General features: G+C 67.3%; 830 protein-coding genes, 16 tRNA genes, 3 rRNA genes, 1 other RNA gene, 14 pseudogenes and 2 riboswitches (2 of these 866 only partly in view). Of the genes and pseudogenes, 520 read left to right on the top strand and 344 right to left on the bottom strand.

What is annotated here, in order from left to right; translation table 11 throughout:
• On the bottom strand, positions 1-461 hold the beginning of the coding sequence (galT, locus tag ACT9TC_RS07030; RefSeq protein ID WP_458042889.1) for a galactose-1-phosphate uridylyltransferase. 691 nt of this gene lie to the left of the window's left edge; only the first 461 of its 1,152 coding nucleotides appear in the window; its start codon is at positions 459-461; its stop codon lies off the left edge, out of view.
• A 79-nt stretch (positions 462-540) separates the two neighbouring features.
• Here galT and ACT9TC_RS07025 point away from each other — a divergent pair, with 79 nt between their 5' ends.
• Positions 541-1,509 (top strand): LacI family DNA-binding transcriptional regulator, encoded by a 969-nt coding sequence (locus ACT9TC_RS07025; RefSeq protein ID WP_458042650.1) that lies wholly within the window; start codon positions 541-543, stop codon positions 1,507-1,509.
• Here the strand turns inward: ACT9TC_RS07025 and ACT9TC_RS07020 are convergent.
• The 5 genes from ACT9TC_RS07020 to ACT9TC_RS07000 all read right to left on the bottom strand — a co-directional run bounded on the left by ACT9TC_RS07020 (position 1,493) and on the right by ACT9TC_RS07000 (position 8,959).
• Positions 1,493-3,643: an alpha-galactosidase gene (locus ACT9TC_RS07020; protein ID WP_458042649.1), complete on the bottom strand. Its 2,151-nt coding sequence runs from the start codon at positions 3,641-3,643 to the stop codon at positions 1,493-1,495. The genes ACT9TC_RS07025 and ACT9TC_RS07020 overlap by 17 nt on opposite strands.
• 98 nt (positions 3,644-3,741) lie before the next feature.
• Complete coding sequence (locus ACT9TC_RS07015) at positions 3,742-5,067, bottom strand: ABC transporter substrate-binding protein (protein ID WP_458042648.1); 1,326 nt, start codon at positions 5,065-5,067, stop codon at positions 3,742-3,744.
• Positions 5,068-5,121: 54 nt separating this feature from the next.
• Positions 5,122-5,928, bottom strand: a complete 807-nt coding sequence (locus tag ACT9TC_RS07010) for a carbohydrate ABC transporter permease (protein WP_458042888.1) — start codon at positions 5,926-5,928, stop codon at positions 5,122-5,124.
• Between the two features lie 101 nt (positions 5,929-6,029).
• Positions 6,030-6,956 (bottom strand): carbohydrate ABC transporter permease, encoded by a 927-nt coding sequence (locus tag ACT9TC_RS07005; protein WP_458042647.1) that lies wholly within the window; start codon positions 6,954-6,956, stop codon positions 6,030-6,032.
• Positions 6,953-8,959: a beta-galactosidase gene (locus ACT9TC_RS07000; protein ID WP_458042646.1), complete on the bottom strand. Its 2,007-nt coding sequence runs from the start codon at positions 8,957-8,959 to the stop codon at positions 6,953-6,955. Before ACT9TC_RS07000 ends, ACT9TC_RS07005 begins: the two co-directional genes overlap by 4 nt.
• A gap of 141 nt (positions 8,960-9,100) precedes the next feature.
• Between ACT9TC_RS07000 and ACT9TC_RS06995 the strand changes: the two genes are divergently transcribed.
• Positions 9,101-10,117 carry a LacI family DNA-binding transcriptional regulator gene (locus ACT9TC_RS06995; protein WP_458042645.1) on the top strand — a complete coding sequence of 339 codons (1,017 nt, stop codon included), beginning with the start codon at positions 9,101-9,103 and terminating at the stop codon, positions 10,115-10,117.
• A gap of 354 nt (positions 10,118-10,471) precedes the next feature.
• Here ACT9TC_RS06995 and ACT9TC_RS06990 read toward each other — a convergent pair whose 3' ends face one another.
• Positions 10,472-11,761, bottom strand: a complete 1,290-nt coding sequence (locus ACT9TC_RS06990; protein WP_458042644.1) for a DUF222 domain-containing protein — start codon at positions 11,759-11,761, stop codon at positions 10,472-10,474.
• Between the two features lie 237 nt (positions 11,762-11,998).
• Here ACT9TC_RS06990 and ACT9TC_RS06985 point away from each other — a divergent pair, with 237 nt between their 5' ends.
• Entirely contained in the window at positions 11,999-13,135 is a 1,137-nt protein-coding gene (locus ACT9TC_RS06985) for a glycerate kinase (protein WP_458042643.1), read from the top strand.
• Here the strand turns inward: ACT9TC_RS06985 and pgm are convergent.
• Entirely contained in the window at positions 13,132-14,775 is a 1,644-nt protein-coding gene (pgm, locus tag ACT9TC_RS06980) for a phosphoglucomutase (alpha-D-glucose-1,6-bisphosphate-dependent) (RefSeq protein ID WP_458042642.1), read from the bottom strand. The genes ACT9TC_RS06985 and pgm overlap by 4 nt on opposite strands.
• Positions 14,776-14,904: 129 nt before the next feature.
• On the opposite strand from pgm, the gene pheA reads away from it, so the two are divergent.
• On the top strand, positions 14,905-15,861 hold the full coding sequence (gene pheA, locus ACT9TC_RS06975; RefSeq protein WP_458042641.1) for a prephenate dehydratase: 957 nt from the start codon (positions 14,905-14,907) through the stop codon (positions 15,859-15,861).
• Between the two features lie 85 nt (positions 15,862-15,946).
• On the opposite strand, the gene ACT9TC_RS06970 is transcribed toward pheA, so the two are convergent.
• From ACT9TC_RS06970 to ACT9TC_RS06960, 3 genes are all read right to left on the bottom strand, one after another.
• Positions 15,947-17,032, bottom strand: a complete 1,086-nt coding sequence (locus ACT9TC_RS06970; protein ID WP_458042640.1) for an LLM class flavin-dependent oxidoreductase — start codon at positions 17,030-17,032, stop codon at positions 15,947-15,949.
• 158 nt (positions 17,033-17,190) lie between these two features.
• Positions 17,191-18,561 carry a cryptochrome/photolyase family protein gene (locus ACT9TC_RS06965; RefSeq protein WP_458042639.1) on the bottom strand — a complete coding sequence of 457 codons (1,371 nt, stop codon included), beginning with the start codon at positions 18,559-18,561 and terminating at the stop codon, positions 17,191-17,193.
• 2 nt (positions 18,562-18,563) lie between these two features.
• Entirely contained in the window at positions 18,564-19,856 is a 1,293-nt protein-coding gene (locus ACT9TC_RS06960; RefSeq protein WP_458042638.1) for a diacylglycerol kinase family protein, read from the bottom strand.
• Positions 19,857-19,926: 70 nt separating this feature from the next.
• Between ACT9TC_RS06960 and serS the strand changes: the two genes are divergently transcribed.
• The 10 genes from serS to ACT9TC_RS06910 all read left to right on the top strand — a co-directional run bounded on the left by serS (position 19,927) and on the right by ACT9TC_RS06910 (position 28,859).
• Positions 19,927-21,192 carry a serine--tRNA ligase gene (gene serS, locus ACT9TC_RS06955; protein ID WP_458042637.1) on the top strand — a complete coding sequence of 422 codons (1,266 nt, stop codon included), beginning with the start codon at positions 19,927-19,929 and terminating at the stop codon, positions 21,190-21,192.
• Entirely contained in the window at positions 21,189-22,127 is a 939-nt protein-coding gene (locus ACT9TC_RS06950) for an HAD family hydrolase (protein ID WP_458042636.1), read from the top strand. Before serS ends, ACT9TC_RS06950 begins: the two co-directional genes overlap by 4 nt.
• A gap of 155 nt (positions 22,128-22,282) precedes the next feature.
• Positions 22,283-22,367, top strand: a tRNA-Ser gene (locus ACT9TC_RS06945).
• Positions 22,326-23,687, top strand: a complete 1,362-nt coding sequence (locus ACT9TC_RS06940) for an LCP family protein (protein ID WP_458042635.1) — start codon at positions 22,326-22,328, stop codon at positions 23,685-23,687. The genes ACT9TC_RS06945 and ACT9TC_RS06940 overlap by 42 nt, the downstream gene beginning before the upstream one ends.
• Positions 23,688-23,773: 86 nt before the next feature.
• Positions 23,774-23,862, top strand: a tRNA-Ser gene (locus ACT9TC_RS06935).
• A gap of 332 nt (positions 23,863-24,194) precedes the next feature.
• Positions 24,195-25,436, top strand: coding sequence for an IS1096 element passenger TnpR family protein (locus tag ACT9TC_RS06930; RefSeq protein ID WP_458042634.1), 1,242 nt, complete (start codon positions 24,195-24,197; stop codon positions 25,434-25,436).
• A gap of 270 nt (positions 25,437-25,706) precedes the next feature.
• Complete coding sequence (locus ACT9TC_RS06925) at positions 25,707-26,957, top strand: ATP-binding protein (protein WP_458042633.1); 1,251 nt, start codon at positions 25,707-25,709, stop codon at positions 26,955-26,957.
• Between the two features lie 100 nt (positions 26,958-27,057).
• Complete coding sequence (locus tag ACT9TC_RS06920; protein WP_458042887.1) at positions 27,058-27,627, top strand: Wadjet anti-phage system protein JetD domain-containing protein; 570 nt, start codon at positions 27,058-27,060, stop codon at positions 27,625-27,627.
• Positions 27,628-27,789: 162 nt separating this feature from the next.
• Positions 27,790-28,248, top strand: a complete 459-nt coding sequence (locus tag ACT9TC_RS06915; RefSeq protein WP_458042632.1) for an excisionase family DNA-binding protein — start codon at positions 27,790-27,792, stop codon at positions 28,246-28,248.
• Between the two features lie 26 nt (positions 28,249-28,274).
• Positions 28,275-28,859, top strand: coding sequence for a PIN domain-containing protein (locus ACT9TC_RS06910; protein ID WP_458042631.1), 585 nt, complete (start codon positions 28,275-28,277; stop codon positions 28,857-28,859).
• A gap of 395 nt (positions 28,860-29,254) precedes the next feature.
• Here ACT9TC_RS06910 and ACT9TC_RS06905 read toward each other — a convergent pair.
• The 3 genes and pseudogenes from ACT9TC_RS06905 to ACT9TC_RS06895 form a co-directional block, all read right to left on the bottom strand.
• Positions 29,255-29,477, bottom strand: a pseudogene (locus ACT9TC_RS06905) (IS1380 family transposase); the annotation flags it as partial.
• 543 nt (positions 29,478-30,020) lie between these two features.
• A pseudogene (locus ACT9TC_RS06900) lies at positions 30,021-30,256 on the bottom strand (transposase); the annotation flags it as partial.
• Between the two features lie 95 nt (positions 30,257-30,351).
• Positions 30,352-32,106, bottom strand: coding sequence for a sensor histidine kinase (locus ACT9TC_RS06895; RefSeq protein WP_458042630.1), 1,755 nt, complete (start codon positions 32,104-32,106; stop codon positions 30,352-30,354).
• 266 nt (positions 32,107-32,372) lie between these two features.
• On the opposite strand from ACT9TC_RS06895, the gene ACT9TC_RS06890 reads away from it, so the two are divergent.
• The 10 genes from ACT9TC_RS06890 to ACT9TC_RS06845 all read left to right on the top strand — a co-directional run bounded on the left by ACT9TC_RS06890 (position 32,373) and on the right by ACT9TC_RS06845 (position 42,407).
• Positions 32,373-32,636: a pyridoxamine 5'-phosphate oxidase family protein gene (locus ACT9TC_RS06890; protein ID WP_458042629.1), complete on the top strand. Its 264-nt coding sequence runs from the start codon at positions 32,373-32,375 to the stop codon at positions 32,634-32,636.
• A gap of 168 nt (positions 32,637-32,804) precedes the next feature.
• Positions 32,805-33,668, top strand: a complete 864-nt coding sequence (locus ACT9TC_RS06885) for an ABC transporter ATP-binding protein (protein WP_458042628.1) — start codon at positions 32,805-32,807, stop codon at positions 33,666-33,668.
• A complete protein-coding gene (locus ACT9TC_RS06880; RefSeq protein ID WP_458042627.1) occupies positions 33,665-34,420 on the top strand; it encodes an ABC transporter permease in 756 nt (251 codons plus the stop codon). Before ACT9TC_RS06885 ends, ACT9TC_RS06880 begins: the two co-directional genes overlap by 4 nt.
• Positions 34,417-35,172 (top strand): ABC transporter permease, encoded by a 756-nt coding sequence (locus tag ACT9TC_RS06875; protein WP_458042626.1) that lies wholly within the window; start codon positions 34,417-34,419, stop codon positions 35,170-35,172. Before ACT9TC_RS06880 ends, ACT9TC_RS06875 begins: the two co-directional genes overlap by 4 nt.
• Positions 35,173-35,302: 130 nt before the next feature.
• Positions 35,303-36,376, top strand: coding sequence for an ABC transporter substrate-binding protein (locus ACT9TC_RS06870; RefSeq protein WP_458042625.1), 1,074 nt, complete (start codon positions 35,303-35,305; stop codon positions 36,374-36,376).
• 78 nt (positions 36,377-36,454) lie between these two features.
• Positions 36,455-37,471: an adenosine deaminase gene (gene add / locus ACT9TC_RS06865; protein WP_458042624.1), complete on the top strand. Its 1,017-nt coding sequence runs from the start codon at positions 36,455-36,457 to the stop codon at positions 37,469-37,471.
• Positions 37,468-38,871 carry an NtaA/DmoA family FMN-dependent monooxygenase gene (locus ACT9TC_RS06860; protein WP_458042623.1) on the top strand — a complete coding sequence of 468 codons (1,404 nt, stop codon included), beginning with the start codon at positions 37,468-37,470 and terminating at the stop codon, positions 38,869-38,871. The genes add (ACT9TC_RS06865) and ACT9TC_RS06860 overlap by 4 nt, the downstream gene beginning before the upstream one ends.
• A gap of 46 nt (positions 38,872-38,917) precedes the next feature.
• Positions 38,918-39,514, top strand: coding sequence for a TetR/AcrR family transcriptional regulator (locus tag ACT9TC_RS06855; RefSeq protein WP_051513751.1), 597 nt, complete (start codon positions 38,918-38,920; stop codon positions 39,512-39,514).
• A 111-nt stretch (positions 39,515-39,625) separates the two neighbouring features.
• Positions 39,626-41,020 carry an NtaA/DmoA family FMN-dependent monooxygenase gene (locus ACT9TC_RS06850; RefSeq protein ID WP_458042622.1) on the top strand — a complete coding sequence of 465 codons (1,395 nt, stop codon included), beginning with the start codon at positions 39,626-39,628 and terminating at the stop codon, positions 41,018-41,020.
• 10 nt (positions 41,021-41,030) lie between these two features.
• Positions 41,031-42,407 carry an NtaA/DmoA family FMN-dependent monooxygenase gene (locus ACT9TC_RS06845; protein WP_458042621.1) on the top strand — a complete coding sequence of 459 codons (1,377 nt, stop codon included), beginning with the start codon at positions 41,031-41,033 and terminating at the stop codon, positions 42,405-42,407.
• Positions 42,408-42,593: 186 nt separating this feature from the next.
• Here the strand turns inward: ACT9TC_RS06845 and ACT9TC_RS06840 are convergent, their stop codons facing one another.
• The 3 genes from ACT9TC_RS06840 to ACT9TC_RS06830 form a co-directional block, all read right to left on the bottom strand.
• A complete protein-coding gene (locus ACT9TC_RS06840) occupies positions 42,594-44,183 on the bottom strand; it encodes an IS1182 family transposase (protein WP_458040599.1) in 1,590 nt (529 codons plus the stop codon).
• Between the two features lie 176 nt (positions 44,184-44,359).
• Positions 44,360-45,607, bottom strand: a complete 1,248-nt coding sequence (locus ACT9TC_RS06835; protein ID WP_458042620.1) for an IS701 family transposase — start codon at positions 45,605-45,607, stop codon at positions 44,360-44,362.
• 53 nt (positions 45,608-45,660) lie between these two features.
• A complete protein-coding gene (locus tag ACT9TC_RS06830; protein WP_458042619.1) occupies positions 45,661-45,843 on the bottom strand; it encodes a hypothetical protein in 183 nt (60 codons plus the stop codon).
• A gap of 200 nt (positions 45,844-46,043) precedes the next feature.
• Here ACT9TC_RS06830 and ACT9TC_RS06825 point away from each other — a divergent pair, with 200 nt between their 5' ends.
• The 5 genes from ACT9TC_RS06825 (at position 46,044) to ACT9TC_RS06805 (ending at position 50,878) form a co-directional block, all read left to right on the top strand.
• The gene (locus tag ACT9TC_RS06825; protein WP_458042618.1) at positions 46,044-47,510 is read left to right on the top strand and encodes a glyceraldehyde-3-phosphate dehydrogenase; all 1,467 of its coding nucleotides are present in this window, start codon (positions 46,044-46,046) and stop codon (positions 47,508-47,510) included.
• A 95-nt stretch (positions 47,511-47,605) separates the two neighbouring features.
• Positions 47,606-48,334 carry a histidine phosphatase family protein gene (locus ACT9TC_RS06820; RefSeq protein WP_036300162.1) on the top strand — a complete coding sequence of 243 codons (729 nt, stop codon included), beginning with the start codon at positions 47,606-47,608 and terminating at the stop codon, positions 48,332-48,334.
• Complete coding sequence (locus ACT9TC_RS06815) at positions 48,318-49,199, top strand: ADP-dependent NAD(P)H-hydrate dehydratase (protein ID WP_458042617.1); 882 nt, start codon at positions 48,318-48,320, stop codon at positions 49,197-49,199. Before ACT9TC_RS06820 ends, ACT9TC_RS06815 begins: the two co-directional genes overlap by 17 nt.
• Positions 49,200-49,310: 111 nt before the next feature.
• A complete protein-coding gene (locus ACT9TC_RS06810; protein ID WP_458042616.1) occupies positions 49,311-50,621 on the top strand; it encodes an ISL3 family transposase in 1,311 nt (436 codons plus the stop codon).
• A 32-nt stretch (positions 50,622-50,653) separates the two neighbouring features.
• Positions 50,654-50,878, top strand: coding sequence for a hypothetical protein (locus ACT9TC_RS06805; protein WP_458042615.1), 225 nt, complete (start codon positions 50,654-50,656; stop codon positions 50,876-50,878).
• 27 nt (positions 50,879-50,905) lie between these two features.
• Here ACT9TC_RS06805 and ACT9TC_RS06800 read toward each other — a convergent pair whose 3' ends face one another.
• The 6 genes from ACT9TC_RS06800 to ACT9TC_RS06775 all read right to left on the bottom strand — a co-directional run bounded on the left by ACT9TC_RS06800 (position 50,906) and on the right by ACT9TC_RS06775 (position 57,038).
• Positions 50,906-51,571 carry a TetR/AcrR family transcriptional regulator gene (locus tag ACT9TC_RS06800; protein ID WP_458042614.1) on the bottom strand — a complete coding sequence of 222 codons (666 nt, stop codon included), beginning with the start codon at positions 51,569-51,571 and terminating at the stop codon, positions 50,906-50,908.
• 32 nt (positions 51,572-51,603) lie between these two features.
• Entirely contained in the window at positions 51,604-52,539 is a 936-nt protein-coding gene (locus ACT9TC_RS06795; RefSeq protein WP_458042613.1) for a cyclase family protein, read from the bottom strand.
• Positions 52,539-53,543 (bottom strand): ABC transporter permease, encoded by a 1,005-nt coding sequence (locus ACT9TC_RS06790; RefSeq protein ID WP_458042612.1) that lies wholly within the window; start codon positions 53,541-53,543, stop codon positions 52,539-52,541. The genes ACT9TC_RS06795 and ACT9TC_RS06790 overlap by 1 nt, the downstream gene beginning before the upstream one ends.
• The gene (locus tag ACT9TC_RS06785) at positions 53,540-55,060 is read right to left on the bottom strand and encodes a sugar ABC transporter ATP-binding protein (RefSeq protein WP_458042611.1); all 1,521 of its coding nucleotides are present in this window, start codon (positions 55,058-55,060) and stop codon (positions 53,540-53,542) included. The genes ACT9TC_RS06790 and ACT9TC_RS06785 overlap by 4 nt, the downstream gene beginning before the upstream one ends.
• The gene (locus ACT9TC_RS06780) at positions 55,047-56,081 is read right to left on the bottom strand and encodes a sugar ABC transporter substrate-binding protein (protein WP_458042610.1); all 1,035 of its coding nucleotides are present in this window, start codon (positions 56,079-56,081) and stop codon (positions 55,047-55,049) included. The genes ACT9TC_RS06785 and ACT9TC_RS06780 overlap by 14 nt, the downstream gene beginning before the upstream one ends.
• 81 nt (positions 56,082-56,162) lie before the next feature.
• Entirely contained in the window at positions 56,163-57,038 is an 876-nt protein-coding gene (locus ACT9TC_RS06775) for a shikimate dehydrogenase (RefSeq protein WP_458042609.1), read from the bottom strand.
• Between the two features lie 138 nt (positions 57,039-57,176).
• Between ACT9TC_RS06775 and ACT9TC_RS06770 the strand changes: the two genes are divergently transcribed.
• A complete protein-coding gene (locus ACT9TC_RS06770; RefSeq protein WP_458042608.1) occupies positions 57,177-58,949 on the top strand; it encodes a bifunctional sugar phosphate isomerase/epimerase/4-hydroxyphenylpyruvate dioxygenase family protein in 1,773 nt (590 codons plus the stop codon).
• Positions 58,950-58,962: 13 nt separating this feature from the next.
• Here the strand turns inward: ACT9TC_RS06770 and ACT9TC_RS06765 are convergent, their stop codons facing one another.
• Positions 58,963-59,889, bottom strand: coding sequence for a LysR family transcriptional regulator (locus ACT9TC_RS06765; RefSeq protein ID WP_458042607.1), 927 nt, complete (start codon positions 59,887-59,889; stop codon positions 58,963-58,965).
• Between the two features lie 143 nt (positions 59,890-60,032).
• On the opposite strand from ACT9TC_RS06765, the gene ACT9TC_RS06760 reads away from it, so the two are divergent.
• Positions 60,033-61,385 (top strand): aminomethyl transferase family protein, encoded by a 1,353-nt coding sequence (locus tag ACT9TC_RS06760; protein WP_458042606.1) that lies wholly within the window; start codon positions 60,033-60,035, stop codon positions 61,383-61,385.
• Positions 61,386-61,469: 84 nt separating this feature from the next.
• Here ACT9TC_RS06760 and ACT9TC_RS06755 read toward each other — a convergent pair whose 3' ends face one another.
• Positions 61,470-61,700, bottom strand: coding sequence for a hypothetical protein (locus tag ACT9TC_RS06755; protein ID WP_036300148.1), 231 nt, complete (start codon positions 61,698-61,700; stop codon positions 61,470-61,472).
• Positions 61,701-61,831: 131 nt separating this feature from the next.
• Here ACT9TC_RS06755 and ACT9TC_RS06750 point away from each other — a divergent pair, with 131 nt between their 5' ends.
• Positions 61,832-62,275, top strand: coding sequence for a YdeI/OmpD-associated family protein (locus ACT9TC_RS06750; protein WP_458042605.1), 444 nt, complete (start codon positions 61,832-61,834; stop codon positions 62,273-62,275).
• Between the two features lie 10 nt (positions 62,276-62,285).
• Here the strand turns inward: ACT9TC_RS06750 and ACT9TC_RS06745 are convergent, their stop codons facing one another.
• Complete coding sequence (locus ACT9TC_RS06745; protein WP_458042604.1) at positions 62,286-63,548, bottom strand: APC family permease; 1,263 nt, start codon at positions 63,546-63,548, stop codon at positions 62,286-62,288.
• 50 nt (positions 63,549-63,598) lie between these two features.
• Here ACT9TC_RS06745 and ACT9TC_RS06740 point away from each other — a divergent pair, with 50 nt between their 5' ends.
• Positions 63,599-64,003: a DUF5684 domain-containing protein gene (locus ACT9TC_RS06740; RefSeq protein ID WP_458042603.1), complete on the top strand. Its 405-nt coding sequence runs from the start codon at positions 63,599-63,601 to the stop codon at positions 64,001-64,003.
• A gap of 61 nt (positions 64,004-64,064) precedes the next feature.
• On the opposite strand, the gene ACT9TC_RS06735 is transcribed toward ACT9TC_RS06740, so the two are convergent.
• Positions 64,065-65,468 (bottom strand): DEAD/DEAH box helicase, encoded by a 1,404-nt coding sequence (locus tag ACT9TC_RS06735; RefSeq protein ID WP_458042602.1) that lies wholly within the window; start codon positions 65,466-65,468, stop codon positions 64,065-64,067.
• Positions 65,469-65,811: 343 nt separating this feature from the next.
• On the opposite strand from ACT9TC_RS06735, the gene ACT9TC_RS06730 reads away from it, so the two are divergent.
• From ACT9TC_RS06730 to ACT9TC_RS06715, 4 genes are all read left to right on the top strand, one after another.
• The gene (locus ACT9TC_RS06730; protein ID WP_100813404.1) at positions 65,812-66,921 is read left to right on the top strand and encodes a fatty acid desaturase family protein; all 1,110 of its coding nucleotides are present in this window, start codon (positions 65,812-65,814) and stop codon (positions 66,919-66,921) included.
• 87 nt (positions 66,922-67,008) lie between these two features.
• Positions 67,009-67,677 carry an asparagine synthase gene (locus ACT9TC_RS06725; protein WP_232711535.1) on the top strand — a complete coding sequence of 223 codons (669 nt, stop codon included), beginning with the start codon at positions 67,009-67,011 and terminating at the stop codon, positions 67,675-67,677.
• Positions 67,678-67,774: 97 nt separating this feature from the next.
• Positions 67,775-67,847 (top strand) — tRNA-Arg (locus tag ACT9TC_RS06720).
• A gap of 109 nt (positions 67,848-67,956) precedes the next feature.
• Entirely contained in the window at positions 67,957-68,622 is a 666-nt protein-coding gene (locus ACT9TC_RS06715) for an SDR family NAD(P)-dependent oxidoreductase (protein WP_458042601.1), read from the top strand.
• Between the two features lie 53 nt (positions 68,623-68,675).
• On the opposite strand, the gene ACT9TC_RS06710 is transcribed toward ACT9TC_RS06715, so the two are convergent.
• The gene (locus ACT9TC_RS06710) at positions 68,676-69,818 is read right to left on the bottom strand and encodes an ROK family protein (protein WP_458042600.1); all 1,143 of its coding nucleotides are present in this window, start codon (positions 69,816-69,818) and stop codon (positions 68,676-68,678) included.
• 150 nt (positions 69,819-69,968) lie between these two features.
• Between ACT9TC_RS06710 and ACT9TC_RS06705 the strand changes: the two genes are divergently transcribed.
• The 7 genes from ACT9TC_RS06705 to ACT9TC_RS06675 all read left to right on the top strand — a co-directional run bounded on the left by ACT9TC_RS06705 (position 69,969) and on the right by ACT9TC_RS06675 (position 77,888).
• On the top strand, positions 69,969-70,790 hold the full coding sequence (locus tag ACT9TC_RS06705; RefSeq protein WP_458042599.1) for a sugar phosphate isomerase/epimerase family protein: 822 nt from the start codon (positions 69,969-69,971) through the stop codon (positions 70,788-70,790).
• A 61-nt stretch (positions 70,791-70,851) separates the two neighbouring features.
• Entirely contained in the window at positions 70,852-72,012 is a 1,161-nt protein-coding gene (locus ACT9TC_RS06700) for a substrate-binding domain-containing protein (protein WP_458042598.1), read from the top strand.
• Between the two features lie 64 nt (positions 72,013-72,076).
• Positions 72,077-73,285, top strand: coding sequence for a levoglucosan dehydrogenase (locus tag ACT9TC_RS06695; protein ID WP_458042597.1), 1,209 nt, complete (start codon positions 72,077-72,079; stop codon positions 73,283-73,285).
• Positions 73,278-74,798: a sugar ABC transporter ATP-binding protein gene (locus ACT9TC_RS06690; protein WP_458042596.1), complete on the top strand. Its 1,521-nt coding sequence runs from the start codon at positions 73,278-73,280 to the stop codon at positions 74,796-74,798. The genes ACT9TC_RS06695 and ACT9TC_RS06690 overlap by 8 nt, the downstream gene beginning before the upstream one ends.
• The gene (locus ACT9TC_RS06685; protein ID WP_396640885.1) at positions 74,795-75,766 is read left to right on the top strand and encodes an ABC transporter permease; all 972 of its coding nucleotides are present in this window, start codon (positions 74,795-74,797) and stop codon (positions 75,764-75,766) included. The genes ACT9TC_RS06690 and ACT9TC_RS06685 overlap by 4 nt, the downstream gene beginning before the upstream one ends.
• Complete coding sequence (locus ACT9TC_RS06680) at positions 75,766-76,878, top strand: Gfo/Idh/MocA family protein (RefSeq protein WP_458042595.1); 1,113 nt, start codon at positions 75,766-75,768, stop codon at positions 76,876-76,878. Before ACT9TC_RS06685 ends, ACT9TC_RS06680 begins: the two co-directional genes overlap by 1 nt.
• On the top strand, positions 76,875-77,888 hold the full coding sequence (locus tag ACT9TC_RS06675) for a sugar phosphate isomerase/epimerase family protein (RefSeq protein ID WP_458042594.1): 1,014 nt from the start codon (positions 76,875-76,877) through the stop codon (positions 77,886-77,888). Before ACT9TC_RS06680 ends, ACT9TC_RS06675 begins: the two co-directional genes overlap by 4 nt.
• A 78-nt stretch (positions 77,889-77,966) precedes the next feature.
• Here the strand turns inward: ACT9TC_RS06675 and ACT9TC_RS06670 are convergent, their stop codons facing one another.
• The 4 genes from ACT9TC_RS06670 to ACT9TC_RS06655 form a co-directional block, all read right to left on the bottom strand.
• A complete protein-coding gene (locus tag ACT9TC_RS06670) occupies positions 77,967-79,721 on the bottom strand; it encodes a DEAD/DEAH box helicase (RefSeq protein WP_100813402.1) in 1,755 nt (584 codons plus the stop codon).
• 74 nt (positions 79,722-79,795) lie between these two features.
• A complete protein-coding gene (locus ACT9TC_RS06665) occupies positions 79,796-80,083 on the bottom strand; it encodes a hypothetical protein (protein WP_036298068.1) in 288 nt (95 codons plus the stop codon).
• Positions 80,084-80,091: 8 nt separating this feature from the next.
• Positions 80,092-80,313, bottom strand: a complete 222-nt coding sequence (locus ACT9TC_RS06660) for a hypothetical protein (protein WP_144238012.1) — start codon at positions 80,311-80,313, stop codon at positions 80,092-80,094.
• Between the two features lie 21 nt (positions 80,314-80,334).
• Complete coding sequence (locus ACT9TC_RS06655) at positions 80,335-80,676, bottom strand: hypothetical protein (RefSeq protein ID WP_304687017.1); 342 nt, start codon at positions 80,674-80,676, stop codon at positions 80,335-80,337.
• Between the two features lie 115 nt (positions 80,677-80,791).
• On the opposite strand from ACT9TC_RS06655, the gene glsA reads away from it, so the two are divergent.
• Positions 80,792-81,730, top strand: coding sequence for a glutaminase A (glsA, locus tag ACT9TC_RS06650; RefSeq protein WP_458042593.1), 939 nt, complete (start codon positions 80,792-80,794; stop codon positions 81,728-81,730).
• Here the strand turns inward: glsA and ACT9TC_RS06645 are convergent, their stop codons facing one another.
• Together ACT9TC_RS06645 and ACT9TC_RS06640 are read right to left on the bottom strand one after the other, a co-directional pair.
• The gene (locus tag ACT9TC_RS06645) at positions 81,731-83,224 is read right to left on the bottom strand and encodes a CoA-acylating methylmalonate-semialdehyde dehydrogenase (RefSeq protein ID WP_458042592.1); all 1,494 of its coding nucleotides are present in this window, start codon (positions 83,222-83,224) and stop codon (positions 81,731-81,733) included.
• A 26-nt stretch (positions 83,225-83,250) separates the two neighbouring features.
• On the bottom strand, positions 83,251-84,396 hold the full coding sequence (locus tag ACT9TC_RS06640; RefSeq protein WP_458042591.1) for a zinc-binding dehydrogenase: 1,146 nt from the start codon (positions 84,394-84,396) through the stop codon (positions 83,251-83,253).
• A gap of 250 nt (positions 84,397-84,646) precedes the next feature.
• On the opposite strand from ACT9TC_RS06640, the gene ACT9TC_RS06635 reads away from it, so the two are divergent.
• Positions 84,647-85,111 (top strand): Hsp20/alpha crystallin family protein, encoded by a 465-nt coding sequence (locus tag ACT9TC_RS06635; RefSeq protein WP_036297696.1) that lies wholly within the window; start codon positions 84,647-84,649, stop codon positions 85,109-85,111.
• Between the two features lie 65 nt (positions 85,112-85,176).
• Here ACT9TC_RS06635 and ACT9TC_RS06630 read toward each other — a convergent pair whose 3' ends face one another.
• Complete coding sequence (locus ACT9TC_RS06630) at positions 85,177-85,611, bottom strand: MarR family winged helix-turn-helix transcriptional regulator (protein ID WP_100813394.1); 435 nt, start codon at positions 85,609-85,611, stop codon at positions 85,177-85,179.
• Between the two features lie 69 nt (positions 85,612-85,680).
• Here ACT9TC_RS06630 and ACT9TC_RS06625 point away from each other — a divergent pair, with 69 nt between their 5' ends.
• Together ACT9TC_RS06625 and ACT9TC_RS06620 are read left to right on the top strand one after the other, a co-directional pair.
• On the top strand, positions 85,681-86,139 hold the full coding sequence (locus ACT9TC_RS06625; RefSeq protein ID WP_458042590.1) for a hypothetical protein: 459 nt from the start codon (positions 85,681-85,683) through the stop codon (positions 86,137-86,139).
• 96 nt (positions 86,140-86,235) lie between these two features.
• On the top strand, positions 86,236-87,507 hold the full coding sequence (locus tag ACT9TC_RS06620; RefSeq protein WP_458042589.1) for a DUF2207 family protein: 1,272 nt from the start codon (positions 86,236-86,238) through the stop codon (positions 87,505-87,507).
• A 241-nt stretch (positions 87,508-87,748) separates the two neighbouring features.
• Here ACT9TC_RS06620 and ACT9TC_RS06615 read toward each other — a convergent pair whose 3' ends face one another.
• On the bottom strand, positions 87,749-88,168 hold the full coding sequence (locus ACT9TC_RS06615; protein ID WP_458042588.1) for a hypothetical protein: 420 nt from the start codon (positions 88,166-88,168) through the stop codon (positions 87,749-87,751).
• Positions 88,169-88,335: 167 nt separating this feature from the next.
• On the opposite strand from ACT9TC_RS06615, the gene ACT9TC_RS06610 reads away from it, so the two are divergent.
• The 5 genes and pseudogenes from ACT9TC_RS06610 to ACT9TC_RS06590 all read left to right on the top strand — a co-directional run.
• Entirely contained in the window at positions 88,336-88,812 is a 477-nt protein-coding gene (locus ACT9TC_RS06610) for a MarR family winged helix-turn-helix transcriptional regulator (protein ID WP_458042587.1), read from the top strand.
• Positions 88,813-88,871: 59 nt separating this feature from the next.
• The gene (locus tag ACT9TC_RS06605; RefSeq protein WP_458042586.1) at positions 88,872-89,294 is read left to right on the top strand and encodes an organic hydroperoxide resistance protein; all 423 of its coding nucleotides are present in this window, start codon (positions 88,872-88,874) and stop codon (positions 89,292-89,294) included.
• Positions 89,295-89,633: 339 nt separating this feature from the next.
• Positions 89,634-89,918 (top strand): hypothetical protein, encoded by a 285-nt coding sequence (locus tag ACT9TC_RS06600; protein WP_458042585.1) that lies wholly within the window; start codon positions 89,634-89,636, stop codon positions 89,916-89,918.
• A gap of 7 nt (positions 89,919-89,925) precedes the next feature.
• Positions 89,926-90,378: a GNAT family N-acetyltransferase gene (locus ACT9TC_RS06595; protein WP_458042584.1), complete on the top strand. Its 453-nt coding sequence runs from the start codon at positions 89,926-89,928 to the stop codon at positions 90,376-90,378.
• 161 nt (positions 90,379-90,539) lie between these two features.
• Positions 90,540-90,701 (top strand): annotated as a pseudogene (locus ACT9TC_RS06590) (IS982 family transposase); the annotation flags it as partial.
• Here the strand turns inward: ACT9TC_RS06590 and ACT9TC_RS06585 are convergent.
• Both ACT9TC_RS06585 and ACT9TC_RS06580 read right to left on the bottom strand, forming a co-directional pair.
• Positions 90,673-91,782 (bottom strand): annotated as a pseudogene (locus ACT9TC_RS06585) (ISL3 family transposase); the annotation flags it as partial. The pseudogenes ACT9TC_RS06590 and ACT9TC_RS06585 sit on opposite strands and share 29 nt — an antisense overlap.
• Before the next feature lie 47 nt (positions 91,783-91,829).
• Positions 91,830-92,258 carry a DUF488 domain-containing protein gene (locus ACT9TC_RS06580; protein WP_458042583.1) on the bottom strand — a complete coding sequence of 143 codons (429 nt, stop codon included), beginning with the start codon at positions 92,256-92,258 and terminating at the stop codon, positions 91,830-91,832.
• A 90-nt stretch (positions 92,259-92,348) separates the two neighbouring features.
• Between ACT9TC_RS06580 and ACT9TC_RS06575 the strand changes: the two genes are divergently transcribed.
• Positions 92,349-93,634 (top strand): IS3 family transposase gene (locus tag ACT9TC_RS06575; protein WP_103663393.1). Its coding sequence is split into 2 segments (ribosomal slippage): positions 92,349-92,622 and positions 92,622-93,634, totalling 1,287 coding nucleotides; the frame shifts between segments, so codons are not numbered across the junction.
• 605 nt (positions 93,635-94,239) lie between these two features.
• Here ACT9TC_RS06575 and ACT9TC_RS06570 read toward each other — a convergent pair.
• Positions 94,240-96,348: an MMPL family transporter gene (locus ACT9TC_RS06570; RefSeq protein ID WP_458042582.1), complete on the bottom strand. Its 2,109-nt coding sequence runs from the start codon at positions 96,346-96,348 to the stop codon at positions 94,240-94,242.
• An 81-nt stretch (positions 96,349-96,429) separates the two neighbouring features.
• Here ACT9TC_RS06570 and ACT9TC_RS06565 point away from each other — a divergent pair, with 81 nt between their 5' ends.
• The gene (locus tag ACT9TC_RS06565) at positions 96,430-96,930 is read left to right on the top strand and encodes a MarR family winged helix-turn-helix transcriptional regulator (protein ID WP_458042581.1); all 501 of its coding nucleotides are present in this window, start codon (positions 96,430-96,432) and stop codon (positions 96,928-96,930) included.
• A gap of 16 nt (positions 96,931-96,946) precedes the next feature.
• Here ACT9TC_RS06565 and ACT9TC_RS06560 read toward each other — a convergent pair whose 3' ends face one another.
• Positions 96,947-98,272, bottom strand: a complete 1,326-nt coding sequence (locus ACT9TC_RS06560) for a flavin monoamine oxidase family protein (RefSeq protein ID WP_458042580.1) — start codon at positions 98,270-98,272, stop codon at positions 96,947-96,949.
• Positions 98,273-98,422: 150 nt separating this feature from the next.
• On the opposite strand from ACT9TC_RS06560, the gene ACT9TC_RS06555 reads away from it, so the two are divergent.
• Complete coding sequence (locus ACT9TC_RS06555; protein WP_458042579.1) at positions 98,423-100,111, top strand: FAD-dependent oxidoreductase; 1,689 nt, start codon at positions 98,423-98,425, stop codon at positions 100,109-100,111.
• A gap of 218 nt (positions 100,112-100,329) precedes the next feature.
• Here the strand turns inward: ACT9TC_RS06555 and ACT9TC_RS06550 are convergent, their stop codons facing one another.
• Positions 100,330-100,581, bottom strand: coding sequence for a metal-sensitive transcriptional regulator (locus tag ACT9TC_RS06550; protein WP_458042886.1), 252 nt, complete (start codon positions 100,579-100,581; stop codon positions 100,330-100,332).
• A gap of 164 nt (positions 100,582-100,745) precedes the next feature.
• On the opposite strand from ACT9TC_RS06550, the gene lgt reads away from it, so the two are divergent.
• Genes lgt through ACT9TC_RS06535 form a run of 3 tightly spaced genes read left to right on the top strand, consistent with a single transcriptional unit; the run spans position 100,746 to position 103,201 of the window.
• Positions 100,746-101,639, top strand: a complete 894-nt coding sequence (gene lgt, locus ACT9TC_RS06545) for a prolipoprotein diacylglyceryl transferase (RefSeq protein ID WP_458042578.1) — start codon at positions 100,746-100,748, stop codon at positions 101,637-101,639.
• Complete coding sequence (locus tag ACT9TC_RS06540; RefSeq protein ID WP_458042577.1) at positions 101,636-102,346, top strand: spermidine synthase; 711 nt, start codon at positions 101,636-101,638, stop codon at positions 102,344-102,346. The genes lgt and ACT9TC_RS06540 overlap by 4 nt, the downstream gene beginning before the upstream one ends.
• Positions 102,347-102,379: 33 nt before the next feature.
• Positions 102,380-103,201 (top strand): hypothetical protein, encoded by an 822-nt coding sequence (locus ACT9TC_RS06535; protein WP_458042576.1) that lies wholly within the window; start codon positions 102,380-102,382, stop codon positions 103,199-103,201.
• Between the two features lie 4 nt (positions 103,202-103,205).
• Here ACT9TC_RS06535 and ACT9TC_RS06530 read toward each other — a convergent pair whose 3' ends face one another.
• A complete protein-coding gene (locus ACT9TC_RS06530; protein WP_458042575.1) occupies positions 103,206-103,757 on the bottom strand; it encodes a pyridoxamine 5'-phosphate oxidase family protein in 552 nt (183 codons plus the stop codon).
• Between the two features lie 106 nt (positions 103,758-103,863).
• Here ACT9TC_RS06530 and ACT9TC_RS06525 point away from each other — a divergent pair, with 106 nt between their 5' ends.
• Positions 103,864-104,481: a cyclodeaminase/cyclohydrolase family protein gene (locus tag ACT9TC_RS06525; RefSeq protein WP_458042574.1), complete on the top strand. Its 618-nt coding sequence runs from the start codon at positions 103,864-103,866 to the stop codon at positions 104,479-104,481.
• Between the two features lie 4 nt (positions 104,482-104,485).
• On the opposite strand, the gene ACT9TC_RS06520 is transcribed toward ACT9TC_RS06525, so the two are convergent.
• Together ACT9TC_RS06520 and ACT9TC_RS06515 are read right to left on the bottom strand one after the other, a co-directional pair.
• The gene (locus ACT9TC_RS06520) at positions 104,486-105,121 is read right to left on the bottom strand and encodes an NADPH-dependent F420 reductase (RefSeq protein ID WP_458042573.1); all 636 of its coding nucleotides are present in this window, start codon (positions 105,119-105,121) and stop codon (positions 104,486-104,488) included.
• Positions 105,122-105,269: 148 nt separating this feature from the next.
• Complete coding sequence (locus ACT9TC_RS06515) at positions 105,270-106,493, bottom strand: integrase catalytic domain-containing protein (RefSeq protein WP_458040749.1); 1,224 nt, start codon at positions 106,491-106,493, stop codon at positions 105,270-105,272.
• Between the two features lie 150 nt (positions 106,494-106,643).
• Between ACT9TC_RS06515 and ACT9TC_RS06510 the strand changes: the two genes are divergently transcribed.
• Genes ACT9TC_RS06510 through ACT9TC_RS06500 form a run of 3 tightly spaced genes read left to right on the top strand, consistent with a single transcriptional unit; the run spans position 106,644 to position 108,999 of the window.
• Positions 106,644-106,847 carry a hypothetical protein gene (locus ACT9TC_RS06510; RefSeq protein ID WP_458042572.1) on the top strand — a complete coding sequence of 68 codons (204 nt, stop codon included), beginning with the start codon at positions 106,644-106,646 and terminating at the stop codon, positions 106,845-106,847.
• 47 nt (positions 106,848-106,894) lie between these two features.
• A complete protein-coding gene (locus tag ACT9TC_RS06505) occupies positions 106,895-107,728 on the top strand; it encodes an aldo/keto reductase (RefSeq protein WP_458042571.1) in 834 nt (277 codons plus the stop codon).
• 11 nt (positions 107,729-107,739) lie between these two features.
• Positions 107,740-108,999 carry an FAD-binding protein gene (locus ACT9TC_RS06500; protein ID WP_458042570.1) on the top strand — a complete coding sequence of 420 codons (1,260 nt, stop codon included), beginning with the start codon at positions 107,740-107,742 and terminating at the stop codon, positions 108,997-108,999.
• A 25-nt stretch (positions 109,000-109,024) separates the two neighbouring features.
• Here the strand turns inward: ACT9TC_RS06500 and ACT9TC_RS06495 are convergent, their stop codons facing one another.
• The 4 genes from ACT9TC_RS06495 to ACT9TC_RS06480 all read right to left on the bottom strand — a co-directional run bounded on the left by ACT9TC_RS06495 (position 109,025) and on the right by ACT9TC_RS06480 (position 112,376).
• Complete coding sequence (locus ACT9TC_RS06495) at positions 109,025-109,243, bottom strand: hypothetical protein (RefSeq protein ID WP_458042569.1); 219 nt, start codon at positions 109,241-109,243, stop codon at positions 109,025-109,027.
• A 26-nt stretch (positions 109,244-109,269) separates the two neighbouring features.
• Positions 109,270-110,223 (bottom strand): DNA-3-methyladenine glycosylase family protein, encoded by a 954-nt coding sequence (locus ACT9TC_RS06490; RefSeq protein ID WP_458042885.1) that lies wholly within the window; start codon positions 110,221-110,223, stop codon positions 109,270-109,272.
• 100 nt (positions 110,224-110,323) lie between these two features.
• The gene (locus tag ACT9TC_RS06485) at positions 110,324-111,040 is read right to left on the bottom strand and encodes a winged helix-turn-helix domain-containing protein (RefSeq protein WP_458042568.1); all 717 of its coding nucleotides are present in this window, start codon (positions 111,038-111,040) and stop codon (positions 110,324-110,326) included.
• Positions 111,041-111,395: 355 nt separating this feature from the next.
• Positions 111,396-112,376 carry an acetylxylan esterase gene (locus tag ACT9TC_RS06480; RefSeq protein ID WP_458042567.1) on the bottom strand — a complete coding sequence of 327 codons (981 nt, stop codon included), beginning with the start codon at positions 112,374-112,376 and terminating at the stop codon, positions 111,396-111,398.
• A 203-nt stretch (positions 112,377-112,579) separates the two neighbouring features.
• On the opposite strand from ACT9TC_RS06480, the gene ACT9TC_RS06475 reads away from it, so the two are divergent.
• From ACT9TC_RS06475 to ACT9TC_RS06420, 12 genes are all read left to right on the top strand, one after another.
• Entirely contained in the window at positions 112,580-113,608 is a 1,029-nt protein-coding gene (locus ACT9TC_RS06475; RefSeq protein ID WP_458042566.1) for a LacI family DNA-binding transcriptional regulator, read from the top strand.
• Between the two features lie 122 nt (positions 113,609-113,730).
• Positions 113,731-115,044, top strand: coding sequence for an ABC transporter substrate-binding protein (locus ACT9TC_RS06470; protein ID WP_458042565.1), 1,314 nt, complete (start codon positions 113,731-113,733; stop codon positions 115,042-115,044).
• 96 nt (positions 115,045-115,140) lie between these two features.
• Positions 115,141-116,118, top strand: a complete 978-nt coding sequence (locus ACT9TC_RS06465) for a carbohydrate ABC transporter permease (protein ID WP_458042564.1) — start codon at positions 115,141-115,143, stop codon at positions 116,116-116,118.
• Positions 116,118-117,026 carry a carbohydrate ABC transporter permease gene (locus ACT9TC_RS06460; protein ID WP_458042563.1) on the top strand — a complete coding sequence of 303 codons (909 nt, stop codon included), beginning with the start codon at positions 116,118-116,120 and terminating at the stop codon, positions 117,024-117,026. Before ACT9TC_RS06465 ends, ACT9TC_RS06460 begins: the two co-directional genes overlap by 1 nt.
• On the top strand, positions 117,026-119,263 hold the full coding sequence (gene yicI / locus ACT9TC_RS06455) for an alpha-xylosidase (protein ID WP_458042562.1): 2,238 nt from the start codon (positions 117,026-117,028) through the stop codon (positions 119,261-119,263). Before ACT9TC_RS06460 ends, yicI begins: the two co-directional genes overlap by 1 nt.
• Positions 119,260-120,705, top strand: coding sequence for a GH1 family beta-glucosidase (locus ACT9TC_RS06450; RefSeq protein ID WP_458042561.1), 1,446 nt, complete (start codon positions 119,260-119,262; stop codon positions 120,703-120,705). The genes yicI and ACT9TC_RS06450 overlap by 4 nt, the downstream gene beginning before the upstream one ends.
• Positions 120,706-120,768: 63 nt before the next feature.
• Positions 120,769-121,068 (top strand): GNAT family N-acetyltransferase, encoded by a 300-nt coding sequence (locus tag ACT9TC_RS06445; protein WP_458042560.1) that lies wholly within the window; start codon positions 120,769-120,771, stop codon positions 121,066-121,068.
• 143 nt (positions 121,069-121,211) lie between these two features.
• Entirely contained in the window at positions 121,212-121,625 is a 414-nt protein-coding gene (locus ACT9TC_RS06440) for a DUF1622 domain-containing protein (RefSeq protein WP_458042559.1), read from the top strand.
• A 92-nt stretch (positions 121,626-121,717) separates the two neighbouring features.
• Positions 121,718-121,951, top strand: a complete 234-nt coding sequence (locus ACT9TC_RS06435; protein ID WP_458042558.1) for a hypothetical protein — start codon at positions 121,718-121,720, stop codon at positions 121,949-121,951.
• Positions 121,948-122,241, top strand: a complete 294-nt coding sequence (locus ACT9TC_RS06430) for a hypothetical protein (RefSeq protein WP_458042557.1) — start codon at positions 121,948-121,950, stop codon at positions 122,239-122,241. Before ACT9TC_RS06435 ends, ACT9TC_RS06430 begins: the two co-directional genes overlap by 4 nt.
• Before the next feature lie 62 nt (positions 122,242-122,303).
• Entirely contained in the window at positions 122,304-123,524 is a 1,221-nt protein-coding gene (locus tag ACT9TC_RS06425) for an exonuclease SbcCD subunit D (protein ID WP_458042556.1), read from the top strand.
• A 2-nt stretch (positions 123,525-123,526) separates the two neighbouring features.
• On the top strand, positions 123,527-126,553 hold the full coding sequence (locus ACT9TC_RS06420) for an AAA family ATPase (RefSeq protein WP_458042884.1): 3,027 nt from the start codon (positions 123,527-123,529) through the stop codon (positions 126,551-126,553).
• Positions 126,554-126,574: 21 nt separating this feature from the next.
• Here the strand turns inward: ACT9TC_RS06420 and ACT9TC_RS06415 are convergent, their stop codons facing one another.
• Entirely contained in the window at positions 126,575-127,528 is a 954-nt protein-coding gene (locus ACT9TC_RS06415) for an aldo/keto reductase (RefSeq protein WP_458042555.1), read from the bottom strand.
• 64 nt (positions 127,529-127,592) lie between these two features.
• Here ACT9TC_RS06415 and ACT9TC_RS06410 point away from each other — a divergent pair, with 64 nt between their 5' ends.
• A complete protein-coding gene (locus ACT9TC_RS06410; protein ID WP_036299335.1) occupies positions 127,593-127,775 on the top strand; it encodes a hypothetical protein in 183 nt (60 codons plus the stop codon).
• Positions 127,776-127,779: 4 nt separating this feature from the next.
• Here ACT9TC_RS06410 and ACT9TC_RS06405 read toward each other — a convergent pair whose 3' ends face one another.
• Entirely contained in the window at positions 127,780-128,337 is a 558-nt protein-coding gene (locus tag ACT9TC_RS06405) for a nucleosidase (RefSeq protein WP_458042554.1), read from the bottom strand.
• A 90-nt stretch (positions 128,338-128,427) separates the two neighbouring features.
• On the opposite strand from ACT9TC_RS06405, the gene add (ACT9TC_RS06400) reads away from it, so the two are divergent.
• From add (ACT9TC_RS06400) to ACT9TC_RS06390, 3 genes are all read left to right on the top strand, one after another.
• Positions 128,428-129,486: an adenosine deaminase gene (gene add, locus ACT9TC_RS06400; protein WP_458042553.1), complete on the top strand. Its 1,059-nt coding sequence runs from the start codon at positions 128,428-128,430 to the stop codon at positions 129,484-129,486.
• Positions 129,487-129,489: 3 nt separating this feature from the next.
• Positions 129,490-130,101: a nucleoside deaminase gene (locus ACT9TC_RS06395; protein WP_458042552.1), complete on the top strand. Its 612-nt coding sequence runs from the start codon at positions 129,490-129,492 to the stop codon at positions 130,099-130,101.
• A 76-nt stretch (positions 130,102-130,177) separates the two neighbouring features.
• The gene (locus tag ACT9TC_RS06390) at positions 130,178-130,771 is read left to right on the top strand and encodes a hypothetical protein (RefSeq protein ID WP_458042551.1); all 594 of its coding nucleotides are present in this window, start codon (positions 130,178-130,180) and stop codon (positions 130,769-130,771) included.
• A 6-nt stretch (positions 130,772-130,777) separates the two neighbouring features.
• On the opposite strand, the gene ACT9TC_RS06385 is transcribed toward ACT9TC_RS06390, so the two are convergent.
• The gene (locus ACT9TC_RS06385; RefSeq protein ID WP_458042550.1) at positions 130,778-132,856 is read right to left on the bottom strand and encodes an NAD(+) synthase; all 2,079 of its coding nucleotides are present in this window, start codon (positions 132,854-132,856) and stop codon (positions 130,778-130,780) included.
• Between the two features lie 53 nt (positions 132,857-132,909).
• Positions 132,910-134,373 carry an AAA family ATPase gene (locus ACT9TC_RS06380; protein WP_458042549.1) on the bottom strand — a complete coding sequence of 488 codons (1,464 nt, stop codon included), beginning with the start codon at positions 134,371-134,373 and terminating at the stop codon, positions 132,910-132,912.
• Between the two features lie 181 nt (positions 134,374-134,554).
• Here ACT9TC_RS06380 and ACT9TC_RS06375 point away from each other — a divergent pair, with 181 nt between their 5' ends.
• Together ACT9TC_RS06375 and ACT9TC_RS06370 are read left to right on the top strand one after the other, a co-directional pair.
• Positions 134,555-135,901: an MFS transporter gene (locus ACT9TC_RS06375; RefSeq protein ID WP_458042548.1), complete on the top strand. Its 1,347-nt coding sequence runs from the start codon at positions 134,555-134,557 to the stop codon at positions 135,899-135,901.
• 89 nt (positions 135,902-135,990) lie between these two features.
• A complete protein-coding gene (locus tag ACT9TC_RS06370; RefSeq protein ID WP_458042883.1) occupies positions 135,991-139,557 on the top strand; it encodes a TM0106 family RecB-like putative nuclease in 3,567 nt (1,188 codons plus the stop codon).
• Here ACT9TC_RS06370 and ACT9TC_RS06365 read toward each other — a convergent pair.
• Together ACT9TC_RS06365 and ACT9TC_RS06360 are read right to left on the bottom strand one after the other, a co-directional pair.
• Positions 139,493-140,053, bottom strand: coding sequence for a gluconokinase (locus ACT9TC_RS06365; protein WP_458042547.1), 561 nt, complete (start codon positions 140,051-140,053; stop codon positions 139,493-139,495). The two genes, ACT9TC_RS06370 and ACT9TC_RS06365, sit on opposite strands and share 65 nt — an antisense overlap.
• Positions 140,054-140,218: 165 nt before the next feature.
• On the bottom strand, positions 140,219-141,442 hold the full coding sequence (locus tag ACT9TC_RS06360; RefSeq protein WP_458040749.1) for an integrase catalytic domain-containing protein: 1,224 nt from the start codon (positions 141,440-141,442) through the stop codon (positions 140,219-140,221).
• A 151-nt stretch (positions 141,443-141,593) separates the two neighbouring features.
• On the opposite strand from ACT9TC_RS06360, the gene ACT9TC_RS06355 reads away from it, so the two are divergent.
• The gene (locus ACT9TC_RS06355; protein WP_458042546.1) at positions 141,594-141,974 is read left to right on the top strand and encodes a hypothetical protein; all 381 of its coding nucleotides are present in this window, start codon (positions 141,594-141,596) and stop codon (positions 141,972-141,974) included.
• Between the two features lie 2 nt (positions 141,975-141,976).
• On the opposite strand, the gene upp is transcribed toward ACT9TC_RS06355, so the two are convergent.
• Positions 141,977-142,609, bottom strand: a complete 633-nt coding sequence (gene upp / locus ACT9TC_RS06350) for a uracil phosphoribosyltransferase (protein ID WP_036297404.1) — start codon at positions 142,607-142,609, stop codon at positions 141,977-141,979.
• A gap of 65 nt (positions 142,610-142,674) precedes the next feature.
• Between upp and ACT9TC_RS06345 the strand changes: the two genes are divergently transcribed.
• Entirely contained in the window at positions 142,675-143,121 is a 447-nt protein-coding gene (locus tag ACT9TC_RS06345) for a nucleoside deaminase (protein ID WP_458042882.1), read from the top strand.
• Here the strand turns inward: ACT9TC_RS06345 and ACT9TC_RS06340 are convergent.
• Positions 143,025-144,005, bottom strand: a complete 981-nt coding sequence (locus ACT9TC_RS06340; protein ID WP_458042545.1) for a cation diffusion facilitator family transporter — start codon at positions 144,003-144,005, stop codon at positions 143,025-143,027. The two genes, ACT9TC_RS06345 and ACT9TC_RS06340, sit on opposite strands and share 97 nt — an antisense overlap.
• A gap of 15 nt (positions 144,006-144,020) precedes the next feature.
• Complete coding sequence (locus ACT9TC_RS06335) at positions 144,021-145,133, bottom strand: alpha/beta hydrolase (RefSeq protein WP_458042544.1); 1,113 nt, start codon at positions 145,131-145,133, stop codon at positions 144,021-144,023.
• Between the two features lie 91 nt (positions 145,134-145,224).
• Between ACT9TC_RS06335 and proC the strand changes: the two genes are divergently transcribed.
• Positions 145,225-146,082: a pyrroline-5-carboxylate reductase gene (proC, locus tag ACT9TC_RS06330; RefSeq protein WP_458042543.1), complete on the top strand. Its 858-nt coding sequence runs from the start codon at positions 145,225-145,227 to the stop codon at positions 146,080-146,082.
• 24 nt (positions 146,083-146,106) lie between these two features.
• On the opposite strand, the gene ACT9TC_RS06325 is transcribed toward proC, so the two are convergent.
• Positions 146,107-146,592 carry a MarR family winged helix-turn-helix transcriptional regulator gene (locus tag ACT9TC_RS06325; RefSeq protein ID WP_458042542.1) on the bottom strand — a complete coding sequence of 162 codons (486 nt, stop codon included), beginning with the start codon at positions 146,590-146,592 and terminating at the stop codon, positions 146,107-146,109.
• Positions 146,593-146,729: 137 nt separating this feature from the next.
• Here ACT9TC_RS06325 and ACT9TC_RS06320 point away from each other — a divergent pair, with 137 nt between their 5' ends.
• A complete protein-coding gene (locus ACT9TC_RS06320; RefSeq protein WP_458042541.1) occupies positions 146,730-147,560 on the top strand; it encodes a bacteriorhodopsin-like in 831 nt (276 codons plus the stop codon).
• A 44-nt stretch (positions 147,561-147,604) separates the two neighbouring features.
• Here ACT9TC_RS06320 and ACT9TC_RS06315 read toward each other — a convergent pair whose 3' ends face one another.
• Both ACT9TC_RS06315 and ACT9TC_RS06310 read right to left on the bottom strand, forming a co-directional pair.
• Positions 147,605-148,276: a potassium channel family protein gene (locus ACT9TC_RS06315; protein WP_458042540.1), complete on the bottom strand. Its 672-nt coding sequence runs from the start codon at positions 148,274-148,276 to the stop codon at positions 147,605-147,607.
• Entirely contained in the window at positions 148,269-149,684 is a 1,416-nt protein-coding gene (locus tag ACT9TC_RS06310) for a TrkH family potassium uptake protein (RefSeq protein ID WP_458042539.1), read from the bottom strand. The genes ACT9TC_RS06315 and ACT9TC_RS06310 overlap by 8 nt, the downstream gene beginning before the upstream one ends.
• A 151-nt stretch (positions 149,685-149,835) precedes the next feature.
• Here ACT9TC_RS06310 and ACT9TC_RS06305 point away from each other — a divergent pair, with 151 nt between their 5' ends.
• The 5 genes from ACT9TC_RS06305 to ACT9TC_RS06285 all read left to right on the top strand — a co-directional run bounded on the left by ACT9TC_RS06305 (position 149,836) and on the right by ACT9TC_RS06285 (position 151,593).
• Positions 149,836-150,246 (top strand): ArsR/SmtB family transcription factor, encoded by a 411-nt coding sequence (locus ACT9TC_RS06305; protein WP_458042538.1) that lies wholly within the window; start codon positions 149,836-149,838, stop codon positions 150,244-150,246.
• Between the two features lie 123 nt (positions 150,247-150,369).
• Positions 150,370-150,579, top strand: a complete 210-nt coding sequence (locus ACT9TC_RS06300) for a helix-turn-helix domain-containing protein (protein ID WP_036297391.1) — start codon at positions 150,370-150,372, stop codon at positions 150,577-150,579.
• A 100-nt stretch (positions 150,580-150,679) separates the two neighbouring features.
• Positions 150,680-150,778, top strand: coding sequence for a 30S ribosomal protein bS22 (locus tag ACT9TC_RS06295; RefSeq protein ID WP_003792170.1), 99 nt, complete (start codon positions 150,680-150,682; stop codon positions 150,776-150,778).
• A 112-nt stretch (positions 150,779-150,890) separates the two neighbouring features.
• A complete protein-coding gene (locus ACT9TC_RS06290) occupies positions 150,891-151,184 on the top strand; it encodes a rhodanese-like domain-containing protein (protein ID WP_458042537.1) in 294 nt (97 codons plus the stop codon).
• Positions 151,185-151,284: 100 nt separating this feature from the next.
• The gene (locus ACT9TC_RS06285) at positions 151,285-151,593 is read left to right on the top strand and encodes a glutaredoxin family protein (protein ID WP_458042536.1); all 309 of its coding nucleotides are present in this window, start codon (positions 151,285-151,287) and stop codon (positions 151,591-151,593) included.
• A gap of 28 nt (positions 151,594-151,621) precedes the next feature.
• On the opposite strand, the gene ACT9TC_RS06280 is transcribed toward ACT9TC_RS06285, so the two are convergent.
• The 6 genes from ACT9TC_RS06280 to ACT9TC_RS06255 all read right to left on the bottom strand — a co-directional run bounded on the left by ACT9TC_RS06280 (position 151,622) and on the right by ACT9TC_RS06255 (position 158,703).
• A complete protein-coding gene (locus tag ACT9TC_RS06280) occupies positions 151,622-152,728 on the bottom strand; it encodes an ABC transporter ATP-binding protein (RefSeq protein ID WP_458042881.1) in 1,107 nt (368 codons plus the stop codon).
• On the bottom strand, positions 152,722-153,522 hold the full coding sequence (locus tag ACT9TC_RS06275) for an ABC transporter permease (RefSeq protein WP_458042880.1): 801 nt from the start codon (positions 153,520-153,522) through the stop codon (positions 152,722-152,724). Before ACT9TC_RS06275 ends, ACT9TC_RS06280 begins: the two co-directional genes overlap by 7 nt.
• 8 nt (positions 153,523-153,530) lie before the next feature.
• Positions 153,531-154,469 (bottom strand): ABC transporter permease, encoded by a 939-nt coding sequence (locus ACT9TC_RS06270; protein ID WP_458042535.1) that lies wholly within the window; start codon positions 154,467-154,469, stop codon positions 153,531-153,533.
• Complete coding sequence (locus ACT9TC_RS06265; protein WP_458042534.1) at positions 154,466-155,611, bottom strand: ABC transporter substrate-binding protein; 1,146 nt, start codon at positions 155,609-155,611, stop codon at positions 154,466-154,468. Before ACT9TC_RS06265 ends, ACT9TC_RS06270 begins: the two co-directional genes overlap by 4 nt.
• Positions 155,612-155,923: 312 nt before the next feature.
• Positions 155,924-157,264, bottom strand: a complete 1,341-nt coding sequence (gene aspS / locus ACT9TC_RS06260; RefSeq protein ID WP_458042533.1) for an aspartate--tRNA(Asn) ligase — start codon at positions 157,262-157,264, stop codon at positions 155,924-155,926.
• 26 nt (positions 157,265-157,290) lie between these two features.
• Positions 157,291-158,703 carry a DUF222 domain-containing protein gene (locus ACT9TC_RS06255; RefSeq protein WP_458042532.1) on the bottom strand — a complete coding sequence of 471 codons (1,413 nt, stop codon included), beginning with the start codon at positions 158,701-158,703 and terminating at the stop codon, positions 157,291-157,293.
• Positions 158,704-158,874: 171 nt separating this feature from the next.
• Between ACT9TC_RS06255 and ACT9TC_RS06250 the strand changes: the two genes are divergently transcribed.
• From ACT9TC_RS06250 to ACT9TC_RS06240, 3 genes are all read left to right on the top strand, one after another.
• On the top strand, positions 158,875-159,906 hold the full coding sequence (locus ACT9TC_RS06250) for a DUF368 domain-containing protein (RefSeq protein ID WP_458042531.1): 1,032 nt from the start codon (positions 158,875-158,877) through the stop codon (positions 159,904-159,906).
• A gap of 9 nt (positions 159,907-159,915) precedes the next feature.
• Positions 159,916-160,545: a histidine phosphatase family protein gene (locus ACT9TC_RS06245; RefSeq protein ID WP_458042530.1), complete on the top strand. Its 630-nt coding sequence runs from the start codon at positions 159,916-159,918 to the stop codon at positions 160,543-160,545.
• A 102-nt stretch (positions 160,546-160,647) separates the two neighbouring features.
• Positions 160,648-160,845, top strand: coding sequence for an RNA polymerase sigma factor (locus ACT9TC_RS06240; protein WP_458042529.1), 198 nt, complete (start codon positions 160,648-160,650; stop codon positions 160,843-160,845).
• A 53-nt stretch (positions 160,846-160,898) separates the two neighbouring features.
• Here the strand turns inward: ACT9TC_RS06240 and ACT9TC_RS06235 are convergent, their stop codons facing one another.
• Together ACT9TC_RS06235 and ACT9TC_RS06230 are read right to left on the bottom strand one after the other, a co-directional pair.
• A complete protein-coding gene (locus ACT9TC_RS06235; protein WP_458042528.1) occupies positions 160,899-162,866 on the bottom strand; it encodes a YhgE/Pip domain-containing protein in 1,968 nt (655 codons plus the stop codon).
• Positions 162,863-165,640, bottom strand: coding sequence for an efflux RND transporter permease subunit (locus ACT9TC_RS06230; RefSeq protein WP_458042527.1), 2,778 nt, complete (start codon positions 165,638-165,640; stop codon positions 162,863-162,865). Before ACT9TC_RS06230 ends, ACT9TC_RS06235 begins: the two co-directional genes overlap by 4 nt.
• Before the next feature lie 126 nt (positions 165,641-165,766).
• On the opposite strand from ACT9TC_RS06230, the gene ACT9TC_RS06225 reads away from it, so the two are divergent.
• Positions 165,767-166,405 carry a TetR/AcrR family transcriptional regulator gene (locus ACT9TC_RS06225; RefSeq protein ID WP_458042526.1) on the top strand — a complete coding sequence of 213 codons (639 nt, stop codon included), beginning with the start codon at positions 165,767-165,769 and terminating at the stop codon, positions 166,403-166,405.
• On the opposite strand, the gene ACT9TC_RS06220 is transcribed toward ACT9TC_RS06225, so the two are convergent.
• A complete protein-coding gene (locus tag ACT9TC_RS06220) occupies positions 166,383-167,384 on the bottom strand; it encodes an o-succinylbenzoate synthase (protein ID WP_458042525.1) in 1,002 nt (333 codons plus the stop codon). The genes ACT9TC_RS06225 and ACT9TC_RS06220 overlap by 23 nt on opposite strands.
• A 39-nt stretch (positions 167,385-167,423) precedes the next feature.
• Here ACT9TC_RS06220 and ACT9TC_RS06215 point away from each other — a divergent pair, with 39 nt between their 5' ends.
• From ACT9TC_RS06215 to ACT9TC_RS06200, 4 genes are read left to right on the top strand one after another with little or no spacing between them, the layout of a single operon-like run.
• The gene (locus ACT9TC_RS06215) at positions 167,424-168,323 is read left to right on the top strand and encodes a 1,4-dihydroxy-2-naphthoyl-CoA synthase (protein WP_458042524.1); all 900 of its coding nucleotides are present in this window, start codon (positions 167,424-167,426) and stop codon (positions 168,321-168,323) included.
• Positions 168,324-168,331: 8 nt separating this feature from the next.
• Entirely contained in the window at positions 168,332-169,414 is a 1,083-nt protein-coding gene (locus ACT9TC_RS06210; protein WP_458042523.1) for an AMP-binding protein, read from the top strand.
• Between the two features lie 9 nt (positions 169,415-169,423).
• The gene (locus ACT9TC_RS06205) at positions 169,424-170,062 is read left to right on the top strand and encodes a LysE family translocator (protein WP_458042522.1); all 639 of its coding nucleotides are present in this window, start codon (positions 169,424-169,426) and stop codon (positions 170,060-170,062) included.
• Positions 170,063-170,089: 27 nt separating this feature from the next.
• Positions 170,090-171,055, top strand: coding sequence for a 1,4-dihydroxy-2-naphthoate polyprenyltransferase (locus ACT9TC_RS06200; protein ID WP_458042521.1), 966 nt, complete (start codon positions 170,090-170,092; stop codon positions 171,053-171,055).
• On the opposite strand, the gene ACT9TC_RS06195 is transcribed toward ACT9TC_RS06200, so the two are convergent.
• Entirely contained in the window at positions 171,052-171,315 is a 264-nt protein-coding gene (locus tag ACT9TC_RS06195; protein WP_458042520.1) for a DUF4229 domain-containing protein, read from the bottom strand. The genes ACT9TC_RS06200 and ACT9TC_RS06195 overlap by 4 nt on opposite strands.
• Positions 171,316-171,422: 107 nt before the next feature.
• Between ACT9TC_RS06195 and ACT9TC_RS06190 the strand changes: the two genes are divergently transcribed.
• Together ACT9TC_RS06190 and menD are read left to right on the top strand one after the other, a co-directional pair.
• On the top strand, positions 171,423-171,848 hold the full coding sequence (locus ACT9TC_RS06190) for a PLD nuclease N-terminal domain-containing protein (RefSeq protein WP_458042519.1): 426 nt from the start codon (positions 171,423-171,425) through the stop codon (positions 171,846-171,848).
• A gap of 50 nt (positions 171,849-171,898) precedes the next feature.
• Positions 171,899-173,641, top strand: a complete 1,743-nt coding sequence (menD, locus tag ACT9TC_RS06185) for a 2-succinyl-5-enolpyruvyl-6-hydroxy-3-cyclohexene-1-carboxylic-acid synthase (protein WP_458042518.1) — start codon at positions 171,899-171,901, stop codon at positions 173,639-173,641.
• Here the strand turns inward: menD and ACT9TC_RS06180 are convergent, their stop codons facing one another.
• Positions 173,642-174,949 carry an isochorismate synthase gene (locus ACT9TC_RS06180; protein ID WP_458042517.1) on the bottom strand — a complete coding sequence of 436 codons (1,308 nt, stop codon included), beginning with the start codon at positions 174,947-174,949 and terminating at the stop codon, positions 173,642-173,644.
• Positions 174,950-174,971: 22 nt separating this feature from the next.
• Between ACT9TC_RS06180 and ACT9TC_RS06175 the strand changes: the two genes are divergently transcribed.
• From ACT9TC_RS06175 to ACT9TC_RS06155, 5 genes are all read left to right on the top strand, one after another.
• Complete coding sequence (locus ACT9TC_RS06175; RefSeq protein ID WP_458042516.1) at positions 174,972-175,550, top strand: DUF402 domain-containing protein; 579 nt, start codon at positions 174,972-174,974, stop codon at positions 175,548-175,550.
• An 85-nt stretch (positions 175,551-175,635) separates the two neighbouring features.
• Positions 175,636-176,298 (top strand): class I SAM-dependent methyltransferase, encoded by a 663-nt coding sequence (locus ACT9TC_RS06170; RefSeq protein WP_458042879.1) that lies wholly within the window; start codon positions 175,636-175,638, stop codon positions 176,296-176,298.
• Between the two features lie 9 nt (positions 176,299-176,307).
• Entirely contained in the window at positions 176,308-177,369 is a 1,062-nt protein-coding gene (locus tag ACT9TC_RS06165; protein WP_458042515.1) for a polyprenyl synthetase family protein, read from the top strand.
• A 50-nt stretch (positions 177,370-177,419) separates the two neighbouring features.
• Positions 177,420-178,793, top strand: a complete 1,374-nt coding sequence (locus ACT9TC_RS06160; protein ID WP_458042514.1) for an FAD-dependent oxidoreductase — start codon at positions 177,420-177,422, stop codon at positions 178,791-178,793.
• Between the two features lie 22 nt (positions 178,794-178,815).
• Positions 178,816-179,841: an alpha/beta hydrolase gene (locus ACT9TC_RS06155; RefSeq protein WP_458042513.1), complete on the top strand. Its 1,026-nt coding sequence runs from the start codon at positions 178,816-178,818 to the stop codon at positions 179,839-179,841.
• Here ACT9TC_RS06155 and ACT9TC_RS06150 read toward each other — a convergent pair.
• Positions 179,838-180,740 carry a LysR family transcriptional regulator gene (locus ACT9TC_RS06150; RefSeq protein WP_458042512.1) on the bottom strand — a complete coding sequence of 301 codons (903 nt, stop codon included), beginning with the start codon at positions 180,738-180,740 and terminating at the stop codon, positions 179,838-179,840. The two genes, ACT9TC_RS06155 and ACT9TC_RS06150, sit on opposite strands and share 4 nt — an antisense overlap.
• Positions 180,741-180,865: 125 nt before the next feature.
• Between ACT9TC_RS06150 and ACT9TC_RS06145 the strand changes: the two genes are divergently transcribed.
• From ACT9TC_RS06145 to ACT9TC_RS06125, 5 genes are read left to right on the top strand one after another with little or no spacing between them, the layout of a single operon-like run.
• Positions 180,866-182,509 carry a thiamine pyrophosphate-binding protein gene (locus tag ACT9TC_RS06145; protein WP_458042511.1) on the top strand — a complete coding sequence of 548 codons (1,644 nt, stop codon included), beginning with the start codon at positions 180,866-180,868 and terminating at the stop codon, positions 182,507-182,509.
• Between the two features lie 47 nt (positions 182,510-182,556).
• Complete coding sequence (locus tag ACT9TC_RS06140) at positions 182,557-183,621, top strand: ABC transporter substrate-binding protein (protein WP_458042510.1); 1,065 nt, start codon at positions 182,557-182,559, stop codon at positions 183,619-183,621.
• A gap of 24 nt (positions 183,622-183,645) precedes the next feature.
• Positions 183,646-184,425: an ABC transporter ATP-binding protein gene (locus tag ACT9TC_RS06135; RefSeq protein WP_458042509.1), complete on the top strand. Its 780-nt coding sequence runs from the start codon at positions 183,646-183,648 to the stop codon at positions 184,423-184,425.
• Positions 184,422-185,204 carry an ABC transporter permease gene (locus ACT9TC_RS06130; RefSeq protein ID WP_458042508.1) on the top strand — a complete coding sequence of 261 codons (783 nt, stop codon included), beginning with the start codon at positions 184,422-184,424 and terminating at the stop codon, positions 185,202-185,204. The genes ACT9TC_RS06135 and ACT9TC_RS06130 overlap by 4 nt, the downstream gene beginning before the upstream one ends.
• Complete coding sequence (locus ACT9TC_RS06125; RefSeq protein WP_458042507.1) at positions 185,201-185,989, top strand: ABC transporter permease; 789 nt, start codon at positions 185,201-185,203, stop codon at positions 185,987-185,989. The genes ACT9TC_RS06130 and ACT9TC_RS06125 overlap by 4 nt, the downstream gene beginning before the upstream one ends.
• A 9-nt stretch (positions 185,990-185,998) precedes the next feature.
• Here the strand turns inward: ACT9TC_RS06125 and ACT9TC_RS06120 are convergent, their stop codons facing one another.
• Complete coding sequence (locus ACT9TC_RS06120; protein WP_458042506.1) at positions 185,999-186,487, bottom strand: YajQ family cyclic di-GMP-binding protein; 489 nt, start codon at positions 186,485-186,487, stop codon at positions 185,999-186,001.
• Between the two features lie 58 nt (positions 186,488-186,545).
• Between ACT9TC_RS06120 and ACT9TC_RS06115 the strand changes: the two genes are divergently transcribed.
• The 3 genes from ACT9TC_RS06115 (at position 186,546) to ACT9TC_RS06105 (ending at position 188,139) form a co-directional block, all read left to right on the top strand.
• Complete coding sequence (locus tag ACT9TC_RS06115; RefSeq protein ID WP_458042505.1) at positions 186,546-187,028, top strand: FBP domain-containing protein; 483 nt, start codon at positions 186,546-186,548, stop codon at positions 187,026-187,028.
• A 9-nt stretch (positions 187,029-187,037) separates the two neighbouring features.
• A complete protein-coding gene (locus tag ACT9TC_RS06110) occupies positions 187,038-187,970 on the top strand; it encodes a carbohydrate kinase family protein (protein ID WP_458042504.1) in 933 nt (310 codons plus the stop codon).
• An 84-nt stretch (positions 187,971-188,054) separates the two neighbouring features.
• Positions 188,055-188,139 (top strand) — tRNA-Tyr (locus ACT9TC_RS06105).
• Positions 188,140-188,416: 277 nt separating this feature from the next.
• On the opposite strand, the gene ACT9TC_RS06100 is transcribed toward ACT9TC_RS06105, so the two are convergent.
• Genes ACT9TC_RS06100 through ACT9TC_RS06090 form a run of 3 tightly spaced genes read right to left on the bottom strand, consistent with a single transcriptional unit; the run spans position 188,417 to position 190,798 of the window.
• Entirely contained in the window at positions 188,417-188,572 is a 156-nt protein-coding gene (locus ACT9TC_RS06100; RefSeq protein ID WP_458042503.1) for a hypothetical protein, read from the bottom strand.
• A 38-nt stretch (positions 188,573-188,610) separates the two neighbouring features.
• On the bottom strand, positions 188,611-189,447 hold the full coding sequence (locus ACT9TC_RS06095) for an NAD-dependent epimerase/dehydratase family protein (protein WP_458042502.1): 837 nt from the start codon (positions 189,445-189,447) through the stop codon (positions 188,611-188,613).
• Positions 189,448-189,490: 43 nt separating this feature from the next.
• Positions 189,491-190,798 (bottom strand): HNH endonuclease, encoded by a 1,308-nt coding sequence (locus ACT9TC_RS06090; protein WP_458042501.1) that lies wholly within the window; start codon positions 190,796-190,798, stop codon positions 189,491-189,493.
• 103 nt (positions 190,799-190,901) lie between these two features.
• Here ACT9TC_RS06090 and ACT9TC_RS06085 point away from each other — a divergent pair, with 103 nt between their 5' ends.
• The 4 genes from ACT9TC_RS06085 (at position 190,902) to araA (ending at position 195,850) form a co-directional block, all read left to right on the top strand.
• Positions 190,902-191,897: a LacI family DNA-binding transcriptional regulator gene (locus tag ACT9TC_RS06085; RefSeq protein ID WP_458042500.1), complete on the top strand. Its 996-nt coding sequence runs from the start codon at positions 190,902-190,904 to the stop codon at positions 191,895-191,897.
• Between the two features lie 109 nt (positions 191,898-192,006).
• The gene (locus tag ACT9TC_RS06080) at positions 192,007-192,720 is read left to right on the top strand and encodes an L-ribulose-5-phosphate 4-epimerase (RefSeq protein WP_458042499.1); all 714 of its coding nucleotides are present in this window, start codon (positions 192,007-192,009) and stop codon (positions 192,718-192,720) included.
• The gene (locus tag ACT9TC_RS06075) at positions 192,717-194,312 is read left to right on the top strand and encodes a xylulokinase (RefSeq protein WP_458042498.1); all 1,596 of its coding nucleotides are present in this window, start codon (positions 192,717-192,719) and stop codon (positions 194,310-194,312) included. The genes ACT9TC_RS06080 and ACT9TC_RS06075 overlap by 4 nt, the downstream gene beginning before the upstream one ends.
• Before the next feature lie 23 nt (positions 194,313-194,335).
• Positions 194,336-195,850: an L-arabinose isomerase gene (gene araA / locus ACT9TC_RS06070; protein ID WP_458042497.1), complete on the top strand. Its 1,515-nt coding sequence runs from the start codon at positions 194,336-194,338 to the stop codon at positions 195,848-195,850.
• A gap of 14 nt (positions 195,851-195,864) precedes the next feature.
• Here the strand turns inward: araA and ACT9TC_RS06065 are convergent, their stop codons facing one another.
• Complete coding sequence (locus tag ACT9TC_RS06065; RefSeq protein WP_458042496.1) at positions 195,865-197,043, bottom strand: ROK family protein; 1,179 nt, start codon at positions 197,041-197,043, stop codon at positions 195,865-195,867.
• 89 nt (positions 197,044-197,132) lie between these two features.
• Between ACT9TC_RS06065 and xylA the strand changes: the two genes are divergently transcribed.
• From xylA to ACT9TC_RS06045, 4 genes are all read left to right on the top strand, one after another.
• The gene (gene xylA, locus ACT9TC_RS06060) at positions 197,133-198,329 is read left to right on the top strand and encodes a xylose isomerase (protein ID WP_458042495.1); all 1,197 of its coding nucleotides are present in this window, start codon (positions 197,133-197,135) and stop codon (positions 198,327-198,329) included.
• Between the two features lie 30 nt (positions 198,330-198,359).
• The gene (gene xylB, locus ACT9TC_RS06055) at positions 198,360-199,760 is read left to right on the top strand and encodes a xylulokinase (protein ID WP_458042494.1); all 1,401 of its coding nucleotides are present in this window, start codon (positions 198,360-198,362) and stop codon (positions 199,758-199,760) included.
• Positions 199,760-200,701 carry an aldose 1-epimerase family protein gene (locus ACT9TC_RS06050; RefSeq protein ID WP_458042878.1) on the top strand — a complete coding sequence of 314 codons (942 nt, stop codon included), beginning with the start codon at positions 199,760-199,762 and terminating at the stop codon, positions 200,699-200,701. Before xylB ends, ACT9TC_RS06050 begins: the two co-directional genes overlap by 1 nt.
• Before the next feature lie 419 nt (positions 200,702-201,120).
• On the top strand, positions 201,121-202,014 hold the full coding sequence (locus ACT9TC_RS06045) for a hypothetical protein (RefSeq protein WP_458042493.1): 894 nt from the start codon (positions 201,121-201,123) through the stop codon (positions 202,012-202,014).
• A 3-nt stretch (positions 202,015-202,017) separates the two neighbouring features.
• On the opposite strand, the pseudogene ACT9TC_RS06040 reads toward ACT9TC_RS06045, so the two are convergent.
• Positions 202,018-203,327: pseudogene (locus ACT9TC_RS06040) on the bottom strand (phytoene desaturase family protein).
• Positions 203,328-203,378: 51 nt separating this feature from the next.
• Here ACT9TC_RS06040 and ACT9TC_RS06035 point away from each other — a divergent pair.
• The 4 genes from ACT9TC_RS06035 (at position 203,379) to ACT9TC_RS06020 (ending at position 205,737) form a co-directional block, all read left to right on the top strand.
• Positions 203,379-204,173 carry an inositol monophosphatase family protein gene (locus ACT9TC_RS06035; RefSeq protein ID WP_458042492.1) on the top strand — a complete coding sequence of 265 codons (795 nt, stop codon included), beginning with the start codon at positions 203,379-203,381 and terminating at the stop codon, positions 204,171-204,173.
• Positions 204,174-204,324: 151 nt separating this feature from the next.
• Entirely contained in the window at positions 204,325-205,488 is a 1,164-nt protein-coding gene (locus tag ACT9TC_RS06030; RefSeq protein WP_458042491.1) for a M23 family metallopeptidase, read from the top strand.
• 75 nt (positions 205,489-205,563) lie between these two features.
• Positions 205,564-205,635: transfer RNA gene (locus tag ACT9TC_RS06025), tRNA-Thr, on the top strand.
• 28 nt (positions 205,636-205,663) lie between these two features.
• Positions 205,664-205,737, top strand: a tRNA-Met gene (locus ACT9TC_RS06020).
• Positions 205,738-205,957: 220 nt separating this feature from the next.
• Here ACT9TC_RS06020 and ACT9TC_RS06015 read toward each other — a convergent pair.
• Positions 205,958-207,325, bottom strand: a complete 1,368-nt coding sequence (locus tag ACT9TC_RS06015; RefSeq protein ID WP_458042490.1) for a D-alanyl-D-alanine carboxypeptidase family protein — start codon at positions 207,323-207,325, stop codon at positions 205,958-205,960.
• Between the two features lie 96 nt (positions 207,326-207,421).
• Here ACT9TC_RS06015 and ACT9TC_RS06010 point away from each other — a divergent pair, with 96 nt between their 5' ends.
• The 8 genes and pseudogenes from ACT9TC_RS06010 to ACT9TC_RS05975 all read left to right on the top strand — a co-directional run bounded on the left by ACT9TC_RS06010 (position 207,422) and on the right by ACT9TC_RS05975 (position 212,972).
• Positions 207,422-207,721, top strand: a complete 300-nt coding sequence (locus tag ACT9TC_RS06010) for a hypothetical protein (protein WP_458042489.1) — start codon at positions 207,422-207,424, stop codon at positions 207,719-207,721.
• A 349-nt stretch (positions 207,722-208,070) separates the two neighbouring features.
• Positions 208,071-208,799 (top strand): potassium channel family protein, encoded by a 729-nt coding sequence (locus ACT9TC_RS06005; RefSeq protein WP_458042488.1) that lies wholly within the window; start codon positions 208,071-208,073, stop codon positions 208,797-208,799.
• A gap of 71 nt (positions 208,800-208,870) precedes the next feature.
• Positions 208,871-209,695: a sulfite exporter TauE/SafE family protein gene (locus tag ACT9TC_RS06000; RefSeq protein ID WP_458042487.1), complete on the top strand. Its 825-nt coding sequence runs from the start codon at positions 208,871-208,873 to the stop codon at positions 209,693-209,695.
• A gap of 28 nt (positions 209,696-209,723) precedes the next feature.
• Positions 209,724-210,170, top strand: a complete 447-nt coding sequence (locus ACT9TC_RS05995; protein ID WP_458042486.1) for an FAS1-like dehydratase domain-containing protein — start codon at positions 209,724-209,726, stop codon at positions 210,168-210,170.
• Positions 210,167-210,583, top strand: coding sequence for a MaoC/PaaZ C-terminal domain-containing protein (locus ACT9TC_RS05990; RefSeq protein ID WP_458042485.1), 417 nt, complete (start codon positions 210,167-210,169; stop codon positions 210,581-210,583). The genes ACT9TC_RS05995 and ACT9TC_RS05990 overlap by 4 nt, the downstream gene beginning before the upstream one ends.
• 7 nt (positions 210,584-210,590) lie before the next feature.
• Entirely contained in the window at positions 210,591-211,727 is a 1,137-nt protein-coding gene (locus ACT9TC_RS05985) for a UDP-N-acetylmuramate dehydrogenase (protein ID WP_458042484.1), read from the top strand.
• A 28-nt stretch (positions 211,728-211,755) separates the two neighbouring features.
• Positions 211,756-212,043 (top strand): annotated as a pseudogene (locus ACT9TC_RS05980) (aldehyde dehydrogenase family protein); the annotation flags it as partial.
• Positions 212,004-212,972: a zinc-binding dehydrogenase gene (locus ACT9TC_RS05975; protein WP_458042877.1), complete on the top strand. Its 969-nt coding sequence runs from the start codon at positions 212,004-212,006 to the stop codon at positions 212,970-212,972. The pseudogene ACT9TC_RS05980 and the gene ACT9TC_RS05975, both read left to right, overlap by 40 nt.
• Positions 212,973-212,994: 22 nt before the next feature.
• On the opposite strand, the gene ACT9TC_RS05970 is transcribed toward ACT9TC_RS05975, so the two are convergent.
• The 10 genes from ACT9TC_RS05970 to aceB form a co-directional block, all read right to left on the bottom strand.
• Entirely contained in the window at positions 212,995-214,212 is a 1,218-nt protein-coding gene (locus ACT9TC_RS05970; protein ID WP_458042483.1) for a pyridoxal phosphate-dependent aminotransferase, read from the bottom strand.
• 47 nt (positions 214,213-214,259) lie between these two features.
• Entirely contained in the window at positions 214,260-215,528 is a 1,269-nt protein-coding gene (locus ACT9TC_RS05965) for a sugar ABC transporter permease (RefSeq protein ID WP_458042482.1), read from the bottom strand.
• The gene (locus tag ACT9TC_RS05960; RefSeq protein ID WP_458042481.1) at positions 215,525-216,313 is read right to left on the bottom strand and encodes an ATP-binding cassette domain-containing protein; all 789 of its coding nucleotides are present in this window, start codon (positions 216,311-216,313) and stop codon (positions 215,525-215,527) included. Before ACT9TC_RS05960 ends, ACT9TC_RS05965 begins: the two co-directional genes overlap by 4 nt.
• Before the next feature lie 83 nt (positions 216,314-216,396).
• Positions 216,397-217,473, bottom strand: a complete 1,077-nt coding sequence (locus ACT9TC_RS05955; RefSeq protein WP_458042480.1) for a sugar ABC transporter substrate-binding protein — start codon at positions 217,471-217,473, stop codon at positions 216,397-216,399.
• A gap of 282 nt (positions 217,474-217,755) precedes the next feature.
• Positions 217,756-218,985 carry a sugar ABC transporter permease gene (locus tag ACT9TC_RS05950; RefSeq protein WP_458042479.1) on the bottom strand — a complete coding sequence of 410 codons (1,230 nt, stop codon included), beginning with the start codon at positions 218,983-218,985 and terminating at the stop codon, positions 217,756-217,758.
• Positions 218,982-219,866: an ATP-binding cassette domain-containing protein gene (locus ACT9TC_RS05945; RefSeq protein ID WP_458042478.1), complete on the bottom strand. Its 885-nt coding sequence runs from the start codon at positions 219,864-219,866 to the stop codon at positions 218,982-218,984. The genes ACT9TC_RS05950 and ACT9TC_RS05945 overlap by 4 nt, the downstream gene beginning before the upstream one ends.
• Positions 219,863-220,957 (bottom strand): sugar ABC transporter substrate-binding protein, encoded by a 1,095-nt coding sequence (locus ACT9TC_RS05940; RefSeq protein ID WP_458042876.1) that lies wholly within the window; start codon positions 220,955-220,957, stop codon positions 219,863-219,865. The genes ACT9TC_RS05945 and ACT9TC_RS05940 overlap by 4 nt, the downstream gene beginning before the upstream one ends.
• 27 nt (positions 220,958-220,984) lie before the next feature.
• Positions 220,985-222,172 (bottom strand): ROK family transcriptional regulator, encoded by a 1,188-nt coding sequence (locus tag ACT9TC_RS05935; protein WP_458042477.1) that lies wholly within the window; start codon positions 222,170-222,172, stop codon positions 220,985-220,987.
• 58 nt (positions 222,173-222,230) lie between these two features.
• Positions 222,231-223,826 (bottom strand): isocitrate lyase, encoded by a 1,596-nt coding sequence (locus ACT9TC_RS05930; RefSeq protein WP_458042476.1) that lies wholly within the window; start codon positions 223,824-223,826, stop codon positions 222,231-222,233.
• A 38-nt stretch (positions 223,827-223,864) separates the two neighbouring features.
• Positions 223,865-225,508, bottom strand: coding sequence for a malate synthase A (aceB, locus tag ACT9TC_RS05925; RefSeq protein ID WP_458042475.1), 1,644 nt, complete (start codon positions 225,506-225,508; stop codon positions 223,865-223,867).
• 131 nt (positions 225,509-225,639) lie between these two features.
• Here aceB and ACT9TC_RS05920 point away from each other — a divergent pair, with 131 nt between their 5' ends.
• On the top strand, positions 225,640-227,118 hold the full coding sequence (locus ACT9TC_RS05920) for a helix-turn-helix domain-containing protein (protein ID WP_458042474.1): 1,479 nt from the start codon (positions 225,640-225,642) through the stop codon (positions 227,116-227,118).
• Positions 227,119-227,127: 9 nt separating this feature from the next.
• Here the strand turns inward: ACT9TC_RS05920 and ACT9TC_RS05915 are convergent, their stop codons facing one another.
• The gene (locus ACT9TC_RS05915; protein ID WP_458042473.1) at positions 227,128-228,729 is read right to left on the bottom strand and encodes a PucR family transcriptional regulator; all 1,602 of its coding nucleotides are present in this window, start codon (positions 228,727-228,729) and stop codon (positions 227,128-227,130) included.
• A gap of 93 nt (positions 228,730-228,822) precedes the next feature.
• Between ACT9TC_RS05915 and gabT the strand changes: the two genes are divergently transcribed.
• The 12 genes from gabT (at position 228,823) to rplA (ending at position 240,402) form a co-directional block, all read left to right on the top strand.
• Positions 228,823-230,181: a 4-aminobutyrate--2-oxoglutarate transaminase gene (gabT, locus tag ACT9TC_RS05910; RefSeq protein WP_458042472.1), complete on the top strand. Its 1,359-nt coding sequence runs from the start codon at positions 228,823-228,825 to the stop codon at positions 230,179-230,181.
• Positions 230,182-230,194: 13 nt separating this feature from the next.
• Positions 230,195-231,553, top strand: a complete 1,359-nt coding sequence (locus ACT9TC_RS05905; RefSeq protein WP_458042471.1) for a flavin monoamine oxidase family protein — start codon at positions 230,195-230,197, stop codon at positions 231,551-231,553.
• Positions 231,550-232,458 (top strand): universal stress protein, encoded by a 909-nt coding sequence (locus ACT9TC_RS05900; protein ID WP_458042470.1) that lies wholly within the window; start codon positions 231,550-231,552, stop codon positions 232,456-232,458. The genes ACT9TC_RS05905 and ACT9TC_RS05900 overlap by 4 nt, the downstream gene beginning before the upstream one ends.
• Positions 232,455-234,023, top strand: coding sequence for an APC family permease (locus ACT9TC_RS05895; RefSeq protein WP_458042469.1), 1,569 nt, complete (start codon positions 232,455-232,457; stop codon positions 234,021-234,023). Before ACT9TC_RS05900 ends, ACT9TC_RS05895 begins: the two co-directional genes overlap by 4 nt.
• The gene (locus tag ACT9TC_RS05890) at positions 234,020-235,492 is read left to right on the top strand and encodes an NAD-dependent succinate-semialdehyde dehydrogenase (protein ID WP_458042468.1); all 1,473 of its coding nucleotides are present in this window, start codon (positions 234,020-234,022) and stop codon (positions 235,490-235,492) included. The genes ACT9TC_RS05895 and ACT9TC_RS05890 overlap by 4 nt, the downstream gene beginning before the upstream one ends.
• A gap of 19 nt (positions 235,493-235,511) precedes the next feature.
• Complete coding sequence (locus ACT9TC_RS05885) at positions 235,512-236,876, top strand: NAD-dependent succinate-semialdehyde dehydrogenase (protein ID WP_458042467.1); 1,365 nt, start codon at positions 235,512-235,514, stop codon at positions 236,874-236,876.
• Between the two features lie 84 nt (positions 236,877-236,960).
• On the top strand, positions 236,961-237,398 hold the full coding sequence (locus ACT9TC_RS05880) for a pyridoxamine 5'-phosphate oxidase family protein (protein WP_458042466.1): 438 nt from the start codon (positions 236,961-236,963) through the stop codon (positions 237,396-237,398).
• Positions 237,399-237,573: 175 nt separating this feature from the next.
• Positions 237,574-237,646, top strand: a tRNA-Trp gene (locus tag ACT9TC_RS05875).
• A gap of 48 nt (positions 237,647-237,694) precedes the next feature.
• On the top strand, positions 237,695-237,973 hold the full coding sequence (gene secE / locus ACT9TC_RS05870) for a preprotein translocase subunit SecE (protein ID WP_458042875.1): 279 nt from the start codon (positions 237,695-237,697) through the stop codon (positions 237,971-237,973).
• Between the two features lie 64 nt (positions 237,974-238,037).
• Positions 238,038-239,153: a transcription termination/antitermination protein NusG gene (nusG, locus tag ACT9TC_RS05865; protein WP_458042465.1), complete on the top strand. Its 1,116-nt coding sequence runs from the start codon at positions 238,038-238,040 to the stop codon at positions 239,151-239,153.
• A gap of 113 nt (positions 239,154-239,266) precedes the next feature.
• Complete coding sequence (gene rplK, locus ACT9TC_RS05860) at positions 239,267-239,698, top strand: 50S ribosomal protein L11 (RefSeq protein WP_036302113.1); 432 nt, start codon at positions 239,267-239,269, stop codon at positions 239,696-239,698.
• Between the two features lie 14 nt (positions 239,699-239,712).
• Positions 239,713-240,402, top strand: coding sequence for a 50S ribosomal protein L1 (gene rplA, locus ACT9TC_RS05855; protein WP_458042464.1), 690 nt, complete (start codon positions 239,713-239,715; stop codon positions 240,400-240,402).
• A 65-nt stretch (positions 240,403-240,467) separates the two neighbouring features.
• On the opposite strand, the gene ACT9TC_RS05850 is transcribed toward rplA, so the two are convergent.
• The gene (locus ACT9TC_RS05850) at positions 240,468-241,124 is read right to left on the bottom strand and encodes a LysE/ArgO family amino acid transporter (RefSeq protein WP_458042463.1); all 657 of its coding nucleotides are present in this window, start codon (positions 241,122-241,124) and stop codon (positions 240,468-240,470) included.
• 69 nt (positions 241,125-241,193) lie between these two features.
• Between ACT9TC_RS05850 and ACT9TC_RS05845 the strand changes: the two genes are divergently transcribed.
• Positions 241,194-242,081, top strand: coding sequence for a LysR family transcriptional regulator ArgP (locus tag ACT9TC_RS05845; protein ID WP_458042462.1), 888 nt, complete (start codon positions 241,194-241,196; stop codon positions 242,079-242,081).
• Positions 242,082-242,092: 11 nt separating this feature from the next.
• Here ACT9TC_RS05845 and ACT9TC_RS05840 read toward each other — a convergent pair whose 3' ends face one another.
• The 4 genes from ACT9TC_RS05840 to ACT9TC_RS05825 form a co-directional block, all read right to left on the bottom strand.
• Entirely contained in the window at positions 242,093-243,112 is a 1,020-nt protein-coding gene (locus ACT9TC_RS05840) for an NADP-dependent oxidoreductase (RefSeq protein WP_458042461.1), read from the bottom strand.
• Positions 243,113-243,288: 176 nt separating this feature from the next.
• Positions 243,289-243,768, bottom strand: a complete 480-nt coding sequence (locus ACT9TC_RS05835; protein WP_458042460.1) for a MarR family winged helix-turn-helix transcriptional regulator — start codon at positions 243,766-243,768, stop codon at positions 243,289-243,291.
• Positions 243,765-245,384, bottom strand: a complete 1,620-nt coding sequence (locus tag ACT9TC_RS05830; RefSeq protein ID WP_458042459.1) for an MDR family MFS transporter — start codon at positions 245,382-245,384, stop codon at positions 243,765-243,767. Before ACT9TC_RS05830 ends, ACT9TC_RS05835 begins: the two co-directional genes overlap by 4 nt.
• A gap of 196 nt (positions 245,385-245,580) precedes the next feature.
• Positions 245,581-246,264, bottom strand: coding sequence for a YqaJ viral recombinase family protein (locus ACT9TC_RS05825; RefSeq protein WP_458042458.1), 684 nt, complete (start codon positions 246,262-246,264; stop codon positions 245,581-245,583).
• 251 nt (positions 246,265-246,515) lie between these two features.
• Here ACT9TC_RS05825 and ACT9TC_RS05820 point away from each other — a divergent pair, with 251 nt between their 5' ends.
• From ACT9TC_RS05820 to rplL, 3 genes are all read left to right on the top strand, one after another.
• Complete coding sequence (locus ACT9TC_RS05820; protein ID WP_458042457.1) at positions 246,516-247,541, top strand: hypothetical protein; 1,026 nt, start codon at positions 246,516-246,518, stop codon at positions 247,539-247,541.
• Positions 247,542-247,870: 329 nt separating this feature from the next.
• Complete coding sequence (gene rplJ / locus ACT9TC_RS05815; RefSeq protein ID WP_458042456.1) at positions 247,871-248,386, top strand: 50S ribosomal protein L10; 516 nt, start codon at positions 247,871-247,873, stop codon at positions 248,384-248,386.
• 51 nt (positions 248,387-248,437) lie between these two features.
• Positions 248,438-248,827: a 50S ribosomal protein L7/L12 gene (gene rplL, locus ACT9TC_RS05810; protein WP_458042455.1), complete on the top strand. Its 390-nt coding sequence runs from the start codon at positions 248,438-248,440 to the stop codon at positions 248,825-248,827.
• Positions 248,828-248,918: 91 nt separating this feature from the next.
• On the opposite strand, the gene ACT9TC_RS05805 is transcribed toward rplL, so the two are convergent.
• Entirely contained in the window at positions 248,919-249,920 is a 1,002-nt protein-coding gene (locus tag ACT9TC_RS05805) for a LacI family DNA-binding transcriptional regulator (RefSeq protein ID WP_458042454.1), read from the bottom strand.
• Between the two features lie 277 nt (positions 249,921-250,197).
• Here ACT9TC_RS05805 and ACT9TC_RS05800 point away from each other — a divergent pair, with 277 nt between their 5' ends.
• From ACT9TC_RS05800 to ACT9TC_RS05785, 4 genes are all read left to right on the top strand, one after another.
• Positions 250,198-251,526: an ABC transporter substrate-binding protein gene (locus ACT9TC_RS05800; protein ID WP_458042453.1), complete on the top strand. Its 1,329-nt coding sequence runs from the start codon at positions 250,198-250,200 to the stop codon at positions 251,524-251,526.
• A 115-nt stretch (positions 251,527-251,641) separates the two neighbouring features.
• Positions 251,642-252,775: a carbohydrate ABC transporter permease gene (locus tag ACT9TC_RS05795; RefSeq protein WP_458042452.1), complete on the top strand. Its 1,134-nt coding sequence runs from the start codon at positions 251,642-251,644 to the stop codon at positions 252,773-252,775.
• Positions 252,775-253,746 (top strand): carbohydrate ABC transporter permease, encoded by a 972-nt coding sequence (locus tag ACT9TC_RS05790; protein ID WP_458042451.1) that lies wholly within the window; start codon positions 252,775-252,777, stop codon positions 253,744-253,746. Before ACT9TC_RS05795 ends, ACT9TC_RS05790 begins: the two co-directional genes overlap by 1 nt.
• 90 nt (positions 253,747-253,836) lie before the next feature.
• A complete protein-coding gene (locus ACT9TC_RS05785; RefSeq protein ID WP_458042450.1) occupies positions 253,837-256,353 on the top strand; it encodes an HAD-IC family P-type ATPase in 2,517 nt (838 codons plus the stop codon).
• On the opposite strand, the gene ACT9TC_RS05780 is transcribed toward ACT9TC_RS05785, so the two are convergent.
• Both ACT9TC_RS05780 and ACT9TC_RS05775 read right to left on the bottom strand, forming a co-directional pair.
• Complete coding sequence (locus tag ACT9TC_RS05780; RefSeq protein WP_458042449.1) at positions 256,316-256,978, bottom strand: DUF305 domain-containing protein; 663 nt, start codon at positions 256,976-256,978, stop codon at positions 256,316-256,318. The genes ACT9TC_RS05785 and ACT9TC_RS05780 overlap by 38 nt on opposite strands.
• Before the next feature lie 3 nt (positions 256,979-256,981).
• The gene (locus tag ACT9TC_RS05775) at positions 256,982-257,677 is read right to left on the bottom strand and encodes a DUF3105 domain-containing protein (RefSeq protein WP_458042448.1); all 696 of its coding nucleotides are present in this window, start codon (positions 257,675-257,677) and stop codon (positions 256,982-256,984) included.
• A 258-nt stretch (positions 257,678-257,935) separates the two neighbouring features.
• Between ACT9TC_RS05775 and ACT9TC_RS05770 the strand changes: the two genes are divergently transcribed.
• From ACT9TC_RS05770 to ACT9TC_RS05745, 6 genes are read left to right on the top strand one after another with little or no spacing between them, the layout of a single operon-like run.
• Positions 257,936-259,165: a multidrug effflux MFS transporter gene (locus ACT9TC_RS05770; protein ID WP_458042874.1), complete on the top strand. Its 1,230-nt coding sequence runs from the start codon at positions 257,936-257,938 to the stop codon at positions 259,163-259,165.
• 12 nt (positions 259,166-259,177) lie between these two features.
• Entirely contained in the window at positions 259,178-259,861 is a 684-nt protein-coding gene (locus ACT9TC_RS05765; RefSeq protein ID WP_458042447.1) for a phosphatase PAP2 family protein, read from the top strand.
• Between the two features lie 4 nt (positions 259,862-259,865).
• A complete protein-coding gene (locus tag ACT9TC_RS05760) occupies positions 259,866-262,313 on the top strand; it encodes an FdhF/YdeP family oxidoreductase (RefSeq protein ID WP_458042446.1) in 2,448 nt (815 codons plus the stop codon).
• The gene (locus ACT9TC_RS05755) at positions 262,310-263,902 is read left to right on the top strand and encodes an SDR family oxidoreductase (protein ID WP_458042445.1); all 1,593 of its coding nucleotides are present in this window, start codon (positions 262,310-262,312) and stop codon (positions 263,900-263,902) included. The genes ACT9TC_RS05760 and ACT9TC_RS05755 overlap by 4 nt, the downstream gene beginning before the upstream one ends.
• Positions 263,903-263,906: 4 nt before the next feature.
• The gene (locus ACT9TC_RS05750; RefSeq protein ID WP_458042444.1) at positions 263,907-264,407 is read left to right on the top strand and encodes a MogA/MoaB family molybdenum cofactor biosynthesis protein; all 501 of its coding nucleotides are present in this window, start codon (positions 263,907-263,909) and stop codon (positions 264,405-264,407) included.
• Positions 264,404-264,847, top strand: coding sequence for a molybdenum cofactor biosynthesis protein MoaE (locus tag ACT9TC_RS05745; protein ID WP_458042443.1), 444 nt, complete (start codon positions 264,404-264,406; stop codon positions 264,845-264,847). Before ACT9TC_RS05750 ends, ACT9TC_RS05745 begins: the two co-directional genes overlap by 4 nt.
• A 126-nt stretch (positions 264,848-264,973) precedes the next feature.
• Here the strand turns inward: ACT9TC_RS05745 and ACT9TC_RS05740 are convergent, their stop codons facing one another.
• The 6 genes from ACT9TC_RS05740 to ACT9TC_RS05715 all read right to left on the bottom strand — a co-directional run bounded on the left by ACT9TC_RS05740 (position 264,974) and on the right by ACT9TC_RS05715 (position 270,381).
• A complete protein-coding gene (locus tag ACT9TC_RS05740) occupies positions 264,974-266,263 on the bottom strand; it encodes a DUF222 domain-containing protein (protein WP_458042442.1) in 1,290 nt (429 codons plus the stop codon).
• Between the two features lie 120 nt (positions 266,264-266,383).
• Complete coding sequence (locus ACT9TC_RS05735; protein ID WP_458042441.1) at positions 266,384-266,617, bottom strand: MoaD/ThiS family protein; 234 nt, start codon at positions 266,615-266,617, stop codon at positions 266,384-266,386.
• Positions 266,617-267,564 (bottom strand): NTP transferase domain-containing protein, encoded by a 948-nt coding sequence (locus ACT9TC_RS05730; protein WP_458042440.1) that lies wholly within the window; start codon positions 267,562-267,564, stop codon positions 266,617-266,619. Before ACT9TC_RS05730 ends, ACT9TC_RS05735 begins: the two co-directional genes overlap by 1 nt.
• Positions 267,540-268,016 carry a cyclic pyranopterin monophosphate synthase MoaC gene (gene moaC / locus ACT9TC_RS05725; RefSeq protein WP_458042439.1) on the bottom strand — a complete coding sequence of 159 codons (477 nt, stop codon included), beginning with the start codon at positions 268,014-268,016 and terminating at the stop codon, positions 267,540-267,542. The genes ACT9TC_RS05730 and moaC overlap by 25 nt, the downstream gene beginning before the upstream one ends.
• Entirely contained in the window at positions 268,013-269,248 is a 1,236-nt protein-coding gene (locus ACT9TC_RS05720; protein ID WP_458042438.1) for a molybdopterin molybdotransferase MoeA, read from the bottom strand. The genes moaC and ACT9TC_RS05720 overlap by 4 nt, the downstream gene beginning before the upstream one ends.
• On the bottom strand, positions 269,245-270,381 hold the full coding sequence (locus ACT9TC_RS05715; RefSeq protein WP_458042437.1) for a ThiF family adenylyltransferase: 1,137 nt from the start codon (positions 270,379-270,381) through the stop codon (positions 269,245-269,247). The genes ACT9TC_RS05720 and ACT9TC_RS05715 overlap by 4 nt, the downstream gene beginning before the upstream one ends.
• Positions 270,382-270,501: 120 nt before the next feature.
• Between ACT9TC_RS05715 and ACT9TC_RS05710 the strand changes: the two genes are divergently transcribed.
• The 5 genes from ACT9TC_RS05710 to ACT9TC_RS05690 are packed head-to-tail and all read left to right on the top strand — an operon-like array spanning position 270,502 to position 274,295.
• Entirely contained in the window at positions 270,502-270,894 is a 393-nt protein-coding gene (locus ACT9TC_RS05710) for a TOBE domain-containing protein (protein ID WP_458042436.1), read from the top strand.
• Entirely contained in the window at positions 270,891-271,718 is an 828-nt protein-coding gene (modA, locus tag ACT9TC_RS05705; RefSeq protein ID WP_458042435.1) for a molybdate ABC transporter substrate-binding protein, read from the top strand. The genes ACT9TC_RS05710 and modA overlap by 4 nt, the downstream gene beginning before the upstream one ends.
• Positions 271,715-272,539 carry an ABC transporter permease gene (locus ACT9TC_RS05700; RefSeq protein WP_458042434.1) on the top strand — a complete coding sequence of 275 codons (825 nt, stop codon included), beginning with the start codon at positions 271,715-271,717 and terminating at the stop codon, positions 272,537-272,539. The genes modA and ACT9TC_RS05700 overlap by 4 nt, the downstream gene beginning before the upstream one ends.
• Positions 272,536-273,690: a sulfate/molybdate ABC transporter ATP-binding protein gene (locus tag ACT9TC_RS05695; protein ID WP_458042433.1), complete on the top strand. Its 1,155-nt coding sequence runs from the start codon at positions 272,536-272,538 to the stop codon at positions 273,688-273,690. The genes ACT9TC_RS05700 and ACT9TC_RS05695 overlap by 4 nt, the downstream gene beginning before the upstream one ends.
• On the top strand, positions 273,687-274,295 hold the full coding sequence (locus tag ACT9TC_RS05690; protein WP_458042432.1) for a GNAT family N-acetyltransferase: 609 nt from the start codon (positions 273,687-273,689) through the stop codon (positions 274,293-274,295). The genes ACT9TC_RS05695 and ACT9TC_RS05690 overlap by 4 nt, the downstream gene beginning before the upstream one ends.
• 19 nt (positions 274,296-274,314) lie before the next feature.
• Here the strand turns inward: ACT9TC_RS05690 and cydC are convergent, their stop codons facing one another.
• Genes cydC through ACT9TC_RS05670 form a run of 4 tightly spaced genes read right to left on the bottom strand, consistent with a single transcriptional unit; the run spans position 274,315 to position 280,181 of the window.
• The gene (cydC, locus tag ACT9TC_RS05685; protein ID WP_458042431.1) at positions 274,315-276,012 is read right to left on the bottom strand and encodes a thiol reductant ABC exporter subunit CydC; all 1,698 of its coding nucleotides are present in this window, start codon (positions 276,010-276,012) and stop codon (positions 274,315-274,317) included.
• Positions 276,009-277,703 (bottom strand): thiol reductant ABC exporter subunit CydD, encoded by a 1,695-nt coding sequence (gene cydD, locus ACT9TC_RS05680; RefSeq protein WP_458042430.1) that lies wholly within the window; start codon positions 277,701-277,703, stop codon positions 276,009-276,011. The genes cydC and cydD overlap by 4 nt, the downstream gene beginning before the upstream one ends.
• 29 nt (positions 277,704-277,732) lie before the next feature.
• Positions 277,733-278,743 (bottom strand): cytochrome d ubiquinol oxidase subunit II, encoded by a 1,011-nt coding sequence (gene cydB / locus ACT9TC_RS05675; protein WP_458042429.1) that lies wholly within the window; start codon positions 278,741-278,743, stop codon positions 277,733-277,735.
• Positions 278,744-278,753: 10 nt separating this feature from the next.
• Positions 278,754-280,181, bottom strand: a complete 1,428-nt coding sequence (locus ACT9TC_RS05670; protein ID WP_458042428.1) for a cytochrome ubiquinol oxidase subunit I — start codon at positions 280,179-280,181, stop codon at positions 278,754-278,756.
• A gap of 212 nt (positions 280,182-280,393) precedes the next feature.
• Between ACT9TC_RS05670 and moaA the strand changes: the two genes are divergently transcribed.
• The gene (moaA, locus tag ACT9TC_RS05665; RefSeq protein ID WP_458042427.1) at positions 280,394-281,476 is read left to right on the top strand and encodes a GTP 3',8-cyclase MoaA; all 1,083 of its coding nucleotides are present in this window, start codon (positions 280,394-280,396) and stop codon (positions 281,474-281,476) included.
• 4 nt (positions 281,477-281,480) lie between these two features.
• Positions 281,481-282,356: a formate dehydrogenase accessory sulfurtransferase FdhD gene (gene fdhD, locus ACT9TC_RS05660; protein WP_458042426.1), complete on the top strand. Its 876-nt coding sequence runs from the start codon at positions 281,481-281,483 to the stop codon at positions 282,354-282,356.
• 6 nt (positions 282,357-282,362) lie between these two features.
• Here the strand turns inward: fdhD and ACT9TC_RS05655 are convergent, their stop codons facing one another.
• The 4 genes from ACT9TC_RS05655 to ACT9TC_RS05640 form a co-directional block, all read right to left on the bottom strand.
• The gene (locus tag ACT9TC_RS05655; RefSeq protein ID WP_458042425.1) at positions 282,363-282,995 is read right to left on the bottom strand and encodes a helix-turn-helix transcriptional regulator; all 633 of its coding nucleotides are present in this window, start codon (positions 282,993-282,995) and stop codon (positions 282,363-282,365) included.
• Positions 282,996-283,038: 43 nt separating this feature from the next.
• On the bottom strand, positions 283,039-283,446 hold the full coding sequence (locus ACT9TC_RS05650) for an arsenate reductase ArsC (RefSeq protein ID WP_458042424.1): 408 nt from the start codon (positions 283,444-283,446) through the stop codon (positions 283,039-283,041).
• 68 nt (positions 283,447-283,514) lie between these two features.
• Positions 283,515-284,024 (bottom strand): N-acetyltransferase family protein, encoded by a 510-nt coding sequence (locus ACT9TC_RS05645; protein ID WP_458042423.1) that lies wholly within the window; start codon positions 284,022-284,024, stop codon positions 283,515-283,517.
• Entirely contained in the window at positions 284,021-285,358 is a 1,338-nt protein-coding gene (locus ACT9TC_RS05640) for an FAD-dependent oxidoreductase (protein ID WP_458042422.1), read from the bottom strand. Before ACT9TC_RS05640 ends, ACT9TC_RS05645 begins: the two co-directional genes overlap by 4 nt.
• A 109-nt stretch (positions 285,359-285,467) precedes the next feature.
• Here ACT9TC_RS05640 and ACT9TC_RS05635 point away from each other — a divergent pair, with 109 nt between their 5' ends.
• Complete coding sequence (locus tag ACT9TC_RS05635) at positions 285,468-285,824, top strand: metalloregulator ArsR/SmtB family transcription factor (RefSeq protein ID WP_458042873.1); 357 nt, start codon at positions 285,468-285,470, stop codon at positions 285,822-285,824.
• Positions 285,821-286,543 carry an aquaporin gene (locus ACT9TC_RS05630; RefSeq protein ID WP_458042421.1) on the top strand — a complete coding sequence of 241 codons (723 nt, stop codon included), beginning with the start codon at positions 285,821-285,823 and terminating at the stop codon, positions 286,541-286,543. The genes ACT9TC_RS05635 and ACT9TC_RS05630 overlap by 4 nt, the downstream gene beginning before the upstream one ends.
• Here the strand turns inward: ACT9TC_RS05630 and ACT9TC_RS05625 are convergent.
• Genes ACT9TC_RS05625 through ACT9TC_RS05615 form a run of 3 tightly spaced genes read right to left on the bottom strand, consistent with a single transcriptional unit; the run spans position 286,540 to position 289,923 of the window.
• Positions 286,540-287,514 (bottom strand): arsenic resistance protein, encoded by a 975-nt coding sequence (locus ACT9TC_RS05625; RefSeq protein ID WP_458042420.1) that lies wholly within the window; start codon positions 287,512-287,514, stop codon positions 286,540-286,542. The genes ACT9TC_RS05630 and ACT9TC_RS05625 overlap by 4 nt on opposite strands.
• Before the next feature lie 12 nt (positions 287,515-287,526).
• Entirely contained in the window at positions 287,527-288,360 is an 834-nt protein-coding gene (locus ACT9TC_RS05620) for a hypothetical protein (protein ID WP_458042419.1), read from the bottom strand.
• A gap of 39 nt (positions 288,361-288,399) precedes the next feature.
• On the bottom strand, positions 288,400-289,923 hold the full coding sequence (locus tag ACT9TC_RS05615; RefSeq protein WP_458042418.1) for a SulP family inorganic anion transporter: 1,524 nt from the start codon (positions 289,921-289,923) through the stop codon (positions 288,400-288,402).
• Between the two features lie 179 nt (positions 289,924-290,102).
• Between ACT9TC_RS05615 and ACT9TC_RS05610 the strand changes: the two genes are divergently transcribed.
• From ACT9TC_RS05610 to ACT9TC_RS05575, 8 genes are all read left to right on the top strand, one after another.
• Positions 290,103-290,468, top strand: a complete 366-nt coding sequence (locus tag ACT9TC_RS05610; RefSeq protein ID WP_458042872.1) for a MerR family transcriptional regulator — start codon at positions 290,103-290,105, stop codon at positions 290,466-290,468.
• 45 nt (positions 290,469-290,513) lie between these two features.
• Positions 290,514-291,401, top strand: coding sequence for a metalloregulator ArsR/SmtB family transcription factor (locus ACT9TC_RS05605; RefSeq protein ID WP_458042417.1), 888 nt, complete (start codon positions 290,514-290,516; stop codon positions 291,399-291,401).
• A 68-nt stretch (positions 291,402-291,469) separates the two neighbouring features.
• On the top strand, positions 291,470-292,441 hold the full coding sequence (locus ACT9TC_RS05600) for a PstS family phosphate ABC transporter substrate-binding protein (protein ID WP_458042416.1): 972 nt from the start codon (positions 291,470-291,472) through the stop codon (positions 292,439-292,441).
• Between the two features lie 31 nt (positions 292,442-292,472).
• Positions 292,473-293,855 carry an FAD-dependent oxidoreductase gene (locus ACT9TC_RS05595; RefSeq protein WP_458042415.1) on the top strand — a complete coding sequence of 461 codons (1,383 nt, stop codon included), beginning with the start codon at positions 292,473-292,475 and terminating at the stop codon, positions 293,853-293,855.
• Positions 293,852-294,274: an arsenate-mycothiol transferase ArsC gene (locus tag ACT9TC_RS05590; RefSeq protein WP_458042414.1), complete on the top strand. Its 423-nt coding sequence runs from the start codon at positions 293,852-293,854 to the stop codon at positions 294,272-294,274. Before ACT9TC_RS05595 ends, ACT9TC_RS05590 begins: the two co-directional genes overlap by 4 nt.
• Positions 294,275-294,358: 84 nt before the next feature.
• Positions 294,359-294,976: a hypothetical protein gene (locus ACT9TC_RS05585; RefSeq protein ID WP_458042413.1), complete on the top strand. Its 618-nt coding sequence runs from the start codon at positions 294,359-294,361 to the stop codon at positions 294,974-294,976.
• Positions 294,963-295,112 (top strand): hypothetical protein, encoded by a 150-nt coding sequence (locus ACT9TC_RS05580; RefSeq protein ID WP_458042412.1) that lies wholly within the window; start codon positions 294,963-294,965, stop codon positions 295,110-295,112. Before ACT9TC_RS05585 ends, ACT9TC_RS05580 begins: the two co-directional genes overlap by 14 nt.
• 80 nt (positions 295,113-295,192) lie before the next feature.
• The gene (locus ACT9TC_RS05575; protein ID WP_458042411.1) at positions 295,193-295,735 is read left to right on the top strand and encodes a hypothetical protein; all 543 of its coding nucleotides are present in this window, start codon (positions 295,193-295,195) and stop codon (positions 295,733-295,735) included.
• Here the strand turns inward: ACT9TC_RS05575 and ACT9TC_RS05570 are convergent.
• The 4 genes from ACT9TC_RS05570 to ACT9TC_RS05555 form a co-directional block, all read right to left on the bottom strand.
• Positions 295,709-295,793, bottom strand: a tRNA-Ser gene (locus ACT9TC_RS05570). The two genes, ACT9TC_RS05575 and ACT9TC_RS05570, sit on opposite strands and share 27 nt — an antisense overlap.
• A gap of 27 nt (positions 295,794-295,820) precedes the next feature.
• Entirely contained in the window at positions 295,821-298,091 is a 2,271-nt protein-coding gene (locus ACT9TC_RS05565) for a transglutaminase family protein (protein ID WP_458042410.1), read from the bottom strand.
• Positions 298,078-299,310 carry a DUF58 domain-containing protein gene (locus tag ACT9TC_RS05560; RefSeq protein ID WP_458042409.1) on the bottom strand — a complete coding sequence of 411 codons (1,233 nt, stop codon included), beginning with the start codon at positions 299,308-299,310 and terminating at the stop codon, positions 298,078-298,080. The genes ACT9TC_RS05565 and ACT9TC_RS05560 overlap by 14 nt, the downstream gene beginning before the upstream one ends.
• A 14-nt stretch (positions 299,311-299,324) precedes the next feature.
• Complete coding sequence (locus ACT9TC_RS05555) at positions 299,325-300,317, bottom strand: AAA family ATPase (RefSeq protein WP_458042871.1); 993 nt, start codon at positions 300,315-300,317, stop codon at positions 299,325-299,327.
• A 225-nt stretch (positions 300,318-300,542) separates the two neighbouring features.
• On the opposite strand from ACT9TC_RS05555, the gene ffs reads away from it, so the two are divergent.
• The 7 genes from ffs (at position 300,543) to recR (ending at position 310,262) form a co-directional block, all read left to right on the top strand.
• An RNA gene (gene ffs / locus ACT9TC_RS05550) (signal recognition particle sRNA small type) lies at positions 300,543-300,639 on the top strand.
• A 25-nt stretch (positions 300,640-300,664) separates the two neighbouring features.
• Positions 300,665-302,794, top strand: a complete 2,130-nt coding sequence (gene pta, locus ACT9TC_RS05545; RefSeq protein ID WP_458042408.1) for a phosphate acetyltransferase — start codon at positions 300,665-300,667, stop codon at positions 302,792-302,794.
• Complete coding sequence (locus ACT9TC_RS05540; protein ID WP_458042407.1) at positions 302,791-304,032, top strand: acetate/propionate family kinase; 1,242 nt, start codon at positions 302,791-302,793, stop codon at positions 304,030-304,032. The genes pta and ACT9TC_RS05540 overlap by 4 nt, the downstream gene beginning before the upstream one ends.
• A gap of 94 nt (positions 304,033-304,126) precedes the next feature.
• Positions 304,127-304,888 carry an HAD family hydrolase gene (locus tag ACT9TC_RS05535; RefSeq protein ID WP_458042406.1) on the top strand — a complete coding sequence of 254 codons (762 nt, stop codon included), beginning with the start codon at positions 304,127-304,129 and terminating at the stop codon, positions 304,886-304,888.
• A 56-nt stretch (positions 304,889-304,944) separates the two neighbouring features.
• A complete protein-coding gene (locus ACT9TC_RS05530) occupies positions 304,945-307,473 on the top strand; it encodes a glycoside hydrolase family 65 protein (protein WP_458042405.1) in 2,529 nt (842 codons plus the stop codon).
• A gap of 9 nt (positions 307,474-307,482) precedes the next feature.
• Positions 307,483-309,669 (top strand): DNA polymerase III subunit gamma and tau, encoded by a 2,187-nt coding sequence (locus tag ACT9TC_RS05525; protein WP_458042404.1) that lies wholly within the window; start codon positions 307,483-307,485, stop codon positions 309,667-309,669.
• Positions 309,669-310,262: a recombination mediator RecR gene (recR, locus tag ACT9TC_RS05520; protein WP_036297771.1), complete on the top strand. Its 594-nt coding sequence runs from the start codon at positions 309,669-309,671 to the stop codon at positions 310,260-310,262. The genes ACT9TC_RS05525 and recR overlap by 1 nt, the downstream gene beginning before the upstream one ends.
• 37 nt (positions 310,263-310,299) lie before the next feature.
• Here the strand turns inward: recR and ACT9TC_RS05515 are convergent, their stop codons facing one another.
• Both ACT9TC_RS05515 and ACT9TC_RS05510 read right to left on the bottom strand, forming a co-directional pair.
• A complete protein-coding gene (locus ACT9TC_RS05515) occupies positions 310,300-310,791 on the bottom strand; it encodes a hypothetical protein (RefSeq protein WP_458042403.1) in 492 nt (163 codons plus the stop codon).
• Between the two features lie 22 nt (positions 310,792-310,813).
• The gene (locus ACT9TC_RS05510; protein WP_458042402.1) at positions 310,814-312,211 is read right to left on the bottom strand and encodes a threonine/serine ThrE exporter family protein; all 1,398 of its coding nucleotides are present in this window, start codon (positions 312,209-312,211) and stop codon (positions 310,814-310,816) included.
• A 90-nt stretch (positions 312,212-312,301) separates the two neighbouring features.
• Between ACT9TC_RS05510 and ACT9TC_RS05505 the strand changes: the two genes are divergently transcribed.
• From ACT9TC_RS05505 to galE, 5 genes are all read left to right on the top strand, one after another.
• Positions 312,302-313,588 (top strand): aspartate kinase, encoded by a 1,287-nt coding sequence (locus ACT9TC_RS05505; protein ID WP_458042401.1) that lies wholly within the window; start codon positions 312,302-312,304, stop codon positions 313,586-313,588.
• Between the two features lie 228 nt (positions 313,589-313,816).
• Positions 313,817-314,887 carry an aspartate-semialdehyde dehydrogenase gene (locus ACT9TC_RS05500; protein ID WP_458042400.1) on the top strand — a complete coding sequence of 357 codons (1,071 nt, stop codon included), beginning with the start codon at positions 313,817-313,819 and terminating at the stop codon, positions 314,885-314,887.
• 90 nt (positions 314,888-314,977) lie between these two features.
• Positions 314,978-316,456, top strand: a complete 1,479-nt coding sequence (locus tag ACT9TC_RS05495) for a malate:quinone oxidoreductase (protein WP_458042399.1) — start codon at positions 314,978-314,980, stop codon at positions 316,454-316,456.
• 34 nt (positions 316,457-316,490) lie between these two features.
• Entirely contained in the window at positions 316,491-317,117 is a 627-nt protein-coding gene (locus ACT9TC_RS05490; protein ID WP_458042398.1) for a thymidine kinase, read from the top strand.
• Between the two features lie 39 nt (positions 317,118-317,156).
• On the top strand, positions 317,157-318,173 hold the full coding sequence (gene galE, locus ACT9TC_RS05485) for a UDP-glucose 4-epimerase GalE (protein ID WP_458042397.1): 1,017 nt from the start codon (positions 317,157-317,159) through the stop codon (positions 318,171-318,173).
• Between the two features lie 21 nt (positions 318,174-318,194).
• On the opposite strand, the gene ACT9TC_RS05480 is transcribed toward galE, so the two are convergent.
• The 5 genes from ACT9TC_RS05480 to ACT9TC_RS05460 all read right to left on the bottom strand — a co-directional run bounded on the left by ACT9TC_RS05480 (position 318,195) and on the right by ACT9TC_RS05460 (position 323,535).
• Positions 318,195-319,040, bottom strand: a complete 846-nt coding sequence (locus tag ACT9TC_RS05480; RefSeq protein ID WP_458042396.1) for a DUF1295 domain-containing protein — start codon at positions 319,038-319,040, stop codon at positions 318,195-318,197.
• Positions 319,041-319,059: 19 nt separating this feature from the next.
• Positions 319,060-319,839: an HAD-IIB family hydrolase gene (locus ACT9TC_RS05475; RefSeq protein ID WP_458042395.1), complete on the bottom strand. Its 780-nt coding sequence runs from the start codon at positions 319,837-319,839 to the stop codon at positions 319,060-319,062.
• Between the two features lie 68 nt (positions 319,840-319,907).
• Positions 319,908-319,981: transfer RNA gene (locus ACT9TC_RS05470), tRNA-Pro, on the bottom strand.
• Between the two features lie 48 nt (positions 319,982-320,029).
• Positions 320,030-320,965, bottom strand: coding sequence for a metallophosphoesterase (locus ACT9TC_RS05465; RefSeq protein WP_458042394.1), 936 nt, complete (start codon positions 320,963-320,965; stop codon positions 320,030-320,032).
• Positions 320,962-323,535: a transglycosylase domain-containing protein gene (locus tag ACT9TC_RS05460; protein ID WP_458042393.1), complete on the bottom strand. Its 2,574-nt coding sequence runs from the start codon at positions 323,533-323,535 to the stop codon at positions 320,962-320,964. Before ACT9TC_RS05460 ends, ACT9TC_RS05465 begins: the two co-directional genes overlap by 4 nt.
• A 98-nt stretch (positions 323,536-323,633) precedes the next feature.
• Between ACT9TC_RS05460 and ACT9TC_RS05455 the strand changes: the two genes are divergently transcribed.
• Together ACT9TC_RS05455 and ACT9TC_RS05450 are read left to right on the top strand one after the other, a co-directional pair.
• Positions 323,634-323,855, top strand: a complete 222-nt coding sequence (locus ACT9TC_RS05455; RefSeq protein WP_458042392.1) for a hypothetical protein — start codon at positions 323,634-323,636, stop codon at positions 323,853-323,855.
• Positions 323,856-323,859: 4 nt separating this feature from the next.
• Positions 323,860-324,327 carry a RidA family protein gene (locus tag ACT9TC_RS05450; RefSeq protein WP_458042391.1) on the top strand — a complete coding sequence of 156 codons (468 nt, stop codon included), beginning with the start codon at positions 323,860-323,862 and terminating at the stop codon, positions 324,325-324,327.
• 16 nt (positions 324,328-324,343) lie between these two features.
• On the opposite strand, the gene ACT9TC_RS05445 is transcribed toward ACT9TC_RS05450, so the two are convergent.
• From ACT9TC_RS05445 to ACT9TC_RS05435, 3 genes are read right to left on the bottom strand one after another with little or no spacing between them, the layout of a single operon-like run.
• Entirely contained in the window at positions 324,344-325,090 is a 747-nt protein-coding gene (locus ACT9TC_RS05445) for an amino acid ABC transporter ATP-binding protein (protein WP_458042390.1), read from the bottom strand.
• Positions 325,087-325,932, bottom strand: a complete 846-nt coding sequence (locus ACT9TC_RS05440; protein WP_458042389.1) for an amino acid ABC transporter permease — start codon at positions 325,930-325,932, stop codon at positions 325,087-325,089. Before ACT9TC_RS05440 ends, ACT9TC_RS05445 begins: the two co-directional genes overlap by 4 nt.
• A gap of 43 nt (positions 325,933-325,975) precedes the next feature.
• A complete protein-coding gene (locus ACT9TC_RS05435; RefSeq protein WP_458042388.1) occupies positions 325,976-326,818 on the bottom strand; it encodes an ABC transporter substrate-binding protein in 843 nt (280 codons plus the stop codon).
• A gap of 173 nt (positions 326,819-326,991) precedes the next feature.
• On the opposite strand from ACT9TC_RS05435, the gene ACT9TC_RS05430 reads away from it, so the two are divergent.
• Positions 326,992-327,255, top strand: a complete 264-nt coding sequence (locus ACT9TC_RS05430) for a ribbon-helix-helix domain-containing protein (protein ID WP_458042387.1) — start codon at positions 326,992-326,994, stop codon at positions 327,253-327,255.
• A 567-nt stretch (positions 327,256-327,822) separates the two neighbouring features.
• Here the strand turns inward: ACT9TC_RS05430 and ACT9TC_RS05425 are convergent.
• From ACT9TC_RS05425 to ACT9TC_RS05405, 5 genes are all read right to left on the bottom strand, one after another.
• Complete coding sequence (locus ACT9TC_RS05425; protein ID WP_458042386.1) at positions 327,823-329,178, bottom strand: DUF222 domain-containing protein; 1,356 nt, start codon at positions 329,176-329,178, stop codon at positions 327,823-327,825.
• A gap of 435 nt (positions 329,179-329,613) precedes the next feature.
• Positions 329,614-329,874, bottom strand: a complete 261-nt coding sequence (locus ACT9TC_RS05420) for a Txe/YoeB family addiction module toxin (RefSeq protein ID WP_458042385.1) — start codon at positions 329,872-329,874, stop codon at positions 329,614-329,616.
• Positions 329,871-330,122, bottom strand: coding sequence for a type II toxin-antitoxin system Phd/YefM family antitoxin (locus tag ACT9TC_RS05415; RefSeq protein ID WP_458042384.1), 252 nt, complete (start codon positions 330,120-330,122; stop codon positions 329,871-329,873). Before ACT9TC_RS05415 ends, ACT9TC_RS05420 begins: the two co-directional genes overlap by 4 nt.
• A gap of 96 nt (positions 330,123-330,218) precedes the next feature.
• Positions 330,219-330,785, bottom strand: coding sequence for a DUF6578 domain-containing protein (locus ACT9TC_RS05410; protein WP_458042383.1), 567 nt, complete (start codon positions 330,783-330,785; stop codon positions 330,219-330,221).
• A gap of 338 nt (positions 330,786-331,123) precedes the next feature.
• Complete coding sequence (locus ACT9TC_RS05405) at positions 331,124-332,515, bottom strand: IS1380 family transposase (RefSeq protein ID WP_458041077.1); 1,392 nt, start codon at positions 332,513-332,515, stop codon at positions 331,124-331,126.
• Between the two features lie 309 nt (positions 332,516-332,824).
• Here ACT9TC_RS05405 and ACT9TC_RS05400 point away from each other — a divergent pair, with 309 nt between their 5' ends.
• The 4 genes and pseudogenes from ACT9TC_RS05400 (at position 332,825) to ACT9TC_RS05385 (ending at position 335,432) form a co-directional block, all read left to right on the top strand.
• A complete protein-coding gene (locus ACT9TC_RS05400) occupies positions 332,825-333,265 on the top strand; it encodes a rhodanese-like domain-containing protein (protein WP_458042382.1) in 441 nt (146 codons plus the stop codon).
• Positions 333,266-333,346: 81 nt separating this feature from the next.
• Positions 333,347-333,982, top strand: a pseudogene (locus ACT9TC_RS05395) (IS982 family transposase); the annotation flags it as partial.
• A 131-nt stretch (positions 333,983-334,113) separates the two neighbouring features.
• Positions 334,114-334,461: a PadR family transcriptional regulator gene (locus ACT9TC_RS05390; protein WP_458042381.1), complete on the top strand. Its 348-nt coding sequence runs from the start codon at positions 334,114-334,116 to the stop codon at positions 334,459-334,461.
• A complete protein-coding gene (locus ACT9TC_RS05385) occupies positions 334,458-335,432 on the top strand; it encodes a hypothetical protein (protein ID WP_458042380.1) in 975 nt (324 codons plus the stop codon). Before ACT9TC_RS05390 ends, ACT9TC_RS05385 begins: the two co-directional genes overlap by 4 nt.
• 149 nt (positions 335,433-335,581) lie before the next feature.
• Here ACT9TC_RS05385 and ACT9TC_RS05380 read toward each other — a convergent pair whose 3' ends face one another.
• From ACT9TC_RS05380 to ACT9TC_RS05370, 3 genes are all read right to left on the bottom strand, one after another.
• A complete protein-coding gene (locus ACT9TC_RS05380) occupies positions 335,582-335,890 on the bottom strand; it encodes a Dabb family protein (RefSeq protein ID WP_458042379.1) in 309 nt (102 codons plus the stop codon).
• 462 nt (positions 335,891-336,352) lie between these two features.
• Positions 336,353-336,425 (bottom strand) — tRNA-Lys (locus ACT9TC_RS05375).
• A 144-nt stretch (positions 336,426-336,569) separates the two neighbouring features.
• On the bottom strand, positions 336,570-337,229 hold the full coding sequence (locus tag ACT9TC_RS05370; protein ID WP_458042378.1) for a fasciclin domain-containing protein: 660 nt from the start codon (positions 337,227-337,229) through the stop codon (positions 336,570-336,572).
• A gap of 189 nt (positions 337,230-337,418) precedes the next feature.
• Here ACT9TC_RS05370 and sigK point away from each other — a divergent pair, with 189 nt between their 5' ends.
• The 4 genes from sigK to ACT9TC_RS05350 all read left to right on the top strand — a co-directional run bounded on the left by sigK (position 337,419) and on the right by ACT9TC_RS05350 (position 340,562).
• Positions 337,419-338,021 (top strand): ECF RNA polymerase sigma factor SigK, encoded by a 603-nt coding sequence (gene sigK / locus ACT9TC_RS05365; protein WP_458042377.1) that lies wholly within the window; start codon positions 337,419-337,421, stop codon positions 338,019-338,021.
• Positions 338,018-338,785, top strand: coding sequence for an anti-sigma factor (locus ACT9TC_RS05360; RefSeq protein ID WP_458042376.1), 768 nt, complete (start codon positions 338,018-338,020; stop codon positions 338,783-338,785). The genes sigK and ACT9TC_RS05360 overlap by 4 nt, the downstream gene beginning before the upstream one ends.
• Before the next feature lie 83 nt (positions 338,786-338,868).
• Complete coding sequence (locus ACT9TC_RS05355; RefSeq protein ID WP_458042375.1) at positions 338,869-339,510, top strand: DNA-directed RNA polymerase subunit beta; 642 nt, start codon at positions 338,869-338,871, stop codon at positions 339,508-339,510.
• A 167-nt stretch (positions 339,511-339,677) separates the two neighbouring features.
• Positions 339,678-340,562 carry an aminotransferase class IV gene (locus ACT9TC_RS05350; protein ID WP_458042374.1) on the top strand — a complete coding sequence of 295 codons (885 nt, stop codon included), beginning with the start codon at positions 339,678-339,680 and terminating at the stop codon, positions 340,560-340,562.
• Positions 340,563-340,564: 2 nt separating this feature from the next.
• On the opposite strand, the gene pstB is transcribed toward ACT9TC_RS05350, so the two are convergent.
• From pstB to ACT9TC_RS05330, 4 genes are all read right to left on the bottom strand, one after another.
• Positions 340,565-341,344 (bottom strand): phosphate ABC transporter ATP-binding protein PstB, encoded by a 780-nt coding sequence (gene pstB / locus ACT9TC_RS05345; RefSeq protein WP_458042373.1) that lies wholly within the window; start codon positions 341,342-341,344, stop codon positions 340,565-340,567.
• Between the two features lie 37 nt (positions 341,345-341,381).
• Positions 341,382-342,476, bottom strand: coding sequence for a phosphate ABC transporter permease PstA (pstA, locus tag ACT9TC_RS05340; protein ID WP_458042372.1), 1,095 nt, complete (start codon positions 342,474-342,476; stop codon positions 341,382-341,384).
• 1 nt (position 342,477) lies between these two features.
• Positions 342,478-343,419, bottom strand: a complete 942-nt coding sequence (pstC, locus tag ACT9TC_RS05335; RefSeq protein ID WP_458042371.1) for a phosphate ABC transporter permease subunit PstC — start codon at positions 343,417-343,419, stop codon at positions 342,478-342,480.
• Positions 343,420-343,497: 78 nt separating this feature from the next.
• Entirely contained in the window at positions 343,498-344,604 is a 1,107-nt protein-coding gene (locus tag ACT9TC_RS05330; RefSeq protein WP_458042370.1) for a phosphate ABC transporter substrate-binding protein PstS, read from the bottom strand.
• Between the two features lie 159 nt (positions 344,605-344,763).
• Here ACT9TC_RS05330 and ACT9TC_RS05325 point away from each other — a divergent pair, with 159 nt between their 5' ends.
• Genes ACT9TC_RS05325 through ACT9TC_RS05315 form a run of 3 tightly spaced genes read left to right on the top strand, consistent with a single transcriptional unit; the run spans position 344,764 to position 350,693 of the window.
• The gene (locus ACT9TC_RS05325; protein ID WP_458042369.1) at positions 344,764-345,405 is read left to right on the top strand and encodes a hypothetical protein; all 642 of its coding nucleotides are present in this window, start codon (positions 344,764-344,766) and stop codon (positions 345,403-345,405) included.
• A gap of 1 nt (position 345,406) precedes the next feature.
• A complete protein-coding gene (locus ACT9TC_RS05320) occupies positions 345,407-349,366 on the top strand; it encodes a Pls/PosA family non-ribosomal peptide synthetase (protein WP_458042368.1) in 3,960 nt (1,319 codons plus the stop codon).
• A gap of 10 nt (positions 349,367-349,376) precedes the next feature.
• Positions 349,377-350,693, top strand: a complete 1,317-nt coding sequence (locus tag ACT9TC_RS05315; RefSeq protein WP_458042367.1) for a M1 family metallopeptidase — start codon at positions 349,377-349,379, stop codon at positions 350,691-350,693.
• Here the strand turns inward: ACT9TC_RS05315 and ACT9TC_RS05310 are convergent.
• From ACT9TC_RS05310 to ACT9TC_RS05295, 4 genes are read right to left on the bottom strand one after another with little or no spacing between them, the layout of a single operon-like run.
• Positions 350,685-351,278, bottom strand: coding sequence for a 4'-phosphopantetheinyl transferase family protein (locus ACT9TC_RS05310; protein ID WP_458042366.1), 594 nt, complete (start codon positions 351,276-351,278; stop codon positions 350,685-350,687). The genes ACT9TC_RS05315 and ACT9TC_RS05310 overlap by 9 nt on opposite strands.
• Positions 351,275-352,213 carry an NUDIX hydrolase gene (locus ACT9TC_RS05305; protein ID WP_458042365.1) on the bottom strand — a complete coding sequence of 313 codons (939 nt, stop codon included), beginning with the start codon at positions 352,211-352,213 and terminating at the stop codon, positions 351,275-351,277. Before ACT9TC_RS05305 ends, ACT9TC_RS05310 begins: the two co-directional genes overlap by 4 nt.
• Complete coding sequence (locus tag ACT9TC_RS05300; RefSeq protein ID WP_458042364.1) at positions 352,210-354,384, bottom strand: RNA degradosome polyphosphate kinase; 2,175 nt, start codon at positions 354,382-354,384, stop codon at positions 352,210-352,212. The genes ACT9TC_RS05305 and ACT9TC_RS05300 overlap by 4 nt, the downstream gene beginning before the upstream one ends.
• A 56-nt stretch (positions 354,385-354,440) precedes the next feature.
• Positions 354,441-355,136 carry a winged helix-turn-helix domain-containing protein gene (locus ACT9TC_RS05295; protein WP_036297825.1) on the bottom strand — a complete coding sequence of 232 codons (696 nt, stop codon included), beginning with the start codon at positions 355,134-355,136 and terminating at the stop codon, positions 354,441-354,443.
• 127 nt (positions 355,137-355,263) lie between these two features.
• Here ACT9TC_RS05295 and ACT9TC_RS05290 point away from each other — a divergent pair, with 127 nt between their 5' ends.
• The 4 genes from ACT9TC_RS05290 to ACT9TC_RS05275 all read left to right on the top strand — a co-directional run bounded on the left by ACT9TC_RS05290 (position 355,264) and on the right by ACT9TC_RS05275 (position 358,617).
• Positions 355,264-355,554: a hypothetical protein gene (locus ACT9TC_RS05290; protein WP_458042363.1), complete on the top strand. Its 291-nt coding sequence runs from the start codon at positions 355,264-355,266 to the stop codon at positions 355,552-355,554.
• Between the two features lie 176 nt (positions 355,555-355,730).
• Complete coding sequence (locus ACT9TC_RS05285) at positions 355,731-356,333, top strand: FABP family protein (protein ID WP_458042362.1); 603 nt, start codon at positions 355,731-355,733, stop codon at positions 356,331-356,333.
• A complete protein-coding gene (gene ygfZ, locus ACT9TC_RS05280; RefSeq protein WP_458042361.1) occupies positions 356,333-357,469 on the top strand; it encodes a CAF17-like 4Fe-4S cluster assembly/insertion protein YgfZ in 1,137 nt (378 codons plus the stop codon). Before ACT9TC_RS05285 ends, ygfZ begins: the two co-directional genes overlap by 1 nt.
• Before the next feature lie 134 nt (positions 357,470-357,603).
• On the top strand, positions 357,604-358,617 hold the full coding sequence (locus tag ACT9TC_RS05275; protein ID WP_458042360.1) for an FUSC family protein: 1,014 nt from the start codon (positions 357,604-357,606) through the stop codon (positions 358,615-358,617).
• Between the two features lie 9 nt (positions 358,618-358,626).
• Here the strand turns inward: ACT9TC_RS05275 and ACT9TC_RS05270 are convergent, their stop codons facing one another.
• Positions 358,627-359,481 carry a class I SAM-dependent methyltransferase gene (locus ACT9TC_RS05270; RefSeq protein ID WP_458042359.1) on the bottom strand — a complete coding sequence of 285 codons (855 nt, stop codon included), beginning with the start codon at positions 359,479-359,481 and terminating at the stop codon, positions 358,627-358,629.
• Positions 359,482-359,532: 51 nt separating this feature from the next.
• On the opposite strand from ACT9TC_RS05270, the gene ACT9TC_RS05265 reads away from it, so the two are divergent.
• Positions 359,533-360,282: a phosphoglyceromutase gene (locus tag ACT9TC_RS05265; protein ID WP_458042358.1), complete on the top strand. Its 750-nt coding sequence runs from the start codon at positions 359,533-359,535 to the stop codon at positions 360,280-360,282.
• 64 nt (positions 360,283-360,346) lie between these two features.
• Here ACT9TC_RS05265 and phoU read toward each other — a convergent pair whose 3' ends face one another.
• Positions 360,347-361,012 carry a phosphate signaling complex protein PhoU gene (phoU, locus tag ACT9TC_RS05260; RefSeq protein WP_458042357.1) on the bottom strand — a complete coding sequence of 222 codons (666 nt, stop codon included), beginning with the start codon at positions 361,010-361,012 and terminating at the stop codon, positions 360,347-360,349.
• Between the two features lie 168 nt (positions 361,013-361,180).
• Between phoU and ACT9TC_RS05255 the strand changes: the two genes are divergently transcribed.
• Positions 361,181-362,455, top strand: coding sequence for a sensor histidine kinase (locus tag ACT9TC_RS05255; protein ID WP_458042356.1), 1,275 nt, complete (start codon positions 361,181-361,183; stop codon positions 362,453-362,455).
• Positions 362,452-363,138 (top strand): response regulator, encoded by a 687-nt coding sequence (locus tag ACT9TC_RS05250; RefSeq protein WP_458042355.1) that lies wholly within the window; start codon positions 362,452-362,454, stop codon positions 363,136-363,138. The genes ACT9TC_RS05255 and ACT9TC_RS05250 overlap by 4 nt, the downstream gene beginning before the upstream one ends.
• 7 nt (positions 363,139-363,145) lie before the next feature.
• Here the strand turns inward: ACT9TC_RS05250 and ACT9TC_RS05245 are convergent, their stop codons facing one another.
• Entirely contained in the window at positions 363,146-363,616 is a 471-nt protein-coding gene (locus tag ACT9TC_RS05245) for a DNA modification methylase (RefSeq protein WP_458042354.1), read from the bottom strand.
• 136 nt (positions 363,617-363,752) lie between these two features.
• On the opposite strand from ACT9TC_RS05245, the gene ACT9TC_RS05240 reads away from it, so the two are divergent.
• Positions 363,753-364,235 (top strand): CarD family transcriptional regulator, encoded by a 483-nt coding sequence (locus tag ACT9TC_RS05240; RefSeq protein ID WP_458042353.1) that lies wholly within the window; start codon positions 363,753-363,755, stop codon positions 364,233-364,235.
• Positions 364,236-364,244: 9 nt separating this feature from the next.
• A complete protein-coding gene (gene ispD / locus ACT9TC_RS05235; RefSeq protein ID WP_458042352.1) occupies positions 364,245-365,486 on the top strand; it encodes a 2-C-methyl-D-erythritol 4-phosphate cytidylyltransferase in 1,242 nt (413 codons plus the stop codon).
• Positions 365,487-365,534: 48 nt separating this feature from the next.
• Here ispD and ACT9TC_RS05230 read toward each other — a convergent pair whose 3' ends face one another.
• Entirely contained in the window at positions 365,535-366,470 is a 936-nt protein-coding gene (locus ACT9TC_RS05230; protein ID WP_458042351.1) for a DMT family transporter, read from the bottom strand.
• A 121-nt stretch (positions 366,471-366,591) separates the two neighbouring features.
• Here ACT9TC_RS05230 and cysS point away from each other — a divergent pair, with 121 nt between their 5' ends.
• Genes cysS through ACT9TC_RS05215 form a run of 3 tightly spaced genes read left to right on the top strand, consistent with a single transcriptional unit; the run spans position 366,592 to position 369,653 of the window.
• Entirely contained in the window at positions 366,592-367,992 is a 1,401-nt protein-coding gene (gene cysS / locus ACT9TC_RS05225; RefSeq protein ID WP_458042350.1) for a cysteine--tRNA ligase, read from the top strand.
• Entirely contained in the window at positions 367,985-368,977 is a 993-nt protein-coding gene (gene rlmB, locus ACT9TC_RS05220) for a 23S rRNA (guanosine(2251)-2'-O)-methyltransferase RlmB (protein WP_458042349.1), read from the top strand. Before cysS ends, rlmB begins: the two co-directional genes overlap by 8 nt.
• Positions 368,978-369,011: 34 nt before the next feature.
• The gene (locus ACT9TC_RS05215) at positions 369,012-369,653 is read left to right on the top strand and encodes an NAD(P)-dependent oxidoreductase (protein ID WP_458042348.1); all 642 of its coding nucleotides are present in this window, start codon (positions 369,012-369,014) and stop codon (positions 369,651-369,653) included.
• Positions 369,654-369,756: 103 nt separating this feature from the next.
• Here ACT9TC_RS05215 and ACT9TC_RS05210 read toward each other — a convergent pair whose 3' ends face one another.
• Positions 369,757-371,067, bottom strand: coding sequence for a DUF4032 domain-containing protein (locus ACT9TC_RS05210; protein ID WP_458042347.1), 1,311 nt, complete (start codon positions 371,065-371,067; stop codon positions 369,757-369,759).
• Between the two features lie 90 nt (positions 371,068-371,157).
• Complete coding sequence (locus ACT9TC_RS05205) at positions 371,158-372,261, bottom strand: ABC transporter ATP-binding protein (protein ID WP_458042346.1); 1,104 nt, start codon at positions 372,259-372,261, stop codon at positions 371,158-371,160.
• A 234-nt stretch (positions 372,262-372,495) separates the two neighbouring features.
• Between ACT9TC_RS05205 and ACT9TC_RS05200 the strand changes: the two genes are divergently transcribed.
• The 4 genes from ACT9TC_RS05200 to ACT9TC_RS05185 all read left to right on the top strand — a co-directional run bounded on the left by ACT9TC_RS05200 (position 372,496) and on the right by ACT9TC_RS05185 (position 376,442).
• Positions 372,496-373,464: a DsbA family protein gene (locus ACT9TC_RS05200; protein WP_458042345.1), complete on the top strand. Its 969-nt coding sequence runs from the start codon at positions 372,496-372,498 to the stop codon at positions 373,462-373,464.
• A 67-nt stretch (positions 373,465-373,531) separates the two neighbouring features.
• Positions 373,532-373,604: transfer RNA gene (locus tag ACT9TC_RS05195), tRNA-Thr, on the top strand.
• A 120-nt stretch (positions 373,605-373,724) separates the two neighbouring features.
• Complete coding sequence (locus tag ACT9TC_RS05190) at positions 373,725-375,281, top strand: Fic family protein (RefSeq protein ID WP_458042344.1); 1,557 nt, start codon at positions 373,725-373,727, stop codon at positions 375,279-375,281.
• Positions 375,282-375,509: 228 nt separating this feature from the next.
• Positions 375,510-376,442, top strand: coding sequence for a DMT family transporter (locus ACT9TC_RS05185; RefSeq protein ID WP_458042343.1), 933 nt, complete (start codon positions 375,510-375,512; stop codon positions 376,440-376,442).
• Here the strand turns inward: ACT9TC_RS05185 and ACT9TC_RS05180 are convergent.
• Both ACT9TC_RS05180 and msrB read right to left on the bottom strand, forming a co-directional pair.
• Complete coding sequence (locus ACT9TC_RS05180) at positions 376,439-376,978, bottom strand: nitroreductase family protein (RefSeq protein WP_458042342.1); 540 nt, start codon at positions 376,976-376,978, stop codon at positions 376,439-376,441. The two genes, ACT9TC_RS05185 and ACT9TC_RS05180, sit on opposite strands and share 4 nt — an antisense overlap.
• Positions 376,975-377,376, bottom strand: coding sequence for a peptide-methionine (R)-S-oxide reductase MsrB (gene msrB / locus ACT9TC_RS05175; protein WP_458042341.1), 402 nt, complete (start codon positions 377,374-377,376; stop codon positions 376,975-376,977). Before msrB ends, ACT9TC_RS05180 begins: the two co-directional genes overlap by 4 nt.
• A gap of 118 nt (positions 377,377-377,494) precedes the next feature.
• On the opposite strand from msrB, the gene ACT9TC_RS05170 reads away from it, so the two are divergent.
• The 6 genes from ACT9TC_RS05170 (at position 377,495) to groL (ending at position 382,789) form a co-directional block, all read left to right on the top strand.
• Positions 377,495-378,514 (top strand): DUF2332 family protein, encoded by a 1,020-nt coding sequence (locus ACT9TC_RS05170; RefSeq protein WP_458042340.1) that lies wholly within the window; start codon positions 377,495-377,497, stop codon positions 378,512-378,514.
• Positions 378,515-378,541: 27 nt separating this feature from the next.
• A complete protein-coding gene (locus ACT9TC_RS05165) occupies positions 378,542-378,811 on the top strand; it encodes a DUF3263 domain-containing protein (protein WP_458042339.1) in 270 nt (89 codons plus the stop codon).
• A gap of 58 nt (positions 378,812-378,869) precedes the next feature.
• Positions 378,870-379,436 (top strand): LytR C-terminal domain-containing protein, encoded by a 567-nt coding sequence (locus ACT9TC_RS05160; protein ID WP_458042338.1) that lies wholly within the window; start codon positions 378,870-378,872, stop codon positions 379,434-379,436.
• Positions 379,437-379,595: 159 nt separating this feature from the next.
• A complete protein-coding gene (locus ACT9TC_RS05155) occupies positions 379,596-379,802 on the top strand; it encodes a cold-shock protein (protein ID WP_100811699.1) in 207 nt (68 codons plus the stop codon).
• 112 nt (positions 379,803-379,914) lie between these two features.
• On the top strand, positions 379,915-381,003 hold the full coding sequence (locus ACT9TC_RS05150; protein WP_458042337.1) for a DUF3048 domain-containing protein: 1,089 nt from the start codon (positions 379,915-379,917) through the stop codon (positions 381,001-381,003).
• Positions 381,004-381,169: 166 nt separating this feature from the next.
• Positions 381,170-382,789, top strand: coding sequence for a chaperonin GroEL (gene groL / locus ACT9TC_RS05145; protein ID WP_458042336.1), 1,620 nt, complete (start codon positions 381,170-381,172; stop codon positions 382,787-382,789).
• Between the two features lie 83 nt (positions 382,790-382,872).
• Here groL and ACT9TC_RS05140 read toward each other — a convergent pair whose 3' ends face one another.
• The 6 genes from ACT9TC_RS05140 to ACT9TC_RS05115 form a co-directional block, all read right to left on the bottom strand.
• Positions 382,873-383,160 (bottom strand): WXG100 family type VII secretion target, encoded by a 288-nt coding sequence (locus ACT9TC_RS05140; protein WP_458042335.1) that lies wholly within the window; start codon positions 383,158-383,160, stop codon positions 382,873-382,875.
• Positions 383,161-383,445: 285 nt separating this feature from the next.
• Positions 383,446-385,182 (bottom strand): sensor histidine kinase, encoded by a 1,737-nt coding sequence (locus tag ACT9TC_RS05135; protein WP_458042334.1) that lies wholly within the window; start codon positions 385,180-385,182, stop codon positions 383,446-383,448.
• Between the two features lie 90 nt (positions 385,183-385,272).
• The gene (locus ACT9TC_RS05130; RefSeq protein ID WP_100813479.1) at positions 385,273-385,965 is read right to left on the bottom strand and encodes a response regulator transcription factor; all 693 of its coding nucleotides are present in this window, start codon (positions 385,963-385,965) and stop codon (positions 385,273-385,275) included.
• A 65-nt stretch (positions 385,966-386,030) separates the two neighbouring features.
• Positions 386,031-387,671, bottom strand: coding sequence for a DNA repair helicase XPB (locus ACT9TC_RS05125; protein WP_458042333.1), 1,641 nt, complete (start codon positions 387,669-387,671; stop codon positions 386,031-386,033).
• 42 nt (positions 387,672-387,713) lie between these two features.
• The gene (locus tag ACT9TC_RS05120; protein WP_458042332.1) at positions 387,714-389,444 is read right to left on the bottom strand and encodes a helicase-associated domain-containing protein; all 1,731 of its coding nucleotides are present in this window, start codon (positions 389,442-389,444) and stop codon (positions 387,714-387,716) included.
• A 7-nt stretch (positions 389,445-389,451) separates the two neighbouring features.
• The gene (locus ACT9TC_RS05115; protein ID WP_458042331.1) at positions 389,452-389,730 is read right to left on the bottom strand and encodes a multidrug ABC transporter ATPase; all 279 of its coding nucleotides are present in this window, start codon (positions 389,728-389,730) and stop codon (positions 389,452-389,454) included.
• A gap of 134 nt (positions 389,731-389,864) precedes the next feature.
• Between ACT9TC_RS05115 and ACT9TC_RS05110 the strand changes: the two genes are divergently transcribed.
• Positions 389,865-390,248 carry a cold-shock protein gene (locus tag ACT9TC_RS05110; protein WP_458042330.1) on the top strand — a complete coding sequence of 128 codons (384 nt, stop codon included), beginning with the start codon at positions 389,865-389,867 and terminating at the stop codon, positions 390,246-390,248.
• Complete coding sequence (locus ACT9TC_RS05105; protein WP_458042329.1) at positions 390,232-390,957, top strand: DUF3027 domain-containing protein; 726 nt, start codon at positions 390,232-390,234, stop codon at positions 390,955-390,957. Before ACT9TC_RS05110 ends, ACT9TC_RS05105 begins: the two co-directional genes overlap by 17 nt.
• On the opposite strand, the gene serC is transcribed toward ACT9TC_RS05105, so the two are convergent.
• Positions 390,954-392,075: a phosphoserine transaminase gene (gene serC, locus ACT9TC_RS05100; RefSeq protein WP_458042328.1), complete on the bottom strand. Its 1,122-nt coding sequence runs from the start codon at positions 392,073-392,075 to the stop codon at positions 390,954-390,956. The two genes, ACT9TC_RS05105 and serC, sit on opposite strands and share 4 nt — an antisense overlap.
• A gap of 99 nt (positions 392,076-392,174) precedes the next feature.
• Between serC and ACT9TC_RS05095 the strand changes: the two genes are divergently transcribed.
• The 7 genes from ACT9TC_RS05095 to ACT9TC_RS05065 all read left to right on the top strand — a co-directional run bounded on the left by ACT9TC_RS05095 (position 392,175) and on the right by ACT9TC_RS05065 (position 397,811).
• The gene (locus ACT9TC_RS05095) at positions 392,175-392,876 is read left to right on the top strand and encodes a metal-dependent transcriptional regulator (protein WP_458042327.1); all 702 of its coding nucleotides are present in this window, start codon (positions 392,175-392,177) and stop codon (positions 392,874-392,876) included.
• 396 nt (positions 392,877-393,272) lie between these two features.
• A complete protein-coding gene (locus ACT9TC_RS05090; protein ID WP_458042326.1) occupies positions 393,273-394,016 on the top strand; it encodes a M23 family metallopeptidase in 744 nt (247 codons plus the stop codon).
• A 540-nt stretch (positions 394,017-394,556) separates the two neighbouring features.
• Positions 394,557-395,054 (top strand): HNH endonuclease, encoded by a 498-nt coding sequence (locus ACT9TC_RS05085; RefSeq protein WP_458042325.1) that lies wholly within the window; start codon positions 394,557-394,559, stop codon positions 395,052-395,054.
• Between the two features lie 278 nt (positions 395,055-395,332).
• Positions 395,333-396,544, top strand: coding sequence for an IS4 family transposase (locus tag ACT9TC_RS05080; protein ID WP_168914865.1), 1,212 nt, complete (start codon positions 395,333-395,335; stop codon positions 396,542-396,544).
• Positions 396,545-396,877: 333 nt separating this feature from the next.
• The gene (locus tag ACT9TC_RS05075; RefSeq protein WP_458042324.1) at positions 396,878-397,204 is read left to right on the top strand and encodes a hypothetical protein; all 327 of its coding nucleotides are present in this window, start codon (positions 396,878-396,880) and stop codon (positions 397,202-397,204) included.
• A 5-nt stretch (positions 397,205-397,209) separates the two neighbouring features.
• Positions 397,210-397,659, top strand: coding sequence for a hypothetical protein (locus ACT9TC_RS05070; RefSeq protein WP_458042323.1), 450 nt, complete (start codon positions 397,210-397,212; stop codon positions 397,657-397,659).
• A gap of 80 nt (positions 397,660-397,739) precedes the next feature.
• A tRNA-Arg gene (locus ACT9TC_RS05065) sits at positions 397,740-397,811 on the top strand.
• Between the two features lie 211 nt (positions 397,812-398,022).
• Here the strand turns inward: ACT9TC_RS05065 and ACT9TC_RS05060 are convergent.
• Entirely contained in the window at positions 398,023-399,114 is a 1,092-nt protein-coding gene (locus ACT9TC_RS05060) for a tyrosine-type recombinase/integrase (protein ID WP_458042322.1), read from the bottom strand.
• Between ACT9TC_RS05060 and ACT9TC_RS05055 the strand changes: the two genes are divergently transcribed.
• A protein-coding gene (locus ACT9TC_RS05055) for an IS3 family transposase (protein WP_458042321.1) occupies positions 399,080-400,278 on the top strand; the annotation gives its coding sequence in 2 pieces (ribosomal slippage) (positions 399,080-399,353 and positions 399,353-400,278; 1,200 coding nt in all). The two genes, ACT9TC_RS05060 and ACT9TC_RS05055, sit on opposite strands and share 35 nt — an antisense overlap.
• Positions 400,279-400,298: 20 nt before the next feature.
• Here ACT9TC_RS05055 and ACT9TC_RS05050 read toward each other — a convergent pair.
• From ACT9TC_RS05050 to ACT9TC_RS05040, 3 genes are all read right to left on the bottom strand, one after another.
• The gene (locus tag ACT9TC_RS05050) at positions 400,299-400,430 is read right to left on the bottom strand and encodes a hypothetical protein (RefSeq protein ID WP_458042320.1); all 132 of its coding nucleotides are present in this window, start codon (positions 400,428-400,430) and stop codon (positions 400,299-400,301) included.
• Between the two features lie 434 nt (positions 400,431-400,864).
• Entirely contained in the window at positions 400,865-401,845 is a 981-nt protein-coding gene (locus ACT9TC_RS05045; RefSeq protein WP_458042319.1) for a DNA cytosine methyltransferase, read from the bottom strand.
• Positions 401,846-402,190: 345 nt separating this feature from the next.
• Positions 402,191-402,403, bottom strand: coding sequence for a hypothetical protein (locus tag ACT9TC_RS05040; protein WP_458042870.1), 213 nt, complete (start codon positions 402,401-402,403; stop codon positions 402,191-402,193).
• Between the two features lie 164 nt (positions 402,404-402,567).
• Here ACT9TC_RS05040 and ACT9TC_RS05035 point away from each other — a divergent pair, with 164 nt between their 5' ends.
• The 5 genes and pseudogenes from ACT9TC_RS05035 (at position 402,568) to ACT9TC_RS05015 (ending at position 411,954) form a co-directional block, all read left to right on the top strand.
• The gene (locus ACT9TC_RS05035) at positions 402,568-404,607 is read left to right on the top strand and encodes a hypothetical protein (protein ID WP_458042318.1); all 2,040 of its coding nucleotides are present in this window, start codon (positions 402,568-402,570) and stop codon (positions 404,605-404,607) included.
• Positions 404,600-405,535 (top strand): hypothetical protein, encoded by a 936-nt coding sequence (locus tag ACT9TC_RS05030; protein ID WP_458042317.1) that lies wholly within the window; start codon positions 404,600-404,602, stop codon positions 405,533-405,535. The genes ACT9TC_RS05035 and ACT9TC_RS05030 overlap by 8 nt, the downstream gene beginning before the upstream one ends.
• 15 nt (positions 405,536-405,550) lie before the next feature.
• Positions 405,551-406,141 (top strand): annotated as a pseudogene (locus ACT9TC_RS05025) (DEAD/DEAH box helicase); the annotation flags it as partial.
• A gap of 207 nt (positions 406,142-406,348) precedes the next feature.
• Positions 406,349-410,974 (top strand): helicase-related protein, encoded by a 4,626-nt coding sequence (locus ACT9TC_RS05020; protein WP_458042869.1) that lies wholly within the window; start codon positions 406,349-406,351, stop codon positions 410,972-410,974.
• Complete coding sequence (locus ACT9TC_RS05015; protein WP_458042316.1) at positions 410,971-411,954, top strand: PD-(D/E)XK nuclease family protein; 984 nt, start codon at positions 410,971-410,973, stop codon at positions 411,952-411,954. Before ACT9TC_RS05020 ends, ACT9TC_RS05015 begins: the two co-directional genes overlap by 4 nt.
• Before the next feature lie 98 nt (positions 411,955-412,052).
• Here the strand turns inward: ACT9TC_RS05015 and ACT9TC_RS05010 are convergent, their stop codons facing one another.
• A complete protein-coding gene (locus ACT9TC_RS05010; protein ID WP_458042315.1) occupies positions 412,053-413,015 on the bottom strand; it encodes a NaeI family type II restriction endonuclease in 963 nt (320 codons plus the stop codon).
• A 468-nt stretch (positions 413,016-413,483) separates the two neighbouring features.
• Between ACT9TC_RS05010 and ACT9TC_RS05005 the strand changes: the two genes are divergently transcribed.
• The 3 genes from ACT9TC_RS05005 to ACT9TC_RS04995 all read left to right on the top strand — a co-directional run bounded on the left by ACT9TC_RS05005 (position 413,484) and on the right by ACT9TC_RS04995 (position 419,638).
• Positions 413,484-416,129, top strand: a complete 2,646-nt coding sequence (locus ACT9TC_RS05005) for an AAA family ATPase (RefSeq protein WP_458042314.1) — start codon at positions 413,484-413,486, stop codon at positions 416,127-416,129.
• Positions 416,130-416,536: 407 nt separating this feature from the next.
• Positions 416,537-418,435, top strand: a complete 1,899-nt coding sequence (locus ACT9TC_RS05000; protein WP_458042313.1) for an McrB family protein — start codon at positions 416,537-416,539, stop codon at positions 418,433-418,435.
• Between the two features lie 9 nt (positions 418,436-418,444).
• A complete protein-coding gene (locus tag ACT9TC_RS04995) occupies positions 418,445-419,638 on the top strand; it encodes an McrC family protein (RefSeq protein WP_458042312.1) in 1,194 nt (397 codons plus the stop codon).
• A gap of 193 nt (positions 419,639-419,831) precedes the next feature.
• Here ACT9TC_RS04995 and ACT9TC_RS04990 read toward each other — a convergent pair whose 3' ends face one another.
• The gene (locus ACT9TC_RS04990) at positions 419,832-421,079 is read right to left on the bottom strand and encodes an EcsC family protein (RefSeq protein WP_458042311.1); all 1,248 of its coding nucleotides are present in this window, start codon (positions 421,077-421,079) and stop codon (positions 419,832-419,834) included.
• A 381-nt stretch (positions 421,080-421,460) separates the two neighbouring features.
• Here ACT9TC_RS04990 and ACT9TC_RS04985 point away from each other — a divergent pair, with 381 nt between their 5' ends.
• On the top strand, positions 421,461-423,089 hold the full coding sequence (locus ACT9TC_RS04985) for a DUF6119 family protein (protein WP_458042310.1): 1,629 nt from the start codon (positions 421,461-421,463) through the stop codon (positions 423,087-423,089).
• Between the two features lie 256 nt (positions 423,090-423,345).
• Here the strand turns inward: ACT9TC_RS04985 and ACT9TC_RS04980 are convergent, their stop codons facing one another.
• Positions 423,346-423,525, bottom strand: coding sequence for a DNA-binding protein (locus tag ACT9TC_RS04980; protein ID WP_458042309.1), 180 nt, complete (start codon positions 423,523-423,525; stop codon positions 423,346-423,348).
• 119 nt (positions 423,526-423,644) lie between these two features.
• Here ACT9TC_RS04980 and ACT9TC_RS04975 point away from each other — a divergent pair, with 119 nt between their 5' ends.
• Positions 423,645-424,289, top strand: coding sequence for a hypothetical protein (locus ACT9TC_RS04975; protein ID WP_458042308.1), 645 nt, complete (start codon positions 423,645-423,647; stop codon positions 424,287-424,289).
• Positions 424,290-424,371: 82 nt separating this feature from the next.
• Here ACT9TC_RS04975 and ACT9TC_RS04970 read toward each other — a convergent pair whose 3' ends face one another.
• Together ACT9TC_RS04970 and ACT9TC_RS04965 are read right to left on the bottom strand one after the other, a co-directional pair.
• Positions 424,372-424,761: a hypothetical protein gene (locus ACT9TC_RS04970; RefSeq protein ID WP_458042307.1), complete on the bottom strand. Its 390-nt coding sequence runs from the start codon at positions 424,759-424,761 to the stop codon at positions 424,372-424,374.
• A gap of 290 nt (positions 424,762-425,051) precedes the next feature.
• Positions 425,052-425,906 carry a hypothetical protein gene (locus ACT9TC_RS04965; RefSeq protein WP_458042306.1) on the bottom strand — a complete coding sequence of 285 codons (855 nt, stop codon included), beginning with the start codon at positions 425,904-425,906 and terminating at the stop codon, positions 425,052-425,054.
• 81 nt (positions 425,907-425,987) lie between these two features.
• On the opposite strand from ACT9TC_RS04965, the gene ACT9TC_RS04960 reads away from it, so the two are divergent.
• A complete protein-coding gene (locus tag ACT9TC_RS04960) occupies positions 425,988-426,794 on the top strand; it encodes a nuclease-related domain-containing protein (protein ID WP_458042305.1) in 807 nt (268 codons plus the stop codon).
• Positions 426,795-426,945: 151 nt separating this feature from the next.
• Here ACT9TC_RS04960 and ACT9TC_RS04955 read toward each other — a convergent pair whose 3' ends face one another.
• Positions 426,946-427,521: a helix-turn-helix domain-containing protein gene (locus tag ACT9TC_RS04955; protein WP_458042304.1), complete on the bottom strand. Its 576-nt coding sequence runs from the start codon at positions 427,519-427,521 to the stop codon at positions 426,946-426,948.
• A gap of 249 nt (positions 427,522-427,770) precedes the next feature.
• On the opposite strand from ACT9TC_RS04955, the gene ACT9TC_RS04950 reads away from it, so the two are divergent.
• The gene (locus ACT9TC_RS04950; protein WP_458042303.1) at positions 427,771-429,009 is read left to right on the top strand and encodes a Fic family protein; all 1,239 of its coding nucleotides are present in this window, start codon (positions 427,771-427,773) and stop codon (positions 429,007-429,009) included.
• 35 nt (positions 429,010-429,044) lie between these two features.
• Here the strand turns inward: ACT9TC_RS04950 and ACT9TC_RS04945 are convergent, their stop codons facing one another.
• Complete coding sequence (locus tag ACT9TC_RS04945) at positions 429,045-430,472, bottom strand: pyridoxal phosphate-dependent decarboxylase family protein (RefSeq protein WP_458042302.1); 1,428 nt, start codon at positions 430,470-430,472, stop codon at positions 429,045-429,047.
• 88 nt (positions 430,473-430,560) lie between these two features.
• Between ACT9TC_RS04945 and ACT9TC_RS04940 the strand changes: the two genes are divergently transcribed.
• Both ACT9TC_RS04940 and ACT9TC_RS04935 read left to right on the top strand, forming a co-directional pair.
• Entirely contained in the window at positions 430,561-432,174 is a 1,614-nt protein-coding gene (locus ACT9TC_RS04940; RefSeq protein WP_458042301.1) for a LuxR C-terminal-related transcriptional regulator, read from the top strand.
• 157 nt (positions 432,175-432,331) lie between these two features.
• Positions 432,332-433,726 carry a ferric reductase-like transmembrane domain-containing protein gene (locus tag ACT9TC_RS04935; protein WP_458042300.1) on the top strand — a complete coding sequence of 465 codons (1,395 nt, stop codon included), beginning with the start codon at positions 432,332-432,334 and terminating at the stop codon, positions 433,724-433,726.
• Here ACT9TC_RS04935 and ACT9TC_RS04930 read toward each other — a convergent pair.
• Positions 433,714-434,655: a LysR family transcriptional regulator gene (locus ACT9TC_RS04930; RefSeq protein ID WP_458042299.1), complete on the bottom strand. Its 942-nt coding sequence runs from the start codon at positions 434,653-434,655 to the stop codon at positions 433,714-433,716. The two genes, ACT9TC_RS04935 and ACT9TC_RS04930, sit on opposite strands and share 13 nt — an antisense overlap.
• 70 nt (positions 434,656-434,725) lie before the next feature.
• Here ACT9TC_RS04930 and ACT9TC_RS04925 point away from each other — a divergent pair, with 70 nt between their 5' ends.
• The gene (locus ACT9TC_RS04925) at positions 434,726-436,459 is read left to right on the top strand and encodes an L-aspartate oxidase (RefSeq protein WP_458042298.1); all 1,734 of its coding nucleotides are present in this window, start codon (positions 434,726-434,728) and stop codon (positions 436,457-436,459) included.
• Between the two features lie 105 nt (positions 436,460-436,564).
• Here ACT9TC_RS04925 and ACT9TC_RS04920 read toward each other — a convergent pair whose 3' ends face one another.
• Entirely contained in the window at positions 436,565-437,545 is a 981-nt protein-coding gene (locus ACT9TC_RS04920) for a hypothetical protein (RefSeq protein ID WP_458042297.1), read from the bottom strand.
• Positions 437,546-437,720: 175 nt separating this feature from the next.
• On the opposite strand from ACT9TC_RS04920, the gene ACT9TC_RS04915 reads away from it, so the two are divergent.
• Positions 437,721-439,400, top strand: coding sequence for a serine hydrolase (locus ACT9TC_RS04915; protein ID WP_458042296.1), 1,680 nt, complete (start codon positions 437,721-437,723; stop codon positions 439,398-439,400).
• A gap of 27 nt (positions 439,401-439,427) precedes the next feature.
• Here the strand turns inward: ACT9TC_RS04915 and ACT9TC_RS04910 are convergent, their stop codons facing one another.
• Positions 439,428-439,697: a hypothetical protein gene (locus ACT9TC_RS04910; protein WP_458042295.1), complete on the bottom strand. Its 270-nt coding sequence runs from the start codon at positions 439,695-439,697 to the stop codon at positions 439,428-439,430.
• A 139-nt stretch (positions 439,698-439,836) separates the two neighbouring features.
• A complete protein-coding gene (locus ACT9TC_RS04905; protein WP_458042294.1) occupies positions 439,837-440,139 on the bottom strand; it encodes a putative quinol monooxygenase in 303 nt (100 codons plus the stop codon).
• Positions 440,140-440,290: 151 nt separating this feature from the next.
• On the opposite strand from ACT9TC_RS04905, the gene ACT9TC_RS04900 reads away from it, so the two are divergent.
• The gene (locus tag ACT9TC_RS04900) at positions 440,291-440,449 is read left to right on the top strand and encodes a hypothetical protein (protein ID WP_458042293.1); all 159 of its coding nucleotides are present in this window, start codon (positions 440,291-440,293) and stop codon (positions 440,447-440,449) included.
• A 98-nt stretch (positions 440,450-440,547) separates the two neighbouring features.
• Positions 440,548-441,066 (top strand): annotated as a pseudogene (locus ACT9TC_RS04895) (helix-turn-helix domain-containing protein); the annotation flags it as partial.
• Positions 441,067-441,211: 145 nt separating this feature from the next.
• Here the strand turns inward: ACT9TC_RS04895 and ACT9TC_RS04890 are convergent.
• The 5 genes from ACT9TC_RS04890 to ACT9TC_RS04870 form a co-directional block, all read right to left on the bottom strand.
• Entirely contained in the window at positions 441,212-443,182 is a 1,971-nt protein-coding gene (locus ACT9TC_RS04890) for an ABC1 kinase family protein (RefSeq protein ID WP_458042292.1), read from the bottom strand.
• A 20-nt stretch (positions 443,183-443,202) separates the two neighbouring features.
• Positions 443,203-443,622, bottom strand: a complete 420-nt coding sequence (locus ACT9TC_RS04885; RefSeq protein ID WP_458042291.1) for a DoxX family protein — start codon at positions 443,620-443,622, stop codon at positions 443,203-443,205.
• Between the two features lie 121 nt (positions 443,623-443,743).
• On the bottom strand, positions 443,744-444,199 hold the full coding sequence (locus tag ACT9TC_RS04880) for an SRPBCC family protein (protein WP_458042290.1): 456 nt from the start codon (positions 444,197-444,199) through the stop codon (positions 443,744-443,746).
• Positions 444,200-444,265: 66 nt separating this feature from the next.
• Positions 444,266-444,568: a hypothetical protein gene (locus ACT9TC_RS04875; RefSeq protein ID WP_458042289.1), complete on the bottom strand. Its 303-nt coding sequence runs from the start codon at positions 444,566-444,568 to the stop codon at positions 444,266-444,268.
• 3 nt (positions 444,569-444,571) lie between these two features.
• Entirely contained in the window at positions 444,572-444,733 is a 162-nt protein-coding gene (locus tag ACT9TC_RS04870) for a hypothetical protein (RefSeq protein ID WP_458042288.1), read from the bottom strand.
• Positions 444,734-444,970: 237 nt separating this feature from the next.
• On the opposite strand from ACT9TC_RS04870, the gene ACT9TC_RS04865 reads away from it, so the two are divergent.
• Positions 444,971-446,020: an iron-containing redox enzyme family protein gene (locus ACT9TC_RS04865; RefSeq protein WP_458042287.1), complete on the top strand. Its 1,050-nt coding sequence runs from the start codon at positions 444,971-444,973 to the stop codon at positions 446,018-446,020.
• Positions 446,013-446,381, top strand: coding sequence for a CDGSH iron-sulfur domain-containing protein (locus ACT9TC_RS04860; protein WP_458042286.1), 369 nt, complete (start codon positions 446,013-446,015; stop codon positions 446,379-446,381). Before ACT9TC_RS04865 ends, ACT9TC_RS04860 begins: the two co-directional genes overlap by 8 nt.
• Here the strand turns inward: ACT9TC_RS04860 and ACT9TC_RS04855 are convergent.
• The 3 genes from ACT9TC_RS04855 to ACT9TC_RS04845 all read right to left on the bottom strand — a co-directional run bounded on the left by ACT9TC_RS04855 (position 446,330) and on the right by ACT9TC_RS04845 (position 448,080).
• The gene (locus ACT9TC_RS04855) at positions 446,330-446,614 is read right to left on the bottom strand and encodes a Fe-S cluster assembly protein HesB (protein ID WP_458042285.1); all 285 of its coding nucleotides are present in this window, start codon (positions 446,612-446,614) and stop codon (positions 446,330-446,332) included. The genes ACT9TC_RS04860 and ACT9TC_RS04855 overlap by 52 nt on opposite strands.
• Positions 446,615-446,721: 107 nt before the next feature.
• Positions 446,722-447,078: a histone-like nucleoid-structuring protein Lsr2 gene (locus tag ACT9TC_RS04850; RefSeq protein WP_458042284.1), complete on the bottom strand. Its 357-nt coding sequence runs from the start codon at positions 447,076-447,078 to the stop codon at positions 446,722-446,724.
• 75 nt (positions 447,079-447,153) lie between these two features.
• A complete protein-coding gene (locus tag ACT9TC_RS04845) occupies positions 447,154-448,080 on the bottom strand; it encodes a response regulator transcription factor (RefSeq protein WP_458042283.1) in 927 nt (308 codons plus the stop codon).
• A 176-nt stretch (positions 448,081-448,256) separates the two neighbouring features.
• Between ACT9TC_RS04845 and ACT9TC_RS04840 the strand changes: the two genes are divergently transcribed.
• Together ACT9TC_RS04840 and ACT9TC_RS04835 are read left to right on the top strand one after the other, a co-directional pair.
• Positions 448,257-448,601, top strand: a complete 345-nt coding sequence (locus ACT9TC_RS04840; protein ID WP_458042282.1) for a DUF485 domain-containing protein — start codon at positions 448,257-448,259, stop codon at positions 448,599-448,601.
• Positions 448,598-450,217 (top strand): solute symporter family protein, encoded by a 1,620-nt coding sequence (locus ACT9TC_RS04835; RefSeq protein WP_458042281.1) that lies wholly within the window; start codon positions 448,598-448,600, stop codon positions 450,215-450,217. Before ACT9TC_RS04840 ends, ACT9TC_RS04835 begins: the two co-directional genes overlap by 4 nt.
• Before the next feature lie 143 nt (positions 450,218-450,360).
• Here ACT9TC_RS04835 and ACT9TC_RS04830 read toward each other — a convergent pair whose 3' ends face one another.
• Together ACT9TC_RS04830 and ACT9TC_RS04825 are read right to left on the bottom strand one after the other, a co-directional pair.
• On the bottom strand, positions 450,361-450,984 hold the full coding sequence (locus tag ACT9TC_RS04830; protein WP_458042280.1) for a DNA-3-methyladenine glycosylase I: 624 nt from the start codon (positions 450,982-450,984) through the stop codon (positions 450,361-450,363).
• On the bottom strand, positions 450,981-451,526 hold the full coding sequence (locus ACT9TC_RS04825; protein WP_458042279.1) for a methylated-DNA--[protein]-cysteine S-methyltransferase: 546 nt from the start codon (positions 451,524-451,526) through the stop codon (positions 450,981-450,983). Before ACT9TC_RS04825 ends, ACT9TC_RS04830 begins: the two co-directional genes overlap by 4 nt.
• Before the next feature lie 140 nt (positions 451,527-451,666).
• Between ACT9TC_RS04825 and ACT9TC_RS04820 the strand changes: the two genes are divergently transcribed.
• Together ACT9TC_RS04820 and ACT9TC_RS04815 are read left to right on the top strand one after the other, a co-directional pair.
• The gene (locus ACT9TC_RS04820) at positions 451,667-455,428 is read left to right on the top strand and encodes a DEAD/DEAH box helicase (protein WP_458042278.1); all 3,762 of its coding nucleotides are present in this window, start codon (positions 451,667-451,669) and stop codon (positions 455,426-455,428) included.
• Positions 455,415-455,639: a hypothetical protein gene (locus ACT9TC_RS04815; RefSeq protein ID WP_458042277.1), complete on the top strand. Its 225-nt coding sequence runs from the start codon at positions 455,415-455,417 to the stop codon at positions 455,637-455,639. The genes ACT9TC_RS04820 and ACT9TC_RS04815 overlap by 14 nt, the downstream gene beginning before the upstream one ends.
• 140 nt (positions 455,640-455,779) lie before the next feature.
• Here ACT9TC_RS04815 and mscL read toward each other — a convergent pair whose 3' ends face one another.
• Entirely contained in the window at positions 455,780-456,208 is a 429-nt protein-coding gene (gene mscL / locus ACT9TC_RS04810) for a large conductance mechanosensitive channel protein MscL (RefSeq protein ID WP_458042276.1), read from the bottom strand.
• A gap of 17 nt (positions 456,209-456,225) precedes the next feature.
• On the opposite strand from mscL, the gene ACT9TC_RS04805 reads away from it, so the two are divergent.
• Entirely contained in the window at positions 456,226-456,489 is a 264-nt protein-coding gene (locus ACT9TC_RS04805) for a hypothetical protein (RefSeq protein ID WP_458042987.1), read from the top strand.
• Positions 456,490-456,503: 14 nt separating this feature from the next.
• Here ACT9TC_RS04805 and ACT9TC_RS04800 read toward each other — a convergent pair.
• Both ACT9TC_RS04800 and ACT9TC_RS04795 read right to left on the bottom strand, forming a co-directional pair.
• Positions 456,504-456,644: pseudogene (locus tag ACT9TC_RS04800) on the bottom strand (FmdB family zinc ribbon protein); the annotation flags it as partial.
• Between the two features lie 34 nt (positions 456,645-456,678).
• The gene (locus ACT9TC_RS04795) at positions 456,679-457,275 is read right to left on the bottom strand and encodes a 5-formyltetrahydrofolate cyclo-ligase (RefSeq protein WP_458042275.1); all 597 of its coding nucleotides are present in this window, start codon (positions 457,273-457,275) and stop codon (positions 456,679-456,681) included.
• Positions 457,276-457,378: 103 nt separating this feature from the next.
• On the opposite strand from ACT9TC_RS04795, the gene galU reads away from it, so the two are divergent.
• From galU to ACT9TC_RS04780, 3 genes are all read left to right on the top strand, one after another.
• Positions 457,379-458,266 carry a UTP--glucose-1-phosphate uridylyltransferase GalU gene (gene galU, locus ACT9TC_RS04790; protein WP_458042274.1) on the top strand — a complete coding sequence of 296 codons (888 nt, stop codon included), beginning with the start codon at positions 457,379-457,381 and terminating at the stop codon, positions 458,264-458,266.
• Between the two features lie 44 nt (positions 458,267-458,310).
• Entirely contained in the window at positions 458,311-458,952 is a 642-nt protein-coding gene (locus ACT9TC_RS04785) for a GNAT family N-acetyltransferase (RefSeq protein WP_458042273.1), read from the top strand.
• Between the two features lie 89 nt (positions 458,953-459,041).
• Positions 459,042-459,944, top strand: a complete 903-nt coding sequence (locus ACT9TC_RS04780) for a hypothetical protein (RefSeq protein WP_458042272.1) — start codon at positions 459,042-459,044, stop codon at positions 459,942-459,944.
• 81 nt (positions 459,945-460,025) lie between these two features.
• On the opposite strand, the gene ACT9TC_RS04775 is transcribed toward ACT9TC_RS04780, so the two are convergent.
• Complete coding sequence (locus ACT9TC_RS04775; RefSeq protein WP_458042271.1) at positions 460,026-460,199, bottom strand: CsbD family protein; 174 nt, start codon at positions 460,197-460,199, stop codon at positions 460,026-460,028.
• 178 nt (positions 460,200-460,377) lie between these two features.
• On the opposite strand from ACT9TC_RS04775, the gene ACT9TC_RS04770 reads away from it, so the two are divergent.
• The 3 genes from ACT9TC_RS04770 (at position 460,378) to ACT9TC_RS04760 (ending at position 462,725) form a co-directional block, all read left to right on the top strand.
• Positions 460,378-460,453: transfer RNA gene (locus ACT9TC_RS04770), tRNA-Ala, on the top strand.
• Between the two features lie 463 nt (positions 460,454-460,916).
• The gene (locus ACT9TC_RS04765; RefSeq protein WP_458042270.1) at positions 460,917-461,774 is read left to right on the top strand and encodes an aldo/keto reductase; all 858 of its coding nucleotides are present in this window, start codon (positions 460,917-460,919) and stop codon (positions 461,772-461,774) included.
• Positions 461,775-461,795: 21 nt separating this feature from the next.
• Positions 461,796-462,725, top strand: a complete 930-nt coding sequence (locus ACT9TC_RS04760) for an aldo/keto reductase (protein WP_458042269.1) — start codon at positions 461,796-461,798, stop codon at positions 462,723-462,725.
• On the opposite strand, the gene ACT9TC_RS04755 is transcribed toward ACT9TC_RS04760, so the two are convergent.
• Positions 462,710-463,765, bottom strand: coding sequence for an LLM class flavin-dependent oxidoreductase (locus ACT9TC_RS04755; protein ID WP_458042268.1), 1,056 nt, complete (start codon positions 463,763-463,765; stop codon positions 462,710-462,712). The two genes, ACT9TC_RS04760 and ACT9TC_RS04755, sit on opposite strands and share 16 nt — an antisense overlap.
• Before the next feature lie 288 nt (positions 463,766-464,053).
• On the opposite strand from ACT9TC_RS04755, the gene ACT9TC_RS04750 reads away from it, so the two are divergent.
• Together ACT9TC_RS04750 and ACT9TC_RS04745 are read left to right on the top strand one after the other, a co-directional pair.
• Positions 464,054-464,905: a hypothetical protein gene (locus tag ACT9TC_RS04750; protein WP_458042868.1), complete on the top strand. Its 852-nt coding sequence runs from the start codon at positions 464,054-464,056 to the stop codon at positions 464,903-464,905.
• 115 nt (positions 464,906-465,020) lie between these two features.
• Positions 465,021-465,497, top strand: coding sequence for a YbaK/EbsC family protein (locus tag ACT9TC_RS04745; RefSeq protein WP_458042267.1), 477 nt, complete (start codon positions 465,021-465,023; stop codon positions 465,495-465,497).
• Between the two features lie 28 nt (positions 465,498-465,525).
• On the opposite strand, the gene ACT9TC_RS04740 is transcribed toward ACT9TC_RS04745, so the two are convergent.
• From ACT9TC_RS04740 to ACT9TC_RS04730, 3 genes are all read right to left on the bottom strand, one after another.
• Entirely contained in the window at positions 465,526-466,023 is a 498-nt protein-coding gene (locus ACT9TC_RS04740) for a SixA phosphatase family protein (RefSeq protein WP_458042266.1), read from the bottom strand.
• Positions 466,024-466,345: 322 nt separating this feature from the next.
• On the bottom strand, positions 466,346-466,720 hold the full coding sequence (locus tag ACT9TC_RS04735; protein WP_458042265.1) for a gamma-glutamylcyclotransferase family protein: 375 nt from the start codon (positions 466,718-466,720) through the stop codon (positions 466,346-466,348).
• A gap of 75 nt (positions 466,721-466,795) precedes the next feature.
• Positions 466,796-468,070, bottom strand: coding sequence for a DUF445 domain-containing protein (locus tag ACT9TC_RS04730; RefSeq protein ID WP_458042264.1), 1,275 nt, complete (start codon positions 468,068-468,070; stop codon positions 466,796-466,798).
• 83 nt (positions 468,071-468,153) lie between these two features.
• Here ACT9TC_RS04730 and ACT9TC_RS04725 point away from each other — a divergent pair, with 83 nt between their 5' ends.
• Positions 468,154-468,426: a metal-sensitive transcriptional regulator gene (locus ACT9TC_RS04725; protein ID WP_036296416.1), complete on the top strand. Its 273-nt coding sequence runs from the start codon at positions 468,154-468,156 to the stop codon at positions 468,424-468,426.
• A 76-nt stretch (positions 468,427-468,502) separates the two neighbouring features.
• On the opposite strand, the gene ACT9TC_RS04720 is transcribed toward ACT9TC_RS04725, so the two are convergent.
• Genes ACT9TC_RS04720 through ACT9TC_RS04710 form a run of 3 tightly spaced genes read right to left on the bottom strand, consistent with a single transcriptional unit; the run spans position 468,503 to position 471,526 of the window.
• Complete coding sequence (locus ACT9TC_RS04720) at positions 468,503-469,525, bottom strand: aldo/keto reductase (protein ID WP_458042263.1); 1,023 nt, start codon at positions 469,523-469,525, stop codon at positions 468,503-468,505.
• Between the two features lie 29 nt (positions 469,526-469,554).
• The gene (locus ACT9TC_RS04715) at positions 469,555-470,727 is read right to left on the bottom strand and encodes an acyl-CoA dehydrogenase family protein (protein WP_458042262.1); all 1,173 of its coding nucleotides are present in this window, start codon (positions 470,725-470,727) and stop codon (positions 469,555-469,557) included.
• A gap of 37 nt (positions 470,728-470,764) precedes the next feature.
• Positions 470,765-471,526 carry an alpha/beta fold hydrolase gene (locus ACT9TC_RS04710; protein ID WP_458042261.1) on the bottom strand — a complete coding sequence of 254 codons (762 nt, stop codon included), beginning with the start codon at positions 471,524-471,526 and terminating at the stop codon, positions 470,765-470,767.
• Positions 471,527-471,665: 139 nt separating this feature from the next.
• On the opposite strand from ACT9TC_RS04710, the gene ACT9TC_RS04705 reads away from it, so the two are divergent.
• The gene (locus ACT9TC_RS04705; RefSeq protein WP_458042260.1) at positions 471,666-472,070 is read left to right on the top strand and encodes a pilus assembly protein CpaE; all 405 of its coding nucleotides are present in this window, start codon (positions 471,666-471,668) and stop codon (positions 472,068-472,070) included.
• A gap of 119 nt (positions 472,071-472,189) precedes the next feature.
• Here ACT9TC_RS04705 and ACT9TC_RS04700 read toward each other — a convergent pair whose 3' ends face one another.
• On the bottom strand, positions 472,190-473,395 hold the full coding sequence (locus tag ACT9TC_RS04700) for an MFS transporter (RefSeq protein WP_458042259.1): 1,206 nt from the start codon (positions 473,393-473,395) through the stop codon (positions 472,190-472,192).
• A gap of 371 nt (positions 473,396-473,766) precedes the next feature.
• Here ACT9TC_RS04700 and nrdH point away from each other — a divergent pair, with 371 nt between their 5' ends.
• From nrdH to ACT9TC_RS04665, 7 genes are all read left to right on the top strand, one after another.
• Positions 473,767-474,000, top strand: a complete 234-nt coding sequence (gene nrdH, locus ACT9TC_RS04695) for a glutaredoxin-like protein NrdH (protein ID WP_036294795.1) — start codon at positions 473,767-473,769, stop codon at positions 473,998-474,000.
• A 24-nt stretch (positions 474,001-474,024) separates the two neighbouring features.
• Entirely contained in the window at positions 474,025-474,456 is a 432-nt protein-coding gene (gene nrdI / locus ACT9TC_RS04690) for a class Ib ribonucleoside-diphosphate reductase assembly flavoprotein NrdI (protein WP_458042258.1), read from the top strand.
• Positions 474,457-474,509: 53 nt separating this feature from the next.
• Positions 474,510-476,609, top strand: coding sequence for a class 1b ribonucleoside-diphosphate reductase subunit alpha (nrdE, locus tag ACT9TC_RS04685; RefSeq protein ID WP_458042867.1), 2,100 nt, complete (start codon positions 474,510-474,512; stop codon positions 476,607-476,609).
• Between the two features lie 448 nt (positions 476,610-477,057).
• A complete protein-coding gene (gene nrdF, locus ACT9TC_RS04680) occupies positions 477,058-478,032 on the top strand; it encodes a class 1b ribonucleoside-diphosphate reductase subunit beta (RefSeq protein WP_458042257.1) in 975 nt (324 codons plus the stop codon).
• 24 nt (positions 478,033-478,056) lie between these two features.
• On the top strand, positions 478,057-478,422 hold the full coding sequence (locus ACT9TC_RS04675; protein WP_458042256.1) for a hypothetical protein: 366 nt from the start codon (positions 478,057-478,059) through the stop codon (positions 478,420-478,422).
• 3 nt (positions 478,423-478,425) lie between these two features.
• Positions 478,426-481,143, top strand: a complete 2,718-nt coding sequence (locus tag ACT9TC_RS04670) for a DNA methyltransferase (RefSeq protein WP_458042255.1) — start codon at positions 478,426-478,428, stop codon at positions 481,141-481,143.
• A 118-nt stretch (positions 481,144-481,261) separates the two neighbouring features.
• Positions 481,262-482,572: an ISL3 family transposase gene (locus ACT9TC_RS04665; protein WP_458042254.1), complete on the top strand. Its 1,311-nt coding sequence runs from the start codon at positions 481,262-481,264 to the stop codon at positions 482,570-482,572.
• A gap of 5 nt (positions 482,573-482,577) precedes the next feature.
• On the opposite strand, the gene ACT9TC_RS04660 is transcribed toward ACT9TC_RS04665, so the two are convergent.
• The 4 genes from ACT9TC_RS04660 to ACT9TC_RS04645 all read right to left on the bottom strand — a co-directional run bounded on the left by ACT9TC_RS04660 (position 482,578) and on the right by ACT9TC_RS04645 (position 486,792).
• Complete coding sequence (locus tag ACT9TC_RS04660) at positions 482,578-483,471, bottom strand: exonuclease domain-containing protein (RefSeq protein WP_458042253.1); 894 nt, start codon at positions 483,469-483,471, stop codon at positions 482,578-482,580.
• Positions 483,472-483,578: 107 nt separating this feature from the next.
• Positions 483,579-484,913, bottom strand: a complete 1,335-nt coding sequence (locus ACT9TC_RS04655) for a HipA domain-containing protein (protein ID WP_458042252.1) — start codon at positions 484,911-484,913, stop codon at positions 483,579-483,581.
• Positions 484,906-485,511, bottom strand: a complete 606-nt coding sequence (locus tag ACT9TC_RS04650; RefSeq protein WP_458042251.1) for a helix-turn-helix transcriptional regulator — start codon at positions 485,509-485,511, stop codon at positions 484,906-484,908. Before ACT9TC_RS04650 ends, ACT9TC_RS04655 begins: the two co-directional genes overlap by 8 nt.
• Positions 485,512-485,667: 156 nt before the next feature.
• Positions 485,668-486,792 carry a class I SAM-dependent methyltransferase gene (locus ACT9TC_RS04645; RefSeq protein WP_458042250.1) on the bottom strand — a complete coding sequence of 375 codons (1,125 nt, stop codon included), beginning with the start codon at positions 486,790-486,792 and terminating at the stop codon, positions 485,668-485,670.
• Positions 486,793-486,896: 104 nt separating this feature from the next.
• Between ACT9TC_RS04645 and ACT9TC_RS04640 the strand changes: the two genes are divergently transcribed.
• Together ACT9TC_RS04640 and ACT9TC_RS04635 are read left to right on the top strand one after the other, a co-directional pair.
• Positions 486,897-488,420: an ATP-dependent DNA ligase gene (locus tag ACT9TC_RS04640; RefSeq protein ID WP_458042249.1), complete on the top strand. Its 1,524-nt coding sequence runs from the start codon at positions 486,897-486,899 to the stop codon at positions 488,418-488,420.
• A 60-nt stretch (positions 488,421-488,480) separates the two neighbouring features.
• Positions 488,481-488,945, top strand: a complete 465-nt coding sequence (locus ACT9TC_RS04635; protein WP_458042248.1) for a DUF3817 domain-containing protein — start codon at positions 488,481-488,483, stop codon at positions 488,943-488,945.
• Here the strand turns inward: ACT9TC_RS04635 and ACT9TC_RS04630 are convergent.
• Positions 488,942-489,733 (bottom strand): EI24 domain-containing protein, encoded by a 792-nt coding sequence (locus tag ACT9TC_RS04630; RefSeq protein WP_458042247.1) that lies wholly within the window; start codon positions 489,731-489,733, stop codon positions 488,942-488,944. The two genes, ACT9TC_RS04635 and ACT9TC_RS04630, sit on opposite strands and share 4 nt — an antisense overlap.
• 51 nt (positions 489,734-489,784) lie before the next feature.
• Here ACT9TC_RS04630 and nhaA (ACT9TC_RS04625) point away from each other — a divergent pair, with 51 nt between their 5' ends.
• From nhaA (ACT9TC_RS04625) to ACT9TC_RS04600, 6 genes are all read left to right on the top strand, one after another.
• Positions 489,785-491,674: a Na+/H+ antiporter NhaA gene (nhaA, locus tag ACT9TC_RS04625; protein WP_458042246.1), complete on the top strand. Its 1,890-nt coding sequence runs from the start codon at positions 489,785-489,787 to the stop codon at positions 491,672-491,674.
• Positions 491,675-491,734: 60 nt separating this feature from the next.
• The gene (locus tag ACT9TC_RS04620) at positions 491,735-494,299 is read left to right on the top strand and encodes an ATP-dependent Clp protease ATP-binding subunit (protein WP_458042245.1); all 2,565 of its coding nucleotides are present in this window, start codon (positions 491,735-491,737) and stop codon (positions 494,297-494,299) included.
• A 170-nt stretch (positions 494,300-494,469) separates the two neighbouring features.
• Entirely contained in the window at positions 494,470-495,882 is a 1,413-nt protein-coding gene (locus ACT9TC_RS04615; protein ID WP_458042244.1) for a DUF222 domain-containing protein, read from the top strand.
• Positions 495,883-496,114: 232 nt separating this feature from the next.
• Complete coding sequence (locus tag ACT9TC_RS04610) at positions 496,115-496,732, top strand: GyrI-like domain-containing protein (protein ID WP_458042243.1); 618 nt, start codon at positions 496,115-496,117, stop codon at positions 496,730-496,732.
• A gap of 502 nt (positions 496,733-497,234) precedes the next feature.
• Positions 497,235-498,281 carry a cupin domain-containing protein gene (locus ACT9TC_RS04605; RefSeq protein WP_458042242.1) on the top strand — a complete coding sequence of 349 codons (1,047 nt, stop codon included), beginning with the start codon at positions 497,235-497,237 and terminating at the stop codon, positions 498,279-498,281.
• Between the two features lie 71 nt (positions 498,282-498,352).
• The gene (locus tag ACT9TC_RS04600) at positions 498,353-499,375 is read left to right on the top strand and encodes a 1-aminocyclopropane-1-carboxylate deaminase (RefSeq protein WP_458042241.1); all 1,023 of its coding nucleotides are present in this window, start codon (positions 498,353-498,355) and stop codon (positions 499,373-499,375) included.
• A 44-nt stretch (positions 499,376-499,419) separates the two neighbouring features.
• Here ACT9TC_RS04600 and ACT9TC_RS04595 read toward each other — a convergent pair whose 3' ends face one another.
• Together ACT9TC_RS04595 and ACT9TC_RS04590 are read right to left on the bottom strand one after the other, a co-directional pair.
• Positions 499,420-500,079: a response regulator gene (locus tag ACT9TC_RS04595; protein ID WP_458042240.1), complete on the bottom strand. Its 660-nt coding sequence runs from the start codon at positions 500,077-500,079 to the stop codon at positions 499,420-499,422.
• Complete coding sequence (locus ACT9TC_RS04590; RefSeq protein ID WP_458042239.1) at positions 500,076-501,728, bottom strand: ATP-binding protein; 1,653 nt, start codon at positions 501,726-501,728, stop codon at positions 500,076-500,078. Before ACT9TC_RS04590 ends, ACT9TC_RS04595 begins: the two co-directional genes overlap by 4 nt.
• A gap of 306 nt (positions 501,729-502,034) precedes the next feature.
• On the opposite strand from ACT9TC_RS04590, the gene ACT9TC_RS04585 reads away from it, so the two are divergent.
• Positions 502,035-503,471, top strand: a complete 1,437-nt coding sequence (locus ACT9TC_RS04585; protein ID WP_458042866.1) for a CitMHS family transporter — start codon at positions 502,035-502,037, stop codon at positions 503,469-503,471.
• A 55-nt stretch (positions 503,472-503,526) separates the two neighbouring features.
• Entirely contained in the window at positions 503,527-503,940 is a 414-nt protein-coding gene (locus ACT9TC_RS04580; protein WP_458042238.1) for a DoxX family protein, read from the top strand.
• Between the two features lie 75 nt (positions 503,941-504,015).
• Here ACT9TC_RS04580 and ACT9TC_RS04575 read toward each other — a convergent pair whose 3' ends face one another.
• The 3 genes from ACT9TC_RS04575 to ACT9TC_RS04565 are packed head-to-tail and all read right to left on the bottom strand — an operon-like array spanning position 504,016 to position 506,432.
• Entirely contained in the window at positions 504,016-504,903 is an 888-nt protein-coding gene (locus ACT9TC_RS04575) for an NYN domain-containing protein (protein ID WP_458042237.1), read from the bottom strand.
• A 2-nt stretch (positions 504,904-504,905) separates the two neighbouring features.
• A complete protein-coding gene (locus ACT9TC_RS04570) occupies positions 504,906-505,889 on the bottom strand; it encodes a Gfo/Idh/MocA family protein (RefSeq protein ID WP_458042236.1) in 984 nt (327 codons plus the stop codon).
• A gap of 9 nt (positions 505,890-505,898) precedes the next feature.
• Entirely contained in the window at positions 505,899-506,432 is a 534-nt protein-coding gene (locus tag ACT9TC_RS04565) for a hypothetical protein (RefSeq protein WP_458042235.1), read from the bottom strand.
• A 151-nt stretch (positions 506,433-506,583) separates the two neighbouring features.
• Here ACT9TC_RS04565 and ACT9TC_RS04560 point away from each other — a divergent pair, with 151 nt between their 5' ends.
• The 6 genes from ACT9TC_RS04560 (at position 506,584) to ACT9TC_RS04535 (ending at position 513,523) form a co-directional block, all read left to right on the top strand.
• Positions 506,584-507,600, top strand: coding sequence for a LacI family DNA-binding transcriptional regulator (locus ACT9TC_RS04560; protein WP_458042234.1), 1,017 nt, complete (start codon positions 506,584-506,586; stop codon positions 507,598-507,600).
• 174 nt (positions 507,601-507,774) lie between these two features.
• Positions 507,775-508,488: an L-ribulose-5-phosphate 4-epimerase gene (locus ACT9TC_RS04555; RefSeq protein WP_458042233.1), complete on the top strand. Its 714-nt coding sequence runs from the start codon at positions 507,775-507,777 to the stop codon at positions 508,486-508,488.
• Between the two features lie 89 nt (positions 508,489-508,577).
• Positions 508,578-509,699: a multiple monosaccharide ABC transporter substrate-binding protein gene (gene chvE, locus ACT9TC_RS04550; RefSeq protein ID WP_458042232.1), complete on the top strand. Its 1,122-nt coding sequence runs from the start codon at positions 508,578-508,580 to the stop codon at positions 509,697-509,699.
• A 70-nt stretch (positions 509,700-509,769) separates the two neighbouring features.
• Complete coding sequence (gene mmsA, locus ACT9TC_RS04545) at positions 509,770-511,299, top strand: multiple monosaccharide ABC transporter ATP-binding protein (RefSeq protein WP_458042231.1); 1,530 nt, start codon at positions 509,770-509,772, stop codon at positions 511,297-511,299.
• A gap of 25 nt (positions 511,300-511,324) precedes the next feature.
• Positions 511,325-512,563, top strand: a complete 1,239-nt coding sequence (gene mmsB, locus ACT9TC_RS04540; protein ID WP_458042230.1) for a multiple monosaccharide ABC transporter permease — start codon at positions 511,325-511,327, stop codon at positions 512,561-512,563.
• Between the two features lie 117 nt (positions 512,564-512,680).
• Positions 512,681-513,523, top strand: a complete 843-nt coding sequence (locus ACT9TC_RS04535; RefSeq protein WP_458042229.1) for a sulfurtransferase — start codon at positions 512,681-512,683, stop codon at positions 513,521-513,523.
• An 8-nt stretch (positions 513,524-513,531) separates the two neighbouring features.
• On the opposite strand, the gene ACT9TC_RS04530 is transcribed toward ACT9TC_RS04535, so the two are convergent.
• Positions 513,532-514,473: an NADP-dependent oxidoreductase gene (locus tag ACT9TC_RS04530; protein ID WP_458042228.1), complete on the bottom strand. Its 942-nt coding sequence runs from the start codon at positions 514,471-514,473 to the stop codon at positions 513,532-513,534.
• Positions 514,474-514,545: 72 nt separating this feature from the next.
• The gene (hrpA, locus tag ACT9TC_RS04525) at positions 514,546-518,628 is read right to left on the bottom strand and encodes an ATP-dependent RNA helicase HrpA (protein WP_458042227.1); all 4,083 of its coding nucleotides are present in this window, start codon (positions 518,626-518,628) and stop codon (positions 514,546-514,548) included.
• A gap of 82 nt (positions 518,629-518,710) precedes the next feature.
• Here hrpA and ACT9TC_RS04520 point away from each other — a divergent pair, with 82 nt between their 5' ends.
• From ACT9TC_RS04520 to ACT9TC_RS04510, 3 genes are all read left to right on the top strand, one after another.
• The gene (locus ACT9TC_RS04520; RefSeq protein ID WP_458042226.1) at positions 518,711-520,039 is read left to right on the top strand and encodes a hypothetical protein; all 1,329 of its coding nucleotides are present in this window, start codon (positions 518,711-518,713) and stop codon (positions 520,037-520,039) included.
• A gap of 61 nt (positions 520,040-520,100) precedes the next feature.
• Positions 520,101-520,937, top strand: coding sequence for an aldo/keto reductase (locus ACT9TC_RS04515; RefSeq protein ID WP_458042225.1), 837 nt, complete (start codon positions 520,101-520,103; stop codon positions 520,935-520,937).
• Positions 520,938-521,087: 150 nt separating this feature from the next.
• Positions 521,088-522,929: a thioredoxin domain-containing protein gene (locus tag ACT9TC_RS04510; RefSeq protein ID WP_458042224.1), complete on the top strand. Its 1,842-nt coding sequence runs from the start codon at positions 521,088-521,090 to the stop codon at positions 522,927-522,929.
• Positions 522,930-522,935: 6 nt separating this feature from the next.
• Here the strand turns inward: ACT9TC_RS04510 and ACT9TC_RS04505 are convergent, their stop codons facing one another.
• The 3 genes from ACT9TC_RS04505 to ACT9TC_RS04495 form a co-directional block, all read right to left on the bottom strand.
• Positions 522,936-523,382 carry a MarR family winged helix-turn-helix transcriptional regulator gene (locus tag ACT9TC_RS04505; RefSeq protein ID WP_458042223.1) on the bottom strand — a complete coding sequence of 149 codons (447 nt, stop codon included), beginning with the start codon at positions 523,380-523,382 and terminating at the stop codon, positions 522,936-522,938.
• A 97-nt stretch (positions 523,383-523,479) separates the two neighbouring features.
• Positions 523,480-523,815, bottom strand: coding sequence for a hypothetical protein (locus ACT9TC_RS04500; RefSeq protein WP_458042222.1), 336 nt, complete (start codon positions 523,813-523,815; stop codon positions 523,480-523,482).
• 109 nt (positions 523,816-523,924) lie between these two features.
• A complete protein-coding gene (locus tag ACT9TC_RS04495) occupies positions 523,925-525,535 on the bottom strand; it encodes a dolichyl-phosphate-mannose--protein mannosyltransferase (protein WP_458042221.1) in 1,611 nt (536 codons plus the stop codon).
• A gap of 169 nt (positions 525,536-525,704) precedes the next feature.
• Between ACT9TC_RS04495 and rsmI the strand changes: the two genes are divergently transcribed.
• The 4 genes from rsmI to ACT9TC_RS04475 all read left to right on the top strand — a co-directional run bounded on the left by rsmI (position 525,705) and on the right by ACT9TC_RS04475 (position 529,690).
• Positions 525,705-526,556: a 16S rRNA (cytidine(1402)-2'-O)-methyltransferase gene (gene rsmI / locus ACT9TC_RS04490; protein ID WP_458042220.1), complete on the top strand. Its 852-nt coding sequence runs from the start codon at positions 525,705-525,707 to the stop codon at positions 526,554-526,556.
• Between the two features lie 10 nt (positions 526,557-526,566).
• On the top strand, positions 526,567-527,163 hold the full coding sequence (locus ACT9TC_RS04485; RefSeq protein WP_458042219.1) for a hypothetical protein: 597 nt from the start codon (positions 526,567-526,569) through the stop codon (positions 527,161-527,163).
• 77 nt (positions 527,164-527,240) lie between these two features.
• Positions 527,241-528,818 carry a methionine--tRNA ligase gene (gene metG / locus ACT9TC_RS04480; protein ID WP_458042218.1) on the top strand — a complete coding sequence of 526 codons (1,578 nt, stop codon included), beginning with the start codon at positions 527,241-527,243 and terminating at the stop codon, positions 528,816-528,818.
• Positions 528,815-529,690, top strand: coding sequence for a TatD family hydrolase (locus ACT9TC_RS04475; RefSeq protein ID WP_458042217.1), 876 nt, complete (start codon positions 528,815-528,817; stop codon positions 529,688-529,690). Before metG ends, ACT9TC_RS04475 begins: the two co-directional genes overlap by 4 nt.
• 125 nt (positions 529,691-529,815) lie before the next feature.
• Here ACT9TC_RS04475 and ACT9TC_RS04470 read toward each other — a convergent pair whose 3' ends face one another.
• The 4 genes from ACT9TC_RS04470 to ACT9TC_RS04455 form a co-directional block, all read right to left on the bottom strand.
• The gene (locus ACT9TC_RS04470) at positions 529,816-531,255 is read right to left on the bottom strand and encodes a sugar porter family MFS transporter (RefSeq protein WP_458042865.1); all 1,440 of its coding nucleotides are present in this window, start codon (positions 531,253-531,255) and stop codon (positions 529,816-529,818) included.
• A gap of 98 nt (positions 531,256-531,353) precedes the next feature.
• Positions 531,354-533,378: a glycosyl hydrolase gene (locus ACT9TC_RS04465; protein WP_458042216.1), complete on the bottom strand. Its 2,025-nt coding sequence runs from the start codon at positions 533,376-533,378 to the stop codon at positions 531,354-531,356.
• Positions 533,375-534,112: an HlyD family efflux transporter periplasmic adaptor subunit gene (locus ACT9TC_RS04460; RefSeq protein ID WP_458042215.1), complete on the bottom strand. Its 738-nt coding sequence runs from the start codon at positions 534,110-534,112 to the stop codon at positions 533,375-533,377. Before ACT9TC_RS04460 ends, ACT9TC_RS04465 begins: the two co-directional genes overlap by 4 nt.
• Positions 534,109-536,280, bottom strand: a complete 2,172-nt coding sequence (locus ACT9TC_RS04455; protein ID WP_458042214.1) for a glycosyltransferase — start codon at positions 536,278-536,280, stop codon at positions 534,109-534,111. Before ACT9TC_RS04455 ends, ACT9TC_RS04460 begins: the two co-directional genes overlap by 4 nt.
• A 193-nt stretch (positions 536,281-536,473) precedes the next feature.
• Between ACT9TC_RS04455 and rsmA the strand changes: the two genes are divergently transcribed.
• The 9 genes from rsmA to ACT9TC_RS04410 all read left to right on the top strand — a co-directional run bounded on the left by rsmA (position 536,474) and on the right by ACT9TC_RS04410 (position 545,128).
• Positions 536,474-537,361, top strand: coding sequence for a 16S rRNA (adenine(1518)-N(6)/adenine(1519)-N(6))-dimethyltransferase RsmA (gene rsmA, locus ACT9TC_RS04450; protein WP_458042213.1), 888 nt, complete (start codon positions 536,474-536,476; stop codon positions 537,359-537,361).
• Positions 537,358-538,422, top strand: coding sequence for an aldo/keto reductase (locus tag ACT9TC_RS04445; RefSeq protein WP_458042212.1), 1,065 nt, complete (start codon positions 537,358-537,360; stop codon positions 538,420-538,422). The genes rsmA and ACT9TC_RS04445 overlap by 4 nt, the downstream gene beginning before the upstream one ends.
• On the top strand, positions 538,419-539,363 hold the full coding sequence (locus ACT9TC_RS04440; protein WP_458042211.1) for a 4-(cytidine 5'-diphospho)-2-C-methyl-D-erythritol kinase: 945 nt from the start codon (positions 538,419-538,421) through the stop codon (positions 539,361-539,363). Before ACT9TC_RS04445 ends, ACT9TC_RS04440 begins: the two co-directional genes overlap by 4 nt.
• Positions 539,364-539,485: 122 nt before the next feature.
• On the top strand, positions 539,486-539,788 hold the full coding sequence (locus ACT9TC_RS04435; protein ID WP_458042210.1) for a DUF427 domain-containing protein: 303 nt from the start codon (positions 539,486-539,488) through the stop codon (positions 539,786-539,788).
• 16 nt (positions 539,789-539,804) lie between these two features.
• Entirely contained in the window at positions 539,805-540,629 is an 825-nt protein-coding gene (locus tag ACT9TC_RS04430) for an ABC transporter ATP-binding protein (protein ID WP_458042209.1), read from the top strand.
• Positions 540,626-541,318: an ABC transporter permease gene (locus tag ACT9TC_RS04425; protein ID WP_458042208.1), complete on the top strand. Its 693-nt coding sequence runs from the start codon at positions 540,626-540,628 to the stop codon at positions 541,316-541,318. The genes ACT9TC_RS04430 and ACT9TC_RS04425 overlap by 4 nt, the downstream gene beginning before the upstream one ends.
• Positions 541,315-542,067 (top strand): ABC transporter permease, encoded by a 753-nt coding sequence (locus ACT9TC_RS04420; protein ID WP_458042207.1) that lies wholly within the window; start codon positions 541,315-541,317, stop codon positions 542,065-542,067. The genes ACT9TC_RS04425 and ACT9TC_RS04420 overlap by 4 nt, the downstream gene beginning before the upstream one ends.
• 100 nt (positions 542,068-542,167) lie before the next feature.
• Positions 542,168-543,079, top strand: a complete 912-nt coding sequence (locus ACT9TC_RS04415; protein ID WP_458042206.1) for an ABC transporter substrate-binding protein — start codon at positions 542,168-542,170, stop codon at positions 543,077-543,079.
• A 249-nt stretch (positions 543,080-543,328) separates the two neighbouring features.
• Entirely contained in the window at positions 543,329-545,128 is a 1,800-nt protein-coding gene (locus tag ACT9TC_RS04410; RefSeq protein ID WP_458042205.1) for an ABC-F family ATP-binding cassette domain-containing protein, read from the top strand.
• Between the two features lie 44 nt (positions 545,129-545,172).
• Here the strand turns inward: ACT9TC_RS04410 and ACT9TC_RS04405 are convergent, their stop codons facing one another.
• Positions 545,173-545,706, bottom strand: a complete 534-nt coding sequence (locus ACT9TC_RS04405) for a hypothetical protein (protein WP_458042204.1) — start codon at positions 545,704-545,706, stop codon at positions 545,173-545,175.
• 25 nt (positions 545,707-545,731) lie between these two features.
• Complete coding sequence (locus tag ACT9TC_RS04400) at positions 545,732-546,232, bottom strand: MarR family winged helix-turn-helix transcriptional regulator (RefSeq protein WP_458042203.1); 501 nt, start codon at positions 546,230-546,232, stop codon at positions 545,732-545,734.
• Positions 546,233-546,407: 175 nt separating this feature from the next.
• On the opposite strand from ACT9TC_RS04400, the gene ACT9TC_RS04395 reads away from it, so the two are divergent.
• The 6 genes from ACT9TC_RS04395 to ACT9TC_RS04370 all read left to right on the top strand — a co-directional run bounded on the left by ACT9TC_RS04395 (position 546,408) and on the right by ACT9TC_RS04370 (position 552,130).
• A tRNA-Gln gene (locus ACT9TC_RS04395) sits at positions 546,408-546,479 on the top strand.
• Between the two features lies 1 nt (position 546,480).
• The gene (gene glmU / locus ACT9TC_RS04390; protein ID WP_458042202.1) at positions 546,481-547,923 is read left to right on the top strand and encodes a bifunctional UDP-N-acetylglucosamine diphosphorylase/glucosamine-1-phosphate N-acetyltransferase GlmU; all 1,443 of its coding nucleotides are present in this window, start codon (positions 546,481-546,483) and stop codon (positions 547,921-547,923) included.
• A complete protein-coding gene (locus ACT9TC_RS04385; RefSeq protein WP_458042201.1) occupies positions 547,898-548,932 on the top strand; it encodes a ribose-phosphate diphosphokinase in 1,035 nt (344 codons plus the stop codon). The genes glmU and ACT9TC_RS04385 overlap by 26 nt, the downstream gene beginning before the upstream one ends.
• A 120-nt stretch (positions 548,933-549,052) precedes the next feature.
• Complete coding sequence (locus tag ACT9TC_RS04380) at positions 549,053-549,553, top strand: FMN-binding protein (RefSeq protein ID WP_458042200.1); 501 nt, start codon at positions 549,053-549,055, stop codon at positions 549,551-549,553.
• Entirely contained in the window at positions 549,550-550,461 is a 912-nt protein-coding gene (locus ACT9TC_RS04375; protein WP_458042864.1) for an FAD:protein FMN transferase, read from the top strand. The genes ACT9TC_RS04380 and ACT9TC_RS04375 overlap by 4 nt, the downstream gene beginning before the upstream one ends.
• Positions 550,462-550,543: 82 nt before the next feature.
• Positions 550,544-552,130, top strand: coding sequence for an FAD-dependent oxidoreductase (locus ACT9TC_RS04370; protein WP_458042863.1), 1,587 nt, complete (start codon positions 550,544-550,546; stop codon positions 552,128-552,130).
• 75 nt (positions 552,131-552,205) lie between these two features.
• Here ACT9TC_RS04370 and ACT9TC_RS04365 read toward each other — a convergent pair whose 3' ends face one another.
• The 6 genes from ACT9TC_RS04365 to eda form a co-directional block, all read right to left on the bottom strand.
• Positions 552,206-553,678 (bottom strand): DUF222 domain-containing protein, encoded by a 1,473-nt coding sequence (locus tag ACT9TC_RS04365; RefSeq protein ID WP_458042199.1) that lies wholly within the window; start codon positions 553,676-553,678, stop codon positions 552,206-552,208.
• A gap of 122 nt (positions 553,679-553,800) precedes the next feature.
• On the bottom strand, positions 553,801-555,222 hold the full coding sequence (locus tag ACT9TC_RS04360; RefSeq protein ID WP_458042862.1) for a sensor histidine kinase: 1,422 nt from the start codon (positions 555,220-555,222) through the stop codon (positions 553,801-553,803).
• Positions 555,223-555,359: 137 nt separating this feature from the next.
• Positions 555,360-556,088 carry a response regulator transcription factor gene (locus ACT9TC_RS04355; RefSeq protein ID WP_458042198.1) on the bottom strand — a complete coding sequence of 243 codons (729 nt, stop codon included), beginning with the start codon at positions 556,086-556,088 and terminating at the stop codon, positions 555,360-555,362.
• 202 nt (positions 556,089-556,290) lie between these two features.
• Positions 556,291-557,280, bottom strand: coding sequence for an SDR family oxidoreductase (locus tag ACT9TC_RS04350; protein WP_458042197.1), 990 nt, complete (start codon positions 557,278-557,280; stop codon positions 556,291-556,293).
• A gap of 121 nt (positions 557,281-557,401) precedes the next feature.
• On the bottom strand, positions 557,402-558,829 hold the full coding sequence (gene gndA / locus ACT9TC_RS04345; RefSeq protein WP_458042861.1) for an NADP-dependent phosphogluconate dehydrogenase: 1,428 nt from the start codon (positions 558,827-558,829) through the stop codon (positions 557,402-557,404).
• Positions 558,830-559,080: 251 nt separating this feature from the next.
• On the bottom strand, positions 559,081-559,800 hold the full coding sequence (gene eda, locus ACT9TC_RS04340) for a bifunctional 4-hydroxy-2-oxoglutarate aldolase/2-dehydro-3-deoxy-phosphogluconate aldolase (protein ID WP_458042196.1): 720 nt from the start codon (positions 559,798-559,800) through the stop codon (positions 559,081-559,083).
• Positions 559,801-559,891: 91 nt separating this feature from the next.
• On the opposite strand from eda, the gene ACT9TC_RS04335 reads away from it, so the two are divergent.
• Together ACT9TC_RS04335 and ACT9TC_RS04330 are read left to right on the top strand one after the other, a co-directional pair.
• Entirely contained in the window at positions 559,892-561,334 is a 1,443-nt protein-coding gene (locus ACT9TC_RS04335) for a gluconokinase (RefSeq protein WP_458042195.1), read from the top strand.
• Positions 561,331-562,284, top strand: coding sequence for a phosphoglycerate dehydrogenase (locus ACT9TC_RS04330; RefSeq protein ID WP_458042194.1), 954 nt, complete (start codon positions 561,331-561,333; stop codon positions 562,282-562,284). The genes ACT9TC_RS04335 and ACT9TC_RS04330 overlap by 4 nt, the downstream gene beginning before the upstream one ends.
• Here ACT9TC_RS04330 and ACT9TC_RS04325 read toward each other — a convergent pair.
• The gene (locus ACT9TC_RS04325) at positions 562,274-562,969 is read right to left on the bottom strand and encodes a FadR/GntR family transcriptional regulator (protein WP_458042193.1); all 696 of its coding nucleotides are present in this window, start codon (positions 562,967-562,969) and stop codon (positions 562,274-562,276) included. The two genes, ACT9TC_RS04330 and ACT9TC_RS04325, sit on opposite strands and share 11 nt — an antisense overlap.
• 169 nt (positions 562,970-563,138) lie before the next feature.
• Here ACT9TC_RS04325 and ACT9TC_RS04320 point away from each other — a divergent pair, with 169 nt between their 5' ends.
• From ACT9TC_RS04320 to ACT9TC_RS04310, 3 genes are read left to right on the top strand one after another with little or no spacing between them, the layout of a single operon-like run.
• Positions 563,139-564,527, top strand: a complete 1,389-nt coding sequence (locus ACT9TC_RS04320; RefSeq protein WP_458042192.1) for a GntP family permease — start codon at positions 563,139-563,141, stop codon at positions 564,525-564,527.
• Between the two features lie 49 nt (positions 564,528-564,576).
• The gene (locus tag ACT9TC_RS04315) at positions 564,577-565,344 is read left to right on the top strand and encodes an SDR family oxidoreductase (protein WP_458042191.1); all 768 of its coding nucleotides are present in this window, start codon (positions 564,577-564,579) and stop codon (positions 565,342-565,344) included.
• A gap of 26 nt (positions 565,345-565,370) precedes the next feature.
• A complete protein-coding gene (locus tag ACT9TC_RS04310; RefSeq protein ID WP_458042190.1) occupies positions 565,371-566,390 on the top strand; it encodes a zinc-binding dehydrogenase in 1,020 nt (339 codons plus the stop codon).
• Between the two features lie 28 nt (positions 566,391-566,418).
• On the opposite strand, the gene ACT9TC_RS04305 is transcribed toward ACT9TC_RS04310, so the two are convergent.
• Positions 566,419-566,751, bottom strand: a complete 333-nt coding sequence (locus ACT9TC_RS04305) for a hypothetical protein (protein WP_458040811.1) — start codon at positions 566,749-566,751, stop codon at positions 566,419-566,421.
• Positions 566,752-566,821: 70 nt separating this feature from the next.
• Here ACT9TC_RS04305 and ACT9TC_RS04300 point away from each other — a divergent pair, with 70 nt between their 5' ends.
• The 3 genes from ACT9TC_RS04300 (at position 566,822) to pth (ending at position 569,687) form a co-directional block, all read left to right on the top strand.
• Positions 566,822-567,961, top strand: coding sequence for an IS630 family transposase (locus tag ACT9TC_RS04300; RefSeq protein WP_458040812.1), 1,140 nt, complete (start codon positions 566,822-566,824; stop codon positions 567,959-567,961).
• Positions 567,962-568,348: 387 nt separating this feature from the next.
• A complete protein-coding gene (locus ACT9TC_RS04295; RefSeq protein WP_458042189.1) occupies positions 568,349-569,011 on the top strand; it encodes a 50S ribosomal protein L25/general stress protein Ctc in 663 nt (220 codons plus the stop codon).
• Positions 569,012-569,102: 91 nt separating this feature from the next.
• Positions 569,103-569,687, top strand: coding sequence for an aminoacyl-tRNA hydrolase (gene pth, locus ACT9TC_RS04290; protein ID WP_458042188.1), 585 nt, complete (start codon positions 569,103-569,105; stop codon positions 569,685-569,687).
• 257 nt (positions 569,688-569,944) lie between these two features.
• Here pth and ACT9TC_RS04285 read toward each other — a convergent pair whose 3' ends face one another.
• Positions 569,945-570,631, bottom strand: coding sequence for a hypothetical protein (locus ACT9TC_RS04285; protein WP_458042187.1), 687 nt, complete (start codon positions 570,629-570,631; stop codon positions 569,945-569,947).
• Between the two features lie 58 nt (positions 570,632-570,689).
• Here ACT9TC_RS04285 and mfd point away from each other — a divergent pair, with 58 nt between their 5' ends.
• Both mfd and ACT9TC_RS04275 read left to right on the top strand, forming a co-directional pair.
• Positions 570,690-574,283 carry a transcription-repair coupling factor gene (gene mfd / locus ACT9TC_RS04280; protein WP_458042186.1) on the top strand — a complete coding sequence of 1,198 codons (3,594 nt, stop codon included), beginning with the start codon at positions 570,690-570,692 and terminating at the stop codon, positions 574,281-574,283.
• Positions 574,284-574,567: 284 nt separating this feature from the next.
• Entirely contained in the window at positions 574,568-575,167 is a 600-nt protein-coding gene (locus ACT9TC_RS04275) for a gamma carbonic anhydrase family protein (protein ID WP_458042185.1), read from the top strand.
• A 17-nt stretch (positions 575,168-575,184) separates the two neighbouring features.
• On the opposite strand, the gene ACT9TC_RS04270 is transcribed toward ACT9TC_RS04275, so the two are convergent.
• Together ACT9TC_RS04270 and ACT9TC_RS04265 are read right to left on the bottom strand one after the other, a co-directional pair.
• Positions 575,185-575,415, bottom strand: a complete 231-nt coding sequence (locus ACT9TC_RS04270) for a hypothetical protein (RefSeq protein WP_458042184.1) — start codon at positions 575,413-575,415, stop codon at positions 575,185-575,187.
• A gap of 57 nt (positions 575,416-575,472) precedes the next feature.
• On the bottom strand, positions 575,473-578,148 hold the full coding sequence (locus ACT9TC_RS04265; RefSeq protein ID WP_458042183.1) for a phosphoenolpyruvate carboxylase: 2,676 nt from the start codon (positions 578,146-578,148) through the stop codon (positions 575,473-575,475).
• Between the two features lie 197 nt (positions 578,149-578,345).
• Here ACT9TC_RS04265 and nhaA (ACT9TC_RS04260) point away from each other — a divergent pair, with 197 nt between their 5' ends.
• The 15 genes from nhaA (ACT9TC_RS04260) to ACT9TC_RS04190 all read left to right on the top strand — a co-directional run bounded on the left by nhaA (ACT9TC_RS04260) (position 578,346) and on the right by ACT9TC_RS04190 (position 593,557).
• On the top strand, positions 578,346-579,548 hold the full coding sequence (gene nhaA / locus ACT9TC_RS04260; RefSeq protein WP_458042182.1) for a Na+/H+ antiporter NhaA: 1,203 nt from the start codon (positions 578,346-578,348) through the stop codon (positions 579,546-579,548).
• Positions 579,549-579,598: 50 nt separating this feature from the next.
• Positions 579,599-580,273, top strand: a complete 675-nt coding sequence (locus tag ACT9TC_RS04255; RefSeq protein ID WP_458042181.1) for a MazG family protein — start codon at positions 579,599-579,601, stop codon at positions 580,271-580,273.
• 193 nt (positions 580,274-580,466) lie between these two features.
• Positions 580,467-581,753 carry a histidine--tRNA ligase gene (gene hisS / locus ACT9TC_RS04250; RefSeq protein WP_458042860.1) on the top strand — a complete coding sequence of 429 codons (1,287 nt, stop codon included), beginning with the start codon at positions 580,467-580,469 and terminating at the stop codon, positions 581,751-581,753.
• Between the two features lie 167 nt (positions 581,754-581,920).
• The gene (locus ACT9TC_RS04245; protein ID WP_458042180.1) at positions 581,921-582,739 is read left to right on the top strand and encodes an SGNH/GDSL hydrolase family protein; all 819 of its coding nucleotides are present in this window, start codon (positions 581,921-581,923) and stop codon (positions 582,737-582,739) included.
• A gap of 85 nt (positions 582,740-582,824) precedes the next feature.
• Positions 582,825-584,462: a sodium-dependent transporter gene (locus ACT9TC_RS04240; RefSeq protein ID WP_458042179.1), complete on the top strand. Its 1,638-nt coding sequence runs from the start codon at positions 582,825-582,827 to the stop codon at positions 584,460-584,462.
• The gene (locus ACT9TC_RS04235) at positions 584,459-584,626 is read left to right on the top strand and encodes a MetS family NSS transporter small subunit (protein WP_458042178.1); all 168 of its coding nucleotides are present in this window, start codon (positions 584,459-584,461) and stop codon (positions 584,624-584,626) included. The genes ACT9TC_RS04240 and ACT9TC_RS04235 overlap by 4 nt, the downstream gene beginning before the upstream one ends.
• A complete protein-coding gene (locus ACT9TC_RS04230; protein ID WP_458042177.1) occupies positions 584,626-585,324 on the top strand; it encodes an O-methyltransferase in 699 nt (232 codons plus the stop codon). The genes ACT9TC_RS04235 and ACT9TC_RS04230 overlap by 1 nt, the downstream gene beginning before the upstream one ends.
• 115 nt (positions 585,325-585,439) lie before the next feature.
• On the top strand, positions 585,440-586,720 hold the full coding sequence (gene eno, locus ACT9TC_RS04225; RefSeq protein WP_458042176.1) for a phosphopyruvate hydratase: 1,281 nt from the start codon (positions 585,440-585,442) through the stop codon (positions 586,718-586,720).
• Between the two features lie 189 nt (positions 586,721-586,909).
• Positions 586,910-587,356 (top strand): FtsB family cell division protein, encoded by a 447-nt coding sequence (locus ACT9TC_RS04220; protein ID WP_458042175.1) that lies wholly within the window; start codon positions 586,910-586,912, stop codon positions 587,354-587,356.
• Positions 587,357-587,399: 43 nt separating this feature from the next.
• Positions 587,400-587,915 carry a DUF501 domain-containing protein gene (locus ACT9TC_RS04215; RefSeq protein WP_458042174.1) on the top strand — a complete coding sequence of 172 codons (516 nt, stop codon included), beginning with the start codon at positions 587,400-587,402 and terminating at the stop codon, positions 587,913-587,915.
• Positions 587,912-589,195, top strand: coding sequence for a S8 family peptidase (locus ACT9TC_RS04210; protein ID WP_458042173.1), 1,284 nt, complete (start codon positions 587,912-587,914; stop codon positions 589,193-589,195). Before ACT9TC_RS04215 ends, ACT9TC_RS04210 begins: the two co-directional genes overlap by 4 nt.
• Before the next feature lie 127 nt (positions 589,196-589,322).
• Positions 589,323-590,738 carry an NAD(P)/FAD-dependent oxidoreductase gene (locus ACT9TC_RS04205; RefSeq protein ID WP_458042859.1) on the top strand — a complete coding sequence of 472 codons (1,416 nt, stop codon included), beginning with the start codon at positions 589,323-589,325 and terminating at the stop codon, positions 590,736-590,738.
• Between the two features lie 40 nt (positions 590,739-590,778).
• The gene (gene wecB / locus ACT9TC_RS04200; protein WP_458042172.1) at positions 590,779-592,083 is read left to right on the top strand and encodes a non-hydrolyzing UDP-N-acetylglucosamine 2-epimerase; all 1,305 of its coding nucleotides are present in this window, start codon (positions 590,779-590,781) and stop codon (positions 592,081-592,083) included.
• 15 nt (positions 592,084-592,098) lie between these two features.
• A complete protein-coding gene (locus ACT9TC_RS04195; protein ID WP_458042171.1) occupies positions 592,099-593,493 on the top strand; it encodes a glycosyltransferase family 2 protein in 1,395 nt (464 codons plus the stop codon).
• Positions 593,484-593,557, top strand: a tRNA-Leu gene (locus ACT9TC_RS04190). The genes ACT9TC_RS04195 and ACT9TC_RS04190 overlap by 10 nt, the downstream gene beginning before the upstream one ends.
• An 89-nt stretch (positions 593,558-593,646) precedes the next feature.
• Here ACT9TC_RS04190 and ACT9TC_RS04185 read toward each other — a convergent pair.
• Positions 593,647-594,918: a DUF222 domain-containing protein gene (locus tag ACT9TC_RS04185; protein WP_458042170.1), complete on the bottom strand. Its 1,272-nt coding sequence runs from the start codon at positions 594,916-594,918 to the stop codon at positions 593,647-593,649.
• 227 nt (positions 594,919-595,145) lie between these two features.
• On the opposite strand from ACT9TC_RS04185, the pseudogene ACT9TC_RS04180 reads away from it, so the two are divergent.
• The 4 genes and pseudogenes from ACT9TC_RS04180 (at position 595,146) to ACT9TC_RS04165 (ending at position 599,223) form a co-directional block, all read left to right on the top strand.
• A pseudogene (locus tag ACT9TC_RS04180) lies at positions 595,146-596,329 on the top strand (alanine racemase).
• A complete protein-coding gene (locus ACT9TC_RS04175; protein ID WP_458042169.1) occupies positions 596,326-597,639 on the top strand; it encodes a D-arabinono-1,4-lactone oxidase in 1,314 nt (437 codons plus the stop codon). The pseudogene ACT9TC_RS04180 and the gene ACT9TC_RS04175 overlap by 4 nt, the downstream one beginning before the upstream one ends.
• A gap of 86 nt (positions 597,640-597,725) precedes the next feature.
• Positions 597,726-598,295, top strand: coding sequence for a LemA family protein (locus ACT9TC_RS04170; protein WP_458042168.1), 570 nt, complete (start codon positions 597,726-597,728; stop codon positions 598,293-598,295).
• A 37-nt stretch (positions 598,296-598,332) separates the two neighbouring features.
• Positions 598,333-599,223, top strand: coding sequence for a M48 family metalloprotease (locus tag ACT9TC_RS04165; RefSeq protein ID WP_458042167.1), 891 nt, complete (start codon positions 598,333-598,335; stop codon positions 599,221-599,223).
• Positions 599,224-599,290: 67 nt separating this feature from the next.
• On the opposite strand, the gene ACT9TC_RS04160 is transcribed toward ACT9TC_RS04165, so the two are convergent.
• A complete protein-coding gene (locus tag ACT9TC_RS04160; protein ID WP_458042166.1) occupies positions 599,291-600,238 on the bottom strand; it encodes an Rv0361 family membrane protein in 948 nt (315 codons plus the stop codon).
• Positions 600,235-601,551, bottom strand: a complete 1,317-nt coding sequence (locus ACT9TC_RS04155; RefSeq protein ID WP_458042165.1) for a winged helix-turn-helix domain-containing protein — start codon at positions 601,549-601,551, stop codon at positions 600,235-600,237. The genes ACT9TC_RS04160 and ACT9TC_RS04155 overlap by 4 nt, the downstream gene beginning before the upstream one ends.
• 92 nt (positions 601,552-601,643) lie before the next feature.
• Between ACT9TC_RS04155 and ACT9TC_RS04150 the strand changes: the two genes are divergently transcribed.
• Together ACT9TC_RS04150 and ilvA are read left to right on the top strand one after the other, a co-directional pair.
• Positions 601,644-602,870: an AI-2E family transporter gene (locus ACT9TC_RS04150; RefSeq protein WP_458042164.1), complete on the top strand. Its 1,227-nt coding sequence runs from the start codon at positions 601,644-601,646 to the stop codon at positions 602,868-602,870.
• On the top strand, positions 602,867-604,117 hold the full coding sequence (gene ilvA, locus ACT9TC_RS04145; RefSeq protein ID WP_458042163.1) for a threonine ammonia-lyase: 1,251 nt from the start codon (positions 602,867-602,869) through the stop codon (positions 604,115-604,117). The genes ACT9TC_RS04150 and ilvA overlap by 4 nt, the downstream gene beginning before the upstream one ends.
• A 92-nt stretch (positions 604,118-604,209) precedes the next feature.
• On the opposite strand, the gene greA is transcribed toward ilvA, so the two are convergent.
• Both greA and ACT9TC_RS04135 read right to left on the bottom strand, forming a co-directional pair.
• A complete protein-coding gene (gene greA / locus ACT9TC_RS04140) occupies positions 604,210-604,701 on the bottom strand; it encodes a transcription elongation factor GreA (RefSeq protein ID WP_458042162.1) in 492 nt (163 codons plus the stop codon).
• A 118-nt stretch (positions 604,702-604,819) separates the two neighbouring features.
• Complete coding sequence (locus ACT9TC_RS04135; protein ID WP_458042161.1) at positions 604,820-605,215, bottom strand: DUF4307 domain-containing protein; 396 nt, start codon at positions 605,213-605,215, stop codon at positions 604,820-604,822.
• A 71-nt stretch (positions 605,216-605,286) separates the two neighbouring features.
• On the opposite strand from ACT9TC_RS04135, the gene ACT9TC_RS04130 reads away from it, so the two are divergent.
• Positions 605,287-605,658, top strand: a complete 372-nt coding sequence (locus ACT9TC_RS04130) for a hypothetical protein (RefSeq protein ID WP_458042160.1) — start codon at positions 605,287-605,289, stop codon at positions 605,656-605,658.
• Between the two features lie 21 nt (positions 605,659-605,679).
• Here the strand turns inward: ACT9TC_RS04130 and trhA are convergent, their stop codons facing one another.
• Positions 605,680-606,348, bottom strand: a complete 669-nt coding sequence (gene trhA, locus ACT9TC_RS04125) for a PAQR family membrane homeostasis protein TrhA (RefSeq protein ID WP_458042858.1) — start codon at positions 606,346-606,348, stop codon at positions 605,680-605,682.
• An 80-nt stretch (positions 606,349-606,428) separates the two neighbouring features.
• On the opposite strand from trhA, the gene ACT9TC_RS04120 reads away from it, so the two are divergent.
• From ACT9TC_RS04120 to ACT9TC_RS04110, 3 genes are all read left to right on the top strand, one after another.
• Positions 606,429-607,214, top strand: coding sequence for an isoprenyl transferase (locus ACT9TC_RS04120; RefSeq protein ID WP_458042159.1), 786 nt, complete (start codon positions 606,429-606,431; stop codon positions 607,212-607,214).
• Positions 607,215-607,247: 33 nt separating this feature from the next.
• Positions 607,248-608,369, top strand: a complete 1,122-nt coding sequence (locus tag ACT9TC_RS04115) for an aminotransferase class V-fold PLP-dependent enzyme (protein ID WP_458042158.1) — start codon at positions 607,248-607,250, stop codon at positions 608,367-608,369.
• A 237-nt stretch (positions 608,370-608,606) separates the two neighbouring features.
• Entirely contained in the window at positions 608,607-609,947 is a 1,341-nt protein-coding gene (locus ACT9TC_RS04110) for a PhoH family protein (RefSeq protein WP_458042857.1), read from the top strand.
• Between the two features lie 434 nt (positions 609,948-610,381).
• On the opposite strand, the gene ACT9TC_RS04105 is transcribed toward ACT9TC_RS04110, so the two are convergent.
• From ACT9TC_RS04105 to xseA, 8 genes are all read right to left on the bottom strand, one after another.
• Complete coding sequence (locus tag ACT9TC_RS04105; RefSeq protein WP_458042157.1) at positions 610,382-611,644, bottom strand: DUF222 domain-containing protein; 1,263 nt, start codon at positions 611,642-611,644, stop codon at positions 610,382-610,384.
• A gap of 242 nt (positions 611,645-611,886) precedes the next feature.
• Positions 611,887-612,543, bottom strand: a complete 657-nt coding sequence (locus ACT9TC_RS04100; RefSeq protein WP_458042156.1) for a response regulator transcription factor — start codon at positions 612,541-612,543, stop codon at positions 611,887-611,889.
• Complete coding sequence (locus tag ACT9TC_RS04095) at positions 612,540-614,048, bottom strand: sensor histidine kinase (RefSeq protein ID WP_458042155.1); 1,509 nt, start codon at positions 614,046-614,048, stop codon at positions 612,540-612,542. The genes ACT9TC_RS04100 and ACT9TC_RS04095 overlap by 4 nt, the downstream gene beginning before the upstream one ends.
• Positions 614,049-614,100: 52 nt before the next feature.
• On the bottom strand, positions 614,101-615,519 hold the full coding sequence (locus tag ACT9TC_RS04090; protein ID WP_458042154.1) for a class II fumarate hydratase: 1,419 nt from the start codon (positions 615,517-615,519) through the stop codon (positions 614,101-614,103).
• Between the two features lie 20 nt (positions 615,520-615,539).
• Positions 615,540-616,196, bottom strand: a complete 657-nt coding sequence (locus tag ACT9TC_RS04085; RefSeq protein ID WP_458042153.1) for a carbonic anhydrase — start codon at positions 616,194-616,196, stop codon at positions 615,540-615,542.
• Positions 616,193-616,843 carry a DUF4245 family protein gene (locus tag ACT9TC_RS04080; RefSeq protein ID WP_458042152.1) on the bottom strand — a complete coding sequence of 217 codons (651 nt, stop codon included), beginning with the start codon at positions 616,841-616,843 and terminating at the stop codon, positions 616,193-616,195. The genes ACT9TC_RS04085 and ACT9TC_RS04080 overlap by 4 nt, the downstream gene beginning before the upstream one ends.
• Positions 616,840-617,079, bottom strand: coding sequence for an exodeoxyribonuclease VII small subunit (locus ACT9TC_RS04075; RefSeq protein ID WP_036294707.1), 240 nt, complete (start codon positions 617,077-617,079; stop codon positions 616,840-616,842). Before ACT9TC_RS04075 ends, ACT9TC_RS04080 begins: the two co-directional genes overlap by 4 nt.
• Before the next feature lie 22 nt (positions 617,080-617,101).
• On the bottom strand, positions 617,102-618,418 hold the full coding sequence (gene xseA / locus ACT9TC_RS04070) for an exodeoxyribonuclease VII large subunit (RefSeq protein WP_458042151.1): 1,317 nt from the start codon (positions 618,416-618,418) through the stop codon (positions 617,102-617,104).
• Between the two features lie 69 nt (positions 618,419-618,487).
• Here xseA and ACT9TC_RS04065 point away from each other — a divergent pair, with 69 nt between their 5' ends.
• The 3 genes from ACT9TC_RS04065 to ACT9TC_RS04055 all read left to right on the top strand — a co-directional run bounded on the left by ACT9TC_RS04065 (position 618,488) and on the right by ACT9TC_RS04055 (position 620,899).
• Positions 618,488-619,531 carry a 4-hydroxy-3-methylbut-2-enyl diphosphate reductase gene (locus ACT9TC_RS04065; RefSeq protein ID WP_458042856.1) on the top strand — a complete coding sequence of 348 codons (1,044 nt, stop codon included), beginning with the start codon at positions 618,488-618,490 and terminating at the stop codon, positions 619,529-619,531.
• Positions 619,528-620,151, top strand: a complete 624-nt coding sequence (locus ACT9TC_RS04060; protein WP_458042150.1) for a DUF6264 family protein — start codon at positions 619,528-619,530, stop codon at positions 620,149-620,151. Before ACT9TC_RS04065 ends, ACT9TC_RS04060 begins: the two co-directional genes overlap by 4 nt.
• Positions 620,152-620,347: 196 nt before the next feature.
• Complete coding sequence (locus tag ACT9TC_RS04055) at positions 620,348-620,899, top strand: MOSC domain-containing protein (protein WP_458042149.1); 552 nt, start codon at positions 620,348-620,350, stop codon at positions 620,897-620,899.
• A gap of 73 nt (positions 620,900-620,972) precedes the next feature.
• On the opposite strand, the gene fbaA is transcribed toward ACT9TC_RS04055, so the two are convergent.
• Positions 620,973-622,001 (bottom strand): class II fructose-bisphosphate aldolase, encoded by a 1,029-nt coding sequence (fbaA, locus tag ACT9TC_RS04050; RefSeq protein WP_458042148.1) that lies wholly within the window; start codon positions 621,999-622,001, stop codon positions 620,973-620,975.
• Between the two features lie 248 nt (positions 622,002-622,249).
• On the opposite strand from fbaA, the gene glpX reads away from it, so the two are divergent.
• Entirely contained in the window at positions 622,250-623,239 is a 990-nt protein-coding gene (gene glpX / locus ACT9TC_RS04045) for a class II fructose-bisphosphatase (RefSeq protein WP_458042147.1), read from the top strand.
• A 121-nt stretch (positions 623,240-623,360) separates the two neighbouring features.
• Positions 623,361-623,651 carry a hypothetical protein gene (locus ACT9TC_RS04040; protein ID WP_458042146.1) on the top strand — a complete coding sequence of 97 codons (291 nt, stop codon included), beginning with the start codon at positions 623,361-623,363 and terminating at the stop codon, positions 623,649-623,651.
• Here the strand turns inward: ACT9TC_RS04040 and ACT9TC_RS04035 are convergent.
• Positions 623,629-624,936 (bottom strand): DNA recombination protein RmuC, encoded by a 1,308-nt coding sequence (locus ACT9TC_RS04035; protein WP_458042145.1) that lies wholly within the window; start codon positions 624,934-624,936, stop codon positions 623,629-623,631. The genes ACT9TC_RS04040 and ACT9TC_RS04035 overlap by 23 nt on opposite strands.
• A gap of 143 nt (positions 624,937-625,079) precedes the next feature.
• Entirely contained in the window at positions 625,080-625,715 is a 636-nt protein-coding gene (locus tag ACT9TC_RS04030) for a 3'-5' exonuclease (protein WP_458042144.1), read from the bottom strand.
• Positions 625,716-626,091: 376 nt separating this feature from the next.
• Here ACT9TC_RS04030 and ACT9TC_RS04025 point away from each other — a divergent pair, with 376 nt between their 5' ends.
• The 4 genes from ACT9TC_RS04025 to ACT9TC_RS04010 all read left to right on the top strand — a co-directional run bounded on the left by ACT9TC_RS04025 (position 626,092) and on the right by ACT9TC_RS04010 (position 628,916).
• Complete coding sequence (locus ACT9TC_RS04025) at positions 626,092-626,844, top strand: class I SAM-dependent methyltransferase (RefSeq protein WP_458042143.1); 753 nt, start codon at positions 626,092-626,094, stop codon at positions 626,842-626,844.
• A 51-nt stretch (positions 626,845-626,895) separates the two neighbouring features.
• On the top strand, positions 626,896-627,969 hold the full coding sequence (gene ychF / locus ACT9TC_RS04020; RefSeq protein ID WP_458042142.1) for a redox-regulated ATPase YchF: 1,074 nt from the start codon (positions 626,896-626,898) through the stop codon (positions 627,967-627,969).
• Between the two features lie 379 nt (positions 627,970-628,348).
• Positions 628,349-628,579, top strand: a complete 231-nt coding sequence (locus ACT9TC_RS04015) for a hypothetical protein (protein ID WP_458042141.1) — start codon at positions 628,349-628,351, stop codon at positions 628,577-628,579.
• Complete coding sequence (locus ACT9TC_RS04010) at positions 628,569-628,916, top strand: type II toxin-antitoxin system PemK/MazF family toxin (protein ID WP_458042140.1); 348 nt, start codon at positions 628,569-628,571, stop codon at positions 628,914-628,916. Before ACT9TC_RS04015 ends, ACT9TC_RS04010 begins: the two co-directional genes overlap by 11 nt.
• A 38-nt stretch (positions 628,917-628,954) precedes the next feature.
• On the opposite strand, the gene ACT9TC_RS04005 is transcribed toward ACT9TC_RS04010, so the two are convergent.
• Positions 628,955-629,371, bottom strand: a complete 417-nt coding sequence (locus ACT9TC_RS04005) for a tetratricopeptide repeat protein (RefSeq protein WP_458042139.1) — start codon at positions 629,369-629,371, stop codon at positions 628,955-628,957.
• A gap of 125 nt (positions 629,372-629,496) precedes the next feature.
• Here ACT9TC_RS04005 and ACT9TC_RS04000 point away from each other — a divergent pair, with 125 nt between their 5' ends.
• Together ACT9TC_RS04000 and ACT9TC_RS03995 are read left to right on the top strand one after the other, a co-directional pair.
• Positions 629,497-629,769 carry a PLD nuclease N-terminal domain-containing protein gene (locus ACT9TC_RS04000; RefSeq protein ID WP_458042138.1) on the top strand — a complete coding sequence of 91 codons (273 nt, stop codon included), beginning with the start codon at positions 629,497-629,499 and terminating at the stop codon, positions 629,767-629,769.
• A gap of 75 nt (positions 629,770-629,844) precedes the next feature.
• Positions 629,845-630,429: an alpha/beta fold hydrolase gene (locus tag ACT9TC_RS03995; RefSeq protein WP_458042137.1), complete on the top strand. Its 585-nt coding sequence runs from the start codon at positions 629,845-629,847 to the stop codon at positions 630,427-630,429.
• Between the two features lie 33 nt (positions 630,430-630,462).
• On the opposite strand, the gene uvrA is transcribed toward ACT9TC_RS03995, so the two are convergent.
• Positions 630,463-632,910 (bottom strand): excinuclease ABC subunit UvrA, encoded by a 2,448-nt coding sequence (gene uvrA / locus ACT9TC_RS03990; RefSeq protein ID WP_458042136.1) that lies wholly within the window; start codon positions 632,908-632,910, stop codon positions 630,463-630,465.
• Between the two features lie 156 nt (positions 632,911-633,066).
• Between uvrA and ACT9TC_RS03985 the strand changes: the two genes are divergently transcribed.
• Positions 633,067-634,140: an alkene reductase gene (locus ACT9TC_RS03985; protein ID WP_458042135.1), complete on the top strand. Its 1,074-nt coding sequence runs from the start codon at positions 633,067-633,069 to the stop codon at positions 634,138-634,140.
• Between the two features lie 58 nt (positions 634,141-634,198).
• Complete coding sequence (locus tag ACT9TC_RS03980; protein ID WP_458042134.1) at positions 634,199-635,878, top strand: ABC-F family ATP-binding cassette domain-containing protein; 1,680 nt, start codon at positions 634,199-634,201, stop codon at positions 635,876-635,878.
• A gap of 47 nt (positions 635,879-635,925) precedes the next feature.
• Here ACT9TC_RS03980 and ACT9TC_RS03975 read toward each other — a convergent pair whose 3' ends face one another.
• Both ACT9TC_RS03975 and ACT9TC_RS03970 read right to left on the bottom strand, forming a co-directional pair.
• On the bottom strand, positions 635,926-636,276 hold the full coding sequence (locus ACT9TC_RS03975; protein WP_458042133.1) for a LysR family transcriptional regulator: 351 nt from the start codon (positions 636,274-636,276) through the stop codon (positions 635,926-635,928).
• A gap of 514 nt (positions 636,277-636,790) precedes the next feature.
• Complete coding sequence (locus ACT9TC_RS03970; RefSeq protein WP_458042132.1) at positions 636,791-636,985, bottom strand: hypothetical protein; 195 nt, start codon at positions 636,983-636,985, stop codon at positions 636,791-636,793.
• Between the two features lie 268 nt (positions 636,986-637,253).
• On the opposite strand from ACT9TC_RS03970, the gene ACT9TC_RS03965 reads away from it, so the two are divergent.
• Both ACT9TC_RS03965 and ACT9TC_RS03960 read left to right on the top strand, forming a co-directional pair.
• The gene (locus ACT9TC_RS03965) at positions 637,254-637,424 is read left to right on the top strand and encodes a hypothetical protein (RefSeq protein ID WP_458042131.1); all 171 of its coding nucleotides are present in this window, start codon (positions 637,254-637,256) and stop codon (positions 637,422-637,424) included.
• Between the two features lie 37 nt (positions 637,425-637,461).
• Positions 637,462-637,788 (top strand): sugar ABC transporter ATPase, encoded by a 327-nt coding sequence (locus ACT9TC_RS03960; RefSeq protein ID WP_458042130.1) that lies wholly within the window; start codon positions 637,462-637,464, stop codon positions 637,786-637,788.
• A 136-nt stretch (positions 637,789-637,924) separates the two neighbouring features.
• On the opposite strand, the gene ACT9TC_RS03955 is transcribed toward ACT9TC_RS03960, so the two are convergent.
• Both ACT9TC_RS03955 and ACT9TC_RS03950 read right to left on the bottom strand, forming a co-directional pair.
• The gene (locus tag ACT9TC_RS03955; protein WP_458042129.1) at positions 637,925-638,683 is read right to left on the bottom strand and encodes a YidC/Oxa1 family membrane protein insertase; all 759 of its coding nucleotides are present in this window, start codon (positions 638,681-638,683) and stop codon (positions 637,925-637,927) included.
• 92 nt (positions 638,684-638,775) lie between these two features.
• Positions 638,776-639,060 carry a DUF6412 domain-containing protein gene (locus tag ACT9TC_RS03950; RefSeq protein ID WP_458042128.1) on the bottom strand — a complete coding sequence of 95 codons (285 nt, stop codon included), beginning with the start codon at positions 639,058-639,060 and terminating at the stop codon, positions 638,776-638,778.
• A 190-nt stretch (positions 639,061-639,250) separates the two neighbouring features.
• Here ACT9TC_RS03950 and ACT9TC_RS03945 point away from each other — a divergent pair, with 190 nt between their 5' ends.
• The 4 genes from ACT9TC_RS03945 to ACT9TC_RS03930 all read left to right on the top strand — a co-directional run bounded on the left by ACT9TC_RS03945 (position 639,251) and on the right by ACT9TC_RS03930 (position 644,841).
• Positions 639,251-642,844 (top strand): lamin tail domain-containing protein, encoded by a 3,594-nt coding sequence (locus tag ACT9TC_RS03945; RefSeq protein ID WP_458042127.1) that lies wholly within the window; start codon positions 639,251-639,253, stop codon positions 642,842-642,844.
• Between the two features lie 217 nt (positions 642,845-643,061).
• A complete protein-coding gene (locus ACT9TC_RS03940; protein WP_458042126.1) occupies positions 643,062-643,694 on the top strand; it encodes a hypothetical protein in 633 nt (210 codons plus the stop codon).
• Between the two features lie 97 nt (positions 643,695-643,791).
• Positions 643,792-644,325, top strand: coding sequence for a DUF421 domain-containing protein (locus tag ACT9TC_RS03935; RefSeq protein WP_458042125.1), 534 nt, complete (start codon positions 643,792-643,794; stop codon positions 644,323-644,325).
• A gap of 9 nt (positions 644,326-644,334) precedes the next feature.
• Complete coding sequence (locus tag ACT9TC_RS03930; RefSeq protein ID WP_458042124.1) at positions 644,335-644,841, top strand: metallophosphoesterase family protein; 507 nt, start codon at positions 644,335-644,337, stop codon at positions 644,839-644,841.
• Positions 644,842-644,860: 19 nt separating this feature from the next.
• Here the strand turns inward: ACT9TC_RS03930 and ACT9TC_RS03925 are convergent, their stop codons facing one another.
• From ACT9TC_RS03925 to ACT9TC_RS03915, 3 genes are read right to left on the bottom strand one after another with little or no spacing between them, the layout of a single operon-like run.
• On the bottom strand, positions 644,861-645,163 hold the full coding sequence (locus ACT9TC_RS03925; protein WP_458042123.1) for a hypothetical protein: 303 nt from the start codon (positions 645,161-645,163) through the stop codon (positions 644,861-644,863).
• Positions 645,164-645,200: 37 nt separating this feature from the next.
• Positions 645,201-646,682 (bottom strand): phytoene desaturase family protein, encoded by a 1,482-nt coding sequence (locus tag ACT9TC_RS03920; RefSeq protein ID WP_458042122.1) that lies wholly within the window; start codon positions 646,680-646,682, stop codon positions 645,201-645,203.
• Entirely contained in the window at positions 646,679-647,197 is a 519-nt protein-coding gene (locus tag ACT9TC_RS03915) for an SRPBCC family protein (protein ID WP_458042121.1), read from the bottom strand. Before ACT9TC_RS03915 ends, ACT9TC_RS03920 begins: the two co-directional genes overlap by 4 nt.
• Positions 647,198-647,463: 266 nt before the next feature.
• On the opposite strand from ACT9TC_RS03915, the gene ACT9TC_RS03910 reads away from it, so the two are divergent.
• Entirely contained in the window at positions 647,464-648,639 is a 1,176-nt protein-coding gene (locus ACT9TC_RS03910) for an alcohol dehydrogenase catalytic domain-containing protein (protein ID WP_458042120.1), read from the top strand.
• Between the two features lie 36 nt (positions 648,640-648,675).
• Here ACT9TC_RS03910 and ACT9TC_RS03905 read toward each other — a convergent pair whose 3' ends face one another.
• Entirely contained in the window at positions 648,676-648,891 is a 216-nt protein-coding gene (locus ACT9TC_RS03905) for a multidrug transporter (protein ID WP_458042119.1), read from the bottom strand.
• Positions 648,892-649,004: 113 nt separating this feature from the next.
• On the opposite strand from ACT9TC_RS03905, the gene ACT9TC_RS03900 reads away from it, so the two are divergent.
• Positions 649,005-649,139: a hypothetical protein gene (locus ACT9TC_RS03900; protein ID WP_396641691.1), complete on the top strand. Its 135-nt coding sequence runs from the start codon at positions 649,005-649,007 to the stop codon at positions 649,137-649,139.
• Positions 649,140-649,198: 59 nt separating this feature from the next.
• Here the strand turns inward: ACT9TC_RS03900 and ACT9TC_RS03895 are convergent, their stop codons facing one another.
• The 3 genes from ACT9TC_RS03895 to ACT9TC_RS03885 form a co-directional block, all read right to left on the bottom strand.
• The gene (locus ACT9TC_RS03895) at positions 649,199-649,747 is read right to left on the bottom strand and encodes a type 1 glutamine amidotransferase domain-containing protein (RefSeq protein WP_458042118.1); all 549 of its coding nucleotides are present in this window, start codon (positions 649,745-649,747) and stop codon (positions 649,199-649,201) included.
• Positions 649,748-649,820: 73 nt separating this feature from the next.
• On the bottom strand, positions 649,821-651,350 hold the full coding sequence (locus ACT9TC_RS03890; RefSeq protein ID WP_458042117.1) for an MDR family MFS transporter: 1,530 nt from the start codon (positions 651,348-651,350) through the stop codon (positions 649,821-649,823).
• 140 nt (positions 651,351-651,490) lie between these two features.
• The gene (locus ACT9TC_RS03885; RefSeq protein ID WP_458042116.1) at positions 651,491-651,670 is read right to left on the bottom strand and encodes a hypothetical protein; all 180 of its coding nucleotides are present in this window, start codon (positions 651,668-651,670) and stop codon (positions 651,491-651,493) included.
• 56 nt (positions 651,671-651,726) lie between these two features.
• On the opposite strand from ACT9TC_RS03885, the gene ACT9TC_RS03880 reads away from it, so the two are divergent.
• Positions 651,727-653,604, top strand: coding sequence for an ABC transporter ATP-binding protein (locus ACT9TC_RS03880; protein WP_458042115.1), 1,878 nt, complete (start codon positions 651,727-651,729; stop codon positions 653,602-653,604).
• 10 nt (positions 653,605-653,614) lie between these two features.
• Here the strand turns inward: ACT9TC_RS03880 and ACT9TC_RS03875 are convergent, their stop codons facing one another.
• Entirely contained in the window at positions 653,615-654,250 is a 636-nt protein-coding gene (locus ACT9TC_RS03875; protein ID WP_458042114.1) for a TetR/AcrR family transcriptional regulator, read from the bottom strand.
• 123 nt (positions 654,251-654,373) lie between these two features.
• Here ACT9TC_RS03875 and ACT9TC_RS03870 point away from each other — a divergent pair, with 123 nt between their 5' ends.
• On the top strand, positions 654,374-655,891 hold the full coding sequence (locus tag ACT9TC_RS03870) for an MFS transporter (RefSeq protein ID WP_458042113.1): 1,518 nt from the start codon (positions 654,374-654,376) through the stop codon (positions 655,889-655,891).
• A gap of 65 nt (positions 655,892-655,956) precedes the next feature.
• On the opposite strand, the gene ACT9TC_RS03865 is transcribed toward ACT9TC_RS03870, so the two are convergent.
• The 6 genes from ACT9TC_RS03865 to ACT9TC_RS03840 are packed head-to-tail and all read right to left on the bottom strand — an operon-like array spanning position 655,957 to position 662,930.
• Positions 655,957-656,994, bottom strand: a complete 1,038-nt coding sequence (locus ACT9TC_RS03865; RefSeq protein ID WP_458042112.1) for a glycosyltransferase family 2 protein — start codon at positions 656,992-656,994, stop codon at positions 655,957-655,959.
• 26 nt (positions 656,995-657,020) lie between these two features.
• Positions 657,021-658,208 carry a cysteine desulfurase family protein gene (locus ACT9TC_RS03860; protein WP_458042111.1) on the bottom strand — a complete coding sequence of 396 codons (1,188 nt, stop codon included), beginning with the start codon at positions 658,206-658,208 and terminating at the stop codon, positions 657,021-657,023.
• A 6-nt stretch (positions 658,209-658,214) separates the two neighbouring features.
• Positions 658,215-659,087: a carboxylating nicotinate-nucleotide diphosphorylase gene (gene nadC, locus ACT9TC_RS03855; protein ID WP_458042110.1), complete on the bottom strand. Its 873-nt coding sequence runs from the start codon at positions 659,085-659,087 to the stop codon at positions 658,215-658,217.
• Entirely contained in the window at positions 659,081-660,733 is a 1,653-nt protein-coding gene (locus ACT9TC_RS03850; RefSeq protein ID WP_458042109.1) for an L-aspartate oxidase, read from the bottom strand. Before ACT9TC_RS03850 ends, nadC begins: the two co-directional genes overlap by 7 nt.
• Positions 660,730-662,082 carry a quinolinate synthase NadA gene (gene nadA / locus ACT9TC_RS03845; RefSeq protein ID WP_458042108.1) on the bottom strand — a complete coding sequence of 451 codons (1,353 nt, stop codon included), beginning with the start codon at positions 662,080-662,082 and terminating at the stop codon, positions 660,730-660,732. The genes ACT9TC_RS03850 and nadA overlap by 4 nt, the downstream gene beginning before the upstream one ends.
• The gene (locus tag ACT9TC_RS03840; RefSeq protein ID WP_458042107.1) at positions 662,079-662,930 is read right to left on the bottom strand and encodes an NUDIX hydrolase; all 852 of its coding nucleotides are present in this window, start codon (positions 662,928-662,930) and stop codon (positions 662,079-662,081) included. The genes nadA and ACT9TC_RS03840 overlap by 4 nt, the downstream gene beginning before the upstream one ends.
• 353 nt (positions 662,931-663,283) lie before the next feature.
• On the opposite strand from ACT9TC_RS03840, the gene ACT9TC_RS03835 reads away from it, so the two are divergent.
• From ACT9TC_RS03835 to gcvP, 4 genes are all read left to right on the top strand, one after another.
• Positions 663,284-664,456 (top strand): MarP family serine protease, encoded by a 1,173-nt coding sequence (locus ACT9TC_RS03835; RefSeq protein WP_458042106.1) that lies wholly within the window; start codon positions 663,284-663,286, stop codon positions 664,454-664,456.
• A gap of 203 nt (positions 664,457-664,659) precedes the next feature.
• A riboswitch (glycine riboswitch) is annotated at positions 664,660-664,758 on the top strand.
• Positions 664,759-664,866: riboswitch (glycine riboswitch) on the top strand. It abuts the riboswitch before it with no gap.
• 46 nt (positions 664,867-664,912) lie between these two features.
• On the top strand, positions 664,913-666,157 hold the full coding sequence (locus tag ACT9TC_RS03830; protein ID WP_458042855.1) for a glycine cleavage system aminomethyltransferase GcvT: 1,245 nt from the start codon (positions 664,913-664,915) through the stop codon (positions 666,155-666,157).
• Entirely contained in the window at positions 666,154-666,537 is a 384-nt protein-coding gene (gene gcvH / locus ACT9TC_RS03825; protein WP_458042105.1) for a glycine cleavage system protein GcvH, read from the top strand. Before ACT9TC_RS03830 ends, gcvH begins: the two co-directional genes overlap by 4 nt.
• Complete coding sequence (gene gcvP / locus ACT9TC_RS03820) at positions 666,534-669,482, top strand: aminomethyl-transferring glycine dehydrogenase (RefSeq protein WP_458042104.1); 2,949 nt, start codon at positions 666,534-666,536, stop codon at positions 669,480-669,482. The genes gcvH and gcvP overlap by 4 nt, the downstream gene beginning before the upstream one ends.
• A 114-nt stretch (positions 669,483-669,596) precedes the next feature.
• Here gcvP and ACT9TC_RS03815 read toward each other — a convergent pair whose 3' ends face one another.
• Both ACT9TC_RS03815 and ACT9TC_RS03810 read right to left on the bottom strand, forming a co-directional pair.
• Positions 669,597-670,562, bottom strand: a complete 966-nt coding sequence (locus ACT9TC_RS03815; protein ID WP_458042103.1) for a hypothetical protein — start codon at positions 670,560-670,562, stop codon at positions 669,597-669,599.
• Between the two features lie 227 nt (positions 670,563-670,789).
• The gene (locus tag ACT9TC_RS03810) at positions 670,790-671,629 is read right to left on the bottom strand and encodes a CPBP family intramembrane glutamic endopeptidase (protein ID WP_458042102.1); all 840 of its coding nucleotides are present in this window, start codon (positions 671,627-671,629) and stop codon (positions 670,790-670,792) included.
• A 159-nt stretch (positions 671,630-671,788) separates the two neighbouring features.
• On the opposite strand from ACT9TC_RS03810, the gene ACT9TC_RS03805 reads away from it, so the two are divergent.
• The 13 genes from ACT9TC_RS03805 to ACT9TC_RS03745 all read left to right on the top strand — a co-directional run bounded on the left by ACT9TC_RS03805 (position 671,789) and on the right by ACT9TC_RS03745 (position 686,384).
• A complete protein-coding gene (locus ACT9TC_RS03805) occupies positions 671,789-673,417 on the top strand; it encodes a peptide ABC transporter substrate-binding protein (RefSeq protein ID WP_458042101.1) in 1,629 nt (542 codons plus the stop codon).
• Between the two features lie 155 nt (positions 673,418-673,572).
• Positions 673,573-674,502, top strand: coding sequence for an ABC transporter permease (locus ACT9TC_RS03800; RefSeq protein ID WP_458042100.1), 930 nt, complete (start codon positions 673,573-673,575; stop codon positions 674,500-674,502).
• Positions 674,492-675,439, top strand: coding sequence for an ABC transporter permease (locus ACT9TC_RS03795; RefSeq protein ID WP_458042099.1), 948 nt, complete (start codon positions 674,492-674,494; stop codon positions 675,437-675,439). Before ACT9TC_RS03800 ends, ACT9TC_RS03795 begins: the two co-directional genes overlap by 11 nt.
• Positions 675,436-677,082: a dipeptide ABC transporter ATP-binding protein gene (locus tag ACT9TC_RS03790; protein ID WP_458042098.1), complete on the top strand. Its 1,647-nt coding sequence runs from the start codon at positions 675,436-675,438 to the stop codon at positions 677,080-677,082. The genes ACT9TC_RS03795 and ACT9TC_RS03790 overlap by 4 nt, the downstream gene beginning before the upstream one ends.
• A gap of 5 nt (positions 677,083-677,087) precedes the next feature.
• Positions 677,088-677,714 (top strand): hypothetical protein, encoded by a 627-nt coding sequence (locus tag ACT9TC_RS03785; protein WP_458042854.1) that lies wholly within the window; start codon positions 677,088-677,090, stop codon positions 677,712-677,714.
• A gap of 87 nt (positions 677,715-677,801) precedes the next feature.
• Complete coding sequence (locus tag ACT9TC_RS03780) at positions 677,802-679,484, top strand: ABC transporter family substrate-binding protein (RefSeq protein WP_458042097.1); 1,683 nt, start codon at positions 677,802-677,804, stop codon at positions 679,482-679,484.
• Between the two features lie 349 nt (positions 679,485-679,833).
• Entirely contained in the window at positions 679,834-681,738 is a 1,905-nt protein-coding gene (gene typA / locus ACT9TC_RS03775) for a translational GTPase TypA (protein ID WP_458042096.1), read from the top strand.
• A gap of 147 nt (positions 681,739-681,885) precedes the next feature.
• Positions 681,886-682,626, top strand: coding sequence for an AzlC family ABC transporter permease (locus ACT9TC_RS03770; protein ID WP_458042095.1), 741 nt, complete (start codon positions 681,886-681,888; stop codon positions 682,624-682,626).
• The gene (locus tag ACT9TC_RS03765; RefSeq protein ID WP_458042094.1) at positions 682,623-682,937 is read left to right on the top strand and encodes an AzlD domain-containing protein; all 315 of its coding nucleotides are present in this window, start codon (positions 682,623-682,625) and stop codon (positions 682,935-682,937) included. Before ACT9TC_RS03770 ends, ACT9TC_RS03765 begins: the two co-directional genes overlap by 4 nt.
• A 31-nt stretch (positions 682,938-682,968) precedes the next feature.
• Entirely contained in the window at positions 682,969-683,382 is a 414-nt protein-coding gene (locus ACT9TC_RS03760) for a histidinol dehydrogenase (RefSeq protein WP_458042093.1), read from the top strand.
• A gap of 29 nt (positions 683,383-683,411) precedes the next feature.
• Positions 683,412-683,732: a ferredoxin gene (gene fdxA, locus ACT9TC_RS03755; protein ID WP_036298533.1), complete on the top strand. Its 321-nt coding sequence runs from the start codon at positions 683,412-683,414 to the stop codon at positions 683,730-683,732.
• A gap of 2 nt (positions 683,733-683,734) precedes the next feature.
• Entirely contained in the window at positions 683,735-684,847 is a 1,113-nt protein-coding gene (dapC, locus tag ACT9TC_RS03750) for a succinyldiaminopimelate transaminase (protein WP_458042092.1), read from the top strand.
• Between the two features lie 199 nt (positions 684,848-685,046).
• Entirely contained in the window at positions 685,047-686,384 is a 1,338-nt protein-coding gene (locus tag ACT9TC_RS03745; protein ID WP_458042091.1) for a citrate synthase, read from the top strand.
• Here ACT9TC_RS03745 and ppk2 read toward each other — a convergent pair whose 3' ends face one another.
• The 3 genes from ppk2 to dapD form a co-directional block, all read right to left on the bottom strand.
• Positions 686,385-687,191, bottom strand: coding sequence for a polyphosphate kinase 2 (ppk2, locus tag ACT9TC_RS03740; protein ID WP_458042090.1), 807 nt, complete (start codon positions 687,189-687,191; stop codon positions 686,385-686,387).
• 134 nt (positions 687,192-687,325) lie between these two features.
• On the bottom strand, positions 687,326-688,672 hold the full coding sequence (locus ACT9TC_RS03735) for a M15 family metallopeptidase (protein ID WP_458042089.1): 1,347 nt from the start codon (positions 688,670-688,672) through the stop codon (positions 687,326-687,328).
• A 222-nt stretch (positions 688,673-688,894) separates the two neighbouring features.
• Positions 688,895-689,851: a 2,3,4,5-tetrahydropyridine-2,6-dicarboxylate N-succinyltransferase gene (dapD, locus tag ACT9TC_RS03730; RefSeq protein ID WP_458042088.1), complete on the bottom strand. Its 957-nt coding sequence runs from the start codon at positions 689,849-689,851 to the stop codon at positions 688,895-688,897.
• 64 nt (positions 689,852-689,915) lie between these two features.
• Between dapD and dapE the strand changes: the two genes are divergently transcribed.
• The 3 genes from dapE (at position 689,916) to ACT9TC_RS03715 (ending at position 692,468) form a co-directional block, all read left to right on the top strand.
• Entirely contained in the window at positions 689,916-690,989 is a 1,074-nt protein-coding gene (dapE, locus tag ACT9TC_RS03725) for a succinyl-diaminopimelate desuccinylase (RefSeq protein WP_458042087.1), read from the top strand.
• Positions 690,986-692,221, top strand: a complete 1,236-nt coding sequence (locus ACT9TC_RS03720) for a hypothetical protein (protein ID WP_458042086.1) — start codon at positions 690,986-690,988, stop codon at positions 692,219-692,221. The genes dapE and ACT9TC_RS03720 overlap by 4 nt, the downstream gene beginning before the upstream one ends.
• A gap of 76 nt (positions 692,222-692,297) precedes the next feature.
• Positions 692,298-692,468: a DUF3117 domain-containing protein gene (locus ACT9TC_RS03715; RefSeq protein WP_081766366.1), complete on the top strand. Its 171-nt coding sequence runs from the start codon at positions 692,298-692,300 to the stop codon at positions 692,466-692,468.
• Between the two features lie 175 nt (positions 692,469-692,643).
• On the opposite strand, the gene ACT9TC_RS03710 is transcribed toward ACT9TC_RS03715, so the two are convergent.
• Positions 692,644-693,288, bottom strand: a complete 645-nt coding sequence (locus tag ACT9TC_RS03710; protein WP_458042085.1) for an O-methyltransferase — start codon at positions 693,286-693,288, stop codon at positions 692,644-692,646.
• Between the two features lie 62 nt (positions 693,289-693,350).
• On the opposite strand from ACT9TC_RS03710, the gene ACT9TC_RS03705 reads away from it, so the two are divergent.
• Entirely contained in the window at positions 693,351-693,752 is a 402-nt protein-coding gene (locus ACT9TC_RS03705) for a Sec-independent protein translocase TatB (protein ID WP_458042084.1), read from the top strand.
• 48 nt (positions 693,753-693,800) lie between these two features.
• On the opposite strand, the gene ACT9TC_RS03700 is transcribed toward ACT9TC_RS03705, so the two are convergent.
• From ACT9TC_RS03700 to ACT9TC_RS03685, 4 genes are read right to left on the bottom strand one after another with little or no spacing between them, the layout of a single operon-like run.
• Positions 693,801-695,360 carry a carboxylesterase/lipase family protein gene (locus ACT9TC_RS03700; protein ID WP_458042083.1) on the bottom strand — a complete coding sequence of 520 codons (1,560 nt, stop codon included), beginning with the start codon at positions 695,358-695,360 and terminating at the stop codon, positions 693,801-693,803.
• Positions 695,361-695,415: 55 nt separating this feature from the next.
• Positions 695,416-696,630: an Mrp/NBP35 family ATP-binding protein gene (locus ACT9TC_RS03695; RefSeq protein WP_458042082.1), complete on the bottom strand. Its 1,215-nt coding sequence runs from the start codon at positions 696,628-696,630 to the stop codon at positions 695,416-695,418.
• Positions 696,620-697,168, bottom strand: a complete 549-nt coding sequence (locus tag ACT9TC_RS03690; RefSeq protein ID WP_458042081.1) for a DUF1003 domain-containing protein — start codon at positions 697,166-697,168, stop codon at positions 696,620-696,622. Before ACT9TC_RS03690 ends, ACT9TC_RS03695 begins: the two co-directional genes overlap by 11 nt.
• The gene (locus tag ACT9TC_RS03685) at positions 697,168-698,454 is read right to left on the bottom strand and encodes a magnesium transporter MgtE N-terminal domain-containing protein (RefSeq protein WP_458042080.1); all 1,287 of its coding nucleotides are present in this window, start codon (positions 698,452-698,454) and stop codon (positions 697,168-697,170) included. The genes ACT9TC_RS03690 and ACT9TC_RS03685 overlap by 1 nt, the downstream gene beginning before the upstream one ends.
• A 58-nt stretch (positions 698,455-698,512) precedes the next feature.
• On the opposite strand from ACT9TC_RS03685, the gene ACT9TC_RS03680 reads away from it, so the two are divergent.
• Both ACT9TC_RS03680 and ACT9TC_RS03675 read left to right on the top strand, forming a co-directional pair.
• On the top strand, positions 698,513-699,310 hold the full coding sequence (locus ACT9TC_RS03680) for a general stress protein (RefSeq protein WP_458042079.1): 798 nt from the start codon (positions 698,513-698,515) through the stop codon (positions 699,308-699,310).
• 35 nt (positions 699,311-699,345) lie between these two features.
• A complete protein-coding gene (locus ACT9TC_RS03675) occupies positions 699,346-700,059 on the top strand; it encodes an alpha/beta hydrolase family protein (protein ID WP_458042078.1) in 714 nt (237 codons plus the stop codon).
• 113 nt (positions 700,060-700,172) lie between these two features.
• Here the strand turns inward: ACT9TC_RS03675 and ACT9TC_RS03670 are convergent, their stop codons facing one another.
• Together ACT9TC_RS03670 and ACT9TC_RS03665 are read right to left on the bottom strand one after the other, a co-directional pair.
• The gene (locus ACT9TC_RS03670) at positions 700,173-701,633 is read right to left on the bottom strand and encodes an aminopeptidase P family protein (protein WP_458042077.1); all 1,461 of its coding nucleotides are present in this window, start codon (positions 701,631-701,633) and stop codon (positions 700,173-700,175) included.
• Between the two features lie 49 nt (positions 701,634-701,682).
• Positions 701,683-702,708 (bottom strand): endonuclease/exonuclease/phosphatase family protein, encoded by a 1,026-nt coding sequence (locus tag ACT9TC_RS03665; protein WP_458042076.1) that lies wholly within the window; start codon positions 702,706-702,708, stop codon positions 701,683-701,685.
• A gap of 99 nt (positions 702,709-702,807) precedes the next feature.
• Between ACT9TC_RS03665 and ACT9TC_RS03660 the strand changes: the two genes are divergently transcribed.
• The gene (locus ACT9TC_RS03660; protein ID WP_458042075.1) at positions 702,808-703,689 is read left to right on the top strand and encodes a PHP domain-containing protein; all 882 of its coding nucleotides are present in this window, start codon (positions 702,808-702,810) and stop codon (positions 703,687-703,689) included.
• A gap of 166 nt (positions 703,690-703,855) precedes the next feature.
• Here ACT9TC_RS03660 and ACT9TC_RS03655 read toward each other — a convergent pair whose 3' ends face one another.
• Entirely contained in the window at positions 703,856-704,287 is a 432-nt protein-coding gene (locus ACT9TC_RS03655; protein WP_458042074.1) for an SHOCT domain-containing protein, read from the bottom strand.
• A gap of 104 nt (positions 704,288-704,391) precedes the next feature.
• A complete protein-coding gene (locus tag ACT9TC_RS03650; protein WP_458042073.1) occupies positions 704,392-705,891 on the bottom strand; it encodes a DEAD/DEAH box helicase in 1,500 nt (499 codons plus the stop codon).
• A 210-nt stretch (positions 705,892-706,101) separates the two neighbouring features.
• On the opposite strand from ACT9TC_RS03650, the gene ACT9TC_RS03645 reads away from it, so the two are divergent.
• Complete coding sequence (locus ACT9TC_RS03645) at positions 706,102-706,818, top strand: ferritin-like fold-containing protein (protein ID WP_458042072.1); 717 nt, start codon at positions 706,102-706,104, stop codon at positions 706,816-706,818.
• Between the two features lie 17 nt (positions 706,819-706,835).
• On the opposite strand, the gene ACT9TC_RS03640 is transcribed toward ACT9TC_RS03645, so the two are convergent.
• The gene (locus ACT9TC_RS03640; RefSeq protein WP_458042071.1) at positions 706,836-707,126 is read right to left on the bottom strand and encodes a hypothetical protein; all 291 of its coding nucleotides are present in this window, start codon (positions 707,124-707,126) and stop codon (positions 706,836-706,838) included.
• Position 707,127: 1 nt separating this feature from the next.
• Positions 707,128-707,352 (bottom strand): DUF3107 domain-containing protein, encoded by a 225-nt coding sequence (locus ACT9TC_RS03635; RefSeq protein ID WP_036299639.1) that lies wholly within the window; start codon positions 707,350-707,352, stop codon positions 707,128-707,130.
• Between the two features lie 169 nt (positions 707,353-707,521).
• Between ACT9TC_RS03635 and ACT9TC_RS03630 the strand changes: the two genes are divergently transcribed.
• Positions 707,522-710,857, top strand: coding sequence for a PD-(D/E)XK nuclease family protein (locus ACT9TC_RS03630; RefSeq protein ID WP_458042070.1), 3,336 nt, complete (start codon positions 707,522-707,524; stop codon positions 710,855-710,857).
• A gap of 62 nt (positions 710,858-710,919) precedes the next feature.
• Entirely contained in the window at positions 710,920-714,438 is a 3,519-nt protein-coding gene (locus ACT9TC_RS03625; protein ID WP_458042853.1) for a UvrD-helicase domain-containing protein, read from the top strand.
• Between the two features lie 458 nt (positions 714,439-714,896).
• Here the strand turns inward: ACT9TC_RS03625 and ACT9TC_RS03620 are convergent.
• Positions 714,897-715,664: pseudogene (locus ACT9TC_RS03620) on the bottom strand (phosphotransferase); the annotation flags it as partial.
• Between the two features lie 63 nt (positions 715,665-715,727).
• Here ACT9TC_RS03620 and nudC point away from each other — a divergent pair.
• Positions 715,728-716,636 (top strand): NAD(+) diphosphatase, encoded by a 909-nt coding sequence (gene nudC / locus ACT9TC_RS03615; RefSeq protein ID WP_458042069.1) that lies wholly within the window; start codon positions 715,728-715,730, stop codon positions 716,634-716,636.
• Entirely contained in the window at positions 716,633-718,492 is a 1,860-nt protein-coding gene (locus ACT9TC_RS03610) for an ATP-dependent helicase (RefSeq protein ID WP_458042068.1), read from the top strand. Before nudC ends, ACT9TC_RS03610 begins: the two co-directional genes overlap by 4 nt.
• A gap of 796 nt (positions 718,493-719,288) precedes the next feature.
• Here the strand turns inward: ACT9TC_RS03610 and ACT9TC_RS03605 are convergent.
• Positions 719,289-720,665 (bottom strand): zinc-dependent metalloprotease, encoded by a 1,377-nt coding sequence (locus ACT9TC_RS03605; RefSeq protein WP_458042852.1) that lies wholly within the window; start codon positions 720,663-720,665, stop codon positions 719,289-719,291.
• 203 nt (positions 720,666-720,868) lie between these two features.
• Here ACT9TC_RS03605 and ACT9TC_RS03600 point away from each other — a divergent pair, with 203 nt between their 5' ends.
• Together ACT9TC_RS03600 and ACT9TC_RS03595 are read left to right on the top strand one after the other, a co-directional pair.
• The gene (locus ACT9TC_RS03600) at positions 720,869-721,987 is read left to right on the top strand and encodes a YlbL family protein (protein WP_458042067.1); all 1,119 of its coding nucleotides are present in this window, start codon (positions 720,869-720,871) and stop codon (positions 721,985-721,987) included.
• 123 nt (positions 721,988-722,110) lie between these two features.
• Positions 722,111-725,041: a UPF0182 family membrane protein gene (locus tag ACT9TC_RS03595; RefSeq protein WP_458042066.1), complete on the top strand. Its 2,931-nt coding sequence runs from the start codon at positions 722,111-722,113 to the stop codon at positions 725,039-725,041.
• A 254-nt stretch (positions 725,042-725,295) separates the two neighbouring features.
• Here ACT9TC_RS03595 and ACT9TC_RS03590 read toward each other — a convergent pair whose 3' ends face one another.
• Genes ACT9TC_RS03590 through idi form a run of 7 tightly spaced genes read right to left on the bottom strand, consistent with a single transcriptional unit; the run spans position 725,296 to position 731,062 of the window.
• Positions 725,296-726,189 carry a prenyltransferase gene (locus ACT9TC_RS03590; protein WP_458042065.1) on the bottom strand — a complete coding sequence of 298 codons (894 nt, stop codon included), beginning with the start codon at positions 726,187-726,189 and terminating at the stop codon, positions 725,296-725,298.
• Positions 726,186-726,491 (bottom strand): lycopene cyclase domain-containing protein, encoded by a 306-nt coding sequence (locus ACT9TC_RS03585; RefSeq protein ID WP_458042064.1) that lies wholly within the window; start codon positions 726,489-726,491, stop codon positions 726,186-726,188. Before ACT9TC_RS03585 ends, ACT9TC_RS03590 begins: the two co-directional genes overlap by 4 nt.
• A complete protein-coding gene (locus tag ACT9TC_RS03580; RefSeq protein ID WP_458042063.1) occupies positions 726,488-726,850 on the bottom strand; it encodes a lycopene cyclase domain-containing protein in 363 nt (120 codons plus the stop codon). Before ACT9TC_RS03580 ends, ACT9TC_RS03585 begins: the two co-directional genes overlap by 4 nt.
• A gap of 5 nt (positions 726,851-726,855) precedes the next feature.
• The gene (gene crtI / locus ACT9TC_RS03575) at positions 726,856-728,430 is read right to left on the bottom strand and encodes a phytoene desaturase family protein (protein WP_458042062.1); all 1,575 of its coding nucleotides are present in this window, start codon (positions 728,428-728,430) and stop codon (positions 726,856-726,858) included.
• Positions 728,427-729,404, bottom strand: coding sequence for a phytoene/squalene synthase family protein (locus tag ACT9TC_RS03570; RefSeq protein WP_458042061.1), 978 nt, complete (start codon positions 729,402-729,404; stop codon positions 728,427-728,429). Before ACT9TC_RS03570 ends, crtI begins: the two co-directional genes overlap by 4 nt.
• The gene (locus ACT9TC_RS03565) at positions 729,401-730,477 is read right to left on the bottom strand and encodes a polyprenyl synthetase family protein (protein WP_458042060.1); all 1,077 of its coding nucleotides are present in this window, start codon (positions 730,475-730,477) and stop codon (positions 729,401-729,403) included. The genes ACT9TC_RS03570 and ACT9TC_RS03565 overlap by 4 nt, the downstream gene beginning before the upstream one ends.
• Positions 730,478-730,501: 24 nt before the next feature.
• Positions 730,502-731,062 carry an isopentenyl-diphosphate Delta-isomerase gene (idi, locus tag ACT9TC_RS03560; RefSeq protein ID WP_458042059.1) on the bottom strand — a complete coding sequence of 187 codons (561 nt, stop codon included), beginning with the start codon at positions 731,060-731,062 and terminating at the stop codon, positions 730,502-730,504.
• A 108-nt stretch (positions 731,063-731,170) separates the two neighbouring features.
• On the opposite strand from idi, the gene ACT9TC_RS03555 reads away from it, so the two are divergent.
• The 6 genes from ACT9TC_RS03555 to dapF all read left to right on the top strand — a co-directional run bounded on the left by ACT9TC_RS03555 (position 731,171) and on the right by dapF (position 737,141).
• A complete protein-coding gene (locus ACT9TC_RS03555) occupies positions 731,171-731,602 on the top strand; it encodes a MarR family winged helix-turn-helix transcriptional regulator (protein ID WP_458042058.1) in 432 nt (143 codons plus the stop codon).
• A gap of 268 nt (positions 731,603-731,870) precedes the next feature.
• Positions 731,871-732,923 (top strand): recombinase RecA, encoded by a 1,053-nt coding sequence (gene recA, locus ACT9TC_RS03550; RefSeq protein WP_458042057.1) that lies wholly within the window; start codon positions 731,871-731,873, stop codon positions 732,921-732,923.
• A gap of 2 nt (positions 732,924-732,925) precedes the next feature.
• Positions 732,926-733,684: a regulatory protein RecX gene (locus ACT9TC_RS03545; protein WP_458042056.1), complete on the top strand. Its 759-nt coding sequence runs from the start codon at positions 732,926-732,928 to the stop codon at positions 733,682-733,684.
• Positions 733,685-733,750: 66 nt separating this feature from the next.
• Positions 733,751-735,304, top strand: a complete 1,554-nt coding sequence (gene miaB / locus ACT9TC_RS03540; RefSeq protein ID WP_458042055.1) for a tRNA (N6-isopentenyl adenosine(37)-C2)-methylthiotransferase MiaB — start codon at positions 733,751-733,753, stop codon at positions 735,302-735,304.
• Positions 735,301-736,239, top strand: a complete 939-nt coding sequence (miaA, locus tag ACT9TC_RS03535) for a tRNA (adenosine(37)-N6)-dimethylallyltransferase MiaA (RefSeq protein ID WP_458042054.1) — start codon at positions 735,301-735,303, stop codon at positions 736,237-736,239. Before miaB ends, miaA begins: the two co-directional genes overlap by 4 nt.
• 29 nt (positions 736,240-736,268) lie before the next feature.
• Positions 736,269-737,141: a diaminopimelate epimerase gene (gene dapF / locus ACT9TC_RS03530; protein ID WP_458042053.1), complete on the top strand. Its 873-nt coding sequence runs from the start codon at positions 736,269-736,271 to the stop codon at positions 737,139-737,141.
• A gap of 26 nt (positions 737,142-737,167) precedes the next feature.
• Here dapF and ACT9TC_RS03525 read toward each other — a convergent pair whose 3' ends face one another.
• Positions 737,168-737,812 (bottom strand): class I SAM-dependent methyltransferase, encoded by a 645-nt coding sequence (locus ACT9TC_RS03525; protein ID WP_458042052.1) that lies wholly within the window; start codon positions 737,810-737,812, stop codon positions 737,168-737,170.
• Between the two features lie 131 nt (positions 737,813-737,943).
• Here ACT9TC_RS03525 and hflX point away from each other — a divergent pair, with 131 nt between their 5' ends.
• Positions 737,944-739,461, top strand: coding sequence for a GTPase HflX (gene hflX, locus ACT9TC_RS03520; RefSeq protein ID WP_458042051.1), 1,518 nt, complete (start codon positions 737,944-737,946; stop codon positions 739,459-739,461).
• A gap of 99 nt (positions 739,462-739,560) precedes the next feature.
• Here the strand turns inward: hflX and ACT9TC_RS03515 are convergent, their stop codons facing one another.
• The 3 genes from ACT9TC_RS03515 to lexA all read right to left on the bottom strand — a co-directional run bounded on the left by ACT9TC_RS03515 (position 739,561) and on the right by lexA (position 743,788).
• The gene (locus ACT9TC_RS03515; protein WP_458042050.1) at positions 739,561-741,495 is read right to left on the bottom strand and encodes an alpha/beta hydrolase family protein; all 1,935 of its coding nucleotides are present in this window, start codon (positions 741,493-741,495) and stop codon (positions 739,561-739,563) included.
• Positions 741,496-741,546: 51 nt separating this feature from the next.
• Entirely contained in the window at positions 741,547-742,956 is a 1,410-nt protein-coding gene (locus ACT9TC_RS03510) for a hypothetical protein (RefSeq protein ID WP_458042049.1), read from the bottom strand.
• 70 nt (positions 742,957-743,026) lie between these two features.
• Positions 743,027-743,788 (bottom strand): transcriptional repressor LexA, encoded by a 762-nt coding sequence (lexA, locus tag ACT9TC_RS03505; protein WP_458042048.1) that lies wholly within the window; start codon positions 743,786-743,788, stop codon positions 743,027-743,029.
• Positions 743,789-744,092: 304 nt separating this feature from the next.
• Between lexA and ACT9TC_RS03500 the strand changes: the two genes are divergently transcribed.
• From ACT9TC_RS03500 to ACT9TC_RS03475, 6 genes are all read left to right on the top strand, one after another.
• Positions 744,093-744,473, top strand: coding sequence for a LysM peptidoglycan-binding domain-containing protein (locus ACT9TC_RS03500; RefSeq protein ID WP_458042047.1), 381 nt, complete (start codon positions 744,093-744,095; stop codon positions 744,471-744,473).
• A 38-nt stretch (positions 744,474-744,511) separates the two neighbouring features.
• Entirely contained in the window at positions 744,512-745,597 is a 1,086-nt protein-coding gene (locus ACT9TC_RS03495) for a histidinol-phosphate transaminase (RefSeq protein ID WP_458042046.1), read from the top strand.
• Positions 745,594-746,196, top strand: coding sequence for an imidazoleglycerol-phosphate dehydratase HisB (gene hisB, locus ACT9TC_RS03490; protein ID WP_458042045.1), 603 nt, complete (start codon positions 745,594-745,596; stop codon positions 746,194-746,196). Before ACT9TC_RS03495 ends, hisB begins: the two co-directional genes overlap by 4 nt.
• Positions 746,193-746,852: an imidazole glycerol phosphate synthase subunit HisH gene (hisH, locus tag ACT9TC_RS03485; RefSeq protein WP_458042044.1), complete on the top strand. Its 660-nt coding sequence runs from the start codon at positions 746,193-746,195 to the stop codon at positions 746,850-746,852. The genes hisB and hisH overlap by 4 nt, the downstream gene beginning before the upstream one ends.
• An 87-nt stretch (positions 746,853-746,939) precedes the next feature.
• Entirely contained in the window at positions 746,940-747,686 is a 747-nt protein-coding gene (gene priA / locus ACT9TC_RS03480; protein WP_100813756.1) for a bifunctional 1-(5-phosphoribosyl)-5-((5-phosphoribosylamino)methylideneamino)imidazole-4-carboxamide isomerase/phosphoribosylanthranilate isomerase PriA, read from the top strand.
• Positions 747,670-748,473, top strand: a complete 804-nt coding sequence (locus tag ACT9TC_RS03475) for an SseB family protein (protein WP_458042043.1) — start codon at positions 747,670-747,672, stop codon at positions 748,471-748,473. The genes priA and ACT9TC_RS03475 overlap by 17 nt, the downstream gene beginning before the upstream one ends.
• Before the next feature lie 12 nt (positions 748,474-748,485).
• Here ACT9TC_RS03475 and ACT9TC_RS03470 read toward each other — a convergent pair whose 3' ends face one another.
• Positions 748,486-748,911, bottom strand: a complete 426-nt coding sequence (locus ACT9TC_RS03470) for a DUF1844 domain-containing protein (protein WP_458042042.1) — start codon at positions 748,909-748,911, stop codon at positions 748,486-748,488.
• 228 nt (positions 748,912-749,139) lie between these two features.
• Between ACT9TC_RS03470 and infC the strand changes: the two genes are divergently transcribed.
• The 10 genes from infC to pheT all read left to right on the top strand — a co-directional run bounded on the left by infC (position 749,140) and on the right by pheT (position 758,703).
• Positions 749,140-749,817: a translation initiation factor IF-3 gene (infC, locus tag ACT9TC_RS03465; RefSeq protein WP_458042041.1), complete on the top strand. Its 678-nt coding sequence runs from the start codon at positions 749,140-749,142 to the stop codon at positions 749,815-749,817.
• 75 nt (positions 749,818-749,892) lie between these two features.
• Complete coding sequence (rpmI, locus tag ACT9TC_RS03460; protein ID WP_036301881.1) at positions 749,893-750,087, top strand: 50S ribosomal protein L35; 195 nt, start codon at positions 749,893-749,895, stop codon at positions 750,085-750,087.
• A 31-nt stretch (positions 750,088-750,118) separates the two neighbouring features.
• Positions 750,119-750,505: a 50S ribosomal protein L20 gene (gene rplT / locus ACT9TC_RS03455; RefSeq protein WP_036301883.1), complete on the top strand. Its 387-nt coding sequence runs from the start codon at positions 750,119-750,121 to the stop codon at positions 750,503-750,505.
• 270 nt (positions 750,506-750,775) lie between these two features.
• The gene (locus ACT9TC_RS03450; RefSeq protein ID WP_458042040.1) at positions 750,776-751,588 is read left to right on the top strand and encodes a TrmH family RNA methyltransferase; all 813 of its coding nucleotides are present in this window, start codon (positions 750,776-750,778) and stop codon (positions 751,586-751,588) included.
• 83 nt (positions 751,589-751,671) lie between these two features.
• Positions 751,672-752,463 (top strand): amino acid ABC transporter ATP-binding protein, encoded by a 792-nt coding sequence (locus ACT9TC_RS03445; RefSeq protein ID WP_458042039.1) that lies wholly within the window; start codon positions 751,672-751,674, stop codon positions 752,461-752,463.
• A 92-nt stretch (positions 752,464-752,555) separates the two neighbouring features.
• Positions 752,556-753,419 (top strand): transporter substrate-binding domain-containing protein, encoded by an 864-nt coding sequence (locus ACT9TC_RS03440; protein ID WP_458042038.1) that lies wholly within the window; start codon positions 752,556-752,558, stop codon positions 753,417-753,419.
• Positions 753,420-753,491: 72 nt separating this feature from the next.
• Complete coding sequence (locus ACT9TC_RS03435) at positions 753,492-754,139, top strand: amino acid ABC transporter permease (RefSeq protein ID WP_458042037.1); 648 nt, start codon at positions 753,492-753,494, stop codon at positions 754,137-754,139.
• The gene (locus ACT9TC_RS03430; protein ID WP_458042036.1) at positions 754,136-755,071 is read left to right on the top strand and encodes an amino acid ABC transporter permease; all 936 of its coding nucleotides are present in this window, start codon (positions 754,136-754,138) and stop codon (positions 755,069-755,071) included. The genes ACT9TC_RS03435 and ACT9TC_RS03430 overlap by 4 nt, the downstream gene beginning before the upstream one ends.
• Before the next feature lie 51 nt (positions 755,072-755,122).
• Positions 755,123-756,163, top strand: a complete 1,041-nt coding sequence (gene pheS, locus ACT9TC_RS03425) for a phenylalanine--tRNA ligase subunit alpha (protein ID WP_458042035.1) — start codon at positions 755,123-755,125, stop codon at positions 756,161-756,163.
• Positions 756,163-758,703, top strand: coding sequence for a phenylalanine--tRNA ligase subunit beta (gene pheT / locus ACT9TC_RS03420; protein ID WP_458042034.1), 2,541 nt, complete (start codon positions 756,163-756,165; stop codon positions 758,701-758,703). The genes pheS and pheT overlap by 1 nt, the downstream gene beginning before the upstream one ends.
• A gap of 55 nt (positions 758,704-758,758) precedes the next feature.
• Here pheT and ACT9TC_RS03415 read toward each other — a convergent pair whose 3' ends face one another.
• Positions 758,759-759,898, bottom strand: a complete 1,140-nt coding sequence (locus ACT9TC_RS03415; RefSeq protein ID WP_458042033.1) for an AAA family ATPase — start codon at positions 759,896-759,898, stop codon at positions 758,759-758,761.
• Between the two features lie 137 nt (positions 759,899-760,035).
• Between ACT9TC_RS03415 and ACT9TC_RS03410 the strand changes: the two genes are divergently transcribed.
• The 3 genes from ACT9TC_RS03410 to ACT9TC_RS03400 all read left to right on the top strand — a co-directional run bounded on the left by ACT9TC_RS03410 (position 760,036) and on the right by ACT9TC_RS03400 (position 765,895).
• A complete protein-coding gene (locus tag ACT9TC_RS03410) occupies positions 760,036-762,900 on the top strand; it encodes an MMPL family transporter (protein ID WP_458042032.1) in 2,865 nt (954 codons plus the stop codon).
• Positions 762,897-764,759 carry a YhgE/Pip domain-containing protein gene (locus tag ACT9TC_RS03405; protein ID WP_458042031.1) on the top strand — a complete coding sequence of 621 codons (1,863 nt, stop codon included), beginning with the start codon at positions 762,897-762,899 and terminating at the stop codon, positions 764,757-764,759. Before ACT9TC_RS03410 ends, ACT9TC_RS03405 begins: the two co-directional genes overlap by 4 nt.
• Before the next feature lie 182 nt (positions 764,760-764,941).
• Positions 764,942-765,895, top strand: coding sequence for an NAD-dependent epimerase/dehydratase family protein (locus ACT9TC_RS03400; protein ID WP_458042030.1), 954 nt, complete (start codon positions 764,942-764,944; stop codon positions 765,893-765,895).
• Positions 765,896-766,135: 240 nt separating this feature from the next.
• Here ACT9TC_RS03400 and ACT9TC_RS03395 read toward each other — a convergent pair whose 3' ends face one another.
• Complete coding sequence (locus ACT9TC_RS03395) at positions 766,136-767,359, bottom strand: integrase catalytic domain-containing protein (protein ID WP_458040749.1); 1,224 nt, start codon at positions 767,357-767,359, stop codon at positions 766,136-766,138.
• Positions 767,360-767,705: 346 nt separating this feature from the next.
• On the opposite strand from ACT9TC_RS03395, the gene argC reads away from it, so the two are divergent.
• The 8 genes from argC to ACT9TC_RS03355 all read left to right on the top strand — a co-directional run bounded on the left by argC (position 767,706) and on the right by ACT9TC_RS03355 (position 776,367).
• On the top strand, positions 767,706-768,788 hold the full coding sequence (argC, locus tag ACT9TC_RS03390; RefSeq protein WP_458042029.1) for an N-acetyl-gamma-glutamyl-phosphate reductase: 1,083 nt from the start codon (positions 767,706-767,708) through the stop codon (positions 768,786-768,788).
• Positions 768,785-769,942: a bifunctional glutamate N-acetyltransferase/amino-acid acetyltransferase ArgJ gene (argJ, locus tag ACT9TC_RS03385; protein WP_458042028.1), complete on the top strand. Its 1,158-nt coding sequence runs from the start codon at positions 768,785-768,787 to the stop codon at positions 769,940-769,942. The genes argC and argJ overlap by 4 nt, the downstream gene beginning before the upstream one ends.
• Positions 769,939-770,868: an acetylglutamate kinase gene (gene argB, locus ACT9TC_RS03380; protein WP_458042027.1), complete on the top strand. Its 930-nt coding sequence runs from the start codon at positions 769,939-769,941 to the stop codon at positions 770,866-770,868. Before argJ ends, argB begins: the two co-directional genes overlap by 4 nt.
• The gene (locus ACT9TC_RS03375; protein ID WP_458042026.1) at positions 770,865-772,109 is read left to right on the top strand and encodes an acetylornithine transaminase; all 1,245 of its coding nucleotides are present in this window, start codon (positions 770,865-770,867) and stop codon (positions 772,107-772,109) included. The genes argB and ACT9TC_RS03375 overlap by 4 nt, the downstream gene beginning before the upstream one ends.
• Entirely contained in the window at positions 772,106-773,029 is a 924-nt protein-coding gene (gene argF, locus ACT9TC_RS03370) for an ornithine carbamoyltransferase (RefSeq protein ID WP_458042025.1), read from the top strand. Before ACT9TC_RS03375 ends, argF begins: the two co-directional genes overlap by 4 nt.
• Positions 773,030-773,042: 13 nt before the next feature.
• A complete protein-coding gene (locus ACT9TC_RS03365) occupies positions 773,043-774,221 on the top strand; it encodes a heparan-alpha-glucosaminide N-acetyltransferase domain-containing protein (protein WP_458042024.1) in 1,179 nt (392 codons plus the stop codon).
• Complete coding sequence (gene argH / locus ACT9TC_RS03360; RefSeq protein ID WP_458042023.1) at positions 774,218-775,645, top strand: argininosuccinate lyase; 1,428 nt, start codon at positions 774,218-774,220, stop codon at positions 775,643-775,645. Before ACT9TC_RS03365 ends, argH begins: the two co-directional genes overlap by 4 nt.
• Positions 775,646-775,722: 77 nt before the next feature.
• Entirely contained in the window at positions 775,723-776,367 is a 645-nt protein-coding gene (locus tag ACT9TC_RS03355; protein ID WP_458042022.1) for a SatD family protein, read from the top strand.
• Between the two features lie 3 nt (positions 776,368-776,370).
• On the opposite strand, the gene ACT9TC_RS03350 is transcribed toward ACT9TC_RS03355, so the two are convergent.
• Positions 776,371-776,958, bottom strand: a complete 588-nt coding sequence (locus tag ACT9TC_RS03350) for a hypothetical protein (protein ID WP_458042021.1) — start codon at positions 776,956-776,958, stop codon at positions 776,371-776,373.
• Between the two features lie 84 nt (positions 776,959-777,042).
• On the opposite strand from ACT9TC_RS03350, the gene tyrS reads away from it, so the two are divergent.
• Both tyrS and ACT9TC_RS03340 read left to right on the top strand, forming a co-directional pair.
• Positions 777,043-778,344 (top strand): tyrosine--tRNA ligase, encoded by a 1,302-nt coding sequence (gene tyrS, locus ACT9TC_RS03345; RefSeq protein ID WP_458042020.1) that lies wholly within the window; start codon positions 777,043-777,045, stop codon positions 778,342-778,344.
• 21 nt (positions 778,345-778,365) lie between these two features.
• Positions 778,366-779,181, top strand: coding sequence for a DUF4184 family protein (locus ACT9TC_RS03340; RefSeq protein ID WP_458042019.1), 816 nt, complete (start codon positions 778,366-778,368; stop codon positions 779,179-779,181).
• Here ACT9TC_RS03340 and ACT9TC_RS03335 read toward each other — a convergent pair.
• Complete coding sequence (locus ACT9TC_RS03335) at positions 779,178-780,485, bottom strand: CoA transferase (protein ID WP_458042018.1); 1,308 nt, start codon at positions 780,483-780,485, stop codon at positions 779,178-779,180. The two genes, ACT9TC_RS03340 and ACT9TC_RS03335, sit on opposite strands and share 4 nt — an antisense overlap.
• A gap of 553 nt (positions 780,486-781,038) precedes the next feature.
• Between ACT9TC_RS03335 and ACT9TC_RS03330 the strand changes: the two genes are divergently transcribed.
• The 8 genes and pseudogenes from ACT9TC_RS03330 (at position 781,039) to ACT9TC_RS03295 (ending at position 791,827) form a co-directional block, all read left to right on the top strand.
• Positions 781,039-782,560, top strand: a 16S ribosomal RNA gene (locus ACT9TC_RS03330).
• A gap of 422 nt (positions 782,561-782,982) precedes the next feature.
• Positions 782,983-786,096, top strand: a 23S ribosomal RNA gene (locus ACT9TC_RS03325).
• A 104-nt stretch (positions 786,097-786,200) separates the two neighbouring features.
• Positions 786,201-786,317, top strand: a 5S ribosomal RNA gene (gene rrf / locus ACT9TC_RS03320).
• Together the 16S, 23S and 5S rRNA genes form the textbook arrangement of a ribosomal RNA operon.
• Positions 786,318-786,426: 109 nt before the next feature.
• On the top strand, positions 786,427-788,055 hold the full coding sequence (locus ACT9TC_RS03315) for a primosomal protein (RefSeq protein ID WP_458042017.1): 1,629 nt from the start codon (positions 786,427-786,429) through the stop codon (positions 788,053-788,055).
• The gene (locus ACT9TC_RS03310; RefSeq protein WP_458042016.1) at positions 788,055-789,095 is read left to right on the top strand and encodes an HAD-IIA family hydrolase; all 1,041 of its coding nucleotides are present in this window, start codon (positions 788,055-788,057) and stop codon (positions 789,093-789,095) included. Before ACT9TC_RS03315 ends, ACT9TC_RS03310 begins: the two co-directional genes overlap by 1 nt.
• 70 nt (positions 789,096-789,165) lie before the next feature.
• Entirely contained in the window at positions 789,166-789,348 is a 183-nt protein-coding gene (locus ACT9TC_RS03305) for a hypothetical protein (protein WP_458042015.1), read from the top strand.
• Entirely contained in the window at positions 789,345-790,169 is an 825-nt protein-coding gene (locus tag ACT9TC_RS03300) for a TlyA family RNA methyltransferase (RefSeq protein WP_458042014.1), read from the top strand. The genes ACT9TC_RS03305 and ACT9TC_RS03300 overlap by 4 nt, the downstream gene beginning before the upstream one ends.
• A gap of 150 nt (positions 790,170-790,319) precedes the next feature.
• A pseudogene (locus ACT9TC_RS03295) lies at positions 790,320-791,827 on the top strand (IS1634 family transposase).
• Here the strand turns inward: ACT9TC_RS03295 and ACT9TC_RS03290 are convergent.
• Positions 791,754-793,292 (bottom strand): cryptochrome/photolyase family protein, encoded by a 1,539-nt coding sequence (locus ACT9TC_RS03290; RefSeq protein ID WP_458042013.1) that lies wholly within the window; start codon positions 793,290-793,292, stop codon positions 791,754-791,756. The pseudogene ACT9TC_RS03295 and the gene ACT9TC_RS03290 overlap by 74 nt on opposite strands.
• A 103-nt stretch (positions 793,293-793,395) precedes the next feature.
• On the opposite strand from ACT9TC_RS03290, the gene ACT9TC_RS03285 reads away from it, so the two are divergent.
• The 13 genes from ACT9TC_RS03285 to ACT9TC_RS03225 all read left to right on the top strand — a co-directional run bounded on the left by ACT9TC_RS03285 (position 793,396) and on the right by ACT9TC_RS03225 (position 806,870).
• Positions 793,396-794,397 carry an NAD kinase gene (locus ACT9TC_RS03285; RefSeq protein ID WP_458042012.1) on the top strand — a complete coding sequence of 334 codons (1,002 nt, stop codon included), beginning with the start codon at positions 793,396-793,398 and terminating at the stop codon, positions 794,395-794,397.
• Entirely contained in the window at positions 794,394-796,106 is a 1,713-nt protein-coding gene (recN, locus tag ACT9TC_RS03280; RefSeq protein ID WP_458042011.1) for a DNA repair protein RecN, read from the top strand. Before ACT9TC_RS03285 ends, recN begins: the two co-directional genes overlap by 4 nt.
• Positions 796,107-796,120: 14 nt before the next feature.
• On the top strand, positions 796,121-797,830 hold the full coding sequence (locus ACT9TC_RS03275) for a CTP synthase (RefSeq protein ID WP_458042010.1): 1,710 nt from the start codon (positions 796,121-796,123) through the stop codon (positions 797,828-797,830).
• Positions 797,823-798,404 (top strand): NUDIX domain-containing protein, encoded by a 582-nt coding sequence (locus ACT9TC_RS03270; RefSeq protein WP_458042009.1) that lies wholly within the window; start codon positions 797,823-797,825, stop codon positions 798,402-798,404. The genes ACT9TC_RS03275 and ACT9TC_RS03270 overlap by 8 nt, the downstream gene beginning before the upstream one ends.
• 11 nt (positions 798,405-798,415) lie before the next feature.
• Positions 798,416-799,339: a site-specific tyrosine recombinase XerD gene (gene xerD / locus ACT9TC_RS03265; protein WP_458042008.1), complete on the top strand. Its 924-nt coding sequence runs from the start codon at positions 798,416-798,418 to the stop codon at positions 799,337-799,339.
• A gap of 97 nt (positions 799,340-799,436) precedes the next feature.
• Positions 799,437-800,345: a ParA family protein gene (locus ACT9TC_RS03260; RefSeq protein ID WP_458042007.1), complete on the top strand. Its 909-nt coding sequence runs from the start codon at positions 799,437-799,439 to the stop codon at positions 800,343-800,345.
• Positions 800,329-801,171, top strand: a complete 843-nt coding sequence (locus ACT9TC_RS03255) for a segregation and condensation protein A (RefSeq protein WP_458042006.1) — start codon at positions 800,329-800,331, stop codon at positions 801,169-801,171. Before ACT9TC_RS03260 ends, ACT9TC_RS03255 begins: the two co-directional genes overlap by 17 nt.
• Positions 801,161-801,754 carry an SMC-Scp complex subunit ScpB gene (scpB, locus tag ACT9TC_RS03250; RefSeq protein ID WP_458042005.1) on the top strand — a complete coding sequence of 198 codons (594 nt, stop codon included), beginning with the start codon at positions 801,161-801,163 and terminating at the stop codon, positions 801,752-801,754. The genes ACT9TC_RS03255 and scpB overlap by 11 nt, the downstream gene beginning before the upstream one ends.
• A gap of 5 nt (positions 801,755-801,759) precedes the next feature.
• Positions 801,760-802,566: a pseudouridine synthase gene (locus tag ACT9TC_RS03245; protein ID WP_458042004.1), complete on the top strand. Its 807-nt coding sequence runs from the start codon at positions 801,760-801,762 to the stop codon at positions 802,564-802,566.
• Positions 802,567-802,575: 9 nt separating this feature from the next.
• A complete protein-coding gene (locus ACT9TC_RS03240) occupies positions 802,576-803,691 on the top strand; it encodes a prephenate dehydrogenase (RefSeq protein ID WP_458042003.1) in 1,116 nt (371 codons plus the stop codon).
• Positions 803,684-804,394 carry a (d)CMP kinase gene (gene cmk, locus ACT9TC_RS03235; RefSeq protein WP_458042002.1) on the top strand — a complete coding sequence of 237 codons (711 nt, stop codon included), beginning with the start codon at positions 803,684-803,686 and terminating at the stop codon, positions 804,392-804,394. The genes ACT9TC_RS03240 and cmk overlap by 8 nt, the downstream gene beginning before the upstream one ends.
• Positions 804,395-804,398: 4 nt before the next feature.
• Complete coding sequence (der, locus tag ACT9TC_RS03230) at positions 804,399-805,922, top strand: ribosome biogenesis GTPase Der (protein ID WP_458042001.1); 1,524 nt, start codon at positions 804,399-804,401, stop codon at positions 805,920-805,922.
• A gap of 48 nt (positions 805,923-805,970) precedes the next feature.
• Positions 805,971-806,870, top strand: coding sequence for an NUDIX domain-containing protein (locus ACT9TC_RS03225; RefSeq protein WP_458042000.1), 900 nt, complete (start codon positions 805,971-805,973; stop codon positions 806,868-806,870).
• A 69-nt stretch (positions 806,871-806,939) separates the two neighbouring features.
• Here the strand turns inward: ACT9TC_RS03225 and ACT9TC_RS03220 are convergent, their stop codons facing one another.
• The 4 genes from ACT9TC_RS03220 to ACT9TC_RS03205 form a co-directional block, all read right to left on the bottom strand.
• Positions 806,940-808,256 carry a DUF222 domain-containing protein gene (locus ACT9TC_RS03220; protein WP_458041999.1) on the bottom strand — a complete coding sequence of 439 codons (1,317 nt, stop codon included), beginning with the start codon at positions 808,254-808,256 and terminating at the stop codon, positions 806,940-806,942.
• Between the two features lie 246 nt (positions 808,257-808,502).
• Positions 808,503-808,886, bottom strand: a complete 384-nt coding sequence (locus ACT9TC_RS03215; protein ID WP_458041998.1) for an RNA-binding S4 domain-containing protein — start codon at positions 808,884-808,886, stop codon at positions 808,503-808,505.
• Positions 808,883-809,605 (bottom strand): lysoplasmalogenase, encoded by a 723-nt coding sequence (locus ACT9TC_RS03210; RefSeq protein WP_458041997.1) that lies wholly within the window; start codon positions 809,603-809,605, stop codon positions 808,883-808,885. The genes ACT9TC_RS03215 and ACT9TC_RS03210 overlap by 4 nt, the downstream gene beginning before the upstream one ends.
• A 152-nt stretch (positions 809,606-809,757) precedes the next feature.
• Positions 809,758-810,183 (bottom strand): N-acetyltransferase family protein, encoded by a 426-nt coding sequence (locus tag ACT9TC_RS03205; RefSeq protein WP_458041996.1) that lies wholly within the window; start codon positions 810,181-810,183, stop codon positions 809,758-809,760.
• A 266-nt stretch (positions 810,184-810,449) separates the two neighbouring features.
• Here ACT9TC_RS03205 and ACT9TC_RS03200 point away from each other — a divergent pair.
• Positions 810,450-810,523 (top strand) — tRNA-Pro (locus ACT9TC_RS03200).
• A gap of 197 nt (positions 810,524-810,720) precedes the next feature.
• Positions 810,721-811,671, top strand: a complete 951-nt coding sequence (locus tag ACT9TC_RS03195; protein ID WP_458041995.1) for a DNA cytosine methyltransferase — start codon at positions 810,721-810,723, stop codon at positions 811,669-811,671.
• 124 nt (positions 811,672-811,795) lie between these two features.
• Here the strand turns inward: ACT9TC_RS03195 and ACT9TC_RS03190 are convergent, their stop codons facing one another.
• Entirely contained in the window at positions 811,796-812,542 is a 747-nt protein-coding gene (locus ACT9TC_RS03190) for an ATP-binding protein (RefSeq protein WP_458041311.1), read from the bottom strand.
• A 169-nt stretch (positions 812,543-812,711) separates the two neighbouring features.
• Here ACT9TC_RS03190 and ACT9TC_RS03185 point away from each other — a divergent pair, with 169 nt between their 5' ends.
• A complete protein-coding gene (locus ACT9TC_RS03185; RefSeq protein ID WP_168914865.1) occupies positions 812,712-813,923 on the top strand; it encodes an IS4 family transposase in 1,212 nt (403 codons plus the stop codon).
• Between the two features lie 194 nt (positions 813,924-814,117).
• Here ACT9TC_RS03185 and istA read toward each other — a convergent pair.
• Positions 814,118-815,563, bottom strand: a pseudogene (istA, locus tag ACT9TC_RS03180) (IS21 family transposase); the annotation flags it as partial.
• Positions 815,564-815,642: 79 nt separating this feature from the next.
• On the opposite strand from istA, the gene ACT9TC_RS03175 reads away from it, so the two are divergent.
• A complete protein-coding gene (locus ACT9TC_RS03175; protein WP_458041994.1) occupies positions 815,643-815,894 on the top strand; it encodes a DNA cytosine methyltransferase in 252 nt (83 codons plus the stop codon).
• Here the strand turns inward: ACT9TC_RS03175 and ACT9TC_RS03170 are convergent.
• On the bottom strand, positions 815,848-816,189 hold the full coding sequence (locus ACT9TC_RS03170; protein WP_458042986.1) for a hypothetical protein: 342 nt from the start codon (positions 816,187-816,189) through the stop codon (positions 815,848-815,850). The genes ACT9TC_RS03175 and ACT9TC_RS03170 overlap by 47 nt on opposite strands.
• A gap of 78 nt (positions 816,190-816,267) precedes the next feature.
• Here ACT9TC_RS03170 and ACT9TC_RS03165 point away from each other — a divergent pair, with 78 nt between their 5' ends.
• Together ACT9TC_RS03165 and ACT9TC_RS03160 are read left to right on the top strand one after the other, a co-directional pair.
• Positions 816,268-816,513: a hypothetical protein gene (locus tag ACT9TC_RS03165; RefSeq protein ID WP_458041993.1), complete on the top strand. Its 246-nt coding sequence runs from the start codon at positions 816,268-816,270 to the stop codon at positions 816,511-816,513.
• Positions 816,510-816,944 (top strand): type II toxin-antitoxin system VapC family toxin, encoded by a 435-nt coding sequence (locus ACT9TC_RS03160; protein WP_458041992.1) that lies wholly within the window; start codon positions 816,510-816,512, stop codon positions 816,942-816,944. The genes ACT9TC_RS03165 and ACT9TC_RS03160 overlap by 4 nt, the downstream gene beginning before the upstream one ends.
• Before the next feature lie 93 nt (positions 816,945-817,037).
• Here ACT9TC_RS03160 and ACT9TC_RS03155 read toward each other — a convergent pair whose 3' ends face one another.
• From ACT9TC_RS03155 to ACT9TC_RS03140, 4 genes are read right to left on the bottom strand one after another with little or no spacing between them, the layout of a single operon-like run.
• Positions 817,038-818,189 carry a Wadjet anti-phage system protein JetD domain-containing protein gene (locus ACT9TC_RS03155; RefSeq protein WP_458041991.1) on the bottom strand — a complete coding sequence of 384 codons (1,152 nt, stop codon included), beginning with the start codon at positions 818,187-818,189 and terminating at the stop codon, positions 817,038-817,040.
• Positions 818,186-821,557 carry an ATP-binding protein gene (locus tag ACT9TC_RS03150; protein WP_458041990.1) on the bottom strand — a complete coding sequence of 1,124 codons (3,372 nt, stop codon included), beginning with the start codon at positions 821,555-821,557 and terminating at the stop codon, positions 818,186-818,188. The genes ACT9TC_RS03155 and ACT9TC_RS03150 overlap by 4 nt, the downstream gene beginning before the upstream one ends.
• Complete coding sequence (locus tag ACT9TC_RS03145) at positions 821,554-822,147, bottom strand: DUF4194 domain-containing protein (protein WP_458041989.1); 594 nt, start codon at positions 822,145-822,147, stop codon at positions 821,554-821,556. The genes ACT9TC_RS03150 and ACT9TC_RS03145 overlap by 4 nt, the downstream gene beginning before the upstream one ends.
• Positions 822,144-823,568, bottom strand: a complete 1,425-nt coding sequence (locus ACT9TC_RS03140) for a DUF3375 domain-containing protein (protein WP_458041988.1) — start codon at positions 823,566-823,568, stop codon at positions 822,144-822,146. The genes ACT9TC_RS03145 and ACT9TC_RS03140 overlap by 4 nt, the downstream gene beginning before the upstream one ends.
• 225 nt (positions 823,569-823,793) lie before the next feature.
• Between ACT9TC_RS03140 and ACT9TC_RS03135 the strand changes: the two genes are divergently transcribed.
• Positions 823,794-824,324, top strand: coding sequence for a hypothetical protein (locus ACT9TC_RS03135; RefSeq protein ID WP_458041987.1), 531 nt, complete (start codon positions 823,794-823,796; stop codon positions 824,322-824,324).
• Positions 824,325-824,376: 52 nt separating this feature from the next.
• Here the strand turns inward: ACT9TC_RS03135 and ACT9TC_RS03130 are convergent, their stop codons facing one another.
• Positions 824,377-825,495 carry a DNA alkylation repair protein gene (locus ACT9TC_RS03130; protein ID WP_458041986.1) on the bottom strand — a complete coding sequence of 373 codons (1,119 nt, stop codon included), beginning with the start codon at positions 825,493-825,495 and terminating at the stop codon, positions 824,377-824,379.
• A 624-nt stretch (positions 825,496-826,119) separates the two neighbouring features.
• Between ACT9TC_RS03130 and ACT9TC_RS03125 the strand changes: the two genes are divergently transcribed.
• Entirely contained in the window at positions 826,120-826,458 is a 339-nt protein-coding gene (locus tag ACT9TC_RS03125) for a Rieske (2Fe-2S) protein (protein WP_458041985.1), read from the top strand.
• Positions 826,455-827,573, top strand: coding sequence for an NAD(P)/FAD-dependent oxidoreductase (locus ACT9TC_RS03120; protein WP_458041984.1), 1,119 nt, complete (start codon positions 826,455-826,457; stop codon positions 827,571-827,573). Before ACT9TC_RS03125 ends, ACT9TC_RS03120 begins: the two co-directional genes overlap by 4 nt.
• Before the next feature lie 40 nt (positions 827,574-827,613).
• On the opposite strand, the gene ACT9TC_RS03115 is transcribed toward ACT9TC_RS03120, so the two are convergent.
• Positions 827,614-828,474, bottom strand: a complete 861-nt coding sequence (locus ACT9TC_RS03115; protein ID WP_458041983.1) for an oxygenase MpaB family protein — start codon at positions 828,472-828,474, stop codon at positions 827,614-827,616.
• A gap of 190 nt (positions 828,475-828,664) precedes the next feature.
• Between ACT9TC_RS03115 and ACT9TC_RS03110 the strand changes: the two genes are divergently transcribed.
• Together ACT9TC_RS03110 and ACT9TC_RS03105 are read left to right on the top strand one after the other, a co-directional pair.
• Complete coding sequence (locus ACT9TC_RS03110; RefSeq protein ID WP_458041982.1) at positions 828,665-829,987, top strand: wax ester/triacylglycerol synthase domain-containing protein; 1,323 nt, start codon at positions 828,665-828,667, stop codon at positions 829,985-829,987.
• A 129-nt stretch (positions 829,988-830,116) separates the two neighbouring features.
• Positions 830,117-831,109, top strand: a complete 993-nt coding sequence (locus tag ACT9TC_RS03105; RefSeq protein ID WP_458041981.1) for an aldo/keto reductase — start codon at positions 830,117-830,119, stop codon at positions 831,107-831,109.
• Between the two features lie 81 nt (positions 831,110-831,190).
• On the opposite strand, the gene ACT9TC_RS03100 is transcribed toward ACT9TC_RS03105, so the two are convergent.
• Complete coding sequence (locus tag ACT9TC_RS03100; RefSeq protein WP_458041980.1) at positions 831,191-831,496, bottom strand: DUF1905 domain-containing protein; 306 nt, start codon at positions 831,494-831,496, stop codon at positions 831,191-831,193.
• A gap of 113 nt (positions 831,497-831,609) precedes the next feature.
• Between ACT9TC_RS03100 and ACT9TC_RS03095 the strand changes: the two genes are divergently transcribed.
• From ACT9TC_RS03095 to ACT9TC_RS03080, 4 genes are read left to right on the top strand one after another with little or no spacing between them, the layout of a single operon-like run.
• The gene (locus ACT9TC_RS03095; protein WP_458041979.1) at positions 831,610-832,854 is read left to right on the top strand and encodes an AMP-binding protein; all 1,245 of its coding nucleotides are present in this window, start codon (positions 831,610-831,612) and stop codon (positions 832,852-832,854) included.
• On the top strand, positions 832,767-833,312 hold the full coding sequence (locus tag ACT9TC_RS03090) for an AMP-binding enzyme (RefSeq protein ID WP_458041978.1): 546 nt from the start codon (positions 832,767-832,769) through the stop codon (positions 833,310-833,312). Before ACT9TC_RS03095 ends, ACT9TC_RS03090 begins: the two co-directional genes overlap by 88 nt.
• Positions 833,313-833,314: 2 nt before the next feature.
• The gene (locus tag ACT9TC_RS03085) at positions 833,315-835,048 is read left to right on the top strand and encodes an ABC transporter ATP-binding protein (RefSeq protein WP_458041977.1); all 1,734 of its coding nucleotides are present in this window, start codon (positions 833,315-833,317) and stop codon (positions 835,046-835,048) included.
• Positions 835,045-837,111 carry an ABC transporter ATP-binding protein gene (locus tag ACT9TC_RS03080; RefSeq protein ID WP_458041976.1) on the top strand — a complete coding sequence of 689 codons (2,067 nt, stop codon included), beginning with the start codon at positions 835,045-835,047 and terminating at the stop codon, positions 837,109-837,111. The genes ACT9TC_RS03085 and ACT9TC_RS03080 overlap by 4 nt, the downstream gene beginning before the upstream one ends.
• Before the next feature lie 20 nt (positions 837,112-837,131).
• On the opposite strand, the gene crcB is transcribed toward ACT9TC_RS03080, so the two are convergent.
• Genes crcB through ACT9TC_RS03055 form a run of 5 tightly spaced genes read right to left on the bottom strand, consistent with a single transcriptional unit; the run spans position 837,132 to position 840,461 of the window.
• Positions 837,132-837,512 (bottom strand): fluoride efflux transporter CrcB, encoded by a 381-nt coding sequence (gene crcB / locus ACT9TC_RS03075; RefSeq protein ID WP_458041975.1) that lies wholly within the window; start codon positions 837,510-837,512, stop codon positions 837,132-837,134.
• Positions 837,509-838,015 carry a fluoride efflux transporter FluC gene (locus ACT9TC_RS03070; RefSeq protein ID WP_458041974.1) on the bottom strand — a complete coding sequence of 169 codons (507 nt, stop codon included), beginning with the start codon at positions 838,013-838,015 and terminating at the stop codon, positions 837,509-837,511. The genes crcB and ACT9TC_RS03070 overlap by 4 nt, the downstream gene beginning before the upstream one ends.
• Complete coding sequence (locus ACT9TC_RS03065) at positions 838,012-838,800, bottom strand: hypothetical protein (RefSeq protein WP_458041973.1); 789 nt, start codon at positions 838,798-838,800, stop codon at positions 838,012-838,014. The genes ACT9TC_RS03070 and ACT9TC_RS03065 overlap by 4 nt, the downstream gene beginning before the upstream one ends.
• A 9-nt stretch (positions 838,801-838,809) precedes the next feature.
• Complete coding sequence (locus ACT9TC_RS03060; protein WP_458041972.1) at positions 838,810-839,484, bottom strand: class I SAM-dependent methyltransferase; 675 nt, start codon at positions 839,482-839,484, stop codon at positions 838,810-838,812.
• Positions 839,481-840,461, bottom strand: coding sequence for an NAD(P)/FAD-dependent oxidoreductase (locus ACT9TC_RS03055; protein ID WP_458041971.1), 981 nt, complete (start codon positions 840,459-840,461; stop codon positions 839,481-839,483). Before ACT9TC_RS03055 ends, ACT9TC_RS03060 begins: the two co-directional genes overlap by 4 nt.
• An 83-nt stretch (positions 840,462-840,544) precedes the next feature.
• On the opposite strand from ACT9TC_RS03055, the gene ACT9TC_RS03050 reads away from it, so the two are divergent.
• Positions 840,545-841,123, top strand: a complete 579-nt coding sequence (locus ACT9TC_RS03050; protein ID WP_458041970.1) for a helix-turn-helix domain-containing protein — start codon at positions 840,545-840,547, stop codon at positions 841,121-841,123.
• Between the two features lie 181 nt (positions 841,124-841,304).
• On the opposite strand, the gene ACT9TC_RS03045 is transcribed toward ACT9TC_RS03050, so the two are convergent.
• From ACT9TC_RS03045 to ACT9TC_RS03025, 5 genes are all read right to left on the bottom strand, one after another.
• Entirely contained in the window at positions 841,305-842,594 is a 1,290-nt protein-coding gene (locus ACT9TC_RS03045; protein ID WP_458041969.1) for a DUF222 domain-containing protein, read from the bottom strand.
• A 99-nt stretch (positions 842,595-842,693) separates the two neighbouring features.
• The gene (gene add, locus ACT9TC_RS03040) at positions 842,694-843,692 is read right to left on the bottom strand and encodes an adenosine deaminase (protein WP_458041968.1); all 999 of its coding nucleotides are present in this window, start codon (positions 843,690-843,692) and stop codon (positions 842,694-842,696) included.
• Positions 843,689-844,726 (bottom strand): isopenicillin N synthase family dioxygenase, encoded by a 1,038-nt coding sequence (locus ACT9TC_RS03035; protein ID WP_458041967.1) that lies wholly within the window; start codon positions 844,724-844,726, stop codon positions 843,689-843,691. The genes add (ACT9TC_RS03040) and ACT9TC_RS03035 overlap by 4 nt, the downstream gene beginning before the upstream one ends.
• Positions 844,727-844,810: 84 nt before the next feature.
• Positions 844,811-845,503: a helix-turn-helix domain-containing protein gene (locus ACT9TC_RS03030; protein ID WP_458041966.1), complete on the bottom strand. Its 693-nt coding sequence runs from the start codon at positions 845,501-845,503 to the stop codon at positions 844,811-844,813.
• Between the two features lie 181 nt (positions 845,504-845,684).
• Positions 845,685-846,467, bottom strand: coding sequence for an SDR family oxidoreductase (locus ACT9TC_RS03025; protein ID WP_458041965.1), 783 nt, complete (start codon positions 846,465-846,467; stop codon positions 845,685-845,687).
• Between the two features lie 142 nt (positions 846,468-846,609).
• On the opposite strand from ACT9TC_RS03025, the gene ACT9TC_RS03020 reads away from it, so the two are divergent.
• The gene (locus ACT9TC_RS03020) at positions 846,610-847,032 is read left to right on the top strand and encodes a ribosomal maturation YjgA family protein (RefSeq protein WP_458041964.1); all 423 of its coding nucleotides are present in this window, start codon (positions 846,610-846,612) and stop codon (positions 847,030-847,032) included.
• Positions 847,033-847,035: 3 nt separating this feature from the next.
• Here the strand turns inward: ACT9TC_RS03020 and poxB are convergent, their stop codons facing one another.
• Complete coding sequence (gene poxB, locus ACT9TC_RS03015; RefSeq protein WP_458041963.1) at positions 847,036-848,769, bottom strand: ubiquinone-dependent pyruvate dehydrogenase; 1,734 nt, start codon at positions 848,767-848,769, stop codon at positions 847,036-847,038.
• 91 nt (positions 848,770-848,860) lie between these two features.
• Entirely contained in the window at positions 848,861-849,334 is a 474-nt protein-coding gene (locus ACT9TC_RS03010) for a hypothetical protein (RefSeq protein WP_458041962.1), read from the bottom strand.
• A 229-nt stretch (positions 849,335-849,563) separates the two neighbouring features.
• On the opposite strand from ACT9TC_RS03010, the gene ACT9TC_RS03005 reads away from it, so the two are divergent.
• Positions 849,564-849,695, top strand: a complete 132-nt coding sequence (locus ACT9TC_RS03005) for a hypothetical protein (protein WP_458041961.1) — start codon at positions 849,564-849,566, stop codon at positions 849,693-849,695.
• Between the two features lie 8 nt (positions 849,696-849,703).
• Here the strand turns inward: ACT9TC_RS03005 and ACT9TC_RS03000 are convergent, their stop codons facing one another.
• The 7 genes from ACT9TC_RS03000 to ACT9TC_RS02970 form a co-directional block, all read right to left on the bottom strand.
• Positions 849,704-850,459: a dienelactone hydrolase family protein gene (locus ACT9TC_RS03000; protein WP_458041960.1), complete on the bottom strand. Its 756-nt coding sequence runs from the start codon at positions 850,457-850,459 to the stop codon at positions 849,704-849,706.
• 49 nt (positions 850,460-850,508) lie between these two features.
• Complete coding sequence (locus ACT9TC_RS02995; protein ID WP_458041959.1) at positions 850,509-853,997, bottom strand: error-prone DNA polymerase; 3,489 nt, start codon at positions 853,995-853,997, stop codon at positions 850,509-850,511.
• Complete coding sequence (locus tag ACT9TC_RS02990; RefSeq protein ID WP_458041958.1) at positions 853,997-855,571, bottom strand: DNA polymerase Y family protein; 1,575 nt, start codon at positions 855,569-855,571, stop codon at positions 853,997-853,999. Before ACT9TC_RS02990 ends, ACT9TC_RS02995 begins: the two co-directional genes overlap by 1 nt.
• 2 nt (positions 855,572-855,573) lie before the next feature.
• Positions 855,574-856,299 (bottom strand): hypothetical protein, encoded by a 726-nt coding sequence (locus ACT9TC_RS02985; protein WP_458041957.1) that lies wholly within the window; start codon positions 856,297-856,299, stop codon positions 855,574-855,576.
• Between the two features lie 63 nt (positions 856,300-856,362).
• Positions 856,363-856,749 carry a DUF1304 domain-containing protein gene (locus ACT9TC_RS02980; protein WP_458042851.1) on the bottom strand — a complete coding sequence of 129 codons (387 nt, stop codon included), beginning with the start codon at positions 856,747-856,749 and terminating at the stop codon, positions 856,363-856,365.
• Positions 856,750-856,919: 170 nt separating this feature from the next.
• On the bottom strand, positions 856,920-857,429 hold the full coding sequence (locus ACT9TC_RS02975; protein ID WP_051513119.1) for a hypothetical protein: 510 nt from the start codon (positions 857,427-857,429) through the stop codon (positions 856,920-856,922).
• A 2-nt stretch (positions 857,430-857,431) separates the two neighbouring features.
• Positions 857,432-857,845 (bottom strand): DUF4383 domain-containing protein, encoded by a 414-nt coding sequence (locus ACT9TC_RS02970; protein WP_036296508.1) that lies wholly within the window; start codon positions 857,843-857,845, stop codon positions 857,432-857,434.
• Positions 857,846-858,001: 156 nt separating this feature from the next.
• Between ACT9TC_RS02970 and ACT9TC_RS02965 the strand changes: the two genes are divergently transcribed.
• From ACT9TC_RS02965 to ACT9TC_RS02895, 15 genes are all read left to right on the top strand, one after another.
• Positions 858,002-858,814, top strand: coding sequence for a glycosyltransferase (locus tag ACT9TC_RS02965; RefSeq protein WP_458041956.1), 813 nt, complete (start codon positions 858,002-858,004; stop codon positions 858,812-858,814).
• Positions 858,815-859,324: 510 nt separating this feature from the next.
• The gene (locus tag ACT9TC_RS02960; protein WP_100812899.1) at positions 859,325-859,756 is read left to right on the top strand and encodes a type IV pilus modification PilV family protein; all 432 of its coding nucleotides are present in this window, start codon (positions 859,325-859,327) and stop codon (positions 859,754-859,756) included.
• Positions 859,757-859,824: 68 nt separating this feature from the next.
• A complete protein-coding gene (locus tag ACT9TC_RS02955) occupies positions 859,825-860,325 on the top strand; it encodes a hypothetical protein (protein WP_458041955.1) in 501 nt (166 codons plus the stop codon).
• Positions 860,322-861,824, top strand: a complete 1,503-nt coding sequence (locus ACT9TC_RS02950) for a hypothetical protein (RefSeq protein WP_458041954.1) — start codon at positions 860,322-860,324, stop codon at positions 861,822-861,824. The genes ACT9TC_RS02955 and ACT9TC_RS02950 overlap by 4 nt, the downstream gene beginning before the upstream one ends.
• Positions 861,825-861,901: 77 nt before the next feature.
• Positions 861,902-862,954, top strand: coding sequence for a type IV pilus biogenesis protein PilM (pilM, locus tag ACT9TC_RS02945; RefSeq protein WP_458041953.1), 1,053 nt, complete (start codon positions 861,902-861,904; stop codon positions 862,952-862,954).
• Positions 862,955-863,609: 655 nt separating this feature from the next.
• Positions 863,610-863,987 carry a type IV pilin protein gene (locus ACT9TC_RS02940; protein WP_458041952.1) on the top strand — a complete coding sequence of 126 codons (378 nt, stop codon included), beginning with the start codon at positions 863,610-863,612 and terminating at the stop codon, positions 863,985-863,987.
• Positions 863,988-864,065: 78 nt separating this feature from the next.
• Entirely contained in the window at positions 864,066-864,479 is a 414-nt protein-coding gene (locus tag ACT9TC_RS02935) for a PulJ/GspJ family protein (protein WP_458041951.1), read from the top strand.
• Positions 864,476-865,009 carry a hypothetical protein gene (locus ACT9TC_RS02930; RefSeq protein WP_458041950.1) on the top strand — a complete coding sequence of 178 codons (534 nt, stop codon included), beginning with the start codon at positions 864,476-864,478 and terminating at the stop codon, positions 865,007-865,009. Before ACT9TC_RS02935 ends, ACT9TC_RS02930 begins: the two co-directional genes overlap by 4 nt.
• Positions 865,000-866,652, top strand: a complete 1,653-nt coding sequence (locus ACT9TC_RS02925; protein ID WP_458041949.1) for a pilus assembly PilX family protein — start codon at positions 865,000-865,002, stop codon at positions 866,650-866,652. Before ACT9TC_RS02930 ends, ACT9TC_RS02925 begins: the two co-directional genes overlap by 10 nt.
• Entirely contained in the window at positions 866,649-867,491 is an 843-nt protein-coding gene (locus ACT9TC_RS02920; protein WP_458041948.1) for a prepilin peptidase, read from the top strand. The genes ACT9TC_RS02925 and ACT9TC_RS02920 overlap by 4 nt, the downstream gene beginning before the upstream one ends.
• 52 nt (positions 867,492-867,543) lie before the next feature.
• Positions 867,544-868,593, top strand: a complete 1,050-nt coding sequence (gene pilM, locus ACT9TC_RS02915; RefSeq protein ID WP_458041947.1) for a type IV pilus biogenesis protein PilM — start codon at positions 867,544-867,546, stop codon at positions 868,591-868,593.
• The gene (locus ACT9TC_RS02910; RefSeq protein ID WP_458041946.1) at positions 868,590-869,306 is read left to right on the top strand and encodes a hypothetical protein; all 717 of its coding nucleotides are present in this window, start codon (positions 868,590-868,592) and stop codon (positions 869,304-869,306) included. Before pilM (ACT9TC_RS02915) ends, ACT9TC_RS02910 begins: the two co-directional genes overlap by 4 nt.
• Entirely contained in the window at positions 869,303-869,986 is a 684-nt protein-coding gene (locus tag ACT9TC_RS02905) for a hypothetical protein (RefSeq protein WP_458041945.1), read from the top strand. Before ACT9TC_RS02910 ends, ACT9TC_RS02905 begins: the two co-directional genes overlap by 4 nt.
• 9 nt (positions 869,987-869,995) lie before the next feature.
• Positions 869,996-871,138, top strand: coding sequence for a type IV pilus twitching motility protein PilT (locus ACT9TC_RS02900; RefSeq protein ID WP_458041944.1), 1,143 nt, complete (start codon positions 869,996-869,998; stop codon positions 871,136-871,138).
• A gap of 1 nt (position 871,139) precedes the next feature.
• Positions 871,140-872,378, top strand: coding sequence for a type II secretion system F family protein (locus ACT9TC_RS02895; RefSeq protein WP_458041943.1), 1,239 nt, complete (start codon positions 871,140-871,142; stop codon positions 872,376-872,378).
• A gap of 114 nt (positions 872,379-872,492) precedes the next feature.
• On the opposite strand, the gene ACT9TC_RS02890 is transcribed toward ACT9TC_RS02895, so the two are convergent.
• The gene (locus ACT9TC_RS02890) at positions 872,493-874,160 is read right to left on the bottom strand and encodes a GspE/PulE family protein (RefSeq protein ID WP_458041942.1); all 1,668 of its coding nucleotides are present in this window, start codon (positions 874,158-874,160) and stop codon (positions 872,493-872,495) included.
• A gap of 105 nt (positions 874,161-874,265) precedes the next feature.
• On the opposite strand from ACT9TC_RS02890, the gene ACT9TC_RS02885 reads away from it, so the two are divergent.
• The 3 genes from ACT9TC_RS02885 (at position 874,266) to ACT9TC_RS02875 (ending at position 877,102) form a co-directional block, all read left to right on the top strand.
• Positions 874,266-875,168: an IS982 family transposase gene (locus ACT9TC_RS02885; RefSeq protein ID WP_458041326.1), complete on the top strand. Its 903-nt coding sequence runs from the start codon at positions 874,266-874,268 to the stop codon at positions 875,166-875,168.
• 162 nt (positions 875,169-875,330) lie between these two features.
• Positions 875,331-876,386 (top strand): YihY/virulence factor BrkB family protein, encoded by a 1,056-nt coding sequence (locus ACT9TC_RS02880; protein ID WP_458041941.1) that lies wholly within the window; start codon positions 875,331-875,333, stop codon positions 876,384-876,386.
• Positions 876,383-877,102 (top strand): NAD(P)H-hydrate epimerase, encoded by a 720-nt coding sequence (locus ACT9TC_RS02875; RefSeq protein ID WP_458041940.1) that lies wholly within the window; start codon positions 876,383-876,385, stop codon positions 877,100-877,102. Before ACT9TC_RS02880 ends, ACT9TC_RS02875 begins: the two co-directional genes overlap by 4 nt.
• A gap of 53 nt (positions 877,103-877,155) precedes the next feature.
• On the opposite strand, the gene ACT9TC_RS02870 is transcribed toward ACT9TC_RS02875, so the two are convergent.
• Together ACT9TC_RS02870 and glgP are read right to left on the bottom strand one after the other, a co-directional pair.
• Entirely contained in the window at positions 877,156-877,890 is a 735-nt protein-coding gene (locus ACT9TC_RS02870) for a glutamine amidotransferase (protein ID WP_100812889.1), read from the bottom strand.
• Positions 877,891-877,893: 3 nt separating this feature from the next.
• On the bottom strand, positions 877,894-880,413 hold the full coding sequence (glgP, locus tag ACT9TC_RS02865) for an alpha-glucan family phosphorylase (RefSeq protein WP_100812907.1): 2,520 nt from the start codon (positions 880,411-880,413) through the stop codon (positions 877,894-877,896).
• Positions 880,414-880,506: 93 nt separating this feature from the next.
• Here glgP and ACT9TC_RS02860 point away from each other — a divergent pair, with 93 nt between their 5' ends.
• Positions 880,507-880,722: a hypothetical protein gene (locus ACT9TC_RS02860; protein WP_036296464.1), complete on the top strand. Its 216-nt coding sequence runs from the start codon at positions 880,507-880,509 to the stop codon at positions 880,720-880,722.
• On the top strand, positions 880,655-881,362 hold the full coding sequence (locus tag ACT9TC_RS02855; protein ID WP_458041939.1) for a CYTH domain-containing protein: 708 nt from the start codon (positions 880,655-880,657) through the stop codon (positions 881,360-881,362). The genes ACT9TC_RS02860 and ACT9TC_RS02855 overlap by 68 nt, the downstream gene beginning before the upstream one ends.
• Before the next feature lie 127 nt (positions 881,363-881,489).
• Here the strand turns inward: ACT9TC_RS02855 and lpdA are convergent, their stop codons facing one another.
• Positions 881,490-882,890 carry a dihydrolipoyl dehydrogenase gene (gene lpdA, locus ACT9TC_RS02850; RefSeq protein WP_458041938.1) on the bottom strand — a complete coding sequence of 467 codons (1,401 nt, stop codon included), beginning with the start codon at positions 882,888-882,890 and terminating at the stop codon, positions 881,490-881,492.
• A gap of 63 nt (positions 882,891-882,953) precedes the next feature.
• A complete protein-coding gene (locus tag ACT9TC_RS02845) occupies positions 882,954-883,550 on the bottom strand; it encodes a copper resistance CopC family protein (RefSeq protein WP_458041937.1) in 597 nt (198 codons plus the stop codon).
• 155 nt (positions 883,551-883,705) lie between these two features.
• On the opposite strand from ACT9TC_RS02845, the gene ACT9TC_RS02840 reads away from it, so the two are divergent.
• The 3 genes from ACT9TC_RS02840 (at position 883,706) to ACT9TC_RS02830 (ending at position 885,529) form a co-directional block, all read left to right on the top strand.
• A complete protein-coding gene (locus ACT9TC_RS02840; RefSeq protein ID WP_458042850.1) occupies positions 883,706-884,164 on the top strand; it encodes an FHA domain-containing protein in 459 nt (152 codons plus the stop codon).
• A complete protein-coding gene (gene ftsR, locus ACT9TC_RS02835; RefSeq protein WP_458041936.1) occupies positions 884,164-884,856 on the top strand; it encodes a transcriptional regulator FtsR in 693 nt (230 codons plus the stop codon). Before ACT9TC_RS02840 ends, ftsR begins: the two co-directional genes overlap by 1 nt.
• A 127-nt stretch (positions 884,857-884,983) precedes the next feature.
• Positions 884,984-885,529, top strand: coding sequence for a MerR family transcriptional regulator (locus ACT9TC_RS02830; protein ID WP_036296483.1), 546 nt, complete (start codon positions 884,984-884,986; stop codon positions 885,527-885,529).
• A gap of 318 nt (positions 885,530-885,847) precedes the next feature.
• Here ACT9TC_RS02830 and ACT9TC_RS02825 read toward each other — a convergent pair whose 3' ends face one another.
• A complete protein-coding gene (locus ACT9TC_RS02825; RefSeq protein WP_036296460.1) occupies positions 885,848-886,657 on the bottom strand; it encodes a ParA family protein in 810 nt (269 codons plus the stop codon).
• A 70-nt stretch (positions 886,658-886,727) separates the two neighbouring features.
• Here ACT9TC_RS02825 and ACT9TC_RS02820 point away from each other — a divergent pair, with 70 nt between their 5' ends.
• From ACT9TC_RS02820 to ACT9TC_RS02810, 3 genes are read left to right on the top strand one after another with little or no spacing between them, the layout of a single operon-like run.
• On the top strand, positions 886,728-890,135 hold the full coding sequence (locus tag ACT9TC_RS02820; protein WP_458041935.1) for a pyruvate carboxylase: 3,408 nt from the start codon (positions 886,728-886,730) through the stop codon (positions 890,133-890,135).
• Between the two features lie 44 nt (positions 890,136-890,179).
• Positions 890,180-891,814, top strand: a complete 1,635-nt coding sequence (locus ACT9TC_RS02815) for a nucleotide-binding protein (protein WP_458041934.1) — start codon at positions 890,180-890,182, stop codon at positions 891,812-891,814.
• A 6-nt stretch (positions 891,815-891,820) separates the two neighbouring features.
• The gene (locus ACT9TC_RS02810) at positions 891,821-892,312 is read left to right on the top strand and encodes a peptide deformylase (protein WP_458041933.1); all 492 of its coding nucleotides are present in this window, start codon (positions 891,821-891,823) and stop codon (positions 892,310-892,312) included.
• A gap of 86 nt (positions 892,313-892,398) precedes the next feature.
• Here ACT9TC_RS02810 and ACT9TC_RS02805 read toward each other — a convergent pair whose 3' ends face one another.
• A complete protein-coding gene (locus ACT9TC_RS02805) occupies positions 892,399-894,231 on the bottom strand; it encodes an AMP-dependent synthetase/ligase (protein ID WP_458041932.1) in 1,833 nt (610 codons plus the stop codon).
• A gap of 162 nt (positions 894,232-894,393) precedes the next feature.
• Between ACT9TC_RS02805 and ACT9TC_RS02800 the strand changes: the two genes are divergently transcribed.
• The 4 genes from ACT9TC_RS02800 (at position 894,394) to ACT9TC_RS02785 (ending at position 898,559) form a co-directional block, all read left to right on the top strand.
• Positions 894,394-895,350 (top strand): ROK family glucokinase, encoded by a 957-nt coding sequence (locus ACT9TC_RS02800; RefSeq protein WP_458041931.1) that lies wholly within the window; start codon positions 894,394-894,396, stop codon positions 895,348-895,350.
• Positions 895,351-895,353: 3 nt separating this feature from the next.
• Complete coding sequence (locus ACT9TC_RS02795) at positions 895,354-896,040, top strand: lysophospholipid acyltransferase family protein (RefSeq protein ID WP_458041930.1); 687 nt, start codon at positions 895,354-895,356, stop codon at positions 896,038-896,040.
• Between the two features lie 95 nt (positions 896,041-896,135).
• Positions 896,136-897,473, top strand: a complete 1,338-nt coding sequence (locus tag ACT9TC_RS02790) for a class II 3-deoxy-7-phosphoheptulonate synthase (RefSeq protein WP_458041929.1) — start codon at positions 896,136-896,138, stop codon at positions 897,471-897,473.
• A 144-nt stretch (positions 897,474-897,617) separates the two neighbouring features.
• Complete coding sequence (locus ACT9TC_RS02785) at positions 897,618-898,559, top strand: hypothetical protein (protein WP_458041928.1); 942 nt, start codon at positions 897,618-897,620, stop codon at positions 898,557-898,559.
• Positions 898,560-898,627: 68 nt separating this feature from the next.
• On the opposite strand, the gene pknB is transcribed toward ACT9TC_RS02785, so the two are convergent.
• The gene (gene pknB, locus ACT9TC_RS02780) at positions 898,628-900,574 is read right to left on the bottom strand and encodes a Stk1 family PASTA domain-containing Ser/Thr kinase (protein ID WP_458041927.1); all 1,947 of its coding nucleotides are present in this window, start codon (positions 900,572-900,574) and stop codon (positions 898,628-898,630) included.
• A 70-nt stretch (positions 900,575-900,644) separates the two neighbouring features.
• Positions 900,645-901,763 (bottom strand): LysM peptidoglycan-binding domain-containing protein, encoded by a 1,119-nt coding sequence (locus ACT9TC_RS02775; protein WP_458042849.1) that lies wholly within the window; start codon positions 901,761-901,763, stop codon positions 900,645-900,647.
• Between the two features lie 246 nt (positions 901,764-902,009).
• On the opposite strand from ACT9TC_RS02775, the gene ACT9TC_RS02770 reads away from it, so the two are divergent.
• Positions 902,010-902,360 carry an Rv2175c family DNA-binding protein gene (locus tag ACT9TC_RS02770; protein WP_458041926.1) on the top strand — a complete coding sequence of 117 codons (351 nt, stop codon included), beginning with the start codon at positions 902,010-902,012 and terminating at the stop codon, positions 902,358-902,360.
• Positions 902,361-902,536: 176 nt separating this feature from the next.
• On the opposite strand, the gene ACT9TC_RS02765 is transcribed toward ACT9TC_RS02770, so the two are convergent.
• Positions 902,537-903,610 (bottom strand): polyprenyl synthetase family protein, encoded by a 1,074-nt coding sequence (locus ACT9TC_RS02765; RefSeq protein ID WP_458041925.1) that lies wholly within the window; start codon positions 903,608-903,610, stop codon positions 902,537-902,539.
• A gap of 67 nt (positions 903,611-903,677) precedes the next feature.
• On the opposite strand from ACT9TC_RS02765, the gene ACT9TC_RS02760 reads away from it, so the two are divergent.
• From ACT9TC_RS02760 to murG, 10 genes are all read left to right on the top strand, one after another.
• The gene (locus tag ACT9TC_RS02760; protein ID WP_458041924.1) at positions 903,678-904,049 is read left to right on the top strand and encodes a DUF3040 domain-containing protein; all 372 of its coding nucleotides are present in this window, start codon (positions 903,678-903,680) and stop codon (positions 904,047-904,049) included.
• Positions 904,050-904,346: 297 nt separating this feature from the next.
• The gene (gene mraZ / locus ACT9TC_RS02755) at positions 904,347-904,778 is read left to right on the top strand and encodes a division/cell wall cluster transcriptional repressor MraZ (RefSeq protein ID WP_458041923.1); all 432 of its coding nucleotides are present in this window, start codon (positions 904,347-904,349) and stop codon (positions 904,776-904,778) included.
• A 102-nt stretch (positions 904,779-904,880) separates the two neighbouring features.
• Entirely contained in the window at positions 904,881-905,831 is a 951-nt protein-coding gene (gene rsmH, locus ACT9TC_RS02750) for a 16S rRNA (cytosine(1402)-N(4))-methyltransferase RsmH (protein ID WP_458041922.1), read from the top strand.
• Positions 905,828-906,412 (top strand): hypothetical protein, encoded by a 585-nt coding sequence (locus ACT9TC_RS02745; protein WP_458041921.1) that lies wholly within the window; start codon positions 905,828-905,830, stop codon positions 906,410-906,412. The genes rsmH and ACT9TC_RS02745 overlap by 4 nt, the downstream gene beginning before the upstream one ends.
• Before the next feature lie 94 nt (positions 906,413-906,506).
• The gene (locus tag ACT9TC_RS02740) at positions 906,507-908,291 is read left to right on the top strand and encodes a peptidoglycan D,D-transpeptidase FtsI family protein (protein WP_458041920.1); all 1,785 of its coding nucleotides are present in this window, start codon (positions 906,507-906,509) and stop codon (positions 908,289-908,291) included.
• A gap of 65 nt (positions 908,292-908,356) precedes the next feature.
• Positions 908,357-909,769, top strand: a complete 1,413-nt coding sequence (locus ACT9TC_RS02735; protein WP_458041919.1) for a UDP-N-acetylmuramoyl-tripeptide--D-alanyl-D-alanine ligase — start codon at positions 908,357-908,359, stop codon at positions 909,767-909,769.
• A complete protein-coding gene (mraY, locus tag ACT9TC_RS02730) occupies positions 909,766-910,875 on the top strand; it encodes a phospho-N-acetylmuramoyl-pentapeptide-transferase (protein WP_458041918.1) in 1,110 nt (369 codons plus the stop codon). Before ACT9TC_RS02735 ends, mraY begins: the two co-directional genes overlap by 4 nt.
• Complete coding sequence (gene murD / locus ACT9TC_RS02725) at positions 910,857-912,491, top strand: UDP-N-acetylmuramoyl-L-alanine--D-glutamate ligase (RefSeq protein ID WP_458041917.1); 1,635 nt, start codon at positions 910,857-910,859, stop codon at positions 912,489-912,491. The genes mraY and murD overlap by 19 nt, the downstream gene beginning before the upstream one ends.
• The gene (gene ftsW / locus ACT9TC_RS02720; RefSeq protein ID WP_458041916.1) at positions 912,442-913,710 is read left to right on the top strand and encodes a putative lipid II flippase FtsW; all 1,269 of its coding nucleotides are present in this window, start codon (positions 912,442-912,444) and stop codon (positions 913,708-913,710) included. The genes murD and ftsW overlap by 50 nt, the downstream gene beginning before the upstream one ends.
• Positions 913,707-914,665 carry the 5' portion of an undecaprenyldiphospho-muramoylpentapeptide beta-N-acetylglucosaminyltransferase gene (murG, locus tag ACT9TC_RS02715; protein ID WP_458041915.1) on the top strand. 115 nt of this gene lie beyond the right edge of the window, so only the first 959 of its 1,074 coding nucleotides appear in the window; it begins with the start codon at positions 913,707-913,709; its stop codon lies beyond the right edge, outside the window. The genes ftsW and murG overlap by 4 nt, the downstream gene beginning before the upstream one ends.

Below are 914,665 nucleotides of genomic sequence, written 5' to 3'. Positions count from 1 at the left end.
ACCTCGCAGCGACCGACAGATGATCGGGTGCGGCCGAGCCCGGGTGCGACGAGATCGGTAAGACCCTGGGGCGGGTCGACGGCGCGGGGGGCCGTATCGGTGGGCTCGGCGAGTCCGGGTCCGAACGACGGCGACTTGTTCTCGAAGACCGCGACGTCGTACCGGGAGGGGATTTCGGACGGGTTGGTGGGGGTTTGCGGCGAGAGGGGATCGAGGTGCGCGGGGGGCAGGAAGGCCCGGTTCTGTCGCGCGGCGGCGACCGAGATCCAGTCGCCGGTCAACGCATCGCGGCGCATGGTCGCGGTGGCGGGACGCTCGCCGAGGGCGCGGGAATCGATGGCACGCTCGGAGCCGAGCGTGGTACCCGGGTCGTCGTAGTAGAAGAGTTCGCGGCCGTCCGCGAGGAGGGTGGCGCGGCGGACGATCCCGCCCGAGAGGGGCAGGGCATCGTCAGGAAGCATGTTCACGATAACACGCTATATTCCGCGGCTGATATCGTCAACATCGGAGGCACAGATGGCTAATTTGCAGCGACCGTCGATGGCCGATGTAGCGGCTCTCGCCGGTGTCTCGGCTCAAACGGTGTCGCGGGTCGTCAACGCGAGCCCACGCGTCGACCCCGAAACGCGGCACCGCGTCGAGGCCGCGCTGGCCCGATCCGGGTATCGCGTCCACCGCGCCGCGCGCGCCTTACGAACGGGTCGGACCGGCATCATCGGGGCCGTGGTTTCCACCCTTGCCACGGTCGGCAACTCGCTCATGCTGCAGTCTGTCGTCGACGAGGCATCCGTCCGCGGATACTCCGTCGTCATCGCCCGTATCGGCGCGGACGGACCAGCGGAGGCCTTCGAGAGATTGCGCGAACAGGGCGTGGATGGCGCGATCGTCGTGAACGAGGCATCCGCTCTCCTCCGCGACGTGACGCTGCCCGACGAGCTGCGCCTCGTCGTCGTCGATTCGCCCCCCGACTCGCGCTACGCCGGAATCGAGACGGCGCACGCCGACGGTTCCGCCGCGGCGACGCGACACCTTCTCGAACTCGGCCACCGCGCGATCGCTCACATCGCCGGGCCCGACTCTTCGTATGCCGCCGCCGAGCGCGAGCGAGGTTGGCGCGAAACGCTCACAGCCGCGGGGTGCCTTCCCGGCCCGTTGGTGCGAGGGCAGTGGACCTCGGCGTCGGGGTTCGTGGCGGGTGGATGGCTGATGGATGCCGGTGCGCCGACCGCCTTCGTCGTCGCCAACGATCAGATGGCGCTGGGTGTGCTGCGCGCGGCGATGGAGCGCGGAATCCGGATCCCCGAGCAGCTCAGCGTGGTCGGGTTCGATGACGTCGACGATGCGCAGAACTACAGTCCCGCGCTCACGACCGTGCGCCAGCCGTTCGACGAACTCGGGCGCCGGGCGGTCGCGGCGGTGCTGGATGACGCCGAGGCGGGCTCGCGAGAGGTCGTGCCAGCGCCGCTCATCGTCCGGGCGAGCACGGCGGAGTTCACTCCACGCGGGTGAACTCGAGCAGCGTCGCGCTGCCCGGGTTGAGAACCGGCATCGGCAGCCCGACTTCGCCGAGGAGCCGTCCCGAAGCGGTCAGGGGTGCGGGCATCCAGGCGGGCGCCTGCACCTGGTGCAGGTCGCTGTTCCCGAGTTCAGTCCGCGCCCGCACGACATAGGTCGCCGCCGGGTCGAGTCCGGGAACGCGCACGCGCATCGCGCCCCCGCTCGTTGAGGGGGCCAATCGCACCCAGGCGAACACGGCGTGGTCGCCGCTCGGCGAGACGATGCCGTGCAGCAGCGCGCCCTCGTCCACACCATCGGCCCGCACGGTGACCCCGGCGTGCAGGAGCGGCCGCAGTTCGCGGTACAGCTCGCTCCACGCCCGCAGCGCCTGCCGTTCGTCGTCGGTGCACCCGGTGATGTCCCACTCGATTCCGGCATGGTCGAACAGGGCCGTGACCATTCGGAACGACAGCGACGCCGTGCGGTGGGTCGTGTGGGCGCGCGCCGGCCCGACGTGCGAGCCCACGATCTCGGGCGGCAACAGCACGCCGGTGAACCGCTGGATCAGCTGGCGCTCAATCGGGTCGTTCGTGTCCGAGGCCCACACGCGCTGCGCGTGCGAGAGCACGCCCAGGTCGACGCGCGCGCCGCCACTCGCGCACGATTCGATCTCGAGTCGCGGATGCCGCCGGCGCAGTTCGTCCATCAGTGCATACGCTGCGAGCACCTGGTCGTGCACCGCGGGTCGACCGTTCGCGCGAGACACAGCGGCGTGCAGATCGCGGTTGTGATCCCACTTGACGACGTCGATCGCGTTCGTGCCGATGACCTCGTCCATGCGCTCGAGGATGTGGTTCCATGCGTCCGGTTGGGTCAGATCGATCGCGAGCTGGTGACGCCACAGCGGCTGCGACCGAGCGGTGCCGAGGATCCACTCGGGGTGGGTGCGGGCGAGGTCCGAGTCCGGGTTGATCATCTCGGGCTCGAACCAGATGCCGAACTGCATGCCGAGGCCATGGACGAGATCCGAGAGGCCCCGGAGGCCGTCCGGCCAGGCATCCGTGTCGATCGTCCAGTCACCGAGTCCCGACCGGTCATCGGGGCGTCCGGTGAACCATCCGTCGTCGAGGACGAACCGCTCGACGCCGACGGATGCCGCGGTGCGGGCGAGTTCGCCGAGCCGCTCGGGATCGTGGTCGAAGTAGACCGCCTCCCAGGTGTTCAGCACGAGGGGTCGGGGCGAAGTGGGGTAGGCCGGCAACGACCGTACGGCCTCGTGCAGACGGGCGCTCAGCCCGTCGATGCCGTCGGCGCTGAAAATCAGGAGCGTCTCGGGGGATTCGTACGACTGCCCGGGTCCCAGACGCACCTCACCTGCGAGCAGCAATTCACCCGCGGACATCGCGGTGGCATGTACTCCCGCACCCTCGGGCAAGCGCTCGACGGCGGTGTCGAGGTTGCCGCTCCAGGCAGTGTGGCAGGCCCACACGCGGCCGCTGCGGAAGCCGAAGCCCTCGGTTCCGGTGATCGTCACGAACGCGGCATCGTGGCCGGTCCGTCCGCGCCGGTTTTCACGCACGTGTGCCCCGAACGTGATAGGCGTGCGCTGGGCGCGACGCTCGCCCGTCCAACGACCCGTGAAGTCGAGGATTTCGTCGACCTCCGTCGGCAGGGGCGCGAGAGCGCGCACCGCGACGAGATCGAGGGGATCGCCGGCAGTCGCGGTCGAGGTGACGCGCACGCGGTGGCGCAGGATCCCGAAGCGATCGAGGTGCAGCGTGAGGTCGACGGATGCTTCGGCCGCCGCATCCTCGAACGAGAACACCACCGTCTCGGCGTCGGGGCGGGCCGTCGAGATCAGCGCGGGGGCCGGGTCGGCGTGCTGCCCGCCCCGGTGCCATTCGAGTGCGGGGCGGCCGGACCATCCGCTGCGCTCGGTCGCGAGCAGCGGGAACAGCCGGGGGGAGTCGAAGCTCGAGTACGAGACGCCGCCCGTGCTCGTGACCGTGAGGGCGGCGGTGTCGGATTCGTCGAGCGCAGTACCCCAGTGCAGGATCCGCGGCTCGGGGTCGATCGCGATGACGACGCTCACCCCCGCGGCGCGCAGGTGCACGGCTTCCGGGAACGTCTCGACGATCTCTGACATGCTTGCTCCTCGCAGAACATCGTCCGTGAGCGCCCGGTGAGGCGCCCACGGACGATGTGGGTGTCGTGCTGACTACTCAGAAATTACTCTGCGACTGTCTACTCGGCTACCGGGATCGACTGCGCCTCGAGCGTCTTGATCGTCGCGGCCTGTCCAGCTTCGAGCGCCTCGAGCAGGGTACCGCTGCCGCTCACGGCGGCTTTGAAGCCATCCGAGATGTCGGCGTAGGTCTGCGTCATGGTCGGGCCCCACACGAAGTCGGGCGAGACCTCGGTTGCGGCCTGCGCGAACACATCGTAGATCGCCTGGTCGCCGTAGAACTCCACGCCCTCGGCGAGGGTGGGAAGCTCGAGTCCGCTCAGCGCGGCCGGGTAGATGTTCGCCGAGGCGTTCAGAGCCGCGAGTGCTTCGTCCGATGTGTTGAGCCACAGGGCGAACTTGGCCGCCTCGTAGACGTAGTCGCTGCCCTTGAGTACCGCGACGGACGAGCCGCCCCAGTTTCCGCCTTCGGCGTCTCCGGCGCTCCACTGGGGGAGTGCCGCAACGCGCCAGTCACCGGCGGTGTCGGGCGCTCCGCTGGCGATGGAGTTCGCACCCCACACGGCCGAGGGCCACGTCCACGCGGCGCCCGAGTTGTAGGCGTTGTTCCACTCGTCGGTCCACGCGGGGACGGTCGAGACCAGGTCTTCGGCGATCATCTGTTGCCAGTAGTCGGCGACCGTCGTGGATGCCTCATCCGTGAAGTCGACCGTCCACGCCGAGCCGTCGTTGGCAAACCACTCGCCGCCGCCCTGCCAGACGAATCCGGCGAACTGGTTGATGTCGCCCTGCGAGAAGTTGGTGATGTAGCCACCGAGTTCGCGGATCTGGCGAGCCGCGTCCATGTACTCCTCCCACGTCGTGGGGATCGCGATGCCGTTCGCCTCGAACAGGTCGGCCCGGTAGAACAGGCCCATGGGTCCGATGTCCTGCGGGATTCCGTAGACGCTGTCTTCGGTGCCGAGGCTGACCTGGCCCCATGCCCAGTCGACGAAGTCGCCCTCAGCTGCGACGACCTCTTCGCAGGCGCCGAGGTCTTCGATGCCGTCCTGCACGCGGAAGTTCGGCAGTGCGTCGTACTCGATCTGACCGAGGTCGGGCGCGTTGCCGGCTGCGATCTGGTTGAAGAAGTTCTGGTACGTCCCGCTGTTGCCGTTGGGGCCGGTCTGAACCTTGACCTGGATGTCGGGGTTCTCCTCGTTCCAGATCTCGACGACCTCTTCGATGCCGGGGATCCACGAGGTGAACTCGAGCGTGACGTCCTCGCCGGCGGGGGCGCAGGCCTCGGCCGAGCCGCCGTTGTCACTGGAACCGGCGGCACAGCCGGACAGCGCCAGGGCGCCGACCGTCAGGACCGCCGCTGCTGCTTTGTAGCGAAGGTGCATGTGATTTCCTTTCGGGGTGGATCGCCGGGCGGGTCGTTCCGCTCGACGGGGGACTTACTTCAGGGCTCCAGCGCCCAATCCGTTTCGCCAGAAACGCTGAAGCAAGAGGAAGGTGATGATCAGGGGGATGACGGATACCAGGGCCCCGACGAGTACGAAGGATCGCAGCTCGGGGATCTGGTTCAGCTGCGTGTTCCAGCTGTAGAGACCGAGGATGACGGGGAACAGTTCTTCGCTGCGCAGCATGATGAGCGGCAGGAAGAAGTTGTTCCAGATCGCGACGAACTGGAAGAGGAAGATCGTCACGAGCGCGGGGGTCATCAGGCGGACACCGACGGTGAAGAAGGTGCGCACCTCGCCGGAGCCGTCCAGGCGGCTCGCCTCGAGCAGTTCGTCCGGCACGGACTGAGCCGCGAAGATGCGCGCGAGGTAGACGCCGAACGGGCTGACGATCGAGGGGAGGAAGACGGCCCAGAACGTGTTGGTCAGCTGCACCTGGCTGAAGAGCAGGAACAGCGGCAGCGCGAGCGCCGTGGTGGGAACGAGCACGCCGCCGAGCACGACGTTGAACAGCAGGTCGCGGCCGGGGAAGCGGTACTTCGCCAGGGCATACCCGGCCATCGCCGCGAGGATCGTGGCGACCGCTCCGCCGAGCCCGGCGTAGAGCACCGAGTTGCCGAGCCAGCGCAGGTACACCCCGTCGCGGTAGGCGAAGACCTCACCGATGTTGGTGAAGAGCTGGAAGTCGGCGAACCAGAGGGGGTTCGTCGTGAGGATCTGGCTGGTGTCTTTGCTCGAGGCGACGAGCAGCCACCAGAGGGGCAGCAGGAAGTAGATCGTGAAGACGCTCATCACGATCATCGCCGAGAGGCGTGGCACGCGCGGTTCGCGGATGCGTGTGGTGCCGTTCTCCTGGGTGCCGTTCTTCTTGAGGGGGGCGGAGGTGACTCCTGCGGTAGCGCTCATTCCTGTGCATCCTTCCGCTGGGTGTACTTCAAGAATCCGAACGAGAGCACGAAGGTGGTCAGCGCGAGGACGACCGAGAACGCGGCCGCGAGGTTGGTGTTCGGGATCGCCGCTGTTGCGATGACGGTCATGTTCGGGGTGAACGTGCTGGTGACGGCCGAGCTGAACGAGCGGAAGACCTGCGGCTCGGCGAGCAGCTGGAGTGTTCCGATGATCGAGAAGACGGCGGTCAGCACGATGGCGGGGCGGACGAGCGGGATCTTGATCGACCAGGCGATGCGGAACTGCCCCGCGCCATCCAGTCGCGCCGCCTCGTAGATCTCGGTGGGGATCGACAGCAGTGACGAATAGATGATGAGCATGTTGTAGCCGGCATAGACCCAGGTCACGACATTCGCGATCGACCACAGCACGAGGTCGGCGCCGAGGAAGTCGATGTTCTGCGTGATGGCGGTGAACGGCGACAGGTTCGGCGAAAGCAGCGACCCCCACATGATCGCCGCGATGACGCCGGGTACGGCGTAGGGAACGAAGTAGGCGAGGCGGAAGAAGCGGCGGCCGCGGACGAGCGACGAATCCAGCAGCAGGGCGAACACGAGAGCGAGCCCGAGCATGATCGGCACCTGCACGACGCCGAACACGAGCATCCGTCCGACCGATGTCCAGAATGCGTCGCTCTGGAAGACCTGCACGTATTGGGTCAGGCCGCCGAAGACGAGGGTGGCTTCGCCGAACGTGCCCTCGCGCTGCACGACGAGCAGCGATTGCCAGAAGGCGTACCCGATCGGAACGAGATAGAACAGGGCGAACAGGATGCCGAAGGGCAGGAAGAGCGCGAGGATCGCACCCTTGTGGGGGACGCGGATGCGTCGTGCCCGAGCGGTCGGCTCGGCGGTGGGCCCCGCGGATGTCGCGACGGTCATGCGGACTCCTCGATGATGCGGACGCCGCCGGCCGGGACGACGACCCTGCCCGTGACGGATTCCTGGTGGACCAGATCGTGTCCATGCGCCGTGACGGTGGCGTCTTCGGCGGTGTGGTTGATGGCGAAGAGGATGCTGCGTCCCTGGCCCGTGCGACGGATCAGATCGAGTCTTCCGTGATCCGGGAGAAGCTGCGGTACTCCCGCCTCGACGACGAGACGTTGGATCAGCGTGAGGTAGCTCGCGTCGTCCGGGGTCGTCGCGAGGTACCAGGCGGCTCCGGCACCGTGGGCGCGGCGGGTGATCGCGGCGGAGCCCTGCGCGGGTCCGTCGACGAAGGTGCTGAGAACGTCGGCGTCGACCACGTCGATGCGCTCGCTCCAGATCGACCCGATCGTTCCGTCCGACAGGCGGACGGTGGTGTCGGGATGCAGCGGCGCGAACTCTTCGACACGGAGTCCGAGCAGGTCGCGGAACGCGGCGGGGTAACCGCCGAGGCCGACCCGGTCGTTTTCGTTGACCGTGCCGCTCGCAAACGTGATCAGCACGCTCGCGCCGCGCTCGGCCGCGGCGGCGATGTCGTCCGCTTCGCTATCGCGCACGAGGTGCAGGGCCGGTGCGATCACGAGGTCGTAGCCCGAGAGATCGGAGCCCGGGCGGACGACGTCGACGGTGACTCCCGCGGCGTCTAGTGCGCGGTGCGCCGCATGTACCTGGTCGAGATACTGCACCGCCTCGCTGGGGCGACCCTCGCCCTCGAGCGCCCACCAGCTCTCCCAGCTGAAAAGGAGTGCGGTCGATGCGCTCACGCGGGTGCCGGTGACGGGGGCCAGGCGCTCGAGCAATCCGCCGAGCTCGACGCTCTGCCGCCACAGTGCGCTGTCGGTTCCGGCGTGGGGGAGGAGGGCCGAGTGGTACTTCTCCGCGCCCTGCGCGGATGCGCGCCACTGGAAGAAGCAGATGCCGTCGGCGCCGCGCGCGAGGTGGGTCGAGATGGTACGGACGAGCTCGCCCGGAGCCATGGCGATGTTGTACGGCTGCCAGTTCACGGCGCTCGTGGAGGTCTCCATGAGCAGCCAGGGGTCGCCACCGGCCAGGCCGCGGGTCAGGTCGGCGGCGAAGGCCACCTCGCCGGTCGGGTCAGGAAGGCGGCGGTCGATGTAGTGATCGTTGGCCACGACATCCATCTCGCCGGCCCACGTCCAGTAGTCCTGCGTGCGGATGTGCGCGGTGGCCATGAAGTTCGTCGTGACCGGCGCGTCGCTGTGGCGGCGGATGATCTCGGCCTCGGCGCGGTAGAGGGCGAGCCCTGCGTCGGAACTGAAGCGCGCGAAGTCGAGCATCTGACCCGGGTTTCGCAGCGACAGTGCTGCACGCGGGGTGAGGATCTGGTCCCAGGCGCTGTAGCGCTGGCTCCAGAAGCTCGTACCCCAGGCGGCGTTGAGCGCGTCGATCGTTGTGTAGCGGGCTTCGAGCCAGGTGCGGAAAGCGTCCACGCTGGCGTCGCAGTGGCAGAGCGCGTTGTGGCAGCCGATCTCGTTCGAGACGTGCCAGAGGGCGAGCGCGGGGTGCGAGCCGTAGCGTTCGGCAACGGCCTCGACGACGGCGGCGGCGTGCGCGCGGTAGATGGGCGAGCTCGGGCAGAATGCCTGGCGACCGCCCGGGTAGCGGCGCGTGCCGTCCTCGACCATGGGCAGCATCTCGGGGTACGCGGTGCTCAGCCACGGCGGGGGCGAAGCGGTGCCGGTGCCGAGGTTCACGCGGATGCCGTTCTCGTGCAGCAGGTCCATCATCGCGTCGAGGTCGTCGAAGTTCCAGACGCCGGGGGCGGGGTTGATCGAGGACCAGCCGAAGATGTTGATCGCGACGAGCCCGATGCCGGCTTCGCGCATGAGCGCCATGTCTTCGAGCCAGGTCGCGCGGTCCCACTGCTCGGGGTTGTAGTCGCATCCGTAGAGGACGCCCGGGTTCTGGGCGAGATCAGCGACGACAGCGGCGGGCATCCGGTGCGCTCCTTTGCGTAGGTTCTGTGCACGTGCACACATTCGAGCGAAAAACTCGCCCACAGGAAATGTGTGAACGTGCACATGTTGCCACGGGTACGGCGCGATCGTCAAGCGGATGTGCTCGCTAGGCTGTCGAACATGCCCCCGGTTTCCGCTCAACCCCGACGCAGTACGGTGCACGATGTTGCCCACGCGGCCGGCGTCTCGCGAGGAACGGTCAGTCGGGTCTTGAACGGCGGGTACGTCTCGGAGGTGGCCCGCGAAGCGGTCGAGCGGGCCATCCGAGCCGTCGGATACGTGCCCAACAACGCCGCACGTACGCTCGTTCGTCAGCGCACGCAGGCCGTTGGCTTTATCGTGCACGAGCCGCACTCGCTGTTCCTGGAAGACCCCAATATCGGTGGCATCATGCTCGGCACGAACGCGACGCTGTCGGAGGCGGACTATCAGATGGTGTGTCTGGTGGTGGATTCGCGACGCGACACCGACCGCGTGGCGCGTTACCTGTCCGGCGGGTTCGTTGACGGTGTCGTGATCGTCTCGGCGCGACGTGAAGATCCGATCACGGATGTCGTCGAGCGCCTGGCTCTGCCCGCGGCATTCGTGGGTCACCCACCGGGAATCAGTGCCGCCTGGGTGGGCGTCGACAATCGGGGCGCGGCGCGCGAGCTGACGAATCGCTTCCGGGCATCTGGTCGTCGGCGGATCGGGATGATCGCCGCGGCTCTCGATCGTGATTCGGGTTCCGACCGCCTGGCCGGGTTCCGCGAAGCGATGGGCGAGGACTTCGACCCGACGCTTGTCGAAGAGATCGCGCTCTACTCGTACGCGGACGGCGTCGTCGGCATGACTCGTCTGCTCGAGCGGGTGCCCGACATCGAGGGCGTTTTTGCGGCTTCGGATGCCGTGGCCGCGGGTGCCATCGAGGCGATCAAGGCATCGGGGCGACAGGTGCCGGTCGACATCGGTGTCGTCGGTTTCGACGACAGTACGTGGGCGCGGCGCACGGTTCCGGCGCTCTCGACCGTGCACCAGCCCGCCGAGGGCCTGGGGCGTGCTGCCGCCACCGCCGTGCTCGCTCAGCTCGCGGGCGAGAGCTTCTCGGACTCGGGGCAGCTGCTTCCCACCCCGATCGTCTGGCGCGAGTCGGCGTAGGAGGTTCCCACGCTCCCTGAGCTTGTCGAAGGGAGCAGCCAGGCGTTGCGTGCGACGGCGCGGGCCCGGTCGTTGAGCGCCCTTCGGCAAGCTCAGTGGCCGCGGAGCGAGTCGAAATGCTTGCCGCGACGGATGCTGGGGCGGATGGTGTGGTGGGGTCTCGTCATTTCGTCTCGGCCGTTCGGGCCTCGCTCAATGACGGGGACCGGGTTCGCGCAGCGGGTCACTTCGACAGGCTCAATGACGGGGACCGGGTTCGCGCAGTGGGTCACTTCGACAGGCTCAGTGACCGGGTTCGCGCAGCGGGTCACTTCGACAGGCTCAGTGACCGTGTGGCTCAGTGACCGGGGTGTTTCAGAACGGTGGTGGGTCCGTGTTCGGCGTGAAGAGGACCAGCGCGGGTGGGGGTTTGTCGATGTAAACGTGACCGCCGGGTGAGGTCCATTCCAGGACTCCGCCGCCGAGTTGCCGGACGGTCCACGCGGTTTCGCCTTTGAGGGTGTGGTGGCGTTTGCAGAGGCAGGCGAGGTTGCAGACGTCGGTGTCGCCGCCCAACGCATAGTCGAGACTGTGGTCTCGATCGCACCGGTGGGCGGGTTGTCGGCATCCAGGGAATCGGCAGTGCTGATCACGGGCGCGGAGGAACCGTTTCATATCCGCCGACGGCGTATACCGGTCGACGGCGAGGACACATCCCGTGATCGGGTCGGCGAGGACCCGGTCCCATCCGGTCGCGTGTCCCGCGAGTTGCCGGGCCGTGGCGGGGTCGATCGGGCACCGTCCGACCAGTTCGGCGGGCTCGTCCGTGACGCCGGCCAACGCGAGGGCGGGGATGGTGACGTTCACGATCGCTTGGATCGACCCGAGCCCACCAAATCCGTCGGACATTCCCGCGCCGGTCTGGGCGTCGGGTGTGGTGGTGAGGAGCATGTCCGCGACAAGGTCCGCACGGATCTGATCTATCGTCCGCACATCAGACGGGTCGGCGTTCTTGATCGCCTTGGCCTGCTGCGTGATGCGGTCGTGTATCGCGTGGGCGAGTACCGCGGGTTGGATGGTGCTGAACTCTGCCATCCCATCCCCGATGTCCCGCACACCGACACCCCGCGAAGCACGGGCTTCCTGGTGGCTTTCCGTCAGCGTTCGGGGCTGCAGCGTCTCTGCCAGTCGGGCGAGCGCGGACCCGAGCCGTCCGGGTGTCGTCCCCTCAGCCCGGACCACAGCTTCGTGCTCGAACACGGCACGCGCGTCCGCGTCGGTGAGCGGCATCCCGTGCTCCATGATCACCGCGACATGCCGCGCGCTGACCCGGCCCTCATCCCACGCGTCAAACGTTGCGGGGAACGCTTCGGCTAACACGGCGGCGTCGTTCATCCGGCCCTGCACGGTGCGATCGGACATGCACGCCGCGACCGCCAACTCCGCAGCCAAAGCACGAAGAGGCAGTTCTGCCTCACGCGAGGACGTCGACCCCAACTCAGCGACTCGACGCATCCCGAGATCCGCCGCATCCGCCAGCACCCGCGCCTGCGCAGCCTGCGCACGAGCGACCGCCCGCGACGCGTCCGCGAACCGGATCGCGAGGTCACGCGCCTCGGTATCGACGTCGCAGATGTCAGCGACGCGATCGTTGTTCGAATGCATGTTCTAAACTCTACGGATCACCACCGACACCCGAACCCCGAAAAGCTCCCACATCACGCCAGAATCGCGCCGAAAAGATGAGAGTTCTCACATCTCACCGCGCTCGTGTCGATAGGAGAAACGCATTCACTTCGACAGGCTCAGTGACCGGGTCGGCGTAGCAGGTCACTCCGCGGTGGGCTCAGTGACCGGGGCGCTCCCCGAGCCCACCGCGGAGTCCGCGAGATGATGGGCACCATGCCGCGAATCGTGATGGCTCCCGACAGCTTCAAGGGCACCGTGGCGGCGGCGGATGTCGCGGCCGCACTTGCCGATGGCTGGCGTTCGGTGCGCCCCGCCGACGAGATCATCGTGGCCCCCATGGCCGATGGCGGTGAGGGGACGCTCGACGCCATCGCGGTGGGCGCCGCGAGCGTCGCCGGCGCGGTGCGTGTGCACGTCACGGTTCCGGGTCCGGCGGGGGAGCCCGTCGAGGCCGCGTGGCTCCGTCTGCCCGCAACTAACGCAGCGCCCGAGGGTGTCGGCGTGGTCGAACTCGCGCAGACGTCGGGCATCGAGCTGCTCGAGGGACGCCCCCGTCCCTGGACCGCTTCCACGCGCGGGTTCGGCGTCGCAATAGCGGACGCGCTCGCGGCCGGTGTCTCGCGCCTCGTGCTCGCGATCGGATCGAGCGCTTCGACGGACGGCGGAGTCGGGATGCTGCGGGCGCTGGGCGCACGCTTCGTGGACGCCGCGGGTGACCCGATCGGCGACGGCGCGGCGGGCCTCGAACAGCTCGTCGCCGTTGACCTGGGCGACCTCGCCAAACGACCGGCTGGCGGCGTGCGTGTTCTCACAGACGTGACGAACCCGCTGCTCGGCCCTCTCGGTGCCGCGGCGGTCTTCGGGCCGCAGAAGGGGCTCGATGCTGCCGGAGTCGTTCGCGCCGATTCGGCCCTCGAACGTCTCGTCGGGCTGGTGCGCGGGTTCGATCCCGAGACGCCCGGCGCGGGCGCGGCGGGCGGAACGGGATGGGCACTGGGTGTCTGGGGAGCCGAGCTCGTGACCGGCGCGGCCGAGGTCGCCGATCTGACCGGACTACGCGGTGCCGCGGCATCCGCTCAGTTCGTCGTCACGGGTGAGGGTGCGTTCGACTCGCAGTCCGCGGCGGGCAAGGTCCCGGCCTACGTGGCCGGGCTAGCGCCGGGGCGTGCCGTTCTGGTCGCGGGGCGGATAGACCCCACGGCCAATACCTCGGTGTTCGAGGCATCCGTCTCTCTGACCGAACTGGCCGGATCGAGCGAGCGTGCCCTGGCGGAACCGACGGACTGGCTGCGAGCCGCCGGTGCTCACCTTGCACGCGAACTCGGGCCCCGGCTCGACCCGTGCGGTTAGGAGTCCCCGAGCGCGGCCGCGACGACCGCGCGGGCCTCTTCTTGCACCTCGGCGAGGTGTTCGGGCCCGCGGAGGGATTCGGCGTAGAGCTTGTAGACGTCCTCGGTGCCCGACGGGCGGGCGGCGAACCACGCGTGCTCGGTCTGCACCTTCAGCCCACCGATCGCCGCGCCGTTGCCGGGAGCGTGCGACAGCTTGGCCGTGATCGGCTCGCCCGCCAGTTCGGTCGCCGTGACGGCATCCGGTGACAGCTTCGACAGCGTCGCCTTCTGCGCGGGCGTCGCGGGTGCATCAACACGTTGGTAGGCGGATGCGCCGAACTCCGCCTCGAGCTCGGCGTAGCGCTGCGATGGGGTCTTGCCCGTGACGGCGAGGATCTCGGCGGCGAGTAGAGCGAGCAGGATGCCGTCCTTGTCGGTGGTCCAGACCGAGCCATCCGTCCGCAAGAACGAGGCGCCGGCGGACTCTTCGCCACCGAAGGCAACCGAGCCGTCCAGCAGCCCGGGCACGAACCACTTGAAACCGACGGGCACCTCGAGCAGGCGACGACCGAGCGATTCGGTGACCCGGTCGATGATCATCGAGGACACCAGCGTCTTGCCCACAGCCGCGTCGGCCGACCAGCCCGGCCGGTGCGCGAACAGGTAGTCGATGGCGACGGCGAGATAGTGGTTGGGATTCATCAGCCCGGCGTCGGGCGTGACGATTCCGTGACGGTCGGCATCCGCGTCGTTGCCGGTCAGGATGTCATACTCGTGGCGCCGTGCGACGAGGGATGCCATCGCGTTGGGCGACGACGGATCCATGCGGATCTTCTCGTCCCAGTCGAGCGTCATGAATTTCCACGTCGGGTCGACATCGGGGTTCACGACGGTCAGGTCGATCCCGTACACCTCTGCGATCAGGGCCCAGTACTCCACCGAGGCGCCGCCCAGCGGGTCGGCTCCGATGCGGACGCCCGCCTTTTTGATCGCCTCGATGTCGATGATGTTGGCCAAGTCGCGCACGTAGGCGTCACGGAAGTCGTAGCGCCCGAGGCCGTCGATGTCGATGTCGGCGTGACGAACCCGCGCGACCCCCTCGAGACCGGCGGTGATCAGCGCGTTGGCGCGGTCCGCGATCCACGACGTCGCGTCGGTGTCGGCCGGGCCTCCGTGCGGCGGGTTGTATTTGAAGCCGCCGTCGCGCGGCGGGTTGTGGCTCGGCGTGACGACGATGCCGTCGGCCCGGCCCGCATCATCCGCGGGTCGTCCGTTGTTGTAGGCCAGGATCGCGTGGCTGAGCGCCGGCGTCGGCACCCACGCGTCACGCGCATCGACCCGTACATCCACGCCGTTCGCGACCAGCACCTCGATGGCCGTCCGCTCGGCCGGCAGCGACAGCCCGTGTGTGTCACGACCAAGGAAGAGCGGGCCGGAAATGCCCTGGGCGGTGCGATAGTCGACGATCGCCTGGGTCGTCGCCAGGATGTGGTCTTCGTTGAAGCTCGTCGACAGCGACGAACCGCGATGACCGCTCGTGCCGAACGCGACGCGTTGCTCGGGGATCGACACATCCGGCTTGCGGTCGTAGTAGGCGGCGATCAACGCGTCGACGTCGATCAGATCGGATGCTTCGGCTAACTGTCCTGCGCGGCTCATCGTCCTAGTCTGCCTCGCCGGGGCGGCTGGGTCACCTTCTCGGGCGTTACCGGTGCGCCGACGCATCTTCAATGTGTCGCGAGGCCCGCAAAAATAGGCTTCGCACGCGCGGGACTAGGCTGAGTGCTCGTGACAGCCGCCTCCGAACCCGCCCGCCGCACCTACAGCTTCCTCGGGCCCGCCGGCACGTTCACTGAGGCGGCGCTCGCGCAGGTACCCGAGGCCCGCGGTCACCAGTGGGTTCCGGTGCACAACGTCGGTGAGGCGCTCGCGGATGTCGTCGAAGGCCGGTCGGATGCCGCGATGATCGCCATCGAGAACTCGATCGATGGCGGCGTCTCGACAACGCAGGATGCTCTAGCCACCGTCCCCGGTCTGCGCATCATCGGCGAGTACCTCGTCCCGGTGAACTTCGTCCTCGTCGCTCGCCCCGGAACGACGCTCGCCGACGTGTCGCTCGTGGCGGGGCATCCGGTCGCCTACGCGCAGTGCCTGCAGTGGCTGACGCGCGAGCTGCCGGCCCACGCGCACATCCCCGCCGCGAGCAATGTGGCCAGTGCCATCGGGCTTCTCGATGGCACGAGCGATGCCGATGCCGCGATCGCGCCCCCGACCATCACCGAGCACCACGACCTCGAGGTGCTGGCCGAGAATATCGGCGACAATCCGAATGCCGTGACCCGCTTCGTCCTCGTCGGGCGGACGGTCGCGCCCACCCCACCGACCGGGGCCGACAAGACCTCGCTGATCGTCGAGCTTCCGAAGGACTACCCCGGTGCGCTGCTCGAGTTGCTGGAGCAGTTCGCGACCCGCGGCATCAACCTGAGCCTGCTCGCGTCGCGCCCGATCGGCGATGCCCTCGGTCGCTACCGCTTTGTCATCGACGCCGACGGACACATCCAGGATGAGCGGATGGCCGACGCACTACTGGGGCTTCGCCGCTTCAGCCCCAAGGTGATCTTCCTCGGCTCGTATCCGCGCGCCGACCGCGTCGTCGTGCGCTACCCCGACCGGTACTCCGACGACATCTTCGTCGAGGCCCGCGACTGGTTGCGCGGCCTGCTCAGCGGCGAACCCGGCGCCTGAGCCCCGGCATCCGGTTCACCCGTCGCATATGGCGGGTGTTGGGCGCTGAACCCGCCATTCGTGACGGGTGAATCAGGCTGGCGCGTCAGACGACCGGCGCCGACACCTGCTCTGCGATCAGCTCGAGGGTTTGGATGCGACCTTCGGATGTCTCAAGCGGCTCCGCGTCGTAGGCTCCGCCGACGGGTGACAGCATGACCTCGTCGACGCCGTGCTGCGCGGCAAACGCCGCGAGTCCGGATGCCACATCCTCGCCGGTACCGATGAGCCAGCGTGACCGGGCGGCTTCCATGAACGACACAGCCAAGCCGTCGGACAGACCACCGGTGCCGTCGCGCTGCGCCGCCTCTGCCTGCTCAACGGTCTCGAGCGGCGTGAGGGGCTTGTTGGTGCGCAGTCGCGCCATCATCCGCAGTTGCGGGAGGGCTCGAGCATCCGCTTCTTCCGCCGTCGGAGCGGCGACCGCGTTGATCGTGAGCAGTGTCCGCGGCTCGGGGTGCGCTTCGTTCGGCACGTACTGGTCGCGGTACAGCGACAGAGCGCGCTCGAGGCCCTCACCCGAAAAGTGGTTGGCGAAGACGTACGGCAGGCCGAGCGAGGCTGCGAGCTGCGCCGAGTAGTCGCTCGAACCGAGCAGCCACACCTCGGGCGAGGCGGAAGCCGCGGGCGTCGCGTGCACCGTGTATTCGCCTCCGCTGGTGAAGCGGAGCGTCGCGCCGCCGGGCGAACTCATCGCCAGGATGTCGCGAATGTGGTCGGGAAAGCGGTCGACGTCGCTCGTCGCCCCGGACTGGCGGAGCAGCTGCGTGATGACGGGGTCGCTGCCCGGCGCGCGGCCGATGCCGAGATCGATGCGACCGGGCGCGATGGCCTCGAGCGCCGCGAACTGCTCCGCGACGATGAGTGGCGCGTGATTCGGCAGCATGACACCGCCTGAGCCGACCCGGATGCGTTCGGTGCGCGACGCGGCGGCCGCGATCAGCACGGGCGGGGTGGTCGACGCGACGGCGGGCATGTTGTGGTGCTCGGCGAACCAGTAGCGCCGATATCCCAACCGGTCGGCATGAACGGCGAGGTCGAGGGATGCCGCGACCGCTTGCGCGCTGTTCTGGCCCGCGCGAACGGGCACGAGGTCGAGAACCGACAGGGTGGGGGCTGCGTGAGAAGTCATCACGGTGTTTAACCGCGAGGGGCGGGCTCCGCATTCCCGTGAGATCGGGCGGGTCGCTTCGACAGGCTCGGCGATCGAGATCGGGCGGGTCGCTTCGACAGGCTCAGTTGACCGGGAGGCGACGGCCCCTGAGCTTGTCGAAGGGTCCGCCGCACGACCTAGCTCCGCCGCATCCGTTCGTATGCGTCGAGCGCGGCCTTGCGGGTTTCGCCGAGGTCGACGATCGGTTCGGGCGCTCGCCCACGCCCGTACTCCGGCGCCCATCGCCCGATGTACTCGCCGTGGGGGTCGAACTTCTTCGCCTGTAGCTCGGGGTTGAAGACCCGGAAGTAGGGCGCTGCGTCCGCACCGGATCCGGCCACCCACTGCCAGTTGAAGGGGTTGCTCGCGCCATCCGCGTCGACCAGGGTGTCCCAGAACCATTCTTCGCCGTGGCGCCAGTCGATCAGCAGGTTCTTGATCAAGAACGACGCGGTCACCATGCGCACCCGGTTGTGCATGATGCCGGTGTGCCAGAGCTCTTTCATGCCGGCGTCCACCAGAGCGATTCCGGTGCGCCCCTGCTGCCACGTCTTCAGCGCGGAAGGCTTCAGTCGGGGCCAGGGGAACTCGTCGAACTCGCGGCGCAGGTTCACGGTCGCCAGGTCGGGGTTGTGGAACAGCACGTGCGCGGCGAACTCGCGCCATCCGATCTCGGACAGGAATCGCTGAGCCGCGGCGGCCTGCGGCCCGCTCGCACCCTCTGTGCGGGTGACCGTCGCATGCCACACCTCGTAGGGGCTGATCTCGCCCCAGCGCAGACGCGGCGACAGTCCGGACGTCACGCCCGCGGCGGGTTCGTCCCGCGCCCGGTCGTAGTCGTCGAGGTCATCGCGCAAGAACTCGGTCAGCCGAGCGCGTGCGGCGGGCTCGCCCGGTTCCCACGTATCGCGCAGGCCCTCGGCCCAGTCGGGATCGGTCGGAAGCAGGGCCCAATCGTCCAGCGCATCGCTGTCGATATCGGCGGTCCCGGTGAGCTCGCGCGGAGCGGGCAACGATGCGCGCGGTGCCGGAAGGTTACGGCATGCCCGCCAGAACGGTGTGAAGACGGAGTACGGCTGACCGGCGCCGGTGCGGACGGTCCATGGTTCGAACAGCAGCGAGGCCCCGAACGACTCCACGGTCACGTCGTCGTCGCGCAGACTCGACTTGAGCGAGGCGTCGATCTCGCGCTCGGCGCCCCCGTAGCGGCGGTTCCAGAAGACGGCGCCTGCCGAGGCATCCGTCACCGCGTGACGCACCTCGCGCCCCGCCGGTCCGCGCCGCAGAACCAGCTGAACGCCGAGCTCGCGCAGACTCTCGCCGAGTGACGTGAGGCTGCCGTGCAACCACCAGCGCGCGGCGCCACCGAGGGGACGGATGCCGTCCGAGACCTCATCGAGCACGTAGAGAGCGATAATCGGCCCGCCCCGATCCATCGCCGCGCGCAGGGCGGGGTTATCGGCGATGCGGAGGTCGTCGCGGAACCAGACGAGCGATGCGGATGTCATCGTCAGAAGTCGGACGTGTCGTGGCCCTGGGGCACGACGATGCTCAGGCCGCCCTGTTCGATGGTGCAGCGGATGCGTACGGCTTCGCCGAGTTCGTCTCCATCGAGCTCGATCGGCTGGGCGGGCGATGTCGCCAGCTCGATGCCCTCGCCCTGCAGGAAGCGCACCGAGCTGTTGCGACCTCGGCGCTCGAGCACGCGACGACCGGCGCGGAATCGGCGGAGCACGCTGTTGTCCCACCAGACCTTGCGCCAGACGCCCAGCCATCCGAACCATCCGGAAGGCTGGATGACAGCGACGTCCAGCAATCCGTCGACGATGGACGCCTCCGGAATCAGCGCGATGCCAGCGGGAAGGGCGCCGCAATTCGCGAACAGTACGCTCTGCACCTTGGCGGCGTGCAGGCGGCCGCTCTCCATCTGGTACATCACGCGGAAGGGCTTGGCGGTGGCGAGCGAGCGCGCCGCACCGTCGACATACGCGACCCAGCCGACGGTCTTCTTCAGCTGCGAGTTGGTGTTGGCGATCATCGCGGCATCCAGCCCGATCCCAGCCATCACGACGAACGCATGGCGTTCGCGGCTGCCGTCGACCCGGCGGATGTCGGCGAATCCGATGTCGACCGGATGCGTCGTGCCGGTGAAGGTCGCCGCCACCATGGGCTCGGAGTCCCCGAGGGGCAGGCCGAGGTTGCGCGCAAGAAGGTTGCCCGTGCCGCTCGGCACGATGGTGAGGGCGACTCCGGTACCCGACATGGCCTCGGACACTGCACGCACCGTGCCGTCGCCGCCCGCGACCATCACGGCGTCGACGCCCTCGGCGAGGGCCTGCCGGGTGACGTCATCGCCGAGGTCGTCGACGGTCGTCTCGAAGAACAGGGGCTCGGCCCAATCGGCTTCCGCGGAAAGCCGCGTCACCTGGTCACGGAGCCGGTCCTTGTCGACCTTGATGGGGTTGTAGACGAGCGCGGCGCGCTTCTTCGGACGCGGGTCCTCGGCATCCATCGTGGTCGTCTCACCCTCGGGCGTGACCTGGCGAGCTTCTCCGGTCTCGCCGTCCGTCGTGTCGGGCTCGACGTCCTCGGGTTCGCGGATGACGCCGTCGGGTTTTGCCGCTTCTTCGGGGTCGGGCTCGTTCTCCGGGCCGTCCACCGGCTCCGAGTCGTCGTCGAAGCCCTCCGGCAGTCCATCGACGTCATCGAGGCTCTTCGCGTCGTCCGGCACCTCGGTATTCACGGGCGCGTCGTCCGGCGTCTCCGCGGCGTCGTCGGGGGGAGGGGATGAGGCCGCAGTCATGTTCCCCACCCTAGGCTCCGCGGGCGCCACGCCGGGGATCGCGTGGTATTCGCGCAACTAGACTTGACGGATGATCGACCCCGTGCTTCTTCGCGACGCCCCCGACCTCGTCACTCGCTCCCAGGTCGCCCGCGGGCACTCGCCCGAAACCGTGGACGTCGCGCTCGTCGCGGATCGCGAGCGTCGCGCCGCGATCACCGCGTTCGAAGAGCTGCGTGCCGCACAGAACGCGTTCGGCAAGGACGTCGCCAAGGCGCCGAAGGACGAGAAGGCTGCGCTCGTCGCGGAGGCCAAAGGCCTGGCCGACCGTGTCAAGCAGGCGCAGGCCGCCGTCGCCGTTGCGGAAGAGGCCGCGGATGCCGCCTTTGCCAAGATCGAGAACATCATCATCGACGGGGTGCCCGCGGGTGGCGAGGCCGACTTCGTCGAGATTCGCCGTGTCGGCGAGATCCCGACCTTCGACTTCACGCCTCGCGATCACCTCGAGCTCGGCGAGATGCTCGGTGCCATCGACATGGAGCGCGGGGCCAAGGTCTCGGGTGCACGCTTCTACTTTTTGACGGGCATCGGCGCGCGCCTCGAGATCGCGCTCATGAATCTGGCCCTGAACTCGGCCCTCGAGGCCGGGTTCGTGCCACTCATCACCCCGACGCTCGTCCGCCCCGAGATCATGCGCGGCACGGGGTTCCTCGGCGAACACTCGGACGAGGTCTACCACCTGCCCGACGACGACCTGTATCTGACGGGCACGAGCGAGGTCGCGCTCGCCGGGTACCACAAGGACGAGATCCTCGACCTGACGGATGGTCCTCTGCGGTACGCCGGATGGTCGACCTGCTATCGGCGCGAGGCCGGGTCACACGGCAAGGACACCCGCGGCATCATCCGTGTGCACCAGTTCAACAAGCTGGAGATGTTCGTCTACACGACGCCCGAAGAGGCCGAGGCCGAACACGAGCGTCTGCTGGGCTGGCAGGAAGAGATGCTCGGCAAGCTCGGGCTGACGTACCGCGTCATCGATGTAGCGGCCGGCGACCTCGGCTCTTCCGCGGCGCGCAAGTTCGACATCGAGGCGTGGATTCCGACGCAGGATGCCTATCGCGAACTGACCTCGACGAGTAACTGCACGACGTACCAGTCACGTCGCCTCGACATCCGTCACCGCCCCGACGGCGGACGCACGCAGCCGGTTGCGACGCTGAACGGGACGCTCGCGACCACCCGCTGGATCGTGGCGTTACTCGAGACGCACCAGCGTGCCGACGGTGCGGTATGGGTGCCCGAGCCGCTCCGCCCGTACCTGGGTGGGCTCGAGGTCCTGGAGCCGATCGCGTGATCGAAGCTCACGACGCGAGCAGCGACGACGTGGACGCCCGCATCCCCGACACCGGGGAGGTCGAGGTCGTCGAGCGCGACGAAGCCGCCGAGATCATCGAGCACGTCGCCCACGACTCCGCCGACCCCGAGGTCACGACCCTTCCGTTGCTGATCGTGCTCGATATCGACGGCACGATCCTGCTCGAAGACGAAACCCTCAGCCCCGGGATCGTCGAGGCCGTCGCCGACGCCCGTGCGGCGGGCAACGAGGTCATGCTCGCGACGGGGCGCAGCTGGGAAGGCACCCGAGGCATCCTGCGCGTGCTCGAACTCGATCCCGAGTACGTCGTGTGCTCGAACGGCGCCGTTGTGCTGCAGCGCCGTGACACCGGACAGGTGCACTACGAGCGTGTACACACCGAGACGTTCGATGCGACCGAGGTGCTGACGCTGCTGCGGCAACACCTGCCCGATGCGAAGTACCTGGTGGAGCTTCCCGGTGGTGAGCGGTACTACACCGACTATCTCGAGGACTGGAACCTGCTCGCGGCGCACCGCGTGCCGTTCGAGGAGCTCGGCAAGCACCCCGTTTCGCGTGTCGTCGTCGTGTCGCCCGAGCACGCCGAGGGTGACTTCCTGCGCCTCGTCGACGAGATCGGTCTCACCCAGGTGTCGTACGCGATCGGCTGGACCGCCTGGCTCGACATCGCACCGCAGGGAGTCGATAAGGGCACCGCGCTCGAGCTCGTGCGCCGGTGGCTCGACATTCCCCCCGACCGGGTGCTTGTGATGGGCGACGGTCGCAACGACGTCGGCATGTTCCGCTGGGCGCTCGAAAAGGGCGGTCGTGCGATCGCGATGGCTCAGGGCCCCCAAGAGGTTCTGGATGCCGCGGGCGAGATCACGCTCTCGGTGCAAGAAGGCGGCGTCTCGGACATCCTCCGCCGCCTGTAGCCCCGGTGATGGTGCCGCGGACCCGGGTCAATCCCGTTCCGCCGCGCCGAGGCATCCGCTTTCAGGGCCTTGCCAGCACTTCCTGCGAAAATAAGCCGCAACTGTCTGTCGAGTACACTCGGTGCCTGTCGACGAAGTGCTGAGGCTCTTCGCCGGGAGGGTTGTCCGAGCGGCCGATGGACCTGGTCTTGAAAACCAGTGGGCAGCAATGTCCCGTGGGTTCGAATCCCACACCCTCCGCATAATTACCCGGCGGACCCGACCGCCGAAAGGACGCGAGTGAGCGAGACGACCGAGGCCTCGAAAAGGCAGGACGCGAAGCGACGCAAGACCGTCGCGCGTCACGGCAACCTCTCGTCCCCGAGCGTCGGTGGGCAGATCGCGCGATTTGTCGCGGTCGCGCTCGCGGTCGTCCTCGTAAGCGGGGTCGGGGTCATCGGTTACACGACCTACACGGCTGTCGCGGACTTCTCGGCGAGCGCCGTCGAACTCGAAGGGCAGGAGTCCGTTCCGCCCGACATCGGCGAGATCGAAGGTGGCGTCAATCTGTTTGTCGCGGGCACGGATGCGTGTGAGCCCGACTACGCCGCGTACTTCGGCGACCGTTGCACGGGGGCGGATGCCGGCGGCGAACTCAACGATGTGAACATGCTCATACACATTTCCGACGAGCCCCGTCGCGTCACGGTGATCAGCTTTCCGCGCGACCTGATGATCCCGATCCCGGAGTGCACGGACCCCGATACAGGTCGCACGACTTCCGCGATGACGAAGCAGCCGCTGAACTCGACGTTCTCCTATGGCGGCTTGTCCTGTGCCGTCAAGACGATCTCGGAGCTGACGGGTCAGAACATCCCCTTTGCGGCCGCTGTCACGTGGGGCGGTGTGATCGAGATCACCAACGCTGTCGGCGGCGTCGAGGTGTGTATCGCCAACGGCATCAAGGACCCCTACACCGGCATCGACTGGCCCGAGGGCAACAAGTCCCTCGTCGGACTTGAGGCGCTGCAGTTCCTGCGCACCCGGCACGGCGTCGGCAACGGCGGAGATCTCGGGCGCATCTCGAACCAACAGCAGTACATGTCGCGGCTGGCCCGCAAGCTCGTCAGTGAAGAAGTGCTGTCGAACCCGACGACGCTGTTCGGGCTCGCGACGACAGCCCTCTCCAACGTCACCCCGAGTCAGACGCTCCGCAACCCGTTGACCCTCACGCAGATCGCGCTCGCGGTCAAGAATGTTCCGTTCGACGAGATTGTCTTCATCTCTTATCCGGTGAACGGCGACGCCGCCGATCCCGACAAGGTCGTCCCGAACTACACTGCCGCGGACTCCCTGTGGGCGGCGCTCGAAACCAACCGACCTCTGCAGCTCACGGGCAAATCGGGTCAGGGCGACGGCGTGATCGTCGAGACGCCCGCGCCCACCGACCCGGCCGAGCCAACGGAAGCCGCGACTCCGGGCACGCCGGTTGATCCTTCCGAGGAAGCGATCGCTCTGCCGCCCGCAGTCACTGGCCAGACGGCGGCGCAGGAGACCTGCTCGAACGGCAACGTCCGCTGACCGAGGTGCGCCTCGCTTCGTGATGAGGCGCACGTTCGGGTTAGTATTGCCGAGTGCATTCGCGGACGTCCGCGTCGGAATGCCTGGGAGACGTCGCATAGTCCGGCCTAGTGCACCACCCTGCTAAGGTGGAGACCCCTCACGGGGTCCGAGGGTTCAAATCCCTCCGTCTCCGCTCAGGTGGGCTCGTTTCGATCAGGTGAGCCCGTTTCGGCCCGGTTCGCTTCATGGCAAATCGTGGCAGAAATGAATCCCTGATCAGCCTAAGTTCTCACGCGCACCCTCATGTCGTACACATTGTGGGGGCTGTCAGCCTGGTGGCGAGCAGATCGCTCAGTCGTGTGCGTTGTGCCACGAATCTGCCACGAAGGAGACGGAGGGTACGCGCGCCTCGGTCTCGAGACCGGTAGGCGGAATCCCTCCGTCTCCGGGTGCGGCGCAACGCCGCGAGCGACGAGACGCGGAAGAGCCGCTGCCGCTGATTGCGTGCCGTGTCATGCTCGATTCATGGCGCGTACGTGGCTGTCGGTGACGGTGGAGCTTCTGGGTGGGCGGGGTGAGGAGTTGTGGCCGTGGCCGGGTCGGGTGTTCGCAGTGGCACCCTCGCACACGTTCAGCGATCTGGCGGATGCGATCGATGACGCGTTCGCGCGGTGGGATCGCGCGCACCTCCAGGTGTTCACGCTTGCCGATGGTCGCGTGCTCACCGATGGCGAGACCGGGCAGGAGATGGCATCCAGTTCCTTCGGGCCAGTCGTGGCCGCGCTGGATATCGCGTCGGTGAAGGTGGGACGGTTCCTGTCACTCGGTGCCGAGTTCCAGTACACGTTCGATCTCGGCGACAACTGGGTGCACCGATGCGTGGTCGGTGAGCGCAAAATCGACCCGCTCGACGAGCTCGGGATCGTGCCGGACAAGCCGTTGCCCTACTGGGGATGGGGGAGTATCCCTGACCAGTACGGCAGAAACTGGGCAAGTGACGACGGCGAAACGCCTACGCCAGAGCAGCCAAGCGTTCTCCATCCCATGGGGACGAATCAGTGGCCCGCTGGGGGCGCTGTCCCGGAACTCGATGTGCGGGCCGTGCGTGCGGCCGTCGCTGCAGGTGATTCAGCCGGTTTCCTCGACGCGCTCACCGGGAGGGAGATCGATGACGCGCTCCAGCAACTCGGCTCCGGAATGGCGATGGCGCTACGCAGTCGACGACTGCAGGCGGAGGCGGTGGCGCTCTCGGTGATCAACCGGCTCACGTGGCGGAGCGGCCCTGGCGACGGGGTGTTGGCGGAAGACCTGTTGGCGCTGCTGCGGCGCGAGCCACCGACGGCCCGAACTGCCCCGGTCGATCTCGACGCGCTCAGCATGCTCCTGGAAGGGGATCTGGGTGAGTCGAGCACGGTCTACATCGACATCCTGACCGGTGAGGTCTACAGCGGTGACCTCACCGACCCGGCGCTGGTGGGGGAGGATGCCGCCATCGACGTCGACGCAGAACCCGACCAGTGGGTCTGGCTCGAGCGCACCGGATCGCCGGATGCGTGGGAGGACATGCAGGAGTTTGCGCTCCGTCAACGCGATCGTGCGCTCCGCGACCGACTCACCCACGCGATCGAGGGCAGCGGCGCGTTCCGGCGATTCCGTGACCTCGTCCACGAGGAGGGCCTCGTTGCCCCGTGGCAGCTCTTCTCGGATGACCGCCGCTGGGGCCGTGCCCGCGACGCGCTCGCGGATGCCGGCATCCGCGTCCCCTGACCTCGGACGAAGGTGTTTGTTCTCTCGATCCCGAGTGGGCTGTCGGATGCGCGTGCCAATGCAAGCTGTTGACGGCGTGTATTGGCCTCGTGATCGTCATGGCGGCCGCTGATGAACGCTGAACTCGACTCCGTTCTGGGGCACATCTTCGAACGCGATGACATCCACTCGCACACGGCCTCGGGCTGTTCGGCTGAATGCCACGATAACATGCGGCCATATGTCAGTTATCGATTCGGCTGAACGCCAGTCTCGGTGTACGCTTCGTGAGTGAGCAAGTTCATCGCGCGACGACTGAGTCCGGTCGTTCGGCAACGCGTCGACGAGACGCCGGTGCTCCTTCTGGAAGGTCCCCGCAGCGTCGGGAAGTCGACTCTGCTCGCTGAACTCGCGACCCAGACGGGCGCGCCGATCTTCGATCTCGACGAACGGGAGTACCTGCGTTTGGTGCAGGTCTCGCCGACTGCGGTGACGGGCGAGGCGTTGCCGGTGCTGATCGATGAGTACCAGAAGGCGCCCGAGCTCCTCGATGCCATCAAGGCTCGGCTGAACAGAGAGACGCACCCGGGCATGTTCGTGCTTGCCGGATCGGCGAGCTACGACTCCTTGCCGGCGGGTACCCAGGCACTCACTGGCCGGCTCCAGCGTCTCGCGGTGATGCCATTCACCCAGACTGAGATCGATGCCACGGATAACCATTTCGTCGAACGGGCTTTCGCGGGCGAGATTCGGCACAGCCCTCGGGCAGGCGCGGCGGGCCGGCTCGACTACGTCCGGCGGGTGATGCAGGGTGGAATGCCGCTGGCGCTTGCCGCTCCGTCGATCCCCGCGCGTGACAGATGGGTGCAAGGGCACATCCGACAATCTCTCGAGAAGGATGCCGGAGAGCTGCGCCGCATCTCCCGTAAGGCCGACTTGCCGCAGGTGCTTACGCGCGTTGCATCCCAGACCGCTGGTTTGCTCAACCTAAGCAAGATCGCTCAAGGGCTGGACGCGTCCCGGACCACCATCAGCTCCTACGTCGCGCTTCTCGAGTCCCTCTTCTTGATCAGCACACTTCCCGCGTGGGGGATGACTGTCTCTTCGCGCAGCGTCGCGGCGCCGAAGATTCACGTCGTCGATTCCGGGATTGGTGCCGTGCTGCTGCGCCTCAGTGAGAGCAAACTCGAACGCCGAGACCCGTCCGCGCTGACTGAGTTCGGGCACCTGCTGGAGTCGTTCGTTGTGCAGGAGGTGCTCCGCCAGGTGACATGGCTCGATGATGTGGTGACGGCGGGTCACTGGCGTACCCGCGACAACGACGAGGTCGACCTCGTGCTCGAACGCAGTGATGGCGCCGTTATCGCAATCGAGGTGAAGGCCGGTGACCACGTCGATGGCAAGCAGGTCGCTCCAATGCGCAAACTTAGGGAGCGACTCGGCTCTGCCTTCATTGCTGGGATCGCCTTCCACCTAGGAACCATCGGATACGAACTTGACGATCGCATCCACTCCGTGCCGGTCGAGCGACTATGGATCTGACCGGTTACTGGCAGCTTTGTGGCCGCCACGTTTCCGCCACGAATCGAACCCCATCGACCTGACCGAACCGGCAGAACTCGACATCAGCAGCCGCGGATTCATGCGGTTTCGATCAGCACGTTTGCCATCCGCGCGATTTCAAATCCCTCCGTCTCCGCCACAAAACCCTGATCGAGCGGTGTTTCCGGGCTCTTCTGCCACGGAACTGCCACTCTTGCCGAGATCGCGGTACTCGGTGGCTTGGGCAGATCGTCCGGCTGAGCTGGTCGGCGCTGCGCTGTCTGATCATGCTGGCCTTTGCAAGGACGCGCTTGCGGGGCGCCGGACGTGGGATCGAGAGCGCGAACCCCTCGGTCCCCTGACCTCCGAGCCGCTCCCTTGGGCGCGGACGGTCACGTACTGGGGTGACCTGGATTCGCCTGGCTTCGCCATCCTCAACCGACTTCGTGCCAGGGGAGTGGAGGCAAAGTCGGCGTTGATGGATGCCGTGACCCTGTTTGCGCACCGTGATCTCTGGGGGCTCGACCCGGACCCGAATGTCGGCGTATTCGAGCGACTCACGCCCGCCGAACGCGCAACGCTCCAGGCGCTGAGCGCCGAGGGCAACATTCGCCTCGAGCAGGAGCAGATTGCGTGGAGCTACGCGCTCACCAGACTTGGAGTCTTGTGAGCCGGCTCAGCCATGCGTCGTACCTGTCAGCGCTGCGTGATAACGTAATCGCAGAAAACGCAAACTCTTGCGTTCACGTGTATTGAGGTGATTCTGGTGTCTCGCGCTACAGCCGTTGAGGAGACGTATCTCCCGAGCGGGGCCAATGAACTGGCTCCCATCATGGACTTTCTCGCGGCTCATGAGGCTGCGGGTCGAGTCGCTCCAGAGCCGCGCTACTTCCTCGCGGGTACTCGGCCGGGGGATCAGGTGGAGCTTCCGGAAGAGGTCTACTTGGCGCTCCGGAAAGTGGTGGATGCGATGCGGAGCGGGCTCGCAGTCTCGGTGGTGCCGCACACGACCCGTCTGACGACGCAGCAGGCGGCCGACCTGCTCAACGTCAGTCGCCCGACTGTTGTGAAGCTCCTCGACGAGGATGAGATCCCGTTCGAGAGGGTCGGAACGCATCGTCGAGTGCTTCTCGCAGATTTGCTCGACTATCGCGAGCGCCGTCGGGAGCGTCAGTATGACGTCTTAGCGGCGACCCGCGACGGCGTTGATGAAGACAACGTCGAGCGGGCGCTGGAGGACCTGAGGGAGGCGAGGAAGGCGGTAGCAGTGACGCGAGCTGCCCGGAAGTGATCACACCCGGCTGACAAGATGGGGTTGTGTTCACGGCGACCCTCGACACCAGCGTGCTGTGGCCGAGTTTGCAACGCGACTTTCTGCTTTCCCTCGCAATCGAGGGCGCCTACCGTCCAACCTGGAGTTCCGTGATCCTCGAGGAGCTCGAGTTCCACGAGGAGGCCAAGCTCTTCAGGCGGGGAGCGTCGGCGGGAGAGGCGGCCCGGCGTGCGGTGACGCTCGTCGCCGCGATGCGTCGCGAGTTCGCCGATGCCGCGGTCGAAGGCTGGGAGCCACTGGAAGGGACGTACGGTCTTCCGGATCCAGACGACGAGCATGTCGTCGCCGCGGCCGTCATCGCGGGAGCCGGCGCGATCGTCACCGAGAACACGAAGCACTTTCCGCAGGACAAGCTTCCGATGGGCATCCAAGTGCTGACCGCGCGGGAGTTCGCGAAGAACACCGTTGCGCTCAACCCGACCAACGCCCTGGGCGCCATCCAAGAGATTGCGCGACGTTCCGGGCGCCACGGTCCTGCGATGACCGCAGAGGACATCCTCGACATCCTGCGCGATCGGTACCGCATGATCGAAGCCGTCGACATGATGATCGAGGCGACTGAGGATTAGTGGGATCGGCCCTTTGGGCGCGATCGAGCCCGCAACCGTGTCGTCGAACGTGCCACGTTTCTGCCACGAATCGAATCCGACTCAACTGATCCGAACGGCCCACGGGTAGGTCAGGGTCTCCGCCAGTTTCAAGTACTTTTTCGGCCCGGTTCGGCTCGTTTCAACCGTGTTGACGCCGGTCCGGACGTGCCGAGTTGTTCTCATGTCTGACTTGGGTTTGTGCTCTGCATCGGCGTCCTCGAATCGACCGTGCCGCAACACCGCCCTAATCTGCGTGATCTAGGCCCTGAACGCGGCAGAAGTCTGACGTGAGAACACTCTGAGAACCGGTGAGACCGAGGGGCATCACCCCTGCATCTGCATGAGACCGTGGATCTCGGTCTCGATACGGCGCCGTCGATCGAATCCGCCCCGGCGAGCATCCCAGCGACCAGCGCCATCGCCTTCGAGCCCGCGTTCGCGCCCTTTGCCCGTCGGTACGCACAGCCGGCCGTGCGCGAGCTCGTCGAGCCCCGCCGACCTGGCCAGCCGAAGCATCGGGACCAGCCCCGCAGAAGACACGAGATTCGGATCATCGAAGACCGCGGACACCGCGGCAGGAGCATGCTTGAATTGCATCTACGAGATGCCTCTCGGATCGTTTGAACAGTGGCCTAGATAATCACTATTCTCCCTGATCTGAGGGGCATTTCTACGTCACGACGCTCGCCCAGAACCCAGCCGCATGGGTGGATCGAGGCTTAGGGGGGATCGGAATTAGAAGGAGGAGGCCCACACCGAAGAGTGCGAAGAATCCGATGGCACCCAGAGTCAAGGAGGGGTCCGGAGGAACAGCAATAGTTCCGCCGGTCGCTGCCGGGAACGTGCACTCCAGTCCTAGCGGAATCCAGCTGAGTCGACCGGATGGTTGTGCCGCCTCGGAGACGAGAGCGCCTTCCGGCGCCTGCGCGTAGAGGCAATTATTCGCGGGGTTGCGGTAGATGAGCGACACCACCGTGAGCAATACCAATAGAGCGGCCGCCCCGCTGACACTCAGCGTCCAACCCAATGCCCGTCTCAGTTTCAACTGAGCCTCCTGCTCCATCGACAATCAAGTGTCCCGAAAGCCACCTAAGAAATCTGTCGGCTATCTGGGGGACACGAAAAAGAGGCACGAGTCAGGTCCGCCAACCGCCGGTTCTCCGCCTCCAGCAACACGATCCGCGCCGCTTCCACCGGCGCCGGCGCGGACGCCGGGTCAGGGTGCTGCTCGCGGTACGTCTTGACCCAGTACCCAGCGAGCTCTCGTTGATCTCGAGCTCGCGAGCGACCTGCGCGATCGGCCGATTCCCGACCACTACGAGCTGGACCGCGTCAGCCTTGAAGTCCGCGGTGAACTTCCTTCGATTCGTAGACATCTCGTCCTGTCGTTCCTTCCTCATAACGACTGTCTACGAAAAGTGTCACACCCCATTCTCCGCCACGAAAGCTCAATGCTCGTTGGACGCGGGCGTCAGCCTTTTACTTTCGCGCTTGCCCGCGTGGGGAGTTCGATGCGGAGAGCCGTTCCCTCGCCGAGAGCCGACGACAGGGAGATGTCGCCTCCATGTGCGCGGACGATCTCGCGGGCGATGGCGAGTCCCAGGCCCGTTCCCTGCACCGCTTCGTTCTGAGCATTCGTCGCTCGGAAGAAGCGGTCGAAAACGAGCGGGATCTCGTCCGCCGGGATGCCCATCCCCGTGTCGGTGACGTCGATCGTGACGCTCCGAGTGCCGTTCGGCGCTCTGGCCGGCATCACCTCGACGTCGACGCGCCCCGATGTCGGCGTGAACTTCACCGCATTTTCGATCACGTTCGTGAACGCCTGTTCGAGCTGGTCCTCATCACCCTCGACGAATGTCGTGACAGCGCCGCCTATCCGCAGGCTCACGTTTCGAGAGTCGGAGAGGGGTCGCAGCGATTCCTCGACTCGGTGCAGCATCGGCCCGATCTCGAAGCACAAGATATTCGGGGCAACACCGACGGAATCGAACCGTTCGAGAACCAGCATGTCGCCCGCGAGGTCCTGAAGACGGCGTGCGCTGCGCTCGATCACCGACAGCCTGTTCTTCGTGACCGGGGGCAGCTGCGCTTCGTCGTCATCGAGCACCAGGTCGAGATAGCCCAGTATCGAGGTCAATGGCGTCCGCATCTCATGGCTGACGGTATGGATCACGTCGTTCTTCGACTTGTCCAGCTTCTTCAGCTGGCGTACCAGGTGCTCTTGGCTCTCCAACAGGCGGGCGAGTGTCGCGTGGCGCGACATCACCGTGAATGCGGCCAGAGCGACCGTGGCAGCGGCCAGCACCAACGCGATCGCGGGCGCACGGTTCTGGGTGGCGAAGAGCAGCACGCCCAGGCCGGCCAGGACGGCCAGGGCCGGGACGGGAAGAATTCGCACGCGCGAGGTGGTGGGGCGGGGGTCGGGTGCGAGCCGAGTAACCCCGTCCACCCAGATCGCCGCACAGGCGATCGCGGCGGTCCACGCGGCGTCGAGCGGGGTGCCGGTGGTGTATCCGCCCGTGTGTGTCAGGAGGGCATAGGCGATGTCCGCTCCCGCGAACAGAAGGAACCCGAGGACGAGGAACTGCCATCGAGGTCCGATTCTTAGGGCCGGTGACGCGGAGATGGCCACGACAACGGTGATCAGGAGGAGGTCGAAGAGGGGGTACAGGGCGGCGATGGCGCCGTTGAGCGGGGCAGCGACCGTCGTTGCGTCTGTGAAGACCGGGCCGAGGACGACGGCGAGCACGGCGGCCGCACCCAGCGACGCTACCGCTCCGTCGAAGAGCGCGGATTTCATCGAGCCGTGCGACTGGCGCACGACCAACACCAGCAGGGCAGCCATCGTCAGGGGGTAGTAGAGGAGGTAGCCGAGGTCGGCAAGCGATGGCGAGGCGAGTTCACCGGAGGAGTCCATCGCGAGGGCGTAAAACGTGTCACCGGCGGCGTTGAACGTCACTCCGGCCGCGGCGAGGATCACCTCCGGTCGCGAGAAATCCGTTCGCACCGCAACGAGCCAGAAAACACTGACCGGGACCCATTGGGCAGTAATCGACAGCCCTATATTGACCAGCGCGGAGGCAGGGTCGCCAGGACGCAGGAGCGCGCCGAAGTAGACCAGGTTGACGAGCACAGTGAGAGTGAGAAGCGCGCGGATGGTGCCGTTCAGACGTCCCCCGCCGACGCGTGACTGGTAGGTGAGGGTGGACTCGCTTGCAAACGACAAGGTCGCACCTCCAATCGCCTCACCAGCATCGCGGACCGGCTGATGTGCCGTGCCGGCTCTGTTCGCGCCTCTGCGAATGTCATCGGCTGGTGAGTGGGTGTTTCGACTTCAGCGTAGTACGTGATCTCGTTCTCGCTGGGGGATGGGTGAAGTAATGACGTCGCTCCACGACCTCGAGGCCCTCAACCACGCGATCGCCGCGCCGGCTCAACACGATCGCCGGATCTGTCAACGCCCCACCCGCGGCGTGGTGAGTGCGTTTGACTGTGCCGAACAAACCCCAGACGTGGGATCCTCGCGCAGGAAAACGCCACCATGACCGCTTCATCCTCTGGTTCATCATCGGCAAGGACGCATCGGCGGTCGAGGACATCGCGCGCAACCCGAACGTAGCGCTGCTCAAGATCGATGCGCTGAGCGGCGAGTACTGGGACAGCCCGGGCGGCAAGGTCGCGACCCTCGTCTCGCTCGTGAAGAGCAAGCTCACCGGCGAGGAGTTCGAGGCAGAGAACGAGAAGTTCGAGCTCTGAGGCAAGCGCCGGGTCTTCGGCGGCGTCCAGAACGTAACAAGGTCCGCACGATCGCGTCACCTGGCCGAAACAGGACGTTCCTACGGTTGAACTAACCAATTCACTCGGGCGGAGCAGCAAGCGTACGAGTGGCTCGATCTGGAAGTTCCTGACCGGACGGATCCCTCCATGGCCTCTGCTGCACTCGTCACCGCACCCACCGCGACCGCCACTCGGGCGCCGTCAACGACGACGGGGGTCGGAGTTGCGCCGGGGCCGAAGACGGCGGTCTCAATCCGTGCGGCAGACAAGATCTTCTCGCTCGGCCGGGGCAAGCAGTTGCAGGCCCTCTCGCAGGTGGACATCGAGATCGAGGAGGGCGAGTTCGTCGCCATCATCGGTCCGTCCGGGTGCGGTAAGTCGACGGTCCTGCGCCTCGCCGCGGGGCTCGATGAGCCGACGAACGGAACCGTTGAGATCTTCGGTGCCGAGCCGCGTCAGCTGGCGAAGCAGCACCGGCTCGGCGTCGCCTTTCAGGAGCACGCCCTGCTGCCGTGGGCCTCGGTGCGTTCGAACATCACGCTCCCCTACAAGGTCGCCGGTCGGAAGGTCGACGATGCCCGGGTCGACGGACTCATCGAGCTCGTCGGGCTCAGCGGTTTCGAAAAGGCGCGGCCCAAGCAGCTCTCGGGCGGCATGCGTCAGCGTGTGTCCATCGCACGCGCCCTCGTCCTGAGCCCGGATCTGCTCCTCCTCGACGAACCATTCGGCGCACTCGATGCCGTTACCCGACGCCGGATGAACGCCGAGCTCGCGCGGATCTGGGGCGAAGAGAAGATCACCTCGATCCTCGTCACCCACGATGTCGACGAGGCGCTCATCCTCGCCGATCGGATCATCGTGATGACCGGTCGCCCCGGGCAGGTCCGCGAGGTGAAGAAGGTCGACTTCCCTCGTCCCCGGGATGCCGAGACCACCCGCTCTCCCGAGTTCCATGCTCTCGTCGACGAGCTCACCTCGCTCCTCGATGCCAGCGAGAGTGCTGCGGCGTGAAGCCCACCCGCAGATCCACGAAGGTCATCTACGGGGTCGTCGGCAGTATGCTGCTGATCCTGGGCGCCGAACTCATCGGACAGTTCCAGCTCGCCGGCCGGGCGTGGCCCCCATTGACGGATGTCGTGGCCTACGTCTCGACGCCGGCCGGCGCGAGCCTCGTCTGGCGGAACGCACTCGTCACGCTCTCGGCCGCCGCCCAAGGCTTTGTCCTCGGTGTCGCCGTTGCCGTGATCGGGGCAGCGCTCGCGCTCGTGGTACCGCTGCTGCGTCCGGGATTCGATCGTTTCGCGGCCATCCTGCACGCGGTACCGACCATCGCCTTGGCGCCGCTGCTGATCACGACCGTCGGGCGTGAGGATACGCCGATGGTGATCGCGGCACTCAGTGTCGGCTTCGTCATGTTCGTCACGATGACCTCGGGCTTCGCTCACACGAGTGCCGCGCACGAAGACGTGTTCACCGTGCTCGGCTCGCAGCGCATCCAGCGCCTCGCCCGGCTCGAAGTGCCACAGGCGATTCCCGCATTCTTCGACGGCCTGACGCTCGCAGCTCCCGCCGCGGTGCTCGGCGCGACGATCGGCGAATGGTTCGGTGCCCCGATGGGCTTGGGACTGGTTCTCGTCAGCGCCATGCAGAACTACCAGATGGCCCTGCTCTGGTCGGCGGCGCTGGCGGCGACCATCATGTCGCTCGCGGCATACCTGCTCTTCGTTCAGCTGCAGCGTGTCGCCGTGCGGAGATTCGCATGAGCCGCCTGCGTGCGTTCGGGGTGGGACTGCTGCACCTCTGGCCGATCGCCATGATCCTGATCGCCTGGGACCTCTGGATCGTCTTGAACGACTACACGTCGACCGTCGCCCCTCGCCCGTGGAACGTCATCGCCGACCTCACGGCGGGATTCGGCGACTACCTGCCCTCCGTGCTCTACACCCTCGGTGTTTCGCTGGGCGGGTTGATCGGCGGCACCCTCATCGGTTTCGTCGCCGGTATCGCGGTGTGGTGGTCGGCCGCGCTGTCAGGCGTCGTGACACCGACCGCCCTCGTCATCCGCTCGGTTCCGATCACCGCGATGATCCCGATCATCGCCCGGATCGTCGGCTACGGCGACGCGGCCGTGATCACCTCGACCGCGCTGATCTGCTTCTTCCCGGCCTTCGTCTTCACTCTGTCGGGACTGGCTTCGATTCCCGAAGCCGGTGCGGATCTGTTCCGAGTCATGGGCGCAAACAAGCTGCAGGTCCTCGGACGCCTCGGCATCCTGCATGCACTGCCGAACCTCATGATCTCGGTGCGCATCACCGCCCCGACCGCCGTGCTGGCAGCCATGCTCGCAGAGTTCCTCATGGGCACCAACGGGCTCGGCGCCCTGTTCTCCGAGTCGCGCAGCTACATGAACATGGAGCGGGCCTGGGGGACGGCCCTCATCGCGACCATTGCGTCCGTGCTGGTGTTCCTGGGTGCGCGCGTGCTCGAGCGTCGCGTGGACGCGCGCGTCACCTGATCCATTTCGATCCCTGATCCGTCCCGATCCAGGTAGCGCAGGGGCGCGACCGTAGCGGGAGCCTTGCCGAAAACAGCCCACTCGACCCGAAATCGCCCGACCAGATGCCCCAACCCACACAAGGAGCCACATGTCGCACCGTCTGTCAGCCGCCGCACCACAGCGCCGCAAGCGCATCTTGACCGCATCCTCGTTCGCGCTCGTCGCCTCGCTGGCACTCGCCGGCTGCGCGGGGGCGGCGGGTGACGCCGAAAGTGCGGAGGTCGGGGAGGAACTCACCACCATCCGGGTCTCGCTCGGCTGGATCAAGAACGTCGAGTGGGGCGGATTCTGGATCGCCGATGCCGAGGGCTACTACGCCGAAGAAGGTATCGAGGTCGAGTGGATCGGCGGTGGGCCGAACGCTCCCACCACCATGGCGACCGTCGCCGCGGGAGATGCCGACCTCGGCATCGTGCCCGGAACGCAATCCTGGCTGCAGACCTTCGCCGACGGAAACGATTGGACAGCGATCGGCGCACTCTTCCAGGAGAGTCCTGGCGCGCTTGTATCGCTCGCGGACGATCCCGTCACCTCCGCCGAGGACATGGTCGGAAAGACGGTGCTCGGCCAGGAGGGCACCCAGATCAACTACGACGCCGTCTTCGCGCTCGCGGGTCTCGAGCCCGATTACGAATTCATCCCGGTCGGCTACGACATCGCCCCGCTCGTGGATGGCCAGGGCGTGGCATACACGGCCTACGCGACCAACCAGCCGATCATGCTCGAGGAGCAGTACGGGCTCTCTCCCGACGACTACGTCGTGACCCTCTATGCCGAACTCGGCATGCCCCTCTACGGCAACGTCGTCTACGGCGACTCTGCGTACATCGAAGAGAACGGCGATCTGATGGAGGGCTTCTTGCGGGCATCCATCCGGGGCTGGGAAGAGAACGGTGAGGACTTCGCCGTCGGAGCCCAGCTGTCGGTCGACGAGTACGGCGCCGATCTCGGCCTCGACATCGTCCAGCAGACCCGTGAGAACGAACTGCAGCAGCCGTTGGTCGTGGGGGAGTACGGCGACCCGCTGTTCTGGATGGACCCCGAGCTGATGCTGGAGCTGATGTATCCGGGCCTCGAAGCGGCCGGCTACGCGGATCTTCCGGACCCGAACGACTACATCGACATGAGCTACCTCGAGGCGGCCCACGCGAGCCTCGAATAAACCCGTGAGGTGGGGCTCGGGTGTTCATCCCGGGCCCCACCGCCCACCCCGATCACTTCGATAGCGAGAGAGAAACGCATGACCCTCACCGAGTCCCTCACCTCCGATGCCGCCACCGTCAGAGACCTACAGGCCCTACCCAAAGGGCACCTGCATCTCCACATGGAGGCGGCCATGCGGCCGGGCACACTCGTCGACCTGTCGGGTGCGCTCGGGATCGAGCCCGTCGTGACGAGCGGATTCTCCGGGTTCACCGCGTTCAGCGAGACCTACCGCGGTCTGCTCGCGGCCATGGATCACCCCGACCACCTCGGCATCCTGATGGACCAGATCTTCGAAGATCAGGCGGCGGAGGGTGTTGCCTATCTCGAGCTCGGAGTGAGCCCTCGCTTCTACGCCGGGCGGTACGGATCGCTCGAGGCATCGCTCGCCGAGATGCTCGACCTCGCGCGGTCCGCTTCGGCGACCCACGGCGTTGCGTTCGGTTTCATGCCGACGATCGATCGCACCGCCGGGCTCGAGAACGCGATCGAGGTCGCTCGTGCCGCGGCGCGGTTCGCCGGCGATGGCGTCGTGTCGCTCGGACTCGCCGCGGACGAACGCGGCTTCCCCTGCGCCGACTTCGCCGATGCCTTCGCGATCGGCCGCGCGGCGGGACTGCAGTCGACACCCCATGCGGGTGAGCTGGTGGGACCGGAGTCCGTCTGGGAGGCGATCGACGTCCTCCGGGCGGATCGGATCCTGCACGGCGTGCGGGCGATCGAGGACCCGGAGTTGGTGGCACTCCTGGCTGAGCGCGGCATCCCGCTCGACGTGTGCCCGACGTCGAACGTGCTGCTCGACGTCGTGGCCGAGATCGGCGAGCACCCGCTGACGGTCCTGCTGGATGCCGGCGTGCGGTGCTCGATCAACGCCGATGACCCGATCCTGTTCGGCCCCGACATCCTGGCCGAGTACGAACTGTGTCGCACCAGCCTGGGCATGACCGACGAGCAGCTCGCCGCGTGCGCGTGGACGTCGATCGAGACGACTCTTGCCCCCGCAGACGTCAAGGCCGCGGCGAAGACCGCGATCGACGGATGGCTTGCGGCATGAGCAAGACACTGCACTTCGGCGTCTTCGAGGTCATGGGCCCCCAGGTGGGTGGCACCTACAGTTGGGCGCACCCGCGCAGCGAGGGCCTGTCATACCTCGACCCGCAGCATTGGATCCGGATGGTGCGGATCCTCGAAGACACCGGGTTCGACTTCCTCTTTTTCGCGGGGGGCTACGGCTATCCGCTGATCGACGGCGACTTGCCCCATGTGGCGACCGAGAAGGCCATCAACTTCCCGAGCCTGGACCCGGACTACCTGATTCCGATCCTCGCCCAGCACACCGACCGGCTCGGCTTCGTCGTGACGCAGTCGACGGGCCTGGATCATCCCGTTCAGCTCGCCCGTCGGCTCTCGACCCTCGATCATCTGACGGGTGGACGCATCGGCTGGAACATCGTCACGGGGGCGTCGCAGAACGCGATCGCCGACGTGTTCGGTCACGACAGCATGGTGCCGCACGACACCCGCTACGAAATGGCGGCGGAGTATGTGGAACTCGCCGCTCGCTTCTGGGAAACCGCGTGGGATGACGACGCCTTCGTCGGCGACGCCGCGTCGGGCGTCTTCGCGAGGCGCGACGGGGTGCACCGCGTGACCTACGACGGCGCGCACTATCGATCGCGAGGATACTTTGGCGCACCGCCCTCGCCCCAGCGCACGCCCGTGCTCTTCCAAGCCGGCACATCACCGGCTGGCCGAGCTTTCGCCGCCTCGAACGCCGAGTGCGTGTTCGTGCAGGCGACGACCCCCGCGCGGACGGCCGCGGCCGTCGCCGATATCCGCCGCCTCGCCAGCGAGGCCGGTCGCGACCCCGAGGCCATCACCCTGATGTGCGGCCTGACCGTCTTTGTCGGCGAAACCGAAGCCGATGCGCTGCGGTACGAAGCCGAATTCGATGCGATGCAGACCGACGAGATCGTGGCGTCGCTGTACGCCGGCAATACCGGCATCGATCTGCTGGCGCTCGACCCCGACAAAACACTGCACCAGGTACTGGATGCCGGCGGGCCCATCGGGCAGATGGGTACGAGCAACATCGAGCGCTTCCTCGGTGACGCCGAGGGCACGGGTGCGCCGACCGTGCGAGAGATCCTCGACCAGTTGCGCGGCCGGGGGACGCGCGGCTTCCGTATCGTCGGAAGCCCGATCCAGGTGGCGGATCAGATCGAGTCGCTGATCGCCGCGACCGACCTCGATGGTTTTCTGATCGAGCCGGTCTTTGCGCCCCACGACCTCGAAGACTTCGGGCGGCTCGTGATGCCGATCCTGCGCGAACGCGGCCGGCTTCGCGACGGCGAGGCCGGCAACACGCTCCGCGCGCGGCTGTCGGAGACCCCGGGCAATGACCGGCTCGGCGCGGCGCACCCCGTCATCGCATCCCCCGTGACCGCGGGTTGATCGGCACCCGACAGGGCTCCGATCCGCCGCCCGTAAGATGAGCCGGGTGGAGAACACGCCGGAGCGTCAGCGCCTGCTGGGCTTGGTTGTCGACCTCATCCTGCGCGATGGGGTCATCGATCTCAGCCTGAGTGCGATCTCACGTGCGATCGGCTCGAACAATCGCATGCTGCTCTACTACTTCGGCTCGAAGCAGGAACTGATCGGCGAGGCGGCGCTCGTCGCGTTCGACAGCTTCCCGCGGTTGCGTGACATGTTCGCCCGACTGAGCCAGCCGGGGGATCTCGAGCAGCGCTTGCTCACAGCGTGGGACGATCTCGCCGACCCCGACAGCCGGCCGTACGTCCGACTGTTCTTCCAGCGGTTCGGCATCGCCATGCGCGATCCGGACGACTGGGGCGATTTCATCGAGCGTGTCGGGCGGGAGTGGATCGAAGACGTTCGCGACACGCTCCTGGCGGACGGTTTCTCGCCCGAGGACGCCCTGTCCGGCGCGACGCGGGTCATCGCGCTGTTCCGTGGCTTGCAGTTTCTGCTGTTGTCGGGCGTTGACCCCGCTCAGCTGCGCGCGGCGTATCGCGACGCCATCCGGGATCTTTCGGGGACTGCTGCCCTCGCGCGCGCCTCCGTACCCTCGGCCTGACAGGCCGACCCGGCCGACCCGTGGTCGTCCAGGTTTTTCGGGACGGTGACACGGGCGAAACAATCGCACCCTAGCTTTGAACTGTTCAGTTCAGTGGCGAGAGGTGAAGACATGGGTTCCGAAGGCATGAAGCAGCCGTGGAAGATCGGAATGTTCCAGTGCGCGGGGCTGATGGGGGCATGGAAGCTACCCGAAAACACCGCGACCGACTTCCTCGACCTGAACCACTGGTTGACGATGGCCCGCCGATGCGAGGATGCCGGCGTCGACTTCCTGTTCTTCGCCGACGACTACGGGTACCCGGTCGTCGGCGACGGTATCCCGGCGACGGCCCTGCGCGGCGGAGTCCAGTTTCCGAAAGCCGATCCCACGATGATCCTGCCCGCGCTCGCCGCGGTGACGGAACGGCTCGGCCTCGTCACCACGCTGTCGACCACGGTTGAGAAACCCCCGATGGTCGCACGGAAGATGGCAACCCTCGACCACATCACCAACGGACGCATCGGCTGGAACATCGTGACCGGTGCGGGCCAGAACGCCTCCGCGCGCCTGTTCGGGTTGCCGATGACCGAGCACGACCTGCGCTATGAGATCGCCGCGGACCACGTCGACCTCTCGCTCAAACTGTGGGAGGGATGCTGGGACGAAGGCGGGCTCGTGATCGACCGAGAGGCCGGGATCTTCGCCGACCCCGACAAGGTTCGCGAGATCGAGCACCACGGTCCGCACTTCGACGCGAACGGCTTGCTGACGGTTCCGCCCGGACCCCAGCGGACACCCATGTTGTTCCAGGCCGGCGCATCCATTCCCGGTCGTGACCTGGCCGCAAAGTACGCCGAAGCCGTCTTCCTCGCCGCGGAGGTACCGGCGCTCACGGCCCAGATTGCCGACATCCGCCGGCGTGCCGAGGAGTACGGCCGCGATCCGCGCTCGATCAAGTGCCTCATCGCCGGCACGTTCGTCGTCGCCGAGACGGAGGCCGCCGCCCACGCCCTTCGTGCCCGCCAGACGGGGACGCGGTCGCTCGAAGACGCTGCCGCTTCGTACGCCTTCTTCACCGGACTCGACCTGTCGGTCATGGATCCCGACAAACCACTCGACGTCGAAGCGGCCCTCACGCAGACGGGCCGCACGAACGTCGAGCGCTTCCTCGGTCCCGACGCACCGACCGTCCGCGAGATCCTCGAGGAGTTCCAGCGCAACAGCGTCATGGGGGCGCCCTTCATCGGTGACGCCGGGCAGGTCGTCGACCAGGCGCAGGCCGTTATCGAGGCGACGGACGCCGACGGATTCCTCGTCCAGCCGGATCACACGGGCACCTTCGACAGTTTCATCGATCTCGTGATGCCCGAGTTGCGTGCGCGCGGTCTCGTGGCCACCGACCTTCCCGCGATGACGCTGCGCGAGCGGTTGCTCGGCACGGGCACGCCGCATCTCGCCCCGGAGCATCCTGGGGCGGCCTACCGACGCGACGTCGCAAGCGCTAAATCACCGGCCACCGCGTAAGGAGCGAATCATGACGCGAATCACGACCAAGAAGCTGGCGATCGGCATGTTCCAGAACGGTCGTGCGCGACAGACCTGGGCGATGCCGGGCCGCGAGGATGAGCCGAACTACACCGACCTCGAGTACTGGACGGAGCTCGCCCGCAAGTGCGAGGCGGCGGGTGCGGACTTCCTGTTCCTCGCCGACTCGTACGGCTACCCGACGCTGAACGACACCGTCATCCCGACGGCGATCGAGCGGAACGTGCAGTTCTCGACCGTCGACTCGCAGATGCTGATGTCGGCGTTGGCGGCAGCGACGAAAAGCCTGGGGCTCGTCACGACGGTCTCCACGATGGTCGAGAAGCCGCCCATGGTGGCGCGCCAGTATCGCAGCCTCGATCACTTCTCGAAGGGCCGCATCGGGTGGAACATCGTGACGGGCTCGGCGCAGGCGGGATCCGCACTGCTGTTCGGCGAGCCGTTGATGCCGCACGATGACCGGTATGCGCTGGCCGACGATCACGTGCGGCTCTCGCTGAAGCTGTGGGAAGGATGCTGGGACGACGACGCCCTCGTCCGTGACAGCGCGACGGGGATCTGGGCAGATCCCGCCAAGGTGCACGAGATCATCCACGACGGCCCCTTCTTTTCCTCGAAGGGCGTGCTCGTCACGCCGCCGAGCCCGCAGGTCACCCCGACACTGTTCCAGGCCGGCGCCTCCAGCGCGGGGCGAGAACTCGCGGCGACGTACGCCGAGGCGGTATTCCTCGCCGCCGAGTCGAAAGCCCTCGCCGAACAGATCGCCGACATTCGCGGTCGCGCCGAGGCGAAGGGCCGCGGCCGCGACGCGATCAAGTGCCTGATCGCCGGGACGTTCCGCATCGCCGAGTCGGAAGATCAGGCACGCGCCGCGCACGAGGCCCAGATTGCGGGTATTTCTCTCGAGTATGCCGCCGCCACGTACGCCTACTTCACGGGCGTCGACCTGCTGTCGTTCGATCTCGACCGCCCGATGCCCGCAAGCACGGGGAAGACCGACAACGGACGCACGAACGTCGAGCGATTCCTCGGCCCGGATGCCCCGACCGTGCGGGAGATCCTCGAGGAGTTCCGCGCGAACGGCGTCATGGGCAAGCCCTTCCTCGGGACGGTCGAGCAGGCAGTCGACCAGGCCCTGGCGCTCATCGAAGAGACCGATGCCGACGGATTTCTCGTCCAGCCCGACCCCGACGGCAGCCACGACATGTTCTTCGAGAAGGTCATGCCCGAGCTGCGCCGTCGCGGTGTCATCAAGGACGAGTTGCCGGGCGCCACCCTCCGCGAGCATCTGTTCGGGGAGGGTTGCGTCCGGTTGCCCGATTCGCACCCGGGTGCCGCCTTCCGGCGGACGGGAGTGCTGGTCTAGGAGACTGCTGAACAAGGGGGTTTGGCGCGGACGGAGCGCGGCCGAGTAGCCGTCTCGCGGCGTGTGTAGGTCAGCACTCGGGGTGCGTCAACGGGGTCGCTCCGCCCGCTGGTGCCTATTCTGCGACGGGGTCGCGGGCGTGTCCAGGGGGTGTGCGCGTCCGTGGGGCGGGGTCCCGCGCTCGGGTCAGGTCAGCGCCCAGCCTTGGTTGTTCCGGGTGAGGCCGAGGGCAAGCAAGCGGCGCAGATTCAGTGCGGCGACACGGTGATGCAACCATGCGTTGTTCTTGACGACACCCCGGAACGGGACGCGCCGGTTCCCTCGGGTGACCCACGCGATCGTGCGTTCGACCATCGGCCGGAGCGTCCGGTAAGTGGCCTGGAAATCGGGATCGGTCGCGCGTTCGCGATGTGCGCGTTGCAGCAGGTCGTGCTCGTGCAACACGACGGTGCGTCCCTCGGCCGATGTTGTGCACTGGGTCTTCAGCGGGCAGGAGCGGCACGCGGCTTTGAACGTCGCGCGGCCATACGCGGTGACCTTCCGCACGTTCCCGGCGGGGCAGGTCACGGTTCCGGCGACCGGATCGTGGGCGAAGTCAGCGATCGTGAACCCGCCGGGAACTGCTGGCCGCAGCGGCCACGGCTTGATCACCGGCACGTGCCCCGCCTCGTCGAGGGCAGCGAGCATCGCCCCGGTCCCATACGCGGAATCACCGAGCACCTGAACGCTCTCACCCGCAGCGATCGTCGCATCGGCGGTCACCAGTTCTGCTCCGACCGCGGCGTCGGAGTTATCCGGCCCGGCGGCCTTGGTGAGGGCAACAGCGGTCGCCAGCCCAGTCTCCGGCTCGATCACGACGTGTGCTTTGAACCCGTCCTGACGGCGTTCCACGGTCTTGTGCGCGTGTCGCGCCTCGGGATCGACGGTAGAGATCACCCGGTCCGGTGCGACCTTCCGTGCGATCTTCCACCGCCCGTCAGTGCCATCTGACCCGGCGGCGGGTTCAACGTCTTGCCCAGCGACCAGGGCGAGCAGCGCGACCGCGTCTGCCGACTTCCCACCCGCCTGCTCGATGCTTTCGAGGTCCAGGGCGTCCAGCAGTGCGAGCGCGTCGCCGACCAGGGCAGAGACGAGTTCGTCGCGGGCGTCCTGGTCGTCCCACGCGATTCGCGGCTTCCCGGTCTGCTCGTAACCGTGCCCGGTGAGCGCGGCCAGCCGGGTGCAGACCACGGTGATCTGCTCGGCCGCGCCGGGCACGTCCCGACCGACCCGGCGGATCTGCGCGATCAGCTGGGTGACGGTGTCCTGCCGGGCGACCGCGTCATCGAGGATCGTGGAATCCACCGCCCGCCGCGTCTTGCCCGCGACCGCACCCGACTCGGCGATCACCTCACGGACAGCGTCGAAGACCCGATGCGGCCGAGCGGACGCGGCCAGCCGACGCCGCCAGTACGTCAACGTCGACGGGTGAAACCCCACGGCATCGATCGCGAACCCGCACGCGGCCTTCCACCGCAAATCGAACGTGACCCCGTCGGCCGTCTCCCGATCCGACAGGCCATGCAACGCCTGCAGCACCAACACGGACGCGGCGACATCCCCCGGCAGCGACGGGCGGCCACGCCCCGAGGGGAACAAGTCCTCGAACATGTCATCGGGGAACAGTCGGTGCCGGTGCTCGGCGAGGAACGCGAACACACCCCCCACCGGCAACAGATGCCCCGCGAACGAGGACACATCCAGAAGATCACGCGCACCGTCATCACGACCCTGCATGAACCAAGTCTTAACGACCAAACTCGACCACCACGCAGGCGCGCCTTAACCCGCCAGATTGTTCAGCAGTCTCCTAGTAGTACTTGGTTAGGTGGGTCCGGCGCGTTGGCAGTAGGGGCAGCAGCTGAGGAGGCGGGTGACCGCGGTTTGGAGTTCGCGGAGGATGCCGTAGAAGCTCAGGCTGCCCCTGGGGCTTTTGGGTCGGTGGCCAGTCGTTGGAGGGTGATGAACAGGTGCGCGGCGGTGACGAGGGTGACGTGGTGGTGCCATCCCAGCCAGGTGCGGCCTTCGAAGTGGTCCAGGCCGAGGCCGTGTTTGAGTTCGCGGTAGTCGTGTTCGATGCGCCACCGGATCTTCCCGAGCCGGACCAGCTCTGAGGTCGGCGTGTCGGGCGGGAGGGTGGAGAGCCAGTAGTCGGTGGGTTCTGCGGCGTCCTCGGCCCATTCGATGAGGAGCCAGCACTCGGGCAATGATCCGTCCGGCTCACGGGGCAGGTTCCGGTTCGCGGGGCGGACCCGGCGGGCGGCGAATCGGCTGGTCATGGTGCCTTTGGAGCCCTGCCGCCACGACACCTGCTCGAACGCGTCGGCGGGGAGGTCCTCGGCGTATGTCTTCGCTTGCACCGGCGCGGTCTGGTAGCTGGCCGTCGTGAACGGGTGTCCTCGCTTTCCGGTCCGCTCGGGCATCTCGAAACGGGCGGCAGCGTCGTGCACGCTCGTGGAGGACTTCACCTGCACCACATACGGGATGCCCCTGTCGGTGAGTGCGGTGCGGAAGTATCCGATCTCTCCGTAGCCGGCGTCACCGACCATCACGGGCGGCACCAGACCCCAGGTCGCGGCCTCGTCGATCATCTCCAGTGCGAGTTCCCACTTCGGTCGGTGCCGGACGGTATCGGGGATCTGCGCCTTGACCCGGCGGGCAGTGACCAGCTCGGCGTGCTCGTTCGTTTCCGAGCAGGTGTCGTCCCACGCCTCGGGGAGGAAAAGCCGCCACCCCAGCGGACAGGACGCCTGATCAGTGACCGCGTGGATCGAGACGCCGATCTGCACGTTCCCGACCTTCCCCAGCGTCCCCGAATACTGCCTGGCGACCCCGGGTGAAGCCGGGCCGTCCTTGACGAACCCGGTGTCATCGACCACCCACGCCTCCGGCTCAATGACCGCGACCGCCTTGCGGGCGAGCTGCCGGCGGACCGGCTCGACAGGCCACGGCGACGAGGACACGAACTGCTGCAACTGCTGGTAATCGATCCCGAGACGGTCTCCCATCGGCTGCATCGACTTCCGGCGGCCCTCAAGCATCAGCCCCTGCAGATACAGGCCACCCTTCGCCCGCTGATCCTTCCGCTGAAGCGACGCGAATACCTCGCCGACGAACTCGTCCAACCCCGCCCGCACCCGCGCTATCTCATCTGCCCGCACGCCGCGAGGTTAACAGCCATCCCGACCATTAACAAGCACCTAACCAAGTACTACTAGGCGTCGTCAGCCTTTTCGTCCTCTTCGGGCTCGAAAGTCGATCGGGTGCCCGTGTGGCCCGCCCCGACGCCGCGGGGGGCATCGGGGATCGTGCCGTCCTTGCCGAGTCCGCCCGGCTTCTGCGTTGCCTCGTCGTTCTCGGCATCGGACGCATTCTCGAGATCGCGGTCTTCCGTCATGGTCTTTCCCTTCGTCGCGGTGAAGCCTAGGCATCCATGAGGCATCCCGCTCCTGGGTTGACAGGGCCGTCACGGGAGCTCGATTAGGGGCCCGGAAGGAGCGGATAGAGTCGAGGGATCTGTGCTCGCCCGGGATTCGCTCGACTATTCGTATCGAGGATGCCGCGCTGAGAAGCACCTGCAACGTTGGAGGTACCGCCGTGTCCACGATCGATTACGACTCCCATCGCGACGACTGGGTGGCTCGCGAGGAGCTCGCCGAGCGCCTGATCCCGCAGATCGGCCGTCTGTACCGTGACCACGGAATCGTCACCTCAGTGCACGGTCACCGCATCATCAACCTTTCGGCGATCGGCGTGATCGAGGCGCACGAACGGGCCCGCCAGCTCGGTCACGAAGAACTCACCCTCGAGCAGACGGATGCCGTGCTGAGGGCGCTTCTCGCGATAGGTCCGGGTCCGGCTTCGGTCGATGTCGCGCGGCTCGCCCTCTCGCTGCGTGACGCCGGGCCTGAGGTCGATGTCGAGGCGCACGTTCGTGCCGCGTTCGAGGGTATGGACGTCGAGACAGCCGAACGGAGCACGGATGTCGTGCTCTACGGCTTCGGCCGCATCGGACGACTGCTCGCTCGCATCCTGATCAGTCACGCGGGCAACGGTCACGGCTTGCGCCTGCGCGCGATCGTCGTTCGGCGGGGTTCCGAGAACGACCTCATCAAGCGCGCGAGCCTCTTGAGCCGCGATTCGGTGCACGGGTCGTTCCCCGGCACGGTCGAGGTCGACGAAGAGAATGAGGTGATCGTCGCGAACGGCACCCGCATCCAGGTGATCTACTCTAGCGATCCGGCTGCGACGGACTACACGGCCTATGGAATCCGCGAGGCGGTCATCGTCGACAACACGGGTCGGTGGCGCGACGAGGAGGGCCTGTCGCAGCATCTGCGGAGCCCCGGCGTCGCGCGCGTCCTGCTGACCGCCCCGGGCAAGACGCCGCTGAAGAACATCGTCCACGGCATCAACGATTCGGACATCACGCCCGAGGACCGCATCCTCTCCGCCGCATCCTGCACGACCAATGCGATCACCCCCGTGCTGAAAGCCATCGACGAGGCCTACGGTGTCGTCCGGGGGCATGTCGAGACGGTGCACTCGTTCACGAATGACCAGAACCTCACGGACAACTTCCACAAGGGCGATCGCCGCGGGCGCTCGGCCGTGCTCAACATGGTCATCACCGAGACCGGCGCGGCCAAGGCCGTGGCAAAGGCGCTGCCAGAACTGGCCGGGAAGCTCACGGGCAGCAGCATCCGCGTGCCCACGCCGGACGTGTCGCTCGCCATCCTGAATCTCACCCTCGAGCGCCCCGCGACCAAGGAAGAGGTTAACGACTACCTGCGCCGGGTCTCGTTGCACTCGAAGCTGCGGCAGCAAATCGACTACGTCGAGTCTCCCGAGGTCGTCTCAACGGACTTCGTGGGATCGCACCGCGCCGGCATCGTCGACGGGCTCGCAACGATCGCGGACGGCACGAACATGGTGCTCTACGTCTGGTACGACAACGAGTACGGATACTCCTGCCAGGTCGTTCGCGTGCTGGAGAAGATCGCGGGAACGCACCCCGTGGTGGTTCCCACGCGTGTGGACGTTCGATTGGCGCCAGCCGGCTAGGTCGCTCGCCTGCAGACGAGTGCGCGGGTCGACAGAGACACAACCGACTTGTCAACGGGGTGCCCGCGAATGTTGCGCGCGCCTACGCTCGCGGGATGTCGGTGACGGAATTGTGGTTGGTCAGGCACGGTGAGAGTGTGGGCAACGTGGCGGCGACGCGCGCCCAACGCGAAGGGCTCGACGTCATTCCCCTCGATCTGCGCGACGCGGATGTCCCGCTCTCGCCTGTCGGGAGGACCCAGGCTCGGGCGCTCGGGGAGTGGATGGCGGCTCACCCGGAGCAGATCGATGCGTTCTGGGTGTCACCGTATGCCCGTGCCCGCGAGACCCTGACGATCGCGCTGAAGGATGAGGAATCCATCTCCGCCCCTCGGGTCGTGGACGAGCGTCTTCGTGACCGGGAGCTCGGCATTCTGGATCTCTTGACGCGCGTGGGTGTCGAGCGCCTGCACCCGGGGGAAGCGGAGCGCCGCCGCCATCTCGGCAAGTTCTACCATCGACCGCCAGGCGGGGAATCGTGGGCCGATGTCGCGCTGCGACTGCGATCTTTCCTCCGCGATGCTCTCCCGGGTCCCGCCGAGAGCGCCATGATCGTGGCGCACGATGCCGTGGTGATGCTGCTGCTCTCGGTGTTGCTCCCGCTCGACGAAGCGGAGCTTCTGGAATTCGCCGCCGCCAACACGGTCGACAACGCCTCGATCACCCACCTCCGCCTCACCGAGGAGGGCTGGGAAGTCGTCGATTTCTCGAGCGTCGCGCACCTCGAGCGCGCGGGTGCGCCGGTCACCGAGCATGCGGGGAGCCCCGATGTCCAGCCAGAGTGAGAGCGTCACGCCGGACCTCCTGCGGGAGTGGGGGCTGCCTGATCCCGGCAACTCGAAGAAGACACGCGGCCGGGTCATGGTCGTGGGAGGCTCCCGCCGCTCACCCGGCGCGATCCTTCTCGCGGGCGAGGCCGCACTGCGAGTGGGAGCGGGCCGCTTGGGACTCGTGGTGCCCGGCTCGATCGAGGCCCAGATCGGCGTCGTGATCCGCGAGGCCGCGATCTTCTCCCTGCCCGAACGAGCCACCGATCCGATCGAGGGTCACCTGCGAGACGAACTCGCCGCGGCGGGTGCCGTGCTCGTCGGCCCGGGTTTCGACGAGCCCGATGAGACACGCGCGACAGTGGAAGCCGTCGCGGACACGGATGTCTCGTGTCTCGTCCTGGACGCGTTCGGGCTCGGCGTGCTTCCCGATATCGATCGTTCGCGGCTTCCGCAGACGCTGCTCCTCAACCCGAACGAAGAAGAGGCCTCGCGGCTCTTGGGGCGCGAGCTCGGCGAGAACGGCAGCGATGAGCGCATCGCAGATCTGCGCGAGATCGCGGAAAGATACCAGGCCATCGTCAACTGCTACGGCGACATCGTCGACCCGGCCGGCGCATCCTGGCGCGTTGAGGCCGGTGGTGCCGGGCTCGGGACATCGGGCAGCGGCGACGTGCTCGCCGGCGCCATCGCCGGGATGGCTGCGCGCGGCTTGCCGCCCGAACGTGCCGTCGCGTGGGCGAGCTGGGCGCACGCGAGCGCAGGCGACCGGTTGACGAAGCATCCGGGTCTCGGATTCTTGGCGGGGGATCTCGCTCGAGAACTGACGCCGGTGCTGAACTCCGTGCTGAAGCCGGTGCTGGACGAGTTCACCCCCGCGTAACCGGCTCTTCGCAATTGAGGGTGTAGTCGGCGTGCGTGCGGCGTTGGCTGGATAGGGGTCGAGGTCTTCCAGGATGGAAGTTCCTACACTCACCGTCCGGAAGACCTCGACGTGCTCCACGCTACCTTTGCGAACCCTGACCTGACCACGTTCTGCCGCCTCGACGAGCTCGGCCTCGAAGCCGCCGGCCAACGACTCGAGCCAGATCGTGCGGTGATCGAGTGCCGCGTCGCCGAGCCGGATCCGTGGTGCCGGAACTGCGGTGTTGAAGGTGTCCCGCGAGACACGGTGACCCGCCGCCTCGCGCACGAGCCGTTCGGGCACCGTCCGACCACGCTGCTGGTTCGGGTGCGTCGGTATCGGTGTTCGGAGTGCGGGCGGACCTGGCGGGAAGACACGAACCGGGCTGCGGCGCCGCGGGCGAAGATCTCGCGAAGCGGAGTGAGCTGGGCGCTTGAGGGCGTCGTCCTTGACCACCTCACCGTGACCCGTGTTGCGGCGGGGCTCGGGGTGTCCTGGCATACGGCGAACAACGCGATCATCGCCGAAGGCAAGCGTCGGCTGATCGATGACCCTCACCGGTTCGATGGGGTCACGACGATCGGGGTCGATGAGCATGTCTGGCGACACACGCGGTTCGGGGACAAATACGTGACCGTGATCATCGACCTCACCCCGACGCGGAACAAGACGGGCGCGGCGCGGTTGTTGGACGTGGTCGAGGGCCGCTCGAAGGCCGTGTTCAAGCAGTGGCTCGCCGACCGGCCGCAGGCATGGCGGGACGGCGTCGATGTTGTCGCGATGGACGGGTTCACCGGGTTCAAGACCGCTGCCGCGGAAGAGCTCCCCGACGCGGTCCCGGTGATGGATCCGTTCCACGTCGTCCGTCTCGCCGGTGACGCGTTGGACCGGTGTCGGCAACGCGTCCAGCAAGACACCCTCGGGCATCGAGGCCGCGCCAGTGACCCCCTCTACAAGGTCCGCCGCACCCTGCACACCGGCGCGGGGTTCCTCACCGAGAAACAGCAAGCCCGGCTTGAGGCCGTGTTCGCGAGCGATGAGCATGTCGAGGTCGAAGCGACGTGGGGTATCTACCAGCGCATCGTCGCCGCCTACCGAGAACCCGACAAGGTGAAGGGGAAGCAGGCGATGCGAGCCGTGATCGACGCGATCACCACCGGCGTTCCCGCCGCCCTCGCCGAGATCCGGCGCCTGGGTCACACCCTCAAGCAGCGCGCCGCGGACGTCCTCGCGTTCTTCGACCGGCCCGGCACCAGCAACGGCCCGACGGAGGCGATCAACGGGCGCCTCGAGCACCTCCGCGGTTCCGCCCTCGGGTTCCGCAACCTCACGAACTACATCGCCCGCAGCATGCTCGAAAGCGGAGGGTTCAGACCACTGCTACACCCTCGATTGCGATGAGCCGCGTAACCTCGGAGCAGGAAGATACGCCCATGTCGATGTCCGAGCCCTTCATGCCCGCCGACGAGCCTCGTCCAGAGGGCCCGCCCACCGATCGCGATATCGACACCGATGCGGACATGATCTGGGGCTCCGGCGATGGAGATTCCGAGGCGAGCGCGCCGGTGGAGTTCCCCGCGAATCCCACCTTCCGCACCCCGACGCCGGGGGATCACCTGTCCGAGGACGCGCTCGAGAAAGACCTCGACGAGGAGTAGCCCGCCTTCTGAAGCGGCGCGTCGGCGCTACCCGTCGCCTGCGGCTGACCGCGGCGGCGAGGTTAGCCACGCGACGACAATGTCGCCGATCATGCCGCGCAGGTGATCTCGTCGGTCCGCGGCGAGCAGGTCCCGGTCGAAGAGGAATCCGAACGTGTATTGGTTGGCGACCTGGAAGAAGCAGTAGGAGCTGATCACCAAGTGGACATCCAGGGCGTCGACGTCGTCCCGCACCACGCCCTCCTCGCGCCCACGACGTAGGACGGTGTCGAGCACCCCCAGGGCGGGCTGGTTGAGCTCCCGCAACGCCCCGAGCCTGCGGATGAATGCCCCGCGATGGATGTTCTCGATAGAGACCAGCCGGATGAACTCGCTGTGGTTCAGATGGTGGTCGTATGTCAGCTCCGCAATTCGACGAAGCGCCTCTATGGGGGCCAGATCGCCCACCTCGAGGGACTGCTCGGCTTCGCGGATCCCCCGGTATGCCTTCTCGAGGACGGCGAGATAAAGCTCCTCCTTGCCGCCGAAGTAGTAGTAGATCATCCGCTTCGTCGTGCGCGTGCGCTCGGCGATGTCATCGACGCGTGTGCCGGAGAACCCGGATTCGGCGAAGGACTCGGTTGCTACTTGCAGCAGGTCCGCCCGCGTGCGTTCGCGGTCACGAGTGCGCACGGGCGGAGCGGTATCGGTCACGGGGTCCACGATAGTCATCACGATGTCCAGTGTCAGAAGGTGACAACGGGTGTGGCGGGCGAGCCGACCGCTCCGGGAATGTTCATCGCCGGGGTGGAGAGATGAAACTCGTAGCGTCCCGTTTCGGCAGCATGGGCCGCGATGGTCTCGAGATCGAACATCTCACCGAGCGGCATCCCCATGTCTCGAACCAGCACGCAGTGCAGCGGCATGTCGATTCCCTCGAGGGTTGGCGAAACCTCCACGCCCCAGTTGTCGGCGGCGACGAACGCGACATCGCGATCCTTGAGCCATCGCGCCGTGCCGAGACCGAGACCGGGTTCCGAGGCGAAGAAGGTGGCGCGGTCGGCTTCTTGCGTGAATACCGAGAGCCATCCGGTGCGGATCAGGAGCATGTCGCCCGATCCGACACGAACCCCCGCGGCTTCCTCGGCGGCATCGAGATCGTCGCACGTGATCTCCTCGGTGGGGCTCAGGCGCGGACGCCCACGAAGCCGGGCGATGTCGAGCAGCACCCCGCGCCCCGTGAGCGATACGCCGATGTTGGTCGCACCGAGTCGCTGAGCTCCCTCGGCTGTGATGTCGCCGATCGGCAACCCGTTGTACAGCAGACCGTCGTAGGCGACGTGGGCCAGGGTGTCGATCTGCGTGGCGCCCTGTAGATGAAGAAAGAGAGCATCGTCGAAATAGTGGAAGCCACTGGGGGAGGGGTCGCTGTTCGGCAGCTTCGTCATGGTGTGGATGGGGTTCGAACGCTGTCCGTCGGTTGGCTGGGGCCCGGCCTCGTGGAGCGGTAGGGACGCGTCGAAGACGTGTCCTGTCCGGATGAGTCGCCCGGCTTGCGCCCTCCGCTCCGGTGTCAGCAGGTTGAGGGTGCCGCGCTCGTCATCGTCCCCCCAACGCCCCCAGTTGGAGAGAGAGCGCCCGAGGGAGCGGTAGTCGGGTGTGCCGTGAACGGGGACCTCCATCAAGATCGCGCGCGCCTGTTTCGTCGGCGGGTGTTGAAGGCATCCAGCAGCACCGCGAGAAAGATCAGCGCTCCCTGCACGAACTGCACCCAGAACGACGAGACGTTCAAGAGGGTCAGTCCGTTGTTGATGACACCGATCAGCAGAACGCCGATCAGGGTGCCGATCATGCTGCCCTTTCCACCGAAAAGGCTCGTCCCGCCGATGACGACGGCAGCGATCACCTGCAGCTCCGTTCCCATCGCGGCGTTGGGGGTCGCGGAATCCAGCCGACCGATCAAGATGATCGACGCGATACCCGCCGTGATCCCGGCCAGCACATACGCGGCGAAGACAACGCCCCGCACGTTGATTCCGGCGAGCCGCGCTGCTTCGGCGTTCCCGCCGACCGCATAGATGTTGTGACCGAAGGAGGTTTGAGACAGAACGAAATGGGCGACCACGAACAACAACACCGTGACCAGGGCGGATGTCTTGACGTCGAAGATCGCGGATGAGCCCAACCAGTTCAGCGACTCGGGAAGACCGTAGACCGACTGTCCCTGACTGATCTGCAGCGTCAACCCGCGGGCCATACCCATGACGGCCAGCGTGACGATGAAAGGGGCCAGGCCCAGCCACACCACAGACGCCCCGTTGAAGGCGCCCACGGCTGAGGCAACGATCAGAATCGCGACGATGCCCAGCAGGCCGCTGCCGGTCGTGGTGGCGACGATCGCCCCCACCATCCCCGACAGCGCCATGTTGGATCCAACCGAGAGGTCGATCCCGCTCGTGATGATGACGAACGTAGCCCCGATCGCCGCGATGCCGACGACGGCACTCTGCGTAACGATGTTGGTCAGGTTGCTCGCCGTCAAGAAGGCCGGAGTGGCGAAAGAAAGCACAACGGAGACGATGACGAGCGCCGCGATGATGGGCGCGAGGTTGCTGTCGGTTGCGGAGCGGATGAGTCCGCTCCAGAGTCGACCGGTGGGCCGTTGGTCGGTAGTCACATCCGTCATGTCGTCGGAGTTCCGTTCTGCTTTACAACCGGTCCCCCAGAGGACAGGTGGAGGATGGTTTCTCTGTCGAAGTTTTCGCGCGCGATCTCGCTGACGATCCGGCCACCGGCCATCACGTACGCGCGGTCGGATACCGCAAGCACTTCATCGGTGTCCGAACTGCACAGGAGTATCGTCGCCCCGCTCTCGGCAAGACTGAAGATCTCTTCGTAGATGCCGGCTTTGGCCCCCACGTCGACGCCTCGAGTGGGATCGTCGAAGAGGGCGACGCGGGGTGCTCGTTCGGAGATCCGCGCGACGACGACCTTCTGCTGGTTGCCGCCGGATAGTTCACCGACCGCTTGCCTGACCGCACCGAGTCGAACGCGATAACGCCGGGTGATGTCTGTCGCGAGGCGCGTCATCAGGCGTTTGCGCAGGACCCCCGCGCGGGACACCGGCTTCAGATTGCCGAGGAAGATGTTCGACTCGACCGAGGCCGTCAGAACCAGCCCGTCGCGTTTGCGATCCTCGGGTGCGAGCAGCACGCGGGCGCGCTGGGCACGCAGCACGGATCCCGCGCGCATCCGCCGGCCATCGATCCGAACCTCGCCACTCGCGGGCGAGGCTCCGGCGATGGCCTTCATCAACTCCGTCCGTCCGGCGCCAGCCAGCCCGACCAAGCCAACGATCTCGCCCGATCGTCCGTTCACCGACACATCAGTGATGCCGGACGCCGTGAGGTTGGTCACGTCCAGGACAGTCGATCGGATCTCGCGCGCCCGCCATGGGTAGGCCTCATCGAGATCCTTCGCGAGCATCGCGCGAACGAGCCCCGGCTCCGTCCATTCTGTCGTCGGCTTTTCGGCAACCTTTGCGCCGTCTCTGAGGACGACGAGCTTGTCGGCGACGCGAAACAGTTCGTCCAGGTGATGCGAAACGTAGAGGATCGCTATGCCCTCATCGCGCAGTGTTTCAACCACCTGGAGCAGCGTGGCGACATCCTGCTCGGGCAACGACGAAGTGGGCTCGTCGAGAATGAGCACCCGGGCGTCGCGGACGAGGCACCGAGCGATCTCGGCAAGCTGTCGCTGTGCAATCGACAGCGTGCGAATCGGCGCGGCCAAATCGAGGTGCCCCATGCCGACCCGTGCCAGACCGGCGCGGGCCCGTGCACGGTTCGCCGAGGCGTGCTTCACACCGACACGTGTTGACAGGTCGCCCAGGAGCAGATTCTCCAGCAGGGACATGTCGGGGATGTCGGTCAGCTCTTGGTAGATGACGCTGATGCCACGATCGATCACTTCGCGAGGGGAGCCCGGGAGAGCCTCGCCATCAAAAAAGACGGAGCCCGACGACGGTGCGATGGCGCCGGCGAGAATCTTGATCAACGTCGACTTTCCGGCACCGTTTTCGCCGACCAGGCCGGTGACCGTGCCCCCCTCGAGGGCGAAATCGATACCGCGCAGGACCTGTGTGGCCCCGTAGGTTTTCGATACGCCCTTGAGGACGACTCGAGTGGTCTTATCCGACCTCATCAGCCCAGATTCCGTACTCCAGCACCTCTGCGGAGTCGATGTTCGCCGGTGTGATGGTCATTCCGGGCCATTCGACGAAGCCCGTTACCGCTTCGCCAGCTTCGAGCTCGGCGATGCTGTCCATGACCAGCCGGGCGAGGTTGATCGGGTTCGATGCGACCGTCATGTCCTGCCGCGCGGCGCGAATGTCCGCGATTGCCGGCGCGGGCGCGTCGTTGCCGGTGACGAAGATGTGATTCGGCGAGCCGACCGGCTCGAAGAGTCCGGCCGCTTCGATCGCCTTCGTGCTGCCCTGGGCTTCGCTGTCGTTGGCGTTCATGACGGCATCCACATCGGGGTGCGCCTGGAGGATGGTCGACATGGCCTGGAAGGTCTTGTCGGTGTCGAATCCACCGTCCGCGCGGGCGACGACCTCGATGTCCGGGTACTGGCTGATGATGTTGTCAAACCCCTTCGTGCGGTCGGCTCCGGCCGCGCTGCCCGCGATTCCCTGCATCTCCACGACCTTTCCTCGCGGTTCACCATACTTTTCCGTCAGGAAGTCGACGATGCCCTGCGCGCTCTGTTCGCCGATATTCACGTGATCCATGGCCACGGTGAACTGGATGGCTTCCGAGTCGATGGTGTCGGAGATTGCCACCATGGTGACCCCGGCCTCGGCTGCCGATTCCACTGCGGGGACGATCGCCGACGAATCGGCGGGGCTGACGATGATGTAGTCGGCGCCCTGGCTCACGAGGTTCTGGATGTCGCTCGCCTGGGCGTCGTTGTCGCCGTTCGAGTTCGTCTGGATCAGTTTGTAGTCGTATTCGTCGGCGCCCGCTTCGAGCCCGGCGATGAGTCCGGCGAAGTACGGATTGGTCAGGGTGTAACCCGAGTAGCCGACGATGATCTCTCCGTCGTCTGTTCCTGCGCCGCCGCTTTCAGCGGAAGCGCAGCCCGCCAGGGCGAGGGTCGCACTGGCAACGACCGCTGCTGCTGCGAGCAGTCGTGCGGATCGACGAGGTGAACGAGGGTTCATCTTTGATTCCCATCTCTTTGTGCAGGTGTTGTGGACGATGCCGGATGGCGGCGTCCGGGACGGATGTCCAGGGGTATTGAGTTATCGGTCGCTGTGTTCTCGGGCGTGCATCAGGGTGAGGAAGTGCTCGCGCATTCGCTGAGGGTCCGGCTCACGCCCCGTGATGATACGGATGCTGTCTGCCGCTTGGCCAACCGCCATCCGTCCGCCATCGAGCACTCGAAGTCCCCGAGCCCGCGCCGCACGGACCAGTTCGGTCGCCAGCGGGAGGTACACGACCTCGGCCACCCAGGCCGATGCGCTCAGGAGGTGGACATCGAAGGAGACACCCGGGCTCAGGTCCATGCCGGTGGGGGTGGCGTGCACGACGCCCGACGCCGCGGCGAGGGCGGCGTCTCGGTCGTCGGACGGGAGGTAGGTGACGCTCGCGCCCGGAAAGAAGTCGGCCAGCCGTGCCGCGAGCACCTGGCCCCGCTGCGCATCGCGCTCGGCTATGCGCAGCTCCGTGACTCCGAGATCGAGGATCGCGTACGCGGTCGCGGCGCCCGCGCCACCCGCGCCGAGTTGCACGACGGACTCGCCGACAAGGGACCCGAGCTCAGCAACGGCAGCCGAGCGAAATCCCGTCCAGTCAGTGTTGTATCCGACGGCTCGCTGCCCCTGGAAGACCACGAGGTTCACGGCGCCGAGCCGGTCCGCGTCGGGACTCAGCTCGTCCAGCTTCGTGATGATGCTCTGCTTGTAGGGGTGCGTGACGTTGATCGCGTCGTAGCCCTCGTCGAGGATCTCGCCCCAGAGAAGATCGATGTGAGCGTCCGCGCTTGAACGGTGGGCCGTGTCGATGACGCGGTACTCGTAGTCGATACCGAGCTCACGTGCTTCTTCGCGGTGCATCGGCGGCGTGAGCGAGCGGGTGATCCCCTCGCCGAGCAGCCCTACGACGTGCGTGCGTTCCATGTCTCCGTTGACCTTCAAGTGAGTAACTAGTTCGTACATTAATGGCGTTCCGACCTTCCGTCAATCTGCGGATGCCGACTTCTCTGCGCCGAAGGCGAGCCCTGTCTCTTTAATGTACAAACTGGTACGTTACCTGCCATGCGCACCTCAATCGCGACGGTCTGCCTCTCGGGCGGACTCGTCGAGAAACTCCACGCCTGCGCTGCTGCAGGCTTCGACGGTGTCGAGATCATGGACGCCGATCTCACTGCCGCGCCCGAGTCGCCGGAAGAGATCCGCGCTCTGTGCGACCGTCTCGGGCTCACAATCGAGATGTTCCAACCCCTGCGCGACATCGAGGGGGTCGACGACGAGACCTTCGCCGACAACCTTCGTCGCGCCGAGGCCAAGTTCGAGGTCATGAATCGGCTCGGCACGACCCTCGTGCTCGTCTGCAGCAACGCGGGTACCGCGACGATCGACGACGACGAACTCGCGGCACGCCAGCTCGCGGAGCTCGCGGACAGGGCAGCTGTGCACGGCATCCACATCGCCTACGAAGCGCTCGCCTGGGGGCGGTTCGTCGATGACTACCGGCGCGCGTGGAAGATCGTGGAGCGGGCCGACCGACCGAATCTCGGGGTGTGCCTGGACAGCTTCCACATCCTGTCGCGCGGGCATGACCCGGCGGGCATAGAAGAGATCGACGGCGAGAAGATCCTTTTCCTGCAGCTAGCGGACGCGCCCGCCCTCGATATGGACGTCCTGTCCTGGAGTCGGCACCACCGCGTCTTCCCGGGCGAGGGGGACTTCGCGCTCGCGGGATTCCTGGGGCATGTTCTTCGGGCCAACTACCGGGGTCCCCTCTCGCTCGAGGTCTTCAACGACACCTTCCGGCAGACCGACGCGCACCGCACCGCCGCACACGCTCGCCGGTCGCTGACTTGGCTCGCGGATCGCACGGCGGCCGAAAACGGTTGGGACACCCTGCGCCTCGCGGACCCGCAGCCCGCGCGCGGGATCGACTTCGTCGAGGTTGCCGGAGCGGGACTAGACGAGTTCGACGAGATGCTCGGCCAACTGGGGTTCCGGTTCCGCGGCCGCCACCAGAGCAAGCCCGTGCGTCTCTGGAGCTATGGCGAGGCGCGCATCATCCTCAACGAGCAGCAGCGCGACACGGGGTCGCGACTGGCCGCGATCGGACTCCAGGTCGACGACGCCGATGTCGCGATGTCGCGTGCGCTCGCGCTCGGCGCCCCGAGCGTATTCCGTCGCACGTATGCCGGTGAGCACGAGCTTCGCGCCGTGGCCGCACCCGACGGCACGGAGGTGTACTGGAACGACCGGAGGGACGACAAGTCCTGGATCACTGAGTTCGAAGGCGGGACGGATGCGGGCGATTCCGACGGTGTGATCGACCACATCAACCTGGGCTACCGGTGGCAAGATTTCGACGAAGCGGTGCTCTTCGCCGCCAGCGTGATGTCGTTGGAGACGGAGTCGGCGGCCGAGGTGCCCAGCCCCATGGGTCTCATGCGCAGCCAGGTGATGCGGACGCAGGACGGCGTCGTGCGCGTACCGATCAACCTCGCCCCACCGACAGCGCCTCTTCCGGATCGGCACATCGCCATCCGGTGCGACGACGTCGTCGCGGTCGTTCGACGGGCGCGCGCCGCCGGTCTACAGCTGCTGCAGATCCCGAACAACTACTACGACGATCTCGCCGCGAGATTCGACCTGGACGAGGGCTTCCTCGCCGAGCTGCGGGAGTTGGGGCTGCTGTACGACCGCGATGGAGCGGGCGAGTTCGTCCACTTCTACACGCGAACGGTAGGGACGGTCTTCATCGAGTTCCTCGAGCGGCGCGGACTGTACGAGGGCTACGGGGCGGCGAACGCCGCCGTGCGCCTCGCCACCCAGACCACGCGCTGAACTTCGTCCCCGATCACCGGCCCGGGTAACCGTGGATGGCGAAGAACTCGCCGTGCGTACCCGAGATGGCATGCCGCACGGTGTCGAAGACCCAGTCGAGCGCGGCCGAGTGCTGGGCGGTTGTCCGTGCGAAGAGCGACACGTCGACGCTCGCCATGTCGAACGGGAGCTGCCGAACGACGAGCGGCCAGGATGTGGCCCATCCCGCGCCGATCGTGTCGGGAACGGTCGCGATCATGTCGGGGCGTGCCGCGAGCAGCGGGGGGACGGATGCGAAGTGGTTGACGCTGACCGGTTCGTCCAGCCGTGCGCCGAGACGGCTGAGTGCGGTGCGCAGGTTCGGGCGCCCCGAGTCGCTCGCCACCACCACGTGGCTCGCGGCGAGGTAGTCCTCGAGGGTGACGTCGCCGTCGGCGAGCGGATGATGCTGCGACATCAGAATTGCGTAGCCCTGAGACTTCAGAACCACGTGCGGGAAGTCGCCCATCACGGGCGACGAGGTCACAGCCAGATCGACGCTGCCGCGTGCCAACCAACCGGGCAAGCGGTCGACGTCCAGCGGCACCACCTCGAGGCGCGCGTGTGGTGCGGCGGTGCGGACCGCGTCGAGAATGACCGGAAAATAGCCGATCTCGCCTAGCTCCGAAAGCGCGATCCGAAAAATACGATCGAACGTCGTCTGCTCGAACCCGTGCACCGCGTCGAGCGTCCGGTCGATCCGTCCCAGGGCCTCCCGAAAGTCCGGGTAGAGCGAGCGGGCAAGTTCACTCGGGTCCATCGTCCGACCGACCCGTTGGAAGAGCGGGTCATCCAGTTCACGCCGCAGCCGTCCGAGGGCCTGACTGACGGCGGGTTGAGTGACGTACAGCCGCTCGGCCGCGGCGGTCAAACTCCGCGTCTCATAGATGGCGACGAAACTGCGCAACAGATTCAGGTCCACGGTGCTCCTTCTGGAGGACGGATGCGTCGACTAAGACATCCTTCCCTCAGGATAAGCATTGCTTATGCTTCGCCCCGTTCTCAATACGTAAGCTGGCGATGAGCCACCGCCGGCGGATGACCGCCGCGAACGAAGGAGTTCCCGTGTCTGAATCTCTCGCCGCCGCAATCGCCCGTGTCGGAAGCCCCGTCGACGTTCTGCGGAACGCCCCGGCTCGCCCCACCGTGTTCCCCGTGACTCCCGAGTTCAGCAACTGGCGTTCCGAGCAGCTTTCGTGGCGGACCTCCGTCGCTCTTCTCGACCAGTCGCACCACATGACCGACCTCTTCCTCACCGGGCCCGATGCGCTGAGACTCCTGAGCGATATCGGCGTGAACAGCTTCGCCAACTTCCGCGTGGACAATGCCAAACAGTTCATCGCCGTGAACAGCGACGGCTACCTGATCGGCGACGCGATCCTGTTCTATCTCGCCGAGGAGTCCTTCGATCTGGTCGGGCACCCGATGGTCATCGACTGGGTGCAGTACCACCTCGAGACGGGCGACTACGATGCCACCTTCGAGCGCGACGGCAACTCGATCGTCCGTGCCGGCGACCCCAAGCTCTTCCGCTTCGAGCTGCAAGGTCCCAACGCCCTCGCCCTGATGGAAAAGGTCACCGGCGCGCCCGTGCCGCCGACGAAGTTCTTCCACATGGCCAGCTTCACGATCGACGGACTCACGGTCCGCTCGCTCCGGCACGGCATGGCCGGGCAGCCGGGGTTCGAGCTGTTCGGCCCGTGGGCCGACGGAGAGCGCGTGCGCTCGGCGCTGATCGAGGCGGGTGAGGAGTTCGACCTCGTGGCGGTCGGGTCGAAGGCCTACTCCTCGGCCAACCTCGAGTCGGCATGGGTGCCTTCCCCCCTCCCGGCGATCTTCACGGGCGAGGGCACCGCGGCGTACCGCGAGTGGCTTCCCGTTGCCGGGGCCGGCTCGCTCGCGGGCAGCCTCGCGTCCGACGACATCACCGACTACTACGTCACGCCCTACGACATCGGCTATGGCCGGAGCGTCGCATTCGATCACGACTTCATCGGCCGTGCGGCGCTCGAGCGTCACGCTGCTGAAGCGCCGCGGACGAAGGTCACGCTCGTCTGGAACGAAGAAGATGTCGCGGCCGCCGTGCAGTCCCTGCTCGAGCCGGGCGTTCCCGCCAAGTACATCGACTTCCCCAAGGCGCGCTACGGGCTGTACCAGGTCGACCGGGTGCTGATCGACGGTGAGGATGTCGGAATCTCGCACGACGTCGGCTACGTCACGAACGAGCACGCGTTCGTCTCGCTCGCCAGCATCGCTACGGAGCACTCGGCGCCGGGCACAGAGGTGCACGTCCTGTGGGGCGAAGAGCCGAATTCGCAGAAGCCCGCCGTTGAAGCCCACCGCCAGATCGCGGTCCGTGCGACGGTCGAGCCCACGCCGTATTCGGCATTCGCTCGCGACAACTACCGGGCGAGCTGAGCGGGCCGTCTGCCCACAGGGCGGGGTTAACGAGCAAGAGACCCCGGAGTACTCTCCGAGGTCCCCCGTTCTTGTGCAGACGGGTCAGGCGTCGCGGATGTTTTCCTTGACCTCGTTGCGGGTCTTGACCGAGTCGCGCTCGGCTTCGGCCTTCTTCACCTCGGCGTCGGCTTCGGCTTTGGTCTTCTTCACCTCGGCGTCGGCCTTCATCTCGTCGACCTTGTCGCCGATGCGGTCCGTGGTGTCCTCGAACGCGTCCTTCGCCTTGCGGCCAGCGGTCTCGGCGGTCTCTTTCGCGTCGTCGATGAATCCCATGTCTGGCTCCTTTCGAGTGGGTGTATATCGAAGCTAGGCCAGTTCGCGCGCGCGAGCAGAGGGGTTGCGTCGTGCCGCGCCGGTTGATACGACACTGGCGGCCGACGGGCGCGCGCCCATATCCTCGCGACATGGCCAACGAGGCGACGTTCTCCACAATCCTGTTCCAGCAAGGCAACAACACGGGTATCGAGGTTCCCGCTGGCGTGGTCGAATCCCTGGCAGCAGGCAAGCGGCCAGCCGTGATCGTGAACGTCAACGGCTTCGAATACCGGAGCACCGTTGCTGTGATGGGCGGTCGCTACCTGATCCCCTTCAGTTCGGATAAACGCGCGGCGACGGGCCTGGCAGGCGGCGACGCGATCGACGTGACACTCGTTATCGATGCGGTGCCTCGCACTGTCGAGGTGCCCGCGGACCTCGCCACCGCATTGGAGGCGGCCGGATTGCGGTCCGTGTTCGATGCTCTTGCGCCCAGCGCTCGCAAGGCGCACGTGACGTCGGTCGAATCGGCGAAGGCGCCCCAGACGCGGGCACGCAGGATCGAGTCGATTCGGCTCAAGCTCGGCTCGTGAAGCGCGGGACCTACAGCGAACGGCGACGCCTGAGCTCGAGCACCACCAGTCGCCCGACGATGCCGACAAGGATGACAGCGCCGCCGCCGATGACCGCCGGCAGCGGAAGTGTCAGGGCAAGGATGCCGCATCCGACACCGCCGAGAACCTGCAGGATGCGGGGGAATCGGCGCTTCTCGCCGCGCTGACGGAACGCCGCGGCATTCGCGATGAAGTAATAGATGAGAACCCCGAACGATGAGAAGCCGATCGCGCCGCGCAGGTCGACGGTCGCGACGGCGACGATGACGACGATCGCAATCACAATCTCGGCGCGGTGCGGCACGCGGTAGCGGGGGTGGATAGCGGCGAGGTAGCGGGGCAGATCGTCCTCTCGTGCCATCGCCAGGGTTGTTCGACCGATGCCGGCTATCAGCGCGAGCAGCGCGCCGAGCGATGCGGCCGCCGCCCCGAAACGGACGATCGGTTGCGCCCATGCCCACCCGGAAGCGGCCGCGGTCTCGGCGAGGGGTGCCTCGGCCGACGCCGTTGTATCGGGGCCGAGCGTCGCGAGAACAGTGACAGCGACGACGGCGTAGACGACGAGCGCCAGCCCGAGGGCGAGCATGATGGCTCGCGGAATGTTCTTGGCGGGATCGCGCACCTCTTCGCCCATCGTCGCGATGCGCGCGTATCCGGCGAACGCGAAGAAGAGCAGACCGGCGGATTGCAGGATGCCGTAGCCGCCACCCGTCCAGAGGTCCAGGCCGGCGAGGCCTTCGGTGCCGGCGGTGCTCGACCATCCTGCGGCCACAACAACGGCCAGAGCGAGCAGAACAATGACGACCAGCACGCGCGTGAGCTGTGCTGTGCGGGTCACGCCGAGCAGATTCACGATTGCCAGGGCCGCCACGGCGGCGATGGCGACAGGCCGTTCCCACCCCGGGGGAGCGGCGTATGCGGCGAACGTGATCGCCATTGCCGCACAGCTCGCCAGCTTGCCGATGATGAATGCCCACCCCGCAACGAAGCCCCACCACGGACCGATCTCGGCCCGGCCGTAGGCGTACGTTCCTCCCGAGGTGGGGTGGGCGGCGGCGAGCTGAGCGGATGCGGCGGCGTTGCAGTAGGCGACGAACCCGGCGATCGCGAGCCCGACCAGCAGGCCTGCACCCGCCGCCTCGGCCGCGGGTGCGAAGGCGGCGAAGACCCCGGCACCGATCATCGACCCGAGACCGATGAACACCGCGTCGCCGAGGCCAAGACGACGCGCGAGCGTGGGCGGGGAAGTCACGGCGCAGACTCTAGCGGGTAGAGGTGTCGCGGAACCCCTAGCATGTGGCGATGACCTCACAAAGCGTGACCTCGCAGATCGTGACCTCGCAGATCACCGACCAGGCCGACCTCACCGCGCTCTATACGATTTCCGGTGTTTGGGGGCTGATCTGGTACATCATCCTGGCCATCGCGCTCTGGCGCACGTTCAGCAAGGCGGGCTGGCCCGGCATCCTCGCGATCATCCCGATCGTGAACATTTTCATTCTCGTGAAGATCGGCGGGATGTCCGCGTGGCTTGGCCTTCTCTACATCATCCCGATCGTCAATTTCATCTTCGCGATCGTCGTGGCCGTCAGAGTCGGCAAGAACTTCGGACACGGCGGTGTCTTCTCGTTCTTCCTGCTGTTCCTCCTGCAGCCGATCGGCTACCTGATCCTCGGCTTCGGCAAGTCGGAGTACCGCCAGGTCTGACGCACGGAACGCGAAACGGCGGGGCGCCCGAGGGTGCCCCGCCGTTTCGTTTGATCTGAGCTCAGCCGCGCGAGCCGGTCGAGTAGGAGCGTCCGCGCGAGCCGCCGCGGCGTCCGCCGCCGGCTGCGGGACGGGCCGAATCGCCGTGGGCACCGTCCCCGCGCGGCGCGCGGTTGCCATCACCGCGGGGTGCCGCGGGGCGGCCGCCACCGTTGCCGCGACCCGACGCGCCACGGGGGCGCTGCGGGGCGTGGGTGCTCGCGACGATCGGCGCGGGCTTGACGTAGGCGGCGGTATCGCCGACCAGGGTCACGACCCGGGCGTCGTCGGCGCGGACCTTCTCGAGCGGTGCGTTGATGTGTGCCTTGCGCAGCAGGTCGGTGACGTCGCGGCGCTGCGCCTCGAGCGTCACCGTCACGACGGTGCCCTCGGCGCCGGCGCGAGCGGTACGGCCCGACCGGTGCAGGTACGCCTTGTGCTCGACGGGCGGGTCGACGTGCACGACGAGCTCGACGTCATCCACGTGAACGCCGCGCGCGGCGACATCCGTGGCGACGAGCACGCGCACGCCGCCCTTGGCGACATCGGCGCCGAATGCGGCGAGGTTGCGCTCGCGCGCGCCCTGCGCCAGGTTGCCGTGGAGGTCGACGGCGGGGATGCCGGCCGCGGTCAGCTGCTTGGCGAGCTTCTTTGCCTGGTGCTTGGTGCGGGTGAAGAGGATGCGACGGCCGGTGCCGGACGCGAGACGCTGCACGAGCGCCGTCTTCTCATCGGTGCCGTCGATCACGAAGACGCGGTGGATCATCTCGCCCTGGGGCACGCTCTCGTCGTCGACTTCGTGACGGACCTCGTCGCGCAGGAACCGACGGACGAGGCTGTCGACACCGCGGTCGAGCGTGGCGCTGAACAGCATCCGCTGTCCGCCCTGCGGGGTCGCCGCGAGGATGCGCGTGACACCGGGCAGGAAGCCGAGGTCAGCCATGTGGTCGGCCTCGTCCAGGACGGTGATCTCGACACGGTCGAGACGCACGACGCCCTGCTTCATGAGGTCTTCGAGGCGGCCCGGGCAGGCGACGACGATATCGACACCGTTGCGGAAAGCCTGCTCCTGCGGCCGCTGGCTGACGCCACCGAAGACGGTGGTGACGCGCAGGCCGACGGCCTCGGCGAGGGGGATGAGGGTTGCGGCGATCTGCGTCGCGAGCTCGCGCGTCGGGGCGAGGACCAGGCCGCGAGGCTGGCCCGGGTTACGGCGAGCGGCCGATGCGCCGCTCAGGCGGGCGATGAGTGGCAGAGCGAACGCGATGGTCTTGCCGCTGCCGGTGCGGCCGCGGCCGAGCACGTCGCGACCCGCGAGGGAGTCGGGAAGCGTGTCGCGCTGGATGGCGAAGGCCTCGGTCTTGCCCGAGGCTTCGAGGACGGATGCGAGCTGCGCGGGTACGCCGAGCTCAAGGAAAGTAGACATGGTTGTGCTTTCGGGTGAAGTGCGCACCGAAACATGAGGCCGGTGAAGGCCCGAGAGAGGCGCGAAGTGGGCGACGGCGCAGGATTGCGCATCGGTTCGCCGTTCGTGTAGAGCCACGGCCGAGAGGGCCGGGAAGCGTCACGACGACGCAGGCGGAATAAACCGCCTCCGCAACACTAACACGCGCCCGCAATGTCTATCGCGTGACAGTCACCTGGACATCCCCCCAGCATTCTCGGATCGGCATGAATGGGTGCGTAGTGTGGGCGACAGCGTTCGGCACCTGCCGTTGGCACAGGCCCAGGCCCACAACCTTGTGGGCTGCCGATCGATGAGGTGAAGCATCTCTACTATTGCTCCCCCCGCAGCCCAGCTTGGGCCCGTACGTCAGACGTACGCGAAGTCAGACACGTATCCGAACCTCACCCGTGCGTACACCGAGGTGTCACAGGTGGTTCGCGAGACCGGGTTGCTGGCTCGGGCGCCCAAGTTCTACCTGCTCGTCGGGTCGGCGCTGTTCGTCGCTCTCGCCGCGTGCGGCGTCGCCTTCGTGCTCCTCGGTGACAGCTGGTTCCAACTGATCGTCGCAGCGGCGCTCGGCATCATCCTGACGCAGATCGCCTTCCTCTCTCACGAGGCCGCCCACAAGGCGATCTTCACCTCCGGCAAGGCGAACGACCGCCTCGCCAAGATCCTCGGCAACGGGATCGTCGGCATGAGCTACTCCTGGTGGGGTTCGAAGCACACGCGCCACCACGCCAACCCGAACCGGATCAGCCGCGACCCCGACATCGAGATCGACACGATCTCGTTCGTCGAAGAGGATGCGGCCAAGGCATCCGGTCTTCTCGGCTTCATCACGCGTCGCCAGGGCTACCTGTTCTTCCCCCTCCTCGCGTTCGAGGGAATCAACCTCCACTACCTGAGCATCAGGCACCTGGTCACGACGCCGGGCGTCAAGGGCCGCTGGTACGAGCTCACTCTTCTGGCGATTCGCTTCACCGTCCTCTTCACGATCGTGTTCTGGTTCCTGCCGCTCGGCATGGCCTTCGCGTTCCTCGGTGTTCAGCTTGCGGTCTTCGGCATCTACATGGGTGCGGCGTTCGCGCCGAACCACAAGGGCATGCCGATCATCGACAAGGACGCCAAGCTCGACTTCTTCACCAAGCAGGTCCGCACGTCGCGCAACGTGTCGGGCGGCTGGTGGGCCACCTGGCTCATGGGCGGTCTGAACTACCAGGTCGAGCACCACCTGTTCCCGAGCATGGCTCGCCCGCACCTCGCCAAGACGCGTGAGATCGTGCGCGACCACTGCAAGACGCTGGACGTGCCCTACACCGAGACAACGCTGCTGCGCTCGTACGGCATCGTCATCGCCTACCTGAACCGGGTCGGTCTGTCGGCTCGCGACCCGTTCGATTGCTACATCGTGGAACGATTCCGCAAGGTCTGATCGTTTCGACCGATGGCGCCGGGGATTCGTCCTCGGCGCCATCGTCATGTGTCGGGCGATCCGGCTAACCTCGAACCGGGAGGGGACGTGGGCCCGAAAGCCTCACCGGCGAAAAAGTCCGACGACTCGGTAGTCGTCGCGGCTCCGCCTGCGCGCCCGAAACTCGCCGAGATCGTCTCGGAGGGCCTCTACATCGCCTCCGCCGCGATCAGGTTGTCGCTGAAGAACCGCATCCTGATGGACACGATCGGCGGCGGCGCCGGGTACGACGTCGACAAGTTCATTCCCGATGCCCGTGCCGCACTTCTCGCGCTCGCCGACGAAGCGGATGCCGCCGCCGAGCGCATCAGGAAAGAACGCAAGGACGCGTGGCGTCGATTCAGCGACCCGGACAGCACGCACGACTACGGCAGCCGCGATGTGCGCAACCTCCGTCGACGCCGACGTCAGTCGCAGCGCGTCGCAAAAGAGTTGCGTGCACGCGCCGAGGACGATCAGGGGTTGCGCCGGCTGGTCGAGGCTGCGCGTGATGCGGCCTGGGGCGAGTTGGCCGAGAACATCGACCGCAGCTTGCGGGTCGAGGCCGCGCGACCCGACCTCGAGCCCGACTATGCGACCATGCGCGAGGCGCGCATGCAGGCGCTCCGGCTCGTCGATCTGAGCAAGCTCTCGTCGGTGCAGCGGCAGCGTCGCGCGACCGAGGCGGAGCGTGCCGACAGCGTCGACGACGACCGACGGGACCAGGACACCGCGTAGACCCCGCGCAGACGGGGCACGATTCGCGGGCGCCTCGCGCGTGGGGTATCCTGGACGCTGGTCTGCGCGGGTCTTCGGATGCCGCGGGATCAGGATCGCGCTCGTAGCTCAATGGATAGAGCATCTGACTACGGATCAGAAGGTTGGGGGTTCGAGTCCCTTCGAGCGCACACTGTGTTGAGACAGTGAAATACCGAAAGCCCGCGGATTCCGCGGGCTTTCGTGTTTGCTGCCGCGCTCTCGCTGCCCCACCCTCGAGCCGTTCAGTACCCTCGGATGATGCCTCTCGCTCTCGTTACCGGCGCCGCGCGCGCGAACAGCATCGCCGCAGGCGTCGTGCCCCGACTGGTCGCCGACGGCTGGCACGTCGTGACGAGCGACCTCGACGCGGGAGACCACCCCTGCGATCTCTCGACGGCGACGGGACCCGACGACCTCATCGCCCGCGTCGCCGCCGAGCACGGACCCATCACCGCGCTCGTCCTCAGCCACGCGCACGATGTCGAATCCGGCATCCTCGACACGACGGCCGAAAGCTTCGACCGCCACATCGCCGTCAATGCCCGTGCTGCACTGCTGTTAATCGCCGCGTTCGCGCGACAGGTACCCGAGGGCGGCGGCGTGATCGTGGCCTTCACCAGCGATCACACCACCGGCAACCTGCCCTACGGCGCCTCGAAGGCGGCGCTCGATCGCATCGTCATCTCGACGGCACGCGAGCTCGGTCCCCTCGGAATCTCCGCGAACGTCGTCAATCCCGGACCGATCGATACGGGATGGATGGATCAGGAAGGCCGTGAATCGCTCTCGCCGTACCAGCCTCTCGGGCGACTCGGCACCCCCGGGGATATCGCACCCATCGTGTCTTTCCTGCTGTCCGATCAGGGTCGCTGGGTGTCAGGTCAGTTGCTGCACACCGACGGCGGCTTCACGGCGCGGTACTGAGCTCGCGCCGAGACTTTCGCTAGGACGAACAGGCGGCGGCATCATCGCTGAACTCAGTCGAGACTGGCGATCTGCTCGTCGATGGCCACCGCACTCAGACGCTCATTGAGGACCATGAGCCCGGCGCCATGGATGCCAGCGCTCGACCCGCCTTCCGCAGGCACGATGCTGAGGTGCTGCGTCGCCAGCGGGATCGATCGTTGATACACGACCTCACGCACCCCGGCGATGATCTCCTGCACGTTCACGCCTAGCTGTCCCCCGATCACGACGACCGAGGGATTGAGGATGCTGACGCATGCCGCGGTCACCTTGCCGATCACCCTGCCTGCCTCTCGTGCCGCGGCGATCGCGGATGGGTCGCCGGTACGGACCCGATCGATCACGTCGGACGCCCCCACCGTCATGCCGTCCTGACTGAGCTCGGCCGCGATCGCGGGTGCGCTCGCCATGGCCTCGAGGTCGCGATCGTCCGCGACACCCGGAATCTGGACGTGCCCGATATCACCGGCTGACCCCCGGGCGCCCCTTTGCAACTCGCCGCCCAGGATGATCCCGGCGCCGATGCCCGTGGCTACCTTGATGAAGAGCAGATCGTCTACCCCCGGCCAGCGGGTGGCGCGCTCGCCGAGCGCGAGAAGGTTCACATCGTTGTCGACGAGCACCGGAGCATTGAGCCGCCGCTGAACGAAAGCGGGGATGTCGAAGCCGTCCCACCCGGGCATGATAGGCGGTCGGATCGGCCTGCCCGTCGAGTGCTCCACGGGTCCCGGCACTCCGACTCCGATGCCGAGGAGGTGGCCCGGCTCTCGACCCGTCGCCGCCAGGAGCCGCTCGGCGGTATCGAGCGCCCACGTCAGGATTGCTGACGGGCCGTCCGAGATGTCGAGCACCCGACTCTCTTCGGTCAGAACTTCGCCGGCCAGATCGAGGATGCCAACGGATCCGTGCGTTGCGCCGAGGTCGATGCCGATGCACACCCGCGACGTTCGATCGAACAGAAGGCGCGCAGCAGGGCGTCCACCGGAGGACGCTGGGGTCCCTGTGGGAGTCACTAGCCCGAGCGCGGTCAAGGCGGCCAGACGATTCACGACGCTTGTACGCGCCAGCCCGGTCTCTTCGACCAGTTCGGCGCGGGTCCGCGGCCGCCCGTCGCGCATCAACTGGAAGAGCTCTCCGGCACCCGCAGCAATCATGTCCCTCGCACCTTCCAACAGTTAGACCAGATTAGTAGTCATATCGACACCGGAAAAACTAAACATCAGTCCCTGCGGCGAATATTTGACCGATCAATGTCATAAGAGGTACATTTATCGCGTCATCATTGTCTACGAGGGGGTAGAAGCGTGAAATTCGCTTACGAAGCAAACGCATGGGGCGGAGTCGTCGGCACGCCCGGTGCGGTGACGAATTTGGGATCAGGCTTCTACGTGACGCCAGGGGACGTAAACCGTACGCTGGAATCCATCGCCGCTGCCGGGTACTCCGGTCTCGAGCTCTTCGACGGAAACCTGCTCCCGTTCGAGGGGTCCATCGACGTATTTTCCGAGGCCGTGGCTACACAGGGTCTCGCAGTTGCTGGCGTCTACAGCGGTGGCCACTTCATCTACCCTGATGCGCACGAGGATGAACTCGATCGTTTCGATCGCTCGATTGCTCTCGCTGCTGCGGTCGGGGCTCGTCACTACGTCATCGGGGGCGGTGCGATCCGCTCCAGCGGGCGACGCGATGAGGATTACCGCGTCGCGGGGGAGTTCCTCGACCGCATCGCGGAACGCGCCACATCCGCCGGCCTCGTCGCCAGCTACCATCCTCACCTTGGCAGCCTCGCGCAGGCGCCCGATCAGATCGATGCGCTCTTCGCCGAGACGTCCATCGGCCTCTGCGCCGACGTGGCTCACATCGCCGCGGGCGGCGGTAACCCGGCGAGCGTCATCGCCCGCTATGCGGACCGTCTTGCCTACGTCCACTTGAAGGATGTCGAGGCGACGACCAACGCGTTTCTGCCGCTCGGCGAGGGCGTACTGGATCTTGATGCCGTCATTGACGCGGTCGTCGAGGCGGGCTACGACGACTGGATCACGGTCGAACTCGACGGGTACCCAGGCGACCAGGACGCCGCCGCCTCACGAAGTCTTCGATTCCTTCAGGCCAGCAAACTCGCCTGATCGCAATTCGTTCCACCCTCGCTTGTCAATCACGCAGTCCCACAGCAAAGGAGCAATAAGGATGAAACTCAAGACAACGATGGTTGCGCTCGCCGCGGCCGTGAGCATCGTCGCGTTGGCGGGTTGCACGCCCGCCGGCGGTGGAACATCGAACGAGGTGGACCCGGAGATCTCTGCCGAGATCGACGCCGCGCTCGCCGAGATCACGGGCCAGGTGCTGAGCACCGGACCGAACGGAGAGGAGCCTTCTTCCGTCGACGCCACCGTCGTGACGGATGCACAGGCCGAAGAGGTCGCAGCGATGGGTCTGACGGCGGCGATCGTCATGCACTACGGAGGCAACGACTGGGCCAACGCTCAGATCGCCGGGCTCAACGCCGAGTTCGATCGACTGGGAATCGACGTTATCGCGACGACCGACGCCGATTTCGACCCGGCGACCCAGGTCTCGCAGATCGAAACCGTGCTGACCCAGAACCCCGACATCATCGTCTCCATCCCCACCGATACGGTCGCGACGGCGAGCGCTTACCGGAAGGCCGCAGCACAGGGCGTGAAGCTCGTCTTCATGGATAACGTGCCCGAGGGCTTCGTTGCCGGACAGGACTACGTGTCGATGGTTTCGGCCGACAACTACGGCAATGGCGTGACTTCCGCATACCTCCTCGCGCGATCGCTCGGCGGCGAGGGCACGATCGGCATCATCTACCACGAGGCCGACTTCTTCGTGACGCAGCAGCGCTACGACGGCTTCAAGAAGACGATCGAAGACGAGTTCCCCAACATCGAGATCGTGCAGGAGCAGGGCATCGCGGGACCGGATTTCGCCGGTGACGCACAGGGCGTGGCGAACGCGATGCTCACGCGCAACGCCGACCTCGACGGCATCTGGGCCGTCTGGGACGTTCCGGCCGAGGGTGTCCTCGCCGCAGCCCGCGAGACGGGTCGCACCGACATCAAGATCGCGACGCAGGACCTCGGTACGAACGTTGCGATCGCCCTCGCGAAGGGGGAGATGATCGTCGGTCTCGGCGCCCAGCTGCCGTACGACCAGGGAGTCGCTGAGGCGGACCTCGCCGCGCTCAGCTTCCTCGGCATCGACGTGCCCGCGTACGTGGCGCTCAGCTCGCTGCCCGTAGACCACGAGAACGTTCTCGAGGCCTGGGAGCTCGTCTACGACTCCGAAGCGCCCGCATCCGTGCGTGACGCATACGTCGACTAACCCGACCTCACCCGTCCGTTCTGTGGGGACGGCTCGAGCGGCCGTCCCCACAGAACATCCGAACGTGAACGAAAGGCAGAACATGCAGGACATCAACATCGCCATGATCGGTGGCGGATTCATGGGCAAGGCTCACTCGCTCGCGTACGCCGCGATGCCGATGTTCTTCTGGCCGGCGCCGGCGCGTCCGGTGAAGAAGATCCTCGTCGACGTCACCGACGAACTCGCCCGCTCCGCTGCGGACCGCTACGCGTGGGAGGGATCGTCGTCGTCCTGGCGCGATGTTGTCAACGATCCGTCGATCGACGTGATCGACATCGCGACTCCGAACAACCTGCATGCCGAGATCGCGATCGCCGCGGCTGAGGCAGGCAAGCACATCATCTGCGAAAAGCCCCTCGCACCCACCGCCGAAGAGGCGGGGCGGATGTATGAGGCCGCCAAGAAGGCCGGCATCGTGACTGCCGTCGCCTTCAACTACCGCCGCACACCCGCTGTGGTGCTGGCGAAGAAATACATCGATGAGGGTGCCATCGGCGAGATCCTCAACTTCCGGGGAACCTACCTGCAGGACTGGAGCGCCGACCCGAACTCGCCGCTCAGCTGGAGGTTCCAGAAGAATGTCGCCGGATCCGGCGCTGTCGGTGATATTGGCTCGCACGTCGTGGATCTCGCTCGGTATCTCGTCGGCGAGATCGCCGAGGTCACGTCGGTCGTGTCGACCTTCATCCCGGACCGCCCGCTGCAGTCCGGTGGTCTAGATGCTCTGGGCGGTTCGTCGAAGAGCGACGGTCCGCGGGGTCCCGTCGACGTCGACGACGAAGCGATGTCCCTGGTTCGCTTCCGTGGGGGCGCCGTTGGCTCGATCGAGGCGACGCGCAATGCATGGGGCCGGAACAACTACATAACCTTCGAGATCCACGGCACCGAGGGATCGATCTTCTTCAACTACGAGAACCGCGACGAGCTGCAGGTCGCGTTCAAAGGCGATGCCGCCGACCGTCGTGGGTTCCGCACCGTCTACACGGGCCCGAACACCCCGTACGGCGAATCTCTGTGGCCGATTCCCGCACTCGGTATCGGCTATGGAGAGACCAAGATCATCGAGGCCCACGACTTCCTGAAGGCCGTGGTCGAGGGCGGAACGGTGTCACCGAACTTCGCCGACGGTTACCAGGCCGCGCTCGTCGACGACGCGATCTTGGAATCGGGCCGCACGGGCCAGTGGGTCGCTGTTCCGGATGCCACAGAAGCGCTCGCTTCGGATGGCTGACGTGCCCGCCGGTGCCCCCGCGGTTCGTATGCGGGCGATCGTGAAGAGCTTCGGACCCGTCGAGGTTCTGAAGTCCGTCGACATGGACATCGTCGCCGGCGAGGTGCACGCCCTGGCGGGTGAGAACGGGGCGGGCAAGTCCACACTGATGAAGGTGCTCCAGGGGGTGCATCCGATCACGTCGGGAACGATCGAAGTCACGGGCGAGCCCGTCGACATCCGCAGCACAGCGGATGCGGAGCACGCTGGCATCGGGATGGTCTTTCAGGAGTTCAGCCTCATTCCTTCGATGACGGTGGCGCAGAATATCTTCCTCAACCGCGAGCTGAAGGACGGCATCGGGCTGGTCGACGATCGCGCCGCCGAGCGGGCCGCGAAGGAGATCTTCGACGGCCTGGGCGTCTCGATCGATCCCCGGTCGCGGGTGGAAGATCTGGGGACGGCGTACTGGCAGCTCGTGGAGATCGCCAAGGCTCTCGCCAAGGACGCGAGCGTCCTGGTTATGGACGAGCCCACCGCCAGCCTCGCCAAGCACGAGGTCGAGAACCTGTTCGCCCTGATCGAGACTCTGAAGAGTCGTGGCATCGCGATCGTCTACATCTCGCACAGGATGGATGAGATCCGTCGGATCGCTGATCGCATCACGGTGTTGCGTGATGGCCGGGTCGTGCTCGCCTCGGTCGTGGCCGAGCTGAGTGCCGCCCAGATCATCGAGGCCATCATCGGTCGGCGACTCGCGAGCGACCTGGTCTATCAAGACCGCGCGCTCGAGGCGGACGCTCCGGTGCTTCTGAGCGCGGAAGACATCGCCAGCAGCACCGTGCTGCAGTCGGTGTCGCTCACCATCCGCGCCGGTGAGATCGTGGGTCTCGCCGGACTGATGGGGAGCGGTCGTACCGAATTCGCCCGCGTCGTTGCCGGGATGGATCGACCTACCCGCGGTGCCCTGAACATCGACGGCGCCCGCGTGCGTTTCTCTTCGCCGATCGCCGCCCAGCAGGCGGGTGTGGCGCTCATCCCAGAGGACAGGCGTGAACAGGGCCTCGTGCTCGAGCACTCCGTCGCCGACAACCTGACTCTTCCGGTGCTCGATCGCGTCAAGGCTGGGGGCTTCCTGTCCCCCCGCAAGCTGCGGGCGCTCACGGAACAACTCGTCGGACGATTTGCGGTGAAGGTCGCCGACCCGTATGCCCCCGTTAGTCAGCTGTCGGGTGGCAACCAGCAGAAGGTCGTGGTGGCGAAGTGGATCAACACAGAGCCGCGCATTCTCGTGATGGACGAACCCACCTCGGGCGTGGACATCGGTACCAAAACGGAGATTCTCGACATCGTTCGCACGTTCGCCTCTCAGGGCAATGCCGTGCTGTTCATCTCTTCCGAACTACCCGAGCTCTTGGCGGTCGCCGACCGCATCGTCGTCATGCGTGAGGGGCGCTCTGTTCAGGAGCTCGCCCGCACCGATGTCGAGAGCGAAGAACAGCTTCAACTCATCATTCAAGGAGCAGCAGCATGAGTAGCGCCGCACCGGCCACCCGGCCCTCCCTCTTGTCCCGCGCCATCACCCGTCTGGACTGGCGCAGCAACATCATCTACATCGCGTTCGTAGTGGTGTTCGTCCTTTTCGCGATATTCCTCGGCGGTGACGGCTTCCTCTCCACCAATAACATGCTGAATATCGTCCGGCAGACCGCGACGATCTCGATTATGGCCGTGGCGATGACCTTCGTGATCGCGGCTGCCGAGATCGACTTGAGCGTCGGCTCGATCGCGGGCCTCGCGTCCGTCGTGACGGCGATGACGACGGCGCAGTTCGGCCTTGTGCCGGGAATCCTCGCCGGTCTGCTCGCCGGCGCGGTGATCGGCGCCATCAACGGTGGCCTCGTCGCGCTGTTGAAGATCCCGTCGTTCCTCGTGACGCTGGGGATGTTGGGACTCGCGGCCGGGCTCGCTCAGTGGATCACCTCGTCCGCCCCGCAGCCCATCACGGACCGCCTCTACGTCACGATCTTCGGCGGCAGTGACTTCGGGCCCGTACCGGGGCTGCTCGTCTGGACCGTCGTTGCGGTGGCTGTCGGGTGGCTCGTGATGAACCGGACCGGATTCGGACGCAAAGTGCTCGCCACAGGTGGAAATCCGACGGCCGCGGCCTACACGGGCATCAATACCGCGCGCATCAAGTTCACGGTCCTGTTGATGTCGGGCGTCGCGGCGGCGGTGGCGGGCATGCTCTACGCGGGACGCCTCGAGTCGGGCCGTTTTCAATGGGGCCAGGGGGATGAACTCACCGTCATCGCGGCGGTGATCCTCGGCGGCACGAGCTTGTTCGGTGGTCGCGGTGCCATCATCGGCACCCTGTTCGGTTCCCTCTTCATGGGGTTGATCAACAACGGCCTCATCCTCGCCGGACTGGACGTCGCACAGCAGCAGGTCGTGCGCGGCGCGATCATCATCGCCGCTGTCGCCCTCTCGAGGAAGAAGTGATGAACCGTCCACCCCTCCGGAGCGGAATCATCGGCACGGGATTCATGGGCCGCGTCCACACGCGCGCCGTCCGGTCGATCGGCGGCACGGTGTCGGCCTATGCCGGCCGCGACCTTGGGCGCACCCGGGCCGCGGCGGACGAAGCGAATGTGCCGCTCGCTCTGACTCCGGAAGAGCTCGTCGCTCATCCCGACGTAGACCTGGTCCACATCTGCACCCCCAACGCGCAGCACCTGCCGCTCGCTCTCGCGGCGATCGACGCCGGCAAGCACGTCATCTGCGAGAAGCCGCTCGCGCTCACCGCGGCGGACGCCTCGCGGCTGCAGATCGCCGCGAACACCGCCCGGGTCGTGACCGCGGTGCCGTTCGTCTACCGGTTCTACCCGACGGTGCGCGAGATGCGCGCCCGAATCGCAAAGTCGGGCGAGCGGATCTGGTTGGCTCACGGGCACTACCTGCAGGATTGGCTTTCGGACCAGTCGAGCTACAACTGGCGTCTGACCGACGGGGCATCCCGGGCCTTCGCTGATATCGGCGTGCACTGGTGCGACCTCTTCGAGTTCACGACGGGGCACCGCATCCAGAGACTGCACGCGTTGCAGTCGCGGTTGCACGACACACGCCATTCAGACGACGGCGAAGTCCCCGTCTTGACGGAGGATGGCGTGACCATGATGTTTCAGACCGACCGCGGCGCGACCGGATCGGTCGTGATCTCGCAGGCGACCCCGGGACGCAAGAACCGTCTCTGGCTCTCCCTGGACGGCGAGACCCGATCGTACGCCTTTGACCAGGAGAAGCCCGACGACCTCTGGGTTGGGGCGATCGAGGGTGTCTCCGTTCTGCCCAAGGGTTACGAGACGTTCTCTGACGAGGCGGTCGATCCGTATGTCACCGTCCCGTCGGGTCACCCGCAGGGCTACCAGGACAGCTTCTCGTTGTTCATGCGGGATGTGCACGCAACCATCGAGGGCAGGGCAGTCGACGGACTGCCGACCTTCGCGGATGGCGTGCGCGCTGCCCGGCTGACGGAAGCGGTGATCGCGTCGTCGATGTCTGGTCAGTGGGTCGACGTCTTCGCCGTGAACGAACGGGAGGTGAATGCCGCATGAGCGGATCTACGCATCCGGTTACGCTTTTCACCGGGCAGTGGGCGGATCTCCCGTTCGAGGAGGTCGCACGATTGGCGGCGTCGTGGGGCTACGACGGCCTCGAGATAGCGGCCTCCGGCGATCATCTCGATCTGCAGCGCGCCGAAGACGATCCCGGTTATCTTGCGTCGCGCCTCGAGATCCTCGATCGTTATGGCTTGCAGGTGTACGCGATCTCCAATCACCTCGCGGGCCAGGCGGTGTGTGACTCGCCGATCGACTTCCGGCACAAGGCCATCCTCCGCCCGCAGGTGTGGGGTGACGGGGACGCGGAGGGTGTGCGGCAGCGGGCCGCGGAGGACATGAAGCGGGCCGCTCGTGTGGCGCGTCGGCTGGGGGTCGACACCGTTGTGGGGTTCACCGGGTCATCGGTGTGGCCTTACGTGGCGATGTTCCCGCCCGTGCCGGCATCTGTCATCGACGCCGGCTACGAGGATTTCGCGGCACGGTGGAACCCGATCCTCGACGTGTTCGACGCCGAGGGTGTGCGGTTCGCGCACGAGGTCCACCCGGGCGAGATCGCATACGACTACTGGACCAGCGTTCTCACGCTGGAGGCGATCGGGCACCGCAAGGCGTTCGGGTTCAATTGGGACCCCTCGCATATGATGTGGCAGAACATCGATCCGGTCGGCTTCATCTGGGACTTCCGCGAGCGGATCTATCACGTCGACTGCAAGGACACGCGGTTGCGTCCGCTGAACGGCCGTGCCGGTGTTCTCGGATCGCACCTGCCCTGGGGCGACCCCCGTCGCGGCTGGGATTTCGTGTCGACAGGGCACGGTGACGTTCCGTGGGAGGATGCCTTCCGCGCGCTGGAGTCAATCGGTTACCGCGGCCCCATCTCCATCGAGTGGGAGGACGCCGGAATGGACCGATTGCACGGAGCCGCCGAGGCCGTCGCCTTCGTTCGGTCGAAGCTCTGGAAGACGCCGACCGATTCGTTCGATGCAGCATTCTCGAATCAGTGACGGGGCATTAACAGAAAGCCGTAGGCCCACTGCACAGCGTCGCGTGGCGGCATCCGCCCGTGACAGAGAGACGCGCGGTCACTGACGCGGCGGGCGGTCCTCGCGCTTTGCGGATCCGGCGAAGCGGTCCGGCTTCAGCTCGATGAGCTTGCCGCTGATACGGGTGTTCTCGAGGCGCTTGAGGGTGTCTCGCGGGAGGTCGGCCGGCAGCTCGACGAGCGAGAAGTCCGGGCGGATCTGGATGGCGCCGAAGTCCTCTCGGCGAAGTCCGCCCTCGTTCGCGAGCGCACCGACGATCTGGCGCGGCTCGACCTTGTGCCGGCGCCCCACGGCGATCCGGTAGGTCGTTCGCGCACCACCGCCCGTTCGAGCGCCGCTACGGGGGCCACGATCGGAACGTTCGTTGCGGTCACGCCCACCACGCTCGGGACGGTCCTGCGAATCCCGCGCGAAACGAGGCTCGGGTGCGGCATCCGGGTCGAGCAGCAGAGGCGTGTCGCCCTGTGCCACGACGGCGAGGGCCGCCGCAACGTCCGCCTCGGGGACGTCGTGGTGCTCGACGTAGTGCGCGACGATGTCGCGGAACAGCCCGATCTGTGCCGGATCCGCGAGGGCGGTCGTGATCGCGTCGTCGAACCGGGTCAAGCGCGTCGCATTGACGTCGTCGACGCTCGGGAGCTTCATCTCGGTCAGCGGCTGGCGCGTGGCTCGCTCGATCGAGGTCAGCATGCGGCGCTCGCGCGGGGTGACGAAGCTGATCGCCGCGCCCGTGCGTCCCGCGCGGCCCGTGCGGCCGACGCGGTGGACATACGACTCGGTGTCGATCGGCAGGTCGTAGTTGACCACATGGCTGATGCGGTCGACGTCGAGACCTCGGGCCGCGACATCCGTTGCGACCAGGATGTCGAGCTTGCCGCTCTTGAGCTGGTTGACCGTCCGCTCGCGCTGCGCCTGGGCGACGTCCCCGCTGATCGCGGCGGCGGTGTATCCGCGGGCCCGCAACTTCTCGGCGAGCGTCTCGGTCTCGTTCTTGGTGCGGGTGAAGACGATCATGCCCTCGAAGTTCTCGACCTCGAGGATGCGGGTGAGCGCATCGACCTTCTGCGGGTACGACACGATCAGATACCGCTGGGTGATGTTCGCCGAGGTCGTGGTCTTGGTCTTGACCGTGATCTCTTCGGGGTCGTTGAGGTACTGGGCCGAGATGCGACGGATCTGCGCCGGCATCGTCGCCGAGAACAGGGCGACCTGCTTGGTCTTGGGGGTGTCAGCCAGGATCGTCTCGACATCCTCGGCGAAGCCCATCTTGAGCATCTCGTCAGCCTCATCGAGCACAAGGTACTTCAGCTCCGACAGGTCGAGGGTGCGCTTCTCGAGGTGGTCCATGATGCGGCCGGGGGTACCGACGACGATGTGCACGCCGCGGCGGAGCGCGGAGAGCTGCTGGCCGTAGCCCTGTCCGCCGTAGACCGGGAGAACGTGCACGCCGCGCAGGTGCGACGCGTACTTCTCGAACGCCTCGCACACCTGCAGGGCGAGCTCGCGGGTGGGGGCGAGCACGAGGGCCTGCGGAGTCTTCTGCGAGAGATCCAGTCGAGACAGGATCGGCAGGGCGAACGCAGCGGTCTTTCCGGTTCCGGTCTGAGCGAGGCCGACGACGTCGCGGCCCGCGAGGAGCGGGGGGATCGTGGCGGCCTGGATGGCGGAGGGCGTCTCGTACCCGACATCCTTCAACGCCTTCATGACCGCGTCGTCGAGACCGAGGTCGGCAAATGTGGGCTCCGGACGGGCAGGCTCTGCCTCGACGGTGTCGTTCTCGTTCAGGTCGACCATGGTTTCGACGGTAGTCCCCCAACGGTTCCGCCGCGACTTGGCGCATCGCACGCGTGCGCCCGGGGACCGCCACGCTAGCGGGCAGCGAACACGGCCAAACCGATGAAGACCAGCCCCCCGGCCCCGAGCAGCGCGGCCGACGCCCACCGATAGTCGCCGTGCGTGAGGCGTGCGTACAGCTCGGTGACACGACCCGAGAGGGTCGGAAACCGGGACCAGGTCCAGGTGAGGACGAGGAACGGGCCGACCAGCGCGATCAGGAACACGACGTAAGCGGCGATGCGCAAACCGATGTGCTCGGTCAGCCCTGCGGTCACGCGCCCCGTCATGTACATGATGGGCAACGTCGTGAACCCGATCACCGCACAGCTCAGACCGAGCGGAAAGTAGCTGATCGCCGCATGATGACGTCGAGGCCGCCGCGGGCCGCCCGTCGCCGCAGGGCTCGATACGGCTGGATCGACGCCAGCCCCGGGCCCCCCGGAATGACGACGAGCGGAGTATCCGTTCGTGGCCCCGACCTCGTGTACGCGAGACGGAACGCGGGCGCATCGTGCGTTGCCGGGCGCAGTATCCGCTGGATGCGTGTCACGTCCCGAGCGTAAGGGGTGGGCTAGATCTCGTCGATGCCGGGGACGCCGTGGGGGATCTCTTCGGGCTCGGCCGGCTGTGCCCTGGGCCCGACTCGAAGCAGATTGATCTTCTCGCGCATGTACGAGATCGCTTCGGGGTTCGCCGGCGGTTGCAGGGCGGAATGCGTCGACTCGGCTATGAGGTTGGATGCGGCGTTGAGGACGAAGTCCGCCTCGACATCATCGCCGTCCTGACCGATTCCGCAGATACGAACGGTGTCGGCCGACTGCTCGGCACCCAGTAGCGCCGCGTACTCGATCAGGCAGTCGGACGTCTCGTCGTCGATGAGGATCGTACGGTCGGCAAATGAGATGCGTTTCACACGTTCCATTCTGCAAGGACCGGTGATTCGTGTCGCGGGACTTGACACAGGCAGCGGGGAACACACGCAGGCGGTAGCGGCCATGGCCGGAGCGACGCGTGACAGTCTGGGAGCTATGCCTTCACGTCGCGACGCCCGCACCTACGACCTCAAGGACCTGCGCGACCGTGTCATACGTGAGAGTGGTGGTGCGTTGGATGACAGCATCCCTCAGCTCGCCGAGGCCGACCCGGAGCTGCTGGGCATCGCGATCGTGCTGCCGGACGGATCCGTCCGTACGACCGAGCAGGCGGACGTCGCGTTCAGCGTGCAGTCCGCCGTCAAGCCGTTTCTCTTCGCCCTCGCCCTGCTCGACACCGACGGTGACGTGCTCGACCGGATCGGGATCGAGCCGACGGGCGAGGCGTTCGATGCGATCAAGCTCGAGAGCGGTACGGGGCGTCCCCCGAACCCCATGGTCAACGCGGGTGCCCTGCTGACCGCTGCGGTCGTCGATGGTGACGGTGTCGAGGGGCGGAACGAACGCATCCTGCGCGGTCTGTCGGCATTCGCCGGGCGCGAGCTCACCGTCGACGAGGATGTCGCCCGAAACGAGCACCTGCTCGGGGACCGAAACCATGCACTCGCGCACTTGATGCGTTCGGAGGGCACCCTACGGATCACCGCCGACGACGCCGTCGCGGTCTACGCGCGGGCATGCGCCGTGCTCGTCGACGCCGAAGCGCTCGCCGTGATGGGTGCGACGCTCGCGTTCGGCGGAGTGAACCCGGTCACCGGCAAGCGCGTCGTCCCCGCCGCAGTCGCGCGCGATGTCGTGTCGGTCATGGCCACGTGCGGTGTGTACGACGGATCGGGACGATGGATGCGCCGGGTCGGTATCCCCGCGAAGTCGAGCGTCTCGGGCGCGATCGTGCTTTCGGTGCCCGAGACCCTCGGCGCCGCGGTCATCAGCCCGCCCCTCGACGAGCAGGGGACGAGCGTCCGCGGCAGCAAGGCCTGCGACCTGCTGAGCGCCGAGCTCGACCTGCACGTGTTCGGGTCGCTCGGCGACTGATCAGGTGTTCTGCGGGAACCCCAGGTTGATGCCGCCGTGGCTCGGGTCCAGCCAGCGTGCCGTAACCGCCTTCTCTCGCGTGAAGAAGTGGAATCCCTGTCGGCCGTAGGCCTTCGAATCCCCGAACGCGGAGGCCTTCCAGCCGCCGAACGAGTGGTACGCGACCGGTACCGGAATTGGCACGTTGACCCCGATCATCCCGACCTGGATCTCGTACTGGAAGCGCCGGGCGGCACCACCGTCGTTCGTGAAGATCGCCGTACCGTTGCCGAACGCGCCCGAGTTGATCAGCTCGACGCCCTCTTCGTAGGTCGCGACGCGCACGATCGACAGCACCGGCCCGAAGATCTCCTCGATGTAGGCAGCCGATGTGGTCGGAACCCGATCCAGCAGGGTGGGGCCGAGCCAGAAACCGCCGGGCGCTCCGTCGGGAACGACACCCCGACCGTCCACCACGATCTCGGCGCCGTCGCTCGCCGCCACGTCGATGTACCCGGCCACCTTGTCGCGGTGCTCGCGGGTGACAAGGGGGCCCATGTCGCAGCCGCGGCGCCCGTCGCCGATGCGGAGCCCGGCCATCCGCTCGCTGATCTTCGCGATGAGCTCATCGGCAACCGGCTCGACTGCGACGACGACCGAGATGGCCATGCAGCGCTCGCCGGCTGAACCGAAGCCCGCGTTGACCGCCGCATCGGCGACGAGGTCGAGGTCGGCGTCGGGCAGCACGAGCATGTGGTTCTTCGCGCCGCCGAGCGACTGCACGCGCTTGCCGTGGCGCGCGGCCGTTTCGTAGATGTAGCGCGCGATCGGGGTGGACCCGACGAACGAGATGGACGCGACATCCGGATGCTCCAGCAGTGCATCGACCGCGACCTTGTCGCCGTGCACCACGTTGAACACCCCGTCGGGTAGCCCGGCCTCGGTCAGAAGCTCCGCCATCCACATCGCGGCGGACGGGTCCTTCTCGCTCGGCTTGAGGACGACGGTGTTCCCCGATGCCAGGGCGATGGGGAAGAACCACATCGGCACCATGGCCGGGAAGTTGAAGGGGCTGATGATCGCCGCGACACCGATGGGCTGGCGGAAGGAGTAGACGTCGACGCCCGTCGAGGCGTTCACCGAGTAGTCGCCCTTCAGGATGTCGGCGAAGCCGAGGGCGAACTCGAGCACCTCCTGGCCGCGGGCGATCTCGCCCAGGGCGTCCGAGACGACCTTGCCGTGCTCGGCCGTGATGAGCTCTGCCAGTTCGGGCTTGCGCTGCTCCAGCAGTTCGCGGAACCGGAACAGGATGGCCTGGCGGCGCGCGATCGATGTGTCTCGCCAGGCGGGGAATGCGGTCGTTGCGGCCGCCACGGCAGCGTCCACGTCGGCGGGCTCGGCCAGCACGACGGCGCCGCTCTGCTCGCCCGTGGCGGGGTCGTAAACCGTGCCGAGTCGGCGGTCATCGGAGTCGTGGCGCTCGCCATTGATCCAGTGCGGGATGCGCGTGGTCATTGTTCTCGTTTCGTTCGTAGATCGGGTCAGTCCATGACGACGACGGCGCGTCCGGTGATCTCGCCCCGGGCGAGTGCCTGATACGCGGCATCTGCATTGTCGAGGGTGTAGCGGCGCGTGACAAGGCGTGCGGTGTCGAACCCGCCGGCCTCGGCAATGTCGACGACCGCGGGCAGGTCCTCGCGCGTGCGCGCACCGAACGATCCGGTGATCGTGTAGCCGCGGCGAACGAGGGGGGTGATCTCGACCTCGGCGGCCGCGTCGCCGGCCGCGATGCCGATCGCGACCATCCGGCCCCCGTCGGCGAGCAAGCCGATCGCCTGTCGGAAAGTGGCGGGGTGACCGAGCGCCTCGAAGGCGACGTCGACACCCAGACCATGACCCAGACCGCCGGTGATCTCGCGGACGGCGGTGGCGGCATCGGTCTCGCGCGAGTTGACCGTGTGCGTCGCGCCGAGGGCCATGGCGGCCTCGAGTTTGTCGTCGGCGACGTCGATCGCGATGATCGGGTCGGCGCCCGCGGCGCGGGCCATCTGAACGACTCCGCTGCCCACGCCGCCGACCGCGACGATCGCGACCGCTTCGCCCGGTCGGACATCGCCCGCGCGGTGCACGGCACCGTACGCGGTGAAGGCGGCGCATCCGAGGACGGCGGATGTGACGGGGTCGAGGTCGTCCGGCAATCGCGTCAGCGCGGTGATCGGCACGACGGCGTATTCGGCAAGCCCGCCCATCGAGTACATGGCGAGGAAGGAGCCATCCGGCATCGAGAGGCGGCTCTCGCCGTCGTACAGCGTGCCGTTCAGGCGGTTCTGCCCGAAGAACTCCGCGCACAGGTCGTCACGCCCGCGGGAGCAGGCGGGGCAGTCGCCGCAGGGCATGATGAAGGCCCCGATGACCGTGTCGCCGATCGCGAGTCCCGTGGTCGGGGGAGTGTCGTCACCGAACGCGACGAGCGTGCCGCTGATCTCGTGGCCCATCACCGCCGGCCGGGGAAAGCGCACCTCGCCCCTCATGACGTGCAGGTCGGTGTGGCACACGCCGCACGCGATGACCTTGACGAGCGCCTCTCCCGCCCGCGGCACGGGGCGGGGAACCTCGAGGATCTCGAGCCCCGGTCCATCCGCGCGCAGCACGGCGGCATTCATCGTTCGGGGCGCTGTGGCAGTCATGGTGATCCTCGACGTCATCGTTCAGGGCTCGTGTTCGCAAGCATGGCAAGTTCACCACGGGCCCGGCAAGGGACGTCGGTGCGGTTGTCGCTGGATGAAAACGTCCGCGGTGCGGGATCGAATTATTGGCACTCTCATACGTCGAGTGCTAATCTGTGATTGTTGAGTCGAGTCGGCTCAACTCATCAACTCCATATCGAACCCGTTCATTGCCGGACGCGAATCCGGCGCAACAAGGAAGGACACCACCATGGCGACATACGACCCGTTCCGCGACCTCGACCGCCTCGCGACGAGCCTTCTGGATGCGCGGCGAGGCCCCCGCCGCATGCCGATGGACCTCTACCGCGATGGCGACCACTACGTGCTGACCGCCGATCTGCCCGGGATCGACCCGGGGTCGGTGGACATCGACGTCGACGGCCAACTGTTGACGATCCGCGCCGAGCGCACCCTTGCGGCCGGCGACGGCGTCAAGTGGATCACCCGCGAGCGTGAAGCGGCGAGCTTTTTGCGGCAGCTCAACCTCGGTCAGGGAGTCGACACCGACCGCATCTCTGCGAGCTACAACAACGGCGTGCTGTCGGTGACGATCCCCGTCAGCGAGCGCGCCAAGCCACGCAAGATCGAGGTGGCGACGGATGCCGATGCTTCCGTCATCGCAGCGCGCGAGTCGGGAGCTGACTCCTCGGGGCCGCAGCTCATCGAGCAGTAGTCAGAACCGCGTGTACAACGGATGCCGCGCCCTCCGGGGTGCGGCATCCGTCGTTTGCGGCGTGCTCAGTCGGTCGTTTCGCGCAGTTTCGCCGTCAGGCCGCGGAGCGCTTCGAGTTCGTCGTCGCTGAGCCGGGACATCCGCTCGGCGATCGTGCGTGCGTGCTGCGTCGCGACGGCGCGAAAAGCGGCCGCACCCGCCTCGGTCGCGCGGACGAGCGCACCGCGACCGTCATCGGGGTCGGCGCATTTGGTGACCAGGCCGCGGACCACCATGCGGTCGACGAGGCGAGAGACGGACGGCTGGCTGACGAGCATCCGTGCGGTCACATCGCGCAGTCGCGCGGTCATCTCGGGTCCGCGTGTCACGGTCAGCAGCACGTCGTACTCGCCCTGTTCGAGGCCGGTGCCGCGGAAGTCGCTGCTGATCTCGGTGAACACCTCGTGCTGCGCGCGGAACAGACTCTCCCACGCTTCAACGGCGAGGCGGCGGTTCGTCATGCCGTACAGGCTACTTGCCTACGGCCGGTGGCGGGCGGGTCGCGGAGTGCCCGTGTCTAGGCTGGGCCCATGCGTGCATTGCTTCGAACGGGACTGATCGTCGCGATATCGATCGCGGTGTCGTTGGTCGTCGCTCTGGGCGTAGGTGGCGGTGTCGCATCCGCATCCGCGGCCGAACGGGGCGTGGGACCGGGTCATGCCGCAGCCGTTCCGGGCGACGTCGACGACTTCTCGTTTGCGAGCCTCGACGTCGAATACACGCTGACGCGGGTCGAAGACGGCACCAGCCGGATGCGGGTGGTCGAAACCTTCGTCGCCGTCTTCCCCGAGTCCGACCAGAACCGAGGCATGCGGCGGCTGATCCCCAACAGCTATCTGAACACGCCCCTCTTCCCCTCTCTCGTTTCGGTGACGGACGAGGCAGGTGCCGAGAGGCCCGTCGAGACCGACGACGAAGACGACTTCCTCATCGTGACCTCGCGAGCGGACGACTACATGCACGGCGCGCAGACCTATGTCTTCACGTAGGACCTGCAGAACGTCACGCGGGGCCTCGACGACACCGCTACCGATGAGCTGTACTGGGATGTCAACGGCGAGGAATGGGCACAATCGTTCGACCGAGTGGCTGCGCGCCTGATGCTCGACGGTGACCTGGCCCCAGCGGCTACCGGCGACGTCGCGTGTTATCAGGGCTCGACCGGCTCGACGGGTCGCTGCGAGATCCTGATGGCGACCGACTCGGCCGGAGCCGTGGTTACGGCTCGCGCGGCACCGTTGGCGCCGCGGCAGACGATGACGATCGCGGTGGCCTTCGAACCGGGCACCTTCGTCCCGTTCGATTCGTCTCCCTTTGCTTCGCCGGTCGGATGGTTGCAGGGCGGGGCGACGCTCGTCGCTGTGCTGGCCGTGGTCTGGGCCGCGGTCATCCGGCGGCGTCGGCTGCGTGATGAGCCGGGCCGCCCGACGGTGATCGCCGAGTACGACCCGCCGCCGGGGCTCGACGCGCTCGAGTCGGCGGTGCTGTGGGGTGCGCCGACGAAGGGCATTCCGGCGGAGGTGCTGGAGCAGGCGATCGCGGGCTCGATTCGAATCGTCGAGGGCGAGCGCAAGTGGGGCAGTCAGACGTTCGAACTCGAACTGGTGGACCGTTCGCGGGCCGACGAGAACGGCCGGGAGCTGCTCGACGGGATGTTCCCCGACGGGCAGACGACGTTCACGCTCGGCAAGAGTGACGCTCGGGTTTCGCGAACGGCGCAGAAGATCCTGAAGGAGGCGGATGCGACGCTCGCGGCGATGGGTGTGCGCCGTGAGGTGCCGGGAATTGTGCGAGCTCGGCCAATCCTCGTCGGAGTGCTCGCGGCGGTCGCGTCCGTGATTCTGGGCGTTGTGGGTCTCGAGGGCGGGATCACACCCGCATGGTCTGTTCCGCTGCTCATCGCGGCGCCCATTCTCGCGATCACGGCGGGCGTGCTGGTCTCGCGCCGTCCGCTGACATCGCGCGGGGCTGAGCTGCGCGACCACCTCGCCGGAGTGAAGTTGTTCATCGAGTGGGCGGAGGCGGACCGCATCCGGATGCTGCAGTCTCCGCGCGGCGCCGAGCGCTCGTCGATCGCCGTCGACGATCCGCGCCAGATGATCAGGCTGTACGAGCGCCTGTTGCCCTACGCGGTGGTGTTCGGTCAGGAGAAGAAGTGGGCCGAACACATCGTCGTCTACTACGGCGACTCGACGCCCGGTTGGTACTACGGCACGAGTGCGTTCAGCGCGGCTGCCTTCTCATCGAGCATCTCTTCCCTGTCGACGAGCTCGTCAACGGCGTCGACCTCGGGTGGGTCATCCGGCGGCGGTTCCGCGGGCGGTGGCGGTGGCGGAGGTGGCGGCGGCGGGGTGTAGTCGCCTCCGGTGTGAGCTCCGCGCAAGAGTAAGGGCCGGTCAGAGAAGCTTCTGACCGGCCCTTGTCCCTTGCACCAAGAGTGTCCTGCAATCACATGTCGGGAGCTGCCACAGCAAACAACTTCCGTGCTTGCACTCTATAACGGCGAGGTAACGATGGGCAAGGATTGTCGTTATGTTTCTGTGATTTCCTGACACGTCCTCAGGCGCTGCCCGTCGTGATGGTCCCCATGGGGCGTCGTCACTCAGCTTCGGTCGCGGGCGTCCAGGCAAGCCACTGATTGCCCTCGTGAGCGATGGCCCAGTCATCGCACAGCAGTACCGAATCGATCGAATACACATCGATGTCGCTCTCGACGTCCATGGTCGGCGAGGACGTGCGCGGGACCGCTTCGCAGCCCTCCGGCTCGGTCGCGGAGTCGTAGCGGACCGTCATGGTGTTCTCCGCCCGGGTGGAATCCACCGCCGTGATCGCTTGTGCGTCGGCGGGAAGCCAGCTCGCGATGCCGGAGTGCTCCCGTGCAAACTCCGTCGCGTTCGTGAAGTTGGTCTCGACGCTGCCGTGTGCCGCTGCGTCGTATGCCGTGCAGCCGCCGAGGATCAGGACGATGGAGACCAAGCCGAGGGCCGCGAGGCCCGGGGCAGGGGAAGTTGTGTTCATGCTTCCACGCTACGAATCCCGTGCACGGGGGTCGTCCGGCGAAGGGATGACCCGGCCTCAGTCGTGAGGATGACTCGGCTGGGATCGGTCTGCGGATGGGCGCACGTGGTCGTCCCCTGACGGCACGATCAATGAGTTATAAGTTGTGCACAACTAAATTGCGTGCAATGCTTCTGCATATGACCGCATCGCAGAACGCCGATCGCCGGATCATCGATGACATGCTGTGCTTCTCGCTCTATGCGGCCAGCCGTGCGACGACCCAGGCCTACCGACGCATCCTGAAGCCGTGGGGGCTGACGTATCCGCAGTACCTCGTTCTGGTCGAGCTGTGGGAGCACGAGCCGCGCACAGTCGGCGAGCTCGGGGGCGACCTGGCGCTCGATTCGGGAACTCTTTCGCCCCTGCTCTCGCGGCTCGAGAAGCTCGGTCACGTCGCTCGCACACGCTCGAGCGATGACGCGCGCGTCGTGTCGATCCATCTGACCGCTCAGGGGCATGCGCTCCGCGACGAGCTTGCTCACGTGAGCGACGAGATCCGCCGTTGCCTCGCCGTTTCACCCGCCGCCGCGCGCGCGTTGCTCGCCGATCTGCATGCGTACACGGATGCCGTGGATGCATCTATCGCCGCTGCATCCGCGTAGAGCCGCTGCCAAACCAAACGTCCACCCGATCGTCACACAACGAAGAAGGAAGCTCCGCCATGGAAACGCTCTACACCGCAGAAGCCCTCGCAACCGGCGATGGCCGCAACGGCCATGTCGCAACGGTCGGCGGGCTGCTCGACGTCGACGTCCGCGTGCCGAAAGAGATGGGCGGCTCCGGCGACGCGCTCAACCCCGAACTGCTCTTCGCCGCGGGCTACGCGGCGTGCTTCCACAGCGCTCTGCTGAGCGTCGCGCGCAGCCAGAAGGTTGCGCTGCACGACACGAGTGTCGGCGCGCGCGTAGGAATCGGATCGAACGGCCAGGGCGGGTTCGGCCTGTCGGTCGAACTCGAGGTCGTTATTCCCGACGTTCCCGCCGAACAGGCACAGTCTCTGGCCGATGCCGCGCACCTGGTCTGCCCGTATTCGAACGTGACGCGGGGCAACATCGAGGTCGTCGTCCGGGTCGTTGAGGACTGATCCCCGCGGCTTGCCGCACACACGGTGAAGGGCCGGTCAGAGAGGCTTCTGACCGGCCCTTGTCCCTTGCACCAAGAGTGTCCTGCAATCACATGTCGGGAGCTGCCACAGCAAACAACTTCCGTGCGTGAACTCTATAACGGCGAGGTAACGGCGAGCAAGGGTTCGTCGTTATCTTTTTGTGATTTTTTCTGCGGCTGTCGGTGGTCATGCGCACTGTCAGCGCTGCCACGCAGCTTGTCAGTGGCTGCACGGATGTTTGGTGCGGCCAGGAATCTTGTCAGCGGATCCGTCCCGCGGTGGAGTTGCAGCAAGGATGCTGCTTCTACCCTGGGGCGTATGAGCGAATTCCTCGGGTGGGGTGCAATCGGGATCGTGCTCGCCATCCCGATCGTCTTTGGGGTGGTGGGAATCGCAACACGCCGGCGCCATCATGCTGGCGATGCCACGGCACCCTCATCTGCGGGTTTGCTCGGATTCGACGAACTCTTTCACCCGTCTGCTCATAACGCGCGGATCGAGTGGGAGGCCGAGCAGGAGATTCCCGCCCCGGCGCCGACGCCCGACAAGGGGCCGGGTGTCATCGAGGCTGGCAGCAGGATCGTGATTGAGGTCTCTGAATGAGGACGTCATGCTGAGCCTCCGGCAGCGCGCGGATGTCGACATTTCGACGGTGATCGGTTGGATTCCCGAGGCGAGGGCGCTGTACCTCTTCACGGGATCCCGGTTGGTGTGGCCGCTGACAGTGGATCAGCTGGCAGCCATGACCGTGACTGGTGACGTAATCGCGTTTGTGATGGTCGACGATGGGTCGCTTCTGATCGGACACTTCGACCTGTCGCTGGCTGACGAGACGGCGCGGATCGGCAGAGTGATTGTCGATCCCGCCAAGCGCGGTCGCGGCTACGGCGGCGCGTTGGTGGGCTTGGCTGTAGAGAGTGCTCGGTCGTTCGGCGCGAGGCGGATCGCGCTGAACGTGATCGCCGACAACGCGCCGGCCGTTGTAATTTATGAGCGAGCCGGGTTCCAGCACCTGCCCATGGGCGACAGGCCCGACGTTCGGTCCATGGCCCTCACCCTCTGACTCTCCGGTGTTGCTTCGGCATCTCGGTGTTAGGGCGAGGTGGCCGGTCGCGCCCTAGCAGTGTGGGCGTGTTGACGGCCGCAGACCTAAATGAGTGAGTCCGTTTGGCTGGGTCGGCGTGGATGCTGTTAATCGCAGGCGGAGGGTGTTAACCCCGGTGTGTGAAAACTGAACTCAACACCCTCCTGATCACACTCTACGTCCACCTCGATGACCGGATCCTGCCCGCGATCGGCTTCACCCGCGATCACCACCCGGGCCGCAAACCCGCCCTCAACGACGCGGAATTGCGGCTCATCGCAATCGAGGGTGTAGTTGGGGTCTGAATCCTCCGGACTCGAGGAGCGATCTCGCGATGTAGTTGGTGAGGTTGCGGAAGCCGAGGGCGGAGCCGCGGAGGTGTTCGAGGCGGCCGTTGATGGCCTCAGTGGGTCCGTTCGAAGTGCCGGGTCGGTCGAAGAACGCGAGCACGTCGACCGCTCGTTGTTTCAGGGTCCGGCCGAGGCGACGGATCTCGACGAGGGCTGGGGGGACGCTGCTGGTGACGGAGTCGATGACTGCTTGCATCATGGTCTTCCCCTTGGTCTTGTCGGGTTCTCGGTAGGCGGCGATCATGCGTTGGTAGATGCCCCAGGTCGCTTCGACCTCGACGTGCTCATCGCCAGCGAACAACGCCTCCAAGCGCGCGCGTTGCTTCTCGGTGAGCAGGTTCGCGCCGGTGTGCAGGGTGCGTCGGGCCGTGTAGAGCGGGTCGCCGGCGCGGCCGCGGTGGCCGAGGGTGGCCTGTTGGACGCGTTGCCGGCACCGGTCGAGGGCGTCGCCGGCGAGGCGGACGACGTGGAACGGGTCCATCACCGGGACCGCGTCGGGGAGTTCTTCCGCTGCGGCGGTCTTGAACCCGGTGAACCCGTCCATCGCGACCACATCGACGCCGTCGCGCCAGGCCTTCGGGCGGCCGGCGAGCCACTGCTTGAACACGGCCTTCGAGCGTCCCTCGACCATGTCCAACAGCCTGGCGGGACCGGTCCTGTTCCGTGTCGGGGTGAGGTCGATGATCACGGTCACGTACTTGTCGCCGAGCCGGGTGTGTCGCCAGACGTGCTCGTCGACACCGATGGTGGTAACCCCGTCGAACCGGTGAGGGTCATCGATGAGACGACGCTTGCCCTCGGCGATGATCGCGGAGTTCGCCGTATGCCACGACACCCCCAGCCCTGCCGCAGCACGGGAGACGGTCAGGTGATCGATCACGATCCCGGTCAGCGCCCACGTGAGCCCGCCTCGAGAGATCTTCGCCCGCCGGGGCGCAGCCTTCGTCGTGTCCTCCCGCCACGTTCGACAGCAGTGCTCACAGCGATACCGGCGCACCCGCACCAGAAGTGTCGTGGGACGGTGCCCGAACGGTGTATTACCCGCCGGAAGGCATCGCTACGCGCGTCGGTCTGTTCGACCTAGACGAGCACTGATGACTGGACGTCCGACACTGCGGTGATGACCTGCTGGCGGTGGCAGTGCGATTCGTCCGCTTCGTAGCACAGCACGGCAACGGTGTGACGCTCGGCTAGAGCTGCCAGCTCGAGCACCGCCGCGGCGCCGTCACCGCTGCTGATCATTTCGCAGTAGCTCACGCGCGCCGCGATGCCCTCGTCTGACGCGGCGTCGGCGTAGGCGGGACGATTCTCCTTCGGATTGCCGAGCCGACGGTCGTGGATGTAACGGATGCCTGCGGCCGACATCGCCTCCGACAGTGCGCGCTTGGACAGCCCAGGCTTACGAGACAGGGGGGTCAATCGAATGTCGACCAGCACCTCGACATTGTCCGAGTTGAGTTGCTCAACCAACTGGTCGACGCTGATTCCTTCGTATCCGACACCGATCACGCGGTGCTCCTTTCCGGTTGATCGGGAACGCGCGCGTTGAAGCGCCCCAGGTTTGATGCCGCATCCTTTTGAGTTGGAAGGATGTATGTCATGCCGAAGAAGATCGATCCTGCCCTGCGTGAGCGCGCTGTCCGGCTGGTGCGTGAGCATCGTTCGGAGTATCCCTCGTTGACGGCCGCGTCAGCGGCCGTTGCCCGCCAGGTCGGCGTGGGCCACGAGTCGGTGCGCCGGTGGGTGCTGCAAGCCGATATCGACGACGGCACCCGCGACGGGATCACCAGCGTCGAGCATGCCGAGATCAAGCGGCTCAAGGCCGAGAACAGTCGTCTGCGGGAGGATGTCGCGATCCTGAGAGCTGCGACGACTTTCTTCGCGGGGGAACTCGACCCCCGCAACCGTTGATGCTGGGCTTCATTGACACGATGAGAGCCGAAGGTCACGCGGTCGAGTCGATCATCCGGGTCCTGCAAGCGCAGGGCGTGAAGATCGCCGCGCGCACCTACCGAGCCCACCGGCAAGGCATCGTCGCAGTGCGGACGATCACGGACGCGCAGGTCCAGGACGCTGTCCGCGCCGCGGCATGGACCATTGTCGAACGCAACGGGACGATGCGTCGCGTGCTGACTCCCGAGGGCCTCTACGGGCGGCGGAAGATGACCGCGCTGATCCGCCGCACGTCGATCCCCGGCGCGTCGCGAGGCGCGGTCGACCGGGCCATGCGCTCGCTCGGGCTGTCGGGAATCCGTCGCGACAAGGGCACCCGCACTACGATCCCCGCCAAGGACGGGGTCCGTGCCGGCGACCTGCTGAACCGCGACTTCACCGCGCCCCGGCCGGATCACACCTGGGTGATGGACTTCACCTATTGCCGCACCTGGGCGGGCTGGGTCTACGTCGCCTTCATCGTCGATGTCTACTCGCAACGCATCGTGGCCTGGCACGCACAGACCACCAAGCACGTCGAGCTGGTGATGATCCCGCTGCGCATGGCCCTCTGGGAACGAGCGCGTGATGGGCACCCGGTCCAGCCCGAGCAGCTGCGGGCACATTCGGACGCCGGGTCTCAATACGTCTCGCTGGCCTACACCGAGAAGCTGGCGCTCGATGGCATCGCACCCTCGATCGGGTCCGTCGGCGACGCGTTCGATAACGCGCTGATGGAGACGATCAACGGGCTCTACAAGGCCGAGTGCATCCGCACGACCGTGTTCCACGACGGGCCGTATCGGACCATCGCAGACGTCGAATTCGCGACCGCCGGCTGGGTCAACTGGTACAACACTCGTAGGCTTCACTCGAGCCTCGGCTACGTCCCACCCGCCGAGTTCGAGCAAGCCCACTACGCGACCCTCAACCGAGAGCCGCAACCCGCATAGGAGCGGCACAAAACCTGGAGCGCTTCACGTTGCGCACGGACTCGACAGGCTGTCGAGCAAGTTTTCGCACCACTCCGGGCGACGAACTCATTCCCGCAGGCGACACACGTATGTGTGCTGCCGCGTCTGCGGAGCTGTTCGTGTCGAACCTGGCGAGCCATCGTCATGAGTGAGTCATCACTCCTGTTGGCAAGCTGCACGTAACAAATGTAACTGTTACACCTGTTACATCTGCCTCCTTTGGGTTCCGGAGTGGCAGTACACGAGCGCAACTGTTGGTGTGGCTAGATCTGCCTATCTGGACCACGACCTTCCGGCGCGTCGTGCGTCGATGCATCCGTCGCGAAGAGTTTTTGGAACGGGAACATCGAACAGCCGTTTCGGCGCAGCCTGACAAACCCCGAACACATCGTCCGGTGGGCGGTGTCGAGGCACCACAAGTACCGCGATCGCGTTACTCGGCTGGACGCCGAGACGCCCGGGTTGTCGGTCGTGCGTTTGCCCTCGCGGGGTGACATCGAGTTGTGGGTCCGTGGATCGCTTGCGCTATCGGTCGGATGGCCTCCGGATGCCAATCAGAACGAGTGACCTGCCGGGTTGCTGGCTCACCTAACGGGCGCCACCGGCGCCACAGCCAATGCATCCGCGCCGCGCGCCGCGGCATCCGCATCGCGGAGCTTCGGCTTACGCGGCCACCAGAAGGCATCCTTCGTGATGAACGCGAGCGCGGGAACGACCACCGTGCGGACGAGCAGCGTGTCGATGAGCACGCCGATGCAGACGATGATGCCGATCTGGGTCAGCGTGATGAGCGGCAGCACACCGAGCACGGCGAACACCGCGGCCAACAGGATTCCGGCGCTCGTGATCACGGCGCCCGTCGCGGCAAGCGCGCGAATCATGCCCTGTGTGATGCCCAGGTGGTCGGACTCCTCCTTCGCCCGCGTCACGAGGAAGATGCTGTAGTCCACACCGAGCGCAACGAGGAACAAAAAGCTGAAGAGCAGAACGTTTGTGTCGATGGCGGGGAAGCCGAAGAGCGGGGTCTGGAAGAGCCACCAACTCAGGCCGATCGCCGAGAAGAAGCTCGCCACGACCGCAAGGAGGAGCAGCAGCGGAGCGACGAGCGCTCGCAGCAGCACGACGAGGACGATGAGCACGAGCACCAGGATCAGCGGGATGATCAAAGCCTGATCGCGGGCCTGCGCGTTCGTCACGTCGAGGGCTTGGGCGTCGAGCCCACCCACGAGCCCCTCGCCGGTGCCGACGCTGTCGAGGGCCGCGCGCATCCGCTCGACCGTGGCGAATGCCTCCTCGGTCTCGGCGTTCGCGCCGAGCGTGACGTCGATCCGGGCGAGGTCGTCTGTCGTCTCGCCGGTCGCCGCGGAGTCGACGCCGTCGAGGGCGGCCAGCGCACCCTCGGCCTCTTCGGCTTCGTCCAGGGGAACAATGACGAGGGAAGGCGAGGTCGTTCCGGCCGAGAAAGCCTCGGCGAGGACCTCCTGCCCCTGAACGGCCTCGGGCTTCTGCAGGAATCTGTCGTTCTGCGAGAGCCCGGTCTGGACGAAGAACAGCCCGCTGGCCATCACGCCGAGCACGATGAAGCCACCCGTAGCCACGATGACCGGACGCTTCGAAACCGCACGCCCGAGCTTGCCCCAGACGCTCCGGGCAACGGCATCGGGTGAGCCGAAGCGCGGGATGTAGGGCCAGAAGAGCCCACGCCCGAACAGCACGAGTGCCGCGGGAAGGACGAACAACGCGAAGATCATCGCGACGACGATGCCGACGGCGCACGCCAGCCCGAGTGCCCGGTTGCCGGCGAGCTCGGCGAGAAGCAGGGTCAGCAGCGCGAGCGCGACGGTAGAGCCGCTCGCGATGATCGCGGGGCCCGCGCCGCGCAGGGCGCGCTGCATCGCGACCCGGCGATCCTCGTGCAGGCGCAACTCGTCGCGATATCGCGCGATGAGCAGCAGCGCGTAGTTCGTTCCCGCGCCGAAGACGAGCACCGACAGGATTCCGGTGACGGATGCATCGAGTTGCACGCCGACCGCGCTCGCCACCTGTCGCGCGACGATGCCGGCGAGCCCATCCGCGACCCCGATAACGACGAGCGGGACGAGCCACAGCCAGGGGCTGCGGTAGGTGATGAGCAGCAGCACGGCCACGACGATCACGGTTGTCAGAAGAAGGGTGAAGTCGGCCCCCGCGAAGACGGCAGCGATATCGACCTCGAACCCCTCGGCACCCGTCAGATAGACCCGCACCCCGTCGAGATCCGCGGATGCCGCGTCCCGGAGTTCCTGGGCGCGCTCGCTCTGCGCGGCGACGTCCGACTCGGGTTCGAGTGGCATGACGACCAGGGCGACCGTCCCGTCGTCCGAGACCTGCGCGGGAGGAACGAATCCCTCGCGGGAGAGGTCCGCGAGCTCGCCCATGGCGTTCTCGTTGATCAGCGCGAGCGTGCCGGCGTCCAGTTCGCCCTCTTCGGACGCGAAGACCAGCAGGGCCGAGGTGTCGTCGGCGCTCGGGAACTGTTCCCGCAACTGATCGACCTGGACGGACTCGGCGCTGTCGGGCAGGCCGACCGAGGGTGCTGTTTCGGACTCTTCGCCCCCCGCGATGCTGAAGAGCGCGGCCGCTGCGAGAGCCGCGAGAACGAGCACGATCCAAGACGTCTTGGCGGATGTGATGAAGCGCAGCAAGCCGTTCATGAGGATTCTCCACGTCTGTGAAAGTAATTTGAAGTTCAAACTATATGACTATCGAATGAATGTAGCGATATCGTGGAACTCATGCAACCGAGGCACGGCGAGGGTCCAGGCGCGGACGCGTCCGGGTTCTCTCCGACCCGTCCGGCCACGGCGTTGTTGCGCGAGTTCATCGAGCTCACCGACCAGTTCGAGCGCGCGATAGCAACCGAGCTCGAGGTGAATCCGACGGATCTGGCGGCGATGGAGCATCTGCTCATGGGCGGTCCGCTGGGCCCGACCGAGCTGGCGCGGCGCGTGGGCATCTCTGCCGGCGCCGCGACCACGTCGATCGACCGCCTCGTCGCGCTCGGTCACGTGACGCGCGAGCCCCACCCCACCGATCGCCGCGGCACTCTGGTCGTACCGCAGCCGGCGTCGCGCGACCGGGCGCTGGGACGGCTCATGCCGATGATCATGGGTATTGATGCCGAACTCGACTCGTTCACCGAGGCCGAGCAGGAGCTCATCACCCGGTATCTGCGTCAGGTGGTCGAGCGGTTGCGGACGCACGCTCGTCCCCGGGCATCCGAAGCCGAAGGATGAGAAGGCGCTCCGCCGGTCAATCCATCCAGAGCCGCTCGATCGGGATGTCCTGATCCAGGATGCGTGTAGCCGCCCGATGTCCGGAGTACATCGCCGCGGTCACGGTGGCCGGGTCATCCGTCCACGTCGCCTCGCCCGCCAGGTGCAGGACCCCGCCGATCGGGGTGGCCAGGGCGTCGTGATCGTCGGTCGTCGACCCGAGCGTCATGTATGCGTACGAGCCGCGGGCGAACGGGTCATCCTGCCAGCTGGTGATGTGCACCTGAGTCGGTTGTTCGACGCGATCGCCGTACAGCCGACGCAGCTGGACGAGCACGGACTCGACGATCCGTTCGGTTGCCCAGTTTCGTGTCTCGATGCCCGCGGGTCCCGCCGCGAAAGTCAGCAATGTGGGCTCGCCGTGCAGGGCGGTCAGGTCGTACCAGGAATGCCACCAGCGACCTTCGGGGCCTTGCTGGCGGATCGCGTAAACGTCCTCGTCCCAGAACTTCGTCGGGAAGCGTAGGAACACCTTCTCGAAGGCGTTCATGGTCAGGCGTCCGAGGGCACCCGCCACGGGTTCCGGCAGGGTGGGCTCGATCGTGAAGTCCTCGGACTGAAGCACACCGACCGGCACCGTGACCACCGCGTCACGCGCAGCGAACACTCCGCGATCGGTCGTCACGACGACTCCGTCGGCGCTCCACTCGACGCAAGACACCACGTGCTCGAGTCGCACGTCGAGCCCCTCCGCCAAGCCCGTGGCCAGGGTGTCGTACCCCTGCGGGAACACCACTTCGTCGCCGTCGATCGAGTCGTCGTCGAGCCCGTGGGCTGCGAGGTCCTCGATCCACGCGCCGTACTGCTCTTCGGCGCGGTGCTCGAGATACTCGCGCACGCGCTGGGTGCGCTCCGCGTTCCAGCCATGCTGCGCGAGAGCCGCCTCGGTCACGTCGCGGTACGAAGCATCCGGAGCCGAACCGGCGATCACGTCGACGAGAGTCGCGTCGACGGCATGGATGTCTGATACATAATCCCGTGCGGCGGCGTCCGAGAGGCGACGCCCGTCGGGCCCGTAGTGGGCGATCGGGCGACTGTCGGGCTGGTACCCGCCGACCGTGAACTCGACCATCGGCATTCCGAACGCTTGCGCGGCGGCCGCGACGGGGGAGTCGGTGATTCCGTGGATCCAGGATGCGCCCAGGTCGGTGATGAGCCCGTCGCTGCGGTCGGTGTGCACGCGGCCACCCACGCGGTCGCGCGCCTCGAGGATCACGACGCGGCGGCCGGCTCTCGTCACGAGGCGCGCCGCGGTCAGCCCCGCGATTCCCGCGCCGACGACGATCGTGTCGAAACCGTCCACGGCTAACCCTCTCTCGCCGCGCCCTCGTGGCGCGGTCCCGACGCTATCGCTCCGGCGCTGTCGAGCGCGAGGATTTGTCGGTCCAGCGTCGCCGAGTTATACCCCCAGGGGTATGCTAGTCTGAGCCGGAAGGCCGAGAGGGGGTCAGTCATGCCGAAGATCGTGATCGTCGGCGGTGTCGCCGGGGGAATGAGCGCCGCCGCTCGCGCGCGGCGCCTCGACGAATCAGCCGACATCATCGTGCTCGAGCGCGGCCCCCACGTGTCGTTTGCGAACTGCGGACTGCCCTACTTCGTCGGCGGTGAGATCGTCGATTCCGCCGAGCTCCTCGTGCAGACCCCAGAGTCACTCCATGCGGCGCTCGCGCTGGATGTTCGTCCCGGGCACGACGTCATCGCCGTCGACACCGCCGCGAAGAACGTGACCGTGCAGACCGCGAACGGTCTCGAGGTCATCGACTACGACGCCCTCGTGCTCGCTCCGGGTGCGGCCGCGGTCATCCCCGAGATCCCCGGAATCACCTCGCCCCGGGTGCGGACGCTCCGCACCGTCGACGATGCCCTCGCGCTGCGGCAGACCATCACGGGGGGCGCTCGCCGTGCCGTCGTGCTGGGTGCCGGGTTCATTGGTGTCGAGGCCGCCGAAGCACTGGCCGCGAGCGCGCTCGAGGTGTCGATCGTGCAGAGCTCGGCGCATCCGCTCAGCCCTTTCGAGCCCGAACTGGCATGGCTGGTCTCGCAAGAACTGCGGGCGATCGGGATCGACCTGCGCGTCGGCACCGCTGCGACGGCGATCAAGCCGGGCGCCGAGCACGACATCGTCACGCTGGCGGATGGCTCACGCCTGCCCGCCGACATGATCGTGCTTTCCGTCGGAGTGCGCCCCGACACGGCCGTCTTCGAGCGGGCCGGAATCGCCTGTGAGCGCGGTGCGATCGTGGTGGACGACCACGGACGCACGAGCGTGCCCGGCGTGTGGGCCGTGGGAGACGCGACGCTGAGCGTCGACCCGATCACGGGCGCCCGCCATCCGGTCGCCCTCGCGGGGCCCGCCAACCGTGCCGGCCGGCTCGTGGCCGACGACATTCTGCGCCCGGCGACGGCGCGCGCGATTCCGCCCGCGCTCGGCACCGCGATCGTCCGCGCGGGGTCGCTGACCGCGGCGCTGACCGGAGCGAATCGCGCCGCTCTTCGGGCGAGTGGTACACCGCACACCACCCTGCACCTGCACGCCAATCAGCACGCCGGGTACTTCCCGGGCGCCAGTCAGATCCACCTGGTCGTGCACATCCATCCCGACAGTGGGCGGCTGCTCGGTGCGCAGGCGGTGGGTCTCGAGGGCGTCGACAAGAGAATCGATGTGCTGGCCACCGCGATCCGCGCGGGCATACGGGTCGACGAACTCATCGATCTCGACCTGGCTTACTCGCCGCCCTACGGACAGGCGAAGGATGCGGTCAACCTGACCGGCATGGTGGGCGAGAACGTGCTGAACGGAATGCTGTCGCTCTGGTACGCGGAAGATCTCGACGACGTCATGGCGACCTCGCTCGTGCTCGACGTGCGCCGCGACGACGAATGGGTTATGGGACACCTGCCCGGGGCGCTGCACATTCCCCACACCGAGCTGCGCGAACGCATCGATGAGGTGCGCGAGCGCGCGGCCGGGCGACCGGTGCGCGTCATGTGCGCCTCGGGCGTACGATCGGCGATCGCCCACCGCGTCGTGGCTCAGGCCGACATGGATTCCGCATCGCTCTCGGGTGGCATCCTGACCCTTCAGGCCTCGCTCGGCGCTCGCTCGCGCGACGTCCTCGCGGTCGACAACGTCGCCCGTTGATCTGACTTTTTCACGCCCCCGACTTTCGGAGATATGCCATGTGCTACGCGGTGACCTGTAAGAAGTGCGGCAAGACGACGTGGTCCGGCTGCGGCCAGCATGTCGACCAAGTGATGCGCTCGGTACCGCGGTCGAATCGGTGCGAGGGGCACGCGAACGAGCCGTCCTCCGGGTTGTTCGCGCGACTCTTCGGCCGCTGAGGTCGTCGCTGGGTCGAATCAGGCCAGGGTGAGAAAGAGCTTCTCGAGTTCGTCCGGCGTCATCGACTCGTCCTGCGGGTCGGCGATGCACGTGCGCATGGCCGACGCGACGATGGCGTAGCCGGCCCGGTCGAGGGCCTTCGACACCGCGGCCAGCTGGATCACGATGTCGCGGCAGTCGGCACCCGACTCGACCGCGTTCACGACGGCGGTCAGCTGACCCTGGGCGCGGTGAAGGCGGTTGACGATCTTGCGCTGCTGCGCGATCAGTTCGGTCTCACGGTCGTCCGTCGATTCGGATGTCGCGGGTGCGTTCACGGCGGGCCTCCCGGTGTCGCGCGCCGACGGCGTCGCGTGTTTCACGCCATTATCCCACGAAAACTGGATACCCCGCTGGGTATTCTTGACCGGAACCGAGACTAGAGTTGCGCCTTGTGCATCCGATCAGCATCCCGAGCCCTGACCCGGTCTTCTCCCAGTTCTCCCTCGGGCCGCTGACGATCCACACTTACGCGTTGTGCATCATCGCGGGAATCATCGCCGCGGTGCTCATCACGCAGCGCAGGCTCGGCAAACGCGGCGCCGAGCCGGGCACCGTCCTCGATGTCATCATCTGGGCCGTGCCGCTCGGTATTGTCGGGGCGCGTTTTTATCACGTGTTCACGCACGTCGGCGACTACTTCTACCCGGGCTCGAATTTCTGGGCGATCTTCGCGATCTGGGATGGCGGCAACGCCCTCTACGGGTCGCTGCTCGGCGGGGCGGTCGGTGCGTGGATCGGATGTCGCATCGCCGGCATCCGGCTGTGGTCGTTCGCTGACGCGCTCGCCCCCGCGATGTTGGTGGCGCAGGCGATCGGGCGCCTCGGCAACTGGTTCAACCATGAGCTGTTCGGCTTGCCGACCACCCTGCCGTGGGGCCTCGAGATCGAATCGTCGAACCCGAAGTTTCCCGAGGGGCTCGCCGAGGGCACGCTCTTTCACCCGCTGTTCCTCTACGAGATGATCTGGAACCTCGTCGGCGTCGCGATCATCTTGCTGCTCGAGCGACGCATCGCGCTGCGTTGGGGCAAGGCTTTCGCGGTTTACCTCATCTGGTACGGCCTCGGTCGCAGCTGGCTCGAAGCCATTCGCATTGATCCGACGAGCGATGGGCTCCTCGGCGTACCCGCCAACGTGTGGGCGTCGTTCGTGGCGATCGGCCTAGGCATCGCGCTGTTCATGATCCAGAGCATCCGTCATCCGGAGCCCGAGACGAGCATCTTCCGCGACGGTGCACAGCCACCGCGAGATGCCGCGGTCGAACCGGCAGTGGAGGATCGTGCATGATCGCGCGATTCGAAGAGCTCGACTGGCAAGAGACGCGGATGGGGGAGCTGACCCTCCGTCGCCGCACCGACAGCGAAACCGGCGAACTCATCTACGAGGTCAAGCTCGGCGATGAATATCTCATGTCGAGTCTGTTCACGGTCGCAGAGGAAGAGCTGGCGCGCCTCGGACTCGCGGCCACCGACGGCGACTCGCTCGCGATCCTGGTCGGCGGGCTCGGTCTGGGGTACACCGCCGTGACCGCGCTCGCGGACACTCGCGTCGCCCGCCTCGACGTGATCGATGCCCTCCCTGCGGTGATCGGATGGCACGAGCGACACCTTCTTCCGGTGTCGAATGCCCTCGTGGACGATCCCCGGACGACGCTCGTCCACGACGACTTCTTCGCGGTGATGCGGCGTCCCGCCGAGCCGGACGAGGCGCCGTACGATGCCATTCTGCTCGACGTCGACCACTCGCCCCGGCACACCCTCGACCAGAGTCATGCCGATTTGTACACCGCGGCGGGGCTCGGGCGTCTCGCCGATCGTCTGACCGAGCGGGGGATCTTCGCTCTGTGGTCGGACGATCCGCCCGACGCCGAATTTCAGGCGGTGCTCGCCTCGGTATTCGACGAAGCGCTGGCCCACGAGGTGACGTTCGACAACCGCCTGACGGGCGGTACCTCGTCGAACACCGTGTACGTCGCGCGGCGCCGGTCAATCTGACGCGTCGGACGCGGCACGGCAGAATGGGTCAGGATGGACGACCAGCCGATCGACGAGCTCCGGATGCTGCGGGCCCGGGCGTACGGCCCGGATCCCGACATCCACCACGACCCGTCGGCCCTGGCCCGTTTGCAGGACCTCGAACGTCTCGCTCGCGGACCCGAGATTGAGCAGCTGCCGCCGAAGCCTCCGCTGCCCGTGCCTACCGAGCCTGTTGTCGATGTCGAGCCGCTCATCTCGGCGGAGCCGTCCTCTGACGAGGTCGCGGATGACTTGGTTGCGGACTCGGTTGCGGATGACTCGGCTGCGTCAGAGCCGCTGGCCGGGCGAGTCGGGAAGTGGTCGAAGAAGCGCATCGCGATCACCTGGCTCGCGTCGCTGGCGGCGGCGATCCTCGTCACTGCCACCGTCACGGGCTTCGTTTCGCGGCGCATCCAGGCTGACCCGCGCGAGATCGCCGTGCTGGGTGTCGACGCCTTCGCCGAGTGGCCGGAATTCTTCGGGAACTTCACGGAGGACGGCGAGCGCGAGCCAGGCCTGCCTGAGGGTGCGATGGCGTTCCAGAGCTTCCACGGCCTGGCCCCCTTCCGTATGCCCAACGGGGGGTTCGCCGATGGAAGAGATCAGACCTGTCTGGCGGTCGTCGATCTGGCCGCGGTCGACAACGATTCCAGCTCCTTCAGCGGGGCGTACTTCGGTGGATGCGCCGCAGGCGCATTTGCCGCAACGGCCGAGATCGTTATCGCTTCCGGACAGAGCCTCCCCGACGAACTACTCGAGGCCTTCCCAGAAGGAACGGCCCTTCAGTTTGTGCTCGAGGGCGACGAGGTCGTCGTCCTGAGCGACGAGGACTGAGTACCTAGGCCTTCGGTGGCGGGTGGTGCGGAATCGGCCGTGGCGGTCGCGCACGCTCGGAGTTGATGATGGGCCCCGTTCGGGGCGACCTATCCGGCGAAGCCCCGCCGCGAATCGCGATCCGGCGGCCACTGATTGTGACCGGACGTAGACGAATCACGTAAGGTTTGCCGCCCGAGTTCACCGACGCGAGCCGCAGGACACCGGATGCCTCGATCTCGGCATCCGTTGCCGCATCCACGTCCGTTTCCAAGCGCGCAGCGCTACCACGAGCGACAACACTCCAGCGGTATTCGTCGTCCTCACCGTCGACCTCGATCGCGGCCTCGGGGTGCTCGGCGATGACGCTGAGCTTCGATCCCTCGGCCGAGCGGGCGTACAGCGCGCCGTCGTGCGCGAGGACATTGAGGGGAAAGACATCCGGCATCCCGTCCGCGCCCGTGACGGCGAGACGCCCGATAGCGGGATCGGCGAGCAGACGCCAGCATTCCGCCGGGCTCAGTCGTTGGAAGGCGTGTGCTCCCGACGCCCCGGGTCCACCATTCGATCGAGTCATCGCACGCGCCTCCGTTCGATCACTTCGATTCAACTCCGTTGACCCGCGCACCGCTAGGGGTCAACCCCCCGAATGAAGAAGTCGAGCGCGGCTAGGGTCATGGCCCATGACGGACGAATCGCGAGTGCCCGTGTCTCTCTCACTCGATGCCTGGTTGGATCGCCTCTCGCAGCGTGGCGGCGAGCCGGGCGGTGGGGCGGCCTCGGGCGTGATGATGGCGATCGGAGCCGCGCTGCTGCACATGGTCGCGGCATACACCCCCGACGACGAACGCGCGCAGCAGAGCGGCCAGCGCTCGATCGAACTGCGCGTGCAAGCACTTCAGACGGCGGAGGATGACGGGGTGCGCTCGGCCGCCCTGGGCGCGGCGCTCGCGGCCGAGTCTTCCCCAGAGCGGGACGAGCGGATCGTGGCGACGGGCACGGCCGGTGCCGAGTCATCCGCGACTCTGGTCGGGATCGGTGCCGCGCTCGTCGCCGAACTGCGCGTGCTCGCCGACCGCGGCAACTCGCACCTGATCGCGGATGTCGCGGTCGCGGCGGAGGCGATCGGCGCGGGCCTCGGTGGTGCGCTGACGAACCTGCACGCGTGTCTCACGTTGGCGAGGCGGCATTTGCCCGAGGGGCAGGCCGAGGTGCCGGGCGACTTCGACAGGATCGTGGCAGACGGTGCCGCCGCCCGCGCCGACGTCGCGCTTCTCGCCCGCGCGGTCGAGGAGCGCTAGCCGCTCAGCGCTCCGCGGCTGCCAAGTTGACCCGAAGTTCGTCCGCGTCCTGGCGCACGCCGTAAGCCGGGGTGTCTCGCTCGACACGCCAGCTGTCGGCGAGGGGGCCGATGTTGACCGTGTCGTATCCGAAAGCGTCATAGAGGTCGGTCACGAACTGCGCCGCCTCGGTCGAGTCGCTCGACGTGGCGAGAGCACGACGATTGGGCGTGCCACTCGGTGTGCCGGCGGTGAGGATCTCCGCCGCCCCGATGTGGTTGAACGCCTTGACGACCTTCGATTCCGGCAGATGCCGCTGCAGCATCTGCGATGTCGTGATCTGCTTCTCGTCGAGCTCGGCGATGTGGCCGTCCCGCTCCCAGTAGTAGTTGTTCGTGTCGAGCACGATCTTGCCCGCGAGCGGCGCTACCGGAATGGTTTCGAGCGCCTTCAGCGGCACGGTCACGATGATCCACTCGCCGGCCTCTGCGGCCTGCTCCGGCGTTCCGGCGCTCGCGCCGGAGCCGAGCGTGGCGACGAGATCGGTGAGGGTCTCGGGCCCGCGAGAGTTGCTGATCACGACCTCGTAGCCGCGATCGACCAGACCCTGTGCGAGTGCCGATCCGATGTTTCCTGCTCCGATGATTCCTACGCGTGTCATGTTGGTCAGAACGCTCGCGGACCTCTCGCGCATTCCCCGGCGCGACTCTCGGAATTACAGATGGCCGCCACATCCGAGGTGCCTCATCTAGAAGTGAGCGCGAAGGGTGATGCGGTGCCTCACGTATGGTGAGCGCGAGGCTTGCGGTTCATTTGGTTGTTTGGAGTCGACGGATCGACGTTTCTAAGGATGTCATGTCGAGGTGTCGGCTGGTGGTCATGGCTTCGGTTTTGGCTTGTGATAGCTCGATGAGTTGGAGCTGGATCTGGTTGATCCGGCGGGTCAGATCGGCGGGGTTGATCCCGGTGATCCGGGCCTGAACGACGTCGGCTTGCTCGGCGGTGAGGACCCCAGAATCGCGCACTCGCTGCCAGGGTGTCTTCGGTGCGTCGTAGAGGCGTGTGCGGCGCCCGCTGGCCGCGGTGGCGTATGCGGTGGGCTTCTTCGTCGGGGTGAAGAAATTCAACCGTAGTGAGACGAGCCGCCAGAGCTCGTTCAGCAGCGCGAGCTCGTCCGGGGTGTCGTAGCGCCAATGGAACGCGTGTTTGCGGACGACGTGGTTGTTCTTCGACTCGACGGTCGCTTGGTCGTTTTTCTTGTAAGGGCGGGACCGGGTCTGGGCGATGTCACGGGCTTGGAGCCAGTCCGCGACATCATGGTTGATGAACTCCGATCCGTTGTCCGAGTCGAACACGCGCAGCTCGAATGGGAACATGTTCTGCAGATCGCCGACAGCGCCGACGATCCACTTGGCCGCGTTGTTGCGGATCGAGGCGTTCTCGGTCCACCCGGTGGCGATGTCGGTCATCGTCAACGTGCGTGCGAACTCGCCGACGAACGTGGGTCCGCAATGCGCGACGGTGTCCGCCTCGATCACCCCGGGTGCCGTGACCGGGGCATCCCCGACCTTCGACAACCCGATCGAGTTGCGCAGCAGCGGTGACGGGATCGTCGTAGAGATCCCCCGCAACTGCATCGCCCGACGTGCCGGGCTCAGATACCGGTCGATCGTTGCCGGACTCATTGTCTGAAGCTCGACGATCGTCTGCGGTGTCACGAATGGCTTGTCGAGGTCGCCGGCAGCGTGCAGCAGCGGCATCCACAGCTCCAGCATCACCACGAGGTACTTCCCGCACGGCATGCCCATCAGCGCCCACACATGCTCCAGCAGCCGCCTCGAATCATCGCTATACGTCTTGGCCCGCAACTGGCGTCTATCGACCTGCTTCGCCGGATCCGGCAGCACCGGCCCCGTCAGCATCCGCCGCGCCGTTGATCGGCCCATCCCCGTCGTGCTCATCACCTCGTCAAGGATCCGGGCCTTGTCGTGCTTCGATGCTTTCCGGTACGCGTCACGGAGTTTGTTCGTCACCTGTCGCCTCGCGGCCATCTCAATCTTGCCTTCCACACAGGCAAGCTTCGCGCTCAAAGTATGTGAGGCACCAACACACCCCACGCGCTCAAAGAAACTGAGGCACGTCGACATCTGGCGCTCGATGCACCAGGCGCCTAGCCTGGGCGCATGGATTACGTCATCATTCTGGCGGTCACCCTCCTGGTCCTTGCGGCATTCGCCGTGTGGGCGGCGGCGCATTGGTATCGCACGAGGCGAACTGGCCACGACGACCTGCTGCGGGTTGGCGATGAGCCAGACGTGACACCCGCAGAAGCGTCACGTCGCGCCGAAGGCGAGGCCGCCTGGACGCGCATCAGCGGCGGACTCTGACTGTCAAGAGTCACCGGCAGGGCACTCTTGTGGGCCAGGATGTCAGCATGCTCTCCATTCCCGAAGTAACCCTCAACGACGGTCACCGCTTCGCCGAGCTCGGCCTCGGCACATACGGGCTGCGTGCCGAAGAAGGCATCCAGTCCGTCGCCGCGGCGATCGATTCCGGGTACCGGTTGCTCGACACCGCCCTCAATTACGAAAACGAGTCCGAGGTCGGCGAGGGGATCCGCCGCAGCGGAGTCGACCGCGATGAGCTGATTGTGACGACCAAGCTTCCCGGGCGCGACCACGGCTACCACGAGACGATCGCGAGCGCCCAGGCCTCGCTGGCGGCCCTGGGACTCGACCGCATCGACGTGTATCTGATCCACTGGCCCAACCCGCGCGTCAATAAGTATGTCGATACGTGGAAGGCCATGATCCACCTCCGCGACGAGGGTGTGCTGCGCTCGATCGGCGTCTCGAATTTCACGATCGGGATGCTTGATCGTCTCGCCGACGAGACGGGTGTCGTGCCGGCGGTCAACCAGGTCGAGCTGCATCCGTACTTCCCGCAGGCGGAGTTGCGCGCCTATCACGCCGCCCACGGCATCCGCACCGAGAGCTGGAGCCCGCTCGCCAAGCGCAGCGAACTGCTGAACGAGTCGATCGTGCAGGAACTCGCGGAGGTGCACCGCGTCACGCCGTCGCAGATCGTGTTGCGTTGGCACGTCGAGCTCGCGAGCACCCCGATCCCGAAGTCGGCGGACCCCGACCGTCAGCGTGAGAATGCCGACGTGTTCGGCTTCTCGCTTGACGCCGAGGACGTCGCCGCGATCTCGGCTCTCGAGCGAGGTCGGCTCTGGGGTGGAGACCCCGAGATGCACGAGGAGTTCTAGGGAGGCTCGGGATGTCTCAGCAGAACTGGTCGGGAAACATCCGCTTTCGCGCGCGTGCCATCGAGTCGCCGACGGATCTCGAGCAGCTCCGGCGGATCGTGACGGGCAACGCCCGCGTGCGAGCTCTCGGCTCCCGGCACTCCTTCAACGACATCGCCGACACCGAGGGGGTTCTCATCGATCTGACCCGCCTGGAAGCGCCGTTCGAGATCGACGTGGACTCCCGCTCCGCGTGGGTGCCCGCCGCGGCCCGCTATGCCGAGATCGCCTCGGCGGTCGAGGATCAGGGGTTGGCGCTGCGCAACATGGGATCGCTGCCGCACATCTCGATCGGCGGGGCGATCGCGACCGGGACGCACGGATCGGGCGATGGCAACCGGATCCTCGGCGCATCCGTCACCGGTTTGGAGATCGTTCGCGCAGACGGGCGCTTCGACGTCCTCGAGCGCGAGGATCCGCGCTTCGCCGGATCGGTCGTGGGTCTGGGTGCGCTCGGCATCACCACGCGCGTGCGCCTGGAGCTCGTGCCCTCCTTCGACGTGCGGCAGGACATCTTCCTGAACGCGCCGTGGGACGAGGCGCTCGCCGGGTTCGACGCCCTGATGGCGTCCGGATACAGCGTGAGCCTCTTCGTCGCGGACTGGGGGACCGACGTCGTCGATCAGGTCTGGATCAAGTCGGCGGTCGATGCGACAAGCGCCGAGCCGGCGCTTCCCGCCGGGGTCACCGCCGAGCGGGCGACCCGACAGATCGGCCCCATCGCATCTGGTCCCACCGACTCCGTGACACCTCAGCTGGGTGAACCCGGGCGCTGGCTCGACCGCCTACCGCATTTTCGCCGCGACGCCCCGCCGAGCAACGCGGGCGACGAGCTGCAATCCGAGTTCTTCGTGGCGCGAGAGGATGCCCCAGCGGCGCTCTCGGTGCTGCGAACGCTGGCAGCGAGCATCTCGCCGGTGCTGCTCGTCTCCGAGGTTCGGAGCATCGCCGCGGACGATCTGTGGTTGAGCGGAGCCTACGGTCGCGACACGATCGCGTTGCACTTCACCTGGCGGAACGATCCGGATGGCGTCGCGGCGCTGCTGCCGACCATCGAGACCGCGCTCGCCCCCTTCGACGCGCGCCCGCACTGGGGAAAGCTCTCGGCCACGGGCGGCGGCGCATCCGTCGATCGCTATCCGCGCGGTGGGGACTTCCGTGCGCTCGTCGCAGCAGAAGACCCCGAGGGTCGGTTCTCGAACGAGTACCTGCAGCGCGCGCTCGATTCCTGAGCGGGGCCGCGTTCGGAGACTCGCGTCAGAGCTGGATGCCGTGGTTTTCGTCGTTCACGCCGGCGTTCCGCCCGCGCCACGACTCGTACGCGATGAGCCAGCCGAGAGACACGGCGACGCCGATGATGAGCCCCAGCCAGACGTTCGAGAGGCCGAATCCCACGAGAGCTCCCGCGATGAGCAGACCGATGGTTCCGAGCAGCCACTGCACCCGGCCGCGCGGCCAACGCTTCTGTCCTGACATGCCCCCAGCCTAGGGGGAGGCGCTCCTCAGCGCGCCCGGTGGTCTTCGGGGTGCAAGCGTGGACCTCGGCGCTCTTCCCGCGCCCCGCTCATGCGGATGAGTCGGATGGCCCGCTGGCGCTGCCCGGCCCACGGCTCGAGCAGTTCGAGCATTCCGTCATCGTCCACGCGGTGCCCCGTGAGCGCGTAACCGACCTCGTGGGCCAAGTGATAGTCGCCGACGCTCACGGCATCGGGATCCCCGAACGCCCGGATGCGTGTCTCGGCCGCCGTCCACAGGCCCACGCCGCGCATGTTCGTGAGCACACGGTCGCGATCAGGGCCGTCGCTGGCGCGCTCCGCCGCCGCCACGAGCGAGCGGCCGACACGAGCCGCGCCGACGATCGTGCGCGCCTGCGGCGGCTCGAGACCCGCTCGATGCCACGACCACGAGGGGATGCTCCGCCATCCTTCGATCGTCGGCGGGGCATGCAGGGGCACCGGCGTGGGTCCCGGTGCAAGCTCGCCGTGCCAACGCACGAGGCGACGCCACGCGGCGAACGCCTGCATCCCGGTCACCTTCTGCTCGATGATCGCGCCCGCGAGCGCATCGAAGACGAGATCCGTGCGCCCGAGTCGGAGCCCGACGCTGCGGCGATGGATATCGCGGAGCAGAGAATGTCCGCGGGGGTCGAAGGCGTCCGGATCGTCGGAAGCGCCGCACAGGTCGGGAACCTGCGCGAGCGCCCAGCCCGCTCCGGCCCCCCACGCGGCGGCGCGAACAGCACCCGAGGCATCCTGTCGCAGCGCTACCGTCGCGGTGCCCTCGGGGGTGCGGCTCGCACGCCAGATCACCGGACCGTCTTGCAGAATCGTGGGATCGCCGCTACCGCGCCGCTGGAACATGACGACCTGGGTCAGGTTGAGCGGGTGCGAAGGGCGATAGACGGTCTCGATCGGTCGATCGAAGACGCGTCCCGGTGCGCTCACCGACGTGCCCATCGTCGTGGCCACCGTCGTCCTGGCCCCCGTTGTCGTGGCCGCCGTTGTCATCGCCCCACCATACGGCGCCCGTCCGACACCGGCGCCAGGGTGGATCGAATCAGAAGCGGTCGGGCGAGGGCGTGCCGTGGCCGTAGCGGATCGAGACATCCGCGTGCCGGTCGAACCGGTAGCCGACGCCGCGCACCGTGCGCACGATGTCTTCGTAGCGCCCGAGCTTGGCGCGCAGTCGCCGCACGTGCACGTCGATGGTGCGCTCGCCGGGGGAGTCGTCATCGGTGGCTGACCACAGCGACGACACCAGCTCGGTGCGCTCGATCGTGCGCCCCTCGCGGAGCACGAGATACTGCAGCAGTTCGAACTCCTTGTAGGTGAACGCCGCGGACTCGCCGTCGAGCAGTACCTTCTTGCGCGAGATGTCGACGACGACGCCGACGGATGCCGCCTCGGTTTCGTCCGAGTCGCGTCGGCTGCGTGCGACCGCGGACGGCTCGTGCAGGGCCAGGCGCACCAGATCGACATCACGTCCCCCCGCGTCGGTGGGCGCGAGCGCGACGGTTGCGTAGGTCTCGGCGTCGGGGGCCAGATCGGCGAGGGTGCGGCGGAGGGCTTCGACGAGGGTTCCGAGGCTCACGCCCGCCGCGGCGGCCTTCTGCTCATCGAGACCGACGTACAGGGCGAAGCCGCGCGGTGCGCTTCGCGGAGCGGCGGCGCGGGCCGGCGGCGCGGCGGGGGTGCTCGGCGTCGGAAGGGATTCGACTGGCCGCAGGTGGGCGGGTCGGGAAAGCGGAGCTTCGAGAAGGGCGGTGTTCGACATGATGAGGTCTTCTTCCGGGAGGGAACCCTGCGGGTTCTCCGAGGTACGGCGGTGTGTCGGCCGGTGGCCGGGTGAGGGGTGTCCGAAAGTCCCGACTTCTGCGGGGGCGGCACCCGGGGCCGACGCGGCCGCATCGGCGGCGACGTGATGGCCCGGCTGGGTCACGAGATCAGCGACACATTCGACAACACAGGGCAACGCGACCGGCGCTCATCATGCCGGCACTCCGGTTCGCCTCCCAGGCGGACACAGGGCGTGCGTTGTCACTCATGCCGCCGATTATCTCCGAGATCCTGGGGATGTGTCAAACTGCGCGCACATCGCAGGTTTACCGGTGCTCACCTTCTCATTCTGCTCAGTCGGCACCGAAGCGCTCGGCGAGCCAGGCGACCTGCCGCAGCCACTGGTGGTGGCCACCGCCTTCGTGGCCGTTGTACTCGTACACCTCAATGCTCTTGTCGGTGGACGACAGGGCGTTGTAGGCGGCGAAGACGCTCGCCGGGAGGACGATCTCGTCCATGAGCGCCACCGAGAACAGTGCCGGCGCGGTGATCCGCCGCGCGAGGATCGCGCCGTCGAAGTGGGAGAGCGTGTGCAGGGCCGCCGCAGCCGCGTCACGGTTCACAGAGAGGTACCTGGTGATCTCGGTGAAGGGGGCGCTGGGTGTGCGGGTGATCGAGCGGGGAAAGTCGCAGAGAAACGGCACGTCGGGCATGGCCGCGGCCACCAGAGGAGAGAGCGCTGCGGCCGCGATAGCGGTGCCCCCGCCCTGGCTACCTCCGGTCACGGCGATGCGGTCGCGGTCGACGCCGTCGAACTCCGCGACCGTCTCGACGAGACGCACCGCGTCGGTGAACATGCGTCGGTAGTAGTACTGCGATGGGTCGTGGATGCCTCGGGTCATCACTCCCTGGGCCGCAGGCCCGGATCCGTGCGGGTCGGGGGTGTCGCCGCCCGAGCCCCAGTTGCCGCCCTGGCCGCGGGTGTCCATCAGAACGTGGATATAACCACAGGCTGCCCACTTCAGATGCTCGCCCGGCAGCCCCCGCCCGCCGCCGTAGCCGAGGTACTCGATGACCGCCGGACGGGGCTCGTTCGATCGCGGGCGCGAGATCCACGCGCGGATGGGGTCGCCGGCGAAACCAGAGAACTCCATGTCCTCGATCACGATCTCGGAGATGGGGGTGTGCGCCGGTGTGATGACGGGAGCGGATGCCGCGGCCCGCGCGTGATCGAGCGTCTCGGTCCAGAAGGCATCGAGGCCTTCGGGCACGGCGAGTTCCGGGCTGTAGGTCCGTAGCTCGTTCAGGGGTAGGTCGGTGAACGTGAGCGCCATCGATTCCTCGTTCGGTGCAGGCAGATGTGTCCCCAACCTTAAGGGGCGTCGGCGCGAACACCGCCCGATAAGTTGTGCCAAACGCCAAAAGGTCTTGCTTTTGTTCGAGGGTGCGGCATAGAGTGCCTGTCGAAGCGCTTCCGCGAAGCGCTTCGACATCGCACCCCGCTCGACAATCCCTCAGCTTTGACAATGGAGTCCGCATGGCGAAGATCAACGAGGTGGCGAAGGCTGCCGGCGTCTCGATCAGCACCGTGTCGTACGCGCTGAGCGGCAAGCGGCCCGTTTCACCCGAAACGCGTCGACGCATCGAGGACGTGGCACGTGAACTCGGCTACGAACCGAACGCGGGTGCTCGGATGCTCGCTGGCAGCCGCACACACATCTTCGCCCTCACCGAGCCGCTGCGCGTCGACACACACGCGCCGACCCACATGGCGTTCGTGCTCGCGACCGCCGTCGCGGCGCGCCGACAGGGCTACGACATCCTGCTCCTGACCGACGAGCAGGCCTCCGCCGGCATGCGAAGGGTCGCCGCAAGCGACCTGGCGGACGCCGTGTTGGTGCTCGATGTTGCTCCCGATGATGAGCGAGTCTCGATAGCGCGCTCGATTGCGATCCCCACGATCTTCATCGGCATTCCGAACGACCATGAGGGCCTGGTGTGCGTCGACCTGGACTTCGAGGCCGCGGCACGGATGGCCGTGGACCGCCTGGCCGATGCCGGTCACCGGCGCGTGGCGATGATCGGCCAGCCGGCGGTCGCGTACCGGCGCTCCAACTTCCCTCCTCGCGTTCGCGCCGCGTACGAAGAGCACGCGCTCGCGCGGGGCTTGGCGCACTCCTTCGGTGTGAGCGGCGAAACCCAGATGGAGGCCGGTGCCGTCCGGGCCGAGCTTGCGGCAGCCCTCGACGCGGGGGCGACCGCGCTCTTGCTGCACGGTGCGGACGACATGCACGTCGTCGTCCTGACCGAGCTCGCGGCACGCGGAATCGACGTGGGGCGCGACATCTCCCTTCTCTCCGTCGCCGCATCATTCGACATGGCCCTGCTGCCGACGCCGCTCGACACGATCCCGCTCGTACCGCAGGCGTCCTGCGAACGTGCCGTCGAACTGGCCGTGCAGGCCCTCGGCCAGGAGCGTCTGCCACCGGCGGTCCATCTCATCGATCCGATCTACATCTCCGCCGGTACCGTCACGGCGCCCGCCCCGATCGCCGAGCCGGCGTAATGCGAAGGCGACAGCGGGCGACCATGACCTCAATCGAAGCGCTTCGACGATTCTCCGTGGCCCACCCGGGCGCGGCCCACCGATCCCGACCAATGCGGGTCACCAAGAAAGGAGTGCCGACGATGGCACAGCACCACACCAGGAAGAAGAACACGCGGCTCGTCGCCGCCGTCGGCGCGATCGCCGTCGGCGCTCTCGCCCTCAGCTCCTGCTCCGGCGGATCGGGCGGAGGCGAGGACGACAACACCCTGACCCTCTGGCACTACGAGGGCGCCAACAGCGCGATGGGCATCGCGTGGGACGAGGCGATCAAGGTCTTCGAAGAGGAGACCGGCGCGACGGTCGAGTTCGAGGAGCGCAGCTTCGAGCAGATCCGCTCGACCGCGAGCCAGGTGCTCAACTCCGACGAAGCCCCTGATCTCATGGAGTTCAACAAGGGCAACGCCACGGCCGGTTTCCTCGCCAGTCAGGGTCTCATCAGCGACATCAGCGAGGCCGTCGAGGAGTACGGCTGGGACGACATGCTCGCTCCCTCCCTCCAGACCACGGCGCGCTATACCGAAGACGGCGTCATGGGTTCCGGCGACTGGTACGGCATCCCGAACTACGGCGAGTTCGTCACCGTGTACTACAACAAGGACGCCTTCGCCGCCGCGGGACTTTCGGTGCCGACCACGTACGACGAGTTCATCGAGGTGCTCGACGCGTTCCAGGCGCAGGGCATCACGCCGCTCGCCGAGGCGGGCCTCGAGTACCCCCTGGGTCAGCTGTGGTACCAGCTCGCGCTGAGCCAGGCCGACCGCCAGTGGGTCAACGACTACCAGCTGTACGAGAACCCCGTCGACTGGACCGGCGACGAGATCACGTACGCCACCGAGACTGTCAAGGAGTACGCCGACAAGGGATACTTCTCGCCCGACGTCACGGGAATCAAGGCCGAAGATGCGGGTGTGTCTTTCATCAACGGCACGGCGCCCATCTTCGTCTCCGGCAGCTGGTGGTATGGCCGCTTCGTCGATGAGATCTCGACCTTCGACTTCGGCGTGTTCCCCTTCCCCGACAGCCAACTGAGCCTCGGCTCGTCGGGCAACCTGTGGGTCGTGCCCGAGCGCGCGGCGAACAAGGAACTCGCGTACGAGTTCATCGACATCACCATGCGTCCCGAAATCCAGGCGCTCATCGGTAACAACGGCGGGCTTCCCGTCGCCGCCGATGTGGCCGACATCACCGACGAGAAGAGCCTCGAACTGATCGAAGCCTTCAACGCCGTGAACGAGAAGGACGGTCTGTCGTTCTACCCGGACTGGCCCACCCCGACGTTCTACGACACGCTCGTCGCCGAACTGCAGGAGCTCGTCAACGGCACGAAGACGGCGGCCGAAGTCCAGGAGGCCCTCGGCGCCGAGTACGACTCGTACGTCGACGACTTCCGTTGATGCACCGGTGGTGGCTCGCCCACGTGCGAGCCACCACCGCCCACGCTGCTCCGGCAGCATCCTTCTGCTCGCACCACTTTCCCGAGGAGCCCGGCGATGACCGCTGTCCCGTTCGTCCGCACACCGCGGACGAAGACGAAACTCCCGCCCGAGGAGCCGCTGATCCCGCAGCGGCGCGGCGGCACGGCCGGGTACTGGCTGTACCTCATTCCGGGCCTCGTGCTGGTGACGGTCATCATCATCGTCCCGCTCGTCTGGAACGTGTACCTGAGTTTCACCGACTGGCGGGGCATCCGTCCGCCGGAATTCATCGGGCTTGCGAACTGGATCGAGCTGGCGGGTGATGCGAAGTTCTGGACATCGTTCGGCAACAGCATCTGGATGATCATCGCGATGGTGATCTTCCCGACCATCATCGGCCTCGTGTTGGCGGCGCTGCTGTTCGACGTCATCGGCCGGAAGTTCGGCGGCCGCTTCGCGAGCTTCCTGCGCGCCACCTACTACCTGCCGCAGATCCTGCCCGCCGCGATCGCGGGCATCGTGATCGGCTGGATCCTTCGCCCGCAAGACGGAGCCCTCAACACGATCCTCGAAGACATCGGGCTCGGATTCCTCGCGCACAACTGGCTCGGTTCGCCCGACACGGCGCTCGCCAGCATCATGGTTGTGCTGGTCTGGATTCAGATCGGTTACCCGGTCGTCGTGTTCATGGCGGCGCTGCAGCGCGTGGATCCGGAACTCTACGAGGCGGCCGAGCTCGACGGGGCCAACTGGTTCCAGCGCTTTCGCGCCATCACCGTGACGATCATCCGTCCCGAGATCTACGTCGTCACCCTCACGTGCACGATTGCCGCGCTCAAGGTGTTCGGCCCGGTGTTCGTGCTCACGCGCGGCGGTCCCGGTGATTCCACCATCGTGCCGGCGTACTACGCCTACAGCGAGTTCTTCCAGTCGCAGCAGGTGGGGTACGGCTCGACCATCGCTACGGCGTTGACGATCGTCATCGCGATCGTCTCGATTCTCTTCATCCGCGCGCAGAACGCCGCGGAGCGCAAAGAAAGGGCGGGACTGTAATGGCCGCCACGATGGCAGTGACGACGACAGCGACCGCGGGACGGGGAAGCAAGAAGAGTCCGGCGAAGGCCCGCGGCGGGATGACCAAACGGCGGGGCATCGACTGGCTCCTGGTCGCGTTCGCCGTCGTCGCGGCGATCCTGATCATCGCGCCGTTCTACCTGATCCTGATCAACTCGTTCAAATCGCCCACCGACTACTCCAACGGCGGACCTCTCGCGTTGCCGACGGGCCTCTACTTCGACGGCATCATCGCCTTCTGGGAACGCGTGAACTTCCCCGAGAAGGTGTGGAACTCGTTCTTCATCTCGGGCACAGTCGCGGTGCTCGCCGTGCTCATCTCCGTCCTGAACGCCTTCGCCATCGGAATCGGGCGCGTGCGCGGACGTTCGTGGATCGTGCTGCTGTTCCTGCTCGCCAATCTGCTCCCGCAGGAGGCGCTCCTCTACCCGCTGTACTACATGTTCCGCGAGGTCGGTCTGTACAACAACGTGTGGAGCGTGATCATCGTCTTCACCGTGATCCAGGCGGCGTTCGGCACCTACCTGCTCTCGGCGGTCTACGGCACGTTCCCGAAGGAGGTGCTCGAGGCGGCATCCATCGACGGCGCCACCCGGTGGCAGATCCTCTGGCGTGTGATCTTCCCGATCAGTCGCCCGACCCTGTCGGTGCTGCTCATCTTCTTCTTCATCTGGACGTGGAACGAGTTCCTCATCCCGCTGACGTTCCTCGTCTCGAACGAGAACCAGACGGTGCCGGTTGCCATCAGCGTGCTGCAGGGCGATCGCCTGATGGATGTCACGACCACCAGCGCCTCGGCGCTGTTGGGCCTGATTCCGACTCTTCTCTTCTTCCTCATCTTCCAACGCACGCTCACACGCGGCATCACAGCAGGAGCAGTCAAGTAATGAAGTTCACCGATGGGTTCTGGCAGTTGCGACCCGGGGTCACGGCCCTCTACGCGCAAGAGGCCTACGACATCTGGCAGGTCACCGACACCGCGGATGGCCCCGGTTTGCAGATCACGGCGCCTACGGCGGTCATCGCCAAGCGCGGCGACGTGCTCAACCGGGCCGTTCTCACGGTGACGCTCTCATCGCCCCTCGAGGGCGTCGTGCGTGTGCGCATCGCGCACCACGAGGGCGGCCGGCGCGAGCCGGGCTTCGAGCTGCCGGGTGCCGTCGCGGGCGGTGTGGGCAGAGCATCGGTCACCGAATCCGGCGGCTCGTTGACCTCGGGCCCGCTCACCGCGCGGATCACGCGGGGTGCGCCCTGGTCGCTCTCGTTCGAAGAGGGTGGTCGCCGCCTCACCAGCAGCGGGCACAAGGCGCAGGGCTACATGCAGCTCGCCCCGGATGCGCAAGTCGATTCGGGGATCGCCGGAAACGCCCGTGCCGCGCAGGCACGACCTGCGGCGAGCACGTTCGTGCACGAGCAGCTCGACCTGGGCGTGGGTGAACTGATCTACGGGCTCGGCGAGCGGTTCGGTCCCCTGGTCAAGAACGGCCAGAGCGTTGAGATCTGGAACGCCGACGGTGGCACGTCGAGCGAGCAGGCGTACAAGAGCGTGCCGTTCTTCCTCTCGAGTCGCGGCTATGGGGTGCTGGTCAATGACTCGGGGCATGTGTCGTTCGAGATCGGGTCCGAGGCGGTCGAGCGCACGCAGTTCTCGGTTTCGGGCGAGACGCTCGAGTACTTCGTGATCGCGGGGCCGACGCTCAAGGAAGTGCTCGAGCGGTACACCGGCCTCACCGGCCGCCCGCCGGTCGTGCCGGCGTGGTCGTACGGTCTCTGGCTCTCGACGAGCTTCACGACCGACTACGACGAAGAAACCGTGACCTCGTTCATCGACGAGATGGCGCGGCGCGAGCTGCCGATCTCGGTCTTCCACTTCGACTGCTTCTGGATGCGCGAGTTCAACTGGTGCGACTTCGAGTGGGACCCCCGGGTGTTCCCGGATCCCGACGGGATGCTCGACCGGTTGCACGAGCGTGACCTGCGGGTGTGCGTCTGGATCAACCCGTACATCGCGCAGCGATCGCCGCTGTTCGCCGAAGCCGAGGCCGCGGGCTACCTCGTTCGCCGCGCCGACGGATCGGTCTGGCAGTGGGACCTCTGGCAGGCGGGGATGGGCCTGGTCGACTTCACCAACCCCGACGCGACGGCCTGGTTCCAGGGCAAGTTGCGCGCATTGGTCGATCAGGGTGTCGACTGTTTCAAGACCGACTTCGGCGAGCGGATCCCGGTCGACGTGGTCTGGCACGACGGCGCCGACCCCGCGCGCATGCACAACCTCTACACGCACCTCTACAACAAAGCCGTTCACGACGTTCTGGTCGACGCCCGCGGCGCCGGCAATGCCGTGCTGTTCGCGCGCTCGGCGACGGCCGGTGGGCAGACGATGCCCGTGCACTGGGGAGGGGATTCGACCTCGACGTTTCCGTCGATGGCCGAGACGCTGCGCGGTGGTCTGTCGCTGTCCCTCAGCGGGTTCGCGCACTGGAGTCACGACATCGGCGGCTTCGAGGGAACTCCGGACGCCTCGGTGTTCAAGCGCTGGACAGCCTTCGGCCTGCTCGGCAGCCACAGCCGCTTCCACGGCTCGCAGTCCTACCGGGTGCCGTGGATGTTCGACGACGAGGCCGTCGAGGTCACGCGCGTCTTCACCCGCCTGAAGATGCGTCTCATGCCGTACCTGTTCCAGGTCGGGATCGATGCGACGCGCACGGGTGCGCCCATCATGCGTCCTATGGTGCTGGAGTTTCCGGATGATCCGGGTGCCGCGTACCTCGACCGCCAGTACATGCTGGGCCGCGACATCCTGGTCGCCCCGGTATTCACCGAGTCGGGTGAGGTCGACTTCTATCTGCCCCCGGGCACGTGGACGCATCTGCTGACCGGTGAGAAGGTCGAGGGGGGCGGCTGGCGACGCGAGCAGCACGGTTTCCTGAGCCTGCCGATCTACGTTCGCCCCGGTGCCGTGCTGCCCTGGGGTGCCCGCGAAGATCGGCCCGACTACGACTATCTGGAGGGTTTGACGTTGCGTGTCTTCCCGGGTGGGAGCGGTACCATCGACATCTCGGTCACAACGCCAGACGGGCGCATGGAGACGTTCTCCGCGGACCGCGCGGAGGTGACCGAATGAGCAAACAGGGCAACGCCGATTTCCGCGATTCGGGGCTTGTCTTCCCCGACGGATTCACGTTCGGGTCGGCAACGGCGTCGTATCAGGTGGAGGGCGCGTTCGACGAGGATGGCCGCGGCCCCTCGATCTGGGACACCTTCAGCAAGACCCCCGGCGCGGTCTGGAATGGCGACACGGGCGACGTCGCCTGCGATCATTACCACCGGGTGGAGTCCGACCTCGATCTGATGCAGGACCTGGGTCTCGGGGCGTACCGGTTCTCGATCGCCTGGCCTCGCATCCAGCCCACCGGCACGGGTGCGCCGAACCAGGCGGGCATCGATTTCTATTCGCGCCTGGTGGACGGGTTGCTCGAGCGAGGCATCCGTCCCGTCGCGACGCTGTACCACTGGGATCTGCCGCAGCCGCTCGAGGATGCGGGCGGGTGGCCCGTGCGCGCGACCGCCGACGCCTTCGAGCGCTACGCGGAGATCATGGGCGCAGTCCTCGGCGACCGCGTGCACACCTGGACAACGCTCAACGAGCCGTGGTGCTCGGCCTACCTCGGGTACGGCCAGGGGGGTCATGCACCGGGTCGCCACGAACCTGCCGCGGCACTCGCCGCGGTGCACCACCTGAACCTGGCCCACGGGCGTGCCGTGCAGGCTCTCCGCGCGACGTCGACGGGCGATCCGGAGTACTCGGTCACGCTCAACTTCCACGTACTTCGTGGCGTGGAGAACAGCCGCGGGGAGGACGCCGCCGACGCGATGCGACGTATCGATGCCTTGGCCAATCGTGCATTCACAGGTCCCATGCTCCGCGGGGAATATCCCGCCGATCTGCTCGAGGACACGGCATCCGTCACGGACTGGGCTTATGTGCAGGATGGCGATCTCGCCCAGATCCACCAGCCGATCGATGTACTCGGGGTGAACTACTACTCCACCGCCACCGTGCGCCTCTGGGACGGCGAGTCACCCCAGCAGCAGAACGATGGTCACAAGGGCGCGGAGGGCGGCACGGCCTGGCCGGGCAGCAACGGCATCGTCGAGTTCGTCGAGCAGCCGGGGCCCTACACGGCCATGGGCTGGAACATCGCGCCCGAAGGTCTGGAAGAGCTGCTCCTGTCGCTGCGCCAGCAGTTCCCCGACCAGGCGCTCATGGTCACCGAGAACGGGGCTGCCTTCGATGACGTCGTCGCCGAGGACGGCTCGGTGCCGGACCCCGAGCGCTTGGACTATCTGCGCCGTCATTTCACCGCCGCACACAGGGCGATGCAGGCGGGGGTCGATCTGCGGGGGTACTTCGTGTGGTCGCTGATGGACAACTTCGAGTGGGGCTATGGCTACGCCAAGCGGTTCGGGATCGTCCGCGTGGACTTCGACTCCCTCGAGCGCACCGTCAAGGACAGCGGCCTCTGGTACCGCGAGCTCGCGCGCGCGGGCGTTCTTCCTGAGTAACCGGATCCCGGTATTCAGCGTGCGCCCAGCCTCGACCGCTCGGGGCGGGCGTACGCTGTGCCGGTGACTTCGCTGATTTTCACCCACGAACCGGATGCCTCGCGGTACACGTTGCACAACGGGTCGAACCTCGTGAGCGCCCTCGACTACCGCGATGACGGACGCACCATTGCGCTGACCCGCGCATACACGGTCCCCACCTTCCGTGGCCACGGCTACGCCGGCGAGATCGTGAACCGAGCCGTGACAGAACTCGAGCAGGCCGGGGACCGCAAGGTCCTCCCGGTGTGCTGGTACGTGGCGGAGTGGTTCGAGGCGCACCCCGATCGCGCCGGGATCCTCGCCGAGCGCACCCGCGCGTAACGGTTCGAGCGCGCCGTGCGCACGAAGACAGGCATTCGCACCAATACAGGCTGATTCCGCGCAAATCTGCCTGTATTCGTGTGATCGCCTGCACCGGTGCGCGCCGATCCACAGCACGCTCGGCCCACCCCTATGCTGGCCGGGTGGATACGGAGCAGGCCTTCATCACCGTCGCCGTCGTGTTCGAGGCCGCCGGCGCTCTCGCGATGATCATCGGCGCGGCCATCGCGATCGTGCTCGGCATCCGTGCGCTCGCCCGCGGAGACGGTGGTAGCGCGGCTTTCACGACGCTCCGCACGACCTTCGGCGGCGCGATCCTGCTCGGGCTCGAGGTTCTCGTCGCCGCGGACTTGCTGCGCACGATCACGTCGAAGCCGTCGCTCGAGGATGCCGTGATCCTCGGCATCATCGTGCTGATCCGAACCATCCTGTCGATCTCGATTCAGATCGAGATCGAGGGTGTCCTACCGTGGCGGCGCGCGCTGCTCACGAGTGGTGCCAGTGTCGTCGCGAACGAGGTGACGCGGGATCGGCGGGCCAGCGCCGACCGGACCTAGTCGCGCCCCTGAGGTGCGTCAAGCCCCTTGGTTCGAGCTCGGATCCGGGTGATGGTTGACTCGCCCACCCGACCCGAGCACGAGGAGATCCGATGAACTCGTCACGCGACGAACTACCCGAAGGTGTCATCGACGCCGATCCGACCGGAGGGTGGCAGAGCGGCGACACCGCGAATCGAACCTCGGATGAACCGGTCTCTCCCGATGCGCCGATCGAGGGTTCCGAGCCGGGCCAGACCGCCGACCCGGACCTGAGTGATGACGTGACCGACGAATCCGTTGAGAACGACGGCCGCACTGATGGCGATGACAGGAGCGACTCATGACCTCGGGAGAATCCGCGCACGATAACACCCCCACGGAGAAGGCCACGGCGGAGCGGGATTCCGCCCACGACTCGCCGATCGTCCGAACCGGGGATGTCGTGCAGACCGAGCCCGCGATGGACATGAACGATACGTCCACCTCCGAGAAGATCGACGGCATCGTCGTCCAGACGCATGCCGATCATGCCGCCGATGGGCAGGACCGCATCATCGAGATCCTGAAGCAGCGCCTCGATCAGGTGGGCATCGACATGTCGGACGACGAGATCGCCCAGCTCGCGAAGGACTGACTCTCGACGAACCGCGCACGGGGATCCGGGCCGATGTCGGCGCTCCCGCATAGCGTGGGAGCATGCGCATCCTGCACACCTCCGACTGGCATATCGGGCGCTCGTTCCACGGGCACTCGACGATCGCCGCGCTCGCGGTGGTGCTGGACGAACTCGTGTTGCAGGTCGCCGAGCGCGAGGTCGATCTCGTCGTGTTGGCCGGTGATGTCTTCGATTCCGCGACGCCCGCCGCGGGCTGCTATCCGCTGCTGACCGACACCCTCGCCGCGATCCGTGCTGCGGGGGCAGAGGTCGTTGTCACGAGCGGCAACCACGACAGCGCCGCCCGGCTCGGCTTCCAGGCGCCATTCGCCGCGGCAGCAGGCATCCACATCCTCACTCGTCCCGATCGCGTCGGCGTCCCGGTGACGCTCCACGACGAGCACGGCCCGGTGCATGTCTATGGCATCCCGTTTCTCGAGCCCTCGCTCGTGCGACATGTCTGGCCGGACGTGACGCTGCGGACACAGGAGCAGACGATGGGCCAGGCGATGCGGCTCGTGAATGACGATCGGGCCGAGCGTGGCGGGCGCTCGATCGCGATCGCGCACTGCTTCGCCGCAAGCGTCGAGGCGACGCCGGGCGTCGAGCGTGAGATTCGGCAGGGCACGCTCGATGTCGTTCCGCTGTCGACCTTCGACGGCCCCGACTACGTCGCGCTCGGCCACATCCACGGACGCAACGAGATCTCCGCGCGGGTGCGGTACGCGGGTGCTCCGCTGCACTACTCGTTCGGTGAGCAGCACAAGCCACGCGGTTCGTGGCTGATCGACCTGGATGCGGCGGGCCTGGCGGCGGTCGAATGGGTGCCCCTCGCGGTGCCACGACGCCTCGTCACGATCACCGGAACGCTCGACGAGCTGCTGACCGATGCCCGCTTCGATGCCGAGGCAGACGCCTGGGTGTGCGCGCAGTACACCGACACGACGCCGCAGCGCGACCCGATGCGGAAGCTGCTCGCGCGTTTTCCGCACTGCGCGACCGTGCAGCACATCCCGGCGTCCGTGCCAGAGGCAACCGAGCGCTCGTACTCGGCGCGGGTGCGCGAAGCGCGGGACGACAGCGAGTTGATCTCGGCCTTCCTGGCGCACGTGAGGCAGGGTCAGGCCGCGGATGAGGCCGAGGCCGAGATCCTGGCTGACGTGATCGTGGAGGGCACCGACCAGCGGATTGTCGCCGAGCGTCAGAGCGATGAAGGTACGAAAGTTGCCCACGAACGTTCGAGGAACGGCGTGCTCGCGTGAGGATGCATCGGCTCGAGATCGAGGGTTTCGGGCCGTTCCGGCGCCCCCAGACCGTCGACTTCGACGCCTTCGCCGAGGACGGCATCTTCGTCATCTCGGGCCGGACGGGTGCGGGCAAGTCCAGCATCCTCGACGCGATCTGTTTTGCGTTGTACGGGTCGGTCCCGCGCTACGACACGGGTGAGAAGCGTCTGCGCAGCGACCACAGCGGTCCGGACGATCCGACACTCGTCGCGCTGGAATTCAGCGCCGGTGGCGAGCGCTGGCGGGTGGAGCGGTCACCGGAGTACGACCGTGCAAAGCGCAACGGATCGGGAACGACGACGGCCCCACCGCAGGCGCGATTGTTCGTCGAGACGAAGGGCGGCTGGGAGGGCCGCGCGGCACGTCCTCGCGATGTCGGCGAGGCGCTCCACGAGATCCTTCCGCTCACGCAGGAGCAGTTCCTTCAGGTGGTCCTCCTGGCCCAGAACCGCTTCGCGCGGTTTCTGCTCGCCACGCACGGCGAGCGGCAGGCTCTGCTGCGCACTCTCTTCGGTACGCGCCGCTTCGAGGAGTACGAGCACGCGCTCGAGCAGCGCCGCAAGGAGTCCGAAGCGCGCGTCGCCGGCGATGGTGACACCCTGGCGCACCGCCTCGATGACGCGGAGCGGCTGATCGCGGATCACGACCTCGGGGGAGAGGATGCCGGGGGTGGGGCGCCCACGAACGCCACGCCGCAAAGGGATAACCCCTCATGGCGGATCGACGCGGTGCGGCAGGCGGCGGAGCGTGCGGCGTATCGCGCTGAGACCGCAGCCCTCGCACAAGACGCCGCTCGCGTCGCGCGGGATGCCGCGGAGGTCGCCCTCGCGGAGGTACTCGCCCGTCGCGACCTGCAGGTGCGCCGCGACCGTGCGCGTCACAGCGTTGCGGCTCTCGAGGCGGATGCGGCTCGAATCCAGACCGTCCGTGACGAGCGCGACACCGCGACTCGCGCCGACCTGGCACGTGAGGGAATTCGAGCACTCGAGCTGGCACGCGCCGACACCGAGCGGGCGAACGATGCTCGCCGAATCGCGCTCACGCAGTGGCGGGCACTGGCTGCCCCGGGCGATGCCGACGGCACGTGGCCGAGCACCACCGGACTCGCCACGCGGATCGATGAGGTCAAGCACGCCGTCGGCGGATGGCGGCTCCTGCTCGCGCGCGAAGAGAGCATCGCCGAGCGCCGTGCCGAGCTCGCGCAGAGCCGAGCCGATCTCGCAGCCCTGCGGGTAGCCGTGGATGCCAGCCGTGCCGAGCGTGACGCCGTCGTGGCGCGTCGCGATCACCTCGACGCGCGACTCATCGAACTCGCGCCCAGCGTCGGGGGGCGGGCTGCCGCCGAATCCCGCCTCGCCGAGCTCGATGCCCGTTCGGCCGCCGCCGCGGAGGCCGAACGCCTCGCGGACGAAGCTGCAAGGGCCGAACGGGCGGCCCTGACGGCGGATCGAGCGCTTGCCGACGCATCCGTCGCCCTGGCAGATCTTCGCGAGCGCCGCCTGCGTGGACACGCGGGCGAACTCGCCGCACAACTCGTGCCGGGTGAGCCGTGTGCCGTGTGCGGGGGCCTGGACCACCCCGCGCCCGCTCCGCGCGGGGACGATCCCGTCAGCGCCGACGACATCGAGTCGGCCGAGGCGCGGGTCGTCGTCGCCGTGTCTCTGCAGCGTGAAGCGTCCGAAGCGCTGGCGGCCGTCCGGCAAGCGGCCGCGGGAGCGCGGGGGCGCGCGGGAGATCGATCGGCCGAACAGCTTGCCGACGAGCGCGCCGAGGCCGCGCGGGCGCTCGCGATCACCACGCAGGCCGAGCTCGAGGTGGCCCAGCTGCGCACGGAACGCGACGATTGCGTGACGTCCCTCGATGCGCTCGACGCAGCGCTTGCGGAAGCGGCGCCGCGCATCGAGACCCTCGATCGGTCTCTCGTCGTCCTCGGAGCGAGCATCGCATCGGACGACGAAGCGCTGGCCGAAGCACGTGGCGGGTTCCCGTCCGTCGCCGAGCGAATCGCGGACGCGGAGAGTATCGCCGAAGTGGCAGAGCGACTTCGCGATGCGATCACGACGGCCGAGCGCTGCACGAGCGCCGAGTCGGCCGCGCGGGCGCGGCTGGAAGACGATCTCGTCGCCGCCGGGTTCGAGTCCGCGGATGCCGCCGTCTCAGCACTCCGTGACAGCGCGGCGCGAGTCAGCCTCGACGAGACCATCCGTGAACACGAGACGGCGCTCTCAGCGGCCAAGTCGGTGCTGCTCGACCTCGAGTTGCAGCTGTTGCCCGAGGAACCGATTGACACCCGCAGCGCCGAAGCCGCGCGCCAGGACACTCGGGAGGCCTGGACCGGCGCGGTACAGAAGACCCTCGCGGCCGACCAGACCCGCGACCGCCTCTGGGAACTCGTCACGCAGGCCGAGGCGGCTCAGTCGGGAATCGCCGCGGCCCTCGCCGAACACGAAACGATTGAACGCCTCGCCCACACGGTGGCGGGCAAGGCGCCCAACACGCACCGGATGAAGCTCGAGACCTTCGTGCTGGCGGCCGAACTCGAAGAGATCGTGCAGGCGGCGAACCTGCGTCTTCATGACATGTCGGATGGCCGCTACCGCCTCCTGCACTCGGACTCGCTCGCCGCGCGCGGCGCCGCCTCCGGCCTCGGCCTCGACGTGCTGGACGCCTATACGGGGCGCCCGCGCCCCCCGCACTCGCTCTCCGGCGGAGAGACCTTCCTCGCCTCCCTCGCGCTGGCGCTCGGCCTCGCGGAGGTCGTCACGGGGCGCGCCGGGGGAATCGAACTCGACACGCTGTTCATCGACGAAGGCTTCGGCTCACTCGATGCCGAAACTCTCGACACGGCCATGCGTACCCTCGACGAACTGCGCCAGGGCGGCCGGACCGTCGGGGTCATCAGCCACGTCGAGGCGATGAAGGACCAGATCCCCGCGCAGCTGGTCGTCGCCGTCGCGGAAGACGGCTCGAGCGAGGTCGCGGCCCACGCCATCCTGCCCGTCTGATTCAGGCGGGCGACCACTGATTCAGGCGGGCGACCACGTCGAAACGCGGTCCAGCTCCTCGAGCTCAGCCGCGGACAGCTCCAGGGTGCCGGCGGCGAGCAGATCGGCCACCTGGTCCACGCGTGACGCGCTCGCGATCGGCGCCGCAACCGTCGGCTGGGCGCGCAACCACGCCAGCGCGGTCGTGGCGATCGATGCGCCGTGCGCGGCACCGATCGACTCGAGCGCATCCACGATTGCCAGGCCCTCCGGCGTGGCGTACTTCGCGGCACCCTTCGCCCGCGGCGAGGTGCCCGCGGCATCCGGGACATCCGCCGAGCGATACTTGCCCGTCAAGAACCCGGCCGCCAGGGCGTAGTAGGGCACGAGTCCCAGGTCGAACTCTTCGGCGACGGGGACGATGGTCTCTTCCACGGTGTTGCGGTGCACGAGGTTGTAGTGCGGCTGCACCGCAAAGGGCAGCGCGCTTCCCGCCGCGGTCGCGTAGCCGACCCACTCGCGGATGCGGTCGGCGGAGTAGTTCGACACGGCGGTGTGACGCACGAGCCCGTCTGTCACGAGGTCACCGAACGCGGCTACGGTCTCTTCGAGGGGCACCGTTTCGTCGTCGTAGTGTGCGTAATACAGGTCGATCGTGTCCACACCGAGGCGCTTCAGGGATGCCTCCGCGGCCGCGCGGATGTTCTTCGGCGCGAGGCCGCGGAAGTCCGGGTGCTGGCTGACCTTCGTGGCGATGATGACGTTCTCGGGGCGCCTGGAAGCGAGCCACTCACCGATGATGCGCTCGCTGTCGCCACCAGAATTGCCCGGAACCCAGGCGCTGTACGAATCGGCGGTGTCGATGAAGTTGCCGCCTCCACCGTGGAACGCGTCGAGGATGCGGAAGGACTCGTCGCGATCCGCTGTCCACCCGAAGACGTTGGCGCCGAGGCAGAGGGGAAAGACATCGAGATCGCTGCGACCGATACGGGTCATGCTGCTCCTTGCTCAGAGAGGTATGCCGCCCCATGGGCACCGATGATCAGCCTAGGCTGGAGGAATGAAGACCGGCACCTTGTGGACAGTCATCGGCGTCATCGTCGCCATCATCATCGCGTGGGTACTCGTGAACGTTCTGTTCTCGGTGCTCGCGTTCGTCTTCAAGCTGCTGGCGGTCGCGGTCGTGGCACTCATCGTGTTCGTCATCCTGCGGATGGTGTTCGCACGATCGTCGGACGACTGACGCCCTACAGCCCGTAGTCGGCGCGGAAGCTCTCCCAGAGAGCCGCGCTGCACGTCGCGACGACCTCGTCCCACAGTTGCGTCGCGCCGTCCTGTGCACGGTCCGAGACGGCCTTGATGATGCGCAGCGGCACACCGAACTCGCCGGCGACATACGCGTAGGCATAGGCCTCCATGTCGACCAGCACAGCGTCGAGGTCGCGGATCCGGACGACGGCATCCGCATCGTCGACGAAGATGTCGCCCGTGGCGATCGCGTGGCCGTCGTTCGGTAGGTCGATGCGGGCGGGCAGCGAGACGTGTTGCCCGACGATGCCATCCAGGTCGCTGACATCGTGCTGCAGCACGGTACCGACCTCATGCACGGCCGCCTCGAGTTCGGGGTCGAGGGCACCGGCAGTGCCGACCACCACGATCTCCGTATACTCGCGAGCCGACAGGGCGCGCGTGAGGGCGACGGCCGCCTTCAACTTGCCCGGTCCGGTGACGAGGCGGTCGAAACCGTCGATCTGAGCGGGAAAGGCCACGAGTTCGGCGTCCAGCGCCGCGACGAGAAGTCTCACGGTCACCCATTCTGTCCCGTTACGGCCGCGAAACACGCATCGGGCAAGCTGAGCGGGTGCCGTCGCCCGACCGGCACCCCGAGGAGTCACGTGCTGAGCTACGCCGACTATCTGCAGCTGTTGCCGAAGACCGAGCTGCACTGTCACTTCACGTCCACCATGACCGCCGAGCTGTTCGTCGCACTCGCCAGCAAGCACGGCGTCGAGTTGCCCACGAGCGATCCGGCCCGTTTGTTCGCGTATGCAGACCTGCGTGAGTTCTTGGTGGGTTTCGAACTCGCCCACGACGTGCTGCGCGACCCCGAAGACATCGAGGCGGTCGCGCTCGAGGGTGTTCGGGTCGGCACCCTGGCGGGGCTCCGGTATCGCGAGTACTACGTCAATCCGCAGTACTTCATTGCGCGAGGAATGTCCTACGCCGATGTGCTGGACCCCCTCATATCGGGGCTTTCGGCCGCGGAGGCGCAGTACGGGGTTGGATTCCGTATCGTCGTCGCGGTCAATCGTGCGGAGAGCGGTACCGAAGCCATCCGTCTTGTCGAACTCATGGCCGAGAACCCGCGACCGAGTGTCGTCGGACTCGGGATGGATGATCTGACGCCCGAGGGGCTCGAAGCGCCCGAACGGTTCGCCGAGGCGTTTGCGCTTGCCCGGAGCGCAGGCCTCCGCCTCACCGCTCACGTCGGCGAGACCGATCGGTCCGAGGCGCACTCGGTGCGTTTCGCGATGCACGACCTCGGCGTCGACCGCATCGACCACGGCTACCGTGTGCTCGATGATCCCGACCTCGTCGCGGAGGCGCGCGATCGTCGCCTGCCGTTCTGCGCGACCCCCGTGTCGACGACGATCTGCTCCGACTGGCGGCTCACGCCCGATCACCGCATCGCCCGCATGATCGAGGCCGGGCTCGCCGTCAACATCTCTACGGACGACGCCATGTTCTTCCGCACCGACATCGGTCGCGAGTTTCGCGAAGCCCTGCCGGCTCTCGGTGTCGACGCGGCGACCGCGCGTTGGATCGCGTTCAACGGGATCGATGCCGCGTTCTGCGACGATGATCAGAAGGCGCGTTTGCGCGCACGGTTCACGGCCGAGTTCACGGCCCTCGACGCTCTCTTTCAGCTCGACGCTCTGCCCCAGGAGGATTGACGCATGGACATGGCCTATTTCTCGACCGGATACTCGGTGAACCTGCCGGATTGGATCGCCGAAGAACTGCACGGGGTGCCTGACATCATTCCCGACCGCGAAGACCGGATGGCTCTCGTGCACCGCCTCGCCGACCGTAACTGGCGCGAGGGGAACGGCGGACCGTTCGCTGCACTCGTGGCCGAGTCCGACACCGGGCGCATCGTGTCGGTCGGGGTCAACGTCGTCCTCGGCAGTGGGATCTCGTCGGCCCACGCCGAGGTCACCGCGCTCGGCACGGCGCAAGCCCGGGTCGGATCGTGGGATCTCGGGGCCGAAGGGCTCTCGCCCCACGAGCTCGTCGTCAACTGGCGCCCCTGCGTGCAGTGCTACGGGGCCACGATGTGGTCCGGCGTGCGCACGCTCATCGTCGCGGGCTCGGGTCCCGAGCTCGAAGAGATCAGCACCTTCGACGAGGGGCCGATGGTCGCCGACTGGGCCGAGCAGTTCGAGGCGCGCGGCATCGAGGTCGTGCAGGACGTGCTGCGCGACGAGGCGCTCGCGGTGTTCCGCGCCTATCGTGCTGCGATCGACAGCGGCGGCGTCGTGGTCTACAACGCCCGCTCGGGGGAGTAGGACCGGGCTGCCGGGCTTTACGTGATCGGTCAGCGGGGGACATCCGCCGGCAACACGAACCGACTTAGGCTGAGTCATGGCGCACTCAGACACCTCCCCCTTCGCGGGAGCCTCCGGCACGGTCGTCGCAATCGTCGGCACCGAATCGGCCGGGGCGCTCGCAACTCTCGAGGGCATCCCGGGGGTAGAAACCTTGACGCTGCGAGACGCGGATCCGGCGACGGCCGTTCGCCGCATTTCGGCCTGCAGCACCCCATGGATCGTGCACGATGCCGATCCCCTCGAACACGTCGCGGCCGCGTGGGTCGAGCTCTACGAAGAACGCGCGACCCTCGGCACGCTCGAGGTCGAGATCGAGACCGCTCTCGCTCACTTCGAGGAGGGCACCGCGCTGATGCCCGACTACTACATCGTCCTCGACCCGGATGCGGCGGACGGCACCTGGCGGCACTGGTGGTGCGGGGCACTGGGTTTTCGTGCTCCCCGGCGGGTGTTGCCCGCGGCATCCCCATCCGCTCCCGGTGACACGGCGATGCGGCGGATGCTCACGGCGCTTCCGACCTCACGCCCGTGGCCGTCGCCCGTCTCATGGTTGCCCGGCCTCGCGTTCGAGATCCCGGATCGCGTCGGTCTGCGCGACCTCGCTCCGGACGCGGACGCGGCGGCCTGATTCGTCTCAGTCCGAGGTGAGGTCGGGAAGGGCCTGTCGCAGCTCGTCGAGCCACACCTGCGCGTTGCCGTCCGAGGGGGCACGCCAGTCGCCCCGCGGCGAGAGCGACCCCGCGGCGGAGACCTTCGGACCGTTCGGCAACGCCGAGCGCTTGAACTGGGCGAACCCGAAGTAGCGCTTCAGGAACACCTCGAGCCACCGCACGATCGTCGGCAGGTCGTAGGCGACCCGGGCGTCGTCGGGGAATCCCGGCGGCCAGCCCGAGGCATCCGCGTCCGCCCAGGCCGCGTGAGCGAGGAAGGCGATCTTGGAGGGGCGGAATCCGTACCGCAGCATGTGGAACAGCGTGAAGTCGTGCAGGGCGTACGGGCCGACGAGCGACTCGGTCGACTGTGTGACACCGGAAGCGTCTGCGGGCACGAGCTCGGGGCTGATCTCGGTGTCGAGCACCGACTGCAGCACGGCGGCTTCTGCCGCATCCACACCCTCGCCCGCGGCTATGACCCACCGGATGATGTGCTGGATGAGCGTCTTGGGCACGCCGGTGTTAACGGCGTAGTGGCTCATCTGGTCTCCGACGCCGTACGTCGCCCATCCGAGCGCCAGCTCGGAGAGATCGGACGTGCCGATGACGATGCCGCCGTTCTGGTTGGCGAGTCGGAAGAGGTAGTCGGTGCGCAGGCCCGCCTGGACGTTCTCGAACGTCACGTCGTAGACCGGTTCGCCGCCGCTGAAGGGGTGCCCGATCTTCTCGAGCATTTCGTTGGCTGCGTCGCGGATGTCGATGGTCTCGATCGATGCGCCGACGGCCTCCGCGAGGGCGATCGCGTTCGATTTCGTGTGGTCGCTCGTCGCGAAACCCGGCATTGTGTACGCGAGGATGTCGGAGCGCGGCCGTCCCATCCGATCCATCGCGCGCGCGACGACGAGCAACGCGTGGGTCGAGTCGATCCCGCCGCTGACACCGATGACGGGCTTCGGCCCGCCGATCGCACTCAGACGCTGCACGAGACCCGTGACCTGGATGTTGAACGCCTCGTAGCAGTCCTGGGCGAGGCGCGCCGGGTCGTCGGGCACGAACGGGAAGCGGTCGAGGGGGCGCCGAAGCCCCGTCTCGCGTGCGGGAACGCCGAGCGTAAAGGGCACGGTCACGAACGAGCCGGTGCGTGCGGCGTGGGTTCGGCGGTTGTCGTCGAACGTGCCCTGGCGGGCGCGATCCTGGCGGATTCGGTCGAGGTCGACATCCGCGACCGATCGGCGCGGACCATCGGGAAAGCGCTCCGTCTCGGCGAGGAGGCCGCCGAGCTCGTAGATCATCGTCTGGCCGTCCCAGGACAGGTCGTTGGTCGACTCGCCCTGGCCCGCGGCGGCGTAGACGTAGGCCGACAGGCAGCGGAACGACTGGGCACGGCAGAGGATCGCGCGCTCGTCGGCGCGGCCGATCGTGATGGGGCTGCCCGACAGGTTCAGAAGCACCGTCGCACCCGCGAGGGCGGCCTCGGACGAGGGCGGAATCGGAACCCACACGTCCTCACACACCTCGGCGTGCAGCACGAGGCCGGGCACGTCCTCCGCCGCGAACAGCAGGTGCGGGCCGAAGGGTGCCTCCACTCCGCCGACCGAGATCCAGCGTGCCTCATCCCCACCGAGTTCGTCGCCCGCGGCGTACCACCGGCGCTCGTAGAACTCGCGATAGGTGGGCAGATAGGACTTGGGTACGACGCCGAGCAGTTCCCCGTCGTGGATCACCATGGCGCAGTTGTACACACGGTTGCGATGCCGCAGCGGCGCGCCGACGACGAGCACGCTCATCAGATCGCGGGATGCGTCGACCAGGTGCGAGATCGCGGCCTCGGTCGCATCCAGCAGGGCGTCTTGCAGAACCAGATCGTCGATCGCGTAGCCGGTCAGGCAGAGTTCGGGAAAGACGGCGACCGCGACGGCATCGTCGTGGCACTCGCGGGCCGTCTTGAGGATGGCCTCGGCGTTCGTGGCGGGATCAGCAATGCGCACCGGGATCGTGCAGGCCGCCACGCGCGCAAAGCCGTGGCGGTAGGCGTTGCGGAACGGAAGGCCGTCGGTCATCACCCCAGTCTGGCACCAAGTGGACGCGGGGTGCCGGTTGCTCAGGGCCGGGTTCAGGAGTGCGGGTGGTGGGCGAACCAACCGCCGGTGACGTGAACCGACGGCGAGAAGGACTCGCCACCCCCGGCGTCCGGCCCACCCTCGCCCTCCGCCTCGGCCCCCAGCATCCGCCGTGTGAGATGCGATCGCCCACTCATCAGGTCGGCGAGCGCGGCCTCGAGGTGCTCATCGCCGACCTCTTCGCTCCGGCTTGCAGCGATCAGAACGCTCCGGCGCATGAGCTCCTTCGCGAACGAACCCGTGACGCCCTCGGTCTGCGCGGCCGCCGCCGTCAACGCTGCTTCGCTGTAGGGCAGGCCGTGCGCGTAGCGGCGGAAGAGGCGATCCCGTTCGGGGAGCGCCGGCAGCGGAATCTCGACCGCCAGGTCGACGCGGCCGGGACGCTCGGCGAGCGCACGCTCGAGCACCTCGATGCGGTTGGTCGTCATGAGAAATGCCACGTCCGCGTCGCCGTCGAGCCCATCCAGGGCCTCGAGGACTTCGAACAGCAGCGGCTGTGGCGAGGAATGCCGTTCCATCGCGACGAGGTCGATGTCTTCGAGGACGACGATCGACGGGGTGAACGCCCGCGCGATCTCGGCCGCGGCACCGATGAAGCGGATGCTCGAACCGGTCAGCAGCACGATCGTGGTGTCGACCGATCGGGTCAGCAGGTGACGGATCGTGAGGGTCTTACCGGTGCCCGGCGGGCCGTACATGAGCACCCCGCGCTTGAGGTGCTGACCCGCGGCGAGCAGCAGGTCGCGGTGCTCGCCGATGCCGATGACGTGCTGCACGATCTCGTCGAGCACCCCCTCGGCGAGGATGACGTCGTCGCTATCGACCCGGGGCCGGGAGAGGAAGGTCGCTCCCGCATCGCCGCGCCCGAACTCCGTCGGCGTGAACGAGAGCACCTGGCCGCGCAGAACACTGTGCTCGATCATGAGGCCGCGGAGCCGGGCGAGGAACGACGAGACCGCGTCGGGGTCGGCACCCATGACCTCGAGGGTCGCGGCAGGGCGTCCGTACTGCGGTGACGCCGCCCGTTGCGCGAGGGCGATCGGTTGCCCCGCGTGCGAGATGAGTCGCACCCCCATGGCGACGACGCGGCGGCTCGATGATGGTCCTGTCGCGCGCTCGGCGAAGTCCACCGGCCCGACGTCGAATCGCACGTGCGGATTGTTGACCAGCTCGGCCAGGCCGTTGTGTAGACGCTGTTCGCCGCCGCTCACCCCGATCAGCCTGCCCCCCGTCTCGGCCGAGATCAGATCGAGTGCGATATCCGCATCGACGAGTCGATGATCGGCGATCACTTCGAGCACAACGGGGACCTGCGCGGCATCCGAACCCAGATGCTCGCTGATCAGATCGCCGAGCGGCGTCCGGGCCCCGCGCGCCTCGTCCTGTTGCGCGGCATTCACGTGTTCGAGGTATCGCGCTACCTGACGCATCAGGGCGCGGTCGTCTTCGTTCAGCATGCATCCTCCCGAGGGGAGCCTATGCCGGAGCGCCCACATAGGCTTATGCGAATGAGCACGGCACCGCCCGAAGAGCCCCCGCGCACGCAGGAGATCAAACTCACCGACCGCCATCGCTGGCGCCTATTGGGTCTGTGTCGGTGTCGCCGCCCTTACGATCCTCGATCTGAGCAAGGTCAATGTGGCCCTGCCCTCGATCGAAAAGGCGTTCGGTACCGGATCGACCGAGCTGCAGCTCGTCGTCTCGGGCTACGTGCTGGCATTCGGCCTGGCTCTCGTCCCCATGGGGCGCCTCGGCGATCAGCGCTCCCGTCGCGTCCTGTTCATCGTCGGCCTGTCGCTCTTCACGGTGACGAGCCTCGCCTGCGCCCTGGCGCAGGACGTCACCTTCCTGCTCGTCGCGCGCCTGATCCAGGGTGTTGCCGCGGGCATCCAGATGCCGCAGGTGCTGGGACTGATCCAGCAGCTGTTCCGGGGCGCTGAGCGCGGCAAGGCCTTCGGTCTGTTCGGGGCGAGCATCGGCATCGCGACGGCGTTCGGGCCCACGCTCGGCGGGCTTGCGATTGCGATCGGCGGGCCGACCGACGGATGGCGCGGCATCTTCTGGATGAACGTTCCGCTCGCACTCATCGCGATCGCGGCGGCGATCTGGCTGTTGCCCGCCACGCGGACGAAGTCCCGGCGCAAGCTCTCCCTCGACCCGATCGGCATCCTGCTGTTCGGCCTCGCGATCGTGTCGCTGCTGTGGCCGTTCCTGTTCACGACGGGTTCGCCGAGCGATGACCCGAACCGGTGGTGGTTGCTCGTGCCATCCGTTCTCTTCATCGGGGCGTTCATCGTCTGGGAGCGCACGTACGAGGCTCGGGGCCACCAGCCGCTCGTTCCCCTCGGGCTGTTCGGGGTGTCGTCGTACCGCAACGGAACGGTCCTGGCGACGGCCTACTTCGCCGCCCTTCCGGCGCTGTTCCTGCTCACGACGTTGTTTCTGCAGACCGGCATCGGGCTCGAGCCGGTTTTCGCGGGCATGGTCACGATCGGGTTCGCGCTCGCGAGCGCGTTGACGTCGTGGTTCGGTGGTCTCTGGGTCAACCGCATCGGCCGCCCCCTCGTGGTGTGGGGTCTTGCGATCATGCTGGTGAGCACAGCGGGTCTCGTGTTCACGGCGCTCTACGTTCCCTCGGGCGCGATCATCTGGGTCATGGCGGGCATCATGATCGTGGCCGGTGCGGGCGGCGGACTCGTCGTCTCGCCCAATCAGACACTCGCCCTCGCCAACATCCCGCCCAAGCGCGGGGGACTAGCCGGGTCCGTCGGGCAGCTCGGTCAGCGCATCGGAACATCGATCGGCACCGCGATCGCTCTGGCCTTCTTCTACTCGACGGTCTACAGCGAGACCGACTCCGCACCGACCATCGTCGTCTACCATGACGCCTACGCGATCGGAATGGTCACGGTCGGTGTCGGCCTCGCGCTCGCCTTCATGATCTCGCTCGTGGACCTGACGGCGCGCGCCAAGAAGACGAAGTAGCCCCTGCGACGGAGGTCTATGGCCGGCCGGTGACGACGGATGCTCGACTGTCCGAGCCCGCGAGTAGGGTCGCAGACGGAGAGGGTCCCGTGCGTTATATCGAGAACGAAGGCCGGCTGGTCACGAGCGCGAGCGACCTCAAAGCCGCGTCGGAATGCGAGTTCGCCTGGGTGCGGGCGATCGATGCTCGCTTGGGTCGTATCGCCCAGGTCGTCGAGCCCGAAGACCTGACGCTGGAGCGTGCGGCGCGGCTGGGTGACCGCCACGAGCAGCGCGTGCTGGAGCAGTATCTGGCGGACGATCCAGATGGCGTGGCCACCATCGAGCAAGTGTGGTCGGGCGATGCTCCGGCGCTGGCCGAAGCAGTCCGACTCACGAATGCGGCTCTCGCCGACCCATCCGTACGGATCATCTATCAGGCGGCATTCGCGACCCCCGACTTCGTGGGTTTCGCCGACTTCCTGGTTCGCGACGAGAGCGGACGCTGGCTCGTTCAAGACACCAAGCTCGCCCGGAGGGCGCGTGTCACCGCGCTCATGCAGCTCGCGGCATACGTCCAGCGTCTCGACGATCTGGGTGTCGAGCGCTCGGATCGCGTCGAGCTCTTGCTCGGCGACGGCACGACGAGTTCGCACCTCGTCGACGACATCCTGCCCGTCTACCACCTGCGCTACGCGCGGCTCATCGAATTGATCCAGAGTCGTCACATCGAGCTCGGCGCGGCGGCAGAGCCGACGCCGTGGGGCGATGACCGGTACTTCGCGTGCGGTCGGTGCGCTACCTGCCAGGTCGAGGTCGACGCATCCCGCGATCTGCTGCTCGTCGCGGGCATGCGGCCGCTGCAACGCGCGAAGCTTCGGGAGGCGGGTATTCGCACGCTGGACGAGCTCTCGGTCGCGCAGACACCGCCCCCGAACATGAACGCCGACGTCTTCGGCCTTCTACGAACGCAGGCGCAGCTGCAGCGTGCCTCCGAGATCGCCGTGGCCGACGCGCCCGATGGCGCCGTGCCCGCGCCGGTGTATCGCGTTGTCGATCGAGCGGGACTCACGGCGCTGCCCCCGGCCGACCCGGGTGACCTGTTCTTCGACTTCGAGGGCGACCCGCTCTACACCGAGGGGACGGGCACGTGGACGGGCGCGGGCACGTGGACGGGCGCGGGCACCGAATGGGGCATCGACTACCTGTTCGGCTGGGTCGACGAGAGCGAAACGTTCTCGCGCCTGTGGGCGCACTCATTCGCGCAAGAACGCGTCGCCCTCCAGCGCTTCCTCGACTTCGTCGATGTGCATCGCGCGGCCCATCCGGGCATGCACATCTACCACTACGCCCCCTACGAGCCCACCCATCTGCTGGCGATGGCGGCTCGATACGGCACGGGCGAGGCGCAGGTCGATCGGCTGCTTCGCGATGGCGTCTTCGTCGACCTGTACCCGATCGTCCGTCGTGCCCTACGGGTGGGGTCGCGGTCGTACTCGATCAAGAAGCTCGAGCCGCTCTACATGGGCGCCGAGACACGCCAGAGCGACGTCCAGCGCGGCGACGAGTCGATCGTCCGCTATGTCGAGGCACGGATGCTTCAGGATGTCGGCGACGACGAGGGTGCGCGAGCGATCCTGGACGACATCGCCGACTACAACCGCTACGACTGCGTTTCGACCCGTCGCCTGCGCAACTGGCTCCGTGATCGTGCGGACGAGCTCGGGATCGTCGCAACCGCCGATCCCGAACCTGACGCCGCAGGCTACGAACCCTCGCCGCGCGCCGTTGCACTCACCGCGCTCGCCGAAGCGGCAGATGCGACGTCCGACGGCGACGAAGATTCCCGAGCACTCCGTCTCGGGTCGGCCGCGATCGACTACTACCCGCGCGAGGCGAAGAGCTTCTGGGCGACGCACTTCCTGCGCCTCCGCGAGCCCGTGTCGGTGTGGGAGCAGAGTCGCGATGTCGCGGTCTTGGATGTGGCGCGCTGCGAGGTCGTCGAAGACTGGCACCGGGCCGAGGGGCACCGGGTGGATCGACGCATGCTGCGTCTGCGTGGTGAACTCGCTCCCGGCACGCGCCTGTCGCCAGGAAGCGAGCCGTTCCTGCTCTACGAGCTGCCGGCGCCCTTCGCCTTCGAGGCCTCGCCGAGGTGGCTGCACGCCGATCACCGCGGCCGCGTGCTGGAAGAGCTGGAGGACGGCGCGATCATCGAGGAGCGCGCCCGAGTTGGATTCACCTGGGCGGCCCTGCCCATCGCGATTACCCCGGGCGCGCCGCCGCGTGCGCTGTCCCAGCAGGTCGCGATCGACGAGTGGGCCGACCGCGTGATCGCCGCGAGCCCGGCCTTCCCCGCCGATCCGGCGACCGACCTCTTGCGCCGCCGTCCACCGCGCCTGCACGCGGGGAGTCCCGTGCCCGCGGACGCGACCGATCCCGTCCCCGCGATCGTCGCGACGCTGCGCGACCTCGACCATAGCTACCTCGCAATACAGGGGCCGCCGGGCACCGGAAAGACGTACGTCGGCTCGCACGTGATCGAGCGTCTGGTGCGCGAACACGCGTGGAAGGTCGGCGTCGTCGCGCAGGCGCACGCCGTCGTCGAGCACATGCTCGATCGAGTCATCGATGCGGGTGTGCCCGCCGCGCGGGTCGGAAAAGCGCCGAAGGACGATTCCGTGCCGGTGCGGTTCACCCCGCTACCCAAGAACGGCGTTGCGGGGTTCGCGGCCGAGCACGCTCAGGCGGGGTTCGTCGTGGGCGGCACGGCGTGGGACTTCAGCCACGATGGCCGGTTTCCCCGCGGTTCGCTCGACCTGCTCGTGCTCGACGAGGCCGGGCAGTTCTCGCTCGCCTCGACCATCGCGGTCTCGGTCGCGGCCCAGCGTCTGCTGCTGCTCGGCGACCCGCAGCAGCTGCCGCAGGTCAGCCAGGGAACCCATCCCGAGCCCGTCGACACGTCGGCGCTCGGGTGGATCATGGATGGCTCCGCGGTGATATCGGATGCGTTCGGGTACTTCCTGCCCGAGAGTCGCCGGATGCATCCGCTCGTCGCTCTGCCCGTGTCGAACCTGTCCTACGCCGGACGACTGGCTTCACATCCCTCCGCAGCGCTCCGCTCCATCGATGGTGTCGAACCGGGCCTGCACCGTGTTCCCGTCGAGCATCACGGCAACGCCACGGCGTCGGTCGAAGAGGCGGCCGCCGTGGTGGCGCTGGTGCGCGACCTGATCGGGTCGACCTGGACCGATCTCGCGCGCGATGGAGGCGAGGGGCGGCTCTCGCCGCCGCGGCCACTCACGGCGGACGACATCATCATCGTCACGCCATACAACGCACAGGCGGCGACCGTGCTGGCCGCCCTCGCGGCGGCGCAGCTGCCGCCCGTCCGCGTCGGAACGGTCGACAAGTTCCAGGGGCAAGAGGCCGCGGTGTCCATCGTTTCGCTCGCCGCGTCGTCCGGGCGGGACGCGCCTCGGGGCCTCGAGTTCTTGCTGCTCGCCAACCGCCTGAATGTCGCGATCTCGCGCGCCGAGGTCGCGGCTTACCTCGTCTACTCGCCCGGCTTGCTCGACGACCTGCCGCACACCCCCGAGGGTGTGGCGCGGCTCAGCGGGTTCGCTCGGCTGGTGGAAGATCCGGGCGCGTCGTCAGCCCGACCACGGCGGCCGTGACCAGATCGTCGACGGGCAGGCTCGCATCGACGGCGAATCCCTCCTCGTCCGTGCCGAGGGGGTCGAGCGCCGCGAGCTGAGAGGCGAGCAGGGTGGCGGGCATGAAATGGCCCTCGCGTGCGCCGGCGCGGATGGCGAGAACGTCAGCGGGAGCAGCGAGGTGCACGAACACCGCGCCCGGCGCGGTCGGGCGGATGGCGTCGCGGTAGCGCCGGGCAAGAGCCGAACAGGCGATGACGGCGCCACCGGTCTGTTCGGCGAGGGCAATGCCGACGCGCCCGAGCCACGGCATCCGCTCGGCGTCGGACAACGGAATGCCGGCCGCCATCGACGCGACCGCGGCCGGGTCGTGCAGGTCGTCAGCGTCGAGGAACGGGATGCCCAGGCGTTCGGCCAGGGCCGAACCTACGGTCGACTTGCCGACGGCCGAGACCCCCATGACCACGATCCGTGGGGGTGCGGACTGCTCGGGCGACGGCTCTGTCGGGGCGCTCATCCCTCCACGCTATCTCGGGCCCGTGCTCGGTGCCCCGCCACGCCAACACCGCCCCGTGCTCGGTGCCCCGCCACGCCGAGACGCGATCCTCCGAGGTGCCTCATCTAGAAGTGAGCGCGAAGGGTGATGCGGTGCCTCACGTATGGTGAGCGCGAGGCTTGCGGTTCATTTGGTTGTTTGGAGTCGACGGATCGACGTTTCTAAGGATGTCATGTCGAGGTGTCGGCTGGTGGTCATGGCTTCGGTTTTGGCTTGTGATAGCTCGATGAGTTGGAGCTGGATCTGGTTGATCCGGCGGGTCAGATCGGCGGGGTTGATCCCGGTGATCCGGGCCTGAACGACGTCGGCTTGCTCGGCGGTGAGGACCCCAGAATCGCGCACTCGCTGCCAGGGTGTCTTCGGTGCGTCGTAGAGGCGTGTGCGGCGCCCGCTGGCCGCGGTGGCGTATGCGGTGGGCTTCTTCGTCGGGGTGAAGAAATTCAACCGTAGTGAGACGAGCCGCCAGAGCTCGTTCAGCAGCGCGAGCTCGTCCGGGGTGTCGTAGCGCCAATGGAACGCGTGTTTGCGGACGACGTGGTTGTTCTTCGACTCGACGGTCGCTTGGTCGTTTTTCTTGTAAGGGCGGGACCGGGTCTGGGCGATGTCACGGGCTTGGAGCCAGTCCGCGACATCATGGTTGATGAACTCCGATCCGTTGTCCGAGTCGAACACGCGCAGCTCGAATGGGAACATGTTCTGCAGATCGCCGACAGCGCCGACGATCCACTTGGCCGCGTTGTTGCGGATCGAGGCGTTCTCGGTCCACCCGGTGGCGATGTCGGTCATCGTCAACGTGCGTGCGAACTCGCCGACGAACGTGGGTCCGCAATGCGCGACGGTGTCCGCCTCGATCACCCCGGGTGCCGTGACCGGGGCATCCCCGACCTTCGACAACCCGATCGAGTTGCGCAGCAGCGGTGACGGGATCGTCGTAGAGATCCCCCGCAACTGCATCGCCCGACGTGCCGGGCTCAGATACCGGTCGATCGTTGCCGGACTCATTGTCTGAAGCTCGACGATCGTCTGCGGTGTCACGAATGGCTTGTCGAGGTCGCCGGCAGCGTGCAGCAGCGGCATCCACAGCTCCAGCATCACCACGAGGTACTTCCCGCACGGCATGCCCATCAGCGCCCACACATGCTCCAGCAGCCGCCTCGAATCATCGCTATACGTCTTGGCCCGCAACTGGCGTCTATCGACCTGCTTCGCCGGATCCGGCAGCACCGGCCCCGTCAGCATCCGCCGCGCCGTTGATCGGCCCATCCCCGTCGTGCTCATCACCTCGTCAAGGATCCGGGCCTTGTCGTGCTTCGATGCTTTCCGGTACGCGTCACGGAGTTTGTTCGTCACCTGTCGCCTCGCGGCCATCTCAATCTTGCCTTCCACACAGGCAAGCTTCGCGCTCAAAGTATGTGAGGCACCAACACACCCCACGCGCTCAAAGAAACTGAGGCACGTCGTCCTCCAGCGCCGAAGTCCCCGCATCCGCCACACTGATCGCATGAAAACCCGAATCCTGGCCCTTGCTGCCGCTGCTGTGTTCGCCTCCTTCGCCCTCGCGGGCTGCTCATCCTCGGGCGATGACAGTGAAGTCATCGCTCCCGTCATCATGTCCGCCGAAGAACTGCAGGGCGAGAGCGTCGAACTGCTCGTCGGTCAGGCGCTCGATATCACCACGGGCGACCTCGCCGAAGACAGCTACTCGGCCGAGATCGCCGACTCGTCGATCGTGAGCTTCTCGAAGGGTGGTGACCGCGACGGCGCGACGTTCAACCCGGGCCTGATGGCCGAAGCCGTGGGCGAGACCGAGGTCACGCTGACGAACGACCAGGGCGGAATTCAGCCCGTCGAGTTCACCGTGACGGTCGTCGAAAAGGAGTAGGACTAAACGGTCCCGTACAGTCGATCGCCCGCGTCGCCGAGTCCCGGAACGATGTAGCCCTTTTCGTTGAGCCGCTCATCGAGCGCCCCCAGCACGAGGGTCACATCGCGTCCGGCGACTTGGCGCTCGATCGCCGCGACTCCCTCCGGGGCGCCCAGTAGACAGATCGCGGTGACGTCTTGCGCGCCGCGATTGAACAGGAACTCGATTGCGGCGCCGAGCGATCCGCCCGTCGCGAGCATGGGGTCGAGCACAAAGCATTGGCGGTCGCTCAGATCGTCGGGGAGGCGCTCGGCGTAGGTCGAGGGCTCGAGCGTCTCTTCGTTGCGGACCATACCCAGAAACCCGACCTCGGCGGTCGGCAGCAGTGTGACCATGCCCTCGAGCATCCCGAGTCCCGCGCGCAGGATCGGCACGACGAGCGGACGCGGGTCGCCGATCCGCACGCCCATGGTCGTGGTGACCGGCGTCTGGATCTCGACCTCTTCGACCCGGACGGCGCGCGTCGCCTCGTAGGCGAGCAGCGTCACCAGCTCGGAGGTGAGTTGGCGGAACACGGGCGAGGGGGTGCGCTTGTCGCGCAGCACCGTCAGCTTGTGGGTGATGAGGGGATGATCGGCGACATGCACACGCATAAGCACAGGCTACCGAGTCGTATGCTCGGGGCGTGACCGTCATATCCCCGGGCGACTCCGTCGCCATGGCCCGTGCACTCGCACTCGCAGCCGAAGCGGGTGCGGCGGGAGATGTCCCCGTGGGGGCGGTGGTGACGGATGCCTCGGGTGCGATCATGGCCGAGGCGCGGAACGAGCGCGAGCTTACGGGCGACCCGACCGCACACGCCGAGGTGCTGGCCCTTCGCCGCGCTGCCGAGGTGGCAGGTTCATGGAACCTCGAGGGGCACTCGCTCGTCGTGACGCTCGAGCCGTGCCTGATGTGCGCGGGGGCGCTTTTGCAGGCCCGGATCTCGCGCGTCGTGTTCGGGTCGTGGGACGACAAGGCGGGTGCCGCGGGTTCGGTGTACGACGTTGTCCGCGATAGGCGGTTGCCCTACCGGGCCGAGGTCGTCGGGGGAGTAGCGGCCGAGGAATCCGCCGCGCTGCTCGGAGCGTTTTTCGAAACGCGCAGGATGTCCGGCTCGAGGTAGACGACGCGGGCGGCGGGAACCGCGGCCCTCACTCGTGCTTCGAGCGCATCGATCGTCACGGCGACCTCGCCGAGCGTCTGATCGGCAGGGAAGCCGAGTTTCGCGGCGACCATCAACTCGTCGGGACCGAGGTAGAGCGTCTTCACGTGGATCACCGAGACAGGCGCATCCCCGGACTCCAGAGCCCGCACGATCGCGGTGTGGTCGCCTTCGCTAGCCCCTTCGCCGACCAGCAGGCTCTTGGTTTCGACGCCGAGGGTGATCGCCACGACGATCAGCAGCGTGCCGATCATCAGGGTGCCGAGTGCGTCGAACAGCGGGTCTCCCGTGATGGCAGTCAAGCCCACACCCAGCAGCGCGAACACCAGGCCGATCAGCGCTGCGACATCCTCGAGCAACACGACGGGCAATTCGGGTGCCTTCGCGTGTCGGATGAAGCCGATCCATGACTCGCCCTTGGCGCGCACCAGGTTGCTTTCGCGGACGGCGGTGCGGAGCGAGAACGACTCGAGCCCGATCGCGATGACGAGCACGACGAGCGGTATCCAGAGGTTCGTCACCTCATGCGGATCGATGAGCTTCTCCACGCCCTCGTAGATCGAGAACAGGCCGCCGACGGAGAACAGGATGATCGACACGACAAATGCGTAGACGTATCGTTCGCGCCCGTAGCCGAACGGATGCTCCTGGTCGGCCTTTTTGCGCGCCTTCCGGCCACCGAGCAGCAGCAGGATCTGATTGCCCGAGTCGGCGAGGGAGTGGATGCCCTCGGCAAGCATGGACGCCGACCCGGAGAAGAACCACGCGACGAACTTCGCCAGGGCGATGCCGAGGTTTGCGAGGAGAGCGGCGATGATCGCCTTTCCTCCGCCGGATGCACTCACGAGGAGGCTCCCCTTTCAGTCCGCGGATCTCAGGATGATCGCCTCGGTGGGCGGTGCGGGGTCGGAGGGTTGGTCGACGTAGCCGATCACGCGCAGCAGGGCGCGACGCACCTCGGCGGGGCGCTCGAGGTGGGGAGTGTGCCCCACGCCCTCGAGGGCGATCTCGGTGACGCTGCCACCGCGGTCGGCGTAGCGCGCGAGGACGTCGCGCGTCTGCGAGACCATCGGCTGGGCCGGCGCGATCTCGGCGCCCGGCCAGTCCGGGATGATTCCGGCCTCGCCCAGGTAGCCCGCGTCGAAGAACGAGGTGTCGGAGACGATCGCGTCGTCCTCGCCATGGATCCAGAGAATCGGCGGCTTGGGGTCGAGATCGACGATGTTCGAAACATCGAAGTAGCGGGGAGCCAGGGCGTTCATGACACCGATCGCACCGGGCGCGAAGCCGGGCCAGTTCTCGGACGCGACGGTTTCGCCGGGGTAGTTGCCCGTTGCTGTCGACGTCGAGAGCATCGACTCGACCCAGGTGTCCTCGTGCTCGGATGTGTAGCCCGGAGCGACGTACGCGGCGCGGAAAACGCTCCGGGGTGAGGTGGGCGCATCGGTCGATGTGTCGCCCGCGATCAGTCGCTCCACGAAATCGGGGTTCGAAACCCCCGCTCCCGCTCCGGCGTCATCGTCTGTCAAGCGGGTGCCGTCGCGCCGCGTTCCCCCGAACCCGAAGGGTGACACGGGGGATTCGAGCATCAGGCTCAGCACCGGATGATCGAGCGCGTACTGCAGGGCAACCGCGGCGCCCAGGGCCCATCCCACGAGGTGGGACGGTGTCGCCTCGAGCAGCTCGAGGGTGGCGTGCAGGTCGTCGCTGAAGTCGCGCACCCCGCGTGTGGCGTCGACGGGGGCGTTCTCGGTCGCACCGAATCCGCGCAGGTCGACCGCGATGATCCGCAGATCCGGCGGCAGGTCCTGCATCAGTTCCTGCCAGATCAGGCTCGACGACACCTGCCCGTGCACGAACACCAGGGTGCGCTCGGGAACGGTGTTCGCGTCGTCACCCACGCGCTCGAGAACGTTCACCGTAAGTCTCGGGGTCTCGATCTGACGTGCGGCGATTCCGTCCAGGATCGTCATGATGTCCCTCTTCTCGGAGCCCTTGCGCAGAGCCCTGACGAAGGGCCCCGCTACCTCGCTGATCCTAGTCCGGCCCTCATAGGATGACCTGATGGTCGACCACGAAGAATCCGCCCGCCCGCTTCCCTCCGTCGCCATTCTCGGGGCCGGCTCGATGGGCGGTGCCATCCTCTCCGGACTGCTCGCCTCCGGCACGTCGATCGAGGGCGGCGTCACCGTGACGAACCGGTCGCGTGAGAAGGCCGCGGTTCTCGCAGAGCTGGAGGGTGTGATATCGATCGCCCTCGCGGACGACCCCGACGGAAACCTGCGTGCTGTCCGTGGCGCCGAGATCGTTCTGGTCGGGGTGAAGCCCGCTATGGTGCCCGCGCTGCTCGCCGAGATCGCTCCGGCTTTGGGCCCCGATGCGGTCGTCGTGAGCTTGGCCGCCGGGGTCACGCTCGCGACTTTCGCCGAGGTGCTCGGCGTCGAGGTCGCGGTGATCCGCTCGATGCCGAACACACCCGCCGTCGTCCGCGCGGCCGTCACGGGAATCGCGACAGGGCCGTCCGTCACGCCCGAGCAGGTCGGCGCGGTGCGGCGCCTGTTCGAAACGGTGGGCGTCGTCGTCGAGGTGCCCGAGGGTCAGATCGACGCCCTCGGGACAATCTCGGGGTCGGGTCCCGCGTATGTGTTCCTGCTCGTCGAAGAATTCACGCGCGCGGCGATCGCGCGGGGTTTCGGGGACGGTGAGGCGCGTATGCTGGCCGAGCAGACGTTCGTGGGCGCCGGCGCGCTCCTGGCGGCGACCGGTGAGAACCCTGCCGAGCTGCGACGTCGGGTGACGAGTCCTGGCGGAACGACGGAGCGCGCGATCGCGGTGTTGCAGGATGCCGAGCTCGGTGCTGTTTTCACGCGCGCCACCGACGCGGCTCTGGCACGTTCTCGCGAACTGGCCGAGGGCGCCTGACCGGCGCGTTCCCTCGAGCGCCGGTCAGAGAGCGGCCGCGCTCTTGGCGGCGCTGATCTTGCCGGTGTGCTCGGCTATCGCTGTGGCGACCGAGTCGAGTGAGTGGGTGAACTGATCCAGCTCTCCTTTGCTGAGATGGGCAGTCGCCCCGCGCACCATCTCGGCGAAATCCGCGTGAATCCGTTCCATTGTGGCGTGCGCCAGCGGGGTCAGCTCGACGAATACGCTCCGACGATCGCCCGGGTGCTCGGTGCGGGCCAACATGTCGATGTCCACGAGTCGCCGGGTGATGAAGGTGATCGCCCCGGTTGTGACATGCATGTGCGAGGCGAGCTGCTTCGGAGTGACGCGGATGTGCTCGGCGACGTAGAACAGCGCACGCAGTTCGCTCGCCGAGAGCCCCTCCTCTTCGGCGATGCGCTCGCGATTGCGGTCGAGGGCGCGTGAGAAGCGAACAGCAGCCGTCGGGAACGCGTCGAGGCGGTGTGAACGCCCGATCTGCTCCGTCATGTGGTCTCCTCCTGAATCGTTCAGTGTATCCGCGTCTTCGATCAGGAGCTGTAATAGCGACTAACTAAGTTAGTAACTTGTATAGTTGCTGTGGTAACGGGGTTCCGCTCGGAACTCCCCCGACGAAGGAGTCCCACGTGATACCCGACCTCCTCACCGCCGCGCAGTTCTCGACGGTTTACAACGCACTTTCGTTGGTGATCGCCGCGCAGTTGTTCACGGCGATATTCCTGCTGATCTCCCTCCCGAGAGTCCTGCCGAGATATCGAACCGCCCTGACCATCGCGCTCGTGGTGTGTGGCATCGCGGCGTACCACTATTTCCGTATCTTCGATTCGTTCAATGCCGCCTTCACGACGGAAGCCGCCGGCGGGCTCGGCGATTACACCACCACGGCCGGTGCTGCCTTCAACGAGGGCTACCGGTACGTGGACTGGCTGCTGACCGTCCCGCTCCTGCTGGTGGAACTGATCGCCGTGCTGGCTCTCGCGCGTCAGTTGCAGAACCGTCTGCTGCTGCAGCTGGTTCCCGCATCCATCCTGATGATTGTGCTCGGGTACCCCGGCGAGATCAGCGACGACCTGGGTGTGCGGACGGTTTTCGGAATCCTGTCCACCCTGCCGTTCCTCTACATCCTGTACATCCTGTTCGTGCAGCTATCCCGTTCGCTCGCCAACCAGCCCGAGGCTGTTCGTGGCAAGATCAGCCGCCTGCGGTACCTGCTGGTGCTGAGCTGGGGCGTCTACCCGATCGCGTACCTGCTGCCGTCGCTCGACCTCGGGGCGGATGGCTGGGTCTGGAAGCAGGTCGGCTATTCGATCGCAGACATCGTCGCGAAGGCCGTCTACGCGATCATCATCTACCAGATCGCGCGCACGAAGTCGCTGCTCGAAGATCCGGCGTTCGCCGCGGTGGAGCGCCCGCACTCCGACGAGGGTCCGCAGAGGGACACGGCCCTGGCTGCCTGACAGCGATGGGGTGCCGTGGACGCGTCTGCGGTGCCCCATCGGCCTCAGCGGTCGAGTGACGCGAAACGCTCGATGTCGCTGTTGGTGCCCGAGACGATGATCAGGTCGTGGTTCGTCACGACCGTGTCGGCCTCGGCGTAGCGGAACGGCTTGCCGGGGCTCTTGACGCCCACGACGGTCACGTTGTACTTCGTCCGCACACCCGACTGGCTGAGCCCGACCCCGCGGATGAACCGAGGCGGGTACATCTTGGCGAGCACGAAATCGTCGTCGAAGCGGATGAAGTCGAGCATCCGTCCGCTCACCAGGTGGGCGACACGCTCGCCCGCCTCACGCTCGGGGTAGATGACGTGGTTGGCGCCGACGCGGGCCAGGATCTTGCCGTGCGACTGCGAGACCGCCTTCGCCCAGATCTGGGGCACCTTGAGGTCGACGAGGTTCGCGGTGATGAGGACGGATGCCTCGATGCTCGAGCCGACCGCCACGACCGCGACCTGGAAGTCGGCCGCGCCGATCTGCGTGAGCGCATCGATGTTGCGGGCATCGGCCTGGACAGTGTGCGTGACCCTCTCGGACCATTTCTGCACCAGATCGAGGCTCTCGTCGATCGCAAGCACCTCGCGGTCGAGTCGGTCGAGCTCGCCCGCGCAGGCGGCTCCGAATCGGCCGAGGCCGATGACCAGGACGGGCGCGTCGCCGCGGATCTGCTCAACCAACGATGGGCCTTTCCACGGGCAACGAATAGAGCTGCGAACGGGATGTCGCGGCCACGGCCGCGGCGAGAGTCACTGTACCAATGCGGCCCATGAAGATGGTGAGGGCCATGACATAGGCCGCGGGGTCAGGAAGTTCCGACGTCAAGCCCGTCGACAGGCCGACGGTGGCGAAGCCCGAGATGACGTCGAAGAGCACTTCGGCGATCGGGGCCTTCGTCATCTGCGCGATCGTGATGGTCGAGATCGCCACGATCGTGGCGCCCCAGGCGACGACCGACAGGGCCACTCGCTGGACATCGCTGGGGATGCGACGACCGAAGGCCTCGACCGAGACGCGCCCTTTGGCCTCGGACCAGACGGCCAGGGCCAGCACCGCGAGCGTCGTGACCTTGATGCCGCCGGCCGTCGATGCGGATCCGCCGCCGACGAACATCAGCATGGATCCCACGACGAGCGACGACCCGTTGAGCTCGCCGATGTCTACGACCGAGAAACCGCCGGAGCGTGTCATCGCCGAGAGGAAGAAGGCCTGGAAGACGGTATCGCCGGCGTCCATCGATCCGAACGTCCGGGCGTTGTTGTACTCGAGACCGAGGAAGACCAGCGCGCCCGCGACGAACAGCAGCATCGTGGTGATGAGCGTCAGCTTGACGTGGAGGGACCACTTCTTGACGTGCCAGAGGTGCTTCGACAGCGCGTAGATGACCGGGAATCCGATGCTGCCGAGGAAGACGCCCATCATCAGGATCGTGAGCACGAGGTAGTCGTCGGCGAACGGCGTCAGGCCGCCGGGGTTCGGGGTGAAGCCCGTGTTCGTGAAGGCCATCGCGGCGTAGAACGGCGCCTCCCACAGCGCGTCGAGGGGAGCGACGTTCGCGAGTAGTAGCGCGGGGTAGAGCAGCGCGGCGATCACGGCCTCGATGACGAGCGTCGAGATCGCGACCGTGATGAGCAGCTGCCCGACCTCGCCGAGTCGGACCGTCTGACCCTCGTTCACGGGACCACCGTGTGCGCGCATCGGGTTGGTGTCGCTCGCCGCGATCAGCTTGGCGCGGAGCCCCAGGCGCTTGGAGATGATGAGGCCGAGAAGCGAGGCGAGCGTGAGCACGCCCATCCCGCCGATGTTGACCCCGAGGAAGATGATCGCCTTGCCGATCGGAGACCAGTACGTGGCAATGTCCACGACCGTCAGCCCGGTCACGCAGATCGTCGAAACGGCGGTGAACAGGGCATCAACAAGGGGTGCCTGTCGACCGCTCGCGGACGCCGCGGGAAGCGACAAAAGAGCGGTGAAGATCAGGATGAGCGATGCGAAGACGAGAATCGCGAAACGTGCGGGCGACGAGGTCGTGAAATCCCGCAGCAACTGCCCGATCGAGGCGAGCGCCTGTCGTCCCGACGGCCTCATGGCTGACGCGCTCAGCTGCCGGCTCGACTGCCCGCTCGACTGTCGGCTCGACCGTTTGCTCGACAATGGCCGCATCCTCGCCATGCAGCCGCCCCCTTCGCGCAGAACCTCCATCATGGTACTCGGGCCTTCGCGCGGCTAACCTATGGGGATGGCGGACATCTTCGACGTGATCGCGGACGGCACACGGCGGGAGATCCTGCAGATTCTGCTCTCTCGTTCTTCTTCGGAGGACGGTGGCACGAGCGTGTCGCAGATCGTCCACGAGCTCGGCGTGAGTCAGCCGACCGTGTCCAAGCATCTGAAGGTGCTGCGCGAAGCGGACCTCGTGACGGTTCGCGAGGAGGGCCAGCACCGCTACTACAGCCTGCAGAGCACCCCCCTCGAGACGGTCGACGACTGGCTCGTGCCTTTCTTCATCGACGAGGCGGACGGCGAGACGATCATCCGGATCGGCTCGACCGCGTTGCCCGAGCCCGCCGCACATGCGGCCGAGTTCGTGGGTCGCGCCGCTGCGTCTGCCAAGCACGCCGTGACGTCCGCGTTCCGCCGCCGCACCTGACACACGCGTGGCGCACGCAGCACGGTGCCCACCCGTCCCACGAGTCACACGGGTTTACACGCGCCTCTCGCACCCCTAGAGTGTGCTGAGCGTTCGCGTTTGGGGAGAGAGTGGGGCGGTCACATGGCCGAATTGCCGGACATGCGGTTCTTGACCGTTGCCGAGGTTGCCGAGATCATGCGCGTCTCGAAGATGACGGTCTATCGTCTCGTTCACGCGGGTGAGCTTCCCGCCGTCCGCTTCGGCCGCTCGTATCGGGTTCCCGAGCAGGCCGTGACGGAGGCCCTCAGCCGTCCGCTCGAATTCGGCCGGCCCATCGCCGACGCCGGCTGACTGGTAGGCTGTTTCGAAGGCTCTGTTCGCAGAGCCTGTTTCCCGGGCCCTCCGCACGCATCGCGGACGGCGCCCACCCCTGACATAGTGAGGTCCTTCCGTGGGTTCTGTCATCAAGAAGCGCCGCAAGCGCATGGCGAAGAAGAAGCACCGCAAGCTGCTTCGTAAGACTCGCCACCAGCGCCGCAACAAGAAGTAAGCGGCTCGGGAACTCCGGTTCCCACACGCCGAGCGCCTGTCCCCTGGACGGGCGCTTCGTGTTTGTGCTCGGCAGCAGTCATCCGTTCATCTCGAGGCGAGGGGCCCCGTTCATGAAGTCGATAACCGTTCAGCAGCTGCACGAGCGGGGCGATGTCCCGCTGATCGACGTGCGCGAGGAAGACGAGTTCGCCGGCGGGCACGTTCCCGGTGCCGTGAACCTTCCCATGTCGAAGCTCGGTGATCTGCTCGACCAGCTACCGGCAGAGCCGTTCGACGTCATCTGCCAGGCCGGCGGCCGTTCGGCACGCGTCGTCGAGGCGCTCGAGGCGCGCGGTTACGAGGCGACGAACGTCGAAGGCGGCACCGGCGAATGGATCGCGGCGGGGTACCCGACCGAGAAGTGATCGAGCAGTGGCCGAGGGTTGAGCGAGACCTGATCAAAAGCTGATCCGACGCTATCCACAGCGGTGCCGAGGCGCGGGAATCCGTGCTTAGGATGATTTCGTGCCCACAATCACCGTGATCGGCAAACCCGACTGCCACCTCTGCGATGTCGCAGAAGGGGTCGTGGAGCGCGTTCTCGCCGATCTTCCCGAGCGTGTCGCATCCCGCATCGAGGTGATCGAGACATCCATTTCGGACGATCCCGATCTGTATGCGAAGTGGTGGGAGAAGATCCCCGTGGTGCTCATCGACGGAGAGTTGCACGCGCACTGGCGAGTCGCGCCGGATCGCCTGCGCGAAGCTCTGCTGGACGCCGACGACAAAAGAGTCGCCGGCGCCCGTGCGAATGCCGAGGAAGTAGCCCTCTAGCGCTCTAAGCGCTCTAGCCCTCGAGCGCTCAGTCGGCCACCGGCCGCACCACGACAGACTCGGGTGCGACCGTCAGGCGCACGGCGTCGTCGTACGACAGACGGTCGGCTGCCGAGTGCTGGACACGGACGAGCTCACCGTCGGACGTCCGCACCAGGGTGCGACGGAAACTCCCGAGGAACGTGCTCTCCTGCACGTTGCCGTACGCGCCCGCGTCGCCAGAGACCGCGAGTCGTACGTTCTCGGGCCGCAGGAACACGTCGACAGCGCCGTTTGCGACGGATCCCTGCACGGGTAGACGCTGGCCCCACACTTCTACGAGATCGCCGGTCACGGTTCCGCGTACGGTGCTCGAGAGCCCGACGAAGGCCGCGACGTAGGGGGTGGTGGGGCGCAGGTAGAGGTCTTCGGGTGTGCCGACCTGTTCGATCCGTCCGGCGTTCATGACCGCGATCCGGTCCGAAACCGCGAGGGCCTCTTCCTGGTCGTGCGTGACGAATACGGTCGTCGTGCCGAGACGCAGCTGGATGCGACGGATCTCGTCTCGCAGCTGCACGCGAACCTTCGCGTCGAGCGCCGACAGGGGTTCGTCGAGGAGCAGCACGCGGGGCTCGGTGACGAGGGCCCGGGCTAGCGCCACGCGCTGCTGCTGACCGCCCGAGAGCTGGTGCGTGTAACGATCGCCGAGGTGCCCGAGCCCGACGAGGTCGAGGGCATCCATCGCGCGCGCCTCTGCTGCGGTGCGGGCGACGCCGCGGCGACGAAGACCGAAGGCGACGTTCTCGCGAATACGCAGGTGCGGAAACAGCGAGTACGCCTGGAACACCATGCCGATATCGCGCTTGTTGGTCGGGATGCCCGAGACATCCTGTCCGCCCAGCAGAACGGACCCGTCGTTCGCGTGCTCGAGACCCGCGAGAACACGGAGCGCCGTCGTCTTGCCGCAGCCCGATGGGCCGAGCAGCGACACGAACTCGCCCGGCGCGATGTCGAGGTCGACACCGTGCAGCACGCGGGTCGATCCGTAGTCCTTCACGACGCCGCGGAACTCGACGCGGGTACCCTCACCGGCGTCGGCGAGCAGTTGGTTGTCGGATGTGCGGGGCAGGGAACGGGGGGCGGTGTCGGTCACGATGAGGTCCTTCCCGTGCGGGCTCTGCCCGCGCGGCCGATGAGGAGCAAGAGGAGGAAGGCGAACAGCAGCGCCAGGAGGGTGAAGATCGAGGCAGCGTACGCATCGATCTTGTTGACGACGAGGAGCGCGGTCTGCAGCACCTGTCGGTTCAGCAGCGAGGCGATGGTGAATTCGCCGAGTACAACGGCGACCGAGATGAGGGATGCGGCGAGCAGCCCCTGACGCAGGTTCGGCGCGAGCACGCGCAGCACGATCGTCGGCCACGAGGCGCCGAGCGTGCGCGCCGCCTCGGCGAGCGTTTTCATGTCGACGGCGTCGATCGAGGCCTGGATCGAGCGGTACGCGAACGGCAGCACGGTGATGCCGTAGGCGAAGGCGAGGGTCCAGGCGCCGGTGCCGAGGGTGCGCCCGATCTGCAAGTAGATCGGGGTCAAACCCACGACGAGAACGATCGCGGGGATCGAGATGGGCAGCAGCACCCCGAATTCGAACGCGGAACGCAGGCGCGGGTAGCGCAACGACACCAGGATCATCGTCGGGGCCAGCAAGAACAGGACGATGAGCACCGTGACGACCGCGAGGATCAGCGAGTTGCCGAGGCCCGTCCAGATCGGCGCGTACATGCGGGCATTCGCGGGGTCGAACAGCGCGAGCCAGTTCGTCAGTGACAGGCCGCCCGTCGCGTTGTCGCGGAGCGTGTACAGGAACGTCGACACGAGGGGGATCGCGAACGTCACGCCGACGACGATCCCGATGATCCAGCGCGTCACGCGCGAGGGGGCGATCCCGTTCATGGTGCCGCTCATGACTGCCACCGCGCCGCCCGCGATTGAACCACGGAGTAGGCCCACATCACGATGCTGACGATCACGATCATGCCGAGCGCGAGCGCACCGGCGAGGTTCTCGCGACCGAGCACGGTCTCGCTCGTGAGCGCCGTACGGATTCCGAGGGGCACGATCTGTGAGCCCTGGCTGGCCAGGGCTGCGGCCGTGGCGTAAGACGAGAAGGCATTGGCGAAGAGCAGCAGCAGACTCGCGAGGAACGACGGGGCGAGCACGGGGATGCCGATCGTCGTCCAGAAGCTCACGCGCGTGCCGCCAAGGGTGAGGTTCGCCTCGGCCCATTGCGGCTTGAGCGCCGCGAGGGCCGGCATGAAGGTGATGACCATGAGCGGCACCTGGAAGTAGACGTAGGGGAGGATGAGGCCGGGGAGCGCGTACAGCCATCCACCGTCGGCGAGATTGATGCCCGTCGTGCCGAGCACGAACTGGGTGATGACGCCCTGCGTGCCGATCGTGGCGATGAAGGCGAACGCCAGCATGACACCACCGAACTGCGCGAGGACGCCGGATGCGGCATCCACCGTCGTGCGGACGCGACTCGTGTCTTGCAGGCCCAGCAGGGCATAGCAAACGAGCGCACCCAGCACGGCGCCGATGACGGCGGTGAGAGCCGACAGCCAGGTCGAGTTCCAGAACGTCTGCAGGATGACGGGGTCGGCGAGTGCGGCGAGGTTGCCGACCGTGAAAGCGCCGTCGGAATCGAACAGGCCCGAACCGATGGCGAGCACCGTGGGCAGTGCCAGAAAGATCAGGACGTAGACCGCGAACGGCGTCAGACCGAGCCAGGCCCACCGGCCCGGGGCGCCCCGCCGCCGGGCCGGAGCAACAGGCTCCGACCCGACGGCGGACTCCGCGTGCCCCGCGACCGGGGCGAGCGTGGATTCGAGTGAGGTCACTGGACCGCAGCTGCCCACTTCTCGCCGAGCAGGGTGCCGGCGGTCGCGCTCTGCTCTTCGGTCGGGACGACCGTGTCGGCCGGGGCCTCCGGCAGGGCGTCGGCGAGATCCTGGTCGATCGTGCCGGCCTCGATCATGGCCTCCATGCGCACCGGGCGAGCGCCACCCTTCAGCCACAGGTTCTGCACCTCGTCGCTGTAGAGGAATTCCTGCCACAGGCGAGCCGCGGCGGGGTTCGGGGCATCGATGTTGATGGCCTGGTTGTAGTAGCCGGCGTAGCCCATTCCGGGGAAGATCACGACCTCCCAGGCCGGGTTGTCGGCCTTGTGGCTGGCGTTGAGGTAGTCCCAGTCGAAGACGACCGGGGTCTCGCCGTTCGCGATCGTGGCGGTGGTGACATCCAGCTTCAGCATGTTGCCGGCGGCGTTGAGCTCGGAGAAGAAGTCGATGCCCGGCTGGAAGTCATCCAGCGAGCCGTCGTTCTGTACCGTCGCGAGTCCCACGGCGGCGAAGGCCGCGCCCGCCTGCGTCGGGTCGCCGTTGATGGCGACCGAACCCTTGTAGGCCGGGTCGAGCAGGTCGCTGATCTGCTCCGGCGCGTCGAACTTCGACGAGTCGTAGCCGACCGACATGTACCCGCCGTAGTCGCCGACGAACAGCCCTGTCGACTCCTTGAGGGCGTCGGGAATGTCGTCCCAGGTCTCGACCTTGTAGGGCGCGAACTGGTCGGTGTTCTGCAGGGCGACGGTCAGGCCCAGGTCGAACACGTCGGGGGCGGTGTCGAGGCCCGCGTTCGTCTCGGCGGCCGTGATCTCTTCAGCGCTCGAGAAATCCGGCGACTGTTCGTTGATCGTGATCTCGGGGTACTTCTCGGCGAACAGGTCGAGGACCTCGCCGTAGTTCGCCCAGTCGCGGGGAAGGGCGATGACGTTGAGCTGGCCTTCGGCGATGGCAGCTGCCTCGAGCTCTTCCATCGTGCCGAAGTCAGCCAGGCTGGTCGCCGTGGCCGCGTCGACGTCGCTGGCGGACTCGGTGTCAGATCCGGCGCCGCTGGCGCAGGACGACAGCAGCAGGGCGGCGCTGAGGGCCGCGGTTCCCGCGATCAGCACGCGGCGCATACGCCGCAGTGAGATTGATGACATGCGTGTGTGTTCCTCTCGGTGTTCCCGGGCGCTCGGGTAGGGCGCCGAATCGGGGTGACGGAGGAACCCTAGGGATCGCCGGTAGCCGCGAGAGCGGTCTCAGGTGAACGGGAGGTGAGGGGTGGGTGACGCGCTCTCCCGCCGGGCGTGGCGTGCTGGCGGGCGCCCCTCTCGCGCGAGTGCGCTGGTTGGTCGCGAGTGCGCCGGTTGATCGCGAGCGCGCCAGTTAGTGCCCGCGCACAACGGGCGCGCTCGGCAAGAGCCGGCGCACTCGGCGGGGCGGGCGCGGCGCAGCGTGCGGGGAGTGCGTGGCTACGGCGCGAGGCGCGTCGGGCCGCGGAACAGGTACGTGACCTCGCGGATCGACGACTCGCCGAGCAGCAGCATCAACACGCGCGCGAGACCCATGCCGAACCCGCCGTGCGGCGGGGCGCCGAAGCGGAAGAAGTCGAGGTAGAAGTCGAGGTGCTCGGGGTCGAGCCCCTTCTCCTTCGCCTGCTCGATCAGGATGTCGACGCGGTGCTCGCGCTGGGCGCCGGTCGTGATCTCGACGCCGTTGAAGAGCAGATCGTACGACTTCGTCAGCCCGGTCTCTTCGTCGCGCATGTGGTAGAAAGCGCGGATCTGCGGGTGGTAGTCGGTAACGAAAACGAACTGGTGCCCGAAGGTGTCCTGGGCCCACGCGGCGATCTGGCGCTCGCCCTCGGGGTCAAGGTCGCCATCCGTTCGCGGGACTTCGTAGCCGCGGCTCTTGACGATCTCGAGCGCCTCGGCGAGCGGAACGCGCGGGAAGGGGATGGCCGGAACCTGAACCTCCACGCCGAAGAGCTCTTCGATCTCGGCTCCGTGCTTGTCTTTCACGGCCTGGAAGGCGAACTGCAGCAGCTCCTCCTGCATCCGTGCGACGTCTTCGTGCGAGTCGATCCAGCTGATCTCGGCGTCGATCGAGGTGAATTCCGTTGCGTGACGGCTCGTGAAGCTCGGGTCCGCGCGGAACGCGGGGGCGATCTCGAAGATCTTGCCGAAGCCGGCGGACTGCGCCATCTGCTTGAAGAACTGCGGGCTCTGCGCGAGGTAAGCCGTCTTGTCTTCGAAGTAGTCGAGCGAGAAGAGTTCGGCGTTCGACTCGGACGGGCTGGCCATGAGTTTGGGAGAGTGGATCTCGATGTAGTCGCGCTCGATCCAGTACGTGCGCATCGCGTGCTCGAGGGTCGTCTGCACGCGGAAGATGAGGTTGTTGCGGCGCTGGCGCAGGTCGAGGAAGCGCCAGTCCATGCGCTTGTCCACGCTCGAGTCGGCCGCGATCGGGGTCTCGGGGTTCGCCGCCGCCGCGATGTCGAGGGTCGCGAGCTTGATCTCGACGCCGCCGAGCTTGACGCGCTCGTCGTGCTTGAGTTCGCCGGTGACGGTCAGGAACGTGCCGGTCGCGAGTCCCGAAATCGTCTCGGTGAGGGCGAGGGCCGCGGCATCCTGTTCGGATCCGTCCTCGGCGGGACGCGTTGCCGGGTTGACCAGCTGCACGGCACCCGTCTCATCGCGCAGGATGACGAACTGCACCTTCTTCTGATCGCGCACCGTCTCGACCCATCCCGACACCGAAACGGCGCCGTCGGGCAGGGACTGAAGCTGGTTGACCAGTACGCGTTGACTCACGAGGGTTCAGTCTACGGGGGCTCTCTTCATGTCTGCCGGACGACCCGGTCGCGTAGGCGGGTGGGGGAGCGGGTGACGGGGCGCCACAGCATCCGGGCGTCGATCCAGGAGGGTGCGCGGACTTCGGGCACGCCTCGGTTCATGCGGATCGACCAGCCGTTTCGGTCGATGAATCTGTGGTGGTACCAACAGAGGAGTGCGCCGTTGTCGGTGTGCGTCGCGCCGCCCTCGGCATGGCCCGTGACGTGGTGGATTTCGCACCACCCGGCCGGGACACCGCATCCGGGAATGATGCATCCTCCGTCACGAAGGGCGATCGCGCGGCGCTGGTAGCGGTTGAACACGCGCTCTTCCGTGCCGAGGCGCAGGATGCGGCCGTTGCCGCCCATGGCGACGCGCTGAACGACACCCGCGCAGCCGATGTGCCGGGCGGTGGTGAGCGACAGAGGCTCTTCGGTGCCCTCGGTGTGCGCCCAGCCATGACCCGACGTGAGGTCTTCTTCGCGCACCGAGACCACGAGGGTCGGGGCGCCGCCGCCGATTGTCGGCAGCTCGCCGCTGGCGGCCGCGGCCGCGAGCGCGCCCGCGAAGGCGTCGTGCTGCTTCTGTGGGCGGCGGCGGTCATCGAGGGGCGCGGGAACATCCGACGCATCCGCTTCGACGAATCGCACGCCATCGCGCGTGACCTTCGGCGAGAGGGATGCGTCGAAGATGCGCTGCAGCCGCGCCGCGACCTCGGGCAACAGTCGACCTTGAATAGGCACGAGCCCATCGCGCGCGGGGCCGAGAGTGACCGCGCGCTTGAGCAACGCCTGGTGTTCGCGGGGTTCGGCGCCGTCTTGATCGAGCACGACCGCCCACACCCGCGCCTGCACCTTGAGCAGATCCGCGCAGAGCGGCGGTGCACCGTCGGGTCCCTCGCCGCGCGCTTCGGCGGCGAGCACCTGGTCGGCAATCAACAGCGCCTCACGCGAGACCCCGGACACCAAAGACGAGAGCGGCTCGGCCACCGCGAGAACACCGTCGAGCCCGACCTCACCGTCGAGCAGCGCCGCGCGCATCGCGGGAAGAGCGGCGGGTTCGAGTTCACCCGAGAAGACCGAGCGTCCCTGCCGCGTGGCCCGTGCCGCGCGCTCGAAGCGACCGGCGGTCTGGGGGCCGAGGCGCGTCGCGCGCTGAACGAGTTCGCTCACGTTGCGGCATCCGAGTCGCGACGTCAGCCGCTCCTCCCGCACCACCGACTCGGACCGCGCCGCGACCTCCGAAACGGCCTCGATCGCCAGCCCATCGACCCGGCGTCCGAGCCGGCCCAACAACTCCAGCGCGACGGCCTGATCGGCATCGGATGCCGCGGCCACCAGCCCCTCGCGGTGCACCGCATCGACGACCTCGCCGACGTGCGCGACCAGTTCGCGCAGGGTGTCGACGAGGCTTTCCATACCTCTATTCTGCCGAGGGCCACCGACATTGAGCGGGGGTTTTCGCCCGGTCAGAAATGAAATACTTCTCATCTTCGAGTGGGGCTGTGGAGGGCGCGTTTCGACTCGCTTCGCTCGCTCAACGAGCGGTCGTCCCAGGAACGCGACACGCCCCACCCGTACCCTTGATATATGACGCTGACCTCGACGATCTCGCGCCGCCGGGCCACCCTCCGCTCCCTCATCAATATGGTTCGTGGTGGCCTGATCGGGATCGCCGAGCTGCTGCCCGGCATCTCGGGCGGCACGGTCGCGCTGATCACGGGCGTCTACGAGCGCCTCATCGACTCGGCGGCCCACCTGACGTCGGCGGTCAGGGTCGTCATCACGGGTCCCGACCGCAAACGGTCGTTCACCGCCAAGATCCGCGGCGTCGAGTGGTCTCTGATCCTTCCCCTCCTGATCGGGATGATCGCCATGGTCGTGCTCTTGGCGGGCACGATCGAATCCCTGGTCTCAACGCACGCCGAGGCATCCCGCGGACTCTTCTTCGGTCTCGTCGCGGCGAGCATCGTCGTGCCTCTCACACTGATCCCGAAGCGCAGTCGATCGATCGTGTCTCGTCTGCTCGGTTTGCTTGCGTTCGCCGCGGCGGCCGTGACGGCATACCTGCTCGTCGATCTGGCCAGCGGCACGATCACCGTCGACCCGCCGCTGTGGGTCGTGTTCATCGCCGCGGCGATCGCGGTGTGTGCGCTCGTCGTGCCGGGCATTTCGGGCTCGTTCTTCCTCCTGGCCATCGGTCTGTACTCGCCGACGCTCATCGCCGTGGATGAACGTGATTTCGCCTACCTCGGCGTCTTCGCCGCTGGTGCGCTCCTCGGTTTGGTGACGATCGTCCGCGTCATGAAGTGGCTGCTCGACCACGTTCGGCGCTTCACGTTGCTGGCTATGGCGGGGCTCATGCTCGGGTCCCTCCGAGCGCTCTGGCCGTGGCAGGAACTGGCTCCCGGCCAGACCAGCGGCGTCGGTGTGCCGATAGCCCCGACCGAGCCCGTGTTCGCGCCCGTTGCACTCGCGGTGCTGGGCGCGGCGCTCGTGATCGGTTTGGTCGTCGTAGAACGTCGGCTGGGCGGGCTCGCGAATCAGAGCGCGGGCAACACGACCGCGGAGGCGTCCTCTCATCAGGTCCGCACAGAGACCGTGCAGAAGCGCCCCACGTAGACTGAAGGGGTGCCCGCCGACCGCCTCCACCTCGTGCGGCATGGCGAGGTGCACAACCCGATGCGCGTGCTCTATGGCCGCCTTCCCGGGTTCGGACTGAGTGCCGACGGCCGCCGGATGGCCGCCGATGCGGCTCGCTACGTCAAGGATCTCGACCGGCCCCTGGCGTCGCTCATATGCTCCCCGCTGCAACGCGCTCGCGAATCGTCGATTCCGTTCTCGGAGATCTTCGGCTTCGAACCGCTCGTTGACGAGCGTGTGATCGAGCCCACCAACGTCTTCGAGGGGCGCCGCATGAAGCGGGCGCTCATAAACCCCGCCAACTGGCGGTATTTGCGTCGACCCGAGATCCCGAGTTGGGGTGAGCCGTACGTGAGCGTTGTCGAGCGGATGCGCGCGGCGATGGACGGGGCGTGGAACGCCGGCGACGGTGGTGACGTCGCGATCGTGTCGCACCAGCTGCCGATCTGGGTCACGCACCTGTCGGTTGCGGGATTGCCGTTGCGCCACGATCCGCGGCGGCGGCGCTGCGCGCTCTCGAGCGTGACGAGCTTCGAGCGCCACGGCGATGTCTGGCGCGAGGTGGACTATGCGGAGCCCGCGAACACCGCGGGTGCCGTGGATGTGGGCGCGGTTTGAACGTGCGACGGATGCTGGGCGGCGTTGCCGCTCTGGCGCTCGCGGTGACGCTGGCGGCATGCACGGGTGGCGGACGCTCCGGCACCGGATGAGGGGGCGGACGTGCGGGATGCCATCGATCGACTGCCGGCCGATCAGGCCGAGGTCGTGCGGTTGGTGCACCGGGACGGATTCAGCCTCGCCGAGGTTGCGCAGATGCTCGACGAGCCGCCGACGACCACGCGCAGTAGGTACGCGCGCGCCAAGGAGTCCCTGCGCTTTGCGCTCGAGTCGCAGCCTATTGTGCTCGACCATCCCTGATCGTCGAGCACGTCGTCGTTTCGTCTCGCTGTGCTCGCGGGGCGACCGCGGTGTCAGGCCGTCGCCAGCACGGCCCGCGCTGATGTCGAACGCTTCTGCGCCACGACGATCATCGTCACGATCAGCGACAGGGCACCCCAGGCGATCAGCCCGACGGCCCCCGCGGTGACGCCACCGGCCGCCGTGAGCGAACCCACCATCGCGTGGTAGGCCGGGGCGGTCGGCAAGAGCCCCGCAATCGCCGTCAGCGGTCCGGGCACCGTCGAGACGATGCCCGTCGCGAGCGCGAGCACGCCGACGAGTGTCGACACCCAGCGGCCCACGCCACCGAGCACAGCGACGAGAGCCTGGTTGACGGCCGCAAAGGAGATACCGGCGACCACGCACACGGCGGCGAACGCCCACCACTGGCCCCAGTCGTACGAGGCGGCGAACTGCGCGACGACCGCGACGAGCAGACCCTGGGCGGCGCCGAGGAGCGCCGCGGGCAGGAATGTGCGCAGCGTCAGCAGCACCGACGACTGGCGAGAGGCGAGGGCGCGTCCGGTCGCGGCGCGGAGGGCCACGAAGGTCGCCAATCCGCCGAACCACAGCACAACCATCGACAGGAGGGGGATCGCGGATGCCCCGAACAGGGACGACCCGATCCCGTCGGTGCCGACGGGATCGCTCAGCACCTCGGCGAGGCTCGTCGCCTCGCTGTCGCTGAAGGCCGGCAGGGCCTCGACGGCCTGATCCAGGCCGTCGGCGAGTGATGTCGCGCCTCCCGCGAGCTCGCCGACACCGTCGACGAGGGTCTGCGCGCCCGTGCCGAGCTGATCGGCACCCGTTGCGAGTTGCGCGAGACCGTTCTGCAGGCCGCGCGCACCGTTCGCGCTCGCGGTCGTGCCATCGGCGAGCTGCGTCAGGCCCGAGGAGAGGGATGCTGCACCCGCCGCGCTCTGGCGGAGCCCGCCCACGACGGGCGATGCCGGTCCCGTGATCTGCGTCACACCGGCAGCGGTTCCCGAGGCTGCGGGCACGAGTCGGTCGACGTAGGCATCCGTCGTTTTCGAGCTGACGAGGGCCTCTTGCAACGATGTGCAGAATGTTCCTGGGGCCCCGGAGGTGCCGCAGTCAGCGACGAGCTGTGTGAGTGCCGCCGTCGTGCCGGCGCTTTGTCCGTCGATCGCGGCAGCCAGCTGCGATGAGCCGTTCGCACCCTCGATCAGCTGCGTTCCCGCGAGCTGGTCCGTGATCTGCGTGATCCCCGCCCCGAGCCCTGACGCCCCAGATGCCGAGCTGCGGATACCGCCCGCGATCGTGTCGAGCCCGCCGGCGAGCTCGCCTGCACCCGAAGACGCCGACCTCGCGCCCGATGCGAGCTGCGCGGCGCCGTCCGGCAGCGCGGCACCGCCCGCGGCGGCCTGGCCCGCGCCATCCGCGAGTTGACCGGCGCCGGTCGCGGCCTCACCGATCTGGTCCGAGAGGGTCGTGAAGCTCAGGAAGACGTTCTCGAGCGTGAGGGTCGAGATCTGCTGACCCGTGATGGTTGCCGCCGTCTGTGTGACCTGCGCGGTGATCAGATCGTCGACGAGGAGCGAGTCGGAGGACGTCTCGACATCGATGACCGCGCGTTCGGGAGTCACCCCGGCCGGGTCGGCGAGCGCCTGACCCGATGAGGTCGCCGCGGCCGAGAACTCGGACGGAATGGTCACGACGGCGTCGTACGTGCCGTCCGCGAGCCCGTCCGCTGCGTCTTCGTCGTTCGAGAGCACCCAGGTGAGGTTGGAGTCGAGGTCATCCGAGCCATCCACCAATCCCGCCGAGAGCTGGCGCCCGAGCGGAGTCAACTGATCGTTGACCGTGACGGGCTCGTCGTCGTTCACGATCGCGGCCGTGATGCGGTCGAGCCGCTCGGTCGGGTTGTAGAGCGCCGTGACCAGGATTCCGCCGAGCACGGCGGGCAGCAGAAGCACACCGATCACGGTGAGCCAGGTGACGGGGCGGCGCGAACGTGCGCGTTCGATGGGGAGAGTCATGCGGTCACCTCGGGGTGGGTCAAAGCCTCGGAGTAGGTCAACGTCAGTCCGGCTACGTCGGGTCGTCGCGCCTCGGCTAGCAGGGCAAGGGCGATCGGCTCGCGACGGGCCGACACCACCAGGGCCAGGCCGCCGTCCTTGGCGCGGTCGGCGGCATCCCGCAGAAGAGCGGATGCCTGATCCCGATCGCTATCACTGGTGATCGCATCGATACCGTCGATCACAACGAGGCGGGGCGTGCCAGCCAGGGCACGGCGCAGTTCGTCGACGGGGTCATCCGCGTCGGAGAGCAGGGCCACGCCCACGCGGCCGCGCACCCAGGCCGCGCGGCCGGGCAGCAGGTGCCCGCTGACCTTCAGCAGCCCGTCGGTGGGGGCGAGGCGGCCCGCGATCGTGAGCAGAAGGCTTCGGGTGGCGATCGTGTCGGGTGAGCTGATCACGAGGGTCTTGCCGGGTTCGAGTCGCATCGACACGTCGGAGAACAGCACCCGCTCGTCTTCGACCACGCCGAGGCCCTCGGCCACCACCACGGCGGTCGTCTCGGGCTCGGGCCAGTCGGTGTACTCGATCTCGCGGCGCACCGCGTCGCCCTCGATGTCGATGTGGGGCAGGATTCGGTCGAGCCACCGGGGGATCCACCAGGCCTTCTCGGCGAGGAGCGCCATGACGGCCGGGATGAGGGTCATGCGCACCAGGAACGCGTCGATCGCGATGCCCGAGGCGAGCCCCAGCGCGATGGGCTTGAGGGAGGAATCGCCCTCGGGGACGAACGCGGCGAACACCGCGAACATGATCAGGCCAGCCGCGACCACGACCCGCGCCGACGCGGTGAAACCGGAGCGAACGGCGCCGATCGCCGTGAGCTTGTCGCCACGCCCGCGACGCTCGCGCGACGCGTGCACGAAGTCTTCGCGCATGCGAGTGACGAGGAAGACCTGGTAGTCCATCGCCAAGCCGAAGAGCACGCCCATCAGCACGATGGGCATGAAGCTGATGATCGGTCCCGTGCGGTTGACGTGCAACAACTCGGCGAACCACCCCCACTCGAACACCGCGGCCACAATGCCGAACGCCGCCCCGACCGACAGCAGATAGCCGAGTGCAGCCGTCAGCGGCACGGCGATCGAGCGGAAGACGATCATCAACAGGACGAACGACAGGCCGACGACGAACAGCGCAAACGGCAGGAGCGCGGCGCCCAAACGGTCCGAGATATCGATGGCGATGGCCGTGAAGCCGGTCACCTTCAGATCGACGCCGTACTCGTCGAGCAGCCTGTCGTGCTCGGCGCGCAGGTCACGCACCAGTTGCGAGGTGGCCGGATCATCCGGGGCCGTCTCAGGAATGATCTGGATGATGCCCGTATCGGCTGTTTCGTTCGGAGTCGCCAGCGCGATCGTGTCAACGCCCGGGATCTGCGCGATCTCGTCGCCGAGGTCCTCCATCAGCCCGAGGGGGTCCGTGGAGGTCACGATCGTGCCCGTCATGATGAGGGGGCCATTGAACCCCGGCCCGAACTCCTCCGCGATCAGGTCGTAGCTCTTGCGCGCCTGCGATGACTCGGGCAGCATCCCCGCGTTGGGCAGGGCCAGCGCGAGCTGGGTCGCCGGAATCGCCATGATCCCGAGACCCACGACGACCGCGACGGTCGTGACGATCGGACGCTTGGTCACTCCGTTCACCCAGCGCTCGGCGAAGCCCGTGCGCTTGCGGACAGGCTTCTCCTCGCGAACGGCGCGGGGCTTGGGCATCCGTCCGCGGACGCGGTGCCCCATGAATCCGAGCAGCGCCGGGGTGAGGGTGAGCGCCACGAGAACGGCGATCGCGACCGAGAGGGCCGCCGCGATGCCCATGGTCGTGAGGAAGGGGATGTTGGCGATCGAGAGCCCGATCAGGGCGATGATCACCGTGATGCCGGCGAAGACGACCGCAGATCCGGCGGTTCCCGTCGCCTGCGCCACGGAGCCTTCGGGGTCGATTCCCGACCGCACCTGGTCTTGATGTCGAGCGACGATGAAGAGCGCGTAGTCGATGCCGACCGCCAGACCGAGCATCAGGGCCAACAGGGGGGTGGTCGACGAGATCGTCGTGAAGACCGTCGCGAACAGGATCAGCGTCATCGACAGCCCGACGCCGATCAGTGCGGTGACCAGGGGCAGCCCGGCGACGAGGAACGAACGGAAGGTGACGAAGAGGACGAGCAGGGCGATCAGGATGCCGACGGCCTCGGTGATCGTCACGCCCGGGACGGAGGTTGAGAACAGGTCGCCGCCGAGCTCCGCCTCGGAGCCGACGGGCAGCTCCGCGCGCAGGTCGTCGACGATGCTGGTGAGTTCGTCGCGGGTCTCGGCCGAGACATCCGTCGCCTGCCCATCGAACTGCAGGCGCACGATCGCGGCGGATGCGTCGTCGGTGACGAGTCCCGACACCATCTCGTCGAACGGGTCGGTGACGGCGAGAACACCGTCGATGCCTTCGATCGTGCTGATGCTTGCCGCGATGTCGTCGACGTACGGCGCCTCATCGACGCGGTCGCCCTCGGCGGCGACGACGATGAACTGCGCGCTCGTGCCGCTCGCCTGCGGGAACGTTCGGCTGAGTTGCTCGAGCCCCTCTTGGGCCTCGGTTCCGGGGATCGAGAACGAGTTATCGGTGCCCTGGCCGAGCAGCACGGCGCCCGCGCCGCCGAGCCCGAGCAGCAGAAGCCACGCGATCAGCACCCGCCATCCGTGACGGTACGACCAACGTCCCAGCGAGTAGAGCAGGGTGGACACAGGGCCTCCAGGGCGTTCGAATGGTCATATCGATACGCCGATGTATCCGATACATAGGTGTATCGTAAATCTTCCCAGGAGCGCAAGGCTGTGTGCATGGTGTGAGGATTCTGGAAGGGAGTGCGTATGGGCGATAGCACGGTGTCGACCACTCGCCGGCGCGAGGCGACGCGGCAGAGGCTTCTCGACGCCGCCGCCCAGGTGTTCGCCGAGGTGGGGTTGGACGCCGCCTCCGTCGAGGCGGTCTGCGAACGCGCCGGCTACACCCGCGGAGCCTTCTACTCGAACTTCGAGACGAAGGAAGAGCTCTTCCTCGAACTCGCCGGTCGCGTCGCTCGAGATCGGGTCGCGGCCGTTCGTGCACGGGTCGGCGAACTGGAGCACGCCCCTGCCCCGCCGGGCGCCGATGCCTTCTCGATCGTGCAAGAGGTGCTCGACGTCTCGAACGACGATCGGTTCGGCGTGCTGCTGATGAGCGAGATCCGCATCCACGCTCTGCGCAATCGCTCGATCGCCGACGCCTACCTCGCGCAAGAGACCGAGATGATCGCGAGTGTCGCCCAGATCATCGACGACATCGTGCGCGCGCGCCGGCTGACGCTCCGGGTGCCCGCGGAGGAAGCCGCCCGGCTCATGCTGATGGCGTGGGAGGGTGCGTCCGTGCGAGCGGTGATGGCCGGACTCGATTACGAAGAGCTGTGCCGTCGCACGAGCGTTCAGATCGGCCGTCTCGCGCAGCTGATTATCGATGCTCCCGCTCGCTGAGCACCGCGAGACAGCGCTCGAGGCGTGCAAGCCACCGCTCGCGGCGCTCTGGCGGTGCTGCCAGCCTCTCGAGCGCGTCGGCATCCGGGCGGATGCGCCCGACGGTGATCGTGCCGCCGCCGCCGGTGAGAGCCGCGACATCCGTCTCGAACAGCGCGGACGTCCCCAGCCCGCAGTCGTAGTCCAGGTTGGGCAGCGCCGCGGCGAGGGAAGCACCCATCGCGAGCCCGATCGCGGTGTCGAGTGCGCTCGAGACGACCACGGGCAAGCCCGCGCGCTCGACGATCTCGAGCGCGCGGCGGATGCCGCCGAGGGGCTGTGCCTTGATGACGAGCAGATCGGCCGCGCCGGCCCGCGCGACGGCGAGGGGATCCTCGGCCTTCCGCACACTCTCGTCGGCCGCGATCGGGATGTCGAGGTAGCGGATGCGTTCCCGCAGCTGCACGAGCTCGTCGATGGACGCGCAGGGCTGTTCGATGTACTCGAGATCGAACTCGGCTAGGGCGTGCACGGCATGCTCGGCCTCGTCGACGTTCCACCCGCCGTTCGCGTCCACGCGGATGCGCCCCTCGGCGCCGAGCTCATGTCGGACGGCGCGTACCCGCTCGATGTCTTCCGCGAGGCGCTGCCCAGCCTCGGCGACCTTGACCTTGGCGGTGCGGCACCCCGGAAAGCGGGCGAGCACTTCCGGGACGGATGCCGCGGGCACGGCCGGAACGGTCGCGTTGACCATGATCTCGGTGCGCTGACCCTCGGGTAGCTCGCGCCATCCGTAGTCCAGCGCGGCCTCGAGCCACGTCGCGGCCTCGCCGTCGCCGTACTCGGCGAAGGGTGAGAACTCGGTCCACCCGGCGGGCCCCTCGAGCAGCAGCGCCTCGCGCACGTCGAGTCCGCGAAAGCGGACGCGCAGGGGGAGGGCGACGACGACCGCGCGTTCGCGGAGTTCGTCGAACGTGGGGAGGGGTGATGCATCCGTCATGAGCCCATCTTGCTCCTGTCGGTGCCTAGGCTGAGTCCCATGGTTTCGGAGATCTTCGATCCGGCGGAGTGGCGCGAGGCGCCCGGCGCGGACGCCTACACGGACATCACGGCGCACGTCTCGGTCGACGGACGCATCGCGCGGGTCGCGTTCAACCGACCCGAGGTGCGGAACGCGTTCCGTCCGCGGACGGTCGATGAGCTCTACCGCGCGCTCGATGCCGCGCGGCAAGATCCGAAGATCGGTGTCGTGCTGCTGACCGGCAACGGTCCGAGCCCGAAAGACGGCGGCTGGGCGTTCTGCTCGGGCGGCGACCAGCGCATCCGCGGTCGCGACGGCTACAAATATTCGGAAGACGAGACATCCGTCACCGACCCCGCGCGCGTGGGACGCCTGCACATTCTCGAGGTGCAGCGCCTCATCCGCTTCATGCCGAAGGTCGTGATCGCGGTCGTGCCCGGGTGGGCGGCAGGCGGCGGGCACAGCCTGCACGTGATCTGCGACCTGACGATCGCGAGCGCCGAGCACGGCAAGTTCAAACAGACTGACGCGGATGTCGGATCGTTCGACGCGGGCTACGGCAGCGCGTACTTCGCGAAGCAGGTCGGCCAGAAGGTCGCGCGCGAGGTGTTCTTCCTCGCAGAGGAGTACTCCGCCGATCGCGGGCGCGAGATGGGCACGGTCAACAAGGTCGTGCCCCACGTCGAGCTCGAGCGTGAGGCGCTCGCGATGGCGCGGACGATCCTCGGCAAGTCGCCGACGTCGATCCGCATGCTGAAATTCGCGATGAATGCGGTGGACGACGGATTGGTCGGTCAGCAGCTCTTCGCGGGCGAGGCGACCCGCCTCGCGTACGGGACGGACGAGGCGCTCGAGGGGCGCGATGCGTTCCTCGAGCGCCGCGAGCCCGACTGGGCGCCGTACCCCTGGCAGTACTAGGCGCTCGGATGGGCGTTGTCCTGGGTGGCTTGTCGAGTGACGGCAGCGATCCGCACGCCGTCGCCGAAGCTCTGCCCGCCGCGCTGAGCGCCGACGATCCGATCCTGGTCACGACCTCGGGCTCGTCGGGCGTTCCAAAGACCGTCGTGCTGCGTGCCTCGGCGTTGCGCGCCTCGGCGACCGCCACGGCCGCGCGCATCGGCGAGGGTGCCTGGCTGCTCGCGCTGCCCGCCGGGTACGTCGCGGGTCTGCAGGTGCTCGTGCGCGCGCACCTCGCGGGAACGCGTCCGGTCTATCTGGATGGATCTTTCTCCCCGGATGCGTTCGTCGAGGCGACACGCGAACTGCCCGGTTCGGCTTTGCGCTTCACCTCGCTCGTCCCGGCCCAACTCGCGACGCTCGTCGCGGCCGCCGAGACGGAACGCCGTCTGGGCGACGTCTTGCGCTCATTCGCGGCGATCCTGATCGGCGGTCAGTCGCTTCCCGTGCCGCTGCGCGAGCGTGCGGAGGCCCTCGGCATCCGGATCGTCCGCACCTACGGTTCGACCGAGACGAGCGGCGGCTGTGTCTACGACGGAGTCCCGCTTGCGGGAATCGACGTGAGCGTTATCGACGGCGAGCTGCTGATCGCGGGTCCGACCCTGGCCGACGGATATCTCGGCGACGACGCGCTCACGGCCTCGACCTTCCCGATCGGCCTCGACGGAATCCGCCGGTACCGCACGGGCGACGCCGGAACGGTCGAGGGCGGCGTCGTCCGTGTCACCGGTCGCCGCGACAATGTCATCGTGTCGGGCGGCATCAATGTCTCGCTCGACCGCGTCGAGGCGATCGTGCGCGGTGTGCCCGGACTCGAGCAGGCTGCCGTGATCGGGATTACGGACGAACGCTGGGGCGAGGCATCCGTCATCGTCGTCGAGCCGGCCGAAACCAGCGATGACGCTGCGCTCCTCGACGCCGCCCGCGCCGCCGTCGCCGAAGCGCTCGGCCCGGCCGCCCGCCCGGCGCGCCTCGTGCGAAGACCCGTGCCACACCTGCCCTCGGGCAAGCCCGACCGCGAGGCCCTGCGGCGCGCGATTCGCGAGCAATAGGATCGCGGCATGGTTCCCTGGCCGCAACTCGTGGCGTTCTTCATCGCCTCGCTCGTGCTGATCGTCATGCCCGGGCCGTCGGTGCTCTTCATCATCGGCCGGTCCCTCGCGCTCGGCCGCCGGGGTGGTGTGCTGTCGGTCGTCGGCACCACCCTCGGCATGCTCGTCCTCGTGGTGCTGGTCGCACTCGGCCTCGGCGTGATCGTGGCCCAGTCGATCGTTCTGTTTACGATCGTGAAGTTCGCCGGCGCCGCATACCTGATCTATCTGGGCGTGCAGGCGATCCGCCACCGCAAGGATGCCGCGGCCGCGGTCGCCGCGGGTGCCGCCGCATCCTCGACCCGGCGCCTCGTCGGCGAGGGCTTCGTCGTCGGCGTCACCAACCCCAAGACGATCGCGTTCTTCGTCGCCGTGCTGCCGCAGTTCGTCGACTACGGTGCCGGGACGATCCCGCTGCAGATGCTCGAACTCGGCATCGTCTTCGCGATCCTCGCGTGGGCGAGCGACTCGGTGTGGGCGCTCGCCGCGGGTTCCGCCCGTGACTGGTTCGCCCGCAGCCCGCGCCGCGTCGAGCGCCTCTCGGCCGCCGGCGGAGGCATGATGATCGGCCTGGGTGGCGTGCTCGCGCTGACCGGCTCGAAGCACTGAAAGGCGATCCGCCTAGGATGAACCCTCGTGGCAGCTACAACTCGCAAGCGGACCGGTAAGAAGCAGCGTGGCGGCGGCGACCCGCGTCGGAGCGGTCGCCCCGACTCCGTGACCGTCAAGCCCGCAACCGCCCGGGACTGGATCGGCGCCGCTCGCCCCCGCACGCTTCCCCTCGCCGTCGCCCCCGTCGTGGTCGGTACGGGAGCGGCCGTGCTCGCAACGGGACTCTTCCACTGGGTCATCGCACTGGCGTGCCTCGCCGTCTCGGTGTGCCTGCAGATCGGCGTCAACTACGCGAACGACTACAGCGACGGCATCCGCGGCACCGACAACCACCGGGTCGGTCCCGGTCGTCTCACGGGCGCGCGTCGCGCGAAGCCGCGCACGGTCCTCGCCGTCGCGCTGGTCTTCTTCGCCCTCGCTGCCATCGCCGGGCTCGCCATCGTGATCCGCACCGAGCAGTGGTGGCTGATCGCCGTCGGCGCGGCCTGCATCGTCGCGGCGTGGTTCTACACGGGCGGCCGTCGACCCTACGGATACTTCGGGCTCGGCGAGATCTTCGTGTTCGTCTTCTTCGGGCTCGTCGCCACGATCGGCACGACCTGGGTGCAGGCCCTGGCGGTGCCGCAGGAGGCCTGGTTCGGTGCCGTCGCTATCGGTCTACTGGCTTGCGCCGTGCTGCTCGCCAACAACCTCCGCGACTTCGATCAGGACCGCAGCGCCGGCAAACGGACGCTCACGGTTCTGATCGGCAAGCGGGCGACGCAAGTGCTGTTCACACTGTTTGTGCTCGTGCCGTTCGTGATTGCCGGCTTCGTCGCGCTGTTCTATCCGATCGCGTGGCTCACGCTGCTCGCGTTGCTCGCGGGACTCCCCGCCATCCTGATCGTCTGGACCTTCCGCCAGCCGCGCGAACTGGTCACAGCGTTGGCGCTGACCTCGGTCACATCGCTCGGCTACGCCGGGCTACTCGCCTGGGCGTTCGTCGGCTAGGAGCGTGGCTCGGCGTCCTCGGCGTCCTCGTCGGGCGCCTGCGACCGCGATGCGGACCGGCGCTTGGCGATGCCCTCGGCGACCGCGGCGCGCGGCTGACGGAGGAACAGCAGAGACAGGCTGAGCCCGATCAGAGCCGCGAAGACGACGGCGATGAGCCAGTTCTGCCGGAAGATCGGAAGCAGCAGCATGAGACCGAGCGGCACCAGGAACGCCAGCAGACGCAGCACGCTGTAGACGAGAACCGGCGGAACCTTCACCCCCTCATCCTAAGCCGGCGCTTCCGGCTCGACGGCGCGCCTGGGCAGACCCTCACAGTTGCGCAACGACGGGTCTCGAGCGATCCCACGCGCCTAGGATGGTTCCTATGCCCCGCGTGCTCCTGATCGTGGCGGTGCTGGCATTGGCGTTCTACGTCGTGAGCATCGTTGACGTCGCCGTGCAGCCACCGACCCGCCACCGGGGAGTCTCGAAGACCACGTGGATCGCGATCGTCATTCTCCTTCCGGTTATCGGCGGCGCCCTCTGGTTCGTCGTGGGACGCTCGCGTCCCACGCGTCTGAAGCTCGCGCTCGCGCCCGACGACGACCCCGAGTTTCTCGGACGCGTAGGCGGCGGGTCGTTCTCGGACCAGGATGAGCGCATCCGTCGTCTGGAAGAGGAGCTCGCGATGCTCGACTCCGAGGCCGACGACCCGCGGAACGCCGGCCCGGCACCGGCGGACCCGGAGAGTGCCGACCCGGGTGCGGTCGATCCGGACTCCGACGGCCCGCGTCGCGGCTCGATCGGCTGACAGTGCCCGTTGCCGGCGGCGATACGCCGCGGACCTCGCCGAGCCCCGCCATGGACTCGGCAGCGGCGCTGCTGGACGAACTCGTGCACCTCGGAGTGCGCGACATCGTGCTGAGCCCCGGTTCGCGCTCGCAGGCACTCGCGCTCGTCGCGACCGCACTGGAGCGGGCGGGTCGGATCTCGCTGCACGTCCGCATCGACGAGCGCGTTGCCGGCTTCACCGCGCTGGGCCTGGCCCGCGAGTCTCGTCTCCCCGTTCCCGTGATCTGCACGTCGGGCACGGCTGTCGCGAACCTGCTGCCCGCTGCGCTTGAAGCGCATCACGCGGGGGTTCCCCTGTTGCTGCTCACGGCGGATCGCCCTCCGGAGCTCCGCGGAGTCGGTGCCAACCAGACCACGCGCCAGCCCGGACTGTTCGGTTCGTCGACCCGGTTCGCGCTCGACGCGCCGGTGCCGGAGGACATCGACGAGGCAGGGGATTCGGCCCAGACCACGACCTTCCGGGCGATCGCCGCGGATGCCTTCGCCGCTGCATCCGGTTCCGTCTCGCTTCCCGCGGGGCCCGCGCACGTCAACCTGCCGGTCCGTGAACCTCTCGCCGGATCCTTGCCCACGTGGTTCGCGTCCGAACGCGAGCCGACAGCGGACGCACCCACCCCTGTCGAGGCGGCCTCGGGAGCCCTGTACCAGGGGGGTGGTGGCATCGGCCTCGCCGAATCGAGTGACCTCGACCAGACCGTGCCGTACGCCTTGGCGCGAGGGCCGCGCACCCTCGTGATCGCCGGCGCCGATGCCGGTGTCGGCGCCGAACAGGTCGCCCACGATGGCGGATGGCCCCTCGTCGCCGAGATTGTGAGCGGCGCGCGTTTTGGACGCAACCTGGTGCACGGCTACCGCGCGCTCCTGCGCGATGACTCCCTGGGCGGGGCCGTCGAACGGGCCATCGTGTTCGGGCGCCCGACGCTGAGCCGTGAGGTCGCGGCACTGCTCTCGAACCCCGAACTCGATGTGATCGCCGTCCGAGGACCGGGCGAGCGGTTGAACCTCAACGGATGCACCGAGCCGGTGGAGTCCGTGCGGGTGGACCCGGGCGAGACCGACCGGGAATGGCTCGGGGCGTGGCTGCGCGCGTCGCAGGCACACGAGGTCGACCTCGGTGCACCCGCGCCAGACCTCGCGGGCCTGTCCGCCGCCGATCCCGCCGAGCGGCGGAAGGCCGTTGACGCCGAACTTGCGGCCGTACGCGCTCCACTCGATCGCACCACGCTCGTGGATGCACTGTGGCGTGCCACGTGGCCGCACGATCGTCTCGTGTTCGGGTCGTCGCGTCTGGTGCGAGTGGCTGACGGTGTGCTCGGAGGCAAGAAGGTCCCCGTGCATTCCAACCGCGGCGTGGCCGGGATCGACGGCACGATCGCGACGGCGACGGGAATCGCCCTCGCCAGCCAAGCCGACGGGCGCTCGGGCGTCACCCGCGTGCTGCTGGGCGACCTGGCATTGCTGCACGACGTCGGGGCGCTCCTCCTGCCGCCGACCGAACGCGAGCCGCGTCTGCAGGTCGTCGTCGGAAACGACGGCGGTGGCACGATCTTCGACGGGCTCGAGGTCGCGCAGGTCGCGTCACCCGACGACATGGATCGCGTGCTGTTCACCCCGCAGTCCGTGCGGCTCGAGCACCTCGCCCTCGCCTACGGCTGGGAGTACCACCGCCCGACCACGCGCCCCGCGCTGGATCAGCTCCTCGTGTCCCCGGTCGGCGGCCGGCAGCTGATCGAGGTGCCGCTCGCGCGCTGATCAGGCCAGGGCGTCGACGATCGGGCGGAACTTCATCCGCGTCTCGAGCAACTCGGCTTCGGGATCGCTGCCGGGCACGATGCCTGCGCCGGCATGAGCGGTGACGGCGCGTGTCTCGCGCGTGACCCACCCGTTCTGCGTCGGCTCCGCAGCGTCACCGAACTGGGCGCTGCGCAGCGCGATCGCCCATTCTCCGTCACCGGATGCGTCGATCCAGCCGACCGGTCCCGCGTACCGGCCGCGGTCGAACGGCTCGATGCGCCGGATGACTTCGAGCGCCGAGGTGGTCGGGGTACCCGCGACGGCGGCCGTCGGGTGCAGCACCCCGACGAGGTCGAGGGCTGAGACGCCGGCCGCGACGATGCCCTCGACATCGGTCGCCAGATGCCAGACGTTGGGCAGCTTGAGCGCGAAGGGCTGCTCGCTCGCGGTGAGCGCGCTCGTGTGGGGGCGGAGCGTCCGCAGTACGCTCTCGACAGCGAAGCGGTGCTCGTCCTGGTCTTTGCCGCTCGCGGACAGGGCGACGGATGCTTCGGTGTCGCCGTCCGCGTCGGCACCTCGGGGCGCCGTCCCGGCGAGCACCCGGGCCGTGATGGTCCCGCCCGAGACGGTCACGAGGGTTTCGGGGCTCGCGCCGATGATGCCGTCGACGGCATACGTCCACACATCCGGGTATCCCGTCGCGAGCGCGCGCACGAGTCGCCTCAGATCCGCCCCTGCGGGTACCGAGCCGATGAGATCTCGGGCCAATACCACCTTGCTGACCTCACCCGCGGCAATGGCCCCGAGGCCGGCACGGACCGCGGCCTGGTAGCCGGGAGCATCGAGTTCGCCGGGCCCGACGGTCGCGGACCACGCGGGACCCCACGGCGGAGCGGAAGGGATGTCAGGGGTCTCGCGTCCCGCGCGATGGGTCGTCGTCACCCACGAGCGTCCGGCGCGACGGCCGAAGACGAACTGCGGCACGATCAGGGTGCTTGCGCTCGCCGACGAGGGATCGAAGCTCAGCGCGCCGAATGCGATGAGGCCCGTACCGGGCAGGCGCACCTCATCATCGACGGTCGCCGCGGCGGCGGTGGCTCGCCAGGCATCGGCGAGCACGGCCGCCTGGTTGCCGTCCGCGGGGTTTGCGCGATGGCCGCCGACCTCTATGAGTCGCGGTGAGCCCACCCCGACCATGCCCTCTCCTCGTCGCAACCACGCCAGCGGATGCGTGGGTTCAGCATGCGCCAGCACATCCTCGAATGGCTCGACCTCGCGGGTCGTGACGACGAGTCGACGCACGCGGGTGGGGGCGGACTCGGTCACTGCTCCAGCCTAGACTCGCTGCGTGAGCGCAGATCCGAATGTGCCGGCCGAGGCATCCGTCCGTCCCCCCGTCGGGACGAAATTGGAGTTCCGCTGGCGCAAGTGGGATGGCTCAACCCACTGGGTGCACGAGTGCGTATATCTCGGCGCGGACGAGTGGGGCGACTGGTTCGGGCAGCGCGGGGGATGGCGGAGCGATCGGCCGGGGCGTTCGGTCGTGGTTGTCGAGGACAACGTGATGCTGCTGCCGCCATCGGGCGACCACGTGCTGACGATGAACGCGCGACCGCATCCCACCCGCGTCTACATCGACATCGCGTGGGACGCGCGCTGGTCGGGCGGCGAACCGACCGGTATCGACATGGACCTCGACGTCGTCGACCAAGAAACGCGCGGTGTCTACATCGACGATGAGGACGAGTGGGAGGAGCACCGCGTGCTCTACGGATACCCGCTCGACCTGGCCGAGAAGCTCGAGGCACTCACCGCCGAACTGTTCGCGGCGGTCAGCGCGCACGAAGCACCGTACGATCCGGCGACCGCGGCCCGCTGGCTGGCACGCCTCGTAGACTCGACGGGTGACCCCGAACCCGCCGACTGACGACCACAGTGAGTCGAACCGCAACGAACCCAACCGTGCCTCCAACCGTGCCGATCTCGGCAAGGACCCGGCTCGGGTCAGCGGAATGTTCGACCAGGTCGCGGGTCGCTACGACCGCACCAACACCGCCCTGAGCCTCGGCAACGATCGGCTGTGGCGTGTCGCCACGCGCCGGGCCGTTGCTCCGCGCGCGGGGGAGCGGATCCTGGATCTTGCCGCGGGTACGGGCGCATCCTCCGTCGCTCTGACGCGGAGCGGCGCACAGGTCGTTGCGGCGGACTTCTCGCCCGGCATGATCGCCGAGGGCCGCCGCCGTCACGGCGCGGTGCCGGGGCTGTCGTTTATCGAGGCGAACGCGACCGACCTGCCCTTCGCCGACGATGAATTCGACGCCGTGACCATGTCCTTCGGCCTGCGAAACGTCGACGAGCCCCGAAAGGCGCTAGCCGAGCTGTACCGGGTCACCAAGCCTGGGGGGCGGGTCGTGATCTGCGAGTTCTCACACCCCCCGTCGCGCGCCTTCGCCGAGTTGTACGGCTTCTACAACTCCCGGGTGCTCCCCGTCGTCGCGCGTGCTCTCTCCTCGAACGCCGATGCCTACGACTACCTGAACGAGTCCATTCGGGATTGGCCCGACCAGCGAACCCTGGCCTCATGGATCCGCGGCGCGGGCTGGCAGGATGTCGCCTACCGGAACCTCTCGTTCGGGATTGTCGCTCTGCACCGCGGGCGGAAAACCCGCCGGTAGGCTGGAGGGGTGACTCCGGGCCCCTCAGCGCGCGGCTCGCGACTGACGAGCCGACTCGGCATGACCGAGCGCGTCTTCGCCGGACCCCGCTCGCGCAAGCTCCTCGCCCAGGTGGAGGAGGGTCTCGACCGGGTCGAAGCCACGTTGGCCGACGAGTTGAAGATGACCGATGCTCTCGCCGATGCGACGAGCCGGTACCTGTACGAGGCCGGCGGCAAACGCATCCGTCCGATGCTCGCCCTGCTCTCGGCGCACCTCGGTGCGGGCATCACGCCCGCCGTGATCGAGGGTGCGACCGCTCTCGAGATGACGCACCTCGGTTCGCTGTACCACGACGACGTCATGGACGGCGCGGACGTCCGTCGCGGGGTGCCGAGCGCACAGACCGTGTGGGGCAACAACGTCGCGATCCTGACCGGCGACCTGCTCTTCTCGCGCGCGAGCCAGATCATGGCGCGGCAGGGCGAGCGGGCTATCCGGCTGCAGGCCGACACGTTCGAGCGGCTCGTGCTCGGTCAGATGCACGAGACCGTCGGACCGCAGGAGGGCGATGACCCCGTCGACTTCTACCTGCAGGTGCTGGCGGACAAGACGGGTTCGCTGATCGCCGCTTCGGCCGAGACGGGCGTCGTTTTCGCGGGCGCGCCCGAGGAGTACGGCATGTCACTCCGTACCTTCGGCGAGAAGACCGGCGTCGCCTTCCAACTGCTCGACGACGTGCTCGACCTGAGCGCCGACCCGGACGAGACGGGCAAGGTGCCCGGCACCGACCTGCGTGCCGGTGTGCCGACGATGCCGTTCCTGCTGCTCGGACAAGAGCGCGACGATGCATCCGTCGCCCTCAAGACACGTATCGATGAAGGCGTCGCTCGCATCGCGGATGGCGCAGACCCCGCCATCCTCGATACCGCACTCGCCGAACTTCGTGACCACGACGCAACCGCCCGGACGCTGCGCCTGGCCCACGACTGGGCGCGCGAGGCCGTCGAGGCTCTCGATCCGCTCCCGGACGGTCCTGTTCGCGACGCTCTCAAGCGTTTCTCCGAGGTCGTCGTCGACCGCAGTAGCTGAGCGCTCGCCGCCTCGCTCCCCCTCTTCGCAAGCACCATCGGAAGGACCCCATGACCAAGCTCAGGCTGGCCATCGTCGGCGCGGGCCCCGCCGGCATTTATGCCGCGGACATCCTGCTCAAAACCGAGCGCAAGTTCGATGTCTCCATCGACCTGTTCGAGCAGCTCCCCGCCCCCTACGGACTGGTCCGGTACGGCGTTGCGCCCGATCACCCGCGCATCAAGGGCATCATCACGGCCCTCCGCGAGGTGCTCGATCGGGGCGATATCCGACTCTTCGGGAACGTTCGCTACGGCGAGGACGTGACTCTCGAGGATCTCAAGCGTCACTACAACGCCGTGATCTTCGCCACCGGCGCCATCCGCGACACCGACCTCGACATCCCGGGGATCGATGCCGAGGGTTCGTACGGTGCCGCCGATTTCGTCAGCTGGTTCGACGGGCACCCCGATGTGCCGCGCACGTGGCCGCTGGAGGCCGAGTCGGTTGCCGTTGTGGGCGTGGGCAATGTGGCGCTCGACATTTCGCGCATGCTGGCCAAGCACGCCGAAGATCTGCTGCCGACCGAGGTGCCCGACAACGTCTACCAGGGCCTTGCGGCATCCCCCGTCACGGACGTCCACGTCTTCGGCCGCCGCGGTCCCGCTCAGGTCAAGTTCACCCCGCTCGAACTGCGCGAGCTCGGCGAGCTGCGCGATGTCGACATGGTCGTCTACGACGAGGACTTCGACTACGACGAGGCGTCGAAGACCGCGATCGCGAGCAACAAGCAGGTCATGGTCATCGACCGCGTGCTGCAGTCGTGGCGCCAGCGCCCGTCCGTCAACAACGCCGGCGGTGAGGCATCTCGCCGCCTGCACCTGCACTTCTGGGCACGCCCCGTGGAAGTCAAGAAGGATGCCTCCGGTCGCGTGACGGCGTTCGTGTACGAGCGCACCCGTCCCGACGCCCAGGGCGGCATCGAGGGCACCGGTGAGTTCCGCGAGGTGCCGATCCAGGCGATCTACCGGGCCGTCGGATACTTCGGTTCGCCGCTGCCCGACGTCCCCTTCGATCCCCGGCACGGTGTCATTCCGAACCACGAAGGCCAGGCTCTTCACCAGGAGTCCAACGAGCGTGTCTCGGGCATCTACGCGACCGGCTGGATCAAGCGCGGGCCCGTCGGCCTGATCGGTCACACCAAGTCCGACGCGATGGAGACCGTCCGACTCCTGATCAACGACCAAGCGTCGTGGTGGCAGCCCGAGGATCCCTCGGAAGAGTCGATCCCCGCGCTGCTGGCCGAGCGAGGCGTGCGGTGGACCGATCTCGAGGGCTGGCACCGTCTCGACGAGCACGAGGTGGCGCTGGGTGCTCGCCACGAGCGTGCGCGCATCAAGGTCGTGCCGCGCGAGGAGATGGTCGCGATCTCGCGCGGGGAGTAGTTCTCGCCGCTAGCCTGGGCGGATGACAGACGAGGACGGCTGGCGGGCCGACATCCTCGGTCCTGGCTTCGAGCAGTTGACCTTGCCACTCGGTTCTGATGATGAGGGTGAGGTCGTGGCGACCCTCGTCCGCCACCTGCCAGAGGTCGGTTTCGCCGAGCGAGTGTTCGGTGTTCGTGTGTTCCCGAACCGCCGCGCGCTGGCGGATGTCGATGTGCTCTACGTGCACGGGTGGTCGGACTACTTCTTTCAGACGCGACTCGCTCGCTTCTTTACCGAGCGTGGTGCGCGGTTTTTCGCCCTCGATCTGCGCAAGTACGGCCGCAGCCTGCGACCCGGTCAGACGCCCGGGTACATCACGGACCTCGACGACTACGACGCGGACATCGCTGCGGCGCTGGAAGCCATGCAGCGCGGCGACCGCCGGCTGGTCCTGCTCGGGCACTCGACGGGCGGATTGACGCTCAGCCTCTGGGCATCGAGGCATCCGAGTGTCGCGTCCGCGGTCATCCTGAACAGTCCGTGGCTGGAGTTTCAGCTGAGCGGTCTTGGTCGCGCGGCGCTCGCACCCATGGTCGAGCTGGGTGCCCGGATCCGTCCGCTGGACTCAGCACCCCAGGTGGATCTCGGCTACTATGCCCGTGCGCAGCGCGACGTCGCCGACCCCGATGATCCCGTCGAGACGAATCTGCAGTGGCGTCCGGATCAGACGATGGCGGTCTATGCGGGATGGTTCCATGCCGTGCTCGAGGGCCACGAGCGGGTCGCCGCGGGGCTAGGGATCGACGCACCCGTGTGCGTTCTGCTCTCCGCGCGCTCGGCGCTGCCCACCCGCTGGTCGGACGAACTCACGCGTGTCGACAGCGTGCTGAACGTGGACGAGATTGCTCGCGCGGCACTGAAGCTCGGGGAATCCGTCACCATCGAACGCATCGATGGCGCTATCCACGACGTCTTTCTGTCGCGCCATGAGGTGCGTGAAGAGGCGTACGCGCGGCTGGATCGCTGGGTGCTCGGGTTCGTCCGGCATCGGGCAGCACCCGCCTAGGTCGCGAGAGTCGAGCGCACGGTGGCCAGGAACCACGCGGTCGCGGACGTCGCGTCCGCGTCATGGTGCGAGATCAGGTGGACGGATGTCGTGGGCGACGGGAACGGTAGCTCGAGTAGCTTCGCCCCGGAGGGCAGCGCGAGCGCGGCGAAGGCGTCGATCGGCACGATGGCGACGTATCCGCAGCGGGCCACGATCCAGGGGAGTGAGGTGAAGCGCGGCACCTCGACGTGGGCTACCCGCGACAGCACCCCGGCTCCGAGTATGGTGACCGCCTCGGTGATCGCGCGGTGCCCGGCCGCGGCACCGACGCGCGCTTCGGGAAGTCTGCTCAGGTCTTCGACACGGATGCGTCCCTCGTCGTCGTCGAGGTCGGCGGGCACGAGGCAGGCGTAGCGATCCTGGAAGAGGACCTCCTGGTGGACCTGGCCCGCCACCGGTGAGCTGGTGATCGCGGCGTCGATGTCTCCGGAGAGCACATCGTGGGCAACCGAGTCGATGTCGAGCGGGACGACTTCGATCGAGACGTGGGGCGCGGAGGCCGCTATGGCGAGCAGGATGCGGGGGAGGAGGCCAGCCTCGCCCAGGTCTGTCAGAGCCATGCGGAATCGTCTGTGTGAGGTCGCGGGCTCGAAGCGGGTGCCGTCTTCGGTGCGCGCAACGATGTGTGACAGCGGTCCGCTGATCTCGGCGTAGAGGTCTGTCGCCAGCCGCGTCGGTCGTACTCCGGTCCCGGTGCGGACGAAGAGCGGATCGTCGAAGTGCAGACGCAGGCGCTTCAGCGCATGGCTGACGGCGGGCTGCGACACGCGCAGCGACTCGGCTGCCGAAGTCAGGTTCTTGGCCCGATAGACCTCGACGAAGGTACGGAGCAGATTCAAATCGACGCTGGCGAGCATGCCCCCATTATTCACCAAGCGAATGTCATAGATGTCGATTATTCATTGGACGAACATCGCGCCCGAACATACCGTGGAAGAAGGTCGCCGATGACCTAAGAAACGGAATCAGTGCAGTGACGCAGATGATCAGAGTCGCCGATGCTCTCGGCCGCATGCTCGCCGAATTGGGTGTCAAACAGGTATTCGGAGTCGTGGGAAGTGGAAACTTCCGCGTCACGAACGCGCTCGTCGCATCGGGTGCGACCTTTGTCGCGGCGCGCCACGAGGCCGGTGCGGCATCCATGGCCGACGCGTACTCCCGCATCACCGGTGACGTCAGTGCGCTGAGTCTGCATCAAGGATGCGGGCTCACGAACGCGCTGACGGGCATCGCCGAGGCGGCGAAGTGTCATACCCCGCTTCTCGTCCTCGCCGCAGACACGGCGGTGGGCAATGTCACGTCGAACTTCTACATCGATCAAGACACCGCCGTGAGCGGCATCGGTGCCATACCGATGCGGATCCACTCGGCCGAGACCGCGCTCGCCGATGCGGCCCGTGCATTCCGCGTCGCCCAGGTCGAACGCGCCACTGTCGTGCTGTCGCTGCCTATCGACATCCAGGACCTCGAGATCGCCTATCCGGGGCCACGGTCGGTCTCGAACCTCCGCGTTCCGACGCCGACCGTCTCGTCGGCGGATGCCGCCGAACTCGGCGAGATGTTCGTCGCGGCGGAACGGCCGGTGATCATTGGGGGTCGAGGTGCTCGTATCGCGAAGCATGACCTGCGCGCACTCGCCGCGGCGACCGGCGCGCTGCTCATCGCCTCGGGCGGCGCGCGCGGTGTCTTCGAGGGCGATGAATGGGCGCTCGACGTCGTCGGGGGCTTCGCGACAGACAGCGCGGCCGAGCTCGTTCGGGACGCGGATCTCATCGTCGGGTTCGGCGTCGCGTTGAACGACTGGACGACGCGCGGCGGCTCACTGCTCGAGAAGGCGACGCTCGTTCAGGTCGATGACCGTGTCGATGCGATCGGCAAGTATCGCCTCGTCGACCTCGGGATCGTCGGCGACACGGGTGCCGTCGCACGCGCCACCATCGCGGCGCTCGAGGCGACGGGGACGACGAGTGTCGGATACCGGACTCCCGAGGTCGCCGAACGTGTTCGTGCGGCGCGGTATTGGTCGGACCAGACCGTCGAGATGATCGACGAGCCGGGTTTCGTCGATCCCGCGGCCCTGACCAACGCGCTCGACGCGATGCTGCCCGACGAACGCGTCGTGGTCGTCGACGGGGGCAACGTCAATGCCTACCCGGGTGCCCACCTGCGCGTTCCGGACGACGAGGGCTACGTCCTGCCCCTCTCGTTTCAATCCATCGGGCTCGGGCTCGCGAGTGTGATCGGCGCTGCCGTTGCGCGGCCCGACCGGATGGCCGTGCTCGGCACCGGCGACGGTTCGTTGCTGATGGGGGCGGTGGAGCTGGAGACCGCCGTGCGGCTACGCCTCGGCCTCGTCGTCATCGCCTTCAACGACAGTGCGTATGGAGCCGAAATCCATCTGTTTCCGGAATCGACCCCCGCAGAACAAGAGATCGTCCGGTTCCCGGACACCGACATCGCCGCGATCGCGCGGGGCTACGGCTGCGACGCGATCACCGTGCGCTCTCTCGATGACCTGGGCGGGGTGGCCACCTGGCTCGCATCTGCCCGCGACCGGCCTCTCGTCATCGACGCCAAGATCAGCGGCCGTCCATCTTGGCTCATGGCCCGCGAACACGGGCACTGACCAACACCGCACGTACTCGCACGCAACAGAAACAAGGGAGTTTCACCATGATGCACAACACAGCAATCCGTGCCCGCCGGGCTCTCATTGCCACGGGAGCCGTCGCCGCGCTCGTCCTCGCCGGCTGCGCCGCCGATCCGGAGGGCGCCTCGTCGGGAGGGGACTCCGGTGGCGGCGAGGGCGGCGAGGGTGGCACGATCCGGGTCGCCTACCTGGCGACAGGCTCTTCGTTACCTCTCTTCGTGACCGCCGAGAAGTATGCCGAAGAGGTCGGCATCAACGTCGAGCTGGTCGAGGTTGCGAGCGGCAACGAGTCGATCACCGGCGTCGCGACCGCCCAGTACGACGCCGGGTTCGCCGGGATCGGGTCTGCCGCGTACAACGCCGTGGACGAGGGGCTTCCCGTGCGCTACGTGGCGCCGATGCACGCCGGATACATCGAGGACTACTTCATCGTGTCGTCGCAGCTCGCGGGTTCGTCGGAAGAGGCCGCCGCGGTCGCCGAGGACATGTCGCAGCTCGCGGGTCAGACGTTCGCCGTCAACGCGCCGGGCGTTGTGACTGAGGCGCTGCTCGGCTTCGCCCTGGAGCGCGGTGGACTGTCGATGGACGACATCGCTCTGGAGTACATCCCGTTCCCCGATCAGGTGCCAGCGCTTGCGAACGGTGGCATCGCGGCGGGCATCCTGTCTGAGCCGTTCCCGACGCAGGCAGAGGGCAACGGGTCGGGCTACCGCCCGTGGGAGACCCCGACGGATGAAGATCCGCTGCCGTTCACGGGGATCATCTACAACACGGACTGGGCGGACGAGAACCCGCAGGTGGCTGAGGACTTCATGCGCGCCTACGCGATGGCCGCGGAGGACCTCGACGCGAACGGATGGGACACCCCCGAGATGCTCGAGCTCGTCGAGCAGTACACGGGTGCCGATCCGGCAGTCATCGCCGCCTCCCGCCAGCACCACATCCCGGCCGACCTGAGTGTGGACTTCGACGTGCTGCTGCGATACCAGGAGTTCTTCCTCGAGCAGGGCTCGTTGAACTACGACGAGATCATCCCCGAAGAGGACATCTGGGACTTCAGCTGGCGCGATGCCGCCCTCGAGAACTGACTCGGTGAGCCGATGACTGCACTGATGCAACCGAAGGTCCGACTCACCGACGTGAGCAAGCGGTTTCCGGGAAAGGAGCAGGTCACCGCATTGGAGAGTGTCTCGCTCGACATCGCCGAAGCCGAGTTCGTGTCCATCGTGGGGCCGTCAGGCTGCGGGAAGTCCACTCTGCTGCGTCTCGTCGCTGGTCTGTACGAGCCGTCCTCGGGCTCGGTCGAGATCCTGAGCTCCAAACCGGACCGACCGAAGACGGCGATGGTGTTTCAGGAGCACGCTCTCTTTCCGTGGATGTCGGTGCGCGAGAACGTCATGTTCGGTCCGCGCAACCGCAACGTCCTCAAGAAGGATGCGGCCGAGATCGCGAACGAGCAGTTGGCGCGGCTCGGTCTGGCGCGCTTCGGCGACTTCTTCCCTCACCAGCTCTCGGGAGGGATGAAGCAGCGCGTCGGCATCGCCCGGGCGCTCGCGCAGGATGCCGAGGTGCTGTTGATGGACGAACCGCTCGGAGCGCTCGACGCGCAGACGCGCACCCTCCTGCAGGAGCAGATCCTCGAGCTGCGTCAGCAGACCAAACCGACGGTGCTCTACATCACGCACGCGATCGATGAGGCGGTCTTCCTCTCGGATCGCGTGGTGCTGATGTCCGCCCGCCCGGGCAGGATCCGGGACATCGTCGAACTCGACTTCGGGCCCGACCGCACGCCCGAGCTGCGCGGAACGCCGGAGTTCGCTGCTCTGTCGCAGGACATCTGGAACCACCTGCGCGACGAGGTGCAGGCGGCCATGGCGGTGGACGACCGGTGAGCTGGCGTGGCCTTCGCGACAAGTGGGCCCTGTTCGTCGGTCCGGTGGTGATCCTGCTCGGATGGGAGATCCTCAGTCGGACCGGCGTCATCCGCGCCACCTTCTTCCCGCCGCCAACCGAGATCATCGCCCGCAGCATCATCGTGTTCGAGCCTGACTCGGGGCTCGGCGGCGACATCATCGCGACCGTCCTGCGTGTGCTCGTCACGATCGTGCTGGCGGTGGTTCTGGGAGTCGGTGTGGGGATCGCGATCACCGCCTCGCAATGGATGGACCGCGGCGCGCATACGATCCTGGCGTTCCTCTACCCGATTCCGGGCGTGCTGTTCTTCCCGTTTCTGACGTTCCTGCTCGGGCGGACCGAGATGGCGATCATTCTGACCGCCTTGGTGACTCCGCTCATCGTCATGATTTTGTACACCGTCGCGGGCGTGCGGAGCATCGATCGCACCCTCGTCGAGGTGGCCGATAACTACGGCTCCCGGGGAGTCAAGAGGTTCTTCGGCATCCTTGTGCCGGGTTCGTTACCGTCGATCGTCACCGGTATTCGGGTGGCTCTCGGGTTCACCCTGATCGCCGTGATCGCGATCGAGATGGTGGGCGCCCCGAATGGCCTCGGTCAGTTCCTCTGGTCCAACTGGCAGATTCTGCGCGTCACCGACATGTACGTCGCGCTGTTGATCATCGCCGTCATCGGGCTGATCAGTTCCGTCGGATTCGACGCCGTGGCCGACCGCCTCTTGCCGTGGCGACGTGACGTGCAAGGAGCACAGATATGAACCCGACGGTTCGGCGCTGGGCGCAGTCGTGGGCGATCCCGCTCGCGGTCATCGTGCTGTGGGAGATCGTCACGCGCACAGGACTGCTCGACGCGCGTTTCTTTCCGCCGTTGAGTGACATCGTCGTGACGGCATTCGACGGACTCGTGAACGGGAGGCTCGGCCTGGATCTGTTGCTGACGGTCCAGCGATTGCTGATCGCCTTCGCGCTCGCCGCGGTTTTCGGCGTTGCGATCGGTGTCGCCTCGGGGCGGTGGCGGACGGTCGAGCTGCTCATCCGGCCCATCACGGACACCCTCTACCCGTTGCCGAAGATCGCCCTGCTTCCGCTCTTCATCATCATCGTCGGGCGGGGCGAGGTGGCCTACATCATTACCGCATTCGCCACCGCGTTCTTCCAGATCATCATCAGCACCCGCGGCACCGTCCGAGATGTGCCGACAGATTTGATCGAGGCGGGGCGCAACTTCGGTGCCACCGGCATCCGGTTTTTCACCAGGCTGTTGTTTCCGGCGATCGCGCCCGGTTTACTGAACGGGCTGCGGCTCGGGATGGCGACCTGTCTGATCACGCTGATCGCCGCCGAGTTCGTCGGCGCGGAGTTCGGCCTGGGAGCTGCGATTCGTCGGGCGGGTCAGCAGTTCGCCATTGACGAGGTCTACGCAGGCATCCTCATCGTCGGTCTGCTCGGTTTGCTGATCAACCTGGCGTTCCGCCTGGTCACGCCGCTCGTGCTGCCGTGGCAGCGCCGGACTCAGCCGGCGACGGCGGGCAAGCGCGGGTGAGGGTGAGTCCTACCGGTAGTTGATGAACTGCAGGTCGACCTCGAGGTCGGCTGCCTTCAGCACGCGGATGACCTCTTGCAGGTCGTCGCGGCTCTTCGACTGCACGCGCAGTTCGTCGCCCTGGATCTGCGACTTGACGCCCTTGGGCCCCTCGTCGCGGATGATCTTGCCGACCTTCTTGGCGTTCTCTTGCGAGATGCCGTCCTTGATCGTCGAGACGATGCGGTACTCCTTGCCGCTCGCGAACGGCTCACCCGACTCGAGGCTCTTCAGCGAGATACCGCGCTTGATGAGCTTGGACTGGAAGACATCCAGTACCGCCTTCGCGCGTTCTTCGCTGCTCGCCTTGATGAGCACCGACTCGCCGCTCCACTCGATCGAGGCGCCAGTGCCCTTGAAGTCGTAGCGCTGCTCAATTTCTTTGCGCGCCTGGTTGAGGGCGTTCTCTGCCTCTTGGTGGTCGACTTTGCTGACGATGTCGAAGGATGAATCGGCCATCCGTCCAGTGTATCCGGCGTCGTTCGTAGACTGGAGGGGCACTACACATGGAGGTGGGATGCGACCGTTGACCGAGGACGAGGTTCGGGCGTCATTCGTGAATGTCGTCGATGACGAGATCAGGCAGCTCCGGCTGCCCCACGACTTCTTATTGACGGACTGGGATCACCTGGACTTCTTAGCCTGGCGCGATCCCGAGACCCGCGGTCGCGGATACGTCGTCACCGAGCAGGACGGCAAACCGCTCGGCGTTGCCATGCGGGCGGCATCGACGACTTCTCGGGCCCGCTCCGGAATGTGCGACCTCTGCCACACCCTGCAGCCCGCCGATCAGGTCTCGCTCTTCACGGCGCGCAAGGCGGGTCCCTCCGGCGCACACGGCGACACCGTCGGCACCTACATCTGTGCTGATCTCTCCTGTCACGAGAACGTCCGCCTCGCGGCGCCGCTCGCTCCGTCCGAGATGCGCGCCAGCGTGGACCGCCGGATCGATGGGGCGCGACGACGCACCGAACGGTTCGTCGAACGGGTGCTGGCGTAGTCTCGCGTCATGACGCAAGCACGGGTTGTGGTGGTCGGCGACGCACTCATCGATGAGTTGCGGGACGACCTCGGTGTTCGCGAGTTCGTCGGAGGGGCGGCCCTCAATGTCGCGGTCGGGCTGGCTCGGCTGGGCGTGCCGACAACGCTCATCGCGATGGTCGGGGACGACGAAGCGGGAGCGCGCATCCGCGCCTACCTCGCCGATTTTGATGTCGAGTTGCTCGCAACCCCGTCGCCACTCGGGACGTCGCGGGCCGTGAGTGAGCGGGCGGGCGGCGCCGAGCCCGCGTACGTGTTCAATGAGGCGGCTCAGGCTCGACGCATCCGTTTCGGCGATGCCGAGCGTGCTGCGATAGCAGATGCCTCGATGACGGTCGTGAGTTGTTTTCCGTTCGACGATGCGGCGCAGGCCGCGGGGTTCGCCACGACGGTTCGCGCGAGTGAGACGCGTCTCGTGATCGACCCCAACCCGCGCACGGGCATGATGCGCGACCTGGCCGAGTTCGTCGCCGGATTCGAGGATCTCGCGCCGCGGGCGTCGCTCGTGAAGATCGGGGACGACGACGCGCATCTGATGTTCGGAGAGTCGCTGGATGAATCGGTGGAACGGATGCGTGAGCTCGGTGTGCCCGTTGTGCTGGGTACACGCGGTGCTGACGGTGCGTTCGTGCGTGCCGACGTGCTCGGAGGCGACGAGCTCGTCGCGCCAATCGCGGATCTGCCCGGCCGCATCGTCGACACGATGGGTGCCGGCGATGCGACGCTGTCGGCGACGGTCGCGCGGCTCGCATTGGACGGCGACCCGACGGATGTGGCGCAGTGGAGCCTCGTGCTCGGCGACGCTATGGAGATCGCCGCCGCAACCTGTCGGTTCGAGGGTGCCCTGCTTCGGACGCCGAGCGAACTGCGCGACGTGGATCTCGACCGCCTCGGCACCTGACCGGCGTTCTTCGGGGCTCCCGTGATTGGGTAAGATGGGAGATCGCGCTTCCGGTCGTCTGCAAAAGTCGGACGGGCGCGCCCTGGCGAGTTACCCAAGCGGCCAAAGGGATCTGACTGTAAATCAGCCGGCGTAGCCTTCGGGGGTTCGAATCCCTCACTCGCCACCAAACGAAGAACGCCCCCACGAATGTGGGGGCGTTCTTCGTTTATCGGGTGCTGCGGGATTCGAGCAGCGGCGCGAAGCGTCGCGTGTTCGAGGGGCCCACGCCGCCCGAGGCTCCGCGCGCCGCGCAGCGGCGGGTGGAGAGGCGGTGGGGACCCTCACTCGCCACCAAACGAAGAACGCCCCCACGAATGTGGGGGCGTTCTTCGTTTATCGGGTGCTGCGGGATTCGAACAGCGTCGCGAAGCGTCGCCGGGGCCGAGTCCAGTCGGATCCGCGTGTCACGGTTTACCGTTGTCGACCCAGCGTGTGTGCGCTTTTAGCGCGTGGAAGACCGCGAGGCGAATCACAAAGTACGCGAGTACGACGGCGATCGCGATCATCACGACGTAGATCAGAAGTCCGAACAAGTGCCATCCGCCGAGTGAAGAGACCATTCGACCAGCGTAGGGCGGGCGTGCGCGAAAGCAATAGTTCAGTCGCGCCAGGAGTGCTGCGGGTCGTAGCCGAGCAGGCGCCGAGCCTTCGTGATCGAGAGCATCGTGTCGTGCTCGCCGAGGTCACCGTGCACCGGGACGTCGGGGAACACCTCCGCGACGAGCTCGGCATTGGATGTTGTGGTGACCGTGTCGGCGGCCGCGATGATGAAGCGGTCGAAGCCCGGAGGGGCGACCTGGAGTGCGCGTTCGATCGCCTGGGCACCGTCGCGCGCGTCGATGTAGCCCCAGAGGTTCCACTTGCGATCCCGCGGGTCGGCGTCGTACGGGAACGCCTCGTAGTCCTCGGGCACCATGACGTTCGAGAACCGCAGGGCCGTGATCGACACATCAGGATTCCATCGCACGAGCTCGATCGCGAGCTGCTCTTCGAGGTGCTTGACGAGCGAGTAGACCGACTCGGGCCGGGCGGGGTAGTCCTCGTCGACCGGGATATACGGCGGCGGCACGTCGAACGGCAGGCCGAGCACCGTCTCGCTGGACGCGTAGACGATGCGCGTAATGCCGAGGCGGATAGCCGCCCAGAACACGTTGAACGTGCTCGGCATGTTGTTGTGGAAGGTGGCGACATCCGGTGCGATCCCGGGAGCGGGGATGGCGGCCAGGTGAACGACCGCGTCGAACCCGTTGTGCTTGTCGTTGACGGCGGTGAGGGCGTCGACGACCTGGCCGTAATCCGTGAGGTCGACGCGCACGAAGCCGGGGCCTCGGGCTCCGACGACGTCCATGCCGATCACGTCGTGACCCGCGGCTCGCAGTTCGTGCAGAACGACGGAGCCGAGCTTGCCGGAAGAACCGGTGAGAGCAATACGCATACGCCCAGGCTCGCACACGTAACTGAAGGTCGCACGCGACGGATCAGAACGGGGGCGGCGCAGAACTCACGTGTCCGGTGGGTGTCTCGACCTGGACCGTGCCGTCGCTTCGGGTGATGAAGCGGAACTTGGTCACGTGTCGATGGACGTGATCCGGAGGGCACAGGGGACGCAGATTGACCTCGTCCGTCGTGCCTCCCTGGGCCCACGGCCTGTCGTGATCGATATCGGCGTCGAGGGCAAGCCGGTTGCACCCATCGCGGGCGCATCGTCCGAACCGCAGAATCAGCCAATCGCGCTGCGCCTTCGTTGGGCGGTAGGTGCGGCGGTCCATGTGGAGCACGATGCCGCGAACCGGATCCGTGATTACCCGGTGAAAAGCCTTCGCGTCAGTGAAGATCTGTGCCGCCGTGAGGGGATCGATGGGGCCGTGGCCGACGAGCTCTGCGTCTTCACGCGGCAGTGCTGCAAGACGAGTCGCGAGACGGCCAGCGATGTCGTCCGCGGAGCCATCGCCCGTGAGTAGGGAGACCGGCACGGTGACGAAGACCTTCGTCTTGACCGCGGTCGCCGTCCCCACGCCCATCAGCCACGAGGCGAACAGGTCGGCGCGGATCTGGTCACGGGTACGTCGTTCGCGGGAATCCTTCGCGGTCGCCTTCGCCGTTGCGTTCAGGCGGCGGCCGAGCGCCACCGCCTGAACGGTCGGCACGAGGGCCGTGACCCATGACATCCCATCGTCGATGTGCTCGATGCCCACGCGACGATCACGCATCGCGGCCGCGTGTCGTACATCGGCGCGGCGGGCATCGAGACGTTCGAGGAGTCGCTTGAGGCGCGCGCGGAACGCGGCGCGCGAGCACGACAACACCCACTCCGATGCGGCCGCATCGAGCTCGGCAATGGCCGCCTCGGCCTCGGCGCGCAACTCCGGCGAGGCGTCGAGCGGGGCCCGCAGCCGGGCGACCCCCGCCACGACCGCATCGACCAGAACGAGAGGCGCGAAGCCATCGAGTGCTCGACGCCACAGCCATGGCAGGGATTCGGCTGCGGTTCTGGCGGTGTACGCGAGCGTCCGAAGGGTCTGCTCGGCCACGTTCAGCCGCAGCGACAGGTCGAATAAAACTCCGCGTACAGCCATCTCTTCGCCGTCTGCACCGATGATGTCTGTGTACACATGCGGGTTCCGGCGAGCGAACTGGATCGCTTCCGCGATGCCGGCTGCGCGTCGCGCCTCATGTCGGATGGCCGCGAACTGATCGCTTTGCAGGTCATCGAAGAGGAACCCCAGCGACTCTTCCGTCGACACGCTCGTGGGCGCCGGATCGAGAAGTTCGAGGGGCTCGTTCATGCCTCAAGACTAGCATATATGTGCGATATAAGAAGGTATCTGAACGACGAAAATAGAACATGAGTACTATCACTACGCTGAGGCTCAGCCCAGGGGAGGAACGATGACGCATCCGGCGCCCATCCGCGCCGTCGGAGTTCGCGATGTCGCGGCTCGCGCCGGGGTGTCGACACAGACGGTGTCGCGCGTGCTCAACGGGCATCCGCACATCCGTCCCGAAACGCGGCAGCGAGTGCTCGATGCGATTCAGGCGCTCGGCTATCGGATCAACAATGCCGCCCGCGCCCTCGGCACCAGCACGTCGCGCACCCTCGGAGTCGTGGCATCCGATGCCGCCCTCTATGGGCCCGCGGAAGGCGTCGCCGCTCTCGAAGCCGCCGCCCGCGCGGGAGGGCGCTGGATCGCCACGGCCTACGCGGATGCTGCGGATGCGTCGTCTGTCGAAGCTGCGGTGGGGCACCTGCTTGCACAGGGCGTCGATGGCATCGTGCTTGTCGCGCCGCACACGCGCACGCTCGATGCTGCCACCGCGGCGGCGCCCGGTGTCCCCATCGTCGCCCTGAATGGCGGTACCGGTGCGGCAACGCAGTCCGCGGGGGCGGCACTCGCGGTGGCTCACCTGCTCGACCTCGGCCATCGGCGGATCGCCGAGGTCGCGGGCCCGGGTGACTGGCTCGAGGCGACGGCTCGATCCCGCGGTGTGGCTGAGGCGCTGGATTCCGCAGGCATGCCCCTCGCCGCGCGGTGGGAGGGCGACTGGAGCGCTGCCGCCGGGTATGCGCTCGCGGAAGCGCTCGCCGATGCGCTCGGGCGCGAACAGGCCCCCACGGCATTGGCGGTCGCCAACGACCAGATGGCGCTCGGGCTCATGGCGGGTCTGCGCGCCCGGGGAATAGATGTACCCCGCACGGTGTCGGTCGTCGGGTTCGACGACAATCCCGACTCCGCCTTCTACCTACCCGCGCTGACGACGGTGCGCCTCCATCTCGCCTCCGAAGCGCGCCGGGTGGTCGCTGAGGTCGTCGGCGTGTCTGGGGACGCGTTCGCTGAGCCTCCGGTGCTCGTCATGCGGGACTCTGCGATTCCGCGTCGCGAATAAAGCCAGCTCCTGAGGTGACGGCGAGCGCTCGCGCAAATCGGATGGTACCGGTAACATTACGAAGGTCGCTCGAACCCTGCGCGGCCGCCGCGAGACCGATGGAGCCCCCGTGAGCACACCCCAACACTCGACATCCGTCGAGGCTGCGATCGCCGCCACCCGAACCGAGGTCGCAGCGCTGCATGCGGAGTTGGTGCGTTATGGCTTGGTGGTGTGGACGGGTGGGAATGTGTCTGGTCGTGTGCCGGGTGCTGATCTGTTTGTGATCAAGCCGTCGGGTGTGTCGTATGACGAGTTGGCTCCGGAGAACATGATTCTGTGCGATTTGGACGGGAATGTCATTCCGGGCACCCCGGGGAGCGACCGCAGCCCGTCGAGTGATACGGCGGCGCACGCGTATGTGTATCGGAACATGCCGGATGTGGGGGGTGTGGTGCACACGCATTCCACGTATGCGGTGGCGTGGGCGGCGCGGGGGGAAGAGATTCCGTGTGTGATCACGGGGATGGCGGATGAGTTCGGGGGTCCGATTCCGGTGGGTCCGTTCGCGGTGATCGGGGATGATTCGATCGGCCGCGGGATCGTGGAGACCTTGACGGGGCACCGGTCCCGTGCGGTGTTGATGCAGAACCATGGGCCGTTCACGATCGGGGTGTCGGCGAAGGATGCGGTGAAGGCTGCGGTGATGTGTGAAGACGCGGCCCGTACGGTCCACATTGCTCGGGAGGCGGGACCGTTGATTCCGATCCCGCAGGACAAGATCGACGCCCTCTACGGGCGATACCAAAACGTCTACGGACAGAACGAGGACGTTCGCCGATGACTGGAACATCTGCCGCCGACGCGATCCGTTCCGGCCGCACCGCCCTCGGCATCGAGTTCGGATCTACCCGCATCAAAGCCTGCCTGGTCGATGCCGACAACCCCGCCGACGTCCTTGCCGTAGGCGGCTTCGAGTGGGAGAACAGCTTCGCGGACGGGCGCTGGACCTATGCCCTCGACGAGGTGTGGTCGGGGCTTGCCGCAGCGTACGGCGAGCTGGTGACGGATGCCGAGCAGCGCCATGGCGTCGGCCCCGTCACCGTGGGTGCCATCGGCGTCTCGGCCATGATGCATGGCTACCTCGCCTTCGGGTCCGACGACGAGCTGCTCGTGCCTTTCCGCACGTGGCGAAACACCTCGACGGGTCGCGCGGCGGCGGAGCTCACCGAGGTCTTCGGCGTGAACATCCCGTTGCGGTGGTCGATCGCCCACCTGCACCAGGCTGTGCTCGACGCCGAAAGCCACGTTCCGGACATCCGCTTCGTCACGACCCTTGCCGGGTACGTGCACTGGCGTCTCACCGGTCGCCGCGTGCTCGGTGTCGGCGATGCCTCGGGAATGTTCCCGATCGATCCGGCGACGGGCGACTACGACGCGACGATGGTCTCGGCGTACGACTCGTTGGTGGAGGGGCGACTTCCCGCGGTGCTCACCGAATTGCTGCCCGAGGTGCTCGCTGCGGGTGAGTCCGCGGGCGCGTTGACGACGGAGGGCGCTGCACTGCTCGACCCGTCTGGCGCGCTGATCCCCGGCATCCCGTTCTGCCCGCCCGAGGGTGATGCCGGCACCGGCATGGTCGCGACGAACTCTGTGTCGCCCCGCACCGGAAACGTCAGCGCGGGCACCAGCATCTTCGCCATGGTCGTGCTCGAGCGCCCGCTCGCGAAGGTGCACCACGAGCTGGATGTCGTCACGACGCCCGCCGGCGATCCGGTCGCGATGGTGCACTGCAACAATGGCGCAAGCGAACTGGCCGCGTGGGCGGGAATGTTCGCCCGGTTCGCCGAGGCGGCCGGAACCCCACTCGCGGCGGACGCCGTTTACGAGGTCCTGTTCCGCGAGGCACTCGGGGCGGAACCGGATGCCGGGGGTCTGCTGGCCTACAACTACCTCGCGGGTGAGCCGATCGCCGGGCTCGACGCGGGCCGACCGCTCGTCGTCCGCAGCCCCGACTCGCGCCCGACACTCGGCAACTTCGCTCGTGCTCAGCTCTACGCCGTCTTCGGCACTCTGAGCCTCGGAATGCGCGTGCTGCGCGGCGAGCACGTCACGGTCGACACGATGTATGCGCACGGCGGCATGTTCCGCACCGCGGGTGTCGCGCAGCGGTTTCTCGCCGCAGCCATCGAGGCGCCGGTCGCTGTGGCCGAAACCGCGTCCGAGGGCGGCGCCTGGGGCATCGCGGTACTCGCCTCTTACCTGAACGAGGCCGACGACCTCGCCCTCGACGCCTACCTGGCCGAGCGAGTATTCGCCACGACCGCGTTCGAGACCGTCGCGCCCGATCCCGATGACCTGGCCGGATACGCCACCTACCTCTCGCGCTACGAAGCCGGGCTCGCTATCGAGCACGCGGCCATCGCAGCGCTCTGACTCCTGAACGAAAGCAGAACTCCATGACCCGCACTCCTCTCGCTACCTCGCTCGAGCCCTATGAGGTCTGGTTCGTCACCGGCAGTCAGAACCTCTACGGCGAAGAGACCCTTCTCCAGGTCGCCGACCAGTCACAGGGCGTCGTCGCCCAGCTCGAAGGTCACGTGCCGGTGAAGGTCGTCTGGAAGCCCGTGCTGAAGGAGGCCGACAGCATCCGTCGCCTCGCACTCGAGGCCAACGCCGCCGACAACGTGATCGGCCTGATCGCGTGGATGCACACCTTCAGCCCGGCCAAAATGTGGATCGGCGGCCTCGACGCTTTGCAGAAGCCGCTGCTGCACCTGCACACACAGGCGAACGTCGAATTGCCGTGGGCCGACATCGACTTCGACTTCATGAACCTCAACCAGGCCGCGCACGGCGACCGTGAGTTCGGCTACATCCAGACCCGCCTCGGCGTCGCCCGCAAGACCGTCGTCGGGCACGCGTCCGACGAGCGCGTACGCGGCGAGATCGCATCCTGGCAGCGCGCAGCCGCGGGCTGGGCCGCCTCGCGCAGCCTCAAGCTCGCCCGTTTCGGCGACAACATGCGCTACGTCGCCGTGACCGAGGGAGACAAGACCGAGGCCGAGCTGCGGTTCGGCGTGCAGGTCAACACCTGGGGTGTCAACGAGCTGGCGGATGCTGTGGCCGCTGCATCCGAATCCGACATCGACGCTCTCGTCGCGCTGTATGAAGAGGAGTACGACGTCGTTCCTGAGCTGCGTGCCGGGGGAGAGCGTCACCAGTCGCTGCGCGACGGTGCCGCGATCGAGCTTGGCCTGCGTTCGTTCCTCGAGGAGGGCGGCTTCGGCGCCTTCACGACGAGCTTCGAGGACCTGGGTGCGCTGAAGCAGCTGCCGGGGCTGGCCGTGCAGCGCCTGATGGCCGAGGGCTACGGGTTCGGCGCCGAGGGCGACTGGAAGACCGCCATCCTCGTGCGTATCGCGAACGTGATGGGTGCTGGGCTTCCCGGTGGTGCGAGCCTCATGGAGGACTACACCTACGACCTCGTTCCCGGCAGCGAGCGGATCCTCGGAGCGCACATGCTCGAAGTGTCGCCGTCGCTGTCGTCGCAGAAGGCACGCCTCGAGATCCACCCGCTCGGCATCGGCGGCAAGGAAGACCCCGTGCGCCTCGTGTTCACGGCCGAACCCGGCCCGGCGGTCGTCGTCGCGATGAGCGACATGCGCGACCGCTTCCGCCTCGTGGCGAACGTGGTCGAGAACGTCGAGGCGCCGGACCTTCCGAACCTGCCCGTCGGACGCGCGATCTGGAAGCCCCAGCCCGACTTCGCGACGAGCGCCGCGGCCTGGCTGACCGCCGGTGCCGCGCACCACACGGTCATGACCACCGCGGTCGGCATCGAGGTGTTCCGCGACTTCGCCGAGATCGCCAAGACGGAGCTGCTCGTCATCGACGACTCGACGACGGTGCGCGGGTTTCAGCAAGAGGTGCGCTGGAACCAGGCCTACTACCGCCTCGCTCAGGGGCTGTAATTCCGGGCGTTTCGTCAGGGGCCCGCGAGCGCGCCCACCGGATCGTCCAACAACCGAGCGAAGGCCGCCTCTGCCGCACCGACCAGCAGGCGGTCTTCGCCGAGCGCGGCAGAGCGGATCGCGACGTCCTCCGCGGCGGCGGGCATCGATAGCGCTCGCACGTCCTCGAGAAGTTCGCCGGTTCCGCCCTCGGCGATGGTCGCGAGAAATCCGCCGAGCACGATGACCTGCGGGTTGAGCACGTTCACGACGTTCGCGAGCGCCGTGGTCAGGATGCGGCGCTGCCGCGCGATCTCTTCGCGGGCATCGGGTAGGTCGCTCGCCGCCAGGGCCGCGGCAAGCGTCGGTTCGTCTGCCGTGACCAGCGCCGCGACTGCCAGGAGTCGTGCTCGGCTGACCTCGTCCTCGAGCACTCCGTCGCCGGCGAGGCGGTCCGCGGTCGAGGGTATGCCCGGGCGATTCTGCCCGAACTCCCCGGCGTAACCGGAGGCACCGGCCACGGGCATCCCGTGCACGATCAGGCCGCCACCGATACCGCTCGCGCCGCCGTTCAAATAGACGAGATTGTCGATCCCGCGGCCGGCGCCGAACAGGTGCTCGGCCACAGCGCCGAGGGATGCGTCGTTGCCCACGACGATCGGCAGGCCGGTCGCTTCGGCCGCGAGTTCGTGCAGCGGCACATCGTGCCACCCGAGGTGCGGTGCGTTCCGCACCATCCCGTCGGCACCGCGCACGAGGCCGGGCACGGCGAAGCCGAGGCCCACGAGCCGCGCATCGGCGAGTTCGTCGGCGCGCCACTGCTCGATCGTCTCGGCCACCAGCCGCACCGTCTCGGCCGGAGTGAGCAGATGGTCGACCTCGATGCGACGGCGCGCCGCAACCGTGCCGTCGAGCCGTACGGCGGCCAGCGCGAGGGCGTCGACCTCAGGGTTTGCGGCGATCGCCATGATCGACGGATGCGTCGCCACGACCGGTGACGGGCGCCCAGCCCGCGTCGAGGGAGCGGGTGGAAGCTCCTCTGCAACGCCGATCGAGGCGAGTTCGGCGACCAGATCGGCGATCGTCGAGCGGTTGAGTCCGGTCGTCGCCGTCAACTGCGCGCGCGACTGCGGACCCGCGAGATGCAGAATCCGCACCAGACGCGCAAGGTTCGCTCGACGCACGGCTTCGAACGTCGTCGCGCGGTCGGTCATCGCACCAGCGTAGGGGGTCGCCTCATCTGACGGAATGGTATAGGTTGTGTCTAACAACATTTCCGTTCAGCGAGGATCAGGATCACCCCATGAGCACCCCCACGCCCACTCCCGCCGACAAGTTCTCCTTCGGCCTCTGGACCGTCGGCTACAACGGCTCCGACCCATTCGGCGGACCGACGCGGCCTCCCCTCGACACCGTGCACGCCGTCGAGAAGCTCGCCGAGCTCGGCGCCTACGGCCTGACATTCCACGACGACGACCTCTTCCCGTTCGGATCCAGCGAGGCCGAGCGCCAGAAGCAGATCGACCGGCTGAAGGGCGCTCTCGCCGACACTGGCCTGATCATTCCCATGGTCACGACCAACCTGTTCAGCGCGCCGGTGTTCAAGGATGGCGGCTTCACGTCGAACGACCGCGACGTGCGTCGCTTCGCGCTCCGCAAGGTCTTCCGCCAGCTCGACCTCGGCGCCGATCTGGGCGCCAAGACGTTCGTCATGTGGGGCGGACGTGAGGGCGCCGAATACGACGCCGCGAAGGACATCCGTCAGGCCCTCGAGCGCTACCGCGAGGCCGTCAACCTGCTCGGCGACTACGTCACCGACAAGGGGTACGACATCCGGTTCGCGATCGAGCCGAAGCCCAACGAGCCGCGTGGCGACATCCTGCTGCCGACCCTGGGTCACGCCCTGGCCTTCATCGACTCGCTCGAGCGTCCCGAACTCGTGGGCCTCAACCCCGAGACCGGCCACGAGCAGATGGCCGGGCTGAACTTCGCCGCCGGTATCGCCCAGGCGCTGTACCACGGCAAGCTCTTCCACATCGACCTCAACGGCCAGCGCGGCATCAAGTACGACCAGGACCTCGTCTTCGGTCACGGTGACCTGCACAACGCGTTCGCGCTCGTCGACCTGCTGGAGAACGGCGGCCCGGGCGGCACGCCGGCATACGACGGACCGCGGCACTTCGACTACAAGCCGAGCCGCACCGAGGACGAGACGGGTGTCTGGGACTCGGCCGCTGCCAACATGCGCACCTACCTGCTGCTCAAGGAGCGCGCCGCGGCCTTCCGCGCCGACCCTGAGGTGCAGGAGGCGCTCGAGGCGTCGAAGGTCCCCGAGCTTTCGGTACCGACGCTGAACGAGGGCGAGTCTTACGACGACTTCCTCGCCGACCGCTCGGCTTACGAGGACTTCGACACCGACGCCTACCTGGGTGGCAAGGGCTTCGGATTCGTCCGTCTGCAGCAGCTCGCGACCGAGCACCTGCTCGGCGCACGCGGCTGAGTTGCGCCAGGTGAAGGGCGGGACGGCAGCGTGACGCTCGTCGCAGGGATCGATTCGTCGACGCAGTCGTGCAAGGTCGTCATGGCGGATGCCTCGACCGGCCGGATCGTCCGTACCGGTCGGTCGACGCATCCGGATGGCACCGAGGTCGATCCGGAAGCGTGGTGGGTTGCGCTGCAGGCAGCGATCGTCGATGCCGGTGGGCTCGACGACGTGGCCGCGGTGTCGATCGCCGGCCAGCAGCACGGCATGGTCGTGCTGGATGCGCGGGGCGAGGTCATCCGTCCCGCCCTGCTCTGGAACGACACGCGTTCGGCCGTCGCGGCGCGCGACCTGATCGCCGAGGTCGGGGCTGAGGCATATGCGGAGCGGACGGGTGTTGTGCCCGTCGCGTCTTTCACAGCGACGAAGTTGCGGTGGCTGCGCGATGCCGAACCCGAGAACGCGGCGCGCGTCGCCGCGGTCGCGTTGCCGCACGACTGGTTGACCTGGCGCCTGCGGGGCTTCGGCCCCGCGGGGTCGCCGCTCGGCCCGGTTCTCGAAGAGCTGACGACGGATCGCTCGGATGCGAGCGGCACCGCCTATTGGGGATCCGACGGGTATCAGTCCGATCTGGTCGAACGCGCGCTGGGCCACGCGGCTCTCCTGCCGCGTGTGCTGGGTCCGCTCGAACGCGCCGGTACGACCCCGAGCGGGGTTGTTGTCGGTCCCGGCGCGGGCGATAACGCGGGAGCGGCTCTCGGCCTCGGGGCGGCGGACGGCGACGGTGTCATCTCGATCGGCACATCGGGAACGGTTTTCGCCGTCACCGACACCCCGATTGCGGATGCCGCGGGTACCGTCGCCGGCTTTGCCGATGCCACAGGGCGCTTCTTGCCCCTCGTCGCGACGCTCAACGCGGCGCGCGTGCTCGACGCGTTCGCCGGCTTGCTCGGCGTCGATCATGACGAGCTCGGCCGACTCGCACTCGAGGCGGAGCCCGGGCCCGCGAGCCCCGTGCTTGTGCCGTACTTCGAGGGTGAGCGAACGCCGAATCTGCCGGATGCCACGGCATCCCTTTCGGGTCTGACCCTCGCCGGCACCACGAGGCCGGCGATCGCGCGTGCGGCTATCGAGGGCATGCTCTGCGGGCTCGCCGCGGGCCTCGACGCGATCCGTGACCAGGGCGTCGAGCTTCACCGTCTGCTCCTGATCGGTGGCGCGGCGCGAAACCCGGCCGTCTCGGCGATTGCCGCGCAGGTTTTCGATCTGCCGATCGTCGTACCGGCGCCGGGGGAGTACGTCGCCCTCGGTGCGGCGCGCCAGGCCGCGGCCGTGCTCGCGGGTGGCTGGCCCGACTGGGCCGCAGCGGGCGAGATCGAGGTGCCCGTCGACACCCGACCCGACATTCGGGCACGGTACGCGGTCGCCGCGCTAGGGTTCCGTCCGTGATTCCGCGCGAACGACGCCCAGCATCCGGTACCCAGCACCTGCTGCGATCGGGTGACTACCAAGCCGTCGTCGCGAGTGTCGGAGCTTCCCTGCGCGTGCTGCGTCATAGCGGTCCGTCGGGAGCACGTGATCTCGTCGTGCCCTTCGACGCCGACGAGGTCAGGCCCGCCTATCGCGGCGTGACTCTCGCGCCCTGGCCCAACCGGATCGTCGACGGTCGTTATCGGTTCGGTGGGGTAGATCACGCTCTGCCGCTCACGGAGCCGGAGCGCGGTCACGCCCTGCACGGGTTGGTGTCATGGCTCGATTTCGAGGCCGTGGACAAGGGCGCTGACCATGTCACACTCGCTGCCGAGATCGAGCCGCAGGCGGGCTATCCGTGGCGGGTACGTATCGAGTCGACCTTCCGCCTGAGCGCGGACGGGCTCGAGCAGACCGTCACGGGAACGAACATGTCCGACACGGTCGCCCCGTTCGGCATCAGCGGACACCCGTATCTGGTTGCGGGCCCGGGACGCGTGGACGACTGGACGCTGGAGCTGCCCGCCGATGTCGTCCTCGGTGTCACGGAAGATCGTCTTATCCCCACGGTTGAGCAGAATGTGGACGCAGATGACCATCGTCGCTTCGACTTCCGTCAGCCGCGCCGGATTGCTGATGCGCGCATCGACCACGCCTTCACGGGACTCCGGTGGGACGACGGGATAGCGCGTGTGCGCCTGACCGATGCCACCGGTTCCGGTGTTTCCTTGGTGTGGGACGAGGCGTGCCCCTGGGTGCAGGTGCACACCGCAGACGTACCTGGGCGAGCGACCGATCGGATCGGACTGGCGGTCGAGCCGATGACCTGTCCGCCGGATGCCTTCAATTCTGAGAACTCTCTCATATACCTTGACCCGGCATCCCGGGCCGGGGGAAGCTGGACCATCGCTGGGATCTGAAAAGATCCCGTGACACATTTCCCCCCTCGCAAGAGCTCCTCTCATCGGTGTTTTGACAGGTTGTCCACCGAAAAGAGGACATAAATCTATGATTTGTCCCCCAAAGAGGGGACATACGTGCTGTGCGCGTTGGGGTTATGCTCGTTCTAGCTCCTTCTGAAGCATTCGAACCGACGTCCCCAGCGTTGGGCGGCCCGTTTCCCCAAGCGGTTCTGCGATCGGATGGGAAGGAAGCGGGGCCCCCTCGAGTCGCCCAGTCCCCAATGGGCCACCCGAGGGGGCCAATTCTTTTCTCCGGCCCCTCCCCACGACTCCTGATCGTGGTGTCGTCCACAGGTCGTCGGAACTGCTCGTCGCTTGCGCGCAGGCACCTGTCAGGATGGGACGCATCCGTTCCCACGTGATCGAAGAGAGCCACCATGTCGCAGCCGCACGGCGCACCGCACGCGGAGACCGAAGAAGCCCGCAGCCCCTATTGGAAGATCGCGGTGTGGATCGCGATCGGTGCGCTCATCGCCGCGGCTCTGGTTTGTGTCGTGTGGGTGCTGATCGGTGACCAGAACGGGCTGATCGGCCGGGCGTTCCTCACGATCGTGTTGCTCACCGCCTTTGCCGGCGCTGCGCTGCTCGACGCGAGCGTCGCGCCCCGGCGTCCGCAGTGGTATGTGCTCGTGAGCATGATCGGGTGGGTGCTCGCACTGCTCGCTGGCGCCATCAAGATCTGGGCGCCCATGGACTGGGGTTGGCCGTGGGGTGCCTCGCCTGTGGTTCGGTTCTTCGAGTTCGTCGGCATTGTCATCGTGCTGCGGCTGGCGATCCTGCACATTCGCCTGTTCACCAAGGGCGAGCCGCGGACGGCCTTCTCGCGCGTCGTCGTGCCGATCACGGTTGCCCTCGTCGCGGTTCTCGCGATCCTGCTCATCCTGCCGCTGCTGCTGGCCCGCGCCGTCGACTTCTCGGACTTCTACTGGCGGGTCGTCGTCGCGATCGCGATCCTGGCCGCGGTCGGGACCGCACTGGTGCCTCTCGTTAAGGCGCTGGACGGGCCGCGCCGTGTCGCGCCCCCCGCTCCGCCCGTGCCGGCTCCCACCTGGCCGACCTATGTCGACGGTGTCACGCCGCTCCCGGCGCTCGCCGACGGTTCGCCCGACTGGAACGCCTACTACACCGGTTATCCCACGCAGCAGGCGGCGTACCAGCCGCAGGCGGTTGCATCGACTCCGCCGCCGGTTCCGCCGGCGCCGCCCGCGCCCCCGGCCGCTGCGCCCGCAGTTCCGACGATGCCCACGCCCGAGGCGACGCCGCCTTCCTGAGTTCTATCGCGAGAGGATCTCGAGCGCGGCCATCGCCGCGTTCTGGCCTCCCACGCCGCTGACGCCGCCACCGCGCCGCGCACCCGCTCCACAGAGCGGAATGCGCGGGTGCGTTGTCTCGACGCCCCAGCGTTCGGCCGGACCGCGTGACCTCTCGCCATGCGCATCCGATTCTTCGTCGAGCCACGGCCACGACAAGGGGCCGTGGAAGATATCGCCGGCAACCATGCCGAGCGAATCCTGCAGATCAAGAGTCGTTCGTGCTTCGACGCAGGGGGTCCCGTCCGAGGCTCGGTAGATCACGTTCTCGATGGGCTCGGCAAGCACGCTGTCGAGCGACGCTTGAGCGGCCGCGAGCAGCTCGGTGCGCGCGGCATCCGCGTCCCGCTCCGTCGCGAGTCGATGGGGTGCATGCAAACCGAACAGCGTCAGCGTCTGCGCGCCCTCGGCACGCAGGTCGGGGCCGAGGATCGACGGGTCGGTCAACGAGTGGCAATAGATCTCCGCGGGGAGGGGTGACGGAACCCGGCCGGCCTCGGCTTCGGCGTAGGCGGCGTCAAGCTGCGTGAGTGTCTCGTTGACATGGAACGTTCCCGCGAACGCGGATGTCGGATCCACAGCGCGATCGCGCAGCCGCGGCAGGCCGCGCAACAACATATTCACCTTGACCTGCGCTCCCTCTACTCCCCGGGTAGCCGCGGCCCGGTCGGTCTCGTCCGCGCTGAGAAGTCGATCGAGAACGGCAGGTCCCACACCGCTCAGCACGAGTCGAGCGGCGACACGCTCGCCATCCTCCAGCGTGACCTCACCATCGGGGCTCACGCCGACAACTTCCGCGTTCACACGCAAGGTCGCTCCAGCGCGCGCGGCGGCGTCGCGCAGGGCGTCTGTCACGCTGCCCATGCCGCCTACCGGGACGTCCCAGTCGCCCGTACCGCCGCCGATCACGTGGTACAGAAAGCAGCGGTTCTGGCGTAGCGAGGCGTCGTCCGACGATGCGAAGGTGCCGATCAGCCCGTCTGTCATGACGATTCCGCGCGCCAGATCCGACCGCACCGATCCGCGGACGAGCTCACCGAGCGCACGATCGAGGCGGGGAGCAGGCTCACGAGGTACGAATAACGCGAGATGCGCGCATCGACTCCCGCCCATGGGCGCTCCGAAACCGCGGCGCCGCCAACATGGGCGAGGCGCTCGAGCAGCAGGACGCTCCGGCCTGCCTGCGCGAGGTAGGCGGCGGCGACGAGCGCGTTGTGACCGCCTCCCACGATCACGACATCGTGAAGGTTGTGCGGGCCGCTCGAGCGCGTCATGCGCCCACCCTAGGGTGCGCGGCGCCGAGAACGCATGGGTAGCGTAGGTGCGTGGATTCAGACGCGCAGCTTTTGTCTTTGGCCGTTGAGATCGCGCGGGAGGCCGGCGAGCTCGCTCGCACCCGGCGTGATCAGGGAGTCGCCATCGCGGCGACCAAGTCGGGCCTCGCCGACATCGTCACCGAGGCCGATCGCGAGGTCGAGCGCCTGATCCGCGACCGTATCGCCCAGGCGCGCCCCGACGACGGATTCTTCGGCGAAGAGTCTGCGGCCGAAGAGGGGTCCTCGGGTCTGACGTGGGTGGTCGACCCGATCGACGGCACCGTCAACTACGCCTACGGCATCCCCGCGTATGCCGTGTCTATCGGCGTCGTCGAGGGGCCACCCGACCCGGCGACGTGGACCGCGGTCGCGGGCGTCGTCAACAACCCCGCCACCGGCGAGCTCTTCCGCGCGGCGCGTGGCGAAGGCGCCCACCTCGGTTCGCAGCGGCTCGCGATCCGTGGCGAACCGGATGCATCCGGCGCGCTCATCGCAACCGGGATGAGCTACGACCCCGAGCGCCGCACGCAGCAGTTCGAGATTCTGGGGCGGGTGCTGCCGCTTGCTCGAGACATCCGTCGTATCGGCGCGGCGTCGCTCGATCTCGCCTTCGTCGCCGCGGGAAGATTCGACGCGTACTACGAGTGGGGCCTGTGGCCGTGGGACATGGCGGCTGGATCGCTGCTCGTCAGCGAGGCCGGCGGAATCGTCGGCGGGCTGGGGGGAGCGCCCGCGGGACGCGACCTGCTGATCGCCGCGAGCCCCGAATTCTACGGATCGCTGGAGGCCGTGCTCGCCCGTTGAGCAGTCGGCTCACACATGGCTTTCTCAGTCCCGACGGGCTAGTGTTTACCTATTCGTTATATCCGCCCGAACGGATCTGACGAAAATCTCAGGAGCAAGAACCCGAGCCCGTCGCGTCCCCCCGCGATCCTGATCCGAGAGTTCCATCCGCTTGCAGCCCGACGCCCCCGAGTCGGAGTTCGGCCTCACACGCCGTGCTCGACGTGCCGACGCCTCTGCGTCTGCCCAGGACTCCGCCTCCGATTCCGCCGCGACACGATCATCGGCTGATTCCGAGACGCGTGCCGCTCGTCGGCGAGCAGCAATTCAGGATGCTCCGCAGAGCCGTCGACAGGCTCGCCTGAGCGACCTTTCGATCGTCGAGTCCGTCACAGCTTCGGGTTCGTCCGCTCCGCTCGTTCCATCCCCGGCCGATCTGACGCCCGCGTCTCAGTCCGTCGACAGCGACGTCTCGGATGCCTGTGAGGTAGCCGCTCGCCTCTTCAGCTTCACCGGCGAGAACCCGGTGATCGTGCCGGTCTCCGAACCCACCGCCGCTGAGCCGGAGGATCCGGCATCCGCTTCACACCGCGCGCCGCGCCGTGCCCGTCGCTCGGGGTCCGCGTTGAGGCGCGTGGCTGCCACCGGCTTCAGCATGGGTGTCATGGCGGCCGTTGGGCTTCTGACCCTCGCGGTGACCGTCCCCGCCGAGGCGCTCGCCGCGGCGACCCAAGCCGACTCCGTCACATCGATCACGGTTGCGTCCGACGACGAGGTGGCGGAAGAGGACGAGATCCAGGCATTCGTCGCTCCCGAGGGAGCCGACACCGAGCTCAACCGGGACGAGAAGTACTCGACGGCCACCTTCAGCGACATCGCGGCGGCGACCGGCATCAGCCGCCACACCAATTTCTTCATCAACGACCCGAGCGCTCCCATCCAGTGGCCGTTCGCCGTCGGCGTTCCCATCTCGGATGGTTACGGCCCGCGCTGGGGGTCGTTCCACTACGGCCTCGACTTCACGCCGGGTGAGGGTGCCGAGATCCAGGCCGTCGCCGCAGGAACCGTTCGCGTCGCGAACGAGAGTGGTGGCGCGTTCGGTGTGCACGTCATGATCGATCACGAGATCAACGGCGAGGTCTTCTCGACCCACTACGCGCACATGCTGTACGGCTCGCTGCAGGTCAAGCCCGGCGACGTCGTCGAGGCCGGTACGGTTCTCGGGCACGTCGGCGACACCGGTCTGTCGTACGGAGCGCACCTGCACTTCGAGGTGTTCGTCAACGGCGCACGCATCGATCCGCTGCCCTGGCTGCGCGAGCACGCGGGCGGCTGATCCGCGAGGTCGCCTCGGTTTCAGGTCGGTGCCTCGCCGATGGTATTCTCTTGTGGTTGCCCGCTTTGCGGGTGCGCCCCGATAGCTCAGTGGTAGAGCACTTCCATGGTAAGGAAGGGGTCGTCAGTTCAATCCTGACTCGGGGCTCGCAGCATCCTGGACCGGGATGCGGTGTGGCGGGGTAGCTCAGTTGGTGAGAGCGCACGACTCATAATCGTGAGGTCGCGGGTTCAAGCCCCGCTCCCGCTACGAAAGAAGCGCCCCCTCGTGGGGCGCTTCTTTCGTTGTGGGCGTGGTCGGTTGGCGCGTCATGCGCGGGTGGGCCCACGCCGCCAGAGGCTCCGCGCGCCGCGCAGCGGCGTGTGGAGAGGCGGTGGGGACAAGCCCCGCTCCCGCTACGAAAGAAGCGCCCCCTCGTGGGGCGCTTCTTTCGTCGGCGGAGCAGTTGGCGCGTCACGCGCGGGCGGGGCTACCCGAGCTCGCCGGGGTGCGTCAGCCGCCACCAGGCGGTCGGCTGCTCGATCCCGCCCTCGAGGGTCACGTCAGCCGTCGCGGTGTTCGGCCCCGCGGTCCACGTTATGGTGCCGACGGACTCGCCGTCCTGATATGTCTCGGGCGTCGTCGTGTCCATGGTTACGGCGATGGGGGCGTCAGACCAGGTCAGGATCGAGGCGCTGTCGAGCAAGACCATCCGTCCGGCTGATCCCCATGCCGTCGTGTAGGTACCGACCTGTTGACCACGCTCAGACAGGGGGACGTCGTGGAAACCTCCGCGGATGCTGTCGAGCAGGGAGACGACTCCCGTGCTGACGGAGTCGCGCGAGAACCCACCCAGCATGACGCCGGTGACGGTCAGCGGCTGACCCGTGCCGACATCGAGCGTCGCCGTGTAGAGCAACGTGTAGTCGTTCTCGCCGAGCGTTCCGGTCTTGAGACCGGTGATTCCGGATGTGCCCAGCAGGCCGTTCGTGTTGGACATCGTCCCCGGACCGGGCAGGGTCAGCGTCGGCGTCGCCGCGATCTGCGCGATCACCGGGTTGGCTGCCGCGATCTTTCCGATCGCGATCATGTCGCTCGGAGTGCTCACGCTGCGGGGGCTGAGGCCCGTGGGTTCGACGATCGTCGTGCCGGTCAGACCGTTCTCCGCAAGCCACTGCCGTGCCGCGCTCACGAAAGCGCCCTGCGACCCGAACGCCCAGGTCGACACCGCCTCTGCATAGTTACTCGCCGACGGGATCAGCATCGTCGCGAGCGCGTCGTGCAGTGACATCGACGTGCCCCGGGGCATCTCGGCAACCGTCGCCCCGAGCACGTAGTACTTGTCGAACAGATCTCGGTCAGCCTCGTCGAAGGCGATTGTCGGACCGGGGTCGTCCGCGCTCGTGAGTGGCTTCGCGTCCAAGATCACGAGCGCAGTGATCAGCTTGCTGATGCTCGCCATCGGCCGAGAATCCGGCGCGCCGCTCGACATCCAGATGCCACTCGCCTCCGACCCGAGATAGTCGTCAGCGCCAGCGACGCTGATCGCGGCGGAACCCTCGACAGGCATCGCGATGGTCGCCGCCGGCGGAATCGAGGCATCCGGTGCCTGCCACTCGACCACGGGCTCGGGGAGAGGAGCGTTCAGAGCCCACGCGACATACCCGCCGGTCGACGCGAACACGACCGCGAGGACGAGCGCGAGGATCAGCCAGCCCCTCCGGCGCCGACGTCGTCGGATCGCGGGAGTCGTGATTGCGGGCCCCCGTCCGTCGAGCTCAGACTCCCCATCCTGTCGCCCGAACACTCCCCGCGTCCAGCGCTCTCTCGGCAACGTGGAGAGCGCTCGGGTTCGCATGACGGCCCAGCGGAGGGCATGAACGCGCCCCGTTGTCAAGGGGGACGGAGATGCCGAAGTGCCGCCGCACACTGGATGGACAACGGTTGGAGAACCATGTCCAGCATCCACAATCCGCACTATGCGTTGCAGCCGACCACCACGATGATGTGGCTCGTACTCGACCTGGGACGGCCGCTCGGAGATCCACGCCGCACCGTCGCGCGAATCTACGAGGTCGACGCAGACGAGGTCGAGGTCGAGTGGCTCCTCGATCTGCCTTTCCCCGCGCGGTACAGCTCGCCGATCGCGGTCGTGCGTGACCTGCAGCGGCGCGAAGCGCGCTCCCGGTCTGAGCGACCGGTCCCCATTCCGCACCGGGGTCCGCCCCGTACCGCCCTGATGTCTCGGGACTAGCAAGCACGCGTACTCGCCGTGCGCGATTGCTGCGCGCACAGAAGGGCCCTCTCGCGTCGTCGTCTTCCCCAGCCGTCGACACGAGAGGGCTATCCTGATTCCCCACGAACATTCGTCTTATGGCACGAAAAAACACGCGCTCTTCAGCGCGGATCAGATCGCACAGCAATAAGACACGGTGATCAGTCCCCACGTCACACCGTTGAGATCGGGTTCTCGTAACCTAGCAAAACCGTTCACCTACTGTCCACCGAAAGGGGGACAGTTGTGGATAATTCGTGGAAGTGTTAGGCGCCGGTTGCGGGCGAGTTGCGCGGGCGTGTGTCGGGCCATCCGAGAGAATGCGGACATGACCCAAGAGCGGTGGCACAAGCTGACCTACTGGCCGCTGATCGTGGCATCGTTCGCCTTCATCGTCGCGTACTCGTGGCAGGTCATCGGAGAGCTTCGGGGAGCGCCCAGGGCAATCACGGCGACGATCATCCTCGTCACCTGGATCATGTTCGTCGCGGACTATCTGGTGCAGCTCTTCCTCGCGCCGAAGAAGGGCGCCTGGTTCCGTGCACATATCTTCGCGCTCGCGGTCGTCGTCGTTCCGGCCCTCAAACCCCTCCGCCTCCTCCGGGTTCTGACGGTGTTCCATCCCTTCGGACGAACCGCGGGTGACGCCTTGCGCGCCCGCCTCATGATCTACGGTGTCGCATCGGCACTGATCGTCGTCTACATCGCGGCGCTCTCGGTGCTCGAGGCCGAGCGCGCGTCGCCCGACGCCAACATCACCAACTTCGGCGATGCGATCTGGTGGGCCTTCGTCACGATCACGACCGTCGGCTACGGCGATTTCACTCCCGTGACGGTAGCGGGACGCGTCGTCGCAGTGATCCTCATGCTCTCGGGCGTCACCGTGCTCGGCATCAGCACCGCGACCCTGGCGTCGTGGGTTGCGGAGCGCGCCACCGCCGGCCACGAGGAGTACCAGCCGGCGACCCGGGCTGAGGTACGCAAACTCTCGGCGCAGCTCGCGGCGCTCGGCGCGCCGACCGATTCGTCGTCGACAGGGCGGACGCCTGACGCCTGAGCGCGGCGGGCGCGCGGCCGGGCCTGGACTAGGGTTTTCTGGTGTGCCCGCGAGGGCGGAAGGGCCGGGCAATGCCAAGACGTGGTGCAAACGGTGGGGACGGCGAAGTCGTCGAGGGCTATCGCTGGACGCCGGGACGGGTCATCCTGCACATCTCGGTGGGGCTCTTCGCGGGACTTCTCTCGGGAATGTTCGGCGTCGGCGGTGGCGTCGTCATCGTTCCGCTTCTCGTGCTGATGCTCGCCTACCCCCAGCGGCTGGCCTCGGGGACGTCGCTCGCCGCGATCATCCCGGCGGCGAGCGTCGGCGTCATCTCGTACGCGCTCAGCGATGACGTCGCCTGGATCCCCGCACTGATCCTGGCCGGGGGCGCCGTGATCGGTGCGCAGGTCGGAACGTGGCTGCTGCCGCGCGTCCCGGTGCGCGTGCTGCAGTTCGGCTTCGCGGCGTTCCTCATCGTGGTCATCGTCAGCCTTTTCCTCGTCATCCCGAGTCGCGGCGAGCCCTTCGAGCTCGATGTCCTCATCGTGCTGGGACTCATCGGGCTCGGGCTTATTACAGGCGTGCTCTCGGGATTGCTCGGCGTCGGTGGCGGAATCATCGTGGTCCCGGCGCTGATGCTGCTGTTCGGGACGAGCGATCTGATCGCGCGTGGAACCAGCCTCCTGATGATGATCCCTACGGCCCTGTCAGGAACTTTCGGCAACGTGCGCCGCAAGAACGTCAACCTCCTGGGTGCTGCTCTCATCGGGGGTGCCGCGTGCACCACGACCGCACTCGGTGCGATCATCACCAAGAGCATCGACCCGTTCACGGCCAACATCATCTTCGCGGTGTTCCTCTTCTTCATCACCTTGCAGATCCTGGTGCGGGCGATCCGCGGGCGATCCAAGTAGGGCCCGTACGCCGTCATAGGATGGCGGGGTGCCAGTGAACCCCGAGCTCGTCGGTCGTGACTTCCCGCCGACCGAGCCCTACCTCGTCGGTCGCGAAAAGGTGCGCGAGTTCGCGCGCGCCGTGTTCGCGACAGACCCCTCGCACACCGACGTCGCGGCCGCGCAGGCACTCGGCTACGCGGATGTCGTGGCACCGCCGACCTTCGCGATGGTGATCCAAGACCACACCTTGCAGCAATTGCTCGCAGAACCCGACTCGGGCGTCGTGCTCGAGCGAACGATCCACGCCGAGCAGAAGTTCCGTTACTCGAGGCCGATCGTCGCGGGCGACGAGCTGACCGGCCGGCTCGCGGTCACGGGTGTCCGCGCGATCGGCAAAGGCGCCATGGTGACGAGTGAAGCCGAGATCACGGATGCCTCGGGCGCTCATGTCGTGACCGCGACATCCATCCTGCTGATCGGCGGCGAAGAATGACCGGCCTGCTCCCCACCGTCGGCGAAGTCGTCGCCGAGCGCACCGTCCACCTCACCCGCGAGTCTCTCGTGCGCTACGCCGGCGCGTCGGGCGACTTCAACCCCATCCACTACAGCGACGAGGTCGCGGCTCGTGTCGGTCTGCCGGGTGTCTTGGCGCACGGCATGTTGACGATGGGTCTCGCGGGCTCGACGATCATCCCGTGGATCGGCGACGCCGGCCGCATCACCGACTACGGCGTGCGCTTCACCCGCCCCGTCGTGGTCGACGCCGCAGAGGGTGCGGACGTCCGGGTTGTGGCGACCGTCGCCGAGGTCGACGAGGCCGCCGGCACCGCACGCATCGATCTCGTGGTCTCGCACGCCGAGACGACCGTGCTCGGCAAGGCGCAGGTACGCGTCCGGCTGGGCTGAGGCGCGCATGCCCGACATCGATCCCATCCCCCTCGCTCAGCTGACGACGCTGCGCACGGGTGGTCTGCCGTCGCGCATGATCGCGGCGAACACCCGCGACGAGCTCGTTGCGGTGCTTCGCGAGGTGTGGGCGACGGATGAACCGTGGTTGGCGCTCGGCGGGGGATCGAACCTCTTCGTCGGCGATGCCGAGTTCGACGGCACCGTCGTACGGATCCTGACACGGGGGATCGAGCGTGTGCCATCGGTGCGTCCCGGTTTCGCGCGGCTGCGGATCGAGGCGGGTCACGACTGGGATGAGCTGGTCGCGTACACCGTCGAACAAGGTCTGGCCGGGATCGAGGGGATGTCGGGCATTCCCGGTACCGTCGGGGCGGCGCCCGTGCAGAATGTGGGCGCGTACGGGCAAGAGATCGAGCAGACGCTCGTCGAGGTGGAGCTGATCGACGAGTCGACGGGCGAAGTGGAGGCGGTGACGGTCGCAGAACTCGGGCTGGGCTTTCGCACCTCGGTCTTCAAGGCTCATTACGGGTCGGTGTCCGAGCGTCCGTCCGTGATCCTGTCGGTGACCCTCGAACTGGAAGAGGTCGGCGACGCACCGCGCGTCGTACGCGGCGAGCAGCTGCGGCGAGCACTCGGGTACGAAACCGGGGCATCCGCAACGCTCCACGATGTGCGCCAGCGTGTGCTCGCGACGCGTCGGGCGAAGGGCATGGTGCTCGAGGACGCCGACCCCGATACATGGAGCGCCGGTTCGTTCTTCCAGAACGCGATCGTCACCGCCGCATTCGCGAGGACGCTGCCGCCCGAATGCCCCCGATGGCCGGTGCGTCCCGACGTCGAGGTCGACACCGTGATCCCGCTGTCTTCGTACGACGGGATCGTGCCCGCGGCCTCCGGTTCGGCTCCCGACGTCAAGCTCAGCGCCGCCTGGCTCATCGAGCACTCGGGGATCCGCAAGGGGTTCTCGCTGCCGCGCTCGCGCGCGGGTCTCTCGACGAAACACGCGCTCGCGCTGACGAATCGCGGGGGAGCGACGGCGGCAGAGATCGCCGAGCTGGCGCGGTTCATCCAGCAGCGTGTGCAGGCGGAGTTCGGCCTGATCCTGCAGCCGGAGCCCGTGCTGATCGACGTGGAGTTGTAGTCGCGGTCGACCGATTTCAGTCGGACTGATGACATTCGCGTCCGCGTCGGATAGAAACAGAGGGATTCCACAGGAGAAAGCCCCCATGTCGACGATGACATCGCATTCCGACCACCGACTCTTCGCGGGCGGAGAGTGGCTGACGCCCCACACTTCGGCACGCATCGAGGTCGAGAACCCGTACACCCGGCTCATCATCGGAACGGCACCCGACGGCGACGAGGCCGACGTCGATGCGGCCGTACGAGCCGCGCGCGCCGCCTTCGACCACGGACCCTGGCCGCGCATGAGCCCGGACGAGCGGGCCACGTTTCTCGAGCACCTCGCGGACGAACTCGAGCGCCGCGGAGCCGACATCGCAGACCTGGTGACGATATCAAGGCATCGGGACTGTGTCACTCGGACCTGCACTTCGCCGAGACGAATTTCGGGATGGAGCCCCCGATGGTGCTCGGCCACGAGATCGCGGGAGTGGTGGCGGGTATCGGCCCGGAGGTCACCGAGTTCTCGATCGGCGACCACGTCGTCGGATCCCTGGTGCAGTTCTGCGGGGCGGGATTCGCCGAGCAGGCGCTCCTGCACGAGAATCAGCTGATCGCGATCGACCCGGCGGTCCCGTTCGCCGAGGCATCCGTTCTCGGTTGCGGCACCATCACGGGCGCGGGCGCGGCGATCAATTCGGCGGGAGTGCGCCCCGGTCAGACCGTTGCCGTGATCGGTCTCGGCGGCGTCGGTCTGAATGTGATCAGCGGAGCGCGCCTGGCGGGTGCCGCTCGGATCATCGGCATCGACCTGAACGACGAGAAGCTCGAACTCGCTCGCGGGTTCGCAGCGACCGATGTCGTCAACGGTCGGAATGGGGATGCCGTCGCAGCGGTGCAGCAACTGACGGACGGGGGCGTGGACCACGCGTTCGAGGTGATCGGGCGGAAGGACACCGCGCTCCAGGCCATCGCCATGCTCGCCGTCGGGGGCACCGCCAGCCTGATCGGGATCCACCGGGCGGGCTCGACGATCGAGCTCGACCCGAACGATTTTCTGCGTTGGCAGAAGAAGGTGCAGGGCGTCTACATGGGGCACGCGAACATCAAGCGCGACATCCCGTTCTACGCCTCGCTCTTCCTCCAGGGTCGGCTGAACCTGACGGACCTGATCTCAGCCGAGATCGGCCTCGACGACATCGACGAGGCCTACGAGCAGCTCCGCACGGGGCGAACCGCTCGGAGCGTCATCACCCGGTTCTGACGCCGCTCGCGAGCCCGCTCGGTCAGGCGAACAGTTGCTGGAGGCGCCGGATGCCCTCCAGCAACTGGTCGTCGCCGAGCGCGTACGAGAGGCGCAGGTATCCGCTCGGTCCGAATGCCTCGCCCGGCACGACCGCGACCTCGGCCTCTTCGAGGATGAAGTCGGCGAGTTCGAGCGACGTGTTCAGGGTACGGCCGCCCCATTCGCGCCCGAGCAGCCCGGTGACGTCCGGGTAGACGTAGAAGGCGCCGAGGGGCACCGGTACGACCACGCCCTCGATCTTCGACAGCTCATCGACGATGAGTCGCCTGCGGCGATCGAACGCGAGCCGGAACGTCTCGGCCTCGTCCTGCGGTCCGGACAGCGCAGCAAGTGCGGCGCGCTGCGCGATGTTGTTGACGTTGCTCGAGAGGTGCGACTGCAGGTTGGACGCGAGCGCGATCGCATCGCGCGGGCCGACCATCCAGCCCACCCGCCATCCGGTCATGGCGTATGTCTTGGCGACGCCGTTGACCAGGATCGTGCGGTCGGCCAGGGCGGGAACCGCCTCGACGATCGAGACCGCTCGGGTGGCTCGCCCTGAGCCTGTCGAAGGGTAGACGAGGTTCTGGTAGATCTCGTCCGAGATCACCCAGATGCCGTGCTCGAGCGCCCATTCGCCGATGGCCCGGGTCTCTTCAAGGGTGTAGACGGATCCGGTGGGGTTGGAGGGCGAGACGAAGACCAGAACGGTCGTGCGCTCGGTGCGCGCGGCCTCGAGCTGCTCGACGGTGACCTTGTACTCCTGGTCGGCGCCGGCGAAAACCTCGACGGCCACGCCGTCGGCCAGGGCGATGGCCTCGGGGTAGGTCGTCCAGAACGGTGCGGGGAGTAGGACTTCGTCGCCCGGGTTCACGACGGCCTGGAACGCCTGGTACACGGACTGCTTGCCGCCGTTCGTCACGACGATCTGGGCGGGGTCGACCTCGAGCCCGGAATCGCGCAGGGTCTTGGCCGCGATCACCTCACGCAACACCGGCAGGCCCGCCGCGGGGGTGTAACGGTAGTTGGCGGGGTCGTGCAGCGCTTCGGCCGCGGCATCGACGATGAACTGGGGGGTGGCGAAGTCAGGCTCGCCCGCTGCGTAGGAGATGACGGGACGCCCGGCGGCCTTGAGAGCCTTCGCTTTCGCATCGACCTTGAGGGTCGCCGACTCGGCGATAGCGGACAGTTTGCGGGAGAGCGGAGCGCGTTCGGTCACGTCTTGAATCGTAGTCGCGTGACCCGCGCCCCGCCCTCCCACCGCCCCTACACTCGCGAACCGCCCCCCGACCGCAGGCGAGAGAGGGCGTCAACCGTGGCGGCCAGAATCAGCACCCCACCCGTCACCAGCAGGTTGATACCGGCCGGCAACCCCAGCAGACCCAGCCCGTTGGTGATGACCGAGATGACGAGGGCGCCGATTGCCGCGTGAACGAGACGGCCCTTGCCGCCGAACAGGCTGACCCCGCCGACGACCGCGGCGGCCACGCCGCTCAGCACGATCTCTCGACCGACTGTCGCGTCGACCGAGCCCACGCGGGCGACACTGAACAGGGCCGACAGCACGGCGAGGGTCGAGCAGATCACGAATGCCCACCACATGACGAGCCGGACTTTGACGCCCGAGCGCCGTGCGGCCTCTTTGTTGCCGCCGATCGCGTAGATGTAGCGGCCGAACTTGGTGCGGTCGAGCAGAAGCGTCCCCAGCCAGAGCACCACGAGCACGATCGGCACGATGACCGGTACGCCCTCGACCGCGACGATGGACTGCCCGCGGTTCTGGTTGAGGACGTACACGACCAAGCCGCCGATGAGCGCGATGGCGGCGAGCTTGATCCACACCACGGTGATCGTCCGATTGGGTACGCCCGCCCGAGTGCGGCGCCTGCGATCCCACCACGAGGTCCCGCCGGAGATGAGGAGCATGATTGCCAGCAGAGCCCAACCCGCCCAGACCGGCAGGTTGCTGTTTTGGATGGCGACGAGCTCGGGGATCTGGAGGCGGTACAGGCCACCGTCGCCGATGATCAGCAGAGCGAGACCCTGATACCCGAGGAACAGGCCGAGCGTGACGACGAACGAGGGTATCCCCACCCTCGCCACGAAGAACCCGATCAGAGCGCCAGTGCCGAAGCCGACCGCGAAACCGATCAGCAACGCAAGGGGCCACGGAACGCCGAACTGTCCGTTCAGGACGACGAAGAGGGCCATCGCCACGCCGCCCGTCACACCGGCCGACAGGTCGATCTCGCCGAGCAAGAGGACGAAGACGAGCGCGATCCCGAGCATCACCAGGGTCGATGCCTGGTTCATGAGGTTCGCGAAATTTCGTTCCGTGAGGAAGTACGGGCTCAGTGCGCTGAAGAGGATGCCCAGTACCACGAGTCCGCCGATGGCGGGGAGAGCGCCCATGTCGCCGGAGCGGACCCGCTGCCACCAGGCCTTGACCTGGTCGATCAGACCGCCTTCTATGCCGGAGCCGATCATGCCCTCGCTCGTGAGGGGCGGGGTGGCGTCCTTCGAGGGGGTGGTCATTCTGCGCCTCCCGTGGCGATCGTGCTGGTCTCTTGGACGGTGAATCCGGGGGGTGTCTTGGTGCCGGTGATGTACCCGACGATGTCGTCACGCGTCGTTTGCGAGACCTCGAGCTGTGCGACGAGCTGCCCCAGGTAGAGCACCGCGACGTCGTCTGCGACCTCGAAGACGTCGGCCAGGTTGTGGCTGATGAGGACGACCGCGACGCCCTGTTCGGAGAGGCGGCGAACGAGGTTGAGCACCTGTTCGGTCTGGGCGACGCCGAGGGCGGCGGTCGGTTCGTCGAGGATCACGACGCGCGCCTTCTTGAGGACGGCACGAGCGATGGCGACGGTCTGGCGCTGGCCTCCGGAGAGCGACGAGACGCGCTGACGCACGGACTTCACGGTGCGTACCGAGAGGGAGCGCAGCGTGTCGGATGCCTCTTTCTCCATCCGGCCCTCGTCGAACGTGCCGAATGAGAGTTCTTCGCGCCCGAGGAACATGTTCTGGACGATGTCGAGGTTGTCGCAGAGAGCCAGGTCCTGATAGACGACCTCGATGCCGAGGGCCGCCGCCTCGCGCGGCGTGGTCAGGTCGCGGTGGACACCGTCGATCCTCACCTCGCCCTGGTCGTAGGGCTGAACCCCGGCGAGTCCCTTGATGAGCGTGGACTTTCCCGCTCCGTTGTCGCCCACGAGTGCGGTTACCTTGCCGGGATAGACCTTGAGGTCGATCCCCTTCAGGACAGAGACGGGGCCGAATGACTTCTTCACTCCGACCAATTCGATAATCGGGTCTGGCATGTCGTTCCTTCGAGGGTCAGGTTCGAGGCGTTGTCGGGGGCGCCGCATCATGCTGTCGATGCGACGCCCCCGGATGGATCGAGCTACGGTGCCGTGACGCCGAACTCTTCGCAGGCGGCCATGACATCCGGCGTGCAGACGTCGTCGTATGCGGCGTCGCCGGCGGCGATGACGTCGTTGACCATGTCCGGTCCGACCAGGATCGGCGTGACCTGGATATACGGGGTTCCGTCATCGAGTTCCGCGTCAGCCGACGGCTTTTCACCGCTGAGCAGCGCAACTGCCACCTCGACCGCGGCCTCCGCCTCGTCCTTGACGGGCTTGTAGACCGTTGCGGTCTGCCATCCCAGCAGGATGTTCTGCAGACCCGCGACATTCGCGTCCTGACCCGAAACAGCCACACCGCTGAGGTTGTTCTTCTGCAGGACAGCGATGACGCCGGCCGCGTTGGTGTCGTTGGCCGCCCAGACGCCGTCGACCTTGCCGCCGAGCGCGGTCAGCGCCTGCTCGAAGTTGGTCTGCGATTTGGCCTGGTCCCAGATTCCCGGGGGCTCTTCGGCGGGCTTGATCCCGGCGGCTTCCATCACTTCGACGGCACCCTCCTTGAACATCGCCGCGTTGCCGTCGGTGGGGTCTCCGCCCATGTAGACGACGACCGCGGAGGCCGGGTCCTTGCCGGCCGCCTCGAGGCCATCGAGCACCGTCTGGCCCTCCATGCGCCCCACCTCGACGTTGTCGAACGACACGTAGTAGTCGGCGCCCTCGAAGGGGCGGTCGTAGGCGATGACCGGGATGCCCTCGGTCTTGGCCTTCGCTGCGACTGCCTCGGCCGCGCCCTGGTAGTCGACGAGCAGCATGACGCCGCAACCCTGGGTGAGCTGCTGGTCTGCGATCGTGGAGTACTTGTTGACGTCGCCCTGCGCGTTTTGGATGTCGACCTCGAACCCGGCCCCTTCGAGGCCCTCCTGCAGGTACTTGCGGTCGAAGTTCTCCCAACGCGGGGAGGATGCGGCGTCCGGAAGGATCACGCAGGCGCGCCCAGCGGCGTCGCCCCCGCCGCCTTCCGATGACGACGGTGTGCCCGAACCGGAACAGCCGGCCAGCAGCATCGCCGAGGCTCCGACGGCGGCGAGCGCCGGGAGCAGCAGAGATTTCTTCATCTTTCGCCCTTCCACAATGAATATGCGATTGCCGGGGCATCAGTGCCCCGCAGGTCGATCATGACGATGCGGATGGCTAACGTCAAGAGTTGAACGCAAGAATGATTGGGAGCGGTACCGAATCGGTTCGACCAGTGATCGGGAGGTGATTGCTGAGCAGCCTGCCCGCTAATGGACGCGAATAGTATGCATTACGCGCAGAGCGATGCGGGTTTCGTGCACGCGGCTAAGAGCAACGATTCAGTAACTGAACTCAAGAACACGCGATTCGAGGCTGTTCGTTCAATTTCGGCCGTGCGTCGCCCGACTCTTTCGCGACGTCGAGTCGAGGATGACCGCGAGCACCAGCACGACCCCCGTGACGACGAAACGTACCGACGAGTCGAGGCTCAGCAGTGTCAGGCCCGACGAGATCGACTGGATGACCAGGATGCCGAGCAGCGCCGCCCATGCCGTCCCTCGCCCGCCGAACAGACTCGCGCCGCCGATGACGGCGGCGGCGATCGCATTGAGGTTCGTGTCGGCAGTTCCTGAACTCTGGCTCACGGCGCCGAGGCGCGCGGCGGCGAGGATGCCCCCCGTCGCGGCGAGTGTCGAGCACAGCACGAACGCCGACAGGTAGATCCGGTCGACGCGAATGCCCGCACGTCGCGCGGCCTCGACGGAGCCGCCGACGGCGTAGACGGCGCGCCCCCACCGGGTGCGGGTGAGGGCGAAGTCCGCCACGGCGATCAGGAGGACGAACAGCAGGAAAGAGAACCCGACGCCGCGCGACAGATTGAGATACCACGCGGCCGCTCCCAGCCCCGCGAGCAACAGGAGGGCGCGAACGGCGATGGAGCGCGTGCTCTGGTAGGTCAGGTTCGCCCGCTCGCGTCGCCGTGCCGTGCGCAGCCGTGCCCAGGCGTTCCCGGCGACGGCAAGCAGAATCACGGCATAGGACGCCCACGGAGGGAGGAACATCTGCTGTGCGAAGACGACGAGCCACGAATCGAACGGCAGGTTGATCGAGCCCTCTTCGCCGAGGACCCAGAGCTGCACGCCCAGTATTCCGAGCAGCCCCGCGAGGGTGATCACGAAGCTCGGGATGCCGAACCGCGTGTACAGGAACCCGTACAGCAGGCCGACCGCTGTTCCGGCGAGCATACCGGCGAGCACCGCCGCGATGACTGGCCAGCGGGCCTGAACCATTGCCACAGCCAGCATGGCGGCCGACAGGCCCGACACCGATCCCACCGACAGGTCGATCTCGCCGACGAGCAGCACGATGACGACCCCGAGGGTGATGGTGCCGATCGCCGCGCACTGCAGGGTCAGGTTCACGAGATTGCTGCTCGACAAGAAGACGGGATTGAGGATCTGGAAGATCGTCCAGATGATCGCGAGACCCAGGACGACGGGCACCACGCCCAGATCTCCGGTGCGTGCTCGGTCTATCACGCCGGTCGTACCGTCGCGCACGCGATCCGCCGCCGCGGATAGGGGGCGGCGGGCCGGATCGGACGCACTCATCGGGGCCTTCCGGTACGACGCTTACCGCGATCCGTGAGCGAGACCACACCCGCTCCGGGTCTGTCCACTGCCGCAGCGTCGATCGCCGCAGCGTCGATTGCGGCGGGGTCGATGGCAGCGGGGGGAGTTGCGCGCGGTGGATCGAGCGCGCCCGTAATCGCTGCCAGCAGGGTCTCGGTCGTGATCTCGGCGACGTTGTAGACACCGTTGTTGCGCCCGAGCCGCAGCACCGCGACTCGATCGGCCACGGCCATGACGTCGGCCATGTTGTGGCTCACGAGCACAACGCCGTGTCCGCGCTCACGCAGTCGTTCGATCAGATTCAGAACCTCGGCGGTCTGGGCGACCCCCAGGGCGGCCGTCGGCTCGTCCAGAATGACGATCTTCGGCTCACCGACGAGCGAACGCGCGATCGCGACCGTCTGGCGTTGGCCCCCGGAGAGGGTCGACACGTGGTCGCGCACCGACGGGATGCGGGCCGAGAGGTCGCGCAGCAACGACCACGTCCGCTGTTCCATCTCGACCTCGTCCAGGCGGCCGTCGGTGACGAGTTCGCGGCCGAGCCAGACGTTGGCCACGACGTCCAGGTTCTCGCAGAGCGCCAGGTCTTGAAACACCGTTGCGATTCCGAGGTCGTGCGCATCCGCCGGATCCGAGAGCGACACACGCCGTCCGTCGTACTCGAGCGTCCCGCTGTCGGGGGCATGGACCCCCGCGAGCATCTTCACCAGCGTCGATTTGCCCGCCCCATTGTCGCCAACGAGGGCGACGACCTCGCCCTCGTTGACCCAGAAGTCGACGTTGCTCAGCGCCGTGACGGCACCGAAACGCTTGGTGGCGCCGGTCACGGTCAGGATGCGGTCTTGTCTGATCCCGGTCATGGCGAGGTGAGTCCCGCCTCAACACACGCTCGTGCGTAGTCCTCGGTACAGATCTGCTCGATCGTCCAGAATCCGTCGGCGACGACCGTGTCAGCGATGTTCGCCCGCGTGACGGCGACGGGCAGCAGCAACGTCGCCGGAATCCCGTCGATCTGCACGGTGGATGTCACGTCCTCGCCCTTCGCGAGAGCCACGGCGACCTCGGCGGCCTTGCGGGCTTGGGGCCGGACATCCTTGAACACGGTCATGAACTGGTCTCCCGACACGATGCGCTGGATCGCCGTGAGTTCGGCGTCTTGACCGGTGACCAGCGGCAGGGGGCTGACGTTGGCCGCTCTGAGCGCCGAGACCGCTCCGCTCGCCGTACCGTCGTTCGCGGCGTACACGCCCTCGATCTGGTCGCCGAAACGGGCGACCTGGCCGGCAACCCACTCCTGCGCCTTGTCGGGGCTCCAATCGGGCGTGTCGTACGACGCGAGCACCGTGAGGTGGCTCGAGTTGATGACGCTCAGCGCTCCCTCCTCGAACTGTGGGGCATTGCTGTCGGTGGGCGAGCCGTTGACCATGAGTATTCCGCCGCTCCCGCCCGTGGCGAGCGCGTTCACGAGGGCCTGCGCCTGCAGCACCCCCACGAGAGCGTTGTCGAATGAGACGTAGTAGGCGATGTCGCCGCCCGAGATCAGTCGATCGTACGAGACGACCGGAACGCCGAGACCGTTGGCCGCGTTGACGATGCTGATCGCCGCCTCGGCGTCGACCGGATCGAGCACAAGGACGGATATGCCCGCGGCGAGCAGGGACTCGGCCTGCTCCTGCTGTTTACTCATGTCTTGATCGGCGTTGGCGTAGAGCACCTCGTAGTCACCGAGTTCGGCGACCCGCTGCTCGAAGACGGGCCGGTCGAAGCTCTCGTAGCGCGCCGTCTTCGCGTCCGGAAGCAACAGCCCGATCTTGACGGTGCTTCCCATGAGCCCGGAGCACGCGCTGAGCATCGCCGCGAGGATCACGAGCATTGCTGTCAGCATCACGAACATCGACGCGCACCCCAGCACCGCGCGTACGCGGCCGGGCCGGGCAAAGCGGATCCCCATCGACACGCGACGAGTCTAGGGTCGCGATCACGCGGGAAGAGCGACCGTCTCCGAATCGACGCGCACATGATCGAGCGCGACAGCAATGGCTCCGCGCGTCTCGGTCCATTCGCCGAAGCTGGATTCGACGATCTCGGGGAGCTCGCCCGACGCCGAGAGTGCCGCCCGCTCGAGCGCGTGACGCATGGGGGCGAGCAGGATCTCGCCCGCCCGCGCGAGCTCGCCGCCGACGACGATCGCCTCGGGATCGAAGAGATTCGTCAGGCTTGCCGCCGCGATGCCGAGGTGCTTTCCCGCATCCGCGATGACGCGACGCGCGCGCCCGTCGCCGGCCTCGGACGCCTGCACCAGGTCGCCCAGGCGACGGAAGCCGCCGTCGGGCGCGAACAGGCTGAGCAGCGCCGGGCCGCCCGCGTAGGTCTCGAGGCAACCGCGGTTCGAACAGCGACACACGGGGCCGTTCTCGTCGAGCGTGATGTGCCCGATCTGACCCGCCTTCCCGTTCACCCCGCGGAAGAGGTCGCCCCCCACGACGAGGCCCGCGCTGATCGTCTGCCCCACGCGCAGGTACACGGACGACGCCGAGGTGCGGGTTGCTCCCTCCCGCGCCTCGGCGAGGCCGCCGAGGTTGGCTTCGCCGTCCACGAACACGGGTCGACCCGTGCGTGCCGAAAGGCTGGCCGCGACGTCGACGCCCTCCCAGCCGCGCAGCAGGCCGGGAACCGAGATCCATCCCGTCCGCGGATCGATCGGCGCGGGCAGACCCAGCCCGATCGCCAGGATGTCGGACAGCGAGCCGCCGATCGAATCCATCATGTCGCTCAAGAGCAGGGTGAGGCGGTCGAGTTCGGCGTCGTGGCGATGATCCACCGGGAGGGGCAACGTCGACTGGGTCACGATCGTGCGCGTCGCATCGGCGATCGCGATGTGCAGGTGGCGAGACGAGAAGTGGGCGCCCGCTACGATGCCGAGATGCCGCGCCAACGAGACGAGCGTGGCGCGACGACCGCTCCGCGAGGTGATCGAGGTGTTGAGGACCCCGGCGGCCGTGAGCTCCTTGACGATGTTCGACACGGTCGCGGGGGAGAGGCCCGTGATGCCCGCGAGCTCGACCTGGGTCAGGCGTCCGTAGCGCTTCAAGCTGTCGGTCACGCGGGCGCGGTTCGCCTCTCGCAGAGAGGTCTGCGAGCCCGGAGAGGCCTGGAACCGTGCCACGACGCTCACTGTAGCGGACCCCTCCGGGCTTGCATCCTGCCGACTTCACCCGGCTAGCTCAGCCGAACTGGCTCATCGTGTTGTCCTTGCCGCCCGCCTTGAGGGCGGCGTCGCCCGCGAAGTACTCCTTGTGGTTGTCACCGATGTCGCTGCCGGCCATGTTCTGGTGCTTCACCGTCGCGATGCCCTCGCGGATTTCGCGGCGCTGCACGCCCGTGACGTAAGCGAGCATGCCCTCGTCGCCGAAGTAGCCCTTGGCCAAGTCATCCGTCGAGAGCGCGGCCGTGTGGTACGTCGGCAGGGTGATGAGGTGGTGGAAGATTCCCGCGCGGGCCGAGCCATCCTTCTGGAAGGTGCGGATCTTGTCGTCGGCGAGGCGCGCGAGCTCCGAGCCGTCGTACGAGACGCTCATCAGGTCGGCGCGGTCGTAGGACGACACGTCGGCACCCTGCGCGGCCAACTCGTCGTATGCCTGCTGACGGAAGTTGAGCGTCCAGTTGAACGACGGGCTGTTGTTGTAGACCAGCTTCGCGTTCGGGATGACCTCGCGGATCGCATCCACCATGCCGGCTATCTGCGCGATGTGGGGCTTCTCGGTCTCGATCCAGAGCAGATCGGCGCCGTTCTGCAACGAGGTGATGCAGTCGAGCACGCAGCGAGCCTCGCCCGTGCCGGGGCGGAACTGGTACAGGTTGCTCGCGAGCCGGCGGGGGCGCAGCAGCTTGCCATCGCGCCGGATGATGACGTCGCCGTCGGCGAGGTCGGCCGCGGGGATCTCTTCGACATCCAGGAAGGCGTTGTACTGGTCGCCGAGATCGCCGGCTGACTGCGAGACGGCGAGCTTTTGGGTCAGGCCGGCGCCGAGCGAGTCGGTGCGTGCGACGATGATGCCGTTGTCGATCCCGAGTTCGAGGAACGCGTACCGGACGGCATTGAGCTTGGCGATGAAGTCGTCGTGCGGAACCGTGACCTTGCCGTCCTGGTGCCCGCACTGCTTCTCATCCGACACCTGGTTCTCGATCTGGATCGCGCACGCGCCGGCCTCGATCATCTTCTTCGCCAGCAGGTACGTGGCCTCGGGATTGCCGAACCCCGCGTCGATGTCGGCGATGATCGGCACCACGTGCGTTTCGTAGGTGTCGATCTGGGACTGGATGAATTCCTCGGCCGTCTCGTCTCCCGCGGCGCGGGCGGCGTCGAGCTTCGTGAAGAGAAGATCGAGCTCGCGCGCATCGGCCTGTCGAAGGAACGTGTACAGCTCTTGGATGAGCGCCGGAACCGAGGTCTTCTCGTGCATGGACTGGTCGGGCAGGGGCCCGAACTCCGAGCGCATCGCGGCGACCATCCACCCCGACAGGTAGAGGTAGCGCTTGTTCGTCGTCTTGAAGTGCTTCTTGATCGAGATCAGCTTCTGCTGCCCGATGAAGCCGTGCCAGACACCCAGGGACTGGGTGTACAGCGAGGAGTCGCCGTCGTACTCGGCCATGTCGCGCCGCATGATGTCGGCCGTGTACTGGGCGATCTCGAGGCCCGTCTTGAAACGGTTCTGTGCGCGCATGCGCGCAACGTACTCGGGGTGGATGGCATCCCAGCTCGGGCCGTTCTGCTTCTTGAGGGCGTCGACGGCTTCGATGTCGTCTGCATAGGTGGTCATGTCAGTCCCTTTGGTGGTGGTTGAGGTCGGCCGCGCGATTAGGCGAGCTCGACCAGGTACTTCGCGTAGGCGGGGAGCGTGAGGAAGGCCGGGAAGTCGGTTCCGAGCGCCACCTCGCGGAAGATCTGCGCGGCGTCGTCGAAGCGGTCGGCCGCGCTCCGGTCGACCTCGCTCAGGACCTCGTCGATCAGACCCTCGATGTACTCGCGGGTGATTGGGTCGCCCTCCGCGGTGGAGCGGTCTTGGTGGATCCACTGCCACACCTGGCTGCGCGAGATCTCGGCGGTTGCGGCATCCTCCATGAGGTTGTCGAGCGCCACAGCTCCCAAGCCCCGCAGCCACGCTTCGATGTAGCGGATCGCGACAGACACGTTCGCGTGCACGCCGGCAGCGGTCACGGGGCTGCCGATATGCACGTCGAGCAGATCGGCTGCCTTCACGTGGACGTCGTCGCGCTGGCGGTCGAGCTGGTTCGGTCGGTCGCCGAGCACCGCGTCGAACTCGGCCATCGCGGTCGGGATCAGGTCGGGGTGCGCCACCCACGTGCCATCGAACCCGTCGCCGGCCTCGCGCTTCTTGTCGGCGGCCACCTTCTCGAACGCGCGCTGCGTGACCTCGGGGTCGCGACGGTTCGGGATGAACGCGCTCATGCCGCCGATCGCGAAGGCTCCCCGCTTGTGGCAGGTCTGCACCAGCAGTTCGGTGTAGGCCCGCATGAACGGCACCGTCATCGTCACCTCGCTGCGGTCGGGGAGGACAAACCGTGCCCCACGGCCGCGGTAGTTCTTGATGATCGAGAAGATGTAGTCCCACCGGCCCGCGTTCAGGCCCGCGATGTGGTCGCGCAGTTCGTAGAGGATCTCGTCCATCTCGAACGCGGCGGGCAGCGTCTCGATCAGCACCGTCGCGCGGATCGTGCCGTGGGGGATGCCGAGGTAGTCCTCGCTGAACGAGAACACGTCGTCCCAGAGGCGCGCCTCTTCGCTGGATTCGATTTTCGCGATGTAGAAGTAGGGCCCGCGTCCGGAATCGATCAGCGCCTGGGCGTTGTGGAAGAAGTAGAGGCCGTAGTCCACGAGCGAGCCGGATGCCGCGAGCTGGCGTCCCGCGCGATCCGTGTACCGCAGGTGGTTCTCTCCCAGGTGCCAGCCTCGGGGGCGCATCACGATGGTGGGCGTGCGCTCGGCGGTGACCTCGTAGGTCTTGCCCTCCGGGGACGTGAACGACAGCTCACCCCGGATCGCGTCACGCAGCGACAGCTGGCCCTCGATCACGTTCTTCCACGTGGGGGATGTGGCGTCTTCTTGATCGGCCAGCCACACCCGCGCGCCAGAATTGAGCGCGTTGATCGTCATCTTCGGGTCGGTAGGGCCGGTGATCTCGACGCGGCGGTCCTCGAGGCCGGGGCCGGCGCCCGCGACACGCCAGGTATCGTCGGCGCGGATGTGCGCGGTGTCGTCACGGAAGCGGGGGTCGTGCCCGTTACCGATCTCGAAGCGGCGGCGCATCCGGTCGGCCAGGCGGTCGTACCGACGGGACGAGAAGCGGTGGTGCAGCTCGGTGAGGAAGGCGAGCGCCTCGGCAGTGAGGATCTCGTCATACCGGTGACCGACTGCGCCGAGGACCTCGATCGAGGGTGCGGTGTGCGTGAGGGGTGGTGTGTGGGTGTCCGTGATGGTCATGGTCCCTGTCCTTCGGGTGATCGGTGTGCCTCGGTGGGCTTTCCTCCACTGTGGGTGAAGAAGCAACTGCACCGTTGCCGATCGGCGTGTGAAGTTTCATGCAAATTCTCTTTTCGTGACAGAATCCGAGTATGAGCAGCCTCACACGCCCGGTTGTCGGTCTCGAGTCCGACGACGATGAAGAGGTGGATCCCCTCACGATCGGCCGACGCATCCGTCAATTGCGCACCGCCCGCGGAATGACGCTCGACGAGCTCGCCGTGGCCGTCGATCGGGTTTCGAGCCAGCTGTCGATGATCGAGACCGGCAAGCGCGAGGCGAAGCTCAGCCTGCTGCGCTCGATCGCCCGCGCACTCGGCACGAGCCTCGACGCCCTGCTCGAGTCCGAACCGTTGGACGAGCGCTCAGTGCTCGAGATCTCGCTCGAGCGAGCGATGGCGGGACAGACGTTCCGCGCGCTCGGCATCGAGCCGTTCCGGATCGGCAAGACGGTGCCGACCGAGGCGCTTCGCACCATGCTCGCGCTGCAGGGCGAGATCGAAAGACTCCGCGACGAACGTGCCGCGACGCCCGAAGAGGCCCGGCGAGCCAACGTCGAGCTGCGCCACCTGATGCGGCGCCAGCACAACCACTTTCCCGAACTCGAAGAGCACGCCGTCCGCATCCTCGAGGCTGTCCGGCATCCGGGTGGACCTCTCACCCAGCGCTCGGCATCGGATATCGCGGCGCATCTCGGTTTCACGATCCACTACGTACCCGACCTGCCGCAGACGACCCGGAGTGTCGCCGACCTCAAGAACGGGCGCCTGTACCTCTCGAGTCGGATCTCGGCGAAGGGAGACCCGAGAACTGCCGTCCTGCAGGCACTGTCGAGCCGAATTCTGGGCCACGCCGAGCCGACGAGCTACGCGGAGTTCCTGCGTCAGCGCGTCGAGACGAACTACCTCACGGGTGCCCTGCTGATCCCCGAGGCGCACGCCGTGCCATTCCTGCGGGAGGCGAAGGCGCGGCGCGCCATCTCGATCGAGGACCTGCGCGATGCCTACTCGGTTTCGTACGAGACGGCGGCGCACCGGTTCACGAACCTGACGACCCGGCACCTCGACATTCCGGTGCACTTCTTGAAGGTGCACGAGTCGGGCACGATCACGAAGGCGTACGAGAACGACGATGTGAACTTCCCGACGGATCGTCTGGGCTCGATCGAGGGGCAGATGTGCTGCCGCCGGTGGACGAGTCGTGTGGTCTTCGACGTCGATGACCGCTTCAACCCGTATTACCAGTACACCGACACAGGCAACGGGACCTACTGGTGCACGGCTCGCGTCGAGGCATCCAGCGAGGGAGCGCACTCGGTGAGCGTGGGGGTGCGCTTCGACGACACGAAGTGGTTCATCGGGCGCGACACCCCCAACCGCGGGGTCTCGAAGCACTCGGTCGAGGTGTGCTGCCGTCGTGCGCCCGCCGACCTCGAGGACACCTGGCGCGACCAGGCCTGGCCGAACGTGCGGACGCCTCGCACCCTGCTCGCGACGCTGCCGACGGGGTCGTTCCCCGGGGTCGACACGACCGACGTGTACGAGTTCCTCGACGCGCACGCCCCGCGCTGAGCGGTCACGTCACCCCAGTGTGCGCAGCGCCGCCCACAGCTCGGCGCGGGCCGCGAAGGACGTCAGGTCGCGATCGAGCAGTCGGCCCGCCGTCATGACCCGCGCGCGGACGGTGTGGCGATGGATGCCCAGGGCCCGGGCCGTGGCCTCGTTCGAGCCGTCGTGCTCAAGCCACGACCGCACCGTGTCGACGAGCGCGGTGCCCCGGTCGGTGTCGTGTCGGAGCAGGGGCTCCAGCTGCGCGCGCCCGGCGGCGCGTGCGTCCGGACCACCGAGCAGCGCGAGCACGCCACCAGCGGCGGGATCGGCGAACGGCGTGATCCCGGCGCCTGTCGCGCGGTCCCGTGCCGTGCGAGCCCGGGCTGCCGCGTCGGCGAATCCGTCGTACGCGGTCGGGTCGGACAGCCCGATTCGCAGACCGAGGTCCTCGGCAACCTCTGCGAGCAGCCCCGAGTCGCCGGGGCCGAGGACGATCACGACCCCGGATACCTCACGCCCGAAGAAGAGGCGGCCCCGGTGTTCTTCTGCGAGCAGCTCGAGCCGATCGGTCACGGTCTCGCGCCGTGCGGCCGAGGCATCCGTGACCGCCACGACCACGGGCGCCTCGGGCAATCCGCCCCACGTTTCGCGGGCGATCCGCGCAGCGATATGCGCCTGGCCGGACAGCAGCAGTTGCAGAACGCCGGTGCGGAGCTGCCCGCGCGCCCGTGCCGCGCCCTCACTCTGCTCGAGCGCAAGCCCTGCCATCGCGATGACCGCGGTCACGACGCTCCGGCTCTCCTGGTCGAGGTCGCCCGCCGCGATCGCGATGGCTCCGCGCAGGCGCCCGCCGCGGCCGAGCGTCTGAATGGTGAACGGGGTATCGCCCACGCGCAGAGTCGAGCCCGCGCGGGCCCCGCGTCGCAGGACCCGCCGCGCCTCGTCGTGCAAACCCGCGAAGACCTCGGTGTCGAGGCCCGACGACGGATGCTGGCGCGTCAATGTGCCCGTCGCGTCGAACAGTCCGACCCAGGTGTCCAGCTGTCGTGACAGCTCGGCGAGTGTCGCCCCGAGCCCGTCCGGGCGGAGCGCCGCGAGCGCGATCGCCCGTTGCGCGGCCAGGGACCAGCTGCGTCGGGCGTAGGTCTGCGCAGCGACGGCCTCGGCGTTCGCCCGGGCCACCGCGATAAAGGGGGTGCGATAGGGAACCTCGAACAGGGGCATCCGGTACGCGCGGCACGCGGCTTCGAGCCCCTGGGGAATGCCCTCGCGGACGACCTCCGTGCCGAAGCCGAGCGCGATGACACCCCGTGCGGACAGGCGCGCGACGTACTCGTTGTACACCGCGGCGCTGTCGGCGGCGTCCGTATCGTCGAGGTCGTCGTTGGTGTCGAGGAATTGCGTTCCGGTCGTGAGCAGTGCGAGCCCTTCGGAGAGGAAGGGTGTGGGATCGGCGAGGTCCGAACTGTGAATCCAGCGGATCGGACGGTCGAGTGCGTCATCAAGAGCGTCGTGAGCCTCCTGGTCGTCCGACGCCGCGCCCGCATCCGCGAGGCGCAACGCGAGGTCGGTGCGCGCGAGCAGAGCGCGGAGCGTCGGGGCCGGCGGGGCCGGGGAAGCGGGGGATGCCACGTCTCGAGGTTATACGAGCTGCACAGTGTGCAGAGAAAAGTTGTACACAGCGGTGAGTGCGCGGTGGAGTCATCCGGCCGTACGCTCCCCCTCATGAGCGTCATCGAGAGCTTCACCGCGCTGCCCCTCGGCGGACCCTCGCTCCCACAGGAGCGCCGCCTCGTCACCGACCTGCCAGGGCCCCGGTCCCGCGAGATCCTGGACCGCAAGGCCGCCGCCGTCGCCTCAGGCGTCGGGCATACGGTCCCGATCGCGGCCGTCGCGGCAGGCGGAGGTGTGGTCGTCGACGCAGATGGCAACTCACTCATCGATCTGGGGTCGGGGATCGCGGTCACGACGGCCGGAAACTCCAACCCGCGTGTCGTGGCAGCCGTCACGGAGCAGCTGGGCCGCTTCACGCACACGTGCTTCATGATCGCGCCCTACGAGTCCTACGTCGCGGTCGCTGAGGCGCTCAACGAACTCACGCCCGGCGAGCACGAGAAGCGGACCGCGCTGTTCAACTCGGGGGCCGAGGCGGTTGAGAACGCGGTCAAGATCGCCCGAAAATACACCAAACGCCACGCGGTCGTCGCATTCGACCACGCCTACCACGGGCGCACGAACCTGACGATGGCCCTCACCGCCAAGAACATGCCGTACAAGCACGGTTTCGGACCGTTCGCCGGCGAGATCTACCGTGCGCCCATGTCCTACCCGTTCCACGACGGACTCACCGGGCCCGAGGCCGCCCAGAAGGCGATCTTGCACATCGAGAAGCAGGTCGGCGCCGACAACGTCGCGGCCGTGATCATCGAACCCATCCAGGGCGAGGGTGGCTTCATCGTGCCCGCCGATGGATTCTTGAACGCGATCGCGGCCTGGTGCCGCGAGAACGGTGTCGTCTTCATCGCCGACGAGGTGCAGACCGGCTTCGCGCGCACCGGCCGCTGGTTCGCCAGCGAGCACTTCGACATCGTGCCCGATCTCGTCGTGACGGCGAAGGGCATCGCCGACGGCCTGCCCCTGTCGGGGGTGACCGGCCGTGCCGAGATCATGGACGCCACGCACACGGGGGGCCTCGGTGGAACATACGGCGGCAACCCGCTCGCCTGCGTCGCGGCGCTCGCCGCGATCGAGTCGTACGTCGAGGACGGCCTACTCGAACGGGCAACCGAGATCGGCGACATCCTGACCTCTCGACTGAGCGCCCTGGCCGCCACGGATGCCCGCATCGGCGATGTGCGCGGCTTCGGTGCCATGATCGCGGCCGAGTTCGTCGACCCCGAGACGGGCGAGCCGGACGGCGCGCTCACGGCGCGGATCGCGAAGGACTGCATCGCGGACGGCGTGATCGTGTTGACGTGTGGAACGTACGGCAACATCATCCGGTTCCTGCCACCCCTGACCATCCCGAACCACCTGCTGAACGAGGGCCTCGACGTCGTCGCCGGCGCCCTCGCTCGCGACTGAAGGAGAACCCCACATGAGCGAGATCACCCGTGACGTCGTCGTTATCGGGGCGGGGGCCGCAGGTCTGACCGCGGCCAACGCACTCCGCAACGCCGGGCTGTCGGTTGCCGTACTCGAAGCGCGCGAGCGAGTCGGCGGGCGCCTCTGGACCGACGAGATCGAGGGCGCCATGCTCGAGATCGGCGGGCAATGGGTCTCACCCGATCAGGACGCGCTGATCGATACGGTCGCAGAGCTCGGACTCGAGACGTACTCGCGTTATCGCGAAGGCGACAGTGTCTACGTCGGACCGGATGGCGAGGCGCACCGCTTCACCGGTGAGATGTTCCCCGTCTCGGCGGAGACCGAGCGCGTGATCGCCGAGATCACCGAGCGGCTCGACGCGATGGTCGCCGAGATCGATCCCGACCGGCCCTGGGCTCACCCGAAGGCCGCCGAGTGGGACCACATCTCGTGGGACGCGTGGCTGCGGGCGCAGACCGACGACGACGAAGCCGTCCGGAACCTCGCGTTCGCGACGGGCTCGGCGATGCTCACCAAGCCGACGCACACCTTCTCGCTGCTGCAGTCGCTCCTGATGGCGGCCTCGGCGGGGTCGTACTCCCACTTGGTCGACGCCGACTTCATTCTCGACAAGCGCGTCGTCGGCGGACTCCAGCAGGTTCCGATCCTCCTGGCCGAGCGCCTCGGCGACGATGTGCTGCTGAACGAGGCGGTGCGCACACTCGAATGGGGCGACTCGGGTGTCACCGCCATCACCGACACCACGACCGTCCGGGCGCGGTTCGCCATTCTCGCCCTGGCCCCGAACCTCTACTCGCGCATCTCGTACGTGCCGCCGCTGCCGCGGTTGCAGCACCAGATGCACCAGCACCTCTCGATGGGCTTCGTGATCAAGGTGCACGCGGTCTACGAGACGCCGTTCTGGCGCGCCAAGGGGCTCTCGGGCACCGCATTCAGCCCGTACGAGTTGTCGCACGAGGCGTACGACAACACCAACCACGGGGATTCCCGCGGAACGCTCGTCGGGTTCGTCTCGGATCAGACCGCCGATGACCTCTTCCGGCTGAGCGCCGAAGAGCGCAAGGAGCGCATCCTCGAGTCGTTGTCGCACTACTACGGTCCCGAGGCGAAAGACCCCGTCGTCTACTACGAGAGCGACTGGGGTTCGGAGGAGTGGACGCGCGGCGCCTACGCCGCGAGCTTCGACCTCGGCGGCCTCGCCCGCTACGGGGCAGACCTGCGCACCCCCGTCGGTCCCATCCACTTCGCCTGCAGCGATCTGGCCGGCGCCGGTTACCAGCACGTCGACGGTGCGATTCGCATGGGTCGCGAAGCCGCGGCACACATCATTCAGGAGGCCCGCGCATGAGCGCACCCGTTTTCGTCGTCGGCTACACCGCGACCGATTCCGGCGCCGACGCGGTCGCGCTCGCCGCGCGGCTTGCCGCCGCCGCCTCGGGCCGAGTGGAGCTGGTCACGGTGCTGCTCGACGAGGGCCGAGGCGCCGTGGTCCCGCCCGATGCCAGCTACGACGCGTACGTCCGTGAGCAGGCGAACGGATGGCTCGCCACCGCGACCGCTGCCGTGCCCGATGACCTCGGCCACGGCACGCACGTCCGCTACGCGGACTCGTTCGCGGCGGGACTGCTCGAGGTCGCGACCGAGGTCGACGCCTCGTACATCGTCGTGGGAGCCGCGCCCGGCGGCATTCTCGGCCGATACTCGCTCGGTGCCGTCGCGAACGAGCTGCTGCACTCCTCGACCGTGCCCGTTGTGCTGGCGCCGGCGGGTGCGCGCACGGTAACGGCGCCGCTGACGCGCATCACGGCCGCCGTGGGTACGCGGCCCGGTGCGGACGCCCTGATCGAGGACGCGGTCGCGCTGGCCTCGGCGACCGATTCCACGCTGCGACTGATCTCACTCGTCACGATCGACCTGCCCTCGGGAGTCGACACGGGCGTCATCCGTCTGGCGGGTTCGACCCACGCCGACATGGTGCTCTCACAGGCTCGCGAAACCCTGCCCACCGGCATCGTCGCCGAGGCATCGGCCGCTCAGGGCCCGAGCATCGAAGACGCCGTCGAGAGCCTCGACTGGCGGGACGGCGAGGTCGTGATGGTCGGATCCAGCCGCCTCGCGCAGCCGCGGCGCCTGTTCCTCGGCTCGACCGCCGCCAAAATGCTCCGGACGCTTCCCGTGCCCATGATCGTCGTGCCCCGAACGCACGCTGACGACTCGCCCCGCCCGAACGCTGTGGAAGGAGAACGCGCATGAGCACCACCGACCAGAACGTCGCCGAAACGGGGGAGCCCGTGACCGGCGGGTTGTCGAAGAAGGGCCTGAGCGCCGGGACGGTCGGCCTGATCGGCGCGGTCGTCATCGGCATCTCGTGCATTGCCCCGGCCTACACTCTGACGGCGGCCCTCGGCCCCACCGTGTCGGAGGTCGGGTTCCAGGTACCCGCGATCATCCTCATCGGATTCATCCCGATGCTGCTCGTCGCGTTCGGTTACCGCGAGCTCAACCGCCGGATGCCGGACTCCGGCACATCGTTCACGTGGGCCGCCCGTGCGTTCGGCCCGTGGGTCGGCTGGATGGCCGGCTGGGGCCTGATCGCCGCCACGATCCTGGTGCTGTCGAATCTCGCGGGTATAGCCGTGGAGTTCTTCTTTCTCCTGATCGATCAGATCGCCCAGACGAACGGCGCGATCGCCGGCCTGGCGTTCAACCCGTTCATCAACGTCGCGGTGTGTCTGGCATTCATGCTGGGCGCCACGATGATCTCGTACCGCGACATGCAGACCACTCAGAAGCTGCAGTACTTCCTGGTGGGGTTCCAGGTGCTCGTACTCGTCGTCTTCGCGATCGCCGCTTTCGTGCGCGTCGCACAGGGCAACGCCTTCGACGCGTCTATGCCCGAACTGTCGTGGTTCAACCCGTTCGCCGTCGGCTCGTTCACGGCCGTCGTTGCGGGACTGTCGCTGTCGATCTTCATCTTCTGGGGGTGGGACGTCACCCTCACGATGAACGAAGAGACGAAGGACCCCGAGAAGACGCCGGGGCGCGCTGCGACCCTCACGGTCATCACGATCGTCGTGCTCTACCTGCTCATCGCGATCTCGCTGCTCGCGTTCGCGGGGATCGGCACGGGTGAACTGGGACTCGGCAACGAGGACATCCAGGCGAACGTGTTCTTCTTCCTGAGCGGCCCGATCCTCGGACCCCTCGCGTTCCTCGTGTCGCTCGCGGTGCTGACCAGCTCGGTGTCGTCCCTGCAGTCGACCTTCGTGTCGCCCGCACGGACGCTGCTCGCCATGGGCCACTATGGCGCGCTGCCGAAGAAGTTCGCCGCGGTCAGCCCCCGCTTCTTCACCCCGGGGTACGCCACGATCGTGTCCGCCGTGATCGCGTCGGCCTTCTACGCGGTCATGCGCTTCGTCAACGAGAACGTGCTGTGGGACACGATCACCACGCTCGGCCTGATGATCTGCTTCTATTACGGCATCACGGCGTTCGCGTGCGTCTGGTACTTCCGCAAGCAGTGGTTCGACTCGGCCCGCAACGTGTTCTTCACGTTGCTGTTCCCGCTCATCGGTGGCCTCATTCTGGCCGCGCTGTTCGTCATCACGCTCGTCGAGAGCATGGACCCCGCCTACGGCAGCGGCACGGAATGGTTCGGCCTGGGTAGCGTGTTCGTGCTCGGGGTCGTGATCATCGGCCTCGGCATCGTGATCATGGTCATCATGCGCTTCCGCAGCCCGGCATTCTTTCGTGGCGAGACCCTGTCCCTCGACGCACCGCCGAGCACACGACGCGCACGAAAGGAGTCCATCCGATGAGTTCCACCCCCGAGACCGAAGCAGCGCTGCTCGCCTCCATACCGACGGGTCTGTTCATCGGTGGGGCCTGGGAAGATTCCCCGAGCGGCAAAACTTTGGATGTGATCGACCCCGCGACAGGCGCGGTGATCAAGACGATCGCCGATGCCACGCCCGAGGACGGCATCCGTGCCCTCGACGCGGCGGTGGCTGCGCGGGATGCCTGGGCCGCGACGCCGCCTCGCACGCGGAGCGACATCCTGCGCCGTGCTTTCGATCTCGTTCAGGAGCGCAAGGAGGATCTGGCACTCATCATGACTCTCGAGATGGGCAAGCCCATGGCCGAGTCGCGCGGTGAGGTGGCGTACGGCAGCGAGTTCTTGCGCTGGTTCTCGGAGGAGGCCGTGCGCATCACGGGTCGCTACGGCTTGAACCCCGAGGGAACCGGCCGGATGGTCGTGTCACAGCGCCCCGTCGGTCCGTCGTTCTTCATCACGCCGTGGAACTTCCCGCTCGCGATGGCGACCCGCAAGATCGCCCCGGCGCTCGCCGCGGGCTGCACCGTGGTTATCAAGCCGCCGGCACTCACCCCGCTGACCACGATGCTCTTCACGACGATCCTCGAAGAAGCGGGACTGCCCGCGGGCGTCGTCAACGTCGTCAACTCGTCGTCGTCGTCGGCCCTTTCGGCGCCGATCATCGCCGACCCGCGGCTGCGGAAGCTCTCGTTCACGGGGTCCACAGGGGTGGGGCAGAAGCTCATCGCCCAAGCCGCCGAGGGCGTGCTGCGCGTGTCTATGGAACTCGGGGGCAACGCGCCGTTCGTCGTCTTCGAGGACGCGGATCTCGACAAGGCCGTCGAGGGGGCGCTGCAGGCCAAGTTCCGCAACATCGGGCAGGCCTGCACCGCGGCGAACAGGTTCATCGTTCACGAATCCGTGGCGGACGAGTTCGCGAAGCGCGTCGGCGACCGGGTTGCCGCGATGCGGATCGGCCGCGGCACGGAAGACGGTGTGCAGATCGGGCCGCTCATCGACGAAGCCGCGGTGGCCAAGGCATCCGCCCTCGTCTCGGATGCCGTGCAGCGCGGGGCGCGCCTCGTGACCGGTGGCGCGGCGATCGAGGGCCAGGGCACGTTCTTCGAACCGACCGTGATCGCCGACGTCGTCGCCGGCAGCGACATCCTGCGCGAAGAGATCTTCGGGCCGGTGCTCGCGATCGCACGATTCGGCGACGAAGATGAGGCCGTACGCCTCGCGAACGACACCGAGTACGGTCTGGTGTCCTACGTCTACACAACGGACCTCGCGCGCGGACACCGCATGATCGACCGGCTCGAAACGGGGATGATGGGGCTGAACGTCGGCGTCGTCTCGAACGCCGCCGCACCGTTCGGCGGAGTGAAGCAGTCCGGCATCGGCCGCGAGGGCGGCCTCGAGGGCATCCACGAATACCTTTCGACCAAGTACACGCTGATCCCCGTCGACTGACGGGCGAACGGAGACACACATGACCGACTACGCCGTCGTCAACCCCGCCACGGGTGAGACGCTCGCCACCTACGACACGTTCACCGATGCGCGGGTCGACGCGTCAGTCGCCGCCGCCGCGTCCGCCTATCGCGACTGGGCTCGCGACGCATCCGTTGCCGAGCGTGCCGAGCGCTTGAACCGCGTGGCCGACCTGCACCGCGAGCGTCGGGAAGAGCTCGCCGAGATCATCGTGCGCGAGATGGGCAAGCCCCTCGCGGCGGCCCTGGGCGAAGTGGACTTCGCCGCGGACATCACGCAGTTCTACGCCGACAACGCCGCGAAGATCACCGCCGACCAGCCGATCGACATCCTCGGCGAGGGGACGGCGGTCGTCCGGCGGTCGCCGCTCGGCCCGCTGCTCGGCATCATGCCGTGGAACTTTCCGTACTACCAGGTCGCACGTTTCGCGGCCCCGAACGTCGCGATCGGCAACACGATCCTGCTGAAGCACGCCCCGCAGTGCCCCGAGTCGGCGGCGGCGATCGAGAAGATGTATCTCGACGCGGGCTTCCCCGAGGGCGTCTACGTCAACCTGTACGCCACCAACGATCAGGCCGCCACGATTATCGAAGACCCGCGTGTGCAGGGTGTGTCGGTGACCGGGTCCGAGCGTGCCGGCGCCGCGGTCGCCGAGATCGCGGGACGGAGCCTCAAGAAGGTCGTGCTCGAACTCGGCGGGTCGGACCCATTCATCCTCCTCTCCACGGACGACCTCGATGGGGCCGTGCAGGCGGCCGTCGACGCGCGACTCGACAACGTGGGGCAGTCCTGCAACGGCGCGAAGCGGTTCGTCGTGATCGATGACCTGTACGACGCTTTCGTGGAGAAGTTCTCGGCCGCTATGGCCGGTGCCACTGTCGGCGACCCCATGAGCGATGACACCGTACTCGGACCCCTGTCGTCGCTGCTTGCCGCCGAGCGCCTCGAGCAGCAGGTGCAACGCGCTATCGAGCAGGGGGCGACGCTCGTCACCGGCGGCGTGCGCGATGGCGCCTTCTTCCCGGGCACGGTCCTGACCGACGTCACACCCGAGATGGATGCCTACGGTGAAGAGTTCTTCGGCCCCGTCGGCGTCGTCTACCGCGTCGCGGATGAGGCCGCCGCCGTAGCCCTGGCGAACGACACCGGATTCGGGCTCGGCTCGTACGTGTTCACGACCGATGAGGCGCAGGCCGAGCGGGTCGCCGACGCGATCGACGCCGGCATGGTCTACGTCAACCTTGTGCTCGCGGACTCGCCCGAACTGCCGTTCGGCGGGGTTAAGCGGTCGGGCACGGGGCGCGAGATGGGGCTGCTCGGAGCCGACGAGTTCGTCAACAAGAAGCTCATTCGCATCGCCTGATCGGAGAGGACGCCATATTCACGGTCGTATGGCGTAGCGGGCATGAGGCATCCGCGGGACGATAGTTCTGAGGAGGTCTGTCTCATGGACGAGATGAACGAAGCAGTCAACCGCTTGAGCGGGGACGAATGCTGGGACCGGCTGCGCACGCAGCAGCTCGGCAGGCTCGTCACCCACGTGGGGCATGTCCTCGATATCTTCCCCGTCAACTACGTCGTCGACGACGAAACGATTGTCTTCCGCACGGCCGAGGGCAGCAAGCTGTTCGAACTCACCGTGAATGACGAGGTGTTGTTCGAGGTGGACGACCACTCGGGGACGGATGCGTGGAGCGTCGTCGTGCGAGGGCATGCCCACCGGCTCACCACGAGTGACGAAGTTCATGCGGCCGACGAGTTGCCGCTACGCCCGTGGATCCCGACTCTCAAGTACAACTACGTGCGCGTCACGCCTGCTTCGCTCACCGGTCGCGCCTTCGAGATCGGACCGGAGCCCGATCGGTACGGCACGTCTGACTACTAACAGTCGACTACTGAGGACGCCCTCTACGGGCCGAGGGCATTCGCGACCTTCCCCGGGCATGACGTAGACTTGCGGTGCAGTCGAAATCTGCATTCTTTGCCGTGCCCGCGGTCGGGCGAAATCCTCTTCGTGAGCACGGTGCAAGATTGCGGACCCGGGGCCGGAAACGGTCCTTAGGGCGGTAGCTCAATTGGCAGAGCAGCGGTCTCCAAAACCGCAGGTTGCAGGTTCGATTCCTGTCCGCCCTGCGCGTCAGCCCCGAGCTGACACACGAAAGGTACATTCAGGTGAGTGCAGTGGCCCAAGACGAGCCGAACGGCGAGATCGTCGCGGCGGGCAAGACGGATCGCGGAAAGAAGCCCGGCTTCTTCGCTCGCATCGTCCTGTTCATCCGACAGGTGTTCGCCGAGCTCCGTAAGGTCGTCACGCCGACGCGCCAGGAACTGCTGAAGTTCACCGCGGTGGTGCTCGGATTCGTCGTCGTGATGATGGCGATCGTCTACGGCCTCGACTTCGTCTTCTCCTGGATGGCTTCGGTCGTCTTCGGGAGGCCCGGCGAACTCGTCGGCGGATAGCCGAAACGCACCCCGACAGAATCATCGGCGGCCTGAACGGGCCGTCATCAACGGAAGTGATCCAGTGACCGAAAGATTCACCGACGACGCCGACTGGGCGACGGCCGCCGAGCAGTCCAGCGAGGACGACGAGGCGCAGGAGGGCGACCAGCTCGCCGCCGAGGAGCGCTCGGTCGAGCCCGCAGAGCACGCAGCGCTGCACGTCGTGAGTGACGAAGACGAAGACGAAGACTTCGCCGAACTGGACGACATCGAGATCGACGACCCGGAGGCCGACGCTATCGTGAACGACGCCCTGCACATCGACGAGGCCGCCGAGGCCGAAGCGGCCGCCGAGGTCCTGACCGATTCGCTCGAGGACGAAGAGACCGAGCGCGCGGCCGAGGATGCCGAAGAGGTCACCCCTTACGACGGCCCCGACATCAACGGTGAGCCCGACGCGCCCGTTCTGGACGAAGACTTCGTGGCTGAGGTCGATGCTGCTGCGGAGGTCGTCGACGAGGTGGAGGCATCCGTCGACGGCGAAACTGTCGACGCAGAATCCGACGATGACGCCGAGGTCGACCCGTACGAGGCGTTCCGCGCCGAACTGCGCTACCTGCCGGGCAAGTGGTACGTCATCCACTCGTACGCCGGCTTCGAGCGCAAGGTCAAGGCGAACATCGAACAGCGGAAGTCGTCGCTCGAGGTCGAGGACGAGATCTATCAGATCGAGGTTCCGATGGAGGATGTCGTCGAGATCAAGAACGGCCAGCGCAAGATGGTCACCCGCGTGCGCATCCCGGGCTACGTGCTCGTGCGCATGGACCTGAACGAAGACACCTGGTCGGTCGTTCGCCACACGCCCGGCGTGACCGGCTTCGTGGGCAACGCCCACAACCCGACGCCCCTGCGTTTCGAAGAAGCCTTCAACATGTTGAAGTCGCTCGTCGAGATCAAGGAAGTCGCCACGACCAAGTCCGGCAGCGGCAAGGGTTCGGCTACTCAGGCACGCAGCATCGTCACCGAGGTCGACTTCGAGGTCGGCGAGACGATCACCATCAAGGAAGGCTCGTTCGCGGGCCTGCCCGGCACGATTAGCGAGATCAAGCCCGAGAGCGGCAAGCTCACGGTCCTCGTCTCGCTCTTCGAGCGCGAAACCCCGGTCGAGCTGTCGTTCGACCAGGTCACGAAGCAGTAAGAACAGCGCAGTAATTACAGAGACCACCGCCCCGGAAAGACCGGACGCGGGAGAAGGATTCGGCCCCTGAGCTTGTCGAAGGGTCCGAATCGTTCGATGAGAGGAAAACAAGAATGGCACCCAAGAAGAAGGTGACCGGCCTGATCAAGCTCCAGATCAAGGCTGGAGCCGCCAACCCGGCGCCCCCGATCGGGCCCGCGCTCGGTCAGCACGGCGTCAACATCATGGAGTTCTGCAAGGCGTACAACGCGGCGACCGAGGCCCAGCGTGGCAACGTCATCCCCGTCGAGATCACCGTCTACGAGGACCGCAGCTTCACGTTCATCCTGAAGACGCCCCCCGCCGCCGAGCTCATCAAGAAGGCTGCTGGCGTTGCCAAGGGTTCGCCGACGCCGCACACGACCAAGGTGGCCAAGCTCACCAAGGCTCAGGTGCGCGAGATCGCCGAGGTCAAGCAGCCCGACCTGAACGCGAACGACATCGAGGCCGCCTCGAAGATCATCGCCGGCACCGCCCGTTCCATGGGCATCACGGTTGAGGACTGAGGGGAATAACGACTATGGCTACCAAGTCCAAGGCCTATCAGGCCGCAGCCGCGAAGATCGCGGCTGACACGTTCTACACGCCCACCGAGGCCGTCGCCCTGGCGAAGGAGACCGGCTCCGCGAAGTTCGACTCGACCGTCGAGGTCGCGCTGAAGCTCGCCGTCGACCCCCGCAAGGCAGACCAGATGGTGCGTGGCACCGTCATTCTGCCCCACGGCACGGGTAAGACTGCCCGCGTCATCGTCTTCGCAACGGGCCCTGCGGCCGAGGCTGCTCTCGCGGCCGGCGCCGACGAGGTCGGTGGAGCCGAGCTCATCGAGAAGGTTGCGGGCGGCTACACGTCGTTCGATGCGGCCGTCTCGACGCCCGAGCTCATGGGCCAGGTCGGTCGCCTCGGAAAGGTGCTGGGTCCCCGTGGCCTCATGCCGAACCCGAAGACCGGCACCGTGACCCCCAACCCGGCCAAGGCCGTCGAGGAGATCAAGGGCGGAAAGATCGAGTTCCGCGTCGACAAGCACGCCAACGTCCACTTCGTGGTCGGCAAAGCGTCGTTCAGTGCCTCGCAGCTCGACGACAACATCAAGGCGGCGCTCGACGAGATCGTTCGTCTGAAGCCGTCCAGCTCGAAGGGTCGCTACATCCAGAAGGGTGCGGTGTCGACCACGTTCGGCCCCGGCATCCCGCTGGACGTCAACGCGATCTGACGCACGGCATAAGCGAAGGGTCTCACCGAAACGGTGGGGCCCTTCGTCGTTGTTCGGTCGTCGCCTCAACGGAACACGACGAGGCCGATGCCGATGCCGATCATCACGACGGCGATCGAGGCATCCAGGATGCGCCAGGCGCGTTCGGTCGAGAGCAGTCGCCCGAGGTACCGTGCTCCGAACGCGAGGCCCGAGAACCAGAGCACGCTCGCCACGATGGCGCCGGCCGCGAAGGCCCACGGGTTGGCATGGGTCGTCGCGAGAGAACCGAGAAGAAAGACAGTGTCGAGGTAGACGTGCGGGTTCAGCCACGTCAGGGCGAGCGCCGTCGAGGCAACCGCGAGGGCGCTGGTCTGCGTTGCCGTGCTTGTCGCCGTGCCGGTCTTGGTCGTGGTCGCCCGAGCGGTCAGGCTCGGGGGCGGGATCAGGACCTCGCCGCTCGGGCGCCACGCGCGGCGCGCAGCGAGGCATCCGTAGGTCACCAAGAATGCGGCGCCCGCCCACCGCACGATCTCGGTGAGCCAGGGGAGCGCCTGCAGGGCCAGCCCCACCCCCGAAACGCCGAGGGCAATCAGTACGGCGTCCGAGATCGCGCAGATGGCGGTGACGAGCACGATGTGCTCCCGACGCATGCCCTGACGCAGCACGAACAGGTTCTGCGCACCGATGGCGATGATGAGCGAGAAGCCGAGGCCGAGGCCCGCAACGGCAGAGATGAGCACGTGACGAAGCTACGGTCTCCACATAATTAAGGCCAGCTCATGTTTCTACCGCGCCATTAGCATGGCTTCATGAAGCTCCGGCTCGATCTCGTTGCGACCGTCGCGGCCGCCGTCGACGCGGGCACGCTCGACGCCGCGGCGCGCACACTGCACATCACGCCGTCGGCAGTCAGTCAGCGAATCCGGGCGCTCGAGGAGCGAATCGGGCGGACGTTGCTCATCCGCTCGAAGCCGCTGCGCGCGACCGAGGCGGGCGAGACCGTCGTTCGCCTAGCCCGCCAGCTCGCCCTTCTCGAGCACGACACCCTGCGCTCCCTGGGGCTCGACGAGGAGGGGCCCGCGCGACTGGCGTTGGCGGTGAACGCCGACTCACTCGCCACCTGGTTCCTGCCCGCCCTGGCGCGGATCGTGGCAGACGGAGAGGCGGCGATCGAAATACATCGCGATGACCAGGACTATACGGCCCGCCTGCTCGCGGACGGAAGCGTGTCGGCCGCTGTCACCTCGCAGAGCGCGGCCGTCGCGGGCTGCACGGTGACCCCGCTCGGGGTCATGTCGTACCGGGCGTGCGCGACGCCCGCGCTCGCCCGACGCTGGTTCGCGGGCGGGGTGAACGCCGAGGCGCTCGCGGTCGCGCCCGTCATCGAATACGACCGTCGAGACGATCTGCAATCGCGGTGGCTCCGTTCGCACGGAGCATCCGTCGAGGCGCCGCCACGGACCTACGTTCCCGCGTCGCACGACTTCGCGGCAGCGGTGCGCTCGGGGCTCGGATGGGGGATGCTTCCGCCGCTGCAAGCGGACGGGCCGATCGCCGCGGGCGAGATCGTGGTGCTCGAGGGCGATCCGGTCGACGTGCCGCTCTACTGGCAGCAGTGGGACCTGCGATCACCCCTGCTCGACCGTGTTGCCCGCATCGTCGTCGACGAGGCGCGGCGGGCGCTCAGCCCAGCGTGAGGGCGGCCTGACTAGTCGTCGCTGACGCGCAGCACGATCTTGCCGCGCGTGTGGCCGTCCTCGATCTCGCGATGCGCCTCGGCGGCGTCCCCCAGGTCGAATACGCGGTCGATGTAGACCTGCACTGATCCCGAGGCGAGCAGGCGAGCGATCGTCGCGAGTGCCCCGCCGTCCGGGATCACCTTGTAGGTGGACGCGCGGACGTCCGCTGCCGAGGCATCCTCTTCGAACGTCGGCCAGCTCCCGGTCGGCACGTTCACGATCAGTCCGCCTCGCCGCAGTACCCCGAGCGAGCGGCTGCCCGTGGCATCGAGCGTATTGCCGACCAGGTCGATCACCACATCGACGTCGGCGACGACATCCTCGAACTTCGTCGTCGTGTGATCGATGACGACGGATGCTCCGAGTTCACGCAGCCACGCGGCGTTCCGTCCCGACGCCGTCGCCGTGACGTGTGCACCGAAGTACGACGCGAACTGTACGGCGAAGTGTCCGACGCCGCCGCTGCCGGCGTGGATCAGGATCCGCTGACCTTCGTGCGCGTGCGCGGTCTCGACGATGAGTCCCCAGGCGGTAAGCGCGGCGAGCGGCACGCCCGCCGCCTCGACGTGCGAGAGGCCCGTCGGCATCTTGGCGACCGAGAGCGAGGACACGACCGCATATTCCGCATAGCTCCCGGGTGTGCGCGGGAACGCCGCCATGCCGTACACCGGCGTACCCGGCTGAAGGGGATGCGTCTCGAATGGCGCACGGACGACGATCCCGCTGAAGTCGAAACCGGGCACCGCGGGGTACGACGCAATCGCCGACGAGACGCCGCGACCCGATCGTGTCTTGGCATCGATCGGATTGACGCCGGCGGCGACGACCCGCACGAGCAGTTCGCTCATGACAGGAGCCGGGGTGGCGACCTCGGCGAGACGCAATGAGTCGGCGTCTCCCGGCTCGTCGAACACAACGGCGCGCATCGTGTCGGGGACGCTCGGCGCCTCGGCGGGCGCTCCCGCGGGTCGTGGGGGGCGAATTGCCATGGCGGTGCTCCATTCTGCGCGATCCTGCAAACCGGCAGGCATGCACATGCGGCATGATGCACACCTGGCTCGGGGGCGCTATTGCCCCGAGGATCGGACTCGTCCCAGTAAAGCCGGGGATTGTCTCGACGGTGTTACGCAGGTGCTAACGTGCCGCTACGCCATGCGGCCTTCGGTTACACGGAGCCGGACGGGGTTTCGCCGGTCGACGCCGCGCGCAGCAGGCGTGTGAGGGTCCGGATGTCTGAGACATCCCAATTCGCGAGCACATCGTGCAGGGCGTGCGGGTCGGCGCTCCGTGCGGCTGCGAGCCGCTCCACACCTTCCGGCGTCGCCGTCAGTCGCGTCGATCGGCCATCGGCCGGGTCCGCGGTTCGCTCGACCAGACCGGCCTGCTCGAGCTCGCGCACCGTCCGGCTCACCTGACCCTTGTCGGCGACGAGTGTCTCGGCGAGTGCTGACGGACTGATCGGCCCGTGCTTCACGATCGTCGTGAAGACCTTGTACGCGCCCGGCAGCATGCCCGGGCTCAGCCTGTCGGCGCGGGCGGCCATGACCTGACGCATCCGCACCGAAAGCTCACCGAACTCCGATTCGAGCTCCCGCACCGCCTCCTGCCAATCCGGGTTCGAGGCGGCCTGCGGCTGATCGGTCATCGCTCGACGGTACCCTTCCCCGTCGCAGGGATCGACTCCATGCCCTCGCTCGTCGTGAAGGTCGCCAGATCGGCCTCGCCCGCGGCCAGGCGTTCGGTCGTCGTCATGCGTGTCAGCGGACGGTTCGGCAGGAAGATGATCGCGATCAGGCTGACGACCGCCAGCGGCACGGCGAACAGGAACGAATGCGCGATGCCCTGTGCGTAGATGTCCTCGACGATCACCCGCACGCCGTCCGGGAGCGTGCTCACCGCGGGCAGCGTGCCGGACGTCAACTGCGCGGCGACGGCGAGCCCCTGCTCACCGAGCGGGGCGAGGGCGGCGCCGATCGCATCCCGGTACCTCACGAATCCGTCGGTCACGCTCGTGGCGAGCGCCGCACCCATGACGGACACGCCGATGGTGCCGCCGAGGCTGCGGAAGAACGCGACACCGGAGCTCGCCGCCCCCATCTCTTCGGGCTTGGCCGTGTTCTGCACGACGAGCACGAGGTTCTGCATGGTCGCGCCGACACCGGCGCCGAGCAAGAACATGTAGAGCGCGACGAGCGGGTACGAGGTGTCGTAGTGCAGCGTCGACAGCAGCACAGAGCCCGCGATGAGCGCGACGGCGCCGCCGATCATGTACGACTTCCAACGGCCGAAGCGACTGATCAGCTGACCGATCAGAATCGAGGTGACGAGCAGGCCACCCATCATGGGGATGGTCAGGATGCCCGCCTCGGCCGGCGTGGCGCCGCGTGACATCTGCATGTACTGTCCGAGGAACACCGCGGCCCCGAACATCGCCAGACCCGTTGCGATCGACGCGATGACCGAGAGCGTGAAGGTGCGGTTGCGGAACAGCGAGAGCGGAATCAGCGGCTCACGCGAGCGCAGCTCGACCACGATGAACAGAACGGTGGCCAGCACGACCCCGCCGACCATGAACGCCGTCTCGACACTCCACCAGTCGTAGTTCATGCCGGCGTTCGTGATCCAGATGAGCAGGAGAGAGACCGCGGTCGACAGCAGCACGATGCCGACGTAGTCGATGCTGACCTTGTCGCGCCGGGCGCGCGGAACGTGCAGGGTGCGCTGCAGGATCACGAAGGCGGCGATCGCGAAGGGGATCGCGACGAAGAAGTTCCACCGCCATCCGATTCCGTCCGTGATGAACCCGCCGAGCAGCGGGCCTCCGACCGTGGCGAGGGCCATCACGGCGCCGAAGAGTCCCATGTAGCGGCCACGCTCGCGCGGGCTGATGATGTCGGCCATGAGCACCTGGCTGAGGGCGGCGAGGCCGCCGGCGCCGAGACCCTGCACGGCGCGGAACGCGATGAGGGTGCCCGAGTCCTGCGAGAAGCCCGCCGCGGCGGTCGCGAGCACGAACAGCGCGAGCGCCAACTGGATCAGCAGCTTGCGATCGAACAGATCGGCGAGCTTGCCCCAGATCGGTGTCGAGATCGCGGTGGTGAGGAGTGTGGCGGTGACGACCCAGGTGAAGACCGTCTGGTCGCCCTGCAGGTCGTGAACGATGACGGGTAGCGACGTCGAGACGACGGTGGCCGCGAGTATCGACACGAACATGCCGAGCAGCAGTCCGGAGAGCGCCTCGAGGACCTTTCGTCGCGACATCGGTGGGGGCGTTGTTGCGTCCGTGGACGCGGGAGTTGAGGTGGCCATCGGGCCCTTTCTGGCGGAGCGTGCACCACGAGTCGCGGCGCGAAAGTTGAGAAAAGTCAACTATATGTCTTTGTTGAGAAAAGTCAACTAAAACGTTCGCGCGCGCCAGTGCACCGGTTCTGCGACCGGGAACCGAGGAAGGAGTGGGTCAGTCTGCGAGGGCGAGCGCGCGGAACGGCTGCCGCGGGTCGACGCGAGGCATCCGCTCTTCGACGAACTCGAGCGTGCGTGCCGGGGCAGGCGTCGCGGGCCGCGTGGTGCGGCGGTGTAATTCGTCGATCAGCGCATCAGCCAGGCGAACGAGGCGAGCGATCTCGCGGTCGTCGCGGTCGACCCATGCGCAGCGGGGCTCGTCGCCGATGGGCACGAAGCCGTCGTGCTGCTCCCACGCCACGAGGGTGCGCTCGGCTCCGAGAACGTGCTGCTGCCACCACACCTGCCGCATGTAGGAGCGGGGGATGCTGCGCCACGCCTTGTTGGTGGTCTTGATCTCGGCCAGCGTGATCGATCCGCTCGGCGTCGTGGCCACGCCGTCCGGGGTCGCGAGATGGCGCTTCTCGGCGACCGCGTGGAACAGGGCCGACGACGGAAGGATGCCGTGGGTTGCAGCGACCCACGCCGCAATCTCGGGCTCGCGGCGGCGTCCGTGGTCGGTGTAGGCATTGCCGCTGAAGCTGCTGCCGACGAGCTTGGCGTTCGCGGCCTTGGCTATCGCGTTCTCGCTGGTGAGGCTCGCGACGTCGGTCGCGGTGATGCCGCGCGAGCGTGCACGAATCCAGGCGACCCGGTCGCGCGAGTCCGCGACGATGCGAGCGGCGAGTTCGGGGAGCACGAATCGACCCTAACCCCGCGCCCACCCGCGCCCGTCCCCGGCACGCGGCAGCCCCGACCCCCGCGGATCGCCGAGTGCGCCGGATCGCGACGAGCGCGCCCGTTGTTGCTCGCGAAAGACCGGCGCACTGGTGGCTACGCGGCGCTTTCGCTGCGTCCATCCTCTCCTCCCCAGGGCGCGCGAGAGAGAGTGAGGGCACGGGTCAAGGGTGCGCGAACTCGGAGAGGTGACGCGGGTATCACGATGTGGCGATGCGAAATCTCGACATACTCACCCTTCGTCGCCTCATATGGGGGCGAGACCATCTGGTGCTCGATGGCTGGTCTGACCGCCGAATCGGGCGGGACGTGTCCGAGGGGCGTCTCCAACGTCTGCGTCGTGGGGCGTACATATCGGGGGCGGAATGGCAGGATCTCTGGCCCGAGTCGCGACACCTGGCCCATGTTGTCGCGGTGAACGATGGGGCGCGGGTCCGCCCGGTCTTCGCGCTCACCTCGGCTGCTGCGCTCCACGGGCTAGCGCTGCATCGCGTCATCGTCGAACGGGTTCACACGGTGCACCCGGATGTCGCGCGACGTACGGCGGACCCGACCATTCGGCATCGAGCGACCATCGATGACTCCGATGTCGTGGATGTTGCAGGCATCTTGTGCACCTCTCTGGAACGGACAATCTACGACCTGGCGCGGCTGGTGAGCGCCGAAGTTGCACTCGCGTCCGCCGACGCCGCACTCGCACGCATCGGCGGCGATCCGCGGGACTACGACGAGCGGGCCGCCGACGAGTGGTTGGCGGCCATAGGCGTGCGACTGGACACGAACGCAGGCGCCCGAGGCATCCGTCATGCCCGTCTGCTCATGCCGCTCGTCGATGGGCGATCGCAATTGCCGCTCGAGTCGGTGACCAAGCTCCAATTACGGCGGCTGGGATTCAATCAACCTCGTCTGCAGGTGCCGGTTGCGGCGCCGACTGGTGGCTCGTTCTGGATGGACGTCGAACTCGAAGAGGCCGACGCCTTCTACGAGTGCGACGGTGAGACCAAGTACACGGACGAGGCGATGCGGTCGGGGCGGACCCTCGAGCAAGTGTTGCTCGCGGAGAAACAGCGCGAAGACTGGGTGCGCGGGACGACCGGCAAGCGTGTCCTGCGCGGCGGAAGTGAGCACGCGAAGTCCCCTGCGGCACTGGCTGCGCGACTCCTGAGCTTCGGTATCGCGCTCCCCGACTCGCGAAAGCGCCTGTTGTTGCCGAGCCGCCCCCTCATTTACGGGCACTAGCGGGTGCGCTCGACGCCAACCGGCACACTCGCGGTGAGGTGGTCAGGGCGCGGGCGTGCGGTGGGGCGGGGGGTGGGGGATTTGGGGGTGGGGGAGCGGATGGCTTAGGGTGGGAGTAACCACAGACCGCTGGTCATTGGTGTGCGCGAAAGCGCATGACAATCGAAGCTCTGCACATGCAGGGGCCCGCGCAGGTGACACGAACGACATAGCCCGTGAGGGTCGTCCAGCTCCGTGCGCTTGCGCCGGAGCTTTTTTCATGTGCGGAACCGGTTTCTGTGGCCGGTGTCCCGCCATCGTGGGACGCCTCGTACACACAAGGAGTGGCCATGGCGCAGAAGGACGCATCGGTTGCCGAACTCACGAAGAACTTCGAGGGCTCGACTGCCGTACTGCTGACCGAATACCGCGGGCTCACGGTTGCTGAGCTCAAGGAGCTTCGCAACAACATCCGTGAGCACGCCAGCTACGCCGTGGTGAAGAACACGCTGACCAAGATTGCGGCCAACAAGGCCGGAATCTCTTCGCTGGATGACGAGCTTCAGGGCCCGTCCGCCATCGCGTTCGTGCACGGCGACCCCGTCGCCGTCGCAAAGGGTCTGCGCGACTTCGCCAAGGCACACCCTCTTCTGGTCGTCAAGGGCGGTTACTTCGACGGTAACCCCCTGACCGCTGAAGAGGTCGGCAAGCTCGCCAACCTCGAGAGCCGTGAAGTCCTGCTGGCGAAGCTCGCCGGCGCGATGAAGGCCTCGCTGTTCGGAGCCGCCTATCTGTTCAACGCACCGCTGTCGAAGGCCGTTCGCACGGTCGACGCGCTGCGTGAGAAGCAGGAATCCGCAGCCTGATCCTCGGATCAAGCGCGGCAAGCACGTAAAACCAACACAAGGAGAAACATCATGGCAAAGCTCACCACTGAGGAGCTGCTCGAGGCGTTCAAGGAGCTCACCCTCATCGAGCTCAGCGACTTCGTCAAGAAGTTCGAGGAGACCTTCGAGGTCACCGCCGCCGCCCCCGTCGCCATCGCTGGCCCCGCCGCCGGTGGCGCCGGTGCTGCTGCCGAAGAGGTCGAGGAGAAGGATTCCTTCGACGTCGTCCTCGAGGCCGCTGGCGAGAAGAAGATCCAGGTCATCAAGGTCGTTCGCGAGCTGACCAGCCTGGGTCTCGGCGAGGCGAAGGCTGTCGTCGACGGTGCCCCCAAGGCCGTGCTCGAGGGCGCGACCAAGGAAGCCGCCGAGAAGGCCAAGGCTTCGCTCGAAGAGGCCGGCGCGACCGTCACCCTCAAGTAATTCGGAACGATCGACGGGCGTTCAGCGCCCCGAGGTCGACTCCACGCAGAAGGCCCCGTCCGCATCCGGGGCCTTCTGCATTCCCGTGACGTCAGGCGCTTGACGGAGCTGCCGTCGACGCGCGCATCACCATGCGGGCTGGTGCCGTTGTTCGCCCGGGGGGCTGGGCGCCGTCCATCATCGACATGAGCATCGCGACCGCGTCTTCGCCCTGGCGGCACGGGTCCTGCTCGACCGTGGTGAGGGCGAACATCTCCGCGTAGTCGTGACCATCGACCCCGATTGCGCTCAGTTGCGACGGGACGGCGATACCCAGACGCTGCGCGGCGATGATCGTACCGATCGCGATCTCGTCGCACGCGCCCACGACCGCCGTCGGGCGCGCGTCGGTGTCAGCGAGCACGGGCGTCGCCGCTGAATAGCCCTCGGTGATGGTGAGGGCGGCGGGGTGCACCGTCGGAGGAAGGCCCGCGGTATGCATGGCCTGGAGGTAGCCCTCTTCTCGGTCATCGACATCACGGGCAGGTGGGTCGCCCTCCGGCGTCGCGCCGATAAAGGCGATTCTCGTGTGGCCGAGGGCGAGCAGGTGCTGCGTGATCATGCGGCCGATGGTGACATTGTCGATGCCGAGAGTGACGATCCCCGGCAACTCGTTGCCGATGCAGACGGTCGGTTTGGCAAAGCCGACCAAGTTCTCGAGATCGGAATCGTCGGGCTCGAGCGCAACGGCGATCACCCCATCGAATCTCTTGCGGGCCAGGAAGTGCCGGTACAGGCGATCCCGGTCGCGCGAGTCGGGCTCGGCGATGTACAACGTGAGGTCGTAGCCCAGCTGCATGAGCGAGCGCTCGATGCCCTCGATTATCTCGCCGAAGTACCAGCGCCCGACGCGGGGCACGACGAGGGCGATCGTGTGGGTCCGGCCCGTGACCAGACTGGCGGCGCTGCTCGACGCGACATACCCCAATTCCCGCGCTGCCTGCTGAACCCGCTCGCGGGTCTCGGGTGCGACATAACCATGGCCGGTGAGCGCCCGGCTCGCCGTGGCCTTCGATACGCCAGCCCGACTCGCCACATCGGCGATTCCGCTCATCGCATCTCCTCTGATGTAGCCCGCGGAGGCGCGGATAGCCCTGGTGAAGGAATCGGTTCCATATGGCATGCAGAAGCAAGCGCAGAGATTGAGACCCTCCCGCCGACCATATCACGCGGCAAATTGCTCAGTTCTTGAGGGTTATCGAGTCGTGACTTTGTGTCGATTGTGGGCGGGTCGGGAGTCATCTACGGTGGTGATGGAATCGGTTCCAAGGTCCTCGCGGACCGGACGATTCTTCGGCGCGACTACACGCGCACTCGATGAGGAGGACCAGATGAAGACAATGCGACGGGGCAGGATCCTCGTCCTGGGATCCATGCTCGCGATCGGCGGCCTCACGCTCGCCGGCTGCACGGGCGGACCCGGGGAATCGAACGGTGGTGGTGGCGGCGGCGACGACGACAACGTCGTCACGATCTACGGCACCATCAGCAACACCGAGGCCGACCTGCTCAACGAATCGTGGGCGGACTGGGAAGAAGAGAACGGCATCGACATCGAGTACGAAGCCTCTCAGGAATTCGAGGCCCAGATCGCGGTGCGCGCGCAGGGTGGCAACCCGCCCGATCTCGCCATCTTCCCGCAGCCAGGGCTCCTGGCAGACATGGCGGATCGTGGATATCTCATGCCCGCACCCGAGAGCGTTCAGGAGAACGTCGCGGAGTACTGGTCCGAGGACTGGGCCGCGTACGGCACCGTGGACGGCACCCTTTACGGAGCGCCCCTCATGGCCAGCGTGAAGGGCTGGGTCTGGTACTCGCCCTCGACCTTCGCCGAGAACGGCTGGGAGGTCCCGACCACGTGGCAGGGACTCCTGGACCTGACGGCTGAGATCCAGTCGACGACGGGCGCCCCGCCCTGGTGCGTCGGCTTCGGTTCGGACGCGGCGACCGGATGGCCGGGCACCGACTGGATCGAGGATGTCGTGCTCCGTCAGTCGGGCACCGAGGTCTACGACCAGTGGGTCACGAACGAGATCCCCTTCACCGACCCGCAGATCGTGTCGGCGTTCGACGAGGTCGGCAAGATCATCCTCAACCCGGAGTACGTCAACGCGGGCTACGGCGACGTTCAGTCGATCGGCACGACGCCCTTCGGTGACCCGGCTACGGCGCTCGTCGCGGGTGACTGCGTGCTGCACCACCAGGCTTCGTTCTACGACGGGTTCATTGTGGACGCCGGCGGGACGGTTGCCGAAGACGGCGACATCTGGGCGTTCCTGACTCCTCCCTTCGAGGAGGGTGCCGAGGGTTCGGTCGTGACCGGTGGTGGCGAGATCGTCGGCGCCTTCAGCGACCGCGAGGCCGTGCAGAAGGTTCAGGCGTACCTGTCCAGCCCCGAATGGGCCAACAGCCGCGTCGCACTCGGTGGCGTTATCTCGGCGAACAACGGGCTCGACCCGGAGAACGCGTCGAGCGAGATCCTGGTCGCTGCTATCGAGCTGCTGCAGGACCCCGAGACCACGTTCCGTTTCGACGCGTCTGACCTCATGCCGGGAGCCGTCGGCGTGGGAACGTTCTTCGCGGGAATGCGTGACTGGGTCGGCGGAACGCCGACGCAGACCGTGCTCGAACAAATCGAAGCCGGCTGGCCGTCCAGCTGACCGGAAGGAATCCGGGGCCGCCCCTATTCAGGGGCGGCCCCACCTCCGTACTCTGAGGGCAGGCTGAGCGTCCGCGCCCCGCCCCGAGTTCAACGAAGCACTCGAAAGGATTCCCGTGACCGCATTCCTGGAATGGTTGAGCACCCTCTCGCCATGGCTTGAGATCCCCATCATCATCGGCGCGTTTCTGGCCGTGATCGGGGTTCTGCTCTTCTTCATCGAAATAGCCCCGCGTAAGGGCCGCAAGTACACGATCATTCGCCTCGCTGCATGCGTCCTCATACCGCTCGTGGTGCTGTGGTTCCTGCAGTCCTACACATGGGCGATCATCGCCGCCGGCGTCGTCGGGCTGCTCTTCTTCTGGTTGGATCTACGGGCCAAGTCGGGAGCCGGCTACCTCTTCCAGCTCGTCGGGTTCCTCAGCCCGGCGCTCATCCTGCTCATCGTCGGACTCGTGATCCCCTCGATCCAGACGATCATCCAGGCGTTCATGAACTCGCGCGGCACGGCTTTCGTCGGTCTCGACAACTTCGCGTGGATCTTCTCGACCGACAACGGCATCCGCACCGTCCTCAACACGATCGTCTGGGTGCTGGTAGCCCCGATCGTCTCCACGGTCGCGGGGCTCGCCTACGCGTACTTCATCGACAAGACACGCGGTGAGAAGTACTACAAGATCCTCGTCTTCCTGCCGATGGCCATCTCGTTCGTGGGCGCGTCGATCATCTGGCGCTTCATGTACACCGCACGCCCCGACGATCAGAACCAGATCGGATTCCTCAACCAGATCATCGTCTGGTTCGGAGGGCAGCCGATCAACTTCCTCGCGGCCGAGCCATGGAACACCCTGTTCCTCATCGTCGTGCTGATCTGGGTTCAGACCGGTTTCGCGATGGTCGTGCTCTCCGCCGCCATCAAGGGTGTTCCGGCCGAGCAGCTCGAGGCCGCTCAGTTGGATGGAACCAACGGGTGGCAGAGCTTCATCAACGTCATCGTGCCCGCCATCCGACCCTCGCTGATCGTCGTCCTGACGACGATCTCGATCGCCTCGCTGAAGGTCTTCGACATCGTCCGCACGATGACGGCCGGGGCAAACGGCACGTCCGTCATCGCGAACGAGATGTACACGCAGTTCCGGAGCTTCGAGGCCGGCCGGTCGGCCGCGTTCGCCGTGGTTCTGTTCGTCCTGGTGATGCCGATCATCATCTATAACGCAAGACAGCTTTCCAAGCAGAGGGAGGTGCGCTGATGAGTGCGGTTATGCCGGTCGAGCTCCCGCTCGACGAAGATGCGAAGAAGGAACTGCGGCGGGGCGAGAAGAAGGCAGAGAAGCAGGCGCTCAGTCGCACGAAGAAGCGCCTGACCTCACGCTGGGCGACCGCGGCCGCGCTCGTCATCGCGATCCTCTGGACGATCCCGACCTTCGGGCTGTTCATCACGTCGTTCCGACCGCGGGAGCTCATCCAGACCACCGGTTGGTGGACGATCTTCGAGAACTGGGGCTTCACGCTCGACAACTACGGCACTGCTCTGCAGTCGGGCAACAGCCAGCTGAACATGGCGGGCGCGTTCGTGAACTCGTTCGCCATCACGCTCCCCGCCACCGTCATCCCGATCGTGATCGCCTCGCTCGCCGCGTACGCGTTCGCGTGGATGAACTTCAAGGGCAAGAACATCCTGTTCTTGTTCGTCTTCGCGCTGCAGATCGTGCCGATCCAGATGGCGCTGATTCCGATGCTCCAGCTGTTCTCGCAGGGGTCGATCTTCGGAGTTCCGGTGATCCAGGCGATCGGAGCATCGGGGTATTCGCAGGTCTGGATCGCGCACACGATCTTCGCCCTGCCGCTGGCGATCTACCTGCTGCACAACTTCACCGCGGAGATCCCGGGCGACGTCATTGAGGCGGCTCGCGTCGACGGCGCCGGTCATGGGCAGATCTACTTCCGGATCGTGCTGCCGCTGACGGTGCCCGCGCTGGCGTCGATCGGCATCTTCCAGTTCCTGTGGGTGTGGAACGACCTGCTGGTGTCGTTGATCTTCGCGGACGGCAATGTCGCGCCGATCACGAAGCTGCTGGCCGAGCTCACCGGTAACCGCGGTCAGGACTGGTACCTGCTCACGGCGGGTGCGTTCATCGCGATCATCGTGCCGCTGATCGTGTTCCTCGCGCTGCAGAGGTTCTTCGTGCGCGGCCTGTTGGCGGGGTCGACGAAGGGCTGACGTGCGGACGGGACGGGCGGCGCAACGGGGGGCCGCTCGTCCCGTCGTTTTACCGGGGCACCCCTCGATGCCGCCGATATGGTGAGTGCCATGGATGCCCCGGATGCGCCGACCACCGCTTCTGCCGTCGATAGCGCAGGGTCGACGACCGCAGGACTGACATCAGCGGGCCTGAGCGCCCCAGATGTCGCGGAGCGCGTCGCCTCCGGACGCACGAACGCGTTCGACGCCGACACGAGTCGGACGTGGTGGAGCATCATCCGCGCGAACGTGTTCACACTGTTCAACGCGATCGTCTTTGCCTGTTTCGCCGCACTGCTCGCGCTCGGGCGGTGGCAAGATGCGCTCTTCGGGCTCGCGGCGATCTTCAACGCTCTGATCGGTTGTTACCAAGAGATCCGTGCGAAGGTCGCGCTCGACCGTCTCGCGCTGCTGAACGCACCGCGCGCGCGGGTGCGACGGGACGGCGTGGAGGCCGAGATTGCCCCGGCCGATGTCGTGCAGGACGACATCCTGGTGCTGCGTGCGGGTGATCAGGTTCCCGCCGATGCCGAGGTGCTGAGCGAGCAGGGACTGCAGGTCGACGAATCGATGCTGACCGGTGAGTCGGACCCGATCGACAAGCACCCGGGTGGACAGCTTCTGAGCGCCTCGATCGTGGTCTCGGGGCGCGCCGATGCCCGCGCGACGCAGGTGGGCGCGGACTCGTACGCGAACAGGTTCGCGGGGGAGGCCAAGCGGTTCTCGCTCGTTCAGTCCGAGCTGCGGCGCGGCGTCAACAGGGTGCTCGCGTGGATTGCGTGGGGTATCGGGCCGATCGCGCTGCTCGTCACCAATGCCCAGGTGCAGGTTCAGGGCGGGTGGGAAGAGGCGTTCGCCGATGGCTCGTGGCGCCAGGCGGCGGTGGATTCGATCGCCGTCATCACCGCGATGATCCCGCTCGGGCTCGTGCTGCTGACAAGCATCGCGTTCGCGGTCGGGGCCGCACGGCTCACGGCGGAGAAGGTGCTCGTACAAGAACTCCCCGCGGTCGAGGGCCTCGCCCGCGTCGACATCATCTGCCTGGATAAGACCGGCACGCTGACCTACGGCGACATCGCCTTCGAGGCGGTGTACCCGTTCGATGATTGCGCGACGGGCTGGCGAGACGCGCTCGGCTGGTTCGGGCGGGCACCCGACGCGAACGCGACCGCCCGTAGCCTCGCCGCAGGTTTTCCCGAGGGTGCCGCCTTGGTCGCGGAGCACGAGATCCCGTTCTCGTCCCAGCGCAAGTGGAGTGCGGTTTCGTTCGCGGGAACGCATGCTCGAGGCACATGGGTGCTGGGTGCCCCAAGCCTGGTGTTCCCCGACGCAGCGACACGTGCGGTGCCGTGGAGCGGACCAAGCGCGGAGAACGACGAGGCATCCCTCGCCGATGCGACGAACGAACTCGCCTCGACCGGGTGCCGGACGATCCTGCTCGCCTACTGCCCCGTGCCGCTCGACGATGCGCAGGTGAAGACGGAGTGCTTACCGGCGCACCTCGAACCGATCGCTGCCCTCACCCTGCAGGAACACGTGCGCGAGGACGCGGCGCAGACCCTGCAGTACTTCGCCGAGCAGGCCGTGGACGTGAAGATCATCTCCGGCGACAGCCCGCAGACGGTCGCCGCGATCGCGCGCGACCTGGGGTTGGACGTGCCCCACGGGTTCGACGCCCGTGAGTTGCCGGAGGACAACGACGCGCTCGCGGATGTGCTGAGCGAGCACACGGTGTTCGGCCGGGTCTCTCCCGAGCAGAAGAAGGGCATCGTCGTGGCCCTGCAGTCCCGGGGTCATGTCGTGGCGATGACCGGCGACGGCGTGAACGATGCGCTCGCGATCAAACAGGCCGATATCGGCATCGCGATGAACTCGGGGTCCGCGGCGACGAAGGCCGTCGCGCGGCTCGTGCTGCTCGACGGGAAGTTCTCGCACCTGCCGACCGTGGTCGCCGAGGGGCGGCGCGTGATCGCGAACATGGAACGCGTCTCGATGGTGTTCCTGACGAAGACCGCCTATGCCACCACGATCGCCATTCTCTTCGGCATCATGATCATGGAGATCCCGTTCCTGCCCCGGCAGCTCTCGATCACCGACGGGCTCACCATCGGCATTCCGGCCTTCTTCCTGGCGTTGCTGCCGAACACGCAGCGCTACATTCCCGGCTTCCTCAGGCGTTCGCTGAGCTTCGCCATCCCCGCGGGGCTCGTCGTCGGCCTCGCGCTCACCGTGTTCTCACGCATCGCCGGACATCTGTGGAGTGTCCCCATCGAAGAGCTGCGTACGGGGTCGACCATCATCGTCGCCGTGCTGGGTATCTGGGTGCTGGCGCTGATCTCCCTGCCGCTCAGCTGGATCAAGGCCGCCATCCTCGTCGCGATGGTCGGCGGACTCGCCATCATCCTCAACGTGCCGATCGCGATCGAGTTCTTCCAGCTCGTCTGGCCGCGCGAGGATGCCGTGATGCTGATCGCCGGGCTCTGTGCCGTCGGCATCGTGCTGATCGGCATCATCCGTGCCGTGCAGCAGACCTACATCCGCCGACAGCTCACGAGCATCCCAGCCGCAGCGCCGCAGAGGCCATAGCGTCGAGCTCGAACTGCTGCACCTCTTTCATCGACTGCGCGACCTGAAGCACCCGCTGCTCGGATCCGAGGCGCAGGACCGCGTCGACCATGTCGATGGCACCCTCGTGATGCCGCGTCATGAGCGTCAGAAACTGACAGTCGGCGTCGACGCCCGTAGCGGCCTCGAACGCGTCGAGTTCTTCCTCGGTCGCCATGCCCATGTCGCGCCGCAGTTCCGCTTCGGTCGCCGGCGCGGCGGATGAACCGTGGTCCATGTTGCCCGGGCTCCCGGCCATCCAGGCCATCAGCGTCCCGCCGCGCTGCGGCAGTCCCCACGAGACGAGCCACGAGTACATCTCGCCCGCCTGGGCGGACTGCGCCGTGGCGATGTCGTACGCGAGGGCACGAAGGTCGTCGTCTTCCGTTTCGCGGTACAGCGTCATCGCTATGTCGACGGCCTGAGCGTGGTGCACCTGCATGTCGCGGGCGAATCCGGCCTCTGCCGAGTCGGTCGTCGGAGCGGATGACTCGGCCGCTACGCCGAAGGTCGAGAAGCGTCCGATGGCGAACGCGAGCGCGGCAACCGCGATGGCCGCCAGGGTGAAGAGCAGCCAGCGCGGGGGACCCGTCCGCTCCTCCGTCATCCGCTACTGCTTCCCGGGGCCGTCGATCGCGCCCGAGCAGGTTGCGTTCGACTCGGGGGCGTTCTGGCTGCGCCAGAACTCCTCGAAGAACTCGGGGATGCGCTCGTCGTCGGCCGAGTCGAGCTTCAGCTGGGTGTTCCAGGCGCTGAGGACGATCGGGCTGTCGAGGCCCTCGTGGGGCGAGAGGATGACGTAGCTCGAAGGCAGGAAGCTCTTGAGCGTGTCGAGCTCGTCGCCCTGAACCCGGGCCGCGTCATACGTGACCCAGATGGCGCCGTGCTCGAGGGAGTGCACCGCGTTCTCGTTCTGCTGGGGCTCGGTGTAGGTGCCGCAGTTCAACCAGACCTGGTTGTGCGGCCCTCCGGCCGGCGGGGACTGGGCATAGTCGACGACTCCCTCGACGTGGGTGGTCTCGTTCGTGAACGTTTCGACACCCTCGATCTCGGCCCCGCTGCCCCCCGCGTCATACGTCGGCGGCGGCTCGGGGGCGAAGACGAGGGATGCAACGACCACACCCGCGATCGTCAGGGTGGCAACCCCACCCACGATCCACCACATGAGTCCGCGGCGGCGGCGCTTGGCGACCTGCCGCTGGTATTCGGCGAGCTTCTCCTGCCGTCGCTGCTCGCGCTGCTGTTTGATCGTGAGGTCGGCCTGGGCCTTGTTCGCGGGGTTTCCGCTCGTGCTCTTGGGTGACATGCGGGGGCTCTCGGCTCGGGGTGTGTCGGGAGTCGCGCTCGCGCGCGGGTGTGCTGCAAGTGTATTCGCCCGCATCCGTGAGCGGGCTGGGCATCCGCGCTGCGGTTGTAGGATGGGGGTACCGAATCGATTCGATGCCGCGACGTCGTTCTTCGGTTTCCGCGACCGCTCCGTCTCTTCCGAGGTTTCTTCGTGCCCGATCACTCCGCCACCGGCGCCATCCGCACCCTCGGGCCGAACCCCGCGACAGCGCCGATCATGCTGCATCCCGGCGATCGCATTTCGACCGGTCGGCGCGTCGTCTACGTCATCCTATTGGGAGCGTTGACGGCCCTGGGCCCGTTCACGATCGACCTCTATCTCCCCGCCTTTCCGGTGCTCGAGGGCGACTTCGACACGACCGCCGCCGCGATTCAACTCACCCTGACCGGCACGATGATCGGCTTCGGAATCGGTCAACTCCTCGTGGGTCCGCTCAGCGACAAGGTAGGTCGACGGCTGCCCCTGATCGGTGTCACGGCGCTGCACGTGCTTGCGAGCGCGGCCGCCGCGATCGCCCCGACGCTCATGCTGCTCGGCGCCTCGCGTGTCGTGATGGGTGCCGGAGCCGCCGCGGGTGGGGTCGTCGCGATGGCGATCGTCCGCGATCTGTTCGGCGGACGTCGTCTGGTGGTCATGCTCTCGCGCCTCGCGCTTGTGAGCGGTGCGGCGCCCGTCATTGCGCCTCTGATCGGTTCAGCGCTCCTGCTGGTGATGTCGTGGCGCGGTCTCTTCGTCGTCCTCGCGATCTACGGCGCGGTCATGCTCGTCGCAGCGATCGCGCTGGTGCCCGAGACGCTCCCGCGCGCACGGCGGAGCGAACTCGGCTCGACGACGGTGGGGCAGCGCTACCGGAGCGTTCTCGCCGACCGCGTGTTCCTCGGCGTGCTGATCATCGGTGGCATGACCTTCAGCGGACTTTTCTCGTACCTTTCCGCGTCGTCCTTCCTCTTTCAGCAGTCTTTCGGCTTCGACGCGCAGCAGTACGGGCTCCTCTTCGCCGCCAACTCTCTGGGACTCGTGGCCGGGGTGCAGATCGCCTCGCGCCTCGCCGCCCGCTACGGGCCGCAGTGGGTGCTTGCCTGGTCTACGTCGGCGCTCGTCGTCGCCGGTGTCGCGATCATCGTCGCCGATCAGATCGGTTTGGGCCTCTGGGGCATCCTCGTTCCCCTCTTCGTCTTCATGACGGCGTGCGGCTTCACCTTCCCGTGCGTTCAGGTGCTTGCACTCGACCGGCATGGCAAGGCGGCCGGAACCGCAGCATCCATCCTCGGCGCGGTGAACTTCGGAGTGGCGGGATTCGTGTCGCCGCTCGTTGGCTGGATCTCTGGAGGCACGGGAATCACCGCGACGACGATGGCCGTCGTGATGGTCGGATGCTCGGTGATCGGCGTGCTCGGTCTGTGGCTGGTTGTGCGCCCGCGCTCGGTGCAAGCGCTCACTCCCTGACAGAATCGACGGATGCCGCCAACCGCCCCGTCGCCAAGCACACCGTCGCGACGCACCACGACAGCCCTGCTCATCACGGGTGTCGTGCTGCTCGCCCTGGCGGCTGGACTCGGCGCGTGGATCGCGGTCGGGCGAGGCAACGCCCCGTTCACGGTCGACGCCATGTGGGCGAATTGGCTGGCCGAGGGGCGCACCCCGTTTTTGCTCTGGGTCTCTTTTGCGATGAACTGGCTGGGCGGTGGGTGGTTCGGCATCCTGGTCGTCCCGCTCGTCGTTGCTGGCTTGTTCGCGCTCCGGAGGCGATGGTGGGCGGCCGCATACTTCCTTGCGGCGTCGGCGGCGTCGGCGCTCGTCGTGCAGGTCCTGAAACGCCTCTTCGGGCGTGCGCGTCCCGAAGAGATCATCGTGTTCTCGGACTTCGGATCGTTCCCTTCGGGGCATGTCGCGAACGCGGCGACGATTGCGGTGGCGCTTGCGGTGATCTTCCCGCGTCTGTGGGTCATCCTCGCGGGAGTTGCGTGGGTCTTCTTGATGGCTTTCACACGCACATACCTGGGCGCCCACTGGCTGAGCGACACGCTGGGTGGGGCACTGGCTGGCGCGGGAGCCGCGCTCGTGCTTGCCGTGGTGTTCGGCCGCCTGATTCCTCTCGTTCCCTATCGCCATAGGTATTCCGCCCCTCGCGGCGTACGATGAAGGAATGGCGAAGAAGCCCCCCGCATCAGATATCGACGAATCCCGCGTGCATGTCACCCGGCCCAAAAAGGTCGCGGTCGGCATTCCCGCCGTGCTGCACGCCCTCCAGATCTCGGTCGACCAAATGGGTGTCGCGCGCACAGCGCAGACTCTGCTGAAGGTCAACCAGAAGGACGGTTTCGACTGCCCCGGATGCGCGTGGCCGGAAGAGGATAAGCGGCACATCGCGGAGTTCTGCGAGAACGGCGCGAAGGCCGTCGCCGAAGAAGCGACGATCCGCCGCATCGGGCCGGAATTCTTCGCCCAGCACTCGATCGCCGAGTTGTATGGCCACGACGACTGGTGGCTCGGGCAGCAGGGGCGGTTGACGCATCCGATGATCCTCGACGAGGGGGCCACGCACTACCGGCCGATTTCGTGGGATGACGCACTACGGACGATCGCCGAGGATCTCGCAGGGCTCGACGACCCCGACCAGGCCGTCTTCTACACTTCGGGTCGAACCTCGAACGAGGCGGCATTCCTCTACCAGTTGCTCGTCCGCGGGCTCGGAACGAACAACCTCCCCGACTGCTCCAACATGTGCCACGAGTCCAGCGGGTCGGCGCTGACCCAGACCCTCGGCATCGGCAAGGGCACGGTCTCGATCACCGACATGCACGAGGCGGACCTGCTGATCGTGGCGGGGCAGAACCCGGGCACGAACCATCCGCGCATGTTGAGCGCGCTCGAAAAGGCGAAAGAGCGCGGCGCGAAGATCATCGCCGTGAACCCGCTGCCCGAGGCCGGTCTCATGCGCTTCGAGAATCCCCAGACGCCCAAGGGCATGGTTCTCGGGGGCACCAAGCTCGCCGACCAGTTCGTGCAGATTCGGCTGGGCGGCGATCAGGCGCTGTTCCAGGCGATCGCGAAGCACCTACTCGAGGCGGACGACGCGTCCGATGAGGCCGCGGGCGTGATCGACCGCGCCTTCATTGCGGCGCACACGAGCGGGTTCGCCGAGTTCGACGCTTTCATCCGGCAGGTGCCGTGGAGCGAACTCGTTGTCGCGACGGGTGTGTCGGAGGAGGAGCTTCGCGAGGTCGGCGAGAGCGTGCGCCAGTCTAATGCCACGATCGTCTGCTGGGCGATGGGCCTGACCCAGCACAAGCACTCGGTCGCGACGCTGCGGGATGTCGTCAACGTGCTGCTGCTGCAGGGCAACATCGGGCGCCCCGGAGCGGGTGTCTGCCCGGTGCGCGGACACTCGAACGTGCAGGGCGACCGCACGATGGGCATCTACGAGAAGCCGTCGACGGCGTTCCTCGATGCACTCGATGCCGAGTTCGGATTCAGCGCACCGCGCGAGCACGGCTACGACACGGTCGAGGCGATCCGGGCCATGCGCGACGGCAAGGTGCGCGTGTTCATGGGTATGGGCGGCAACTTCGTCAGCGCAACACCCGACACGGCCGTTACCGAGGCGGGGCTGCGCCGCACCGACCTGACGGTGCAGGTCTCTACCAAGCTCAACCGTTCGCATCTCGTGACGGGGCGCCGGGCGATCATTCTTCCGACGCTCGGACGCACCGACCGCGACATCCGCGGCGGCGTCGAGCAGCGCGTCACGGTCGAGGACTCGATGGGCGCCGTGCACGGCTCGCGCGGACGACTCGTTCCGCCGGCCGACGACTTGCTGAGCGAGGTCGCGATCCTGACACGCCTGTCGGGGCTGCTGTTCCCGCCGGATCCGTCCGCGCGTCCGTTCGGTCGGCCCGCTGTTCACAACGGGGATCACGACCGGGGTTACCCGGAGCGCTCCCCGCAGGAGGAGCGCGAACCGAAATCCGATCCGCCCGAGGCCGGAAGGCCCGCGAACTACCCCCGCGCGGACTGGGAGGCGCTGGAGCGCGACTACTCGCAGATCCGCCTGCACATCGAGCACGTCATCCCCGGCTTCGAAGAGTACGACCGTCGCATCGCCAAGGGCCGCACGTTCTATCTGCCGAACGGCCCGCGCGACGAGCTGTCGTTTGCGACCGAGACCGGCAAGGCAATGTTCACGGTCAACGACCTCGAGTACCCGGTCATCCCCGAGGGGCGGCTGCTGCTGCAGACCCTCCGCTCGCACGACCAGTACAACACCACGATCTACGGCAAGGACGACCGGTATCGCGGCATCCACGGCGGACGCCGCGTCGTGATGGTCAACGCGGAAGACATCGCGCAGCTCGGCTTCGCCGAGGACGAGATCGTCGACCTGGTGTCGGAGTGGCGTCGCGCGGACGGAACCATCGAAGAGCGCCGGGCGGAAGAGTTCCGGATTGTCGCGTACAGCACCCCGCGTGCCAATGCCGCGGCGTACTATCCAGAGACGAACGTTCTGGTGCCCCTGGATTCGACGGCGGATGTCTCGGGCACACCGACATCCAAATCCGTCATCATCCGCCTTGAGCATAGGGACGTTGCGTGAGCGAACTCGCTGCCCCCACAGGGCGCGAAGAAGCATTGCAGGCGCAGCCGCGCCCCGACGGTGAGGCGCCCCGCGCGCTCGTCATCGGTTCGACGGGATACATCGGTGCGCGTCTCGTCCCGCGGCTGATCTCGGCGGGCTACCGCGTGCGGGTGCTCGCCCGACAGGCCTCGCGCGTCGCCGCGTACGAGTGGGGCGCGGACGTCGAGGTCGTGGTCGGGGACGCGGCCGATCCCGCGGCAGTCGTCGAAGCGGTTCGGGACGTCGACGTGCTCTACTACCTGGTGCACTCGATGGCCGCGGGCAAGGACTTCGCCGATGTCGACCTGGCTGCCGCTCGCGCTGTTGCCGAGGCATCCGCCGACGCTGGCGTTCGACGCATCGTTTATCTCGGCGGTCTCCACCCGGATGGTGTGGAGCTTTCGCGCCACCTTCGCTCGCGTGTCGAGGTTGGTGAGGCTCTGCTCGACAGCGGCGTGCCGACACTCGTGCTTCAGGCGGGGGTCGTCATCGGCTCGGGCTCGGCGTCGTTCGAGATGGTGCGTCACCTGACCGAGGTGCTGCCGTACATGCCGGCCCCGAAATGGGTGCGGAACCACATCCAGCCCATCGCCGTGCGGGATGTCCTGCACTATCTACTGGGCGCCGCTCGGGTCGACCCCGAGGTGTCACGCCCCGTCGACATCGGCGGACCCGACGTGCTGCGGTACGGGCAGATGATGAACGGGTACGCCGTCGAAGCCGGCCTACCGCAGCGTCCCATCGCCCCGCTGCCCGTGCTCACGCCCCGTCTGGCCTCGCACTGGGTCGGAGTCGTCACGCCCATCCCCGCGGCTCTGGCGCGGCCCCTCGTGGAGTCGCTGCAGAACGACTGCGTCATGGCCAACCGCGATGTCGACGACCTGATTCCGCAGCCCGAAGGTGGGCTCACCCCGTATCGCCGGTCGGTTGCGCTGGCACTCGGTCGCGTCCGCGAGGGCGTCATCGAGACGAGCTGGCAGGACGCGGCCGTGCACAATGCGCCGAGTGACCCGCTACCCGCCGACCCGGACTGGTCGGGCCGTACCGTATTCACCGACGCCCGGGTCGTGAAGACGTCGGCTTCGGCAGAGTCGCTCTGGCGGGTCATCGAGGGAATCGGTGGCAGCCGCGGATGGTACTCGTGGCCGCTCGCGTGGGCCGTGCGCGGTTGGATGGACCGCTTCGTGGGGGGAGTGGGGCTTCGCCGCGGACGCCGCAACCCCGACCGCCTCGCCGTCGGTGATGCTCTGGATTTCTGGCGCGTAGAGGACCTCGAGCGCGGCGGTGCGGACGAGCCATCCGTTCTGCGCCTGCGTGCCGAGATGAAGGTGCCGGGCCTTGCGTGGCTGGAGATGAAGGCCGTGCCGGAGGCATCCGGTTCACGCTACGAGCAGCGCGCCGTGTTCTTCCCCCGCGGGCTTTCGGGCCGGTTGTATTGGTTCGCGGTGCTGCCGTTTCACGGGTTCATCTTCGCGGGGATGGCTGCGCGGATCGTCGCGGCCGCCGAGCAGTCGACGCGCGGCACCGCGGCCAACGAGCGGGCCGCCCAGCGGGGGCGAATAGGCTGAAAGCGTGACCGTTACTTCGCACCGTGCCGTCGTGATCACGGTCTCGGATCGTTCGGCTGCGGGACTGCGCGAAGATCGCAGTGGTCCCTTGGCGGTCGCCGGGCTGCGCGACGGAGGCTTCGACTGCGGCGACCCCGTGGTCGTGCCGGATGGCGCTGACAGCGTCGAGGCCGCGTTGCGGGCGGCGTTCGCCGAGGGCGCTCGGCTGATCGTCACCACCGGCGGCACGGGTGTCAGCCCCCGCGATGTGACACCGGAGGGAACCGCTCGCGTCCTCACCCGCGAGATTCCGGGGATTGCGGAGGAACTTCGTCGGATCGGCGCGTCCGAGAAGCCGGGTGGCATGCTCTCGCGCGGGCTCGCGGGTGTGGTGGATGCGCCCGGCGGCGGGGCGCTCGTGGTGAACCTGCCCGGCTCGACCGCGGCTGTGGGCTCAGGGATCCCGATCATCCTGTCGGTCGCTCGCCATGTCATCGACCAGCTCGCAGGAGGGGACCACACATGACGGACACGACTCGGCATGCCGTTCGCCTCGCCCGGATCAGCACCGAGGCCCTCGATCTCGACGTGCATCTGCGAGCGGTCGACGACGCGTCGGCCGGCGCGGTCACGACATTCGTCGGTCGCGTTCGCGATCACGATCCGGATGCCTCGGGTGCCGTCGTCGCGCTGGAGTACACGGCGCATCCCGACGCCGAGACGACCCTGCATCGGATCGCGTCCGAGGCGATCGGTTCGTCCGAGGCAATCGTCGCCGTGAGTCACCGCATCGGGAGGCTCGGTGTGGGCGATGCCGCCGTGGTGATCGCCGTCGCGTCACCTCACCGCGCGGAGGCCTACGAGGTCAGTCGCACGGTGATCGAGACCATCAAGTCCGAGCTGCCGGTCTGGAAGCGTCAGGTCGAGACCGACGGCACCACGGCGTGGAAGGGCCTCGGCGGCTGAGCGGCTGATCGGGCGGGGGCTGGTAACTCGCCCAGCTCAGTGCCCCAAGCTCAGTGCCCCGCGGGCAGGGTCCAGCGGGTCACTTCGACAGGCTCAGTGACCGTGTGGCTCAGTGACCGGGGTGTCTCAGAACGGTGGTGGATCCGTATTCGGCGTGAAGAGGACCAGCGCGGGTGGGGGTTTGTCGATGTAGATGTGACCACCGGGTGAGGTCCATTCCAGGATTCCGCCGCCGAGTTGTCGGACGGTCCACGCGGTTTCGCCCTTCAACGTGTGGTGTCGTTTGCAGAGACACGCGAGGTTGCAGACGTCGGTGTCGCCGCCCAACGCATAGTCGAGACTGTGGTCTCGGTCGCACCGGTGGGCGGGTTGTCGGCATCCGGGGAATCGGCAGTGTTGATCGCGGGTGCGGAGGAACCGTTTCATGTCGGCGGACGGCGTATACCGGTCGACGGCGAGCACACACCCGGTGATGGGGTCGGCGAGGACCCGGTCCCACCCGGTCGCGTGTCCCGCGAGTTGCCGGGCCGTGGCGGGGTCGATCGGGCACCGTCCGACCAGTTCGGCGGGCTCGTCCGTGACGCCGGCCAACGCGAGGGCGGGGATGGTGACGTTCACGATCGCTTGGATCGACCCGAGTCCACCGAACCCGTCCGACATTCCCGCGCCGGTCTGGGCGTCGGGTGTGGTGGTGAGGAGCATGTCCGCGACGAGGTCGGCACGGATCTGATCGATCGTGCGGGCATCAGACGGGTCGGCGTTCTTGATCGCCTTGGCCTGCTGCGTGATGCGGTCGTGCATCCCGTGGGCGAGTACCGCGGGTTGGATGGTGCTGAACTCTGCCATCCCATCCCCGATGTCCCGCACACCGACACCCCGCGAAGCACGGGCTTCCTGGTGGCGTTCCGTCAGCGTTCGGGGCTGCAGCGTCTCTGCCAGTCGGGCGAGCGCGGACCCGAGCCGTCCGGGTGTCGTCCCCTCAGCCCGCTCCACAGCTTCGTGCTCGAACACGGCACGCGCGTCCGCGTCGGTGAGCGGCATCCCGTGCTCCATGATCACCGCGACATGCCGCGCGCTGACCCGGCCCTCATCCCACGCGTCAAACGTTGCGGGGAACGCTTCGGCTAACACGGCGGCGTCGTTCATCCGGCCCTGCACGGTGCGATCGGACATGCACGCCGCGACCGCCAACTCCGCCGCGAGCGAACGCACGGGCAGTTCCGCCTCACGCGAGGACGTCGACCCCAACTCGGCGACGCGACGCATCCCGAGATCGGCCGCATCCGCCAGCACCCGCGCCTGCGCAGCTTGCGCACGAGCGACCGCCCGCGACGCGTCCGCGAACCGGATCGCGAGGTCACGCGCTTCGGTATCGACGTCGCAGATGTCAGCGACGCGACTGTTATTCGAATGCATGTTCTAAACTCTACGGATCACCACCGACACCCGAACCCCGAAAAGCCCCCACATCACGCCAGAATCCGAACCGAAAAGATGAGAGTTCTCACATCTCCAGATTCTGGCCAAACAGCGCGCTCAGCCCCCGGCGAAGGGGGGCAGAACGTCGACGAGCACGTCGCTCGCGAGCGCGGCGTCGTCGCCCGCGCGGGACCCGCCGACCAGCACGGCGCAGCGCGGCAGGATGCGCCCCAGCTCCGGGTAATCGTTCGTGAGCGCGGCACGGAGGTCACCGAGCGTCTGCTCGGAACGCACCTCTTCCTCGCGGCCGGAGGCCTCTTCGGCGGCGGCGAAATAGCGGACGCGCGCCATCAGCGCTTCTCCGCCCATTTCTCCGCGAGCTCCGTGATCGCGCGGACGGCCTCGCGCACGGACTCGGGTGAACCACCGGCGCGGCCGGCGACGAGCCCGGCGACGAACGCGCTGACGGGGGCGGCGGGACGAGCCACACCGTTCGCCACATCACGCGCCAGATCGAGGATGAGCGAAACGTGGACATCGTCGTTCGCCAGCTCGAAGCGCTCGCCGAGCGCGTTGGCCCACTCATCCAGCGCCTCGGGAGGAAGGGTGCGGTCCGACGCTTTAGACGGGGACTGTGATCCAGACGGGGACTGTGATTCAGACGGGGTCTTCGATTCAGGCACAGTGGCATCCTCTCTGGGCGTGTCCGAAAGACCACGGGCCCACTGAAGATCCTCCCACGTGTCCACATCGCGGGTTGCGGTCAGGGATGCCTCGACCGACATGAGACGCAGTCCACCCACGAGGGTACGGACGGGGGCGTCGCGTCCGCTGTCGGGGACGGATGCGGCGGCCTCCCGCAGTGCGGCGGTCCGGTACAGGGCCGTCAGCCATTGCGACCGACCCGACGCATCCGTCAGATGCGCTCCGTCCTGACCCGGTGCGTCGAGCGGGAGCAGGGCAAGGGCGGGCTCGATTCCGGGCAGGTCGCAGGCGAGCACGAGGGTCCATTCCGCTTGGACGCGAGGGAGGGCGGCGATGATTGCGGCGACCGGGCCGCCGAACGGCGGGTCTTCGCGGACCCACTCCAGCAGGGGATCATCGAGCATCCGCTCCGCCACGACGATGATCCGTTTTGCACCCGCGGAACGTGCCGCCGCGACGGTTCGGGTGAGGAGAGCCGTGCCGCCGACCTCGAGGAGCGGCTTCTGTGCACCGCCCAAGCGGGACGCGCGACCGCCCGCCAGGACGATCGCGTCGAAGCCGGTACCCGTCACGCCTCGCCGGGGCGCTTCCACGATCCGGAGCGACCGCCCTCCTTGGCGGTGATCCGGACGTTCTCGATCGAGCTCGACTTGTCGAGTCCCTTGACCATGTCGACGATCGCGAGGGCGGCGACCGAAACGGCCGTGAGGGCCTCCATCTCGACGCCCGTGCGGTCGGCGGTTCGGACGGTCGCCTCGATGGCGACGCCCCCGTCTTCGATGGCGAGGTCGACGGATGCCCCGTGCACGCCGATGATGTGCGCGAGAGGGAGGAGCTCCGCGCAACGTTTGGCGCCTTGGATGCCGGCAATGCGTGCGACGGCCAGTACGTCGCCCTTCGGCACGCGGCCGTCTCGGAGTGACGCGACGACCTCGGGTGCGCAGCGCACGAACCCGCGGGCCGTCGCCGAGCGAACCGTCGGCGCCTTGTCGGTGACGTCGACCATGCGGGCATGGCCGGACTCGTCCAGGTGGGTGAAGCTCATGACACCAGCATGACATCGACCAAGTCGCCCGGCTCGACCCGCGAGAGCTCGGCCGCCACTATCGCGTAGGCCTCTGCCCGGGCCAAACCGCCCGCCAGGTGCGAGCCCGAGCCGCCAGCCGTCGCCGGGCGCACACTCCAACGCGCGGGGTCGGTGCGATCGATCGCCGCGGGGAGGTACTGTCGTCGGCCGGGTGGGGTCGACCAGCCCTCGGATGCGGGCAGTCGCAGGAGTGGGCGGTGCAGGTCCGTGCGTCCCTGCATGGCGAGGAGTGCGGGTCGTACGAAGGTTTCGAACGACACCGCCGAGCTGACGGGGTTGCCGGGCAACCCGAAGAAAAGGGCGCCCCCGGGCAGCACCCCGAAGCCCTGCGGCTTGCCGGGCTGCATCGCGACCTTCACGAACGAGATCGCGGCATCCGATCCCAGCGCGTTCTTGACGACCTCGTAGGCGCCGGCGCTCACGCCACCCGACGTGATCACGACATCCGCCTCGACGACGGATGTCAGGACAGCGCGGAAGTCGTCTTCGTCATCCCCGACGCTTCCGACATGGATGACCTCGGCTCCGGCCTCTCGCGCAAGCCCGGACAGCAGCACCGAATTGGACTCGGGGATCTGACCTCGACGGAGGGTCGCGCCGGGCTCGGCGAGCTCGGTACCCGTCGAGAGGACGACGACCCGAGGTGCGCGAAAAACCGACACACGCGGCACGCCCGCCGCCGCCGCGGCCGCGAGCTGCAGGGCTCCCAGCGGAACGCCCGCCGGGATGATCTCGTCCCCGGTGTGGGCGTCGCCCCCGCGGCGTCGCACGTGGGTGCCGTCCGCGCGCGGTGCCACGAGCACGACCGCTCGGTCGAGGGAATCGTCGAGGCCGCCGACCGTGTCCTCGAACGGCACGACCGTGTCGGCGGCCGTGGGCAAGGGTGATCCCGTCATGATGCGGGCCGCTTCGCCGGGACCGATCAGGGGATCCAGATCCGTGCCGGCGGGTAGATCGGCGACGACACGGAGCGCGACGGGCGCCTCGGTCGAAGCCGACCGCACGTCCGCGAAACGCACGGCGAAGCCGTCCATCGCGGAGTTGTCGAAAACGGGAATGTCTACCCGCGCGAGCACGGGGCCCGCGAGTGTGCGCCCGGATGCTGTGGCCAGAGGAAGGTCGGCGGTGTCGGTCGGGCGGACGTCGGCGAGGATCTCGGCGAGGTGCTCTTCGACCGTGCGAAGGCTCATGCGCCGGCCGTCGCGAGGTGCATCGTGGCCCAGGCATCCATCCCGCCCGTCATGACGATCGCGTCGACGCCAACGGAAGCGAGCGCCCGTGCAGCGCGGGTTGCCCGGACGCCCGCCTGGCAGATCACCACAACGGGCCCGCCGATCGACTCGGCGAACGCGGTCGGGTCGGCCAGCACGGCACCCAGCGGGAGGTGGTGGGAGCCCGGAACGGTGCCGCTCGCGAGTTCGTGCTGCTCGCGCACGTCGATCATCGTCGGAGCCGTGCCGGCCGCGAGGGCGGCCGCGAGGTCGTCCGCCGAGATCTCGGGGACCGAGGAAGGCACCACCGGGGAGGCGGGTGCCGGAGGGGCGGATGCCTCGGCGCCGGCGGGTCGCAGCGGGACCTCACGCTGCCGGGCGCGCAGGCTGTCGATCACGAGCACCCGGCCGAGCAGGGGTTCGCCGATGCCCGCGATGAGCTTGATCGCCTCGATCGCCATCAGGCCACCGACCTGCAGGCAGAGAGCCCCCAGCACACCGACGTCGGCACAGGTCGGCACGAAGCCGACGCTGCCGGAGGGGTAGAGGTCGCCGAGCCGAATGGGCTCCGTGCCCGCGGGGGGTGCACTCCAGAACACCGTGACCTGGGCGGCGAACTCTTGCACCGTGCCCCATACGAGCGGCACACCGAGCGCCTCGCACGCGGCTGCGACGGCCTCGCGCGTGTCGAAGGTGTCGCTGCCGTCGATCACGAGGTCGGCTCCGGCCAGGAGTTCCAGCGCGTTCGTGCCGTTGATGCGGGTCTTGCGACCGTGCACCTCCGTTGCGGGTGACAGACCCGCGATGCGCTGGGCAGCGCTGTCGACCTTGGGCTGGCCGACGTCGGCGAGCGAGTGGATCACCTGGCGCTGCAGATTGGATGCCTCGACCGCGTCGTCATCGATGACCGTGAGTGTGCCGACGCCGGCTGCCGCGAGCGCGAGCAGGACGGGCGACCCGAGGCCGCCGGCACCGACGACGGCGACGTGCGCCGCGCGCAGGCGACGCTGCCCGAGCTCGCCGAACCCGGCGAGGCTGGCGTGCCGAACTGTGCGCGCTCGTTCGCTCTCGCTCAGGGCGGCGACGGGCTCGACGAGGGGTGGGAAGGGCATGAGCCCAGGGTAATCCGGTGACGGGTGACCGGGGTGGGAGCGCATGACGACTCGGAGCCGATCCGCAGGGGCGGACATATTCGCGAGATACGTCCGCTTGTGCGGAGGTAACATCGCGCTATGCGCAGCTACAAGATCGCCGAGGCAGCCCGGCTGCTCGGGGTGAGCGATGACACCCTGCGCCGCTGGGTCGAGCAGGACCTCCTCCCGACGACCGGCGCCACGCCCGCCGAGATCGCCGGAGACGCGCTCGCCGCACGCGCGGTCGAGCTCGCCCGCGCCGCCGACGACCCCACGGATGTCCTCTCGAGCGCCCGCAATCGGTTCGTCGGACTCGTGACGCGCGTGCAGATCGACGGACTCATGGCGCAGCTCGACATCCAGGCCGGACCGCATCGCGTCGTTTCGCTGCTCTCGGCCGAGGCGGTGCACGAGATGCAGCTCGAGGTGGGGTCCCTCGCCGTCGCGGTCGTCAAGGCCACGAACGTCATCGTTGAAGCGCCGCGCGAATGAGTGGGCGGGTGCGGGGAGCCGGTCGAGCTATCGCGATCGCTGCGGCCGCTGCTCTCGTGCTCGCCGGGTGCTCGGCATCACCCGGGACGGAGCCGGAGGCATCTGCTTCCAGAGAACTCTCGGGAAGCCTGTCGGTCTATGCCGCGGCATCACTTCGGACGGCGTTCGATCGGATCGCCGACGAATTCGAGGACGAGAACCCCGAAGTCGATATCCTTCCCCTCGTATACGACGGATCGAGCACTCTGGCCCGACAGATCGTCGAGGGAGCGCCCGCGGAGGTGTTCGCCGCAGCTGACGAGACGAACATGGCGAGCGTCGAAGACGCCGGACTGGTCGAGGGATCCGCCGAGCTGTTCGCGAGCAACAGGCTCGTGATCGTCGTTCCCGCGGGCAACCCGGGCGAAGTGACATCGCTCGACGATCTGGCGAACCCCGAGCTGTCGATCGTGCTGTGCGCCCCCGAGGTGCCATGCGGCGCGGCATCCGCGACCCTGCTGTCCAACGCGGGGGTGACGGAGCGGCCCGTCAGCGTGGAACAGAACGTCACGGTCGTACTGACCAAGGTCGCGACGGGCGAGGCGGACGCGGGGCTCGTCTACCGGACGGATGTCATCGGCCGCGATGACGTTGAGTCGATCGTGCCCGACGGGGCGACAGACGTCGTCAACAGGTATCCGATCGCCGCGCTCGCGGAAGCCGACAATCCCGCGGCAGCGGCCGCCTTCGTCGAATTCGTGCTCGGTGCCCGAGGGCAGAAGATCCTCGCCGACGCCGGCTTCGGTGTTGCGGGATCCCCTCAGTCGGGCTCGGGGACTCCGTGAGGCTCGCCCGGGGCACGGGAGGATTCGTCCCCCCGATCCTCGCTCTCCCCGCGGTTCTCGGCCTCGCGCTGCTGATCGTCCCCTTGGGTGCGCTCGTCGCCCGGGTCGAATGGTCGACCCTGTGGGACGACATCACCTCGCCCGTGGCCCTCGACGCACTCTGGCTATCGCTCCGCACCGGAGTCGTCGCGACCGTGATCTGCGTCATCCTCGGCGTTCCGCTCGCCCTCGTGATCGCCCGTTCGGGGCCGCGAGTCTCGGCACTCCTGCGCGTCATCGTCACCGTGCCGCTCGTGCTGCCCCCCATGGTGGGCGGCGTCGCCCTGCTCTTCCTGTTCGGTCGCACGGGTCCGCTGGGGCAGGCGCTGGAGAGCTGGGACATCCAGATCCCGTTCTCGACGACCGCGGTCATCCTCGCGCAGACCTTCGTCGCGCTGCCCTTCCTCGTGCTCGCCCTCGAGGGGTCTATGCGCACCGCGGGCGTCGAATTCGAGCGCACCGCCTCGACGCTCGGGGCGGGCCGATGGCGGATCCTCTGGCGCGTCACGCTGCCCCTCACCGCGCCCGGCCTGGTCGCCGGGGTGATCCTGGCCTTCGCTCGGGCGATCGGTGAGTTCGGGGCGACGGCCCTGTTCGCCGGCAACGCACCGGGAGTGACTCAGACGATGCCCCTCGCGATCTACACGGCCTTCAACGGCTCGGGGATCGGGCAGGGGACCGCGGTGGCGCTCTCGCTTCTCTTGCTCGTGACCGCGATCCTGGTGCTGCTGCTGGTGCGGGCCTGGCGTCCGACTCGCGGAACGACGGGGGTTGCGGAATGACCGGCGCGGCGCTCGCGGCCGACATCGTCGTGACGCGCAAGGGTTTCCGGGTCGAGGCGAAGATCGCGTGCGCGCCCGGCGAGGTCGTCGCGGTGATGGGCCCGAGCGGGGCCGGCAAGTCGACCCTGCTCGCGGCGATCGCGGGCCTGGCCCGGTTGAGTGACGGGAACATCCGAATCGGCGAGCGGGATGTCGCATCCGTCGCGCGGCCGCGTCCCCGTGCGCACCGTCACATCCCGGCGGCCCAGCGCGGCGCGGTGCTTCTGGGCCAGGACGCCCGCCTGTTCCCGCACCTGACGGCGCGCGAGAACATCGCGTTCGGTCCCCGTGCCCGCGGCACCGATCGCAAGGTGGCGCTCGGCGATGCGGATGACTGGCTGTGGCGCGTCGGGCTGCCCGGAATGGGCGACCGTCGGCCGGCTCAGCTGTCGGGCGGGCAACAGCAGCGCGTCGCGATCGCGCGTGCGCTCGCGACCTCACCCCAGGTACTGCTGCTCGACGAACCGCTCACCTCGCTCGATCCCGAGACCGCCGCCGATGTGCGTGCCATGCTGCACGATCAGCTCGCCGCGACCCACGCGACCGCGGTGGTCGTCACGCACGACGCCGTCGATGCGGCGGCCCTCGCGACGCGCCTGATCGTGGTCGAGGACGGGCGGGTCACCCAGGCCGGGGGAGTGCGTGACGTGCTGCGCGTACCCGCGACGCGCTTCGTCGCGACGGTGGCCGGAGTGAACCTGATCCACGGCACCGCCCACGAGGGGCGTTGGCGCGCACAGTCCGCTTCCCCCGAGGTGCTCATCGGGGCCGCGGATGACGCGTCGCTGGCCGCGGCCGCCCCGGAGGGAGCCGCGTTGGCCGCGGTCTTCCGGCCATCGGATGTGCACCTCGAACGCGCCGTTGAGTCCACCTGGACGGGCGCGCTGCGACTCGCGGCCGAAGAACAAGCGACGCCCGGCACGTGGCTCGCGCGGGTCGTACGTGTCGAACAGACACCCGTCGGCGCACGGGTGCACACGGCCGAGCCGGCGGTCGCAGCGGATGTCTCGGCCGACGACATCGTCGACGCGGGTTTCGCCCCGGGAGCCCCCGTGCGGGTGCGCGTCGAGCCCGCGGCCGTGCGGCTGTTCGCGCCCCCGGCGGGCACATGAGTGGGTCGGCCTACGCGATCCGCCCGTTCCGTGTCGGCGATGAGGCGCGGTTGGCCGAGATCTGTGTCCGGACCGGAGACGCGGGCACGGATGCGTCGGGCCGATACTCGTCGGATGCCCTGCTTCCCGACATCTTCGTGCTGCCCTATGTGGCGAGGCATCCCGACTTCGCCTTCGTCGTCGATGGCCCGAATGGGGTCGTGGGATATGTCGTCGCCGCACCCGATACGGATGCGTTTTATGAGTGGTTCCGGCACGTGTGGTGGCCTTCGCGCCGCGGCCGCTACGCCGATGCGACGGGCGCGCTCGACCCTCGAGATGCGCACTTCTTAGCCCACGCCGACGGCCTGCGGGCGGGCGCGGAGGAGCACGCGGCTCGTTACCCGGCGCACCTGCACATCGACCTGCTGCCCGAAGCCCAGGGCCGTGGGCTGGGGCGCTCGTTGATCCGGACGCTCGCCGAGAAGTTGCATGCGTCGGACGTTTCCGGGCTGTATCTCGTCGCGAGCGCCGCAAACGCCGGCGCTGTCGCGTTCTACCCGCGCGTGGGGTTCGAAGCCCTGCCTTCCGAGGAGGGCGTGCGGGCCTTCGGGATGGTTCTGTAGCCGTCAGGCGCTCGTCCGGTCAGGCGCCCCGAGGGCACGGCTCCAGCCGCACGACCCGGTCGACGAGTCCGTCGGGCACCGCGACGTGAGAGATCAACACAACCGACCGGTCGGCGGGTACCGCCTGCAGCAGGTCGGTGAGCAGGGCATCGGATGCCTCCGGGTCGACCCCCGCCGTCGGCTCGTCGAGCACCAGCACCGGGAACTCGCGCAGCAGCGCGCGGGCGAGTGCGATCCGCTGCGCCTGACCGCCCGACACCAGGGCGCCCCGTTCGCCGACGCGGGCGTCCAGTCCGCCGCGCCCGCGCAGCCAGGTGCCGAGGCCGACGCGTTCGAGAGATGCTTCGAGCTCAGCATCCGTCGCCGCCTCCCGCGCGAACAACAGGTTCTGGCGGATGGTCTCGTCGAAGAGCATGGGGCGCTGCTCGCAGAGGCCGATTGTCAGGCGCAGGTCGTCGCCCGCGATCTGGCCGACGGGCGTGCCGCCGATCTCGTACGATCCGCCGCAGTCGAGGAACCGGACGAGTACGTGCGCGAGCGTGGTCTTGCCCGCACCGCTCGACCCCACGACCAGCAGGCGCTCGCCGGGGGCGACATCCAGGTCGACCCCGCGCAGTGCCGGACCGTCGGCGTGCGGCCAGCGCGCCGAGACATCCCGCAGCTTCAGTCCCGAACCGAGTGCGGGCGCGACCCCGGTCGGGACGATGGTCTCGGCCACGAGGCCCGCGGGGAGGGCGTCGGGCAGTGCCTCGGCGATGCGGGTCGCGCTCGCGCGCACCTGACGCCAGGCCGCGGCGGCCAGCGGGACCGCGGTGAACACCTCGAACACCGCCATTGGCACCAACACGATCACCGCCAGCGCGGGCCCGTCGAGTGCTGCCGGTGCCGCCACCGCGATCGCGGCGATCGAGGCCGCCCCCGCCAGGAGTGTGATGAGCGCCGTCGTTCCGGACTGGGCGACCGAGCGACGGACGACCGCGCGACGGACGGCCGCGTCGGCGTCGCGGATACGTTCGCGGCTCGCTGACTCGGCTCCGTAGGCGACGAGAACATCGAGCGATCCGAAGTGATCGAGCAGCGCATCGGTCAGACGCGCGCGAAGAGGAGCGATGGATCGTTCGGCCCGGCCTCCGACGGCCCAGCCCCAGAGTGTCGCGACGAGGCCTGCCATCACCAGGCACAGCGCGAGCGTGAGCCCCGCGGGCGGGTAGACGATCGTGACGAGCACGATCGAGCCCAGGACGACGAGGGCGGATCCGGCGAGTGGTTCGACGACACGCAGGGGCAGGTTCTGCAGGTCGTCCACGTCGTCGACGAGGGCGCCCAGGACGGATCCGCGGCGCGTGCGGCCGATTCCGTCGGGGGCGAGGGGAATCAGACGGCGCACCAGGGCGCTGCGGGTCGCCGCGAGTTGCCGGAGCGCGGCATCGTGCCCGCTCAGTCTTTCCAGGTAGCGAAAAATCGCCCGGGTAAGCGCGAAGAGGCGCACGCCCACGACGGCGATCGAGAGGTAGAGGACGGGCGGCTGTTCACTGGCCCGGACGATCAGCCACGCGCTCACCGCGAGCAGCGCGACCGCCGAGGCCTCGGTGAGAAAACCGGATGCGAGGGAAGGCCAGAAGCGGCGCGCGGGCGGCATGGCGCCGTTCAGCACCGCGGCGGTCGTGGTTCCGAACGTCGTTGTGCCGAAGGCGGGGGTGGTAGCGGAATTCGTCACGAGGCCACCCCGGCGGGTTCGATTGCGACGACGGTGTCGGCTATGTCGCGCGCAGTGCGCCGATGCGAGACGAGCAGGACTGTTGCCCCGGCATCCGCAATCCCGCGCAGGCTCTGCCAGAGCGCGGACTCGGTCACGGCGTCGAGCGCAGAGCTCGGCTCGTCGAGCGCGATCACGGGCGCGCGTCCGCTCAGGTGACGGTAGAGGGCGCGGGCGACCGCGACGCGCTGGGCCTGCCCGCCCGAAAGCCCCGTGCCGCGCACGCCGAGGGCGAGGGATGCGTCGATCCCGTCCGCCTGCGCGAGCTCGAGCGCACGGTCGACACGGGTCGGGTCGGGCGTCGAATCTCCCAGGGCGACGTTGTCGGCAACGGTCCCGGCGATGAGGCCGGGCTGTTGTCCGGCCCACGCGAGCCAGGCCGAGGGAGAGATACCCCGCAGGTCGGCGTCGCCCAGTGTCGCGGCGCCCTCCCACTCGGCCGCACCGCGCAGGGCCGCGATCAGGCTCGTCTTGCCCGCCCCGCTCGGCCCCTCGATGAGCACGATCTGCCCGGGCGCTGCGGTGAACGTCACCGCGGGGAGCATCCGATCCCCACGTCGGACCCGCACGTCCCGCAGCGCGAAGGTGCCCGTTTCATCGCCGAGGGTGCCCGTTTCATCGCCGAGACGGCTCAAAACGGGCACCCTCGCGGCTGGAACGGGCACTCTCGCGGCGTCGAGGACGGCGAAGACGTCGTCGGTCGCCGCCACCCCCTCGGCCGCGGCGTGGAATTGCACGCCGACCTGCCGGAGCGGCAGATAGGCCTCGGGTGCGAGCAGCAGCACGAACAGCCCGATCGAGAGCGGCAGCGCCCCATCGACCAGGCGGAACCCGATCGACACGGCGATGATCGCGACCGAGATGCTCGCGAGAAACTCGAGGGCGAACCCCGACAGAAACGAAACGCGCAGCACGCGCATCGTCTCGACGCGATACCGCTCCGTCACGGATTCGATGGATGCCGCGGCCCGGTGTTGACGTCCGAAGACCTTCAGCGTGCCGAGCCCGTCGACGGTATCGGCGAAGCGCGCGGCGAGCTGCTGCAGCGTCGCCCACTGCCGCTTCTGCACGGCTCGGGTCGCGAGGCCGATGAGGATCATGAAGACCGGGATCAACGGGATCGTGAGCAGAACGGTCAGCCCGCTGATCCAGTCCTGCCACCACATCACCAAGATGATCAGCGGGGTCGCGATCGCGGTCTGCACGAGCTGTGGCAGGTACCGCCCGAAATAGGCCTCGAGTGCGTCGAGTCCGTGACCCGCGGTCAGGGCGAGCTGGGCGGAGTTGCGCCCGTCGAGCCATCCGGGTCCGAGGCTGCCGGCCGCCTCGAGAAGCCTCGCCCGCAGTTGGGACTGCACCCGTGCCGCCGCGCTCGCCGCCGTGCGCTCGCGCAGACCCACCAGCACCGCGCGCAGCGCCACGACTCCCGCGAGTACCGCGAGCGTGGCCCCGAGATCCGACGCCGGCATCCCCTCGATGACACCGACGATCGCCCGCGTGAGAAGCCAGGCGAACGCAACGATCACGGCCGTCTGCAACAGGGCGATCGTCGCGATGATCGCGAAGAACGCTCGGGACGCCGCGGCGTACTTCAGCAGTCGGGGGTCGACCGGTGGCGTCCGCGCATCCGAGACATCCTGATCCTGAGTCACAGCGTTTCGACGATACCGGTGCGCATTCGTCAGTGCGCGGCCGCGGCGCTCTCGATGTGCGCGCGCGAGACGCGCCGGCGGAACACCCAGTACGTCCAGCCCTGGTAAGCCAGCACGAGGGGCAGGAAGATCAGGGCTGCCCACGACATGATCGACAGGGTGTAATCGGTGCTGGACGCGTTCTCGATCGTGAGGCTGAATGCGGGATCGGTCGACGAGGGCATGACAAACGGGTACAGCGCGAACCAGAGTGTGCCGACGGCCGCGACGACGGTGGCAGCCGCGAAGCCGAACGCCCAGCCCTCGCGGTCGCGCAGGTTCGCGCCCACCGAGAGGATCAGGAACACGGCCGCCGCGATCGCCAACACCATGACCGGCACGGCCGGGTGTGCGATGACCGTCCACAGCAGGAACGCCGCCGCGACGACGATCGTGACGAACCCCGCGCGGGCCGCGAGCTTGCGGGCGTCGTCGTGCACCTGGCCGTCGGTCTTCAGCGCCACGAAGCTCACGCCATAGGTGAAGAAGAGCAACAGGGTCGTGACGCCGCCGAGAAGCGCGTAGGGATTCAGCAGGGTCAGAAGCGTCCCCGTGAACTCGAAGTCCTGATCGATCGGCACACCCTGCACGATGTTCGCAAACGCGACACCCCAGAGCAGCGCGGGCACGGCCGACCCGACGACGATCATCGTGTCGAAGCCCTTCTTCCAGCGCAGGCTGTCGCGCTGATGGCGGTATTCGAACGACACCCCGCGCAAGATCAACGCCAGCAGGATCAGCAGCAGGGCGAGGTAGAAGCCGCTGAAGAGGGTGGCGTACCACTCGGGGAACGCCGCGAACAGGGCGGCACCCGCGACGATCAACCACGTCTCGTTGAGGTCCCAGACGGGCCCGATCGTGTTGATGATCTGGCGACGGCCTACGTCGTCCTTGCCGAGGAAGGGCAGCGACATCCCGACACCGAAATCGAAGCCGTCGAGCACGAAGTACCCGATGAAGAAGAATCCGATGATCCAGAACCAGAGGTAGGCGAGGTCCATGGCGATGCTCCTAGTAGACCGTCGTCGTGAGTTGGTGGTGTGCGTCCGGATCCGGATCCGGATCGTTCGGGTCAGGGAGTGGATCCGGACCCTGCTGTGCGGCCTTGAGGATCAGGCCGAACTCGACAACGGCGAGCGAGGCGTAGATCGCGGTGAAGGCGATGAGGGATATCAACACCGTCCAGCCCGGGACGTTCGGCGAGACGCCGTCCTCGGTGAGCATCAGGCTGAAGACGATCCAGGGTTGGCGGCCCATCTCGGTGAACGCCCAGCCGACCAGGCTTCCGAGCAGAGGGAGGGGCGCCGACCAGATCGCGACCTTCCACATCCACTTCGCCACCGGGCGCTTTGCCTTCTTGCGCGTGACCCAGAGGCCCGCGACAGAGATGAGCGCGGCGACCCCACCGAGGCCGATCATCCACCGGAACGCCCAGTACGTCACCCAGATGATGGGCATGTAGCTGACACCCTCGCCGAACTGCGTCTCGTACTGCGCCTGCAGGTCGTTCAGGCCCTCGACGCATCCATCCAGCGTCTGTGTCGAGAGGAACGACAGCAGGTAGGGCACGCGCAGCGACCAGATCTCTTCCGACCCGTCCGGGGTACCGATCGAGAAGATCGAGAAGGATGCATCCGCACCGCACGCCGAGTTCCACAGCGCCTCGGCCGCCGCCATCTTCATCGGCTGGGTCGAGACCATCACCAGTCCGAGCTGATCGCCCGAGAGCGCGGTACCCGCGAACGCGACGATCATGAACCAGAGCCCGAACCGCAGCGATGAGCGCATCGTGACGAGGTGCTGGCCACGCGAGAGGTGCCATGCCGAGACCGCGATCACGACGGCCGCCGCGAACATCCAAGCGGCGAAGATCGTATGGGGGAAGGCCGCGAGGACGACCGGGTTCGTCAGCACGGCACCGAAGTCGATCAGCTCGGCGCGCCCGCCATCCGCTGCCATCTGGTACCCGACGGGGTTCTGCATGAAGGCGTTCGCGGCGAGGATGAAGTACGCCGAGAGCGTCGACCCGAGCACGACCATCCAGATGGATGCGAGATGCAGGGCGCGTGGCAATCGGTCCCACCCGAAGATCCACAGTCCGATGAACGTGGCCTCGAAGAAGAACGCCATGAGTCCCTCGAATGCGAGGGGCGCGCCGAAGACGTCACCGACGAAACGGGAATATGCCGACCAGTTCATCCCGAACTGGAACTCCTGCACGATGCCCGTCACGACGCCCATCGCGAAGTTGATCAGGAAGATCTTGCCGAACAGGCGTGTCAGATGCAGCCACTTCACATCGCCGTTCCGGTGCCACACGGTCTGGAAGATCGCGACGACGAGCGCGAGCCCCAGTGTGAGGGGCACGAAGAGGTAGTGATAGAGCGTCGTCAGGCCGAACTGCCAACGGGCGAGCAGCAGCGGGTCGAGGAAATCCATGGGCGACGCTCCTTTGGTGCGCGTCGGGCCTCATTGCACCGGTCAAACGAGCTCGGGCTCCGTCCGACGCGGTACCTCAAGTATGCCAGATAGCGGGATGCCCGGGGCGCCTCGCGAGCCGTGTGAAAAGAACGTGGCCCCGACCCCCCTCCGGGGACCCGCGGATAGGCTCGACCCATGCGTGTGTGCGGAGGACGAAGGGACGGCGGCCGATGACCGCGGTGCCCGTCACGATCGCCCGCCGCGTCGAGCGCCCGGCCGGGGCCGCCGGTGATCCGGTTTCGGCGGCCGGCGCATCCGGTCCCCTCGTCGACACCCACGGTCGGGTGCACCGCGACATGCGTATCTCGTTGACCGATCGCTGTTCGTTGCGCTGCACCTATTGCATGCCCGAGCAGGGAAACGAGTGGCTCGCGCGTACGAGCATTCTGACCCTGGACGAGATCGAACGGATTGCCCGGGTCGGCGCCGCGGCGGGCATCACGACCTTCCGTCTGACGGGCGGCGAACCGTTGCTCCGTGCCGACATCGTCGATGTCGTGCGGCGCCTCGCCGCGATCGAGGGCTCAGACGGGCCCGTGCAGATCGCGATGACGACCAACGGCATCCGGTTGCCGGAGTTCTTGCCCGCCCTGATCGATGCAGGGCTCCAGCGGCTGAACATCAGCATCGACACCATCCGCCGCGATCGCTTCCACGAGCTGACCCGCCGCGATCGCCTCGACGAGGTGCTCGAAGGTATCGCTGCCGCCCAGGCATCCGGCCTCCGTCCCCTCAAGCTCAACGCCGTCGCCATGCGCGGTGTGAACGACGATGAGATCGTCGAGCTGACCGAGTTCGCGATCGCCCACGACGCGCAGCTGCGCTTCATCGAGCAGATGCCCCTCGACGCTGGGCATACGTGGGACCGCACATCCATGGTCACGCGGGAAGAGATCCTCGACGCCCTCGCGACCCGCTGGACGCTCGTGCCGATCCCGGGCCGGGGTGGCGCGCCCGCAGAGCGCTGGGCGCTGGACGGCGGCCCCCACACGGTCGGGGTCATCGCGTCGGTGACCGCGCCGTTCTGCGGGGATTGCGACCGGCTGCGGTTGACGGCAGACGGGCAGATTCGCAACTGCCTGTTCTCGACCACCGAGTACGACCTGCTCCCCATCTTGCGCGCGGACGGGTCGAGCGACGTTGCCCTCGACGAGATGCTGCGCTCGAGCGTGCGGGGCAAGCTGCCCGGCCACGCCATCAATGACCCCTCCTTCCTCCAGCCGCTGCGCGGCATGAACGCGATCGGCGGTTGACAGCATGGGACGGATCACCACCCGTCGCCCGGTGACGAAGATCACCCTCGGGGGCGATCCCGTGCGTCGCTCCGACACGCTTGCGGTCGAAGAGCCGCTCGAGATTCGCGTCGGGGGCACGTCGCTCGCCGTCACGATGCGAACGCCCGGCCACGACGTCGAACTCGCGGCGGGCTTCCTCGTCTCGGAGGGCGTCATCTCGGCGGGGGAGCACTTCCGTGGGGCGATCCACTGCGGCGGCCCCGGGACGGGCGGGCCCCTCGCGGGCAATACCGAGAACACCTACAACGTTCTCGACGTCACCCTCGCCTCGGGCGTCGCGCCGCCCGACCCCGACTTGGCCCGCAACTTCTACACGACGAGCTCCTGCGGGCTCTGCGGTAAGGCGTCGATCGAGGCCGTCGAGACCGTGTCGGTGTACGACGTTGGCGCAGACGCTGCGGTCCTGTCGGCCGAGTTGCTCGCGACCTTCCCCGACAAGCTCCGCGCCCAGCAAGCCGTGTTCGACAAGACGGGCGGGCTGCATGCCGCGGCCCTGTTCGATGCCACGACCGGTGAGCTGGTCGTGTTGCGTGAGGATGTCGGACGCCACAACGCCGTCGACAAGGTCGTGGGCTGGGCCATCCTGAACGACCGTCTACCGCTCACCGGGCACGTCCTGATGGTGTCGGGGCGGGCGAGCTTCGAGCTCGTGCAGAAGGCCATCATGGCGGGGCTGCCGATCCTGTCGGCCGTGTCCGCACCCTCGTCATTGGCGGTCGAGCTCGCCGACGCATCGGGTCTGACCCTTGTCGGGTTCCTCCGCGGGTCGTCGATGAACGTCTACGCGCGAGCGGACCGCATTCGGGTTCCGGCGATGCAGGAACTCACGACCGCATGATCCGTTCTATCCCCTGACCGACGCGGTCGCGAGCTGCACGACACAGTGCGTCGGGTCGCACGACGGCCGCATGCCCTCGACCGACAGAGGGCCGCGCGCCTCGGCGAGAACGCCCTGCATGATTCCGAGGTGCACCGAGCACAGTGTGTCACGGTGGGCGGATTGCGCGGTCGCGTGCGGGCACGGTGTGAGGTCGATCGTGAGCTCACGCTCGTCGATCAGCGGGTCGAACCCGGACTCGCTGAGATGGTCGACGATCGCATCGAGCTGATGCGTGCTCTCGGTTCCGAGATCGCCCACGGATGCTCCGGTCCACGGCATGACGCGTCGCATGATGTCGCCGCGTTCCGCTGCCGCGCGCGCCTTGCGTCGGGCGACGGGACTGGATGCCTCGGCTGCGCCGGTCGCGGCGCTGTAGAGCACGCGTGGACGACCGCGCGTGGTGCGGTGCTCGGTCTCGCGCACGATGTGTCCGGCCTCGAGCAAGCGTTCGAGGTGCTCGCGGACGGTGTTGGGGTGCAGTTTCGTTGCGGCGGCGAGCCCCGCGACGGTCTGCCGGGGTGCCACCTGGATGAGGTGGAGGATCTCGACGCGGCTGAAGTTCGAGATAGCGCTGTACGACCCGCTCGGCGTGCCCATGACCCCATTATTCACGGCGTCGGCGCGCACAGCGGGCTCTGGCTCAGCGAGCGGGAATCAGCTCCGCGATCAGGGCTTCGACGCGGGCGCGGATGTCGTCGCGGATCGGGCGAACCGACTCGATCCCCTGGCCGGCCGGGTCGGCGAGCTCCCAGTCCTCGTAGCGTTTGCCGGGGAAGATCGGGCACGCGTCGCCGCAGCCCATCGTGATGACGACATCCGATTCGCGCACGGCCTCGACCGTCAGCACCTTCGGGGTGTTGTTCGCGATGTCGATGCCCTCTTCGGCCATGGCGTCGACGGCGACCGGGTTGATGCTGTCCTTCGGGGCGGAGCCGGCCGACAGGACCTCGATCGAGTCCCCGGCGAGAGCGCGCAGGTATCCGGCGGCCATCTGCGAGCGTCCCGCGTTGTGGACGCAGACGAACAGGACGGTGGGCTTGTCGGTCATCGGGACTCGCTTTCTCTGAATACCCAAAGCATAGACATAAATCTATTGAATGTGCGCGGGCTCGGCTGTCAGTCCTGGCCGTTGATGGCACTGCGGCGTTCGATCAGCACCGTGTCGCGCCGGAGGCCCGCGTGTGGCCCTCGCCCCGATCGCGCAATGCGCTCGCGACGACCGACCGTCCGAAATCCCGCGCGCCCGTGCAGTGCAAGGCTCGCCGTGTTTTCGGGGAAGATGCTGGACTGGATGCACCAGACTCCAGCGTCTTCGGCTGCGTCGATGAGCGCCGAGAGCAGCATCCGTCCGACGCCGCGTCCGCGCGCCTCCCGCGCGACATAGACGGAATGCTCGATCACCCCGCGGTAGGCGGCGCGGGTCGAGACGGCGGATGCGGCGGCCCAGCCGACGACCGCTCCGCCATCATCCGCGACCAGGCGCAGGTTCGGCAGGCGGGAGGAGTCGAAACTCGCCCGGCTCGGCACCTCGAGCTCGAAGGTCGCCTCGCCATCCTCGATGCCTTCGCCGTAGATCCGGGCGACCGCGTCCCAGTCCGAGGCGTGCATCGGCCGAACGGTCGTCATGTGCAGCAAGCTCCCCCGCCGATATCGGTCGAACAGACGCCGGTTGTCGGCAGCGTGAGTGCCACCTGCAGGGCGCTCTCGGTGTCGCCCGCGAGATGTGCCGCAACCGAGCGGACCTGCTCGTACCCGGTGGCGAGCAGGAACGTGGGCGCGCGCCCGTACGACTTCATGCCGACGATGAAGAAGTTCTGTTCGGGATGCGTCAGCTCGCGGAATCCGTGTGGCTCGACGGTGCCGCACGAGTGCACGTTCGGGTCGATCAGGGGCGCGAGGCGTCGTGGAGCTTCGACGATGTCGTCGAGCTCGAGGCGAAGCTCGCGCAGCATGCCGAGGTCGGGGCGGAAGCCGGTCGCGTTCACGACCTCGTCGGTGCGGTGGGCAACGCTCTCACCGCGACGCAGCCCGACGAGTTCGACCCCGTTCCCGCGCCAGTCGCTGCCCTCGACCTCAGCGCGACGCGCCCCCACGATCTCGAACCCGTCGACGAGGTCGATGGTGCCCGAACGAACCAGCTCCTCGACCCGCCCCCCGAGCTCCGCGCGACCGGCGAGCTCGTCATCCGGTGCCGTCGTGACCCGCGCGGCTCGCGTATTGCGGATCAGCCACGTAATGCGTGTGCCGGGGACCTCGGATGCGAGCTTCACCAGCGCGAGCAGCGTGTTCGCGGCGGAGTGTCCGGCGCCGACGACCGTCGTATGCCGACCCGCAAATCGTGCCCGATTCCGGCCGAGCACGTCGGGCAGCGCGGGCGAGACACGGTCTGCGACATCGCCGAGGCCGAGGGGGTCGAGGCCGTTCGACCCGAGGCTGTTGGGGGTGCGGTACGTGCCCGAGGCGTCGATGACAGCCCGGGCCGGGACATCCTCGACCGAACCGTCCGCATGCCGGACGCGCAGCGCGAACGGCGTGACGGCGCGTGCCCGGGTGCGGGTGCGGTCCATGCCCTCGCGGGTCACGGCCAGCACCTCGGTGCCGGTCCGGGTGCGGGACGCGATCGCGTCGAGCTGGGCGAGAGGACTCAGGTACCGAGAGACGAGCTCGGCACCGGTGGGGATGCGGGATGCGGCGGGCGCCTGCCATCGGGATGCCTCGAGCAGCCGCGCCGAGGCGGGATCGATGAGGTGCTCCCACGGCGAGAAGAGGCGGGTGTGCCCCCATGCCCGCACGCTCGCGCCGACCTCGTCACCGGCCTCGTAGATCACGAAGTCGATGCCGCGCTCGATCAGGTGCGCCGCCGCGGCGAGGCCGATGGGGCCCGCGCCGATGATGGCGACGGGCAGGGTGTCGAGGCGGCTCGCGCGGGATGTGCGCGGCATGAGATCGAGCAGGGTCATGGTTCCCCTTCGGTGCATCGATGGTGTTCGATGTTCGAGTATCCGCCGTCTATCGATGAGTGTCAATATCGATTAGCATCGATGCGTGACTGCTCTCCCTCCGATGACCATGCTTCCGCTGACGGATGTCTCGGCGCCCACGTGTGCGACCCCCCTCGTTCGCGACCCCCTCGTCCGAGACACGCTCGGTGCCGACGAGGCGGTGGCTCTCGCGCACACCATGAAGGCGCTCGCCGATCCCGCCCGGCTGCGGCTGCTCTCGATCGTTGCGGCGTCCGAGGGAGCAGAAGCGTGCGTCTGCGACCTGATCGAGCCCGTGGGTCTGAGCCAGCCGACCGTATCGCATCACCTGAAAGTGCTCACCGAGGCCGGGTTTCTCACCCGCAGCAAACGGGGCACCTGGGCCTACTACGGCCTGGTGCCGGACGCCCTCGACCGCGTCTCGCGTCTGCTGATCGGCTCGTGAAAGCGACCGTGCGCGCCGTCGGCGCGGAGTTTCTCGGCAGTGCCCTGCTCGCCGCCATCGTCATCGGATCCGGCATCATGGCTCAACAACTGTCACCCGACGATGTGGGGCTGCAGCTCTTCGAGAACGCCTTCGCCACAGCCCTGGGCCTGGGCGTGCTGATCTTGATCTTGCAACCGGTTTCGGGCGCCCACTTCAACCCTGTCGTGACGCTCGCCGACATCGTGCTGCACCGTCGTCCCTGGTCGGTTGCGGGTGTCTACCTCCCCGCACAGATCGTCGGATGCATCGCGGGGGCGATGCTCGCCAACCTGATGTTCGGGCTCGCCGCGGTGTCGTGGAGCACCACCGATCGCGCCGACGGCCCGCGCCTGTTGTCCGAGGTCGTCGCCACCGCGGGGCTGGTGTTCCTGATCTTCGCGCTGGTCCGCACGGGGCGCGGCAGTCTCGCGGCGCCCGCCGTCGGCGCCTACATCGGCGCGGCCTACTTCTTCACCTCGTCGACCAGCTTCGCCAACCCCGCCATCACGATCGGTCGAGCATTCAGCGACACTTTCGCCGGGATCGCCCCAACATCCATCCTGCCCTTCATCGGCGCTCAGATCGTCGGCGCGGCCGTCGGTGTCGTCCTCGCTCTCGGGCTGTTTCCGCTGGCGAAACGTGCCCCCGACGGCGTGGATGTCGTCGGTGTCGTCGCGGAAGCGGGCCCGCGCTCCTAACGTCGACGTGAGAACACCTTTCGTCGACGCGAGAACGCCGAGACGAGCGCCACCATCACGATCAGCTCGACCAGGGTCTGCGTGACCACGACGAGCGGGGTCAGCGCGAAGGCCGGCGGCAGCGCGAGCGCGAGCGGCAGGACCACGAGCGAGTTGCGTGTGACGCCGCTGAAGACCACCGCCCGTCGCGTCGGCCTATCGAGGCGCGCGACCCGGCCGGCCACGGCTCCGAGCACCAGCATGATCGCGACGAAAGCGACAAAAGCAGGCACAACGGCGAGCAGCACGCCGAGCGATCCCGAGACTGCCGCAACCTGAGAGCCGACGACGACTGCGAGCGTCACCATCATCAGCGGCACCATTGCTGCGAGACCGACCGCGGTCAGGGCGCGTCCGAATCGGGTCCGAGCGGCGAGAGCCTGTGTGATCGCCGCGAGCGCGAGCGGCAGCACGATCAGCAGCAGGAATGCCTCGACGAAGGGGAGCAGATCGACGGATGCCGCGAACTCTGGCCCGATCATCACCCACAGGTAGAGAGGAAGCAGCGCCATCTGCGCGAGCATCAGCAGGGGAGTTGCGGCGAGCAGGCGCTCCTTCGATCCGCCCGCTAGTCCCGTGAAGACGATGACGTAGTCGACGCACGGGGTCAGCAGCACGAGCAGCACGCCGATGACGAGGACCTGATCGAACGCGACGAGGCGCGACAGGCCGAACACGATCGGGGGGACGATCACAAAGTTGAGGAGCACGACGGTTGCGAGAAACCGGGCGTCACGGAAGGCTCCGGCGAGCCGCGCGAACGGTACGCCCAAGAATGTCGCGTAGAGGAGTAGGCCGAGGATGGGCGTGATCGACACAGTGAGGGGACCCGCCGCACCGGGAAGCCCCAGCCCGACCGCCACGCCGATCGCGATCGCCGCCAGGTAGAGAGCGACCTGGTGCCGCTCTCCCCATTCGATGACTCGCGACATCCGCCCAGTCTGTCAGCCGGTCAAGGCGAGGTTCTTGCGACTGCGGACGCGGCCGCTCAACGGCAGGTGGCAGCCGTCTCGATCAGCGACGCCGGCGGGTAGCCGTACGCCTGCACGCCGCTGCCGAGAGCAGTGTGCCCCATGCTGATTGCCCACGCCGTCGCCCACGCCTCGTTCGCGTCGCGGTCGGACGAGTCGAACAGATCGCTGCATTTCGAGGTGATCGCGTGTCCCACTTCGTGGGTGGGCGTACCCCTCGATCGCTAGTCGCGTGGTGAGCAGCGGGCCGGCCTTTTCGGCGAGTTCGGCCTGCTGAGATGTTTTCAGGCTGTGGGCGGCGGTTGCGTAGGCGGTGAAGGCAAGCTCGGCTCCCGAACCGAGCATCGTCTGGGCGGCTGCGGGCACCGAGGCGTAGAGGGTCAACGCCGAATTCTGCAAGTCTTCCGTCGTGGTCTCCAGCTCGGCGGTCACGGCGTCTAGCCCCACGGTGAAAACGTCGAGCGCCGCCGAGTCGTCCACAAGACGTGACGAGGCCGCGGCGAGATCCCAAGTCCACAGCGGCTTGCGCGTGTCGGGTCGATCCGGGACTTCCGCCAATGTCTCCGTCGCTAGGTCCATAACCCCCGCCGCTACGTTGGCCGCCGTCGCGAGTCCGGCGCGCGCGCCGCTGTCGACGAGATCCTCGGCGGTCGATGCCGCATCGTCGAAAGCCCGCCAGGCGATGACATGCACCGTGCCCAACGCGGCCGCGATGAGGGCGACTCCCGCGAGCGCGATGGCCCAGCGGCGCCCGAAGCGCCGGTTGTTGTCGGGCCCCTCGGCATCGGTGGCGTCGGCAGGGTCCATCCCCACACCATAGATGCGGAGAGGCCCAGCGCCGTGCCCCTAGTGCCCGCCGCCGAGGCCACCGCTCAGGCGTCCGTGCATGAGCGATGTGGCTTCGTTCATGCCCTCGAGAATGACGCGCTTGCCCTGGTGCTCGTACTTCGTCACGATCGCGTCGAGTGCGGCGACGGTCGATGCGTCCCAGATGTGCGAGTTGGACATGTCGATGATGACACGCTCGGGGTCGTGCGTGTATTCGAACTGGGTCGTGAGGTCGTTGCTCGAGGCGAAGAACAGCTCGCCATTCACGGTGTAGCGGACCGTGGGGACGGATGCCGCGCGGTCGATTTCGCGGGTAACCGAGACGAAGTGCGCGACGCGTCGGGCGAACAGGACCATCGCGGCAAGGACGCCCGCGCCGACGCCGATCGCGAGGTTGTGGGTCCAGACAGTGATGATGACGGTGATGAGCATGACGGCCGTTTCGCTTTTCGGCATCCGCTTCAATGTCGCGAGGCGGATGCTGTGCCAGTCGAACGTTGCGACGGCGACGACGATCATCACGGCGACGAGGGCGGCCATCGGGATGACCGCGACGACATCACCGAGTGCCAGGACGAGGACCAGCAGGAAGACGCCGGCGAGGAAGGTGGAGATGCGGGTGCGTGCGCCGGATGCCTTGACGTTGATCATGGTCTGGCCGATCATCGCGCAACCGCCCATTCCCCCGAACGCTCCGGAGAGGATGTTCGCTGCGCCCTGACCGAAGGCCTCGCGGGTCTTGCGGGAGTGGGTGTCGGTGATTTCGTCGACGAGCTTCGCGGTCATGAGTGACTCGAGTAGTCCGACGACCGCCATCGCTGCGGCGTAGGGGGCGATGATGCCGAGCGTCTCGAGATTCAGCGGCACGTTCGGGATGAACAGCTCGGGCAGGCTCTGGGGCAGTTCCCCTTCGCCGCCGACATTGGGCACGTTGAGGCCGAAAACGACGGCGGCGGCTGTGAGCAGGATGATCGCGATGAGCGGTGCGGGGATGACTTTCGTCCAGAGGGGCATCAGATACATGATCAGGAGCCCGATGACGACGAGCGGGTAGACGAGCCAGGGCACGTCGATCAGCTGGGGGAACTGTGAGGTGAAGATGAGGATCGCGAGGGCGTTGACGAATCCCACCATGACCGAACGGGGGATGAATCGCATGAGCTTCGCCACACCGAGGGCGGCCAGCGCGATCTGGATGACTCCGCCGAGCAGCACGGTGGCGATGAAGTAGTCCATGCCGTACTCGCGGGCAACGGGCGCGATGACGAGCGCGATCGCGCCGGTGGCGGCCGTGATCATCGCGGGCCGCCCACCGAGGAACGCGATCGCCACGGCCATCACGAAGGACGAGTACAGGCCGACACGGGGGTCGACGCCCGCGATGAGCGAGAACGCGATCGCCTCGGGGATCAGGGCGATCGCGACGACGAGTCCCGCGAGGACCTCACGGGTGAGGATGCGTGGGCTCCGAAGGGCCTGCATGACCGTGGGTTCGATGCGGTAGCGGGATTTGGGATCTTGGATGGGGATGACGTCGGTCATGGCGCTCCTGAACGGGGAGGGTGGCGGGGGATTGGGCGCGCCATTGCGCCGAGGCCGAGGGTGTCGACCTGAGAGGATGGGATGCGAGTGCTCGATGAGCGCCCGCGGTGACTTTACCGTAACGTCAGGTTTGACCGCGAATCCCACTTTCGAGGAGTGATGTGAGCAGCACGGGACACATGCATATCGGTGAGGTCGCCGAGCGCACGTCGTTGTCGCTGCGGACGCTGCGTCACTATGACGAGATCGGTCTGGTGATCCCGTCCGGTCGCACGGAGGGTGGATTCCGGTTGTATGCCGAGGACGATGTCGCGCGCCTCATGCTCGTGCGGCGGATGAAGCCGCTCGGCTACTCGCTGGACGAGATGCGGACGGTGCTCGCCGCGTTCGGCGAACTCGCCCGCGACCCCGCATCCGTCGAGCATCTCGCCACGATCCGGGAGATCCGCGGAGCGGCTGAGACTCGGCGGCAGAAGCTGGTCGAACAGGTGGCGATGGCCGAAGAGTTCCTGCACCAGTTGGCGTCGGTCGAGCGCTCTCAGTAGCCGTTCGCCGCCGCGTGCCTGAGGGTGGCGCATAGACTTCGGTCTATGAGTGTGGGCGATGGTTCCGAGGAATGGACGATTCTCGGCGATCCCACCCGTGCCCGGATCGTGCGCCTTATCCGCGAGTCCCCGGATGGGCGGGCGCTTGTCGGGCGGCTCGCGGAATCGCTCGGCCTTCGTCAGCCGACGGTGAGTCATCACATGAAGGAGCTGGCGGCTCGAGGGATCCTCGTGCGCGAGCCCGAGGGGCGTCGAGTCTGGTACTCGATCGACCCGCGGAACGCGGAGCGGGTTGACGCGCTCCTCGGCGACGACACCTCGGGGGAGCGGCTCGAGCTCGACCTGCCCCGCATCGTCTCCCGTCTCGCCGAGCGATATCGCGGCACGTTCGGTCGCGAGACGATCGAGCGATACGTGACCGAGAGCCACGAGCTGCTGTCGGCGAGCAACCCCACCACGCTGACCGGGTCACGCACCGCCGATTTCGCGACCGGGAGGCTCGACGCGCTCGCCCGATCGAAGACGTCCCCTGCGGATGCTCCGGAAGTCCTGTTCGTGTGTGTCGAGAATGCGGGACGATCGCAGATCGCGGCGGGCATCCTTCGTCAGCTCGCGGGCAATCGGGTGTTGGTGCGTACCGCGGGTTCAGCGCCCGTCAGTGGCGTGCGCACCACCGTCGTCGCTGCGCTCGACGAGATCGGGATTTCCCTCGGCGGCGAATTCCCCAAGCCGCTCACCGACGAAGCCGTGCGTGCGGCGGATGTCGTCGTGACGATGGGATGCGGGGATGCCTGTCCTGTCTACCCCGGTCGGCGTTACCTCGACTGGGACCTCGAGGATCCGGTCGGCAAGTCACTCGAGACCGTGCGGGTCATCCGCGACGACATCGAGGTGCGGGTTCGAGATCTGCTGGCGGAGCTCGTGCCGTCCTGATCCGCACGTGCGGTCTGTTGTATTCATAGATGTGGGTCTATGCTTTTGAGTGAGGAAAGCGAGACATCATGAACCGCGTATCACCCCAGCACCTGTTCCCGACCCGACGCCTTCGGGCCGTCGCCGTTGCGGCCGCGGTTGTGACGAGCGCGCTCGCGCTGAGTGCGTGCGCGGGGCCAACGGAAGCCGATTCGACGGGCAGTCTCGAAGGCGCTGTCGTCACCGATGGGTCATCGACCGTGGCGCCATTCATCGACGCCGCCTCGTACTTGTTCGAGGCGGTGGAGCCCGACGTCGATGTGGTCGAGACGATTTCCGGCACGTCGGCCGGCTTCCGGGCGTTCTGCGATGGCGAGACCGACATCTCGAACGCGTCTCGTGCGATCTCGGACGACGAGCTAGCCGCGTGCAAAGAGGCCGGCGTCGAGTTCACCGAAATCATCGTCGCCAACGATGGTTTGTCGGTCGTCATCAACCCTGAGAACGACTGGGCCACGGATCTCACGCTCGAGCAACTCGCCACGATGTGGGCGCCCGACTCCGAGGGTGAGATCACGAACTGGAACCAGGTCGATCCCGACTTTCCGGATGAGCCCCTGATTCTCTTCGGCGCCGGCGGCGACTCCGGCACATTCGACTACTTCAGCGAGGCCGTCAATGGCGAAGAAGGCGCACTCCGGATGGACTACAGCGCCTCCGAAGACGACAACGCGACGGTGGAGGGCGTACGGCGAGAGCTCGGCGGCATCGGGTTCCTCGGCCTCAGCTACGTCGAAGAGAACGAGGGCCTCATCGCTGCCGCATCCGTGGACGGAGTCGCGCCGACCACCGATACCGTGCAGGACGGCAGCTATACGCCGCTCAGTCGACCCCTGTTCATCTACGTCGACAATGCTGCGTACGCCGACAAGCCGCAGGTCAAGGCGTTCGTTGACTTCACGGTCGAGAACTCGGCCGATATCGCGGAACGCGCGCTCGTCGTGCCGCTCACCGACGACCAGATCACCCTCGCCCAAGACGAACTCGCCTCACTCCGCTGAAACGCCACACTCCGCTGAACAGGAACACAACATGCACATTGTCGCCATCGGCGGAAGCGACGCGGGAATCTCCGCGGCGCTCCGTGCCCGAGAACTCGACCCCTCGGTCGACGTGACCGTCGTCGTCGCTGATGAGTATCCGAACTACTCGATCTGCGGCATCCCCTACTACTTCTCGGGCGACGTGCGGCCCTGGCAGTCGCTCGCGCACCGGACGCACGCGGATCTCGAGGCGACCGGGATGCGACTGCGGCTGAACACTCTCGCGACCCGGATCGATGCGGGCGCGCAGCGGTTGACCGTCCGCGATCAGGGCGGAGAATCCGAGATCCCGTACGACGAGCTGATCGTCGGCACGGGCGCGCTTCCGACTTACGCCGGCATAGTGGGGCTCGGGACGCTCGGGCCTGCAGACGGCGTTCACGTCATCCACTCGATGGGTGACACCTTCGCCCTGGACGCCCATCTCGCCGAGCGTGACCCGCGGACCGCGATCATCATCGGCGCCGGCTACGTCGGCCTCGAGATGGCCGAGGGTTTCCGCGCTCGCGGTATGCGGGTCATCCAGCTGCAACGCGGGCCCGAGGTGCTGTCGACTCTCGATCCCGAGCTTGCGTCCACGGTCCACGCGGAGCTTCTCGGGCACGGCGTCGAGGTGCACACGAACACCCGGGTGCAGGCCGTGGAGAAGACGGATGCGGGGCTCGTCGTGCACGCCGAGCACCTCGGTCAAACGGTGTCGCACACCGCCGACCTGGTCCTTGCCGTCGTCGGAGTCCGCCCCAATACGTCGCTTCTCGAAGAGGCAGGTGCGCAGCTCGGCGCCGGGCGCGCGGTCGTCGTGGACGAGCAGATGCGCACCGGCCTCCCGCACGTCTACGCTGCGGGCGACGGTGTCGTTACGCACCACCGCTTGCTCGGCGTGACCTATCTGCCGCTCGGCACGACCGCGCATAAGCAAGGACGCGTCGCCGGTGAGAACGCCGTCGGCGGGCTGGCGCGTTTCGCGGGCTCGGTCGGCACCCAGGTGGTCAAGGTGTTCGACGTCGTGGCGGCGCGCACGGGTCTGCGCGAGCAGGAGGCCGTGGCGGCCGGCTTCGCGTCCGCCACCACTCAGATCGCGGCCGACGATCACAAGCGGTACTACCCGGGCGCCCAACCGATCGACATCCGCATCACGGGCGACACCGAGTCGGGCCTGCTGCTCGGCGCACAGCTCGTCGGGCGTCTCGGCACCGAGACCGCCAAGCGCGTCGACACCTACGCGACCGCCCTGTTCGCCGGGCTCTCGGTCGAGCAGATCAGCGACCTCGATCTCTCCTACACCCCGCCCCTCGGCTCGCCCTGGGATGCGGTCCAGGTTGCCACACAGGCCTGGTCGCGAGCACACAACACCATCGGAGTAAGCGCATGACCACGGAATCCATCCCCGCCAAGCCCACGGTTCTTTTCATCTGCCAGCACAACGCGGGCCGCTCGCAGCTCGGCGCGCATCTGCTCGACCTCATAGCGCCGGGTCAGTTCGTCTCCACGAGCGCGGGCCTCAAGCCCGCCGCCGAGATCAACCCCGTCGTCGCGGAGTCGCTGAACGAACTGGGTGCCGACACATCCGCTGCTCGTCCGCGTCTCGTCACCGAGGATGATCTCGCGAGCGCCGACGTCGTGGTGACGATGAAGCCCGGACTCGCGCTGCCCGCGCCCGTCGCGGGCCGATTGGTCGAGTGGGAGTTCCCGAACCCCGAGGAGTGGGACCTGGATGGTGTGCGCGGGATGCGCGACGCGGTTGCAGCGCAGGTGCGCAAGCTCGCAGCCGAGCTGACCACTGCGCGTTAGTTCCCGCTCTCAGTCGTCAACGTACTTACGAGAAAATTAGGAAACGTATTTACAAGAAAATTCATCGATGAAGCGATAGAGCCCATGAAGGGCAACGAGTTGGTGTGGCGCGCGTTGAGCGATGCTGCATTGAGCGGACGGCGCACGTGGGCGAACATCGGCGATATCGCCTTCGCGGCAGGAGTCCCTCCTGCCGCCGCGCATTACGCTATCCAGCGGCTCGCGGATATCGGCGCCGTCACGCAGCACCCTCGCGGTGGTCTGTCCACGGTCAATCCCGAGAAGGTGCTGACGTTACTCGTTGCATGGCGGAACGTCGCGGCCGACACTGTCGCCCTCACGACCGTTGATGCCATCCGTCCCGACCTGGCGTCGACAGACGGACCGTACGCTCTCGGCGGCGCAGACGCCGCGATCGTGTATCTCGACGGATGGAACAACATCGCGGACAGGGGTCAGCGGTTGATCTATGTGAGCGGGACAGGGTGGGCAGAGCATCTCGAGCCGGGCGAAGAGGTTCGCCTCGTCAAGATGGATGAACGCGCCCAGCGAGAGTGGACGAGTGGTTTCGCTAGCCTGGCCCAAACCTGCGCAGACTTGTTCGCCACTCCGGGATGGCAGTCGGAGGAGTTTCGGAAGGCGCTCTGGCGACGATACCTCCGAGACACAGACCGGGAGCAGCCCGGGTATGCCGACGAGTGATGTGGAGCCCGAGGAACTCGAACGGTTGCACAACCTGCTCGACTATGTGGGCTACGAACTCGATCCGTCCATCCTCATCGGGGGGGGGCAACGAACCTCCGCGTCGGCGGCGACATCAGCCGAGTTATCGATCTGATCATCAACGATCTCGCATTGCGAAGCGCGCTCCGGGAGAAACTCGACGACTACAGCGAGAACCGACATCACAGTGGCGGCATGAATGCTCGCGGAACTGTGGACGGCGTTCACATCGATGCGTACATCCCCTACGAATCTCAGTTGGGTGACAAACTCCTCCTTCGCGTCGAGGAACTCGCTCGATTCACGGACGCGGGCGTGATCAAAGGATGGTTCCTGCTGACGCTCGAAGCACATGTTGTGACCAAGATGGCCGCCCTCCTCGACCGGCCAGACACCGAGAAGGGCCAGAAAGACGCTCGAGAACTATTGGCCCTTCTCAAGGAAGGCGTCGACCCTGCCGCTGCAATCGCGATTCTCTTCACCGCGTCGGCGGCGGAGCGTGCCCTCATTCCGGGGTACATGGCGCAGGTGTTCGAATTGCTGCCAGAGCGTGCGCGCGCGAACAAGGCGGATAGGCGCATTCTCGATCGCCTACGCCGAGAATGGATCGACGAGGCAGAGCGCCAATCGCGCGACGACGACTCCGCTGGACTTCCCCGCCCGATGCTCTCAGGCGGACTGGGCGAACCAACAGATCTGGGGACTTCAGGGCGGAGGATAGGGGATTCGAACCCCTGAGAGCTTTCACTCAACACGCTTTCCAAGCGTGCGCCATAGGCCACTAGGCGAATCCTCCTGGGGCCCTCGCGGGCCGCCGACCATCCTATCCTGTCACCCGGGCCTCTGCCCCCCGCCGCCCGAACAGCGACTTGGGCACGAGGGCTGCAGACCAGCGCGTGCGCCTGTCCGAGGCCGCGATCATCCCTCCGCGAACGGCTCTGACGGCATCGTCGAGCGGCTCACCCGATCGACGCTCGCTCGCCGATCCCGTTGGCGCATAGCTCGAATGCTCGATCGCTGCGACCAGCACAGCCATCGACGCGGCATCCGCGCCGTGCTCGTCGACCAGCCGCCGCCCGAGCACGCGGGGTGACTCTCCACGAGGCAAAGCGATGCCCAGATCCGCCGCCGTGTCGGATGCCTCGGCCCACGCCGCTGGGGCATCGCCGGTGTGTGCCACGATCAGCCGGTGCCGCCGACGGATCGCACGCCACAGACCGGGCAACGCGGAAGCCGCGAACACCGCAAGGACCAGAACGATGGACGGGCCGGCGCCCACGGTGGTGTCCCCGGCTGCGGCACCGGTCTCGTCCAGCCCATCGGTTTGGTCGGGCGGCAGCGATGCGGACGGGGCCTCGGGCGCGAGTGGCGCCGTCTCTTCGGTCAGACCGTCGGCCGTGCCCGGGATCGTGGACGAGGCGAACGCCGTCGGCACGCCGAGGCTCTTCGTCGGCTCGAAGGGAATCCACCCGATGCCCTCGAAGTAGACCTCGGGCCACGAGTGCAGCTGAGAGCTGTACACCTCGTACACGGTCTCGTCGTCGATCGAATCGGTCGTCGCCGTCCCGGGCAGGTACCCGACGACGATGCGTGCGGGCATGCCGAGAGTCCGCGCCATGATCGCGAACGCCGAGGCGAAGTGCACGCAGTAGCCGCTCTTCACGGCGAGGAACTCCTGGACCGCCTCGAGTCCCGTGCCATCGAATCCGGCACGGACGGGTGCGTTGAGCGAATACTCGAATTCGAGACCGCGGAACCACCGCTGCAGCGCTACCAGGGCGTCGTAGTCGCTACTCGTCGCGGATGTCACAGCGAGGGCCTGCTCGCGGATCGCGGCGACCGCGGGGTCGTTCTCGGGCAGGTCGAGCATCGACGAATCCGACCCCAGAGCGGCTTCGGACGAGCGGATGCGTTCAGCGGACGGGCGGGGCACATCGTATGTGATCTCGTACTCCTGCCCCTGCGGCGACGAGGAGCGCGAGATGACGGTCCGATTCTGCGGGAGCACCGACCAGTCACCCTCGAGGCCGTCGACGCTCACCGCCGGGTAAGGCACCGGCAGCCAGGGGCTCACGTAGTTCACGACCTGCACGGTCGCGGTGTACTCGGCGATGGGGATATCCGAGTCGACGACAAGCGGCTCGAACTCCTCGTCGACCGATGTGCCGATGCCCCGGTCCGGCTTCCACTCGTCGCCGTCGAAGCGCGACAAGGTCACGGCGCGCAGGTATGGCGGGGTCGGTGCATCGCTGCGCACCTGCAGCACCGCGGTGTCTGCCGGGCGCCGGAGGTCGCGGCCGAGGTCGAGGGACGGGTCGATCGTATTGCCGCGAATGGCGACGATGCTCGTGCCACCGGGTACCGGTGCGGGCAGTGCGGGTGTCGCGACGATCGCCACGACGAGAGCCGCCGCTCCGACGCCGACGGCCGTGACGGCCGTGCCGCGCCGCGTTCCTTCGGCCCGGGCGCGATCGCCGTCGCCATTGCCGTTGCCGCCGCGGTCTCGGGTTGCGGTTTCTCCGCCGAGCAACAGCATCAGGCCCGCGGCGAAGGCGATGAAGGTCCCGATGTCGACGCTTCGGGGCACCGCGATGGCGGGGATGAGATAGATGGTGATCAACGCCACGGCGGCGAGCAGCGGCATCCGCGCCGAGACGACGACGTGATCGATCGCGATCGCGAGGAGTCCGGCCGCAGCAACGATCAGGAACGACAGGGCCACGCCCGCGTCCAAGGGCGCGGCGCCGTCTCGCACCTGAGTCATCGCCGCATCGACGAGAAGCGGAATGTCGCGGAATGTCGCGGGCATCGGGATGACACCGAACAGGGCGGAACTCCGGAAGAACACGACGCTGACGGTGACGACCCAGACACCGATGCCGATCAGACTCACGGTGAGGGGCGGCAGGCCAAAGCGCCGTGCGACATATCCCGCGGCGAGCACCAGGGCGATGATCGCGAAGGCTCCGACGAGCCAGGCACCCGGTTCGACAACGCGGAGGAGGGGCAGAAGCGCTGTCGACACCCCGACCAGCACCGCAATCGCGAGGCCCGCAGACGGCCGCGATCGCGACCGGCGCTTAGGCGAAGACATGGTGCGCTCCGCGGTCGGCAACATCTGACCACACGTCGGACAGATCCACGTCGGGGCCGATCGCGGCGGTCCGCCACCCGGCCTGTGTGGCGCGCTCGAGCGCATCCGCGGACGGGCTGGCGGCGAGCAGGATGGGAAGGCTCGAGTGGTGGGCCAGTGGCGCCAGGACATCGGCGTCCTGAAGACGCAGGACGCCCGTGATCAATACGAGCGGACCTGCCTCAGCGCCCGCGTAGCGCTGCGCGAGACCCGGCAGCGTGTCGTCGCGGCGAGAGACGAGGGATGCGAACCGCAGCAACATCTGTTCGACATCCTCGGGCGCGTCGATTCCCGGCAGGGGCTCGCACAGGGGTGTGCCATCGGTGTCGGAAACGACGACCTGGTAGCCGTCCCGGGCAAAACGCAGGACGATCGAGACGCAGGTCGAGAGCGCCGCTTCGAACGCGGGATCCACTCCGGTGTCGTGTCGAGCGGAGGCATCCCACCGTGGCGCGCCGAGGTCGAGCAGTACGGTTGCGGCCGGAGTCGACTCCTGCTCTTCTTGCCGCACCATCAGGGTGTCGCGGTGAGCCGTTGCTCGCCAGTGGATGCGACGCATCGAGTCCCCCGGAGCGTAGGGGCGCGCAATCAGGTTGTCGGCCCCTTGCCCCAACTGGTCCGTCGAGGCATGCAACGCGCCGCCGGCTTCGCCCGCCGAGATCGCCACATGGGGGAGCGGGATGGCGGCGGGCACCGCCACGATCCGGGTGTCGCCGACCGGTGTGTGCCTGCGGCGGACGAGACCGAAGGGGTCCGTCGTACGCAGAGTCAGAGGACCGATGCTCCAGACGCCTCGCCGTACTGCACGCGCGGTGTAGGCGAGGTCGAGCGGCTGATCGATCCCCGCGGCGCGGGTCGCGAACCCCGATGCTTCCCCTCGTGCCTCGCCTTCGAGTGCGTCGGGGAGGCCATCCGACCAGTGGATCGTGCCGAAGGGTGAAACGCTCCGCATCGTCACATGGGCGCGTACCCGGGTCGACGACCCGACCGGCACGACATCCGGGCGGAGGGTGCGCTCGGCCTGGCCGACTCGGCGCCCGACGTGCAGAACCACGAAGCCGGCCACGAGCAGCGCGACCAGCAGGCATCCGATGTACATCAACTCCACGATGCCGAGTTCGCCGGCCAGGGCGAAGCTGGCGATCGCGAGCGCTAACGCACCCGTACCGCGCAGGGTCAAGGGCCAGCCGCGCCTCATGAGTGGGCCGCGACCGGTACCCGAACCGTGGCGGCGATGCGGTCGATGACAGCCGCGACCGTGTCCGTGCCGCCCCGCGCGCGTGCACCCGTGACGCTGCGCGTCGGGATGAGGCGATGCGCGAAGACCGGTTGGAGCAGCGCGATCAGATCATCGGGGATGACGAAGTTGCGGGCATCCAGCGCCGCCCACACTTTGGCGGCACGCACGAGCTGGAGCGTCGCACGCGGGCTCGCACCGAGCCGCAATTCGGGGTGCGATCGCGTGGCCTGCGAGAGCGCCACGGCGTACTCCCCGACCGAGGGCGAGACGTGAACGCTGCGCGCGAACGCGATCATGCGCGACACCTCGGAGGTGGTCACGACGGGTTGCAGGGCTTCGAGCGGATTGACGGTATCGCGCTGGCGCAGCATCAGCGCCTCGGACGCGGCATCGGGGTACCCCATCGAGATCCGGATCATGAACCGGTCGCGCTGTGCTTCGGGCAGGGCGTAGGTGCCCTCCATCTCGAGCGGATTCTGCGTGGCCACCACGAGGAACGGGTCGGGCAGCGGATGCGTCCGGCCATCCACGGTGACCTGACCCTCTTCCATCGCCTCGAGCAGCGCGGACTGGGTCTTGGGCGACGAGCGGTTGATCTCATCGGCGATGACGATGTGCGCGAAGATCGCGCCGGACTTGAACTCGAACTCACGCTCGGCCGGGTCGTACACCGACACACCGGTCACGTCACCGGGAAGCAGGTCCGGGGTGAACTGGATGCGCCTCACGCTCGCGTCCACGGATGCCGCTAAAGCCTTCGCGAGCATCGTCTTACCAACTCCCGGGACATCCTCGATCAGCAGGTGTCCCTCGGCGAGCAGGGCCACGAGGGCTGTGCGCACAGCCGCGGGCTTGCCATCGATCACGCTCGAGACGGATGAACCGATCGCGCGGGTGAGCTCCGAGAACCTCTCCGCATCCATGGGTATGGGAGGAGCGGGGGACATCCTGCGCCGCAGGTCGGCCCCGTCGAGCAGCTCGGCAGGTGCGGGTGAATCCGGCATGCGACCCCCTGGATCGTCGTCGGGTGGAGGGGGCGACATCGACCCCGCGTTACCCAATCGTAACCCCGGTGGCGTGCAGGGCGGCCGGGAGTTGACTGACTCCGAGTGGATCCCCCGGTGAAGGGGCCCACTCGTTCTCGACGGCGGGGGAGGGATGGTTAGACTGGGGGCAGCTCTCCGCGCGGCGGTATCCAGGCCAACTCCCCCAGGACGGAAACGTAGCAAGGGTAACCAGGCTCTGCCGGGTGCGCGGAGAGTCTTACTCTTTCCAGGCGCCTAGGCTGGACGACGTGGCGCAGAGCATCTTCATCACGTCCGCAGAGGGTCATTCGGGCAAGTCCTCCATCGCGTTGGGGGTGCTCGACACGCTGAGCCACGCGATGGCGCGGGTCGGTGTCTTCCGAGCGATCGCGCGCTCGACGCTCGAACGCGATTACGTGCTCGAAATGCTGCTCGAACACGACGGTGTCGAGCTGACGTACGACGAGTGCATCGGGGTCACGTACGACGACGTCCGGGCCGATCCCGAGGGTGCGTTGGGTGCGATCGTCGAGCGTTTCAAGGCGGTCGAGGCGCAGTGCGATGCCGTCGTGATCCTCGGCAGCGACTACACGGATGTCGGAAGCCCCGCCGAGCTCGCCTTCAACGCGCGCATCGCGGCGAACCTGGGGGCCCCGGTGCTGCTGGTGCTCGGCGGACGAGCGGGTCAGGGGCAGAGCGAACAGCTCGGCTCCTCGATCGCCCGCACCCCGGACGAGGTGGGCCAGATCGCCGACCTCGCGCTCGTCGAGTTAGCACACGGCCGGGCCGAGCTCTTCGCCGTGGTCGCGAACCGTGCCGATTCCGATCGCCTCGGCGAGACCGTGGCAACGCTGCGGCGGACCGTGGCGGCGCACGGCAGTGCGGGCGTTCCGGTGTGGGCGATCCCCGAGGATAAGTTCCTCGTTGCTCCGTCCATCCGCGGCATCATGCGCTCGGTCGACGGCACGCTCCTGACGGGTGACCCCGATCTCCTGACGCGCGAGGCGCTCGGCGTCGTCGTCGCGGGGATGTCGATGGTCAACGTGCTGCCGCGCCTGTTCGAGGGGGCTGTCGTGGTCATCCCCGCAGATCGCTCCGAGGTGCTGCTCGCCGCCCTGCTCGCGAACGCGTCGGGCACCTTCCCCTCGATTTCGGGCATCGTCCTGAACGGTGGTTTCGACCTGCCGGACCCGATCATGCGCCTGATCGACGGACTCGGGTCGACGCTCCCGATCATCACGACAGACCTCGGCACCTACGACACCGCCGTCCGCATCATGAACACGCGCGGTCGCCTCGCGGCCGATTCGCAGCGGCGCTACGACACGGCGCTGTCGCTGTTCGAGACGCACGTCGATACGACCGAGCTGCTGCGCGCGATCGGCGTTGCTCGGGCCACGGTCGTCACGCCGCTGATGTTCGAGTTCCAACTCGTCGAGCGGGCACGCTCCGACCGCCGCCGCATCGTCCTGCCCGAGGGAGAGGACGACCGGGTGCTGCGCGCCGCCGCGCGCGTGCTCGCGCGCGGTATCGCCGACCTCACGATCCTCGGCGAAGAGATCGAGGTGCGAAACCGCGCCATCGAGCTGGGAATCGACATCCGGGCCGCCGAGGTGCTGAGCCCCTTCGACGCGGTCCACGTGCACCGATTCGCCGAAGAGTACACGCGCCTGCGCTCACACAAGGGCGTGACATACGCCCAGGCGGCGGACACGGTGACGGATGGCTCGTACTTCGGCACGATGATGGTCCACCTCGGGATGGCCGACGGCATGGTCTCGGGCGCCGCGCACACGACGGCACACACCATCCGTCCCGCCTTCGAGATCATCAAGACGAAGGCGGGGGTGTCTGTCGTCTCGAGCGTGTTCCTCATGGCGCTCGCCGACCGTGTGCTCGTTTACGGTGATTGCGCCGTGATCCCCGATCCGACGAGCGAGCAGCTGGCCGACATCGCGATCTCGTCTGCCGCGACCGCCGAGCAGTTCGGTATCGAGCCGCGGGTAGCGATGCTGTCGTATTCGACAGGGACGTCCGGCTCGGGGGCCGATGTGGAGAAGGTCCGCGTCGCGACTGACCTCGTCCGGGAGCGGGCGCCGCAGCTCGCTGTCGAGGGACCGATTCAGTACGACGCGGCCGCCGACGCCGCGGTGGCCGCTGCGAAGATGCCGGGATCGGATGTCGCGGGCCGCGCCACCGTCTTCATCTTCCCCGACCTCAACACCGGCAACAACACCTACAAGGCCGTGCAGCGCTCCGCGGGCGCGATAGCCATCGGGCCCGTGCTGCAGGGCCTGAACAAGCCCATCAACGATCTCTCCCGTGGGGCCCTGGTCGAAGACATCGTGAACACGATCGCCATCACCGCAATTCAGGCGCAGGGAGAGACCGACGCATGAGCGCCATCCTCGTCGTCAACAGCGGATCGTCGTCCTTCAAGTACCAGCTGATCGATGTCGCGACCGAGGACGTGCTCGCCTCCGGTCTCGTCGAGCGCATCGGCGAGGACCTGGGCAGCGCGAGCCACACAGTCTCGGCCGCGGGCTTCGGCCACGCGCGCGAGGGTGAGCCGGCGCCGACTGTGCTCGAGGCCACCTACGACCGTGAGCTGCCGATCCCGGATCACACGGTCGGTTTCGCCGTGATGCTCGAGGCGTTTGCTCAGAACGGTCCCTCCCTCAGCGACAAGCCTCCGGTCGCCGTCGGGCACCGCGTCGTGCACGGCGGGGCGCGGTTCTACGAGCCGACGCTGATCACTCCGCTGGTCGAGATCAACATCGACGAGTTGTCGGTGCTCGCGCCGCTGCACAATCCCGCGAACCTGCAGGGTATCCGCGCCGCGAAGCAGGCCTTTCCCGACATCCCGCACGTCGCCGTCTTCGACACCGCTTTCCACCAGACGCTCGCGCCGGCCGCGTACACGTACGCCATCGACCGCGACCTGGCGGAAGCGCATCGTGTCCGCCGCTACGGGTTCCACGGCACGTCGCACAAGTTCGTGAGCGAGGCGGCGGCGCACTTCGTCGGACGAGATCTCGCGGATCTGCGCCAGATCGTCTTCCACCTCGGCAATGGCGCATCGGTCACGGCGATCCGCGGGGGTCGTTCGGTCGACACCTCGATGGGCCTGACGCCGCTGGAGGGACTCGTGATGGGAACCCGCTCGGGCGACCTCGATCCCGCCGTGCTGATCCACCTGGCTCGGCGCGCCGGACAGAGCATCGACGACCTCGACGATCTCCTCAACCGGCGCAGCGGCCTCCGAGGTCTCGCGGGTGTGAGCGACATGCGCGACCTCGTGGCACGTCGAGATGCCGGGGACTCGGCGGCCGCGCTCGCGTTCGACGTGTACATCCATCGGGTCCGCGCCTACGCGGGCGCCTACCTCGCGCAACTCGGCGGCGTCGACGTCATCTCGTTCACGGCCGGCGTGGGCGAGAACTCCGTGGCGGTGCGTGCCGAGGCACTCGCGACGCTCGGCTTCGCGGGCGTGCAGATCGACCCCGAGCGGAACGCGGCACGCAGCCGAGGAATCCGCGTCATTTCAACGGATTCCTCGCCCGTGACGGTTCTCGTCGTGCCGACGAACGAAGAGCTCGAGATCGCCCGACAGAGCATGCAGGCCGTCAGCAGCTGATCTGCCTCGCACACGTGTCGCACGGGCGTGCACACCGCCAGTACGCTGAGATCGCGACGAGAGCGAGTGTCGTCCGAAATGCCTCTCACCCGCCATGCTTCTCACCCGTTCGTCGCCTGGAGGATCCGTGCCCGACGCTCTGCCCGATCTGTCCGCGTACGATGCCGTGCTCTTCGACCTCGATGGCGTGCTCACGCCGACCGCCGAAGTACACATGCACGCCTGGCAGACGATGTTCGAAGAGCTTTTCGCCGCGTGGGACATCACCCCGGCCTACACCGAGCGGGACTACTTCGAATACCTCGACGGCAAGAAGCGCTACGACGGAGTCGCGAGCCTCCTGCGCAGCCGCGACGTCGAGGTGCCGTGGGGTGATCCGTCCGATCCTCCGACCGCCGACACGGTGTGCGGCATCGGCAACCGCAAGAACGTCGTGTTCTCGGGAGTGCTCCGCTCGGAGGGCATCACCGCCTACCCCGGCTCGGTGCGTCTTCTCGACGCGTTGCAGGCGGCCGACACACCGATCGCCGTTGTTTCGAGTTCGAAGAACGCGACCGAGGTTCTGCAGGTCGCGGGTCTCACGGATCGCTTCCCCGTCGTCATGGACGGCGTCATCGCCGAGCGCGACAACCTGTCGTCCAAGCCCGCACCCGATGTCTTCGTCGAGGCCGCCCGTCTCGTCGGCGTCGAACCCGCGCGCGCCGCGGCCGTCGAGGATGCGATCTCGGGCGTCATGTCGGCTGCCGCCGGGGGATTCGGACTCGTGATCGGGGTCGACCGCGGCGTCGGAGCAGACGAGCTGTTGAAGGCCGGCGCGCACCTCGTGGTCACCGATCTCGGCGAACTCGTGCCCTGATCCGTTTTCTCCTCTTCTTTTTTCTGCTCGACCGGCGCTAAGGAGCACTCCCCGTCATGATCGATCGCGATCGGTTTCCCGTCGACCCGTGGCGCCTCATCGAGACCTCGTACTCGGAAGAGGACACGGGCGTCACCGAGACGCTCTTCGCGGTCGGGAACGGGTATCTGGGACTGCGCGGCAACCAACCCGAGGGACGCCGCGCTCACGAGCACGGCACTTTCATCAACGGGCTGCACGAGACCTGGCCGATCCGGCACGCCGAGCAGGCGTACGGCTTTGCCGAGGTCGGCCAGACGATCGTCAACGCCCCCGACGCCAAGGTGATGCGCGTCTACATAGATGACGAGCCGCTCTCGCTCGATGTCGCGGACGTCCGCGAGTACGAGCGTGTCCTGGACTTCCAGGAGGGGCTGCTCCGTCGCCACGTCGTGTGGTGCACGCCGTCGGGCAAACAGGTGCAGGTCGACTTCGACCGCATCGTGTCCTTCGACGAGAAGCACCTGGCGGTGATGCGACTGACCGTGACGGTCTTGAACGCCGACGCGCCCGTGACCATTTCCTGCCAGCTGATCAACCGGCAGGACGGCGAGGACGTCTACGGCGGTTCGGCCAAGCGTGCGAAGGCGGCGGGTTTCGACCCTCGCAAAGCGGAGCGGATCGGCGCCGAGCGCGTGCTGCTGCCGCAGGAGTACTGGCAAGAGGGCCATCGTTCGACCCTCAGCTACCAGGTCAACGAGTCGGGCATGACGGTCGCGGTCTCGGCCGACCACCTCATCGAGACGGAGAACGACTACGAGGCGCGGACGCTCATCGAGCCCGACATCGCCAAGAACGTCTTCCGGGTGCAGGCGAAGCAGGGCGTGCCGATCACGGTGACAAAGCTCGTCTCGTATCACTCGTCGCGCGGGGTTCCGGCTCGTGAGCTCGTCGATCGCTGCCGCCGCACGCTCGATCGCGCCGAGTTCGAGGGCGTAGAGACGATCTACACCCGTCAGCGCGAGTGGATGGATGCCTTCTGGAAGCGGTCCGATGTGCGCATCGGGGGCCATGACGACCTGCAGCAGGCGACGCGTTGGTGTCTGTTCCAACTCGCGCAGGCAGCGTCCCGCGCGGACGGTCAGGGTGTTCCCGCCAAGGGCGTCACGGGATCCGGATACAGCGGGCACTACTTCTGGGACACCGAGATCTACGTCCTGCCGTTCCTGACCTACACCTCGCCGCTCTGGGCACGCAATGCACTGCGGATGCGCGCGCTCATGCTCCCGGCTGCGCGTCGCCGCGCCTTCCAGCTCAATGAGGCCGGCGCGCTGTTCCCGTGGCGGACGATCAACGGCGAAGAGGCATCCGCGTACTACGCCGCCGGCACGGCGCAGTACCACATCAATGCCGACGTGACATATGCGCTGGCGAAGTACGTGCGCGGCACGGGCGACGTCGACTTCCTCTACCGCGAGGGCATCGACATCGCGGTAGAGACCGCACGGCTGTGGACAACGCTCGGCTTCTGGCGTGAGGGTGAGGGTGACGCGACGTTCCACATCCACGGGGTCACCGGTCCGGACGAATACACGACCGTCGTCAACGACAATCTCTTCACCAATGTGATGGCGCGGTTCAACCTGCGCTTCGCTGCGCGCACGGTGCGCGAGATGGAGCAGGACGCTCCCGACGCCTACCGTCTCATGGTCGACCGCCTCGGTCTCGACCCACTCGAGGCGGAGGGCTGGGACCTCGCGGCCGAGGCTATGCACATCCCGTTCAGCCCCGCCCTCGGCATCCACCCTCAGGATTCTCTGTTCCTGGAGCGTGAGGTCTGGGATCTCGAGAACACCCCCGCGGATCGTCGCCCGCTCTTGCTGCACTTCCACCCGCTCGTGATCTACCGCTTCCAGGTACTCAAGCAGGCCGATGTCGTGCTCGCGCTGTTTCTGCAGGGCAATCATTTCTCGGCTGAAGAGAAGCTGGCCGACTTCCAGTACTACGACCCGCTGACGACCGGCGACTCCACGCTCTCGGCCGTCGTGCAGGCGATCCTCGCGGCCGAGGTCGGGTACCAGGACCTGGCGCTGGAGTACTTCGAGCAATCGATATTCGTCGACCTCGGCGACTTGCACCACAACGCGGCCGATGGTGTGCACGTGGCATCCGCCGGTGGGGTGTGGACCGCGCTCGTCTGCGGCTTCGGTGGTATGCGCGATCACTACGGTGAGCTGTCCTTCGACCCGCGCCTGCCCGAGTCGTGGCCGGAGCTTTCGTATACGCTGCGCTGGCACGACGCCCACCTGAACATCACGCTCACGCGCGACGCCATGGCGCTCAGTCTGGAAGAGGGAGAGGGCGATCCCATCGCGTTCTCGGTCCGTGGGCGTGAGTACGTCATCGCGCCGGGGGAGGAGCTCTCGGTGGAGCTCGCCGACCAGGGGCCCGTGCGCTCGGGGCGCCCGACGATCCAGCAGTTCGAGGACATCCGACGCGAAGACGGCACGCTGCTCTCGGCCTCGGTGCCCACCGTCTCGACCACGATTCCGACGCTCACGGGTCCGATCACGGTAGGCGGATCGGATGTCGCAGCCACGCCGTAGGCTGGGGGCGTGACCGCCGCCCTGTACCGCCGCTATCGACCCGAGACATTCGGGCAGATGATCGGTCAGGCGCAGGTCACCGACCCGCTGATGACGGCACTGCGCAACGACCGGGTCGGCCACGCATACCTGTTCTCGGGTCCGCGCGGCTGCGGCAAGACGACATCGGCCCGTGTTCTCGCGCGCTGCCTCAACTGCGCCGAGGGGCCGACCGATACGCCGTGCGGTGTGTGCCCGAGCTGCGTCGAGCTCTCCCGCGCCGGCGGGGGCTCGCTCGACGTCGTCGAGATCGACGCGGCATCCCACAACGGTGTCGATGACGCGCGCGACCTGCGTGAGCGAGCGATCTTCGCCCCGGCGCGCGACCGCTTCAAGATCTTCATCCTCGACGAGGCTCACATGGTCACGCAGCAGGGCTTCAACGCGCTGCTGAAGCTGGTCGAGGAGCCGCCCGATCACGTCAAGTTCATCTTCGCCACGACCGAGCCCGACAAGGTGCTCGGCACTATCCGCTCCCGCACCCATCACTATCCGTTCCGGCTCGTGCCGCCCGGCCCGATGCTCGAGTACGTCCAAGAGCTTTCGGCTCAAGAGGGTGTGCAGGTTGAACCGGGTGTGCTGCCCCTCGTCGTCCGTGCCGGTGGCGGGTCGCCCCGTGACACCCTGTCGCTGCTTGACCAGCTGATTGCGGGTTCGGACATCTCGGCAGAGTCCGGCTCCGCAACGGTCCGGTACGAACGTGCCGTTTCCCTGCTCGGCTACACCCACGCGGAGTTGTTGGACGAGGTCGTCGAGGCGCTCGCTGACCCCGACCCCGCAGCGGCGTTCGGTGCCGTCGACCGAGTTGTGCAGACCGGCCAGGATCCGCGGCGCTTCGTCGATGATCTGCTCGAGCGTCTGCGCGACCTGATCGTTGTCGAGGCAACGGGTCCCGCAGCGTCAGCCGTGCTGCGGGGTGTGCCTGTGGACGAACTCGAGCGGATGGGTCGACAGGCCCGTATCTTCGGCGGCGAACGTCTGTCCCGCGTCGCTGACCTGGTCAGCCGCACGCTCGACGACATGACGGGCGCGACGTCTCCGCGTCTGCAGCTCGAGCTGATGATCGCGCGCGTGCTCGCATCAGAAGTGGCGCCCGCGGCCGGGTCGACGTCCGGCTCCGGCGCGCCGCCGTCGGTGGCGCCGGCAGCGTCTTCGCAATCTGCGCCGGCACCTTCTGCGCCGGCACCTTCTGCAGCGGCATCGCCGGCGCCAGCAGTGTCCGTAGCTGTGCCGGCTGCCGCAGCGCCCACCGAGCCTGCGCCAGCTACGCCGACCGCACCCGAGCCGTCGGCTGCGGAACCGGCCCGCCCTCGCCCGACCGGACCCGTGACGGTAGCTATGCTCCGCGACGCCTGGCCCGAGGTCCTTTCGACACTCGAGGACATCAGTCGCACCTCATGGCTTGTGGCGAGCAATGCCCGCGTCCACGCCTACGAGGGTGACGTGCTCACGGTGACCTTCCAGAGCCAGAGCGATGTGCAGAAGTTCCGCCAGCGCGGCGTCGCTGCCAACGCCAGCGAGGACCTGCGGACCGCGATCGACCGGGTCCTGGGCGTGCGGGTAAAGTTTCTCGCCCGCCTCGATGGCCCCGACCCTGCCCCGCCCGCGGACGAGCCGCCGCCCCCGGACGACGGTCCGCCCGATGACTCGCCGCCGGACGATCAGCCGCCCGCAGGATGGGTCGCCCGCGCTCCCGGGTCGGCCGCGCAACGTCCCGAAGCAGCAGATTCAGCGCCGGTTTCGGGGTCTCGCTTGGCTGCCACTCCGACTCCGGCACCGGTGACGGAGTGGGCGGTCGCCGCGATACCGCGAACAGCGGATGAGCCGCCCGTCGCGCTCGGCACGCTACGCGCCCCCGCACAGCTCGCCGTCGATGATGAACCCGAAGAGGCGGTGGCGTCGCCGGCGCTCGCCGGGCGGACTGTGCCCGAGCGTGAGGGACAGGTGCTGAGTGTCGACGAGCCGCCGATGCCCGACGAGCCCGACGTCGATGTGCTCGGCCCGGGCTCGGCGCAGACCACTCCCGCCCCGGCGCGCGCGACGCCCGCAGCCGCAACGCGCGGCTCCGACCGCTACGGCGAGGCGGTCGTCCGCCAGGTTCTCGGCGCGACCTTCGTACGCGAGGAACGCTTCGAACAGCCCACGAGGTTCAGCTGATGTACGACGGAATTGTTCAAGACCTGATCGACGAGTTCGGTCGTCTGCCGGGCATCGGACCGAAGTCTGCTCAGCGCATCGCCTTCCATATCCTGCAGACGCCATCGTTCGACGTGAAGCGGCTCGCGACGCTTTTGGCCGATGTGCGCGAGCGCGTCCGTTTCTGCGAAGTCTGCGGCAACGTGTCCGAGCAGGACCGCTGCAGCATCTGTCGTGACCCGCGGCGCAATCCCCAGGTCATCTGTGTCGTCGAAGACGCGAAGGATGTCGCGGCCATCGAGCGTACGCGCGAGTTCCGCGGGCTTTACCACGTCCTCGGCGGGGCGATCAGCCCGATCGATGGCGTGGGCCCCGACGATCTGCGTGTCACCGAACTGATGACGCGTCTCGCCGACGGTACCGTGCAGGAAGTCATCCTCGCGACGAACCCGAACCTCGAGGGTGAAGCAACCGCGACCTACCTGAGTCGGCTCCTGCTGACGCTGCAGCTGCGCGTCTCGCGTCTGGCCTCGGGCCTGCCGGTCGGCGGCGATCTCGAATATGCCGACGAGGTCACCCTCGGTCGTGCGTTCGAGGGTCGACGGACCCTGTAGCGGGAACGGCCCGCGGGTTCCTCCCAAGGTATCCGGTTCAGCGGAGGACTTCGACGAGCACGATCCACGAGATCAGCAATGCGACCGGGATCGCGACGATGGCCCCGACGGCTACCACAACGAGCCCTGCCGGCTCGCCCGCGATCAGCATTGCCGATCCCACGGCGTAGATCGCGGCGGGCAGGAAGTTGATGGCGGCACGCGGCACCTTGAAGCGGTTCTGCGGATCGGTGTCCTGGGTGATCGCACGCGCCGCGTGCGCGTTGAACACCATCGCGATCAGCGCCGAAACGAGCACCGCGGCCCCATAGGCGACAAAGGTGATCTCCGGGAACAGGGCCAAAGCGGAAGCCGTGATTGCGAGCACGAGCGTCGCGATTCCGGCGGCCAGGCGCGCAGTCAGAGAGCGCGATTTCACGATCTCTGCGATGTTGACGCTCGCCGCCACGATCACGAGGCCGGCCAGAGCCGCGGTCGCTCCGAGGATGCCGAGATTGAACTCGTTCCAGCCGAGGTCATCGAGAGTCATGCCCGCACTTTAGCGCGCTGCCCTAACGGCGCAGCCGAGCGCGGGCGCGAACGACGCCGCCGAGGGAGGCGCGCACCGGCTGCCCGAGGTAAATCCCCAGGGAGGCGCCGACGGCGAGGCTCACGCCGATCACTCCCGCCGCGGCCAGAGTGCCGAAACCCTCGAGCATGATCTGCGGATCGTCGCCGGACTCCACGATGCCGAGCAGACCGCGGAAGACTGCTGCCCCGGGCACCATCGGCAGGATCGCCGCAGTGGTGATGGCGACCGCGGGTACGTGCAGGCGATAGGCGGCGAGGACGCCGACGAAGCTGCCCGCGAACGCGCCGACACCGCTGGCCGCCGCGATCTCGAGACCGACGCCGGAGGCCGCGAGGAAGCCCAGCCAAGCCACGACGCTCAGAACGGCGCTGACCACGACGATCCGCAGTCCCGCTCCGTTGAAGACGGCGACCGCGATGGCGATCAGCGCGGCGCCCGCGAACTGAAGCGGTACGGGTCCGAGCGGTAGTGCGGCGCTCGGCGGTTCCATCGCGTAGCCGAGCACACGCGCAGTCTGCAGTCCCGCGAGGATCCCGAGCACGACGCCGAGCGTCTGGGTCATGAGCTCGAGGATGCGGCCGGTCGCGGTCAGCGCGAAACCGTCGATCGCGTCCTGTGCGGCGCCGACGACGGTGAGCCCGGCCAGCATCAGCACGACCCCGGAGGCGACGATCACCGAGGGCCGGACGCTGTCGCCGCCGGGTATCGAGGTCATCGCCAGGAGAGGAGTGAGCGCGGCGACGAGAGTAAGCACGAGAGCGGCGGCGATCTGACTGAAGAAGTACGGAACCGCGGCGCGCGAAAGCAGGGCCTGCGTGACCGCGGCGGCCCCCGCAGCGAAGAACGCCACAGCAACGGTGAGTGGGCCCGCTCCGAACATCACCGCGACACCCACGGCCAGAGCGGCCTGGGCGATGATGACGACTCCGGGACCGTAGCGGAAGGGCGAGCGTCGGATCTCGCGCAGCAGGGTTCGCGCGTCCGCGAGTTCGAGTCCGAGTGCGATCTCGGCGACCAGGGAGTGCAGGCGCCGGAGCTTGTCGTGGTCGGGCGCCGTCTGACGCACGACCCGAAGCAGAGTGAAGGGACGGGGCGCGCCACTGCGGTGGTGCGAGGCGGTGATGGAGTTATAGGTCACGTCGACATGCACCGGGCTGAGTCCGTAGGCCGCGCTCACTCGAACGATCGTCGCGGTGACGTCGCTCGCCGAAGCGCCCGTCGCCAGCATCGTCTGTCCGATTCGCACGGCGAGGTCAAGGATCCCGACGGCCATCGCATCGTCGATTACGGGAATCGCTTCGGTCGCGGTGTCGGCGGGAACCTCGCCTCGGATGAGCCCGCCGAGCGAGGGCAGGAGTCGGCGAAGATACTGGCGCATGGCCTATCGATCGTAGTAGCGGTCGGAGCATCCGTAAGATAGTTCGTCGGGCGCGGCATCCGAGCGCTCCTCATCCCCGGGAGTTTCATCGTGGCGCTGATCGTGCAGAAGTACGGTGGCTCGTCCGTCGCGGACGCAGAGAGCATCAAGCGCGTCGCCAAACGCATCGTCGATGCGCGGCGTGCCGGCGACGACGTGGTTGTCGCGGTCAGCGCGATGGGCGACACCACCGATGAGCTTCTGGACCTCGCCTCGCAGGTCGCGCCGATTCCCGCACCGCGCGAACTCGACATGCTGCTCTCGAGCGGTGAGCGCATCTCGATGGCGCTGCTCGCCATGGCGATCCACTCGATGGGCTTCGAGGCGCGATCGTTCACGGGCAGCCAGGCGGGAATGATCACGGATGCCACGCACGGCGCCGCTCGCATCGTCGATGTCACTCCCGTGCGTCTGCGCGAGGCCCTCGACGAGGGAGCGATCGTCATCGTCGCCGGTTTCCAGGGCTTCAACCGCGATACCCGTGACATTACGACCCTCGGCCGCGGAGGTTCCGACACGACCGCGGTCGCCCTCGCTGCGGCGCTGAAGGCGGACGTGTGCGAGATCTACAGTGACGTCGACGGCATCTTCACGGCGGACCCGCGCATCGTTCCCCGCGCACGCAAGCTCAACACCGTCACGACGGAAGAGATGCTGGAACTCGCGGCCAACGGTGCAAAGGTGCTGTACATCCGCGCCGTCGAGTACGCGCGTCGGCATGGCGTGCTCATCCACGCACGATCGACGTTCTCATCGTCCGAGGGCACCTATGTGCTCGACGAGAAGCGCCACGCGGCGCTGCAGCAGCAAGGAGATGGCATGGAAGAACCCATCGTCGCGGGTGTCGCGACCGACCTCGGCCAGGCCAAGATCACGGTCATCGGGGTTCCCGATGTGCCCGGCAAGGCGGCCGAGATCTTCAAGATCGTCGCCAAGTCCGGCGCGAACGTCGACATGATCGTGCAGAACGTCTCCGCTGCGGCGACGGGCCGCGCCGACATCTCGTTCACGCTGCCCAAGGCGGATGCCTCGCTCGCGCTCAAGGCCCTCTCCGGGGAGCAGGGCTCCGTCGGTTTCGAGAGCCTCGTACACGACGATCAGATCGGCAAGCTCTCCGTGGTGGGGGCTGGGATGCGTACCCACTCGGGCGTCTCCGCGACGCTGTTCGAGGCGCTGAGCGTACTCGGAGTCAACATCGAGATGATCTCGACCTCCGAGATCCGCATCTCGGTCGTCGTCCGTGCGGACGACCTCGCCGAGGCGGCGCGCGTCGTGCACCGCGCCTACGGGCTCGACGGCGAGATCGAGGCAACCGTGCACGCCGGCTCCGGCCGCTGACCCGCCCGCACCTTCCGCGACCGCGTCCCACTTTTTGGGGCGTATGTCCCACTTCGGCCCGCTTCAGCGCACCTAAAGCGAGCCAAAGTGGGACATGGCAGGGCGTGATGTCCAGCTATTTTTCCGTCCCGAGGCCCATAGCAGTTGAAAGTGGGACATGCCGGGGAGGACGCCTCGGAAGCACCTCGGTAGAATCGTCCCAATCCACGCCCCGAAGAAAGTTTCATCATGACCCGCATCTCAGATTCCGGACTTTCCGTCGCCGTCGTCGGCGCCACGGGACAGGTGGGCACGGTGATGCTCGAGATTCTCGCCGAGCGTTCGTTCCCGATTCGTGAGCTGCGCCTGTTCGCCACGGCCCGCTCGGCGGGCACGTCGCTCGAGTTCGGCGGACACAACATCGTGGTCGAGGATGTCGCGACTGCGGACCCCGCGGGCATCGACGTCGCCCTCTTCTCGGCCGGTGCGACCGGAAGTCGCGCGCACGCCCCGCGGTTCGCTGAAGCCGGCGCCGTCGTGATCGACAACTCCAGTGCCTGGCGCATGGACCCCGAGGTTCCGCTCGTCGTGAGCGAGGTCAACCCGCACGCGATCGCCGAGGCGCACAAGGGCATCATCGCGAACCCGAACTGCACCACGATGGCTGCGATGCCCGTGCTCAAGGCGCTCCACGCCGAGGCGGGGCTCGAGCGCCTGATCGTCAGCACCTACCAGGCCGTCAGCGGCTCGGGCATCGCCGGTGCCGAGGAACTGCTCGGACAGGTCGAGGGCGTGCTCGCACAGGGCGACACCCTGCGGCTCGTGCGGGACGGATCCGCCGTCGACTTCCCGCAGCCGGAGAAGTACATCGCCCCGATCGCGTTCGACGTGATCCCCTTCGCCGGCAACCTGGTCGACGACGGCGACAACGAGACCGACGAAGAGAAGAAGCTCCGCAACGAGAGCCGCAAGATCCTCGAGCTGCCCGACCTGCGCGTCGCGGGCACCTGCGTCCGCGTCCCGGTCTTCACGGGTCACTCGCTCAGCATCAACGTCGAATTCGCGAACGAGATCACGCCCGCGCGCGCACGCGAGGTGCTCTCGGATGCCCCGGGTGTGCAGCTCGAAGAGGTTCCCACCCCCCTCCAGGCAGCTGGCAAGGACCCCAGCTTCGTCGGACGCATCCGTGCCGATCAGTCGGCTCCCGCGGGACGCGGGCTCGTACTCTTCATCAGCAACGACAACCTGCGCAAGGGCGCTGCGCTCAACGCCGTCCAGATCGCGGAGCTCATTGCGGCTGGCCTGAGCGTCGACGCCTGAGTGTGTCGGGCGCGTAAGAACCGTCGACTTTTCGCTATCGGCGATGCCCTGACGTCCGAGCGTCCGGACCCACAGAACTAGACTTGTCCGGTGAGCGAAACAGTCGACGTCGTGCTCATCGGTGGCGGCATCATGAGCGCCACCCTGGGCACCCTCCTGCATCAACTCGAACCGGACTGGAAGATCGTTCTGGTCGAACGACTCTCGGATGTCGCGCTCGAAAGTTCGAACGCGTGGAACAACGCGGGCACCGGCCACGCGGCCCTCTGCGAGCTCAACTACATGCCGCAGGCGTCCGACGGATCCGTCGACCCCGCCAAGGCCGTCTCGATCAACGAGCAGTTCCAGCAGAGCCGTCAGTTCTGGGCGAACCTCGTCGAGCGCGGTGTGCTGAGCGAGCCGAAGACATTCATCAACGCCACACCGCACATGACTTTCGTGCGCGGCGAGAAGGATGTCGAGTACCTGCGCCGCCGCTACGAGGCTCTCAGAACGCAGCCCCTGTTCGCGGGCATCGAATACAGCGAAGACTCTCGCGTGATCAACCAATGGGCACCGCTGTTGATGCAGAAGCGCCGGAAGAGCGACGAGCCCTTCGCAGCGACGCGCGTTCCCGCGGGCACGGACGTCGATTTCGGTGCGCTCACCCACCAGCTGATCGATCATCTGCGTGACGACGGAGTCGAGGTCATCACCGACCGCGAGGTCCGCAATCTGAAGCGTCAGAAGGACGGGACGTGGCTCGTCAAGACCCGCAACCGGTTGGGGCGAACGCCCGGCGAGATCAACGCGAAGTTCGTCTTCGTGGGTGCGGGCGGGTGGGCGCTCAAGCTCCTCCAGCGTTCGGGTATCCCCGAGATCTCCGGCTACGGCGTCTTTCCGATCGGCGGGCAGTGGCTCAAGACCTCCAACCCCGAGCTGATCGCCCAGCACCGTGCCAAGGTGTACTCCCAGGCATCCGTCGGCGCACCGCCCATGTCGGTTCCGCACCTCGACACACGCGTCGTGGACGGCGAGGCATCCCTGATGTTCGGTCCGTTCGCGACGTTCAGCCCGAAGTTTCTCAAGAACGGTTCCGTGTTCGATCTGGTGACGCAGATCCGGCCGGCGAATCTGCTGCCGATGCTGAAGGTCGCTGTCGATAACCCCGGTCTCTTGAAGTACCTGATCGCCGAGCTGCTGAAGAACCATGGCAAGAAGATGGATTCGCTGCGCGAGTTCGTGCCGACGGCAAAGGACGAGGACTGGCAGCTGCTGAACGCCGGCCAGCGCGCTCAGGTCATGAAGAAGGACCCGAAGAAGATCGGCGTGCTGCAGTTCGGCACGGAGGTCGTCGCGGCGAAGGATGGTTCGATCGCCGGTCTGCTCGGAGCGTCGCCGGGTGCATCCACCGCCGTCTCCATCATGCTCGGGCTGTTGCAGACCTGCTTCCCCGACCGCATCGATCAGTGGAAACCGGAGCTTCGCGAGCTGATTCCCAGCTACGGCGAGACGCTGAACACCCGTCCCGATGTCGCGCGGGTCACGATCGAAGAGACCGCGGCGGCGCTCGCCATCACGGCCGTCTGATCTGGCTCCGACCCAGCTTCCGTAGACTCTGCGCGTGGCAAAACTGTACTTCCGCTATGGCGCGATGAACTCCGGCAAGTCGACCGCGCTCTTGCAAGCCGCGTACAACTACGAAGAGCGCGGCCAGCGGGTGCTGCTCGCCAAACCGGCGATCGACACGAAGGCCGACGACCAGATCGCGTCGCGCCTGGGGGTTTCGCGAACCGTCGATTTTCTCATCGAGCCCGAAGCCGATGCGGGTGGGCTGTTCCGTGCGGAGCGCGAGCGCTCGCGTGCCGGGACGGGTGTGGATGTCTCGTGCCTCCTGATCGACGAGGCCCAGTTCCTGACGCCCCGCCAGGTCGACGACCTGTTCCGCATCGCGATACACGATGACATCCCCGTTCTCGCCTACGGCATCCGATCCGACTTCCTGACGGCCGCGTTCCCCGGTTCGCGACGATTGCTCGAGATCGCCCATACCCTCGAAGAGTTGAAGACGATCTGCCGCTGCGGTCGGAAGGCGGTGTTCAACGGGCGGGTCATCGACGGTCGGTTCGTGTTCGACGGCGACCAGGTCGCGATCGACGAGGCCGGCGAACGCGCGGAGCATGTCGTGACGTACGAATCGCTCTGCGGTGCCTGCTATCTAGAGGAGTCGGGCGACCGGCTCAGCAGGTAGCGGCAATGGACGACGCGCCGCCCGGTTTAGGCTGAGAGCATGCGTGTTCTTCTCGCCGGCGGTGCCGGTTATATCGGTGCCCACACGGCCGTCGCACTGCTCGATGGCGGACACGAGGTCGTCCTGCTCGACGACCTCTCGGGCACCCACGCCGAGGCGGCTGCGCGCGTCGAGAAGATCACCGGGTGCCCCGCGCCGCTCGTGATCGGCGACGCCGCCGATGACGCGGTTGTCGAGCGTGCCTTCGACGAGTTCGGTCCCTTCGACGCGATCCTGCAGTTCGCGGCACACAAGGCGGTCGGCGAATCGACGCAGAAGCCGCTGCAGTACTACGCCAACAACCTGGGCACGACCTTCGCGCTGCTGCGGGTGGGGCTGGCCCGAGGCATCCGCTCCTTCGTCTTCTCGAGCACCGGTACCGTCTACTCCGAGCCGGAGGACCTGCCGTTCCGCGAGACGTCCCGTACGAGCATCGATCTCTCGAACCCGTACTCGAAATCGAAGCGGATGAATGAGGTCGTCCTCGAGGACGTGGCCCGGGTCAACCCCGAACTCGACGTCACGGTGCTGCGGTACTTCAACCCGGTCGGTGCGCACGAGAGCGGGCTGATCGGCGAGGACCCGGCGGGCATCCCGAACAACCTCATGCCGTATGTCTCGCGCGTCGCGATCGGTTCGCTCGAGCGCATCGGCGTATTCGGGAACGACTACGACACACCCGACGGCACGGGCCTGCGGGACTACATCCACGTCGTCGATCTCGCCGAGGGGCACGTCGCGGCGCTCGAGCAGGCGAAGCCCGGATACGCGGTCTACAACCTGGGGACCGGCGAGCCGGTCAGCGTGCTCGGCCTGATCGCCGCCTTCGAGAAGGCTGTCGGACACGAGTTGCCCAAGCAGTTTCTCGACCGGCGACCCGGCGATGTTGCGGCAACGTACTGTGACCCCGCCAAGGCGGCCGACGAGCTCGGCTGGACCACGCGGCTCTCGATCGACGACGCCTGTCGTGACTACTGGCGCTGGCAGCAGCAAAACCCGCACGGCTACGCCTCTTAGCGCTTGCGTCGTTTCGTCTCGCTACGCTCGCTCAACGACCGGGGCGCTCCTGCGCGGGGGCCACGGCACGAGCATTGACGTCGACTTCTGATACTCGGCGTACGCCGGATACTTGCCCGACGTGATTGCCTCGGTGAAGATCGTCGAGCCGATGAACAATACGGTCAAGAGGACGGCCCCGATGATCGACCAATTGATCGCGCCGCCCCAGAAGCCGAGTCCCGCTGCTACGGCTGCGGTTGCGCCGATCGCATAGAACGCCCACCATTGGGCCTGCTCGAAGAAGAAGTTCGGGTGCCGGCTGAAGCGGAAAAGCCCTGTGGTGAGGAATCCCTCGCCGAGATGTCCGCCCGCCCGGGCCTTGGCGCGATGGAAGTTCCACTGCTGCTGGTCCGCAACGGTCTCGCCGATGAGCAGCACGAGGAAAAGGATGGCGAACGCTGCGTCCCACACTCCGAGAGGCGCGTCGTACTGCCATGCGACCTGGGCGGGCAGGGTGATCAGCACCAGAAGGGCGTTCTGGTACAGCACGATGAAGAACAGGTTGAACAGCTGGAACTGCCAGGGCTTCATGCGTCCGCGTAGAATCGCCCAGCGGTAGTCCTCCATGCCGGAGTATCCGCCCTTGCGGGCGAAGTTGAACGTCAAGCGGGCACCCCACGCCGTGACGAGCGCGGCCATGACGACGAGGCGCGACGCATCCTTACCCTCGGCCAGCGCGGCACCCGCGAAGATCCAGACATACGCGATCGGCACGATCGACCAGATGCGGTCGACCCACGAGGTGTCCTTCGTGATCAGCGACAGGATCCAGCAGGCGGCGCTGACAGCGGCGGCGACGATGACGACGAGAGCGAGCGGTTCCACGGCGTCAGCATAGCTCCGGCTACCGAATCGGTAGCGTCGGAAGGAGCGCGTCGAGGTACTCGACTGTCTCTTCCCACCCGTCGACCGCGTGGCAGGGTACTCCGAGCGCGAGCACGGGGTAGTCGTTGCCATCCGGGTCGAGCCGATCGCCGACGAAGAGCATCTCACCGAGGGGGATACCGGTGTGCTCGGCGAGCCGCGTCATCCCGTAGGCCTTGTCGATGCCGCGGTGCGTGATGTCGACCGACGTCGAACCGCCCGATCGCACCTCGAGGTCGGGAATGCGGGCGGCGACAGCGTCGCGGAGGGCGGACTTGCGGGATCCCGTCGGGTCCCAAGCGACCTTCGCCTCGAGAGGCGCGCGCTGACCGAGGGCGGAGAAGGTGATCTGCGAGCCGCGATCTTCGAGGATGTCGCCCCACGGCTTCGACTCCCACAGTCCGAGTCGTCGGGCCTCTTCCTCGACGGCCGAGATGGCGCGCGTCTTCTCGTCATCGGTGAGGGAGTGCGCGTAGATCGTGTCGATCTGGCCGCTCGCGTCGAACCGGTAGTACTGCGTGCCGCAGGTGGGCATCAGGTGCATGTGCGCGAGTGCTTCGGGCGAAGCATTCGGAAGACGTTCAACGACCTGGCTGCGGAACTGGCCGAGTTGACCGCCGGAGATGATCGCGACTTCGACACGCTCGGCGAGAGCGAGAAGATGTACGCCGACCGCTTCCGGGATGGGGCTCTTCGAGGGAGCGAGCGTGTCGTCCAGGTCGAAAGCGACGAGTCGGATCTTCGCGAGTGCGTCGGTCATCGTGCTCCAGGTTCGATTCGGGAGAGGAACGAAAAAGGAGGGCCGCCCGTGGCGACCCTCCTCATCTGTCGGGGTGACAGGATTTGAACCTGCGGCCTCGTCGTCCCGAACGACGCGCGCTACCAAGCTGCGCCACACCCCGTGGCAACCCTCCGAGTCTACCCGAACTCCCCCGTCCGCCCGAACCGCGTCACACGCGAGCGATCAAGGTCACCAGGGTGGCCTCGGGTCGGCAGGCGAAGCGAACCGGAGCGTAAATCGAATGGCCGAGTCCAGCGCTCACGTTCAGGGGCACCTTGCGGCCGCCCCGTGCCCACGTGGAGAGGCCCCGTGCTTGTTTCAGGGGGATGTCGCAGTTGGCGACGAGCGCTCCGAAACCCGGAAGGCGCACTTGGCCGCCGTGGGTGTGGCCCGCGAAGATCGCCTCGGCTCCGCCATCCGTGAAGGTGTCCAGGACTCGTCGGTAGGGCGCGTGCGCCACACCGATCGTGAGAACGGCCGACGTGGTTCCCTCTTCGCGCAGGCTCTCGATCATCCCCGGGACCAGATCGAGGCGGTCGTCGTCGTGGTGCGCGTCGCCCACGCCGAATCCGTTGATCCGGAGGCCCGCCACATCGACTGCCCCGAACGTGTTGTCGAGATTCGTCCAGCCCAGGTTCTCCGTGAAGTAGTCCTCCATGGCCGCGACATCGAGTCGCGGTGGGTTCTGCTTCCGGCGCGACGGGCCGAGAAAGTAGCGGAGGGGATTGCGGGGTGTGGGGCCGAAGCTGTCATTCGAGCCGTGCACAAAAAAGCCCGGCGTGCCGCGGAAGCCGGCGAAGGCCGCGCGCACACCGCGCAGCCCGTCGGTGTGACCCATGTTGTCGCCCGTGTTGACGATCAGATCAGGCCGGAGGGACGCGAGTGAGGTAATCCATGCCTGCTTGCGACGCTGCCACGGGGCCATGTGGACGTCTGAGATGTGCAGCACACGGACGGGTGTCGAGCCCGCGGGCAGGATGGCCAGTTCGACCCGCCGGAGCGTGAACAGATACCGCTCGACGCCGATACCCCAGACCGCCGCGGCAGCGCCGAGCGCGCCCGCGGCTGCCAGGGCGCGCAGGCCCTGACGGGAACGCGGGGTCACGAGCAGGTGTCGCGCTCGAAGGTGATCGCCAGTTGCGCGTTGCGGTTCACGATCGAGCCGGCGCCTGGGGCGACCGAGGTGACGATGCCGGGTCCCGTGGCCCCTTCCTTCACGACACACGTCTCCGCGGGGTTGCGTCCGAACGTGCCACGGATGCTGTCGACCGCCTGCTGGCGATTCATGCCCACGACGTTCGGCACGGCGACGCCTTCGCCATTGCTCGGCGAGATCGTCACGGTCGTACCGCCGCTCACGCGGCCGGCTCCGGGATTCTGGCTTTCCACGGTTCCGGCGGCTTGCGTGCTGGTGACAGCGTCACCGACGACCACCGAGAACCCGGCTGCCTCGAGCGTTGCGACGGCCTGGTCGACCGACTGGCCGACGACGTTCGGTAGATCGATCAACACCTGCCTCGTGAGGTTCGAGTCGGGTGTCGCGAAGCGGTCGCCGCCATACTTGGCGTTCGCGGCGCCCTGCATGTCGGGCCAGATCGAATGGCGCATGCGCCAGAGGGAGTAGCCGTTTGCCGAATTGCGGTCGAGGCGCTGCTGTCCCTTGACGTTTCCCACCCAGACGACGGTCGTCACTTTGGTGCTGCTGCCGTCCATCCATGTCTGGTATTGCTCGTGGATACCGGTCTTGCCGAATACCGGGACGCCGTCGCCGATTCGGGAGGATGCAGCCGAACCGCCGTTGATGACACCCTCCAGTGCGAATGCTGCTGTCGACGCGACGGATTCGTCGAGGACGCGGTTGCAGGTCGTATCGGGGAGAGGAAGTGCCTCTCCGTCCGAGTTGTAGACCGCATCGATTGCCTTCGGGGGGCAGTAGACGCCGTTGCTCGCGATGGTCGCGTACGCGGCCGCCATGTCGATGGGGGCGATGTTCTTCGAGCCGAGGATGTCATACGGCACGTTGACGGCTTCGCTGATGCTCTCGTTGCCGATGTACGTCTTGTAACCGTTCGCGTACTCGACGCCGAGACGGTCGGCGATCTTGTTGGTGTCGCAGACGCTGACCTTCTCGCTCATTGCGAGGAAGCCCGTGTTGAGCGAGTCGGCGGTGAACTTCATCGGGGTGCCGTTGTAGCCGCCCACCCCCTCGAAGTTCTTCACCTCGCCGGAAGAAACGCGCTGAGTGCCGCCGTCGCAGTCGGTCAACACCGTGAAGTTCCGCTGGCGGCCGTTGATGACCTCGTTGACGGAATGGCCGTGTTCGAGCCAGTTCAGCAGGGTGAAGAGCTTGTAGGTCGAGCCCGGGTTGAAGCCGTTCGATCCACCGTTGACGTAACGGGTGTTGTAGTTGATCGAGGTGTACGACGCGTCAGCCGCCGACTGGTCCGCATCCTGCGTGTACTTGCGATTCTGCACCATCGACAGCACACGCCCGGTGCCAACTTCGAGCTGCACGCCCGTTGAGCCGAGGTCGAGGTTGGGGTGAGTCGCCGGGACGATCGAGATGGCCTGCTCTGCGGCCGCCTGAAGATCCAGGTCGAGGGTCGTGTAGATCTTGAGTCCACCGCGGCGAAGAGCGTTGCTTCGATCATCAGCGGTCTCTCCGAACGCGACATCGTTGAGCACGATCGTTCGGACATAGTCGCAGAAGTACGCGGACCCGCCCGCCTGCTGGCAGCCTTGTACAGTCGGGTTGATGTTGGGGGTGATGACCTCGGCCTTGGCCGCGTCGTACTGCTCCTGGGTGATCTTGCCCTCGGTGAGCATCTGACGCAGCACATAGTTGCGACGATCCGTCGTGTCGACGTAGCCGTCCGCGGCACCGTTGCGCTCGCGCTCGGGCTTGTCGATGCGGTAGGTGTTCGGGTTCTGCACCATGCCCGCGAGGGTCGCGGCCTGCGAAAGTGTCAGGTCGGACGCGTTGACCCCGAAGTAATATTGCGCCGCAGCCCCCACACCGATGTTGAGCCCGCCGAAGTTGGCGATGTTCAGGTATCCGAGCAGAACGTCGTTCTTGGAGTAGCGCTGCTCAAGGGCGATTGCGTAGCGCATCTCCTGGATCTTGCGCTGATATCCCTCAACGCCCACGCTTCTCGTGGCGTCATCCCAGCACGCCAGAAGCTCCTCTTGCGTGGGTGCTTCCTTCTCGCACCTCTGCACCAGGACGTTCTTGACGTACTGCTGGCTGATCGAGGATCCACCCTGCGTTTGACCACCCTGCGCATTGCTCAGCAGCGCGCGGGTGGTGCCGATGAGGTCGACCCCACCGTGTTCGTAGTAGCGGGGATCTTCGCTCGAGAGAATCGCGTCGTACATGACGGGCGCAATCTGCTCATAAGTGACGGGCACGCGGTTCTGGTCGTAGAAGCGGGCAAGCAACACTTCGCTGCCGTCGCTCTGCTTCGCGTAGATCTCGCTCTGCTGCATCAGATCATCGATCTCGAGGTAGCTCGGCATGTTGTCGAACATCGTGATCGCGCTCGACGCTGCGGCGCCCGATACGGCGATGGCCGGCGTAACGGTGGCGGTCACCAAGAGGCCAGCGACTGCGCTCAGGCCTACGAGGCCGGCGAGTCCGCCGAGCACGCCCGTAGCCGTCCGATTCTTATCAGGCATAGGGTTGATCGTAAGGGAGTTAGCTGAGCGATGACCGAAACACCTCGCGCGTGCCTCCCGTTCGGAAACGATCCGACCACCGCGATCTCGGGAGTGCGATGACCACCTGGGAGTACCTGACTACTCCGCTGCTGATTCACAACACGGCAGCGATTCTGAACAACTGGGGCAAGCAGGGCTGGGAGCTGGTGCAGGTCGTCGCCGGGCCCGAGGGTGGCCTCGTTGCGTACCTCAAGCGTCCCGTCGGAGGATCGGATGCCTCGGGCAACGCCGGTCTTGCCGCTGCGGCCGGAGCCTCCCGCCAATTCGAAGGACAGTGACTCCGTGAGCGTTTCTGCGAAACTCGCCGAACTCGGCATCGAGCTTCCCTCCGTCGTGCCGCCCCTCGCGGCGTACGTGCCCGCCAAGGTGCACGGCGGCCTGGTCTACACCGCTGGCCAGCTGCCCTTGATCTCGGGCAAGCTTCCCGCGGCAGGCAAGGTCGGCGAGGGGCCGGGTCTCGTCTCGGGGGCCGACGCCCAGTCCTACGCGCGTCAGAGCGCCCTCAACGCCATCGCGGCTGCGGCTGCGGCCGTTGGTGGCGTCGACAAGCTCACGGGCGTCGTCAAGGTGACGGGGTTCGTGGCATCGGTGCCCGACTTCCTCGGTCAGCCGGGCGTCATCAACGGCGCGAGCGAGGTCCTCGGCGAGATCTTCGGCGACGAGGGCAAGCACGCCCGCTCGGCCGTGGGCGTGACCGTGCTGCCGCTCGACAGCCCCGTCGAGGTCGAGGTCATCTTCTCGCTGGTCTGAGCCCCGTGTGTGATCCTCAGCCCGTGAAGCGGGCGAGGAACGCCCGGGTGCGCGCCTCGCGCGGTGTGCCGAGGACCTCTGCGGGCGTGCCCTGCTCGAGCACGCGTCCTTCGTCGAGGAACAGCACGCGGTGCGCGACGTCGCGGGCGAACGCCATCTCGTGGGTCGCCATGAGGATGGTCGTGCCTTCTTCCGCGAGCGCTCGCACCAACTCGAGCACCTCACCGACCAGCTCGGGGTCGAGCGCGGAGGTGATCTCATCCAGCAGCAGAACCTCGGGGTCGGTGGCGATCGCCCGGGCGATCGCCACGCGCTGTTGCTGGCCGCCGGACAGGCGGTCGGGGTGTTCGGCAGCCTTGTCGGCGAGCCCGACGCGCTCGAGGATCGCGCGGCCCCGGGCCTCGGCATCCGCTCTCTTCTCGCGGCGCGCGACCCGCGATGCCAGTGTGACGTTGTCGAGCACCGAGAGGTGAGGGAAGAGGTTGAAGCCCTGGAACACGAACCCGAGACGTGAGCGAACGGCGTTCGCCTGCACCCGCGGGTCGGAGATGTCCTCGCCCGCCAGGAGAATCCGGCCGTCATCGATCGGTTCGAGCAGATCCAGGCAGCGCAGAAGGGTCGACTTGCCGGATCCGCTGGCCCCGATCACGGCGACCACCTCGTGTTTCGCGAGATCGAGGGATACGCCCCGCAGCACCTCTTTCTTCTGGGGTCCGTCGCCGAACGACTTCCAGAGATCGATTGCCGACAGTAGCGCGGTCACAGCAGCGCCCCCGTCTGTTCGCGCGCGCGGAGCCGTGCCGCATACCAGTCGGTGAGTCGGATGGTGGGGATGGCGAGCAGGATGAACAGGATGCCCGCGACGATGTAGGGCGTGAAGTTGTACGTTTGCGCGCCTTCGATCCTGGCCGCGAGTACGGCGTCGGTCGCTCCGAGAATCGAGATGAGCCCGACATCCTTCTGCATCGCGACGAAGTCGTTCATGAGCGGCGGGGTAATGCGCCGGAACGCCTGGGGGAGCACCACGCGGCGCAGGGTCTGCGGATAGCTGAGCCCGAGTGCCCGCGCCGCGAGCCGCTGCGACGGATGAACGGATTCGATGCCCGCACGGATCACCTCCGACACGTACGCGGAGTACGTCAGCGTGACGGCGATGGTGCCGAGGTAGAGCGGATCGATCCGCACGTTCGTGATCGTCGGCAGTCCGAATCCGACGAGGTACAGCACGATGATGAACGGCAGACCACGGAAGATGTCGGTGTAGGCGGCGGCGATGGCGCGCAGCGGCAGAAAGAGGGGCCCCTGCAGCGTGCGCAACAGGGCAATGAAGAGCGCCACGGCGGACACGGTGATGACCGACAGGCCGAGGACCTGGAGGTTGAGAAGGAACCCGTTCCAGACAGCGGGAAGGGCGTCCGAGGCGATCGCGGGATTGAAGAACGCCTGCTGCACCCCGGCCCAGCCCGGTGTGTTGATGACCGTCGCCCAGACGATGAGCGCGAACGCCACCGACGATGCCACCGCGACGAGCACCGAGCGCCGAGACTGGCGTGCTCGGTATGCACGGCGCTCGAGTTCGAGCCCGCTGGGGGAGTGGACGCTCACGGCTCGACGGTACCCGAGAGACGGCGGGTAACCCCGCGGCGCCTCACTGCAGCAGTGTGACGCCCTGGCCCGCGCCGAGCCATTCGTCGGTGATCTCGGCGAGCGTGCCGTCCTCGCGCAGCTTGTCGAGCGCCGCCGAGACGCGCTCGGTCAGCGCCGAGTCCTTGGGCAGCACGACGCCCCATTCATCCGGGATGCCTCCGGCGGGCAGCTCTCCGACGATGAACGAGTCTTCGATGTACATCGCGGTCGCGAGGTACGCGGTGGGCAGGTCGATCACGAACGCGTCGATCTGACCCGCGTTCAGGGCGGCCACGACATCCTCGTTCGATCCGAACATCTGCGGCGCCGTGGCGGGCTCCACGACCTCCTGGAGCGTCTGCGCGCTCGTCGAACCGGCCATTGCACCGATCGTGAGGTCCTTGAGTCCGTCGATCGAGTCCACTCCGTCGGCCGCGCCGCCCTCGACCGCGACGATCGCCTGGCTCGCGGAGTAGTACGGGGTGGAGAAGTCGACCGCCTGCTTGCGCTCGTCGGTGATCGTGTACTGCTGGATGTTGAAGTCGAAGTTCTTGGGCCCCGGCGCGATCGCGGCCTCGAAGCTCGTGCGCACCCACTCGATGTCCTCGGGCGCGAAGCCGAGCTCCTCGGCGATGGCGTAGGCAACTGCTGCCTCGAATCCTTCGCCCGACGAGGGGTCGTCGTCGATGACGTACGGGTAGTACGCGATGTCGCCGGTCGCGATCGTCAGTTTGCCCGGGGTGACGTAGCCCGCGTCCGGGTCGCCGGAGGCGCCGCCGTCGCCGGATCCGCCCGCACAGCCCCCGAGGGCGAGCGCGGCGACCGTGATTCCGGCGGCGAGAGTGAGCAGACGGGATCGCGACATGTTGTCTCCAAGGCGAGGGGATGTGCCCGGACGCTGTGGGCCGGTGCGCTTCTATTCTCGCTGTCGTCCGATCGAGCCGGCGCACGCGGCGACGGATTGTTACACCGAGTCCGAAATTGATGCATGAGCCAGGCGGGATTGGATTTCGACGAATTTCGTTTTACGATATTCGCATGAGTGAGCGAGAGACGATCAGGGGTGAGGTCGTCACCGAAGAGCAGATCGCCGCATGGGCTGCCGAAGTAGAAGTCGGCTACGACGTCGAGGTGCTCAAGAGGCGGGGGCGGGGCCGACCGGGGCGCGGTGCGGATCCGTCGCAGGTCGTCGCCCTACGTCTGACGAGCGATGAACTCCAAGCACTCGATGCTCGCGCGGAACGGGAGAAAAAGTCGCGTTCTGAACTCATTCGGGAGGCAATTGCGGCGTACGCCGCGTGAAAGTTCACGACTCCGCGCGCAAGTACGGCATCGGCGACGAAGACATCGTTCAGGCCGCGCGCGGGGCCGTTTGGGTCGAGCTGCTGGATGAAGAATCGCCAGCCTGCCGGCTACGACTGGGGTTCGACACGCGGCGGCCGACTTCTCGAGACCGTGGTTCTTGTCTTCGATAGTGGCAACGAACTTGTCATCCATGTGATGAGGGCGAGGCCCGATCTGGTGGACCTGCTGCCTTAGCTGTCGAGTGAGACAGTCGGGTCCAAGTCGGGAGCTAAGGCTCGTCAATCACCTCCCCGGCGGAGAACGCTCGATCTGCGAGATGCCGCAGGAGTTCGCTCCGGACCTCGGGTCGCGAGGGGTAGGTCAATACACGCCCGGGTTGGGTCGAGATACTTCGCGACTCCTGTCGGCTGTGGTTTGGGCGTACTCGCGGCCAGGACATCCGAGAACCGCGTCACGGTCACGTCCTCTACCTTGCATTTCGAGACATCCGGGTGGGCCCTGCGACCCTGCACGATACGCGCATGACGTTTCCGCCGCCGATTCGCCGACTCGACGACTCGCGGCTCAGAATGGTGGCCTCGATGACGTATCGGGCACGAATCCGACCGCAATCGGGGGAGGCTTGTCGATGTACGAGTTGCCGCCGGGCGAGATCCACTCGAGTACGCCGCGGGGGTGATGGATGACCCGCCATGGTGTTTCGCCCTTCAGGGTGTGGTGTCGTCGGCAGAAGCAGGCGAGGTTGCAGTGCGACGTCTTTCCGCCGAGGGCATAGTCCTGCCCATGATCGACATCACATCGGTGTGCGGGCATGCGGCATCCGGGAAACCGGCAGTGGGGATCTCGAGCCCGTAGGTATCGGGTCAAATCCGCGGATCGTGTGTATCGGTCAACGGCGAGGACGCCGCCGGTGATGGGGTCGGCGAGTATTCGTTCCCACCCGGGGACATTCGCCGCCAAGATTCGGGCTGTGTCGATGTCGACCGGTGCTCGACCAACCAGTTCGGCCGGGTCGGTGGTCACGCCGGCGAGCGCGAGGGCGGGGACGGTGACGTTGACGATCGCGCGGATGGATGCCAGGCCGCCGAAACCATCGCCGAGTCCCTCGCCGGTTTCGGGGTTGATGGTGTGGGTGAGGACGATCTCGGCCAGCAGGTCGGCGCGGATCTGATCGAGCGTGCGGGGGTCGCGTTCCGGCTCCCTCTCGTTTCCGTCGACGTTGCCATCTCCACTGTCGTGAGTTCCGCGCGCCGAGTCGGCTGCGTCGTCGCGAGCTTTGCGTGCCATCTGCGAGAGCATGTCGTGGATGCCGTAGACGGGCACGGCGGGCCCGCGTAGGACAAGTTCGGCCATGCCGTCGGCTTCGTCGCGAACCCACACGCCCCGCCCCTTGCGGGCCTCTTTGTGTCGCTCGGCGAATGTTGTCGGTTGGACCCGCTCGACGAGCCGGGCGAGCGACGCGTTCAGCCGGCCGGGAGTTGTCGATTCGGCCTGCGAGATCGCCTCCGACTCGAAGACGGCGCGGATGCCTTCGTCAGAGAGCTTGGTTCCGTGATCCACGATCACGCGGACATGCCCCAGCGCGATTCGCCCGTCGGACAAAGCCGACAGCGTCTCGGCGAACCGTGTAGAGATCGTGTAGGCGTCGTCGAGTCGACGCTGCACGGTGCGGTCGGACTGGTTGACCCGCACCGCCAATTCGGCTGCGATCGCCCGCAACGGTAGCTCTGCGTCACGCGAACTCATTCGCGGCAATTCGGACATACGTTCGAAAGCTGTCTCAGCGGCCCGCGCAAGAACACGAACCACCTCAGCTTCCGCTGCCGCAACGGCGGCAACCGCGACTGCGTAATCCTCGGCCAATTCGGCGGCAACGACGTCGACGTCGTCACCCCGCAAGCCCGATGAATTCGTATTCATGTTCTATACTCTACGAACCTGCGCCGACATTTCGTCCCCGAAAAGTGCCCGATACGGCCTCACATCGAAACTTTGTTCGTTAGATCTCTCTCATGATTGGCGGGCTTCTCGCGAATGATGGAGAGCGCCGAACCCGAACCCGCGACCAACGGATCGAGAGCATGTCCCGCTCAAGGTCAGTGACTGCTACGGAGGTAGTGTGAAGACACCGTGGGCCCCGTGGGGCTCGAACCCACGCAGGTGCATATCTTGCCGTTGTCGATTGAAGGAAATCGTTGATTTCCCGCGGTTACCGGACCCCTCAAGTGACACTCAGAAACATCAAAATGCGTATAGATGTTGTCAAAGTGTTGTCACGCGACGCGAGGTTAGGGCCGCGACCTCGTCGTCGACCGCCCGTTCAGGATCACTTTGCGAGAGAAACCGTGTCGGGAGTCAGTAGTGGTCGCGGGCTTGGAGAATGATGACGTGACTATCGGTGACGTAGTAGACCAGGCGGTTCTTGTCATCGATTCGGCGTGACCACGCCCCCGAGAGAATGTGCTTGAGCGGTTCCGGTTTGCCGATCCCAGCGAAGGGATCGCGCATCACATCTGCGATCAGTTGATTGATGCGCTTCAGAGTCTTGCGATCCTGCGTCTGCCAGTAGACATAGTCCTCCCACCCGTTCGGGTCGAATCCGATCGTTCGCGTCACGCGTCGAGGAGGTCGTGCTGTTCGAACTCTCCGCGGCGGGCGCGCTCGATTGCGGCGAGCAGCCGGTCAGCGTTGGCGGGGTTTCGGAGCAAGTACGCAGTTTCGGTCATCGCGTCGTAATCGTCCTTCGACAGAAGGACGGCGTTTCCGTGACGCGACACGACCTCGACGGCCGTGTGGTCTTCGTTGACCTGCTGAATGAGGCCGAAAAGAGTCTTGCGCGCCTCGGTCGCGGTGATTGCAGACATAGCCGCCTCCCTAAGTGGTACATCAAAGCGTACCACTTCACAATCACCGGGCTTGGTGAATCCACTGCGAGCATAAAGTCGGCGCGGCCGGATCGGTCAGCGGACTTCTTGCGCCTGCTCTTGGACGTCGACCAGCCAACCCGATATCGTGCGTCGACGCTGCTCGGACGGTGGATCAGCTGCGAGATCTTCAGTGGACGGAAGCTGCTGGGTTTGATCGTTGACGGGTTGCCTAATGCCTTGCGCCGCCGTCAGCTTGGCCGTCCCGGGTACTGGCACAATCTCGATCACGTACCGCGACGGTCGTGTCCCCCAGAACGCGCCCTCTCCGGACGTGCGACCGACCATCGGCCAGTCGCCGCCGTTTGGCGGCCTGGTCGCGTCCGGCGGTGCGCCGTCGCCGGGTCGGCGCAGCGACAGTCGCTCTACGACCTCGCGCGTGACCATGTAAACCGCCACCACTCGGCCGCGCACCCGATCGGGAGAGTCCTCCTCGTGGTGCGACTCCATTGCATCTGCCGTGGCGAGGACCTCCGGACCGAGGACGCCGGCCAGGGCCGGGGGCACCGCCCGCGACCCGATACCGAAGTCGACCTCGTCTCCCCGGCCGAACGGATCACCGCAGCATGCCCACTCCCACTCGGACAGCCACACGCGCCTCATGGCCGCAACGCTAACCCGACCCGTTCGTTTGCACACGTTGTCGCATTCGCGGATCCGTATGCGGGCAGCGTGGCTCGGTTGTTGACGATCGTCTCGCTCAGCGGACGTCGAATAGTTGTCGCGTGCTCGGGTGAGGGGTGGACGGACATCACGGGGAGCGCTGCGGGTGACCTAACCTCGACCTTTCATGGTCGTTGTGAGCGGGGTCGAATGAGCGTGGGTGCGCTCGCTTGAACCTGATTCTGTCGTCTGGGTACGACAATGAGTCGCGTGTCGCTGCGTGGGCGGGGTTCCGGTCCGGGGCGGTGCTGTCGTGGGTGGACTGAAGGCTGCCGGCGTCAGCCGGGCGCCCGCGCGTGAGCGCGCAGCCCGGTGATCGCCGCGAGGGCCGTGGCGACCCAGGTTGCCCGGTCGGAGAGGTGCAGGGTCGTGCGCCGGCCGTGCCGCGCGATCGCTGCCGGGATGGAGAACAGCCGCAGCCGTAACCGTTTCGGTTCCCACCGGCGGGCGGCATCGGTGGGGTGCGCGAGCATTCCCATCCAGGCCATCAGTTCGGACGCGAGGGCCACGAGGTGGCACCAAATGCGGTTCTGATCGAACGCTTTCAGGGGCAGGTTGCGCAGTCCGGTGTCTTTCGCGATACGGATGCGGTCCTCGCAGCGCGCCCGCCGACGGTGCCGCAGCTCGAGGGCGGCGAGTTGCCCGCGGGCCGTGTTCGTGGCGAACGCGGTCAGGCGGTAACCGTCGACGTCATCGAACCGCAGTTGCGCGCCGGGGTGTGGTCGTTCGCGGCGCACGATGACACGCATCCCTGGCGGCCATTTCGTGAGGTCGAGGATCCCGGTGAACTCGGCGACATCCGCACCCGGGCGGCCTTCTTCGGCCGCGTTGTAGGCCGGTGCCCACACCTTCTCGGGGATCTTCCGATACAGCTCCGGGGTGAACTGAGGGAGCGTGAACCCCACCGAATACGCCAACCGGCGCCCGCTGAGCCACTTCACGAACTCGTGCGTTCCACCGGCACCGTCGGCGCGGATCAGCACGCTCTTCCCCGGCCGGGCCGAACCTCCGGGCAACTGCGCGAGCGCTTGTTTCACGACGTCGATGTGGTCCGCGGCGGTGTTCGAGCCGGCGTTGCCCGGGCGGAGCTTGATCGCGAGCGCCTCACCCGCCCCGGGTTTCCCGTGGTCGAGAAACGCGCACAACGGATGAAAGCCGAAGCCGCGCTTGTATGTCGGTGCGGCGTGTTCTTTCTCGGAGTGCGCGGTGATCAACGTCGCATCCAGATCGATGATCAGCGGGTCCTTCACCGTCGCGGCGTGACCGGGCGCGTGCTCACCGGCCAGCGACCACGCCCGCTCCCGAGCAGTGGCTCTCGCGGTGTTGATCGCAGCGATCGCGCGGTCCGGGTCAGCAGCGAGGGCCGCGATCGTGCGGGACACCGTCGGGTCTGATGCGACCGGCCCGAACACCCCTGGCTCGCCGCGGAGCACCCCGATGTCAGCGAGAGCGTCACCACCCAACGTGAGCGCGATCGCAAGATCCACGACAACTTTCCCGGGATCATGGATCGCAAACGGCTTCCGCCACGGCCCGAGAGCCTCGGACAGCGCCCGGTCAAGACCAGTGGCGCGTGCGGTTTCGGTCAGCAGCACACCGCCCGCTTGACCGATCGCGGACACCCTCGCGGTGTCAACATTCACGCGGGGATACGCTCCGGTATTCTTCACCCTGAAGGTGCTCCTTCTTGCGGATCAATACGACTCTCGACAAGCCTTATTCTCCCAGGTCAGGAGCACTTTCCCTATCCACCACGCACGGTCGCCGGACCACAAGCGTGAAAGCCCGAGGCTAACGAAGGGGGCGGGCCACGGGCATTTCCGGATCGGATGGTCCCGTGACGACGAGCCAGTCGTCCGTGGAGACGGTCGCTGTCACTGCTTCGGATGCGGGGCCAGGAGCATCACATGAGCAAGCGACGAACTCGCACAAGATCGTGCACCGGGGTGACGGCATCCCGACCACGTAAGCTTCTGCGTATGAATGCTGCGCGTCGGCTGGTGCAAGTGACGGCGACTGTCACCGGGGTGGTGCTGCTGATCGCGGGTTGTGCAGCAATCAGACCCGAAGCCGTCACTCCGTCCCCCTCCGCCAGCGCTGCGCGCCAGCTTGGGCCTGAGGCCTTCGCTGCAGAGATCGCCAGCGGCGACCGGTTCGTGGTCAACGTACACACCCCCGACGAAGGCGGGATCGACGGCACGGACGCCGATATCCCGTTTGACCAACTTGAGGAACGCGTGTCCGAGCTGCCGCAAGAAAAGGCGGCCGCGATCGCGGTGTACTGCATGACTGGACGGATGAGCGAGATCGCAGTCGATACCCTCGCCGGAATGGGCTACGTCGACCTGGTAGAGCTACGCGGGGGCATGGTGGCCTGGGAGGCCGACGGGCGGACCCTGATTTCTCCGGCCGCCGAGTAGGTATCGACCTAGATGAGTGAGTCCGTTTGGCTGGGTCGGCGTGGATGCTGTTAATCGTTGACGGAGGGTCTTAACCTGCTCGGGATCGCGTCGGATCGGAAATGGATCCGATACGCGCACGCTCACCTGAAGGGCATGTTCCCGAACCTGCCCGGCCAGTCCGGGTGGGGCAAACGCGTCCGCCAATCCACCGGGCTTCTCTCTGCGGTGATCACCGAGCTGGCCCGTGACACCCCGTCCTGGGGTGAGGTCACCCGGCTGGTGGACTCGACCCCGTTACCGTGCGGGAAATCGCGGGAGACCGTGAAACGCTCAGACCTTGCCGGGCACGCCGACTACGGATACTGCGCATCCCACTCCCGATACTTCTGGGGCTTCCGGCTCTATCTGATCTGCACTCCCGACGGAATGCCCGTGGTCTGGGGACTCGCGAGCCCGAAGATCGGTGAACGCGAAGCCACCCAAGCGATGCTCGACCACGACAGACACCTCATCCAGCCTGGACAGGTGATCATCGGCGACAAAGGCTTCGCTGGGAAGCAGTTGGAGGACTTCGTCACCAACGAACTCGGCGCGCACCTTGTCCGCCCCGACCGCAAAGACGAGACCCCCAGGTTCGGGAAGCTCGGAGGCATCCGACAATGGGTCGAGTCCGTGTTCGACACCCTCAAAGGCCAACTCACCCTCGAAGACCGCGGCGGCAGAACCCCCGCAGGCGCCGAGCTTCCGCCATGGAGCACGATTCGCGGCGGCCCGAGGAGTCCGGTCGCCGTTGTCGATGCGGCCGCTTCCGTGAGAGTTGTCCCACGGTCTTTCTTTACTGTGTAGGTCTATGTACTGTAGAACGCATGGTAGACGCCCCGGCACAGCTCAGTCGGCTCGAGCAGGATCTCCGCAAGGGTGTCTTGGTGCTGGCTGCGCTTTCCCAGCTGCGGAAGCCGCAGTACGGGTACTCGTTGCGGCAGGCTCTCGCACGACGGGGGATGGCGATCGAGGAGGGCACGCTCTATCCGCTTCTGCGTCGTCTAGAGAGCCAGGGCGTGCTCGTTTCGAAGTGGCAAACGGACGATGGGCCTCCCCGCCGCTATTACGAGCTCAGCTCGCTCGGCATGGGCCTCTATGAAGACCTGACCTCCGCATGGGGGTCCTTGGCGTCGGTGATGGACCGGCTCCTGAACGAGAAGGACTCAGAATGAACCCCACAGCCATCATCGACAGCTATGTCGGCGACGTCGTAAGCCACCTGCCGCGGCGCCAGCGCGCGGACGTCGCCCTCGAGCTGCGCTCGCTGCTCGACGACGAACTGGCTGGTCGGGCGGCGGATGCTGGACATCCCGCCGACGCACCGCTGACCATGGAGCTGCTCTCCACGTTCGGCAGGCCGCAGGAAGTTGCCGACCGTTACCGGCCCGAGGGCTTCACCATCATCCGTCCGTCCGACGCCCCCCGATTCACATGGATCGCGTTCGGCGGCCTGGCGGTGATCTGGGCCATCACTTTCCCGGCCATCATGCTGGGCGTCATCCCGGTCGTCGGCTGGGACTACGGGGCCGACGAGTGGTGGGGTCGCTTTACGGTGTGGTGGCTGGGATGGGGGATCGGGGCCCTGTGGTGGCCGGGAGTGGTGATCACCTTCACGCTCATCGGTGCACTGGTCGATCGGCGACGAGAGTCGACTTCTGAGTCGTGGGTGCCCGCGCCGCCGAGAGTGATCGACCGCGATCTTGTGAATCGTCCGGCAACTGTCGTCGCCCTCGCCGCGGGGATACTCGGCGCCACAGTGGTGATCGCTCTGCCCTGGCTTGCAGTCTGGGCGCCTGGCCTGTCAGAACCCGCGATCGCTGCCCTCGAACTGGACCCGGACTTCTTGAGATGGCGAGCAGCCTGGATCCTTCCTGTTTGGGCGGCATCTCTCGCGCTGCTCGTATTTGTGCTCGTCGTCGGACGTTGGACCGTCGTCACTCACCGCGTCCGGGCGGCGCTGGATGTGGCGATGGTCGGGGTCCTGCTGTGGTGGTCCCTTGCAGGTCCCGTCTTCATCTCACCCGCAGCAGACAGCACAGCGAGGTTCCTCTTGATACTCCTCGCGGTGCTCTCAGCGACTGACGCCGTCATCGCCATTCGACGCAGCAACTCGGTAACGCGCAAGTCCCTCGCGCCGGCCTGAAGACCGTCGACCCCAAGAAACTCGCGGTCGGAGTCACCAACGGATGCTCCGCGCGGGCCCACTCCGCACAACTCACGTGACGATTGCAGCTCGTTCGTCATTCCGAATAAGTCGGTCATTCCGCAAGCCCGCCGCTCAGGGGGTGGTTCTCACGCATCGACGTCGAAGACGACGATCTGGACTGCCAGTCGCGAGATGAGCTGGGCCACAGGCTGGTGTGCGGGATGCGGCAAGTACTTGTCGCGGGCTGAGCTGCTAGCGAAGCTGACCACGAGCCCCCACTCGAATCCGCCCTCCAGCCCCTCGGGGCTCGTGCTCGGCCCGTGATGAACGGCGAGCACGTCAGGGATCGTGTCTGGGAATGCGTTCGCTAGCTCGGACAGCTCTTCGAGCTCAGCGGGGCTGACGTCCGGCTTCCAGCGGACGAGTACGACGTGCATGACGGCTGGATTGTTCATCTCCACAGATTGCCCGACCGGATCGTCGATCCGAGCCGGTGCTCTGCCGGTAAGCCAACCAACCGAAGGGCGCGTTCCCCATCGGAGTGAACACGCCGATCAGGATCGTCACAATGCCCACGGCGACGATCGCTCCCGCGCCCACCCAAGCGAGCACCGCCGTCCTGCTTCTGCCGCCCACCCTCCGACAACTATCCGCGACGACACCTACGCCGACCTGTTCGACGACGATCTCGACATCGTGTCGGAGGCGCCGGGAACGGCGGCTGCATCATCCAACGTGGCCGCGATTCTGTCAGCGGCTACTCCACGCGACGACGACGCGTGACAACAATCGAGAGCCTTCCGGCCCCGCAAAACGTCATTCAGTTGTTGTCAAATTGTTGTGACGAAGTGAATCCCGGTGCCTTGTGACCAACCGACACCCCAGTGTTTCCAGGAGATTTGATGGATCATATGCGGTGGGCCCCGTGGGGCTCGAACCCACGACCCGCGGATTAAAAGTCCGATGCTCTACCGACTGAGCTAGAGGCCCGTATCCCACCAGCCTACTGAACGTCAGTGCGAACCAGCGCGCACGGAAGCGGCCGCCGGAACCCCCTCGCAGGTAGGTTCCGACGGCCGCGGTCGTGCGTGTGTCGCGTGAGCCCCCCGGATCACGCGACACACGATGATCCGATTACATCGGGGGCATCAGCACCGTGTCGATGAGGTACACCGTGGCGTTGGCGGTCTGGACGCCACCACAGATCACGGCGGACTCGCCGTTGACCATGATGCTGTCTCCACTGCCGGTCACCTCGAGGTCCGCACCCTGAACGGTGGTGTACGTGCCGCCGAGGTCATCGGGGACGATCTGGCCGGGGATCACGTGGTACGTCAGGATCGACGTCAGCGTGGCCGTGTCGGTCTTGAGCGCCTCGATCGTGGCGGGGTCGATCTTCGCGAACGCGTCATCGACGGGAGCGAAGACGGTGAACTCTCCACCGTTGAGTGTGTCTACCAGGTCGACCTCGGGGTTCAGCTGACCGCTGACCGCTGCGGTGAGCGTGGTCAGGATCGGGTTATTGGACGCCGCGACCGCAACGGGGTCGGCAGACATGCCCTCGACGGAGCCGGCACCATCCGGGACCTGCTCGGCGTACGCAGCGCAGCCCGCACCGACGAGGTTCGCCGCCGGGTCCATCTCCATCTCTTCGGACATCGAGGGAGTGCTCGAGGGCTCTTCCATCGAGTCGTCGGTGGCGGTTTCGGCGCCCATCGAACAAGCGCTGAGCGCAAACGTCGCCGCCAGGGCGAGCGACAGGCCGGCGGTCAGGCGCATCTTGGTACGTGACATGAGTTCCTCCTCTATGTGGGGCCGGTAGGCCCCGTGGACACATACCCCGGTGCGGGGTCCGTGCACCGCTTGATGCGGTGTTCACAGGGCCATTCGGGGCTGCTCCGCGATCGGATTGGACATCGGGCAGAAAGTTTTTCCGTTGTCCATACCCCGCGCCGGATTCCGGGGCGCAGCAATAGGTGAGGCATGCTGGGACATGTGGTTATCGACGGCGTAGACGTGCCCGAGGAGGGCGGCGAAAGCGTCGACCATGTCGGCGAGTTGTTGTCGCGCGTCTCGCAGGGCGACGAAGCCGCATTTTCGCGCCTCTACGACCTGCTCTCCCCCCGCGTATTCGGCCTCATCCTTCGTGTGCTCGTCGATCGTTCGCAGAGCGAAGAGGTCCTGCAGGAGGTTTTCCTCGAGCTCTGGCAATCCGCAGCCAAGTTCGCTCCGAACAAGGGGCAGGGAAGATCGTGGGTACTTACCATCGCTCACCGCCGGGCCGTTGATCGTGTGCGATCGGCGCAGGCGAGTGCGGACCGGGACGTACGCGTGGGCTTCCGAGACATAGAGGTCGCTCATGACGGGGTTGCGGAACAAGTGGAGCTTCGGATCGAAGGGCAGCGGGTCGCTCAGGCGCTCGAGACCCTTCCCGATGCCCAACGGGAAGCGATCACCCTCGCGTATTACGGGGGTTACAGTCAGAGCGAGATCGCGGCCCTCGTCGGGGCGCCGCTCGGAACGGTCAAGACGAGAATGCGAGACGGGCTGACCCGTCTCAGAGGAGAATTGGGGGTGACGACATGAACGAGCACGAATTCGCAGAACTGGCCGCGGGACACGCGCTCAACGCGCTGAGCCCCGAGGACGAGGCCGCGTTCGTCGCCGCCCTCGCGGAGCATCCCGAGTGGGAGCACCACGCGTATTCGGATGCCGCCACGGTCGCCGCGCTCTCGGACTCCGTCGCCGAAGTGTCGCCGCCCCCTGCCCTGCGCACCGATCTGCTGGCGCGGATCGCCTCGGTGCAGCAGGATCATCCCGCACAGGTCGCCGCTCCCGCCTCGAGTCTGGAGTCCCCGGCCGCCGTCCCGGACGAGCCGCGTCGGCGCAGTTGGGGCCCGCGTGCCTGGTTCGCGCTCGCCGCATCCCTCGTCCTTCTCGTCGGAGTCGGCGGCGGAGCGGTCGTCCTCGCGCAGCAGCTGAATCGCCCGGTGGCGGTGGTGGCCCTCGAGCGCATCGAGGCAGCGCCCGACGGTCAAGAAGCGTCGACGACGCTTGCAGACGGGGGCCAAGCGACGGTCCACTGGTCGGAGTCCGTCGGTGAGGTGGTTTTCGTCTCGGACGGCTTGCCCACGCTGAGCGATGACCAAAGCTATGAACTCTGGTTCGTGCGGGATTCGGGTGCGATCGCCGCGGGTGTGTTCGAGGCCGGGGGTGACGGCGATGCGACCGCGCTGTTGGCCGGATCGATGAGCCCCGGCGATATCATCGCTGTGACTGTCGAGCCCGCGGGCGGCTCGCCGACGGGTGAGCCGACGAGCGATCCGATCCTCGCTATTCCCACGGCCTGACGCGTTCTCTGCCCGCGTTGAGTTGCGCGGCGCGCGAACGCTCCGGCGGCTCTCGTCCCATACGTCGCGGGTAGCCTGGATGGATGAGTGACGCCACCGGCCCCGGATTCCACAAGCCGGTACGACGCCCCTCCGACGTCTTCGACCGCCTGTTCGGCACCGAGGATCCTGCCGAGGTTTCGCGCGTCGCCCATTCGACCGCCGCGGCGCTCCTCTCGCGCGTTCGCGAGGAGCCGGATGCCTCGGTGGTCGACCGCCTCGTGCAGTTCACCGATCTGCACGGTATCCACGACATCGCCGAGCTGTGGTCGCGCTCGCCCGCGCGGACCCTCCCCGGAACGCTGTGGCGCCTGTACCTGCTGCAGCTCATGATCCATGACGACCCTCGGACCGCTGCCCTCCTGTTCGAGCGCGGGCGAGTGGAGCTGTCAACGGCGGACGTCGTCGTCGCGGGTGCTCCCGCCCCCGCTGGCCCGGAAGAGCTCGTTGAGCTGTCGGATAAGATCTTGCGCGGCGTTTTCGAGGGTGACTTCGGTGTCGCGCTCGACCGCGCGGCTGCCTTCTGCCGGATCGAAGCGGATGGCGCGACCCGGCTCGCGGACGACTACGAACGTACCGAGCCAGAGCGTGCGACAGACCTCACCGCGCGGGCACTCAGACTGTCGGCATTCGCCGCAGATCTGACCGCGGCGGCCTCGCTGTGGCGGCGCGACACGCTGAACTGAGCGCCGCCTGGCCTGCGGGCAGAGAAGTGCCGGGCCGCAGAACGCCTCACGGCGCGGAGCCGCTCGGAGCGGCAGATTATGGAGCCCGGGGTTACTGCGGCCCGGCTGTTCCAGTGTAACGCAGCCCTCGCGGCGGCTATTCCGACCGGGCGCCGTAGGCTCGGAGAATGGCAACGCGCTTCGCGCTCATCATCGAGCCAACGGCATCCGACGACACCCGATCCGACTTCTCGGCGACCTTCACACAAGTGGACGCGTCCGCGCCGGCGCTCAGCGTCGGTGAGCTGAGTACCCAGCGCGGCGACGGCATCTTCGAATCGATCGGTGTCGTCGACAGTCACCCGCAAGAGGTCGCGGCGCATCTGGAGCGGTTCGTGCGTTCGGCCGAGATCTGCGATCTGCCGATGCCGAACGTTGAGCAGTGGCGTCAGGCCATCGATGCCGCCGCGGCGTTATGCGGCCCGGGGGAGTGGGTCGTGAAGACCATTCTGAGCCGTGGGGTCGAGCATGGGCCCGCGCCGACAGCCTGGGTCACCGCGGCCGACGCCGCGGACTTCTCGAGGCCACGGCGCGAGGGGATCGCTGTCGTCACGCTCGACCGAGGGTTCGACCTGAACGCGCCCGCCCGCGCACCGTGGTTGCTGCTCGGCGCGAAGACCCTGTCATATGCGGTGAACATGGCGTCGTTGCGCGAGGCGCACAAGCGCGGCGCGGACGATGCGATCTTCGTCTCGTCGGACGGGTTCGTGCTCGAGGCACCCACCGCATCCGTCATCCTGCGTTTCGGCGACGTGTTCGTCACCCCGGAGCCAACGGGGGGAATCCTGCACGGCACGACCCAGCTGAGCGCGTTCGCGTGGCTCGAGGGGCAAGGTTTTGCAACCGTCTATCGTGATGTGCGCACGAGTGAGCTGGCAGCGGCGGAAGTCGGATGGCTCGTGTCGAGCGTGCGTCTGGCGGCTCCCATTCGACGGATCGATGAGGTGGATGTGCCGCTCGATCACGAACTGACCGACGCGCTTAACGCGTACCTGCTGTCGCCGCGCGAATAGGACTATCCGAAGCGACCCGAGACGTAGTCTTCGGTTGCCTGGACGGTCGGCGTGGTGAAGATCGTGCGGGTGTCGTCGTACTCGATGAGCTTGCCGGGCTTGCCGGTGCCCGCGATGTTGAAGAAGGCAGTGCGGTCGGAGACGCGCGAGGCCTGCTGCATGTTGTGCGTGACGATGACGATCGTGTACTCGGACTTCAGCTCGCCGATCAGCTCTTCGATCGCATAGGTAGAGATCGGGTCGAGGGCCGAGCACGGCTCGTCCATGAGCAGCACATCCGGCGATACGGCGATCGCGCGGGCGATACACAGGCGCTGTTGCTGCCCACCCGAGAGACCGGAGCCGGGGCGGTCGAGGCGATCCTTGACCTCGTTCCAGAGGTTCGCCCCCGTGAGCGACTTCTCGACGAGGGCGTCGGCGTCGCTCTTGTTGATGCGCTTGTTGTTCAACTTGACGCCGGCGAGCACGTTCTCGCGAATCGACATGGTCGGGAACGGGTTGGGGCGCTGGAACACCATGCCGACCTGTCGACGCACGAGCACCGGGTCGACTCCGGGACCGTAGAGGTCGGCACCGTCGAGCAGAACCTGTCCCTCGACGTAGGCGCCGGGGATGACCTCGTGCATGCGGTTGAGGGTGCGCAGGAACGTCGACTTGCCGCATCCGGACGGACCGATGAAGGCTGTGACGCTCCGGGGTTCGATCTCGAGGGCGACTCCCTCGACGGCGAGAAAGTCGCCGTAGTAGACGTTCAGATCGTGGACTTCGATGCTCTTGGACACGTGTTCCTCAGAATGTTTCAGGTGGAGGCGGGATGGGTCAGCGGCCGAACTTCGGAGCGAAGAGGCGTGCGATGAGGCGGGCGATGAGGTTGAGTGCCATCACGATGACGATCAGGACGAACGCCGCGGCCCAGGCGCGGTTGATGTAGGCCTCGGCCGGGATGCCCTGGTTCATGTACTGCGAGTACGCGAACACGGGCAGCGTCATCATGCGCCCCTCGAAGAGGTTGTAGTTCATCGAGGTCGTCACACCCGCCGTGATCAGCAGGGGAGCGGTCTCACCAATGACGCGCGCGACCGAGAGCATGATTCCGGTGGTTATGCCGGCGATGGATGTCGGCAGAACGACCTTCACGATCGTGAGCCATTTGGGCACGCCGAGCGCGTATGACGCTTCGCGCAACTCGTTGGGAACGAGTCGCAGCATCTCTTCGCTGGAGCGAACGACGACCGGGATCATCAAGACCGACAGTGCCACGGCGCCCATGATGCCGAGCCGGATGCCCGGACCGAAGAAGAGCGCGAACACCGCGAAGGCGAACAGACCGGCGACGATCGAGGGGATACCCGTCATGACGTCGACCAGGAACGTGATGCCCTGCGCGAGCTTTCCGCGCCCGTACTCGACGAGGTAGATCGCCGTGAACAGACCGATCGGGATCGAGATGATGGCCGCAGCCAGGGTGACGAGAAGTGTGCCGATGATCGCGTGCAGCGCCCCGCCGCCGTCACCGACGACATTGCGCATCGACGATGTGAAGAAGTCAGCGGAAATACCCGCGACACCGTTGGTGACGACGGTGAAGCCGAGCGAGATGAGAGGCACCATTGCCAGCGCGAAGGCCGCCGTCACGATTCCCGTGACCAGGCGATCGACCGCCTTTCGGCGTCCCTCGACCATGCTCGAGATGACCGTGATGAGCACGAGGTAGAGCAGCACGGCGACGACGGCGAAGCCGGCGATGTTGAACCCGGCGCCGCTGGCGATGCCGAGTACGGCGAAGAGGATGGCGCTGACCACAGCGCTGAGGGCGAGGACGCCCCAGGGGGAGCCCTGGGGAAGGCGACCGTTGGTGAGTCCGCTGGACGCCGCGGGCGCGGTCGAAGACGAGGGAGCAGTCGTGAGGGTCATGTCAGTTGGCTCCCGAGAATTCCTTGCGGCGGTTGACGATGTATCGCGCGAGGGCGTTCACCGCGAATGTCACGATGAACAGGATCAGCCCCGTGGCGATCAGCACGTTGATGTTCGTGCCATAGGCCTCGGGGAACGTGAGGGCGATGTTCGCCGGGATCGTGCTCGGGTTCTCAGGAGTGAGTAGCCGGAAGGTGACGATGCCGGTTGCGGAGAGCACCAGGGCAACCGCCATCGTCTCTCCGAGGGCGCGGCCGAGCCCCAGCATCGATGCGGACACGATGCCGCTGCGGCCGAAGGGGAAGACGGCCATCCGGACCATCTCCCAGCGCGTTGCGCCGAGGGCGAGCGCGGCTTCTTCGTGCAGGATCGGGGTTTGGAGGAAGATCTCGCGGCAGATGGCGGTGATGATCGGCACGACCATCACGGCGAGCACCATTGCGGCGGTGAAGATCGTGCGGCCTGTGCTGGAAACCGGGCCGGCGAAGAGGGGGAACCATCCCGCGTTGTCGACGAGCCAGGTGTAGATGGGCTGAACGGCCGGCGCGAGTACGAGGATCCCCCAGAGGCCGAAAACGACCGAGGGAACCGCTGCAAGCAGGTCGACGATGTAGCCGAGGCCCTGTGCGAGTCGACGCGGGGCGTAGTGCGAGATGAAGAGGGCGACGGCCACCGAGAGGGGCACGGCCATCAGCAGGGCAAGGAATGATGCCCAGATCGTTCCGAACAGGAGAGGCCAGACGTAGTCCCAGAAATTCGTGCTGAGGATGGAGGCATCCTCGCTCGTTGCCGAGATGCCGGGAAGCGACTGAATCACGAGGAACACTGTCACGGCCGCGAGGGTGACGAGGATCATCGATCCAGCAAAGAGGGCGGTTCCCGAGAACCAGCGGTCGCCTGGGCGCTGCTTCGCCTTGACGGCGGGGGGCGCGGTGGTGGTCATCTCATCCTGTTCTCGGTATTGCCTGGCGGCGTGAGAGGTATGGCCGGCCCGCGATTGTTCGCGGGCCGGCCATGGGTATTACTCGACGACGATGAGGTCCAGAGCGGCCTGCATGTTGTCGCGCTGCGTGTCCGAGATCGGGGCGCTGCCGGCTGCTGCTGCCGCCTCGTCCTGGCCCTCGGGGCTGATGACGTACTCGAGGAAGCCCTTGACCAGCGGCGCGGTGGCGGCGTCGACGTACTCCTCGCACGCGATCATGTAGCTGACCAGGACGATCGGGTACGCGGCCTCGTCGGGTGTGCGGTCGAGGTCGATGGCGAGGTCACCGTCGGTGCGGCCTTCGGCGCGGGGCGAGAGGTCGACGATCGCGGCAGCGGCCTCGGGCGAGAATGAGACGAACTCTTCGCCGATCTGCACCGCGACAGTGCCGAAGCCCTCTGCGCGCGACGCGTCGGCGTACGTGATCGCGCCCTGTCCCGCCTCGACGGCGGAGACGACACCCGACGTACCCTGAGCTGCCTCGCCGGTGACGGGGGTGGCGGGCCATTCGCCGTCGGCCTCGTACGTCCACACCTCGGGTGCGGCCTGGGCGAGGTAGTCGGTGAAGTTCTCGGTCGTGCCCGAGTCGTCGGCGCGGTGCACCGGCGTCACGGCCAGGTCGGGAAGGGTGACGCCCTCGTTGAGAGCGGCGATCGCCGGGTCGTTCCAGTTGGTGATCGTGCCGGCGAACAGGCCCGCGATGGTCGCCGGGTCCATGTTCAAGGTGTCGATGCCATCGATGTTGAAGATGATCGCGATCGGAGAGATGTACGAGGGGATCTCGATGATGCCCGTGCCTTCGACGCAGCCGTCGAAGGGTCCTTCAGCGATCTCGTCTGTCGTGAACGCGCGGTCCGAGCCGGCGAAGCCGACGGCTCCGGCCTGGAATGACTCGCGGCCGGCGCCGGAGCCCGACGGGTCGTAGCTGACGGTGACGCCCTCGTTGAGCATCTGGAAGCCGGCCGACCAGGCCTGGACGGCTACTTCCTGCGCGGACGATCCTGCGCCGACGAGCTCGCCGGTGAGGTTGCTTTCGTTGGGCTGTTCGCTCGTGCTGCCGCCGGCCTCGTTCGAGGCGCAGCCGGCAAGGGCAAGGGCGGCGACGGCGCTGATGGCCGCAATCCGCGAGATTCGGGTGATCTTCACTGTGTTTCCGTTCGATCCGTTGACAGGACGTGTCCCGGTGCAGGGCACACAGCGACGGTAGGAGCGACGCCTTAAGAGAGTGGGCCAGAGTGGTGAACGGAAGGTGAACGGGATCGGGCGCGGCGGGAGCGTTCACCGGGGCGGAATATGCTGTGCGGCATGCCCCAGACCAGCGAAAAAGAGCAGGCCGCGCGAGCGGCGATCGACGACGCGGCGAAGGTCGCGAAGCAGGCTCGCAAGGCCGCGAAGGACTTCCCGCCGAAGGCAGCCGAGAAGGTGCGCGAGCTCGCGGCCGAGGCGGAAGCACGAGCGGATGTCTCGAAGAAGACTCTGCGCAAGAAGCCCGCAAAGGTCGCGGCCAAGGCGAAGGACGCCGCCGCGGAGGTACGCAAGGCCATGGCGGCCGCGTTCGCGAAGGTCGAGCGCAAGGCTGTACTGAGGGCCGCGGCCGAGCGTGCCGCGGCTGATGCTGCGCGGGCGGAGGCGGAAGCACAGGAACAAGCCGCGTCTGCCAAGGCCCTGAAGAAGGCGTCCGCGAAGGCGGACAAGGCAGCCCGTCGCGCAGCCGACGAGGCCGACGAGGCCGTGGCAGCTCTCGAGCCGGGGGACGTTCCGGCGGACGAGCCGGAGCACAGCGACCCCGCCGCGGCACCCGGGGAAGGATCCGATGCGTCCGCCGCTGCCGCCCCGGACCTCGCTGGCCTGTCTGTCGCCGACCTGCGCGTCCGCGCCCGGGAGTCCGGACGCACCGGCTACTCGCGCTTGACCAAGGCGCAGCTGATCGACCTCCTCTCGAGCTGACGTGACCGATCTCGCCGCCCCGGCATCCGCGACCCCGTCGCGCCAGCCGGAGCTCGACCGGCGTGCCCACGCACCGGCCGAGCGCACGCTCCTCGACATTCTGCGCTCGACGACCGAGCGCTACCCCGAGGCGTCCGCAATAGACGACGGGTCGGGGGCCCTGAGCTATCGCGAGATGATGGCGCGCGTGGGCCGGACGGCCGCGCGGCTGCACGAGGCGGGGGTGCGGCGGGGAGACCGGGTCGGCGTGCGGATGTCGTCGGGCACGAAGGAGCTCTACATCTCGATCCTCGGCGTGATCGCCGCCGGGGCGTCGTACGTGCCGGTCGACGCCGACGATCCCGAAGAGCGCACGGTGCTCGTCTTCGGCGAGGCGGCTGTGCGGGGTGTGATCGAAGGGTCGGGTGATTTCCGGCCGACGGTCGTGGATGCTGAGCCCGAGGCATCCGCCCTCTTCCGCGATGACGTGCCGCACCCGAGCACCCACGCGGTCGTCACGGTGCCGCCACCGGCTCCGGACGACGACGCGTGGGTCATCTTCACCTCGGGTTCGACCGGAACGCCGAAGGGCGTGGCTGTCAGTCACCGTTCTGCCGCGACCTTCGTCGATGCCGAGGCTGCGCTGTTTCTGCAGGGCGACCCGCTCGGTCCGGGTGACCGTGTGCTCGCGGGTCTGTCGGTCGCGTTCGACGCGTCGTGCGAAGAGATGTGGCTCGCCTGGCGGCACGGAGCCTGCCTGGTGCCCGCGCCGCGCGCGCTCGTGCGGTCGGGCGAAGACCTCGCCCCCTGGCTCGTGCGTCAGCAGATCACGGTCGTGTCGACCGTCCCGACGCTGGCCGCCCTCTGGCCCGCCGAGTCGATCGAGAACGTTCGACTGCTGATCTTCGGCGGCGAGGCATGCCCGCCCGAACTCGCCGCCCGCCTGACCGAAGAGGGCCGCGAGGTCTGGAACACGTACGGCCCGACCGAGGCGACGGTCGTCGCGTGCGCGGCGCTGCTGACGGGCGAGCCGCCCGTGCGGATCGGGCTGCCCCTCGACGGCTGGGCGCTCGCGGTCGTGGATGCCGAGGGTGCCGCGGTCGCCGAAGGAGAGGTCGGCGAACTGATCATCGGGGGAGTGGGCCTCGCTCGCTATCTCGACCCCGCAAAGGACGCGGAGAAGTACGCCCCGATGCCCTCGCTCGGCTGGGACCGCGCCTACCGCTCGGGTGACCTCGTCCGTTACGACCCCGCGGGTCTCGTCTTTCAGGGACGCGCCGACGACCAGGTCAAGATCGGCGGTCGCCGCATCGAGTTGGGCGAGGTCGAGTCCGCGCTGCAGGCTCTGCCCCACGTCGGGGGCGCCGCGGTGGCGGTGCGGCGGACGGATGCGGGAGTCGACATCCTGGTCGGCTACCTCGTCGTAGACGAGGGGTTCGAGCGCCAGCCGGCCCGCGCCGAACTCGCCGCGACCCTGCCCGCGCCGATGGTGCCGCTGCTGGCGGTCGTCGACGACCTGCCGGTGCGCACCTCGGGCAAGGTCGACAAGGCCGCCTTGCCCTGGCCTCTGGCCGGTATGCCGGCCGAGGAATCAACGCTGACCGGCGTCGAGGCATGGCTCGGTGAGCAGTGGCGGGCGGTGCTCGGGGTGTCGGTTCCCGATGCAGACGCCGACTTCTTCGACCTGGGCGGGGGGTCGCTCGCCGCGGCCCAGCTGGTCTCGCGCATCCGGGTGCGCTCGCCGGAGTTCGCCGTCGCCGACATCTATGACCTGCCGCGCCTCGGCGCGATGGCGAAGGCGCTCGGGCCGCTCGGCGACGACGTGGCAGGGACCTATCGCGAGCCCACACCGACACCCCGCTCGACGCAGATCTTGCAGACGATCATGGGCGTTCCGCTGTTCATCCTGAGCGGGGTTCGCTGGCTGCTCTACCTCTTGACCGGCAGTGCCCTGTTGCACCTCGTGCCCGGCTTCGAGGCGCTCCCCATCGTGGACTGGTGGGTGCTCGTTCCCGCGCTGCTGATCTTCGCGACCCCGTTCGGACGGATGACGATCTCGGCCGTTGCTGCGCGCATCCTGCTCGCCGGGGTACTGCCGGGCGACCACCCCCGCGGCGGACACGTGCACATCCGCCTGTGGCTCGCCGAGCAGATCGCCGATCAGGTCGACGCGGTCGGACTCGCCGGGGCGCCGTGGATCAGCTACTACGCCCGCGCACTCGGCGCGAAGATCGGCCGCGACGTCGACATGCACACCCTTCCCCCGGTCACGGGAATGCTGCAGATCGGCGACGGCGCGAGCATCGAGCCCGAGGTCGACCTGACGGGCTACTGGATCGACGGCGACGTCGTCCGGATCGGCGAGGTGCGTATCGGGGCGCAGGCGACGATCGGGGCGCGGAGCACGCTAGCCCCGGGCACGCGGATCGGCCGCCGTGCCGAGATCGCGCCCGGGTCCGCTGTCTTCGGCCGGGTGCGCGCCGACCAGCGGTGGGCGGGCTCACCCGCTGAGCGAGTCGGTGGCGCCGCCGAGGATTGGCCGCGTGAGCGCCCGCCCGCGCCCACTCGGTGGCTGTGGGCCTACGCCGCGTCGTCCGCGTTGCTGGCCCTGCTGCCGTTGGTCGCCTTCGCGGCCGGCGCGCTCGTTCTGGCGGCGGGCATGCGCGGCGCGGACTCGCTCGGGGCGGCTGCATTCGCCGCGTTCGCCTGGCTCGTGCCCGCTGTGCTGGTCACCGGGCTGGTGTTCGCGGCATCCGTCGTCATCTGGGTCCGCCTGCTGCAATGGGGTCTTGCCGAGGGCACCTTCCCGGTGCGGAGCGCGAGGGGATGGCGCGCCTGGACGATCGAGCGTCTGCTCGACTCCTCGCGCACGACGCTGTTCCCGCTCTACTCGAGCCTGTTCACACCGGTCTGGCTGCGGATGCTCGGAGCACACGTCGGCCGCGATGTCGAGGCATCCACCGTCCTGCTGATCCCCGCGATGACGACGATCGAAGATGGCGCATTCCTCGCCGACGACACTATGGTCGCGTCCTACGAGCTGCGCGGCGGATGGATGCGGATCGGGCCGGTGAAGATCGGCAAACGTGCGTTCCTCGGCAACTCGGGTATGGCGGCACCGGGTCATCGTGTGCCGAAGGGCGGGTTGGTAGCCGTGCTGTCAGCGGCGCCACTCAAGGCAAAACCCGGTACCTCGTGGCTCGGTTCGCCCGCCGTCCGCCTGCGCCGGGTCTCGAGCGACGCCGATGAGAGTCGCACCTATCAGCCGAGTACGGCTCTCCGGATCGCCCGCGCCCTGTGGGAGCTGTGCCGCATCGTGCCCGTCATCGTGACGTGCGCGATCGGTCTCGGTGTGGTGTTCGTGCTCGCACTGCTCGTGCAGACGTTCGGCGCGATCGTGACGGTGCTGCTGTCGGGTATCGTCATGCTCGTCGCCGGCGCGGCCGCGGCGGGTGTCTCGACGCTCGCAAAGTGGGCTCTCGTGGGCGTCATCCACGCGGGAGAGAAGCCGTTGTGGTCGAGTTTCGTCTGGCGCACCGAGGTGTCCGACACCTTCGTCGAGATGGTCGCGGCGCCCTGGTTCGCCCGCGCGGCGACCGGCACGCCCGCGCTCGCCGTATGGTTGCGCTCGCTCGGCGTCAAGATCGGGCGCGGTGTCTGGTGCGAAAGTTACTGGCTACCCGAGCCCGACCTCGTGACATTGGGCGATGCATCCACGGTCAACCGGGGTTGCGTTGTGCAGACGCACCTGTTCCATGATCGGATCATGAGCATGGATGTCGTCACGATCGAACCCGGCGGAACGCTCGGCCCGCACAGCGTGATCCTGCCCGCGGCATCGATCGGCGCTCACGCGACGGTCGGACCCGCGTCGCTCGTGATGCGCGGCGAGACGGTGCCGGTCGGCAGCCGGTGGAGCGGCAACCCGATCGGCCCGTGGCGCGCGGTCAAGGTTCGCTCGTACCAGACGAGCTCGCACTGATGGCCGCGCGATGACCGGCGCTCAGCTGCCGGCGCCCGATGCCTACGCCCCGCAGAGCGGGGACCTGTCGTACGACGTCGAGTCGTACGACATCGAGATCACCTACAAGCCGTCGACCAACCGGCTCTCGGGTCGCGTTGTCATGAACGCCGTGGCGCGGCATCCGCTCCGCTCGTTCGCGGTCGACCTCGTGGGCCTGCGCGCCTCGAAGGTGCGTGTCGACGGCGACCGCCGCACGGCGTATCGCCAGGGCCCGCGGATGGTTCGAGTGACCCCCAGTGCTCCGATCGCGCTCGACGAGCGGTTCTCGGTCGAGATCACCTACGCCGGGGCGCCGGCACCGCGCCGGTCGCGGTGGGGAACGATCGGGTGGGAAGAGTTGAAGGATGGCGCCCTCGTCGCCGCCCAGCCGACCGGTGCACCGACGTGGTTCCCGTGCAACGATCGGCCCGACGACAAGGCGACGTACCGGATCTCCGTGACGACGGATGGCGCCTACGGTGTGATCGCGACGGGCGAGCGCGTCTCGCTTGCGCGTGCGGGTGCTGCGGCGACGTGGGTTTTCGAGCAGCCTGCGCCGACCCCGACCTACCTGGTGGCGGTGCAGATCGGTCACTATGCCGAAACTCTCGTCGATCTCGACGGTGTTCCGGGAGCGGTGCATCACCCGCGGGCGCTTGTCGTTCCTGTCACAGCGGCCTTCGCCGATCTGCCGGACATGATGCGGGTCTTCCAGCGTGCGTTCGGTCCCTATCCGTTCGCACGCTACGACGTCGTCGTGACGGCCGACGCCCTCGAGATCCCGCTCGAGGCGCAGGGGATGGCAACCTTTGGCTCGAATCATCTCGACGGTTCGGAAGAGCGTCTCATCGCCCACGAGCTCGCTCATCAGTGGTTCGGCAACAGCGTCGGGCTCGCGCACTGGCGCGACATCTGGTTGAACGAGGGATTCGCCTGCTACGCGGAGTGGATCTGGTCCGAGGCCTCCGGTGGCCCGTCCGTCGAGGCCTGCGCCGCCGCGCACCATACGATCCTGCGGGCGCTGCCGCAGGATCTGCTGCTGTCCGACCCCGGGCCCGACCTCATGTTCGACGACCGCGTCTACAAGCGCGGCGCGCTGACCCTCCATGCCCTTCGCCTGCGGGTGGGTGACACGACGTTCTTCGAGATCCTGCGTCGCTGGTGCGCCGACCACCGACACGGTCTCGTGACGAGCGAGGACTTCGTCGTGTGCGCGGAGGCGATCGCCGACGAACCTCTGGCGGATCTGTTCATGAGCTGGCTGTCGCAGACACCGCTGCCGACGCTGCGTCCGGCCTCACGCTGAGGCGACCGCGAGCGAGATCACGACGCCGCGCGGTCCGCGCACCCGCAGCAGACGGGGACGGATGCCGAGGGCACCGTTTCTCGCACCGTCTGTCGCACCGTCGCCGGCGATGCTCCCGTGGACTCCCCGCAGCGTCCGCTCGATGCGGACCCGGGCGGGCTCGACGGCGAGGCCGCGGCCGTCGGCCTTCAGCACCGCCTCGACGCGCGTCCAGTGGCGGAGCGAGGTGTGCTGCCCCGGGGTGATGAGCCCCCGCAATCCGTCCTGACGCACCCTGTTCCCCGCGCGTTCGGCGTCGATTCCGAGCGCGAGGACCCGGCAGGCGTCCGTGACGGCGACCACCACCAGGCGGGCCGTATACGACACGCTCGCGTGGATCGGTGCCCCGGTGACGACGGGGCGTCCGTGGTCGGTGGCGCCGCAGCGCTCGCACCGTCGGCTCACGACGACCGGGCCGCCCGTCGACGCGGTCGCGATGCGCGCAATCAGGGTGTCTGCAACATCCCGGCGGGTCCTCTCGAGCGGCACCGTCTGCCAGGCGACTCGCACTCCCGCGAGCAGCGTGCTTTCGGGCTGCGAGCTCACTCTTTCGGGGTGTGTGTTTCGATCGCGACGATGCCCGATCCGGGGTTCGTGGCCGACAGGTGCACGACCGAGAATGCCGCGAAATCCAGCGTCGAGGCACTGCCGAGATACGACCCGCGCAGCGTGCCGGTCGCCAGAGCGATTTCGCTCATGATCTCGGGCAGCACCGGCCCGTGGCTGCACAGGATGGCCGGCTTTCCCGAGCGCACGCGTTTACCCACGATGGTGCGGATGTCCGCCCGGCCCTGCTCCCAGGCATCCTGGCTGATCAATTCCGTGCGCCACACGGGTTTGCCGAGCGCGGCCGCGAAGGGGGTGACGGTCGTCACGCAGCGCACCGCGTCCGATGAAATGACCCTGCGCGCCCCGAATGCGAGGAGTGGTCCGACGATCGCGTGTGCCTGGCGGGTGCCGCGCGCGGTCAGCGGACGCAACGCATCCGTTCCGCTCCAGGTGTCCCGGCCGACCGCCTTGCCATGTCGCAGCACGATGAGGGGGAACGTGTGGAGCACTCCGTCGTCGACGAATTTCATGAAGGCGTCGAGAATCTCGAGATCGACGGGGTAGCTGAGGTAGGTCCGCGCGCGCTTGGGCGTGACCCACTCGAGGGCCGCAACCTCTTTGTTCGGCACGAACCGCGAGGCCCGGATCGCGTCATCCGTCGCCTCTGCAGACCAGTAGTGCACGATCTTCTGTCGTTTGTTCGGCATCCGATAACGCGAAACCCCTACCGGGATGCCAAGGGCGACACGGATACCGGTCTCTTCGAACACCTCGCGCACAGCCGTCTCGGCCAGCATCTCGCCCGGATCGACCTTGCCTTTGGGTAGGGTCACGTCGGCGTATGCCGTGCGGTGGATGACGAGGATATGGAGCTTGCCCTCGACCAGCCGCCAGATCACCGCGCCCGCCGCGTAAACGGCGGTGTCCGTCATCGGACCGCCCGCGCGCGGCGGCGGCGCTGGACGTCGTGCATCGTCTTGTCTTGGATGTCGACGAGGGGTTTACCGTCGGCATCCGTACTCTGGCGAATCCACTCGCCCTCGGGTCCCAGCCACCACGAGCTGGTTCCGTCGCTCATTGCGAGATCGAACAGGTCGTCGAGCTCCTTCAGGTGCGCGGGCGCGACAACGCGCACGAGGGCCTCGACGCGGCGGTCGAGGTTACGGTGCATCATGTCGGCGCTGCCGATGTAGACCTGACGGTCGCCGCCGGCCTCGAACGCGAAGATGCGCGAGTGCTCCAGGTAGCGGCCGAGGATACTGCGCACCGTGATGTTCTCGCTGACGCCCGGGATGCCCGGCTTGAGTGAGCAGATACCCCGCACCCAGATCTCGATCTGGACACCCGCCTGGCTCGCGCGGTAGAGGGCGTCGATGATCTGCTCGTCGACCATCGAATTGACCTTGAAGCGGATGCGCGCGGGCTTACCCGCCAGCGCATTGCGACGCTCCTTGTCGATCAGGCGCAGCAGACCCTTGCGGAGATGCAGGGGGGCGACCAGCAGGCGTTTGAACTTCTTCTCGATCGCATAGCCCGAGAGTTCGTTGAACAGGCGCGTCAGGTCACGACCGACCTGGTCGTCGGCGGTGAACAGGCCGAAGTCTTCGTAGATGCGGCTCGTCTTGGGGTTGTAGTTTCCCGTGCCGACGTGGCTGTAGCTACGCAGCACACCGCCCTCTTCGCGGATGACGAGCGCCAGCTTGCAGTGCGTCTTCAATCCCACGAGGCCGTACACGACGTGCACGCCCGCCTTCTCGAGCTTGCGGGCCCACACGATGTTCGCGGCCTCGTCGAAGCGGGCCTTGATCTCGACCAGCGCGAGCACCTGTTTGCCCGCCTCGGCCGCGTCGATCAGTGCCTCGACGATCGGGCTGTCACCCGACGTACGGTACAGCGTCTGCTTGATCGCGAGCACATGCGGGTCTTTCGCGGCCTGTTCGAGGAACGCCTGAACGCTCGTCGCGAAAGACTCGTACGGGTGGTGCACCAGCACATCGCCCTGGCGGATGGACGCGAAGATGTCGGCGCGCTCGTTGTTGTCGCCCGGCTGGAAAGCCAGCGCCGTGGTCGGCAGGTGCGGCGGGTAGTGCAGGTCGGGGCGCGAGATCCGCGAGAGGTCGAACAGACCGCGCAGGTCGAGCGGCGCGTGCAGACGGAAGACCTGCTGTTCGGTGATGTCGAGCTCGCGGATGAGCAACCCGAGCGTCACTTCGTCCATGTCGTCGGTGATCTCGAGGCGGATCGGCGGCCCGAACCGGCGCCGCAGCAGCTCGGCCTCGAGGGCCTGGATGAGATTCTCGGTCTCGTCCTCTTCGATCGTCATGTCTTCGTTGCGCGTCAGGCGGAACGCATGGTGATCGAGCACTTCCATACCCGGGAAGAGGTCGACCAGGTTGTTCGAGATCAGATCCTCGAGCGGCAGGTAGCGTCCGCGTCCGGCGCTCGCGGCGCCCGGCACCTCGACGAACCGGGGCAGCATCGGGGGGACCTTCAGGCGCGCGAACTCCTGGCGGCCGGTGCGGGCGTTGCGGATGCGCACGGCCAGGTTGAGCGAGAGGCCCGAGATGTAGGGGAACGGATGCGCGGGGTCCACCGCCAGCGGCATCAGCACCGGGAACACCTGCGACTGGAAATATTCGTACAGGGCGAGGCGGTCTTCATCGCCCAAGGCATCCCAGGTCACGACCTCGATGCCTGCCGCCGCGAGGTCGGGCTGCACGACCGAGCGCCATGCCTCGGCGTGACGCAGCTGGAGCTTGTAGGCCTCCGCTGAGATGTCGGCCAGGACGTCCGAGGGCGACCGGCCGACATTCGTCGGGACGGCGAGGCCCGTGATGATTCGGCGACGGAGCCCCGCGACGCGCACCATGAAGAACTCGTCGAGGTTGCTGGCGAAGATCGCGAGGAAGTTCGCACGCTCCAGAACGGGCACCGTCGGGTCTTCGGCGAGCTCGAGGACGCGTTGATTGAACGCGAGCCAGCTCAGTTCGCGGTCGAGATATCTGTTCTCGGGGAGTTGTGAGTCGAACGCCTCGACGGCTTCATCGAAGTCGTCATCGTCGGCATCGCCCAGACCAGCGTCGAGGATCGAGGATTCGAGCATGCTCCATCATTGCAGGGCGCAGGTGTCCAGCGGGTAAACCGGATGGCCCCCGGGAGTCAGCCCTTGCGACCGCTGCCGGTGGGAAGCTGGTCGTCTTCGTAGACGTTGAACCGATAGCCCACGTTCCGGACCGTGCCGATGAGCTGCTCGAGGTCGCCGAGCTTGGCGCGCAGGCGCCGCACGTGTACGTCGACGGTGCGGGTGCCGCCGAAGTAGTCGTAGCCCCACACCTCGCTCAGCAGCTGCTCGCGGGTGAAGACCCGCGAGGGGTGTGTGGCGAAGAAGTGCAGGAGCTGGAACTCCTTGTACGTCAGGTCGAGGGGTTTTCCGTGGACCTTCGCCGAGTACGAGGACTCGTCGATCGTGATTCCGGATGTCTGGATGCGGGTCGAGACCTGCTCCTGCGTCATCCGTCCCATGGCCAGGCGAACGCGCGCGTCGACCTCTGCGGGGCCCGCGCTGACGAGGATGACGTCATCGACGCCCCAGTCGGTGCTGACCGCGGTCAAACCGCCCTCCGTGACGACCAGCATGAGCGGCGCGTCGAGGCCGGTCGTATTGAGGATCTTGCAGAGGGACTTCGCGCCGACCAGGTCGGTTCGTGCGTCGACGAAGATGACGTCCGCGCTCGGTGCGTTCACGAGTTGTGCCGGTTCGGCGGGAATCTGCCGGACTCGGTGGCTCAAGAGTTCCAGGGACGGCAGAACGGGACCGCTGCCGTGTGCGGAACTCAGGACGAGCAGTTGGGCCACGCGTTTCCTCTCGGGCGACGCCCCCAGGGCCGTCGTGGCCCCCCATCTTACGCCGACCGCGGGAATGCCACGGCCCGTGGGTCGTGGCGGGCTCGCGCGCTCGCCTCCCGTGGGGGAAGATGAAGGCATGTCGGCACCCGAACTCGCTCCCCGCTCGAGCGTCGGCGGTATTGCTGCGGTCTGGATCGCGGCCCTCCTCGCCGGGATCGCCGTGGCGATCTTTGTGCCCGCCGCTTACCAGGCGCAATGGTTCGTCCTTGCCCTTGCAGCCAGCCTGCTGGTCTCGTTCGGTGTGCAGCTGGCCTACGGGCGATCCACCGGGTTCATCCGGCGGGTGGCCGCGAGTGTGCTCGGTGCGCTGCTGGCGCTCGGCATCGTCTCGGCCGGAGTCGGCCTTGCGACGATCATTCCTGGCTGATCCGGCATTCCTGGCTGATCCGGACAGGCCGTGGCGGGCTAGAGTATGAGCATGGACCTCCTCGCTCTCGAGATCTTCTTCGTGGGTCTCCTCGCACTGGCATCGCTGGCGATCGCGTTCGTTTCGGGCGTGGTGATCGTCAACCTCTATCGCGGCCAGCGCTGAGCGGCCCGATCGTGATCGATCTGCCGACCGACCTACCCGCCGACCTCGTACCGCTCTCGTGGCTGGTCGGGGTGTGGGAGGGAACCGGCGTGATCGACTACGAGGCAGCGGGTCACCGCTACGCGGGTGAGTTCGCCCATCGTGTGAGTTTCAGCCACGACGGCGGCGACTACCTCAACTACTCCGCGAGCGCCTGGATGTCTGCGGAGGACGGCTCGGGCGTGCAGCTGGTCGCCGAGACGGGGTACTGGCGTCTCGCCCGCACTCTCGGTGACGCCGACGCCGGTCCCGGTCTGCTTCCTGCTCGCTCGCCCGCACCCGCGCGAACGGTCGACGATGTCGAGGCTTTGCGCTCTGCCGAGGGCGGCTTCGAGATCGAGGCTGCGATCGTCCACTCGGACGGTATCTCCGAGCTGTACCTGGGGCATGTGACAGGACCGCGGATCGATCTCGCGACCGACGCCGTCGTGCGCCCCTCGGGTGCCAAGCACTACGCCGCCGCAACGCGGTTGTACGGGCTCGTCGACGGCCACCTGCTCTGGGCGTGGGATATCGCCGCGCTCGGCAACGAACTGCGCAGCCACGCGTCCGCGCGTCTCGCGAAGGCCGAGTGATGACGTCTCCGTTCGCCGCGCTCCCGGGTGCCGTCACCGACGAGTCGGCCACTCCGACCGAATCGGGGGGAGCGCCGCTGCACTTCGGCACCTTCCTGCGTGAGCAGCGACTGCTCGCCGAGGGCCGCGCGATCGTCCACCTTGGTGACCGGGTCGTCCTGTCGGTGACGGGCGCCGATCGCCTGACCTGGCTCGACTCGATCACGTCGCAGCACCTGGCGCGTCTCGAGCCGGGGCGCGCGACCGAGCTGCTCGTCCTCGACCCGCACGGACACGTGGAGCACGCGGCATCCGTCCTGGACGACGGGGTGACGACGTGGCTCATCGTCGACGCGACCAGCGTCGAAGCGCTCGCGACCTGGCTGAAGAGGATGGTCTTCCGCGCCCAGGTGGTCGTGACGCATGAAGCCGACATGACCGTGCTCGGCTCGTTCGGTGGAGGCATGGCCGAGGCCCTGATCGCGCCCCACGTCCACGCACCCGCGGGTGTGTCGCTCGTGTGGATCGATCCCTGGTCGCACGTGGCAGTGGGCGGACACCAGTACGCAGCGGGCCCCCACCCCGGTGCCGATTGGAACTGGCGCCAAGCGATCGTGACGACGGATGCTGCGGCCGACATCGCCGCCGCGATCCCCCGCGCCGCGGACGTCGAGGCCGCCGGGTTGATCGCCGCCGAAGCGCTCCGCATCGCGGCGTGGCGCCCCCGCCGCGCCAACGAGGTCGATGAGCGCACGCTGCCCCACGAACTCGACTGGTTGCGTTCGGCCGTTCACCTCGACAAGGGCTGTTACCGAGGGCAGGAAACCGTCGCCAAGGTCCACAACCTCGGCCATCCGCCACGCCGCCTGGTGTTCCTGCACCTGGACGGCAGCGACGCGGTTCTGCCCGAGCCGGGTGCGCCCGTCTCGCTGGCCGGCACGGAGGTCGGGCGCGTTACGTCGGTCGCGCTCCACCACGAGCTCGGCCCGATCGCGCTCGCCGTAGTCAAGCGAACCCTGCCGATCGACGCGACTCTGACCGTCGCGGCGGGTGACGAGACCGTGCTCGCGGCGCAGGAGGTCATCGTCCCGCCGGGAGCGGGAGCCGAGGCATCCGTCCCGCGCCTGCCGCGGCTATCGGCGCGCGCCCGCGCGTGACCGGCGCCGCCGGTCGTTCCGGTTCGGACGATCCGAGGCAGGAACCGCTTCCGCCCATCACGACCGCCGTTCCGGTGAGGTTGCGTGACCGCTTCGATCCGCGACCGGGCGTACGCCGCGTTCAGAACTCCGCGTTGCCGATCATCCAGATCGTCGTCGCGGCGACCGCCGCGTACGCGTTCGCCTACTTCGTGGTGGGACATCAGACCCCCCTGCTCGCCGGGACGGTGACCGTCGCGAGCTTGGGACTCGTGCGCGATGCCCGCCCGCGTCGGGTTCTCGAAACGGTCGTCGGGATGATCCTCGGCATTTTGATCGCCGAGGTCCTGCTGCTCGTCGCGGGACGGGGATGGTGGCAGGTGGGGCTCGCCCTGGCGGTGACCCTCGTGGTGGCACGGTTCCTCTCGCCCCAGGCGAGTTTTGCGATCGCCGCCGCGATCCAGTCCCTCATCGTGCTGATCATCCCCGCCTCGACGAGTGTGCCGTTCTCACGCATGCTCGACGGCGTCGTCGGGGGAGTGGCGGCCCTGTTGGCTACGGCGCTGATCCCGCGCAGTCCACGGGGCGAAGCGCGTCGGGACGTGGCGACGCTGTTCCGCGCGTTCGACGGCGCCGTGATGAGCCTTGCCATCGCGCTGCGCCAGGGCGACCGTGCCCGTGCCGAGCGCGGGCTGCAGAAGGCGCGCGCGCTCGACCCGCTCGTCCGGGCGTGGCGCGAGACGTTGGAGTCTTCCGTGGCCATCGCTCGCATTTCGCCCTGGCTCTGGACCAGCCGGGCAGAGTTGGCGCGGGCCGAGCGCGTGCTGGCCGCCATGGACCTCGCGACCCGGAACCTGCGTGTTGTCGCGCGGCGGACGGCCTATCTCGTGGATGACGGTGTGCCGCGTCCCGTTGCCGCGGATCTCGTGATGACGCTCGGTCGGGGGGCTTCGCTCGTGGAGCAATCGCTGGCGGACATCTCCCTCGAGCCCGTCGCTCAAGAGGCCCTCGCCGGGATCGCGCACCATCTCGATCCCACCGAAGTGGTGCCGGGCGCAGGCTTCGGCGATCAGAACCTCATCGCCGCACTGCGACCGTTCGTCGTCGATCTTCTGATCGGTGCGGGCATGCCCGCCGATCAGGCGCGTGCCGCTATCCCGCGTCTCTGACGTCGCCCATCAGCCGGGAGCGACGGCCGACCACGGCAGGGTCAGTTCACCCAGCCGCCACCGGGTGCGTCCGCCGAGCACCGGCACGCCCGTTGCTCGTAGCGTTTCGACCGCGGCGATCCAGCGTTGCTGGGGACTGAAGACGCCCAAGGGCGCGGCTCGGGTCCATGCCGTGTCGAGCGCGGAGAGCACGGCGTGCACACGCTCACCCGGGACATTGCGGTGGATGAGTGCTTTGGGGAGACGCTCGGCGACGATCGAGGGCAGATCGAGGTCGGCGAGCCGCAGCGCGATGGTCAACCGGACCGGCTCGCTTCCGGGGTTCACATCGACCCAGGAACAGACACGGCCGACCTCGTCGCAGGTGCCTTCGATGAGCGCACCCGCGGGCTGGAGTCGAGCGGATGTCAGGGCCCAGGCATCCGCGACCTGCTCCTCTTCGTACTGGCGCAGCACGTTCATCGCCCGAACCAGGACGGGCCGTCGTCCGCCGGGGAGGGGGAGCTCGAAACCACCGAGCTCGAAGCGGGCTCGGGCGTCAGGTGCGAAGGATGTCTTGCCCGCGCGCACCGCCGCGAGCTGTTCGCGTGCCCGTGCAACGCGTTCGGGGTCGATCTCGACGCCGACGACCTCGACGTCGGCGCGCACCCGCGCGAGGCGCGTCCAGAGTTCCAGCGCCGTCACCGCACTGGCCCCGAATCCGAGATCGACGACGAGCGGATCGTCCGTTCGGCGCAGGGCGGGCAGCTCCGCAAGATACCGGTCGTTGCGCCTCAGCCTGTTCGTGCCCGTCGTCCCGCGCGTCGTCTGCCCAACGGGGCGACCCGCAGGAGGACGGTGTGCGGGCGGGCGCTGCGCGGTCATCCCTCCATGATGTCGGGAATGTCCTTCACCCGGCGCCGATATCATGGGCGCATGACCGAGCCTTATACGTTGATCCTGCTCCGCCACGGCCAGAGCGAGTGGAACGAGTTGAACCTCTTCACCGGTTGGGTCGATGTGCGCCTGACGGACCTCGGCAAGGCCGAGGCCAAGCGGGGCGGCGAACTTCTCGCCGAGGCGGGTCTGCTGCCAGACGTTCTGCACACCTCTGTGCTCAGCCGTGCGATCCAGACGGCCAACATCGCGCTCGATGCCGCCGACCGCCTGTGGATCCCGGTGACCCGCACGTGGCGCCTGAACGAGCGTCACTACGGCGCGCTGCAGGGCAAGGACAAGGCGCAGACCCTCGCCGAGTTCGGCCCCGAGCAGTTCATGCTGTGGCGCCGGTCGTTCGACGTGCCGCCGCCCGAGATCGCCGACGACGACGAGTTCAGCCAGGTCTCCGACCCGCGCTACGCCGGAATCGACGGCGACATCCCCCGAACCGAATCGCTCAAGCTCGTGATCGACCGCATGCTCCCCTACTGGGAGAGCGGCATCGTTCCGGACCTGCGCGCCGGCAAGACCGTGCTCGTCACAGCGCACGGCAACTCGCTGCGCGGACTCGTGAAGCACCTCGAGGGCATCAGCGACGACGACATCTCCGAGCTCAACATCCCGACCGGCATCCCGCTCGTCTACCGCCTCGGCGAAGACCTGCTGCCCCTCGGACCGGGCGAATACCTCGACCCCGATGCCGCCGCGGCCGGAGCCGCGGCCGTCGCCGCACAGGGTAAGAAGTAACGACCCCGTTCAGCACGAAAAGGGACCGGATGCCGAGGCATCCGGTCCCGTTTCGGTGTCGAGGCTAAGCGAGGGTAGCGCCTGTGGCGTCCGACCAATCGCCCGTCGCGAGGTAGACGACCTTCTTGGCCACGGACTCGGCGTGGTCGCCGAAGCGCTCGTGGTAACGGCTCGCGAGGGTCGCGTCGACCGTCGCCATCGCCTCGCCCTGCCAGTTTTCGCCGAGGACCTTCTCGAAAACCGAAACGTGGAGGTCGTCGAGCTGATCGTCGAGATTGCGAATCTCTTCGGCGATGGCGACATCCTGCGTCCTCAGCAGCTCGGAGAGCTTCTGCGCCATCTGCACGTCGACCTGGCCCATGCTCGTGAAGGTGCTCTTCAGCCCCTTGGGGATCGCGCGCTCAGGGAAGCGGTAGCGGGTCAGCTGAGCGATGTGCTCGGCGATGTCCCCCATCCGCTCGAGCGAGGCCGACATGCGCAGAGCGCTCACGACGATGCGCAGGTCGCGAGCGACGGGTTGCTGGCGCGCGAGGATCTCGATGGCCAGCTCGTCGAGCGCAACGGCCTTTTCGTCGATGATGCTGTCGGCGTCGATGACCTCTTCGGCGAGCGAGACGTCGCTCGAGCCGAACGCCTGGGTGGCCTTCTCGATCGCGGTAGCGACGAGCTCGGAGATCTCGACAAGGCGCCCCTGGACGTCCTCGAGGGACTGATGGAAGACTTCGCGCACGGTGCTGGTCCCTTTCCCGGTCGGTCGGACACGGCGCCCGCGACCTCCGCGATCATCTCCGCCGAAGGTTAACGGATGGTGCCGCTCCGGTGAATAGTACCCGGGCGTGCGCCACGCTCTTGCGGTCCCGGTCCGCCGTTCCCGACGCGTGACCCTACGCTGGGTCTCATGGACCCGGTGCAGATCGCGCTCCTCGCGTTACTTGCGGGAGCGGTGATAGGTCTCGGCGTATCAACCCTCGTCTTTGCGGCATTGCGAGCGGCGGAGCGTGCTGAGGCGGAGGCGGCCGTGACCGTACCCTCCGGTGTTCTGCAGGTGCTCGACGCCATGGAAGGTGCCGCATCCGTCGTGGATGCGTCGCTGACCGTCGTTGCGGCCTCACCCGCTGCACCGGGGTTCGGCATGTCGGCGGGTGAAGTGATCAGCGTCGAAGACCTGCGCGTGCTGGTTCGCGCGACGCGAACATCCGGTGGAGCGGAGAGCGCGCGCTTTCGCATGCGCCGAGCCGCAGGGGGCACTGCTCTGCTTGCGACCGAGGGTCGGCTGGTGTCGGCGCGCGCGGCATCGCTGGACGGCACGCACGTCCTGCTCGTCGTAGACGACGTCACCGAGCAGGAGCGCCTGGAGCAGATGCGGTACGACTTCGTCGCTAACACCAGCCACGAACTCAAGACGCCGGTGGGTGCCGTGAGCCTGCTCGCCGAGGCGATCGAATCTGCCGCCGACGACCCGCCGCAGGTACGTGCGTTCGCTGTGCGACTGCAGGCCGAAGCCGCACGCCTGTCCCGCCTGACGAGTCGCATCATGGGTCTGTCTCGACTGCAAGCCGCGGACGAGCTGCCGGAGCCGCGCGACGTCTCGATCGACGAGGTTGTCGCGTCATCCGTCGAGTCGAACGCCGTGCAGGCGGATTCTGCGGGTGTCGAACTGCTGCGTGGTGGCGACCGGGGGGCGATCGTCCGGGGCGACCCGACCATGTTGATCGAGGCCGTCAGTAACCTGATTGCCAACGCGGTCGCGTATTCCCCGAAGGGGGGACGCGTGGGCGTCGGTGTGCGCGTCGAAGACAAAGTGGTCGAAATCGCCGTCACCGATCAGGGAATCGGCATCGTCGAGGCCGATCAGCAGCGCATCTTCGAGCGTTTCTACCGTGCCGACGGAGCGCGCTCTCGCCGCACGGGCGGCACCGGCCTGGGGCTCGCGATCGTCAAGCACGCCGTTCAGCGCCACGGCGGCGAGGTCCGCGTGTGGTCGCAGCCCGGACGAGGATCGACCTTCACGATCCGGCTCCCGCGCTCATCGGCCCCCGAAAAAACCGAGAAGCCCCGCCGCCGCCGGAAAACGAGCGAGTCGACCAACCGTCGTAAGGCGAACGACACCACGAAGAAACGCCGAGGCGCCATGAACGCCGAACGCGCCCCCGAGGGAGAGAAGAAGACATGACCCGGGTCCTCCTCGTCGAAGACGAACCCGATCTGGCCGAACCGTTGGCCTACCTGCTGCGCCGTGAAGGCTACGAGGTCGAGATCGCCGAAGATGGCCCCGCGGCCGTCTCCGCATTCGAAGAGCGTGGATGCGACATCGTGCTGCTCGACCTCATGTTGCCGGGCATGTCGGGAACCGAGGTGTGCCGACGCATCCGTCAGACGTCGGCGGTACCGATCGTCATGGTCACCGCGAAGGACTCCGAAGTGGACATCGTCGTCGGGCTGGAGCTCGGAGCGGACGACTACGTCACCAAGCCATACTCCGCACGCGAACTGCTCGCCCGTATGCGAGCGGTTCTTCGTCGCACCGCCGAGCCCGACGCCGATCTCGAGGAGCATGTCCTCGCCGGCGGTCGTGTGACCCTCGACATCGACCGCCACAGCGTCTCGGTGGACGGTTCGGAGATCGGTATGCCGCTGAAGGAATTCGAGCTTCTCGAGGTGCTCATGCGCAACGCCGGTCGCGTTCTGACCCGGGGCCAGCTGATCGACCGCGTGTGGGGAAGCGACTACTTCGGCGACACCAAGACGCTCGATGTGCACATCAAGCGCATCCGTTCACGCATCGAACGGACACCGAGTGAGCCGACGATGCTCGTGACCGTGCGAGGGCTCGGGTACCGCTTCGAGTCGGAGTGACGGGCGCTCAGGGAACGAACTGTTCGAGGTAGCTCGTTTCGCCCGTGAGGATGGGCACCTCGACGAGGGAACCCTCGGCGTCGCCGGCCTGGAAGTAGACGGGCATGGTCGCGCCCGGGATCGTGTCGATGTTGGGGAACGGCAGCGGGTCGTTCTCGCCGTCCATGCCGAGGCTGATCGCTTCGCTCGCGGCCAGCCGGACGGTGAGTTCCGTCTTGTCGGAACCCTCGCCGTACTCGACCCGGAGCGTCACGGGGTCGGTGCTCTCGTTGACGAAGGCGGCGAGGAAGTTGCCGTCGATTCCGTCATCCGAGACGACGAGCGCGTTGCGCACGGCGACATCGCCCGTTTTCGCAGAGACGCCGTCGGCGGGTGCGTAGGGGATGAGCGTCGCCTGCGGCGCGATCAGGGCGCACCCGGAAGTTCCCACCAGAACGGCGGCCACAAGAGCCAGAGACGCGAGCCGACGGGATTTCACGGGTCCTCCAGGGAGATCGCAGACATTGCGGTCTCATTCTAGGGGGCCCGCTTGATCGCTGCTGCGCCCGGTGCGCGGCGCACCTTAGCGTATGGTCCCTGTGGTATTCTGTAGGTTGCCGAAAGGACATAACTGCATGCTTTTTGAGGTTGGCGAAACGGTCGTTTACCCGCACCACGGGGCCGCGACGATCATCGAAGTCAAAGACCGGGTCATCAAGGGCGAGACCAAGAAATACCTGAAGCTCAACGTCACTCAGGGCGACCTCGTTATCGAGGTACCCGCAGAGAACGTCGACCTCGTCGGCGTTCGCGACGTCATCGGCAGAGAGGGTCTCGACAAGGTTTTCGAGGTGCTTCGCGCACCCTTCACCGAAGAGCCCACGAACTGGTCTCGCCGCTACAAGGCGAACCTCGAGAAGCTCGCTTCCGGCGATGTCATCAAGGTGAGCGAGGTCGTTCGCGATCTGTGGCGTCGCGACCAGGACCGCGGTCTGTCCGCGGGTGAGAAGCGGATGCTCGCCAAGGCGCGCCAGATCCTCATCTCCGAGCTCGCGTTGGCCGAGAAGACCGACGAAGAGCGCGCCGGTGTCGTGCTCGACGAGGTCCTCGCAAGCTAGGCTCCCGGCGTGAGCATCACGCCATCTCCTCGTGTCGGCATCATCGTCGTCGCGGGCGGTTCCGGCACGCGCCTCGGCGCGGGCACCCCGAAAGCCTTCGTCGGCATCGATGAACATTCGATGCTTAGCCATGCCCTGCGGGGCGTGCTCGCCGCGGGTCCGATGCAGGTCGTCATCGTCGCGCCCGCCGGGCGTGAGGGTGATGCCCTGACCGAGGCTTTGGCCGCGTCGGAAGAGGCCCCCGCGCTCGAGAGTGGTCGTCGGCGCGATCTGATCTCGGTCGTCACCGGGGGCGAAACGCGGCAGCGCTCGGTCGCCGCGGGTCTGGGTGCACTCTGGGCCGATGTCGAGGTGGTGCTGGTGCACGACGCGGCACGGGCCCTCACCCCGCCCGCCGTGTTCGAGCGGGTCGTCGAGGCGGTGGACCGAACCGGGTCGGGCGTCGTTCCGACCCTCCCGGTGATCGACACGATCAAGCGAGTCGGGGGAGATGTCGTCCTCGAGGCTGTCGATCGTGCCGATCTCGCGGCGGCTCAGACCCCGCAAGGGTTTCCCCGCGGAGTGCTTGTCGCGTCCTACGGGAGCGCCGAGCAGGACTACACGGACGACACGGCGCTCGTGGCTGCCGCGGGTCATCCGATTGTCACCGTGCCGGGTGACGCCCTCTCGTTCAAGATCACCACACCGGCCGACATGGATCGCGCGCGAGGACTGATCGTCCCGATCGCGCCCGCACATGCACGCTTCGAAACCGGCGGGCGTGCGCCCCGGGTGGGCGTGGGTACGGACGTTCACGCTTTCGAGGTCGTCGATGCTGCCGGGGACGCTGCCGCCGAGCTCTGGCTCGCGGGGCTGCACTGGCCGGGCGAACCGGGACTGGCGGGGCACTCGGATGGCGACGCCGTCGCGCACGCGATCGTCGACGCACTTCTCTCCGCCGCCGGGCTCGGCGACATCGGCACGCACTTCGGCGTCGATCGTCCCGAGTTCGCGGGGGCACACGCGGATGCCTTCTTGACGCGGACGCGGGAGCTGCTCGGTAACGCGGGCTGGGCTGTCGGAAACGTCTCCGTTCAGTTCCAGGCGAACCGACCGCGATTCTCGACCCGTCGCGCCGAAGCGGAAGCGGCGCTGTCCGACGCTCTCGGTGCGCCCGTTTCGATCGCCGCGACGACGACGGACGGACTCGGATTCCCCGGGCGCGGTGAGGGTGTGGCGGCCTTCGCCGTGGCTCTCGTCATCCCCGTCTGACACCTGCCCGTCTAGCTCGTTCCCGTCTGACGTGTTCCCGTTCGAGCGTCACGCCTCAACGGCGAAAGGCTTCGGATCCCGGGGCGCGCGCGAGCCCCACGCCAGGGTGACGAGGCCGACGGCGAGCACCAGGAGTCCCGTGACGGCGAGAACGCTCAGTTGCTCGCCGAGTACCGTGACACCCAGGATGCTGGCGGTCAGCGGCTCGCCGAGGGTCAGCGTCGCGGCGGTCGCCGCGGTCAGCCCGTTCAGGCCCCACGTGAACAGCACGTAGGCGACGGAGATCGTCCCGATGCCGAGCCATACGGCCATCACCACGCCCGCGGGTTCCCGGAGCCATACAAGGTCGACGAACGGCAGTACGCAGGCCGAGAGCACCGCCGAGCCCACGCCCATCGCGCCGACCACGGTGAACGGGTCCCACCCGTCATCCAGCAGTCGCCGCTGGGCGTTGGCGATGACGGCGAAGGTCGCGCCCGCGCCGACCGAGCCGAGGAATCCGAGGGGGTCAGTCCCGCCGGCGCCCGCGACATCCGTCCCGCCGCCGATTCCCAGGAGGGCGACACCGACGGTGGAGAGTGCCGTGGCGAGCAGCCAGGCGCCGCTCGGACGGCGGCGCGTCAGCGACCACTCGAGCACACCGGCGAGGATCGGCGCCGAGCCGAGCGCGATGACGGTGCCCACCGCCACGCCGTTTCGGGCGGTGCCGAGGAAGAACAGCGGCTGATAGAGCGCGAGGCACAGGCCTGTGAGCGCCATGAGGCCCAGGGGGGCGGCCGTGAGGCGGGGACGCGGGGCGACGGTACCGCGGCGGTGCGCGCGGTGGGCGAGTACGAAGGCGATCATCGCAAGGCCCGTCCCGCCGATCACGAGGCGCACGGCTCCGACCGCGAGAGGCGTGGTGTTTTCGGGGCCGAGCGCCTGCGACGTGCCGGTCGTGCCGAAGAGGACGGCCGCGGCGAGCACGGCGAGGACAGGAAGCACCCCTCAGTTCTACCCCGCCGGGCTCGGGGCGTCGAACCGTCGCGAACCGCTGCATCCGTCGCCCTGATCGAGCGTTTTGTGACGGCTCGATGCGCCGAAGACCCGCCGGTAGTCTAGGCAGGTGACTCTCCGGCTCTACGACACGAAGGCGCAGCAACTGCGCGACTTCGTGCCGAGCGACCCCGGACGCGTCTCGATGTATGTCTGCGGCCCCACCGTTCAGTCGGGCCCGCACCTCGGGCACCTGCGCGGCGCGCTGGCCTTCGACGTTCTGCGCGGATGGCTCGAGCACCGGGTCGGCGCCGTGACCTACGTCCGCAACGTCACCGATATCGACGACAAGGTGCTCGCGAACGCGACGCCCGACGAGAGCTGGTGGGCACTCGCATACCGCATGGAGTTGGCGTTCTCGGACGCGTATGCCGCGATCGGCATCCGTCCGCCGACCTACGAGCCCCGCGCCACGGCCTCGATTCCGCAGATGCAGGAGTTGATCGCTCGACTCATCGCCGAGGGGCACGCCTACGCCGCCGAGGGTGATGTCTACTTCGACGTTCGATCGTGGCCCGCGTACGGCACGCTCACGCGTCAGTCGCTCGACGCGATGGAGCCGGCCGCAGATGCCGATCCACGCGGCAAGCGGGATCCTCGCGACTTCGCGCTGTGGAAGGGCGCTAAGACGGGCGAACCCGATAGCGCAACCTGGGAATCGCCCTGGGGCGATGGTCGCCCGGGCTGGCACATCGAGTGCTCGGCGATGTCGCGTCGGTACCTCGGTCCCGAGTTCGATATCCACGGCGGCGGGCTCGACCTGCGCTTCCCGCACCACGAGAACGAGCTCGCGCAGACCACCGCGGCGGGGGATCCCTTCGCCCGGTATTGGGTGCATAACGGACTCGTCACCGTCGACGGACAGAAGATGTCGAAGTCGCTCGGCAACTTCGTGCTCGCCGAAGACATATTGCGCGCCTACGACCCGCTCGTCGTTCGCTACGCCCTGGTCTCGGCGCACTACCGGTCAAACCTCGACATCACCGAATCGTCGTTCGCCGAGGCGGCGTCGGCACTCGAGCGGCTGCGCACCTTCCTCGTGCGGCTGGGCCGCGCCCGCGGTGGGGAGTACGGATGGCTCGCCACCGACCTTCCCGAGGCATTCGTCGCCGCGATGGACGACGACCTGGGCGTTCCCGAGGCGCTCGCCGTGCTGCACGAGACGGTGCGCGCGGGGAACGCGGCGCTCGACGCGGGAGACCTCGATGTAGCGACGACCGCGGCTATCCACGTGCACACGATGGCGGGGATTCTCGGGATCGACCCGATGTCCGAGCGCTGGCGCGGGCATTCGGACGGCGCGGAGGCCCGCGCATTGCATACTCTGGTCACGAGCCTGATCGACCAGCGTGCGCGTGCGCGCGATGGCAAGGACTGGGCGGCGGCAGATCGGATCCGCGACGCCGTCGCGGCGGCCGGCATCACGTTAGAAGACACCTCAGACGGCACGCATTGGAGCATCGATGGCTAAGCCAGGACGACCCGGCGCGAGCAGGGGCAAAAAGGGCCCCACAAAGGGCACGGGCGGAAAGAACAAGCGCTCGCTCGAAGGTCGTGGGCCGACGCCCAAGGCCGAGGACCGCGCGTGGCACCCGGCGGGTAAGCGCAAGGCCGCGGCCGAACGCTTCACGGCCGCCGGCGGCAAGGGGCGCCCCAGCTCGAACCCGAACTCGGGGCGCGCACCCCGGGCGAAGAAAGACGAAGAAACCGAGGTCGTCACCGGTCGTAACTCGGTGCTGGAGGCGCTGCGGGCGAAGATCCCCGCAACGGCTTTCTACATCGCGCAGCGAGTCGAGATGGATGACCGTGTCAAAGAGATGCTGTCACTCGCGGCGAACCGCGAGATCCCGGTGCTCGAGGTCACGCGCCCCGAACTCGACCGCATGGCCGGCTTCGACGGCGTGCACCAGGGCGTCGCGCTGAAGGTACCCCCGTACGAGTACGGACACCCGCAGGACCTGCTGGAGAAGATCATCGACTCCGGCAAGCTGCCGCTCTTCGTCGCCCTCGACGGCATCACCGACCCCCGTAACCTCGGCGCGATCATCCGGTCGACCGCGGCATTCGGCGGGCACGGCATCATCCTGCCGCAGCGTCGGTCGGCGAGCGTCAACAGCGCCGCGTGGAAGACCAGCGCCGGCGCCGCAGCACGCACCCCCGTCGTGGTTGCACCGAACCTCACCTCGACGCTGAAGGACTTCAAGCGTCAGGGAGTGTTCGTGCTCGGACTCGACGGTGATGGCGATGTGTCGCTGCCCGCACTCGAGCTCGCCGACCGTCCGATCGTGATCGTCGTCGGCAGCGAGGGCAAGGGCCTGTCGCGCCTGGTCGCGGAAACCTGCGACCAGATCGTCTCGATCCCGATCTCTGCCAGCACAGAATCGCTCAACGCCGGCATCGCCGCATCCGTCGCCCTGTATCAGGTGTCGACGCTGCGAGCCTCCGTCGGCGACTGAACGACCCGCTCAACAGAACGCGAAAGGACCCCGGATGTCTCGCATCGTTGTCATCGGAGGAACCGGCTACGCCGGCAGCCACATCGTCGCCGAGGCGGCCCGGCGCGGACACACCGCGTTGTCGGTCGCGCGGACCGCGGCATCCGACCGCCAAGAAGGCGTCACGTACATCGAGGGCTCGCTGCTCGACGTGCCCGGCCTCGTCGCCGAGATCCAGGGCGCCGAGGTCGTCATCCTGTCTGTTCCCGCACGGGGCGAGATGGCGGGGCTCGTCCGGCCCGCCGTGGCCGAGCTCGTCGCGACGCTCCAACCGGGAACGCGGATCGGCGTGATCGGCGGTGCGGGCGGGAGTCTCTCTGCCCCCGGCGGCCCGCGAGTCATCGATCTGCCGAGCTTCACCGAGGAATACAAGCCCGAGGCCTTCGAGGCCATCGGCATTCTCGAAGACCTGCAGGCGGGCGACCCGCCGGTCGACTGGTTCTTCGTGCACCCGGCTGGCGGGTTCGGCATGTGGAACCCCGGTGAGCGGACGGGCTCGTACCGCGACGGCGGCGACGTCATCGTCACGGATGCGGATGGCGAATCCTTCATCTCGGGCGCAGACCTCGCGGTTGCGGTGCTCGACGAGATCGAGGCCCCGAAGCACACGCGCGAGCGCTTCACCGTCGGGTACTAGTCCCGCGTCGAGTCGAGTCGCGTCGTTTCGACTCGCTGGCGCTCGCTCAACGACCGGGGCGCTCGTTCGTTGAGCGAGGCCACAGGCCGAGTCGAAACGCGTGTCAGACGAGGTCGCGCCAGTCGACGGCGTCTGCCTCGGGGTCCGGCTCGATGGGCGCGTCCTCGGGGATGACCGAGAGCGCCAGGGTTTCGGTCGGCGGGCCCATGATGGTGGCCTCGTCCCGGCGATGGCGCAGCACATTGTTGACGTAGGACGTCAGTGCCTCGGCGAGAGGAACGGACGATCCGCGCTCCTGCGACATGTACCACCTGTGCTCCAACACCTGGTGGAACACCTCGGCGGGTTCGAGCTTGGCGCGCAGGTCGTAGGGAATGGCCTTGACGACGGGTTCGAAGACGCGCGTCAGCCACTCGTGAGCGACCATCTCTTCGTCGGCGCCGAGGCGTGAGACCCGGGCGCGGAATTCGTCGAGGTCGTTCAGCAGCCGCCGCGCCTGGTTCTCCTCGACGTCCAGTCCCGTCAGCCGAATCAGACGTCGCTGGTGGTGCCCGGCATCGACGACCTTCGGTTGGATCGAGACGCGCGTGCCGTCGGGGGCTGCCTGGATCGACATCTCGCCGATGTCGAATCCGAGGGCGTTCAGCCGCTGCACGCGTTCGGTCAGGCGCCACGACTCCGCCGACGAGAAGCTCTCTTGATCGGTGAGGGCCGCCCAGAGCGAGTGATACGACGAGAGGATGCCGTCGGCGATCTCGACCGCCTCGACACCGCCCTCGAGCCGGCCGCCCGCCTCGAGGTCCATGATCTCGCCCGCGATATTGGTGCGTGCGACATCGAGGTCGTGCTCGCGCTGGCCGAGGGTCAACCCGTTCTCGTGCAGCTCGCCCGTCTCGGCGTCGACGAGGTACGCGGCGAAGGCGCCGGCATCCCGGCGAAAGAGCGTGTTCGAGAGCGACACATCACCCCAGAAGAAGCCGACGTTGTGCAGGCGCACCAGCAGCACCGCGAGCGCATCGACCAGGCGCGTCGCGGTGTCGGGTCGCAGCACCTGTGTGAACAGGGCGCGGTAGGGGAGCGAGAACTTCAGGTGCGCGGTCACCAGGGCGGCCGGGAGAGGCTCGCCCGAGGCATCCTTGCGCCCCGCGATCACCGCGACGCGGTCGACGCATGGCACGTCGAGCCGGTGCAGGTTCCCGAGCATCTCGTACTCGCGCCGCGCCATCTCGGCCGTCGTCTCTTTCACAGCCACGACGCGGCCGGACAGATTTGCGAAACGCACCAGGTGGCGCGAGAGCCCCTTAGGGAGTGAGACGATCGTGCTGCTCGGCCACTCAGCGAGCGGCACCGACCACGGCAAAGTCAGCAAGCCCGGATCGACCTCGCTCGCGGTGATGTTGAGGGCATCGCTCACGGTTCCTCCTCGGTCGATTTCCGGTCCTGCGGGCGCGGGAAAATGCGTGCGGCGCGGGCCTCCGAGGAGGACCCGCGCCGCACGAGGGAGTTACGCCGAGACGACGGGCTTGTCGCTGAGGCGCTCGCCCGAGACGACGTCGAACACGTGCATGTGTCCGGGGATTGGTGCGAGGCTGATCGTCTCACCTGAACTCGGGTGGCGGCGTCCGTCGACGCGAGCGACGAGGTCGGTGCGCTGGCCGCCCACATCCGCGTGTCCGTAGAGGTAACCGTCGGCGCCGAGCTCTTCGACCAGGTCGACCGTGACCGACAGGCCCGGGCCGTCCGCTCCGGCGAGCACGACGTCCTCGGGGCGGATGCCGATCGTGACCTCGCTGCCGTTCGCGCGGCTGAGGGTGTCGGCCTCGATCGCGACAACCGTGTTGCCGAACTGCACGCCACCCTCGACGAGGGGAACCGTGAACAGGTTCATGGCGGGCGAGCCGATGAAGCCTGCAACGAAGACGTTCTTCGGCGTCTCGTACAGGTCGCGCGGCGTACCCACCTGCTGCAGCAGGCCGTCCTTCAGCACGGCGATGCGGTCACCCATGGTGAGCGCCTCGGTCTGGTCGTGCGTCACGTAGACCGTGGTGACGCCGAGACGCCGCTGGAGCGACGCGATCTGGGTGCGCGTCTGGACACGGAGCTTGGCGTCGAGGTTCGACAGCGGCTCATCCATGAGGAACACCTGCGGCTGGCGGACGATGGCGCGACCCATCGCCACGCGCTGACGCTGACCACCCGAGAGGGCCTTGGGCTTGCGGGTCAGGTACTGCTCGAGGTCGAGCAGCTTCGCGGCCTCGAGCACGCGGGCGGCGCGCTCGTCCTTGCCGATGCCGGCGATCTTCAGGGCGAAGCCCATGTTCTCGGCGACCGTCATGTGCGGGTACAGGGCGTAGTTCTGGAAGACCATCGCGATGTCGCGATCCTTCGGCGGGACATCGGTGACGTCACGGTCACCGATCAGGATGCGGCCCGAGTTGACCTCTTCGAGGCCAGCGAGCATGCGCAGCGACGTGGATTTTCCGCAGCCGGAGGGGCCGACCAGAACGAGGAATTCGCCGTCTGCGACGTCGAGACTCAGCTTATCGACGGCGGGACGCTCGCCTCCGGGGTACAGGCGGGTGGCGTTGTCGAACGTGACGGATGCCATTGTTTTCTCCTTCACCGGCAGGTACGTGCCGGACGATCCGTAGTGAATGGAAGTGGCGGGTGTGAGCCGCCGCGGGCGCATCAGTGCGCCTGTCCGAATTATGGCACAGCAATAGGCGCCCCGTCTGGGTGATTCCCAGCCTCTCTGGTTACCATCGATTGCGGATGTCGCTTTCCCGGGCGCGTCCTACCCGAAAGCACCCGATGCTTTCGGCCCGAGCGATTCAGAGGTTTCATGTCGAGCGATGAGACGCCCAACGTCCCCGCGCGTCGCGACCGCCGCGAGGCGGTCCGCGAGAAGGCGGCGGCCGTGCAGGCCCGCCAGCGTCGTGGACGCGTCGCGCGGATCGTCGTCGGCAGTGTCGTCGTGACAGCCATCGTCGTCGGGGCTGGCGTCGCCGTTGCCTGGACGCTCGGCGAGGCGGCGTCGCAGCCGCAGCTCTCACCCGCCGTGCAGGACGACGGAATCGTGGTGGACTCGATTCCCTCGAGCGTCCTGGCATCCTTCTCCGGGGGCGGTGCGGCGGAAGCCCCGCCCGAGTCTTCCGATGCCACGGCTCCCGATGCGGCGGAGCCCGCCACGCCCGCGCCGACGTCGACCCAGCAGCCGCTGCAGGTCGAGGTCTATGTCGACTACCTGTCCGAGGCATCCTCCGACTTCCAGCTCGCGAACGCCCAGCAGCTGTCGGAATGGGTGTCGGAGGGGGCGGCGGCGATCTCATATCACCCGGTCGCACTCCTGACGGGCAAGTCCAACGGGACCAAATACTCCCTGCGTTCAGCGGGTGCGGCTGCGTGCGTTGCGACGTATGCGCCGACGTCGTTCTTCGCGTTCAATCACAAACTGCTCGAGCAGCGCCCTGAGCTCGACACAGACGGGCTCAGCGACACCGATCTGGCCGTCCTCGCGCAAGCCGTGGGTGTTGAGAACCCCAAGCGGGTCACGCGGTGCATCGAGAACGCGAGCTTCGTGCCGTGGGCGCAGAAGGCGACCGCGCGAGCACTGGCCGAGCCCGTCGCGGGCACCGACGCGGCGCTGACCGGCCCGAAGGTCTACGTCAACGGCACGCCGTACAACGGCGACCTGAGCGATGCGAAGGAGTTCGCGCAGTTCGTGCTCACTCTGGCGAGCGAGGCCTACTTCTCGACGCCGACCCCCACGCCCTCAGTCACTCCGACGACCACCCCGTCGCCGACCCCGTAACGAGTGAGCGGCTCGCTCTCTGCCCGGGCTCACGGCGTGCGGTCGTCGTCGATAGACTGGTGGACCTGCCGACTTGGCGCAATTGGTAGCGCACCTAACTTGTAATTAGGGGGTTACGGGTTCAAGTCCCGTAGTCGGCTCAAGTGCCTCAGGCTGAAGAGTTCCGACAATCGCGACCGAATTGACCGTATTTTTCTACACGAAATGGTCTATTTGTGAGATAATCTCTACATACGCGAGCTTTGGTCGGAGATTCCTACATGGCCATCTTCACAAGTGAGGACTTCTCGAACTCCGCTGAGCCCACACGGCGCGTGCAGAACGGAACTCTGAAACGTGTAGCGCGAGGAATCTACACCGATGAGGTGAGTCTCCCCGCAGAGGAAGTTGTGCGGCTTCGATGGTCTGACATCCTCGCGAAGGTCTTTCCCGGAGCCGTCATCACATATCGGAGCGGCTTCGACTATCGTCCCGTTGACGGCGCAATCTACGTGTCACACCCACGTTCCACGCCGCTGAAGATTCCCGGACTCACCGTATATCCCGACGGGCGGTCGAGCCCTCGGCAGGATGACGACATCCCCATGGGCAAGGGACTCTTCGCGGCCTCGACCGCGCGGGCGCTCGCAGACAACGCCCCTGGACGCGGTCGGCCACCCGTAGACGGACGCCTGCTCACGCGTGCCGAGCTCCACGAACGCATCGCACGGATTGCCGCCGCCCAGCCGCGATCGATGTCGGATCGACTTATCGCGCAGGTAGAGGAGCAGGCGAGCGCGAGTGGCGCTGACGACATCAGGGTCTTCTTCCAAGCCGCCTATGGCGAACGTCCAACGCTCGACAGCGATTCACCAGCCATGCTGGCGGCGTCTCGTGGCGAGAGCTACGACCAAACCCGGGTAGCGCGGTTCAGGGCGTTCGCATTCGGCCTGGGAAACGAGGCCCCAGCGAGTCGCCGACCGGTCGATATCGCCCGCACCGAGTTCATCCCCTTCTACGAGGCCTACTTCTCCAACCTCATCGAAGGCACCGAGTTTCCAGTTCGAGAGGCGGAAGCCGTCGTATTCGAGCAGGCGGACTTCGGTCGGCCACGGGACGCCCATGATGTTCGCGGCACCTATGAGGTCGTGAACAATCGGAAGGAGATGGAGCAGCGTTTCGCCTCGCCCGACGCGTTCATGGATGCTCTTCGTGAGCGCCACTACCGGATGATGTCCCAGCGGCCGGACGTTATGCCAGGGATGTGGAAAGACCGCAACAATCAAGCCGGCATGACGCAGTTCGTCGACTACAGCCTCGTTCCAGGAACCCTACGGGCGGGGTGGAGCATCGGTCAGGAAATTGCAGACCCGTTCCGGCGCGCCGTCTACATGATGTTCATGGTGGCTGAGGTGCATCCGTTCATCGACGGCAACGGACGTTCGGCCCGGGTTGCGATGAACAACGAACTTGTCGCTGAGGGCGAAGAGCGCGTCATTATCCCGACTGTCCTGCGCCTCGACTATTTGAGCGCGCTCACCCGAGCTACCGCCGACGGCGGTCCCGCAGGCCTCTACCGGGTGATGGACTTCGCGCAGAATTGGGTGAGCGTGGGCGACTTCTCGTCGACAGACGCGGGGCTCGAGTACGTGGAGCTGACCAACGCGCTCGTCGATGCCCGAGAAGCGGAACGCGGTGGTTACAGACTCGCCATCCCGCGGCGCAGCGCGATGGGTGGCTACGTGTGGGACGAAGAACCTCGACGCCCGGACCCGCTTGCGCCGTCAGTATCGGGCGGACCGATGCCCTTCTCGCTCGATACTTCGATCGACAGGTAGGCGCCCCTATGTGAGATCGGGCGGTGCGATGGCGGAAGGCGTTCGTGCGGGAAGTGGGTCTCGCAGGGCGCCGAACGGGCTCCGTCCACGCCCCGTCGAGCCGATCCGGAGTCCTCCGCGGAGCCCCCACAGTGCCGGGATGCCGACTGTAAAGTCATACCCGGCCGTCTTCGGAGTAGGGCGCCGGGGTTCACGCCCCGTTGTCGATTCGAAAGGGGGGGAGTGGCAATGCGTCAGCGCCCCCCGGTACTTCTCTCGGCGTTGGGTGCCGTGTCCGTCGGGGCGATGACGGCCATCCAGGCGCGCATGAACGGCGGTCTCGGCAGCGAGTCCGGGGACGGAATCTTCGCGGCGTTCGTGTCGTTCGGATCGGGTCTGCTCATCCTGGTCGTGCTCGCGCCGGTCACCCCCGCGGGTCGAGCCGCGATGCGGAGACTGTTCGTAGGTGTCCGTGAACGGAGCATCCCTTCCTGGATGCTTCTGGGCGGCCTCGCCGGCGCACTCACGACCGCGACCCAGGGCCTGACGGTCGGGTTGCTCGGCGTCTCGCTCTTCACCGTCGGGGTCGTCGCGGGGCAGACGGTCGGCGGACTGGTGCTCGACCGTGTCGGCTACGGTCCCGCAGGAGTCGTTCCGGTCACGATGCGACGCGTCGGTGGGGGAGCGCTCGCGCTCGTCGCGGTCGCTGTGGGCCTGGTCGGCAGTGCCGTGGTTTCGGTGCCGTGGTGGATGCTGGCCCTGCCCTTTCTCGCGGGCGCGGGCATCTCGTGGCAACAGGCGACGAACGGGCGTCTGCGGCAGCGCGTCGAGTCGGCCTTCGCCGCGACGTTCGTCAACTTCCTGGGCGGGACCATCATCCTCGGCGCCGCGGCCGCAATCCACATTGCGGTCGTCGGTCCCCCTGCGGTGCTCCCGACAAATCCCTGGCTCTATCTCGGCGGTGCCACGGGGGTCGTGTACATCTTCGTGTCGGCCGGACTCGTCCGGTACACGGGAGTGCTGCTGCTCGGGCTCGGTTCGGTCGTGGGCCTGCTCGCGACATCCGTCGTGCTCGACGTGGCGTGGCCGACGGATGCAGACCTCGACGTACCGCGCGCGCTCATCGCCGTGGCGATCGCACTCATCGCGGTGCTCGTGGTCGTGCTGCCGCGCCGGCGCTAGGGGCGGGGCATTCGCGAGACGAAGCGCGAGGCATCCACACCGCGTCGGAAGCCACCGCGCGTGCGCTCGGGCTTCTTGCCCACGTACAGCCACCCCAACAGCTCTTCGTTCTTCTTCAGCCCGTGCGCCTTGGCCACGGCCTTCGCCCGCGTGTAGTGCCCGGTGCGCCAGAGGACGCCGTAGCCTGCCTCGTCGAGCAGCAGGCTGAGCACGTGAGCGACACCGGATGCCACGGCCTCCTGCTCCCAGCGAGGCACCTTGTCGCTCTTGCGGTAGCTCGCCACGACGGCGATCAGCAGGGGAGCGCGGCGCGGCTTGCTGGATGCGCCCTTCTCGCCCTCGGCCTTGTTGATCGCGCGGCCGAGCGTCTCACGGTCGTCCCCGCGCAGTTCGATCAGGCGCCAGGGACGCAGCCCGGAGTGATCAGCGACCCGACCCGCGGCCGAGACCAACTCGAGCAGTTCGTCGTGCGTGGGAGCCTCGTCCGTGACCTTCGACCACGAACGCCGCGCGCGGACGGCGTCGAGCGCGGTCACTTCTCGGGCTCGAACGACAGCGCGAGCGAGTTCATGCAGTACCGGTCACCCGTGGGTGTGCCGTAGCCGTCGGGGAAAACATGGCCCAGGTGCGACCCGCACGCGGCGCAGCGCACCTCGGTGCGCATCATGCCGAGCGAGTCGTCCTCGATCAGCTCGACCGCGTCGGGCCGGACGGATTCGTAGAAGCTCGGCCACCCGCATCCGGAATCGAACTTCGTGCCGCTCTCGAAGAGTTCGGCGTTGCACGCGCCGCACGTATAGAGGCCGGCGCGGCCCTCGTCGAGTAGTTCGCCGCTGAACGGCGTCTCGGTCGCGGCCTGCCGCAGCACGGCGAAACGGTCGGCGTCGAGTTCTGCACGCCACTGCTCGTCGGTCTTGGTGATGGTGTAGTCCATCGCACACTCCTGTCTTCCTCTCCATTCAACCCTGCGTGCGACCTGCTGGACGCATCCGCGGGCACCTACGCGATTGAATAAGGGCATGGTGGCGCGGAATCAGGTGGGGCGAGATCAAGTGGCACGAGACCAAGTTGCGGAGCGATACGAGCGTTTTGCGCTCATCGAGGCTCCGGGTCGATCCGCCCTGTACGCCGAATGGGCGAGTGGCGTGGCGACGGATGCCTCGGCGTGCGACGTCATCGGACGGCTCCCGGCCGACCGCCGCCAGCCCCCGCTGGTGTTCGCCCTTGCTCGGTTGCGTGGTGCGCCCGAAGTCGGTGGATACGCGGCATTCGCGGACTGGCTCGTGCAGCACGGAGCAGAACTCGCCGCGGACGCATCCGTCCGCTCCCTGCAGACCAACGAACCGCAAAGGTGCGCCGTGCTGTTGCCGGCGCTCGCCGCGATCGAGGGGCCGATCGCGCTGATCGAACTCGGGGCATCCGCGGGCCTGTGCCTGCTGCCGGACCGGTACTCGTATCGGTACGGCGGGGCGGGGAGTGCGGCCCTCGATCCCACGGATGGCCCATCCTCGGTCGTGCTCACGTGCGAACTGCGCGGCGACCGTCGGCCCGACCTGCGCATGCCCGAACTGCGCACGCCCGAACTGCGCATGCCCGAAATCGTCTGGCGTGCGGGGCTCGACCTCCGCCCGCTCGACCCCTCCGACTCAGACGACCGTCGCTTCGCCACGGCGCTCGTATGGCCCGGCGAGACGGGCCGCGCGGCGCGCATCGATGCGGCGCTGGATCTTGCCGCAGCCGAGCACCTACGCATCGATGCGGGCGACGCCACCGATCCCGAGGCGCTCCGGCGCCTGGCGGATTCCGCGCCGCCCGACGCGACGGTCGTGGTGACCACGCCCGGCCTCCTGCCGCACGTGCCCCGTGCCGGGCGCGAGCGGCTGTTCGACGCGCTCGCCGAGCTGCGGAGTGACGGCGTGCACTGGATATCGCTGGATCCGCCCGCGCTTCATCAACGCTGGACGACGCCGGTGGACGCGACCGGATGGCCGGGGTTCGTCCTGAGCCACGATGAGCGCATTCTGGCCGCGGCGGATCCGCTTGGCGCTTGGCTGGAGTGGCGCGCGGGCTGACGCGTCCGGCCGACCTACCCTGGGGACATGGCCGAATCCCCGAGTGATGCCCTCACCGTCGATGAGCGCGCGATCCTCGATTTCGAGGCCGAGTGGCGTCGGCATGTCGGCGCGAAAGAAGAGGCGATCCGTGCCGAACTCGACCTCGCACCCGCGCGCTACTACCAGCTGCTGGGCCGACTGATCGAGACCGAAGCAGCCCTCGCCTACGACCCGATGCTGGTGAAGCGTCTGCGCCGGGTCCGCGATCAGCGTGACGCTGAACGAGCCGCCCGCGAAGGCGCGCTCGGACTCTGAACCCCCGCCGGCCGCGGCGTTGAGGGTTCGCACACGCGTCCGCCGGTAGCATTCTGAGGTGCCCACGCCCCCCACCGATCGATTCGACGACATCTCTGCGTCCCCCGGCCGTGTCGGCGCACACCGGGCCGAGAATCCTCGCGTCCGCGGCTGGACGACCTTCCTGTGGGCGCTCGTCGCAACCATCTTCCTGATCCTGCTGGGCATCTTCGCGAGCATGATCTGGCAGGGCAAGATCGTGCTCTTTCCGACTCCCGCGCCCTCGGTCTCGATCGTCCCGACGGCCGAACCCGTCGTCGACACCTCGTACACCGTCCTCGTGCTCAACGGCACGCCCGAGGAGGGACAGGCGACGCTGGTGAAGGACGAGTTGGTGGCGAACGGATGGCCCGAGGCCAACGTGCTCGCGGGCAACGCCGGCGATCGAGCCTTCCCGCTGACGACCGTCTACTACGCCGCGCCCGAGGCGGAGGGTGCCGCTCGCGGCCTCGCCGGTGTGATCGGTGCGGCCGAGGTCGTGCTCGACCCCGAGTATCCGCTCCCCGGCACTCCCGTCACGCAGCTGACCGTGGTTCTCGGACTCGACCGCGTCGAGCCCGTCGCGACCGAGACACCCGCCCCGTAGCCCGGCGAAGGGGCGCATTGCCGCACCTATTCGCCCGCATGTTTCGGCAGAGTTACGAGTTGACGGCCCCCGTGTCAACAGTTGACCTCGCGGCACTTTTGGCGCGATTTCGCTGGCTAGCATGACCCTGTCTCACCCGCGCAGCACAGGAGTTAACGCATGACCCAGGGCACCGTCAAATGGTTCAACGCCGAGAAGGGATTCGGCTTCATCACCGTGGTCGACGGGGGGCAGGACGTCTTCGTCCACTACTCGAACATCGACATGACGGGCTTCCGCGTCCTCGAAGAGGGGCAACTCGTCGAGTTCACGGTCGGCGCGGGCCAGAAGGGCCCGCAGGCAGAATCCGTTCGCGTCGTTTCTTGACGCGCGTTTTGGATGTCCCGTCGTTTGACGCGCCGGCAGATGGTGCGTCGGCTTCCGCGTCGCCCGCCGTGTCGACGGCCTCACCCGTCGCGTGCGCCCTAGTCTGACGCGCATGAAGTCGCCTGCGCGGGCCCGCGCGCTCCCGCGTTCCGTGCGGCTCGCCGCAACCGTCGGCGTCCTGGTCTCGGCGCTCGTGATCAGCGGGTGCGCCGCGGACACGACGGATGCCGCTTCGCCCTCGGCGTCGCCCAGTGCGACGGCGTCGGCCGAGCCCACGCCCACGCCGACGCCCACCCCCGAGGCGCCCCCGCTGGCCGTGCAGCCCCTGCGCGGAACGCAGGTCCCGGCCGAGACGATCACGGGCCCCGCCCTCGCGGCGAAGATCGACAACCACATCGCGGCGCGCCCGCAGGTGGGTCTGGACCACACGGACATCGTGTTCGAGGAGCTCGTCGAGGGCGGTCTGACCCGCTACGTCGCGCTCTGGTTCTCGGACGTGCCCGCCGAGATCGGCCCGGTTCGAAGCATCCGTCCGATGGATCCCGACATCGTCTCGCCGTTCGGCGGACTCATCGCCTACTCCGGCGGCCAGCAGCGCTTCGTGGACATGATGCTCAACACACCCGTGCACAACGCCATCCACGGCGGCGTGGACGATCGCTTCATGTACCGCACCCGGTCAAAGACCGCGCCGCACAACGTCATCGTGAAAGCTCAAGAGTTGCGCGCCGCGTACGCCGATGTGCCTCCGCCCGCTCAGCAGTTCGCGTATTCGCAGCGTCCGCAGACGGCATCGGCCGCGGCATACGGGAGCACGGCCAACGGATTCGATCTGTTCTTCTCGGCGAAGGAAGGCCGGTCGTGGCGGTGGGACGCGGGATCCGGGCGCTACCTACGTTCGCAGAACGGTGCGCCCGACATGGCTTCCGCGGGCGGGCAGCTCGCGGCGACCAATGTCGTCGCGCTTTCGGTGAGCATCGACTGGGCCTACGGCGACATCCCGAAGACGGTCATGATGGGTAGTGGGCCGGCATGGGTGGCAACGGGCGGAAAGACCATCCAGGTCACGTGGACCAAGGCATCCGCCGATGCGCCCATCCAACTCACGAACCAGTACGGCACTCCGGTCTATCTCGCCCCCGGCAACACGTGGGTCGAGCTCGTGCCCAATGCGCGCGGCGGAAGCATCGCGGTCGTCTGACCCGGACCCGAGGGGTCGCGCCGCACGGATGTCTCGTGCCGGGGACATCCGTCCTCCCCGGTATGCGCAGCTTGCACTCGGTGGGGGTGAGTGCCAGAATGGGCGTTAGCACTCGCCTTACCGGAGTGCTAAACCAATACCTACGTCCGGGAGGGACGACACACACATGGCAAAGATCATCGCTTTCGACGAAGAGGCCCGTCGCGGCCTCGAGCGCGGCCTGAACATCCTCGCCGACGCCGTCAAGGTGACGCTCGGCCCCCGCGGTCGCAACGTCGTGCTCGAGAAGAAGTGGGGCGCCCCCACAATCACGAACGACGGCGTTTCGATCGCCAAGGAGATCGAACTCGACGACCCGTACGAGAAGATCGGCGCGGAGCTCGTCAAGGAGGTCGCCAAGAAGACCGACGACGTCGCAGGTGACGGCACCACCACCGCTACCGTTCTCGCTCAGGCCCTCGTCAAAGAAGGCCTGCGCAACGTCGCGGCCGGCGCCGACCCCATCTCGCTCAAGCGCGGTATTGAGAAGGCCGTCGCGGCCATCTCGGCCGAGCTGCTGAAGAGCGCCAAAGAGGTCGAGACCAAGGAAGAGATCGCCGCCACGGCATCGATCTCGGCCGCCGACACCACCATCGGCGACCTGATCGCCGAGGCGATCGACAAGGTCGGCAAGGAAGGCGTCGTCACCGTCGAGGAGTCGAACACGTTCGGCACCGAGCTCGAGCTCACCGAGGGTATGCGTTTCGACAAGGGATTCATCAACCCCTACTTCGTCACCGACCCCGAGCGCCAGGAAGCCGTGTTCGAGGACCCCTACATCCTCATCGCGAACTCCAAGATCTCGAACATCAAGGACCTTCTGCCGGTCGTTGACAAGGTGATCCAGGAGGGCAAGGAGCTCGTCATCATCGCCGAGGACGTCGAGGGCGAGGCTCTCGCGACTCTCGTGCTCAACAAGATCCGCGGCATCTTCAAGTCGGCTGCTGTCAAGGCTCCCGGCTTCGGCGACCGTCGCAAGGCGCAGCTGCAGGACATCGCCATCCTCACCGGTGGTCAGGTCATCAGCGAAGAGGTCGGTCTCAAGCTCGAGAACACGACCACCGACCTGCTCGGCAAGGCACGCAAGGTCATCATCACCAAGGATGAGACCACGATCGTCGAGGGTGCCGGCGACTCGGAGCAGATCGAGGGTCGCGTGACCCAGATCCGCCGCGAGATCGAGAACACCGACAGCGACTACGACCGTGAGAAGCTCCAGGAGCGTCTCGCCAAGCTCGCCGGTGGCGTCGCCGTCATCAAGGCGGGAGCTGCAACCGAGGTCGAGCTCAAGGAGCGCAAGCACCGCATCGAGGACGCCGTTCGCAACGCGAAGGCCGCCGTCGAAGAGGGCATCGTCGCCGGTGGTGGCGTGGCTCTGATCCAGGCCGGGAAGAACGTGTTCGACACGCTCAACCTGACGGGTGACGAGGCGACCGGTGCGAACATCGTTCGCGTCGCGATCGAAGCGCCGCTCAAGCAGATCGCCCTCAACGCTGGACTCGAGCCCGGCGTCGTGGCGAACAAGGTCGCCGAGCTGCCCATCGGACACGGCCTCAACGCCGCGACCGGTGAGTACGTCGACATGTTCGCTCTCGGGATCATCGACCCGGCCAAGGTGACGCGCTCTGCCCTGCAGAACGCGGCGTCGATCGCCGGTCTGTTCCTGACGACCGAGGTCGTCGTCGCCGACAAGCCCGAGAAGGTCTCCGCCCCGGCGGGCGACCCCACGGGTGGCATGGACTTCTAAGTCCCGCGCGAAGCATAAGAAGGGCCCCGGCGTCAGGCCGGGGCCCTTCTTCTTGTCTGCCGGACCTTCTGCGCGTGGGCAGGTCAGCGGAACAGGGCGGCGTTCGTGATCTCGGCGTCCGCATACTGTCGGCCGGCGGACTCCAGCGCCAGGGTGATGGCGGCGAGGCTCTCTTCGACGTGTCGCTGCGTCGTGCGCCACCGTTCGATGGTTTCTTGGAATGCTGCGGATGCCTGACCGGTCCACGCGGACTGGAGTTGGATGAGCTGTCCGAGCATCGACTGGGACTCGGACTGGATGCGGTCGATCGTGCCGCGAATCGCGGCGGACTGCGCGATGACGGCGTCGGAATCGACGGTGAAAACAGCCATGATGGGTCTCCTTGAGGTGCAGATCGGGGTTGCCGGGTGATGGCGGGTGCCCCGACGCTACGTGCTTCGCGGCTCGCGCCTGCCCCCTAGGCATCCGATGACGCCCCATTCTTGCTCGCGTGCCTCTGGGGAGGAGGGGTCCGCCCCGCTCCGCTGGCACTAATCGGGGTTCGAGGCGCCCGGAGACCACAACAAGTGCCAGGGGAGCGGTGCTGGGGTGCCGCGTGCCGGTGCCGCTTGCCGGTGCGGCGCTGAGGTGCGTTTCGACTCGGGCTGCGCCCTTGCTCAACGAGCGGACTGCGGCGGGAGCGGGGGCAGCGGCGGAAGCTCGGGTAGAGGCTGCGTGTCGAGGTGCAGCGTCGATTCCGGCGCAATGGGGAACGAGACCCGGAAGGTGGCGCCACCGCCCGGGGTGTCTTCGACCTCGACGGTGCCGTTGAGCGCCGAGACGATCGAGGCGACGATCGCGAGCCCGAGGCCGGAGCCGCCGGTCTCGCGCGTGCGCGAAGAGTCGGCTCGCCAGAAGCGCTGGAAGATGTTGTCGCGGATCTGCTCGGGAATGCCTTCGCCGTGGTCGACGATCGCAACCCAAGCCATGCCGAGAGGCGCGGTCTGGCTCACCGCGGTGACGTCGGAGCCGACCACGATCTCGATCGGCGAATCGTCGGAGGTGAAGCGGCGCGCGTTGCCGAGCAGGTTCGCGATGACCTGACGGATGCGGTTCTCGTCGCCGAGCACGACGGGCGGGCGACTCACGGCGACCGGGATCGGCTTAGTCGGGAACGACAGCTGAGCAGGGCCGCCGGCAGAATCATCCGCGGATCCACCGCGAGGCGCCGGAACGGGTCGCGGGATGCGGCGGAGGAGAGAGCGTGCGCGCGCAGCGGAAGTCGCCCCGCCGCGTCGACGAGGGGCGGAGGCATCCTTCTCCGCGGGATCGGTGTCCACCGGGATCGTGGCTGTCGCGCCCTCCTCCTCGGCGGCGATGCGCGCCACCAGAGAATCCGCGTCGATCACCGTCACGGTGCGCTGCGGTGCGGCGGCGCGCAGATCCATGCCGGCATCACGTGCGATCGGGCGCAGATCGATCGGCGCGATCTCGACCTCGCGACGCTCGTCGAGGCGTGCCAAGGCGAGCAGGTCCTCAACCAACACGCCCATTCGGATCGCCTCTTTCTCGATGCGCTCCATCGCCTGGGCGGTGTCTTCGTCGCCACGGATGGCACCGATCCGATACAGCTCGGCGTAGCCGCGCACCGTCACGAGGGGCGTGCGCAGCTCGTGGCTCGCGTCGCCGATAAAGCGCCGCATCTGGCGGACGGTTGCCTCGCGCTGGCTGAGCGAGGCATCCACGCGGTCGAGCATCGTATTGAGCGCGCCGGTGAGCTTTCCGACCTCGGTGCGCGGGTCGCCGGGTGTCAGTCGCTGGCTGAAGTCTCCGGACGAGATCGACATCGCGGCCCGTTCCACCTGCCCGAGGGGTCGGAACGTCTGGGTCACGAGGAGCCGTGTCATCAGAGCTCCGGCCGCGATCGTGATGAGGCCGAGGATTGTGAAGACGCCGAAGAACGTCGCCACCGTGCGATCGATCGGGGCGAGTGGTTGCGCGATGACCTGGGTGTAGAGCTCGCCGTTGACTTCCGGATCGAGGATGCCCGCGCTCGCGTGGTAGAGATCGCCGTCCGGGCCGACGAGAGGGAAGACCGCGCTGAGCTTAGATACCGTCGTCTCGAGCTTGTACTCCTCGGGCCAGATGGGCCCGCCCCCGCTCGGGCGGCCGCCCAACGACTCGCCGCCGGCCGCGTAGACGGCGATGAAGTAGTCGCCCGCCGCGGCCTGATCGGTCAGCGAAATCTGCACCTGGTTGGTGTCGGGATCCACCGTGATATCGAGCAGGCCTGCGCCGAGGTTCGACGAGGCGCGCGCGACGAGCTGTTCGTCCTGGGCGACGACGAGGGCGTTGCGCACGAATGCCATGGTCGCGATGCCCGAGGCGAACAGACCGATCGCGAGGATCGCCACAGTGACCCCGGTGACCTTGGCGCGAAGGCTGACGCCCCGCCACCACCGGGTGACCTTGTCGGGATCGTGATGATCGCTCAGGGGTGCCCCCTACGCGGTCTTGCCGGCCTTCAGCATGTAGCCGAAGCCTCGCTTGGTCTGGATGAGCGCTTCGGTGGAGTGCGGGTCGATCTTGCGGCGCAGGTACGAGATGTAGCTCTCGACGATGCCGGCGTCGCCGTTGAAGTCGTACTCCCACACGTGGTCGAGGATCTGAGCCTTCGACAGCACACGGTTGGGGTTGAGCATCAGGTAGCGCAGCAGCTTGAACTCGGTGGGGCTGAGGTCGATCGAGACCTCGCCGACCTTGACGTCGTGTGTGTCCTGATCCATCGACAGCTCGCCGGCGCGGATGACGGCCTCTTCGTCGGCCTGCATCGTGCGGCGGAGGATCGCCTGGATGCGCGCGACGATCTCGTCGAGGCTGAACGGCTTCGTGACGTAGTCGTCGCCCCCGGCGTTGAGCCCCTCGATCTTGTCTTCGGTCTCGTCCTTCGCGGTCAGGAAGAGGATGGGGGCGGTGTAGCCCGCGCTTCGCAGACGCTTGGTGACGCTGAACCCATTCATGTCGGGCAGCATGACATCGAGCACGATCAGATCGGGCTCTTCTTCGAGAACGGCCGAGATCGTCTGCGCGCCGTTCGAGACGGCCCTGACCTGAAAACCGGCGAATCGCAGGCTCGTGATCAGAAGATCGCGGATGTTCGGCTCGTCGTCAACGACGAGGATGCGCGGTGCAGTCATTACCCCATTATCGCGGAGGGACCCATGCATCCGCTGAATAAAGCCCTGATCGGCGCGTTCGGCGCTTACGCGGCGATGGCCGAACCGTCGAGGATCGTGTACGCGTAGCCCTGTTCGGCGAGGAAGCGCTGGCGGTTCTGCGCGAAGTCCTGATCGACCGTGTCGCGCGCGATGAGCGTATAGAAGCTCGCGGTGTGCCCGTTCGTCTTGGGTCGCAGCAGGCGCCCGAGGCGTTGTGCCTCTTCTTGGCGCGAGCCGAACGAGCCCGATACCTGGATGGCGACGGATGCGTCGGGCAGGTCGATCGAGAAGTTCGCAACCTTCGACACCACGAGCACCGAGATCGAGCCCTCGCGGAACGCCTGGAAGAGCGTTTCGCGTTCGTCGACCGGTGTCGCTCCCGTGATCTTCTGGGCGTCGAGGGCCTCGGCGAGGATGTCGATCTGGTCGAGGTACTGCCCGATGATCAGGATGCGCTCGCCCTCGTGCCGCTCGACGAGCTGGCGGACGACGTCGATCTTGGCGTGCGCAGTCGCGGCGAGCCGGTAGCGCTCGTCGTCGGCCGCGGCGGCGTACTCGAGGCGATCGGACGCCGGAAGGTCGATACGCACCTCGTAGCAGGCGGCGGGGGAGATGAACCCCTGAGCCTCGATCTCTTTCCACGGGGCGTCGAACCGCTTGGGTCCGATCAGGCTGAACACATCGCCCTCGCGTCCGTCTTCGCGGACGAGGGTCGCGGTGAGCCCCAGGCGACGACGAGCCTGCAGCTCGGCGGTGAGCTTGAAGACCGGGGCGGGTAGCAGGTGGACCTCGTCGTACACGATCAGGCCCCAGTCGAGCGCGTCGAGAAGGGCCAGGTGGGCGTACTCGCCCTTCCGCTTGGCCGTGAGGATCTGGTAGGTCGCGATCGTGACCGGCTTGACCTCTTTGACCTGCCCGGAGTACTCGCCGATCTCTTCGGCCGTCAGGGTGGTGCGCTTGAGGAGCTCGTCCCGCCACTGTCGGGCAGAGACGGTGTTGGTCACGAGAATCAGCGTGGTCGTCTTGGTGTCTGCCATCGCGGCGGCACCGACGAGAGTCTTGCCGGCGCCACAGGGCAGGACGACGACGCCGGATCCGCCATCCGTGAAGCTGTCCACAGCCTGCCGCTGATAGGGCCGTAGATTCCATTCGCTCTCGTCGAGTGCGATCTCGTGCGGCGTGCCGGGGGTGTAGCCCGCGAGGTCTTCGGCCGGCCAGCCGATCTTCAGAAGCTCTTGCTTGATGTGGCCGCGGGCCCAGGCGTCGACCGTGTAGGTGCCGGGGACCGGCTGGCCCGTGAGCAGCGGCTGGATGCGCTTGTTGCGCGCGACCTCGGACAGCACGGCGCCATCCGTGCTGCGTAGCACGAGAGTGCCTTCGTCATCGCGCTCGATGACGAGTCGCCCATAGCGGCCGACGGTCTCGCGGACGTCGATCGATACCGACGGCGGCACGGGGAACTTCGACCACCGGTCGAGTGTCGCCAGCATGTCGTCCGCCTGGTGCCCGGCCGCGCGTGCGTTCCAGAGTCCGAGCCGGGTGATCCGGTAGGTGTGGATGTGTTCGGGCGCCCGCTCGAGCTCGGCGAAGATCGCCAGTTCGTGACGCGCGGTCTCGGCGTCCGGGTGCGCCACTTCGAGCAGCACGGTTCGGTCGCTCTGCACGATCAAGGGGCCATCAGACATAAGGGCCGATTCTACCGGTGCGCGCGCGTGCGCGGGCGCGATTCACACGCGTCGGATGCCTCGGACGCTCGAGACGGGCAGGGTTCGCTCGACATCCGTGCCTCGCTCGCGGCCGCGCAGGCGACCGCCACCCAGGCCGCTGGCTTCGAGCGTGAAGGTGCGCGTCGATCCGTCGGGAAGCTCCACGTCCACATCGACGACCGCACGGGCGCGGACGGCGGACTCGATCTCGCGCTCGAGCCAGGCGGTGTCGGCGTTGGATGAGACAGACGCGCGCAGGGTTTCGATCAGCGCCGTATATGCCTCGGGGGGCACGGACCCGGGGGCGAGTGCACCGGCCGCGATGCGGTGGCGCCGCATGGGTTCTTCTGTTCCTTCATCGTCGACGGCGATGGCCGGATACCGGGCGTCGATCAGGGCCCACAGCACCGTGTCGCGGGGAACGCGCGAAGTCAACGCCGATCCGTCATTGTTCCGGACGAGACCGAGCGGGCGAAGCGACTGGTCGACGGCGATCGTCTCGAGGGCTTGCGATTCACTGCTCGTGACGAGCGTGCGGGGGGTCTCGGGCGGTGCGTCCGGGTCGTAACCTACGCGGACGAGGCCGTGCTTGTCTGCAGTCGTCCGCACCAGGTATTCCAGGGGTTGCGGGACGCCCGTCAAGGACAGCCCCGCGAGGAACTCCAGCATCGACTCGGCGGTCTCGCCCTCCGTGAGAGCGGCCGCGATCGTCTCGGGTGTGAAGCGATACGAAGAGGCCTGCGCGTGCGACTCGCGATGCGCGAGCTGGCGAAGGCGCACATCGAGTCCGGATGCGAGCGGGCCCGGAGAGATGGCGGTCAGATCGTTCTGCAGGTAGATGCGGTCGACCTCGTGCGGGAGCAGGGCGCCCAGCTCCGCCTCGGCGCGATCGGCGCCCGCGGGGAGGGCCCGCGACCACGGTGGCGCCGCGCCATCGGGTGCGATGAGGCCCCACACCTGAGCCTGAGCCTGCAGGGCTTCCGCCCGGGCAGGCCACGAGGCATCCGCGGGGAATGTTGCGTTCCACGTCGACGGTTCGGTCCACGCACCACCCGCGCGGATGCCACGGGGAAGCTCATCGCGCCACGAGGTCGCGACGAGCGACCAGCGCCGCACCGTCGGTTCGCGCAGCCACAGTTCGGCCTGCGCCGTAGGCAGCAACCAGCGCCCCTCGATATCCAGCAGGCCGGCGGTGCGCGCCAGCGAGATCAGGGCGTCGAGGTCTTCCGGGCGCTGGAGCTCGTCGGCGATTCGGCGACGATCGGCGGCAGCTATTGCGCCAGAGCCCAGACGGGCGAATGGCGCGTGAAGTGACTGGATCAGGATGTCGCCGAGCGAGGCGACGCTCGTGAAGGCACGCTCGGCGGTCGCGCGCTCGGTCGCCGCGTCGGCCGGCGGCAGTGCGTCCTGTTGTTCCGCCTCGTCGAAGACGACGAGGTTGATCGCGGCCGATGTCGACGGGAGCGGAATGCCTGAGGCATCCGTCAGCCCGAGACTTCGAACGGTGGCGGCGTGTTCTTCGGGAACGGGCGTTGCGTCGGCTGCGGCGCGGGCGACGGCAGAGAGTTCGGTCGCGGTCAGGCCCTGCAACGCGCGTGCGACGAACGACGGGTCGGTGAGGGCGTCGGCGGCATCGAAGTAGTCCCGCCACGCGACCGTGGGTGACACCCCACGCGCCGCGAGCAGGGCCGCGAACTCCCGATCATCGAGGGTCGCGAGGCGTGCAGCGAGCTCCCTCGTTCCCTCTGTCATGGTCGGCTCAAGACGATGCCTGATTCGCGCGCCTGCGACGCACCCAGGTGATCACGAGAAGCGTGATGATCAGGACGAAAGCGAGGGGGAGCCCGATGTTGGGCAGGAGAGCGACGAAGGGCCAGATTCCGGAGCCGAAGTCCTCAATCGTCATGCCCGACCAGGTTCCGATGATGATCGCGAAGAAGCACAGGATCGACAGCAGCGCGATCCCGAGGGACATGAACGCGAGGATGCGTTCGGCGCGCCCAGGTTGCAGCTGCGAAGAATCGGGAGACGTGCTCATTCGTCCGAGCCTAGTGGGCGCGGGTGCTGGGATCGATCGCGCGCGTGCCGAAGCGGTGCCGTAGGCTGGTATGTCGGGGGTTTCCCCGGATTCTTCAGCGCCTGCGGGCGCCAGACGCAACGAGGTAGTTCACGATGCCCACCGGCAAGGTCAGGTTCTTCGACGAAGAGAAGGGCTTCGGCTTCATCTCCACCGATGACGGCGAAGACGTCTTCCTGCACGCCACCGCACTGCCCGCGGGAGCGCCCGCTCCGAAGCCCGGTACGCGCCTGGAGTTCGGCGTCGCAGACGGCAAGCGTGGGCTGCAGGCGCTTTCGGTGCGCGTGCTCGAAGCGCCGCCGAGCCTGTCGAAGGCGCAGCGCAAGCCGGCCGACGACATGGCGATCATCATCGAAGACCTCGTCAAGCTGCTCGACGGCATGGGTGGGGATCTGCGTCGCGGCCGCTACCCGAGCAGCTCCCACAGCAAGAAGATCGCCGCGGTCCTGCGTAAGGTCGCCGATGAACTCGACGCCTGAGTCCGAGCTGCCGGAGTCCACGGCGCCAGATTCTTCGGCGCTGGATTCCACGGCGCTGGATTCCACGGCGCCGGAGTCGTCGGTGCCGGATCCCGAGTTGCTCGATGCGCGCGACTTGGCGCTCGCCGCGCTGCGCGAGATCACCGATGAGAAGACGATCGGTGAGCCCGCCGGTTATCGCGAAGAGCCCGAGGGTGCGCTATCGCTGCGATTCGCGAATCGGATGGCCGGGTACCCCGGATGGTTCTGGACAGTCACGCTCGCGCGCGTCGAGGGTTCCGCCCCGACCGTGCTCGAGGCGGAACTGATGCCCGGTGACGGCGCGCTGCTCGCTCCCGAGTGGACGCCCTGGGCCGAGCGGCTCGCCGAGTACCACGCTCACCAGGCCGAGCTCGACCAGGAGGCGCTCGCCGCCGAGGCGTCCGACGAGGGTGACGATTCGGACGACGCGGATTCGGACGAAGACGACATCGACGATCTCGACGCGGCCGATTTCGACGAGGACGGATCGCCGATCCTGCACTCAGGCGACGTCGACGGTGTTGACATCGACAACTTCTCCGACGACGCCGATTCCGATGACGACGACGACTCGGACGACGACGACTCGGACGACGATGTCTACGACGACGATGACTACGACGACGATGACTCGGATGAGGGCGACGAGCTCGACTACAAGGACCCGCGCGTCGACCGGAGCTATTAGGCCCGAGGCATTCGCTCGAGCGTGTACTCGATCGCGCCGATGAGCTGGCGCACGTCGTCGGGCTCGATCGAGACGAATGTCGCGATGCGCAGCTGGTTGCGTCCGAGCTTGCGGTAGGGCTCGGTGTCAACGATGCCGTTGGAGCGCAACGATGCCGCAAGGGCCGCGGCATCCACACTCTCGTCGAAGTCGATCGTCACGACGACCTGCGAACGGTCGGCCGGGTCGGCGACGAACGGTGTGGCGACAGCGGATGCTTCGGCCCACTCGTACAACGCCGACGACGACTCGTGCGTGCGAGCCGATGCCCACGACAGTCCGCCGTTATCGACGATCCAGGACAGCTGATCGCGCAGCAGGAACAGCGTGGCCAGCGCGGGGGTGTTGAGCGTCTGGTTCAGGCGCGAGTTGCTGACCGCGCCTGCCAGGCTCAGCGACTCGGGGATGTACCGGTCGGACTTGCCGATGCGTTCGATTCGCTCGATCGCGGCGGGCGACGCCAGAGCCAGCCAGAGCCCGCCGTCGGACCCGAGGTTCTTCTGGGGCGCGAAGTAGTAGACGTCGGTCTCGGCGATGTCTACATCAACGCCACCAGCGGCGCTGGTCGCATCGATGACGGTCAGGGCTCCGTCGTCGCCGTGGACGCGCGTGACGGGGGCGAGCACGCCCGTCGACGTCTCGTTGTGCGGCCAGGCGTACACATCTACGCCCGCTACGACCTCTGCGGTCGTGCGCTGCCCGGCGGGTGCTTTACGCACATCCGGGGCCTCGAGCCAGGGGGCCTTGGCAGCGGCGGCGAACTTGCCACCGAACTCACCGAAGACGAGGTTCTGGGCGCGACGCTCGATGAGGCCGAAGGCTGCGGCGTCCCAGAAGCTCGTCGAACCGCCGTTCGCGAGCAACACCTCGTAGCCCTCGGGCGCGTGGAACAGCTCGGCGAGCAGGGCGCGCACGTCGCCGACGAGGTTTTTGACGGGGGCCTGGCGGTGCGACGTTCCGAGCAGCTCCGCTCCGGCGGTCGCGAGGGCCGCCAGTTGGGCGGGGCGAACCTTCGAGGGGCCGCACCCGAAGCGTCCGTCGGTGGGCAGGAGTTTGCTCGGGAGAGACACGTGGGACATGCCCTCGATTCTAGGGTCGGGCGCGGGGTGACCCCGGCCGTGTGACGGTCCACTGGGTTAGGCTTACCTTCGCAACCCGGACGCGAGGAACTAGCTGCCATGACCGATCTGATCGATACGACAGAGATGTACCTGCGCACCATTCTGGAGCTCGAGGAAGAGAACATCATTCCTCTGCGCGCGCGCATTTCGGAACGCCTCGGGCACTCGGGGCCGACCGTCTCGCAGACCGTCGGACGGATGGAGCGCGACGGCCTCGTCGTCGTGTCGGAAGATCGTCGTCTCGAACTTACGAGCGCGGGTCGGCAGAAGGCCGTCGACGTGATGCGCAAGCACCGCCTGGCGGAGCGACTCCTCTCGGATGTCATCGGTCTGGACTGGGCGTATGTCCACGAAGAGGCCTGCCGCTGGGAGCACGTGATGAGCGAGCAAGTCGAGCGCAGGCTCGTCGAGTTGCTCGGACATCCCACCGAATCGCCGTACGGAAACCCGATTCCCGGCCTCGATCAGCTGGGCGATGTGCCCGCGGCGGTGTTTTCACAGGGAGTTGTCGGTCTCGTCCGGCACCTCAATGAGGTCGGCGGCCCCGTCGAAGGCACCGTGCGTCGTCTCGCCGAGCCCGCGCAGGTCGACCCCGAACTGCTCGAGCAGCTGCGCAGCGCCGGTGTTATGCCGGGAGCGAGGGGGCGCTACCGCTACAACGAGGGTTACGTTCTGGTCGAGATGGACGGATCGGACGAGGGTCTCGAGCTTCCCGTCGAGGTTGCCGCGCACATCTTCTTGGTCGACGCTTCGGTCTGAATCGGATGCCGGCGTGCGCCGATTCGTCCACAGTCGCCGCCCGTCGAAGTGACAGAACCGTTACCATCCGGTAACCTAAAAAAATCCACCGCCGATAAGCCAGGCGATGGAACTCCCGGCCCGAACGCCCCTCTAGGCTCGTCCATTCGGTCGGCTGAACCACCAGCATCGTGACGACGAGCCAACACCTGTTTATGCGGGTGCCGGGGCAGGAGGAAACGTTTGGCTGAAGCGAACGACTCGCCAGAGAGCGCCCCCGAAGCGCAGGTAGCGAGCCAGGACCGTTGGGGACGGTCGGCTCGGAGCGAGACACAGAAGCCACCCCGCCTTCGTCGAGCAACGCGTCGAGCGACCAAACTTGAGCGTCGCGCAGCGCGGGAAGAGCGCGCCACAACCGTGCACACGGGCCGCCGCGGTCCGGTGCGCAGCATCCTGACTCTTGCCGTTGTCACCGGCCTTGTCGCCACCGTCGCCATTCCCGCATACGCTGCCTGGCAGCCCGAGGCTGAAGCAACGACGCTCCAGCAGCTCGCGGCTGACGGTGCACAGACACTCGTCGTGGCATCGGATGTCACGGACTCGACCTTGGCCCGAGGCTCCTACTCGGCGACCACACCAGACGAGATCGCCAAGAAGAAGGCCGAAGAGGCCGCTGTTGCGCGCGCCAAGGCAATCGCCGCCGCTCGCTCGGCTTCGTCGGGCTCGGGATCGTACGCGGTTCCCGCCGGCGTGCCGCTGGTCTCGCCGGGATCGGGCATCGTGCGGCGCCCGCTGCCGTACTTCAACAACTTCGGAGCGCCCTACGCGGGCCACCGCGGCACCGACTACATGGTCGAGCGCGGAACGCCGGTCTACTCCGTCGCCGACGGTGTGGTCACCGCATCCGCCGACAGCAGTGGCGCGCTCGGTGTGACGATCACGGTCATGCACAACATCAACGGTCGCACCGTGCAATCCGTCTACGCGCATATGCTGCCGGGCAGTCGGACAGTCGGTGTGGGGGCAACCGTCAGCGCGGGTCAGATGATCGGGCAGGTCAGCGACACCGGCCTTGCCTTCGGAACACACCTGCACCTCATGGTCCATGTGGATGGCACACGCGTCGACGCTGAAGGCTGGCTCGCCGCGAACGCGGGTTGATTCACTCTTTGTCATGCCTGTGCAGCCGTAGCGATCCCTGCCTATGCGGCGTGACGGCCCGCCGGGGCCGAACCGAAGACACTGCAGCAACGTGCCGCCGATGGCGCGCAGACGCTCGTCGTCGCCTCGGATGTCGGTGACGAGACGCTGGCGCCCGTGTACGCCTTCGAGGTGTTCGTGAACAGTGCCAAGGTCGACCCGATGCCGTGGCTCGGTCCGTACGGCACCTGAGTTCACGACACGGTAGAACCTTCGGCATCCGTGAATCTCGCACTCCGAATCGTGGGGTAATCTGACCCCGAACGCTTGCTCGAGCGATGGGAAATGTCGATGGATATCACGCCTCGCATCCGAACCCGGAATGCGCACGGTCGTTACGTCCTTCGTCATCGTGTGGACGGATGCCACGGCATGACCGTGGCCGCAAGGCGCTGCCCCTAGGGGCAGCGCCTTTTTTCGTCCTCGCAGCCTGTCGCGCCTGCGGGCGTCGCTGTATCGAATACCGCTGAAGCCGTCACGGGCTATTCGAGAGGACACCCGATGCGCACTCTGGTGCTGAACGCAGGATACGAACCACTGGCTGTTGTGTCGTTCAAGCGAGCTCTGGTGCTCGTGATGAATGCGAAGGCCACAGTTATCGAGCGCGTGGAGGGTGATCCCGTGTGGGGTGCTCGCGGCGCGATCGACCGGCCGGCCGTGATTCTGCTCACGCGTTACGTGCGAGTGCCGCAGTCGCGACGGGTTCCGGTGACGCGACGTGGTGTGCTGCGACGCGACGGCAATCGCTGTGCGTACTGCGGCAAGGGTGCGACGACGATCGATCACGTGCTGCCGCGCTCGCGCGGGGGAGCGGACTCGTGGGAGAACCTCGTGGCGTGCTGCCTGCGCTGCAACAACATCAAGGGCGACCGCACGCCTGCCGAGATGCACTGGGACCTGCGCTGCGTGCCACGCCCGCCGCACGGCACGCAGTGGACGGTGCGCGGCACCGAGCGCGCCGATCCGCGGTGGGAGCCCTACCTCGAGCTCGCGGCCTGACCCGCGCCCGGTCCCTGAGCCTGTCGAAGGGTCCCGCCCGGGCGGAGCTTCGCCGGGCCGCGCCCTATTGACTATCGCTTTAATGGGTATTAAAGTCCATTAAATGAGAACAGAGGCGCCGCTCTTGGCTCCGATCTTTCGATCGGATGGCCAAGCGCGCCTGCTTTCTGCGCTGCTCCTCGCAACAGGTGAGCTCAGCATTGTCGAACTCGCTGCTCGTGCTGACGTTGCTTATCCCAATACCGTTCAGTTAAGGGTTCGTGCGGTAGTTTTGGGGTATGCCTCGTTCTGGTTGGGTGAAGCCGGTTTCTGACCGCCGGTTGTCGGATTTGGTGTCGGTGGGTTTGCTGACACGGGTGTTTCCTGCGGAGGTTGTTGATCAGGTGATTGCTGATGCCGGGCGTACCGAGCAACGGAATCGGTCGTTGCCGGCGCGGGTGATGGCGTATTTCTCGATCGGGATGGCGTTGCACTCGGAGGGTTCCTACGAGGATGTGTTCGCCCAGCTGACGGATGGGCTGGCATGGTCCTCGGGCTGGGCCGAGTCATGGTCGCCGCCGTCGAAGTCGGCGATCTTCCAAGCCCGCTCCCGGCTCGGATTCGAACCCGTGCGTGACCTGTTCACCCGGGTGGCGCGCCCGCTGGCCAGGCCGGCGACACCGGGTTCGTGGTTGGCCGGACGAAGACTGGTCGCGATCGATGGCACGGTCTTGGATCTGGCTGACACGCCGGCGAATGTCGACTTCTTCGGCCGCCCCGCGTCGAGTCGGGGTGAGCATGCCGCGTTTCCGCAGGCCCGGCTGGTGGCGTTGGCCGAGTGCGGCACCCATGCCATCCTCGACGCTGAAATCGGCCCATGCACCACTTCGGAGATCGCGTTGTCTCGGGAACTGCTCGACAGGCTGGAGCCTGGAATGCTGGTGCTCGCCGACCGAGGCTTCTACGGGTTCACACTCTGGCAGCAAGCCGCGGCCACGGGTGCAGACTTGCTCTGGCGGGTCAAGACGAACCTGCGCCCGCGGTTTCGGGAAGCTCTACCCGACGGGTCATGGTTGGCGGAGATCATCCCCACCTCCGGCACCGACCGGAAGTCGACACCGCCGCTGAAGGTGCGGGTCATCGACTACACGATCGAGGACGGGAGGGAGAACCCCGAGTCGTATCGGCTGCTCACCACGATCCTGGATCCAGCCGAGGTGACCGCCGAAGACCTCGCTGCGGCCTATTCCGAGCGGTGGGAGATCGAGTCCACCTTTGACGAGTTGAAGACACATCAGCGTGGCCCCAGGGGCGTGCTGCGCTCCAAGTCTCCCGATTTGGTCCAACAAGAAATCTGGGGGCACCTGTGCTGCCACTACGCCATCCGCACCCTCATGGTCGACGCCGCCGCCCACGCCGGACGGGACCCCGACCGGGTCTCGTTCGTCGCAGCGCTACGCATAGCCCGCCGCTCAGTCGCCTCGGGCTCTTTTTCCCCCTCAGCGCCCTGACACTGCCGTCGCCGCATGGCGTCACGCCATCCTCAGCCTTCTCAAACGCCTGAACCCTGCGCGCCGACAGCGCTCAAACCCCCGCGTGATCAAACGCAAGATCTCCAAATGGCTTGCCAAACGCGACCACCACAGTCGTTGGCCACAACCCGCGAACAGTCCCCGAGTTCACGTTCAAACCCTTAACTGAACGGTATTGTTGCTTATCCCACAGCGCACCGCGAGATTGCGCGTCTCCTCGATGCCGGAATCGTCATCGAACGTGCGGTCGGCAGGACCCGCCTGATCGCGTCCAACCCTGACAGTCCCCTCGTCCCCCCGCTGCGCGAGGTCGTGACGATTGCAGCGGGCCCGGCCGTGCTGCTCTCTCAGGAGTTCGAGCGTATCGACGGGATCGAGTCGGCGTTCTTGTATGGATCTTTCGCGGCCCGGATGCGTGGCGTCGAGGGCACATCGCCACACGACGTCGACGTCATGGTCGTTGGCATGCCTGACGCGGGCCTGGTTTATGAAGCGTGCAGTCGCGTTGAGCGGGCCGTTCATCGACCCGTGAACGCAACGATCCTCACCCCGGACGAAATGAGTGAAGCATCCGGCTTCCTGTCAGCGGTGCGCAGTGGTCCGGTGGTCCCTCTTGTCGGTGAGCTGCCATGGGAGTGACTCCGTTGACCGACGCACAGTTGGCGGCGATCGCCGCGCTTGTCGCCGCTCGACGTGTCGAAGCTGTTCCGATAGATGCGAGACGGGTGGCAGCTTTCCTTGCCGCCGCCGAGGATCGAATCAGTCAGCTTCCGCTCCTCTCGAGCACGCGGGTCAAGTACGACTTGGTGTATGACGCGGCACATGACGTCGGTGAAGCGCTTCTCGCGGCGTATGGATACCGCACCACGAACGGATCCGGTCAGCACGAGGCGCTCGGCAGATTTCTCGAAGCTGTCCTCGATTCGCCGCCGGGCAACGAGGCGGCCAAGCGCTGCGACCGCTTGCGCAGGACGCGGAATCAGAGTCACTACGGAGCGCGTCCGATTGGGGTGGCCGATGCGAGTCTCGCTGAGCGAACGGCAACGGAACTGCTCGCGGCGATTCAGTCGAGGGGAGTCGACTTGGCCGAATGATGGCTGCCTTCCGCCCGGTCCCTGAGCTTGTGGAAGGGGCTCCCGCCCCCATCGCATGCTCTCGGTAGACTCAAGCCCTGGCCTCTGTAGCTCAATGGAAGAGCAGTTCCGTCCTAAGGAAAGGGTTGGGGGTTCGAGTCCCTCCAGGGGCACAGTCTATTTTTGGCTCTGATCAGGAATTTCTTCTGTGGTCAGACCGCTCAGGAGCTACTTTTGGCCGCTTTTTGGCCGCATTTGAGAAAGCTATGAGCCCCGATCGAGCCTCATTCAAGGACCTTCAAGTGGCTTCGTTCGACGTCGTAGAGTGCCGAAATCGAGCACTTCCAGCGGTTTGAGGCCTGGCGAAAAACTGAGCAATCTGCTCTATGGGCGCTGCGGCCGGGCATAGCGGGTCTGCGGACCCGACGGCAGCGCCACCAGCGGCATAGCGTCGTTCAGTCGTTGCGCGACCGCATCCAGATCGTCGTCGAACAGGTCGGCGTAGGTGTCCAGTGTCATCGCCGCAGACGCGTGTCCCAACATCCGCTGCACGGCCTTCACGTTGGCGCCAGAGCTGATCGCGAGCGACGCGGCGGTGTGGCGGAGGTCGTGCGGAGTGACTCGCGGGATCGACGGATCGACCGCCTGGGCGCGCTTCACCGCGTTCGCGAACCATCCCTGCGCGCCGGAGTTGCGCATGTGATTGACGCCGTCGCCGAAGAGCAATCCTTCCGGCCCCTTGCCCGCGCAGGCCTCCTCGATCATCGGAGCGAGCCGCTGAGGGTAGGGGACCGAGCGCTTCTCGTGTGTCTTGGGCGTGCCGACATGGATCTCATAAGCGATCATCACGGCGTTCTCCTCGATGACGAAGCGTCGACGCAGTCGATTGACGCTGCGTACCCGCAGGCCAGTCGCCTCTCCCCAGCGCAGGCCGGTGTACGCCAGCGTCAGGACCATGGTCGGATGCGCCGAGCACGCCGCCAGCGTCGCCACCTGGTCGTGTGAGAGGTAGACGCGGCGTTTGCCCGGGCCGTTGCGAGGGAGATTGCGGATGTGGCGGGCCGGGTTGTTCGTCAGGCGACGATCGTCGATCGCCACATCGAGAATGCCCGCGAGGACTCCCAAGGCGCGAAGAACGACGGTGCGCGACTTGTGAGTCGCGAGTTCTGACACCCAATCCTGGACTTCAGAGCGGCGGATCGAGGAGATCTCCCTATGAGCCCAGACCGGAGCGACGTGGTTCTTCCACGCCTGCTCGAGCGTCACGTAGTACGAGGGCTTCGACATCGGCGGGTGCTTAGATCGCAGCCAGCTCTCCGCGAACATCCGGACCGGAACCCGCGACGAGGACGGGTCGATGTAGTCGCCCTTCGACTTCGACACCGTCACCATAGAGAGGTACTGGCCTTGACCCCGGGGAGTGGACACCTCACAAGAGAGAATGTTCGCTATGGCAAGATCACGTCGGGAGTTCACTCCTGAGTACAAAGACGAGGCTGTGAAGCTGGTTTTAACGACTGGTAGAGCGGTCGCGACCGTGGCTCGCGAGCTCGGGATCAACGAGGCCACGCTGGGCCGGTGGGTGGGCGCGTTCAAGGCGCGTAGCGAGACCGGGCAGGCCGAGGTGACGGAGTCTGAGCGGGCTGAGTTGATGCGGCTGCGCAAGGAGAACGCGGATCTGAAACTGGATCGGGCGTTTCTAAAAAAAGCGTCCATCTTCTTCGCCCAGGAAGCGTCGGATACGAACGGCAAGCGTTCGAACTGATGCTGGCGGAGAAGACCAACTTCACTATCACCCGTATGGTCCGTCTCCTCGAGGTGTCCCGGTCCGGTTACTACGCCTGGGCCGGACGGGTCCCGTCGCGTGCGTCGCTTCGGCGGGTGCACATTGAGCAGAAAGTCACGTTCTTCTACGGCGATTCCGACGAAACCTATGGGACCCCCAGGATCCTTGCCGACCTGCGCGCGGACGGGGAGATCATCTCCCGCAAAACCGTTGCTGCGACCATGCGGCGCCTGGGATTGGTGGGTATCTGTCCGAAGAAGTGGAAGACAACCACGATCATCGACCGCGCTGACGCCTACCCCGTCGACGCGGTGAAACGGAAGTGGGATACCGGGGCTCTGAACCAGGTCTGGGTGGGCGATATCACCTACCTGAGGACCTGGGAGGGGTGGGTGTATTTAGCGACCGTCATCGACGCTCACAGCCGCCGCGTGATCGGCTGGGCCATCGCTGACCACATGCGCACAGACCTGATCGAAGACGCCCTCAGGATGGCCTTGGCACTGCGCGGGGACCGCCCAGCGACGGTGATCTTCCACTCGGATCGCGGCACCCAATACGCGTCCGAACAGATCACCCTGTTCGCGGCGAAGAACGGCATCACCCGGTCGATGGGATACACCGGCATCTGCTGGGACAACGCCATGGCCGAGAGCTTCTTCGCGACCCTGAAAACCGAGTTCTACTACCGCCGTGTCTGGCCCACCCGAGCCCGCGCGATCCAAGGCGTCGCAGAGTGGATCGAGGACCGCTACAACCGCCGCCGCCGGCACTCCGCGATAGGGCAGGTCACCCCAGTGGAGTTCGAAATGCAATACTCATCACAGGCCGCACAGATCCAACTCGCCGCTTAACCCGTGTCCACTCTCCGGGGTCAAGGCCAGTACAGCTTCGCTTCGCGCATCGTCGTGAAGCCGCGCTTCTGTGTCTCGGTGTGATCCGGCTTTCGGTAGCGCACGCGGTAGCGGCGCCCATTTACCGTCTCGTACGGGGTGATGGTGCCCATCTCGAACTCCGCTCGGTGCTGCCTCGATGGTCAGTATCGGCCTAGTGTCGGACACGGGTCGGATCCCGTCAACGTTGCCGGCGACAGATGTGGATAGATGTCGGAAGACGTCGTCCACTGGCGTTCGGATGGGGGGCTCCTCCCTCCGACGCGGAGAGTGTAGCGATCGGTCGCGGCTCCGTTCTCGCCGCTCACTCCTTGCAGACTCCGCGCTGGCGCGCTCCGCTTAGCAGCCGCTCGCCGCCGAGCACTGCGCCGCGCCCGATCGCTTGGGTGGCTGATTGTCGGAGTGAAGGCAAGTTTGCGACACGGTCGCACCGTGACGAGTGAGCGGATTCGCGAAGCAAGCGTCTCCAGAGAACGCGAACGTAATGACTTTCGTCATGCGTTGAACGCTAGGAACGACACGTGGCGAGAATGCGTGGGATGAGGCGTTAGGCGACTTCACGCAGACTGCCACGAGCCGACGCACTTGCGCCGAGTGCTCGCTTGATTGCACTGCCTACACCTGCCGCCACGGGCGGCGGGAACGCGTTGCCAATTTGGCGGTAGACGGAGGTCTTTCGGCCCGCGAACTCCCAGCTGGGGTCGAATCCCTGAATGCGAGCAACCATCTGATTGGTGAGGCGTGGCGTGTAGTGCAACGGCGCGTCAGCGGCGGGTGGTGCATCAGCGATGCCCTTGCCGTCCACGCCCAGCGTGAGCCAAGCGGCCTTCGCTCGCGTAGGTCCGAGGTCTGCGCCGCCATGCTTCTTGGAGCCACCGACCACGGTTGGTGCGATCCCGTTCGCCTTGCGTGCCCATGCTGCGGCGCCAGCCCAGCCGCCTTCCGCCATGAGGTCGCGAAGGGTTTCACCCACGGTGACCGGGGTTCCAACCGCACCGGGCCATTCGAATCGGTCTGCCCTGCGTCCCTTGATTGCAACCAGAATGAATCGCGGACGTAGCTGCGGAACCCCGAACTCTGAGCTGTAGAGAAGTTGCCAATCTGCCGTGTAGCCAAGCTTATTTAGCTCTCCGATGACGGACTCGCGGTACGCGGCGAAGCGTGCTGAGGCGAGCCCTTTCACGTTCTCGAGCATCACGGCGGACGGCTTTGCTTCCCGCACCAGCCGTAGTGCTTCCGGGAACAGGTCGCGTTCGTCGTCGGCCCCTAGCTGCTTGCCTGCCACGCTAAACGGCGGGCAAGGTACTCCGCCAGCGAGAAGGTCGATGCCGCGGTATTTGTTGCCATCAACGTTTCTGACGTCGTCCTCTTTCACATCCCATTGCGGCCGGTTGAGTCTTAGCGTCGCAGCAGCGTCTTTGTCGATTTCAACGGCCAGCTCATGCTCGAAGCCGCCCTGTTCGAGACCGAAGGACTGCCCGCCTGCGCCAGCGCAGATCTCTAGAACACTCAGGTTCGTCTCGCTCACAAGTTCTCCTCGGCATATCCCTGCGGATGCCCGCGCGGTTCACTCTACGATGCTGCAAGCCACCGACATTCCTGGCTCGCCAGGACTCCTTCGATGTGGCCCGCGTTGCACCGAAGCGTGGGCGCGACCCATCGACCGCGGAGCCCTGGAATTGGGAGGCAAGCAGGAGGGGCCCACGAAATCAAGACACCTGCCTTAACGCCGCTTCGACTTGTGCGAACACCTCTCGCGGCGGGGTGTGCTCCCAGATGCGGAGCACGGCCCACCCCTGGTCGCGGAGCGCAGCGTTGTTGCGTGCATCCCGCTCTCTGTTGCCCTGCAACTTTGGGCTCCAGTACGAGGAGTTCATCTTGGACTCCGCGCCGTGCTCAGGACAGGAATGCAAGAAACAGCCGTCGACAAACACTGCGAGCCTCCGCCGCGTGAAGACAATGTCGGGCGCACGCGGGCGCCGGGAAAGTCGATGCGGTGGTCCATCCGGTAGCGGTGACCTGCGGCGTGCAGCGGCGACCTCAGCGCGAGTTCGGGACGTGTGTCACGACGACGATTGGCCTGCATATTCTTGCGGCGCGCGCAGACCGATGGCTTCGCATCGTCCGGAGTCTCTCCCACACAGGCCCTGTATCCCCCCACGCCGCCGTCGCGGACGCATGCGGGGAGAAGGATTGAATGCGGGCGGCGTATGTATGGTGTGTCTTGGGGGAGGGTTTGCGATGGGACCAATGGCGGATGACCGTTACCTGTGGTGGCAGAACACCCTGTCCGAAAAGTTCCTGTTCGAGCAGAGCGGAGCGTTCGTCTTCTTCGTCGACGACGCCGAACTGCGGCGGATTGCGCCTGACCTTGAAAATCCCGCGCCCGATCTTGCGCTCGCCGTTCGGGACTCGAGCTCGCTCACTCATGGCGCGTACTTCGGCCGAGTGGAGCGAGAACGGCGGTTGTGGCAGCAGGGAGACCGGGCGACGCCTCCACCCGTTCTTCCGGTCCTGGCGCTCACGGTGCTTGCGGCCTCCCGCATGCGCTCAGATGAGAAGGGCCTGTCCACGAACTACTACCTTCGTCTGGCGCAGTCGCTCGACCCTGAGGCTGGACCGGACCAAGTCATCGCAATGCGAGAAGAGGTGCGACGCGCGTTTCAGGACGTCGTTTCCATGTGGGTTTCGCTGGATGAGTGGGTTACCGACCAGGGTGGACGGGTCGGGGCGTCGACTATCCGGACCCACGAGCGGCTCACACGGATCGGGTACCCGCAGTCGCAGGCCCTTCTTACGCGAAACGACCGTGCCGAGCTCACCCGCCTCTTCACCGCGATGGTCCTCGAGCCGGACAGTCTGCCGGATGAAAGGACCATGCTCAGCGCGCTTGACGTCTGGACGTCACGTCGCCAGAACCGGCTTGGGGAGACATTCCTGGCCGCGCTCAAGGACGACCAAAGACGCGGTCTGATTGCCGCCGTAGTGCTCGCCTTCGGTGCGGCCTGGGACGGTCATGCCATCACCCGAGATGGTCGACGTCGGATTGCAATCCGCCTGGGCATCGACCTCGAAGAGTGGACCACGGATTGGCTCTTCCCGGTTCAGGACGAAGTCGACTCGCCCATCCTGCTCGATGGGCTGACTGGCACCGATGCGCAGGTCTCCCTGTCACAGGAGCCGCCGTACCGGTACTACATCGCCGAGCATGCGCCCGCCGTCACGCCGGAGCTCATACGCCAGGGGTTCCGGCTGCGAGGCTCGCAGTTCGCAGCAGAGTTCCCGAGGACGGACATTCTCATTTTCCTCCGCGACGCGCAGACGGGCGCGTGGTCCTCGACCGCTGGCATCACACCCTTCGAGACCCACGTGATCGCCGCCTCTGCCGCTGAGTCATCCGCAGTATCGCGAGTCCTCAAACGTGCCGGTGGTGACGACTGGACGGTGCGACGGCAGAGCGCCAACCCGCTCCTCCCCGGGTTCACCCTCTTCGAGGGTGTGCGGTTCACGGACGATAAAGCGCTGCAGGCCGCGCTGAGCGAGGAGCCCGACCTCCGTCTACTCGGCGTCGCGCCGACCCTCGTTCCGCGTGCGCGCTTCGTTCGCGGCCTGCCCATCGACCGTGACCTCGCCCCGAACCACTATCTTCTCGGCGGTGAACCGGACGTGTTGATGCCCACTCCGGAAGAGCCCGACCTGGCCGTTCTGAGTCTCAATGGCGTCGAGGAACTCATCATGGCGAACGGATTCCCCTTCCCGCTTCGCCGGTTCCCCAATCCGGAGGGCAACGTAGACGTCGTGGCTGACGGCCAGAGGCTGCGATTCACCCTGCGGGCGGAGTCCGCGCTCGCCGCGGAACCGCGGGGGACCGGCGCAGCGGGTTGGTCGGCGGACGGCATCTTTACCGTGGACTCCGCGAGCATCCGTATCTGCGGTGGCATCGTCGACACCGTCACCGATGCGCCAGTCGTCCTTTGCCGACGCGACCGCGAGGAGACCTGGCTGCTCGTAGATGGAGGGCGTGCGCATCGCTGCATTCAGCCGGGGTCGCCGACGTTTGCTGGTGAGGCTGGGTTCCCTTATGCGCCGGCATTCTTCGAGGTCCCCCTGCGCCCATCCGCGCAGTGGATTGCTCAGCGAGCAGGCGAAGTTTGGCATCTTGCGCGACTGACGCCTGGGACGCCCCGCGAGGTAAGAGCGTCCTTTGATGTGCTTGGCACATGGGCGCGGACCGCCGACGCGACCGGAAATGCCTACTGGACGCTGCAGCTGGGACTGGCCCATGAATGAGTCGGTCGGAGACATCCTGCTGCGGTGGATGAGTGAGGTCGGCTCTGGCACAATCGCTGACCTCCGCAACCGGGTCGACTGGATTAGCAGGACGGTTGACCTAAGTCTGCCGCCGTGGGCGAGCGGGCGCTGGCTCCGTGACATGTCGTCTCTCGGCCACTGCGAAGTGGACTGGGACAACGGGCATTGGTATATGGCGCCGACCGCGCTTGTCCGCCTGCCGGGTGCGGATGGACTCGCCGTCCTCGCGGGCGCGCGACGCCTACGGACGACTCGGCCGCTCGATGAGTTCTGGGGTGGACTCGCGCCAGCGCGCCGGGAGGCATCCGAAGACGAGATGCCGCTTCCCATCACCTACTACGTCACGTTCAGGACTGAGGCTGAGCTGACCGAAGGCGCAGCGGAAGCTGGAGTTGCGCTCGCGGGGCTGGCCTCGGTCCGTATCGCCGGGGCTCTCACGGAGACGAAGCCGCACGTCATTACCGGGCCGCCCGCCTATAGGTCGGAGCTCACGCGCCTCGTAGAGAGCAATCCGCGTAAGTGGGAGCCTGTCAGCGCTTCGGACATAAATCCGTCCGACGGACTATATAGCGAGCAGGTCCATGGGAGGCCGCGATATTTGACCCGTCGCGACGGCGAGTGGTTCGAATGCAACCTGTCCAGCGGGAGCTTCGCGGAGCTTGCTCGCGAAGGAAAGTCCGCGTTGCGCTGGCGATCAGACACGGGGCGGGTCGGCGCCGACCTCGGTACCGTCTTCGTCGATTGGGGCGCACCGCTGCCGGTCCTCCATGGCCGTGCGCTTGTTCTGTGCACTGGGCTTCCTCCGAAGTTCGGAAACGTCGCGACCACCGCCATCTACGAGAACGTGCCTCGCGACGTCGCGGCGCGCATCTGCACATCGCTCGGCCAACCGCTGGTCAACGACTGAGAGGTCTGTCTCCACATGAACGCTCCCGCTCCGCGTCATCTCGATGCCGTCAAGACGTTTGAGCACCTCCGAGAGGCCTACTTCAAGTATTACGACACGCCGTTCGGGCTGGCGGACCCCAACCTCCAGGCGGAGCGGCGGGCGCTCCTCGACCGGGATGGCGGTGTCTTCCGCGAACCTCTGCTCGAGCTGCGGCCGGAGTACGAAGGCACCGGAAGGTCGCTGACGGATTCAGTGATCGCAGTCGGAGCGGCACCCGAACTGGCCGAGTTCGCATCGCGGGGCCTGCTAAAGGGCGTGCCGGCCCTACATGGTCACCAGGAAGCCGCACTGGCCGCTGGTGTCACGTCTGGCAAGAACATGGTCATCACCGCAGGAACAGGCTCCGGTAAGACCGAGTCCTTCATGCTGCCGCTGATCTCGTCGCTACTTGATGAATCGCGCGAATGGACGGGAACGGCGAGCAGTGGGCCGAGCTGGTGGAAAACCCCTGGTGCGAGCTTCGCGACCCAGCGGCAGGCCGACGCTGGACGAGCGGCAGTCCGCGCCATAGTGCTCTACCCGATGAATGCGCTCGTAGACGACCAGCTCATCCGGCTGCGCAAGGCGCTCGACAGCGACGCCGTCCGCGCTTGGCTCGACGAACACCGCAATGGGCACCGCTTCTACTTCGGCAGGTACACCGGCGCGACGCCGGTTACCGGCAAGCGCACCAATCAACTCAGAGTGAACGAACTGGCCGCATACCTCCGCGCGACGGCCGTGCGTGGGGAGCGCGCCAGAGAGCTCGCGACCCAGAACTCGGATGAAGACATGCGGTACTTCGTGCCTCGGCTGGACGGTGCCGAGATGCGCTCCCGGTGGGACATGGCGGACGCGCCGCCGGATATCCTCATCACCAACTACTCGATGCTGAACGTCATGCTGATGCGAGAGCGCGATAGCCACTTCTTCGAATCGACGCGCGAGTGGCTCGAGGACCCAGCCAACCGGTTCACACTCGTCGTCGATGAGCTCCATACCTACCGCGGTACGGCCGGTAGTGAGGTTGCTTACCTCCTTCGCCACCTCAAGCGTCGCCTTGGTCTTGACGAGCGCCCCGACCAGTTCCGCGTGCTCGCAGCGTCTGCCTCGCTGGACCCCAAGCGTGATGAGGACTATCTGCATCAGTTCTTCGACGTCGCGCCAGGATCGTTTGAGTTCGTTGAAGGCACGAACAAGATTCCTTCGAAGACCGAAGCGGCATCGAATGTGGACCCCGCCGCTCTCGCGGCCCTACCTGCTGAAGCGGCCGCGACAGCGGCACGGGACGGAGGAGTCGTCGAGTCTCTGCGTACTGCGCTCCACGCGAAGAACGGGGCGGCCAAGAAAGTCGATGACATAGCCGCTGCTATCTTCCCCGCGGCGAACGCGTCGGTGGCCAAGACTGCCGTCGCTCGAGTTCTCGAAGGACTCGCTGCCGCACCGGACGACCGGGACCCGAAGCTCCGTGCCCACCTGTTCTTCCGCAACGTTGCTGGGATGTGGGCATGCACTGACCCTGACTGCTCTGCGGTGGCGAATCCTGACCCTGACCGACGCATCGGCAAGCTCCACGCGGAGCCTGCAACGAGGTGCGAATGCGGGGCGCGAGTTCTCGAGCTCCTTTACTGCCAGAACTGCGGCGACGCGTTCCTCGGCGGGTTCGCGCCGGAGGGGGAGCCGCAGGAGCAGATGGTGAAGACGATGCTCCTGTCAGACGTTCCTGAACTCGCGAAGCTCCCGGACCAGGTGAGCCTTCAGCGGACCGCCGACAACTACGTCGTGTACTGGCCGCGGCCGGAAACGGGCCTCACTCAGGTCAACGCAGTTGAATGGACACGCGACAACGGCGCGGTCAAGTACGCTTTCCGGGCGAGCCAGCTAACTCCCGGCTCCGGTGAGCTCAAGAACATCGGGAAGGGGCACACCGGCTGGAGCTTCCACGCCCGGGTTGCCCGGGACAGGGCTGGCGAACTCAAGCGTGACATGGCGACGGTAAGTCCGTTCCCCACCTCGTGCCCGGCCTGTGGTGATGACTGGGCGCAGGACTACGCAGGAAGTCAAAAGCTCCCGGCGTCGGACCCCAGAACCCAACGGTCGCCGATCCGGGGCATGCGCACCGGTTTCGAGAAAATCAATCAGGTCCTTACCACCGAGCTCGCCAATGACTTGAGCGAGCGCGAGCGGAAGCTCATCGTCTTCACCGACAGCCGACAGGATGCGGCGAAGCTCTCAGCGGGACTGGGTCTCCGCCACTACCAAGACCTCCTTCGTCAGCTGATGTACCTTCGCCTGCAGGGCACCAGCGACCCTGCCGTCGACGTGCAGCTCGCGCGCAAGCATGTGGCGGACGGCGTCAGGACGGACGAGAGCTGGCAGGCGATCGCCAGACTCCGTGCCCGCGACGCCGCGTCGTTCAATGCGCTAAGGGACATCTGGGAGAAGGCGCCCGATGTAGACACGACGGTGGAGCCAGTGCTCATCGCCGGCTTGTCGCGGGGCATTACGCTCAGCGAACTCGCCAATCTCGTTGCGCTCGACCTTCTGAAGCTCGGCATGAATCCCGGCGGCCCTCACGCCAGTCTGCGCGGCACGGACGACAAGGGATGGGCCTCTCTCTTCAACTGGGATGTGAGTCCTGTGCAACCGCAAGGGAACCTCTCCATCGACGAGCAGTCGCTACTGCAGAGAATCAATGCCTCCTTGGAGAGCGAGATTCTCGAAGGGCTTTATGCAGGCGGCGGACGTGACTTCGAGACGACGGGGCTCGGTTGGCTCACTCTGGCTGACGACACCGCACCCCCCGACGAACCTGGCGACAACGGGACTGCGCAGGCGCGGGCAGCGCTGAGAATCCTTGCCGACCAGCGCCGATTCGCCAGAATTCGCACTGTGCGCGATATTCCGACGACTCGGTTGAGGGAGTTCTGGAAGAAGGTCTCGGAGGACACACATGGCGACCCTGACTCGATGCGCCAGGACGCGATGGACCGTGCAGGCACGGCTGTCGTCAAGTACCTCATCGACCCATCGAAGGTCTCGATTCGCCTAAGCGATGGTCGTGCATGGGTCTGCGAGTCATGCCACCGGCAACACCTGATGACGGGGAACGGTTACTGCACGAAGTGCGCACGAAAGCTCCCGGCCGAACCCAGTGAGGTCCATAACGAAGAGGACTACTACGCGTGGAAGGCCATGAGTGATGACGGTCGTTTCAGGCTCAATACCGCAGAACTCACCGGCCAAACAGACCGGATAGACGCCCAAAACAGGCAAGCCCGCTTCCAGGGGGTATTCCTGGCCGGCGACGAGAATCCCAAGACTGACGCTGTGGACCTTCTCTCTGTAACAACCACCATGGAGGCAGGCGTCGACATCGGTTCGCTGTCGGCGGTAGTCCTTGGCAATATGCCGCCGACGCGCTTCAACTACCAGCAGCGAGTCGGGCGCGCCGGTCGTCGAGGATCTCCCGTCGCGATCGCGCTCACCATCTGCCGAGGCCGTAGCCACGACGAGTACTATTTCGAGCGGCCAGAGCGCATCACGAACGAGCCCACTCCGAAGCCCTACCTGACGTTGAACCGACCTGAGCTGTTCGACCGTTCGCTCAGGAGCGAGATTCTCCGGTTGGCATCCAAGGATTACCTTGCGGGCGAAGACGACGAGCCGTCGGTGAACGTGCACGGCGAGTTCGGATTGACTGCCGCCTGGGGCACGACTATCCGGGCGCGACTTGAAGATTGGATTCTCATCAACAGGGCGAGCGTCGTCTCAGTCGCCAAGGCGCTGGCATCGGCCACCTCGTTCGAGAGCTCGGCGGAAGACCGAGCGGATGCGGTGCTCATGTCGCTGGTCGCTGATATCTCGGCAGCCGTCGCCGGTGACAGGCATGACGACCTCAGCCAGCTCCTCGCTGAGGCAGGTCTTCTCCCCATGTTCGGGTTTCCCACATCGGTGCGATATCTGTACCTCAAACGTCCCGGGCGCTCTAACCCATGGCCGCCGAAGATGGTCATCGACCGTGATCTGAGCATGGCTGTCAGCGCGTTCGCTCCGCTGAGCGAGATCGTCCGCGACGGCAAGGTGTATCCGGTCGTGGGCATCACGGATTTCAAGCCAGCCGGTGCTCGGCCGCCCGAGCCCGTTGCCAACCCGCTCGCTAACTCGACTGCCCTCTTCATCTGCCGAACCTGCTCCTACCTCGGCGACGAGCGAGGCGATGACGGGACTGACACCTGCCCACGATGCGGAGCCGGTCCCGCCTACTTTACCGAGGTCCCCCTGCGCGAACCGCTCGGGTTCCGCAGCGGCCGCGAAGAGGACTTCGACGGCAACTTCTCCTGGTCGCCGCGGGCGATGGCCGCGCGGGCGATGGCTGACGCCGACAAGCTCACCGAGTCAACGTCGGGGCGAGCTCTTGTCCTGTCCGGTCCAGCCGAGCGGTACACCATAAACGACAACGGAGGACAGCTTTTCGCGCTCCAGGAGGCCACCCCGGGGAACGTCAACTGGGGTGGCTATGTATCCGTGCAGGCAATCCAACAGGAGCTGATTCACCCCAGCTTTGCCGCGGGTGAGATCATTAATGTTGCTCTCGGAGCAGTCGAGCACACCGACTTCCTCTTCATCGGAGCGACGGAGCCGACCGACATCGATAAAGGCGTCCGCCTCAACCTCCTCTCCGGGATTCATCAGCCCTCCAATGCCGCCGACGTGACAGAGGGCCGCAGGGCAGGGTGGTACTCGCTTGCGTTCCTGCTTCGCACGGTAGCGGCGGCGAAGCTGGACATCCTTCCTCTCGAGCTCAGCGCGGGAATCTATTCCGGCGTCACAGCCGGGGGCGTCCCGACCGTCCAAGCGTTCCTCGCCGACACTCTCGAAAACGGTGCCGGATTCAGCACGCACTTGGGTTCGGAGCAGTTCCTACCTGAGTTTCTCGAGGCGGTCGCGACCTACCTGAGCGAGCTCGAGCTGGAAGACCATCCGCGGATGTGCGACTCGTCGTGCTATCGGTGCCTGCGCGACTACGGGAACATGGCGTACCACGCCCTTCTCGACTGGCGGCTCGCGCGCGACCTGTTCGGCCTGCTTCGCGACGGGCAACTGCATGTTGACCACGCAGAGGAATCGGCTGCTATCGAGCGATGGGCGGCCGCATACGGCGCGAACGTCATCGACGTCCCGGGTGTGGCTGCTGCGGTTCTGGACTCGCCCTACGGGTTGTATGGCGTGGTTCTCCGGCACTCCTTCGAGGGCTCCGACTCAGACGTGATGTCGGAGCGACTCGCAGACGCAGCCGCAGACATCGAGTCTGTGCACGAGTGCGATGGTGTTGTATTTGTCGACGCGTTCACCATCGATCGTGACCCCCGCCGTGTGCTGAGGCTCATGGCCGATGCCGAGCGGTCACGACAGTGAGCGTTGCCCAGTGGCTGTCAGCGACATCCGCCGGGCGCCTGCTGCGCTGTCCGACGTCGGCAGCATTCACCGCGGCGCCCATGGCGCCGACACCCTCCGCGCCGAGGAACGCCGGTACGCTCGCCCACCTAGCGATGGGTGCGTGGCTCGAGAGCGGCGGATGGCTCGAGGACGCGCCTGGTGCGGCACTCCAATCGGCCTGGGACAGCGAGGCTGCGAGATGGGGTGTCGACCCGAGGCGCCTCAAGGATTCAGTACTGACGAGGTCACGGTTGCGTCGTCGCGGTGCCGAGCTCGCCCGTCTACTGAAGTCCTCCGGTAGCCACGCCCGATCTGAGGTGTTCCTGTGTGACGACGCGCGTCGGCTGTATGGGCAGCTGGACATCGTGGTGAACGATGCCGGTGGTGCTGTAGTGGACCTCAAGACGGGCGATGACGGAACACCCGGAGTCAGCAATGACGTCCGCAATCAGCTCCTCCTCTACGCCCATCTATACGGGCGGCAGTACGGACACCTTCCTGTCTCGCTCGTCGTCTTCAGCCTGCGATACGGCGCACTCCCGGTCGAGTTCTCGCCGCACGATATCGACGCGCTACTCGGCCAAGTCGACGCGGCGCGGGACGCAGTCCCGCTTCTTGCCGTGCCTGACCCGTCTGGGTGCAGGTACTGCAGGCGCCGTCTCCGATGCGAGCCGCACTGGGAAGCCGCAGCGGCCTGGAAGGACCCCGATTGCGTGGAAGGTCGTGTCGCAAAAGTGGAGACGTCGCGAGCGGGCTTGACCGCTGTACTCATCGAGACCTCACGCGGACTGCAGTGGGTAGCCGGACTTATCGTGGCCAACGACGACGAGCTGACCTTGGGTCAACTGCTGCGGGTCACAGAGGTCGCGGGCGGGGGCCGCGGAGACGAACGAGACTGGCGAGCAACCCGCTCCACGCGGACCTTCGTAGCCCGACACGAGATGTCAACGTCGAACTGACGCGCGGGCGACCTCGCTCGGCGAGCGCCACCTACTGATTCCCTCTACTTGTGAGCAACTCAATTTCTCCAGTTGTTGCCACCGGGACCTAGCTCCGTTTACTCCGAGTCTTCTGGCGCGTATGTGATCTCTACGTTCGGAAGCGACGGAGCCGCTCGAGAGATCGGCTCGCCTGGCCGTGCGAGCCGCCAGAGTTCACCGTCAATGAGCACCCCAGGCTCCGAGCCCGACGGCACGACTCGGACTGCAACAAACTCATCGCGCTTCGGGATCGGCGCTCCGAGATCGCGCGCGATGCGCGAGTGGTACGCGCCGCTCAGGATCAGGAGCCCTTCAGGTGCAAGAGCGCGACGGGAACCGCCACTTCCGCCACGTAGGCGGCGCATCGCGTCCAGCTGTCGTGCGACGGTGAGCACGGCTCCGCGGTGGACAATGCGGCCCTCCGCGACTCTGAATAGTTCGTCGGTTCGCTTAGTTCCCGCCCTCAGAGCGAGAATCTCCTCAACGGCCGAGCGATCGAGCTGCAGCAAGACGTTCGGTCTGAGCGGCGCATCACGCCAGAGCCAGCGGACGGCATCGCGTCCGAGCTTGTTTAATGTGCTCTTCTTGTCCCGATTCGACCCCTCGCTTCGGTACTCGGGACGCACGCGGATCAGGCCCAGAGACCAGACCGACTTGCTGTCGTCCCCTGTTGCCACGAGAGCAATGTGGTCCACCACCTCCGGGGGAAGCATCCACCCGCCAACTCGCTGACTCCATTTCGCGTCGACCATGTGCCCTCGGATGCGGTAGTCGGTCGGATCTGTATCGAATCCGTCGAACCCGAACTTTCGTTGCGCGTTGATCTCAAAGAGCGTTCCGAAGTGTGTCTTCTCGGTCTTCATCAGCTGGTCCCAGTGGTACCGGCCGGTCTCCTGACCGTTGTAGATCATGTCGTACGTGTGCCGGATCACTGCCGACCAACCAGAACCATCAGGATCCAGATCGAGGAGGGCGTCCGCTACCTCGTCAAGCGCCGGATCGTCCGGGCGTTGGAACCCCGCGAGCAAGCCATCAGTCACCGCGTCAGCTTATCGAGGCTAAAGCGAGCTGACGGTTGACCAGAAGTCGCAGCAAGACGGCCCCGCGCGCGTTTCGTCTGCTGGTTGCGGAGATCGATCTCCACGAGAGGTACGAGTACTTCTGCGCGCGTTGCCGCCACGTAGAACAGCCGCGCACCCTCCGAGAACTGTCCTTCTCTCGGCCGTGACTCGAGAGAACCTCGCCCCGGGCACACCGCGAACGAAGGCAATCGAGGCGATGAACGAAGGCAATCGAGGCGATGCACGCAGGCACCAATGGTGGGCAGCGCCGTTTAAGACCGCTCTGCTGCAGTTAGCTACTTTGCGTAAAAATCCCTGGATAAGAGGGAAAACCCAGCCTATTCTGGCGCCATGCGCGGAGGTCTGGAGCGATGGAAGAGAGGTATCGAATCCCGAGGGGTTCGACACGCGATCTCGTACGCCCTCGAGGGCACATGCGACGCCCACATGCCTCACCCGACCGGCGTCGAAGCACTCGAGACGTATGGCGCAGCATCCGATTCGACCGTCTCTCGGTTCATCGTCGACAACGGCGTCATCACGACTGACCAACTCACGGTCGGGGGACTTCGTGTCTGGCTCGCCGGGCACGACCCGATCACGGGTGAGGAGCGCGGCCAACAGCGGCTGAGTCCTGACGCCGACCTGCTGCTCGACGGGACGCTCAATCACCCGAAGTCGTACAGCATTGCTGCGTTGCTGCATCCCGAGCTCGCCACCGAGTTCGAGGCGCTGCAAGACCGGCTGCGCGAGCGCATCCTGCTGACGTGGCAAACCGAGCTCAACGCACGGCGCGGGCATGGCGGGCTCGTCCGCGAGGACATCGCACGCATCGAGGTCGTCGAGCTGCAGCACCGCCGATCGCGCGCGCTCGACCCGCACATCCACCGCCACCTCTGGCTGAACATCAAGGTGCTCGGCGCAGACGGCAAGTGGTCGAACCTCGACTCGCGCGTCGCCATGAAGCTGCACACCGTCATCAACGCCGAGGGCGAGCTCGCTGCGCGCACAGACCCAGCGTGGAATGCTGCGCTCGCGCGCCACGGCTACATGCTCAACGACGCGGGGGATATCACCGAACTCGCCAGCGCCGTGCGCCCGCTCTCGCGTCGGTCGGCGCAGATCGAGGCGAACCGCGCACGCCTGATCGGGGAGTGGTCGGCGGCGCACGGGGGATCGGCGCCGAGCGTCGACGTGCTGCAACAGATCGACCGGCGCGCGTGGGCGGTAGCGCGACCGAACAAGCCGGCCGACCTCGACGAGGAGTCGTGGGAGTCGCGCGTCCGGGACGAGATCGCGGAGATCAATCCAAGCCTGATCACCGCGCGCGCACCTATTGCCATGGCTCCGAAAGACCTGCACGCCCTCGATCTGGATCTGCTCGCTGCTGCGGCGATCGTGGATGCGGACCAACGGTCCACATCGAGCGGTGGTCGATTCAGCACCTTCGACATCCGTGCCGGCGCAATACGTGCACTCTCGCGGACGGGCATCGTTGCGGAGCGCGACCAGCTCGGCGGCGTGATCGTCGAGGTAACGACGCGTGCCGCGAAGGCCGCCTTTCGGCTTGTTGCGGAGGTTCCGCCCGCGCACGTGAAGGCCTTCATGGCGACCGAGTCGGTGCGGGCCAAGGTGCGCCTCGCCGGACGCCTCGACGCGCTAGCACGGGCGGGGCGCTCGCTCCTGCCGAATGAGCTGCATCGCTTCGCGCCTAACGAGGACATTTCGGCACTGGATGCTTCGCAGAACATTGCGGCGTGCGCTGTCGCCGGGAGCGACGGACTCGTCACCGTGACCGGCCCCGCCGGCACAGGCAAGACGACAATGCTGCGCGTTGCGTTCGTAGCGCTCGTCGCGCAACGGCGGCGAATGTTCGTGGTTGCTCCGACCCGGAAGGCGGCGTCGGTGGCGTCCCGCGAGGTCGGGGCTGCGGCATCCAGTATTCATGCACTGCTCGCAGACCACGGCTACCGGTGGGGTGCCGATGAGGCCGGCGCGATGGTGTGGACACGGCTGAGCGTGAGTGAGGTCGACCCCAGCACGGGTGTCGCATATGGCGGGCCGGCGCGGTACGTGTTGCGTGCTCGCGATCGAATTGTCGTCGATGAAGCGGGGATGGTCGATCTGCAGACGGCGAATGCGCTCGCCGAGCTTGCGATCGAGCAGGGTGTCGGGCTCGCGTTCGTCGGCGACCCGCACCAGGCGTTGCCGGTCGGGCATGCTGGCGCGATGGGTTCAGCGATCCGGCATGCGAATGCAACGGTCGAGCTCGATACGGTGCATCGGTTCCGCGATCCCGATTACGCGGCGCTCACGCTGCGGCTGCGCGATGCGGGAGATCGAGAGCACGCGCTGGCGGTCGCTGGTGAGCTGGCGGAACGCGGTCATGTTGTGCGGCTTGATCATCATGATGCGGCCCGTGAGCGGATGATCGACGCGTACTTCGAGTGGCACGCGCGAGGCAAGCGGGTGACGTTGGTGTGTGGTACCAACGCTGAGGCGGACGCCATCAACGACGCGATCCAGCAGCGGCGGGTCGATCACGGCGAGCTGGATCCCGGCGTGGTCACGTGGGGGATGGGGGAGCAGCGCATCCTCGTCGGCGACAGTGTTCAGACGCGCCGCAACGATCGGCTCACGGGTGTCGAGAATCGTGCGCAGTGGATCGTGCGCGGCATCCGCGAGGACTCGGTGGATCTTGCGTCGGTTCGCGATAGCGGCGAGTTGCGGCGAGTGTCTGCCGAGTATGCGCGGGAGCACCTGCAGCTTGCCTACGCCTCGACGGTGCATGGCGTGCAGGGCGACACGGCCGATGCGTCCGTGGTCGGGCCGGATGTGGACGCGGCGGGTCTGTACGTCGGTCTTACTCGCGGGCGCGTGCACAACGTCGCGATCGTTGTGGCGCGGACGGATGCCGCGGCCCGCGAGCACCTCGCCGAGTCGATGCGGCGCGGCACACCGGAGCTTACGATGCAGGATGCCGTGCGCGCGGCTCAGGCGGAGATGCGGCGTGCGTCACGGGACCGCGAGGCCGCGATGGCCACGGGGTCGGTTGTTGGGCCGCCGAGTGCCGGGCGTTGGATGGGGCGGTAGCGGCGTTCGATGCGCTACGCGCGCTGTGGGCCAGCTACGGCCATCCAGCCGTGCCGACGATGTTTGAGTGAGTGCTGTGCTCGGCGCTCCTAGACTGCGAAAGGCAGGACTGTGGAGGAGATTGCAAAGTGGCAGAAGATCAGCGGGTCCGCAGGGCGCAACGGGCCCGAGAAGCTCTCATGTACTTGGCGAAGCGGGGAGCGATCGACGAGTACGCACCCATTGGCGAAATTTGGGAGCACGTGCAGCGTGAGGTTCCGTTTACCACTCACGAGAGCGAGCCGACCGCGAAGGGACGCTCGCGTGGCGAGTCGGACTGGCGCTGGGCAAGTGCCTACCTGGTCTCTGCCGGGTGGCTTCGCAAGATGCCAAACGGATCCGGACAGTGGGCGGTGACGCGGGACGGTGTGGATGCTCTCGCTGAGTTCCCCGGCGACCAACTCTTTCTTGAGGCTACGCGTCGCTACGCGGCAAGTCGTTATGAACTGCAGTCAAGCATCGAGGAAGCGCTCCCCATCGCCTGGGTGTCGGGAGACTCGTCGCAGCGAAAGCTCCTCGAAGCGGCGCGCGTCTGGGTTGACGAGAGCCTGCGGAATGGCGAGTCGGCCTTCAGCCCGGGCAGGGCGGTGTGGGGGGCGAATACCGTCTCTGAACTCCACGAACTTTGGTCGGCCTCGGAGAAGACTGACGGCAAGAACTTTGTAGAGAACGTCGCAATTCAGCTGGCGAATGCCTCAGATGACGTGAAGCTGTTGATGGCAGAGGTCATCGCCATGCAGGTTCTCCCTATCGCGAACGTGATGGGGCACGCGAAAAAGACGGAGAAGGTCCAGTCGGTTCTCGATGAGATGGCGCATCCCGTATCTATTCCGAGAATCTTCGACGAGGCATTCGCAGGCGGGGCATTCAATCCGGGTACCGGGATGATGTCCAACATCAACAACGCGATCAACATCATCGTCAACTTGGCTAAGGCGTGGGTTGATCTAGACACCGAGCAGCAAGAAGTTGTGCTGGGCGAACCTACGTCGTGGCGCGAATTCGTTCTCTCCATCGACGGTGATGGATTTCCCACGCAGAGATACTCGCTGATGTATCTCGTGCATCCCGGGTTCTTCGGCCCGATCGTGTCGAGCGAACATCGCTCACGGATCCGTGAGGCTTTCATTGGCGAGATCGGAGGGACCCCGTCGACTGACGCAGACGATGACCTTCGACGTATCGTGATCGCGCTCCAGAAGAAAACAGGCAAGGCCGTGAACTTCTACGATCAGCCGTTGCGTGCCACCTGGGATCCCCAAGAGATAACCCCGACAGTGCTGGTCAAGCCAGTCGATGACGACAACGGCGAAGAGATCATTCATGATCCCCGCGGCTTCACGCCGGCCGATGTCGACACCGCATCACTCAGCCACAACCTCAAGCTCGACGAAGACTGGATCGAGCGGGTGCTCGCCGCATTGCACCGGCGTGGTCAGATCATCCTCTACGGCCCTCCCGGCACAGGAAAGACCTTCGTTGCGAAAGCGCTGACTGGCGCCATCACCGCGAAGCCTGAAGCGGCGCGCCGGATCCAGTTCCACCCGTCGTATACCTATGAGGACTTCTTTGCGGGATACCGGCCCCGTGAGAAGAATGGCCAATTGGTGTTCGAGCTTACGAAGGGACCTCTCCGGCGGATCGCAGATGATGCCCGCAAGGATCCCGAGGTCGCGCACGTCCTGCTGATCGACGAAATCAACCGAGCGAACCTCTCGAAGGTTTTCGGCGAGCTGTACTACCTGCTTGAGTATCGTGACGAGCCGATCGATCTGCTGTACGCAGGATCAGGCGATGACGGGGGTGACACTTTTTCCCTCCCGCCTAACGTTCTGATCATCGGGACGATGAACACCGCTGATCGGTCTATCGCGCTTCTTGACTCGGCGATGCGTAGGCGATTCTCCTTCTTCGAGCTTCATCCGGACGTACCACCCGTCGCCGGCATCGTGGAACGTTGGGTCAACAGCCACCCGCAGGATTTCCCCGTCGCCGCGATCTTCGCGGAACTCAACTCGCGTATTCGCGAGCGGGAGGACCGTATCGGGCCGAGCCACCTCCTGCGCGAGGAGAATCTGACTGAAGCCGACCTTGCCGCCATCTGGACCGAGAGCCTGCTACCGCTGCTCGAGGAGCGACATCTCGGGACCGCGGTGGATGTTTCGTCGACGTTTGCGCTGACGTCGCTCTTGAAGAGCGTGACGACAATCAATGAGGCGACAGTGACTACGCTCCAGGATCAGCCCGACCCCGCGAGCGACAACTAAGGTCCGGGCGTGCGCCGCGAGATTGTCGTGATGGAGAAGGGCGAGACTCTTGTCGACCTGACCTTCGCTCAGGCCATCGAACTTCAGGGCCTGCGCGTTTGTCGAGTTCTGCCCACCGCCACCGCCGGGCAATGGCGCGTCACGGACGTCTCACGGGTAGGAGTTGTGGCGCTGACAGATGTGGCGATCGTGATCAAGCCCAAGACGCCGGTGCGCAGCATCATCCACATGGCATCGCTGGGAGCGATGCAGCTCTCGATCGATGAAGGGGAAGTTTCGCACGGAGCAGATTCGCCGCTCCCCTCGGCGCTGGCCGATGCGCTTGTTCATTCGATTGACGTCGTGACGAGGCGAGGCCTACTTAAGGGCTACCAGTCGGTTCAGGAGTCGGCGTCCGTCGTTCGAGGGCGCTGGGACATCGCTCGTCAGCTTGCCGTACGTCCGGGCATCCCGCTGCCAATCGAGATCGACTACGACGATTTCACCGAGGACATCAGTGAGAACCGCATCTTGTACTCGGCACTTCGTCGGCTTCGCGACGTTCCAGATCTCACAACCGCGACGAGGCGTCGGCTAAATGACCTATTGATTCGGTTCTCAGAGGTGACGGGGCTCCCGCGCGGGATGCGACTGCCTGACATCATCACAACCAGGCTGAATGCCCACTACTCGCCGGCCCTTCAAATCGCTCGCGTAGTTCTGGATGCTGTCGCCTGGACGCACAGCGACGGACACCTGCGCGGTGGAACCTTCCTCGTCAACATGGCGTTGGTGTTCGAGCGGTACGTAGCGCATATCTTGCAGGTCGAACTCGCCGATGCTGGCTACGGCGTGGAAGCGCAGGATCAGCAGTGGCGCCTCGACACCGGGAAACACGTCGTACTCCGCCCCGACATTGTTATCTCGCGTGCAGGGCCGCCCGTCACCGTTGCAGACACGAAGTACAAGGTGTTCGCCGATGCCGCCGGTTCGCCGCCGAATGGAGACGTCTACCAGGCGCTTGCATACGCTCTCGCGCTGGGAGTTAAGGATGCGCATCTCCTCTACGTTTCGGGCGACGCGACCCCGCGGCGGTTCGACATACCGAGCGTTGGTGTCCGGGTCCACGCGCATGCCGTGGACCTCGATGGGCCCGCGAGCGAGGTCGACGCGAGCGTTCGCGCGTTGGCAGTCAGGCTCGTGGGTGGCGGGCTCTCGTTCTAATGGCCGGCTCGGGCCCTGCTGGCTCGCGGTATTCTCCGGGTAGACAGCGACCATCAAGCTCGGCGACGAGCTCCGTGTCCGGCTCAAGGAACAACCCCCCGTGCGCATATGACTGACGCCTGCTTCAAGTTGCACGCTCGCAGCAAGCGCGGCGCTGAGCGTTGCGCTTGCGGGGTGCTTGGCGCTCTGGCGATCAGACGAGGGGCGTGGGCTCAGAACTCGATCGCGTCGCATTGCCGCCGCGAAGATCTGGACCACCGGCCACGGCTAGGTCCTCGAGCACACTGACGGAGTCATCGTCCTCATCAGTGCTCGCATCATCCACGACGCGCAGGTCGACGACCATATCGTCCAGCAGATGCGGGTATTTCTCAACGAGGAAGCGACGTCGGTAGGCTGCATCGGCCGCATCGATAATTCCCTCAAGCGTCGCCCAGTTGAACGTTCCGCCGATCAAGATCCCGACGACGGGCACGAACTTGCCAAGGCTTTTCTTGGTCAGTCGCACACCGAAGGCTTTCGCGAATTGATTGGACACATTGGAGACGACGCTCTTGTTGAGAACCTCCCAGGTTTTCCCGCGCACGAGAGCTTGCGTAAGCCTGGAGAGATCAGCGAACGCGGCCGTCTTCGCAGTTGCGGAGATGGCGGAGCCCGCGTTCACCACGGAGAGCGCGAAAATCTTCTCCTCGGGATCCTCGGGATCGTAACCGTAGAGCAGTGCGACATGTCCGACGGCCCGCGTGGCTAGCGTAAGCACTGCGGTCGCGTCGACGGCAACGGCGCCGACAACCACTCCCACGGACGGTGCTGCGGCGACGCCAGCCGACGCGATGGTCGCGATCTGACCCCCGGAGATGACAATTCCGGTTCCTGCGCCGGAGAGCGCTGCGAGTCCCGGGTAATAAAGCTGGCTGCCGCGGCGGCCAACCTTGTCAACCTGCTTAAGGTCGAGTCGTCGCACGTCTGGAAGGTCCTCAACTTCATGACCCTTCTTTCGGTGCAGGTCCACAACTCGCTTAGCGGAAAGCCCGGCGCGCGATGCACGGGCAGCGGTTGTCTTCGCGGAGTCGAGCGCGGCGCCGGCCCACTCGCCTACGCCATCCGGAATCGCATCGCCGATCTTGCCCGCCACCTCGCCGACTGCCTTCGCGCCCTTCGCTGCAGCGCTCTTCCCGCGAGCAATCGCGCTCCCCGCTGCTGGGTGATCGTCGAGGTAGCTGTTTGCGCGGGAACCGACCGCGACGGCGCCCTTCACGATCTTGTCGTTGGCATCTCGAAACGACGCTGAAAGCGGCTTGCCCTTGTGATGCTTGAGCTTCGTCCAAGCATCGATCTCGTACTTCGATGGTCCTGATTCCGCCACACGAGACAGCGTATCGGGCAGATCAGAAATGTCGCCGAGCGCGCTATCGACTAACGATCGAAGCGAACTGGTCACCCTGAGGCGGCGGGGTCAGATGTTGACGCGGCGGGTTGTATGCCGGACGGACCCGGCGGCGCCACCAGAACATCGTGGTCACGGTCGCGCGGACAGAGGAGGCGGTAGCGCAGGTTGGCGACGATGGCGCGCGGGACGACCGAGTTCACGATTCAGGACGTGGTGTGCGCTGTGCATGCCGAGCCGCGGCACGCAGCGCGAGAGCGGGAACCGCGGGCATCCGCGCCATCGCCCACTCCAGGCTCGTCGCTTTCGCGCGGCGAACTCTCGCTCTTCTGCCGCAGGAGTACCTGACTATTGATCTGGTTTGGCTGAGGGGGTGGGCCTCGTCGGGGCATCACATTCGGCATACTGGCTTTGAGCTACGACTACGGGGGCAACGTGACTACACGATCAATGTCGATCTATGCCTTGAAGCCGGGGATAGCCGTAGAAGAGTCTCTGCGAGCCGACCATGATTACATCGAGACCGAGAAGCACTCGAGTTCGATTCCTGATCTCCGTGTATTCATCAAGCGTGGCAAGCAGGACGCACCATGGTGGAAACAATATTTGTCCCTCGACGAGGAACTTCTCCAGGGGTCGAACTCCGCAGCTGCGTTCGTTCCGTCGGGCAAGCGAATCATGGTGCTGACCTTCGGTTCGGGTCAATTCTTGTTGCGAGACGATGCGTTTGAGCATGATTTCGGAACGCGTGTCGTTCTCAACGCCGTGGACCCGCGCAAGCTGAAGAGCACGGAGACTCTCGATCCAGACTCCTCGCAGAGGCGTCGGACCCAGATACCTTACGACGGGGATCTGGCCCTCCTGAGCTTCGCGGGAGATGCCTCCGTGCTCAAGAGCCTCACCGGTAAGGCACGCCCAAGATTCAATGACCTAGTTCGGAGTGTGACCGGAGCGAGCAGCCTTCGTGTCACCACTCCGGCGCAGCCGAAGGATCTCAAGCGACTCTTGTCGCGTCTGCGCAAACTGTATAAGTCTGACGCGTTCTTGAAGACTTTCCCCGACGTGGCTCAGATTCGCCCGATTACGGATCCGCAGGTCATTGAGTCGCTCGATCAGCAGCTCGCGTCGGCAATCTTTGACGTATCCGCACCGGTGGTGCTGACGGTTCCAGATATTTTGGACTACAAGGATGAGACGTTCGTCCAGTTTTCTGGGCGGGGGAGCAGTCCCGTTTTCGACGACGTCTACGTGAAGCACTACCGGGAGTACCTCGAAGCGCACGATGTGGACCAGGGCTCCTTCAGCGTGGACGTTCTCAAGCACGACTATTTGGTGCTGCTAGATGGAAGCCACGCACAGCGTCAACGATGGTCGATCTATAAGTCGCTTGTGTTCGAGGTAACGGATGACCCGGCCTACACCTATCACTTCAGCGATGGACTATGGTTCAAGGTCTCCACAGATCTCATTATTTCATTGCGCAAAGACATCGATCCGTTCTGGATAGATGCCAACTTGCCCGACCATCAGTGGACGTCCGAGGGCGAGTACAACGAAAAGGTTAGCGATCGGATCAAAGCCGTATGTCTTGACCGCACGAATGTGAGCCCCAGGGGCCAAACCGCGGTCGAACCGTGCGACATCCTGCGAGTAGACGGTGACATGCTGGAGCTGGTACACGTCAAGATCGGTACTAGTTCGGCCAATCTGAGCCACCTCTTCAATCAGGCGGCGAACTCGGCAGAGCTACTGCGGACTGCGGAGCAAGCCCGTCAGAAGCTGCAGAGGCTTGTGGAGAAAAGGTCGGACGCCAATACGGCCGCGAGCGTATCGAAAGCTGTGAAGGAAGATCGGTTCTCGGTGGGCATCGCAATCGTGAGTCACAAGAGAACTCCTGAGAAAAAGTCGGACAACCTGCCGATCTTTTCGAGAATCTCTCTCCGGCGAGCGCTACGCGCTCTTCAGGCGATGCGGGTCCCGGTCACGATTCAGATGGTCCCGGACGCGACTGACCGGAGCGGGAAGAAGAAGCCGCGAAAGCCGCGAACGCCGACTTTCTCCTGAAGCGGTGTCACCACCGCGCAGGAGACGCTGGCTAGCAGTCGCCCGAAGGTTCGCGCCGTTTTGAAACGACGTGTTTCCAAGTCGCAGGGGAGTCCCTTCGCCGGTGCTGACGTCGGTTCGTTCGTCGCGGCCGTCACCCAGCGGCGTTAGCGGGCCTTCCCGGAACCGTCTACTGGCCGACTCGGGTTCTCCACCTGAGGCTGCCCGAATGCGGATACCCGTTGCGTCGGGGGCATACGCCCTTCGTAGCGGTCCGTCAGCTGTTGATCCCGAACACACGGAGCAGCGGAACGCGTGGGATCATCCGGCGCGGACCGAGCTGGACCGTGGGGATGGTCCCGTTTTCGATACCGAGCTTGATCGTGCGGTAGTCGACGCCGACCAGCTTGGCGGCATCCTTCATCGTCAGAGCGAGGTGCTCCGGTGAGTGGTTCATGTCCGTTCCCTTCGTTGAGCCAGCAGTGTCAATCTTCATTCGTCGCAAAGTAGCACACCTGTGAGCCAACATCGACACTCTTCTTCGCAAATTCGCGTCGACCTGGAATAGTGGGCTGTATGGCAGACGTCAAGGCATATGACATCAGCGATGAACGCATCGATCTCGGGAGCCGCGTAACGCTACCGAAGTCCTGGCATGCGCGTGTGTCGGGGGAGCAGGACGTGCCCGGCACGATCACCGTGCGCGTGGAGTGGGATGCTGCGCTCGGCCGCACCGCCGTCGCGTCCGCCGCGCTCGAGCGCGAAGGGGAAGGCGTCGACATCACCAGCCAAATGCTCCGCGAAGTGCGCACCCACTGGATCATGACGACGTCGGCTTTCCAAGTCGTCACAGTCGGTGTCGACGGGATGGATGACGGGGATGGCGACCGTATCCGGGCGTGGGAGTTTCTCAGCCGCGTGCAGGCGTATGAGGAACGCGAACCCACCGAGTCGCTGCACGCGGCGATCGCCGTGTATCGCGTAGCGACAGCACTCAGTTACCCGCCGCTCAAGCTCGTCGCGGACACCCTGAAGATCAGCCAGAGCACGGCGACGCGCCTCATGAGTCGCGCACGTGATGAGGGGCTCGCGCCGGAAGTGCGGATCCAGGAGCCTCGGCGGGCGCCGGCTGTTGACCCGTACAACCCCGGCCGGCCGTACGACCCTGCGGCGCCGCACTACGGGCCTGGTGGGTCTGGCGGTCCGTCGATCGGGCGGTGACGATCGCCGTGGGCGCGACGTTCGGTTCCGACTTGCTGAGTTGAGCGTTGAGGGGATCCGCGCGGTCGATGGACCCGCGCAATCAGTTGGACTCCAACGACTTGCCTTGGCGAAAAGCTCGTACTCGAGCCTCACGCGCCTCGGCTGCTGCACGGCGGCCGATGATTCCCTCCGCAATCTCGGTGGCGACGACCGCGAGTACGCCAGCAATCGCTCCGACCACAAACGGCGCCACCCCCGTCTCGGCTAGGTCGAAGCCCGTCGAAAACCAGACGGGAATCGCGATCGCGTATGCAACGACCAGAGCGCCGACAGGCGCGCCAATTCGCCAGCGGCGCGCAGCCCTCTGATCGGCGGCGTTCCAGCCATTGAGCTCCCGCGCAAGTTCTGTGATTACGACGCCGAGGCGTGCGCGCTCGCCTGACTCGGGGACAAGCGCGTAGGTCTCCCCGAGCCGTCGAATGCGCGCCAACAGGCGTCTTTCTCTAGTCCAGCGGGGCCCCGCCCAACCTACGACTGCAGTGAGCGCAAGGGCGATCGCGCTAAGCACGGATCCGAGTTCAATCGTCACAAGGAAGACGTTAGCCGTCGGTACGACATCTTTATGTGCCGGTACTCGCGGATGGCGGGCAGTATGCCCAGGTCACTACATTCGCCCTAATTCGTGGCCGACGAGCTCTGACTTTCCCATGCCGACGCGCTGCGGATACGCCGCTTACGTTTGATGTGTAGATCGGGATCCCTTCGGGGCGCCGCCATGCTTTACGGGTGCGACCCGGGGCGTGTGGCTTGCTCGAGCGCTCGCAGGGCGTCTCGCGCGGTCAGGGTGGTTGTCGTTGTGAATAGTCGGAGCGATGCGATCCTGACTGGTCCTCCACCTTCTGCCTCCGCGATTTCTTGGTTCTTCATGATGGAGAAAGAGAAGTGGGTGAGGTCGCTGAGGAAGCGCCAGACGACATGCGGCAAGCTGTTCTCGCCGTAGACGCCGGTGAGGGGAGTAGCGGTCTGCACTTGCTGTTGCGTCGCACGAACATCAAGTCCTATCGCGCTGGCCGCGCTGTCGAGGTAATTCGTGGCGAGGGGGCCCTGGGTTTTCATGGCCGCGGCGAGTTGGTCAAACATTTCTGGGGGAACGGGCATGGAGTCTTCGCGTGACGCGGCGAGGCGCTTGTTGTTGGCGACGAACTGACCGACGTCGCGACGAAGTAGCCGAATGAACCGTTCTAGCCGGACCAGACGGTCTTCCGGGCCGAGTAGCCAGGTCAGGGCCGCGCTGTTCTCGACGGCCCCCCGCATCGTGGGATAGAGCAGAACGAAGTCCAGAGTCAGCTGACCCGGGTCGGCCTCGAGCGTCGAACTGTGAAGCTCGAACAAGTACCTCGCTGCGGTCGCGGCCCGTTCCTGGATGTACTGAGTCAGCACCAGACTGCCGCCCTCTTCACGGGCTGTGCGCTGATCGGTGCCAAGCGGACTCGTGGGTGGGACCTCCGCTCTGGCCAGACGATCTAGGTCTACCGCGATGTCTTTCATCGTTGCGAAGTACCGAGCGAGTGAGTCGGCATGCATCTGCGTGGGGTCTCCCACGAGAGTGGAGGCATCCGTCGCGTCAACGTCCATGAGCGAAGGTTAGCCGCGGTCGGACAGCTGTGAGGGGTGGCCTGACCTGAGGTTGATCGCGCCCGCTGCTAGCGTCGAGCCGTGACGCTCGAGCCGGGGCAAGACGAGAAGCGGATGCGGTTGCGGTACGCCGGAACATGCCGACTCTGCGGCGCGACGCTGTCGACGGGAACCGACGCAATCTACGGGCGTCACTCAAAGACAGTGCGTTGCGTGACCTGCGAGCCAGAGCCCGCCGCGGTGAGCGAAGGTGTTGCCGGAGCATCCGCGCGCCGTGAGCATGCACGCCGAAGGGACGCCCGAGAGCAACGCATCCGCACCAATCATCCGAAGCTTGGGGGACTCATCCTTGCGCTTTCCGACGACCCCCAAAGCACAAGGGCGTGGCAAGGTGGTGCGATCGGAGAGGAGATCCTCGCCGAGAAACTCAAAGAATTGCCTGACTCTGCTCGGGTGCTTCACGATCGCCGCATTCCTGGCACGCGCGCGAACATCGATCACATCGTCGTGACCCCGGCCGGGGTATGGGTGATCGACGCGAAGCGATACAAGGGGCAGCGTCCCGCCCTGCGAGTGGAGGGCGGACTGATCCGACCACGGGCCGAGACGTTGCGCCTTAATGGGCGCGACAAGACCAAACTCGTCGACGGAGTGCGCTCGCAGGTCGAAAGGGTGTCCGCCGCGCTGCCCGATACCGACGTACAGGTGAGAGGTGCGCTCTGCTTCGTTGAAGCAGACTGGCCGCTCATCGGCGGAGCATTCACCGTGAACGAAATCGACGTGCTGTGGCCGAAACTGCTGCTCAAGCGCCTGACCGAAGGTACAGAGGCAGTCACCGACATCCACGCCATTCACGCGCGCTTAGCGGCGGCATTCCCGCCCGCCTGATCCCGGGTGTGTGCTCAGTGTGCGCAGCGAAGCGCCAGCGCGGCACCTTCGACAAGGCGAATGGCCGCGTCCCGGATGGCTGCCTGCAGCGCGGTAATCAAATCTCGAAGGCCGCCGATTATGTCATCGCGGTCCAGCGACGTAGACATTCTCAGAGGCTCGCGAACGTGTCACGCCAAACGAGAACGCCTCGCCGCGCAAACTCGTCGGGCACCACGGATAGGGGAGGCGTGGGGTCAGCGCGGTCGATGTCGAGAGTCCGTGGGGTGGTGAGATATCGCCCGGGTGCACTCACCCAGTCCGGCGCCGGTAGCCCTGCCTGGTGGAGACGCCACGCAACGAGTCCGGCGATCGCGGCATCCCATGCTGCGTCCCGCGTGGACTCCGGCTCGGCGAGTCCGAGCACTCCGCGCACGAGACCTTGCTCGGCGACGAGGTTGTCGTTGAGTTGAATCAGCGCACGAAGAGCGCGGTCTTTGTCCTTCGCGCGGAGCCGTTCGCGAATCTCGACAGCAACTGTCGCGGCATCGTCCCGTCGGGTCGGTGCCGCGTACAGACGGTGCCCGGCGCCAGCGAGCAGTCGTTCAACGGTGCTGAACTCGGTCTCGCGTCCACGTTCGGACCGCGACACTCGGCTTTGGTCGAGGTGAGCGCGCTCAGCGAGTTGCTGCTGGGTGAGCCGATGACTCTTGCGAGCAGCTCGAATCAGTGTCGAAGCGGTAGTCACGTGAGCACCCCCTCCGCAGATTATGACCTGAAAGTCATATTATACTCCCGATCATCCGTTCTCGCCGGTGTACTTCGAGGAGCGCACCGAACTCCCTTAGAACGGAGGTTCAGCCATGGTTAGCATTCTGCTTAGCGGAGTGAAAGGTTGGCTGTGGCCGGGCGCTGATCGGTGTGGCGACGGTCGTAGTCGTGAGCAAGAACCATCTTTACTAACATTTATCACGCTATATGTTGGTAATGTGGGTTGATGGCCACACCTACCGACAATGTCGTCCCAATTGATGCGGTCACGTTTGAGACGTTCAACTGGAGGCCGCGCGCGCCCGCAATGCACTCGCGAGCCGAGGTGGAGCGACAGACCGGACCATACGATGCAGCGGTCACGCCGCGCATAAGCGCCTGGTCGCCGCTCATCTCGAGCGAGGATTCGGCAAACGTCGAGGATGCGACTCGGCAGCTGGTCGAGTTCGACCGGCACGCGCAGCGGAAGCTGGGTATCGGCAATCCCGCCCTCGGCCCGATGACCGCGATCCTGCTGCGCACGGAGTCTGCCTCGAGCTCGCAGATCGAGCAGCTGACGACCTCTGCTAAACAGCTCGCCCTCGCCGAGATCGACGAGGGAGACAAGGCGAACGCGCTCACCGTCGTTGGCAACGTCCGCGCCATGGAAGCCGCTTTAGAGCTGGCAGATGACATCAACGAGGACTCCATCCTCGCGATGCACAAGGCCCTGATGCTCCACGAGACGGGCTTCCCTCCCGAGGACGCGGGCCGATTCCGCGCCGAGCAGGTCTGGATCGGACGGGGTGACGCCGGCCCTCGCCTCGCCGGCTTCGTCGCACCGCATCATGACCGCATTCCCGGTGCAGTCGAGGACCTGGTCCACTTTGTGAAGCGTCAAGACGTACTTGTGCTTGTGCAGGTCGCTGTGGCGCACGCACAGTTCGAGACGATCCACCCGTTCCCGGATGGGAATGGTCGAACCGGCCGTGCGCTCGCGCAGTCGATTCTGCGGAACAAGGGTCTGGTGCGGTCGACGGCTGTGCCGATCTCGGCTGGCCTCCTCGTTGACGTACGCCGCTACTTCGACGCCCTCAACTCGTTCCGTGACGGTGACGCCGGTCCGATTATCCGCGACTTCGCCAACGCGAGCAGGATTGCGGCAACGACGGGCACACACCTCGTCGACGATCTCGTCGATCAGCTCGACGAATCCCGCGCGAAGATGGCGGGCATCCGCGCGGACGCCGCGGCGTGGAAGATCCTGCCCAACCTAGTCGGCCAGCCCGCCGTGAATCTCAAGTACCTCACCAACAGGCTTGGCCTGGGTGAAATGGCCGCGCTTCGCGCGCTCGATTCGCTCACTGAGCGGGAGGTGCTCACCGAGACCACGGGGAAGAGCCGCGGCCGCGTCTGGCAGCATCGAGGCATCTTCGATGCCCTGGACTCCTATGCATCGGTGATTCGCCGGATGTCGGCACGCTGACGCGCGGACATCGTGCATCGGTCCCGTAATCCGAACTACGTGGCGCTCATCAGCGGGTTCGCTGGGTGACGCGGTGGGCTGACGCCCAACTCGACGCGGGCAACGGCACGGGCGACGGCGGCGACGGCGCGCTCGACATCGTCCTCGTTCGTCTGCCAGTTCGACACCGAGATGCGCAGGACCGCACGCCCATGCCACTGCGATCCGGACATCCAGACCTCACCCTCGTCGAGGATGGCGGCGACGATACGACGGGTGCGCTCATCGGACTCGAAGGCGATGGATGCCTGCGTGAAGACGACGTCGTTGAGCAGTACCGCGCCCGGGATTGCCGCGATGCCCGCGGCGATTTCGCGTGCGCGGAGGGCCATCCGGTCCACGAGCTTGGCGACTCCGCTCCGGCCGAGGGAACGCAGCACAGCCCACACGGGTACGCCACGGGCGCGGCGCGACATCTCCGGCACGTAGTCGAAAGGCTGGCCGAGCCCGTCGTTGAAGTCGTCGATGTACGGCCCGTGCATGGCCGTCGCTGCGCGGTGAGCCCGCTCGTCCCGCACGATGATCAGGCCGCAGTCGTAGGGCACGTTGAGTGTCTTGTGTGCGTCGGTCGTCCACGAATCGGCGAGTTCCACCCCGGCCACGAGATGCCGTAGCGACGGTGACGCCGCCTGCCAGAGTCCGATGGCTCCATCAACGTGCACCCACGCGCCGTAGCGGTGCGCGATCGGGATGAGTTCGGCGAACGGGTCGCTGTCGCCGGAGTGGATGTCGCCCGCCTGCAGCAGCACAAGTGTCGGCTGCGTGGGGGAGGAGGCGAGCGCCGCCTCGAGGGCGGCCGGGATCATGCGGCTCTGGGCATCGGCGGCGACGAGCTCGGGCTGCGGCAGTCCCGCGTAGCGCAGGGCGGCTCCGGGCGACAGATGGACTTCCTCGCCGGCGAGTACCCGGATCTGCGGCGAGCCCGCGAGCCCTCGGTCCATGTCCCATCCGAGCCGACGCAGCAGTTCGCCACGCGCGGCGAGGATCCCGACGAAGTTCGCCATCGTCGCGCCGGTCGCGAATCCGACGGATGAGCCCTGTGGCAGGCCGAGCAGGTCGAGGATCCAACGGCCGGCTGTCTCCTCCGCTGCGGCCGTAGCCGGCGTCGTGACGCGCATCGCGGCGTTCTGATCCCAGGCCGAGACCAGCCAGTCGGCGGCCAGGGCGGCGGGGTGCGTTCCACCGATCACGAAGCCGAAGAATCGTCCCGAACCCATTCCTGCCAGGCCGGGCTCCATCCGCTCGGCGAGCAGGTCGATCGTTGTCGCGACGTCTTCCGGTCCGTCAGGCAGCTCACCGAGCGACGCCGCGACCGCCGCCTCGTCGAGGCGCGAAGGCAACGGTCGCGTGTGCAGCGAACCGAGCCACTCCAGCGCGTGCGTGTGCGCGGCGGCAAGGGCGGTCTGATATCGGAAGTCGCTCATGTCCTCAGCCTGAGACGAGTGAGCTGATCTCGAAAGGCCCGTACGGGCCATGTTTGCGCACGAGACACGGTTGTGGGGAGGATGTGCCGTGGCCACTGACACGCTCGTCGACGCGCAGAGCCTCCTTCGCAGCGGCCGCTGGGCCATCGCGGCATCGGCGTTTGAGCGGCTGAAGGACTCGACAGATGCCACGGCGGCGTTCGAAGGTCTGGGCCAAGCCCTCTGGTGGCTCGACGACGGGGACGGATGCCTCGCGGCGCGAGAGCGCGCCTACCGCGGGTATCGCGCCACGCGAGACGCCCGTGGCGCGGCACGTGCGGCGACGGCGCTGGCCTGGGATGCCGTGCTCTTCGGGCAGGGCGCCGCGATCGCGCGCGGCTGGTTCGGCCTCGCTGCCGACCTGCTCGCCCCGTTTCCGGCATCGACGGAGTCCGGCTGGCTGTCGGTGCGCGAGGCGGAAATAGCCTTCAACGTCGACCACGATGCCGAACGCGCATTCCACGCTGCTGAGACCGCGCGACGTCTCGGCGACGCGCTCGCAGATCCCGACCTCTCGTTCGCCGGCGCCGCGTACTCAGGACTCGCGCTCGTCGCACTCGGCCAGATAGCCGACGGACTCACGCGTCTCGATTCCGCGGTGGCCGCCGCGACTGCGGGGGATGTCGGAGACCTGATGTGGCTCGGCAAGATCTGCTGCTGGCTGATCGTGGCGTGCAGAGAGACGCACGACATCGAACGCGCCGCGGCGTGGTGTGAACGGGTGGAACGTCTCGCCACAGAGCTCGGGCTCTCGCCGCTCACGTCGGAATGCCGCATCCAGCATGCCGCCGTGCAGATCTCGCGCGGCACGTGGGCCACGGCGGATGAGCAGCTGACGGCGCTCGTCGAGCGGCTCGCGTCCTCACGGCGCGAGTCGCGCTTCGAGGCGCTCGCCGAGCTCGGCGAGCTCCGCCGACGCCAGGGTCGCACGGCCGAGGCGAACGAGCTGCTCGATCAGGCGGAGTTCCAGACCACGGCGATCGTCGGCCGCACCCGGCTACGGCTGGCTCGTGGCGAGACGGCGGCGGCCTGGTCCTTGATCGGTGGCCTGCTCGACCGCATCCCACGGGCGAACCGTCTCGCCCGTGCTGGCGTGCTGCCAACGGCAGTGTCGACGGCGGTCGCGATTGGGCGAATGGATGCGGCCGAGGGTTTCGCGGCCGAGCTTTCGGCGACGGCCGCGCTGGTCGGCACCCACCCGCTCCTCGCGTTCGCCGCGGCGGCGCGCGCCGAAGTCGGAGGCAGCGCGGCGATCGCTGACGGACAGGAAGCGGTGGAGCGATTCACCCTTGTCGGGCTGCAGTACGAGGCCGCGCAGTCGCGGATCGTCCTCGCCGAGCGTCTGCGCGACGCCGGCGACGGGACCGGAGCTGGCGAGCAACTCCGAGCCGCGCTGCTCGCCTTCGAGCATCTCGGCGCGACCGCGGACGTGGATGGCGTGCGACTCCGCCTGGCTGACGAGGTCGGCGCGCCGGCGCTCACCCGCAGGCAGCGAGAGGTGCTTCGCTTGGTCGCCGCGGGTCGAACCAACTCCGAGATCGCTGCCGAGCTCGTGCTCAGCGAGCACACGGTGCACCGACACGTCGCAAACATCCTCGACAAACTCGGCCTCGGCTCTCGTGCAAGCGCCGCGGCCTACGCCGTCGCGCACCATCTCATCTGAACCGTCGAGCACGTCTTCAGGTGCCCCTCGAAGAAGCAGACTTCGCCTCCCGCGCGACCCTACTCGCGCGGGCAGGCTTCGAGATGGTACGCACGCGTGGGCGCGCTGACCAGCATGATCGGGTAACTCCCGGCGTCGGCCACCTAGGCTCGTCCGCGTGACGAATCCGTCCGGCGTGCGCCCCCGATCCACCCGGCCATCCGCCCTGCTGGGACGCCCCCGGGATTGGGTACCCGATCTCGGTGTGCCGGTCGAGGCATCCCACCTGCTCGGTCCGGTTACCGTCGTCGCGACCTTTGCCGCAAGCGCGATTCCCTTCGTGAATGCGGATGGCGATGGTCTGGGACTCTATGTAGGAACCGCCTCCATCCTGGCGATGGCCTGGGCGTTCTTGCTCTCGATCCGTCTCGGCTGGAGCGAGTGGGCGTTCGGCGGGCTTGACCGCGTCTACGTCGCCCATCGCTGGCTCGGCATTGTCGCGGTCGTGTTGATGTGGTGGCACGTCCAGTCGAAGAACGAACTCGAGAGCGGGGGCGTCGCCGGGGCAAGCGAGAACCTTGCCGAGACGGGCAACGATCTGGCGGGCCTCGCCGAACCGTTCCTGTACGTGCTGGTGTTGGCAAGCATCCTGCGCGCCCTGCCGTGGCGCATCTGGCGGTTCACACACAAGCTGCTCATCGTGCCGTTCGCCTTCGCGTCGTTCCACATGATCACGGCCGAGAAACCTTTCGCGAACATGTCGGCGTGGGGGCTGTGGTTCTTCGTGGTGATCGCGGCGGGCGTCGCCGCTTACCTCGCGCGCGTCGTGTGGCGTGACATGGCGGTGCGTGGACGAGCGCACCGGGTTACGGCGGTCATTCCGCACGTTCGCTCGGTCGAGGTGCGACTCAGCCCGCTCCGTCGCCCCCTGCGTCGACGCGCGGGCCAGTTCGCCTTCGTCAAGCTCCGTGCCCCGGGGATGTCTGAGCCCCACCCGTTCTCGATCGCGTCGGCGCCGAACGATCCCGAACTCACCTTCATGATCCGCGAACTCGGGGACTGGACATCGAGTGTTGCCGCGAACACACGCGTCGGGGATCAGGCGATCGTCGAGGGCCCGTACGGTCGGCTGCGGCTTCTACCGCGCAGGGGACGACCGGTTGTGTGGGTCGCCGGGGGAGTGGGTATTACCCCGTTCCTCTCGGCCCTTGCACATCCTCCGCCGGCAGGCATGCATCCGCCGACGCTGCTCTATGCCGTGCGATCCGCGACCGAAGCTCACGCGCGCGAAGCGATCGACGCGGCCGCAGCGCAGGGACGCGTCATCGTGCACTACTTCGAATCACGCAACGGCACGCCGCTGACCCCGACTGCCCTCGATGACACGTCGGCGGGCGCGTTCGCGGGAGCGCACGTCGTCATCTGCGGCCCGACGCCCCTGGTGCGGTGGGTTCGGCGGTACGCGCGCAGCCACCGCGCGCACCACATCGAGGCCGAGTTGTTCGATCTGCGCGGCGGAATCGGACCCGACCCGAGTGCGGCGCTCATGCCGAGGCCCGGCTATCGCTCTTGATGCGCCACGCGCATCGTCGCGCCCGAGCGCGCGGCGAACTCCGCCGCCGTGGCGGTGATCGTCCGCTCCATCACCTGAGCCGCGGCCGACGACGGGAACTCTGACGGGCGGGCGATGCTGATGGTCCGCGTGAGCGTGGGTTCGGTGAGCCGCACCGAGCGCAGCCCCGGTCGCTCAACCAGCACCATCGCCGGCACGATGGCGACGCCGAGGCCTCGTTCGACGTAGCGCAGCACAGCATCCATCTCCGCGCCCTCCACGACGACGTCGGGCACCAGGCCGGCGCCCGCGAACGCCGCGTCGGTCTCGCGCCTCAGGTCGTAGGTCGAGCTGAAGACGATCTGCGGCAGCTTCGAGACCTCATCGAGGCGGATGCTGTCACCCGCTGTGACCGACGGTGCATCGCGCGACGAGATGACCACGAGCTCTTCGACGAGCAGCGGCAGCACGGTGAACCGCTCGGCGGCCGTGGTGCCCGACGTCGTGATCAGCGCCAGGTCGAGCTCGCCGCTGCCGAGCTCGTCGAGCAGGCGCCGCGATCCGTGCTCCGAGAGGTGGAGATCGACTCGAGGATGGGCTGAGTGAAATACGGTGAGCGCCTCGGCGACGAGGCTGATCGACAGGGTCGGCGTCGCACCCAGGCGAACCCGACCTCGCTCGATGCCAGAGAGTTCGGCCAGCTCGCGTCGAGCCGTCTCCGCGTCCGCCAGCATCCTGCGCGCGAGCGGCAAGAGCGTCTCTCCGGCAACAGTCAGAGTGCTTCCCGCGCGTGCGCGATGGAGCAGGGGAGTGCGCAGGTCCTGCTCGAGCGTGGCGATCTGCCGGCTGAGGGAGGGCTGCGCGAGGTGCAAGCGATCGGCTGCCCGGGTGAAGTTTCCGAGCTCGGCGACCGTGACGAACGCATGCAGTTGCTCGAGGTTCACGTCCATAGATTACTGCTATCGCTATGACTATATATATGCATTGGAGTAATGGATGCGCCCGACCTACGTTTGCAGGATGACGACTTCCGAACGCCAGATCTCCACCACCGTCCTCGTGATCGGCACGGGCGGCTCGGGCTTGCGCGCAGCGATCGAACTCGCCGAAGCCGGCGTCGATGTGCTCGCCCTCGGCAAGCGCGCCAAGTCCGACGCGCACACCTCCCTCGCCGCCGGCGGCATCAACGCCGCCCTCTCGACGATGGATCCCGACGACAGCTGGCAGCAGCACGCCGCCGACACTCTGAAAGAGAGCTACCTGCTCGCCAACCCGCACACGGTCGAGATCGTGACCTCGGGCGCCGCGCGGGGCATCGACGACCTCGAGCGCTACGGCATGCCCTTCGCCCGCGAAGACGACGGCCGCATCTCGCAGCGCTTCTTCGGTGCCCATACCTACCGTCGCACCGCGTTCGCGGGCGACTACACCGGCCTCGAGATCCAGCGCACGCTGGTCAATCGGGCGGCTCAGCTGAACGTTCCCATCCTCGACACCGTGTACGTCACGCGCATTCTGGTGAACGAAAACGGCGCGGTCTTCGGCGCGTACGGCTTCGACATCGAGGACGGCACCCGCTATCTCATTCGGGCGGATGCTGTCATCCTCGCTGCCGGAGGGCACAACCGCATCTGGCGCCGCACCTCGTCGCGGCGCGACGAGAACACGGGCGACTCGTTCCGTCTGGCCGTCGAGGCCGGCGGAAGGCTGCGGGACCCCGAGCTGGTGCAGTTCCACCCGAGCGGCATCATCGAGCCCGAGAACGCCGCCGGCACGCTCATCTCTGAGGCGGCACGCGGAGAGGGCGGCATCCTGCGCAATGGTCTGGGCGAGCGCTTCATGCACAAGTACGACCCCGAGCGGCTCGAACTCTCGACCCGCGACCGCGTCGCACTCGCCTGCTATACCGAGATCAAAGAGGGCCGCGGCACCCCGAACGGGGGAGTGTGGCTCGATATCTCGCACCTGCCGCGCGAGACCATCATGACCCGGCTGCCCCGGGTCTACCAGACGATGCTCGAGCTGCAGATGCTCGACATCACCACCGATCCGATCGAGATCGCGCCCACCGCGCACTACTCGATGGGCGGCGTGTGGGTGCGGCCCGAAGACCACTCCACCGATGTGCCCGGTCTTTACGCGATCGGCGAAGCGTCCTCGGGTCTGCACGGCGCCAACCGGCTTGGCGGCAACTCGCTCATCGAGCTGCTCGTCTTCGGGCGCATCGTCGGACAGGCCGCCGCTGACTATGCCGCTGCCCTGCCCGCGCAGGTGCGCTCCGCCGCGGCCGTCGACGTCGCCCGTGCCGAGATCGCCTACCTGCTCGCCGCCTCGGGCACCGAAAACGTGCGTGCTCTGCAGCGAGCGATCCGCAACACCATGACGGAGCACGCGGGGGTGGTGCGCGACGAGCAGGGGCTGCTGACGGGCCTCGCCGAACTCGCCGCGATCGAAGCGCGCATCGCCGACATCGGAGTACACCCCGACATCGCGGGCTTCCAGGATCTCGCTCACGCGTTCGACCTCAAGTCCGCGGTCCTTGCGGCTCGGGCCACCCTCGAAGCCGCCCTGGAGCGGCGTGAGACCCGCGGATGCCACAACCGCAGCGATTACCCGGAGATGGACCCCGAACTGCAGGTCAACCTCGTCTGGTCTCCGTCGCGCGGCATCACCCGCGAGTCGATCCCGCCGATCCCTGCCGAGATCGCCGACCTGATGAAGGAAGTTGCCCTCGCGGGCAAGCTGCTCGAGTAGGGGGCGTGCAAGTCAGGGCGAGGCGGTCAAGCCTCGGCTAGGCGGGGCGCCGACGATGTCGAAGCACTCGTGTCGGGAAAAGGCCCGACACGATGGGCGAGCCGCTCAGCGTGCGGTGGGCGTTCCATCCGCGGCCCACGCCACACCCAAGGCGAACAACGTCGACACGTCGTACTGCTCCATCGCCGCCGCAATGCGACGACGGCCCGTTCGCGGATTGATCCCGAGCCTGCGAGATGCTGCGTCGAGCGTGACGCCCTGCTTCATCAGCGCAAGAAGTGGCGTCCACGGCTGATTCGCACCACCGATCGGCTCGGCGCGTCGCCAGAGCTCGCGGAACAGGCTTCGCCCCAGCTGGGCGAGCGACGCACTCCGCACGCCGACCACGCTCGACGGCCACCCCTCGCCCCATTCGATGGGCAGGGCGAGCACATCCCCGTCGATCCAGAACCAACTGGGCAGGTCGTCGAGAAGGCGGAACTCCACGCCGACGGTCGCGTAGCGCTCGGCGATCGCCACGAGCCGGGCATCCTCGGCCATCGACCGCGGGACGAGTGCCCGCACCGATCGCTTGCCGGCGAACAGCTCTGCGAACCGGCTGGCGCGCGCGGGATCAGTCTGCAGAAAGCGTCCGAGATCGGGAAGCACCGACCAAGCGGTGTCGGTCTGCTGCCGTGCAATGTCGTACCAGAGGTCTTCTGCCGCCCGCGGCCCGTGTCGCACGAACACGGGAACGACGTCACCGGATGCTTCGCCCACAGCCCAATGACGCAGCAGTGCCGGAAGATCCGCAACGAGCGCCTCGATGCGCGTCGTCGCCTCGTCCGCCTTCTGCCGCATCGCACGAATCTCGCCTTCGACGACGTCGGCCGTCCATACGGCTGGTGTCGCGTACGCGATCGCGCCATCGCGCACCGAGATCGCCCCGCCCCGCGCGAGACGCGCAACAGTGGCGGCGGTCTCAGTCTCATCGGCGTGCGCGATTGTGGCGAGCTCCGCCACCGTCTGCGGACGGCTGCGGTAGATCAGTTCGAGAAGCGCCCGATCGTCCATGTCGACCTCCAGACCACGTGTGGACACCATCATGGCGCATGTGGCCGCATCCGGACGTCCTCTTGAGGTCATGGCCGCAAGAGGAGGTTGTGCTGTCCGCTTCCGTCCAGTCACACTGGCGACTGTGGGGGGACTCTGGGCCCATGGCTCCGTAGGTGGACATAGGGAGCCATGGGTCCGCCATCGAACAGTCAACGGGAGCAGCGGCATGAGCGGTATGACCAGCAGCACGAACAAGGGCATCGTCCGTGTCGTCGCCGTCTCGACGGCGGCAGCACTCGTTGTGGGAATGGCGGGGTGCACTTTCGCGGCGGACGACGACAAGTCCTCAGCGAGCGGTCTATCCGTTGCCCTCGGCGCGGCCCCTAACCAGGACGTCATAAATCTCTACACGGATCGCGACACGGCCGTGGCTGCGGCTGTCGATGCGCTGCCCGCTTTCATCGAGAAGGCCCTCGAACAGACAGGTGTGCCCGGCGCGGCAGTCGCCGTCGTCTCGAACGGCGAGGTCGTCTTCGAAGAGGGATACGGCGTGCGGGACATGACGACAGGTGAACCCGTCGATGTCGACACCGTGTTCCAGATCGCGTCTTTGTCGAAGCCGCTCTCATCGAGCGTCGTAGCCAAAGCCATCACCGAGGACGACGAACTGTCCTGGGAAGATCCGGTCATCGAGTACCTCCCCGACTTCGCGCTCAACGATCCATACGTGACGGAGCATGCGAAGATCGCCGACTTCTTCTCACACCGCACGGGCATTCCGACAGGTGGTGGCGATGACCTCGAAGACATCGGCTTCGATGTCGACTACATCATGGCTCACATGGACCAGATCCCCCTGGCGTCATTTCGCGACACCTACCAGTACTCGAATTTCGGGCTCACGGTGGGCGGCGAGGCGGTCGCCGCATCGCGCGGGCAGACCTGGGCCGAGACGGCGCACGAGTTGCTGTTCGAGCCACTCGGCATGACGTCCACGACCACCGTGCACGACGAGTACCTCGCGGCGGATGATCGCGCAGCAATGCACGCGCGCACCGGCGATGCTCAGTACGAGCAGCTCTTCGACCGTGACGCCGACGCCGAGGCCCCGGCCGGCGGCGTCGCCTCCACCGCGGGCGACATCGCGAAGTGGATGAATATGGTGTTGGCCAACGGTGAGGTCGACGGCGCAGAGTTCATCGATCCGCTCGTGCTGGCGAAGACCTACTCCGCCCATTCGATCACCGGTGGAGATGCCAAGAACTTGACATCGCGCACGTCGCACTATGGCTTCGGCGCGAACGTCGGTGCCACGGTGACGGGCCGCGTGAATATCAGCCACTCCGGCGCATTCGGATGGGGTACCGCCACCAACGCCACAATGATCCCCGACCTGAACGTCGGAATCGTCGTCCTGACGAACGGTGCGCCGTCGGGAGTTCCCGAGGCGATCGCCTCGGAGTTCGTCGACCTCGTGCAGTTCGGTGAAGAGACGCGGCCCTGGTTGGAGCTGTGGCCCGCCCAATTCGCGCACTTCGCCGACCCGGCGGGCGACCTCGTCGGCGAGACGGCCCCTGCGGATGCCGCGGCCGCGGGTCCGGCCGCGGACTACGTCGGCACGTACACGAGCCCCTACTTCGGCGACTTCGTCGTGACCGAAGAGAACGGCACACTCACCGGTGCACTCGGCCCCGAGGGCGGCTACACGTTCGAGATCGACCCCTGGGACGGCGACACCCTGTCGTTCGTGCCGACCGGTGAGAATGCGCTCCCGGGGTCGCTCTCCTCGGCGGTCTTCGTCCGAGAGGGCGGACAGATCACGGGGGTGACCCTGACCTACTTCAACAAGTTCCCCGGGCCGGATCAGGAGCCGAACGGCCTCGGCGTCTTCGCGCGGGTGGGCTGACGTCCGCGGGCCCGTTCGCTCGGCGACCTACCAGATCGTGCCGCCGCCGATCGAGATGCCGCCCCACGTCAGCGCGATGAAGATCCCGGCGAACACGACCGGGGCGATGCCCTTGCCGCTGCGAGCCAGGCCCTTCAGGAGGGCGATCACGGCGAGAATCGCGGCGACGATGGAGAGGCCGCCGCCCAGAATCAGCCCGATGAACAGCGGGATGGGCATGAGCACCAGACCGGCCAACGCGATCCAGAAAGCAGCCCAAGCAGACGGATTGGAACGACGTTCTACGGAATATGACATGCGTCGATTATGAACGACGTTGCCGGCATCCGTTCGACAACCGGGCAGCCCACGCCGCCGCCGCGCGACGGTCGGACTCACTCAGTGCCTGCGGGCGGTGACGCCGCGTTCCCTCCCGACGTCGTCGGAGCGGGAGTGGTCAATCCCGGAGCGGCGACCCCACGACGTCGAACTGGAAGCCCCCGAACGTGCCCGAGAGCAGCGGCCGTGCTTCGCTGATCGACGCCCGAACCTCCGGCAGCGTGAGCGACCGGCGGTGCGCGTCCGCGTTTTCCCACAGTTCGATCACGAAGACGGTGTCGGGGTCGTCGTCATTCGTGCCTACCTCGTAGGCGAGGCATCCGACCTCCGCCAGGGCGCGGCTTCTTCGCGTCAGATGCGCGACGAGCGCGTCCCGTATGCCGGGCGCAGCGCCGAGCGAGCCAGCATTCGCGAAGACCATAGCTCGAATGATACCGACGGCGCTGGCGCCGGCCCCGGGGCGCCTGACCCATCCTGTCCGTCATGACTGGGCGACAGCGAAGATGGAGGGGTCGGCAGGATCGTCCTCGGACACTCGTCCGGCGCGGTCCTCGCGCTGTATGCGGCTTCGCGTGGGGCCGCTATCCGGGCGCTTTATCGAAGAGATGGATGGTGCCGAGCTCGTGGTCGTTCCCGAAGCGGTCATGCACCGACTCGACCCGGCGGCGACGGCCCGTATCGTGCTGCGGGCGCGGCCTGACGTGGACGATCACTCGCGCCGTCCGGAGTGAGTCGACCGCGGCCCTGTCCCGACCCGACCGAATCGGTCTTCAACGATCGGGTGCCGACGTGCGGGGACGAGCAGGCTGGATGTCGTAAGGGGGAAGCCATGATCGCCGTCCTCAACCGCGTCGTCGACTACATCGAGCAACACCTCGATGACGAGATGGACGTCGCCTCGTTGGCCACCAGCCTCGGCAGGACGGAGTATCACCTACGACGGATATTCTCGTCGTTGGCTGGCATGCCGCTGTCGGAGTACGTCCGACGTCGCCGCATGTCGGTCGCCGCGGCGGACGTGCTGGGGGACGGTGACCTGATGGGAATCGCGGTGCCCTACGGGTACGGGTCGGCCGAGGCATTCGGCCGGGCGTTCCGGGCAGTGCACGGTGTACGTCCGGGTCACGCGCGTCGCGATGGCGGCCCCGTTCGCAGTCAACCGCAACTCAGGTTTCGCCTGACCGTAGAAGGGAATACCGCGATGGACACTCGCATTGCCGACCAGCTCGCCTTTCGACTCATCGGCCACTCCGCTCGTGTGCCGCTGATTCACGAAGGCATCAACCCGCACATCCAAGAGCACATCGCCTCGCTGCCGCCGGAGGAGCACGCGCGACTCAAGGCGCTGATCAGCTTCATACGAGCATTTATACGCGCCGACAGATTCTCTGCGGCGGGCCTTGCCTAAACGGCGCATCGGCGCTACGCGACTAGCGCGGGCTCGAAAGCGAGGGCATCTGATCCCTACGGGCCGCTGCGGGCTGACGCTGCCGTCACCACCGACGCTTGAGGGCTGAGCGCAGGCTCCGCAGGAGCAGCAGCAGGCCGCCGAGCGCCACGATGCTGCCGAGGAAAGCGAACGCCGGAACGTCACCCGTCAGCATGGGGCCACCGTCGTCGACGCTCAGGATGATTCCCGAGATGATGAGCGCGATGCCGATCGCGGTCATCGTGAGGCGGCCGAGCAGCCCGTCCACCCACGAACGCTCGTCGGGAGTCTCGAAGGTGCGCAACCGCACCGACATCGTCCCGTCGTCGAGCGACCGGGTTACGTGCTCGAGCCGGCGCGGCAGCCTGCGCGATTGCTCGATCAGCAGCGACGACCACGTTTGCGCACTCAGCAGCGCCTTCGTCGGCGAGACCAGCGACCGCGCCAACCGAGGTGCGATGTGCAGCGCGTGCCCGACCATGTCGTAGCCCGGGACGAGCTTGCGCAAGGTGCCCTCGAGCGAGGCGAGGGTGCGGAAGACGAGGAGAAGCGACGGGGGCAGTGCCATCCGATTCCGGCGCAGCACGTCCAGCAGCAGCCGGAAGACGTTCTCGTCGGCGCGCGCGTTGTGTAACCGGGTGAGGATGACTCCGATGTCGCGCTGCAAGGCCACCTCGTCGAAGTCGCCCGCCGGTCGCCCGCACATCAACAGGGCCACATCGGTGACCGCCGCGTCGTCTTCGTTCGCCATCCCGATGAGCATCGGCACGAGGAGGCGCCGCATGCTGCTCTCGACGATGCCCACCGAGCCGAAGTCGATCAACGTGATGGTGCTGGAGCCGTCCGATTCCCGCTCGTCATCCAGAATGAGGTTTCCCGGGTGCAGATCAGCGTGGAATATTCCGCGCACGACGATCTGATCGACGACGGATTCGACGAGCTCATCCGCGATCTCGACGGCCCGGTCGTGGGCGAGCGCGCCGGGCTGGAGACGACTGAACGGGGTGCCGCCCACACGCTCTTGCACGATCATCCGGTCGCTGCAGTAGTCGCGGAACATCCGGGGAATGCGCAGTCGCGAGTCGGGGTTGCCCGCGATCGCTGCTCGCAGCATTTCGCTGTTCGCGACCTCGGTGCGGTAATCGAGTTCTTCCCGCAGGCCCCGGGCGAACTCGGTGACAAGCGCGTGCAGCCCGTAATCCTTCGCCCAATTGGTGCGGGCCTCCGCGTCCGACGCCAACCGGTCCAGGATGTCGAGGTCGGTCGTGACCTGTGCTCGTGCTCGTGGGCGCTGGATCTTCACGACGACGTCCTCGCCGCTGATCAGACGCGCAGCATGGACCTGGGCGACGGATGCCGCGGCGAGCGGTGTCGAATCGATCTCGGCGAACACCTGCTCGATCGGCACCCCCAGTTGATCGATGATCGCCGCCTGGGCCTCGGCCCAGGGAATCGGCGACGAGTCCATCTGGAGGGTCGAGAGGGCGACGACCAGGGCGGGCGGAAGGACGTCCTCACGCGAGGAGAGCACCTGGCCGAGCTTGACGAACGTCACACCGGCCTCGTTCATCGCCGAGACCAGTGCGGTGGGCAGTTCGCCGTCCCCTCGGCGACGGCTCTCGTAGAACGTCAGGCCGTTGCGGGACCCGATCGCCACGATCTGCAGGTAGCGCCGCGCCCGGTCACGACGGCGGATGGCATCCCGCACCACGCTGATCGGATTACGCATGCGGTGCGAGGGCCAGAGGAATTCGAGCGTCAGGACCACGATCACGACCGCGGCGAACATCCATCCGACGGTGAGCGCGACAAAAGCGAGGGACACAGCCCACGTCGAGACGAATCGTCCGTCCGCGTAGACGCCTGTCTCGTTCAGCGTCCAGATCGCGACCGGCGATGCCAGGAGGAACACGACGAGCGCGGTGACGAACGTCCGCAGCCACCCGACCTCAATGTCGAGCAGACGACGGACGATCCAGGTCGCGACAAGCGAGAAGACCACGATGACGATGGTGAAGAGGAGCCAGCTCGGCATGAGGCGATTCTGTCAGCGGGTCAGCCCGGCGCCGCGCGGACACGGCGCGCCCGCCAAGCTCGCCACGCTCCGGTCGACCAGAGCGCCCACATCACAAGGAGGGGCTGGAAGAGCAGGCGGATGCCGCGAGCGAGGTTGCTGTTCAGACCGAAGGCATCCGTGCCGCTGATGAACTGCTCGACGTTGCCCGGGAATACCGCGACGAAGAACGCCGCGACGATCCATCCGATCAGCACCCGATGGCGCGCCAGCAAGATCAGCGACAGCCCCAGCAAGATCTCGACGATCCCGGATGCGACGACCACGAAGTCGACCGGCAGCGGAAGCCATTGCGGTACCTGTGCCACGAAGGATTCGCGCGCGAACGTGAGGTGTCCGAGGCCAGCGAAGACGAGCGCCGCGCCGAGCAGCCACCGCGCGATCGTGCGGGTCAAGCTCATGCCGTGAGCGTAGTCGAAGGCGCCCATGTACCGGCTCGCTCGACGCGAATGGCGGGTGCGAGACATCCGCACCCGCCATTCGCGACGGTTCAGCACAGGGAAGCCGAAGCTCCCGTGAGGATCAAGCCTCGACGTCGCCCCGCCACGCGCCCGTCTCAGAACCCTGGGACTCGATGAACTTCTTGAAGTTCTCGAGGTCCTTCTTGACGGCGTGCTTGCCGACACCGATCAACGAGCCGGCCTTCTCGAGCAGGCCCTCGGGCTCCCAATCGATCTGCACGGTGACGCGCGTCTCGTTGTCGCTCAGCTTGTGGAACGTCACGACGCCCGCGTGGTGGGTGTCGCCGCCGGTGCTCTTCCAGGCAACGCGCTCGTCCGGGTGCTGCTCGGTGATCTCTGCATCGAACTCGCGCTCGACGCCGCCGATCTTGACCTTCCAGCGCGTGTGGGTCTCGTCCTTCTGCGTGATCGACTCGACCTCGTCGAGGAAGTGCGGGAACGACTCGAACTGCGTCCACTGGTTGTAGGCGGCACGGACGGGAACGTCGACGTCGATGGTCTCGATGATCTGGCTCATGGGTCGTACTCCTTCAGAGTTGTCAGTAGTCGTGCGTGGTGCGAAGTCCGCGGACGGACGCGGTGTCTACGCGCGACCCGGCATGTTCAGATCGGCCGGGTCGACGTCGACATCTCCGACGTCATCCGGTCCGCCGGTGCCCGGGACGACGCGAATGTCGTCCTCGTCGATGTCGTCATCGATGGTTTCGGGCAGCGGGTCGTCCTGCTTGTGCTCGGTCTCGTTTTCACTCGCCGGGCTGTAGGACCGATCCTTCTCGACCGCCTCATCTTCCGAGAGGCCGGAATCCGAAAGATCGGTCGACCGCGGCGGGGGTGGGCCTTCGTCGTTCTCGCCCGCCGCGAAGCGGGTCTTGTCGTCTGCGTTCATGGCTCACCCTCCCGACGGGTTGTCCACCGGACGACCCTGATCGTCTGTCGTGTCGGGCTGTTCGGGCGAGCCCCCCGATGCCGTGTCGGCCTGGTCGCGGGCGCCCGTCTCGTCCTGTTCCGCGGCACCGTGGGTGTTGTGCGTATCGCCGGTGTTTCCGCTCATCGCGTTCCTCCTCGTGTCGATCGCACCGCCCGTGAGGACGGAGTGGTGCAACCCTAGGCGCGGCTCGGAACGGATGTCCGGGGCTTGACAACCGCACGCCGTTCACGCACCCCAGGCTCAGGCCTTCCCGCATCCGACCCGTCGGGCCTCGCTGTCGGTGAAAGCTCTGCCGGGCACCCTCTGAGGGCGGTTGTCAAGCCCCCCGACGGCAATCGCGGGCCGGGGGACGATGGTGACGTGAACACAACCGTCGCCCCCGATCTCTCCGTCGAAACCGTGTCCTTCGCGCCACGTGGGCCCCTGAGCGCACAGCTTCTCAAGGTCCTGCGGACGGACCCGGCGCTTTCCGAGGCGGGCGATGTGGCGGGCACGGCTGCTCGAGCGCTCGAGGTCAGCACGGATATCGTGCGAGATGACGACATCCAGCTCGCGCTGTTCCTGCTCTATGCGGGCCACTACGGGTCGCTCGAAGTCATCGACGCAGGTTGGGAGTGGCACCCGATGCTCATTGCCGCGCGCGGCATGCTGGAGCGCGCCTTCGAAGAGACGCTGCGCGAGCGTGTCGACATGCCCGATCGGCCGGCACCCACGCGGGATGCTGTCGCTCGTGCGCTGTTCGCGCTGACGGCCCCGAAACCGGGTCCGAGTCTGTCGCGATTCGTCGCGAAGATGGCCACGGACGAGCAACTGCGCGAGTTCCTGATTCAGCGCAGCATCTACACGCTTCGCGAGGCCGACCCGCACTCCTGGGCGATACCTCGCCTGACGGGCGCGGCCAAGGCAGCCCTCGTCGAGATCCAGTCAGACGAGTACGGCACCGGAGATTTGTCGCGGATGCACTCGCGGATCTTCGCGCGAACAGTACGAGCCGCGGGGCTCGACGATACTTACGGGGCGTATCTGGACGCCGTGCCCGCGGTTACCCTGGCCTCGCTCAACATGATGTCGATGTTCGGTCTGAACCGGCGCTTGGTCGGTGCGATCGTCGGTCATCTCGCGGCGTTCGAGATGACCTCGTCGTTGCCGAACCGCATGTACGGCGACGGCTTCCGCCGCCTCGGCTTCGGTCCCGAAGCCACCCACTATTTCGACGAGCATGTCGAGGCCGACGCTGTGCACGAACAGATCGCGGGCCGGGACCTCGCGGGTGGACTCGCCGAGGAGCAACCGGACCTTCTCGAGGACATCATGTTCGGTGCCGCCGCCTGCCTCACCGTGGACGGCTGGGTGGGGGACGACATGCTCGCGGCCTTCGAGAGCGGCCGCAGCTCGCTTCGCGATGTGTGAGGACGGACGGATGACAGGCAGCAACGACTCGGCGGGGCGGACGCCCTCGATCGAGGCCTATCCGGACGGCCCGCTGATCGTTCGAGGTCGGGTCGAGATCATCGACGCCGACGGCCTCGTCATCGAGCCTCAGCGGCGCACCGTCGCCCTCTGCCGGTGCGGCGCCTCGCTCATCAAGCCCTGGTGCGATGGCACGCACAAACTCAGCGGTTCCGGACGGAACCGGCCGACCGCGACTGAGGTGCTGCAACGCCGTAAAGGCCCCCGCCTCTCGGAAGAGAACGGGGGCCTTTACGGTGCTGCGATGTGTCAGCTCTGTACGGCGAGAGCAAAACGGACGGAGCCGTCCTGCTCCATCTGAGCGTCGAGGACTTTGTCGTCGAGTGCCAGTGCGGCGCCGGCGTCGAGGAAGACGCGCGCGCCCTCAACCTCGACGACCGCGTCGGTCGTCTCGGGCTGCGGCGATATGCCCAGCTCAAATCCTGTCTCGGCCGAACCCGTGTCCCGGATGCGCAGACCCCCCTCGGGGGCGTCGGGCACCTGCTCCACAATGGACTTGACCGCCATGCTCGCGTTCTCGGTGAGTGTCAGCATGCTGCTCTCCTTCCGTTCGTCGAGGTGGCCACGATTCCGAGAATCGGTGTGGCTTGCAACCTCACACGCCTATGCGGAGGAGATTCCCATGTTGCGACCGTCTGCGTTCAGGACCCCTGCGCGGCTTCGAAGGCTTCGGTGACGTTCGCGGGCACGCGGCCCCGGTCGGAGACCTGGTGGCCGTTGTCGCGAGCCCATTGGCGGATGGCCCCGAAGTCCTGCTGGCCCGATCGTCGTCGAGCACGCGTCCCGGCGGTCTGAGAGCCGGACGACCGAGAAGAGATGGAACGCGCGGCTGCGACGTACGGCTGCAGCGCGTCGCGCAGCGCCGAGGCGTTGGCTTCGGTGAGGTCGATCTCGTATGCGATGCCGTCGAGCGAGAACAGGACGGTCTCACCCTCTCCAGCGTCGAGGACGGTCCCGTCGATATCGTCGACGAGTTGATGCACGATTCTGCGGGCCATCAGGCCACTTTAGCGGGTGCGAACCACATCGAACGGGATCGTGTGGGTCGTCCACGCGGTCAGAGCACACCCGCGTCAGGGAAGCAAGCCGCTCCGTCGCGCCTTCGTCACGGCCGCATGACGTGTCGAAGCATCCAGCTTCGACATCGCGCTCGACAGATACGCCTTGACAGTCCCCTCCCGCAAAGAGAGTTGGGCTGCTATCTGCGCGTTCGTGGCGCCGATCGCCGCGCACGCGAGCACGTCCGTTTCCCGCGGCGAGAGCGAGACGGTCGGGGTGGCGTACGACCCCTTGTCATCGCCCGAGAGTACGGTCAACCGCTGTTCGACCTGCGCGAGGCGTGCGCGTACGAGCGGGTCCGCGATGGATGAAGCGATTGTGCGGAGTTCGGCATAGCTCTCGCGCAACTCCTCGCGGTGAGCCGCGGGAAGTGACGGATGCGGCGCCGCGCCGGCCGTGGGTGCCCCCGTCGGCCCCGACATCGTGGATCTGGTTGCCGTGGCGCCAGGCGCCGTAGCTCCGTCCAGGGCGGACAGGCGTCGCTCGACTTCGTCGCGCACGCGCAACTCCGTGGCCAACGCATCCGCTACCTGGAAGGCCGGTTTCATGAGCACGTCGCCCACGTTGGCCGACGCCCACGCGCCGCCGTACAGAAGTGCGCGGACCCGGCCACCCACGATCACGGGCACCGCCAAGAGGCTCGAGATGCCCTCGCCCAGGATGTGTCGATCGTAGTCATGGGTGATGTGCTGTGCAGCGCCGTAGTCGGGCGTTGCGCGCGGCCGCAACTCGGCCATCGCGCGGCCACCCAGCCCGCGCATGATCTGCACATTGAGCCCGTCGAGGCTGCGCGTACGGCTGCCGACGATCGCTCCGATCCGGGCGCGGCCGTCGTTGACGATTCCGCCGAAGGCCACCGGGAAATGAGTCTGACGCGCCAGATCCCGCACGGCACCCGCCAGTGCATCGGCGTCGGCCGCAGACCTTTCCTGGGTAAGCATCACTACCTACTTTCGGGGGTGACGGCATCGTCGCCGCCTTCGTAGCGTCGACCCTATCACCAGCCGAAGCCACCAAAAGTGGTCGGGATCGGGCCTATCGGTTGTGCTTTCCGGGACGGTTTTTCGATCACCAGCGAAGCTTCGAGCTCGTCCAGCACGGATGGCAAGGAGGCCACATGAGTGATCCGAGATCTGCCCCGCCCAGCGGTATCGACTACATCGCCGTCGAAGAGTCGGCACCGTTCCAAGAGCTCAAGCGAACGCAACGCGGCTTCGTGTTCCCCCTCGCGGTCGCGTTCCTTGTCTGGTACTTCGTCTACGTTCTGCTGTCGTCGTTCGCGACCGACTTCATGGGCACACGCGTCTGGGGCGACGTCACGGTCGGGCTGATCTTCGGCCTGGGCCAGTTCGTCACGACGTTCGCGATCACGATGGCGTACGTCGCGTTCGCGAACCGCAAGCTCGACCCAAAGGCCGAGGCCATCCGTGATGCCCTCGAGAAGCAGGAGCCCACCTCGTGAACGACATCTTCGCGGCGCTCGAGGCCGCTTCCACGACGGTCGAGAACAACCCCGTCCTGAACATCTCGATCTTCGGCGCCTTTGTCGCGATCACGCTGTTCATCGTCATCCGGGCCAGCCGCAACAACAAGACGGCGGCGGACTACTATGCCGCCGGACGCTCGTTCACGGGCCCCCAGAACGGGTTTGCGATCGCGGGCGACTACCTGTCGGCCGCATCCTTCCTGGGCATCTGTGGCGCCATCGCACTCAACGGCTACGACGGATTCCTCTACTCGATCGGTTTCCTCGTGGCGTGGCTGGTGGCCCTGCTGCTGGTCGCAGAGCTGATGCGCAATACGGGTAAGTTCACGATGGCGGACGTGCTGTCGTTCCGCCTCGCGCAGCGCCCGGTTCGGATGGCGGCGGCCATCACCACCCTCGCGGTCTGCTTCTTCTACCTGTTGGCGCAGATGGCCGGTGCCGGCGGACTCGTGTCGCTGTTGCTCGGCATCAGCGACCAGATCGGGCAGTCGATCGTGGTCGCCGTCGTCGGTGTGCTCATGATCGTCTACGTCCTCATCGGTGGCATGAAGGGCACCACCTGGGTCCAGATCGTCAAGGCGTTCCTGCTGATCGGCGGTGCCATCGTGATGACGATCTGGGTGCTCGCGATCAACGGGTTCAACATCAACACCCTGCTCGGTGCCGCGGTGGACGCCTCGACCACGACGCCGCCGGACGCGATCCTCGCACCGGGCCTGCAGTACGGCGCGAACCCGTGGGACTTCATCAGCCTGGCGCTCGCGCTGGTGCTCGGCACGGCGGGTCTGCCGCACGTGCTGATGCGCTTCTACACGGTGCCGACGGCGAAAGAGGCGCGGCGTTCGGTGGTGTGGGCGATCTGGCTGATCGGACTCTTCTATCTGCTGACGCTCGTTCTCGGCTACGGCGCTGCGGCGCTGGTCGGCCCGGACGTGATCCGCGAGGCCCCGGGTGGGGTCAACTCCGCGGCTCCTCTGCTCGCACTGGCGCTCGGTGGACCGATCCTGCTCGGGTTCATCTCGGCGGTCGCGTTCGCGACGATCCTGGCGGTGGTCGCGGGTCTGACGATCACGGCGGCGGCATCGTTCGCTCACGACATCTACGCCAACGTCGTGAAGAAGGGCGACGTGCCGCCCGATGGCGAGGTCAAGGTCGCCCGTCGCACGGTCGTCGTGATCGGTGTGCTGGCAATCATCGGCGGCATCGGGGTGCAGGGCCAGAACGTGGCCTTCCTGGTCGCGCTCGCCTTCGCGGTGGCGGCCTCGGCGAACCTGCCGACGATCCTGTTCTCGCTGTTCTGGCGCGGATTCACGACGCGCGGAGCGGTGTGGAGCATGTACGGCGGCCTCGGTGCCGCCATCATCCTCATCGTCGCGTCGCCCGTCTTCTGGGGTACCGAGACGAGCGTGTTCAAGGTTGGGACGGCCCTGTGGCCGCTCAACAATCCCGGCATCGTGTCGATCCCGCTCGGGTTCTTCCTCGGGTGGCTCGGTTCGGTCACGTCGCGCAAGGCCGAGGATCGACGTCTCGCGGCCGAGATGGATGTTCGATCGCTCACCGGCTACGGCGCCGAGAAGGCGACGAACCACTAGCGGCGCGTTTCGCCGAGTTGCTTGGCCCGACCACTCGGCGTGGGGCGACAGAATCCCCTTGGGGCGTGGAATCCCACGCCCCAAGGGGATTTCAGCGCCCCAGGTCGCGTTGGCTATGCCGACGCGGGCCCAAGTCGCGTTGGCTATGCCGACGCGGGCCACACGCCGCTCGAACCGCGACGGTGGCTGCCGATGAGGTGCGTGTCGACGATGCCGACGGCCTCCATCAGAGCGAACGCCGTGGTCGGACCGACGAAACGGTACCCCCGTGCCTTCAGCGCCTTCGCGAGCGCGCGCGATTCGTCGGATGTCGAGGGGATCTCGGCAAAGGTCTGGGGCATCGGGGTCGCATCGGGCTGGAACGACCACACGAGGTCGGCGAGCCCGCCGTCGCCGCGGAGCGCGACGGTCGCCTGGGCGTTGGCGATCGTGGCGAGGATCTTGGCGCGATTGCGGACGATCGTCGCGTCCTCCAGCAGGCGCTCGACATCCTCTGGCGTGTAAGCCGCGACGGTGTCGGGATCGAAGTCAGCGAAGGCCGCGCGAAACCCCGGCCGCTTGCGCAGGATGACCGCCCACGACAGGCCCGACTGGAACGCCTCGAGGCTCAGACGCTCGAACAGCCCGCGTTCGTCGCGGACGGGCATGCCCCACTCGTCGTCGTAGTAGCTCCGCAGCAGCGGATCGGTCGCCGCCCACCGAGGGCGAGCCAGCCCATCGTCGCCGACGACGAGATCGGACGAGGGCGCCGCGGGCGCGTCGGTCACGGCAGAACCCCCTCGATGCCCGACTCGAGGGCGAGCAGCGCACGTTTCACCTCGGGGTGCCCGCCATACTCGCCGAGCGATCCGTCCGATCGGACGACACGGTGCACTGGGATGACGACCGAGATCGGCGTATTGGCGCATGCGGTCCCGACCGCACGTGCTGCGCGGGGGATGCCCGCGGTTATGGCGACCTCGCCGTACCCCGCCGTCTCGCCATACGGGATCTCACGGATGGCCTCGAGCGCGGCGCGGGTGAACGGGGTCAGGCCCGCGAGATCTAGCCGGATGTCGAACGCTCTGCGCTCGCCGGCAAAGTACTGCTCGAGTTGCATCACCGCCGGGTCGAGGGCATCGTCGTCGCGCACGGCGGGCTCCCGCCGCGCCGCCATGATCTGATCCAACATGCGCTCGGGCGAGCCCTCCGCGAAACGGAGCGCGGCCAGTCCGTCATCGGACTCGACGACGAGCGCGATCCCGATCGGCGTGGGTGTAGTGGTGTAGCGAAGCGGCATGACGCCCATCTTGCCGCCGGCGCGCGACATCCGAGGACTCGCGGGGCGTTCCGGGGACGGATGCCTCACGCAGCCCGCGGGGGAGGAGAGATGGCCTGTCCAACCCGGCAATCCCGCGAAACCCGCCGCGCTTGACCGATCGACGCGCCGTCCGCACGTAGGGTGACCGTGTGTGGCGAGCAGACGGCAACGCCGTGGACCTGGGCGAAGACGAGTCCCCGTCGTTCGGCGCGCCCGCTGATCCCACCGGCGCGCGCGCTGATCGCAACGTCGCGCCCGATGACTTGAGCGTCGCCGAGCCCGGCGTTCAGGTCGCGCACGTCGCGGATGTGCTTCGATCACGGCTGCGCGCCGAGGCATCCGAGCTGGGCGGTCGCTCTCCGCTTCTGCAATTCGTCGACGTCGCGGACGCCGGAATCGACATCACGAACGCGCACCCCGGCAGTCTGCCGCAGTTCATCACCGGGCAGTCGACGTTGCTGTCCGGGCTCTTCCGCGACGAGGTCGCCCTGCGCACCGCTCGGCTCGCGGCCGAGGCGATCACGGCGAAGAACGTCGAGCTGCGGACCGTCCGCTCGATCGAGGCCGTCCACCTCGCCGTCGGACTCGCCGGTTGGCGGATCGGTGGCGTTTCGTACAGTGCCCCCGTTCTGCTCCGCCCCCTCGCGATCCGTCGCCACGGCGCCGATTTCGAGCTGAAGCTGCACGGCGGATTCCACATCAACCCCGAACTCGACTCGGTCGCACGCGAGCACTTCGGTATCGCCCTCGACGGTCCCGCGCTCGCCGCGCTCGCCCACGAAGGCGGCGTGTTCAAGCCGCAGCGGGTCATCGACAAGCTCCGGTCCGTCACGTCTCACATCGACACCTTCACGGTGCATCCGCGTCTGATCGTTTCCACGTTCGCCGACGTTGCGCGCGGAATGGCCCGCGACTCGTCACGAGCCGGCGGGCTCGTGCTGAACGCCCTCGCGGGGCACCCGGCAGACCGGCAGACACTCGCCGCGCAGCCGGGCGAGGTGCAGACCGTCGGACCCGACGATCGTCCGCCCGCGGCGGACACTCTGCTGCTCGACGCCGACTCCGAGCAGGAGCGCGTGCTCGCCCAGATCACCGCGGGACGCTCGATCGCGGTTGCCACCCTTCCCGGAACGGGCGGAACACAGACCGTCATCAATGCGATCGGCGCCCTCGTGCACGAGCACCGACGCGTGCTCGTCGTCAGCGCTCGGCGCTCGACGATCGAGGGCGTGCGGCATCGCCTCGGCCAGGTCGGTCTGCCCGGTCTCGCGTGTTCCCCGACGAACACCGCCCGCGACCTGGTGCGCGCGATCGCCCGCAACGAGAAGGCCAGCGCGCCCCAGCTCGGCGACGTCGACGACGCGCTCGTGCGTTTGCGGGCGCTGCTGACGTCGTACCGCAAGGGCTTGACGACGCCCGTCGCGGGCCTCGGGGTCAGCCCGCTGCGGACACTCCATGCTCTGGCCGCGCTGCCGGCCGCCGACGGCATCGCTCCCGTTGACACGCGGTTCGAATTTGCGACGTTGACGAAGCTGGCGAACGACCGCACGGAAGCGGCGCGGATGCTCGAACTCGCCGCCACTCTCGGTGAATTCCGCTTCGGCCCCGGCGATTCGCCCTGGTACGGCGTCAACTTCGCCAGCACGGATGCCGCGCAATCGGCACATGCCCTCGCGCAGAGACTGCACACGACCGAGGTTCCGCGGCTGCTCGAGCGCGGCTTCGAGCTGATCGCACAGACGCGCATGCGTCCATTCGCCTCGATCGATGAACTCGGCGAGTACCTGCGTCTGCTGATCGACATCCGCGATTCGCTCGATCGCTTCAGCCCCACCGTCTTCGAACGCCCGCTGGCCGACCTCATCCGCGCACTCGGGTCGCGTCGGGACTCCGCGGGCATGAAGGCAGGCGAGCGCCGCCGCCTGCGCCGCCTGGCGCGCGAGTACGTGCGCCCGGGCGTCCACGTCGCCGATATGCACGAGGCGCTCGTGCGCATCCAGCGTCAACGCACCCAGTGGCAGCAGTTCGTCGATATCGGTGTCGCCCCCGAGGTCCCGCTCGGCCTCGCCGATGTGCACGTCGCCTGGCAGCGGGTCACGGCCGAGCTCGCGGAGCTCGACGCCCCGCTCGGGCGCGACCGCGACAAGCGCCTCGCCTCACTGTCGATCAACACCCTGGTGCGGACACTCGCCGGCCTGGCCGCAGAATCCGACGTTCTTGACAACCTGATCGAGCGGACGGCCCTCCGTGCCGAGCTCGCGCGCCTGGGGCTGGGCGGCCTGCTCGCCGAACTGTCGGTGCGACACGTTCCCGCCGACCGCGTCGCGGCCGAGCTCGAATACGCATGGTGGCAGTCCGCGCTCGAACACATGCTGCGCACCGACAAGTCTCTGCTCGGTGCGAACACGAGCGTCGTCGACCGCCTGGAACGAGACTTCCGACTCGTCGACGAGGCGCACGCCGCGGCATCCGGATCGATTCTGTCGTGGCAGCTCGCCCGCGAATGGAAGATCGGCATTGTCGATGAACCCGGCGAGGCCGCGAACCTCAAGGCGCTCCTGACCCGCGGAACCGCGACGCCCGCAACGCTTTCTCTCGGCGCTCCGACCCTCGCCCGCGCGCTGGCACCGGTCTGGCTGGCCTCGCCCTACGAGGTGCCGAAGATCCCCGACTCGGTCATGTTCGACACCGTGATCATCGCGGATGCCGGGGCCATCTGCCTGGCCGAGGCGGCACCCGCGATCCGCCGCGCCCGACAGGTCGTCGTGCTCGGCGACCCCGTGACGCAGCGTCCGTCGCCGTTCACGCTCGCCGCCGACTCGGCCCCGCAGCCCGAAGCCGATGTCAGATTCGATGACGTCTCGGTGTTCGAGAAGCTCGCCGACCTGCTGCCCGTCTACACGCTGACCCGCAGTTACCGCGCCGGTGGCGAAGACCTTGCCGAGCTGGTCAACGACGCGTTCTACGGCGGCGAGATCGTGTCGTGGCCGTGGGCCGGTTCGTACCTCGGCCGCGGCAGCCTGACCGTCGACTACGTCGAGGGCGGATTCGGCGCGCCCGACCCGATCAGCGGTGCGGTCGAGAGCCCCGACACCGAGGTGACGCGCGTCGTGACGCTCGTGCTCGAGCACGCCCTCAACCGGCCGGACGAGTCACTCATGGTCGTGACCGCCAGCGCACGTCATGCGGAGCGCGTACGTGCTGCCGTCAACGCCGCTTTTGCGAGCCGGTCGGATGTCTCGGAGTTCGCCCTGCGCGACACCGCCGAGCCGTTCGCGGTGCTCACGCTCGAGCAGTCGGTCGCCGAGAGTCGCGACCGCGTGATCTTCTCGCTCGGCTACGGGCTGACCAAGCACGGCCGTGTGCTGAGCGACTTCGGCGACCTGTCGACCCCCGACGGTGAGCGTCTGCTGACGGTCGGCATGACCCGGGCGCGACGCTCGATGGTGATCGTGTCATCCATCCGTCCCTCCGCATTCGACGACGGACGCCTGGAATACGGCGCCGCCACCCTCATGACGATCCTCGGCGGAATGGCCGCGCGGCAGCGCGACGCCCGCCTCGAAGACCTGGCCGACCCGCTCACGCGCCGCCTCGCGTCCGAGCTCCGCCGCCTCGGCGTCTCGGTCGACGTGCACTACCGAGGCCTGCTGCCGCTCGTCGCGCAGCACGCGGGTAAAGCCGTCGTCGTCGAGAGCGACCCCGAGACGCACGACGAGTCCCTGCGCGAATCGCTGCGGTTGCGCCCCCAACTGCTCCGCCGCCTCGGATGGCACTACGTGCGCGTGCACTCCTTCGATCTGTACACGGATGCTCCGGCCGTCGCCGCGCGCATCGCATCGATCCTCGGGGTCGAGCCCGACGCGCCCGCCGTCGAAGCGTCGACCCAGCCGATCGATGGCCTCGGCTGACGGCTCCGGCGAGCCGGACCAGCGCGCGGGCTCGCGTCAACACGTCGTGAAGGTGCCCGGGGCCCGTCGTGCGAAGCTCACGGCCGCGCCGGGGGCGACGGAGGCGCCGGCGCCGCGGGACGAGGCATCCGATGCTCCGATTCCGCCGGATCCCCGCACCGACGGACCGAACGACGACCGCCTGCGCCAGGACGTTCCCCCGCACTACTGAGCGGGCCCAGCGACCAGTGCAGGATGTCCCGATTTCACTCGGTATATCGATGACTTACCGGCAGAAAATGGGACACACAGCGCTCAAAGTGGGACATGGTGCGTGAGGTCGGCCACGGCGGCGATGGATGGATTGGCGGGTCAGGCGCGGGGCGGGGTGCTCTGCTGCTTCTCGAGCAGGTCGCGGATCTGCACCAGGATCTCTTGCTCGGTGGGAAGCTTGGGCTCGTCCTCGGCCTTGCTGAGACCCGCGCGGGCGGCTGCGCGGGCCTTGAGGTGGTTCATCGGGTAGACGAAGACGAAATACACCACGATCGCGACCGCGAGGAAACTGATGACCGCGCTGATCAAATCGCCGAGGGGGAAGACCACGGACTGCCCGTAGATGCCTGTGATCTCGGGCCCGAACTGGCCATCTTCACTCGGTTCGTAGAAGAGCGCGACGAGCGGGTTGATGATGCTCGACACGATCGAGTTGACGATCGCCGTGAAGGCACCGCCAATGACGACGGCGACGGCGAGGTCGATGACGTTGCCGCGGAGGATGAACTCCTTGAATCCCTTGATCATGCGTTGCTCCTCACTGCGTGCCCCAAAGCCCGCTTCACGAACCCGTCGAGGCGGGCGAGGACTTCGTCCCCGATGTCGATCCTGACGTTGATCCCGACGATGACGATGACGAACCGCCACCCGATCCCGATCCCGAATCCGACTTCGTCGCGGAGCCGGAGGAGCCGGAGGAGCCGGACGACCCGGAGTCCGACTTCGCGGAAGAGCCGGACGAATCCGAAGATCCCGAGGACTTGCCCGCGGATGCCTTGCCGTCGCCGGATCGCGAGTCCGTGCGATAGAAGCCGCTCCCGTTGAACGTGACGCCGATCGAGCCGTACTGCTTGCGCAACGCGCCGCCGCACTCGGGGCACTCCGTGAGGGTGGGGTCGGTGAAGGCCTGGACGGCGTCGAAACGGTGGCCGCAGGACTTGCAGGCGTAGGCGTAGGTAGGCATCGTGCTCCTGGTTCAGGCGGGGTTCAGGCGGGGTTCAGCGCGCGGACGGCGCAAAGGTGACGGTTCGAGACGGGGTGACCACGCCCGAGACGGGCTGATCGTGTACCTCGTGAGGCACCTCGTCGACGAGCTCCGCGTCGAAGATGACGGCGTAGACGGGCGGGCATCGCTCCATCGAGCCGATGGTCTTGTCGAAGTACCCGCGGCCCCAGCCCATGCGCATGCCGGACGCGTCGACCGCGGCGGCCGGGATGATCATCAGATCGACATCGTTGACGGCGATCGGGCCCAGAAGCTCGCCGACCGGTTCGGGAAGCCCGAACATGCCCTCGGCGACATCGCCCCCGGGGACGGCGACCGACCAGTCGAGCAGCCCGTCGGAGCGGCTGATGGGAAGAAGGACGCGGATGCCGCGGGCCACCGCACGTTCGACGAACTCGTGGGTGCCCGGCTCGGTCGACATGGAGAGGAAGCACGAGATCGAACGTGCGCCGTGCTGCTCCACCAGTTGGTCGAGGCGGTCGGCGAGTGCGTGCTCCGCGTCGGCCCGTTGCGCGTCAGAGAGCAGCTGACGACGCTCGCGCAGGTCCGCGCGAAGCGCCCGCTTGACGTGATCGACGTCTGTGGACACGGGCACCATCTTAGGCGCGGCGTCGTCCCGGGAAGGCCGAGCCGGATGTCAACCCCCGGGAAGGTCCCGGTTTGCGCTGCGCCTTCCCGTTACGATGGCCGACATGCCTCCTATGAAGTTCAAAGCCGTCATTCCTGCTGCCGGTCTCGGCACGCGCTTCCTTCCCGCCACGAAGGCGATGCCGAAGGAGATGCTGCCCGTCGTCGACAAGCCCGCGATCCAGTACGTGGTGGAGGAAGCAGCTCAGGCGGGCATCGACGACATCCTCGTCATCATCGGGCGCAACAAGAACGCCGTCGCGAACCACTTCGACTCGGTTCCCGAACTCGAGGTCAAGCTGAAGGACAAGGGGGACCACGATCGTCTGCGCCGCGTGCTCGAGTCGAGCGACCTCGCCGACATCCACTTCGTCCGCCAGGGCGAGCCGAAGGGCCTCGGACACGCGGTGCTGCGTGCCAAGAACCACGTCGGCGAGCACTCATTCGCCGTGCTGCTCGGCGACGACCTGATCGACGAGCGCGACGTGCTGCTGACGACGATGATGGCCGAGCACGAGCGCACCGGCGCCGCTATCGTCGCCCTGATGGAGGTCGACCCCGACCAGATCCACCTGTACGGCGCCGCGGACGTCGACGCGACGGATCAGACGGACATCGTGAAGGTCAAGGGTCTCGTCGAGAAGCCCCAGCGCGAGGATGCGCCGTCAAACCTCGCCATCATCGGACGCTACGTGTTGAGCCCGGCGATCTTCGAGGTGTTGGAACGCACCGAGCCCGGCAAGGGCGGCGAGATCCAGCTGACGGACGCGCTGCAGGAGGTCGCCGCCGACCCCAACGGTCCCGGCGTTTACGGTGTCGTGTTCCGCGGTCGTCGCTACGACACCGGAGATAGGGTGGACTACATCAAGGCTATCGTGCAGCTCGCCGCAGATCGTGACGATCTCGGTCCCGAACTGCGTCCGTGGTTCAAGGAGTTCGCGGCGGGTCTGTAAGGCTCAGGTCTTAACGGATTCGCTGCCCCGCAAGAGGAGTGGGCATGGAGTTGTCCCTTCCGCGCGAGCACGGACCGATCTCGATCCGGCTGATCAAAACCCGCGACTCCCGCGTTCTTCAGCAGGCGCTTCTCGATAACCGGGGCTGGTTGGAGCAGTGGGAGGCGACGAGCCCCGATGGGGTCGTGTCGCTCGACATGAGGCTCGGGATTCGCAGGCTCCTGCAGCAGTACCGCGACGGACTCGGCGTGCCCCTGGTCATGGAGCACAACGGCGAGGTCGCCGGGCAGCTGAATGTGTGGGGGATCGCGCGCGGGTCGCTGGCCTCGGCGACGATCGGCTACTGGGTGAGCGAAAGCTTCGCGGGGCTCGGGATCACCCCGACCGCCGTCGCGATGGCGACCGACCTGTGCTTCGCCGAATTGCGGCTGCACCGGATGGAGATCTGCATCCGGCCGGAGAACGCAGCGAGCCTCCGCGTGGTCGAGAAGCTGGGGTTCCGATACGAGGGACTGCGTCGTCGCTACATCCACATCGACGGCGACTGGCGCGACCACTACGCCTTCGCGCTCACCCGCGAAGACGTTCCGTACGGCGTCCTCGAACGCTGGGTCAGCGGACAGACTCCCCGCGACGCCGCAAACATTCCCGACGCGGACCGGAACGCGGCCGCGTCGGACTCCTGACCGAGCGGGACCTGAACGGTTGGTCCTGAGCGGCGCGACACGCCCGGTACATCCCGCTGTTCGCGGTCGCCTCGCATACCGTGGTCGGCATGGGCGGGCAGGTATTGGGTGGCGGAGTGATCCTTCTGGTCGCCGTCGCGCTCTGGCTCGTCTATCTCGTGCCCACGTGGCACAGCCGACACCAGTACTACGCCGCCGAACGCAACGCCGTTCGCCTCAACCAGGCCATCCGGGTCCTCGCCGAGACGAGCGAAACCCCGGGTGAGGTGCGACTCGAACTCAACGCTCGCACGGCACTTCAGCAACAGCGCCTGGCGAGACGCCTCCAAGCCGAGCAACAGTCCGCAGAGCTCGAAGAGCTGCGTGAGCAGGTCGCCCAGGCGCGATCCGCACCGCTCGCTCGCCGTGCTCGCGCACGCCGACGCGCGCGACTCGTCGCCACGACACTCCTTCTCGTCGGGCTCAGTGGCACCGGATTCGGCATCTGGCAGGTCGTGCAGGGCGGCGCGCAGACGTTCCTCTGGGCCGGTGCTGCCTCGGTCGGACTCTCGCTGATCGTGCTGCAACGGATGGCGAATGTTGCCGCTCGCGCCGCCGTCGCCGATAGTGCCGCGGAGCAGCCCGTCATCGTGCGGCGTGAAGCATCCGTCCAGGACCTCGCGCCCGCCATGCCGCAGCGCGAGTGGACGCCGCGGACGCTTCCGCAGCCCCTGGTGTCGTCGAACGGTTCGCGCGCGGCCGCTCAGCTCGACGCGGCCGACGCCCACGAAGCCCTGCGACGCGCAGCTCGCGAAGAGGCCCTGCGCACACAGATCGAACGCCAGCAGACAGGACCCTCGCGCCCCCAGCGGATCGAGCGGACGGCCGCCCGTGCGGAAGCACCTGCTGCATCCGTCCCTCCGGCGCGCTCGCCGTACGCGGGCATGGGCGTCGTCGACGACGCCGAAATCGAAGCACACGTTCGCGCGCTTCTGCGCCAGCGCGCCGGCTGACCGGCGTCGTTCGCGACAGGTACGACGGCGCACGAAGAAGCGGCCCGCCCCCGTGGGTGCGAGCCGCTTCGTCATGCAGGTCTACGAGTTGAAGGCGTCCTTGGCGTTGTCGCCGGCCTTCTTCACGTCGGCCTTGGCCTGGTCGGCCTTGCCCTCCGCTTCGAGCTTGTCGTTGTCGGTCGCCTTGCCGGCGCCTTCCTTCGCCTTGCCGGTGAGGTCTTCGGCTCCGTGCTTGATCTTGTCTCCCATGCTCATGATGAGCTCCTTTCGATCAATTTCGCCAAGCCTTTCGTACGAGGGCTCGGCGTGTAAGCGGGTTGTGGTGGGTGCGTGGTCGTGCTAACCGGCATTCCGTGACGGCAATTCGGTGTCATCGTTCGGCGCCCGCAGACATGAGCGCCGCACGGAGCGTGATAATCTTTCGGAGGTTCACGGGCCTGTGGCGCAGTTGGTAGCGCGCTTCGTTCGCAATGAAGAGGTCAGGGGTTCGAATCCCCTCAGGTCCACCAAACGACAGATGCCCCCTTGTGGGGCGTCTGTCGTTTGGTCGTGTTGCGGTGATGAGAACTCCTGGGTGGGCCCACGCCGCTAGAGGCTCCGCGCACCGCGTAGCGGCGGGTGGAGGGAGCGGTGGGGACGAATCCGCTCAGGTCCACCAAATGACAGACGCCCCCTTGTGGGGCGTCTGTCGTTTGGTCGTGTTGCGGTGATGAGAACTCCTGGGTGGGCCGAGCTGCGCGTTCGTAACTCAGTCCCGGCGGGCGGAGCCTAACGAATCGGGCGCGGAATTCCGTGACGTCGACCGTCTCGGTGCAACGGATGTGCTGAATTGCGAACACCGCCTGTAGGCCATGGTCTGAGGCTGCGCAAGGGGCCGCGTGCGTGCCGCGCCCGCACCTAAGGTAGACCGCGGCTTCCGCGCTGGACTACAAGGCTCGGAAGCACCGGAACCCCATCAGAAAGAGGACGTTCATGCAGCAGCGACCCATCGGACACCGCACCGTTAGCGCGATCGGCCTCGGCGGAATGCCGATGTCGATCGAGGGCAGGCCCGACAGAGACCGGTCGATCGCCACGATCCACGGCGCGCTCGAAGCGGGCGTCACGCTCATCGACACCGCGGATGCGTACCACGAGCACGCAGACGAAGTCGGCCACAACGAGGCGCTGATCGCCGAGGCGCTGCGCTCGTACGGTGGCGACACGTCGGGCGTGCTGGTGGCGACCAAGGGTGGACATCTGCGGCCGGGCGACGGCAGCTGGACCCTGAACGGGCGTCCCGAGTACATCAAGGAAGCGGCCCAGGCATCCGCTCGTCGTCTCGGCGTCGAGGCGATCGGCCTCTACCAGTTCCACCGGCCCGACCCTTCGGTGCCCTACGCCGATTCTGTCGGAGCGCTGCGCGAACTGCTCGACGAGGGCGTTATCGAGATGGCGGGAATCTCGAACGCCTCGATCGCTCAGATCGATGAGGCGAATCGCATCCTGGACGGCCGGCTCGTCTCGGTGCAGAACCAGTTCTCGCCGGCATTCCGGTCGAGCCTCGAAGAACTCGAGCACTGCTCCCGCCTGGGTATCGCGTTCCTGCCCTGGTCGCCGCTCGGCGGTATCACCCGGGCTGCCGACGTGGGCGCTCAGCACGACGCTTTCCAGACGGTGGCGGATGCTCGGGGCGTGAGCCCGCAGCAGATCGCGCTGGCGTGGGAACTCGCGCTCGCCCCGATCGTCATCCCCATCCCCGGGGCCTCGCGGCCCACGAGCATCCAGGATTCGGTGCTTGCGGTCGACATCGAGCTGAGCGACGACGAGCTCGCCGCACTTTCCGCCTGAACACGCCTTTCGGAGACGACCATGAAGAACATCACCCTTGCAGGCACGCCCGCACCCAATGTCGTGCTGGGTTTGATGCGCATCCAGGAGAAGACCGACGACGAGGTGCGCGAACTGATCGGAGCGGCCCGAGACACGGGCATCGACTTCTTCGATCACGCCGACGTGTATGGTTCGGACCTGCACGGGTGCGAGAAGCGCTTCGCCGAGGCGATGCGTCTGACGCCCGCGCAGCGCGACGAGATCACCTTGCAGACCAAGTGCGGGATCGTGCGCGACGGGCCGTACTTCGACTTCTCCTACGAGCACATCATGTCTTCGGTCGAAGGCTCGCTGCGTGCGCTCGACACCGATCGCATCGACATCCTGCTGCTGCACCGCCCTGACGCTCTGGTCGAGCCCGAAGAGGTCGCGCGAGCATTCGATGAGCTCGAGGCATCCGGAAAGGTCCGTGCCTTCGGCGTCTCGAACCACACGCCGCGGCAGATCGACCTGCTGCGTTCGGCGGTGACGCAGCCGATCGTCGCAAATCAGCTGCAGCTATCGATCACGCACTCACCGATCGTCGTGCAAGGTCTCGCCAGCAACATGCAGGGCTTCGACCAGTCGGTTGTGCTCGACGGCGGAGGCATCGTCGACTATTGCCGACTGCACGACATCACGGTGCAGGCTTGGTCGCCGTTCCAGTCCGGATTCTTCACGGGTGTCTTTCTCGGATCGCCCGACTACCCCGAGCTGAACGCCGTGATCGATCGACTCGCCGCGGCCTACGACGTGCCCGCCATCGCCATCGCAACGGCGTGGATCACCCGACACCCGGCGAACATGCAGGTCGTGCTCGGCACGACGTCGCCCGACCGGGTGGCTGGGGCAGCCCTCGGTTCAGACATCCCGCTCACGCGCGCCGAGTGGTACGAGCTCGCGCGAGCAGCGGGTCACCGGGTGCCCTGAGCGACCGCCTCGGGCAGGCCTGCGCGCGACCACCCGAACGCCGGGGCGATCTCGCGCGCGATCGTCTCGAGCATGCGTGCGTTGTACTCGACCCCGACCTGGTTCGGGACGGTCAGGAGCACGGTGTCGGCCGCCTGGACCGCCGCATCCTGAGCCAACTCCGCCGCGATCGCGTCGGGCTCGCCCGTATAGCTCTTGCCGAACCGCGCCCGCACGCCCTCGAGGATGCCGATCTGATCTTGGCTGTCCTCGCGGGAGCTGAAGAGCTGGCGGTCGAGGTCGGTCGTGATCGGAATCACGCTGCGGCTCACGCTGACGCGCGGCTCACGCTCCCAGCCCGCCTCGGCCCAGGCCCTGCGGAACATCTCGATCTGCTCGAGCTGCAGCTCATCGAACGGCACGCCCGTGTCTTCTACCAGCAGCGTCGATGACATCAGGTTCATGCCCAGTTCGGCCGTGCGGACCGCGGTCTCGCGTGTTCCGGAGCCCCACCAGATGCGGTCGGGAAGCCCGGGAGAGAGGGGCTGGATGGCGAGGGCCCCGTCGCCGCTCATGCGCGGGTCGGCCCGCACGATGCGCTCGCCGCTGATCGCGGTACGGAACAGTTCGGTTTTGCGCCGCGCGAGGTCAGCCTCGGTGTCGCCCTCGGCGGGCACATAGCCGAACGCGTGGGAGCCATTGAGTGCGGGCTCGGGTGACCCACGGCTCAGGCCGAGCTGCAGTCGGCCGCCGCTGATCAGGTCGGCCACCGCGGCCTCTTCGGCCATGTAGAGCGGGTTCTCGTACCGCATGTCGATGACGCCCGTGCCGAGCTCAATGCGGCTCGTGCGCGCTGCGGCCGCGGACAGCAGCGGGAAGGGGCTCGCGAGTTGGCGCGCGAAGTGGTGCACGCGGTAGTAGGCGCCGTCGATGCCGAGCTCTTCCGCCGCGACGGCGAGCTCGATCGACTGCAGCAGGGCGTCGCCGCCCGTGTTGGTCTGGCTGGAGTGATGCGGGTGCCAGTGCCCGAAGCTCAGGAATCCGATGCGTTTGCGGTGCATACAGTGTGGAACCTATGCGTATGCATCCGCATTCCCGGTTGAGCAGGACGAGGCGGACATGGCGGAGGAACGACCGCGGATCTGAAGGCGCCAACGTGCACAAAGGACGACTTCCGCACCATGGGACCTCTGGGATGTTCGCCGAGCGGCGACGCGCCGCCCGACACGCGGCGGCACGGAGTAGGCAGGTCGCCGTGCAGTCCCTCCACAAGCAGCCTGTTCGGGCTCCATCTCCCGAACGGCCGGTGTGCGCTCTGGCGCCCGCGGATTAGGCGCAACTCTGTGGCCATGAATCCGTACGCCACCCTGCATCGCCATTACTCATACGCCGACCTGCGCGCGGCTGGGCACAGCAGGCGCCAGATCGCACGCGAGTTGAGCGCCGGTTCGATCGTTCGAGCGCGGAACGATGTTTATGTCTCAGCGAACGTGCCTGAGGACATGCTGACCGCTGCCCGCGCCGGAGGGCTCGTCGGGTGCGTGTCGGCGCTTGCTCTCTGGGGTGTTTTCGTTCAGGAGCGACCGGGGGTGCACGCTCACCTGCGGACCAATGGTGTGATCCGCGGGTCGCACGACGGCGTGGTGCGCCACTGGGGCCGTCTCCTGCGCTCCGCACATCCGAGGGCACTCGTGGTCGACGCCCTCGACGCGCTGGTGCAAGCCGCGATCTGTCAGTCGCCTCGGGCGGCCATCGCCTCCATCGACTCTGCTCTGAACCGCGGGGTGGTGCGCGAGGACGAGTTGGACGAGTTGTTCGGTGCACTCCCTGCGCGCCGGCGCGCGATTCGACCGCACATCGACGGCCGGGCAGAAGCCGGGACCGAGACGCTGGTGCGACTGATGGTGAGATCGCTCGGGGGTTCGGTCGAACTGCAGGTGCGCATTCGAGGCGTCGGGCGAGTCGACCTACTCGTAGACGGATGGCTCGTCATCGAGTGCGATAGCCGGGCCTACCACTCGGATTGGCAGAAACAACTCGACGATCGACGTCGTGATCTCGCGCTCGCCGCGCGCGGCTTCGTCAGGATTCGACCGGCGGCGGAGGACATCCTGTATCGGCCTGAAGTCGTCGTTGAGGCGATCGCGGGGATGCTGCGCTTGGGTCGCGTCGGACATCTCGGAGGAGCGACACGGAGCTGACCCTCAAAACCCGGACGATTGGGGCCCACGGCACGATTCGCTCCTCTGTGATGTCCGCGCCGGCTCGGCGCGTGACCGTCCGCGCCAAGCTGTGATGCGGCAATAGGGTGGATCTGTGAACGCCGAGCTCTCGCCCCGCAGCAGAATCGTCGCCGAACGCCTCGTCGAGGCCGGCGTTCCCGGGCAGATCGTTGTGCTGCCCGATGCCGCTTCGACCGCCGCGCTGGCCGCGGCCGCCCTCGGGGTCGAGGTGGGCGCGATCGCCAACAGCCTCGTGTTCTGGAGCGACGGCGAGCCGCTGCTGGTCATGACGAGCGGCTCGCACCGGGTCAACACCGCTGACCTGGCTGCGCGGATCGGCCGGCAGTCGATCGTGCGGGCAACACCCGAACAAGTACGCGATGCCACCGGACAGGCGATCGGGGGAGTTGCTCCCACGGGACACCCCGCGCCGCTCACGACGATTGTCGACGAGCACCTCGCCACCTACCCGGAGCTGTGGGCCGCCGGTGGCACACCTCACACGGTTTTTCCGCTGTCGTTCGATGAGCTGGTGCGCATCACGGGCGGAGCCGTGACGCAGGTCGACTGAAGCGCAGGTCGACTGAAGCGAAGGCTCGCTAGTCGGAGTCGCGCGGGATGTCGTAGGTCCAGCGATCCGGAACGGATGTCTCGAGGTCACGCCAGTCGTCGATGCCGAAGTCGAACACCGCGACCGCGCAGGTCGGCATGTGCGGGATACCGCCGTCGTCCGGGAATCTCGACCAGTGCCGGGCCAGATCCGACAAGCCCGGATCGTGCGTCACGACGAGGACGGATGCCTCGGAGCGGTCCGAAACCAGTTCCACGATGCGGCGAGGGGTGGCGCCGTAGAGCCGTTCGTCGAGTCGCACGGTCGTGTCGAGTGCGGAGGCGAAAGCGTCCGCGGTGGTGGCGGCGCGGAGCGCCGTGCTCGAGAGGAGAGCGGCACCCTGCAGCTCCGGATGCTCAGTCGCCAGCCGCGCGGCCATCCGAGGCGCGTCACGGATGCCGCGTTCGTTCAGAGGGCGGTCGTGGTCGTCGATGCCGGGATGATCCCAACTCGACTTCGCATGGCGCACCAGAGCAAGCGTCTTCATGCGGCCACCTTACGAGGTCTAGCGGCTCCCTCCGACCGGCTCAGGTGTCCGGATCGGCGCGACGCGGTCCGATATATCGCAGCGGTGGTGGACGGACACTACGCCGGTGCGATACCTATGGAGAGCACCATCTGCAGAGCCGTGACCCCGTGTCGCGTCTGCCGTGAACCGCCTGCCGCGCCGCCCGTCGGACCCGAACCGACGGATGCCGGACGGTGGGTCCCCGCAATATGAGTGGGGGGCAGGGGTGCGACCTCGAGGCACCCCCCACCCCGAGGTTGCACCCCTCGGCCCCCACGCTCGGCGCCGCAAAGCCGCAGACTCAGCGCGCTACGTACACCCAGGCGTCGCGCCCGCTCCTGAGCGTGACCAAGACCCGGTTGTACTGTTCGATCTCGTACTCGTCAGCGGCTTCGAGCTCGGCCTCGGTGATCCAGAGCAGGACGCCGACCACCTTGTCGAGCTGGTTTCCGGTACGTCGCACGATCGGGTGAACGTCGCGGCCACTGAGCCCCGTGACGCGCGCGTCCTCGATCTCGAGGTAGTCCGTCGTGAAGCCCGACAAGACATCGGGTTCACCGGCGAGCAGCCGACCGAACGTATCGAGCTGCACGGCGGGGAGGCGGAGTGTTCCGTAGCTGAACAGAGCCACATCGGGCGCGGCGGTGTCGGGGTGGGTCCGGTCAGAGGGGGCCATGTCAGCGGATGCCTCGGGTCACGGCATCAGGTTAGCGATCACGGTCCATCGCGGCCAGGGTTTTCGGCGCACACGTCATGCGCCGAAGATCGCGTGCGCCACCGTGAAGATCGTCAGCCCGGCCAGCGCCCCGACGATCGTGCCGTTGAGGCGGATGTACTGCAGGTCGCGGCCGACCATGAGCTCGATCTTCTCGGTGGTCTCTTCGGGGTCCCACCGCTCGATCGTGTCGGTGATGATCGAGGCGATGTCGTGACGGTAGCGGTCGACGGCGAACGTCGCAGCATCCGTCACCCAGGTGTCGACTCGGCGCTGCAGCGCCGGCTCCGAAGCGAGGCGCCCCCCGATCTCGGCCAGGGCCGCGCGCGCACGCAGACGGAGGCCACTTTCGGGGTCCGCGAGCGACGACAGCAGCCCGTTCTTCGCGGTGTCCCAGAGCTGTGCCGCAAGGTCACGCACGCGCGGGCTGTCGAAGACGGTCGCCTTGGCGTTCTCGAGCCGGGCGATGGTGTCGGGATCGTGCTGCAGATTGTCGGCGAGACGCGAGAGATAACCGTCGATCGCAATCCGCGCCGGATGCCTGGGGTCGGCCCGCACCGCGGCGACGAAGTTCACGGCCTCTTTGTAGACGGTGTCATCCACGAGCCGGTGCGCGATGGAGGGCACCCACCCGGGCAGTCGTCGCGAGACGAGACCGGTAAAGGCGGACTGGTTGCCCTCGAGCCAGGTCGCGATCGAGTCGGCGGCGAGGTCGACGGCGTTGTGGTGCGCCCCGGTCTCGACGATGCGGCCGAGCCAGGCACCGGCCGAGGGGCCCCACTCGGGTTCGATCACGTGCGAGCGTGCGAGGTCGGCGATGAGGTCCCGCACGTCGTCGTCGCTGACGGCTCGCAGCACGGCCGAGGCGAGCGCCGAACCCTCCGAGGCCACGCGCTCGGCGTGCTCATCCTGCGCGAGCCACGCGCCGAGCCGCGCCGAAACGCCGATGCTCTCGAGCTTGTCGCGCACGACCTCGGCCGACAGAAAGTTCGTCTCGACGAATTCGCCGAGGGTGCGCCCGATCTCGTCTTTGCGATGAGGGATGATCGCCGTGTGTGGGATCGGGATGCCGAGCGGATGCCGGAACAGTGCCGTCACCGCGAACCAATCCGCCAGCGCACCCACCATGCCGCCCTCGGCCGCCGCGCGGACGTATGCCAACCACGGCACGTCCTGCTGGAACGCGAAAGCGAACACGAAAACGATCGCCATGAAGAGCAGAGCGCCGAGCGCGACGGCTTTCATGCGCGTCAACGAGCGGCGCCGGGCCTGGTCGGCGGGGCTCAGGAGGGCCATCGGGGTGCGTGCCATCCGGTCATCCTCGCACGGCGAACCGTGTCCCCGGCGGGGGTTGCGGTGCCTGACCCACCCGCTCACGGCGGTAATCTTGCGGCGTGATCGATGACATCAAGAAGCGCGCCCTGCACCGCACGAGCATCCTCGAGGGTCAGCTGCGTGGGCTCACGAAGATGATCGAGAACGAGGACTACTGCATGGACATCATCGGGCAGTCCCGCGCGATCGAGAAGGCGCTCGAATCGCTCAACCGCCTGCTGCTCGAGAACCATCTGCGCACCCACGTGACGACCATGTTCGAGCAGGGCGGCACGGAGCGTGAGCAGGCCGTGGCGGAGCTGTTGCGCGCTTTCGATTTCGACAAGCGCTGAGTTGGCGCGCGTCTGCGCGGGCCCGCGTCTAGACGGGCCTGGGTCTAAACAGGTCTGCGTCTAAGCGTGCCTGTGTCTAAACAGGCTCGTCGCGCAGGCTCGTCCAGTTGCGGTCGAAGCTGCGCGCACCCTGCACGCGACCGGCGAAGCCGTCGAGGCGCGCCATCGTTTCGGCATCGAGCGTCACACCGACCCCACCCATCCATCCGTCGACATGCGCGGCGAAGCGCGAGCCGGGGATTGGCGAGATCGGGATGCCGAGGGCTCCGGCGCGGGTGAAGAGCCAGGCGAACGCCAGCTCGGTGCCGGTCAGGCCCGCATCGTGCGCGATCACGAGATACTCGGCGCGAAGCGCTGCGTTCGCCGCGAGGTTGTCGGGCGCGAAGCGGGGGAAGTTGGGGCGCATGTCGCCCGGGCCGATGCGCGTGGCGTCGAAGTCGTCGCCGAGCCATCCTCGGCTCAACGGCGAATACGGCACGAAGCCGGTACCGGACTCGACCGCGGCGGGGATGACGGCGCGCTCGACGTCGCGGCTCAGCACGCTCCACTCGGTCTGCAGCGCGGCGATCGGGTGGACGGCGTTAGCCCGGCGAAGTTCGTCGGCCGTCGCCTCGGAGAGCCCAAGGTGGCGCACCTTGCCCGCCGCGACGAGCTCGGCCATCGCGCCGACCGTTTCTTCGATCGGGACGTCGGGGTCGACGCGGTGCTGGTAATAGAGGTCGACGTGGTCGGTGCCGAGGCGCTGGAGGCTCAGGTCGATCTGCTCGTGCACGTACTCGGGTGTCCCACGCACCCCTCGTTTTCCGGCCGTGCCGCCGTGAATGCCGAACTTCGTGGCGAGCACGACGTCGCCGCGTCGGGTCTGCAGCAGTCGCGAGATGATGCGTTCGCTGCGGCCGTCGCCGTAGACGTTCGCGGTGTCGACGAAGCGGATGCCGGAATCGACCGCGTGCGTGAGGGTCGCGAGCGCGGTGTCGTCGTCGACCGGGCCGTAGACATCCGTGAGGCTCATCGCCCCGTACCCGAGGGCGGTGACGGTCAGCCCGTCGCCGAGTTCTACCGAGGGCAGGCTGACCGGGGGCAGAGTATCGGCACGCATGGTTTCGATCCTGCCAGCAACGACGAGGGTCAGCGCCCGATCGGACCCAACCAGGCGGTCGCAACGGTCGAGTGCGCGGATTCGGGGTCGGAGGGGTGGAACTGCCCGGCCAACACGTCGCGGTACAGGCGCGCGAGTTCGGATCCCGCGAAGTACGACGAGCCGCCCGCGACGAGGATCGCATCGTCGACCACGGTCTTTGCGGCCACGACAGCGCGGTGCTTGAGGCCGGCGAGCAACGAGAACCACTGCGATCCGTGGTCGGCGACGCCGTCTACGTCGGCGGCCAGCGCGGCGATCTGAGGCGGCAGGGCATCGTAGGCGAGCGCCATGTCGGCGATGCGCCAGCGGATGTCCGGATCCTGGCTGTAGGTCGTGCCGGTCTTCTTCGACGTGCGCGACTGGGCGGTCGCGACCGCGACGTCGAGCGCCCGGCGCGCGATCCCGGTGTATACCGAGGCGAGCAGGATCTCGAAGACGCTGAAGATGCCGAAGACGAGCGGGTCGGGCTGGGGGCCCGGGTCGATGCGGCGGACGGCGCGGTCCGCGGGCGCGACGGCGGCGTGCAGCTCGGTCGTGCGGCTCTGCGTGCCGCGCATGCCGAGGGTGTCCCAGTCGTCGCGCGTGGTGATGCGGCCCGCGGCCTCTTCGTCGCGCGAGACGAACGCGTAGACCATCTTCGGGCCGTCTGGGCTGGTCGTGTCGAGGCCGTGCAGGCCCAGGTGCGACCAGACGGGCGCGAGCGACGTGAAGATCTTGGTGCCCGTGAAGCTGTACCCGCCGTCGGGGAGCGGTGCGGCATCCGTGTCGCTTCCGAAGAGAACGAGATCGTTGCCGCCCTCGCTGATGCCGAAGGCGAAGACCTCGCCCGCGGCAGCGCCCGTCTGGACGAAGGCGAGGTCGTCGATGCCGCGGTCCTGGAGGACTTTTGCGACCCCGGTCCACACCAGGTGCATGTTGATCGCGAGGGCGGTCGCGGGAGCCGCGCCCGCGAGACGCTGCTGCAGAACGGATGCCTCGGCGAGGCCGAGCCCGGCACCGCCGCGGTCCCGAGGCACGAGGATCGCAAGGTAGCCCGCGGCGCGCAGGTCGGCGAGGTCGTCCTCGGGGAAGGTGTTCTCGCGATCGTGCGTCGCCGCCCGAGAGCGGATGCGCTCGATCAGGTCGTCGGGAAGGTATTCGGTGGGGTCGAAGTCGGGCACCCCTCCATTCTCTCGCCGCGCGGTTGGCTCCGGGCCGTCAATCCTCGGGGACGCCGAGCAGCTGCCGCACGGTCTCGTCCGGCTTGTCGCGGTGTGGCGAGTGGCCGGCCCCCGCCACGACCGACATCGTGAAGAGCGGGTTCGCCGCGAGCACACCGGCCGCGACCTCGCCCGTGAAGAGGCTGTAGACCGCGGGGTCGGCGCCGATCACGTGCGTCGGAACGGCGACACGGGCGCACGCATCCCGAACGTCCCAGTCGGGATTCTGCACGGCGACCTGGTCGACCGCCCACCGACTGGCACGTGCGACCGCGTCGACCTTCAGCTCGATGTCCTGCGGGTGCCACTCCGGGTGCTCCGCCCGCACGAGTTCGGTGCGGTTGTCGGCGAACGCCTGTTCCTGGCTGACGCGGACGGCCTCGGCATCGGCCCCGAGCACAACGATGCCCGGGTCGATCAGCACGAGTCGTCGCGCCCAGTAGGGGTACGCGGCTGAGGCGACGACAGCCGCGGCGCCGCCGAGCGAGTGGCCGATGACGAGGTCCCAGGCGCCACCCTGCGGGGGAGTGGTGGCCGCGACATCCGCCGCGAACGCGTCGATCGTGTAGTCGAGCGCACGGGGCGCCGAACCGTGGCCGCGCAGGTCGACGGCGCTCGCAGCCCAGCCCGCCTCGCCGAGGGCGGCGCCGAGGCGCCACATCAGGGCGCCGCTCGACCCGAGCCCGTGGATCAGGAGGGCGCGGTGGGGCGCATCAGCGGAGCCCCACGTCAGGGCGGGGAGGGTGAGGGGCGCGGTCATGGCGTCCAGCCTACGAACGGATGGACGCGAAACGCGCGACCTCTCGCGTTCGGCAGAATCCGTGCCGAATCTGGCGGAAGAGCGCTGAGGCTGGGTCCGTTCCGGCCCTGGCCGAGTTTCGCGACGGCAAGATGGATGCATGATCTCGACCGAGCTGGCGATTGCGCTGCGCGAGACCGGGCTGGTGTGGCATCCCGCCTCGGGTGACCGGTTCCAGCTCGACGAACCCGAGTTCGAGGCCGACATCTTCACCGTCAGCGAGATGACGATCGAGCCGCGGGAGTATTCGACCGGCGTCATCCTGGCCTTCAACGGGACCACCGAGTGGGCGCTGGATTCCGTCGCGCTCGAGGATGCGCTGTGGCTGCCGCGCGAGGATCAGCTACGGGAGCTGTTGCGCGGCACGTTCCGTGCGCTCCGCCGTCTCGTTGACACGCACGAGGTCGAGATCGAGATAGCGGGGGAGTCGGCCGTGTTCACGCATCCGGAGCCGTCGGATGCTTACGCTCTCGCTCTGCTGCACGTGCTGAGTCGCATCGCCTGAGGGCTCAAACGACCCGCTCGTCCGACCCGCTCGCCTGGCAGTAGATGTTGTTTGGCGGGGCGCGACGTCACAACTAGTGCCAGGCGAGCGGTCCACGGGCGCATGAGCGAGCGGATGCTTCACGTGATGGTGTGGACGGGCTCCGTGTCGGGGATCGGGCTCGCATCCCGGCCGCGCAGATCGGGGAACGAGCGCACCCACAGGACCGAGACGGTCACACCGAACACCGCGAAGACCGCCGCGGCCCAGTACGCGGCCGTCGGGCCCGCGCCATCGATCACGAAGCCCGCGATGGCGGAACCTGCGGCGGCACCGATGAGCTGGCCCGTGCCGATCCATCCGTACGCCTCGGCCGTGTCGCTGAACTTGACGCTCGCGCTCGTGATCGCGAAGACGACGGCCAGGGCGGGAGCGATCCCGATGCCGGCGAGCAGAAGGGTGCCGCCAATCCAGAAGACGTTGAGCGAGATCGTCGTCAGCATGAGGCCCACCGCGACGACCGTGAGGCGACGCGCCATCGCCCACGAGCCGATCGGGATGTGCCCGAAGCTGAGGCCGCCCGTCAAGCTGCCGATCGCGAACAGAGCGAGCACGATGCCGGCCTCGAAGCCGCCGTGCCCGAACGTCGCGACGACACCGGCCTCGACCGCCGCGCACGCGCCGATCAGGAGGAACCCGACAACAGTCGCCAGCAGCACGGGCGGCTTGGCTAGGACCTTGCCGATTCGGCGGCGGCTGCGCGGGATGCGTACGCGTCCGATCTCGGGCGACATGATGAACCACGCGCATCCGCCGAGCAGGATCACGACGATCAGCACCATGGCGGTGGTCGTGCCGGCCTGCAGCGCGACGAACGTGATGACGACCGGCGCGAAGACCCAGATGAGTTCTTGCAATGAGGCATCCAACGAGAACAACGGCGTCAGCTGCCGAGAGTTGACCATCTTCGGGTAGACCGTCCGCACCGCGGACTGCACCGGCGGGGTGGCGAGGCCCGCGACGAGACCGAACGCCATGGTCAGCGGAAGCGCCATAGGGAGGAGTCCCAGCACCAGCAGGGCGGCGGCGCAGACCGCGGTCGTCAGTGTGAGCACACGGCGCATGCCCCAGATGCCCATCCAACGACTCGTCACAGGGCCGGCGACGGCTTGACCGACCGAGGTTGCCGCCAGCACCAGACCCGCGGCGCCGTACGAGCCCGTCAGTTGCTCGATGTGCAGAAGGAGGGCGAGCGAGATCATCCCGTTCGGGAATCGCGCCGTCAGCTGTGCGGCGATGATCCGGCCGACGCCGGGCGTCTTCAGTAGTTCCCGATATGCGCCCACGAAAGGTCAATGGTAGTCCCGGCGTGCGACACGCCGACACGGTCCGCGACACGCCGTGTCGACGTTGTCCACAGGAATCCGGATGTCGGAGCCCCCTCATATCGTCGCCCCTGTGGATAGCTCGGGCCGAGGCATCCGAATGTGGCGTTATTCAGCGATTTTCAGGTTCGAAATCGATCCGCCGCCTGTGGATGAATCGGTGGACAACCTGTGTTGTTAAGGGGAGAGGCGGTGGAGAACTACACGAATGTAACTACTACCCCTTGTGGTGCCTTCCGGTGTCGGTACCCATATGTAGTATTGGACTCCCGGTGGGGGGACGCCGGCTCAAGCAACCAAGAAGACCGATGAATAAGGGGATGAAGGCCGAAATGGCAATCACCGTTTACACGAAGCCGTCCTGCGTCCAGTGCACCGCCACCTACCGCGCCCTCGACTCGAAGGGCCTCGAATACGAGGTACTCGACCTGTCGCAGGACCCGTCCGCACTCGAGCAGGTCAAGGCCCTGGGCTACCTCCAGGCGCCCGTCGTCATCACCGACGGCGACCACTGGTCGGGCTTCCGTCCCGACAAGATCGACGAACTCGCAACACGCCTGGCCTGAGGCCCGGCGCACGGGAGGTGCGATGTGAGCGCAGTGGCGACACACGCGCCCCTGCTCGTGTACTTCTCGAGCGTGTCGGGCAACACCGCCCGGTTCATCGAGAAGCTCGGGATGCCGGCGGTCAGAATCCCTCTGCAGGGGGAGGAATCGCCCGTCGTCGATGAGCCGTTCGTGCTCGTCACCCCGACATACGGCGGGGGCAAGGGGCGGGGCGAAGAAAAGGGCGCCGTTCCCAAACAGGTGATCCGCTTCCTCAACGAGGAGCGCAACCGCCAGTTCATCCGGGGAGTCATCTCCGCGGGTAACACCAACTTCGGTGAGTCATTCGGACTCGCCGGCGACATCATCAGCCGCAAGTGCAACGTGCCGCACCTGTATCGGCTCGAACTGTTCGGCACGCCAGAAGACATCGATCGCGTGAGCGACGGATTGGAACGATGGTGGATACAGCACTGACCGAGACTCCCCTCAAGCAGACGCCTTTTAAAGACAACGCGGCGTTCGACGGGATGGACTACCACTCCCTGAACGCGATGCTCAACCTGTACGGAGCCGACGGCAAGATCCAGTTCGACGCCGACAAGCGCGCCGCGCGGGAGTACTTCCTGCAGCACGTCAACCAGAACACCGTCTTCTTCCACTCCCTCAAGGAGCGTCTCGACTACCTGGTCGAGAAGGAGTACTACGAACCGGCTGTGCTGGCGAAGTATCCGTTCGAGTTCATCCAGGAACTCAACGACTTCGCGTACGGCAAGAAGTTCCGCTTCGAGACGTTCCTCGGGGCGTTCAAGTACTACACGAGCTACACGCTCAAGACCTTCGATGGCAAGCGTTACCTCGAGCGGTTCGAAGACCGCGTCGTCATGACCGCGCTCGGCCTGGCCGACGGCGACCAGAAGCTCGCGATGGAACTCGTTGAAGAGATCCTCTCGGGCCGCTTCCAGCCCGCCACCCCGACGTTCCTCAACACGGGCAAGGCCCAGCGCGGCGAGCTCGTGTCGTGCTTCTTGCTGCGCATCGAAGACAACATGGAGTCGATCTCGCGCGGCATCAACTCCTCGCTGCAGCTCTCCAAGCGCGGCGGCGGCGTGGCCCTGCTGCTCTCGAACATCCGTGAGTCCGGCGCCCCGATCAAGCAGATCGAGAACCAGTCCTCGGGCATCATCCCCGTCATGAAGCTGCTCGAAGACAGCTTCAGCTACGCCAACCAGCTCGGCGCGCGTCAGGGCGCGGGAGCTGTGTACCTGCAGGCGCACCACCCCGACATCCTGCGGTTCCTCGACACCAAGCGTGAGAACGCGGACGAGAAGATCCGCATCAAGACGCTGTCGCTCGGTGTCGTCGTGCCCGACATCACGTTCGAGCTCGCCCGCAACGACGAAGACATGTACCTCTTCTCGCCGTACGACGTCGAGAAGGTCTACGGCGTGCCCTTCGGCGACATCTCGGTCACCGAGAAGTACCGCGAGATGGTCGATGACGCGCGTATCAAGAAGACCAAGATCAACGCCCGCGAGTTCTTCCAGACCCTCGCCGAGATCCAGTTCGAATCGGGCTACCCGTACATCATGTTCGAGGACACGGTGAATGCGGCCAACCCGATCAAGGGCCGCATCAACATGTCCAACCTCTGCAGCGAAATCCTGCAGGTGAACACGCCGACGACGTACAACGAAGACCTCTCGTACTCGAAGATCGGCAAGGACATCTCCTGCAACCTCGGGTCGCTGAACATCGCGCTCGCGATGGACTCGCCCGACCTCGGCAAGACGGTCGAGACGGCCATCCGGGGTCTGACAGCGGTCAGCAACCAGAGCCACATCCGTTCCGTCCGCTCGATCGAAGAGGGCAACGACCGCACTCACGCGATCGGCCTCGGCCAGATGAACCTGCACGGCTACCTCGCTCGTGAGCGCGTCTTCTACGGTTCGGAAGAGGGCATCGACTTCACCAACATCTACTTCTACACGGTGCTCTTCCACGCCCTGCGCGCCTCGAACGAGATCGCGATCGAGCGCGGACAGGCCTTCGAGGGCTTCGAGGACTCCAAGTACGCGTCGGGGGAGTTCTTCGACAAGTACATCGAGCGCGCCTGGGTTCCTGAGACCGACAAGGTGAAGGACATGTTCGCCGGCGTCCACATCCCGACACAGGATGACTGGACGGCGCTGAAGGCGAAGATCCAGCAGCACGGTATCTACAACCAGAACCTTCAGGCCGTGCCGCCGACCGGGTCGATCTCCTACATCAACAACTCGACGTCGTCGATCCACCCGATCGCGGCGAAGGTCGAGATCCGCAAGGAAGGCAAGCTCGGCCGCGTCTACTACCCGGCCGCGTTCATGACGAACGACAACCTGGAGTACTACCAGGACGCCTACGAGATCGGCTACGAAAAGGTCATCGACACGTACGCCGCGGCGACGCAGCACGTCGACCAGGGCCTGTCGCTGACACTGTTCTTCAAGGACACCGCCACGACGCGTGACATCAACAAGGCGCAGATCTACGCGTGGAAGAAGGGGATCAAGACGATCTACTACATCCGCCTGCGTCAGATGGCCCTCGAGGGCACGTCGATGGACATGTGCGTCTCGTGCACGCTGTAGTCGCTCTTCGCTTGTCTTGAAAACTAAACAAGTTTGGGGCCGACCCGAAACGGAGTCGACCCCAAAAGCCCCGGATGCGGAGCTTCCAATTGGCGTTGGAGCACCGACTATACAGGAGTTGACCGGGCCAACCAGGCCCATTCCTTCCGGGGTTTCATAGCCCCGGAAGGAGGTGAAATGGTGGCAGGACGATCTGTAAATCGGAGCGCTAAGAGCGGGCGATTTGTCTCGAACGCGGCGGCAGCTAGGTGGCCGGGCAAGACGACCACCGAGCGGGTTGGCTCGGGGACTTCGAACTCGACAACAGTGCACCGCTCTGCGTCGACCGGACAATTCGTAACCAAGCGCGCGGCCGACGGGAATCCCGGCGGAACTATCTCTCAGAGGGTCTGACAAAACAGTGGGCCCGGGCGTTGCCCGGGCCCACTGCCAGACAGAAAGAACGAAAATGGCCGAAAAGCTCAAGCTCCTGAACGAGGTTCAGGCGATCAACTGGAACCGCATCGAAGATGAGAAGGATGTCGAGGTGTGGAACCGCCTCGTCAACAACTTCTGGTTGCCCGAGAAGATCCCGCTCTCGAACGACATCCAGTCGTGGAACACGCTGACCCCCGACGAGCAGCTGCTGACGATGCGTGTGTTCACGGGCCTGACCCTGCTCGACACCGTCCAGGCCACGGTCGGCGCCGTATCGCTCATCCCAGACGCGATCACGCCGCACGAAGAGGCGGTGTACACCAACATCGCGTTCATGGAGTCGGTGCACGCCAAGAGCTATTCGTCGATCTTCTCGACGCTCTGCTCGACGAAAGAGATCGACGAGGCGTTCCGTTGGTCGGTCGAGAACCCGAACCTTCAGAAGAAGGCTCAGATCGTCATGGATTACTACCGTGGCGACAGCCCGCTCAAGCGCAAGGTCGCCTCGACCCTGCTCGAGAGCTTCCTCTTCTACTCGGGCTTCTATCTGCCGATGCACTGGTCGTCGCGCGCCAAGCTGACGAACACGGCCGACCTGATCCGCCTGATCATCCGCGACGAGGCCGTGCACGGGTACTACATCGGCTACAAGTTCCAGAAGGGACTCGAGAAGGTCTCGCAGGCCGAACGTGACGAGCTCAAGGACTACACGTTCTCGCTCATGTACGAGCTCTACGACAACGAGGTGCAGTACACGCAGGACCTCTACGACGGCGTCGGCCTGACCGAAGACGTCAAGAAGTTCCTGCACTACAACGCCAACAAGGCCCTGATGAACCTGGGCTACGAGGCGATGTTCCCCTCGACCGTCACGAACGTGAACCCGGCGATTCTGTCGGCGCTGTCACCCAACGCGGACGAGAACCACGACTTCTTCTCGGGCTCAGGCTCGTCGTACGTGATCGGCAAGGCTGTCGCGACCGAGGACGACGACTGGGACTTCTAGGCCCGATGTGGTTCTGTGGACAACATGGAGTCCACAGGATCTGTAGATGACGAATCGGATGTCGGGGCCGCCGCGTACGGTAAGCCCCAGGCATCCGGTTTCGATCAGGAGGATCGCATGGTTCAGCAGGTGGCGACCGGACAGCGTTCCGAGGGTCAGCGTTCGGACGAGCAACGCGCTCGCGAACAGGTCATGGGCGAGGTTTCTGATGTGCTTTTGAACCTCGAGCACGCGATTACTCGCTCGAAGCGCGCGCTCGCGAATATCCGAAAAGTGGGTGGCTCGCAGAACGAAGAGCTCGTGTTGCAAGAGACCTTGGATGAACTGCAGAAGCTGCGCAAGCGACTGATGCAGGGGACGTACTACGCCGTCGAAACCCGGATGTTCTGATTCGTGGTCGACGGCGGGGTGCGTAGCGGCACCGAGATTCAGACTGCCCTCGCCGGTTTCGCGAGCAAGTGGCGAAGGTATTCCGGGAGCGAGCGCGCCGAGGCTCAGACGTTTCTCAACGAGTTGTTTGCTGCCTACGGCTCTGATCGTCAGGCGGTCGGGGCACTTTTCGAGGATTTCAAGAGCTCTGCCGGTTTCATGGATCTGCACTGGCCGGGTATCGCGATCTTCGAGATGAAGAAGCCCGGCACGCCTCTGGCTAAGGCTGCGGAGCAGATCGATCGGTACTGGCGTGAGTCGAGTGACGGTGACACCCCGGCCGCTCGCTGGGTTGTCGCCTGCAACTTTCAGCAGTTCGAGGTGTGGGAGCCCGGCCGGTTTCCGAAGGCGCCGCGCATCACGTTCGGGATCGACGAGCTTGCGGATCATTACGATGCGCTTCTGTTTCTGCAGAACGACACGCTCGAACCGGTGTTCAGCGAACACCGGCGAGAGCTCACCGCTGATGCGGCCCGGCACATCGCCGAGTTCTACCGGTCGATGATCGATCGGTCGGCTGCTCCGGTCGACGAGATTCAGCGTTTCACGATGCAGTTGGTGTGGTGCCTGTTCGCCGAAGATCTGGGGATGCTCGACGGGTATCCGCTCCAGTCGACCGTTGACGCGCTTCTCAAAGAATCTGACCCCGATTCGGCGCGCGACATCGGCTATCTCTTCAGCCTGTTGAATCAGAAGGGCGACCACAACCGCAAGGGCCGCTATTCGGGCACGCGCTACGTCAACGGCGATCTGTTCGCTCGTCCGGCAGCGGTGTTCTTGACGCGTGATGAGCTCGTCCATCTGCGACTTGCAGCCGAGTTCAATTGGCGCGAGGTCAACCCGACCATTTTCGGATCGCTGCTCGAGGGCGTTCTGGGTGACGATCGTCGCTCCGAGATCGGTGCGCACTATACGCACGAGGCCGACATCATGAAGATCGTCGCACCGACGATCGTGCGCCCCTGGCGCGAGCGCATCGACGGCGCCACATCCGTCTCGGATGCTGTGCTCGTGTTGCACGAACTGTGCGAGTATCGCGTGCTCGACCCCGCGTGCGGCTGTGGCAACTTCTTGTATGTCGCGTACCGCGAGCTACGCACGCTCGAGTACGAGGCGAAGCGGCGCATCGACGCGTTGGCCACGCAGACGGGCGCGGCGAAGCCGGTCGGCCCGCTGCCCTACTACCCTCTCGCGAACCTCTACGGCCTCGACATCGAGCGCGTCGCCGTCATGATCGCGCGCGTCACGCTCTGGATGGGCCACCGACAGATGGTGGATCGGGTGGGAGAAGCCGAGCCCGTGCTGCCGCTCGTCGACCTGTCGAACGTGCGCGCCGCCGATGCGCTCCGAACCGAGTGGCCCGAGGTCGACACGATCATCGGCAACCCGCCGTTCTTCGGATCCCAACGGCTGCGTGCTGCCCTGGGTGACGAGTACGTCGATTGGCTTAGTGCGCATTTTGGTGTCGGCGTCAAAGATCTTTGCGTCTACTGGTTTCGGATCACGCAGCAGCACCTCATGCCTGGGCAACGCGCTGGTCTCGTGGGCACGAATTCAATCTCGCAGAACAGAGCGCGCGGCGCGTCGCTCGAGTACATCGTCGAGACTGGTGGGGTAATCACCGACGCCGTGTCGTCGCAGAAGTGGCCTGGTGACGCGAAGGTTCACGTCAGCATCGTCAACTGGGTCAAGGAACCACACGCGGCGCCGGTTTCTTTTGACCTGGATGGAACAGAGGTTCAGGGAATCACTGCCTCATTGTTGGAGGGTTCCAGGGACGCATGGGAGCCGCGAGCTCTCGGGGCGAATGAAGATCATTGCTTCCAAGGACCCATCCCGGTCGGGAAGGGCTTCGTAATCGAGGACGCAGTCGCTCGATCCCTTCTGAGCGACGATGGCTTGCCATACCGTGACGTCGTTCGTCCTTACCTCACGAGCGATGACATCGCTGAAACCGTTGAGCAGATGCCAGGCCGCTGGGTGATTGACTTTGGTTCTCTCCCTCTCGAGGCCGCCGCTCGATATGACCGAGCGCTGCAAATTGTCCGCCGTGATGTGAAGCCTGAACGCGACACGAGTGGCGACAAGGGCTTCCGAACGAAGTGGTGGCAGTTTGGGCGGCCACGTGGCGAGATGCGCGCTGCGCTTAGATCACTGAGGCGATACGCATCGGTCGGCCGCCACGGAAAGCGGATGTTCATCGCGTGGGTTGAGCCCTGGACAATGGCAAGCGACGCAACAAATGTCTTCGCATTCGATGACGACTACAGCGTGGGGGTCTTGATGTCGCGCGCCCACGATGCGTGGGCCTGGGCGCAGTCATCGACGTTCAAGGGCGACCTCCGATACACACCGACAACCGCGTTCATGACCTTCCCGTGGCCCGACCCGGTCACACCCGCACAGCGTGATGCGGTGGCCGAGGCATCCGTCGCTCTCTATGCGCGTCGCGGCGAACTCTGTGTCGAACACGAGATGGGCCTGACGAAGCTCTACAACCTGATGGACGAGGGCGCGTTCGCCGATCTCGCGGCCCTCCACCGTCGACTCGACGAAGCCGTTGCCGCGGCATATGGATGGCCGAAGTCGGTAGCGCAGGATGGCCCCGAGCTGGTGCGCCGCCTGTCGGCTCTCAACCGCGAGATTGCCGAGGGTGGCCGCGCGTACGCGCCGTTCGCGTAGGCGGCGTCGCGCTTAACGGGCTCTTCGCAGATGAGGGTGTAGTCGCGTCGGTTTCCGGATAGGCGTCGAGGTCTTCCAGGATGGAAGTTCCTACACTCACCGTCCGAAAGACCTCGACGTGCTCCACGCTACCTTCGCCGACCCTGACCTGACCACGTTCTGCCGCCTCGACGAGCTCGGTCTCGATGCCGTCGGGCAGCTGCTCGAGCCGGATCGGGCGGTGATCGAGTGTCGGGTTGCGGAGTCGGATCCGTGGTGCCGGAAGTGCGGCGCGGAAGGTGTTCCGCGTGACACGGTCAGACGTCGCCTCGCACATGAACCGTTCGGGCACCGCCCCACGACACTTCTGGTGCGGGTGCGCCGGTATCACTGTGAGCACTGCTCTCGAACGTGGCGGGAGGACACGACGAAGGCTGCGCCCCGGCGGGCGAAGATCTCCCGTGGTGGGCTCACCTGGGCACTGACCGGGATCGTCATCGATCACCTGACCGTCTCCCGTGCTGCGGCAGGGCTGGGGGTGTCGTGGCATACGGCGAACACTGCGATCATCGCCGAGGGGAAGCGTCGTCTGATCGATGACCCGCACCGGTTCGACGGGGTTACCACTATCGGTGTCGACGAGCACGTCTGGCGACACACCCGGCTCGGCGACAAGTACGTGACCGTGATCATCGACCTCACCCCGACACGGAACAGGACCGGTCCCGCCAGGCTGTTGGACATGGTCGAGGGACGCTCGAAGGCCGTGTTCAAGCAGTGGCTCGCCGGCCGCCCGAAGGCCTGGCGCGACGGCGTCGATGTGGTCGCGATGGACGGGTTCACCGGGTTCAAGACCGCCGCAGCGGAAGAACTCCCCGACGCGGTCCCGGTGATGGACCCGTTCCACGTCGTCCGCCTCGCCGGCGACGCCCTCGACCGGTGCCGGCAACGCGTCCAACAGGCCACCCTCGGCCACCGCGGCCGCGCCGGCGACCCGCTCTACACGGCCCGACGCACCCTGCACACCGGCGCGAACCTGCTCACCGAGAAGCAACGCGCGCGCTTGGAGGCGTTGTTCGCTGGCGATGAGCACGTCGAGGTCGAAGCGACCTGGGGCATCTACCAACGCATGATCGCCGCCTACCGAGAACCCGACAAGACCAAGGGGAAGACCATGATGCAAGCAGTCATCGACTCCGTCACCAGCAGCGTCCCCCCAGCCCTCGTCGAGATCCGTCGCCTCGGCCGGACCCTGAAACAACGAGCGGTCGACGTGCTCGCGTTCTTCGACCGACCCGGCACTTCGAACGGACCCACTGAGGCCATCAACGGCCGCCTCGAACACCTCCGCGGCTCCGCCCTCGGCTTCCGCAACCTCACCAACTACATCGCGAGATCACTGCTCGAGTCCGGAGGATTCAGACCCCAACTACACCCTCGATTGCGATGAGCCGCTTAACGGCCCGGTTCGTAGGCCAACAGGGCGACCAGGTCGGCCTCGCTGATCAGCTCGACAGGCCGCCCCGCCGCGCGGAGGTCCATCGCCTTCTGCAGTTTCGCCGACACAGTAACCCCCTCCTTCAGCGTCGCGGGGTCGAATCCGCCGACCACTACGACATCCGTCTTCTTCGTCGGCCCCACCGTCACCGTGGCACCGAGCGCCGCACACGCGGCACGCGCCTCGTCGCGGGTGAATCCTTCGAGGTCACCGGTGAACGTCACGCTCGCCCCATAGAGCGGGTGGCCGGGGTCGGCCTCTGCGTTGTGAGTCGGGAGCGGAAGCGGCCGGTAATGCGAGCGCCGACTCTGCGCGACGGTGTTGATCGGCCACAGCGCATCTATGTCGTCGCCGCCGTGCCGTCGCGCAATAGTCAGCACGACGTCGGCGCAGGTGCGTGCGTCCTCTTCGGCATCATGATGTTCGAACGGGGCCAATCCGAGATGCTCGGCAACCTCGATGAGGCGGTAGCTCTCGAGTTCGAGGTGCGTTCGTGCCAGCACCCGTGCGCACCGCCAGACGCGGTCTTCGGCCTCGATCTCTGACAGGCGGGACGCTGCGGTGTACACGCCTTTGTCGAACGGGCTGTTGTAGGCAACGAGGGTGCCTTCGCCGGCATACTCGCTGATCGCCGCCAGCGAGTCGCCCCAGGTCGAGGCGTTGCGGACGTCTGCCGCGGTGATGCCGTGAATGTGGGTGTTCGTGAATCGACTGCCGGTTGGGGGCTGCACCTTCCAACTCGTGGTCTCGACCACCACACCGTTGCGCACCTGTGCGATTCCGACCGCACACACCGAGCCGCGCTGTTCGTTCGCCGTTTCGAAGTCGATCGCCGTGAAATCTAATGACATGGGTCCCCATCCGGGTCACGCTGGTCGGCTGGTCCGCCGATCAACGCTAGTACGGCTGGGCGTTGGTCCGTCGTACCCACTCAGAAAAGCCCTTCTGCCTAGATCTCTCACCCTCGGAGCGAGGAAGACCCTGTTCGGTTTCGTCCCTCGACGAGCAGATCCCGCACCCGCAGGGTCTGGGCGTAGGTCGCGTACGGATACAACTGAACGGCAGGAATCGCACGGAGGGGCTCGGGTAGCCCCTCCGTGGTTTCGGTAATGGCGCTCTGCACGTTCGTTGCGATGAGGAGAGCGAAGTCATCGAGGTATCCGTCGGGGAGCTTCGCATCTCGCTGCAGGGTCCGCAGGCTCTGCAGCCCGAACTCGCCGATCGTTGCCGCGCCGTCGACCGCGAAGGCGAGTTTGACGCCGTCGTAGGCCCGATAGTCCTTGGCGCGAACCAGGTCGGGTAGCTCGAAAGGGAGGGCAGAGTTCAGATCGTAGAACGGCGACAGGAATGAACCCGTGGGTGCGTGAGTGATCGAGTAGTTCTTCGAATGCCCGTCGTTGTGCCCGATGATCCACGAGAACACCAAGCACTCGGCGAAGCGCTGCTTGGCCGCCCTGGCCTGCGCCGGTGCTAGGTCGCGGTCGAAGACCGTGAAGATGTCGTGGTAGCTCGGGCCGGCGTCCCTCTCGTACTTGTTGAGGTAGGACGTGCCCGTTGCCTGCGCAAGATCCTCCTGGTGCAAGCGGACATATTGGTTGTCGACGACCAGGCGATCGAAACGTTCGACGACGAGGACGTGTTCGCCGTCGAACAGGCCGATCTCGGTGTCCGCGACGATCAGCCCGAGCCTGCGTGCCACCTGCAGCGTGATGTGCTCGGTAACGTCTGATCCGGTGAGGGTGCGCACTCCCGGCTTGAAGATGTGGGTCGAAGGATGCTGCCCCGTGGGCTCGAACCACCGACCGTCGCGCCGAGCCAGGGCGAACTTGCCCTGCGCCCCGCCGAGAGAGAATCCTTTTTCGACCGGGTTGTGCTCGAGCCAGTCGGAATCATCTGCCCGGATCTGGCGGATTCGGGCCGCAATTGAGTCGTCGCTCACAGGTGTGAGAGAGGCTGCAATACGCGGGGCGGTTTCCGCCGGGTAGAACTCGAGGGCTCCGGCGACGTCGGCGCCGTACACGGAAAGGAGATCGAAGGCGCTATCGCTGGACAGCTTGGCTTCCCGAGCCCACCGAGTCCTCACGTCGGGGCGGTCGGGGAGGAGGTTCTCGAGGAATCGCTTCGTCGTCTCGCCGGGGGCGACTCCTGGCACAACCGGAAGTTGCACCGAGATCGGAACCGGTTGCTCGCTCTCGACATAGTCCGGCAGGTAGCGCAGCTGCAGGTTGTTGCCTCGTCGTGAGATCGTGGCGACACGTCGACCATAGAGGTGGACGTCGAGCGTGTCAGTCATGAGGTTCCCGGTTCGAGACCTCGCGATCCGGATCGCCGGCCTTGATCGCCGCGTTCAGCAGAGCCTCGCGCGCCACTTCGGCAGTCGGCTCGGATCCTTCGCGCGCCGCGGTTTCTTGAACCCGGCCGGTCAGGTCGTCGAGAGCGCGTCGCCAGCGTGCCAGCGGCGTGGTGGTGTCGATCGTTCGGATCGCTGCCGCGACTGCGGAGCTTTCGGCGCTGCCGTGTGCCGCTGAGGCGAGGGCGGAGATGTCGATGTTGTTGATGGCTGCTGCGGCTGCTTGGGCGGCCGCAGCGGCATCGATAACGCGAGTGGTATGAACCGCGGAGGCGGCTTCCCGGAGAGCATTGTGGATTCCGCTGGGGAAGGGGATGTCGATGTGACGCTGTTCACCCGAGGTTGCTTCGAGACGGATGTCGAGCTTGTCGAGGATGCGGAGCACGGTGTCAAACGATGCGCCGCCGTGACCACGCTCGATCCGTGCCAGAGATTGCCGAGTGATGCCGACGGCGTCTGCGACGTCTTGCTGAGTGAGGCCCCGTGCCTGGCGTCGCGTCTTCACTGCGCGCGCCAGGTCGGCCGACTTCTGGATACGCATGTCGCCTCCGCTTCGCGCGATGTTAGATTCTGGCTACTTGGAGCCAGTGTTAGATTAATCTAACTCGAACGGAATGTCATATAAATAGAACATAAACGTCATGTTCGAAGTATCTAACGCAGAATAGGAAGTCGTGGTCGCGGAAAAAGAGTCGGCTCAGCGACGGGTCGAGAACGTGACCGTGAACTTCGACGTACGGGCGACCTGACGCGTCGGGCCAACCAGGCGCTCGAGGGGCTGCCGGTACTGCAGCGCCGAGTTCCAGACGGTCCACAGCTCGCCGCCCGGGCGCAGCACGCGAGCCGCGTCGGCGAACAGGTGCCGCGCGATCGTTTCGTCGATCGCCGCGCCGCGGTGGAACGGCGGATTCAGGGCGATGAACGACGCGCTCGCGTCGGGCAACGCCGACAGCGCGTCGTCGCGGGCCACGGACATCCGGTCTTCTATTCCGTTCGCGACCGCGGTCGCGCGTGCCGAAGCGACGGCAGCGGATGATTCGTCCGACGCGTACACGCGCAGGCTCGGGTACCGCAGTGCCAGCGTTGCGCCGACGATCCCGTTGCCGCACGCCAGATCGATCGCCGCGTCGTCATCCTCGCCCGGGATCGTGTCGGGCAAATTGTCGATCAGGAGCCGCGTGCCGATGTCGAGTGAGGAACCTGCGAACACGCCCCCGAACGCGCAGACGATCACGCCGTCGTGCTGGGTGCGAGTGGGCACCGGGTCGCGTCCGTCGTGGGGTTCGCGCGCGATGAGCACGCGCGACTTCTGCCGAGCGTGCGAGACGTCGAGCGTGGCGAAGTACTCGCGCAGCACGTCGTTCATGCCGAGGCTCATGTACTTGAGACGTCCGCCCGCGAACACCACAACGTCCGGCGCCGCGTGGGCGGCGATCAGGCCCGCGATGTCGCGCAGCGCCTCGAGCGAGCGCGGCAGTCGCAGCAACACGACGCGGGCGCCGCGTACGAGCTCGGCATCGAGGGGCATTGAGACGACGGATGGTTCGAGGCCCACCGACCGCGCGTTCGCGGCGAGCCCACGCTCGGACGCGAGAGGGTCCTGGTGTACGCGGACCACACCGGGGGAGTCATCCGTCTCGCTCGCGACCGTGAGCCCGAGCGCGCCGTACACGTCGCCGATGACGACGATGGCCTGCCGCTCAAGGCCCTGTCGCGCGGTGGCGGACTCGTCGAGCAGCAGGCGATCCGCGGCGTCGTGCGCTCGCAGGTCGGGATCGTCAGAATCGGGGAACGGGCGCAGCGCGTCGAGGTCGAGGGTCACCGCACCCACGTTATCCCGGGGACGTCGCGCCGCAGACCATGCCAGTGCCGGTCCGGGAGGCTCAGTGTCGGCCCCGTGTCGGAGGCCGGTGGCAAACTGACCGCATGCTGTTCGACGAACTCGCGGCAACGGCCGCCGCGGTCGGTGCCACGCGCTCTCGGCTCGCCAAGGTCGAGGTGCTTGCCGCCTTCCTGCGCGCGCTCGCGCCCGACGAAATAGTTCCGGCCACAGGACTCATGCTCGGCCGGCCGCGACAGGGAAAAGTCGGCGTCGGATGGCGAAGCCTGGCGGCGACGCTCGAGGCGTCCGCCCCCGCACCGACGCTCACGATCGCGGATGTCGATTCCGCATTCACGAAGTTGGTCGAGGCGTCCGGTTCGGGCTCCGCGGCGCGACGCGCGACCATCCTGCGCGAGCTCATGAACGCCGCCACCGAGCGCGAGCGCGAGACGCTCCGGGGTGCGCTCCTCGGCGAGGTGCGAACGGGTGCCCTCGAAGGCGTCCTGACCGACGCGATCGCCCGCGCCTCCGAGCGGCCCGTCGCGGACGTGCGTCGCGCGGCGATGCTGTCCGGAGACCTCGCGAGCACGGCTCGGGTCGCCCTGACCGGCGCGCCGGAAGATCTTGCGAACACAGGCCTCGTGGTGGGGCGCGCCATCCAGCCGATGCTCGCGAGCACGGCTCCCTCGATCGCCGAGGCGATCGCGGCCGTGGGTGAGGCATCCGTGGAGTACAAACTCGACGGGGCGCGCATCCAGGTCCACCGGAGCGGCGACGACGTGCGCATCTTCACGCGCAACCTCGCGGACATCACCCATCGTCTGCCCGAGATCGTGGACGTCGTGAGACGGATGCCTCTGCACGATGTCGTGCTCGACGGAGAAACGCTCGCGCTCGACGAGAACGATGCACCGCGCGCGTTCCAGGACACGATGGCGCGCTTCGGCGCAGAAACGGCGCGCGACATCGCCCTCCGGCCCTGGTTCTTCGACGTGCTGCACCTCGACGGGCGCGACCTGATCGATGAGCCCCTCACCGCGCGGCTGGACGCGCTCGCGAAGATTGCGCCGGACCACCGCATCCCGGGCGAGATCACGGCCGACCCCGAAACGGCCGAACGGATCGGCCGTGAGGCACTCGCCGCGGGGCACGAGGGCGTGATGGTCAAGGGCATCGACTCGCTCTACGCCGCCGGACGCCGCGGCGCGAGCTGGATCAAGGTGAAGCCGGTGCACACGCTCGACCTCGTCGTGCTCGCGGTCGAGCCCGGTTCGGGGCGTCGGTCGGGGCTGCTGTCCAACATCCATCTGGGCGCGCTCGACGCGACAGGGGAATTCGGGCCGGCGGGCGGATTCGTCATGGTAGGCAAGACGTTCAAGGGCATGACGGATGAGATGCTCGCGTGGCAGACCGCGCACTTCCCGACGATCGAGGTGCGCCGCGACCCGTACGTCCTCTGGGTCGAACCCGTGACCGTTGTCGAGATCGCGATCGACGGCGTCCAGCGTTCGTCCCGCTACCCGGGCGGCATCGCTCTGCGCTTCGCGCGGGTCCAGGGGTACCGCAGCGACAAAGAACCGCGCGACGCCGACACGATCCAGACGCTTCGGGGGATGCTGCACGGCTGACGGGGATCGGACACTCGCCCCGCCGTGGTGAGATGGAGACCTGACCCCGAGGAGTTTCCCGTGTTCCGCGCACCGCTCGCCCTCTTCCGCACTCTCGCGATCGCGGAGGCGATCTCGTGGACCCTGCTGATCACGGGGCTGATACTGCGGGCCACCATCGACCTGGACATCGCCGTCTCGGTCGGCGGGGGCATCCACGGCTTCGTGTTCCTGTCGTACGGCGCGACCGCTGTACTGGTTGCCAAGAATCAGCGGTGGCGTGCTGTCCCTACGATCGTCGCCATCGCGAGTGCGATCGTGCCCTACGCCACGATCCCGACCGAGATCTGGCTGCATCGCAGCGGTCGTCTCGACGGAACCTGGCGCCTCGAAGCGGGCGCCGACCCGCGCGATGGCGCCTGGCACGATCGCCTGATGCGGGCGTTGCTACGTCGCCCGTGGATCCTCGCCGTGTTGGTCGCGGCGCTCGTGATCGTGATCTTCGTGGTGCTGCTGATCGTCGGCCCGCCGGGCGGCCGCGACTAGGAACCCTGTTCCGGCCCCCGTTCGGAACCCACCGCGGGTCGCCGCTCGGGCGCGGCACGCTGTTCCGGCGCGACCAGCGACCGCGCGAGCACGGTTGAACCCGCGACCGCCGCGGGCATGATGAGCACCGCGCCGAGCGGAATGAAGAAGCACAGCTGCGTCGCGACGCCGAAGCCGAGAGTCCGGGCGCGGTTGCCGCCGAGCAGCGCGCGGCGCGTTGCCCGGTCGACGCCGCGAGCCGACAGGGCCCGTGATGAGAGCTCATCGGCCAGCAGCCAACCGGTCAGCAGGATGCCGCCCACGGCGCCAGCGAACCCGCCGACCACGGGAATGACCCCCAGCAGGCCCGCGGCGATGGCGATCAGGATGCCGCGCACGACGAACGAGACACCGTCGCCGACGGAATGCCAGAACCCGTAGGGAGCATCGGAAGGAGCGTCGCCGAACTCCCGTTCGGCCGCCCGCCAGATACGGTCGTAGAACGGCTCGCCGATCAGCAACGTCAGCGCGGTGAACGAAATAGCGATCAGCACGAGCGCGGTGCCGAGCATCGCCGTTCCGACGGCGAAACGCAGAACGCCCGCCCAGAGCCCCGGCCATCCGTCCGCGAACGGGGTGACGAGCTCGGCGAGCGAGGGAAGCTGTAACGACAGCGCGATGAGGCCCGCGAACAGGACGATGCCGACGATCGCCGCGGGAACCAGCCCGAGCGCCATGGTGCCCGGAATGCGTCGCCAGAGTGCGAGGCCGCGCCCGAGCATCCGCACACCCGTCAGGAACTCTCGCATCTCACCAGGCTAGGGCCGCCCGTGTCGGGCCGGCCCCCTATGCTGGGCGGCATGAGCGCTCCCGGGTCCGCCATGCCGTCGCGGCCCGTCACGCTCGAGCCACCGATATCGATGCGGATGAAGCGCGAACGCGACTCATCCGATCGCAAGGCGGCGGCTCTGCTGCTGATCTTCACGGCGCTGGCGATCTTGTGGGCCAACTCCCCCTGGGGCTACACGTACGAGCAGTTCTGGGGCATGCAGCTGGATGTTTCGCTCGGCGATCTCGAAGTCTCGGCAACGCTTCATGGTGTCGTCAACGACGCCCTGATGGCGTTCTTCTTCTTCCTCGTCGGGCTCGAGGTCAAGCGCGAGTTCGCGATCGGTGAGCTGACCGACCCGGCGAGGGCGCGTGTCCCCATTGCGGCGGCCGTGGCAGGGCTCATCCTGCCGGCTCTGATCTTCCTCGCGTTCGCCGCGTCGACCGACTACGCCCACGCGTGGGGTGTCGTGATCTCGACGGACACCGCGTTCCTCCTCGGCGCCCTCGCGATCATCGGCCCGAAATTTCCGGCTCGTCTGCGGACCTTCTTGCTGACGCTCGCGGTCGTGGACGACGTCGGTGCGCTGCTCGTGATCGCGTTGTTCTACAACGCGGGCATCCGCTGGGTCCCGCTCGCGGTCGCGATCGTGCTGGTCGCGGCGGTCGCGTGCGTGCGGTTTCTGCGCGCCGCGCGGGGGCTGAGCTACGCGGTGCTCGGTGTGGCCCTGTGGGTCGCGTTGGCGTACGCCGGCATCCACCCGACCCTCGCGGGCGTCGCCGTGGCGCTGCTGATCCCCGTTTTTGCGCCCCGTCGGGGCGACGTGGAGCGGACGGCCCAGCTCACCCAGGCGTTCCGTGAGTCGCCGAACACCCTCTATGCGGCCGCGGTGACTCGGAGCCTCCGCGACTCGCTGTCCATCAACGAGCGCCTGCAGACGGCCTGGTCGCCGTACATCTCGTTCCTCGTGCTGCCGATCTTCGCCCTCGCGAACGCGGGCGTGCACCTGGATGGTCAGGTGCTGGCGGCGGCCTTCACCTCGCCCCTCACGTGGGGCATCATCACGGCCCTTGTCGTCGGCAAGCTCCTCGGCATCCTCGGCGGCACAGCGCTCGTGCGCGCGTTCGGGGGTGGCAAGCTCGCGCCGGGACTCGGGATGCCTCGCATCGCCGGGGGAGCGGCTCTCTCGGGCATCGGCTTCACCATCTCGCTCTTCATCGTGACGCTCGCGATCGACGACGCCGAGGCGCAGGATCTTGCTCGTGTCGGTGTGCTCGCGGCATCCGTTCTCGCGTTCCTGCTGGGCTGGGTCATCTTCACGGTCGCGGATCGCCTGCAGCCGCCCCGGGCGATCGGTGCGCACCTCGTCCGACCCGTCGATCCCGAGCGTGACCACATTCGTGGGCCGGTCGATGCTCGCTACACGATCGTCGAGTACGGCGATTTCGAGTGCCCGTTCTGCAGTCGCGTGACCGGATCGATCGACGCCGTCTTCGATCGTCTTCCCGGGCAGGTGCGCTGGGTCTTCCGTCACCTCCCCCTCGATGCGGTGCACCCGCATGCCGAGGATGCGGCCAAGGCTGCCGAAGCCGCGGGACAGCAGGGACACTTCTTCGAGATGGCGCGGACGCTGTTCGCGAATCAGAAGGCGCTCGCGAGGGAAGACATTCGCGGCTACGCCACCGCGCTGGGGCTCGACATGGATCGTTTCGTCGATGACTTCCGCTCGGCAGAGGTCATTCGACGCGTCGACGACGACCGGCTCGACGCCGAGATGATGGACCTGCATTCCACACCCACGTTCTTCGTCGGCGAGAAGCGGCACGTCGGGCCCTACGACTCCGAAAGCCTCATTCGAGCACTCGAGGCGGCCGATCGAGCACAAGCGGGAATACCCACCGCCCCTCCGCGTTCAACTTGATACGAATGCACTCAACTCCTAAAGTTGAGTGCTCAAGACTCATGTTGATCAGGAGGCCTCGTGCCCAACGATGTCACACCCCCGAATGGCGACGGCTTCGACAGCGGTGCCGGTGCATTCGACGAATTCCTCTCTCGCTACATGGCGGGGGAGCGCGCTCGCGCGGAGCGGTCGATCGACCTCGCGCGCTTCTTGAGCGCGCGCACGCAGGACATCCTGCAGCGCGCGGGACGGTACGCGCTCGAGCGCGGCCAGCGCGAGCTCGACGCTCTGCACATTCTTCGCGTGATCGTGGACGAGTCCCCGGCTCGCGAGGCCGTGGAGCGTGTCGGCGCGAGTGCGTCGGCGATCGTGCGCGCGGCCGAGGGGCGCCTGCCCGCCGCGGGCAGTCCCGCCTCGGTCGACAGTGCCGTCATCACGTCGTCCGTCCAGCGCTCGCTCTTCCACGCCTTCCAGGTGGCGCGGTCATCCGGATCCACCTACGTCGATCCGGAGCACCTCTTCTTCGCGCTCGTTCTGGCTCAGGATGCCCCCGCCGGGCAGGTCCTCGCCGAAGCCGGCGTCACCGCAGAGGCCCTCACGCAGGGGGCACGCGAGACCGTCGGCCCGATGGGCGAGACGCGTCCCGAGCAGACCGAGCACGAGAGTCAGTCCCCGATGCTGGACAAGTTCGGAACGGACCTTACCGACCGCGCCCGCGCGGGACAGCTCGACCCCGTGATCGGTCGTGCCGACGAGATCGAGCAGACCATCGAGATCCTCAGCCGTCGCACCAAGAACAACCCGGTGCTGGTCGGCGAGGCGGGCGTCGGCAAGACCGCGATCGTTGAGGGCCTGGCCCAGGCGATCGTCGACGGCGGGGTTCCCGAGCAGTTGCGCGAGAAGCGCGTCATCTCGCTCGACCTGCCCGCCATGCTCTCGGGTACACGCTACCGCGGTGACTTCGAGGAACGACTGACGCAGACGATGGACGAGATCTCGGCCCGCAAGGGCGAAGTGATCGTCTTCATCGACGAGGTGCACACGGTGGTCGGTGCCGGTGGCGGCGGCGAGGGTGCAATGGACGCGGGCAACATCTTGAAGCCCCGCCTCGCACGCGGGGACCTGCACCTGGTCGGCGCGACCACGCTCAAGGAGTACCGGACGATCGAGAAGGATCCCGCGCTCGAGCGCCGGTTCCAGCCCGTTCGGGTCGGTGAGCCCTCGATCGAGGACTCGGTGCTGATCCTGCGCGGCCTCCGCCAGGCATATGCCGAGCACCACGCCGTCGAATACACCGACGACGCGCTGCGCGCAGCGGTCGAGCTCAGCGACCGGTACCTGACCGAGCGCGTGCTACCCGACAAGGCGATCGACCTGATCGACCAGGCCGGGGCGAGGCTCCGCCTGCGGCTCGGTGTGAAGGTCGACGTGAGCGCCCTCATCGAGCGACTCGCACAGCTCGAGGCGGACAAGAACGCGGCAGTCTCGGCCGAGCACTACGAGGAGGCGTCCCGCGTTCGCGACGCGATCGCCGAGGTGCAGCAGCGCATCGACGAGGCCACATCGGGCTCGAAGGCGGGTGCGAGCACCGACGCCGTCGTGGACGAAGCGCAGATCGCCGCGGTGATCAGTCGGGCCACCGGCATCCCCGTGAACCGTCTGACCGAAACCGAGCGCGAGCGGCTCGCCGAGCTGGAGGGCGAACTGCATGGCCGTGTGATCGGGCAGGATGGCGCGGTCGGGGCCGTCGCGAAGGCCGTGCGACGCAACCGCACGGGAATGGGTGATGCGCACCGGCCGATCGGTTCGTTCCTGTTCCTCGGCCCGACGGGAGTCGGCAAGACCGAGCTCGCGAAGGCGCTCGCGTCGTCCATCTTCGACGACGAGTCTGCTGTCATCCGCTTCGACATGAGCGAGTTCGGCGAGCGTCACACGGTCTCGCGTCTGGTCGGTGCCCCTCCGGGGTACGTCGGCTACGACGAGGCCGGTCAGCTGACCGAGCGCGTGCGCCGGAACCCCTACGCGGTGGTGCTGTTCGATGAGATCGAGAAGGCGCATCCGGATGTCTTCAATCTGCTGCTGCAGGTGCTCGACGACGGGCGCCTGACCGATGGTCAGGGGCGCACGATCGATTTCCGCAACACGGTGATCGTGATGACCTCGAACATCGGCTCCGAGTTCCTCGCGTCGCGGTCGGGCGCCATCGGTTTCATCGCCGACGGCGGTGGATCGACCGGGTTTGGGAGTGAAAAGGACCTGCGCGACCGGGTGATGGGCAAGCTGCGTGAGGCCATGCGTCCGGAGTTCTTGAACCGGATTGATGAGATCGTGCTGTTCCGCAAGCTCGAGAAGGCTCAGCTGCGCAAGATCGTGAGCCTGATGCTGGGTGCTACCCAGGGGCGCCTCGCCGCGCGCGAGGTGTCGTTCGAGGTGTCGGACGCCGCGATCGATTGGCTCGCCGAGCACGGCTACGAGCCTGAGTACGGCGCACGGCCGCTGCGCCGCCTGATTCAGCGCGAGGTGGACGACCGCATCGCGGACCTGTTCGTCTCAGGCGAGTTGAGCGATGGGGGGGCTGTGCGTGTGGATGCCTCGGGCGGCGAACTCGCGGTGACGAGCCTCGTCCTCGCCCAGGCGGCATAAGGCGCCTTGATGGGGCTCGCGGCTTGGGCAGCGAGCCCATCTTGCTCGTTGAGTGAGCGAAGCGAGTCGAAACGCGCCCTCCACAACCGACCCCAAAAATGAGAAGTATTTCATCTCTGACCGGGCGAAAACCCCCGCTCAATGTCGGTGGCCCTCGGCAGAATTGAGGTATGAACAACCTCGTCGACACCCTGCGTGAACTGGTCGCGCACGTCGGCGAGGTCGTCGATCGGGTGCACCGCGATGGGCTCGTGGCGGCGGCATCCGATGCCGATCAGGCCGTCGCGCTGGAGTTGTTGGGCCGGCTCGGACGCCGGGTCGATGGGCTGACGATCGAGGCCGTTTCGGAGGTCGCGGCGCGGTCCGAGTCGGTGGTGCGGGAGGAGCGGCTGACGTCGCGACTCGGATGCCGCAGCGTCAACGAACTCGTCCAGCGGGCGACTCGGCTTGGACCGCAGACTGTCGGGCGGTTGGAGCGTGCGGCGCGGGCTGTGCGGCGGGGGCGTTCGGTGTTCTCGGGCGAGCTCGAACCCGCCGCTCTTCCCTCGATGCGCGAGGCCCTTTTGGATGGCGAGGTCGGGCTCGATGGAGTTCTCGCCGTGGCCGAGCCGCTCTCGTCGCTGGTGTCAGGGGTGTCACGCGAGGCACTGTTGGTTGCCGATCAGGTGCTCGCCGCCGAGGCACGCGGTGAGGGGCCCGACGGTGCCCCGCCGCTCTGCGCCGACCTCCTCAAGGTGCAGGCTCGGGTCTGGGCGGTCGTGCTCGACCAAGACGGCGCCGAGCCTCGCGAGCGTCAGGCGCTGCTGAAGCGCGCGCTCACGCTGGGTCCGACTCGCGACGGACTCGTCCCGATCCAGGGCCGGTTGTTGCCCGAGGTAGCTGCGCAGTTGCAGCGCATCTTCGACGCATCCCTCTCACCGAAAGTCGCTGGCGACGGAGTGCGGTTTGTGGAACGGGATGCCTCGGACCCAGCGGCGATTCATGATGACCGCCGCCGACCCCAGCAGCAGCACGACGCGCTCGCCGGTGCACTCGCGGCCGCGGCCGTCAGTGGAGAGCTGCCGACGATCGGTGGCGCCGCCCCCACCCTCGTGATCTCGGTGCGCGAAGAGGATCTCGCCTCGGGTCGCGGCTGGGCCCACACCGAGGGCACCGACGAGCCCCTCTCGCTCACCGCGGCCCGGCACATCGGCTGCGCGGGCGTCGTGCAACGCGTGACCCTCGGTGGCAACGGCCGCATCCTGCGCCTCGGCACGGAAGAGCGCGTGTTCAACCGGTACCAGCGCCGCGCGATCGCGCTCCGCGACGGCGGATGCATCATCCCCGGATGCGGCGTCCCCGCCGGATGGTGCGAAATCCACCACGTCACGGGCCATGCCGAAGGCGGACCGACTCACACCGACAACGGAGTACTCCTCTGTTGGTATCACCACAGATTCATCGACCGAAACGGCTGGTCGATCCGCATGAGTCGAGGCGTTCCCGAAGTCCGCGCACCCTCCTGGATCGACGCCCGGATGCTGTGGCGCCCGGCCACCCGCTCCCCCACCCGCCTACGCGACCGGGTCGTCCGACAGACATGAAGAGAGCCCCGTGGCTGCACGAAGAACATCGTCTGCCGACGCTCGCGAGCGCGTCTGTCGGATGGAACACGGGGAGTGCTGACCCGTGCAAGCGTCTCGCGTACCGTCGCGCACGTCCTGCTCGCATTGCTCCTGGTCGCCGCTGGAGTCTCGCAATACGAACCGCCGACGCGCGGCGTATTCGGGGTCGATTCTGGCTACTCTTCTTCGAGAATGAAGGGTTTCCCCCCAGATGAAGGTCGACCTGAAGAAGCAGATCCCGACATACGCGGCGCCTCACGGCCGCTTCGAGATCGTGGCCGTGCCACCGATGCGGTACCTGGTAATCGACGGCGCCGGGGACCCCAACACCTCTCAGGCGTACGCGGACGCCCTGGCGACCCTGTATCCCGTCGCGTACGCCCTCAAGTTCCTCAGCAAACGCGAACTCGACCGCGACTACGTCGTGATGCCGCTCGAGGCGCTGTGGTGGGCCGACGACATGGCCGCCTTCACCGCGGCACGCGACAAGGGCCGCTGGCAGTGGACCGCGATGATCCTGGTGCCCGAGTGGATCGACGACGCTCAGGTGGACTTCGCATCACAGACGGTGCGGGTGAAAGGCATCGCACCGGCGCTCGCGGCACTGCGGGTCGACATGCTCGACGAGGGGCTCTGCGTGCAGACGCTTCACATCGGCCCTTACGACGAAGAAGGGCCGGTCCTCGAGGCGATGCACGCCGCATTCATTCCGGAGCAGGGGATGCGGATGACCGGACGCCACCACGAGATCTACCTCAGCGATCCGCGCCGCGCCGCGCCTGAGAAGCTCCGAACGATCCTCCGTCAGCCCGTCGAGCGGGTGCCCTGAGATCGCGGGGTGCTTCGGCGGCTGTCGTCGTGGAACACTGAGCTTGTGGCGGAACGCGCATCGAGGAACCCGGCCGAGGTCGCACGCACGATCGGGCGACTGTTGCTCGCCGCCATGCTGGTCGGCGCCGGGCTGTCCCACCTCTCGCGGGGCCGGCGTGGGTATCGCATCGTTGTGCCCGAGTGGACGACCCGGATGCTGCGGCTCGACACCGATGCGATCATCATCGCGTCGGGGGTCGTCGAGCTCATGCTCGGCGCCGCGCTCGTCGTCTTGCCGCGAGAGCGTCGCCGCGTCGGGGCGGCCATTGCGGCATTCTTCATCGCCGTGTTCCCGGGCAACGTCCACCAATGGCAGACGGGTCGACCGGCGCCGCTGATGCGCACGGATCGTGCCCGATTCATCCGGCTGTTGCTGCAGCCCGTGCTCGTCGTGTGGGCACTGTGGAGTACCGCCCTTCCGTTTTCGTCGTCGTCCCCCCCCGATTCCCGAAAGGACGCAGATGAGCATGCGCCCCTCCTCCCGGCACGTCCGTTCGCTTCTCACGGCCGACGCCCAGCACGACAGCGATCTCGGCGGCATCCGTCGCCTCACCGTCGACAACTTCCCGATTCTGCGGCGACTCTCGATCAAGCGGTTGGTGCTCGCACCCGGCAGCATCCGTGAACCGCACTGGCATGCCAACGCGGACGAGCTCGGCTACTGCCTCTCGGGTTCCGTCCTGGTGTCGATCGTCGAGAACGGCGGCGTCTTCTCGTCGTTCATGATCGACGCAGGACAGATGTTCACGATCCCGTCTGGTGCGCTGCACCACATTGAGAACATCGGCGACTCCGAGGCCGAGGTCATTGTCGCTTTCTCGAATGAGTCGCCCGAGGATTTCTCCCTGCACGCAGCATTCGGGCAGATGTCCGATGCGGTTCTGGGCAACACCTTCGGCCTGGCATCGAGCGCCTTCGCCCCCGTGTCACGAGACACGACGTCGCGCGATATCGTGCGCCGCGAGGGACCGCCGATCATCCCCGACACCGCCGGCTACGGCAACCCGCACAAGCTCGATCTGGGCGCGCAGGAGCCGCCCCTCAAGCATCCGTTCGGCGCTGTGAAGCTCGCCCGCACTCAGTACTGGCCCGCCCTCACGAGCATGTCCATGTATTCGCTCACGATCCGCGATGACGGGATGCGGGAACCGCACTGGCACCCCGGAACTGCAGAGATGGGCTACGTGCACCGGGGACGCGCTCGCATGTCGATCCTCGACCCCGACGGCACGGTCGACAGCTATGTGCTGCAGCCCGGTGACTGCTACTTCGTGCCGCCCGCCTATCCGCACCAGATCGAGGTGATCGGGGACGACGACATCCACTTCCTGATCTTCTTCGATCAGCCAACGCCGGGAGACGTCGGGTACCGCGAGTCGGTTTCCGCGTTCTCTCGCCCCGTGCTCGCCGCGACCCTCGGCGTGGCGATCGACGACTTGCCGGCATTCCCGTTCACGCCGGTTGATCCGCTGTTGGTCGAGCGGATCAACCCGACCGACCCCGTCTAAACGTGAGCGCGCGGCGCCGTCATTCGTCCTGTGATGTGTAATATGTTGCATTCCCGGATCTTTGGAGAGACATGCCGCTCAGCGATTTCCCGCGCCACTCGCTCACGTTCGGGCCGAGCCCCGTTCACCCGCTCAACCGGCTGAGCGACCACCTCGGTGGTGCGCGCGTGTGGGCCAAGCGCGAGGATGTCTCGAGCGGGCTCGCCTATGGCGGCAACAAGGTGCGCAAGCTCGAGTACCTCGTCCCCGACGCCATCGCCCACGGCGCCGACACGCTGGTCTCGATCGGCGGGGTGCAGTCGAATCACACGCGCCAGGTCGCCGCGGTCGCCGCGCACCTGGGCATGAAAGCCGTGCTCGTGCAGGAGAACTGGGTCGACTGGCCCGACTCCGTGAACGATCGCGTCGGCAACATCATGCTTTCGCGCCTCATGGGCGCCGATGTGCGGTTGGATGCCTCGGGCTTCGGCATCGGATTCAAGGACTCGTGGAAGCAGGCGATCGCGGATGTCGAGGCATCCGGCGGCACGCCGTATCCGATCCCCGCGGGGGCCTCGGATCACCCGCTCGGCGGGCTGGGATTCGCCAACTGGGCACACGAGGTCGCAGCGCAAGAGGCCGAGCTCGGCGTCTTCTTCGACACGATCGTGGTGTGCAGTGTGACCGGTTCGACGCACGCGGGCATGATCGCCGGGTTTGCCGATCTGCAGCAGAACTTCGGCGGGCGCGAACGCCGAGTGATCGGTATCGACGCGTCCGCGAAGATCGATGAGACGCGCGATCAGGTTGCCCGAATCGCGCGGCGGACGGCCAACATGATCGGCGTTGGCCGCGACCTGCGTGATGACGAGATCACCGTGCTCGAAGGTTGGGCCGGCGACTACTACGGGATCCCGGTCGAGTCGACCGACGAGGCCATGCGCCTCACCGGCAGCCTCGAGGGCGTCATCATCGACCCCGTTTACGAGGGCAAGTCGATGGCGGGGCTCATCGACCTGGTGTCGTCGGGCGATATTCCGCGTGACTCGACGGTGCTCTACGCGCACCTCGGCGGGCAGCCCGCGCTCAACGCCTACAGCGGTCGCTACCACTGACGCCTGGCGGCGGGTCACCTCGACAGGCTCAGTGACCGTGGTGGCTATGAGGCGCGCATGACCGCGTACCGGTGCTCAGGGCGGCCCGTCGATCCGTAGCGCAGGCGAACTTCGACCACGCCCCGACCCGCGAGCGTCGCGAGGTGGCGTTGCGCGGTGGCACGCGAGACACCGATCCGCTCGGCGACCTCGGCGGCGGATGCTTCGCCGTCACCGAGCCCGTCGATGATCAGCTGCTCGGTCGCCGAACGAGATGTCGAAGCCGCGTCGGTTGCGGTGTGCAGAATGTCGAGGGCGCGGTCGATCTGCTCCTGCTCGAGCGGGCGCTCGCCCGCCAGCAGGTTGCGAAAGCGCGCGTAGCGGTCGAGGCGATCGGCGAGCACGCGGGTATCGAAGGGCTTGACGAGATAACGCAGGACTCCCACCTGTACGGCACGGCGGACGGTCGCGGCATCCGTCGCCGCCGAGAGCATGAAGGCGTCGATCGCGCTCTCGTGCACCAGGTCGGCGCCGTGCCCGTCCGGGAGGTAGGCATCGACGAGCAGCAGGTCCGGTCGCTGCGCGCGAATGGCCGCGCGTGCGGCCGCAAGCGAGTGCACCGGATCGAGCGCGACGAAACCTGGCCGCGCCGCCACGATGTCGCGGTGCAGTCCCGCGACGCGAAAGTCATCGTCCACCACCAGGACGCGGATGCTGTCGCTCATTCGTCTCTCTCCGTTCCACTCGTTCGCAGAACGCCGGGGAGTCGGGCTCCCACGACCGCTCCCTGTGCGCCTGTTGCGCTGCCGCCCGGCTCGATCACCCACACGTCGCCCCCGCGGCGTCGAGCCAGTTCGCGTGACAGTGGCAGACCGAAGCCATGGCCGTGCACGTCGTCCGACGTGGACGCGGGAGCGCCCACATCCTGCCGCCGCGAGAAGGGATCCGTGGCGGGGTCGATACCCTCGCCCGAGTCGGCGACCGAGAGCACCAGCGCGTCGTCATCGCCGAACAGCCCGATCTCGACCCATCGCGGGGCGTCGTCGGCAGTGTGGGCGGCCGCGACGACGGCGTTGTCGATGAGGTTGCCGAGCACCGCCGCCACATCCTCGACCGCCGCAACCTCGCCCAGAACCAGAGACTCGTCAGACACCCGCAACTCGACGCCGCGCTCCCGGGCGGCAAGGGCTTTCGCCCCGATCAGCGAAACGAGGAACGGATCGGGCACCCGGTCGATCCCCGCAACCGCGAAGTCGATGGGTCCGCGATCCAGAAGCTCGGCGAGGAACGCCCGCGCGTCAGGGACGCGGTCTGCGTCGAGCAATCCCGCGGCGACATGCATTCGATTCGCGAACTCGTGGCGTTGTACGCGCAGCGCATCCGTCATCGCACGCACGGTCTGCAGGCGCTCGGCAAGCGCCTCTACGTCTGTGCGGTCACGCACGATGACGATGTCGCCGAGCGTGCGCGCCCCATGAATGACGGGCTTGAGATCGATGTAGAGCACCCGGTCGCCTCGAACGATGCCGCGTCGGGCATCGCCCGAGCGCACCGCGTCGGTCAGGTCGGGGTCGAGCCCGAGGTCGTCGAGCGCGCGTCCGACCGCGTCGGTCACCCCCAACAGTCGCGCCGCGGTGCTATTGCACACGCGCACAATGCCCGAGTGATCGAGCGCGAGCACGCCGTCGCCGACGCCGTCCAGAACGGCGGCCTGATTCTGCACCAGACCGACCAACTCTTCGGGCTGAAGGCCGAGTGTGAGTCGCTCCCAGCGGCGGCGCAGCAGCAGGCTGGCGAGCGTGGCGAGACCGAGAGCCGCCGCCGCGGCCACGCCGATGCCGCCGAGGACAGTGGGCAGATCATCGAAGACGCTTGCCCGCTCGAAGCCCACGCTGACCTCGCCGACCGGTTTCGTCCCATCCGCCTGGCGCACGGGTACCTTCGCGCGCGCGGACTCGCCGAGTGTCCCGGCCTCCCACGTCACCACCTCGCGCCCCGCTAGTGCCTCTGCGTAGCTCGTGCTCACCTCTTCGCCGAGACGTTCCGGATCGGGGTGAGCCAGGCGGATGCCGTGATCGTCGGTGATCACGACGAACAGCGCGCCCGTGCGGTCTGCAACATCTACCGCGAGTTGCTGCAGCGTCCCATCACGGAGGGGAGCGGCATCCGGGGTCCCCGCGTCCGCCGAGTACTGGGTTACGAGCGCGCGCACGTCCGGATCCTGGGCGAGCGTCCGGGCGATGGACAGAGCGGATGCCTCGGCCTCGGCCCGCAGCTGCCCCACGGCGAGGACGGCGAAGAGTGCGGAGCACATCCCCACGACGGTCACCACCGTAGCGAGCTGAAGGAGCAGCATCCGCGTGGCGAATCGCATGGCACCACCCCTCTCGCAACGTGTTCAGCAAAATGCGCAGAAGTCACGTTACGCGCATAACGTGCGCCAATGCGAGATACCCCACCCTCGGCCACGTTCCTCCCTACGCTCACAGGGTCCCCACGGTCGGGGCTCGTTTGAGACATAAGCGATGACGAAGGAGTCACGATGCTCGCAACAACACTGGGTCTCTCTACAACCCAGGGTCTGTCGAGAACACCGCGTCGGGTGCCGTTCGAGGCGGCCGAAGGCTATGACCTCGCATTCGTGCCCCCGGAGGGCGTGCTCGTCGTGCTGGGGTTCCTCATGATCCTGACGTTCATGGCGCTGATCATGACGAGACGCCTCACGCCGATGGTCGCGTTGATCCTGGTGCCGACGATCTTCGGGCTGTTTGCGGGCGCCGGCCTCGGCCTCGGCGACATGATCATCGACGCCATCAGCACCATGGCACCGACCGCGGCGCTGCTGATGTTCGCGATCATGTTCTTCGGCATCATGATCGACGTCGGCCTCTTCGACCCCCTCATCCGCCTGATCACGCGGCTGCTCGGCGACGACCCCGCCAAGGTCGTGCTCGGAACGGCGCTCCTCGCCGGCGCGGTTTCGCTCGATGGTGACGGCTCGACGACCTTCATCATCACGACCTCGGCCATGCTGCCGATCTACCTTCGCCTCGGCATGAGCCCCGTCGTCTTGACATGCGTGGCAGGGCTCGTCAACGGAACGCTCAACATCGTGCCGTGGGGTGGTCCCACCGTCCGCGCGGCCACCGCGCTGGGGATCGAGCCGACAGCCATCTTCGTCCCCATGCTTCCGTCGCTGGCCGCCGGCCTCGTCGTCAGCTTCCTGTTCGCCTGGATGCTGGGGCTCGGTGAGCGCAAGCGCCTCGGCAGCCTCGAATACTCGGGCGCCGCGTCGCGCGGTGCGGCCGGAGGACCGCTGACAGCACCGAAGATCTTCCGTGGCGCCGATCGCGTGCCTGGTGCCCGCGCCTCGCTCGCGACGGGAAACATCGTCACGGTCGTGGGCGGTCGCGCAGGCGTGGCCGCCGCGGACCTGGTCGACGCCGCCGACACCGCGATGGCGGACACGATGCTCGACCCCAACCGGGCGACGCTCCGCCCCAAGCTGATCTGGTTCAACCTCGCGCTGACCCTGGCTGTCATGGTGCTGCTCGTGCTCGACATCTTCCCGCTGCCCTACGTCTTCATGGTGGGTGCAGCCGTCGCGCTCGTACTGAACTTCCCGAAACTCAAGACCCAGGCCGACGAGATCGTCGCGCACGCCCCGAGCATCGTCGGCGTCGTGTCGATGGTTCTCGCCGCCGGTGTGCTCGTCGGTGTGCTCAACGGCACGGGTATGGTTGCCGCGATGGCAGGCTGGATCACCACGGCCATCCCATCCTCGATGGGACCGTTCCTTGCGGTCATCACCGGGATCCTGTCGATTCCGTTGACGTTCTTCATGTCAAACGATGCGTTCTACTACGGAATCCTCCCGATTCTCGCCGAGAGCGCGAGCGCGTTCGGCATCACGCCGGTCGAGATAGCGCGCGCCTCGATCATTGGTCAGCCGGTGCACCTGCAGAGTCCGCTTGTGCCGGCCATCCTGCTGCTCGTCTCGCTCGCGAGCGTCAACCTCGGCGATCACCACAAGAAGGTGCTGTGGCGGGCCACCGTCGTGTCCCTCGTGATGCTACTCGTCGGCGTGCTGGTGGGATCGATTCCCTTCGCGGCATAGAAGATCGGGCGGTCATGCGATGGCGTGGCCGCCCGACTCGGTGTTGACTGGCCGCATGATCTCAGCCGTGCCCCGCTCGTCTCCCGTCCGCACCATCGCCCGATGGGCACTCGGGGGAGCGCTCGCCTTCGCCGGAATCTCGCACCTGTTCTGGGCCCGCAAAGAGTTCCAGGCTCAGGTGCCCGACTGGACCACCGAACTCACCCCGCTCGATGAGGACGCCGTGGTCGTCGCATCCGGCGCCGTTGAGATCATGCTGGGTGCCGCGCTCATCGCGCTGCCGAAGGAGCGCTCCCGAATCGGGTTGCTGCTTGCGGCGTTCTTCGTCGCCGTCTTCCCGGGCAACATCGAGCAGTACACGAAGAAGCGCGACGGTTTCGGGCTCGACACCGACCGCAAGCGGTTGGTGCGACTGTTCTTTCAGCCCGTGCTCGTGGCATGGGCGTACTGGTCTACGCGGACGCGCTGAGGTCGCTTCGACGGGCTCAGCGACCGGGGCGACGGTCCCTGAGCTTGTCGAAGGGCCCGAGACGCCCGAGCGTCGCTAGCGCTTGTCGGGAACCAGGCGCACGAGGCGGATGTTGTCGGTCTCGTTCATCTCGACGATCGTGGGATGCGCCTTGATGAAGTCCGAGAACGATTTGAAACCGAGGCCCTTCTCGCTGAATGACGGATCCATGCGCTTGATCAGGTTCTTGATGATCGAGCTGTGTATCCAGTCCGCATCCGTGCGCTCGTGTTCGAGGCGGAGCGCGCGCTCGAGCAAGTCGCCCGCGGGATCTTTGGGGGGAGCGCTCGTGCTGCGGCGCCGCTGACGCACGGGTGCCTCGGACGTCACGGCATCCGCCTTCTGCTGAGTCGGGGGAGTCGGGAGTGACACCCCGGGAAGCGCGTCGTATGCGTCGAACTGGTCGCAGGCCGCCGCAAGCGATTTCGCGGTCGATCCGGCGACGCCGACGCCGACGACGAACCGGCCGAGCCGCTTGCAGCGTTGCGCGAGCGGAACGTAGTCGGAGTCACCCGCGACGATCACGACGTGGGTGAGATCGGGGAGGCGGAACATGTCTTCTACCGCGTCGACCGCGAGCCGGATGTCGGCGCCGTTCTTCGCATATGCCGCGGCGGGGAAGAGCTGCACGAGGTCGACCGCGCGCGCTACGAGCTGGCTGCGGTACACCGCGTTGACGGGCGACGACCAGTCCGCGTAGGCGCGGGTGAGAACGAGGGTTCCGAAGGATGCGGCGTAGTCGATGATCGCGCCGACGTCGATGACGGCCTGGCTCAGGCGTTCGGCGATCTCAGGGTCGGCCGGGTTCTCGGCAATGCGCTGCCGGTCGCGCCCGTACGAGTTGCGTCCGTGAACGCGGTCGTACCAGGAGATGACGATGTTGTCGAAGTCCAGGTAGACCGCGACGCGGCCGCCTTCCGCCATGTTCACGCCTCGCTCGGGTAGACGAGGCCGATCTGGCCGCGGATCTGGTCGAGGGTCGCCATGATGTCCACCGTCTCGTCGATTGTGAGGAGGTCGCCGCTGAGGTTGCCTTCGGCGACGAGCCGTTCTGCCGCGAGTGCCTGGTACTGCATCCCCCGCCCCTGCACGTGAGAGACGTAGTGTTCACGCACGGTGCCATCGGGAGCGCTGAGGCGGAACGACGTGGCGTTGTACCAGGTGTGGTCGATGTCGATCCGGCCCGCAGTGCCGATGATGTGTGCGGTATTCGGGCCGGCCGCGCGCGAGGACGAGATGGTGGTCGAGATCGCTCCGGATGCATGGGTGAGGATCGTCGCGATCTCGGTGTCGGCGCCGGTCTCGCTCTTCCGGGCCGCCGCGAGGATCGTTTCGGGGCGGCCCAAGATGTCCCACGTGAACGAAACGGGATAGATCCCGAGGTCGAGCAGCGCGCCGCCGCCGAGTTCGAGCGCGTTCAGACGGTGACCGGGGTCATCGGAGATCTGCTGCGTGTGATCGGCGAAGACCGCCCGCACCTCACCGATCGCATCGTCGGCTATCAGCTCGCGGATCCGCACCATGTGCGGCAGGTAGCGGGTCCACATGGCCTCGAGCACGAGCACGCCGCGCGCGGCTGCGGCATCACGAACGGCGGCCGCTTCGGTTGCATTGAGCGTGAACGGCTTCTCGACCAGAACGTGCTTGCCGGCCGCGATGACCGCGAGGGCATTCTCGGCGTGGGCGGGGTGCGGAGTCGCGACGTAAATGATGTCGACATCCGGGTCGGCGAGCAACGCTTCGTACGACCCGTGGGCGTGCGGGATGCCGAACTCTTCGGCGAACGCCCGCGCCGAGACATCCGATCGCGATCCGACCGCCACCACCTCGCGTCCCGCCGCGTACAGATCGCTCGTGAACATGCGGGCGATCATGCCCGTCGCAAGAATTCCCCATCGCAGACCGGTCATGCCCCGAGCCTACCTGCGAGGCGGCGCGAGACGTGGGGGTTCCTGCGAGACACCGCAGAGGAAGGCGACCAACCGTGTCGAGGTGTCTTCCATGGCGGGGCCTTTTCCGAACTCCCAGCCATCGTCGGTGGAGCGAAGGGTGTGTCCCCGGACGACGGCACGGATGTCGAAGCTTCCGGATGTCGCGAGGTACAGCGCGACCGCTCCGGAGGTACGGGGCGCGAGGGTGATGGGTAGGCCGGTGTCGCGGCTCAGGGTGAGTGCGGCCGTGACCGTGCGCGACAGATCGCGGATGCGCCGTTTGCCCCCCGCGGCGATCGCGTCGGCAACCGCCGCGAGGTCGTCGCCACCGGCGGCGCCCAGGCGGGAGACGCTCAGAAACGCTCGCGCGAGCGGTTCCCGATCGCGCTCTCCGCGACGGGACAGCAGCACGTCTGCTGCGCGCACGACGTCGGCTTCCGCGGAACGCCAGTCGCCCGTGACCCCGGATTCGTCCTGCCGGTGACGGTTGCTCAACGGCAGTTCGTGGAACATATCGGACATCCGCACAGCCTAGGTGCGAAGCACTCCGTCGGGCAGGGCGCGAACGCGTGTGACAGTCAGTTTTTGTCACATGCGGCGAGTTGATGGCCATAATGGGGATGGGCAACGATGTGACCGTGCACACGGGCCAGGTACGAAGGAGCGCCGACCCATGAGCGAGGTGGGGAGGGGGAGACCCCCTAGCATTCGCGATGTCGCGCGCCTCGCGGGCGTCTCGCACCAGACGGTCTCGCGCGTGCTGAACGATCACCCGAGCGTGCGGCCCGAGACGCGTGAGCGCATCGTCGAGATCATGCAGGAGTTGCAGTATCGGCCCAATCGTGCGGCCCGGGCCCTGGCGACGAGCCGTTCGCAGACGATCGGCATCCTGTCTGCTTCCAGCACGCAGTACGGTCCGGCGTCGGGGATAGCCGCTATCGAGGCGGCGGCTCGCGAACGGGGTTACTGGGTCAGCACCGCCAACATCGACGCGGCCGATCCGGAGTCCATTGGCGCCGGTTTGGCGCACCTCGTCGCTCAGTCGGTCGAGGGGCTCGTCGTGATCGCGCCACAGGTGCGGGTCTTCAAGGTTCTCGCCGACTACGAGATCGACGTGCCGTATGTGACGCTGCAGTCCGCCGGTCTGGACGCCGAACACGCCCTCTCGGTCGACCAGATCGCCGGCGCCCGCATGGCGACGAGGCACCTCATCGAGCACGGACATCGCTCGATCTATCACCTCGCGGGTCCGCAGGACTGGATCGAGGCAGAGGCGCGCATGCGGGGTTTTCTGGAAGAGATGGGCGCCCAAGACATTCCGACGACCGCCCCGATTCTGGGGGACTGGACCGCGGAGTTCGGCTACTTCGCGGGCCGTGAGTTGCTGCGCGTGCGGGATTTCACGGCGATCTTCACCTCGAACGACCAGATGGCGCTGGGCTTCATTCATGCGATCCGCGACGAGGGGTTGGATGTGCCGCGCGATGTGAGTGTTGTCGGTTTCGACGATATTCCCGAGGCGGCACACTTCTGGCCACCGCTCACCACGGTGCGCCAGGACTTCACCGAACTCGGGCGCCGGTGCGTTGCTCAGCTGCTGGGGACACTCGACGAAGCGGCCGCCGAGGTCGCCCACACGCTGACGCCCGAGCTCATTGTGCGCGGTTCCACGGGTCGTCCCGCGTTCTGAGTCGCCGTTACACATCCGAGACCATGTCGACTTGACAGGGGTGGCTCCCTCCGGACTAACATGACGCGATGTGAACGGTCACATGACCGGTCACATGGGCGGCTCCACATGAGGCAATCACGTGGGACATCGCAGCAACATCAGGTCCCCGTCCGGGGCACAAAGGAGTGAGCCGTGAGCATCTACGGACCCAAGGTCGAGGTCGCGATTGCGCGTACCCGCGACGACGTGGCCCGCCTGCATGCGGAGTTGGTGCGTTATGGCCTGGTGGTGTGGACGGGTGGGAATGTGTCGGGCCGGGTGCCGGGTGCTGAGTTGTTCGTGATCAAGCCCAGCGGTGTGTCGTACGACGATCTCGCTCCGGAGAACATGATCCTGTGCGACCTGGACGGGAATGTGATTCCGGGGACGCTGGGTAGTGACCGGTCTCCGTCGAGTGATACGGCGGCGCATGCGTATGTGTATCGGAACATGCCCGATGTCGGGGGTGTGGTGCACACGCATTCCACTTACGCGGTGGCGTGGGCGGCGCGGGGGGAAGAGATCCCCTGTGTGATCACGGGGATGGCAGATGAGTTCGGGGGGCCGATTCCGGTGGGTCCGTTCGCGGTGATCGGGGATGATTCGATCGGCCGCGGCATCGTCGAGACCTTGACGGGGCATCGGTCGCGTGCGGTGTTGATGCAGAATCATGGGCCGTTCACGATCGGGGTGTCGGCGAAGGATGCGGTGAAGTCCGCGGTGATGTGTGAAGACGCGGCTCGCACGGTCCACATCGCCCGGGAGGCGGGACCGTTGATCCCGATCCCGCAGGACAGGATCGACGCCCTCTACGGCCGCTACCAGAACATCTACGGACAACCGACCGACGCGCGACGCGCCGGCTGACGCACCAAAAGCTTCCCGTGGCAGCGACCGCGGGCGGATCCATAACTGAATATCACCAAGACGAAGAAGTCCCACGAGAGGAACTCACAGTGAAAGCCAAGAAGATTCTTGTCGCAGCAGTCGCCGCAGGCGCCCTGCTGCTCACGTCCTGCGCCGGCACCAGCGGCGGAACCGGCGGAGAAGGCGAGGGCGACGGCGGCCTGATCGGCGTCGCGATGCCCACCAAGAGCTCCGAGCGCTGGATCCAGGACGGCGACGCCGTCAAGGCGGCTCTGGAAGACCAGGGCTACACCGTCGACCTGCAGTACGCAGAGGACGACATCCCCACCCAGGTCTCGCAGATCGAGAACATGATCACCAAGGGCGCCGAGGCGCTCATCATCGCCTCGATCGATGGCACGACGCTCTCGCAGGTGCTGCAGGATGCGGCCGACGCCGAAATCCCCGTCATCGCCTACGATCGCCTGATCCGCGACTCGGAGAACGTCGACTACTACGCGTCGTTCGACAACTTCACGGTCGGCCAGCAGCAGGCGTGGTCGGTCCTGAACGGACTCGGTCTGACCGAGCTCGACGGAACGCCGATCGACGGCGCGCCCGAGGGTCCGTTCAACATCGAACTGTTCGCCGGTTCGCTCGACGACAACAACGCGTTCTTCTTCTTCGACGGCGCCATGGACGTGCTCCAGCCGCTGATCGACGATGGCACGCTCGTCGTCAAGTCGGGACAGACCGAAATCGAGCAGGTTGCCACGCTGCGCTGGGACGGCGAGACCGCCCAGAGCCGCATGGAGGACATCCTCACGGCGAACTACTCCGACGGCACCACGGTCGACGCCGTGCTCTCGCCGTACGACGGCATCTCGCGCGGCATCATCTCGGCTCTCACCGACGCCGGCTACTCGGTCGGCGAAGACTGGCCGATCATCTCGGGCCAGGATGCCGAGCTCGACTCGGTCAAGGCCATCGTCACCGGCGAGCAGTACGCCACCATCTTCAAGGACACCCGCGAGCTCGCGCAGGTTGCTGTGGACATGGCTGTTGCCCTGCTCAACGGTGAAGAGCCCGAGACGAACAACACCACGGACTACGACAACGGTGTGAAGATCGTTCCGTCGTTCTTGCTCGACCCGGTGATCGTCGTCAAGGACAACATCACCCAGACGCTGGTTGACACCGGTTACTGGACCGAAGAAGAAATCAACGGCTAAACCCGTCGTCATCCGGCCGGGCGGATACTTCCGCCCGGCCGGATGCGCGGTCTCCTGAGGAGGAGAACACATGACGCAGCCCATTCTCGAGATGCGCAGCATCACGAAGACGTTTCCGGGAGTGAAGGCCCTCTCCCAGGTCACGCTTTCGGTTGAGCGCGGCGAGGTGCACGCGATCTGCGGCGAGAACGGCGCAGGCAAGTCCACGCTCATGAAGGTCCTGTCGGGCGTCTACCCGCACGGCACGTACGACGGTGACATCGTCTTCGAAGGTGAGGTCGTCTCGTTCCGTGGTCTCGGCGACAGCGAGGCTAAGGGCATCGTCATCATCCACCAAGAGCTGGCCCTCAGCCCGCATCTGTCGATCGCCGAGAACATCTTCCTCAACAACGAGGTGCGTGGCCCGCTCGGTCTGATCGACTGGAACAAGACCAACTTCGAGGCTTCCAAGCTGCTCGCCCGGGTGGGGCTGCGCGAGAACCCCACCACCCCGATCAAGAACATCGGCGTCGGCAAGCAGCAGCTGGTAGAGATCGCGAAGGCGCTCTCTAAGCGCGTGAAGCTTCTGATCCTCGACGAGCCCACGGCCGCGCTGAACGACGAAGACTCGGCGCACCTGCTCGATCTGATCCTGCACCTGAAAGGTCAGGGGATCACGTCGATCATCATCAGTCACAAGCTCAACGAGATCAAGAAGATCGCCGACTCGGTCACGGTCATCCGCGATGGCAAGACGATCGAGACGATCCGCAAGGACGACGTCACGGAAGACCGCATCATCCGCGACATGGTCGGTCGCGACCTCGAACACCGCTACCCCGACCACACCCCCGACATCGGCGAAGAACTGCTGCGCGTCGAGGACTGGACCGCGTACCACCCGCAGGATTCGACCCGCCGTGTCGTCGACAACGTCTCGATCAACGTCAAGGCGGGCGAGATCGTCGGCATCGCCGGCCTCATGGGCGCCGGGCGCACCGAGTTCGCGATGAGCCTGTTCGGCCGCAGCTACGGCTCGAAGATCAGCGGTCGCGTCTTCCTGCGCGGCAAGGAGATCAAGACCCGGACGGTGTCCGAGGCGATCGCGAACGGCTTGGCGTATGCCACGGAAGATCGCAAGACCTACGGTCTGAACCTGATCGAAGACATCAAGCGCAACGTCTCGATGGCGGCGCTGAAGAAGCTCGAGACGGCGGGACTCGTCAACGACAACGAGGAATTCAAGGTCGCCAACGAGTACCGCACGAGCATGAACATCAAGGCTCCGAGCGTGCTGGTCAAGACCGGGAAGCTTTCGGGTGGCAACCAGCAGAAGGTCGTTCTGTCGAAGTGGATCTACTCTGACCCCGAAGTCCTGATCCTCGACGAACCCACCCGCGGGATCGACGTCGGCGCCAAGTACGAGATCTACTCGATCATCAACAGGCTCGCGGCATCCGGCAAGGGAATCATCGTGATCTCGTCCGAGCTGCCCGAGCTGCTGGGAATCTCGGACCGCGTCTATGCCATTTCGGAGGGGCGCATCACCGGTGAGCTGCCGGTGGAGCAAGCAACCCCCGAAGCAGTCCTCAAGCTCATGACCATGGAGAAGCCGCGCTGAGGCGCGGTCGCACACAGGAGTGACAATGTCCAACCCCACCCCGCCCTCGACGGAATCCACCGCCGTCGGAGCAAACGTCAACCCCGTCCAGAACCGATTCACCGCGTGGCTCAGCCACGTGCTGGCGGACTTGGGCAAGAACGGCATCTTCATCGCGTTGCTCGCGGTGATCGTGCTGTTCTCGATCCTGACCAACGGCATTCTGCTTCGCCCGCAGAACATCTCGAACCTCGTCGTGCAGAACGGGTACATCCTCGTACTCGCAATCGGCATGGTGATGGTCATCATCGCCGGCCACATCGACCTGTCGGTCGGCTCCGTCGCGGCGTTCGTCGGCGCGTGTTCGGGTGTCTTCGCTGTCACATGGGGGATGCCTTGGTGGCTCGCCGTCGTGCTGTCGCTCCTGATCGGAGCTCTGGTCGGCGCCTGGCAGGGGTTCTGGATCGCCTACGTCGGTATTCCCGCGTTCATCGTGACGCTGGCCGGCATGCTGATCTTCCGTGGCCTTGCGCTCGTCGTGCTCGGCAACCAGAACATCGGGTCGTTTCCCACCGAGTACCGTGGCCTCGGCAACGGGTTCGTGTCGGGCGTGTTCGGTGAGACCGATCCCGACATCATGACCCTCGGTGTCGGCGCCGTCGCGATCGTCCTGCTCGTCACGCAGCAGGTGCGGACGCGTGCGGCTCGCACCAAGTACGGACAGGACGCGGAGCCGCTCACCTGGTTCGTCATCAAGCTCGCCCTCATCTCGGTTGCGATCGCGTTCTTCGCTTTCTCGCTCGCGACCTACAAGGGCATCCCGGTCACGCTGATCATCCTGGCCATCCTCGTTCTGGTTTACGGCATCGTCATGAACCGCACCGTTTTCGGCCGCCACATCTACGCGATCGGTGGCAACCGCCACGCCGCCGAACTCTCGGGCATCAAGACCCGCCGGGTCGACTTCTGGCTGTTCGTCAACATGGGCTTCCTCGCCGCTCTCGCCGGCCTGATCTTCACGGCTCGCCTGAACCTCGCCGGCCCGAAGGCCGGTGACGGTTTCGAGCTCGAGGCGATCTCCGCGGCATTCATCGGTGGCGCGGCCGTTCAGGGTGGTGTCGGCACGATCGGTGGCGCCATCATCGGTGGTCTGATCATCGGTGTGCTGAACAACGGTATGTCGATCCTCGGCATCGGCATCGAGTGGCAGCAGGCCGTCAAGGGCCTCGTATTGCTCCTCGCTGTCGCCTTCGACGTCTACAACAAGCGCCGCTCGGCGAACTAGCTCGACGAGCCAGCGCAACACGGCAACGCGGCGGTCGGTTCATCCGATCGCCGCGTTCGTCGTTTCCGCCCGTCTAGCCTGGAGAAGTCCAGGTCTGAAACCGTCCGGGGGAGAGCCGTGCCCGAGATTCTCATCACATCCGAAGCGCTCGACGCGATGATCGCCCAGGGAGCGCAGGTCCGTGTGCTCGACGTGCGGTGGCGCCTCGACCGTTCGGACGGGAGGCCGGACTACCTCGCCGGCCACATCCCCGGGGCCGTATACGTCAGCCTCGACGACGAGCTGGCCGCGCACGGCGAACCGGCCGACGGGCGTCATCCGCTCCCGGATGCTGCGAGCCTCCAGGCGGCCGCTCGCCGCTGGGGGATCAACGACGGCGACACGGTCGTCGTGTACGACGACCTGAAGTCTCTCTCCGCGGCGCGCGCGTGGTGGGTGCTGACCGACGCGGGCCTGGCCGACGTGCGGATCCTCGACGGGGCGCTCCGGGCGTGGACGGCCGCGGGACTGCCCCTCGAAGAGGGCGATGTCGTGCCAGTGCCCGGCTCGGTCGCGCTCTCGACGGGCCGGCTCGCGCAGGTCTCGATCGACGAGGCCGCGGAGCTCGCGGCATCCGGTGCCCTGCTGGACGTCCGGGCGCCCGAACGCTATCGCGGCGATGTCGAGCCGATCGACCCGCGAGCGGGCCACATTCCGGGTTCGATCAGCGTGCCCACGACGGGAAATGTCGACGCGGACGGACGATTCTTGGCGCCCGCGGCCCTACGCGTCCGGTTCGCCGAGGCGGGAGTCGATGCCGCGTCGCCCGTCGCCGTGTCGTGCGGTTCGGGGGTGACGGCGTCGCACGCGTTCGTTGCCCTGCGGCTCGCGGGTCTCACGCCCACCCTGTACCCCGGCTCGTGGAGCCAGTGGTCCAATCATCCGGATCGTCCCGTCGCGACGGGACCGAATCCGGGGTAGCTGCGGGGCTACGGGACGACGACGATCTTGCCGTCGACACCGCGCTCGGTCGCTCGATGCGCTTCTGCCGCGTCCTCGAGTGAGAACGATGGGCCCGCCTCGATCGAGAACACACCCGCGGCGAGCAGAGCCATCGTGACGGGGAACGCCTCGGCGCGCCAGGCGAGTTCTGTCTCTGTCAGGGGAACCGAGCTTCCGCCCGAGAAGGCCCGCAGACCGTAGTCCCCGGCATCCCTTCCGCGCACGATCGTGCCGATGCGGTTGCGGTCGGCGACGAGGTCGAGGGATGTTTCAAGGGCCTCATCCGTGCCGGCAGCATCGAACGCGACGGTGATGCCCTGCGGTGCGGCCTCGCGAACGCGCTCCAGCAGACCCGGGCCGTACGCGACAGGCGTGGCTCCCAGTTCACGCACGCGGTCGAAGCGACGCTCGCTCGCGGTAGCGATCACGGTGGCACCCCAGAGGCGGGCGAACTGGATGGCGGCCTGGCCGACGGATCCGGATCCCGCGTGGAGCAGGAGCGTGTCGCCCGCGCCGACATCGAGCGAGCGGAGCACCTGGTAGGCCGTACCCACCGGGATGCCGATGCCGGCGCCGGTGACGGCTGAGACCGAGGGCGGGCGGGGAATCGCGTTGTGCGCGGCGACCCGCACCTCGCTCGCGTAGGTGCCCGATGTCTCGCGGAATGCAACGGGATCACCGACCCTGAAGCCCTGCACGTCGTCGCCGACCGCGACGACCACACCGGCGCCGTCGCGTCCGACGTGCCGGGGTGACGTCAGCGCGCCGGACGAACGAGCCCCGGCGCGCATCTTCGCATCGATCGGGTTAACGCCCGCCGCCTCGACACGCACGATCAGATGGGCCGGACGAAGCTCGGGTGTCGACGTCTCGGTGACGGTGAGGACCTCGGGTCCGCCGAACTCGGTGTAGACGATTGCGCGGGTCATGGTGATGCGTTCTTCCTCGTCGGGGACGGCGTTCTGTCTCGAGCGTAGACCTCGCGTGGCCGGGCTGGACGGTCAGGAACCCTCGCGCAGAGCCTTCGTGATTCGGGGGAGCGAGACGGGCTCCGCGGTGCCCAAACGTTGCGCGAACAGGCTGACGCGATACTCCTCGAGCAACCAGCGGGTGTGCACGAGGGCCGGCGAAGCATCCGGACGCACGGGGATCGTCCCACCCGCTTCGGCGTAAAGAGCGGCCGCCCGTTCGAACTCCGTCATTCGCTGGCGGTCGCGACCCGGGGTGTCGGCGAGTTCCTCGAGCCGCAGCCGTGCGCCCTCGAGGTACCGGAGCAGATGCGGCAGTCGGGCGGTGCCGGACTGCAGCACGAATCCCGGATAGATCAGGCCCGCGACCTGCGCCCGCACATCGCCGAGGGCACCGAGCAGTGTCATGGCGTTCTGTGCGCGCAGGACCTTATCGACGTTCCGCGCGGTCAGCAGGATGCGGGCGGTCAGCGACACGGTGGCGAACATCGCGTCCACGATCCCGGCCGAGACCGCATCCCGTACGCGCGCGAAATCCTCCGCACTGCGGACCACGCCGGTCGGAGCAACCGTGCGGATCAGCGTGTCGGCTGCCGCCGCGCGACAGTCCTCGATCAGCGCCTTCGCCGAGGCGTACGGAGAGGCGGCGAGGGCGAGTTTCTCGTTCGCGGTCAGATGCTCCTGCACATACGAAACGGGCGAGGGCACCGCGAGCAGCACGAGTCGCCGGATACCGACCCGCAGCGTTCGTTCGGCGGCATCCGGGGTGGTCTCGATGCGGAGCGAAACACTCGCGCCGTCGTCGAGGAGTGTCGGGTAGCCGCGGACGACCCCGCCCGCGACGCGGGTGTCGACGACGGGCGGGAGGTCGCCCAGGTCCCACGTGGTGATTCCCTCGCGTTCGCGGACGGATGCGCCGGTGCTCGGAGACGGCTCGACCAGCGCGGCCGGACCCCCTCCGCGGCGCGGCCTCGCGGTCGACGGTGGAGCGGCGAGACGGGTGGCGACGCTCTCGCGCGCACGGCCCGACAGGGTCTCTTGCAACTCGCGCAGGTCGCGCCCCGACCCGACCGTGCGCCCGCGCTCGTCCACGACACGGAACGTTGGACGCAGGTGCGCGGGAACCCTGTCCATTTCGAAATCATCGGTTGTCACGGGCCGGTTGGCGACGCGCTGGATGAGCTTCGCCAGCGCGGCGGCGAGCGACGTCGGCGGAAGACCCGCGTGGCTCTCGGGGCCCGCGCCCGCGAGGTCGTCGGCGAATTTCGCGGCCCAGTCCGCCGCGGGCACGACGTGCCGGCGGATGAACTTCGGCAGCGCCCGCAGCAGCGCCGTGACCAGATCCGGGCGCAGCCCCGGAACCTGCCAGTCGAACCCGTCGGGGCGCACACTCGCGAGAAGCGCCAGCGGCACGACCACCGCGACGCCATCGTCGGGCGCGCCCGGCTCGAACCGGTAGGCCAAGGTGAGTGTCTGATCGCCCTGGGTCCAGCGGGTCGGGAAGTCCGAGGCATCCGATCGCGCCTCGCCCTCGAGCAGGTCCTGCTCGCGCATCGTGAGGAGTTTCGGTGTGCGTGCGGATGCCTCACGCCACCAGTTCTCGAACGAGCGGACGTCGAATACCTCGGGCGGGATGTGCGCGTCGTAGAACGCGAAAACGGCCTCGTCGCCGGCGAGGATGTCGCGCCGACGCTCGCGCTCTTCTACCCGCTCGAGACGTCGGCGCAGCTCGTCGTTCGCGCGGGCGAAACCCGTCAGGCGTATGTCGATCTTCGACGGATCCCACTCGCCCTCGACCAGCGCGTGCCGGACGAAAAGCTCGCGCGCCCCGGCGCGGTCGATGCGGGCGAACTGCACGCGACGGCGGGGGATGATCTCGACCCCGAACAGCGTGACCTTCTCGTAGGCGACCGCGGCCCCGGCATCCTTCGACCAGTGCGGCTCGCTCACCTGACGTTTCGCGAGGTCGCCCGCGAGGGGTTCGGCCCAGGCAGGGTCGATCGCGGCGACCGTGCGGGCGTAGAGACGTGACGTCTCGACCAGCTCGGCGGCCATGACGGCCTTCGGTCGGGCCTTGCGCAACCCCGAGCCGGGAAAGATGGCGAATCGGATGCCGCGGGCACCGAGATAATCGGGCGCCGGTGCGCGGCGGGCGGGGGTGGCGCCCTTCTGCGTGGCGCGCTCGTCGATCAGGCCGATATGCGAGAGCAGACCGGCGAGGATCGCGCGGTGGATCGCGGCGGGGTCGAGGGCCTGTTCGTCCGTGTCCGTGGAACGGGCACTCTCGCGCCCGGAACGGGCACCTTCGCGACCGGAACGGGCACCTTCGCGCCCAGCGGTCCCTGAGCCTGTCGAAGGGACCAGCGACCGGATCTGCCGGTGTACGTCGAACCACTCACGCACGCGAACGTAGTTGAGGTGCTCGGCCTTGCAGAGGCGTCGGAACGCGCTCGATCCGTTCTCGCGCTGTGCCTCTTGCAGGTGGTTCCAGAGGTTGAGGAGCGCGAGGAAGTCGCTCGTCGGGTCGGCGAAGCGCGCGTGCAGCCTGTCGGCCTCTTCGCGGCGCTCCTCGGGGCGCTCGCGGACGTCCTGGATCGACATCCCGGCCACGACCGGCAGAACCTCGGCGATCGCGCCGGTGCGCTGCGCCTCGATGAGCATGCGGGCGAAGCGCGGGTCGATCGGCATCCGCGCGATGTCGCGTCCGATGCGCGTGAGGCGCGGGGCGCCCTTCCCGGGTTCCACGGCGCCGAGCTCGCCGAGCAGATCGAGCGCGGCCTTGACGCCGCGGGAGTCCGGTGGGGTGAGGAACGGGAACGCCTCGATGTCGCCGAAGCCGAGCGAGAGCATCTGCAGGATGACCGAGGCGAGGCTCGTCCGCAGGATCTCGGGCTCGGTGTACTCGGGGCGCTTCGCGAAGTCGTCGGCGGCATAGAGGCGGATCGCGATGCCGGCGCTCGTGCGTCCGGCACGGCCGGAGCGTTGCTGCGCGGATGCCTGCGACACGGCCTCGATCGGCAGGCGCTGCACCTTCGCGCGGTTGCTGTAGCGCGACATCCGAGCTGTCCCGACATCGATCACGTACCGGATACCGGGCACGGTCAGGCTCGTCTCGGCGACGTTCGTGGCGAGAACGACGCGGCGGCGGACGCCGGCCACGCGCGAGGGTTCGAAGACGCGATGCTGGTCGGCCGACGACAGGCGCCCGAAGAGGGGGAGGACCTCTGTCGGGGCCGCGCCCTGCGCGTAGGCACCGCGGACGGCGTCGGCGGCGTCGCGGATCTCGGCCTCGCCCGGCAGGAACACCAGCACGTCGCCCGGCGCCTCGCGGTCGAGTTCTCGGAGCGCCGCGACGATGCCCGCGACCTCGTCACCCTCGACGTCGTAGGGGCGCTCGTCGATCGGTGCCGTCGTTTCGTCTCGCTGCGCTCGCTCAACGACCGGGGGCTCGTCGGACGTTGAGCGAGCGCCGAGGGCGCGAGACGAAACGTCGTCCTCGACCTCGCCGACGAGAGGGCGGTACCGGATGTCGACCGGGAACGTCCTGCCCGACACCTCGACGATCGGCGCGGGTGTGCCCGAGGCATCCGCGAAGTGTGCGGCGAAGCTCTGCGGGTCGATCGTCGCCGATGTGACGATGACCTTGAGGTCGGGCCGCTCCGGCAGGATCCGCGTGAGGTACCCGAGCAGGAAGTCGATGTTGAGGCTGCGCTCGTGGGCCTCGTCGATGATGATCGTGTCGTAGCGGCGCAGCAGCCGGTCGCGGTGGATCTCGTTCAGCAGGATGCCGTCGGTCATGAGGGCGACGAGGGTCTGGTCGGAGACGTTGTCGGTGAATCGGACCTTGTACCCGACGAGGGTGCCGAGGGGCACCTCGAGTTCTTCCGCGATGCGCTCGGCGATCGTGCGGGCCGCGAGCCTGCGCGGCTGCGTGTGCGCGATGCGCGTGCGACCGAGCTCGAGGCAGATCTTGGGCAGCTGCGTCGTTTTGCCCGACCCGGTTGCCCCGGCGACGATCACGACCTGGTTGCCCTCGATGGCGCGCGCGATCTCTTCCCGGGCGGCGCTGACGGGCAGCTCCGGCGGGAACGAGATCACGGGAATGGGCGCGGGCATAGCCCTCCATCGTATGACGCGAGGGCACCTGTCAGCCGAGGGTTGCGGGCGCGCGCCGGTCGCGCGACCCTAGGATGACCGCATGGGCTCGGAGGGTTTCGCGCGTGTGCGCTTCATCGGATACGCGATTCCGACCGCCCCGGCCATGATCGTGCCCCTCGGCAATCCCGACCGCGGGTCCGCGATGGGCGGCACCTACCTCGGCCTCGGCGACGTGGCGGCGGATGTCGGGGGCAGGCTCTCCGTCATGCGCGCGGCCGTGCACGCGGCCCGCGATGCACTGCCGACGGGCGAGACCGACGTGCTGAACGTCTTCGTCGCCCCCGAGTTCTTCTGGCACGGGCGACAGGGCCCGTACCTCCACGCCACGGGCGCGCCCGACCCCGTCGATCACATCCTCGAGCGTTTGACCGCGGAGTTCCCGCCGGAGGACTACCCGAACTGGGTGTTCGTCTTCGGTACCGCGGTCACCGCGGCCGCGGATGACCCGCGCGAGGTGTTCTCGCGCGCCACGACCACGGTGCGCAACGGTGTCGTCGCCGACCTCGCACACCGCTACCGTCAGGCCGCGGGGGATGACGCCGCGAAGGTCTTCGACATGATCGAGGATTACCTGCAGTGGGGCCACGCGCATCCGGTCGTCCAGGTGCGCAACCGCGCGCTGATCGTGAGCGCCACCCCGCTCGGCTCGGCGGGCGCGACGTTTGCCACTCACGCCGCCACGACCGATAAGGTCTTCGACTCGGCCGAGGACCTCGTGCTCTGGGACGTCACCGGCCGCGAAGACGTCGTGACCGAGCAGATGTCTGCGCATCCCTATGTCGATCTCTCGGCCGGCGACCTCAAGCGCGCCCCGTTCGATGCTCACGCGATCGTGCGGCTGGGGACGGATGCCGGCGGCGCGACCGACATCGCGGTTGAAATCTGCCTCGATCACGCCGATGCTCGTCTGCGCGGCGCGATGTCGCGCACGCGTTGGCCCCACGGAGATGGCGGGATCGACATCCAGATCGTGCCGTCATGCGGTGCGACCCTCGCGCCCGGATCGATCGCGTCAGCCGCGGGCGGCTTCGCGTTCAACGTCGACGGTCAGCTCGCGGTTGGCGACAGCATCCTGCCCGCGGGCTCCGGAGCGGTCTTCGGGGTGCGGAGCGCCTACGGCAACTATGTCGATCCGGCCAACCCGCGCTACCGCGCGCACACGCAGCTCGCGGGCGTTGTGAGCGCCGCAGCGGGGGACGACGGGCGCTCGCCGAGTTCGACGGATGCTCAGCTCGCGCGGTTCGCCGATGACCTCGTGACCGTGGTGCCGGTGGCGGCCCCACCAACGCTCGACACGTTCTTCGCGGGCGGTCCCGGTGCCGTGCACATCTACGGTCTCGAGGCGCCGCCGCCGCTCGGTCCTCGATAGGGCTCTGGTCCTGCTCCGTCAACCCCGTGCCCGAGGTCGGCGCGCTCTCTAGGCTGGGGCGATGACGATTCCCACCATCGCACTCCGTTCCGGCCACGACATCCCCCAGCTCGGCTACGGCGTCTTCAAGGTCCCCGCGGGCGACACCCAGCGGGCGGTGTCCGAGGCGCTGTCCATCGGCTACCGGCACATCGACACCGCCGCGATCTACGGCAACGAAGAGGGCGTCGGTGCCGCGATCGCGGGCTCCGGCATCCCGCGCGACGAACTCTTCATCACCACCAAACTCTGGAACGACCGCCACGACGGTGACCAGCCGAACGCCGCTATCCGCGAGAGCCTCGACAAGCTCGGACTCGAGCACGTCGACCTGTACCTCGTGCACTGGCCCACCCCGGCGGCCGACAACTACGTCCATGCCTGGTCGAAGCTCATCGAGCTGCGCGATGCCGGGCTGACGCGAAGCATCGGCGTCTCGAACTTCGAGATCGCGCACCTCGACCGCATCGTGGCTGAGACCGGCGAGGTTCCCGCCGTCAACCAGATCGAGTTGCACCCGGCACACCAGCAGCGCGAGATCGTCGCGTGGGGCGAGCAGAACGACATGCATATCGAGGCATGGGGACCGCTCGGCCAGGGCAAATACGACCTGTTCGGGCTCGCACCGGTGCACGAGGCATCCGTCGCTCACGACAAGACCCCGGCCCAGGTCGTGCTGCGCTGGCACATTCAGAAGGGCTTCATCGTCTTCCCGAAGTCCGTCCGCTCCGAGCGACTGCGCGAGAACGCGGACATCTTCGACTTCGCGCTCTCGGATGCCGAGATGGACGCGATCGACGCGCTGGACGCGGGCGATGGTTCGGGTCGAGTGAGCGCGCACCCGAACGACGTCAACTAGCCTGCCGGGTCCGGGTGGGCCTCGCGGGCGTTCGCAATTCAGTCCCGCGAGGTCTGGCTCGGAGTCCGCGGCCCGGAATGACGGGCCGAACGGGAGTCGGCGCCACCCGCGAGACTGAATTACGAACGGATCGATCGGGAAGGAGAGCGGATGACCTCCCGCCTCGACGACTCACGCAGTCCCTACCTCCGCGCGCACGCGGGCAATCCGGTCGCGTGGTACCCCTGGGGGCCCGAGGCATTTGCCGAGGCGGCGCGGCGGGATGTGCCCGTTCTCGTGTCCATCGGGTACTCGACGTGCCACTGGTGCCACGTCATGGCGCGCGAGTCCTTCTCGGACGAGGCGATCGCGGCGCAACTGAACGACGGTTTCGTCGCCATCAAGGTGGATCGTGAGGAGCATCCGGATGTCGACGCCACCTATCTCTCCGCGGCCGCGGCATTCACGCCGCACCTCGGCTGGCCGCTGACCGTTTTCGCGACCCCGACGGGCGTCCCCTTCTATGCGGGCACGTATTACCCGCCCGAGGCGCGGCCCCCGGTTCCGGCCTTTCGCGACGTGCTGACGGCGGTTCTCGAGGCGTGGACCGAGCGGCGGGACGAGGTCGAAGGGACGGCGGCTGCGATCGCCGACGCTCTGCGCACCGCGGCGCACGGGGTAGACGGGTCGCTTCCGACGCTCGAGGATCTCGCGGGTGCTGCGCGCGCGGTCGCCGCGGCGGAAGACCCGGCGTACGGGGGCTTCATCTCGGGTGGCGCAGCGGAGGCCCCGAAGTTTCCGATCGCAACGGTCCTCCGATTTCTGCAGGCACTGGGCCTTGCGCAGGTCGAACCCGAGGCGGCAGCGCTCGCCGCGCGCACCGTCCAGACGATGGCCGCGTCGCCGCTGCGGGATACGGTCGAGGGCGGATTCTTCCGCTACGCGACGCGCCGCGACTGGTCGGTGCCGCACTACGAGCGCATGCTCACGGACAACGCGCAGCTGCTCGACGCCTCCGTCAGCGCGGGTGAGGACGCCGTGGCCGCGGGTATCGCTTCGTTCCTGATCGATGTGTTGCAGCAGGCATCCGGTGGTTTCGGCGCCGCCCAGGACTCCGAATCCGTGATCGAGGGTCAGCGGAGCGAGGGCGGGTACTACGCACAGGATGCCGCGGGCCGGGCACGCCTGTCGCCGCCCGCCGTCGACGGGAAGGTCGTCACGGGCTGGAACGGCCTGGCCATCGGTGCGCTTGCCCGTGCCGGAGCCCGCCTCGGTGAGCCGCGCTGGATAGAAGCGGCTGCGCGCGCGGCAGAGGACGTCATTCAGAACAACCTGCGCGCGGACGGCACGCTCGTCCGCGCCTCGCTCGATGAGATCCCCTCGCGCGCCCCGGCCGTGCTGGCCGACTACGGCCAGTTCGCATCGGGCCTGCTGGCGCTCTCGGTCGCGGCGGCCGAGCCGGCGTACGCCGTGGCCGCGCGAACACTCGTCGATCTGTGTGTCGATCCCGAAACCCACGCCGTGCGGGCGCCCGGCGGTGGTGACTCCGTGCTGACCGCGCAGGGGATCACCGCGGCGGGCGAAGGATCGGATGGCGATGAGCCCTCGGGTGACGCGGCGATCGCGGGAGCGTGCCTGGACCTCTGGCTGCTCGGGGCGGGCGAGGAGTATCGTGCCCGAGCATCCGGAATCGTTGCCTCACGGGTCGCCGAGGCGTTCGGCCGGCCGCTCGGCTACGGTGCGCTGCTCGCCGTCGCGGGGGGATTGGCGGCGGCCCCGCGACAGATCGTCGTCGTTTCGGATGACATCGACGACCCCCTCGCGCGTGCGGCGCGGGCCGCCACCGCCGACGTGGTGGCGATCGTGCCGGTGCACCGAGCAGCGCAGTTCGCGGGCGCGGGATTCTCCTTATTCGAGGGCAAGGCGCTCAGTGACGGGCGGCCGACCGCATACGACTGTCGGGCGTTCGTCTGCCGGCTTCCGACGACGGATCCGCGGGATCTGTCGGACTGAGAGTCGCTACTCGCTCGGTGCGATGGCGCTGCTGAGCCGGCGGAACGCCGAGGCGACGGCATCGCGATGCTCGGGCTGGAGGCCGCCGAGCGCGTCCGCGCGGTGCCCGCGCGAGGTGGCGAAGGCGGCGCGCACGGGGGAGTCATCCGGAATCGTCGCGGTGAGGCGGATGCTGCGGCGGTCGGATTCGTGGGGCCGGCGTGCCAGGTACCCGCGGGACTCGAGCCGGTCGATGAGCGCCGTCGTCGCCGCGGTTGAGATGGCGAGCGTGCGGCTGATCTCACTCGGCCGCACGAGCGCGTCGGCTTGCTCGGCGGCAAGCAACAGGCGCAGGACGACGATGTCGTTGGTACCCAAGCTCAGGATGCCGCGCAACTCGCGTTCTTCGCTCGCCAGTGCCGCCTCGAGGTCGTGGAGCGCGTCGAGTGGGTCGCTGGGGGCGTCGGCGGGCACGGCGGGCCCCCTCTCAGCGATGGACGAACGTGCGAAGCCCACAGCCTACGGCAGATTAGCTCCCGTATTTAGCTAAATAAACGAGATACTTGGCGTGCTAGCGGAATGTTGTCAGAACGACCGCCGCGAGCGCGACGCTCAGTGCGACGACGCCCATGCCGGTCGCGGCCGTCAAGCCCAGACGCGCCATGCGCGGCTGGCGGCGCATCAAGGTTTCGCTCGAGCGGCGTCCGAGTGCCGCCTTGGCGTCGCTGAGCTCGAGATAGCGGCCGACGGGCTCGCCCCGCGCATCGGTCGCGACAAAACCCCCGAGCACCTCGTCGATGCAACCCAGGAAGTTCCCGCCGCGGTTGCCCGCGATCAGACCGGGCCCGACCGATACCCACACCGTGCGCATCCGTGACGGCGCGATGGGCGGTTCGACGAGTGCCATTGACCCTCCCGGAGCGCACATGCGACGTGCGTAGAGCACAGTGCATAGAACGGATAGTTACTAGGCAAGCTACCTAATTCTCCGCGGACGGCCGGACCCGACACGCGGATCAAATCCAGCTGAACATCCAGTTGTGCAAACGCCAGAACTCGTAGGGCACCTCGATGGCCGTCCAGAGCGGATACCAGAACACCGAGACAGCAACGGCAACGAGCAGGAATGCCGCGACCGCGCCCTGACCGCTCGTGCGTCGGTCGGTCGGCGCATCCGATGGCCCAGCTATCCGGCGCAGCGAGAGCACGAGGGTGAGGATCAGAAACGGCACGATCACGATCGTGTAGAACTGGAAGATCGTGCGCTCGGGGTAGAGCAGCCAGGGCACATATGTCGCCGCAACTCCCGTGAGCACGAACGCCACCCGCCAGTCGCGTGAGCGTCCAGCGCCCGGCCAGATCAGACGCACCGCGAGAAACACGATCGCGGCGACTCCCGCGTACCAGATCAGCGGGTTCGGGATGCTCGAGATCGCCTGCACGCAGCCGCCCGCCATGTCGCATCCATCCACGCCCGCGTCGGTCTTCTGCCAGTACATCGACGTCGGGCGGAGGAGCAGCGGCCATTGCCAGGCGGGAGAGGCGTACGAGTGCCCGCTCGTCAAGCCCACGTGGAAGTTGTAGATCGCCTGGTGATAGTTCCCGAGCGCGAGAAGTGGATTCGCATCCGAATCGCGGTCATACCCGCCCTCGGTGACCAGCCAACCGGTCCAGGTTGTCAGGTAGGCGATGGCCGCTACCGGTACGAAGAGGAGGAACGTCACGGGCCCCTGCCGGAGCGCGGCATCCGGAAGCCACCGCCGGATCCCGGCGCGTCGTCGTGCCAGGGCATCGATCACGATGAGGTAGATGCCCAGCGCCGCCAGGACGTAGAGGCCCGACCATTTCACTGCGGTCGCGGCACCGAGCGCAACGCCGGCGGCCAGGATCCACGGACGCGACCACAGCACCGGTCCCCAGCTCGAAGGGTCGTCGCCGGATGCTGCGAGCGCGATTCGGGTCTGCACCCTGTCGCGATCGATCAGGACGAACCAGAACGCCAGCAGCACGAAGAGCATCAGGAAGCCATCGAGCAGAGCGACTCGGCCGAGGACGATCCCGAGCCCATCCACGGCGAGAAGGAGTCCGGCGATGCAGGCCCAGACGGTCGAACCCGTCAGGCGGCGGGCGATGAGAATCAAGACCAGCACGGCCGCGGTACCCGCAAGGGCGGCCGCAAAGCGCCATCCCCAGGCCGTGTCCGCGCCGAAGACGCCATAGCCGAGTGCGATGAGCCACTTGCCGAGCGGGGGATGCACGACGAAGCTGCCATCCGTGAGGAAGCCCATCGTGTCGCCGGCGAGGAATGCTGTGTCGGCTCCGTCGGGCCACTTCGACTCGTAGCCGAGTCGGGAGAGTGTCCAGGCATCCTTCGCGTAGTACGTCTCGTCGAAGACCAGCGCGTGCGGATGTCCCAGGTTGAACAGACGCAGCACCGCCGCGAGCAGCGTCACCAGGGCGGGTGCCAGCCAGTGCCAGAGCCCACCGACCGCGGGTCGGGTCTGGAGCCAGAGCCCGAGTCGTTCGAACACCGTGCGTTCGAACACCGTGGGGCGCGCGAGGGGCAGCAGCGGGTCGGTGGGGGTGGGGCCGGTGCGTTCGGGGTCGAGGTCGCTGGCCGGCTGCACGCGACAAGCCTATGGGCGCCGACGGTGATGTCCGGCGCAACGGGCCTACGTACATCTGAAAGGAACGAAGGGGGTCGGCGGCCCGCAAACGCGGCGTGTCGGGCGGTTCAGGGGGCGTCGTTCCTTTCAGATTTACGGGTGTGCTGAGTAAGGGTGCGAAACTGACCGGATGCTGATCCTCGCCGCGACCCCGATCGGAAACCTCGGGGATGCCTCGCGTCGACTGGTCGAGGCGCTCGAGGCCGCGACGATCATCGCCGCCGAGGACACCCGCACCACCCAGCGTCTGCTCGCGGGCCTCGACATCACTAACCGCCCCCGGCTGATCGCCCTGCACGACCATAACGAGAAGCAGCGCGCCGCCGAGATCATCGACCTCGCGGCCGAGCAGGACGTGCTCGTCCTGAGCGACGCGGGCATGCCGACGGTGAGCGACCCGGGGTTCGGTCTCGTCGCCGAGGCGGCGGCCCGGGGCGTGACGGTGACGGCGCTCCCCGGACCGAGTGCTGTGCTCACGGCGCTCGCCGTGGCGGGGCTGCCGACAGATCGCTTCACGTTCGAGGGCTTTCCCGGGCGCAAGCAGGGTGAGCGCCGCTCGGCATTCACGGCGCTCGCGCGTGAGCCTCGCACGATGGTGTTCTTCGAGGCCCCGTCCCGCATTGCCGCGACCCTCGCCGACATGGCCGGTGTCTTCGGCTCCGATCGCCCCGCCGCCGTGTGCCGCGAGCTGACGAAGATGTACGAAGAGGTCAAGCGCGGCGGACTCGCCGAGCTCGCGGAGTGGGCCGAGGGTGGCGTGCGCGGCGAGTGCGTCATCGTGGTCGGTGGGGCCTCGAACGCCAGGCCCCCGCTCGCCGAGGCCGTCGCCCAAGTGCTCGAACTCGTCGCCGCAGGCGGACGGATGAAGGATGCGTGTACCGAGGTCGCTGCCGCTACCGGACACGCCTCGCGCGAGCTGTATCAGGCGGCCCTGGGTGCGAAGTCCGACGCGAAGCCGAAGTCCGACGCGAAGCCGAAGTAACGTGGCCCGCATGAGCCGCCGGGGTGGGGTCGCCCTCCTTCTGATTACCGGACTGCTCCTCGCCGGATGCGTCCCTGAGCCCGGTGACGCGGGCCCGGGCGGGATGCCGACTGTCGAGACATCCGCTTCCGTGTCACCCACTCCGTCGGACGCGGCGATCGCTGTGTCGGATGATTGCGGTGACGTGCTGACCGATGCCGAACTCAGCGAGCTGACGGGGCAGAAACAGTACCTCGCGCCCACGGTGCCCTCGCTCGAGGCGCTACCCGGACCCCTCGCTCGCGAGACAGCGGCGGGGGCCGACGAAACGCTGGCGTGCCTGTGGTGGATCGAAGACGTGTGGGAGAGCACGCTCCCGCTCTTTGTCTTCCGCACCAGCGCCGGGGCGCAGAGCGCGCTCATCGACGGGCTGCGGACCTCGACCCTCTATACGGAGACGACGATCGGCGGCGAGCTGGCCTTCACCTCGACGTTCTCGGACGAAGTATCCATCAACCAGCTCGTCTACGTTTTCGTGGAGGATGTCTGGATCGCGCTGGTCGCACCTGTCGAACCCGATGTGGCGCGCGCTGTCGCGGGCGGAGCATTGACGGCCATCGCCGGCTGAGTGCCACGGCGTGGCCCGCTGCCCCGGCTGTCGTCACACCGCGGAGCCGCCGCATCCGTCCCGCCTAGAATCAACGGGTGACTTCCGGCCGTTCGTTCTACATCACCACCCCCATCTACTACCCGAGCGACGTGCCCCACATCGGGCACGGGTACACGACGGTGGCGGTCGACGCCCTCGCGCGCTGGCACCGCCAGGCGGGCGATGACACCTGGATGCTCACGGGCACCGACGAGCACGGTCAGAAGATGATCCGCGCGGCGGCGGCGAACAACGCCACCCCGCAGGAGTGGGTCGACAAGCTCGTCACCGAGTCGTGGTTCCCCCTGCTCGAGACTCTCGACATCGAGAACGACGACTTCATCCGCACGACGCAGGAGCGCCACGAGACCCGTGTGCAGACGTTTCTGCAGGCGATCTACGATCGCGGCTACATCTACGCGGGCGAGTACGAGGCGCTGTACTGCGTCGGGTGTGAGGAATTCAAGCCCGAGTCCGAGATCGTCGACGGCACCGGCCCGTTCGAGGGGCTCAAGGTCTGCGTCATCCACTCCAAGCCGCTCGAGCTGTTGCAAGAGAAGAACTACTTCTTCAAGCTCAGCGAGTTCGCCGACCGGCTGCTCGAGCTCTACCGCGACGAGCCCGACTTCGTGCGCCCCGAGTCGGCGCGCAACGAGGTCATCTCGTTCGTTCGCAGCGGGCTGAAGGACCTCTCGATCTCGCGTTCCACGTTCGACTGGGGCATCGAGGTGCCGTGGGATGCCTCGCACGTCATCTATGTGTGGGTCGACGCGCTGCTGAATTACGCAACGGCGGTCGGTTACGGCGCGGATCCCGAGACGTTCGAGCGCCGCTGGCCGGCGTACCACGTGGTCGGAAAAGACATCCTGCGCTTCCACGCCGTGATCTGGCCCGCCATGTTGATGGCCGCTGGGCTCGACGTGCCGCGCGGCGTGTTCGCACACGGCTGGCTGCTCGTCGGCGGCGAGAAGATGTCGAAGTCGAAGCTCACGGGCATCGCGCCCACCGAGATCACGGATGTGTTCGGCTCGGATGCCTATCGGTTCTACTTCCTCTCGGCCATCGCGTTCGGGCAGGACGGGTCGTTCTCGTGGGAAGACCTGTCGGCGCGGTACCAGGCCGAGCTCGCGAACGGCTTCGGCAACCTCGCCTCGCGCTCGATCGCGATGATCGAGAAGTACTTCGCCGGCGTCGTGCCGCCCGCGGGCGAGTACACCGAGGGCGATCTCGCCGTGCAGAAGATCGTCGCGGATGCCGCGGCCACCGCCGACGCCGCGATCGAGCGGTTCCGCATCGACGAGGCGATCGCCGCGATCTGGACGATCGTCGACGCGCTCAACCTCTACATCACCGAGAACCAGCCGTGGGCTCTCGCCAAGGACGACGCCCAACGCGAGCGCCTCGGCACCGTGCTGTACACGGCCGCCGAGGGCCTGCGCGCGCTCGCTGTGCTGCTCTCGCCCGTCACTCCCGAGTCCACCGAGAAGCTCTGGATCGCGCTCGGCGCGGCCGAGAGCATCGGCCGTCTGCGCGACCAGCCGATCCGCGAAGCGGGAACCTGGGGCGTCCTCCGTCCCGGCGCGAGCGTCAATGGTCTCGCGCCCCTGTTTCCGCGCGTCGAGCAGAGCGTGTGAGCGACCCGTCACAGTACGTGCGAGAGCGCACGCAAGAGGGGCGCCGCGACATCCGGTACCCGGATGCTCCCGAACCGCTGAACGTCGCGGTCTACGACAACCACTGCCACCTCGAGATCCAGGACGGCGAGGGCATGAGCCTCGACGAACAGCTCGAGCGCGCCGTCGAGGTCGGTGTAATCGGGGTCGTGCAGGCCGGCGGCGACATCGAATCCAGCCGCTGGTCAGCCTGGGCCGCAGCTTCGCACCCGCGCGTGCTCGCCGCCGTCGCGATCCACCCGAACGAGGCTCCCGCGTACGCGGCGGCCGGCCGGCTCGACGAGGCGATCGGCGTGATCGACGAACTCGCCGAGCAGCCCCGTGTGCGCGCGATCGGCGAGACCGGGCTCGACTTCTTTCGCACCGACGAGTCGGGTCTGCCGGCGCAGTTCGAGAGTTTCGAGGCGCATATCGCGCTCGCGAAGAAGCACGATATCGCGATGCAGATCCACGACCGTGATGCTCACGAAGCCGTGCTCGAGACCCTCGAGCGGGTCGGTGCACCGGAGCGCACGGTGTTCCACTGCTTCTCGGGCGACGACGTCATGGCGCGAATCGCCGCGGAGCGCGGCTACTACCTCTCGTTCGCGGGCAACGTCACGTTCAAGAACGCCCAGAACCTGCGCGACGCCCTTGCGGTCACCCCGCGCGAGCGGATCCTGGTCGAGACGGATGCTCCGTTCCTGACCCCCGTACCGCATCGAGGCCGCCCGAACGCGCCGTACCTGATTCCGGTCACGGTTCGGTTCATGGCTGCCGAGCTCGCGGTGGACGTCGACGAGCTCTGCGCTCAGCTCGCGTCGAACACCCTCGCTGTGTACGGCGAATTCTGACTCGTCGTTTCGTCTCGCTGCGCTCGCTCAACGACCGAGGCTGGGCCGGTCGTTGAGCGAGGACGCGTAGTGACCGAGGCTGGGCCGGTCGTTGAGTGAGGACGCGTAGCGACCGAGTCGAAACGTCAGCGCGCGCGGGCAGCCTTCGCGGCCGCGCGATCGTCGGCCGCCGCGGTGAAGAGGGTCTCGGTCTGCTCGAGCTCCATGCCCTTGGTTTCGGGGATGCGCAACAGAACGTAGAAGAACGACAGTGCCGCGAAAACCGCGTACATCAGGTACGTGATCGGCAGCGACCATCCGGACATCGCCGGGAAGCTCACCGTGATGAGGAAGTTCGCGATCCACTGCGCACCCGCCGCGACGCCGAGCGCCTTGCCACGGATGCGGCTCGGGAAGATCTCACCGAGGAGCACCCACACGAGCGGGCCCCACGAAGCACCGAACCCGATCACGAAGAGGTTCGCGGCGACCAGGGCGATCGGTCCCCACGCGCCGGGAAGCGACACTTCTCCATCCACCGTCTCGGCGAAGGCGAACGCGAGGGCCATCGTCCCGAGCGAGACCGCCATCAGCACCGACCCGGTCATCAGGATCGGCTTGCGCCCGACGCGGTCGACCAGGACGATCGCCACGATCGTCACCGCGACGTTGGTGACGGACGTGATCACACCGATCAGCAGCGAGTTCTGTTCGGTGAAGCCCACGGCCAACCACAGCGTCGTCGAGTAGTAGAAGATCACATTGATGCCGACGAACTGTTGGAAGACCGACAGGATGATGCCGGTCCAGACGATCGGCTGGAGACCGAGCGCCTTGCCGCGGAGCGATACGCCCCGCGACTTCTTGTCTTCCTGGATCTTCTGGTCGAGCTCGCGCATGGTCTGCTCGAGGTCGGCCTCGGGCACCAGTCGTGCGTACACCGCGCGCGCCTCGTCGTAGCGGCCCTTCGCGATGAGGAAGCGGGGGGACTCCGGCATCGTGAACGCCAGCACACCGTAGACGAGCGCCGGGATGGCTTCTACGAGCAGCATCCACCGCCACGCCTCGAGCCCGAACCACAACTGTGACGAGGCGCCACCCGCAACTCCCGCGAGAACGGCGTTGGAGAGCAGGGCGCCGAAGATGCCGAGCGTGATCGCCAACTGCTGGAGGGAACCCAGCGTGCCACGGATCTGCCGAGGAGCGACCTCGGCGATGTAGGCGGGCGCGACGACGGAGGCGATGCCGATGCCCAGGCCGCCGATGAAACGCCAGACGGTGAGGTCGATCGCGCTGAAGGCGAGTCCCGAGCCGATCGCGCTCGCGAAGAACAGCACGGCGCCGACCATCATGACCCGCAGGCGACCCCAGCGGTCGCTCAGGACGCCCGCCAACACCGCGCCCAAAGCGCAGCCCAGGAGAGCGATCGCGACGACGAAGCCCGTCACGACATCGTTGAGGCCGAACTGGTTCTCGATCGAGGCGACAGCGCCGTTGATGACCGAGGAGTCGAAGCCGAAGAGAAAGCCGCCGACGGCCGCTGCTATCGACAGCGCCACCGCCCTGCGCCCGAACGGGCTCTTCATCGAGAACGCTTGCGTGGGGATGGCTCCGGTGCTCACGACCGACACATTACCCCCGCGGGCGATGGGCAGGACGCATCACCACCAGGGCGATTCCTCCCTCAGCCGGGGATCGCCGCCAGCCACGCCAGCAGGAGGGAGCGCGCGTTGCCGGCATCGATAGCGGAGTCCGGGAGCGCGGCGAGAGCCTCGGCTGCCTCGGCCGCCGCGTCGCCCGTGCCCAGTGCGGCGTAGGCGAGCACGTAGTCGCCCAGGGCGCCGTCGAAGGCCTCCGCGCCGCCCGCCTCGGCGACGTTGAGATCGACGCGCCCGGGATTCTCGCCGAGATACGCGTACCCGATCGGTGACACCGGGATCAGCTGAATTCCGAGGATCGCGGATGGCTCGGCGCTGAACCACGTCGCATAGTCGCGCTTGCCACCCCACGTAAGCGACACCATGCCGTGCGCAAAGTCGGCGGCGCCGGGGATGCCGGACAGGTCGGGTTCGAGCCACAGGGTTCGCGCGGCAAAAGCTTCGGCCGACAGCATCCAGGTCGCCTGATCCCGCAGAGCGTCATCGCCCGTCACCTCAGCCCAGAGCCCGAGAGCGTTCCAGGCCATGACAGCCTCGGAGGACGACTCCTGGTTGTTCCCGTCGGCGAACGGCGCGAGCCCGGAAGCCCACGAGTGCCCGCGGTACGGGTCGAAGTGTCGCAGGGAGGGCAGGGCGGCGTCGTCGCCCGCGGCGATGTCCGCGGCGAGCGCCGAGATCACCGGGCGCAGGGTCTCGATCCGGTCCGGCTCGAGCGTGCCAAGCGCCGCAGCCGCCGACAGGAAGTATCCGTAGTGGAAGTGGTGATCGTTGGCCTGCTCCGAGCCGAACGAGGGCGTCAACCCGACGACGGTGCGCAGCGTCGGGTCGTATACGAAGCAGCGCGTTTCGCGCACGTCGCAGCCCGCCGGGTCCATCCACTCCGCCATTTCAGTCCAGAGGCGGTCTGCGCCCTCTCGAGCCAGGTCCTCTTCGCCGAGGCTCTGCGCGAGCAAGGCGAGGGAGCCTATCCGCGCCAGGGCCTTGCCGCCGCCGTAGGTATCGGAGGGGAGCGGGGGCGTAGCGGCCAGGTCTTCGCGGAGGGCGACGACGATCTCTGCGCGCGCCTCCGCGTCGGCGCCGCCCAGATCGAAGGACGCGGTGGGTGTCAGTCGCGGCACGCTCTGACTGAGTTCGGCGGTTGCGCAGGCTATGGCCGTTCCGTACGCCGTGTCGAAGGTGCCGAGGCCGCACGAATCGTCGACGTGGTGTCCGGGCGAGGGCACCAGGATCGTCGATCCCTCGTCGGCGTAGATCATCCGGGTGGTGACGGTCTCGTCCTCGAGGGTGAAGGATGTCTCGACCCCGGCGATCGGCTCACCCAGCGCGTCCGCCCATGCCTCGATGGTCGAGTCCGCGGGTACCGCGAACCATTGCGCGCTGTCGCCGCCGCGAAGACGCACGCTCGAGCCGTCCACCTCGGCCGTGGGCGCAAACACGCCATAGGTTCGTCCGTTCGCCGTCACGCTCCAGGTGCCCGCGCTCTCAGCGACGAGTGGTGTCGGTGCGGAGAGGGCCGTGTCGCGCGCCGCGGTAAACCCCACGACAGGCCATCCTTCGGCGATGGTGACCTCGCCGACCGCTCCGCCGTCATCCCCGTACTCCAGTGTCACCGACACCGGGTCGTACCGCGTGGCCACGAAAGACGTACCCTCGGTCGCGATTGCCAGACCTTCGCCGGCGGATGCCGCGATCGTCGTCGCGGTGACCGCGACATCCGGCAGTTCGAGCGAGAACGTCGAGCCCGTGGCGCGGAAGGCGAGCGGGTACGGGTAGACGGCCGTCGGTTCGTCACCGAACACGAGGCCGGAGTACCAGCGGTTCGTCGGAGGGACGTCGCCGTCGGCGAGACGCATCGTGACGCCCGTGGCCAGCTCGCGTTCGGGGAGTGGCCCCCAACCGGCAGCACTGGCGCCCGCTTCGCCGTTCGCCTCGCCGGAGGATGCATCGTCGGGAGAAACAAGAGAACACGCAGTCAGTCCCGCTACGAGCACCGCCACGAGCACGCCGATCTTCGCCGCGGCGAGCCCGCCGCGGCGAAGCGCGTGCGTCACAGGCCGACTTTTCGCAGCAGGTCGCTGACGGCATCCGTGATGCCGGCGAGCGGACCGTCGTCGCGCAGCTCGACGGTCGCCTCGACGGGAGTACCGGGCTGGAACGGCCCCGTCGTCAACGCGCCCGTGAGGTCGTCGCTTTCGATCCGGAGCGTCGAGAGAGCTTGACCGTCGACCGTGGTGACCTGGATGGCGGTCACCTCACCGGTGAGGGTGGATTGATTCGGTAGGCGGAGGTCGACGCTGCTCCCCACCTCCATGCGGCCATAGTCGCGCGCGGTGAGGACGAACTGGGCCTCGACGAACAGGCTGCCGGCGCGGTCGACGGTTGCGAGCACGCCGCCCGCCTGCGCGTATCCGCCCTGCGGAACGTCCACGGACGAGACGACGCCGTCGACGGTGGAGACGAGCGTGGCTGTGCCCTCCGCGTCGATATCGGCGGTCGTGGTGACCGCGCCCGCGTCACCGTCCGCGGTGGCGAGATCACGTTGAAGGGCGAGGCTGCGCACGGTGAAGAGCGGCTGCCCCGCCACGACGTTGTCGCCTTCCTCGACGAGCTGGTCGATGACGATGCCCCCGAAGTCGGTTCCGACGGGATAACGCTGCGACACGAGCATGGCGCTCGCGCTCTGCGCGTGGTGCTGGCGCTGGTTGAACACCAGCGTGAGGGCCGCGACGATCGCGAACGTGACGATCAGTCCAGCGACGAGGCGCAGCCTGTTGCCCCAGGTCATCGGTCAGCTCCAGCTGCAGCACCGATGCCGGCACCGACGAGTTGTGCTTCGGCGCGCGCTCGGCGGGCCTCGGCGCGTGTGCGGGGCACCGCGGCGGTCGTTGACGGCATGGAACTCGGCGTGGTCTTCCCGGGTGCCGCGGCCGGGCTCAGAAGAGCCGGCGGCACCAGGACCGGAAGATCCGCGCCCGGTCGTCTGGCGCGCTCCGGCGCCGGTGCAACGGCCGACGGGCGGACGGATGCTGCGCCGCTCGGACGTGAGACGACGGTCCGCGCGATCGGTGGCAAGACGGGTGCGAGGCTTGCGAGGTCGCGTGGTTCCTGACGCTTGATCCAGCGCGACTCGCGGGAAACCGCGATCAGGAAGGCGCCCAAGATGAGGGTGTTGGTCGCGTTCCACGCGGTGGCCAGCGTGAACGTCTCGTTCTGTGTGTCTCGCCAGATTGCCACGACGGTCGTCAGGGCCAGGAAGACGAAGAACATCATCTGCGGCAGAACGAAGTTGAACGGGGAACGTCTCGTCGACGAACCCGTCACATGCCAACCGACATCCTTGCCCGTGATGACGTTCGCGAGCGCCTTGGTGTAGATCGGGAACGAGACCGTCGCGAGGGTGAGTGTCTCCCACTTGAACGAACCGACGGCGAACCAGGCCAACAAGACCTGCATCACGTAGAAACCGGCGTAGTACAGGGCCCAGGTCGCGACGCTCAGCTCCATGGTGACGGGGCGCAGATCGAAGTAGATCTCGAGCGGCGGGACGAGCAGGAGCAACAGCGGCGAGATTCCGGTCAGGTAGAAGCTGGCTGTGACGAGGTATTGGATGCGCTGATCCATCGTCAAGCGGCGCTTCGGGCTGAACGGGTTGTACCGGAGCAGGATCTCGAACCCGCCCGTCGCCCAGCGCAGCTGCTGCTTGCTGTAGGCCTCCACCGTCTCGGGGGCATCGCCGATCGCCAGCACGTCGGGAATGAAGACCGAGCGCCAGCCGTTCTCGTGCAGTGTCAGCGTGGTCCAGACGTCCTCGGACTTCGAGTCTGTGTAGAGGCCGCCGATCTCGTCGATCGCGCTCCGCCGGAAGATGACGTTCGTGCCCACGCAGAGCGCGGCGTTGAATCGGTTGCGACCGGGCTGCACGAAGCGGTAGAAGACGCTCTGCATGTACGCCGCACCCCGCGCGATGACCGTGTGGAGATTGCCGTACACCTGAGGCGTCTGCACGAACGCGACCTTCTCTTCGATGAAGAACGGCAGCGTCTCGATCAGGAAGCGGGGCGAGGGAACGAAGTCGGCATCGAGCACAACGAAGTAGTCGCCCTTCGCGAGCGTCAGCGCGTGGTTGATGTTTCCGGCCTTCGCCCCGTGGGACTCGAGGCGGCGGACGTAGCGCGCGCCGAGCTCTGCGGCGAGCGCGCGCACCTCGTCGGAGTGGCCGTCATCGAGCACCCATGTCAGGTGGCGGCCTTCGATAGCGAGTGCTGCCGTGACCGTGCGGCGGATGACGCCGAGGTCTTCGCCGTAGGCGGTGATGAGCACGTCGATGTCGACGGGGCGTGCGTCGAGCACCAGCCGGTCATCCGGTCCGCGCAGCCGCGCCGCCGCGTCGTGGAACGCGAAGCTGCGGGGCTCACGAGCGCCGGAGAGAATCGTCCACATCGACAGCAGGGCGTGGAAGACGAGAATCGACTCGGCGATGATCACCATCGTGTACGGGATCGGATCACCGCGCTGCGCGGGGCTGAGCAGGAACGTCGAGTAGAGCAGGATGCCGATCGTCGCGATGATGACGACGAGCGTCATGACCGGGGTCGGGCCGCTGCGCGCCGCGGCGTGCTGGTCGTATGCGTTGGTGCGCAGAGCGCGTTGGTCGGCGCGCGAGGCGAACTCGAGCCGGCTATCGACCGGCTCGCGGTCAGCGGAGGGGGCGGACGGCGCCGCCGCGGGCAACGACGGACCCGGATCGAGCGCCTCGGGCAGCGAAACGGGGTCCGGCGTGGATATCGGTGTCGGTGCCGGTGTCGGTGCGCCCTGAAGCGCAAGAACCTCCGCGCGTGTTCGCGCCTGAGCGATCTGATAGACCGGAGCGAGCGCCTGATCGCCGTGGCGGGATCGCTCGTCGTCGCCCCTGCGTTGCTTTTCCTGCGCGCGCGTCTCAATGACGATCGCCATACGTCCCCCAGCTGTCTCGCTCTTCCCCAGTGCGATAGCGACGTCATCGGCGCTTACGGACAAAAGATGCCCGTCGTGAGCGGCTTTCCCCAGCCACTCGTCCTCTACCGTACCTGCTCCCGTGCGAGAACGGACCGCCGCGATGTGAACATCGTGTGACGATCCGCGGGAGCCCACGGCCTAGGCTGGGCGCATGTCGGTGACACTCCTCGGCGCATCCGAGATCCGCCGACTCGCGGCCGAGCTCGACGTGACGCCCACCAAGAAGCTCGGGCAGAACTTCGTCGTCGACGCCAATACCGTGCGTCGGATCGTGCAGATCGCCCGCGTCACAGAGCACGACCGGGTCGTCGAGGTCGGACCCGGGCTCGGGTCTCTGACGCTTGCGATCCTGGAGGCCGGGGCATCCGTCACCGCCGTCGAGATCGATCATCGTCTCGCGGCTCGTCTGCCCGAAACGGCGACGGCACACGGGGTAGCCGATGGCGCGCTCACCGTCGTCGATGCCGACGCCCTGCGGGTGACGGAGCTCCCCGGGGACCCGCGCGTGCTCGTTGCCAACCTGCCCTACAACGTCTCGGTGCCCGTGCTGCTGCACCTGCTCGAACACTTTTCGGGGCTCGAACGCGGCGTGGTGATGGTGCAGTCGGAAGTGGGGGAGCGGCTTGCGGCGCCCCCCGGGGCGAAGGTCTACGGTGCGCCGAGCGTCAAGGCGGCCTGGTACGGAAAATGGCGGCTGGCCGGAATGGTGTCGCGTCAGGTGTTCTGGCCCGTGCCGAACGTCGACTCCGTGCTCGTCGCCTTCGAGCGCGACGCGCAGCCGCGGGGAAGCGACGACGACCGGCGCGCGGTGTTCGCCATCGTCGATGCCGCATTCCAACAGCGACGCAAGATGCTCCGTCAGGCGCTCGCTGCGGTGCTCGGCGGGAGCGCTGCGGATGCCTCGGCGATCCTCACGGCGGCGGGCGTTGCTCCGACGGCACGAGGCGAAGAGCTCGGCATCGACGAGTTCGAGCGCATCGCCGCCGCTTTGCGCAAAGCAGCGCCGGGATCCGTGGGCATCGCTAGCCTGGACGGATGAGCGACAGCGTCAGGTTTCCTCCCGCATACGAACTCCACCGCCCCTACGTGGCGGCGGAAGACCGTTACAGCAACACCGATTACCGCCAGGTCGGCACCTCCGGCCTGTACCTTCCGCCGATCTCTCTCGGCCTGTGGTGGAACTTCGGCGACAACATCCCGTTCGACAACCAGCGCGCGCTCCTGCGCGGCGCGTTCGACCGTGGCATCACGCACTTCGATCTGGCGAACAACTACGGCCCCCCGTACGGCACCGCCGAGACGAACTTCGGACGGATGATGCGGGAAGACCTCGCGCCGTACCGCAATGAACTCATCATCTCGTCGAAGGCCGGCTACGACATATGGCCGGGTCCCTACGGCAACCACGGTTCGCGCAAGTACCTGATCGCGTCCGCCGAAGAGTCGCTCACGCGAATGGGTCTCGACTACGTCGACATTTTTTATTCGCACCGCGCGGATGCGGTGACGCCCATCGAGGAAACCGTGGGTGCGCTCGACACCCTGGTGCGTCAGGGCAAGGCGCTTTACGTCGGCATTTCGTCGTACAGCGCGGAGCGGACGGCCGAAGCCGTCGCGGTGGCGCGCTCGCTCGGGACGCCGCTCGTCATCCACCAGCCGTCGTACTCGATTCTGAACCGGTGGATCGAGGACGGCTTGACGGGCGTGCTCCGCCAGGAGGGGATGGGCGCGATCGCGTTCACGCCGCTCGCGCAGGGCCTGCTGACCTCCAAGTATCTGGGCGACGGTTCGGCCGAGCGCGCGCAGAAGCGCGGTTCGCTGCCGAGCGGGCGCCTCTCGGACGGCGCCGTCGCGAAGCTCCGGGGCCTCGACGTCATCGCCCAGGAACGCGGTCAGACCCTCGCACAGCTCGCGCTGCAGTGGGTGCTGCGCGATGGCGTCGTCTCGTCCGCCCTCATCGGGGCATCCCGCACCGAGCAGCTCGACGAGAACATCGCGGCGCTGTCGGGACCGGCCTTCGATACCGAGGAACTCGAGCAGATCGACGCCCTGTCGGACTCGCTCGACGTCAACCTCTGGGCGGAGTCGTCTGACCTGTGAGCACCGCCGGCCCCCTGCTGCCCGACGCGGCGCGCGTGCACGTGCGCGCGCCGGGCAAGGTGAACGTCTTCCTCGAGGTCGGCCGGGTCATGGACGACGGTTACCACGAGCTGGCGACGGCCTTTCAGGCCGTGTCACTGTTCGAGGATGTGTGGGCCACCGCATCCGATGAGTTCTCGATTTCGGTGCACGGCCCCGTCGATACTTCCGGCGTCCCACTCGACGATCGGAACCTCGCCCTTCGCGCCGCACGGTTACTCGCGAGCAAGACGGGTTACGACGGTGGTGTGCATCTCGAGATCCGCAAGGGTGTGCCCGTGGCGGGTGGCATGGGCGGCGGTTCGGCCGATGCGGCCGCGGCCCTCGTCGCGTGTGACGCGCTGTGGGACACGCGACTCACAACCACGCAGTTGCAGGGGCTGGCCGCACGGCTCGGGGCCGATGTTCCTTTCGCACTGCAGGGCGGCACGGCCATCGGTACGGGGCGGGGCGCCGAGCTGAGCCCCGCTCTCGCGCGCGGGCGATTCGAGTGGGTCTTCGTGACGGATGACGGCGGCCTGTCGACTCCGCAGGTATATGCCGAACTCGATGCGCATCGCGAGCGAGCCCAGACCGACATCGCCCCGGCGGCTCGCCAGCCCGTGGTCGACCCGGACGTGCTGCACGCGCTCCGCGCGGGCGATCCCATCCGGCTCGCGGCGGCGCTCCGCAACGATCTTCAGGTCGCGGCCCAGAATCTGCGCCCGGATCTCGTGGCGCGCATCGAGGAAGGTGAGCGCGCGGGGGCCCTCGCGGGAATCGTCTCGGGGTCCGGCCCGACCACGGCGTTCCTCTGCGCCGATGCCGAGGCGGCTCTCGATGTGTGCGTCGCGCTCTCGGCCTCGGGCCACGTCGCCCTCAGCGCCCACGGCCCCGTGCCGGGCGCCCGCGTCATCCCCTGACGCCTACGCGCGAGGACGCCCAGTCCCGAGCCCATAGCCGGTTCCGAAGTGGTTTCGCAAGCCCGGCCCCCGTGTCGGCGGGGGCCGCTAGGCTCGGACCGTCCGCTCTGGCAGGAGGAATTATGCGCGCGCTCGTAGGTGACCTGGTGGTCGCAGAAGCACCCGAAGAAGACCTGGTTCGGATCGAAGGCAACTGGTATTTCCCGCAGTCGAGCCTCACCGAGGGGCTGCTCGTCGAGAGCCCCACGCCGTATACCTGCCCGTGGAAGGGCGTGTGCCAGTACTGGTCGCTCCAGTCCGACGACGTGCAGATCGCCGACGTGGGGTGGAGCTATCCCGAGCCCTACGACGGGGCCGTCGAGCGCGTTGGCCGCGACTTCGCGGGACATGTCGCCTTCGGCAAGGATGTCTCGGTCGTCCCGTGACGGCTGAGCCCCGAAGATGATCGAGTTTCGCTCGGTCTCCAAGGAGTATCCGGACGGCACCGCGGCCGTCGATGACTTTTCGTTGGTCGTGCCCGCGCACAAGACGACCGTGCTCGTTGGGTCGTCCGGATGCGGCAAGACCACCCTGCTGCGCATGGTCAACCGCATGGTCGACCCCACCGCCGGGTCGATCGAGATCGACGGCGAAGACATCCTGAGTCGGAACGCTGTTCAGTTGCGGCGCAGCATCGGCTACGTCATGCAGAACTCCGGATTGCTGCCGCACATCACGGTCGCCGACAACATCGCCACGGTGCCCGTGCTGCAGGGCACTCCGCGTCGTGCGGCGCGCGAGCGTGCGCTCGAACTCATGAACACGGTCGGGCTCGATCCGGCGTTCGCCGATCGTTACCCCGCCCAGCTTTCGGGTGGGCAGCAGCAGCGCGTCGGCGTTGCGCGCGGCCTCGCGGCCGACCCCAACATTCTGCTGATGGACGAGCCCTTCGGCGCCGTCGACCCCATCGTTCGTGCTGAGCTGCAGAACGAGCTGATCCGCCTGCAGGAGGGGCTCGGCAAGACGATCATCTTCGTCACCCACGATGTGGATGAGGCGTTCTTGCTCGGCGACCAGGTTGTCATCCTCGAAAAGGGTGCGGCCGTTGCGCAGGTCGGCAGCCCCGACGAGATCATCGAAAACCCCGCGAACGATTTCGTGGCGAGCTTCATCGGCGCCGACAAGGGCAAGCGCGCGCTGAGTCTCAAAGAGACGGCGCACGGCACGGTGGTGATCGACGCCGAAGGCCGCACGCAGGGCGCGCTGGTAGGACGGTCGATCACGTGACCTGGGTTCTCGACAACCTCGACGTGATCGGCGGACTGACGCTCGAGCATCTGCGCCAAAGCGTCATAGCGATCCTGATCGGATTCGTCGTTTCGGTGCCGCTCGGATGGGTGGCGTTCCGGTACCGACTGCTCCGGAGCGGACTCATCACGATCACCGGCCTGCTCTACACGATCCCCTCGCTCGCGCTCCTCATGCTTCTGCCCGCGATTTTCGGGTACCGCGTGATCAGCCAGACGAACCTCATCATCGCCCTCACGATCTACGCGGTCGCGATCATGGTGCGCGCGGTGTCGGACGGCCTGCAGTCGGTCGATCCCGGCATCCGGCAAGCGTCCACCGCCGTCGGGTACGGATCGTTCCGCCGCTTCTGGGCCGTCGAATTCCCGCTCGCGGGTCCCGTGATTCTCGCGGGGCTCCGTGTGACGGCGGTCAGCACCATCTCGCTGGCCACGGTGGGGATCCTCGTTGGCGTCGAGAATCTCGGCTACCTGTTCACGAACGGGCTGCAGCGTCGCATCATCCCCGAAGTGCTCGCGGGGGTCGTCGCTGTCGTGGTCATTGCGCTCGTCATCGACTACCTGCTCGTGCTCGCTGGCCGCGCATTGATGCCCTGGGAGCGCACAGGCTCGCGGCGCTCGGTTCGACGTGCTCGCCGCGCCATTGCCGCGAGTGAGGTGACCGCGTGAACGTTCTTGCGGATGCCATCGCGTGGATGCTCGCACCCGAACGGTGGTCGGGGCCGACCGGCATCCCCGTGGCCCTGGCGCAACACCTCGGCTTCACCTTCGTGTCCGTTCTGATCGCCGCGGCAATCGCCGTCCCCGTCGGCTGGGCCATCGGCCACACGGGCAAGGGCCGCGAGATCGCCGTGTCGCTGTCGGGTGCTGCGCGTGCCATCCCCTCGTTCGGCCTGCTCATCTTGCTTGTGCTCGTCATGGGCGTGTTGCAGACGCAGGCCGCTGCGGTTATCACGTTCGTGCTTCTGGGTATTCCGTCGATCCTCGCCGGGGCGTACGCGGGATTCGAGGCCATCGACCGGCGAGTGATCGATGCGGGGCGAGCCGTAGGGATGACCGAGTGGCAGATTCTCTGGCGCATCGAGGTGCCGCTCGGGTTGCCGCTGCTCGTTTCGGGTCTGCGTGCCGCAACTCTGCAGATCGTCGCGACCGTCACGATTGCGGCGTACGTGGGGCTCGGGGGCCTGGGGCAGTACATCATCCAGGGCATCAACCTGAACCGCTTCAACCAGGTGCTGGCCGGGGCGATTCTCGTCGCCGTGCTCGCCCTTATCCTCGACGCCCTGTTCGCGATCGCCGAGCGCCTCGTCGTGCCACGGGGCGTTGGCGCGGGGCGCGTGAGCGGTGCGGGTGCCCGAACCTCGCGGCGCCGGACCGGTACGCGCGTCACCGCATCCGTTCAGGGCTCGCCCGCCTGAGCGCTACCGACTGCGCGCGCAGGCTCCCCGTTCTGTCCACACAGCTCCACTCACCTAGCTCCATTCACCTAGCTCCATTCACAGAGAGAAGAACAGCACCATGTTCACAGCACACAAGAGGCTCGCCATCGGCGCGGCCATCGCCACCACCGCGGCGCTCGCGCTCGCAGGCTGCTCATCGAGCGACCCGCTCGCCGAAGAATCCGCGGGCCGCGCGCCCGCGAGCGACACGATCGTCATCGGATCGCAGGCCTACTACTCGAACGAGATCATCGCCGAGATTTACGCTCAGGCGCTCGAGGGCGCCGGCTTCGAGGTCGAGCGTGAGTTCAACATCGGGCAGCGCGACGTCTATATGCCCGAGATCGAGTCGGGCGCGATCACGCTCTTCCCCGAGTACAGCGGAAACCTGCTGCAGTACTTCGACGAAGACACCGAAGCCCGCACACCCGAGGACGTCTACGCCGCCCTGCAGGACGCGATGCCCGAAAACCTGACCGTGCTCGATCAATCGGGCGCGAGCGACCAGGACTCCTACACGGTGACCGCCGCGTTCGCCGAGGAGTGGGATCTGACGACGATCGCCGATCTGGCGAATGTCACGGTGCCGCTGACCCTCGGTGGCCCGCCCGAGCTCGCCGAGCGCCCCTACGGGCCGACCGGACTCGCCGACGTCTACGGCGTCGACGTGACCTTCTCGCCCACGGGTGACACGACCGTCGAGAACCTCGTCGCCGGCACGGTCAACGTCGCCAACGTCTTCACGGCCGACCCGCGCATCCAGACCCAGGATCTCGTCGTGCTCGAAGATCCCGAGGGCCTGTTCCTGGCGTCGAACGTCGTGCCGGTTGTGAACGCGGATGTCGCCGACGAGATCGCCGACGTCATCAACGCCGTCAGCGCGGCGCTGACCGCCGAGGCGCTCGTCGCCCTCAACGTGCAGAGCACGGAAGACCAGATGTCGCCCGACGACATCGCGGCCGCCTTCTTGGAAGAGAACGGCCTGGTCTGAGGTTCTCGCGGAATCTTCCGCGCACGAAGCGCCCGGCGCCGCCGCCCCGGGCGCTTCGTGCTGCGGGAGTCGCGTTCGCTCGGGAGGACGCGTTCGCTCGGGAGGACGCATAGGGCACGATTCGCCCTCCGGAGCGACCATACCCTCCGGAACGGACACTGCGCGTGCCCGGAGCCGCGAGCGGGTGCCGCCGACCGCCCTGTGCGGACCGTGTGATCCACACGCACCGGGTCGCATAGCCTAGAAGCGATGGCTCATCTTCTCGGGGCCGAGGCCCTGCACCTCGAATTCCCCACCAAAGTAGTGTTCGACTCGATCTCACTCGGCGTGAACGAGGGCGACCGCATCGGCATCGTCGGCCGGAACGGCGACGGCAAGTCGAGCCTGCTCGCCATGCTCGCGGGCCGCCTCGAACCCCACGGTGGTCGCGTGACCGTGCGCAACGGGGTGCGCATCGGCGTGCTCGACCAGGGCGACACCCTCGATGACGACGACACCATCGGTGGCGCCGTGATCGGTGACATCCCCGAACACGAGTGGGCGGGCAACCCCCTGATTCGTGACGTCCTGCAGGGTCTGCTCGGCGACCTCCCCTGGGAAGCGAAGCTGGGCTCGCTCTCGGGTGGTCAGCGCCGCCGGGTCGCGCTCGCGCGCCTGCTCAAGGGCGACTGGGACGTCCTGGCCCTGGATGAGCCCACCAACCACCTCGATGTCGAGGCCATCGCGTGGCTCGCCGAACATCTGAAGCGACGCTGGTCGCAGAACTCCGGCGGGATGCTGGTCGTCACGCACGACCGGTGGTTCCTCGATGAGGTCTGCAACACCACCTGGGAGGTGCACGATCGCATCGTCGACCCGTTCGAGGGTGGCTACGCGGCGTACATCCTGCAGCGGGTCGAGCGAGATCGCCAGGCGGCGACGATCGAGGCTCGTCGGCAGAATCTGGCCCGCAAAGAGCTCGCTTGGTTGCGCCGCGGCGCGCCCGCCCGCAGCACGAAGCCGAAGTTCCGCATCGACGCGGCCAACGAGCTGATCGCCGATGTGCCCGAGATTCGCGACCGGGTCTCGCTACAATCGCTCGCGGTGACGCGGCTGGGCAAGGACGTCGTCGACCTGCTCGACGTGTCGGTCGCGTACGACGGTGTGCCGGTGTTGAACGACATCGAGTGGCGCATCGCACCGGGGGAGCGCACCGGCATCCTCGGCGTGAACGGTGCGGGCAAGTCGACGTTGCTCGGGCTGATCGCCGACACCGTCCGGCCCACAACAGGTCGAGTCAAACGTGGCACGACCGTCAAGGTTGCGACCCTGACGCAGCAGATGGACTCGCTCGAGCCGCACTTGGCCGATCCCGTCCGCGTCGTCATCTCGGGTCTTCGCACGAGCTACACGATCGGCACCGGCTCGAAGGCGCAAGACCTCACCCCGGGTCAGCTGCTCGAACGGATGGGCTTCGCATCCGAGCAGCTCTCGACTCCGGTGAAGGATCTCTCGGGCGGTCAGAAGCGCCGCCTGCAGCTGCTGCTGATCTTGCTCGACCAGCCGAACGTGCTGATTCTCGACGAACCGACGAACGACCTCGACACCGACATGCTCGCCGCGATCGAAGACCTGCTCGACTCGTGGGCCGGCACCCTCATCGTGGTCAGCCACGACCGGTACTTCCTCGAGCGCGTGACCGACCAGCAGTACGCGATTCTCGATCATCGCCTGCGTCACCTGCCGGGCGGTATCGAGGAGTACCTGCGACTGCGTCACGCCCAGCAGCAGAGAAGTGCCGCACGGTCATCCGTCGGCCCCGTCTCGACGAAGGCCAGTTCGGGTCTCAGCGGGGGAGAGCTCCGCACCGCCCAGAAGGAGCTCGCGGCGATCGAGCGTCGCATCTCGAAGGTCGACGCCGAGATCACCGCCAAGCGCACGGCTCTCGCCGACCACGACCAGTCGGATTTCGCCGGGCTGGGCGAGAAGATGACGGCGATCGGCAAGCTCGAGAACGAGAACACCGAACTCGAGCATCGCTGGCTGGAGCTGTCGGAGCAACTGGAGTAGCCGACGGGTCGGCGCGCTCTGGCGAGGTGTTCAGTGCGCGGCGTTCAGTGCACGACGTAATTCAGCACCGTGATCAAGAAGCCGAGGAAAGCCGTCCCGGCGGCTCCGAGGATGCGCACGAAATGTCCGGCACCGCGTTGCGCGTAGGCGGAGTATCCGAGGATGCCCAGCTCGATGTTCGCGATGATGAGCGCGATGCCGACGGCATCCTCGGCATCCATTCGCGTCGTCGCCCCCAGGATCAACACCAACGTTGAGGGGATCGCTGCGTAGAGCATGCCCGCGGAGTGCCCGATCCCGCCGCTGAACGCCTTCCGAAAGCCCAGCTCGCCGTGGTCGCTCAGGGTGTGGGCGAATACGTGCGCGATGAAGAAAATGGTGAGCGAGAAGAGCGAGACGAGCAGCACTTCGGCGGAGTCGGTGGAGTCGTCCGACACGCCCGCGATCAGAGCCGAATACAGGATGAGACCGTAGACCGCAGAGGGACCCGCGAAGATGTGCCGCAGCCATCCGCGGAATCCTCGATGCCCATCTGCCGGCGACGTCTCGGAGGCGGGGGAGGGGAGGTCCTCGGTCATCGTGGCGCTCCGATCGGTTGGGCGGTCATTCGGCGTCGAACCCGAGGCTGAGCTTGCGCAGCAGTCCGGCGAGTCGTTCGCGGTCGGAGCGCGAGAGTTCCGAGAGCAGGTGCGACTCGGCGTCGACCAGGCGGGTGATCGCGGCGTCGACCCGCGTGCGCCCCTCGTCGGTGAGTGTGACGAGGACGCTTCGCCCGTCACCCGGGTCGGCTTCGCGGCGCACGAGTCGACGCCCGACCAGGCGGTCGATGCGGTTCGTCATGGTGCCGCTCGAGACGAGTGTCTGCTGCAGCAGCTGCTTCGGGCTCAGCTGGAACGGCTCACCCGCGCGGCGCAGGGCCGACAGCACGTCCCACTCCCAGGCGACGAGCTCGCTTCGTCCGAACGCCGCGCGCCGCGCGCGGTCGAGGTGGCGTGAGAGCCGATCGACGCGAGACAGCACCTCGAGGGGCGAGAAATCGAGGTCGGGGCGCTGCGCCATCCACGCCGCGACGATCCGGTCGACTTCGTCGCTCTCGCGTGACATCCCCCCATCATGGCATCGGGCGTGCGGCGTCGCAGGCGTTGAGGGGGTGCTCGCCTGGCACTACTTGTGGCCTCAGGTGCGTTGAGACCCCATTTTCTGCCAGGGGAGCGGGTCGTTGTGTGAGGGGGATCGCGCCGGGCTCTGGCAGACTGAAAGGGTCCGCATCGGCGGGCGGTCCGCCGTGGTGTAACGGCAGCACGACAGCCTTTGGAGCTGTTAGGTCTAGGTTCGAATCCTGGCGGCGGAGCATGAGCGATCAGAGTCTGGCCATCGTCGTCCTCGCCGCAGGGCAGGGCACGCGGATGAAATCGCGGACGCCGAAGGTTCTGCACCGCATCGGCGGCAGGTCCCTTCTGCAGCACGTGCTCGACACGGCGGGGACTCTCGACCCCGACCGGCTGCTCGTGGTCGTGCGGCACGAACGCGATCTGATCGCGGACGCGGTTCAGGATGTCGCACCCGAGGCGATCGTTGTCGATCAGGACGAGATCCCGGGCACCGGTCGCGCCGTGCAGGTCGCGCTCGAGCACCTGGCGGAGTTCGGCGGAGACATCCTGATCCTGAGCGCGGATGTGCCGCTGCTCGACGGTGAGACGCTCGCGGAGCTGGTCGCCGGGCACCGCGCGGCGGAGGCAGCCGTCACGCTTCTGAGCGCCCGCGTCGACGACCCGACGGGGTATGGGCGCATCATCCGCGGCGCGGACGGCGGCGTCATCGGCATCGTCGAGCAGCGGGATGCCTCGGCTGAGCAGCGTGCGATCGCCGAAATCAACGCCGGGGTCTACATCTTCCAGTCCGTGCCGCTGCGGCGCGAGATCGGTGCCCTCGACGACGACAACGCGCAGGGCGAGCGATACCTGACGGATGTCGTCGCGTTGTTCCACACCGCCGGGATGGCGATCGGTGCGACTCTCGCACCTGACCCGACGGCGGCGCTCGGCATCAACGACCGCGTTCAGCTGTCGGCAGCCGCGGCCGAGCTGAATGCCCGTACGGTTCGCCGCTGGCAGCTCGAGGGCGTCACCGTGCAGGATCCCGCGACAACCTGGATCGACGTGACCGCGTCCCTCGCACCCGACGTGACGGTGCTGCCGAACACCCACATCCTCCGCGCCACGAGTATCGCCGAGGGCGCGATCGTCGGCCCCGACACGAGCCTCGTCGACTGCGAGGTCGGCGAGGACGCCACAGTCACGCGCACCGATGCGACGCTCGCGGTCATCGGCGCCCGGGCGACGGTCGGTCCGTTCGCGTACCTGCGTCCCGGCACCTATCTCGGCGCGCAGGGCAAGATCGGCACCTTCGTGGAGACGAAGAACGCGCGGATCGGGAACGGCAGCAAGGTTCCGCACCTGTCGTACCTGGGCGATGCCGAGGTCGGTGTGGGCGCGAACGTCGGCGCTGGCACGATCATCGCCAACTACGACGGGGTCGAGAAGCACCGTACCGAGGTGGGCGACCACGTCCGCACCGGGGCGCACAACGTGTTCGTCGCGCCGGTTAGGATCGGTGATGGGGCCTACACCGGTGCCGGTACGGTCGTGCGGAAGGATGTTCCGCCGGGCGCGCTGGCTCTCACCGTGGCCTCGCAACGCAACGTCGAGGGCTGGGTCGTACGCAACCGACCTGGCACTGCCGCGGCTCAGGCCGCAGAGAAGGCCCCCAATGGCTCGCAAGAAGAAGACGGTTGACCTCGATCGAGATCTGGACATCGCGCCCGGACTCGTCGCTAAGACGAAGAAGCGGCTGGTCGTCGTCTCGGGACGCTCCGCTCCCGCCCTCGCCGACGAGGTAGCCGAAGCACTGGGCATCCAGCTGGCGCCGACCGAGCACCGCACCTTCGCGAGCGGCGAGATCTACACCCGCTTCGAGGTCTCGATCCGCGGGTGCGATGTCTTCGTGATCCAGTCGTTCGGTCACCCCGTGAACGAGTGGCTCATGGAGTTGCTCATCATGCTCGATGCCCTCAAGCGTGCCTCCGCGAAGCGCATCACGGTCGTCGCTCCGTATTACCCCTACTCCCGTCAGGACAAGAAAGGTCGGGGACGTGAGCCGATCAGTGCCCGCTTGATCGCCGATCTGCTGCGCACCGCCGGCGCCGACCGCATCATGTCGGTCGACCTGCACGCGGCCCAGATCCAGGGGTTCTTCGACGGCCCCGTCGATCACCTCTTCGCCAAGCCCGTGCTGCTCGAGTACTTCCAGCGGACGCTCTCGCAGGCCGACCGCGCCAAGCTCACGGTCGTCTCGCCCGACATGGGCCGCGTCCGCGTCGCCGACACCTGGTCGGACAGCCTGGGCGCGCCTCTGGCCATCATCCACAAGCGCCGGGACCCCAAGGTCGCCAATAAAGTCACGGTGCACGAGATCGTCGGTGAAGTCGCAGGGCGGGTCTGTCTACTCGTGGATGACATGATCGACACCGGTGGCACGATCGTGAAGGCCGCGCAGGCTCTGAAGGCCGCCGGCGCCGAGCGTGTCATCGTGGCCGCGACCCACGCCGTGTTCAGTGATCCCGCGTCGGAGCGCCTGCAGGACGTCGCGATCGACGAGGTCGTCGTGACCGACACCATCCCGCTGTCCGAGAGTCGTCGCTTCCCGGGCCTGACGATCCTGCCGATCGCGCCGATGCTGGCGCGCGCCATCCACGAGGTGTTCGAGGACGGCTCCGTCACGAGCATGTTCGACGGCGCGGCCTGAGCGCACGGCGGTCAGCCCTCAGAGATTCTTCATAGGAAGCTCCGACAGGATCGGAGAAGCGGCGCTCTACGCTCGGGATCACCGGCACAGAATGCCGGCCCATCGCCGAAGGAGCCCTTGATGATCCGCGACGCCCTCGCCCCTCACCCGCTTCGTGCCCGACCGATTCGTGTGGGTGCTGCCCTGATCGGTTTTGCCGGAACATTGGCGCTCGCCGGTTGCGGCACTGCCGCAGCGGATACGACGGATGCCGCGACCACCGAGCCCTCGTCGTCCACCGAGTCGTCGACCGACACCTCAACGGGGACCGGCGCCTCGGGTGCCGCTTACGTCGACGGCACCTACACGGCAACGGGCTCGTACCAGACCCCCGAAACGGTCGAGACGATCGAGGTCACGATCACCCTCGCGGACGACGTCATCACGGCGGTCGAAGTGTCGGGCGATCCGCAGGCATCCGAATCCGAGCGGTACCAGTCCGAGTTCATCGGCGGCATCGACGATGAGGTCGTGGGCGAGAACATCGACGACATCTCGGTCGATCGAGTCGCCGGGTCATCGCTCACGAGCGGCGGCTTCAACGAGGCGATCGACGCGATCGAGGACGAAGCGGCGGCCTGACCGTGGTCCTGCCGCCGGGCCCCACGGTGCCGCTAGCGGCAACGTGGGAGTTCGATGCGATCGGCACGCGCTGGCGCATCGACACGGCCACCGAGTTGCCCGACGAGGCCCGCGCTGCGGCGGATCGCGTCATCGAGGCGTTCGATTCCGCGTGGTCCCGGTTTCGTGCCGATTCGCTCGTCTCGCTGCTCGCGCGCGGGGGTGGGCCGGTTCCCGTGCCGCCGGATGGTGCGGCGATGCTGGACGCGTTCGAAGAACTATCGCTCGCGACATCCGGTGCCGTGAACCCTCTCGTCGGCGCATCCCTCGAGCGCCTGGGGTATGACGCCTCCTATTCGCTTCGGCCGGGGGAGCCGCTCGCGGCACCCACGAACTGGCCGACGCGAGTGCGCTGGCGTGACCAACGCCTGGCGCTCGATGAGCCCGCGATGATCGACGTCGGCGCGCTCGGTAAGGGGCGTCTCGTCGATGTCGTGGCGCGCACGCTCGAACCCTGGACAGACGGCCGGGCCGTGATCGACGCGAGCGGAGATCTGCTCGTGACCGGGGTGAGGCAACGCATCGGGCTGGAGCATCCGTTCGATGCCAAACGTGCGATCGGCGTCTGGGAGGTGACGGATGCAGCCCTCTGCGCCTCAGCGGCGAACCGTCGTGCCTGGGGCGACGGGTTGCATCACGTGCTCGATGCGCGCACCGGCGTGCCGGTCCGCGTCGTCGCCGCGACGTGGGTCGTCGCCGATACTGGGATGCGCGCGGACGCGCTGGCGACCGCGCTCTTCTTCGACGGCGGCGACGAACTCGCGCACAGGTGGGGTGCGGAATGGGTGCGGATGCTGACCACTGGGCGCGTGGAATGGTCGCACGGATGCTCCGCGGAGCTGTTCACGCGGACCTCTAGCGTGGCGTGAGTTCGCGTACGGGGCGGATTCACCCCTGCCCGCGATAGACAGAGCCGACGATCGATCGACAGAGGAGAATCGCGTGATCGCAATGGTGGTGGGGGGCTGGGCGCGTATCCGCGGGTACCTCGGACGCCTGTCGATGTATCGCCTTGTGCTGATGGCGCTCGGCGTCTTGACCCTGGTGGCGCTCGTGCTGTCGTTCTTCGGGCTCGTGGTGCCCTCACCGCTCGAGCTGGTCGTGACGGTCGCCGTGCTCTTCGTCGCCACAGTCGGAACGAATGCGCTCGCGCAGCGGATGCTGAAGCTGCCGATCCGGCACGAGTCGGCGCAGATCACCGTTGGCATCCTAGTCTTCATTCTGCGCCCGAGTCTCGACCCGCTGGAACTGCTCGGGATCGCCCTCGCCGGTGTGGTCGCAGCCGCGTCGAAGTACCTGATCGCGTGGCGGGGCCGGCACATCCTCAATCCCGCTGCGGTGGGCGCCGCCGTGCTGACGATGTCCGGGCTCGGTGCATCGGCGTGGTGGGTCGGTTCGCCCGTGCTCGCCGCGCCCGTGCTGGTTCTGGGATTGTTCGTGCTGGTGCGGACCGACCGGTTGCGGATCGTCGCGACGTTCTTCGTGGTCGCCGTCGGGGTGTACGTGCTGCGCGTCGCGGTGCAGTCGCAGGCCGCGGGTTTCGAGTTCGACGCCGGGCAGACACTGCCGTTCGCGCTGTGGTCGTCGCCCTTCCTCTTCCTCGGTGCGTTCATGCTGTCGGAGCCTCTGAGTTTGCCGCCTCGGCGTTGGCAGCAGATGACGGTCGCGGCCGTGGTCGGCGTGCTCGCGGGCTGGCCGATTTCGGTCGGATACTTCACGCTTGGCCAGGAGCGCGCGCTGCTCATCGGCAACCTGCTCGCGTTCGTGTGGGTGGCCCACCATGCTGTGCGGCTGCGCTTGGCCGATGCGCGCATGATCACGCCGTCCGTGCGTCAGCTGACGTTCGAGGCGCGGCGTCCGGTGCGATTCGTGGCCGGTCAGTACCTGGAACTCGATGTGCCGCACGCAAAAGCCGATGCCCGCGGCACGCGCCGGGAGTTCAGTATCGTGTCGGCCCCGAGTGACGCGCCGACTGTGCGGGTCGCTTACCGGGTCAAACCGGGTGCGGGTGTGGGCGTGGGCGTGGCTTCGGGTCAGGGGGCGGGGTCGGGGCCGGGGGAGAGCACGTTCAAGAAGGCGCTCGCGGTCGCGTCGCCGGGTGCCGAATATTCGGCGACGGGTGTCTGGGGCGACTTCTTGATGCCGAGCAACCCGAATGCGCCCGTGCTGCTCGTGGCGGCAGGCATCGGCATCACGCCCTTCGTCTCGCAGGTGCGTGAGGACCGCGCCCGAGGGATCGAGCGGAATGCGGTGTTGATCTACGTCGCGTCCGAAGCGTCGGAGCTGGCGTTCCGAGATGAGCTGGAGGCATCCGGTATCGAGGTCATCGTCTTCACCCGCGACCAGCCACGTGATCTTGCGGCCAGTTGGGTGTGGGCGCGGGGTGTCCGCCTCGATGCTGAGGGGCTACCGAGGGTCGTGCCCGACCTCTCGTCTCGTCACGCGTATGTATCGGGCCCGCCGAAGCTGATCGCCGAGTTGGCGCCCGCATTGGCTCAGGCTCGATCACTCACGACGGACGCATTCGCCGGGTACTGACCCTGCGTTGGCGCGTGCTCACGCCATGGGCGTGCTCGTGCCGCGGGGCGTGCTCGTGCCGCGGTTGGGGTGGTTCTAGAAGGGTGGTGGGGGCCCGGTGGGGATGAAGTGGACGCGGGAGGGTGGGTCGTCGATGTAGATCTGGCCGGTGGGGCTGGTCCATTCGAGGACCCCGCCGCCGAGGTTTCGGACCTGCCAGGGGGTGGCGTGTTTGAGGGTGTGGTGGCGGCGGCAGAGGTGGTGAAGATTGTGAACACATGTCGTTCCGCCGAGTGCCCAGTCGTGGCCGTGGTCGATGTCGCAGCGGTGGACGGGTTGGCGGCATCCGGGGAATCGGCAGTGTTCGTCGCGGGCTCGGAGGAAGCGTTTGAGGTCGGCGCCCGGGGTGTAGCGGTCGACGGCGAGTATTCCGCCGGTGATGGGGTCGCTGAGTACCCGGTCCCACCCGGATGCGCGACCGGCCAGGCACCGGGCCGTATCGATGTCGATCGGGGCGCGTCCGACGAGTTCGGCCGGTTCGTCGCTGAGACCCGCAAGTGCCAATGCGGGGACGGTGACGTGCACGATCGCGCGGATGGCGCCGAGCCCGCCGAAGCCGAGTGACGGGTCGGTGGCGGTGTCGGTGGTGGGGTCGTCTTGCGGTGCGCTGGTGAGGAGCATGTCGGCGAAGATGTCGGCCCGGAGTTGGTCGATCGTGCGCGGGTCGGGGGTCAACTCCGGGCCGCAATCAGAGTCACCCCCATCATCTTCCGCACCAGCACCAGCACCAGCACCAGCACCAGCACCAGCACCAGCACCAGCACCAGCACCAGCACCAGCACCAGCACCAGCACCCGTGCCATCCGCCGCCACGGCGGCGGGCCCGAATGACGCACCCGGCTGGGCTGCGGCGCTCGCTGTGCGGACCGCGCGCGCCTGCTGCGTCAACCGGTCGTAGATGCCGTGGACGAGGGTGGCGGGCCCGGTGTAGATGAGTTCGCCCATCCCGTCGGGCCGGTCGGTGACGGTGACCGCACGGTCGGCGCGCGCATCTCGGTGTCGTTCGGTGACGGTGCGGGGTTGGAGGCGTTCGGCGAGAGCCTCAACGGCAGGGCGCAAGCGAGACGGCGAGAGATTCTCGGCTCGCGCCACGGCCTCGACGGCAAAAGCGAGGCGGGCCTCGGCGTCCAGGATCGGGGTACCCGCGTCGACGATCACGCGCGCGTGGCCCACGAAGATCCGCCCCTCTTCGAGCGCCTCGAGCACCGGGGTGAACCCGTCAGCGAGCACCCCGGCGTCGTTGATCTGCCGTTGAACCGTCCGGTCGGACGCGCGGACCGCGAGCGCGAGTTCTGCTGCGATCGAGCGGAGGTGCATCTCACGCTCCCGCGCATCGGAACGCAACACCGCCGAACGGGATGCCGCGAGCTCGCCCGCTTTCGCAAGCAACCGAACCTCGGCCGCGTGCACCTGTGCGGCTTGCTTGCGCAGTGCCACGATTCCCTCGACCAGACCGAGGAGGGAGACGTCGTCGAGCGCCCCCACGTCCACGGTCTGATTCGAAGTCATGTTCGATAGCCTATGGACGACCTCCGACATCCGAAGCCCGAAAACCGCGCAATCCCGGCACAAAACGAGACCCGAGAATGAGAGTTCTCTCACCCTCTTCAGCCATGCCCATCGACCGCAGCTCAGACCTCGGGATCGCGCGGCTTCGCCGGCAGACGCACCTCGAACTCGGTGTCACCGGGGACGCTCCGCATCGAGATCGTGCCGTCGTGCGCCTCGACGATCGCTCGCACGATGGATAGTCCGAGGCCGGAGCCGCCGGTCTGGCGGGCGCGCGAGGTGTCGCCGCGTGAGAAGCGCTGGAACAGCTCGGCCTGCAGCGCCGGGTCGATTCCCGGGCCGTCGTCGTGCACGCGGATGACGGCATCGGATCCTTCGCGCGTGACGCTTGCGGTCACGTGCGTCCCGGCCGGGGTGTGGGTGCGGGCGTTCGCGAGCAGGTTGGCCACGACCTGGTGCAGGCGTGCGGTGTCGCCCGCGATCTGCACGGGCTCGTCGTCGACGTCGATGCTCCACCCATGATCAGGTGCCGCGACCTGTGCGTCACCGACCGCCTCCACGACGAGCCGCGACAGGTCAGAGGTGCCATAGACGAGCTCCTGGCCCTCGTCGAGGCGCGCGAGCAGCAGCAGATCCTCGACGATCCCGGTCATCCGCAGCGACTGCGCCTGGATGCGTTGCAGCGATTGCTCGCTGGTTTCGCTCAGCGAGCGGTCGCGCAGCGACAGTTCGGAGTAACCGCGGATCGATGCCAGGGGCGTGCGCAACTCGTGGCTTGCGTCGGCGACGAATCGGCGCATCCGCTCTTCGTTCCGTTGCCGCGCGTCGAGGGACGCGTCGACGTGATGGAGCAGCATGTTCAGCGCCGCTCCCACCCGGCCGATCTCGGTGCGTTCGTCGGCCTGGGCCGCGGGCACACGTTCCGAGATCGAGACTTCGCCCTGATCGAGCGGCTGTCTCGCAACGCGGGATGCCGTTTCTGCGACGGCGCGGAGGGGCTTGAGTCCGCGCCGGATGGTCCACGCGGTTGCGACGCCGAGAAGCACCAGCCCGCCCGCGGTGAGGAGTGCGGTCGCCGTGAGGAGGTTGGCGATCGTGCCCTGAACCTCTTCGAGGGGAAGCCCGACAGCGCCGACGATATCGCGCGTGCCGCGGTTGACGACCGCCAGCACGCGGTAGTCGCCGAGGCCGTCGCCGATGTTGATGGTCGTGGGCCCGGAGATACTCACGGTTACGAGCACCCGCTCGATCTGTTCTTCGCTCAGGTAGCTCACGCCGGGCGTGGCGTCTACCACCGCGCCCGTCGACGTCCCGTTCGAGTCGGCCAATACGAGCAAGAACCCGGGCTCTTGTCTGCCCGCCTCGAGGATCTGATACGCCGTGGCACCGCTACCCGGAAATCCCGCAGGGAGCGACAGAGCGCTCGTGCCGAGGGTTCTGAGTCGGGCGTCGACGTTGCCCTCGAGCACCCGGCCGAGCACAACGCTCGTGACAATAGATACCAGGACGAGGATGATCGACACGATCCCGACGACGGTCAAGATCAGACGCCGCTGCAGGGTCCACGGCGCCCGCGGACGCCTGGCTGCGGGAGAGGACGCGGAGGTCCGCGAAGGTCCCGAAGACGCCGAAGTGGAGGCATCCCCCTCGGTCCCCTCCGCCTTTCTCGGGGAGGGGCTCGTCACTGGGGCGCCTTGATCATGTACCCGACACCGCGGACGGTATGGATGAGAGGCGGATGTCCCGCGTCGATCTTCTTCCGCAGGTACGAGATGTACAGCTCGACGACGCTCGAGCGTCCGCCGAAGTCGTAGTTCCAGACGCGGTCGAGGATCTGCGCCTTCGAAACCACGCGGCGGGGGTTGCGCATGAGAAAGCGCAGCAGCTCGAACTCGGTCGCGGTCAGCTCGATCTGGGCGCCGGCCCGCTCGACCTCGTGGCTGTCTTCGTTGAGCGACAGGTCGGCCACGCGCAGGATCGGCTCGGCCTCGTCGGCGAAGGCCGAACCCGCTCGGCGCATGAGTCCGCGGAGCCGTGCGACGACCTCTTCGAGGCTGAAGGGCTTGGTGACGTAGTCGTCGCCGCCCGCCGTAAGCCCCGCGACGCGGTCGGCAACCGCGTCCTTCGCGGTCAGGAAGAGCACGGGCACATTGTCGCCCGACTGCCGCAGGCGCTGCAGCACGGCCATCCCGTCGAGGTCGGGCATCATGATGTCGAGCACGAGAGCGTCGGGCTCGAAGTCGCGCACAAGTTGCAGTGCCTCGTAGCCGCTCGCCGCGGTCTTGACCGCCCACCCCTCCATGCGGAGGGCCATCGAAAGTAGATCGGTGAGCATCTGCTCGTCGTCGACGACGGCAATACGCAGAGCGGTGCCGTCGGGGCGGCGCAGGGCGGGAGCAGCGGAACTCATGAGGTCATTGTCGACCCGAATCTATGTGCTTGCTATGGAGCCGGATATGCGTTCGCTGTGAATGTACGTCCGTGTGGGAGCAGCTCTCGCCGTGTCGCCACCGCCCGCCGGACAGATCTCCGGACCGATCGAACCGACAGCCGTCGGGTGGCCCGACGAGGGGCGAGTCACGCTCGTCTCGCCGGAGTGTTGTCCAGCAGCGCTACGAGCCCGCGGCCTCGGCGTGCGCGACCATGCGGTCGAACGCCGCATCGAGATCGGGATCGATGACCTGCAGCTCCGGGTTGGCGTCGTAGTGGGCGAGGATGCGCCGCGCCCCCTCGTCGAACGTCACCGTCGTGCGGAACTCGGGCACGAGGGCGCGGATCTTCGCGTTGTCGAACACCATCGAGTGCGCCTTGTCGCCGACGAGTCCCGGGCCGAGATCGGGGACGAACGCCGCGATCGTCTCCGACGCGACGTGCACCAGACGTGGTTCCGTCACCCCGGCGGCCTCGCCGAGCCATCCGTAGATCTGATTCCACGTCGGGGCGTGATCGCCCGTGATCGTGTATGCCTCACCGATCGCCTCGGGTGCCCCCAGTAGGCCGGTGAAAGCGACGGCGAAGTCATCGCTATGGGTGAGGGTCCAGAGGCTCGTGCCGTCGCCGTGCACGACGACCGGCTTTCCCTCGCGCATCCTGGCGATGTCGGTCCATCCGCCGGACGTCGGCAGAAGGGCGTGGTCGTAGGTGTGCGAGGGGCGCACGATGGTGACGGGCAGCCCGCGGTCGCGGTAGGCGCCGACGAGAACGTCCTCGCACGCGATCTTGTCGCGCGAGTACTTCCAGAACGGGTTGCGCAGCGGCGTGGACTCGGTCACGGGTAGATGCCTGGGCGGCTTGTCGTACGCCGACGCCGAGCTGATGAAGATGTATTGGCCGCAGAGACCCTCCACGAGCCGCAGAGCCGTCTCGACGTGCGCCGGGGTGAACGACAGGAAGTCCGCCACGACGTCGAATGAAGCGCCGTCGAGCGCCGCGCGGGTGGCATCTTCGTCGCGGATGTCGGCGACGATCTCGTGCACCTCCGGTGGCAGCGGGCGTCGCCCGGAGCCGCGATTGAGCACGCTGACGTCGTGCCCCGCGTCGATCGCCGCCCGCACACAGGCCGCGCTGATGGTTCCGGTCCCGCCGATGAAGAGCGCTCGCATGTGCTCGACCCTACGTCCGGACCGATGCCCGGGGCCAACGAAACGTGCCCCCTTCCGCTCGGTCAGCAGAGCTGATAGCGAGCGGAAGGGGGACACGGATGCGTCGGGCCAGACCCGCGGGTCAGTGCGTGTCGGTCGCCTCGACCTCGGTGCGGTCACCCGACCACAGCGTGTGGAACGTTCCGGGCTTGTCGGAGCGCTTGTAGGTGTGCGCACCGAAGAAGTCGCGCTGACCCTGGATGAGCGCAGCCGGCAGGCGCTCGGCACGCAGCCCGTCGTAGTACGCGAGCGACGATGAGAACGCGGGGGCCGGGATGCCCGCGGTTGCCGCCGCCGAGACGATCCGGCGCCACGCCCCCTGTGAGCGGGTGAGGGCGTCGACGAAGTACGGCGCCGTGAGCAGAACCGGCAGATCCGGGGTTTCGGCGTAGGCATCCGCGATCCGGTTGAGGAACTGGGCGCGGATGATGCAGCCTGCGCGCCAGATCTTCGAGACGGCGCCGAGGTCGATGTTCCAGTCGTACTCGGCGGCTCCGGCGCGGATCTCATCGAACCCCTGCGAATACGCGACGATCTTCGAGGCGAAAAGCGCGAGGCGCACGTCCTCGATGAAAGCATCCTCGTCTTCGAGGTCGAGTTCTTCTTCGGCACCCGGCAGGTCGCGGGCGACGGAACGCTGCTCGGGGTGTGACGAGAGCGAACGCGCGAATGTGGCCTCGGCGATACCCGAAACGGGGACTCCGAGATCGAGTGCCGTCTGCACCGTCCAGGCGCCGGTGCCCTTGGCGCCGGCCTGGTCGAGAATCACGTCGACGAGCGGCTTGCCCGTGTCGAGGTCGACCTGGCGCAGCACCTCGGAGGTGATCTCGATCAGGTACGACTCGAGCTCGCCCGTGTTCCACTCGGCGAAGACATCGGCGATCTCGGCGGGAGTCTTGCCCGTGCCGCGACGGATCAGGTCGTACGCCTCGGCGATCAGCTGCATGTCGGCGTACTCGATGCCGTTATGCACCATCTTGACGAAGTGTCCCGCGCCGTCGTGCCCGATGTGCGTGACGCACGGCTCGCCCTCGGCGACCGCCGCGATCGAACGCAGGATCGGCCCGAGGGTGACCCACGACTCGTCCGAACCGCCGGGCATGAGCGATGGACCCTCGAGGGCGCCCTCTTCTCCGCCCGAGACGCCCATCCCGACGAAGTTGATGCCGGTCTCGCGGACGGCGCGCTCGCGTCGGATGGTGTCGGTGAACAGCGAGTTGCCGCCATCGATGATGATGTCGCCCGGTTCGAACACGTTGACGAGCTCATCGATCACGGCATCCGTCGGTCCGCCGGCCTTGACCATGATCAGTGCGACGCGCGGCTTCTGGAGCGCGGCGGCGAATTCGGCGTAGTCGAAGGTGGGAACGAAGCCCGCCTCGGGGTGCTGCTCGGCGAGGTGCTCGGTCTTGTCGCGGCTGCGGTTGTAGATGGCGACCGTGTTGCCCTCGCGGCGAGCGAGGTTGCGGGCGAGGTTCGAGCCCATGACGGCGAGGCCGACGACGCCGATGTTGGCGACGGATGCGCCACCCTCACCGGGACCGGCGGGCGTCGCCGTGTCGCGGTCGACATTCTCCGGGCGAGGCGCACCTTCGTGCTCCGGTGCCGAGCCGGGCGAGTCCTCCCGATCGTGCGAGATGTTGGTCTGTGCCGGGTTCTCGTGAGAGGACACGCATGCTCCTTGCCGTCAGCGGGGTGTTGTTTCAGCCTAGGGTGTGCTCGTTTTTCGCGGGTACTCGACCGTGGTCTCCGGGGCCAGCCTTAGCGTAGACCCGCGGGCGCATAGCGCGCCGCGAGTTCGACGGCCTCGCGGGTGAGGCGAGTGATGTCGTCGGTGTCTCCGCGGGTGATGCTGGCAGCGGGCAACATCCATGACCCGCCGGCGGCGACAACGCCCGCTATCGACAGGTAGTCGCCGAGATTCGCGGGCCCGACACCGCCGGTGGGCATGAAGCCGACCTCGGCGAATGGTGCGGTCAACGCACGGATTGCGGCGGCACCGCCGGATGTCTCGGCGGGAAAGAACTTCACGGTCTGCACGCCGAGTTCGATGGCCGCCTGAATTTCGGTGGCGGTCACGGCACCCGGGATGATCGGGATTCCGTGTTCGTGGCATCTTTCGACCACGGCGCGGGAGAGGCCGGGCGACACGACGAAGTGCGCTCCCGCGGCAACGGCCGCGTCGACCTGGTCGGGTCGCACGATGGTTCCGGCCCCGACGAGGACGTCGGCGCCGCTCCCGACGCCATCTTCGTCGGGCGCGCGGGGACCGCTGTCGCGGATGGCTCGGATGACGTCTGCCGCCGCGGGCGTCCGGAACGTGATCTCTGCGACGGGCAGACTTCCTCGGGCGAGCGCCAGCGCGATTTCGAGGCCCTGTTCGGCTGAGTCCGTCGTGACGACCGGAACGATTTTATGGTTCGCGAGGGCGGCAAAAGGTGTGGGCATCATCTGCTTCCGCTCGGCGCGGTCGTGGCGCATGGACGCAAAAATCATATCATTGGGGGTGTGATGGCTCCCGGCCGCGTGCCTGGGTGCCGTGGACGCCCCTCCAACGACGGAACCAGGACCCATGATCATTCTCGCTCTCGAGGCCAGTACGACCTCCGCCAAGACGATGCTGTTCGATACCGAGACGGGATCGGTGGCTGTGCGCAGCCGCCGTTTCGAGGTGAGCGGTCCGGATTCTGCCGTCCGCGACGGCGATGCGATCTATACCCAGATGATGGCGCTGGGGCGTGAGAGCGCCGCAGGCGCCGCTATCGACCTGATCGTGCTGAGCGGTACCTGGCACGGACTCACCCTCCGCCGCGCCGACCTGTCCGCCGTCACGCCCGTCATGGAGTGGCCGTACACCGGGGCGCAAGATCTGTGCGCGCGCCTGCGGTCCGATCAGGAATTCACCTGGTGGTTCTACGAGCGCACGGGATGCATGGTCAACGCGGTGTATCCCGTGTTCAAGCTCCGGTATCTGGCCGACAACGGCACGTCCGTCGACGGACTGCTCGCCCTCGACCAGTCGAGTCTCAACTTCGCGCGATTGACGGGTGAGGTCTGGACGAACCCCTCGCTGGCGTCGGGCACGGGGCTTTTGAACGCGCACACCGCGGAGTGGGACGACGAGGTGATCGAGCGGATGGGCCTGGGAGGGGTGCTGCTGCCAGAGCTCCGCTCGTCGAGCGACACCGCGCCGCTCCGCGACGAGGCGGCCGTGCTGCTGGGGTTGCGTCCGGGCATTCCGGTGCTGACGCCCGGGCCCGATGGTGGGCTGAGTCAGGTCGGCGACCTCGCGACAGAGCCGGGCGACATGACATTCTCGATGGGAACGAGCGGCGCTCTCCGCTTCTCGACCCTGCACCCCTCACTCTCGCCGACCCTCAGCACGTGGTCGTATCGATCGCCCGTGGGCGCTCTGAGCGGTGCGGCGACGTCCGGATGCGGCAACTGCGTCGATTGGGCTCGCGAGCGCCTCTTCGGGCTCAGCACCGACTACGCCGAACTCGAACCGCTGCTCTCGGCGGATCGGCGTGACCTGCCCGTCTTCTTGCCGTTCCTGTTCGGTGAGCGAAGCCCGGGTTGGCAAGATCAGCGCCGCGGCGGGATCGTCGATCTGCAGCCGCAGCACTCACGCGCCGATATCTATCAGTCGGTGCTCGATGGCGTGGTCTATTCGCTCTACCACTGCTACAAGGAGCTGACGGCGCTGAACGGCGCACCGCGCCGCATCGTGCTGTCGGGCGGGGTCCTGTCGTCTCCCTACTGGACACAGCTCACCGCCGACGTGTTCGGCGCCGAGATGGAGGTCTCGCCCCGCCAGCACAGCTCGATCCTCGGTGCCGTTCGCATGGGCCTGCGCGCGTCGGGATTGTCGGATCGCCATCCGGCCCTCGATGAGGGAGAGGTTCGTGTCGTGACACCCCGGCTCGAGCGACGCGCCCAGTACGACGAAGAGTTCGCGCGGTATTTGGATCAGTACTCGCGCTCACTGCCCGGTGCGGAGGGAGAAACTCGATGAAGGTTCTTGTCACCCCGACGTCGCTCTGTCGCAACCGCGACGCGCCCGTTCTGGACGCGTTGCGCGAGGCTGCAGACGAAGTGATCTTCAACGAGACCGGTCGACCGATGACGGCGCCCGAGCTGATCGAGGCCGTCGGTGGCGTCGACGCCGTGATCGCTGGCCTCGACGACTACACAGCGGAGGTTCTGGCCGCAGCGGACCGGTTGCGGGTGATTTCGCGTTACGGCGTGGGTACGAACAACATCGATCTCGAGGCGGCGGAGCGACGCGGCATCGTGGTGACCCGCACGCCCGGAGCCAATTCCCTCGCGGTCGCCGAGTTGACGATCGGCCTCGCCTTCGCCGTTGCTCGCGGCATTCCGCGCCTGGATGGCGGAGTTCGTGTGGGGGAGTGGCCGCGAGGGGATGGGATCGAGCTGACGGGACGCACGTTCGGTGTCGCCGGCTTCGGCGCTATCGGACGACTCGTGGCCGAGCGGGCCAGAGGCATTGGCATGCGTGTGGTGGCATATGACCCTCTCCTCCCTGACGAGGCGTTCCGCCAGGCGGGTGTGGAGCGGATGGATCTGGATGACCTCTGCCGTGCGAGCAACGTGATCAGCGTGCATGTTCCGCTGATGCCCGAGACCCGACACCTGTTCGATTCTCGGATGCTCGCGATGCTTCCGCCCGACGCGATCGTCGTCAACACAGCGCGGGGTGGCTTGCTCGACGAGGCTGCGGCGCTGGCCGCGCTCGATGACGGCCGTTTACACGGTGTCGCGATCGACGTCTACGAGACCGAGCCGCCGAGCGCCTCCGTGCTCGTCGGGCACCCTCGGGTGGTTTCGACTCCGCACAGCGGCGCACACACGCGCGAGGCGATCGTCCGGACCGCAACCCAGGCGGTGTCCGATGCGCTGGCGGTGCTCCGCGGCGAGAGCGTCGCGACGGCCGTCAGGGCGTAGTGCGGACCTCGCGCAACACGGCGTCGACGTACCGGCGGGTGTGATGCTCGGCGGCCTCGGCGTCGCCGCGGGCTATGGCGGCCGCGGTCTGAACGTGGTTGTGGAGCGCCTCGGAGTGGGGGACGTCTGGGGTCAACCCCAGGTGTGATCGGCCCGCGATCACCGCGGCGATGGCCGACTTGGTGGCAGCGAGCATGAGATTTCCGCTCGTATCGAGGATCAGGTCGTGAAAGGCGATGTCTTTTGCGAGGTACTCGTCAGTGTTCCCGAGCCCAGCTTCACCGAGCTCCTCGAGTCGCTGTGCGAGGCGAAGGATTTCCGCCCTTTGCACATCGCTGGCCCGCTGAGCGCTCAGGCGGGCGGCGACCGGCTCGATGGCGGCGCGCAGCTCGGTGACGACCGCCAGCTGCTGGTCGCGGCCCGGGCCCTCCAATTGCCAGCCGATCAGCCTGGTGTCGAGGGCGCTCCAGCGCTCGGCGGGGAGCACCGTCACGCCCACCCGGCGGCGTGACTCGAGCATGCCCATCGCTTCCAGCACCCGCACGGCCTCACGGATGACAGTGCGCGAGACGCCGTATTCGGATTCGAGTCCGGCGAGCGTGAGCACGGCTCCCGGGGCGAGTCCGCCTGCCGAAATGCGCAGCCCGAGACTGTCGAGCACGGGACCGTGCGATGCCTGTGCCACGCTGACTCCGCTCAAAAATATGATTACAGGTTGTGAAAGATACGATCATTGTGTGAGGATTCACAGGTCCCGCACGAGTCATGACGGCCCGAGCGGGGCGTTCGAATCCTAACGCGGGAGCGCCCGGCCACCCGGGCGCGCTCATTCCTCACAATCAATGGAGATCCAGATGGAAGATTGGACCCAGACGCTGGGCACCGGACCGCTCTTGGCTATCGCGGCCGGAGCGATCGCGCTGATCCTCGTCATGATCATCGTCTTCAAGGTGCACGCTTTCTTGACGCTGATCGTCGTTTCGCTTCTCACCGCGCTCGTTGCGGGTGTGCCGATCTCTGCGATCGCCACGACACTCACGGGCGGCTTCGGGGCCACCCTCGCGACCGTCGCACTGCTCGTCGGGCTCGGAGCCATGCTCGGCAGGCTCATCGAACACTCCGGTGGGGCAAAAGCCCTCGCCGACAAGTTCGTCGAGATCTTCGGCGAGAAGCGGGCGCCGTTCGCTCTCGGAATCGCCTCGCTGATCCTCGGATTCCCGATGTTCTTCGACGCGGGCCTGGTGATGATGTTGCCGATCATCTTCGCCGTCGCGCGTCGCGTCTCGAGCAACAACGTCCTGCTGTTCGGTCTGCCCGCGGCAGCGGCCTTCTCGGTCATGCACGTCTTCCTGCCGCCGCACCCGGGCCCGGTCACCGCGAGCGAGCTGTACGGCGCCAACCTCGGCATCGTCCTGCTCGTCGGCCTCGTCATCGCGTTCCCCGTCTGGTACGTCTCCGGTTACCTCTGGGGAAAGTTCGTTGCTTCGCGCATCAAGCTGCCGGTCCCGGCGATCTTCGGTGACATCGACGCCGATCAGCCGAGCAACCCGCCCAAGCCCAGCACGATCATCATGATCCTGCTGCTGCCGATGTTCCTCATCTTCCTCAACACCGGACTCACGACCCTCATCAGCGCGGGCGCCGTGTCGGGCGAGAACACCTGGGTCCAGTTGCTGATCCTGCTCGGCAACTCCGCCGTCGCCCTGCTGATCACCGTGATCGTCGCGATGATCGTGCTCGGCACCCGCCGGGGCGAGAACGGCACGGCCATCGAGAAGATCGTCGACTCGGCGCTCGGTCCCGTAGCCTCCGTCATCCTGATCACGGGCGCTGGCGGAATGTTCGGTGGCGTGCTGCGTGCATCCGGTATCGGCGACGCGCTCGCCGATACCCTCGCCGACCTCGGGCTGCCCATCATCTTCGCGGCCTACATCATCGCGGTCGTGATCCGCCTGGCACAGGGTTCGGCGACCGTGGCGCTCGTCACGGCCGCGGGGCTTGCGGCGCCGGCCGTGATCGCGGGGGACTTCAACCCCCTCCAGGTCGCGGCGATCACTCTGGCCACCGCGGCAGGCTCGGTCTTCGCGGGGCACGTCAATGACTCGGGCTTCTGGCTCGTCGGGCGACTCATGGGAATGGATGTCAAGACGACCCTGAAAACCTGGACCGTGCAGCAGACGATCGAGTCGGTCTTCGCCTTCGCTCTCGTGCTCGTGGTGTACGGCATCGGGTCGCTGCTCTAGCCCGCGGCATCCGCGTCGCCTTCGTCCCCCGAAAACAGGAGAAATCGCCATGTCTGCCCTCTTCGACGTCACCGACCGTCTCGCCCTGGTCACGGGCTCGTCCCGCGGGCTCGGCAGATCCCTCGCTCTCGCGCTCGCGCGGGCGCGCGCCCGGGTGATCGTGCACGGTCGGGACGCCGAGGCGGTCGAAGCGACGCGGGCCGAGGCAGAGACCCTGTCGGGTCGCCCCGCCGCGTCGGTCACGTTCGATGTGACCGACGCGGCGGCGGTCGAGTCCGCCGTGGCCGATCTGATCGAGCGCATCGGTACCCCCGACATCCTCGTCAACAATGCGGGGGTGCAGCGGCGTGCTCCTATTCAGGAGTTCGGCATCGCCGACTGGGACGACATCATCGCCGCCAACCTCTCGGGGGTCTTCTACGTTTCGCGCTTCGTCGCGCCCGCGATGATCACGCGCGGTTCGGGCAAAATCGTCAACGTCGCCTCGGTGCAGTCGCACCTGGCCCGCCAGACCATCGCGCCCTACTCGGCGTCGAAGGGCGGAGCTGCGCAGTTGACCAAGGGCATGGCCGCCGACCTCGCGCGCCATGGAATTCAGGTCAATGCGCTCTCACCCGGCTACTTCGCGACCGAGATGAATCGTGCGCTGGTCGATGACCCCGATTTCACCGCCTGGCTCACGCAGCGGACGCCTGCCCAACGCTGGGGTGACTTTGCCGAGCTCGACGGGGCCCTGCTGTTTCTTGCGTCGGACGCATCCAGCTTCGTTTCGGGGCAGAACATTTTCGTCGATGGCGGCATGACCGCCGTCGTGTGAACGTCATCCCCAGAAAGGCCCCGCGCATGCGTGCTGCATTTATCGACGCCAAAGAGACCCTGACCGTTCGAGAGATCGATGTGCCCGAACCCGGTGCCGGCCAGGTCCGCGTCCGCATCGACTACGTCGGTATCTGCGGGTCCGACCTGCACTACTACTTCGAGGGCGCGAACGGCGCCTTCGTCGTGCGCGAACCCCTCATCCCCGGGCACGAGGTGTCGGGTCGGATCGCGCACGACCCTACGGGGCAGTGGGCCGCGGGCACGCCCGTGACGGTGCATCCGGCCACCTTCGGAACCCCCACACCCGGACTCGAGGATGCCCCCCACCTGTGGCCGAACGGCGCGTACCTCGGCAGCGCCTCCACCTGGCCGCACACGCAGGGTGGCATGGTTGAGCAGCTGATCGTCGACCGAGCGATGGTGCGGATCCTGCCACCCTCGCTCCCCGTCCGACGCGCAGTGCTCGCCGAGCCCCTCGCCGTCGCGCTGCACGGTGTGTCGAGGGCCGGTGATGTGACCGGCAAGCGCGTCCTCGTCACGGGCTCGGGCCCGATCGGATTGCTTGCGATCGCGGCAGCCGTCGCCGCAGGTGCCGCCGAGGTGACGGCGACCGACGTTCTGGCGGGGCCCCTGGAGCGGGCGCGGATGCTGGGGGCCGCCCACACGATCGACGTCAGCCGCGATCAGCTGCTTCCCAATCACTACGATGTCGTGCTCGAGTGCTCGGGGGTTGCCCCCTCGATCTCGACCGCTCTCGTCGCCGCGCGGCCGGGCGGCACGGTCGTGCAGGTGGGCATGGTGCCGAACGAGCCGCGGCCGCTGAACATCTCGCCGTTCATCTCGAAGGAGCTGACCTACGTCGGCACATTCCGGTTCCACGACGAGATCGACGCGGCGGTCGAGTTGCTCGCGACGACACCGCTCATCGAAAGCGTCATCACGCACGAGATTTCAGCAGAGCATGCGGTCAGCGCGTTCTCGGTCGCTCGAGACTCGCAGGCGTCGGGCAAGGTCGTCGTCGCCCTGTGGCCCGAGGCTGACTAGTGGTGGTGTTCGTTAGTTCGTCGGGGGGTCAGGTCCAGGCGGTGGGGTCGCCGAGGTAGAGTCCGCAGGCTGTGTCGAGCGCGTCTTCGGGGGTGCCAGCTTGCCAGCCGCCGGGAAGGAACGCTTGCTGGTAGTCGTCGTGGCTGGCGCGGTAGATCGCGAAGCCCCACTGGCTGGCGTATCCGACGTAGCGGAGTCGGCACAGACGCAGTTGCTCGCCGTGATCGTCGGTGCCTTCGATGTATGCGAACTGGCCGCGGTAGGTGACGGAAACGTTGGTCAGTTGCGGCCATCGTGCCCGGGCGTGAGCGTTGAGGCGCTGCGAGAGAGAAGACCTCGTGGATGCGGGGATGGCTGCCATGTCACCATGATCGCGGACCGGGTCCGCGTGTCGCCACAAGATCCCCGCGTGACCCTGTTAACCCCTGATCATGCATGCGATCAGTGCCCATGTGATCGAACTGTCCGACGCGGAACGAGCCGAACTGTCCCGCCGGGCGCGACGGGTGCGAGCGGAGGTCCGCGAGGCGCAGCGCGCCCGGATCATCCTCGCCGCTGCGCGGGGGACACCGAATCAGCAGATTGCCGACCGGCTCGGCGTGCACGTGGACACGGTTCGCAAGTGGCGCTCACGATTCGCGCACCGCGGTCTGGGCGGGCTGGGCGACCTGCCGCGCGCCGGGCGACCTCCCGTGTTCGCTGTCACTGCAGTCGCGGAAGTCAAGGCGCTGGCCTGCCAGCTGCCCGCCGAGACCGGGGTTCCTCTCTCGCGGTGGTCTCACGCTGAGCTTGCCTCCGAGGCAGCGGCTCGCGGGATCGTGTCTGCCGTGTCAGCGTCCACGGTCCGCCGCTGGTTGGATGCGGACGCGATCAAGCCCTGGCAACACCGGTCCTGGATCTTCCCCCGTGATGAAAACTTCGCGTTCAAGGCCGGCCGGGTGCTCGACCTCTACAGCCGAGTCTGGGACGGCGAACCGCTCGGCGCCGACGACTACGTCATCAGCGCCGATGAGAAGTCCCAGTTGCAGGCCTTGCACCGCCGCCACCCGGGCCTGCCCCCGGCACCAGACAGGCTGCGGCGAGTCGAGTTCGAATATCGTCGCGGCGGCACCCTCGCCTATCTCGCCGCCTACGACGTGCACCACGCGAAAGTGATCGGCCGGTGCGCTCCGACCACCGGTATCACGCCATTCACCGAACTCGTTGAGCAGGTGATGACGACCGAACCCTACGCGTCGGCCCGCCGAGTTTTCTGGGTCGTCGATAATGGCTCCTCCCACAACGGGAACGCCTCCATCCAACGAATGAAAGACGCCTTCCCCAATGCGACGCTCGTGCACCTGCCGGTGCACGCGTCCTGGCTGAACCAGGTCGAGATCTACTTCTCCATCGTGCAGCGCAAGGTCGTCAAACCTCAAGACTTCGAGAACCTGACCGTCCTCGAACAACGCCTCCTCACATTCCAGGAACGCTACAACGCCACCGCGACCCCGTTCGACTGGCGATTCGGACGCACCGCCCTACACGACCTCCTCGAACGCATCAACCGACACGAACACGCAACAGCATGACCCCCGACGAACTAACGGAGACACCCACTAGTCCTGGCGGTAACCAGAGCGGCCCATCGACCAGAAGGCTCCGGCGGTGAGCACAGCGCCGACGGCCGTGAGGGCTCCAATCGACCACACCACTACGTGGGAGAAAAATACGCCATCGATCATCATCAGCTCCGGTGGTCGTGAACAGAAGTCGGTGTCATCACGCTACAGGCATCTCCGGTAGCATGGTGTCTACCCTCGGCGAGGGATGTTGTTGTGCGGTCGTCCGGCTGCGCGAGGCATCCGTGATCGACGTGGCGATGTGGGCCCTGGTGGCACTCCTCCCGCGTTGGCGTATGAGTCGAGAACCCCAGACCTACGCGACGCGCCCCGTCGCGTGCCCACAAGGAGATTCACATGTCGAAAGACACCAAGGCTGCGACCACGGACGACACCAAGGTCCACGCCGAGATTCGTACCAGCTTCGGCAAGGGCTTCGCCCGTCGCCTCCGCGCAGCAGGCAAGATCCCGGCCGTCATCTACGGCCACGGCGAAGAGCCCGTACACGTCGCCCTGCCCGGCCACCAGGTCGCACTGCTCCTGCGTCGCGCCAACGCAGTGCTCGAACTCGATGTCGAGGGCACTCATCAGCTGACGCTGGTCAAGGATGTCCAGAAGGACCCCGTGCACCAGATCATCGAGCACATCGACCTGCTCGTGGTCAAGAAGGGCGAGAAGATTCAGGTCGACGTGCCCATCTCGGTCATCGGCGAGCCGTTCCCCGGAACGATCGCCGCTCAGGACGCCAATACGGTTCTGCTGGAGGTCGAAGCCACGCACATCCCGCAGCGTGTCGAGGTCGACGTCGAGGGACTCGAGGATGGCACGCACATCACCGCGGCCGACCTGAAGCTGCCCAAGGGTGCGTCGCTCATCGTCGACCCGGAGACGCTCATCGTCGCGATCTCGGTTCCGTCTGCGACCCTTGCGGCCGAGGATGAGATCGCCGAGCTGGACGCGGCTGTGTCCGCGGCACAGGCCATCGAGTCCGAGGAAGCCAAGGACGAGTCCGCCGAATAAGCATTCGCGCAACCGCGCAAACCGGAGCCCGCTCTCGCCGATACGGTGGGGGCGGGCTCCGTGCATAAGGGCATAGACAGAGGGAGTTGACGTGGCTGACGCGTGGTTGGTGGTGGGGCTCGGCAACCCGGGACCGCGATATGAGAGCACGCGCCACAACATCGGGCAGATTGTCGTCGATGAACTCGCCCGGCGCCGCGGTGCGACATTCAAGTCCCATCGGTCCAACGCGCGGGTTGCCGAGACGTGGCTCAGCCCGGGCTCAGCGAAGATCGTGCTGGCGAAGCCGAACTCGTTCATGAACGTCTCGGGCGGGCCGGTCTCGAGCCTCGCGGCTTTCTTCGGAATCGAGGCCGATCGGGTAATCGTTGTCCACGACGAGCTTGATATTCCGTTCGACACGATCAAGCTCAAGATCGGCGGCGGCCACGGTGGTCACAACGGCGTGCGCGATGTCGCAAAGGCGCTGGATACCCCGGAGTTCACGCGTGTCCGCGTGGGGATCGGACGGCCCCCCGGTCGCCAGAAGGCGGCGGACTGGGTTCTCGACCCGTTTGGTGCAACCGAGAGAGCGCAGCTGCCGCTCCTGATCGGGGACGCCGCGGATGCTGTCGAGCTCGTCGTCGGTGAGGGGTTGCTCGCCGCCCAGCAGCGTTTTCACGCGCCTCGCGAGTAGCCGCGCTCGACCTGGGGCGTCGCCTTCACGTGCCGAGTGGGTAGCCGCGCTCGACCTGGGGCGTCGTTGTTATGCGCTATGCACGTGGTCGTGCTCGACCTTGGGGCGTCAGAATCCCGTTGGGGCGTCGTATTCCGCGCCCCAGCGTGACGCTGACGCCCCAACTCGGGGTGTGGACGCCCCAACTCGGGGTGTGGACGCCCCAACTCGGGGTGTGGACGCCCCAACAAGCGATGGGGCGAGAAGCGGATGGCGCGTCAGGCGCCGATGGTTGCGCCGGTGGCGACACCCGCGAGTCCCGCGGCGTAGACCACCGTGCCGAAGATGAAGATCGCGACGACGGCCACGACGATCGCGGCGATGCCGGTTCCGAGCCCGCGACGCTTCGCGATCGCGACGATGCCCTGGACGATCGCCCAGATGCCGAGCACCGTGCCGGCCCAGAAGGCGATCTCGCCGAGCAGCACCCACTCGCGAACGGGGAAGAGAAACGACAGATCCGGCCACGCCGTGCTGGGCATCGACTCGAAGCGCGAGGCAGTGCCGGTTCCGACCTGGAATGCGGCGACGGCACCCACGATCGGGGCGACGACAGCGGCCCCGAGAGCGAGCAGTAGGGCGACGAGCCCGAGGCCGCCCGGCTTCTTCGCCGCGGGCGCGGCGGCGGGTGCGCCGGCGGCGGGATACGAGCCCGGGTACATGCCGGCGGGTGGGTAGCCGGCGTTCAGACCGGGGAGCGACGGATGCTGGGGGCCCGGATACGATCCGCCCGCGGAGGGCGGGTTCGGGTACGGGGGTGCCGGGGGAGCGATGGGAGGCGCTACCGGCGGCGTTACCGGACTCGCGGCGGGCTGCTCGATCGGCGGTGCGGCGGGCGGTACGGTCGGGGGGAGTGGGTAGTCCCTCGCGGAGGGCGCATCCGTGGGCGGCGTCTGGTCGCTCATGCCCTCATCCTAGGGTCGCGAACGGCGCGGTGTCGGTGGGGGCTCGTAGACTGGTCATGTGTCAATTCACGGAATCACGCGCGCCCTGGCGCGCTCAGAAGCGTTCCGTGAGGGCCTCGACGAGGCATCCCGCGACGCCGATCTCTCGCTCAACGAGGGGCTCGTCGCCCCCGTACTCTCCGCCCTCGTCGAGCGCCGCGCGGCGTCGGGTCGCCCGCCCGCGCTACTCGTCATCACGCCCACCGGACGTCGCGCGGACCAGCTCGGCCCCTCGCTCGCGGCGTATCTGCCCGACGCCCTGGTGCTGTCTTTCCCCGCGTGGGAGACCCTGCCGCACGAGCGTCTGAGCCCGAGCCCCGAGACCGTCGGTGCCCGGCTCGAGGTGCTGCGCCGGGTTGCCGAATGGGATGGGGCGCGGCCTCTCGTCGTGACGGCGTCGGTGCGCGCCGCGCTTCAGCCGATCGCGTCGGGCCTCGAGAGCGTGCGACCCGTCGAACTCGCGGTCGGCACACGCGGCCACGACCTGACGTCGCTGGCCGAACGACTCGTCGAACTCGCCTACACGCGCGTCGACATGGTTTCGCGTCGCGGAGAGTTCGCGCTGCGCGGAGGCATCCTGGATGTCTTCCCGGCGATAGCCGATCATCCCTGCCGCATCGAGTTCTTCGGCGACGAGGTCGATCAGATCCGCGCGTTCGCGGTCGCCGATCAGCGTTCGCTTCCGGGCGCGATCGACTCGATCGCCCTGCCGCCGAGCCGAGAGCTGCTGCTGACGGCCGAGGTCCGAGAACGGGCCCGTTTGCTGCAGGGCGAGCTGCCGGGGCTTGCGGGAATGCTCGAGCGGATGTCCGAGGGCATCGCCGTCGAGGGCATGGAGTCACTCACGCCGGTCCTGGCGGACGGCATCGTCCCGCTCGTCGACTATCTCCCGACGGGCACCGCGGTGGCCCTCGTCGATCCGGAACGCGCGGTCGCGCGCGCGATCACACTGCAGGACACGAACCGCGAGTTCCTCGAAGCAGCCTGGAGTGCCGCAACGGCGGGCGCAGACACGCCGATCGACCTCGGCAAGGGTGACTTTTTGACTCTGCCGAGTCTGCGCGAGGCCTCGTCCGAGCGCGGTGGAGTGTGGTGGACGCTGAGCGCGTTCGATTCGGGTGCCGTGGATGCGGTCGCGGATGGCGTGTTCGATCCCGTGGGCACCTCGGTCGTCCGATTCGCGGGAGCAGGCATCCCCTCGTTCCACGGCAACATCGACGGGGCCACGGCTCACGTCGGTGAGTTGCTGGCGGATGGTTGGAGTGTGGTCGTCGCCGCAGCAGGATCAGGCCTGGTCGATCGTGCGCGGGATGTGCTGTCGGAGCGGGGGTTCGCCGCTCGGATCGTCGAGGATGTCGCCGAGCCACCCGAACCGGGTGTCGCTCAGCTTGTGCAGGCACCGATCGAGGCGGGCTTCTCGTTCGCCGATGCGAAGATCGCTGTGCTCACCGAGTCCGACTTTTACGGTCGTACGATCAGTTCCGACTCGCGCGTGGTCAGGAAACTGGCATCGCGACGGCGGAACGTCGTCGACCCGCTGCAGCTCAAGGCGGGCGACTTCGTGGTTCATTCCACGCACGGCATAGGTCGCTTCGTGGAGCTCGTGCAACGCGAGGTCTCGTCCGGCGGGCGCAACCCCGTCAAGACCAAGCGTGAGTATCTGGTGGTCGAATACGCCCCGAGCAAGCGCGGCTTTCCCGGCGACAAGCTCTTCGTGCCGACCGATCAGCTCGACCTGCTGTCGAAGTACGTCGGGGGGGAGGCCCCGACGCTGTCGAAGATGGGCGGTAGCGACTGGGCAGCGGCCAAGGGCAAGGCCCGCAAGGCCGTCCGCGACATCGCCGTCGAACTCGTCAAGCTCTACTCGGCGCGTATGTCGGCCAAGGGTCACGCTTTCGGCCCCGACACCCCGTGGCAGCGCGAGCTCGAAGAAGCTTTCCCGTTCGCCGAGACCCCCGACCAGTTGCAGACGATCGACGAGGTCAAGGCCGACATGGAACGGCCCATCCCGATGGACCGCCTGCTGTCGGGCGACGTCGGGTTCGGTAAGACCGAGGTTGCGGTGCGCGCGGCGTTCAAGGCGATTCAGGACGGCAAGCAGGTCGCGATGCTCGTGCCAACGACGCTGCTGGTCAAGCAGCACCTCGAGACGTTCGCCGAGCGGTTCGCCGGGTTCCCCGTGCGCGTGCGAGCACTCTCGCGCTTCCAGACCGACAAAGAGGCGCGAGAGATCATCGCGGGCCTCGAGGATGGCTCCGTCGACATGGTGATCGGAACCCACCGTATCCTGACCGAAAAGGTGTCGTTCAAGGATGTCGGGCTCATCATCATCGACGAAGAGCAGCGGTTCGGTGTCGAGCACAAGGACGCGCTGAAGAAGCTCAAGACCAACGTCGACATCCTCGCGATGAGTGCGACACCGATCCCGCGAACACTCGAGATGGCGGTCACCGGCATTCGCGAGATGTCCACGCTCGCGACGCCGCCCGAGGACAGGCATCCGATCCTGTCGTACGTCGGACCCCGCAACGACAAGCAGATCACCGCCGCGATCCGCCGCGAGTTGCTGCGCGAGGGGCAGATCTTCTACGTGCATAACCGGGTCTCGTCGATCCAACGGGTAGCCGCGCACCTGGCCGAACTTGTGCCCGAGGCGCGCATCGCGGTCGCCCATGGACAGCTCGGCGAACACGCGCTCGAGCAGGTCGTCGATGACTTCTGGGAGCGCAAGTTCGATGTGCTGGTGTGCACGACGATCATCGAGACCGGTCTCGACATCTCGAACGCCAACACGATCGTGATCGATCGCGCCGATAAGTACGGCCTGTCGCAACTGCACCAGCTGCGCGGACGCGTCGGCCGTGCCCGCGAGCGTGCGTACGCCTACTTCCTCTACGACGACATGAAGCCGCTGTCCGAGACGGCGGCCGATCGACTCGAGACGATCGCCGTCAACAACGATCTCGGTTCGGGCATGCAGGTCGCGCTGAAGGACCTCGAGCTGCGTGGGGCCGGCAACCTGCTCGGTGCCGAGCAGGCGGGACACATCGCGGGCGTGGGCTTCGACCTCTACCTGCGCATGATCGGCGAGGCCGTGGCGACGTTCCGCGGCGACGACGTCGAGGGGCCGGCCGAGCTCCGCCTCGAGTTGCCGGTGCGGGCGCGCATTCCCGAGTCATACATCGACAGTGAGCGCCTCCGCCTCGAGGCGTACCAGAAGCTCTCGTCCGCGGCGACGGCGACCGCAGCCCCCGACGCTATCGACCTCGTCGTCGAAGAACTCCGCGACCGCTATGGCGAGGCCCCGGCCGAGGTCACGGGCATCGTCGCCGTCGCTCGCCTGCGCCGCCGCGCCGCCCGCTCCGGCCTGACGGATGTCGTTGCCATGGGTCCGAATCTGCGGGTCGCCCCGGCGCACCTGCCGGATTCGTTGCGGGTGCGGATGCAGCGGCTCTACCCCGGCGCCAAGCTCATGTCGGGTGGCGAGGCGCTCGTGGTGCCGATGCCACGGTCGGGCGATGCACGGTCGGGCAACGACGCGCTCTCGGACGACGAGCTGATCGCCTGGACAGAGCAGTTGCTGACGGCGCTGTTCCCCGAGCCCACGCCGTAGCCGACGCCCGAGGTCCCCGCGGCCGGTGGGGCACACGAGTCCGCGCCCGCGGCTTCCGCCTGACCGTTCCCGCGCGATAGTTGCCGGCGTGCCGCCGCACCGCACGTTCGTGCGGTCCATTGCGTGACTTGGGGCGCCCGGGGCGCGGTGGGGCGTGGTGTCCCGCGCCCCACCGTGATTTCGACGCCCCACGTGGTGTGGGCGTGCCCGTTCCCGGCCGCGAGGGTGCCCGGGAACGCAAGCAGAGGAGGCGAGCGGGGAGGCGAGCGGAGTAGGTTGTGCGCATGCTGTTCGAGCACCTCGGGGCACGACCCCGCATCGATCCGACGGCAGTCATCGCCGAAACCGCCGTCATCTCGGGCGATGTCGAGATCGGCCCCGACTGTCAGGTCTTGCACGGCGCCGTGATCACGGCGGAAGGGGGCCCGATCACGCTCGCCGCCTGCGTCATCGTGATGGAGAACGCCGTCATCCGGGCCACATCGGCAGACCCCGTGCACATCGGGGATCACACGTTGATCGGTCCGGGCGCGACGGTGAGCGGCGCGGTCATCGGCTCCGAGGTGTTCCTCGCGACGGGCACACGCGTGTTCAACGGTGCGCGGATCGGCGACCGCTGCGAGGTACGGATCGGCGCGATCGTGCACCTGCGCACGACACTCCCGCCCGAGACCGTCGTACCGATCGCCTGGATCGCAGTGGGGCACCCGCTCGGGCTGTATCCACCCGACCGCCATGACGAGATCTGGGCGGCTCAGAAAGAGCTCGACTTTCCCGGATATGTGTTCGGCCTCGACCGAGCGACACCCGACCTGATGGTCCAACTCACCGAGCGCTACGGCCGCAGCCTCTCGCGCCACAGGCAGGACCGCCGCGTCGACTGACGCCGGACCCTCGTTCGTCAGGCCCAGTTGGCACCACAGGACATGCAGCGGAATTCGAGCGCGGGTTCATCTTCGTACAGCTCATCGTCACTGTTCTTGCCGCGACGGGTTTCTTCGCCGCGCAGCTCTTCGTCCCGGTCGAGCTCGAGGACGAACCATCTGACCTCCACGACCCGTACACGTGTGTCGTCGCAGACAGGGCAGATCTCGGCGGCGAGGTCGCTGACGTCTTCTCGTGTCTTGATCATGCGAACACGCTAGGCCGGGCCTCCGACATCCGTCCGACCGCCACGCGACGGCGAGGCTCAGCCGGTGTTCTGCAGGCCCGCCGCGACGCCGCTGACCGAGAGCAGAAGCAGACGCTGCTGTTCGGGATCCGCCCCGGAACCGATCGCGGCCGAGGCGCGCAGGGCACGCAGGGCACGCAGCTGCAGCATCGACAGCGCGTCGACGTACGGGCTGCGCATCTTCACGGCGCGCTGGAGCACGGGCTTGTTCGAGAGGAGTTCGCCGCCGCCGGTGATGCGGATCACCCAGTTGCGCGTCGATTCCATCTCGTCCAGCACGAGTTCGGCCAGTTCGTCGCGGTCACCGAGCGCCAGGTAGCGGCGGGCGATCCGCGGATCGGCCTTGGCGAGGCTCATCGCGACGTTATCGATCATCGTGCGCAGCAGCGGCCACTCGTCGTACGCCTCGCGCAGCAGCGCCTCGTCGCCGACGGCATCGAGCGCGGTGCCCAGGCCGAACCAGCCGGCGAGGTTGATGCGCGCTTGCGTCCACGCGAACACCCAGGGGATGGCTCGCAGGTCCTCGAGCGATTCCACCGACAGTCCGCGGCGGGCCGGGCGTGAGCCGAGCGCCAAGAGACCGACCTCTTCGAGCGGTGTGACGGTTGCGAACCACGGCGCGAATCCGGGTGCGCGGACCAGCGAGAAGAAACGCTCACGGGATGCGGAGTCCATCGTCGCCGCGACGCTCGCGTACCGCGAGGCTGCCTCTTCGTTGCGTCGCTCGATCGACGGGGAAGACGCCAGTAGCGTGGCCGCCGCGACCTGGTCGATGTGCCGCATCGCGATCGCCGGGTCGCCGTACCGGGCGAAGATGACCTCTCCCTGCTCGGTGAGCTTGAAGCGCCCCTCGACCGAGTGCGGCGGCTGGGCCAGAATCGCGCTGTTGGCGGGTCCGCCACCGCGCCCGAGCGCGCCGCCGCGACCGTGGAACAGGGTCAACTCGATGCCCTCTTCGCGTGCCCATGCGGCGATCGCGGCCTGCGCCTCATAGAGAGCGAGATTGGCGGCGACGGGTCCGACATCCTTCGACGAATCCGAGTAACCAAGCATGACCTCGAGGCGCCGTCCGGTGCTCTCGAGTCGTTCGGCGAACTCTGGGTGCGTGACGATCTCGGCGAGGATGCCCGGCGCCGCCTGCAGATCGGCGAAGGTCTCGAAGAGCGGGATGACGTCGAGCACCGGGGCCTTCGCGTCCGGTCCCACAGCGTAACGGGCGAGGCGCCGCACGTTCACGAGGTCTTCCGCCGACTGCGTGAACGAGACGATGTACCGTCCGGCCGCGCGCGGACCGAAGCGTTCTTGCACGAAGGCGACGGCACGGAAGACCTCGAGAACCTCCTCGGTCGTCTCGCTCAGCGCGCCCCCGGCCTCGAGCTCGGCGAGAGCCGTGCGGTGCACCTGCGAGTGCTGCCGGACCTCGAGCTCGGCCAGGTGGAACCCGTAGGTTTCGACCTGCCAGATGAGCTGCTGCAGTCCGCCGAACGCGTGGCGCTCCGCAGAAGCGGCGACGAGCGAATCCTGCACGACCCGCAGGTCGGTGAGCAGTTCGTCAGGGTCGCGGAATGCGAGGTCGGCGTCACGGGTGCGGGTCGCGGCGATGCGGCGGGCGAGCAGCAGCAGGATGCGTCGGTGCGGCTCGTTGGGCGAGCGCTTGGCGATATCGGCCGCGGCGTCTTCGTCCGCTGCGCGCAGTCGATTCCAGAGGGCGACGAGCGCCGGGCTCGGGGGAGTGGTGTCGGCATCCAGCGTCAGCGACCGGCCGACACGCGATGCGGTGCGCTCGAGGCCGAGCAGCACGTGCTCGGAGGCGATCGCGGCGGCCTTGCGGGTGACCTTCGCGGTGACGAAGGGGTTGCCGTCGCGGTCTCCACCGACCCACGAGCCGACCCGCACGAACGGGCGCACGATCGGTGCGCGGCGACCCGCCTCGGGACCCTGGAGTGCGTCATCCACGCGGCGGTACACGTGCGGCACCGCGGTGTAGAGCGTTTCGTCGAAAACCGCCATGATCGCGCGGACCTCATCGGTGGGCGAGGGCTTCTCGGCGCGCAGCGGCGCCGTGCGCCAGAGCGTGTCGATTTCTTCGAGGATGCCGCGGCGCGCCCGTCGCTCGTCGGCACCTCCATCCCGAGAAGAGTCGAGGGTCTCGAGCAGCGTCGCGATGCGCCGCACGGTCGAGGAGATCGCGCGGCGGCGGGCCTCGGTGGGATGCGCCGTGAAGACCGGGTGGAACCGCAGGCCCTGCAATCGGTCGAGGGCGGTCTCCTCGCCGACCTCTTCCGCGAGGCGCGCGAAGGCCGCTGCGATCGAGTCCGTCGCGTTCTCTTTCTCGGGACGCCCGTCGCGCTCCCGCAGCACGCGCACGCGCTGGTGCTCTTCCGCGAGGTTGACCAGGTGGAAGTAGCAGGTGAACGCGCGAGCGACCTCGTCGGCGCGCTCGACCGTGAAGGACTCGACGGTGGCCTCGGCACGCTCGAAGGCCTCGGACGTGGGGTCGGTGTACGCCTGGATCGTCGCGGCCCGCAACCGCTCGACGTCGTCGTACAGGCCGGGCGCGCCGCTCTCGCGGAGCACCTGGCCGAGCAGGGCACCCAGCATCCGCACGTCCGCACGCATCGACTGGGGCAATTCTTGACCGGCGTCGAAGCGCCCGACGAGATCGATTGCTTCGGTGGTTGTGGGTTCGGGCATGGTTTTCAGGGTAGTGCGGGAGTGTTACCGGTTCGTCACGCTGGGCTTCGGCGTACCGCCAGCGTGCAGGGGACATTGTCGGGGCAAGCGTTAGAGTGGACCACTGGTGTGCCGGGAAGTCTGGTCGGCGGTGGTCAAAGCGCGCCCACCGAACATCGCGGGTGAAACCGCGTGGCCCCCAACCCCGAAAGGACCCCGTGGCCCTCCTTCGTTCTGCACGATTCCCCGCAATCATCCTTCTGACGGCTGCCGTCGCGGCGCTGATCATCGCCAACTCCCCGCTCGGTGCGGGTGCAGAAGCCGTCAAAGAGACGTACCTGGGCATCCCGGGCGTGTTCGAGATGTCGGTCGGGCACTGGATCCAGGATGGCCTGTTGGTGGTCTTCTTCTTCGTCGTCGCGATCGAGCTGCAGTTCGAACTCACGGCGGGCGAACTCAACTCGGCGAAGAAGGCGCTGCAACCGGCGATCGCGGCCGCGGGTGGCGTGCTCATCCCGATCGTGATCTATCTGGCGTTCGCCGCGGGTTCGGATGCGTCGCGCGGATGGCCCATTCCGACCGCCACCGACATCGCCTTCGCCCTCGGGGTGCTCGCGGTGTTCGGCAAGGGATTGCCCTCCGGCATCCGGATCTTCCTCCTGGCTCTCGCGATTCTCGACGACATCGTCGGCATCCTGTTCATCGCGGTGCTCTTCACGACCGATGTCAACTTCGCCCTGCTGGGCCTCTCCGCCGTCCTCGTCGTGATCTTCGGCCTACTGAGCCGCCGCCTCGACACCCGCGCACGCGTGCCGATCGCCGCGATCCTGGTGGTGCTCGGCATCGCAACGTGGGTCGCGGTGTATCTGTCCGGCGTGCACGCCACGATCGCCGGCGTTGCGCTCGGCCTGGCCTTCGCGCAGGGCCCCGCCCTGCGCACGCGGCACACACTCGAGCCCTGGGTCAACGGCATCGTGCTGCCCCTGTTCGCGTTCTCGGCCGCACTCGTCGTCATCCCGATGGTGTCGCCCGCTCAGCTCTCGCCCGCCTTCTGGGGCATCCTCGTCGCACTCCCGGTCGGAAAGATCATCGGTATCTCGGTGTTCAGCTGGATCTCGTTGCGCCTCGCCAATCGCGGAGCGACGCCCCACCTGTCGTTCGCGGATCTTCTGGCTGCCGGAGCGCTCGGTGGCATCGGATTCACCGTGTCGCTGCTGCTGTCCGAGCTGGCGTTCGCCGGTGATCCGCTCGTCCGCGACGAGGCGACCCTCGGTGTGCTCGCGGGCTCCGGGGTCTCGCTGGTCATCGCGGCGGTCCTGGTGTCGCTGCGAGCACGGCACTTCCGTCACCTCGCGCACGTCGAGTCGGACGATATCGATGTGCCGCCGGCGTCGACGCCCACAGGTGGCCAGCTTGCCTGAGCGTTTCGCGGCGCCGGACATACGTTCGGCGCGTGGGGCAGGATGGGGCGATGGAGAGTCAGGACGCTGGCGCCGCGCGCCGTGCCGAGGCGCTGGCGGCAGCAGTCGAGACGATGCGGCTGGTCCGCGATCGGTGCGTCTGGACCCAGCAGATCACGCATCGCGATCTCGTTCCGTATCTGATCGAGGAGAGCGCCGAGCTGGTCGACGCGGTCGAGGATGGCTCGCGCGCGGAATTGCGTGAGGAACTCGGCGATCTGCTGTGGCAGGTGCTGTTCCACGCCGAGATCGCGGCACGCGACGCGGATGACCCCTTCGACATCGCGGATGTCGCCGACGGGCTGACCGAGAAGATGGTGCGTCGGCATCCGCACGTCTTCGGTGACGATGTCGCCGAGACGCCCGAGCAGGTGCTGGTGCTCTGGAACGCCGCGAAGGCGGCCGAGAAGAGCGAGCGGCGGAGTGTGCTGGATGGCGCGCCCTCGGGGATGCCGTCGCTCGCGTTGGCGCAGAAGCTGTTGGGCAAGGTGTCGGGACTGGTGCCCGCCCCCGTCGTGGCGCCCGTCACGACCGGCCCGGATTCCGAGGCCGAGCTCGGCGACGCGCTACTTGCCCTCGTGGTGCAGGCTCGGGCCCAGGGTTGGGATGCCGAACGAGCTCTGCGGGAGCGCTTGCGGACGCTCGAGTCCGACATCCGCGCCGCCGAGGCTGCCGGCCCCGCCTGACCTTCGTCCGCCCGCCGTCGTCGCGGCCCTGGGCCTGCTCGCCTGGCAGAAAAGGTGGGTCTGGAGGCGTCGAACTCGTAATTTCTGCCAGGTGAACGGATCGACGTGCGGGTCTGGGGCGGGCGCGCGCGAACAGGGCGGGCCGGGCGGATGAAAGGATAGGGCCGTGGCATCCGTGAACCCGCCGCGCGGCATGCGCGACTTCCTCCCCGCCGAAAAGGCCCGCCGCGAGCGTGTGCTCGCCGTCATCCGCGACCGCTACCGCGCGCACGGGTTCGACGAGATCGAGACACCCGTCGTCGAGGACTACGAGCGCCTACACGCGGGCATCGGCGGCGACAACGAGAAGCTCTCGTTCAGCATCCTGCGCCGGGGTCTCGACGCCGACGGCATCCGTGCCGCCGCAGACGACCCCGCCGCGCTCGCCGACCTGGGCCTCCGCTACGACCTGACCGTGCCGCTCGCCCGCTTCTACGCTTCGCATCGGGCCGAGCTGCCAGCCGTGTTCCGTGCCGTGCAGATCGCGCCCGTGTGGCGCGCGGAGCGTCCCCAGAAGGGCCGCTACCGCCAGTTCGTGCAGTGCGACATCGACGTGCTGGGCGATGCGACGCCCCGTGCCGAAGCCGAGCTGATCGCCGCGACGCTCGACACCCTCGACGCCCTGGGGCTCGCGGGAGCGACCGTTCGTATCAACGACCGACGTGCGCTGGATGGGATGCTCGCGAGCTTCGGCTTCGCGGATGCCGAGCGTGCGGGCGTGCTGATCACCATCGACAAGCTCGACAAGATCGGCCCCGACGGTGTGGCGGCCGAGCTCCGCGAGCGCGGCGCGACGCCCGCGGCCGTGGACGCCTTCGACGAATTCCTGCGCCGTCCGCAGACGTCTGACGCCCTGCCGTATGGCGAAGAGCAGATTCGTCGGGCTCTTCCCGAGGGGATCTCCGACGAGGTCATCCAACATCTGGTGGGTGTCGGAGAGGCTGTCGCTGCCTCTCGAGGCACTCTCGCGGCCGCAACGGGCACTCTCGCGTCGGGATCGGGCATTCTCGCGTTCGACCCCTTCCTCGTCCGGGGCATGGGGTATTACACGGGCACGATCTTCGAACTCGCGCACCCGAGCGTCGGCTATTCGCTCGGCGGCGGCGGACGCTACGACGGGATGATCGGCCGGTTCCTCGGCTCGGATGTCCCGGCAGTCGGATTCTCCATCGGGTTCGAGCGCATCGTCGATCTGGTCGAGGCGGGAGAGGATGCCGCGGCGACCGCGGTCGTCTTGGTGCACGACGCAGACGTCCCGGTCGCCGAGCTGCTCGCCCTCAAGGCGTCGTTCGTCGCCGAGGGCGCGCGCGTGCGGCTCGAGCGTCGGACCAAGAACCTCAAGCCGACCCTCGAGCGCGCGGTGTCCGATGGATACACCGCCCTCGCGACGGTCGCGACCGGGGCGACGGCAGCCACGATCGAGCTCAAGCCCTTGAAATAGGCGCGCTGTCCAGACGCGGACGCCCCGGTCACTGAGCCTGTCGAAGTGGCGCGGCCGGCCCGTCTATGCCTGTCTGCTCCCTTCGACAGGCTCAGGGAGCGATCGCGGAACGCACGCGTCGCTCGCGCGACAGACGGCGTTCACCTCGCCGGGGTGTGATCGCGGGTATGAGCCGCTCCCGCGTCGCCCTGAGGGTCGGTGGATCGCTCGCTCTCGTGGCGGTCGCGAGCTTCGGGGTCGCGGTTGGTGCGCGGATGCTTCTGACGCGCCAGGCGGCTGTCGCCCGGCGGCGGATCGGTAAGCCGCTCGGCGAACTTGCGCCGCGCTCGGATCGCGTGTGGCGCAAGCAGTTGCCGGGTCGCCCGGTCGAGTTGCTCGTCCTCGGCGATTCGATCGCGGCAGGTCTCGGGGCGGACCGCCGCAAGGACACGCTCGGCGCCCGTCTCGCCAAGGGCCTGGCGGGGCGCATCGGCCAACCCGTGCGGCTCCGGACCGCGGCCATCGTCGGCTCCGAATCGTCCGCGCTCGCGGAGCAGATCGACGGGCTGCCCGAGCGGTACGTCGCCGATGTCGCCGTGATCGTGGTGGGCGGCAACGATGTGACCCACCGCATCCCCGTATCGGTGTCGGCCGAACATTTGCGCACGGCGATCATGCGGCTGCGCGCACGCGGCATTCCCGTCGTGGTGGGCACCTGCCCTGACCTCGGGGCGCTCCGGCCCGTGCCCCAACCCCTGCGGATACTGGGATCGCAGATGTCCCGACAACTGGCCGCAGCTCAGGCCGCGATCGCCGAGAAATCCGGCGCGACCGCGGTGTCGCTCCGCAGCGCGGTCGGCAGGGTGTTCTTCGAGCAGCCCGACGAGATGTTCGGTGTCGATCGCTTCCACCCGAGCGCACTCGGTTATGGACGCACTGCCGAGGCGCTGTTGCCGGTCGTCGTCGCCGCCGTGGAAAGCCGGAGCGCGGTGCCCGCCAGAGTGTGACGCAAGCCCTCGCGACGGCGGCGATGCGGCTGATAGCGTGCTCACCACGAATTCCGGAGATCGAAACTCACAACGCGGGAGCAACATGGCGCGGTTCGAGAAAGACCAGCAAACGGATGCCGGAGCGACGACACCCGATGACAGGCCTCGCGAACAATGGACCGGTCAGGTCGGGTTCATCCTGTCGGCAATCGGGTCCGCCGTCGGGCTCGGCAACATCTGGCGCTTTCCCGGCGTCGCGTACGAGAACGGCGGGGGTGCATTCCTCGTGCCGTACCTGATCGCGCTGCTCACGGCGGGCATCCCGATCCTGTTCCTCGATTACGCGATCGGCCACCGCTTCCGCGGCGCCGCGCCCACGGCGTTCCGTCGTTTGGGTGGCAGATCGGGCCGATGGCTGGAATCGCTCGGATGGTTCCAGGTGACCATCGCCTTCGTGATCGGCCTGTACTACACCGTCGTCATCGCCTGGTCGCTGAGCTTCTTCGTCTTCTCGTTCGACCTCCGCTGGGGCGACGACCCGGCCGCGTTCTTCACGGGGGAGTACCTTCAGACGGGTGACCCCGGGTTCAGCACGGAATTCGTGCCGGGCGTGCTCATTCCGCTCGCCATCGTCTGGATCCTGGCGATCGTGGTCCTCGCCGCCGGTGTGGCCAAAGGACTGCAGCGCGTGAACGTCATCGCGCTCCCCGTCCTGGTGATCGCGTTCCTGATCCTGGTCGTGCGCGCGCTCTTCCTCGACGGCGCAGCCGAGGGCCTCAACGCACTCTTCACCCCCGACTGGACGGCGCTCGCCGACCCGAACGTCTGGATCGCGGCGTACAGCCAGATCTTCTTCTCCCTGTCGATCGCGTTCGGCATCATGATCACCTACGCCTCGTACCGCAAGCGCCGTTCGAACCTCACGACTCCGGGTCTCGTGGTGGCGTTTTCCAACTCCTCCTTCGAGATCCTCGCGGGCATCGGTGTCTTCGCGACGCTCGGGTTCTTCGCGTTCAGCCAGGGCGTAGCGATCGACGAACTCGAGGGGCTGACGGGCGTCGGCCTGTCGTTCATCACGTTCCCCGCGATCGTGTCGCAGATGCCGGGCGGGCCGATCTTCGGGTGCCTGTTCTTCGGGTCGTTGACCCTCGCCGGGTTCACGTCGCTCGTGTCGGTGCTGCAGGTCGTCTCGGCTGCGGTACAGGAGAAATTCGGACTCTCGACCCGCCGCGCCGCGCTCTCCGTCGGTATCGTCTCGGCCATTCTGTCGATGCTGATCTTCTCGACGACAACGGGGCTCCTCGCGCTGGATGTCGTCGACCAGTGGGCCAATAACATCGGCATCGTGGCATCCGCGATCCTGACGACCGTGCTCGTGCTGTGGGTCGCGCGCAAGGGGCCCGAGCTGCGCTACCACCTCGACTCCCTCTCAACCTTCCGCGTGGGTCGTGTTTGGCTGCTGCTCGTCAGCGTGCTGGCGCCGCTCGTGCTCGGTTACATGCTGATCTCGCGCATCGTCGTGCTGATCACCGAGGGGTACGGGGGGATGCCGCCCTGGTACCTGCTCGTCTTCGGCTGGGGCACGGTGCTCGTGCTCGTCGTCGGCGCGGTCGTGCTCTCCGTTCTGCGGTGGAAGCGCTCGCCGGATGACTTCACCGCGTGGCCGGAGTATCCGCCCGCGAGCGCCAGACGCGCCGCGCCGGGCGACACGGCGGCCCGCGCGAAGGGAGCACGGTCATGACCCCGCTGGCAATCGCCTTCCTGGTCCTGTCGATCCTGATCGTCTGGGGCGGGTTGACCGCGAGCATCCTGTTCCTGCGTCACCGACCCGAACTCGCCGAATATCCGCCGGGTGGGGTCGACGATGACCGCGAGGCCGCCGGCATCATCGAGCACGACACCTGATGGCCGAATCCACCCCCGCGAACTGGCGAAGCGCCGACGATTACCTGGTCGACACGCTGGTCGGACACGACGCGGCGCTCGAATCGACGGTGGCGGCTCAGAGCGCGGCGGGGCTTCCCGCGATCGAGGTGGCACCGGTCGCCGGGAAGCTGCTGCACCTGCTCGCACGGATCGCGGGCGCGCGACGCGTGCTCGAGATCGGGACGCTCGGCGGGTACTCGACCATCTGGCTCGCCAGGGCGCTCGATGAGAACGGTCGCGTGATCACGATCGAGGCGGAGCCCCGCAATGCAAAAGTGGCGCGTGTCAACATCGACGCAGCCGGCGTGGGGCAGCGCGTGGAGATCCTCGTCGGGCGCGCCGCGGAGGTATTGCCCACGCTTGTCGGAGCTGAGTCATCGGCCACCGAGCCGTTCGATCTGGTCTTCATCGACGCGGACAAAGAGTCCAACACGATCTACCTCGACTGGGCGGCTCGGCTCGGTCGACCGGGCACCGTCGTCGTACTCGACAACATCGGACGCGAGGGCGACATCGTCGATCCGCACACGACCGACCCCCGTGTCGCCGGCACGCGCGCTGCCCTCGAGATGCTGGGTGCCGATGCGCGTTTCGAGGCGACGGCGTTGCAGACGGTGGGGCTGAAGGGATGGGACGGATTCGCCCTGGCGGTCCTTACGGGAGCATCGGCGCCGTAACGCGGCGTGAACGACGAGCGCACGCCCTGTGCGGGAGCGACCACCTCGCTAGACTGACGGAGGACCGACGACGCTCCGAACACCACCCGCAGTGCACGAGCAAGGAGTCAAACACGTGGCACTCATCGAGGCAGTAGGCGCCCGCGAAATCCTCGATTCGCGAGGCAACCCGACAGTCGAAGTGGAGGTGCTGCTCGATGACGGAATCGTTCAGCGGGCTGCTGTTCCCTCCGGCGCATCCACCGGAGCGTTCGAAGCGTACGAACTGCGCGACGGCGACAAGAGCCGTTACGGCGGCAAGGGCGTTCTGAAGGCCGTCGATGCCGTGATCGACGAGCTCGGCCCGGCCCTCGAAGGCATCGAAGCCAGCGAGCAGCGCATCGTCGACGAGATCATGATCGACACCGACGGCACCGAGAACAAGAGCCGCGTCGGCGCCAATGCCATCCTCGGCGTCAGCCTCGCCGTAGCGAAGGCCGCGGCCGACTCGGCCGACCTGCCCCTGTTCCGCTACCTCGGTGGCCCGAACGCGCACGTCCTGCCCGTTCCCCTGTTCAACGTCATCAACGGCGGATCGCACGCCGACAACGGCATCGACATGCAGGAGTTCTTCCTCGCGCCGATCGGTGCCGAGACGTTCTCCGAGGCCCTCCGCTGGGGCACCGAGACGTACCACGTCCTCAAGGGCGAGCTGCTGAAGGCCGGCTACGCCACGGGCCTCGGCGACGAGGGCGGCTTCGCCCCCGACCTCCCGAGCAACCGCGAGGGCCTCGACTTCCTCATCACGGCCATCGAGAAGGCCGGATTCAAGCCGGGAACCGACATCGCCCTCGGGATGGATGTCGCCGCGACCGAGTTCTTCCGCGACGGCGCCTACGTCTTCGAGGGCAAGAACTGGACAGCCGAGCAGCTCACCGACTACTACGTCGAAATCGCGAACGCCTACCCGATCATCACGATCGAGGACGCCCTCGCCGAGGATGACTGGGACGCCTGGAAGCACCTCACGGAGAAGCTCGGATCGAAGATCCAGCTCGTCGGCGACGACCTGTTCGTGACCAACCCCACCCGCCTGGCGGATGGCATCAAGCGCGGCGTCGCCAACTCGCTGCTGGTCAAGGTCAACCAGATCGGAACGCTCTCCGAGACGCTCGACGCCGTCGACATGGCGCACCGCGCGGGCTACACGACGATGTTCTCGCACCGCTCGGGTGAGACTGAAGACACCACGATCGCCGACCTCGCCGTCGCGACCGGCTCGGGTCAGATCAAGAGCGGCGCGCCCGCCCGCAGCGAGCGCGTCGCGAAATACAATCAGCTTCTGCGTATCGAAGAAGAGCTCGGCGACGCCGCGGTATTCGCGGGTCGCTCGGCCTTCCCCCGCTACCAGGGGTAACGCACCGAAGCAGCAGTGAAAGAGGGGGGAGACATGGCGAAACGACCGGCTCCCCCCTCTTCCGCTTCCCGGCCTTCCGCTCCTCGCGGCTCGACCCGCCGTCCATCCGCTTCGCGGCCCTCCCCGTCGCGTCCGCCCGGGCGCCACGCCGCTACGCGCCGCGTCGATGTTCGGGGCTGGCTCGGCGGGGTGCGCCTCTCGGGTTTCATGGTCGTGATGATGAGCCTCGTGGTGCTGGCGGCGTTCGTGCTCGTGCCCACCTTCGGCAACTTCGTACAGCAGCGGCAGTCGATCGCCGCGCTCGAAGCATCCGTCGTCGCTGGTCAAGAAGAGGTCGAGCAGCTCCAACAGCAGCAGGAACGCTGGGGTGATCCCGCCTACATCACGACACAGGCGCGCGAGCGGCTGTATTACATGCGTCCCGGCGAGGTCGCCTACCTGGTCGTGAACGATCTTCCCGCCGATCTGCAGCCGACGACGGAGAAGCCCGTGAGCGCGGACGTGGTCGAGACGCCGACCGACTGGATGACGCAGCTGCTGGCATCGGTGACGACCGCTGGCCTCGCCCAGACGGTGATGGGACCGACGATCGGTGTGCCCGACCCCGAACCGTCCAGCGAGAGTCCCGCCCCGTAGGAGACGGACCTTTCTCTGCATGTTCGGCGGATACCCTAATGAGGTGACGACACCGCCCTTCGCCGCGCCCACCGAGGCCGAACTCGCGGTCGTCGGCGCGCAACTGGGCCGGCCCGCTCGAGGAGTCCTGGGCATCGCCGCGCGCTGTGTGTGCGGAAACCCGACGGTCGTCGCCACGTTGCCGCGTCTGCCCGACGGTAGTCCGTTCCCGACGTTCTACTACCTCACGCATCCGGCCGCCACGGCGGCGATGAGCGAGCTCGAAGCGACGCACGTCATGGCTGAGCTGCAGGATCTGCTGGTCGAAGACGACATCGCCGCCGAGTACGCCCGCGCGCACGCCGCCTACCTCGTCGACCGATCGAACTATGGCGAGGTCGACGAGATCGCCGGCATCTCGGCGGGCGGAATGCCGGTCCGCGTGAAGTGCCTGCATGCCCTTGCCGGTCACGCACTCGCGGCGGGACCGGGGGTCAACCCGATCGGTGACCGGGCACTCGAGCGCTCGCGCTGGTCGCCCGCCGTGTGCGAGTGCGAGACGCCGGGTTCGGTTTCGTGAAGGCCTCACGTGTTCTTGCGTTGCTGCTCGCGACGGTTATCGCCGCAACGCCTGTCGTCTTCGGCCCCCCGGCCGCGGCATCGCCTGTTCCCGACGACACGGCAGATCCAGTGCGCGCGGCGGAGTATTGGCTCGATTCGCTGGGCGTCCGCACTGCCTGGCAGACGACCCGGGGCGCGGGGCAGACGATCGCGATCATCGACACGGGCATCGGTTCGGGTCCGCCCGAGTTCCAGGGTGCGGTTGCGGGTGGAACGGATGTCTCGGGTCTCGGCAGCTCGGACGGTCGCACGCCCGTCGGGGTCGTGGACTCCAATCACGGGTCGTGGGTTGCGTCGCTCGCCGCAGCGCGCGGAACGGCCGATGGCAAGGGGATGGTCGGGGTGGCCCCCGACGCGGAACTGCTGTCTGTCTCGCTCGGGTTCGGATCATCCGCCCCCGTTCCGTTCGTCGAGCAGGTCTCCGAGGCGATCCATTGGGCGGTCGACAACGGCGCGACTGTCATCAACCTGTCCTTCACGACGAACACGCTGGGGTGGGACCCGCTCTGGGACAGCGCGTTCGAGTACGCGTTCGACAACGATGTCGTCGTGGTGGTCGCGGCGGGCAATCGCGGAACGGGCACGACGCGTGTCGGAGCTCCGGCGACGATTCCCGGGGTATTGACAGTCGGCGGCGTCGACCCGCAGGGCAACGCCAGCGTCGAGGCATCCACGCAGGGCATCACGATCGGAATCTCGGCGCCCAGCGAAAAACTGCTGGGTGTGTCGGCCGACGGCCGCATCGTCGAATGGGGCGGCACGAGCGGCGCCGCGCCCATCGTGGCCGGCATCGCCGCGCTCGTGCGCTCGGCGCATCCCGAGCTCGACGTCGCCAACGTGATCAACCGGATCATAACGACGGCCAAGCCGGCCGCGGGCACGGATCCCCGGCTCTACGGCGCCGGCATCGTGGATGCGGCGGGCGCCGTTTCGGCCAATGTCGCCACGGTGACCGAGAACCCCATGGGGAGCCTCCAGGAGTGGATTCGGCTCTACCGCCGCGCGGACTCGGGACCGGCGCCCGATCAGACCGCGGTCCCCGTCGAGGTGGAGGCGTTGCCGCCCGCGGATGCGGCGACACCGGCCCGTTCGCCGCTGCTGCCGTCGCATGAATCCCTGATCTTCGGCTCTCTCCCGCTTTTTGCGATAACCATGGCTGGTATCCTGGTGTCGCTCGGCGTCACTGCAGCTGCCCGGCGAGTCAGAACGGCGCGCGATTCACGCACGCCGAGCAGTTGAACTGTCAAGGAGTTCCCTTCACGTGACTAACACCGTGCCCGCGACGAACACCGAGTCCACGAACACGGACCCCACCAACACTGGGCCCACCGACACGGGGCCGACGAACAGCGTTCCGAAGATTCTCGTGGTCGGCGGCGGCTATGCAGGCTTCTACACCGCGTGGAAGCTCGAAAAGCACCTACGCAAGGGTGAAGCCGCCGTCACGATCGTCGACCCCCTTCCGTACATGACGTACCAGCCCTTCCTTCCGGAGGTCGCTGCGGGATCCATCGAGGCGCGTCACTCCGTCGTCGCCCTCCGTCGTCATCTGAAGCGCACCAAGGTCGTCACGGCGAAGGTGACCGGTATCGACCACGCGCACAAGACCGCCACGATCACGCCCGCCGTCGGCGAGCCGTGGCAGGAGCAGTACGACCAGATCGTCGTCACCGCCGGCGCCGTGTCGCGCACGTTCCCGATCCCGGGCATCGCCGACAACGCGATCGGGCTCAAGACGATCGAAGAGGCCGTCGCCATCCGCGACAAGCTGATGTCGAACTTCGACAAGGCCGCGCTACTTCCCCCGGGCCCCGCGCGCGAGCGTCTGCTCACGGTCGTCGTGGTCGGCGGCGGTTTCGCCGGTATCGAGGTGTTCGCCGAGCTGCGCTCGTTCGCTTCGGCGCTGCTGAAGAACTACCCCGAGCTGACCTTCGACGAGACTCACTTCCACCTGATCGAGGCGATGGGGCGCATCATGCCCGAGGTCTCGCTGAAGTCCAGTGAGTGGGTGCTTGCCGACCTGGCCAAGCGTGGTGCGTACGTGCACCTCGACACGCAGGTCACGGGTGCCGTCGACGGCAATGTCGAACTGTCGACCGGCGAGGTCATCCCGAGCGACATCATCATCTGGACCGCGGGCGTCATGGCGAACCCCGAGGTCGTCCGCGGCGGCGACCTGCCGGTGGAAGAGCGCGGACGCATCCGTACGCGTCCCGACCTGCGCGTGGGTACCGATGACGAGATCGTCGAGGGGGCCTGGGCCGCCGGTGATGTCTCGGCCGTTCCCGACCTGACGGGCGGGGGTGTGGGCGGTTACTGCGTGCCGAACGCTCAACACGCCGTGCGCCAGGCCAAGCTTCTCGCGAAGAACCTCACCGCCGTCCTGCGGGGCGAGCTTCCCGAGAACTACATCCACAAGAACCTGGGCGCTGTTGCGGGTCTCGGCCTCTACAACGGTGTGTTCCAATCCAACAAGATCGCCATCAAGGGCTTCCTCGCGTGGCTTGCGCACCGTGGTTACCACATGCTCGCGATCCCGTCGTGGGAGCGCAAGCTCCGCGTCTTCGGCGGCTGGTGGAACAACTTCTGGCTGGGCCGCGACCTCGTGAACCTCGAGACGGTGCAGACGCCGCGGTACGTGTTCGAGGAGTTCGCGGCGCGTCCGCGTCCGGCTCAGGCTGCGCCGAAGACGGATGCTCCGGCACCCGCCGCGGACAAGCCCGCCGACACTGTCACGGGTGCGAAGTCCGCCCCCGCGAAGAAGGCGGCGGCTTCCCGCTGACCTCCGGGCTCGCGGGCTCGCGAGTCGATAACGTGGGCGCATGGAAGAGACCACGCCTCACGACAAGCTGCATGCCGTATTCGTCGTCGGCACGCGCCCCGAGGCGATCAAGATGCTGCCGCTCATCGTGGCGGTGCGTGATAGCACGCGTTTCGAGCCGATCGTCGTGTCGACGGGGCAGCACGCGGAGCTCGTCGCGCACGTGCTGGCGATCGGCGGCATCACCCCGGACGCCACGTTCGATCTGCCGCCCGCCCCGCGTACGCTGAACACGCTGTTCTCGGCCGTGCTGGTGCGGCTCGAGGCGTTTCTTCACGACCGTTTCGGTCCGCCGCTCCCGCCCGCCGAGGCGCCGTACGCCACCGGCTACCCGGCCGCCGCTTTTGTACACGGCGACACGACGAGTGCCGCGGCATCTGCTCTCGCGTCGTTCCATCTGCATCTACCGGTCGTGCACGTCGAGGCGGGCTTGCGCACGAACGACACCCTGTCGCCGTTCCCCGAAGAGCTCAACCGTCAGCTGATCAGCCGGATCGCCGCGTGGCACCTGGCCCCGACGGAGCGGAACAAAGAGAACCTGATCCGCGAGCACATCGCCGGTTCACGCATCTTCGTGACCGGCAATACCGCGATCGACGCCCTGCACATTGCGGCGAGCCTCGATGTGCCCTACGAATATCCCCAGCTCGCGGATCTCGAGGACGTGGATGGCCCGCGGGTCGTTGCCGTCACGGCGCATCGCCGCGAAAACTGGGGCGCGCCGCTCGAGCGCATCGCGGATGCCGTCGGGATTCTCGCGATGTCGCACCGGGATGTCCGGTTCGTCGTCGCGCTGCATCCGAATCCGGATGTCGCGGCCGTCATGGTCGCGCGTCTCTCGAACGAAGAGAATGTTTCGCTCGTGGGGCCCATGGGCTACGAGCAGTTCGCGAAGCTGCTCAAGCGCGCCACGATCGCCATAACCGATTCCGGTGGCATTCAAGAGGAGGCCCCCTCGCTCGGCACACCCGTCATCTGCGTTCGCGAGACGACGGAACGGCACGAGGGGGTCGAGGCGGGAACGGTGCAGTTGGTCGGCACCGACACGGCGCGGATCGTCGCGGCCGCATCCCGGCTACTCGACGACGATCGCGCCTATGCTCTCGCGATCGGTCGCCGCAATCCCTACGGCGATGGAAAGGCCGCCGAGCGCATCGTGCGGGGACTCGAGCACGTCATCTTCAACACCCGTCCGCCGCAGCCGTTCGGGCCCCCGGGCTTCGACCGGCTCTCGGTACTGCGCGCGGCGGGCAGCGAGGATCCGATCGAGCTCGGCCTCGTGCATCCGTGGGGCGACTCCTGGTGAGCGAGGCGCTTGTCCGTGTTCTTTGACATCTTTGCGGGCCTGCCGCTCTGGGTGCAGGTGCTGTTCTGGATGGTGCTGGCGATCACTGTGTCGTCCTTCGTATCGGTCACGACACTGCTCGTGCTCGCGGCGCGTTTTCGGGGTCGGGTACGCGGTGACGTGCGTCGTGACCCCGGCGGGGCCGGCGAGGAGCGCTTCCTCTGGGTGTTCCTCGTTCCGGCGCTCAACGAGGAGGTCACGATCGCCGACAGCGTCGCGCGCCTGCGACACGTTGCCGCGACACACGCGATGTTTCTGGTCATCAACGACGGCTCCGACGACCGCACGGGCGAGATCCTTGCCGGGATGGACGATCCGCGCTTGAACGTCCTGACCCGCGCCGCCCCGCACGCCCGTGAGGGCAAGGCTGCCGCCCTGAACGCGGCGTACGCGCATGTCCGCTCGGAGCTTCGCGAGAACCCGGCCCTCTCGATGTGGGACGAAGACCACGTGATCGTCGCCGTGGTGGACGCCGACGGTCGACTCGATCCCGAGGCTCCGCGATCGGCCGCGCGGCACTTCCACGACGGCCGCGTCGGGGGAGTGCAATCCCTCGTCCGGATCTACAACCGGCGCGGATGGCTCACCTGGGCGCAGGACGTGGAGTTCTCGTCCTTCGGGCTCGTCTTCCAGGCCGGTCGTGCGTGGTGGGGAACGGCGAACATGGGCGGTAACGGCCAGTTCAACCGCCTGTCCGCGCTGGCGAGTATCGACGACGGTTCGGGCCCGTGGCGCGATCGGCTGACCGAGGATCAGGACCTTGGCGTGCGACTCATTCAGGCCGGATGGGCCGGGGTGCAGGACAACTCGGTCGCCATCGACCAGCAGGGCCTCAACTCGCTCCGCCGCCTCTACCGCCAGCGGGTGCGCTGGGCGCAGGGTAGTTGGCAGGCGCTCGCGCTGCTGCGCGGCGTCCCGCGTCTGCGGGTGCCGTTTCTCGCCCGCGTGGACAACGTCTATTACCTGCTCACGCCCGCGCTTCAGTTGCTGACGGGATTCGCGCTAGTCGTGTCGATAGTCTTCGCCTTCCTGAGCGGGGTGCCCTACCGGCCCTCGCACTGGTGGATCCTGATCTTCTTCATGACTCTGTCGTTCGGGCCCGGCGTGGTTACGCTCGCGTTGCGCGGGGGCCGCTGGTATTCGCCGTTTGTGGCCCTCGTGCTCGTCATTCCGTACACGGCGTACTCGTGGATCGTGTTCCCGGTGCTCGCCGTCGGGTTGTTCCGACAGCTATCCGGGCGGCGGTCGTGGGCGAAGACGGCGCGAGAGACGCAGGGGATGGATGTTTCGCGCTCGGCTGATGCCACTGCGGTCGGGGATACTGGAGGGGACCGCGGTGCAGAAAGCGGCCGCAAGGTCACGCCCCCGTAGCCCAATCGGCAGAGGCAGGCGACTTAAAATCGCCCAAGTGTGGGTTCGAGTCCCACCGGGGGTACTGCTGGGACCTGGAGCAGCTGCCGTGGAGCCCTCACTCCCTGACGGCGCAGCGGGTCACTTCGACAGGCTCAGTGACCGGAGCCGCCGTCAGAATGGGGGTGGATCCGTGTTCGGGGTGAAGATGGCCAGCGCGGGTGGTGGTTTGTCGATATAGACATGGCCACCCGGCGACGTCCACTCGAGAACTCCGCCGCCGAGTTGTCTGACCGTCCAGGCGGTCTCGCCCTTCAGGGTGTGGTGTCGTTTGCACAAGCAGGCCAGGTTGCAGCAGGCGGTTTCGCCGCCGAGCGCGTAGTCGAGGGTGTGGTCCCGGTCGCACCGGTGGGCGGGTTGCCGGCATCCAGGGAATCGGCAGTGCTGATCCCTCGCCCGCAGGAACCGTTTCATGTCCGCGGACGGTGTGTAGCGGTCGACGGCGAGCACGCACCCGGTGATCGGGTCAGCCAGAACCCGATCCCACCCCGTCGCGTGACCTGCGAGCTGGCGGGCCGTGGCCGGGTCGATCGGGCATCGGCCCACCAGTTCGGCCGGCTCGTCGGTCACGCCGGCCAGCGCCAGCGCGGGCACTGTGACGTTCACGATTCCGCGGATCGCCCCGAGACCACCAAACCCGTCCGAGAACCCGGCACCACCGTCCGCGGTGGGCGTGGTGGTGAGGAGCATGTCCGCGACAAGGTCCGCACGAATCTGATCCACGGTGCGACTGTCGGTCGGGTCGGCGTTCTTGATCGCCTGGGCCTGCTGCGTGATCCGGTCGTGCATCCCGTGGGCGAGGACGGCGGGTTGGATGGTGCTGAACTCCGCCATCCCATCCCCGATGTCCCGAACACACGCACCTCGCGACGCGCGCGCCTCTTGGTGCCGTTCCGCGAGCGGGCGCGGCTGCAGGGACTCCGCAAGCCGCGCGAGCGACGCCCCGAGGCGTCCCGGCGTTGTCCCTTCAGCCCGGACCAGCGCTTCACGTTCGAACACGGCCCGCGCGTCAGGATCCGTGAGTGGTAGGCCGTGTTCCATGATCACCGCGACATGCCCACCAGCGACCCGTCCTTCATCCCACGCGTCGAACGTGGCTGGGAACGACTCCTCCAGCACCGCGGCATCGTTCATGCGGCGTTGCACCGTCCGGTCGGACATGTTCGTTGCGGCCCCCAGTTCCGCCGCCAATGAACGAAAAGGCAGTTCCGCCTCGCGCGACGAGGGCGAGGCGAGTTCCGCGACCCGGTGCATCCCCTCCGCGGCTGCCTCCGCGAAAATGCGGGCCAGTGCGGCCTGTCCTTGCTCGGCCACACGCATCGCCTCAGCGCACCGGACCGCGAAGTCCCGAGCTTTGACATCAACCCCACGAGTGTTCGAATGCATGTTCGAAACTCTACGGATGACCACCGACATTCACGCCCCGAAAAGCCCCCAAATCACGCCGAAACCACACCGAGAAGATGAGAGTTTTCACACACACAGGGCACCGCAATTCGCTCAGCGGTCGCGATGACCGAGCGGAACCGAACTTCACGCGGCTCTAGGCTGGGGGCGTGCTCGATCTGACGGCGCCCACGCCCCCTGACCCGGTTGGCGATCCCACGCCCTGGATGAGGCCGGCGGCGTACTGGCCACGGCTCACCGCCGCCACAGCCCACCTGCCGGCCCCGGTGGGCGCCCTCGATCTCGGCGCGCTCCGCTACAACGCGCTCGACATGCTCGTTCGCGCCGGCGGAGTCCCGATTCGCGTGGCGAGCAAGTCCGTGCGCGTCCGTGAGGTTATCGACGCCGTGCTGCGCCTTCCGGGTTATCGGGGCATCCTGGCGTTCACGCTCGCGGAAGCACTGTGGCTCGCCGAGACGCACGACGACGTCGTCATGGGATATCCGAGCGCCGACCGAGCGAGCCTTGCTCGAATCGCGTCCGACGACCAGCTGGCGTCCCGCGTGACCCTCATGGTCGACGATCCCACGCAGCTCGATCTCGTCGATGCCGTCGCAGCTCCCGGTACGCGCCCCCGGATCCGCGTCGCGATCGACGCGGATGCGTCGTGGCGCGCGCCCGCGCTGGGGCACATCGGCGTGCGTCGATCGCCCCTCCACACCGTCGCCGAGGTGCGGGAGTTCGCTCAGGCCATCGCCATCCGGCCGGGCTTCGACCTGGTCGGGCTCATGATGTACGAAGCTCAGATCGCCGGCCAGCCCGACCACGACGGCCGCGGCGACGGGGTCATCCGGTGGATGCAGGGCCGGTCGATCGCGGAGTTGCGGGAGCGACGGGCGCGATCGTCGCCGCGCTCTGCGATATCGCACCCCTGGAGTTCGTAAACGGCGGCGGCACGGGATCGCTCGAACTGACCGCTGCCGACGCCGCGGTGACCGAGGTCACCGCGGGCAGCGGGCTCCTCGCCGGACACCTCTTCGATCGCTACCGCGCCTTCGCGCCGGCACCGGCCCTCGCCTTCGCGTACGACGTGGTGCGGCGGCCGACACCCGATATCGCAACGATCCTCGGCGGCGGATGGATCGCGTCGGGACCGCCGCTCGCTTCCCGCCAGCCGCTGCCCGTCTGGCCCACGGGCCTGTGCGCGCTCGACCGGGAGGGCGCGGGTGAGGTGCAGACGCCGCTGCAGGGTGAAAGCGCGCGAGCGCTCGCCGTCGGTGATCGGGTGTGGTTGCGGCCCTCCAAGAGCGGCGAGCAGTTGGAGCGGACCGACGAGGTCCAGCTGGTGGATGGCGACGCAATCGTCCAGGCCCTGCCGACCTACCGCGGCGAAGGGCGAGCGTTCCTGTGACCCGCATCGGCGGCACCTGGCGCAACTGGGGCAGGACCGCAGCCGTCCGTCCGCAGCGCGTCGAGCGGCCCGCGGGCACCGCGGCCGTCGTCCGCTCGGTGCAGGCCGCGATCGCGCGGGGACTGCGCATCAAGGCGGTGGGCGCCGGCCACAGCTTCACGGGCATCGCCGTCGCGCCGGGCGTTCTGCTCGACCTCGATGAGCTGAGCGGCATCGTCGAGGTCGATCGTGAGCGGGCGCGCGTTCGCGTCCTCGCGGGTACGCGACTGCACCAGATGCCGCGACTGCTCGCCCCCTTCGGGCTGGCGATGGCGAACCTCGGCGACATCGATCGCCAATCGATCGCGGGGGCGATCTCGACCGGCACGCACGGCACGGGACTGCGCTTCGGGGGCATCTCGACGCAGGTCGTGGGGGCGACCCTCGTGACCGGAACGGGCGAACTGCTCACCGTGAGCGACGACGAGAACGCCGAGATGCTGCCCGCGGTGGCGCTCGGGCTCGGCGCCCTCGGCATCCTGGTCGATGTCACGCTGCAATGTGTACCCGCGTTCGTGCTGCGCGCGGTCGAGCGTCCCGAACCGGTCGATGACGTGGTGGCGGAGCTGACCGCGCGAACCGAGACATCCGATCACTTCGAGTTCTACTGGTTTCCGCACACCGACGTCGCCCTGACCAAGACGAACACGCGTCTGCCCGAGAGCGCGCCTCGCTCGCCGCTGCCGCGCGCCTCGCGTTGGCTGGACGAGACGCTGCTCGCCAACGGTCTTTACCGCATGACCTGCGGGTCGGCGTCTCTCGTGCCCGCGGTAGCGCCCCCGATCAACCGGCTCGCGACGCGCCTGACGGGCGACCGCGAGTACACCGATCTCTCGACGCGCGTGTTCACGCAGGACCGGACCGTCCGGTTCCGCGAGATGGAGTACGCCGTCCCGCTCGAGAATCTCGCCGCGGCATTCCGCGACGTGCAGGCCGCGATCGACGCATCCGGCCTGCGCGTGTCGTTTCCCATCGAGGTGCGCGCGGCAGCGGCGGACAACCTGTGGATGTCCACGGCGCACGGACGCGCGAGCGGATACATCGCCGTACACCGCTACTGGCGGGAAGACCCGACGGAGTACTTCGCGGCGATCGAACCGATCATGCTGGCGCACGGCGGGCGGCCGCACTGGGGAAAGATGCATGCGCTCGGTGCCGCCGACTTCGCCGAGCGCTATCCGCGCTTCACGGACTTCGTGGCGCTCCGGGACCGACTCGACCCCGACCGGCGCTTCGCGAACGCATACCTCGACCGGGTATTGGGCGAATAGTTCCCAGGGGTTCGCCGGGATGCGTCGGTAGGATGGGCCAACGTACGACAACTCGCGTCTGACTACCTCGCTTTCTGGAGACACCCATGTGGGAATGGCTCATTCCGGTCCTGATTGTCGTCGCCCTGATCGCCATCGTCGGCATCTACCTCTGGGCGACGTACAACTCGCTCGTGCAGCTGAACGTGCGCGTCGACGAGGCATGGAGCGACATCACCGTGCAGCTCAAGCGGCGAGCTGATCTACTGCCCAACTTGATCGACACGGTCAAGGGGTACGCCGCGCACGAGCGAGGGGTCTTCGAGAGCGTGACGCGGGCCCGGGCCGAGACGCTCCAGGCGCAGGGCCCCGCGGACGCGGGAGTCGCCGAGGGGCACATGCAGCAGGCGCTGAAGTCCCTGTTCGCCGTTGCCGAGGCATACCCGCAACTGCAGGCGAGTCAGAACTTCCTCCAGTTGCAGCAGTCGATCGTCGACACGGAAGACAAGATCCAGGCATCCCGCCGCTTCTACAACGGTGGCGTGCGCGAGCTGAACACCAAGATCAAGATCTTCCCGAACAACCTCTTCGCCCGGAACCTGGGTTTTCAGGAACGCGAGTTCTTCGAGGTCGAGAACGGCGCCGCCATCTCCGAGCCGCCGCGCGTTCAGTTCTGACGTGACAGCCATCACGGCCTGATCGGGCGGGGCAGCCGTGTACTCCGCGATCGCGCGCAACAAGCGCAACACATGGTTCATCATGATCGCGTTCGTCCTGATCATCGGGGGCCTCGGTGTGCTCGCAGGATGGCTCGCGTCGAACGATTGGTGGATCACCGCGTTCGTCGTGATCGGTGCGGTCGGGTACGCCACGCTGCAGTACTTCGTCGCCGACCGTGAAGCGCTCGCGCTGGCGGGCGCGGTGGAGATTCAGAAGGCGGACAACCCGCGCCTCTGGAACATGGTCGAGAACCTGTGCATCGCGACGGGTACGCCGATGCCGAAGGTTCATATCGTGCAGGATGCTGCGCCGAACGCTTTTGCGACAGGTCGGACGCCCGAGCGGGCGGCGATCGCGGTCACGACCGGCCTGCTCGACATCATGGACGATCAGGAGCTCGAGGGAGTGCTCGCGCACGAGCTCGGACACGTCCGCAACTACGACATCCGGGTTTCGTTGATCGTCTTCGGTCTGGTCGTCGCGATCGGGCTGCTCGCGGACGTCTTCCTGCGGTTGACGCTGTTCGGTGGTGCCCGACGCAGCGGCGGCAATGGCCAGGCGCAGATCGTGTTCCTGATCTTCGGTCTTGTCGCCGCCGTGATTGCGCCCCTGCTCGCGGGTGCCGTGCAGGCGGCGATCTCACGCCAACGTGAATACCTCGCCGACGCGACGGCCGCGCTCACGACACGAAACCCGGACGGGCTGGCGTCGGCGCTCGCAAAACTGCAGGCGCACGCTCAACCGTTGACGAAGGCGAATACGTCGATGGCGCACCTGTGGCTGGCGGATCCGCTGCGTCCGAACGCCCTCGCGCGTCTCTTCTCGACGCATCCGCCGATCCCGGATCGGATCGAACGCCTGCACACCATGGGCGGCAGCTTCTAGCAAACGCGCGAAACTTCACTTATGTCCCTTTTCAGGCGCAAACAAGGACACAGGTGAAGTTTCGCGCTCACCAGGCCTGGAGGATCAGCTCGCTGCCTTCGAAGGTCAGGGCGCCGCGGAGCGTCCAGGCATCGTCGCGGTAGGTGAAAGAAGCGGGTTCGCCCGCGCGGGTCTGGCCCGACACCGTCACCACATACGACCCGCCGCTCGCGATGAAGCCGCCGGTGGCGTCGAGTGTGACAGTAGGAAGCGTCTCGATCCGAAATACGTAACCCTCGGCTCTGGCCAGGTCGGCGCCCCAGGGGATGCTGATGCCGCACGACGCGGGGCTCGTCGTGGCCGGAGTATCCGCCGACGATGCCGTGCACGCCTCGAGGTACGCATCCACGGCGGGCTGTGCCGTCGCGCTCGCGTCCGGTGCGAGCGCAACCTCAACGGTGACGTCCGCCGTTGCCCCGGGAGCGACGACGACCTCCGCCTCGCCCGTCAGGATGCCGGCCGGTGCCGCGACGACATCGTAGACGGCGGGGAGGGCGACCAGGGGCGCGGATGCCTCGAGCACGACATCACCGATCGTCACCGCGTCACCCATCGTCGTCGTTGCCGCGATGCTGCCGAGCGCGTCCGCGTCGGCCAGCCACTGTCCGTCCTCGAGCCGGACCGTGAACGTCACGGCGTGCATTCCACCCGTGAGGAAGTATGCCGCCGAGACTGTCGCCGCGTCGTTCCCGGATGTCTCCACTCCGGCGACCTCGGGGTCGGAGAGGTAGGCGGTTGCCGCTCCGAATGCCTCCAGGGTCGCGGCGTCCGGGAGCGCCGACGAGGTGAGAGTCGCACGAACCTCGTCCGCGTCACCCGAGGCGAGCGCGTCGAGGTACCGCTGTGCGCCGGCCTCGGGCGAGTCACCGCGGGCCGTGAACCACACGACGAGAGCTATCACCGCACCGATGAGGACGAGGACCGCCGCGGCAGTCGCGATGATCGCGCCGCGGCCCAGACGCCGACGGGGGGTCATGAGCCCGATCCCTGCTCGATGGCAGACGCGGCGTCCGGCTCGTCCGTCTGGGGCTCGTCCGGCGCGAGAGACACCGTTTCCGTGCCCGCTTCGTGCCGGGGTGCTCGCAGCACATCGGCCAATGCGCCCGTCGCGTCACCCCAGTTCGCCACTGAGATGCCGTCGAGAGCCTGCCATCGAGCAGCATCCCGCAGGACCTCGGCCAGGCGAGGCGCGGCGTCGGGACGGATCGGACCGTCCTCCCACCACGCCGACTGCACCAGCAACCGCGAACCCGCGCGGTCGGCCTTCAGATCAACGCGCCCGACGAGTTCGTCGTCGATCAGAACCGGCAACGAGTAGTAGCCGTAGCGGCGTCGGGGAGCGGGTGTGTAGATCTCGATCCGGTAGTCGAAGCCGAACATCCGCTGTGCGCGATCACGGAACCACACCATGGGGTCGAACGGCGTCAGGATGGTCGCGGCGTCGATGCGACGGGGAAGCGCTGCGTCGCGATGTGCCCACGCGGGTAGCGGTTTGCCGCCGCGGTCCCAGCCCTCGACGGTGACCGGCACGAGCTCGCCTGCCTCGACCAGTTCGGCCGTCGCGCGCTTGACGGCTTTGCGGTCGCGCAGCCGCCAGTAGTCGTCCAGATCGGCCTCGGTCGCGACACCGTACGCGGATGCTGCGCGAGCGACGAGCTCTCGGATCGCATCGGGACGCTCGATCTCGCGCTCGATCGCTTCCGCCGGAATGACATCCGCGGCGAGGGCGTAACGGCGCTCGAAGCCGCGACGACCCGCGACCGCCACCTCCCCGATCAGCCACAGATACTCGAGTGCCCGTTTGACGCCGTCCCAGTCCCACCACGGCCCACGCGCGCCGCGTCGCGAGTCGTGCTCGATCTCGGCCGGACGGAGGGGGCCGCGGGCGCGGAGCTCGGCGCGCACCCACTCCACGATGGGCAGATTTTCGGCGAACCATGTGCCCGGCGCCGTGAACCGTGCGCGGTGGTCCTCCATCCGGAACCGGAAGAGCTGCCAGTCGGCCGCTGGAATGAACGCGGCGACGTGTGCCCAGAACTCCACATACGGGGCGCGCCGGGCGAACAGCAGACGATCGAGCAGGGCCGTGTCGTAGGGGCCCAGGCGCGAGAACAGGGGCATGTAGTGCGACCGCGCGTAGACATTGACCGAGTCGATCTGCAGCGTGTGCATCCGTCCCAGAGTCGCGTTGAGCTGGCGCGTGCCGGGGGTCGCCGGGACGCGGCGCCCGAACCCCTGAGCGGCGAGCGCCATCCGCCGCGCCTCGCGCGCGCTCAGCGACTGTTTCATCGGCGCCAGCCTATCCCCGGCGTACGACATCCCCGCGGGGATGCTATGCGATGAGAGAGCGCGGGCTTCGTTTCGACTCCTAGACTTGCCGGGTGAACGAAACCCCCGAATCTCTGCGCCGACGACTCGTTGACGTGATTCGGGAGCGCACTGTTTCGAGCGACCTCAGCCCCGCCGTGCCACAGGCGCTGCGCCTCGCCGCGGCATACGCCTGGCGCCTGATCGTCATCGCCGCCGCGGTCGCGATCGTCGTGTGGCTCGTCATCCAGCTCAAGGTCATCGTGATCCCGCTGTTGGTCGCGATCCTCGTCACCGCCCTGCTCTGGCCCGCTTTCACCTGGTTGCTGCGCCGCGGCGTGCCCCGCTGGCTCGCCATCGTGATCTCGGTGCTGAGCACACTCGCCATCGTTTCGGGGCTCATCTGGCTCGTCGTATGGCAGGTAGGGCTGCAGTGGGCAAGCGTGCAGGATCGCACCGTCGAGGCGATCGAGCAGTTCCGCCAGTACCTCATCGACGGGCCCCTGCACCTGACATCCGGGCAGATCGACGACGCGCTCGCACAGGTCTGGGCGTTCACCCAGGAGCAGGCCCAACTGCTGCTCTCGGGAGCGCTCGCGGTCGGTTCCACCCTCGGGCACGTCGCCGTGGGCGCGCTTCTGGCGATCTTCATCCTGCTCTGCACGCTCGCCGACGGCGGGGGCATCTGGCGGTGGACCGTGCGCCTGTTCCCGCGTGCCGCGCGACAGCCCGTTGACGGTGCCGCGCGCGCGGGGTGGGTCACGGTCGTCAATTACGCGCGCACCCAGCTGCTCGTCGCCTCCATCGATGCCGTGGGTATCGGGCTCGGTGCCGCTCTGCTGGGTGTTCCCCTCGCCATCCCGGTCGCCGTTCTGGTGTTCTTGGGAGCTTTCATCCCGATCGTGGGGGCCGTCGTCACCGGAGCCGTCGCCGTCTTCCTGGCGCTGGTCTACAACGGACCGTTCATCGCGGTGCTGATGTTGATCGTCGTTCTGGGCGTGCAGCAACTCGAGGGGCATGTCCTGCAGCCGATCCTCATGGGCGCGGCCGTCAAGGTGCACCCGCTCGGCGTCGTGCTCGTGGTTGCGGGCGGCGCGCTCGTCGGAGGTATTCCCGGGGCACTCTTCGCCGTGCCGCTCGCCGCGTTCGTCAACGTCTTCGCCGTGTACATCGGCTCCCGAGGGTGGGAGAGACCGGATAGCGCGGTGGCGGGCGAACTGATTTGGAGTACCGTGCCACGAACGAAGAACACGCGACCCAGAACTCGACCGACCACCCGACCCGAGGGGACCCAGGCATGACCTCCGTCGAACCGCGCGAGCTGACCATGCCGCTGCTCTCGGAATACGAAGGCGCCGCCGAGGGGCTGCGCGGTGTCGTCAGCCACACCCCGCTTGAGTACTCGCAGCACCTCTCTGAGGTGCTCGGGGTTCCCGTCCATCTCAAGCTCGAGAACCTGCAGCGCACCGGGTCATTCAAGATCCGCGGTGCCGCCTACCGCCTCTCCCGCCTCACGCCCGAGGAGCGTACTCGCGGTGTCGTCGCGGCGTCCGCCGGCAACCACGCGCAGGGCGTCGCGCTCGCCGCCCAGGCCCTGGGGATCCCCGCCACGATCTTCATGCCTCTCGGCGTCCCCGTGCCCAAACTGCTCGCGACGCGCGGGTACGGCGCCGACGTGATCCTCGAAGGCCCGACCGTCGACACGTCGTTGCGACTGGCGGCGGAGTTCGCCGAGCGCACGGGCGCCGTCCTGATCCCGCCGTTCAATCATCGGGACATCATCGTCGGCCAGGGAACGCTGGGGCTCGAGGTCGTGCAGGACATGCCCGACGTCGACACGATCCTGCTGGCCATCGGCGGAGGAGGCCTCATCGCCGGGGTCGCCGGCGCGGTCAAAGCGATGGCAGCCGCCGCGGGTCGCACCGTACGGATCATCGGGGTCCAGGCCGAGAACTCGGCTCCGTACCCGGAGTCCCTGCGAGCCGGCTATCCGATCGAGGTCGAGACGCGCCCGACGATCGCCGATGGCATCCTGGTCAGCCGCCCCGGCGACATCCCGTTCGCGATGATCCAAGAGCTGGTCGACGACATCGTGACGGTGACGGACGACGACATCGCCCGGGCGATGCTGGTGCTGCTCGAGCGGGCCAAGGTCGTCGTCGAACCCGCCGGAGCCGTCGGTGTCGCCGCGATCCTCGCGGGCAAGGTCGAGGCGCACGGGCCGACCGTCTCGGTTCTGTCGGGGGGCAACATCGACCCCCTGCTGCTGCAGCGGGTCGTCGCACACGGGCTCGCGGCATCCGGACGCTACATGAGCATGCGGATTCCTCTGCCCGACCGTCCGGGACAGCTGTCGCGCGTTTCGGACCTGATCGCACAGGCGGGTGCCAACGTCATCGAGGTGCTGCACACACGTCACGGCCAAGGGCTTCAGATCAGCGAGGTGGTGCTGCAGATCAGCGTCGAGACGCGCGGCGAAGAGCACAAGGCGCTGACGTTGCAGACGCTGAAGGACGCGGGCTTCCACCCGGTCGTCGTCCCGGACTGACCCCGGAGTAGCGTTTCGTCTCGCTGCGCTCGCTCAACGACCGGTCATTGAGCGAGGCCCGCAGGGCCGAGACGAAATGACGCTCCCGGGGGCTACTGGCCGGTGTAGGTCTCGACCTTGATGATCTCGACGGTCATCTCGCGACCGTTGGGCGTTGCATAGCTCGTCGTGTCGCCCTCGTTCTTGCCGAGAATGGCGGCGCCGATCGGGCTCGCCTCGCTGTAGACGTCGAGGGACGAGTCCGAGGCCAGCTCGCGGTTGGCCAGGAGGAAGCGCAGTTCGCGCCCGGCGACCTTCGCCGTCACGACGGTTCCCGGCACGACCGTGCCGGTCGAGGTCGGGGCATCGCCGACAACCGCGGTTTTCAGCAGCTGCTGCAGGTTGCGGATGCGCGCCTCGATGCGTCCCTGCTCGTCTTTGGCTGCGTGGTATCCGCCGTTCTCTTTGAGATCGCCCTCTTCGCGGGCAGATTCGATGCGCTTGGCGATCTCTTCGCGGCCGTCCGTCGCGAGCGTCTCGAGTTCTGCGTCGAGGCGGTCGTAGGCGTCCTGCGTGAGGAAGGTCACGGGTGCGTCGGTGGACACGGCGTTCTCCTTCTGTGGTTCGTGTTCGTGCCGGAGCGGTAAGGGTTCAGGGCATCACGTCGCCCATATACCGAACGCCCCGGCATCGAGCCAGGGCGCACGCTGTAATCCGGTCAGCCTAGGGGAGCCAGCAGGAGTTCACCAAACCGGTCGTCGCGAGCCCGACGGTGGGGACGGATACCTCGTAAGCCCGCGCTTCCTCGCCGCTCGGGGGGTACACGACGACCTTCCACCCGACGATTCCGAAGTCCTCGTCGAGGGCTTCGATCGCACACGCGATTTCGCGATCTGCCTGTCCGGTGATCTGGAAAGACACGGTCGCCGTGTACTGATCCACGAGCGAGAATCCCAGGACATCTGCGTCGACATCCGATGCCGCCGTCGACACCGTCGACCACGCGAGCGCGCCCGTCGTGGCGACGGCGAGCACACCGACCGTGATCCAGGCGAACAATCGACGCCGGCCGTTCCGGCCGCGACCGTACCGCTCGTCGAGACGGGCTTGGATCGTCATCGTCTGGCCCCTCTCTTCCGGCTCGGCGACTGGCTCATGGACTGGTTAGGCTAGTAGTACCAGGCTATGCGTTGCCGGGTGCCGCCCGTGCCATCTCGGGATCGGTCGCCGTGCGGAAGGACCCCATGCTCGCGTTCTCGTGGATCGTCTCGATCGCTACGCCCTCACCGACACCGGTCGTTGAGCCGGATCCTGAACTCGTCACACCCGGATTCCTGGGCTTCGCGGTCGTCGCCGTCTTGGTCGTCGCCGTGGTGCTGCTGGTGTGGGACATGCAGCGTCGCATCCGTCGTGCCCGCTACCGTGCCGAGATCGACGCGGAACTCGATGCCGAACAGCAGGCTGCAGCGGCCGTCGAGGCATCGGACACCGACGATCAGTTCGTCGATGGCGCAGACGACGTCCACGATCGCGCAGACGGGGACGCCCCGCCCCGCGTGTGAGGGTACGGCGGCTGTCGGGCGTCAGCCGTAGACGGGGTCCAGCGCGATGATCAGCGCCGCGGTCCAGTGGCAGAGGAACGCGAGCACCGTGCACACATGGAAGATCTCGTGGAATCCGAAATGCCCGGGCCACGGGTTGGGGCGCTTGAGCGCGTAGACGATAGCGCCGACCGTGTAGAGCAGCCCGCCGACGAGCACCAGCGTCATCATGATCGCGTTGGCCGCGAAGAGGTCACCGATATACATGAGGGCGGCCCAGCCCAGCACGAGATAGAGGGCGACGTAGAGCCAGCGAGGCGCGCCGACCCAGAAGACTCGGAACAGGATGCCGATGAGCGCTCCGCCCCACACCAGCGACAGCAGCAGCGTCGACTTCGCGGGGGGAAGCGCGAGCACCGAGATCGGCGTGTAGGTTCCCGCGATGAGCAGGAAGATGTTGGCGTGGTCGATCCGCTTCAGCACACCCTTCGCGCGGGTGCTCCAATCGAAGCGGTGATACAGCGCCGAGGTGCCGAACAACAGCATCGACGTGGCGAGGAAGATCGCTGACGCCCACTTCGCGGTGGTGCCCTCGGCGAGGACGATCAGGACGATGCCCGCGACGATCGCGAGGGGGAAGGTGGCCGCGTGGATCCAGCCGCGCCAGGTCGGCCGGATGTCGATATGCGCGTCGACGGCGGCCGCCTCCATCAGAGGCAGCGACGGGACTTCGGGGGAGTGGGATCGCGGGCGACGGCTCACGCCTCCAGCGTAAGCGTTACCGTAGGGGGGTGAGCACGGGCGGGTCGAACCAGGGGCGTGGGCCGCTGTACCGTCTCTACACGGGGCGTCTGCGCCGGAGCCTGCGTGACGACCCGGTGCCGCATCACGTGGCGATGATGATCGATGGAAACCGTCGGTGGGCCCGTCAACTGGGCTACGACTCGGCTGCCCACGGTCATCGCGCCGGCGCGGCGAAGATGCGCGAATTTCTGACCTGGTGCGACGACGTCGGGGTACGCGTGGTGTCGTTGTACCTGCTCTCGCACGACAACCTCGCCAAGCGTGAGTCGCGTGAACTCGCGGACCTGCTCGACATCATCGCCGAGCTGGCAGATGAGCTCTCGCGCGAGCGGGACTGGCGTGTGCAACACGTGGGGCGCTCCGAGAACCTGCCGCCGGGCCTGGCGCGTGTGCTGCACGAGGCGAGCGAACGCACGCGCGGCAACACGGGGATGCATGTCAACCTGGCGGTCGGTTACGGCGGACGCAGCGAGATCGTGGACGCCGTGCGGAGCATCATCGCCAAGCACGACGAGGGTGGGGGGTCGTTGGAGGAGCTGGCCGCCAGCCTCACGCCCGAGCAGATCGGTGAGCACCTGTACACCGGCGGACAGCCCGACCCGGACCTTGTGATCCGTACCTCGGGAGAGCAGCGCCTCAGCGACTTCCTGCTGTGGCAGAGCGCTCACAGCGAGTTCTATTTCGTCGAGGCGTTGGGGCCCGATCTGCGCGAGGTCGACTTCTTGCGTGCGATCCGCGACTACGCCCGGCGAGAGCGCCGATTCGGTAGCTGACCTGCGCCGCTTTCGGCGTGGCAGAATAGGTCGGTGGCAACCATCGAGGATTACGGGGCGTCGTTCGACCTCGAGCCCGGCTATCTGGACTGGGCGTCGTTCGGTCCGTTGTCGCCCGCGGTGCGTCAAGAGAACACCGCCGACCTGGAACTTCTCGCGACGGGTCGCCGATCGAGCATCGACAACGTCGTAGAGCACGCCGCATCCGCTCGTTCCCTGGTTGCCGAGTTGCTGGGTGGCAACGTAGACAACGTCACCCTGCAACCATCCACGACGCACGGGATCATGCAGGCGGTCTTCGGAGTCACCGGTGGGTTGGTGCTCTCTCGGGGCGAGTACCCGAGCCTCACCGTCGCCGCTACCCGCGCACACGAGGCTCTGCACGTCGTCGATCCGCAGTGGATCGATCCGCCGGCGGGCTATGTCACGCCCGAGGTCGTGCGCGACGCGATCACGTCCTCCACGGCCGCGGTCGCGGTGAGCCTCGTCGACTTCCGGACGGGGTACCGTGCGGATCTTGCCGGGATCCGCGATGTCATCGGCGATCGCCTGCTGATCGTCGACGCCGTGCAGGGTTTCGGAATGGTCGCCGCGGACTACCAAGCGGCCGACGTCGTATGCGGCAACGGCTACAAATGGCTGCGTGCCGGCCGCGGCACGGGTTTCGCCTGGTTCAGCGACCGTGCGCTCGCGGAGCTCACGCCCGTCTTTTCGGGAGCGACGGGAACGGATGTCGCACTCCCGATCGATGACGTGCCCCCCGTATCGTCCGGCGCGAACGCGTTCACTGTCAGCGTTCCCGACCACATCGCCGCCGCACGTCTCTCGGCATCGCTGCGCGAGGTGCTGGATACCGGCGTCGAGCACATCGAAGAGGCGCTCGCCTCCCGCACACGCGAGGTCCTCTTCCTCGCGGAGCGCTACGACATCCCGACCCTGACGCCTCGCGAAGCGGTGCACCGCGCAGGAATCGTCACGCTCGCACCGCCCACGCAGGATGTCGCGGCTCTCGCCGCCTCGCTCGCCAACCACGGCGTCACGTGCACGACGCGCAGCGGTGCCGTGCGCATCGCACCGCACGTCGGCACCGTCGCCGACAGCATGGTCATGCTCGGCGACGCGCTCGCCGACTTCGCGCACGCGCGCACCTGGTAGCCGCGCGGAATTAACGCAGGCGTAACCTCCGGCGGGGCGTGTCGATTCGCGGCTGAGAGAGTCGCGGTCGTACGTTCATCTCATCGGGCAAGTAGCCCGGTCGAGTCGGCCACCAGAGTGCGACTCGCTACCTCACGGTGGCCGATCTTGCGGATGCCGGGTACTCACCCGGGTCGGGAGCAGGTTGTGACCACAGGGGCAGCACGCCAGCAGGACACGCTTTCCAGCAGCGCGGCGATCACGCACGACACGAGCTACGAGGGTGCCGACTCGATCGGGTCGGATTCCGCTCTCCGCACGTATGTGATCGATACATCCGTCCTGCTCTCCGATCCACGGGCGTACTTCCGATTCGCCGAACACAATGTCGTGATTCCCGTCGTCGTCATCACCGAACTCGAGGGCAAGCGGCACGACCCCGAGATCGGATACTTCGCGCGTCAGGCTCTCCGTCACCTCGACGAACTCCGGATCGAGCACGGACGTCTGGACTTCCCGGTGCCGGTCGGAGCGGACGGCACGCTGCGTGTCGAACTCAACAACACCGACCCGAGCGTCCTGCCCTCGGGCATGCGACTCGCCGATAACGACAGCCGCATCCTCGCCATCGCGATGCATCTCGCGCAGGACGGCCAGCACGTCACGGTCGTTTCGAAGGATCTTCCCATGCGCGTCAAGGCGGCATCGCTCGGCATCCAGGCGGAGGAGTACCTCGCCGAGCAGGCCGTCGACTCGGGGTGGACTGGAATCGCCTCGATCGACCTGTCGGGCGATGAACTGAGCGACCTCTACGAGAGCGAGGTCGGTAGTCACGAGACCGTTACGGGTCTGCCGGTCAACACCGGCCTGATCATCCACTCGGAGCGAGGGTCGGCACTCGGGCGCATGACGGGACCGTCGGAGTTCCGCCTCGTCCGCGGGGACCGCGACGTGTTCGGGCTGCACGGACGCTCGGCCGAGCAGCGGATCGCGATCGACCTGCTCTTGGACCCGGAGGTGGGCATCGTCTCGCTCGGTGGCCGGGCCGGCACCGGCAAGTCGGCCTTGGCCCTGTGCGCGGGCCTCGAAGCGGTGCTGGAGCGACAGCAGCAGAAGAAGATCATCGTCTTCCGTCCGCTGTTCGCCGTCGGCGGGCAGGAGCTCGGCTACCTGCCCGGTGACCAGGCGGAGAAGATGAACCCCTGGGGTCAGGCGGTCTTCGACACCCTCGGTTCGGTGGTGTCGGGCAACGTCCTGGAAGAGGTCGTCGAGCGTGGGCTGCTCGAGGTCATGCCGCTCACGCACATCCGTGGACGCTCACTGCACGACGCGTTCGTGATCGTGGATGAGGCGCAGTCGCTGGAACGCAACGTGCTGCTGACGGTGCTCAGCCGCATGGGTCAGAACTCGCGGGTGGTGCTGACGCACGATGTCGGGCAGCGCGACAACCTTCGCGTCGGCCGCCACGATGGCGTCGCGTCGGTTATCGAGACGCTCAAGGGCCACGGGCTGTTCGGCCACGTCACGCTGTCGAGGTCGGAGCGCTCAGAGATCGCGGCTCTCGTGACAGACCTTCTCGAAGCGGGGGAACTGGCCTGACGAGACGGAGGTGGGGAAGGCGGATGTATTCAATGTCATGAGAGAACTCTCATCGCCTTCCCCGCCTCCTCTCATTCCCGCTTGTCATATTTGTGGAAGAGAAATCTGAATATGCCCGCGAGAGCGGGACGATGATCCGCCAAAAGATCCCCCCAGTTCGTGGCTGATCATCGAAATGCCAGCCATCCCATCCCGACGGGTGCGGCTGACGAACGAGGCGCACGTCCCCCAGATCACGCGCCTCAGCCCCCGGCGCATCCCCCCAAGCGCCGGGGGCTTCATCGTTTTCCGGCCGTGCTGGCCGGGCGGCTTTCTGGCCTGGTGGGCGTGCTGCATGCGGCGAGGGGTGGACGCGCGGATACGGGTTATCGGCGACGGATACAGATCAGCGTGACACCCTCGTTCGTGAAGAGCCGCAGGAGGTATCGCCTGCTTCATGTCTGTCGGACGACCCGGTCGCGTAGGCGGGTGGGGGAGCGGGTGACGGGGCGCCAGAGCATCCGGGCGTCGATCCAGGAGGGTGCGCGGACTTCGGGTACGCCGCGGTTCATGCGGATCGACCAGCCGTTTCGGTCGATGAATCTGTGGTGGTACCAACAGAGGAGTACTCCGTTGTCTGTGTGGGTCGCGCCGCCCTCGGCGTGGCCCGTGACGTGGTGGATTTCGCACCATCCGGCGGGGACGCCGCATCCGGGGATGATGCATCCGCCGTCGCGCAGCGCGATCGCGCGGCGCTGGTACCGGTTGAACACGCGCTCTTCCGTGCCGAGGCGCAGGATGCGGCCGTTGCCACCCAGAGTCACGCGCTGAATTGTTCCGGCGCACCCGACGTGTCGTGCACCGGCGAGCGCGTCGTGCTGCTTCTGCGGGCGGCGGCGGTCATCGAGGGGCGCGGGAGCATCCGACGCATCCGCTTCGACGAATCGCACGCCATCGCCCGTGACCTTCGGCGAGAGGGATGCGTCGAAGATGCGTTGCAGCTGCGCCGCGACCTCGGGCAACAGTCGACCCTGAATAGGCACGAGCCCATCGCGCGCGGGGCCGAGAGTGACCGCGCGCTTCAGCAACGCCTGGTGTTCGCGGGGTTCGGCGCCGTCTTGATCGAGCACGACCGCCCACACCCGGGCCTGCACCTTGAGCAGATCGGCGCAGAGCGGCGGTGCACCGTCGGGTCCCTCGCCGCGCGCTTCGGCGGCGAGCACCTGGTCGGCAATCAACAGCGCCTCACGCGAGACCCCGGACACCAATGATGAGAGGGGTTCGGCCACCGCGAGAACACCGTCGAGCCCGACCTCGCCATCCAAAAGGGCCTCGCGCATCGCGGGAAGAGCGGCGGGTTCGAGTTCACCCGAGAAGACCGAGCGTCCCTGCCGCGTGGCCCGTGCCGCGCGCTCGAAGCGACCGGCGGTCTGGGGGCCGAGGCGCGTCGTCCGCTGCACGAGTTCGCTCACGCTGCGGCATCCGAGTCGCGATGTCAGCCGCTCCTCCCGCACCACCGACTCAGATCGCGCCGTGACCTCGGACACCGACTCGATCATCAGCGAATCGGCACGACGCCCGAGGCGACCGAGAAGCTCCAGAACCAGCGCTTGATCATCGTCGGATGCCGCGGCCACGAGCCCCTCGCGGTGCACCGTATCGACGACCTCGCCGACGTGCGCGACCAGTTCGCGCAGGGTGTCGACGAGGCTTTCCATACCTTTATTCTGCCGAGGGCCACCGACATTCAGAGGGATGATTCGGCCCGGTCAGAGATGAAAAATGTCTTATCTTCGGGGGGTTGACCGGGGGTTCATTTCGTCTCGCCCGCGGCTCGCTCAACGACCGAGACGGGGTGTCGTTTCGACTCACCTACGGTTCGCTCAACGACCGAGGATCGCGAAAGACCGCCTGTGTCGCCGCGTCCCTTTGCTTGACGACGGGAATCCGGGCCGCGGACTTACTCCCAGCGGTAGCCGGCGCCGCGCACGGTCGCGATGTGCTCGGGGCCGAACTTGCTGCGCAAGTACCGCACGTACACGTCGACGACGTTGGAGCCCGGATCGAAGTCCAGCCCCCATACGCGGCTGAGGAGCTGCTCGCGGCTCAGGACCTGGCCCGGGTGCCGCAGGAACTGCTCGGCGAGGGCGAACTCGCGGGCGGACAGATCGAACTCTCGGCCACCGGCCCGAGCACGTCGTGTGAGTGGATCGAGGCTGATGTCGCCGTGGACGATGCCGATGGATCCGGTGTTGACGCTCTCGCGCAGACGGGAGCGGACCCGGGCGAGGAGTTCGTCGAACTTGAAGGGCTTGGCGACGTAGTCGTTCGCCCCGGCATCCAGACCCTGAACCGTATCGCGGGTGCTGCTGCGGGCCGTCAACATCACGACGGGCACGTTAGCCCCCTGGCCGCGCAGGTGACGAAGGACCTCGAACCCGTCCATGCCGGGGAGTCCGACATCGAGCAATACGAGGTCGACATCGCCACCGAGCGCGAATTCGAGCGCCGAATCACCGCTCTCGACGATCGTCGTCGTGTAGCCGGCGGCCTCGAGCCCGCGACTGACGAATGCGGAAATACGCGGTTCGTCCTCCGCGATCAGAATGTGCGTCACCCCGTTGCCTCCCTCTGCAACACCACGTCCCCGGCGCGTACGGGAGACGGCAGCAGCTCGCTGCGTCCCTGCGTGATCGGCAGAGTGATCGTGAAAGTCGCGCCGCCCCCATCGGTGTCAGTAACGGCGCACGTCCCCAGATGTGCCTTCGCGATCGCATCGACGATCGCGAGGCCCAACCCCGATCCCCCCACTGTACGGTGATCTGCGCGCGCGAAGCGATGAAAGATCCGGCGTCGTGCCGCTGGCGGGATGCCCGGACCATGATCCCGAACCCACAGATGCACCGTGTCGATATCGAGGGTGCTGCCGATTTCGATCGGGGAACCCTGCGGCGTGTACTTGGCGGCGTTGTCGGCGAGCTGGAGCCAGGCCTGCAGCAGGCGGTCGTAGTCGCCCTCGATGACGCCCCGCGCGATGCCCGCGACGCTCCAGCTGTGCCCCGGGAACCCGCCCACCAGGTCACCCATCCGCTCGGTCAGCTCGCGGACGTCGACCAGCGAGATCTCGAACTGATCGCCCTCGGCGGACGAGAGCAGGTCGATGTCCTCCACGAGACGTGTCATGCGATCGAGCTCGGCGATGCCGATGTCACGGGTGCTCGCGACATCCGCCGGGTTGGCGACATCCATCATCTCGAGGTGGCCGCGCACGATCGTGATCGGCGTCTTGAGCTCGTGCCGGACATCATCGAGCAGCTGGCGCTGGTTGTCCATCGACCCCTCGAGGCGGTCCAGCATCGAGTTCACCGTGCGACTGAGGTCCGAGATATCGTCGTTGCCGTCGGCGGGGATGCGCGCTCGCAGGTCGGTCGGCGTGATGGAATCGGCGGTCTCGCGCATGCGGCGGATGGGGGAGAGGATGCGTCCGGCGACGAACCATCCGACGATGCCGATCGCGGCGAGCGTTGCGAGTGCCGCGGCGGTGTACGTCAGGAGCGACAGCGTAACGGGCTCGAGTTCGCGCGTGACGTCGACGGCCCGGATGTAGACACCCACGCGGTCATCGCCCGGCACGGGCGTGGGCACGGCGATGTAGCGCAGGTCGGTCGAGTCGATCGTGGCGCTCGCGATGACCGCCTGGTCGGCCGGCCGCGCCTGTTCAACGGCCCCGGCCACGAACTCCGGATCGTCGGCGATCTGCTGACTCAGGGCGTTGGCGCTGCGGAATGCGATCCTGCCGTCGATGACGGCGATAGACGCTTCGTTCCGACCGGGGATGAGACGCGAAACCGCGGCCCGCAGGTACGACGAGAGATCCGTGAAGTCGTCGGGTGTGTCCTGCGTGGCGGCGGCCGCACCCCCCTCGACGACGACGCGGAGCTCGTCCACCTGGTTGAGCGCGTCGATCTGCGAGATGAGTCGTTCGTCGATGTCGGTGAGGGTGCGATCCCGCTGAGCAAGAAAGGTCACCCCGCCGACGATCGTGAGACCGAGCGCCGCGACGGCCAGAATGGCGCCGACGATCAGCGCCCTCGCCGGAATCGGCCGCCGCTCGCGTGTCATGCGCTCATTATCCGGTCCCGCTGCACTCCGGTGTGCACGGGTAAGGAAGCTCTCATCCGGGGTGGGTCATGGAGAGCAGGTCGAGCTTGTCATCCAGCTGCTCTTCCGTGATCTCGCCGCGCGATACGTAGCCGAGGTCGATGACCGCTTCGCGGACAGTAATGCCCTTCGCAACGGAGTGCTTGGCGATCTTCGCCGCGGCCTCGTATCCGATGAGCTTGTTGAGCGGCGTGACGATCGACGGCGACATTCCGGCGAACGCGGCGGCACGGTCGAGGTTCGCCTCGAGGCCGTCGATCGTCTTGTCCGCCAACACGCGCATCGTGTTCGCCAGAAGCCGGATCGATTCCAGCAGCGCCGTGCCCATGACGGGGATCGCGACGTTGAGCTCGAAAGCACCCGAGGCGCCCGCCCAGGCGATCGTCGCGTCGTTGCCGATGACCCGCGCGCACACCATGAGCGTTGCCTCGGGAATCACCGGGTTGACCTTGCCGGGCATGATGGAGGACCCGGGCTGCAGATCGGGGATGTGCAGCTCGCCGAGGCCCGTGTTGGGCCCCGATCCCATCCAGCGCAGGTCGTTGTTGATCTTCGTCAGCGACACCGCGATCGTGCGGAGCGCGCCGGATGCTTCGACCAGCGAGTCGCGGTTGGCCTGAGCCTCGAAGTGGTCGAGCGCCTCGGTGATCGGCAGCCCGGTCTCGGCGACGAGCAGCTCGAGGACCTTCTGCGAGAACCCGGCGGGGGTGTTGATACCCGTGCCGACGGCGGTGCCGCCGAGCGGAACCTCGGCGACGTGGGGGACGACGGCGTGCAGACGCTCGATGCCGAGACGGATCTGACGGGCGTAGCCGCCGAACTCCTGGCCGAGAGTGACCGGCGTGGCATCCATCAGGTGCGTGCGGCCCGACTTGACCGCGCCCTTCCAGAGTTCGGCCTTTGCCTCGAGCGCGACGGCGAGGTAGTCGAGCGCGGGGATCAGGTCGTGCAGGAGTTCTTGCGTGACCGCGACGTGCACCGACGTCGGGAAGACGTCGTTGGAGGACTGCGAGGCGTTCACGTGATCGTTGGGGTGCACGGGCGAGCCGAGCGAACGGGTGGCGAGCGTTGCAAGCACCTCGTTCATGTTCATGTTCGTCGACGTACCACTGCCCGTCTGGTACACATCGATCGGGAACTGATCGGCCGCGCCGCCGCCGATGACCTCATCCGCCGCGCCCGCGATGGCGTCCGCGATCGCACCGTCGAGCGTGCCGAGGTGCTTGTTGGCGAGAGCCGCGGCCTTCTTGATGCGCGCCAGCGCGATCAGCTGAGCGGGGTCGAGGCTGTCGCCCGAGATCGGGAAGTTCTCCACCGCTCGCTGCGTCTGGGCGCCATAGAGCGCGGACGCGGGAACCCGCACCTCGCCCATGGTGTCGTGCTCGATGCGGTACTCGGTGCCAGCTTCGGTGCCGGCTGCGGTATCAGTCACGTCTTCGTTTCCTCCGGGTCTCAGGCGTCCGCGTCCATCGCGGCGCCCAGTAGGACGTCGGGCACAGCCGTGCCCTCGGCAAGTCGGTAGTTGGCCCCCACGATCGCCAGGCGACCCTCCGCAACAGCCTCGCTGATCAGCTCGGACGTCCGCAGCAGCTCGCTGACCGTCGCGCGCAGGTGTTCGCGGCCGACGGCCTCGGTGTCGATCGTCGCGGGGGTCACGCCCTGGGCAGCACCGGCGGCAAGAACGCGGCGTGCGGCCGGAACGATCGGGGCGATCTGGCGCCATACCTGCGCGGGCAGTGCCGGGGCATCGATGCCCGTGCTGTCGATCGCGGCGCGCACGGCACCGCACTCGTCGTGAGCGAGAACGACGATCAGGGGCACCTCGAGCACCGCGACAGCGTACTCCAGGCTCCCGACGACGGAGTCCGAGATGACCTGGCCCGCGTTTCGCACGACGAAAAGGTCACCGAGACCCTTGTCGAAGATGATCTCGGCAGCGAGGCGCGAGTCCGAGCATCCGAAGAGAGCGGCGCGCGGGCGCTGAGCGGCGGCCGTCTGGTGTCGTCGTTCGACATCCTGGCGCGGATGTCGGGGCTCACCGGCCACGAAGCGCGCGTTACCGCGCAGCATCTCGGCCCAGGCGCGTGCGGGCGTCGGGTTATCGCTCATCGACTGGCTCCCTGGAGTTGTTCGACATCTGAGGCCACGATCGTCGCCAGTTCGGCGGCCTGTTCGGGGCTCACCGCACCGTACAGGAGCACGTAATCGGAGCCCGCTTGCGTTCCGAGTGCGTACGAGATGTTCGCGGCGCGACTCGGGTCGGCCGGTTCGAAGACGTCCCACTCGATGCCGGCGATCTGTACCGAGTCGGTCGGGGAGGATCCGGCAAGGGCGCTGCGTGCCCACACTTCGTCCGTGTCGAAAGCTTGCGCGAACCGGATGAAACCCTCATCGTCGGGCACGTAGGCGATCGACCAGGACGATGACCCCCCGTCGGATGACACTTCGGCGACATTGACGCGCCAGTCGGACGGAACGGCGGGTACGATGACGCTCCGGCCCAGGCTTTCCGTCGCCTGCTCGGCAATCGGAGCCGGGTCGATGCTCTCGCGCTCGGGCAGTTCGCCGCGCGGGACGCCGAAGATGACGATGAAGACGACGACGACCGTGACGATGATCGCCGCGATCAGGTTGCGAAACGTCTGGCTCGACCGGTAGACCCGCGACGACTCCGCCTTGCGCGCCGCGGTCTCGTCGGGCGTTTCGGGCCGACCGAGCTCGGCGACCACACGCTGCGGATTGCGCTCCGACGTCATCCCGCGTCACCGCCGGCTGCGGGCGCATCGGTCGAAGCGGATGCGGCGTCTAGACGCTGTTTCGCGCCGAGGAGCCAGTCCTCGCACCGGCGGGCGAGCGCTTCGCCGCGCTCCCAGAGCCGCAGCGATTCTTCGAGCGTTGCAGAGCCTTGTTCGAGGCGGGCGACGACCTGTTGCAGCTCGTCCCGTGCCTGCTCGAAGGAGAGCGCGCTGATATCGGCTCCCTGCTCGGTCATACGTCCATCCTACGGCGCGCGATCACGCCTCTACCTCGCCGAGAGAGGTGGCGGCGAACCGCCCCCGGGCGACGGTCACGCGGGCATCGGCGCCCTGAGGCGCACTCGCCGCGTCTCGGACGATCTCACCGGCGACCTCGACGATCGCGTATCCCCGATCGAGGGTGTGTTGCGGGCTCAGCGCACGGAGCCCGGCGCGCAGCTCTGCGACGTCCGTCGTGCCGCGGGCGAGCGCCCTGGTCGTCGTCGCGCGCCCCCGCGCGAGGTGCTGCTCGATCGAGGACGCCCGATCCTGAAGCATCCGTTCGGGCTGCCTGAGGACCGGTCGTGAGCGCAGCTGCTCGAGGTGCACGCTCTCGTGCTGCAACTTCTGGGCGACGCGAGCGGCCAGGCGACCGCGGACCTGGCGGACGATGGCGAGCTGCTCGGCGACGTCGGGGACGATCCGTTTCGCTGCGTCGGTCGGGGTGGATGCTCGCAGGTCCGCCACCTCGTCGAGCAGCGGCCGATCGGCGTCGTGCCCGATCGCGCTCACCACCGGGGTGCGCGCTTCAGCCACCGCGCGCAGGAGGCGCTCGTCGCTGAAACCGAGGAGGTCCTGGAAATCGCCGCCGCCACGCGCGATCACGATCACGTCGACGGCCGGGTCGTCGTCGAGTTTGCGCAGCGCCGCGAGGACGGACGGGACGCACTGATCGCCCTGTACGGTCGCGTGCTCGACGCGGAAGTTCACGTGCGGCCAGCGCAGCTCGGCGTTGCGAAGTACGTCCTTCTCGGCATCCGAATTCTTGGCCGTGATGAGTCCGACGAGATGGGGGAGGAAGGGCAGGCGACGTTTGCGGTCGGGGTCGAACAGCCCCTCGGCGCGCAGCTTCGACCGCAGGCGCTCGAGGTTCTCGAGGAGGTCACCGAGGCCGACGTGCCGGGCGGACGAGACGTTGTACGACAGATCGCCCGACTTGAGGCGGTACTCGGGTTTGGCGCAGACGATGATGTGGTCGCCCGGCTTGATGTCCTTCGGCAGTCGATCGCGCACGCGCGACCAGATCGTGAGCGAGATGACCGCATCGCCCTCGAGATCGCGTAGGCGGGCGAAGGTGCCGACGTTACGGACGTTCCACTCGGTGACCTCGCCCTCGATCCAGGGCGAACCGAGCTTGGCGACATAGTCGCGCACGACCGTGCCGAGAGCCGAGACGGAGCACGGATGATCCGGGCTCGAGTCGCGCGGGTGCACCGTTCCGCCGGGCGGAGCGAACGCTGGGCCTGCGGAGGCCGGGGCTTTTCCGCCGACCTGATTCGAAGCGGTTCCGCTGAGCGGCGTCGAAGCGTCCGTCATCTGGCTCCTCCCGGCCGGGGCGCAGGTAGGCCCCCGTAGAATCGAGGAGTGAGCACCCCCGTCGTCCGCATGCCCCTGCCCCGAGTACCGGGACGCGCAGGGCGTCTTCAGGATATCCCGGTCAACGGACACAAGAGGGTGCTGCTGGCTGCACCCCGTGGATACTGCGCGGGTGTGGATAGAGCCGTCATCGCCGTCGAGAAGGCTCTCGACCGCTTCGGGGCGCCGGTTTACGTGCGTAAACAGATCGTCCACAACGTTCACGTCGTCACCGAGCTGGAGGCGGCCGGAGCGATCTTCGTCGATGAGGTCGACGAGGTTCCGCCCGGCGCGCACATCGTTTTCAGTGCGCACGGTGTTTCGCCCGCGGTCGTGTCGGCGGCCGCTGACCGGGGTCTGCAGGCGATCGACGCGACGTGCCCGCTCGTCACCAAGGTGCACCGCGAGGCCGTGCGCTTCGCCCGTGACGACTTCGAGATTCTGCTGATCGGTCACGAGGGCCACGAAGAGGTCGAGGGGACGGCGGGCGAGGCACCCGAGCACGTGACCCTCGTCGGTTCACCCGACGAGGCCGACACGATCGAGGTGCGCGATCCCTCAAAGGTCGTGTGGCTCTCGCAGACCACTCTGTCGGTCGACGAGACGATGGAGACCGTCCGCCGCCTGCGCACGCGCTTCCCGCAATTGCAGGATCCGCCCTCGGACGACATCTGCTATGCCACCCAGAACCGTCAGGTCGCGATCAAGAAGGTCGCAAAGGGCGCGGATCTCGTCATCGTGGTCGGTTCGGCCAACTCTTCCAACAGCGTCCGCCTCGTCGAGGTTGCCCTCGAGTACGGCGCGAAGACCGCGTATCGCGTCGATTACGCCGACGAGATGCGTCAGGAGTGGTTCGACGGTGTTGAGACCGTCGGCGTCACGAGCGGCGCATCCGTTCCCGAAGTCCTCGTCGATCAGGTGCTCGCTGACCTGGCGACCGCCGGCTACCGCGATGTCGAGCAGGTGAAGACGGCCGAAGAAGACCTGATCTTCTCGCTCCCGAAGGAGCTCCGACACGATTCGTCGGGGCAGCGCGACGAGCGCGCACTCGGCGGCCGGGGGACCACCGCGTGACGGGTGCGGCGCCCGACCGTCCGACACGTCCCGAGTACGGCGAGTACGCCACGCCCGAAGAGCAGCGGGCTCGTATCCAGCAACCGGATGCCACCCATGCGCTGTCGTCCGGGCAGTCGCTGGACACTCCCACGGCGCCTGTTCCGCCCGCTCCGCCGTACGGTTCGGCATCGACGACACCTCCGGCGCTGCAGCCGGGGGCTCCCGCTCCCGTGGCGCCGGACGCATCGGGTCCCTCTCGTCCCGTTCGACGTCCGCGTACGGTCGATCGCATCATCACGTTCGCTCTGCTCGGCTACGGACTCTTCAACGTCCTCACATCCATCCCGGCTTTCACCGAGTACTCCACCTACGCCAACACATTGCTCGACGTCATGAGTGTCGACGCAGAATTCAGTGGCGGGGGTCGCGGATGGGGCCTCGCCGCCGCCTTCGTGCTGGGGCTCGGGTGGCTCCTGACCGCCACACTGACGTGGTTGAACCTCCGCCGCGGGCGCCTGTCGTGGTGGATCCCGCTCGTCGGTGGAGTCGTATTCACCCTCACCGCCAGCGTGCTGCTCATGGTGCCGCTGTTCAGCGACCCGGCAATCTGGAACGCGCTGGTCTCTTCGGTCGGCTGACCCCGCTCGTCACGCCACCTCGGCGACTCCATGTCCCACTTTCTGGTGTGTGTGTCCCACTCTCCCTTGCTAAGCGGGCGGCAAACAGCCGAAAATTGGGACATCTACTGGAGGGGTGTCCCAATTTGCCTCGGTTTGAGGCCGACGCAGCGCTGAAGTGGGTCCTGCGGTGGATTGGGTTGCCTACGATGGGCGGATGCCTCGTGTGCTCGCCGTCTGCGTCGTCCATCAGCTGCGTCCCGAAGCCGGCACCGCGGGCGTGACCGCCATCGACAAGCGCCCCGTCGCGCGTGGCGCGAAGGTCGGCCCCTACGGCATCCGCGGCGACGTGCAGGCCAACCGCAAACACCACGGCGGACTCGACAAGGCCGTCTATGCATATGCCCAAGAGGACGCCCTGTACTGGGAGCGCGAGCTCGACCGCGAGCTGCCGCCCGGCTGGTTCGGCGAAAACCTGCGGGTCGAGGGTCTCGACGTCAACACCGCGCGCATCGGCGAGCGGTGGCGTATCGGTGACGCACTCGTGCTCGAAGTGACGATGCCTCGCACGCCATGCCAGACCTTCGCCCGCTGGCTCGGCGGGCCTGACGAACGAGGATGGGTCAAGCGCTTTTCCGCGGAACGCCGCCTCGGCCCCTACCTCCGTGTCGTGCGGTCCGGCGCCGTGCGGCCGGGCGATGAGATCGAGGTCATTGCAGCGCCGGAGGGCGCGCCGGGACTGCTCGACGGGTACCGCGCGCCGGCGTAGGACGACGGATGCCCCGGGCTCGGTCCTCGTGAGGAGTCGGGCCCGGGGCATCCGGTCGTTGAGATGCGGGGTATCAGCCCTGTGACTTGCCGGCGGATCCGAGCTGCTGCGTTGCCTCGACGACACGCGCGGCCATGGCCGACTCGGCGACCTTGCCCCAGGCGCGGGGGTCGTAGGCCTTCTTGTTTCCGACCTCGCCGTCGACCTTCAGGACGCCGTCGTAGTTGCTGAACATGAAGCCCGCGACCGAGCGCGTGAACGCGTACTGGGTGTCGGTGTCGATGTTCATCTTGATCACGCCGTTCGAGACCGCCAGGGCGATCTCTTCGGACGTCGAGCCCGAGCCGCCGTGGAAGACGAGGTCGAGGGGCTTCGCTCCGGTGCCGAACTTCGCCGCGATGCCGGCCTGGATCTCACCGAGCAGCTCAGGGCGGAGCTTGACGTTGCCGGGCTTGTAGACGCCGTGCACGTTACCGAAGGTGAGGGCGGCGATGTAGCGGCCGTTCTCGCCGAGACCGAGAGACTCGACAGCCTTGGTCACGTCGGCGACCGTCGTGTACAGCGCGTCGTTGGACCCTTCGTGCTTCACGCCATCCTCTTCGCCGCCGACGACACCGATCTCGACCTCGAGGATCGCGTTGATGTTCTTCATGCGGGGGAGGAGCTCTGCGGCGATCTCGATGTTCTCGTCGAGGGGCACGGCCGATCCATCCCACATGTGGGACTGGAAGATCGGGTTGCGTCCGGCCTTGACCTCTTCTTCCGACGCCTCGATCAGCGGAAGAACGAAGCCGGGAAGGGCTTCCTTCGGGCAGTGGTCGGTGTGCAGGGCGACCGTGATCGGGTAGCTCTTGGCGACCTCGTGAACGAACCGGGCGAATGCGAGCGCACCCGTGGCGCGGGCCTTGACGGTCTGGCCGGCGAAGTAATCGGCACCGCCCGTGGTGACCTGGAGGATGCCGTCCGAGCCCGCCTCGGTCAGGCCCTGCAGAACGGAGTTGATCGTCTGCGAACTCGAGACATTGATGGCGGGATAGGCGAAGCCTCCAGCCTTGGCTCGATCCAGCATGTCGGCGTACTGCTCGGGGGTGGCGACGGGCATCGAGGTGCTCCTTAGGAATCGGGAGGGTGCGGCTCTCACAGATCGGGAGGGTGCGTTATCACTCTAGCGAAGCCCGCCTCTCTGTCCCGGAGATGGCGCCACGGATCGGGCCGCGTATTGGGTCTGGGCCGGTGCTATCGGCGTGCTCGGCCCCGGGGTTTGCGTGACTGTAAAGAAGGGCGATTCCTTCGCGGTTCGGGCCGTCGAAAGCCCGACGTATTCTGCGATGCCGGCGTTAGGCTGGCGGCATGGTCAGCATCACCGGCGACATGAGCCCCCTTCATCCCGATCGAAATCTCGCCCTCGAACTCGTTCGCGCGACGGAGGCGGCATCGATTCGAGCGGTGCCGTTCATCGGCCGCGGAGACAAACTCGCCGCGGACGCCGCTGCCGTTGACGCAATGCGGGCCTTCTTCACGACGGTGAACTTCGATGGCGTCATCGTGATCGGCGAGGGCGAGAAGGACGAAGCGCCCATGCTGTTCAACGGCGAGAAGGTCGGCAACGGCCGAGGTCCCCAGTGCGACGTCGCGGTCGACCCGATCGACGGCACCTCGCTCACCGCCGCCGGTCGTCAGAACGCGCTCTCGGTCATCGCCGTCTCGGACCGCGGCACGATGCTCGACGCGTCGTCGGTGTTCTATATGGACAAGCTGGTGACGGGGCCCGCGGGCGTGGGTGTGGTCGACATCCGTCTTCCGGTCGGTGAGAACATCCGTCTGCTCTCGAAGGCGCTCGGGAAGCCGATCGACGAGATGGTGGTGTCGGTGCTGAACCGGCCGCGCCACGAACAGCTCATCGCCGACATCCGTGAGGCCGGGGCCGGAACGCGCCTGATGTCCGACGGTGATGTTGCCGGCGGGATCAATGCGGCGCGACACAACGCCCGCACCGACATGTGCGTCGGGGTCGGCGGCAGCCCGGAGGGCATCGTCACGGCCTGTGCCATCAAGGCACTCGGCGGACACATCCAGGGTCGGTTGTGGCCCCGCGATGACCTCGAAAAGCAGAAGGGCGCGGATGCCGGACTGAAGACGGACGGCTACGTCTATGAGGCCGACGAGCTCGTGACCGGAGACAACACGATCTTCGTCGCAACGGGCGTGACCGACGGTCAGTTGGTGGCGGGTGTGCGGCGCGAGGGCGACTTCATCTACAGCGAGAGCGTCGTGTTGCGCGGCCGTTCGGGCACGCTTCGCCGCATCACGTCGGAGCACCTCACGTCGAAGTGGTTGTAACGCAGACCGCTCCGGTGGGCCGCGGCTCTGGGCCCTTTTCGGATCGGTCTGGCAGGATGGGGTGTGCCAGTCAGCGTTGACGGTGGTCCATCCATCCACAGCACACACGGGACGGTTTTGCATGACTGCACAGGGTTTCACGGCAGTTCAGGGCTCCCCAGCGGCGCCCAATTCGAAGGCGGTTCCCGCCTCAGCGTCGGGTCCAGCATCGTCGAGCGTTGCTCACCCGCAGACCGGCGCCCAGGCCGTCGTCGCTGATGCGATCGACCCCGCCCGTCGCCAGGACGTGTTGCTGCGCGTGCGTCGCGAAGAGGGACACGAGGTCAGCGCCTGGTGGCTTGTCGGCGCATTCGTCGTCGTTTCGGGCACGGTTGTCGCCCTCATGAGCCTCATTCCCGGCGGGGGCTCGTAAGCCGATCACGCAGCTCGCCGAGGTCGGCGAGCGCGACCGGTGCGGCGGTGTTCGTGGGTTCGCCGTCGTCTTCGGCCTGATCGGCAAGATCGGCGCTTTCGGAGTCGCCGTCTTCGTCAGAGTCGATCAGCTCCGCTGAGGTCAAGGATCGAGGGGTTGTCGTGATCGAGGTGGCCTCGGGTAGCAGCCGGGTGTCGTCGATACCCGGGAACTGGCGCGCGGTCGCCAGGACCCGCGTCTCGAGCGAACCCGCGAACCGGTTGTAGCTCTCGACCGTGCGTTCGATCGCGCGGCGCAGCGAGTCGGCATGCCCGGCGAGGGCGCCGAGCCGCTGATACAGGGTCGACCCGAGCTCGAACAGCCGCTTGGCCTCGGCCGAGACATCCTGCTGCGTCCATGAGAAAGCGACCGTCTTGAGCACGGCCCACAGGTTGACCGGGGACGCGAGCGCGACCCGTCGCGAGAAGGCGTAGTCGAGCAGGGTCGGGTCTTCGTCGAGCGCGGTCGCGAGCAGCGACTCGTTCGGAATGAAACAGATCACGAACTCGGGGCTCGACTCGACACCCGTCCAATACGCCTTTTTTGCCAGTGCGTCCACGTGTGCGCGAACCGCTCGCACATGCCGCTGCAGCAGGGACTGGCGACGCTCGGCCTGCTCGCCCGTCGCGGTAACGGGAATGGCGGATGCCTCGAGGTACGCATCGAGCGGAACCTTCGCGTCGACGGGCACCGAAGCGCCGCCGGGCAGCCGGATGACCATGTCGGGTCGGCCGGTTCCGGCATCCGTCGTCACGGAGGTCTGGATCGTGAAGTCGACGTGACGCGTGAGCCCCGCGGCCTCGACCACGCGGCGGAGCGCCGTCTCGCCCCAGACACCCCGCGTGCCGTTCGAGCGCAAGGCGCCGGCGAGTGATTCGGTGGTGCGCCGTAACTGCTCGTCGGACTCCACCGATTGCCGCAGCTGCGCGGCGATCGCACCGTACTGGGCCCCACGCTCGCGTTCGAGGTCGACGACCTGCCGCTGCATCCGATCGAGCGACTCCTGCACGGGCGCGAGAGCGCGCAGCACCGCCTGGTCGCGCCGCTCACGCTCGGCACGCTCTGCATCGGCGCCTCGCTGAAGCTGGAGCTGCTCGCGCAGCCCGGCGACGAGGGACTCGGCTCCCGTCGTGCGGGCGCGGAGTGCAGCCATGTCGGTCTGTGCCCGAGCACCGCGCGCGAGCCAGCCGATGAAAGCGCCGACGACGAGCGTCGCGAGCAGGAGAGGAAGGATCAGAATGTCCATGCGCTCATGGTGGCAGGGGGGTGCGACATCGCACGGAGCGCCGCGCGCCCCGGGCTCGAGGGACGAGCAAAGGAGTCGGGCGGTGGTCTCAGGCAGGGGCCTCATGCGGCGGCCTCTGGCGACGGCGGCCTCGGGCGCGGGCCTCAGGCGACGGCGGCCTCGAGCGCGATCGGGGCGAAGGTCGGGCCGGCCGAAACGGGCGCCGGTGCCGACGGCACGAGCCGGCCCACCTTGATGCCCGCGAGTTCGGCCAGGTGCGAGACATCCGTCGCTCCGTGCCGCCGCGCGGTGTCGATGACGATGTGTGCGCACGCTTCGGCGTCCGCCGTGGCGTTGTGGTGTGCGAACTCCGGGAAGCCGGCTTCGGCTGCGGCGATCGGCAGTCGGTACGAGTCGAGCACGTACGACTTGCGCGCGAGTTGCAGCGTGCAGAGGTAGCGGTACGGAGGGCAATCGTCGCCCGTGGCGGCGCACGCGCGGCGGAGGACGTTCATGTCGAACCCGGCGTTGTGGGCGACGAGCACGTCGGCGCCGGCGAATGCGCAGAGCGCGTCGAGTTGGTGCGTCCACTCGGCAGAGCCCGCGACATCCTCGACCCGGATGCCGTGGATGCGCGTGTTGAACGGGTTGAACTCGTCGTATCCCGTGGGTGGGCGGATCAACCACCCGGCTTTCGCGACGACGCGGCCGGCGCGAACCCGGACCAGACCGACGGCGCACGCGGACGCGGGACTGGAATTGGCCGTCTCGAAGTCGATGGCGGTGAAATCCAGGGGCACGTCCCCACCCTCGCGTGGCTGGTGCCGGCGTGAGCGGAGGCGCGCCGGGTTCGGCGAGGAGGCCCGGCGTGTCGCGCTGCCGGGCCACCACCCGAACATCGCGGAGGTGCGACGGGGCTGGTGAGTGCTCGTGGGGCGCGCTGAGGGGCTCGGGGCTCGGTTCCTCCTCCGAGATGTTCGCCCGAGTCGTGCCTGCCGCGCCGTGCTGCCGGTGGGTTTCGGGGTCTTGGCGCAAATCTGAAAGGAATCTCGGGCGCGGAAGGCCCCCTGAGCGCCGATATGGCTGCCACGGCAGGCGATATTCCTTTCCGATTTACGGGCCGTGGCGACGACCCGGCGCGGGCCGAGCTGCAGACGCCCGACGTAGGCTCGGCGCATGAGCGATCGCGAGCAGATGTCCACGTCGTTCGGTCGCGCAGCCGCTACATACGAGGCCGGTCGCCCCGAGTACCCGGCTGCGGCGGTGCAATGGATGCTCGCACCCGTCGCTACCCGCACCCCGCTGCGGGTCGCCGACGTCGGTGCCGGCACCGGCAAGCTCACACGCGCCGTGCTCGCGCTCGCGGCTGACGTGGTCGCCGTCGATCCCGACGCCGCGATGCTCGACCAGCTACGCGCCGGGCTTCCCGACGTGCGGACCGTCGAGGGACAGGCGGAACGGATGCCTCTGCCCGACGCATCCGTCGACGCCGTCGTTCTCGGCCAGGCGTGGCACTGGGTCGATCCCGAAGCAGGGTCGCGCGAGATCGGACGGGTCCTCGCGCCCGGCGGCGTGCTCGGCCTCGTGTGGAACATCCGCGACGAGAACGTGCCGTGGGTCGCGCGCCTGACCGAGATCATGCACGGCAGCAACGCCGAGCAGCTCATCGCAGACGGGGGCCCGCGTGTGGCCGAGCCGTTCGAGACCCTCGAGCGCCGTGAATGGACCTGGACGCGGCGGATGTCGCCCGAGGCCGCGATCGACATGGTCCGGTCGCGGAGCTATGTCATCACGGTCGAGCCCGCCGAGCGCGCGCGCATCGAGCGCGAGGTGGCCGAGCATGTCGCGCAGCATCCATCGCCCGAGGCCGACGGCTCGATCGACATGCCGTACGTGACGCACGCATTCCGGACCGTCCTGCGCGGCTGAGCGCATGAGCTCGGAGGAATCGCCCGGCCCGCCGCCGTAGACTCGATGCCCGTGGCTCTCACTATCGGCATCGTCGGCCTGCCCAACGTCGGCAAGTCCACCCTCTTCAACGCACTGACCCAGAACGACGTGCTCGCGGCGAACTATCCGTTCGCGACGATCGAGCCGAACGTCGGGGTCGTGAGCCTGCCGGATAAGCGCCTGACGAAGCTCGCCGAGATCTTCGGCAGCGAGCGCATCCTGCCCGCCACGGTCTCGTTCGTCGACATCGCGGGCATCGTCCGCGGCGCCAGCGAGGGGGAGGGGCTCGGCAACCAGTTCCTCGCGAACATTCGTGAAGCGGATGCGATCGCCCAGGTCGTCCGCGGATTCACCGACGACGACGTCGTGCACGTCGAGGGCGCGGTCAACCCGAAGAACGATCTCGAGACCATCAACGCCGAGCTCATGCTGGCCGACCTGCAGACCCTCGAGAAGGCGATCCCGCGCCTCGAGAAAGAGGTCAAGGGCAAGAAGGCCGACCCCGCCGTGCTCGAAGCGGCGGTCGCGGCTAAGGATGCGCTCGAGCGCGGAGTCCTGCTGTCGCACGCGGGTCTCGACCTCGCCGCTATCAAAGAGCTCGGGCTGATGACCTCGAAGCCGTATATCTACGTCTTCAACGTCGACGAAGCCGTGCTGACGGATGCTGCACGCCTCGCCGAGCTGGAAGCCCTGGTCGCGCCGGCCCGGGCCGTTTTCCTCGACGCGAAGATCGAGTCCGAATTGATCGGCCTCGACCCCGAGGACGCTGCGGAGCTGCTGGCCTCGACGGGTCAGGAAGAGTCCGGCATCGCCCAGCTCGCCCGCATCGGCTTCGACACGCTCGGCCTGCAGACGTACCTGACGGCGGGCCCGAAGGAGTCGCGCGCGTGGACGATCGGCAAGGGCTGGAAGGCCCCGCAGGCGGCGGGTGTGATCCACACGGACTTCGAGAAGGGCTTCATCAAGGCCGAGGTCATTTCGTTCGACGACCTGGTCGAGACCGGTTCGGTGCTGGAGGCCCGCGCGAAGGGCAAGGCGCGGCTCGAGGGCAAGGATTACGTCATGCAGGATGGCGATGTCGTGGAGTTCCGCTTCAACAACTGAGTGGACGCAATGGGGCGATCACGTTTTGACGGTACGTCGCTCACTATCGCGGAGATGCTTCGTGAGTGGGACCTTCTCGGGGTCGATGTCGACTCGGACAACAGGCCGGAGGATGACGAAGAATGCGACGACCTCGTCGACCCGCTGAGGGGCTGGTTGGAGGAGGGGGCTGACGCTCTGACTGTGAGTGCAAACCTGTGCGCTTTCGTCGAGCAGGATTATGGTCTGAGTCCGCAGCCGCCTCTGTCTGCTCTCGACTTCACCCAGCCGCTCCGCGAGTGGTGGATGTCTCGCGCGATCGTCAGACGGTCGAGTTCCACCACGATCAGGCACCCTCAATCGGTACCACTGTGCGAATACCGATTGGTATACTCGGTGCATGAGTATGACGACGATCAAGGTGTCCACCGAGCTCAGAGATCGCATCAACCGTGACGCCAAAGAGCGCGGGCTTCCAGCTGCTGGGCTGATCGAGAGCTTGCTTGATGCCTATGAGCGTCGCCGCCGCATGGAGTCGTTCGGGCGAGCGTTTCGCGGTGCTGATGCCGGGTACTGGGATGAATTCGCGTCGTGGGATCTCGCCGTAGGCGCGCTGCACGATGATGTCTGAGCTTCGCCGAGGCATGGTGGTCTGGGCAGAACTCGACCCGGTCCGTGGACGTGAGCAGTCCGGCCGCAGGCCCGTGCTGGTGATTGCGAGCGACCTCTACCTGGAGCAGGCGGATACCCTCGCCATCATCGTTCCGTGCACGACGCGTGACCGTGGCTGGCCGAACCACGTGATGCTCACCGGGCAGAACCTCAACTTGCCCGGCGCGACCTATGCCATGACCGAGCAGCCCCGCACTGTCGCACGAGAACGGTTGTTCGACATTGCGGGAATGATCGATGTCGCGGTGATGCGCGAAGTCGATGAGTGGTTGCGCGATTTCATCGCCGTGCCGTGATGCCCCCAAGCACGGCGAGGACGTCGTGGAATGCCGCCCTATGGGGCACTCGGGTCGGCTGGAGTCGCTGGCTCGGTTAGCGCGGCGGCATAGTTGCGCATCGAGCGCTGATATTGCGGCATCGCGTCGATTTGCGCCTCGACGGCCACCCGGAGCGGTTCGTCTTTGCGGCCTGCGCTATGAAGCGCCAGAGCCAACACGACACGAGGTGCCGAGCCCGTCGATTCGTGGGTGGGGGCGGCGCTCAAGACGGCGATGGCTTCGTCGAGTCGGCCGAAATTGCGCAGGGTCGATCCGTACTGCACCGCGAGTTCGAAAGCGCCCCGGCCGTCGCCCGCCGGGCACGCGTCAGCCAACTCCTGCATGGCCGCGACAGCCTCATCGCGGCTGAGGGAGTCGGACTCTTCCCACACGTCTGCGACGGACGCTTCCCACTCGTCGATGTCTGCTGGCATGGTGTCCGGTTTGTCAGGCGGCGCGCATACCGCGATCCGCAGGTAAGTCAAGCCCCAGTGCGACGGCGACCCGCGGACTACGGTGGGACCTACCCCCACGAACCGCGCCATCGAAGGAGATCGACATGGCCAAAATCGACACGGCCAAGACCAAAGAAGTCCTCTCCCAAGGCGTCAAGGTACTCGCTGAGGTCAAGGCGGTTTCGGCGGGAGCCAAGGTGGGGATGGCCGTTGCGGGCGTCCTTCAGGTGGTGTTCGCGTTCCTGGCGTTCTGGGATCTTGCCCGGCGGGACGCGGACGAGGTGCTCGGCCCCAAGCCGGTCTGGATCCCGGTGATCCTGGTCAACTGGATCGGCCCCGCCGCGTACTACCTTTTCGGCATCCGTCACCAACGCTGACGCGGACACACGACGGGCGGTTCGTCGTCGCGCTCGGCGATACCCTGGGTAGCTGGAAACAGAGGAGCCACGACGATGACCCAGACCCAGATCTTCGAACCCGACGGCCGCGCGATTCCCTTCGCCGTAGAGGGAGACGGGCCGGCACTCGCGCTGATCGCCGATCGCGGGGCGGACATCGACGCGCTGGGTTCGCTGGCCCACTCGGTGGCGCAGGAAGACTTCCGCGTCGTCCGGATCGGCCTGCGCGACTCCGCCGAGAAGACGGATGCCATGGGCGGGGCGGCGCGTGACCTCGCCCAGGACGTGGTCGACGTGATGGACCACCTCGGCATCGAGGACGCCTGGGTCGGCGGTCACGCGTTCGGCGGGTCGGTCGCGCGTCGCGTCTCGCTCGATCACCACGCTCGGGTCAATGGCGTGCTGCTGCTCGGCGTCGAGGCGGCGGATGTGGCCCCGCCGCTCGCCGACGGACTGCCGGTGCTCGTCGTGCAGGGCACCGAGGATGACGTGACCCCTCCGGCGAACGGCGAGGCGCTGCAGGCATCCGCCCCGGGTCTCGTGAGTGTCGTCCCGATCGAGGGCGGTGGACATCTGTTCCCCGCCACCCACGTGGGCGCGACGTCCTGGGCCATCGAGGATTACCTCGACTGGGACTGAAGCGCTCCTCCGGATCGGGCCCGGCCAGGCCGGTCAGACCCGGCGAATTCGGGCCATCCACTCCGCCAGGTGTGAGGCCGTTGCGCCGTCGCCCCGTGCGATCTCGCTGGGCGTGCCGGTTGCAACGACGGTGCCGCCCGCGTCTCCGCCGCCCGGCCCCATGTCGATGACCCAATCGCTGGACGTGATCGCTGACTGATCGTGCTCGACCAGCACGACGGAGTTGCCCGCGTCGACGAGTTGCTGAAGTTGCCCGAGCAAGAGTTCGACGTCGGCCGGGTGCAGGCCCGAGGTCGGTTCGTCGAGCAGGTACAGCGCGTGACCGCGGTGCGCGCGCTGCAACTCGGTCGCCAGCTTGATACGCTGCGCCTCGCCGCCGCTCAGCTCGGTCGCGGGCTGACCGAGGCGCAGATAGCCGAGGCCGACCTGGCGCAGCATCTCGAGGCTGCGCGCGGCGGGAGCTGAGTCCGAGAAGAACTCCCCGGCATCCGCGACCGTCATCCCGAGAACATCCGCAATCGACCTGTCGCGATACGTGACCTCGAGTGTCTCGGCGTTGTAGCGCGCGCCGTGACACGTGTGGCAGGGAGCATATGTCCCGGGTAGGAACATCAGCTCGACCGAGACGAAGCCCTCGCCCTGGCAGGTCTCGCATCGGCCGCCCGCGACGTTGAACGAGAACCGCCCCGCGTTGTAGCCGCGCGATCGGGCCTCGTCGGTCGCCGCGAAGAGCTTGCGCACGACGTCGAACATGCCGGTGTAGGTCGCGAGGTTCGATCGGGGCGTGCGGCCGATGGGTCGCTGGTCGACGACGACCAAGCGGTCGAAGGTGTCGACACCCGTCGCATCCTCGACCTCGATGTCGAAGATCGCGTCGTCTGACTCGTCGGGTTCGCCCCCGAGATGATCGCGGACCACCTGCGCGAGCACCCGCGTGACGAGTGTGGACTTGCCCGACCCGGACACTCCCGTGACCGCCGTCATCACGCCGAGGGGGATGTCCGCGTTCACCTCGCGCAGGTTGTGCAGCGACACACCGCGCAGGTGCAGCCATCCCCTCGGTGAGCGGGCCGCGCGATCTTCGCGCGCCGACGAATCGAACAGGTAGCGACCGGTGACGGACGCGTCGACCTCACGGAGACCCTCGACCGGACCGGAGTAGACCACGTGTCCGCCGCCCTCCCCGGCAGCGGGCCCGATGTCGACCACCCAGTCGGCGCGACGGATGACGTCGAGGTCGTGTTCGACGACGAACAGCGAGTTTCCCGAGTCCTTGAGCCGCTCCAAGACGCGCAGGAGAGGCTGCGCGTCGGCGGGATGCAGACCCGCGGAGGGCTCGTCGAGCACGTACACGACGCCGAAGAGTCCCGAGCGCAGTTGCGTCGCGATGCGCAGGCGCTGTGCCTCGCCGGGCGAGAGCGTTGTGGAGTTGCGGCCGAGGCTCAGGTAACCGAGGCCGAGATCGAGGAGAACCTCGACCCGCGAGATGACATCGGTCGCAATCCGCTCGGCCGCCTCCCCGTCTCCAGCGGCGACCGCCGCGTCCGCGCCCGCTCGGAGCTGTGTCGCGAGCTGAGCCAGAGGAACGGCGTTCATCTCACCGATGGACAGTCCGTTGAACGTCACGGCTCGCGCGTCCTGACGCAAGCCGCTGCCCTCACATTCCGGGCACGGCATACTGCGAACGAAGCGCATGGCCTTCTCGCGCATCCGCTCGCTCTGCGATTGCCCCAGCACGTGCATGACGTGCGCCCGTGCGCTCCAGAACTTGCCGTAGTAGCCGTGATCGACGCGGCCCTCTTCGGGCTCGATGAAGACGGACGGCTGTTCGTCGGTGTACAGCAACCAGTCGCGATCTTTGCGGGGGAGCTTTCGCCACGGCTTCTGGATGTCGATGTCGAGTCCGCGCACGATGCTGCGCAGGTTCGCGCCCTGCCAGGCGCCGGGCCACGCGGCGATCGCGCCCTCGCGAATGCTCAGGGTGTCGTTGGGAACCAGAAGTTCTTCCGTGACGTCGTGCACCGTGCCCAGGCCGTGGCAGCGCGGGCACGCGCCCGACGCGGTGTTGGGCGAGAAGGCCTCGGCGGAGAGGTGCGACGCTCCGGCGGGATACGTGCCGGCGCGTGAATAGAGCATGCGGAGCAGGTTCGACAGCGTGGTGATCGTGCCGACGGTGGAGCGGGAGCTCGGCGCGCCCCGGCGCTGCTGCAGGGCGACGGCGGGCGGGAGCCCGGTGATCTCGTCCACGTCCGGGGCGCCGACCTGGTTGAGCAACCGACGGGCGTACGGCGCGACGGACTCGAAGTAGCGTCGCTGAGCCTCGGCGTAGAGCGTGCCGAACGCCAGCGACGACTTTCCCGACCCCGAGACGCCGGTGAAGACGACCATGCCGTCGCGGGGGATGTCGATCTCGACATCCTTCAGATTGTGCTCGCGGGCGCCGCGAACGCGCACCCAGCCGTCCAGATCGTCCCGTGTCATGTCATCGACGGTACGCGGGTGTACTCGACCGCGTTGGGGGTTGCGTCTTGGACGCAAACGGGCATCGCGGGCGGGGAATATCACGACCGGATGCCTCGTTGCCGGTCAGGTCGGTTCGCACATCGTGACCCGGCTTCTTGTCGAAGGGCTCCACCTGTGAATCTGTTCTCCCCGCTGACCGCCGGCGATCTCGCGTTGGCAAACCGTGTCGTGATGGCGCCGCTCACCCGCACCCGTTCCGGCGAGGATGGCGTGCCTGGAGCTCTTGTCGCCGAACACTACGCGCAGCGGGCTGGGCTCGGCATGATCATCACGGAGGGCGTCTACCCGACGGCGGAGTCGCGGGCATACCCCGGCCAGCCGGGGATCGTCACCGAAGAGCAGGCCGCGGGATGGCGTGCCGTCGCGGATGCCGTGCGCGCCGAGGGCGGGCTGATCGTGATGCAGCTCATGCACGGCGGCCGCGTCTCACACACAGACATCACCGGGACCTCGCGGATCGTCGCGCCCAGTGCGATCGCGATCGAGGGCGAGGTGCGTACGCCCCTCGGGAAGAAGCCCTACCCGGTGCCGCACGCGCTGACGACCGATGAACTCGCACAGGTCCGCGACGAGATCGTCGCCGCCGCGGTTCGTGCGATCGACGCAGGTCTGGACGGCGTCGAGGTGCACGGGGCAAACGGATATCTGCTGCACCAGTTCCTCTCGCCGGTCTCGAACCAGCGCACGGACGCGTATGGCGGATCGCCCGAGGCGCGTGCGAAGTTCGTCGTCGAGGTGACTTCGGCGATCGCGGATGCTGTTGGCGCTGGGCGGGTGGGAATCCGACTGTCGCCGGCCCACAACATCCAGGACGTATTCGAGACGGATGCCGACGACGTGAAGGCCACGTACGAGGCTGTCGTGAGGGGCCTCGCGCCCCTGGGTCTCGCATACCTGAGCGTTCTGCACGCCGAGCCGGCCGGTGATCTCGTGCAGGCGCTGCGTGCCGACTTCGGGGGCACATTCATCGCAAACAGCGGGTTCGGAAAGCTCACGACGAAGGATGAGGCCATCGAGTTCGTCGCGCAGGGTTCCGCCGATGCGGTCGCCGTCGGGCGGTTGGCCATCGCCAACCCCGACCTCGTCGAGCGGTGGCAGGGTGGTCACCCCGAGAACGAGCCGAACCCGGCCACGTTCTACGGTGCGGGCGCCGAGGGCTACACGGACTACCCACGGCTTTCGGCGTAGCGTCCCAGCGGGACCCTCGCGGTGAGGGTGGGTCCCGCCCGGGTGGCAAAATCGAACCATGACCGCAACACTCGTCGCGCGCGGATTGGCCGGCGGGTACGGCCACCGCACGCTCTTCGACAACCTCGACCTGACCGTCGCGCCCGGCGACGTCGTCGGCGTCGTCGGCGCGAACGGCGCGGGCAAGTCCACCCTGCTGCGGCTGCTGGCGGGCATCGACGAGCCCCAGGCCGGCACGGTCTCGCTGGCTCCCGCCGACGCTTTCGTCGGCTGGCTGCCGCAGGAGCACGAGCGGGTCGAGGGCGAGACGATCGCCGAGTACATCGGCCGCCGCACGGGGTGCGCGCAGGCCACGGCGGCGATGGATGCCGCGGCATCCGCTCTGGGAGACCCCGCTCCCGCGACCGGCACCGACGCGGATCCGGCGGATGTCTACTCGGCGGCGCTCGACCGTTGGTTGGCGAGCGGCGCGGCCGATCTCGACGAACGGATCCCCGTCGTGCTTGCCGATCTGGGGCTCGACCTGCGCCTCGATCCCGGCGAGACATCCGTCGGTCAGGCCCTCATGACATCCCTGTCGGGCGGGCAGGCGGCCCGCGTCGGGCTCGCCGCCCTGCTGCTCTCTCGCTTCGACATCGTGTTACTCGACGAACCCACGAACGACCTCGACCTCGACGGTCTGGAACGACTGGAGGCATTCGTTCGGGGGCTGCGTGGGGGAGTCGTGCTGGTCAGCCACGACCGCGAGTTTCTCGCTCGTTCCGTGACGCGCGTGCTCGAGCTCGACCTCGCCCAGGCATCCAACCGCGTCTTCGGAGGTGGGTATGACGCCTATCTCGGGGAGCGCGAGACGGTGCGACGCCATGCGCGCGAGAAGTATGACGAGTTTGCCGACAAGAAGGCAGACCTCGTGTCGCGCGCTCGCACGCAGCGGGAGTGGTCGAGCCAAGGCGTTCGCAACGCGATGAAGAAGTCACCGGACAACGACAAGATCCGACGTAAGGCCGCCACCGAGTCCAGCGAGAAGCAGGCGCAGAAGGTGCGCCAGATGGAGAGCCGGATCGCGCAGCTCGACGAAGTCGATGAGCCGCGCAAAGAATGGCAGCTCGAATTCACGATCGGCGCTGCACCGCGCTCCAGTACCGTCGTCTCGACGCTGAACTCTGCGGTGTTCCGGCAGGGAACCTACACCCTCGGGCCGGTGTCGTTGCAGGTCAACGCGGGGGAGCGGGTCGGGATCACCGGGCCCAACGGCGCCGGCAAGTCCACCCTGCTTCGGGCGTTGCTGGGGCGGCAGGCACCCGACGAGGGCTCCGCGAGCGTGGGCGCGAACGTGCAGGTCGGCGAGATCGACCAAGCGCGTTCGCTTCTCACCGGCACCCGGGCGCTCGCGGATGTGTTCGAGGGACTCGTGCCCTCCCTCGCGTCGGGAGAGGTCCGCACCCTGCTCGCGAAATTCGGGCTGAAGGCCGATCACGTGAACCGGGCGGTGGATGAGCTCTCACCGGGCGAGCGCACGCGGGCTGCCCTGGCGCTGCTGCAGGCGCAGGGCATAAACCTGCTCGTGCTCGATGAGCCGACCAACCACCTCGACCTGCCGGCGATCGAGCAGCTCGAAAAGGCGTTGGAGTCATACGTGGGCACGCTGCTGCTGGTGACGCACGACCGTCGGATGCTCGATACCGTGCAGACCGATCGGCACTGGCGGGTCGAGTCGGGCCGGGTCACCGAGCTGTAAAGACAGCAGCGCCCGCGGCATCCGGATGGCTCGAACCGGCGTCCTGACTAACGACCCTGTCGCTTCTTGAACGGCTTCGGCTCGCCCTTGACGACCGGCGCGCGGCCCTTGCCCTTCGATGCCTTCGCTTTGCCGCCCGCGGGCCCGCCCGTCTTGGCCGCGGGCGCGGGGGCGTGCGCGATCTGCTGCTTCGCCTCGACAAGGAGGAGCTTGCCGGCGGGTGTGAGCGTCCATCCGGACTTGCTGCGGGTGACGATCGGATGCCCGACCTCTGCCTCGAGCTTGTCGATCGACGTGTACAGCGATGCGAGCGGGATGCCGAGCGCCTGCGCCGTGCGTGGGGCGTGCAGGTCTTCAGCGGTCAGCGCCACGAATCGGCGGAGGAGCGTGATGTTCACCGTTCGCCTTTCGTCGTCGCGGATGCCGGAAGGGCGCTGCCCAGGCTACCGGGCGCTGAGCGAAGTGGCGTGCTTGCTCTGGGTGCGCGATGTGTTGGAGTCGATGGATGAGACGAACTCCGCGCGTAGTCCTCGCGTCGCTGGCGGCGATGCTCTTGCTGAGCGGCTGATCGTGGATGGGGACGTCATATTCGATACTGGATCGCGACGTCGAGGCGAGTGACGAGATGCGGGCCGTGATCCTGGCTCGGGACAATGGTATTGAGCCGTCTTCGGCTCGGTTTGCCGGCGAGAACGACGGCGTCGGCTTCTGGGTGGGACGGCGCGCGAACGGGGAAGGCGTGTCCCTCTTGGTCTATCCCAATGACCAGGACTGGGTCATCGGGTGCGGGGCCGGCGGGATGAAAGTCTCGGGTCCCGCGGGAACCTACGGTCTCGTGGTCGACGGCGCGCCGATCCCCGACAACGGAAACGCGCCTGTTCGACAACGTGTACGTCGTCGGGCGCTGAGCGCTCAGGCCGAGCGGAGTCGCACGACCGAGAGCACGCCGATAGCGGCGCCCGCGACGAGCATGATCCACCCCAAGCGGGGTTCGTTGCTGCCGACGATGCCCCAGATTCCGGTGGCGATGAAGCCGAGGGCCGCGATGACGCCGATGATCATGTAGACGCGGTAGCGCGTGGTGCCCATCTGGGATTCGGTTTCCATGCCCGCACACTATCGATGACTCGGGGGCAGCACGTTGTGCACCCGGCCACGGCGTGTTTGCCGCCGAGCGTACGGGATAGCCCCCAGTGCACGACTTCGGCGCCGTGCGGAGGCCGTGTATTCGCGCGCAAGCTGCGCACTCGCGGGGGCGGGGGCCCGCGGTACAAGGTGCGGCACCGGGTACTGCGGAACCGGGCTCGCGTCAACCCGGGCGCGAGGCATCCGCTCCGATGCGACGCTCGGTGTTCGCCTATCGGAAGGAACCGACATGTCGGACACGCGAGACCCCGCGGAAGAACAGCAGATCGCAGACCCAGAGACGACCGGACCGCGGGATGGCGAGGCCGCCCCGGCGATCGATGCCGCGGGTATGGGGCAGGAGGACCCGAACGCGCCCGAGCTGGACGACGTCGGTCCCGAAGCGGACGAATTCGCGTAGCAAGCGTCGCCGGACTCGAGAAGAGAAGGAAGAAGACATGACGAACAACGGCATGACGGATGACGCGGGCACCTCGGTGCCCCATCAGCCGCTCAGCGACAACGGCACCTCGATGGCTCCGAACCCGGACGCCGATCCGGCACAGGCGGAATGGGATGGCCGGCTCATCGAGACCCGGGCTCCGCTCGCGGAACCCGCGACCGCGACGGGCGCCGATCCTGCAGAGATCCCGGCGGATGACGACGACATTCCCGCGACGGATGTTCGTGCCGGGCTCGACCAGCCGGAGTCCCAGGGCGAGAGCCCTCTCATCGCCGACCTCGGCGACGAGGGAGAGGGCGACCTGTCGCCCGAAGACCTCTGAGGAGCCGGGTCCGCGACATCCTGAGCGCGACGCTCTCGCGCCGAGTCCGCCGGTTGCTGGCGAGTCCGGCGGTTGTGCGCGGTGTACAACCGGCGGGCTCGACGAGAACCGGCGGGCTCGACGACGGACGCCGCGGCTACACCTGCGGCAGCGGATAGCGGCGGCGCAGGAACAGGCGCTGAACCAGCGTCCAGGCGACCGTCATCGTCAGGTATAGCGCCGCGGCGAGGGGTACGAACAGCAGCACGACGGCGGTCGCGTACTGCAGCAGCCCGATCACGCGTTGCGCGCCGACGGATGTCAGGGGTGAAGCATCCGCTTCCGCAGCTTCCGCCGCTGCGACGCGCGGGCGAAACGCGCGGCGCGTGATCTCGGCCACCACGCACACGATCGCGATCAGGATCCCGAACACGACCCCGGTTGAGGGATCGAATGTGCCGAGCGATCCGAAGACCGATGTTCCGAGCGGCACACCCGCGAGCTGCTCCGTCAGGAGAGCGTTCGGATGGCCCGCGATCGAGGCGCGGAGGAACAGCGCGTAGATGATGCCCACCACGGGAGCCTGCGCCAGCACCGGCAGAAAACCGGCGAAGGGCGAGGTGTTCTCGTCGGCGTAGAGCTTCATCATCTCGCGCTGTTGGCGCTCTCGGTCAGTTGTGTAGCGCTTCTGAATCTGGCGCAGGCGCGGGGCGAGACGGGCCCGCGTCTGCTCGGCTTTCGCCTGCGAGATGCCCACCGGGATCAGCGCCGTGCGCACGATCAAGGTCAGGAGCACGATCGCGGCGGCGGCAGCTGTGTCGCCCGCGACGGGTTGGAGGAGGTCGGTCAGCCACATCATCGCCGCGTACACGGCGTCGAGAGTGGCGGCGAGCGGGGGCAGGGCGAAAAGGTCCACGGAGGTTCCGATCGTCGAGTCTGGGTAGGCGGCGTATGGCCGCGACAGACGTCGGCGAAGCACCCCGTGGGACGGGGGCGTGCTACCGAGGGCTATGCGGCCGAGGCCGCGAGTCCCGGGGCTCGAGGGCGGGAGTGGCCCGCGGCATCCGGATCACTCTGCGCCGGTGTCGTGGCGATGCCGATCGACCCGTCCGGGCGGATGTGCGTGCCGGGTCCGGATGCGTCAAGGCGAACCAGATGGGCGAGTGTCGCGAGTGTTGCGACGGCCGCGATCATGATGACGACGAGACCGATCGTCGCACCGGAATCCAGTGCGGGGGTGACTCCCGACGCAAGCAGAACGAGGCTGAGGAACGCGGCGAAGAGCTCTCGCATCGCGCATCCCCTCTCATTCGGCCGAGCCTTCACGCTACCACCAGCCGCCCTCCACGCGGATGCCGGTTCGTTCACCCCGCGCGACTGCGGGTCACCCAGCGTTCACCCGGAGGACAACGGGCGGTCGCTGACCGTATAGGCGGTGTCGATGGTGTGGACGGGACCCCCTCTCGCCTTTATCAGGAGCCTCATGCCCCGCATGCTTTCCGGACTCGCGGCCACGATGGTGTGCGCACTCGGCGTCGCCGCCGGTGCCGTCATCGTCGCCGTTCCGTCCGCCGCAGTCGCCGATCAACCCGGCATCCGCATCAACGAGATCGAGTCCTCGGGCGGTGCTCCCGGTGACTGGATCGAGCTCTACAACCCGAGCGATGCACCGATCATGCTGGATGGCTACGTCGTCAAGGACTCGGACGACACGCACGTCTATACGTTCCCTACCGGGACGACCGCCGCACCCGGAGCATTCCTCGTGCTCGACGAACTGAAGGACAACGTCGGCAACTTCGACTTCGGGCTGGGTGGCGGCGACTCTGTGCGCCTGTTCGATGCCTCTGAGGCTCTGGTCGACGAATACGCGTGGACAGCTCACGCCGCGACGACGTGGGGTGTGAACGACGCCGACGAATGGGCGCTGATGAGCGAGCCGACGAAGGGCGCCGTCAACACGTTCGTGGTCGTGGACCCGGAGCCGGAGCCGTCGGGCTCGACGGACCCGGAGCCCACGGCATCCGATGTCGTCGTCAACGAGATCTACTACGACGAGGTCTCGGGCTACTCCGACCGCATCGAGCTCTTCAATCGCGGCGCCGAGGCCGTCGACCTGGCCGGTTGGCGGGTCTCGGACGACAAGCGTGACGAGTTCGGCACCCTGCCGACGGGCACGACGATCGCGGCGGGCGGATTCCTCCTGCTCGTCAAGGACACCGACTTTCCCTTCGGCCTGGGCAAGATGGACGAGGTCGTGCTGTACGACGCTTCGGGCACGGAGGTCGACGCGTACGCGTACGAGAACACCGCGCCGCTCGCCGTCTGGGCGCGCTGCCCCGACGGGACGGATGCGTGGGCGCCCGCCACCGTCGCCACGCCCGGCGCCGCGAACGACTGCGCAACGATCGTCGAACCCGGCTCGATCCTGATCAACGAGATCGATTCGCAGCCCGCCGACTGGGTCGAGTTCTACAACCCCGGCACCGAGACGCTCGACATCTCGGGGTACGAGATCCGCGACAACTCCGACGACCACCGCTGGCAGTTCCCGGTGGGCGCCTCGATCGGGGGCGGTGAGTACCTCGTGGTCGACGAGACGACGAGCGGTCTATCCGGTGGCGCCCCGAGCCTGTTCACGGCCGCCGTCGGAATCGGCAGCGCCGACCGCATCCGCCTCTACGATGCCCAGGGCATGATGATCGACGACTCGGAGCCGTGGTCGGCACACGCGGCGATCGATGGGGATGCCGCGGCTGCGACGCTCGCTCGCTGCCCGGATGGTGTGGGTCCGTTCGTGCTCGCCTACCCGACGCCCGGGGCCGCGAACTCGTGTGTGCTGCCCGATGTGCAGATCAACGAGATCGAGTCGAACGGCGACACCACCGACTGGATCGAGATCATCAACATGGGCTCGGCTGCGGTCGACCTCTCGGGTTGGTCGGTCATGGACAGCGACCCCGTGGGCCACGCGGCCGAGACGACGCCGCTGCCCTCCGGCACGACGCTGGCGCCCGGTGCGCTGTTCGTCTTCGACCAGCCGAAGAACTTCGTGTTCGGGCTCGGTGGCGGCGACACCGTCACCCTGCGGAACGCGCAGAACGTGACGGTCGCCGAGAACGCCTATCCCGCGCACGCGAAGGGTGTCTGGGCCCGCTGCGCGGATGGTGTCGGTGACTTCGTCGACCTCGGCGTCTCGACAAAGGGTCTGCTGAACGCGTGCGGCAACCCCGTGCGCATCAACGAGGTCGAATCGGATGGCGGTGAGCCCGGCGACTGGATCGAGCTCGTCAACCCCACCTCGACCCCGCTCGACGTCAGTGGAATCGTCGTGAAGGACGACGACGACACCCACGCATACGAGATCCCGGCCGACACCACGATCCCCGCTTTCGGTTACCTCGTGATCGAGGGCGAGACCCTGGGCTTCGGACTCGGAAAGGACGACACGGTCCGGCTGTTCGAGGGTGACGCGCTGCGCGACTCCACGACCTGGGGTGCCGACCACGCTGCGACCACGTGGGGGCGCTGCCCCGACACATCCGGTCCATTCGCCGTCACGGATGAGTCGACCAAGGGCGCCGCAAACGTCTGTGTCGGCGAGATCCCGGTCGGAGCCTGGCCGGGGTCGGCCGATGTCACCGTCCTCGACGAGGCGCCCATGTTCCTCGTGGACAGCTCGGGACTCGACACCCAGGCGACGTCGGAGGGAACCCTCCTCTGGGCGGTCGACAACGGCACGGGCACGTTCTGGAAGCTGAAGGTCGGGGCGAACGGGTCCGTGACCTTCGCGGACGGCTGGGCGGATGGCAAACGCGCCCGGTTCGAGCGCGACGCGTCGAACCCCTCGGCGGCCGGCCCCGATACGGAGGGCATCACCGTGGGCGGCGCAGGCTGGGTGTACCTCGCTTCCGAGCGCGACAACAGCGCGAAGGGCGTCAACCAGAACGTCGTCCTGCGGGTCGACCCGAACGCGCCCGGACCGGATGTCGTGGCCACCCAGGAATGGGACCTCACGGCACAGCTGCCCAGCGTCGGAGCGAACCTCGGCATCGAGGCGGTCGAGTGGGTTGCCGACGGCGATCTGACGGGCCTGGTCGACGACGACACGAAGAAGACCTACGACCCGAGCCGCTACCCGGGCCACGGCGACGGGCTGTTCTTCGTCGCGGTCGAGGACGGCGGCGGCGTGTTCGCCTTCGCGTTGAACTCCGACGGCACATCGAAGCTCGTCGCAACGCTCGACCCGGGCCTCAGCGGAGTCATGGCGCTCGACTACGACACGGTGCTCGATGTGCTCTGGGCAGTGTGCGACGACGGGTGTGACGGCACGGCCGCACAGATCACGCTCAACGGCACGGCCGAACCCTCGATCGCGCACTTCGCCCGCCCGGGGAGCATGCCGAACGGCAACAACGAGGGGTTCGCGACGGCGCCCTCGTCTGTAGCCGGGTTCGCCCGAGCCGCCTGGTGGCTCAAGGACGGCGAACCGTCGGGGTCGTTGCGGACCGGCACGGTTCCTGGCGGCGCCGTGGATCCCGGGACCCCGGGAGGCCCGGGCGCGGGGAACCCGGGCATGGGGAACCCGGGCATGGGGAACCCGGGCGCAGGCAACCCGGGCACCGGCACCCCCGGAACGCCCGGTCTGCCGCAGACGGGATCTGGGGCGCCGCTCGCCGGTGAACAGTTGGTCGAGGCCAACAACGGCGACGTCACGGCACCGATGTCCGCCGAGCCGGGCGGGCGCGTGAGCATCAACACGGGAGCGCAGAACGCCGGCACGTCGGTCACGGTCTGGATGTACTCGACGCCCGTGCAGATCGCGTCGGGCACGCTCGACAGCGCCGGACGCATCACGGTCACCATTCCGGCGAACGCGACGCTCGGGATGCACCGTCTGGCCGTCTACGCGGCGGACGGCGAACTGCTCGGCTGGACCAGCATCCGGATCGTCACGAACGGCTCGCTCGCCGAGACCGGTTCGGGCGCGGACAGCTCGGCGCTCGGCATCGCGCTCCTGCTGATGCTCGCCGGCCTGACTGCAATCGTCGTGCGGAGGCGCGTGCGCACGGCCTGACGCATCCGTCGGTCGATTCGGGCGCATGGTCCTGCTGGGGTCCGGACGCCGTAATTCTGAAAGGAGTGTCGGGCTCTCCGGGTCCGAAAAGCGCGGTTCTTGGGCCCCACGAGCTCGATATTCCTTTGAGAATTACCGCCGCCACGACCAACGCACCGCGCGGCGCCGTGCCTCCGGGCGCATGCGGCGCCGCGTAGGCCGTGACTACCCTGGTCGTATGCGTGATCGACGACGAACCTGGATGATCGGCGGCGTCGGGCTCATCGCCTGCGGCGTGCTCGGCATGCTGCGCACGAGCCTGCCGGGAGGATTCGGTCCGTTCTCGGCTTGGAACATGATGGTGATCGTCACGGGGGTGATCTACGCCGCCGCGGTGCTGTTGTTCGCCATCGGGACCTCAGCGCACGGGAGTGTCGTCGCTCGCCGGCCACTCGGTGTGGTCACCATGGCGATCGTGGCTGTGTGGCCGCTCGTCGACACCGCCGCCAACCTGGTGTTCTCGCAGGACGAATCGACCTTCGGGGCGTGGACGACCTACGCGTACGTGGCCTTGGTCGTACAGACGGGCGCCGCCCTCGTCGCCGCAACGCAAATCGGCCGCGCCGGTGTCGTGCCGGCCCCATGGTGCTGGGCGCCGCTGGTGATTCTGGGTTTCCAGGCGTTTGCGTGGGCGGTCCCACAGATCGTGTTCGTCTCTCTCGGTTCGGATGCGATCGCGAATCTGGCCGATCTCTACGTGCTGATGAGCACGCTTGCGGGCCTCGCCGGCACCCTGGGCCTCGGCATCCTGGCCCTCGTGCTTGCCGCGCAGCAGCGTCCGGAATCCGTAGAGGTCTACCGCTCGGTGTGAAGCACGGCCCGGGATCGAGGGCAACCCCCGTGCGCCGCCTGCAGTTTTTCGGAACTCTGGAGCATGCCAACCCCCTCACCGAACGGAGGCGACACGCATGTGGTTCGATTCCTGGTCCGATCTCGGACGCATCCTGGTTCTCGGAACGGCGGCCTACGTCACGGTCATCGTCGTGCTGCGGATCTCCGGCAAGCGCACGCTCGCACAGCTCAACGTCTTCGACTTCGTGGTCACGGTTGCGCTCGGGTCCATTCTCGCCACGGCGTTGCTCAGCTCCACGGTGTCGTGGGCGGACGGCGCGACGGCGTTCGCCCTGATCGCCGCCCTGCAATTCGCCATCGCGTGGATCTCTTCGCACTGGCGCGGGGCTCGCCGCTTCCTGACCTCGGAGCCGATGTTGCTCTTCTCGGACGGCGCCGTGCGGCCCGATGCCCTGCGGCGCGCACGGCTCGCCGAGTCCGAGGTGCTGCAGGCGATCCGCAGCTCCGGAACGGGAGACATCGCAGATGTCGCGGCCGTCGTGCTCGAGACGAACGGCAGGGTCAGCGTCATCAGCGCGAGCAAACTGGGTGATGGCTCGGCGCTCGCCGGCGTCGTCGGTGCCGACCGGCCGCCGGCAGCGACCGCGTAGCGTCGACGTATGGCGACGCGGATGCTGTTGATCTCGGACACGCACGTGCCCGATCGGTCCCGGGGCATTCCCGACGAGGTGCGGGTGGCCGCTGACGCCGCCGACCTGATCATTCACGCCGGGGACTGGACGAAAGTCTCCGTCCTCGACGATCTCTCACAACACGGCGAGCTGATCGGTGTGCACGGCAACAACGATGGCGCCGACCTGCGCGCACGGCTCCCCGAAATCGCACGACGCGAGATCGAGGGCGTGCGGTTCGCGGTCATCCACGAGACCGGCGACGCGAAACGTCGTCACGCGTGGGCGGATGCTTCGTTCCCCGACACCGACGTCCTGATCTTCGGGCACAGCCACATCCCGTGGGACACCGTCACGCCGGGCGGTCTTCGCCTGCTGAACCCGGGCTCACCGACCGATCGTCGACGCCAGCCGCACCGCACGATGATGACGCTCACCGTGGACGCAGGCGTGCTGCGCGATGTGACGCTCGTGCCGATTGCGGCGCTCGGCTGAGGTCGAGGTGAGGGCAGATTCAGTCTCGCGCGAGTGCGTCCCAGTCGATGTCCATCCGCTCGGGCTGAGAAGTCGAGATCCGGGCCGGCAGGACCTCGCCGACGCGAGGCCAATGCTTCTGCGATGTGACAACCTCCGTCGTCACGCGGACGGGCGGGATACCCGGTGCTTCGCCCACGATCTCGAGTGTGCACGCCTGATACCGGGCGCGGCCGCTGGGCTCGGAGACCGACGCGATCATCACATGACCCTGCACGGCATCCGCAAGCGGATCGCCCGTCAGCTTCTCGAGCTGTGTTGCAAAGTTCTCGATCTCATCCACACGCCGAAGCCTATCGGCGCGAGCGCAGCCGTCGCGCTCAGGCGCCGAGCGAGAGGTCCGGCCAGGCCTCGAGCCCGAACTCGTGGCGAAGGGCGCTCCGCGCGGCGAGCCAGCCCCCGAGTCCGTGCACGCCGGGCCCGGGGGCGACGGATGCCGAGGCCAGGTACACGCCGGGCAGCGGGGTGCGCCACGGATCGGTGCTGAGCACCGGGCGACGGATGAGCTGGAACAGGTCCGGCGTTCCCGCCGCGATATCTCCTCCGGGGTAATTCGGGTTGTGCCGCTGCAGATCCGCCGCGGTCCACGACGACATGCCGACGATCGTGTCCCGAAATCCCGGCGCGAATCGCTCGATCTGTCGAATCACGGCTTCGGCGCGGTCGACCGTGCTGCCGGCCGGCACGTGCGTGTACGTCCACAGGGTGTGCATGCCATCGGGCGCGCGGGTGTCGTCGAAGATCGAGGGCTGCGACGCGAGGACATACGGCAGTCCGCTCAGACGTCCGTTCGCAACCTCGTTCTCGCTGGCGGCGATCTCTGCACGCGAGCCGCCGAGGTGCACCGTGCCGGCACGACGCACGTCCGGATGAGTCCACGGAACCGGTTCGGAGAGCGCGAAGTCGACCTTGGCCGAGGCGTTGCCGTACCGGAAGTTCGCGAGCGCTCGACGGTAGCGGTCGGGCAGACGCGGACCCGCGAGGGCGACGAGCGCGCGTGGGGTCAGATCGAGCATCGTCACTCGGGCTCGCGGCAGTTGGTTGAGGCTGGTGATCTCGACGCCCGTCTCGACGATGCCGCCATGCGCCCGGATGTCGTCGAGCATCGCGTCCGCGATTGCCTGGCTGCCGCCGCGCGGGATCGGCCAGCCTCGCGCGTGGGCGTATGCGGTGAGCGCGAGTCCCGCGCCCGCCGAGGCGAGGCTCGGCAGGGGGAGCGAGGTGTGCGCCGCCGCGCCGGTCAGGAGTGCGGGCGCGGCGTCGCCCCGGAACCGGGCGTTCCAGGCCGGAGTGCCTTGCTCGAGTGTCGCGGCGGCGAACGCGAGTGCCGTGACGGGGCTCGTCGGCACCCGCAGCAGCGAGTTGCCCGTCAGGTCGGCGACGTGGCCGGACCGAGTGGCGAGCGGTCCCATCAGCGACGCGTACGCCGCGCCATCCGATCCCAGTCCCTCGCGGGTGCGTTCGAGGTCGCGATAGGCGATTGCCGCGGCGCCGCCGTCGAGAGGGTGGGCGAACGAAACATCCGGTGTGTAGAACTCGACGCGGCCGGCGAGGTCGAACTCCCGGAAGAAGCGTGACTCGAAAGCGAGCGGATGCACCGCCGAGCAGACATCGTGGAGGAAACCGGGCAGAGTCAATTCGCGGGAGGAGCTGCCGCCGCCGACACGGTCTGCACGCTCGAAGACACGCACCGAGAGCCCCGCGCGAGCGAGCGTTACCGCCGCGGCAAGTCCGTTCGGGCCCGCCCCGACGATGACCGCATCGACCTCGGTTGAGCCGCTGACCCCGCGCGTCCCACTCACGCCGAATCGCCGCCGCGCGGGTCGGTGTCGCCGTCGACGGCGCCCGTGCCCTCTTCGTCCGCGGTGGACTCTTCGGACGAGGAACTCAGGCCCTCCGCCAAGTAGGCGAGGCGGTGGAGCGTCTCCTTGTTCCGCCAGCGCAGCATCGCGTCGGCGATCGGGCGGGGAATGAGCGTCGCGGGACCGGCAACGGCGTGCTCCTGGATGCGGACGACACATCCTTCATCCCGAGGTTTGACGTCGATCGTCACTCGGGCCTCACCGATCGGCCAGCCCTTGGCCCGCATGACCATGCGGTGCGGCGGGTTCCACTCCAGCGATGCGGTCTCGTCGTCGATGAGCGCGGGCCAGACTCCGACGGAGTGGTGCAGACGGCCACCTGCCTCGGGCCACGGGCCGTCGACATCGCGCATACGGGATGCTCCGACGACCCATGCCGGGTAGAGCCAACCGTCCTCGAGCACGCGGAAGACGGCTTCGGGCGGGCAGTGCATGACGCGGACGTTGCGAGACATCATCCTCATTCCGGATCAGGGCGGTACTCGATTGTTGCGCGCTTTGCGCGGGTGCGTGCGGGGGTTGACACGTGAGGTGCGGGTCTAGCGGCCGCGACTCGCCGCTGGCCGCGCGAGGCGACGGCGAGTCGCGCCCGTTCGGTGCTCCGACTCGGGCGCGGGGGATTGTCGCTGCCCCAGTCCGTCGACGCAACCGCCTGGCCAAGTCTTTTTGCAGCAGCGAACGTGGGGGACTCATCGATACCCGTTGTGCGAAGGAAGGAATCATGAAGGCGCTCACCTGGCAGGCCAAGCGATCCGTGTCGGTAGACGAGGTCCCGGACCCCCGCATCGAATTCCCCACCGACGCGATCGTGAAGATCACCTCCACAGCCATCTGCGGCTCGGACCTGCATCTGTACGAACTGCTCGGCCCGTTCCTCGGCCGCGGTGACATCCTCGGCCACGAGCCGATGGGCGTCGTCGTCGAGGTCGGCTCCGAGGTCAGCAACCTCGCCGTGGGCGACCGCGTCGTCGTGCCCTTCAACATCTCGTGCGGGCACTGCTTCATGTGCCGCCGCGGGCTGCAGTCGCAGTGCGAGACGACGCAGGTGCGCGAGTACGGAAGTGGCGCCGCGCTGTTCGGCTACACCAAGCTCTACGGCCAGGTGCCGGGCGGGCAGGCCGAGTACCTGCGCGTGCCCCACGCGGACTACAACCACATCCGGGTCGGCAGCGAGCTTCCCGACGATCGCTACTTGTTCCTCAGCGACATCCTGCCCACGGCGTGGCAGGGCGTGGAGTATGCCGATGTTCCCGACGGCGGCACCTTGGCGGTCATGGGTCTCGGACCCGTGGGGCAATTCGTGGCGCGCGTGGGTGTGCACCACGGCTTCCGGGTGCTCGCCGTGGACCCGGTGCCGGAACGCCGGGCTATGGCCGAGCGTCACGGCGCGCTGACCTACGATCTCACCGACACCATCGTCGACGAGCTCCGCGACCTCACGGACGGGCGCGGGGCCGACGCGGTTGTCGACGCCGTGGGCATGGAGGCGCACGGAAATCCGGGCGTGCACGCCGCGCAGAGCGCGATCGGGCTGCTTCCCGACGCGGTGGCACGACCTCTCATGGAGAAGGCGGGGCTCGACCGGATGGCGGCGCTGCACGCGTCGATCGACATCGTCCGTCGTGGCGGCACGGTCTCGCTGAGTGGTGTGTATGCGGGCGACGCGGACATCTTGCCGATGAAGACACTCTTCGACAAGCAGGTCAGCATGCGCATGGGCCAGTGCAACGTCAAGCGCTGGATCGATGACATCCTGCCCCTGGTCGAGGATTCGAGCGATCCGCTCGGTGTCATGGACCTCACGACGCACCGCGTTCCGCTCGAGCGTGCGCCCGAGATGTACGAGACGTTCCAGAAGAAGGAAGACGGCTGCATCAAGGTCGTGCTGGAGCCCTAGGCATCCGTCCGGCGCGAGTCGCGTCCGGCCTCCCCGTCAGGCGTCTTCCTCGGACGTCGGCGGGGCGCCGGGCCGGACCGCGGCCGCGTCCGCGATATCGATTCGGGTGTTGCCGTCGTGCTCCGAGACCTCGATGCGCGGAGCCGCGTCGGATTCCACCGCGTCGGGTGCGGCGAGAAGCTGGTCGCGTCGCTTCTCTTTCTTCGTCATCTCCGTGCCGTCGGCATTGCCGTCGTTCGTCGTGTCATCCATGAGGCGACCCTAGGGTGGCCACGCCGTCTCACGCATGGTCTGGTGCGGAGCGGATGCGTCGTGCTAGAGCCTCGACGCGCCCCTATCGGTATTGCGTGATTAGCATGGACACCATGACCACCTCCCAGAACGCCACGCAGAGCGCGCCCCTCCAGACCCTCCGGCCGGTCTCGGACGAGCAGAACCTGCTCGCCGCGAACACTCAGGATGCCGCGACCTCGTGCTGCGGCGGTGGTTGCTGCAGCTGAGTCGCGGCATCCCGTAGTGCTCGGCGAGCAGTTCGTGGGCCGAGGCTACCCTCAGTCGGTCAGGCGTGTTGCCCGGCGTGCGCGCCCTCCGCGATTTCCTCGATCACCTGAGTGTTGAACGCGGGGAGATCGTCCGGGGTTCGGCTGGACACCAGACCTTGGTCGACGACTACCTCTTCGTCCACCCATTCGGCGCCGGCGTTCTTCAGATCCGTCTTCAGGCTCGGGTAGCTCGTGATCGTGCGTCCGTCCACGACACCGGCTTCGATGAGAAGCCACGAGCCGTGGCAGATCACGCCGACCGGCTTGGATGCCTCGAAGAAGGCCTTCGCGAAGGCGATGGATGCTTCGTCCATGCGCAGGTGGTCCGCGTTGACGACGCCGCCCGGGAGCACGAGCGCGTCGAACGAGTCTGCATCCGCTGAGGCGGAGGTCTCGTCCACATCCTGTTTGTGGCCGTTCTTGCCCTCGATCGAAGCGCCCTCCGGTGCGATCATGAGGGCGGCCGCGCCCGCGTTCGTGACAGCCGCCCAGGGTGAGGTCAATTCGCTGTCCTCGAAGCCGTCGGTTGCGAGAAAGGCGATGCGTTTTCCTGTGAGATCAGTCATGCGGGCGACGCTACGCGGGGTTCGCCACATGCCCCCAGGGGCTTGACAGCACCTGCAACTCGCGTGAGGCGCCTCAGTGCGTGGGTGTCTTGCTGGCGTCGACGATGTCGGCGGGCTTGCGCACGAACAGGGCGACAGGGACTGCTGCGGAGGCGAGGATTGCGCCGACGAAGAACGCTGTGTGCACGCCTGACGCTGTCGCGGTGACCTGATCGGTTCCGTCCGCGAGGGCTGCCGCGGCAGTGACCGACATGAGCGTGACGAAAAGTGCGGTGCCCGCGGCCCCGGCGACCTGCTGCATCGTGCCGACGGTCGCGCTGCCGTACGGGTACAGGCGCGGGGGAAGCGATCCGAGCGCCGAGGTCAGGAGCGGGGTGAAGACGAGACCGAGGCCGAGGTTCAGGCCGAGGTGCACGGCGATGACCCAGCCGATCGTGGTCCCCGTGTCGAAGGTCGCCATGCCCCACAGCGAGGCGGCGGCGATGGCCATGCCCGGGATGACGAGCGGGGTCGGGCCGAACCTGTCGAATGCGCTTCCCACGAAAGGAGCCATCACGCCCATGAGGACGCCGCCGGGGAGCAGCATCAGGCCGACGCTGAGGACGTTGAGCCCGAGCACCTGCTGCAGGTAGATCGGGAGAAGGATCAGCGAACCGAACAGGCTGGCCATGACGATCACCACGAGCACGACAGCGAGGCTGAACGTCTTGCTCTGGAAGGTGCGCAGGTCCAACAGGGCGCCGTCCACCTTCTGCAGCTGAAGCTGACGCAGCACGAACGCCACGAGAGATACAGCTCCCACGACCAGCGGGATCCACACCGGCACCGGCGCGTCACCGGCGGCGGCCTCACCGATGCTGCTGAGGCCGAAGATGAGACCACCGAAACCGACGGCGGAGAGCACCACGGAGAGGACGTCGAAACGTGCCTCCGGCCGGGTCTTGGTGACGTTGCGCACCCAGACCGCTCCGAGTGCGAGCACGATCAGAGCGATGGGCAGGACCGACCAGAACAAGAAGTGCCAGGTCGCGACGGAGAGGATGAGCCCCGACACCGTCGGACCGACCGCGGGAGCCACGGCGATGACGATCGTGATGACACCCATCATCCGGCCGCGGTGCGAGGCCGGCACGACGTTGAGCACCGTCGTAAACAGCAACGGCATCATGATGGCCGTTCCCGAAGCCTGAACGATTCGACCCGCGAGCAGCACCTCGAAGCTGGGTGCGAGAGCGCCGATCAACGTGCCCATGGAAAAGAGGATCATCGCCGCGAAGAAGACGTTGCGGAGCGGGAAGCGTTCGAGAATGAAGCCCGTCAGCGGGATGACGATGGCCATCGTCAGAAGGAAGCCGGTCGTCAGCCACTGCCCGGTCGCGGCCGTGACGCCGAGGTGTTCCATGATGGGCGTCAACGCAACGCCCATGACGGTTTCGTTGAGGATGACGACGAACGCGGCGACGACGAGCAGCGCGATGACCGGTCCGGTCTTCACGGCGGGGGTGGTCGGCGCGGACGCGGTTTCCGGGGGTGAGTCCTGCAGCGTCAAGGGATTCCTTCGGGTAAAGCGGGGACGGGGCCGGTTCTCGTCGAGGACGTGCATCGTCGCCGTGGCCTTCGAGGCAGAGCGAGCCAGCCATCCGAGGATGGCGAGCTACGACAGCAACGGCGACCACGCGCGCAGAATTCCCGCTCACGCATACTATTTCTGACGCGCGATGAAAGCGCGCCGACGCGTGTTGCCTACGCGCGGTCGGAATCGTCCTCGAAAGCGGAGCCGATCGGGTCGGTCGGTTCGGGAACCGGAAGGATACCCTCGAGCAGCTTCTCTTCGGGCGCCTCGATCTCGTCGCGGCTCTCTTCTCGCAGATCGTCGAGCTGGTCGTCATCGCTGGGCGTGGGGATGTCAGGTGTCGAGCTCATGCCGCCATCCTAGCCGCGCCCGATCCAGCGTCCGCGGGCCGGATTAGGCTGAGCGGATGAGCATGCCACGCGGGGGCTTCGGCGGGGGTCTGACCCGTGGGGTGGACGCTGACGCACAGCGCGAACGCAATGCCGACGCCCCCGATATCCCGAACCTGGGGAGGCGCATTGTCGCGCTCTTCCGGCCGTATCGAGCGCGCCTGGCCGTCACCGCCGCCCTTGTTGTGGTCAGTGCCGCGATCGGAGTCGTCCCCGCACTGATCATCGAGGTCATCTTCGACTCGGCACTTTTTCCGGCGGGCGACGCCGGGCCGAACCTTCGTCTGCTCGTCGAACTCGTGGCCCTCATGATCGGCCTGTTCGTCGCATCCGCGGGTCTGAACGTGCTGCAGTCCTGGCTCACCTCGACCGTCGGAAACCGCGTCACCGGAGATCTGCGGGTTCGACTGTTCGCCCACCTGCAGGCCATGGACCTGTCGTTCTTCACGCGGACGAAAACCGGCGTCATCCAGTCCCGGCTACAGAATGATGTCGGCGGAGTGGCGGGAGTGCTCACCAACACGCTGACGAGCATCCTCGGCAACACCGTCACCGTGATCGCTTCGGTGGTGGCGATGGTTCTGATCGATTGGCGACTCACCTTGATCGCGGTCGGCCTGTTGCCGGGGCTCGTGTTCGTCCAGCGCAAAGTCGGCCAGGTGCGCGCCAAGATCGCCGCCGAGACGCAGGAGTCGCTCTCGCAGTTGACCGCGATCACGCAAGAGACGCTGTCGGTTTCGGGCATTCTGCTGGCCAAGGCGTTCCACCGGCAGAGCGCCGAGATCGAGCGCTACACGGTCGAGAACGGCAATCAGGTCGTGCTGCAGGTTCGGCAGGCGATGTCGGGCCAGTGGTTCTTCGGCATCGTCAGCATCATCATGTCGTCGGTCCCGGCGATCATCTACCTCGTCGCGGGTCTGCTCATCACGGGCGGGAGCGCGGACATCTCGGCGGGCGTGATCGTCGCGTTCACGACCGTGCAGGCGCGCCTCCTGTTCCCGCTGATGGCTCTCATGCGCGTGGCGCTCGACCTGCAGACGTCGAAGGCGCTGTTCGCACGCATCTTCGAATACCTCGATCTCGACCCCGCGATCACCGAGTCGCCCGTGGCGACGGATGTCGAGGCCGCTCCCGGTCCGCTCGGGCGCGTCGAGTTCCGTGATGTGACCTTCCGCTACCCCGACGCCGCCGGCACGACACGACCGACGCTCGACGGGGTGTCCTTCGTCGCCGAGCCGGGCCAGCATGTGGCCTTCGTGGGGCCCAGCGGGGCGGGCAAGACGACCATTCTGTACCTGGCGCCGCGGCTGTACGAGGCATCCTCCGGCTCCGTGCTGTTCGCCGGCGCGGACGTGCGCGACCTGCGGCAGGCGTCGATCATCGAGAACATCGGGATCGTGTCGCAAGAGACGTACCTGTTCCACGCGACGGTGCGTGAGAATCTCGCGTACGCCAAGCCGGACGCGACGCAGGCAGAGCTGGAAGATGCCTGCCGCGCCGCAAACATCCACCACGTGATCGAGGGGTTCGCCGACGGATACGACACTGTCGTGGGGGAGCGGGGATACCGCCTCTCCGGTGGCGAGAAGCAGCGGATCGCGATAGCGCGGGTGCTGCTGAAGGATCCCCCGGTGCTGCTGCTCGACGAGGCGACGAGCGCCCTCGACACCGTTTCGGAGCGGGTCGTGCAACGTGCACTGGATGCTGCGGCGCGGGGTCGCACGACGCTGTCGATCGCGCACCGCCTCTCGACGGTCGTCGGCGCCGATGTCATCCACGTCGTCGAGGGTGGTCGCATCGTCGAGAGCGGCACGCACGCGGAGCTGATGGCCGACGGTGGGCTGTACGCCGAGCTGGCGATACGGCAGGTCGAGGCATCCAGCGGCCTCGTCTGAGCGAACGCCGTCAGGGCGTGCGGCGCAGAACTCCTGCGGCGGGCAGCAGGATGCCGTCGATCAACGAGATCTGATACTCCCGGTCGATGGGCTTGCGCTCAACGAGCCCCCGGAACGCTGCCATGGCCGGCAAGAGCTCGGCGAGCGCATCCAGATCCGCGTCCGCTCGGATCTCACCCCGCGCGAGCGCGCGTTGCAGTAGCCCCCGGATCGCCGTGATGCGAGGTGCCATCAGGACGGCACTCGCGGCATCGGTCAGTTCGGGCTCGCGGGTGAGCAGCGCCGCGACCCCCGCCATGACGCGCAGCCGTCGCTCGGCATCTTCGGCGGTGCGGGACGTGATCATGCCGATGAGGTCGCCGCGCAGGGTGCCCGTGTCGGGCAGCTTGTCGGGGGAGAGGTCGGCCGCCTTCATGCATCCGATCGCGTCCAGGACGAGCTCAGCCTTCGAGGGCCAACGTCGGTAGAGGGTCGCCTTGCCGGCTTTCGCGCGAGTCGCGACCATGTCTATCGTCATGCCGTCGAATCCTTCTTCGGCCAGGATGTCGATCGCCGCCTGCAGGATCTCGGGGTCTCGAGAGTGGTCCCTCTTGCGGCCCGGGCGGGGCGCTGCTGTGACTCCGTGGGCGGGTGCGGGCTGCGTCATTGCGGTCCTCTCCTGTTCGGGTCGCGGGTGTCGACGGACTGCGTGACCGTTCTCCTGCTGTTCTCCATCCTAATCCAGAACGTTTGGTATCCGGAACGGATGATTCTCGTATATGGTTTCCGCATGGCACAGACTTCCTCCTCCACGAGCGCCGTTCCCGCGGCGACCGCGCCCTCGTCCCGCCGGTGGTGGACCCTCGCGACGGTCGGGCTCGCACAGCTGATGGTCGTGCTCGACGCGACCGTGGTCAACATCGCCCTGCCCGCTGCGCAGGCCGACCTCGGGTTCTCGAACGGCGACCGCCAGTGGGTCGTCACGGCATACGCCCTCGCGTTCGGCAGCCTGCTGCTGTTGGGCGGCAGGCTCTCCGACCTGATCGGACGCAAGCGCACGTTCATCATCGGCCTGATCGGATTCGCGATCGCGTCTGCGCTCGGCGGTGCCGCGCCGACGTTCGGGGTTCTCGTCGGGGCCCGTGCTCTGCAGGGTGTCTTCGCCGCCATGCTCGCCCCCACCGCGCTCGCCATGCTGACGACGACCTTCACGATCCCGCGCGAACGCGCCCGTGCCTTCGGTGTGTTCGGGGCGATCGCCGGCGCCGGGGGAGCGATCGGCCTGCTACTCGGCGGATTCCTCACCGAGTACTTCGACTGGCGCTGGAACCTCTACATCAACGTCTTCATCGCCCTCGTGGCGATCATCGGCGCGATCCTCTTCGTCGGGCACGTGACCCGCACGGGTCCCCGTCCGACCCTGGATATCCCGGGCACGCTCGCCGTGTCGGGTGCCCTGTTCCTGCTCGTCTACGGGTTCTCGAACGCCGAGACGGATGGATGGGACTCGCCCCTGTCATGGGGGATGCTCGCCGGGTCGGGCGTCTTGCTCGTCGTCTTCGTGCTGTGGCAACGCCGCTCGCGCCACCCGCTGCTGCCGCTCCCGATCGTGCTGGACCGCAACCGTGGTGCGTCCTACATCTCGGTGCTGATCGCGGGAGCCGGGCTGTTCGGCGTCTTCCTGTTCGTCACGTACTACCTCCAGGTCTCGCTCGGGTACTCGGCGATGCAGACCGGATTGTCGTTCCTGCCCATGATCGTCATGCTGGTGCTGGCGGCACAGCTCTCGACGAACATCTTCCTGCCGTGGTTCGGACCGAAGATCATCGTGCCGATCGGCATGATCTTCGGCGTGATCGCGATGATCCTCCTGACGCGTCTCGGCCATGACAGCGGATATGCCAGCGACATCCTGCCCGCACTCATGGTGATGGGACTCGCGATGGGGTCGATCATGCCCGGGGCGATGCAGACCGCGACGCTCGGAGTGGACCCGCAGTTCGCGGGCGTCGCTTCGGCCATGGTCAATACGAGCCAGCAGGTCGGGGGCTCGATCGGAACCGCGCTGCTGAACACGCTGGCCGCGACCGCCCTGACCGCGTACGTCGCGGCCAACGGGCCGGAGAGCCCGGAGGTGCTCGCCGAGGCTGCGATCCACAGCTACACCGTGGCGTACTGGTGGGGTGCGGGCTTCTTCGCGACGGGATTCGTGATCGCCGCGCTGCTCTACCGCCGCCGCGGCGACGGTATCTCGCTGGCGCACGGACGTCCGGGGGCGACGACGGCTGAGCCGGTCATCGCGCACTGATCGGCTCCCGGTCCGGGGCGCGCGGGGCGTTTCGTTTCGTTGCGCTCGCTCAACGACCGAGGGGGCTACCAGAGCGACGCGGCGTCGATGGTGATCGCGACATCGCGGTCGACGCGTCCGCGGGTGGATTCGTCGGCCACGTCCCAGACGTCCCGCACGAAAGCCCCGAGGGCGCGGCGATAGGCATCGTCCGGGTGCTCTCGCGCGATCGACGCGAGACGGGGCACGTCCATCGCGAGGATCAGCGCCGCACGAGCTTGCACTGCTCGGGTCGCGGATGCCTCGCGCAACACCCCCAGGCCCGCGCTCATCGCGTCCAGCGCGTCGCGCAGCACGGGCAGTTCGGCTTCGCGCTGCGTGATGGATGAACCATCCGGTCGCACCCGCCAGTGCACCACCACGTCGGGGATCACGTCGAACGCACGCGCGCGGGCGTACATCGCCTGGGCCAAGACCTGGTCTTCGTAGAGGCGCCCCTCCGGAAAGCGGAGTCCCGACCGCACCCAGAAGTCGGTGCGGCTGACCTTCGACCAGGCGACGATGTTGCCGGATGCTTCGGGGTGCTCCTCGATCGTCGTCGCCGTGCGTTCGGGATCTGTTGCGGCCGCGACCCATGGTTGCACCGTACCGACCTCGTAGGCGGTGCGGGAGATGGCCGCCGTGCTCATGTCGGCGTCGTGTTCGACACCCGATCGGGGGCGTAGGCGCGCGTACGCACCCACCACGAAGTCGCTCCCGGTGCGTTCGAGGGTGCCGACGAGGCGTTCCAGCGCCCCCGGAACGAGCACGTCGTCCGCATCCAAGAATCCGACGAACGGGGTGCGCACGCGATCAAGGGCTGCGTTGCGTGCCGCGCCGAGGCCCCGACGCTCGGGCTGCGCAACGAAGGCGAACCGGTCGTCGGATGCGGCCGCGTCCGCGAAGATCTCGCGCGTGCCGTCGGTTGAGTGGTCGTCGATCAGGATGGCGTGCCAACCGGGGAACGTTTGCCCCCGGACGGACTCGAGTGCTTCGCGGGCGTAGGGAGCGACGTCGAATCCCGCGATGACGAGAGTGACCACCGCGTCGTCGGGGCGACCCGCGGAATCGTTCGTCGTGCTCACGCGGCTGATTGTCACGCGGCTGATTGTCACGCGGCTGATTGTACGGCCGCGACCGATGCCGCGACGGCGTCACCCAGAGTCCGAGCGTCGGCAACGCCATCCATCGTCCCGATCCGGGCGGAGAAGGTGAAGCGGACGGATGTCTGGGCTACCTCGCCCGGTATCCCGATCGCGAGCAGCACATGCGAGGGCTCGTCGCTGCCGGCGGCGCACGCCGACCCGCTCGAGGACACGATGCCGCGCCGTTCGAGTTCGAGCAGAACGGCCTCCCCGCTCGTTCCGGCAAAGGTGAAGCTGGCCGTGCCGGGCAGGCGGTGCACGGGGTGGCCGGTCAGACGTGCCGTCGGGACGGCGTCGAGAACCTTCGCGATGAACGCGTCGCGGAACCCGGCGACTCGGGTGGATGCCTCGACACGCTCGGCGTCGGCGAGGGTGAGCGCGGTTGCGAGCGCCACCGCGCCGGCGACACTCTCGGTGCCGCTTCGACGACCGCGCTCCTGACCTCCGCCGTGGAGCAGGGGCTCGATCGGAACGCGTCCGCGGACGGCCAGCGCCCCGGTGCCGGGGGGAGCGCCGACCTTGTGCCCGGCGATCGAGATCGCGTCGACGCCGAGTGTCGCGGCCGACAGGTCGAGCCATCCGGCGGCCTGCACCGCGTCGACGTGGATCGGAACACGCCGGGCGCGCGCGATGGCGGCCAGGGCCGGGACATCCTGAATCGTGCCGATCTCGTTGTTGGCATACCCGAGGGTCACGAGTGCGGTCTCGTCGCGGAGCGCCTTTTCGAGATCGCCCGGATCGACGCGGCCGACCGCGTCAACCGGCAGCTGCGTCACCGCGAAGGAGTGCACCCTGCGGAGGTAGTCGACGGACTCGAGGATCGACTCGTGCTCGATCGGCGTCGTGATGATGTGGCGGCGACCACGCACGTCAGCTGCACTGTCGGCGGGTCGGGCGAGATGCGCGGCGATGGAGATGCCCTTGACCGCGAGGTTGTTCGCCTCGGTGCCGCCGGATGTGAAGACGACGTCGCTCGGCCGCATCCCGAGCACGCGAGCGACGGTGCCGCGCGCGTCGGCGAGCGCGGCGGCCGCCCGTTCGCCGAACGTGTGGTGGCTCGAGGGGTTGCCGAACTCGGTCGTGAGGTACGGAATCATCGCCTCGAGGGCTTCGCGCCGCACCGGGGTCGTCGCCGCGTTGTCGAGGTAGAGCATCCGGTCTCAGTCCTCGGATCGGTGCGGATCGTCCACGAGGATGTCGAGCCCGAGATCCAAAGCCGGTGCGGAATGGGTCAGAGCGCCGACCGAGATGATGTCCACGCCCGTCTCGGCGATCGCCCGCACGGTGTCCAGCCGCACGCCGCCGCTCGCGTCCACGAGCGCGCGACCCGCGACCTGCTGAACACCGCGACGCAGGTCCCCGAGCGAGAAATTGTCGAGCAGGATCGTGCCGATGCCGGCGGCGAGCACGGGCTCGATCTGATCGAGGCGATCGACCTCGACCTCGACATGCGTCGTGTGCGGCAGTCGTGCGATCGCGCCCTGCAGCGCGGCCGTGACCGAGAGGCCACTGCGTTGCAGCACAGCCAGGTGGTTGTCTTTCGCCATCACGGCGTCCGAGAGCGAGTGCCGGTGGTTGTGGCCGCCGCCGCTCATGACGGCGTGCCGCTCGAACGCGCGCAGCCCCGGCGTTGTCTTGCGCGTGTCGACGATCCGGGCCCCTGTGTGTGCGACTTCGGCGACGAATCGCGCCGTGAGCGTCGCGATCGCCGACATCCGCTGCACGAAGTTGAGGGCGACACGTTCGGCGGTCAGCACGCCTCGCGCGGGGCCTTCCGCGACCGCGAGGACGGTGCCCGGGGCGAATTCAGTGCCGTCGGCCACCGTGAGCTCGACGCGGATCGCGGGATCTGTCAGCCGGAACGCTGCCGCGAAGACCTCACCGCCGCTGAAGACGCCGTGGTCCCGCGCGACCAACTCGGCGCGCGCGACCGCGGTCGGCGGGATGAGGAACTGGCTCGTGACATCGCCCCAGGGTGCGTCTTCTTCGAGCGCCGCCGAGACGGCGCGATCGATCGCGGCGCGGGTCAGCATCCTGCGCCTGCGACGAGAGCGGGGAATGCGATGCCGACGGGGGAAGAGAGGCTCGGGTCATCGCTGCGGTAATGCGCGCCGACAGATTCCCGTCGCGCGATGGCGGCACGGATGGTCGCGGCCGCGAGTTGCAACAGGTTCTCGTCCTCGAACTCGGCCTGCGAGCGCGGAGTCCGCGGCTGCGCGAGCCATCCGTCGACGACGTCCTGCGCTCGCCGCAGGCCGCGCTCATCGCGCACCACCCCCACGTTCTCCCACATCACGCGCTGCAGCGCCCTCCGCGTGAAGGTCGCGGGCTGCTCGCCTGGCAGAAGTTGGGGTGTCCCGGCCCGTCGAGCCCCATATACTGCCAGGGGAGCGGAACGGGGGGCGATGGGGGTGGGACCGGAGGTCGCGAGGGCGGCGGCGGCCCGCGCGCCGAACACCGCGCCCTCGAGCAACGAGTTCGACGCCAGACGATTGGCGCCGTGCACGCCCGTGCGCGCCGCCTCGCCGACCGCATACAGGCCGGGCAGGCTCGTCCGCCCGGAGAGATCCGTGACGATCCCGCCCATCAGGTAGTGCGCCGCGGGTGTCACCGGGATGGGTTCGCGTGCCCAGTCGAGGCCCCGCTCGCGGACGGCTCCGTCGATCGTCGGGAAGCGACGTGTCAGGAAGGATGCCGTCGCGCCCTGTCCTGTCGAGCCCTGTCCTGTCGAGCCCAGTCCTGTCGAGCCCTGTCCTGTCGAGCCCTGTCCTGTCGAACTCTGTCCCGTCGAGCCCAGCCGTGTTGCGTCGAGGTGGACGGGCCGCCCATCCTGTTCGAGCATGCGCAGGGCGATGGCGCGGGCGACGACGTCGCGCGGCGCGAGTTCGCCGTCGGGGTGCGTGTCGAACACGAAGCGGCGGCCGTCGTCGTCGATCAGGGTTGCGCCCTCACCGCGAACGGCCTCCGAGATGAGGAACGGCTCGCCCTCTGCCAGCACCGTCGGGTGGAACTGGACGAACTCGAGATCCGCAACCTCGGCTCCGGCCCGGAGCGCCGCGGCGATGCCGTCGCCCGTTGCCACGGAGGGGTTGGTGGTGTGGGCGAAAAGCTGACCCGCACCTCCGGTGGCGAGAACGACGGCGTCGGCCCGGAGCATCCGCCGGCCCTCCCTCGTGAGCAGGTCGACACCGCTCACGCGTCCGTCGTCGAGCGTCACATCGACGAGGAATGCGTGCTCGATGATCTCCACGACCGAGGCGCGGACGGCCGCGACGAGCGCGGTCTCGATCGCCGTGCCCGTGGCGTCTCCACCCGCGTGCAGTACGCGCGGGTACGAGTGCGCGGCCTCGAGGCCCTTGACGAAGGCGCCCGAGGCGTCACGGTCGAAGGCGACGCCGAGCGCGATCAGCTCGCGGATGCGTTCCGGCCCCTCGGTGACGAGTACGTCGACCGCGGCGGGGTCGCCGAGACCCGCGGCCGCGGACAGCGTGTCGCGTGCGTGATCCGCTGCCCGATCGTCGGCGAACATGACGCCCGCGATGCCGCCCTGCGCGTACCGTGTGTTGGCGTGCTCGAGCACGTCCTTCGTGACGAGCGTGACCTCGACGCCCGCGCGTGCGGCGTGCAGCGCGACGGTCAGTCCGGCGATGCCGCTGCCGACGACGATGGCGCTCGTCATGCCGTCACCTGGGGCGCGGGCTTGGCCGCCAGCATCCGTTCGAGCGCGATGCGTGCGGGCTCAGCGACGTCGGCGGCGACCGTGATGCGGTTGACGACCGTGCCCGAGCCAGCGACAGAGCCGCCGACGAGTTCCTCGAGCACCCACGCGAGGTAACCGGGGTGAATGCGATACATCGTCGAGCACGGGCAGACGACCGGGTCGAGGCAGAAGATGGTGTGCTGCGGATGCTCCGCCGCGAGCCGCTGCACGAGGTTGACCTCGGTACCGATGGCGAAGGTCATCGGCTCGGTAGCGGTCTCGATCGCCTTGCGGATGTAATCGGTCGACCCGGCCTCGTCCGCCGCGTCGACGACGGGCATCGGGCACTCGGGGTGCACGATCACGCGGACGCCCGGATGCTCGGCCCGCGCCTTCTCGATCTGATCGACCGTGAAGCGGCGGTGCACCGAGCAGAACCCGTGCCACAGGATCACGCGGGCGTCGTCGAGCGCGGCCTCGTCGTTGCCGCCGAGCGGGCGGTTCGGGTTCCACATCGGCATCTGCTCGAGGGGAACGCCCATGGCCTTGGCGGTGTTGCGGCCGAGGTGCTGGTCGGGGAAGAAAAGCACCCGACGGCCTCGCGCGAAAGCCCATTCGAGCACCGTCCGCGCGTTCGACGAGGTGCAGACGATCCCGCCGTGCCGCCCGACGAACCCCTTGATGGCTGCCGACGAGTTCATGTACGTCACCGGAATGACCGGCACCAGGCCGTCCGCATCCACGGCATCCATCGGGCCATAGACATCCTCGAGCTGCTCCCAGCATTCCTCGACCTGATCGATGTTCGCCATATCGGCCATGGAGCAGCCAGCGGCGAGGTTGGGCAGGATGACCGCCTGCTCGGGGCGCGAGAGAAGGTCCGCGGTCTCGGCCATGAAGTGCACCCCGCAGAAGACGATCGCCTCGGCTTCGGGGTGTGCCTGGGCGGCGTTGGCGAGCTGGAACGAGTCGCCCACATAGTCCGCGTGGACCACCACCTCTTCGCGCTGATAGAAGTGGCCGAGAATCACGACGCGGTCGCCGAGTGTGCGTTTGGCGGCCAGGATGCGTTCGTGTAGGTCGGCTTCGGATGCCTCGCGGTACGCGACCGGTAGCTCACCCTGTCGCGGCGAACCGGCGGGAATCACATCGCCCATCGATGACCCCGGACCGTATCCGGGGCGCCCGTCGAAGTTCCACGGTCCCGCGGCGAGGTCGGTGTTGCACGTTTCGGCATCCGAGAGTCCCGCGGTGATCCGCTGGATCTCATGATCGACCGACGAGTCGAGCGTGACCGAGGGGCTGAGGGTGAGGGGTGTGGCGTTCATGTCGTCCTCGAATCGAAGGATGCGCGGCTCGGTGCCGGCGACGGCGCAGGTGCGGGTGCGGCGAGCGGGCCGCGCTCGGCCAACTCGACATCCTGGTTGTAGCGGTATAGGCGGGCGGGACGGTGGCTGCCGGTGCGGAAGCCGTCGGTGGGAATCAGGGTTCCGGAGTTCTCGACCTGACGCCGGAAGTTCGCGGGATCGAGCTTGCGGCCGAGGATCGACTCGTATGCCTCGCGCAACTCCGCGAGCGTGAACTCGTCGGCAAGCAGACCGTGCGCAATGCGCGAGTAGCCGGCCTTGTTGCGCAGTCGCCAGAGCGCGTAGTCGACGATCTGGTTGTGATCGAAGGCGAGCTTCGGTAGATCAGCCGCGTCGAACCAGGCCACGTTCTCGGGTGCGTCCTTGCCCGCGGCGTGGGCCGCCACCTGTGCGTCCACCTCTGCGGAACGCAGCAGGGCCCAGTACACGATCGACACGACGCGGCTGGGGGAGCGGTCGACGTCGCCGAAAGCGTAGAGCTGCTCAAGGTAGCTCGGTGCGAGACCCGTGGTTTCGCCGAGGGTTCGGGATGCCGCGGCATCCAGTCCTTCGGTCGCGTCGAGCCATCCGCCCGGCAACGCCCAGAGCCGGTCGTAGGGATCGCGTGTGCGGCGCACCAGGGGAAGGACGAGTGCTGCCGAGTCATCCTGGGCACGACGCCGCAGGGTGAAGATCACGGTCGAGACCGCGACACGCGTGGCTTCGGTGCCGGTGCCGGTGCCGGTGGCGGCGGTGGCAGGAGCGGTGGCGACGGCTGGACCTGCGGGCGTTCGCGACTCAGCGACCGTGGCTGCGGGTGCTGTGTTCATGGTGTGCTGACTCGTAATCTCGAGGGCGAGGCTTGTTTGAGTCAGTGTGACTCTAACCTTCGACGATCTTAGTGTCATGTCGACTCGAAGGCAAACCTCGTGCGACGCCGCCCGCCGCCCGGTGTCCGCTCCCGGCTTGAGCCCCGCTCGTGCCGAAAGCGCCGGTTGATCTCGAGAGCGCCGGTGTTGCCCGCACACAAGGGGCTGGCTCGGCAACATGCGGCGACTTCGACGATCGAGTGGCGAGCAGGCGCGCGGCGACACCTGCCGGGACTTCTCAGCGACGCGATTTATCCTGAGTCCGGCGCCCGGCCGCTCGATGTGCGAGACCGGAGGCGGAGAGGGGCAGGCGCATGCAGGTTGTGGACGTCGTCGTGCTCGTTCTGCTTCTCGTCGCGCTGATCATCGGGTTCCAGCGGGGTCTGCTCGCAAGTCTCGGGACTCTCGTCGGGCTCGGTATCGGAGCCGTCGCGGCGTACTGGCTGATGCCCTTTGTGACGGCCGCTCTGCCCTGGCCCATGTGGCGCGCGCTCGCCGTGATCGTGGCCACGCTGCTGCTGTTGGCCGGATGCGCGGCGCTCGGGTCTGCGGCGGGCAACGCCCTGCGGCGCGGCGTCGACCGCACCCCACTGCGCGGCGTCGATCGCTTGCTGGGCGGGGGGCTGACGCTCGTGGCCGCGGCGCTCGCCGTGTCGCTCGTCGGCTCCGGACTCGCGGCGACCGGAACGCCCGTCGTCTCGACCGCGATCGCCTCGTCGCGCGTACTCACCGTCATCGAGAGCATCGTGCCGCGTCCCCTCCAAGCGGGACTCGCAGAGCTGCGCGGCGCCGTGCTCGGCGACGCAATCCCCACGCTCGGGGGTCTGCTGCTGCCGGGCACCGCGGCGGTCCAGCCCCCCGTGCAGCTCGACGATCCGGAACTCGCGGAGGCCGCGGCATCCGTCGCTCGTATTACCGGAGTGGCATACGCCTGCGGCCTGAGCTCGAGTGGCTCGGGTTTTGTCATCTCCGAGGACCGTGTCGTGACGAACGCTCACGTCGTCGCGGGCGTCGATCGGCCGGTTGTCGAGCTGCCCGGACGCGGGGCGCGCGACGGACGGGTCGTCTACTTCGACCCGGTCGGTGACATTGCGGTGGTGGCCGTCGACGATCTTGACGCGGAACCTCTGGATGTCGCCCCCGTGCTGTCCGCGGGCTCGTCGGCGGCCGTGCAGGGGTATCCGCACGGCGGACCCTTCGAGTCCATGTCGGCCGCGGTCCTCGCGGTGGGGACGGTGCCGGTGCCGGACATCTACGACGAATCCTCGAACCTTCGCGAGATCTACACGCTCGATGCGAATGTGCGGCCCGGCAACTCGGGAGGGCCGCTGCTGACCGCGGATGGCGATGTGGCCGGCCTCGTTTTCGCGCGCGGCGGAGAGCGGGAAAGCCGCGGCTACGCGTCCACGTCCACCGAACTCGCCCCGATCGTCGCGGGCGCCGCGGGATGGCAGAGCCCGGTGTCGTCCGGCACCTGCACCCGCTGACGGGCCCGGCGTCACGCTCCCTGAGCTTGTCGAAGGGAGCAGCGGATCCTCAGTATCGTGCGTAGCTTCGACAGGCTCAGCGACCGATTGCCCGCGCCGCGCCGCTCCACGTGCGTCCCGAGGCCCCGCGGTGGGTATGCTGGCCGCGTCAGACCATCCATGGTCGGCAATAACTGCACGGCGATAACTGAACATCGGCCCTATGACCCCTTGCGGGAGAGCCCCGGCACCGCTTCGCGCCGGGCACCGAAGGAGCAAGCCTCCCCGCCAATCTCTCAGGTATTGCGTACCGCGGGGGTCGGGCCACTCTGGAAAGAGATCCGTTTCGAGCGGATCCGCCGACGGTGAAAACCGAGTCATCCTGATCGATGTCTCGGCGAAACTCTCAGGCACATGACAGAGGGGGAGTTCACCGGGCGTCGATCGGCGCCCGCCCGCACCACCACGGGAGAACTCATGCCAGACCCCACCCCGCCGACAACGGCCCCACCGGGCGATGCCCTGCGCTCGCCGTCCGAGCCTCGGCGCACCGTCCTCGCCGCCGCGCATGAGCGACTCGGCGCATCGTTCACCGACTTCGGCGGATGGTGGATGCCCGTGCGCTATACCTCCGAACTCGCCGAGCACCACGCCGTGCGCACGGCCGCCGGGTTGTTCGACATCTCGCACATGGCCGAGTTCATCGTGAGCGGGGCCCGTGCGGGCGAGTTCCTCGACTATGCCCTGTCGGGTCGTTCGTCGGCTATGCGCGTCGGCAAGGCCTCGTACGGTCTCGTGCTGACCGAGGGCGGTGGAATCGTCGACGACGTCATCGTCTACCGCCTGGCGGAGGGCCACTATGTGGTCATCGTGAACGCCGGGAATCGGGATGCCGTGGCCACCGCACTCGCTGAGCGCGCGGCATCCGTCCCGCCTCCCGCCTCACCGACGCCATCCGAGCCCGACGCCGACTCGTACTTCGGCTTCGTGGCGGGCGCCGCGGGCTTTCGCGTGGAGGATGTGTCCGATGACCTCGCGCTCATCGCGGTGCAGGGCCCGGCTTCGCCCGCGATCCTCGCCGCGACCGAGGGCCTCGGCGAGTTCGCGCCGAGCCTTGACGACCTCGGCTACTACGCCGCCGCGGCCGCACGGTTCGACGGAGCCCCGGTGCTCGTCGCACGGACGGGCTACACCGGCGAGGACGGATTCGAGCTCGCAGTGCCTGTCGCGCGCGCCGAGGAACTGTGGAACGCACTCCTCGCGGCCGGCGAACCGCTCGGACTCGTGCCGGCCGGGCTCGCCGCGCGGGACACCCTCCGGCTCGAGGCCGGAATGCCGCTCTATGGTCACGAGCTGTCGGCGAGCATCCGTCCCGCTCAGGCCGGACTCGCTCGCGCGGTTGCGAGCGACGGAGACTTCGTCGGTCGAGAGGGCGCCAGCGCGCCTTCGGCTCCGGATGCTCGTGTGCTCGTCGGCCTCGCTTCCGAAGGCCGCCGAGCCGGGCGCGCGGGTTATGCCGTGTTCTATGGCGGCGATGCCGTCGCGACCGAGGTGGGCGAGGTCACGAGCGGTGCGCTCAGCCCCACGCTCGGGCATCCCATCGCTCTCGCCTACGTCGACCCGGCCGTTTCGGCGCCGGGGACCGTGCTCCACATAGATGTCCGCGGTACGCGCATCCGCGCGACCGTCACAGCCACCCCGTTCTATCGGAGGAAAAAATGACCGATCTCACCGCCCTGTCCTACACCGCCGAACACGAGTGGATTTCGATCGACGGCGATATCGCGACGGTCGGCATCACCGACTATGCCGCCGAGAAGCTGGGCGACGTCGTGTTCGTCGAGCTCCCGACCGTCGACTCGGGCGTGAGCGCCGGGCAGGTGTGCGGTGAGATCGAATCGACGAAGTCGGTCGGCGAGCTCTACGCGCCGTTGACGGGCGATGTCGTCGCGGTCAACGACGCGGTCGCGGATGACCCGAGCCTGATCAACTCGTCGCCCTTCGAGGACGGGTGGCTGCTGAAGATCCGCATCGACGCGTCCGCGCCGGCCGAGCTGCTCGACCGCGCCGCCTACATCGGCCTGACGGGCCAGGCTTCATGACCGTGTCGCACGGAGAGCCCGCCGGGCGCACGGTGCCGGGCGCTTTCGCCGCGCGCCATATCGGGACGGATGCGGCGGCCCAGGCTGCGATGTTGGATGTCCTCGGGTATCCGAGCGTCGACGCGTTGCTCGATGCCGCCGTGCCGGGCGCAATCCGCGTCCGCGAGCGCACGACGAGCGATATCCCGCCCGCATCGACGGAGGCCGAAGCGCTCGCCGAACTGCGCGAACTGGCCTCGACGAACCGCGCGGCGCGCCCGATGATCGGGCTCGGCTACTACGACACCTTCACGCCGTCGGTCATCCAGAGGAACGTGCTCGAGAATCCGTCCTGGTATACGGCCTACACGCCGTATCAGCCCGAGATCTCGCAGGGTCGGCTCGAGGCCCTCATCACGTTCCAGACGATGGTGACCGACCTGACGGGCCTCGACATCGCCGGCGCGTCCATGCTCGACGAGTCCACCGCCGTGGTCGAGGGGATGCTCGTCGCCCGGCGCGGATCGAAATCGACGTCGAAGGTGTTCTTGGTCGATGCCGACGCGTTGCCGCAGACGCGGGCTCTGCTGGCGTCGCGGGCCACCGCCCTCGGGATCGAGGTGCGGACGATCGACTTCGCTTCAGAGACGGAAGCATCCGTCCTTCCCGAGACCTTCGGCGCGCTCATCCAGTACCCGGGGGCGTCCGGCCGAGTCTGGGACCCGTCTGGCATCATCGCCGCCGTGCAGGCGCAGGGCGGGCTCACGGTCGTCGCGGCAGATCTGCTCGCGCTGACGCTCATCGCCTCGCCCGGCTCGCTCGGCGCGGACATCGCGGCGGGCACGACGCAGCGCTTCGGCGTTCCGCTCGGCTACGGCGGACCGCACGCGGGTTACCTCGCCGTGCGCCAAGGCCTGGCACGCCAGCTGCCGGGTCGCCTGGTTGGTGTCTCTCGCGATGCCGCCGGAAACCCCGCCTACCGTCTCGCGTTGCAGACGCGTGAGCAGCACATCCGTCGCGAAAAGGCGACGTCGAACATCTGCACCGCTCAGGTGCTGCTGGCCGTCATGGCGGCGATGTACACGGTCTATCACGGTCCCGAAGGGCTTCGCGCGATCGCAACGGATGTCGCGGGCAAGGCGGATGCACTCGCCACCGTGCTGCGGGGGTACGGTCTCACGCTCGCGTCGAATTCGTTCTTCGACACACTCCGCGTCTTCGTTCCGGGGGAAGCCGCTCGCGTGATCGAGCGCGCCCGCTCGCGCGGCTACCAACTGCTGTGGGTCGACGACGCGACAGTCGGGGTCTCGGTGGACGAGACCACCACCCCGGCCGATCTGGCCGCGGTCGCCTGGGCATTCGGTCTGCCCGACGGAGCCGTCTCCACCACACCCGAGGGTGCCCGTTCTACGCGCGAGGGTGCCCGTTCCGGCGCCGAAGGTGCCTGTATCGGCGCACTCCCAACCGATCTGCTCCGCGAGGACGAGTACCTGACGCATCCGGTATTCCATGCGCACCGCAGCGAGACCGCGATGATGCGCTATCTGAAGACGCTCGCCGACCGCGACTACGGGCTCGATCGGGGCATGATCCCGCTCGGCTCGTGCACGATGAAGCTCAACGCGGCGACCGAAATGGCGGCCGTGTCGTGGCCCGAGTTCGCGCGGGTGCATCCGTTCGCCCCCGAAGCGGACGTGCGCGGATACCTGGGTCTCATCGAGCAGCTCGAGACCTGGCTCGCCGAGGTCACGGGATACGACGCCGTGTCGCTGCAGCCGAACGCGGGCTCGCAGGGCGAGCTGGCGGGACTTCTCGCGATCCGCGGGTACCACCGTTCGCGCGGCGACCTCGGGCGTGATGTCTGCCTGATCCCGTCCTCGGCGCACGGCACCAATGCGGCATCGGCGGTGCTTGCCGGCATGCGGGTCGTCGTGGTGGCGTGCGACGCGGCGGGCAACGTGGACCTCGGCGACCTGCGCGCCAAGATCGCCGAGCACGCCGCGACCCTCGCGGCGCTGATGATCACGTACCCGTCGACGCACGGCGTGTACGAGCACGATGTGCTCGACATCACGCAGGCCGTGCACGACGCGGGCGGCCAGGTCTACGTCGACGGCGCGAACCTCAACGCCCTGCTCGGGTACGCGCGGTTCGGCGACCTCGGCGGCGATGTGTCGCACCTCAACCTGCACAAGACGTTCGCGATCCCGCACGGCGGCGGCGGGCCGGGCGTCGGGCCGGTCGCGGCGAAAGCGCACCTTGCACCGTTCTTGCCGGGGCATCCGTTCTCGCCGCGTCCCGACCACGCGGGCGGCTTCGTCTTCGACGGTGCGCCGGTTTCGGGCGCGCCGCACGGGTCGGCGGGGATCCTCCCGGTGTCGTGGGCCTACGTGCGGATGATGGGGGCCGAGGGGTTGCGGGATGCCACGGCCGCCGCGGTGCTCGCCGCCAACTACGTCGCGGCGCGGCTGCGTGCCCACTTCCCCGTGCTGTACACGGGCGAGAACGGGCTGGTCGCGCACGAGTGCATCCTCGACCTGCGGCCTCTTCGCGAAGCGACGGGGATCACGGTAGACGATGTGGCGAAGCGTCTGATCGACTACGGGTTCCATGCGCCGACGATGTCGTTCCCCGTAGCGGGGACGCTCATGGTCGAGCCGACCGAGAGCGAGGACCTGGCCGAACTCGAGCGGTTCGTCGAGGCGATGATCGCGATCCACGCCGAAGCGCATTCCGTCGCGGCGGGGGGGTGGCCGGCGGATGACAACCCGCTGGTGAACGCCCCGCATACGGCCGAGTCGGCGATTGCGGGTGAGTGGGAGCATCCGTATTCCCGCGAGCGCGCGGTGTACCCGACGCACGCGCTGGTGCGGAACAAGTACTGGCCGCCGGTGCGCCGAGTGGACAACGCGTGGGGTGACCGCAACCTCGCGTGCGCCTGCCCGCCGGTCGAGGCCTTCGCCTAGCCCCCGCCCACCTCGCCCCGCCCTCGAACCGGCAGATCCGTCGCGAACCTTGACGGAATCCGCACCGGTTCGCGACAAATCTGCCGGTTCGGTGAGAGATGGGCGGGGTGGAGGTCAGGGGGTGCGGCCGCGGAGCGTCGCGAGCATCGCGGTGTTCGGCGGACCGATGACCGGCAGCCCCGCGGCGAGCAGCTTCGCTCGCACGGGCCTCACGCGGTGGGCATCGCTCCAGTCCCATCGGGCGAATCCCCGGCTTTGACGACGCAATCGATCTTCGCGGAGCTTCTCCGCGACGATGGTTCGTACTGCCTCGGTCGCCGTGTGGGCCGCATACTTCCCGTACCCGTCCGATTCGCCGATGATTCGATGATCCGGCCACCAGAAGTCGGTTCGATCCTCGCGGCCCTCCGACCAGAACCTCTGCTGCAGCGTCGGTACGGGAAATCCGAGCCAATGGATCACGGCGCGACTCACGGATTCGCCGACCGACTCCGAGTGCGCATCGGCGAACTCGAACGCCCACGCCAGCTTCCGCGTGCCCCGTCGGTTGCTGTCGGAGGCAACAATCGCGCTCAGGGCGTCGAGGGACACCCCCATATGCAGCGCGGCATCCACAAGAGCCAGCCCGTACGCCGGCGGTAACGCTCGTGCCGTGTCAACGATCGTCTCGAGTAGTCCCGTTGCGAGTGCATCCTCGCCCTCCATGCGAACCGCTGCGCGAGGGGTCTTCGAGGCGTGCACGACGACATCGCCGAACGTCGTTGTCGCTCTCGCTTGCCCGTCGAAGAGATGAATGTGGGATGCCTCGCCGAAAAGTGGCAGACCGTGTAGAGCGGCTGCCGACTCGCGGAAGAACAACGCATCCGGGAAAGCCAAGACGGCGGCATGAACGCGCTCTCGATAGCGCTCGTATGGCTTGAGGTCTGCCCACCAGTCCGCCGGAGCGTAGACGCCGGGTCGCACCGCGACGAGCTCTCCGCGATGGGCTCGCGCGTAGAGCCGATCGCCAAGTTGCCGTTGATCGCGGGAGAGCAGCAGCGGGGATGCTGTGCGTTGCGGCGCTCGAGGTGGTGTTCGCATCCGCCCACCTTGGTGAGCTGGCGACCGTCCGCCGGTCCCTCGGTCGCGATCGGCGGAAACACCGGACGATCCCCGTCCGGTGGAGGACCCGTGTGCTGCGTCCGCCCTCCCGCCCCGTCTCCGTGCGCGAACCGGCAATTGCGTCGCGAACCGGAACGGAATCCGGCCCGGCTCGCGACGAATGTGCCGGTTCGGGGAAAGTGGCGCGGGGCGCGGGGGCCGGCGGGTTAGGGGGTCGGGGTCGGCGACAGGGATCCGGTCGGCGCGGGCGACGGGCCGGCGGGAACCCCGAAAACCCCGGGCCACAGGGCTGCGGCCAGCGGGTACCCCACGAACGCGATCACGTTGATCAGCGTGTGGGCGATAACGAGCGGCATGACGCGCCCCCAGCGCCGGTAACACCAGCCGAACACGACGCCCATCACGAAGTTGCCGATCATCGGACCGAACCCCTGGTACGCGTGGTACGCCGCACGCAGCGCAGCGGTCGACAGGATGATCGTCCACCACCCCCACCCGAGCCGACGCAGCCGGTCGAACAGGTACCCGATGAAGATGACCTCTTCGGTCAGGCCGGCGCGCACGGCCGCGAGCAGCAGCAGGGGAATCGTCCACCACGAAGCATCCAATGGCGAAGCATCCACCTGCACGGTGATCCCGAGCGCCCGCCCGAGCGCATAGAGCCCCAGACCCGGCACGCCGATCACGACGATGAGCAGAACACCGCGCCCGAAGTCTCCACCGAAGCGACGGAAGTCGAGCCCGATGCGCGTGAATGCCGATTTCCCCGGCTCCCACAGCAGCCAGATCGCGAGCGCCACCGGCACCAGCGCGAAGAACTGCGACAGGAACTGGTAGAGCACGGGCCAGAATTCGGATACGGAAGCCCCCGGGTTGACCGAGGTCGACTGCTGACCGAGCGACTCCTCGCGCTCCAACGACTGCACGAGTTGCAGCACCGAATAGAGAGCCGAGCGTCCGACCGATAGGGCCAGTACGATGCCGATCTCCCACCACAGTCGAACCCGTGCGCTGCGGTCGAGTGATGTAGGGCTGGCGGGATCCACTTCCACAGATTGCCATATAGATGGCAGCTTGAGTTAAGGCTATGTAACGGTTTTGCTCATGATTTGGAGCAATCGGACCAGGATGCCTAGGGTTTCCCTATCCCGCGCAGAATCACAACTATGACCCTGCGCGTAACAGCACTCTTAACAGGAGGACAAGTGAAGCGCAACAAGATTGCCCTGTCGGGGATCGCGCTCCTCGCCGTCGGAGGGCTCACGCTCGCCGGCTGCGCGAGCAGCGATGACTCGGGCGACACCGACGGTGGCGGCGCAAGCGACGCGATCATCACCACGAACGGTTCTGAGCCGGAGAACCCGCTCATCCCCACGACGACCAACGAGGTCGGCGGCGGCAAGATCCTCGACGCGATCTTCGCGGGCCTGGTCTCGTACGAGGCGGATGGTTCGCCCGTCAACGACATGGCGGAAGAGATCACGGTCGATGACCCGCAGAACCTCACGGTGAAGATCAAGGAAGGTCAGACCTTCACGGACGGCGAGGAAGTCACCGCCGACAACTTCATCAAGGCATGGAACTACGGTGCGCTCGCATCGAACGAGCAGCTGAACAGCTACTTCTTCGAGGACATCGAGGGCTTCAGCTACGACGAGGACTCGGAACTCACGGGCCTCGAACAGGTCGATGACTACACCTTCACGATCGCGCTGAACAAGCCCGCCTCGGACTTCGCGCTGCGCCTGGGCTACTCGGCCTTCTACCCGTTGCCGGATGTCGCGTTCGACGACATGGCCGCATTCGGTGAGAACCCGATCGGCAACGGCCCGTACATGCTCGACGGTGAGGGCGCGTGGCAGCACGACGTGCAGATCGACCTCGTCAAGAACCCCGACTACCAGGGGGTGCGTGAGGTGCAGAACGGTGGCCTGACCATCGTCTTCTACGCGTCGCAGGATGCGTCGTACGCCGACCTGCTTGCGGGCGAGGTCGACGTCGTCGACCAGATCCCGACGGGCGCGCTCGCGACCTTCGAGTCCGACCTCGAGGGCGTCGGCGGCACGGCTGTCAACCAGCCCGCCGCGGTCTTCCAGTCCTTCACGGTGCCGGAGTACCTCCCGCACTTCGAGGGCGAAGAGGGTCAGCTCCGTCGTCAGGCGATCTCGATGGCCATTAACCGTCCCGAGATCACCGACGTGATCTTCGAGGGCAGCCGCACGCCGGCGAGCGACTTCACGTCGCCCGTCATCGACGGATGGTCGGACTCGCTCGAGGGCGCCGAGGTGCTCGAATACAACGAGGAGGAGGCGCAGGCGCTCTGGGCCGAGGCTGACGCCATCTCGCCGTGGGAGGGTACGTTCCAGATCGCGTACAACTCCGACGGTGGCCACCAGGCCTGGGTCGACGCTGTGACCAACTCGATCAAGAACGTGCTCGGCATCGAGGCGTCGGGTGCTCCCTATCCGACCTTCGCCGAACTGCGCGAGCTCGTCAACTCCCGCACGATTACCACCGCGTTCCGCACCGGATGGCAGGCCGACTACCCCGGTCTGTACAACTTCCTCGGACCGCTGTACGCGACCAACGCGGGCTCGAACGACGGCGACTACTCGAACGAAGAGTTCGACGCGCTGCTCACCGAAGGCATCTCGTCCACGGACCCGGATGAGGCCAACGACCTGTTCCAGCAGGCACAGTCGATCCTGCTGCAGGACCTGCCCGCCACGCCGCTCTGGTACTCCAACGTGACCGGTGGCTACACCGAGATGGTCCAGAACGTCGAATTCGGCTGGAACTCGGTTCCGCTGTACCACGAGATCACCAAGGGTTAACTCCCGATCTGACTCGCGAGGCGGTGGCGGCGACGTCACCGCCTCGCGACATGTTCCCCAGGGCTCGCGTTCGCCCACCCGACGCGGCACGATGCTCTTAGCGGGTTAGCGCGCCAACAGGGTAAGCGCTCGCCCCGTATCCGGAGGGAGTGAGGGTGCTCGCGTACATCCTCAGACGACTGCTGCAGGTGATACCCGTGTTCTTCGGGGCGACGCTGCTGATCTATTTCATGGTCTTTGCCATGCCCGGGGATCCGATCCTCGCCCTTTTCGGCGACCGGACCCCGAACCCCACTCTGCTCGCTCAGATTCGAGAGCAATACCACCTCGACGACCCGTTCCTGGTGCAGTACTTCTACTACATCACCGGTGTGCTGCGGGGCGACTTCGGCGTCAGCTTCTCGGGTCAGCCGGTCGGCGACATCCTGTTGCGCACCTTCCCGGTGACGGCGCGACTCGCGATCATGGCGCTTGTCATCGAATTCGCGCTGGCCATCATCATCGGCACCTTCTCGGCTCTGCGGAAGGGCAAGCTGTTCGACAACGCATCGCTCGTCGTCGCGTTGGTCTTCGTCGCAGTGCCGATCTTCGTGCTCGCCTTCCTCGCGCAGTATTTCCTGGCTATCCAGCTCGGCTGGTTCCGACCCACGGTCGGGGCGCGGAACGGATGGCTCGACCTGCTGCTCCCGGCCATCGTGCTGGGGGTGAGCCTGTACGCCACGAGCATGCGATTGATGCGTGCCTCGACCATCGACACACTCAATCAGGACTGGGTACGCACCGCGTATAGCAAGGGCCTGTCGCGGCGACGCGTTGTGCCCGTGCACGTCGTGCGCAATTCGCTGTTGCCCGTCATCACGAACTCGGCCACCAATTTCGGTGTGCTGTTGGTCGGTGCGACCGTTACCGAGGGTATTTTCAACGTCCCCGGTGTCGGAAACACGCTGTATGAGGCCATCACGCGTCAGGAGGGTCCCACCGTGGTCTCGTTCGTGACCGTCTTCGTGGTCGTCTACGTGCTCGTCAATCTCGTTGTCGACCTGCTCTACGGTCTGCTTGACCCGAGGATCCGCTATGCCAAGTGATCTCACTCCTGCCCCGCACTTCGTCGCCCCTGTTCGCGACGCCACGATCAAGGTCGATGAGGTCAAGGTTGCCGCGAAGCGCAGCAACCTGTGGCTCGATGCCTGGCGAGACATGCGTCGCCGGCCGACTTTCTGGGTGTCGAGCGTTGTCGTCGTGATCATCGTGATCATGGCTTTCGCGCCGACCCTGTTCACGCAAGTCCCGCCGAACTCACAGTGCTTCCTCGAGAACAGCAACGGTGGACCGGCCGCAGGCCACCCGCTCGGCTACACGTTCCAGGGTTGTGATGTCTGGTCGCGCATCGTCTGGGGCGCGCGCACCTCGATCTCGGTCGGCCTGATCGCCACCGTCATCGGCACGGTCGTGGGCCTGATCTTCGGCGCACTTGCCGGCTTCTACGGCGGATGGCTCGACTCGCTGCTCTCGCGCATCGGCGACATCTTCTTCGCCATCCCCTACATCCTCGCCGCGATCGTCGTCATGAGCGTCTTTTCGCAGAACCGCACGGTCTTCACGCTCGCTTTCGCGATCGGTGGGTTTGCCTGGGCGTCGACGGCGCGCATCATCCGGGCCGAGATCCTGCGTGTGCGCCAGGCGGACTTCGTGATGGCGTCTCGCGCGCTCGGCCAGTCGCGTTTCCGGACGCTCGTTGCGCACGTCGTCCCGAACGCCCTTCCCCCCGTGCTGGTCGTCGCCACGATCTCGCTCGCGGCTGCCATTGTCGCCGAGGCGACACTCGCGTTCCTTGGTGTGGGCCTCGGGAGCGGGACCATGTCGTGGGGTAACGACATCAGCCAGGCGCAGCAGTCCCTGCGTGTCGCGCCGATGGCACTGATCTATCCGTCGATCGCGCTCACGGTCACCGTGCTCGCCTTCATCGTGCTCGGCGAGCTTCTCCGAGATGCCATCGACCCGAAGGCGAGGGCCCGCCGATGAGCGAGCGCACCGACGTCCCGCTTCTCAGCATCCGCGACCTGACCGTCGCATTCGGTGCGAACGAAGTGCTGCACGGCGTGAGCCTGGACATCTTCCCCGGCGAGACCGTCGCAATCGTGGGGGAGTCCGGCTCGGGCAAGTCCACGACCGCCTCGGCTGTCGTCAACCTCCTCCCGGGCAACGGTCTGGTGACAGGCGGGAGCATCAAGCTCGACGGCCGCGAACTCACCGACCTCAACGCCACGCAGATGGAGCGCATCCGCGGGCGTGAGATCGGCTACGTCCCGCAGGACCCGATGTCGAACCTGAACCCGGTGTGGAGCATCGGCTTCCAGGTGAAGGAAGCGATCCGGGCTAACGGGATCGCGTCCGACCGAAAGGACGTCGAGGCGCGTGCGATCGAGGTTCTGAAGCAGGCGGGACTTCCGGATGCTGCCAAGCGCATGCACCAGTTCCCGCACCAGTTCTCCGGGGGTATGCGCCAGCGTGCCCTGATCGGCATCGGTCTGGCCGCCGACCCGAAGCTTCTGATCGCAGACGAACCGACGTCGGCCCTCGACGTCACCGTGCAGCGGGTGATTCTCGACCACATGGCCACGCTGACGCGAGACAAGGGCACGTCGGTGCTCCTCATCACGCATGACCTGGGCCTCGCCGCCGAGCGGGCCGAGAAGATCGTCGTGATGAATCGGGGTGAGATCGTCGAGATGGGCCCGAGCCGCGAGATTCTCGAGAACCCGCTGCATCCGTACACCCAGCGTCTCGTCGCCGCGGCGCCGAGCCTGGCGTCCAAGCGCATCCAGACGCGCCCGCGCGAACAGGCCAGCGCGAATGCTGCGCCGGCCGCTCCCGCGATCGAGGTCCGCGACCTCGTCAAGGAGTACAAGATCCGCCTCGGTGGCTTCCGCAGCGAAGCCTTCCGTGCCGTCGACGGCGTCTCGTTCCAGATTCCGCGCGGCAAGACGCTCGCCCTGGTGGGGGAGTCCGGCTCGGGCAAGTCCACCGTGGCGAAGATGGTGCTGAAGCTCGAGGATCCGACGTCGGGCGATGTGTTCATCGACGGCCAGGACATCGCGAAGCTCAGTGGCCGCGAGGTTTTCCGTGTGCGTCGGCAGATGCAGCCGGTCTTCCAGGACCCGTACGGATCGCTCGATCCGCTCCGCAACATCGGCAACACCATCTCGGAGCCCCTCAACATCCACAAGGTGGGCGACCGCGCGTCGCGTCGAGCTCGTGTGGCAGAGCTGTTGGACCAGGTCTCTCTTCCGCAGTCGCTGGAGTCGCGCTATCCGAACGAGCTCTCGGGTGGGCAGAGGCAGCGCGTCGCGATCGCGCGCGCTCTCGCGCTCAAGCCGGATGTCGTCGTGCTCGACGAAGCCGTCTCGGCACTCGACGTGCTGGTGCAGGATCAGATCCTGCAGCTGCTCGCCGAGTTGCAGAGCGAACTCGGGCTGACGTACCTGTTCATCACGCACGACCTGGCCGTCGTCCGCGTCGCCGCCGACATGGTGTGCGTCATGGAGCGCGGCAAGGTCGTCGAACAGGGCACGGTGGATGAGATCTTCGCGAATCCCGCCGAGGAGTACACGCGGCGACTGCTCGCGGCGATCCCGGGTGCATCGATTCCGCTGGGCGGCGTGTGACGGGCATGTCCTCGCCGTCTGCGCCGAACGAACCTGTCGGCGGACGCAGGGATGTGCGGGTCTTCCGCGCCCCCTCAGCCACGATCGGGGCGATCGCCGGAGCCGTTGTCGCCCTGGCGCTGCTGGTCGACGCGGCCGTGCGTGCCGGGCTGGGCGAGATGATGTTGCTGGCGCCCTGGGTGCTGCTGGTGCTCTGGTTCGTTTACGTGCTGGTCTACGCCCCGCACATCCGGACGGATTCCGAGGGCGTTCGCGTGCACAACCTGTTGCGGATCGTGGAGTTTCCCTGGAGCGCCGTGCGCGACATCGAGCTGCGCTGGCAGGTGCGCTTCGGCCTGAGTTCGGGCGAGAACATCGCGAGTTTCGGCGGTCCAGTCGCCGGACGGCCCGCCCGGCCGGGACTTCGTCTCGGTGGGGGAGAGCGGCGCGAGCCTCCCGCCCTGCGTGACGTGGAGCTGATACGCGAACAGTGGATCTCGGCGACGGAGGGTGATCCCGTGCCTGAGCTGCCGGCGCCGGAGGCCGCGCGTTCAGCATCCGTCGTCCGTCGCAGCTGGGACGTTCCGGCTCTGATCGCGCTCGTCGCCATCGCCATCTGGGCCGTGGTAGCAGTGCTTGTCGCGCACCCGTAGACCTGACGGGTCCGTCTGGCAAGCGACGCGAGCGGATCCGCTGCTTACGGACCTCGGTGTTACTTTGGCGGGAGGAGATAACAGCCCATGAGAATCGCGAGAGCGCTCGGCCTCAGTGGCGCGGTCGCCACCCTTTCACTTACGCTGACCGGCTGCATCGGCGGCGGAACGATCCTTCCGAGCGACGGGCCCACGCCTCCTCCTCCTCCGTCGGAGCTGCCCGCCACGGCCTGGACTCGTGCCGATGCCGCGAGCGTGTCCGAAGGCGGCGACCTGCACCTGGCCGTGACATCCTTCCCGCTGACGTTCAACACCTATCTCGCCTCGGGCATCGAGGCTGACACGCGGTCGATCGTCGCGCCGACGACAGGTGGGCCGCTCATCATCGACGAGTACGGGGTAGCCGAGCTGGACGAAGACTACGCATCTTCCGTTGAAGTGACGAGCCGAGACCCATTGGTTGTCGAGATCGAGTTGAATCCGAGCGCGGTCTGGGAGGACGGCACGCCCATCACCGTCGCCGACTACGAAGCGACCTGGCGGGCTCTCAACGGTGTTGACGACACCTACCGACCGGCGTCGACGGTGGGCTATGAGGACATCGCCTCCGTGCAGGCGGGAGCGGACGAGTTTGACGTCCTGGTGACCTTCTCGCGGCCCTTCGTCGATTGGGAGAGTCTGCTGACGGGCGTGGTCAAGGAGAGCATCGCGAGCGACCCCGCCGTCTTCAACGAGGGGTTCGATGCGATAGGCATGCCATCGAGCGGACCCTTCGTCTTCACCGAGATCGACTCCGACGCGCAGGTCGTAATTCTCGAGCGCAACCCGCTCTGGTGGGGCGAGACCCCCAAGCTCGACCGCATCCTGTTCAAGGCTGTGAGCCAGGACCAGCAGGGTTCGTCGTTCGCGAACGGTGAGGTCGACGCTCTCTATATCTCGTCGAACGCCGACCTCTACGAGACCGCGCAGACGGTCGACGGCGCTGACATCCAGGCCACGAACGGCCTGACGTGGACCCACGTCACGATGAACGCCAAGGAGGGCCCGCTCTCCGACGTCAACGTGCGCAAGGCGGTCGCCTCGATCGTCAACCGCGAGCAGATCTCGGCAGCGGCCAACACGCCGGTCGGAGTGCCTGCTGTCACGCAGGGCGACTATATCTTCATGGCTGGTCAGGAAGGCTACGAAGACGCGGCTCTGCCGTATGACACCGAAGCGGGTGCGGCGTTCCTCGAAGAGGCCGGCTACAGCAAGGACGGCGACTCGTGGGTGAAGGACGGCGAGCCGCTCGAGCTCAGCGTCACCGTTCCCGCCGACACCGCGACGAACATCCAGCGCGCCGAGCAGGTCCAGGCCGACCTCGGTGAGTTCGGGATCCCCGTCGAGCTCGTCTCGGTTCCTGTCGCCGGCTACTTCAGCGACTACGTGATCCCGGGCGACTTCGAGATGGTCAGCTTCTCGTGGGTCGGAACCGCGTTCCCGATCTCGTCATCGGAACCGCTGTTCTACCCGCTGGACTCCGAGCAGAACTTCACCGCCACGACCGATGAAGCGCTCGGTGACCTGTGGGATCAGGCAAACGCCGAACTCGACCCCGAAGCGCGCATCGAGATCGCAAACGAGATCAACGAGACCATCTGGGGCTACGTCCCGATGTTCCCGATCGCGCCGCTCCCGAACGTGTGGGCCGTGCAGGACGGTCTCGTCAACTACGGCGCGACGCAGTTCGAGACGATCGACTGGACGCTCGTGGGCTGGGCCGCCGAGTAATCTGCGCTCATTGTCCGGGCGGGGCGGGATCCTTCGGGGTCTCGCCCCGCTCTCGTTCTCACCGCGAGGGTGCCCGTTTCCACCGCGAGGGTGCCCGTTTCCACCACGAGGGTGCCCTTTTCCACCACGAGAGTGGGAACTGGGCTAGACAAGAGGCACCCTCGCGCAAACAAAGGGGCACCCTCGCGGGAACAAAGAGGCACCCTCGCGCGGAGCCCAACAGGGCGCTCGCCGGGCTCACAGCCGCCTGCGATAGGCTCAGGGGGATTGGACCCTTCGACATCGGCTGTTGAGCCTGTCGAACACAGGGACCGTCTCTCACACTTCCCATCACTGCAAGGACCTTTTCATGGCGCGTGCCTTTCGTTCCGATCTCCGCAATGTCGCGATCGTCGCGCACGTCGACCACGGCAAGACCACCCTCGTCGACGCCATGCTCCGCCAGACCGGATCGTTCGGTTCGCACGAGCACACCGAAGAGCGCGCGATGGACTCGAACGACCTCGAGCGCGAAAAGGGCATCACGATCCTCGCGAAGAACACGGCGGTCACCTACAAGGGTGTGCATGCGACCGATGGTCCCGTCACGATCAACGTGATCGACACCCCGGGCCACGCCGACTTCGGCGGCGAGGTCGAGCGCGGCCTGTCCATGGTCGACGGTGTCGTGCTGCTGGTGGATGCCTCTGAAGGGCCCCTCCCGCAGACCCGGTTCGTGCTCCGCAAGGCACTCGAGGCCAAGCTCCCCGTCATCCTCTTGGTCAACAAGACCGACCGCCCCGACGCGCGTATCGCCGAGGTTGAAGAGGAGAGCCACGACCTGCTGCTCGGGCTCGCGTCCGACCTCGTCGACGACGTGCCCGACCTCGATGTCGATGCCCTGCTCGACGTGCCGGTGGTCTACGCCAGCGGTCGCGCGGGCGCTGCCTCGCTCAACCGTCCCGCCAACGGTGACCTGCCCGACAACGACGACCTCGAGCCCCTGTTCGGTGCGATCCTCGAGCACGTTCCGGCGCCGTCCTACGAGGACGACGCCCCGCTGCAGGCGTGGGTCACGAACCTCGACTCGAGCCCCTTCCTCGGCCGCCTCGCGCTGCTGCGCGTCTTCAACGGCACGCTGAAGAAGGGCCAGACGGTCGCGTGGGTGCGAGCGGATGGTTCGACCAGCAACGCTCGCATCACCGAGCTGTTCAAGACCCGCGCGCTCGAGCGCTACCCTGCCGACGACGCCGGTCCCGGCGACATCGTCGCTATCGCGGGCTTCCCCGACATCACGATCGGTGAGACGATCGCCGATCCCGACGACATCCGTCCCCTCCGGGCCATCACGGTCGACGACCCGGCGATCTCGATGACGATCGGCACCAACACCTCGCCGCTCGTCGGCAAGGTCAAGGGCCACAAGCTCACGGCGCGCATGGTCAAGGACCGCCTCGACCGCGAGCTGATCGGCAACGTCTCGCTCAAGGTCCTCGACATCGGACGCCCGGATGCCTGGGAGGTGCAGGGTCGCGGAGAGCTGGCCCTCGCCATCCTGGTCGAGAACATGCGCCGCGAAGGCTTCGAGCTCACCGTCGGTAAGCCCCAGGTGGTCACGAAGCAGGTCGACGGCAAGACGCACGAGCCGTTCGAGCACCTGACGATCGACGCACCCGAGGAGTACCTCGGCGCGATCACGCAGCTGCTCGCGACCCGCAAGGGCCGCATGGACAGCATGTCCAACCACGGCACCGGCTGGGTGCGGATGGAGTTCATCGTTCCCTCGCGCGGCCTGATCGGCTTCCGCACGGAGTTCCTGACCACGACCCGCGGCACGGGTATCGCGAACGCGATCTCGCACGGCTACGAGCCCTGGGCCGGTGCGATCGTCACGCGCCAGAACGGGTCGATCGTCTCCGACCGCTCGGGTGTCGTCACCCCCTTCGCGATCATTGCGCTGCAAGAGCGCATGTCGTTCTTCGTTCAGCCCACGCAAGAGGTCTACGAGGGCATGGTCGTCGGCGAGAACTCGCGTGCCGATGACATGGACGTCAACATCACGAAAGAGAAGAAGCTCACCAACATGCGTGCCGCGAGCTCCGACACCTTCGAGTCGATGACGCCGCCGCGCCTGCTGACGCTGGAAGAGAGCCTCGAGTTCGCCCGCGACGACGAATGCGTCGAGGTGACGCCCGAGATCGTCCGCATCCGCAAGGTTGCTCTCGACGCGAACGAGCGCGCCCGCGCCACGGCACGCCTCAAGCGCCAGGGCTGAGCTTCACCGCCTCCGGAGGATTTCGGCGCCGGGGGAGGGCGGCTGCATACGCAGAGTCCTCCTTTCGCGCCGAAGTCCTCTCGCCGCGGGCCACCGGGTCGTGATCGGACCGCGAGCGCGAACGCTCGACGCGGATACGCTCGGGGTATGCGTGCCCCCCCGGATCCCGAGGCCCGGCGTGCCCGCCGACAGGCGCTCGGGGTCGCGCTCGCGACCAGCGTCTACGGGGTTTCGTTCGGTGCGCTCTCGGTGGCGTCCGGGCTCGACGTCTGGCAGACGTGCGTGCTGAGCCTCGTGATGTTCACGGGCGGTTCGCAGTTCGCGTTCGTCGGCGTGATCGGGGCCGGCGGACTCGCGGCGGCGCCCGCGGCGATCGCCTCGGCCGCGCTGCTCGGGGTGCGCAACGTCGCGTACGGAATGCGGATGTCTCCGGTCATCGGCCGCGGAGTCCTCACCCGCGCCGGGGCAGCGCACTTCACGATCGACGAGTCGACCGCCGTCTCGCTGGCCCAGACCACGCCCCACGCCCGCACGCTCGGTTTCTGGCTGACGGGAATCGGGATATACCTCGGCTGGAACGTCACGACCTTGCTGGGAGCCCTGCTCGGCGATGTTCTCGGCGATCCGCGGGCCTACGGCCTCGACGCGGCGGCGGCCGCCGCTTTCCTCGCCCTTCTCTGGCCGCGTCTGCGGGGCCGACAGGCGATCGCGGTCGGTGCGGCTGCGGCCGTCGTCGCAACGGCCCTGACACCCGGTCTGATGCCCGGACTGCCGGTTTTGCTCGCGGCGATAGTTGCGATCGTCGTGGGCTGGTTCAACTGGCTCGGACGGAACGACCTGCCCCCGCCGGAGCCGCTCGACGTGGCCGAACGTGAGGGACTGCCATGACGCTCTGGACCGCGGTGCTGCTCGCATCCGTCATCTGTCTCGCCCTCAAAGCGGTCGGGTACCTCTTACCCGCGGCGTGGGTGCAGGCCCCCCGGCCCGCGCGAATCGCCGACCTGCTCACCGTCGCATTGCTCGCCGCCCTGGTCGCCGTGCAGACCCTCGGCGCGGGCCAGGCACTCGCCGTAGATGCGCGGGTGCCTGCCGTGCTCGTCGCCGGAGGTTTGCTCGCCATCCGCGCTCCCTTCCTGGTGGTGGTCGCGGCGGCAGCAGTGACGGCAGCCTTGCTGAGGCTCGCGGGCTGGGCCGTCTGAGCCCTGACTCAGGCGGGGTATCGTCGAGCCCATGCCGAAGTTCGTCTCACGTATCCCGACGTTGTTCATCGCCGCGCTCGCGGGCGCCGTATTCGGCGTCGTAGGCACGGTCGCCCACGCGGCGACGATCTGGGGCATTCCGGTCGGCCTCGTCTTGGGTATCGTCGGCGCCGCGGCGCTGATGCTCGCCATCCGTCTGCTCGCCGATCGGTGGGCCTCGGTCGCCGCCGGCGTGGGGATAACGCTGGCCGTCATCGTGTTCTCGGGGGAGGGGCCCGGCGGATCCGTCATCGCCCCCGCTGGCATGGCCGCGGTGGTGTGGACGGTCGCGTGTCCACTCGTCGCCGTGCTGATCGTGGCCTGGCCCGAGTTCCCGACGTCGACCCGGCCCGCCGCAGTCTCGGCGGTCGACGCGTCCGTCGACGGCGGCGCCGGCCGGATCTGAGGTCGTCCACGCCGACATAGACTGGTCGGGTGACCTACGTGATCGCCCTCCCGTGCGTCGATGTGAAGGACCGTGCCTGCATCGACGAATGCCCCGTCGACTGCATCTACGAGGGCGAACGATCGCTGTACATCCACCCGGACGAGTGCGTCGACTGCGGCGCCTGCGAGCCCGTGTGCCCGGTCGAGGCCATCTACTACGAAGATGATCTGCCCGCCGAGTGGAGCGACTACTACAAGGCCAACGTCGAGTTCTTCGACGACATCGGCTCGCCCGGTGGCGCGGCCAAGGTCGGTGTGATCCACAAGGATCACCCCGTCATCGAGGCGCTCCCTCCGCAGGAGCACTGAGCGTGGGGGTCCTGGGCCTCCCCGACTACCCGTGGGACCAGGTCGAGCCCTACGCGGCACGGGCACGGCAGCATCCGGATGGTATCGCCGACCTCTCGATCGGCTCACCGGTCGATCCCACGCCCGACATCATTCGTCGCGCGCTCTCCGACGCCACGGATGCGCACGCGTACCCGCAGACGGTCGGGACGCCCGCCCTTCGGGAGGCGATCGCCGAGTGGTTCGACCGCCGACGCGGTGTCGTCGGGCTCGAACTCCGCAACGTGCTGCCGACCATCGGCTCGAAAGAGCTCGTCGCGCTGCTGCCGACGCTCCTGGGGCTCGGCGAACGCGATGTGGTGATCCATCCGCGCGCCGCGTATCCGACGTACGAGATCGGCGCCCGCGTCGCTGGCGCGATTCCGTTCGCGTCGGACGAACCCGACGAGTGGCCCGCCGGGACGCGCCTCGTCTGGCTCAATTCGCCCGGCAACCCCGACGGCGGGGTGCTAAGTGTCGAGCAGCTCGCTCACGCTGTCGCCCGTGCCCGCGAACTCGGCGCCGTCATCGCGGGCGACGAGTGCTACGCCGAGCTGGGCTGGGCCGGCCCGTGGGTGAGCGAGCCCATCCCCAGCATTCTCGATCCCCGAGTCACGGGAGGCGATCCGACGGGCGTGCTGGCCGTGTACTCGCTCAGCAAACAGTCGAACCTCGCCGGATATCGCGCGGCATTCCTGGCGGGCGACCCCGATCTCATCGCGCGCCTCGCGAACGTCCGTAAGCACCTCGGGCTCATGCTGCCCGGTCCGGTGCAGGCGGCGATGCTCGTGGCCCTCGGCGACGACGCGCACGTCGCTGCCCAGAAGGAGCTGTATCGCGCCCGCCGTGCCGCACTGAAGCCGGCGCTCGAGGCAGCCGGGTTCACGATCGACCGCAGCGAGGCCGGTCTCTACCTCTGGGCCACCGCGGGGCTCGACGCGTGGGACAGCATGGGGCGACTGGCTGATCTCGGCATCCTCGCGGGCCCAGGCGTCTTCTATGGCGAGCACTTTCCGCAACACGTGCGGCTCTCGCTCACCGCGACGGACGAGCGCATCGCCAGCGCGGCTTCTCGGCTCCGCTCGACTGTTTCGTAGACATCCACCACTGAATCCGCCGACGGTTTGGGTAGTTCGATAGTAGGCGCGGTGGCGCACTAGGCTGTAACGACGCGGATGTCTGGGGCCCATCAGCCTCGACGCCGCCGTTCCGGTCGCCGCTCCATCAGCGTCGCACCGAACGAAAGCCGCCCGCCGCGGCTGAACCCCCAGACGACGACAATCGCAAGGAGGCGCCGTGAGCAACGATGTCAATGAAGACGCCACGCAGAACGAATCGGGCACGACGGAAGCACCGCAGCCCACGAAGGCGTTCTTGACCATCGCTGATCGAACGGCGGAATTCCCCGTCCTGCAGGCGAGCGACGGCACGCCGAGTGTCGACATCTCGACCTTCATGCGCCAGACCGGGCACACCACCCTCGACTACGGCTTCGTGAATACCGCCGCCACCAAGTCGGCCATCACGTTCATCGACGGTGACAAGGGGATCCTGCGCTATCGCGGCTACCCGATCGAGCAGCTTGCGGGCAACTCCAGCTACCTCGAGATCGCGTGGCTGCTCATCTACGGTGAGCTGCCGAGCGCGGACGAACTCGCGGCGTTCGATGACCGCATCCGTCATCACACCCTGCTGCACGAAGACCTCAAGCGCTTCTTCTCGGCGCTGCCGCACACGGCACACCCGATGTCGGTTCTGTCGTCGGCGGTGTCGGCTCTCTCGACGTACTACGAGGGCGAGTCCGACCCCAACAACCCCGAGCACATCGAGCTCAACACGATCCGGATGCTGGCCAAGCTTCCCGTGATCGCGGCCTACGCGCACAAGAAGAGCGTCGGCCAGGCCTTCCTGTACCCCGACAACACGCTGAGCTTCGTCGACAACTTCCTGAAGCTCAACTTCGGTGTTCTGAGCGAGATCTACGAGCCGAACCCCGTCATGTCGCGGGCGCTCGAGCGCCTGCTGATCCTGCACGAAGACCACGAGCAGAACGCGTCGACCTCGACGGTGCGCCTGGTCGGATCGACCGGAGCGAACCAGTTCTCGTCGATCTCGGCGGGCATCAACGCACTGTACGGGCCGCTGCACGGCGGCGCGAACGAGGCCGTGCTCGACATGCTTGCGCGGATCCGCGACTCGGGCGAGAGCGTCGCGCGATTCGTCGAGCGGGTCAAGAACAAAGAAGACGGGGTCAAGCTCATGGGCTTCGGTCACCGCGTCTACAAGAACTACGACCCGCGGGCCAAGCTCGTCAAGGAATCGGCGGACGAGGTGCTCGAGGCGCTCGGCGTCAGCGACCCGCTGCTGGATCTCGCCAAGGAGCTCGAAGAGTTGGCGCTCAGCGACGACTACTTCAAGGAGCGTCGCCTCTACCCGAACGTCGACTTCTACACCGGCGTGATCTACAAAGCGATGGGCTTCCCGACCCGCATGTTCACGGTGCTGTTCGCGATCGGTCGTCTGCCGGGCTGGCTCGCGCACTGGCGCGAGATGCAGCTCGACCCGCAGACGAAGATCGGCCGCCCGCAGCAGCTGTACACGGGTGCGCCCGAGCGCAACTACCCAGGCGTCTGATCAGCCCTCGCGGGAGATGACCTCGGCGGCGTAGTCGGGCACGACATTGTCGTCGTCCCGCGGCGGTCGCTCGTAGCCACCCGACGCCGGGCGCTCCGGGATCACGATGTCCTCGCGCGAGACGGGCTCGGACGGAATCTGCGACAGCAGGTGCGCGATCATGTTGACACGCCCGCGCCGCTTGTCCTCGTTGTCGACCTCGAACCACGGCGACTCCGGGATGTCGGTGTGGACGAACATCGTGTCCTTGGCCCGCGAGTAGTCCTCCCACTTGGTGATGGATGAGACATCGTTCGGGCTCAGCTTCCAGCGGCGCATCGGGTCGCTGGCGCGGTCGTGGAACCGGCGTTCCTGTTCGATATCCGACACCGAGAACCAGTACTTGAGCAGGATGATGCCGTCCTCCACGAGCATCCGCTCGAAGATCGGTGCTTGATGAAGGAACCGGTGGTATTCGGCGTTCGTGCAGTAACCCATCACGTGTTCTACGCCCGCGCGGTTGTACCAGGACCGATCCATCAGGACGATCTCGCCGGCCGCCGGCAGATGCGCGACGTAGCGCTGGAAGTACCAGCTCGTCTTCTCTCGCTCGGTCGGCGTGGGCAGCGCGACGATGCGCGTGACACGCGGATTGAGGTACTCGGAGACACGCTTGATCGTCGAGCCTTTGCCCGCAGCATCCCGCCCCTCGAAGACCACGACGATGCGCGCTCCCGTTGCCTGCACCCAGGCCTGCATGTCGACCAGGCGCGCCTGCAGGGCTTTCAGTTCGCTCTTGTACAGGGCCTTCGGCATCCGCTTGCTCATGGCGCCACCCTACGCGCGCGGCGCTTCGGGCGCGCCCTTCGACAGGCACAGGGACCGTCGCTGTGGCCGCTCAGGACCGTCACCGAAAGGGCCCTCCCGGTTGCTGAGCCTGTGAGAGAGATATGCCCGACCCGTCATCCCGCGTACTGCGACGACACTCCGAGATACTCCTCCAGCGAGAGTCCGCTGGCGTAGATGTCGGATGCGGCAGCGCCGACATACCGCAGGTGCCACGGTTCCCAGATGTACCCGGTGATGCCCTCTTTGCCCGGAGGGTAACGAACGATGAAGCCGAAGCGGTGCGCGTTGTCTCGCACCCACACCCCCTCGCCGGTGTATCCGAAAGCTTCACTGATCGAGTTGAGGTCGAACGCCAGACCCGACTGATGTTCGCTGTGCCCCGGTCGCGCCGAGTGTCGATCCGCTCCCGCGACGCCCTCGCGAGCAACGAAGCGGCCATAGAGAGACTGCTGCGTCGCGTAGGAGCGGTACCCGCTCGAAATGACCAGCCGCAAACCGAGCCCCGCTGCCTCGGCGCGCATCGCTTCGAACGCGTTTCGTGTCTCTGCCGTCAGCCCGCCGCCGAAGCACGGCGGAATCGCGTAGGACTTGTTGACGACCAGGATCCCGCGGATGTACGTGGGTGTCGGGCCGTCCGTGCACGATGCGCGCTGCCCGCCCGCACTCGTCGCGGCACGAGCGGCTGCTGCCGCAGCCGCCGCCGCAGCGCGCTTCGCGGTCTCGGCATCGTGCGAAGCGACGGCGGCCTGCCACGATTCTTGATAAGACCGGAGCGCCGCCACGAACTCGGTCGGAGCCGCGGATTCTAGGGCTGCGACGGCTGTGGCATAGGCTGCGGCGGCTTCGGGCGCCGTGAGTTCGGGCACCGCCGTCGCCGCACCGTATGCGTGCGCGGAGGTCACGATGGCCTCCGCGGCTTTTCGCACCCCGGTGAGCTCTGCGCTGAGGGCCGCCGATTCGGCACGAAGAGTATCGACGTCGTCCCACGTGTCGATCGCCTCGGCGTGCATGTCGGCCGCCTGTCGGTAGCGAGCGTCTCGATCATGTGGCGGCACGGGCACGGAGGACGCTGCAGAGTTGGAGCTCACCGACATCGACACGGTGGCGGTTCCATCGACAGCTACAGTCAGACCGGCATGAGCGACGAGCGATTCGAGCGCCGTGAGAGCCGCGTCGCGGGTCGTGGCATCAGACAACAGGGCGGGGTCGGCGACATCGACGACGCTTCGCGCCGAGGCGTAGACATCCGTTGCGGTCTTTTTCATTCGCGCGGAGCGAGCCACTTCGGATGCGAGAGTGTCTCGCGCGTCAATGAGGTCATTGCGCGCGGTGTTGAATGCGCCGAGCGCGGTCAGGTCGGCGCGTCCGTTGGCGCTGACGAACCCGGCTCCGACGACGACCGAGACTGCGGCCGCGAGGAGCAGCAGCGCCGCACTCGCACGCGCTCGGGAAGATGCCACGCGATGCTCCTCACTTCGCTGCTACCGACCATCGGTGACGCATCGAAAAACGTAGCCATTGGTTTCCCATGGGCGACGACCGCCCACCACGCGATAATTCTGGCACGCCGTCGCGGCGTGTGTCATGTCGCAGATCGGGGGCCGGACTCTTCGACAGGCTCAGGGACCGTGGCTGTGGCTCAGGGACCGTCGCTGTGGCTCGCAGGGCGGCCGCGGGAGGGGTCAGGCGTGCAGAGCCTCGTTCAGCGTCACGCCGACGCCCGCGCGACGCAACGCCTCGACAGCACCCGAGACGGAGTTGCGTCGGAACAGGATGCCGTCGCTGCCCGAGAGCTCGGCGGCCTTGACCACGGGTACGGTGCCGTCGGCCCTAGGCGCGGCATCGACGAGCGCGACCTTGGTCCCGGCGGTCACGTAAAGTCCGGCCTCGACGACGCAGTCGTCACCGAGCGAGATGCCCACCCCCGCATTCGCACCGAGCAGGGTGCGTGCGCCGATCGCGATGCGATGCGTGCCGCCGCCCGACAGTGTGCCCATGATGGACGCGCCGCCGCCGATGTCGCTGCCGTCGCCGATGACGACGCCCTGCGAAACGCGTCCCTCGATCATCGATGATCCGAGCGTGCCCGCATTGAAGTTGACGAAGCCCTCGTGCATGACCGTCGTGCCAGGAGAGAGGTACGCGCCCAGGCGCACGCGCGAGGCATCCGCGATCCGCACGCCGACGGGAGTCACGTAGTCGGTCAGGCGCGGGAACTTATCGAGCGAGCCCACCTGGATGCCATCGCGCAGCAGCAGGGGACGCAGTCGGGTGGCATCATCCGGATGCATCGGGCCAGCGTTCGTCCACGCCACCACGGGCAGGTGCCCGAAGATCCCGTCGAGGTTGACCTCGTTCGGCGCCGCCAAGAGATGCGAGAGCACGTGCAGACGCAAGTAGGCGTCGGAGGTCGATGCGGGAGGTGCATCGAGGTCGATCTCGACCGTCACGGCCTCGACCGTGACGCCGCGGCGGTCGTCGGGGGCCGCCAGGCGGTCGACGTTGTCGTCCGCGATCGCCGCATCGCGCCCGGTCGGCACACGTCCGAGTTGCGGGTTCGGGTACCAGGTGTCGAGCACCGTCCCATTGCTCGACATCGTGGCGAGTCCCTCGCCCCACACCCACCGCTCGCTAGTCATGCCTCCCACGCTACCGAATCGCGCGGGCCCGGGGCGGCCACGACAGCGCCGGTACACTCGGGGGATGCCGCAGCTCGACCTGTCCGTATCGCCCGTCGAGCTCACCCGGGTGCTCTGTGACATCCCGAGCGTCTCGGGGGATGAGACCCCCCTCGCGGACGCGATCCATGCCGCGGTGTCGGCATTGCCGCACCTCGAGGTGTTCCGCGACGGTGACACGATCGTGGCACGCACCATGCTCGGCCGGGACCAGCGGGTCGTGATCGCGGGCCATATCGACACGGTGCCGATCAACGACAACCTGCCGACGCGCGATGTGGTGGTTGATGGTGTGGAGTGCATCTGGGGGCGCGGCACGGTCGACATGAAGGCCGGCGTGGCGGTGCAACTCGTGCTCGCCGCCGAGCTGGCCGAACCCCGGGTCGACATCACCTGGATGTGGTACGACCACGAGGAAGTCGATTCGAGCCTCAACGGACTCAATCGGCTCTCGCGCAGCCGGCCGGATCTCTTTCAGGCGGACTTCGCGATCCTCGGGGAGCCGTCCGAGGGAGAGGTCGAGGGTGGATGCAACGGCACCCTCCGGGCGATCGTCCGTACCTACGGCATGCGGGCGCATTCGGCGCGTTCGTGGATCGGCGAGAACGCGATCCATCAGGCCGCTCCGATCCTCGAACGGCTCTCTCGTTATCGAGCGCAGACGATCGCGGTGGAAGGGCTCGACTACCGGGAGGGGCTGAACGCCGTCTCGATCTCGGGAGGGATCGCCGGCAACGTGATCCCCGATCTCTGCGAGGTCGTGGTGAACTTCCGGTTCGCCCCGAGCCGTTCCGAACTCGAGGCAGAACAGCACGTTCGTGCTGTATTCGAGGGTTTCGAGGTCGAGATCGTCGACCTCGCGCCGGGCGCACGCCCGGGACTCGACGCCCCGCTCGCCCGGGAGTTCGTCGCGGCCGTCGGCGCCGAACCGCGACCGAAATACGGGTGGACGGATGTCGCGCGTTTCTCCGCGCTCGGGGTGCCCGCCGTCAACTACGGCCCCGGTGACCCGCACCTCGCGCACCACGACGAGGAGCGGGTGTCGATCGCCCAGATCGAGTCTGTGGCGCGCGGTTTGCGGGCGTGGCTGACGGCGTGAGCGGGCGCGAGGCCCCCGACCCCGACGAAGACGCACTGCTGCTACGCCCGCCGCGAGGGCCGGGGGTGGTCGTCTGGGTCGCGCTGATCTACCTGGCCGCGCGGCTGGTCACAACGGGTCTGATGCTGCTCGCGTCCGCGATGTCGGGCCCGGATTCGCGCTTCGGGACGGGCCCGGGACTCGGGGCCTTCGTCATCGGGTGGGATGCCCAGTGGTACTGGCTGATCGCGGTCAGTGGCTACCCGGCGCAGCTCCCGCTGACCGACACGGGCGCCGTCGCCGAGAACGCCTGGGCCTTCATGCCGATCTACGCCTTCCTCTCGAATGTGGTCGGCATCCCTTTCGGCTACTGGGGGGCGGGCGCGTTCCTCGTTGCGATCGCGGCCGGCTTCGGCTGCTGCCTGGTGTTGTTCCAGATGACGCGCGGGCGCATCGGTGACACCACCGCGCTGTGGTCGGTCGCCCTGTTCGCGTCCGCGCCCCTGGCGGCCCTGTTCCAGGTCGCGTACGCCGAGTCGCTGTTCCTGCTGTGGCTGCTCCTGTCGATCTGGTGCGTGCAGCGACGGCGCTACGGATGGCTCTATGCGCTGATCCCGCTCATGGCCTTCACCCGACCGGGGGTGCTCGCGTTCGCGCTCTTCCTCGGACTGTTCGGTCTCTGGCGGTGGTTTCGGCGCGACCGTGAGCCGCTCCGCAGGATCGAGATCACGCACATCCTGGCGCTCGGAGCCCTGGCCGTTCTGACCGGCTTCGCGTGGCAGGTCATCGTCGCGATCGTGACGGGGAACCCAGGCGGATATCTGGCGACGGAGTTGGCCTGGCGGCGCAACTGGGTCGCGGACGGGGGAGTGTTCATCCCCTTCCACGGCTGGTTCGCGGGTGCCGAGTTCTGGCTGCGGTCGTGGGGGGCGCCCGCGGGAGTCGGGATCGTCGCGGCGGTCGTGCTGATGCTCGGTGCGACCGCGCTGCTGTTGTTCGAGCCGCACGTGCGGCGTCTCGGGGTCGAGGTGCGGCTGTGGGCGGCGAGCTACCTGGTCTACCTGTTTGCGGTGTTCTTCCCCCAGTCGAGCGTCTTCCGGCTGCTGTTTCCGCTCTCGCCGCTCTGGGGCGCGGTCGCTGCCCCACGCTCGATCATCTGGCGGATCGGAGCGCTCGCCGTGTGCCTCGTGGGGCAATGGTGGTGGATCTGGAACATGTATGGGCTGGCAAACATGTACTGGCAGGTCCCCTGATATACCGCTCGGCCGATTTGTGTCGGTGGGCACGATAAACTAGTCCGAGCTAGATTTCGCGACGAAAGGGGCCGCTATGGCAGCCATGAAGCCGAGGACCGGCGACGGACCGATGGAGGCTGTGAAGGAGGGGCGCCTGATTATCGTGCGGGTGCCGCTCGAAGGTGGGGGGCGTCTGGTGGTCTCGGTCAATGACGCCGAAGCCAAGGAGCTTCACGACGTGCTCTCCGGAGTTGTCTCCGCGTAGAGTTCGTCGTCAGGCCGGTTCCGTTCGCGGGACCGGCCTTTCTGCGTCCCCGGGGCACCCGCATCCGGATCCCTATATCCGCGAGCGCACGACTTTCGCGCGAATGCATGCCTTCGGGACGGTGCGGAGGTCGTGCACTCGCGCGGAAGCCGTACATTCGGCGACGTGTGCGGCGCTACTCCGTGATCTTGGTCAGCTGCAGCAGGCCGTCGCCGACGATCGACAGGGCGGGCATGACCGCCTGAGAGCCCTGCGTCTCTTGGATGAGTGAACGGAAGGCGGTCGTGATCGGGTCGCGCTGGACAGGATCCGCGACGCGCCCGTTCTGCAGCGCACGGGGGATGAGCACCGTCCCGCCGACGCGCACCAGACGCAGGCCGTGGGCGACGTACTCCAAGATGTGCTCGGGATCTGCGTCGATCAGGACGATGTCGTATGCCGACTCGTTCATGCGCGGCAGGACATCCGCGGCGCGTCCGGTGATGAAGCGTGCGCGTGCGGGCGGGATACCCGCGTCTGCAAACGCTTTGCGCGCGGCGGCGAGGTGCTCGGGTTCGGCGTCGATGGTCGTCAGGATTCCTCGGGAGCTGCCTCGCAGCAGCCACATGCCCGACACCCCGGCCCCCGTGCCGATCTCGACCAGATTGAGGGCGTCCGAGGCGGCTGCGAGCACGGCGCACTGTGCGCCGATCGCAGGATCGATGGGGATGATGCCCAACTCGAGCGAGTGCGCGCGGGCCTTCGCGATCGGATCGGGCTCGGTGACCTGTTCCGTCGCGTATCGCCAGCTGGCCTGCTGTCCGCTCACGCGCTTGTCCATTTTCCCTAGATTACGCGGCAGTTGCGGACTCTGACCGCAGGCGCGGCGAGTAACCTGTAGTCATGTTCTTCGGGCTGACGATCGAGAAGCTTCTGCTGATCGGCGTGATCGCCGCGATGCTCGTGGGACCCGAGCGGTTGCCTCGGTACGCCGAGGGTCTGGCCAAGTTGCTGAACCGGCTGCGGGAGTTCCTGCGCGGCGCGAAGACGCGCGTGCGGGATGAGATGGGTGAGGACTTCGGTGACGTCGACTGGCGCCAGCTGGACCCCCGCCAGTACGACCCGCGGCGCATCATCCGTGAGGCGCTGCTCGATGAGCCCCCGCTGAAGCCCGTCAGTCCCGGGGCGCCCCGGCCGGCGACGACCGCCCTCGGGGGTGGGGGAGCGGCTGCGGCCGCAACGGCCACGGCATCCGCATCCCCCTCCGCATCGGACGCGACACCCTACGATTCCGAAGCCACCTGAGCGCCGAGCCGCTGAGCACCGAACCGCTGGCGGGACGGCGCGGATGAGTCAGGTGAAGGACAGCACTTCTTCCCCCCATGCCGCGCGCAGGTCCTGGTCGAGATCCGGCTCTACGCGGTCGACGCGGTCGATCACGAGCGTTGCGCGCTCCGCCGCTGTGTAGGGCGTCCACGTCACGGAGTCCTCCGCCTGGGGTGAGCCGCTCACCGCGAACCCGATCCAGCGCTGCTGGAAGCGTCGCGAGAGCTGGTGGCCCGTGCGCATCCCGCCCAGGCGGAAGGTGATGTCTTTCTTGCTGCCGTGCATGTTCCCCCACAGGTACGGCAGTTCGGTCGCGTGGGTCGCGCCGATTCCGAGCACCCGCAGCATGGGGGTCGACCAGTCGAAGCGATACAGATACGTTGGTGCGACCGCAGCGTGGCCTTCGACGACCCAGAGCGTCGGCATCCGGAATCCGAGATCGCGCGAGATCGCCGGGCCCTGCTGCTTCAGTCGCAGGCCGGCGTACGCCGATTGGATCTCGGCATCGGTGGGGATATCGAGATCGGGGCGGTCCGTCCGCAGATCCGCGGACATCTCCAAGATCGCCTCGCGCGACACGGGCATCAGAGGCGACTTCATCCTCGTGAACAGCGATGTCTCGTCGCGGTTGGTGCCGATCAACAAGGGCACGGGCAGAGCGTCGCCGCGCGAGAAGACGTCGACGGGATGCTCGGGCACCAGGACGCCGTCCACGACGGGCGTGAACGCCAGGGTTCCCGGCTCGTCCACGGGCGTGGCGGCGTACACGGTCATCGCGGCGGCGGCGAGGCGCTCGGCCGGGATCTCGCGAAACGATGAGATGTCCGCGGGGTCGGCCTCGACGGTCTGCAGGAGCTCCCGCGCCACGCGTTCCGCGCGGACCCGGCCGTACACCGAGGTCGCGGGCGAGCTTTCGGCGATCGCGCGGTGGAACAGGCCGCGCGCGGCGGGCGACGTCATGAGCGTCGTGACGATGCCACCACCCGCGGATTCGCCGAACAGCGTCACGCTCGCGGGATCGCCGCCGAAGCCCGCGATGTTCTCGCGAACCCATTCCTGGGCGAACAGGATGTCGCGGAGTGCGACGTTGGTCTCGAACGTCTCGCTGTCGGTCGAGAACGCCGACAGGTCGGCGAAACCCAGCGCGCCCACGCGGTACCCGACGGTGACGAGGACGATCTCGCCGCTCGCCGCCAGCGAGCGGCCGTCGTACAACGACTGGGATGTCGCGCCGAACATGTAGGCGCCGCCGTGCACCCACACCATGACCGGGCGGGGGTCATCCGGCGTAACCGATTCTGCCGCCCACACGTTCAGGGTCAGGCAGTCCTCGCTCTGCACGGCGTCCTCGGGCAGGCGGATCGCGGGCGATGCCGTCTGCACGGGGATGGGCCCGAAGCGGGTGGCGTCGGCCACGTCGGTCCACGGCTCCGGGGGCTGCGGCGCGCGCCAGCGCAGCGGACCGATCGGCGGGGCGGCGTACCGGATGCCCTTCCACGACCGAACGGTGCCGTCGGTGTCGCCCCGCACCGGTCCATGCGTCGTGGTGACGGTCGTGGTCATGGTCATGGTCGTGTCGGATGCCATGGCTCTCCTTCGAGATCAGTGCGGCGTCTTCGAAATCGGTGCGGGGTCTTCGGGGTCAGTGCGGAGTCACGGTGAGGGGGCGCCCGGCCAGACCGCGGGGGACCGCCGCGAGCCGGGCGGCCAGGTCGATGAGGGCACGCCGAGCGGGATCATCCGCCGCGGCATCCGTCTCGTCGCCCGTTGCCGTGAGCGGAGTGCCCGCGTCGCCCGCTGTGCGCAGCGCCGGGCTGAGGGGAATCGACGCCAGCATGGGGACGTCACCGGATGCATCCGGTCCCTCCGATGCGGACAGTGCTGCCGCGACCTGCGCACCCCCACCCGAACCGAAGAGGTCGAGCACCGTGCCATCCGGCAGGGTGAGTGCGGCCATGTTCTCGATGACCCCGATGACGCGCTGCCCCGTCTGGCGCGCGACGAGAGCGCTGCGGATCGCGACATCGGATGCCGCGGCCTGGGGCGTCGTCACGACCACGACCTCGGCGTGGGGGAGCAGCTGACCGACCGAGATCGCGACATCGCCCGTGCCGGGCGGCATATCGAGCAGCAGGATGTCCAGGTCGCCGAAATGCACGTCGGTGAGGAACTGCTGCACCGTGCGGTGCAGCATGGGTCCCCGCCACGCGACGGCCGCACCCTCGTCGCCCTCGCGCAGGAACATGCCGATCGACACGGTCTTCACCCCGTAGGCCACGGGCGGCAGGATCAGGTCGTCGATGCGGGTCGGGCGGACCGTTCGGCCCTCGGCATCGACCAGGCCCAACAGGCCCGGGATCGAAAAGCCATGCACATCGGCATCGATGAGGCCCACTCGGAGCCCCCGCGCGGCCAGAGCCACGGCGAGATTCGCCGTGACGGTCGACTTGCCGACCCCGCCTTTGCCGCTCGTGACGGCGATCACCCGGGTGAGGGATTCGGCCGTGAACGGGATGCCACGGGGACGACCTGCTCGGAGGCGGTCGGTGAGGGCGGCGCGCTCGGCCGGGGTCATCACGCCGACGTCCACGTGCACATCGAGCACGCCGGGGACGGATGCGGCGGCCCGGCGCACGTCGGATTCGATCCGGGTCGCGGCGGGGCATCCGACGATCGTCAGGGCGATCCCGACATCCGCGATTCCATCCGTGACCGCGATCTGGCGCAGCATGTCGAGGTCACCGATCGGTTGGCGCAGCTCAGGGTCGGTCACCGCCCCCACCGCCGTTCGCACGGCGTCGGTCAGATTCTGATCGACGCCGAGCCCGAATCCGGGGTCATCGCTGTCAGCGCTCATCGGTTGCCGCGGTCTGCGCATCGAATGTGTCGCTGCGTGCCTCGAGACCCTCGAGCAGCGTCTTCAGCTCGTTGCGGAGTTCATGACGGAGAACGTCCTTCGTGACGACATCGCTGCTGACATCGGTGAGCGCCAGCCGAAGAGCCACGATCTCTCGGGCGAGGTACTCGGTATCGGCGAGGTTTCGTTCCGCGCGCTGGCGGTCCTGCTCGATCTGGACGCGGTCGCGGTCGTCCTGGCGGTTCTGCGCGAGCAGGATGAGCGGAGCGGCATACGAGGCCTGGAGGGAGAGGACCAGGGTCAGGGCCGTGAAGCCGTTGGACGCGGAGTCGAAGCGCACCGGCCCGATGGTGTTCCAGAGGATCCAGAGGGCGCAGAACAGGCTGAGCCCGAGCAAGAACCACGGCGTGCCCATCTTGCGGGCAATCCACTCGGTCGCGCGCCCGAACCGGTCACGCGAGGGCTGCGGGGTGCGCGACAGCACGCCGGCGCGCCCGCGTGGCGCGTCCAGCGTGACCCGACGAGACGTGCGCGCCATCAGCGGCGCCTCGATCCGGCCGAACGACTCGCGGGACCGGATGCTGAAGCATCCGCATCGTGCGAGCGCCAGTCATCGGGCAGGAGGTAGTCGAGCACGTCGTCCACGCTCACCGCGCCCACCAGGCGGTGGGCGGTGTCGACGACGGGCAGCGAGACGAGGTTGTAGCTCGCGAGCAGACGGGCGACTTCGGCCGCCGAGGCGGTGGCGTGCACGGGCTCGACCGAGTCGTCGATGATGGCGCCGAGGCGCTCGTGCGGGGGATAGCGCAGCATCCGCTGGAAGTGCACCACACCCAGCAGGCGGCCGGTCGGGGTTTCGTAGGGCGGGAGGGTGACGAACACGGCGGCCGCGAGGGCGGGGTGCAGCTCGTGTCGGCGGATGAGCGCGAGCGCCTCGGCGACCGTCGCGTCGGCCGAGAGCACGATCGGCTCGGGCGTCATCAGACCACCCGCCGTGTCGGGACCGTAGGCAAGCAGTGCGCGCACGTCGTCGGCCTCGTCGGGCTCCATCAGATCGAGCAGCTGCTCGGAGCGGCCCTCGGGAAGCTGGGCGAGCAGGTCGGCCGCGTCATCCGGTTCCATCGCATCGAGGATGTCCGCGGCCCGCTCGTCGCCGAGCTGTTCCAGAATGTGCGCCTGGTCGTCCTCGGGCATCTCTTCGAGGGCATCCGCGAGACGATCGTCGGGGAGCTCGCCCGCGACCTCCATCATCCGCGCGTCGGGCAGGTCGAGCAGCGTGTTGGCGAGGTCGGCGGGCAGCAGCTCGGAATACGACGCCACCAGCTGCTCGACGGACTGCGACTCGCCGGGCGCCATCCGCTCGCGCACGTCGGTCCAGTTCGCGAACGTCGTCGGACCCTTCGCGAAGGGGCTGGCACTCGTCTTCGGGCGGCGGAGGAACAGCTGGCCGATGGCCCACTCACCGAGCCGATTACGTTCGATCGCCGCATCCTCGATCACGGCTTCGCCCGAGCCGTCGATCAGGTGAACGCGCCGTCCGAGCAGCTCGGCGAGCACACGCACCTCACCGCCGCGCGGCTGGAACCGGCGCACGTTGATCAGGCCCGTCGTGATGACCTGCCCGGTCGCGATCGACGTCACGCGTCCGATCGACACGAAGACGTGCCGGCGCCCGGGGATCTCGACGACCAGCCCGACCACACGCGGCGGATCGCTCGCTCGGTACACCACGACGACGTCGCGGACACGGCCCAGGCGGTCTCCCGCGGGGTCGAAGACGGCGCACCCGGCCAGGCGCGCGACAAAGACCCTTTGCGTGCTCACTGCTCCAGCGTAGCCCCGACACAGATGCTGCCTAGGGAGCGCGTGGGACAATGGGCGGATGAGTATGTTGGGACCCGCCCCCACGGGCAAACGTGCCGAAGCCGTCGGCGAGACCATTGCGAGCTATCCGACCTACGAGGGTGCGCAAAAGGCTGTCTCGGCGCTCATCGCGGGTGAGGTTCCCGCGCGCGATATCGCGATCGTCGGGCAGGGTCTTCGTTCGATCGAACGAGTCACCGGACGCCTGGGGTATGCCACCGCCGCACGTTCGGGTGCCGTGAACGGCCTGCTCATCGGACTGTTCTTCTCGGCGATCCTCGTGCTCGGCAGCCCGTCCGTTCCGATCCAGGCGTTCGTCGGGGTGCTGTTCGTCGGCGTGGCCGTCGGCATGCTGCTCAGCATCATCACGTACTCGTTCATTCGTCGACGCCGCGATTTCGCCTCGGTCATGCAGGTGCTCGCGGACCACTACGAGGTCACGGTCGGGGGTGACAGTCTCGCGAAGGCGCGGCAGGTGCTGGGTGTCGGCGGCGGGGCCTCGGCATCCGCGCCCGCTCCCTCCGCCGTCTCCCCGGCCCCCGGGTCCGGCGTGATACCGCCGGCACCGCCCGCGCCCGGTGGTACGGCCGGACCGGGCGAGCGGCCCCCGCTGCCGCCGGACGCCGCGCCCCCGCGCTACGGCGAGCGAATCGAGCAGGCAGCGCCCGAGGCACCCCCGCGTTACGGCCAGCGTGTCGCGTCTGCTCCGCCCGCCGAGTCGGGCGATGCCCCCTCCGAAGCATCCGACTCCGCCTCCGAGGACTCGACAGACCACGACACGGCCGACCCCGCAGCAGACCGCCGCAGCGGCTCGTGAACGGAGGAGATCCCCGCTTCGGAGGACGGACACCGGTGCCTCTTTCCTCCGAAGGCGAGATCTCCTCCGCAGCGCGCGGCGTGGAGCGTTGGCCCGTCACGCTTCCGACGGGCGAGACCGAGGTCAGCATCGCTTCGCAGCGTCCCACGGCGGCCTGGGCGACGCTCGTCCTCGCACACGGTGCCGGTGCGGGGTTCGACCACCCGTTCCTCGTCGGCTTCGCGGAGGCGTTGGCGCACGCGGGCATCGCCACGGTGCGGTTCAACTTCGCTTATCGCGAGGCGGGACGACGGATGCCGGGGCCCGCGTCCCACGCGATCGCCACCTGGCGCGCGGTCGTTGACCGTGCTCGCGGCGAAGCGCCGGCGGGCGAGCCCGTGTGGGCGGCCGGTAAGTCCTACGGAGGGCGCTTGGCCTCGGTGACTGAGGCCGAACGGCCCCTCGGCATCGCGGGCCTCGTGTACCTCGGCTATCCGCTGCATCCGCCCGGCGACCCGACCAAGGAGCGCGCCGAGCACCTGCCGCGGATCGCCGTGCCGCAACTATTCGTCGAGGGCACCAACGACCCCTTCGTCGTGCCCCACGAGGGGCTGGAGCGCGCCGTCTCCACCTGCCAGGATGCCCAGCTCACCTGGATCGAGGGTGGTGGGCACTCCTTCGAGGTGAAGGGGCAGAAACGCCCCGCGGACGAGGTGGGTGCCGCTCTGGCGCCCCTCGTCGCGGACTTCCTCCGCGCCCGACAGCTCTGAGCCCTCATCTGAGCGGAGGGCCACTGCCGAGCGGAGGGAGTTTTCGAGCCAGATCTCCCTCGCTTCGGCAGATCCCCTCCGCTCGGCGGAGGTTCGTGCTGGGAGCGTGAGGATCAGACCTGCGGCGCGAGCCGAGCCATCCAAGCTTCGACGTCGTCCGCCGAGCGCGGGATGTCCGCCGACAGGTTGACGGGACCCATCGTGGTCATCAGGATGTCGTCCTCGATCCGCACCCCGATGCCCCGGTACTCCTCGGGAACCGTCAAGTCGTCGATCTGGAAGTACAGGCCAGGCTCGATCGTGAACACCATGCCGGCCTCGAGCACGCCGTCGTAGTACATCTCGCGTCGTGCCTGTGCGCAGTCGTGCACGTCGATGCCGAGGTGGTGGCTCGTGCCGTGCACCATGTAGCGCCGGTGCTGTCCGCCCGTGTCGGGGGCCAGGGCCTCGTCGGCCGTCACGGGCAGGAGGCCCCATTCGGCGACGCGCGCCGCAATCACGGACATCGCGGCCTCGTGCACCGCGCGGAAGCGGGCTCCCGGGCGGGCCGCGCGCAGCCCCGCATCCGCTGCCTCCCGAACCGCCTCGTAGACCCGGCGCTGCACCTCGGTGAAGCGACCCGAGACGGGCAGGGTGCGTGTGATGTCGGCCGTGTAGAGGCTGTCGACCTCGACGCCGGCATCGATGAGCATGAGGTCGCCGGGCACGACGGGCCCGTCGTTGCGTGTCCAGTGCAGGTAGCACGCGTGGGGTCCGGATGCCGCGATCGTGTCGTAGCCCTCCCAGTTTCCGTCCGTGCGGGCACGGAGGTGGAAGACGCCCTCGACGACGCGCTCGCCGCGGGGGTGCGCGATGACCCGGGGGAGCGAGCGGATGATGTCGTCGAACCCGTCTGCCGTGACCTGCACCGCGAGACGCATCTGCTCGATCTCGAAGTCGTCCTTCACGAGCCGCAGCTCGGACACGAAGCGGGTCAGGCGCTCGTCCTCACCGACCACGAGGTCGTCATCGGATGCTTCGAACGCATCGATGTGCGCCGTGTCGAGCGCGAGGTCGGTGGCGACACCCGCGAGGGCCGGGCGTGGTCCGATCCAGAACTCCCCGATCGAGGCATCCGCGTAGAACTCGGCCGTGTTGCGGTCCGCGCGCTCGCGGAAGTACAGGGTCTCGGTATGACCGTCCTCGACCGGGTCGAACACGAGGACGGCGTCGGGCTCGGCATCCCGCTCCCACCCGGTCAGGTGCGCGAACGCGGAATGAGCGCGGAACGGATAGTCGGTGTCGTTGCTGCGAACGGCGACACCGCCCGCGGGAACCACGAGACGTTTGCCCGGGAACTCCGCCGAGAGCGCCGCGCGGCGCGCGGCGGCAAAGGCGGCCTGCGGGCGGGCTGTGGGAGACGGCTCGGGGCGGTCGGCCCATCCGGTCGAGATCGTGTCGAGAAAGCCCTGGCCGAATCGCTGGCGTCGGTTCGTGTTGGCCTGCGCCTCGCGCTCGTCGCGAGCGCTCGCGGATTCGTCCGCGTCGGTCGCCGCGCCGTCGGACACCGTGTTGGTTTCACCTGTCGTGCTCATCGTTCCAGTCTCGCACGCGTGCCGCGCCGGCGCCGGGAGGGCGGCTCGCTCAGCCGACGGGCTCGAGCTGGACGACGAGGGGCCGGTGGTCGCTGCCCGACCCGTCGAGCGAGCGCAGCACGATCGATCCCGTCGCCTTCCAGTTGGGTGTCGAGAGAACATGATCGATCGGTGCACCGGCGAGCGCGGGAAGGTCGGTCGTCCACGTTCCCACTCCGCCGTTTCCGGATTCGGATGCCGCATCGTGGCAGTACCCGAGTGTTCCGCCGTCGACACCGAGCCGTGCCATGTGGTCGATCGTCGCGTTGAAGTCGCCCGCCATGATCACGTTGCCCGTGGCACACTGGTCGGCCAGCCACCGGAGATCCTCGCGCCAGCGCTCCATATCGTCCTGCCGCGGGGCCACGGCGTGGACCGCGACCACGATCGGTCCCTCGCCGTCGACCGGCATGGCGACGGCGCTCGGGAGGATCGCCGTGTTGCTCGAGCCGTCCTGCGACGACTCGATGATCGAGTAGTCGCCGAGCTCGGGGGAGATCAGGAGTGTCGTGGATCGGGCATCCCAGGTGTCCACGCCCACGTTGAACTCGACGTGGTGCGCCCACATGGGTCGCCCGAGTTCGCGCATGGCAACGGCGATCTGCTCCCCGGTCTCGATCGTCGTTTCGGGGAGCGAGATGATGTCCGCCTGCATCGCGACGGCAGTCTGCGCCACGGATACGGGATCCGTCGCCTCGCCGGCTGTATTCCAGGTCATGACGCGCACGCTCGTCTCCGTTTCGGCGGGGAGCTCGGTGGTGCCGATTCCCCGCGTCGCGACGATCGCGCCGTTGCCGAGCGTCCCGACGATCGCGATCAAGGCCATCGAGAGGGCGAACCCTCGGAGGGGCCGGGCGATCGCGAGAAGCAGCATCAGGATCGTGGCGATCGCGAAGGCGACGGCGACGAGCGACCGGAAGGCCACGATCTGAACGATCGGGAACGTCTGCTCGACACGGAAGAACGAGGGCCAGGTCAGCACCGCTGTCGCGATCGCGAACAGCACGGCGATGAGGATCCCGAGCACACGCAGCACGCTCCGACTCTAGAAGCTGAGGCTGGGAGAACGACCCACGCGAGGCCCCCAGCCGGCTCCCGCTCCGCTCCGCATCAACGTGCGGGGTACGCTCATGGGGTGAGCGGGCAGTGGCGAGTCGAGCGGCGATTCGAGGGGCCGAGCGACCTGCACCTCCACTCGCTGAGATCCGACGGCACCGAACCTCCCGAGACCGTCGTGCGCGCGGCGCACCGGTACGGACTCCGCACGATCGCGCTGACCGACCACGACACGACCGCCGGCTGGGCCGAGGCCGCCGAGGCCACCGCGTCGCTCGGCATGACCCTCTTGCCGGGCATGGAGTTGAGCGCCAAGCACGGGTGGCGAAGCGTCCACCTCCTCGCGTACCTCTTCGACCCCGATAACGCGGCTCTGCGGGCCGAGATGGAACGCGTTCGTACAGACCGGATGGGTCGGGCCGAGCGGATCGTCCGCAACATCGCGCGCGACTACGACCTGTCGTGGGCGGACGTCGTCGCCCAGACATCCGACGGCGCGACCGTGGGCCGCCCGCACATCGCCGATGCGCTGGTCGCGCGCGGGCTGGCCATCGATCGGTCCGCGGCGTTCGAGGGCATCCTGCATCCGCGCGAGGGGTATTACGAGGGACACTACGCCCCCGATCCGCTCACCGCCGTGCGCCTGGTCGTTGCCGCCGGGGGTGTGCCGATCGTCGCGCATCCGACTCCCGCCGGGCGGGGACGGATGATGCCGGTTCCGTATCTCGAAGAACTCATCGACGCGGGGTTGGCCGGGTTCGAACTCGATCATCGCGAGAACACGCCGGAGGGTGTCGCCGTGCTGCGTGAGATCGTCGCGCGGCGTGACCTGATCGTCACCGGCTCAAGCGACTATCACGGCCTCGGCAAGCCGAACCTGCCGGGCGAGAACACGACCTCGGACGACATGGTCGAGCGCATCATCGCGCTCGGCACCGGTGTCGCGCCCGTCTACCCCTGAGAGTCCCGCTCGCCTGGCACAAATCGGGGTTCGCGGACGGCGGGCGGCCCGATTTCTGCCGGGGGAGCGGTGCGAGGGCCGAATGTCGGGGGCGAAACGCCTCGCGGCCCCCACCCCGGGAGAGGGGTGAGGGCCGCGAGGGTCGTGTCAGGTGCTGGTCAGGCGATCAGGAGAGCGCCTTGGTCTTGATCTGGTCGTACTCGGCCTGCGTGATCGTGCCGGCGTCGAGGAGCGACTTGGCCTTGGCGATCTCGTCGGCCGGGCTCGTTCCGGCGGCGTGCTTGATGTAGTCCTGCTGCGCGCGGTGGATGGCTTCCGCCTGCGCCGCGCCTCGCTCACTCATCCCCTTGCCGCGGGCAATGAGGTACACGAGCGCGCCGATCCAGGTGAAGACGAGGAGGAAGACGATCCACAGGGCCTTCCACCAGCCGCTGAGCTTGTGGTCGCGGAACAGGTCACTGATGATCGAGAACAGCACCATCAGGTAGGCGAAGAAGATGAAGATAGCCAGGAACCACCAGATGATGTCCCAGAAGGAGCCCCAGAAACCCTGGTACTCGTAGCCGGACGTGGTGACGGCTTCGGTGAAGATGCGCACGGGTGTGCCTTTCAATCGGATGATCGGCGCCTGAGGGCGCCACCGCTCAAGATAGCGGTTGGCGCCGTCCCGCGGGGCTCAATCTGATCCAGACGCGCCGGTGTTTACGCGGTGGGGGCGCTGGGTGCGCCAGAGGAGCCACCCGAGCGACGACGCCGACGACGGCGCGACGGTGCGGGGCGTCCATCGTGGTGCTCGCTGCCACCGCCATCGTGCGTTCCGCCCCCCTCGGTGCGGGGGGCATCGGATGCGGCGACAGCGCTCTCGGTCGGCGCGGTGGTGGCGGCCGAGGTCGTTCGTTCTGCGCCATCACCGGAGCGCGAACGCGAACGTGAACGGCGGGGGCGATCACCGGACGGCGCCGAGCCCGAACGCTCACGCGCGGGCTCCTGCGTCTTGACGGTCTGCGTGCGCGGCGCCGTGGTCAGACGACCCTTCGTGCCGGCCGGGATGTCGAGGTCGGTGAACAGGTGCGGGCTCGACGAGTACGTCTCGGTCGGCTCGGGCTGACCGAACTCCAGCGCCCGGTTGATGAGCGCCCACTTGTGCAGATCGTCCCAGTCGACGAACGTCACGGCGATGCCGGTCTTGCCCGCGCGACCGGTACGGCCGGCGCGGTGGAGGTAGGTCTTCTCGTCATCGGGGATGGTGTGGTTGATGACGTGCGTGACGTCGTCGACGTCGATGCCGCGCGCGGCGACGTCGGTGGCGATCAAGACATCCTTCTTGCCCGCCTTGAACGCCGCCATCGAACGCTCGCGCGCTTCCTGGCTCATGTCGCCGTGCACGGAGGCGGTGTTGAAGCCGCGATCGCCGAGCTCGTCCGACAGGCGCTGCGCGGCGCGCTTGGTGCGCGTGAAGATCACGGTCTTGCCGCGGCCATCCGACTGCAGGATGCGGGCGATGACCTCGTCCTTGTCGAGCGAGTGAGCGCGGTAGACGAGGTGCTTGATGTTGGCCTGCGTGAGGCCCTCATCGGGGTCCGTCGCGCGGATGTGGATGGGGTTCGTCATGAAGCGACGCGCCAGGGCCACGATCGGGCCGGGCATCGTCGCCGAGAAGAGCTGCGTGTGACGGATCTGCGAGACCTTCGTGATGATCTTCTCGATGTCGGGCAGGAAGCCGAGGTCGAGCATCTTGTCGGCCTCGTCCAGCACGACCTCGGTCGCGTTCGAGAGGTTGAGCAGGCGCTGGTTGTTGAGGTCGATCAGGCGTCCGGGGGTGCCGACGACGATCTGAGCGCCGGCCTTCAACTGGTCGATCTGACCCTCGTACGCCTTGCCGCCGTAGATCGCCACGACGCTCGTCGAGCGGTTCGAGGTGAGCATGTCCATGTCCTCGTAGACCTGGACGGCCAGTTCGCGGGTCGGGACGACGATGAGGGCCTTGACGCCCGGGGAGGGGTCGAGTCCCAGGCGCTGGACGACGGGGATGCCGAAGCCGAAGGTCTTTCCGGTGCCCGTCTTGGCCTGCCCGATGATGTCCTGACCGGGGAGCCCGAGGGGGATCGTCTGCTCCTGGATGGGAAAGGCATCCACGATGCCCTTCTTCGCGAGGGCTTCGACGATGTCTTGATCGACACCGAGTTCGGCGAAGGTCGTCACAATATGAGCCTGTCCGGCAGTGAGATGCTGCCTGGGTGCTTGCCCCAGTGGGGCAGAAGGGATACCACGCCCTTCACTCAGCCACAGGCGCGGGGTCCCGATCCGACGCCGGGACGACGCCCAGCCTACCCGAGGGCCCGCGACGCGCCTCTTCCGCCACTCCCGGCGCTTGCCCGGGCGCCCGTGCGCCCCCGCGGCTAGGCTGATCCCGTGTTCAATTGGTTGCGCCGTCGGCGCACGCCGCGTCGCGTGCTGACCCTCCGGTCCCGGGGTGAGTCCTCCGGCACGACCCGGGTCGATTTCTCCGAACTCGCACCGGATGTGCAGACCTTCCTGGGCCAGGCGGCCTATTTGCAGCTGGGATATTTCGAGACGCTCACGCAGCTGATCACCTCGACGCCGGAGTTGGCGCAGAAAGAGGCGCTGTCGCGCGCGGCCGGTGCGGCGCTCACGAAGCACCAGGCGATCGTCTCGCTCATCCGCGATCGGAATGAAGACCCCACGACCGTGATGCTGCCCTTCCGTGAGCAGCTCGATGCGTTTCGTCGCGTCACGAGCGGCGATCGTGCGATGGAGACGCTGCTGAGCGTGCACCTGACCGCAGGGCTCCTCGACGATTTCTACCACGCGCTCGCCTCGACCTACGGGGATACCGGGCGACGAGTATCCGTCATCCTCGAAGCCGACGATGATCGTGGCGCGATCGTCGAGATCATCGGAGCGACGATCGCGAGCGATGAGGAATGGCGTTCGCTGCTGTCGATGTGGGGGCGGCGCCTGGTCGGAGACACCCTGCTCGTCGCGCGGGCGGCGCTGACGACATCCGTCGGTCTCGATCGTGCCGCCGAAGAGAAGGTCGAGCCGGTGTTCACCGAACTCATGGCCGCGCACTCGCGACGGATGGATGCGGTCGGCCTCAACGCTTGAGCGCGGCCGCGGGCCTCTCAGACGAGCTTGAGACGGATGCGCTCGCGCTCATCGCGCGCGACGCGGGCGCGCGAGACCACCACGAGCACGATCCCGGTCACGGCGGCCGGGATGAGGATCGACGCGACCCACAGCCAGGGGTTGCTCTCGGCCAGGCCGAGCCAGGTGAGGCTCGTATAGATCACGGCAGCGATTGCCGCGTCCAGCAGAGGAGCGAGCGCAACGCCGCGTGCCGGACGCAACGGGAGGGCGAGGTGCAGTGCCAACCCGATCGCAACGGCCGCGACCAGCGCGAGGACGATCAGCATGTCAGCCGACGAAACCGATGCGGCGTGCCTCTTCGGTGCCGAGCTCGACGTACGCGAGGGAGGCCGTGGGAACGATGTAGGAATTGCCCTTGGAGTCGGCGAAAGATACGTGCGAAGCGGATGCGTCGAGTGCCTTCGCGACGGATGCGCGGACGGTCTCGGCGGATTCCGACGTCTCGAAGTTCAGCTCACGGCCGGTGTTGGCGATGCCGATGCGAATCTCCACGGGTGACTGCCTCTCTGCTCTTCGGGCGCGACGCCCGTCTGCTCTGAAACTCTACGACACGGGTGGGACGGGGCCGCCCGGCTGGGTCACGCTGAGGGCGAACGCCCGCCTTCGTGCCGCGCGCGGCGGTCGGGCGGTCGGTGTCGGGAGCCCGCGTTAGCGTGGGGGGATGAGCATGCATGGTGGCGGGGTGGGCGACCTCGACGAGGCGCAGACCGCCGTCATGATGTTGCCGCCGGATGCCTCGGGCGTCGTCATCGGGGCGCCCGGCACCGGCAAGACCGAGGCGCTGATCGCGCGTGTGGCGCGGCTGCTCACCTCAGCGAGCGTGGGTGTCGACGAGGTTCTCGTCCTCACACCCACCCGCCAGACCGCCACCGCGCTGCGCGACCGGCTCGCGCTCGTGGGGGGCATGGCAACCCCGGGGCCCCTCGCCCGGTCGATGGCTTCTTTCGCGTTCCAGCTCGTGCGTGCCGTGTCGGTGCAGGGCGGTGGTGAACCCCCGCGTCTGCTCACCGCGCCGGATCAGGACCGCATCATCGCCGAGCTGCTCGCGGGGGATGAACGGGATGCCGAGCGCGGCATCTCGCGATGGCCCGCGTCCCTCGGTCCGGCGGTGCGGGCATCGCGCACGTTCCGTGCCGAACTCCGTGCGCTCCTCGCCGAGTGCACGGAGCGCAGCATCGGTCCCGCCGAGCTGGCGGCGGCGGGACGTCGGCTCGGGCGCGAGGCGTGGGTGGGTGCGGCGGAGTTCTTGACCGATTACCGATTCACGGTGGGCGCGATGCGCTCCGATCACCGCGATCCGGCCGAACTGTTGCGTGAGGCAGCGGCGATCCTCGCGACGGCGCCCCCGGGTGCGGCGGGAGAGGCGCTGCTCGGCCCCCCGGCACGACTGCGTGCCGTACTCGTCGACGATGCTCAAGAGCTCACGCGCGGGGGGATTTCGATGCTTCGGGGCCTACGGGCACGTGGCGTCGCGGTACTGGCCTTCGGCGACCCGGACATCGGGTCCGGTTCGTTTCGCGGCGCCTCGCCCGAGTTGTTCGCGCGGCTCTGCGACGCCCTCGGCACGCTGCACGTGTTGGACGATCAGCACCGGTCGACCCCGACGCTGACACGGATTGCGCGCGAGGTGACGTCCGCGATCGGGGCGTCCGGACGCATCGAACATCGTCGGGCGCCGGGGCCCGAACTCCCGCCGGATGCCCGCGTGCGGACGATCATCGCGCCTTCGCCGCACGAAGAGATCGATCGCATCGCGCGGGTGTTGCGGGAGTGGCACATCGTCGAAGAGGTCCCGTGGTCGGCGCTCGCGGTGGTGGCCCATGACACCCGGCAGGTCGGGGAGCTCGAGGCCGAACTGGCCGCGCGAGAGGTGCCGACCCGTTCGTCCAGCCTGCCGCGGCCGCTCGGCAGCGAGGGTGTCGTGCGCGATCTCGTGCAGCTCGTGCGGCTCGGCATGAGTGCTCCCGAAACGCGGGATTCTGAAGCGCTGGCAGCGGCTTTGCTCTCCCCCTTCGGGGGGCTCGACGCGGTCGGACTCCGGCGACTTCGCGCGCGTCTGCGACATGCGGAACTCGCCGACGGCGGCACCCGCCCGGCCCGCGAGCTGCTACACGAGGCCATGGCGAACCCCCTCGATCTTGTCCTGCTCGACACGCCCGAGGCCCGAGCGGCCGAGCGCCTGGCCACGACGCTGCGCGTGCTGCATGACGACGCCCAGCGCGGCGCGACGGTGCACGATCTGCTGTGGGTCGCGTGGGATCGTGCGCGGGATGGCGGGGGGCGCCCGCTTGCTCGTGTGTGGCACGAACTCGCCGCGACACCTGGCACGCTGTCGGCCGAAAGCGGCCACGCGCTCGACGCGCTGGTCGCGCTGTTCGATGCCGCGAAGCGTTTTGTCGAGACATCCCCGAATGAGGCCCCCGAGGCGTTCCTCCGTCGCATGGTCGACAGCGAGGTGCCCGAAGACATGCTGACGTCGCCGGATGTCGCCGAGACGGTTTCCTTGCTCACGCCGGCGGCGGCGCTGGGCACGCAGTTCGAGGGGATCGTCATCGCGGGCGTTCAAGACGGCGTGTGGCCGAACGTGCGCCTGCGCGGTGGTTTGCTCGACACCTGGCGGCTGGGCGATGTGGCGGGAATGGCGGATGCCGGGGGAGCGGATGCTACGGACGGCTCCCCGGGGCCCGGGGCGACGGACACGCTCGATCGGCGCCGTGCGGTGCTCCACGACGAGCTGCGGCTGCTCGTCCGCGCCGTGTCTCGAGCGCGCACCCGCCTCGCGGTGACAGCAGTCGACGACGATGATCGTGGCCCGAGCCCGCTGTTGAGCTTCTTCCCCGAACCCGACGACGTGGACGATGCGTCCGGTGCCGCGGATCATCCGCTGACTCTTCGCGGACTCGTGGCCCAGCATCGGCGTGCGCTCACAACGCCCGTCGCGCCCGCCCCGGTGCGCGCGCACGCGACCGGTCAACTCGTCGTACTCGCCCGCGCGGGCGTGCCCGGGGCGGCGCCGCACCAGTGGTACGGGATGGCCGAAGCATCCTCGACCGGCCCTCTGCGCGATCCGAACCGTTCGCCGGTGCACGTCTCGCCGTCGAAGCTCGACGCGTTCGACGCATGCGGGCTGGACTGGGCGATCCGCGCCCTCGGCGGGGACACACGTTCGTGGTCGGCGGGGGTCGGAACGATCCTGCACGCGGCCATGGAAGAGGTGCCGAGCGGCGACCGCGATGCCCTGCAGGCCGTCGTCGACGGGCGCTGGGGTGAACTCGACTTCGAGGCGCCGTGGATGTCCCGCAAGGAGCACGCGTGGGCGGGTCTGCTCGTGGACCGACTGCACGCGTACCTCGAGCGCTTCCACCGCGAAGAGGGTCGTGCCATCGGTGCCGAGGCGCGTTTCCGCCTCGCGATCGACATGGACTCCGCGGCGAGCGCCGCAGAGGGTGGGGAGGTGGCGCCGGATGTCTGGGCCATCCGTGACGGCGATCCTCATCCCGACGCGGAACCGAACATCCCGGAGGGCCGCAGGCTGGCGCTGCTCAGCGGCTCGGTCGACCGTATCGAGGTCTATCCGCCCGCCCGCGGCGAATCCCTCGACGTCGCGGAAGGGGGCGGTTCGGAGCGGGTTGTCGTCGTCGACCTCAAGACGGGGCGCTCGGAAGACAAGGTCACCGACGAGAAGGTCGCCGAAGATGCCCAGCTCGCGGCCTACCAACTCGCTCTGCTCGAGGGGTTGCTGCCCGGCGCCGATCCGACGGCCAACGCGGGCGCCCGCCTGCTCGTCCTCTCGAAGACCCTGAAGAACACGCACTACCGCCTCGCGCGTCAAGCCCCCATGGATGCCGCGCGTCGGACGTCGTTCCTGCGCACCATCATCGACGTGGCCGAGGGGATGTCCTCCGAGCGGTTCGATGCGAACCTCGACACACATTGCACAACGGATCGCTTCGCCGTGTGCCGCATCCACACGATCAAGGCGGTGTCGGCCTCGTGAGTGCGATCGTGTCGGCTGACCCGGCATCCTCCTCCGCGCGAAGCACCGAATGGCCGGGCCGGCTGGGCCTCTCGGCCCCGGTTCTTTCGGCGACCCTCGGCCTGCCCGACCCGACGCCCGATCAGCGCGCCGTGATCGAGGCGCCGCCGAGCCCCGCGCTCGTCGTGGCCGGTGCGGGCAGCGGCAAGACCGAGACGATGTCGGGCCGGGTCGTCTGGCTCGTCGCGAATGGCCACGTGCGGCGCGACGAGGTGCTCGGGCTGACGTTCACCCGCAAGGCGGCCGGCGAGTTGGCCGAGCGGATCGAGCAGCGGCTGGCGGGCATCGACGAGTTCGGTCGGCGCGGGCTGCTGCCGCACCTCGAGGCCCTCGCCGCGGACGGAACCCTCGCGGCGTTCTGGGCGAGGGCGGGCGCACTGTCGCCTCGCGCGCGACGCGCCGAGCTGATCGCATTCGTCGACGACCTCGCCGAGTCGCTCGGGGCGGTGCCGCCGGAGCAGGATGTGGCGGGCGAGGCCCTGTTGTCGCGGCCCCGCGTGTCGACCTACAACGCGTTCGCCGACGCGATCGTGCGCGAGCACGGGCCGCGGATCGGGCGCGACCCGGACGCTGCGCTCATGAGTCAGTCCGGCTCGTGGCTGCTCGCACGGCGGGTCGTGGTTGCATCCGAGGACGAGCGACTCTCCGAGCGCGGTGAGGCCTTCGCGAGTGTCGTCGATGCCGTGCACCGCCTTGCCGGTGAGCTGCTCGACAACCGCGCCGACGCCGAGAGCGTGGCTCGTTTCGGCGAAGAATGGGCGACGGCGCTCGAACCTGTGACGAACCCGGCGCTCGCCAATCCCGGAGACATCGAGAAGTTCCACGCCGCGATGAGCGGGCTACCCGTTCTCGTGGGCCTCGTGAACGACTACGCCACGCGCAAGCGCGCGGAGGACACCCTGGACTTCGCCGATCAGGTCGCCGGCGCGCTCGAGATCATCGAGCGCGCGCCCGAGGTTGCCGACCAGCTTCGCGAGCAGTACCGCGTCGTGCTGCTCGACGAATATCAGGACACCTCCGTCATCCAGACCCGGCTGCTCGCCGAGGTCTTCCGCGACTCCGCCGTCATGGCCGTCGGTGACCCCAATCAGTCGATTTACGGATGGCGCGGCGCGTCCGCGGACAATCTCGGCGCCTTCCCGGGGGCCTTCGCGCACGGCACCGCCTGCGGGCGATTCAGCCTGATGGTCAGCTGGCGAAATGACCTCAACATCCTGACCGCCGCAAACCGGCTCGTGGCGGGAGCGGAGCATCGTGGGGTGCCGGTCGGCGCTTTGGATGCGCGACCCGGTGCCGCGGAGGGACGGGTCGAGTGTCGATTCGAGAAGACGATCGACGACGAAGCGGATGCGGTCGCGCGCTGGTTTGTCGAGGCACGCGCGCGGCATGAGCTCGTACAGGCGGACTCGGCCAGTCCCCGCGCTCACTCCGGCGCCGTGCTGTTCCGGACCAAGCGCCACATGAATGCGTTCGCCGAGGCGTTGGCGCGGCATGACGTGCCGCATCGCATCCTCGGGCTCGGCGGGCTCCTGACGACCCCCGAAGTCGTCGATGTCGTCGCCGCACTCCGGGTCGTCCATGATCCCTCGCAGGGATCGTCGCTGATCCGTTTGCTGTCGGGCCCCCGCTTCGCGATCGGCGTGGCCGACCTCGCCGCGCTGCACGCCCTGGCGGATGTGCTCGCGAGACGCGACGGTGCGCTCGTGCCGCTCCCGGCCGAACTGGCGGCACGAGTACGCGGATCGGCCGGCGCCGACGAACAACCATCGCTCGTCGATGCGCTCGAGTTCGTCCGCACGGTGCGCGACGACTACCGCCTCCTCGCCGACATCACGCCCTCGGGGCGCGCTCGCCTGCGCGAGGCGGGCGAGATGCTCGGGCGGTTGCGGCGAGCCGTGGCCCAGCCGATCCCCGATCTGATCCGCACGATCGAGCTCGAGCTGCGCCTCGATATCGAGCTGGCGGCGAACGAGACGCGCGGGCCCGCCCGCGTCGCCTCGGCGCAGCTCCGTGCTTTTCTCGATGAGGTGCGCGCGTTCCTGACGGCCGATGAGCGCGGCTCGATCAGCAGTCTGCTCGCCTGGCTCGATCACGCGGAAGAGACCGATGAGCTCATGCCGCGTCCGGAGCCTCCCCAGCCGGGGGTCGTGCAGCTGCTGACCGTGCACGGCTCGAAGGGCCTGGAGTGGGACGCGGTGGCCGTCGTCCGTCTCGTGCAGGACGAGCTGCCCAAGGCCCCACGCTCGGTTGCCGGATGGCTCGGCTTCGGCGTCCTGCCCTCTGCGTTCCGCGGCGACCGGGATGCGCTGCCCGTGCTGGACTGGCGCCCGGGCGCAGATCCCGACCGATCCGCATTGCGGAAGGCCATCGCCGCCTATCGCGACGGGGTGCGCGATCACCAGAAGGCCGAGGAGCGGCGCCTGGCTTATGTCGCCGTCACGCGGGCCCGCTCGGACCTGCTGCTGACGGGCTCGCAGTGGGGTGGGCAGAGCAAACCGCGCAACGTTAGTCCGTACCTCGCCGAGATGGTGGAAGCGCTCGGGATGCCGCCGATCGAGGGCGCGGACCCGGGCGATAACCCGTACGACGAACGGGGTGGACAGGTGCTTTCGTGGCCGCTCGACCCGCTGGGTGCGCGGGGTCCCATCGTCCGCGCTGCCGCCGCGAGCGTCGACAACGCGGCAACGCGTGCCGACCCCGAACCGGATGAGCTGCTCGCGCGTCTGCTCGCCGAGCGCGACCTGCGTGCCCAGGGGCCGAGCCATGCGGCACCGACGCGCATCCCCGCATCCCGCTTCAAGGATTTCGTCACGGATTACTCGGAAACCGTTGCCGCCATCGCGCGTCCGATGCCCGAGCGGCCCTACCGGCAGACACGCCTCGGCACCCTGTTCCACTCGTGGGTCGAGCATCGGTCGGGGCGGAGTGGCGCGGGTGCGTCAACCGACGATGCGCTCTGGGAGCGCGATGACGATCCGACCGAATCCGAGGCATCCGCCGAAGACGCCGCTGACCTCGAGCGACTTCGTGTGAACTTCGAGCGGTCGGAGTGGGGGCCGCTGCAGCCGCTCGAGGTCGAAACCGAGATCGACTTCGCCCTGGCCGAGTCCGATGGCCCCGGCCGCGTCGTGATCTGCAAGCTCGATGCCGTCTACCGGCGCGACGATCGCGAGGGCCGCATCGAGATCGTGGACTGGAAGACGGGGCGTCCGCCGCGGACGGCCGCGGAGCGCGAGGAGCGGATGCTGCAGCTCGCCCTCTATCGAGTGGCCTATCACAAGGCCCGCGGCGTCCCCCTGGGCCAGATCGACGTCGCGCTGTATTACGTGGCCGACGATCTCATCCTGCGGGGAGACCGGCTCTACTCCGAGGCCGACCTCGCCCAGCGCTGGAAGGCGGCGCGCGAGGCCCGTGCTGCCTCGATCTCCTCATCCGGATCCGAGGGGTCCGCATCGGATCCGTCCCGTGCCGTCGGGCCTGCAGCGTCCGGCGACCCGGTGTCGCCTGCGGATGCAGCGCCGGGCGCGACGCCCGAGGACTGACGAAGTTCGCTCCAGCTGCTCACGTCGATCGGTGCGGTCTCCCTGTCGGTAACCGGGACAGCGGATGGTTCGCCCAGCGAAGACGACCGTTCCGCGCGCTCGCCATCGGCCGAAGACGCGTCGCGATCGCCCGGCTCGTGCTCGCGGGCCGCCGCGACGAACAGCGAAACCATCTCGGGGTCGTACGCGTCGGTCTGCATGGCGGTGCTGCCGTCGTCCGCCGCGCTCGCCTTCGTCACGGGAGTGTCTGCGAGGACGGCTATTGCGTCGTCCACCCCGACAACGGCGACCGGATCGAGCCGCGTGGCGGCATCGCCCAGTCCGTCGACGAGTGCGTCCAGCAGCACGACCGCGTCCTCCACGACGTCGTCACGGCGCTGTTCGTGGCCGTGCAGCAGCCACTTCGCGAACTCCAGTTCGGCATACAGCCGAGCGCGGGTGCGCAAGTCTGGATCGGGCGAACGGTGTGCCGAAGAGACGTATGCGGCGTAGACATCGTCGGAGGCATCCGGTGCGGCGGCCAGCCACTGCAGATCGACCGCCGGATCGCCGACGCTGAAACGGCTCCAGCCCAGCACGCCCGAAACGGTCGGAACGCCGTCTCGGTCTTCGTAGCGGAAGGACGATGCAACCGCGTCACCGAGAACAACGCACGGGTCGAATCGCCAGAGCGCCTCGTCCTCGGCCGCGCGGCGCCACCGTGTGGCGAGGGCGACGGGCAGCCGGCGCGTGGACGCGGCCCGTTCGACGAGAGCGACGACCGACTCGCGCACCTCGTCAGCGGTCTTGACGGGAAGTCCCTCGGCCCGAACAACCGATGCGGGCAGCGCGTGCAGGGCCGCGAGGGCGATGCCGATCGAGGTCGCCGCCCCCGGTCCGGCGGGCAGGTCGCCCGCCTCGACGCGATAGCCGGGGACGAGGTCGGTGAGGAGGGCCCGACCCTCGGCGAGCGCGACCTCGCCGAGCGGACGCGGCGCCGCGAAGGGCAGCAGGGCTCGGGCGCCCGGGGTCAGGGCGCGCAGGGCCAACGCCTCGGTGGCGAGGTCGCTGGCGGCGGATGAATCCACCGGTGCGCGCACGACGACGTGCGATCCGTCATCCAGTCCGACGACGGCGCTGTCGTAGCGTCCACCCTCGCCTGTGGAGAGGGCAGCCGTCGAGACGATCGCGGCCTCGGGCAGGGCTGCGCTCACCGACGCGGCTAAAGTGAGGGGGGAGCCAGTCATGCCCCCAGGGTAGGTCTGTCCTCGCACGCACTACCCGCGCCACGCCCGCGAAAGAGGTCTTCCATGACGGTCCCGGGCCTGCCCAGGGTGATCACGCCCCCGGTCTCGGCGATCGACCGCTCGGCGATCGACCGCGACCTTGCCGACGGTCTCGCTGTTCTTGCGGCCGAGCCCGGTTCCCGCGTGTTGCTGCTGCGGCGGGGTCGCGCTCCGCTCGACGAGTCCGGTGTGATCGTGCTCGTTCCCGCGTCGGCGCTGGGCGCGGACGCCATCGTGGCGTTCCTCGGCCGCGATGCCAGGGGCCCCGTTCTGCTGGCGCTGCTCGAGGAAGAGGACGATGCACCGGTCGATCCCGCGGGTGGGTGGGCGGAGTTGCGCGAGGTGGGCGGCGCGCTCGGCTTCGAGGACGCCGCTTTCTTCGTCGAGGCGCTGTCGCTCGCTCGGTGGATCCGAGATGCCGCCTTCTGCCCCGCGTGCGGAACGCGTACCGAACTGCGAAATGCCGGATGGTCGAGGCACTGCCCGTCGTGCGGCCGCGAGCATTTCCCCCGCACCGACCCCGCCGTCATCGTCGCGGTCACGGATGGCACACGCTTGCTGCTCGGGTCGAACGCCGCCTGGCCGGAGGGGCGCTACTCGTGCTTCGCGGGTTTCGTCGAAGCGGGGGAGTCGGCCGAGGAGTCCCTGGTGCGTGAGATCGAGGAAGAGTCGGGCGTGCGTATCGCGGCGCTCGAATACGTCGGGTCCCAAGCCTGGCCGTACCCGCGTTCTCTGATGCTCGGGTACCTCGCCTCCACCGAGAACTCCGAGGCCGCGCGTCCTGACGGGTCGGAAATCGTGGATGTGCGGTGGTTCGAGCCCGACGAGATCGCCCGGGCGCTTGCCGGCGACGGCGATGTCACGCTGCCCGGACCGTCATCCATCTCCCGCGGACTCATCGAGCGCTGGCTCGAACGGGTCACGGAGCGATGACGGATGTCTCGGAGGGCGCCGAGCGTGCCCTGAACGACCTCGATGAGCATCAACGCGAGGCGGTGCTCGCCGTCCGCGGACCCGTCTGCGTGCTTGCGGGCGCGGGGTCCGGCAAGACGCGTGTGATCACGCACCGCATCGCCTACGGCGTCGATAGCGGGATGTATTCACCGCCGCGCGTGATGGCCGTGACCTTCACCACCCGCGCGGCCGGAGAGATGCGGGGGCGATTGCGGTCCCTCGGCATCGAGGGGGTCTCGGCGCGAACTTTCCACGCCGCCGCGCTCGCGCAGCTGAACTACTTCTGGCCGACGGTTGCGGGCGGGGAGTCCGCACCGCCGGTGCTGCCGAACAAGGTGCGCATGCTGTCGGATGCCGCGAGTCGCGTGCGTCTGACGCTCGACGGGGCGACGCTTCGCGACATGGCTTCCGAGATCGAATGGCGCAAGGTCACTCTCCGCACGATCGAGGACTATGCGCGCGCCGGCCGTCCGGGTCTCGGTCGCCTGAGCCCCGACGCGGTGGTCGGTCTACACGAGGCCTACGAAAAGCTCAAGGACGAGCGGCGCCAGCTCGACTTCGAAGACATCCTGCTCGCCTGCGCCGGCATGATCGAGTCCGAGCCGCGCGTGGCGCGTGCCGTCCGCGAGCAGTACCGCCACTTCACGGTGGATGAGTATCAGGATGTCTCTCCGCTCCAGGAGCGGCTGCTCTCCCTCTGGCTCGGCGACCGGGATGATCTCTGCGTGGTCGGCGACGCGAGCCAGACGATCTATTCGTTCGCCGGCGCCGACCCGCGCTTTCTGCTGGATTTCGAGCGTCACCACCCCGGTGCCCTGATGGTGCGCCTCGAGCGCAACTATCGTTCGGCACCGGCCGTTCTCGCGACGGCCAACGCGCTCATGCGCGGTCGTCCGGGCGCGCTCGAACTCGTGGCGGCGTCCGAACCCGCGCCAGACTTCACCTATGTCCCTGTTGACCCCTCGGAACGGGACACAAGTGAAGTCTCGCGCGTCGTGTCGGGAGGGGCGAGCGCGCAGGCCACGACCGCGATGCACCCCGACGACGACGCCGAGGCCGTGGCGGTCGCCCGCGACATCAAGCGACGACTCGACGCGGGCGAGACGGCCGAGGGCTTCGCCGTGCTCTATCGGGCTCATTCGCAGTCGGCGGCTCTGCAGCGCGCGCTAGCCGCCCAAGACATCGCCGCGAGCGTTCTGGGCGGCAAGCGGTTCTTCGAGCTGCCCGAGGTGCGCGACGCGGTCATGGTGCTCCGCGGCGAATCCGTCGCGGGCGGCTCGGGCGAACTCGTTCCGATCGTTCGCGATCTGCTGCGCTCTCGCGGGTACACCGAGACGCCGCCCCCGGCGGGCGGGGCGCTCCGTGACGCGTGGGAAGCGCGTGCGACTCTGCTGCGTCTGGCGGAGGATGCACCTCCGGGCACGACGCTGCGCGCTTTCACGGACGACCTCCAGGCCCGTGCGCGCGACCAGCACGATCCGGGGCTGCGCACCGTCACCCTGGCCACGATCCACGCGGCCAAGGGGCTCGAGTGGGATCACGTCCACGTGATCGGTTTGTCCGAGGGACTGTTGCCGATCTCGTACGCGCGCGGACTCGAGCAGATCGACGAGGAGCGCAGGTTGCTCTACGTCGCTCTCACGCGGGCACGGCGTTCTGTCTCGCTGTCGTGGTCCGCCGGGAACGGGAGAGCTGAGCGGGAGCCTTCGCGTTTCCTTCAGGAGCTCGGCACCCGCACTCATCGTGCGGCCGGTGCGCCTGCTGCCGCCGCTCGCCCGCCGCGTTCAGCGTCACCGAGCGCCCCTCCGCGGAACACGGGTCCGCGAGGGTCCTGACGAGGGCGGCAGCGCCCTCGTGAACGAGCTCGGGTGACGGCACGGGCGCACCAGCCGAGAGCAGCTGGAGCGCCAGCATGGGCCAGGCATCGTCCGCATCGCGGCGCTCGAGGTGTAGACACGTGAGACAGGCCGTCACGCCCGGCACGATCAGCGGCCCGATGACGATGCCGGCGCCGCCGACCACGACCGGAAGATGAACGCGGTCCGCGCGCAGGTGCGGCGCAGCACGCCGCGGATCGAGCACGTGCCGCGCGAGCATCACCACGACATCCGCCCCGGATGCCTCATCTCCGGTTCGATCGTGTTCGCCCGGATCGGCCTCTTCGATGACCGTCACCCGGTACGAGGATGTCTCGAGGGCCATGCGCATCGCGACGACGAGCGGGTCGCCCGAGCCGCCCCGTGGCGCCTCGAGCACAATCCCTCCGGGAGCACTCCGGCTTTCGAGATCGATCCGGAGGAGCGCCGAGCCCAGGCGTCCGAGAAAGGCGCGGACCTCGCGGGGATGAACGCGCTGCAGCTCCGCCCAGACCTCCACACCCGAATCGGGGAGCCCGCGCGTGAGCTCGAACAGGAGGCGCTCCTGCCACGGCGAGACATCCGTCAACCGTGACCGGGCATGTTCGCCGAGCTGCATCGTCGTCGCATCGCGCCAGAGCGGGGTGTGGGTCTGATCCAGACGGAGCATCACGGTCATCCCGCGATTGTGTCGTGTCCGGAGGTCGACGGCAGGGGATTCCACAGGTCGGGGCAGAGGCCCGGGCTCAGCCGCCCCTGTGGAGGACGGACGGTGTCAGCGCACCGGTCCGTCAGGCGCTCCGCCGCCGACCGCGGACTCGCCGTCCTCGTCCGAACCGGAGTCCCCGCCCGCGTCCTGATCCGCCCGCGGGTCGGACGACTCCTCGCCGGCGAGGATCCGGGCGATCGCGTCGTCGAGCTCATCGAGTTCCGTCTCGGGGGCGTCATCGCCGAGAGCGCGCCGGCGAAGGCTCTCGGTGATCCGCGACGGGTCGTCGATGTCCTCGGAACTGGGCATGAAGTCGGCGTAGTCCCACAGCGAATCGCGGGCTTCGACACCCACGGCCTCGGTGATCGCGCGCCACATGGCGGCCGCTTCGCGCAGACGTCGGGGCCGCAACTCCAGCCCGACGAGCGACGCGAGCGCCTGTTCGGCGGGCCCGCCCGCGGCGCGGCGTCGGCGGACGGTCTCGGCAATGGCCGCGGCCTTGGGCAAGCGCGCGGTCGCGTCCTCGGTGACGACGTCGACCCACCCCTCCACCGTCGCGAGGAGGCTCTCGAGGCGCGCGAGCGCCGCCCGTTGGGCCTCGGTGTGCTCGGGCAGCAGAGCGCCGCTTTCGAGCGCGGTGCGCAGCTCGTCCGGGCGGGAGGGGTCGAATCGGGACGCGAGGTCTTCGAGAGCATCGGTGTCGACATCGATCCCGCGCGCAAACTCGGTGACCTGCGAGAGCACATGCAGGCGCAACCACTTCGCGTGCCGGAAGAGGCGGGCGTGCGCGAGCTCGCGCACGGCGACCGCCAGAGCGAGCTGATCGTCCGCGATGTCGAGGTCGCGGCCGAAGTCGGCGAAGTTCTGCGGCAGGATGGCTGCTTCGCCGGCGGGCATCACGGGGATGCCCACGTCGCCGCCGCTGATTACCTCGGTCGAGAGCTGCCCGACGACCTGGCCGAGCTGGGTCGCGAAGAGCGATCCACCGAGCGAGCGCATGACCTTGCCCGCGCCCTGGAGGAGCGGCTGGAGCTCTTCCGGTGCGTGCTCTGCAAGCGTGCGGGTCAAGGCATCCGTGATGCTCGTCGCGACGGGTTCGGCGAACTCCTGCCAGACGGGCAGGGTCGCGCTCACCCATTCGGCGCGCGTGATGATGCGGGGGGTCTGTGCGAGTTCGGAGATGACGGTCGCTTCGCTCAGCCACAGATTCGCGAGCGTCAGCGCGCCGTCCAGATCGACGCGGTCACCGTCGGTCACGCTCAGCCCGCCGGTGCGAGCGAGCTGCAGGGCCTGCTGCTCCGCAACACCCCAAGGGATGCCCTCTCCGGCCGCCATCGCGCCGCGCAGTTGCTGCTGGACCATTGCCATCATGGCGGGGTCCAGCGGCATGCCGGTCAGCCGCTCGAACTGCGCCGGATCGATCTGTCCGCCGCCTCCGAGCATGCGCCGCAGAAGCTCTTCGAAGTCGTCCTCGGGGTTCTCGTCGCCAGGCACTTCAGCCGCCTCTCAGCGTCGTTCGGGTGGGTGGTTCTACGCTAGTCGCAGCCGACTGCGGCCCCGCCGGGGTTGAGCCGGCATCGCTTACGCCGTTCGCGAACGGCGCCCGAAGTCCCGTTCCGTCCTGCGGAGCGAAGAAAGGTCCCACCGTGGCGCTGTTCGACGAAGACGTCCGGGTCGTGCCCGCGCAGCGACCGCCCCTGCGGCGTTCCACAAGGATCGGCATCATCTCGCTCGCGATCGCCCTGGTATGCCTGGCGACGCTGACGTTCCTGCCCACGGGGTACGTGATCCAGCAGCCCGGCCCGGTCTACAACACGCTCGGTACGGCGACGGGCGCGGATGGCGCGGCCGTTCCGCTCATCGAGGTCGAAGGCGCGGAGACGTTCGAGACGACGGGCGCTCTGGACCTGACGACCGTCCAGGTCGTGGGCAACCGCGAGCGGACGCCCACGTGGCTCGAGCTCATGGGCGCCTGGTTCGACCGTTCTCGCGCGGTCGTGCCGCTCGACTCCGTATTCCCGGCGGGTCAGACCAGCGAACAGCGCTCCGAGCAGAACGCGCAGCTCATGGTCGACTCGCAGCACGAGGCCACGGTCGCGGCACTTCGCGAGCTGGGGTACCAGGTCGACTCGCGGGTGCGGATCCACTCGCTTCCCGAGGGGTCACCCGCGGAGGGTGTGCTCGAGCCGGACGACATCGTCCTCGCGGCGGAAGGGCAGGTCGTGAGTGACGTCACGGAGCTGCGAGACATCATCCAAGAGACGGAGGGCGCGCCCGTCGCGCTCACGATCGAGCGCGACGGTGCGCAGGCAACGGTCGACGTCACCCCCGTCTTCAACGAGAACGACTCGACCTACCAGGTGGGCGTGTCGACGATCGTCGACTACGACTTCCCGGTTGAGGTCACGATCCAGCTCGACAACGTGGGCGGCCCCAGCGCCGGCCTGATGTTCGCCCTCGGCATCATCGACACGATGACCGCGGGCGAACTCAACGGGGGACTGCAGATCGCGGGCACGGGCACCATCACCGCAGACGGCGTCGTCGGACCGATCGGTGGTATCCGACAGAAGCTCTACGGGGCGCGGGGTGCGGGGGCGGAGTTCTTCCTCGCACCGGAGGCGAACTGCGACGAGGTCGTGGGACACATTCCCTCGGGTCTACGTGTCTTCTCCGTCGCCGACCTGGACGACGCCATCACCGCGCTCGACGCCATCCGCGACGGCGGCGACCTCGACGCCGTTCCCGCCTGCGCGGCGCCGTAGGGCCATAAGAGCGGCGCCCGAGGGCGCGTCGAGAGCCGCCGTAACCGAAACGTGGCCGGTTACCCGGTGTTTTCCCGGGCGCCGGGCGGACGTCGCGGAAAACCGGGCGCCTAGACTGGTGGGGTGACCACGACTTCCCCGAAGCCAGCGGCCCCCAACACCACACGACGCGTTGTGACCATCTCCTTGGTCATCATCGCCGTACTGCTTGTCGGGTTCTTCATCTTCGCTTCCCTGTACGCAGACTTCATGTGGTACCAGCAGCTCGGGTTCGACTCGGTCCTGGTGACACAATGGCTCGCCCGCGCGACGATGTTCGTCATCGGATTCCTCGCGATGGCCGTTCCCGTCTGGCTGACGATTCAGCTCGCCTACCGGCTCCGACCGGTTTATGCGCGACTGTCGAGCCAGCTCGATCGCTACCAAGAGGTCGTCGAACCGCTCCGTCGCCTGGCGATGTGGGGGATCCCCGTCTTCTTCGGTTTCTTCGCGGGCTTCTCGACGTCCACGCAGTGGGAGACCGTGTGGCTGTGGGTCAACGGCGTCACGACCGAGACGACCGACCCGCAGTTCGGTCTGGACATCGGTTTCTATCTGTTCGCGATGCCCTTCTACAGCGCCGCGCTCGGGTTCATCTCCGCCGTTCTGCTGATTTGCCTAGGCCTCACGGGTGTCGTGTCCTACCTCTACGGCTCGGTCCGTGTCGGTCAGCGCGAAGGTGGGCGATGGGAGCTGCGGATCTCGAAGTCCGCGCGTATCCAGCTTGCGATCCTCGCCGGCCTGTACCTCGTCGTCCAGGCTGCGAGCCTGTGGCTCGACCGCTACAAGACGCTGAGCGAGACGGGTGACCTGATCACGGGACCCGGATACACCGGTGTCAACGCCGTCATCCCCGGCCAGGCGATCCTCGCCGGCATCGCCATCTTCGTCGCGCTGCTCTTCTTCGTCACGGCTGTCATCGGCCGCTGGCGCTTCCCGCTCATCGGTACCGCGCTCTTGATCGTCTCGGCGATCGTCGTGGGCGTCGGCTACCCGTGGATCGTCGATCGTTTCCAGGTCGCGCCGAATGAGTTCTCGCTCGAGGAGCAGTACATCGAGCGAAACCTCGAGATGACGAAGGTCGCTTACGGCATCGATGGTCTCGAAAAGACTGAGACGACCGCCGTGACGAATGCCGAGCCCGGCGCCCTTCGCGAGGATGCGCAGACCACCGCATCCATCCGCATCATGGACCCCGCGATCATCAGCCCGACGGTGCGCCAGCTCGAGCAGTTCCGGGCCTACTACCAGTTCACCGACCCGCTCGATGTCGACCGCTACGAGATCGACGGAGAGTCTCAGGACACCGTCGTGTCGGTCCGTGAACTCGACATGGAAGCTCTGGGCACCGCCGGTACGTGGCAGAACCGCACCGTCGTGTACACGCACGGCTACGGCCTCGTCGTCGCCGCGGGAAACCAGCGCACGAGCGATGGCAATCCCGTCTTCCTCGAACGCGGAATCCCGGCAACCGGCTTCCTCAGCGAAAGCGAGAACTTCCAGCCGCGCGTGTACTTCGGCGAGCAGTCGCCGGTCTACTCGATCGTGGGTGCGCCCGAGGGCTCAACCCCCGTGGAGCTCGACTACCCGCGCGGTTCGGAAGAGGGTCAGAGCGAGACGAAGACCACGTTCGAGGGTGACGGTGGCCCGAAGATCGGCACGTTGTTCGACAAGCTGATCTACGCGCTCAAGTTCCAGTCCACCGACATCCTGCTCTCGGACTACGTCAACGAGGACTCGCAGATCCTCTACGACCGCGACCCGAAGACCCGCGTGCAGAAGGCCGCTCCGTACCTCGACCTCGACAACGACCCGTACCCGAGCGTCGTCGACGGCCGGATCGTCTGGATCGTCGACGGATACACGACGGCGTCGACCTACCCGTACTCGCGGACCGTCAGCCTGTCGGATGCGATCGCCGACACGACGAACCTCAACCCGCGGTTCACGATCGACGACATCAACTACATCCGCAACTCGGTCAAGGCCACTGTCGATGCCTACGATGGCAGCGTCACGCTGTACGCGTGGGACCCCGAAGACCCGCTCATCCAGGCCTGGCAGAAGGTGTACCCGGCCACGATCAAGCCGATCAGCGAGATGTCCGCCGAACTGATCAGCCACGTGCGGTACCCGACCGATCTGTTCAAGGTGCAGCGCGCCACGCTCGGCCAGTACCACGTGAACGACGCCCAGTCGTTCTACCAGCGCGACAACGCGTGGTCCACGCCCACCGACCCGCAGGACTCGAGCTCGACCCGCTTGCAGCCGCCCTACTACCTGACGATGCAGATGCCGGGCCAGGACGAGCCGTCGTTCTCGATGTTCACGACGTTCATCCCGCCGGGAACGGGCACGGCTTCGCGAAACATCCTCACGGGTTACCTCGCGGTCGACGCTGACGCCGGATCCGAGAACGGTGTGAAGGCCGAAGGGTATGGTGCGCTGCGAATGCTCGTCGTGAGTGCCGACACGACGGTGCCCGGCCCCGGTCAGGTGCAGAACACGTTCGATGCCGACCCTGTGGTCTCGTCGCAGATCAACCTGCTGCGACAGGGCCAGTCCGAGGTGCTGAACGGAAACCTGCTGACGCTCCCCGTCGGTGGCGGGTTCTTGTACGTGCAGCCCGTCTTCGTTCAGTCATCCGGTGGAACGCAGCTGCCGACGCTGCAGAAGGTGCTGGTGGCCTTCGGCGACGAGATCGCCTTCGAGGACACGTTGAACGAGGCACTCGACACGCTCTTCGGTGGCGACTCGGGAGCGGATGCTGGTGACGGCACGGTCGAGCCCGACCCGGATGCGACGCCCGGTGACCCGAGCGCGCCACCGACGGACCCGTCCGACGGTGGCGGCACGAGCGTCGACGTTCAGGAGCAGGCGCTACTGAACGACGCCCGCCAGGCGATGCTCGAGCGCGACACCGCGCTGCAGGCCGGCGACTGGGCCGCGTTCGGTGAGGCCGACGCCCGTCTGACGGACGCCATAGACCGCCTGCTCGAGCTGACCGCCGAGTAATCCACGTCGCACACGAGACGGTGTCACCCCTCCGGGTGGCACCGTCTTGTGCTGTGGGCGCGTTTCATCTCCGCGCTCCGCGCTCCGCGCCTCGCTCAACGCCCGCGCCCGGTCGTTGAGCCTGTCGAAACGACCCGTTCCCCTGGCAGTAGATGTCAGCTCTCGCGTCGTGGAGCCGCATTTAGTGCCAGGGGAGCGGTCCGGCTGGGCCGCAGGGTGAGGCCCCAGGGTGAGGGGCCCCAGGGCGCGGCGACTCACGCCGTGAGCAGCCACCACCACACGAGCAGGAGCGTGACGCCGAAGCCCGCGAGCTGGTTGATCCACAGGAACGCACGCCACCCCCGCGTCGCCTCGTGCGAAGCGGCATCGCTGACGCTGCGGTACGGCCACACGGCGACGAGGTAGGGAATGACGAGCAGCCCGGCGAGCGGCCCCGGCCACTCCGACGCGAGCATTGTCAGACCCGAGAGCGCGTAACAGACCAGCGCGAAGCGGACGGTCCAGGCGGCGCCGTGCGCGGTCGCAATGGAGGAGATACCCGCCTCGCGGTCGGCCGAGACATCCTGCACCGCGCCGAAGGCGTGGGATGCGACGCCCCACAGTGCGAACGCCACGACGATCGCGACCAGCCCCGGCGTCCAGGCGACTCCGGCGAGCACGAAGCCGTAAACGGCGGGTGAGACGAAGTGGATGCTGGATGTCACCGAGTCGGCGAACGGCACCTCTTTGAGCCGCAGCGGGGGAGCGGAGTAGAACACGACGAAGAACAGACTGAGCGCGAGCACGAGCCACGACAGCGGCCCGCCGACCCAGACCAGGAACACCACGAACGGCAGGCACGAGAGCCCCGCGGCCCACAGGGTGACGGGGTGCAGGCGTCGATCGAGGACGGCCCCGTGTGCACCGCCCTTGCGCGGGTTACGCATGTCGGATTCGTAATCGAAGACGTCGTTGATCCCGTACATCGCCAGGTTGTAGGGGATGAGGAAAAACACCGTGCCGACGATCAGCACCGCGTCGATCTCGCGCGTCGCGAGCAGGTACGCGGCCGCAAACGGGAACGCCGTGTTGACCCAGCTCACTGGCCGTGAGGACACGAAAAGAGTGCGGATGATTCGACCGACGCCGATTCGCTCCGCGCCGGTCATGCGGGCTCCTTCGGCGTCAGGAGTGTCCAGATAGCGGGGATCAGGAAGGCGGCCGCGAGCGGGTAGGCGAAGTCCTCGACGGGCGCGAGGGCGATGTAGAGGCCACTCAAGTGTTCGGGCGGGTAGGTGAACAGCCCCGCGGCGATCATGATGTTGTCGAAGACCGCGGTCAGGGTGAGCAGCGCGAGCGCCGCGAGCCCCGACGCGGCCATCCGACGGGCGAAACGTTCGCGCCGTGCGGTCAGGATCGTGACGAGGGCCGCCACGAGGAGGAACGGGACGACGATCAGCGGGTAGGTCATCCGCGCGTACCCTCGTCGGTTCCCGCTGCGGGCGCCGCTGTTCCGTCCCGACGAACAAGAATGCGGAATGCCGCGGCCCAACACACGAGCGTCAGGTAGCAGAGGAAGGCGAGGAAGAAGAGTTCCTCGAGCGGCAACTCAGGAGCGAGCATGATGCCGGTGTAGAGGGCGCTGCCGCCCTTCACGAAGACGCCGGTCACGATACCCGCGGCATCCCAGGCGAGAAAGAACGCGACCCCGATCGCGACCGTTGCGAGGGTCCGGCCGCGAGCCACCCAGAACGCCAGTCGGAAGCGCCGGTCGATGAGCGCGATTCCCCCCGCCGAGACGAGGATCGCGAGAAGGTACAAGCCCGGCACGACGTTCAGTCTGCCACGGCATCGAGAACTGGCTCGCGCACCCTTCCCGCTCCATCGTCGCCGCGGACGCGCTTGAGGACGAGTTCGGCCGAGATCAGGCACATCGGGAGGCCGATCCCGGGCAGGACGTCTGCGCCGGCGTACAGCAGTCCTTCGACCCTGCGCGAAGCATTCCGCGGACGGAATACGGCGCTCTGCAGAAGTGTGTGGGACAGCCCGAGCGAGTTGCCGCGCCACGTGTGCAGGTCGCTCGCGAAATCGGCGGGGGCGATTGTGCGGCGGACGACGATCCGATCCGCGAGGTCCGGGATACCCGTCCACGCGGCGATCTGATCGATCACGGCGTCTGCCGCGGCCTCGATGCGGGGACCTCCCGCGCCGTCCACGCCACCGTGGCCGAGGGTCACATCCGCCGGCATCGGAACGAGCACGAACAGGTTCTCGTGGCCCGCCGGGGCGACGGAGGGGTCGGTGGCGCTCGGTCGACACACGTACAGCGACGCCGGATCGGGCACGTACGGTTCGTCCCCGAAGATCGCGTCGAAGTTGCCGCGCCAGTCCTTCGTGAACACCAGCGTGTGGTGTGCCAGACGTGGCAGTTCGCCCTCGACGCCGAGCAGCAGGAGCAGGGCACCCGGGCTCGGCGTGCGCTTCTTCCACCAGGACTCCGGATACGTCTGGCGCTCCGGGGGTAGCAGCTCGGTCTCGAGGTGGTGGAGATCACTCGCGCCCACCACGAGGTCGGCGGGCACGAAACGGGTCGTTCCTGAAGCATCCTGAACCCGCACGCCGACCGCTCGCGAGCCGGCGGTCTCGATCGCGACCACCGGTGTGCCCGTCTCGATCGTGACGCCCCGCTCGCGAGCGAGACGCGCGATGGCGTCGATGATCGTCGTGAACCCGCCCATCGGATAGGCGACCGAATCGCCCAGGTCGAGATGGCTCATCAGGTGGTACAGGCTCGGCACGTCGAACGGCGAGCCGCCGAGGAAGACGGCGGGGTATCCCATGACCTGGCGGAGCCGCGGGTCGGTGAATCGGCTCTCGATGTGGCGATGCAGCGGGCGCGTCAGCAGGGGGAGTAACTGGGGAAGTCGGCGGAGCAGGGCGGGGTCGCGCAAGCCCTTCGTGGACGCATACGAGTCGTAGAGGAAGCGCGTGACCGAGAGTTCGTAGGCGTCCTGCGCCGAAGCGAGGTAGTCGCGCACCGCGGCGCCCGCTCCCGGTTCGATCCCCTCGAAGAGCTCGGCGACGTGATCGACGCCGGAGCGGATCTCGAGCGGCTCGGCATCGCCCTCGGTGTAGACGCGGTACGCGGGGTCCAGGCGCTCGAGCTCGAGCTCACGCTCGGCGCTCGTGCCGAGCAGCCGGAAGAAGTGGTCGAACACCTCCGGCATCAGATACCAGCTCGGCCCCGTTTCGAAGCGGAACCCTTCGTGCTCCCAGGAGCCCGCCCGGCCGCCGAGAGCATCCCGGGCCTCGAAGAGCGTGACGGAGTGGCCGTCCGCTGCGAGCAGGGTGGCGGTGGCGAGCCCCGCGATACCCCCGCCGATCACGACGACTCGTTGGGTGGAGCTCATGAGCGTGTTCCTCGCGTCGGTCGTTCCTGGGTGGGGTGTTCCTGTGTCGAAGGCACGTTCGGGCTGGGGGAGGGCGCTTTCTCCCTCGACGGCGTCCGGGGCGCGCGCGGCGCTGCCCCCGCCGCGGCCCGAGCGAACAGAGCTGCCTTGACGGGGTTCGGCACGCGCACCCGGCCGACCGAGGCATCCGCTTGCCGAAGACGGGAGCTCAGCTCGGCGAACAGGTCGTGTGCGCATGTCACAGCGCGGCGCGAGTCCCGCGGTAGTCGGGGGATGACGGATGCCGCGGCCGCGAGGTCCGCGTCGATGTCATCGAGTACGGCCGCCCGAGTCGTCGGCGAGCCGTCGAGTCCCAGGTAGTCGCGCCCGAGGGCGTCGCTGTCGTGGCCCGCATCCCGCAGGAAGTTGACGTTCTGGAAGGCCGCGCCCAGTCGTCGGGCGCCCGCGACGATCTCGGGGTCCGCCGGTCCGGGGTTCTCGCTGCCGGCGTTCACGAAGGCCTGCACGCACATCAGGCCGACGACCTCGGCCGACCCGTAGACATAGGCATCGTGGGATGCCGCGTCGTGCTCCGTGACGGTGATGTCCGTGCGCATCGAGGCGAAGAACGGCCGGACGAGCGCCTCGTCGATCGCACACTCGCGCGCGGTGAGGGCGAACGCGTGAACGACGAGATTTGCGCTGAATCCGGTGCGAATGGCCTCGAGCGTCTGTGCCTCGAGCGCGTCCAGCTCGCGCGCCTCCTCTTCGGCGGTCAGTCCCGCCTCGCGCGCGGGCCCGTCGACGATCTCGTCCGCGACACGGACGAGCGCGTAGATGCTGCGGACGTGCGGTTGAACGCGGGGACCGAGCAAGCGAGACGCGTAGCCGAACGAGGTCGAGTAGCGGGAGATGACGGTCTCGGCCGCGGCTCGGGCCGTGCGGTCGTACAGGTCGAGCCCGGTGGTGTCGCGGGATGCTGAACGGTCGGTCACGGAATACGCGCCTCTACAGCGGTCACGAGGTCGCCGAGCATCCGCGCGGTCGCGGGCGGCACGTATCCGGGCACGATGAGGGCGCGCGCCTCCGCTAGGGCGTTGTTCACGAGCCGTTCCAGCTCGTTGCGCGCGCCACTGCCGTCGAGCATGTCCTGCGCGTGCCGAACCGCGATCGGGCCCGTGTGCGCGAGCGCGAGCGCGTCGCTCACCTGTGACCAAGACGCGGTGGCTCGGGCGAGGGCGATCAGCGCGGTCTGCTTCGCCTCGCGCAGATCGGCACCGGCCGGGCGACCGGCCTGCTCATCCGTGCCGAAGGCGCCGATCAGGTCGTCGACGAGTTGGTATGCCAGACCGAGCCGGCTGCCGAACTGCGCCAGCATCTTTTCGACCTCGGGGCTTGCCCCGGCCAACAGAGCGCCCGCGCGAAGGGGCGCGGCGAATGAGTACACGGCCGTTTTGTCGTGCGTGACCGCCAGGATGTCGGCGGCCGCGGGCTCCTCATCGAGAACCGAATGGGCGACGTCCGCGAACTCGCCCGCGGCCGAGACCAGCACCGCCTCGTCGAGCAGATTCAGCAGACGCACGCGCTCGTCCTCGGAAGCGGGGCAGAGCGCAATCAAACGCTGAGACTCGTGCAACAAGAGATCCCCGGCGAGGAGCCCAGCGGCATCGCCGACGAGCGCGGCACCCGAGGCATCCGCGCCCCACTGTGTCGCGTAAATCCGGAACTGACCGGAGACGTTCGGAACGCCGCGACGCATCGTGTCGTGGTCGAGGATGTCGTCGTGCATGAGGAACGCGGCGTGCAGGAGTTCGAAAGCCGCGGCGACGGGATAGACGCAGCCGTTCGCGGAAGCGTCGCCGCCGAGCGACTCGAACGTCGCGACGACGAGCGCGGGACGAAAGCGCTTGCCGCCCTGTGTTGAGCGGTGGATCGCGGAGCCCAGTTCGGCGAAGACGCCGCCGAACGGCTGAGCACGATGCTCGATCCGGGCCAGGGCGCCGTCGATCACCGCATCGATCTCGGCTCGCGCGACGGAGCCCACCAGACCGGTGGCGATCAGGCTCATGACGGGAGGCTCATGACGCGAGACTCATGACGCGAGGCGACGGTCGTTCACGGAACGGTGCGCCGTGAACAGATCGAGCTGCTGCGCCTGCAGAACCAACCAGGGGCTGAAGGCCCAGGGAGTCGCCTCGAGCGAACGCGCGAGGTCCTCGGGTCGCACCCACGTGAAGTCCACGGCCTCGTGGGGGTTCAGGACAAGCTCGTCGCTCGTCCGCGCCGTGTAGACGGGGCAGATTTCGTGCTCCACGATTCCGCTGGCATCGACGGCGCGGTAGCGGAAGAGGGGGAGCGCGAGCTCGAGGGACGAGACGGTGATGCCGAGCTCGTGCTCGGCGCGTCGACGGACCGCCGCGACGACGGGCTCGGCGGGGCGGGGATGACCGCAGAACGAGTTCGTCCAGACGCCGGGCCAGGTCTGCTTGTCGAGGGCGCGACGGGTGACCAGAATGCGTCCCTCATCATCGAGGACATGGCACGAGAATGCGAGATGCAGTGCTGTATCGGTACCGTGGACGCTGGCCTTCGGGGCAGTTCCGATCTCGTTTCCCGCCTCATCGAGGAGGACAACGTAGTCGGTGTCGGGCATGTACGTGCTCCCCTGTTAATTCGCTAGTTTAGCTAGCTAATCGCTGTCTTCCGATGATACACATGAGCCAGAGGGGGTGTCCACGCATTGACTGATCAGAAAGAATCCGTGCGCTCTGCCCTCCTCGCGCTGCGCAGTCTGGGTGATGCCCTCGACCGGATGCACGGCGAGGTCGGCGACGAGATGGCGATGAACCTCACCGATCTGCGGGCACTGCGCATGATGGTCGAGTGGGAGCGGCGGGGCACCGCTGTGAGTCCGCACGATCTCGCTCGGCACCTCCGCATCTCTACGGCATCGACGTCGAAGATGGTCGATCGATTGGTCGCTGCCGAGCATGTTGAACGCAAGCCCCATCCGACCGACCGCCGGGCGCGCGTCGTGGTGCTGACGGAGCATTCGCGGAGCACGTTCTATCGGCACTTCGGGGGGCATCTCGGCGCCATGCGCGAGATTGCGAGCGACTACGACCAGGCGCAACTTGCCGTCATAGCGGATTTTCTCGATCGGATGGCTCAGGCGCTCGATCCGCGTACCTGATCGCCTGTGAACGCATTGCTCGTGGAAGTCTTCGACGACACGCCCGCGCTTTAGTCGAAACTATGTTCGTCGCTGGATAAGCTCCTGCACAGGTGGATGAGGTGCAGTTTCTCCACGAAGGCGAACGGCCGCACGACGGATGTCGGAGGCCCTTCCTAACGTGAGAACCACACCGAGCCCCGCTCACGCCTTGTCGAAGTATCCGGATCGCCGATCCGGCTGCGCGACAGACTGCAGGCGATGGACCGCGAGACAGAAGGAGCATCCCATGCCCAACCCCGCCGACCGCGAGAAGGCCCTTGAATCGGCCCTCGCACAGATCGACCGCCAGTTCGGAAAAGGCTCGGTCATGCGCCTCGGCAGCGATGACCGCGCTCCCGTCGAGGTCATTCCGACCGGTTCCATCGCCCTCGACGTCGCCCTCGGAGTGGGCGGACTGCCCCGCGGCCGCATCATCGAGATCTACGGTCCGGAGTCGTCGGGTAAGACGACTCTCACGCTGCACGCCATCGCGAATGCCCAGCGTGCGGGCGGCATCGCCGCCTTCATCGACGCGGAGCACGCGCTCGACCCCGAATACGCCATGAAGCTCGGCGTCGACATCGACCAACTGCTCGTCTCGCAGCCCGACACGGGTGAGCAGGCGCTCGAGATCGCCGACATGCTGATCCGCTCGGGTTCGATCGACCTCATCGTGATCGACTCGGTCGCAGCGCTTGTGCCGCGCGCCGAGATCGAGGGCGAGATGGGTGACTCGCACGTCGGCCTGCAGGCACGACTGATGTCCCAGGCGCTTCGCAAGCTGACGGGTGGTCTGAACCAGACCAACACGACGATGATCTTCATCAACCAGCTGCGCGAGAAGATCGGCGTGTTCTTCGGATCCCCCGAGACCACCGCGGGTGGTAAGGCACTCAAGTTCTACGCCTCGGTCCGCCTCGACATCCGTCGCATTGAAACGCTCAAGGACGGATCGGATGCCGTGGGTAACCGCACGCGCGTCAAGGTCGTCAAGAACAAGATGGCTCCGCCCTTCAAGCAGGCCGAGTTCGACATCCTCTATGGCACGGGCATCTCACGCGAAGGTTCGCTGATCGACTTCGGTGTCGAGCACCTGATCGTGAAGAAGTCGGGTGCTTGGTACACGTACGAGGGAGAGCAGCTGGGTCAGGGTAAAGAGAACGCCCGCAACTTCCTGCTGAAGAACCCCGAGACCGCCAACGAGATCGAGCACAAGATCAAGCAGAAGCTCGGTATCGGCATGCCCAAGGCTCTGCCGCAGGTCGCGGATGACGAGCTGGCACAGCGCCGGCCGGCCTGATCATGCCGACCAACGACGGTGACGGGGGCGGGCATCTGGCTCCCGTCACCTACCTCCCGGGTGCGGACCGCGGCGCGGAACCCCAGCGTGGGCAGACCGCACCCGAGAGGGCGGTCGCGCCCCCGAGTCGCAAGGTGACTTTTTCGCCCGAGTATTGGGCCGAGGACGAGGCCCCGACGGCCGCCCCGACGGCCGGGCTGACGACCGCTCCACGTAAGCCGGTGGCGATTTCGACGCGGGATGAACTTCCGGATGACGATGACGAGCCCGGGGTTGATGTCGAGGGTGCGACGCAGGCACTGGTAAAGCGGCTCCGCACACGTCAGCTTTCCGCAAAAGAGGCGCGGATGATGTTGGCCGAGCGCGGTCTCGACAGTGCGGCGGCGGAGGATGTGGTGGCGGACTTCGAGGCGCGGGGGTATCTCGATGATGCTCGTCTGGCCGAGCAGCTCGTATATTCCGCGACCAGCCGAAAGGGCCAGGGGCGTCGTGCGATCTCGCAGACGCTCTCGGGTCGAGGGATCCCGCGGGAGGTCGTCGATGCGGCCCTCGACGAACTTCCCGACGACGAGGCCGAGCGTGCGCTCGACTTCGCCCGGCAGAAGGCCCGTTCGATGGGCTCGCTCGATCGCGACGCAGCCGTGCGCAGGCTGCACGGTCAGCTCGCGCGCCGCGGATTCGGCGGATCGATGGCCATGACCGCAGCCAAGCAGGCCCTTGACGAGGCCGGCGTCGGTTCGTCCCAGGTCCGCTTCCGCTGACGCCGTTCTCGCGGACGGACTGCTCAGCGCCTCGAGGCGACGTGGGCTCGTAGAATCGGACACATCATGTCTTCTCTTTCTTCGGCCCCGACGCTCATCGCGCCATCCGCGGCCGCACGCGCCGAAGACGGCGCCGCCCGCACCTACGAGGTGCGTACGTTCGGCTGTCAGATGAACGTCCACGACTCCGAGCGCCTCTCCGGATCGCTCGAGAGCGCCGGATACGTCCGCGCGGATGCCGGGTCCGAGGCGGACGTCATCATCATCAACACCTGCGCGGTGCGTGAAAACGCATCGGGCAAGCTCTACGGCACGCTCGGGCATCTCGCATCCGTCAAGCGCCGTAAGGACGGCATGCAGATCGCCGTCGGCGGGTGCCTGGCCCAGATGGACAAGCAGGCCGTGATCGACAAGGCCCCCTGGGTCGACGTCGTCTTCGGCACGCACAACATGGGTTCGCTCCCGCGCCTGCTCGAACGCGCGCGGCACAACGGCGATGCCGAGCTCGAGATCCTCGAATCCCTCGAGGTGTTCCCCTCGACGCTTCCGACCAAGCGCGACTCGGTCTACAGCGGCTTGGTGTCGATCTCGGTCGGATGCAACAACACCTGCACCTTCTGCATCGTCCCGACCCTGCGCGGCAAAGAGCGCGACCGTCGCCCGGGCGACATCCTCGAAGAGGTCAGCCTGCTGGTCGACGACGGTGCCATCGAGGTCACGCTGCTCGGGCAGAACGTCAACTCCTACGGTGTCGAGTTCGGCGACCGTCACGCCTTCGGCAAGCTGTTGCGCGCGACCGGCGAGATTCGCGGACTCGAGCGCATCCGCTTCACGAGCCCCCACCCGGCAGCCTTCACCGACGACGTGATCGACGCGATGGCCGAGACGCCGTCCGTCATGCCGCAGCTGCACATGCCCCTGCAGTCGGGCAGCGACCGCATCCTCAAGGCCATGCGGCGTTCGTACCGTAGCGAGAAGTTCCTCGGCATCCTCGACCGGGTCCGTGAGCGAATCCCCAACGCCGCGATCACGACCGACATCATCGTCGGATTCCCCGGTGAGACCGAGGAAGACTTCGCCGAGACGCTCCGCGTCGTGGAGCAGGCCCGCTTCGCCAGTGCCTTCACCTTCCAGTACTCGATCCGCGAAGGCACGCCCGCCGCGACCATGCCCGATCAGGTGCCGAAGGCGGTCGTGCAGGAGCGCTATGAGCGCCTGATGGCATTGCAGGACCGCATCTCCCTCGAAGAGAACCGAGCGCAGGTCGGCCGCGAGGTCAACGTGCTCATCTCGTCTGGTGAGGGTAAGAAAGATGCCGCGACCCACCGCCTGACGGGACGCGCCGAAGACAACCGGCTCATCCACGTCGAGCTGCCTGCAGGCTCCGAGACGCCCCGCCCGGGCGACATCGTGACCGCCGTCGTGACGCACGCGGCACCGTTCTACCTGCTCGCCGACGCGCCAGCCGGTGCGCCGCTGCGCATTCGGCGCACGCGGGCGGGGGATGCCTGGGATCGCACGCAGTCTGAGTCGTGCGCCGTGCCCGCCCCGGCGGCTGGAGCATCCGGTGCGCCGCGCGCGGTGTCGCTCGGACTGCCCGTGATGCCGCCGCGGGCGTGAGCGTAAAGCCCGCCGGGTCCGATCACGCGACGCCGCGGTTGATCGCCGTCGTCGGCGCGACGGGCACAGGCAAAAGCGCGCTGTCGCTCGACCTGGCCGAAGCGCTCGGGGAACGCGGCGAACGTGCCGAGATCGTCAACGCCGATGCGATGCAGCTGTACCGCGGCATGGACATCGGCACGGCGAAGCTCCCGCTCGCTGAGCGCCGTGGCATCCCGCACCATCTGCTCGACGTGTTGAACGTCGACGAAGACGCCGCTGTCGCCGCGTACCAGGCCGAGGCCCGGCGGGCGATCGAGCAGATTCACGCCCGGGGGGCGCACGCCATCCTCGTGGGCGGCTCCGGTCTTTACGTGTCGAGCGTGCTCTACGATTTCTCGTTCCCGCCACGCGATGAAGTACTCCGCGCCGAGCTGGAGGCCGAGCTCGAGGCGCACGGGCCCGGCATCCTCTTCGCGCGGCTGCGGGAGCAGGACCCCGCAACCGCCGCCCGGATCGATGCGCGCAACGGCCGCCGGGTCGTGCGTGCGCTCGAGGTGCTGGCACAGGGGAGCGCGACCCACGGCGCCGCGCTTCCGGACGAGCCGGTGCCGTGGCACCCGTCGACAGTCATCGGTCTGCACGAGGAGCGCTCCGTGCTGGTCGAGCGACTCGATGCGCGGGTCGAGTCGATGTGGGAGCAGGGGCTGCTCGACGAGGTCGAAGCGCTGCGGGCCGAGGGCCTCGAGCGCGGCACGACAGCACGTCGAGCGCTCGGGTACGCGCAGGCCCTCGCCCAGCTGACGGGCGAGCTCACTCAGACAGAGGCGATCGCGCAGACTCAGGCTCTGACCCGTCGGTACGCCCGCCGTCAGGTCTCGTGGTTCCGCCGCTACGCGGACGTGCTCTGGTTGCCTGCGGCCGAGGCAAGCGCGGCACGAGCGCTCACCGAGTGAGATGAAGCTCGCGCCCTAGACTTGTCGGTATGCTCGGCACCGTCACGTTCACCAAAGGCCACGGCACGGGCAACGACTTCGTCATCATCGCGGATCCGGATGGCGCACTATCGCTGACCGACGATCAGATCGCGGCCCTGTGCGACCGACGCTTCGGCATCGGTGCAGACGGCATCCTGCGCGTCGTTCGTTCGGCGGCCATCGACGAGGGTGCGTCCGCCGCGGCTTTGGGTGCCGAGTGGTTCATGGACTATCGCAACGCGGATGGCTCGAAGGCCGAGATGTGCGGCAACGGTATCCGCGTCTTCGCGCACTACCTCGCCGAGTCGGGGCTCGCCGAGATTGACGCCGCCGGCATCCCGATCGGTACGCGGGCCGGGGTCAAGCATGTGGCCCGGTCGAACGACGGCTTCGTAGCGGATCTCGGTGTGTGGGACGTGGATGAGGATGCTCCGACGGTGCGGGCGCGCGGACTGAGTGTGGCACGGCCTGGCCTCGGGGTCGATGTCGGCAATCCGCATGTCGTCGTCGCGCTGCCCGGTGAAGACGAACTCGAAGCGCTCGAGCTGACGTACAAGCCGGTTCTCGAGCCCGAACCGGTCGCCGGCGCCAACGTGGAGTTCGTCGTGCCCGCGGAGCCTCTCGTTCAGGACGGCGTCGGGGTCATTCGGATGCGCGTCTTCGAGCGTGGCGTCGGCGAGACCCTCAGCTGCGGCACGGGTGTCGCGGCGGCTGCCCTGGCCGTCCGGCACTGGGCAGGAGCCGGAGCGCCCGACGCCTGGCGCGTGGACGTCCCCGGCGGAACGCTCGGTGTACGGATGGTTGCTCGCGACGGCGAGATGCACGTGCTGCTGTCTGGGCCTGCTGTGCTGGTCTTCTCGGGCGACGTCGCTCTCGCCTGAGCGGACACGCGCTGTCGAGCTCGCTGTCAGCTGATGATGTCGAGCGGCGTCGTCGGCGGCGAACCGTGGCGACGGACGCGGATCACGCGGTAGCCGCGCCCCGTGGCAGCGCGATGAACGCTGTACCCGTGCTCGAACGTCGAGGCCAGCCAGCGTTGCAGGGAATCGGAGCCCAGGTTTCGCTGCACCACGAGCCACGCGTCGCTGCGCTCGTCGAGCCGAGGGATCCAGCGCTCGAGCAGGCCGTGCAACTCGTTCTTGCCCACCCGAATCGGCGGATTGGAGCGGATGCTGCGAAACACCACGTCGTCGGGAACATCATCGGGCAGGACGGCGTTCACGTTAGGGAGTTCGAGTCTTGCGGCGTTCCGACGCACCAGGTCGAGGGCTCGTTCGTTGACGTCCACGGCCCACACGGTTGCGTGCGGAGACTGCATCGCCAGGGTCAGGGCAACCGGACCCCATCCGGAGCCCAAATCCAGCAGGTGCCCTCCGGCGGGAGCTGCAGGGGTGTTCGCGAGCAGTACGGCAGTCCCAGCGTCCAGACGATCTGGGCTGAAGACCCCACCAGCGGTCGTCAACTCGACGGATCGACCATTCAAGTCGACACGGATCTGACGTAAATTCTCGGCGCTGGCGGGACTCGCAGAGAAATAGTGGTCGCTCGCCATGGGTGCGAGCGTAGCGGAGTACCCGTGTCGCGCGGGAGGCTAGAGTTTTACGACGTCGCGCGGACACGGACGACCACGGATGCCAGGGGCTCTCTTCACGAGGCGGCACGAGGCATCCGGAGAGGAAATACATGACCGACACCATCCCGACATCGAACGAGAACGGCGAGGCCGACGACGTCGTCGCTCGCGTTCTGGCGCGCGCCGAAACACGGTCGGGCGTTCGCACGTTCGGGGCGGCGCAGGCGCTGCAGGATGCCTCGACCACCGCTCGCGCCGATTCCGATGGTGACCAGTGGGATCGCGAAGATCGTCAGGCGCTTCGGCGCGTTCCGGGACTCTCGACCGAGCTCGAGGATGTCACCGAAGTCGAGTACCGGCAGCTGCGGTTGGAGAACGTCGTGCTCGTGGGCGTCTACCCGCAGGGCGAGCAGGAAGACGCCGAGAACTCTCTGCGGGAGCTCGCGGCCCTCGCCGAGACGGCGGGCGCTATCGTGCTCGACGCCGTGCTCCAGCGCCGCCCGCATCCGGACCCCGCGACCTATCTCGGCAGCGGCAAAGCGCAAGAACTCCGTGACCTCGTCGCGGCGGTCGGCGCGGACACCGTGATCGCCGACACCGAGCTGGCGCCCAGCCAGCGGCGCGCGCTCGAGGATGTCGTCAAGGTCAAGGTCATCGACCGCACCACGGTCATCCTCGACATCTTCAGCCAGCACGCGAAGAGCCGTGAGGGCAAGGCGCAGGTCGAGCTCGCGCAGCTCGAGTATCTGCTCCCGCGCCTGCGTGGTTGGGGTGATTCGATGTCGCGTCAGGCCGGTGGCCAGGTCGGTGCCGGCGGCGCGGGCATGGGATCGCGCGGCCCTGGTGAGACGAAGATCGAGCTGGACCGTCGACGCATCCGCACGAAGATGGCGCTTTTGCGCCGTCAGATCCGTGACTTCGCACCGGCCCGCGAGGCCAAGCGTGCCGAGCGCACCCGCAACACGATCCCCTCGGTCGCGATTGCCGGGTACACCAACGCGGGCAAGTCGAGCCTGCTCAACCGGCTGACGAGCGCGGGTGTGCTGGTCGAGAACGCCTTGTTCGCGACGCTCGATGCCACGGTCCGGCGCTCCGAGACGGTCGACGGGCGTGTTTTCACGCTCACCGACACCGTCGGTTTTGTCCGCAACCTCCCGCACCAGCTGGTCGAGGCGTTCCGCTCGACACTCGAAGAGGTCGCGGGCGCGGATGTCGTCCTGCACGTCGTCGATGCAGCACACCCCGACCCGGCGAGCCAGCTCGCCACGGTTCGCGATGTCATGGCCGAGGCGGGCGCTCGCGACGCGCACGAGATCGTCGTCTTCAACAAGGCCGACCTGATCGATGCGGACGATCGGATGGTGCTGCGTGGCCTTGTGCCGGACGCGATGTTCGTCTCGTCCCGTACCGGCGAGGGCATCGACGAGCTGCGCACCGCGGTCGAGGCGGCGCTGCCGCTCCCGGCCGTCGAGGTGCGCGCGCTCGTGCCCTACGACCGCGGAGACCTGGTGTCTGCGGCGCACGACTCGGGCCTCATCATCTCCGAGGGTCATGAAGAGGGTGGCACGGCGCTGCACGCCCACGTCTCGGCCCGCCTCGCGGCCGAGCTCGCGCCCTTCCTCCGCTGACCGTACCCGTCGTCACGGGCGGTTCCCCTGGCAGTTGTTGTGGTTCGCGGGTCCGGTTCGTCACGTCTTGTGCCAGGGGAGCCGCTCCGAACGGCCCGCTCAGGGAGCCGACTCGAGGGGCAGCGCGGGAACGCCGGGAGTGGCGAACCCGAACACCTGCCCGAGAAAGCTCAACTCGCTCTCGAGCGCGTGCTGGATCGTCTCGGCGCGACGGAAGCCGTGCGATTCGCCCTCGTAGACCACGAGGGCATGGCTGATTCCTTGCGCCGCGAGGGCGTCGCGCATGGCGTACGCCTGCGCGGGCGGCACGACCGGGTCATCCGCTCCCTGCAGCAGCAGCACGGGAACGCTGAGGCTATCGATACGCCCGAGCGGCGATCGTTCCTCGTACACCGCCTCGGCCTCCGGCAATGGCCCCACGAGTCCGTCCAGGTAGTGGGATTCGAAGTCGTGCGTGTCTTCAGCGAGGGCGCGAAGGTCCGCGACGCCGTACCGGCTGATGCCCGCCGAGAACGTCGTGGATGTCGTCAGCGCCGACAGAACGGTCCACCCGCCGGCCGATCCGCCCTTGATCGCCAGCCGGTCGCCGTCCGCGAGTCCCGCCGAGACGAGGCCCTCGGCTGCCGCGACGACGTCCTGGACGTCGACGACCCCCCACTGTCCGGCTAGTCGTTGCCGGTACGCGCGACCATATCCGCTCGATCCGCCGTAGTTGACGTCGAGCACACCGATGCCGCGACTCGTGAAGTAGGCGACGGCGGGAGATGCCTCTCCCGCGACGTGGGCGGTCGGCCCGCCGTGCACGGTGACGATGTAGGGCGGACGCTCGCCGGCGGGGCCCTCCACGCCCGGATTGGTCGGCGGGTAGGCGAAGGCGTGCACGGCTCCGCCGGGTCCGTCGAAGGTCATGGCGACGGCTTCGGGCAGCCATCCGATGCTTCTCGACGAGACGCCGCCGCGGAGGGGGCGTGAGGACTCAGGGTCATCGATGTCCACCAGCCAGAGTCCCGAGGGGGTCGTTGCGCCCGCGCCCGTGACGAGGGCACGAGTGCCCTGAACGTCGCGGATCAGCACCTGCGCGGACAGGGGCGTCGGGATCGCTCGAACCGAGCCATCCGCGTCCTCCACGACAACTTCGTCGCGGCCGTGTGTACGCACGGCGAGGATCCGACCGTCCTCGAGCGGGGCGAACCATCGGGCGCCCAGGTTCCACAGCGGCCCACCGGTGTCGGTGTCCGATTCCTCGGCCACGGTCGGTTCCGGGATGCCCCCAAGTCGACGGCGCTCGAGCGTCCACCGGCCGGAGCGGTCGGTGGTGTAGGTCAGCTCGTCGGCACCCGTCCACTCAGGCTGCAGAACGGACTCGTGGGCTCCACCGGCGACGATGCTGGTCTCGCCACTGGGCGTGTCGAGCACGACCAGCTGGGTGGCATCCCAGGGCATGTTCGGATGATTCCACCCGATGTACGCCAGCCGATCGCCGTTGGGCGAAAGACGCGGGTATGCGAGAAAGTCATGGCCCGCTGCGAGCGAAACCGGGGCGGAGGGGGCTGCATCAGCCGAGGAGGAAATCTCGACGACGTCACGCGCCGGATGGTGCCCCTCGCGCGAGACCTCGCGCACGGCGAGCAGACGCCCGTCTGACCACGTCAGGTCGCCGTACTGCGTGCCCGGGGCCTCAGCGGTCAGGGGACGGGGCTCGCCGTCCGCCCCGAGCCGCCATACTCGCTGATCCGACTGCTCGACGAAGAAGAGGATCCCGCCGTCATCCACCGTCCATGCGCCACCGCCGTACTGGTGGACCCGCGAGCGGGCACTCCAGGGTGCGGGCAGTACGACGTCCGCGTCCGCGCCGTGGTCGGTGTCCCGGGGCAACCGCAGGATGGCCGTGCGACCACGCTCCGCGGGCAGCGACTCGCTCCACCACACGTCGCGGGCGATGAAACGCGCGCCGTCGATGCGCGGTGCCGACGTCGTGACCTCGGCGGCCGAGATGGGGGAGGGCCAGGTTCCGAAAGGCAGGATCGTGGTCATCACGACAGGCTACGCGGAGGTGCCGACGACGCGTGTGTGAAGCCGGCTGCCCTACGCGGTGACGCGCTGGGGCGCACTGGGCTCCGGTGCACTGAGCTCGGGCTCGGCGCGTGCGGGTTCATCGTCTACCGCATCGCTCTGTGCGAGTTCGGTCGCCCACCAGGCCAGGAGCGCGACGATGAGGACGAGTGAGACATCACCGATCGAGAGGGGGCGGAGCGTCAACAGCCAGAGGATTACCAGCGCGGCGAGGGCGACCCGCACCAGGACGCGGTACGTGTAGATCCACCGACCGACGCGGCCCGTATCCGCTCCGCTGGATCGAAGCGTCGAGCGCAGGCGATGGTTGATGCCTGCGGCGCCGGTCCGGATGGCGATGGCGGCTGTGCTCCGCCCCTGCACCCACGCAAGAATCGCGAGCAGAACGCCGATCAGCGCGATCACGGCCGCCGTGTCGCGCATCGCCGTGATGATCTGTTCGTAGATGGCATCGACGGCCGTGATCGGCAGAGCGAGTTGCGACGCCGCGATCGACGCAACCGTCGCGCCGATCGCAAGGGCTACGGCGAGGGCTCCGCCGCCGAGCGCGATGGCCACGCCCGTTCCGACGAGTGCGACGCTCTTCCGGCGTGCGAGAAGGACCCCACCGACGAACAGGGCAAGGGTGACGAGTGGCAGCCACCATCCGACCGCCGCCGCGATTCCGTAGACGATGCGAACGGTGACGAGAGCGTCGCTCTGGACGAGCACGATCGTGCGATCGACGGAGGGAACTGCCGAGGCGAAGCCGACCCCCTGGGCCACCAGCCGCTCTTTCACCTCGTCGATGATCGGGGCGAGCGAGATGCCGACCTCGCCCGTGTCGCTGATGGTGACGGCGCCCGTCGGGGTCGTGCCCGTCGCGGCCGCGGCCAGCCCACGATGGCTCGCGCGGAGGGCCGTCTCCCAGACCGAGGCGAACACGTCCGATTCCACGAGCTGAGTCACGGATGTGCCGATCAGGCCGCGGAGCCCTTCGACCGCTGGTCCGCGAAGCAAGTCGATCGCTGCCGTGGCGCGGGGCGGCAGGCCGAGGCCACCGAGTCCGTCGAACAGATCGTCGGTCAGCCCCTGCAGATCGAGCGACTCGTCGATCGCAACCGTCGCCTCATCGACGATCAGTGCCTGAACAGCGGGATCCTGCGCCAGGGGAGCGAACGTCGCGACAAATGCGGTCTCGTCGACGAGTTCGGTGCGAGCCCACGCCGAGACGATCGAGACCGGTACCAAGAGCGCCGCGACGACGATCACTGCCGAGGACAGAACGCCGCGCCACGTGCCCTTCCGCGGACGCGAGACGCGGTCCGGGCGGTCGGGCGTCTCGTCGAGGCGCGACCGGAGCTGTTCGTTTTCGGCTTCGAGTTCAGCGAGCCGACGCGCGACATCCGCATCGTTCGCGGAGGCAGGGGTGGGGTTGGTCACATCTCCTTATACCGCCCCGACGCATGTGCGCGCAGGTTCTCCCGCCCAACAGCGCGCGGCCCGCGGGACGTCAGACGGCGCGCAGGACAGCGACGACCTTGCCGAGCACGGTCGCGTGATCACCGAGGATCGGCTCGAACGCGCTGTTGCGGGGCAGCAACCATGTGTGCCCGTCGCGCCGCCGGAAGGTCTTCACGGTCGCCTCGTCGTCGAGCATGGCCGCCACGATGTCCCCGTTCTCAGCGGTCGCCTGCGTGCGGACGACAACCCAGTCGCCGTCGCAGATTGCTGCGTCGATCATCGATTCGCCCGAGACGCGCAGCATGAACAGTTCGCCCTTGCCGACGAGCTGGCGCGGGAGCGGGAATACTTCTTCGACCTGCTGGTCGGCAGTGATGGGGACGCCCGCAGCTATGCGGCCGACGAGGGGCACCATTGCGGCGTCGCCGACGGGCGGGGCCGCGTCTGCGGGATTCTCGGCCGCGCTTCCCGGAAGATCGATCAAGATCTCGATCGCGCGGGTCTTGCCCGAGTCGCGGCGAAGGTAACCCGACAGCTCGAGCTGGTTGAGCTGGTGGGTGACGCTCGAGAGCGAGCGCAGGCCGACGGCGTCGCCGATCTCGCGCATGCTCGGCGGGTAGCCATGCGCCTGCACCGCGCGCTGGATCACTTCGAGGATCGCGAGCTGTTTGTCGCTGAGACTCTTGCGACGCCGCGTGCGCGGCCGCGGCCCGGCTACTTCTCCTGCGACGGATACGTCGTCCGCACTCGCGTCGGAGTCCCTCTCGGCATCCGACTCCGCCAGCGCGGAATCCCCGGGCTCAAGCGTCATGTCGTGCTCCTTCCGCCGTACGAGGCGTCGCTCTGAATGCAATGTCGGTGGTCGCTGGTGTACTGCTCTTGCACCAGCGCGACCATCGAAACACTATCCGGTCCGTGGGACATTTCGGCACATCTGTTCGAGCGTGTCGAACGATTTCGGGCCATTCGAAGCGCAAGAAGGACTTGACAAGATGAAATACTCGAAGATAACTTCGGAACACAACTTCGCATCCGGCTCTCCCGGCCGAGAGTCGGATGCGGAGCTGGAATCGCGATCGGCCCTGACGGACTCGCGGCCCCCACGCTCATCCCGCGTGACACAGCACCGCACGATCCAGGAGGACAAGATGATCACCGCACTCATGCCGATGCCATCGCACACTCGCCTGCGGCTGACGGCGCGCGGGCGTCGCGTCGTCGTGAGCATGGTGTCTCTGCCTCTCGCGGCGGCGGTTTTCGTCGGCGTGCTCGCGAGCGGTGAGGCCCTCGCCTCGCGTAGCGTTTCGGCGTCGACCGATGAGTTCACCACCGTGCTGGTCGAGCCGGGCGACACCCTGTGGTCGATCGCCCTCGAGATGGCACCGGCCTCCGATCCGAGGGATGTCGTAGACGAGATCGTTCGCCTGAACGCGCTCGGGTCTTCGTCAGTTGTCGCGGGACAGAGCATCGCGATCCCGGCCCACCTCGCCTCCTAGACGTCGCCCCTCTGCCCGCGCGTCGTAGCATGGGAGGGGTGAGCGCATCCCTCGAAGACCTTCCTCTCCGCGACGATCTCCGGGGAAAGATCCCCTACGGGGCTCCTCAGGCAAGCGTGCCGATCGCGCTGAATGTCAATGAGAACACCCACCCGGTTCCGCAGGAGGTCGCCGACGACATCCTCGACGGGATCGCCGTCGCGCTGCGTGAGATCAACCGCTATCCCGACCGCGAGTTCGATACGTTGCGCACCGCGTTTGCCGACTATCTCGGCCACGGTCTGACTTCCGAGAACATGTGGGCGGCGAACGGATCGAACGAGGTGCTGCAGCACATCATGCAGGCCTTCGGGGGGCCGGGCCGCACGGTGTTCGGATTCGGTCCCACCTATTCGATGTACCCGCTCTTGGCGGCCGGAACCGGAGCGAGCTGGATCGCGGGCGATCGCGGACACGACTTCACGCTGACCCCCGAGTTCGCTGCCGAGCAAGTGGCCGCGGCAGATCCCGACATCATTCTGTTGTGCTCCCCGAACAACCCGACGGGAACGCCGCTGCCGATCGATGTCATCGAGGCGGTGTACGGTGCCTCCCGGGGCGTGGTCGTCGTCGACGAGGCGTATTGGGAGTTCGCGCCGCACGACCAGCGGTCGGCGTTGACGCTCCTGCACGATCGTCCCCGTCTGGCGGTGTCACGCACGATGAGCAAGGCGTTCGCCTTCGCCGGTGCACGCGTGGGTTATCTCGCGGCTGACCCCGCGTTCATCGACGCGCTGCGCCTCGTGCGACTGCCGTACCACTTGAGCTCGCTGACGCAAGCCGCGGCGCTCGGTGCGCTGCGCCACGCCGACACGATGCTCGCGATGGTCGATGACATCGTCGGGCAACGTGACCGCATGGGTGCGACGCTGTCCGCGCTCGGCTACGAACCCTACGAGTCGTGGACCAACTTCATCCTGTTCGGCGGGGTAAGTGATCCCGCCGCTACCTGGCGCGCGCTGTTCGAACGCGGGGTACTCGTGCGCGACGTCGGCCTGCCCGGCACGCTGCGGGTCTCGGCCGGCACGGAAGACGAGACCACAGCATTCCTCGACCAACTCGCGTCGATAGACTCGCAGGCATGAGCGAGCGCACGGCGAGCAAGACTCGTCGCACGAGTGAGTCATCCGTCGACCTCGAAATCAACCTCGATGGAACCGGTCGGAGCAGCATCGACACGACCGTTCCATTCTTCGATCACATGTTGACGGCATTCGCGAAGCACTCGCTGACCGACCTGACCGTGAAGGCGACGGGCGACACGCAGATCGACGCGCACCACACGGTCGAGGACGTCTCCATCGTGCTGGGCATCGCCATCCGCGAGGCGCTCGGCGATAAGGCCGGCATCTCCCGCTACGGCGACGCCCTGGTCCCGCTCGACGAAGCCCTCGCGCAGGCTGTCGTCGACATCTCGGGTCGTCCCTACCTGGTGCACACGGGTGAGCCGGCAGGCTTCGAACACCACCTGATCGGTGGCCACTTCACGGGATCTCTCGTGCGGCACACATTCGAGGCGATCGCGTTCAACGGCGGCCTCACCGTGCACGTTCGGGTGCTGGAGGGGCGCGACCCTCACCACATCGCCGAGGCCGAGTACAAAGCTTTCGCCCGAGCCTTCCGCCAGGCCAAGTCGCTCGATCCCCTCGTCGAGGGGATCCCGAGCACCAAGGGTGCGCTGTGACGGATGACGGGGCTCGCCCGCTCGTCGCCGTCCTCGACTACGGCTCCGGCAACGTCCACTCGGCCGTCAAGGCGCTGCAGGCCGCGGGCGCTGATGCGCGACTCACGTCGGACCCGCAGCTCGTGCTCGAGGCCGACGGTCTTCTGGTGCCTGGCGTCGGTGCGTTTCGCGCGGTCATGGAGGCGCTGCGGGCGAGCGGCGGGGACCGACTGATCGACCGGCGTCTGGCGGGCGGGCGCCCCGTGCTCGGCATCTGTGTCGGCATGCAGGTTCTGTTCGAGCTCGGCGTCGAGCGTGGCGTGGATACCGAGGGCATGGGGGAATGGCCGGGGGTCGTTCGCGAACTCGACGCGCCCGTTCTGCCCCACATGGGATGGAACACGGTCCGCCCCGATCCGGGGTCGAGGTTGTTCGCCGGCCTCGAGGATGAGCGCTTCTACTTCGTCCACTCTTTCGGCGTGCAGGAATGGCTGATGGAGGCGAACGGGCCTTTCGCCAACCCGCATCTCACATGGACGGACTACGGCGCACCGTTCCTCGCCGCGGTGGAGAACGGGCCGCTGTCGGCGACGCAGTTCCACCCCGAGAAGTCCGGCGCCGCGGGCATCCGTCTGCTCGCGAATTGGATCGACGGCCTGACCCCGACTAACATCTAGGCTTCGTGCCTATCCGGCCTTCGGACCGCCCAGCGCGGCACCCGAAATCGGTGTAAAACCGGCGCATCCGCCCACGCACGAGGATCCATGAACGACTTCTCCGCAACACCCGAGCTCGTCCTCCTTCCCGCCGTCGATGTCGCCGGGGGTAAGGCCGTCCGCCTGACTCAGGGCGAGGCCGGCACCGAGACTTTCCACGGCGACCCCGTCGACGCGGCGCTCGATTTCGCCCGGCAAGGCGCAACCTGGATCCACCTCGTCGATCTCGATGCCGCATTCGGTCGCGGAAACAACACCGCGGTGCTGCGCAAAGTGATCAAGCAGGTCAAGGGTGTGCGGGTCGAGCTATCCGGAGGCATCCGCGACGACCGCTCGCTCGAAGCCGCGCTCGAGAGCGGTGCCAGCCGCATCAACCTCGGCACGGCGGCGCTCGAGAACCCTGAGTGGGCGGCGGACGTCATCGCGCGTTACGGCGAGGCGATCGCCGTGGGCCTGGATGTGCGCGGCACGACGCTCGCCGCGCGTGGGTGGACCGAAGACGGCGGCGACCTGTGGACCGTCCTGCAGCGCCTCGAAGCCGCCGGATGCAGCCGCTATGTCGTGACGGATGTCACCAAGGATGGCACCCTCAAGGGCCCGAATCTCGACCTCCTCCGTCAGGTGACGTCTCGCACGCCGAAGCCTGTCGTGGCCTCGGGGGGCGTCTCGAGCCTTGATGACATCGCGGCTCTGCGCGAACTCGTCCCGCTCGGGGTCGAGGGCGCGATCGTCGGTCGGGCCCTCTACGCCGGCGCCTTCACGCTGGCCGAGGCGTTGGATGTCGCAGCCGGCTGACCCGGAAGACCCCGACGGTGGCGTGCACGAGCACGGCACCGACTCGGCGGGCGTTCCCTGGGAGGGACGCGCGTTCCAACCGAACCCGCACGCCGGCGATGACGGTTCTGCGCCCGAAGCCTTTCTCGTCGCCCTCGCCGCGTTCCGCACGGGCGAGGTGGGTCAGGCCGCTGTGGTCGACTCCTTGCGCTCGGCCCGCCTGCTCGTGCCCCTCGTTGCGGAACGCGGCGAGACGGGGGTCGCGCCATCCGGGCTGACCGTGGACAAAACGCAGGAACTCTCGATCGTCACGGTGGCCGCGCCCGACGGGCGCACGGTGCTGCCCGCGTTCTCGAGCGTCGCGGCGATGCAGGCGTGGGATGCCACGGCCCGACCGATCCCGACGCCCATGTTCCGCGTAGCTCAGGCGGCCGTGGGGGAGGGGACAGACCTGATCGTGGTCGATCCGGGCTCCGAGACCGAGTTCGTCATCCGTCGGCCCGCCGTCTGGGCGCTGGCGCAGGGCATCGATTGGGAGCCCAGTTTCGCCTCTCCAGAGGTGTTCGCGGGCCTCCAGGAGAGCGTCGGGGGCGAGCTCGCCGTCATCGATCTCGCGGTGGAGCCCGGCGACCCGACCGCGCGACTCCGCGCTCCGGAACTGGTCGTCAAGCTGGCGTTGATGCAGGGCCTCGAGCAATCGGAGCTGGATGCGGTGCTCGCACGCCTGGCTCAGCGTTGGGCGTCCGATGACCGCATTGCAACGCTCGTCGACTCGCTCACGGTTCGCCTGGAGCGCTCGGCTCCTTGACCACCGGTCGACTCAGGTGACGGGTCCTGTCCACTTCTCGCCCGGACCCTTGCCGATCGGGTCGGGAATGACGGATGCCTCGCGGAACGCCAGCTGAACCGACCGCAGCCCATCGCGCAGTGACCGGGCGTGCATGTCACTGACTTCGGGCGCGGCCGCGCTGATCAAGCCGGCGAGGGCGTTGATCAGTTTGCGAGCCTCATCGAGGTCGGTTTGGCTCTCGGGGTCGTCGGCGAGGCCGGTCTTGACGGCGGCGGCGCTCAACAGGTGAACCGCGGTGGTCGTGATGATCTCAACGGCCGGAACATCCGCGATGTCGCGGGTAGCGGCCGAGGCGGCACGCTCCTGTTCCTCCCAGCGAGCCTGGGTCGCGGCATCCGGTTCCCTACTGGGCTGGACATCTTCAGAAACGTTGTCTTCGGGGGGAATCGTGCTCACGTGTCGCTCTCTGCTAGACTTCTGCGGGCTCCGGGACTTTTGTCTCGGTTCGAAGAGGATTCGCATCCCACCCGCGCCGACCATAGGCCAGGCTACCGGGTACACGTGCTCCGCTGGCTCGTCTCGATCTGAGGCATCCGGTGGTCTGGGCACAAGGCCGGCGGGCTGTATCAACTCCGCGCCGGGTGGAATGCGACGTTCGCTTCACCCGGAAACTCTCGTCTCCGGGTGCTTCCACCCCGTGCGGCTTCGTCGTGCGGTTACCCAGATCTAGAGGAGTTCCGCATCAGCGATCCCCGCACCAACGACCGCATCCGCGTGCCCGAGGTCCGACTCGTCGGCCCCGCAGGAGAGCAGATCGGTGTCGTCCGCATCGAGGCAGCACTGCGCCTCGCTCAGGAGGCAGAGCTCGACCTCGTCGAGGTGGCCCCCAACTCGAAGCCGCCCGTGGTCAAGATCATGGATTACGGGAAGTTCAAGTACGAGGCTGCGCAGAAGGCCAAGGAAGCTCGTCGCAACCAGGCGAACACGGTCCTCAAAGAGGTCCGGTTCCGTCTGAAGATCGACGAGCACGACTACGAAACCAAGCGCAAGCGCGCCGAGGGCTTCCTGAAGACCGGAGACAAGGTCAAGGCGATGATCCTCTTCCGTGGTCGCGAGCAGTCGCGTCCCGAGCAGGGCGTGCGTTTGCTTCGTAAGTTCGCCGAGGACGTCGCCGAGTTCGGCACGGTCGAGTCGAACCCCACGATCGACGGTCGCAACATGGTCATGGTGGTCGCACCGCACAAGAACAAGTCCGAGGTCAAGACCGAGCAGAACGCCAAGCGCGACGCGACCAAGCAGGCCGCACGCGAGGCTCGCGCCCCCCGGACAGAGTCCGAAACGGCTGAATCGGCCGCTGAGTAGGACCCCTCACACGACTCCCGCCTCGGCGGGTGCACACCCACGACGCCCTCCGGGGCCTCAGCAAAGGAAAACGAGATGCCGAAGCAGAAGACCCACTCGGGTGCCAAGAAGCGCTTCAAGATCACCGGTAGCGGAAAGCTCAAGAAGCAGCAGGCCGGTATGCGCCACAACCTCGAGGGCAAGTCGAGTCGTCGGACTCGCCGCCTGAACCAGGACCAGGTCCTGTCCAAGGCCGACACCAAGGTCGCCAAGAAGCTTCTCGGTCGCTGAGCGCGCCGAATCAGGATAGGAAACAAGACAAATGGCTAGAGTCAAGCGGGCAGTAAACGCCCACAAGAAGCGTCGCGTCATCCTCGAGCGCGCCTCCGGTTACCGCGGACAGCGTTCGCGCCTGTACCGCAAGGCCAAGGAGCAGGTCACCCACTCCCTCGTCTACGCGTACCGTGACCGTCGCAAGCGCAAAGGCGACTTCCGTCGTCTGTGGATCCAGCGCATCAATGCCGCGTCCCGCCAGAACGGCCTCACGTACAACCGCTTCATCCAGGGCCTCGGCCTCGCGGGTGTGCAGGTCGACCGTCGCATGCTCGCCGAGCTCGCGGTGAATGAGCCCGCCACGTTCGCGTCGCTCGTTGCCACGGCCAAGGCTGCTCTGCCGGCCGACACCTCGGCACCCAAGGCATCCGCGTAAGCAGCTGTCGATCGAATGCCCCGCTCTCCTCCGGAGGCGGGGTTTTCGTCTGCCTCCGGCATCCGTCGCCCTCCCGCATCCCTTTCCGCACGGCTTGGGGCGTCAGATTCTCGTTGGGGCGCGGTGTCCCGCGCCCCAACGTCGTTCTGACGCCCCAGGGTGGTTGGTGGTTGGTGGTTGGTGGTTGGTTGGTGGGGTTGTGTGAAGGCGGGGGAGAGTGGGTCGCCGGGCGTTCGCGGGTACGACACCGCCGCGCCGTAGACTGTGCGGGTGCTCGAGAACCCGCGCTCACCGCGCGTGCGCGCCGTCGCAAAGCTGACCAAACGAAGCGCCCGTCAAGAGACCGGGCTGTTTCTGCTCGAGGGGCCGCAGGCGGTTCGCGAAGCCCTGACCTATCGCCCCGAGGCGATCGTCGAGTTCTTCGCTACCCCCACAGCGATCGAGCGGCACGGTGAGCTGCGTGAGCTCGCCTCCGCTGCCGGGGTCGAGATCGAGTACACGACCGAAGCCGTCCTCGACGCCATGGCCGACACCGTCACGCCGCAAGGGGTCGTCGCAGTCGCCCGGCAGTTCCCGGTTTCGATCCGCGAGGTTTTCGGGGCTTCACCGCGCCTGATCGCGGTGTGCGAAGAGGTTCGCGACCCCGGCAATCTCGGAACGATCATCCGGGCAGCGGATGCCGCGGGCGCTGATGCCGTCGTGTTGACCGGCCGCACGGTCGATCCGTACAACCCCAAGGTCGTGCGCGCGACCACCGGTTCCCTGTTCCACCTGCCCATCGCGCTCACGACCGACCTCGCGGAGGCGCTCGAGCTGGCGCGCGGCGCGGGCCTGCGGGTCATCGCAGCCGATGTGAAGGGCGACGATCTGCTCGAGGCACGCGACAGCGGGATCCTCACCGAGCCGACCGCATGGCTCTTCGGGAATGAAGCCCGCGGCCTGGAGGACACGGCGCTCACGCTCGCCGATCTGGCCCTGAGATTGCCCATCTACGGCCGCGCGGAATCGCTGAATCTCGCGACCGCCGCGAGCGTCTGCCTCTACGAGAGTGCGTTCGCCCAACGTTCCGTGCGCTCCATCTGAGAGAGACGACCGCCTGTTACGGTCCGGTAAAGGTCGTGTCACCGGCGCATCGGTTCTTCTGACCCGTGCGTAGGGTGAGCTTCATGGTCAGCCAGAGCGACGCACAGCCGAAGACGTCGAACATCGCAGCACGGCGCGGTGAGCCGCTCGTCGTCATCGAGCACGTCGACAAGCACTTCGGTGACCTGCATGTCCTCCGCGACATCACGACCGTCGTCAACAGGGGCGAAGTCGTCGTCGTGATCGGTCCTTCGGGCAGCGGAAAGTCGACGCTATGCCGCGCGGTCAATCGCCTCGAGACGATCGACTCGGGCGTCATCACGATCGACGGCGCGAAGCTGCCGGAGGAAGGCGCGGGACTCGCGAAGCTCCGGGCAGACGTCGGCATGGTGTTCCAGTCCTTCAATCTCTTCGCTCACAAAACGGTTCTCGAGAACGTCACGCTCGGGCCGATCAAGGTCCGTGGCATGAAGAAGAAAGCCGCCGTCGAGATGGCGATGAAGTTGCTCGATCGTGTCGGGGTCGCCAACCAGGCGTCGAAGATGCCGAATCAACTGTCCGGCGGGCAACAGCAGCGTGTCGCGATTGCCCGATCGCTCGCGATGAACCCGAAGGTGATCCTGATGGACGAGCCGACCAGCGCGCTCGACCCCGAGATGATCAACGAGGTTCTCGATGTGATGATCGGCCTCGCTGCGGACGGCATGACGATGATCGTCGTCACGCACGAGATGGGATTCGCACGAAAAGCCGCCGACCGCGTGCTCTTCATGGCGGACGGAGCCATCGTCGAAGAGGCGACCCCCGAGAAGTTCTTCACCAATCCCCAGAGCGAACGGGCACAGGACTTCCTCTCGAAGATCCTCGAGCACTGAGCGCACCGGAAAATACTTGGTCGCCACCGCGGCCGGGGCCCTACAAAACAGGTCGCCAACCCGCGACCCCCACAGCAAAGGACAGGTAGGACATGAAACGTTCACGACTTTCCCTCATCGGCCTCGCGGCAGTCGGCGCGCTCGCGCTCTCGGCATGCGCCGGCGGCAGCGGCGACGAGACCTCGGTCGAGCCCGAGGAATCGCCCACGTTCGAAGCCGGCACCACAATGGCCGAGCTCGCTGAGGCGGGCACTATCACGATCGGTACGAAATTCGACCAGCCTCTCTTCGGTCTGATGGGCCCGACGAACGAGCCGGAAGGATTCGACGTCGAGATCGGCAAGATCATCGCCGCTGAACTAGGCATCGCGGCAGAGGACATCGATTGGAAGGAAGCGGTTTCAGCAAACCGCGAGCCTTTCATCGAGAACGGTGAAGTCGACCTCGTCATCGCCACTTACACGATCAACGACACCCGCAAGGAGGTCGTCTCGTTCGCGGGTCCGTACTACATGGCCGGCCAGTCGATCCTGACCCTGGCCGACAACGAGGACATCGAGAGCGAGGATGACCTGGTCGGCCAGCCCGTGTGCTCGGTGACAGGATCGACCCCCGCCGCGAACCTGGAGGCGCTCGGCGCCGAGGTGTTGCTCACTGACACCTACTCCAACTGCCTCGAGCCGCTGCGTAGCGGCGCCGTCGTGGCTGTGTCCACGGACAACGTGATCCTCGCAGGGCTTGCCGCGCAGAACGAGGGCGAGTTCAAGGTCGTCGGTGAGCCGTTCACGGACGAGCCCTACGGCATCGGCCTGGCGCTCGATGACACCGACTTCCGCATGTGGATCAACGACGTGCTCGAAGCGGCCTATGAGGACGGTCGCTACCAGGACGCCTGGGACGCCACGGCCGGAACGATCCTGCCGTACGTCGACCCGCCCGCGGTCGACCGCTACTGATTGAGCGGATGCCCCGGGCGGCAAGAATTCTGCGTCCGGGGCATCCGTCCCCCTGAAAGGAATGGAGATCGCGTGGAGCAACTCGCCTCGCTGATGCCGGTGTTCTGGGAAGGCTTCCGGGTCACCCTGCTGCTCCTCGCCGTCTCCGGCGTTCTGGCGCTCGTCATCGGAACCGTCATCGCGGCGATGCGTATCTCGCCGGTCGGTTCCCTGCGGGTCTTCGGGGCGGTCTGGACGGAGATCGCGCGCAACACCCCGTTGACCCTCGTCTTCTTCTTCTTCGCTTTCGTCGTGCCGTTCCTCGGAGTTCGGCTTCCCTACGTCGTGCTGGCGATCTTCGCCCTCACGTACTACACGTCGCCCTTCGTCGCCGAAGCGCTGCGCTCAGGCATCAACGGCGTGCCGGTCGGCCAGGCCGAGGCGGCGCGAAGCATCGGCCTGGGCTTCGGTCAGACCGTCACGCTCGTCGTTCTCCCGCAGGCGTTCCGGATGACGATCCCGCCGCTCATCAACGTCTTCATCGCGCTCACGAAGAACACCTCGGTGGCCGGAGCATTCTTCGTCGCCGAGCTCTTCGCATCCACCCGTGAACTGGCGAACGCGAACGGAAACATCGTCATCCCGATCCTTCTCATCACCGCGGCGCTCTACCTGGTCGTGACCGTCCCCCTGGGACTCTTCGCAGGCCAGCTCGAGAAGAGAGTGGTGATGGGCCGATGAGTGCTCCGAGCGTTCTCTTCGACGCGCCCGGTCCTCGCGCGCGGCGGACATCCCGCATCGCGTCCGTCGTCGGCCTGATCGTCGTGGCCGGACTCATCGCCTGGGGTGTGATCATCCTGGCGCTGCCGCGCGAATCCGGCGGCGTGACCGTACCCGGAATGTTCGCGCCGACGCGCTGGGACATCTTCAGTGACCCGGTCGTCTGGGGCTTCATCGGCCAGGGTGTCCTCGCTACGCTGCGAGCCGCCGCCGTCGCGGCCGTGGGCGCGATGGCGCTCGGTATCGTGCTCTCGCTCATGCGCAGTTCGACCATTGCGTGGGTGCGCATCCCCACCGCCGTGTTCATCGAGTTCTTCCGCGGCATGCCCGTGCTGCTGATGATGCTCTTCATCCTTCTGGTTGCCTCGACGGGCGCCTTCTGGGCGGTCGTCATCGCGCTGGTTCTCTACAACGGGACGCTCATCGGGGAGGCGCTGCGGGCGGGCCTCGTCGCGCTGCCGCGCGGTCAGCGCGAGGCCGCGCTCTCGCTCGGCATGCGCGAATTCCAGTCGAAGCTGCTCGTGGAATTCCCGCAAGCCTTCCGGCAGATGTTGCCGATCATCGTCGCCCAGCTCGTCGTCCTGTTGAAGGACACTTCCCTCGGCTACATCGTGGGCTACAACGAACTGATCCGAACGACGATGAATCAACTCGCGAGCTTCTACGGCAACCGCTATCTGTTCTCGCTTTTCGCGGTGTCGCTCGCGATCTACCTCGCGATCAACCTGACGCTGTCGTGGTTCGCACGGTGGTTGTCGCGCCGCACGGCAAGCGGGGGCAAGCGCAGCAAGAAGAGCGGCGGCGGCAAGCCGACCGATCCGGATCAGGCGATCTTGATGGCGGAGGCTTCGGGGATGGCTCGTGCCTCGGGCCAATCCGGCTCCGGCCTGTAGCTCCCGTGGAGCGGCGGGCCCAGGCATCCGGCCCCGGTAGACTCGCCTCTCGTGTCTGACACTCCTGAGATCACGCCCGAGGCGGTCGATTCCGCGGCATCGGCGGCGCTCGCAGCCGTTGCCGCCGCGACGACCACCGCAGAGCTCAAGGCCGCGCGTGCGGCGCATGCGGGGGAGGGGTCGCCCCTTGCGCAGCTGAACTCCCGCATGCGCGATGTGCCGAAGGAGCAGAAGGCCGAGTTCGGCAAGCTCATGGGCCAGGCGCGTGGAAGTGTCGCGCAGGCGCTCGCCGCGCGCGAGGAAGAGCTCGTCGAGGCCGAGACGGCCGCGCGGCTCGAAGCGGAGCGGATCGACATCACCGCGGTGGCGTCCCGCACACGCGTGGGCGCGAGGCATCCGCTCACCCTCCTGCAAGACCAGGTCAGCGACATTTTCGTCGGGATGGGGTGGGAGATCGCCGAGGGACCCGAGCTCGAGCACGAGTGGTTCAACTTCGACGCCCTCAACTTCGACGTCGACCACCCGGCGCGGCAGATGCAGGACACGTTCTTCGTCGACCCGGTCGACCGCCACCTCGTGATGCGCACGCACACGAGCCCCGTGCAGGTGCGCTCGATGCTCGAGCGCGACATCCCGATCTACGTGCTCTGCCCGGGGCGGGTGTATCGCACGGATGAATTCGACTCCACGCACCTGCCCGTCTTCACGCAGTTCGAGGGGCTCGTCGTCGACAAGGGCATCACGATGGCGCACCTCAAGGGCACCCTCGATCACGCCGCGCGGGTGCTGTTCGGACCCGAGGCCAAGACGCGCTTCCGTGCCAACTACTTCCCGTTCACCGAGCCGTCGGCAGAGCTTGACCTCTGGCATCCGACGTTCAAGGGCGGCGCCCGCTGGATCGAGTGGGGCGGCTGCGGCATGGTCAACCCCAACGTGCTGCGCGCCGCGGGCATCGACCCCGAGGTCTACTCGGGCTTCGCATTCGGAATGGGCATCGAGCGGACGCTGATGTTCCGCAGCGACGTGCAAGACATGCGCGATATGGCCGAGGGCGATGTGCGTTTCAGCGAGCAGTTCGGGATGGTGGTCTGATGCGTGTTCCGCTCTCGTGGCTGCGCGAGTACGTCGATGTGCCGACGGATGCTTCGCCGGAGGACGTGCTCGAAGCGCTCGTGCGCGTCGGGTTTGAAGAAGAGGACGTGCACCGGTTCGAGGTGACGGGTCCCGTCGTCGTCGGCGAGGTGCTCTCGTTCGAGGCGGAGCCGCAGTCGAACGGCAAGACGATCCGCTGGTGCCAGGTTCAGGTTGCGCCGGAGGGCGAGACCGCCGCCGATGGTGGCCCTGCCGTGCACGGGATCGTCTGCGGTGCCGGCAACTTCTTCGTCGGCGACAAGGTCGTTGTGACGCTGCCCGGCGCCGTGCTGCCCGGACCCTTCCCGATCGCCGCGCGCAAGACCTACGGTCATGTGTCGGACGGCATGATCGCTTCCGCGAAGGAGCTCGGGCTCGGTGATGAGCACGCGGGGATCCTGCGCCTCAGCGAGCTCGGCATCGACGCACCCGTCGGTACGGACGCTATTGCTCTGCTCGGGCTCGACGACGTCGCGGTCGAGATCAACGTCACGCCTGACCGTGGGTACGCGCTGTCGATGCGCGGTGTCGCTCGCGAGTACTCGCACTCGACCGGTGCGGCGTTCCGCGATCCGGGCCTGCGTCCCTGGGGCGAGGTCGAGCCGGGTTCCGGCTTCGCCGTCGCCGTTGCCGACGATGCCCCCCTCCGCGGGCGCGTCGGTGCCTCGGAGTTCGTGGTTCGCGTCGTTCGTGGGGTGGATGCCTCGGCACCGACCCCGCCGTGGATGATCGCGCGGCTCACTCTTGCGGGCATCCGTTCGCTCGGTGTGCTGATCGACATCACCAACTACGTCATGCTCGAGCTCGGCAATCCGATCCACGGGTACGACCTCGATGCGCTCTCGGGCGGCATCACGGTGCGCCGTGCCCGTGCGGGCGAACACCTCACGACCCTCGACGGCAAGGATCGCACCCTCGATCCGGAAGACCTGCTGATCACGGATGACTCCGGGCCCATCGGTCTCGCGGGCGTCATGGGCGGCGGTCCGACCGAGATGAGCGACGCGACCCGCGATGTGCTCATCGAGGCCGCGATCTTCGACACCGTCTCGATCGCGCGCACGGCACGTCGGCACAAGCTGCCGTCCGAGGCATCCCGTCGCTTCGAGCGCGGCGTCGACCCGCTGATCCCGTTTGTCGCGGCCCAGCGTGTCGTCGACCTGATGGTCGAGCTCGCGGGGGGCACGGTCGATTCGCTCGGCGGCGCCCTGTTCACCACCTATCAACGGCAGGCGATAGCGCTGCCGGCGAGCTTCGTGTCTGGCGTCATCGGCGTCGACTACGAGCCCGCGCGGGTGCGCGGCGCGCTCGAGCTGATCGGATGCGTCGTCGACGAGACGGCCGCCGGCTGGGACGTGACGCCGCCGTCGTGGCGCCCCGACCTGACGGACAAATGGACCCTGGCCGAAGAGGTCGCGCGCATCGAGGGCTACGACCAGATTCCCTCGGTGTTGCCGACACCACCCTCCGGTCGCGGGCTGACCGAGGCGCAGCAGGGCCGCCGCCGCGTGGCGAACGCGCTCGCCGCGGCGGGCTTCGTCGAGACCCCGTCGTTCCCCTTCACGACCGAGGCCCTGAACGACCTGCACGGGTCGGTCTCGGGTGAGCACCTGCCGAGTATCAAGCTCGCGAATCCGCTGGACGGACAGTCGCCGTTCCTGCGGCGCTCGCTGGTTCCCGCGCTGCTGCAGGCGGCGCACCGCAATCTCTCGCGCGGGCTGACGGATCTGGCGATCTTCGAGACCGGCAGCGTGTTTTTGCCCGAGCCCGGGGTCGGGTACGGCACGTCATTCGTGCCGCCGCTCGCCGAGCGGCCGAGCGATGATGTGCTCGCCGAGCTGAACGCGTCGATCCCGCCGCAGCCGCGGCACGTCGCCGTGTTGCTCACCGGAAACCTGGCACCCAAGCAGCCCGCCCGCGCGGCCGAGTCCGCAGACCTCGGCGCGGCGCTCGACGCCGTGCGCGTGATCGCTGCGGCGGCGGGAGTGTCGATCGACGTCGCACAAGGACGACGCGCGGCGCTCCACCCGGGCCGGACCGGTGTGCTTTCGGTGGACGGTCCCGATCAGACGCGTGTCGAGGTCGGGTACGTCGGTGAGCTGCTGCCGGCGGTGGCCGAGGCATCCGATCTTCCCGGTCGTGTGATCGTGGCCGAGCTGAATCTCGATCTGCTGCTCTCGCTCGTGTCGTCGCGGGTCGTCGCGGCGTCGCTGTCGGGCTTCCCCGCGGCGACGCAGGATGTGTCGCTCGTCGTGGCGGCGGATGTACCGGCCGCCGATGTGCGTTCGGCGCTCGAGCAGGGCGCGGGCGAACTGCTCGAGTCGGTGCGGCTGGTCGATGACTACCGCGGCACGGGCGTGCCCGAGGGATCGAAGAGCCTCACGTTCGCTCTGCGGTTCCGGGCCCCGGATCGGACGCTCACGGCGGCCGAGGCGACGGACGCCAAGCTCGCCGGTGTCGCGGCTGCGGCCGAGCGTTTCGGCGCCAGCATCCGCGACTGACGCACCGAATCGTTTGCGGGCGCGCGGATGCGCTGAACGGCGGCACCTGGTGCGGTCAGCGCGAGGGCCAGTGCCATGACGGGACGTCGAGCATGCCCTGACCCTCGATGCGCGTGCCGTAGCCCGTCGACTCCAGCCGCACGATGTCGGCGCCCGCGTTCGCGAGCGACGCGGCCAGCCTGTCGGCGTGCGTCACGACGATGATCTGGCTCTCTTCCGATGCCGCGTTGATCAGCGCCCCGAGCGGATCGAGCAGCTCGGGATGAAGGCTCGACTCGGGCTCGTTCAGCACGAGCAGGGGAGCGGGCCGGGCCGGCAGTAGAGCCGCGCACAGCAGCAGGTATCGGAGCGTCCCATCCGATAGTTCGGTCGTCTCGAGGGGCCGCAACAGGCCGGGCTGGTGCATGAGCAGGCGGAACAGGCCCCCGGATGCCGCGACCTCCACCCGTCCGCCGGGAAACGCACGAGCCACCTCGCGCGCGAGGGCATCGCCGTGTCCGGCATCCTGAATCGTCGCCCACACCGCCGCGAGGTTCTCGCCGCCGTGAGCGAGTGTCTGCGTGCGTGTACCGACTCGCGGATGCCGCGCCGGGGCCTCCCGGTCCGTGCGGAAGTGGTCGTAGAACCGCCAGGCGCGCAGCATCCGTCGCACCGAAAGCGTCTCCGGCGCGGCGTCGCCATCGCCGAGATCGGTCAGGATGCTCTCGAAGGGCGCGAGGCGCTGATCGGCATCGATCCATCCGTCGCGGCGCACGCGCACCGCGGCGCGCGTCCGGTCGACGAGCGTCGCGGCTGGTCGCGCCACGGCGCCGGCGAAGATCTGCTCGCGTTTGATCTCGGCATCGCGGGCGAAGACGCTGAGTTTGTCGGCCTGGGGCAGTCCGTAGTCGACCAGGTAGCCCAGATCGTCTGTCGCTACTCCCAGCCGGAGCGAGATGGGATCGCGCCGCACCGTTCCCTGTGCGCCCGCCCCCGCGGGCGTCTCGGGGCCCGCCCACAGTGCAGAGTCGAGCCCGCCTTCCTCGGCGATGGCGCCGATGGCGTCGCCGGATGCCCCGGCCGCGAGCAGGCGGAGTGCCCGGTACAGGCTCGATTTGCCGGTGCCGTTCGCTCCGGTCACCACGGTCAGGCGCCCGAGGGGGAGGGCGAGGTCGACGAGTGACCTGTATCCGGCTACGGCGAGTGTCTGGATCATGCGCACCAGTCTGGCCCGGGCATCCGACGCTCTGCCGCTCGGCGGGGATGTCCGACTCAACCTGTGGTGTTCTGCCAAAGTAGTTCCGTTGGGGTCGTGGGGGAACGGGCGTAGCCCAGGATGAGGAGTCGTCGGAGATGTCCTCCGTTCTCTATCGAATCGGTCGATTCTGCGCCCGCCGGCGGTGGTGGGTGCTGGCCGCGTGGCTCGTCCTGGCCGTCGGCGGCGGCACGGCTGCCGCGGCGCTCGGCAACAACCTGCAGTCGTCGTTCGACATCCCCGGCACGCAGGCTCAGTCCGCGCTCGACACGCTGGAGCAGCGGTTTCCGCAGCTGAGCGGAGCGAGCGGTCGCGTCGTCGTGGTTGCCCCCGACGGATCCTCGATCGCCGACGATGCGGATGCCATCGGCGCGGTGTGCGAGAGCCTGGCGGTCGTCACGGGAGTGACGAATATCGGATGTCCGTACCCCATGACCGCGAGCGGCTCATCGCCCGCGGGCTCGGGCACCGCCGATCAGGTGTCGTCGGACGGGCGGATGGCGTTCATCGCACTGCAGCTCTCGGATCCAGCCGACGACATTCCGGCGAGCCTCGTCACGGCGGTCGACGACGCGACGGCGCCCCTGACCCAGGCGGGACTGCAGGTGGCGGTTTCGGGGATCGTGCCGGCCGCCGCATCCGGTGTCGATTGGACCGAACTGGTCGGGATGGCCGTGGCCTATGTCGTGCTGGCTGTGACCTTCGGCTCGCTCCTGGCTGCCGGGATGCCGCTCGTCACCGCGGCCATCGGCGTCGGCGTGGCGACGAGCTCGATCACGATCGTCGCCGCTTTCGCGCCGGTTCAGGCGACCGCGCCCGTGCTCGCGACGATGCTCGGCCTCGCGGTGGGGATCGACTATGCGTTGCTCATCACGTCTCGACACCGCGACAACCTCCGGCAGGGCATGGCGGTCCACGAGTCCGTCGCCGTGTCGATCGCGACGGCGGGAACGGCGGTCGTGTTCGCGGGACTGACCGTGATGATCGCTCTGCTCGGACTCGGGGTCGCGGGCATCCCGTTCCTCACGGTCATGGGCCTCGGCGCCGCAGCCGCCGTGCTCTGCGCACTGGCGGTCGCCGTGACGCTGCTTCCGGCGATCCTGACCCTGTGCGGGCGGCGACTCATCCCGAAGCAGCGTCGCCGAAAGCGCGCTGCCGCGGCGCCGAGCGGGCCGAAACCCGCCCCGGCGTGGGTGCGGATCGCGACGCGGGCGCCGCTCGTCACCGCAGCGGTCGTCGTTGTTGTGCTTCTCACCCTGGCGATACCGGCCGCGGGCATCCGTCTGACGCTGCCGGATGCGGGCTACGACCCGGCGGGTTCGCCGCCGCGCGTCGCCTACGACCTGCTGGACGAGGGGTTTGGCCCCGGGTTCAACGGCCCGTTGCTGATCACCGCCGACATTTCTCGCACGCTCGACATCGAACAGGCCCTTGACGCCCTCGACGGTGAGTTCTCGTCGGTCGAAGGCGTCGCGGCGACCTCGCAGGCGTTCCCCAACGAGGCCCTCGACCTCGCGGTGCTCACGATCACCCCCACGAGCGCGCCGAGTTCGGCCGAGACGGGCGACCTCGTGCAGCGGTTGCGCGACATGGTCCCGGCCTTCGAGTCCGCGCACGGGTTCGGCTTCCAGGTCACGGGCCAGACCGCGCTCGCCATCGATATCTCCGACCGGTTGGGGGCGGCGCTGCTGCCGTTCGCGCTGGTCGTCGTCGGGCTGTGCCTGCTGCTGCTGATGATCATGTTCCGCTCGATCGCCGTTCCGGTGACCGCCACATTCGGCTACCTGCTGACCGTGGGGGCGGCACTGGGTGTCTCGACAGCGGTCTTCGAGTGGGGGTGGGCGGCCGATCTGCTCGGCGTGGGGAAGGTCGGCCCGGTGATCAGCTTCATGCCGATCCTGGTGATGGCCGTGCTGTTCGGCCTGGCCATGGACTACCACGTCTTCCTCGTCTCGCGGATGCGCGAGCGCTATGCCGCAACGGGGGTTGCCCGGGCATCCGTGCTCGAAGGATTCTCGGCCTCCGCGCGCGTCGTGACGGCCGCGGCCCTCATCATGTTCTCGGTCTTCTTCTCATTCGTTCCCGGCGGCAACGCCATCATCCAGCCGATCGCCCTCGCGCTTGCGGTGGGTGTGCTGATCGACGCGTTCGTCGTGCGGATGACTCTGGTGCCGGCGCTCATGACGCTGCTCGGCGACCGCGCGTGGTGGCTGCCCCGCGGGCTCGCACGGGTTCTGCCCGATGCCGACATCGAGGGTGAGGCGGTGCAGCGGATGCTCGCGCAGCGCAGTTGGCGGGACGCTGATGAGCTGCGCCGCGATGGTGTGCACGCGCAGGATGCCTCTTTCGCGGGCCTCGATCCGGTGACCTTCGCCGTGCCCGCCCGTGCGGTGCTGCTGGTGCGGGGCGACGGCGCCGATCGGGTCTGCGCCGTACTGGCGGGCAGGTCCGGCGACGTCGAGGGAGACCTGGCGGTGCAGGGGCACCTGCTGCCGTTCGAGCGGAGCACGCTGGCCGCACACAGCGCCCATGTCGAGATCGCGCCCCCGCCCGTGGACGCCGAGTCCGTCGGCGACTACTTGAGGGGGATGCTCCGGCTGAACGGTGTCTCCCGACGCGACCTGTCCGAGCGGACACACGACGCGGCGCGCGCTTTCGACGCCCTTCTCGACGTCGTCGGTGCGCCCGTGGGGACCGAGACCGGACCTGAAACGCTCGTTGCACGGCTGGGCGATGGCGGACGCTGGGCGCTCGACGCGTCGGTCGCGCTGTCTTCCGGCCTGCCGCTCGTGGTGATGGATCTGCGCGGACGATCGCCGCAGGTCGTGGCAGCCGTGCTCGGCCGCCTCGACGCGTCGGCGACGGCCGTGTTCGCCGTCGACGACGAGTGCGCGCCGGTCACCGACCGCATCGTCGTCTCTGTGCGGGTCAGCGCCGCAGCGCTCGAAAGGAGCAGCTCGTGAACAGCTTCTGGAGCCTCGTGCCCGCTCCCGCGCGATCACGCCGACGTGCGGCCGTGGTCATCTTGCTCGCGGTGGTCGCGCCGCTGCTCATCCTGCTGACGATGCTTCCGCAGCGGAGCGAAGAGACGCTGTCGGCCGCGATCGTCAACCTCGATACGCCGATCGAGGAAGGCAGCGAACCCGTGGCTGCGGGCAAGCTGCTCACCGAGAACCTCTTGACGAGCCAGGACGGCCTGACCTGGACCCTGACCGACACGAAAACGGCATCGGCGGGACTCGCCGACGGCAGCTTTCAGGCGATCGTGACGATCCCCGCCGACTTCTCTCAGAATGTCGCAACGATCGGCTCGGATGCCCCGACGGCGGCGCAGCTGCAGGTGCAGACCAGCACCCGCCACGGCTACGTCGAGGGGAAAGTCGCCGACGCGGTCGCGGCCGGGTTGCCCCGCGGCGTCGCCGCCGAGTTGACCTCCGGTTATGTGGCCGGAACCCTGGGCGCTTTCGCGGAGCTGTCGGAATCGCTCGGGCAGGCGGCATCCGGTGCTCACGAACTCACGGCGGGCATTGCGGGCGCGGGCGAGGGCGCCGGCGGGATCGAGGTGGGCACCACCGATCTCGCCGCGGGTATCGGCGAGATCGCGCAGATTCTCGGCGCCCTGCCTCAGGGTGCGCGTGACCTGGGCGCGCTCAGCGGGGCGGCGTCTGCCGACACGGCGGCTCTCGCGGGTTCCGTGGCTTCTGAAGCTCTCGTGGCGGGAGAGCTCGCTCTCGCTCAGGATCTCGGCGTCGCCGAGCTCGACGCGATTGCGGCGCTCATAGCGCTCGATCCGACCCAACCGGCGAGTGAGCTTCTCGATGACATCACGGCCCTGCGTGCGCAGGCCGCGGCAGTCGCCGCACGGCTGCAGACACACGCCGGTGCGCTCGCGGGTGACTCCGTGGATGCGGCGGCGGTAGCGATCGGCGCGGGCGTCGTCGCTGATGTCGCCGGGCCCGTCGCGGTCGGGCTCGGGCAGCTCGCCCAGGCGGAAGCCGAGGCGGCCGCGGGAGCGCGCGCGCTGGCCGAAGGCGCCGGTGAATTGCGGGTCGGGTTGGGCGAACTAGCGTCGGGATCGGGGGAGCTCGCCTCGGGTCTCGACACCGCCGCGGCCGACATCCCCGCATACTCCGCCGACCAGCAGAAGACGATCGCGGGCGTCGTGGCCGACCCGATCGGTGTCAACACCGCATCGGTTGGGGGACCAGCCAACGCCCGTGCGGCGGCAGTGGCCGCGCTCGTGCCCGTCGCTCTGTGGTTGGGTGCGCTGGCCACCGCGCTCGTGGTCGCTCCGTTTTCGCGAGCTGCGCTCGGCACCCCGGCCTCGGCCCGCCGCATCGCGGGGCAGGCAGCGTTCGTCGGTGTGGTGGTCGGTGTCGTCCAAGCCATCCTGGTGTGGGTCGGCGTGGCGGTGTTGGGCGTCGCTCCCGATCGCATGGCCGTTGCCTTCGCCCTGACTGTGGTCATGTCGGTGTGCTTCGCCCTCGTCCACCAGGCGCTCTGCGGCCTGTTCGGTCGTGCGGGTCTGGTTGTCTCGGTCGTCGCGCTCGGGGTGCAGGTTGTCGCGGCGGGAATCGCCGGGCCGGTACCGGCCGGTTCGATCGCCGCGGGGCCCCTTGCGCTGCTGCCACTCAGCCTCGGGCTGCAGGGCACGCAGGCCCTGCTCGGAGGTTCGCTACACGCCGTGCTCCAGGCGGCGATCGGCCTGCTGCTCTGGGCGGGTGTTGCAGCCCTCGGTGCTGTCGCGGCGGTCGCCCGGGCGCGCAGCCGCAGCGCGTTCGAGGGCCCGGCTTCGCGGTCTGCCGCACAACATTCCGGATAACCCGCGGGCCGCGTGGGGGTGCCCCCGGAATGACGGGGGTCGTCGGTTGCGTGGGGCCGATTCATCCGGAATGTTGTCCGCCCCCCGTGCCGGGCGGCCGGGCGGCCGGGCGCTGCGAAGCGGGAGTTGCGCCGACGGCGGAACGGGGTGCGGGCGGGTCCCGCGGCTGCTGGGATGGCCCCATGTCAAACGTTTTGATTCTGGGCGGAACCGGATGGCTGAGCGGCGAAGTGGCGCGGCGATGGCGGGATGCCGGGGCATCCGTCACCTGTCTTATTCGCGGCGGCCGACCGGTACCCGAGGGCACCACGCTGATGCTCGCCGACCGAAACGGGCCCGACGCCTATGCCGAGGCGGCAGCTCGAGAATGGGACGAGATCGTGGATGTCTCGTCCACCCCCGCGCACGTCACGACGGCCGTCGGGGCGCTGGCCGCGCGCACCGCGCACTGGACGTACGTGTCGTCGGTGTCGGTGTACGCGGCGCACGACGAGGTCGGTGCCGACGAGAGCGCCGCGCTGAGCGAACCGGCCGCGGCCACGACACCAGAAGATGAGTACGACTACTCCCGCGCCAAGGCGGCGGCCGAGGCATCCGTCCGTCATGGACTCGCGGATCGCGCGGCGATCGTGCGTCCGGGCTTGATCGTTGGGCCGGGCGATCCGACCGATCGGTTTGGCTACTGGGTCGGCCGGTTCGCACTCGCAGCGTCCGAACCCGTTCTTGTGCCGGCTGCTCCCGCCGCGATGGCGCAGGTGGTCGATGTCGCCGATGTGGCGGATTTCATCGTCGCCGCGGGTACCGAACCGTGGCAAGGCGTCGCGAACGCCGTCGGACACCCGCTGCCTGGGAGAGCTTCTGGCGCTCGCACGGGATGTCGCGGGCCACACCGGCGACGTGGTCGAGGTCGACGACGAATGGCTCGCTTCCCAAGAAATCGGATATTGGATGGGCCCGAGGTCGCTGCCTCTGTGGCTGCCGAGCAATATGCCCGGCTTCTCGACGCGCTCAAACGCGGCCTACCTCGCCGCGGGCGGGCACCTTCGCGACATCCGCGACATTCTCGAACGCACCCTCGACGACGAGCGGATGCGTGGGCTCGGTCGCCCCCGCGGTGCCGGCCTCACTCGAGCTGACGAGCTCGCCCTGCTCGCGCGCCTCTAACGCGCGCCGAACCGGCACTTCCATCGCGAACCGGTACGGAATCCGTGGCGGTTGGCGACGAATGTGCCGGTTCGCGTGAGAGGGGCGGAGCGGGCAGGGGAGGGTGGGGCGGATTTGCGGATGCGGGGCAGGGCGGATCGAGGTGCCTCATCTAGAAGTGAGCGCGAAGGGTGATGCGGTGCCTCACGTATGGTGAGCGCGAGGCTTGCGGTTCATTTGGTTGTTTGGAGTCGACGGATCGACGTTTCTAAGGATGTCATGTCGAGGTGTCGGCTGGTGGTCATGGCTTCGGTTTTGGCTTGTGATAGCTCGATGAGTTGGAGCTGGATCTGGTTGATCCGGCGGGTCAGATCGGCGGGGTTGATCCCGGTGATCCGGGCCTGAACGACGTCGGCTTGCTCGGCGGTGAGGACCCCAGAATCGCGCACTCGCTGCCAGGGTGTCTTCGGTGCGTCGTAGAGGCGTGTGCGGCGCCCGCTGGCCGCGGTGGCGTATGCGGTGGGCTTCTTCGTCGGGGTGAAGAAATTCAACCGTAGTGAGACGAGCCGCCAGAGCTCGTTCAGCAGCGCGAGCTCGTCCGGGGTGTCGTAGCGCCAATGGAACGCGTGTTTGCGGACGACGTGGTTGTTCTTCGACTCGACGGTCGCTTGGTCGTTTTTCTTGTAAGGGCGGGACCGGGTCTGGGCGATGTCACGGGCTTGGAGCCAGTCCGCGACATCATGGTTGATGAACTCCGATCCGTTGTCCGAGTCGAACACGCGCAGCTCGAATGGGAACATGTTCTGCAGATCGCCGACAGCGCCGACGATCCACTTGGCCGCGTTGTTGCGGATCGAGGCGTTCTCGGTCCACCCGGTGGCGATGTCGGTCATCGTCAACGTGCGTGCGAACTCGCCGACGAACGTGGGTCCGCAATGCGCGACGGTGTCCGCCTCGATCACCCCGGGTGCCGTGACCGGGGCATCCCCGACCTTCGACAACCCGATCGAGTTGCGCAGCAGCGGTGACGGGATCGTCGTAGAGATCCCCCGCAACTGCATCGCCCGACGTGCCGGGCTCAGATACCGGTCGATCGTTGCCGGACTCATTGTCTGAAGCTCGACGATCGTCTGCGGTGTCACGAATGGCTTGTCGAGGTCGCCGGCAGCGTGCAGCAGCGGCATCCACAGCTCCAGCATCACCACGAGGTACTTCCCGCACGGCATGCCCATCAGCGCCCACACATGCTCCAGCAGCCGCCTCGAATCATCGCTATACGTCTTGGCCCGCAACTGGCGTCTATCGACCTGCTTCGCCGGATCCGGCAGCACCGGCCCCGTCAGCATCCGCCGCGCCGTTGATCGGCCCATCCCCGTCGTGCTCATCACCTCGTCAAGGATCCGGGCCTTGTCGTGCTTCGATGCTTTCCGGTACGCGTCACGGAGTTTGTTCGTCACCTGTCGCCTCGCGGCCATCTCAATCTTGCCTTCCACACAGGCAAGCTTCGCGCTCAAAGTATGTGAGGCACCAACACACCCCACGCGCTCAAAGAAACTGAGGCACGTCGTCGATTTGCGGATGCCGCGGGTCGGCGGCTATCGTCGGCCCATGCCTTCGGCCGCCACCACCCTCGAGACGCTCCTCGCGAGCGCTTCCGGTGCGCGCCGACGTCTGGACGGACGCCGACTCTAGGCGACCCCGCGCTCCCCGCCTCGGTGGGTCGAGCGAGCGGTGTCGCCGGTGTCTTCCCGCACCCTGCCCGTCGGGCAAGGGCGCACCGTCCCAGACTCTAAGGTTGGAACCATGCCCTATCAGGTCGCCGTCTCCGGCGCATCCGGCTATGCCGGCGGCGAATTGTTGCGCCTCCTGGCGGCGCACCCGGATGTCGAGATTCGCACCGTCACCGCACACTCGAACGCCGGCCAACCGCTCGTCGCTCACCAGCCGCACCTGCGCTCGCTCGCGCACCTGACTCTGCAAGAGACGACGCCCGAGACGCTCGCGGGGCACGACATCGTCTTCCTCGCCCTGCCGCACGGGCAGTCGGGGCAGTACACCGAGGCCCTCGCTGCGATTCCGCTCGTTATCGACTGCGGCGCCGACCATCGGCTCGAATCCGTGTCCGCCTGGGATCACTTCTACGGCGGTGACTTCCATGAGGCCTGGATCTACGGTGTGCCCGAGCTGCCCGTCGACGGGGGGAGGCAGCGGGAACGGATCGTCGGGGCCACTCGGATCGCCGCCCCCGGATGCAACGCCTCGACCGTGAGCCTGAGCCTTGCGCCGGGCGTCGCGGCCGGGGTGATCGATCCGTCCGACATCGTCGCCGTGCTTGCCGTCGGCCCGAGTGGCGCGGGCAAGAGCCTCAAGACCAACCTGCTGGCGAGCGAGATCCTCGGTTCAGCCAATCCGTATGCCGTCGGCGGCACGCACCGGCATATTCCCGAGATCCGGCAGGCGCTCGCCGCGGCGCGGGCCGGTGGGGTCGCTTCGACGGGCTCAGCGACCGAAGCGGACGAGGGCATCCGCATCTCGTTCACGCCGGTGATCGTGCCGATGGCACGGGGGATCCTGGCCACGAGTTCGGCCCCGATCACCCCCGGCGCTACCGACGACGACATCCGGGGTGCGTGGGAGGCGGCCTACGGCGACGAGACGTTCGTCCAGCTGCTCCCCGCGGGAGAATTCCCTCGCACGGCGGACGTGCTCGGCGCGAATACCGCCCTCATGGGCCTCGCGATCGACCGGGCCGCCAATCGGGTCGTCGTCGTCACTGCCCTCGACAACCTGGCCAAGGGCACCGCGGGCGCCGCGATCCAGTCGATGAACATCGCCCTCGGCCTTCCCGAGGCCACGGGCCTGAGCGTGAACGGAGTGGCACCGTGAGCGTGACCGCACCCCAGGGTTTCGAGGCGGCCGGAGTCGCCGTCGGGCTGAAGTCGACGGGTAAGCCGGATGTCGCGATCGTCGTCAACCGCGGGCCGCTCAAGGCCGGCGCGGCCGTGTTCACGAGCAACCGCGCCAAGGCCAACCCCATCATCTGGTCCGAGCAGGTGATCAAGGACGGCGTCGTCGAGGCGATCGTCCTCAACTCGGGTGGCGCGAACTGTTTCACCGGCAGCTTCGGCTTCCAGACCACGCATCAGACGGCCGAGAGGGCCGCCGAGTTGCTCGACGTCAGCGCCTCAGACGTCCTGATCTGTTCGACGGGCCTGATCGGCACAGGTGACGAGGTGTTCCGCGCGAAGGTCCTCGACGGCACCGAGAAGGCGATCGCCGCGCTCGCCGCGGATGGGGGCGAGGATGCATCCCTCGCCATCATGACGACGGACTCGCGCCCCAAGCGCACGGTTGTGCAGGGTGACGGATGGTCGATCGGCGGCATGGCGAAGGGTGCCGGGATGCTGGCGCCCGGCCTCGCGACGATGCTCGTCGTGATCACCACCGACGCGGTCCTCACCTCAGCAGAGGCTGACGCACACCTGCGCGCCGCGACGAACGTCAGCTTCGACCGGCTCGATTCGGACGGATGCATGTCGACCAACGACCAGGTCACCCTCATGGTGAGCGGGGCCTCGGGCATCACTCCCGACCCCGCAGATTTCACCGCAGCCCTGCGCGAGGTGTGCACGAACCTCGCGACGCAGCTGCAGGGCGACGCCGAGGGGGCAAGCCACGACATCACGATCGAGGTCACCGGCGCCGCATCCGAAGAAGACGCGGTGGAGGTCGGCCGCTCGGTCGCCCGCAACAATCTCTTCAAGGCCGCAATCTTCGGCAACGATCCCAACTGGGGTCGGGTGCTCGCGGCGATCGGAACGACGGATGCTGCGTTCGACCCGTACAACGTCGACGTGAGCATGAACGGCGTGCGGGTCTGCACGCAGGGCGGCCCCGACCGCCCGCGCGAGGAGGTCGACCTCACCCCGCGTGCCACGCACGTCGGTATCGACCTCAAGGTCGGCGACGCACACGCCACGATCTGGACCAATGACCTGACGCACGATTACGTCCACGAGAACAGCGCCTACAGCTCATGACCGACACCGCGGACCACACCGATATCAACAACGCTCTCCAGGACACGAGCCCCGAAGAGGCCGCCGCGAAGGCGGGCGTGCTGATCGAGTCGCTGCCGTGGCTGAAGCGCTTCCGCGAGCAGATCATCGTGATCAAGTACGGCGGCAACGCCATGATCTCGGAAGAGCTGCAGGAGAGCTTCGCGGAAGACATCGCGTACCTGCGCTTCGTCGGCGTCAAGCCCGTCGTCGTGCACGGCGGGGGCCCGCAGATCTCGGCGATGCTCGACCGGCTCGCAATTCCGAGCGAGTTCAAGGGCGGCTACCGCGTCACCAACACCGACGCGATCTCGGTCGTGCGGATGGTTCTGACGGGCCAGATCAACCCGCAGCTCGTGGGCCGGATCAACGCGCACGGACCGTTCGCGAGTGGGCTGAGCGGTGAAGATGCCGGGCTGTTCGGCGGGCGGCGTCGTGGCGTGACGATCGAGGGCGTCGAACACGATCTCGGCAACGTCGGCGACGTGGTCGAGGTCGATCCGACGGCCATCCACGATCACCTCGAGGCGGGCCGCATCCCGGTGGTCTCGAGCATCGCCCCGGATCTTGACCGCCCCGGCCAGTCGCTGAACGTCAACGCGGATGCCGCGGCATCCGCTCTCGCCGTCGCCCTCGGTGCGACGAAGCTCATCGTGCTGACGGACGTGCCCGGGCTCTACGCGGACTGGCCGAATCGCGACTCGCTCGTCTCGCACCTGACCTCGTCTCGCCTGCGCGAGCTCATGCCGAGTCTCGAGTCGGGCATGATCCCCAAGATGCAGGCGTGCCTCGATGCGGTCGAGGGGGGCGTCGATACGGCGGCGATCATCGACGGCCGCGTGCCGCACTCGGTGCTGGTCGAGGTTTTCACACACAAAGGAATCGGAACAGAGGTGGTGGCGGGATGAGTTGGCAGGATGACGCGAGGGGTGACCTCGTTCGCAGCTTCGGCGATCGCATGGCGCTGTTCGTTCGCGGCGAGGCCTCGTACCTGTGGGATGACTCCGGTCGCCGCTACCTCGATTTCCTGGCCGGCATCGCGGTCAACTCGCTGGGGCATGCACATCCGGTGTTCGTCAGCGCGATCACCGAGCAGGCCGCGACCCTCGCGCACGTCTCGAACTACTTCGCGACGCCCCCGCAGCTCGCGCTCGCCGCGCGGTTGAAGAGGCTCGCCGGCACGGGCGAGACGGGGCGCGTGTACTTCGGCAACTCGGGCGCCGAGGCCAACGAGGCCGCGTTCAAGCTCGCGCGGCTCCACGGCAAGAAGACCGGGCACACCCGCATCCTGACGCTCGAGAACGCATTTCATGGCCGCACGATGGGCACCCTCGCGATGACGGGGAAGCCCGCGATGCAGGCCGATTTCCTGCCCATGGTGCCGGGCGTCGAGCACCTCCCCGTGACGATCGACGCGCTCACGGATGCTTTCGCCGCGGGTGGTGTCGCGGCTGTGGTCTTGGAGCCCATCCAGGGCGAGGCCGGTGTCGTCGAACTGCCCGAGGGATACCTGCGCGCGGCTCGCGAACTGACCGAGAAGCACGGCGCGCTGTTGATCCTCGACGAGATCCAGACGGGTGCCGGGCGCACGGGCGCGTGGTTCGCCTTTCAGCACGAGGGCATCACGCCCGATGCGATCACGGTCGCCAAGGGCATCGGCGGCGGCTTCCCGATCGGTGCCCTGATCACCTTCGGTGCGGCGAGCGACCTGTTCTACCCGGGCACGCACGGCTCGACGTTCGGCGGGAACGCGCTCGGCACCGCCGTCGCCGGTGCCGTGCTCGGCGAGATCGAGCGCGCCGGACTCGTCGAGAACGCAGCGGAGCGCGGTGCGGAGCTGCGCGCGGGCATCGCGGCGCTCGGATCCCCTCTCGTGGCGGGTACGCGCGGCCAGGGCCTGCTGATCGGCGTTGCCCTGACACATCCGGTCGCCAAGGCCGTCGTCGCGGCCGCGCAAGAGCACGGCCTGGTCATCAATGCCGCGAACGACGAGACCATCCGCATCGCGCCGCCCCTGACGATCGGCGACGCCGAGGTGGCGGAGTTCTTCGAACTCTTCGCCGCATCGCTGTCGACCGTCACGGACGCGCTGCTGATCGAGACATCCGAATCCACTCCCACGCCCGAACCTAAGGAGGTTCCCGCATGACCCGCCACTTCCTGCGCGACGACGACATCACCGCGGCCGAACAGTCCGAGATCCTCGACCTCGCGATCGAGTTGAAGAAGGATCGCTGGGCTCAGAAGCCGCTCGCCGGCCCCCAGACCGTCGCGGTGATCTTCGACAAGTCCTCGACCCGCACGCGCGTCTCGTTCGCCGTCGGTATCGCCGATCTCGGGGGTACGCCGCTGATCATCTCGACGGCCAACAGCCAGCTCGGGGGGAAGGAGACCCCGGCCGACACGGCGCGGGTGCTCGAGCGCCAGGTCGCGGCGATCGTCTGGCGCACCTACGCGCAGGCGGGGTTGGAGCAGATGGCCCAGGACACCCGGGTGCCGGTCGTGAACGCACTGTCGGATGACTTCCACCCGTGCCAGCTGCTCGCCGATCTGCTGACGATCCGCGAGCACAAGGGCGACCTGAAGGGGCTGACGCTCACGTTCTTCGGCGACGGCAAGAGCAACATGGCGCATTCGTACGTGCTGGCCTGTGCGACCGCCGGCATGCAGGTGCGGGTCGCCTCACCCGAGGACTACTCACCGCGCGAGGATGTCGTGGCCGACGCGGATCGCATCGCCGCCGAGACGGGCGGTTCGGTCACGCTCTACACGGACCCCGTCGAGGCCGCGGCCGGTGCGGACGTCGTCGTCACCGACACGTGGGTGTCGATGGGCAAGGAAGAGGAGAAGATCGCGCGGCTGCGGGATCTCGGCGCCTACAAGGTGACCGAAGAGACCATGGCGCTCGCGAGGCCGGATGCGATCTTCATCCACTGCCTGCCCGCCGACCGTGGGTACGAGGTCGACGCGAACGTCATCGATGGGCCGCAGTCGGTGGTCTGGGACGAGGCCGAGAACAGGCTCCACGCCCAGAAGGCGCTGCTCGTGTGGCTGTTGCAGCAGGTCTGAGCGGCCCCGTCCGGTGAGCGCCCTTCGACAGGCTCGGGAGCCGCGCAGCGAGTCGAAACGCACGGGTTTCGGCGCGCGTTGGGAACGACTGAACGGTCCTCGCCGCATCGCCGGGCTCGATCTCGCGCGCGGCCTGGCCGTCGTCGGGATGTTCGCGGCACACCTGTTGTGGATCGATCCGTTCGACCCCACGGATGTGTCGACGTGGACGGATGTCGCGAACGGTCGTTCCTCGATCCTGTTCGCGACGATCGCGGGCGTCTCGATCGCGCTCATCACCGGCGGCCGCACCCCCGTGAGCGGCGCCGCGCGGGAGCGGGCATCCGCTCGTCTCGCCCTTCGGGCGCTGTGCATCTGGGTGATCGGCGTGCTGTTGATCCTGACGCAGGTGCCGGTCTACGTCATCCTTCCGGCGTACGCCATCCTGTTCCTGCTGGCGTTGCCGCTGTTGCGTGCGCGCCCGGCATTCCTGTTCGCGCTCGCGGCCGTGCTCGGCCTCGTGATGCCGTGGGTGCAGGCGCTCATCGGGCAGCTGCCTTTCTGGGACACGCAGATCGGGGCCGAGATCGGCCTGCTGCTCGGGCTGAACTATCCGTTCCCGGTATGGATTGCTTTCATCGTGGCGGGACTCGGCGTCGGCCGCCTCGACCTCCGCTCGCTCGGCACCCAGGCCGCTCTCGTTTTCGTGGGAGCCGGGCTGGCGGTGCTCGCCTACACGCTTGCCTTCGCGGTCCCCGCCGTACCCGACACGTATCTCGCGCTCGTCTGGACCGCGGACGCGCACTCCGACGGCCTGCTCGAGGTGTTCGGGTCGGGAGGTTTTGCGCTCGCTATGCTGGGACTCTGCCTGCTACTGACCCGCCCGTGGCGGGAGAGGGCGTGGCTCAGTCCGATCGGATGGCTCGCTCTGCCTCTCCGTGCGGTCGGGTCGATGCCGCTCACCGCGTACGTGGGTCAGATCGTCGCATGGTGGGTTCTGCAGCCGACGCCGGACCCCGGTGAGTCGACGCTCGAGGCCTTTCGCGACACCGATCCCTTCGTCCCGTTCGTCGTCTGGACGATCGTCGCCTGCACGCTGTGGGCACTCGTCGTAGGACGCGGCCCGATCGAGTGGGCGCTCGATCGTGTCTCGCGCCTAGCGGGGCACCGCCGCCGGGGTGCCGGGCAGGCCGTCGATAGGGTGGAGCAGTGAGTAACGACAAGGCGCAGGGCACGAACGAAGGAGCCCTCTGGGGCGCACGATTCGCGGGCGGACCCTCGCCGGAGCTGGCCGCACTCAGCCGTTCGACGCACTTCGACTGGGTGCTCGCGCCCTACGACATCGCCGGCTCGAAGGCCCACGCCACGGCGCTCGCTGCGGCCGGATATCTCGAGGCCGACGAGCTCGACGCAATGCACGCGGCGCTCGATGCGCTCGCGGCAGACGTGGCGTCGGGCGCCTTTGTCGCGGCCGAGTCGGACGAGGACGTGCACGGTGCCCTCGAGCGCGGCCTGATCGAGCGGGCCGGTGCCGAACTCGGCGGCCGGTTGCGCGCGGGCCGAAGCCGCAACGACCAGATCGCGACGCTCGTGCGGATGTATCTGCTCGACCACGCGACGGTCATCGCCCGAGACATCCTGCGCGTGATCGACGCACTCGTCTCGCAGGCGGAAGCCGCGGGTTCGGCGATCATGCCGGGCCGGACGCACCTGCAGCACGCGCAGCCGATCCTGCTCGCCCATCACCTGCAGGCCCACGCCTGGCCGCTCGTGCGCGATCTCGAGCGTCTGCGCGACTGGCGCGCCCGCGCCGCGGTCTCGCCGTATGGCGGGGGAGCGCTCGCAGGTTCCAGCCTGGGTCTTGACCCCGCGCTCGTCGCTCGTGAGCTGGGCCTTGATCGTCCCTCCGAGAACTCGCTCGATGGCACCGCGGCGCGGGATGTGGTGGCGGAGTTCTCGTTCATCGCTGCGATGATCGGCATCGACCTGTCGCGCTTTGCGGAAGAGATCATTCTCTGGAACACGCGCGAGTTCGGGTTCGTGACGCTCGACGATGCGTATTCGACCGGTTCGAGCATCATGCCGCAGAAGAAGAACCCCGATATCGCCGAGCTCACCCGCGGCAAGGCGGGGAGACTCATCGGCGACCACACCGGGCTGCTGGCAACGCTCAAGGGCTTGCCCCTGGCGTATAACCGCGACCTGCAGGAAGACAAGGAGCCCGTCTTCGACACTGTCGTCACCCTCGAAGTTCTGCTGCCGGCCATTGCGGGCATGATCGCGACACTGCGATTCGATACCGAGCGGATGGCGCGGCTCGCCCCCGAGGGATTCTCGCTCGCGACGGATGTGGCCGACTGGCTCGTGCGCCGTCGCGTACCGTTCCGCGACGCGCACGAGATCTCGGGCGCGCTGGTTCGGGCGTGCGAGATCGAGGGAATCGGCCTGGAGGAGGCATCCGATGCCCTCTTCGCGCGGGTGTCGCCGTTGCTGACGCCCGAGGTGCGCGAGGTGCTCACGATCGAGGGCTCCGTGGCGAGTCGCTCGGGCGTCGGCGGCACGGCGCCGGTGCGGGTCGCCGAGCAGCGGGCTGAACTCGTCGCGCGCGCCCAGTCGGCGGCACGAAGCATTTCGTGAGAACAGTGGAAACTGATCTTTTCTCAAATATCAGCTTAGAGTTGATATAACGGAGATATCAGTGACATACTGATCACATGGTCGCAGCACTGATTGCCGACATCGTTGCCTCGCGCGGGCTCCCGGACAGAGCTTCGGCGCAGCGGACGCTCGAAGAGACACTCGGGATGGTCGCAGAAGCCGCGCCGGCATCGGAGCGTCCCCTTCTGCCGACGGTCGGGGACGAACTGCAGGGTGTGTATCCCGACCTCCCGACGGCGCTCGTGACCACGATGCTCCTCCAGCTCGCGCTGCCCGAGGGGATCGAGCTCCGCTTCGGAATCGGGCTCGGCGCGATCGAGGACATCCCCTCCGTGCGGGGCGCACTGTCAGAAGGAGAGGCGTGGTGGGCCGCGCGGACGGCAATCGACCGGGTGGAGCAGCTCGCCCGGCGCGCCGCGCCGTCCGCGCGCACCCTCGTGGCCCCGGCGGAGTCCGCGCCGCTTGAGACGCATGAGCTCGTCCGGGTCGCCAACAGCGGGCTCCTCGCACGCGATCGCGCCGTTGCACAGCTGAGCCCGCGAACACGTCGGATCCTCTATCGACGATGGCTCGGGGACACCCAGAAAGAGACCGCACGTGCCGAGGGCGTCGTCCAGTCAGCCGTGTCGCAAGCCCTCGCGACCGCAGACGGCGGAGCGCTCATCGAGGGCCTGCGCGCCCTCACCGGTGCACGGGACTGAACGTCACCAGATGGCGAGCCACACCATGCCGGCCGCCGTGCTGGCCCACAGCAGGCTCGCGAGGGTGCCGACGATGAACCTCTCACGCGCGGCGGGGGTCGCGAGCTCGGTGAACCGCCCGATGCCCTTGAGTGCGACGATGATCGCGATGACCGCGGGGAATCCCGCGAGGATGCCCAGAGCAACCGCGGACCGCTCGAGGTAGCCGATCGCGGTTCCGCCGCGAAGAATCTCTTCTTCGCGCGGCGGCTCACGCTCAGCCATGAGCTCGACGAGGATGCCGCCCCGGGTGCCCTCCTCCGTGCGTCCTCCGTCGGCGGCGGCCAGTGCCCACCGAGAGAATGGATTGCCGCCCAGCACCGACAGCGCGACGCCGAGGATAGCGAGCGCGGCTCTGAAGAGCAGCGGAACGTTGTACGGCAGTACCGAGACGATGAGGAAGCACAGCACGACGAGCCCGCCCGCGACCGTGAGCAGCACGGTTGTCGGTCGGCGCAGAGCCACTGTCACCAGAGCCAGCGCCGCACAGAGTGCGGCGAAGAGGAAGATCACGACGATTGTCGTGATGAGGATGTCGGCGCGGGATTCCACGCCGCAAGTCTGGCATGGGGCGCCGACGCTGAAGGGGGTGCTCGGCTCCGTGGCGATGTGGCTCTCGCTGATACCCTCGAACCCGTGCCATCCGCAGCTCTCAGCGTCACCGATCCCGCTCGCGATCCCGCCTTCGACAACGTCTGGGACGACCTCGTCTGGCGCGGACTCGTGCATGTCTCGACCGATGCCGAGACGCTCCGCGAGATGCTGGGCGGCGAACCGATCGTCTACTACTGCGGGTTCGACCCGACGGCGCCGAGCCTGCACCTCGGCAACCTGGTGCAGCTGCTCACGATGCGTCGCTTGCAGCTCGCCGGCCACCGTCCGCTCGGTCTGGTCGGCGGGTCGACGGGGCTGATCGGAGATCCGCGGCCCACGGCCGAGCGCACCTTGAACACCCGAGAGACCGTCGCCGAGTGGGTGGATCGACTGCGCGCTCAGGTCGAGCGGTTTCTGAGCTTCGAGGGCGAGAACGCCGCGCGAATGGTCAACAACCTCGACTGGACGGCACCCCTCAGCGCGATCGACTTCTTGCGTGAGATCGGCAAGCACTACCGCGTGGGCACGATGCTCAAGAAGGATGCCGTGAGTGCCCGGCTGAATTCCGACGCGGGCATCAGCTACACCGAGTTCAGCTACCAGATCCTGCAGGGCATGGACTACCTCGAGCTCTACCGTGCCTACGGCTGCGTTCTGCAGACCGGCGGCAGCGATCAGTGGGGCAACCTCACGAGCGGCGTCGACCTGATCCATCGGGTCGAGGGAAAGTCGGTGCACGCGCTGGGCACGCCGTTGATCACGAACAGTGACGGCACGAAATTCGGCAAGAGCGAGGGCAACGCGATCTGGCTGGATGCCGAGATGTGCAGCGCGTACGCGTTCTACCAGTTCTGGCTCAACACACTCGATGCCGATGTGATCGCGCGGCTGAAGATCTTCACGTTCCTCGGCCGGGACGAGATCGAACGGTACGAGCAGCTCGTCGAATCCGAGCCGTTCCGCCGCGAGGCGCAGAAGCGGCTGGCTCTCGAGGTCACCGCGCTGGTCCACGGGACGGATGCGGCGGCCGCTGTGATCGCGGCATCCGAGGCTCTCTTCCAGGGGGGCGACCTGACCGCGCTCGACGCATCGACGCTCGAGTCGGCGTTGCGAGAACTCCCGCACGCCGAGCTGCCGGCCGGAACCGACATCGTCCGCGCGCTGGTGGACACGGGGCTCGTGTCGAGCCTGTCGGAGGCGCGGCGCGCGATCGCCCAAGGCGGCGTGAGCCTCGATGGCGAACGGGTGGCCGACGAATCCGTCATCGTTTCGGGCGCGCTACCCGGCGGGGTCTCGGTCCTCCGACGCGGGAAAAAGACCTTGGCGGGCGTCTTCGTCCGGTGACCCGATTCGAGAGCTGAGCGCGTGCCCTTCACTCCGAGCCACGCGGTCGTCGCGCTGCCGTTCATTCGCACGCCGCTCGTGCCGGCCGCCATCGCGATCGGTGCGATGACGCCGGACCTGCCGATCTTCTTGCGTGGTTTCGGGCTGCGGTACTCGGCAACGCACACGTGGTCGTGGCTTCCCGTCACGGTGGTCGTCGCGCTCGTGCTGTTGCTCATCTGGCGTTGCGTGCTGAGGCCCGCCGCGCGCGATCTCGTGCCGCGTGCGCTGGCCGAACGACTTCCGGACGGGTGGGATGCCGGGGCCCTCGCCTCTGCGCGCGAGACCTTCGCTCTCCACCGGCCCGGCGTCGCTCCGGGCAAGATCTCGCTGGGGAGCATCCTGCTTCTCGTCGTGTCGCTCGCGATCGGGGTCGCGAGTCACATCGCGTGGGACCTCTTCACACACCTCGATCGCTGGGGCCTGCAGGCTTTTCCGCTGTTGGCCGAGCGGTGGGGTCCGCTCCTCGGATACAAGTGGCTGCAGTACGGCTCGACGGTCTTCGGGCTGCTCGTGATCGCAATCTGGGCCGCGTTGTGGCTGGGCCGACGTGGTCCCGTGTCCTTGCAGGATCGCGCGCCCGGCTTCATCCGAGTGGGGTGGTGGCTATCGCTGCCGGCTTTTCTGGTCGTCGCGTGGGTCGGCGGGCTGATGCTCTTCGGCCCGCTGCGCACGGGGTTCGGCGTCGAGCACCTCGCATATCTCCTGCTCCCGCCGGCCGTGGGCGTCTGGGGCGGGCTCACCCTGGTGTTGGCGATCGTGTTGCAGCTGGTGCGCCGGGCCCGCTCGAACGTCTAGAGCCATTCCGGGGCGTCGCCGCCCCACGGGCGCGGCGGGGCGAACGCACCCGGCCCGCCTTCGTACGCGATCGCGGGGCCCGCGGTCGTCAGAATCCCGCCGTCGACGTCGAAGGTCTGCAGGTGCGGACCTGCGTTGACGGGCTCGGTGGCGTTCGGCTCGGTCGTCCGAGGCATCCGGAGCAACTCCGCGGCGACTCGACGGAGAGATGTCTCTGCGAGCCACGACCCGCCCTCGACCGATTGCCGCTCGAGCAGGCTCATGATCTCGGCGGCGAGCAGATACCCGGCGCTGTGGTCGAGCGCCTGTGCGGGGAGTGCCCCGGGGACACCTTCCTCGCGTGACTCGATCCAGGCGATGCCGCTCGCGGCCTGCACGATGCTGTCGAATCCGCGGCGGTCAGCGGATGACGGGTCAGATCCCCATGCCGACAGGCGTGCGACGATGATTCCGGGATGACGAGAGGTCAGTGCGGCAGGTTCGAGCCCCAGGTGTGCCAGACCGGCGGGTCGATATCCGAGCACGACCACGTCCGCGTCGGCGAGAAGACGGTCGAAGACGTCGAGCTGACTCGGTTGGCGCAGTTCCAGGAGGGCAGACCGCTTGCCGTGCCCCGTGTCCGCGTGCTGCATCGGCAGCTCCGGGCTCTGGGGAGGGTCGATTCGCAGAACGTCGGCGCCGAGGAGCGCCAGCGTGCGGGTCGCGACGGGGCCCGCGATCACGCGCGTGAGATCCAGGACCCGGATGCCTTGCAACGGCGCCGATGTCGGGTCCCATGTTCGCGGGCGAGCGGGGGAGGGGCTGAGTCGATCACCTCGCACAAGGGGACCCTCGGCGAGAACGGCGTCACGGCCCGGGTTCTCGTGCATCACGCCGACGCAGATGGCGCCCCGGGCGGTGATCGCCTGCGTCGCCACGCCCGCGGGCATCGCGGCCAGTGTCCGAACCACGGCATCCCGGTCCGTGTCCTCGCCTATTCCCAGGGCCGCCCGGAGCGCTTGAGCGTGGTGCGGGTAGTTGCCGTGGGTCCGCACCCAACCGTCGGATGTGCGGAAGAAGCCGGAGAGCGGAGCCCAGGGGGAGGGAGCTTCGTCGTTGAAGCGGATGTGCCGCTCGCTTGAGTACGCCACGGCAACGCGCATGGGGTCGGGGGACTGCGCCTGTGCGGAAGCCAGTCGGGCGGCCGCGGACGACGCCGCGGAAACGCTGTCCCACGCGAGTGTGCCCACGGCCAGGCATGACGGGAGAGGGACAGGCGCTATCGGGCGGCCTGTGGGAACGGGGGACTCTGCGGGACCGATCATGGTCGCGATCGTAGCCCCGCGCAGGGACCCCGTGACGCTGCCGGAAAAACCCCGGAAACATGCGCGACACGCCCGGGACGCACCGCAATTTGCCCGCCCCGCGAAATCCCACGTAAGGTAATACCTGTTCGCCCCAAAGGAGCGCGGTGAGGCCCCGAAAGCTTCCCCTCCTCAAGCGAAGAACACCCCCACCAAAAACCAACACTCTTGAGTGGTGGAAACCTTCGGGTTTACGATGGGGTCTCCTCTATCGGAGCGCCTACGAACGTGAAGTTCGGGACGCGAAGAGCTGAGAATGTCGATTTGACATCTCGCACAGAGGATGTAAGATAGAGAAGTTGCCCTGCGGGACGGTCGAGAGACACGGCGCAGGAGCATCCGATCCTTGAGAACTCAACAGCGTGCACTTGTCAAATGCCAAAAAACCTCGCGGTCAGCTTGTCTGACCGATGAGATTCTTTTGAGATTAAACGGATATGTCAGTAATGACATCCGATCGTCAGATCAAACTCGCTCGGCTCGACCCATTCCGGTCTTGTCGCAGCAAAATTCTTTCACGGAGAGTTTGATCCTGGCTCAGGATGAACGCTGGCGGCGTGCTTAACACATGCAAGTCGAACGGTGAAAGAGAGCTTGCTCTCTGGATCAGTGGCGAACGGGTGAGTAACACGTGAGCAATCTGCCCCTGACTCTGGGATAACAGTTGGAAACAGCTGCTAATACCGGATACGAGCTTCGAAGGCATCTTCAGAAGCTGGAAAGAACTTCGGTCAGGGATGAGCTCGCGGCCTATCAGCTAGTTGGTGAGGTAATGGCTCACCAAGGCGTCGACGGGTAGCCGGCCTGAGAGGGTGACCGGCCACACTGGGACTGAGACACGGCCCAGACTCCTACGGGAGGCAGCAGTGGGGAATATTGCACAATGGGCGCAAGCCTGATGCAGCAACGCCGCGTGAGGGACGACGGCCTTCGGGTTGTAAACCTCTTTTAGCAGGGAAGAAGCGAAAGTGACGGTACCTGCAGAAAAAGCGCCGGCTAACTACGTGCCAGCAGCCGCGGTAATACGTAGGGCGCAAGCGTTATCCGGAATTATTGGGCGTAAAGAGCTCGTAGGCGGTTTGTCGCGTCTGCTGTGAAAACTGGAGGCTCAACCTCCAGCCTGCAGTGGGTACGGGCAGACTAGAGTGCGGTAGGGGAGATTGGAATTCCTGGTGTAGCGGTGGAATGCGCAGATATCAGGAGGAACACCGATGGCGAAGGCAGATCTCTGGGCCGTAACTGACGCTGAGGAGCGAAAGGGTGGGGAGCAAACAGGCTTAGATACCCTGGTAGTCCACCCCGTAAACGTTGGGAACTAGTTGTGGGGTCCATTCCACGGATTCCGTGACGCAGCTAACGCATTAAGTTCCCCGCCTGGGGAGTACGGCCGCAAGGCTAAAACTCAAAGGAATTGACGGGGACCCGCACAAGCGGCGGAGCATGCGGATTAATTCGATGCAACGCGAAGAACCTTACCAAGGCTTGACATATACGAGAACGGGCTAGAAATAGTCAACTCTTTGGACACTCGTAAACAGGTGGTGCATGGTTGTCGTCAGCTCGTGTCGTGAGATGTTGGGTTAAGTCCCGCAACGAGCGCAACCCTCGTTCTATGTTGCCAGCACGTAATGGTGGGAACTCATGGGATACTGCCGGGGTCAACTCGGAGGAAGGTGGGGATGACGTCAAATCATCATGCCCCTTATGTCTTGGGCTTCACGCATGCTACAATGGCCGGTACAAAGGGCTGCAATACCGTAAGGTGGAGCGAATCCCAAAAAGCCGGTCCCAGTTCGGATTGAGGTCTGCAACTCGACCTCATGAAGTCGGAGTCGCTAGTAATCGCAGATCAGCAACGCTGCGGTGAATACGTTCCCGGGTCTTGTACACACCGCCCGTCAAGTCATGAAAGTCGGTAACACCTGAAGCCGGTGGCCCAACCCTTGTGGAGGGAGCCGTCGAAGGTGGGATCGGTAATTAGGACTAAGTCGTAACAAGGTAGCCGTACCGGAAGGTGCGGCTGGATCACCTCCTTTCTAAGGAGCACTTGAAGGCCTCCGGGCCTTCCAGAGCCAGATTCGAGACACACGTTCTCGACTGGTAGCTCATGGGTGGAACATTAGACAAGGTGCCGTATCGGAAGGTCCCGAACTCAGTACGCTGCTTGCAGCTGGAAACGTTCAGGTCGTTCTCACGACACATGCACGCTGTTGGGTCCTGAGGGACCGGATGCGCTTGGCCCACGGGTCGGAGCACAGACGAACCTCAGGACCTTTCTTCGTTGCCACAGGATGGCATCGCGGGAAGGTACCGCCCGTACTTTGAGAACTACACAGTGGACGCGAGCATCTTTGAGTCGATCTTTTAGATCGGCTCACAAAGATGATCTTAATAGATCATTAGTCAATTTTGAGTTGAGCCTTCGGGCTCAAATCGATTCTGATTCAAACTCATGTGATTTCAAATCTTTAAGAGCAAACGGTGAATGCCTTGGCATCTGGAGCCGAAGAAGGACGTAGCAATCTGCGATAAGCCTCGGGGAGTGGATAAGCACACCTTGATCCGAGGATTTCCGAATGGGGAAACCCCGCTGGGCAGCGTGCTGACCCAGTGACTCCCGCCTGAATATATAGGGCGGGTAGAGGGAACGTGGGGAAGTGAAACATCTCAGTACCCACAGGAAGAGAAAGCAACCGCGATTCCGTTAGTAGTGGCGAGCGAAACCGGAAGAGGCTAAACCGAGTATGTGTGATATCCGGCAGGAGTTGCATATTCGGGGTAGTGGGACTTTTCATGTTGCTCTGCCGAGCAACAAGCGTGATGAGACAATATAGACGAATGGTATTGAAAGACCAGTCATAGAGGGTGCGAACCCCGTAGTCGAAATATTGCCCTCAGCGCGAGAAGTATCCCAAGTAGCACGGGGCCCGAGAAATCCCGTGTGAATCCGCCAGGACCACCTGGTAAGCCTAAATACTCCCAGATGACCGATAGCGGACAAGTACCGTGAGGGAAAGGTGAAAAGTACCCCGGGAGGGGAGTGAAATAGTACCTGAAACCGTTTGCTTACAAACCGTTGGAGCCTCCTTAGTAGGGGTGACAGCGTGCCTTTTGAAGAATGAGCCTGCGAGTTAGCGATATGTGGCGAGGTTAACCCGAGTGGGGTAGCCGTAGCGAAAGCGAGTCTGAATAGGGCGATTCAGTCGCATGTCCTAGACCCGAAGCGAAGTGATCTATCCATGGCCAGGTTGAAGCGAAGGTAAGACTTCGTGGAGGACCGAACCCACTTAGGTTGAAAACTGAGGGGATGAGCTGTGGATAGGGGTGAAAGGCCAATCAAACTTCGTGATAGCTGGTTCTCTCCGAAATGCATTTAGGTGCAGCGTTGCGTGTTTCTTGCCGGAGGTAGAGCTACTGGATGGCCGATGGGGCCCAAAAGCTTACTGACGTCAGCCAAACTCCGAATGCCGGTAAGTGAGAGCGCAGCAGTGAGACTGTGGGGGATAAGCTTCATAGTCGAGAGGGAAACAACCCAGACCACCATCTAAGGTCCCAAAGCGCGTGCTAAGTGGGAAAGGATGTGGAGTTGCCTTGACAACCAGGAGGTTGGCTTAGAAGCAGCCACCCTTGAAAGAGTGCGTAATAGCTCACTGGTCAAGTGATTCCGCGCCGACAATGTAACGGGGCTCAAGCACGCCACCGAAGTTGTGGCATTGATATTATTGGTAGGCCTTCGTGGTCCAGCCGTATTGATGGGTAGGAGAGCGTCGTGTGGCCAGCGAAGCGGCGGTGTGAACCAGCCGTGGAGGCTACACGAGTGAGAATGCAGGCATGAGTAGCGAAAGACATGTGAGAAACATGTCCTCCGAAAGACCAAGGGTTCCAGGGTCAAGCTAATCTTCCCTGGGTAAGTCGGGACCTAAGGCGAGGCCGACAGGCGTAGTCGATGGACAACGGGTTGATATTCCCGTACCCGCGAAGAACCGCCCAAACTAACCCAGTAGTGCTAAGTGTCTGAATCCCACTGACGGATCCCTTCGGGGTGAAGCGTTGGGCCTAGCGCACGACCCCATGCTGGTGCGGTTAGCGTATTAACAGGTGTGACGCAGGAAGGTAGCCGGTCCTCGGCGATGGTAGTCCGAGGCCAAGTGTGTAGGCCGAGAGATAGGCAAATCCGTCTCTCATTAAGGCTGAGACACGAAGGGGAGCCCGTAAGGGCAAGATCCGGTGATCCTATGCTGCCAAGAAAAGCATCGACGCGAGGTTCTAGTGGCCCGTACCCCAAACCGACTCAGGTGGTCAGGTAGAGAATACCAAGGAGATCGAGAGAATCGTGGTTAAGGAACTCGGCAAAATGCCCCCGTAACTTCGGGAGAAGGGGGGCCTTCGACGTATAAGGACTTGCTCCGAAAGCGTTTGGAGGCCGCAGAGACTAGTGGGTAGCGACTGTTTATTAAAAACACAGGTCCGTGCCAAGTCGCAAGACGATGTATACGGACTGACGCCTGCCCGGTGCTGGAAGGTTAAGAGGACCGGTTAGCCGCAAGGCGAAGCTGAGAATTTAAGCCCCAGTAAACGGCGGTGGTAACTATAACCATCCTAAGGTAGCGAAATTCCTTGTCGGGTAAGTTCCGACCTGCACGAATGGCGTAACGACTTCCCAACTGTCTCAACCGCGAACTCGGCGAAATTGCATTACGAGTAAAGATGCTCGTTACGCGCAGCAGGACGGAAAGACCCCGTGACCTTTACTATAGTTTGGTATTGGTGTTCGGTGTGGCTTGTGTAGGATAGGTGGGAGACTTTGAAGCTTGGACGCTAGTTCAGGTGGAGTCATTGTTGAAATACCACTCTGGTCACTCTGGATATCTAACTTAGAACCGTAATCCGGTTCAGGGACAGTGCCTGATGGGTAGTTTAACTGGGGCGGTTGCCTCCCAAAAAGTAACGGAGGCGCCCAAAGGTTCCCTCAACCTGGTTGGCAATCAGGTGTCGAGTGTAAGTGCACAAGGGAGCTTGACTGTGAGACTGACAAGTCGAGCAGGGACGAAAGTCGGGACTAGTGATCCGGCAGTGGCTTGTGGAAGCGCTGTCGCTCAACGGATAAAAGGTACCTCGGGGATAACAGGCTGATCTTGCCCAAGAGTCCATATCGACGGCATGGTTTGGCACCTCGATGTCGGCTCGTCGCATCCTGGGGCTGGAGTAGGTCCCAAGGGTTGGGCTGTTCGCCCATTAAAGCGGTACGCGAGCTGGGTTTAGAACGTCGTGAGACAGTTCGGTCCCTATCCGCTGCGCGCGTAGGAAATTTGAGAGGATCTGACCCTAGTACGAGAGGACCGGGTTGGACGAACCTCTGGTGTGTCAGTTGTCCTGCCAAGGGCACCGCTGATTAGCTACGTTCGGGATGGATAACCGCTGAAAGCATCTAAGCGGGAAGCCGGCCTCAAGATGAGATTTCCATGCCTTCGGGCGAGAGGCTCCCAGCCAGACTACTGGGTTGATAGGCCGGGTGTGTAAGCGTGGCAACACGTGTAGCTGACCGGTACTAATAAGCCGACGATTTGATAATCACCTATTTTTGCTAGGTGCTTGCGTCCACTGAGTGGTTCTCGATGTACGGTCGAGAACCGCATAACAATGACTTTGTTATGCTGATTGAAACATCAATAGTGTTTCGGCGGCCATAGCGAGAGGGAAACGCCCGGTTACATTCCGAACCCGGAAGCTAAGCCTCTCAGCGCCGATGGTACTGCAGGGGAGACCCTGTGGGAGAGTAGGACACCGCCGGACTTCTTTCAAGAAAGGGCCACCCAACGCTGGGTGGCCCTTTCTTCGTTAACAGAGCTGTTTTGCAACAGTGCGATTTCGCCGACGGGCGAGTCGCGAAAGGATCGGAAACATGGCAGACGACGACCGCAAGGACGATGAGCGTCGCGGTGGGCCCGATCGCGGGCGTGACGCCTCTGGACGTTCACCCCGCACGGGTGGCAGCGCCGATCGCCGTCCGTCCTCTTCTCGCGGCGGTGATGCTTCGCGTAAGCCGTACGAGAAGCGTGATGGCAATACGTCTCGCGCACCGTACGTAAAGCGTTACGGTGATGCGCCGCGTAAGCCGTACGAAAAGCGTGATGGCAACTCGTCGCGTCCTCCGTATGTGAAGCGCGACGGCGACGCTCCGCGTCGACCGTACGAGAACCGCGATAGCGGTGGTTCGCGTCCGCCCTATGCGAAGCGTGATGGTGATGCGCCTCGTCGTCCGTACGAGAACCGCGATGGCAATGGATCGCGTTCGCCGTATGTGAAGCGTGATGGTGATGGGCCTCGTCGTCCGTACGAGAAGCGTGACGGTGATTCGCCGCGCAAGCCGTACGAGAAGCGCGACGGCAACTCTTCGCGTCCGCCTTACGTCAAGCGTGATGGTGATGCTCCCCGTCGCCCATACGAGAACCGCGACAGCGGTGGTTCGCGTCCGCCCTATGTGAAGCGTGATGGTGATGCTCCGCGTCGCCCGTACGAAAAGCGCGACGGCAACTCTTCGCGTCCGCCCTACGTCAAGCGTGATGGTGATGCCCCCCGCCGTCCCTACGAGAACCGCGATAGCGGTGGCTCGCGCCCGCCCTATGAACGCCGCGACGGCAACTCTGGTCGCCCCGGATACAACCGCAGCGACGCCCCGCCCCGTGACCGGGACCGCGATCGTGACTTCGAGCCACGCATCCCGGATCCGTTCCTGCCCGACGATGTCACCGCCCGCGACCTCCACCCGAGTGCGCGCAACGAACTGCGCACCCTGAGCAAGGAAAACGCTGACACGGTCGGCCGTCACCTGGCGATGGCCGTACGGATGATCGACGAAGATCCCGCTCTCGCGCACGAGCACGCCCTGGCTGCTTCGCGCAAGGCCGGCCGAGTCGCCGTGGTTCGTGAATCGCTTGCGATCACGGCGTACGCCGTGGGCGACTTCGCCCTGGCTCTGCGCGAACTGCGCACCTACCGGCGCATTTCGGGCAGCGACGATCAGATCGCGATGATGGTCGACAGCGAGCGTGGTGTGGGGCGTCCCGATCGTGCCCTCGAGGTCGGTCGTGCGGTCGATCGCGACTCGCTTCCGATCGAAACCCGCGTCGAGTTGGCGGTCGCCATGTCCGGTGCCCGCCTCGACCTGGGTGACCCGGAGCGTGCACTGCGCGAGCTGGATATCCCCGAGCTGAACCCCGATACCGCTTTCCCTTGGAGTCCCGGTCTGTTTGCCGCACGCGCAACCGTGCTCGAAGAGCTGGGACGCCTGGACGAGGCCGCCCGCTGGACCAAGCTCGCCGAGGTGGCCGAGGGCGCACTCGACGGCGACGGCTCGGATGACGTACTCGAGATCGACGAAATCGAAGAGCTCGACATCGACTTCGACGATGACGCAGATCTGGACGATGACGATGACGCTGATGATGCAGATGTAGATGCAGATGATGAATCGGAGTATTTCGAGCCCGTCGAAGGCAACAAGAGCGACGAGACAGAGGCATCCGACTGATGGCGCTCCTCGGGAGGGCGAGCTCGACGCCGCTTGATGGGGTCGATGCGGTCCTCGCCGATCTCGACGGGGTCGTGTACGCCGGTCACCAGGCGATTCCGCACGCCGTCGAGGCGCTGAACGCCGCGGGTCAGACACGTCGGCTCGGTTACATCACCAACAACGCCTCCCGCACGGACGCCACCGTCGCGACACAGCTGACCGAGCTCGGCCTGCACGTGCGTCCCGAAGACGTCATCACGAGCCCCCAGGCCGCGATGCGTCTGCTGCGGGACATGCTTCCCGAGGGGTCCCGTGTGCTGGTCGTCGGGGGAGAGGGCCTGACCGTCGAGGTCGAGAAGGCCGGTTTCACGGTGACGCGCAGCGCAAAGGATTCGCCCGCCGCGGTCGTCCAGGGTTTCTCGCCGGATGTCGCCTGGCGGGACCTCGCCGAGGCCGCGTTCGCGCTTGCCTTGCCCGAGGATCAGGGCGGCATCCCGTGGGTCGCGACGAATACCGACTGGACGATCCCGCAGGCGCGCGGTATTGCGCCGGGGAACGGCACGCTCGTGTCCGCCGTTCACACCGCGGTCGGGCGTCTCGCGACCGTCGCCGGCAAGCCCGAAACGCCGATCTTCTTCGAGGCGATCGCGCGGTTCGGCGCCCAGCATCCGCTCTTCATCGGCGACCGGCTCGACACCGACATCCTCGGCGCGCAGCGTGCCGGAATCGCTTCGGCGCTCGTGCTGACCGGAATCGACCGACCGAAGCACGTCCTCGCCGCGCCCGCCGGCTCGCGTCCGGACTTCATCCTCGGCGACCTGCGCGAACTCTCGCAGCCGTATCCGGCGGCGAAGACACGCGGGAAGGATGGCGCAGTCACGGTCGGCGACGCCACCGTGCGTGTCGCCGGAAACGACGTTGAGATCGTCGCGGAGGGATCCGCGCAGATCAACCTGCTGCGCGCCGCGGCCGGCGCGATCTGGGACTCGGGTCGTGCGATCTACGGATTGCGGGTTCCCGAGCGGCTCTACGACGACCCCTTCCGCACGGCGCGCTGAGCGGTGAGTGGATCCCGTCGCTGACGCCGGGCATCGAGGCATCGGCCGGTGCCCGTCGTATCCTGGGACGATGAGCAACACGCCCGAGGGATCGTTCGACGACAGCCTGGTGTCGCGTCTGCGGGTGGTCGAGGAGCAGCCCCTCGCGACCCGCGCCGCCGCGTTCGACGCGATGCACGAAGAACTCTCGCGCGAACTCGAGGGTGTGGGCGGCCTCGCGGACCCGCGCGCTTCGGCATCCGGCGACCGATGAGTGAACGTTTGGATGCCGCGCTGGCGGCGCGCGGCCTTGCGCGTTCGCGCACGCACGCCGCGGGGTTGATCGCCGAAGGGCTCGTGACGGTTGATGGTCGACCCGTCGTGAAGTCGTCGGCGAAGGTCGAAGAGACGTCGCTCATCGAGGTCGCCGCGTTCGATCACTACGTCAGCCGCGCCGCGCACAAGCTGATCGCCGCGTTCGAGGCGTTCCCGATCGAGGTCGGGGGCAGGGTAGCGCTCGATATGGGCGCCTCTACCGGCGGGTTCACGCAGGTGCTGCGGGAGCGCGGCGCCGACCCAGTGATCGCGGTGGATGTCGGGCACGGTCAGCTGTCGGAGCGGATTCGGGGAGACGTCGGCGTCGTGTCGGTCGAGGGCTACAACGTGCGCGACATGACACCGGAGTCACTTGCCGCGGTGAGCGGTGTGGATCGCGTGCCTTCGCTCGTCACGGGCGACCTGTCTTTCATCTCGTTGGGGCTCGTCCTGCCGGCCGTCCGCGTAACGATGGACGACGCCGGCGATGCGGTTTTGCTGATCAAACCGCAGTTCGAGGTGGGACGGACATCCGTCCGCGGTGGGCTCGTCACCGATCCCGCTTCGCGCGCTGATGCCGTTGCCAGCGTGCTGTGGGCGGCCTGGGACGCGGGCCTCGGTACCCATGGGGTGATCGCCTCGCCATTGCCCGGCACGCACGGTAATCACGAGTTCGTGGCGTGGCTGCGGGTGCGCGATGTCGCGGATGACGGTGCGGACGCGGATGCGGCGAACCCGACGGCGTGGCTCGCCCTGGTGAACGAGCTCACTCAGCGCTGACGGTCAGCTTTCGCGCCGCTTGCGCATCTGCGCCAGACCTGAGTCGTGCCACTTTTTCGTGATTTGGGGTTTTGGGGTCGGAGTTCGTTGATTTTCCGGGGGTGCTGGTGTCCGGGCGGGGCACTAATGGACGGCTTTTAGACTGCTCGGATGGGCTTGTTCGTGCGGAAGGTGCCAACTTCCTCGGGCGCGACGGCGGTGCAGATCGTGCGGAAGCACCGCGGCGTCCGCACGATCGTGGAACACATCGGCTCCGCGCATGACGACGCTCAGCTCGCCGTGCTGGTGCAGATCGCGAAGGACCGGATTCAGGCCGGGCAGCTCGCGTTCGATCTGGACGCGCTGGGCCCGGCGTCGCCGGTGACGGCGGCGCCGATCGTGACAGGCAGTTCCTCGCGTGTGCTTTGGGAGGTGCTCGAGGGTGCGTATGTTCGGCTCGGGTTCGACGTCGTGGGCGACGACACGTTCCGGAAACTCGTGCTCGCTCGGGCGGTGGAGCCGACGTCGAAAGCAGACACGATCCGTGTCCTCGGTGAGCTCGGCGTTCCGGCGGCATCGTTGCGGACGATCTGGCGGACCCTGGCCCGTTGTGTTGAGCAGGACTGGCGTGACCAGGTCTCCCGCGCCGCTTACGCTCACGCCACGAAGGCGGGGGAACTGTCCCTGGTGCTCTACGACGTCACGACCCTGTATTTCGAAGCCGAAGACGAGGACGATCTCCGCAAGGTCGGGATGAGCAAAGAACGCCGCGTGGACCCGCAGATCGTCGTCGGGCTGCTGGTCACCCCCGGCGGGTTCCCGTTGGAGGTCCACGCGTTCACCGGCAACACCGGCGAAACGACCACCCTCCTCCCGGTGTTGCGGTCCTTCCAAGACCGCCACGGTGTCAAAGACATCGTCGTGGTTGCCGATGCGGGGATGCTCTCCGCCTCGAATCTGAACGCGCTCGAAGATGCCGGGTTCTCGTTCATCGTCGGGTCCCGGATCAGTAAAGCCCCCGACGACCTCATCGAACACTTCACCATCGGGACCGCTCTCCACGACGGGGAAACCCTCGAATCGAAACGGATCATGGGGGTCGGGCCGAACGCGCGTGAGCGGCGGATCGTCTACCACTACTCAGCGAAACGCGACCGGCGGGATAACCACACGTTGGACAAGCAGGTCGAACGCGCGCAGAAGGTCGTTGACGGAACCAGGCCGGTGAAGAAGGACCGGTTCGTGAAACTCACCGGCAGCAGCCGAGACATCGACCAGACCCTGGTGGATCGGGCCCGGCAAGTCGCTGGCTTGAAGGGCTACGTCAGCAACATCCCCGCGATCCGGCTCGACGGGCGCGAGGTCGTGGCCGCGTACACGAGCTGTTCCAGGTCGAACGATCGTTCCGGATGGCGAAAACTGACCTCCAAGCCAGGCCGATGTTCCACCATCAGCACGACTCGATCCAAGCCCACCTCACGATCGTGTTCACCGCCCTCGCCATCTCACGCCACCTGCAAGACACCACAGGGGTCAGCATCCGTCGACTCGTCCGCACCCTCCGGCCCCTCCGAGACGTCACCATCCGCATCGCCGGGAACGACATCACCGCAACAACACCGCCCGGACCCGACGCCGCGGCGATCCTCGACACGATCGCCGCCGACACAGGGCACTAAAGTGGCACGAGTCAGGCCAGAGGGATGGCGAGCCGGTGGTTGTCCGCGAGCTGCGGCTCGTTGCGGTCGAGGAACTCCCCCAGTAGGCGCCGGTGAAGGCATCCTCCTGCGCGACTTTGGCGCTCGACCACCACGACCCCATGCGCTGCAGATAGGCCCCGCCCGCGATGTAGGGCTTCGTTGCCACGCGGCCGCCGTCCGCGAACTGGCTCATACCCTGCACGTTCGGCACCATGACCCAGTCGAACGCATCCACGAACATCGCCGAAAACCACTCGTAGACCTCGCGGGGATCGTAGCCCTGCAGCAGGAACCAGTTGCCGAGCACCATCAGGCGTTCGATGTGGTGTGCATAGCCGTAGCGGTGGACCCGCACGAGGACGGTGCGGACCGGCAGCGGAAGCTCGTCGGGGATTCCTTCCGCGGTGTACCACCATGCCTCGAGTGTGCGGGTGAAATGGAAGTAGTTGGCGTCCTCGAGCGCGGGCTGCGCGCGGAACGCGCCGCGCATGTACTCCCGCCATCCGATGACCTGGCGAATGAAACCCTCGCGCGATTCGAGGGGGGCGTCGGAGCGCTCGACCCGGTCGACGACTTCCTGAGGCGTGAGCAGCCCGATGTTGATCAGAGGGCTGAGGACGGAGTGGAAGAGGAACGGCTCGTCGGCATCCATCGCATCTTCGTAGCGTCCGAAGTCGGATAGGCGACGAGTGACGAAGTCATCGAGCCACTCCCGCGCGCCCTCGGGGGTCACGGGGAGCCAGAAGCTCTGTGGATCGCCTGGATGATCGCCAAAGAGCCGCTGCGTGTCGGCGATGGCCGAGCGGGTGATCTCATCGGGATCGGGAATCGGCACCGCCGGGATATCGAGGGTGTGGGCCTTCGTTTTCTTGTCGCGGGGGAGCGGATGCCTGTTCTCGGCGTCGAAGTTCCACCGGCGTCCCTCGGGGGCGCCGCCCTCCATGAGGATGCCCGTGCGCCGACGTTGCCAGCGGTAGAAGTCCTCCATCCGGGCCGTGGGGTGGCTCGCGAACCATTCGTCGATCAGCGCCTCGGGCGTGAGGAAGAGGTCATCGGGGTAGGTGTGCGTCTGCAGCCCGTGTCCGTCGGCGATCTTTTCGATCGAGCCCTGGACGCGCGGATCGGTGTGCGCCATCCACGCGAGGTGGGTGATGTCGTGCTCGCGGACGAGGACCCCCACCGCATCACCGAACGACTCCCTGCGGTCGTCCGCGACCGTTTCATCGGCGTCGATCCGGCGGTACGCGACGGCGATGCCGCGCTCTTCGAGGCGGGCGGCCGCGTGACGCATGGAAGCCAGAAGCAGCACGATCTTGTGCGCGTGGTACGGGCGACGCTCGAAGCTCCGCGCGTTCTCGATGAAGAGGACGAGGTCGATCTCGGGGTCCGAGTAGGCGGGGTGATCGTCGAGGAGCTGCGTCGCGAGCACCAGCGCTGCCTTCATACCCACAGTCTCGCAGCCGGATATCCTCCCCAGCGCGCGGGCGGCCCGGCGAACGGGACCCATCCGACAGAATGGGTGAGGCGAACCAACCGGCGGGAGCGGCATGACGAGCACGCGAAACATCCTGGTCGTCGCGCATGCGTTGCGCGACGATACGGTCGCTGCTGCGCGCCGCGTGACGGCCGCCTTGGTCGCGGCTGGTGCCCGCGCCGTATTCTCCGCGGATGATCGAGCCCAGTTGGGGGCCGCGATCGAGGACTTCGACAACACCGGCACGCTCGGCATCGACGTCCCCGTCGACGAGATCGAGTTCGCGATCGTGCTCGGCGGCGACGGCACGATCCTGCGCGCCGCAGAACTCGTTCGCGGCGGCACCGCACCGGTGCTCGGAATCAATATGGGCCACGTCGGGTTTCTCGCCGAGATCGAGCGCGACGAGTTGGACGAGGCGGTACACCGCGCGATCCTCGGCGACTACCGCGTCGAGGAGCGCTTGGCGCTCGCCGTCAGCGTTCAGGACTCCGATGACTCCTTGATCTACGAGACGTGGGCCCTCAACGAGGCGACGGTCGAGAAAGCCAGCCGCGAACGGATGCTCGAGGTCGTTCTCGAGGTGGACGGTCGGCCCCTCTCGAGCTTCGGCTGCGACGGCATGGTCGTTTCGACCCCCACCGGTTCGACCGCGTACAACTTCTCCGCCGGCGGGCCGGTGATCTGGCCGACCGTCGAGGCGATGGCGGTGGTGCCGCTCTCGGCTCATGCCCTGTTCGCCAAACCCCTCGTGGTGGGCCCCGAGGCCACGATCGCGATCGAGGTGCTCGAACGCACGAACGGCACGGGCATCCTCTGGTGCGACGGTCGCCGCTCGCACGATCTGCCGCCCGGTGCCCGCGTGATGGTGCGGCGATCTCCCGAGCCCGTGCGTCTCGCGCGTCTGCACCCCGCGGCATTCACCGACCGGCTGGTGCGCAAGTTCCGGTTGCCGGTCGAGGGATGGCGCGGGCCCATATCCGCCGAGCCCGAGACCTGGGCGATGCACGAACCGACCGAAACGAACACGGGCACCGTGACCGACGCCGAGACGCACCCCGGGGCGGGCGCATGATCGAGGAAGTACGCCTGGCCGGGCTCGGGGTGATCGCCGAAGCGACCCTGCCCCTCGGTCCCGGCTTCACCGCCATCACGGGTGAGACGGGTGCCGGCAAGACGATGGTCGTGACGGGCCTCGGTCTGTTGCTCGGTCAACGCGCCGACTCTGGCGTGGTGCGCTCGGGTGGTCAGGCCGAGGTCGCGGGCATCTGGAATGTCCCCGCTGAGGGATCCGTCGCCGACCGTGTGCGCGAAGCCGGAGGAGACCTCGAGCCGCTGGGAGCTGACCGCGCCGAGTTGTACGTCGGCCGTACGGTCACGGCCGAGGGCCGCAGCCGCGCGAGCGTGGGTGGGCGCGCCGCCCCGGCCGGGGTCCTCGCTGACCTGGCGGATGACCTCGTGGTCGTGCACGGGCAGTCCGACCAGCTGCGCCTGCGCTCGGCGTCGGCGCAGCGCGATGCCCTCGATCGTTTCGGGGGAACGGGAGTACGCGACGCGCTCGCGGCATACCGGACCGCGTGGAATCGCTGGCGCGAACTCGACGCCGAATACACGACCCTCACGACCCAGCGCGATGCGCGTACCGCCGAGGCCGAGGCCTTGCGCGCGGCGCTCTCCGAGATCGAGGATGTCGCACCGCAACCGGGTGAGGATGTCGAGCTCGCCCAGCGCGCTGAGCGGCTCGCCAACGTCGAAGAACTACGGGGGGCTGCAGCGGGTGCGCGCGAGGCGCTCTCTTCCGAGGCCGACGCCGTCGACGTTTCGACCCTGATGGGAGAGGCCCGGCGCCTGCTCGAACGCGCGAGCGCTCAGGACCCCGCGCTCGAGACGTTCTCGCAGCAGGTGGCCGAGCTCGGATTCCGTGCCGCCGAGATCGCGACGGACCTCTCGGGGTATCTCGCGGATCTGGATGAATCCGGACCCCTCGAACTCGACGCCGTCGAGACGCGGCGGGCAGAGCTCGGCACCCTCGTCCGGCACCACGGGACGTCCCTCCACAATGCTTCGCTGGACGAGGTCATCGCGCTCGCCGAGACCGGTGCCGCCCGCCTGGCAGAGCTCGAGGGCGACGACGCCCGCATCGGCGAACTCGCGGAAGAACGGGATGCCGCTGCTCGCGAACTCGATGCCGCCGCTGCGACCCTGACCGAGCGCCGCACGGCAGCCGCCGTGACCCTCGGCGATGCCGTCAGCGCCGAGCTCACCGCCCTCGCAATGCCCGACGCGCGCCTGCAGGTGACCGTGTCCGTGGGTACCCCGAGCGCGGACGGACGGGATGACGTCGCCCTGCTGCTCGCCCCGCATCCTGGCGCCGAGCCGCGACCGGTCTCCAAGGGTGCGTCGGGTGGAGAACTCAGCCGTGTCATGCTCGCGATCGAGGTCGTCATCTCCGAGACCGATCCCGTGCCGACCTTCGTCTTCGACGAGATCGACGCGGGTATCGGCGGCGCCGCCGCGATCGAGGTCGGACGTCGCCTCGCGCGCCTGGCCGAGGCATCCCAGGTCATCGTCGTCACGCACCTCGCGCAGGTGGCCGCGTTCGCCACCAACCACCTCACCGTCGTGAAAGAGAACGACGGATCGGTGACCGCCTCGAGTGTCCGTAGGCTCGAAGGGCCCGAGCGCGCCGCCGAGATGGCGCGGTTGTTGTCGGGGCTTCCCGACTCGGCCGCGGCGCTCGAGCACGCGCGCGAGCTGCTCGGGCTCGCGGGCTCCCGCGACTGATAGGATTAAAGCCCGTGGCGGAAACTGCATCGGGAACATCGAACGACATCACCAAGCACATCACGAGGCACATCTTCGTGACCGGTGGTGTCGTTTCTTCATTGGGTAAGGGCCTGACCGCCGCGAGCCTCGGCAATCTGCTGACGGCGCGGGGTCTGCGGGTCGTGATGCAGAAGCTCGATCCCTATCTGAACGTGGATCCGGGAACGATGAACCCGTTCCAGCACGGCGAGGTCTTCGTCACCGATGACGGCGCCGAGACCGACCTCGACATCGGGCACTACGAGCGTTTTCTCGACGTCGAACTGAGTCAGGCCGCCAACGTCACGACCGGTCAGATCTATTCGCAGGTCATCGCGCGTGAGCGCCGCGGCGAGTACCTCGGCGACACCGTTCAGGTCATTCCGCACATTACCGACGAGATCAAGCGACGGATGCGCCTGCAGGCCACGCAGGATCCCCAGCCGGACGTCATCATCACCGAGGTCGGCGGAACGGTCGGCGACATCGAGTCGCAGCCGTTCATCGAGTCCGCGCGTCAGATCCGACACGAGCTCGGTCGACGGAACGTGTTCTTCGTGCATGTCTCGCTCGTGCCGTTCATGGGCGCCTCGGGCGAGCAGAAGACCAAGCCGACCCAGCACTCGGTCGCGGCGCTCCGCTCGATCGGTATCCAGCCCGACGCGCTCGTGCTCCGCAGTGACCGTCCCGTCACCGAGTCGAACAAGCGCAAGATCGCGCTGATGTGCGACGTCGACGAAGACGCGGTCGTCAACGCCGTCGACGTGCCGAGCATCTACGACATCCCGACGATGTTGCACGATCAGGGCCTCGATTCGTACATCGTCAACGCTCTGGGTCTGGATGAGGCGCAGGACGTCAACTGGTCGCGCTGGGAGCGGGTGCTCGGCGCCGTGCACAACCCGAAGCACGACGTCACGATCGGTCTCGTCGGCAAGTACATCGACCTGCCCGACGCGTATCTCTCGGTGACCGAGGCGCTCAAGGCCGGCGGCTTCGCGCACGAGACCCACGTGAACATCCGCTGGATCCCGTCCGACCTGTGCGAGACGCCGGAGGGTGCCGCGCGCGCCCTGGCGGATGTCGATGGCATCTGCGTTCCCGGTGGTTTCGGCATCCGGGGCATCGAGGGCAAGCTCGGCGCGCTGAAGTTCGCGCGCGAGCAGGGCATCCCGACGCTCGGGCTGTGTCTGGGGCTGCAGTGCATGGTGATCGAGTACGCGCGAAACCTCGCGGGTCTCGAGGGTGCGTCATCGAGCGAGTTCGACCCCGACACCGAGTTTCCGGTCATCGCGACCATGGCGGAGCAGGTCGACATCATCGCGGGCGGAGACCTCGGCGGCACGATGCGCCTCGGCCTGTACGCCGCGGACCTGCGCGAGGGTTCGCTCGCCGCGGACCTGTACGGCGCGACGCAGATTTCGGAACGCCACCGCCACCGTTACGAGGTCAACAACGCCTACCGCGACCGGCTCACGGAGGCCGGCCTGGTGTTCTCGGGTCTCTCGCCCGACCGGGCACTGGTCGAGTACGTCGAGCTGCCGCGCGACGTGCACCCGTACTACATCGCCACGCAGGCGCACCCCGAGCTGCGTTCGCGCCCGACCGCACCGCATCCGCTGTTCCGCGGGCTCGTGGGAGCGGCACTCGAGCGCCACCGCGCGAGCGAGCTCTTCGATGTGGATCCGGTGGAGAATGACTGATTTCAGCGCGTTGCGCGACGAACCGACGACGGTCGAGATCACCCGCAGCGAGGTCGTCTACCCCGGCCGCGTCTGGGATGTGCGCAGCGACACCTTCGATTACAACGGCGAGTCCACGTCGCGCGACTACGTCGACCACACGGGTGCCGTCGCCATCGCCGCGATCGATGACGACGGACGCATCCTGCTCTTGCAGCAGTACCGGCATCCGATCCGCTCTCGCGACTGGGAGATCCCGGCCGGCCTGCTCGACATCGCTGGTGAACCGCCCGCCGACACGGCCCGGCGCGAGCTGGCGGAAGAGGCCGATCTGACGGCGAGTCGGTGGAGCGAGCTCGTCAGCATCAAGACTTCGCCCGGCGGCAGCGACGAGATCGTGCACATCTTCCTGGCCGAGGGCATCTCGCCCGCTCCCGAGACGTACGCACGCGAGGCGGAAGAGGCCGACATTCGCCTCGAATGGGTCCCGCTCGACGATGTCGTGACGGCCGTTCTCGAGGGACGGATGCAGAACGCGATCCTGATCGTCGCGGCCCTCGCGGCCGCCGAACACCGCCGCCGGGCGGCGAGCTGAGCCGAACCCCGGTGCGCATCGATCGAGCCGTCACGGCGTACCTGCGCCACGTCTCGATCGAGCGTGGGCTGTCGGAGCACACGGTCGCGGCGTATCGACGCGACCTCGGCGACTATGTCGCGTGGCTCACCGAGCAGGGAGTGCTCGACACGGCCGATGTCACCCCGGATGTCGTGGGGCGCTTCGTCGCTGATCGGGCTGCGGCATCCCCTCCTCCCGCCGCGTCGAGTCTGGCGCGCCTGCAGTCCTCGGTGCGGGGGTTGCATCGTCATCTCGCCCGCGAGGGAATCGAGGACGAGGATGTCTCGGCCCGGCTTCGCCCGCCGAAGGCGGCCCGGCGACTGCCCCAGGCGTTGACGATCGACCAAGTCGAGCAGTTGCTCGCGGCGCCGTCGGGGGAGGACCCCATCGGCCTCCGCGATCGGGCTCTGCTCGAGCTGATGTACGCCACGGGCGCTCGAGTGTCGGAGGTGGTGACGCTCGACGTGGACGACCTTGCGGGTGCGGGCGGAGGCGACGGGGCCGGCGATATCGTGCGCCTGCGGGGGAAGGGCGACAAAGAACGCATCGTGCCGGTCGGTTCCTTCGCCCGCGACGCTGTCGATGCCTACCTGACCCGTGTACGTCCCGAGTTGTCGCTGCGGGGTCGCGCCACGCCTCGGCTGTTCCTCGGTGCCCGCGGGGCGCCGCTGTCTCGGCAGAGCGCGTGGCTCGTCATTCGGGCCGCCGCCGAAAATGCGGGAATCGCGGCCCATGTCTCGCCGCACACGCTCCGCCACTCGTTCGCCACTCACCTGCTCCAGGGCGGTGCCGACGTGCGCGTCGTGCAAGAGCTTCTCGGGCACGCGTCGGTCGCGACAACGCAGATCTATACGCACGTGACCGTCGACGCCCTGCGCGATGTGTACGCGACATCGCATCCGCGGGCGCGGTAACGCGCCGGACAGCATCGCCGTCCGCGCGCGCCGCCCGGGCCGAGCGTGCGCGGGTGACTAGAATCGGTCCACGACATAGGGTTCAGATGCCGTTGACATGGTGACGCAGGGAGTATCGGTGGCGGGCAGCGCGCGGGGCACGAAGAAGGCCTCCTCGACGGACGAGGCACCCCTCGGCCCCACCGGTCGTCCGTACCACGGCTTTCCCACACCGCCGAAGCTCGATTCGCACGGTCCGGCGCGCATCATCTCGCTCTGCAACCAGAAGGGCGGGGTCGGCAAGACGACCACGACCATCAACCTGGCGGCATCGCTCGCCCACTACGGCCGTCGCGTGCTCGTGGTGGACTTCGACCCGCAGGGCGCCCTGTCTGCCGGACTCGGCATCGCGACTCACGATATCCCGACCGTTTACGACCTGCTGCTCGACACCAAGCGCGATCCGCGCGAGATCATCGTCCCCTCGCGCACCGAGGGCCTCGACGTGCTGCCGGCCAATATCGACCTGTCCGCCGCCGAGGTGCACCTCGTCAACGAGGTCGCCCGCGAGACGATTCTGGCGCGGGTGCTGCGCCACGTCTCTCGCGAGTACGACGTCATTCTGATCGACTGCCAGCCCTCGCTCGGCCTGCTCACGGTCAACGCTCTGACCGCCAGCCACGGCGTGCTCATCCCGATGGAGTGCGAGTTCTTCGCGATGCGCGGCGTCGCCCTGCTGATCGAGACGATCGAGAAAGTGCGCGATCGCCTCAACCCCGCGATCGAACTCGACGGGGTGCTCGCGACGATGTACGACGCCCGCACGCTCCACGCCCGCGAGGTTCTCGAGCGTGTTGTCGAGGCCTTCGGCGACGATGTACTCGAGACCGTCATCGGTCGGACGGTCAAGTTCCCGGATGCATCCGTCTCGGGCTTGCCGATCATCGAATTCGCCCCCGAACACGCCGCCGCCCAGGCCTACCTGCGCCTGGCGCGGGAACTGGTCGCGCGTGGCGACGTCGCCTGAGATCGCGCCAGGTGCCCACGGCGCGGACAACGAAGCGGACGACGACGGCCGGTTTCGGGTCTCGGTCACGGGATTCGACGGCCCGTTCGACCTGCTGCTCTCGCTGATCTCGAAGCACGAACTCGACATCACCGAGATCGCGCTCAGTAAGGTGACGGACGAGTTCATCTCGTACCTGCGGGCGCTCGATCCGGACGAAGAGCTGGAGCGGGCGAGCGAATTCCTCGTCGTAGCGGCGACCCTGCTCGACATGAAGGTCGCGGGGCTCTTGCCCCAGGGCGAGCTGGTCGATTCCGAATCCGTTGCCCTGCTCGAGGCGCGAGACCTGCTGTTCGCCCGCCTGCTGCAATACCGCGCTTTCAAAGAGGTGTCCGGATGGTTCGGCACCCGACTGCAGAGCGAAGACACACGGCACGCACGTGCCGTGCGGCTGGACGAGAAGCACCGCGCGGCCGTGCCCGAGCTGCTCTGGACGCTGTCGGTCGAGGACTTCGCCGCGCTCGCGCTCCTGGCGTTCAGCCCACGCGAGATGCCGCATGTCGGTCTCGAGCATCTGCATGCGCCGCTCGTCAGCATCCGCGAACAGGCGGCCGTCGTCGTGTCGCTGCTTCGTCGGTCCGAGTCGGTGAGCTTCCGGGAGCTCGTCGCCGGAGTCACGCAACCCGGTATCGTCGTGGCGCGGTTCCTCTCGATCCTCGAGCTGTACCGCCACGCGGCGCTGTCATTCGAACAGCTGGAGCCGCTCGGCGAACTCACCCTCCGATGGTCGGCCGAGAACTGGTCCGACGAACAACTTGCGAGCCTGGGGGCCGATTATGACCGTTGATGTTTCGACAGACTCAGCCCCCGACGCATCCGTCGCCCGCCGCCTCGAGGCGATTCTGCTCGTGATCGAGGAGCCGCAGAGCCTCGTCGCCCTCGCGACCGCCGTGTCGGCGCCCGTCGCCGCCGTGCGTCAGGCGATCGAGTCGCTCGTCGAGGACTACGACGGCCGCGCGGGGGGACCACGGCGCGGGTTCGAGCTGCGCGAGGTCGGCGGGGGCTGGCGCCTGTACGTGCGCGCGGAGCACGACGACCTGGTGAGTGAGTTCGTGAACACGCAGGCGCCGTCGCGACTGTCGCAAGCGGCGCTCGAGACCCTCGCCGTGATCGCGTACAAGCAGCCGGTCACGCGCGGCCAGGTCGCGGCGATTCGCGCCGTCAATGTCGACTCGGTCGTGCGGACGCTGCTCGGCCGCGGCCTCATCACGGAAGAATTCGCGGATCCCGAGACCGGGGCGATCCACTACGGAACGACCGACGCGCTGCTGGTGAACCTCGGCATCAACTCGCTCGACGAGCTGCCGCCGATCTCACCCCTGTTGCCCGATGTGTCGGACGGCGAACTCGACGAAGCTCTGGGGCGGTAAGCGACATGCACGAAGAAGAATCACGGCCGACGGATGCTTCGACCGACGGTGTGCGACTGCAGAAGGTTCTCGCCCAGGCCGGCGTGGCTTCGCGGCGCGTCAGCGAAGCGCTGATCGCCGACGGGCGCGTGCGGGTGAACGGCGTGGTGGTGACCGAGATGGGCGCGCGGATTCATCCGGAGTCCGACCTGGTCGATGTCGACGGGGTTGCCGTACAGGTCGAGTCGGGCATGCGTTACGTCATGCTCAACAAGCCGACGGGCGTCTTCAGCACGATGCGCGACGAGCGCGGCCGCCCCGACCTGACCCAGTACACGGCCGAGTGGCCCGAGCGCCTCTACAACGTCGGGCGCCTCGACGCCGAGACGAGTGGCCTGCTCATCCTCACCAACGACGGTCAGCTCGCCCACGTGCTCGCGCACCCCTCGTACGGGGTGACGAAGGTCTACATCGCCCAGGTGTCGGGCCGGGTCAGCGCGCAGACGATCTCGCAGCTGACGCGCGGCATCGAGCTCGAAGACGGCCCCATCGCGGCCGACAAAGCGCGACTGTTGGATACCTCGGGGGGCACGAGCCTGGTCGAGCTGACCCTGCACTCGGGGCGCAATCGAATCGTCCGTCGCATGATGGCCGAGGTGGGGCATCCGGTTCGTGAACTCGTCCGCAGGCAGTTCGGCCCGCTCCACCTGGGAACTCTCCCGGCGGGGCAGGCGCGGGAGTTGACTAAGGTGGAACGCGGCGCGCTGCTCACCCTCGCGCGCCGCGATGCCGCCCTCGCGAGCGACGACGAGCCGCAGGGCGACACTCAGTAGGAGATTTCAGTGACCGACACGACCACGCCACGTGTTGCCGCGCGCACCAGCGGCACCGTCCGCGTGGTCGGCGCGGGACTGCTCGGCGCGAGCGTCGGGCACGCCCTGACGGCCCTCGGCGTCGATGTCGCGCTCGATGACACGTCTCGTGCGCAGGTGCGTCTGGCCGTCGACTACGGTGCTGGGCGCCTCAGCCGCCCGGACGACCAGCCTCGCCTGATCGTCGTTGCGGTGCCGCCCGATGTCACGGCCGACGTCGTCGCATCCGAACTGGCCCGTTTTCCCGACGCTGTCGTGACGGATGTCGCGAGCGTCAAACTGGCGCCGCTGCACGAACTGCGCGAGCGCGGGATCGACCTGAAACGGTACATCGGCTCACACCCGCTCGCCGGTCGCGAGCGCGGGGGAGCGATCTCGGCGCGCTCCGACCTGTTCATCGGGCGTCCCTGGGTCGTCTGCCGCGACGAAGAGACGTCCTCCGCCGATCTCGCCGTTGTCGAAGGCCTGGCCCTCGACCTCGGCGCCATGCCGATCGAGATGACCCCCGAAGAGCACGACCGCTCGGTCGCCGTCGTCTCTCACGTGCCACAGCTCGTCTCGAGCCTGCTCGCGGCGCGCCTACGCGAGGCGCCCGAGCAATCGCTCGAACTCGCGGGCCAGGGCGTTCGCGACACGACGCGCATCGCCGCATCCCCTCCCGAACTGTGGGTGCAGATCCTCGGTGCGAACTCCGAACCCGTTGTCGAGGTGCTCGACCAACTCGCCGCCGACCTCGGCCGCGTCGTCGACGCGCTGCGCGATCCGGATGGCGCGGGCTCTCGCCGCACGGTCGCCGACGCCATTCAACGCGGCAACGAGGGCGTCGGGCGACTGCCCGGCAAACACGGGCAGAAGCGGCGCTACGAGCAGTTCGTCGTGATGGTCGACGACACCCCGGGGCAGCTGGCGCACCTGTTCAGCGACCTCGGCGTGCTCGGCGTGAACGTCGAAGATCTGAGGCTGGAACACTCACCGGGCGCCGCTTTCGGTCTCGCCGAGATCAGCGTGGAACCCGCAAGCGTCGCAGACGCGACCGCGGGGCTGGAAGAACGAGGCTGGCGGATGGCGGGCACGGGCAATGAGTGAATCGACCCCGGTGGTGCCGTTGGCAACCGCCGACAACGTGATCGCGATCGACGGGCCCGCGGGCAGCGGCAAGTCGAGCGTCGCCAAGCGCGTCGCCTCGCGCCTCGGCTACGGCTACCTCGACACGGGCGCCGCGTACCGTGCCCTCGCCTGGCACGTGCTCGAACGCGGTGCCGACACGAGCGATGCGAGCGCCGTGCTCGATGCGACGGGCGACTTCGATTTCGCGATCTCGACGAACCCCGACGACACCTGGGTGCGCGTCGGGTCGGTGGATGTCGCCGACGCGATCCGCGAGCCGCGCGTCTCGGATTCCGTCAGCGGCGTGGCCCGTGTGCCGGCGATCCGCCACGCCGTTACCAGCCTCTTCCGCTCGATCATCGCCGACAGCCCCGACGGCATCGTCGTCGAAGGCCGGGATATCACGACCATCGTCGCGCCAGACGCGGCCGTCCGGCTGCTGCTCACAGCAGCCCCCGAGGTGCGCGCCGCCCGGCGCAGCGCCGAACTGACCGGCGTGGAAGCAGCGGTCGTCGCCGACGCCCTGCACCGCCGCGACGCCTCCGACAGCGGGGTGGTCGACTTCTTGACCGCCGCCCCGGGGGTCGAGGTGGTCGATTCGACCGACCTCGATCTCGAACAGACCGTCGACGCGGTCCTCGACATCGTTTCGAGAACCCGCGCGACAGAACACGAGGACTGACGCCATGAGCGCTGACGACGAATACGAAGGTCGCCCCGACCAGATCGCCGAGAAAATGGCGGAGCTCGACCCCGAGTTGGTCGAGCAGAGGGCGGCGACACTGCGCGCATCCCTCGCCGACTACGACCTCGACGAGGACGACGCGCACCTGCTCGCAGGAGTCGAGCGAGGCATCGACGGCATCGAGTACCTTCCGGCGCTGCCCGTCGTCGCGATCGTCGGTCGCCCGAACGTCGGCAAGTCTGCCCTCGTCAACCGTATTCTCGGTCGCCGCGAGGCTGTCGTCGAGGACACCCCGGGTGTCACCCGCGACCGCGTCACGTACAAGGCCGAGTGGATGGATCGCCGCTTCTCGCTCGTCGACACCGGCGGGTGGGAGCCGGATGCTCGCGGCATCGATGCATCCGTTGCCGCTCAGGCCGAGGTTGCGATCGATCTGTCGGACGTCGTGCTGTTCGTCGTCGATGCCATGGTCGGTCCAACCGCGACCGACGAGCAGGTCGTCAAGCTGCTGCGCAAGAGCGGCAAGCCCGTCTTCCTCGTCGCCAACAAGATCGACGACGCGCGCCACGAACCCGAGGCCGCCGCGCTCTGGAGCCTGGGTCTCGGCGAGCCGTACCCCGTTTCGGCCATCCACGGCCGTGGCGTCGCGGACCTGCTCGACCAGCTGATGGAGAAGCTGCCCGAGATCTCGGCCGTCGCGTCGCACGAGATCGGTGGCCCGCGCCGCGTTGCGATCCTGGGACGTCCGAACGTCGGCAAGTCGTCGCTGCTCAACAAGGCGGCGGGCGAAGAGCGCGTCGTCGTGAACGAGCTGGCGGGCACGACCCGCGACCCGGTCGACGAGATCGTCGAGCTCGGCGGCAAGCTCTGGCGTCTGGTCGACACCGCCGGCATCCGTCGCCGAGTGCACCTGCAGCAGGGTGCCGACTTCTATGCGTCGCTGCGTACCGCGACGGCGCTGGAAAAGGCGGAGGTCGCCGTGGTCGTGCTCGATGTGAGCGAGTCGCTCAGCGAGCAGGACGTGCGGATCATCGACATGGTGTTGGAGTCGGGCCGCTCGCTCGTGCTCGCGTTCAACAAGTGGGACCTGCTGTCGACCGACAAGCTCGTGGACGATGATCGTCGCCGCTACCTCGAGCGCGAGATCGAGCAGGACCTCGCGCACGTTGCGTGGGCGCCCCGCGTGAACATCTCGGCTAAGACCGGGCGTCACCTCGACAAGCTCGTGCCCGCGCTCGAGACGTCGCTCGAGTCCTGGGATCAGCGCATTCCGACCGGAAAATTCAACGCGTTCCTCTCCGAGCTCGTGGCCGAGCACCCGCACCCGCTTCGGGGCGGCAAGCAGCCGCGCATCCTGTTCGGAACGCAGGCCGCGTCGCGCCCGCCGACATTCGTGCTGTTCACGACCGGATTCCTCGACCCCGGCTACCGCCGCTTCATCGCGCGTCGCCTGCGCGAGATCTTCGGCTTCGAGGGCACGCCGATCCAGATCAACATGCGGGTCCGCGAGAAGCGCACGCGCTAACCCGGCAGGCCGGGCGCTGAGGCCCCTCCGGTGTGAGAATCTGGAGGGGTGAGCATCGAGCCCCCCGTCCCCGGTGAGCCGCGGCGCCCGTCCGGACCGCGCGATCCGGGCGATGCCTGGGTCGTGGCCGACAGTGGCGAACGTTATTGGGGTCGCTTCGGAGCGGCGGGTCTGCTCGCGTACGACGCCGCGCTCGACAGTGTGCTGCTACAGCACCGCGTCTCGTGGAGCCACTTCGGGGGCACCTGGGCGCTGCCCGGCGGTGCGCGTCACGAGGGCGAGTCCGCGATGGATGCGGCGCTCCGTGAGGCCCTCGAAGAGGCCGGCGTTCCCGGCTCGGCGATCCGTCCGCGCGCCACGAGTGTGCTCGACCTCGGCATCTGGTCGTACACGACCGTGATCGGTGATGTCGTCGTGCCCTTTGCGCCCGTGATCAGCGACCCCGAGAGCCATGCGCTCGAGTGGGTACGTGTTGACGCCGTCGTTGACCATCCGCTGCATCCGTCGTTCGAGGATGCCTGGAGTCACCTCCGCGCCGCCCTGCACCTGCGCCCTGTGATCGTCGTGGATGCCGCGAATGTCGTCGGTTCGGTGCCGGACGGATGGTGGAAGGATCGCGCGGGCGCGACGGATCGTCTGCTCGATCGGCTCGAAGCGCTCGCGGTCGGTGGGCTCGAGGCATCCGATATCGACTTGCCGGAGACCCGCTGGTTCCCTCGGGTCGTGGTGGTCGTCGAGGGTGCGGCGCGGGCGGTTGCCGATCGCGAGGGTCTTGTCGAGCTCGTGCGGGCCGCGGGCTCCGGTGACGATGCGATCGTGGACGTGGTAGGCAGTCTCGACGGGGCCGCAGTGACGGTCGTCACGAGCGACGCGGGGCTCGCGCACCGCTCGGAGCGGGCTGGCGCCACGGTGCACGGGGCTCGGTGGCTGCTGGATCTGCTCGGCTAGTAGTTCAACGGACGCGGCACGGCTGATCACTTCGACGAGCTCAGTGACCGACGGGCAGGCCACAGTCGGTCACTTCGACGAGCTCAGTGACCGGGTGCCCCAGAACGGGGGTGGATCCGTGTTCGGGGTGAAGTGGATCGCCGACGGTGGTTTGTCGATATAGACGTGACCGCCCGGTGACGTCCACTCCAGAACTCCGCCGCCGAGTTGCCGGACCTTCCAAGCCGTTTCGCCTTTGAGAGTGTGGTGTCGTTTGCAGAGGCAGGCGAGATTGCAGACATCCGTCGCGCCGCCCAACGCGTAATCGAGGGTGTGGTCGCGATCGCACCGGTGTGCGGGTTGCCGACATCCGGGGAATCGACAGTGCTGATCCCGCGCTCGGAGGAATCGCTTCATGTCGGCGGATGGGGTGTACCTGTCCACCGCGAGAACGCACCCCGTGATCGGATCGGCGAGTACGCGATCCCACCCGGTCGCGTCACCGGCGAGCTTGCGGGCGGTGGCGGGGTCGATCGGGCAACGGCCGACGAGTTCGGCGGGTTCGTTCGTGACCCCGGCGAGTGCGAGGGCGGGGACGGTGACGTTGACGTTCGCGCGGATCGCCCCCAATCCTCCGAACCCGTCCGACATGCCCGCACCGGTGTCCACGGTGGGTGAAGTCGTCAGGACCATGTCGGCGACGAGATCCGCACGAATCTGGCCGAGCGTGCGGGTGTCCGTGGGGTCGGCCTTCTTGATCGCGTGGGCTTGCTGGGTGATCCGGTCGTGCATCGCGTGAGCGAGCACGGCCGGTTGGACGGTGCTGAACTCCGCCATCCCGTCCCCGATGTCCCGCACGTACGCACAGCGCGATGCCCGTGCTTCTTGGTGGCGTTCTGTCATGGTGCGGGGCTGCAGGGATTCCGCGAGCCGTGCCAACGACGATCCCAGCCTTCCGGGCGTCGTCCCCTCCGCGCGGACCAACGCCTCACGCTCGAACACCGCCCGCGCATCCGGATCGGTGAGGGGCGTGCCGTGTTCCAGGATCACCGCAACATGTCCCGCACCAACGCGTCCCTCGTCCCACGCCTCACACGTGGCGGGGAACGACTCGGCCAGCACCGCGGCATCGTTCATGCGGCGTTGCACGGTTCGGTCGGACATGTTCGCCGCCGCACCCAACTCCGCAGCCAGTGCCCGGAACGGCAGTTCCGCCTCGCGGGACGTGGGCGAGGGGAGTTCAGCGACCCGCTGCATCCCGACCCGCGCAGCTTTCGCGAACACCCGCGCCATAGCAGCCTCAGCCTGCGCCAACGCTAGCCGGGCATCCGTGCACTTGTCCGCGAGTTCCCGCGCGATGCTGTCACACACGATATCGTCATGGGTGATGCCAACATTCGAATACATGTTCTAAACGATACGGACGGCCTCCGACATTCGAACGGCGAAAAGCCCCCAAAAAGCGGCGGAATCACGCCGAAAAGATGAGAGTTCTCACATCTCGCGACCGGGTACCGGCGAGGTGCAATTGGTCACTTCGACAGGCTCCGCTACCGGGGGCGCCGGTGGCTGCTCCCACGCACCGCTGTGTGGGAGCGTCATTTCGTCTCGGCCCTTTGGGCCTCGCTCAATGACCGGGGTGGGGCACTGCGGCTACTCCGGGCTGAAACCGCGGAGCTTGTCGATGTCGCGGCGCTCGCGCTTGGTCGGACGACCGGCCCCGCGATCACGGACCGGCACGAACGCGATCGACTCGCGCGGCGGCGGGGGAGGCGTGAGGTCTTCGTAGGCGAGCGCGGCCGCCGGGGCCCCGACACGTTTGACGATGGTCTGGCGGACGATGAGCGTGCGGTCGAAGCCCGCGATGCGGATGCGGACCTCGTCGCCGGGGCCGATGGGCTGCGCGGCCTTGGCCCGGTCGCCGTTCACGCGCACGTGTCCCGCCCGGCAGGCCGTCGTCGCCGCCGAGCGGGTCTTGTAGACACGAACGGCCCAGAGCCACGCATCCGTTCGCACGCGAGATGTCCCGGCGGTCATCGCGGCGTCGCCTGGGTTGGGCGGGTACGGATGGCGCGGGGGAGCGCCGTGGCGACGCCCGCGACGATGAGCCCCTGGCCGAGCGTGTACGTGAGCATGACGAGGGGGCTGGTCCAGCCGGGCACGGCCTCGGGGGTGAATAGGTGGAACGCGAGGATGGTGTCGGACGCGAGGAAGAACGCCGCTCCTACCGCGACCATGGGTGCACACCGGGCGGCCGTGGCCGCGGTTCCGCCGAGTACAAGGCCGTAGATCGCCACGGCGAACGACAGGGCGCCCAGCCGCGGCCAGAGGACGGCCACAAGCAGCAGCCACCACGCCACGTAGACGAGCGCCCACGCGGGCCACGGCTTCGTGCGGATGAAGCGCCAGAAAAGCACGATGTAGGCGATATGAGCGAGGCCGAAGCAGAGCAGCATGACGGGCAGCTCGGACACCTGGGGGAAGAACGTGCCTGCCCCGTCGCCGAGCCACGAGAAGGCGAGAGCGAGGAACAGCAGGGTCGCGGGCGTTCCCCAGGTCGACCCGCGGCCGGCCCAGAGTGCGGCGACGGCGAGCAGAGGCATGAGCGTGAGCTTGGTGGGGCCCGCAACGGCGTCGGCGCCCACGCCGAGGGCCACGATGTGCACGATCGAGACCAGGGCATACGGCACGAAGCCGATCCAGGCGGGCAACGCGGCGAGGCTCGCGAGGGGCGAGCGCGGGGACTCTGCGGTCATGATGCTCCTCATCGAGTGGCTCGCGGCGGTTCGGCCACCGGGCCCCATAATCGTCGCATGACCTACACGCTTTCGCGTCTCGGCTTGCACCGCATGACGGCACGAGGTGCGGAGTCGCACCGGGCGAATGCGCGAGGCGACGAGCGCGACGCTCAGGTGCCCAGTTCGAGCTGAACAATGACCCGCTCGGGTTTCGGGCGCGCGATCTCGCGAAATCCCGCGGTCTCGAAAACGCTCAGGATGCCTCGGTAGAGCTCGTTTGCGGGGCGCTGGGCGACGCTGGTGTCGTTCGGATACGCCTCGAGCACCCGAGTGCCGTTTTCGCGGGCGTGCTCGATGGCGGCGTCAAGCAATGCCAGGTTGAGCCCCTGGCCGCGGTACTCCTTGCGCACCGCGAAGCACGTGACGGCCCAGACAGGTGAGTCATCCCACGGGTCGTTCGTTGCTGCGACATCGCGGGTCCGAGCGAGGCATGGTTGCTCGGTGCGGGGGCCGACGCGGACCCACCCGGCCGCTTCGCCGTCGACGTATGCGACGAGCGCGGGGGAGGGCTTTGCCGTGACCTGTGCCTGCAGCATCCGTTCGCGTTCGTGTTGATCGGATGCTTAGAACTGCGCGTTCGTCAGAGTCCACCACTGGTATTGGCAGCTGAGTCCGTCCCCGCGCCCGAGAAGGTGTGCTCGACGTCGTCGAACCGATCGGCGGTGGCGGGCACGATGGTGATCGTCATGCGGTCACGCTAGTGGGCGTTGCCGACACGGGTCGATGGCGTTCACGGGGGCTCGGGCGCTCGGGTAAGATGGTGGAGTTGTCTGCGCTTAGGCGGGGGCGGAAAAGTGAACAACGGGATGTGGCGCAGCTTGGTAGCGCACCTGACTGGGGGTCAGGGGGTCGCAGGTTCAAATCCTGTCATCCCGACAGAGAAGGGCCGGAAACTCGCAAGAGTCTCTGGTCCTTTTTGCATGTCACCGATTCTTGATTGATTCTGAGGAGGTGCAGATGTCAACTGTGCAGCCGACAGCTGTTCGAAGGTGATCACCGCGAATGCGGAACGTGAGAGCGTCTCGGCCGGAGGTGGAGTCTGACAGTAGGATCGTCGAAACGACTGGGTTCTGGTGAGTCTGTTTCAGTTGATTTTGAGGCCATCGGCGATCATCGAAAGAGTGGTCTGCATGGAACGCGCAGCCCCTCCTGATCGACGCGATGCTGTAGCTACGCAAACCGGCCGACCCACCGCGATTGACCTTTTCTCCGGCGCGGGGGGTTCAACACAGGGTCTGGCTGATGCCGGATTCGATGTGATTGGTGCCGTCGAGTTCGATGCGATCGCCGCTGAGTCCTATCGTCTCAACCACCCGGCCGTTCGTTTGTGGGAACAAGACATCAAAACGCTCACTGCGATCGGTGTGGGGCGCGAGCTGAGGTTGGCTCCTGGTGAGTTGGGCCTCCTCAAGGCCTGCCCGCCGTGTCAAGGATTCTCGTCTCTCGCGGAAGGTCGTATCGGACCCGACGATCCCCGCAACGAACTGGTCCGACACACCGTGCGCTTCGTGCGGGCACTGCGGCCCAAGGCCGTTTTAGTCGAGAACGTTCCGGGCTTGGGGCGTGATCGGAGATCGTCGGAACTTCTAGCGTCTTTGCGGCAGCTGGGGTACAACGGCCGCTCCTACCATGTCAACGCGGTCAACTTCGGCGTCCCGCAGAGGCGGAAGAGGCTGATCATCCTTGCGCTGCGCGGCTTGCGCTCGATACTGCCCGACTCGTTGTCTCCGGCGGACCCGGAGGAACCGAGGACGGTACGGCAAACATTCGACCAGCTGTCCTGCGAGGTCGCCGATGACGATCCGTTGAGTTTGCCGCGTGTGCTTCCGGCCAAAGTGCTGAAACGGATTGAAGCTATCCCAGTAGGCGGGAATCGGTTCGATCTGCCCGTTGAGCTCCAGTTGGACTGTCATAGACGGCTTGCCGACGAAGGCAAAAATGGCGCGGCTGCGTTGGGACGAACCCGCACCGACTATGACGACACGATGCGCGACGCCCGCGTCTGGGCCGTTTCTACACCCTGATGAGTATTCGGAGCTTTGGGGGCCGGGGATTATCGTGTTTCAGGGCCACCGAATATTGAGGTTCAGGGCCAGACGATATTGCCGGTGAGCGCCAGCCGTCGTGCTGGCGCTCACCGGCGTCGGGTCAGCTGCTCATGTTGGTGTGTTCGCGCATGTTGGTGCTGCCGGTTTCGATCCAGATGGTGTTGTGGACGATGCGGTCCATGATCGCGTCGGCGTGGACGTCGGAGCCGAGGCGTTGGTGCCAGTCCTTTTTCGCGTATTGGGTGCAGAACACCGTCGACGTGGAGTCGTAGCGCCGTTCGAGGAGCTCGAGGAGCATGCTGCGGACGTCGTCGCTGGGTGGGTCGAGGAGCCATTCATCGATGACCAGCAGCGTGAACGCGGCGTATTTGCGGAGCCATTTCTCCTTCCCGCCGGGCCGGTCACGGGCCGCGGCCCAGGTCTCCTCGAGGTCGGGCATGCGGACGTAGTGCGCCCGATACCTGTGCTGGCAGGCTTGCTTCGCCAGCGCCGAGCCGAGGTAGGACTTCCCGGAGCCGGTGAACCCTTGGAACACGACGTTCTGCTGCCTGCTGATGAACGCGCAGGTGCCCAGCTGCGCGATGATCCCTCTGTCGAGGCCGCGCTGTTCAATGAGGTCGAGGCGGCGGAGGTCCGCGTTCGGGTAACGCAGCCCGGCCCGGCGGATCAGTCCCTCGACCTTGCCGTGGGTGAACGTGGCGTGTGCGTCGTCGACGGCGAGCTTGATGCGTTCTTCGAACACCATCCCCAGCGTCAGGGTGTCGTCCTGGACCTCGAACGCGTCGACCAGCGCCGTGACGCCCATCTCCCGCAGCTTCCTCTTGCTCTCGCTGTCGATGCGGGTCATCGGGTGCCTCCCGCGTAGTAGTCCGCGCCGCGGACATACCCGGCTGGCTCGGCCGTTCGGCCTGGTGTCGACCATGCGTCGCGGGCGTCGGGGTCGTCCTGCCTGGTCTCGAGGATCGGTCTCAGGTGCAATACCGTTCAGTTAAGGGTTCGTGCGGTAGTTTTGGGGTATGCCTCGTTCTGGTTGGGTGAAGCCGGTTTCTGACCGCCGGTTGTCGGATTTGGTGTCGGTGGGTTTGCTGACACGGGTGTTTCCTGCGGAGGTTGTTGATCAGGTGATTGCTGATGCCGGGCGTACCGAGCAACGGAATCGGTCGTTGCCGGCGCGGGTGATGGCGTATTTCTCGATCGGGATGGCGTTGCACTCGGAGGGTTCCTACGAGGATGTGTTCGCCCAGCTGACGGATGGGCTGGCATGGTCCTCGGGCTGGGCCGAGTCATGGTCGCCGCCGTCGAAGTCGGCGATCTTCCAAGCCCGCTCCCGGCTCGGATTCGAACCCGTGCGTGACCTGTTCACCCGGGTGGCGCGCCCGCTGGCCAGGCCGGCGACACCGGGTTCGTGGTTGGCCGGACGAAGACTGGTCGCGATCGATGGCACGGTCTTGGATCTGGCTGACACGCCGGCGAATGTCGACTTCTTCGGCCGCCCCGCGTCGAGTCGGGGTGAGCATGCCGCGTTTCCGCAGGCCCGGCTGGTGGCGTTGGCCGAGTGCGGCACCCATGCCATCCTCGACGCTGAAATCGGCCCATGCACCACTTCGGAGATCGCGTTGTCTCGGGAACTGCTCGACAGGCTGGAGCCTGGAATGCTGGTGCTCGCCGACCGAGGCTTCTACGGGTTCACACTCTGGCAGCAAGCCGCGGCCACGGGTGCAGACTTGCTCTGGCGGGTCAAGACGAACCTGCGCCCGCGGTTTCGGGAAGCTCTACCCGACGGGTCATGGTTGGCGGAGATCATCCCCACCTCCGGCACCGACCGGAAGTCGACACCGCCGCTGAAGGTGCGGGTCATCGACTACACGATCGAGGACGGGAGGGAGAACCCCGAGTCGTATCGGCTGCTCACCACGATCCTGGATCCAGCCGAGGTGACCGCCGAAGACCTCGCTGCGGCCTATTCCGAGCGGTGGGAGATCGAGTCCACCTTTGACGAGTTGAAGACACATCAGCGTGGCCCCAGGGGCGTGCTGCGCTCCAAGTCTCCCGATTTGGTCCAACAAGAAATCTGGGGGCACCTGTGCTGCCACTACGCCATCCGCACCCTCATGGTCGACGCCGCCGCCCACGCCGGACGGGACCCCGACCGGGTCTCGTTCGTCGCAGCGCTACGCATAGCCCGCCGCTCAGTCGCCTCGGGCTCTTTTTCCCCCTCAGCGCCCTGACACTGCCGTCGCCGCATGGCGTCACGCCATCCTCAGCCTTCTCAAACGCCTGAACCCTGCGCGCCGACAGCGCTCAAACCCCCGCGTGATCAAACGCAAGATCTCCAAATGGCTTGCCAAACGCGACCACCACAGTCGTTGGCCACAACCCGCGAACAGTCCCCGAGTTCACGTTCAAACCCTTAACTGAACGGTATTGGTCTCAGGTGCGCGTAACGCGGCGACCGAACGCGGGTCAACGCGACCTCCGCCGCCGCTTCAACACGAGCAGCGGAGTAGCGGCGGGTCAGCCGCAATACGGCCAACGCGGCGCCCAGGCCTTGTTCGTCGACCGGGACCGACTCGAAGATCCGATTCACGACTGTGGTGGTGTTCTCCCCGATCCGGGCCGCCCATTCCCTGACCCGCGGAGAGTCCCACTGCCGATAACGCGGCCCGTCCGGTAGATCCCCGTCATGCGTCCGATACTCGTTCACCACCCCGGTCGGCGCGAGGAGGTGGCTGGTCAGCCGCTGATCCCCGGCGAACACCTCGAGGGTGGTGTCCGTGACCCGCAGGTCAACGGCCCGGCCGATGTGGGCGAACGGGACGGAGTAGAAGTTCCGCTCGAACACCACGTGCCCGTTCTTCTGAACCCGACGCCTATAAACCCAGCGGGAAATCTCGAACGGAACCTGCGGCAGCGGCCGCAGCAGCTGCTTCTCCTCCGCCTCGAACACGCTCGCTCGTGATCCGGCGCGTTTCTGGAACGGTTCGGTGTTGTAAGCGTCGACGCGTTCATAGATCGCGGCGCGCAGCTCCGGCAGCGTCGCGAAGGTCCGGTCCCGCAAGCTCGCGATCACCCAGGTCGCGATGTTCCCGACGGTGTTCTCGACACTCGCCTTGTCTTTAGGCTTCTTCACCCTCCCCGGCAGCACCGCTGCCGAATAGTGAGCCGCGAGCTCCCGATACGCGTCGTTCAGGACCACCTCACCCTCCGCAGGATGCTTGATCACCCCGGTCTTCAGGTTGTCCGGCACGATCCGAGGAACACTCCCGCCGAACCAAGCGAACATCGAGACATGCGCGCGCAACCAGGTGTCCTGCTTCATATCCAGCGCCGGCTCGACGAACGCGAACCTCGAAAACGGCAACGTCGCGACGAACAAGAACACCCGCGTCTGCTGCCCGGTGACCGGATCGGTCAGCTGCATCGTCGGACCTGACCAGTCGACCTCGACGCTCTGGCCCGCCTTGTGACCGACGCGCGACGCTGCGCCGGCGATCAGGAGGTGCTGCTGGTAGGTCTTGCAGAACCGGTCATAGCCCATCGCCGGCGATCCCGTCGCCCGGCAGGCGTCGAGATACTCGCCGTGCAACAGCTTCAACGTCACCCCGACCCTCGCGAGCTCGCGATGCACCCCCTCCCACTCAGGTTGCGCGTGAACGCTGTCATGCTCACCACGTCCGGGGAACAACCGCGCATAGACCGTCGCCTCGTCAAGCTCGGCGACGTCGTCCCAGCGGACGCCTTCACGGTCGGCGGCGTCGATGACTGCGGCCACGCTCGTGCGGGACATGCCCTGCGCGGCGATCTGCCGCCCCGAGAACCCCTCCCCCCGAAGCCTCAGCACCAGCTTCGCTCTGATCTTGCGTACCATCCGAATCACTCCTTCTGCCGCGTGATTGGCCACGCGGCAGAAGGAGCCTAGGAACGGTGGCCCTCAACCCGAATATCGAGTGGTCCCCACCGACGCGATCACGTCGATCAGAACGTGGCCCTCAACCTCAATATCTGTGGCCCTCAGAGGAGCGAATACTCACCCTGAGTTGCACCGCCCCTTGACCTTGCGAGAGGCCGCCGCAATTCAGACGTTCCCAGCGACCTATAAGTTTGCGGGAAAGCGCGGCGACATCGAGCGCCAGATCGGGAACGCCGTCCCGGTCAGGATGGCGGCTGCAATCGCGGACCGTTTGCTGACGGCGATTTGAGGGATGCAGAGGCCTTGAGATGAGCGATGGAGCAACCGTTGAGGGCGTCCAGCCACCAGCTCAGCCGGCGAGCGAAGACCGCATCGATCAAAGACTCTTTGGTGGGGAATCGCCGGGAGAGAGTGGCGCCGTCGACGACGGCGAACACCTCGGCCCACAGCCGAGAGCGCACGGCATGGGCCGTGATTGCGGGCGACTGGCAATGCCGGGCGAGTTCGAGCGCACCGCGGGCGGCAAGAGCGTCTGGTGCGGGGAAATCAGCAATGCGCTGCCACGGCGGATGCGGCGCGCCCACCCGTGCACGCCGCACTCGCGCCCGTTCCTGCCAATATCCCAGAACGGGCAAGAAACATGCACATGCTAATGTATGTGTATGAAAACGGAGCGGCTACAGATTCTTGTCGACCCCGTTCAGCGCGAGCGGCTCGAGCGCACCGCCACCGAGCGAGGCGTGTCGGTTGCGTCGCTTGTTCGCACGGCGATCGATGTCGTCTACCCGCCGCAAGCGTCCGCCCGGGCGCGCGCCGCGGCGGCGCTGCTCGACGCCGAACCCATGGATCTTCCGCCGATCGAGGGACTGCTCGACGAGCTCGACGCACTGCGTGGGCGCCGCGCGTGATCCTTCTCGACACCACCGTGCTCGCGTACGCGCTCGGTTCGGAGCATCCGTTGCGAGACCCCTGCCGTGCAGCCGTCCGCGCGATCGGGGATGGTCGATTGCAGGCGACCACAACCGTCGAAGTTATTCAGGAGTTCGCCCACGTGCGCGCCCGGCGACACGGACGAGCGGATGCTGCGGCCACGGCGGAGAGCTATGCGACCCTTCTGGCGCCGCTCGTCGCAGTTGATGCCGAGGACCTTTCGCGAGGCATGACGCTGTTCCGTGAGCACGAATCACTGGGTTCGTTCGACGCTGTTCTTGCCGCGGTAGCACTTCGGCGCGAGTACGTGACCGGCTTGATGTCGGCCGATCGAGCCTTCGGCAGCATCCCCGGCCTTGCGCATATCGATCCCTCGGCTTCGAATCTGCGCGAGCGCCTCGCGATCTGAGGATGATGTCACCACCGGTTCTTTCTGAGCGTCGTGGGCAGAGGGGGTCAGGATCATGCACTCCAGCGCGCACATTTCTGAACTATGCCGGACCTATTGCAGGCGTCCGAGAGCCCACTCCCAGTCGATGCGCTCCTGCTCGAGGCGCACCGCGGAGTCGTATCGATCGGTCACGAGGTCGGTGTAGAGCCTGCCCTCCGTTTCATCCAGGAGCGACAGCCGCGCATCGGTTGGCGCAGGTTCGCGACCCCAGGACGCCTCATGTGCGAGCAGCGTCTCGCGGTCCATCAGCACCGACCGAACCTGCGGCAGATGGGCGCGAACGCGGTTGAGGATCGCGAACCCGTGGGTGTCGATGTCGCCCCAGTACGTCACCGTGGTGTCGCTGAGCCATTGGAGCGACGCCGGCTGATCGGCGTCGTAGCCCTTCCCCCAGAGGACGACGCCACCTTGCGGAACCGGAACGCTCAGGTAGGTGATCTCGTTCTCGACGATCAGCGCGCGCCGTGCTCGCACCTCGAGTGATTGCAGCTCGTTTGTTCGTAGCACAGCCTCGTTCAGTCCGCTCGGTGCGCCGAGCACCGCGGGATCGAACCGCAGGCGAACCGTAGCCGGCTTGCTCGCGAGACCGAGTTCGCGCGTAAATGCCCCTGCCGCGGTGGACACTCCCAGCATCGTGCCCAAGACGCCGCGGTGCTGTTCGATGAACTTCGTGTCGACGCCGGGCGCGCTCACCTGGCGCAGATAACGGCCCGAACCCCGATGCTCGTCGAGCCAGGTGTAGGCGCCGAGTACCGACGGCCACTGGGAAGCGAGCGACACGGCGGCGATCGGTGAACCGAGCGCCCACTCGCGTGCGCGGGAGACGTGTTCGGATGCGCCAACCAGCCGACGGAAGGCTGCGGCATCCGTCGCGGTGCCAAGAAGCAGCCATGCCTGTTCGAAAGAGTCGACCACGGCACGCACCGGCAACTCCGTGAGCCCCGACAGACGGCCACCGATGCGGCCGCTGAGAAGCGTGTACGCGCGCCCGCCGCGCGATGCCTCCCGCAATGTCGCGGACCACTCCCGTGCCGCATCGAAATGCTCACCGAGGTCTCCGGCGCTCGGCCCCCGGAGCGGAACCTCGATTGCACCGAACGGCTCATCGGTTGCGTACCCGCGCAGCAGCGAGCCATCGTTCCAGCGTCGACGGACGGCCGCGGTGATACTCGCCGGTGTCGACCAGCGTGCGGGGTCACTCACCCGCGGCCTCGTTGCTTGGCCCGGAACTCCTCGATCGTGAGCGTGTGTACACGCGATGCCGCACCGGTCGGATTATCGACGAAGCCGATCGCGCTCACGTACGGCTCGATGACGTGCACCTTTTGCAGTGGTGTCACGATGAGGAGCTGGAGACCGAGCTTCGCGAACAACTCGAGCGCGTAGCGGGTAGACGCATCCGATCCTCGACCGAAGGCTTCGTCGATGACGGCGAACCGGAAGTCGCGCGACTTCTCAACGCCCCACTCCAAGCCGAACTGATAGGCCAGGGACGCCGCCAGAATCGTGTAGGCGAGCTTCTCTTTTTGCCCGCCCGATTTGCCATCGGAGTCGGTGTAGTGCTCGAACTCTTCCCCCGTGCGACGATCATTCTCGCTCGCGGCGAAGGTGTACCAGTTGCGCACATCGGTGACGCGCCGCATCCACGCTCGATCACCGTCGGCGTGACCGACGCGACCCTTGAGACGCTCGATCACCTGTCGGATCTGTTCGAAGCGCTGCTCGACATCGACGCCGGTGCCGTCGGCGTCGAGCACGTCGGCCGTCGCGTCGCGCAGGTCTGCGCGGAACTGGCGCACGTCGTGATTCACGGTCGGCTCGGCGACGAGCACGATGATCCGGCCGGGGTTGTAGTCGATAGCGGCGAGTGCTTCGTTGATGATCTCGACGCGCCCGCGAATCTCGTCGGCCTGACGGCGCAGCCACGCGTTGAACTGCGCGAGCTCACGCACGGCGTTCGTGTTCAGCTGGTGCCGAAACTCTGCCTCGAAGCGGGGCAGGTCATCGCGCGTGACGCGCTCGTGCAAAGCGCGGAACTCGGGGAGCGACCGCACGCTCGCATCGAGCTCGCCCCGATGCTCGGCCCACCGTCGAAGGAACTCACCCATCTGCTGCTGGATGCCGGTGGTGTACCCGTTCATCTCACGCTGCGTGGATTCGATGGCAGAGGTGAGGGCGTCGATCAGCGTGCCACGCAACCGGTCGCAGTCTTCGACCGTGCGCACATCGGCCCGTGTCACGCGGTCGGCGAGGGCGGGGTAGAGCGTGCGCGCCTGATCGATGACTGCCGGTCCCATGGCGACGAGAGCCTCGTCTTCGGCGCGCCTGCGCGTTTGCGCGGCGGCGCCCGCGGCTCGAGCGGCGCCTATGCGTGCAATGATCTCTTCGGCCTCCGCGCCGAGCGCGGCATCCTGCCGGGCGATCTCTTCGAGCCGCGCATCTATCGCGGTCAGCTGCGAGGATCCGCCGACGAGGCGATCGCGCTCGTCCTGCAGCGCGGCGACGTGGGCGGCAGCGGCGTCGACATCGAGCTCCGTCCACGAGTGGTACTGCGCGAGCGCGGCAAGCGCCTCGGCCCGTCCGGCCAAAGCGCCCGCCTCGTCGTCGATCACGGTCAGGTGCTGTTCTACGGAATCGAGCTCGGCGACGTAGCCGTCGAGCTCGATCTGGAGGGCGGCGATCTTCTGCTCACTCCCGCGGCCGAGCACCCACTGGCGCGGGTCGGCGGCGCTGCGCCGGTCGTCCTTTTCGTGCCGATCGCGGTCGCGGACGAGGCCTTCTCGCGTGACGGCCCGATCTTCTCTCCGGAGTTGGTCGACGGATGCTGCGAGCACATGGTCGGCGCGAACGGCGAGTTCGGCGGCCAGGTAGTCGGCGAAGGGCCCCGGCTCGATCGTGAGGGCATCGACGAGTCGGCTGCCCGCGTGCACGGTGGGTACGGCGCGCACCCGCCGTTCGGGAACTCGCCGATACACCAGCTTTGCGTTGAGTCGGTTGTCGTTGACCCACGCCGACACGCGCGCGTAGTGTTCCTGCGGCACGAGCAGGGTCAGCGCGAAGCCGCGCAGCGCACGTTCGGCGGCTCCGCGCCACTCGGCGAAATCGTCAGACACCTCGAGCAGTTCGCCGGCAAAGGGAATGTCGTCTTCGCCGAGGCCGAGTGCATCGCCGAGGGCGGCCCTCACCCGGTCGAGATCGGCGGGAAGGCTGTTGCGTCGAGCTCGCAGGCTGTCTATCTCGTGCTGCGCAGCATCGCGCGCGCGTCGTGCGTCGGTGCGGCGTTCGAACAGCGGGTCTCGGCGCTTCGTGACGTTGGCTCGTTGCTCATCGAGCCGGGTACGTCGAAGGCCGACCTCTTCTGCACGCGCGAGAAAGTCATCCCCGTTCTCGGCGGCGTCGAGCCCGGCCGAGATGAGCAGGGCGTCATACCGTCGACGGCGCTCGGCGCGACCGACGTGATCCTCCTCGGCGCGGGGGATCTCGGCATCCAACTCTTTCAGCCGGTCGCCGCCGACCCCAGCCCGCTCGAGCTTCAGACGATCACTGGTCGGTACCAGAGCCTGACGTTGCTGCGCCAGGTCGGACTTGCGTGCATCGAGCGTCGCGAGCTCTGCGGTGCGCGCGGCGATCTCGCCATCGAGCAGTTCGCGCACGCGCTCGGCGATATACGGAGCGACGGCGCTGCGCTGATCCATCAGGCCCGCGTGGCGCGCTGTCGCATCGTCGAACCGATCGGCCGCGGCGACGAGCGGCGTCAGCACGGAAAGCTGGTCGGTTGCGGTGCGGACAGCGTCGTGCGACTTCACGAGATTCTCGAAGTGGTCGACGATCGCCTTCACCCGCGACTGGGCATCGACGGGCTCGAGCATGTGGTCGCGCACGAAGTCGTTGAGGTTGCCGACCGACTTCATCGAAACCGTCTGGTGGAACAGCTCCATCGCCTGCTCCGACCGGATGCCGAGCAGCCGCCGCACCCGACGGTGGTAGTCGGGAAAGGTGGTGTCGACATCGGCGCCGCGTGTGCGGAGCCGTGCGCGCAGTGCTTTCAGGTCCGAACCGAAGTCCGTGAAGTCGGGGTCGATGGAGAGCGCTTCGGACGCCGTGACGAAGAAGCGGTCGGGCTGACCCACCCGATCCTTCTGATGGAAGACCTGTGCGATCGAGACGCTCTCGCCGTACCCTTCGTTGGTGAAAACGCCCAGGATGACCGAATACGACGTCTGATCACGCAGGCCCACCGGTCGAGACGCGCCCGATGCCTCGTTGCGTTCGGACTTGTAGTGGCCCTCGACATAGCTGCGGAGGGAGCGCTCCTTAACATCCGCGCCGGCGGCTTTGTTGTATGCGATGCGGTTGGCTGGCAGGAGGAGGGTCGTGATGGCGTCGACGAGCGTGGATTTTCCGCTGCCGATGTCGCCGGTGAGGAGCGACGTCTGCCCGTTCGGATGCGTCGACCATACGTGCTTGTCGAATGTGCCCCAGTTGAACACCTCGATCCGCTGGAGTCGGTAGCCGGTGCGTTGGTGGGCCGACGACGGCGTCTCGAGGGCGGAGAACAGAGCGTCGGTCATTGCGGCGATCCTTTTGTGGCCCCCGCGTAGGCGTCCAGGCGGGCGGCGAAATCCGACAACGTCTGCGCGTCGACATAGGCCTTGAGGATGCGCCGGACCTCCCAGGCGCCGGGTTGGCCACGCAACTCCCGGAGGAACCCGAGCTCGGCCGCCTGCGCAATCGTGCGATCTGCTTGATCGGCCGTCCTGGCTTCGTTGCTCGACGTCGCCTGAAAAACACGCAGCATCTCGACCAGCTGCTCGCGCGTCAGGACGAGCTTGCCTTCTTCGCCCGATGACTCGAACTCGACCATGCGCTTGCGAAGGAGTACGAGCAGCAGGCTCACGTTGTAGGTGAGGCTGCGTCGACGCACGAGTCGCGGGAGCGGCTGCTCGCCGTCTTCCGGTTCGCGGGTGACCAGGTAGGCGTAGCCTTCGGCATCGTCGACCACGATGTCGATCCCGATCGCGGCGAAATGGTCGGCGACCGCGCCACGGTGTCGCTGCAGCGTCTGCCACGCCTCCTCGTGGGAGGGCACCTCGCGGTAGAGGACTTCCCGCATGAGAAGGATGATTGTCGTGGCGACGGCCTGTTCGTCGACAGTTCTCACGTGCGTCTCACCTGGACCTTCCGCATCCGCACCCTCTTTGCATCTTCCTGGGCATCGGCGATATCGATCGTCATCTCGTCGTCGCCCACCTCGATGGTGATGTCATCGTCGTTGAGCGACAGATATCCGAGGATCTCAGCCACCCCCTCCTGCACCGGGTACAACCCGACGATTTCGTCGAGCGGAACGGCTGTGCGTGGCGGCACCACCGCGCGGATGTTCGCTGCCAACCGTGCTGTATCGACGAACCGCTGCGCAAACAGATCGTCGAGCGCGGCCACGTCGATCTCGTCGGGGGAGAGCATGCTGTTGACCACGACATCGGGCTGCGGGTCGTAGAGGGGGCGCTCGAAGGGGAGGGCGATCGGCACACCGGGCTCATCGACGACGAGTCCAGCGTCGTGCGGTGGCGCGTCACGAAGAGCGAGAGCGGATGCTTCGACGGCGCGGACGAGATCGACGACACGGCGATTCTCGACCCAAACCTGATCTTCGAGAAACCGTCGCAGTTGCTCCGAGAGGTTTCGGACAGTCTGCTGGGTGCGCTCCGCCGCATCGGCCCAGTCGTGGTGGACGCTGCGCAGACGGCGATCGGCGGAGAGCTGCGGCATGGCTTGTACCGTCGCGAGCAGATCCGCGAGCTCCTCTTGGCGACCCTCCGAGAGAAGGAAGTCGTAGAAAGCCTGAAAGCTGCGTCCTTGATCTGACGATGAGATGTCGGTCCGCCCGCTCACCAGTTCACCGAGCAGCGCGCCCTTGCCTCCGTCCCAGCCGGCGATCTTCTCGCGTGCGGAGCGATCGAGCGAACGGAAGTTCTCCTCGACCTCGCGAAAGTCGGTGAGCAGCTCCCGCGCGGTCGTGGCGAACTGCTGGTATCTCTCGCGCACCGCCGTTTCGTCGAGGACCGCGAACCTGCCCTCACGTGCTTCGGCGAGTTCTGCGTCGATGGCGTCGCGGCGCCGCTGGAGTTCGGCGATGCGGCTCTCGGGGTCGATGTCTGATCCGTGCACGATGCGGCGAAGAAGCTCGACAACGGTTTCGAGTCGCGACTCCGTTCCGACGAAAGATCGCACCTGCAGCGCCTCTACCCACGCGTACGCCTTCTGAACCGCGGGCGTCACGTCGTAGTGCACCTCTTCGGACCCCGAGGGATAGAAGCGCCGCAGCCATGCCGACTCAGGTGTCGCCCAGTCTTCGAGGTAGGCCGCTGGATCGGCGGGGTATCGTTCGGGTTCGACTCGGTGAATGCCGTACAAGAAGTCGTCGAGTGCTGACACGAGTTGGCCCGCTGGCGCCGCCCCGCGGTTCTCTTCGATGAAGTAGCGACCCAGAAAAGACAGGATGAGCGGCGCGTTGCGCGCACGCAAAAGGCGCCACGCAGGATGCCGCTCCCACAGCCGATCGATCTCGTCGAGTTCCATACCCTTTCCAGGGTAGGGGGTGCGGGCAGAGCGCCGCGTCGCGCGCACCTGTGGGAACCGCTCAGTCGTCGACGCTGTCACGAAGCTTGTTCTCTTCTTCGAGTACCCCGTGTAGACGAGATCGTTCAACGACTCCGCGCCGCACTGTGATGTCTCAAGAGCCCGATAGGGTCTCCGAGGAAAATGAATCGCCCTGCGCCGCAGCAGACTTTGGAGAGCTACACAATGAACAGTGCCTTTAGCGAAGCGAACTTGATCGTCGAGGCCAAGAAGATTCTGGGCCAGGATGCGGATGTGCTCGCGGCAGGGAGGTTCAACCTTGCCAGCCTCGTCGGCGCTGCAATCGTCGGCAGCGCAGGCGGCGTCGTCGCTGCCGACGCACTTGACCCCACCGGGCTCAGCGACGTCAGTGGTGTCAGCGCAGCGATCGGCGCAATTGCCGGTCGGCGCCTGGCCATGACAGCAGCCGCCGAAGAGAAAGGCGCTACGACGACGCTGCTCGTTGCGATCACGCCCGATACGATCCACGTGCTCAACGGTGACACCCACGGACGCCTCGCATCAGAGTTTGCGTCGTTCAATCGCGCCACCGTCGATCACAAGATCAAGAAGGTGGGGTTGATGCGCTACCTGACCATTACCGACACAGACAGCGACGCCTCTATTGAACTCGTCGGTTCCGTCGCATGGATCGCGCAGAACGCGCAGGGCGACAAGGTTGTCTTCGACCTGCTCGCCGTCAATCATCACGACTAGCGGCGAGCGCGGAGAGTGCGGGTCCGTCGTCGCGTCGTCAAGCCGGGTGTCGTCATGCCGGACTATCGGCGGCGGGTAGCAACTCAAAAACTACCGGCGGTGTGGCCACCCCGTTCACCTGCAGCGCGATGGCATGCTCGCCGGGGTAATAGCGGCGCGTCGTGATCGCGCGGAAGGAGTGCCGACGCTCGATCGCGAACTCTTCGCCGGGTGCGACGTGGGCCGTGGTGAGCTTGAAGACTTTTGTGGTGAGGGTGCCGTTGGCGCGGCGGTGGTGCACGACGTAGTCGATCGCGAGACGCGCGCTCTGCGTACCCGAGTTCCGGACAGTAGCAGTGAATCCGACCTCTCCGCCCCACGGTATGTGGGTTTCGGTGAGCAACGGCCCATCGATCTCGACGGTCGCGGGCGCGAAGCCGAGCAAGGTGAGGGCGTGCGGATCGCCGCGCTTGACGAGCGTGCGGAGCGCGTGACGGACGAGGGCTGGCGTGGTGGGCGCTGGGGTGGCTAGCCAGCGTCGGGCGGTGCTGACGACGAGGCCGGGGGAGTCGCGGCTCAGGTCGTTGAGGTGGTTCGCGACCGATCGGCGGACGTACTCGCTGCCATCGCGGTACAGCGCATCCAGAATCCCGATGGTTGCTCCTGGTTGGGCGATGAGCGCCGGCACTCGAATCGCCCACGGCAGATAGGGCCGTGTGCCCTCGCTCGCCAGGCGCCGCACGTGTTCGTCGGGCGAAATGGTCCACCCGCCGATGACGTCGAGGGCACGATCGAGGTCGTGCCGCAGCAGCGTGCGGATGGCGAACTCGCCAGTGAGCCGACCCGTCAGCTCGGCGAGGAGCGCCAGGGCGTCGTCGAACGAGGCCTCCGTTCCCTCATCCACGGCTCGGGTTGCAATCGCACTGGTTACGGGCCAGATCAACCAGCCGGTGAATGCAGGTTCGTTCGCGGCGGCGGAACGGATGACGTGGGCGAGCGTGGCGTAGTCGCCCGGAATGTCGGCCAGCAGAGCATTCCGCAGTACATCGGCCCGTTCGCGCAGAGATAGCCCGTCAAAGGTTTCGCACGCCCGCGGCAAGGCGTGCAGGGCACGCTCGGGCTGGGTGTTCTGGATGCAGTGGGTCAGCGTGCCCGCGACGCCGACGCCGAGCAGATCGTCTGCGAAGGGCATGACCCCATCATTCCGTGCAGGCACGTGCTTGCACTCGTGTTCGCAGGGGCTCAGGTCGGAGTAGTGACGCTCAGTGCTTCGCGGGCGAGCGGCTCCATGCTTGGGGAGTCCGACAGTGCCCCTGTCTCGATCACGATCGTCAGCACCGCCGTGATCGCGGCCGCGGGAGTGCGCGTGTGGAGGGGGTGTCGTCGGGAAAGCGGTCCAGGATGACGTTGGCGAGATCCTCCTGCGCTTCCCGGCCCGCGGCCAGCCAGGCGGCGCGGAGCGCGGTGTTCTGATGATGAGTCGCAGTTCGCGGCGGTGCGGCTCGATCTCTGCGACGGCGACGAACTCCTGGATCACCGGCTCGAGCAACGGGAGTTCGCCCTTCGATCGGACGGCGGACGCGAGTTCTGCCGGATCGGTCGCCAGCTCCGACGTCAGCATCTCGTCCCTGCTGGAGCAGTACCGGTAGAAAGGTGCGCAACAACACCCCTGCTGTATCCGCGATCTGCTCCACGGTGCTGGCCTCGTAGCCGTGAGTGCGGCACTCGACGTTCCCCGTCGATGCTGAGGACCTCTCGGGCGTTGTCGGTCGCGTAGCTTCGCGTCTGGGGATTTTGCGCCCGCTAGCATGGGCCCATGACGCAGGGCATTGTGGTCGCACACGTCGGCGATATCGAAGATGGCACGGGCTTGGCCATCGCCAAGGATCGGTTGGGCACGATCGATGACGTCGCCGTATTCAACGATGGCGAGCAGTACTTCGCTCTCGACAACACGTGCACGCACGAGAAGACCGGCCTCGCCGATGGGTGGGTCGAGGACGGATGCGTCGAGTGTCCGCTGCACGCGGCGCGCTTTCGCCTGAGCGACGGCGCCGTGCTATCGCCCCCCGCGCCCACGGGTGTCGCGGCGCACGCGGCTCACGTGGACGGCGATGACATCGTGGTCGTCCCGAACCCCGCGCGCCTGGCGTGAGCGACACGGCGCCCGCCGACGTCCTGATCATCGGCGGCGGGATCGCGGGCTACACGTGTGCAACGACGTTGCGCGATCTCGGCTACGTCGGTGCGATCACGATCGTCGAGAGCGATGCGTCGTGCTCAGACCATCCGCCGCTCTCGAAGAGCGTGCTCGTGAACGGTGCCACCCGCGCCGACCTCGACTTCGCACCCCTCGAGCGGCTTGCCGAGTTGAAGATCACGGTGCTTGCGGGAGTCGCGGCGACCGAGATCACACCCGCGGGCGTCGTGCTCTCGGATGGACGAGTGCTGGCGGCGGATGCGCTCGTCGTCGCGGTGGGGGCCGCGGCGCGACGTCCGATGATGCCCGGGGCGGACGATCCGCGCGTCGTGACCCTGCGCGACTTCGACGACGCGATGCGGATCCGCGGGGCGGCAGGCCCGAATCGCACGGTGCTGGTGCTCGGCGGCGGCTTCGTCGGGGCGGAGGTCGCGGCCGCGCTCCGTACCCTCGACACGCCGGTCGTCCTCGTGGACCCGCATGAGATGCCCGGGGCACACGTCCTGGGCGACACTCTGTCGGGCTGGATGCACGCGATGCACGTCACGCACGGAGTAGACCTGCGCACCACGACGGTGTCGTCCATCGACGCATCCGGTGATCTGCTCGAGGTCACGCTGGCGAACGGCGAAACGGTCGCGGCCGACCTCATTGTCGCGGGCCTGGGTGTCGAGCCGCGCGTGCTGCCCGGCAGCGAACTCGTCGAGCCGGCGGGTGGGATTGTGCTCGCCGCCACGGCGCACTGGGATGCGGCGCGCCTCGACGGCATGGATGCTGCCGCCCGGCTGCTCGGACAAGCGCCCGCCCCGCGCGGCGCCGAGTGGTGCTGGAGCGACCGCTACGGCTCGCACATCGAAATCGTCGGCGACCTCGTCGGCGAGGGTGCTGACGTCATCCGGCCGGGTACCGCTGTGTTTCGGGTCGCGGGGGACCGCCTGCTCGGCGCCGCCTCGATCGACGACCCGATGACGATTCGTGCCGCGCGGCGCATCATCGACCGCGGCGTGAGCGTCGAGGCATCCGCGTTGGCGGATCCGACGGTCTCACTCCGCCAGATGTTGAGGGGCTGACGGCGCCGGAGGATTGGCCCGGCGCCGTCGCCCTCACACCTCAGGACTTGGCGCGCACCTTCTGGTACGGGTGTTCGGTCGCGTGAGCGATCCCGGAATCGACCAGATCCTGCAGGGACTTGTTCTTGCGTGCCAGGGCGAGAAAACGCGCCGTCATGCGCTGCGCGCGGGCCAGTCGACGCTCGCTGTGGTTTTCGACACCGTAGATCTGCCGCGCCCAGAGGGGCAGGAGCGAGAGGATCCCGTCGAGCACGATGCCCGAGACCCAGTCTTTGAGCGGGTTGCCCGACCGGGGAGGATGGCGCAAGCCGAGCGCCGACTGGGCGCCTAGGTAGCCCAGCGCCTTGTCGTTCTTGCCCGACTCGATGAACGCGTCCAACTCGGCCTTCGTGCTGGGGTGCGGCCCGGGCACGTGCAGTTTTTCGGCGACGAGCTGCTGCTCTTTCACGAATGCATCCTGCTCCGCGGTCGTCAGCTTCATGCCGAACTTCTGGACGCCCTCGAGCGATCCCCAGACGAACGTATACATCGTCCAGCGCTGCCACTCGGGCCACTTGGCGACCTCGACCTCGCCGGTCTCGGGATTCGTCCAGGTTGAGCGCTCGTGCAGCATGTCGACGTGTGCGGTCGCCGCATCCACGTGCGCCTTGTCGCCGAATGCGCAGGTGAGGATGAAGTCGCCGGTGCGCTGGAAGCGTGCCTGTCCGGCTTCGGGGCTCTCTGAGGTGATCGAAACGCGTTCGAAGTGCTTCAGCATTCCGGTGTCGAGCGATTGAAGCAGGACCGACGACACGGCGCCCAGTGATGCTCCGGAGTCGGCGTACACCTTCCAGGTGGCGCTGCGGGGACCGAAGTACCCGTCGTCTGCGCGCTCCGCGTCTCTCGATGGGCGTGCGTTCATGGGGGTCCTCTTTTTGTCGTGGAGGCGTCGGGTGCCATGGGTGTCGGGTGACGGTCTGGTCGGCGTCTCGGGCGACGACGACAGCGCCAGTCTCCCAGGCGCCTGCCGCCATTTGGGGGAGCGAAACGCGATACAGCCGGGCTTCTCCGGGGTCCGCATCTCACGGTGCCTCGTCGATAGGCTGACGGACGTGACGGATGACGGTGAGCTCCTGTCCGCGGACGACGCCCGCATCCAGGCGCTCGAATCGTCGGTGCTCACGGGGCACACGCTCAAGTTGATGATCCTCGCGCCGGGGAAGCCGCTCGATCTCGAGGCGCTGCGGGCGGCGGTCGGCCGGAGGCTGGGTTCCGAACCGCGCGCAGTCCAGCGTGTGGAGATCGGGGCCGGGGCGCCACGCTGGGTCACGGCGGATGGCTTCGACATCGCGTCCCATGTGCGCCGTCGCGCGGGCGGGGAATGCGCAACACCCGAAGACCTGCGCCGCAGGGTGAGCGAGCTCATGTCGGAGCACCTCGATCGCTCCCGGCCGCTGTGGACGCTCGATCTGATCGGTCCGCTCGCCGACGGCAGCGAGGCGATCGCGGCACGCATGCACCACGCGATGGTCGATGGCATCGCGGGCATGCGGTTTCTCGAGACGATCCTGCTCGATCCGCACGATGCGCCACCGAACCATGCGTCACCGAACCATGCGTCACCGCCCGCTGCGGGACCCACCCCTGCCAGCACATCGATGTCGGGTGCGAACGAGTGGGTCCGGCTGCCCGAAGTCATCACGCGCGAGCTCGGCCAGCCCGGATCGAAGTCGCCCTTCGACCGCCCGATCACGGCGGCTCGGGACGTGGCCTTCGCGGTCGCGCCCCTCGACGGGTTGAGGGCGATCGGGGCGTCGCGGCCGCAGCACGCCACAGTCAACGATGTTCTGCTCGCCGCGGTTTCGGGGGGCCTGGATGCCTGGCTCGGCACCCACGCAGCCCATCTCGACCTGCGAGCACAGGTGCCGGTGAGCCTTCACCATCGCGACGGCGGTGCGTCGGCGGTGGGCAATCACGACTCGTTCATCAACGTCGACCTCGAGCTCGGGACATCCGATCCGCTGCGTCGGCTCGATCGCATCAGCGCGCGCACGCGTGCCGAAAAGCAGGCGGGTGATGCTTCGCTGCTCTACGACCTTTTTCATGCCCTCGGAGCGATCCCGGGCATGGATGCCGTGGTCCATCGGGTCGCTGACAGCCCGCGCGAGTTCAGCCTCGCCATCTCCAACGTGCCGGGACCACGGGTTCCCGTTGCGGTGGCCGGGCGTCGGGTGGACCGACTGTTCTCATCATCCGAGCCCGGCGCGCATCACGCCCTTCGGGTTGCTGCGATCTCGCATGCCGACGAGATCGGGATCGGGTTCTGCACAGACCCCACGGCGGTGCCGCGCGTCGAGGCGCTGGCCGAGGCGGTCGGCCGCGCGTACGGCGAACTGCACCGTGCGGCGCTGGGCGAAACATCCGCCCGTTCTTGATCGGTGCACCCAGGAGAGCGCTTGATCTGAGCGGTCGGAGAGGCGCGGGCCCCGTGCGGATTGACCGAATGGCGAACGGCACAGGCCGAGCAGCTCGGGCTAGCCTGGACAGAATCGAAAGGGATCACCATGCAGCAGCGAATTCTGGGCCGTACCGGCCGCGAGGTTTCGATCGTCGGACTCGGAACGTGGCAGCTCGGCGCCGACTGGGGTGATGTCAGCGAGGATGACGCGCTCGGAGTGCTCGCCGCGGCCGCAGATCAGGGTGTGACCCTGTTCGACACCGCCGACGTGTACGGCGACGGACGCTCCGAGTCGCTGATCGGCCAGTTCCTCCGGGGGCGGAACGACGTTTTCGTCGCCACCAAGATGGGGCGCCGCCAGCCGCAGGAACTCGAGAACTACTCGCCCGAGAACTTCCGGGCCTGGACGGAGCGCTCCCGTCGCAACCTCGGCGTCGAAACGCTCGACCTCGTTCAGCTGCACTGCCCGCCGAGCGTGGTGATCGACGCGGATGCGACCTACGACGCTCTCGACGATCTGGTTTCGGATGGCTCGATCGCGGCCTACGGTGTCTCGGTCGAAACCGTCGAGCAGGCGCTGTCGGCCATCGGCCGCCCGGGAGTGGCGAGCATTCAGATCATCTTCAACCCGTTGCGGCTCAAGCCGCTCGACGAGGTTCTGCCTGCCGCCGAGGCTGCGGGCGTGGGCATTCTCGCCCGTGTGCCGCTCGCATCCGGTCTGCTCTCGGGCAAGTACACGACCGACACGACGTTCGCGCAGAACGACCACCGCTCGTACAACCGCAACGGTGAGGCCTTCGATCGGGGCGAAACGTTCTCGGGCGTCGACTTCGAGGTCGGCATCCAGGCGGCGAACGAGCTCGCGGCGGCGCTGCCTGCGGGGGTTTCGCTTCCTCAGGCCTCTCTCGCGTGGATCATGTCGCGTGCTGGCGTGACCTCTGTCATCCCGGGCGCACGCAACACGCGTCAAGCGGTGTCGAACGCCGATGCTGCCGCGCTGCTCGAGCCGGGCTCCGAGTTCGACGTCGAGGCCTTCGACGTCGTGGTGCGGGATGTCTACGACCGTTTGTTGCGGGCCGACATCCACCCGCTCTGGTGAGCACCGGGACTTAACCCTGCATCCACGGGTGGGCTCGACATCCGTATCGATCTGCCGACGTAGGAAACGTCCGCCTGCGAATCAGAGGTCGACGAGCTCGACGCGGGCGTGCGCGGTACCCCCTTCGCTCAATCCCTCCGCCTCGCGCACGGCGCGTTTGAGGGGGAGCACGTACGACCCGGTCCCGCTCGACGGGAACATCGACGTCGTCCAGGTCGAACCGCCGATCGTGGCTCGGACACGCACCGCGCCGAAACCGCGGCGGAGCGCAGGATCCTGCAACTCGAGAATCATCTCGCTGACCTCCGGCGGCAGATCGACGAAGAACCACGCGGCATCCGCTCGCGCCTCCCACCGATACACGGTGCCCTCGAAGTCGACGATCACGTGCCTCACCGTAGATCAGCTATGCGTTCGCCGCATACCGCCACCGCAATATCTCGCATGAAAGCATGGACTTCAGTGCCTGACGCCCGCAGGCGGAGATGAGGAACATCACCATGCCGAACGTCGATGCCCCCGAGGGTCGCCCCTGGGTCGCTTCCTACGCCGAGGGTGTTCCCGCTGAGATCGCCGATGTCACCGAGACGCTTGTGGACATGCTCGATGCATCCGTCGGGCGTTACGGCGCACAGACGGCGCTGGAGTTCTTCGGCGCTCGCACCAGCTACGCCGAGCTCGGCGAGCAGGTGCAGCGGGTCGCAGGGGGGCTGCATAAGCTCGGGGTGCGCGCGGGTGACCGGGTCGCGCTCGTCATGCCCAATTGCCCGCAGCACGTCGTGGCGTTCTACGCGGTGATGCGTCTCGGGGCGATCGTGGTCGAGCACAACCCGCTCTACACGCCGCGCGAGATCCGCCATCAGTTCGAGGTCACGGCACCGGTCGTCGCGATCGTGTGGGACAAGGTGGCGGATGTCGTGGCCACCCTTCCCGAAGACGCCCGTCCGGGCGCCGTGGTTTCGGTGAGCCTGCCCGATGCCATGCCGCTCGGCAAGCGCATTGCGCTCCGCCTGCCCATCTCGAAGGCCCGCACGGCGCGCGCAGCGATCACCGCGAAGCCGACCACGAAGGGTGTCTTAACGTGGGATCGCCTCGCCGAATCCCGCAAGATCTCGCGTCGCGTGGCGCGACCCGAACTCGCCGACACGGCCCTGTTGCTGTTGACCAGCGGAACGACCGGCACGCCCAAGGCCGCCACTTTGTCGCACCGCAACCTGCGCGCGAACGCGGCGCAAGGCAGGGCGTGGCTGCCCGGGCTGCATGACGGTGAAGAAGTCGTGTACGCCGTGCTGCCGCTTTTCCACGCCTACGGCCTGACGCTCTGCCTGACGTTCGCGATGTCCATCGGGGCGAAGTTGGTGCTGTTTCCGAAGTACGACCTCGACCTGGTGATCGCGGCGAGCCGGAAGTCGCCGCCGACGTTCCTGCCCGCCGTGCCGCCGATCTACGACGCTTTGGCGCGCGCGAGCAACCAGAAGCGGATCGATCTGAGCGGCGTGCGCTTCGCGATTTCGGGGGCGATGAGCCTTCCGGTCTCGACCGTCACACGCTGGGAAGAGGCGACCGGTGGCTTGCTGGTCGAGGGCTACGGGATGACCGAGACTTCACCGGTCGCGCTCGGCAATCCCGCGGGACCGAGCCGCCCGGCACCGTCGGTGTGCCATTCCCGAGCACCGAGATCCGGGTCGTCGACCCCGATGACCCGACGCAAGATCGCCCGGCCGGAGAGTCGGGCGAGCTGCTGATCCGCGGGCCGCAGGTGTTCGGCGGGTACTGGGGTGCCCCGGACGATACGGCGGCCGCTCTGCTGCCCGGGGGCTGGCTGCGCACGGGCGACATCGTGACCATGTCGGAGGACGGCTTCGTCACGATCATCGACCGCCTCAAGGAACTGATCATCACGGGCGGCTTCAATGTCAGCCCGACCGAGGTCGAGCAGGCATTGGCGCAGCATCCAGACATCGAGAGCGCCGCCGTGGTCGGTTTGCGCCGCCCGTCGGGCGGTGAGGAGGTCACGGCCGCAGTCGTCATGAAGCCGGGCGCCGTGTTCGACGCCACCGCGCTGCGCGACTTCTGCCGCCAGCATCTGACCGCGTACAAGATCCCCAAGAAGCTCGTGCAGGTCGACGAGTTGCCGCGCTCGCAGGTCGGCAAGGTTCTGCGGCGGACGGTGCGAGACCAGCTCGTGGCACGCGAAGACTGATCATGCTCTGGAAACTCCTGGTTCGATATCTGAAGCCGGCGTGGCCGCTACTGATCGGCGTGATCGTCTTCCAGCTGGGGCAGTCGATCGCATCCCTGCTGCTGCCCACTCTGAGCGCCGACATCATCGACAACGGCGTCGTGACCGGCGACATCCCGTACATCTGGTCCGTCGGGGCGCTGATGCTCGGCATCACGGTCGTGCAGGTCGTCTGCGCGATCATCGCCGTGTACTTCGGCTCGAAGCTCGCGATGGGCATGGGCCGCGACATTCGAGCTGCCCTGTTCGAGAGGGTCGTGAGCTTCTCGCAGCGCGAGGTCGGGCAGTTCGGCACACCGTCGCTGATCACGCGCAACACGAACGACGTCCAGCAGGTGCAGATGCTCGTGCAGGTCACGGCGACGCTGATGGTGGCGGCGCCCATCCTCGCCATCGGCGGGGTCATCTTGGCGGTGCGCCAGGACGTTGGGCTGTCGTGGTTGATGGCGGTCAGCATCCCGGTTCTGCTGATCGTCGTGAGCCTCATCATCGTGCGGATGGTGCCCTACTTCCAGCTCATGCAGAAGCGGATCGATCGCATCAATCAGGTCATGCGCGAGCAACTGACCGGCATCCGCGTGATCCGTGCGTTCGTGCGTGAGGAGGAGGAGCGCGCCCGCTTCCGGAACGGCAGTGAGGGCGTCGCCGATACAGCACTGCGCGCCGGCAATCTGATGGCGTTGATGTTCCCCGCGATCATGCTCGTGATGAACGTCTCGGGCGTCGCGGTCATCTGGTTCGGTGCCTTCCAGATCCAGGCCGGTGACGCGCAGATCGGCACGCTCTTTGCCTTCTTGCAATACCTCATGCAGATCCTCATGGGCGTGATGATGGCCACCTTCATGTTCGTGATGATCCCGCGCGCGGCGGTGAGCGCCAACCGGATCGGTGAGGTGCTGGCGACGGACTCGTCGGTCGTCACGGCCGCGTCACCGCTGCGGCCGCAGGAGTTCCGCGCAGACATCGACTTCGACGGCGTCGAGTTCTCGTACCCCGGCGCCGACGAACCGGTGCTGAAGAACATCACCTTCCGCGTCGTCGCGGGCACGACGACCGCGATCATCGGCTCGACCGGAGCGGGCAAGTCGACGCTGATCGGGCTCGTGCCGAGGCTCTTCGACGCCACCGCGGGTTCCGTTCGCGTCGCCGGCGTCGATGTGCGCGAGTGGGATCCGGACGAACTGTGGGCGCGGATCGGCCTGATGCCCCAGCGTGCATTTCTGTTCTCGGGCACGGTTGCGTCGAACCTGCGATACGGCAATGCGGATGCTTCGGACGACGATCTCTGGCATGCCCTCGAGATCGCCCAGGGGCGGGAATTCGTCGCCGAGATGCCTCTCGGGCTCGACGAACCCATTGCGCAGGGCGGCACGAACGTCTCGGGTGGGCAGCGCCAGCGTCTCGCGATCGCGCGGGCGCTCGTCAAGCGCCCCGATATCTACATCTTCGACGACTCTTTCTCGGCCCTGGATGTCGCGACGGATGCGACGCTCCGTGCCGCCCTCACGACACATGTGCCGGGCGCGACACGCCTCGTCGTCGCTCAGCGCGTCAGCACGGTGCGGGATGCCGACCAGATCGTCGTGATCGACCACGGCCAGATCGTCGGGCTCGGCACGCACACGGAACTGCTCGAAACGAGCGAGACGTATCGCGAGATCGTCGAATCGCAGGAGAGCGTGGAGGCCTCGGCATGAGCGATCGCAGCGCGCCGCCCGCGACTCCGCCGGCCTCACCGCCCCCGCCCCGCGGCCCGATGGGTGGCCGCGGCCCCATGGGCGGAATGGGCATGCCGGTCGCTAAGCCCCAGAACTTCGGAGCCTCGGCGAAGCGCCTCCTCGGCTCGCTCCGCCAGGACAGGTCTTTGCTCATCTTCGTCATCGTGCTCGGCGTCTTGAGCGTCGGATTGAGCGTGACGGGTCCGAAGCTGCTCGGTGAGGCGACGGACATCGTCTTCGAAGGTTTCACGTCGCTGCAGTTCCCCTCGGGCACGACGCAGCAGCAGGTGATCGATCAACTCGTCGCGGCGGGGCGGGCCGAGCAGGCCGACATGCTGCGATCGATGACCTTCGTGCCGGGCGCGGGCGTCGACTTCGTCCAGCTGAGCCAGGTGCTCCTGCTCGTGCTCGCGGTCTACGTCTTCGCGAGCGTCTTCGCGTTGTTCCAGGCGCGCATCCTGAACGGCGTCGTGCAGCGCGCCATGCACCACCTGCGCATGCAGGTCGAGGACAAGATCCACCGCCTCCCGCTCAGCTATTTCGACCGGGTGCAGCGGGGTGACCTGCTCAGCCGCGTCACGAACGACGTCGACAACATCGGTCAGTCCCTGCAGCAGACGCTGTCGCAGGTCATCACGTCACTGCTCACCGTCATCGGCGTCCTGCTGATGATGTTCCTCATCTCGCCGACCCTGGCCCTGATCGCGCTCGTCACGATTCCGCTGACGATCATCATCACGGTGCTCGTCGCGCGGCGCTCGCAGAAGCTGTTCGTCGAGCAGTGGAAGCAGACAGGCATCCTGAACGCGCGCGTGGAAGAAACGTACTCGGGTCACGCCCTCGTGAAGGTCTACGGGCACCAGCGCGAGGTCGAGGCGGCCTTCGGGGACGAGAACGCCCGCGTCTACCGCGCGAGCTTCGGGGCCCAGTTCATCTCGGGCATCATCATGCCGGCGATGACCTTCGTCGGAAACCTCGTGTACGTCGCGATCGCCGTGGTCGGTGGGCTGCAGGTCGCCGCGGGCATCATCTCGATCGGCGACGTGCAGGCATTCATTCAGTACTCGCGTCAGTTCAGTCAGCCGCTCAGCCAGCTGGGCTCCATGGCCAACCTGCTCCAGTCTGGCGTCGCTAGCGCCGAGCGCGTGTTCGAGCTCCTCGACGAGGACGAAGAAGAGCCCGACCCCGAGGTGGCCGAGTCGGTGCCGGAAGACGCCGGGCTGCTGGAGTTTCGGGATGTCTCGTTCCGCTACGTTGCCGACACCCCGCTCATCGAGGGCTTGAACCTGACGGCTCGGCCCGGCAGCACGGTCGCGATCGTCGGGCCCACCGGCGCCGGCAAGACGACGCTCGTCAACCTGATCATGCGCTTCTACGACGTGGACTCCGGTGCGATCGCCCTGGGCACTTCGCCCGAGGATGCTGTCGACACCCGACGGATGTCGCGCGACGACCTGCGATCTCGGACGGGCATGGTGCTGCAGGACACGTGGCTGTTCGCCGGGACGATCCGCGACAACATCCTGTACGGCCGGCCCGAGGCGACCGAAGAAGAGATGGTGGCCGCAGCATCCGCCGCCTATGTCGACCGCTTCGTGCATGCGCTTCCCGACGGGTACGACACGCTGCTCGACGACGAGGCCACCAACCTCAGCGTGGGGGAGCGGCAACTCGTCACGATCGCGCGCGCGTTCCTCGCCGACCCGCGCCTGCTGATCCTCGATGAAGCAACATCGTCGGTCGACACGCGCACCGAGGTGCTGATCCAGCGGGCGATGTCGAGGCTGCGCGAGAATCGCACGGCTTTCGTGATCGCGCACCGGCTGTCGACGATTCGGGATGCCGATGTCATCGTCGTGATGGAGCACGGCTCGATCGTAGAACAGGGCAATCACGCGCAGTTGCTCGCCGCGAAGGGCGCCTACTGGCGCCTCTACAACGCCCAGTTCGCCGCGCCGATGAGCGAAGAGACCGTCCAGAACCCCGTTACGGGTGCTGTCGAGATCATCGCCGAGGACGTGATTCCGGATTCGGAGAACTGACGCGTTCGGTCAAGCCGTCGTCATGTGATGCTGCCGCTGATCCACAGGCCGAGCCCAGCCATGAGGGTGGTCGCGCCGAGCACGCCGAGCCCGTTGAGGACACCCGCAAGCCGCTTGCGCTCTTGCAACAGGCGCACGGTCTCGAAGCTGGCGGTCGAGAACGTCGTGTAGCCGCCGAGGAACCCGGCCCCGATGACGGCGTACCAACCGTCCGAGACGAGTTGACCGGCCGCGAGTCCGGCGAGGAACCCGAGTGCGAACGATCCGGTCACATTGATGATGATCGTGGCCCAGGGGATTCGCCCCGAGACGCGGGTTCGAATGATGCCGTCGAGCAGCAATCGGGATGCCGCACCCAGGCCGCCGGCTACGGCGATGGCGACGAAAACGAGCGGGGTCATCGCGTCTCCCCATTCGGCACGGGTCGCGTTCGGCGATGCGCGGCGGCGGCGAGAGCGATCCCGGTCCAGGTCGCGGCGGCTCCGACCAGGACCGTCCCCACGGCGTATGCCGCTCCGGCACCGACCGTGCCAGAACCGATCAGGCGCGCCGAATCGAGTGCGAGGGCGCTGTATGTCGTGAACCCGCCCATGACGCCCGTGCCGAGCAGCAACCGCAGGCGCTGGCGACCGCCGTGGTCGGGGCCGCGGCGGACGAGCGACTCGAGCAGCACGCCCAGAAGCAGAGCCCCGACGATGTTGATGCCGAAAATGGCATACGGGATGCCGTTCAGGGGCGGGATGGCCAAGCTGAGCGCTTCGCGGGCGGCGGTGCCGAGCGTTCCGCCGACGAAAACGAGCAGTAGTGCGCCAGGGCGCAGATGGATGGGGCGCGACGCGCCGGTTGCCGTTTCGGCGGCATCGAGGTCGGGATCGAGGGGAAGTTCCTCGTCGTTCCCGTTCACACCGCGTCCTGCTGAGGCTCTGTTCTCAACCCGCGATCGAGGGCCGTGATGGCCACGCTTTCGCGGTCTGTCCCGTGCGATGACGCTTCGGCTTCGAGGCGAGCGAGGAGTGTCGCGGGGATGTCGAGGGTCAGCCGCGCCGAGTCATCCGGACGGCCGCGCACAACGAGTCCGATGATGGGCACAGCGATCGTGCCGATCACATCGATGATCGCGATCACCCCGAAGAACCGCCAGTAGCCGGTGTCGCTGCCGGGGATATCGCCCTCGGTCAGGATCGGCAGCCACAGCATGATCGCCACGATCGTGGCGGCGGCGAGCGTGATCGTGAGACCGATGTGAACGATCCGTCGCGTGGAGGACGCGGAGCGGAGCAGAAGGTTCGCCTGCGCGAGGGTGACGGCGAGGATCGTCAGGACGCCGAGCGCGCGGAACCAGTCGCTGGTCGATTCGCTGAGGTCGAACCACGACCAGATGAGAACGAGGGCGGGGATGAGCGCCGCGACGCTCGTCGCGATACCGATGTACCCGACGATGCGGAACCTGTGGGACGCGATCGCCAGGTGACAGAGTGCGGTGAGCCCGAACGCCGCGACGGCGAGGGTCGTGAGCAGGATGCGGCCCTGCGTCTCACCGAATTCACCGGACAGGAGCGCCACGATTCCGAGCGCACCGGCCAGCAGCAGCGACACGATGACCACGACGATCGCCGCGCGTCGGAGGCCTCGCACGGCGGACGGGGTGCGGGTCGCCTGCGAGACTGCACTCTTCTCGGGGGTAGTCACGCCCCCAGGCTACGGCTCGGGCGAGCGATCCTCACCCGCTGGCGCGCTGGCGCGCTGCACGAGCACGACACTGTCGAGCAGCACGGCGTCCGAACCATCCGGTGCCGTGACCTCGCGCTCCCGTACCTCGCACACCAGCGTCCACCACTGCGTCGCGTCGAGGCGGAGCGCTGCAAGATCACCGTCGGGCGTGGGGAAGACCGCGTGCTGGACGAACTCGGGCGGCGCCCACGCCGGCGCCGCGGCGTGCCCGACCACGAGCAGGCGTCCGCCGGGCGCGACGAATCCGGTCGCGGCATGCAGGATCCGCTCGCGTGGCAGCTCCACGGGGGATTGCAGGAAGGATGCCATGACCAGGTCGTAGCTGTCGTCGTCGGTGTAGGTCGACAGGTCAGCCGCCAGGTCGGCCGACACGAACGTCGTGCGATCGTGCAGCTTGCGCTCGGCGGCCGCCGCTCGCGCCCGGTTGATCGCGGTGGGCGAGAGGTCGACGCCGGTTGCATACCATCCGTGCTCGGCGAGCCAGATGGCGTCTCCGCCCTCGCCGCAGCCGAGATCGAGTGCACGACCGGGCGTGAACTCTCCGGCGATGGCGGCCAGCGTCGCGTTGACCCGGCCCGACCACACTCGGCCGGTGCCGCTGTAGCGCTGCTCCCAGAAATCGATCGGCGCTTGATCCGTCATGCCCCGACCTCCGCAGCGTCTTTGCTCGTTCGGTCCACGGCGGTATCGAAGTCCTGGGTGACGAGCGCGGCGTTGACCGCGGCACCGGTGAATGAGCCTGTGCCCATGGCGAGCGGGACGTTCGCCGCGGGGTTGACGACGTTGCCGACAGCCCAGACGCGGGGGTCGCTGGTCTGACCCACGGCGTCGACGGCGATCACGTTGCCCATCGGTCTGTCGACCCGGTCGAGGTTCAGGTGCTCCAGCATCCGGTCATGCGGTTCCGGGGCGCCTCCGGTGAAGATCGCGTCGATCTCGACGATCGAGCCGTCTTCGAGCCGCACGCCGCTCAGGGTGCCGCCGTTATTGAGTACCTCGACGACCTGTTGGTCGACGATGCGGATGTCGCGGGCGCCGAGGCGCGCCCGCGTCTGCTCGTCGAGGGGGCCGGCGAGGTCTGCGAAGAACACCACGTCGTCGCTCCACTGTCGGAGCAGCTGGACCTGGTGCAGTGACATCGGTGAGATGGCGATCACACCCAGGCGCCGATCGCGCACCTCCCAGCCGTGGCAGTACGGGCAGTGCAGGACATTCGTTCCCCAGTGTTCCGATAGTCCGGGGATATCGGGCAGGCGATCGGTGATGCCGGTTGCGACGATCAGGCTGCGCGTGACATACGACGTCGCGGTGTCGGTCGTGACTCGCAGTTCGTCTGGCACATCATCGACGCGCGTGACCGAGGCATCCGCGAATTCGACGCCGAAGGCGGATGCGTCGGCGCGACCGATGCGCAACAGTTCAGCGGGGTCGATGCCCTCGTGACCCAGAACGGCGTGCATGTGTGCGGCGAAGCGGTTGCGGGGTGTACCGGCATCGATGACGAGGACGCGGCGGCGGGCGCGGCCCAGCATGAGCGAGCCGCTGAGACCGGCGACGCCCCCGCCGATGATGATCGTGTCCCAGAGTTCGGCCGAAGAGTCGGTGACTGATGTCTGCATGACCCCAGCGTGCAGTCATGGGTGTCAGAATGGCAAACAGGTTTGCGGTATTGGCAAGTCGGGAAGCGTGGGCGATATGGCGGATGGACTGGATCAGGTCGGCGTGCGACTTCGTGCGACTTCGTGCGGCGCGTCATGCGCGCGGGTGGACGCTCGAAGAGGTGGCCGCGCGGGCACAGATGTCGGTGAGCACGCTGTCTCGGCTCGAGTCTGGCAAGCGTCAGGCGAGCCTGGAGTTGCTGGTGCCGCTGACCCGTCAGCTCGGGGTGCGGATCGACGACCTGGTGGCCGCGCCGACGGTCGACCCTCGCGTGCGCCGGTCGGTCATTCGTCGGGATGGCATGGTCATCGCTCCGCTCGCGCCCGAGGGCTCAGCCGTGAACACGTACAAGATCACGTATTCGCCTGATCCGAACGGATGCTCCGAGCTGCGCGTGCACGATGGCTACGAGTGGCTATATGTCATCGCGGGGAGGTTGCGATTGCGGCTCGGTGAGCAGGACCTCGTGCTGGCGCGGGGCGAGGCGGCCGAGTTCGATACCCGCATCCCGCATGCGATGGGCGCAACGGGCAACCGTCCCGCGCAGATCATCAGCATCTTCAACGAGGTCGGCATCCGCATGCACACCCACGGCGCGCCGGAGGGTGATGACGTTCCCTGAGCCGGTCACTTCGAACGGGCTCAGTGACCGGGGGCTCAGTGCTCTTTGGACCTGTCGAAGGGAACGCCGGAACCGCGCACGCCGAGCGGGCAGGATGCAGCGGGTCATTTTCGACAGGCGCAGCGACCGGAGGCTCCGCGACCGGAGCGGGCGCGGCGGACGGGCGCGGCGGACGCGATGCCTAGAACGGTGGTGGGTCCGTGTTCGGCGTGAAGAGGACCAGCGCGGGTGGGGGTTTGTCGATGTAGATGTGACCACCGGGTGAGGTCCATTCGAGGATTCCGCCGCCGAGTTGTCGGGCGGTCCACGCCGTTTCGCCCTTCAACGTGTGGTGTCGTTTGCAGAGGCAGGCGAGGTTGCAGACGTCGGTTTCGCCGCCCAACGCGTAGTCGAGGGTGTGGTCTCGATCGCACCGGTGGGCGGGTTGTCGGCATCCGGGGAATCGGCAGTGCTGATCCCGCGCCCGGAGGAACCGTTTCATGTCCGCCGACGGGGTGTACCGGTCCACGGCGAGCACACATCCGGTGATGGGGTCGGCGAGGACCCGGTCCCACCCGGTCGCGTGTCCCGCGAGTTGCCGGGCTATCGCGGGGTCGATCGGGCACCGCCCGACCAGTTCGGCGGGCTCATCCGTGACTCCGGCCAACGCGAGGGCGGGGATGGTGACGTTCACGATCGCTTGGATCGACCCGAGTCCACCAAACCCGTCGGACATTCCCGCGCCGGTCTGGGCGTCGGGTGTGGTGGTGAGGAGCATGTCTGCGACGAGGTCGGCACGGATCTGATCGATCGTGCGGGCATCAGACGGGTCGGCGTTCTTGATCGCCTGGGCCTGCTGCGTGATGCGGTCGTGCATCCCGTGGGCGAGTACCGCGGGTTGGGTGGTGCTGAACTCCGCCATCCCATCCCCGATGTCCCGCACACCGACACCCCGCGAAGCACGGGCTTCTTGGTGGCGTTCCGTCAGCGTCCGGGGCTGCAGCGTCTCTGCCAGTCGGGCGAGCGCGGACCCGAGCCGTCCGGGCGTGGTTCCCTCGGCCCGGACCAGCGCTTCGCGCTCGAACACGGCACGCGCGTCCGCGTCGGTGAGCGGTAGTCCGTGCTCCATGATCACCGCGACATGCCTCGCGCTGACCCGGCCCTCATCCCACGCGTCAAACGTTGCGGGGAACGCTTCGGCGAGCACGGCGGCGTCGTTCATTCGGCCCTGCACGGTGCGATCGGACATGCACGCCGCGACCGCCAGCTCTGCAGCCAAAGCACGAAGAGGCAGTTCTGCCTCACGCGAGGACGTCGACCCCAACTCGGCGACTCGACGCATCCCGAGATCCGCAGCATCCGCCAGGACCCGCGCCTGCGCAGCTTGCGCACGAGCGACCGCCCGCGATGCCTCGGCGAACCGGATCGCGAGGTCACGCGCTTCGGTATCGACGTCGCAGATGTCAGCGACGCGACTGTTATTCGAATGCATGTTCTAAACTCTATGGACCACCACCGACACCCGAACCCCGAAAGGCCCCCACATCACGCCGAAATCGCAACGCTGAGATGAGAGTTTTCACATCTCCCGTTACGCCGCCGCGGAACGGAGCGCAGCCAGGTGCAGCTCGCGCTCGCCCGCGTCGATGAACGCGGCCTCGAACGAGTTCTCGATGCACCCGAGCAGCACGTCCCGGGGTGTTCCGATGTCCTCGAGAGCCCCGAAGTTGGCCCCGATCTGACCACCGAAGTAGGCCGGGTCGTCGCTCGAAATCGTCCCGACAACACCCGCATCAAGCATCGCAAACAGCGGGTGCTGCTCCATCCGGTCCACGGCGCGCAGCGCGACGTTCGACAGTGGGCATACGTTGACCGGGATCTGCTCGGCGGCGATGCGCTTCAGCAGCTCCGGGTCTTCGACCGCGCGCAGTCCATGGTCGATCCTCTCGACCCGCAGATCGTCCAGAGCCTGACGAACGTACTCGGGATCGCCCTCTTCGCCCGCGTGACATGTGCGGTGCAGGCCGTCCGCTTCAGCGCGCGCGAACACGTCACGAAACAGCACCGGCGGATAACCGACCTCGGTCGAGTCCAGCCCCACGCCGATGATCATGTCGCGAAACGGCGCGAAGTCCGTCAGCATCTGATCGGCTGCCTCGGCCCCCAGATCGCGCGTGAAGTCGAGGATCATGTCGCACGAGAGTCCTTCGCGCCGGGCGTCGGCAAACGCGGCGCCGTAGCCCTCCATCACCGCGGCGAGCGGCACCCCCGACTGCACGTGCGTCATCGGGTTGAAGAAGGACTCGGCGCGCGTGACGCCGTTCTCACGCGCGCGACGCAGGTAGAGCGCCGCGAGGTCGTAGAAGTCCTCGGCGGTCCGCACGACCGCGAGGTTCTCGAAGTACACGTCGAGAAAGTCCTGCAGCTGCCCGAATCGGTAGCGGGCGTCGAGCGCATCGGGATCGTAGGTGGGCAGCGCAACACCGTTGCGGCGCGCGAGGGTCACGAGAAGCTCGGATTCCAGGGCCCCCTCGAGGTGCATATGCAGCTCGGCCTTCGGAATCAGGGGCGAGGAGGCAGGATGCGTCACAGTGCTGCCTCGACGCGCGCCTGTTCGCGCGCGGCCGCGGTGTTCTTGACGCCCGCGCGCGATCCGCGCAATTTCGCCTGCACGTGCTCGGCCACGGTGATGGGCTCGTAGATCGGCTGGGAGCGCTCCAGGATCGTCGGCAGCGTCCGGATGACGGCATCCGCGTTCCAATCGTGGAAGAACGCTGCCGAGCGACGCCGCTTGATCGTGCCATTCACGATGGGCGGCTTGACGCGGTGCAGGGTCGACATCCATTCGTCGTTCGTGACGCGCGCGGCGATGTCGCCGAGGTTCACGAGCAGTGCCCCCTCGGCGGGCATGGCATCGTGCCACCGCCCATCGCGCCCTAGCACCTGCAGGCCTTCGACCCGATCGGCCCACAGCACCGTGACCATCCCGTAGTCCGTGTGCTCGCCCATCCCGGTGAGGTCGGCGCCGAGCTCGATGCTGCCCGGGGGCAGGGCGTAATTGTTCATGCGTAAGACGTTGATCGGATGGTCCGACACCGCGCCGAACACGTCCCGGTCGACGCCGAGCGCATCCGCGAACGCATCCTGCAGTGTGTAGGCCACCCGCCGCGCCTCGGCGAAGTATGCGGAGACGCGTTCCTCGAATCCTGGTGTGTCGGGCCAGGTGTTGGCCGCGTAGTCGCCCGTCTCGTCGGTGAAGCCCGGGAAGTCGGCAGCCGAGCTGCCGATGTTGAAGGCCTCGAAGAAGTCGTTCATGCGCGTGACGGGGTCGACGCCCAGCGAATAACTCAGCGATTCACTCTTGGGCGGGCTGTAGCCGCGGTTCTCTTTTGCGGGACGTTTCCACTGCTTCTTCGCCTCGAGTTCCTGGCCGAAGAAGTCGTCCATCGCCTGCGCGAGGCCATCCGTCGCCGACGTCGGTACGCCGTGGCCCACGATCTGGATGAAGCCGACGGTGCGACACGCGGTATCGAGGGCACGCGCGACGGCGGCCTTGCTTTCCGCGCTCCCATCTTCGACGTAGGCGGAGATGTCGACGGTCGGGACAACGAAGGTTTCACTCATGGAGTGATAGTACACAGCAATCAATGATTGCTTATGTAAATAACTTGTTACGGCCGGGCTCGTGACCCCGAGACGAATTGAACCTCACGCATCCGGGGAGTGCACGAGAAGGATTGTGGCGCGCTCCGGGCCGATCACGCGCCACACGTTTCGCAGCTCACCCGGGTAGGTCATGGCATCCCCGGTGCCGAGTTCCCACTCGCCCTGGCCCTCGATCGTCACAACAATCCGCCCGTCGGCAACGTAGACGAGCAGCTCGCCGTCCGACTGAAACCAGTCGCCCATGTCTTCGTCTGCGCGCACCACGTACTCGGTCGCGACGACGCGACGACCCGAGGCGGTCAGGATGCGCCCGATGCCCGCGTTGGCGGACTCGGTGACCGGCACCCGGCGTGCGTCCGCGCGGCGCTGGACATGAATCGAAGCCGGCCCGACCTCGGACGGCATCAGCTCGGCGGCCGACAGGCCGAGCGCACCGGCGAGGCGGTAGAGCGTCAGCATCGACGGAAGCGTGTGGCCGTTCTCGATCTGGCTGAGGAACGGCTGGCTGATGCCCGCCTCGGCGGCGAGAGCGCGCATCGACAGCTTCCGGTCCGAGCGAGCGGATGCCACGGCCCGGCCGATCGCGGCGGCGATGCTCGTCTCGGCACGATCGTCGTCGGTCGCGGTCGCGGTCGAGGTCGAGGTCGAGGTCGCGGTCGAGGTCGAGGTCGAGGTCGCGGTCGCGGTCGCGGTCGCTGCCGCGGGTGCTGCCGGGCGGGGGGTCTCTTCGCTCACCGTCTCAGGCTAGGGCAGGCGTCGGCGTGCGGCCGAAGCATCCGTCACCCGGCTCTTCCCTGCCCGACCCTCGCTCGAGAACAGGCGATTCGCCGGAAACAGGACGATCCGGCGCGGATCCTCCTGTTTTCGTGTGTTCTCCTGTTCCCGTGCGAGGCGAGGATGCCGGACAGCGGACAGCTCACCAGGTCGAGTCGCCCCGGATGATCGCATCCGATCCGCCGTCGATGAAGACGACCTGCCCGCACAGGTGGGCGTTCTCCTCGCTCGTCAGCCAGGCGAGCAGATAGGCGACGTCACGCGGTTCGAAGATTCCGTTCAGCGGCATCGGCACCATCTGGAGCAGCGCGTCCCGCGCCTCGGCCGTCGCGGTCAGGTCTGCGGTCATCGGTGTTGCCACAACACCTGGGCCGATCGCGTTCAGCGGGATGCTCGCTCCTGCCCAGTCGGGCGTCGGAGCGTTGCGACGGATCCATCGCGCGAGCGCCCGCTTCGTCGTTCCGTAGATCAGATTTGCCATCTCGGGCGCGGATGCCTCGAGTTCGGCGCCCCGAGCGAGCGCCGCTTCTTCGTCACCGGCCAGAAGCGCCTCGAGCAAGGCGTCATCTGGCGGGTAGAGCGATGCCATCGACACTGTCGCGACGGCGCGAGGGGCCGCCGACCCGGCCAGCAGGGGGCGCAGGCCCCCGAGCGTCGCCACGGCTCCGAAGAAGTTCACGGCCACCGTCGCCGCGGTGGGGGTGGCCAGCCCCGCATTGGCGATGATCGCGTCGATGTGCCCGGCGGATGCCGCGGAGACCTCGGTGACCATCCGCTCACGTCCCTCGGCGGTCGTCAGATCGACGTTGATGTCGGCATTACGGATGTCGACCCCGATGACCCGATGGCCGCGCTCGCCGAGCAGCTGCGCGGTCGCCGCGCCGATCCCGCTCGCCGCTCCTGTGATGACGTAAGTCCGAGACATGATGTGCCTGCCTTTGCCGTGAGATTCGTGGTGGAAGATGCTCCGCCGGGAGGCGGCTCCCGCCTACATCTTGTTCCCCGCGCCCGGGCGACGGTAGGCCGTCGCGCCGTGAATATGCGGCTGCGGCGCATACGGTGGAGGGATGGCGGATGACTCAGGTGCGACGGTTGCGGCGCGGCCCATCCGCCGTCGCGTGGTCGCCCTCGGCGCGCTCCTGCTCACGGTCGGTGCTGGTCTGGCGGTGTACCTGCTTGCGCCCGACGTCGCAGCATCCGACATCGCCGGTGACGCCCTCTACGCGGTCGCGGTCTATCTCGCCGTCGTGATCCTGCTGCCCCGTCGGCGCGTCGTCGTCACCGGCCTTCTCGCGGCGGTGTGGTGCGTGGGCGTGGAACTGTTCCAGCTGATCGGCGTACCCCTCGCCCTCGGGGCGGTCTTCCCGCCCATCATGCTCGTGCTCGGCACGGTCTTCGACGCGCGCGACATTGTCGTCTACCTCGTCACGATCGTCGCCGTCGCCGTGGTCGACAGTGCGCTCCGGGCCAGCCGACGCGTTCGCGCCTAGGCCTCACCCGAATATCCGCCGCCACACGTTGGTGTCGGCGAGATCGAGAAGCTCGTCGCCCCGGCCCGACATCACCGTGCGCAGGGCATAGAGCGCGAACCCCTTGGCCTGCGCGGCGGTGATCGACGGCGGGATGGAGAGCTCGTCGCGCGCCACGACGACGTCGATCAGCACGGGACCCGGATCGGCGAACGCGTCCGTCAGCGCGGCTTCGAGTTCGGACGCCTTTTCGACACGGATGCCTCCGATGCCCATCGACCGCGCCACCTCGGCGAAGTCCGGATTCTGCAGTCCGGTACCGAACGGCACGATTCCCGCCGCCTTCATCTCGAGTTCGATGAAATTCAGGGATGAGTTGTTGAACACGACGATCTTGATGGGCAGGTCGTTCTGGCGGATCGAGAGCAGGTCGCCCATCAGCATCGCCAGGCCCCCGTCGCCCGCGAGCGCGATCACCTGACGTTTCGGGTCGACCGACTGGGCGCCCAGCGCGTGCGGCAGGGCGTTGGCCATCGAGCCGTGAGTGAACGATCCGATCAGGCGTCGCTCCTTCGTCATTCGCAGGTAGCGAGCGGCCCAGATGACGGGCGTGCCGACATCCGCGGTGAACACCGCATCTCGTGCTGCCAGCTCGTCGATCAGGCGTGCGACGTACTGCGGATGGATCGGCTGCTTGCCGTCGTCGTTGGCGAAGCCGTCGAGCTCGCGGCGGGTTTTCGCGTAATGGGCCACGGAGTCCTTCAGGTGTGCGTCGCGGTGATCCTCGCGCAGCAGAGGCAGGAGTGCCGCCGCCGTCTCGCGCACGCCACCGACCAGGCCGAGATCGATCGGGGTGCGGCGGCCGAGTTGTTCGCCGCGGATGTCGATCTGGATGATCTTCGCTCTGCTCGGATAGAACTGCCGGTACGGGAAGTCGGTGCCGAGCATCAGCAGTGTGTCGCAGTGCTCCATCGCGCGGTAACCCGAGGCGAAGCCGAGCAGCCCCGTCATCCCGACGTCGTAGGGGTTGTCGTACTCGATGTGCTGCTTGCCCCGGTACGCGTGAACGATGGGCGCTTGCAGGCGCTCGGCGAGCGCCATCACCTCGGTATGAGCCCCCGCGACGCCCGCGCCGGCGAGGATCGTGACCTTGCCGGCGGTGTCGAGGAGAGCGGCGGCCGCACGCAACTCCGACTCGGCTGGCAGGACCCGGGACTCGGTCGGGCGAATCGGTGCGGACGGACGGCGGTCGGGAGCATCGGCGAAGAACACGTCGGCTGGCACGACGACGACGGCGACCCCGCGCTTTTCGATCGCTGTGCGCATGGCGATCTCCAGTACCCACGGGAGCTGGCTCGGGTCGGCGACCAGTTCGCTGTAGACGCTGCATTCGCGGAAAAGCTCCTGCGGGTGCGTCTCCTGGAAGTAGTTGCTGCCGATCTCGGCGGTCGGCAGATGCGAAGCGATCGCCAGCACCGGGACGCGGCTGCGCTGGGCGTCGAACAGGCCGTTGATGAAATGCAGATTGCCGGGGCCCCCGCTGCCCGCGACGACGGCGAGCTCTCCCGTCATCTCGGCTTCGGCGGCAGCAGCGAAGGCCGCGGACTCTTCGTGCCGCACATGCATCCAGCGGATGTCTTTGTCTCGGCGCAGAACGTCGGTGAAACCGTTGAGCGAATCGCCCGGCAGCCCCCAGATCCGCGTTACTCCAGCGCTCTTCAAGGTCTCGACGAACAGTTCTGCGACGGTGTGCGACATTGGGGCTCCTTTCACGGGCGATTCGTCGGCCACGATACGCGCGCCGCGCGCTGCGGGATGGGGGTTGCGCTCGCGCTCGCTGCCACCCCTGTCACGACGGCGGGGGTGTTCGGGTCGTGCGCTCGAGGGCACGGGAGACGGCCGCGGCGAGGGGAATGTGCCCCGCGGCCAGGATGACAGCGGCGAGCGCGATCCACCACGACCCGAGCCATCCGGCGGCGAACAAAAACGCCGCGATCGGGAACAGCGCCATCGGTACCGGAATCGGTCCGAGGGGTGCGTAGAGCGACCCGATGCGCCGTCCCGTCGCGAGGTAGCGCGCCCAGAGCCCGAGGTACACGGCGATGGAGGCGATCACGGCTGCGAGCCACCAGGCATCGCCGGGTTCCCGCCCCGTCAGCGCCGGAACGACGAGACAGAGCGCTTGGCCACCTCGCTCGAGCCAGGCGAGTGGCCGGGGAGGGTGCGTAAGCGGCGGGCTGTCGATGGGCCGGAAGACGATCAGCAGCGCATTCGGCGCAAGGATGACGAGCGACACGACGGCCCCGGCCAGCGAGAATCCCACGATCCCTCCTCGCGGCCATCGTACGGACGTTGTCTCCGGGGATGCGCGGTCAGTAGCCGTGTATATCTGGATTGGTCCAATCGAGAAGATTTGGACCGTAGTGACCGCCTGAATCCGCGAATTTACGCGAAGAACGTACGGGCAGGAGCCAGTCCAATTCGATTGGCCTGTTGTTGTTCGTGCTGCGCCGCGATCGGATCGAACCATTCACCCGATCTCGGAGGTTCTCATGCTCATCGTCGTCCTGCTCGTGGCGCTCGTTCTCGTCGTCGTCGTCGCGACGATCGCCGTCGTGTTGCGCGATGACCGGGGCGCGATCGCCGAGGACTGGGTATACGACACACGCCGGCCCCGCCCTTGAGGTCCGGCTCAGCGGGTTCGCGAGCAGGCGTTGACGTGCAGCCGTTGGTCGACGAATGTCGTGGCTCGCCGCCACGCGTCTGCGGCCGCATCCGGATCGTATGTGTGGGGATTCGTCTCGTTGAAAAATGCGTGCCGCGCGCCGGGGTACACGTGATCGGAGAACGTTATGCCGTTCGCCTCCATCGACCCGCGTACCTCGGGCAGACGATCGATCAGCGCCGGGTCGAGCTCGCCGTAGAGAGCGAGCACGGGGCACGTGATGCGGGCGATAGCCTCGGGTTCTGGTGCCGTCCCGTAGAAGGGAACCGCGGCGCGAACCCGGTCGTCGTCCGCGGCGAGGGCGAAGCTGTACGTCCCTCCGAAGCAGAACCCCGTCACGGCTATGCGTCCATTGATCGCGGGCAGGGAGGCGAGGTGGTCGACCACGGTACGCAGGCGCGCCACGGCCTCCGATGCGTACTCGGGGGAACGGATCGGGGCGAGCGCTTCTCTCAGGCGCGGCTGCAGCGATGCGCGCTTCTCTTCGTCGGGGTCGGCGTTGAGAGCAGCGAGCTCTTCGCCGACCTCGGGAGTGACGCCGATGTCGCTCAGCAGGTCGGGGGCGAGTGCCAGGTATCCCTCGTCCGCCCACCGATCGGTGATCCGCGTGATCTGGTCGACGAGCCCCCAGATCTCATGGATGACGATGATCGCCCCGCGTGGCGGACCCGACGGCTCGGCACGGTAGACACGGACTCCGTTGATTTCGATGCGCTCACCCACGGCGGCAGTCTAGGCGGACTGCGCAGACACAAACGAGCGCGTTCGCCGGTCACCGGAAGTCCCGGGAGTTGTGCCGCACGGGCACGCCCACCCGCAGATCTTCGAAGCCATCCGCCACGAGGTTCGTCACGCCCTCGGGGGAGCGTTCCAACATGCCCCGGGCGATGAGCGCCGGGCTGTCGCGCACGACACGGCGATAGCGGTTCCACACGCCGACCGTGCAGATCACGTTGACGAGCCCGTGCTCGTCCTCGAGATTGAGAAACGTGACCCCGGATGCCGTAGCCGGGCGTTGTCGGTGCGTCACGAGTCCCGCGACCTCGACGCGGCGGCCCTCCTCGTGTGTCTGCATGGCCTCGGACGACAGCACACCCCGCTTGTCGAGGTCGGGACGGTAGTGCGCGAGCGGGTGATCTCCGGTCGAGACGCCCGTCGCCCACAGGTCGGCGGCCAGGGTGTCGTAGCCGGTCAGATCGGGGAACAGCGGTGGCTGTACCGCGATCATCGTGCCGGGCAAGAACTCCGAGCGATCCTGTGCCGCCGACCCAGCGAGCCAGATCGCTTCGCGGCGGGTGAGCCCCAGGCATTCGAAGGCCCCGGCGGTGGCGAGCGCCTCGAGCTGGGCGGCCGTGGCGTCGGTGCGCCGCACCAGATCGTGCAGGTCGCGATAGGGGCCGCGGGCATCCCGCTCCGCCACGATCTTCTGCGCGGTCGCCTCGCCGATGCCCGTGACACCTTTCAACCCGAGGCGCACGGCGAAAGCACCGTCGCGGCGATGTGCGGCCGAGACATCCGGTGCCTTCGCGTCGAACAGGCCCGGCGAGGGTTGCTCGGGGGTGGGACACGAGTCGAGCCCCGTCGGACGGCGCGCTCCTCGGGGACGGGAGCCGGACATGTCGGGCGCGCCATCCTGACCGACGTCCGGCGCGTCGTCGGTCACGGGCTCGAGCAGCTCGGTCACGCCCGAGCGCTGCAGATCGGGCCGCAGTACCTCCACGCCGTGGCGCCGGGCATCGGCGACGAGGGTCGCGGGGGAGTAGAAGCCCATCGGCTGCGACCGCAGCAGCCCCGCGAGGAAAGCCGCCGGATAGTGCAGCTTGATCCACGAGCTGGCGTACACCAGCAGCCCGAACGACAGCGAGTGCGACTCCGCGAAGCCGAAGTTCGCGAACGCCTGGATCTTGGCGTAGATGTCATCGGCGACCTCACCCGTGAGTCCATTCGAAGCCATGCCCTCGTACAGGCGCTCGCGCAGCGAATCGATCTTCTCGAGCCCGCGCTTCGACCCCATCGCGCGGCGCAACAGGTCGGCCTCTTCGCCCGTGCATCCGCCGACCGCCATCGCGATCTGCATGAGCTGCTCTTGGAAAACCGGCACCCCGAGCGTGCGCTCGAGGACGGGCTCGAGCTTCGGATGCGGGTAGGTGATGGGCTCGCGGCCGAGCTTGCGGCGGACGAACGGATGCACCGCGCCGCCCTGGATGGGACCGGGTCGGATGAGAGCGATCTCGACCACCAGGTCGTAGAAGGTACGGGGCTGCAGGCGGGGGAGCAGGCCCATCTGCGCGCGCGATTCGACCTGGAACACCCCGATCGAATCGGCGCGGCACAGCATGTCGAAGACGGCCGGCTCTTCCTTCGGAAGCGTCGCGAGCTCCCACTGCTCGCCCGTCGCATCGCGGATCAGGTCGAAGCAGTGCTGCAGGGCGGCGAGCATGCCGAGACCCAGCAGGTCGAACTTGACCAGGCCCATCCAGGCAGCGTCGTCCTTGTCCCATTGGATGACGGTGCGCCCCGGCATCCGCGCGTGTTCGATCGGCACGACCTCACCGACGGGCCGGTCGGTCAACACCATGCCGCCCGAGTGGATGCCGAGGTGCCGGGGTGCCTTGAGCAGCTCGGTCGCGTACTCGATCACCTGATCGGGGATGTCGTGGTCGGACGACGTCAGCTCTGCACCCCAGCGTTCGACCTGCGCCGACCAGGCATCCTGCTGGCCGGGCGAATGTCCGAGGGCCTTGGCCATGTCGCGAACGGCGTTCTTCGGCCGGTACTGGATGACGTTCGCGACCTGCGCGGCGCGCTCGCGGCCGTACCGGCCGTAGACCCACTGGATGATCTCTTCACGGCGATCGGAATCGAAGTCGACGTCGATGTCGGGCTCTTCATCGCGCAGCGACGACAGGAACCGCTCGAACGGCAGCCGGTAGTAGATCGGATCGACCGCCGTGATGTTCAGCAGGAAGCAGACGGCGCTGTTCGCCGCGGACCCGCGCCCCTGACACAGGATGCCTCGGCGTCGGGCCTCGGCGACGATGTCGTGCACGATCAGGAAGTAGCCGGGGAAGTCCTTGCGCTCGATGACGTCGAGCTCGCCCTCTATCCGCGCTCTCTCGTCCGCGCTCAGCCGGGGGTAGGTCTTCGGCACGGCTTGCCAGACCAAATGCCTCAGCCACGACATCGGTGTGTGTCCCTCGGGCACCTCCTGCCGCGGCAGTGCGGGCTTCGCGCGGCGCAGGGGAAAGGCGAGCTCGTCGGCAAGGGGAACGGTTCGGGCCACGGCACCGGGGTATCGGGCGAAGCGGGCGTGCATCTCGGCACCCGAGCGCAGGTGCGCGGCGTGATGTGCTGGCAGCCATCCGTCCAGTTCGTCGAGGCTGCGGTTGGCCCGTACGGCCGCAACCGCAGCCGCGAGTCGGGCGCGTTCGGGGGCTGCGTAGTGGACGTTGTTCGTGGCGATGAGGCTCAGGCGTCGCTCGACGGCGAGTTCGGCGAGGGCGTCGTTGCGGCGCGAGTCGAGCGGATCGCCGTGGTCGGTCAGCTCGACGTGCACGCTGTCACGACCGAACAACGCGACCAGGCGATCGAGTTCGCGGGCGGCGCCATCAACCCCCTCGGCCTCGAGCGCCCGCCGCACGGCCCCCTTGCGGCATCCGGTCAGCACCGCCCAGTGCCCGTCGGAACTCCCGGCTCGCCCGCCCCCGCCCGCGCCGGACTGAGCGGCGAGCTCCTCGAGATCGTAGACGGGTCGCCCCTTCTCGGCCCCCCGTAGCTGCGCGGTCGTGATCGCTCCGGCTAGGCGGTGGTAGCCCTCTTCGCCGCGGGCGAGCACGACCAGATGCGCCCCCTCGGGTTCGGGCTCGCCTTTCTGCGGTCGGGTGAGCTCGAGGGAGAGTTCGGCGCCGAAAACGGTGCGGAGGGCAAAGGCCTCTGCGGCCTCGGCGAAGCGCACGATCCCGTAAAAACCGTCGTGATCGGTCACGGCGAGGGCATGCAGCCCTAGCCGTTCGGCCTCCTCGACCAAGTCTTCGGGCGAGGACGCGCCATCGAGGAACGAGTACGACGTGTGCGCGTGCAGTTCGGCGTAGGGAACGGTGACGTCGGGGCGCAGCACGGGCGGTTTGACGTAGGCCGAGCGCTTGCGCGACCACGCTGGGCTGTCACCGCCGTCCGCGTTCGGCGGCGTCGGGTCGGGTCGGCGCCCGCTGAGCACGCGTTCGAGCTCGGACCACGGCACGGGAGGATTATCGAAACCCATCAGTCGTACCTGCCTTCGGCCCACCAGCGCTCGCCCTCGTTCACGAGCATCCAGGCCGTCTGATCGGCGTCCACGATCTGCAGCCGGTATGCCGTGCGGGCTCGTTCGGCGTCCCAGATGCGCTCGTGCACGGGCCACGGCCCCGCCCATGCCGCGACCGGACGCTGTCGCCCTTCGAGCCCTAGCTGCACCGGTGGCGCGCTGAGCAGGCCCCGCCCGTCGATGCTCACCGATCGCCCCTCACGGTCGGTCACCGCGGCGCCCTGTCCCGCGGGGAAGACGGTCGAGGGTAGGGGAGCGGGCAGATGCCCGGGCCACGGCTGCGCGCGTGAGCGGGCAACGGTTGCGCGGTCACCCCACGGCACGAGTGTCTGCCGCTCCGACAACCAGCGGCCCCCGCCGAGCGTGGGCGTCGTGACACCGCGATGCCCGAGCATCGCCTGCACACGCGACAGGGCGTGGTGCACGCGCTCTTCGGCGCCCTGCCCGAACAGTCCGGGTTCGTGGTGGGACGCGGCATCGACCGCCTGCGGAATCAGCCGCACCAGCGCGACCCCGCTCTTCAGGTCGTTACCGATGGCCGATTCGAGTTGCCAGCGCACCCGGTCGACGACATCGGGGGCGTCGAAGCACGTCGGATGCAGCCACACCCGCTCTGAGAATCCACCACGCTCGTCGGTCAGCTCGACCCGTAGTTCGGTGCAGACGAGGGAGACCCGAGTCAGGTTGTCGATGAATTCGTCGGCGGTGGTGCGCACCCCGAAGCCGATCTGATCGACGAGCTCGAGGGGCGGCTCGAATGCGATCTGCCGCTCGAGTTCGGGCGGGGGTGTCCGGGCGACGACGGCGCGCGGATCACGTCCCCCGGCGAGGGCGTGCAGACGGATGCCTCGTTCCCCGAACCGTCCGCGCACCTTCTCGACGTCCAGCGCGGCGAACTCGCCGAGCGTCCGGACGCCCAGTCGAGCGAGCAGACCGATCAGCTCCTCATCCTCGAGTGTCGCGACCGACAGGCCCGACAGAAACGTTGCGGTATCACCCGACGGGATCACGAGGATGCCCCCGGGGTCCGTGCGCCGAGCCGCCTGCTCGGCGGTGAAGGGACCGTCCGCGACGCCCGCACGCGTGTCGGAGATGCCGAGGCCATCGAGAGACTCACGCAACACCCGAGCCGCCTCCGCTTCGCCCCCGTAGTACCGCGCCGGACCCCGCGCCCGCAGTGCACAGAGCCCCGGCCGGATGATCTGGACGCCGGGCGCCCGGGCCTCGATCGCCTCGACAATCGGCAGGAACCCGCGGTGATCGCGCGCGGCGTCGTCGGCGACGACCTGCAGGGCGGGGCAACGTGCCTGGGCGTCGCGCCTGCGTTGCCCTCGCCGCACCCCTTCGGCGCGCGCGGCGGCGGAGCACGCGACCACCCTGTTTGCGCGAATGATCGCGATCGGCTGCCCCGCGAGGGTGCCCGTTCTTCCCGCGAGGGTGCCCGTTCCTGCCGCGAGGGTGCCCGTTTCCCGCGCGAGCGCAACGATGGGCCAGTCGGGGATCCACAGCACCAGGCTGCGCACGACGTCCATGATCACCCCGCCGCTCGGATTCGGATGGGTGGGGTGAGGGTGGTGTCGCGCGCCGGGGTGCGGGTGTCGACGATTCCGCGGGACACGCCACCATCGGGACCGGGCAGCAGCATCCGGACGCTCCGTGGCACGGGCGAGCGGCGGCTGCTCGCGGTGACGGTGACCTCGCGGCCCTCGAGGTATCCGTGCCCCGCATCCAGTCCGCTCCAGCGTGGGTCGCTGACGCTCAGCAGGGCATCGGCCCCGGGCCAGTCGCCCATGACGAGCAAAACGGTGCCGCGGTCGCGCAGCCGGGCACTCAGTCGCGCGACATCGCCGTCGCGCGCGCGGCCCTGCGGGCGCACGGCCACGATCGGCAGCACCTCGGCCACAGCCGCGGCCACCGCCAGCCATCGCTGACCCGGTTCGGGGATGAGCACGAGACGCTCGAGATCCACACCGAACGACGCGGCAGCCTCGGCGCCCAAGGTGGGCATACCGATCGCCGCGCACCACGATCCCGCCTGCGACGCGGTGGCGATGAGGGCCAGCAGCAGGCTGGGGGAGGCCGAAACCGCATACGAGGACCCCGGACGGAGCCCTCCCTCGGGCAGCAGGGAAGCCAGCAACGGATGTACCGGCAGCGGCGGAGCCTCGACCCGCGGGGCTTGTGCACGGTCGAGCTGTGCCCGCAGGCGTCTCAGTTCGTCCGCGGGTGAAGCCGCGGTGTGGGAAAGGGGCGTGGCCATCCCGTCATGCTAGAACAAAGGTTCGACACTGGCCATACCGCTTGTTGGATAAGTGTACGAAACTCAGATGAAAAGTCCCACGGTGACCAGCACGACCGCGATCAGGGGCGTAGCGCCCTGCACCGCGGCGGCGCGTGCTTTCGCGGGCGACGACAACACCAGCACCAGGCTCGCGGCGAGCATCGACCCCGTGCCGACGAGCACGAGGGTCGCCCCGACGGAAAGGTTTCCCGCAGCGACCAGGATGATTCCGAGCCCGGTCGCGATCGCGAGGAACAGATTGTAGAAGCCCTGGTTGAACGCGAGCTCGCGCGTCTGCCGTGCCTGCTCGGGGGTCGTGCCGAACGTCGCCCGTGCCCGGGGTGTCGTCCAGATGATCGACTCGAGCACGAAGATGTAGACGTGGATGAGGGCTGCGAGGCCCGCGAAGACCAATCCGGCAATGACCAGTCCGGCAATGACCATGGTGCGCTCCTTTGGTGGCCGGCGTCCTGCGCCAACACCCAATCATCGCGCTCGGGTAGGCCCCGTGTCTCGCCGCGAACGGTCGCGACTCACCGTGTCCGCAAGAGGCACGCGGTGAGTCGCGACCGTTCGCGAAGATCGACGAGAGGACAGGCTCAGTGCCCGTGGTGGCCCGTCATCTCGCCGTGTGGCACGGCGTAGTCGCCGGCGTTGGTCTGCGCGAGCGCCGGAGTCGTCAATCCCGACACCAGTAGTGCTCCCGCCACGACGCCGATCAGTGCGCGTCCCGCGGGGACGGCAGAGCGGGCGGATGCCTCGGCATCCGTGCTCCCCTCACCCAGCCCCCGTGCAGCCCGGCGCAACGTCACGGCGGCCGCGCCAGCGATCGCCACGAGCATGATGCTCGAGCTCACGAGCGGCATCCACGCCATCAGGTCGAACAGGGCGAGGACAAGTCCACCGAGGGTCGCAATGACCCCCACGGCGAGGGTCGTGCGCACCAGAGGCATCCGTCCGAGACGCAACGCGACGATTCCCCACACCAGCTCGGCGACACCCAGCGCCGTGAGCGGCAGAAGCACACCGAGCGGTGAGCCCGCCGCCACGGCGATGTGGATGAGGCCCGCCCCCCAGGCAAAGAGGGCGGGCCACATGCGAATCGACATGATCAGGCGAGCGCCGAACGGTTCGACACGCCGCGCTCTGCACCGAGCCCGACACCGAGGAGCACGATCGCGCTCGCGAGGTGGAGGAAGTGATCGGCGGTGTTCAGCGCGAGGATGTTCGCGGCCGTGCCGACCAGGAAGAAGCCGACGATTCCGAGCAGCAGGTAGACCGCACCGATCGTGGTGTTGACGCCCTTGGCCGCGCGGACCGAGGACAGCCCGGCGATCAGCAGGGCGGCACCGATCAGGAGGTGCGCGATGTTGTGGAGCGGGTTTACCTCGAAGATGCCGAGGAGCAGTCCGCCGTCGGTCGCGATGAATCCGACGCCGCCGGTCACGGCGAAGCCGAGCAGGCCGACCAGGACATAGACGGCGCCGAAGATGATGGCGACCAGGCGGTTGGGTGATGTGCGCATGAGCGCCTCCGTTCTGCACGGTGATTCCGTGTCGTTGGGTGTTTCGGAGGCTAACGCTCATTGGATTGAAAGCTGAGGGGATTGCGTTCGACCGTGAGACCCGACAATATGTGCGCCCTGACGGCCCGATTCCACCCCGCGGAGTAGGTTGACATCGTGTCGCTCGCTCCCCGTGTCGCCGTTGTGATCCCGTGTCGCGACGACGCGGAGTTTCTCGAGGCGTGCCTGGTGGCCCTCGCCGCGCAGGATCGTCCCGCCGATCGTGTGATCGTGATCGACAACGGATCGACGGATGCTTCCGCGGCTGTCGCCCGCGCGCACGGTGCCGAGGTGTTCGTGGAAGATGTCGTGGGCATCTGGCCGGCGGCGGCGCGCGGCTATGACGAAGCCGTGCTGGATTGCGACATCATCGCCCGGGTGGACGCGGATTCGCGGCCGCACCCGGACTGGATCTCACGGATCGTCCGGGCGTTCGTGGCCGATCCTGCGCTCGGTGCCCTGACGGGTTCGGCGGAGTTTTACGGGGCGGGTCCGGTCGTGCGGTATCTCGGGGCGAAGTGGTACATCGGCGGCATGTACTTCTGGGTTACGCCGTGGCTCGGGCATCCGCCGGTCTTCGGCTCGAACTTCGCGATGCGCAGGGCGCTGTGGGTGCGGGTGCGCGACGAGGTCGACCGTGCAAACGCCGCCATTCACGATGATCTGGACCTGTCGATCCACCTGCGCCGTGCGGACGGCGTTCGATACGACCCGACGCTGCGGATGCCTGTCTCCGCGCGCCCGTTCGCGACGCACGGTGCCCTGTGGCGACGTGTCGGGCGCGTGATTCCGACGTTCGCCGCGAGTTGGCCCGTTGGTGCGGCCTGGCGACGCGAGCGTCCGACCCTCGAGCGGCAGGACACCCGGGGCGAGAATCGGGCCGAGGTTCTCGACGAGGGTGACGAGTGGGCTCCGGGCTTCGGTCGTTGAGCTCCCGCGAACCTCAGGTTCGGCTCAGGATCGCGCTATTCCTGAAGACTTTCTCGGCCAAGCGGCGAAGAGGATATCGAGCATGAACAGGGATTTCTTTTCTCCTCCCGCACACATCTTCTCCACAGTCGCACAATCCTGGCTTGACTTGAACATGAGAACTGTCTCATGATCTTGAACGGGGAAGGGATCGCTTGACGGTCCCACACACCTGGCTTTGGGGGCCGGGGGTATCTGGGGATTTTTCTGGAGCTCCTTCCGTCGTTGAAGTCGAGTCGTAGGAAATTCCACTGGGGGAAACGGGCATGCGTGCATCCATTGATCGCGCCGTCGGCTGGGGCCAATGGGGTGCGGTCGTCGTGACGGCGGGGAGCCGTTTCGACACGCACGCCGGCTCGCGTACCGCAGTCGGATAAGACCGATCCGCGCGCTGCGCGGGTTGGACAAGACGTCTGGCGAAAGCCGGACGGCTGGGGAAATGCAAGCTCGCACTGGGGAGGGTGAGCGCACATGGGGATGATGCGAGATGGCTGGTGGGGACCGGCCAAGACTGAAGCGGGCTTTAGCCTCGTCGAGGTCGTCATCGCGATGTTGCTGCTGATGGTGATCTCCTTGGCGGTTCTTCCGCTGATGATCACCGCCACGCAGTCGAGCGTGAGTAACCGGGAGATGGCGAAGGCGAATGCCTACGCCAGCTCCACCGTCGCGGCGCTGCGGGCGCAGTTTCCCGATTCCACGACGGCGACGTCGTGCGGATCGGTGAGAGCTGTCACCGGGGAAGCTGACGCCGAGACCGGCCTCACCTCGACGATCACCTTTCCGGGTGGGTGTCCGGCGCAGTACCCGGGAACGGTGACCGTTCAGGTCTCCGTCGCCCGTACCACTGCGCCGGGCACACCGCTCGGAACGGTCTCCACGCGAATCCTGGTGGGCAAAGCATGACGCCCCGGGGAACGAAACTTTTCGGCACGACGGGGCAGAGCTCCGGTGTCCGGGGCGATGAGGCGGGAATGTCTCTCGTTGAACTCATCATCTACGGCGCGATCACCGCGCTCTTGCTCAGTGTCCTCGCGACACTCTTCGCCTCGAGCCTGAGCGCCGAGGCCCAGACGCGTGACCGCGATACCGCGACGGGACGTGCGCAGGTGGTGATGAGTTCGCTGCAGTCGAGCATCCGCAACGCCAGCGACATGCGGGTGGATGGCAATGTCGTCCGTGCCGTTGTCGCGACCGGCACGAGCGGATGGTCGTGTGAGGCGTGGGCGCTGCAGGGCGACCGTTTGCTGTACCGCACGTCGAGCTCGGCGATCGGGTTGCCCGACGCATCCGGTACCGGTTGGTCGACCCTCGCGAGCGGGGTGTCCGCGGCGAAGTCCGGCTCCGCCTTCTCGATGTCGGGCCGCACGCTCGGCGTCTCGCTCACCGTGAAGACCGGCGCCACGAGCGTGCCCGCGGCGGGCAAGGTGCTGGCGCAGGCGAAGCAGAGCGGGACGGCGAAAAAATGCTGGTGAACCGTTCGCGCTCCGCCGGCGAGCAGCGCCGAGCCTCCGATGACACCGGGTCCGCAATCGTCTCGGTGTTGATCGTCATGATTCTGCTGAGCCTGATGGGCTTGACCGCCGCCGCGATCGTCACGAACACGACCGGCTCGGTCGTGCAGACGCGCGGCAGCGTACAGGCGAAGGCCGCAGCGGATGCCGGCATCACCGCGGCACTCGCGCAGGCACGTCGTACGAGCGAATTCTGCTCGCTGTCGCTTTCCGGCTCGCAGCCCAGCTACACGGTGACGAGTTCGTGCGCGTCCAACCAGGTCACCTTCACATCGACCGGCCGCGGTACCGACGGCGGCACGACGAAGACGCAGGCCGTCTACGCCTACACGCCCGCGAAGGACGTGGGCATGGGCGCCGATCTCACGTTTTTCAACAGCGCCACCTTCACGTATGAGGTGAAGACGGTCAGCCCGGGCAACGCGCTCACCATCAACATCCCGAAGGGCGACTTCACCTGCCAGGTACCGATCGTGGCATCCATTCGTGTGCAGGGTTCGTTCATCACGAAGGGCTCGTGTGACGTCGCGGGATCGGTGACGGCCGGCGGTTCGGTCGAGATGACGAACGGCAGCGACACGGTCCGCGGCAATCTGAGCGCCGCCGGAACCGACAAGAGTCTCGTGCGCGGTTCGGTCGGCGGGGCGCTGACGGTCGGCGGATCGCTCGAATTCGGCTGGGAACAGAAGATCATCGGCGGCAATGTGCAGGCCACGGGCGACGTCAAGCTCGGAAGCCAGCGGCTTTCGAAGGCACTGACGTTCCCCGCGGGAAAGAAGTTCGAGCAGAATGACGGCATCGTGTCGGGCACGATCTCGCGTCCCGCCGCGGTGGCAGCCCCGGCGGCCCCGTCGTTCGATGCCTGGTTCGACTACGCATATAAGTCCTCGGACTGGCCGGGCTACTCGATCATCACGCTGACCGCTGCCGGCACCGGTCCGGGCACGTGCAATTACTTCAACGCACACCCGGCAACGGGATGGACGAGCCTGTCGTCGCTCACGACACCCACCGTGTTGGATGCGCGCGCCTGCTCGAACCTCAGCGCGAACAGCGGCACCGATCCCGTGGTCACGCTGAAGACCGACCTGGTGATGCTGGCGAAGAGCTACGACCTGACGATGCTCACGATGACCGCCTCGTCGGGCACGAAACCGAAGCTGCGGGTCATCGTCGAAGACACGACGAAGGACGCCAAGCCCTCGTGCACGAACGGCGCGGGCAGCATCAACATCAACGGCACCTCGATGGCGTCGGGCATCACGGCGCTCGCCTACACACCCTGCACGGTCGACGTGCACGGCATCGGCGGTCGCGACAAGTGGAACGGCAGCCTCTACTCGGGCGTGTTCTCGTACGGCGGCCTGGTCACGTTCTCGAGTTCACCGATCTCGCTGCCCGGAATCACGGGTGGTCTGCCGGTGCTCGGCGATCTGGTTTCACAGCGAGACATCCGCTAGCGGATGAGAACGGCGCCACTCGGCGCACCGGCGATGGGGGTCGTCGGACGAAGAGAAAGCGATCTGGGGGAGTAATCATGGCAAAGACAGTCATCGGGCTGGAGATCACGGAAGAGAGCGTGCGCGCGGTCGAGGTGACCGCCGGGCGCCGTCCGGTGCTCGTCGCAAGCGGCGAGGTCGCGCTGCCCGCGGGCGTCGCGAAAGACTCCGAAGTGCTCGATCCGGATGCCGTGGCCCTGGCTTTGCGCCAACTGTGGACGCGCGCGGGGTTCCAGAGCCGCCGCGTGGTGCTGGGTATCGGCAGCCGGCGCGTACTCGTGCGCGAGTTCACCACAAAGGCGTTGCGCCCCGACCTGCTGAAGCAGTCCCTGCCGTTCCAGGTGCAGGATCTGCTGCCCGTTCCGGCCGAGCAGGCCGTGCTCGACTTTCTCCCCATCGCCGAGGTAGACGGACAGGTCAGCGGGTTGCTCGTCGCCGCCGTCTCCGAGACGGTCGAGGCGCTTCTGAAGACTCTCGAAAAGGCCAAGCTGCGCGCGGATGCTGTCGATTTCGCGCCGTTCGGATTGGCTCGAGCCGCGGGATCGTTCGCGGCGCCGGGTGAGACCGTCGCCATGGTTCACGTCGGTGACCACACGAGCTACGTGGTGATCGTCCGCGACGGAGTGCCGCTGTTCGTCCGCATCCTGCCCATCGACATCCCGACGGCAAACAGCGTGGCCCGCGAGGGCGCGAGCGATCGCGCAGCCACCGCCGACGTGGACGCCGCACTCGCCGAGATCTTCGAGACGGTTCCCGCGGGTGCACGAGTGCGGCTCGGAGCGGGTTCGGATGACCACTCGCATCCTCCGATCCCCTTCGCCGCAACGGATCTCGCCGCCCGGGTGCGCAGTACGCTCTCGTTCCACGCGGGTCGGGACGACGCTCCGGCGATCGATCGTGTGCTGCTCAGCGGCGCGGGGGCGGTGTCGGAGGGGGTCATCGATGCGCTGGACACCGCACTCGACGTGGACGTCGTCCTGGTGTCGGCTGCCGATGCGATCACGACCGACGTCGTGCAGATGCCGGAGGGCGACGCCGGTCGCGACTTCGTGAGCACCCTCGGGCTCGTGATCGGGGCGGAGGCCGCGTGAGGGCCTTTCCCGACAAGTTCACGCGACGGGCGGGGATCGTCATGATCGTCGCTCTTGCGCTCGCTGCCGCCGTCACGGTGGCCCTGCCTCTCGTGCTTCGCGCGGTGGGCTGAGAAAGAGAATTCGGTCGCCCGGACATCCCCCCACCCCCCTTGTCTGCAAGTGACCGAATGGCCGCCCCCGGGTTTCGATACGTCGATTCCCGGGGGCGTTTCCCTTCTCGTGAAAATGAGCTGTCTCTCATCTTGAGGTGAGAAGGCTCTCATGTTTCCAACACGTTTCGAGATCATGAGAATTGGATCCATCTGGACATACTGATCTTGGCATGTCTGATGACTGAAGCGAGTGTTGGATATACCGAATATTTATGTCGTTTGAACAGGTATTTATTAAGACCGTCAGCAAGCGTTCGTTTCCCGAGTCGCGAGCGATGGAGCCAGACCTGAGTGAGTCTTGAGCAAAAAAAGCGCCAAAGCCGATATATGCGTCTTGACTGAAGATGAGAAGTCCCTCATGATTCAGGACGGGGGATGGATGCATTCAGGTGCATCCGCCAAATGAGGCCGGGGCGGGCAGAGACCCTGACGGAGGGTTTGCCCGCCTCGACCGGCCCTGAAATGTCCACTGCAAGGGGAGAGAGAAAGAAATGCGAGCAATGATCAAGAACTACATCCAGGCCGAGCGCGAGCGACGCGAAGAGAACGGCGAAAAGGGCTTCTCGCTCATCGAGCTCATCATCGTCGTCGTGATCCTCGGCATCCTCGCCGCGATCGCCATCCCGGTCTTCCTCGGAATTCAGGGCCAGGCAGAGCAGAGCGCGGTAGAGGCTAAAGCAGCCAACGCTGCTTCTCAGCTTGCTGCGGCCACCGCCCAAAGCGCGACCGGCGCGGTCCCCGCTGTAACCACACTTACCAATCTGGATGACGGCGTCACCTTCGTAAACCCCGGGACGACCCTGGAGACGATCTGTGTGACGGCGACGAGCACTTCCGACGCCACGAAGACGGCTAGCGCAGGCCCCGGCTGCTCGTAACGTCAGCATCGAACGTGGGTGCGGGGCGTCGCTGACGCTCCGCACCCACGTCGTCAGTTCTGAGGATGTGGGAGAGACATGCCTCGTAAGAATCAAGATGACAGCGGCTTCAGCCTCGTCGAGCTCGTCATCGCGATGTTCGTGTTGGCGGTGCTCTCGCTGGCAGTGCTGCCGCTCCTCGTCGGCACCACGGACGTCAGTGCGCGAAACCGCGATTCGCTGGCGGCGACCGGGTTCGCCAATGACCTGCTCGCCACGGTCCAGCAGGACTACCCGGCGACCCCGGGCGACGTCACCACCAGCTGCCTCGCGCTGCGCGCCCTGCAGACCGCTCCGCCGGTCCTCGATCCGGCGAGCGGTTCGGAAGCGAGCCTGACCGTCGGCGCCTGCCCTGCGGTGTTCCCCGCTTCCGTTCCCGTGACTGTCACCGTGTCACAGGGTGGCGAGGTCGTCACCGCCGTCACGACCCGGGTCCGGGTGGGCGCGGCATGATCTCTCGATCCGTCAGGGACGACGCCGGCATCTCGCTCGTCGAACTCATCATCATCGTCGCAGTGCTGAGCGTTCTCGTCTCGCTCTTCGCCGTCACCTTCGTCACAGGCCTGACCACCCAGCAACAGACCGCCGAACGCAGCGCGGCCACGGCGCAACTGAACGCGGCGACCACGTCGATCACCGAGTCGGTGCGGGCGTCGGCCGACGCGAGGGTGTCCGCCTCGGGGCAGCGATTGGACGCAAAGGTGCTGCTCACGGACGGCGGCACCTGGGAGTGTCGCGCCTGGCAACTGCAATCCGGTGAGTTGCTTTACAGCGCGGGCACCACCGCGCTGCCGAGCGCCGACGCGTCATGGGCGTCGCTCACCTCGGGCGTTGAGGGAAACCTGAGCGCCGCCGCCGCCTTTGAAGAGAGCGGGACGAGGATCTCGCTCGGCCTGGAGATCACGCGAGGCGAAGTGAAGGTCGCCGTCACCGACGGCGCCCTCTCGCAGGTCATCTCGGCGGGGGGCCCGGCATGCTGGTGAACCCTCCGCCCGCCTACGCGCGCACACCGCGGCATGATGACGCCGGATCCGCCCTGGTCTCGGTGCTCATCATCATGCTTGTGTTGACCATCGGGGGACTCGCCGTGAGCACCGTTGTGGTCAGCAACACGGGCATGCTCGCGAGTTCGAGCGACCGCACGAAGGCCCAAGCCACGGTCGATGCCGCGATCGCGGCTCAGACGAGCCGCCTCGAAACGGGAGAGCTGCCGTGCGACGCAGCCTCAGCCAGTGACCACGTCGATGGCGCGGGCAGTCCCACGTACGACTACACCCTCGTCTGCGGCGACGGCCTCGCCACGCTCAGCGCGACTGCGCGGGTGGGCAACGCCGAGGTCGCCCGACAGGCCATCTTCAGCGTCTCGGGCGGATCTAAGCCGCCGACCGCGGGCGGACCGGGATTGTTCTACACCTATGGTCTGAACACGCGCCTGAACTCGTATGTCTTCGACGACGTCAACAGCGAGGTCGGCATCGACGAGTTCGTCGGCTCCGCCGGCGTGTACGCGTCGGCGGGCAAGATCGAGTGCGGTTGGGGCTCCGTTTTCCCGGGAGATGTGTACACCAAGGTTGGCGACCTGCAGATCGACTCGGGCTGCCTGGTTCAGGGCAACGCGTACATCGGCGGCACGGCCAACATCAACGGCGGCACGGTCGAAGGCAGCCTGGTCGCGCCCAAGAACGCCAATCACAACATCGCCGGAACCGTCGGCAAGGCCAGCGGCACCGAGGGCAACCTCTTCCTCGGCGGCACCCTCACTCTCAACAGCGGGACGGTGTACGGCAGCGTGAGCGCGTCAGGTTCCGGGGCTAGCACACTCGGCAGCGGGACCATCTACAAGAACTTCCGCTACGTGGGCAGCTACGGCATCTGGGGCACCCCGGCGAAGACGATCGTGAAGGGAACGATCCTGAAGGACACCGCGCTGGCCGCACCGACCCTTCCGGAGATCCCCGATTGGCAGGACGTGACGTTCACCCCGGTCAACGCGACCACGCCGCCGGCGGCGTGGGCCGAAGAGGGATACAAGCTGACCACCGTCACGGGCGACGCCTGTGCGAAGTGGTCCGGCAACTCGGCCGATGTCACGTCGGTCGCGGGCGCGCTGACGAGCAAGATGATCTTCGACATCCGAGCGTGCACCGGAAACTTCGACACCAACGCCGGCGACGCGAAAAAAGACGTCAAGATCAATAGGGACATCGCGATCATCGCGAACCGGTGGTTCCTGTCGGGTACGAAGTTCTCGAGCGCAGACGGGAATCCCCACACGATCTTTCTGATCACGCCGGATGGCAATCCCGCCGCCGCCGGTCCGCAGTGCACGAGTCCCGCGACCGACTCGCAGCAGCTCAATGACTCGACGGTCGAGTCGAAGATCGCGGTGTACATCTATACCCCGTGCCTGATGAAGTTCAACAGTGGCACCGCGACCTTCAAGGGTCAGGTCTACTCGGGGCAGCTGTCGTTCGGCGGCGGCGTGAAGGTTGCCTTCGCGCCGCGGAACATCCCGGGCTACGACTTCGGAAAAGACATCGAGCCCTGGCCGGGTGGCGGGGGCGGAGGCAGTTCTGACCTGATCTTCGCACTGCTCTCCACCCACGACATCGGGGTGGCGCCATGACCGCACTCACCCCCGCCGCGCTGGGCCTGGTCGTCGCATTCGCGGCCATCTTCGGCCTCGTCATTGGCTCGTTCCTGAACGTCGTCGTCTACCGCGTGCCCGCGGGCATTCCGCTCACCCGCGAGAGCCGCTGCCCGAACTGCGACGCGCCGGTCCGGCCGTGGCAGAACGTGCCGGTACTGTCGTGGGTTGGTCTGCGCGGACGCTGCGCGTCGTGCCGCACACCCATCTCACCCCGGTATCCGCTCGTAGAAATGCTCACCGCGCTGGTCTTCGCGGGCGTGGCGTGGTACTTCGCCGCCCCGGCGATGGCAGACTCCGCCGGCGCACCGCCCGCCGCGGTGGTCGTCGCAGTCGCCTACCTTTACTTCGCGGCGATCAGTGTTGCGCTCGCCCTCATCGACCTCGACACCCGCCGGCTGCCCAATGCGATCGTGCTGCCGAGCTACGTCGTGTCGCTGGTCCTGCTCGCGCTGGCCTGCGTGCTCGGCGCCGACTGGGGGGCCCTCCTGCGGGCCGTCATCGCGATGGCGGTGCTGTTCGCCTTCTACGCCATCCTGCGGGCGATCCGCCCCGACGGCATGGGCGGCGGCGACGTCAAACTCGCCGGCCTCATCGGCATCCAGCTCGGCTGGCTCGGCTGGGGGAGCGTCGTCGTCGGAGCGTTCGCGGCCTTCCTCCTCGGCGGCGTGTTCGGTGTCGTCCTGCTGCTCGCGCGCCGCGCCGGCCGCCGCACGGCGATCCCCTTCGGACCGTGGATGCTCGTCGGCGCCTGGGTCGGAATCGTGGCGGGCGAACACATCGCCCGCTGGTACCTACAGCTCTTCATCGGCGCATGAGCGCCAAGCCAGCCCGTCCCGGGCGGATCCATATGGAAAGGGAGGACCGACGATGACCAAGACCATCGTGGGACTCGAGATCACCGAGCAGAGTGTGCGCGCGGTCGAGGTGAGCGGCGGGCGGACGCCCACGCTCCTCGCAGCGGGCGAGGTGCCGCTGCCGCCGGGTGCCGCGCGGGATTCCGAAGTGCTGGATCCGGACGCGGTGGCCGTCGCGATCCGTCAGCTCTGGAGCCGCGCGGGCATCAGCGGCAAGCGCGTCGTGCTCGGCATCGGCAGCCGGCGGGTGCTCGTCCGCGAGTACTCGACCCAGGCGATGAAGCCCGAGCTGCTGCGTCAGTCGCTGCCGTTCCAGGTGCAAGACCTGCTGCCGGTCCCCGTCTCGCAGGCGGTGCTCGACTTCTATCCGTACGCCGAGCAAGACGGGCAGGTTCAGGGTCTCCTCGTCGCCGCCGTCGCGGAGACGATCGAGACGCTCATCGCGACGCTCGCCAAGGCGAAACTGTCGGTGGATGTCGTCGACCTCGTGCCGTTCGGGCTTGCGCGCGTCTCATCCCGTATCGGGCGGCCCGGCGAGGCGACAGCGATGGTGCACATCGGGGACCACACGAGCTATGTCGTCGTCTCGGTCGACGGAGTGCCGCGGTTCGTGCGCATCATCCCGCTCGACATCCCCACCGCCGCGGTACGCGCTCGCGCCCACTCGGCAACCCTTCTGGAGGTCGTGCCGACCGAGCCCGAACTGGCGCTCGCGGGGGCGGGAATGGCCACCGCGCCCGGGGCCGTCCGCGGAAGGTCTATGCTCCGCGCGCAGGCGGAAGCGGCACCCGCGGTCGCGGACTTCGCGGCGCGAGTCCGCAGCACACTGGCGTTCTACCGCGGCAGGCCCGGGGCGACGCGCATCACAACCGTATGCGTGAGCGGCGCGGGTCTGGCAGCCGAGGGGATGCGTGGAGAGCTCGCGAGAGTGCTCGACGTCGCGCCGCAGGCGGTCACGGCACACGCGATCCTCGCAATGAGCGGCACGGGCGACCCTTCGACGGATCTCGACCTCAACCTGGTCTCGACGATCGGGCTGACCCTCGGAGAGGTGAACCGATGAAGCGTCTTTTGCCCACCACGGCCTCCGTGGGGATCCCGCGGGTCAACCTCATGCCTCGCGCCGAGACCGAGCGACGCGAGCGCGCCGCCTTGGCGGTCCGGTGGGGCTTCGGTCTGCTGGCGGCTCTGCTCGCCGTCGCGATGCTCGCGGGCGGTGCGTTCTGGCTCAAGTGGAACGCCGACCAGCGGCTCGCCGCCGAACAGCTGCGCACGTCTGCGCTGCTGACCGAGCTCGCCACGCTCTCCGAGGTAAGTCGCGCGATCGCGATGAGCACCGAACTCGAGACATTCCGCGCAAACGCGATGGCATCCGACCTCGTGTGGTCCGACCTCTTCACCTCGCTGGCCGAGGCCCTTCCGTCCGGGGTGGTGGTGACGGGCTTCGACCTCACCGTCGGCGGCGCGCCGACGATACCCGCAGCCTCTGCGGAGACGGCCGAGGGCGACGCCGCTGGTGCGGACGCCGCAGTGGCCGGCGCCGACGCCGACCTCGCGCTCAGCGGAACGCTGGAGCTGCGCAGTCAGACGCCGATCGACGTCGCCCCGGCGGTGCGTGCCCTCCGTGATGTCGCGGGGGTCGTGCAGGTGGACCCGCTGGAGATGACGACTGAGCAGGTCGGCGAAAGCGACGCGACCACCTACATCTACCGACTCCGGACGGCTTTCGACCAGTCGCTTTACACGGGCGCGTACGCCGGGGAGGCCCTCGGATGAACATCCCGAAGCAATTCATGAATCTCATCGGCGGCATCCTGGTGCTCGCCGTCCTGGCGGCCGGCGTGTTGCTGCTGGCACTGCCGTTGTTCGGGCAATCGTCGGCGACCGCGACCGACGCTGACCTGGTGGTGCAGACGAACGCGACGTACGAGACGCAGATCGCCTCGCTCCGCGAGCGCGAGGCCGATATGGACGAGATCGAAGACACCGTCGCCGAGCTGCGTCGCGAGATCCCCGCGGACCCGCGACTCGATGACGTCTTCGAGGTCGTCGCAGCGGCCGCGCAGACGGCCGGTGTGAGCATCCGGACCGTCACGGTCGGCGACACGTCGGCGTGGGCGCCGCGCCCGGCACTGACCTCTGCCTCGGTCCTCACGAGCGCCGAGGCGCCCGCAGGCGAGTCGGCTCCCATCCCCGAGGCCACGACCGACGGCACCCTGCCCGCGGATGCGACGGAAGCCGAACCCACGGATGCGGCACCGGTGGATGATCCACAAACCCAGGTCGCCTTCACGATCACCCTGACGGCTCCGAGCCCGGCGCAGGCCGAGAGATTCATCGACGCGCTGGGGGAGGGCACCCGATTGATCGGGATCGTCCATTCATCGCTGACCTCCAGCACCGACACCTACGACCTGACGGTGAACGCCCTGGCGTTCGTCCGCACCGAGAACTGAGGCCCGCTCATGTCCGACACCTCCGCCTTGGACGCCATCCTCTCCGCCGCGGCGACGGCGCGCGCCTCCGACGTGCACCTGACGTCCGGCCGCCCGGCCCTGATGCGCGTGGACGGGGACCTGGCCCCGATTCCGGGATTCTCCGATCCTCTGTCAGCCGAGTGGGTCGAGCGAGCGGTGCTCTCCATCATGTCGAGCGCTCAGGCCGAGGACTTCGCAACGCACGGCGAGGTCGACCTGTCGTACGCCTCGACGAACCTCGGGCGCTTCCGCGTCAACGTCTTCCGTCAGGTCGGAGCGGTTGCGGTGGCGCTGCGCTTCATCTCCACGCGCGTGTCGTCGCTCGCCGAGCTCGGTGCGCCCGCCATAGCCCGGGACCTCGCGCTGAAGCCGCGCGGTCTCGTCCTGGTGACGGGTCCCACGGGTTCGGGCAAGTCGACGACGCTCACGGCGATGGTCGACATCATCAACAGCACGCTGCCCGCCCACGTCATCACGATCGAGGATCCGATCGAGTTCCAGCACACCAGCCGCACGGCTCTCATCCACCAGCGCGAGATCGGCTCCGACACGGCGTCGTTCTCCGAAGCCCTCCGACGCGTTCTGCGTCAGGACCCCGATGTGATCCTGATCGGCGAGTTGCGGGACGCGGTGTCCGTTTCGACCGCGCTGTCCGCCGCAGAGACGGGGCACCTCGTGCTCTCGACCCTGCACACGCAGAGCGCGGCGAAGAGCATCAACCGCATCGTCGACGTGTTCCCCGCGCACCAGCAGGACCAGGTACGCACCCAGCTCGGCGACACGCTGCAGGGAATCATCAGCCAGTCGCTGCTGCCCCTCGCACAGAGCGAAGGCCGCACGATCGCGACCGAGGTGCTGGTCAACACTCCCGCCGTGGCGAACATGATCCGCGAGAACCAGATCGCCCAGATCTACTCCGCGATGCAAGCAGGCTCGGCACTCGGCATGCACACCTTTGACCAGGACCTCAAGCGTCTCGTTGAGAGCGGCACCATCTCGGAGAAGATCGCGCGGACGTACGCGGCTGACGAACGGACCCTGGACGGCGTGCGGGTGCGCCCGCGCGATCTGGATGCCGAGGCGTGGATGTCGCACGCGGGCGAGCGTCAGCTGTCCGGATGGGGGAACTGACATGCCCGTTATACAGGAGTACAACTACCGCGCGGTCGACGGATCCGGCGGCGCGATCGTCAAGGGCACGATCGAGGCGTCGAGCGAGAACGCGGTCGTCGCGAAGCTGCGCGTCCAAGGACTGACCCCGGTCTCGGTCGTCCCCGTCTCGAAGACTGGCCTGAACCGGGATGTCTCGGTGCCGGGCCTCCGCAAGCGCGTCAAGGTGGCGGAGCTCGCGGTCATGTCCAAGCAGATGGCGGGCCTCATCAACGCCGGGTTGCCGCTCATGCGCACGCTTGCCATCCTGATCGAGCAGACCGAGGGCAAGCAGCTGCAGAGCGCTCTGGTGTCGGTGCACGCCGATGTCGAGTCCGGCTCGTCGCTGTCGACGGCGCTCGCGAAGCATCCGGATGTCTTCCCGCCGCTCATGATCAGCATCGTGCGCGTGGGCGAGACGGGTGGATTCCTCGGTCAGGCGCTGACGTCTATCGCCGAGACCTACAGCAACGAGGCGGAGCTGCAGAACAAGATCCGAACGGCGACGACATACCCGATCGTGGTGCTCGTGATCGCGATCGTCGGCGTGCTCGTGATGGTCACCTTCATCGTGCCGATCTTCAAGAACATGTTCGCGGGAATCGGGTCCGAACTGCCGCTGCCGACGCAGGTGCTCGTCACCCTCTCGGAGAACATGATGTGGCTGCTGCCGCTGTTGGCAGTCGCGGTGATTGCTGCGTGGATCTGGTGGACGCGGAACCGGACGACGGAGCGTGTGCGCAAGGTGGTTGATCCGCTCAAGCTCAAGATGCCCGTGTTCGGTCCGCTCGCGACCAAGATCGCGGTCGCCCGCTTCGCGCGGAACCTGTCGATGATGTTGCAATCGGGTGTGCCCCTCGTGCAGGCACTCTCGATCGTCGGTCAAGCCTCGAACAACTTCGTGATCGAGAGCGCCGTCCGTGACATCCAGGACTCCATCAAGCAGGGGCGCTCATTCGCCGTCCCGCTCACGAAGTCCGGCGTTTTCCCGCCGATGGTCGCTCAGATGGTGTCGGTGGGTGAAGAGTCCGGAACGCTCGCCGAGATGCTCGCCAGCATCGCGGACTTCTACGAGAACGAGGTTCAGACCGCGACCGACCAACTCACCGCGACGATCGAGCCCGTGCTGATCGTCGGCATCGGCGTGCTCATCGGCGGCATGGTCATTTCGCTCTATCTCCCGATCTTCTCGCTGTACGGCGAGCTCGGCCAATCCGGCTGATCAGAGTTCGGCTGCCTGTGTCGCTCTCCCCTTCGCAGAACAGCCGAGCCGCTCCCGGTCGTCGCTACGCGGCGGCCGGGAGCGAACACCCCATGGATCCAGACAACTCCGCCGTCAGATCGAGACGCGCAGAACTTCTTCGATCGTGGTCAGGCCCTGCGTGACCTTGCTCCAGCCGTCGTCCCGCAGCGACGTCATGCCGGATGCGAGAGCCACCTGGCGCATCTCCGTTCCCGTCGCGCGCGCCACGACGAGTTCTTCGAGCTCTTCGGTCAGAACCATCACCTCGTGCAGCGCGATGCGACCGCGGTAGCCGGTGCCTGAGCACGTCGGGCAGCCGTTCGCGCGGAACAGCTCGGGCGGGTCGGTGGGGTCGTGCGGGAACCCGAGCGACGTGAGCACGTCGCTCGTCTCGGTGAGGGGCAGACGGCACTTCGTGCACAGGCGTCGCGCCAGTCGCTGGGCGACGACAGCCGTGAGCGCGGTCGCGACGAGGAACGGCTCGCAACCGATCTCGACGAGTCGCGTCAGAGCGCTCGGCGCGTCGTTCGTGTGCAGGGTCGAGAGCACGAGGTGCCCGGTCAGGGATGCCTCGATCGAGATGACGGCGGTCTCGTGGTCACGGATCTCGCCCACGAGCACGATGTCGGGGTCGCTCCGCAGGATCGATCGGAGGGCGGCGGCGAACGTGAGGCCGGCGCGGTTGTTGACCTGCACCTGGCTGACGCCCGCGATGCGGTACTCCACCGGATCTTCGACCGTGATCGCGTTGACGCGCGGGTTGGCGACGTCGCGCAGCGCAGTATAAAGAGTGGTGGACTTGCCCGATCCGGTCGGGCCCGTGACGAGCACCATGCCGTGCGGGCGATGGATCGCCTTCTCGAACCGGGCGAGGTTGCCCGCCGACATGTTCATGTCGGTCATCGCCATGGATTGCCCGGTGTTGTCGAGGATGCGCATGACGATCTTCTCGCCCCACACGGTCGGCAGGGTCGCCACGCGCAGGTCGATCTGGCGTCCCTCATGGTGCACCGAGAGGCGACCGTCCTGGGGACGGCGACGCTCGGCGATGTCGATCGACGACATGATCTTCAGGCGCGAGATGATGCCGTCCTGAATGCCGCGGTCGGCTCGCTGCATCTCGTGCAGCACACCGTCGATGCGGAACCGGACAGTCAGCTGATGCTCGCCGGGTTCGACGTGGATGTCGCTGGCGCGGTCGTTGATGGCCTGGGCGATCAGCAGGTTGACGAATCGCACAACCGGGGCGTCGACATCCTGATCGTCGAGGGTCTCGGTGAACGACAAAGTTGACGTCTGATTCGTCTCGCCGATCTGCTCGGACAGATCGCTCAACTCTTCGTCGGAGCGCAGGTAGCGCTCGAACGCCTGCCGCAGCGCGTCGGCGGCGACAACCACGGGTTCGACGCGCAGGTCGGTCACGCTCGTCACATCGTCGATCGCGATGATGTCGGTCGGATCGACCATCGCCAGGATCAGCCGGTTTCCCGCACGCTCGAGAGGAAGGATGCGATAGCGGCGGCTGAGCGAACCGGGAACCAGAGCGATCGTCTGCGGATCGAGCACCGCTCCCGATATGTCGACGGCGCGGTGACCGGTGTGTGCGGCGACGGCCTCGGCGAGTTGCCACTCGGTCACGACGCCTTCGTCGACCAGGTGACGCTCGAGTTCGCTGGTGTCCCCGAACCGCGCCACGGCCTCGGTCATCTGGGCTGCGGTGACCGCGCCCGTGAGCACCAACGTCTGATAAATACCGCGCACGTGTGTACACCTCTCCTGCCGCGCTCCATCCTAGATGAGTGAGTCCGTTTGGCTGGGTCGGCGTGGATGCTGTTAATCGCAGGCGGAGGGTGTTAACCCCGGTGTGTGAAAACTGAACTCAACACCCTCCTGATCACACTCTACGTCCACCTCGATGACCGGATCCTGCCCGCGATCGGCTTCACCCGCGATCACCACCCGGGCCGCAAACCCGCCCTCAACGACGCGGAATTGCTCTGCCTGCTGGTCGCGCAACACCTGCTCGGGATCGCGTCGGATCGGAAATGGATCCGATACGCGCACGCTCACCTGAAGGGCATGTTCCCGAACCTGCCCGGCCAGTCCGGGTGGGGCAAACGCGTCCGCCAATCCACCGGGCTTCTCTCTGCGGTGATCACCGAGCTGGCCCGTGACACCCCGTCCTGGGGTGAGATCACCCGGCTGGTGGACTCGACCCCGCTACCGTGCGGGAAATCGCGGGAGACCGTGAAACGCTCAGACCTCGCCGGGCACGCCGACTACGGATACTGCGCATCCCACTCCCGATACTTCTGGGGCTTCCGGCTCTATCTGATCTGCACTCCCGACGGAATGCCCGTGATCTGGGGACTCGCGAGCCCGAAGATCGGTGAACGCGAAGCCACCCAAGCGATGCTCGACCACGACCGACACCTCATCCAGCCTGGACAGGTGATCGTTGGCGACAAAGGCTTCGCTGGGAAGCAGTTCGAGGACTTCGTCACCAACGACCTCGGCGCGCACCTGATCCGCCCCGACCGCAAAGACGAGACCCCCAGGTTCGGGAAACTCGGCAGCATCCGACAATGGGTCGAGTCCGTGTTCGACACCCTCAAAGGCCAACTCACCCTCGAAGACCACGGCGGCAGAACCCCCGCAGGCGTCTACTCCCGCGTCGCCGCAAGACTCCTCGCCCTCGCCGCCGGCATCTGGCACAACTGGCTCACCAACGCCCCCGCCAAACGCTCCCTCATCGCCTACGACCACTGAACCAAACGGACTCACTCATCTAGGGGCGAGGGTGTGCGTGGCCCGGTGCGCGCGACGCCATTGCCACCGCGGCGTCCGGGATCGGTTGGTCGGATGAGTGTGAGCGGATGTCTCGGCTGTCAAGACGCTGCACGGTAGCGTGTGCGCGATTAGCCTGACCTGATGGCCGACACCGAAGCCTCCGCGCAGGCGCCCCGACCACCCATCGCCCGGATCATCGCGTGGGCATTGCAGCGCAAGCCCATCCGCGCATTCCTTCTCTACTCGGAGCACCGCGGACCGATGCTCGCCGACAGCATCACCTACCGCCTGCTGTTCGCGGTCTTCGCGGCCGTCCTGCTCGGGTTCTCGATTGCGGCGCTGTGGCTCTCGGGCGATGCGGTCGCGTGGCAAGCGCTTCTGAACGCGGTCAACTCGGTCATCCCCGGTCTCGTCGGCGAGGACGGGCTGGTCGATCCATCCGACATCCAAGCTCCTGCCGGCCTGAGTCTGACGGGTGTGCTGTCGTCGATCGGTCTGATCGGTGCGGCGATCGGTTCCGTGGGTCAGGTGCGTTCCGCGCTGCGCTCGCTCGCCGATCAGCCCAACGAAGACATCTTCATCGTCTGGGCGCTGCTGCGGAACCTCGCCGTGGCGGTCGGTGTGGGCGTTGCCCTCGTGGTCGCTGCGGGCGTGACATTTTTCGGCACTGCCCTGGTGGATGTCGTCGGTGGATGGTTCGGTTTGCCGGCCGATCATCCGCTGTCCTCCTGGGGAACGTGGCTGCTGTCGGCGGTCGTCGTCTTCGTGCTCGACACGCTGGTCATCGCCGTCATGTTCATCGTGCTGTCCGGCGTCAAGGCGCCGAAGCGAGCACTCTGGACCGGCGCGCTGATCGGCGGATTCGGGCTCGTCGTGCTCCAGCAGTTGTCGGGCCTGTTCGTCGGGGGAGCGCGCGCCAACCCTCTGCTCGCTTCGTTCGCGGCGCTCATCGCCCTGCTGCTCTGGTTCAACCTCTCGAGTCAGGTCATTCTGATTTCTGCGGCCTACGTCCTGACCGGCATCGAGGATGATCGAGATCGCGTGCGCTCGCGATACGGCGCCCCCACCTTCCTCGCGCGGCGCGTCCGGCGCTCGGAGATCGCACTGGAGGCGGCGAAAGCAGAGCTCGACCGAGCCCGCGAAGACGAAAAGAAAGAGCGCGAAGCGGCGCTCGCCGAACCGAAGGGAAAAAAATGAGCGACATCGGCGTCCTCACACCCGCCTACTCGGCCCTAGCGGTCCGTGCCGCGGAGCAGCCCTTATTGGAGGCGGGTGAGCCCCTCATGGCCCGAGCCGCCGCGGCCACAGACGCGTGCGTTCACGACCTGCTCGAGGCATCCGTTGAACCCGCGGGGCCGGTCCTGGTGCTCGCAGGCACGGGCAACAACGGCGGGGACGCGCTCTTCGCGGCGGCCTCGCTCGCGGCCTCGGGCGTGCGCGTGGATCTGCTGCTGACGTCCGACCGCGCGCACAGTGAGGGGCTGGGTGCCGCCCGCCGCGCCGGTACACGGTGCGTCGGTCTCGACGACGTGCGCGCCGGCGCCGCCGGCTATCGCGTGATCGTCGACGGAATTCTGGGGATCGGTACCTCCGCCGCGCCTGCTTTGCGCGGCATTGCTCGCGCCGCCGTCGAGACGCTGATTCCCGCGGTCCGATCGGGCGCCCCCGACCGGCCGCGCGTCGTCGCGGTCGACCTGCCGAGCGGGCTGCACCCCGACGACGGTTCGGCGGACGATGCCGTCCTCCCGGCCGATGTCACCGTGACCTTCGGCGCCCTGAAGGCCGGCCTCGTCCGGGGACGCGGGCCCGAGTTCGCGGGCGCGATCCGGCTCGTCGACCTAGGGCTCGGCCCGGCCCTCGCGCGCGTGCGGCCCGAGCTCGAGACATCCGTGCCCGTCCGCCTCGTGGCCTGACCGCTCGCGGGCCTCAGCGCTCAGCCGCCGTCGTAGCGCTCGGCTTTTCTTGTTCAGTCGCGCGCGTAGCGCTCGACGAAGGTCCGGAGCATCCGTGACGGATGCGACACCGGCGCCGTGCGCACCGCCGCCAGGGTCAGCTCGAGTTCGTGCGCGGCGAAGTATCCGTGGCCCGCGTATGCGTGGATGCGCGTCGTGATGCCGTCGACGTCGAGTTCGGGATGGAACTGCGTTGCGTAGACGTTCTGTCCGACGCGGAAGGCTTGGACGGGACATCCGGCCGAGGATGCCAGGTGCACGGCGTGTGCGGGCAGTCGCGACACCGCCTCTTTGTGTCCGACGAACGCCCCGAACTCTGTCGGTAACCCCGCGAAGAGCGGGTCGCGCGCGCCCTCATCGGTGAGTGTGACCGGCACGACGCTGATCGGCTCACCGAACGTTCTGTCGATCACCGCGCCCTCGTGCGCGCCCAGTGTGCCGATGCCGTAGCAGGCCCCGAAGAACGGGAAGTCGGCCGGAACGACCCGGTCGAGCAGCGTCGCGAATTCCGCCTCGACGCGTTGCTGCACCGGCGATTTCGCTTCGGGCGCGTCCGAAGCGTTGAACGGGCCGCCGCCGACGATGATGCCCGACAGAGAGTCGAGATCCAGAGCGGGCATCGGCCCGGCCTCCAGCCGCACCCGGATCAGATCGCGCTCGTCGAGCCCGGCGGCGCGCAGCATCGCGGCGTACTCCTCGTCCGCGGGCAGGTCCTCGGCCCGCGTGGCGAGCAGCACAAACGGTCGCACGGATTACGAGGCGTACGTGACGAGGCCGAGCTCGACATCCGAGACGAGCTGCGGATGCGTCGGCACGACCCGCACCGTGTAGCCGAACGGACCCGTCACGGCCAGCGGCACGGTGCCCGTGAATATTGTCAGCCCGTCGACCGCGTCGCCGGACGGCGTGAGCGGCACGATCGAGCGCTCGCCCGTGATGGCGTCCTCGGCATCCGTCGTGCCGCACACGAGTTGCACGGCGACATCCGCGGCGGAAAGCCCATCGAGTGCAACCGCGGCGCGCACCTCGAGCACGTCACCCGCCGCCGCCTGCTGGGCGATGCCCGACCCGTCCACGCTCGCGATGTGCACTGACGGCCATGCGGCCCGCACGTGTTCCGTGTACGCCGCGAGCTCACGCGCCAGCGCGAAGTCATCGGCGCGCAGCTCGGTGGCATGCTCGGACGCCGGGGTGTACAGGCGGGCGACGTATTCCCGCACCATCCGGTCGCTCGTCGCCTTCTGTCCGAGCACCTTCATCGTGTGCCGCACCATCCCGAGCCATTCGCTCGGCACACCGTCCGTGCGGTCGAAGAACTTCGGCACCAGCTGGTGCTCGATCAGGTCGTAGAGAGCGGATGCCTCGGCATCGTCTCGCTCGTCGTCCGATCCCGCCGTATCGGCCGTGGGGATCGCCCAGCCGTTCTGCCCGTCGAACCACTCGTCCCACCATCCGTCGAGGATCGACAGGTTGAGCGCTCCGTTGAGCGCCGCCTTCATACCGGACGTTCCGGATGCCTCGAGCGGCCGGATCGGGTTGTTCAGCCACACGTCGCAGCCCGGGAAGAGCGTCTTGGCGAGCGAGATGTCATAGTCGGGCAGGAAGACGATCCGCCCACGCACCTTCGGGTCGCGGCTGAAACGCACGAGCTCCTGGATCATCTGCTTGCCCGAGTCATCCGCGGGGTGTGACTTTCCGGCGACGATGATCTGCACCGGATGCTCGGGGTCGGTCAGGATCCGCGTCAACCGCTCGGGATCCCGCAGCATGAGGGTCAGACGCTTGTAGGTCGGCACGCGACGCGCGAACCCGATCGTGAGTGCCTCGGGATCGAGCACGCCGGCGAGGCCGGTGCGGCTGCGCGCCTCGTCGACCAGCTCGCCCTTCATCGTCGAGCGGGTGTCCCAGAGCTCACGGTCTGAGACGCGCGCGACATCCGTCCAGTCATGGGTCTCGACGTGGGCGTCGCCGAAGGCCCGCTCGCTCAGGCCCTTGAGGGCGGGGTGCAGCCAGGTGGGCGGGTGGACGCCGTTCGTGATCGAGGTGATGGGAACCTCGTCGGTGTCGACGCCCGGCCAGAGCTGACCGAACATTCCGCGGCTGACCTCGCCGTGCAGCAGTGAGACGCCATTCGCGTGCTGGCCGAGGTGTAGGCCGAGCACGGCCATGTTGAACACGCTCGGGTCGCCGCCCGGCCAGCTCTCGAGCCCGAGCGCGAGGGCGCGCTGCGGATCGATGCCGCTGACGACACCGGCGGTCAGGTAGTCGGCGATCAGATCCTTCGGGAATCGGTCGATTCCGGCGGGAACGGGAGTGTGCGTCGTGAACACCGTCGACGCGCGCACCTGCGCCAGGGCCTCGTCGAACGTCAGGCCATCGTGGGTGATGAGCTCGGACATCCGCTCGATGCCCTGCAGTCCCGCGTGGCCCTCGTTCGTGTGATAGACATCGGCCTCGGGCCGGCTGGTGACACGGCACCAGGCGCGCAGGGCGCGAACGCCGCCGATTCCGAGCAGTGCCTCTTGTAGCAAGCGATGCTCGCCACCACCGCCGTAGAGACGGTCGGTGACCCGACGCATCTCTTCCGTGTTCGAGGGCGTCTCGGAGTCAAGCAGCAGGAGAGGCACGCGTCCGATGTCGGCCACCCAGATGCGCGCGTGCAGCACGCGACCGCCGGTGATGTCGAGCGACACCTCGACCGGGGTACCGGCTTCGTCGCGCAGCAGCGTCAGGCCGAGGCCGTGGGGGTCGAGCAGCGGATAGCTCTCGCGCTGCCAGCCGTCGTCGCCGATCGACTGGCGGAAGTACCCCGCGCGGTAGAACAGGCCGATGCCGGTCAGTGGCACGCCGAGGTCCGAGCAGCTCTTGAGGTGATCGCCGGCCAGGATGCCGAGGCCACCCGAATACTGGGGGAGGGAGCCGTCGACCCCGAACTCGGGGGAGAAGTACGCGATGTGCTCGGGCTTCGGGCCCTGGACGCGCTGGAACCACCGCGGCTGCGTCAGATACGCCTCGAGGCGATCGGCCTCTTCCGTGACGCGGTCGACGAAGGCGTCATCGCGGGCGAGGGCGTCCAGGCGCTCCTGCCCCAGCGCCCCGAGCATCCGGGCCGGGTTCTCTCCGACCTTCGCCCAGACCGCGGGATCCATGGACTCGAAGAGGGCGTGCGTGGCGCGACTCCACGACCAACGCCAGTTGGCGGCGAGCGTGTCGAGTGCCGCGATGCTTTCGGCGAGGACGGGTCGGACCGTGAACGTGCGAATGGCCTTCATGCGACTGATCATAGGCGTCTCATCTGACGTGATCCGACCGCGGCGAACGGGGTCCTGTCGTACCCGCGGGGTAGGGTCGAAGAAGGAGGAATTATGTCTATTGCACGACTTTCCGGAGGGCCGCTCGACGGCCAGGTGGTACCCCTCGAAGATGCCGACGACGACTCGCTCGTCCTGCCCTACAGCGAGGGTCAGATCGTCTACCGCCGTCAGGGCGAGCTCGAGCAGACCGGCGAATCGGATGGCCCCACGCAGGCCACGTTCGTTTACGTCGAAGAGACGCAAGAGATCAGGCCGAGCGACGAGTGAGCCGACGCGCTCGATCGAGGTCGAGCGCAAATACGACGTGAGCGAGGCCACCCGGTTGCCGGATCTGGCCTCGCTTCCGGGTGTGGCCGGTGTCTGGCCGCCCGAGTTACGGCCGCTGGATGCGATCTATTTCGATACGGCAGAGCTCTCTCTGGCGCGCCGGGCTGTGGCGCTGCGGCGCCGGACGGGTGGTCCCGATGAGGGGTGGCACGTCAAGTCCAGCGCCACCGATGGTCGCCACGAGTGGGGATGGCCGCTGGGCGAGGCTCTGCCGTCCGATCCGCTCGCGGTGGCTGTGCCCACCGATGTTCGCTCGTCGGTGACCGAATGGTGCGGTGACGATGAACTACGCCCCATCGCGCGCGTCCGGAACCAACGGCACGCGATCCTGCTTCAGGATGCCTCGGGCGCCGTCATCGCCGAGTTCGTCGACGACCACGTCCAGGCCACAGACCTCCAGACGGGTGCCGCGACGAACTGGCGCGAATGGGAGGTCGAGCTCGGCCCCGCCGCGCCCGCGGATGAGCGTGGCCGCGCCGATTTCTTCGCGGCGGTCGATGCCGCCGTCGCCGCCGTCGGGGGAGTGCCCGCGGCATCCGGTTCGAAGCTGCACCGCGCCCTCGGCCGCCCCGGTCGTTGAGCGAGGAGCGAAGCGACGAGACGAAACGCTCAAACGTACGCGTCCGTTGGTTTCGACTCGCTTCGCTCGCTCAACCTGAGCCGCAAAGGACTCAACGCGCTCTGCGCGCGCATTGAGTCCTTTCGGCTCACATATTGATCATGTGGCCGGCGAGGCCGTGGAAGGCCTCTTGCACGGCCTCCGACAGCGTCGGGTGGGTGTGGACGTTGCGCGCGGCCTCGAGCGCGGTCAGATCCCACTTCTGGGCCAGCGTCAGCTCCGGCAGCAGCTCCGACACGTCGGGGCCGATCAGGTGGCCGCCGATCAGCTCGAGGTGCTCGGCATCGGCGATGAGCTTGACGAACCCGATCGGCTCGCCGAGGCCATTGGCCTTGCCGTTCGCCGAGAAGGGGAACTTGGCGACCTTGACGTCGTAGCCCGCGTCGCGTGCCTGCTGCTCGGTCAGACCGAACGAGGCGACCTGCGGCGAGCAGAACGTCGCGCGCGGCATCATACGGTAGTCGCCCAGCGCCATCGTCTCGGCCTTGCCGATCGTCTCGGCCGCGACGACGCCCTGTGCCTCGGCGACATGCGCGAGCTGCAGCTTGGCGGTCACGTCACCGATCGCGTAGATGTGGGGGACGTTCGTGTGCATGAAGTCGTCGATCTCGATCGCGCCGCGGTCGGTGAGCTTCACGCCCGTGTTCTCGAGCCCATAGCCCTCGACGTTCGCCGCGAACCCGATCGACATCATGACCTTGTCGGTGTCGATCGACTGCGTCTCGCCGCCGCTGTTGGGCGTGTAGGTCACGGTCACGTGGTCACCGTGATCCGTCACCGACTCGACCTTGGTCGAGGTCAGGATGTCGACGCCGTACTTCTTGTACTGACGGGCGATCTCCTTCGAGACATCCGCGTCCTCATTCGGCAGAGCGCGGTCGAGGAACTCGATGATCGTGACCTTGACGCCGAAGTTCGTCATGATGAAAGCGAACTCCATGCCGATCGCGCCGGCGCCGACGATCACGATGGACTTCGGCAGGCCCCGCGTCATGATCTGCTCTTCGTACGTCACGACGTTCTCGCTCAGCTCGACGCCGGGCAGGAGGCGGACCTTCGCGCCGGTCGAGATGATCGCGTTGTCGAATGTCAGCCGCTCGGTCTGACCGTCGGCCTTGGCGACATCGATCGTGTTCGCGTCGACGAATGAACCGCGGCCCTCGTACTCGGTGACCTTGTTCTTCTTCATCAAGAAGTGGATGCCCTTGACATGGGTGTCTGCGACCTTGCGGCTGCGGTCCCACGCGGTGCCGAAGTCGAAGTGCGCGTCTCCCGAGATGCCGAACTGCTCGGCCTGGTGGGTGAAAACGTGGGCGAGGTCCGCGTTGCGCAGCAGGGCCTTGGAAGGGATGCAGCCGACGTTCAGGCAGACACCGCCCCAGTACTTCTGCTCGATGATGGCCACCGAGAGACCGAGCTGAGCGCTTCGCACGGCCGCGACATATCCGCCGGGGCCAGCACCGAGAATGACGACGTCGTAGTGAGGCATACCTTCAAGCCTAGACCCCGCGCGAGGCTCCCGCGCCGGGGTCGGAGGCTGTTCCGCGACCGCTTAGACGTCGTTGTTTCGGCCGCGGGCGCGGGCCATCAGGATGGCGACGAGAGCGCCGCCGAGACCGACCGCGACGATGCCGATGATGATCCAGATCAGGGTGAGATCGAAGCCTCCGGAATCCGCTTCGGCATCCGTTGCGTCGCCCGCGTCGGCGTCGGTCGTCGTGGCGATATCGGCGGGCACGGATGTCTCGCCGACCGAGAAGGCCAGCTCGCCCGAGATGGGGTGACCGTCACTGGAGACGATGCGCCAGACGACCGTATAGGTGCCGCGTTCGTCGGTTCCGGACAACTCCTGGATCACGCCGTTTCGGTCGAGGATCGGATCGCCCTGCTGGATCTCGGCTCCCGAAGGATCGACAACGAGAACCTCGGTCGCGCCCGCACCCTCGAGCGGATTCGCGCTGAACCGCAGGTCGATCTCGCTCGGGCCGGTCTCGACGATCTCGCCGTCGTCGGGGGTACTGCCGATCAGCTCGTCGTGAGCGAAGGCGGTGGAAGGCGCGGCGACGAAGAATCCGCACAGCACGACCAACAGGGCGGCAAGGCCGGAATGGCGCACGGTGAGCTGGCGTCGACGCGGCCCAGAATCCATGCTCCGAGACTAAACCGAGGGTCTCCGAGCGTCCACCGATGGGCTGCGCGCGACCGCATCGAGAAAGCGTGGCCCGTCACGCGTGGATCCGATCGGCTAGTCTGGACCGCGAGGAGGACAGCGTGTCAGAACAGCAAGACCAGGCGCCCCCGGCCATGCGCCGCGAGGCAGAGTCGGCGCATTCCACGCCCGATACGACCCAGACGTTCGGTCACGATTCCGACCTCTCGTTCGTCCCGTTCGGTTCCGACCTCTCACAGGCCGAACTCGACGCCATTTCAGCTCTCCCCGCTCGAGCGGCTCTGCTGCTGGTGCGGTCCGGTCCGACGGCGGGTGCGCGGTACCTGCTCGACTCCGAGGTCGCCACGGTGGGCCGTCACCCCGAGGCCGACATCTTCTTCGATGACGTGACCGTCTCTCGTCGTCACGCGGAGATCACGCGACGTCCCGAAGGATTCGAGCTCGTCGATCAGCGGTCGCTGAACGGCAGCTATGTCGATGGCGAACGCGTTGATCGCGCCCTGCTCGTCAATGGCGCCGAGGTGCGGATCGGAAAGTTCCGTCTGACCTTCTTCATCTCTCCGGTCGATCTGCCGCTGCCGGCGGACGGCTGATGCCCACGGCTGTTTCTCGAAACTCTGCGGCGGGCGCGGGCCTGCTCAGTATCGGGCAGGTGCTGGCCCGGCTCACGCCGGAGTTTCCCACCCTCACGGCCTCGAAGCTCCGCTTTCTCGAGGTTCAGGGCATTGTCACGCCGACCCGCACCGAGTCCGGTTACCGCAAGTTCTCTCCCGCGGACGTCGACCGGCTTCGGCTGGCACTCCAATTGCAGCGCGACCACTACCTGCCCCTGGGCGTCATCCGCGAATATCTCAGCGACCTCGACGCCGGACGCGACCCCAGTCACCCGGGTCAGCAGCCGCCGCCCACGATCCACCCGCAGGGGCGTCGCTACCGTCGGGATGAACTGTTGCGCGCTGCCGGCGCGACACCGCAGCTTTTCAATGAGGCCGTGTCGTCGGGCATCCTTCCGGCCGCCGAGTCGTTCGGCGATCAGAGCGTCTCGTTGTTGCGAGCGATCGTTTCGCTCGACAGCCACGGCATCGAGCCCCGCCACCTGCGGACGATTCGGCAGAGCGCCGAACGCGACGTCTCGTTGATCGAGCAGGCGCTGGCCCCGCTCACGCACCGCGCCGACGCGCCCTCGCGTGCACGGGCGAACGAGGTGGGCCCCGAGCTCGCACGTCGCCTCGATGAGGTGCGCGCCATCTTCGTTCGTTCCGCGCTCACGCGGTTGCTTCCGTGATCGTTTCGAGCTTCACATCGGGTCGTCCGGCGTGTCGCGGCGGATGTCGTTGCTCGGTGACGACGGGTGTCCTAGCGTGGGGGATGAGTCGCGAACCTGCGTCTCGGAACCCGGCGAGGAGGACGCGATGAACGCTGGCGAGCTCGCCGACGAGAAGCGTTTCGACTCGGACCTTTTGTTCACGGACGGGCTTCCGGCAATGGACGACGAGGTCGGCTACAAGGGCGCCGTCGCCGCCCGTGCAGCGGGAATCACGTACCGGCAGCTCGACTACTGGGCTCGCACCGAACTGGTCGAGCCGACCGTTCGTGGCGCGAGCGGCTCGGGATCACAGCGGCTCTACGGTTTCCGCGACATCCTGGTGCTCAAGCTCGTCAAGCGTCTCCTCGACACCGGAATCTCTTTGCAGCAGATCCGCACCGCGGTTGATCAGCTTCGCGCCGCGGGCATTCGCGATCTCGCGGGTACGACACTCATGAGCGACGGAGCATCCGTCTATCTCTGCACGTCCAACGACGAGGTCATCGACCTGGTCAGTCGTGGACAAGGCGTGTTCGGTATTGCCGTCGGCAAGGTGCTGCGTGAGGTGGAGTCGACGCTCGTCGAGTTCGGCCCGCAGACGGTCGACACGATCGACGAGCTGGCCGCTCGCCGCTCGGCCCGCACCGCCTGACCAGAACCCCTTCCGGTTAGCACGGAGCACTGTTCGCCGCGCGAGGTGATGCGCTGTCGCCCTGTCCGACGATGTCCCACTTTCGCCCTGTCCGACGATGTCCCACTTTTGTTCGGTATGGAGTGCGTCGCGGGGGGCCGTGCTGATGGTTGTCCCATTTTCGCTCGGTATAGGCGCGAATTACCGGCGAAAAATGGGACGCAGAAGCGCGAAAGTGGGACACACAGCGGACGGGAGAGGACGTTGGGTCGGAGCGCCGGGGCTACCGTCTGCGGTGCAGTGCGTCGAACTCAGATGCGGGCTTCGCCCGGGACCGGGCTAGATGCGGGCGTCGCCGGGGACCGGGATGCGGCCCGTGCGCATGACGCGGTCGAGCAGTGCGTCGAAGTCGGCCGCGAGCTCCTGAGCGGAATCACCGGGCCAGATGTGCAGCGGCTTCGCCGCGCCCTGCGCCTGCTGGAGCGACGTGCGCTCGGGCAGTTGGGGTGACAGGACGAGGGGGCCGAACATATCGCGCAGCTCCTTGATGCGGAACTGGTGCTCGATCGACTGCGGGCGCACGCGGTTCACGACGATGCCGAGGGGCTGGAGACGCGGCGAAAGACCGCGACGGATCTCTTCGATCGCACGCAGGGCGCGGTCCGCGGCCGCGACCGAGAACAGGCCGGGCTCGGAGACGACGATGACACGGTCGCTGGCCGCCCAGGCGGTGCGCGTGAGGGCGTTCAGCGAGGGGGCGCAGTCGACGAGGACGAGGTCGTAATCGGCCTCGATCGTCGCCAGCGCCTCTTCGAGCTTCCAGACGTCACGCACGCTCGGGTGCGGCCCGTCGAAGTTGATGGCGGAAGGGCTGCCGATCAGGACATCGATCGTCCCGGGGTGGACCTTCGCCCACCCGCTCGACGTGATCGCCTGTCTGACGACCTTCTCTTTGGGGTTTCCGAGGACGTCGGCGACATTGAGTCGACCGGCCACCTGGATATCCATGCCGGTCGAGACATCCGACTGCGGGTCGAGGTCGACGACGAGGGTCCGGACGCCCCGAGCGAATGCCGCGGAGGCAAGCCCGAGCGTCACGGTGGTCTTTCCGACCCCGCCCTTGAGGGAGCTGACGCTGAGTACGTGCACAATCGTCTACGTTACCGTCCCCTAGGCTGTGGAACACACTCAGGTCGACGCGCCGAAGCTGTGAGGTGTCATGTTCCGCAAGATCCTTGTCGCGAATCGTGGTGAAATCGCCATCCGCGCTTTTCGGGCCGCCTACGAAGTAGGTGCTCGCACTGTTGCTGTCTATCCCTACGAGGATCGCAACTCGCTCCACCGGCTGAAGGCCGATGAGGCCTATGAGATCGGGGAGCGGGGTCACCCCGTGCGTGCCTACCTCGATGTCGACGAGATCATCCGGGTCGCGCTCGAGAGCGGTTGCGACGCGATTTATCCCGGGTACGGATTTCTCTCCGAGAATCCGGATCTCGCCGAGCGTGCCAACGCCAACGGCATCGCGTTCATCGGACCGCCCGCGCGCGTGCTCGAGATGGCAGGCAACAAGGTCACGGCGAAGCATCACGCGATCGCCGCCGGGGTTCCCGTGCTCGTCTCGACCGAGGCCTCCGCGGACGTCGACGAACTCGTCGCGCAGGCCGACGAAATCGGATTCCCCCTGTTCGCCAAGGCCGTCGCGGGTGGCGGCGGGCGAGGGATGCGCCGGGTCGAGAGTAAGGGTGAGTTGGCCCCCGCCCTCGCCGAGGCCATGCGCGAGGCCGACAGCGCGTTCGGAGACCCGAGGATGTTCCTCGAGCAGGCCGTCGTCCGGCCCCGCCACATCGAGGTGCAGATCCTCGCCGACGCAACGGGACAAACGGTGCACCTGTTCGAGCGCGACTGCTCGCTGCAGCGCCGTCACCAGAAGGTCATCGAGATCGCCCCCGCCCCGAACCTCGACGAGGACTTACGGCAGAAGCTCCACAAGGATGCCGTGGCGTTCGCCGAATCGATCGGCTACATCAACGCGGGCACAGTGGAGTTCCTCGTCGACACCGAGGGGGACCGCGCCGGACAGCACGTCTTCATCGAGATGAACCCGCGCATCCAGGTCGAGCACACCGTCACCGAAGAGGTGACGGATGTCGACCTCGTCCAATCGCAGATGCGGATCGCCGCGGGCGAGACCCTGGCCGACCTCGGCCTCGAGCAGACCGACATTCGTCTGCGCGGTGCGGCGCTCCAGTGCCGCATCACGACGGAGGACCCGACGCAGGGCTTCCGGCCCGACACCGGCAAGATCACCACCTACCGCTCGCCCGGTGGCGCGGGTATCCGCCTCGACGGCGGAACGACCGCCGCAGGCTCACAGGTCAGCCCCCACTTCGACTCGATGCTGGCGAAGCTCACGTGCCGCGGGCGCGACTTTCCCGCCGCGGTCGCCCGGGCGCGGCGTGCTTTGGCCGAGTTCCGCATCCGTGGCGTCTCGACGAACATTCCGTTCCTGCAGGCCGTGCTCGATGACCCGTCGTTCGTCGCGGGAGACATCGCGACGTCGTTCATCGACGAGCGCCCCCAGTTGCTGCGTGGCCGGGAGTCGAAGGACCGCGGAACGCGCCTGCTCAACTGGCTCGTCGATGTGACGGTCAACAAGCCGAACGGCGAGAACCCGCTCTCGATCGACCCGGCGATGAAGCTGCCGAAGGTCGATCTGAGTGTGCCCGCACCCGAGGGCGGACGCCAGCGTCTGCTCGAACTCGGGCCCGCGGGATTCGCTCGCGCGTTGCGCGAGCAGACGCCCCTCGCCGTGACCGACACGACCTTCCGCGACGCGCACCAGTCTCTGCTCGCGACCCGAGTCCGCACGCGTGACCTCGTGGCGGTTGCGCCGTACGTGGCGCGCCTGACGCCCGACCTGTTCTCGGTCGAGGCGTGGGGTGGGGCGACGTACGACGTCGCCCTGCGGTTCCTCGGCGAGGACCCGTGGGAGCGGCTCGAGCGTCTGCGCGAAGCGTTGCCGAACATCCCGATCCAGATGCTGTTGCGCGGTCGCAACACGGTCGGCTACACCCCGTACCCGACCGCGGTGACGGACGCCTTTGTCCGCGAGGCGGCGGCTACCGGTGTCGACATCTTCCGGATCTTCGACGCGCTCAACGATGTCGCACAGATGCGCCCCGCGATCGACGCCGTGCTCTCGACCGGGTCCACGGTGGCCGAGGTGGCCGTCTGCTACACCGGTGACCTGCTGAACCCGAACGAAGACCTGTACACCCTCGACTACTACCTGCGTCTCGCCGAGCAGATCGTCGAAGCGGGTGCCCATGTACTGGCGATCAAGGACATGGCCGGGCTGCTGCGCCCCGAGGCGGCATCGCGGCTGGTGTCCGCGCTCCGTTCCCGCTTCGATCTGCCCGTACACGTTCACACACACGACACCCCGGGCGGCCAGCTCGCGACGCTCCTCGCGGCAAGTGCGGCCGGCGCGGACGCTGTGGATGCCGCATCCGCACCCATGGCCGGGACCACCAGCCAGCCGTCCCTGTCGTCACTGGTCGCCGCGCTCGCGCACACCGACCGCGACACGGGGCTCGACCTCGACGCGGTCGCGGACCTCGAGCCCTACTGGGAGGCCGTGCGTCACCTGTACGCGCCGTTCGAGTCCGGCCTGCCGGGCCCGACAGGCCGGGTCTATCGTCACGAGATTCCCGGGGGACAGCTGTCGAACCTGCGCCAGCAGGCGATCGCTCTCGGCCTTGCCGACGACTTCGAGTTGATCGAGGACATGTACGCGGCGGCCAACGGGATCCTCGGGCGTATCCCCAAGGTGACACCGTCGTCGAAGGTCGTCGGCGACCTCGCGCTTCACCTCGCGGCGGTCAAGGCCGACCCCGCCGACTTCGAAGCCAATCCGCAGAACTACGACATCCCGGACTCCGTGGTTGGATTCATGGCGGGTGAACTCGGAGATCTGCCGGGCGGATGGCCCGAGCCCTTCCGCACGGCAGTGCTGGCCGGGCGCACCGTCAAGATCGAGGTGGAACCTCTGGCTCCCGCCGACTCGGAGGCGCTCGCGGGCGATGCCGGGGCGCGCCGCGAGGCGCTCAACAGGCTGCTGTTCCCCGTGCCGACCCAGCAGTTCGCGCAGGTTCGTGAGGTCTTCGGGGACGTGTCGCTGCTCGACACCTCGGACTACCTCTACGGTCTCGTGCCGGGCGAGGAGCACGCGGTCGAGATCCAGCGCGGCGTGCGACTGCTGGTGGGACTCGAGGCGATCGGGGAGGCCGACGATAAGGGCATGCGCACCGTCATGACGACTCTGAACGGCCAGCTGCGTCCCGTGTTCGTGCGGGATCGGAGCATCGCCGTCGAAGCGCGGCAGGCCGAGAAGGCTGACACGACAAAGCCGGGTCAGATCGCGGCTCCGTTCTCCGGCGTGGTCACGCTCAAGGCATCCGTCGGTGACACCATTCAAGCGGGGGAAGCGGTCGCTTCGATCGAAGCGATGAAGATGGAAGCGGCGATCACGTCGCCCGTCGACGGCGTGATCGAGCGTCTCGCGATCGGCCCGACCCAGCAGGTCGAGGCCGGTGACCTTTTGGTTGTGGTGCGTCCGGCGCACTAATCTGGGGCAAGTCCCACCCCCCAACTGCAAGGTCCGGAGTTCCAGTGACGCCTCACGGCAAAGATCCGAGCGCCGACGACCCGGACAACGGGATCCTCGACGACGTGCCCTCGGTCGAGACGTCGGGCATCGGGTTGATGGGTACGCAGACGGCCCACGTCAACATCGCTCTTCCCGCGGAAGACGAGGATGACGACGAGGATATCGTCGAGGGCGACATCGCTTTCGCGAGCGGATTCGTCACGATCGATCTGCCCGAATCGGCTGCCGTCGATCCCTCGGACAACGAGGTTGTCGCCGAAGAGTCTGACGAGGTCGACCTGGCTGAGATCGGCCCCGCCGATACCGCGCCGGACGAATTCACGGTCGCCGAAACCTCTGTCGAAGACGACGAAGCAGATAACGTTCGTCTGGATGACGAGGAGCTGACCGGCTTCGAACCGACCGGATTCGAACCGACTCCCGTGGCGTCTGCACCCGCCGTGTCTGCACCCGTGGCGTCGGAAGCCGCGGTGAAAGAAGCCCACGCGTCGGATACCGATGCCAGAGACGATGAGCACCTCGAAGCTCCGGTTGACGACGCGCCGGACGAGAAGGAGACGACGATGAACGATGAGACTGACCGGGCTGTAGAGCCCGCCGAGCGGCGCGAGGTCGCTCGCGCCACGCAGGCCGAGGCGCCCGTGCTGGTCTCTCGCAGAATCGGTGAACTTGCGGACGTGGCAGAGCGCGAAACATCCGATCTGCTGACCGCCGACCGCCTGCTCGACCCGGCGCAGGTCACGCGTCCCGAGCCCGAGGGCGTCTGGCAGCACCTGCTGTATTCGGTGTCGGGCGGCAAGGTGAACATCGGTGACAGCAAGCGTGCCCGCGCGCGCAAGGCTATGGATCGACGAATCGCGGCACCCCTCGCCGGCGGCGGAGCGCGTTTCGTCGCGATCGTCTCGCGCAAGGGCGGAGTCGGAAAGACGACCATCACCACCTTGCTCGGACAGGCTCTGGCCGACGCACGTGACGACCGGGTGATCGCCGTCGATGCCAACCCCGACCGGGGCACCCTCGCCGAACGCATCGCACGGCGAAGCGGGCGAACCGTCCGTGACCTGGTGCGCGAGCGTGAAAACCTCCGCGGTTACAACGATGTCTCGGCGATCGTCGCGCGCGACGAGACCCGCCTGGACGTGCTGGCATCCGACACCGACCCGCGTATCGCCGAGGCCTTCAGCGGTGATGAATACCGCGCGGTCGCCGAGGTGGCGGCCCACTACTACTCGGTCGTCCTGACCGACACGGGCACCGGCATCGTGCACTCGGTCATGGGCGCCACGCTGGATCGTGCCGACCGTCTTGTCGTCGTCGCGGGTCAGAGCATCGACGAAGCACGCCTGGCATCCGAGACGCTGACGTGGCTCGAGGCCAACGGCTACGAGGAGCACGTACGGAGCGCCATCGTCGTGCTGAACATGTCATCGCCCGGAACCTCGCCCGTGCGCCAGGATGAGCTCGAGACGCACTTCCGCACTCGAGTGCGCGATGTCCTCCGTGTGCCGTACGACCCGCAGCTCGCGACCGGAGGCGCCATCGTCTTCCGCGACCTGCAGCCCGCGACCCGGGCGGCGGCCCGTGAGCTCGCCGCAAAGGTCGTCGAGGGCCTTCAGTCCGTGCCGACGGCGGCCTGACGCACCATGGCTGTGCGTGACATCCGTCTCTTCGGCGATCCCGTTCTGAAGGCGCGATCGACCGAGATCGCCGAGATCGACGAAAGCGTGCGCGCACTGGTGCGCGACCTGCTCGACACCGTCGAGCCCCCCGGTCGCGCCGGCGTCGCCGCCCCGCAGATCGGTGTGGGTCTGCGCGCCTTCAGCTACAACATCGACGGTGACATCGGATACGTCTTGAACCCCGTCCTCGTCGAAGTTCGGGGCGAGCCTGAGCCGGTGGACGAGGGGTGTCTCTCGGTTCCGGGTCTCTGGCACCCGGCGCTGCGGTACCCATGGGCACGCGTCGAGGGTATCGATCTCGACGGCGAACCTGTCGTGCTCGAGGGTGAGGGGCTACTGGCGCAGGCGCTCCAGCACGAGACCGATCATCTGGATGGCACGCTGTACCTCGATCGACTCACCCCGGAACGTCGACGGCTGGCGATGCGCGAGGTGCGCGAGTCGTCCTGGTTCTGAAACGTCGTTTCGTCTCGCTTCGCTCGCTCAACGACCGGGGGTTATCCGGTCGTTGAGCGAGGAGCGCAGCTCCGAGTCGAAACGCGCTACGGCATCGTGACGTTCGTCGTCGCAACCGGCTCGCGATACAGCTCGGCGATGTCGTCCGCGAAGTCGCCGACGATCACGTTGCGCTTGATCGACATCTTCGGCGTGAGGTGACCGCTTGCTTCGGTCCACTCGGTCGCGAGGATCGTGAACTTGCGGATGGACTCCGCCCGAGACACGTGGGCGTTGGCCGTGTCGATGGCCCGCTGCACCTCTGCGCGCACGGCATCGTGCTCAGCAGCCTCGGTAAGGGTCATCGTGCCCGAGTGTCCGTTGTTCGCGAGCCACGTCGGCAGCATCTCCGAGTCGAGCGTGACCAGCGCCGCGATGAACGGCTTCTGGTCGCCGACGACGACGACCTGTCCGACGATGGGATTGGCGCGGATCGGGTCCTCGAGCGCGGCGGGAGCGACATTCTTGCCTCCCGCGGTCACGATGATCTCTTTCTTACGTCCCGTGATCGTGAGGAATCCCTCGTCGTCGAATGAGCCGATGTCGCCGGTCTTGAACCAATCACCGTCGAATGCCGCGGCGGTCGCCTCCGGGTTGCGCCAGTACTCCTTGAACACGTCGATGCCGCGGACCTCGATCTCGCCGTCCTCGCCGAGGCGGACGCCAACACCGGGCAGGACGGGGCCGACCGTGCCGATCTTCGACTTGGTCGCGAGGTTGACGGTCGCCGGCGCGGTCGTCTCGGTCAGGCCGTAGCCCTCCAGGATGACGATGCCGAGACTGTGGAAGAAGTGCCCGAGGCGCGGCCCGAGCGGTGCCGAACCGGACACGGCGTACTGGATGCGTCCGCCCATCGCGGCTCGCAGCTTGCTGTAGACGAGCTTGTCGAACAGCGCGAACTTGATCTTCAGGCCCAGCGGGATCTTCTTCCCGTCCTGCAGGAGCTTCGAGTGTTCGATCGCGGCATCCGCGGCGGCTCGGAAGATCTTGCCCTTGCCGCCTGCCTCGGCCTTCTGCTCCGACGAGTTGTAGACCTTCTCGAAGACGCGCGGAACCGCGAGCAAGAACGTCGGTTTGAAGGATCCGAGCGCGGGCAGCAGCTGCTTCGTGTCGGGCTGATGCCCCGTCTTCACCCCCGCGTGAACATCCAGGATCGAGATGAACCGCGCGAACACGTGCGCCGTTGTGATGAAGAGGAGCGTCGACGCGCCGGGCGTCTGCACGACCTCCTTCAGAGCGACGGCTGAGTTGCGCGACAACTCGACGAAGTTGCTGTGCGTGAGCACGCACCCCTTCGGGCGCCCCGTCGAGCCCGACGTGTAGATGAGCGTCGCGATGTCCGAACCCTGCGCGATGCCGCGGCGGCGTTCGATCTCGGAGTCGGGAACGGATGCGCCGAGCTCGCTGAGCTTGTCGATGGCACCGAGGGCGAGCTGCCACACTTCGCGGACCAGGGGGAGGTCGCCGCGAACCTCGTCGAGACGAGCGGCGTGGTCGGCAGCTTCGACGATGCAGACCACAGCACCCGAGTCCTCGAGGATCCACTGGATCTGGTGAGGGGAGCTCGTCTCGTAGATCGGCACCATGACGGCGCCCGCGTAGAACAACGCGAAGTCGATCAGGGTCCACTCGTACGTGGTGCGTGCGAGGAATCCGACCTTGTCACCGGGTTCGATCCCGGACGCGGCGAACCCCTTGGCGAGGGCGATCACCTGACGACGGAACTCCGCCGCAGTGATGTCTCGCCACCCCTCGCCCTGCGGCACGGCGAAGAGCGCGAGATCGGGCGTTGCCGCGACGCGATCTTCGAGCAGATGGGTCACATTGGCTTTCGGGTCCGCGGGAACGATTGCGGGGACCTCGAATTGGACGGCACTCATTATCGGCAGCTCCTTTGGCACCGGGGTGTTGTCGGCTTCAGGCTGAGTCTACCCTCTGGTGGTACTCGGTCTCAGGGATTCGAGACCCGGTTCGCGGGCGTTTGCGCGGCTAGACTGCACGAGGCCGTCCGTGGTCGCACGAGGTCGCGAAGGAGTGTGGGAGTGCTTTCGATCGGCATCGACATCGGCGGAACCAAGATCGCCGGGGGAGTGGTCGATGGGTCGGGCGCGATCACGCGTGCGCTCCGCGTGGACACCCCCGAGAGCCCGCGCGACATCGAGAAGGCCGTGGCCGCGATGATCCGCGACCTGCGCTCTGGCTCCGCGATCACCGCGGTCGGTGTGGCCGCCGCGGGATTCATGAACCGCGAACGTACGATCATGCGCTTCTCGCCGAACATCGCGTGGCGTGACGAACCCCTGCGCGACAGGATCGCCGAGCTCGCGGGTGTCGAGATCGTGCTCGAGAACGATGCAGATGCCGCCGGCTGGGCGGAGTACCGCTTCGGCGCCGGTCGTGGACGAGGTTCGGTGGCGATGATCACGCTCGGCACGGGAGTCGGCGGCGCGATCATCACGGACGGTAAGCTCTCACGCGGTGGATTGGGGATCGGTGGCGAGTTGGGACATGCGCGCCTCATCCCGAACGGATTGCCCTGCGGGTGCGGTCGGAACGGATGCCTCGAGCAGTACGCATCCGGACATGCGCTGCGCCGCATCGCTGGCGAGATCGCCGAGTCCGAGGCATCCGGGATCGGGGCGGCCCTCGCCGCGCGTCGGGGCGCTGACGGGCAGATCCCCGGAGCGGCGATCGCCGACCTCGTTCGCTCCGACGACCCGGGAGCTGTGGAAGCCCTGCATCGCGTCGCCGTGTCGCTCGGCGAGGCGTGCGGCAGCTTCGCTGCCATCCTCGATCCCGAGATCTTCGTGATCGGCGGGGGAGTATCGATGCTCGGCGAACGGCTCCTCGGGCCCGTGCGAGAGGCGTTCCGTTCGGCCCTGCCCGCTGCGAGCCATCGTACCCTCGCGGAGTTCGCGATCGCCGAGCTGACCAACGACGCGGGCGTGATCGGGGTCGCCGACCTCGCCCGCCGCGCAGACATCCGGAACGGTGAGTGAGCGGTGTTCTACTGGTTGATGAAGTACATCGTGATCGGGCCGCTCCTGAAGGCGATCTTCCGCCCCTGGATCGTGGGGCGTCGTAACATCCCGGTCGAGGGCGGTGCGATCCTGGCGAGCAACCACCTGTCCTTCGCCGACTCGGTGTTCCTGCCCCTCATGATCGACCGGCAGATGTCGTTTCTGGCCAAGAGCGACTACTTCACGGGCCGTGGGATTCGCGGCTGGGCGACTCGCGTGTTCTTGAAGGCCACGGGTCAGATCCCGATCGATCGCTCGGGCGGCAAGGCATCCGAAGCATCCCTGAACACCGGGCTGTCGGTGCTCGCGAACGACGATCTGCTGGGCATCTATCCCGAGGGGACCCGCAGCCCCGACGGTCGGCTCTACCGCGGCCGAACCGGCATCGCGCGCATGGCGCTCGAGGCGCGCGTGCCCGTCATTCCGGTCGTGATGGTCGACACCGACACGATCATGCCGATCGGAAAGCGGATGCCGCGCATCGGCCGTGTCGGCGTGGTCATCGGCGAACCGCTCGACTTCTCCCGTTTCGCCGGGCTCGAGGGCGATCGCTACGTACTCCGGTCCGTCACGGACGAGATCATGGTCGCGCTGCAGCGGCTGGGCGAGCAGTACTACGAGGACGTCTACGCCTCAACGGTCAAGGACCGCCTCGCCGTCCGACGCTGAGCGTCGCTTTCGCGAGCGGTGACGCGGATCCCGCGCCGGTCCGGGGAAGGGTGCCGCGGCATCCCGAGCGTGTGTCGCACGGATAGACTGAGCGGATGCAACAGCTGCTTGACCCCCTCGATTCCTGGCGTTCACTGCCGATCAAACAGCAGCCCCAGTGGCGCGATGCCGATGCCGTTGCCGCTGTGTCGGTCGAGATCGCAACGCTTCCGCCCCTCGTTTTCGCGGGAGAGGTCGACATCCTGCGCGATCGTCTCGCGAGCGCGGCATCGGGCAAAGCTTTCCTGTTGCAGGGCGGCGACTGCGCCGAGACCTTCGCGGGTGCGACGGCCGAGCAGATCCGCAACCGCATCAAGACGGTGCTGCAGATGGCGGTCGTCCTGACCTACGGCGCCTCGATGCCGGTCGTGAAGATGGGCCGCATGGCGGGTCAGTTCGCCAAGCCCCGGTCGAGCGACACCGAGACGCGCGGCGAGGTCACTCTCCCGGCCTACCGCGGCGACATCGTGAACGGGTACGACTTCACGGAGGCCTCGCGCCAGCCCGATCCCGCGCGTCTACTGAAGGGCTACCACACGGCTGCCTCGACGCTGAACCTCATCCGCGCGTTCACGCAGGGTGGGTTCGCGGACCTCCGCGAGGTGCACAGCTGGAACAAGGGGTTCGCCGAGAACCCGGCCAACCAGCGTTACGAGCGGATCGCTGGCGAGATCGATCGCGCGATCAAGTTCATGGAGGCCGCGGGCGCCGACTTCGACGACCTACGCCGCGTCGAGTTCTACACGGGCCACGAGGGCCTGCTCATGGACTACGAGCGCCCCATGACCCGCATCGACTCCCGCACCGGAACGCCGTACAACACGTCGGCGCACTTCGTGTGGATCGGGGAGCGTACGCGTGACCTCGACGGCGCGCACATCGACTACTTCTCGAAGATCCGCAATCCGATCGGTGTGAAGCTCGGGCCCACGACTTCTCCTGAGACGGTGCTCGAACTGATCGACAAGCTCGACCCCGAGCGCGAGCCGGGGCGTCTGACGTTCATCACGCGCATGGGTGCGGACAAGATCCGCGACGCTCTGCCGCCGTTGCTCGAGGCCGTCCGCGACTCCGGCGCCACCCCGCTGTGGGTCACCGACCCGATGCACGGCAACGGCATCACCACGCCTACGGGGTACAAGACGCGCCGCTTCGACGACGTGGTCGACGAGGTGCGCGGATTCTTCGAGGCGCACCGCGCGGTCGGCACGTTCCCGGGCGGTATCCACGTGGAGCTCACGGGCGACGACGTGACCGAGTGCCTGGGTGGCTCCGAGATGATCGACGAGGCCACGCTGGCCACGCGCTACGAGAGCCTCTGCGACCCGCGCCTGAACCACATGCAGAGCCTCGAGCTCGCGTTCCTCGTGGCCGAGGAGCTCGAGAAGCGCTGACCCCGGCTCATCCGGGCATCGACCTGTCACAAACCGCTCCATTTCTTCGAAATATCGAGCGGTTTGTGACAGGTCGATCTGCGTTTCGGCGCGGAGGCTGTGGATAACATTCGGTGCGCGTTGGGGGCGCGGCAGAGTGGGGCGATGGGTCGACGGATCGAGCTCCCGCACGAGATACCGCCCGGGTCGGCGTTCACGGTTGCCCAGGGGCGGTCATCGGGCGTTGCCGACGGACGGATGCGTGGGCGCGACCTTGCCCGTCCGCACCACGGCGTACGGGCCCGCGGGATGGACCTCACCGACCTCGTTGACCGTTGCACCGCGCTGTTGCCCGTGCTCGATGACGATCAGGTTTTCAGTCACACCACCGCGGCCAGATTGTGGGGACTCCCCTTGCCCGCTGGGGCTCAGACATCCGACAGCCTCGATGTTCTGACGGTCGGTCCGCGGCGCATGCGTCGTCCGGGTGTCGCCGGTCGACAGACCGAGGATGCCTCGACGCCGGTCGTCTTCTTCGCCCACCTTCCCGTCGTCGCTCCGGCCCGAACGTGGTGCCACCTGGCCGAGCAGGGGCGCGCCATCGGCATCGATCGCCGGTGGGTCGTCGCGATCGGTGACGCGCTCATCAGCGGTACCCGGAGGACGGGTGGGCGCACCCCGGCCCTTGCCGAGCCGGTCGAGCTCGACGCGGAGGTCGCTCGGCACGGTTCGCGCCGTGGGGCTGCCGACCTCGCCTGGGCTGTGCCGCGCCTGCGGCGGCCGGTCGATTCACCGCGCGAGACTCTGCTCAGGCTCGTGCTCGTGGCGGGCGGCCTGCCCGAGCCAGAGGTGCAGTTCGCGGTGCGAACGGCCCGAGGCATCCGGCACGCCGACCTGGGCTATCGCGAGGCGCGCCTTCTGCTGGAGTACCAGGGCGATGACCACCGCAGGTCCCGCTCGCGCTGGCTCGAGGATCTCACCCGGAGACAGCTTTTCGAAGACGCGGGATACCGGCTGATCGAGATCGGCGCGGACGACCTGGTCGACGAGGCCGCGCTGGTCGCGAGGGTCCGCCGTGCTCTCGAGGGCCGGCATTTCCGCGCGTGACCCCATCGAGCCGTCACAGAACGCTCGATCTGAGCCGCAGATCGAGCATTTCGTGACAGGTCGAGGACTTAGAGAGTGGGGGTTAGCGTAATCGTGCTGCCCTTGGGGGCCTCCGTGCCCGCCTTGGGGTTCGTGGCACGCACCTTGTAGACGTCCCAGTACTTGAAGCCGAGGGGCAGCTCGCCGTCTTCGATCCCGGCATTGACCTCGAAGCCGAGACCCTCAAGTGTCTTGACGGCGTTACGGATGCTCATCCCGACGACGTTCGAGGGAATCTCGATCGGCTGAGGGCCCTTCGACACCACGAGCGTAACCGCGTCGCCCGGGACCCAGTTGCGCCCTTCGGGCCCGCGCACTCCGATCACGTCGCCCTGATCGATGTCGTCGGAGAACTCTTCTTCGGGAGTGGGGGATACCTCGAGCTTCACAGCCTGCAGTGTGGAGGTCGCCGCCTGCGCGCTCAACCCCACGACGGGGGGCACCGGGCCGAGCGAAACGGTCAGGGTGACGGTGCTGCCCTCGAGCACCGTGCCGCCGTTCGAGACATCGAACGCAACTCCCTCAACGGGTTGCGCGGTCGCCGACAGTACCGTGCCGGCCGCGGGTTCCGCGAACTCCTGCACGCTCTGACCGACCTCGATCTTGATGTCGGTCAGCATGGTGGTGACGGCGTCTTCGGGCTGACCTACGAGCGCCGACAGGTCGTGCGGCTGCGGGCCGAGCGACAGGATGACGGACACGGTCGCGTCCTTGTCCACGCGTTCGCCGGGGCCGGGATTCGTGTAAAGCACGAGGCCCGCATCGACCTCGAGGCTGTGCTCGCCCTCGCCCTGAACCGCCACGAGCGTGTCCTGCTGCAGTCGCGCGGCGGCGTCCTCGAAGGACCTGCCCGAGACATCCGGAACCGCGACGAGCGAGCCCGGTCCCGACCCGAACCACCATCCGGCACCGCCCGCGAGCCCCGCGAGCAGAATCACCAGCACCGCAAACCAGGCGCCGCGCGCGCGACGACGCCCCGCGCGTCGCCGCAGCAGGGTGCCGTTGTCGACATCCGAGGTCACGGTCGTCGTGAGAGCCGCGGCCGCGGGCATGACCTTGGTCAGCTCGCCCGAGTTGCTGTCGTCGTGGATTCCGATCGCGACCGTCGCCCGTGTCGGGGCGGGGGCGACACCCAGGTCGCGTTCGATCTCGCGCAGGCGATCGAGCATGACGGACGCGTCGTCCGGGCGATCGTCGGGATTCTTCTCCGTCGCCCACAGCACGAGTTCGTCGAGCGGCTCGGGAATCTGCGGATTCTTCGCGCTCGGCCTCGGCACCGTGTCGGTGGCGTGGCGGTAGGCGATCTGCATCGGCTGTTCGCCCTTGTAGGGCTGGTCGCCGACGAGCATCTCGTACAGCATGATGCCGAGGGCGTAGATATCGCTGCGCGCGTCGGCCTGCCCGCGCGTGACGAGTTCGGGTGCGAGGTAGGCGATCGTGCCCATCAGCATCTGACCGGTCGCGGTGTTCGCGGTCGTCGCACGCGCGAGGCCGAAGTCGCCGATCTTGATGCGGCCGTCCTCGGCCAGCAGGATGTTCTCGGGTTTGACGTCGCGGTGCACGATGCCGGCGCGGTGCGCTGCCGCAAGACCCGACAGGGTCGCATCCATGATCGTGATCGTCTGCGCCACCGTGAGCTTCTTCTGCTCCTTGAGCAGTTCGCGCAGCGTGATGCCCGGCAGGTATTCCATCACGAGGTAGGCGATGCCCTCGTCCTGGCCCTGGTCGAAGACGTTGACCACGTTCGGGTCGGCCAGCCGAGCGGCCGCGCGCGCCTCCTGGATGAAGCGAGTCTGGAATACCGCGTCGTCGCTCAGGTGCCCGTGCATGACCTTGAGGGCGATGCGCCGCTCGAGTCGCAGGTCGGTAGCCACGTATACCGTGGCCATGCCGCCGCGGGCGATCCGCGCGCGAACGCGGTAGCGAGAGTCGACAAGCCGCCCGATGAGGGGGTCGGCTTGCTGGCTCGTACTCACGAATGAAGTCTACGGAAGCTATGGCCCGTGCCCCGGGAGCGCCTCACCCTCGGGGTAAGGCGGAAACGTGTCATCCGAGCGCGGCGATCCACTGGTATGCGGCGCCCTCCCAGGCGGCGTAGCGGTCGGGGAACGCGGAGCGCTGCACGGTCTGCGCGGCCTGCGCGAAGCCCATGTTCTCCCACCCGGACACGTCGAGCAGTCCGCGTGTGCGGTTGCCGTTGGGGTCGGACGGACCGCCGTAGAAGACCCGGATCGAACGGGATGCGTCACGAACTTCGGCGGGAGTGCCCCAACCGGTGCTCGGTCGCTGCTGGTACAGACCGAGCGAGTCGCGGTCGCCCCAATCGAGGTTTCGGATCCAGGACTCGACCATTGCGGTGGCGAGCGCGATCGCGATGCCGCGATCGGAGACGCCGAGTTCGCGGCCGACCTGGATGATCAGTCGCGCGTTCTCGATCTGCTCGGCGTCGAGTCCGTCGACGGATGCGGCGGCCGCCGGTGCCGCGGCGGGTGCCGCGCCGGTGCCGGGCACGGCGATGGCCTGCCCGGGGTAGATGATCGAGCCCGAACCGAGCCCGTTCGCCTCGAACACGGCGGCGAGCGTCACACCGTACTTCTTGGCGATACCCGAGAGAGTGTCGCCGCGGGCGACGGTGTGGGTGGTCTGCGGGGCGGCAGGTGCGTGTGCTGGCGCGGGGGCGGCAACCGGGGTGACGGCCGCGGCGGTGGTGACGCCCGGAACGTTCAGGGTCTGCCCCGGGTAGATCACCGAGCTCCAGCCGAGCCCGTTCGCTTCGAACAGGGTCTTCAGGCTGATGCCGTGGCGCTGAGCGATGCCGGTCAGGGTGTCGCCGGCGACGACCGTGTGCGACATGATCGTGGGCGCGGAGGGGGTGGGCGCGACCTGTGCAGCGGCCGGTGCGCTCAGGTTCAGAACCTGACCCGGGCGGATAACCGAAGACCAGTCCAGACCGTTCCACGCGAGAACATCGGCGGGGCGAAGACCGTGTGCGGTCGCGATCGACCAGACGCTCTCACCCGCGGCGACAACGTGCGTCGCCACCGACGGGGTCGCGGGCACGCCGCGCCATTGGGGGCGCGATTCTCGCTCGGCGTTCATCGGCGCGGCCTCGGCAGGCGTCGCGACGAGTGTCGCGGCGAACGTGCCGATCAGCGCTGCGGGCACGGTGAAGTGCGCACGGTTCGGACGAACAAGCGTCTTGAGTGACTTGCGCACGGATTTTCCCCTCGATCAAACTCCTGAAACGCTGTCACGCCTGTTAACGAAAGTCAACAGAAGTGATATGTGGGGACCATGTTGCTGTTGTTGCAGACGAGGTTAGGAGCGCTCCGGGTCGGGCAGATGCACGACCTTCACGTTCAGGCGGGAGTGCCCGTGACGTCGTCCGCTCGGTCGTGACACACTGTCTGGGTGAGTGAGACACCAGCCTGGGCCTCCGCCATCGAGTGGCTGCCCCTTCCCGTCGTCGCCGAATTGATGGGCGAAACGCCCGGCCGCGTCCGACGCCTGCTCGATGACCACCATCTCGTCGCTATGCGCGTCGACGGTGCGCTCAAGATCCCCGCGGACTTCCTGGTCGAAGATCGGCCCTTGCCGTCGTTGCGCGGCACGATCATCGTGCTTCTCGACCGGGGTTTTTCGACCGACGAGATTGTCGAGTGGCTGTTCGAGACCGAAGAGACCATGGGTGAAGCCCCGATCGCGGTCCTTCGTGCCGGCCGCAAGAGCGAGGTACGTCGCGTCGCGCAGTCGCTCGGCTGATACCCCGTCGCTCGGCTGATACCCCGTCGCTCGGCGGGCCGCCTAGCGTACTCCCGGCCCCCGTTGTTGGGGCGTCGAGATCCCGTTGGGGCGCGGGGTACCGCGCCCCAACGGGGTTCTGACGCCCCAACAACCTGGTTGGTGCGGAGGCGCGAGCGCCCCGAGTCGTGAAGCGCCTACGCGACTCGGTCGACCGCCGCTCGCGCGAGATCGCGGAGCACCCCGACCGACGCGTTGTCGAGTGGAGCGCCCGCGAGGGCGCGATCCGCTTCGCGCGCGTACGAGGTGATGAGTTCTTCGACCCGGTCCAGGGCACCGCTATCGCGGATCGTGTCTTGGAGCATCCGGACCTGGACGTCTTCGAGGTCCGGATCGCCGAGCAGCTCGTCGAGAGTGCGGCGGACGGATGCGGGAAGTTCCTGCCTTGCGAAGGCGATGAGCGCCGTGCGCTTGCCCTCACGCAGGTCGTCGCCGCTCGGTTTGCCGGTTGCGGCCGAATCGCCGAAGACGCCCAGGACGTCGTCGCGCAGCTGAAAGGCCATGCCGACGGGGTGGCCGAAGGCGCGGAGTGCATCTTGTTGCTCCGTGTTCGCGCCGCCGATCGCCGCCCCGATGAGGAGCGGCTGCTGGACGGAGTAGCGCGCCGACTTGAACGACGCGACATGGAGCGCCCGATCGAGCTGCTCATCGTCCGGGGCGGGAACAGTCTCCGCCGCGATGTCGAGGTACTGTCCGACCGTCACATCCCGCCGCATCTCCGCGTATCGGCGGCGGGCCGCTCGCGCGCGGTCGGCGGGCGCATCCGCTATGCCCTCCTCGAACAGGTCGTCGCTCCACGCGACCAGAAGATCGCCGGCGAGGATCGCAGATGAGCGCCCGTAGGCGGCGGCGTCGCCGGTCCATCCGCCCGCGACATGAGCGGCCTCGAACGCGCGGTGCGTCGCGGGGCGTCCGCGGCGCGTGTCGGAATTGTCGATGATGTCGTCGTGCACCAGGGCCGCGGCGTGAAAGATCTCGAGCGCGGCGGCTGCGGCGATGATTTCCTCGGTGTGGGAATCATCCGTCACCGACCTCCAGCCCCAGTAGCAGAAAGCAGCCCGCAGCCGTTTTCCGCCCCGCAACGTCGCGGCGGGGAGCTCGAGGATCGGACGGGCGAGGGGACCGGCGTCTGTCGCCTCGTCGACGCGAGCCGAGACAAAACTCTCCAGTCGCTGTGAAACCGCTTGGATGGCGTCTGGGGATCCCTGCACGGGCCTAGCCTAGTAACCGGCGCCGCGAGTAGACTGTGACGCAATCTTTAGAACCCACGGGGGACCGATGCCACTCTCTGAACAGGAGCAGCGCCTTCTCGATGAGATGGAGCGCCATCTTCTGCGCAACGACGCCGATGTCGTCAGCTCGGACCGCGAGGGCCGCGCCATGAACTACCGCAATGTCACGTTGGGTGCGATCCTCGTTCTCATCGGGATCGGCGCGCTCGTTGCGGGTGTGGCCTCGCAGTTGATCGTGGTCGGAATCCTCGGCTTCGTCGCGATGCTTGGGGGAGTGGTCCTCGCTCTCACGCCCACACGGGTCGACGTCACGCGGATGCCCGCTCCCGGGAGCACGAGCGCCCCGCGTCGTGCGAGCCAGGTCAGCTTCATGGATCGCATGAACGATCGATGGGACCGGCGTCAAGACGGCCACTAGCCCTCCACCTCCCTCCACTCTTCGGGGTCGACCTTCGGGTCGGCCCCTTTTTTGTGCCCGCATCCGGCTGAGATCCCGAGTTTCCGCGTCGTTCCGCGAGCATCCGGGAGGAGCGACGCGTCTTCGAACGGCTCGTCGGGCTCTCGTTGTCGTGTCGGCGAGCTTGTTCCTCTCGGATGTTCGGTCGTTCGGGGACTCACGCGCGGATTCGTGGTGCGAAAGCGTAGGAAAGTGGAGGGAAGTGGAGTAACGTGGGGCCAAACCTGAGACGGGCCGGGCGAAGGGGGGTACACGTCGATGCTTCTCGGCACCTACACCCCCAAGCTCGACGACAAAGGACGCGTGATCCTCCCCGCAAAGTTCCGTGAAGACCTCGCCGGTGGCGTCGTCATCACCCGCGGTCAAGACCGCTGCCTCTTCGTCTTCAGCTCCGCCGAGTTCGAGCGTGTGCACGAGCGGATCCGCGAGGCGCCGCTCAGCAACAAGCAGGCTCGCGACTTCCTGCGCATGTTCCTGTCCGGTGCGAGCGCCGAGATGCCCGACTCGCAGAACCGCATCACCATTCCCACGCACCTCCGCGCCTACGCCGGCCTCGAGAAAGAACTCGTCGTCACGGGCGTCGGCGCGCACGCCGAAATCTGGAACGCGGATGCCTGGAACACCTACGCCGCCGCCAACGAGGAGTCGTACTCCGATCTGGAGCAGGAGGTGATCCCGGGCCTCTTCTGACGCCCCCTGGTCCTGACTCCCAGCCGCCACGCCCTGACACACTTCCCCGGTGCCAGGTCGGAGCGGATGGGGATCAGGGCCCGGGGTCCCGCCCCTCCCATCATGGAAACCCGAGACCGCCACACCCCTGTTCTGCTCGAGCGCTGCATCGAGCTGCTCGCCCCCGCCCTCCAGCGTCCGGGTGCCGTCCTCGTTGACGCCACGCTCGGAATGGGTGGGCACTCCGAGGCCTTCCTCGAACGCTTTCCCAACATTCACCTGATCGGGCTCGATCGCGACACCGACGCGCTCCGGCTCGCGGGCGAACGGCTTGCCCGCTTCGGCGACCGCGTGAGCATGGTGCACACCGTCTACGACGGCATCGCCGAAGCCGCAGCATCCGTCGGCTACGACCGGGTCGATGCGATCCTTTTCGACCTCGGCGTATCGTCTCTGCAGCTCGATGAGTCCGACCGAGGCTTCGCCTACTCTCGAGATGCACCGCTCGACATGCGGATGGATCAGACGGATGGTCGCACCGCCGCAGATATCATCGCGACCTACCCCGAGGGGGCACTCCGGGCCATCTTCGAGCGGTACGGCGAAGAGAAGCTCGCCGCCCGCTACGCCCGATTCATCGTCGCGGCCCGTGAGCGGGCGCCTATCCAGCGGTCGGGCGAGCTGGTCGAGGTGCTTGTCGCCGCGACTCCCGCGGCCGCCCAGCGCGCGGGCCACCCCGCGAAGCGGGTCTTCCAGGCGCTCCGGATAGAGGTCAATGAAGAACTCGTCGCGGTGGAGCGTGCAATTCCCGCGGCCCTCGATCTTCTTGCCGTGAACGGCCGCATCGTCGTGCTGGCCTACCAGTCGCTCGAAGACCGCATCGTCAAACGTGCCTTCGCGGATGCGTCGGCCTCAACCGCGCCCTCGGGCCTGCCCGTCGAACTTCCCGAGCACGCTCCGAAGTTCCGTCTGCTCGTCAAGGGTGCGGAGTTCGCACCCGAGGACGAGCGCGAACGCAACCCGCGTGCCACACCCGTCCGACTCCGCGCCGCAGAGAGAGCGAGGGCCGCATGAGCCTCGCAACCACCGCCCTTCCCCTCGTTCCGGGCACGGCGACGCGTCCCGAACGCAATCGCCTGCGTGCCGTCGACGGCGCCTCCGCGCGTCGCCGCCGACCGCGGCTGGCGTATGCGATCATCGCGCTGAGCGGCGCTGTCGCCATCGCGGCGGCGCAGATGGGAATCTCGATCGCGATGACCCAGGGCGTGTACGAAGAACAGGCACTGACCCAGCAGGTGAAAGCCCTGCAGTACGAGAGTCAGTCGCTGAACCAGCAGCTCGTCGGGTTGAGCTCCCCCCAATACCTCGCCGCGAACGCCTCCGCACTGGGCATGGTCATCAACGAGGCTCCCTCCTACCTCCGTCTCTCGGACGGCGCAATCCTGGGCAGCGGCGCGGCCGCGCCGTGGCAGTCGACGGTCGATGCCATCGGACGAGGCAGTGTCGCCAACTCGCTCGTCGCGACAGCGCCTCTGGTCACCGCGCCCGACGCGACCATAGAAGGTTTGCCCGAGGCACCGGTCGCACCGACCGATGCGGTCGTCACCGGTCCACCCGCTCTCTCCGAGGGGCTTCCCGCCCCGCAGACCCGCTGACACGGGCACTGACAACGGCACTGACAACGGCACTGACAACGGCACTGACACCGAAGAATTCCGGAACCGACATGCGAAACGCGGCGACACACAGATGACTACACGCACCACACGTTCCCCCCGCCGCCGCACCGTGGTCGCCCTCGCGGTGGTCCTGTCGATCCTCGGGGTATTCGTCGTGCGTCTGGTCGACATTCAGGTCGTCAATGCCGACGACCACCGCGCCGATTCAGCCGGCGTCGGGATGGTCGCGAGTAATAAGCTGACCGCCGCGCGCGGCACGATCGTCGATGAGACAGGGGCTGTGCTCGCGGGCAACACCATGCTGTACGACGCGCAGGTCGACCCGCAGAACATCCTCAATCAGAAGTTCAGCGACGGCCGCGCAGTGCAAGAGGTGTGGCCCGAGCAAGCGGCTCAGATTGCCGCGATCACCGGGCAGACGCCCGAACAGGTGCAGCAGATCGTGGCGGACGTGCTCGCGGCCAACGCCGACTCGCAGTGGGCGCAGATAACCACGAGGCTCAGCACGGATCAGTACCAGGCGCTCGCCGCCCTCGACCTTCCGTTCTTGTACACGACGCCGCACCCTGCCCGCAGCTATCCGGACGGAGCGGTCGGCGGCAATCTCGTCGGATTCGTCGGGTCTGACGGCGAGGCGCTCGCGGGGCTGGAGCTCTCGCAGAACGACTGCCTCTCGGGCGAGGACGGTGCGGAGTCGTACGAACGCGGCAAGGACGGCGTGGTGATCCCCGGAACCCGCAAGCAGACGCCCGCCGAGGACGGCGGAACGCTGCAGCTGACGATCAACCGTGACCTGCAGTGGTATCTGCAGCAGATGGTCGCCGAAGAGGTGCAGAACCAGCAGGCGAACTACGGCACGGCGTTCGTCCTCGAGGTAGAAACGGGCAAAATCCGCGCGGCCGCCGAGTACCCGACGGTCGACCCGAACAATGTCACCGCTTCGGCTGACGCAGATCGCAGCAGTCGCATCTTCACGTACGAGTTCGAGCCGGGCTCGACCTTCAAGCCCGTCACGGCCTCCACGATCATCGATAGCGCAGGTGTCACGCCGCTGACCCCGACGATCCCCGCCGCCGGACGCGAGACGCTGCCGGGGGACGTGACGATCAATGACGTCTTCTCACACCCGTCGTACAACTACACGATGACCGGCGCGCTCGTCGACTCATCGAACGTTGCGCTGTCGAAGTTCGGCACGCTCGTGTCGGACGAGGTGCGTTACGACTACCTCAAGCGTTTCGGTGTCGGCAAGAAGACCGAGGTCGGCTTCCCCGGCGAGCGCACGGGCATCCTGCACGACGCTCCCTGGGATCAGGCATCCCACTACACGACGACCTTCGGGCAGTCCTTCACGGTCACCGTCCCGCAGGTCGCGAGCGTTTACCAGACGATCGCGAACGACGGTGTGCGGATGCCTCTGAGCCTCGTCGAGTCGTGCACAACGTCCTCGGGCGAGGTCATCGAGCCTGAACTTCCCGAACCCGAGCAGGTCATCAAGCCGCAGACTGCGGCCGACGTCACCCTCATGCTCGAGAACGTGTTCCAGCAGGTCACGAACCGCAAGGTGCTCGCCATCGATGGCTACCGGATGGCGACCAAGTCGGGTACGGCGGAGAAGGCGAACGAGGACGGTAGCGGGTACAAACAGGGCATCTTCTACACGACGCTCGCCGGTTTCGCGCCCGCGGACGACCCGAAGTACGTGGTCATCTTCACGCTCGACGAGCCGAAGAAGAATAGGATGTCTTCGGCCAATGCCGCCGGTTTCCAGAAGGCGATGACCCAGGTCTTGAAGACCTACCGGGTGCTTCCGTCCAGCACGCCGGGGCCCGAAATTCTACCCAAGTACCAGTAAATCCTGCCCGTACCGATGACGTCGCGCGGGTGCCGCCCACAGCCCACTGTTCAGGGAGAGTGTCCATGATCGCGCTGACGTATGCCGAGCTCGCCCACGCCACCGGGGGCGAGCTGCGTACCGTCGGATCGGACACGGCTGACTCAATCGTCGACGGCACCGTCGAGACCGATTCGCGCCTCATCGAGTCGGGCGGAGTGTTCGCTGCCAAGCCCGGTGCCGAAACCGACGGGCATCTGTTCGTCGGCACGGCACACGAGCGGGGGGCGGTCATTGCTCTCGTAGAGCACCCCGTCGACACTCCGATCAGCCAGGTTGTCGTCGCCAGCGTCGTGGGAGCTCTCGCCGACCTGGCACGCTACGTCGTGGCGCGAGTACGCGACGGGGGCGAACTCACCGTCGTCGGCATCACCGGCTCGAACGGGAAGACGACCACCAAGAACATGGTCGCCCGCATTCTCCGCGACCAGGACGAGACCGTCTGGCCCCATGCATCGTTCAACAACGAGGTCGGTGCTCCCCTGACGATGCTGCGCGTGACCCACAGCACGCGGTACCTCGTGTGCGAGTTCGGTGCCAGCGCTCCCGGCGAGATCGCCCGTCTCGCGGGACTCGTCACGCCCGATATCGGCGTCGTGCTGATGGTGGGTCTCGCGCATGCCGGCGGGTTCGGCGGCATCGAGGCGACCGTGGCAGCGAAATCCGAGCTGGTCCACTCAATCCGCCCCGGGGGCACCGCGGTCTTGAACGCCGACGATCCGCGGGTCGCAGGGATGGCGTCGATCGCGCACGAGCGTGAGGTCGAGGTCGTGTGGTTTGGTCGGGGAGCGAGCGCCGATGTGCGAGGCGACGACATCCGCGTCACGGCCGAGGGCACCACGTGCGAGGTCACGGTCGGCGATGTCTCCGTTCCGCTGCGTCTCCGTGTGCTCGGCGAGCACTTCGTCGCCAACGCTCTGGCCGCGATCGCCGTCGCGACACGCATCGGAGTATCGCTGCAGGATTGCGTCGAGCGACTCGAGACGCTCGAGCTCGCCGAACGCTGGCGAATGCAGCCGCTCGGCTCCGATCGCGTGCGCATCATCAACGACGCCTACAACGCCAGCCCCGACTCGATGTCGGCCGCACTCCGCACTCTCGCGCAGATCACGGGACCGGGCCAGCGCACGGTCGCCGTCCTCGGTGCGATGAGCGAGCTCGGCGAGTACGCCGACGACGAGCACGATCGCGTCGGACTGCTCGCGGTGCGCCTCGGCATCCAGCGGATCGTCATCGTCGGTACCGAGGCGCGACGCATGTTCCTCGAGGCGATCGCTCAGGGATCATGGGACGGCGAAGCTGTCTTCTTCCCGGACGCGGATGCCGCCTACGACTACCTGCAGGGCGAGCTGCGCGACGGCGATCGGGTGCTCGTGAAGTCCTCCAACGCGGCGGGGCTCCGGCACCTCGGCGATCGTCTGGGAGAATCGTTCTCGTGAGATCCCTTCTGACGGCGGCAGCGATCTCTCTGGCGTTCACGCTTTTTCTCACGCCCGTCTTCATTCGCTGGTTCCGCAAATGGGGCTGGGGCCAGGTCATCCGCACCCCCGAGGCGATCGAGAACCCGAGCCACGGCCAGAAGCGCGGCACCCCCACGATGGGTGGGACGATCTTCATTGTCGGCACGATCGTCGGCTACCTGATCGGCGGGTTCACCGGCGGCAACCCCCCGACGATCTCGGGTCTGCTCGTCATCTGGATGATGATCGGATTCGGCGCCGTCGGCTTCATCGACGACTACATGAAGGTGCGCAGCCAGCGCAGCCTCGGCCTTTCGGGCTGGCGCAAGATCGTCGGTCAGATCCTCGTTGCGGTGCCCTTCGGCATCGTCGCCCTGAATTTCCCGAATACGTGGGATCAAACGCCGGCGTCCGCCTATGTGTCGCTGTTCCGAGACATCCCGGTGCTGTCGTTCATGGCGCTCGGGCCGGTCATCGGCTGGATCCTGTACCTGACGTGGCTGTCGCTCATCGGGGTCGCGACCTCGAACAGCGTGAACGTCTCGGATGGCCTGGACGGGCTCGCCGCGGGCGCCGGGATCTTCGTGGTCGGCGCGTACAGCTTGATCGCCTTCTGGCAGTTCAACCAGATCTGTCGAGGCGAAACGATCGCGCCCACCCTGCCAGCGGCCTGTTACGACACACCGAACTCCTTCGACCTCGCGATCGTCTCGGCGTCCTTTGTCGGTGCTCTCGTCGGCTTCCTCTGGTGGAATGCCCCGACCGCCAAGCTCTTCATGGGCGACGTCGGTTCGATGGCGATCGGCGGCGTGATCGCGGCGATGGCGATCCTCACCCGCACCGAGCTGCTTGTGGTGTTGGTCGCTGGCGTCTACGTCATCGCGTCGGGCTCGGTCATCCTCCAGCGACTGTATTTCAAGGTGACGCGTGGTAAACGTCTGTTCCTGATGAGTCCGTTGCACCACCACCTCGAGATGCGCGGCTGGTCCGAGGTGACGATCGTCGTCCGCATGTGGATCATCGCCGGCATGCTCGCCGTCTCCGGCGTCGGCCTGTTCTACGTCGAATGGCTGACCAGCGCGTGAGTGCCCCGATCGCCGAGCTGACCAGTTGGAACGCCGACTGGAAGGGCCTCCGGGTCGTCGTCCTGGGTCTCGCTCAGACCGGTTTCTCGGTCGCAGACACCCTCACCGAGCTCGGCGCTGAGGTGCTCGTCGCAACGGAAACCGCGGCCGAGGAGTACGCCAGCCTCCTCCCGGTGATCGGCGCCGACCTGCACGTCGGCCCGCTCGACGCGGTGCCCGATCGCATCACCGAGTTTGCGCCCGACGTGATCGTGGCGTCGCCCGGATTCGCGCCCGCCCACCCCGTCGTGCGTTGGGCGCTGGAGGCATCCGTCCCGCTGTGGGGCGATATCGAGCTCGCCTGGCGTGTGCGAGACAAGGTCGTGCGGGCGGATGGCTCGCCCGCGCACTGGATCCTGATCACGGGCACGAACGGCAAGACCACGACGACCCGCCTCACCGCCACCATGCTCGTCGAGGGCGGGCTGCGCGCGGCGCCGTGCGGAAACATCGGGGTGCCCGTGCTCGACGCCATCCGCGACCCCGCAGGCTTCGATGCTCTCGTCGTCGAGCTTTCGAGCCACCAACTCTGGTACCTCGCGCTTGCCGAGCCGGAGGGGCAGCCCTTCCCGCTCGCCTCGGTGTGCCTGAATCTCGCCGACGACCACCTCGAATGGCACGGATCATTCGACGCCTACCGCGATGCGAAGGCCGTCGTCTACCGGAACACCCGCCTCGCGTGCGTCTACAACAAGGCGGATGCCGCGACCCGAGAGATGGTCGAAGACGCCGAAGTGGTCGAGGGTGCGCGAGCCATCGGCTTCGACCTGGGCGTGCCGGGGCCGAGCGACGTTGGCATAGTCGACGGAATCCTCGTGGATCGGGCATTTCTCGAGGAGCGCCGGTCCAGTGCTCTCGAGCTCACGACCCTCGACCGACTGGCATCCGCCGGGCTGATCGCCCCACACATCGTCTCGAACATCCTCGCGGCCGCGGCCCTGTCACGTGCCGCGGGGGTGGAGCCGGCAGCAATCCGCGACGCGCTCGATACGTTCCGGCTCGACCCGCACCGCATCGAGGTCGTCGCGCACCATGCCGGCGTGACCTGGGTGGATGACTCGAAGGCAACGAACCCCCACGCGGCGGCATCCTCCCTCTCGGCGTACCCCGGAGCGATCTGGGTCGTGGGCGGCCTGCTGAAGGGCGTCGATATCGGCCCGCTCATCGCGGGGCGGGGGAGCGCGGTCAAGGCGGCCATCGTGATCGGACGCGTGCGCGACGACGTGCTCGGGGCATTCGCGCGACACGCCCCCGACGTGCCCGTGTTCGAGGTGGAGCACGGTGAGACTGAAGAGGTCATGAGGCGTGTCGTCCAGCGGGCGGCGGGCATCGCGGCGTCGGGAGACGTCGTGCTTCTCGCTCCGGCTTCGGCATCCTTCGATCAGTTCAGCGGATATGCCGAGCGGGGCACGCGCTTCGCGGAGGCGGTTCGCGAGCATGTCGAGGGACTCGATCCCGAGCATGACGACACCACATCCGAACGGGACACGAAACCCGATCGGGATGAAACGCAGGTAGGGGAGACGGATGGCGACTCGGACGCCGACACGCCCCCCGCGGGCGGCGCAACAGCCTGACGACGATTCGGCGCCCCGAGGACTCGCGGCGCGGGTCTCGCTCGGACGCGTGTTCGCGCCGGTGCCGAGCGAGTTCCTCCTCATCGCCTCGACCGCTCTGTTGCTGACCGGCTTCGGGCTGGTGATGGTGCTGTCGGCCACGACGGCCTCCGCGACTGCCGAAGGACAGAGCCCCTTCGAGTCGCTCATCAAGCAGGGCGTCTTCGCGGTCATCGGCATCCCCTTGATGTTCGTGGCTTCGCGCTTCCCGGTCAGGTTCTGGAAGAAAATCGCCTGGCCCCTGCTCGGGCTTGCGACACTCTTCCAACTGCTCGTCTTCGTTCCCGGACTCGGAGTCGAGATTCTCGGAAACCGCAACTGGATCTCGATCGCAGGGCAGACCGTCCAGCCATCCGAATTCCTGAAGCTCTCGCTCGCCCTGTGGGTCGCGTACGTCCTCTATCGCAAGCAGACCCTCCTGGGCCTTTGGCGCCACGTCTTCATTCCGCTCGTCCCCGTGTCTGTGGCGGTCATCGCGACCGTCATGGCGGGGCGCGACCTCGGCACGAGCATGATCCTGGTGCTGATCGTGCTCGGTGGGCTGTTCTTCTCGGGCGTGCGCCTGCGCATCTTCCTGCTGCCCCTCATCGGGGCAGCGGCCTACGTGGCCTACATGGCGGTTGCGAGCCCCAACCGCATGCGGCGCCTGATGAGCTTCATGAACGAGGACTGCGACTACTTCAACGACTGCTACCAGGCCATGCACGGCGTATTCGGTCTGGCCGGTGGCGGGATCTTCGGGCTGGGGCTCGGTAACTCGAAAGAGAAGTACGGATGGCTGCCCGCCCGGGCCAACGACTACATCTTCGCGATCGTGGGCGAAGAGGTCGGTCTCATCGGTTGCATCGTCATCCTCGGGCTGTTCACGCTGTTCGCGGTCGGTGCCTTCCACGTCATCCGCAAGACCGACGACCCGTTCATCCGCATCGCCGCGGGCGGAATCACCGTGTGGATCGTGGGCCAGGCCCTCATCAACATCGGTGTCGTGCTGCGCATTGTCCCCGTTCTCGGTGTGCCCTTGCCATTCATGTCGCAGGGTGGAACGGCTCTGCTGTCGGTCTTGATGGCCTGCGGAGTGTTGCTGTCGTTCGCTCGGACGCTGCCCACATCGTCTCAGAACGCCCGCACGGGTATCCGGGGCGGGGCGAGCGCGGCCCGCCGGGGTAAAGTCGCGGCGTGACGACCTATCTTCTGGCCGGCGGGGGAACCGCAGGCCATGTCAATCCGCTGTTGGCGGTCGCGGACGGACTTCGGGCCCGCGATCCCGAGGTGAAGATCGTCGTGCTGGGGACGAAGGAGGGGCTCGAAACGCGCCTCGTGCCGGACCGGGGCTATGAGTTGTTGACGATCGAACGCCTGCCGTTCCCGCGCCGACCGGATCGTTCGGCCATCGGCTTTCCCGCACGCTTTCGGAGGGCTGTCGGGCACGTGCGGCAGGTCATCCGCGACCGGGATGTTTCGGTCGTCATCGGCTTCGGAGGCTACGCATCCGCTCCGGCCTACGTCGCGGCGCGCAGGTCGGGCACCCCTTTCGTCGTGCACGAGGCGAATGCGCGGCCGGGTCTTGCGAACGTGCTCGGTGCCCGGAGCGCTGCGGCAGTCGGCGTCGCTTTCGCGGGGACACCGCTTCGCCGCTCTCGTGTGGTCGGGATGCCGCTGCGTCGCGAGATCGTCGACCTGGACCGGTCCGCTCTGCGGGACGAAGCGGCGGCGCATTTCGGGCTCGACCCCGCTCAGCCCACGCTCTTGGTGTTCGGGGGCTCACTCGGTGCGCTGCGTCTGAATGAGGCGTTCGCGGGTGCGTACGCTGACGTGCTCGCGACGGGGTATCAGCTCGTGCACGTGACGGGGGAGCGGTCGGACTGGTCCGACCCCGGCGCGCCCGGATATGTCGTCAAAAAGTACGAGGACCGGATGGATCTCGCCTTCGCAATGGCCGATGTCATCGTGTCGCGGGCGGGCGCTGCGACCGTCAGCGAAATCAGCGCCCTCGGCATCCCCGCCGTGTACGTTCCCTACGCGGTCGGCAACGGCGAGCAGCGCCTGAACGCCGCGTCCGCGGTCGCTGCGGGCGCCGCGGTCTTGATCGATGACGCGTTGTTCACCGCCGACCGCGTGCGGGCCGAGGTCCGGCC

This window comes from Microbacterium sp. HM-570, assembly GCF_054165885.1.
This window is presented reverse-complemented; position numbering and strand designations above follow the sequence as displayed.

What these genes read in the sequence shown, in the direction of transcription:
- ACT9TC_RS07025 (WP_458042650.1), top strand. Translation starts at nt 541, where the DNA reads ATGGCCGATGTAGCGGCTCTCGCCGGTGTCTCGGCTCAAACGGTGTCG.
- ACT9TC_RS07020 (WP_458042649.1), bottom strand. Translation starts at nt 3,643, where the DNA reads ATGTCAGAGATCGTCGAGACGTTCCCGGAAGCCGTGCACCTGCGCGCC.
- ACT9TC_RS07015 (WP_458042648.1), bottom strand. Translation starts at nt 5,067, where the DNA reads ATGCACCTTCGCTACAAAGCAGCAGCGGCGGTCCTGACGGTCGGCGCC.
- ACT9TC_RS07010 (WP_458042888.1), bottom strand. Translation starts at nt 5,928, where the DNA reads ATGATCGTGATGAGCGTCTTCACGATCTACTTCCTGCTGCCCCTCTGG.
- ACT9TC_RS07005 (WP_458042647.1), bottom strand. Translation starts at nt 6,956, where the DNA reads ATGACCGTCGCGACATCCGCGGGGCCCACCGCCGAGCCGACCGCTCGG.
- ACT9TC_RS07000 (WP_458042646.1), bottom strand. Translation starts at nt 8,959, where the DNA reads ATGCCCGCCGCTGTCGTCGCTGATCTCGCCCAGAACCCGGGCGTCCTC.
- ACT9TC_RS06995 (WP_458042645.1), top strand. Translation starts at nt 9,101, where the DNA reads ATGCCCCCGGTTTCCGCTCAACCCCGACGCAGTACGGTGCACGATGTT.
- ACT9TC_RS06990 (WP_458042644.1), bottom strand. Translation starts at nt 11,761, where the DNA reads ATGCATTCGAACAACGATCGCGTCGCTGACATCTGCGACGTCGATACC.
- ACT9TC_RS06985 (WP_458042643.1), top strand. Translation starts at nt 11,999, where the DNA reads ATGCCGCGAATCGTGATGGCTCCCGACAGCTTCAAGGGCACCGTGGCG.
- pgm (WP_458042642.1), bottom strand. Translation starts at nt 14,775, where the DNA reads ATGAGCCGCGCAGGACAGTTAGCCGAAGCATCCGATCTGATCGACGTC.
- ACT9TC_RS06970 (WP_458042640.1), bottom strand. Translation starts at nt 17,032, where the DNA reads ATGACTTCTCACGCAGCCCCCACCCTGTCGGTTCTCGACCTCGTGCCC.
- ACT9TC_RS06965 (WP_458042639.1), bottom strand. Translation starts at nt 18,561, where the DNA reads ATGACATCCGCATCGCTCGTCTGGTTCCGCGACGACCTCCGCATCGCC.
- ACT9TC_RS06960 (WP_458042638.1), bottom strand. Translation starts at nt 19,856, where the DNA reads ATGACTGCGGCCTCATCCCCTCCCCCCGACGACGCCGCGGAGACGCCG.
- serS (WP_458042637.1), top strand. Translation starts at nt 19,927, where the DNA reads ATGATCGACCCCGTGCTTCTTCGCGACGCCCCCGACCTCGTCACTCGC.
- ACT9TC_RS06930 (WP_458042634.1), top strand. Translation starts at nt 24,195, where the DNA reads ATGGCGCGTACGTGGCTGTCGGTGACGGTGGAGCTTCTGGGTGGGCGG.
- ACT9TC_RS06920 (WP_458042887.1), top strand. Translation starts at nt 27,058, where the DNA reads ATGCGGTTTCGATCAGCACGTTTGCCATCCGCGCGATTTCAAATCCCT.
- ACT9TC_RS06915 (WP_458042632.1), top strand. Translation starts at nt 27,790, where the DNA reads ATGGACTTTCTCGCGGCTCATGAGGCTGCGGGTCGAGTCGCTCCAGAG.
- ACT9TC_RS06885 (WP_458042628.1), top strand. Translation starts at nt 32,805, where the DNA reads ATGGCCTCTGCTGCACTCGTCACCGCACCCACCGCGACCGCCACTCGG.
- ACT9TC_RS06875 (WP_458042626.1), top strand. Translation starts at nt 34,417, where the DNA reads ATGAGCCGCCTGCGTGCGTTCGGGGTGGGACTGCTGCACCTCTGGCCG.
- ACT9TC_RS06870 (WP_458042625.1), top strand. Translation starts at nt 35,303, where the DNA reads ATGTCGCACCGTCTGTCAGCCGCCGCACCACAGCGCCGCAAGCGCATC.
- add (WP_458042624.1), top strand. Translation starts at nt 36,455, where the DNA reads ATGACCCTCACCGAGTCCCTCACCTCCGATGCCGCCACCGTCAGAGAC.
- ACT9TC_RS06860 (WP_458042623.1), top strand. Translation starts at nt 37,468, where the DNA reads ATGAGCAAGACACTGCACTTCGGCGTCTTCGAGGTCATGGGCCCCCAG.
- ACT9TC_RS06850 (WP_458042622.1), top strand. Translation starts at nt 39,626, where the DNA reads ATGGGTTCCGAAGGCATGAAGCAGCCGTGGAAGATCGGAATGTTCCAG.
- ACT9TC_RS06845 (WP_458042621.1), top strand. Translation starts at nt 41,031, where the DNA reads ATGACGCGAATCACGACCAAGAAGCTGGCGATCGGCATGTTCCAGAAC.
- ACT9TC_RS06840 (WP_458040599.1), bottom strand. Translation starts at nt 44,183, where the DNA reads ATGCAGGGTCGTGATGACGGTGCGCGTGATCTTCTGGATGTGTCCTCG.
- ACT9TC_RS06830 (WP_458042619.1), bottom strand. Translation starts at nt 45,843, where the DNA reads ATGACGGAAGACCGCGATCTCGAGAATGCGTCCGATGCCGAGAACGAC.
- ACT9TC_RS06820 (WP_036300162.1), top strand. Translation starts at nt 47,606, where the DNA reads ATGTCGGTGACGGAATTGTGGTTGGTCAGGCACGGTGAGAGTGTGGGC.
- ACT9TC_RS06815 (WP_458042617.1), top strand. Translation starts at nt 48,318, where the DNA reads ATGTCCAGCCAGAGTGAGAGCGTCACGCCGGACCTCCTGCGGGAGTGG.
- ACT9TC_RS06805 (WP_458042615.1), top strand. Translation starts at nt 50,654, where the DNA reads ATGTCGATGTCCGAGCCCTTCATGCCCGCCGACGAGCCTCGTCCAGAG.
- ACT9TC_RS06795 (WP_458042613.1), bottom strand. Translation starts at nt 52,539, where the DNA reads ATGGAGGTCCCCGTTCACGGCACACCCGACTACCGCTCCCTCGGGCGC.
- ACT9TC_RS06790 (WP_458042612.1), bottom strand. Translation starts at nt 53,543, where the DNA reads ATGACGGATGTGACTACCGACCAACGGCCCACCGGTCGACTCTGGAGC.
- ACT9TC_RS06785 (WP_458042611.1), bottom strand. Translation starts at nt 55,060, where the DNA reads ATGAGGTCGGATAAGACCACTCGAGTCGTCCTCAAGGGCGTATCGAAA.
- ACT9TC_RS06780 (WP_458042610.1), bottom strand. Translation starts at nt 56,081, where the DNA reads ATGAACCCTCGTTCACCTCGTCGATCCGCACGACTGCTCGCAGCAGCA.
- ACT9TC_RS06775 (WP_458042609.1), bottom strand. Translation starts at nt 57,038, where the DNA reads ATGGAACGCACGCACGTCGTAGGGCTGCTCGGCGAGGGGATCACCCGC.
- ACT9TC_RS06770 (WP_458042608.1), top strand. Translation starts at nt 57,177, where the DNA reads ATGCGCACCTCAATCGCGACGGTCTGCCTCTCGGGCGGACTCGTCGAG.
- ACT9TC_RS06755 (WP_036300148.1), bottom strand. Translation starts at nt 61,700, where the DNA reads ATGGGATTCATCGACGACGCGAAAGAGACCGCCGAGACCGCTGGCCGC.
- ACT9TC_RS06750 (WP_458042605.1), top strand. Translation starts at nt 61,832, where the DNA reads ATGGCCAACGAGGCGACGTTCTCCACAATCCTGTTCCAGCAAGGCAAC.
- ACT9TC_RS06740 (WP_458042603.1), top strand. Translation starts at nt 63,599, where the DNA reads ATGACCTCACAAAGCGTGACCTCGCAGATCGTGACCTCGCAGATCACC.
- ACT9TC_RS06735 (WP_458042602.1), bottom strand. Translation starts at nt 65,468, where the DNA reads ATGTCTACTTTCCTTGAGCTCGGCGTACCCGCGCAGCTCGCATCCGTC.
- ACT9TC_RS06715 (WP_458042601.1), top strand. Translation starts at nt 67,957, where the DNA reads ATGCCTCTCGCTCTCGTTACCGGCGCCGCGCGCGCGAACAGCATCGCC.
- ACT9TC_RS06710 (WP_458042600.1), bottom strand. Translation starts at nt 69,818, where the DNA reads ATGATTGCTGCGGGTGCCGGAGAGCTCTTCCAGTTGATGCGCGACGGG.
- ACT9TC_RS06700 (WP_458042598.1), top strand. Translation starts at nt 70,852, where the DNA reads ATGAAACTCAAGACAACGATGGTTGCGCTCGCCGCGGCCGTGAGCATC.
- ACT9TC_RS06690 (WP_458042596.1), top strand. Translation starts at nt 73,278, where the DNA reads ATGGCTGACGTGCCCGCCGGTGCCCCCGCGGTTCGTATGCGGGCGATC.
- ACT9TC_RS06685 (WP_396640885.1), top strand. Translation starts at nt 74,795, where the DNA reads ATGAGTAGCGCCGCACCGGCCACCCGGCCCTCCCTCTTGTCCCGCGCC.
- ACT9TC_RS06680 (WP_458042595.1), top strand. Translation starts at nt 75,766, where the DNA reads ATGAACCGTCCACCCCTCCGGAGCGGAATCATCGGCACGGGATTCATG.
- ACT9TC_RS06675 (WP_458042594.1), top strand. Translation starts at nt 76,875, where the DNA reads ATGAGCGGATCTACGCATCCGGTTACGCTTTTCACCGGGCAGTGGGCG.
- ACT9TC_RS06670 (WP_100813402.1), bottom strand. Translation starts at nt 79,721, where the DNA reads ATGGTCGACCTGAACGAGAACGACACCGTCGAGGCAGAGCCTGCCCGT.
- glsA (WP_458042593.1), top strand. Translation starts at nt 80,792, where the DNA reads ATGCCTTCACGTCGCGACGCCCGCACCTACGACCTCAAGGACCTGCGC.
- ACT9TC_RS06645 (WP_458042592.1), bottom strand. Translation starts at nt 83,224, where the DNA reads ATGACCACGCGCATCCCGCACTGGATCAATGGCGAGCGCCACGACTCC.
- ACT9TC_RS06640 (WP_458042591.1), bottom strand. Translation starts at nt 84,396, where the DNA reads ATGACTGCCACAGCGCCCCGAACGATGAATGCCGCCGTGCTGCGCGCG.
- ACT9TC_RS06635 (WP_036297696.1), top strand. Translation starts at nt 84,647, where the DNA reads ATGGCGACATACGACCCGTTCCGCGACCTCGACCGCCTCGCGACGAGC.
- ACT9TC_RS06630 (WP_100813394.1), bottom strand. Translation starts at nt 85,611, where the DNA reads ATGACGAACCGCCGCCTCGCCGTTGAAGCGTGGGAGAGTCTGTTCCGC.
- ACT9TC_RS06625 (WP_458042590.1), top strand. Translation starts at nt 85,681, where the DNA reads ATGCGTGCATTGCTTCGAACGGGACTGATCGTCGCGATATCGATCGCG.
- ACT9TC_RS06615 (WP_458042588.1), bottom strand. Translation starts at nt 88,168, where the DNA reads ATGAACACAACTTCCCCTGCCCCGGGCCTCGCGGCCCTCGGCTTGGTC.
- ACT9TC_RS06610 (WP_458042587.1), top strand. Translation starts at nt 88,336, where the DNA reads ATGCTTCTGCATATGACCGCATCGCAGAACGCCGATCGCCGGATCATC.
- ACT9TC_RS06605 (WP_458042586.1), top strand. Translation starts at nt 88,872, where the DNA reads ATGGAAACGCTCTACACCGCAGAAGCCCTCGCAACCGGCGATGGCCGC.
- ACT9TC_RS06600 (WP_458042585.1), top strand. Translation starts at nt 89,634, where the DNA reads ATGAGCGAATTCCTCGGGTGGGGTGCAATCGGGATCGTGCTCGCCATC.
- ACT9TC_RS06595 (WP_458042584.1), top strand. Translation starts at nt 89,926, where the DNA reads ATGCTGAGCCTCCGGCAGCGCGCGGATGTCGACATTTCGACGGTGATC.
- ACT9TC_RS06570 (WP_458042582.1), bottom strand. Translation starts at nt 96,348, where the DNA reads ATGAACGGCTTGCTGCGCTTCATCACATCCGCCAAGACGTCTTGGATC.
- ACT9TC_RS06565 (WP_458042581.1), top strand. Translation starts at nt 96,430, where the DNA reads ATGCAACCGAGGCACGGCGAGGGTCCAGGCGCGGACGCGTCCGGGTTC.
- ACT9TC_RS06555 (WP_458042579.1), top strand. Translation starts at nt 98,423, where the DNA reads ATGCCGAAGATCGTGATCGTCGGCGGTGTCGCCGGGGGAATGAGCGCC.
- ACT9TC_RS06540 (WP_458042577.1), top strand. Translation starts at nt 101,636, where the DNA reads ATGATCGCGCGATTCGAAGAGCTCGACTGGCAAGAGACGCGGATGGGG.
- ACT9TC_RS06535 (WP_458042576.1), top strand. Translation starts at nt 102,380, where the DNA reads ATGGACGACCAGCCGATCGACGAGCTCCGGATGCTGCGGGCCCGGGCG.
- ACT9TC_RS06530 (WP_458042575.1), bottom strand. Translation starts at nt 103,757, where the DNA reads ATGACTCGATCGAATGGTGGACCCGGGGCGTCGGGAGCACACGCCTTC.
- ACT9TC_RS06525 (WP_458042574.1), top strand. Translation starts at nt 103,864, where the DNA reads ATGACGGACGAATCGCGAGTGCCCGTGTCTCTCTCACTCGATGCCTGG.
- ACT9TC_RS06520 (WP_458042573.1), bottom strand. Translation starts at nt 105,121, where the DNA reads ATGACACGCGTAGGAATCATCGGAGCAGGAAACATCGGATCGGCACTC.
- ACT9TC_RS06510 (WP_458042572.1), top strand. Translation starts at nt 106,644, where the DNA reads ATGGATTACGTCATCATTCTGGCGGTCACCCTCCTGGTCCTTGCGGCA.
- ACT9TC_RS06505 (WP_458042571.1), top strand. Translation starts at nt 106,895, where the DNA reads ATGCTCTCCATTCCCGAAGTAACCCTCAACGACGGTCACCGCTTCGCC.
- ACT9TC_RS06500 (WP_458042570.1), top strand. Translation starts at nt 107,740, where the DNA reads ATGTCTCAGCAGAACTGGTCGGGAAACATCCGCTTTCGCGCGCGTGCC.
- ACT9TC_RS06495 (WP_458042569.1), bottom strand. Translation starts at nt 109,243, where the DNA reads ATGTCAGGACAGAAGCGTTGGCCGCGCGGCCGGGTGCAGTGGCTGCTC.
- ACT9TC_RS06490 (WP_458042885.1), bottom strand. Translation starts at nt 110,223, where the DNA reads ATGGGCACGTCGGTGAGCGCACCGGGACGCGTCTTCGATCGACCGATC.
- ACT9TC_RS06485 (WP_458042568.1), bottom strand. Translation starts at nt 111,040, where the DNA reads ATGTCGAACACCGCCCTTCTCGAAGCTCCGCTTTCCCGACCCGCCCAC.
- ACT9TC_RS06480 (WP_458042567.1), bottom strand. Translation starts at nt 112,376, where the DNA reads ATGGCGCTCACGTTCACCGACCTACCCCTGAACGAGCTACGGACCTAC.
- ACT9TC_RS06475 (WP_458042566.1), top strand. Translation starts at nt 112,580, where the DNA reads ATGGCGAAGATCAACGAGGTGGCGAAGGCTGCCGGCGTCTCGATCAGC.
- ACT9TC_RS06470 (WP_458042565.1), top strand. Translation starts at nt 113,731, where the DNA reads ATGGCACAGCACCACACCAGGAAGAAGAACACGCGGCTCGTCGCCGCC.
- ACT9TC_RS06465 (WP_458042564.1), top strand. Translation starts at nt 115,141, where the DNA reads ATGACCGCTGTCCCGTTCGTCCGCACACCGCGGACGAAGACGAAACTC.
- ACT9TC_RS06460 (WP_458042563.1), top strand. Translation starts at nt 116,118, where the DNA reads ATGGCCGCCACGATGGCAGTGACGACGACAGCGACCGCGGGACGGGGA.
- yicI (WP_458042562.1), top strand. Translation starts at nt 117,026, where the DNA reads ATGAAGTTCACCGATGGGTTCTGGCAGTTGCGACCCGGGGTCACGGCC.
- ACT9TC_RS06450 (WP_458042561.1), top strand. Translation starts at nt 119,260, where the DNA reads ATGAGCAAACAGGGCAACGCCGATTTCCGCGATTCGGGGCTTGTCTTC.
- ACT9TC_RS06435 (WP_458042558.1), top strand. Translation starts at nt 121,718, where the DNA reads ATGAACTCGTCACGCGACGAACTACCCGAAGGTGTCATCGACGCCGAT.
- ACT9TC_RS06430 (WP_458042557.1), top strand. Translation starts at nt 121,948, where the DNA reads ATGACCTCGGGAGAATCCGCGCACGATAACACCCCCACGGAGAAGGCC.
- ACT9TC_RS06425 (WP_458042556.1), top strand. Translation starts at nt 122,304, where the DNA reads ATGCGCATCCTGCACACCTCCGACTGGCATATCGGGCGCTCGTTCCAC.
- ACT9TC_RS06420 (WP_458042884.1), top strand. Translation starts at nt 123,527, where the DNA reads ATGCATCGGCTCGAGATCGAGGGTTTCGGGCCGTTCCGGCGCCCCCAG.
- ACT9TC_RS06415 (WP_458042555.1), bottom strand. Translation starts at nt 127,528, where the DNA reads ATGACCCGTATCGGTCGCAGCGATCTCGATGTCTTTCCCCTCTGCCTC.
- ACT9TC_RS06410 (WP_036299335.1), top strand. Translation starts at nt 127,593, where the DNA reads ATGAAGACCGGCACCTTGTGGACAGTCATCGGCGTCATCGTCGCCATC.
- ACT9TC_RS06395 (WP_458042552.1), top strand. Translation starts at nt 129,490, where the DNA reads ATGGACATGGCCTATTTCTCGACCGGATACTCGGTGAACCTGCCGGAT.
- ACT9TC_RS06390 (WP_458042551.1), top strand. Translation starts at nt 130,178, where the DNA reads ATGGCGCACTCAGACACCTCCCCCTTCGCGGGAGCCTCCGGCACGGTC.
- ACT9TC_RS06385 (WP_458042550.1), bottom strand. Translation starts at nt 132,856, where the DNA reads ATGACCGACGGCCTTCCGTTCCGCAACGCCTACCGCCACGGCTTTGCG.
- ACT9TC_RS06380 (WP_458042549.1), bottom strand. Translation starts at nt 134,373, where the DNA reads ATGCTGAACGAAGACGACCGCGCCCTGATGCGTCAGGTAGCGCGATAC.
- ACT9TC_RS06365 (WP_458042547.1), bottom strand. Translation starts at nt 140,053, where the DNA reads ATGAGCGCCCCGACAGAGCCGTCGCCCGAGCAGTCCGCACCCCCACGG.
- ACT9TC_RS06355 (WP_458042546.1), top strand. Translation starts at nt 141,594, where the DNA reads ATGAAAACCCGAATCCTGGCCCTTGCTGCCGCTGCTGTGTTCGCCTCC.
- upp (WP_036297404.1), bottom strand. Translation starts at nt 142,609, where the DNA reads ATGCGTGTGCATGTCGCCGATCATCCCCTCATCACCCACAAGCTGACG.
- ACT9TC_RS06345 (WP_458042882.1), top strand. Translation starts at nt 142,675, where the DNA reads ATGGCCCGTGCACTCGCACTCGCAGCCGAAGCGGGTGCGGCGGGAGAT.
- ACT9TC_RS06335 (WP_458042544.1), bottom strand. Translation starts at nt 145,133, where the DNA reads ATGACGATCCTGGACGGAATCGCCGCACGTCAGATCGAGACCCCGAGA.
- proC (WP_458042543.1), top strand. Translation starts at nt 145,225, where the DNA reads ATGGTCGACCACGAAGAATCCGCCCGCCCGCTTCCCTCCGTCGCCATT.
- ACT9TC_RS06325 (WP_458042542.1), bottom strand. Translation starts at nt 146,592, where the DNA reads ATGACGGAGCAGATCGGGCGTTCACACCGCCTCGACGCGTTCCCGACG.
- ACT9TC_RS06310 (WP_458042539.1), bottom strand. Translation starts at nt 149,684, where the DNA reads ATGAGGCCGTCGGGACGACAGGCGCTCGCCTCGATCGGGCAGTTGCTG.
- ACT9TC_RS06305 (WP_458042538.1), top strand. Translation starts at nt 149,836, where the DNA reads ATGGCGGACATCTTCGACGTGATCGCGGACGGCACACGGCGGGAGATC.
- ACT9TC_RS06300 (WP_036297391.1), top strand. Translation starts at nt 150,370, where the DNA reads ATGGCCGAATTGCCGGACATGCGGTTCTTGACCGTTGCCGAGGTTGCC.
- ACT9TC_RS06290 (WP_458042537.1), top strand. Translation starts at nt 150,891, where the DNA reads ATGAAGTCGATAACCGTTCAGCAGCTGCACGAGCGGGGCGATGTCCCG.
- ACT9TC_RS06275 (WP_458042880.1), bottom strand. Translation starts at nt 153,522, where the DNA reads ATGAACGGGATCGCCCCCTCGCGCGTGACGCGCTGGATCATCGGGATC.
- ACT9TC_RS06265 (WP_458042534.1), bottom strand. Translation starts at nt 155,611, where the DNA reads ATGTCATCAATCTCACTGCGGCGTATGCGCCGCGTGCTGATCGCGGGA.
- ACT9TC_RS06255 (WP_458042532.1), bottom strand. Translation starts at nt 158,703, where the DNA reads ATGGAAAGCCTCGTCGACACCCTGCGCGAACTGGTCGCGCACGTCGGC.
- ACT9TC_RS06250 (WP_458042531.1), top strand. Translation starts at nt 158,875, where the DNA reads ATGACGCTGACCTCGACGATCTCGCGCCGCCGGGCCACCCTCCGCTCC.
- ACT9TC_RS06235 (WP_458042528.1), bottom strand. Translation starts at nt 162,866, where the DNA reads ATGACTCTCCCCATCGAACGCGCACGTTCGCGCCGCCCCGTCACCTGG.
- ACT9TC_RS06225 (WP_458042526.1), top strand. Translation starts at nt 165,767, where the DNA reads ATGGGCGATAGCACGGTGTCGACCACTCGCCGGCGCGAGGCGACGCGG.
- ACT9TC_RS06220 (WP_458042525.1), bottom strand. Translation starts at nt 167,384, where the DNA reads ATGACGGATGCATCACCCCTCCCCACGTTCGACGAACTCCGCGAACGC.
- ACT9TC_RS06215 (WP_458042524.1), top strand. Translation starts at nt 167,424, where the DNA reads ATGGTTTCGGAGATCTTCGATCCGGCGGAGTGGCGCGAGGCGCCCGGC.
- ACT9TC_RS06210 (WP_458042523.1), top strand. Translation starts at nt 168,332, where the DNA reads ATGGGCGTTGTCCTGGGTGGCTTGTCGAGTGACGGCAGCGATCCGCAC.
- ACT9TC_RS06205 (WP_458042522.1), top strand. Translation starts at nt 169,424, where the DNA reads ATGGTTCCCTGGCCGCAACTCGTGGCGTTCTTCATCGCCTCGCTCGTG.
- ACT9TC_RS06190 (WP_458042519.1), top strand. Translation starts at nt 171,423, where the DNA reads ATGCCCCGCGTGCTCCTGATCGTGGCGGTGCTGGCATTGGCGTTCTAC.
- menD (WP_458042518.1), top strand. Translation starts at nt 171,899, where the DNA reads ATGGACTCGGCAGCGGCGCTGCTGGACGAACTCGTGCACCTCGGAGTG.
- ACT9TC_RS06170 (WP_458042879.1), top strand. Translation starts at nt 175,636, where the DNA reads ATGTTCGACCAGGTCGCGGGTCGCTACGACCGCACCAACACCGCCCTG.
- ACT9TC_RS06160 (WP_458042514.1), top strand. Translation starts at nt 177,420, where the DNA reads ATGACCAAGCTCAGGCTGGCCATCGTCGGCGCGGGCCCCGCCGGCATT.
- ACT9TC_RS06155 (WP_458042513.1), top strand. Translation starts at nt 178,816, where the DNA reads ATGACAGACGAGGACGGCTGGCGGGCCGACATCCTCGGTCCTGGCTTC.
- ACT9TC_RS06150 (WP_458042512.1), bottom strand. Translation starts at nt 180,740, where the DNA reads ATGCTCGCCAGCGTCGATTTGAATCTGCTCCGTACCTTCGTCGAGGTC.
- ACT9TC_RS06145 (WP_458042511.1), top strand. Translation starts at nt 180,866, where the DNA reads ATGATCAGAGTCGCCGATGCTCTCGGCCGCATGCTCGCCGAATTGGGT.
- ACT9TC_RS06140 (WP_458042510.1), top strand. Translation starts at nt 182,557, where the DNA reads ATGATGCACAACACAGCAATCCGTGCCCGCCGGGCTCTCATTGCCACG.
- ACT9TC_RS06135 (WP_458042509.1), top strand. Translation starts at nt 183,646, where the DNA reads ATGCAACCGAAGGTCCGACTCACCGACGTGAGCAAGCGGTTTCCGGGA.
- ACT9TC_RS06125 (WP_458042507.1), top strand. Translation starts at nt 185,201, where the DNA reads ATGAACCCGACGGTTCGGCGCTGGGCGCAGTCGTGGGCGATCCCGCTC.
- ACT9TC_RS06120 (WP_458042506.1), bottom strand. Translation starts at nt 186,487, where the DNA reads ATGGCCGATTCATCCTTCGACATCGTCAGCAAAGTCGACCACCAAGAG.
- ACT9TC_RS06115 (WP_458042505.1), top strand. Translation starts at nt 186,546, where the DNA reads ATGCGACCGTTGACCGAGGACGAGGTTCGGGCGTCATTCGTGAATGTC.
- ACT9TC_RS06110 (WP_458042504.1), top strand. Translation starts at nt 187,038, where the DNA reads ATGACGCAAGCACGGGTTGTGGTGGTCGGCGACGCACTCATCGATGAG.
- ACT9TC_RS06100 (WP_458042503.1), bottom strand. Translation starts at nt 188,572, where the DNA reads ATGGTCTCTTCACTCGGCGGATGGCACTTGTTCGGACTTCTGATCTAC.
- ACT9TC_RS06095 (WP_458042502.1), bottom strand. Translation starts at nt 189,447, where the DNA reads ATGCGTATTGCTCTCACCGGTTCTTCCGGCAAGCTCGGCTCCGTCGTT.
- ACT9TC_RS06090 (WP_458042501.1), bottom strand. Translation starts at nt 190,798, where the DNA reads ATGAACGAGCCCCTCGAACTTCTCGATCCGGCGCCCACGAGCGTGTCG.
- ACT9TC_RS06085 (WP_458042500.1), top strand. Translation starts at nt 190,902, where the DNA reads ATGACGCATCCGGCGCCCATCCGCGCCGTCGGAGTTCGCGATGTCGCG.
- ACT9TC_RS06075 (WP_458042498.1), top strand. Translation starts at nt 192,717, where the DNA reads ATGACTGGAACATCTGCCGCCGACGCGATCCGTTCCGGCCGCACCGCC.
- araA (WP_458042497.1), top strand. Translation starts at nt 194,336, where the DNA reads ATGACCCGCACTCCTCTCGCTACCTCGCTCGAGCCCTATGAGGTCTGG.
- ACT9TC_RS06065 (WP_458042496.1), bottom strand. Translation starts at nt 197,043, where the DNA reads ATGACCGACCGCGCGACGACGTTCGAAGCCGTGCGTCGAGCGAACCTT.
- xylA (WP_458042495.1), top strand. Translation starts at nt 197,133, where the DNA reads ATGAGCACCCCCACGCCCACTCCCGCCGACAAGTTCTCCTTCGGCCTC.
- ACT9TC_RS06045 (WP_458042493.1), top strand. Translation starts at nt 201,121, where the DNA reads ATGTCGCAGCCGCACGGCGCACCGCACGCGGAGACCGAAGAAGCCCGC.
- ACT9TC_RS06015 (WP_458042490.1), bottom strand. Translation starts at nt 207,325, where the DNA reads ATGCGAACCCGAGCGCTCTCCACGTTGCCGAGAGAGCGCTGGACGCGG.
- ACT9TC_RS06010 (WP_458042489.1), top strand. Translation starts at nt 207,422, where the DNA reads ATGTCCAGCATCCACAATCCGCACTATGCGTTGCAGCCGACCACCACG.
- ACT9TC_RS06005 (WP_458042488.1), top strand. Translation starts at nt 208,071, where the DNA reads ATGACCCAAGAGCGGTGGCACAAGCTGACCTACTGGCCGCTGATCGTG.
- ACT9TC_RS06000 (WP_458042487.1), top strand. Translation starts at nt 208,871, where the DNA reads ATGCCAAGACGTGGTGCAAACGGTGGGGACGGCGAAGTCGTCGAGGGC.
- ACT9TC_RS05990 (WP_458042485.1), top strand. Translation starts at nt 210,167, where the DNA reads ATGACCGGCCTGCTCCCCACCGTCGGCGAAGTCGTCGCCGAGCGCACC.
- ACT9TC_RS05985 (WP_458042484.1), top strand. Translation starts at nt 210,591, where the DNA reads ATGCCCGACATCGATCCCATCCCCCTCGCTCAGCTGACGACGCTGCGC.
- ACT9TC_RS05965 (WP_458042482.1), bottom strand. Translation starts at nt 215,528, where the DNA reads ATGACCACCCCCTCGAAGGACGCCACCCCGCCCCTCACGAGCGAGGGC.
- ACT9TC_RS05960 (WP_458042481.1), bottom strand. Translation starts at nt 216,313, where the DNA reads ATGCCAGACCCGATTATCGAATTGGTCGGAGTGAAGAAGTCATTCGGC.
- ACT9TC_RS05955 (WP_458042480.1), bottom strand. Translation starts at nt 217,473, where the DNA reads ATGAAGAAATCTCTGCTGCTCCCGGCGCTCGCCGCCGTCGGAGCCTCG.
- ACT9TC_RS05950 (WP_458042479.1), bottom strand. Translation starts at nt 218,985, where the DNA reads ATGAGTGCGTCCGATCCGGCCCGCCGCCCCCTATCCGCGGCGGCGGAT.
- ACT9TC_RS05945 (WP_458042478.1), bottom strand. Translation starts at nt 219,866, where the DNA reads ATGACCGGGATCAGACAAGACCGCATCCTGACCGTGACCGGCGCCACC.
- ACT9TC_RS05940 (WP_458042876.1), bottom strand. Translation starts at nt 220,957, where the DNA reads ATGGGGATCCGCTTTGCCCGGCCCGGCCGCGTACGCGCGGTGCTGGGG.
- ACT9TC_RS05930 (WP_458042476.1), bottom strand. Translation starts at nt 223,826, where the DNA reads ATGACCACCTATGCAGACGACATCGAAGCCGTCGACGCCCTCAAGAAG.
- aceB (WP_458042475.1), bottom strand. Translation starts at nt 225,508, where the DNA reads ATGACCATCACGGACACCCACACACCACCCCTCACGCACACCGCACCC.
- ACT9TC_RS05920 (WP_458042474.1), top strand. Translation starts at nt 225,640, where the DNA reads ATGAGCAGCCTCACACGCCCGGTTGTCGGTCTCGAGTCCGACGACGAT.
- gabT (WP_458042472.1), top strand. Translation starts at nt 228,823, where the DNA reads ATGAGCGTCATCGAGAGCTTCACCGCGCTGCCCCTCGGCGGACCCTCG.
- ACT9TC_RS05905 (WP_458042471.1), top strand. Translation starts at nt 230,195, where the DNA reads ATGAGCGAGATCACCCGTGACGTCGTCGTTATCGGGGCGGGGGCCGCA.
- ACT9TC_RS05900 (WP_458042470.1), top strand. Translation starts at nt 231,550, where the DNA reads ATGAGCGCACCCGTTTTCGTCGTCGGCTACACCGCGACCGATTCCGGC.
- ACT9TC_RS05895 (WP_458042469.1), top strand. Translation starts at nt 232,455, where the DNA reads ATGAGCACCACCGACCAGAACGTCGCCGAAACGGGGGAGCCCGTGACC.
- ACT9TC_RS05890 (WP_458042468.1), top strand. Translation starts at nt 234,020, where the DNA reads ATGAGTTCCACCCCCGAGACCGAAGCAGCGCTGCTCGCCTCCATACCG.
- ACT9TC_RS05885 (WP_458042467.1), top strand. Translation starts at nt 235,512, where the DNA reads ATGACCGACTACGCCGTCGTCAACCCCGCCACGGGTGAGACGCTCGCC.
- ACT9TC_RS05880 (WP_458042466.1), top strand. Translation starts at nt 236,961, where the DNA reads ATGGACGAGATGAACGAAGCAGTCAACCGCTTGAGCGGGGACGAATGC.
- rplK (WP_036302113.1), top strand. Translation starts at nt 239,267, where the DNA reads ATGGCACCCAAGAAGAAGGTGACCGGCCTGATCAAGCTCCAGATCAAG.
- rplA (WP_458042464.1), top strand. Translation starts at nt 239,713, where the DNA reads ATGGCTACCAAGTCCAAGGCCTATCAGGCCGCAGCCGCGAAGATCGCG.
- ACT9TC_RS05845 (WP_458042462.1), top strand. Translation starts at nt 241,194, where the DNA reads ATGAAGCTCCGGCTCGATCTCGTTGCGACCGTCGCGGCCGCCGTCGAC.
- ACT9TC_RS05840 (WP_458042461.1), bottom strand. Translation starts at nt 243,112, where the DNA reads ATGGCAATTCGCCCCCCACGACCCGCGGGAGCGCCCGCCGAGGCGCCG.
- ACT9TC_RS05835 (WP_458042460.1), bottom strand. Translation starts at nt 243,768, where the DNA reads ATGACCGATCAGCCGCAGGCCGCCTCGAACCCGGATTGGCAGGAGGCG.
- ACT9TC_RS05830 (WP_458042459.1), bottom strand. Translation starts at nt 245,384, where the DNA reads ATGTCGCGACGAAAGGTCCTCGAGGCGCTCTCCGGACTGCTGCTCGGC.
- ACT9TC_RS05820 (WP_458042457.1), top strand. Translation starts at nt 246,516, where the DNA reads ATGCGAAATCTCGACATACTCACCCTTCGTCGCCTCATATGGGGGCGA.
- rplJ (WP_458042456.1), top strand. Translation starts at nt 247,871, where the DNA reads ATGGCGCAGAAGGACGCATCGGTTGCCGAACTCACGAAGAACTTCGAG.
- rplL (WP_458042455.1), top strand. Translation starts at nt 248,438, where the DNA reads ATGGCAAAGCTCACCACTGAGGAGCTGCTCGAGGCGTTCAAGGAGCTC.
- ACT9TC_RS05805 (WP_458042454.1), bottom strand. Translation starts at nt 249,920, where the DNA reads ATGAGCGGAATCGCCGATGTGGCGAGTCGGGCTGGCGTATCGAAGGCC.
- ACT9TC_RS05800 (WP_458042453.1), top strand. Translation starts at nt 250,198, where the DNA reads ATGAAGACAATGCGACGGGGCAGGATCCTCGTCCTGGGATCCATGCTC.
- ACT9TC_RS05790 (WP_458042451.1), top strand. Translation starts at nt 252,775, where the DNA reads ATGAGTGCGGTTATGCCGGTCGAGCTCCCGCTCGACGAAGATGCGAAG.
- ACT9TC_RS05785 (WP_458042450.1), top strand. Translation starts at nt 253,837, where the DNA reads ATGGATGCCCCGGATGCGCCGACCACCGCTTCTGCCGTCGATAGCGCA.
- ACT9TC_RS05780 (WP_458042449.1), bottom strand. Translation starts at nt 256,978, where the DNA reads ATGACGGAGGAGCGGACGGGTCCCCCGCGCTGGCTGCTCTTCACCCTG.
- ACT9TC_RS05775 (WP_458042448.1), bottom strand. Translation starts at nt 257,677, where the DNA reads ATGTCACCCAAGAGCACGAGCGGAAACCCCGCGAACAAGGCCCAGGCC.
- ACT9TC_RS05770 (WP_458042874.1), top strand. Translation starts at nt 257,936, where the DNA reads ATGCTGCATCCCGGCGATCGCATTTCGACCGGTCGGCGCGTCGTCTAC.
- ACT9TC_RS05765 (WP_458042447.1), top strand. Translation starts at nt 259,178, where the DNA reads ATGCCGCCAACCGCCCCGTCGCCAAGCACACCGTCGCGACGCACCACG.
- ACT9TC_RS05760 (WP_458042446.1), top strand. Translation starts at nt 259,866, where the DNA reads ATGGCGAAGAAGCCCCCCGCATCAGATATCGACGAATCCCGCGTGCAT.
- ACT9TC_RS05745 (WP_458042443.1), top strand. Translation starts at nt 264,404, where the DNA reads ATGACGGACACGACTCGGCATGCCGTTCGCCTCGCCCGGATCAGCACC.
- ACT9TC_RS05740 (WP_458042442.1), bottom strand. Translation starts at nt 266,263, where the DNA reads ATGCATTCGAATAACAGTCGCGTCGCTGACATCTGCGACGTCGATACC.
- ACT9TC_RS05735 (WP_458042441.1), bottom strand. Translation starts at nt 266,617, where the DNA reads ATGGCGCGCGTCCGCTATTTCGCCGCCGCCGAAGAGGCCTCCGGCCGC.
- moaC (WP_458042439.1), bottom strand. Translation starts at nt 268,016, where the DNA reads ATGAGCTTCACCCACCTGGACGAGTCCGGCCATGCCCGCATGGTCGAC.
- ACT9TC_RS05720 (WP_458042438.1), bottom strand. Translation starts at nt 269,248, where the DNA reads ATGAGCCTTCGCACGGTCGAAGAGCACCTCGCCGAGATCCTCGCCGAC.
- ACT9TC_RS05715 (WP_458042437.1), bottom strand. Translation starts at nt 270,381, where the DNA reads ATGCCCTTCCCACCCCTCGTCGAGCCCGTCGCCGCCCTGAGCGAGAGC.
- ACT9TC_RS05710 (WP_458042436.1), top strand. Translation starts at nt 270,502, where the DNA reads ATGCGCAGCTACAAGATCGCCGAGGCAGCCCGGCTGCTCGGGGTGAGC.
- modA (WP_458042435.1), top strand. Translation starts at nt 270,891, where the DNA reads ATGAGTGGGCGGGTGCGGGGAGCCGGTCGAGCTATCGCGATCGCTGCG.
- ACT9TC_RS05695 (WP_458042433.1), top strand. Translation starts at nt 272,536, where the DNA reads ATGACCGGCGCGGCGCTCGCGGCCGACATCGTCGTGACGCGCAAGGGT.
- ACT9TC_RS05690 (WP_458042432.1), top strand. Translation starts at nt 273,687, where the DNA reads ATGAGTGGGTCGGCCTACGCGATCCGCCCGTTCCGTGTCGGCGATGAG.
- cydB (WP_458042429.1), bottom strand. Translation starts at nt 278,743, where the DNA reads ATGGACCTCGCCTACCTCTGGTTCTGGATCATCGGATTCTTCTTCATC.
- ACT9TC_RS05670 (WP_458042428.1), bottom strand. Translation starts at nt 280,181, where the DNA reads ATGGATTTCCTCGACCCGCTGCTGCTCGCCCGTTGGCAGTTCGGCCTG.
- moaA (WP_458042427.1), top strand. Translation starts at nt 280,394, where the DNA reads ATGACCGCGGTGCCCGTCACGATCGCCCGCCGCGTCGAGCGCCCGGCC.
- fdhD (WP_458042426.1), top strand. Translation starts at nt 281,481, where the DNA reads ATGGGACGGATCACCACCCGTCGCCCGGTGACGAAGATCACCCTCGGG.
- ACT9TC_RS05655 (WP_458042425.1), bottom strand. Translation starts at nt 282,995, where the DNA reads ATGGGCACGCCGAGCGGGTCGTACAGCGCTATCTCGAACTTCAGCCGC.
- ACT9TC_RS05650 (WP_458042424.1), bottom strand. Translation starts at nt 283,446, where the DNA reads ATGACCGACAAGCCCACCGTCCTGTTCGTCTGCGTCCACAACGCGGGA.
- ACT9TC_RS05645 (WP_458042423.1), bottom strand. Translation starts at nt 284,024, where the DNA reads ATGACGACCGTTCGGCCGATGCACGCCTCGGACTGGGACGCGGTCGCC.
- ACT9TC_RS05640 (WP_458042422.1), bottom strand. Translation starts at nt 285,358, where the DNA reads ATGACCCTGCTCGATCTCATGCCGCGCACATCCCGCGCGAGCCGCCTC.
- ACT9TC_RS05635 (WP_458042873.1), top strand. Translation starts at nt 285,468, where the DNA reads ATGCTTCCGCTGACGGATGTCTCGGCGCCCACGTGTGCGACCCCCCTC.
- ACT9TC_RS05625 (WP_458042420.1), bottom strand. Translation starts at nt 287,514, where the DNA reads ATGTCGCGAGTCATCGAATGGGGAGAGCGGCACCAGGTCGCTCTCTAC.
- ACT9TC_RS05620 (WP_458042419.1), bottom strand. Translation starts at nt 288,360, where the DNA reads ATGGACCCTGCCGACGCCACCGATGCCGAGGGGCCCGACAACAACCGG.
- ACT9TC_RS05615 (WP_458042418.1), bottom strand. Translation starts at nt 289,923, where the DNA reads ATGACCGACGTCATCCCCATCCAAGATCCCAAATCCCGCTACCGCATC.
- ACT9TC_RS05610 (WP_458042872.1), top strand. Translation starts at nt 290,103, where the DNA reads ATGCATATCGGTGAGGTCGCCGAGCGCACGTCGTTGTCGCTGCGGACG.
- ACT9TC_RS05605 (WP_458042417.1), top strand. Translation starts at nt 290,514, where the DNA reads ATGAGTGTGGGCGATGGTTCCGAGGAATGGACGATTCTCGGCGATCCC.
- ACT9TC_RS05600 (WP_458042416.1), top strand. Translation starts at nt 291,470, where the DNA reads ATGAACCGCGTATCACCCCAGCACCTGTTCCCGACCCGACGCCTTCGG.
- ACT9TC_RS05595 (WP_458042415.1), top strand. Translation starts at nt 292,473, where the DNA reads ATGCACATTGTCGCCATCGGCGGAAGCGACGCGGGAATCTCCGCGGCG.
- ACT9TC_RS05590 (WP_458042414.1), top strand. Translation starts at nt 293,852, where the DNA reads ATGACCACGGAATCCATCCCCGCCAAGCCCACGGTTCTTTTCATCTGC.
- ACT9TC_RS05585 (WP_458042413.1), top strand. Translation starts at nt 294,359, where the DNA reads ATGAAGGGCAACGAGTTGGTGTGGCGCGCGTTGAGCGATGCTGCATTG.
- ACT9TC_RS05580 (WP_458042412.1), top strand. Translation starts at nt 294,963, where the DNA reads ATGCCGACGAGTGATGTGGAGCCCGAGGAACTCGAACGGTTGCACAAC.
- ACT9TC_RS05575 (WP_458042411.1), top strand. Translation starts at nt 295,193, where the DNA reads ATGAATGCTCGCGGAACTGTGGACGGCGTTCACATCGATGCGTACATC.
- ACT9TC_RS05565 (WP_458042410.1), bottom strand. Translation starts at nt 298,091, where the DNA reads ATGTCTTCGCCTAAGCGCCGGTCGCGATCGCGGCCGTCTGCGGGCCTC.
- ACT9TC_RS05555 (WP_458042871.1), bottom strand. Translation starts at nt 300,317, where the DNA reads ATGTCCCCCGCTCCTCCCATACCCATGGATGCGGAGAGGTTCTCGGAG.
- ACT9TC_RS05540 (WP_458042407.1), top strand. Translation starts at nt 302,791, where the DNA reads ATGAGCGCCATCCTCGTCGTCAACAGCGGATCGTCGTCCTTCAAGTAC.
- ACT9TC_RS05535 (WP_458042406.1), top strand. Translation starts at nt 304,127, where the DNA reads ATGCTTCTCACCCGTTCGTCGCCTGGAGGATCCGTGCCCGACGCTCTG.
- ACT9TC_RS05530 (WP_458042405.1), top strand. Translation starts at nt 304,945, where the DNA reads ATGATCGATCGCGATCGGTTTCCCGTCGACCCGTGGCGCCTCATCGAG.
- recR (WP_036297771.1), top strand. Translation starts at nt 309,669, where the DNA reads ATGTACGACGGAATTGTTCAAGACCTGATCGACGAGTTCGGTCGTCTG.
- ACT9TC_RS05515 (WP_458042403.1), bottom strand. Translation starts at nt 310,791, where the DNA reads ATGACTCTCGATGACCTCGGCTGGAACGAGTTCAATCTCGGCATCCTC.
- ACT9TC_RS05510 (WP_458042402.1), bottom strand. Translation starts at nt 312,211, where the DNA reads ATGCGCCAGTATCTTCGCCGACTCCTGCCCTCGCTCGGCGGGCTCATC.
- ACT9TC_RS05500 (WP_458042400.1), top strand. Translation starts at nt 313,817, where the DNA reads ATGACCCGCATCTCAGATTCCGGACTTTCCGTCGCCGTCGTCGGCGCC.
- galE (WP_458042397.1), top strand. Translation starts at nt 317,157, where the DNA reads ATGCGTGTTCTTCTCGCCGGCGGTGCCGGTTATATCGGTGCCCACACG.
- ACT9TC_RS05475 (WP_458042395.1), bottom strand. Translation starts at nt 319,839, where the DNA reads ATGACCGACGCACTCGCGAAGATCCGACTCGTCGCTTTCGACCTGGAC.
- ACT9TC_RS05460 (WP_458042393.1), bottom strand. Translation starts at nt 323,535, where the DNA reads ATGCCTGATAAGAATCGGACGGCTACGGGCGTGCTCGGCGGACTCGCC.
- ACT9TC_RS05455 (WP_458042392.1), top strand. Translation starts at nt 323,634, where the DNA reads ATGACCACCTGGGAGTACCTGACTACTCCGCTGCTGATTCACAACACG.
- ACT9TC_RS05435 (WP_458042388.1), bottom strand. Translation starts at nt 326,818, where the DNA reads ATGTCGCGATCCCGTCTGCTCACTCTCGCCGCCGGAATCACGGTCGCC.
- ACT9TC_RS05430 (WP_458042387.1), top strand. Translation starts at nt 326,992, where the DNA reads ATGAGTGAGCGAGAGACGATCAGGGGTGAGGTCGTCACCGAAGAGCAG.
- ACT9TC_RS05425 (WP_458042386.1), bottom strand. Translation starts at nt 329,178, where the DNA reads ATGAATACGAATTCATCGGGCTTGCGGGGTGACGACGTCGACGTCGTT.
- ACT9TC_RS05415 (WP_458042384.1), bottom strand. Translation starts at nt 330,122, where the DNA reads ATGTCTGCAATCACCGCGACCGAGGCGCGCAAGACTCTTTTCGGCCTC.
- ACT9TC_RS05410 (WP_458042383.1), bottom strand. Translation starts at nt 330,785, where the DNA reads ATGAGGCGCGTGTGGCTGTCCGAGTGGGAGTGGGCATGCTGCGGTGAT.
- ACT9TC_RS05400 (WP_458042382.1), top strand. Translation starts at nt 332,825, where the DNA reads ATGAATGCTGCGCGTCGGCTGGTGCAAGTGACGGCGACTGTCACCGGG.
- ACT9TC_RS05390 (WP_458042381.1), top strand. Translation starts at nt 334,114, where the DNA reads ATGGTAGACGCCCCGGCACAGCTCAGTCGGCTCGAGCAGGATCTCCGC.
- ACT9TC_RS05385 (WP_458042380.1), top strand. Translation starts at nt 334,458, where the DNA reads ATGAACCCCACAGCCATCATCGACAGCTATGTCGGCGACGTCGTAAGC.
- ACT9TC_RS05380 (WP_458042379.1), bottom strand. Translation starts at nt 335,890, where the DNA reads ATGAACAATCCAGCCGTCATGCACGTCGTACTCGTCCGCTGGAAGCCG.
- ACT9TC_RS05370 (WP_458042378.1), bottom strand. Translation starts at nt 337,229, where the DNA reads ATGTCACGTACCAAGATGCGCCTGACCGCCGGCCTGTCGCTCGCCCTG.
- sigK (WP_458042377.1), top strand. Translation starts at nt 337,419, where the DNA reads ATGCTGGGACATGTGGTTATCGACGGCGTAGACGTGCCCGAGGAGGGC.
- ACT9TC_RS05360 (WP_458042376.1), top strand. Translation starts at nt 338,018, where the DNA reads ATGAACGAGCACGAATTCGCAGAACTGGCCGCGGGACACGCGCTCAAC.
- ACT9TC_RS05355 (WP_458042375.1), top strand. Translation starts at nt 338,869, where the DNA reads ATGAGTGACGCCACCGGCCCCGGATTCCACAAGCCGGTACGACGCCCC.
- ACT9TC_RS05350 (WP_458042374.1), top strand. Translation starts at nt 339,678, where the DNA reads ATGGCAACGCGCTTCGCGCTCATCATCGAGCCAACGGCATCCGACGAC.
- pstA (WP_458042372.1), bottom strand. Translation starts at nt 342,476, where the DNA reads ATGACCCTCACGACTGCTCCCTCGTCTTCGACCGCGCCCGCGGCGTCC.
- pstC (WP_458042371.1), bottom strand. Translation starts at nt 343,419, where the DNA reads ATGACCACCACCGCGCCCCCCGCCGTCAAGGCGAAGCAGCGCCCAGGC.
- ACT9TC_RS05325 (WP_458042369.1), top strand. Translation starts at nt 344,764, where the DNA reads ATGCCCCAGACCAGCGAAAAAGAGCAGGCCGCGCGAGCGGCGATCGAC.
- ACT9TC_RS05315 (WP_458042367.1), top strand. Translation starts at nt 349,377, where the DNA reads ATGACCGGCGCTCAGCTGCCGGCGCCCGATGCCTACGCCCCGCAGAGC.
- ACT9TC_RS05305 (WP_458042365.1), bottom strand. Translation starts at nt 352,213, where the DNA reads ATGACGGACACCGCCGTTTACGCGGCGGGCGCGGTGATCTGGCGGCTG.
- ACT9TC_RS05300 (WP_458042364.1), bottom strand. Translation starts at nt 354,384, where the DNA reads ATGCTCGAATCCTCGATCCTCGACGCTGGTCTGGGCGATGCCGACGAT.
- ACT9TC_RS05290 (WP_458042363.1), top strand. Translation starts at nt 355,264, where the DNA reads ATGTCGGCACCCGAACTCGCTCCCCGCTCGAGCGTCGGCGGTATTGCT.
- ygfZ (WP_458042361.1), top strand. Translation starts at nt 356,333, where the DNA reads ATGACGTCTCCGTTCGCCGCGCTCCCGGGTGCCGTCACCGACGAGTCG.
- ACT9TC_RS05270 (WP_458042359.1), bottom strand. Translation starts at nt 359,481, where the DNA reads ATGACCGCGCAGCGCCCGCCCGCACACCGTCCTCCTGCGGGTCGCCCC.
- ACT9TC_RS05265 (WP_458042358.1), top strand. Translation starts at nt 359,533, where the DNA reads ATGACCGAGCCTTATACGTTGATCCTGCTCCGCCACGGCCAGAGCGAG.
- ACT9TC_RS05255 (WP_458042356.1), top strand. Translation starts at nt 361,181, where the DNA reads ATGGACCCGGTGCAGATCGCGCTCCTCGCGTTACTTGCGGGAGCGGTG.
- ACT9TC_RS05250 (WP_458042355.1), top strand. Translation starts at nt 362,452, where the DNA reads ATGACCCGGGTCCTCCTCGTCGAAGACGAACCCGATCTGGCCGAACCG.
- ACT9TC_RS05240 (WP_458042353.1), top strand. Translation starts at nt 363,753, where the DNA reads ATGCTTTTTGAGGTTGGCGAAACGGTCGTTTACCCGCACCACGGGGCC.
- rlmB (WP_458042349.1), top strand. Translation starts at nt 367,985, where the DNA reads ATGGCTAAGCCAGGACGACCCGGCGCGAGCAGGGGCAAAAAGGGCCCC.
- ACT9TC_RS05215 (WP_458042348.1), top strand. Translation starts at nt 369,012, where the DNA reads ATGTCTCGCATCGTTGTCATCGGAGGAACCGGCTACGCCGGCAGCCAC.
- ACT9TC_RS05205 (WP_458042346.1), bottom strand. Translation starts at nt 372,261, where the DNA reads ATGGCATCCGTCACGTTCGACAACGCCACCCGCCTGTACCCCGGAGGC.
- ACT9TC_RS05200 (WP_458042345.1), top strand. Translation starts at nt 372,496, where the DNA reads ATGTCGAGCGATGAGACGCCCAACGTCCCCGCGCGTCGCGACCGCCGC.
- ACT9TC_RS05190 (WP_458042344.1), top strand. Translation starts at nt 373,725, where the DNA reads ATGGCCATCTTCACAAGTGAGGACTTCTCGAACTCCGCTGAGCCCACA.
- ACT9TC_RS05185 (WP_458042343.1), top strand. Translation starts at nt 375,510, where the DNA reads ATGCGTCAGCGCCCCCCGGTACTTCTCTCGGCGTTGGGTGCCGTGTCC.
- msrB (WP_458042341.1), bottom strand. Translation starts at nt 377,376, where the DNA reads ATGGACTACACCATCACCAAGACCGACGAGCAGTGGCGTGCAGAACTC.
- ACT9TC_RS05165 (WP_458042339.1), top strand. Translation starts at nt 378,542, where the DNA reads ATGGCCGAATCCCCGAGTGATGCCCTCACCGTCGATGAGCGCGCGATC.
- ACT9TC_RS05155 (WP_100811699.1), top strand. Translation starts at nt 379,596, where the DNA reads ATGACCCAGGGCACCGTCAAATGGTTCAACGCCGAGAAGGGATTCGGC.
- ACT9TC_RS05150 (WP_458042337.1), top strand. Translation starts at nt 379,915, where the DNA reads ATGAAGTCGCCTGCGCGGGCCCGCGCGCTCCCGCGTTCCGTGCGGCTC.
- groL (WP_458042336.1), top strand. Translation starts at nt 381,170, where the DNA reads ATGGCAAAGATCATCGCTTTCGACGAAGAGGCCCGTCGCGGCCTCGAG.
- ACT9TC_RS05140 (WP_458042335.1), bottom strand. Translation starts at nt 383,160, where the DNA reads ATGGCTGTTTTCACCGTCGATTCCGACGCCGTCATCGCGCAGTCCGCC.
- ACT9TC_RS05130 (WP_100813479.1), bottom strand. Translation starts at nt 385,965, where the DNA reads ATGACTGCACCGCGCATCCTCGTCGTTGACGACGAGCCGAACATCCGC.
- ACT9TC_RS05125 (WP_458042333.1), bottom strand. Translation starts at nt 387,671, where the DNA reads ATGTCTGATGGCCCCTTGATCGTGCAGAGCGACCGAACCGTGCTGCTC.
- ACT9TC_RS05120 (WP_458042332.1), bottom strand. Translation starts at nt 389,444, where the DNA reads ATGACAGAGGGAACGAGGGAGCTCGCTGCACGCCTCGCGACCCTCGAT.
- ACT9TC_RS05115 (WP_458042331.1), bottom strand. Translation starts at nt 389,730, where the DNA reads ATGAGCACGTCTCCCGATTCTTCGCAGCTGCAACCTGGGCGCGCCGAA.
- ACT9TC_RS05110 (WP_458042330.1), top strand. Translation starts at nt 389,865, where the DNA reads ATGCCCACCGGCAAGGTCAGGTTCTTCGACGAAGAGAAGGGCTTCGGC.
- ACT9TC_RS05105 (WP_458042329.1), top strand. Translation starts at nt 390,232, where the DNA reads ATGAACTCGACGCCTGAGTCCGAGCTGCCGGAGTCCACGGCGCCAGAT.
- serC (WP_458042328.1), bottom strand. Translation starts at nt 392,075, where the DNA reads ATGTCCCACGTGTCTCTCCCGAGCAAACTCCTGCCCACCGACGGACGC.
- ACT9TC_RS05095 (WP_458042327.1), top strand. Translation starts at nt 392,175, where the DNA reads ATGACCGATCTGATCGATACGACAGAGATGTACCTGCGCACCATTCTG.
- ACT9TC_RS05085 (WP_458042325.1), top strand. Translation starts at nt 394,557, where the DNA reads ATGCGCACTCTGGTGCTGAACGCAGGATACGAACCACTGGCTGTTGTG.
- ACT9TC_RS05080 (WP_168914865.1), top strand. Translation starts at nt 395,333, where the DNA reads ATGCCTCGTTCTGGTTGGGTGAAGCCGGTTTCTGACCGCCGGTTGTCG.
- ACT9TC_RS05050 (WP_458042320.1), bottom strand. Translation starts at nt 400,430, where the DNA reads ATGGGCACCATCACCCCGTACGAGACGGTAAATGGGCGCCGCTACCGC.
- ACT9TC_RS05040 (WP_458042870.1), bottom strand. Translation starts at nt 402,403, where the DNA reads ATGCAGGCCAATCGTCGTCGTGACACACGTCCCGAACTCGCGCTGAGG.
- ACT9TC_RS05035 (WP_458042318.1), top strand. Translation starts at nt 402,568, where the DNA reads ATGGCGGATGACCGTTACCTGTGGTGGCAGAACACCCTGTCCGAAAAG.
- ACT9TC_RS05030 (WP_458042317.1), top strand. Translation starts at nt 404,600, where the DNA reads ATGAATGAGTCGGTCGGAGACATCCTGCTGCGGTGGATGAGTGAGGTC.
- ACT9TC_RS05020 (WP_458042869.1), top strand. Translation starts at nt 406,349, where the DNA reads ATGCGGTACTTCGTGCCTCGGCTGGACGGTGCCGAGATGCGCTCCCGG.
- ACT9TC_RS05005 (WP_458042314.1), top strand. Translation starts at nt 413,484, where the DNA reads ATGCCTCACCCGACCGGCGTCGAAGCACTCGAGACGTATGGCGCAGCA.
- ACT9TC_RS04980 (WP_458042309.1), bottom strand. Translation starts at nt 423,525, where the DNA reads ATGAACCACTCACCGGAGCACCTCGCTCTGACGATGAAGGATGCCGCC.
- ACT9TC_RS04975 (WP_458042308.1), top strand. Translation starts at nt 423,645, where the DNA reads ATGGCAGACGTCAAGGCATATGACATCAGCGATGAACGCATCGATCTC.
- ACT9TC_RS04965 (WP_458042306.1), bottom strand. Translation starts at nt 425,906, where the DNA reads ATGGACGTTGACGCGACGGATGCCTCCACTCTCGTGGGAGACCCCACG.
- ACT9TC_RS04950 (WP_458042303.1), top strand. Translation starts at nt 427,771, where the DNA reads ATGGCCACACCTACCGACAATGTCGTCCCAATTGATGCGGTCACGTTT.
- ACT9TC_RS04945 (WP_458042302.1), bottom strand. Translation starts at nt 430,472, where the DNA reads ATGAGCGACTTCCGATATCAGACCGCCCTTGCCGCCGCGCACACGCAC.
- ACT9TC_RS04930 (WP_458042299.1), bottom strand. Translation starts at nt 434,655, where the DNA reads ATGGACGTGAACCTCGAGCAACTGCATGCGTTCGTCACGGTCGCCGAG.
- ACT9TC_RS04925 (WP_458042298.1), top strand. Translation starts at nt 434,726, where the DNA reads ATGACGACTTCCGAACGCCAGATCTCCACCACCGTCCTCGTGATCGGC.
- ACT9TC_RS04920 (WP_458042297.1), bottom strand. Translation starts at nt 437,545, where the DNA reads ATGATGGTGTCCACACGTGGTCTGGAGGTCGACATGGACGATCGGGCG.
- ACT9TC_RS04915 (WP_458042296.1), top strand. Translation starts at nt 437,721, where the DNA reads ATGAGCGGTATGACCAGCAGCACGAACAAGGGCATCGTCCGTGTCGTC.
- ACT9TC_RS04910 (WP_458042295.1), bottom strand. Translation starts at nt 439,697, where the DNA reads ATGTCATATTCCGTAGAACGTCGTTCCAATCCGTCTGCTTGGGCTGCT.
- ACT9TC_RS04905 (WP_458042294.1), bottom strand. Translation starts at nt 440,139, where the DNA reads ATGGTCTTCGCGAATGCTGGCTCGCTCGGCGCTGCGCCCGGCATACGG.
- ACT9TC_RS04890 (WP_458042292.1), bottom strand. Translation starts at nt 443,182, where the DNA reads ATGCCGAGCTGGCTCCTCTTCACCATCGTCATCGTGGTCTTCTCGCTT.
- ACT9TC_RS04885 (WP_458042291.1), bottom strand. Translation starts at nt 443,622, where the DNA reads ATGAGCTTGACCCGCACGATCGCGCGGTGGCTGCTCGGCGCGGCGCTC.
- ACT9TC_RS04880 (WP_458042290.1), bottom strand. Translation starts at nt 444,199, where the DNA reads ATGAGCCAGATCATCGAGACCATCGACGTCGACGTTCCCGTCCGTGCC.
- ACT9TC_RS04875 (WP_458042289.1), bottom strand. Translation starts at nt 444,568, where the DNA reads ATGAACGCAGACGACAAGACCCGCTTCGCGGCGGGCGAGAACGACGAA.
- ACT9TC_RS04870 (WP_458042288.1), bottom strand. Translation starts at nt 444,733, where the DNA reads ATGAGCGGAAACACCGGCGATACGCACAACACCCACGGTGCCGCGGAA.
- ACT9TC_RS04860 (WP_458042286.1), top strand. Translation starts at nt 446,013, where the DNA reads ATGTGTGAGGACGGACGGATGACAGGCAGCAACGACTCGGCGGGGCGG.
- ACT9TC_RS04855 (WP_458042285.1), bottom strand. Translation starts at nt 446,614, where the DNA reads ATGCTGACACTCACCGAGAACGCGAGCATGGCGGTCAAGTCCATTGTG.
- ACT9TC_RS04850 (WP_458042284.1), bottom strand. Translation starts at nt 447,078, where the DNA reads ATGGCCCGCAGAATCGTGCATCAACTCGTCGACGATATCGACGGGACC.
- ACT9TC_RS04845 (WP_458042283.1), bottom strand. Translation starts at nt 448,080, where the DNA reads ATGCTTACCCAGGAAAGGTCTGCGGCCGACGCCGATGCACTGGCGGGT.
- ACT9TC_RS04840 (WP_458042282.1), top strand. Translation starts at nt 448,257, where the DNA reads ATGAGTGATCCGAGATCTGCCCCGCCCAGCGGTATCGACTACATCGCC.
- ACT9TC_RS04825 (WP_458042279.1), bottom strand. Translation starts at nt 451,526, where the DNA reads ATGTCGCGCGCCGGCGGCAAGATGGGCGTCATGCCGCTTCGCTACACC.
- ACT9TC_RS04815 (WP_458042277.1), top strand. Translation starts at nt 455,415, where the DNA reads ATGGCCTCGGCTGACGGCTCCGGCGAGCCGGACCAGCGCGCGGGCTCG.
- mscL (WP_458042276.1), bottom strand. Translation starts at nt 456,208, where the DNA reads ATGATCAAGGGATTCAAGGAGTTCATCCTCCGCGGCAACGTCATCGAC.
- galU (WP_458042274.1), top strand. Translation starts at nt 457,379, where the DNA reads ATGCCTCCTATGAAGTTCAAAGCCGTCATTCCTGCTGCCGGTCTCGGC.
- ACT9TC_RS04785 (WP_458042273.1), top strand. Translation starts at nt 458,311, where the DNA reads ATGGAGTTGTCCCTTCCGCGCGAGCACGGACCGATCTCGATCCGGCTG.
- ACT9TC_RS04780 (WP_458042272.1), top strand. Translation starts at nt 459,042, where the DNA reads ATGGGCGGGCAGGTATTGGGTGGCGGAGTGATCCTTCTGGTCGCCGTC.
- ACT9TC_RS04775 (WP_458042271.1), bottom strand. Translation starts at nt 460,199, where the DNA reads ATGAGCATGGGAGACAAGATCAAGCACGGAGCCGAAGACCTCACCGGC.
- ACT9TC_RS04765 (WP_458042270.1), top strand. Translation starts at nt 460,917, where the DNA reads ATGCAGCAGCGACCCATCGGACACCGCACCGTTAGCGCGATCGGCCTC.
- ACT9TC_RS04760 (WP_458042269.1), top strand. Translation starts at nt 461,796, where the DNA reads ATGAAGAACATCACCCTTGCAGGCACGCCCGCACCCAATGTCGTGCTG.
- ACT9TC_RS04755 (WP_458042268.1), bottom strand. Translation starts at nt 463,765, where the DNA reads ATGCACCGCAAACGCATCGGATTCCTGAGCTTCGGGCACTGGCACCCG.
- ACT9TC_RS04750 (WP_458042868.1), top strand. Translation starts at nt 464,054, where the DNA reads ATGAATCCGTACGCCACCCTGCATCGCCATTACTCATACGCCGACCTG.
- ACT9TC_RS04740 (WP_458042266.1), bottom strand. Translation starts at nt 466,023, where the DNA reads ATGAAGACGCTTGCTCTGGTGCGCCATGCGAAGTCGAGTTGGGATCAT.
- ACT9TC_RS04735 (WP_458042265.1), bottom strand. Translation starts at nt 466,720, where the DNA reads ATGGCCCCCTCTGACCGGACCCACCCCGACACCGCCGCGCCCGATGTG.
- ACT9TC_RS04730 (WP_458042264.1), bottom strand. Translation starts at nt 468,070, where the DNA reads ATGGCACGCACCCCGATGGCCCTCCTGAGCCCCGCCGACCAGGCCCGG.
- ACT9TC_RS04720 (WP_458042263.1), bottom strand. Translation starts at nt 469,525, where the DNA reads ATGCGTGCCGATACTCTGCCCCCGGTCAGCCTGCCCTCGGTAGAACTC.
- ACT9TC_RS04710 (WP_458042261.1), bottom strand. Translation starts at nt 471,526, where the DNA reads ATGACCGCGCCCCTCACCCTCCCCGCCCTGACGTGGGGCTCCGCTGAT.
- ACT9TC_RS04705 (WP_458042260.1), top strand. Translation starts at nt 471,666, where the DNA reads ATGATCTCGACCGAGCTGGCGATTGCGCTGCGCGAGACCGGGCTGGTG.
- nrdH (WP_036294795.1), top strand. Translation starts at nt 473,767, where the DNA reads ATGGCAATCACCGTTTACACGAAGCCGTCCTGCGTCCAGTGCACCGCC.
- nrdE (WP_458042867.1), top strand. Translation starts at nt 474,510, where the DNA reads ATGGACTACCACTCCCTGAACGCGATGCTCAACCTGTACGGAGCCGAC.
- nrdF (WP_458042257.1), top strand. Translation starts at nt 477,058, where the DNA reads ATGGCCGAAAAGCTCAAGCTCCTGAACGAGGTTCAGGCGATCAACTGG.
- ACT9TC_RS04675 (WP_458042256.1), top strand. Translation starts at nt 478,057, where the DNA reads ATGGAGTCCACAGGATCTGTAGATGACGAATCGGATGTCGGGGCCGCC.
- ACT9TC_RS04660 (WP_458042253.1), bottom strand. Translation starts at nt 483,471, where the DNA reads ATGTCATTAGATTTCACGGCGATCGACTTCGAAACGGCGAACGAACAG.
- ACT9TC_RS04655 (WP_458042252.1), bottom strand. Translation starts at nt 484,913, where the DNA reads ATGACTGACACGCTCGACGTCCACCTCTATGGTCGACGTGTCGCCACG.
- ACT9TC_RS04650 (WP_458042251.1), bottom strand. Translation starts at nt 485,511, where the DNA reads ATGCGTATCCAGAAGTCGGCCGACCTGGCGCGCGCAGTGAAGACGCGA.
- ACT9TC_RS04640 (WP_458042249.1), top strand. Translation starts at nt 486,897, where the DNA reads ATGCTGTTCGACGAACTCGCGGCAACGGCCGCCGCGGTCGGTGCCACG.
- ACT9TC_RS04630 (WP_458042247.1), bottom strand. Translation starts at nt 489,733, where the DNA reads ATGCGAGAGTTCCTGACGGGTGTGCGGATGCTCGGGCGCGGCCTCGCA.
- nhaA (WP_458042246.1), top strand. Translation starts at nt 489,785, where the DNA reads ATGAGCGCTCCCGGGTCCGCCATGCCGTCGCGGCCCGTCACGCTCGAG.
- ACT9TC_RS04615 (WP_458042244.1), top strand. Translation starts at nt 494,470, where the DNA reads ATGAACAACCTCGTCGACACCCTGCGTGAACTGGTCGCGCACGTCGGC.
- ACT9TC_RS04610 (WP_458042243.1), top strand. Translation starts at nt 496,115, where the DNA reads ATGAAGGTCGACCTGAAGAAGCAGATCCCGACATACGCGGCGCCTCAC.
- ACT9TC_RS04605 (WP_458042242.1), top strand. Translation starts at nt 497,235, where the DNA reads ATGAGCATGCGCCCCTCCTCCCGGCACGTCCGTTCGCTTCTCACGGCC.
- ACT9TC_RS04600 (WP_458042241.1), top strand. Translation starts at nt 498,353, where the DNA reads ATGCCGCTCAGCGATTTCCCGCGCCACTCGCTCACGTTCGGGCCGAGC.
- ACT9TC_RS04595 (WP_458042240.1), bottom strand. Translation starts at nt 500,079, where the DNA reads ATGAGCGACAGCATCCGCGTCCTGGTGGTGGACGATGACTTTCGCGTC.
- ACT9TC_RS04590 (WP_458042239.1), bottom strand. Translation starts at nt 501,728, where the DNA reads ATGCGATTCGCCACGCGGATGCTGCTCCTTCAGCTCGCTACGGTGGTG.
- ACT9TC_RS04585 (WP_458042866.1), top strand. Translation starts at nt 502,035, where the DNA reads ATGATCCTGACGTTCATGGCGCTGATCATGACGAGACGCCTCACGCCG.
- ACT9TC_RS04580 (WP_458042238.1), top strand. Translation starts at nt 503,527, where the DNA reads ATGATCTCAGCCGTGCCCCGCTCGTCTCCCGTCCGCACCATCGCCCGA.
- ACT9TC_RS04575 (WP_458042237.1), bottom strand. Translation starts at nt 504,903, where the DNA reads ATGGCGGAAGGCGGCCGCGTCGCGGTCTACCTGGACTTCGACAACATC.
- ACT9TC_RS04570 (WP_458042236.1), bottom strand. Translation starts at nt 505,889, where the DNA reads ATGACCGGTCTGCGATGGGGAATTCTTGCGACGGGCATGATCGCCCGC.
- ACT9TC_RS04565 (WP_458042235.1), bottom strand. Translation starts at nt 506,432, where the DNA reads ATGTCCGATATGTTCCACGAACTGCCGTTGAGCAACCGTCACCGGCAG.
- ACT9TC_RS04560 (WP_458042234.1), top strand. Translation starts at nt 506,584, where the DNA reads ATGAGCGAGGTGGGGAGGGGGAGACCCCCTAGCATTCGCGATGTCGCG.
- mmsA (WP_458042231.1), top strand. Translation starts at nt 509,770, where the DNA reads ATGACGCAGCCCATTCTCGAGATGCGCAGCATCACGAAGACGTTTCCG.
- mmsB (WP_458042230.1), top strand. Translation starts at nt 511,325, where the DNA reads ATGTCCAACCCCACCCCGCCCTCGACGGAATCCACCGCCGTCGGAGCA.
- ACT9TC_RS04530 (WP_458042228.1), bottom strand. Translation starts at nt 514,473, where the DNA reads ATGACCCGCGCAATCGTCTACACCGAGTTCGGCGGACCCGAGGTCCTC.
- hrpA (WP_458042227.1), bottom strand. Translation starts at nt 518,628, where the DNA reads ATGCCCGCGCCCATTCCCGTGATCTCGTTCCCGCCGGAGCTGCCCGTC.
- ACT9TC_RS04520 (WP_458042226.1), top strand. Translation starts at nt 518,711, where the DNA reads ATGGGCTCGGAGGGTTTCGCGCGTGTGCGCTTCATCGGATACGCGATT.
- ACT9TC_RS04515 (WP_458042225.1), top strand. Translation starts at nt 520,101, where the DNA reads ATGACGATTCCCACCATCGCACTCCGTTCCGGCCACGACATCCCCCAG.
- ACT9TC_RS04510 (WP_458042224.1), top strand. Translation starts at nt 521,088, where the DNA reads ATGACCTCCCGCCTCGACGACTCACGCAGTCCCTACCTCCGCGCGCAC.
- ACT9TC_RS04500 (WP_458042222.1), bottom strand. Translation starts at nt 523,815, where the DNA reads ATGGCACTCGTCGAACCGCCCATCGCGCCGTCACGGATGCGCACGGTG.
- rsmI (WP_458042220.1), top strand. Translation starts at nt 525,705, where the DNA reads ATGCTGATCCTCGCCGCGACCCCGATCGGAAACCTCGGGGATGCCTCG.
- ACT9TC_RS04485 (WP_458042219.1), top strand. Translation starts at nt 526,567, where the DNA reads ATGAGCCGCCGGGGTGGGGTCGCCCTCCTTCTGATTACCGGACTGCTC.
- ACT9TC_RS04470 (WP_458042865.1), bottom strand. Translation starts at nt 531,255, where the DNA reads ATGAAGAGCCCGTTCGGGCGCAGGGCGGTGGCGCTGTCGATAGCAGCG.
- ACT9TC_RS04460 (WP_458042215.1), bottom strand. Translation starts at nt 534,112, where the DNA reads ATGACCTGGGGCAACAGGCTGCGCCTCGTCGCTGGACTGATCGTCACG.
- ACT9TC_RS04455 (WP_458042214.1), bottom strand. Translation starts at nt 536,280, where the DNA reads ATGGCGATCGTCATTGAGACGCGCGCGCAGGAAAAGCAACGCAGGGGC.
- rsmA (WP_458042213.1), top strand. Translation starts at nt 536,474, where the DNA reads ATGTCGGTGACACTCCTCGGCGCATCCGAGATCCGCCGACTCGCGGCC.
- ACT9TC_RS04445 (WP_458042212.1), top strand. Translation starts at nt 537,358, where the DNA reads ATGAGCGACAGCGTCAGGTTTCCTCCCGCATACGAACTCCACCGCCCC.
- ACT9TC_RS04435 (WP_458042210.1), top strand. Translation starts at nt 539,486, where the DNA reads ATGCGCGCGCTCGTAGGTGACCTGGTGGTCGCAGAAGCACCCGAAGAA.
- ACT9TC_RS04430 (WP_458042209.1), top strand. Translation starts at nt 539,805, where the DNA reads ATGATCGAGTTTCGCTCGGTCTCCAAGGAGTATCCGGACGGCACCGCG.
- ACT9TC_RS04415 (WP_458042206.1), top strand. Translation starts at nt 542,168, where the DNA reads ATGTTCACAGCACACAAGAGGCTCGCCATCGGCGCGGCCATCGCCACC.
- ACT9TC_RS04410 (WP_458042205.1), top strand. Translation starts at nt 543,329, where the DNA reads ATGGCTCATCTTCTCGGGGCCGAGGCCCTGCACCTCGAATTCCCCACC.
- ACT9TC_RS04405 (WP_458042204.1), bottom strand. Translation starts at nt 545,706, where the DNA reads ATGACCGAGGACCTCCCCTCCCCCGCCTCCGAGACGTCGCCGGCAGAT.
- ACT9TC_RS04400 (WP_458042203.1), bottom strand. Translation starts at nt 546,232, where the DNA reads ATGTCACGCGAGAGCGACGAAGTCGACCGGATCGTCGCGGCGTGGATG.
- glmU (WP_458042202.1), top strand. Translation starts at nt 546,481, where the DNA reads ATGAGCGATCAGAGTCTGGCCATCGTCGTCCTCGCCGCAGGGCAGGGC.
- ACT9TC_RS04385 (WP_458042201.1), top strand. Translation starts at nt 547,898, where the DNA reads ATGGCTCGCAAGAAGAAGACGGTTGACCTCGATCGAGATCTGGACATC.
- ACT9TC_RS04380 (WP_458042200.1), top strand. Translation starts at nt 549,053, where the DNA reads ATGATCCGCGACGCCCTCGCCCCTCACCCGCTTCGTGCCCGACCGATT.
- ACT9TC_RS04370 (WP_458042863.1), top strand. Translation starts at nt 550,544, where the DNA reads ATGGTGGTGGGGGGCTGGGCGCGTATCCGCGGGTACCTCGGACGCCTG.
- ACT9TC_RS04365 (WP_458042199.1), bottom strand. Translation starts at nt 553,678, where the DNA reads ATGACTTCGAATCAGACCGTGGACGTGGGGGCGCTCGACGACGTCTCC.
- ACT9TC_RS04355 (WP_458042198.1), bottom strand. Translation starts at nt 556,088, where the DNA reads ATGAGTTCCGCTGCTCCCGCCCTGCGCCGCCCCGACGGCACCGCTCTG.
- ACT9TC_RS04350 (WP_458042197.1), bottom strand. Translation starts at nt 557,280, where the DNA reads ATGCGAGCGCTCTTCATCGGCGGGACCGGAACCATCAGCGCGGCCTGT.
- eda (WP_458042196.1), bottom strand. Translation starts at nt 559,800, where the DNA reads ATGCGCCACGACCGCGCCGAGCGGAAGCAGATGATGCCCACACCTTTT.
- ACT9TC_RS04335 (WP_458042195.1), top strand. Translation starts at nt 559,892, where the DNA reads ATGATCATTCTCGCTCTCGAGGCCAGTACGACCTCCGCCAAGACGATG.
- ACT9TC_RS04330 (WP_458042194.1), top strand. Translation starts at nt 561,331, where the DNA reads ATGAAGGTTCTTGTCACCCCGACGTCGCTCTGTCGCAACCGCGACGCG.
- ACT9TC_RS04320 (WP_458042192.1), top strand. Translation starts at nt 563,139, where the DNA reads ATGGAAGATTGGACCCAGACGCTGGGCACCGGACCGCTCTTGGCTATC.
- ACT9TC_RS04315 (WP_458042191.1), top strand. Translation starts at nt 564,577, where the DNA reads ATGTCTGCCCTCTTCGACGTCACCGACCGTCTCGCCCTGGTCACGGGC.
- ACT9TC_RS04310 (WP_458042190.1), top strand. Translation starts at nt 565,371, where the DNA reads ATGCGTGCTGCATTTATCGACGCCAAAGAGACCCTGACCGTTCGAGAG.
- ACT9TC_RS04305 (WP_458040811.1), bottom strand. Translation starts at nt 566,751, where the DNA reads ATGGCAGCCATCCCCGCATCCACGAGGTCTTCTCTCTCGCAGCGCCTC.
- ACT9TC_RS04300 (WP_458040812.1), top strand. Translation starts at nt 566,822, where the DNA reads ATGCATGCGATCAGTGCCCATGTGATCGAACTGTCCGACGCGGAACGA.
- ACT9TC_RS04295 (WP_458042189.1), top strand. Translation starts at nt 568,349, where the DNA reads ATGTCGAAAGACACCAAGGCTGCGACCACGGACGACACCAAGGTCCAC.
- ACT9TC_RS04285 (WP_458042187.1), bottom strand. Translation starts at nt 570,631, where the DNA reads ATGAGCGACCAGACGCCGCCCACGGATGCGCCCTCCGCGAGGGACTAC.
- ACT9TC_RS04275 (WP_458042185.1), top strand. Translation starts at nt 574,568, where the DNA reads ATGCTGTTCGAGCACCTCGGGGCACGACCCCGCATCGATCCGACGGCA.
- ACT9TC_RS04270 (WP_458042184.1), bottom strand. Translation starts at nt 575,415, where the DNA reads ATGATCAAGACACGAGAAGACGTCAGCGACCTCGCCGCCGAGATCTGC.
- ACT9TC_RS04265 (WP_458042183.1), bottom strand. Translation starts at nt 578,148, where the DNA reads ATGCCCGAACCCACAACCACCGAAGCAATCGATCTCGTCGGGCGCTTC.
- ACT9TC_RS04255 (WP_458042181.1), top strand. Translation starts at nt 579,599, where the DNA reads ATGGAGAGTCAGGACGCTGGCGCCGCGCGCCGTGCCGAGGCGCTGGCG.
- hisS (WP_458042860.1), top strand. Translation starts at nt 580,467, where the DNA reads ATGCGCGACTTCCTCCCCGCCGAAAAGGCCCGCCGCGAGCGTGTGCTC.
- ACT9TC_RS04245 (WP_458042180.1), top strand. Translation starts at nt 581,921, where the DNA reads ATGAGCCGCTCCCGCGTCGCCCTGAGGGTCGGTGGATCGCTCGCTCTC.
- ACT9TC_RS04240 (WP_458042179.1), top strand. Translation starts at nt 582,825, where the DNA reads ATGGCGCGGTTCGAGAAAGACCAGCAAACGGATGCCGGAGCGACGACA.
- ACT9TC_RS04235 (WP_458042178.1), top strand. Translation starts at nt 584,459, where the DNA reads ATGACCCCGCTGGCAATCGCCTTCCTGGTCCTGTCGATCCTGATCGTC.
- ACT9TC_RS04230 (WP_458042177.1), top strand. Translation starts at nt 584,626, where the DNA reads ATGGCCGAATCCACCCCCGCGAACTGGCGAAGCGCCGACGATTACCTG.
- wecB (WP_458042172.1), top strand. Translation starts at nt 590,779, where the DNA reads ATGGAAGAGACCACGCCTCACGACAAGCTGCATGCCGTATTCGTCGTC.
- ACT9TC_RS04185 (WP_458042170.1), bottom strand. Translation starts at nt 594,918, where the DNA reads ATGCATTCGAACACTCGTGGGGTTGATGTCAAAGCTCGGGACTTCGCG.
- ACT9TC_RS04170 (WP_458042168.1), top strand. Translation starts at nt 597,726, where the DNA reads ATGTGGGAATGGCTCATTCCGGTCCTGATTGTCGTCGCCCTGATCGCC.
- ACT9TC_RS04160 (WP_458042166.1), bottom strand. Translation starts at nt 600,238, where the DNA reads ATGACCCCCCGTCGGCGTCTGGGCCGCGGCGCGATCATCGCGACTGCC.
- ACT9TC_RS04155 (WP_458042165.1), bottom strand. Translation starts at nt 601,551, where the DNA reads ATGAAACAGTCGCTGAGCGCGCGCGAGGCGCGGCGGATGGCGCTCGCC.
- ilvA (WP_458042163.1), top strand. Translation starts at nt 602,867, where the DNA reads ATGACCTCCGTCGAACCGCGCGAGCTGACCATGCCGCTGCTCTCGGAA.
- ACT9TC_RS04135 (WP_458042161.1), bottom strand. Translation starts at nt 605,215, where the DNA reads ATGACGATCCAAGCCCGTCTCGACGAGCGGTACGGTCGCGGCCGGAAC.
- trhA (WP_458042858.1), bottom strand. Translation starts at nt 606,348, where the DNA reads ATGGAGGCGGCCGCCGTCGACGCGCATATCGACATCCGGCCGACCTGG.
- ACT9TC_RS04105 (WP_458042157.1), bottom strand. Translation starts at nt 611,644, where the DNA reads ATGGAAAGCCTCGTCGACACCCTGCGCGAACTGGTCGCGCACGTCGGC.
- ACT9TC_RS04095 (WP_458042155.1), bottom strand. Translation starts at nt 614,048, where the DNA reads ATGACACGCGAGCGGCGGCCGATTCCGGCGAGGGCGCTGATCGTCGGC.
- ACT9TC_RS04085 (WP_458042153.1), bottom strand. Translation starts at nt 616,196, where the DNA reads ATGAGCGATAACCCGACGCCCGCACGCGCCTGGGCCGAGATGCTGCGC.
- ACT9TC_RS04080 (WP_458042152.1), bottom strand. Translation starts at nt 616,843, where the DNA reads ATGACGTCGGAGCGCAATCCGCAGCGTGTGGTCGCCGAGCTCGGTCGG.
- ACT9TC_RS04075 (WP_036294707.1), bottom strand. Translation starts at nt 617,079, where the DNA reads ATGACCGAGCAGGGAGCCGATATCAGCGCGCTCTCCTTCGAGCAGGCA.
- xseA (WP_458042151.1), bottom strand. Translation starts at nt 618,418, where the DNA reads ATGACGGACGCTTCGACGCCGCTCAGCGGAACCGCTTCGAATCAGGTC.
- ACT9TC_RS04065 (WP_458042856.1), top strand. Translation starts at nt 618,488, where the DNA reads ATGCCCCTGCCCCGAGTACCGGGACGCGCAGGGCGTCTTCAGGATATC.
- ACT9TC_RS04055 (WP_458042149.1), top strand. Translation starts at nt 620,348, where the DNA reads ATGCCTCGTGTGCTCGCCGTCTGCGTCGTCCATCAGCTGCGTCCCGAA.
- fbaA (WP_458042148.1), bottom strand. Translation starts at nt 622,001, where the DNA reads ATGCCCGTCGCCACCCCCGAGCAGTACGCCGACATGCTGGATCGAGCC.
- glpX (WP_458042147.1), top strand. Translation starts at nt 622,250, where the DNA reads ATGGTCAGCATCACCGGCGACATGAGCCCCCTTCATCCCGATCGAAAT.
- ACT9TC_RS04040 (WP_458042146.1), top strand. Translation starts at nt 623,361, where the DNA reads ATGACTGCACAGGGTTTCACGGCAGTTCAGGGCTCCCCAGCGGCGCCC.
- ACT9TC_RS04035 (WP_458042145.1), bottom strand. Translation starts at nt 624,936, where the DNA reads ATGGACATTCTGATCCTTCCTCTCCTGCTCGCGACGCTCGTCGTCGGC.
- ACT9TC_RS04025 (WP_458042143.1), top strand. Translation starts at nt 626,092, where the DNA reads ATGAGCGATCGCGAGCAGATGTCCACGTCGTTCGGTCGCGCAGCCGCT.
- ACT9TC_RS04015 (WP_458042141.1), top strand. Translation starts at nt 628,349, where the DNA reads ATGAGTATGACGACGATCAAGGTGTCCACCGAGCTCAGAGATCGCATC.
- ACT9TC_RS04010 (WP_458042140.1), top strand. Translation starts at nt 628,569, where the DNA reads ATGATGTCTGAGCTTCGCCGAGGCATGGTGGTCTGGGCAGAACTCGAC.
- ACT9TC_RS04005 (WP_458042139.1), bottom strand. Translation starts at nt 629,371, where the DNA reads ATGCCAGCAGACATCGACGAGTGGGAAGCGTCCGTCGCAGACGTGTGG.
- ACT9TC_RS04000 (WP_458042138.1), top strand. Translation starts at nt 629,497, where the DNA reads ATGGCCAAAATCGACACGGCCAAGACCAAAGAAGTCCTCTCCCAAGGC.
- ACT9TC_RS03995 (WP_458042137.1), top strand. Translation starts at nt 629,845, where the DNA reads ATGACCCAGACCCAGATCTTCGAACCCGACGGCCGCGCGATTCCCTTC.
- uvrA (WP_458042136.1), bottom strand. Translation starts at nt 632,910, where the DNA reads ATGACACGGGACGATCTGGACGGCTGGGTGCGCGTTCGCGGCGCCCGC.
- ACT9TC_RS03980 (WP_458042134.1), top strand. Translation starts at nt 634,199, where the DNA reads ATGACCGCAACACTCGTCGCGCGCGGATTGGCCGGCGGGTACGGCCAC.
- ACT9TC_RS03970 (WP_458042132.1), bottom strand. Translation starts at nt 636,985, where the DNA reads ATGGAAACCGAATCCCAGATGGGCACCACGCGCTACCGCGTCTACATG.
- ACT9TC_RS03965 (WP_458042131.1), top strand. Translation starts at nt 637,254, where the DNA reads ATGTCGGACACGCGAGACCCCGCGGAAGAACAGCAGATCGCAGACCCA.
- ACT9TC_RS03960 (WP_458042130.1), top strand. Translation starts at nt 637,462, where the DNA reads ATGACGAACAACGGCATGACGGATGACGCGGGCACCTCGGTGCCCCAT.
- ACT9TC_RS03950 (WP_458042128.1), bottom strand. Translation starts at nt 639,060, where the DNA reads ATGCGAGAGCTCTTCGCCGCGTTCCTCAGCCTCGTTCTGCTTGCGTCG.
- ACT9TC_RS03945 (WP_458042127.1), top strand. Translation starts at nt 639,251, where the DNA reads ATGCCCCGCATGCTTTCCGGACTCGCGGCCACGATGGTGTGCGCACTC.
- ACT9TC_RS03940 (WP_458042126.1), top strand. Translation starts at nt 643,062, where the DNA reads ATGCGTGATCGACGACGAACCTGGATGATCGGCGGCGTCGGGCTCATC.
- ACT9TC_RS03935 (WP_458042125.1), top strand. Translation starts at nt 643,792, where the DNA reads ATGTGGTTCGATTCCTGGTCCGATCTCGGACGCATCCTGGTTCTCGGA.
- ACT9TC_RS03930 (WP_458042124.1), top strand. Translation starts at nt 644,335, where the DNA reads ATGGCGACGCGGATGCTGTTGATCTCGGACACGCACGTGCCCGATCGG.
- ACT9TC_RS03915 (WP_458042121.1), bottom strand. Translation starts at nt 647,197, where the DNA reads ATGTCTCGCAACGTCCGCGTCATGCACTGCCCGCCCGAAGCCGTCTTC.
- ACT9TC_RS03910 (WP_458042120.1), top strand. Translation starts at nt 647,464, where the DNA reads ATGAAGGCGCTCACCTGGCAGGCCAAGCGATCCGTGTCGGTAGACGAG.
- ACT9TC_RS03905 (WP_458042119.1), bottom strand. Translation starts at nt 648,891, where the DNA reads ATGGATGACACGACGAACGACGGCAATGCCGACGGCACGGAGATGACG.
- ACT9TC_RS03900 (WP_396641691.1), top strand. Translation starts at nt 649,005, where the DNA reads ATGACCACCTCCCAGAACGCCACGCAGAGCGCGCCCCTCCAGACCCTC.
- ACT9TC_RS03895 (WP_458042118.1), bottom strand. Translation starts at nt 649,747, where the DNA reads ATGACTGATCTCACAGGAAAACGCATCGCCTTTCTCGCAACCGACGGC.
- ACT9TC_RS03890 (WP_458042117.1), bottom strand. Translation starts at nt 651,350, where the DNA reads ATGCACGTCCTCGACGAGAACCGGCCCCGTCCCCGCTTTACCCGAAGG.
- ACT9TC_RS03885 (WP_458042116.1), bottom strand. Translation starts at nt 651,670, where the DNA reads ATGAGCTCGACACCTGACATCCCCACGCCCAGCGATGACGACCAGCTC.
- ACT9TC_RS03880 (WP_458042115.1), top strand. Translation starts at nt 651,727, where the DNA reads ATGAGCATGCCACGCGGGGGCTTCGGCGGGGGTCTGACCCGTGGGGTG.
- ACT9TC_RS03875 (WP_458042114.1), bottom strand. Translation starts at nt 654,250, where the DNA reads ATGACGCAGCCCGCACCCGCCCACGGAGTCACAGCAGCGCCCCGCCCG.
- ACT9TC_RS03870 (WP_458042113.1), top strand. Translation starts at nt 654,374, where the DNA reads ATGGCACAGACTTCCTCCTCCACGAGCGCCGTTCCCGCGGCGACCGCG.
- ACT9TC_RS03860 (WP_458042111.1), bottom strand. Translation starts at nt 658,208, where the DNA reads ATGCTCTACCTCGACAACGCGGCGACGACCCCGGTGCGGCGCGAAGCC.
- nadC (WP_458042110.1), bottom strand. Translation starts at nt 659,087, where the DNA reads ATGCTGACCCGCGCCGCGATCGATCGCGCCGTCTCGGCGGCGCTCGAA.
- ACT9TC_RS03850 (WP_458042109.1), bottom strand. Translation starts at nt 660,733, where the DNA reads ATGACGAGCGCCATCGTCGTCGGCAGCGGCATCGCCGGACTGACCGTC.
- nadA (WP_458042108.1), bottom strand. Translation starts at nt 662,082, where the DNA reads ATGAACGCCACACCCCTCACCCTCAGCCCCTCGGTCACGCTCGACTCG.
- ACT9TC_RS03840 (WP_458042107.1), bottom strand. Translation starts at nt 662,930, where the DNA reads ATGAACACAGCACCCGCAGCCACGGTCGCTGAGTCGCGAACGCCCGCA.
- ACT9TC_RS03835 (WP_458042106.1), top strand. Translation starts at nt 663,284, where the DNA reads ATGCAGGTTGTGGACGTCGTCGTGCTCGTTCTGCTTCTCGTCGCGCTG.
- ACT9TC_RS03830 (WP_458042855.1), top strand. Translation starts at nt 664,913, where the DNA reads ATGCCAGACCCCACCCCGCCGACAACGGCCCCACCGGGCGATGCCCTG.
- gcvH (WP_458042105.1), top strand. Translation starts at nt 666,154, where the DNA reads ATGACCGATCTCACCGCCCTGTCCTACACCGCCGAACACGAGTGGATT.
- gcvP (WP_458042104.1), top strand. Translation starts at nt 666,534, where the DNA reads ATGACCGTGTCGCACGGAGAGCCCGCCGGGCGCACGGTGCCGGGCGCT.
- ACT9TC_RS03815 (WP_458042103.1), bottom strand. Translation starts at nt 670,562, where the DNA reads ATGCGAACACCACCTCGAGCGCCGCAACGCACAGCATCCCCGCTGCTG.
- ACT9TC_RS03795 (WP_458042099.1), top strand. Translation starts at nt 674,492, where the DNA reads ATGCCAAGTGATCTCACTCCTGCCCCGCACTTCGTCGCCCCTGTTCGC.
- ACT9TC_RS03790 (WP_458042098.1), top strand. Translation starts at nt 675,436, where the DNA reads ATGAGCGAGCGCACCGACGTCCCGCTTCTCAGCATCCGCGACCTGACC.
- ACT9TC_RS03785 (WP_458042854.1), top strand. Translation starts at nt 677,088, where the DNA reads ATGTCCTCGCCGTCTGCGCCGAACGAACCTGTCGGCGGACGCAGGGAT.
- ACT9TC_RS03780 (WP_458042097.1), top strand. Translation starts at nt 677,802, where the DNA reads ATGAGAATCGCGAGAGCGCTCGGCCTCAGTGGCGCGGTCGCCACCCTT.
- typA (WP_458042096.1), top strand. Translation starts at nt 679,834, where the DNA reads ATGGCGCGTGCCTTTCGTTCCGATCTCCGCAATGTCGCGATCGTCGCG.
- ACT9TC_RS03770 (WP_458042095.1), top strand. Translation starts at nt 681,886, where the DNA reads ATGCGTGCCCCCCCGGATCCCGAGGCCCGGCGTGCCCGCCGACAGGCG.
- ACT9TC_RS03765 (WP_458042094.1), top strand. Translation starts at nt 682,623, where the DNA reads ATGACGCTCTGGACCGCGGTGCTGCTCGCATCCGTCATCTGTCTCGCC.
- ACT9TC_RS03760 (WP_458042093.1), top strand. Translation starts at nt 682,969, where the DNA reads ATGCCGAAGTTCGTCTCACGTATCCCGACGTTGTTCATCGCCGCGCTC.
- ppk2 (WP_458042090.1), bottom strand. Translation starts at nt 687,191, where the DNA reads ATGAGCAAGCGGATGCCGAAGGCCCTGTACAAGAGCGAACTGAAAGCC.
- dapD (WP_458042088.1), bottom strand. Translation starts at nt 689,851, where the DNA reads ATGACTAGCGAGCGGTGGGTGTGGGGCGAGGGACTCGCCACGATGTCG.
- dapE (WP_458042087.1), top strand. Translation starts at nt 689,916, where the DNA reads ATGCCGCAGCTCGACCTGTCCGTATCGCCCGTCGAGCTCACCCGGGTG.
- ACT9TC_RS03715 (WP_081766366.1), top strand. Translation starts at nt 692,298, where the DNA reads ATGGCAGCCATGAAGCCGAGGACCGGCGACGGACCGATGGAGGCTGTG.
- ACT9TC_RS03710 (WP_458042085.1), bottom strand. Translation starts at nt 693,288, where the DNA reads ATGGACAAGCGCGTGAGCGGACAGCAGGCCAGCTGGCGATACGCGACG.
- ACT9TC_RS03705 (WP_458042084.1), top strand. Translation starts at nt 693,351, where the DNA reads ATGTTCTTCGGGCTGACGATCGAGAAGCTTCTGCTGATCGGCGTGATC.
- ACT9TC_RS03700 (WP_458042083.1), bottom strand. Translation starts at nt 695,360, where the DNA reads ATGGCATCCGACACGACCATGACCATGACCACGACCGTCACCACGACG.
- ACT9TC_RS03695 (WP_458042082.1), bottom strand. Translation starts at nt 696,630, where the DNA reads ATGAGCGCTGACAGCGATGACCCCGGATTCGGGCTCGGCGTCGATCAG.
- ACT9TC_RS03690 (WP_458042081.1), bottom strand. Translation starts at nt 697,168, where the DNA reads ATGGCGCGCACGTCTCGTCGGGTCACGCTGGACGCGCCACGCGGGCGC.
- ACT9TC_RS03680 (WP_458042079.1), top strand. Translation starts at nt 698,513, where the DNA reads ATGAGTATGTTGGGACCCGCCCCCACGGGCAAACGTGCCGAAGCCGTC.
- ACT9TC_RS03670 (WP_458042077.1), bottom strand. Translation starts at nt 701,633, where the DNA reads ATGAGCACGACAGGTGAAACCAACACGGTGTCCGACGGCGCGGCGACC.
- ACT9TC_RS03640 (WP_458042071.1), bottom strand. Translation starts at nt 707,126, where the DNA reads ATGCTGATCGTCCTCGCGCTGGTCGCGGCCGTTGCGATCGGGTTGGCA.
- ACT9TC_RS03630 (WP_458042070.1), top strand. Translation starts at nt 707,522, where the DNA reads ATGAGCATGCATGGTGGCGGGGTGGGCGACCTCGACGAGGCGCAGACC.
- nudC (WP_458042069.1), top strand. Translation starts at nt 715,728, where the DNA reads ATGACGGTCCCGGGCCTGCCCAGGGTGATCACGCCCCCGGTCTCGGCG.
- ACT9TC_RS03610 (WP_458042068.1), top strand. Translation starts at nt 716,633, where the DNA reads ATGACGGATGTCTCGGAGGGCGCCGAGCGTGCCCTGAACGACCTCGAT.
- ACT9TC_RS03605 (WP_458042852.1), bottom strand. Translation starts at nt 720,665, where the DNA reads ATGCTCGGAGGCGGCGGACAGATCGATCCGGCGCAGTTCGAGCGGCTG.
- ACT9TC_RS03590 (WP_458042065.1), bottom strand. Translation starts at nt 726,189, where the DNA reads ATGACCGGCGCGGAGCGAATCGGCGTCGGTCGAATCATCCGCACTCTT.
- ACT9TC_RS03585 (WP_458042064.1), bottom strand. Translation starts at nt 726,491, where the DNA reads ATGACCTACCCGCTGATCGTCGTCCCGTTCCTCCTCGTGGCGGCCCTC.
- crtI (WP_458042062.1), bottom strand. Translation starts at nt 728,430, where the DNA reads ATGAGCTCCACCCAACGAGTCGTCGTGATCGGCGGGGGTATCGCGGGG.
- ACT9TC_RS03565 (WP_458042060.1), bottom strand. Translation starts at nt 730,477, where the DNA reads ATGAGCCTGATCGCCACCGGTCTGGTGGGCTCCGTCGCGCGAGCCGAG.
- idi (WP_458042059.1), bottom strand. Translation starts at nt 731,062, where the DNA reads ATGCCCGACACCGACTACGTTGTCCTCCTCGATGAGGCGGGAAACGAG.
- recA (WP_458042057.1), top strand. Translation starts at nt 731,871, where the DNA reads ATGCCCAACCCCGCCGACCGCGAGAAGGCCCTTGAATCGGCCCTCGCA.
- ACT9TC_RS03545 (WP_458042056.1), top strand. Translation starts at nt 732,926, where the DNA reads ATGCCGACCAACGACGGTGACGGGGGCGGGCATCTGGCTCCCGTCACC.
- miaB (WP_458042055.1), top strand. Translation starts at nt 733,751, where the DNA reads ATGTCTTCTCTTTCTTCGGCCCCGACGCTCATCGCGCCATCCGCGGCC.
- dapF (WP_458042053.1), top strand. Translation starts at nt 736,269, where the DNA reads ATGCTCGGCACCGTCACGTTCACCAAAGGCCACGGCACGGGCAACGAC.
- ACT9TC_RS03525 (WP_458042052.1), bottom strand. Translation starts at nt 737,812, where the DNA reads ATGGCGAGCGACCACTATTTCTCTGCGAGTCCCGCCAGCGCCGAGAAT.
- hflX (WP_458042051.1), top strand. Translation starts at nt 737,944, where the DNA reads ATGACCGACACCATCCCGACATCGAACGAGAACGGCGAGGCCGACGAC.
- ACT9TC_RS03515 (WP_458042050.1), bottom strand. Translation starts at nt 741,495, where the DNA reads ATGACCACGATCCTGCCTTTCGGAACCTGGCCCTCCCCCATCTCGGCC.
- lexA (WP_458042048.1), bottom strand. Translation starts at nt 743,788, where the DNA reads ATGACGCTTGAGCCCGGGGATTCCGCGCTGGCGGAGTCGGATGCCGAG.
- hisB (WP_458042045.1), top strand. Translation starts at nt 745,594, where the DNA reads ATGAGCGAGCGCACGGCGAGCAAGACTCGTCGCACGAGTGAGTCATCC.
- priA (WP_100813756.1), top strand. Translation starts at nt 746,940, where the DNA reads ATGAACGACTTCTCCGCAACACCCGAGCTCGTCCTCCTTCCCGCCGTC.
- ACT9TC_RS03475 (WP_458042043.1), top strand. Translation starts at nt 747,670, where the DNA reads ATGTCGCAGCCGGCTGACCCGGAAGACCCCGACGGTGGCGTGCACGAG.
- rpmI (WP_036301881.1), top strand. Translation starts at nt 749,893, where the DNA reads ATGCCGAAGCAGAAGACCCACTCGGGTGCCAAGAAGCGCTTCAAGATC.
- rplT (WP_036301883.1), top strand. Translation starts at nt 750,119, where the DNA reads ATGGCTAGAGTCAAGCGGGCAGTAAACGCCCACAAGAAGCGTCGCGTC.
- ACT9TC_RS03445 (WP_458042039.1), top strand. Translation starts at nt 751,672, where the DNA reads ATGGTCAGCCAGAGCGACGCACAGCCGAAGACGTCGAACATCGCAGCA.
- ACT9TC_RS03440 (WP_458042038.1), top strand. Translation starts at nt 752,556, where the DNA reads ATGAAACGTTCACGACTTTCCCTCATCGGCCTCGCGGCAGTCGGCGCG.
- ACT9TC_RS03430 (WP_458042036.1), top strand. Translation starts at nt 754,136, where the DNA reads ATGAGTGCTCCGAGCGTTCTCTTCGACGCGCCCGGTCCTCGCGCGCGG.
- pheT (WP_458042034.1), top strand. Translation starts at nt 756,163, where the DNA reads ATGCGTGTTCCGCTCTCGTGGCTGCGCGAGTACGTCGATGTGCCGACG.
- ACT9TC_RS03415 (WP_458042033.1), bottom strand. Translation starts at nt 759,898, where the DNA reads ATGATCCAGACACTCGCCGTAGCCGGATACAGGTCACTCGTCGACCTC.
- ACT9TC_RS03410 (WP_458042032.1), top strand. Translation starts at nt 760,036, where the DNA reads ATGTCCTCCGTTCTCTATCGAATCGGTCGATTCTGCGCCCGCCGGCGG.
- ACT9TC_RS03400 (WP_458042030.1), top strand. Translation starts at nt 764,942, where the DNA reads ATGTCAAACGTTTTGATTCTGGGCGGAACCGGATGGCTGAGCGGCGAA.
- argC (WP_458042029.1), top strand. Translation starts at nt 767,706, where the DNA reads ATGCCCTATCAGGTCGCCGTCTCCGGCGCATCCGGCTATGCCGGCGGC.
- argB (WP_458042027.1), top strand. Translation starts at nt 769,939, where the DNA reads ATGACCGACACCGCGGACCACACCGATATCAACAACGCTCTCCAGGAC.
- ACT9TC_RS03375 (WP_458042026.1), top strand. Translation starts at nt 770,865, where the DNA reads ATGAGTTGGCAGGATGACGCGAGGGGTGACCTCGTTCGCAGCTTCGGC.
- argF (WP_458042025.1), top strand. Translation starts at nt 772,106, where the DNA reads ATGACCCGCCACTTCCTGCGCGACGACGACATCACCGCGGCCGAACAG.
- ACT9TC_RS03355 (WP_458042022.1), top strand. Translation starts at nt 775,723, where the DNA reads ATGGTCGCAGCACTGATTGCCGACATCGTTGCCTCGCGCGGGCTCCCG.
- ACT9TC_RS03335 (WP_458042018.1), bottom strand. Translation starts at nt 780,485, where the DNA reads ATGATCGGTCCCGCAGAGTCCCCCGTTCCCACAGGCCGCCCGATAGCG.
- ACT9TC_RS03315 (WP_458042017.1), top strand. Translation starts at nt 786,427, where the DNA reads ATGGCAGACGACGACCGCAAGGACGATGAGCGTCGCGGTGGGCCCGAT.
- ACT9TC_RS03310 (WP_458042016.1), top strand. Translation starts at nt 788,055, where the DNA reads ATGGCGCTCCTCGGGAGGGCGAGCTCGACGCCGCTTGATGGGGTCGAT.
- ACT9TC_RS03305 (WP_458042015.1), top strand. Translation starts at nt 789,166, where the DNA reads ATGAGCAACACGCCCGAGGGATCGTTCGACGACAGCCTGGTGTCGCGT.
- ACT9TC_RS03300 (WP_458042014.1), top strand. Translation starts at nt 789,345, where the DNA reads ATGAGTGAACGTTTGGATGCCGCGCTGGCGGCGCGCGGCCTTGCGCGT.
- ACT9TC_RS03290 (WP_458042013.1), bottom strand. Translation starts at nt 793,292, where the DNA reads ATGAAGGCAGCGCTGGTGCTCGCGACGCAGCTCCTCGACGATCACCCC.
- ACT9TC_RS03285 (WP_458042012.1), top strand. Translation starts at nt 793,396, where the DNA reads ATGACGAGCACGCGAAACATCCTGGTCGTCGCGCATGCGTTGCGCGAC.
- recN (WP_458042011.1), top strand. Translation starts at nt 794,394, where the DNA reads ATGATCGAGGAAGTACGCCTGGCCGGGCTCGGGGTGATCGCCGAAGCG.
- ACT9TC_RS03270 (WP_458042009.1), top strand. Translation starts at nt 797,823, where the DNA reads ATGACTGATTTCAGCGCGTTGCGCGACGAACCGACGACGGTCGAGATC.
- ACT9TC_RS03260 (WP_458042007.1), top strand. Translation starts at nt 799,437, where the DNA reads ATGGTGACGCAGGGAGTATCGGTGGCGGGCAGCGCGCGGGGCACGAAG.
- scpB (WP_458042005.1), top strand. Translation starts at nt 801,161, where the DNA reads ATGACCGTTGATGTTTCGACAGACTCAGCCCCCGACGCATCCGTCGCC.
- ACT9TC_RS03245 (WP_458042004.1), top strand. Translation starts at nt 801,760, where the DNA reads ATGCACGAAGAAGAATCACGGCCGACGGATGCTTCGACCGACGGTGTG.
- cmk (WP_458042002.1), top strand. Translation starts at nt 803,684, where the DNA reads ATGAGTGAATCGACCCCGGTGGTGCCGTTGGCAACCGCCGACAACGTG.
- der (WP_458042001.1), top strand. Translation starts at nt 804,399, where the DNA reads ATGAGCGCTGACGACGAATACGAAGGTCGCCCCGACCAGATCGCCGAG.
- ACT9TC_RS03220 (WP_458041999.1), bottom strand. Translation starts at nt 808,256, where the DNA reads ATGTATTCGAATGTTGGCATCACCCATGACGATATCGTGTGTGACAGC.
- ACT9TC_RS03215 (WP_458041998.1), bottom strand. Translation starts at nt 808,886, where the DNA reads ATGACCGCCGGGACATCTCGCGTGCGAACGGATGCGTGGCTCTGGGCC.
- ACT9TC_RS03210 (WP_458041997.1), bottom strand. Translation starts at nt 809,605, where the DNA reads ATGACCGCAGAGTCCCCGCGCTCGCCCCTCGCGAGCCTCGCCGCGTTG.
- ACT9TC_RS03205 (WP_458041996.1), bottom strand. Translation starts at nt 810,183, where the DNA reads ATGCTGCAGGCACAGGTCACGGCAAAGCCCTCCCCCGCGCTCGTCGCA.
- ACT9TC_RS03190 (WP_458041311.1), bottom strand. Translation starts at nt 812,542, where the DNA reads ATGACCCGCATCGACAGCGAGAGCAAGAGGAAGCTGCGGGAGATGGGC.
- ACT9TC_RS03185 (WP_168914865.1), top strand. Translation starts at nt 812,712, where the DNA reads ATGCCTCGTTCTGGTTGGGTGAAGCCGGTTTCTGACCGCCGGTTGTCG.
- ACT9TC_RS03165 (WP_458041993.1), top strand. Translation starts at nt 816,268, where the DNA reads ATGAAAACGGAGCGGCTACAGATTCTTGTCGACCCCGTTCAGCGCGAG.
- ACT9TC_RS03150 (WP_458041990.1), bottom strand. Translation starts at nt 821,557, where the DNA reads ATGACCGACGCTCTGTTCTCCGCCCTCGAGACGCCGTCGTCGGCCCAC.
- ACT9TC_RS03140 (WP_458041988.1), bottom strand. Translation starts at nt 823,568, where the DNA reads ATGGAACTCGACGAGATCGATCGGCTGTGGGAGCGGCATCCTGCGTGG.
- ACT9TC_RS03135 (WP_458041987.1), top strand. Translation starts at nt 823,794, where the DNA reads ATGAACAGTGCCTTTAGCGAAGCGAACTTGATCGTCGAGGCCAAGAAG.
- ACT9TC_RS03130 (WP_458041986.1), bottom strand. Translation starts at nt 825,495, where the DNA reads ATGCCCTTCGCAGACGATCTGCTCGGCGTCGGCGTCGCGGGCACGCTG.
- ACT9TC_RS03125 (WP_458041985.1), top strand. Translation starts at nt 826,120, where the DNA reads ATGACGCAGGGCATTGTGGTCGCACACGTCGGCGATATCGAAGATGGC.
- ACT9TC_RS03115 (WP_458041983.1), bottom strand. Translation starts at nt 828,474, where the DNA reads ATGAACGCACGCCCATCGAGAGACGCGGAGCGCGCAGACGACGGGTAC.
- ACT9TC_RS03105 (WP_458041981.1), top strand. Translation starts at nt 830,117, where the DNA reads ATGCAGCAGCGAATTCTGGGCCGTACCGGCCGCGAGGTTTCGATCGTC.
- ACT9TC_RS03095 (WP_458041979.1), top strand. Translation starts at nt 831,610, where the DNA reads ATGCCGAACGTCGATGCCCCCGAGGGTCGCCCCTGGGTCGCTTCCTAC.
- ACT9TC_RS03085 (WP_458041977.1), top strand. Translation starts at nt 833,315, where the DNA reads ATGCTCTGGAAACTCCTGGTTCGATATCTGAAGCCGGCGTGGCCGCTA.
- ACT9TC_RS03080 (WP_458041976.1), top strand. Translation starts at nt 835,045, where the DNA reads ATGAGCGATCGCAGCGCGCCGCCCGCGACTCCGCCGGCCTCACCGCCC.
- crcB (WP_458041975.1), bottom strand. Translation starts at nt 837,512, where the DNA reads ATGACCCCGCTCGTTTTCGTCGCCATCGCCGTAGCCGGCGGCCTGGGT.
- ACT9TC_RS03060 (WP_458041972.1), bottom strand. Translation starts at nt 839,484, where the DNA reads ATGACGGATCAAGCGCCGATCGATTTCTGGGAGCAGCGCTACAGCGGC.
- ACT9TC_RS03055 (WP_458041971.1), bottom strand. Translation starts at nt 840,461, where the DNA reads ATGCAGACATCAGTCACCGACTCTTCGGCCGAACTCTGGGACACGATC.
- ACT9TC_RS03050 (WP_458041970.1), top strand. Translation starts at nt 840,545, where the DNA reads ATGGACTGGATCAGGTCGGCGTGCGACTTCGTGCGACTTCGTGCGGCG.
- ACT9TC_RS03045 (WP_458041969.1), bottom strand. Translation starts at nt 842,594, where the DNA reads ATGCATTCGAATAACAGTCGCGTCGCTGACATCTGCGACGTCGATACC.
- ACT9TC_RS03035 (WP_458041967.1), bottom strand. Translation starts at nt 844,726, where the DNA reads ATGAGTGAAACCTTCGTTGTCCCGACCGTCGACATCTCCGCCTACGTC.
- ACT9TC_RS03025 (WP_458041965.1), bottom strand. Translation starts at nt 846,467, where the DNA reads ATGTCTCGGACTTACGTCATCACAGGAGCGGCGAGCGGGATCGGCGCG.
- ACT9TC_RS03020 (WP_458041964.1), top strand. Translation starts at nt 846,610, where the DNA reads ATGGCGGATGACTCAGGTGCGACGGTTGCGGCGCGGCCCATCCGCCGT.
- poxB (WP_458041963.1), bottom strand. Translation starts at nt 848,769, where the DNA reads ATGTCGCACACCGTCGCAGAACTGTTCGTCGAGACCTTGAAGAGCGCT.
- ACT9TC_RS03005 (WP_458041961.1), top strand. Translation starts at nt 849,564, where the DNA reads ATGCTCATCGTCGTCCTGCTCGTGGCGCTCGTTCTCGTCGTCGTCGTC.
- ACT9TC_RS02995 (WP_458041959.1), bottom strand. Translation starts at nt 853,997, where the DNA reads ATGGGTTTCGATAATCCTCCCGTGCCGTGGTCCGAGCTCGAACGCGTG.
- ACT9TC_RS02990 (WP_458041958.1), bottom strand. Translation starts at nt 855,571, where the DNA reads ATGGACGTCGTGCGCAGCCTGGTGCTGTGGATCCCCGACTGGCCCATC.
- ACT9TC_RS02985 (WP_458041957.1), bottom strand. Translation starts at nt 856,299, where the DNA reads ATGGCCACGCCCCTTTCCCACACCGCGGCTTCACCCGCGGACGAACTG.
- ACT9TC_RS02975 (WP_051513119.1), bottom strand. Translation starts at nt 857,429, where the DNA reads ATGTCGATTCGCATGTGGCCCGCCCTCTTTGCCTGGGGGGCGGGCCTC.
- ACT9TC_RS02970 (WP_036296508.1), bottom strand. Translation starts at nt 857,845, where the DNA reads ATGCGCACATCACCCAACCGCCTGGTCGCCATCATCTTCGGCGCCGTC.
- ACT9TC_RS02960 (WP_100812899.1), top strand. Translation starts at nt 859,325, where the DNA reads ATGGGGATGATGCGAGATGGCTGGTGGGGACCGGCCAAGACTGAAGCG.
- ACT9TC_RS02955 (WP_458041955.1), top strand. Translation starts at nt 859,825, where the DNA reads ATGTCTCTCGTTGAACTCATCATCTACGGCGCGATCACCGCGCTCTTG.
- pilM (WP_458041953.1), top strand. Translation starts at nt 861,902, where the DNA reads ATGGCAAAGACAGTCATCGGGCTGGAGATCACGGAAGAGAGCGTGCGC.
- ACT9TC_RS02940 (WP_458041952.1), top strand. Translation starts at nt 863,610, where the DNA reads ATGATCAAGAACTACATCCAGGCCGAGCGCGAGCGACGCGAAGAGAAC.
- ACT9TC_RS02935 (WP_458041951.1), top strand. Translation starts at nt 864,066, where the DNA reads ATGCCTCGTAAGAATCAAGATGACAGCGGCTTCAGCCTCGTCGAGCTC.
- ACT9TC_RS02930 (WP_458041950.1), top strand. Translation starts at nt 864,476, where the DNA reads ATGATCTCTCGATCCGTCAGGGACGACGCCGGCATCTCGCTCGTCGAA.
- ACT9TC_RS02925 (WP_458041949.1), top strand. Translation starts at nt 865,000, where the DNA reads ATGCTGGTGAACCCTCCGCCCGCCTACGCGCGCACACCGCGGCATGAT.
- ACT9TC_RS02920 (WP_458041948.1), top strand. Translation starts at nt 866,649, where the DNA reads ATGACCGCACTCACCCCCGCCGCGCTGGGCCTGGTCGTCGCATTCGCG.
- pilM (WP_458041947.1), top strand. Translation starts at nt 867,544, where the DNA reads ATGACCAAGACCATCGTGGGACTCGAGATCACCGAGCAGAGTGTGCGC.
- ACT9TC_RS02910 (WP_458041946.1), top strand. Translation starts at nt 868,590, where the DNA reads ATGAAGCGTCTTTTGCCCACCACGGCCTCCGTGGGGATCCCGCGGGTC.
- ACT9TC_RS02905 (WP_458041945.1), top strand. Translation starts at nt 869,303, where the DNA reads ATGAACATCCCGAAGCAATTCATGAATCTCATCGGCGGCATCCTGGTG.
- ACT9TC_RS02900 (WP_458041944.1), top strand. Translation starts at nt 869,996, where the DNA reads ATGTCCGACACCTCCGCCTTGGACGCCATCCTCTCCGCCGCGGCGACG.
- ACT9TC_RS02895 (WP_458041943.1), top strand. Translation starts at nt 871,140, where the DNA reads ATGCCCGTTATACAGGAGTACAACTACCGCGCGGTCGACGGATCCGGC.
- ACT9TC_RS02880 (WP_458041941.1), top strand. Translation starts at nt 875,331, where the DNA reads ATGGCCGACACCGAAGCCTCCGCGCAGGCGCCCCGACCACCCATCGCC.
- ACT9TC_RS02875 (WP_458041940.1), top strand. Translation starts at nt 876,383, where the DNA reads ATGAGCGACATCGGCGTCCTCACACCCGCCTACTCGGCCCTAGCGGTC.
- glgP (WP_100812907.1), bottom strand. Translation starts at nt 880,413, where the DNA reads ATGAAGGCCATTCGCACGTTCACGGTCCGACCCGTCCTCGCCGAAAGC.
- ACT9TC_RS02860 (WP_036296464.1), top strand. Translation starts at nt 880,507, where the DNA reads ATGTCTATTGCACGACTTTCCGGAGGGCCGCTCGACGGCCAGGTGGTA.
- ACT9TC_RS02855 (WP_458041939.1), top strand. Translation starts at nt 880,655, where the DNA reads ATGGCCCCACGCAGGCCACGTTCGTTTACGTCGAAGAGACGCAAGAGA.
- lpdA (WP_458041938.1), bottom strand. Translation starts at nt 882,890, where the DNA reads ATGCCTCACTACGACGTCGTCATTCTCGGTGCTGGCCCCGGCGGATAT.
- ACT9TC_RS02845 (WP_458041937.1), bottom strand. Translation starts at nt 883,550, where the DNA reads ATGGATTCTGGGCCGCGTCGACGCCAGCTCACCGTGCGCCATTCCGGC.
- ACT9TC_RS02840 (WP_458042850.1), top strand. Translation starts at nt 883,706, where the DNA reads ATGCGCCGCGAGGCAGAGTCGGCGCATTCCACGCCCGATACGACCCAG.
- ftsR (WP_458041936.1), top strand. Translation starts at nt 884,164, where the DNA reads ATGCCCACGGCTGTTTCTCGAAACTCTGCGGCGGGCGCGGGCCTGCTC.
- ACT9TC_RS02830 (WP_036296483.1), top strand. Translation starts at nt 884,984, where the DNA reads ATGAACGCTGGCGAGCTCGCCGACGAGAAGCGTTTCGACTCGGACCTT.
- ACT9TC_RS02820 (WP_458041935.1), top strand. Translation starts at nt 886,728, where the DNA reads ATGTTCCGCAAGATCCTTGTCGCGAATCGTGGTGAAATCGCCATCCGC.
- ACT9TC_RS02810 (WP_458041933.1), top strand. Translation starts at nt 891,821, where the DNA reads ATGGCTGTGCGTGACATCCGTCTCTTCGGCGATCCCGTTCTGAAGGCG.
- ACT9TC_RS02805 (WP_458041932.1), bottom strand. Translation starts at nt 894,231, where the DNA reads ATGAGTGCCGTCCAATTCGAGGTCCCCGCAATCGTTCCCGCGGACCCG.
- ACT9TC_RS02790 (WP_458041929.1), top strand. Translation starts at nt 896,136, where the DNA reads ATGCAACAGCTGCTTGACCCCCTCGATTCCTGGCGTTCACTGCCGATC.
- ACT9TC_RS02785 (WP_458041928.1), top strand. Translation starts at nt 897,618, where the DNA reads ATGGGTCGACGGATCGAGCTCCCGCACGAGATACCGCCCGGGTCGGCG.
- ACT9TC_RS02760 (WP_458041924.1), top strand. Translation starts at nt 903,678, where the DNA reads ATGCCACTCTCTGAACAGGAGCAGCGCCTTCTCGATGAGATGGAGCGC.
- mraZ (WP_458041923.1), top strand. Translation starts at nt 904,347, where the DNA reads ATGCTTCTCGGCACCTACACCCCCAAGCTCGACGACAAAGGACGCGTG.
- rsmH (WP_458041922.1), top strand. Translation starts at nt 904,881, where the DNA reads ATGGAAACCCGAGACCGCCACACCCCTGTTCTGCTCGAGCGCTGCATC.
- ACT9TC_RS02745 (WP_458041921.1), top strand. Translation starts at nt 905,828, where the DNA reads ATGAGCCTCGCAACCACCGCCCTTCCCCTCGTTCCGGGCACGGCGACG.
- ACT9TC_RS02740 (WP_458041920.1), top strand. Translation starts at nt 906,507, where the DNA reads ATGACTACACGCACCACACGTTCCCCCCGCCGCCGCACCGTGGTCGCC.
- ACT9TC_RS02735 (WP_458041919.1), top strand. Translation starts at nt 908,357, where the DNA reads ATGATCGCGCTGACGTATGCCGAGCTCGCCCACGCCACCGGGGGCGAG.
- murD (WP_458041917.1), top strand. Translation starts at nt 910,857, where the DNA reads ATGGCTGACCAGCGCGTGAGTGCCCCGATCGCCGAGCTGACCAGTTGG.
- ftsW (WP_458041916.1), top strand. Translation starts at nt 912,442, where the DNA reads ATGGCGACTCGGACGCCGACACGCCCCCCGCGGGCGGCGCAACAGCCT.